Source organism: Dyadobacter sp. SRI_021, assembly GCF_057586235.1.
Map to the genome: position 1 here is coordinate 1 of NZ_JBYCZM010000002.1, position 922746 is coordinate 922746.

The 922746-nt window shown below is 51.1% G+C and carries 743 protein-coding genes, 1 tRNA gene and 1 pseudogene (1 of these 745 only partly in view); 362 read left to right on the forward strand and 383 right to left on the reverse strand.

Translation table 11 applies throughout. The features are described from left to right. The 3 genes from AC2YIT_RS05410 to AC2YIT_RS05420 all read left to right on the forward strand — a co-directional run. Positions 1-715, forward strand: a 715-nt coding sequence (locus AC2YIT_RS05410; protein WP_487278492.1) for a T9SS type A sorting domain-containing protein, incomplete at its 5' end; no start/stop codon positions are given. A gap of 88 nt (positions 716-803) precedes the next feature. Beyond that, positions 804-1241, forward strand: coding sequence for a response regulator (locus AC2YIT_RS05415; protein WP_430847150.1), 438 nt, complete (start codon positions 804-806; stop codon positions 1239-1241). Between the two features lie 91 nt (positions 1242-1332). Then, a complete protein-coding gene (locus tag AC2YIT_RS05420; protein ID WP_430847152.1) occupies positions 1333-1980 on the forward strand; it encodes a response regulator in 648 nt (215 codons plus the stop codon). 9 nt (positions 1981-1989) lie between these two features. Here the strand turns inward: AC2YIT_RS05420 and AC2YIT_RS05425 are convergent, their stop codons facing one another. From AC2YIT_RS05425 to AC2YIT_RS05445, 5 genes are all read right to left on the reverse strand, one after another. Continuing rightward, positions 1990-5040: a ligand-binding sensor domain-containing protein gene (locus tag AC2YIT_RS05425; protein WP_487278493.1), complete on the reverse strand. Its 3051-nt coding sequence runs from the start codon at positions 5038-5040 to the stop codon at positions 1990-1992. Positions 5041-5283: 243 nt separating this feature from the next. Next, positions 5284-5475, reverse strand: a complete 192-nt coding sequence (locus AC2YIT_RS05430) for a cold-shock protein (protein WP_106593716.1) — start codon at positions 5473-5475, stop codon at positions 5284-5286. Positions 5476-5550: 75 nt separating this feature from the next. After that, on the reverse strand, positions 5551-6954 hold the full coding sequence (locus tag AC2YIT_RS05435; protein WP_430847157.1) for an AraC family transcriptional regulator: 1404 nt from the start codon (positions 6952-6954) through the stop codon (positions 5551-5553). A 6-nt stretch (positions 6955-6960) separates the two neighbouring features. Then, positions 6961-7698 carry a porin family protein gene (locus tag AC2YIT_RS05440; protein ID WP_487278494.1) on the reverse strand — a complete coding sequence of 246 codons (738 nt, stop codon included), beginning with the start codon at positions 7696-7698 and terminating at the stop codon, positions 6961-6963. A 77-nt stretch (positions 7699-7775) separates the two neighbouring features. After that, the gene (locus AC2YIT_RS05445) at positions 7776-8186 is read right to left on the reverse strand and encodes a winged helix-turn-helix transcriptional regulator (protein ID WP_487278495.1); all 411 of its coding nucleotides are present in this window, start codon (positions 8184-8186) and stop codon (positions 7776-7778) included. A gap of 65 nt (positions 8187-8251) precedes the next feature. Between AC2YIT_RS05445 and AC2YIT_RS05450 the strand changes: the two genes are divergently transcribed. Then, positions 8252-9163 (forward strand): ClpXP adapter SpxH family protein, encoded by a 912-nt coding sequence (locus AC2YIT_RS05450; RefSeq protein WP_487278496.1) that lies wholly within the window; start codon positions 8252-8254, stop codon positions 9161-9163. Here AC2YIT_RS05450 and AC2YIT_RS05455 read toward each other — a convergent pair whose 3' ends face one another. Both AC2YIT_RS05455 and AC2YIT_RS05460 read right to left on the reverse strand, forming a co-directional pair. Beyond that, complete coding sequence (locus tag AC2YIT_RS05455; RefSeq protein ID WP_487278497.1) at positions 9164-10090, reverse strand: DUF3078 domain-containing protein; 927 nt, start codon at positions 10088-10090, stop codon at positions 9164-9166. It abuts the gene before it with no gap. A 96-nt stretch (positions 10091-10186) separates the two neighbouring features. Further along, positions 10187-10564 carry a TfoX/Sxy family protein gene (locus AC2YIT_RS05460; protein ID WP_487278498.1) on the reverse strand — a complete coding sequence of 126 codons (378 nt, stop codon included), beginning with the start codon at positions 10562-10564 and terminating at the stop codon, positions 10187-10189. Between the two features lie 140 nt (positions 10565-10704). On the opposite strand from AC2YIT_RS05460, the gene AC2YIT_RS05465 reads away from it, so the two are divergent. The 3 genes from AC2YIT_RS05465 (at position 10705) to AC2YIT_RS05475 (ending at position 13152) form a co-directional block, all read left to right on the forward strand. Beyond that, the gene (locus AC2YIT_RS05465; RefSeq protein ID WP_487278499.1) at positions 10705-11391 is read left to right on the forward strand and encodes a porin family protein; all 687 of its coding nucleotides are present in this window, start codon (positions 10705-10707) and stop codon (positions 11389-11391) included. Positions 11392-11528: 137 nt separating this feature from the next. Next, on the forward strand, positions 11529-11654 hold the full coding sequence (locus AC2YIT_RS05470) for a hypothetical protein (protein ID WP_487278500.1): 126 nt from the start codon (positions 11529-11531) through the stop codon (positions 11652-11654). 298 nt (positions 11655-11952) lie between these two features. Further along, positions 11953-13152, forward strand: a complete 1200-nt coding sequence (locus AC2YIT_RS05475; protein WP_487278501.1) for an MFS transporter — start codon at positions 11953-11955, stop codon at positions 13150-13152. A 39-nt stretch (positions 13153-13191) separates the two neighbouring features. Here the strand turns inward: AC2YIT_RS05475 and AC2YIT_RS05480 are convergent, their stop codons facing one another. From AC2YIT_RS05480 to AC2YIT_RS05505, 6 genes are all read right to left on the reverse strand, one after another. Beyond that, positions 13192-13758 (reverse strand): ExbD/TolR family protein, encoded by a 567-nt coding sequence (locus AC2YIT_RS05480; protein ID WP_487278502.1) that lies wholly within the window; start codon positions 13756-13758, stop codon positions 13192-13194. A gap of 165 nt (positions 13759-13923) precedes the next feature. Further along, the gene (locus AC2YIT_RS05485) at positions 13924-14637 is read right to left on the reverse strand and encodes a DoxX family protein (protein WP_487278503.1); all 714 of its coding nucleotides are present in this window, start codon (positions 14635-14637) and stop codon (positions 13924-13926) included. Positions 14638-14810: 173 nt separating this feature from the next. Next, complete coding sequence (locus AC2YIT_RS05490) at positions 14811-17447, reverse strand: ABC transporter permease (RefSeq protein ID WP_487278504.1); 2637 nt, start codon at positions 17445-17447, stop codon at positions 14811-14813. Then, positions 17444-17779, reverse strand: a complete 336-nt coding sequence (locus AC2YIT_RS05495) for a PadR family transcriptional regulator (RefSeq protein WP_430847182.1) — start codon at positions 17777-17779, stop codon at positions 17444-17446. The genes AC2YIT_RS05490 and AC2YIT_RS05495 overlap by 4 nt, the downstream gene beginning before the upstream one ends. A gap of 347 nt (positions 17780-18126) precedes the next feature. Continuing rightward, a complete protein-coding gene (locus tag AC2YIT_RS05500; protein WP_487278505.1) occupies positions 18127-19896 on the reverse strand; it encodes a RagB/SusD family nutrient uptake outer membrane protein in 1770 nt (589 codons plus the stop codon). 7 nt (positions 19897-19903) lie between these two features. Then, the gene (locus tag AC2YIT_RS05505; RefSeq protein ID WP_487278506.1) at positions 19904-23224 is read right to left on the reverse strand and encodes a SusC/RagA family TonB-linked outer membrane protein; all 3321 of its coding nucleotides are present in this window, start codon (positions 23222-23224) and stop codon (positions 19904-19906) included. Between the two features lie 371 nt (positions 23225-23595). Between AC2YIT_RS05505 and AC2YIT_RS05510 the strand changes: the two genes are divergently transcribed. The 3 genes from AC2YIT_RS05510 to AC2YIT_RS05520 are packed head-to-tail and all read left to right on the forward strand — an operon-like array spanning position 23596 to position 25316. After that, the gene (locus tag AC2YIT_RS05510) at positions 23596-24141 is read left to right on the forward strand and encodes a RidA family protein (protein ID WP_487278507.1); all 546 of its coding nucleotides are present in this window, start codon (positions 23596-23598) and stop codon (positions 24139-24141) included. A gap of 60 nt (positions 24142-24201) precedes the next feature. Next, positions 24202-24651 carry a VOC family protein gene (locus AC2YIT_RS05515; protein ID WP_487278508.1) on the forward strand — a complete coding sequence of 150 codons (450 nt, stop codon included), beginning with the start codon at positions 24202-24204 and terminating at the stop codon, positions 24649-24651. Then, positions 24648-25316: a DNA alkylation repair protein gene (locus AC2YIT_RS05520; protein ID WP_487278509.1), complete on the forward strand. Its 669-nt coding sequence runs from the start codon at positions 24648-24650 to the stop codon at positions 25314-25316. The genes AC2YIT_RS05515 and AC2YIT_RS05520 overlap by 4 nt, the downstream gene beginning before the upstream one ends. A 4-nt stretch (positions 25317-25320) precedes the next feature. Here AC2YIT_RS05520 and AC2YIT_RS05525 read toward each other — a convergent pair whose 3' ends face one another. Then, on the reverse strand, positions 25321-26103 hold the full coding sequence (locus tag AC2YIT_RS05525) for a methyltransferase, TIGR04325 family (protein WP_487278510.1): 783 nt from the start codon (positions 26101-26103) through the stop codon (positions 25321-25323). Between the two features lie 267 nt (positions 26104-26370). Here AC2YIT_RS05525 and AC2YIT_RS05530 point away from each other — a divergent pair, with 267 nt between their 5' ends. Genes AC2YIT_RS05530 through AC2YIT_RS05540 form a run of 3 tightly spaced genes read left to right on the forward strand, consistent with a single transcriptional unit; the run spans position 26371 to position 28645 of the window. Then, the gene (locus AC2YIT_RS05530; RefSeq protein ID WP_487278511.1) at positions 26371-27360 is read left to right on the forward strand and encodes a glycosyl transferase; all 990 of its coding nucleotides are present in this window, start codon (positions 26371-26373) and stop codon (positions 27358-27360) included. 19 nt (positions 27361-27379) lie between these two features. After that, positions 27380-27760, forward strand: coding sequence for a sugar 3,4-ketoisomerase (locus AC2YIT_RS05535; RefSeq protein ID WP_430847198.1), 381 nt, complete (start codon positions 27380-27382; stop codon positions 27758-27760). Between the two features lie 30 nt (positions 27761-27790). Next, positions 27791-28645 (forward strand): glycosyltransferase family 2 protein, encoded by an 855-nt coding sequence (locus AC2YIT_RS05540; RefSeq protein ID WP_487278512.1) that lies wholly within the window; start codon positions 27791-27793, stop codon positions 28643-28645. On the opposite strand, the gene AC2YIT_RS05545 is transcribed toward AC2YIT_RS05540, so the two are convergent. From AC2YIT_RS05545 to AC2YIT_RS05555, 3 genes are read right to left on the reverse strand one after another with little or no spacing between them, the layout of a single operon-like run. Then, positions 28642-29349 carry a glycosyltransferase family 2 protein gene (locus AC2YIT_RS05545; protein WP_487278513.1) on the reverse strand — a complete coding sequence of 236 codons (708 nt, stop codon included), beginning with the start codon at positions 29347-29349 and terminating at the stop codon, positions 28642-28644. The genes AC2YIT_RS05540 and AC2YIT_RS05545 overlap by 4 nt on opposite strands. A 3-nt stretch (positions 29350-29352) precedes the next feature. Then, the gene (locus AC2YIT_RS05550; protein ID WP_430847204.1) at positions 29353-30201 is read right to left on the reverse strand and encodes a glycosyltransferase family 2 protein; all 849 of its coding nucleotides are present in this window, start codon (positions 30199-30201) and stop codon (positions 29353-29355) included. Beyond that, on the reverse strand, positions 30185-30982 hold the full coding sequence (locus AC2YIT_RS05555) for a glycosyltransferase family 2 protein (RefSeq protein WP_487278514.1): 798 nt from the start codon (positions 30980-30982) through the stop codon (positions 30185-30187). Before AC2YIT_RS05555 ends, AC2YIT_RS05550 begins: the two co-directional genes overlap by 17 nt. Before the next feature lie 1053 nt (positions 30983-32035). On the opposite strand from AC2YIT_RS05555, the gene AC2YIT_RS05560 reads away from it, so the two are divergent. Then, positions 32036-32893 carry an alpha/beta fold hydrolase gene (locus tag AC2YIT_RS05560; protein ID WP_430847210.1) on the forward strand — a complete coding sequence of 286 codons (858 nt, stop codon included), beginning with the start codon at positions 32036-32038 and terminating at the stop codon, positions 32891-32893. 41 nt (positions 32894-32934) lie between these two features. Here the strand turns inward: AC2YIT_RS05560 and AC2YIT_RS05565 are convergent, their stop codons facing one another. Both AC2YIT_RS05565 and AC2YIT_RS05570 read right to left on the reverse strand, forming a co-directional pair. Beyond that, a complete protein-coding gene (locus AC2YIT_RS05565) occupies positions 32935-34170 on the reverse strand; it encodes an MFS transporter (protein ID WP_487278515.1) in 1236 nt (411 codons plus the stop codon). Between the two features lie 86 nt (positions 34171-34256). Then, positions 34257-35159 (reverse strand): helix-turn-helix domain-containing protein, encoded by a 903-nt coding sequence (locus AC2YIT_RS05570; RefSeq protein WP_487278516.1) that lies wholly within the window; start codon positions 35157-35159, stop codon positions 34257-34259. Positions 35160-35436: 277 nt separating this feature from the next. On the opposite strand from AC2YIT_RS05570, the gene AC2YIT_RS05575 reads away from it, so the two are divergent. From AC2YIT_RS05575 to AC2YIT_RS05600, 6 genes are all read left to right on the forward strand, one after another. After that, complete coding sequence (locus tag AC2YIT_RS05575; RefSeq protein ID WP_487278517.1) at positions 35437-37851, forward strand: ABC transporter permease; 2415 nt, start codon at positions 35437-35439, stop codon at positions 37849-37851. A 108-nt stretch (positions 37852-37959) separates the two neighbouring features. Then, on the forward strand, positions 37960-39156 hold the full coding sequence (locus tag AC2YIT_RS05580; RefSeq protein ID WP_430847218.1) for a cytochrome-c peroxidase: 1197 nt from the start codon (positions 37960-37962) through the stop codon (positions 39154-39156). Between the two features lie 67 nt (positions 39157-39223). Continuing rightward, the gene (locus AC2YIT_RS05585) at positions 39224-40204 is read left to right on the forward strand and encodes a ThuA domain-containing protein (protein ID WP_430847220.1); all 981 of its coding nucleotides are present in this window, start codon (positions 39224-39226) and stop codon (positions 40202-40204) included. A gap of 301 nt (positions 40205-40505) precedes the next feature. After that, entirely contained in the window at positions 40506-41666 is a 1161-nt protein-coding gene (locus AC2YIT_RS05590) for a tail fiber domain-containing protein (protein WP_430847222.1), read from the forward strand. Between the two features lie 60 nt (positions 41667-41726). Next, positions 41727-43163, forward strand: coding sequence for a T9SS type A sorting domain-containing protein (locus AC2YIT_RS05595; protein ID WP_487278518.1), 1437 nt, complete (start codon positions 41727-41729; stop codon positions 43161-43163). A 30-nt stretch (positions 43164-43193) separates the two neighbouring features. After that, positions 43194-44381: a tail fiber domain-containing protein gene (locus AC2YIT_RS05600; protein ID WP_487278519.1), complete on the forward strand. Its 1188-nt coding sequence runs from the start codon at positions 43194-43196 to the stop codon at positions 44379-44381. Between the two features lie 64 nt (positions 44382-44445). Here AC2YIT_RS05600 and AC2YIT_RS05605 read toward each other — a convergent pair whose 3' ends face one another. Continuing rightward, a complete protein-coding gene (locus tag AC2YIT_RS05605; RefSeq protein WP_487278520.1) occupies positions 44446-44628 on the reverse strand; it encodes a hypothetical protein in 183 nt (60 codons plus the stop codon). A 113-nt stretch (positions 44629-44741) separates the two neighbouring features. Beyond that, the gene (locus tag AC2YIT_RS05610; RefSeq protein ID WP_430847231.1) at positions 44742-45047 is read right to left on the reverse strand and encodes a recombinase family protein; all 306 of its coding nucleotides are present in this window, start codon (positions 45045-45047) and stop codon (positions 44742-44744) included. 162 nt (positions 45048-45209) lie between these two features. On the opposite strand from AC2YIT_RS05610, the gene AC2YIT_RS05615 reads away from it, so the two are divergent. The 3 genes from AC2YIT_RS05615 (at position 45210) to AC2YIT_RS05625 (ending at position 49747) form a co-directional block, all read left to right on the forward strand. Beyond that, a complete protein-coding gene (locus tag AC2YIT_RS05615) occupies positions 45210-45641 on the forward strand; it encodes a hypothetical protein (protein WP_430847233.1) in 432 nt (143 codons plus the stop codon). 208 nt (positions 45642-45849) lie between these two features. Next, a complete protein-coding gene (locus tag AC2YIT_RS05620) occupies positions 45850-48252 on the forward strand; it encodes an ABC transporter permease (RefSeq protein WP_487278521.1) in 2403 nt (800 codons plus the stop codon). 157 nt (positions 48253-48409) lie between these two features. Next, on the forward strand, positions 48410-49747 hold the full coding sequence (locus AC2YIT_RS05625; protein ID WP_487278522.1) for a sulfatase-like hydrolase/transferase: 1338 nt from the start codon (positions 48410-48412) through the stop codon (positions 49745-49747). Positions 49748-49802: 55 nt separating this feature from the next. Here the strand turns inward: AC2YIT_RS05625 and AC2YIT_RS05630 are convergent, their stop codons facing one another. From AC2YIT_RS05630 to AC2YIT_RS05640, 3 genes are all read right to left on the reverse strand, one after another. Further along, positions 49803-50669: a phosphoenolpyruvate hydrolase family protein gene (locus tag AC2YIT_RS05630; RefSeq protein WP_430847239.1), complete on the reverse strand. Its 867-nt coding sequence runs from the start codon at positions 50667-50669 to the stop codon at positions 49803-49805. Between the two features lie 43 nt (positions 50670-50712). Next, positions 50713-51942 carry a Tm-1-like ATP-binding domain-containing protein gene (locus AC2YIT_RS05635; RefSeq protein WP_487278523.1) on the reverse strand — a complete coding sequence of 410 codons (1230 nt, stop codon included), beginning with the start codon at positions 51940-51942 and terminating at the stop codon, positions 50713-50715. A 111-nt stretch (positions 51943-52053) separates the two neighbouring features. Then, on the reverse strand, positions 52054-53313 hold the full coding sequence (locus AC2YIT_RS05640) for an Hsp70 family protein (RefSeq protein WP_487278524.1): 1260 nt from the start codon (positions 53311-53313) through the stop codon (positions 52054-52056). A 179-nt stretch (positions 53314-53492) separates the two neighbouring features. Between AC2YIT_RS05640 and AC2YIT_RS05645 the strand changes: the two genes are divergently transcribed. The 5 genes from AC2YIT_RS05645 (at position 53493) to AC2YIT_RS05665 (ending at position 56812) form a co-directional block, all read left to right on the forward strand. Then, a complete protein-coding gene (locus tag AC2YIT_RS05645; RefSeq protein ID WP_430847245.1) occupies positions 53493-53714 on the forward strand; it encodes a tautomerase family protein in 222 nt (73 codons plus the stop codon). A gap of 13 nt (positions 53715-53727) precedes the next feature. After that, positions 53728-54474 carry an SDR family NAD(P)-dependent oxidoreductase gene (locus AC2YIT_RS05650; RefSeq protein WP_487278525.1) on the forward strand — a complete coding sequence of 249 codons (747 nt, stop codon included), beginning with the start codon at positions 53728-53730 and terminating at the stop codon, positions 54472-54474. A gap of 114 nt (positions 54475-54588) precedes the next feature. Continuing rightward, positions 54589-56088, forward strand: coding sequence for a sensor histidine kinase (locus AC2YIT_RS05655; protein WP_487278526.1), 1500 nt, complete (start codon positions 54589-54591; stop codon positions 56086-56088). A gap of 8 nt (positions 56089-56096) precedes the next feature. Then, the gene (locus AC2YIT_RS05660) at positions 56097-56498 is read left to right on the forward strand and encodes a response regulator (protein ID WP_487278527.1); all 402 of its coding nucleotides are present in this window, start codon (positions 56097-56099) and stop codon (positions 56496-56498) included. 41 nt (positions 56499-56539) lie between these two features. Further along, positions 56540-56812 (forward strand): SemiSWEET transporter, encoded by a 273-nt coding sequence (locus AC2YIT_RS05665; RefSeq protein ID WP_430847253.1) that lies wholly within the window; start codon positions 56540-56542, stop codon positions 56810-56812. Between the two features lie 2 nt (positions 56813-56814). Here AC2YIT_RS05665 and AC2YIT_RS05670 read toward each other — a convergent pair whose 3' ends face one another. Together AC2YIT_RS05670 and AC2YIT_RS05675 are read right to left on the reverse strand one after the other, a co-directional pair. Next, entirely contained in the window at positions 56815-58143 is a 1329-nt protein-coding gene (locus tag AC2YIT_RS05670) for a rhamnogalacturonidase (protein WP_487278528.1), read from the reverse strand. Positions 58144-58532: 389 nt separating this feature from the next. Continuing rightward, on the reverse strand, positions 58533-59777 hold the full coding sequence (locus tag AC2YIT_RS05675) for a hypothetical protein (protein ID WP_487278529.1): 1245 nt from the start codon (positions 59775-59777) through the stop codon (positions 58533-58535). 234 nt (positions 59778-60011) lie between these two features. Here AC2YIT_RS05675 and AC2YIT_RS05680 point away from each other — a divergent pair, with 234 nt between their 5' ends. Next, positions 60012-60140: a hypothetical protein gene (locus tag AC2YIT_RS05680; RefSeq protein ID WP_430847259.1), complete on the forward strand. Its 129-nt coding sequence runs from the start codon at positions 60012-60014 to the stop codon at positions 60138-60140. A 69-nt stretch (positions 60141-60209) separates the two neighbouring features. Continuing rightward, positions 60210-61130 carry a sugar phosphate isomerase/epimerase family protein gene (locus AC2YIT_RS05685; RefSeq protein ID WP_487278530.1) on the forward strand — a complete coding sequence of 307 codons (921 nt, stop codon included), beginning with the start codon at positions 60210-60212 and terminating at the stop codon, positions 61128-61130. On the opposite strand, the gene AC2YIT_RS05690 is transcribed toward AC2YIT_RS05685, so the two are convergent. Then, positions 61127-62701 (reverse strand): glycoside hydrolase family 43 protein, encoded by a 1575-nt coding sequence (locus tag AC2YIT_RS05690; RefSeq protein ID WP_487278531.1) that lies wholly within the window; start codon positions 62699-62701, stop codon positions 61127-61129. The genes AC2YIT_RS05685 and AC2YIT_RS05690 overlap by 4 nt on opposite strands. Before the next feature lie 576 nt (positions 62702-63277). On the opposite strand from AC2YIT_RS05690, the gene AC2YIT_RS05695 reads away from it, so the two are divergent. Continuing rightward, entirely contained in the window at positions 63278-63961 is a 684-nt protein-coding gene (locus AC2YIT_RS05695; RefSeq protein WP_430847265.1) for a hypothetical protein, read from the forward strand. 147 nt (positions 63962-64108) lie between these two features. Here AC2YIT_RS05695 and AC2YIT_RS05700 read toward each other — a convergent pair whose 3' ends face one another. After that, positions 64109-67414 (reverse strand): glycosyl hydrolase, encoded by a 3306-nt coding sequence (locus AC2YIT_RS05700; protein ID WP_487278532.1) that lies wholly within the window; start codon positions 67412-67414, stop codon positions 64109-64111. A 175-nt stretch (positions 67415-67589) separates the two neighbouring features. Here AC2YIT_RS05700 and AC2YIT_RS05705 point away from each other — a divergent pair, with 175 nt between their 5' ends. Together AC2YIT_RS05705 and AC2YIT_RS05710 are read left to right on the forward strand one after the other, a co-directional pair. Continuing rightward, positions 67590-68051 (forward strand): hypothetical protein, encoded by a 462-nt coding sequence (locus AC2YIT_RS05705; protein WP_487278533.1) that lies wholly within the window; start codon positions 67590-67592, stop codon positions 68049-68051. Positions 68052-68053: 2 nt separating this feature from the next. Next, positions 68054-68362: a helix-turn-helix domain-containing protein gene (locus AC2YIT_RS05710; RefSeq protein ID WP_487278534.1), complete on the forward strand. Its 309-nt coding sequence runs from the start codon at positions 68054-68056 to the stop codon at positions 68360-68362. Between the two features lie 95 nt (positions 68363-68457). Here AC2YIT_RS05710 and AC2YIT_RS05715 read toward each other — a convergent pair whose 3' ends face one another. The 3 genes from AC2YIT_RS05715 to AC2YIT_RS05725 form a co-directional block, all read right to left on the reverse strand. Next, on the reverse strand, positions 68458-71022 hold the full coding sequence (locus tag AC2YIT_RS05715; RefSeq protein WP_487278535.1) for a TonB-dependent receptor: 2565 nt from the start codon (positions 71020-71022) through the stop codon (positions 68458-68460). A 262-nt stretch (positions 71023-71284) separates the two neighbouring features. After that, positions 71285-71515, reverse strand: coding sequence for a thioredoxin family protein (locus AC2YIT_RS05720; protein WP_487278536.1), 231 nt, complete (start codon positions 71513-71515; stop codon positions 71285-71287). A 128-nt stretch (positions 71516-71643) separates the two neighbouring features. Next, positions 71644-72054, reverse strand: a complete 411-nt coding sequence (locus tag AC2YIT_RS05725) for a DoxX family protein (protein ID WP_430847277.1) — start codon at positions 72052-72054, stop codon at positions 71644-71646. A 78-nt stretch (positions 72055-72132) separates the two neighbouring features. On the opposite strand from AC2YIT_RS05725, the gene AC2YIT_RS05730 reads away from it, so the two are divergent. Continuing rightward, positions 72133-73128, forward strand: a complete 996-nt coding sequence (locus tag AC2YIT_RS05730) for a glycoside hydrolase family 43 protein (RefSeq protein ID WP_487278537.1) — start codon at positions 72133-72135, stop codon at positions 73126-73128. A gap of 331 nt (positions 73129-73459) precedes the next feature. Continuing rightward, positions 73460-75115, forward strand: a complete 1656-nt coding sequence (locus AC2YIT_RS05735; protein ID WP_430847281.1) for an arylsulfatase — start codon at positions 73460-73462, stop codon at positions 75113-75115. Positions 75116-75277: 162 nt separating this feature from the next. Here AC2YIT_RS05735 and AC2YIT_RS05740 read toward each other — a convergent pair whose 3' ends face one another. Continuing rightward, on the reverse strand, positions 75278-76075 hold the full coding sequence (locus AC2YIT_RS05740; RefSeq protein WP_430847283.1) for a helix-turn-helix domain-containing protein: 798 nt from the start codon (positions 76073-76075) through the stop codon (positions 75278-75280). A 6-nt stretch (positions 76076-76081) separates the two neighbouring features. Continuing rightward, positions 76082-77113 carry an SDR family NAD(P)-dependent oxidoreductase gene (locus tag AC2YIT_RS05745; protein WP_487278538.1) on the reverse strand — a complete coding sequence of 344 codons (1032 nt, stop codon included), beginning with the start codon at positions 77111-77113 and terminating at the stop codon, positions 76082-76084. Positions 77114-77335: 222 nt separating this feature from the next. Between AC2YIT_RS05745 and AC2YIT_RS05750 the strand changes: the two genes are divergently transcribed. Next, a complete protein-coding gene (locus tag AC2YIT_RS05750) occupies positions 77336-77779 on the forward strand; it encodes a hypothetical protein (protein WP_487278539.1) in 444 nt (147 codons plus the stop codon). Between the two features lie 147 nt (positions 77780-77926). Here the strand turns inward: AC2YIT_RS05750 and AC2YIT_RS05755 are convergent, their stop codons facing one another. Continuing rightward, positions 77927-79123: an MFS transporter gene (locus AC2YIT_RS05755; protein ID WP_487278540.1), complete on the reverse strand. Its 1197-nt coding sequence runs from the start codon at positions 79121-79123 to the stop codon at positions 77927-77929. A gap of 266 nt (positions 79124-79389) precedes the next feature. Between AC2YIT_RS05755 and AC2YIT_RS05760 the strand changes: the two genes are divergently transcribed. Continuing rightward, positions 79390-79767 (forward strand): hypothetical protein, encoded by a 378-nt coding sequence (locus AC2YIT_RS05760; RefSeq protein ID WP_430847291.1) that lies wholly within the window; start codon positions 79390-79392, stop codon positions 79765-79767. A gap of 10 nt (positions 79768-79777) precedes the next feature. Here the strand turns inward: AC2YIT_RS05760 and AC2YIT_RS05765 are convergent, their stop codons facing one another. The 3 genes from AC2YIT_RS05765 to AC2YIT_RS05775 are packed head-to-tail and all read right to left on the reverse strand — an operon-like array spanning position 79778 to position 81495. Continuing rightward, positions 79778-79996: a hypothetical protein gene (locus AC2YIT_RS05765; protein WP_487278541.1), complete on the reverse strand. Its 219-nt coding sequence runs from the start codon at positions 79994-79996 to the stop codon at positions 79778-79780. Positions 79997-80000: 4 nt separating this feature from the next. Continuing rightward, positions 80001-80786, reverse strand: coding sequence for an ankyrin repeat domain-containing protein (locus AC2YIT_RS05770; protein WP_487278542.1), 786 nt, complete (start codon positions 80784-80786; stop codon positions 80001-80003). Positions 80787-80790: 4 nt separating this feature from the next. Beyond that, entirely contained in the window at positions 80791-81495 is a 705-nt protein-coding gene (locus AC2YIT_RS05775; RefSeq protein WP_487278543.1) for a DKNYY domain-containing protein, read from the reverse strand. Between the two features lie 284 nt (positions 81496-81779). On the opposite strand from AC2YIT_RS05775, the gene AC2YIT_RS05780 reads away from it, so the two are divergent. From AC2YIT_RS05780 to AC2YIT_RS05800, 5 genes are all read left to right on the forward strand, one after another. Continuing rightward, positions 81780-85388 carry a histidine kinase gene (locus AC2YIT_RS05780; RefSeq protein WP_487278544.1) on the forward strand — a complete coding sequence of 1203 codons (3609 nt, stop codon included), beginning with the start codon at positions 81780-81782 and terminating at the stop codon, positions 85386-85388. A 3-nt stretch (positions 85389-85391) separates the two neighbouring features. Next, positions 85392-86156, forward strand: coding sequence for a LytR/AlgR family response regulator transcription factor (locus AC2YIT_RS05785; protein ID WP_430847299.1), 765 nt, complete (start codon positions 85392-85394; stop codon positions 86154-86156). A 76-nt stretch (positions 86157-86232) separates the two neighbouring features. Continuing rightward, positions 86233-86619, forward strand: a complete 387-nt coding sequence (locus tag AC2YIT_RS05790) for a hypothetical protein (RefSeq protein ID WP_430847301.1) — start codon at positions 86233-86235, stop codon at positions 86617-86619. A gap of 45 nt (positions 86620-86664) precedes the next feature. Further along, entirely contained in the window at positions 86665-86991 is a 327-nt protein-coding gene (locus AC2YIT_RS05795) for a hypothetical protein (protein WP_487278545.1), read from the forward strand. An 88-nt stretch (positions 86992-87079) separates the two neighbouring features. Next, on the forward strand, positions 87080-88402 hold the full coding sequence (locus tag AC2YIT_RS05800; protein ID WP_487278546.1) for a Gfo/Idh/MocA family protein: 1323 nt from the start codon (positions 87080-87082) through the stop codon (positions 88400-88402). A gap of 18 nt (positions 88403-88420) precedes the next feature. Here AC2YIT_RS05800 and AC2YIT_RS05805 read toward each other — a convergent pair whose 3' ends face one another. The 4 genes from AC2YIT_RS05805 to AC2YIT_RS05820 all read right to left on the reverse strand — a co-directional run bounded on the left by AC2YIT_RS05805 (position 88421) and on the right by AC2YIT_RS05820 (position 94172). Next, entirely contained in the window at positions 88421-90934 is a 2514-nt protein-coding gene (locus AC2YIT_RS05805) for a sodium:solute symporter family protein (RefSeq protein ID WP_487278547.1), read from the reverse strand. A 57-nt stretch (positions 90935-90991) separates the two neighbouring features. Next, on the reverse strand, positions 90992-91933 hold the full coding sequence (locus AC2YIT_RS05810) for a dihydrodipicolinate synthase family protein (protein ID WP_487278548.1): 942 nt from the start codon (positions 91931-91933) through the stop codon (positions 90992-90994). A gap of 25 nt (positions 91934-91958) precedes the next feature. Next, entirely contained in the window at positions 91959-93116 is a 1158-nt protein-coding gene (locus AC2YIT_RS05815; RefSeq protein WP_487278549.1) for a sialidase family protein, read from the reverse strand. A gap of 357 nt (positions 93117-93473) precedes the next feature. Further along, positions 93474-94172, reverse strand: coding sequence for a FadR/GntR family transcriptional regulator (locus AC2YIT_RS05820; RefSeq protein ID WP_487278550.1), 699 nt, complete (start codon positions 94170-94172; stop codon positions 93474-93476). Between the two features lie 571 nt (positions 94173-94743). Between AC2YIT_RS05820 and AC2YIT_RS05825 the strand changes: the two genes are divergently transcribed. From AC2YIT_RS05825 to AC2YIT_RS05835, 3 genes are read left to right on the forward strand one after another with little or no spacing between them, the layout of a single operon-like run. Further along, positions 94744-95589: a heme-binding protein gene (locus tag AC2YIT_RS05825; RefSeq protein WP_430847315.1), complete on the forward strand. Its 846-nt coding sequence runs from the start codon at positions 94744-94746 to the stop codon at positions 95587-95589. Positions 95590-95625: 36 nt separating this feature from the next. After that, the gene (locus AC2YIT_RS05830) at positions 95626-96822 is read left to right on the forward strand and encodes an FAD-dependent oxidoreductase (RefSeq protein ID WP_487278551.1); all 1197 of its coding nucleotides are present in this window, start codon (positions 95626-95628) and stop codon (positions 96820-96822) included. An 11-nt stretch (positions 96823-96833) separates the two neighbouring features. After that, positions 96834-98597, forward strand: a complete 1764-nt coding sequence (locus AC2YIT_RS05835) for a flavin monoamine oxidase family protein (protein WP_487278552.1) — start codon at positions 96834-96836, stop codon at positions 98595-98597. A gap of 194 nt (positions 98598-98791) precedes the next feature. Here the strand turns inward: AC2YIT_RS05835 and AC2YIT_RS05840 are convergent, their stop codons facing one another. Beyond that, the gene (locus AC2YIT_RS05840) at positions 98792-99355 is read right to left on the reverse strand and encodes a hypothetical protein (protein ID WP_487278553.1); all 564 of its coding nucleotides are present in this window, start codon (positions 99353-99355) and stop codon (positions 98792-98794) included. A 203-nt stretch (positions 99356-99558) separates the two neighbouring features. Here AC2YIT_RS05840 and AC2YIT_RS05845 point away from each other — a divergent pair, with 203 nt between their 5' ends. The 12 genes from AC2YIT_RS05845 (at position 99559) to AC2YIT_RS05900 (ending at position 125836) form a co-directional block, all read left to right on the forward strand. Continuing rightward, the gene (locus AC2YIT_RS05845) at positions 99559-101919 is read left to right on the forward strand and encodes a right-handed parallel beta-helix repeat-containing protein (RefSeq protein WP_430847322.1); all 2361 of its coding nucleotides are present in this window, start codon (positions 99559-99561) and stop codon (positions 101917-101919) included. A 102-nt stretch (positions 101920-102021) separates the two neighbouring features. Further along, complete coding sequence (locus AC2YIT_RS05850) at positions 102022-106236, forward strand: two-component regulator propeller domain-containing protein (protein WP_487278554.1); 4215 nt, start codon at positions 102022-102024, stop codon at positions 106234-106236. A 247-nt stretch (positions 106237-106483) separates the two neighbouring features. Then, entirely contained in the window at positions 106484-109711 is a 3228-nt protein-coding gene (locus AC2YIT_RS05855; RefSeq protein WP_487278555.1) for a SusC/RagA family TonB-linked outer membrane protein, read from the forward strand. Between the two features lie 17 nt (positions 109712-109728). Further along, positions 109729-111408, forward strand: a complete 1680-nt coding sequence (locus AC2YIT_RS05860; protein ID WP_487278556.1) for a RagB/SusD family nutrient uptake outer membrane protein — start codon at positions 109729-109731, stop codon at positions 111406-111408. 70 nt (positions 111409-111478) lie between these two features. Continuing rightward, positions 111479-113068 carry a glycoside hydrolase family 30 protein gene (locus AC2YIT_RS05865; protein ID WP_487278557.1) on the forward strand — a complete coding sequence of 530 codons (1590 nt, stop codon included), beginning with the start codon at positions 111479-111481 and terminating at the stop codon, positions 113066-113068. Between the two features lie 136 nt (positions 113069-113204). Next, positions 113205-115148: a T9SS type A sorting domain-containing protein gene (locus AC2YIT_RS05870; RefSeq protein ID WP_487278558.1), complete on the forward strand. Its 1944-nt coding sequence runs from the start codon at positions 113205-113207 to the stop codon at positions 115146-115148. A gap of 53 nt (positions 115149-115201) precedes the next feature. Then, the gene (locus AC2YIT_RS05875; protein ID WP_430847334.1) at positions 115202-116515 is read left to right on the forward strand and encodes a hypothetical protein; all 1314 of its coding nucleotides are present in this window, start codon (positions 115202-115204) and stop codon (positions 116513-116515) included. A 185-nt stretch (positions 116516-116700) separates the two neighbouring features. Next, on the forward strand, positions 116701-117261 hold the full coding sequence (locus AC2YIT_RS05880; RefSeq protein ID WP_430847336.1) for an RNA polymerase sigma factor: 561 nt from the start codon (positions 116701-116703) through the stop codon (positions 117259-117261). A gap of 220 nt (positions 117262-117481) precedes the next feature. Continuing rightward, the gene (locus AC2YIT_RS05885) at positions 117482-118741 is read left to right on the forward strand and encodes a FecR family protein (protein WP_430847338.1); all 1260 of its coding nucleotides are present in this window, start codon (positions 117482-117484) and stop codon (positions 118739-118741) included. 204 nt (positions 118742-118945) lie between these two features. Beyond that, positions 118946-121891: a TonB-dependent receptor domain-containing protein gene (locus AC2YIT_RS05890; protein WP_487278559.1), complete on the forward strand. Its 2946-nt coding sequence runs from the start codon at positions 118946-118948 to the stop codon at positions 121889-121891. Positions 121892-121998: 107 nt separating this feature from the next. After that, on the forward strand, positions 121999-124875 hold the full coding sequence (locus AC2YIT_RS05895; RefSeq protein WP_487278560.1) for a PQQ-dependent sugar dehydrogenase: 2877 nt from the start codon (positions 121999-122001) through the stop codon (positions 124873-124875). A 19-nt stretch (positions 124876-124894) separates the two neighbouring features. Continuing rightward, positions 124895-125836 (forward strand): sugar phosphate isomerase/epimerase family protein, encoded by a 942-nt coding sequence (locus tag AC2YIT_RS05900; protein ID WP_487278561.1) that lies wholly within the window; start codon positions 124895-124897, stop codon positions 125834-125836. Positions 125837-125914: 78 nt separating this feature from the next. On the opposite strand, the gene AC2YIT_RS05905 is transcribed toward AC2YIT_RS05900, so the two are convergent. The 5 genes from AC2YIT_RS05905 to AC2YIT_RS05925 are packed head-to-tail and all read right to left on the reverse strand — an operon-like array spanning position 125915 to position 131294. After that, positions 125915-127648 carry an alpha-L-fucosidase gene (locus AC2YIT_RS05905; RefSeq protein WP_487278562.1) on the reverse strand — a complete coding sequence of 578 codons (1734 nt, stop codon included), beginning with the start codon at positions 127646-127648 and terminating at the stop codon, positions 125915-125917. Between the two features lie 24 nt (positions 127649-127672). After that, positions 127673-128929 (reverse strand): L-fucose:H+ symporter permease, encoded by a 1257-nt coding sequence (gene fucP, locus AC2YIT_RS05910; protein WP_487278563.1) that lies wholly within the window; start codon positions 128927-128929, stop codon positions 127673-127675. After that, complete coding sequence (locus AC2YIT_RS05915; RefSeq protein WP_430847350.1) at positions 128926-129261, reverse strand: L-rhamnose mutarotase; 336 nt, start codon at positions 129259-129261, stop codon at positions 128926-128928. The genes fucP and AC2YIT_RS05915 overlap by 4 nt, the downstream gene beginning before the upstream one ends. A 22-nt stretch (positions 129262-129283) precedes the next feature. Continuing rightward, positions 129284-130048 (reverse strand): SDR family NAD(P)-dependent oxidoreductase, encoded by a 765-nt coding sequence (locus AC2YIT_RS05920; RefSeq protein ID WP_487278564.1) that lies wholly within the window; start codon positions 130046-130048, stop codon positions 129284-129286. Positions 130049-130067: 19 nt separating this feature from the next. Then, entirely contained in the window at positions 130068-131294 is a 1227-nt protein-coding gene (locus AC2YIT_RS05925; RefSeq protein WP_487278565.1) for an enolase C-terminal domain-like protein, read from the reverse strand. A 280-nt stretch (positions 131295-131574) separates the two neighbouring features. Between AC2YIT_RS05925 and AC2YIT_RS05930 the strand changes: the two genes are divergently transcribed. Next, positions 131575-132453 carry a helix-turn-helix domain-containing protein gene (locus AC2YIT_RS05930; protein ID WP_487278566.1) on the forward strand — a complete coding sequence of 293 codons (879 nt, stop codon included), beginning with the start codon at positions 131575-131577 and terminating at the stop codon, positions 132451-132453. Positions 132454-132546: 93 nt separating this feature from the next. On the opposite strand, the gene AC2YIT_RS05935 is transcribed toward AC2YIT_RS05930, so the two are convergent. From AC2YIT_RS05935 to AC2YIT_RS05980, 10 genes are all read right to left on the reverse strand, one after another. Then, complete coding sequence (locus AC2YIT_RS05935; RefSeq protein WP_430847358.1) at positions 132547-133137, reverse strand: hypothetical protein; 591 nt, start codon at positions 133135-133137, stop codon at positions 132547-132549. Positions 133138-133208: 71 nt separating this feature from the next. Further along, positions 133209-135929 carry a substrate-binding domain-containing protein gene (locus tag AC2YIT_RS05940; protein ID WP_487278567.1) on the reverse strand — a complete coding sequence of 907 codons (2721 nt, stop codon included), beginning with the start codon at positions 135927-135929 and terminating at the stop codon, positions 133209-133211. Positions 135930-136011: 82 nt separating this feature from the next. Further along, entirely contained in the window at positions 136012-137514 is a 1503-nt protein-coding gene (locus AC2YIT_RS05945; protein ID WP_487278568.1) for a glycoside hydrolase family 32 protein, read from the reverse strand. A 79-nt stretch (positions 137515-137593) separates the two neighbouring features. Next, a complete protein-coding gene (locus AC2YIT_RS05950; RefSeq protein ID WP_487278569.1) occupies positions 137594-139306 on the reverse strand; it encodes a RagB/SusD family nutrient uptake outer membrane protein in 1713 nt (570 codons plus the stop codon). Positions 139307-139326: 20 nt separating this feature from the next. Then, positions 139327-142488 (reverse strand): SusC/RagA family TonB-linked outer membrane protein, encoded by a 3162-nt coding sequence (locus AC2YIT_RS05955; RefSeq protein ID WP_430847366.1) that lies wholly within the window; start codon positions 142486-142488, stop codon positions 139327-139329. A gap of 32 nt (positions 142489-142520) precedes the next feature. Continuing rightward, positions 142521-143435 carry a carbohydrate kinase family protein gene (locus tag AC2YIT_RS05960; RefSeq protein WP_487278570.1) on the reverse strand — a complete coding sequence of 305 codons (915 nt, stop codon included), beginning with the start codon at positions 143433-143435 and terminating at the stop codon, positions 142521-142523. Positions 143436-143459: 24 nt separating this feature from the next. Further along, entirely contained in the window at positions 143460-144794 is a 1335-nt protein-coding gene (locus AC2YIT_RS05965; protein ID WP_430847370.1) for a sugar porter family MFS transporter, read from the reverse strand. Positions 144795-144988: 194 nt separating this feature from the next. Further along, entirely contained in the window at positions 144989-145624 is a 636-nt protein-coding gene (locus tag AC2YIT_RS05970) for an NUDIX hydrolase (protein ID WP_487278571.1), read from the reverse strand. 45 nt (positions 145625-145669) lie between these two features. Further along, complete coding sequence (locus AC2YIT_RS05975) at positions 145670-149959, reverse strand: T9SS type A sorting domain-containing protein (protein WP_487278572.1); 4290 nt, start codon at positions 149957-149959, stop codon at positions 145670-145672. Positions 149960-150073: 114 nt separating this feature from the next. Next, positions 150074-153709: a right-handed parallel beta-helix repeat-containing protein gene (locus tag AC2YIT_RS05980; protein ID WP_487278573.1), complete on the reverse strand. Its 3636-nt coding sequence runs from the start codon at positions 153707-153709 to the stop codon at positions 150074-150076. 147 nt (positions 153710-153856) lie between these two features. Here AC2YIT_RS05980 and AC2YIT_RS05985 point away from each other — a divergent pair, with 147 nt between their 5' ends. Beyond that, positions 153857-157906, forward strand: coding sequence for a hybrid sensor histidine kinase/response regulator transcription factor (locus AC2YIT_RS05985; RefSeq protein WP_487278574.1), 4050 nt, complete (start codon positions 153857-153859; stop codon positions 157904-157906). Here AC2YIT_RS05985 and AC2YIT_RS05990 read toward each other — a convergent pair. Next, positions 157903-158766: an AraC family transcriptional regulator gene (locus tag AC2YIT_RS05990; RefSeq protein WP_487278575.1), complete on the reverse strand. Its 864-nt coding sequence runs from the start codon at positions 158764-158766 to the stop codon at positions 157903-157905. The two genes, AC2YIT_RS05985 and AC2YIT_RS05990, sit on opposite strands and share 4 nt — an antisense overlap. An 86-nt stretch (positions 158767-158852) precedes the next feature. Here AC2YIT_RS05990 and AC2YIT_RS05995 point away from each other — a divergent pair, with 86 nt between their 5' ends. From AC2YIT_RS05995 to AC2YIT_RS06005, 3 genes are all read left to right on the forward strand, one after another. Beyond that, on the forward strand, positions 158853-159974 hold the full coding sequence (locus AC2YIT_RS05995; RefSeq protein WP_487278576.1) for an alkene reductase: 1122 nt from the start codon (positions 158853-158855) through the stop codon (positions 159972-159974). Positions 159975-160036: 62 nt separating this feature from the next. Then, positions 160037-160570, forward strand: a complete 534-nt coding sequence (locus AC2YIT_RS06000; RefSeq protein ID WP_430847385.1) for a DinB family protein — start codon at positions 160037-160039, stop codon at positions 160568-160570. Positions 160571-160576: 6 nt separating this feature from the next. Beyond that, positions 160577-161419, forward strand: a complete 843-nt coding sequence (locus AC2YIT_RS06005) for an alpha/beta fold hydrolase (protein ID WP_487278577.1) — start codon at positions 160577-160579, stop codon at positions 161417-161419. A 24-nt stretch (positions 161420-161443) separates the two neighbouring features. Here the strand turns inward: AC2YIT_RS06005 and AC2YIT_RS06010 are convergent, their stop codons facing one another. Genes AC2YIT_RS06010 through AC2YIT_RS06030 form a run of 5 tightly spaced genes read right to left on the reverse strand, consistent with a single transcriptional unit; the run spans position 161444 to position 166541 of the window. Next, entirely contained in the window at positions 161444-161920 is a 477-nt protein-coding gene (locus tag AC2YIT_RS06010; protein ID WP_487278578.1) for a hypothetical protein, read from the reverse strand. Next, positions 161920-162465 carry a hypothetical protein gene (locus AC2YIT_RS06015; RefSeq protein WP_487278579.1) on the reverse strand — a complete coding sequence of 182 codons (546 nt, stop codon included), beginning with the start codon at positions 162463-162465 and terminating at the stop codon, positions 161920-161922. Before AC2YIT_RS06015 ends, AC2YIT_RS06010 begins: the two co-directional genes overlap by 1 nt. Beyond that, positions 162462-165191, reverse strand: a complete 2730-nt coding sequence (locus tag AC2YIT_RS06020; RefSeq protein ID WP_487278580.1) for a hypothetical protein — start codon at positions 165189-165191, stop codon at positions 162462-162464. Before AC2YIT_RS06020 ends, AC2YIT_RS06015 begins: the two co-directional genes overlap by 4 nt. Beyond that, the gene (locus AC2YIT_RS06025) at positions 165184-165966 is read right to left on the reverse strand and encodes a hypothetical protein (protein WP_487278581.1); all 783 of its coding nucleotides are present in this window, start codon (positions 165964-165966) and stop codon (positions 165184-165186) included. Before AC2YIT_RS06025 ends, AC2YIT_RS06020 begins: the two co-directional genes overlap by 8 nt. A gap of 8 nt (positions 165967-165974) precedes the next feature. After that, positions 165975-166541 carry a hypothetical protein gene (locus tag AC2YIT_RS06030; protein ID WP_487278582.1) on the reverse strand — a complete coding sequence of 189 codons (567 nt, stop codon included), beginning with the start codon at positions 166539-166541 and terminating at the stop codon, positions 165975-165977. 259 nt (positions 166542-166800) lie between these two features. On the opposite strand from AC2YIT_RS06030, the gene AC2YIT_RS06035 reads away from it, so the two are divergent. Then, positions 166801-167481 (forward strand): metal-dependent hydrolase, encoded by a 681-nt coding sequence (locus AC2YIT_RS06035; protein ID WP_487278583.1) that lies wholly within the window; start codon positions 166801-166803, stop codon positions 167479-167481. Positions 167482-167646: 165 nt separating this feature from the next. Here AC2YIT_RS06035 and AC2YIT_RS06040 read toward each other — a convergent pair whose 3' ends face one another. The 5 genes from AC2YIT_RS06040 to AC2YIT_RS06060 are packed head-to-tail and all read right to left on the reverse strand — an operon-like array spanning position 167647 to position 171661. Further along, on the reverse strand, positions 167647-168414 hold the full coding sequence (locus AC2YIT_RS06040; RefSeq protein ID WP_430847401.1) for a LytR/AlgR family response regulator transcription factor: 768 nt from the start codon (positions 168412-168414) through the stop codon (positions 167647-167649). Beyond that, entirely contained in the window at positions 168395-169414 is a 1020-nt protein-coding gene (locus tag AC2YIT_RS06045) for a sensor histidine kinase (RefSeq protein ID WP_487278584.1), read from the reverse strand. The genes AC2YIT_RS06040 and AC2YIT_RS06045 overlap by 20 nt, the downstream gene beginning before the upstream one ends. 18 nt (positions 169415-169432) lie before the next feature. After that, positions 169433-169906, reverse strand: coding sequence for a hypothetical protein (locus tag AC2YIT_RS06050; RefSeq protein WP_430847405.1), 474 nt, complete (start codon positions 169904-169906; stop codon positions 169433-169435). Between the two features lie 8 nt (positions 169907-169914). After that, positions 169915-170685 (reverse strand): DUF1223 domain-containing protein, encoded by a 771-nt coding sequence (locus AC2YIT_RS06055; protein ID WP_430847407.1) that lies wholly within the window; start codon positions 170683-170685, stop codon positions 169915-169917. 31 nt (positions 170686-170716) lie between these two features. After that, complete coding sequence (locus tag AC2YIT_RS06060) at positions 170717-171661, reverse strand: heme-binding domain-containing protein (protein ID WP_430847409.1); 945 nt, start codon at positions 171659-171661, stop codon at positions 170717-170719. A gap of 551 nt (positions 171662-172212) precedes the next feature. On the opposite strand from AC2YIT_RS06060, the gene AC2YIT_RS06065 reads away from it, so the two are divergent. Next, positions 172213-172665, forward strand: a complete 453-nt coding sequence (locus AC2YIT_RS06065; protein ID WP_487278585.1) for an organic hydroperoxide resistance protein — start codon at positions 172213-172215, stop codon at positions 172663-172665. A gap of 68 nt (positions 172666-172733) precedes the next feature. Here AC2YIT_RS06065 and AC2YIT_RS06070 read toward each other — a convergent pair whose 3' ends face one another. Further along, entirely contained in the window at positions 172734-173660 is a 927-nt protein-coding gene (locus AC2YIT_RS06070) for a LysR family transcriptional regulator (protein WP_430847413.1), read from the reverse strand. 100 nt (positions 173661-173760) lie between these two features. Between AC2YIT_RS06070 and AC2YIT_RS06075 the strand changes: the two genes are divergently transcribed. The 3 genes from AC2YIT_RS06075 to AC2YIT_RS06085 are packed head-to-tail and all read left to right on the forward strand — an operon-like array spanning position 173761 to position 175732. Continuing rightward, positions 173761-174384, forward strand: coding sequence for an NAD(P)H-dependent oxidoreductase (locus AC2YIT_RS06075; protein WP_487278586.1), 624 nt, complete (start codon positions 173761-173763; stop codon positions 174382-174384). Between the two features lie 3 nt (positions 174385-174387). Beyond that, a complete protein-coding gene (locus AC2YIT_RS06080; RefSeq protein WP_487278587.1) occupies positions 174388-174681 on the forward strand; it encodes a putative quinol monooxygenase in 294 nt (97 codons plus the stop codon). A gap of 4 nt (positions 174682-174685) precedes the next feature. After that, complete coding sequence (locus AC2YIT_RS06085) at positions 174686-175732, forward strand: SDR family oxidoreductase (RefSeq protein ID WP_487278588.1); 1047 nt, start codon at positions 174686-174688, stop codon at positions 175730-175732. Here AC2YIT_RS06085 and AC2YIT_RS06090 read toward each other — a convergent pair. The 5 genes from AC2YIT_RS06090 to AC2YIT_RS06110 all read right to left on the reverse strand — a co-directional run bounded on the left by AC2YIT_RS06090 (position 175729) and on the right by AC2YIT_RS06110 (position 180147). Continuing rightward, a complete protein-coding gene (locus AC2YIT_RS06090; RefSeq protein WP_430847422.1) occupies positions 175729-176160 on the reverse strand; it encodes an SRPBCC family protein in 432 nt (143 codons plus the stop codon). The two genes, AC2YIT_RS06085 and AC2YIT_RS06090, sit on opposite strands and share 4 nt — an antisense overlap. A 20-nt stretch (positions 176161-176180) precedes the next feature. Further along, the gene (locus AC2YIT_RS06095) at positions 176181-176513 is read right to left on the reverse strand and encodes an ArsR/SmtB family transcription factor (RefSeq protein WP_487278589.1); all 333 of its coding nucleotides are present in this window, start codon (positions 176511-176513) and stop codon (positions 176181-176183) included. Positions 176514-176659: 146 nt separating this feature from the next. Beyond that, on the reverse strand, positions 176660-179065 hold the full coding sequence (locus AC2YIT_RS06100) for a TonB-dependent receptor (RefSeq protein ID WP_487278590.1): 2406 nt from the start codon (positions 179063-179065) through the stop codon (positions 176660-176662). 174 nt (positions 179066-179239) lie between these two features. Beyond that, positions 179240-179464 (reverse strand): hypothetical protein, encoded by a 225-nt coding sequence (locus AC2YIT_RS06105; RefSeq protein ID WP_487278591.1) that lies wholly within the window; start codon positions 179462-179464, stop codon positions 179240-179242. A gap of 95 nt (positions 179465-179559) precedes the next feature. After that, the gene (locus AC2YIT_RS06110; protein WP_487278592.1) at positions 179560-180147 is read right to left on the reverse strand and encodes a hypothetical protein; all 588 of its coding nucleotides are present in this window, start codon (positions 180145-180147) and stop codon (positions 179560-179562) included. A gap of 271 nt (positions 180148-180418) precedes the next feature. Between AC2YIT_RS06110 and AC2YIT_RS06115 the strand changes: the two genes are divergently transcribed. The 6 genes from AC2YIT_RS06115 to AC2YIT_RS06140 all read left to right on the forward strand — a co-directional run bounded on the left by AC2YIT_RS06115 (position 180419) and on the right by AC2YIT_RS06140 (position 190126). Beyond that, positions 180419-180871, forward strand: coding sequence for a response regulator (locus AC2YIT_RS06115; RefSeq protein WP_487278593.1), 453 nt, complete (start codon positions 180419-180421; stop codon positions 180869-180871). A gap of 189 nt (positions 180872-181060) precedes the next feature. Then, positions 181061-181654 (forward strand): RNA polymerase sigma factor, encoded by a 594-nt coding sequence (locus AC2YIT_RS06120; RefSeq protein ID WP_487278594.1) that lies wholly within the window; start codon positions 181061-181063, stop codon positions 181652-181654. An 85-nt stretch (positions 181655-181739) separates the two neighbouring features. After that, positions 181740-182840 carry a FecR family protein gene (locus AC2YIT_RS06125; RefSeq protein ID WP_487278595.1) on the forward strand — a complete coding sequence of 367 codons (1101 nt, stop codon included), beginning with the start codon at positions 181740-181742 and terminating at the stop codon, positions 182838-182840. Positions 182841-183052: 212 nt separating this feature from the next. After that, positions 183053-186622 carry a TonB-dependent receptor gene (locus tag AC2YIT_RS06130; RefSeq protein ID WP_487278596.1) on the forward strand — a complete coding sequence of 1190 codons (3570 nt, stop codon included), beginning with the start codon at positions 183053-183055 and terminating at the stop codon, positions 186620-186622. Between the two features lie 26 nt (positions 186623-186648). Further along, positions 186649-188427, forward strand: coding sequence for a RagB/SusD family nutrient uptake outer membrane protein (locus AC2YIT_RS06135; RefSeq protein WP_487278597.1), 1779 nt, complete (start codon positions 186649-186651; stop codon positions 188425-188427). Between the two features lie 91 nt (positions 188428-188518). Next, on the forward strand, positions 188519-190126 hold the full coding sequence (locus AC2YIT_RS06140) for an FG-GAP repeat domain-containing protein (RefSeq protein ID WP_487278598.1): 1608 nt from the start codon (positions 188519-188521) through the stop codon (positions 190124-190126). A gap of 53 nt (positions 190127-190179) precedes the next feature. On the opposite strand, the gene AC2YIT_RS06145 is transcribed toward AC2YIT_RS06140, so the two are convergent. After that, a complete protein-coding gene (locus tag AC2YIT_RS06145) occupies positions 190180-194346 on the reverse strand; it encodes a DUF6923 family protein (protein WP_487278599.1) in 4167 nt (1388 codons plus the stop codon). Positions 194347-194952: 606 nt separating this feature from the next. Here AC2YIT_RS06145 and AC2YIT_RS06150 point away from each other — a divergent pair. The 5 genes from AC2YIT_RS06150 to AC2YIT_RS06170 all read left to right on the forward strand — a co-directional run bounded on the left by AC2YIT_RS06150 (position 194953) and on the right by AC2YIT_RS06170 (position 202636). Beyond that, positions 194953-195486, forward strand: coding sequence for a YceI family protein (locus AC2YIT_RS06150; protein ID WP_487278600.1), 534 nt, complete (start codon positions 194953-194955; stop codon positions 195484-195486). Between the two features lie 130 nt (positions 195487-195616). Further along, positions 195617-196432 carry a helix-turn-helix domain-containing protein gene (locus tag AC2YIT_RS06155; protein WP_487278601.1) on the forward strand — a complete coding sequence of 272 codons (816 nt, stop codon included), beginning with the start codon at positions 195617-195619 and terminating at the stop codon, positions 196430-196432. Positions 196433-196524: 92 nt separating this feature from the next. Continuing rightward, on the forward strand, positions 196525-198990 hold the full coding sequence (locus AC2YIT_RS06160; RefSeq protein ID WP_487278602.1) for a TonB-dependent receptor: 2466 nt from the start codon (positions 196525-196527) through the stop codon (positions 198988-198990). A 156-nt stretch (positions 198991-199146) separates the two neighbouring features. Beyond that, on the forward strand, positions 199147-201675 hold the full coding sequence (locus AC2YIT_RS06165) for a phosphocholine-specific phospholipase C (protein ID WP_487278603.1): 2529 nt from the start codon (positions 199147-199149) through the stop codon (positions 201673-201675). A gap of 58 nt (positions 201676-201733) precedes the next feature. Beyond that, positions 201734-202636 carry a sugar phosphate isomerase/epimerase family protein gene (locus AC2YIT_RS06170; RefSeq protein ID WP_487278604.1) on the forward strand — a complete coding sequence of 301 codons (903 nt, stop codon included), beginning with the start codon at positions 201734-201736 and terminating at the stop codon, positions 202634-202636. Between the two features lie 12 nt (positions 202637-202648). Here the strand turns inward: AC2YIT_RS06170 and AC2YIT_RS06175 are convergent, their stop codons facing one another. From AC2YIT_RS06175 to AC2YIT_RS06185, 3 genes are all read right to left on the reverse strand, one after another. Further along, positions 202649-203026 carry a YciI family protein gene (locus AC2YIT_RS06175; RefSeq protein ID WP_487278605.1) on the reverse strand — a complete coding sequence of 126 codons (378 nt, stop codon included), beginning with the start codon at positions 203024-203026 and terminating at the stop codon, positions 202649-202651. A 256-nt stretch (positions 203027-203282) separates the two neighbouring features. Next, the gene (locus AC2YIT_RS06180; protein WP_487278606.1) at positions 203283-205670 is read right to left on the reverse strand and encodes a TonB-dependent receptor domain-containing protein; all 2388 of its coding nucleotides are present in this window, start codon (positions 205668-205670) and stop codon (positions 203283-203285) included. Positions 205671-205773: 103 nt separating this feature from the next. Beyond that, positions 205774-206844, reverse strand: a complete 1071-nt coding sequence (locus AC2YIT_RS06185) for a helix-turn-helix domain-containing protein (protein ID WP_487278607.1) — start codon at positions 206842-206844, stop codon at positions 205774-205776. A 214-nt stretch (positions 206845-207058) separates the two neighbouring features. Here AC2YIT_RS06185 and AC2YIT_RS06190 point away from each other — a divergent pair, with 214 nt between their 5' ends. The 8 genes from AC2YIT_RS06190 to AC2YIT_RS06225 all read left to right on the forward strand — a co-directional run bounded on the left by AC2YIT_RS06190 (position 207059) and on the right by AC2YIT_RS06225 (position 216892). Beyond that, positions 207059-207397 carry a helix-turn-helix transcriptional regulator gene (locus tag AC2YIT_RS06190; protein ID WP_487278608.1) on the forward strand — a complete coding sequence of 113 codons (339 nt, stop codon included), beginning with the start codon at positions 207059-207061 and terminating at the stop codon, positions 207395-207397. A gap of 1 nt (position 207398) precedes the next feature. Beyond that, a complete protein-coding gene (locus AC2YIT_RS06195; RefSeq protein ID WP_487278609.1) occupies positions 207399-210044 on the forward strand; it encodes an ABC transporter permease in 2646 nt (881 codons plus the stop codon). A 232-nt stretch (positions 210045-210276) separates the two neighbouring features. Next, positions 210277-211317 (forward strand): LLM class flavin-dependent oxidoreductase, encoded by a 1041-nt coding sequence (locus tag AC2YIT_RS06200; RefSeq protein WP_430847466.1) that lies wholly within the window; start codon positions 210277-210279, stop codon positions 211315-211317. Positions 211318-211432: 115 nt separating this feature from the next. After that, positions 211433-211852 carry an SRPBCC family protein gene (locus tag AC2YIT_RS06205; RefSeq protein ID WP_487278610.1) on the forward strand — a complete coding sequence of 140 codons (420 nt, stop codon included), beginning with the start codon at positions 211433-211435 and terminating at the stop codon, positions 211850-211852. A 144-nt stretch (positions 211853-211996) separates the two neighbouring features. Beyond that, the gene (locus tag AC2YIT_RS06210; RefSeq protein ID WP_430847470.1) at positions 211997-213097 is read left to right on the forward strand and encodes a sensor histidine kinase; all 1101 of its coding nucleotides are present in this window, start codon (positions 211997-211999) and stop codon (positions 213095-213097) included. After that, a complete protein-coding gene (locus AC2YIT_RS06215; RefSeq protein WP_430847472.1) occupies positions 213094-213867 on the forward strand; it encodes a LytR/AlgR family response regulator transcription factor in 774 nt (257 codons plus the stop codon). Before AC2YIT_RS06210 ends, AC2YIT_RS06215 begins: the two co-directional genes overlap by 4 nt. Before the next feature lie 225 nt (positions 213868-214092). Then, the gene (locus AC2YIT_RS06220) at positions 214093-214833 is read left to right on the forward strand and encodes an AraC family transcriptional regulator (RefSeq protein WP_487278611.1); all 741 of its coding nucleotides are present in this window, start codon (positions 214093-214095) and stop codon (positions 214831-214833) included. 265 nt (positions 214834-215098) lie between these two features. After that, complete coding sequence (locus tag AC2YIT_RS06225) at positions 215099-216892, forward strand: DUF885 family protein (protein ID WP_487278612.1); 1794 nt, start codon at positions 215099-215101, stop codon at positions 216890-216892. Between the two features lie 246 nt (positions 216893-217138). On the opposite strand, the gene AC2YIT_RS06230 is transcribed toward AC2YIT_RS06225, so the two are convergent. The 6 genes from AC2YIT_RS06230 to AC2YIT_RS06255 all read right to left on the reverse strand — a co-directional run bounded on the left by AC2YIT_RS06230 (position 217139) and on the right by AC2YIT_RS06255 (position 229876). Continuing rightward, a complete protein-coding gene (locus tag AC2YIT_RS06230) occupies positions 217139-217627 on the reverse strand; it encodes a DUF6934 family protein (RefSeq protein WP_430847478.1) in 489 nt (162 codons plus the stop codon). Positions 217628-217679: 52 nt separating this feature from the next. Continuing rightward, the gene (locus AC2YIT_RS06235; RefSeq protein ID WP_487278613.1) at positions 217680-219002 is read right to left on the reverse strand and encodes an aminopeptidase P family protein; all 1323 of its coding nucleotides are present in this window, start codon (positions 219000-219002) and stop codon (positions 217680-217682) included. 167 nt (positions 219003-219169) lie between these two features. Beyond that, positions 219170-220753 carry a RagB/SusD family nutrient uptake outer membrane protein gene (locus AC2YIT_RS06240; RefSeq protein WP_487278614.1) on the reverse strand — a complete coding sequence of 528 codons (1584 nt, stop codon included), beginning with the start codon at positions 220751-220753 and terminating at the stop codon, positions 219170-219172. A gap of 20 nt (positions 220754-220773) precedes the next feature. Then, positions 220774-223773: a SusC/RagA family TonB-linked outer membrane protein gene (locus tag AC2YIT_RS06245; protein WP_487278615.1), complete on the reverse strand. Its 3000-nt coding sequence runs from the start codon at positions 223771-223773 to the stop codon at positions 220774-220776. Between the two features lie 38 nt (positions 223774-223811). Further along, the gene (locus tag AC2YIT_RS06250; RefSeq protein ID WP_487278616.1) at positions 223812-227357 is read right to left on the reverse strand and encodes a PVC-type heme-binding CxxCH protein; all 3546 of its coding nucleotides are present in this window, start codon (positions 227355-227357) and stop codon (positions 223812-223814) included. A gap of 188 nt (positions 227358-227545) precedes the next feature. Then, the gene (locus AC2YIT_RS06255; RefSeq protein ID WP_487278617.1) at positions 227546-229876 is read right to left on the reverse strand and encodes a S9 family peptidase; all 2331 of its coding nucleotides are present in this window, start codon (positions 229874-229876) and stop codon (positions 227546-227548) included. A 333-nt stretch (positions 229877-230209) separates the two neighbouring features. Here AC2YIT_RS06255 and AC2YIT_RS06260 point away from each other — a divergent pair, with 333 nt between their 5' ends. Continuing rightward, entirely contained in the window at positions 230210-230473 is a 264-nt protein-coding gene (locus AC2YIT_RS06260; RefSeq protein WP_487278618.1) for a CBU_0592 family membrane protein, read from the forward strand. Here the strand turns inward: AC2YIT_RS06260 and AC2YIT_RS06265 are convergent. Further along, a complete protein-coding gene (locus AC2YIT_RS06265; RefSeq protein ID WP_430847492.1) occupies positions 230456-231073 on the reverse strand; it encodes a TetR family transcriptional regulator in 618 nt (205 codons plus the stop codon). The two genes, AC2YIT_RS06260 and AC2YIT_RS06265, sit on opposite strands and share 18 nt — an antisense overlap. Before the next feature lie 202 nt (positions 231074-231275). Between AC2YIT_RS06265 and AC2YIT_RS06270 the strand changes: the two genes are divergently transcribed. The 5 genes from AC2YIT_RS06270 (at position 231276) to AC2YIT_RS06290 (ending at position 242004) form a co-directional block, all read left to right on the forward strand. Further along, positions 231276-234554, forward strand: coding sequence for a SusC/RagA family TonB-linked outer membrane protein (locus AC2YIT_RS06270; protein ID WP_487278619.1), 3279 nt, complete (start codon positions 231276-231278; stop codon positions 234552-234554). A 20-nt stretch (positions 234555-234574) separates the two neighbouring features. After that, positions 234575-236368 carry a RagB/SusD family nutrient uptake outer membrane protein gene (locus tag AC2YIT_RS06275; protein WP_487278620.1) on the forward strand — a complete coding sequence of 598 codons (1794 nt, stop codon included), beginning with the start codon at positions 234575-234577 and terminating at the stop codon, positions 236366-236368. Positions 236369-236383: 15 nt separating this feature from the next. Continuing rightward, positions 236384-237277: a metallophosphoesterase family protein gene (locus tag AC2YIT_RS06280; RefSeq protein ID WP_487278621.1), complete on the forward strand. Its 894-nt coding sequence runs from the start codon at positions 236384-236386 to the stop codon at positions 237275-237277. Positions 237278-237694: 417 nt separating this feature from the next. Continuing rightward, a complete protein-coding gene (locus AC2YIT_RS06285; protein WP_487278622.1) occupies positions 237695-239557 on the forward strand; it encodes a right-handed parallel beta-helix repeat-containing protein in 1863 nt (620 codons plus the stop codon). A gap of 80 nt (positions 239558-239637) precedes the next feature. Next, positions 239638-242004 carry a glycoside hydrolase family 95 protein gene (locus AC2YIT_RS06290; RefSeq protein WP_487278623.1) on the forward strand — a complete coding sequence of 789 codons (2367 nt, stop codon included), beginning with the start codon at positions 239638-239640 and terminating at the stop codon, positions 242002-242004. A gap of 184 nt (positions 242005-242188) precedes the next feature. Here AC2YIT_RS06290 and AC2YIT_RS06295 read toward each other — a convergent pair whose 3' ends face one another. After that, on the reverse strand, positions 242189-242338 hold the full coding sequence (locus AC2YIT_RS06295) for a hypothetical protein (RefSeq protein ID WP_487278624.1): 150 nt from the start codon (positions 242336-242338) through the stop codon (positions 242189-242191). A gap of 24 nt (positions 242339-242362) precedes the next feature. On the opposite strand from AC2YIT_RS06295, the gene AC2YIT_RS06300 reads away from it, so the two are divergent. The 3 genes from AC2YIT_RS06300 to AC2YIT_RS06310 are packed head-to-tail and all read left to right on the forward strand — an operon-like array spanning position 242363 to position 246241. After that, positions 242363-242992, forward strand: a complete 630-nt coding sequence (locus AC2YIT_RS06300) for a (2Fe-2S)-binding protein (protein WP_487278625.1) — start codon at positions 242363-242365, stop codon at positions 242990-242992. After that, positions 242989-243996 (forward strand): FAD binding domain-containing protein, encoded by a 1008-nt coding sequence (locus AC2YIT_RS06305; protein ID WP_487278626.1) that lies wholly within the window; start codon positions 242989-242991, stop codon positions 243994-243996. Before AC2YIT_RS06300 ends, AC2YIT_RS06305 begins: the two co-directional genes overlap by 4 nt. A gap of 7 nt (positions 243997-244003) precedes the next feature. Beyond that, on the forward strand, positions 244004-246241 hold the full coding sequence (locus AC2YIT_RS06310) for a xanthine dehydrogenase family protein molybdopterin-binding subunit (RefSeq protein ID WP_487278627.1): 2238 nt from the start codon (positions 244004-244006) through the stop codon (positions 246239-246241). A 6-nt stretch (positions 246242-246247) separates the two neighbouring features. Here the strand turns inward: AC2YIT_RS06310 and AC2YIT_RS06315 are convergent, their stop codons facing one another. After that, on the reverse strand, positions 246248-248038 hold the full coding sequence (locus tag AC2YIT_RS06315) for a hypothetical protein (protein WP_487278628.1): 1791 nt from the start codon (positions 248036-248038) through the stop codon (positions 246248-246250). A gap of 86 nt (positions 248039-248124) precedes the next feature. Beyond that, on the reverse strand, positions 248125-248577 hold the full coding sequence (locus tag AC2YIT_RS06320) for a hypothetical protein (RefSeq protein ID WP_487278629.1): 453 nt from the start codon (positions 248575-248577) through the stop codon (positions 248125-248127). A 113-nt stretch (positions 248578-248690) separates the two neighbouring features. Here AC2YIT_RS06320 and AC2YIT_RS06325 point away from each other — a divergent pair, with 113 nt between their 5' ends. From AC2YIT_RS06325 to AC2YIT_RS06370, 10 genes are all read left to right on the forward strand, one after another. After that, positions 248691-249332: an RNA polymerase sigma-70 factor gene (locus tag AC2YIT_RS06325; protein WP_487278630.1), complete on the forward strand. Its 642-nt coding sequence runs from the start codon at positions 248691-248693 to the stop codon at positions 249330-249332. Positions 249333-249344: 12 nt separating this feature from the next. Beyond that, the gene (locus AC2YIT_RS06330) at positions 249345-250358 is read left to right on the forward strand and encodes a FecR family protein (RefSeq protein WP_430847516.1); all 1014 of its coding nucleotides are present in this window, start codon (positions 249345-249347) and stop codon (positions 250356-250358) included. A 26-nt stretch (positions 250359-250384) separates the two neighbouring features. Next, positions 250385-254020, forward strand: coding sequence for a SusC/RagA family TonB-linked outer membrane protein (locus AC2YIT_RS06335; RefSeq protein ID WP_487278631.1), 3636 nt, complete (start codon positions 250385-250387; stop codon positions 254018-254020). A gap of 26 nt (positions 254021-254046) precedes the next feature. Continuing rightward, positions 254047-255546, forward strand: a complete 1500-nt coding sequence (locus tag AC2YIT_RS06340; protein WP_430847520.1) for a SusD/RagB family nutrient-binding outer membrane lipoprotein — start codon at positions 254047-254049, stop codon at positions 255544-255546. Between the two features lie 190 nt (positions 255547-255736). Continuing rightward, positions 255737-256585, forward strand: a complete 849-nt coding sequence (locus AC2YIT_RS06345) for a sialate O-acetylesterase (protein WP_430847524.1) — start codon at positions 255737-255739, stop codon at positions 256583-256585. A 289-nt stretch (positions 256586-256874) separates the two neighbouring features. Then, positions 256875-257417, forward strand: coding sequence for a hypothetical protein (locus AC2YIT_RS06350; protein WP_487278632.1), 543 nt, complete (start codon positions 256875-256877; stop codon positions 257415-257417). A 50-nt stretch (positions 257418-257467) separates the two neighbouring features. Then, positions 257468-258346, forward strand: coding sequence for a sugar phosphate isomerase/epimerase family protein (locus tag AC2YIT_RS06355; RefSeq protein WP_487278633.1), 879 nt, complete (start codon positions 257468-257470; stop codon positions 258344-258346). Positions 258347-258794: 448 nt separating this feature from the next. Beyond that, positions 258795-261170, forward strand: a complete 2376-nt coding sequence (locus AC2YIT_RS06360) for a TonB-dependent receptor (protein ID WP_487278634.1) — start codon at positions 258795-258797, stop codon at positions 261168-261170. Positions 261171-261206: 36 nt separating this feature from the next. Beyond that, positions 261207-262439: a DUF4374 domain-containing protein gene (locus AC2YIT_RS06365; RefSeq protein ID WP_487278635.1), complete on the forward strand. Its 1233-nt coding sequence runs from the start codon at positions 261207-261209 to the stop codon at positions 262437-262439. A 118-nt stretch (positions 262440-262557) separates the two neighbouring features. Further along, a complete protein-coding gene (locus tag AC2YIT_RS06370) occupies positions 262558-263424 on the forward strand; it encodes a helix-turn-helix domain-containing protein (RefSeq protein WP_487278636.1) in 867 nt (288 codons plus the stop codon). 113 nt (positions 263425-263537) lie between these two features. Here AC2YIT_RS06370 and AC2YIT_RS06375 read toward each other — a convergent pair whose 3' ends face one another. After that, positions 263538-264059, reverse strand: a complete 522-nt coding sequence (locus AC2YIT_RS06375; protein WP_487278637.1) for a DinB family protein — start codon at positions 264057-264059, stop codon at positions 263538-263540. A 173-nt stretch (positions 264060-264232) separates the two neighbouring features. Here AC2YIT_RS06375 and AC2YIT_RS06380 point away from each other — a divergent pair, with 173 nt between their 5' ends. From AC2YIT_RS06380 to AC2YIT_RS06400, 5 genes are all read left to right on the forward strand, one after another. Beyond that, positions 264233-264874, forward strand: coding sequence for an RNA polymerase sigma factor (locus tag AC2YIT_RS06380; RefSeq protein ID WP_487278638.1), 642 nt, complete (start codon positions 264233-264235; stop codon positions 264872-264874). A 103-nt stretch (positions 264875-264977) separates the two neighbouring features. Beyond that, complete coding sequence (locus tag AC2YIT_RS06385; RefSeq protein ID WP_487278639.1) at positions 264978-265964, forward strand: FecR family protein; 987 nt, start codon at positions 264978-264980, stop codon at positions 265962-265964. 404 nt (positions 265965-266368) lie between these two features. Next, complete coding sequence (locus AC2YIT_RS06390) at positions 266369-269851, forward strand: TonB-dependent receptor (protein WP_487278640.1); 3483 nt, start codon at positions 266369-266371, stop codon at positions 269849-269851. Positions 269852-269870: 19 nt separating this feature from the next. Beyond that, positions 269871-271655: a RagB/SusD family nutrient uptake outer membrane protein gene (locus AC2YIT_RS06395; RefSeq protein ID WP_487278641.1), complete on the forward strand. Its 1785-nt coding sequence runs from the start codon at positions 269871-269873 to the stop codon at positions 271653-271655. Between the two features lie 141 nt (positions 271656-271796). Next, complete coding sequence (locus tag AC2YIT_RS06400; RefSeq protein ID WP_487278642.1) at positions 271797-272198, forward strand: DUF3995 domain-containing protein; 402 nt, start codon at positions 271797-271799, stop codon at positions 272196-272198. 135 nt (positions 272199-272333) lie between these two features. Here the strand turns inward: AC2YIT_RS06400 and rsgA are convergent, their stop codons facing one another. Then, on the reverse strand, positions 272334-273398 hold the full coding sequence (gene rsgA, locus AC2YIT_RS06405; protein WP_487278643.1) for a ribosome small subunit-dependent GTPase A: 1065 nt from the start codon (positions 273396-273398) through the stop codon (positions 272334-272336). 338 nt (positions 273399-273736) lie between these two features. Next, a complete protein-coding gene (locus AC2YIT_RS06410; RefSeq protein WP_487278644.1) occupies positions 273737-273874 on the reverse strand; it encodes a hypothetical protein in 138 nt (45 codons plus the stop codon). A gap of 78 nt (positions 273875-273952) precedes the next feature. Here AC2YIT_RS06410 and AC2YIT_RS06415 point away from each other — a divergent pair, with 78 nt between their 5' ends. Then, positions 273953-274828 (forward strand): DUF4349 domain-containing protein, encoded by an 876-nt coding sequence (locus AC2YIT_RS06415; RefSeq protein WP_487278645.1) that lies wholly within the window; start codon positions 273953-273955, stop codon positions 274826-274828. An 8-nt stretch (positions 274829-274836) separates the two neighbouring features. Here AC2YIT_RS06415 and AC2YIT_RS06420 read toward each other — a convergent pair whose 3' ends face one another. Beyond that, a complete protein-coding gene (locus AC2YIT_RS06420) occupies positions 274837-276171 on the reverse strand; it encodes a hypothetical protein (RefSeq protein ID WP_487278646.1) in 1335 nt (444 codons plus the stop codon). A 185-nt stretch (positions 276172-276356) separates the two neighbouring features. On the opposite strand from AC2YIT_RS06420, the gene AC2YIT_RS06425 reads away from it, so the two are divergent. From AC2YIT_RS06425 to AC2YIT_RS06445, 5 genes are all read left to right on the forward strand, one after another. Continuing rightward, entirely contained in the window at positions 276357-279416 is a 3060-nt protein-coding gene (locus tag AC2YIT_RS06425; RefSeq protein WP_430847554.1) for a SusC/RagA family TonB-linked outer membrane protein, read from the forward strand. A 23-nt stretch (positions 279417-279439) separates the two neighbouring features. Beyond that, on the forward strand, positions 279440-281110 hold the full coding sequence (locus AC2YIT_RS06430) for a RagB/SusD family nutrient uptake outer membrane protein (protein WP_487278647.1): 1671 nt from the start codon (positions 279440-279442) through the stop codon (positions 281108-281110). Between the two features lie 42 nt (positions 281111-281152). After that, complete coding sequence (locus AC2YIT_RS06435) at positions 281153-283630, forward strand: hypothetical protein (RefSeq protein WP_430847558.1); 2478 nt, start codon at positions 281153-281155, stop codon at positions 283628-283630. A 50-nt stretch (positions 283631-283680) separates the two neighbouring features. Continuing rightward, the gene (locus AC2YIT_RS06440; protein WP_430847560.1) at positions 283681-284259 is read left to right on the forward strand and encodes a Crp/Fnr family transcriptional regulator; all 579 of its coding nucleotides are present in this window, start codon (positions 283681-283683) and stop codon (positions 284257-284259) included. Between the two features lie 91 nt (positions 284260-284350). Further along, positions 284351-285424, forward strand: coding sequence for an NAD(P)H-dependent flavin oxidoreductase (locus AC2YIT_RS06445; RefSeq protein WP_430847562.1), 1074 nt, complete (start codon positions 284351-284353; stop codon positions 285422-285424). Positions 285425-285472: 48 nt separating this feature from the next. On the opposite strand, the gene AC2YIT_RS06450 is transcribed toward AC2YIT_RS06445, so the two are convergent. Together AC2YIT_RS06450 and AC2YIT_RS06455 are read right to left on the reverse strand one after the other, a co-directional pair. After that, positions 285473-288985: an ABC transporter permease/M1 family aminopeptidase gene (locus AC2YIT_RS06450; RefSeq protein WP_487278648.1), complete on the reverse strand. Its 3513-nt coding sequence runs from the start codon at positions 288983-288985 to the stop codon at positions 285473-285475. Positions 288986-288990: 5 nt separating this feature from the next. Beyond that, positions 288991-289887, reverse strand: coding sequence for an ABC transporter ATP-binding protein (locus AC2YIT_RS06455; RefSeq protein ID WP_487278649.1), 897 nt, complete (start codon positions 289885-289887; stop codon positions 288991-288993). A 206-nt stretch (positions 289888-290093) separates the two neighbouring features. Here AC2YIT_RS06455 and AC2YIT_RS06460 point away from each other — a divergent pair, with 206 nt between their 5' ends. The 5 genes from AC2YIT_RS06460 (at position 290094) to AC2YIT_RS06480 (ending at position 294156) form a co-directional block, all read left to right on the forward strand. Beyond that, a complete protein-coding gene (locus AC2YIT_RS06460) occupies positions 290094-291578 on the forward strand; it encodes a sensor histidine kinase (RefSeq protein ID WP_487278650.1) in 1485 nt (494 codons plus the stop codon). Then, positions 291575-292291 carry a LytR/AlgR family response regulator transcription factor gene (locus AC2YIT_RS06465; RefSeq protein WP_487278651.1) on the forward strand — a complete coding sequence of 239 codons (717 nt, stop codon included), beginning with the start codon at positions 291575-291577 and terminating at the stop codon, positions 292289-292291. The genes AC2YIT_RS06460 and AC2YIT_RS06465 overlap by 4 nt, the downstream gene beginning before the upstream one ends. Positions 292292-292363: 72 nt before the next feature. Then, complete coding sequence (locus AC2YIT_RS06470) at positions 292364-292768, forward strand: hypothetical protein (protein WP_430847572.1); 405 nt, start codon at positions 292364-292366, stop codon at positions 292766-292768. 12 nt (positions 292769-292780) lie between these two features. After that, complete coding sequence (locus AC2YIT_RS06475) at positions 292781-293425, forward strand: TatD family hydrolase (RefSeq protein ID WP_487278652.1); 645 nt, start codon at positions 292781-292783, stop codon at positions 293423-293425. Beyond that, positions 293422-294156: a tRNA threonylcarbamoyladenosine dehydratase gene (locus AC2YIT_RS06480; RefSeq protein ID WP_430847576.1), complete on the forward strand. Its 735-nt coding sequence runs from the start codon at positions 293422-293424 to the stop codon at positions 294154-294156. The genes AC2YIT_RS06475 and AC2YIT_RS06480 overlap by 4 nt, the downstream gene beginning before the upstream one ends. On the opposite strand, the gene AC2YIT_RS06485 is transcribed toward AC2YIT_RS06480, so the two are convergent. The 7 genes from AC2YIT_RS06485 to AC2YIT_RS06515 all read right to left on the reverse strand — a co-directional run bounded on the left by AC2YIT_RS06485 (position 294153) and on the right by AC2YIT_RS06515 (position 299168). Beyond that, complete coding sequence (locus AC2YIT_RS06485; protein ID WP_430847578.1) at positions 294153-294299, reverse strand: hypothetical protein; 147 nt, start codon at positions 294297-294299, stop codon at positions 294153-294155. The genes AC2YIT_RS06480 and AC2YIT_RS06485 overlap by 4 nt on opposite strands. A 4-nt stretch (positions 294300-294303) precedes the next feature. Further along, positions 294304-294828, reverse strand: coding sequence for a hypothetical protein (locus AC2YIT_RS06490; RefSeq protein WP_487278653.1), 525 nt, complete (start codon positions 294826-294828; stop codon positions 294304-294306). Positions 294829-294987: 159 nt separating this feature from the next. Continuing rightward, a complete protein-coding gene (locus AC2YIT_RS06495; protein WP_430847582.1) occupies positions 294988-295344 on the reverse strand; it encodes a winged helix-turn-helix transcriptional regulator in 357 nt (118 codons plus the stop codon). A gap of 252 nt (positions 295345-295596) precedes the next feature. Further along, positions 295597-296475 (reverse strand): sugar phosphate isomerase/epimerase family protein, encoded by an 879-nt coding sequence (locus AC2YIT_RS06500; protein ID WP_487278654.1) that lies wholly within the window; start codon positions 296473-296475, stop codon positions 295597-295599. A gap of 57 nt (positions 296476-296532) precedes the next feature. Then, entirely contained in the window at positions 296533-298089 is a 1557-nt protein-coding gene (locus AC2YIT_RS06505; protein WP_487278655.1) for a carboxylesterase/lipase family protein, read from the reverse strand. A 19-nt stretch (positions 298090-298108) separates the two neighbouring features. Next, the gene (locus tag AC2YIT_RS06510; protein ID WP_487278656.1) at positions 298109-298663 is read right to left on the reverse strand and encodes a hypothetical protein; all 555 of its coding nucleotides are present in this window, start codon (positions 298661-298663) and stop codon (positions 298109-298111) included. A 55-nt stretch (positions 298664-298718) separates the two neighbouring features. Then, complete coding sequence (locus AC2YIT_RS06515) at positions 298719-299168, reverse strand: hypothetical protein (protein ID WP_487278657.1); 450 nt, start codon at positions 299166-299168, stop codon at positions 298719-298721. 510 nt (positions 299169-299678) lie between these two features. Here AC2YIT_RS06515 and AC2YIT_RS06520 point away from each other — a divergent pair. Then, positions 299679-301247 carry a hypothetical protein gene (locus AC2YIT_RS06520; protein ID WP_487278658.1) on the forward strand — a complete coding sequence of 523 codons (1569 nt, stop codon included), beginning with the start codon at positions 299679-299681 and terminating at the stop codon, positions 301245-301247. A gap of 81 nt (positions 301248-301328) precedes the next feature. Here the strand turns inward: AC2YIT_RS06520 and AC2YIT_RS06525 are convergent, their stop codons facing one another. Continuing rightward, positions 301329-302210 (reverse strand): phytanoyl-CoA dioxygenase family protein, encoded by an 882-nt coding sequence (locus tag AC2YIT_RS06525; RefSeq protein WP_487278659.1) that lies wholly within the window; start codon positions 302208-302210, stop codon positions 301329-301331. A 159-nt stretch (positions 302211-302369) separates the two neighbouring features. On the opposite strand from AC2YIT_RS06525, the gene AC2YIT_RS06530 reads away from it, so the two are divergent. From AC2YIT_RS06530 to AC2YIT_RS06540, 3 genes are all read left to right on the forward strand, one after another. Next, positions 302370-303236, forward strand: a complete 867-nt coding sequence (locus AC2YIT_RS06530) for a cupin domain-containing protein (RefSeq protein ID WP_487278660.1) — start codon at positions 302370-302372, stop codon at positions 303234-303236. Positions 303237-303325: 89 nt separating this feature from the next. After that, positions 303326-303544, forward strand: a complete 219-nt coding sequence (locus tag AC2YIT_RS06535) for a hypothetical protein (protein WP_487278661.1) — start codon at positions 303326-303328, stop codon at positions 303542-303544. After that, positions 303544-303915, forward strand: coding sequence for a hypothetical protein (locus AC2YIT_RS06540; RefSeq protein WP_430847600.1), 372 nt, complete (start codon positions 303544-303546; stop codon positions 303913-303915). The genes AC2YIT_RS06535 and AC2YIT_RS06540 overlap by 1 nt, the downstream gene beginning before the upstream one ends. Before the next feature lie 9 nt (positions 303916-303924). Here AC2YIT_RS06540 and AC2YIT_RS06545 read toward each other — a convergent pair whose 3' ends face one another. Beyond that, positions 303925-304443 carry a hypothetical protein gene (locus AC2YIT_RS06545; protein WP_430847602.1) on the reverse strand — a complete coding sequence of 173 codons (519 nt, stop codon included), beginning with the start codon at positions 304441-304443 and terminating at the stop codon, positions 303925-303927. Between the two features lie 204 nt (positions 304444-304647). Between AC2YIT_RS06545 and AC2YIT_RS06550 the strand changes: the two genes are divergently transcribed. Next, on the forward strand, positions 304648-306111 hold the full coding sequence (locus tag AC2YIT_RS06550) for a Gfo/Idh/MocA family protein (RefSeq protein ID WP_430847604.1): 1464 nt from the start codon (positions 304648-304650) through the stop codon (positions 306109-306111). A 50-nt stretch (positions 306112-306161) separates the two neighbouring features. Here AC2YIT_RS06550 and AC2YIT_RS06555 read toward each other — a convergent pair whose 3' ends face one another. Genes AC2YIT_RS06555 through AC2YIT_RS06570 form a run of 4 tightly spaced genes read right to left on the reverse strand, consistent with a single transcriptional unit; the run spans position 306162 to position 311432 of the window. Continuing rightward, complete coding sequence (locus AC2YIT_RS06555) at positions 306162-307115, reverse strand: amidohydrolase family protein (RefSeq protein WP_430847606.1); 954 nt, start codon at positions 307113-307115, stop codon at positions 306162-306164. 10 nt (positions 307116-307125) lie between these two features. Continuing rightward, the gene (locus tag AC2YIT_RS06560) at positions 307126-308907 is read right to left on the reverse strand and encodes an amidohydrolase family protein (protein WP_487278662.1); all 1782 of its coding nucleotides are present in this window, start codon (positions 308905-308907) and stop codon (positions 307126-307128) included. Between the two features lie 11 nt (positions 308908-308918). Beyond that, a complete protein-coding gene (locus AC2YIT_RS06565; protein ID WP_487278663.1) occupies positions 308919-309269 on the reverse strand; it encodes a high-potential iron-sulfur protein in 351 nt (116 codons plus the stop codon). 30 nt (positions 309270-309299) lie between these two features. Then, entirely contained in the window at positions 309300-311432 is a 2133-nt protein-coding gene (locus tag AC2YIT_RS06570; RefSeq protein WP_487278664.1) for a PVC-type heme-binding CxxCH protein, read from the reverse strand. Between the two features lie 266 nt (positions 311433-311698). Between AC2YIT_RS06570 and AC2YIT_RS06575 the strand changes: the two genes are divergently transcribed. The 3 genes from AC2YIT_RS06575 to AC2YIT_RS06585 all read left to right on the forward strand — a co-directional run bounded on the left by AC2YIT_RS06575 (position 311699) and on the right by AC2YIT_RS06585 (position 316689). Beyond that, positions 311699-314839 (forward strand): heparinase II/III domain-containing protein, encoded by a 3141-nt coding sequence (locus AC2YIT_RS06575; protein ID WP_487278665.1) that lies wholly within the window; start codon positions 311699-311701, stop codon positions 314837-314839. A 138-nt stretch (positions 314840-314977) separates the two neighbouring features. Then, positions 314978-315580, forward strand: coding sequence for an RNA polymerase sigma factor (locus AC2YIT_RS06580; protein WP_430847616.1), 603 nt, complete (start codon positions 314978-314980; stop codon positions 315578-315580). A gap of 47 nt (positions 315581-315627) precedes the next feature. Next, the gene (locus AC2YIT_RS06585; protein ID WP_487278666.1) at positions 315628-316689 is read left to right on the forward strand and encodes a FecR family protein; all 1062 of its coding nucleotides are present in this window, start codon (positions 315628-315630) and stop codon (positions 316687-316689) included. A gap of 21 nt (positions 316690-316710) precedes the next feature. Here AC2YIT_RS06585 and AC2YIT_RS06590 read toward each other — a convergent pair whose 3' ends face one another. Next, positions 316711-316851, reverse strand: coding sequence for a hypothetical protein (locus AC2YIT_RS06590; protein ID WP_487278667.1), 141 nt, complete (start codon positions 316849-316851; stop codon positions 316711-316713). Positions 316852-316873: 22 nt separating this feature from the next. On the opposite strand from AC2YIT_RS06590, the gene AC2YIT_RS06595 reads away from it, so the two are divergent. From AC2YIT_RS06595 to AC2YIT_RS06655, 13 genes are all read left to right on the forward strand, one after another. After that, positions 316874-320500: a SusC/RagA family TonB-linked outer membrane protein gene (locus AC2YIT_RS06595; RefSeq protein WP_487278668.1), complete on the forward strand. Its 3627-nt coding sequence runs from the start codon at positions 316874-316876 to the stop codon at positions 320498-320500. 12 nt (positions 320501-320512) lie between these two features. Further along, positions 320513-322189: a SusD/RagB family nutrient-binding outer membrane lipoprotein gene (locus AC2YIT_RS06600; protein WP_487278669.1), complete on the forward strand. Its 1677-nt coding sequence runs from the start codon at positions 320513-320515 to the stop codon at positions 322187-322189. Positions 322190-322214: 25 nt separating this feature from the next. Continuing rightward, positions 322215-323522, forward strand: a complete 1308-nt coding sequence (locus tag AC2YIT_RS06605; RefSeq protein ID WP_487278670.1) for a purple acid phosphatase family protein — start codon at positions 322215-322217, stop codon at positions 323520-323522. A gap of 99 nt (positions 323523-323621) precedes the next feature. Further along, positions 323622-324539: a glycoside hydrolase family protein gene (locus tag AC2YIT_RS06610; RefSeq protein WP_487278671.1), complete on the forward strand. Its 918-nt coding sequence runs from the start codon at positions 323622-323624 to the stop codon at positions 324537-324539. A gap of 175 nt (positions 324540-324714) precedes the next feature. Then, positions 324715-325383 carry a hypothetical protein gene (locus AC2YIT_RS06615; protein WP_487278672.1) on the forward strand — a complete coding sequence of 223 codons (669 nt, stop codon included), beginning with the start codon at positions 324715-324717 and terminating at the stop codon, positions 325381-325383. 13 nt (positions 325384-325396) lie between these two features. Then, positions 325397-326074: a hypothetical protein gene (locus tag AC2YIT_RS06620; RefSeq protein WP_487278673.1), complete on the forward strand. Its 678-nt coding sequence runs from the start codon at positions 325397-325399 to the stop codon at positions 326072-326074. Positions 326075-326096: 22 nt separating this feature from the next. After that, positions 326097-327029 (forward strand): hypothetical protein, encoded by a 933-nt coding sequence (locus AC2YIT_RS06625; protein WP_430847634.1) that lies wholly within the window; start codon positions 326097-326099, stop codon positions 327027-327029. A gap of 70 nt (positions 327030-327099) precedes the next feature. Next, positions 327100-327684: an RNA polymerase sigma factor gene (locus tag AC2YIT_RS06630; protein ID WP_487278674.1), complete on the forward strand. Its 585-nt coding sequence runs from the start codon at positions 327100-327102 to the stop codon at positions 327682-327684. Then, positions 327671-328990 carry a hypothetical protein gene (locus tag AC2YIT_RS06635; RefSeq protein ID WP_487278675.1) on the forward strand — a complete coding sequence of 440 codons (1320 nt, stop codon included), beginning with the start codon at positions 327671-327673 and terminating at the stop codon, positions 328988-328990. The genes AC2YIT_RS06630 and AC2YIT_RS06635 overlap by 14 nt, the downstream gene beginning before the upstream one ends. 295 nt (positions 328991-329285) lie before the next feature. Then, entirely contained in the window at positions 329286-330506 is a 1221-nt protein-coding gene (locus AC2YIT_RS06640) for a Gfo/Idh/MocA family protein (protein WP_487278676.1), read from the forward strand. Further along, positions 330506-331552 (forward strand): FAD:protein FMN transferase, encoded by a 1047-nt coding sequence (locus AC2YIT_RS06645; protein ID WP_487278677.1) that lies wholly within the window; start codon positions 330506-330508, stop codon positions 331550-331552. The genes AC2YIT_RS06640 and AC2YIT_RS06645 overlap by 1 nt, the downstream gene beginning before the upstream one ends. A 572-nt stretch (positions 331553-332124) precedes the next feature. Then, entirely contained in the window at positions 332125-335238 is a 3114-nt protein-coding gene (locus tag AC2YIT_RS06650; RefSeq protein WP_487278678.1) for a SusC/RagA family TonB-linked outer membrane protein, read from the forward strand. Positions 335239-335259: 21 nt separating this feature from the next. Continuing rightward, positions 335260-337011 (forward strand): RagB/SusD family nutrient uptake outer membrane protein, encoded by a 1752-nt coding sequence (locus AC2YIT_RS06655; RefSeq protein ID WP_430847646.1) that lies wholly within the window; start codon positions 335260-335262, stop codon positions 337009-337011. 153 nt (positions 337012-337164) lie between these two features. Here AC2YIT_RS06655 and AC2YIT_RS06660 read toward each other — a convergent pair whose 3' ends face one another. The 7 genes from AC2YIT_RS06660 to AC2YIT_RS06690 all read right to left on the reverse strand — a co-directional run bounded on the left by AC2YIT_RS06660 (position 337165) and on the right by AC2YIT_RS06690 (position 347267). Beyond that, entirely contained in the window at positions 337165-338502 is a 1338-nt protein-coding gene (locus tag AC2YIT_RS06660) for a TolC family protein (RefSeq protein WP_487278679.1), read from the reverse strand. Then, on the reverse strand, positions 338492-341596 hold the full coding sequence (locus tag AC2YIT_RS06665; protein WP_487278680.1) for an efflux RND transporter permease subunit: 3105 nt from the start codon (positions 341594-341596) through the stop codon (positions 338492-338494). The genes AC2YIT_RS06660 and AC2YIT_RS06665 overlap by 11 nt, the downstream gene beginning before the upstream one ends. 8 nt (positions 341597-341604) lie before the next feature. After that, positions 341605-342636 (reverse strand): efflux RND transporter periplasmic adaptor subunit, encoded by a 1032-nt coding sequence (locus AC2YIT_RS06670; protein ID WP_487278681.1) that lies wholly within the window; start codon positions 342634-342636, stop codon positions 341605-341607. 104 nt (positions 342637-342740) lie between these two features. Further along, a complete protein-coding gene (locus tag AC2YIT_RS06675; RefSeq protein WP_430847654.1) occupies positions 342741-343304 on the reverse strand; it encodes a Crp/Fnr family transcriptional regulator in 564 nt (187 codons plus the stop codon). A gap of 128 nt (positions 343305-343432) precedes the next feature. After that, on the reverse strand, positions 343433-344683 hold the full coding sequence (locus tag AC2YIT_RS06680) for an SGNH/GDSL hydrolase family protein (protein WP_487278682.1): 1251 nt from the start codon (positions 344681-344683) through the stop codon (positions 343433-343435). A gap of 206 nt (positions 344684-344889) precedes the next feature. After that, positions 344890-345870 carry an alpha/beta hydrolase gene (locus tag AC2YIT_RS06685; protein WP_487278683.1) on the reverse strand — a complete coding sequence of 327 codons (981 nt, stop codon included), beginning with the start codon at positions 345868-345870 and terminating at the stop codon, positions 344890-344892. Between the two features lie 152 nt (positions 345871-346022). Next, positions 346023-347267 carry a Na+/H+ antiporter gene (locus tag AC2YIT_RS06690; RefSeq protein ID WP_487278684.1) on the reverse strand — a complete coding sequence of 415 codons (1245 nt, stop codon included), beginning with the start codon at positions 347265-347267 and terminating at the stop codon, positions 346023-346025. A gap of 167 nt (positions 347268-347434) precedes the next feature. Between AC2YIT_RS06690 and AC2YIT_RS06695 the strand changes: the two genes are divergently transcribed. Together AC2YIT_RS06695 and AC2YIT_RS06700 are read left to right on the forward strand one after the other, a co-directional pair. Next, on the forward strand, positions 347435-348292 hold the full coding sequence (locus AC2YIT_RS06695; protein ID WP_487278685.1) for an NAD(P)H-binding protein: 858 nt from the start codon (positions 347435-347437) through the stop codon (positions 348290-348292). A 35-nt stretch (positions 348293-348327) separates the two neighbouring features. Beyond that, positions 348328-349137 carry an AraC family transcriptional regulator gene (locus tag AC2YIT_RS06700; protein WP_487278686.1) on the forward strand — a complete coding sequence of 270 codons (810 nt, stop codon included), beginning with the start codon at positions 348328-348330 and terminating at the stop codon, positions 349135-349137. On the opposite strand, the gene AC2YIT_RS06705 is transcribed toward AC2YIT_RS06700, so the two are convergent. Beyond that, a complete protein-coding gene (locus AC2YIT_RS06705; RefSeq protein ID WP_487278687.1) occupies positions 349128-350111 on the reverse strand; it encodes an endonuclease/exonuclease/phosphatase family protein in 984 nt (327 codons plus the stop codon). The genes AC2YIT_RS06700 and AC2YIT_RS06705 overlap by 10 nt on opposite strands. Positions 350112-350279: 168 nt before the next feature. On the opposite strand from AC2YIT_RS06705, the gene AC2YIT_RS06710 reads away from it, so the two are divergent. The 9 genes from AC2YIT_RS06710 (at position 350280) to AC2YIT_RS06750 (ending at position 366815) form a co-directional block, all read left to right on the forward strand. Beyond that, positions 350280-351185, forward strand: coding sequence for a DUF6528 family protein (locus AC2YIT_RS06710; RefSeq protein WP_487278688.1), 906 nt, complete (start codon positions 350280-350282; stop codon positions 351183-351185). Between the two features lie 129 nt (positions 351186-351314). Next, positions 351315-353144: an alkaline phosphatase gene (locus AC2YIT_RS06715; protein WP_487278689.1), complete on the forward strand. Its 1830-nt coding sequence runs from the start codon at positions 351315-351317 to the stop codon at positions 353142-353144. Positions 353145-353357: 213 nt separating this feature from the next. Beyond that, positions 353358-353951: an RNA polymerase sigma factor gene (locus AC2YIT_RS06720; protein WP_430847668.1), complete on the forward strand. Its 594-nt coding sequence runs from the start codon at positions 353358-353360 to the stop codon at positions 353949-353951. A 98-nt stretch (positions 353952-354049) separates the two neighbouring features. Then, complete coding sequence (locus tag AC2YIT_RS06725) at positions 354050-355336, forward strand: FecR family protein (RefSeq protein ID WP_487278690.1); 1287 nt, start codon at positions 354050-354052, stop codon at positions 355334-355336. A gap of 175 nt (positions 355337-355511) precedes the next feature. After that, complete coding sequence (locus tag AC2YIT_RS06730) at positions 355512-359090, forward strand: TonB-dependent receptor (protein WP_487278691.1); 3579 nt, start codon at positions 355512-355514, stop codon at positions 359088-359090. Between the two features lie 25 nt (positions 359091-359115). Further along, positions 359116-360840, forward strand: a complete 1725-nt coding sequence (locus tag AC2YIT_RS06735) for a RagB/SusD family nutrient uptake outer membrane protein (protein WP_430847674.1) — start codon at positions 359116-359118, stop codon at positions 360838-360840. 418 nt (positions 360841-361258) lie between these two features. Then, positions 361259-363499, forward strand: coding sequence for a pyrroloquinoline quinone-dependent dehydrogenase (locus AC2YIT_RS06740; protein ID WP_487278692.1), 2241 nt, complete (start codon positions 361259-361261; stop codon positions 363497-363499). A 129-nt stretch (positions 363500-363628) separates the two neighbouring features. Next, complete coding sequence (locus AC2YIT_RS06745; protein ID WP_430847678.1) at positions 363629-364990, forward strand: enolase C-terminal domain-like protein; 1362 nt, start codon at positions 363629-363631, stop codon at positions 364988-364990. Between the two features lie 130 nt (positions 364991-365120). Beyond that, entirely contained in the window at positions 365121-366815 is a 1695-nt protein-coding gene (locus AC2YIT_RS06750; RefSeq protein ID WP_487278693.1) for an SGNH/GDSL hydrolase family protein, read from the forward strand. A gap of 131 nt (positions 366816-366946) precedes the next feature. Here the strand turns inward: AC2YIT_RS06750 and AC2YIT_RS06755 are convergent, their stop codons facing one another. Then, a complete protein-coding gene (locus tag AC2YIT_RS06755) occupies positions 366947-367483 on the reverse strand; it encodes a hypothetical protein (protein ID WP_487278694.1) in 537 nt (178 codons plus the stop codon). A 185-nt stretch (positions 367484-367668) separates the two neighbouring features. Between AC2YIT_RS06755 and AC2YIT_RS06760 the strand changes: the two genes are divergently transcribed. The 6 genes from AC2YIT_RS06760 (at position 367669) to AC2YIT_RS06785 (ending at position 377712) form a co-directional block, all read left to right on the forward strand. Beyond that, complete coding sequence (locus tag AC2YIT_RS06760; RefSeq protein ID WP_430847684.1) at positions 367669-368364, forward strand: LytR/AlgR family response regulator transcription factor; 696 nt, start codon at positions 367669-367671, stop codon at positions 368362-368364. A gap of 19 nt (positions 368365-368383) precedes the next feature. Continuing rightward, positions 368384-370249, forward strand: a complete 1866-nt coding sequence (locus tag AC2YIT_RS06765; RefSeq protein WP_487278695.1) for an ATP-binding protein — start codon at positions 368384-368386, stop codon at positions 370247-370249. A gap of 279 nt (positions 370250-370528) precedes the next feature. Beyond that, entirely contained in the window at positions 370529-371800 is a 1272-nt protein-coding gene (locus tag AC2YIT_RS06770; RefSeq protein ID WP_487278696.1) for an MFS transporter, read from the forward strand. Between the two features lie 93 nt (positions 371801-371893). Beyond that, the gene (locus AC2YIT_RS06775; protein WP_487278697.1) at positions 371894-373120 is read left to right on the forward strand and encodes a GDSL-type esterase/lipase family protein; all 1227 of its coding nucleotides are present in this window, start codon (positions 371894-371896) and stop codon (positions 373118-373120) included. Positions 373121-373247: 127 nt separating this feature from the next. Next, a complete protein-coding gene (locus tag AC2YIT_RS06780) occupies positions 373248-376697 on the forward strand; it encodes a PVC-type heme-binding CxxCH protein (RefSeq protein ID WP_487278698.1) in 3450 nt (1149 codons plus the stop codon). Between the two features lie 271 nt (positions 376698-376968). Continuing rightward, positions 376969-377712 (forward strand): ThuA domain-containing protein, encoded by a 744-nt coding sequence (locus AC2YIT_RS06785; protein ID WP_430847694.1) that lies wholly within the window; start codon positions 376969-376971, stop codon positions 377710-377712. 221 nt (positions 377713-377933) lie between these two features. Here the strand turns inward: AC2YIT_RS06785 and bla are convergent, their stop codons facing one another. Continuing rightward, positions 377934-378668, reverse strand: coding sequence for a subclass B1 metallo-beta-lactamase (gene bla, locus AC2YIT_RS06790; protein WP_430847696.1), 735 nt, complete (start codon positions 378666-378668; stop codon positions 377934-377936). 87 nt (positions 378669-378755) lie between these two features. Here bla and AC2YIT_RS06795 point away from each other — a divergent pair, with 87 nt between their 5' ends. The 4 genes from AC2YIT_RS06795 to AC2YIT_RS06810 all read left to right on the forward strand — a co-directional run bounded on the left by AC2YIT_RS06795 (position 378756) and on the right by AC2YIT_RS06810 (position 381157). Then, positions 378756-378986: a hypothetical protein gene (locus AC2YIT_RS06795; RefSeq protein WP_430847698.1), complete on the forward strand. Its 231-nt coding sequence runs from the start codon at positions 378756-378758 to the stop codon at positions 378984-378986. After that, positions 378979-379299, forward strand: a complete 321-nt coding sequence (locus tag AC2YIT_RS06800) for a type II toxin-antitoxin system PemK/MazF family toxin (RefSeq protein ID WP_430847700.1) — start codon at positions 378979-378981, stop codon at positions 379297-379299. Before AC2YIT_RS06795 ends, AC2YIT_RS06800 begins: the two co-directional genes overlap by 8 nt. A gap of 40 nt (positions 379300-379339) precedes the next feature. Beyond that, on the forward strand, positions 379340-379702 hold the full coding sequence (locus AC2YIT_RS06805; RefSeq protein WP_015810871.1) for a DUF1304 domain-containing protein: 363 nt from the start codon (positions 379340-379342) through the stop codon (positions 379700-379702). A 270-nt stretch (positions 379703-379972) separates the two neighbouring features. Beyond that, on the forward strand, positions 379973-381157 hold the full coding sequence (locus AC2YIT_RS06810; protein WP_487278699.1) for a monodechloroaminopyrrolnitrin synthase PrnB family protein: 1185 nt from the start codon (positions 379973-379975) through the stop codon (positions 381155-381157). On the opposite strand, the gene AC2YIT_RS06815 is transcribed toward AC2YIT_RS06810, so the two are convergent. From AC2YIT_RS06815 to AC2YIT_RS06825, 3 genes and pseudogenes are all read right to left on the reverse strand, one after another. Next, positions 381099-381686 carry a helix-turn-helix domain-containing protein gene (locus tag AC2YIT_RS06815; RefSeq protein ID WP_487278700.1) on the reverse strand — a complete coding sequence of 196 codons (588 nt, stop codon included), beginning with the start codon at positions 381684-381686 and terminating at the stop codon, positions 381099-381101. The genes AC2YIT_RS06810 and AC2YIT_RS06815 overlap by 59 nt on opposite strands. Before the next feature lie 118 nt (positions 381687-381804). Then, a complete protein-coding gene (locus tag AC2YIT_RS06820; RefSeq protein WP_487279011.1) occupies positions 381805-381975 on the reverse strand; it encodes a hypothetical protein in 171 nt (56 codons plus the stop codon). Positions 381976-382049: 74 nt separating this feature from the next. Next, positions 382050-382208: pseudogene (locus AC2YIT_RS06825) on the reverse strand (hypothetical protein); the annotation flags it as partial. A gap of 205 nt (positions 382209-382413) precedes the next feature. Between AC2YIT_RS06825 and AC2YIT_RS06830 the strand changes: the two are divergent. Further along, positions 382414-384651, forward strand: coding sequence for a M28 family metallopeptidase (locus AC2YIT_RS06830; RefSeq protein ID WP_487278701.1), 2238 nt, complete (start codon positions 382414-382416; stop codon positions 384649-384651). A 29-nt stretch (positions 384652-384680) separates the two neighbouring features. Here AC2YIT_RS06830 and AC2YIT_RS06835 read toward each other — a convergent pair whose 3' ends face one another. The 3 genes from AC2YIT_RS06835 to AC2YIT_RS06845 form a co-directional block, all read right to left on the reverse strand. Next, positions 384681-385799, reverse strand: coding sequence for a hypothetical protein (locus AC2YIT_RS06835; RefSeq protein WP_487278702.1), 1119 nt, complete (start codon positions 385797-385799; stop codon positions 384681-384683). Positions 385800-385940: 141 nt separating this feature from the next. Beyond that, positions 385941-386447 (reverse strand): DUF4411 family protein, encoded by a 507-nt coding sequence (locus tag AC2YIT_RS06840; protein ID WP_487278703.1) that lies wholly within the window; start codon positions 386445-386447, stop codon positions 385941-385943. Further along, complete coding sequence (locus AC2YIT_RS06845) at positions 386444-387616, reverse strand: ImmA/IrrE family metallo-endopeptidase (protein ID WP_487278704.1); 1173 nt, start codon at positions 387614-387616, stop codon at positions 386444-386446. Before AC2YIT_RS06845 ends, AC2YIT_RS06840 begins: the two co-directional genes overlap by 4 nt. 327 nt (positions 387617-387943) lie before the next feature. Between AC2YIT_RS06845 and AC2YIT_RS06850 the strand changes: the two genes are divergently transcribed. Together AC2YIT_RS06850 and AC2YIT_RS06855 are read left to right on the forward strand one after the other, a co-directional pair. Next, positions 387944-388162, forward strand: a complete 219-nt coding sequence (locus AC2YIT_RS06850) for a SymE family type I addiction module toxin (RefSeq protein WP_487278705.1) — start codon at positions 387944-387946, stop codon at positions 388160-388162. 109 nt (positions 388163-388271) lie between these two features. Beyond that, positions 388272-389021, forward strand: a complete 750-nt coding sequence (locus AC2YIT_RS06855; protein WP_487278706.1) for a DUF4262 domain-containing protein — start codon at positions 388272-388274, stop codon at positions 389019-389021. A 91-nt stretch (positions 389022-389112) separates the two neighbouring features. Here the strand turns inward: AC2YIT_RS06855 and AC2YIT_RS06860 are convergent, their stop codons facing one another. Beyond that, positions 389113-389868, reverse strand: coding sequence for an MBL fold metallo-hydrolase (locus tag AC2YIT_RS06860; protein WP_487278707.1), 756 nt, complete (start codon positions 389866-389868; stop codon positions 389113-389115). Between the two features lie 137 nt (positions 389869-390005). Between AC2YIT_RS06860 and AC2YIT_RS06865 the strand changes: the two genes are divergently transcribed. Together AC2YIT_RS06865 and AC2YIT_RS06870 are read left to right on the forward strand one after the other, a co-directional pair. Next, positions 390006-390785 (forward strand): hypothetical protein, encoded by a 780-nt coding sequence (locus AC2YIT_RS06865; RefSeq protein WP_487278708.1) that lies wholly within the window; start codon positions 390006-390008, stop codon positions 390783-390785. 85 nt (positions 390786-390870) lie between these two features. Then, positions 390871-391503 (forward strand): hypothetical protein, encoded by a 633-nt coding sequence (locus AC2YIT_RS06870; RefSeq protein WP_487278709.1) that lies wholly within the window; start codon positions 390871-390873, stop codon positions 391501-391503. Between the two features lie 165 nt (positions 391504-391668). Here the strand turns inward: AC2YIT_RS06870 and AC2YIT_RS06875 are convergent, their stop codons facing one another. Then, positions 391669-393036: an alpha/beta hydrolase gene (locus tag AC2YIT_RS06875; RefSeq protein WP_487278710.1), complete on the reverse strand. Its 1368-nt coding sequence runs from the start codon at positions 393034-393036 to the stop codon at positions 391669-391671. Positions 393037-393211: 175 nt separating this feature from the next. On the opposite strand from AC2YIT_RS06875, the gene AC2YIT_RS06880 reads away from it, so the two are divergent. Continuing rightward, complete coding sequence (locus AC2YIT_RS06880; protein WP_487278711.1) at positions 393212-393676, forward strand: glycine zipper family protein; 465 nt, start codon at positions 393212-393214, stop codon at positions 393674-393676. Positions 393677-393739: 63 nt separating this feature from the next. Here the strand turns inward: AC2YIT_RS06880 and AC2YIT_RS06885 are convergent, their stop codons facing one another. Further along, a complete protein-coding gene (locus AC2YIT_RS06885; protein WP_487278712.1) occupies positions 393740-395212 on the reverse strand; it encodes a BNR-4 repeat-containing protein in 1473 nt (490 codons plus the stop codon). Between the two features lie 218 nt (positions 395213-395430). On the opposite strand from AC2YIT_RS06885, the gene AC2YIT_RS06890 reads away from it, so the two are divergent. From AC2YIT_RS06890 to AC2YIT_RS06905, 4 genes are read left to right on the forward strand one after another with little or no spacing between them, the layout of a single operon-like run. Then, on the forward strand, positions 395431-396615 hold the full coding sequence (locus AC2YIT_RS06890) for an ATP-binding protein (protein WP_487278713.1): 1185 nt from the start codon (positions 395431-395433) through the stop codon (positions 396613-396615). A gap of 6 nt (positions 396616-396621) precedes the next feature. After that, positions 396622-397386: a methyltransferase domain-containing protein gene (locus tag AC2YIT_RS06895; protein ID WP_487278714.1), complete on the forward strand. Its 765-nt coding sequence runs from the start codon at positions 396622-396624 to the stop codon at positions 397384-397386. Between the two features lie 47 nt (positions 397387-397433). Next, on the forward strand, positions 397434-397646 hold the full coding sequence (locus AC2YIT_RS06900; RefSeq protein WP_487278715.1) for a hypothetical protein: 213 nt from the start codon (positions 397434-397436) through the stop codon (positions 397644-397646). Further along, entirely contained in the window at positions 397643-397858 is a 216-nt protein-coding gene (locus AC2YIT_RS06905; RefSeq protein WP_487279012.1) for a putative toxin-antitoxin system toxin component, PIN family, read from the forward strand. The genes AC2YIT_RS06900 and AC2YIT_RS06905 overlap by 4 nt, the downstream gene beginning before the upstream one ends. Before the next feature lie 29 nt (positions 397859-397887). Here AC2YIT_RS06905 and AC2YIT_RS06910 read toward each other — a convergent pair whose 3' ends face one another. Continuing rightward, positions 397888-398778 (reverse strand): SDR family oxidoreductase, encoded by an 891-nt coding sequence (locus AC2YIT_RS06910; RefSeq protein ID WP_487278716.1) that lies wholly within the window; start codon positions 398776-398778, stop codon positions 397888-397890. Between the two features lie 78 nt (positions 398779-398856). Here AC2YIT_RS06910 and AC2YIT_RS06915 point away from each other — a divergent pair, with 78 nt between their 5' ends. The 3 genes from AC2YIT_RS06915 (at position 398857) to AC2YIT_RS06925 (ending at position 400653) form a co-directional block, all read left to right on the forward strand. Continuing rightward, entirely contained in the window at positions 398857-399243 is a 387-nt protein-coding gene (locus AC2YIT_RS06915) for a winged helix-turn-helix transcriptional regulator (RefSeq protein ID WP_430847760.1), read from the forward strand. 90 nt (positions 399244-399333) lie between these two features. Further along, positions 399334-399744, forward strand: a complete 411-nt coding sequence (locus AC2YIT_RS06920; RefSeq protein ID WP_430847762.1) for a DUF6157 family protein — start codon at positions 399334-399336, stop codon at positions 399742-399744. 213 nt (positions 399745-399957) lie between these two features. Continuing rightward, positions 399958-400653 (forward strand): aspartate/glutamate racemase family protein, encoded by a 696-nt coding sequence (locus tag AC2YIT_RS06925; RefSeq protein WP_487278717.1) that lies wholly within the window; start codon positions 399958-399960, stop codon positions 400651-400653. A gap of 95 nt (positions 400654-400748) precedes the next feature. Here the strand turns inward: AC2YIT_RS06925 and AC2YIT_RS06930 are convergent, their stop codons facing one another. The 16 genes from AC2YIT_RS06930 to AC2YIT_RS07005 form a co-directional block, all read right to left on the reverse strand. Further along, on the reverse strand, positions 400749-402317 hold the full coding sequence (locus tag AC2YIT_RS06930) for a M81 family metallopeptidase (RefSeq protein ID WP_487278718.1): 1569 nt from the start codon (positions 402315-402317) through the stop codon (positions 400749-400751). Between the two features lie 84 nt (positions 402318-402401). Further along, complete coding sequence (locus tag AC2YIT_RS06935; protein WP_487278719.1) at positions 402402-403709, reverse strand: glycoside hydrolase family 99 protein; 1308 nt, start codon at positions 403707-403709, stop codon at positions 402402-402404. Between the two features lie 222 nt (positions 403710-403931). Next, complete coding sequence (locus AC2YIT_RS06940) at positions 403932-404621, reverse strand: DUF3823 domain-containing protein (RefSeq protein ID WP_487278720.1); 690 nt, start codon at positions 404619-404621, stop codon at positions 403932-403934. Between the two features lie 178 nt (positions 404622-404799). After that, on the reverse strand, positions 404800-406695 hold the full coding sequence (locus AC2YIT_RS06945; protein WP_487278721.1) for a RagB/SusD family nutrient uptake outer membrane protein: 1896 nt from the start codon (positions 406693-406695) through the stop codon (positions 404800-404802). Positions 406696-406707: 12 nt separating this feature from the next. Beyond that, complete coding sequence (locus tag AC2YIT_RS06950) at positions 406708-409851, reverse strand: SusC/RagA family TonB-linked outer membrane protein (protein WP_487278722.1); 3144 nt, start codon at positions 409849-409851, stop codon at positions 406708-406710. Positions 409852-410206: 355 nt separating this feature from the next. Next, complete coding sequence (locus tag AC2YIT_RS06955; RefSeq protein WP_487278723.1) at positions 410207-410482, reverse strand: hypothetical protein; 276 nt, start codon at positions 410480-410482, stop codon at positions 410207-410209. 42 nt (positions 410483-410524) lie between these two features. Further along, positions 410525-411163: a hypothetical protein gene (locus tag AC2YIT_RS06960; RefSeq protein WP_487278724.1), complete on the reverse strand. Its 639-nt coding sequence runs from the start codon at positions 411161-411163 to the stop codon at positions 410525-410527. Positions 411164-411293: 130 nt separating this feature from the next. Continuing rightward, on the reverse strand, positions 411294-413534 hold the full coding sequence (locus AC2YIT_RS06965; protein ID WP_487278725.1) for a TonB-dependent receptor: 2241 nt from the start codon (positions 413532-413534) through the stop codon (positions 411294-411296). Between the two features lie 107 nt (positions 413535-413641). Next, positions 413642-414358, reverse strand: coding sequence for a LytR/AlgR family response regulator transcription factor (locus AC2YIT_RS06970; RefSeq protein WP_487278726.1), 717 nt, complete (start codon positions 414356-414358; stop codon positions 413642-413644). After that, positions 414355-415377, reverse strand: coding sequence for a sensor histidine kinase (locus AC2YIT_RS06975; RefSeq protein WP_487278727.1), 1023 nt, complete (start codon positions 415375-415377; stop codon positions 414355-414357). The genes AC2YIT_RS06970 and AC2YIT_RS06975 overlap by 4 nt, the downstream gene beginning before the upstream one ends. A 142-nt stretch (positions 415378-415519) precedes the next feature. Next, on the reverse strand, positions 415520-420478 hold the full coding sequence (locus tag AC2YIT_RS06980) for an Ig-like domain-containing protein (protein WP_487278728.1): 4959 nt from the start codon (positions 420476-420478) through the stop codon (positions 415520-415522). A gap of 75 nt (positions 420479-420553) precedes the next feature. Continuing rightward, a complete protein-coding gene (locus AC2YIT_RS06985; protein WP_430847788.1) occupies positions 420554-420862 on the reverse strand; it encodes a DUF6916 family protein in 309 nt (102 codons plus the stop codon). Next, complete coding sequence (locus tag AC2YIT_RS06990; RefSeq protein ID WP_487278729.1) at positions 420844-421347, reverse strand: N-acetyltransferase family protein; 504 nt, start codon at positions 421345-421347, stop codon at positions 420844-420846. The genes AC2YIT_RS06985 and AC2YIT_RS06990 overlap by 19 nt, the downstream gene beginning before the upstream one ends. 35 nt (positions 421348-421382) lie before the next feature. Beyond that, complete coding sequence (locus tag AC2YIT_RS06995) at positions 421383-421898, reverse strand: phage tail protein (protein ID WP_430847792.1); 516 nt, start codon at positions 421896-421898, stop codon at positions 421383-421385. Between the two features lie 47 nt (positions 421899-421945). Further along, positions 421946-422449 carry a phage tail protein gene (locus AC2YIT_RS07000; protein ID WP_430847794.1) on the reverse strand — a complete coding sequence of 168 codons (504 nt, stop codon included), beginning with the start codon at positions 422447-422449 and terminating at the stop codon, positions 421946-421948. Positions 422450-422497: 48 nt separating this feature from the next. Further along, entirely contained in the window at positions 422498-423010 is a 513-nt protein-coding gene (locus AC2YIT_RS07005; RefSeq protein WP_430847796.1) for a phage tail protein, read from the reverse strand. Between the two features lie 453 nt (positions 423011-423463). Here AC2YIT_RS07005 and AC2YIT_RS07010 point away from each other — a divergent pair, with 453 nt between their 5' ends. The 7 genes from AC2YIT_RS07010 (at position 423464) to AC2YIT_RS07040 (ending at position 437159) form a co-directional block, all read left to right on the forward strand. After that, the gene (locus tag AC2YIT_RS07010; protein WP_487278730.1) at positions 423464-424831 is read left to right on the forward strand and encodes a glycoside hydrolase family 140 protein; all 1368 of its coding nucleotides are present in this window, start codon (positions 423464-423466) and stop codon (positions 424829-424831) included. A gap of 110 nt (positions 424832-424941) precedes the next feature. Then, complete coding sequence (locus tag AC2YIT_RS07015) at positions 424942-425514, forward strand: RNA polymerase sigma factor (protein WP_430847800.1); 573 nt, start codon at positions 424942-424944, stop codon at positions 425512-425514. Between the two features lie 106 nt (positions 425515-425620). Beyond that, positions 425621-426706: a FecR family protein gene (locus tag AC2YIT_RS07020; protein WP_430847802.1), complete on the forward strand. Its 1086-nt coding sequence runs from the start codon at positions 425621-425623 to the stop codon at positions 426704-426706. A 244-nt stretch (positions 426707-426950) separates the two neighbouring features. Next, positions 426951-430526 (forward strand): TonB-dependent receptor, encoded by a 3576-nt coding sequence (locus AC2YIT_RS07025; protein ID WP_487278731.1) that lies wholly within the window; start codon positions 426951-426953, stop codon positions 430524-430526. A 10-nt stretch (positions 430527-430536) separates the two neighbouring features. Then, the gene (locus tag AC2YIT_RS07030) at positions 430537-432255 is read left to right on the forward strand and encodes a RagB/SusD family nutrient uptake outer membrane protein (protein WP_487278732.1); all 1719 of its coding nucleotides are present in this window, start codon (positions 430537-430539) and stop codon (positions 432253-432255) included. A 207-nt stretch (positions 432256-432462) separates the two neighbouring features. After that, positions 432463-435669, forward strand: coding sequence for a DUF1553 domain-containing protein (locus AC2YIT_RS07035; RefSeq protein ID WP_487278733.1), 3207 nt, complete (start codon positions 432463-432465; stop codon positions 435667-435669). Positions 435670-435680: 11 nt separating this feature from the next. After that, positions 435681-437159, forward strand: coding sequence for a DUF1501 domain-containing protein (locus tag AC2YIT_RS07040; protein WP_487278734.1), 1479 nt, complete (start codon positions 435681-435683; stop codon positions 437157-437159). 59 nt (positions 437160-437218) lie between these two features. On the opposite strand, the gene AC2YIT_RS07045 is transcribed toward AC2YIT_RS07040, so the two are convergent. From AC2YIT_RS07045 to AC2YIT_RS07065, 5 genes are all read right to left on the reverse strand, one after another. After that, complete coding sequence (locus AC2YIT_RS07045) at positions 437219-437665, reverse strand: DUF3592 domain-containing protein (protein ID WP_487278735.1); 447 nt, start codon at positions 437663-437665, stop codon at positions 437219-437221. A 12-nt stretch (positions 437666-437677) separates the two neighbouring features. Then, entirely contained in the window at positions 437678-438028 is a 351-nt protein-coding gene (locus AC2YIT_RS07050) for a hypothetical protein (RefSeq protein WP_487278736.1), read from the reverse strand. Between the two features lie 11 nt (positions 438029-438039). Beyond that, the gene (locus AC2YIT_RS07055) at positions 438040-438444 is read right to left on the reverse strand and encodes a hypothetical protein (RefSeq protein WP_487278737.1); all 405 of its coding nucleotides are present in this window, start codon (positions 438442-438444) and stop codon (positions 438040-438042) included. Positions 438445-438446: 2 nt separating this feature from the next. After that, complete coding sequence (locus tag AC2YIT_RS07060; RefSeq protein WP_487278738.1) at positions 438447-438947, reverse strand: DUF4468 domain-containing protein; 501 nt, start codon at positions 438945-438947, stop codon at positions 438447-438449. 160 nt (positions 438948-439107) lie between these two features. Continuing rightward, on the reverse strand, positions 439108-440079 hold the full coding sequence (locus AC2YIT_RS07065) for a GlxA family transcriptional regulator (RefSeq protein WP_430847820.1): 972 nt from the start codon (positions 440077-440079) through the stop codon (positions 439108-439110). Positions 440080-440259: 180 nt separating this feature from the next. Here AC2YIT_RS07065 and AC2YIT_RS07070 point away from each other — a divergent pair, with 180 nt between their 5' ends. The 4 genes from AC2YIT_RS07070 to AC2YIT_RS07085 all read left to right on the forward strand — a co-directional run bounded on the left by AC2YIT_RS07070 (position 440260) and on the right by AC2YIT_RS07085 (position 444175). Beyond that, positions 440260-440751 (forward strand): VOC family protein, encoded by a 492-nt coding sequence (locus AC2YIT_RS07070; protein WP_430847822.1) that lies wholly within the window; start codon positions 440260-440262, stop codon positions 440749-440751. An 8-nt stretch (positions 440752-440759) separates the two neighbouring features. Beyond that, the gene (locus AC2YIT_RS07075) at positions 440760-441170 is read left to right on the forward strand and encodes a VOC family protein (protein ID WP_430847824.1); all 411 of its coding nucleotides are present in this window, start codon (positions 440760-440762) and stop codon (positions 441168-441170) included. Positions 441171-441365: 195 nt separating this feature from the next. Beyond that, positions 441366-443621 (forward strand): ATP-binding cassette domain-containing protein, encoded by a 2256-nt coding sequence (locus tag AC2YIT_RS07080; protein ID WP_487278739.1) that lies wholly within the window; start codon positions 441366-441368, stop codon positions 443619-443621. A gap of 122 nt (positions 443622-443743) precedes the next feature. Next, on the forward strand, positions 443744-444175 hold the full coding sequence (locus tag AC2YIT_RS07085) for an SRPBCC family protein (protein WP_430847828.1): 432 nt from the start codon (positions 443744-443746) through the stop codon (positions 444173-444175). 189 nt (positions 444176-444364) lie between these two features. On the opposite strand, the gene AC2YIT_RS07090 is transcribed toward AC2YIT_RS07085, so the two are convergent. The 13 genes from AC2YIT_RS07090 to AC2YIT_RS07150 all read right to left on the reverse strand — a co-directional run bounded on the left by AC2YIT_RS07090 (position 444365) and on the right by AC2YIT_RS07150 (position 454229). Continuing rightward, positions 444365-444823, reverse strand: coding sequence for a nuclear transport factor 2 family protein (locus AC2YIT_RS07090; protein ID WP_487278740.1), 459 nt, complete (start codon positions 444821-444823; stop codon positions 444365-444367). A gap of 1 nt (position 444824) precedes the next feature. Next, entirely contained in the window at positions 444825-445217 is a 393-nt protein-coding gene (locus AC2YIT_RS07095; protein WP_430847832.1) for a type II toxin-antitoxin system VapC family toxin, read from the reverse strand. Beyond that, on the reverse strand, positions 445208-445435 hold the full coding sequence (locus tag AC2YIT_RS07100; RefSeq protein ID WP_223405718.1) for a hypothetical protein: 228 nt from the start codon (positions 445433-445435) through the stop codon (positions 445208-445210). The genes AC2YIT_RS07095 and AC2YIT_RS07100 overlap by 10 nt, the downstream gene beginning before the upstream one ends. A gap of 89 nt (positions 445436-445524) precedes the next feature. Continuing rightward, a complete protein-coding gene (locus AC2YIT_RS07105) occupies positions 445525-445992 on the reverse strand; it encodes a GNAT family N-acetyltransferase (protein ID WP_430847834.1) in 468 nt (155 codons plus the stop codon). 74 nt (positions 445993-446066) lie between these two features. Beyond that, positions 446067-446648 (reverse strand): hypothetical protein, encoded by a 582-nt coding sequence (locus tag AC2YIT_RS07110; protein ID WP_487278741.1) that lies wholly within the window; start codon positions 446646-446648, stop codon positions 446067-446069. Position 446649: 1 nt separating this feature from the next. Then, entirely contained in the window at positions 446650-447495 is an 846-nt protein-coding gene (locus AC2YIT_RS07115; RefSeq protein ID WP_487278742.1) for a metallophosphoesterase family protein, read from the reverse strand. A gap of 11 nt (positions 447496-447506) precedes the next feature. Further along, the gene (locus AC2YIT_RS07120) at positions 447507-447896 is read right to left on the reverse strand and encodes a hypothetical protein (RefSeq protein WP_487278743.1); all 390 of its coding nucleotides are present in this window, start codon (positions 447894-447896) and stop codon (positions 447507-447509) included. A 39-nt stretch (positions 447897-447935) separates the two neighbouring features. Beyond that, complete coding sequence (locus AC2YIT_RS07125) at positions 447936-449168, reverse strand: hypothetical protein (protein ID WP_487278744.1); 1233 nt, start codon at positions 449166-449168, stop codon at positions 447936-447938. A 126-nt stretch (positions 449169-449294) separates the two neighbouring features. Continuing rightward, positions 449295-450194, reverse strand: coding sequence for a hypothetical protein (locus tag AC2YIT_RS07130; protein ID WP_487278745.1), 900 nt, complete (start codon positions 450192-450194; stop codon positions 449295-449297). Positions 450195-450205: 11 nt separating this feature from the next. Continuing rightward, positions 450206-450772 carry a hypothetical protein gene (locus AC2YIT_RS07135; RefSeq protein ID WP_487278746.1) on the reverse strand — a complete coding sequence of 189 codons (567 nt, stop codon included), beginning with the start codon at positions 450770-450772 and terminating at the stop codon, positions 450206-450208. An 11-nt stretch (positions 450773-450783) separates the two neighbouring features. Then, positions 450784-451293: an RNA polymerase sigma factor gene (locus tag AC2YIT_RS07140; protein ID WP_487278747.1), complete on the reverse strand. Its 510-nt coding sequence runs from the start codon at positions 451291-451293 to the stop codon at positions 450784-450786. Between the two features lie 192 nt (positions 451294-451485). After that, on the reverse strand, positions 451486-453123 hold the full coding sequence (locus tag AC2YIT_RS07145; RefSeq protein WP_487278748.1) for an ArnT family glycosyltransferase: 1638 nt from the start codon (positions 453121-453123) through the stop codon (positions 451486-451488). Further along, positions 453048-454229 carry a CehA/McbA family metallohydrolase domain-containing protein gene (locus tag AC2YIT_RS07150; protein ID WP_487278749.1) on the reverse strand — a complete coding sequence of 394 codons (1182 nt, stop codon included), beginning with the start codon at positions 454227-454229 and terminating at the stop codon, positions 453048-453050. The genes AC2YIT_RS07145 and AC2YIT_RS07150 overlap by 76 nt, the downstream gene beginning before the upstream one ends. A gap of 599 nt (positions 454230-454828) precedes the next feature. Between AC2YIT_RS07150 and AC2YIT_RS07155 the strand changes: the two genes are divergently transcribed. The 4 genes from AC2YIT_RS07155 to AC2YIT_RS07170 all read left to right on the forward strand — a co-directional run bounded on the left by AC2YIT_RS07155 (position 454829) and on the right by AC2YIT_RS07170 (position 462012). Further along, positions 454829-458107: a SusC/RagA family TonB-linked outer membrane protein gene (locus AC2YIT_RS07155; protein WP_487278750.1), complete on the forward strand. Its 3279-nt coding sequence runs from the start codon at positions 454829-454831 to the stop codon at positions 458105-458107. 12 nt (positions 458108-458119) lie between these two features. Next, positions 458120-459598: a SusD/RagB family nutrient-binding outer membrane lipoprotein gene (locus AC2YIT_RS07160; RefSeq protein ID WP_430847856.1), complete on the forward strand. Its 1479-nt coding sequence runs from the start codon at positions 458120-458122 to the stop codon at positions 459596-459598. A 69-nt stretch (positions 459599-459667) separates the two neighbouring features. Continuing rightward, positions 459668-460765 (forward strand): sulfatase-like hydrolase/transferase, encoded by a 1098-nt coding sequence (locus AC2YIT_RS07165; protein WP_430847858.1) that lies wholly within the window; start codon positions 459668-459670, stop codon positions 460763-460765. 116 nt (positions 460766-460881) lie between these two features. Beyond that, entirely contained in the window at positions 460882-462012 is a 1131-nt protein-coding gene (locus AC2YIT_RS07170) for a metallophosphoesterase family protein (RefSeq protein WP_487278751.1), read from the forward strand. Between the two features lie 6 nt (positions 462013-462018). On the opposite strand, the gene AC2YIT_RS07175 is transcribed toward AC2YIT_RS07170, so the two are convergent. From AC2YIT_RS07175 to AC2YIT_RS07190, 4 genes are all read right to left on the reverse strand, one after another. Continuing rightward, complete coding sequence (locus AC2YIT_RS07175; protein WP_487278752.1) at positions 462019-462795, reverse strand: hypothetical protein; 777 nt, start codon at positions 462793-462795, stop codon at positions 462019-462021. A gap of 91 nt (positions 462796-462886) precedes the next feature. After that, positions 462887-463672 (reverse strand): LytR/AlgR family response regulator transcription factor, encoded by a 786-nt coding sequence (locus AC2YIT_RS07180; protein ID WP_487278753.1) that lies wholly within the window; start codon positions 463670-463672, stop codon positions 462887-462889. A gap of 5 nt (positions 463673-463677) precedes the next feature. Next, positions 463678-464787, reverse strand: coding sequence for a sensor histidine kinase (locus AC2YIT_RS07185; RefSeq protein ID WP_430847866.1), 1110 nt, complete (start codon positions 464785-464787; stop codon positions 463678-463680). 183 nt (positions 464788-464970) lie between these two features. Continuing rightward, complete coding sequence (locus AC2YIT_RS07190) at positions 464971-466023, reverse strand: sensor histidine kinase (protein ID WP_430847868.1); 1053 nt, start codon at positions 466021-466023, stop codon at positions 464971-464973. A 261-nt stretch (positions 466024-466284) separates the two neighbouring features. Between AC2YIT_RS07190 and AC2YIT_RS07195 the strand changes: the two genes are divergently transcribed. Continuing rightward, complete coding sequence (locus AC2YIT_RS07195) at positions 466285-467562, forward strand: PepSY-associated TM helix domain-containing protein (protein WP_430847870.1); 1278 nt, start codon at positions 466285-466287, stop codon at positions 467560-467562. Here AC2YIT_RS07195 and AC2YIT_RS07200 read toward each other — a convergent pair. Both AC2YIT_RS07200 and AC2YIT_RS07205 read right to left on the reverse strand, forming a co-directional pair. Next, complete coding sequence (locus AC2YIT_RS07200; RefSeq protein WP_487278754.1) at positions 467533-468261, reverse strand: hypothetical protein; 729 nt, start codon at positions 468259-468261, stop codon at positions 467533-467535. The two genes, AC2YIT_RS07195 and AC2YIT_RS07200, sit on opposite strands and share 30 nt — an antisense overlap. Positions 468262-468438: 177 nt before the next feature. Continuing rightward, the gene (locus tag AC2YIT_RS07205; protein WP_487278755.1) at positions 468439-470412 is read right to left on the reverse strand and encodes a glycoside hydrolase family 97 protein; all 1974 of its coding nucleotides are present in this window, start codon (positions 470410-470412) and stop codon (positions 468439-468441) included. Positions 470413-471221: 809 nt separating this feature from the next. Between AC2YIT_RS07205 and AC2YIT_RS07210 the strand changes: the two genes are divergently transcribed. Then, positions 471222-471689, forward strand: coding sequence for a hypothetical protein (locus AC2YIT_RS07210; RefSeq protein ID WP_487278756.1), 468 nt, complete (start codon positions 471222-471224; stop codon positions 471687-471689). 72 nt (positions 471690-471761) lie between these two features. Here the strand turns inward: AC2YIT_RS07210 and AC2YIT_RS07215 are convergent, their stop codons facing one another. The 5 genes from AC2YIT_RS07215 to AC2YIT_RS07235 all read right to left on the reverse strand — a co-directional run bounded on the left by AC2YIT_RS07215 (position 471762) and on the right by AC2YIT_RS07235 (position 476608). Beyond that, the gene (locus AC2YIT_RS07215; RefSeq protein WP_430847878.1) at positions 471762-472049 is read right to left on the reverse strand and encodes a transcriptional repressor; all 288 of its coding nucleotides are present in this window, start codon (positions 472047-472049) and stop codon (positions 471762-471764) included. Between the two features lie 24 nt (positions 472050-472073). Further along, positions 472074-472790, reverse strand: a complete 717-nt coding sequence (locus AC2YIT_RS07220) for a DUF4198 domain-containing protein (protein WP_487278757.1) — start codon at positions 472788-472790, stop codon at positions 472074-472076. Positions 472791-472951: 161 nt separating this feature from the next. Beyond that, positions 472952-475291, reverse strand: coding sequence for a GAF domain-containing protein (locus AC2YIT_RS07225; protein ID WP_487278758.1), 2340 nt, complete (start codon positions 475289-475291; stop codon positions 472952-472954). A gap of 117 nt (positions 475292-475408) precedes the next feature. Next, positions 475409-475744 carry a hypothetical protein gene (locus AC2YIT_RS07230; protein ID WP_487278759.1) on the reverse strand — a complete coding sequence of 112 codons (336 nt, stop codon included), beginning with the start codon at positions 475742-475744 and terminating at the stop codon, positions 475409-475411. Between the two features lie 90 nt (positions 475745-475834). Next, complete coding sequence (locus AC2YIT_RS07235; protein ID WP_430847888.1) at positions 475835-476608, reverse strand: helix-turn-helix domain-containing protein; 774 nt, start codon at positions 476606-476608, stop codon at positions 475835-475837. Between the two features lie 163 nt (positions 476609-476771). Here AC2YIT_RS07235 and AC2YIT_RS07240 point away from each other — a divergent pair, with 163 nt between their 5' ends. From AC2YIT_RS07240 to AC2YIT_RS07250, 3 genes are all read left to right on the forward strand, one after another. Beyond that, on the forward strand, positions 476772-477602 hold the full coding sequence (locus tag AC2YIT_RS07240; protein WP_487278760.1) for an SDR family oxidoreductase: 831 nt from the start codon (positions 476772-476774) through the stop codon (positions 477600-477602). A 72-nt stretch (positions 477603-477674) separates the two neighbouring features. Beyond that, positions 477675-478592 (forward strand): helix-turn-helix domain-containing protein, encoded by a 918-nt coding sequence (locus AC2YIT_RS07245; RefSeq protein ID WP_430847892.1) that lies wholly within the window; start codon positions 477675-477677, stop codon positions 478590-478592. Between the two features lie 93 nt (positions 478593-478685). Then, positions 478686-480989: a penicillin-binding protein 1A gene (locus AC2YIT_RS07250; RefSeq protein ID WP_487278761.1), complete on the forward strand. Its 2304-nt coding sequence runs from the start codon at positions 478686-478688 to the stop codon at positions 480987-480989. A 36-nt stretch (positions 480990-481025) separates the two neighbouring features. Here AC2YIT_RS07250 and AC2YIT_RS07255 read toward each other — a convergent pair whose 3' ends face one another. After that, positions 481026-482396 (reverse strand): FAD-binding oxidoreductase, encoded by a 1371-nt coding sequence (locus AC2YIT_RS07255; RefSeq protein ID WP_430847896.1) that lies wholly within the window; start codon positions 482394-482396, stop codon positions 481026-481028. Between the two features lie 292 nt (positions 482397-482688). Here AC2YIT_RS07255 and AC2YIT_RS07260 point away from each other — a divergent pair, with 292 nt between their 5' ends. Beyond that, complete coding sequence (locus tag AC2YIT_RS07260) at positions 482689-483723, forward strand: sensor histidine kinase (protein ID WP_487278762.1); 1035 nt, start codon at positions 482689-482691, stop codon at positions 483721-483723. Then, on the forward strand, positions 483720-484763 hold the full coding sequence (locus AC2YIT_RS07265; RefSeq protein ID WP_487278763.1) for a sensor histidine kinase: 1044 nt from the start codon (positions 483720-483722) through the stop codon (positions 484761-484763). The genes AC2YIT_RS07260 and AC2YIT_RS07265 overlap by 4 nt, the downstream gene beginning before the upstream one ends. A 3-nt stretch (positions 484764-484766) precedes the next feature. Here the strand turns inward: AC2YIT_RS07265 and AC2YIT_RS07270 are convergent, their stop codons facing one another. Beyond that, the gene (locus AC2YIT_RS07270) at positions 484767-485273 is read right to left on the reverse strand and encodes a hypothetical protein (protein ID WP_487278764.1); all 507 of its coding nucleotides are present in this window, start codon (positions 485271-485273) and stop codon (positions 484767-484769) included. A gap of 303 nt (positions 485274-485576) precedes the next feature. Here AC2YIT_RS07270 and AC2YIT_RS07275 point away from each other — a divergent pair, with 303 nt between their 5' ends. From AC2YIT_RS07275 to AC2YIT_RS07295, 5 genes are all read left to right on the forward strand, one after another. Next, positions 485577-486371, forward strand: coding sequence for a LytR/AlgR family response regulator transcription factor (locus AC2YIT_RS07275; RefSeq protein ID WP_487278765.1), 795 nt, complete (start codon positions 485577-485579; stop codon positions 486369-486371). Positions 486372-486497: 126 nt separating this feature from the next. Next, on the forward strand, positions 486498-487358 hold the full coding sequence (locus AC2YIT_RS07280; RefSeq protein ID WP_487278766.1) for a c-type cytochrome: 861 nt from the start codon (positions 486498-486500) through the stop codon (positions 487356-487358). Between the two features lie 192 nt (positions 487359-487550). Further along, complete coding sequence (locus AC2YIT_RS07285; RefSeq protein WP_487278767.1) at positions 487551-488288, forward strand: LytR/AlgR family response regulator transcription factor; 738 nt, start codon at positions 487551-487553, stop codon at positions 488286-488288. Positions 488289-488365: 77 nt separating this feature from the next. Then, positions 488366-488701, forward strand: a complete 336-nt coding sequence (locus AC2YIT_RS07290) for a YegP family protein (protein WP_106598971.1) — start codon at positions 488366-488368, stop codon at positions 488699-488701. Positions 488702-488820: 119 nt separating this feature from the next. After that, on the forward strand, positions 488821-489858 hold the full coding sequence (locus AC2YIT_RS07295) for an AI-2E family transporter (protein ID WP_430847911.1): 1038 nt from the start codon (positions 488821-488823) through the stop codon (positions 489856-489858). On the opposite strand, the gene AC2YIT_RS07300 is transcribed toward AC2YIT_RS07295, so the two are convergent. Further along, complete coding sequence (locus AC2YIT_RS07300) at positions 489830-490441, reverse strand: hypothetical protein (protein WP_430847913.1); 612 nt, start codon at positions 490439-490441, stop codon at positions 489830-489832. The two genes, AC2YIT_RS07295 and AC2YIT_RS07300, sit on opposite strands and share 29 nt — an antisense overlap. A gap of 113 nt (positions 490442-490554) precedes the next feature. Here AC2YIT_RS07300 and AC2YIT_RS07305 point away from each other — a divergent pair, with 113 nt between their 5' ends. The 5 genes from AC2YIT_RS07305 (at position 490555) to AC2YIT_RS07325 (ending at position 495272) form a co-directional block, all read left to right on the forward strand. Then, positions 490555-491343 (forward strand): mechanosensitive ion channel family protein, encoded by a 789-nt coding sequence (locus tag AC2YIT_RS07305; RefSeq protein ID WP_430847915.1) that lies wholly within the window; start codon positions 490555-490557, stop codon positions 491341-491343. Positions 491344-491531: 188 nt separating this feature from the next. After that, the gene (locus AC2YIT_RS07310; RefSeq protein WP_487278768.1) at positions 491532-492266 is read left to right on the forward strand and encodes a hypothetical protein; all 735 of its coding nucleotides are present in this window, start codon (positions 491532-491534) and stop codon (positions 492264-492266) included. Between the two features lie 42 nt (positions 492267-492308). Beyond that, entirely contained in the window at positions 492309-493247 is a 939-nt protein-coding gene (locus tag AC2YIT_RS07315; RefSeq protein ID WP_430847919.1) for a hypothetical protein, read from the forward strand. 44 nt (positions 493248-493291) lie between these two features. Continuing rightward, positions 493292-493876: an RNA polymerase sigma factor gene (locus tag AC2YIT_RS07320; protein WP_487278769.1), complete on the forward strand. Its 585-nt coding sequence runs from the start codon at positions 493292-493294 to the stop codon at positions 493874-493876. Then, entirely contained in the window at positions 493863-495272 is a 1410-nt protein-coding gene (locus AC2YIT_RS07325; RefSeq protein WP_487278770.1) for a hypothetical protein, read from the forward strand. The genes AC2YIT_RS07320 and AC2YIT_RS07325 overlap by 14 nt, the downstream gene beginning before the upstream one ends. A 56-nt stretch (positions 495273-495328) precedes the next feature. Here AC2YIT_RS07325 and AC2YIT_RS07330 read toward each other — a convergent pair whose 3' ends face one another. Next, positions 495329-495718 carry a winged helix-turn-helix transcriptional regulator gene (locus AC2YIT_RS07330; RefSeq protein ID WP_430847925.1) on the reverse strand — a complete coding sequence of 130 codons (390 nt, stop codon included), beginning with the start codon at positions 495716-495718 and terminating at the stop codon, positions 495329-495331. Positions 495719-495816: 98 nt separating this feature from the next. Here AC2YIT_RS07330 and AC2YIT_RS07335 point away from each other — a divergent pair, with 98 nt between their 5' ends. The 3 genes from AC2YIT_RS07335 to AC2YIT_RS07345 all read left to right on the forward strand — a co-directional run bounded on the left by AC2YIT_RS07335 (position 495817) and on the right by AC2YIT_RS07345 (position 498440). After that, positions 495817-496557, forward strand: a complete 741-nt coding sequence (locus AC2YIT_RS07335) for an SDR family NAD(P)-dependent oxidoreductase (protein WP_487278771.1) — start codon at positions 495817-495819, stop codon at positions 496555-496557. 73 nt (positions 496558-496630) lie between these two features. Continuing rightward, a complete protein-coding gene (locus tag AC2YIT_RS07340; RefSeq protein ID WP_487278772.1) occupies positions 496631-497230 on the forward strand; it encodes a Crp/Fnr family transcriptional regulator in 600 nt (199 codons plus the stop codon). Positions 497231-497312: 82 nt separating this feature from the next. Next, positions 497313-498440, forward strand: a complete 1128-nt coding sequence (locus tag AC2YIT_RS07345) for an oxidoreductase (protein ID WP_487278773.1) — start codon at positions 497313-497315, stop codon at positions 498438-498440. 13 nt (positions 498441-498453) lie between these two features. On the opposite strand, the gene AC2YIT_RS07350 is transcribed toward AC2YIT_RS07345, so the two are convergent. From AC2YIT_RS07350 to AC2YIT_RS07360, 3 genes are all read right to left on the reverse strand, one after another. Then, positions 498454-500400, reverse strand: coding sequence for a M56 family metallopeptidase (locus tag AC2YIT_RS07350; RefSeq protein ID WP_487278774.1), 1947 nt, complete (start codon positions 500398-500400; stop codon positions 498454-498456). Positions 500401-500420: 20 nt separating this feature from the next. Continuing rightward, positions 500421-500780 (reverse strand): BlaI/MecI/CopY family transcriptional regulator, encoded by a 360-nt coding sequence (locus tag AC2YIT_RS07355; RefSeq protein WP_430847935.1) that lies wholly within the window; start codon positions 500778-500780, stop codon positions 500421-500423. Positions 500781-500866: 86 nt separating this feature from the next. Further along, positions 500867-501514: a response regulator gene (locus AC2YIT_RS07360; RefSeq protein ID WP_430847937.1), complete on the reverse strand. Its 648-nt coding sequence runs from the start codon at positions 501512-501514 to the stop codon at positions 500867-500869. Between the two features lie 471 nt (positions 501515-501985). Between AC2YIT_RS07360 and AC2YIT_RS07365 the strand changes: the two genes are divergently transcribed. After that, on the forward strand, positions 501986-502615 hold the full coding sequence (locus AC2YIT_RS07365) for a response regulator (protein ID WP_430847940.1): 630 nt from the start codon (positions 501986-501988) through the stop codon (positions 502613-502615). Between the two features lie 129 nt (positions 502616-502744). Next, the gene (locus AC2YIT_RS07370; protein ID WP_430847942.1) at positions 502745-503377 is read left to right on the forward strand and encodes a response regulator transcription factor; all 633 of its coding nucleotides are present in this window, start codon (positions 502745-502747) and stop codon (positions 503375-503377) included. Between the two features lie 29 nt (positions 503378-503406). Here the strand turns inward: AC2YIT_RS07370 and AC2YIT_RS07375 are convergent, their stop codons facing one another. Beyond that, a complete protein-coding gene (locus AC2YIT_RS07375) occupies positions 503407-504123 on the reverse strand; it encodes an outer membrane lipoprotein-sorting protein (protein WP_430847944.1) in 717 nt (238 codons plus the stop codon). Positions 504124-504202: 79 nt separating this feature from the next. Then, on the reverse strand, positions 504203-506764 hold the full coding sequence (locus AC2YIT_RS07380; RefSeq protein ID WP_487278775.1) for a TonB-dependent receptor: 2562 nt from the start codon (positions 506762-506764) through the stop codon (positions 504203-504205). Between the two features lie 368 nt (positions 506765-507132). Here AC2YIT_RS07380 and AC2YIT_RS07385 point away from each other — a divergent pair, with 368 nt between their 5' ends. Beyond that, positions 507133-507999, forward strand: a complete 867-nt coding sequence (locus AC2YIT_RS07385; protein WP_487278776.1) for a sensor histidine kinase — start codon at positions 507133-507135, stop codon at positions 507997-507999. Here the strand turns inward: AC2YIT_RS07385 and AC2YIT_RS07390 are convergent. The 5 genes from AC2YIT_RS07390 to AC2YIT_RS07410 form a co-directional block, all read right to left on the reverse strand. Then, on the reverse strand, positions 507964-508593 hold the full coding sequence (locus tag AC2YIT_RS07390; RefSeq protein WP_430847950.1) for a response regulator: 630 nt from the start codon (positions 508591-508593) through the stop codon (positions 507964-507966). The two genes, AC2YIT_RS07385 and AC2YIT_RS07390, sit on opposite strands and share 36 nt — an antisense overlap. Positions 508594-508927: 334 nt before the next feature. Further along, on the reverse strand, positions 508928-509929 hold the full coding sequence (locus AC2YIT_RS07395; protein WP_430847952.1) for a bestrophin family protein: 1002 nt from the start codon (positions 509927-509929) through the stop codon (positions 508928-508930). Between the two features lie 75 nt (positions 509930-510004). Continuing rightward, positions 510005-510442: an SRPBCC family protein gene (locus AC2YIT_RS07400; RefSeq protein ID WP_430847954.1), complete on the reverse strand. Its 438-nt coding sequence runs from the start codon at positions 510440-510442 to the stop codon at positions 510005-510007. 5 nt (positions 510443-510447) lie between these two features. Beyond that, entirely contained in the window at positions 510448-510849 is a 402-nt protein-coding gene (locus tag AC2YIT_RS07405; RefSeq protein WP_430847956.1) for a VOC family protein, read from the reverse strand. Between the two features lie 83 nt (positions 510850-510932). Next, the gene (locus tag AC2YIT_RS07410) at positions 510933-511790 is read right to left on the reverse strand and encodes a TraB/GumN family protein (RefSeq protein WP_430847958.1); all 858 of its coding nucleotides are present in this window, start codon (positions 511788-511790) and stop codon (positions 510933-510935) included. A gap of 137 nt (positions 511791-511927) precedes the next feature. Between AC2YIT_RS07410 and AC2YIT_RS07415 the strand changes: the two genes are divergently transcribed. The 3 genes from AC2YIT_RS07415 to AC2YIT_RS07425 all read left to right on the forward strand — a co-directional run bounded on the left by AC2YIT_RS07415 (position 511928) and on the right by AC2YIT_RS07425 (position 514828). Further along, entirely contained in the window at positions 511928-512086 is a 159-nt protein-coding gene (locus tag AC2YIT_RS07415) for a GtrA family protein (RefSeq protein WP_487279013.1), read from the forward strand. A 139-nt stretch (positions 512087-512225) separates the two neighbouring features. Beyond that, positions 512226-513284: a LacI family DNA-binding transcriptional regulator gene (locus tag AC2YIT_RS07420; RefSeq protein ID WP_487278777.1), complete on the forward strand. Its 1059-nt coding sequence runs from the start codon at positions 512226-512228 to the stop codon at positions 513282-513284. Positions 513285-513421: 137 nt separating this feature from the next. Then, positions 513422-514828: an enolase C-terminal domain-like protein gene (locus AC2YIT_RS07425; RefSeq protein ID WP_487278778.1), complete on the forward strand. Its 1407-nt coding sequence runs from the start codon at positions 513422-513424 to the stop codon at positions 514826-514828. Positions 514829-514836: 8 nt separating this feature from the next. Here the strand turns inward: AC2YIT_RS07425 and AC2YIT_RS07430 are convergent, their stop codons facing one another. From AC2YIT_RS07430 to AC2YIT_RS07450, 5 genes are all read right to left on the reverse strand, one after another. After that, on the reverse strand, positions 514837-515280 hold the full coding sequence (locus AC2YIT_RS07430) for a TlpA family protein disulfide reductase (RefSeq protein ID WP_430847967.1): 444 nt from the start codon (positions 515278-515280) through the stop codon (positions 514837-514839). A gap of 91 nt (positions 515281-515371) precedes the next feature. Beyond that, positions 515372-515938, reverse strand: coding sequence for a DinB family protein (locus AC2YIT_RS07435; protein WP_430847969.1), 567 nt, complete (start codon positions 515936-515938; stop codon positions 515372-515374). A gap of 43 nt (positions 515939-515981) precedes the next feature. Then, on the reverse strand, positions 515982-516515 hold the full coding sequence (locus AC2YIT_RS07440) for an SRPBCC family protein (protein WP_487278779.1): 534 nt from the start codon (positions 516513-516515) through the stop codon (positions 515982-515984). Between the two features lie 83 nt (positions 516516-516598). Then, positions 516599-516979: a DoxX family protein gene (locus AC2YIT_RS07445; RefSeq protein WP_430847973.1), complete on the reverse strand. Its 381-nt coding sequence runs from the start codon at positions 516977-516979 to the stop codon at positions 516599-516601. Positions 516980-516991: 12 nt separating this feature from the next. After that, entirely contained in the window at positions 516992-517270 is a 279-nt protein-coding gene (locus AC2YIT_RS07450; protein ID WP_487278780.1) for a hypothetical protein, read from the reverse strand. 267 nt (positions 517271-517537) lie between these two features. Between AC2YIT_RS07450 and AC2YIT_RS07455 the strand changes: the two genes are divergently transcribed. The 3 genes from AC2YIT_RS07455 to AC2YIT_RS07465 are packed head-to-tail and all read left to right on the forward strand — an operon-like array spanning position 517538 to position 520489. Then, the gene (locus AC2YIT_RS07455; protein WP_430847977.1) at positions 517538-518392 is read left to right on the forward strand and encodes a hypothetical protein; all 855 of its coding nucleotides are present in this window, start codon (positions 517538-517540) and stop codon (positions 518390-518392) included. A gap of 4 nt (positions 518393-518396) precedes the next feature. After that, positions 518397-519326: a hypothetical protein gene (locus AC2YIT_RS07460; RefSeq protein ID WP_430847979.1), complete on the forward strand. Its 930-nt coding sequence runs from the start codon at positions 518397-518399 to the stop codon at positions 519324-519326. Beyond that, entirely contained in the window at positions 519326-520489 is a 1164-nt protein-coding gene (locus AC2YIT_RS07465) for an adenylosuccinate synthetase (protein WP_487278781.1), read from the forward strand. Before AC2YIT_RS07460 ends, AC2YIT_RS07465 begins: the two co-directional genes overlap by 1 nt. Positions 520490-520706: 217 nt before the next feature. Here the strand turns inward: AC2YIT_RS07465 and AC2YIT_RS07470 are convergent, their stop codons facing one another. From AC2YIT_RS07470 to AC2YIT_RS07500, 7 genes are all read right to left on the reverse strand, one after another. Next, entirely contained in the window at positions 520707-521129 is a 423-nt protein-coding gene (locus tag AC2YIT_RS07470; RefSeq protein WP_487278782.1) for a secondary thiamine-phosphate synthase enzyme YjbQ, read from the reverse strand. A 50-nt stretch (positions 521130-521179) separates the two neighbouring features. Beyond that, the gene (locus tag AC2YIT_RS07475; protein WP_430847985.1) at positions 521180-521674 is read right to left on the reverse strand and encodes a DinB family protein; all 495 of its coding nucleotides are present in this window, start codon (positions 521672-521674) and stop codon (positions 521180-521182) included. 25 nt (positions 521675-521699) lie between these two features. Continuing rightward, positions 521700-522086: a VOC family protein gene (locus AC2YIT_RS07480; protein ID WP_430847987.1), complete on the reverse strand. Its 387-nt coding sequence runs from the start codon at positions 522084-522086 to the stop codon at positions 521700-521702. Positions 522087-522122: 36 nt separating this feature from the next. Then, positions 522123-523463, reverse strand: a complete 1341-nt coding sequence (locus tag AC2YIT_RS07485; protein WP_487278783.1) for an MFS transporter — start codon at positions 523461-523463, stop codon at positions 522123-522125. A gap of 187 nt (positions 523464-523650) precedes the next feature. Beyond that, entirely contained in the window at positions 523651-524265 is a 615-nt protein-coding gene (locus AC2YIT_RS07490) for a hypothetical protein (protein WP_487278784.1), read from the reverse strand. A 160-nt stretch (positions 524266-524425) separates the two neighbouring features. Then, on the reverse strand, positions 524426-524944 hold the full coding sequence (locus AC2YIT_RS07495) for a DinB family protein (protein ID WP_430847993.1): 519 nt from the start codon (positions 524942-524944) through the stop codon (positions 524426-524428). 105 nt (positions 524945-525049) lie between these two features. Further along, positions 525050-527353: a glycoside hydrolase family 95 protein gene (locus AC2YIT_RS07500; RefSeq protein WP_487278785.1), complete on the reverse strand. Its 2304-nt coding sequence runs from the start codon at positions 527351-527353 to the stop codon at positions 525050-525052. Positions 527354-527550: 197 nt separating this feature from the next. Between AC2YIT_RS07500 and AC2YIT_RS07505 the strand changes: the two genes are divergently transcribed. Next, positions 527551-528297: a GNAT family N-acetyltransferase gene (locus tag AC2YIT_RS07505; RefSeq protein WP_430847997.1), complete on the forward strand. Its 747-nt coding sequence runs from the start codon at positions 527551-527553 to the stop codon at positions 528295-528297. A gap of 69 nt (positions 528298-528366) precedes the next feature. Continuing rightward, on the forward strand, positions 528367-529014 hold the full coding sequence (locus AC2YIT_RS07510) for a hypothetical protein (RefSeq protein WP_487278786.1): 648 nt from the start codon (positions 528367-528369) through the stop codon (positions 529012-529014). Positions 529015-529142: 128 nt separating this feature from the next. Here the strand turns inward: AC2YIT_RS07510 and AC2YIT_RS07515 are convergent, their stop codons facing one another. From AC2YIT_RS07515 to AC2YIT_RS07575, 13 genes are all read right to left on the reverse strand, one after another. After that, positions 529143-530087 carry an L-histidine N(alpha)-methyltransferase gene (locus tag AC2YIT_RS07515; protein ID WP_487278787.1) on the reverse strand — a complete coding sequence of 315 codons (945 nt, stop codon included), beginning with the start codon at positions 530085-530087 and terminating at the stop codon, positions 529143-529145. A gap of 10 nt (positions 530088-530097) precedes the next feature. Then, a complete protein-coding gene (egtB, locus tag AC2YIT_RS07520) occupies positions 530098-531255 on the reverse strand; it encodes an ergothioneine biosynthesis protein EgtB (RefSeq protein WP_487279014.1) in 1158 nt (385 codons plus the stop codon). After that, complete coding sequence (locus AC2YIT_RS07525) at positions 531236-532813, reverse strand: ABC transporter permease/substrate-binding protein (protein WP_487278788.1); 1578 nt, start codon at positions 532811-532813, stop codon at positions 531236-531238. The genes egtB and AC2YIT_RS07525 overlap by 20 nt, the downstream gene beginning before the upstream one ends. Next, the gene (locus tag AC2YIT_RS07530; protein WP_430848008.1) at positions 532813-533574 is read right to left on the reverse strand and encodes an ATP-binding cassette domain-containing protein; all 762 of its coding nucleotides are present in this window, start codon (positions 533572-533574) and stop codon (positions 532813-532815) included. The genes AC2YIT_RS07525 and AC2YIT_RS07530 overlap by 1 nt, the downstream gene beginning before the upstream one ends. A gap of 118 nt (positions 533575-533692) precedes the next feature. Further along, a complete protein-coding gene (locus tag AC2YIT_RS07535; RefSeq protein WP_487278789.1) occupies positions 533693-535072 on the reverse strand; it encodes a mercuric reductase in 1380 nt (459 codons plus the stop codon). Between the two features lie 143 nt (positions 535073-535215). Next, on the reverse strand, positions 535216-536142 hold the full coding sequence (locus AC2YIT_RS07540) for a bifunctional riboflavin kinase/FAD synthetase (protein ID WP_487278790.1): 927 nt from the start codon (positions 536140-536142) through the stop codon (positions 535216-535218). After that, on the reverse strand, positions 536139-536873 hold the full coding sequence (gene truB, locus AC2YIT_RS07545; protein ID WP_487279015.1) for a tRNA pseudouridine(55) synthase TruB: 735 nt from the start codon (positions 536871-536873) through the stop codon (positions 536139-536141). Before truB ends, AC2YIT_RS07540 begins: the two co-directional genes overlap by 4 nt. Positions 536874-536915: 42 nt before the next feature. Beyond that, entirely contained in the window at positions 536916-537692 is a 777-nt protein-coding gene (locus AC2YIT_RS07550; RefSeq protein ID WP_106598363.1) for an undecaprenyl-diphosphate phosphatase, read from the reverse strand. Beyond that, entirely contained in the window at positions 537689-537904 is a 216-nt protein-coding gene (locus AC2YIT_RS07555) for a DUF3098 domain-containing protein (protein ID WP_430848014.1), read from the reverse strand. The genes AC2YIT_RS07550 and AC2YIT_RS07555 overlap by 4 nt, the downstream gene beginning before the upstream one ends. A 76-nt stretch (positions 537905-537980) precedes the next feature. Further along, entirely contained in the window at positions 537981-538859 is an 879-nt protein-coding gene (locus AC2YIT_RS07560) for a cell division protein FtsX (protein ID WP_430848016.1), read from the reverse strand. A gap of 129 nt (positions 538860-538988) precedes the next feature. Next, the gene (locus tag AC2YIT_RS07565; protein WP_106598360.1) at positions 538989-539582 is read right to left on the reverse strand and encodes a bifunctional nuclease family protein; all 594 of its coding nucleotides are present in this window, start codon (positions 539580-539582) and stop codon (positions 538989-538991) included. 295 nt (positions 539583-539877) lie between these two features. Next, positions 539878-540852: an electron transfer flavoprotein subunit alpha/FixB family protein gene (locus AC2YIT_RS07570; protein ID WP_430848019.1), complete on the reverse strand. Its 975-nt coding sequence runs from the start codon at positions 540850-540852 to the stop codon at positions 539878-539880. Between the two features lie 37 nt (positions 540853-540889). Continuing rightward, positions 540890-541627, reverse strand: coding sequence for an electron transfer flavoprotein subunit beta/FixA family protein (locus tag AC2YIT_RS07575; RefSeq protein ID WP_487278791.1), 738 nt, complete (start codon positions 541625-541627; stop codon positions 540890-540892). Between the two features lie 94 nt (positions 541628-541721). Here AC2YIT_RS07575 and AC2YIT_RS07580 point away from each other — a divergent pair, with 94 nt between their 5' ends. Together AC2YIT_RS07580 and AC2YIT_RS07585 are read left to right on the forward strand one after the other, a co-directional pair. Continuing rightward, positions 541722-542048: a tetratricopeptide repeat protein gene (locus tag AC2YIT_RS07580; RefSeq protein ID WP_487278792.1), complete on the forward strand. Its 327-nt coding sequence runs from the start codon at positions 541722-541724 to the stop codon at positions 542046-542048. A 156-nt stretch (positions 542049-542204) separates the two neighbouring features. Next, a complete protein-coding gene (locus tag AC2YIT_RS07585; protein ID WP_430848025.1) occupies positions 542205-542561 on the forward strand; it encodes a hypothetical protein in 357 nt (118 codons plus the stop codon). A 218-nt stretch (positions 542562-542779) separates the two neighbouring features. Here AC2YIT_RS07585 and AC2YIT_RS07590 read toward each other — a convergent pair whose 3' ends face one another. Both AC2YIT_RS07590 and AC2YIT_RS07595 read right to left on the reverse strand, forming a co-directional pair. Then, complete coding sequence (locus tag AC2YIT_RS07590; RefSeq protein ID WP_487278793.1) at positions 542780-544084, reverse strand: Gfo/Idh/MocA family protein; 1305 nt, start codon at positions 544082-544084, stop codon at positions 542780-542782. A 27-nt stretch (positions 544085-544111) separates the two neighbouring features. Beyond that, positions 544112-545410: an acetylxylan esterase gene (locus AC2YIT_RS07595; RefSeq protein ID WP_487278794.1), complete on the reverse strand. Its 1299-nt coding sequence runs from the start codon at positions 545408-545410 to the stop codon at positions 544112-544114. Between the two features lie 162 nt (positions 545411-545572). On the opposite strand from AC2YIT_RS07595, the gene rluF reads away from it, so the two are divergent. The 5 genes from rluF (at position 545573) to pgi (ending at position 551556) form a co-directional block, all read left to right on the forward strand. Beyond that, positions 545573-546319: a 23S rRNA pseudouridine(2604) synthase RluF gene (rluF, locus tag AC2YIT_RS07600; protein WP_487278795.1), complete on the forward strand. Its 747-nt coding sequence runs from the start codon at positions 545573-545575 to the stop codon at positions 546317-546319. A gap of 129 nt (positions 546320-546448) precedes the next feature. Further along, positions 546449-547621 (forward strand): serine hydrolase, encoded by a 1173-nt coding sequence (locus AC2YIT_RS07605; RefSeq protein ID WP_487278796.1) that lies wholly within the window; start codon positions 546449-546451, stop codon positions 547619-547621. Between the two features lie 98 nt (positions 547622-547719). After that, a complete protein-coding gene (locus AC2YIT_RS07610) occupies positions 547720-548922 on the forward strand; it encodes a heparan-alpha-glucosaminide N-acetyltransferase domain-containing protein (protein ID WP_487278797.1) in 1203 nt (400 codons plus the stop codon). Positions 548923-548991: 69 nt separating this feature from the next. Continuing rightward, complete coding sequence (locus AC2YIT_RS07615) at positions 548992-549825, forward strand: sugar phosphate isomerase/epimerase family protein (protein ID WP_487278798.1); 834 nt, start codon at positions 548992-548994, stop codon at positions 549823-549825. A gap of 81 nt (positions 549826-549906) precedes the next feature. Further along, positions 549907-551556: a glucose-6-phosphate isomerase gene (gene pgi / locus AC2YIT_RS07620; protein ID WP_430848039.1), complete on the forward strand. Its 1650-nt coding sequence runs from the start codon at positions 549907-549909 to the stop codon at positions 551554-551556. On the opposite strand, the gene AC2YIT_RS07625 is transcribed toward pgi, so the two are convergent. From AC2YIT_RS07625 to menB, 15 genes are all read right to left on the reverse strand, one after another. After that, complete coding sequence (locus tag AC2YIT_RS07625) at positions 551553-551840, reverse strand: VanZ family protein (RefSeq protein ID WP_487278799.1); 288 nt, start codon at positions 551838-551840, stop codon at positions 551553-551555. The genes pgi and AC2YIT_RS07625 overlap by 4 nt on opposite strands. Positions 551841-552340: 500 nt before the next feature. Beyond that, complete coding sequence (locus tag AC2YIT_RS07630; RefSeq protein ID WP_487278800.1) at positions 552341-553159, reverse strand: SDR family oxidoreductase; 819 nt, start codon at positions 553157-553159, stop codon at positions 552341-552343. Continuing rightward, entirely contained in the window at positions 553156-553443 is a 288-nt protein-coding gene (locus AC2YIT_RS07635; protein ID WP_430848045.1) for a hypothetical protein, read from the reverse strand. Before AC2YIT_RS07635 ends, AC2YIT_RS07630 begins: the two co-directional genes overlap by 4 nt. A gap of 116 nt (positions 553444-553559) precedes the next feature. Beyond that, positions 553560-555470 carry a molecular chaperone DnaK gene (gene dnaK, locus AC2YIT_RS07640; protein WP_430848047.1) on the reverse strand — a complete coding sequence of 637 codons (1911 nt, stop codon included), beginning with the start codon at positions 555468-555470 and terminating at the stop codon, positions 553560-553562. A 178-nt stretch (positions 555471-555648) separates the two neighbouring features. Continuing rightward, on the reverse strand, positions 555649-558195 hold the full coding sequence (locus tag AC2YIT_RS07645; RefSeq protein ID WP_487278801.1) for a phosphocholine-specific phospholipase C: 2547 nt from the start codon (positions 558193-558195) through the stop codon (positions 555649-555651). A gap of 110 nt (positions 558196-558305) precedes the next feature. Next, complete coding sequence (locus tag AC2YIT_RS07650; protein ID WP_430848051.1) at positions 558306-558827, reverse strand: hypothetical protein; 522 nt, start codon at positions 558825-558827, stop codon at positions 558306-558308. A gap of 93 nt (positions 558828-558920) precedes the next feature. Then, positions 558921-559265, reverse strand: coding sequence for a 50S ribosomal protein L20 (gene rplT / locus AC2YIT_RS07655; protein WP_015810727.1), 345 nt, complete (start codon positions 559263-559265; stop codon positions 558921-558923). A 102-nt stretch (positions 559266-559367) separates the two neighbouring features. Then, the gene (gene rpmI, locus AC2YIT_RS07660) at positions 559368-559562 is read right to left on the reverse strand and encodes a 50S ribosomal protein L35 (protein WP_015810726.1); all 195 of its coding nucleotides are present in this window, start codon (positions 559560-559562) and stop codon (positions 559368-559370) included. 138 nt (positions 559563-559700) lie between these two features. Continuing rightward, a complete protein-coding gene (gene infC, locus AC2YIT_RS07665) occupies positions 559701-560255 on the reverse strand; it encodes a translation initiation factor IF-3 (protein WP_430848054.1) in 555 nt (184 codons plus the stop codon). Between the two features lie 110 nt (positions 560256-560365). Further along, positions 560366-562309: a threonine--tRNA ligase gene (gene thrS, locus AC2YIT_RS07670; RefSeq protein WP_430848056.1), complete on the reverse strand. Its 1944-nt coding sequence runs from the start codon at positions 562307-562309 to the stop codon at positions 560366-560368. A 60-nt stretch (positions 562310-562369) separates the two neighbouring features. Further along, positions 562370-563569 (reverse strand): tetratricopeptide repeat protein, encoded by a 1200-nt coding sequence (locus AC2YIT_RS07675; protein ID WP_487278802.1) that lies wholly within the window; start codon positions 563567-563569, stop codon positions 562370-562372. 6 nt (positions 563570-563575) lie between these two features. After that, complete coding sequence (locus AC2YIT_RS07680) at positions 563576-564463, reverse strand: class I SAM-dependent methyltransferase (RefSeq protein ID WP_430848060.1); 888 nt, start codon at positions 564461-564463, stop codon at positions 563576-563578. A gap of 104 nt (positions 564464-564567) precedes the next feature. Further along, entirely contained in the window at positions 564568-566148 is a 1581-nt protein-coding gene (locus tag AC2YIT_RS07685) for a hypothetical protein (RefSeq protein WP_487278803.1), read from the reverse strand. Continuing rightward, complete coding sequence (locus AC2YIT_RS07690; RefSeq protein ID WP_309983649.1) at positions 566135-566548, reverse strand: EVE domain-containing protein; 414 nt, start codon at positions 566546-566548, stop codon at positions 566135-566137. The genes AC2YIT_RS07685 and AC2YIT_RS07690 overlap by 14 nt, the downstream gene beginning before the upstream one ends. Before the next feature lie 53 nt (positions 566549-566601). Then, entirely contained in the window at positions 566602-567426 is an 825-nt protein-coding gene (gene menB / locus AC2YIT_RS07695) for a 1,4-dihydroxy-2-naphthoyl-CoA synthase (RefSeq protein WP_106598331.1), read from the reverse strand. A gap of 210 nt (positions 567427-567636) precedes the next feature. Between menB and AC2YIT_RS07700 the strand changes: the two genes are divergently transcribed. Together AC2YIT_RS07700 and AC2YIT_RS07705 are read left to right on the forward strand one after the other, a co-directional pair. Then, positions 567637-568704 carry an AMP-binding protein gene (locus tag AC2YIT_RS07700; protein ID WP_487278804.1) on the forward strand — a complete coding sequence of 356 codons (1068 nt, stop codon included), beginning with the start codon at positions 567637-567639 and terminating at the stop codon, positions 568702-568704. Beyond that, positions 568697-569470: a hypothetical protein gene (locus AC2YIT_RS07705; RefSeq protein ID WP_487278805.1), complete on the forward strand. Its 774-nt coding sequence runs from the start codon at positions 568697-568699 to the stop codon at positions 569468-569470. Before AC2YIT_RS07700 ends, AC2YIT_RS07705 begins: the two co-directional genes overlap by 8 nt. On the opposite strand, the gene AC2YIT_RS07710 is transcribed toward AC2YIT_RS07705, so the two are convergent. The 4 genes from AC2YIT_RS07710 to topA form a co-directional block, all read right to left on the reverse strand. Continuing rightward, the gene (locus AC2YIT_RS07710; protein ID WP_487278806.1) at positions 569471-570589 is read right to left on the reverse strand and encodes a helix-turn-helix domain-containing protein; all 1119 of its coding nucleotides are present in this window, start codon (positions 570587-570589) and stop codon (positions 569471-569473) included. A 267-nt stretch (positions 570590-570856) separates the two neighbouring features. Further along, on the reverse strand, positions 570857-571738 hold the full coding sequence (locus AC2YIT_RS07715) for a bifunctional 5,10-methylenetetrahydrofolate dehydrogenase/5,10-methenyltetrahydrofolate cyclohydrolase (RefSeq protein WP_106598327.1): 882 nt from the start codon (positions 571736-571738) through the stop codon (positions 570857-570859). A 3-nt stretch (positions 571739-571741) separates the two neighbouring features. Then, entirely contained in the window at positions 571742-572431 is a 690-nt protein-coding gene (locus AC2YIT_RS07720) for an SIR2 family NAD-dependent protein deacylase (protein WP_430848071.1), read from the reverse strand. A gap of 22 nt (positions 572432-572453) precedes the next feature. Beyond that, positions 572454-574832: a type I DNA topoisomerase gene (topA, locus tag AC2YIT_RS07725; protein WP_430848073.1), complete on the reverse strand. Its 2379-nt coding sequence runs from the start codon at positions 574830-574832 to the stop codon at positions 572454-572456. A 328-nt stretch (positions 574833-575160) separates the two neighbouring features. Between topA and AC2YIT_RS07730 the strand changes: the two genes are divergently transcribed. Both AC2YIT_RS07730 and AC2YIT_RS07735 read left to right on the forward strand, forming a co-directional pair. Beyond that, complete coding sequence (locus AC2YIT_RS07730; protein ID WP_487278807.1) at positions 575161-577932, forward strand: bifunctional aconitate hydratase 2/2-methylisocitrate dehydratase; 2772 nt, start codon at positions 575161-575163, stop codon at positions 577930-577932. 56 nt (positions 577933-577988) lie between these two features. Next, positions 577989-580259, forward strand: coding sequence for an aconitate hydratase (locus tag AC2YIT_RS07735; protein ID WP_430848077.1), 2271 nt, complete (start codon positions 577989-577991; stop codon positions 580257-580259). A gap of 401 nt (positions 580260-580660) precedes the next feature. Here the strand turns inward: AC2YIT_RS07735 and lspA are convergent, their stop codons facing one another. Together lspA and AC2YIT_RS07745 are read right to left on the reverse strand one after the other, a co-directional pair. Next, the gene (lspA, locus tag AC2YIT_RS07740; RefSeq protein ID WP_430848079.1) at positions 580661-581173 is read right to left on the reverse strand and encodes a signal peptidase II; all 513 of its coding nucleotides are present in this window, start codon (positions 581171-581173) and stop codon (positions 580661-580663) included. Further along, positions 581173-581862, reverse strand: coding sequence for a 3-keto-disaccharide hydrolase (locus AC2YIT_RS07745; protein ID WP_487278808.1), 690 nt, complete (start codon positions 581860-581862; stop codon positions 581173-581175). The genes lspA and AC2YIT_RS07745 overlap by 1 nt, the downstream gene beginning before the upstream one ends. Positions 581863-582007: 145 nt before the next feature. Here AC2YIT_RS07745 and AC2YIT_RS07750 point away from each other — a divergent pair, with 145 nt between their 5' ends. Further along, positions 582008-583825, forward strand: a complete 1818-nt coding sequence (locus tag AC2YIT_RS07750; RefSeq protein ID WP_487278809.1) for a M61 family metallopeptidase — start codon at positions 582008-582010, stop codon at positions 583823-583825. 42 nt (positions 583826-583867) lie between these two features. Here AC2YIT_RS07750 and AC2YIT_RS07755 read toward each other — a convergent pair whose 3' ends face one another. The 3 genes from AC2YIT_RS07755 to AC2YIT_RS07765 form a co-directional block, all read right to left on the reverse strand. Continuing rightward, positions 583868-586315 (reverse strand): T9SS type A sorting domain-containing protein, encoded by a 2448-nt coding sequence (locus tag AC2YIT_RS07755; RefSeq protein WP_487278810.1) that lies wholly within the window; start codon positions 586313-586315, stop codon positions 583868-583870. 147 nt (positions 586316-586462) lie between these two features. After that, positions 586463-587224 (reverse strand): TIGR03915 family putative DNA repair protein, encoded by a 762-nt coding sequence (locus tag AC2YIT_RS07760; RefSeq protein WP_487278811.1) that lies wholly within the window; start codon positions 587222-587224, stop codon positions 586463-586465. Further along, entirely contained in the window at positions 587224-588480 is a 1257-nt protein-coding gene (locus AC2YIT_RS07765; RefSeq protein ID WP_487278812.1) for a putative DNA modification/repair radical SAM protein, read from the reverse strand. Before AC2YIT_RS07765 ends, AC2YIT_RS07760 begins: the two co-directional genes overlap by 1 nt. Before the next feature lie 180 nt (positions 588481-588660). On the opposite strand from AC2YIT_RS07765, the gene AC2YIT_RS07770 reads away from it, so the two are divergent. Next, positions 588661-589374 carry a thioredoxin family protein gene (locus AC2YIT_RS07770; RefSeq protein ID WP_430848592.1) on the forward strand — a complete coding sequence of 238 codons (714 nt, stop codon included), beginning with the start codon at positions 588661-588663 and terminating at the stop codon, positions 589372-589374. Here the strand turns inward: AC2YIT_RS07770 and AC2YIT_RS07775 are convergent, their stop codons facing one another. From AC2YIT_RS07775 to AC2YIT_RS07795, 5 genes are all read right to left on the reverse strand, one after another. Further along, positions 589375-590178 (reverse strand): GNAT family N-acetyltransferase, encoded by an 804-nt coding sequence (locus AC2YIT_RS07775; protein ID WP_430848091.1) that lies wholly within the window; start codon positions 590176-590178, stop codon positions 589375-589377. 30 nt (positions 590179-590208) lie between these two features. Further along, positions 590209-590751, reverse strand: a complete 543-nt coding sequence (locus AC2YIT_RS07780; protein ID WP_487278813.1) for a hypothetical protein — start codon at positions 590749-590751, stop codon at positions 590209-590211. Further along, the gene (locus tag AC2YIT_RS07785; protein ID WP_430848095.1) at positions 590748-591221 is read right to left on the reverse strand and encodes an RNA polymerase sigma factor; all 474 of its coding nucleotides are present in this window, start codon (positions 591219-591221) and stop codon (positions 590748-590750) included. The genes AC2YIT_RS07780 and AC2YIT_RS07785 overlap by 4 nt, the downstream gene beginning before the upstream one ends. 72 nt (positions 591222-591293) lie before the next feature. Continuing rightward, the gene (locus AC2YIT_RS07790) at positions 591294-591533 is read right to left on the reverse strand and encodes a DUF4926 domain-containing protein (protein ID WP_430848097.1); all 240 of its coding nucleotides are present in this window, start codon (positions 591531-591533) and stop codon (positions 591294-591296) included. Further along, a complete protein-coding gene (locus AC2YIT_RS07795) occupies positions 591530-591883 on the reverse strand; it encodes a DUF6883 domain-containing protein (RefSeq protein WP_487278814.1) in 354 nt (117 codons plus the stop codon). Before AC2YIT_RS07795 ends, AC2YIT_RS07790 begins: the two co-directional genes overlap by 4 nt. A 95-nt stretch (positions 591884-591978) precedes the next feature. Here AC2YIT_RS07795 and AC2YIT_RS07800 point away from each other — a divergent pair, with 95 nt between their 5' ends. Continuing rightward, positions 591979-592818: a sulfurtransferase gene (locus tag AC2YIT_RS07800; protein ID WP_487278815.1), complete on the forward strand. Its 840-nt coding sequence runs from the start codon at positions 591979-591981 to the stop codon at positions 592816-592818. Positions 592819-592860: 42 nt separating this feature from the next. On the opposite strand, the gene AC2YIT_RS07805 is transcribed toward AC2YIT_RS07800, so the two are convergent. Further along, on the reverse strand, positions 592861-593739 hold the full coding sequence (locus AC2YIT_RS07805; protein WP_487278816.1) for a c-type cytochrome: 879 nt from the start codon (positions 593737-593739) through the stop codon (positions 592861-592863). 178 nt (positions 593740-593917) lie between these two features. On the opposite strand from AC2YIT_RS07805, the gene AC2YIT_RS07810 reads away from it, so the two are divergent. Both AC2YIT_RS07810 and AC2YIT_RS07815 read left to right on the forward strand, forming a co-directional pair. Then, positions 593918-594916 (forward strand): helix-turn-helix domain-containing protein, encoded by a 999-nt coding sequence (locus AC2YIT_RS07810; RefSeq protein WP_487278817.1) that lies wholly within the window; start codon positions 593918-593920, stop codon positions 594914-594916. A 53-nt stretch (positions 594917-594969) separates the two neighbouring features. Continuing rightward, complete coding sequence (locus AC2YIT_RS07815) at positions 594970-595464, forward strand: YceI family protein (protein WP_487278818.1); 495 nt, start codon at positions 594970-594972, stop codon at positions 595462-595464. Between the two features lie 4 nt (positions 595465-595468). Here the strand turns inward: AC2YIT_RS07815 and AC2YIT_RS07820 are convergent, their stop codons facing one another. Continuing rightward, complete coding sequence (locus AC2YIT_RS07820) at positions 595469-595729, reverse strand: hypothetical protein (RefSeq protein ID WP_487278819.1); 261 nt, start codon at positions 595727-595729, stop codon at positions 595469-595471. Between the two features lie 132 nt (positions 595730-595861). On the opposite strand from AC2YIT_RS07820, the gene AC2YIT_RS07825 reads away from it, so the two are divergent. Continuing rightward, positions 595862-596560 (forward strand): class I SAM-dependent methyltransferase, encoded by a 699-nt coding sequence (locus AC2YIT_RS07825; RefSeq protein WP_430848111.1) that lies wholly within the window; start codon positions 595862-595864, stop codon positions 596558-596560. 191 nt (positions 596561-596751) lie between these two features. Then, positions 596752-597009, forward strand: coding sequence for a T9SS type A sorting domain-containing protein (locus tag AC2YIT_RS07830; RefSeq protein ID WP_487278820.1), 258 nt, complete (start codon positions 596752-596754; stop codon positions 597007-597009). A gap of 45 nt (positions 597010-597054) precedes the next feature. On the opposite strand, the gene AC2YIT_RS07835 is transcribed toward AC2YIT_RS07830, so the two are convergent. From AC2YIT_RS07835 to AC2YIT_RS07845, 3 genes are all read right to left on the reverse strand, one after another. After that, a complete protein-coding gene (locus tag AC2YIT_RS07835; RefSeq protein WP_487278821.1) occupies positions 597055-597924 on the reverse strand; it encodes a tetratricopeptide repeat protein in 870 nt (289 codons plus the stop codon). A gap of 112 nt (positions 597925-598036) precedes the next feature. Then, positions 598037-598270 (reverse strand): hypothetical protein, encoded by a 234-nt coding sequence (locus AC2YIT_RS07840; protein ID WP_430848117.1) that lies wholly within the window; start codon positions 598268-598270, stop codon positions 598037-598039. A gap of 78 nt (positions 598271-598348) precedes the next feature. Continuing rightward, complete coding sequence (locus AC2YIT_RS07845; protein ID WP_430848119.1) at positions 598349-598978, reverse strand: pyridoxamine 5'-phosphate oxidase family protein; 630 nt, start codon at positions 598976-598978, stop codon at positions 598349-598351. A gap of 78 nt (positions 598979-599056) precedes the next feature. On the opposite strand from AC2YIT_RS07845, the gene AC2YIT_RS07850 reads away from it, so the two are divergent. After that, a complete protein-coding gene (locus AC2YIT_RS07850) occupies positions 599057-600526 on the forward strand; it encodes an aminotransferase-like domain-containing protein (RefSeq protein ID WP_487278822.1) in 1470 nt (489 codons plus the stop codon). Continuing rightward, positions 600523-601734, forward strand: coding sequence for an MFS transporter (locus AC2YIT_RS07855; protein ID WP_487278823.1), 1212 nt, complete (start codon positions 600523-600525; stop codon positions 601732-601734). Before AC2YIT_RS07850 ends, AC2YIT_RS07855 begins: the two co-directional genes overlap by 4 nt. Here AC2YIT_RS07855 and AC2YIT_RS07860 read toward each other — a convergent pair. Next, on the reverse strand, positions 601729-602097 hold the full coding sequence (locus AC2YIT_RS07860) for a helix-turn-helix domain-containing protein (protein WP_430848125.1): 369 nt from the start codon (positions 602095-602097) through the stop codon (positions 601729-601731). The genes AC2YIT_RS07855 and AC2YIT_RS07860 overlap by 6 nt on opposite strands. 125 nt (positions 602098-602222) lie before the next feature. On the opposite strand from AC2YIT_RS07860, the gene AC2YIT_RS07865 reads away from it, so the two are divergent. Continuing rightward, complete coding sequence (locus AC2YIT_RS07865; protein ID WP_430848127.1) at positions 602223-602501, forward strand: hypothetical protein; 279 nt, start codon at positions 602223-602225, stop codon at positions 602499-602501. Between the two features lie 171 nt (positions 602502-602672). Here AC2YIT_RS07865 and AC2YIT_RS07870 read toward each other — a convergent pair whose 3' ends face one another. Together AC2YIT_RS07870 and AC2YIT_RS07875 are read right to left on the reverse strand one after the other, a co-directional pair. After that, positions 602673-603239 (reverse strand): pyridoxamine 5'-phosphate oxidase family protein, encoded by a 567-nt coding sequence (locus tag AC2YIT_RS07870; protein ID WP_430848129.1) that lies wholly within the window; start codon positions 603237-603239, stop codon positions 602673-602675. A gap of 21 nt (positions 603240-603260) precedes the next feature. After that, the gene (locus AC2YIT_RS07875; RefSeq protein WP_487278824.1) at positions 603261-605276 is read right to left on the reverse strand and encodes a heavy metal translocating P-type ATPase; all 2016 of its coding nucleotides are present in this window, start codon (positions 605274-605276) and stop codon (positions 603261-603263) included. A 215-nt stretch (positions 605277-605491) separates the two neighbouring features. Here AC2YIT_RS07875 and AC2YIT_RS07880 point away from each other — a divergent pair, with 215 nt between their 5' ends. Next, a complete protein-coding gene (locus AC2YIT_RS07880) occupies positions 605492-605752 on the forward strand; it encodes an AbrB/MazE/SpoVT family DNA-binding domain-containing protein (RefSeq protein ID WP_430848133.1) in 261 nt (86 codons plus the stop codon). Further along, positions 605746-606069 carry a type II toxin-antitoxin system PemK/MazF family toxin gene (locus AC2YIT_RS07885; protein ID WP_430848135.1) on the forward strand — a complete coding sequence of 108 codons (324 nt, stop codon included), beginning with the start codon at positions 605746-605748 and terminating at the stop codon, positions 606067-606069. Before AC2YIT_RS07880 ends, AC2YIT_RS07885 begins: the two co-directional genes overlap by 7 nt. 4 nt (positions 606070-606073) lie before the next feature. On the opposite strand, the gene AC2YIT_RS07890 is transcribed toward AC2YIT_RS07885, so the two are convergent. Beyond that, positions 606074-607513, reverse strand: a complete 1440-nt coding sequence (locus AC2YIT_RS07890) for an aminotransferase-like domain-containing protein (protein ID WP_487278825.1) — start codon at positions 607511-607513, stop codon at positions 606074-606076. 102 nt (positions 607514-607615) lie between these two features. Here AC2YIT_RS07890 and AC2YIT_RS07895 point away from each other — a divergent pair, with 102 nt between their 5' ends. From AC2YIT_RS07895 to AC2YIT_RS07925, 7 genes are read left to right on the forward strand one after another with little or no spacing between them, the layout of a single operon-like run. Further along, the gene (locus AC2YIT_RS07895) at positions 607616-608545 is read left to right on the forward strand and encodes an EamA family transporter (protein ID WP_487278826.1); all 930 of its coding nucleotides are present in this window, start codon (positions 607616-607618) and stop codon (positions 608543-608545) included. After that, positions 608538-609008 (forward strand): DUF1572 family protein, encoded by a 471-nt coding sequence (locus AC2YIT_RS07900; RefSeq protein ID WP_487278827.1) that lies wholly within the window; start codon positions 608538-608540, stop codon positions 609006-609008. Before AC2YIT_RS07895 ends, AC2YIT_RS07900 begins: the two co-directional genes overlap by 8 nt. Positions 609009-609013: 5 nt before the next feature. Next, positions 609014-609376: a nuclear transport factor 2 family protein gene (locus AC2YIT_RS07905; RefSeq protein WP_487278828.1), complete on the forward strand. Its 363-nt coding sequence runs from the start codon at positions 609014-609016 to the stop codon at positions 609374-609376. Positions 609377-609379: 3 nt separating this feature from the next. Next, a complete protein-coding gene (locus AC2YIT_RS07910; protein WP_487278829.1) occupies positions 609380-610774 on the forward strand; it encodes a pyridoxal phosphate-dependent decarboxylase family protein in 1395 nt (464 codons plus the stop codon). 54 nt (positions 610775-610828) lie between these two features. Then, the gene (locus AC2YIT_RS07915; protein WP_487278830.1) at positions 610829-611323 is read left to right on the forward strand and encodes a hypothetical protein; all 495 of its coding nucleotides are present in this window, start codon (positions 610829-610831) and stop codon (positions 611321-611323) included. A gap of 2 nt (positions 611324-611325) precedes the next feature. Then, entirely contained in the window at positions 611326-613137 is a 1812-nt protein-coding gene (locus AC2YIT_RS07920; RefSeq protein ID WP_487278831.1) for a M64 family metallopeptidase, read from the forward strand. A gap of 51 nt (positions 613138-613188) precedes the next feature. Further along, positions 613189-614994: a M64 family metallopeptidase gene (locus tag AC2YIT_RS07925; RefSeq protein WP_487278832.1), complete on the forward strand. Its 1806-nt coding sequence runs from the start codon at positions 613189-613191 to the stop codon at positions 614992-614994. A 41-nt stretch (positions 614995-615035) separates the two neighbouring features. Here AC2YIT_RS07925 and AC2YIT_RS07930 read toward each other — a convergent pair whose 3' ends face one another. The 14 genes from AC2YIT_RS07930 to AC2YIT_RS07995 all read right to left on the reverse strand — a co-directional run bounded on the left by AC2YIT_RS07930 (position 615036) and on the right by AC2YIT_RS07995 (position 625468). Continuing rightward, positions 615036-615347, reverse strand: coding sequence for a hypothetical protein (locus AC2YIT_RS07930; protein ID WP_430848154.1), 312 nt, complete (start codon positions 615345-615347; stop codon positions 615036-615038). 5 nt (positions 615348-615352) lie between these two features. After that, positions 615353-616117: a ParA family protein gene (locus AC2YIT_RS07935; protein ID WP_106598284.1), complete on the reverse strand. Its 765-nt coding sequence runs from the start codon at positions 616115-616117 to the stop codon at positions 615353-615355. Between the two features lie 312 nt (positions 616118-616429). After that, positions 616430-617689, reverse strand: a complete 1260-nt coding sequence (locus AC2YIT_RS07940) for an MFS transporter (RefSeq protein WP_430848157.1) — start codon at positions 617687-617689, stop codon at positions 616430-616432. A 21-nt stretch (positions 617690-617710) separates the two neighbouring features. After that, positions 617711-617950: a hypothetical protein gene (locus tag AC2YIT_RS07945; protein WP_430848158.1), complete on the reverse strand. Its 240-nt coding sequence runs from the start codon at positions 617948-617950 to the stop codon at positions 617711-617713. Between the two features lie 39 nt (positions 617951-617989). Next, a complete protein-coding gene (locus AC2YIT_RS07950; RefSeq protein WP_430848160.1) occupies positions 617990-618577 on the reverse strand; it encodes a TetR/AcrR family transcriptional regulator in 588 nt (195 codons plus the stop codon). 89 nt (positions 618578-618666) lie between these two features. Then, positions 618667-619113 carry a DinB family protein gene (locus AC2YIT_RS07955; RefSeq protein ID WP_430848162.1) on the reverse strand — a complete coding sequence of 149 codons (447 nt, stop codon included), beginning with the start codon at positions 619111-619113 and terminating at the stop codon, positions 618667-618669. Positions 619114-619117: 4 nt separating this feature from the next. Continuing rightward, positions 619118-620599, reverse strand: coding sequence for an HsdM family class I SAM-dependent methyltransferase (locus AC2YIT_RS07960; RefSeq protein ID WP_487278833.1), 1482 nt, complete (start codon positions 620597-620599; stop codon positions 619118-619120). Then, on the reverse strand, positions 620600-621046 hold the full coding sequence (locus AC2YIT_RS07965; RefSeq protein WP_487278834.1) for a type II toxin-antitoxin system VapC family toxin: 447 nt from the start codon (positions 621044-621046) through the stop codon (positions 620600-620602). It lies immediately after the preceding gene. Then, positions 621043-621315: a hypothetical protein gene (locus AC2YIT_RS07970; RefSeq protein ID WP_487278835.1), complete on the reverse strand. Its 273-nt coding sequence runs from the start codon at positions 621313-621315 to the stop codon at positions 621043-621045. Before AC2YIT_RS07970 ends, AC2YIT_RS07965 begins: the two co-directional genes overlap by 4 nt. 39 nt (positions 621316-621354) lie before the next feature. Beyond that, positions 621355-622017, reverse strand: a complete 663-nt coding sequence (locus tag AC2YIT_RS07975) for a hypothetical protein (protein WP_487278836.1) — start codon at positions 622015-622017, stop codon at positions 621355-621357. Further along, on the reverse strand, positions 621999-622499 hold the full coding sequence (locus tag AC2YIT_RS07980) for a hypothetical protein (protein WP_430848172.1): 501 nt from the start codon (positions 622497-622499) through the stop codon (positions 621999-622001). Before AC2YIT_RS07980 ends, AC2YIT_RS07975 begins: the two co-directional genes overlap by 19 nt. A 171-nt stretch (positions 622500-622670) precedes the next feature. Further along, entirely contained in the window at positions 622671-623696 is a 1026-nt protein-coding gene (locus tag AC2YIT_RS07985) for a Ppx/GppA phosphatase family protein (protein ID WP_430848174.1), read from the reverse strand. A 51-nt stretch (positions 623697-623747) separates the two neighbouring features. Continuing rightward, on the reverse strand, positions 623748-624761 hold the full coding sequence (locus tag AC2YIT_RS07990; protein WP_430848176.1) for a hypothetical protein: 1014 nt from the start codon (positions 624759-624761) through the stop codon (positions 623748-623750). Between the two features lie 20 nt (positions 624762-624781). Then, complete coding sequence (locus AC2YIT_RS07995; RefSeq protein ID WP_487278837.1) at positions 624782-625468, reverse strand: hypothetical protein; 687 nt, start codon at positions 625466-625468, stop codon at positions 624782-624784. A gap of 191 nt (positions 625469-625659) precedes the next feature. Here AC2YIT_RS07995 and AC2YIT_RS08000 point away from each other — a divergent pair, with 191 nt between their 5' ends. Then, on the forward strand, positions 625660-626580 hold the full coding sequence (locus AC2YIT_RS08000) for a sugar phosphate isomerase/epimerase family protein (protein ID WP_430848180.1): 921 nt from the start codon (positions 625660-625662) through the stop codon (positions 626578-626580). A gap of 354 nt (positions 626581-626934) precedes the next feature. Here AC2YIT_RS08000 and AC2YIT_RS08005 read toward each other — a convergent pair whose 3' ends face one another. Together AC2YIT_RS08005 and AC2YIT_RS08010 are read right to left on the reverse strand one after the other, a co-directional pair. Further along, positions 626935-627939, reverse strand: a complete 1005-nt coding sequence (locus tag AC2YIT_RS08005) for an alpha/beta fold hydrolase (RefSeq protein ID WP_487278838.1) — start codon at positions 627937-627939, stop codon at positions 626935-626937. A gap of 80 nt (positions 627940-628019) precedes the next feature. Next, entirely contained in the window at positions 628020-629183 is a 1164-nt protein-coding gene (locus AC2YIT_RS08010) for an MFS transporter (protein ID WP_487278839.1), read from the reverse strand. Positions 629184-629490: 307 nt separating this feature from the next. Between AC2YIT_RS08010 and AC2YIT_RS08015 the strand changes: the two genes are divergently transcribed. The 3 genes from AC2YIT_RS08015 to AC2YIT_RS08025 all read left to right on the forward strand — a co-directional run bounded on the left by AC2YIT_RS08015 (position 629491) and on the right by AC2YIT_RS08025 (position 632524). After that, positions 629491-630996, forward strand: coding sequence for a serine hydrolase domain-containing protein (locus AC2YIT_RS08015; protein WP_487278840.1), 1506 nt, complete (start codon positions 629491-629493; stop codon positions 630994-630996). Positions 630997-631070: 74 nt separating this feature from the next. Beyond that, positions 631071-631715, forward strand: coding sequence for a hypothetical protein (locus AC2YIT_RS08020; protein WP_487278841.1), 645 nt, complete (start codon positions 631071-631073; stop codon positions 631713-631715). 188 nt (positions 631716-631903) lie between these two features. Continuing rightward, positions 631904-632524, forward strand: a complete 621-nt coding sequence (locus AC2YIT_RS08025; protein WP_487278842.1) for a DUF6134 family protein — start codon at positions 631904-631906, stop codon at positions 632522-632524. Positions 632525-632529: 5 nt separating this feature from the next. Here the strand turns inward: AC2YIT_RS08025 and AC2YIT_RS08030 are convergent, their stop codons facing one another. The 8 genes from AC2YIT_RS08030 to AC2YIT_RS08065 form a co-directional block, all read right to left on the reverse strand. Then, positions 632530-633666: an efflux RND transporter periplasmic adaptor subunit gene (locus tag AC2YIT_RS08030; RefSeq protein ID WP_487278843.1), complete on the reverse strand. Its 1137-nt coding sequence runs from the start codon at positions 633664-633666 to the stop codon at positions 632530-632532. Between the two features lie 24 nt (positions 633667-633690). Then, positions 633691-636951: an efflux RND transporter permease subunit gene (locus AC2YIT_RS08035; protein ID WP_487278844.1), complete on the reverse strand. Its 3261-nt coding sequence runs from the start codon at positions 636949-636951 to the stop codon at positions 633691-633693. 254 nt (positions 636952-637205) lie between these two features. Continuing rightward, entirely contained in the window at positions 637206-638603 is a 1398-nt protein-coding gene (locus AC2YIT_RS08040) for a TolC family protein (protein ID WP_487278845.1), read from the reverse strand. Between the two features lie 196 nt (positions 638604-638799). Continuing rightward, positions 638800-639711, reverse strand: coding sequence for a helix-turn-helix domain-containing protein (locus AC2YIT_RS08045; RefSeq protein WP_487278846.1), 912 nt, complete (start codon positions 639709-639711; stop codon positions 638800-638802). A gap of 167 nt (positions 639712-639878) precedes the next feature. Beyond that, a complete protein-coding gene (locus AC2YIT_RS08050) occupies positions 639879-640280 on the reverse strand; it encodes a hypothetical protein (protein WP_487278847.1) in 402 nt (133 codons plus the stop codon). A gap of 319 nt (positions 640281-640599) precedes the next feature. Further along, on the reverse strand, positions 640600-641013 hold the full coding sequence (locus AC2YIT_RS08055) for a hypothetical protein (protein WP_487278848.1): 414 nt from the start codon (positions 641011-641013) through the stop codon (positions 640600-640602). A gap of 329 nt (positions 641014-641342) precedes the next feature. Next, a complete protein-coding gene (locus AC2YIT_RS08060; protein ID WP_487278849.1) occupies positions 641343-642224 on the reverse strand; it encodes a bestrophin family protein in 882 nt (293 codons plus the stop codon). Beyond that, on the reverse strand, positions 642221-642808 hold the full coding sequence (locus tag AC2YIT_RS08065) for a 3'-5' exonuclease (protein ID WP_223408939.1): 588 nt from the start codon (positions 642806-642808) through the stop codon (positions 642221-642223). The genes AC2YIT_RS08060 and AC2YIT_RS08065 overlap by 4 nt, the downstream gene beginning before the upstream one ends. Positions 642809-642931: 123 nt before the next feature. On the opposite strand from AC2YIT_RS08065, the gene nspC reads away from it, so the two are divergent. After that, on the forward strand, positions 642932-644089 hold the full coding sequence (gene nspC, locus AC2YIT_RS08070) for a carboxynorspermidine decarboxylase (protein WP_430848207.1): 1158 nt from the start codon (positions 642932-642934) through the stop codon (positions 644087-644089). Positions 644090-644227: 138 nt separating this feature from the next. On the opposite strand, the gene AC2YIT_RS08075 is transcribed toward nspC, so the two are convergent. After that, positions 644228-645127, reverse strand: a complete 900-nt coding sequence (locus tag AC2YIT_RS08075) for a PIG-L deacetylase family protein (RefSeq protein ID WP_430848209.1) — start codon at positions 645125-645127, stop codon at positions 644228-644230. Between the two features lie 383 nt (positions 645128-645510). Here AC2YIT_RS08075 and pyrG point away from each other — a divergent pair, with 383 nt between their 5' ends. The 5 genes from pyrG (at position 645511) to AC2YIT_RS08100 (ending at position 653303) form a co-directional block, all read left to right on the forward strand. Continuing rightward, positions 645511-647175: a CTP synthase gene (pyrG, locus tag AC2YIT_RS08080; RefSeq protein ID WP_430848211.1), complete on the forward strand. Its 1665-nt coding sequence runs from the start codon at positions 645511-645513 to the stop codon at positions 647173-647175. A gap of 87 nt (positions 647176-647262) precedes the next feature. Then, the gene (gene yidC, locus AC2YIT_RS08085) at positions 647263-649071 is read left to right on the forward strand and encodes a membrane protein insertase YidC (RefSeq protein WP_487278850.1); all 1809 of its coding nucleotides are present in this window, start codon (positions 647263-647265) and stop codon (positions 649069-649071) included. Between the two features lie 121 nt (positions 649072-649192). Next, positions 649193-650896: an ABC transporter substrate-binding protein gene (locus AC2YIT_RS08090; RefSeq protein WP_487278851.1), complete on the forward strand. Its 1704-nt coding sequence runs from the start codon at positions 649193-649195 to the stop codon at positions 650894-650896. Between the two features lie 20 nt (positions 650897-650916). Beyond that, positions 650917-652209, forward strand: a complete 1293-nt coding sequence (hemL, locus tag AC2YIT_RS08095) for a glutamate-1-semialdehyde 2,1-aminomutase (protein ID WP_487278852.1) — start codon at positions 650917-650919, stop codon at positions 652207-652209. 83 nt (positions 652210-652292) lie between these two features. Next, the gene (locus AC2YIT_RS08100; RefSeq protein ID WP_430848219.1) at positions 652293-653303 is read left to right on the forward strand and encodes a glycosyltransferase family 2 protein; all 1011 of its coding nucleotides are present in this window, start codon (positions 652293-652295) and stop codon (positions 653301-653303) included. Between the two features lie 195 nt (positions 653304-653498). On the opposite strand, the gene AC2YIT_RS08105 is transcribed toward AC2YIT_RS08100, so the two are convergent. Continuing rightward, positions 653499-654269 (reverse strand): class I SAM-dependent methyltransferase, encoded by a 771-nt coding sequence (locus tag AC2YIT_RS08105; protein WP_309983798.1) that lies wholly within the window; start codon positions 654267-654269, stop codon positions 653499-653501. A gap of 110 nt (positions 654270-654379) precedes the next feature. On the opposite strand from AC2YIT_RS08105, the gene AC2YIT_RS08110 reads away from it, so the two are divergent. After that, positions 654380-654706 (forward strand): hypothetical protein, encoded by a 327-nt coding sequence (locus AC2YIT_RS08110; RefSeq protein WP_291040645.1) that lies wholly within the window; start codon positions 654380-654382, stop codon positions 654704-654706. A 35-nt stretch (positions 654707-654741) separates the two neighbouring features. Here AC2YIT_RS08110 and AC2YIT_RS08115 read toward each other — a convergent pair whose 3' ends face one another. Continuing rightward, positions 654742-654894 (reverse strand): hypothetical protein, encoded by a 153-nt coding sequence (locus AC2YIT_RS08115; RefSeq protein WP_015810647.1) that lies wholly within the window; start codon positions 654892-654894, stop codon positions 654742-654744. 144 nt (positions 654895-655038) lie between these two features. On the opposite strand from AC2YIT_RS08115, the gene hisS reads away from it, so the two are divergent. From hisS to AC2YIT_RS08180, 13 genes are all read left to right on the forward strand, one after another. Then, a complete protein-coding gene (gene hisS / locus AC2YIT_RS08120; protein WP_487278853.1) occupies positions 655039-656409 on the forward strand; it encodes a histidine--tRNA ligase in 1371 nt (456 codons plus the stop codon). Positions 656410-656456: 47 nt separating this feature from the next. Next, positions 656457-657320 (forward strand): ATP phosphoribosyltransferase, encoded by an 864-nt coding sequence (gene hisG, locus AC2YIT_RS08125; RefSeq protein WP_487278854.1) that lies wholly within the window; start codon positions 656457-656459, stop codon positions 657318-657320. 24 nt (positions 657321-657344) lie between these two features. Further along, positions 657345-658613: a histidinol dehydrogenase gene (hisD, locus tag AC2YIT_RS08130; RefSeq protein WP_487278855.1), complete on the forward strand. Its 1269-nt coding sequence runs from the start codon at positions 657345-657347 to the stop codon at positions 658611-658613. Between the two features lie 70 nt (positions 658614-658683). Next, on the forward strand, positions 658684-659112 hold the full coding sequence (locus tag AC2YIT_RS08135) for an antitoxin Xre/MbcA/ParS toxin-binding domain-containing protein (RefSeq protein WP_090152622.1): 429 nt from the start codon (positions 658684-658686) through the stop codon (positions 659110-659112). Next, positions 659112-659564: an RES family NAD+ phosphorylase gene (locus AC2YIT_RS08140; protein ID WP_430848230.1), complete on the forward strand. Its 453-nt coding sequence runs from the start codon at positions 659112-659114 to the stop codon at positions 659562-659564. Before AC2YIT_RS08135 ends, AC2YIT_RS08140 begins: the two co-directional genes overlap by 1 nt. Before the next feature lie 36 nt (positions 659565-659600). After that, positions 659601-660674, forward strand: a complete 1074-nt coding sequence (gene hisC / locus AC2YIT_RS08145; protein ID WP_430848232.1) for a histidinol-phosphate transaminase — start codon at positions 659601-659603, stop codon at positions 660672-660674. A 45-nt stretch (positions 660675-660719) separates the two neighbouring features. After that, positions 660720-661241, forward strand: a complete 522-nt coding sequence (locus tag AC2YIT_RS08150) for a hypothetical protein (RefSeq protein ID WP_430848234.1) — start codon at positions 660720-660722, stop codon at positions 661239-661241. Positions 661242-661344: 103 nt separating this feature from the next. Next, complete coding sequence (locus tag AC2YIT_RS08155; RefSeq protein ID WP_487278856.1) at positions 661345-664668, forward strand: UvrD-helicase domain-containing protein; 3324 nt, start codon at positions 661345-661347, stop codon at positions 664666-664668. Positions 664669-664699: 31 nt separating this feature from the next. Continuing rightward, positions 664700-668134 carry a response regulator gene (locus AC2YIT_RS08160; protein WP_487278857.1) on the forward strand — a complete coding sequence of 1145 codons (3435 nt, stop codon included), beginning with the start codon at positions 664700-664702 and terminating at the stop codon, positions 668132-668134. 11 nt (positions 668135-668145) lie between these two features. Continuing rightward, positions 668146-668952, forward strand: a complete 807-nt coding sequence (locus AC2YIT_RS08165) for a CheR family methyltransferase (RefSeq protein ID WP_487278858.1) — start codon at positions 668146-668148, stop codon at positions 668950-668952. A gap of 118 nt (positions 668953-669070) precedes the next feature. Next, entirely contained in the window at positions 669071-671014 is a 1944-nt protein-coding gene (locus tag AC2YIT_RS08170) for a response regulator (protein ID WP_487278859.1), read from the forward strand. A gap of 87 nt (positions 671015-671101) precedes the next feature. Beyond that, the gene (locus tag AC2YIT_RS08175; RefSeq protein WP_430848244.1) at positions 671102-671869 is read left to right on the forward strand and encodes a hypothetical protein; all 768 of its coding nucleotides are present in this window, start codon (positions 671102-671104) and stop codon (positions 671867-671869) included. Positions 671870-672254: 385 nt separating this feature from the next. Then, positions 672255-672689 (forward strand): MarR family winged helix-turn-helix transcriptional regulator, encoded by a 435-nt coding sequence (locus tag AC2YIT_RS08180; protein ID WP_430848246.1) that lies wholly within the window; start codon positions 672255-672257, stop codon positions 672687-672689. Positions 672690-672781: 92 nt separating this feature from the next. On the opposite strand, the gene AC2YIT_RS08185 is transcribed toward AC2YIT_RS08180, so the two are convergent. The 7 genes from AC2YIT_RS08185 to AC2YIT_RS08215 all read right to left on the reverse strand — a co-directional run bounded on the left by AC2YIT_RS08185 (position 672782) and on the right by AC2YIT_RS08215 (position 680451). Further along, positions 672782-673603, reverse strand: a complete 822-nt coding sequence (locus AC2YIT_RS08185) for a DUF4097 family beta strand repeat-containing protein (RefSeq protein ID WP_430848248.1) — start codon at positions 673601-673603, stop codon at positions 672782-672784. A 4-nt stretch (positions 673604-673607) separates the two neighbouring features. Next, positions 673608-674474 (reverse strand): DUF4097 family beta strand repeat-containing protein, encoded by an 867-nt coding sequence (locus AC2YIT_RS08190; protein WP_487278860.1) that lies wholly within the window; start codon positions 674472-674474, stop codon positions 673608-673610. A 21-nt stretch (positions 674475-674495) separates the two neighbouring features. Further along, a complete protein-coding gene (locus AC2YIT_RS08195; protein WP_430848252.1) occupies positions 674496-675335 on the reverse strand; it encodes a HEAT repeat domain-containing protein in 840 nt (279 codons plus the stop codon). Next, positions 675322-675846, reverse strand: coding sequence for an RNA polymerase sigma factor (locus tag AC2YIT_RS08200; RefSeq protein ID WP_430848594.1), 525 nt, complete (start codon positions 675844-675846; stop codon positions 675322-675324). The genes AC2YIT_RS08195 and AC2YIT_RS08200 overlap by 14 nt, the downstream gene beginning before the upstream one ends. Positions 675847-676240: 394 nt before the next feature. Further along, positions 676241-676723: a PA2169 family four-helix-bundle protein gene (locus tag AC2YIT_RS08205; protein WP_430848254.1), complete on the reverse strand. Its 483-nt coding sequence runs from the start codon at positions 676721-676723 to the stop codon at positions 676241-676243. A gap of 53 nt (positions 676724-676776) precedes the next feature. After that, on the reverse strand, positions 676777-677907 hold the full coding sequence (locus AC2YIT_RS08210; RefSeq protein ID WP_487278861.1) for a hypothetical protein: 1131 nt from the start codon (positions 677905-677907) through the stop codon (positions 676777-676779). A gap of 108 nt (positions 677908-678015) precedes the next feature. After that, positions 678016-680451, reverse strand: a complete 2436-nt coding sequence (locus AC2YIT_RS08215) for an ABC transporter permease (protein WP_487278862.1) — start codon at positions 680449-680451, stop codon at positions 678016-678018. 225 nt (positions 680452-680676) lie between these two features. Here AC2YIT_RS08215 and AC2YIT_RS08220 point away from each other — a divergent pair, with 225 nt between their 5' ends. The 4 genes from AC2YIT_RS08220 (at position 680677) to AC2YIT_RS08235 (ending at position 682514) form a co-directional block, all read left to right on the forward strand. Continuing rightward, positions 680677-681246 (forward strand): Crp/Fnr family transcriptional regulator, encoded by a 570-nt coding sequence (locus tag AC2YIT_RS08220; protein ID WP_487278863.1) that lies wholly within the window; start codon positions 680677-680679, stop codon positions 681244-681246. Positions 681247-681320: 74 nt separating this feature from the next. Next, entirely contained in the window at positions 681321-681977 is a 657-nt protein-coding gene (locus AC2YIT_RS08225) for a metal-dependent hydrolase (protein WP_430848262.1), read from the forward strand. Between the two features lie 97 nt (positions 681978-682074). Next, a complete protein-coding gene (locus AC2YIT_RS08230) occupies positions 682075-682263 on the forward strand; it encodes a hypothetical protein (RefSeq protein ID WP_430848264.1) in 189 nt (62 codons plus the stop codon). Next, entirely contained in the window at positions 682260-682514 is a 255-nt protein-coding gene (locus tag AC2YIT_RS08235; RefSeq protein WP_223401421.1) for a hypothetical protein, read from the forward strand. The genes AC2YIT_RS08230 and AC2YIT_RS08235 overlap by 4 nt, the downstream gene beginning before the upstream one ends. Positions 682515-682582: 68 nt before the next feature. On the opposite strand, the gene AC2YIT_RS08240 is transcribed toward AC2YIT_RS08235, so the two are convergent. Continuing rightward, positions 682583-683509 carry a class I SAM-dependent methyltransferase gene (locus AC2YIT_RS08240; protein WP_487278864.1) on the reverse strand — a complete coding sequence of 309 codons (927 nt, stop codon included), beginning with the start codon at positions 683507-683509 and terminating at the stop codon, positions 682583-682585. 229 nt (positions 683510-683738) lie between these two features. Here AC2YIT_RS08240 and AC2YIT_RS08245 point away from each other — a divergent pair, with 229 nt between their 5' ends. From AC2YIT_RS08245 to AC2YIT_RS08255, 3 genes are all read left to right on the forward strand, one after another. After that, the gene (locus AC2YIT_RS08245) at positions 683739-684641 is read left to right on the forward strand and encodes a helix-turn-helix domain-containing protein (protein ID WP_430848268.1); all 903 of its coding nucleotides are present in this window, start codon (positions 683739-683741) and stop codon (positions 684639-684641) included. Between the two features lie 87 nt (positions 684642-684728). Further along, positions 684729-685574, forward strand: a complete 846-nt coding sequence (locus tag AC2YIT_RS08250; RefSeq protein ID WP_430848270.1) for an oxidoreductase — start codon at positions 684729-684731, stop codon at positions 685572-685574. Positions 685575-685632: 58 nt separating this feature from the next. Then, positions 685633-686316 carry an NAD-dependent epimerase/dehydratase family protein gene (locus tag AC2YIT_RS08255; protein ID WP_487278865.1) on the forward strand — a complete coding sequence of 228 codons (684 nt, stop codon included), beginning with the start codon at positions 685633-685635 and terminating at the stop codon, positions 686314-686316. Here AC2YIT_RS08255 and AC2YIT_RS08260 read toward each other — a convergent pair whose 3' ends face one another. The 7 genes from AC2YIT_RS08260 to AC2YIT_RS08290 form a co-directional block, all read right to left on the reverse strand. Further along, entirely contained in the window at positions 686317-686949 is a 633-nt protein-coding gene (locus AC2YIT_RS08260; RefSeq protein WP_487278866.1) for a hypothetical protein, read from the reverse strand. A 192-nt stretch (positions 686950-687141) separates the two neighbouring features. Beyond that, positions 687142-687528, reverse strand: coding sequence for a DUF5618 family protein (locus tag AC2YIT_RS08265; RefSeq protein ID WP_487278867.1), 387 nt, complete (start codon positions 687526-687528; stop codon positions 687142-687144). Positions 687529-687569: 41 nt separating this feature from the next. Then, positions 687570-687962 (reverse strand): DUF5618 family protein, encoded by a 393-nt coding sequence (locus AC2YIT_RS08270; RefSeq protein ID WP_487278868.1) that lies wholly within the window; start codon positions 687960-687962, stop codon positions 687570-687572. 53 nt (positions 687963-688015) lie between these two features. Continuing rightward, positions 688016-691159 carry an efflux RND transporter permease subunit gene (locus tag AC2YIT_RS08275; protein WP_487278869.1) on the reverse strand — a complete coding sequence of 1048 codons (3144 nt, stop codon included), beginning with the start codon at positions 691157-691159 and terminating at the stop codon, positions 688016-688018. 1 nt (position 691160) lies between these two features. Then, positions 691161-691460: a DUF190 domain-containing protein gene (locus AC2YIT_RS08280; RefSeq protein ID WP_106598220.1), complete on the reverse strand. Its 300-nt coding sequence runs from the start codon at positions 691458-691460 to the stop codon at positions 691161-691163. An 11-nt stretch (positions 691461-691471) separates the two neighbouring features. Then, positions 691472-692482: an efflux RND transporter periplasmic adaptor subunit gene (locus tag AC2YIT_RS08285; RefSeq protein ID WP_487278870.1), complete on the reverse strand. Its 1011-nt coding sequence runs from the start codon at positions 692480-692482 to the stop codon at positions 691472-691474. A 2-nt stretch (positions 692483-692484) separates the two neighbouring features. Continuing rightward, positions 692485-693741 carry a TolC family protein gene (locus tag AC2YIT_RS08290; RefSeq protein ID WP_430848284.1) on the reverse strand — a complete coding sequence of 419 codons (1257 nt, stop codon included), beginning with the start codon at positions 693739-693741 and terminating at the stop codon, positions 692485-692487. A gap of 219 nt (positions 693742-693960) precedes the next feature. On the opposite strand from AC2YIT_RS08290, the gene AC2YIT_RS08295 reads away from it, so the two are divergent. Genes AC2YIT_RS08295 through AC2YIT_RS08310 form a run of 4 tightly spaced genes read left to right on the forward strand, consistent with a single transcriptional unit; the run spans position 693961 to position 697346 of the window. Next, entirely contained in the window at positions 693961-695322 is a 1362-nt protein-coding gene (locus tag AC2YIT_RS08295) for a sensor histidine kinase (protein WP_487278871.1), read from the forward strand. A 19-nt stretch (positions 695323-695341) separates the two neighbouring features. Then, entirely contained in the window at positions 695342-695713 is a 372-nt protein-coding gene (locus AC2YIT_RS08300; RefSeq protein WP_430848288.1) for a response regulator, read from the forward strand. Beyond that, positions 695710-696756: an adenylate/guanylate cyclase domain-containing protein gene (locus tag AC2YIT_RS08305; protein ID WP_430848290.1), complete on the forward strand. Its 1047-nt coding sequence runs from the start codon at positions 695710-695712 to the stop codon at positions 696754-696756. Before AC2YIT_RS08300 ends, AC2YIT_RS08305 begins: the two co-directional genes overlap by 4 nt. 2 nt (positions 696757-696758) lie before the next feature. After that, positions 696759-697346 carry an HD domain-containing protein gene (locus tag AC2YIT_RS08310; RefSeq protein ID WP_430848292.1) on the forward strand — a complete coding sequence of 196 codons (588 nt, stop codon included), beginning with the start codon at positions 696759-696761 and terminating at the stop codon, positions 697344-697346. Here the strand turns inward: AC2YIT_RS08310 and AC2YIT_RS08315 are convergent. The 10 genes from AC2YIT_RS08315 to AC2YIT_RS08360 form a co-directional block, all read right to left on the reverse strand. Then, the gene (locus AC2YIT_RS08315; protein WP_487278872.1) at positions 697341-700613 is read right to left on the reverse strand and encodes a cyclic nucleotide-binding domain-containing protein; all 3273 of its coding nucleotides are present in this window, start codon (positions 700611-700613) and stop codon (positions 697341-697343) included. The two genes, AC2YIT_RS08310 and AC2YIT_RS08315, sit on opposite strands and share 6 nt — an antisense overlap. A gap of 106 nt (positions 700614-700719) precedes the next feature. Further along, positions 700720-702990 carry a cation:proton antiporter gene (locus tag AC2YIT_RS08320; protein ID WP_487278873.1) on the reverse strand — a complete coding sequence of 757 codons (2271 nt, stop codon included), beginning with the start codon at positions 702988-702990 and terminating at the stop codon, positions 700720-700722. Positions 702991-703074: 84 nt separating this feature from the next. Further along, a complete protein-coding gene (locus AC2YIT_RS08325; protein ID WP_487278874.1) occupies positions 703075-704559 on the reverse strand; it encodes a mandelate racemase/muconate lactonizing enzyme family protein in 1485 nt (494 codons plus the stop codon). 141 nt (positions 704560-704700) lie between these two features. Further along, positions 704701-705633 (reverse strand): RraA family protein, encoded by a 933-nt coding sequence (locus tag AC2YIT_RS08330; RefSeq protein ID WP_487278875.1) that lies wholly within the window; start codon positions 705631-705633, stop codon positions 704701-704703. A 30-nt stretch (positions 705634-705663) separates the two neighbouring features. Then, complete coding sequence (locus tag AC2YIT_RS08335; RefSeq protein WP_430848302.1) at positions 705664-707196, reverse strand: SusD/RagB family nutrient-binding outer membrane lipoprotein; 1533 nt, start codon at positions 707194-707196, stop codon at positions 705664-705666. 103 nt (positions 707197-707299) lie between these two features. Then, positions 707300-710665 (reverse strand): SusC/RagA family TonB-linked outer membrane protein, encoded by a 3366-nt coding sequence (locus AC2YIT_RS08340; RefSeq protein ID WP_487278876.1) that lies wholly within the window; start codon positions 710663-710665, stop codon positions 707300-707302. Between the two features lie 438 nt (positions 710666-711103). Continuing rightward, positions 711104-712189, reverse strand: a complete 1086-nt coding sequence (locus AC2YIT_RS08345) for a FecR family protein (protein WP_430848306.1) — start codon at positions 712187-712189, stop codon at positions 711104-711106. A gap of 424 nt (positions 712190-712613) precedes the next feature. Continuing rightward, positions 712614-713225, reverse strand: coding sequence for an RNA polymerase sigma factor (locus tag AC2YIT_RS08350; RefSeq protein WP_487278877.1), 612 nt, complete (start codon positions 713223-713225; stop codon positions 712614-712616). 169 nt (positions 713226-713394) lie between these two features. Continuing rightward, positions 713395-715395, reverse strand: a complete 2001-nt coding sequence (locus AC2YIT_RS08355; RefSeq protein ID WP_487278878.1) for a plastocyanin/azurin family copper-binding protein — start codon at positions 715393-715395, stop codon at positions 713395-713397. A 25-nt stretch (positions 715396-715420) separates the two neighbouring features. Continuing rightward, positions 715421-717148 carry a 3-keto-alpha-glucoside-1,2-lyase-like domain-containing protein gene (locus AC2YIT_RS08360; RefSeq protein ID WP_487278879.1) on the reverse strand — a complete coding sequence of 576 codons (1728 nt, stop codon included), beginning with the start codon at positions 717146-717148 and terminating at the stop codon, positions 715421-715423. Between the two features lie 638 nt (positions 717149-717786). Between AC2YIT_RS08360 and AC2YIT_RS08365 the strand changes: the two genes are divergently transcribed. Together AC2YIT_RS08365 and AC2YIT_RS08370 are read left to right on the forward strand one after the other, a co-directional pair. After that, positions 717787-721104, forward strand: a complete 3318-nt coding sequence (locus AC2YIT_RS08365) for a SusC/RagA family TonB-linked outer membrane protein (RefSeq protein WP_430848314.1) — start codon at positions 717787-717789, stop codon at positions 721102-721104. 18 nt (positions 721105-721122) lie between these two features. Next, positions 721123-722649, forward strand: a complete 1527-nt coding sequence (locus tag AC2YIT_RS08370) for a SusD/RagB family nutrient-binding outer membrane lipoprotein (RefSeq protein WP_487278880.1) — start codon at positions 721123-721125, stop codon at positions 722647-722649. Between the two features lie 150 nt (positions 722650-722799). On the opposite strand, the gene polA is transcribed toward AC2YIT_RS08370, so the two are convergent. Then, positions 722800-725703 carry a DNA polymerase I gene (polA, locus tag AC2YIT_RS08375; protein WP_487278881.1) on the reverse strand — a complete coding sequence of 968 codons (2904 nt, stop codon included), beginning with the start codon at positions 725701-725703 and terminating at the stop codon, positions 722800-722802. Positions 725704-726228: 525 nt separating this feature from the next. Between polA and AC2YIT_RS08380 the strand changes: the two genes are divergently transcribed. Then, positions 726229-728313: a S9 family peptidase gene (locus AC2YIT_RS08380; RefSeq protein WP_487278882.1), complete on the forward strand. Its 2085-nt coding sequence runs from the start codon at positions 726229-726231 to the stop codon at positions 728311-728313. A 101-nt stretch (positions 728314-728414) separates the two neighbouring features. Here the strand turns inward: AC2YIT_RS08380 and AC2YIT_RS08385 are convergent, their stop codons facing one another. The 6 genes from AC2YIT_RS08385 to AC2YIT_RS08410 form a co-directional block, all read right to left on the reverse strand. Then, positions 728415-729701, reverse strand: coding sequence for an O-acetylhomoserine aminocarboxypropyltransferase/cysteine synthase family protein (locus AC2YIT_RS08385; RefSeq protein ID WP_487278883.1), 1287 nt, complete (start codon positions 729699-729701; stop codon positions 728415-728417). A 117-nt stretch (positions 729702-729818) separates the two neighbouring features. Beyond that, positions 729819-730349 carry an NADPH-dependent FMN reductase gene (locus AC2YIT_RS08390; protein WP_487278884.1) on the reverse strand — a complete coding sequence of 177 codons (531 nt, stop codon included), beginning with the start codon at positions 730347-730349 and terminating at the stop codon, positions 729819-729821. Positions 730350-730397: 48 nt separating this feature from the next. Continuing rightward, positions 730398-730922, reverse strand: a complete 525-nt coding sequence (locus tag AC2YIT_RS08395) for a DinB family protein (RefSeq protein ID WP_487278885.1) — start codon at positions 730920-730922, stop codon at positions 730398-730400. Between the two features lie 68 nt (positions 730923-730990). Then, the gene (locus AC2YIT_RS08400; RefSeq protein ID WP_430848328.1) at positions 730991-731938 is read right to left on the reverse strand and encodes a helix-turn-helix transcriptional regulator; all 948 of its coding nucleotides are present in this window, start codon (positions 731936-731938) and stop codon (positions 730991-730993) included. A gap of 36 nt (positions 731939-731974) precedes the next feature. Continuing rightward, the gene (locus AC2YIT_RS08405) at positions 731975-732988 is read right to left on the reverse strand and encodes an LLM class flavin-dependent oxidoreductase (RefSeq protein ID WP_487278886.1); all 1014 of its coding nucleotides are present in this window, start codon (positions 732986-732988) and stop codon (positions 731975-731977) included. A 107-nt stretch (positions 732989-733095) separates the two neighbouring features. Next, on the reverse strand, positions 733096-733500 hold the full coding sequence (locus tag AC2YIT_RS08410) for a DUF2147 domain-containing protein (protein WP_430848333.1): 405 nt from the start codon (positions 733498-733500) through the stop codon (positions 733096-733098). A gap of 547 nt (positions 733501-734047) precedes the next feature. Between AC2YIT_RS08410 and AC2YIT_RS08415 the strand changes: the two genes are divergently transcribed. Both AC2YIT_RS08415 and AC2YIT_RS08420 read left to right on the forward strand, forming a co-directional pair. Next, positions 734048-735277, forward strand: a complete 1230-nt coding sequence (locus tag AC2YIT_RS08415; RefSeq protein ID WP_487278887.1) for a GAF domain-containing sensor histidine kinase — start codon at positions 734048-734050, stop codon at positions 735275-735277. 89 nt (positions 735278-735366) lie between these two features. Further along, positions 735367-736593, forward strand: coding sequence for an RsmB/NOP family class I SAM-dependent RNA methyltransferase (locus tag AC2YIT_RS08420; protein ID WP_487279016.1), 1227 nt, complete (start codon positions 735367-735369; stop codon positions 736591-736593). Between the two features lie 2 nt (positions 736594-736595). Here AC2YIT_RS08420 and AC2YIT_RS08425 read toward each other — a convergent pair whose 3' ends face one another. After that, positions 736596-737114 carry a DoxX family protein gene (locus tag AC2YIT_RS08425; protein ID WP_487278888.1) on the reverse strand — a complete coding sequence of 173 codons (519 nt, stop codon included), beginning with the start codon at positions 737112-737114 and terminating at the stop codon, positions 736596-736598. 48 nt (positions 737115-737162) lie between these two features. Here AC2YIT_RS08425 and AC2YIT_RS08430 point away from each other — a divergent pair, with 48 nt between their 5' ends. Next, on the forward strand, positions 737163-737399 hold the full coding sequence (locus AC2YIT_RS08430; protein WP_487278889.1) for a hypothetical protein: 237 nt from the start codon (positions 737163-737165) through the stop codon (positions 737397-737399). A gap of 57 nt (positions 737400-737456) precedes the next feature. Here AC2YIT_RS08430 and AC2YIT_RS08435 read toward each other — a convergent pair whose 3' ends face one another. From AC2YIT_RS08435 to AC2YIT_RS08445, 3 genes are all read right to left on the reverse strand, one after another. Further along, a complete protein-coding gene (locus AC2YIT_RS08435; RefSeq protein ID WP_430848343.1) occupies positions 737457-737909 on the reverse strand; it encodes an SRPBCC family protein in 453 nt (150 codons plus the stop codon). A gap of 360 nt (positions 737910-738269) precedes the next feature. Then, a complete protein-coding gene (locus AC2YIT_RS08440; RefSeq protein WP_430848345.1) occupies positions 738270-739175 on the reverse strand; it encodes a helix-turn-helix transcriptional regulator in 906 nt (301 codons plus the stop codon). A 5-nt stretch (positions 739176-739180) separates the two neighbouring features. Next, the gene (locus AC2YIT_RS08445) at positions 739181-740083 is read right to left on the reverse strand and encodes a ThuA domain-containing protein (protein WP_487278890.1); all 903 of its coding nucleotides are present in this window, start codon (positions 740081-740083) and stop codon (positions 739181-739183) included. 137 nt (positions 740084-740220) lie between these two features. Between AC2YIT_RS08445 and AC2YIT_RS08450 the strand changes: the two genes are divergently transcribed. Further along, on the forward strand, positions 740221-742338 hold the full coding sequence (locus tag AC2YIT_RS08450; protein WP_487278891.1) for a Tex family protein: 2118 nt from the start codon (positions 740221-740223) through the stop codon (positions 742336-742338). Between the two features lie 53 nt (positions 742339-742391). Here the strand turns inward: AC2YIT_RS08450 and AC2YIT_RS08455 are convergent, their stop codons facing one another. Beyond that, positions 742392-742838: an SRPBCC domain-containing protein gene (locus AC2YIT_RS08455; RefSeq protein WP_430848351.1), complete on the reverse strand. Its 447-nt coding sequence runs from the start codon at positions 742836-742838 to the stop codon at positions 742392-742394. A 129-nt stretch (positions 742839-742967) separates the two neighbouring features. On the opposite strand from AC2YIT_RS08455, the gene AC2YIT_RS08460 reads away from it, so the two are divergent. Further along, positions 742968-743423 (forward strand): SRPBCC family protein, encoded by a 456-nt coding sequence (locus tag AC2YIT_RS08460; RefSeq protein ID WP_430848353.1) that lies wholly within the window; start codon positions 742968-742970, stop codon positions 743421-743423. Here the strand turns inward: AC2YIT_RS08460 and AC2YIT_RS08465 are convergent. From AC2YIT_RS08465 to AC2YIT_RS08495, 7 genes are all read right to left on the reverse strand, one after another. Then, entirely contained in the window at positions 743420-744742 is a 1323-nt protein-coding gene (locus AC2YIT_RS08465; RefSeq protein ID WP_487278892.1) for a porin, read from the reverse strand. The genes AC2YIT_RS08460 and AC2YIT_RS08465 overlap by 4 nt on opposite strands. Before the next feature lie 43 nt (positions 744743-744785). After that, positions 744786-745430 carry an SRPBCC family protein gene (locus AC2YIT_RS08470; RefSeq protein ID WP_430848357.1) on the reverse strand — a complete coding sequence of 215 codons (645 nt, stop codon included), beginning with the start codon at positions 745428-745430 and terminating at the stop codon, positions 744786-744788. Positions 745431-745959: 529 nt separating this feature from the next. Next, positions 745960-746613 (reverse strand): NAD(P)-dependent oxidoreductase, encoded by a 654-nt coding sequence (locus AC2YIT_RS08475; protein ID WP_487278893.1) that lies wholly within the window; start codon positions 746611-746613, stop codon positions 745960-745962. A gap of 67 nt (positions 746614-746680) precedes the next feature. Then, positions 746681-747091 (reverse strand): Rrf2 family transcriptional regulator, encoded by a 411-nt coding sequence (locus tag AC2YIT_RS08480; protein WP_430848362.1) that lies wholly within the window; start codon positions 747089-747091, stop codon positions 746681-746683. A 329-nt stretch (positions 747092-747420) separates the two neighbouring features. Continuing rightward, entirely contained in the window at positions 747421-749106 is a 1686-nt protein-coding gene (locus AC2YIT_RS08485; RefSeq protein ID WP_487278894.1) for a SusD/RagB family nutrient-binding outer membrane lipoprotein, read from the reverse strand. Between the two features lie 41 nt (positions 749107-749147). Continuing rightward, positions 749148-752543 carry a SusC/RagA family TonB-linked outer membrane protein gene (locus tag AC2YIT_RS08490; RefSeq protein ID WP_487278895.1) on the reverse strand — a complete coding sequence of 1132 codons (3396 nt, stop codon included), beginning with the start codon at positions 752541-752543 and terminating at the stop codon, positions 749148-749150. A 434-nt stretch (positions 752544-752977) separates the two neighbouring features. Beyond that, positions 752978-755185 carry a T9SS type B sorting domain-containing protein gene (locus tag AC2YIT_RS08495; RefSeq protein ID WP_487278896.1) on the reverse strand — a complete coding sequence of 736 codons (2208 nt, stop codon included), beginning with the start codon at positions 755183-755185 and terminating at the stop codon, positions 752978-752980. Positions 755186-755250: 65 nt separating this feature from the next. Between AC2YIT_RS08495 and rlmD the strand changes: the two genes are divergently transcribed. After that, complete coding sequence (gene rlmD, locus AC2YIT_RS08500) at positions 755251-756669, forward strand: 23S rRNA (uracil(1939)-C(5))-methyltransferase RlmD (RefSeq protein ID WP_487278897.1); 1419 nt, start codon at positions 755251-755253, stop codon at positions 756667-756669. 155 nt (positions 756670-756824) lie between these two features. Here rlmD and AC2YIT_RS08505 read toward each other — a convergent pair whose 3' ends face one another. From AC2YIT_RS08505 to dnaB, 3 genes are all read right to left on the reverse strand, one after another. Beyond that, the gene (locus AC2YIT_RS08505) at positions 756825-757286 is read right to left on the reverse strand and encodes a hypothetical protein (protein WP_487278898.1); all 462 of its coding nucleotides are present in this window, start codon (positions 757284-757286) and stop codon (positions 756825-756827) included. Then, positions 757283-758581, reverse strand: coding sequence for a C10 family peptidase (locus tag AC2YIT_RS08510; protein WP_487278899.1), 1299 nt, complete (start codon positions 758579-758581; stop codon positions 757283-757285). Before AC2YIT_RS08510 ends, AC2YIT_RS08505 begins: the two co-directional genes overlap by 4 nt. A gap of 120 nt (positions 758582-758701) precedes the next feature. After that, entirely contained in the window at positions 758702-760321 is a 1620-nt protein-coding gene (dnaB, locus tag AC2YIT_RS08515; protein ID WP_430848376.1) for a replicative DNA helicase, read from the reverse strand. Positions 760322-760570: 249 nt separating this feature from the next. Between dnaB and AC2YIT_RS08520 the strand changes: the two genes are divergently transcribed. The 3 genes from AC2YIT_RS08520 to AC2YIT_RS08530 are packed head-to-tail and all read left to right on the forward strand — an operon-like array spanning position 760571 to position 764564. Further along, on the forward strand, positions 760571-761518 hold the full coding sequence (locus AC2YIT_RS08520; protein WP_223409580.1) for a PhoH family protein: 948 nt from the start codon (positions 760571-760573) through the stop codon (positions 761516-761518). Continuing rightward, the gene (locus tag AC2YIT_RS08525; protein ID WP_430848378.1) at positions 761499-762776 is read left to right on the forward strand and encodes a T9SS type A sorting domain-containing protein; all 1278 of its coding nucleotides are present in this window, start codon (positions 761499-761501) and stop codon (positions 762774-762776) included. The genes AC2YIT_RS08520 and AC2YIT_RS08525 overlap by 20 nt, the downstream gene beginning before the upstream one ends. A gap of 6 nt (positions 762777-762782) precedes the next feature. Then, positions 762783-764564, forward strand: coding sequence for a ComEC/Rec2 family competence protein (locus AC2YIT_RS08530; protein WP_487278900.1), 1782 nt, complete (start codon positions 762783-762785; stop codon positions 764562-764564). Positions 764565-764567: 3 nt separating this feature from the next. On the opposite strand, the gene AC2YIT_RS08535 is transcribed toward AC2YIT_RS08530, so the two are convergent. Then, entirely contained in the window at positions 764568-765653 is a 1086-nt protein-coding gene (locus AC2YIT_RS08535) for a DUF922 domain-containing protein (RefSeq protein ID WP_487278901.1), read from the reverse strand. Between the two features lie 71 nt (positions 765654-765724). On the opposite strand from AC2YIT_RS08535, the gene AC2YIT_RS08540 reads away from it, so the two are divergent. Continuing rightward, positions 765725-766207: a deoxycytidylate deaminase gene (locus AC2YIT_RS08540; RefSeq protein WP_430848596.1), complete on the forward strand. Its 483-nt coding sequence runs from the start codon at positions 765725-765727 to the stop codon at positions 766205-766207. A 64-nt stretch (positions 766208-766271) separates the two neighbouring features. Here AC2YIT_RS08540 and AC2YIT_RS08545 read toward each other — a convergent pair whose 3' ends face one another. Beyond that, entirely contained in the window at positions 766272-766787 is a 516-nt protein-coding gene (locus tag AC2YIT_RS08545) for an FKBP-type peptidyl-prolyl cis-trans isomerase (RefSeq protein WP_430848384.1), read from the reverse strand. 97 nt (positions 766788-766884) lie between these two features. On the opposite strand from AC2YIT_RS08545, the gene AC2YIT_RS08550 reads away from it, so the two are divergent. The 3 genes from AC2YIT_RS08550 to AC2YIT_RS08560 all read left to right on the forward strand — a co-directional run bounded on the left by AC2YIT_RS08550 (position 766885) and on the right by AC2YIT_RS08560 (position 769661). Next, positions 766885-767487 carry an acyl carrier protein phosphodiesterase gene (locus AC2YIT_RS08550; protein WP_487278902.1) on the forward strand — a complete coding sequence of 201 codons (603 nt, stop codon included), beginning with the start codon at positions 766885-766887 and terminating at the stop codon, positions 767485-767487. Positions 767488-767547: 60 nt separating this feature from the next. Continuing rightward, on the forward strand, positions 767548-768567 hold the full coding sequence (gene holA, locus AC2YIT_RS08555; protein ID WP_487278903.1) for a DNA polymerase III subunit delta: 1020 nt from the start codon (positions 767548-767550) through the stop codon (positions 768565-768567). Positions 768568-768752: 185 nt separating this feature from the next. Next, positions 768753-769661 carry a DNA-3-methyladenine glycosylase family protein gene (locus tag AC2YIT_RS08560; RefSeq protein WP_487278904.1) on the forward strand — a complete coding sequence of 303 codons (909 nt, stop codon included), beginning with the start codon at positions 768753-768755 and terminating at the stop codon, positions 769659-769661. Here AC2YIT_RS08560 and AC2YIT_RS08565 read toward each other — a convergent pair. From AC2YIT_RS08565 to AC2YIT_RS08580, 4 genes are all read right to left on the reverse strand, one after another. Continuing rightward, positions 769653-769910 carry an Ada metal-binding domain-containing protein gene (locus AC2YIT_RS08565; RefSeq protein WP_430848392.1) on the reverse strand — a complete coding sequence of 86 codons (258 nt, stop codon included), beginning with the start codon at positions 769908-769910 and terminating at the stop codon, positions 769653-769655. The two genes, AC2YIT_RS08560 and AC2YIT_RS08565, sit on opposite strands and share 9 nt — an antisense overlap. A gap of 39 nt (positions 769911-769949) precedes the next feature. Then, a complete protein-coding gene (locus AC2YIT_RS08570; RefSeq protein WP_430848394.1) occupies positions 769950-770651 on the reverse strand; it encodes a 2OG-Fe(II) oxygenase in 702 nt (233 codons plus the stop codon). 241 nt (positions 770652-770892) lie between these two features. After that, on the reverse strand, positions 770893-772671 hold the full coding sequence (locus AC2YIT_RS08575) for an ABC transporter ATP-binding protein (RefSeq protein WP_487278905.1): 1779 nt from the start codon (positions 772669-772671) through the stop codon (positions 770893-770895). 128 nt (positions 772672-772799) lie between these two features. Then, positions 772800-772873: transfer RNA gene (locus AC2YIT_RS08580), tRNA-Met, on the reverse strand. 199 nt (positions 772874-773072) lie between these two features. Between AC2YIT_RS08580 and AC2YIT_RS08585 the strand changes: the two genes are divergently transcribed. The 6 genes from AC2YIT_RS08585 (at position 773073) to menD (ending at position 780304) form a co-directional block, all read left to right on the forward strand. Then, the gene (locus tag AC2YIT_RS08585) at positions 773073-773465 is read left to right on the forward strand and encodes an START-like domain-containing protein (protein ID WP_430848398.1); all 393 of its coding nucleotides are present in this window, start codon (positions 773073-773075) and stop codon (positions 773463-773465) included. Beyond that, entirely contained in the window at positions 773465-774961 is a 1497-nt protein-coding gene (locus AC2YIT_RS08590; RefSeq protein WP_487278906.1) for an LptF/LptG family permease, read from the forward strand. Before AC2YIT_RS08585 ends, AC2YIT_RS08590 begins: the two co-directional genes overlap by 1 nt. A gap of 103 nt (positions 774962-775064) precedes the next feature. Continuing rightward, positions 775065-775340, forward strand: a complete 276-nt coding sequence (gene rpsO, locus AC2YIT_RS08595; RefSeq protein WP_295928642.1) for a 30S ribosomal protein S15 — start codon at positions 775065-775067, stop codon at positions 775338-775340. Between the two features lie 114 nt (positions 775341-775454). After that, a complete protein-coding gene (pnp, locus tag AC2YIT_RS08600) occupies positions 775455-777596 on the forward strand; it encodes a polyribonucleotide nucleotidyltransferase (RefSeq protein ID WP_430848403.1) in 2142 nt (713 codons plus the stop codon). 65 nt (positions 777597-777661) lie between these two features. Continuing rightward, on the forward strand, positions 777662-778525 hold the full coding sequence (locus AC2YIT_RS08605; protein ID WP_015810559.1) for a sigma-70 family RNA polymerase sigma factor: 864 nt from the start codon (positions 777662-777664) through the stop codon (positions 778523-778525). A 69-nt stretch (positions 778526-778594) separates the two neighbouring features. Then, positions 778595-780304 (forward strand): 2-succinyl-5-enolpyruvyl-6-hydroxy-3-cyclohexene-1-carboxylic-acid synthase, encoded by a 1710-nt coding sequence (gene menD, locus AC2YIT_RS08610; protein WP_487278907.1) that lies wholly within the window; start codon positions 778595-778597, stop codon positions 780302-780304. Positions 780305-780309: 5 nt separating this feature from the next. Here menD and AC2YIT_RS08615 read toward each other — a convergent pair whose 3' ends face one another. Further along, entirely contained in the window at positions 780310-781344 is a 1035-nt protein-coding gene (locus tag AC2YIT_RS08615) for a tetratricopeptide repeat protein (protein WP_487278908.1), read from the reverse strand. Between the two features lie 28 nt (positions 781345-781372). Here AC2YIT_RS08615 and AC2YIT_RS08620 point away from each other — a divergent pair, with 28 nt between their 5' ends. The 7 genes from AC2YIT_RS08620 to trmB all read left to right on the forward strand — a co-directional run bounded on the left by AC2YIT_RS08620 (position 781373) and on the right by trmB (position 790602). Further along, a complete protein-coding gene (locus AC2YIT_RS08620) occupies positions 781373-781624 on the forward strand; it encodes a hypothetical protein (RefSeq protein ID WP_487278909.1) in 252 nt (83 codons plus the stop codon). A 160-nt stretch (positions 781625-781784) separates the two neighbouring features. Further along, a complete protein-coding gene (locus AC2YIT_RS08625) occupies positions 781785-784796 on the forward strand; it encodes a tetratricopeptide repeat protein (RefSeq protein WP_487278910.1) in 3012 nt (1003 codons plus the stop codon). A 40-nt stretch (positions 784797-784836) separates the two neighbouring features. Continuing rightward, positions 784837-786507 carry a TonB-dependent receptor gene (locus AC2YIT_RS08630; protein WP_487278911.1) on the forward strand — a complete coding sequence of 557 codons (1671 nt, stop codon included), beginning with the start codon at positions 784837-784839 and terminating at the stop codon, positions 786505-786507. Between the two features lie 30 nt (positions 786508-786537). Continuing rightward, positions 786538-787584: an HU domain-containing protein gene (locus tag AC2YIT_RS08635; RefSeq protein WP_487278912.1), complete on the forward strand. Its 1047-nt coding sequence runs from the start codon at positions 786538-786540 to the stop codon at positions 787582-787584. A 108-nt stretch (positions 787585-787692) separates the two neighbouring features. Next, positions 787693-788619, forward strand: a complete 927-nt coding sequence (locus tag AC2YIT_RS08640) for a hypothetical protein (protein ID WP_430848417.1) — start codon at positions 787693-787695, stop codon at positions 788617-788619. 7 nt (positions 788620-788626) lie between these two features. Further along, positions 788627-789928 carry a bifunctional folylpolyglutamate synthase/dihydrofolate synthase gene (locus AC2YIT_RS08645; protein ID WP_487278913.1) on the forward strand — a complete coding sequence of 434 codons (1302 nt, stop codon included), beginning with the start codon at positions 788627-788629 and terminating at the stop codon, positions 789926-789928. A gap of 14 nt (positions 789929-789942) precedes the next feature. Further along, entirely contained in the window at positions 789943-790602 is a 660-nt protein-coding gene (gene trmB / locus AC2YIT_RS08650; RefSeq protein WP_487278914.1) for a tRNA (guanosine(46)-N7)-methyltransferase TrmB, read from the forward strand. A gap of 72 nt (positions 790603-790674) precedes the next feature. Here trmB and gap read toward each other — a convergent pair whose 3' ends face one another. Then, positions 790675-791688 (reverse strand): type I glyceraldehyde-3-phosphate dehydrogenase, encoded by a 1014-nt coding sequence (gene gap, locus AC2YIT_RS08655; protein WP_430848423.1) that lies wholly within the window; start codon positions 791686-791688, stop codon positions 790675-790677. Between the two features lie 384 nt (positions 791689-792072). On the opposite strand from gap, the gene AC2YIT_RS08660 reads away from it, so the two are divergent. The 11 genes from AC2YIT_RS08660 to AC2YIT_RS08710 all read left to right on the forward strand — a co-directional run bounded on the left by AC2YIT_RS08660 (position 792073) and on the right by AC2YIT_RS08710 (position 813376). Continuing rightward, positions 792073-792888, forward strand: a complete 816-nt coding sequence (locus AC2YIT_RS08660; RefSeq protein ID WP_223409647.1) for a 2,3,4,5-tetrahydropyridine-2,6-dicarboxylate N-succinyltransferase — start codon at positions 792073-792075, stop codon at positions 792886-792888. A gap of 239 nt (positions 792889-793127) precedes the next feature. Next, complete coding sequence (locus AC2YIT_RS08665) at positions 793128-793517, forward strand: helix-turn-helix transcriptional regulator (RefSeq protein ID WP_430848425.1); 390 nt, start codon at positions 793128-793130, stop codon at positions 793515-793517. A gap of 507 nt (positions 793518-794024) precedes the next feature. Then, a complete protein-coding gene (locus AC2YIT_RS08670) occupies positions 794025-797258 on the forward strand; it encodes a SusC/RagA family TonB-linked outer membrane protein (protein ID WP_487278915.1) in 3234 nt (1077 codons plus the stop codon). Positions 797259-797269: 11 nt separating this feature from the next. Next, positions 797270-798769 carry a RagB/SusD family nutrient uptake outer membrane protein gene (locus tag AC2YIT_RS08675; protein ID WP_430848429.1) on the forward strand — a complete coding sequence of 500 codons (1500 nt, stop codon included), beginning with the start codon at positions 797270-797272 and terminating at the stop codon, positions 798767-798769. A gap of 319 nt (positions 798770-799088) precedes the next feature. Continuing rightward, positions 799089-801398: a DUF1549 domain-containing protein gene (locus AC2YIT_RS08680; RefSeq protein ID WP_487279017.1), complete on the forward strand. Its 2310-nt coding sequence runs from the start codon at positions 799089-799091 to the stop codon at positions 801396-801398. Positions 801399-801585: 187 nt separating this feature from the next. Then, positions 801586-803013: a DUF1501 domain-containing protein gene (locus AC2YIT_RS08685; RefSeq protein WP_487278916.1), complete on the forward strand. Its 1428-nt coding sequence runs from the start codon at positions 801586-801588 to the stop codon at positions 803011-803013. A gap of 544 nt (positions 803014-803557) precedes the next feature. Further along, complete coding sequence (locus AC2YIT_RS08690) at positions 803558-806803, forward strand: SusC/RagA family TonB-linked outer membrane protein (RefSeq protein WP_487278917.1); 3246 nt, start codon at positions 803558-803560, stop codon at positions 806801-806803. A gap of 39 nt (positions 806804-806842) precedes the next feature. Beyond that, positions 806843-808354, forward strand: a complete 1512-nt coding sequence (locus AC2YIT_RS08695) for a RagB/SusD family nutrient uptake outer membrane protein (RefSeq protein WP_430848437.1) — start codon at positions 806843-806845, stop codon at positions 808352-808354. Positions 808355-808630: 276 nt separating this feature from the next. Then, entirely contained in the window at positions 808631-811327 is a 2697-nt protein-coding gene (locus AC2YIT_RS08700) for a PQQ-dependent sugar dehydrogenase (RefSeq protein WP_487278918.1), read from the forward strand. A 243-nt stretch (positions 811328-811570) separates the two neighbouring features. Further along, a complete protein-coding gene (locus tag AC2YIT_RS08705) occupies positions 811571-812467 on the forward strand; it encodes a hydroxypyruvate isomerase family protein (RefSeq protein WP_430848441.1) in 897 nt (298 codons plus the stop codon). A gap of 24 nt (positions 812468-812491) precedes the next feature. Then, a complete protein-coding gene (locus AC2YIT_RS08710) occupies positions 812492-813376 on the forward strand; it encodes a hydroxypyruvate isomerase family protein (RefSeq protein ID WP_430848443.1) in 885 nt (294 codons plus the stop codon). A 488-nt stretch (positions 813377-813864) separates the two neighbouring features. Here AC2YIT_RS08710 and AC2YIT_RS08715 read toward each other — a convergent pair whose 3' ends face one another. Then, on the reverse strand, positions 813865-815322 hold the full coding sequence (locus AC2YIT_RS08715; protein ID WP_430848447.1) for a tetratricopeptide repeat protein: 1458 nt from the start codon (positions 815320-815322) through the stop codon (positions 813865-813867). Between the two features lie 72 nt (positions 815323-815394). Beyond that, positions 815395-818022 carry a DNA gyrase subunit A gene (gene gyrA / locus AC2YIT_RS08720; protein ID WP_487278919.1) on the reverse strand — a complete coding sequence of 876 codons (2628 nt, stop codon included), beginning with the start codon at positions 818020-818022 and terminating at the stop codon, positions 815395-815397. Positions 818023-818307: 285 nt separating this feature from the next. On the opposite strand from gyrA, the gene AC2YIT_RS08725 reads away from it, so the two are divergent. The 5 genes from AC2YIT_RS08725 to AC2YIT_RS08745 all read left to right on the forward strand — a co-directional run bounded on the left by AC2YIT_RS08725 (position 818308) and on the right by AC2YIT_RS08745 (position 823263). Beyond that, on the forward strand, positions 818308-819612 hold the full coding sequence (locus AC2YIT_RS08725; RefSeq protein ID WP_487278920.1) for a GntT/GntP/DsdX family permease: 1305 nt from the start codon (positions 818308-818310) through the stop codon (positions 819610-819612). Between the two features lie 256 nt (positions 819613-819868). Further along, entirely contained in the window at positions 819869-820345 is a 477-nt protein-coding gene (locus AC2YIT_RS08730; protein ID WP_487278921.1) for a RidA family protein, read from the forward strand. An 88-nt stretch (positions 820346-820433) separates the two neighbouring features. Then, the gene (locus AC2YIT_RS08735) at positions 820434-821546 is read left to right on the forward strand and encodes a D-TA family PLP-dependent enzyme (protein ID WP_487278922.1); all 1113 of its coding nucleotides are present in this window, start codon (positions 820434-820436) and stop codon (positions 821544-821546) included. Positions 821547-821686: 140 nt separating this feature from the next. Further along, a complete protein-coding gene (locus tag AC2YIT_RS08740; protein ID WP_487278923.1) occupies positions 821687-822757 on the forward strand; it encodes a dipeptidase in 1071 nt (356 codons plus the stop codon). A 242-nt stretch (positions 822758-822999) separates the two neighbouring features. Further along, complete coding sequence (locus tag AC2YIT_RS08745; RefSeq protein ID WP_430848459.1) at positions 823000-823263, forward strand: hypothetical protein; 264 nt, start codon at positions 823000-823002, stop codon at positions 823261-823263. 120 nt (positions 823264-823383) lie between these two features. Here the strand turns inward: AC2YIT_RS08745 and AC2YIT_RS08750 are convergent, their stop codons facing one another. The 5 genes from AC2YIT_RS08750 to AC2YIT_RS08770 all read right to left on the reverse strand — a co-directional run bounded on the left by AC2YIT_RS08750 (position 823384) and on the right by AC2YIT_RS08770 (position 828750). After that, positions 823384-823947, reverse strand: a complete 564-nt coding sequence (locus tag AC2YIT_RS08750) for a DinB family protein (protein WP_487278924.1) — start codon at positions 823945-823947, stop codon at positions 823384-823386. A 71-nt stretch (positions 823948-824018) separates the two neighbouring features. After that, positions 824019-824603: a Crp/Fnr family transcriptional regulator gene (locus AC2YIT_RS08755; protein ID WP_487278925.1), complete on the reverse strand. Its 585-nt coding sequence runs from the start codon at positions 824601-824603 to the stop codon at positions 824019-824021. A gap of 27 nt (positions 824604-824630) precedes the next feature. Continuing rightward, the gene (locus AC2YIT_RS08760; protein ID WP_487278926.1) at positions 824631-826868 is read right to left on the reverse strand and encodes a bifunctional alpha,alpha-trehalose-phosphate synthase (UDP-forming)/trehalose-phosphatase; all 2238 of its coding nucleotides are present in this window, start codon (positions 826866-826868) and stop codon (positions 824631-824633) included. 657 nt (positions 826869-827525) lie between these two features. Continuing rightward, complete coding sequence (locus tag AC2YIT_RS08765; RefSeq protein WP_430848467.1) at positions 827526-827753, reverse strand: PLDc N-terminal domain-containing protein; 228 nt, start codon at positions 827751-827753, stop codon at positions 827526-827528. Between the two features lie 175 nt (positions 827754-827928). Beyond that, positions 827929-828750 carry an SDR family oxidoreductase gene (locus tag AC2YIT_RS08770; protein ID WP_487278927.1) on the reverse strand — a complete coding sequence of 274 codons (822 nt, stop codon included), beginning with the start codon at positions 828748-828750 and terminating at the stop codon, positions 827929-827931. An 89-nt stretch (positions 828751-828839) separates the two neighbouring features. Between AC2YIT_RS08770 and AC2YIT_RS08775 the strand changes: the two genes are divergently transcribed. Beyond that, positions 828840-829190, forward strand: coding sequence for a winged helix-turn-helix transcriptional regulator (locus AC2YIT_RS08775; RefSeq protein ID WP_487278928.1), 351 nt, complete (start codon positions 828840-828842; stop codon positions 829188-829190). A gap of 47 nt (positions 829191-829237) precedes the next feature. Here AC2YIT_RS08775 and AC2YIT_RS08780 read toward each other — a convergent pair whose 3' ends face one another. Continuing rightward, complete coding sequence (locus AC2YIT_RS08780) at positions 829238-829693, reverse strand: hypothetical protein (RefSeq protein WP_487278929.1); 456 nt, start codon at positions 829691-829693, stop codon at positions 829238-829240. Between the two features lie 102 nt (positions 829694-829795). Next, positions 829796-830188 carry an NUDIX hydrolase gene (locus AC2YIT_RS08785; protein ID WP_487278930.1) on the reverse strand — a complete coding sequence of 131 codons (393 nt, stop codon included), beginning with the start codon at positions 830186-830188 and terminating at the stop codon, positions 829796-829798. A gap of 271 nt (positions 830189-830459) precedes the next feature. On the opposite strand from AC2YIT_RS08785, the gene AC2YIT_RS08790 reads away from it, so the two are divergent. From AC2YIT_RS08790 to AC2YIT_RS08800, 3 genes are all read left to right on the forward strand, one after another. Continuing rightward, the gene (locus tag AC2YIT_RS08790) at positions 830460-832301 is read left to right on the forward strand and encodes an LTA synthase family protein (protein ID WP_487278931.1); all 1842 of its coding nucleotides are present in this window, start codon (positions 830460-830462) and stop codon (positions 832299-832301) included. A gap of 430 nt (positions 832302-832731) precedes the next feature. Continuing rightward, the gene (locus AC2YIT_RS08795) at positions 832732-833367 is read left to right on the forward strand and encodes a hypothetical protein (protein ID WP_487278932.1); all 636 of its coding nucleotides are present in this window, start codon (positions 832732-832734) and stop codon (positions 833365-833367) included. Positions 833368-833452: 85 nt separating this feature from the next. After that, positions 833453-833743 carry a helix-turn-helix domain-containing protein gene (locus AC2YIT_RS08800; RefSeq protein ID WP_487278933.1) on the forward strand — a complete coding sequence of 97 codons (291 nt, stop codon included), beginning with the start codon at positions 833453-833455 and terminating at the stop codon, positions 833741-833743. Positions 833744-833762: 19 nt separating this feature from the next. On the opposite strand, the gene AC2YIT_RS08805 is transcribed toward AC2YIT_RS08800, so the two are convergent. The 13 genes from AC2YIT_RS08805 to AC2YIT_RS08865 form a co-directional block, all read right to left on the reverse strand. Then, positions 833763-834218 (reverse strand): GNAT family N-acetyltransferase, encoded by a 456-nt coding sequence (locus tag AC2YIT_RS08805; protein WP_487278934.1) that lies wholly within the window; start codon positions 834216-834218, stop codon positions 833763-833765. Continuing rightward, positions 834215-835510, reverse strand: a complete 1296-nt coding sequence (locus tag AC2YIT_RS08810) for an MFS transporter (RefSeq protein WP_487278935.1) — start codon at positions 835508-835510, stop codon at positions 834215-834217. The genes AC2YIT_RS08805 and AC2YIT_RS08810 overlap by 4 nt, the downstream gene beginning before the upstream one ends. A 3-nt stretch (positions 835511-835513) precedes the next feature. After that, the gene (locus AC2YIT_RS08815) at positions 835514-836149 is read right to left on the reverse strand and encodes a bifunctional 4-hydroxy-2-oxoglutarate aldolase/2-dehydro-3-deoxy-phosphogluconate aldolase (protein WP_487278936.1); all 636 of its coding nucleotides are present in this window, start codon (positions 836147-836149) and stop codon (positions 835514-835516) included. Next, positions 836146-837153 carry a 2-dehydro-3-deoxygalactonokinase gene (locus tag AC2YIT_RS08820; protein WP_487278937.1) on the reverse strand — a complete coding sequence of 336 codons (1008 nt, stop codon included), beginning with the start codon at positions 837151-837153 and terminating at the stop codon, positions 836146-836148. Before AC2YIT_RS08820 ends, AC2YIT_RS08815 begins: the two co-directional genes overlap by 4 nt. A 134-nt stretch (positions 837154-837287) precedes the next feature. Then, complete coding sequence (locus AC2YIT_RS08825; protein ID WP_487278938.1) at positions 837288-839492, reverse strand: outer membrane protein assembly factor BamB family protein; 2205 nt, start codon at positions 839490-839492, stop codon at positions 837288-837290. A 253-nt stretch (positions 839493-839745) separates the two neighbouring features. Then, positions 839746-841230: a RagB/SusD family nutrient uptake outer membrane protein gene (locus AC2YIT_RS08830; protein ID WP_430848490.1), complete on the reverse strand. Its 1485-nt coding sequence runs from the start codon at positions 841228-841230 to the stop codon at positions 839746-839748. A 182-nt stretch (positions 841231-841412) separates the two neighbouring features. Continuing rightward, a complete protein-coding gene (locus AC2YIT_RS08835; protein WP_487278939.1) occupies positions 841413-844403 on the reverse strand; it encodes a SusC/RagA family TonB-linked outer membrane protein in 2991 nt (996 codons plus the stop codon). Positions 844404-844553: 150 nt separating this feature from the next. Further along, complete coding sequence (gene dgoD, locus AC2YIT_RS08840) at positions 844554-845801, reverse strand: galactonate dehydratase (protein WP_487278940.1); 1248 nt, start codon at positions 845799-845801, stop codon at positions 844554-844556. 4 nt (positions 845802-845805) lie between these two features. Then, complete coding sequence (locus AC2YIT_RS08845; protein WP_430848496.1) at positions 845806-847047, reverse strand: mandelate racemase/muconate lactonizing enzyme family protein; 1242 nt, start codon at positions 847045-847047, stop codon at positions 845806-845808. 578 nt (positions 847048-847625) lie between these two features. Then, the gene (locus AC2YIT_RS08850) at positions 847626-848660 is read right to left on the reverse strand and encodes a LacI family DNA-binding transcriptional regulator (RefSeq protein WP_487278941.1); all 1035 of its coding nucleotides are present in this window, start codon (positions 848658-848660) and stop codon (positions 847626-847628) included. Next, the gene (locus AC2YIT_RS08855; RefSeq protein WP_487278942.1) at positions 848657-850066 is read right to left on the reverse strand and encodes an enolase C-terminal domain-like protein; all 1410 of its coding nucleotides are present in this window, start codon (positions 850064-850066) and stop codon (positions 848657-848659) included. Before AC2YIT_RS08855 ends, AC2YIT_RS08850 begins: the two co-directional genes overlap by 4 nt. Positions 850067-850100: 34 nt before the next feature. Next, on the reverse strand, positions 850101-851642 hold the full coding sequence (locus AC2YIT_RS08860) for a SusD/RagB family nutrient-binding outer membrane lipoprotein (RefSeq protein WP_487278943.1): 1542 nt from the start codon (positions 851640-851642) through the stop codon (positions 850101-850103). An 11-nt stretch (positions 851643-851653) separates the two neighbouring features. Further along, complete coding sequence (locus tag AC2YIT_RS08865; RefSeq protein WP_487278944.1) at positions 851654-854788, reverse strand: SusC/RagA family TonB-linked outer membrane protein; 3135 nt, start codon at positions 854786-854788, stop codon at positions 851654-851656. A 664-nt stretch (positions 854789-855452) separates the two neighbouring features. On the opposite strand from AC2YIT_RS08865, the gene AC2YIT_RS08870 reads away from it, so the two are divergent. The 3 genes from AC2YIT_RS08870 to AC2YIT_RS08880 all read left to right on the forward strand — a co-directional run bounded on the left by AC2YIT_RS08870 (position 855453) and on the right by AC2YIT_RS08880 (position 858005). Further along, complete coding sequence (locus tag AC2YIT_RS08870; protein WP_487278945.1) at positions 855453-856652, forward strand: sensor histidine kinase; 1200 nt, start codon at positions 855453-855455, stop codon at positions 856650-856652. Continuing rightward, positions 856649-857422, forward strand: coding sequence for a LytR/AlgR family response regulator transcription factor (locus AC2YIT_RS08875; RefSeq protein WP_430848508.1), 774 nt, complete (start codon positions 856649-856651; stop codon positions 857420-857422). The genes AC2YIT_RS08870 and AC2YIT_RS08875 overlap by 4 nt, the downstream gene beginning before the upstream one ends. 202 nt (positions 857423-857624) lie before the next feature. Then, the gene (locus AC2YIT_RS08880) at positions 857625-858005 is read left to right on the forward strand and encodes a hypothetical protein (protein ID WP_430848510.1); all 381 of its coding nucleotides are present in this window, start codon (positions 857625-857627) and stop codon (positions 858003-858005) included. Here the strand turns inward: AC2YIT_RS08880 and AC2YIT_RS08885 are convergent. The 9 genes from AC2YIT_RS08885 to AC2YIT_RS08925 form a co-directional block, all read right to left on the reverse strand. After that, the gene (locus AC2YIT_RS08885) at positions 857995-858987 is read right to left on the reverse strand and encodes a quinone oxidoreductase family protein (RefSeq protein ID WP_487278946.1); all 993 of its coding nucleotides are present in this window, start codon (positions 858985-858987) and stop codon (positions 857995-857997) included. The genes AC2YIT_RS08880 and AC2YIT_RS08885 overlap by 11 nt on opposite strands. A gap of 65 nt (positions 858988-859052) precedes the next feature. Then, positions 859053-859943: a helix-turn-helix domain-containing protein gene (locus AC2YIT_RS08890; RefSeq protein WP_487278947.1), complete on the reverse strand. Its 891-nt coding sequence runs from the start codon at positions 859941-859943 to the stop codon at positions 859053-859055. 64 nt (positions 859944-860007) lie between these two features. Continuing rightward, positions 860008-863094, reverse strand: coding sequence for an efflux RND transporter permease subunit (locus AC2YIT_RS08895; RefSeq protein WP_487278948.1), 3087 nt, complete (start codon positions 863092-863094; stop codon positions 860008-860010). Between the two features lie 20 nt (positions 863095-863114). Then, positions 863115-864158: an efflux RND transporter periplasmic adaptor subunit gene (locus tag AC2YIT_RS08900; RefSeq protein WP_430848518.1), complete on the reverse strand. Its 1044-nt coding sequence runs from the start codon at positions 864156-864158 to the stop codon at positions 863115-863117. Between the two features lie 7 nt (positions 864159-864165). Beyond that, positions 864166-865533: a TolC family protein gene (locus tag AC2YIT_RS08905; protein WP_487278949.1), complete on the reverse strand. Its 1368-nt coding sequence runs from the start codon at positions 865531-865533 to the stop codon at positions 864166-864168. Between the two features lie 50 nt (positions 865534-865583). Continuing rightward, positions 865584-866198, reverse strand: coding sequence for a TetR/AcrR family transcriptional regulator (locus AC2YIT_RS08910; protein WP_487278950.1), 615 nt, complete (start codon positions 866196-866198; stop codon positions 865584-865586). Between the two features lie 120 nt (positions 866199-866318). Further along, complete coding sequence (locus AC2YIT_RS08915) at positions 866319-867272, reverse strand: cytochrome-c peroxidase (RefSeq protein WP_487278951.1); 954 nt, start codon at positions 867270-867272, stop codon at positions 866319-866321. A 19-nt stretch (positions 867273-867291) separates the two neighbouring features. Next, positions 867292-867747, reverse strand: coding sequence for a protein-disulfide reductase DsbD domain-containing protein (locus AC2YIT_RS08920; protein ID WP_487278952.1), 456 nt, complete (start codon positions 867745-867747; stop codon positions 867292-867294). Between the two features lie 386 nt (positions 867748-868133). Beyond that, a complete protein-coding gene (locus AC2YIT_RS08925) occupies positions 868134-869447 on the reverse strand; it encodes a peroxiredoxin family protein (RefSeq protein WP_487278953.1) in 1314 nt (437 codons plus the stop codon). 656 nt (positions 869448-870103) lie between these two features. On the opposite strand from AC2YIT_RS08925, the gene AC2YIT_RS08930 reads away from it, so the two are divergent. The 4 genes from AC2YIT_RS08930 (at position 870104) to AC2YIT_RS08945 (ending at position 874688) form a co-directional block, all read left to right on the forward strand. Further along, complete coding sequence (locus tag AC2YIT_RS08930) at positions 870104-872851, forward strand: TonB-dependent receptor (protein WP_487278954.1); 2748 nt, start codon at positions 870104-870106, stop codon at positions 872849-872851. 4 nt (positions 872852-872855) lie between these two features. Then, a complete protein-coding gene (locus AC2YIT_RS08935; RefSeq protein ID WP_430848532.1) occupies positions 872856-873656 on the forward strand; it encodes a DUF4397 domain-containing protein in 801 nt (266 codons plus the stop codon). A gap of 156 nt (positions 873657-873812) precedes the next feature. Further along, entirely contained in the window at positions 873813-874142 is a 330-nt protein-coding gene (locus AC2YIT_RS08940) for a hypothetical protein (protein WP_430848534.1), read from the forward strand. A 45-nt stretch (positions 874143-874187) separates the two neighbouring features. Next, entirely contained in the window at positions 874188-874688 is a 501-nt protein-coding gene (locus tag AC2YIT_RS08945) for a hypothetical protein (RefSeq protein WP_430848536.1), read from the forward strand. Between the two features lie 8 nt (positions 874689-874696). Here AC2YIT_RS08945 and AC2YIT_RS08950 read toward each other — a convergent pair whose 3' ends face one another. From AC2YIT_RS08950 to AC2YIT_RS08960, 3 genes are all read right to left on the reverse strand, one after another. Beyond that, positions 874697-875104, reverse strand: a complete 408-nt coding sequence (locus AC2YIT_RS08950) for a type II toxin-antitoxin system VapC family toxin (RefSeq protein WP_430848538.1) — start codon at positions 875102-875104, stop codon at positions 874697-874699. Further along, on the reverse strand, positions 875101-875280 hold the full coding sequence (locus tag AC2YIT_RS08955) for a hypothetical protein (protein WP_430848540.1): 180 nt from the start codon (positions 875278-875280) through the stop codon (positions 875101-875103). The genes AC2YIT_RS08950 and AC2YIT_RS08955 overlap by 4 nt, the downstream gene beginning before the upstream one ends. A gap of 156 nt (positions 875281-875436) precedes the next feature. Then, positions 875437-875826 carry a hypothetical protein gene (locus tag AC2YIT_RS08960; RefSeq protein ID WP_430848542.1) on the reverse strand — a complete coding sequence of 130 codons (390 nt, stop codon included), beginning with the start codon at positions 875824-875826 and terminating at the stop codon, positions 875437-875439. 238 nt (positions 875827-876064) lie between these two features. Between AC2YIT_RS08960 and AC2YIT_RS08965 the strand changes: the two genes are divergently transcribed. Beyond that, complete coding sequence (locus AC2YIT_RS08965) at positions 876065-877627, forward strand: sulfatase (protein ID WP_487278955.1); 1563 nt, start codon at positions 876065-876067, stop codon at positions 877625-877627. Positions 877628-877791: 164 nt separating this feature from the next. On the opposite strand, the gene AC2YIT_RS08970 is transcribed toward AC2YIT_RS08965, so the two are convergent. The 3 genes from AC2YIT_RS08970 to AC2YIT_RS08980 all read right to left on the reverse strand — a co-directional run bounded on the left by AC2YIT_RS08970 (position 877792) and on the right by AC2YIT_RS08980 (position 883758). Then, positions 877792-878955 (reverse strand): efflux RND transporter periplasmic adaptor subunit, encoded by a 1164-nt coding sequence (locus AC2YIT_RS08970; protein WP_487278956.1) that lies wholly within the window; start codon positions 878953-878955, stop codon positions 877792-877794. Between the two features lie 6 nt (positions 878956-878961). Continuing rightward, a complete protein-coding gene (locus AC2YIT_RS08975; protein ID WP_487278957.1) occupies positions 878962-883320 on the reverse strand; it encodes a CusA/CzcA family heavy metal efflux RND transporter in 4359 nt (1452 codons plus the stop codon). Between the two features lie 93 nt (positions 883321-883413). After that, the gene (locus AC2YIT_RS08980) at positions 883414-883758 is read right to left on the reverse strand and encodes a hypothetical protein (RefSeq protein WP_487278958.1); all 345 of its coding nucleotides are present in this window, start codon (positions 883756-883758) and stop codon (positions 883414-883416) included. 265 nt (positions 883759-884023) lie between these two features. Between AC2YIT_RS08980 and AC2YIT_RS08985 the strand changes: the two genes are divergently transcribed. From AC2YIT_RS08985 to AC2YIT_RS08995, 3 genes are all read left to right on the forward strand, one after another. Then, a complete protein-coding gene (locus AC2YIT_RS08985; RefSeq protein ID WP_487279018.1) occupies positions 884024-884209 on the forward strand; it encodes a hypothetical protein in 186 nt (61 codons plus the stop codon). A gap of 382 nt (positions 884210-884591) precedes the next feature. After that, entirely contained in the window at positions 884592-885110 is a 519-nt protein-coding gene (locus AC2YIT_RS08990; RefSeq protein WP_487279019.1) for a metallophosphoesterase family protein, read from the forward strand. A 294-nt stretch (positions 885111-885404) separates the two neighbouring features. Continuing rightward, a complete protein-coding gene (locus AC2YIT_RS08995) occupies positions 885405-886001 on the forward strand; it encodes a hypothetical protein (protein ID WP_487278959.1) in 597 nt (198 codons plus the stop codon). Here the strand turns inward: AC2YIT_RS08995 and AC2YIT_RS09000 are convergent. Next, entirely contained in the window at positions 885998-888658 is a 2661-nt protein-coding gene (locus tag AC2YIT_RS09000; RefSeq protein ID WP_487278960.1) for a PAS domain-containing protein, read from the reverse strand. The two genes, AC2YIT_RS08995 and AC2YIT_RS09000, sit on opposite strands and share 4 nt — an antisense overlap. 172 nt (positions 888659-888830) lie before the next feature. Between AC2YIT_RS09000 and AC2YIT_RS09005 the strand changes: the two genes are divergently transcribed. Together AC2YIT_RS09005 and AC2YIT_RS09010 are read left to right on the forward strand one after the other, a co-directional pair. Beyond that, positions 888831-890546: a tetratricopeptide repeat protein gene (locus AC2YIT_RS09005; protein ID WP_487278961.1), complete on the forward strand. Its 1716-nt coding sequence runs from the start codon at positions 888831-888833 to the stop codon at positions 890544-890546. A 30-nt stretch (positions 890547-890576) separates the two neighbouring features. Next, on the forward strand, positions 890577-891050 hold the full coding sequence (locus tag AC2YIT_RS09010; RefSeq protein WP_487278962.1) for a DUF1440 domain-containing protein: 474 nt from the start codon (positions 890577-890579) through the stop codon (positions 891048-891050). 40 nt (positions 891051-891090) lie between these two features. Here the strand turns inward: AC2YIT_RS09010 and AC2YIT_RS09015 are convergent, their stop codons facing one another. Then, the gene (locus AC2YIT_RS09015; RefSeq protein WP_487278963.1) at positions 891091-891384 is read right to left on the reverse strand and encodes a type II toxin-antitoxin system RelE/ParE family toxin; all 294 of its coding nucleotides are present in this window, start codon (positions 891382-891384) and stop codon (positions 891091-891093) included. Then, on the reverse strand, positions 891381-891626 hold the full coding sequence (locus tag AC2YIT_RS09020) for a type II toxin-antitoxin system ParD family antitoxin (RefSeq protein WP_487278964.1): 246 nt from the start codon (positions 891624-891626) through the stop codon (positions 891381-891383). The genes AC2YIT_RS09015 and AC2YIT_RS09020 overlap by 4 nt, the downstream gene beginning before the upstream one ends. 125 nt (positions 891627-891751) lie before the next feature. Here AC2YIT_RS09020 and AC2YIT_RS09025 point away from each other — a divergent pair, with 125 nt between their 5' ends. Beyond that, positions 891752-891877, forward strand: a complete 126-nt coding sequence (locus AC2YIT_RS09025) for a hypothetical protein (RefSeq protein ID WP_487278965.1) — start codon at positions 891752-891754, stop codon at positions 891875-891877. Between the two features lie 6 nt (positions 891878-891883). On the opposite strand, the gene AC2YIT_RS09030 is transcribed toward AC2YIT_RS09025, so the two are convergent. Then, positions 891884-892756: an NmrA family NAD(P)-binding protein gene (locus AC2YIT_RS09030; RefSeq protein ID WP_487278966.1), complete on the reverse strand. Its 873-nt coding sequence runs from the start codon at positions 892754-892756 to the stop codon at positions 891884-891886. Positions 892757-892968: 212 nt separating this feature from the next. On the opposite strand from AC2YIT_RS09030, the gene AC2YIT_RS09035 reads away from it, so the two are divergent. The 11 genes from AC2YIT_RS09035 (at position 892969) to AC2YIT_RS09085 (ending at position 908016) form a co-directional block, all read left to right on the forward strand. Next, positions 892969-895098, forward strand: coding sequence for a xanthine dehydrogenase family protein molybdopterin-binding subunit (locus AC2YIT_RS09035; protein ID WP_487278967.1), 2130 nt, complete (start codon positions 892969-892971; stop codon positions 895096-895098). An 11-nt stretch (positions 895099-895109) separates the two neighbouring features. Further along, positions 895110-896207 (forward strand): sensor histidine kinase, encoded by a 1098-nt coding sequence (locus AC2YIT_RS09040; protein WP_487278968.1) that lies wholly within the window; start codon positions 895110-895112, stop codon positions 896205-896207. 200 nt (positions 896208-896407) lie between these two features. Continuing rightward, positions 896408-897202: a tryptophan-rich sensory protein gene (locus AC2YIT_RS09045; protein ID WP_487278969.1), complete on the forward strand. Its 795-nt coding sequence runs from the start codon at positions 896408-896410 to the stop codon at positions 897200-897202. Between the two features lie 461 nt (positions 897203-897663). Beyond that, positions 897664-898086, forward strand: coding sequence for a hypothetical protein (locus AC2YIT_RS09050; protein WP_487278970.1), 423 nt, complete (start codon positions 897664-897666; stop codon positions 898084-898086). 158 nt (positions 898087-898244) lie between these two features. Beyond that, a complete protein-coding gene (locus AC2YIT_RS09055) occupies positions 898245-899330 on the forward strand; it encodes an efflux RND transporter periplasmic adaptor subunit (RefSeq protein WP_487278971.1) in 1086 nt (361 codons plus the stop codon). 21 nt (positions 899331-899351) lie between these two features. Next, entirely contained in the window at positions 899352-902558 is a 3207-nt protein-coding gene (locus AC2YIT_RS09060; RefSeq protein ID WP_430848578.1) for an efflux RND transporter permease subunit, read from the forward strand. Further along, positions 902548-903981, forward strand: a complete 1434-nt coding sequence (locus AC2YIT_RS09065; protein WP_430848580.1) for a TolC family protein — start codon at positions 902548-902550, stop codon at positions 903979-903981. The genes AC2YIT_RS09060 and AC2YIT_RS09065 overlap by 11 nt, the downstream gene beginning before the upstream one ends. 148 nt (positions 903982-904129) lie before the next feature. Beyond that, complete coding sequence (locus tag AC2YIT_RS09070) at positions 904130-904651, forward strand: glycoside hydrolase family protein (RefSeq protein WP_487278972.1); 522 nt, start codon at positions 904130-904132, stop codon at positions 904649-904651. A gap of 15 nt (positions 904652-904666) precedes the next feature. Continuing rightward, a complete protein-coding gene (locus AC2YIT_RS09075; protein ID WP_487278973.1) occupies positions 904667-905599 on the forward strand; it encodes a glycosyl hydrolase family 28 protein in 933 nt (310 codons plus the stop codon). 41 nt (positions 905600-905640) lie between these two features. Continuing rightward, positions 905641-906438, forward strand: coding sequence for a ThuA domain-containing protein (locus AC2YIT_RS09080; RefSeq protein WP_487278974.1), 798 nt, complete (start codon positions 905641-905643; stop codon positions 906436-906438). A gap of 81 nt (positions 906439-906519) precedes the next feature. Beyond that, on the forward strand, positions 906520-908016 hold the full coding sequence (locus tag AC2YIT_RS09085; RefSeq protein ID WP_487278975.1) for a choice-of-anchor I family protein: 1497 nt from the start codon (positions 906520-906522) through the stop codon (positions 908014-908016). Positions 908017-908094: 78 nt separating this feature from the next. Here AC2YIT_RS09085 and AC2YIT_RS09090 read toward each other — a convergent pair whose 3' ends face one another. Genes AC2YIT_RS09090 through AC2YIT_RS09100 form a run of 3 tightly spaced genes read right to left on the reverse strand, consistent with a single transcriptional unit; the run spans position 908095 to position 911726 of the window. Further along, positions 908095-908994: a lysylphosphatidylglycerol synthase transmembrane domain-containing protein gene (locus AC2YIT_RS09090; protein WP_487278976.1), complete on the reverse strand. Its 900-nt coding sequence runs from the start codon at positions 908992-908994 to the stop codon at positions 908095-908097. Positions 908995-908997: 3 nt separating this feature from the next. After that, entirely contained in the window at positions 908998-910665 is a 1668-nt protein-coding gene (locus tag AC2YIT_RS09095) for an ArnT family glycosyltransferase (RefSeq protein WP_487278977.1), read from the reverse strand. A gap of 14 nt (positions 910666-910679) precedes the next feature. Beyond that, positions 910680-911726 carry a glycosyltransferase family 2 protein gene (locus AC2YIT_RS09100; RefSeq protein ID WP_487278978.1) on the reverse strand — a complete coding sequence of 349 codons (1047 nt, stop codon included), beginning with the start codon at positions 911724-911726 and terminating at the stop codon, positions 910680-910682. 261 nt (positions 911727-911987) lie between these two features. Here AC2YIT_RS09100 and AC2YIT_RS09105 point away from each other — a divergent pair, with 261 nt between their 5' ends. Then, on the forward strand, positions 911988-916208 hold the full coding sequence (locus AC2YIT_RS09105; protein ID WP_487278979.1) for a M4 family metallopeptidase: 4221 nt from the start codon (positions 911988-911990) through the stop codon (positions 916206-916208). A 61-nt stretch (positions 916209-916269) separates the two neighbouring features. Here AC2YIT_RS09105 and AC2YIT_RS09110 read toward each other — a convergent pair whose 3' ends face one another. From AC2YIT_RS09110 to AC2YIT_RS09130, 5 genes are all read right to left on the reverse strand, one after another. Continuing rightward, positions 916270-916809: a hypothetical protein gene (locus tag AC2YIT_RS09110; protein ID WP_430851908.1), complete on the reverse strand. Its 540-nt coding sequence runs from the start codon at positions 916807-916809 to the stop codon at positions 916270-916272. Between the two features lie 137 nt (positions 916810-916946). Next, positions 916947-918446, reverse strand: coding sequence for a RagB/SusD family nutrient uptake outer membrane protein (locus AC2YIT_RS09115; protein ID WP_487278980.1), 1500 nt, complete (start codon positions 918444-918446; stop codon positions 916947-916949). 9 nt (positions 918447-918455) lie between these two features. After that, positions 918456-921557: a SusC/RagA family TonB-linked outer membrane protein gene (locus AC2YIT_RS09120; RefSeq protein WP_487278981.1), complete on the reverse strand. Its 3102-nt coding sequence runs from the start codon at positions 921555-921557 to the stop codon at positions 918456-918458. 278 nt (positions 921558-921835) lie between these two features. Beyond that, positions 921836-922279, reverse strand: coding sequence for a hypothetical protein (locus AC2YIT_RS09125; protein WP_430851902.1), 444 nt, complete (start codon positions 922277-922279; stop codon positions 921836-921838). A gap of 102 nt (positions 922280-922381) precedes the next feature. After that, positions 922382-922746: the 3' portion of an alpha-ketoglutarate-dependent dioxygenase AlkB family protein gene (locus AC2YIT_RS09130; protein WP_487278982.1), read on the reverse strand. It continues 244 nt past the right edge of the window; only the last 365 of its 609 coding nucleotides appear in the window; the start codon falls outside the window, past its right edge — the gene reads right to left on this strand; the stop codon is at positions 922382-922384.

A 922746-nucleotide genomic window follows, 5' to 3' on the forward strand; every position in this document is an offset into this window, starting at 1 on the left:
GGGCAGCGAGCTCAACAAATTGACGATCGTGGGATGGGACGGAACGCAATGGGTGGCTATTCCTTCCAAAGTGGATGTTACTTCTATACTGGGCGGTACCAGCGACCTGACGGCCGGTTCCATCACCACCATTTCACCGCTCGCACCGAACACTTATACGGCGTACACGTTCGCGGCACTTACGCTGCCGTTGCCGGTGACGCTCACGCGCTTTACGGCTGTTGCGGAAGGCAAAACGGCGCTGCTCGCCTGGGCAACGACGGAAGAAACCAACAGCGACCGGTTCGAAATCGAGCGCAGCGCGGATGGCAAAAAGTGGGCCATGATCGGCTCGGTAGCGTCTACGGGCGAAAGTAAGGTTCTTGTGAACTACACATTTACGGATAATGCCCCGTTGTCGGGAGCGAACCTCTATCGTCTGAAAATGGTAGACAAGGACGATACATATGCGTATAGCGTAATCCGTAATGTGGAGATGAAGGGTGAAGCAATCCGGACCTATCCTAACCCGGTGTCGGACAAGTTACTGATCGACCGTTTTGCGGAAGTGAAGGAAGTGTCGGTGAAAAATACCGCCGGGCAGAGTTTCATCCGGGTTCAAAAAGTGTCGAACGACGGCATCGATGTCAGCAGACTGGCGCCTGGCGTTTACCTCGTAACCCTGACCCTGTTTGACGGCACTATCAGCACACACAAAGTAGCCGTTACAAGGTAGCGCAATCACGATCCGGTTTCTCCCGGGCTTTTTACCAAAGCTCGGGAGAATACCCGCCCCATAAAAAGAATAACCTCGCGTTTATAATATGGCGATTTTAATCGTTACGGATAACCCCACTCTGAACATCGGTTTGCGCACCATTATCATCGGTGAATTTCCTGATATTACCATCTTCGAAGCGGAAACGCTTCACAATACGCTTGCATTAACTTTCGGGCAGCCTGTGAACACCCTGGTGCTCGACGCTGGCGTTGCCGACGGAAAGAACATGGCTTTGCTCGATACATTTAAAAAGGCCAATCCGCAGGCAGCGGTGGTCGTGTATCTGGGTGACGAATTTGAATATATTTATGCGTTCGCGAGAGCGGGTATCACTGCGTTAATTTCCAGAAAATCCGATGCGGTAGAGGTTGCAGAAGCATTGCACCGCGCCTCGAAACGGTTGCGATTTGTCAGTTTCGACATTCAGCAAATACTCCTTTCGGATATTGCAGCGGGTCCTGAAAACCGTCGGAAAGTCTGAAAACTGATTTTAATCAATTTTGAAATGATGATTTGCGAATTATTACTACAATTGCATATTATTTGAAAAACCTCTATTATACGCTTAACTCATGAACATCCTTGTCGTTGAAGATCATTTTCTGGTTCGGATGAGTATGAAGATTGTGCTGCAAGAGCTTTACAGCCACGCCGGCATCGATGAATCGGACAGCTTCGATCATGCCATCGCCCGCATGCGGGCTAATCCGTACGACCTCATCCTGCTCGATATCGAACTTCCCGGTGGACAAGGGACCGCAATGGTAGGCAAGATCCGGCAGTTTCAGCCGGAGACGCCAATTTTGGTGTGTTCCGCGGCCGATGAGCAGCAGAACGCACTCGCATTCATTGCCGCCGGTGCGAACGGATTTCTTTCCAAGACCGCCGAAAAGAGCGAGACGATTAAAGCTATTCTGACAGTGGTCAAAAAGAGCCGCTATGTAAGCCAGGCCGTACAGGAGAGGTTATTGGACGTGGCGACGTATGGCAAGCAAAAACGGACGCGACCATTCGGGATTAAAAGCCTCTCAGGGCGCGAAAGGGAGATTACCGAACTGCTGATTGCCGGAAAATGGGTAAAGGAAATAGCCGCCCATCTCGATATTCAATCCAACACGGTCAGCACTTATAAGGCAAGAATATTTGAAAAACTGGGCGTCGATAATGTGATAGATCTCGCTGCCAAGATCAGAGAACCCGAAATTTCCGAACGGCCCTGACATTTTTGGTCAGGTACTCTCCGAAAATGTCCGGAACGTCAGCGTAACTCTCGTCCCGGGATCGAGCCGTTCCATTTCAATGCGGTCGGTCACCGAGGGCGCCAGTTCCTTGATCATCGCCAGTCCGATCCCGGTCTGCGGAGATGATGGCGGCAATGCTTTGTCTTCCATAAACCACTCAAGCAGTTCTTTGGATATCCCTCGCCCGGTATCTTCGATGATCAGCTGTAACCGGCTGTCATGATGGGCAATGTACGCCCTGATCTCCCCATTGTCGGTGTATTTGTTGGCATTGTCGATGATGTTATGGATCACGATTTTGAGTAGTTGCTGATGGGTTTCGATGAAGGTATCGGTGGGTATCAGGTTCAGGAATGTATTGGAATTGATTTTTGTGTTCTTGCCGTAGAGCTGCATATTTTCTTCCAGCAGTTCGTGCAGCGACACTGTTTCGCTTTTGGGCTCGTGTTTATAGACCTGGATTTTTACGTAAGCAAGGAGGTCTTCCAGCGAACCCTTCACCATGCGCAATGCATCTTCAATGTTTTTGCCAAAAAGCGACACCATATCGAACTGCTGCCGCTCAATCATTTTCTGCATTTCGCCCGCAACAATGATGGCGGCCCCGAGTGGAGAGCGGACGTCGTGGGCAATGGAGGCCATCAGGCGCGATTGCAGGTGCATCTGGTCCAGAAGCTCGTTTTGAGAACTTTCCAGGTCACGCAGCGTGCCCTGCAACTGGCTGGTACGCTCACTGATCTGAAGTTCCAGAAGCCGGCTTCTCCGCTGTACCGACCGGATCCTGTATTTCAGGTAGAAAAATGCAGCCAGAAAGGCAGCCAGCAAAACCGACAGATAAAACCACCACGTTTGGTACCAGAATGGGGGGACGTCAATGTCGAGGGTTTCGTAGCCGTAATTATTGATCCCGAAACCATTCTTTTTCCGGACATACAAAGTATAGTGCCCTTTACCCAGCGTTGAAATGTTAATGGTCGCTTTGTTAGCGATAGGTGCGTCGATAGCGAGCCAGTCAGCGGCGGTAGGCATGCTGCCACGTTCCGAGAGGGCATAGGAAAATTCGACATTATAATCATTTCCGAAAAACGGCGTATTTACTTCCAGTTTCAGCTGCTTTTGACTTTGCAGGAAGGAAATATGTTTCTGAGGGGTAGGCACGATTGTCTGGTCGATCTCGATCCGGTCAATGATAATTTTCTTGTCGGGCATTTCCGCTGGTATTCGTTCAGGCTTGAACCACACCAGGCCATTGATAGAAGGCAGGGACACAATTCCGGAAGGTAACCTGACAGCGCAGGGTTCACACCCCCCATTGAATTCATTGCTGTTGAACCCTTCGGTTTTTGAGTAGTGGTGATAATAGAGTTCTGCCGGTTTATCGGCATAATCCTGCAGGTCTTTTTTCAATACCTGAAATAATCCCCGGTTGGTAGGAATCCAGAAAAAACCGTTCCGGTCTTCGACCATGCAGTGCGCATTGGCCAGATACCCTTTGCGGTCGAGCGGAAAGTGGGTCAGTTTCCCATTTCTCAACAGAAAAAAACCGTCTTTGTAGGTCGTAATCCATAGTTCAGCATTGTTTGGTGAGATATACAGGCTTCGTATGTAAATCCCTGCCAATCCCTTGACCTCCGAGACTTGCTTCGTTTTTCGCGTAACCTTGAACAGGCCTTGTCCTGTACCAACCCAGAGCGTCCCGACGGGTCGCTCCACCACCCACGATACATTGGTGAGGGGCCCTTTGAGGAACTGTGAAGGCCGGCTATTAGCGGTGAAAGGCGCATTGATAGTAAACAGTCCTTCAGTGCGTGTTGCGATCCAGATGGTTCGGTCGGGCCCTTCGTAGAGCTGGGTGATTTCCGAAGGTAGTGTCCAGGTGAGTTTGATGGCCGCTCCGTCAGGCGAGAGCATCATCAGCCTGGTTGCTCGTTTACACCAAATGAAGCCGTTGTGATCTTTCAGAATGCTGGATTTGTCCCAGAAGACGCTGCTGGTAATGAGCGGAAGCTGCCTGCTTGTGACTTTTCCAAAGTTATCGCTGGTGTAGGCGATGCCCTGGTTGGATAACACAGTGTTTTTATCGATGAGTGTTTGGCCGTAATAAACCTGGTCGGTGTTGGGGTAGGAGGAGGCCAACGTAGTGAACTTTTTCCGGGTAAGGACAAAAAGGCCACTGAGTTGGGTGCCTAAGAAAATGCGTTGGGTCCTGGCGTCATAATAGATAGCATTGATCCGCTCTTTTCCGAAATCATAGCCGGTCATGATCAATTCGGAGCTTAAATCGCCGTTCCGTTCCGGCACGAGTCGGTATACAGACGGACCTGCTTGTATAAACGTCTGTTGTGTAGCATTGCTCCAATACAATATGTACTTGCCTTCCCGGTATAAAGGATCATCGGCCAATGCTCCTTTTAAAATGGCGCGACGAGGATTCAGTGGTCCCGACTCGATGGAGAACCGGTTAAGCTTGCCGTCTTTAAGGTGATAGAGATTGTCCGCCATCCGAAAAAAATACCACGGGCCTTCGTCCGTCCAACCGATGCTCCCCGCGCGCTTCCTTTGCTTGTAATATGCAAGCGTGCTGCCATTGAAAACAAAAAAGCGGTGGTTGCCAGCAGGAAATACCGCATAGTTTGGATAAGGGTTTCCATAATACAACCTCGGTTGGCGTTCCACGATTTGTCCTTCGTGTTTCCTGGGGAAAAGGGACGGGTGCTGTTTGATATATGGGTGCAGCCCGGAGTCGAGCGCTGCCTTGCCCTGATGCACATGAATGAATTCCCAGTCGTCGTTCAGTGCAAAAAAGCCGACGGGTGCCGGGCGCGGGTCAATATGGAAAGAGCCAATGATTGCCGAGGAATACGTTTTGCCGAAATCGTCGAAGATCTTGAAATTTTTGCCGTCAAACCGCGCGAGACCGCGCTGAGTCGAGAACCACATGTAACCCAGTTCATCCTGCGCGATGGTGTAAATACTGTTTTGCGGCAGACCGTCTTCGTCTGTATAGTGTTCGATAAGAAACTTCTCTAATACTGGCAACCGCGTGTTCTGGGACCAGGTACAGGGCGGATTGCAGAACAGGAAAGACAGTAAAAGATAAAAAGGACGGGTGCTTTTATTCACTGGTAAGGCTAATACGTACTGAATGATCGACAAGTTAGAAATTATTCTACATATTTCGATGAAACAGGCAAGGTTGCGGCTTACTTGTAGTGTGTGAAGTCCCTAAACGAAAAATCCTCCGGGAAGGAGGATTTTTCGTGTGCCGAGTCAAGCAGTTGCTCAGGCTAACGTAACGTTTACAGCATTCAGTCCTTTCCGGCCGTTCTCTACTTCGTAAGTTACAAGGTCATTTTCACGAACATTGTCTTTCAGGCCTGATGTGTGTACAAAAATGTCATTTCCCCCATCTTCCGGAGTAATGAAACCGAAACCTTTCGTTTCATTAAAAAACTTAACCCTACCCTTGTTCATACTTTTACTTTTTTGTGAAGCTTCAAAGGTAGGATAAAATTTCGACGTTGTAACGGAAATATGGTATTTGTAAAATTAATGACGGATAATGGCCAGTTCTTCGTATCGGCTATCGTGTAAATTTCCTGAAAGCCAATCCCTTATAATGTATTTGAAGAACAGCATCGGCGGCTCGTGTTTGTCGATGGCCGCGTGGAAATGCGCAAGGGCAGTCTCAGTTTCGCCAATCGACGCGTTAACTATGCCCATGTCGTAATTGGCCACGACGCTGGTTCGATGCAGCGAGTTCATTTGCGTGAGAATATCCCTCGCGCTTTCCATTTCGCCCGATAATCCGAAAAGCACACCGCATGCGCTGAGTGTAATGCCGTTGTAATTGATCTCCAATGCCGCTTCAAGGGCCTCCTGGGCGGCCGGATATTGTTTCAGGGTGATCAGGTTGAGGCCCGTGATCAGATGGCCGCCCCAGAAAGAAGGGTCCAGTGCCATCAGTTTACGCCCCTGTTCCACGGCAAGGTCGAACCGGGCTGAAATCCAGTAGACATAGGCGGCATAAAAATTGTTGATCAGCGAGAATGGTTCAAGGGTTAGCGCCAGGGCTGCCTCTTCTTCGGCTTCGGTGGGGCGGTCGGTGAGCGCGAGGTACAATGCATACTGGCCATGCAGGTCGGCCGTATTCCAGTTGAGCTCCAATGCCTTTTGGAATGAGGCCGAAGCAGCGGTAAAATCCCACTCGTACAGCATTTGCATGCGTGCGAGCGCAAGGTAGCTTTCCGCAATGGCGTCGTCGAGTGCGAGCGCCTGCCGGGTCGCCTCCTCCATGAGCGGTAAAGCCTTCGCGGCAGGCATATGCCGGTAAAACCACATGTTCAGATAGCAGGAAGCAATGCCGGAATAGGCGATCGCATAAGCGGGGTCGATTTCCAGCGCTGCCCGGAAATACCCGATGGCTTTGTGGTAGTCGTCGCTTCCGCCGAACTTATTGTGGTAAAACCGTGCCCGGAGATACAGCTGGTAAGCCTCTTTATTGTTGGTATAGCGCTTGAATGCCAATGCTGGCTCTTCACCCAACAGCTCGATCTTCACCGCACGCAATATGGCCTGCGCGATCTCCTCTTGTACATCGAATATGTCCTCCAACTGCCGATCGTATTTTTCTGACCATATCTCGGTCCCGTCAACAACATTCAGCAGTCTTGCGGTAATGTGCAGCTGACTGGCCGAAGTTTGCAGGCTGCCTTCCAGAATGTGCCCGACCTGTAAACGCTCTCCGATCCGCTGAGGATCATATGTTTTGCCCTTGAAACTGAAAGACGACGTCCGACCGGCAACGCGCAAGCCGGGCACGCGGCTCAATACATTGATAATCTCCTCGGTGACGCCGTCGCTGAAATACGCTTCTTCGGGGTCGTTGCTCAGGTTGGTGAACGGGAGAACTGCGATGGATATGGGTGCGGACATCAGGTTTTCAGGCAACATAGTGAATTATTTAAAGATAGGTACCGTCACGCCCAGGACCGCCGAGGCGCCACGATTGTGAATTTTGACCGCATCGCTGCGGTTATCATCGGTATTGGACGCGAGGTTATACAGGCCCAGGTGATAGCGCCCTTCCAGAAAGATTTTGATACGGCCAATCGGATACGCTACACCTGCGCCGGCTGTCAGGCCCGCATCGAACGTGCTTACGGCATCGTTGCCCGAGTAGGATTTGGTCGTTGTAACCACCGATTTTTGCTCTCCGCTTACGTAAGTGGCCGTGGTCGTCTCCAATTTTTGCGGGCCGGTACGGAAGCGGATTTCGGGGCCGGCCGAAATGATGGCTTCCAGTTTTTCGGTAAGGTGAGGCCGGTATTGTGCTACAATCGGCAATTCGAAATAGTTGACTTTGACCACGCCTTTCACTGTCCTTTGATAGAGAGAACCGGGCGTTATAATGATGCCCGGTTCCGGTTGATTCGGGCGGACAGTGGCGCCGCGGGATGAAAACCCCGGCTCGGCCTGGATGCTGAATGCCGGCCCAAGCTGGTAGTTGAAAACCACGGCGAAATTGGGCGCGATGCGGTCTTCGAAATTGCTGATATTACTGTTTTGGGCATTCAAGGTACCGAAATTGACGCCGCCCTTCAATCCCAGGCTTAGCTGGGCCTGGGCTGTGTGGCCTATCAGATAGCAGGCAGCAGCAGATAACGCTACTCTGAAGATTTGTCGGCATGGTCGCATGGCTAAGTAGTTTGATACAAAAGATGGATGGCAATTAACAAAAAAACTTTAAGTAACCGAAGGTGTATTTCGGTTTGTCATGCCACCACGCCCTTGCGGTAGAGCATCCCCCAGCCGGCGATTTCGTTGATGATCGGCTCCACAGACCGGCCGTATTCGGTGAGCTCGTATTCGACGGTGACGGGCTTTGTGTCGAGCACCCGGCGGATGATCAGCTGGTTCATTTCCATATCGTGCAATTCCTTGGAAAGCATTTTGGCCGCGATACCGTCTACTTCGCGCAGCAGGTCCATGAAGCGCATTTTATCGTTGAGCAGCAGAGTCCCCAAAATATGGAACTTCCATTTTCCCGAAAGGATCTCCATCGCATCCTTGATGGCGAGGATCTTTTTCCTGCATTGTGCTGAGGTGTTGCAAGATGCTTGTTTCTTCATTTTCTGCCCGGTCTGGTCGGGCGCAAAGGTAAAACGGGGCCGGGTAGTTTCCAAGAGGTAACCGGTTACCAAAGGGAAATGCATAACAATCGGAAACTATACGAAGGCTAATTTCGGGTATGAAAAACAATCCACTACTCTGCGACACCGAAAGCGGCATTTGTGAACTGCCGTCAGCGCCTGTTGAAAATATCGAAGGCATTGTCGAACCGGGAACCAAACCGGTCAAAATCATTTACTTCACAGACCCGATCTGCTCTACGTGCTGGGGGATCGAGCCGCAGTTACGGAAACTGAAACTGGAATATGGCCTGCTCGTGGATCTCGAATACCGGATGGGCGGTCTGTTGCCCGACTGGTCCTATAACAGCGGGGGAATCAGCAAACCGTCCGACGTCGCCCCGCATTGGGATGAGGTGAGCCATTATTACAAAATGCCTATCGTAGGGGACGTGTGGCTGGAAGACCCCTTGCATTCGTCTTACCCGCCTTCCGTAGCCTTCAAAGCGGCGCAAATACAGGACGAGGACAAGGCCATCGTGTTTTTGCGGAGGATCCGCGAAATGGTGTTCCTGGAAAAGAAGAACATCACCCGGTGGGAGCATTTGTCGGATGCCGCCGGGTATGCCGGACTGGACGTCGCATTGTTTGAGCAGGATTACCACACCCGCGCCGTCACGCTCTTCCAGGAGGACCTGCAACTGGCCGCTCAATGGGCCGTCCGGGGATTTCCTACGATCCTGGTTTTCAACCGGGAGGGTCAGCATGAGAAAGTGTACGGATTTAAACCTTATGAGGTGTTCGAAACCGCGATAGCCAAAATGCATCCGGGCGCCGCAAAGGCCGGGTACAGCAAAAAATGGCAGGATTTGTTCAGCAAATACCCGACCCTCACTGCTCAGGAATTTGCCGTACTTACAGGCCAGAGCTTCGGCGACGTTGAAAATCAACTTCGCACGCTCGCTAAGGAAAACCTCTTGCAAACCTACGCAACCCCGAACGGTACCCTCTGGAAAGCTCCGGTTGCCTGATCAGAGCGCGAAGAGGAAGCCGATACTCAATGCCTGGGCAAACTGGATTTTGGTGCTCTGGTCCTTATCGTAAACCACGATGGCGCCCAGGTTTACATTCACATACTTGTTGATCTTGGCCGTCAGCTGGGCGTCCAGGCGGTTGTCAATCTCCAGCGGGTCCTGAAAGGTTGAAAACATCAGGTACCGGAATTTCAGGTTGACATCCTTGGCGACGTCTTTATCAAAGTTGGCTACGAGCTGGATGAGCGCGGCTTCCGTACGCACGCGCTTGCCTACGGGAACACCGTAGTTTTGCTGGTCAGGCGTATTGACATACAGGCCGCGGTCGGCAACGATTGTCTGCCGCAATGCGCCCGGCGCGAGATCTACGAAGAAATAGGGGGCAGGGCGGTACTCGATACCGACCGCTTCGGTGAGGTAAGCAGGCGAAAACAAGCCGGAGACCTTTTTCTTGAAAGCGACCGTATCGGTGGCGGCGCTGTATTCATAACCTGCCGCGAACTGGGAAAGGAAGTTGATGTTGGCGAAGAAGCTCCATTTCGGGGAGAGTTCGCGGTTGTATTTGGTGTCGAAGAAAATCCGGTCGACGTTCTTCCGGCTTTCCTGGCCTTTGTTACGCACAATACCATATTGCGACTGAAAGTCATTGCGCCACGAGTTCTTGCCTTTCTTTTTTTCGTTCAATGCATTGAAAAACACGCCGAGCGCTACCGAGTTGACGCCACCGCCTGTCCAATTGGAGCTAAAAGACCCCTGGTTGAGATTTGCGCCGAATTCGATCTTATGCCAGGCCGTGTCTTTCGCGGTTTTCAAGCGGCCGGCGTTGATGGTGTTGGAGAAATCGGCTTTGTTTTGTGCAAATGCTGCTGATAGTGAGAAAATAAAGGAAAAAACTACAACCGGAATTACCGTCCTTGTACGCATACCCGAAAAAATACTATTTAATAATCGGGCGAATATATTTGAGCCAGGGCTTTTCAAGCAAGTTTTTGCACATTAAAATTTGCCTGAAAAGGGCCTTCAAGTGTTATTTGGGGCGGACTTATACTTTTTTATTGCTTTTTTCTTCTTCGACGCTTTCGCTTGCGGGTTATAGGCCATACAAAGATTGATCCAATACTGGAAATCCTCGCGCGTACGCATGCCCTCGTCGCTCACATACACGTATCCCTTCATAGGCCTGCTGGCAAAATCCATTTCGCGGCACCCCGGGCGTTCGATGGCCGAGTCGAAGGCTTCTTCGCCCACACGGCACATCATATCTTCGCCGATCACCCCCACGCACATTTTGTCGTTGACCATGTAACAAACGCCCCCAAACATTCGCTTCTCAATTACGTTTTCCTGCTCCGACAATGCTTCACGGATACGATCGCTTAATGTTTCGTTGAATGCCATAGATGAATGATAAAATAGTCCGATATAAGGTAGCTATATTTCTGCAAATCCAAAAGCTGGAAAGTTTGTGTTAATATAAATATCGAATAACTATATCTTTCCGTTTTGGGATAAATCAACTCATAAACCTCTATTAGTTCATGAAAAAAATGATACGGTTTTCCATTCTTTCGGCGGCATTGTTTTTGTTTCTTTACAGCAACGCATTTTCTCAAATTAGTGTAGGGCTCCGGGGCGGTGTCAATCTCTCCAATTTCAGAGCGCCGCGCCCGGTTAAGTTTGATTCGAAAGCCGGGTTGAATGCGGCATTGTTAATCAATATTCCTTTCAGCCGAAATTTTGGCCTGCAAATAGAACCTGGGTTTTCACAACGCGGCTCAAAGTTTGATATTGATGGGCAATGGAACCTGGATAGTGCCCGGCAAAGAACCCACGTTTTTGGAAAAATCTTACTGGGCTATGTGGAGGTTCCTTTGCTGTTTCAATATAAACCACGGTTGGGTAAATTTGAAGGTATTATTTCGCTGGGACCCGAATTTCGATTCGGCTTAGGGCCACAGGAAATAAAATCAACTTCCCGTAGTTACAAGGATGGGGTATTAATAGAAGATAGTTATACCGAATATGATATGAGGCAACCCAACGGTTACCGCACATTTGATTTTGGTTTGGCAGGTGGCGCCGGGGTGGCTTATCCATTACAATTTGGACGGATATTTACAGAAGCGAGATATCATTTTGGATTGAGAAGAATGACAGCGGGTTCAGATTTGTATAATAAAGGCATTTCAATGCACCTGGGAATTCTCATACCTATTAAGAAATAGCTCCGTAAATTTCGTGCGTTTAATTTTTTTTTGTAATATCTTAAATACGGAAATGAATTTCCGTATAACTGCTTCTGTATAATGCCCGTCGGCCAGGTGTTGCGGATAATGTCGTGCAATTTTCCCTGCAAGCCATTATGGATTCCCAGTTCACCGGCAACACGCCAAAGCAGTTTCAACTCCTCCAACCGGGCAAGGTTCAGTCGTGCTTCTATGCTTCGGAACAGGTCTTCGCACCGGATACTCTGGCCAGCCTGCTTTGACGCCCAGGTAGCAAACGTGCACCAGTTGGCAACCGGGCCTGTGCGGTTGATAAATGCCGTGGAAAGTTCGCAATAGCACTGAGTAATGCGCAAATTGCGGATCGTGGGGTCGGAGATCGCCGCGATGGCCCGTACTTCGTCCGGGGAAGGGATATGCATAACGGATTGTTTTCCTTATTGGCTTAAAAATAGCAAAACGGCAAAGGCGAAGTGAAATAACCTATTGAAAGGTACGGACGTTTGGGGCATTACGATCAAATTGCGAAGGTTTCGCCCAACTAAATGATAAAATTCCGATATGACTAATCCGAAAGGCCATTTTCTGGCAAATGTCTTCCCGCTGGTTGCCGGCCAGGCACTTTTTCAAACGGCAGGAATATTGGTCGCGGCATTGTCGGGGCTCGTAGGGTACAATCTGGCGGCCGATAAATCCCTGGCCACACTACCTGTCGCGATAGTGAGCATCGGCACGGCATCCGCACTGGTGCCCGCCTCGCTGTTGATGAAAAAATACGGTCGGAAAAGGGGTTTTATGGTCGGGATCGGGCTGGGGTTTCTGGCCGGAGCGCTGACATCACTCGGGATCTATCTCGTCAACTTCTGGCTTTTCGTGGTCGGTAATATGTTTGTAGGCGCGTACCAGGGCTTTTCGCAGTATTACCGGTTCGCAGCCGCAGAGTCGGTGCCGGAGGCCGACAGGAGCAAAGCCATTTCGTGGGTTGTTTCCGGGGGCGTTTTTGCCGCCGTGGCCGGGCCATCCATTGCGAGGCTTACCAAAGACATCGGTGAGATCCCTTTCCTGTATTCCTATTTGTCGATTATGGGTTTGTCGCTTCTGGCCGTAGCGGCGGTTTCGCGCATCCGCTACGACACGCGCCAGGCTGCGGTTCCGGAGCCCGCTCATAGTGCGCGTCCGCTTTCGGAGATTCTGAAACGTCCCGCATTCATTGCCGCAATTACTTCTTCGGCTGTCGGCTCGGCTGTGATGGTAATGGTCATGACCGCCACTCCGATCACCATGAAGCTCTGCGGCTACAATGCGGATGATTCGTCGATCGTCATTCAGTGGCATGTGCTGGGTATGTTTGTGCCCTCCTTTTTTACGGGTGACCTCATTCAGCGTTTCGGGGCGGTCAGGGTTATCACATGCGGGATCCTGATATTCGTCCTGCATTTGTCGCTCGCGCTGTCGGGCACGGAACTGTTCCATTTCACCACCGGGCTGATCTTCCTGGGCGTGGGCTGGAACTTCATGTTCATTGGCGGCACCGCATTGCTTACAAAGTCCTACGCAATGGGCGACAGGGCCAAGAGCCAGGCTTTTCACGATTTCATGGTGTATGCCGTTGCCACATTGTCGTCCTTCACAGCCGGGGCAGCGCTCGACCATTGGGGATGGAACGTAGTGAACCTGATCGCCGCTCCGCTGCTCATCGCTGCGTTTGTGATCCTGCAATGGTATGCCGTAATTGAACGAAAGTCGCAAGTTGCTCAATAGGAGGGCGATCGGCTCCGGTTACGGTAGCGTGTAAACGTGCTATTTCTCTTCTGCGAGCCTGTCGCCGAGCAGTTTCTTTTCCGTGTCCGTCAGGTAATCGACCAAAGCATAGCGCCGCGACTTCGTGATCGCCATTTCATCCATTACATCCACCATATTTTTGTAAGTGGAAACCGCGGTAGGTTTGATGACGATCACGAGTGCATTGTGGTCGTCGCTGCGCTTGCCTTCGAGTGCACTTACCCGCCTGTGGGCGGCGAATATGACGTTCCGCAATCCCATTCCCGCATCGGTGGTCTTGAGCGAGGCCGAGGCCTTTTCATCGTCCGGAGAGATACCGTCCAGGTAATAGATCTGATCATGGCTGCCCAGGAAAATAGTCAGGGCCCCGGAGCCCCGGATCGGGAGGCCGTCGCTGGTCCCTTTGTCGGGAAAGAATGCTGACATCGACGTCGGTTTGCTCATGGTGGTAGTGAGCATAAAGAACGTGATCAGTAAAAAGCCGAGGTCTACCATGGGGGTCATGTCGACACGCGTGGATATTCGGGTTCTCATTCTGCCGGTGCCCGTGCCGTGGGCGTTGCCGGAAACTTCTATCGCTGCCATTGGTCAGGTTGGTTAATGGTTGAAAATAGTGGTTAACCTTACTGATCAAATATATAATTTAATTTTATATAAAAACAAATTAAGGTTGTTTTTTGCATTGGGTTTTTAAACCGCGACTTTGGATTGGATAAGTACTTCAAGATGTTCGATTTGCCGGAGCGATGATCACTTTCCTTTCCCGACTGCGTTTTCATATTCCTTCAAGCACACATCCAGCGGCTTGCCCCGATTGTAAATGCAGTCGCAAAATTGTTGGCAGGCCTCGGGATCATCGTTGCCCGGGCAGCCATTTGTGCATTCCTCGGCGGAGTTGCCGGGGCGGATGTCGTACAGGTAAGCATTGCCGATAATGACCGCCGCAACGATAGCGACCACCAGGGCGAAGAATGCGAACGGGAATTTATTGCTGCCTGCCTTGTAAGCCGGCAAGCGCAGATCGGCTGTTTTGAATGGCAAAACGTACCGTATCCTGTCGAAATACCAGCAAAGCAGGTAGCTGTTCGCGAGCAAGATCAGCGTGACAATGCGTGTGCCTTCGAAACGGGTGGCATACACCAGTACGAAGATGTTGAACATAATAGGGAAGGCCATCAGCGCGCCCAGTACCGCCGTACGGGGAATGAGCAGCAAGGCTGCCGTGATTAGCTGCCCCGCGCCGATGAATGTATAATAGTAGCCGGTCAAATGCAGGGCATCAAAGTAATGGCCGAGCGGATGATTGGAAGGCAGCGCCGTAAACCGTTCTCCCATCACCTTCACCATACCCGACGGGATAAATGCCATGGCCACACCAATGCGGCAAAAGATGGCGAAGTAACGAAACCATTTGTTCCCTTTTGCTTCCAGGTAAAAAGCTGCCAGACGGTTTATAAGAGCCATAGCGGTTGAATTTTTCTTTAAATATTTAAAAAGTACTTTGTAATACAAAGTTTAATTGAAGATTTTTTTAGTTCGTAAAAATGGCACCGCATTTTCAATTTGTGAAAGCCGGTCCTGGCCAGGTAAAACAGGACCGGCTTTCATGGTCATTGCTAAGCATATCCGGATGGATGTTACTCGCTTTTCAGGACTTTTGCCGGGTTGCTGCGGGCGGCCCGGGTAGTTTGCGCGCCGATCATGCCCAGGGCCAGCAGCATCACAATCAATGCGCCGCCCAGCATTTCGGGGACGCCGATGGGCTGATGATAGGCAAAGCGGGTAAGTAGTACTTTGTCGAATAGCAGGTAAGTCGCTGGCAGGGCTATAAACGCCGCAACGGCCAGCAGCACGATAAACCCGCGGCAAAGCAGGTATACCAATCCCGGCTCGCTGGCGCCCAGTACTTTGCGGATACTGATTTCCTTCAATTTGGTTTCGGTGGTGAATACGACCATGCCGAAAAGGCCTAATGAAGCAATACAAATAGCCAGGAATGCCAGAAAGCCTATCACTTTTATCATCATGGAAAACTGGCTGTATGCCTCTTCAATCTGGTCATCGTAAAAATTCGCTTTCAGCGGGTGTATCTTGTCGAATCGTTTCCAGGCCGATTCAATTTTCGACATCGTGCTTTCCAGGTCGTTGGATGCCATTTTGAGGTTCAGATAGCCCCATGGTTCGCTTTTAGAATAGCGGAACATCACCGGCTCTATCTTGTTTTCGACGGTTCCGTAATGAAAGTCTTTCATAACCCCTATAATCGTCAGGTCCTGGCCGTCGACCGACAAGACATGTCCTAATGCCTTCCGAGGGTCGCGTTCACCTATATTGAACCGCTTCAAAACCTGCTGGTTGACGATCAGTTCGCTTTCTTTTCCTTTTTCCGGCCGCAGTGTGAAGTTATTGCCGCTAATCAGTTTGTGTTGATGAATGGGGAGGTAGTTTTCATCCACCGTATTGACCCAAATCAATGCAGAATCTCCGGGCGACGTACTGCTCGGACGATATTTTACATCAAAACCATACATGCTTCCCACGCTGGTGACCATGCTGGAGTGAGAGATCTGCGTCACCCCGGGGATTTCAGAAAGATCTTTTTTCAATGTCGCTGCGTCGGTACCGTTAAGCTTGATATTCAGGATGTTTTCGGTCGTGAAGCCGAGGTTGAAATTCAGAAAGCCTTTGTACTGACTGTATCCCACGAGCGTGGTGGCAATGAATACCAGCGAGAGGGTGTACTGCGCCACAATCAGCACGCGGCGTAGCCCGATGTGTCTGAAAATCCGGAGCCCGGAAGCATCTTTCATGGCAGACAATGCATTGATTTTCGAAAAGAAAACCGCCGGAAGAAATCCTGCGACCAGGCCGGTAATGATTGCCAGCGCGATAAATGAAAGTACGGACCGAATTGAAAGGCCGAGTTTGAATATTTCGGGAATATGCGGATCGAGCGCCAGGAATTCACGTCGTAAAAGCAGGTACAAACCGAAAGAAAAGACCAGGGCTAGGAAGGAGATCAGCACTGCTTCGGTCATGAATTGTCCCAAAACATGACTCCTGCGTGCGCCTATGATCTTACGTACACCCACCTCGCGCGAGCGCCTGAGCGACCGTGCGACCGACAAATTGGTATAGTTGAAGCAAGCCGACAAAATGATCACAAAAGCCAGTCCGCCCAATATCCAGAGCGTAAGGGGCTCCATGCGCGGCCCCATATTGTTGGACAGCTTCCGGCCAAGGGCGATATCCTTCAACGGTTGGAGCGACAATGTCACTTTTTTGTGTAGCAGGGCCTTGTTTTCTTCCTTACTGATTTGATTGAGTACCCGCTGCACGCCAGCCGCGCTGCCGTTTCGGGAGAGGGTTACGTAGGTATAGTTGGACCATACATTACCCCAATCATAAAATTCATTCTGCTTTTTGCCTATCGTTGCGTCCCAGCTGGCGAACGACAGAAGGGCATCGAAATGGATGTGGGAAAGGTGCAGAACATCTTTGGCGACGCCCGTAATCTGGTAGTCGAGCGTATCGAAGCGTACAGTTTTGCCCAAAACCTGGGTACTGCCGAACAGCCGCTTTGCCGTTTTTTCCGTCAAAACCAGGGAGTAGGGCTCTTGGAGGGCCGTTGCCGGATCGCCTGCGACGAGTGGAAAGGTAAATATCTTGAAAAATGACGGATCGGCCCAGGTGCCCTCGAGGGGGAAAGTGTTTTGCCCCACCCTGGCATCCCCGGAGAAGCCATTCCGCAACATTGTAAAATTTTCTACGCCCGGAACGTCGCCGGCAAGCCTTTGGGCGGTCCTGATGGAGGTCGACGCCAGATCCATCGGCGGCTTACCGTCGTTTTGATACTGGGTAATAACCCGGTAAATGCGGTCCTTCTTGTCATGAAAATCATCATAAGAGCGCAGGTCATTCACTATGGCAATCACCAGCAACCCGACGGACATGCTCACGGCAAGGCCGACGACGTTGATGAATGAAAAGAGTTTGTTGCGGACGAGGTTACGTCTCGAAGTTTTAAAATAGCTGCCGATCATCATGAAATGCGTTAGAAAAGTGAGAGGTTCTAATTTGCGGATGGTATAAGGCCTTAGGAACTTGATTACATCGAGCCAATAGACCAGTCGTGCATAACGAAGGCCTTTCCGGCGCACATTTCGGACAAAATACTCGTAGAGATCGCCTTCCAGGTCTTCGAGCAGCCGGGGCCGGCAATACCACCTCAGGAAAGCCATGGCCCATTGCGGAGGTTGCGGATCCTTGTTCATATCGAGCCTTCCAGGTTAAAACCGGGGATATTCCGCCAGATGGCCTCGCGCAGCTCCTTCGCGCGCGTAAGCGCTACCTTACCCGCATGGGTCACTTCATAGAAGCGTTTCCGTTTGCCTCCCCGTGTGGCACTGGCATCGCCCAGGTGGCTTTTAGCCAGTCCTTTTTCTTCCAGCCTGTTGAGCACGGCATGTACCACACCGAGCTTGGCGGAACGGCCGGTATACCTTTCCAGTTCATCACAAATCGCCACACTGTACGCCTCGGCAGCGAGCGCCGCAATGGTAAGCAATACAAGTTCTTCAAACTCACCAAGGTTGGTTCCTTTCATCTGGTTGACAGTCTTTTAGCCTATTAATTCATTAAATGTATGTATTATTAAAACATAAAATCATGTTTTGTATGTAAAATATTTTTAGAATTAACAATCTTTATTTTTTATCCCCCCGGGCTAAAGACCGGGGCAATGGGACTGGCGGGGAACAAAAAAGAGGTTGCCGTTGGCGGCAACCTCGCTTTCAGCAGTCACTATATGACTATTCATGACCAGATCTGACAATGACTGACTATTCCTGACAATACATGACGATATCTGACAATGACTGGCAATTCATGACTACATCTGACAATACATGACAACATATGACTACTTCTGACAATTCCTAACAACACGGCACCCTACCACCCCGGATTCTGGCCCAGGGCAGGGTTTCTGATGCGATCAGGTTCCGGAATGGGATAGAGGTATTTTTTATCCGCCCATTCGCGTTGCCCGGGATTCCACATTACTTCGCCGGAGGTGCCTTTCGATAGCTGGATGCGGCCTACGGCAGTCGAGGGGCTCACGTCCACAAATGCGATACCTGGCGTGGTGGAAGTGGGTTTGGTACCCTGGTAGAAATACACGTCGTTCTTCCCGTCGCCATTCAGATCGTATTCGCCGAGGGCGGGGACGTACATGCCGTTCATCGGTGCGCTCTGAAACAGGTTTCCCAGTTTCCATCTTCTCAGATCGTCGGGGCGGAGGCCTTCGAAGACCATTTCCGTACCTCTTTCACGCAGTACTTCGAGCAGCACCGCATTGGTAAACTTCCCGTCAAAGAACGCTACCATATAAGGATCGGCTGTCGTAGGAAGGCTCGTCAATGTTGCGCCGGTGATCCCTGCGCGCTTCCGCAATGCGCCAATAGTGTTGGTCCATTCCGCGTCGGTCATTTTGTCGAGCTCGGTCAAAGCCTCCGCTTTGTTCAGGAGCACTTCGGCCCACCGCATGATAATATGTGCGTTGTCATTGCGGCTCTCGTCGTCGAAAGGAAAACGCTCGTCATAGCACCATTTAATCGGCTGGTAGCCAGTGTAGGTCTGAGTGAAATTCGGCGGGGCAATGACAGGCGCGCCGTTTTCGGTACGGGTGTAGTCGCCCGTGCGGATGGTTTGTTTCAACCGCAAATCACGGTTTTTAACCTCTTCCACGAAGGGAGTGGTTTCATAACCTTTTTTGCTGGTGAAAGGAGTTCCGTCCAGGTTAAGGTAGGTATTTACAAAACGGCGCGTCAGGCTGGGACGGTTGCCGTAAGTAGGGCTGATGAACCGGCGATTGGCCGAACTGTATACCTGCAAGTTGGCGCTCAATGCCACGGAAAGAATGGTTTCGTCGGCGAATGCACTTTTCGCGATAAACAATTCGCGGTAAGCTCTGTCCGGTGAGGTCGAGTGCAGCGTGAAACCGGTGATCGCATTGGCTTCCTTCACCACTTCTTCATACCAGGTATTGGCAGTTGCCTGCTTGTTGTCCTCGGTATGGTATTTCCGCCACGATGCTTCGAACAATGCAATGCGTGTTTTGTATGCACGGGCCACGTTTTTGGTAATGCGCGTCACCGACGGGTCGGAAGTCAGCGTAATGTTCTCGATCGCGAAGTTGAGGTCCGCAAGCACTTTGTCCATTACTTCGTAACGGTTCATGCGCGGGCCGTACAACGTAGCATCGTCCTTTACGTCGATCGTCTTATCGATCCAGGGTACATCACCGAACCTTTTTACTTTATCAAAATAAAACAGGGCCCGGAAGAAGCGCGCCAAACCGAGGTAATGGTTCTTGGTAGCGACGGTGCTTTTTTCCGTGTTTTCAATGAAATAGTTGATGTTTCGCAGTTGCGACCAGCTCCATCCGCTGCTGGTGATCGGGCTCAATGCATTTACAGCCAGGTAATCGTCTACGCCATTGCGGGCTACCAGGTCGGAGTTGTCGTCGATCTGGAAAACGCCTACATCCGTACCGGGAAGCAGGTCATAAAAGGAGGCGGCGTAAAGTTCCAAACCAGCTTCCGAGCTAAAAACAGCTTCGTTGGTAGCGGTATCCACCGGCACTTCATTCAAGTCGCAGGAACTTGCCGTGGCGAGCAGCATCACAGCAAGGGTATAGCTAAGTATTTTTTTCGTTTTCATAATTGCATTAGAAATTGAGTGACAAGCCGATCGATACGGATTTCAGCATCGGATAGTTGTATCCATCACCCGAGCTTCCGCCGCCCAGGTCTCGGTCAGATCCGTAAATGCTGGTCACGTCGGTGTCGCGCGTCCACTTGTATAGCGGCGACCACGTCCAAATGTTCTCACCTGAAACATAAACTTTCAGGTCGCGGGCGTGGATTTTCGAGGTGATGCGTTCGGGAATGGTATATCCGATTTGCAGGTTTCTCAAACGGATATAGCCGACATTCTGCATGTAGCGGTCGTTGGCCACCTGCAACGCGCGGCCCGAGCCTTGCGCCACATATCCTACGAGGCGTGGCAGGTAAGCATCGAAGTTACCGAGCTCTTCGCGGTACATATTATCCTTTTGCCAGCGCGGATAGGCGTTGTAAGGACGGTTGTACTGTCCCCAGAAACGCGCTTCCGACGAGGGATACCAGTTTTGCTTCAATACCCCCTGGAAGAATGCGCCGAGGAAGAAGCCGTTCCAGTCACCCGACAGGTTTACGCCGTAGCTGTAACGCGGCTCGGAGTTACCGATAATGGTTTTGTCACCCGAATTGCCCACGCGGTTCAAGCCCTGGTAAATCACGTTATCGCCGTCCAGGTTCTGGAATTTCAGGTCACCCACGTAGTTTTTGCGGGTATTGGTGTTCGGGATGTTTGCCTGCGAAGGGGATTCGGTGATTTCAGCTTCCGAGCGGAACAGGCCTGCCACTTTGTACCCCCAGATCTCGCCCACACGCTGGCCTTCGTAGTAGTCGGTCAGGTTTTTGTCGGGGTTGTTGTATTTGGTGATGGTCGCTTTGTAGTCGGCTAATGTGAAACGCACATTGTAGTGGAAGGGCTTCGAAGCTACATTGAACTGATCGTCCCAATTAATGGATAGCTCCCATCCGTTGGTTTTCAAATCGGCATAGTTGCCTTTTGGAACAGTCGTTCCAAAAACCGCAGGCAATGTCGGTCCGACGGTGAACATGTCCGTCGTTTTACGCTGGTACATATCTCCGGAGAATTGGAGACGGCCATTCAGCGCATAGAAATCCAGACCAACGTTGGCGGTAGTAGCTGTTTCCCAGGTCAGCCCGTTCGGTACAACGCCCGGCATGCTCGTAGTCTGCGGACGAATTCCGTTGATCACACGTCCCGATTGCGAAATATTGAATTTCTCATTGAATGTGTATGGGTCGATGTTACCGTTGCCCAGCGATCCATAAGAAGCGCGGACTTTCACGTTGGAAAGGATTTTCGGGTCCACTTTCCAGAATGGCTCCTCGGAAACCCGCCATCCGGCCGATACCGATGGGAAGAACGCCCATTGCTGATCTGTCGGGAACTTGGAAGAGCCGTCGTAACGACCGTTCACCTCAAGCAGGTAGCGTTCGCGGAAGTTGTAGTTCAAACGGAAAAAACCGCCGGCAATGGCCCATTTCCGGTAACCACCTTGAGTGGTTATGCTTTGTCCTAATGCGAGGTTAATATCGTCCGCGCCGCTGTATACAATGCCGTTTCGTTGTGCGGCCAGATTGGTCGTGAGCGACCGCTCGTAGTTGAAACCACCCAGCAGTGTGAAGTTGTGCACATTGTTGAACGACTTCACGTAGTCTGCGTAGAAGTTGGTAGCAAGGTAATTGATCGTGTTACGTCCTTCCGTAATGTCGTTGGTGTTGGTACCGGTGTAGCCGATCACGCCCTTCGTACGGCTGTATGGCACCTGCACGCGGATCTGACTGGTGGCAAGGTCGGTGCTTTGGAACGTCATGTTGGCTTTGAGTGTCAGTGCTTTCTGGAAGAATTGTGCTTTCAGGGCTGTCTGGTTTTTGAGGAACCGGCGGGTCTGATCCTGGGCGTTGCGACCGTAGTAGTAGTCGCCCACTGTGTAAGCTGCCGAGAATGAAAGCGTTCCGTCCGGGTTGGTCAACGGCGCGAGCGGGTGGCCTTCATCGGCGATGTTGCGGTAAATACCGCTCCCTTCGCCGACGTTCAGCGGCTGGTGGTATTTCATCGACGAGAACTCGGTATTGTTGTCCACACGCAACCACGGGGTCAGCTGCACACCGCCTTTACCGCGGAAGTTGTACATGCTGTATTTATCCGTATTGTAGCGGAACAAACCGTCCTGATTGTTAAAGCGTCCGCTCAGCAGGTACGTCGCTTTGTCGGTGCCGCCGGCAATAGACAATGCGTGGTCTTGTGCGCTAAGGTTTTTCTTGTAAAGCTCTTTGTACCAGTCAGTACTGTAATAGTATTGATACTCTCCCGTTGTAGGGTTCACTTCCACGCGGGGCAGCGACGGATCTTCGTATCTCCGCTTGATCTCCGCCAGGTAGGCAGGGGAGAATGCGATAGTTTTGTTGATGGCCGTCGGCGTGTTGCCGTTGTCGTTCCAGCGTGACCATGCATCGCTGAAACCCTGAGCCCATGGATAGGAATCCACGATATTGTCGGGTATTTCCGTTGGCGCTTTAATAGAGTAGTTGGCCGAATAGGAAACCCGCATTTTACCTTCGGGCGCTGGCCTTGTAGTAATCAATACCACCCCGAATACCGCACGGGCACCGTAAATGGAGGCCGAAGCTGCATCTTTGAGTACCGAAATGCTCTCGATATCCTGCGGGTTCAGCATACGCGGGTCACCTTCCACCCCGTCGATCAGTACCAGTGCGCTTCCTTGCTGGCCAATGGAGGTCGTACCACGGACGTTGAACTGGGGCGACTGCGTAGGCTTGCCGTCGAACATCCGGATGTTCAGGTTAGGTACGACGCCCACCAGGCCTTGCGCGAGATTGGGAACGGGCCGGTTTTGCAGCACTTCTTGGCCCACCTGATCAACGGCGCCGGTCAGGTTTACCTTCTTTTGCGTACCATATCCAACCACTACTACCTCGTTCAGCGATTTACTGTCGGCTTTCAATGCAATGTCAATGGTCGACCGTGTGCCGGTCGCAACTTCCTGGCTTGTGTAACCTACATAGGAGAACACCAGCACGGCGCCACCTTCCGGAATTTCGAGAGTATAGTTGCCATTTGCGTCGGTGACCGTACCTGCCTGGGTGCCTTTGATAACCACGTTCACGCCAGGGATACCGTTGGGGGTATCGCCGTCGGTTACGCGACCTTTGATCTGGCGGTCGGCCTTCACAATGCTCTTGTGTACGTTACCGGATAGAATGCCGGTTTTAGGATCGGGAGTCGGGTTTGCCCAGCTCGTGCCGCCGATGATCGCGAGCAGCGCCGCATGGGCAATCGATTTTTGTAAGGTTCCCGCACCGAGCGGCCACCTTTCGTTACATCGATACATATGGGTGTAGATTTTGGGTATGGTGAATGAATTGAGTTAGTTCCGGTTTTGAGGCGACAAAATTGGTCAATCCGCATTATTTACGGCGGCCATGCATTGCTATTTAACAATATCATAATCTGGATTGCGAGACGGGTTAAGGGAGTTTATGACATGAAAAGTCAAGAATGACTGAACAAATACTGTATTTGTTTAATTATGTGATGAAAAAATAGTATAAATAAAATAGAAGAGTGCTTTGGCGCTGGCGATAGCTCATGCCGCGAAGGGTTGTTGCAGAGGCACGGCGGTTACGAATGAAGGCCTGCGATTGCGGGTTCTCTGGGAATGATTGTTAATTTTAGCCGCATTTAATTATTAAACTAAACCTTATGCAATTTAAGTCAACCTCGCTGGCAGCCATGCTGCTCCTGTTACTGACCGTTAGTTTCCATTCACTGGCGCAAAACGGCCGCCCCGATCCCGAGAAAAAACTCGCCGAGCTGGGTATAACACTGCCGAAACTGAACCCCGGGAAGGGAAACCTCCTGCGTGCGGTGCGCGTGGGTAATCTCATTTACCTTTCTGGCCATGGACCCGACAAACCCGGCGGCGGCCAGATTCTGGGTAAAGTGGGGGACGACCTCACCGTAGAGCAGGGAAAAGAAGCAGCCAAACTTTGCGGTATCGCATTGCTGGCTTCATTGAAATATGAGATCGGCGATCTGAAAAAAGTGAAAAGGGTCATTAAAGTATTGGGCCTAGTGAACTCCACGCCGACGCTGACACAGCAACCCCAGGTTATCAATGGTTTTACTGATTTTATGGTGGAAGTTTTCGGCGAGAGCGGCAAGCACGCCCGTTCCGCAATTGGCGTGGCATCGCTGCCTTCGGGTATCGCCGTGGAGATCGAAATGATCGTCGAAGTAGAGCCATAAGTGTCTTTTTTGTTGGAAAAACCTTATTATTGAGTGTATTAATCCAAAATAATCACCACCATGGCTACCGTAAACATTTACCTCACTTTTAACGGCAACTGCGAAGAGGCCTTTAATTTTTACAAATCCGTTTTTGGCGGAGCGTTTCCGTATGTAGGCCGGTTCGGGGAAATGCCGCCGGGGGAGGATGGCAAGACTATAAGCGAAGAGGATTCGAACAAGATCATGCACATCAGCTTGCCGATCAGCAAGGAGACGATCCTGATGGGCAGCGATACCGGCGGTGAATGGGCGGCAGGTTACAAGCCTGGAAACAATTTTTCGATTTCCGTCAATGCGGAAAGCCGTGGTGAAGCCGATACTCTTTTTGCCGGACTTTCTGCGGGCGGACAGGTGACGATGCCGCTGGCGGACACGTTCTGGGGGGCGTATTTTGGAATGCTGACCGATAAATTTGGGATCAACTGGATGGTCAACTATGATGATCCGGAAAAAATGCAGGGTAAATGACCGTCGAACAAGTATTAGCACAGCTTGAATCGCTCGGATCTGAAAAAGTGCGCGCCATGAATAAGAAAAATGGCGCGCACGAAAATCAGTTCGGAGTGAAAATGGGCGACATCAGGGCCATCGCGAATAAAATCAAGTCCGACCATGAACTGGGCCTGGCTTTGTGGGACACCGGCAATATCGAAGCGCAGCTTTTGGGAATGCTGATCATGAAGCCCAAATTGCTGTCAGTCGGCGAGCTCGACCGGCTGGTACATGGTGTAAACTACGGCTGGGTGGCCGATTGGTTTTCGTCCTATATCGTCAAGGAGCATCCGCAAAAGGAAGAACTTCGGGAGGCGTGGATGGAATCGGATTATCCGTGGGCCGCCCGTGCGGGATGGAGCCTCACAGCCGGGCGTGTGACGCGCGATCCCGCGGGGATCGACGTTCCGGGCCTGCTCGATCGGATTGAGTCGGAAATGGCCACAGCTCCATCCGAGGTACAATGGACCATGAACACTACCCTGGCGCAGATCGGGATCCATTTTCCTGAGCTTCGCGCACGCGCGCTGGCGATCGGTGAAAAGCTGGGTATTTACCGTGATTATCCGGTTTCAAAAGGCTGTACCTCACCTTTTGCGCCGATCTGGATCAATGAAATGGTGAGCAGGCAGAGCAAGTAATGGCTTAGCGTCTGATCAGAAAAAATCCTTTGTCGTAACCCGCCTTCACATGGTCGATCTCCATTTCCTGCTCACCCGCCACGAACGATTCGAATTCCATTTTGATTTCGTAGCCTTCGAAATGTTCGAGAAAGCGTTTTTCGTTGAAAAACCAGGCGGGGTAATGCGCCTCGTAAATCTCAGGCGGCACTACCTGCAGCGTTAGCCGGTCGGGACGATCGGCGTTGATGAATGCTGTCCGGTCGATGAGGATATATTTGAAATCATACTGTTTGATTTCTTCCAGAAAATCATGCGGTTTTTGGAGATACTGCACTACACTCGAAAGCAGCAGCACATCGGCCTTTCGCGCCTTCATACTTTCTTCGATCGTAAAATGGAATTTCAGGATTTCATCTTCGAAGAACTCCCGTCCGCACCGGACGTAATTTTCCTGCTCCACCACGCTCCAGTGCAGTTGTACGGCGGCGGGGATCACGTCCCTCACCTGATAATAGGTGCTGCCTAACGACCCCCCGAAATCCAGAACATTCAAATGGTTACCACATTCAACGGCTGTATAAAGAAGCGCCGAAATGACCGAGTAGGGGTAAACTTTTTTATCAAACAACACCGAATCACGTTCGTAAACCGCCTGGCCATTCTTTACCTTCAGAAGGGCGTTTTTTGTTTTGTCCAAAATTGCTTCGGCCTCATAGCCTCCCGACAAGGCGGTGAGTGCATCCCACTTTTTATAGTCGCCAAACCAGCCGTAAGGATTTTTTTTCTTTGGTTTAAAGAAGCCCATAGTATTCTTTTAGATCACACGCAATTTATGACATTATTCAGTAACTCGGTTATAATACGATATTAGCACTGTCAACTCTGTGATAATGAGCGAGGTTGTGTTTTATGTGTCTGAATGTCAATTAATTCTGGGATTTATTTTTAACCTCGTTTTGAGAAAAATGATCGGTTATATATTATTTTATCTGCCGGAAGGATAACTACATTCCGCAATTTAACATTGATATTTGTAGTAGAAGTTACCCTCTTCTACCCCTAACATACTTTAATGCAGAATTTTTGTACCCTTTTTAACTCGGGCTACCTCTCGCGGGGATTAGCGATGTACAATTCGCTGCTCCGGCAAGGGGGTGATTTTCATTTGTACATTTTCGCGTTCGACGACGCCTGCGACGCCTTGCTGCGGCGCCTTAATCTGGCGAATGCGACGATTGTTTCCCTGCATGCATTTGAAACGCCCGAACTGCTCGCCGTAAAAAGCAGTCGCACGGCGGGCGAGTATTGCTGGACCTGTACCTCTTTCACGATCTGGCACTGCATTCATACATTTTCGCTCGATCATTGCACCTATCTCGACGCCGATCTCCTGTTCTTTGCCGATCCGAAGGCCCTGACGGACGAAATGGGCGAAAAGTCCGTGCTGATCACCGCGCATCGGTACGCTGCACCATATGATCAGTCGGAAAACAGCGGCATCTATTGTGTGCAGTTTGTCACTTTCAGGAATACAGAGGAAGGGCTTGCGGTGCTGGACTGGTGGATGAACGCCTGCCTGGAATGGTGCTATGCACGGTTTGAAGAAGGCAAATTCGGGGACCAGAAATACCTCGATGACTGGACGGAGCGCTTCACGGGCGTACACGTGCTCGAACATCCCGGCGGGGGTGTGGCGCCCTGGAACGCCATCGACTATACTTGTGAAAGCGTGAATGGACGGCTGTTTGTGCGAAAGGCAGATGCTTACAAGGTCCCCCTCGTATTCTACCATTTCCACGATTTCCGGTACTGCATCGGCAAGAGCTTCCGCCTCACCGCTGAACAATATCGGCTCCCGGAAAGTATCATACGACTTGTTTACAGTACCTATATCAAAGCGCTCTCCTCTGCGGAAGGCCAGATCCTGCTGATCGATCCTGCGGCAGTTGTCCATGAGCAACCGATGGTTCTCAAATGGATCAAAGTCAGCTTGTCGCGACGTATACAGTTTGGGTTGCGGGGGCGCTATAAGAATTATACAAAAAAGAATGCATTAACCTAACCTAAATCGTAAACACCCCTTGGCTCATTTAATCAATCTGAAAACCTTTACGGACACCCGCGGGAGTCTGACCGTGATCGAGCGGGTAATTCCGTTCGAGATCAAACGCATTTTTTACGTCAATGGACCTGACCATTTCAAAATCGGCGGAAAGCGCCAGCATATGAAGCAGGCGGTGATTTGTCTGAAAGGAAGTTGCCTGATCTCCAACCATACGGGCAGCGAAGAGCAGCATTTTATCCTTAATTCAGCGGACCAATGCCTGCTGCTGACGCCGGACGACCGGTACGAAATGCTTGAAATTACGGACGAATCCATTCTGATGGTACTCGCTTCCGAGCCGTTCGAGCACGAGGAACGCGTGCAGCAGCCCCGGCAGTATGAATTTTCACTTACCTAATGGGCTTCTAGCGCGTTTACTGCATTGAATATGCTGCCGAAAATTACCGTTGTGACGCCCTCGTTCAACCAGGCGAAATACCTGGAAAGTACCATTCTTTCGGTGCTGGGGCAGGGGTATCCCAATCTGGAATACATCATTGTCGACGGCGGCAGCACCGACGGTTCGGTGGATATCATCCGGAAGTATGAAGGTCAGCTGGCCTGGTGGGTGAGCGAGCCCGATAAGGGTTTGTACGACGCCCTCCGAAAGGGGTTCGGGCGGTCGTCGGGCGACATCATGGCATGGCTCAATGCCGATGATATGTACCATTCCCAAGCCCTTTTCACGGCCGCCGACATTTTCAACCGGTTTGCGGACGTGAAATGGATCATGGGTGCCAATACGTTTTTCGACGAACCGGGGCGGCCCTTTCTTTACGACGACCTCCCGTATGGCCAGCGCTGGTCGCGGTTGCGGATGCAATTATCCGACGGCGCGTTTATTCAACAGGAGTCGGTCTTCTGGCGGCGCAGCCTGTGGGACCAGGCGGGCGGTTTTATCGATCAAAATCATGCATTAGCGGCAGATTTCGAACTCTGGCTCCGTTTTTTCAGACATGCACGCTTGTATACGACGTCGTTTATGCTGGGCGGCTTTCGGTTTCGGAGCGAAAACCAGAAAAGCTATAACCAGCGCGGGCAATATCTTGCTGAAATGAAGCAATTATTGGCAAGGGAAAAAAACAGTGCATGGGAGCTGGCGCTGTGCCGTTTTGCACTCGCATTAATTAAGGTTATCCCAAAAAGAAAATGGCGTAACCGATTGATAACGAAGGTGCTGGATCTGCCGCCCAGGATTATTGCCGACCGGAACGCGGGAATGGTAATGCGGGAGCGCTTTTAGTGGTTGAAAAGCCGCTCTTTAAGCCTCTTGAATAAGAATCTCAGATAAATAGCCAGACCGAAATGCTTTAAGATCAGTCCCGCTTTCTCATTTTCAAAAACAAGGTCCTTTTGCAGTGACGATATGCCGGTGTCATTAAAGATGGCAATATTGAAATCCTTGAAAGTGAAGTGATAGCGTTTGTCGCTGTGGCATTGCATGTTAAACACATGGTCGGCTGAAATGCGGTAGCGCGTATCGTACCTGCGTGTGGCGAATACGCCTGCCGGGTAAATGATCGCCTGATGATTGATCCCTGTTTTCGCCTGCTTGTAGGGCGCCATTTCGCCCAGGTACTTTCGCCCCGCTTTGAGCACACTGCCGTAGTAGATTGTGTGAGGGTCGCTCAGCTTTTCAGCCATTCGAGAGAATTCGGGGGTCAGGATGTCGTCGGCACCGACGAAATAGATCCACTGCCCGTTTGCATGGTCGAGGGCTTTGTTCATGGCTTCGTAAATGCCGCCGTCCTTCTCACTTTTCCAGAATGCAAGTTTGTCGTCATTTCGTTGAAGTACCGCGGGTGTGCCGTCGGTGCTGCCGCCATCCATGACGATGATCTCGATATAGGGATAATGCTGGTCGTAAATGCTGTCAAGGCATCTCTGCAAAAACTTTTGCGCATTGTAAGTCACCAGGATGACGGAGATCAATGAGGTATTACTCATGCATTAAAGAGCAAATTCTCCCTCGGCCAGCCCAACCGATTCTACATGGTCAAGATATTGGTGGAGCCCTTGGCAGCAATACACGGTTTTGTTCAGTAATGCTTCGGTCAGGTAAGCTTCGTTTTTAGGGCAGCGGGCACGGTCCACCTCTGGATGGTAAATATGAAACACAACTCCGCCGAATTTGGCGGCGCGTTTCCTGACGCCCGAGTTGAGCAGCCTTACGGCAATTTCATTGTCTTCGCGGCCCCAGCCACGAAAAACCTCGTTGTAGCCGTTCACACGGATCAGGTCTTCGCGCCAGAAAGCCATGTTGCACCCACGCAGCGCGAAAATATCGTGCGTTTTATAGCGATCCGCCATATACCTGCTCAGCCAGGCGACACTGAACCGGTTGGTGAAATTGCCTAGTCCCGACTGGAACGGGGTTACCCTTGCCTGCCGCTTGCCGAGCATTTTTTCGGATAGCTCTTTGGTCATCAATACCCTGCTGCCTGCCACAAACGAGCCGCGTTTGCTTAACGCGAGATGGTCTTTGATAAAATGCCTGTGTAGTATGAGGTCGCCGTCGATCTGGATAATATAATCGCAAGAGCTCGTGGCAATGGCCTTGTTCCGGATTTTGGATAGCTGAAAACCGTTGTCTTCCTGCCAGACGTGGATCAGTTTCACCGGAAACAGAGGCCTCATGGCTTCGATTACGTCCGCGGTTTGTCCGGTGGATCCATCGTCGGCGATAATCACCTCGTCGGGCAGTACCGACTGTCCCAATACACTGAGCAAACAAAGCCGCAGTGCTTCCGGCCAGTTGTAAGTGGAAATAATCAGCGAGCTTTTAGAGAAGGTTTTCATATCCATTAAGGCATTTTTTGACTTTTGTAAGCAGGGTATGTTGGATGATCTGGCGATGAAAAGGCTCGTTCGACCGGGGCAACTCGTCATGATGCAGGTGGTACTGTACCGCGCCCAGTTTCACGATTTTCTTGACAATGTTGTTGTTGATAAAGCGCGCGGCCAGTTCCTCGTCTTCATGGCCCCATCCGCTGAGGTCATTGTTATATCCGTTCACGCGCAGGAAATCGTCTTTCCAATAGGCGAAGTTGCTGCCGCGGACGCTTCTGCAATTCATTTCCCTGCGCTGCCCGAGCGATTGCAGTATCGGTAACCGCAAGGCATTGAACCGGTTGTAAACTCCTTTTGAAAAAAAGCTGACGTTCGTACTGGCGCCCCGGAGCAGCTCTTCGCTCTTCGCGGGAGTGAGGCGCGCGCGGGTGCCGCGTATGAAAGCCCCGCGCTCGGCCGCTGCCAAATGGTCGTGTATAAATGAAGAATGCAGCAGCACATCGCCGTCCACCTGGATCACGTACGAGCCCGAGCATTGTCCGATCGCCTTATTGAGTATCTGACTTTTGCGGAAACCCCGGTCATCGTGCCACACGTGGATGATCGGCACAGGAAATCCATCCTGCATCTTGCAGATCAGCTCTTTCGTCCGGTCGTCGGAACCGTCGTCGGCGATGACCACCTCCGTAGGTAAAGTTTTTTGCCTGATAACGCTCAAAAGGCTGCAATGCAGCGCTTCCGCCCAGTTATAAGTAGCGATGATGAGCGATGTTGCCGGAGCGGAATCCATCAATAATCTGAGTTATTATTCCCTGATATACCTGGTGTAGGATATTGAATGTACAGCCTGATTGCTGCCTATGTTTTCCTCCCGTGAGGGTACAGCAAACACGAGACACACATGGGTTATCCATGGTTGTAACCGATTAATTGTTTTCGGTTAAGAAAATGTTTGCCGTTCCAAAAAGAAGAAAGAGGCAGTTCTGGTCGGAGTTTGAGAATTATTTTGGAAACCGCCAGTTACTTGTACTGCTGTATGTATGCCTGTATTTAGGCCGGAATGGCGGTAACAGGCTAGGAAGTAAATGGTTGATAGGGGACATGCTTTACGTTTGTTAGGGATTGATCCGTCTTCTCTTATTGAGACGTCATAAAGATCAAAAAAATATAAGAATTACAGCAAGGTGCTTCGCCATTTTTCTAATTTATTTTTAATCTTTTCGGGCGATGGTGGTAGCGTGCAGACAGGAAGATCCCTGGCGCAAGCGGCTCGGCTGACACGCCTGCGTTGTAGTACTTTTTCGAGGGTTATCTCTGAGGAGTAAAGAGGATAGTTTGATAGCCTCTTTTAGCAATTGCGAAGCTTTGAGGGGCATTTCTGCGCCGTACACACTCGGGGAGTGTACTTCCGGTGACGTATGTTTAGCCAGCAGGGATTGCTTAATTTCGACTTTGTGTTTCTCTGTATCCGGAGGCATAACAGTCAATAAACGGATGGCTGGATTGCTGTGTAACCCAACTCGCAGGGTCTTGAATGGAGCCGTTTTGAATGACAGGGTTTGCAAAAATTGTATAATAATGATGAGATCCGAAAGATCGCCGTGCGCCCCTTGTCCCGGAGCATTGGGAGTCGTTCGCGATCAGGCGAAAATAGTTAATACCCTGAAAGGACGCTTCGTGCATATACGTGTGCCTGTGCGCGCTGCCTTTGCGCTCGTCACGTGAGATGCAGGCTGTCATGCTAATATCCTTCAACTACCTTCGGAGCCTGTTGGAATTGCCTTTGGGAGGATTGCCTCAGATGTGACTCGGTTTGCGTATAGTTGCTTAAAACCGGATAGCTATGAAACAACTTCTTTACCCGCTGATCATTTGCGTGGCATTTTCCTGTTACAAACGGACGGAAAAGGCGGAGGTGCCGGTCAGGTACGGCTCGAATAATGGTAAGTATCTGAATGTCCGAAATATAAAAATATACTATGAGGAATATGGAAAAGGTATTCCACTGCTGTTGTTGCACCAGGGTTTGGGATCCATTGAAAATCTGGCCGGCATTATTCCAGCGTTATCAAAGCATTTCCGGGTTATTGCGTACGACGCACCCGGCCACGGGCGTTCGGAGCAAGCCGATAGTCTAAGTGGTGCATTGTTGGCCGATTATGGTTCCGCGTTCATCGACCAGCTCAAACTGGACAGCGTTTACATAATGGGTTGGAGCATGGGCGGCAATACAGCGCTCTTGCTTGCTGCGGACAGGCCTGATAAAGTGAAAAAGGTAATAAGCGGCGCTTCCAATTCGAAGGCAGCCGGGTTGACGCAGGAAGGGCGTGATTTATTAAAAGAATATACGGTCGAAGCGGTAAAGGAAGATAAGGACTGGCTGGCGAACTACCAGAAACTGAACCCTCAGCCCGATAAATGGGTCAAATTTTGGAAGGATAACCAGAAAATGTGGGCAAGGGAAATTAAAGTGCCGGACGAAAAGCTTTCTCGCATTGCCATTCCGGTACTCGTGATCCGCGGCGACCGCGATATGATCCGGTTAGAGCACAGCATTGAAATTTACCGGTCACTTAAAAAAGGCCAGCTGTGTGTTTACCCCAATGTGGGCCACGGCATGCCGGAATCGAAAGGTGATATGCTTTGCCGGATCGCGATCGACTTTTTAAATGAAAATGCGGATAGGGAAACAGACAACTGACCGCATTCCAGACTGCCCATGCAAGATTCCCTATCCTGATTTTACTCCATAACCAATGTGACATCCCGCTCTTCCAAAACCTCGTTTTTTGCTCCGCGTTCAATCCATTTCGTGCGGATAATGAGGGTTAATACGGCTAGAATTAATATTGCATAACCCGCCCCGAGCCATACCTGGCTGTCGATCCGGATGGTTTTAACGACGATGTAACTGAATGCCGAAGTCGAAAGAATGTACCCCCCGCCGGTGAGGCCGCTGGCCATGCCGCCGAACTTCGAAAAGCGGGTGAGGCAATAGGCGAGCATGCCGTTGAAAATGAATCCGGATGCCGAATGCAGCAAAATCACATATATCATCAGCGTGTATAGGTTGTGAAGTTGCAAAGTGAGCAGAATGAGCGCGCCTGATACGGCTAGTTGAACGACGGCCGCCGTGAATAGTCTTTTATAGAATGGTTTGGCAATGAGTGCTTTGGAGAGTAAACTCCCGCCCAGCATGGCCAGCCCCGAAATCATGGAACAGTTGCCGGTGACCGTCGCGGGGTAACGCATCACTTCCTCGATCAGGAACGGGCTCGACATGTTGTAGATCATCAGAACTGCATACGATAGCCCCAGAATAAGCAGGCCGGACGTAAAATCCCACGTCCCGAGCATGGAGCGGTAGGCGGTGCCAATGGTTGTCAGGCGTAATGGCGCTTTGGAGGCGATGGTTTCACCGCTGAACGCGAGTTCCAGCACCAGAAATGCTAACCCGAAAAAGCCCAGAAAGTAAAAGTTGGACTGCCAGCCGAAATGGGTTTGCAGGTAACCGCCCAGGAACGGGGCGATGATAGGCGCCGCCGACCAGATCACGGAAAAAAGGCTGGTATAATGTTTCAGTTTATCGCCTTCAAAAAGATCGAAGAAAAAGGACCGTTTGCTTACCACGATTACCGCTGACATTACACCCTGAACTGCCCGCATCGCGTAGATCACTTGCAGGCTTTCGGTATTTGCAATGATAAAACTGGCGGCGCTGAAACCCGCCAACGCGAAAATGTTAGGCCAGAAGCGGCCGTAGCTGTCCAGTAACCCGCCAATCAACAACTGGCTGATGCCATAAGTCGCAAGAAAAATAGATATACATAATTGAACGGCCTCAGGTGTAGCGTGCAGCCGGGCGCTCATGGCAGGGAGCGAGGGGATAAACACGTCGAGCGCAAAACCGGTGATCGGGATCAGCGCGAGGGCCAGGGCCGTGCTGACCGCTTTATTGGATTCTTTAAGTGTTTTCATATGCTTGCTATTAATGCTCCAAAGGTAGGGCTGCAAGCAAATCCGCAGGTAATATGAATCAAAGCAATGCTTATACAAATCAAATGTCAGTGGCTTTGCCGAAGCTGCTCGCGGAAAAGCAGAGGGGTGGTCCGGGTGTTTTGTTTGAAATACTTGTTGAAATGGGAAGGGTACTCGAAGCCGAGGGTGTAGGCGATCTGGGCGGCGTCCCAGTCGGTGTTCAGCAACAGTGTTTTAGCTTCTTCCACAATGCGCTCGTGGATGATCTCCCGCGTGGTTTTTCCGGTCGATTTTTTGAGCACGTTGTTCAAATAGTTGACATGAATGCTCAACTGGTCGGCGTAGGCTGCCGGGGTGAGCATTCTCAACGGGTTTTCAGGCGAATCGACGGGGAATTGCTGATTGAGCAATCCGAAGAAGCGGGAGATCAGGCGTTCGTTTGGGCTTTCGCTGACGACAGGGCCCTGTAACCGGATGCCTTCCAGGATAAGCATTTGCAGCAGGCTCCTGATCATATCGAACCGGTAGGTGTATGTGCTTGATAACAAGCTATCCATCTCACTGAAAAGGGAACGGAACCGCTCCTGGCCAGCAGTATCCAGCGGAATCACCGCCTGAATGGCAGGATTGAACAACGCGCTCCGGTAACGGATTTCCTGCCGGATGCTGTTCAGTAGAAATGTGTCGTTGAAAAGACAGTAAAATCCGGTCTGCGACTCTGAGATCGCGTGGTAGGACGAGGGGACGCTGGGGTTGGAGAAAATAATGCCAGCGCCTTCAATCGGTGTTTCCTTGTCGGCTGCAAGGTGTACGCCGTCCCCGATGATCATGCATATTTTATAATAGTCGCGTCGGTTGTAGGGCGTCATCCTGTTCAGGCAGGTACGCTGTTTTACATTGAAATGACTCACATTCGTCTGCGAGACCAGCTCCGCGGGCATCGGCTGTTTCGTGCGTTCGTAAAACTGTTGCAGCGTTTCGGTATGCATGGGGATTTGAAGTATTATACAAATCAAATGCAAAGGGCGTCGGTTAAGTTCCCGGTGATTCGCTATAAACAGGAGGCTTCTCCGGAGCCGGATCGGCGGCTAATTCCAACATGATTCGCAGTCGGCCGCCGGCGGTCACATTTGTGCGATAATGGACATTGTAGTCTATATATTGATTTATAATTATCTGAAAATCAATGTATATGTATTTTGGCATTTGTTTTTTGACAGCCGGTTGCGGTACACTCATTGTTTCCGGTAAAACGTCCGTCCAACCATGCTCAGAAACTACATCAAAATCGCCTGGCGCAATCTCTGGAAAAGCAAGACTTTTTCTATTGTCAACATTACAGGGCTGGCCGTCGGTATTGCCGGCGTGTTGCTGATCACGTTCCATATTCGTCATGAACTGAGTTACGAGGAAGGTTTTGATAAGGCCGACCGCATTTACCGGGTGACATATGAAACTACCGGGGAGGACAGCCGGCATTGGGCTGCCACACCGCCTCCGCTGGTTCCGGCATTGCAGCAGGCATTACCGCAGATCGAGGCGGGTGTGAGATTGCACCGGTTATTCCCTTACCAGCTTTTCAGCTACACAAGTCCCGCGGGCGATGTGAAGCGGTTCGAAGAGAAAGGGGGCTTTTTTGCCAACGAAGAAGTAGTCAGCACGTTTGATCTGCCATTTGTTGCCGGCGACCCGGCGTCGGCGTTGAAAGGTGCGAATACCATTGTCCTGAGTGAGGCTATGGCCAAAAAATACTTTGGAAATGCGGACCCGATAGGAAAGACGATCACCGACGACCGGGCAAGGCTTCCGTTGCTGGTCACAGGCATCGTGAAGGAGTTCGGCTTCCCGAGCCATTTCCAGTTCGATTACCTTGTTTCCATGCCTACCATCGAGCGCTACATCGACAAGCAATCGATGGAAAACATTGGTTGGGCGGGATTTTACAATTATGTATTGCTTCGCGAGGGCGCCACGCCCGCGCAGGTGGAAGCCGCATTGCCTGCATTCGCAACCAAATTCTATGCGCCTTCCGGCGATTCCGAGGAGAAGATTCTTACTACGAAACACCTGCATTTACAGCCCATCCGCGACATTCACCTGCATTCGAAGCTCGAAAAGGAAATGTATCCCAATAGTGATATTACTTACATTTACATATTTGCGGTGGCGGCGATTTTTATCTTGCTGGTGGCGACTGTTAATTTTATTAATATTTCTACCGCACTCGCGTTCAACCGCATGAAGGAGATCGGCCTGCGGAAAGTGGTAGGCGGCACACGAGGCCAGCTGCTGCGGCAGTTCCTGGGCGAATCGCTGATGGTTACGCTGCTTTCAACGGTCGTGGCGGTACTGCTGTTCAGGCTCGTTATTCCATATTATACCCATGTAGCGGCCGGCGGTTTTGTCTTCGATAGCATGCTGACAATTCCTAACATGGTCATCGTAGCATTGCTTATAATTGGGATTGCGTTGCTGGCCGGCCTCTATCCGGCCTGGTTTGTAGCGCGTTTCAACCCGGTGGTATCGTTGAAAGGGAAGCGGTTGTCTGGCTCGTCGGTCAATGTGGTCCGGAAAGGGTTGATCGTCTTCCAGTTCACGGTCTCGGTGTTTATGATATTCGGTACGATGATTGTCTACCGTCAAATGCAACTGTTTCACCACCAGGATCTTGGGTTTGATAAGGATCAGGTAGTGGCCGTGACGATGTACGATCAGATGCGCGAGAAATATGGTGTGCTCGCCGATGAAATGTCGAAAAACGCCAATATTGCCAGTTTTTCGATTACCTCTACACTTCCGGGAGAGCGGTTCGGAAATTACGCGGCGTTCCCGCTGCACCGTACCGAGCAGGACCAACTGCCTGAAAATTCGAGAATGCTTTGGTCGGACGAAAGACTGCTCACTACATTGGGCATTCAACTCAAAGAAGGACGGGCTTTCCGTAGTCAGTTTCCAGAAATTAAAAATCATGAATTTATCCTGAATGAGGCCGCTGTAAAAGCATACCGGCTGCAAAGTCCGGTCGGACAGGCATTCATCGCCGAGGGCGATACGGGTACTGTAGTGGGCGTCGTAAAGGATTTCAATTTCGCGTCCCTGCATGCGGGCGTGGAGCCGCTGGTGATCCAGTATAATCCCTACCGCATCAACTACGTGCTGGTAAAAGTGAAAGGCGGTTCGTTGCCGGCCGTGATAGCGTTCCTCGAAAGCCGTGTGCGCACACTGGCGCCTTCCAGTAAATTCACTTATTCTTTCCTGGACGAAAACCTGGACAAGCTTTATGTCACCGAGAACCGCATGAGTCAGGTTTTTACGGGTTTTGCCGCATTGTCGATCTTCATTTCCTGTCTTGGCCTCTTCGGGCTTTCGGCCTATTCCGCCAAACTCCGGGTGAAAGAGGTAGGTGTTCGCAAAGTGCTTGGTGCGTCGGTCGGAAACGTGGCATTCCTGCTGTCTCGGGACTTCCTGCTGCTCGTGCTCATAGCCATCGGGATATCGTTGCCGCTGGCATGGTGGGCAATGGATCGCTGGCTGGGTGCATTTGCCTACCGCATTTCCATCGGCTGGGAAGTGCCGGTGATGGCAGCGCTTGCGGCGTTGCTGCTGGCCATTATCACAATCAGTTTCCAGGCTGTGAAAACTGCCCTGCTGAATCCTGTGAAGAACTTGCGGGCGGATTAAAATTCCGGTTATGACCAGCATCATACTTATTCATGCCGGGTGAATGGTAAATTTCCGTTCCCGCCTGCCTTATATGGGTGGGTTTGAGTTCGGATATTTAAATTTGGAATGGCAGGAGTATCGATTAAAGCGTTCAGGAATTGTATTTTAACCGCAGGTGCCGCCGCTATGCTTTGGGCTTGTGGCCGGGAGGAGGAGACCGCATCGGACAAGGAAGCAGCCCGAGTGGAAACGATCGCGGACCTCGGAGCGTTGCCGGCGACGGCCGCTGACCCTGCGGATAATCCTTCGACACCCGAAAAGGTTGCGCTGGGCAGATTACTGTTCTTCGACCCGGTACTTTCTGGGAACAAGGATGTAGCTTGTGCCACTTGCCATCAGCCCGAATTCAATTACGCCGAGTTTCTCGAAACTTCCATTGGTGTGAACGGCGTCGGTCGCGGACAGAGTCGGCGGTTCGCAGACCCGAACGACATTCCATTTGTCAAAAGAAACTCCCAGAGCGTGCTGAATACGGCATTCAACGGCCTTAAAAATAATGAAGCATATGACCCCGCATCCGCGCCGATGTTTTGGGATATGCGGGCCAAAGGGCTCGAACAGCAGGCATTGGAGCCCATCAAAACATTGGAAGAAATGCGTGGTAACGCCTTCCATGAAAACGGTATCCTCGATGAAGTAGTAACCAGGCTGTCGCGCATTCCCGAATACCGGAGGCTGTTTTCAATGGCGTTTCCAAAGGAGCAGTCGCCCGTCAGTCAGTTGAACCTCGCCCGTGCTATCGCCGCCTACGAGCGCACGCTCGTGGCGACAAACACCCGTTTTGACCAGTACATGCGCGGTGATAGTAATGCATTGTCTACCGGTGAAAAGGAGGGGCTCAATGCATTTCTGGTTACGGGTTGTGCCAAGTGTCATTCCGGACCGATGTTCTCAGATTTTAAATTGCACACCCTGGGCGTGCCCGATACCGACAACCGGAAGGAGAGTGATTCGGGTGCTGATAAAAAATACGCGTTCAGAACTCCGACGCTGCGTAACCTTCGCTTCACCGGGCCGTATATGCACAGCGGGAAGTTCGCGACTCTCGACCAGGTGTTGATGTTTTACGAAGATATCGCCGGCGGCAAGCTGCTCAACCCGAATGTCAAAGAAGGGCAGGTCGATCCGCTGGCAACCCATATGGACGTTAATTTCAAGGATATTTCGAGGATTGTGGAATTTTTGAATACACTCAATGACGACTCTTTCGATAAATCCGTTCCCGAACGTGTTCCGAGCGGTCTGCCGGTAATGGGCCGGTAGGCTGCTTGGTTTGAAACGCGTATTCATTTAACTTGGCTGGTCGCATTATCCCATAACCCGTCTGTTTATGACATTCAATAACAAATTCCTGATTTTTCTGCTTGCATTACTGGGTGCCGGCGCTGCATCGGCTTCGGCATTGGCACAGAAATCGCCGCTGAAAGTGCTCATCGTGGATGGGCAGAACAACCACGAACAGTGGCCGAAGATCACCGCCATGATGAAGTACTATCTCGAAGACAGTAAAAAATTTGCTGTAGATGTCCAGCGCACACGCTATACCTGGCAGGGTGATAAACTCGCGCAGGAGTATCCGGTAAAAAACGGCCCACAGACCGAGGCGTTGAAGCAGCCTAAAATGGATTCTGCTTTTCACCCCAAATTTTCCGATTACGATGTCGTGATCTGCAACTTTGGCTGGAATGCTGCGCCCTGGACAGCGGAGGTACAGAAGGATTTTGAAAAATTCATGAAAAATGGGGGCGGACTGGTGGTCATTCACGCGGCCAATAACTCGTTCCCGCAATGGCCTGCCTACAACCAGATGATCGGCCTCGGCGGCTGGGGCGACCGGACCGAAAAGGACGGCCCGTACGTATACTTTGATCAGAACGGCAAAGAGGTGCGGGATATGCAGCCGGGTAAAGCCGGTTCGCACGGCGCGCAGATGGAATTTAAAATCACTGTTCGTGAGCCTAATCACCCTATTACGAAGGGTATGCCAGCCAACTGGCTGCACAGTCGTGACGAGTTGTACGATCGCCTGCGTGGCCCGGCCGAAAACATGCAGATCCTGGCCACGGCATTTTCCCCTAAAACCAACAACGGTACCGACCGCAATGAGCCCATGCTGATCGCCCTCCGCTACGGTAAGGGCCGCATTTTTCATATGGCACTGGGTCACGCCGACTATTCCGTGGAGTGCGTTGGCTTTATCACCTGCCTGCAACGCGGCAGCCAATGGGCGGCGACCGGTAAAGTCGACATTCCCATTCCATCCGATTTTCCGACTGAGACAGAAACGAAGCAGCGCAAGTTTGTGCAGTGACTCAACAGGATAAATAATGCCGAAGCGCCGAGGAACGTCGTTCCGCGGCGCTTTTTGTGTAAATAATTATTAAACGGTCGCGGGAGATTCTGTTGGTAGCGTTTCTGTCGGAAAATCAACGAGTTACAAACTCTAAGTGTTTCTTCGGCAAACGGCTGATTCGAGGCGTCAGATAATGCTGTCGGGTTGTAGATGTATTCTACAAGTAGATTGCGATATTATTTAGAAGTATTTCATATTCATAGTTGTATTTTTGGAATTAGTTGTATTTTTTATAACAACACCTAATCCATCTTTAACTATGAATGCAAATTTTACATTAAAGTCATTTGAAAAAACACCGGCGAGGTCGTTCCTGCGGCGGCCGGTCCTGAATGCATTGCTCTGCTCTGTACTTGCACCTGTGGGTGTGTATGCGCAAAAGACGGACACACTCCTGGTGGGGCGGGATGCTGCACAAAACAAAAACATGGTCGTCTTTCAGGACGGGACGTTTCTGCTGGGTGGTATCTATGACGGGGACGTGTCAGGCACTGCAATCCCTGCCGAAGGGGCTGGTACGCGCATGATGTGGTATCCGGCCAAGGGCGCTTTCCGCGCTGGATCGGTGACCGGCACGCAGTGGGATGCCGCCAATGTCGGAGACTTTTCCGTCGCAATCGGCAGCAATGTACGGGCATCAGCGAGCAATGCAACTGCTTTTGGCATCGGAACGACAGCCGCACAACAATCGTCTTTCGCGGTAGGCGAGAACAATGTTGCGAGCGGAGCTGCTTCTGTTGCGATGGGTTATCACGCACATACCAATGCAAGGCAGGGAAGTTTTGTTTTCGGGGACAGATCTTCAGTAGATACGATCCGGGCCGGGGTGAATCACTCTGCCAGCTGGCGGGTGAGCGGCGGCTTCCGGATATTTACCTCGTCCAACCTCACCACAGGTATGACATTTCAGAGCGGAGCTTCGGTGAGTAACTGGGGACAATCCAACGCAGTCATTTCTACATCGACGGGTGCCTATTTGTCAACCTCCGGCGTATGGACGAACGTATCGGACGTGAACAAAAAACATCGCTTCGAAGAGATTTCGTACGACGACGTTTTGGAAAAACTGCGGAAGCTTCCTATAACCAGATGGAGCTACAAAGCAGATGCGGCAAACACCAAACACATAGGCCCGATGGCGCAGGATTTTTACGCGGCTTTCGGACTGGGTAATGACAATCGCAGCATTGGTACCGTGGACGCCGACGGTGTAGCATTGGCAGGTATCAAAGCATTGGAAGAGCGTACCCGCAACCTCGCAGCTGAACTGGAAAGCCTTAAGGCAGATAACGCAGCGCTTCGCCAGCAGATGAAAGACAACGGCGGCAATTCGTGGATGGGTCTTGCAGGTCTCGGCTTGCTGGCCGTAGGGCTGGCAGGCGGCTTATTAATGGCACGCCGGCGCATAATTGCGGGCTGAAAGCAGTTTCCGCATATTTTGTCCTATTCAATTCCCTGTTTTTAATCAAATCTATTTCAAATGAAAGCTATATATATTCTGGCGGCCCTTGCCGGGCTCGGTGGTAGTGCCGTCGCGCAGGGCTTGTCCAGTGCCGGCGGGACGGTTACCGTCAAAGGCGGTATTTTGCAGGTCAAAGGCGATTTGCAAGTGACCGGAGGTTCTTTTTCCAATAATGGCAACCTTTTTGTTTCCGGTAACCTGGTCAATAACCAGGCAATGACCGAGGCGGATACCGGCTCATTGACGCTGGATGGTGCCGCTTTGCAAACCCTGAGCGGTACCCAGCCCTATTTCACACGCCTGTTGAATATCGACAATTCGGCGGGTATTGTATTGGAGAATAATATCAAAGTAGGCGGCAGGGTTACGCTCTCCAACGGGGCCGTGGATGCTACCAGCGACCTGGGTGCGCTCGTTGTCGGGGATACCGCATCGGTGGTGGGCGTATCCGATACGAGGCACGTGAATGGCTACGTGGTAAAAAACGGGACAGGCAGTTTCGTGTACCCGGTTGGGGACGGTGTCAGATACCAGCCGATTACGGTAGAGCTTACCGATAACAGCGCAGGGATGAGCGTCCGTTACTTCGCTGCCGACGCAGGCACCGGCACATTCACTACCACCGGTGCGTCTTCCATAGCCCTCGAAGCTTACAACAACGAAGAATACTGGGACCTTGCGCCAAGAGGCACCGCAACGGGCAAGGTCATTGTTACTTATGACGACTATAAAAATCCGTCCATTACGGTTTCCGAAAACCCGAATGTATTCAGTGTTGCCCACCTTACGGGAGGTAACTGGCTCAACGAAGGGCATAATGTAACCGGGACGCTGACGGCGGGCTTTGTAACGAGCGAGGTGATATCGTCATGGAGCCCGTTCACGCTCGGCGCCGTGCCGGAAGCAGGGCTGCCCGTTACGTTGATCAGTTTCAATGCAAAGGCGGTTGAAGGCAATGCATTGGTGGATTGGCAAACGACCAGCGAAGAGAATGCCTCCCATTTTGAAGTAGAACGAAGCCTCGATGCCAGAACCTTTCAGAAGATCGGCACGGTGGCAGCGGCGGGTAACAGCAATGCCTTGCAGCGGTACAGTTTTACGGACCGCTCGTTCGGCAGCCAGCTGCAAACAGTGTACTACCGTCTCCGTTCGGTTGATCTGGATGGCACTTTCAGCTTGTCGAGGGCTGTGTCACTGCAACCGCGCGGCGTGGGCCAGTACGCGGGCGTATACCCGAACCCGGCGCGCAAGGCGAGCGTAGTGACGATTTCATCCGGCGTTCCGGTCAATGAGATCAGCCTTTGGGATATGCTGGGACGGCAGGTGCCCGTGCGTAAATCATCCCTCTCCGACGGCAGCGTACAGGTGAACCTGAATGGCGTCGCTTCGGGAATGTACCTTTTTAAACTCACTACCAGTCAGGGTGTTGTAAATCACAAACTGGTCGTCGAATAAACTTTCTTCCTCCCTTATTATCCATCAGATATGAAACGTATTCTTATAACTTCTCTTTTTGTTGCAGCTTCTCTTTACGCCAATGCCCAGGTCGGCATTGGTACCACAACGCCCCGGGCCGGATTGGACGTGGCCGATAGTAGCGTTGTTTTCGCCGCTTCCGGCGATGTTTCAGGAGCCAAACCCACACCCGTTGAGGGCGAAGGGCGCCGGATGATGTGGTATGTTGATAAGGCTGCGTTTCGCGTAGGTCACGTAGGCTCTTTCGGGAGTACCTATTGGAACAGGACCAACATTGGGAATTATTCGTTTGCGGCCGGCCAGAATACCCGTGCTTCCGGTGATCATTCTTTCTCCGTAGGTCTGGCGACTACTGCATCCGGCGACGAATCGGTGGCGCTGGGGAATAACGGGACGGCATCGGCAGACAGGTCACTGGCATTCAACGGCACAACAACCGGTGTTGGGGCCGTCGCGATCGGAAGCGGCGCGCAGGCAACTGCTGACGACGCCCTGGCTATGGGACCTTCGTCGATCGCCGGTGGGCTGGCTTCGATTGTAATCGGGCCGTCTATTGCCAGAGGTGCGTTCGGGGTCGCGATCGGGTTGCAGAACAGTGCCAGCGCTAACTTTGCAATGGCGCTGGGTAAAAACGCGCGAGCGAAAAATCAGGGGGCTGTCGTGATCAGCGATGCAAGCGCAGGGTTTTCCTCCGACAGTGCTTACAGCACGGCCAATAACCAATTGACAATGCGTTTTGCAGGCGGGGCACGTGTATTCACTAATCAGGGTATGACGAGCGGAGTCGAAATTTCAGCAGGCGGAGGATCGTGGAGTGCGGTCAGCGACAGGCGCAAAAAAGAGAATTTCGAAGTGTTGAATACCGAAAATATCCTCAGTAAAGTGGCGCAGCTGCCGCTTACCAGCTGGAACTACAAAAGTCAGCCCGCCACTACCCGGCATATCGGGCCGATGGCCCAGGACTTCTACGCCGCGTTCGGCCTGGACGGTATTGGAAATGACACCACGATCAACTCCTCCGACATCGATGGCGTGAATATGGCTGCCATCCAGGCGCTGGAAAAACGTACCCGGCAATTGCAGGAAGAAAATGACCTACTGAAAGCAAAACTGGAAGCCGTGGACGCCAAAATGGCTTCCATTGAAAAGCTCATTATGGGCACGCCGCGGAAAGAGGAAGTATCGGCTTCCAGATAATCCCGGCCTTTCAAAACAGCTCTCTAATGTACCGGCTGGCTCTTTTGGTTGACCGGATAACTTCTTAACTCATTGCTAAGCTGCCGTGCCCGAAGCCATTGAGCCGGACACGCGCCGCAATATCGTCTTTGCCTTCGTGTACACCCGCTACCACAATCGGTAGCTGGTGTTGCGGGGCGGACATCACGCCTTCGGAGCCCTCGTTCGCGACATATACAATCGCGTAGGGCATGACTACATGGAACATGAAATTCCGGCTCTTGCAGTGGGTACAGCCAGAGCGGTAAGCGGACTGAAATGCTGGTCCGGGGAAACGGTCGTAAAAGTATACATCGCCGGAAAACCGATTGGATTATCGCCCTAGCGCGAGGTTGCCGCGCAGTGAAGTGTTGTGTCGCGCAGCGTATCGAAATCCTCGTCTATGGACACAAAATGGGCACATTTGCAGCCAACTTGCACCAATACATGCAGAAAGTCTGTTTCCGTTCCAGCATGGCTGCTATGGCACAGGATCAGCACATCGCCTTCGTTCAATCCTTTGATTGCTTCCAACAGGCCGGATCGGGTGCCGGCTTTTGTTTCTTTGATGATTTGATGGCACCCCGCCATCTGAAGTTTTTCTAAAAAAGTATCTTCCGCTCCGTGCGGCAAATAGCCTATAAACATTCCCTGGTCTAATGATGAGGTGCTAAAAGTAGGGGATAGCGGAGGTGGAGCCGACCGTTACTGATTAGAAAAAAATTAAAACCTTTGATCCTATTAAAATATTGCTAATATTTCTGAGAGCGTTTATGCGCTCCGGAATACTCCTCTAACAGCACCCATAATATGAATTTGAATGAAATCCGGGCCGAACTGGTCGCGAAAACCCAGCGTAAAATCCAGGAAATGAAGGCCAGAAACATTATCCTGCCTCAACGGAGAGCAGATATGTGCGAGCTTTGTGACCAACTTTCGCAGGAAATTTATGACTTCGCCGTCAAAACCACTTTACAAATCGCGGACCGGCACCATTTCCGCGGACGGGCGGCCAACCTGCTTGACGAACTTCACGAAGATATTTACCTGCTCACTAACGGGGCGCTGGACATTCTGGTAGCGGCCTCGGCGACGCAGGGTCCAGGCACAGGGAATTCCCAAAGTCCGCAAAATATGGTCCGAAAGCAGCGGACAGTCCGTATTACCCCCAGATTTTTCCAGGTATTTTACGCCTGGATCAAAGCATTACGCGGGTATAAACAACCCGCGGCTTTCTGCTAATCGCTTTGTCCCGGGACAGGTACGCCCTGTCCGACAAAAAGAGGGCAATCTTGTTGTTCGGTAAAATGCGACACCATCGTCCGATTTCGGACAGGGTGTTTTAGGTAAGTGTTTGATTTATAATGCGGTATTGAAATGGCATGCATTTGTTGGTATCTAACAAAACCGACATCCTTCCCCGTTTTACCCGGGCCTAAATACCGACAACATGTTCAAAAATTACCTGAAAATCGCCTTCCGGAACCTGACGAAGCACAAGGCTTTCAGTTTCATCAATATTTCCGGCGTTTCACTGGGACTGACCTGCTTTTTGCTGCTCGCTTTGTATGTGAAAGATGAGCTGAGCTACGATCGCTTCCATGAACATGCAGATCGTATTTACCGGCTGAACCGCACTTTTCTGGCCAATGACGGTACGGAATCGCTGCGGCTTGGGCATGCGGCGCCGCCTTTCGGCCCCCTTGTGAAGCAGGATTTCCCGCAGGTAGAGCAGGTCGTCCGGCTGCTGGAAACCGGGGCACTGGTGAAATACGGCGACAAACGGTTTTCGGAGGACCAGATGTTTGCTGCCGAGGCGAATATCTTCAAGGTATTTACTTTTAAAATAGACCACGGAAATCCGGATAAAGCGCTCGAAAACCCTTTTTCGATCATGTTTTCCAAACCCATGGCCGAAAAATACTTCGGGAACGAAGATCCTGTCGGAAAGGTAGTGCGGCTGGACAACCAGTTCGATTACACGGTAACGGGTGTTTTTGAGCCACTTCCCTCACAATCGCATTTTCATCCTAATTTCCTGGTCTCGTTCTCGACTCTGAACGACAATCGTGTCTACGGTGCCGAGGGGCTTCGTACCAATTGGGCCAACAATTCTTTCTCGACATTCCTGCTTCTGCCGAAGTATTACGACGCGCAGAAGCTGACAGCCGCATTTCCCGCATTTCAGAATAAGCACATCGATCCCAAGGCTTCGAAATACTCGGTGCTGACGCTGACGAAGCTCACCGACATTCACCTGCGTTCTCACCTGGATTCCGAAATCGAGGCGAATGGGGATATTCAATATGTGTACCTGTTCTCGGCGATCGCGATTTTTATTTTGCTGATCGCCTGCATCAATTATATGAACCTGGCAACTGCCAAATCGGCGACGCGTGCGAAAGAAGTGGGCATGCGCAAAGTAATTGGCGCGGTACGCACGCAGTTGATGAACCAGTTTTTGAGCGAATCGGTGATTCTGGTTGTAATTTCGGTCGTGATTGCCTTTGTGGCCATGGTATTGTGCCTGCCCTTGTTTAATAATTTTACCCAGAAACAGCTTTCCGTTTATGCCTTGCTGGACCCGACTTTCCTGGCAATCCTGCTGGGCATCACGATCTTCACCGGACTGGTAGCAGGCAGTTATCCGGCATTTTTCATGACCGGTTTTCAGCCTATCGCGGTATTGAAAGGCAAGATTGCGTCGGCTCTTAAAAACGGAAAACTGCGGCAGACGCTCGTGGTGGCTCAATTTGCGATCGCCGCCACGCTGATCATCAGCACGACAGTTGTATACAACCAAATGCAGTTTATTCAGAATTACAAACTGGGTTATGCCAAAGACCAGGTGATCACGTTCAGCATGCCCGATGACTCGACGATCGATGTCGAGGCGATCCGCCAGCGGTTTAAGGAATATGCGGGAGTTCGGGAGGTGGGGCGTTCGTCACGGATTCCATCGGGCCGGCTGCTCGATTCGTGGGATGCATATGTGATGAAAGGCGATTCGATGGCGCCTACGCAAATCAGTATTAAGTCGCTTTCGGTCGACGAGGACTTCATTCCCGCTTACCAGATCCAAATGGCCGCAGGCAGGAATTTCTCCCGTCTATATCCGACCGACCGGACGAACGGCTTTATACTCAATGCTACCGCAGCCCGTTTGCTGGGCTGGAAAAACCCGGAGGAAGCCATTGGTAACCGCTTTGGTTATGGTGAGATGCGGGGACAGATCATCGGTGTCACGACCGATTACCATTTTGAATCACTGCATCAAAAAGTAGCGCCCATCGTGATGTTCTACCAACCGGGCCATCTAGGACGCGTATCCGTGCAGGCGGCAGGCAAGGATATTCAGGGTGCGCTTGCACACCTCGGTTCGGTTTGGAAGAACCGTTTCCCGGACGTTCCGTTTCAATACGAATTCCTCGATCAGCGCTTCGGCAAACTTTACGCACGTGAGCAAACCCAGCAGCTGCTGTTTGGTATATTTGCAGGTATTGCCATTCTCATTTCCTGCATGGGCTTGCTGGGGCTTTCGATGTTTATGGCTGAGCTTCGGACGAAGGAAATCGGCGTCAGAAAAGTGCTGGGCGCTTCGGTACCAAGTATTGTGGGACTGCTTTCGAAGGATTTTCTCAAACCGGTTGTTGTTGCCATTCTCATTGCGTCGCCCATTGCCTGGTATGGCATGAAAAACTGGTTGCAGGATTTTGCCTACCATACCGATATCAGGTGGTGGGTATTCCTTCTTGCAGGGGCGTTGTCCATTGCTATTGCATTGTTTACTGTCAGCTTCCAAAGCATCCGTGCTGCGTTGATGAACCCGGTCAGGAGTTTGAGGAGCGAGTAAGATCTTCAATTCGATCTGTCCTAATTCTATGGATTTGGTATATTAGCAAACTTTGATTCCCCCCGGAATGGTTTTGCAGGTAGTTCGGGGGTGTTTAGCAGCCATATGCCATCTTATGAGACCAAACGGACTAGTCAGATCAATAGTTTATATTGTATTGATATTCAGTTTTCTGCCGGCAAATGCCCAGCAAAAGAGAGCACAATCCCCGCCGAACATCATCGTGATCCTGACCGACGACATGGGTTATGGCGATATCGGTGTTTATGGCGGGCGTTTTATTCCCACGCCTCATCTTGACCGGCTCGCAGCCAGCGGCCTTAAACTTACCCAGTATTACAGCGGCGCGCCGATCTGTTCGCCTTCCCGGGCGAGTATTCTCACTGGCATGCATCCTGCGAAATGGAACTTTACAACTTTTCTGGATACCAAAAAGCATAATAAAGACGCCGAACAGATCGACTACCTGACCCCGGAAGCGCCTTCGATGGCGCGTTTTTTCAAGGACGCAGGCTATGCTACCGGACATTTCGGCAAGTGGCATATGGGGGGCGGAAGAGACGTGACCAATGCGCCCCGCTTCGCACAATATGGTTTCGACGAGCATGCGAGCACTTATGAAAGCCCCGAACCCGACCTTGCACTTACCGCGACGAACTGGATATGGTCTGAAAAGGACAGTATAAAAAGGTGGGACCGGACCCAATACTTCGTGGACAAAACGTTGGATTTTATGAGGCGGCACAAAGGCCAGCCGTGCTTCATCAATCTCTGGCCAGACGATGTGCATACGCCCTGGGTCCCAAAGGTAGAAACCGAATATACCGGCAAATTTCCAATGAACCCGCAGGAGGAAGCTGCATTTAAAGGGGTACTTCAAGAATATGATGTGCAAATCGGGCGGCTGCTCGATGGCCTGAAAGATCTGGGACTCGCTGAGAATACGATCATTATCTTCACCAGCGACAATGGTGCATTGCCCACTTTCGGTGGCACCCGAAGCGGAGGCTTCCGGGGATCAAAGCTATCGCTGTACGAAGGCGGCATTCGAATGCCTTTCATTGTCAGCTGGCCAGGTCATGTTCCCGCCAACAAGACCGACAACCGCTCGGAACTGCATGCTACGGACCTTTTGCCTACATTATCTAAACTCGCAGGCATAAAAATTCCCGAAAATTATCACGGCGACGGAATCGACCGGTCGGGGATCTTGCTGGGCAAACCTTCGCTCAGAAAACGGGAAATGTTCTGGGAATACGGGCGAAATGACATTGCCTATAATTACCCCAAAGGCAACGACCGCAGTCCTCGCCTCGCGGTGCGGTCGGGCGAATGGAAGTTACTTATGGATGCCGATGGTAGCAAAACGGAACTTTACAACATTGTGAGGGACCCTGCCGAAACGACCAATCTTCAGGCAACGGAAATGAAAATCACGAAACAACTAAGCGGGAAGCTGGTTGCCTGGTGGCAATCGCTTCCGAAGCTCAAATAACTTCTTCCGGCCGCCAATTGCTTGATTTGTTCATGCAACCGGCGGCCGACCGTCACTAAGAATTCCCTAACGTCAACCGCTTAAAGTCGCGCGTAAGGTCGGTAAGCGACTGCTCTACGCCCATGCGTTCGAGCGAGGATGCGCCTACGAACCCGTGGATGTCACTTTTGGAGAGTACTTCCCGGACATCGGCAGGGGTATTGACCGGCCCGCCATGGGCGAGTACGAATACATTGGGATTAACCTCCCGTGCGGCATCGCCGATAAGCTGGGTGCGTTCAATGGCCTCGTCCATGCTGCAAGTGGCATCTACTACGCCAATAGAACCTCCCACGGTGGTGCCGACATGGGCAATAATGGCATCCGCGCCTACTTCGGCCATCTGGCGTGCCTCTTCAGGCGTGGCCACGTACACGATCGAGAAAAGATCCATCATCGTTGCCAGCCTGATCATCTCGACCTCTTTGGCAAAACCCATCCCGGTTTCTTCCAGTACCTGCCTGAAATGCCCGTCCACAATGCTATGGGTAGGGAAGTTGTTGACGCCCGAAAAGCCCATTTCCTTCACTTTCAGCAAATGATGCCACATCCGGCGACGGGGGTCGGAGCCATGAACGCCGCAGATCACTGGTATTTCCTCCACCACAGGCAATACCTCAAACTCACCGATTTCCATCGCTACCGCATTGGCATCGCCGTAGGCCATCAGGCCGGCCGTAGAGCCGTGCCCGGCCATCCGAAAACGTCCTGAGTTATATATGATAATGAGGTCTGCTCCGCCTTTTTCGATGAATTTGGCACTTATACCCGTGCCGGCACCGGCCGCAATGATGGCTTTGCCCTGATCTATCGTCGCTTGCAGGCGATCTCTTACTTCCTGTTTCGTATAAGGGTTTCCCTTACCTGTCCATGGGTTAGGCATATTGTTTCGGTTTGATTATTAGATGATTAGACTGATTAATGTTTTACTGTTTCTTTTGCATTAAACCCAGCAACGTTTCCACCAGCAAATGTGCAAATGCCGGGTCATTGATGTGCATATCCGCATCTTTTACGGATACATTACCGGATATATTGGCCCTGATTGCGGTAAACAGTGCCTCGTCCGCTGCCGGGTTATGAAAAATTCCTCCTTCGGCGGCAATCTGCGAGATGCCTTTCAGCGGAAGCACAATCGCTGCCGGAGCCGACGACCGGCTTACCTTGCGCGCGAGGCGCTCGCCCAGGATCGCGTTCTCGCGCTCGTCTGTACGCATGAGCGTTACGTCGGGCGCCCAGCTGTACAGGTGCCTGTCCGCGAATGCGTGCGGGATGGTATCGAGGTGCGCAAAATTGACCATATCCATACAGCCGGGGACTACCACTTGCGGAATGCTCATTTCTGCCGCGGCGGTCAGCCTTTCCGGGCCGGCGCTGCAAATGCCGCCGCAAAGTTCGTCGGCCAGTTCGGTGGTGGTAATGTCGAGCACGGCGTCGAAACAGCCTTCGCGGATAAGCGATTCCATGGTTTTACCACCTACACCGGTTGCGTGGAAGGCCAGTACTTCATATCCGGCCCCGGTAAGGAGCTCGGTGCATTTGTCGACGCACGCCGTCGTATTCCCGAACATGCTGATGGCGATGCTCCGCGCTTTTGTATGCTGCCCCGCGGTATCGACATTGGCCATAGCGGAAACGGCCGCAGCGGCCTGTGCTACCAACTGTCTTAAAATATGGTTCATACCGGCCACGTCCACCACGGAGGGGATCAGCATAATGTCCTTGTCGCCGATCTGTCGGGAGAGGTCTTTCGTCGCCAATGTGGTAAGGCAAACCTTCGGTATACCGAAAGGAATGCCCTGCATGGCAGAAAGTGCGATGTAGGTGCCGCCCCCGCCGCCCATTCCGACGACGGCTTTGATTTTTCCTTCATGATAAAGCTGAGAAACCAGCCTGGAAGCGCCCCGCCCCATGATGTCGATCGCTTTGCCCCTGTCGCGGTCACGGCGAAGGTCGGTGATATCGTAACCTGCCGTAGCGGCAACGGCATCGGCTTCGAAATCGACAGGGAATGCACTGGTAGTGCCAAAAACGCCCGTGTTTATGGTTATCACCGTTTCACCCTGTGCGGCAATGCATTCCCGCAGGTAGGAAAACACATCGCCCTTGGTGTCGAAACAGCCGAGTATTAAGATGCTTCTATCTGAAATTGACATAATGCAAGTATAACCAGATATCGGTATCCGAAGCAAACACTGACCGTAAAGAGATTGAAGTGGTCGGGGCAGCGGCGTGAGGCGGATGACCGGCAGTGCGCCGGCATTTGTTCAGGAAAACCGGCTTCGGGCATCGTAGGCAAGCCCCAATCCTACGCTGGAAAGCTTGTTTTCTTCCGACCATTCGGCGGCAGGAAACAGCTCGCGGAAGCGCTCCTGGATCAGCGGGATCTCGGTAGAACCGCCGGTCATGATTACCAGACTGATCGCGTCAGGCGCTATCGCCGCACTTTGCAGGCATTGTTTGGCCGCGTCGACGATGCGCTGCGTCTTGGTGCCTATCGCTTCGTTAAACACTTCGCGTTCGACATTGATGTGCAGATTTTCGTCGATAAAGGGAAGAGAGGCCACGTACGCGCTACTTTGCGTGAGGCCAATCTTGATATTTTCGGTTTCAGCAAGTACCGCGTGACCGCTTTCCTGTTCCAGGACGTTAATCAGCCGTCCGTATTTTTCAGGCGAATGGGTCTCACGGAGCAGCTGCTTCGCCTGGAAGATCGTACGGTTGGTATAAAGGAAGTTGACCTTACTCCATTCCGAAAGATCGAAATAGTGATAAGAGGGCACTTCGAGGTTTTTGGCACCGTAAGTCGTGCGGAAACCTAGCTCGGGCATCATGCGGGCGAGGCTGAGATCCTTGTCGAAGTCGTTCCCGCCGAGGCGCACGCCGGTATTCGCAAGAATATCGCCGCTGCGGTCGTGTTTCCGGGCATTGTCTTTTGAAAGGCGGATAATGGTAAAATCGGAAGTGCCGCCGCCGAGATCGACCACCATGGCCAGTTTCTCACCTGTCACCTGCGCCTCGTGCGCAAAGGCGGCGGCAATGGGTTCAAACTGAAAGCCGACGTGTTCGAAGCCCAGGCTTTTGGCGATCGCTTTCAACTCGCTTTCTGCCCGTTCGTCGGCGGCGGGGTCATTGTCGACGAAATGCACCGGGCGGCCCATTACTACGTGTTTCAGTTTGGTACCGCAATCGGCCTCCGCCTTTTTCTTCATCTGGTCGAGGAAGGCTGCGACGATCTGGTCGAACTTCATCAGTTCGCCATTGACCATCGTGCCCTGGCGCATAGCCGGTGTTCCGAGCACGCGTTTCAGACTTCGCATTAACCTGCCCGGATGACGCCCCAGGAAGCGTTCCATCGCCGCCCGTCCGAAGAATGCCTCATTATCTTTCCGCGCAAAAAACATCGCGCTGGGGATTGTTTTATGGTCGTTTTCTACCGGAATCAGGAAAACGTCGTCTTGGTTTGCTATTGCGAGACTGGAATTGGAAGTGCCGAAATCGATGCCGCAGAAAACAGGAGTTGCCATTGTTTTGGAAAATTGGGGGCGCAATTTCTCATTAATTGCCCGGCTATGCAAATCGCGAAAGGAATACTTGTGATGTATGTCACGTAATGGTCTGCCGTGAACAGGGTTCCTTTGTATTGTCAAAACACAGTAATGGATTGACGGCGAATACATTAATAATCCTTTTAAATGCAGTAATCATGCCATATGTAAAAATTGAGGTAACCCGCGAAGGCGTTACCCGGCAACAAAAGCAGGAGCTCATCGCCGGCGTAACACAAGTAATTACCGATGTGCTCGACAAGGATCCCCATCTCACTCATGTAGTGATCCAGGAAGTGGAACCGGATGATTGGGGGTATGCCGGGGAGCAGGTTTCCGTGCTCCGCGAAAAAGGGATCACCGCTCAAAGAAAACAGTAACAGACCTTACATCATGAAAACACAAACCATCATCGTAACCGGTGCTTCCACCGGCATCGGCAGGGCAATAGCAAGCCTGTTTCTCGAACAAGGGCATAACGTGGTTATCAATTCGGCCAACGGGGATAATCTCATAGCGACGTATAAAGAGCTGGGTAATCACGACCGCCTGGTTATGGTGGCAGGAGACATCAGTCAGCGTGCAACAGGCCAATTGCTGGTTGATACGGCCGTAAGCAAGTTCGGCAGTGTGGATGTGCTCGTCAATAATGCCGGCGTATTCGAGCCGCGCAGCTTCCTCGAAGTCGACGAAGCCCATCTCGACTATTTCCTGGGCATCAACCTGAAAGGTACCTATTTTACCAGCCAGGCAGCCATCCGGCAAATGCTGCAGCAGGGCGAAGGTTCGATCATTAACATCGGTACCGTGCTGGTAGACCACGCGATCGGCGGCTTCCCTGCGACGGCGCCTATTTCTAGCAAGGGAGGCATTCACGCATTGACGCGGCAGCTCGCAGCCGAGTTTGGCAGAAATAACATACGTGTCAATGCGATCGCCCCGGGTATTATCCGCAGCCCGCTTCAAGCGAAAACCGGCGTCAGCGATGCCGACAGTCTTGCGGGCCTGCACCTTGTGGACCGCATCGGTGAAACGGAAGACGTTGCGCAGCTTGCATTGTACCTGGCGGGCAGCAACTTTATCACCGGTGAGGTGATCAACCTCGACGGCGGCCACGTGGCCGGTCACCATATTGGTTAAAACCATGGATGTGAATGTCATTCAGGCGTGCTGGCTCAGCTCCGGCACGCCTGATTTTTTTTGGCACGGAATTTGCTGCATTCGTTCCCGACTTGATTTATACCTTACCCATCCATGCATTTGAGCAGTAACCTGATTTTTCGCAACATCGCAGAAGGTTTTTTTTTGCTGGACGAAACAGGCAGGATAACGACTTGCAATGCGGCTGCGAGCGCTATTACAGGCTATGACGAAGCTGAAATAGAAGGAAAACCGTTCAACGTTATCGGCGACGACCAGAGTGATCCAATCCAGTACCGCTCCGAACTGGACGAGGCGTTGGAAAAGAAAAAATGTGTAACCGAAGGCTGGAAGTTGAGAAAAGATGGCACCAGGTATTGGGCAGAAATTTCTTATTCCCCGGTTTTCGATGATTCGGAGGTTCTTCTGGGTTACTGTGTACTACTGCGCGACATCACGGAGCAAAAGAAAAAGCAATTCGATCTGCTCGAAAGCGAGGAACGCTACCGGTTGATGGTGGAGCAAGTGGCCGATTACGGAATATTTATGCTCGATACGGATGGCCGCATTGTCAGCTGGAACGAAGGCGCCAGGCGTATTAAGGGTTACAGCGCGGAAGATATAATCGGGAAGTATTTCGCTATTTTTTATCCCGAAGAGGACATTCTCAATGGAAAGCCTGGTTGGGAATTGAAAGTTGCCGTCGCGACCGGTAAATATGAAGAGGAAGGGTGGCGTTTACGGAAAGACGGCTCTCGTTTCTGGGCGAATGTGGTCATTACGGCAGTGTATGATGCCGAAGGCCGGCTGAGTGGCTTTTCAAAGGTGACGCGCGACCTTACCGAACGCAAAATGAGTGAGCAGGCACTACAGGAGAGTTCAGACAGGTACAGGCAGCTCGCACAGGAGCTTTCGGTGGCTAACAGCGAATTGTCTTCTGCAAACCGAGAGCTGGAGCAGTTCACAGCTATTGTTTCGCATGATTTGAAGGAGCCCGTACGAACTGTGAGAAGTTTTTTATACCTGATGAACCAGCATGTCGACCAGCAAAAGTTCGATCTTCTGAAATCGAGTATTGGAAAGGGGATTCTGGCCGCGCAACGTATGCACGAGCTCATTGACAATCTGCTGCATTACTCCCAGATCAGTAAAATAGGGCTTCAACGCCAAAAGCTGAACGTGGAAGAGGTGATCGGCGAAGCGATCCAGAACTTGAACGACGCCGTTGAGCAGTCGGGCGCATCTATACGTGTGCAGAGCGAGGTGCCGTCCATTTACGGAGATCGTTTGCAACTGGTGCAGCTTTTTCAGAATCTACTGGCTAATGCGCTCAAATTCACGAATGGCAAGAAGCCGGAGGTGGAAGTGAAATCCTGGATGGAAGATGGCAGCGTACGATTCGTTGTGGAAGACAATGGCATTGGCATTTCACCCGAAAACCTGGAAAAAATCTTCGAAATTTTCAGAAGACTGCATTTTGCCAGTCAGTACCCGGGAAACGGCGTGGGCCTGGCGGTTTGTAAGAAGGTGGTCGAACGGCACCGTGGTAGAATATGGGCAGAATCGACACAGGGAAAAGGTGCCAGTTTTCATATTATGTTACCCAAGATCTAAGCCCGCGCATGAGAACATTCAAACTGGCCATTGTTGAAAATGATGAAGATGAGCGTTTCTTTATGTGCGAGGCATTCAGGGCTTCCGGAGAATTCGAAATCCTCGGGGAGTTCGGGAATGGCGATCAACTTACGGAGTGGCTTCACAGTTCACCGCGGGAGTTGCCGGAGCTGATATTGTCGGACTTGAATATGCCGGGCAAAAACGGTTACGACATTATAGATGAGCTGAAAACGACCTACCCGGACATCGCTGTATTTGCGACCTCCACGTCATCGGTCGTGTCCACACGTGAAAAGTGTATCCGGGCGGGAGCGAGGGATTTCATTGCCAAACCTGAGATTTTCATCGCCTACGACGCTTTTGTCGCCGAACTTTATCAGCTCGCCTGCCGGTACCTGGGCGGCTGAGGAGGGGATTTTACATCATCGACCCACGAAATCATTTGAATATGTTTCAAACTGTGATCGGGATCATCGCCGGCGTGCTCACTTCCGCATCTATGCTGCCGCAGTTTATCAAAGTACTCCGGAAAAAGGACGTAGAGAATCTCTCGCCGCTGATGCTGGTAGTCCTGATCTCCGGCGTGGCATTGTGGACCTATTATGGTATCCTGAAAGAGGAATTGCCCATTATATTGTCGAACGGCTTTTCAGTGCTGCTCAATTCAGGCTTGCTGATCTGCTATTTTGTATTTCGAAAAAAGGGAAAGTCTCAAAAATGATGCTATTGGATCATTTTGTCGTTCACTTTGACGTTCGTGAGCGTAAAACCCTTGACGACAGACTTATCATAAGCGGCGTTTTTCGCCGTAATGTTCAGGTTTTCGAAATTAAATTCCGATAGTTTATCATACTCGCCCGGACTTACGTCGAAGAACACCTCGCATTTGAGTTTGATATCTTTCAGGCGGATATGGTCCGAGTAGGAGAGCGGCACGTCCTTTCTGCCTTTTAGATCGAAGAATTGTTTCCAGGGTTTCACGTAAATGAGGCTGTATGCATTGCCATCGACGTTTTCTACACTGATGAATTCGTATTTCTGAGGAGTGTCCGGTCGCATTTTCAGCCAGAGCACCCGCATGGCGTTCTCGATACGGCAGTTGCGCATCACCACATTTTTGTTGTGAATGGCCTCGCTGCCGCAGGTAAGCGCCGCGTGGCAAAATCCGAAATGGGTATCCTCGACGAGGATATTCGTATTGGCGCCGTTTCCCGGATCGGTATCCGCATAAGGTCCTTTTCCACCCTTCAAAGCAATGGCGTCGTCGTTCACAGCGAGGTAGCAACCTTTGACAAGCACATTATTACATACATCCAGGTCGATCGCGTCGGTACTGGGCGCCTTAACCGGCTCATGCGGTGCGGTGATCCTGACATTCAGTATTTTAATATTGTTGCATTGGTAATAATGACTCGTCCAGAAACCCGAATTCTGAAGCGTCACATCCTGGACCTGCACATCGTTGCTCTTCCAGATGAAAACCAGCCGCGGCCGCGATACTTCCAGGTTGGTGCAGTTGGGGTTCTCCTGCCGCCGCTGCCAGAATGCCTTCCAGTAGTTCAGCCCGTTGCCGTCGATAATGCCGCTGCCCGAAATCGTGAAGCCGTTCACGCCGTAGGCATTGACCAATGCGGGGAAATAGTCGAGATTTTGTCCCTCCATGCGTGAGGGCATCAGCGGGTAGTCAGCGATCTTGTCGGAGCCCTTCAATACAGCGCCTTTGGCTACATACAGATGTGTTTTAGGTTTAAAAAACAGCGCCCCGCTCAAAAAAGTACCCTTGGGGATCACGATCACACCGCCGCCCTGCTCACTCGCCCGGTCGATGACGTGCTGGATCGCGGTGGTTTGCACCGTGTTGCTGTCGCCGGAAACGCCGTGTTCTGTTATGACAAACTGCCTGCCAAGACGCTTTGAATCGATTTTGGATGTGTCTGAAAACCAGGAGGGTATTTTTGTGCCGTCCGGGAAATGAGACGACTTGCCCGATTGCGCAACTGCAACCGTTCCAAGGAGCAATAGCCGAAAGAAAAGGAAACAGAACTTCTTCATATGCCCTTTGAAGGCGCGCCCTGGTTTCTTTTACTCTACTTTGAATGGGGAAAACGATGGATGCCGGCTGGCGCTACGGAGAAATGTGCCCGGGGGATTACTTATTTTTTCGATCCAGCTGTACAGGTAATCGAGTGTCTTGCCCATGCTTGCCAGATTTGTTTTGAGGTGGAATGGCAATGTTCAAGTGGTATGAATAAATGTACCAACTACTGGCTCTGCTGCATCTCACTCTTGTGCAATCATGCAAATCGTCTGTCCGCTGATTCATTTGGCGTCAATCGTAAATTTCTCAGATCCTGTAAAATCGGAAAAGCAACCGGTACTCCGGCTGCTTTTTCGGTCAATTTGAAGTAAAACATAATACCGGTTGGATTTCCGGTAATAAATTATTTGAACCCGAAAATAAACGGGAAAACGAAGATCACCACCGCACTCCATATGCTATACAGCGGAAGGAATATTGCCAGCGATGCGCCTACTGCCGAAAGGCCGGTTTTTTTGCTGAGTACGGCGAAAAGTTTAAGGCCTACATAAAACAAATGAGCGAGCATCAGCACATTGGCACCCAGCACGGCAGCGCGGTTCGGCGTAAGCCCCCATTCCGCGATGCGAAACAAGACCGCAGATAATGCAATGCTGTTAATCAGCAGCGTCACGGCGGATAGCAGAAAGAGTACCACGAATTGCCCGCGATTGCCGCCGGAGTGATCGGTTTCGGCCAGCGAAAAGAAGATCAGCGCCATCACGGCAACGAGCAATCCATTGAAAAGCACAAGGAATTCGCGGTCGTGATAAGGACTTTTGCCGGCGATGAGCGTAGCCGCCAGGTATACTACCAACATCACCAACGCTACCGGACTGAAAAGTTTCGCGATTACGGGCGGTATCCTGTTCACCAATGTGGGCTGCACGCGGGTAATAAATGTGGCAACAACAGGTACGGCCGCCAGCCCGCAGATAACAATGTATTTGGAGAAAAGTGGCTGAACGTCCCATCCAATCAGTCCGAAAAGGTTGATGGTAAGTGCCGTTGTGAGCCCACCGGCGAGAACGAGGAGTCCCGACATCACAATCAGCTCACCCGTGTAACGCAGGAATTCGAGCCAGTTGGCGCCGTTTTTCCATTTGCCGCCGCTATATGCCGCTCCCAGCAGCGACCACAGCCAGAGCGGCATGTGCAGGCACGAGAGGATCAGCGTATCGCTCGTTTCATGCTTCGGCAGCCAGTTGATAAACACCACCGAAGCTATCAGGAGCAGGGCCGCCAGGCCCCGGGTTTTCCACGAAACGCCGTTTTTCCAGGCAAAATAGGCCATCAGTGTCGGAGCGACGATAAATCCTACATTACGGGGATAATAAAATTCCTCGCTGACGGAAAGCAGCTCGGGCAGCTTGGCCAGCAACGCCGCGAGCACGGAAGCCACCACTACAAAAGCCCGCTCGCCAGGTGTACCCCAAAAAAACTCATTCGAACCGTAATTCAGTCGCTGGTACCATCCTTCGGCTAGGGGATTACTGTTCAGCTCAGGGTACAATGCATTAAAAGCGGCCTTAAAGCCCGGCTTGTTGCCCCGGTACAGCTTTTCCAGTTGCAGGGCATTGGTTTGGTTCAACAGGATTTCTTCACGCATAAAACAAGGATTGAGAATGGTGGTCAGCTTCTTCTGTGTGAGAATGATAGTTTAAAAAGTACTTTGTAATTCAAAGTTAAATATGAATTGAAAATTTGCAATAGGGACACGGTAATTTTTTTGTGAACGCTCATTTTTTACCGTTTAGTAAATTTGATAACCGGTTAATTGATAACACTTTAATGCCACATTTGGTCGTTTTTATTTTGTGCTGAAACATAAATCGATACAATAATGGAATGGACGATTAGCATGTGGGCAGGACTGGTCCAGCTCGGGATTGCGGTGGCAATTGCCGGGATAGGCATCCGCATAGTACTCGAACTGCGGAAAGCCGAATTGACCGACGAGGCTGTGAAATAGGGAAGGATGCGGCGAAATTTGCCAATCTACGCAATAGCCGATATATTTCAGGACATTTTCCTGAACCTTATGAATCCATCATCTTTCCTGACCCGCAGGGATTTCCTCGCGGCTGCTTCCGTCAGCCTGGCATTACCATTAATCAACTCCCTGCCTGCGCTGGCGAAGGCCAAACCGCGTTTTTCATTCTCCACACTCGCCTGCCCGAAATGGGACTGGGCCACGATTGTTAAATATGCTGCCGATAGCGGATACCACGGGATAGAGGTCCGTGGTGTGCTGGACTGTATGGATTTGCCCCGATGCGGCGAGTTCAGCAGCCCGGAGCGCATTGCCCAATCGAGGAAAATGGCCGAGGATAAAGGCTTGCGAATTGTAGATTTGGGATCGTCTGCCGCATTGCATATGGCCGATCCGGCGATGCGGGCGAAGAATCTGGATGAAGCAAAGCGCTTTATCGATCTCGCACAGCAGCTGAATTGCCCGTACGTCCGTGTGTTTCCCAATGATTTACCCAAAGACCAGGAAGTGGCTCAAACGGTGGAGCTCATCAGTACCGGACTGCTCGAACTGGGCGATTATGCCAAAAACACTTCCGTAACAGTGCTGCTGGAATCTCATGGCGATGTGACGGGTAAGGACATTCTGGCAACGGTAATGGGTAAATCGGAGCATAAGCACATCGGCCTGATTTGGGACATATTCAATATGTGGTCGGTGACGAAGGAGCCACCGAAGGAGGTTTATGGCAGACTGAAAAAATACATCCGCCACACGCACATCAAGGATGGCATTCTGAAAGACGGCAAAATCCAGTATGTGCAGGTCGGCAAGGGCGAGGGGCCTTTGAAAGAGGCGATAAGTGTGCTCGTGGAAGACAATTATAAAGGTTATTACAGTTTCGAATGGGAGAAAAAATGGCACCCCGAAATCGAGGAGCCAGAGGTGGTGATACCTGAGTACCCGAAGCTGATGCAGCAGTACTTTTAATCGTATTTCATTTCAATCGCTTTAATTTCACTTTTCTGATCAGGGGTGCCGGTTACGCTGACGCCTACCCTTGGAGCCCTGTCCCAGCGAGGCAACCAGGGGGCTTCTATTTGTACGGAGCTGGTGAGTGAGTCGATTTTCTGGCCTTTTACCCCCCAGTTGAACGTGTAGTAGCGTCCGTAACGGCTTTGCAATTCCAGTCTGATATTCTTGTATTTATCAGGAATTTCCTGCGTTTGGAGCGTTTCATAATGGCCGTCTCTCACCTGCCACAGCTCGACGCGGTTCTGGCCGGCGCCATAACCGATCGCGTTTTGAGCATCGCCGTAAAGGACAATATTCTGGAAAAGATTGTCCTTGATCACGAACTCGGCTGCATAGGTATAACTGCCTTTTTTAATGGTGTGCCCCAGGAAATTGCCTGTCCGGGCGGGATTTTCGCATTCGATTTCCAGCGCAGCGGCCCTGACACCGAATTTTGGTTTCGGAAGGCTGGCATCGAATACCCAGGGTAGCCCGAGCGTATCGCGCTCATAGTTAACCGAAAAGTTGAGATTGTGCTGTGGTACCAGCCCCGCACCGGCGGGCGATTCCGCTTGCGCGGGCGTTGTTTTGCCATACCTGAATGCAGGCCAGCGGGTCGTTTCGTCCCATATCAGCTCGCTGAGAACACCCTGGCGTCCCGCAAATGTAAAATCAATACCATTGTAGGCGTGGTGCAGGTAAAAATACCGGCGATCAGGCGTGACAACGACGGTGCCGTGCCCCGGGCATTTCCAGGCATCATCCCCGAAAAGGACCGGGTTACCTGCATATTTGACCCATGGCCCCTGCAATTTTTCGGCCCTCGCGAGCCCTACCTGGTAATCGCAGCGGTCGCCGCAGCAGGCATTGCCCGAATAGAGCATATACCAGTAATTTCCTCTTTTAAATATAGCCTGCCCTTCTGCGCCGCCCGCTTCCCAGCCTGCCGGATCGGCTTTGATGAGGCTGAACTCCTTGCCGGTTACTTTCAGGCCGTCGGGTGACAATTCTGCGCCGAGCAGCTCGATGGCCCGGTCTTTATCGAGGCCATAGGCTTTCCAGGTGATAAAAAGCTTCCCTTTGTCTTCCACTACGTAGGCATCGATGGCCTCGCTGGTCCATTCGATGATCAGGCCATGGTCCTTGAACCCTTTTGTAATATCCCTGGTAGTCGCCACGCCGATCACCGACCGTTTGTCGGATTTCCGCCGGGCGGTATAATAAACATAGAATGTTCCATTTCGGAAAAACAGCTCCGGAGCCCAGTAGCTTCCCATCGTCCATTTGGGCAATTCCGCGAAAACCGGTCCGACGTATTCCCAATTCACAAGATCTTTGGAACTGTAAATAGGGTAGGCAGGGCCCCATTCCGAGGAGGTGCCGACTGCGTAATAGGTATCGCCCACACGTATGACCGAAGGGTCGGCAAAGTCGCCGGCTATCACCGGGTTACGGTAGGTAATGACCCTCGTTGGCGCAGGTTTCTGAGCGGAAATTTTGACGGAACAAAGTGGCGTGAGCAGTAATATGGCGGCTAAGAATTTCATGATATGTCTCCATTGATGGCGTTACGAAGAAAGGCATTTATTTCCGGATAAGAAACCCGTCTGAATTACTGACATTAAAGCCTTGAAACCGCGATTAGCCAATCCGATTGTCGCCCCTGGCCCCGGAAAACACCTGTTTTGGCATTCGCGTGTTTACACGCTTACGCCCGGGAGAGGGTTTGTGTAATTTTAAAATGTCAATCAGGACGGGGTGCTGAAAAGAACCTGATTGGCGCTTGCGTCTGACTCATCAAACTAAAAACCAGGGCAAAACGAATGGTTCGGGGAACTCAAAACGGGTTCTTCGAATCGTGGCCCGAAGGCGCGTAGCCCAGGACGCGTAGTCCGGGACGCGTAGTCCGGGACGCGTAGTCCGGGACGCGTAGTCCGGGACGCCTGATAACAATCAACCGATAACCAGTAACCTAACCGATAAATCGAATTAATTCTATATTTCCAACGAATTAGTTACAATGTCTCCCTGCCCTTAGGTATATTGCTTTCCATTGTGCGGATGCGGGTTGCGCTGCATGATCGGAAAGCAAATATCTTTTTAAACCATTAATCTCAGCAAGCATGCCGAAGTTTATCAGTGATGAAGTTTTTGCAAAATGGGCTGCCCAGTGGCAGGCGCTGGAACACAGCCGCGAGCCCTTTGGCTTTTTTAATCAAGGGAGTAAACTCCTTTTGGGGGATTATTTTGATGGGGATGATTTCGAAACCCTCGTATCCACACCGGGTATAACCTTTGTCAAAGTGCGGTTTGGCTTTGAAACCGAGGAAAGGGCATTCAAACTGGTGCTTTTTGGCGTCGATAGCGCCGGACAGATTATAACACCTTACTATGCGCATACGCCGGCCGATTTCCGTGAAGCAGGGGATGGTCCGGGAGGAAACGTGCCAGACGTGCTGGCCAGGCAATGGATCAAGTATTGGGAGCAAAAAGGCCATGCCGGCGAGATTGCCAGCCCGCTGTTCCGCACACAGTACGGCTTTCTGAATGGGTACAATTATCCGGTGAAGGAACTGCTGGCGGCGCTTTTCAGATTTGAGAAAATGCCGAAGATCTACATTCGCTTTGTGCTCCACCGCTATTTCCCGGCTGCCAATGAAGCAGTGCAGAGGGATCTGACGGGTTCATATGCTTTCGGGCTAATGTTCCAGGCGATCTCCAATAAGGGCGACCGAAGCGGGGCGCTGGGTATTGACGACGATAGTGGTTATTACGATTTGAGTGCTCCTTGTCCGAGGACTTGTTGACGGTCAGACGTAGGCAAGAGTTGTCAGGTGTGGTCAGGTGTAGTCAGGTGTGGTCAGGTATAGTCATGTGTTGGACAATACCTGACAATACTTGGCTACACTTGACAATACCTGACCACACATGACCATTCCTGACTACACCAACGCTCATTTCACGGGCGTTGCCGCCACCAGTTTCACCGGTCCAAGCAAGCCGCTGGGCAATAGGGGAGCATCGGCTTTGTAAAAGGGCATAGTGGTATAGGTGATCTTGGTCGTAACACCGGGTTGCGCGTCGCCGATCAGGCGATTGACCCAGGTATTCGTTACTTTCACCTGAATGCTGTTGGAGCCTTGTTTCAATGCATCCGTAATATCAATGCGGAATGGCTTTTTCCAGATAATGCCCATGTTCTTGCCATTGACAATCACTTCCGCCAGGTTTTTAACATCCCCGAGATCGAGCCAGTACCGCACATTTTTCTGAATGGAGGGCGCATTCAAGGTGTTTTCATAGGTAGCCGTTCCGGAGAAATACTTGATACCAGGGTCGGTATTCTCTGAAAGCGACGCCAGTGCAGTGAGTTGCGCCTGTGCGGGAGCGCCCAGGCCCGGCTGGAAGCGTACCTTCCACGCGCCCGTAACCTCCGCGATTTCCAATTCGGAGAAAGTGGGTGCCGTATAGGAGCTGCTGGCTGCTTTCCCGTTGAAAACGATGAAATATGCCTGCCAGGAATCGAACTTCAATGGAATGGTGGTGCGTCCACCGGAGATATTATAGGAGACTTTACTGGTTTTGCCGGTTTCCGGGTCCCACAGCAAAGGGGTCTTACCGGTAACCCGGAAACTGATCTGTGCTTCGTTGGCATCGTTGCTGCGGTTGTCGAGCCAGTAAATATCGGTATCGGCGGTTTGGCGATGCACGTACAGGATTTTCGCTTTTTCACCCGTAATGATCACATCCTTGGGGGTGATACTACTCAAAACCGTCTCCAGTGACTGCGTAGAAACATTTGGGTTATTCCAAATTTTGTTCACAAGCATTGTAAACGCCGCCGGATCGTCGGCCAGGCTGGGGGAGCGCTCAGGCTTTACGCCAGCCACTTTCATGCCGGCAGCCACCAGGTCTCCGATCTTTTGAAGTACCGGCAAAGTCATATTCCGCGCGGTAGAATCCAGCACAAGCAACCGGTATTGCTGGCCCGAGGGCGTCACGATCATTCCCTTTTCCACTTTAAGCGCATTCCTGATTACGCTCGAATTGGCAAAGTCGAATGCGTAGCCTGCCGGGATCGAGGGCAGTTTTTGGGTCGAAATCTGCGTGATATTGGAGTTTTCTCCATAATAATAAAGCACGTCCACCACCGGCTTGCCCTGTTGGAGCATGAAGCAGCTTCTGCCCAGGTAACCTGTCCAGGCCGTCGCCTGCTCGGCCCAGGTTTCCTGACGGGTGAAATACTGACCGAACGGACCCAGCGAAAAGCCCGGCTTTTTGTCGTCGAGCGGCTGGTGCACCGAGGTATGGACCACAAAACGGTTCAAGCCCGAGGCCATTTCAAGGTCGGCGGTGCGTTTCAACTTTTCGGGGTGCCAGGTAAATGCATTACCGACGGAAGTCATCGACTCCGCCGCGACGATGTTTTGCCCGTAAATATGTGCCACCGAGGCCGATTCGCGGATATCTGCCTCGCTGCGGACTTCTTCATCCGAACCACCGGCCAGGCTGCCGGGCGTCCACATCGCCGCCATCGGGACATCCGCTTTGCGCTTCACATCCATGCCATCTGCCAGGTATATGCGCCCGCCTTCGTGCGACTCCGTGTAACGTTTCATGCCGCGGGCCTTCAACGCGTCACCGATCACTTCATAGTGGTTTTCGACGATTAGCTCACCGATCGTTTTGCGGAAATCCCATAGAAACTTGTCGCTTTCCGCTGCGCTTTTCACGATCACGCCGGTGAGCACGGGGATCCAGGAGATAAGGTCGTAGCCGCGGCGCTTTTTAAATTCCGCCGGCATTGCTTTCGTCCACGTCATGTGCCCCGCCTCGTAGCTGTCCAGCACCATGTATTGCAGCCCCTTGGCGCCCATTTGACCGCCGGTGGCGTCTTTGTACATGTCGAGGTACGTGTTAATGTATTTGGTGACTGCCTCTTTATCGAGTTTATCCACTTCCAGGCCGGTAGCTTCCGGTGATGCAGGGTGGTTTTTGCGACCGGTCAGGGAATAACCCAGCCGTACAATCACCCAGTTACCAGCTGGCGGCGTCCAGTTCAGGCTGCCGTCGGCTGTCATTTTGGAAGTCAGCTCGACCACGTCGGTGAGGGGAACCGCGTCCGCATTGGGTTGAATGAAAGAGTCCGTATTTTCCCGCCACGGACTGAATCCTGCCTTTTCTTCGAACTGGTCCATCCGGTCGGTATTATGAAGCACGATTTCGGCAACCTGCACGCCCTCCGGCTTGGCGGGTTGGGCATTACCACCGCCAAACATTGCAGCGAAAGGGTTGAACGGCGGAGGCAATGTCTTGAATGCAATGCGGTAGATTTTGGCCGTTACCGGGGCAAATGCCAGCGTGTTTTGGGGGACGGTGCTGCCTTTAATCGGCGCCACATCCCGGAAATTTATCCCGTCATCACTAACCTTTAATGTCCGGTTATCAGGCGCGCCGTTGAACTCGGCCAGCGCCCCGCCCGAGCTCGCGCCCACGATGGTCAATGCCTTGAATGTCTGCGGGCTGTTGAATTCGTATTGGATCCACATATCCTGACCCACTTCCATTGGCGGCAGCAGGCTGGTTTTACCCAGGTCGCCATCAGTCAGTTCCGCCACGGAAAAGGTACCTCCGCTGGAAGTCACTTTGGGATTCAGTGAAGTCATGAGCTTGTCGGCTGTGGGCAAGCGGTAGGCGATCACCGCTGCATCGGCATAGTAATCCGGCGCTTCGCCGCTGGGGCCGGTTATGCCACCCTCGGCGGGGAGCGGGACGTTCTGAAATTTACCTGCTACGGGCTTGGCCTGGGGTAGTTTGCCGGTAAATGCCTGTCCCCCGGCGACGCGGGTTTCGGTCCATACGTATTTCTTCATCGCATCGGCCGCCGGTACCCACGGGCCACCGGTCACGCTCCACCCGGGCGAGCCTGCGATAGCCATTTCGAGGCCCAATTTTTCAGCGAGATCGGTGGTATGTTTGAATGCGTCCTTCCATTCCGGCGTCATAAACACGAGCTTTTTAGGCGTGACGTTGGGTGTAAAGAGGCTTGCGTCGAAATTCTGGAAACCGCCTATGCCGACACGCTTCATCCATTCCAGGTCCTTGGTAATGCCTTCTTTTGTGATATTTCCGTTCATCCAATGCCACCATACCCGCGGTTTGGCGGCATCGGGCGGGGTTTGGAAGCCTTGTTGGAGAGTAGTGGATTGTCCGAATGCGAGCGCGGGAAGCGCCCACGCGAGTAGTGCGAGTTTTTTCATAGTAATATGCTGATTTACTGCCGGAAAACTAGTCCTGTTCGGATGGTGAAGCGGCGCGGGACTAATATCTACTCATTAGACAATAAGAGGGAATTTTTAGATATTGCCCATAGAAACGATCTCACTCAACATTCCTTTTGTCAGGAAATGTTCTATCTTTGAATTTAACTTAAAAGTGAATCGTATCTATTTTGAATTGTATTCGCAATCCAGGATGATTACCATCTATACTATCAGATTTGAGGGTAGTAAGCTTTCAGAAACGAATAGCTTCGTGAAGGAATATTCGAGAACTGGCTTCGCGGAAGACCTTGATATGATAAGCAGTTGGCTCGGCTATCTGAAAGACCGTGGGGCAGAACCGCGGTATTTTCGTTCAGAAAACAATGTGAGCGCCGGGCCGGTCGCTTTCTCAAGACTGCGGATTTATTGCATCAGATGTAGTCAGAACATCGTCATTCTGGACGGTGGTGGAGAAAAGAAAGGGCAGAAAACCCAGGATGGCCCTGAAACCTGGAAGGCGATGAAATTAATGATGGAGATTGACAAAAGATTGATCGAGAAAATACGGGACGGTGATATTTATTATTCTTCTGATCTCATGAAACTTGAAGGTGAGCTGTTTATAGATATATAATCATGATAAATTTGTTAGAAAGGATTACTCCGGATCCAGCCATTGATAGATTCATTGGCACAAGTTTCGACCTATCCGACCGGATCCATGCAATACTCGAATCAAAAGGATTGACGCAAAAAGACCTCGCTGAAATGCTGGGTAAAAAGGAATCGCAGGTGAGTAAATGGATGACCGGGACACATAATTTTACGATCAAAACACTGGCGTTGCTGGAAGTGAAACTGGGCGCTTCGATTTTTCAAATCACGAGTGGTCCCGTTGAGCCCTTGAAAACGAAAAGAGCCGAGCCTGATGATGTAATGGTTTAACGGCGCCGCGTCTTTTGGGGCTAAGACAAAAAAATCGGGACGTTCCAAATGGAAAGCCCGATCAGCAGTGTTATATATTTGTATTCCTCGAAACCTTAGAACGAGTAGCGCAATGTCACGCCGTAGGTGCGTTGGTCGCCTACTACCCCGGCATATTGTCCATAGCTGCCTGGTGCCGCCAGAAGCAGTTCGTAGTAATCCTTGTCAAATATGTTTCTGGCCCAAACGAAGAACGAAATGCCGTTCGAAGCGCGGAAGCCTAGCCGGCTGTTAATCAGCGAGTAGCCTTCGATGTTCAGGTATTTGGATGGCGACGGGTTGGATGAGAACTCTGAGCGCGCAAACACATCGATACCCAGGAAGTAGTTGCCTTTCAAGCCCAGGAATGTGCCTTTCACGGTTCCTTCGCCGCCCACAGAACCCGACCATTTAGAGATACCCGGCAATCTGCCGCCCGAAATGTCTTTGAACGCCTGCTCACCGCCTACTTCTTCCAAAGGTACCGGCGCGTTTTTGAAAGTCACATATTTACCATCGGTATAAGCCACCGCCGCATTGAACGACAGGTTGCTGAAACGGATATTTCCATCTACTTCCACACCTTGTACGCGCACTTTCTCTGCATTGGCAAGGTAGCCGCGGTTTACGCCGGGCTCGGGAGTCTGAACCTGCGTTTGATAATCGTTGATGTCGGAACGGAAAAGTGTCAGGTTCAATACCGAGTTAGCAGTCGGTCTGGTTTTGATACCCAGTTCTTTATGATCCACGTGTTCTGGCTTCACATTGGCCAGGTCGAGGAGAACCGCGCCGTTAGCCGTCGGCAAACCGCCCACGTTCACACCGATAGGCTTATAACCGATCGAATAGGTAGCATAGGCGTTGAATTTGCTGCTTGCTTTGTATTGGACCGACAACTGCCCCGAGAAGTTCCCCTGATCGTAGTTGGTATTGAATGCCTGATCGGTATAAACCAGTTTTTTCAATGCCAGCAGCGCCGGGTCGGTGGTTTGGAGGCCGCCGTAAGTTTCTCTCTTATAGTCAACCACTTTTTTGTCGTAGTTGTAACGGACACCTGGCAATACGTGCAGCTTATCGGTGATTGCCCAGTCGGCCTGAGCGAAGATGGCCAGACTGGTGCTTTTAATGCGGTTGGTGGTGCGGATACCGAAGTTATCGAACAAACCCGGTGTTTTCCAAAGCTCGCTGGTTGTGCTTTGCGCGAAACGCCATTGGGCCGAGCCCGCTTCTTCTGTTTGTACAGGGTCCGATTTTAAGTCTTGCCAAAGGCCGAACAAGCCAACCACACCGCTGAGTTTCGGAGAGATTTTACCAGAATAACGGATTTCCTGTGACCATTGGTCATGTGCCGAGTTGCCGGAAGAAATGGTAAATACCGGTAGTCCAAGGTAATCGCGGTCGTTGAGCGGTACCCATTTCCAGAAGCGCCATGCCGAAGTAGCAGTAAGCGTTCCATTGCCGATTTTGATATCTGCATTAGCCGACACACCGCCTAGTCTGTTATCCGCTTTGGAAGGCGTATCCAGGTCCACTTTGCGTTCGAAAGCGCTAGAATAGGGGAGTTTGTAACCCAGATCAGCGATAATCGCGTCGAACTGGCGGTAAGCTGCGCGTTTGGTAGGCACCACACCGGCCACGGGCCAGCCGTATCCATTGGGTTTCTGGTCTGAAACGTCACCGATCACGGTAATGTTAACCTTGCTGCTGGGTTGGTAGAGAATTTGGCCGCGTACACCGATGTTGTTGATGTCGTTGATCCGCTGCTGGGTATGTTCGTTGAAAAACAGGCCGTTACGCTGAGTTCCGGTGAAAGAGACGCGGGCCGCGAGTTTCTTGTTGATCGGGCCGGTGAATGATCCTTTGGCCTGAATGTAGCCGAAGTTACCGTAGCTGAGTTCGAAGCTGCCGCCCGGGTCGAAGCTTGCGCCGCGGGTAGTGATGTTGAATGCGCCCGCGGTGGTATTCTTTCCGAAAAGCGTTCCCTGAGGTCCGCGCAGTACTTCAATACGTTCGATGTCGATGAAATCCAGCGCAGTGGCAGCCGGACGTGCATAGTAAACGCCGTCCACATAAAAACCTACACCCGGGTCGATACCGTCGTTGGTGAGGCCGTAAGTCGAGCCGAGGCCCCGGATGTTCAATGTAGTGTTACGCGCATTGGAAACATAGAGCTGAACGGTCGGTACCAGTTCTTTCAAACGGTTCACATTGAACGCGCCCGCATCTTCCGCGGCCGAACCCCGGATTACCGAGATAGGAATAGGCACTTCCTGCGCTGATTCCTGACGCCGGCGTGAAGAAATGATGACATCTTCGAGGTTACCGGCCGAAGGATCGAGCTTGATCGTCACCCCGCTGCCTTCGATCACGGTTTCTTTTTTGATATATCCTAAAAATGAAACTACCAGTGTGAATGGAAGCTTCTGACCCGTTACAAGCTGAAATTCACCATTGGCATCTGTGGCTGCTCCGTTAGTTGTTCCTTTGATCGTCACGGTTGCTCCGATAAGCGGGGAGTCGTTGGAAGCATCCAGAACTTTTCCAGAGACCGTCGCATTCACGATCGGTGCGTTCTGGGCTTGTGCGACAAATGAGATGAGTAGAATTGCTGAACTGAATAGGGTCGTTAAAAATGTCTTCATAAATGAGGAATTGCTTTACTGTTTTCGATGGTGTTATGCGTGGTGGTTACTGCTAAACAGCCGTTCCTAATGCTGATTACGGAGCTTCGGTCGACAACAGTAAGGTATAATCGGTGGTTTCATGTATAGGGATCGTAAGTTTCTCCGGCAAAGCTATGGATATTATTTAGTATATAGAAATAGTAGAGTAATATTTTTTTAAATAAAAAGCAAAACAGCCCGGGACATTCCTCCCGGGCTGCTCACAACGCATTGTAAATCACTATTTAAGATCTGAGATCGACGCGCCGAAATTAATGTGCAGCACGTTGCCGTTCGGCGTGAGCAATGCCGGTACCGACTGTACACCAGCCCGTTCGGCGTCGGCAATTTTGCCTTTGTCCACACCGAGATGCACTACTTCTATCTGGTCGGCGGGGATGAGGTTTAATATGTCCTGCTCTGCGCTAAGGCAAACCGGGCAGCCGGCATGAAAGAAAATGGCCTTTTTCATTGTCTTCGATTTAAAATGGTTCAGTGCGAAATCGCAGTACGAAGGTAGGTCGGTGTTGGACTGTTGTTCTGGTGCAGTTTTGACAAAAACAGCTAGACCAGATGGGCTCGGTATCAAATCCATTTTACCTATTGCACTAACACTTGACCCTGGCCGAATGCATTTCCGGAGTATTTTTCAAGCCTGCGGAACATCGTGTAAGTGACGGATACCATCACAAATGCGACGATCGCGTCGATGGTTGCCGGAAAGCCGATCACAGCGAGTTTGGACACGAATGCAAAAATGATGTCGAAGAATATCCCCGCAAATACCCATTCTTTCAACCGGTGCAATCTGTTGGGGGTAAGGAGCACCGCCACGCCCGAAAGCTTGAAAACGCCCAGCAGGTAAATGAAATGCGCCGGATAACCGAGCTGCACGGTTATATCCCACACGACAGGATTCTTGGTAAGTTCAAAAAAGCCGCTTGCGCCGAACCAGAGTGATGTTAATGTGGTACCTATCCAGTAGATCGTGGTTGTTGTTTTTTGTGTCATGACCTTGATTGTTTTTGAGTGATTGATGACACAAAACTGGCCTGAAATTGTCAGCGGCACATTCGTAATCCTATTGAAATGGACACATCCGCAGCCAGACTGGACGCTCCGGACGGCGACATTGGCAAGGCGAAGACGTCTTTGGGAATGGTTTTTGAATCCAGATGCCTCCATCAACATCATTCCGGGCATATGATAAAAGAAGGTAATCCTATTATCCGAAACTACTACACTGCCGATCCAACGGTGGTTGTCCACGAAGGAACGATTTACTTGTACACCGGCCACGACGATCCGCCACCTGGCGTCGACGATTACCGAATGCACGACTGGCTTTGTTTTTCATCCAGCGACCTTCTCCGTTGGGTCGAACATCCTTCACCCTTGAAGGCCACTGATTTCCAATGGGCCAGCGGCGATGCTTATGCGTCAAAGGTGGTTAGATACCGGGATAAGTTCTATTGGTTCGTGTCGGTAACGCACAAGGGCGGGCCCTTCAAGGCAATTGGTGTGGCCGTTTCCGACAATCCCACCGGCCCGTTTGTGGATGCCAAAGGCTCGGCGTTGGTGACCCATGATATGCTGCCTACAACCCAAAACGACAAAGCAAATCTCGATCCGACGGTCCTGATAGATGACGACGGTCGTGCCTACCTGTTCTGGGGCAACGGGCAATGCTATTTCGCCGAATTGAAAGGTAATTTGACTGAACTCGCCAGTGAAATTACTGTGGTAAGCCTCCCGGATTTTTCCGAAGGTGCGCACATTCATAAAAAGAAAGGCATTTACTACCTGGCCTACGGCTATGGTTATCCCGAAAAAGTGGCCTATGCCACAAGCCGGCACATCAAAGGCCCATGGGAGTTCAAAGGCATATTGAACGAAATCGCCGGAAACTGTGCAACAAACCGCCCGGCGATCATCGAATTCAACGGCGCAGATTACTTTTTCTATCACAATGGTGCATTACCTGAAGGCGGCAGCCACCGCCGCTCTGTGTGCGTTGACCGGTTGTTTTACGAAAACGACGGTTCGATGCGGAGGGTCGTGATGACTACGGAAGGTATTCAATGAAATGCCGTTGGGGCATGCGTTGTTGTTACATGCCTGACGGCATTGCCCACAGCTGTTCAGAGCCTGGTTTCTACCAATGTTACATCGCTAACGCGATTTAATATCGAAATACCCCGGGGCGCATACCGGGCATCTGGCCAAGTACCGTAGGCACGTAATATGGGCAGCAACAAATTCAGCAATCGGTTCGAAATGCCACAAGCATGTAACAACAGGTCGTCATACCACAGCAACCACTTAGTGTAAGTTATTTTAAATATAGTATATAGGATATATAGAATAAATATATTTTTGTGGCAAACATCTCTTGTTACATCATTTTCCAAAATTCATGAAGACCTCTACATTGTTAGCCCTGGCACTGATGACCTTCTCCGGCGTCACGGCGCAAAAGAAACCTGCTCCGAAGGGCCCGGACACCCGCCCGAATATCATCCTGATTATGGTCGACGACCTGGGCTACTCGGACATCGGCGCTTATGGTTCTGAAATCAAAACTCCCAATATCGACCAGCTTGCCAGCGAGGGGATCCGCTTTCGCGAGTTTTATAACAATTCCATTTGTGCGCCTACGCGGGCGTCGCTCATTACGGGCCAGTACCCGCATAAGGCAGGAGTGGGGTATTTCAATGTGAACCTGGGCTTGCCGGCTTACCAGGGCTATCTCAACAAGGAGTCGCTCACATTTGGCGAGGTGCTGCGCAATGCGGGTTACAGCACCTTGCTGAGCGGCAAATGGCATGTTGGCAATGATAGCATCGCGTGGCCTAACCAACGTGGTTTCGATCGTTTTTATGGCTTTATCAATGGTGCCAGCAACTATTATGACATTGGTAAATACGGCAAAGGCCCGGCGGTGGAGCTGGTGGAGAACAACAAGCGTATCAACCTTCCGCCGGACAAATACCTCACCGACGAGATCACCGACCATGCGCTCGGCTTCCTGGAAGAGCAAAGCAAGACGGCCAAACCATTCTTTTTGTACCTGGCTTACAACGCGCCGCACTGGCCGCTGCAAGCACCCGAATCGGACATTGCCAAATACAAAGGCCGGTACAGCATTGGCTGGGATTCACTGCGTAGCGAGCGGATCCAGCGCCAGAAAGCACTGGGAATCGCCGATCCGAAACAAGCCATAGCGGCCCGCGACAAGGACGTAACGCCTTGGGACAATGTGCCTTATGATGAAAAACTGCTTTGGGAACGTAAGATGGAGATTTATGCTGCCATGGTCGACCGGGTGGATCAGAACATAGGCAAGCTCCGTGAGAAGCTGAAAGCGTTGAAGAAGGACGATAACACGCTGATTATCTTCATTTCCGACAACGGCGCGCAGGGCGGCTATGCGGGCGCGTCGCCCCGCAGACCACAACGCAACACCGGCCCGGCCGGAACGGCAGGTTCGTATGTGTACCAGGACCAGCCCTGGGCGTACGTTTCCAACACGCCGCATTCGGCATACAAAAACAATATGCACGAGGGGGGGATCAGCGCACCTTTCATTGCCTGGTTCCCGAAGCAGATCAAAGGCGGACAGATCGTAAAAGGTACCGGTCACCTGATCGACCTTGCACCGACTTTCTATGATCTGGCCAAAGCGGCGTATCCGGCTACGGAGAAGGGCATTAATATCAACCCGCTTCCAGGAAAAAGTCTCGTACCTGTGCTTACGGGCAATGCTGGTGAGGTAGACCGCGGCGGCGAACCGATTTTCTGGGAACGAGCAGGTAACCGCGCCGTAAGGAAAGGCAAATGGAAAATCGTTTCAACTTACCCGGCTTATAAATGGGAGCTGTACGACCTGGAAACAGATCGCGGAGAAACCACCGACGTAGCTTCGGCGAACCCGAATGTAGTGGATCAGCTCTCGGCCGATTATTTCCGCTGGGCCGAAAAAACCGGGGTTGTGGATTATGAGAAAATCAAACCCGCAAATCCGATCGGCGCGCCGGCTGAGCGGCCTAACCGCAGACCACCTACTTTCTGATGCCGGTGCAAATCCGCGCTGGTGCAAAGCTCCTGCTTTGCACACATTATTTGCAGGCCTCCGGCCGGTCATTACAGCAACTTCTACTGTATTGACCGGCCGGAGGCCTGCGAATGCCAGGCCACGAAGGAAGACCTTCGCGCCATTTGGCCATTTGGATGCTCACTCCGTTGGCGCATATCCGAAATGTTTCTTGAATGCAAACCCGAAATGCGAGAGGTTTTCGAACCCTGCTTCGAGGTAGACTTCCGACGGCCGCCGTTTCTTTTCCCTGATGAGGTAATGCGCCAGGTCGAGCCGTTTTTCGGTGAGCCATTTCTGCGGCGTGGTCTGGAAAGTCCTTTTAAAATCACGCTTGAACGTGGTAAGACTGCGGCCGGTAAGGTAGCCGAATTTGCTCATGGGCAGATTGTACATGTAGTGCTGTTCCATGAAATCGGCGAGGTTGATCTTGCCCGGCTGCCCGAAATCTGCCAGTAAATGATCGATATCGGGTGCGAGCGTTCTCAGAATGGTAATGGCCTCTTCTATTTTAATGGCGGCCAGCGCTTCCGGCAGCGGGTCACGCAGGTCGAAATAGGGAACTAACGACGCCAGGCAGCTTTGCAGCAACGGGTGTTTGTCAAATGTCCGGAAGCCGGGTCTGGCTACCGGTTTCACTTCCACTTTATTCTTGGCATAATAGGCTTCCAGTCGCTGAGAGGTTAAATGCATTACGACCGATTGGTGGCGCATACCATCCTTAGGATAATTGATCACTGTCACCAGTTCGTGTCTCGGGAAAAAAAGTGTATCCCCCGCACCGAATAAATGTGTTTGCCCACCCTGGATGATCTTCGTCTCTCCTGAAATAAACCAGACCAGCAAATGCTCCTCAAAAAGCACGTCGCTTTTGTGAAAATGTTCCGTAAAACCGGAGATTTTCAGTTCGGGATGAATGTAATGCGCCTCGTGTGCCACGGTTGATCAATTGGTTTCAAAACTAGTGCCTGTCATTTGCTCGCTCAAAGTCCAAAGCCTGCGGGCATTTTCCGGGTCGATGGAGTAGGGTTTTACACCGCGCAATGTCCACGGCTGATCGTAGCGGTGCTCGATGTTACCATTATCAATCTCGGAAACATCGGCATTTTCACAATACAATCCGCCCAGGTTTTCCAGCTGCGGACTGGTGGCGCACCAAACGGTGGTAGCCGCGCCCTGCGGGATGGTTTTCAGCTTCTGGGCCACTTCCGGGTAAATGTTGCCGTCGGCATCGTGGGTACCCATTTGCTGAAAAAGTTCCATTGGCGCTACGCGGCCAAGATCTGTACCGTTGACCGAACCCGGATGCAGTGCGAACGCCCGGACGCCGAATGCCTTCCCGCGGCGGTCGAGTTCCACAGCAAAGAGGTTATTGGCCGTTTTGGATTGCCCGTAGCCGGCCAGCGTTTCGTACTCCCGGTTTTCAAAATTAGGATCTTCGAAATCAAATGGCGCAATATGGTGGCCAAACGACGACACGCTGATCACCCGCGCATGACCGGCCTGTTTCAATGCAGGCCAGAGCCGAGCCGTTAATTGAAAATGCCCGAGGTGGTTGGTCGACAGCTGCGATTCAAACCCGCGGGCGTCGCGTTGGAGCGGTACCCACATAATACCTGCATTATTGACCAATATATCCAGCGAACGGCCGGTTTGCAAGAATTTTCGGGCAAAACTGTCAATCGAATCCGGATCCATCAGGTCCAGCGACTCGACAATTGTATTAGGAATGCCGCTTACATTACGGGTGGCCTTGGCGAGGTCGCGGGCGGGTACGATTACGTGCGCGCCTGCTTCGGCCAGCACTCTCACGGTTTCAAGGCCGATGCCTGCATAGCCGCCCGTAACAATAATCGTTTTTCCAGTGAGGTCGATGCCGCTGATCACATCTTCGGCGGTCGAAAGGGCGCCGAAGCCCGAGTTTAGCGGCTGTTGGTAATGGGTTGACTGAATGGTGGTTGATGCTGAGTGTTCCATAAAAATCTACTGGTTTGTGATGGAACAAAATTAGCCGGGCAGGCTTCGGAGGGTTTTGTTTTAAGGGCCGATTTTATTTGTTTTAAAGACCACCGAAACAAAAGGATTGGTGGCTAAAAGCAGCTCACCAACGGAAGATAATTTCCTGTTTCCGTCTGGTAATCGGATTAACGTTCGGGTTTTGGGATAGTTAAATTGGGTTTCAACCAAAATCTACCTCCTATGCTCGATGTTGTTATAGTGCTGGTTATCATTGCCTTGGTGCTACTTTTTTTGCGCGCCGGCAGGCAGAATACGATTGTTTACAGAAAAAAAGTGGCTCCACCTGATAGGGGGTATTCTATCGGGGAGAATCCGGGTGTTTTCCGCGAGTCCACTACTTCGGACTACGATGCAGACCATACATCTCCATCAGGTCACACATTTCAGGGAACATTAGCATTCAGAGGAGGTGAATTCGGTGGTGCCGGCGCCGGCGATTCCTATGGCAACGGTCCGGTCGATCCAACAGGCAGTGATTTTGTGAATTTTGACACCTGCGCCGGTGATTTCTCCGATTCATGTGCCGAGAGCGGCGATTTTACGAGCAACGATTCCGGAACGATTGATTCCGGCACTAGTGATTCGGGTTCTTCGGCCGACAATTCGGCATTTTACACTGATTAAAGATTGAGTCCCCAGCGGAAGCTGCCCTAGTGGGACTGCCTCAGTGGAACTGCCTCGGTGGAACTGCCTCGGTGGAACTGCCCCAGTGGAACTGCCCCAGCGGAACTACCGTGACGGAGTTGCGCCAGCGAAACTGCAAAAACGGTATTAAGGTGCTTCTGTCGCGGTTTGCGATCGGTCGCTGAATGCCAGCAGCACGGAGATTAACCCAAATGCGAAAAAGCAAACTACCAGCGGAAATACCCCATGGGCCATCATATGGCTTGTTACGGAGCCGAGCGCAGCGCCTACAAAGAAAAAGCAGGTACCATAAATAGCCGAAGCCATTCCCGCCATATTACCCATTGGTTCCAGGGCTAATGCACTGCTATTGGGCTCCACGGCCAAATTGATCGCGAGCATCAGGGTCACGGCGATGAAAAACAGGGGCATGCGCGGTGGGTCGCCAAATGCCCAGGTGAATGCAAGTAATGCAGCGCCTATAACGGTATAAATTACCAGAAGCCATTTGATTGTCCGCCGGGCACCGAACAGGGACGACAGCCGGGAGTTCAGCAATGCACACATGGACATCATTGCACCCATCCCTGCGAAAATCCAGGCGAAAAGCTCGGGTTTGCCATAAATCTCTCCCACAATGTGCTCGGAGCTGGATACGTAGGAGCTTAATGCTGTGAAAAGCAGCGTAGTAACCGTCGTATAGCGCAGGAAAGTGCGGTTGCCGATCACCTGTACGATGGAGCGCCATATGCGCGCGCGGTTGAGCGGCGTGCGTTGTGCAGGCGGAAGCGATTCTTCGAGGCGTAGCGACCATAGGAACACAGCTACGGCGAACAATGGTGGGGTGAGAAATACCATTTTCCAGGATCCCACAGACATAATAGCCAGTCCCAAAAACGGGGCGATCACAGGTGTGAACAGAAAAATTGTAAATATCAGAGACAGGATACGTGCCATTTCATCGCCCACAAAACGGTCGCGCACGCCGGCTATGGTCGTCATAAATACAGCGGAAGCACCCATACCGGCAAAAAAGCGTGCAGCGAGCATGGTGGGCAGGTCGGGGGCCAGTGCGGCTATGACACCTCCGGCGATGTATAACGGGAACCCGATTCGCAGGATGGCCAGGCGCCCGAAACGGTCGGAGAGCGCGCCGAAGAAAATCTGGGCTACCTGTCCCATAAAGAAGAAGGAGATGATCTGCGCTGTATCGGTAGCGTCGGCGTTCAGGCCAAAATGCCTTCGTACCTCACCGAATGCGGGCAGCATAATATCGATGCCAAGGGCAGTGAGCGTCATCGTGCAGGCCGAAAGGGCGATAAACTCGCCGGGTCTCATTTTCATGGTGCGATGTTTCTCGTAAAGTTAACCAGTTTGAGGCGTGGCACAGGTGTGTAAAACAGACTTTTACAAGGGGTAATCCAGACAAATTTGCTGTCCGGCACCTTTGAAGCTTGTTTGTATTAAATAAATAAGTAATTGGAAAAATATTATTGTCTTAAATATAGACAATAAATAAACTTCTTCTTTACATTTGCTGTACGACGGTCGCGGGAGGTCGACATCCCCTTGCCGGATGGTTTCATTTCTTCACTAAAAACGTATCGATTATGAGAAGGCTTAACTCTATGATGATGATCCTGTGCCTGCTGGGCGCAGTTTGCACGAGCATTGCGCAAACGGCACCCGCCGACTTTTTTGCCGGTAAATGGGAGATCACCGTTTTCGGAACACCCAATGGCGATGCTAAACTCGTTGCAGACCTGGCCCGGACCGACGGCAAACTCACTGGCCAAATCACCAACGCAACAGACCCCAGCGCCGAAAAAATAGCCATTACCAGCGTCGACGAGGCGGCCGACAAGATTACAATCGGTTTTTCGGCCCAGGGCTACGACGTGACTGTAGATCTTTCGAAGGTGGATGATGACAATCTGAAAGGAAGTATGATGAGCATGTTCGATGCTACTGCGAAACGGATGAAATAGGGCAGTGTGGTCAGCGACTGGTTGCCGGCGGCCCTTCCATTATCGCCCGAACGGCCTCAAAGTCGGCCAGCGCCTGCTCGTTTTCGGGGTAAAAACTATCGCCCTGCTCGATAAAAGTTTGTATGGAGGTGCCGTCCGGCGTGGTATAACGCGGGTCGGCACCTTTTTCGATGAGCATCTTGCATACGCCCCAGTATTGCCGTTCGGCGGCGTAGAGCAGTACTGACATTTTTTCATGGTCGCCGTCCCACGGTTTGACGGCATTGGGGGTCGGCACCGTGGTCCAGCAGTGCTTTTACGCAATCATATGCCCCGTAGGAAGTTGACAGTGCTTCGAAGATGATAGGGACTACGTCGGGTTTGCCGCTGCCGTAATCGGTCACCCTCGCATTGGCATCGGCGCCGTGTTCCAGTAGTAGGCGAAGTACAGGTGCGTTTCCGGACGTCGCGGGCGAGAAATGGATTTTTTCGACGTCGGGATCGTCACTTTTAATGCTCACGCCCGCCTGCAAGAGCGCACGAATGCATTCCAGGCGCCGTTCGCCGTCGTGGTCGACAGAGCCCGCGTTTGCAACGGCCATTTCAAGTAACGGATAACCGTAAGCGTTATCCCGGAGCCGCGGCTGTACTTCCGCGATGTATTTTTTCAATTTATCCGGCTTTGCATTAAAAATCGCAATGGCCATTCTGTCCCTTTCTTTGTCTTCAAAAAACGGTTTCGCCTCAATCATGTTGGTGATACCTCTTTTGAAATTGCTAATGGAAGACCCGAACGCCACCCAGAAAAGCGGCACTGCAACGAGGATGAATGCGGTGTATTTGCTCCAATTAAATGGAAGAAGATTGAGCGAGACCAACACAACCAGGGCGATGATTGCCAGGTAGTAGATAGCTCTTCCCATCCCGGAAGCCGCATCCCCGCCGCCTTTGGTAGGGAACAGCGTTTCGGCCATTACGAGCAGGAACAGCAGGGCGATCACCACCCAATTGAAGATGGTAACGATTTTCAGATAGTTCATATCTTTACCCAAAAGCGGGCTGGAATTGCATCATTGCCCGGAATACAGGTTGCCCGGAATTGCTTTGAAAGCCGTCTCCGTTGAATTTGTATACCTGGTAACGATCGGTAAAAATGCCATTTCCCGCATAATCGAAAGTGTCGATGTCGGCGACGCGGTAGCCCTTGCCATTGACAAAGACCTTGCTGTGATCTTTGTAAAATGAGGTCCTTTGCCATTTACCGATGTACCTGAAATGGCTGGCAGCTTCGGAGATCACCTGGTCGTCGAAATAAACACGCTGGCTATCCTTGCTCAATCGCTCGTCCAGGCATTTGAAGTTCCTGGCGTCGGAGGACATCAGGTCGTTTGCTTTAAACACATATCGATCGTCCCGCCCAAGATCGGTGCCCAGGATCTGAAAGTATACGGGGTTAGCGCCCGGAATGCATTTGCCCTGGAAATAGACATTTTCAAAATCGCGTGCGTAAAGCGAAGGCCCCGATTGTCCCACCGGACCGGCCGTCAGGATCTGGAAGGTCCTGGCGTGTGCGTCGGGGATCAATGATTTGCTGCCGTCTTTTCCCTTGTAAAAAACCAGTTTGTTGTCGATTTCGTAAACGTCAAAGGATGGCGAAGGGGTGAAAGACTCGGTAGCAGGGCGGAGCAGGAACACGCTTGCGACGACGAGTGTCAGGCATACGCCGGTTATCAGAAGCAGGATCAGCATAACAGTATAGGATGAGGTTGAGTGTGATGAGGATTATTTTTCATGGCGTTGGGAATAGAGCCGCAAAAGTGCATATCGGGACAAGTAACGTCCAGTTTTAATGATGCAACGGTAATTATTGACTATTTACCGGTAAATCACTGATTATCCGGTGTGCTGAAAAATGCCATTTCAACGATTTTGAGGCGGTTAAGGGTTTCTACCGATAAATAAATGAGGTAGTACAGTTGTATAGAATTGACGTATTTGGTCTCGAGATCGCAGATATTGAATGCGAATCATCAATGAAAATCCTGTCGGCAGTGATGCTCTTCCTTAAAAAGCTGGTTAGTGTATTACCCCTTGTAGGTCTTGTCTTTTTGGGCGGACAACTTGGGGCGCAGACGCTGTTTCAGAACATCAGATGGCAGGATGGGCTCAGTGCCAAGCAAATCAGATGTTTATATAAAGATTCTTCAGGCTTTCTGTGGATTGGTACTTCTGCGGGGCTCGATCGTTACGACGGTGCGGTCGTGCAGCGGTTCCACGATGTGAATGGCGGACAAAAGCACTTCGTAAACGCCATTCTGCCTTTTAACGGGGAAGATACCCTTATGATTGGGCTGCGGAGAGGCATCCTGCTGTTCGACAAAAAAACGGGCAGGTTCTCGAGGGATCCCCGGTTTGAATCGCTGGCGCAAAAATATATTGTGCGCATCCGCGCTGACGGACAGGGCCGCATATGGATCGGCGCATCCGACGGGCTTTATTTGTATGACCATCAAAAATTGAAACCCCTGACAGAGGTATTCCCCGAAGCCCGAAAGTTCGATTTTTCGCATTTCCAACTCACTTTTATGGTGTATGACACGCTGCGGAGCGGACTGTGGGTGGGCGGGAACAGACCCTTTTTTGTCGATTGTAAATCCAGACGGGTTTATTTCAAAGGCAATAATCCCCTGAAAAGTCCCCTGCTTGAATCGGAGCATGTGAATGCCGTTGCACTCGATCGTAGTGGTAATGTATGGTATGGCTGTGACACCGAACCAACGCTGAACTACTGGGACTACCGAACTGGCAAACTGGACAAGCATTACGAGCTGGACGGTAAGCAGATCGGTGAAGGGTGCAACTTTATTTTTATTGATCGTCAGGACAGAGTGTGGGTTTCTACCTGGCTGTTTGCGGCGTTCCTGAAAGAACCGGCTCAACCGTTTCGTAAGTTGGAGTACAGTCAGGATCAGGCTTATACGATCGCCTACGGGCATTTTAGGGATGCTATTTCCGATTCGCAGGGCAACGTGTGGCTGGGTACGATTAATGGTGTGAGCAAAACACTGCCCAAGAATCCCATTGAGGCCATTTACAAGCTGCCCAGTTTTCATTTCTTCCTGGAAACGAGTTTCGCCCATGCCAACTCCATTACCGTCGAGGGTAAGACGATCATCGCGTGCAAGGAAGACGGTGTCGTGTTTTATAATACGGTTGATCGTACCTATCAGAAATACCTCACGCCGAGCAAAAGGTTGCGAAATAATCGTTCTGTAATGGCAGCAAAAGTGGGTGAGACCTGGTGGTTTGCCGGATTCGACGGCATTTATTCGCTTGCGCCGGGGCAAACGGTTTTGCAGCGTTTCGATCAGATGAAGAAAGGACTGTCGTCGTATCAGGCGCCTTTCGTCTTTTTGGATAAACAAGGTAATATCTGGTTCGAAATCGATGGCGACGCATTCTATCGGTACAATCCGGTCACGAAAGTTTGCGTCCGTTTCGACGGTACCGACCCGAAATACGGGTTGTTCGAATTTGCCAATTCGCAGGCCTTTGTCCTGCTCTCCAACGGCGACATCCTTTTTGCGGTTGAGGGTAAAGGCCTATTGCGTTATAACCAGGCGACCGGGCGTTTCACACAATTGAATACGCCCGCCATTGCCGATGAATTTATATACGCCATGCGCCAGAGCAAGACAGGCGACATTTGGGCTGCGTCGACATCCGCCGGGCTGATGAAACTCGATGTCAACGGTCAGGTTATCACCAGTATTAGTACCAAAAACGGCCTGCCATATGATCAGGTTTCTTCACTGGATATCGACGACAACGGCGTAGTGTGGGCAGCTACGCGGGAGGGACTGGCTGCGTACGACCCTGTCAGCAACAACGTCAGTAAGGTGGAATTGGATCTGGGTAAGACGTTACAGGACTATTGGAACTACGTAACAGTGGCGGGCGGCAAAATCTACGCAGTAATGCTCGATCATGTTGTGGTGATCAATCCACGGCATTTTGCTTCGGTACCCGTGCAAAACCCGCCTGGTATTACTTCCGTTAAAATTTTCGGACAAGAGCGTATCCGGGACCTCAAGGGTGATTTGTTGGAATTGAAACCGGACGAATCATTTGTTACCTTTCAATATGCATCGCTCAGTCACCGAGATATCCCTTCGCTGCAATACAGCTACCAGCTCGTGGGGCTGGACGACGATTGGGTACTGGCCGGGCGCAATATCACGGCATCTTACACGAGCCTGCTTCCCGGCGACTACGTTTTTAAAGTAAGGAGTACCGATGAGAATGGCCGGTGGATGAAGGCTGCCGAGACGCTCAAAATACGGGTGCTACCGCATTGGTGGCAGACCTGGTGGTTTCTGATCGCCTGTACAGCGGCCATTATGGGTATTTTGTACTGGATTTATACTGTTTACATTAAAAGACAACGGAAAATGGATCTCGACGACACGATTGAGTATTTTGCCAACAGCGTTTACGGCGATAACTCCGTGAATGAAATATGCTGGGATATTGCCCGCAACTGTATTTCCAAGCTGCATTTTGAAGATTGCGTGGTTTACCTGCTCGATAAAGAGAGCGGCAAGCTGATCCAGAAAGCGGCTTACGGGCCGAAAAGTCCGAAGGAATACGAAATCCTCAATCCGATTGAAATACCCGTCGGCGAGGGGATTGTAGGTGCCGCGGCGGCTACGGGTATGCCGCAGATCATCGGTGATACTTCCAAAGACCCGCGTTACATTGTCGACGATCAGGCGAGGGCGTCGGAGCTTGCGGTGCCGATCCTGCATGAAGGGCAGGTAATCGGGGTGATCGACTCGGAACATCCGCGCAGGAATTTCTATAACCAAAACCATGTGCGGGTGATCTCGACGATCGCCGCCATCAGCGCCAACAAGATTACCGAAGCGATGGCCCGTGCGCAGGCCGAACGGCAGGAAATTATGTTGCTCCGGATTAATAAAATGCTTGCCGAAAGCCAGTTGATGGCCTTGCGGGCGCAGATGAACCCACATTTCATTTTCAATTGTCTCAATAGTATCCAGGAATGCATTGTCACCAAAAAATACGCCGAGGCCAGCAAGTACCTCAACAAATTCGCCAAGCTGTTCAGGCTGGTGTTGAATAATTCGGGCCGGAACCTGGTGACGATCGCCGAAGAGCGGGACGTGCTGGAACTCTATCTCGAACTGGAACTGATGCGTTTTGGACAGGGATTTACTTATTCGATTGAATTGGATCCCGAGCTGGAAGATGACTATGTGCGGTTACCGTCGATGCTGCTGCAGCCTTTTGTGGAGAATGGTTTGTGGCACGGGTTAATGCATAAAGAAGGGGAAAGGCATATGAGTATCCGGTTTTTTCTGATCGGACCCGAACAGTTTGCCTGCGAAATAGAGGACAATGGCATCGGCCGGAAAAAGTCCGCCGAACTCAGGGCAAATTCCTCCCGCACACGGGAACACGAATCGCGTGGAATACGTATCTGTGAAGACCGGATCGACGTCCTTGCCCGTCAGGGCAACCATGCCTCCCTGCAAGTGATCGACCGGTACGATGCCGCCGGCAACCCGACCGGGACGCTTGTCAGAATTGAATTATCTACCTACTTATATCAGACTTAGACAATGATCAAAGCACTTATTGTTGACGACGAGCCGAAATCAAGAAACGTGCTGGCGCATTACATTGAAACTTATGTGGAAGAGATACGAGAGGTGAAACAGGCTGAATCAGTGGATATTGCGCTTGAAATACTCAAAACGTTCCGGCCGAATATTGTTTTTCTCGATGTGGAAATGCCTGGTAAAAACGGCTTCGATTTTCTGAGGGCTTTGAAGGAGCCTGCTTTCGAGGTCATATTTACGACGGCTTATAATCAATATGCGGTACAGGCGATCCGGTTCAGCGCGCTGGATTATCTGCTCAAACCGGTCGACCCCGATGAATTGCGCTCCGCGGTGGACCGCTTCCTGAAAAAGCAGAACGTACATCAGAACCCGGTGCTGTTCGACAACCTCGTGCGTAACATCGCGCACAAGCGTGCGAGCGAGTTCCGGCTGGCGGTACCTTATCAGGATGGCGTGTCTTTCTTCACACTCGATCAGATCGTCCGTTTGCAGGGGGAAGGGAATTATACCAATATCTTCATTAAAAGCCGCAAGCCGGTACTGGCCAGCAAGACTTTGAAATACTATGAGGAAATGCTGACGGAATTCGGTTTTATACGGACGCACAAGTCACATTTGGTAAACCCGAAATTTATTGCAAAACTCATGGCTGACCACGATTTGGTAGAACTGCTGGACGGAAGCCGCGTAGAAATATCAAGGCGAAAGAAAGAGGAAGTGCTTTTACAATTGCCTCTCGGAAACCAGCCACTCGATAAGTGAAACTGTCCGTTAAATCACAATTGTCGTACTTTGGAACATTGCGTCTTTTCTTTGAAGCCATCGAATTCTATTGGCTATGGAGATATTGGCGATACATGCAGGGCAATTGTTGCTCATTTTATTACTGGCATTTCTGATCGTTGGAGGAGTGTGGTTCGTGCTGCGGTTCCGACGCACGATGCTCCTACTGGGAGGTAAGGAAATCCGCGACGGGCAGGTCGCGGACGCGGTGGTGCTGCTTTCGGAAGAGCATCGCGGATCCTACCTTCAGGGTGAAACCTACTATACCTTCCAGATCCATGTGAAGCCGGCGCGGGGGCGCAATTTTGTGACCGAGGTCCATGTATTGCGGGAGCAGCTTATTCGCATTCCCCAGGCCGGCGACCGTGTTTCGGTCAAATACAATTATTCGGGCCGCAAACGCTCCGTGGTTTTAAACCTGGACAGCATTCGGCCAGCGTAGAATTTTCTTTTATTGTCGGCGATTCGAAAATTATTATTCACCCCCATGAATGCCCAGGCCCTTGTCCTGGGCTTCTCTTTGAAAATTCCTTTAACTTTTTTGGCCTTCGAAGCATCGATATGTGCGATGCTGATGTTCTGGCTGCGTTCACCGGTGTCCGAAATGAGGGTCTCGGCGTGGTCGTTGTATTGCAGGCCATCGAAGGAAATATTGGTAGCATTGTCGGTGAAAATGACGGGTTCCGAGTGCTTCGTGATCAGTTTCACATTCTTGAAGCTGATTCTGTCGGCGTCGGTGAGTTTTAACCCCGGTTCGGCCGAGAGCAGATCAAAGAAGATCGCTTCCGGCGGGATTTGTCAGATTGACATTTGAAATATTGCAAGGATACTTTGTTTAAAAACAGCGGTAAAAATGCGGGAAGACCCGCTTTGTTTTGTGCTCATCGTTCAAAGGAGTTGTCATGACCATTTCGAGAAGAAAATTCATCCATACTGCCACGGCCATAGCCGGAGGTACTGCTATCTCGCCCGTTATCACCAACTTTACGTACGCAGGTGCGCGCGGATCGACGTCCATCGGATCGCCGGGTGACAGGATACGGGTAGCGGCGATCGGGATCAACAGCATGGGATGGGCGGACGTTAACGCGGTGATGAAAAACCCGGGCGTGGAATGTGTGGCGCTATGCGATGTTGATCGCAATGTGCTCGACAAGCGAGCGGCGGAACTGGCAGGGAGGGGAATGCAGGTCCAGACTTACAGCGACTACCGGAAGGTTCTGGATAGCAAGGACATCGATGCAGTGGTAATCGGTACGCCCGATCATTGGCATTGCCTCATGATGGCCGAGGCCTGCGATGCAGGTAAGGATGTATACGTTGAAAAGCCGATCGGGAATTCCATCGCCGAATGCAGGGCGATGGTAGCTGCGCAACAAAAGACCAACCGGGTTGTGCAGGTAGGGCAATGGCAGCGCAGCCAGAAGCATTTTCGGGACGCAGTTGATTTTGTGCATTCGGGAAAGCTCGGTAAAGTGGGACTGGTGAAAGTGTGGGGGTATTTTAATTATGGCAATCCCATTTTACAACAGCCGGATGGCGCAGCTCCGGTGGGCGTCGACTATGGCCAATGGCTCGGTCCGGCAAGGAAAAGACCTTTCAATCCCAATCGTTTTCATGGCTCATTTCGCTGGTTCTGGGATTACGCAGGAGGCATCATGACCGACTGGGGTGTGCATTTGCTCGACTACGCATTGCTGGGTATGAAGGCCGGTGCCACGCCGAAACGCGTCAGCGCAAGCGGGGCCATGCTGCGTAACCCCGGCGCCGAAACGCCCGACACGTTGACTGCCCTCTTCGAATACGACGATTTTAACATCCAATGGGAGCATGTGATCGGCTACGGCGCGGGTATCTACAACCGCCAGCACGGCATCGCATTCCTGGGTGAGAACGGCACACTCATCGTCGACCGGCAGGGTTGGGAAGTGGTACCCTACGAAAAACGTATGGAGGCGGTTCAGCTTACGAAGTCGTCCGACAATGGCCTGGATGAGCACGCCAAAAACTTCGTGGAGGTGATCCGCTCGAGGCGCATGGATGATCTGCGTGCGCCCATACAGGCGGGTGCAGAAGTGGCGATACTTTCACAAATGGGTAATATCGCTTACCGCATGGGTACTACACTCCATTGGAATGTGCAAAAAGGTGAGTTTGATGACTCTATGGCTAATAAATTGATTACCAGTGAATACCACAATGGCTATAAAATGCCGCGCGCGTAACTTTTTCCGAAAGCGGGCTCAGGAAAGCCGGGGGAAGGCTTTGCTTACCAGCCACCCGAAAATCACACATCCGAAAATGCCGACACCGGGATACAGGAAGAAATGTACCCAGCCATTGGCCTGAACGAAATAGAGTAGCACTGCGCTAAGGAAAAAACCGGCGAGGACTCCCGTGCTGTTGATGGAAGGGACGAATATACCGGCTACAAACATTCCCGCCAGGCAGCCGCCGAATATGCCGATCAGTTTCAGGTACTGGTCCCAAATGCTGTTGTTCTCCATAAAAACCAGCCAGACGGCAATGCCGATCCCCGCGGCGCCCAATGCGAGGGTGGTGTAGCGGGCAAAGCGGAAGCGCCGCAGATCGTTGGACTGGGGAACGAAGTGCTGAAAAAAATCGGTGGTGACGACCGTAGCAATGGAATTCATAGACGAACTGATCGTCGACATGGTGGCCGCGAAAAGACCGGCTATCACCAACCCCCGCAGGCCGGCAGGCAGTTGCGTAGAGATGAACCATGGGAAAATATCGTCAGTACGCGCTATCGGGTTGAGGAGTTGGGGATTTTGTTTGAAATACACCCACAAGGCGGTCCCGACGAGGAAGAAAATCAATGTGGCGGGAATGACGAGCAACGCATTGGTCCAGATCGACCGCCGGGCTTCCGCTTCGGTGGGCGTGGTGAGGTATCGCTGCACCACCACCTGGTCGGACGTATAGGTAACAATCTGCGTCATGAAATTACCTGCCAGAACCACCCATAGCACCGGTTCGGTTATGGCCCAGCCGTTGTTGACCATATGAAACTTGCCGGCGTCGCTCGCCTGTCCGAACAGCGCATCGAAACCCCCGGATGCATAGGCAATGAAGAATAAGCTGACGAACGCCCCGCCCAGTAGCACACCCACCTGCATTACCTCCGTCCAAACCACGGCTTCAATGCCGCCGGAGATGGTATAGGCAGTGGTAATGAGGCTGGTAAGGATAATGCAAAGCATGAGGTTCATACCGGTAACGGTGCTCAGAACTAACGCAGGAAGGTAAATCACGATGCCTAGCCTTCCTACCTGAAAAACTACAAATGTAAGGCTGCCGACCAGCTTTACCGTTTTACTGAACCGGAATGCGAGGTACTCGTACACGCTGGTGATTTTTAGTTTGCGGAAATAAGGCAGGAAAAACCAGATCACAATCGGCGCAACGACGACGATCATTGCATTGGCAAAAATGTATGTCCAATCAGTAGCATAAGTTTTGGCCGGAATGGCGATGAAAGTGAGGGCGCTCAGTTTGCTCCCGAAAATGCTTAGTCCGGCCGCCCACCAGGGGATATTCTGGCCGCCAAGGAAGAAATCGTCGGTGCTGGCGCTCATTTTGCGGGAAACATAAATGCTGATGCCCAGTACCAACAGAAAATAAACCGCCACCACACCCCAGTCTATGCCGTTGAACGTACCCGTATTTACCACCGGGCTGCCCGCGATTACCCGGGGCGTGCGGATACCCGGCTGAACTTCGCCGGAAGGGATCACCAGTTGCCCATTCCAGGTCACGAGCGGCGTCGTAACAGACGTTTTCCCTCCCTGAAATGTCCCGAGCGAGGCCCAGGTATCGGTAATGCTGTGGTAGGCCATGATTTCATTGCGGAAACCGGGATGCTTTTCGCGCAGCTCCGTCACCCGTTGCACATGTGCGCCATCGTCCCCGCCCACCACGAGCAGGTGCGACTGCCCGGCCGCGTATGCCGGCGAGGGGGCAGCCGCCACCGCATTGGGCAAGTCTGCGATGCGTTTCCAGGTTTTGCTTACCGGGTTATAGGCAAGGCATTCATTCAAATAATTACGTTTTACCGCGCCTGTGGCTGCATTATAGTGCAGTTCTGCTCCGCTGAAAAGGTAGAATCGGCCGTCCTGCGCGCCGGCGACGGCCAGCATACGTCCGTTGCCGGGTATAGCCGGCAGTTCGCTCCATTGTTTTTTGTATAAATCAAATTCCCAGAAACGGTTGAGCGCATTGGTATCGGACGGCGCGCTGGTACCGCCTGCAACAAGTATTTTATCGCCCAGCAATGCGCCGGAAGCGTATGCAAGCGCGACAGGCAATGCAGGGAGCGGCGTGGTGGCAATGCGGCCGTCCTTCCAATTGAGATAAAACGCCTGATTGTAATGCCGGGTACCGTCGGCGCCTCCGAGGCAGAAAATGCCTTCCGGCGTGGTCAGCGAAATACCGTAACCCATTGCGTGCGGCAGTCTACCCACTTTCTTCCAGCTCCCCGAAGGATTTTCCAATACAAAAATGCCGTCGTACCAGGTTTTAGGCGCGGTACCCCATGGCCCGGCATTGCCCGGGAAGTTGGCACCCCCCGCGACAACCAGCGCATCGTTACTCACGCCTGCATAAGCACCGGCAAATCCCACATCGTCGGGAAGGGATGGCAGGTCTTTCCATTGCAGAGGCGAAGGCCCCGGCTGCTGGGCATTCGAAATCACAGCTTGCAGGAAAATGGTCAGAAAGAAAAGGAAGCGGCTCATCGGGTCTTTAATTATTCACTCATGTATTCAATCATTCAGTCATTCAGTCAGGTATAGTCATGGGTGGTCAGGTGCGGCTTCTCCGTTGGGCAGGAATTTGAAAAAACCGATGTCGGTCAGTTGCCGGTGCAGCGCCTGGTATTGGCCGTCGGACAGCACTTCGAGCGGTAGCCGGCATGGACCCATATCGAAGCCGAGCATTTTCATCACCGCTTTTTGGGCGGGGATCGGTGCGTATTGCACTACCGTACGGACCATTTCTACGCAAAACAGCATTTGTTTCCGTGCCTTTTCCATCTCGCCAGCTTCGAAATACTGCCTTACTTTTAAATAGAATGGGGCAGCGAAATTGAAAGTGCTTCCGATGCAGCCTTTGGCGCCCATCGACAATGCGGGCAAGTGGTTTTCATCAAAACCATATAACACATCATATTTGCCGTTATCGAAATTCAGGCATTCCTGGTACTCCCAAAGCGTAGCCGCGGTGTACTTTACACCGGCGAAGTTGGGGATTTGCTTTTCGGCAATGCGCATGAAGTCGAGCACGTCCACGGAAAAGCCGGTGAGTGAAGGAATATGATAGTAATAGAATGGCAATTTCGGTGCGCCGGCCGCGATGTCGGACATACAATCGGCGAGGTTTTGTACCGAGGTGGGTTTGAAATAGAATGCTGCGACCGACGAGATAGCGTCCGCACCCGCTTCCTGCGCGTGACCTGTCAACTTGCGCGCCTCCGCGATGCTCGCGTGCCCTACGTGTACGATCATACGCAGGCGACCTTTACCGGCATTGATCACGGTTTCAGCTATCCGCATGCGTTCTTCGAGCGTGAGGTTGGGGCCTTCGCCATTACTGCCGCATATGAATATGCCCGAAACGCCGGTGGAGATCAAATGCTCGACCAATGTGGGAAGCAGTTCGTAATGCACAGAGCCGTCCGGATGTAAAGGTGTGAAAAGCGCGGCAATGAGGCCGTCGGTGTGTTGGATGGTAAGCATATGGAATGGAAGTGTTGAAATTCAGCTATTTGTAAGGTCCGAACAGCCACTTTGGGGTAATTGTTTGCAGTACGATCTGCTCGTAAGCACCGGTTTTACCAGCTTCATAAAGGCACAGGATATTGCCGTCCCGTAACACGGCCATAGATGAATAGGCCGACGGACCGGGGAAAATGGTTCGGATGACCGGCCACGTTTTTCCCTCATTGAAACTGGCCCGTAACGTCAGGTTATGGCGTTTGGTGGTGCTCGCGGGATTGAGAAAGAGCATTGCACCGAGGCCTTTTGCATTCGGGCGCCGGTAGCGGATGATCGACCCCTGGCATACCGGTTCGACGAGCTCCGGAATGTCTTCCGGCGCGGTCCAGCTCACACCGCCATCATAACTCAGCGATTGGGCCCGCCTTCCGCGGGCAAAGTAGGAGCGCATGTTCATCAGTAGTGTGCCATTGCCGTCGTCGACTTCAACGACCTGGCATTCATTCATTTTGGGCGTAATTGTGCCGCCGAGCTGCCATGTTTTGCCATGGTCGTCACTGTAAATGGCGTGCGCCCCATATTCGAACGGCCCGTTGCGAACTTTGCCGTTGGGATCGTCATAGCTGAAATCACAGGGGATCACAAGACGGCCTTTTCGCGGTCCCTTACGGATTTGAATACCAATGCCAGGGCCGGTTGCATACCATCCCCACTCGGGTTTCTTGGTGGTTTGGGTTATTTCAACCGGTTTCGCCCAGGTGGCACCGTTGTCGGAACTGCGGGAGAGCCACACCGTCCGGGTCGACTCGGATTTTTTAGTAATAATGTCTTTTTCAGACGCATCGCCGCGATTATGGGTCATCAGTAGGAGGATTTCCCCAGTTTGTTCGTCGAGCACCGGGCATGGATTGCCGCACGTATTGGCGCCGTCGTCCCATATAATCGTTTGCTGGCTCCACGTTTTGCCGTTATCCGTCGAGCGTTTCATGAGCAGATCAATGTCGCCTGCGTCGCCGGCTCCCTCTTTACGGCCTTCGCAAAAGGCGATGAGTGCGCCATTTTTAGCCTGAATGAGCGAAGGAATGCGGTAACTTTTATAGCCATCTTCACCTCCCCGGAACAATGTGTGCGTTTCGGGAATGTCTTGTGAAAACGTACGGGTGGCGGCCAGGACGAACAGGAGCAGCCATGTTTTTTTGATCATAATTAGTAGTTATGTTCTACATATTAGTAAATGTAAAAGCATTGTGGCTGAACATCCAAATATTTATTCAGAAAATAATGCAAATTGTTGGGCTGGATATGCACGTTGAGCCTGTCGTTGCATCCCTGACGGGGATTTCTGAGCCGTGCAATGTGCTCTTTTCTACCAATGTTGCATGCCTGACGGCATTTACGCTTCAATCGAAGACCGCGACGGCCTCGATCTGCGGAAAATCGCGTGGCGATATAATATTGGTAGCAATAATGTGGGTACGGGTTGGCATTAAATGCCCTGGGCATGCACCAACAATGGGCGGCAAAACAATCTCTCCTTGGCGGGATTCAGGGAATGCTGTTATTAGGCCGTCAACCGATCGAAATGGGGCTTTAAATGCGCTTTCATACCTCGGCGGAAATCTTCTGAATCACCTGTTTTCAGGATTTCAACCAAGTCACGGTGCGTGACTTCGCCGACGTGGGCCTGGCCATTGGTCCGGATTTCATAATCGAGCACATATTCAAAAACCGGTAGCAACATTTTCTGGAAACGCATGTAAGTATCATTGCCCGTCATCTGATAGAGCTTGCCGTGGAAAGCGATTTCGTGTTCTACCTGGAAGGCTTTCTGATGCTTGTTGATCTCCTGTGCTACAATGCTTTCCAGGGCGGTAATGTCGTCGGGGGTTTTGCGGAGATAGATGAGGTCGGCCAGGCCCATTTCCAGCACCAGCCGCAGCTCGAAAATATCCTTCAATGTGTTTTTGCCCAAAATCAACGGATCGAGCACCCGCTCGAGCGAGCCGAGAATGTCGGGCTGCGTGAGCACCATACCCCGTTTTTTGCGCGTATCGATCATTCCCAGCATCCGCAGTCGACTAAGTGCCTCACGCACCACGTTCCGGCTCACCCCAAGGGCGTCAGCCAATTCCTGCTCTTTAGGCAAGGCATCGCCGGGTACGAATGACTTCCGTTTCAAATACTCCCGCAGCCTGGATTCGACCAGGTCGGTCATCGTGGAAGCCTCCAAAGGCCGGATATCTTTTTTCAGATCACTCATACATGCATTGGCCAGGCGGCGAAAAATGGGTTCTGGGTGTAAAACTAATAATTCCTTTTGTAGGACATAATGTGGGCCGTGGAATTTTAACGGACGGCCGGGTGGCGCGAGGCTGCAATAATGGTCAGGGGAGGTCATGCGTAGTCAGGAGATGTCATGTGTAGTCAGGAGTAGTCAAGTATAGTCACATGTTGCCAGGAATCACAAAGAGTATACCTCATCATACGACTCTCCTTGACAACACTTGACTATACCTGACAACACCGGCAACACTGGACTCTACTTGGCCGCACCTAATTACCCTTGACTATCCTTGACCACACCTGACCACGAATTGCGGGCTGCAAACTGCCGTACCGCAAAAGCCTTCGACCGTTAAATAAGTTCGAAAGTAGTATTAGTTTGATTAATTCTTATTTCAACTAGTTTGTCAAATATTATAAAACTAGTTCTATGATAGATAACGTGGTGAAATCCGGAGCGGATGAGTTATGGCAGGTTGGTAATGATCGGATTGACAGGCCATGAGTGCCCGGTACGCATTCTCTTTTTCACTAAACCATCATACACCATGTTAAAAGTTACTAGCAATGCCCTTCAAACCATTCGTTTAGGCGGCGCCCCCGATGAAACCGTTTCGATGTTCGGGCCGCTGACCGACCTGATCGGTACCTGGGTGGGCCGTAAAGGCTGGAACCTGGTTGCTGTTCCCAATCAGAAAGGCGGTTTCCTGCTCCTTGTGCAGCCTTATACCGAAACACTTACGGTGACGCCGTTAAGCACGCCCACACCCAACCGTGGAACGCATATTGTGCAACAGGTACCGACGTTGCTATACAGCCTCTCCATTCACAGTAATGTCGACGGTAGTTTGCTCCACGCCGAAAATGGTACCTGGCTCCTGTTGCAGGATTGCCCGGATGAGTTCAGCATTGCACGGCAGGCATCGGTACCTCACGGAGACTCGTTGCTGGCATTGGGCGGTTCGTCGGTGACGCCGGGTGCGCCTGATATCCCGGATATCAGTACTTTGCCCATTACCGGTCCGGGCTCCAAGCCGCTGGGCTACACCGATCCTTATCTCACGCCCCTGGAAGGCTTTAATAAGGTGAACCCGAATGCCACCCTGCGCGACGCGATTGCCGGTCAGACGATTACTTCTACGACCACCATTTCGGTCAGCACAGCCAACAAAGGAGGGATTACCAACATTCCATTCATCGTTCAAAATGCCAACACGACGAGCTTCGAGGCTACTTTCTGGATCGAAACCGTGAAGAACCCGAATACGGGCGGCTCGTTCCTGCAACTGCAATATTCGCAGAATTCCATTATCGAATTTATCCCGCAGTTTCATGATCCGTCCAAGCTGATCCAGTGGCCGCACGTGAACATCAATACGCTCGTGAAACAATAAGCATTTCTTAAAACCTTCACAATAAATTGAATATTCATGAGGCAACCAACAGATCATCACTTTGATGTGATCGTGGTCGGGGGAGGGGCTATTGGCCTTTCCACCGGTTACCATTTGGGAAAACGAAAAGCGAAAACACTGGTTCTGGAACAATTCAACTTCAAAAACCAGCTGGGCAGCTCGGCGGGTGTTTCGCGGCAATACCGCATTCCATACCCGGAGGAATATATGGTGCAAATGGCGCTGGACGCACAGCCCTATTGGGATGAGCTCCAAACCCTGACACCCAGAACTTTGCTCGACAAGGTCGGCACGCTCTGGTTTGGTGATCCGTCGGTGCATTCCACTGAGGGGAATATTGCCGAGGCGGAGCAGGCACTCAAAGCGCTGAATGTGCCTTATACAAGTCTTACCGCAAAGGAAATCGAAGCGCAATACCATTTCCGGAACTTGCCCGAAACTTACACGGGCCTTTTCCAGGCCGACGGCGCCAGCATTGATTTCCGCGCTACGATCGAAACGCTGTACCAGGCTTGCGAGCGGGATCCTTACACGGTCCTGCAAGATGAGTCGCCGGTGACAGGCATCGGGCAGGACGGAAAGTTGTTTACCGTGACTACACCGAAAGGCGTTTTTACGAGTGAAAGACTGGTGTTGGTACCTGGCCCGTATATCGACAGCGTGATCAATTTGCTCGGCTTTACGATCGAGGCGACTTACTGGAATATGTCCTCATGCTATTTCAAAAAGACCGATCCGAAGATCCAGTACCCGACCTGGTTTGTATTCCAGAATGCGATCGGCTCAAATGGCAACCAGTTTTATGGTTTCCCTGGTGTGGACTGGGACCATCCGGAGTACATCCGCGTGGCGCCCGATTTTGTGATCGACCCGCTCACGAGCCCCGAGCAGCGCACGCTCGTGCCCAACCCGCAAGAACTCGCGTACACGTCGGCGTGGGTCCGCGACCACATGACGGGCCTCGATCCGACGCCGTATTTCACTTCCACCTGTCTCATTGCGTTGAGCAAGATCCCGAACAAGGAACTGCTCATTGATTTTGCGCCGCCTTACGTGCCTAATAATCAGAACATCGTGGTGTATGCCACCGGCTGGGCGGCGAAGTTTACGCCGTTTTTAGGCAAAATACTGACCGAGTTGGCTCTGGACGGCCATTCCACGTTTGATATTTCACCGTTCAAGCTGGGTTACAATTATTTCAAAGCCATTTAAAAACCATCAACATGAATAAAAACACGCCGCTAAATAATGGGATGAAGCCCGGCTTGCAGATGGAAGTCGCGATCATCGGCGCGGGAACATCGGGTTTGTACAGTGTCTTCCGTCTTACCGACGTCGGTAAGTACGCCGGCGACCAGGTGCAGATTTTCGATATGAGCGAGCGGCTCGGCGGGCGGCTCGAATCGGTGATCCTGCCGGGAATGAACTTCTGGGGCGAATTGGGGGGCATGCGTTACCTCACCTCGCAGGAAATCGTGACGACGCTCATTGAAGGTTACCCGCTGACCGAAAAAGACCTGAGCAAACGTACCCCCGTGCTCAAAGACCATATGACGCCCGTTCCGTTCCCGATGGGTAACCCTGCCGACCTGCTTTTTTACCTCCGCAAGCAGCATTTCAAACAGAATGCCTGGAATGTGGCGCAAGACAAGGGTGAGAAGCTGGTAACCCGCTATTATCTCAACGACGACGACATTGGTTTCAGCTCCGACCAGCTTTTCAACAAGATTATCTACGACGTGCTCATGGCCGATCCGTGGTTTGTGAGCAACTATTCAAGCCTGGTGACGAAAGGGCCGACGCAATATGATTACGGATTCAAACTGACCAGCCGGGATTGGGACCAGGTGAAGCCTAACCTCACTTACCATTTCCCCGGATCGCCTTACGACGGGCGCAAAGTGAACGACCTCGGCTTCTGGAATCTGATCAAGGACCAGGTTTCGGAGGAAGGGTACAGTTTTGTGGCCAATGCGGGCGGGTATTATTCCAACACGATCAACTGGAATGCGGCGGAAGCATTTCCTTATATGGTAGGCGATTTTTCGGCTGATGTTACCTACAAAACCATCGAGGAAGGCTACGACAGCATTGCGTATGCGCTGGCGAACCAATACATGGGCATTCCGGGGGCGTGTATCTGGTCGGAAAACAAGCTGCTGACCTTCTCGAAAGGCCACGATCAGCGGGAGCACTATCGCTATGAGCTGACGTTCCTGAATATACCGGCTAACCAGATCTGGCATGCCTACGCCAATCACATCATATTGGGTATGCCGCGGAAGTCGCTGGAATTGCTCGATCAGCAGAACTTCTTTTTCAATTCCAATGAAAACACGGCCCTCGATCGCAACATCCGCTCGGTGATCATGGAGCCTGCATTCAAAATACTAATGGGCTTCCGGGAGCCGTGGTGGAAAAAGCTGGGTATCGACTCGGGGCATTCGATCACCGACCTTCCGATGCGCCAGTGCTACTATTTCGGTACCGATCCGCAGAACAACAACTCGATGCTGCTGGGCAGCTACGGGGATATGGAAACGGAGACATTCTGGAAGGCACTTTCGGATGATACCGTGCTTTTCAAAGTCAGTGCGGCAGAATCGGCCTCGCTCGCGGAGCTGAAAGCGCTCGAAAGAGAGCAGGCTACCCAACTGATGGTGAACGAAATTATGAACCAGCTGCGTGAGCTGCACGGCGCGGATGTTGAAATCCCTGAACCATACGTGACCTATTTCAGGGACTGGTCCGACGACCCATTTGGTGCCGGGTACCATGCCTGGAAAGCCGGTGTTGCGGTCTGGAACGTCATGCCCTACATGCGCAAGCCTGATACCGATGAAAATATTTATGTCGTAGGCGAAGCCTATTCCGATCAGCAGGGATGGGTGGAAGGAGCATTCTGCGAGGCGGAGAAAATGCTGGAATCGCATTTTCACCTGACCCGCCCGACGTGGTTGAGCGATACCTATTATATGGGCTGGTAGGAGTTGGGCAATCCCGGCGGCTACCGGGAGGGTCAGCTAGACATTGGAATGACAAAGGGCGCCTCGTATCAGGCGCCCTTTGCGTTTTCAATTTAATCTTGTCCCCGGAAGGGCTTAGATCACAATAATGTCTAGTTTCATAGCAGATTGAGTTTTAACCTTGTTGGCTTAAAAGTAATGTAATGATACGGCTTTCAATTCACAATTTCAAATGTGTTGCCCGATTTGAAAGTGCCTTCCTTGATATCATGTTTTGAATATGTTCTTACAAATACGCTTCCCAAGCCGGTAAGTTCATGTTTGCAGATTACTCTCAGTTCGACGATGTGGTGTTCATTTTCATTAAGTATCGTCAAAATGTCGTCGGTGGTCAGAAACCACAGTGCATATTCGGATTTCTCGCCAACACGGAACGGTGCCACGTAGTTGTACTGATCTTTTACCAGCGCCAATGGGACAGTCCGGTGGTTCGTTTTGCCCTCCGGGCCGGTCATGGGGATCTTTTGAGTAACTTCCACACGAAGGTCAAATGCCCTGAAAAGCGATCTGTTGATGATTTTGAAGCAATACCATTTGTTTGATCGACCGCCGTAGGATTTGACATGCGTTGCGATCTGACCGGCTATTTTAATGCGCGGACGAAATAAGAACAGAAGCGTAAAAAGAAAGGAAAAGGATGTAATAAAGCCCGAAAGAACGTCGGCGATAAATGACTGACAGAAGATTCTCTGCTCTAAAAAGATAAGTGCTTCATTCATAATTCAGGTTGATGAAAGTTCTGCAAATTGACAAATAGCCCTGGGCAACAAGGTTTAGATATAAGGCTGATGGTGGAATTTCTTATTCAGCTATTTACCCATCGGCAGGTATTAATGAGTTTTCGTGTTAGGTAGATATCAGTCGATCGATTGCTTTGTTACGTGTGATTTGTACAGAATAGCAGAACATTTTCCCGCTCTTTATGACCTTTTTTAGAACCAGGTTTCTTATTGTCAGCCTGATAACCGTCGTGTTTTGTACGGTATTTACGAGCTCATTATTCGCCGCGGACATTTACGTGGCGCCGGATGGTAACGATCGAAACCCCGGGTCGCGGGAGAAGCCGCTGGCAACGCTTGAAGCTGCGCGCAACAAAGCACGTGGCATGCGCGGGACGGTTACCGTATTTCTACGGAAAGGTACGTACCTGCTTTCCAGACCCCTGGTTTTCGGGCCGGAGGACTCCCGGAGCGAGGGACAGACGCTTACCTTCAAGTCCTACCCGGGAGAGAAAGTAACCATTAGCGGTGCAGCAGCAGTTGCCGTTAAATGGTTGGAATACAAAGGGAATGTCAAGAAGGCGACGATTAATGGCAACTACATTTTCGACCAGCTTTTTATCGGTAAGAAAAAGCTGCACATGGCGCGTTACCCGAATTTCGACCCGGCGGCGAGCCATTTTGGCGGGTATTCGGCGGATGTACTGTCTGCGGCCAAAATCAAGTCCTGGAAGAAACCGGAAGGCGCATTCGTTCATGCAATGCACAAGCACGAATGGGGCGACTACCATTACCGGGTAACCGGCAAAAGCAGCGACACCACCCTGGCGCTCGAAGGAGGTTATCAGAACAACCGCCAGATGGGTATGCACGATAAATACCGGTTCATCGAAAACCTGCTGGAAGAGCTCGACGCACCCGGCGAATGGTATTATGACGCCGCGTCGCACACGCTTTACGCATACGCGCCGGACGTGCCCGTGGTGCTTACACCGCAGATCAGACATTTGTTCGAATTCCGAGGATCGGTGGGGAAGCCCGTACGGAATATACATATCGAGGGGCTCGAACTCACGCATACCCTTCGCACTTTCATGGAAACCAGGGAACCGCTGCTCCGCAGCGACTGGGCTATTTACCGCGGCGGAGCGGTGTTGCTGGAAGGCACTGAAAACTGCGCCATCCGGAAATGCCATTTCAATGCGACAGGCGGCAACGGGGTGTTTTTCAGCAATTATAACCGGGGAGGCGAAGTGTCGGGCTGCCATTTCGAGGAAACCGGCGCCAGCGCGGTTTGCTTCGTAGGCGACCCCGCCGCGGTGCGTTCGCCGGCTTTTGAATACAACCAATCGGTGCCTTACGACCAGATGGATAAGACGCCCGGCCCGAAAACCAACAATTACCCGGCCCAATGCAGGGTTTACGATAACCTGATGCACGGTCTGGGGCGTGTGGAGAAGCAGATTGCCGGCGTGGAGATTTCGATGAGTATGGAGATCACCGTGAGCCATAACACGATTTACAACATCCCGCGTGCGGGCATTAACGTGAGCGAGGGCACGTGGGGCGGGCATGTGATCGAATTCAACGATGTATTTGATACTGTGCTTGAAACGGGCGATCATGGGTCGTTCAATTCCTGGGGCCGCGACCGGTTCTGGCATCCGGTGCGCGAAAGGATGGATAGCCTCGCAGCTGCGCATTCCGAGCTGATCCTGCTCGATGCCGGCAAGACGATCGTCATCCGCAACAACCGTTTCCGCTGCGATCATGGCTGGGATATCGATCTCGATGATGGAAGTTCCAATTATCACATTTACAATAATTTATGCCTGAACGGCGGTTTGAAGCTGCGCGAAGGGTTTCAGCGGGTGGTGGAGAACAATATTATGGTCAACAACTCTTTTCATCCCCATGTATGGTTTGCCCGAAGCGGGGATGTGTTCCGGAAAAACATCGTGACCAAGCCGTACGCGCCTATCCGGGTGAATGAATGGGGCAAGGAGGTCGATTATAACCTCTTTCCCGACCAACAGGCGCTGGAAAAGGCCCGTCTGAATGGTACCGATGCCCATAGCGTGGCTGGCGACCCGATGTTTGAAGATGCTACCCGAGGCGATTACCGGGTGAAACCGGGCAGTCCGGCATTGAAAATCGGGTTTGTGAATTTTCCAATGGACCAGTTTGGTGTCGTTTCGCCCGAGCTGAAAAGCCAGGCGGCGCATGTTCCGTTGCCGGCGATCAAAAATGTAGCCGATGGCAAAACCACATCGGAAACGGCATGGCTGGGCGGCAAGTTACGGAATGTCAACGGGCTGGGGGACCGCTCGGCATATGGGTTACCGGATGAGAAGGGTGTAGTAGTGGAAGCGGTATCGGAAAACAGCATTCTCGCGCGCGCAGGCATGAAGCCGGGCGATGTGATCCGCGTCCTGAATCATCGCGACATCGCCAACGTGACGGAGCTGATGGACGTTTTTCAGGAGATCAACTGGATGGGAGAGGGAGAGGTGGCATTTTTCAGGAACCAGTCCATCCAGAAGTTGAAGGTATCCTTTAAATAGTCGGCGCCGATTCTGTTATATTTGAAGTTCCGCCTGTAAAAAACGGGGCGGGTAAGAACCACTTCGTTCGGAAATATGTCAGAAAAGCGGGTTATGCGGGTGATGAAACGCATATTTTCAAATTCAATAGCACTTTGCCTGTGCTGCGCAGCTCTGGCAGGGCATGCTGTGGACAACGCCGCCGGGCGGGTGCTTCGTTACTCGATTCGGGAAGGCTTGTCGTTTGGCGTGGTGAACAGCATTGCGCAGGACAACGACGGCCTGATGTGGTTCGCAACAGGCGACGGCGTGAGCCGGTTTGATGGTACTGCATTCAGAAACTTCAAATACGACCGCAACGACCCGCATAGCTTGCCGGGTAATTATGTCAAATCCATCATTCGGGATAAAAACGGTACGATTTGGGTTTCCTCCCGCGACGGGATCGCCGAGTTTGTGCCCGCCCGCCAGCGTTTCAACCGGTACAAGCCATTTCAAAACAAAAGTGGCGTCGGAAACGATGTGAGCGACATCAGTCAAGGGCATGGCGACCGTCTCTGGCTTGCCTTGAATGGCTCCGGGTTTGCTTCATTCAATACTAAAACTCATCAGTTTATACATCATAGCCAGCAAACACTGCCCGGACTTTTCACGAATTCCATCCTGAATGTGTTCGAGGATTCGCAGGGAATGCTCTGGCTCGGCTCGCGCGATAGTGGGATCGAAGTGTGGAAATACAATCCTTCCGGCAAATTGGTGAAGGCCGGGGTGGACACGGATAATGTGCCGGCGTCGCGGATCAATGCCATTTATGAAGACCATTTGCGGAATGTGTGGATCGCGTCTTCCCGGGGGCTGATCTTGTTCAAAAGAGCTGAAAACCGCTTTTATGATTTGCATATCAATACGTTTCATCACAGCGATATCTACCTTTCACTGATCGAAGATCGCCAGCAGAACCTGTTGATCGGTGTGCAGGATGGCGGGGTCTACCGCCTCGCATTGTCGCAGATGGCGGTGCGAGCGCCGGATGCACTGGTTTTCGAGCAAGTGCGTGACAAGGATAATAAGGGCATTACGCAGCGCTCGGTGCAATCGCTTTATATTGATAAGGACCGCAACGTGTGGCTCGGCACGTATGGCGAGGGGACGTACCTGATCAGCGCCATACCCGAGAAATTCAGGAAGTTTGAACAAAAAACCATTGATTCCCGAGCCGAAAGCTATTTACGGTACTATGGAATGTGTGCCGACAAAGACGGTATCCTGTGGATCGGTACGGATGGCGACGGTATTTACAAAACGACTGCATCGGGTGAAGTAATCAAGCATTACGCCGCTTCCGGCCAGCCCGGCCAGTTGCCCGACGGGGCCGTCATCGCCGCGCACCGCGACAGGCAGGACCGGTTGTGGTTTGGTACCTATTCCAAAGGGCTGGTCCGCTACGATCCCGCCACAGACAGCTTCAAGCGTTATGCAGCAGATCCGTCGGACCCGCATTCGCTGGGTAAAAACGATGTGCGGGTGATTTACCAGGATCGACGCCGGAATATCTGGGTCGGGACGAACGGGGGAGGGCTGAGCTTGCTCAACGAGCGGACCGGGAAATTCCGCAATTTCATTCCGTCCAACAGTTCGATCAATGCGAACGATGTCCGGGCCATTACGGAGGATCAATACGGGAACCTCTGGATTGGTACTTACGGAGGCGGGCTCAATTACCTCAATACCCGTACGATGGAGTTTGCCGCGTGGTTCAATGCGGCGGGTAAGGAGCCTTATTTGTCGAATCGCATTGTTTTCTCGTTATATATGGATGGTCTCGACCGGCTTTGGATCGGGTCGGAAGGGAATGGGCTGCTATTGTTCGATACGCGGGCGAAAAAAGTCCGTCTTTTCGATGAAAAACGCGGTTTGGCGAGCAATGTGATCAATGCGATCCAGCCGGAGAGCCAGGACAAAGTATGGGTGAGTACCAACAAGGGATTGTCGAGGATCGACTTAAAGGCAGGTTCGATCGAGAATTTCGATACCAGCCACGGCCTGCAAGGCGGTCAATTCAATCCGGGTTCTGCGTTATTGAATACCAAGAGCGGTTTCATGAGCTTCGGCGGTACGGAGGGCTGGAACCTCTTCGATCCGAAACAGGTGCGGGCATCGCGCTACCAGCCGAAGGTAATGATCAGCGGGATCAGGATATTCGGAAAAGACAAGGAAAATGAGGCGATCTCGCTATTTGAATACCTGGGCAAACAGCGTAGGTTTTCGATCAAACCCGACCAACCTGTTTTTTCAATAGACTATACGGCATTGAACTACGCTTACCCGGAGCTCACGCGCTACGCCTACATGCTGGAAGGCCTGGACAAGGACTGGAACTACGTGGAAAACGAGCGCTCGGCAACCTACCGTTACCTGCCGTCGGGGAATTATGAATTTAAGGTGAAGGTGGCCAACCAGGACGGCATCTGGTTTGAAGACTTTGCTTCGCTGCCGATCCGTGTCATGCCGCCCTGGTACCAGAGCTGGTGGGCCTATTTCCTCTACATCCTGGCGATCGGGGTCGTGTTGTACTATTACCAGCAATACAAGCTGGGCCAGGAGAAGATGAAGTATGAAGTGCAGCTCGCGCACATGGAGACGCGTCAGCAAATGGAGCTGAACGAGAAGAAATTGTCGTTTTTTACGAACGTTTCACATGAGTTCCGTACGCCGCTTACATTGATTATCAATCCTATACGGGAGATGATGCAAAGCGCCGTTGGCGCCGACGTCTCGTCGGTGTCGCCATCTGCCGACGTCTCGTCGGCGACCACCGCCAACATGCACATCATTTATCGCAATGCCAAACGCCTGCTCAGCCTCGTCGACCAGCTGCTGCTTTTCCGCAAAGCCGACCAGCAGACCGACCAGCTCAAACCCGCCGCGCATCACTTTCCGCAACTGGTTACCGAGGTATTCCAATGCTTCCTGCACCAGGCCGAGCAAAAACACATTCATTACGAGCTGACACTGCCCGAAACCGAACTGGAAGTGCTTTGTGATTGGGAGAAAACTGAAATAGCTATTTTTAACCTCATTTCCAATGCATTGAAATTCACCCCCGAGCGGGGAACAGTCCACGTAAAGGTGTTCGACCTTGGCGATCAGGTTGAAATTACGGTGAGCGATACCGGGCCGGGGATTCCGGCGGATGCAGGCGAGGATATTTTCAAGGTTTTTCACCAATATGCCGACCGCCGTTTTACGGCCAAGGGTGGTTTTGGAATTGGATTGTACCTGGCTAAAACATTCGTGGAGAACCACTTCGGGCAGCTGCGGTATGAATCGGAGCTCGACCGTGGGACTACGTTTCACGTTTTACTTTGGAAGGCACATCCCGACCTTGTTTCCCATGCCCGCGGAAGCGAAATACCGGGTTCGGTATTGCTTGAAGAGCTTTCGGATGGGGTAATGCCGGTGAAAGCACCTGCGCTGCCCGATTGGCAAAGCGAGTTGCTGGATATGAAGGAGCCTTCGACCGAAAGTCACACAATGCTGATTGTCGACGACGACCCGGAAATCAGGCAGTACCTGGCTTCCATTTTCTCGGGAAAGTACAAAATGTTCGACGCCGGGAGCGGGGAGGAGGGGCTGGAACTCGTACGGAAACATTTGCCCGATATTGTGATCAGCGATGTGATGATGGGAGGTACTTCGGGTATCGAACTGTGCCGGCAAATGAAGCTCGATATGGCATTGAGCCACATTCCGGTGATCCTGTTGACGGCCAGCACCTCGCAGGACGTGCGCCTGAAAGGCATTGAGGGCGGGGCCGATGATTACATCAGCAAGCCGTTCGATAAGGACATTCTGGTGGCAAGAGTGGCGTCGATCCTCCGTAACCGCAACGATCTCCAGAGGTATTTTTACAATGAAATCACCCTGCAGACGAGCGATTTCAAGATTTCAGTCGAGTATAAGGAGTTCCTGACCGAGTGTATCCGCATTGTGGAGAACCACATCACCGACCCAGGTTTCAATGTTAAAGTGCTTGCAGCGGAAATCGGGATGAGCCATTCTACCCTCTATAACCGCATTAAGTCGATTTCAGGGCAGTCGGCGACTAGTTTTGTGAGGTTCATACGCCTCCGTAAGGCCGCCCAGCTGCTCATCACGACTGATATCACGATCAGCGAAACGGCATTCAGCGTCGGCATCAACGACATCCGCTATTTCCGTGAGCATTTCCAGAAACTGTTTGGAATGAAGCCTTCGGATTATGTGAAAAAATTCAGAAAGCCGTTCCACGAGCGCAGCACGATTGACAAGGACCTTTTCCGGAAAAAGGCTGTGTAAGCCCGACGTTTATTGGAGTATCCCCAGCTTTTCATGCCTGATTCCAACAGAAACGGGCATTTTTTGTGAATTCACCCCCTGTTTAATGCGAAAATGTCCCCCTATGGCCAGGTTGAAATAGTCCTACTTTTGATTGATCAATTTATAAAAGCGGCGGGCGGTCGCCCCGGTTTGTGACTAAACCAAGATCAGCGGCCTGCTGCTTCAGTGAACTGATCGGCATCAATTATTCAACTTTTACAGCTGTATGAAAAAAACTTTTTACAGAGGTGATGATGTTCGGACAACCCTCCGGGTGGCCCTTTACACCGTCAACTGGCCGATCCGGCCAATTCTCGGAGCAACCCCGCAAAAAGGTACCGGTCTGCCTGCCATTGGCAACGCCCTCCGGGCGAGTTTGTGCACCGCGTGTTTTTTGCTGCTCTTCGCCTTAACCTCCCTTTCAGCGTTTGCACAAGGCACTTTTAACGTGAAAGGAACGGTAACTTCCGAAACAGGCGAAGGCCTGCCCGGCGCAAGTGTGATCCTGAAAGGTACTTCTACCGGTACTACTACCGACGTGGACGGTAAGTATTCGCTGAACCTGCCGGATGGCAACGGTACGCTCGTGTTTACCTACATCGGTTATCTGAACCAGGAAATCGTGGTAGGCAACCGCTCCCAACTGGACGTAAAGCTCGCTCCCAACGATAAAACCCTGGACGAGATCGTGGTCGTAGGTTATGGTACGCAGAAAAAGGCCACATTGACGGGCTCTGTTTCGGAAGTGAAAGGAGCGGACATTGTGAAAAGCCCGCAACCCAACCTTTCGAACTCCCTGGCAGGCCGGTTTTCGGGCTTCGTAGCCAACAACCGCGGCGGTGAGCCGGGTTACGATGGTTCGAGCTACACCGTACGCGGTTTTGCGACAACAGGTAATAACGACGTACTCATTGTCGTGGACGGTATTCCCGGCCAGGTAGGAGGGCTCGATCGCCTCGATCCGAACGATATCGAGAGCATTTCGATCCTGAAAGATGCTTCGGCAGCGGTTTACGGAAGCCGTGCGGCCAACGGGGTAATCCTCGTCACCACCAAACGCGGTACAACGGGCAAGCCGGTCATTTCTTACAGCTTCAACCAGGGTTTTTCGTCGGCTACACGACTTCCCAAGCTCGCGGATGCGCCTACGTATGCGACGATCATGAACGAAATCGATTACTATAACAATCCGTCGGGCGGGATGAACCAGCATTATACGGCGGAGGAAATCGAGAAATTCCGCAACGGTTCCGACCCATTGAACTACCCGAATACCGACTGGCAGAAGGAAGCGCTCAAAAACTTCGCGTTGCAAAACCAGCATAATCTGGCAATCAATGGCGGTACAGACAACGTAAAGTACTACGTGTCGCTGGGCACGATTTACCAGGATGGTTTATACAAAAACGGTGCGACGAAGTACAAACAGTATAATTTCCGCTCGAACATTGACGCCAATGTGACCAAGGATTTCAAAGTTAGCCTCGGGCTCTCCGGTCGTCAGGAAAACCGTGCATTCCCGATTTCGTCGGCAGGAAATACCTTCCGTTCGATTTACCGTGCTTACCCTACGGTGATTGCGCAATATCCGAACGGCTACTATTCGACCGGCGTCGAGAACCAGAACCCTGTGGTACTGGGAACCAACATGGGTGGTACCGTAAGCAACCCCACTTCAATTTTCAACGGTATCCTGCGCGCGAGCTACAACCTGCCATTTGTGGACGGTCTTTCGGTGGATGGTTTTTATTCGGTGGACAAGTCGTTCAACTTTTCGAAATCGTTCAGCATTCCTTACACGCTTTATAATTACAATAAGACAACCGGCGCTTACACAGGTGTTGTTACCGGTGGTTCGGCAGGTGCGGCGTCAATCGACCAATCGCAGCTTAACATCACCAACATCACGCAGAACTTGCGCTTGAACTACCTCAAAACGTTTGGCAAACACAATATCAATGCATTTGTGGCCTTCGAGCAGAACAAGCGTAACGAGGCCAAATTCGGTGCAACGCGGATCAACTTCCCGACTTCTTCCACGCCGGAGCTCTCGCAGGGTGGCGCGGCTGCAACCGACAAAAACAACTCAGGTAGCAGCTTTAACTTCACCCGTCGCAGCTACATCGGGCGTTTGGCATACAACTTTAATGAGAAGTACCTCGCCGAAGTGCAGGCGCGTGTGGATGGCTCGTCGGTTTTCCCGAAAGGCAAGCAGTATGGTTTCTTCCCTTCGGTTTCGGCGGGTTACCGCATTTCGGAAGAGGATTGGTTTAAAAACAGCGTCAACTTCATCGACGACCTGAAATTCCGCGCTTCTTACGGAACACTGGGTAACGATAACGTGGGCCAGTTTCAGTTCTACAACAACTATTCGTTCGTGAATCAGTATGTGCTGGGCAACAATGTGATATCGCCAGGTATCGACCTTACGAAGCTTGCCAACCCGAACATCACCTGGGAAACTTCCAAGAAACTGGATATTGGTTTGAATGCAGTGTTCCTGAAAAACTTCAACATCGAGGTGATCTATTTCAACCAGAAGAGATCGGACATCCTTGCGGCGAGAAATGCTTCTATTCCAAATACTTCGGGTATCGTAAACCCATACAAAACCAAAGACAATACGCCGCTGGTACCGGACGAGAACCTTGGAAAAGTGAATAATACCGGAGTGGAAGCGACATTGGGTTACAACCACAACCGCAAGTTCCGCTACAACATTTCAGGAAACATTACCTACGCCAAAAGCAAGGTGATCTTCATCGACGAAGCACCGGGCGCGTTGGATTACCAGCGGCAGACAGGCGGACCGCTTTATACTGAGTTGCTGTACAATACCCTTGGAATTTTCCGCTCGCAGGCGGATCTCGATGCGTACCCGCACGTACAAGGCGCGCAGCCGGGCGACCTGATCCTCGAAGATTACAACAAGGACGGGAAGATCACGGCCGACGACCAGGTGCGCAGCAAATACGGAAATGTGCCTTTGCTGACGTATGGTTTGACTTTCAATGCAGGTTACGATGCATTCGACCTGGCGGTGGTATTCTCCGGTCAGGGCATGGTGAGCCAGTATGTGTTGCCTGAATCGGGGCAGGTAGGAAACTTTTACAGCAGCTGGGCCGACAACCGTTGGAGCCCGAGCAATCCCGATGGTTCATACCCTCGTGTCGACACCCGTGCTTCTTCGTCGATCAATGGCGGTTTGTATGCCAATAATTTCTGGTTGAATAATTCGTCGTTTGTCCGTCTGAAAAACGTGGAACTGGGCTATACACTGCCTAAGGCCGCATTGACGAGGCTGAAAATTTCGTCGCTGCGCGTGTATGCAAGCGCATTCAACCTGTTTACGATCACCGGCGTGAAGGATTACGATCCGGAAGGTAACAATCCAAGCGGCCAGTTCTATCCGCAGCAGCGAATCCTGAACCTGGGCCTCAACATCAAATTTTAATGGAAATCATGCTTAACATGAAAATAAAGAGCTTCACATTACCAGCCCTGGCCGCGGCGATGATGCTTTCGCTGTCTGCGTGCGACCAGAATTTCCTGGACGTCGTGCCCACCGACCGTGTGTCCGACGCCTCCATTCTCTCCGACTCCGTACTTTTTGAAGCGTACGTTACCAACCGCTACATGGGCGTTCGCCTGACCGACAAGGAAGCGGAAGGGACATTGCCAGGCTTCGGCCGCGGTTTTGAATACGCCATGTGGTCGTCGGTTACCGATGAATCTATCTACAACAACGATGATAATACCTGGCTGATCCAGCGGGGCCAGATCGCGCCGGAGAACACCGGCATCGCGGGTACATTCTGGGGCCGCAGCTACCGCAGCATCCGCGAGATTAACTACGCCCTGGCGAATATCGACGCCGTGCCGATGAGCGCCGGTCGCCGCAACCGGTTGAAGGGTGAATTGCAGTTTATCCGCGCGTTCCGCTACCATGACCTGATCCGTAACTACGGCAAAGTGGTTCTGCTGGGTGATAAAGTTTATGAAGTGAGCGACAACCTCACAGGCCCCGAGCTCTTCCAGCGGGCGGAGATCAAAGCTGGCCTGGATTATGCGATCGGACAGCTGGACGAAGCAGCTGCATTGCTGCCTGTATCAAACGACAATAGTACCTGGAAGCTGGGCCGCGCTACCAAAGGCGCCGCATTGGCGTTGAAGGCCCGCCTGGCATTATACGCCGCCAGCCCGCTTTACAATGCAGGCACCTGGCAACAGGCGGCCGCAGCAGCAAAAGCGGTGATGGATTTGAACAAATACAGCCTCTATACCGGCGGTTACGGCAATCTTTTCACGACTACGGACAACCAGGAGATCATCTTCGGCCGCTTGTACGCGGTAGGCGCACGCCACGTGTGTCTTGAAATCTCGAATGGCCCGAACGGTTACAATGCATGGGGTGGCAACGTGCCGACGCAAAACCTCGTGGACGACTACGAAATGATGGATGGTACGCGTATTACCGACGCCAATACCAGCTATGATGCGAAAAATCCGTATAAAAACCGCGACCCGCGTTTCTATGCTACCATTCTGTACAACGGCGCGCCCTACCGCGGCAGCACGGTGGAAACATTCACGCCGGGCGGCAAGGACAGCAAAGACGGCCCTTCCAACTGGAATACTTCGAAGACCGGTTATTACCTGAGAAAATTCATGAATGATAACCTGCCTATCGATAATCCATGGGATGTGGCTGGCACGCAAACGTGGATTTACTTCCGGTACGCAGAGATATTGCTGAACTACGCAGAAGCGCAAAACGAAGCTTCCGGCCCGGATGCGAGCGTGTACGCGGCTGTGAACGCGATCCGCCAGCGTACAGGCGTAGGGATGCCTGCATTACCTGCGGGCCTCACACAGGCGCAGATGCGTGAGCGTATCCGCAACGAACGCCGCATCGAGCTGGCATTCGAGGAGCACCGTTTCTATGATGTGCGCCGCTGGAAAATCGCCGGCACTGTCGAAAACAAACCTGCTTACGGCGTGGAAGTAGGCAAGAGCGGCAACACGTTTACCTATACCCGGAAGGAAGCGCTGACGGGCCGCGCATTTGCCGACAAACAATACTGGCTGCCGATCCCGCGGACCGAAATCCAGGCTTCGAACAACCAGCTCGAACAAAACCCTGGCTACTAATGCAATCTTCACTCCCGGTGCCTCCGTCGCCGGGAGTTCTTTTTCTATCCATTCCCTGACAGACCATTTCATGCTAAATTCTCAACACCTGGGAACGTTGTTCCTTGGAATCCTTATGGCTGCGTCCATTGGCTGCAATGGCGGCGATCCTGTTGCTGATGCCGGCGGCCCGGCGTCCGGCGGCCCGGCGTCCGGCGGCCCGGCGCCAGCCGTAACGATCCGTATTGACCCATCAAAAAAGTACCAGACGATCCGAAATTTCGGGGGCTCCGACGCCTGGGCATGCCAGTTTGCCGGCAACTGGCCGCTCGCGAAGAAAAACGGTATTGCCGACCTGCTTTTCAGTACTGATACCCTCGCAGATGGCCATTTGAAGGGCATCGGGTTGTCGCTCTGGCGGTTTAATGCCGGCGGAGGAACGGCTGAGCAGGGAGAAGCCAGTGGTATCCGTGACGAATGGCGCCGTGCCGAGTCTTTTTTTGCCGCAGACGGCGGCTACGATTGGAACAAGCAAGCCGGGCAAATGTGGTTTCTGAATGCAGCCAAAGAGCGCGGCGTCAAGGAATTTCTGCTTTTCCCGAACACGCCGCCGGTGCAGTTCACCACCAATGGGAAGGGTTACGCTACCAACGGCCAGCCGAACCTTGCTTCTCAGCAGTTCGATAAGTTCGCGGGATATCTGGCCGACGTAGTCGATGGTGTCCGCAAGAAAACGGGTATCACATTCCGGTATGTGAGCCCGGCGAACGAGCCGCAGTGGGATTGGAGCGACGGAGGCCAGGAAGGAACGCCCTATTTCAATAACCAGGTAGCAGCCATCACGCGGTCCCTGAGCGCGGCACTTTTGAAAAAAGACCTCCCGACCCAAATCAATATCGCAGAAGCCGGACAAATCGAGTACCTCTATTCGGAGCATAACCGTCCGGGACGCGCAAGCCAGATTTCCGCCTTTTTTGACAAAAGCAGTGCCGATTACATTGGTAACCTGCCTAATGTAGTCCCGGCGATTTCGGCGCATAGCTATTTCACCACTTCCCCATACAGAGCGGCCGTCGAAAAGCGCAAGCAGCTTGCAAATGCAGTGGCGACGGTGCCGGGGCTGGAATACTGGCAGTCTGAATACTGCATATTGGGCGACAACGAGGGTGAAATCAAGGGCGAAGGCCGGGATTTGAGCATTACCTCGGGGCTATATATTGCCAGAGTAATCCATAACGACCTCGTCAATGCGAATGCAACGGCCTGGCACTGGTGGCTTTCCGTTTCGCCCTACGATTACAAGGATGGATTGGTTTACATTGATAAAAACAAAGCCGACGGCCAGTACCAGTCCTCCAAAATGCTGTGGGCATTGGGTAATTTCAGCCGTTTTGTACGTCCAGGCGCGAGGCGCGTGGAGGCTTCCAGCAGTCTGGGTACCGATGGTTTACTGGTTTCTTCCTATTTAAATACCAATAATGAACTGGTAACCGTGATCGTAAACAGCGATAACGAGGAGAGGGAAGTCCAGCTGGCCCTCGGATCGGGACTGCAACCGGGCGGGGCGAAGGCTTACGAGACTTCCGCTCAAAGCGATCTGGCCCCCGTGAAGGTGAGCGGCTCAGCTGGTAAGTTTTTAGTAAAAGGCCGCAGCATTGTTACGGTAGTTAACAAAATGTAGTCCAGTTATATGACGAAAAAACGGCGGGTTGGTTCATCGAGCCAACCCCCTTTCTGTTGTATGGCCTTTTTGTAATGTAATAGTTACAACCTATTTTTGGCCATACTACTCATCCAACTCTATCCGGTTTTGTTATATGACTGAATTTTTACTTTCTCTGCGCTCAGGCATACTCGCCTACGCGATTTTTTTTGCTGTTCCAACGTTGTCCAGGGCCCAGGATTGGAGCCAGGTCCAGAAACTGCTGGCGAAATATCCTAATGGTAATTCTGCGGCCATCCCGAGCATGGATTACGGTCAAAGTGTTAGTATCTCGGGTAACTACGCGGTCGTAAGCGCTCCCAACGATGCTTACGACGCTTCCGGCGGCGATTATAAGCCGATGGCAGGAAGTGTTTATGTACTCATCAAAGAAGCTGGTGAGTGGAAGCCCGCTGCAAAACTCACAGCCCCGGTGCGTAATGCCTACGCGAGGTTCGGTGCTTCGGCGGCAATCAGCGGTGATTACGTAGTGGTAGGCGAAACAGGTGCGATGGCAGTCGAGGGTCAATACGTGGGTCTTGCGCACATTTTTAAGCGTGCCCAGGGAGGTGCAGGCGCCTGGGGATTGGTGAAGAGCATTCAGACGCGCACCATTAATCCCGGTGACAGTTTCGGAGAAGCGGTGGACATCAGCGGAGATTTCGTGGTAGTTGGAGCTCGTAACGACGATTTCGATGTGAACGACGCAAATTTTGTCGATAATGCAGGTGCCGCATACATCTACGAAAAGAACTCAGGCGGTGCAGATAATTGGGGTTTGGTCAGGAAAATTGCTCCGGCACTCAGGGAATTGGGCGATAGCTTCGGTGTTTCGGTAGCCATCGAAGGTGATTTGTTCGTTGTGGGGGCACCCGGCGAGCGGCAGGATGCATCCGAATTAGTACCATTGTCTTATACAGGGGCCGCATATATTTATCGAAAAGACCAGGGCGGAGTCGGTACCTGGGGACAAGTGAAGAAGATCGCGCCGACTGTGCGTGCGGAACAGGATTGGTTTGGAGCTGATGTGGATATTTCGGGGAATAACATCATCGTCGGCGCGCCGTTTGAAGATGAAGACCAGGACGAATTAAACTACCTAGGCGACGCCGGGGCAGCCTATATCTTTTCGAAAGACGAGGGAGGCACAGATGCCTGGGGTCAGGTACGCAAGCTCACTGCCACGACGAGAACTGCCGATTCATGGTTTGGAAACAGTGTAAAGATTAGCGGCGACTTCGCCGCGGTGGGTAGCAGTTATGAAGATTTAGATGGTCAGGGCCAAAATTTCGTATCTGGGGCCGGAGGGGTGTACCTTTTCAAAAGGGATGTTGCCAATGGCGGCCAGTGGATACCCGTCCAAAGGTTATCGCCTTCTTTACGCGTCGGAGGTGATAACTTCGGGAAATCCGTGGCATTAAGCGGCACCACCCTTTTTGTGGGCGCTTTTGGCCTCGCGCGGGAAGCCGGAGAACTCGATGTATTTAGTCCCGGAACCGTTTACATTTTCCAACAAGGTCCGGCGCTGCCCGTTACTCTGGCCTCATTCAAAGTTTCCAAAGTCGAAAACCAGGCATTCCTGCAATGGACTACTTCCGTGGAAACCAACACTTCCCATTTTGAAATACAAAAAAGCCTGAACGCGAAGGATTGGACGACGATCGGGACGCGAGAGGCGGCGAAGGAAAGCAATGCAGTGCTCCACTACACACATTGGGACAGTCAGCTGGCGGCCGGGAACATTTATTACCGGTTAAAAATGGTCGATCAGGACGGCACTTTTGCGTACAGTAGCATCCGTAACTTGTTGAGGGATAATGGGGCAGGACTTGTGGCATTTCCGAACCCGGTAACTGAGAAAATTTTTATCAAGACAACCGGTTCCAACCAAATTGCGGCTGTGGAAATCCGTACTACTGCCGGCCAGCTTGTGCACGAAACCGCCCAAATCGACGGTGAGGGCATTTCGGTGGGCAAATTGGTGCCGGGAACTTACATTATTCAAATCCGGAATGTGGATGGTACATCGGCTGCCCGGAAGATAACTATTAGCAGATAAGCGACTGGCTGGCACGGAATTTCCGGTAGCGCAGACAATCCCTGAAACATTTTATGTCTACAAGAAACATCCTTGCCTTGCTTGCGACCCTGCTGCTCATCGCGGCAGCGCGTCTGTACCTTGTCGAAACCTACGCCATCCCGCTGCCCTTCTGGGATCAGTGGGATGCGGAAGGGGATCATCTCCTGAGGCCGTGGATCGAAGGCCGCTTGCATATCGACTATCTCTGGGACCCGCATAACGAGCACCGCATTTTGCCGACGCGGTTGCTGTCGCTGTTGATTTTTAATATCACAGGTGTTTGGGACAACCTTATCGAGGCGCGGGTGAATATCCTGGTGGCGGCCTTCATTCCGCTCACTTTCCTGCTGTTTTTAATGCGCCAAAAAGCCTTGTACGGTCCCCGCTGGCTGGTATTGATCGCTATCATCGCTCAATTTGCGCTTCCGTTTGCATTTGAAAACGTGCTGGTAGGCTTCCAGAGCCAGTTTTATTTCCTGATCATTTTCACGCTTTTTGCGATTATTCTGGCCGCGCAATACCCGGACAGCCTCCTGGCGATGGCCGGTGTGCTCGCGCTGTCGTGGCTGAGCGTGCTTACTATGGCATCAGGTATCTTCACGCCCCTCGCCGCTGCGGGCGTGTATGCATTGCAGGCCTTTCAAAAACGGGAAATCAATGGGAAACATGTGGGGCTGGTGGTTGTGCTGGTAGGCCTGGCGGTGTTAGGATATTCCATTATGCCGCAGATCGAGGCAAACCACGTTTACCGCGCCCGCAATCTCTCGGATATGCGAAAAGCATTGCGCTTCATATTAGCCTGGCCTGTGTCCAAGAGCTGGCCTGCTGCGATCGTTTTATGGATACCCGGCCTGGCGATGGTTCCCTGGCTTTTACGGAACCGGACGCTCTCCCGCGCAGACCTGTTCATGGCCGGGTGCGTAATGTGGTCGCTTGCGCAGACGGTCGCCATCGCGTACGGGCGCGGACAGGAGATGGGGGGCGTATCCTCGCGCCACTCCGAGCTATTCACTCCCGGACTGATCGGGAATGCCTGGTTCGCGGCGCGTTTTATCGAGATTACGTTTAAAAACAAGCGTGTAGCGTGGCTCGGGGCAGTTTTTTTCGTCGTATTTATCATGGGCCACATCACACGCCGCAAGCGCGATATGCTCGCTGTACACCAGACCTATGACCTGTCGATGAAGCAGGAGGCAAACGTGCGCAAGTACCTTAAAACCGGCGACCCGTCGGTGCTGGTCCAGCCGCAGTTCGAAATACCGTATCCGGACTCCATCCGTCTGCGAAGCCTGCTCGACAACCCGACGATACGCCCCATTCTGCCACCGTATTTGAGTAGGGATTAAAGGGAGGATAGGAGGAAGGGGAGGATGGAGGAAAGGGATCGTACGAGCATCACATCTGACAATACCTGATTATACTTGACAAAACTCCCATCCCCCTTTCCTCCTTTCACCCAAAATAAAAATTGTTTAATTATATAAAAAGGTGTAGGATTGCAGTCCCGATAGAACTGACGTACCTCTCCTGAATGCAATCCCATCCCGACAACAATGCTGATGACGCCGACTTGTGGAAGTCGTTTCGCGCGGGGGATGATGAGGCTTTCGGGCGGATTGCCCGGCATTACTACAAAAGCCTTTTTAGCTACGGAGCAAAGTTTTCGCGTGACAGGGAGTTTGTCAAAGACTGTATTCAGGACCTTTTCATGGAGCTCTGGGCCAAACGCGAAACGATCGGGGATACGGCGTTCGTCAAGTTTTACCTGCTCAAATCACTCCGCCGGAAAATTTACCGGGAAAGCCAGCGCCAGCAATGGATCAGCGAGGGTGAGGAACTCGATTTTTCCGCCGAAGTTAGTGGTGACGCCTCCATTGAAGAGCATATCATCGAAATCGAGACCAACGAGGCGATGCTCAAAACCCTCAACCAGCAAATCAACCTCCTTACCCGCCGCCAGCAGGAGGTGATCTACCTTCGCTTCTTCGAAAATATGGATAATGAGGCCATCGCACAAGTGATGGGGATCTCCCGGCCGGCCGTTGCCAATTTGCTTTATCGTACCATCCAGGAATTGAAAGATCGTTTGTAAGCGCACGCTGGTGCAAAGCTCCCGCTTTGCATGCACTATTCGCAGGCCTCCGGCCGGTCCCTAACGCAATGTCGTTTTGGCGATACCAATCGGCCAGAGGCCTGCGAATAGTAAGCACGAAGGTCGGCCTTCGTGCATTCAACTCTTTTAAAAAAATTTGAAATATTTTGATTATTCCAACACGTCCGCTGCCTATGTATAGTTAGAAAACAATTATAACATGGATCAGTACCAGGAATACACGCTTGAAGATTTCGTCCTCGATGCCCGTTTTCAGGGCTGGGTGCGGCATCGGGGAGCCGCAGATGCGGTATTCTGGCAGCAATATCTCGATGAGAACCCCGCCCAGGCGGATGACATTCAAGGTGCCCGCAAATTGCTCGACAGTGTTTACCGGCACTACCGCACCGATATCGACGAGGTAGAAATCGACCTCGAAATTCAGGGGCTTTTGGAACGCGTTCGGATTGAGAAGCAGCGGCATTCTGTGGAAGGAATTAATGGGTCAGGTATTGTTAGAGGGTCAGGTATTGTCAGGGAGTCCGGTGTTGTTAGTGGGTCAGGTATTGCCAATGAGTCAGGTGTTGTTAATGGGCCGGATGTTGTTGGAGAGTCAGGTATTGTCAATAGGTCAGGTGTTGTGCGGAAGATGCCTTCGGGCAGGCCCTGGTATGCGGATATTTGGGTGAAAGTGGCGGCTTGTGCAGTGGTGGTGATTGGGTTGGGATGGGTCGGATGGCAGTATTATCGTTCCAATAATGGTTATAACGGGCTTGTATCGGGTAAAGAGCTGGTCGAGCGGGTAAATACTTCCGGGAAGCAGCAGGTGATCAAACTGACGGACGGCACGCAGGTGGTGTTGTACCCACAGTCCAGATTGAGCTTCGCTGAAACATTTCCGGCCGATCAGCGTACGGTCTATTTGTCGGGCGACGCGTATTTTCAGGTAGCCAAGGATCCTAAAAGGCCGTTCCTCGTGCATACGACGGACCTGGTGACCAAAGTGCTCGGTACCAGCTTCTTTGTGCGGGCCAGGGATGCTTCGGACAAGACGCTGGTGGAGGTGCGCGAAGGGAAAGTGTCGGTGTTCAAGCAAAAAGAATTTGCGGCACGCAGGAATGTGCAGTCCCAAACGCCCAACGGCATGGTGTTGACGCCCAATCAGAAGCTGATCTTTGAGCATGCCAGCAGCGAAATGCGCCGAACGCTGAGCGATAACCCGGAAATCGTGCCTTCGGACCATCCTAAAACCTTTGAATTTGTAAATGCACCAGCTTCGTCCGTGCTTACCGACATCGAGGAGGCTTACCAGATCGACATCATTTTCGACCGTGACGTCATGAAGGGATGCCCCGTAACGGCATCGCTGGCCGGCCAGCCGATGTTCAGCAAACTGAGCATTCTCTGCGAGGTGATCGAGGCGCGGTATGAAGTGGTCGACGGGAAGATCGTCATTTATAGTAAAGGCTGTAAAAGCTAGAAACCCTTTTTCAACCATTCAAAACCCGGATGCCGATGCGTATATAGAAGAAAGTGAGTACAAAAAAAGAGTCGGACAATGCTACCAACATGCCCGACCCTCATGAATCCCCATATTTGTTTTCGACCGCAAATACTATCCGTCCAAAGAAGGATAACGGGGATTGTTTTATCAAAATCTAACCTCAATAAAACAGTCAAATGTATGAAAGAAGCTTTTAAGTTTCAATTTATTTTCAAAGTCATGCGGATATCGCTGTGCCAGTTTTTACTTGTGGGATTGTGGGCGCTTGGTACGGCCAAAGCGACGGATGGCCAGGCGCAGGCGCTTTTGTCCCAAAAAGTAACCGTGGATATTCAAGAGCAGGGAATCGAAAACGTGTTGGGCAACCTGGAAAAGCAGGTGAACGGGAAATTTGTATACAGTGCCAAAATGATCGGCAGCGATCGGAAAGTGAGCGTGAAGGCGGCCCAGAAGCCATTATATAAAGTATTGGATGAAACCTTGAAACCCCTCGGGCTGCATTACCGCGTGACCGACAACCTGATCATCATCAGCCGTTCGGATAAATCAGCGGGCGGCCCCACCACGGGCATCCGGAGCCGGGCGACTGGATACACCATTTCGGGGAAGATCACCGACGTCTCGGGCGAGACGCTCAGCGGCGTAACGTTGATACTCAGCTACAACAACCTCGGCGTCGTGACGGACATTAACGGAACTTACAGCTTTACCGACATTCCCGATGGTAGTTATACGTTGAATGTGACGAGCATCGGTTTTACAGCTATCAAAAAGGAAATACAGGTGGCCGGCCAGGATGTCCAGCTGAATATCGAAATGAAGGACGACATTCTGCAATTGCAGGAAATCGTCGTGACGGGCGGTAACCCGAAGAAGAAGATCGAAAGCAGTGTGGCGATCACCACGATCAATAATAAGGACATTCAAACCCGCGCGCCGTTGAACAGTACCGACCTCCTGAAAGCCATTCCAGGCCTGACAGTGGAAAGTACCGGAGGCGACGGGCCCGGCAACGTGTGGGTACGCGGTTTCCCGCAGCAGGGCGGCTACATTTTTCTAGGGATCATGGAAGATGGTCTGCCGGTTTTGCCCACGGGTTTCAATTCCATTCCTTCCGTGGACCAGTATTATAAAACCGATTTGACCATTAAGAACATCGAAGCCGTGCGCGGCGGCAATGCGTCGATCGTGATGGCCAATACGCCGGGCGCGGTGATCAACAACCTGAGCTATACCGGCGCGGATAAGACTTATGGCAAGTTCAAAGCAACGACCGGTCTTTCACAAGGCCTCTACCGCCTCGACGGTAACGTCGGCGGCAAGGTAAACGACCACATCCGCTACAACATCGGCGGCTTTTACCGCACCGACAAAGGCATTGTGCCTCCGGGTTATACAGCCAACCAGGGCGGTCAGTTGAAGGGCAATATGACTTTCAATTTCAAAAACCAGAAAGGTTTCGTGCGAGTCTATGGAAAGTACCTGAACGACAAGGTGCAATGGATGCTGACCAGTTTCTATCCGTACGACGGAAGTGGCAAACCTGCCAAAACCGACAATTTTGATATGGTCACCCAGTCGCTGGCGACGGTCGATACCAAATTCAGCTATACCGATGCCAACGGCGTGAAGCGTAACTACGATTTCGCCGACGGCATTCACACCAGGCAGGGCTCTGGCGGTTTCCAGTTCAACTACCTGCTTGACAACGGTTGGGAGGTGAACAACAACTTCCGCTACCAGCATACCAACCGGACCGTGACAGCGGGTATTCCGGCCAGCATTATAACCTACAACGGATCGACACCTTACTACTACCTGGATGGCTCAGAGGCCGGTTTGAAAGCGGGGGACCGCATTGTGAATGTGACCGGCATCGGCCAGCAGGGTAAGGATGTGCAGATTGTGGATTATCTGGATTTTAAAAAGTCGATGAGCAACCATAATGTAGGCTTTGGTGTAGGTATCCACCAGTTCAACCGCAACGATGGGCCTAATTACAACTTTTCTTATCAGCAGGAGTTTAAAGAAAAGCCCAAAAGATTGCTGGCCTCGCCCACGGCTGCGAAAATTACGGCTACCAACCTGACTACGGTCATAGGCGATACGCGTACGTTGTCTGCCTACGCATCGGACGAGATCACTTTGAATCCCCAATGGCGCCTCGACCTCGGTGCACGCATCGATAACCAGAATGTGGACGGGAAACGTCCGTTCTACGCATTCAAAGCGGACGGCACACCGGATTATACCAAAGGAGCCGGCCTGACGATCGCCGGTTACACCGATTACTCCGAAACGATCACCAACTGGGCAGCTACGGCGGGCCTGAACTATAAAATCAACAACGAAGCGGCCCTCTTCGCACGTGCTACCCGTGCTTATAATGCGCCTACGATCGCGGATTACAACGCTACCGCGTACGATCCCGCGAAGATCAAGAAACGTCCTGTGTACCTGGGTGAAGTGGGGGTGAAATATGCCAAAAACGACTTTTCACTGTTTGCTTCTGCCAGCTATTCCGCGATCAAGAATGTGTCGTTGTCCATTACCGTGCCGACCATTTCCTCGGGTAACCAGGTACTTGTCGCATTCGGCTCAACCCGTACTTACAGTGCTGAATTCGAAGCGTCATATAAGCTGACAAAGGCGCTGAGCCTCCGCTGGACAGGTACCTTGCAGGATTCGAAATACACCGATTATACCGCGAATACCAACACCAACTCGGCGATTGTGGCCATCCTGGGCGATACCACTTACAGCTTTACAGGCAAGCGCACCGAACGTGTGCCGGTTTTCAATACCGAATTGTCGGCGACTTACGATTACAAGAAGTTCAATATTTATCTGGCTGGAAACTACATCGGATCGCGCTTTACGTCTCCGAGCGACAGCTACAAGCTACCAGCCTATGTGCTCATGAAAGGGGGCGCAGGATACAATTTTACCAAGGCGATCAATGCCCGTTTCTGGGTGGATAACCTGCTCAATGCAAGAGTTCTGACGGAAGGTGACGTGCGCGGAGACCAGTTCCGCAACTTCGCCGCCGTGGAAAAAGGGACAATGATGCCGGGACGCACGATTCTCCCGAGGAGTTTCTGGCTCTCGTTGTCTTACGAGTTTTAATACTGATGGATGAAAGGAGGGTGGGGGAGGAATCCCCTGCTTTCCGCTTTTGATGCGCATTCAATGAAAGTCATATATTAAATGGTTCACTTTGATGTACAATATCTATGCTTAAACCTATCCCGCGCAAAAGCCTCATCTCTACGGTCCGCTGGTCAGCCAAGCTGATCACGGTTGCTGCCCTCGCTGCATTTACGATGCAGGACACTGTTACCAAGCCTGACGAAAGTCGTTTTACACCCGTAGTCCTGGCCGACAACCTCGATGAACCGATGGCATTTGAAGTATTGCCCGACGGGAGCTCTTACATCATCGAGCGGAAAGGCACTTTGAAGAAGTATAATCCGTCGACGAAAACCACCGAGCTGATCACGACTATTCCGGTGAACACCAAGTACGTGAGCAAGGAAGGCGTCTCGCGCGAGGCGGAGGAGGGGTTAATGGGCATTACCCTCGACCCGAACTTTGCTAAAAATCACTGGATTTACCTCTACTATGCCCACCCGACCGAGAAAAAGCACATTCTCGCACGCTGGGATCTGGTGGATGATCAACTGGTGGAAAGCTCTAAAAAGGTAGTCCTCGAAGTGACTACCCAGCGCGAAGTATGCTGCCACACCGGCGGCGGTATGACCTGGGATAAAAATGGTAACCTCTTCCTGACCGTCGGCAATAACACCGGTAACGATAAAGCCGCCCAAACCGACGAACGCCCCGGTCGCGAAAGCTGGGATGACCAGGGACATGCGGGTAATACCAATGATTTGAGAGGTAAAATCCTTCGTATTCATCCCGAACCGGATGGTTCCTACACCATTCCGGAAGGTAATCTTTACCCGAAAGGCACCGCCAAAACGCGCCCTGAGATTTATTCGATGGGCCACCGCAACCCTTGGCGCATTTCGGTGGATAGCAAGACCGGCTACATTTACTGGGGCGAAGTAGGCCCCGATGCGAACGAGGATTCCGAGATCGGGCCGAGGGGTTACGACGAGCTGAACCAGGCGCGCAAGCCGGGTAACTTCGGTTGGCCGTGGTTTGTGGGGAACGATCAGGCCTTTCCGGTTTTTGATTATGCCAATAATAAACCAGGCGAGAAAAAGGACCCTAAAAACCTCGTGAACACTTCGCCGAACAATACCGGCTTGAAAGAGCTGTTCCCAACCGCACCGAGCTTCATTTACTATCCATACGGCGTTTCCGAGAAGTTCCCGCTCGTGGGCTCAGGCTCGCGCAGCGCGACCGGCGGTCCCGTTTACCACCGTTCCGATTTCAAAGCACCAAAAAGACCCTGGCCGGCCTATTATGAGAACAAATGGATCGCCGCCGATTTCTCCCGGGGCTGGATCATGGCGATCACAATGAATGCGCAGGGCGACTATGAATCAATGGAACGCGTATTGCCGAGCTATCACCCGGTGCAGCCGATCGATATCAAATTCGGGCCGGACGGTGATTTGTATATCCTCGAATACGGCAGCAACTGGTTCCGCAAAAGCGACAACTCGCGGCTGGTACGTATCGAATACAACGGCGGCAACCGCAAACCCGTAGTGGCAGCGTCGGTGGAGAAAAAGGGCGGTACTGTGCCGTTTGAAACGGTTTTGTCTTCCAAAGGCACGAAGGATTTCGATAACGACGCATTGAAATACAGCTGGAAAGTATCCGGTCCGGGCGTAGCACCGAAGGTTTTTAATACTGAAAATCCGAAGGTGAAATTCGATAAGGCAGGTGTTTACACGGCTACCCTCACGGTGACCGACTCCAAAGGTGCCAGCAACAGCCAGTCGGTACGCATTATCGCGGGTAACGAGCCGCCGAAAGTGGCGATCAAGCTGGATGGTAACAGTACCTTTTTCTTCCCGAACAAGCCGGTGGGTTACGCGGTAGGTATTTCGGACAAGGAGGACGGCAGTACCGCCGACGGTAAAATCAAGGCTGATCACGTGGCTGTAAGCATCGACTACACCGCGGAGGGTTTCGACTATGCCGAAGTAGCACAGAGCCAGCGCAGCGTGGATGCGACTACGCAATTTGCCGTAGCCCAGGCGTTGATGAGCAAAAGCGATTGTAAAGTCTGTCACCAGCCGAATACGAAATCGGTAGGGCCGTCATTTGCGGACATTTCCAACAAGTACAAGGCCGATCCCGGCGCGTTGGACAAGCTCGTGAAGAAAGTCCGTGAAGGAGGTTCAGGTGTGTGGGGCGAAGTGGCGATGGCGGCGCACCCGGCGCTGCCCGTAGCCGATGTAGAGGTGATCGTTAAATACATTTTGAACAGTACGGAAAAGACGCTGTCGACATTGCCTTTGGAAGGGAAATATACTCCGCAGATCCCGAAAACGGATAATGGCAAAGGTTCGGTGATCATCCGCGCTGCTTATACCGATCGTCCTGTGGGGACTGCCAAATCGGTACCGGCCCAAACGACCGAGGAAATGATTGTCCTTCGCAGTCCTGAGCTCAATGCAGCCGAAGCACCGGTTACCAAAGGGGTAGAGACCAAAGCATTGGGCGTAGCAGGGCAAGGGTTTGCCGTAGTCGCGTTTGAAAACAGCTATATCGCATTCCCGTCCATCGACCTTACCGGTATCGACACCCTCGAACTGAATGCCGCCGCCCAGCAACGCGAAGGCAGTGTGGGAGGCACCATCGAAATCCGTCTCGGCTCACCGACCGGCACGTTGATCGGCCAGCAAAAACTCACTGTTGCCAAGCCCGTGGATATGACCAAAATGATGGCCGAACTGGAAAATGGCGCTAAAAAAGAAGCGACCCCGGCCGCTGGCGGCTCTTCGACGGCAGGTGTTGCCGCCCCAAAAGCGCCTGCCGCAGCGCCGCGTAACCGCTTCGCCCAGCCGCCGGTGCACATCGGCCTGCAACCTACTACCGGTAAGCAGGATGTCTATTTCGTGTTCAGAAACGCAGAGGCCAAACCTATCGAGCCGTTGATGTCTTTCTCCAGAATCAAGTTTAAAAATTAATTATAAAAACATTGAAACAATGAGCAATAGCATAAACAGAAGAAACTTCCTCAGCCGAGCAGGCGCATTGGCCGCCGGTACGTTGCTGATGCCGTCGCTTGTAGAAGCTGCCCGCCAGGCAGGTATCACACTCGCCGAAAAGCCGGCCGGTATCCAGCTTTTCACCGTTTTTGAAAAAATGAACACCGATCCGAAAGGTACATTGGAGCAAATCGCCAAAATCGGGTACAAGGAGATCGAATCCGCATTCAGCACGCGGGGTAAGTATTATGGCTACGAGCCGAAGGAGTTCAAGGCATTGGTGGAAAGCCTAGGTATGACCTGGCGAGCGCACCACGCGCTGGGCGCACCGTTCAAAATGCCTCCGGGACGCAAGTTGCCCACCGGCTCCGATGGCAAGCCCATTACCATTCCGCCGATGAAAAATCTCCGGGACAACTACCAGGAGCTGGTGGACGACGCGGCCTCGGCGGGCCTGAGCTACCTCGTATGCGCCAGCACGCCCGTGGGCACGACCGACGAAATTAAGAGTTCCATTGAAGTGTTCCAGAAAACCGGGGAAGCTGCAAAAAAAGCGGGCCTTCAATTCGCCTACCATAACCACGCCACCGAATTCGATCCCGTGGATGGCGGCAAAACGCCTTACGAACTGGTTCTGTCACAAACCGACAAGGACCTTGTGAAAATGGAGCTTGACCTGGCCTGGGCTACCAAAGCCAAAAAAGATCCGGTCGCGCTGTTCAAGGAACACCCGGGCCGCTTCCCGCTTTGGCACGTGAAAGATATCAAGGCCGATTTGTCTACCATTACCGCCGTCGGAACCGGCGTAGTCGAGTTCAAGCGCATTTTCGAATCCGCGCAAATTGCCGGGTTGAAACATTTCTTCGTGGAATACGACCTCGCACCGGGCATCGAAACGGTGGAAACTTGTTATAAAAACCTGCAAAAAATCCTGGCCTGACGATTTCGGACCAGGATATCAAAGCACACGTCTCATTCAGTGACGTGTGCTTTTTGCATTCATTACCGGATGTTCCGGTTAGAGAGCAGGAGGGAACAACTGAAACTCGTTTACTCCAAAATAGCCGTGGTAATCTTGAATGGCCAGCCTGAATTTCTGCGCTTTTACAGGAGCGATAGTCTTGTCCCAATCACCCATTTTGGTGTCCTGTGCCAGCGGCACCCATTCGTTTCCTTTTAAATACAACACCTCAAACTTCCTGATTTCCGATTGCCCGTATCGGGACTCGCCGAGCTTAATGCGGCCCACGGTCTCGGGCTTTCCCAGGTCCACTTCCAGCCAGCCCGCCGGTTCGTACAATGCCATGATTTCGGGCGACTGGTAATGCAGGTTTTTGCCATAATATTTCGAGAAATCGACGTCTTTCCGGCGCCCGATCTTCCAGGCCGTTTTGGGATTGTCGTCAAATGCGGCTGCCGGATCGTGGTAGAACTGGCCTACCGAGCTGGAAGCTGTGGCCTTACGGGCGTAAGCGAGAGAGCCGGTGGCAGGCAACGGTACGGTTGGTGCGATGGTCGAGGCGTCTTTGTCGAGCGTCAGCACGGCGATGGTGGCAACCGGGTCGATCTTTCCGGAAGAATAAGTGAGGTTAATGCTCTGGTTGGTTTGGGTAAACTGAACCGGTGTGCCGTCCAGCAACTTCGCGCCTAACACTTTGGCTGGAATGGCCGGCAATGCGAGCGTCGTCTTATCCGCATTCAGCAAGTGCACGAATACCTGTTTGCCGCGATAGGAACTCACGTAATCGGGAGCCGGGGTGAAGACACCGCCTTTGGTATTGTAGATGGCTGTCTGGTTTTTCGCTATCCAGTCGCCCATTTCGCGCGCTCTTGCGGCAAAATCGGGAGGGAACACGCCTGTGCTGTCGGGGCCGATATTGAAGAGCAGGTTGCCGTTTCCGCCCACGCATCGCAGCAATGTATGCACCGATTCTTTCAAACTGCGCGGTGTGTCGCCGAACCGCCATGCCCATTGATGGCCCATGTTGGTGCAGGTTTCCCAGGGCACTTTGCCATAGCCGGCTACAAAACCCTCGGGCGTCGCGTAATCGGCGTACTGGCCCACGTAGGCGTGTGACTCGTCGGGGGTGAATGGTTCGAGGCGGTTGTTGATAATGATCTCCGGTTGGAGCTTACGTGCGAGGTCGTACACTTTTTTGGGTTCCACCGGCGTCGGCCAGCCTTCGTAATCGATCCAGAGCAGGCTGATTTTCCCGTAATTGCTCAGGAGTTCGCGCACCTGTTCGAGCACACGCGCGGCGAAAACGTCGTTGGTTTGCGGGTTGCGACAATCGGGATCTTTCCAGTCGGCCACGGAAAAGTACCAGCCGATGGGCATATTGGCCTCGTGCGCGGCCTGGGCGAGCTCTTTGCACACATTGCGGCCGAATGGCGTGTGCATGATATTGTAGTTATTGGTTTTAGTGTCAAAAAGCGAGAAGCCGTCGTGATGCTTCGCGGTGAGTACCATGTATTTCATGCCCGAAGCTTTCGCGAGAGCCACCCATTCCTTGGCATTGAAACGGGTAGGATTGAAATCGCGGTAAAGCGAGTCGTATTTAGCCTTGCCGTATCCCTCCCGCGACCAGCTGATCTCCTTCCCAATGCGCGAAACCGGTCCCCAGTGTATGAAAAGGCCCATTTTTGCATCCTGCCACCATTTCAGGCGCTGTGCTTTGGGTATTTCGGTTTGAGAGAATCCCGGCAGGGCTAGTGCTGCCGATAGCAGTAATGTCAGTATGTTCTTTTTCATTATCTAAAAATTCAAATCCATGCTTCAAACTTGCGTTGCGCTTGCCTGCGCTGTCACGTGGCCCACGCGTGCGTAATACACGAGGTAGGCGTAACATAGTACGGGCACTACAAAGGCCTTTTGTATTCCAAAACCATCGGACAGCAGTCCCATGACAGGCGGGATCACAGCCCCGCCTACAATGCTCATAATGATCAGCGAGGAGCCTGTTTTGGTATAAATCCCTAAATTTTTAATGCTGAGCGTGAACAGGATAGGGTACATCACGGAGGTGAATAACCCCACCAGCGACAATGCATACACCGAGATATACCCCGTACTCGTCATGGAAATGCCCACCAACGCCAGCGCTGCCACCGAGCAGAACGCCAGGATCGCCGGCGGGTTGGCTTTGCGGAGCAGATAGGCTCCCGCCAGTCGTCCGGCGAGCACCAAAGCCATATACAATGTGATAAACAAGGCGGCGCTTTGCTCGGTAAGTCCCGGAATGCCCGAAACTTTTGCGTAGCGGATCAAAAAGCTCACAATGCCCACTTCGGCTCCGAGGTAGCAGAACACCCCCAGCGCCCCGAGCACGGTGTGGCGGAATTTAAAGATGTCGCGGATGCCGCCTGCGTGCCTTTCTTCGCCTTCTATATTGGGTAGTTTAATAAAATATAACCAAAGGCCTATCGCCAGAAACAGCCCACCAAGGCTCAGATAGGGCGTTTTGACGAGTTGGGCTTCGGCGTTCAGATAGCTGCTCAACTGCCCTGCATCAAATCCGGCGACGGTCTCCGGAGCTATTTCCGTCGCGTGCAGCAAAAAGCGGCTGCCGACGAAGGGCCCCAGGGTAGCACCCACCGAGCCGACTGCCGAAGCAAGGCTCAGGCGGCTGGAAGCACGGTCCGGATCACCAAGGACGGAGATGTACGGCGTTGCGGTCACTTCCAGGAAGGTGAATCCGGCCGCCATGATGAACAATGCAGCCAGGAACAGCGGGTAATAACGGGTGTCGGCGGCGGGAAAGAACAGGAATGCACCGGCGGCCGCGGTGAGCAGCCCGGTAACTATGCCTGCCTTGTAGCCAAACCGGCCGATAAACTGCCCCACCGGCAATGCCAGCAGGAAATAGCCGCCGAAAAACGCCGATTGCACAAGCGACGACTGGAAGTCGGTGAGCTGGCAGGCGCGTTTTAAATGCGGGATCAGTACATCGTTGATATTCCGGCTGAGGTTCCAGATAAACATCAGGCTCATCACGACCAGGAGCGGGACCACTACGGCTTTGCTGTTTTTCATGGCAAATGGTCGTTAAGTAAAAACACCGGTTTCATCGTGGCCCAATGCTCGCCGTTTGCGGCTTCGGGCAGTTTTTGCTGGAAGGTACCCATCCACGCGGCCCATTCGTCCTGTCGTGGGAGGGTAGCCATTTTGTTGAATGCGGTGGGGAGGTCGGTACTGTCGTCGTGCTCGACGATCATAAACAAATGCCGCCCGATGCGATAAATCTGCATGTCGGTAATGCCCGCGTCGCGGATACCGGCCGGGATTTCCGGCCAGATGTTCCCGGGCGCATGATGGTGCTCGTACAGCGCGATGAGATCGGCGTCGTCGACCAGGTCCAGGGCCATACAGGTTCTTTTTGTTGCCATGTTATCTTCTATAACCTAATTCTGCCCCGCCACTTACGGGCATAATGCATCCGGTAATGAACCGCGCCGCGTCCGAAACGAGGAATACCGCCACATCGGCGATCACGTCGCCTTCGGGGCAATGGCCCAGCGGATGGATGTCGTCGAGGTACTGTTCTATTTCGCCCGCATTCGGCTGCTCGCCCGCCCATTGCCGCAGCATGGGCGTCCACACGCCCGCAGGGCACACCGCATTCACACGAATGCCGAAGGAGGCATAATCCAGCGCCATAGCCTTAGTCAGCGCGTTCATTCCGCCTTTACTTGCCACATATGCGGCATGGTTATTCTGGCCGATTTCGCCCACCATGCTGCTGGTGTTTAGGATGTTGCCCCGGGTTTGTCGGAGGTATTGCAAGCCGTATTTGGTCGTGTAGTAAACACTTTTCAAGTTGATATCGAAAAGGCCGTCCCACTCATCTTCCAAAGTTTCATGCAGCGGCTTCGACGGGCTGGCAATGCCGGCATTGTTGTGGATCACGTGGAGGCTGCCGAATGCGGCTATCGTTTTTTCAATCGCAGATTTAATGTTCTCCCTTTGCCGCACATCGCCGGGCAGTGCAAGCAGGACGTCGCTGCTAAACTCCGCTTTCAGCTTGTTTAAGGCGTTTTCATTGCGGTCGAGCACGCTCACGCGGGCGCCGGCACGCAGGTAGGCAATTACGCACTCGCGCCCGATGCCCGAAGCACCGCCCGTGATGAATATCGTTTTATGGGTCAGATTCATAATGCTGTTCCTGGTTGTGTCAGTCTTTCAAATCGCTGCTGCTGCCCGGTACCTGAGGCACCTGGTAATAGCCGCCGGCGATCGCTGCCGGGTTTACAAAATACGGTCGCAAATGGGGAATATGCTCTAAAAACAAATGCTCGTGCCCCATGCCGATGTGATTGAACAGCACCAGGTGCTGGTGGATCTGCCCCATATCGCCTACATGCGGCACTACGGGTATACCCATTTGACGTGCTAACAGGCTGATTGTAAGGAATTCCGTCACGCCGCCGACACGCACCGCGTCTACCTGGCAGAAGTCCATCGCCCTGGCCTGTAAAAAGTTTTTGAATATTACTTTGTTAGGAATATGCTCGCCCGCAGCCACCTTGAAGGGCGCAATGGCGAGTGCAATGGCCTGATGGCCTATCACGTCGTCGGGGTGGGTGGGCTCTTCGATCCAGAAAGGGTTAATATCGCCGAGTTTTTCGCAGACATGCAATGCCTGCGGCAGGTTCCATTTCTGGTTGGCATCGACCATAATGGTCGCAGCGTCGCCTGCGGTCCGGCGGATCAGCGTCGCGCGGCGGATATCGCGCCCCGGATCGTCGGAACCTACTTTGAGCTTCATGGCATTGAAACCGTTATCTATCGCCTTGCGGGTATTCGCGACGATCTTTTCATCCGGATAGTTGAACCAGCCCACTGACGTATCGTAGCCCTTATAACCGGTTGAAAGTACGTTGGTGCGCTCGTTTCGTGTCGGCAAATGCTTTTCGAGCAATGCAATGGCCTGGTCGCGGGTGAGGACTTCTTCCAGATAGCTAAGGTCGAGCGTGTTCACGAGCTGTGCGGGCGTGAGGTCGAGCAGTAACTGCCACAAAGGTACTTGCCGCGATTTGGCCCAGAGGTCGTAACACGCATTTACGACGGCCGCCAACGCAAGGTGGATCACGCCTTTGTGAGGTCCTAGCCAGCGAAGGGAAGGCGAATCGACCATACGGCGGTATTCGGTGCCGAAGTCGGCCATCAGTTCCTCGATTTCCCGGCCTTTTAATGCCACAGAAATATACTCGATGGCTTTGCAAACCAGGTCGGTACCTGCGCCGAGGGTGAATGCCAGGCCAATGCCCGTAACCGGGGAGTCGGTACGCAGGCAGCAAACGGCGTAGGCGTATTGCGGGGTAGTGTGTGTCGCATCCGAACCGACCCCGTCGGGAAGGTCGAACCGCTTGTCTTTTACTTCAATGGAGGTAATGTACATGTTTTTTCGAAATGTCAATATGATACCAGTATTGATTAGGAGTGGCCGGTCTGATAGAATGAAATGGTAAATCCTTGTAATAGTGCTTAAAAAGAGCGTTTATCGGTGTTATATTTTAATTTGACGTTAAAAAGGGTTCAGGAAATTTGGATGCCAACATTTTGCGTACTTGGTTTGTTGCTGAATTTGTACAAAATTATGAGTGATAAGTCCTGTAAGTTAATGGCGGGTTGATAACTTGTAATACTATGTTTGCGTAACTTTTCAAACTTCCCAACCGATGAAAGCGACTTACACGCTGCTGCCGGAATTTGCGCCCTCGCAGAAGCCTTTTGTGGTCAAGAAGATCGTCAGGCCGTATTTTTCGACCGATTTTCACTTCCATAAGGAATGCCAGCTGGTGTACGTGCTTTCCGGCTCGGGTACCCGCATCATCGGTCATTCGATCGAACGGTTTGAGGAAGGTGATCTCACATTCGTCGGTCCAAATGTGCCCCACGTTTGGTATAGCGAATCGAAACCGGACCAACCGGCTTCCGAGGCCATTTCACTGGCACTTTATATTAACCCGGAGATGATCTGCGAGCATTTGAGCGCATTGACCGATACCCAGGGGTTACGCCAGTTTTTCAGGGAATCGGAGCGGGGAATCCGCATTTGCGGGGAAAAAAAGGGGCTCATCATCCACATTTTAAAGCAAATGCTGGCCCAGCAAAATCGCCAGGTAGGCATGCTGGCGTCGTTCCTGCAAATCCTCGATCAGCTGCTCGACCCGGAAGAGCTCGTCTGGCTCAATCTCCCGGACCCTATTGCCAGCTACACCAGCCAGACGTCCGGTCGCGTGCCGAAACTGATGCACTTTATCCAGCAGAATTTCAAGGAAGATATTACCCTTCAACAGGCCGCGTCGGTAGCAGGTTTACAGCTGCACTCTTTTTGCCGGTTTTTCAAAGCGCTGACTAACCGTACCTTCTCCGATTTTCTCAATGAGGTGCGTATCGGATTTGCCTGCAAGCTGTTGCAGCAGTCGGACCTGCCGGTAACGCAAATTGCGCTGGAATGCGGTTACACCAATATTTCCTATTTCAACCGGTGTTTTAAGAAAATCAACAAAATGTCGCCGAAGGAATACCGGAGCGGGAGTATGGCTAAAAACTAAGCTACCCGCCAGGGATTGACGGGTAGCGATAAACGTTATCAGGAACATTACGAGACTACTTGGCCCCAGGCTTGCATGAAGCAAGCGTCGAAATTACAGCGCGGAACTGACGAGGCTTACAATGCTGCCCAACTGCTTCGACGATGCCGCAGCCGCCAACTTGGCCGCAGGGCCTTTTTTGTCAAGACCGGAAACAGTTTTGGTAGCCTCGCCAAGTAACCCGTTCAGTTTGGTTTGGTTGGAGCCGCCCAAAATAGAGCTTCCTGCTTTGATCAGCCCAAGGCTGCTTGTGAGTCCCGCCGCATTGCCCAGCAGGCCGGATTCGCCTTTTCCGAGCAATCCGCTAATGCGATTGGCGCCGATCAGCATTTTTACGGCGTTAACCACCTTGCCCAGCGCACCGCCAGACAGTTTGCCCGACGAAGCCAGCGGGATCATACTTTTAAGGTCGCCAGCCTTGCCCAGCAGCTTGTCTTTCAGGCTGCCATCGGAGGATTTGGCCTCTTTTTCCAAAGCGGAAACTCCCTGGGTAAGCGCGTCAGCCGTTCCGGCTTTGTCTCCTTTTTGTGTTAGTGATACTGCCTTGTCGAGCAGGCTTTCAACTGAAAGGCCTTGCGCAAAGGCGTTGGATGCTCCTGCAAACAGAAATAATGTGGCTGCGAGAGAAAAGAGGAAACGTTTCATAGTGGTTTAATAACAGATGTGTTTAAATGGGCGGCAAAATAGTATTTATCTGCGATACCACCATGTACGTTTCAACTCTTCACCAATCGCCAATCCTTCGGTGACACCCCGAAGCGGGTTTTGAAGACCGTGGAGAAATAGCTCTGCGAGGTAAATCCGGTCTGGTCGGCGATCTCAGCGACGGTCAGATCGGGGTTGCGGAGCAAGGCGCAGGCCTTTTCGAGGCGGAGATTAAGAATGAGGTCGTTGGTGCCGCCGCCGAGCAATGCCTTGGTTTTGCGGAAGAGCTGCACCCGCGACAGGCCCATTTCCTTGCCGATGGATTCCACGGTGAGGGTGGGGTCGTCGAGGCGCGAGACGATGAGCGCACGGAGCTCGTTGACGAACTTCTTGTCCAGGCGGGATAATCCGGTTTCGGTGTCGCCGATGTTCCGGCCAACTTGTGTGGATTGCAGCAATTGTCTGTTAGCCAGCAGGCTCCGCATGCTTTCCTGCAAGAATTGGGGGCTGAATGGCTTGGTCATGTACATATCCGCACGGGCCTGCATACCCTCGACCTGCTGCTCGGGCGTATTTTTGGCGGTAAGCAGGATCACGGGAATGTGTGAGGTGCGCATATCGGCTTTGAGGGCGGAGGTGATCTGCAAGCCGTCCATGCCGGGCAGCATTACGTCGCAGATGACGAGGTCGGGGACGGTGTCGAAGCATTGATCCAACCCAACCTTACCGTCGGTGGCGGTGATGATTTCGTATTGGTTTTGTAAAAGGCCTGTCATGAAACCGAGCAGATCTTCATTATCCTCGATCACGACCAGGGTAGGGAGGTCCTTATGTTCTGTGAGGTCGGTTTGAATGGCCGTTTCCATGCCAGTGTCCGTCCAGGCGACCGATTTTTCGATGGTTCCGACCGTGGGATCAGCGATATCTTCCGGTTGGAAATGAGCGTTCCCAAGCGGTAATGTGACGGTGAAAATAGCACCCTCGCCTTTTTTGCCGTCGGCGGTGATGGTGCCCTGGTGTAATTCCACAAATTCGCGCGAAAGCGGCAAACCGAGCCCCGTACCTTTGATGGAATTTTTGCCCTGGTAAAACATTTCAAATGCACCAGCCATATCGGCCTCGCTGAGTCCCGAGCCGTTATCCTCTACTTTGAATGTCACTTCATCGGCCGAATGGCTGATATGAATGTAAATATGCCCCCAGTCGGCGGTAAATTTAAATGCATTCGAAAGCAGGTTGAACAACACTTTATCCATCATATCGCGGTCGAACCAGACATTCAGCCGGTTGAGCGTGGTGATCAGCCGGAAATCGATCCTTCGCTTTTTCGCGACCTGTTCAAAGGGCAGCATTAGTTCGCTGATGAATGCGACGATGTCGTTTTCCGTAACCTGCAAGCGGATCTTGCCGCTTTCGATCTTGCGGAAATCCATGAGCTGGTTTACGAGCCATAGCAGCCGCTTCGCATTCTTCTGGACCAGGGAAAGGTTCTTTTTAACTGCCGGGCTCTCGTTTTTCTGCCTGAGAAGTTCTTCCACCGGCGCCAGAATGAGCGTCAGCGGTGTCCTAAATTCGTGCGAAATATTGGTAAAGAACCTGAATTTGGATTCGGTCGCTTCCTGCGCTTTTTCGGCGATGTCCTGAATGCGGTTGCGCTGGATGAGGATTTCGGTGTTTTTGGAATTCAGCTCTTTATTGATCTTCTTGTTTTCGATTAACGAATACAATGCGACCGAGCCGAGGATGATCGAAACGATAAACAGGCCAGTCATAACGTACAGTAACCCGCGCTGGGTCTGGTAAATTTCCAGCTGTTCGTCGATCCGCGCTTGCTGGCGTTCGATGTCGTTCTGCTGGGAGATCATCTTGTCGGTCTGCATTTTGATCATCCGCACATTCGACGAATCGATAATAGCCGTTTGAAGCAGGTTTTCTTTCTGATACGGCTGTTTTTGCAGGATGTTCATCGCTACCCGCGCTGCTTCCTCGCCTCCGGTGGGATATAAGGCGGTGGCGGTAATATGGCCGTCATACACCATCTGAATATCCCCGAATTGCCCCGGCAGCCCGTCGACGCCGATCACGCGGATCTTCCGTTCTGGGAAAATTTCATTACAAACCTCCCGGGCGCCCATGGCCATTACTTCGTTTTGAGCGAAAATGAGGTCGAGATCAGGGAAGTTTGGAAGGGCTTTACGCAGTTCTTTTTTGGCAATATCCTTTTCCCATTGCCCATTCAAGGTAGCCACACGCTGGATGCCGGGCCGGGTCGCGAGCGCGTCCACGAGGCCGCGGTGGCGGTCGGAGGCGGGCGAGGAGCGGGGCAGGCCGGTAATTTCGATCATTTTGCCCTTGCCGCCCAGCAATGTACTGGCATATTCGCCCACGGTTTTGCCGACCTGGTAATTGTCGCCGCCGACGTACGCGGTATAGTAAGGCGAAGAAGTGCGCCTGTCAACCACCACCACGGGGATACCTCTTTTGTAGGCCTTTTCGATCACCGGGGTAAGCGGGTCCGATTCGTTGGGTGAAACGATCAGTAGCTGAATGCCGCTCCGGAGCAATTCTTCGATCTGTTTTACCTGCACTGCGCTGTTGGCATGCGCATCCTTGAAAATCAGCTTTGCATTGTTGTGAAATGCGAGCTCGCGCTGCATCCCGTCGAGCATGGCACGCCGCCATTCGTCGTCGCCGGTGCATTGGGAGAATCCGATGATATACGCATCTCCCTGTTTTTCGGCACAGCCGGTAAACAGCGTCAGCAACAGGAAAGCGATCAGCGCGAGTCTCATAGAATAAATTGTATTTCAAATATAATACAAAATAGAGCTGCCGGGGATTACCACCCCGACAGCTCTATTTTACTGCCCGGGGCTACTCGATCGAGGGTTTCAATGTGTTGTATTGTACTTCCTCTATCTGAATGCCTTTTACAGATTTGATACTCAGCCCCGAAAGCGGGGTGTCGGCAAAGAAAATGTCGGTCATCACAGTCAGTCCTCCGTCCGCGAAAAGTTCGACGGAGGCTACGTCGGCAACGAGCGTCAATGCAATCTTGCCATCTTTCGACATTCTCGGGGCGATGTGTTTTTGCCCGAAACCTGCCTCAAAATCAATCTTACCCGATTTGGTACGGTCGATGTAATAGTGATTGCTTGCCTTGTCGTAACCGATCAGGAGCTCATTCCCTTCCTTATTGGAAAGTATGAGTTCGAAATCGCTGGCCGTTGCGGTTTTCAGATCCAGTCGGAACAGACCCGACGCATTTCCGCCCTTAGGCGCGAGGTCGACCGGCGCTTTCACGGCCAGGTTCTTTTTGGAATAACCCTCGCCTTTGATGCCTTCCAGTTCCTTGGCGGGTATGGAAGTCATGTACAGTTCTTTCCCCACGGCTTTAAGGCCCAGTTCGCGGGAAATGGTATTGGCGCTGCGCCAGGGGTCGGTAGGTACCTGGTTGGCATATTGCCAGTTGCTCATCCAGCCCATCAGGAGCGTGCGGTTGCCCGTGTTGGAGAAGGTTACAGCGGCGTAGTTGTCGGCACCCCAGTCGAGCCATTTGGTTTCTTTGGAATACGCGGTGAATGTTTTCCCATCGAAATCTCCGAGGAAATACTGCCCCGCCGAGCCCTTATTGGGGCCGCCGGGGTTGATATTCACGATGAGCACCCACACTTGTTTGCCCTCGTGTGTGAGCGGGAACAAATCCGGGCACTCCCACACACCCCCGTGCGCGCCTGCATCCGCGCCAAACTCGCTTTCCTTCGACCAGCTTTTGAGGTCGGGAGAGGAGTAGAAGGTAATGCGGTCTTTGGTGGCGAGTGTCATTACCCACTTTTTCTGCGGCTCATACCAGCGCACTTTCGGGTCGCGGAAATCGGTAATGCCGGGGTTGGGTAGTACCGGGTTGCCGCTGTATTTGGTCCAGGTAACGCCGTCGTCGAGGCTGTATGCAATGCTCTGGTACTCGTGGCGACCGGTTTTCTGCTTTTCCAAAACAGGGTTATGGTGCGTAAAAATCGCTACCAGCGGCGTTTTCCCATCCTTCCCGAAGCCGGAGGTATTGTTCACGTCGGCCACGGCGCTGCCGGAGAAAATGTAGCCGAGACTGTCGGGATAGAGTGCAATGGGCTGCTCTTTCCAATGCACCATATCCTTGCTCGTGGCATGGCCCCAGTGCATCGGGCCCCAGATTTTGGCCTCCGGATAATATTGATAGAACAAATGGTAGGTGCCGTTGTGAAACAGCATCCCGTTGGGGTCGTTCATCCAGTACGCTTTCGGGGAGAAATGGAACTGGGGACGGTACTTTTCAGGGACGTCCTGAGCTTGTGTTAGCTGCGAAGTTAGCAGGGCGGCGAGTATTAAGAGTTTTTTCATAGTCTGTTTTATGCCACGAAGCCACGAATTAGCACGAAGGCCATTCGTGTATCTTCGTGTCTTCGTGGCATATTTAAATTTAGTAACCAGGATTCTGAACATAAATCCCCTTCGTAAAGCTGATCTCCCGCTGCGGAATGGGCAGGTATTCATCTCTTCCCGCAGTGAATTTGGCTGTTGCGAGGAATGGCCTTCTTACTTTCTCTTTTTCAAGATAAGCATTCAATGTCTGCTCGGCAATGCCCCAGCGCACGAGGTCGAAGAAACGCGGGCTTTCGGTCGCGAATTCCAGCCTTCTTTCCCAGCGGAGCGCCTTTCTGGCATAATCCTGCGTCCACCCGGAAGCAGAATATTCTTTGATATTGTACTTCGAAGCAAAGCTGCCGTCCGTCTTTTTCAACCGTCCGGTGCTCGCCGCCGCGCGTTTGCGGATCTGGTTGATGAGTGGCAACGCCAGCGCGTGCTGTCCTAGCTCGATGTATGCCTCGGCCTGCATCAATAGCACGTCGTCGTAGCGGATAATGTCGATATTTTTGGAGCTGCCGATAAACGGTCCTTCCTTGTGGTACGACTTGCTGGTGGCCAGCTGCTGCTCCTTCATGGTGTGGAAGAAGCCGTACACACCCGGATCACGCACCCAGCTGTTACTGAATGGCTTGGTAGCGTCATATTTGTAGGGGTGTCCGTCGATACCGATGGTATGGTCCACGCGCGGGTCGACTGTTTCGGTGTTGAAATCCACATTTTTGTCATTGAATGTCTCAAAAAGCGGCAACCCGTTGGCGTCGGTGCGGTAAGCATTGGCAAGGTTCTGGCTCGGCTGATGGAAGCCGCAGCAGCCGTATTGCGGCGCGCCATGCGGGTAATTGAGGCCGGTAACGTAGCTGAGGCGGCCTGCGGCGGTGCCGTCGTTGATCGAATACTGGATCGCGAAAATGGATTCGGGGCCATTCTCCGTTTCGGCAATGAAGTTCTCTGCGAAATCGGGTTGCAGGCTGTACTGGCCCGACGCGATTACAGCCTGGGTCAGGGTTACCACCTCCTGCAAACGGTTTTTGTTAATGCCTGTCACTTTGTGGTTGGCATCCTGCTCATAGGCCTGGAAAAGGCGCAATTTGGCCAGGTAAGCGGAGGCTGAGAGCTTGTTGGCCCGGCCGACCTGCGCCTGTTTCTGCGGCAGGTTATCGATGGCAAACTGAAAATCTTCCCCGATTTTGTTCCAGAGCTCGTCGTTGTTGTACCGTACGTTCGACTCTTTCAGAATGTCGTCGCTCGACAGTTTTTCATCGATGTAAGGCACATTTTTGAACAGCATTTTAAGCATAAAATGTGAGTGGCCGCGCAGGAAACGCATTTCGGCGATGCGGGTGGCACGCAGCGGGAATTCCGCGTCGGTCAATGCATTCAGGCTTGTGAGCGCCGCATTGGCGCGGGAAATGGCTTTGTAAAAATTCTCCCAGGTGTAGGGGTGCATCCAGCCGAAGTCGGGACGGGTGAGGTTGTAGTGCTCATAAAAATCGATTTCCGCCACGTCGGACACACCGCCGCCGCCCTTGTAGGCGTCATCCGAGCGCACGCTGCCGTACACCCACATGCTCGTCATGGGACCGATCATTTCGTCGTTGCCGATGCCGGCATAAGCCGCCGTCACGAGCGATTCCGCTGCGGAGGCCGATTTGATATTCTCCGACGACAGCAACCCTTGCGGCTGGTAGTCGAGGAAGTCGTTACAGGAGGTGGTGATCAGCAACGTGCCGCTGGCGATCAGACCGAATAGGTATTTGCTTTTCATAACAATGCGCTTTTTCAGGATTAGAAAGAAATGTTCAAACCGAATGTGAAAGTCCGTGGTATTGGGATGGCGTTGATGTCCGTCCGCTCAGGATCCGGGCCGCTGAACTGCTTTGATTTGATCAGGAACAGGTTTTCGGCCATCAGGTACATCCGCACGCGTTGCAGTTTTATCTTCTGGATCAGCTCCGGATTCAGCGCGTAGCCCAGCTGGATGTTACGCAGTTTGAAATAGGAAGTATTCACATTGAAATAATCCGACGAACGCGTCTCGTTGTTGGCATCGGAAAGCGACAAAGCAGGGATTTTGGAACCTGTATTGGTCGGCGACCAGGCATCGAACACACCCGGCCCTACATTCTCGCGGCCGCGGATGAAGTTGTTATAGAAAGTATAAATATCGAAACCCTTCCGGCCGGCGATGCCTGAGCCGAAGATCGAGAAGTCGAACGACTTGTAGAATGCCTCCACTTTCAAATTGTATTCGAATGCAGGCAGAGTAGTACCGAAGAACACACGGTCGAGGTCGTCGATACGCTTGTCGCCGTTGGTGTCCACATAGCGGATACGGCCCGGGCCTGCGCCTACCTGCGTGGGAGCGGCGTCCACTTCGGCCTGGTTCTGGAAGAGGCCATTGGTTTTATAACCGAACAAATCGAATTGCGAATGGCCGAGGATCGTCTGGATCGCATTACCCGGGTACGCGGCGCGCACTTCTTCGGGCAGGGCGGTGATCTTGTCGCGGAAGCGGCTCACACCAGCCATCACGTTGTAGGTAAAATCGCCTTTCGGACGGGCATAGTAGCCTGCCGAGAACTCAAAACCTCTGTTAGACTTGGCCGCGCCGTTCAATACGCGCAGCTGGCCTTCGCCCACGGCGGAAGCTACCGGCGGAGTGATCAGGATGTCGCTGGTTTTGCGGGTAAAGTAGTCGAACGATCCCTGGATCATACCGTCGAACAGTCCGAAATCGAGCCCGAAGTTCGCTTCATCGGTCGTTTCCCATTTCAAATTAGGATTAGCGCCCTGGATCGACACGAAGCCGGAAGGCAAATTGCCCGTATTGGCGCCGTTCAGGTCGTAGGCGGTGCCGATATTATAGAACTGGTCGAAAAAGCTGTTATGACCGTTCGGGAACTGGGATTGCCGTGCGCCGTAACGTGTATCGTACAATCCAAAGCGGGCGAGGTCACCGATTTCCTGGTTACCAACCCTGCCGACCCCGGCCCGCAGTTTCAGATTGCTTATCTTGGTTACGCCTTTGAAAAACTGCTCTTTATCGATGCGCCAGCCCACCGAAGCCGCCGGAAAAATACCGTACGCGTTCGCGGAACCGAAGCGGGAAGAGCCGTCGCGGCGAATGGTGATCGCGGCCAGGTAGCGGTCCGAAAAGCCATAGTCGATGCGGGCGAACTGCGAAAGCAGCCTGCTGCCCGAGCCGGAGCCGGTCACGTTGGTATTGCCTGTGCCTGCATTCAATACAAAATACTCCTTGGTCTGCACGGCAAAGCCTTCTTTCCGGGCTATTTCAAAATCGGAGTCGTTTTTAATGGCTTCGATACCCGCAAGGAACTTGAAGTGGTTGTTGCCGAGGTCGAGGTTGTAGCGGGCGGTGTTGGACCAGGTTATGCTCAGGTAGCGGTTCTGGTCAATCGTCAGGCTGTTGTTGGCACGGCCGAATGAGCCTTCTTCAAAGGATTGTTCGATGTTTTTGAAGCGGTAGGCCGCATTATCGGCACCGAGGCTGGTTTTGAGGAAGAAGTTTTTGAATGGCTGAATTTCCACAAACACATTACCGAACAGCGTAAGCCGGTGTGCATTGTCCCATTTGTTGATCTCCTGCATGTGGAGTGGGTTGTTGCGGTCGGAGTAACCCGAGCCGATGGCACCGCCCCACGAGCCGTCTTTGGCATATACCGGAATGGTCGGTGCGAGGGTAACCGCCAGGCCGGGCGTGGCAGCCCCGCCAATGTCGGTCGAAGCGAGGGTTTCGTTGGAAGAGGCAAGCTGCATATTCGCCCCGATTTTCAGTTTGCCGTCGAACGCGCTGGTAAGCCCGTTAATGCGCCCGCTGATCTTGTCGTAATCGGTGTAGCGGAGCATACCGGTGTTTTTGTAATAACCCAGGTTGATTTGCAATGAAGAAGTACCATTGCCGCCCGAGATCGTGAGCTCGTTGTTGGTCACGATTCCGGTCTTGTACATTACTTTCTGCCAGTCGGTATCGCCGGCAGGCATGTTGGCGTTGCCACCCACGAGCGGCTGTACTTTTACACCATTTAATATGGGATTGGTGAAGTCTTTATTCCAGTCGAACTGGTACAATGCGCCGTAACCGTCCTCGGGATTCACTTTATCATTCACCGAAGCCTGCCACAATGCCCGTCCGCGATCTACCGCATTCAGCATTTTGAATCGCGCATATTTCTCCGACTGCGTCGAAATGCTCGTATTGAAATCGATATTGATCTTACCGTTGCTGTTCGCGCCGTTTTTGGTGGTGATGATAATCACCCCGTTGGAAGCCCGCGACCCGTAAATGGATGACGCCGAGGCATCTTTCAGCACCTGGATCGATTCGATCGAGTTCGGGTTCAGTCCCTGGAACACCTCCGGGCGCTTGGTAGGCACACCGTCGATGATGTAGAGCGGGTCGGTATTGCCGAGGGTATTCGCACCGCGGATCAGAATGCGGGAGTTGGTACCATTCGGCGAGCCGGTTTTTTCAATATACAAACCCGGCACGCGGCCCTGCAATGCCTGCATCGGGTTACCGGAGCTGATGTTTTTCAAAGGGGCCATGTCCACCACGGCAATGGCGCCGGTCAGGTCTTCTTTTTTGGAAGAAGTATAACCTACTACCACCACTTCGTTGAGGCTTTTCTGGTCGTAATCGAGGGTAACGTTAATAGTCGTCTGATTGCCCACGGCTACTTCCTTCGTTTGCATGCCGATGTAGGAGAACACTAATGTGGCATTTGCATTAGGCGAGATGCTGTAAGCTCCTGAAACATCGGTAACGGCACCATTGGAAGTCCCTTTTTCGAGGACGTTCACACCGGGAAGCGGCTCGCCGTCGATACTCTTGACGACGCCCTTGATCTGCGCCCTGTTTTGCGCGTGGGCGGGCAGTTGCATCACGCAGGCGACCGCGAGGGCCACCAGCAGTAAAATTTTTCTCATAATGTTTTCGATTAAAGAGCGTGAATTGGTAATCAGTGGATTATAGGCAGCATCGACTGCTGTTGAGCATGAATGAAATCCTGAATGTCGGTTTCCGAGAATGCGGGCAAGGCGCCAGCCTTACCGGCTACGAACGCACCGGCGGCGCAGGCAAATTCAAGGGAATCGGAGAGCGAGTGCCCCGTGGCGGTTTGGTACAGAAAAGCGCCGAGGAATGCGTCGCCGCTGCCGATGGTATCGGCCACTTCCACTGTGAAGCCGCGATGCTGATGGAATTCGCCGCCGCCGGTCAATACCATGGCGCCTTCTGCCCCGCAGGTCAGCACGAACACATCCAGTTTGAAACGGTCGAGAATATAGGCCATGGCCTGCTTTTCATCTTCGAAGGTCGTGAGCCAGCCGGTTACTTCGCGCAGCTCATGCTCGTTCATTTTGACAATGCTGGCAAAGCCCAGCAGTTCCAGTACTTGTTCGCGCGAGTAATGCGGAGGGCGCAGGTTCACGTCGAATACCCGTACAGGGGCGGAGCCCAGGTAGCGCAGTAGTGTCTCGCGCGAAGTGCGGTCACGTGCGGCGAGCGTGCCGTACACGAAGAAATCACTTTCGGAAACCTGCTGTGCAGCGGCGGCGTCGAACTGAATGTAGTCCCAGGCCACCGGGTGCAGGATTTTGTAGGTAACCTCGTTGCTGTCTGACACATTGGCCTTGGCAATGCCGGTCAGATGCGTTTCGCCGGTTTGTACCCACCGGGTATCGAGGCCCTGCTCAGCTATGAATGCGAGCAGCTCCGCGCCCAGCTCGTCGTGCCCGACGCGACTGATGAAGGCCACGTCCATGCCGTAGCGCTGCAGGTGTGCGGCGACGTTCATGGTAGCCCCGCCGGCCAGGCGTGCATCAGGTAGCACGTCCCAGAGCACTTCTCCAAAAACAGTCAGTTTCGGTGTCATATGGTATTGTTTAAAGTGGAGATTTTAGTGAAGGATTAATGTCTTTTCGATCTGTTCGAGGGAAGTCCCCTTGGTTTCGGGCATGAGCTTCCACACGAACAGCAGTTGGAGTACCATCATGCCGCAAAAGATCATGAAAGTGTTGCCGCCGCCGAGCGTTTCGGCGATGTAGGGGAATGTGAATGCGATTACCGCCGCCAGCAGCCAGTGCATGAAGCTCCCCATCGACTGGCCCGCAGCACGTACCTGGTTAGGGAAAATTTCTGAGATAAATACCCATATCACCGCGCCCTGCGACAATGCGAAGAAAGCAATGTAAATGAACAGGTATACCGGTACTGCATAGCCGCCCAAGTTACCGCTATAAAATGCCTGTGCTACCAGCCCCAGTGTGGCGATCAACCCGAACGACCCGATGAACATCAGCGTGCGGCGACCGAAACGATCGATGAGGTTAATGGCGATGAATGTGAAGCAGAAATTGACCAAACCCACACCAGCAGACGACAGTAAGGCAGAGCTTTTACCCAGACCCGCCATTTCAAAAATGCGCGGTGCGTAATAGATGATGGCATTGATCCCCGAAACCTGGTTAAAAAAGGCAAAAAGCAGCGCCAGTACCAGGGGTAACTTGTATTGGGAAGAAAAAATGGAAACGCTGCTGTTAGGCTGGGTGCTCGTGTTAGCTGAATTCTGAATGTCGGACACAATGCCGCTCACGTCGATACCGCCATTGGCGACGGACAATATCTGCCGCGCTTCATCGACTCTGCCGCGCTTCACGATCAGCCAGCGGGGGCTTTCGGGGACGAAAAGAATGGCGATCAGGAAAACCAGCGACGGGAACGCCTGCACGCCCAGCATCCAGCGCCAGTCGTTGTCGCCTATGCCCACGAGCAGGAAGTTGGACAGGTAGGCGATGAGAATGCCCAGAACGACATTGAACTGGAACATGGCCACCAGCCGGCCGCGGGAATTGGCGGGGGATATTTCGGAAATATATAATGGAGCGGTAACCGACGAAATGCCGACACCGATGCCGCCGAGGAAGCGAAAAATGAGAAAGGAAATCCAGTCGGAAGCGAGTGCTGAACCGATCGATGACAACAGGTAAAGGACAGCAATGGCGAAGAGCGTGTACTTGCGCCCGTAACGCTCGGATGGGATGGCGCCGGTGAGCGACCCGAGGACGGTGCCGATCAATGCGATGGAAACTGTGAACCCGTGCTGCACCGTAGTGAGGCCCCACAATTGCTGGATCGACTTCTCCGCGCCCGATATGACCGCGGTATCAAAACCGAATAAAAAACCGCCCAGCGCGACTGTGAATGCCCAGAAGATTACCTTTTTGCTTGTCATGATTGTTGAATTAATTTCTGACGAAGCTACCGGCTCTCCGGGCGATCTATTTTAGAATCCGTACCAAATGTTTTTAAATTTTAAATGAAAACGGATTTGTTTTTAACTATTTGTTTTTGAGGTATTTATATCAATTGAAAAAGGAGCTGTTTTTAAATTTGCTTCAAAGTTTTCAGGAAATGTTTCATCACCTTTCAGTCACATAAAACCGGCAAACCCGGATCGGCGGCAAAGGGGAGTAACTCGGCGATCTGGGTATAGGTAACCCGGTTCAGCGACAGGTCCAGTCCGGGCAGCTCCCCGAACTTCATCCAGCTCACGCCGGAAGTTTCATTGGTTTGTTCGAGAATTTCACCGCCGGTAATCCGGCATAGGATGAAGAATTTGTAAACGTACCAGGGTTCTTCGGGGTGGTCGTGCTTGCTTTTGTCAAATACCGCCAGCAGCCGTACCGCTTCTACGTGCAGGCCTGTTTCCTCGAAAACTTCCTTCACGGCCACTTCAAAAGGCGTGTAGCCTACATCCGCCCAGCCGCCGGGCAATGTCCAGCGGTCGTTATCTATTTTTTCCTGCACCATCAGGATCTCGTCGGTACCCCGGAAAATCACCGCGCGGATATCCACTTTCGGCGTCACATAACCGATTTCGTGGGGTAAGAGGCTGATAATCTGTTCAACGGGTGCGTTGCTGATATGGGCGAGCAGGTCGATGCTGATCTGCCGGATTTCTTCGTAACGTTCGCGGTCGTATTCGCCGGGCTGAAAGGCCAGGCCGGTTTGAGATAATGCGAGAATGCGTTTGATAGCAGCCAGCCAGGGATTTGCGGACATGGTGTTTTGAAAATTACCGGGTTAATAGTCGCCTCTAAGGTACTATCAATATTTGAATACCCTGAAACTGCTTGTCTGTTTGCCATCCCCGATTTTGAGGAAGTAATTGCCAGCCGGCAAAGTGCGGATGTCGATTACTTCCCTTTCGCCGCGGAGGGCTTTTCTCAATACCAACGTACCCGCCGCATTAAACATTTCAACGAATTTCCCGCGTTGGCCTGTGTTGGTGATCATGATCGCGTCGCTCGCGGGGTTTGGAAACACGGTAACCGGTACCTGATCGTTCTTAACGGCTGAAATCACTTCGATCCGTACCGTCGAGGGGGATTGTATGCTACCGTCGCCGCACACATTGCCGACATATTCCAACTTGTATTCGTCACCCGCATTCGCCCCATCAAGCATGATCGTGTCCTGTGGCAGCGCGCCCGACAAACTTACCCGGTTCCCGCCTTTGGCATATCTGTATTGCCATGGCCCGTCACCGGTAAGCAGTATCACCGCTTTGGGGGTGCTTCCTGCCTGGTAATAAATAACATCTGTATTGAATTTTGCGGTAGCCCGGATACGGATACTCACAGGATAAGGAGAGTAGCTACTGGCAGTGCCGGGCTCCGCCGCGACAATGCGGATGCGGCGGTCTTTGCTGCTCGCGAGGTTCGCCGGCAGATATGCCGTAATGGGCGACCGAGTTCCCGAACCAATGTCCGTAAAGGTAGTACCCACCGGATCGGATAGCTGAACGGTAAACCTGTTCTGGGCAGAAAATGCACCAGTAGTCGAGAAATTAACCTGGATCGAATCGCCTGCGCAGCCTGTGGAATAGTAGGAGAGATTGTTGATACCTGTAACATTGATGGTCCGATCGGCTGGCGCATTGACGGTTACCGTTGCTTGCCCTGAGGCCTTGCCGGTGCCACAGGCGTTGCTGGCGGACACGATGGAATAGGTGGTCGTCTGCTTAGGCGAGACTTTTACGACCGCCTCCCTGCTAATGGCGAAGAACTGGCCGGATGTCCCGTCGGAGAGCTTGTAATTGACCCATTGATGGTCGGCGAAGGCGGCGGTCAAAGAAATGTAGGCGTCCGTTCCCGGATTGATTGTCGTACTTCCGGATAGCACCAGTTCCGGGATGTCTTTTACCAGGAAATCGGACTCACTTATAAGGCCATATTTCGGCGCCGTTACCCGGAACTTGTACCAACCGCCCCGGACACCGGGAAACATCGGGATATTTGTAGTGCCAGACAGGGTTTTCGTCGAGTCGAGTACGTAGCGAACGCCCGTTTCCTGGTTTTTGAGTTCGAAATAAATGTAGCTGTCTGCGAGGTCGGCTTCACCTTTCAGCGCGTACTGGATGGGAAGCGTCGGGCCTTTACAGAAATTGCTGCCGATCACATTGCCAGTAAGCACGGGAGGCACCAGTATGCGGACCGAACCGGATATTTTTCCGTCACCGCAACCGTTGCTGAGTGATTTGATCGTATAATCGGTGTTCCGGGTCGGATAATAGGAGGGGGCGAGCTCGGGGTAGTCATATTCGGTGTAATCGAGCCCGTCTGCAATCACACGGACGGGGGTGGAGCCTTTAATGAGAATGCGGAGATCCAGCCGTTCGCCCGCGGTAACGGTTATGGGTTGATTTTCCGGATAACCAGGTGCAGTGATGACCGCGCTGGGAGGCGATTTTACTTGGAACGCACGCCCCAGCGAATGGGCGCCGTCGCTGGATGCGACCCTGATGAAGTAATCGCCTGCGGTTACGGTGTCGGGGATCGTGGCCACAATACCGTTGGAAGCCGGGCGGGATGGAAGACTCAGTACGCTGTATTTGCCGAAAATATTCCCTTTTAGCAGCTGTACTTCGAAAGTGGCATTGGTACGCGCGCCTTCGGTTACAAGGAACGGCACGTAGAAGTCGCTGCCCGTGCACACATAAGGCCTGTCGTAGGAAACCGGATAGTCGATGCGGTAGGGCATAATATGAACGTTTTGAGAAACATTCACCGGCTTCGTGCCGCATACCGATGTGATAGACTTAATGGTATAAACGTTGTCGCCCACCTTTGGCGAAACGTAGACGTCGTAATAGAAAGCACGTTCCGGGAATATAACGGTCGAATCTTTCTTCCCGTCCGAAATCACAAGCGATTTCAGCGATTGGTCGTTCACCTCGACAATACCCCTTACCGGACGCGCCAGCGTGATCAGTGGCTCAGTGTCGATCTGACCCGGGAAGCGGAGTTTTACCTCGTTGATAGGGTAGGCCAGGTCGAGGACAAAGAGCCGGCTGTGTACCACCGGGCTGGTGGATGAAACGCGGAGAGTGATTTCCTCTTCCGGATTACGCAGGGAAAGGCCGGGGATCACAAACCGCAATTTCCCGTTAGCAGGTGCCGCCGACAGGGTTTTAAAATCACAGCAACCGTACACCGAACCTTCCACTACAAATGCATTGGAAGCGCCGAAGTCCCCGCCGGAGCGAATGTCGAGTTCGAGCGTATCCGCTGCGCAATGGTAAGGCTGTTTTACATTGACGGAAATATAAGGCGTTGCAGGCGACTCGTTCGCTACATTCAGCCGGACTTTCGTTGGTGAAGGGTTCGTGAAGCAGGAGTTGCTAATCGATTTGATCCCGTAATCCCCCGTTTTTGGGACAAAAAGCGTGGTGTATCCGGTAGTGACGTAAAGGTAATGCTGCACGCTTCCATCCATAGATTCCACCGAATACGGCGGTCCGCCCAGTATGGAGAACCGGACAGTAGGGTTAGCAGGCATGGGAAAAGAAGTGGTTTCCGCCGACGTCCACAAGACATCCGGTTTCGTTTGAATTGTAACGGAAGTGACAGGAATGGATGTCAATGCGGGTGCACTGCAATGTACCTGAAACGAAAAAGCATCGCCGCGGTAGCTATTTCCCAGGTTGAACGCGGGTATTTTAAATGCTAATTCGCCGCCTGTTCTCTGCGCGGTTACCACTGTCTCGCTTTTCGATCGGTCGGTAAAGATCACTGTAAACACCGCATTTTCAGGGATGGCAACATTGGAAGTATATTTCAGGCGTACGGTTTCTCCTTCACAATATATTTTCTGAGACTTCAATCCGCTCAGTACCAATCCGTCCTTAACGTTCACGCGGGCGGCTTTCTGGTTTTGCATTGTATGTACGCCGCAACCCGATTCGACCGAAACGGCCGTATAGTCGGTGGTTTTGGAGGGCATTCTTTCAATGGTTGAACTGATCGAGTCATCGAACACCGTTGTCTCGTAGATCTGGGTGCCGTCGCTGAGCGTAATGCTCGCCGGGAAGGGGCCGGCGTAGGTGTATTTAATGAAAACGGGCTTTCCCGGTTCAATGGTTGTCGGGTCGGGGACTGCCAGCTTGACCAGCGGTTTGGGTGTAATGGCAAACACCGCGCTTCCGGGTGAGCCGACATTGAACGGGCTTTCGGTAACGACCCTGGCAGTAAAAAACGTGCGCCGACTTACTTTGAAATCGTCCGGTATGCGGGCGGTGAGCTGGTTATTTTCAATGGTGGCTGGCAGATCGTAATACCGGGCGCCAGGGATAGCCTGGCCTTCTGTGCTCGATTCCGTGATCCGGATCTTGTAACGCATCGTCGCCGGCAGCACACCGCCATCGAACGAGGCATTCAATTTGATATCGGTGCCGGGGCAAGTGTAAACCGGTCCTATGAATGTCGTTCTCAATGAGTTCGTGTTGATCCCGATGCTCACCTGACCGTCTGCGGCCATCAGGCCGCACCCGTTTTTGGCGGATTTGATCGTCAGCACTTCCGGCGTTTCGGGCAGGAGCACGGGGGCCAAATCCAGGACAGGATGGGAAAGTTCACCGGAGGACGCATACATTTTTCCATTACTCAATACAATTTCGGAATAGGAATTGCTGCGGCCCTGAAGACGGATCGCAAGATTGTCGTACCGGTTTACCGTGTCTTCTCCCGCGACGGTAAGCGTCACATTGCCTTTGTCGAGCAATCGTGTGCTGTTGTTCCATTCCGAGGCTACGGCGGGGGACGTCGATACTATCCTCAGTTTCGCGGCCGTAGGCTTCTCAATGGCTGTCCCCGGAACGGTGAACCTGATCTTGCCGTCCTGGAAAATTGCCGGTAAGGTGATGGTACTGTTGTTGTAGCCCGGTTGGAGTTCGATATTAAAGGCGTTGTTCGCATTGAATTGCCCGGTAATGTTCACGGGTAGCTCGTACGCCGCATTGAGACAGATAGTCGGAAACGTGGCCGTGATTTCAATTTGTTGGGCATAAGAGCCCGTTCCCAGAAAAAGGAAGAAGAGGCAAGCGTAGAATTTATTCATACAAGGTGATTCAGAGGGCCGGTTTCGGTAAGTAACCGGCAATATCTGAAACTTTTGTATGAAATCAATCCTGCCTGCCCCTGTTATGAACGTTGAGTATAAGCGTTGGTAAAACTAGTGTGTTACTGAGAGTTTGAAGTTCCGGCGGCTGCCATCGGTCATTTGTATCTCAATCGCGTAAATGCCGGAAGGTAGTTTGCCGATTTCGATGCTACCCTGGCGGAATGCCGGATGCAAGAGTAGCCTTCCGCCTGTATCGAACAGCCTGATTGCACCGACTTTTTCAGGTTTTACTCCTTTCAAACTTACCTCGGATACATTTAAGGCCGGGTTAGGATAAATCGCCACTCTTTCCGCATCAAATTCCAGCGCGGCGACGCGCGAATAGGCAATCGAGCCATCCCGATCGATCATTTTGAGCCGGTACATATTGGTACCGGCTAGTGGAAGGGCATCGGTATAGGAATAGTCGGTATGAACTGCTTCTCCACCTTTCGACATCACGTGCCCCAGGTAATGCCAGTGCTTTCCGTCGGTGCTGCGTTCGATCTCGAAGCGGTCACTGTTGATTTCCGAGCTGGTCTGCCATTGCAGATACGCCTCATGCTCCCGTTTTTTAGCCTGAAAGGACACGAGCGTAACGGGCAACGCCGCTTCGGATTGGCCCGAAACAAAGAACCCGCTGAACCCGGTTACCTCGAACGAAACGAGGTACATGGTGTGGTCTTCGCTTTCGGTTACCGTTACGTCCGTGATCAGCTGCGTAGGGCCGGAATAGGTGCCTGGGAAGCCGTACGGGCTGGTACCATGGTATTGTACCACTTTCAGGTTGGCGGGGAGGGAGGCATTGTTGGCGTTGCCGTAAGCCTGGTTGTAGGTGTCAAAGTCTTGTTTGGAAAAGAACAGGGTCACTTTGGCCGGGCCGTCTGTCCCGGTAGGGGTAATGTCGTAATGCCTTTTGACAAACACTTTTTCTCCTTCCGACACGGTATTGCCTGCTGCCAGGAATGCCTTCACCGTTACATTGCCGAGCGTCCCGGGACCACCGGTGGGTTCGATGAGCCCGAAGGTCTTGCAATCGCTGGTAATGGCGGTCGCGCCTGCATATACCGGGAGCGTAGCCTGCTCGCCGCTCGCGGGTAGTGTACCCGGGCCCACGACCGCTTGCACTTCGTACGCGCCCATATCGGTTTGCGAGTTGTAGATGCGCGCATTGCCGGCCAGGTCCGTTGGCGGGCTGAGGAGATCGGGTAAAGCTTCGTTGGTACCCCGGTTAATGGCCGGTGAGCAGGGCAGGAGCGTCCAGTCGGTTTCTCCGGCGAACTGAGGATTGATGGTACCGGCGAGATTATGGTCGGTATCGCTCGCATTCATGCCTTCCACAAGGCTGTAAGTGACCGAAATCGTGCTTTCCTGGCTGGTAATGCCGCTGCCATTGCCGTAAATGATGCTGTTGCGGACGGTTACAGGGCCATTATAGCCGCTAATCGTTCCGCCGTTGCTCTGGCTGTTGCCTGCAACCGTGGCGTTAAGGAGCGTTAACTGGGAACCCTCGTTAAAAATGGCCCCGGCAAACTGACCTGAGTTGTTCGTCACCAGGCAATTGATCAAAACGGTATTCGAGCCATTGGTATTGGCAATGGCACCGCCGTTGCCGAACGATGCGCCATTGCCTCTGAATAGCGTGTTGGTAATCAGTACGGAAGCACCGTGATTGTAGATAGCTCCGCCATTCGATGCATAATTATCCAGGAACGCGCAGTTTGAAATGGTCAACGAAACACCTACGTTGCGCATCGCGCCGCCGTCGTTGCCAATCACATTGCTGATGGTAAACCCGTCGAAAATGTCGTCATGGGTGAGGCCGTTGTTGAAGTTCATAATCGCCGGACCAACCGAAGAAGTGAGCACGGTGGCCGTAGCCGGGTCTCCGTGTGCAATCGGCAGGGGACGTTCGCTGAGCGTGGTTTCTGTACCGGTGAAACTGCCGTAAACTTTTACCCCATGAATAAATGCAAGCTGGATGCCGCCTGTTTCGTATTCTCCGCGTGCTACCCAGATCTGATCACCGTCCGAAGCGCTATTAAAAGCTGCATGAAGATCGGCAAATGCATTGGCCCAGCTGTCGCCCGATGGGGCAGGAACGGTGCTGGCGGCATTGACATACCAGATCGCGCTCGGGGTCACTTCGTAGGGTCCGAGGTCTATGGCGGTACTGGTAAGCCTTCTCTCACCGTCGATTGCGACCGGTGTATCGTCGGCATTTCTGGGGAAGACCGAAAGATCGGTGGCGGGGTTGCCGGCATTGGTGACGGGACTGCCTTTCAGCTGTCGGAAATTGCCTTCGCCCGCATTTTCAAACTGCGGATCGGTATCGAGAATGCTGGTTCCGCCGGCAAAACCACCCTGGATGAGCGAGTAGGAGACGGCTGGTGTTCCGCTGCCGCCGATGCTGCTGACACCTCCCGGCGAAGCAGCATCGGTATTGTTCCAGATAATGCTGTTTTCAATAACCGGCGATGAACTGCCGATTGCATACAATGCGCCACCGTTGCCCGGCGTGGCGTTGCCGCCTACTTCATTGGCTGAAAATGTGCAGTTTCTTATCGTAGGCGATGAATTGTCGATAAAAATAGCCCCGCCTTTTCCGGAAGCAGCGCCTTGGGCCGAATTGGAAGCGAAAAGGCATTGGACGATTAATGGACTCGAATTGAGCAGGTAAATCGCACCTCCCTTTCCGTCCGCGGCAGAAGGGTCAGTGGCATTATCGCCGAAAAGGCAGTTGGCAATCACCGGGGAAGAGTTGGTCGCGTGCAGACCTCCACCCCGTCGGTCGTCACCGACAGCCACACCGGTGCCGCCGGTAATCACGAAGCCGTCGAGCCGCGTTGTGGCGCCCGCACCGGATACGGTTATGACGGCGCCTCCCTGTCCCGTTAATACCGTCGCGTTCGAAGCAATCGCTCTCTCCCGGACATCGCTTTCATAGCCCGAAAAGCCACCGTAGTAGGCGACGTCGTTGGTGAGTGTCAAAGGCGTATTTGCTGCTTCGGTTTCGTAGGAACCGCCTGCTACCCACACTTGCTTGATGGTCGGGTTCATTGCGGCTGCCCGCGTGGCGTAGTACATCCGTTTAAGTGCATTGTTCCAGCTGCTGCCGTCTCCCGGCGTACCGATATTGGCATCGACATACAGTATGCCATTGGCATCAGGCGTGGCTTCGGCAGCAGGGTCGTAAGCGGAGACAGTACCGTTGATTGTAAAATCGTCGATGTGCGAGTAATAATTGGGATAGCCCCCGTTTGTAACGGCAATCTTGACCACGATTTTATTCCGCAGCTCGGATACCGTTTTGGTACGGGTAATGAGTGTCAGGGAGCTCGTTGCGGTGAATGACGTGCCGTAATTTTCTTCATTAACCTTGATCTGCATCGTGGCATTGTCACCCGAAAACCGCCGAAACGAAATACTGGTGATTTCCGCCTGAAAGCCTTCCTTCATCGTAATCGTAAGGACATACACGTGGTTATGCGCGTTCAAAGCCATTCCCGGGTCACTGCCGTCGTTGCGGCTGTAAGGAGTATCTCCAATCCCGCTCCACACGGCAGTCATGTTGGCGTTGATCGAGGTAGGTGCCGAGAAGTTCTTATTGTTGAAGTTGTGATTGTAAATCACCGCCGCATGGGCGACGGTCGCAATCATCAGTGCGCAAAGCAGTGTGAAAAGGGGTCGTAGTAGTTGTGTATTCATAGCGCGGTCCGGAATGATGAGTAGTCACTTTTTGGCCGCAATATGGAACATGGAAGCGCTCGGCGATTGTCAATTTTTGATCAGAAACTATTTATTTTTCGTCATACAAGGCTGTTTTATTGTAAATTAGCCTCAAAGCGCCGCCATTTGAAGAACTTCTACATGATCCGCTGGTTAATCGTTTGTGTGCTGGATGGGCTAGCTGCCAGCGGGTGTCTGCCGATGGTAGCATTGGCGCAGTCGGCAAGCTTTCCTGTCCCCGAAAGCATTACCGCCAAAGAGGGCCTGCCGCAGGGTTTCGTGCCCGGTATTGTGCAGGACAAGCGTGGGTTTATCTGGCTCGCCACACGCGATGGGTTGTGTCGGTATGACGGCCACCGTGGCAGCGGCAGAATTTTCAAGGTATTTCAACCGTCGGACACGCAGGAGCTATCGCTTTCTTCACTAGGACTGGAAAATTTGCAGATCACCGCCGATGGCAAAATCTGGATCACGACCGACGAGGGGCAGATCGACCTTTTTGATCCCGTGCGCGAGACGTTCGTCAACTTTTCGCGTCAGGTATTTTACCAGAAGCATTTCGGAAAGCGCTTTCTCAGAGATATGTACGTCGATCGTCAACACCGGCTCTGGCTGATGTCGGACGGCGGTGGATTGGATTATATTCATTTAAATACCCAAAAAATTAAAGGCTATCACACCGCAAATGGTGACACCAGTGCCATTGCACGGGCCCATGTACGGTTCGTGAAGGAGGATCGATCGGGGAATATATGGGCGGTTAGCAACCAGGGGATCTTTTTGCAAATACACGGCACGGACCGTTTCATTCCATTCTACTCACCCATACTTGCCGGTGGCGCCGACAAAAAAGTGAATGCGTTGACCGACCTGAAAGACGGCCGTTTACTGGTACTCTACAACACCGGAATGGCGCTGCTCGACCCGATGACTGGCCAGGGGCAAGCCCGCACACTGGTTTTGGACGCCCAGGCCCAGTACAGGCACCCGATTGTGACCGACAGCAAGGGCAATGTCTATTTTTTTCGGATGAACCGCTTGTACCGGCTGGGCAAGAACGACAGCCTTGATGAATTTCCCGTCCAGGCGGATGTGGACGAATTCAAGAGCCTCTTTGTCGATCGTTCCGATGTCCTTTGGGCGGGTACCAATGGGCAGGGCATCCGGAAGTACAATCTGATGGCCAGTTATTTTAATACCAAACCCTATTCTTCCGATTTCATTTCCGACCTTTTGCGTGACTTCCTGAAAGTGCCGCCGACTGAAATGGCCAAGCTGCCTGACGATCTTTTTTCCTACAACTTCCGCTACGCATTTGACGGCCCGCAGAAAATGTGGTTCGGTGCCGGGCGGACGCCGCTTTTCGAACTGGATTTGAGCAGCCGCACGATCAGGATCATTCCGTTCCCCGTAACAATCAAGGATATTAAGCGGTCGGAGCTGGCGATCGGCCTGGCGAAGGATCCGGATGGAAGAATGTGGGCTGTGCATGACAGCTTGTTATTTTCTTACAAAAATGGTGTCTGGACGAGATTTCCGCACGCGATTCGCGTAAATGCCGCTCAGCCGGGTGCGGCCCAGCCTAATGCGGCCCAATTTAACCTCACCGAACCCCGGGAGAGCCGATCAGGAGTCGAATCGGGCATTATCCAAATCGTCGCGGACAGCCAATATCTCTGGGTAGCCACAACTGCGCGGGGGCTGTACCGGATCGACAAGGTCTCCGGCGCGATCAGCCGATACGGACAGGAACCGGGCTCATTGAGCAGTAATAATCTGTATTGTCTCTTCGCCGACCCACTCGACGAGAACCTGCTTTGGATAGGGACATTTGGTAGTGGCCTCTGCCGTTTCGACAAACGCACCGGGCATTGTGAGCGCATTTCAAAGCAAAATGGTCTGCCCAATAACGTAGTATATGCCGCCATTCCCGACCGGCAGGGCAATGTGTGGGTGGCTACCAACCAGGGACTGTCCCAGGTAAACAAAAAGACTTTGCAGACGCGTACCTACACCCGTGAGGATGGCCTGATGGCAGATGAATTCAACCGGTTTCACGCACTTGCATTGCCGGACGACCGCATTTTCCTGGGCGGGATAGAAGGAATCACTGCTTTCGATGCAAAGCAACCGCACGAGGATCACTACCGCCCGCCGGTTTATGTTACGGGTATTTCAATTAATAACGCCCCCTTGGAACCTCGCTTGTCGGCCGGGGAATTGCCCGTGACGGCCATGCAGAGCCTTGACCTGGCGTATTGGCAGAATTTTCTCACCGTGGAATTTGCGGCGACGCAGTACAACCGCAGCGACAGAATCCGCTACCGGTACCAGCTCGACGGCATCGACGAGCATTGGATTGAGACTGAAACGCCTGTCACCAAGTATACCGACCTCCGACCTGGGCATTATGTACTGCGGTTGAATGCTTCCAACACGCTCGGGATGTGGAGCAACGAGGTCAGGGAACTGCATATCCGCATCAAGCCGCCGTGGTGGCAGACATGGTGGGCTTATGTGATTTATTGCGTAGTCTTTCTCGCAGCGGTTTACGGGCTGTTGCGGATGTATGTCAACCGTGTGCGAATGCAGCAGGCTATTTTGTTCAAACAAAAAGAAATAGACCTTAAAGCGCGGGAAACGCAGCAGCTGCGCGAGCTGGATGAAATGAAAACGCAGTTTTTCTCTAACATTACCCACGAATTCAGGACGCCGCTGACGCTGATCCTTGGGCCTGCCGGCCAAATGCTCGAAGAGCAGCGACCGGAAAAAGATAGCAAGCGCCTGTCATTGATTGAACGGAATGCGCGGCAACTGCTCGGGCTGATCAACCAGCTGCTCGACCTTTCCAAACTCGAAGCCGGTACTACGCGTGTCGATGCAGCCTGGGCGAACATGGGGGATTATATGGAAGCACTTACCGGCACCTTCCAAATGGCGGCAAAGGCTAAAAATGTGACACTGGAATTTAGAAATCATCTCGAAAACAGTTATTTCTGGTTTGACCATGAAAAACTGGAAAGGATCGTGACGAACCTGCTTTCCAATGCGGTGAAGTTCGTCAATGAGGGCGGGCGGATACGGGTTACATTGAATGCGACTGAATCGGAAGGCGCGGAAATCGTCGTAGCCAATACGGGTGAAAAAATTCCTGAAGAGCAGCTAAGTCGTATTTTCGACCGGTTTTATCAAGCCGGGCAGACCGGCTACCGCGAGGGTACCGGCATTGGCCTGGCGATCGTGAAGGAGCTCGTCGAATTGCAGGGCGGGACTGTTTCTGCAAAAAGCGGAGCCGACGGGTTCGATACCGTTTTCACAGTGGCTATGCCTTACCGCCGCGGCGAGGCGCAGCATTCGACGGAAAGTGTTGTTCCGAAGATGAATGGAAATAGCCAGGCCGTTCACGAGGAGGGGCAGTCAGCCAAAATCCTGCTGGTAGAGGACAATGCAGGCCTGGCAGAGTTTGTCTCCGATAGCCTGGCCGAAAATTACCGGTTCTACCATGCCCGGAACGGCGAGGAAGGGCTCGCTATGGCCACCGAAATTATGCCCGACCTGATTATCAGCGACGTAATGATGCCCGTTATGGACGGTTATGTTTTTTGCAAACACATTAAATCCAATATGGAAACGAGCCACATCCCGGTGGTGTTGTTGACGGCTAAATCGGCCCTGGAAAGCAGGGTGGAGGGGTTGGAACTCGGTGCCGACGATTACATTACCAAACCGTTCCATATGCCCGAGCTGCGTCTGCGCATACGTAACCTGCTCGACAGGCAGGCGCGCCTGTACGAGCGTCTGCGGGCGAGCTTTGCGGAGCCGTTGGCACTGCCGGAGAGCCCGGAGGGAGTCACAGACCCGTTCCTGAACAAGTTATACCAAATTCTTGACTCCCGCCTCGACGACCCCGATTTCGGTGTGACTGAGCTGATCCGCGAAATAGGAATGAGCAACAGCAGTCTGAACCGCAAGCTGAAAGCACTGATCGACCTTTCGGCAGTGGAGCTGATCCGTAACTACCGGCTGAAAAAAGCGGCTGCATTGCTTTCCGATGGCATTGCCGTGTCCGAAGCGGCTTATGCGGTGGGGTTTGATAACCTTTCCTATTTCGCCAAATGCTTTCGGGATCTGTACAATATGACGCCAAGGGAGTTTGCGGCCAATAGCATTCTTTAAGCTGCCGCTGTGACGAGCCCTTTCCGGAAGGCCGTCGGGCTGGTGCCGTGGTGCTTGCGGAACTGGCGGCTGAGGTGGCTTTCGTCGGTATACCCCAATTCGCTTGCTATTTCGCTGATTGTCAGGTTGCTCTGCGTGAGGCGCTGTTCCACGAGTTTAATGCGCGACGAAGTGACATAGTTTTGGAGACTTTCCCCCGTGTATTTGCGGAAATATTCACCCACATAGTTCGGCGACAGATTGAATTGGCTGGCCAGGTATTCGATGCGGAGCTTTTCGGGATCGGCGATATGCCTTTGCATATGCAGTAATACGCGGTTGATAAGGGCTCTGGTACCCGAGGTGTCAGCCATACGACCGTCGTGCACGTTTCGGGTGATTATGTTGAGGATCAGCGTCACTAAATGCCGCAGGTTTTCTTCATGGCCTGCCTGCCGCTGCTCGTATTCGGTAACGAGGTGGGAAATCAGCGACGCGATCATCTGGCAATCGCTTTCATTGCGGATCAGCAGTTCTTCGAAACGGTTATGATGCGCGAAAATCGTTTCAAGCTGTTTCAGCCACGCGGTTACCCGCTCTTTGTCCTGCTCCGTTTTGTATTCGGAAAAAAACGCTTCCGAAAACCGGATGGAACAGAACCGTGTGGGCGTCTCTACGTCGAAACCGCGGCAATCCAGTGGGGTGAAGAGGAAAATGCTGCCCGGACGATATTCGAAGCGGTTGCGATTGGTCTCACGCGTGCCCGTTCCGTCTATGATCCTCACGATTTCGAAGAAGTGGTAGATCAAGGGCCGCTCGTTCCAGCAATCCATGTCGGCTATGTACACTTCGAAGGGTTGATGCAGTGTCTTTTGTTTCATAACCTGTAAAAATACCGAAAAAACCATGCAATAGCACTGTTCGGGCGCAGGTGGTACAGATAGTTTTGTATTCAAAAAAAGCAATCATGAATACGGAGAAAAAACTATTGACACCACTCATAACCGGTACGCTCGAATTGCGTAACCGTGTCGTAATGGCCCCTATGAACCGCAGGAGGGCATTGGATGGCATTCCGGCCCCCTCAGCCCCAGTGTATTTCGGGCAGCGCGCGGGCGCGGGCCTCATCATTACGGACAATACCGCCGTAGCGCCAAATGGTATCGGTTACATGGGTACCCCCGGAATATACAACGAGGCGCAGATCGAAGGCTGGAAGCGCGTGGCCAATGAAGTGCATGCACGCGGAGGGCGGATTTTTATGCAGCTCGTGCACGCGGGGCGCATCGGACATTACCTCAATAATGAAGGGCAAATGCCATTGATTGCACCCTCCGCCGTGACAGCCGAAGGATTGATACGCACGGCAGGGGATATGCATTTGCCTAATAGTGAGCCGATAGCGGCTACCGGTGCCGACGTCCGAAGGCTCATCGACGAGCATATTCAAGGGGCGGTCAATGCGATCGAGGCAGGCTTCGATGGGGTCGAAATACACGGTGCACACGGGTTCTTACCGGAGCAATTCCTGCATCCGCATACCAACCAGCGTACCGACGCATACGGCGGAAGCATCGCCGCCCGCAGCCGTTTCCTGCTCGAAATTGTCGAGGGTACCGCGGCGGCGATCGGGAAGGAGCGGACCGGAATACGCTTGTCGCCATTTGTAAAGCTCAACGACCTGCCCGACTACGCCGAGGAAGCGGAAACGCAGCGGTATATTGTGGATGCATTGCAGGAAATGGGTATTTTGTATATCCATTTGTCCGATCAGGGACCGGTAGGCCATGGTAAAATCCCGGGAACTTACATCCGGGACCTGCGTCGGCGCTACAATGGGTTGGTCATGCTCGCGGGAGGCTATACCGCGGAAACGGCGGAAGCCGCGTTGCAGGCCGGGCTCGCCGATCTGATCGCATTCGGCAAGCCATATATTGCCAATCCCGACCTGACGGAGCGTTTCCGCTTCGATCTGCCCCTTGCAACGGGTGACCCGGAGACCTATTACCAGGGCGGTGACGAAGGTTATACCGATTATCCCGTGTACGGCCACACATTTGGCGCAAATACCACCGCTGATTGTCGTTAAACCCCGCGAATTTTTACCGGCGATTGGGTTAGGTTTGTAAGATCATCAGCACATCTTAAAACATGAGAGTTAAGGACTATCACCACACCATCGATATCTGGCTCCGATCGCTGGAACCCTACGATATTGCCAGACTGCTGGCCCAGCCGGGGCCGGGCGCGTGGTCGCTGGGCCAGGTTTATATGCACATCCTGGACGAGACGGAGTTTTATTTCAGCCAGATTAAAGTCTGCCTGGCGTCGAACGACCACGCGATGGAAGACTGTACATCGGAAGCGAAGGCCATGCTGCGCAATAATGCTTTTCCCGATGCGATCCTCGAAGGGCCGCCTTCCAATGCATTTGTCAGGCAACCCGCCAGCAAGCAATCGCTGATCGACCGGCTGTTGCAACTGAAAACGATTGTCGCGGAAACCGACCTGTTGATCGCACAAAGCCTGTTTCACGGTAAGGCGAAACATCCGGGCTTGCATTATCTGTGTGCTGAGGAATGGTTTCAATTTTCAGAAATGCATTTCAGGCATCATTTGCGGCAGAAAGCGAGAATAGAATCGTTTTTGGAACGTACATTTGGCAAGTACGAGCCTCAAACCTGATTTGAAATGAAACTGAACTTCCTGATCCTCTGCTGCTGGCTGGCTTGCGCAAATGCGTATGCGCAGACTAGGCCGGACACGGCGCTACTAGGCCACAATCCGCAAGCAGGCCACTTTGCCGACTTGCGGGGTGTGAAACTGTACTATGAAGTGTACGGCTCCGGCAAGCCAGTTCTGTTTATCCATGGCAACGGAGGCTCGATGCGCGATTTCAAGCATCAGCTCCATGCATTTGCGAAGTCCTATAAAGTGATTTTGGTCGACAGCCGGGCGCAGGGCAGATCGGAGGATAAGAGCGACTCATTGTCTTACGAAATGATGGCCGACGATCTGCATGCATTGCTACAACATCTCAAAATCGACTCCTGCAATGTAGTAGGGTGGAGCGACGGCGGAATCAATGCATTGTTGCTGGCCTTACGTCACCCGGAGAAAGTGCGGAAACTGGCCGCGACCGGCGCAAATCTCTGGCCGGACTCCACGGCATTGGACCCGTGGCTGTATAAAAAGATCCTGGAATGGGATGCCGATCTGACTAAACAAATGGTCGACCCTGTCAAACGCAATCAGCGAAAGCTCATGCATCTGATGGCCGTCCAGCCGAATATTACACTTGAACAATTGCACAAAGTACGCTGCCCGTCGCTCATTATCGGAGGCGACCATGATGTGATCATCCCCGAACACACGGTGCAGATCGCAAGGGCCATTCCGAAGTCCTATCTCTGGATCCTGCCTAATTCGGGGCATTCGACACTGGTGCATTACGCCTCAGATTTCAATCGCATTACGATGGCGTTTTTCGAAAAGCCGTTTCGGGCGATACGGGAAGAGCGGATGTTTGAGTAGCGCCTCCATTATACCCGACGATCCTCACAACCCCGAAATCGTGTAAGTCACGGTCGTCGTGTAGGTTTTTACCGGCAGCATCACAGAGAGTCCTTCAATTTTGTATTGAATGGGAATGTTGTCGCGGTTGGCGGTCAGGTTGAGGAGGCCGCTGAAAAAGGCCTGCGGAGTGCTGGTGAGTTGTATGTAGGTGGTGCCGCCCGTGAGGATGGCAATGCCCGTGCCGTTGCCGGTCCGCTGGACCGATAGTTTAAGAGACGAATCCCAGTTGGAAGTTGCACTGAGATGCGCGGTGATAGACCATGCGAGGACCGCATTTACTTTCAGGAGGGTCTGCGAGGCGCTGCTGGTTTCGATATGCTCATAATTTTTCCCGGCTTTCGTGATCGTCGACGACAGCGACGGAATAGACCACGTCGTTCCGCTATTGATCGAAATCGTTTGCGCGGAAACGGCGAGAGCTGCAAAGCCCGCCATGAAGAAGGCAATCACGTATTTCATCAGTTGTCGACCATGGTGTAACGCACCGTCACGTTCGATGTGCCGCTGCGGATATTGGCATAGTTCTGTATTTCGAGCGAATAAGTCAGCTGGAAACCATTGCTCCCATAGGTAATGCCGGTGTAGGCACCCTTGATATTATCGATGAAACTAACCGGGGTATTGGTCAGGTATTTATTAGCAGTAACGTAGCTGTTTCCTCCCGTGAAACCCAATCCGGGGCCCACGTACGCGGACACGTCCAGGCGCAGCCGGATGCCCGCGGGCAATGTTCCCACCACATCGCCCTTAATACTCCGCGAACCTCCGCTGGTGACGGCCGAGGTGAATATGAGCCAGTTGGTATTATTGGAAGAGCCGCTGCCGACGGTGTTACCTGCTTCGGTCGGGGCAGTCATCTGCAGGGTAACGCTGTTGGAACCCGACGGCAGGATATCTACCAGGGCCACAGACGGCATGGAAATGCTCACGTCCACGTTCGCGACGACCTGCGCGTACGAGGCCAGGCCGGACAAAACACCATATATGAGCATGATATACTTCATTTTTTGACAGATACTTCAAAATTTCTTTCCGAAAAATGGATCCGTTTCTCGTTCGGTCTGATCCGGAACGTGACGTCGAGGGTCTTGTCAGTTTCTACCGTGAGCTGGCGGTTACTGTCTTCAACGACGAAGCGGTCCTGACTACCGGGGATGAATACCGATATTTCCCAGGTTCCCGGCCGTATTTCCCGGAACGAAAATTCGCCTTTGTCGTTCAGTTCGGTGAGGTAACTGCCGTTTTCGCCATGGAGCTTGACCAGTACCGTCGGCTTTTCGGTCAGTACCGACGACAAGCCATTTTGTTTTGCCTTTAAAAATTCGATCCGGCCTGCGATGCTGCCGGTGCGTGTCAGGGGAATTTCTACTACGCTAAGGCTATCGGGGCGCACATTTACCAGCATAGGCATGCGTACTGCGGGCACGACGCCTTCGCTGGCCGATTCGTTTTGGGTAATGCTAAGGTAATATTGGTCGGGAGCTACACCATTGAATATGAACGTGCCGGTGCTGTCCGTCATAAACTTGTGGCTGCCGAGCTGTATGAGATTGCCCTGCTTGCGGTAGCCGAAACCGGTGAGCTGGCCCTTTACGGTGCCGATATTCCTTTTCCGTCCGAGCGGAACGTTCAGCCGCAATGCATATTTGATATTGAAAAACAGCGTGTTCTGGTCGGTATTGCCTGGGTTGGGAATATAGGAGCGGCCGCCGGAGAATGAGAAAACATGTCTTTTCAGATCCAGCACGGCTGAAACGTCCACAAAACTCCTTCGCACGTACAGCTCATCGGGGGCATAATTGTTCCGATAGAGGAAGCTCGCATACAGATTTGTCTTGATATTGATCCGCGCATTACCGCCGTAAAAGAACAAGTTTTCGACCGCGCCGGAGGTCGAAAATTTACTCGTATGCTGGTGCTCGAAGTATCCACCGACCCAAATCCACGGAAAAAGCCGGACGACCGGCTGCACCTGATTTGAAAACGACTCGTTCCGGCCATTGCCGTCGGGCGCGAGGTGGTTTTTGGAGTAACCATAACGCCCCTGGTAAAAGAGGGTGAACTTCGGCGAGGTGAGGTTGTAGGAGAAATTGCTGAAATTCTCGGAGTAATGGAATGCTGCGGGCTGCTGCCGGTCCTTGCGTTCGGCTTTGGAATAGAACAGAAAAAAGCGGTTGCGCTGGTCGGGTTGAAAGGAAATGTAGCCGATATAGCTGCGGTCTTTCGGTGAAACGCTGTACAGGTTGGCGTCGAGGCCAGGGTTTACGTCGGAAAAATTGTTACTGGCTCCGATGGTCAGTTTGCGGGTAATATTGAAACCGATGTTGTTGTTGAACAGCCGGCTGTTATTGTAAAAACCATAGAAATCCTTGCCCGCGTAGATGACATTGCTCGTAACGCTGACCCACTTTTTGGCTAACTGGAGGCGCAAAAATGCCCCGTAATCGGTTTTGCCGATTGCCTGGCCAAGGCTCACTTCGCTTTCCAGGCTGAATTCCTTCTTGTGTACGTTCGTGGCCAGGCCCGCCATGTGCGACCAGAAACGCCTGTCATGAAAAAAAACATTTTTAGAAGCATAGTGCACCCCGACATTGGCCGACTCGCTGAATTTGTATAAAAACTTGCCTCCGAACGAATCTTTCTGGTTCATGAAAAACCGGGCTTTCTGGTAAAATACCGTGTAGGCTGATTTTTTAAAGTGTTGTTCCAAACGCAGCCCGCGCCCGAAACGGCCGAATTCCATCAGGTTGTTAAGCTGCAAAACATAATCGCCCGCGGAGACGAACAGACGCTTGCGCCAGGCGTAGTCGAGGGAATACTGGTCGTAGGTACCCACTGCGGGGAACACAAACTGGTTGGGACCGCGGACGATGAAGTCGATATAATGGCGCTCTTTCTGGTCGATAAACCCCTTGCCGGAGGCCTGATACTGGTATGCGGTAACCTGCCTGCCTCCGTAGCGATACGACAAATATCCACCGCCTACTTCCACCGGGAAGCGGAAGTAGCGGTCGATCTTTCTGACTTTGGAGGAAAAAACGGGTATGGTTGTGACGGAATACACCGGTTCTGCGATGCCGGTCATCATCACCGAAAGGTTCGACGACGCTTGCCATGCATTGTTGTCGGTAATCGGAATGATTTGCGTGACGGTCACGTGGGTACTGGCTCCGGGTTCGAGGGTAAGGCTGTCTGCTGCTTGCTCGATCTTGCCGCGTTCGGATTTCAAATGGAATTTTTCGGCATTGTTGCCCGCGTTACGAACCATGTAAGTAAGCCGGAGTGTGTCTCCTTCGCGGACAAATTCGGGTTGCGTCACCACGAAGAGCTCCACGTTACGGATTTGGCCAATGGTGAGCGGTACTTGAGTGACGATTTCCTGCCCATTTGCATGCACCAGGAACTTCACCAGATAATCGCCGGAAGCGGATCCTGCGGGGGGCCCGATCACATAAAAATAACGCACGTGCAGATCACTGGCGGTCCTTACCGGACGTCGCTGGGAAAGAAGCCGCCATTTTTCCGGCAGCTGTATTTCTTCCCGCAGCGAATCAGGCAGGGGTGAGGTAGATTTTACATCAAAAAACAAAGTAATATGCCCGCCCGGAACAACCTTGTCCGGCACATTGGCCAGACCGACAGTCACAGGCGTTTGCCCGTAACCACGCAGTCCTGCCAGTAAAAACAATATGGCGATAAGCCGGTACAATGAGAGAGGAGGATTATTCAATCTGTAAAGAAATGTTCGAACCGAACAGGTCTTTTTGGGTGTCGGCGATGATCACGCAGTCGTACCTGCCTTTCGGCACGTCGGTAATGGGTATCTCAAAGGTGTTGCAATTGCCCGGGTAAAGCATCCGGGTGTTGGGCTGCGTGGTTTTGAGTTTGTTACCGTTGCTGTCGTAAACTTCAAGGATGACATTCGTACGTGCGCCGTACGCCCCGTTGTTCTTCAGTACGACTTTCAGAACCGAATGGTCGGCAGAAACCTTTTCGTAGATGACCTTTTCATAGGACAGGGGCGGCCCTTCCACCGGCCCGATGTCCACGATCACCTGAATGGCATAACGTACTTTTGAATTGACCTGAACACCGCTGTGCGTTTCTTCCCGCACAGGATCGGCTACTTCCACCATAATCACCTCCCAGTAAGTGCCCGGCTGGCGGTTCGGATCGGCCTCGATCGTGTACCGCACGTCGTACTCTTCTTTGGTGGCTATCACCCGCTCGTCGACATTCGTTTTCAGTCCTGTCCCGAGTGACCTGCCGTGACTGCCGATTTCCGGGTAAGCGGCCTGCTGGTCGCATTGCGAAACGAGGTCCTGCCGGTATATCAATATACGGGAGTCTTTCCCGCCGTCATTTTTGACCTTGATGGCCCCCTGGACCTTCGTAGCGGGTGTCGGAATGCTATGATTATGTGTCAATCCATTCAAGATCACTACTGATGCCCGCGTGTATCCGGGCATCAGTAGCATCATGCTGAGTAAGGCAATCCATTTCATTCAGAATCCTAGTTATCAGCGAGCGTGTAGGTCACTGTAACGTTCGTCGAGCCCGAGCGCAGGTTCGCGTAGTTGGCATCGGCAGCTACAAAAGTATAGGTAAGCTGGTGCCCGCTGGTCGCTCCCGAAGCCGTATATGCGCTTCCGATGTCGGAAATGAGCGTCTGGTCCGTTGTCGAAAGGTTGAAACCGGCGGTTGGCGTGCCCAATGTCCCCGCACCACCGGCAGCGGCGGCGGCTACTAGGTGAATATCCACCCCGTCGACCAATGCACTGGCTTTTACGTTTACTTTCTTGGTGGTAGCTCCCGCCTGGATCGACGTGTAGTTCAGCCATATGGTGCTGTTGGCAGCAGGTGCCAGGATCTTTTCGCCAGCTTCATCATTAGTCGGTTTGGTAAAGCTGGCTGTGAAATTTCTGGTTGCGGCAGTTTCAAGGTCAAGCAAAGCTACGACAGGTACAACCACGGAAATCTGATGGTTGTCGGTTTGTGTGTCCTGCGCCACTGCGCGGCCCGAGAGGCCAGTCAACATCACCACAAACATGAACGAAAGAAGGGAAAAACGTTTTTTCATAATCATGAAAGAATTAGATAGTGAATTTTAATCCGCACGGTAAAATGCTCACGAATGTAGAAGTACTTTTACAAATTTCCAATAAAAGCGGGGAAATTTTTCCCCGCAAATCGCTGTATTAGAATACCTTCGGTTACATGTGCCCGATTTGATCGGAATGGACGATTAAGCATGTCTTATCTTTCACATACTTTTTTTGTGCCGGCATCATTTTGACAGCTCCGGGGACAGCAGTATTATTACATTAAAAACTGAAACGATGAAAGTAACCTATTATGGCCACTCCTGTTTTTCCGTAGTTGCGGGAGGCAAAACGATCCTGTTCGATCCCTTCATTTCTGGCAACGAACTGGCGAAAGGCATTAATCCTGACGACATTCGGGTGGATTATATTTTTGTTTCGCATGGACATTTCGATCACTCGCACGATGTGGTGAAGATTGCCAATAACAACGATGCGATGGTGGTGGGTAGCTGGGAGCTCTATACGCATTTTGGTGCGCAGGGCGTGAAGAATGTACACCCGCTGAATCCGGGCGGCAAATGGACGTTCGATTTCGGAACTGCGAAAGGTACGGCAGCCGTGCATTCGAGCAGTTTCCAGGATGGTAGCTATGCCGGTGTGGCAGAGGGCTTTGCATTCAAGACCGAAGATGGGAACTTTTATTACAGCGGTGATACCGCGCTGACGCTCGATATGTCACTCATTCCGAAATGGACGAAACTGGATTTTGCGGCATTGCCGATAGGGGATGTGCTTACGATGGGAATCGAAGACGCCATCGAGGCGGCCAGATTGCTCGGCGTGACCCAGGTGCTGGGCGTACATTACGATACCTTCGGTTTTATCAAAGTTGATAAGGCTGCGGCGATCAGCGCGTTTGCGGATGCGGGCCTGACGCTGCACTTACCGGGAATAGGGGAGACCATCACGATCTGAGTGGGCCGGGTGCATTTTTAATTCATTTTTAATTACACCGCCTGCTTCTTAACGATATATTTCGACCACAATAACAATTGCATCAAGTGCGGTTATTGCTATTGAGTTATGTAGTTGAAAATCCATTGGCCATATGTTCAATGGATTTTTCTTTTTTCTGCTCAGCTAGCGGTTTTCGAGCCAGCTGAGGAAATGGCTGACTTTTTCTTTCCCTATCAGCAGCTTTTCGGGCGTCGGAATGGTAAGTTTGATAAAAAGTTTCCGCGAAAAATAATGCTCTACCTCTTTCACCGCATCGAAATTGACCAGGTACTGGCGGTTGAGCCTGTAAAATTGTGACGGCGACACCATACCCTGCACTTCCTCCAGCGGTTGCGTGATGGTGTAATCCTGGTTGTCGAATGTACGCAGCCAGGTGGTTTCATTGTGAATGTAAAAGAAGGCGATCGTCTCGGTTTTGATTGTAATGTATTTGTTTTGCCTGAACACGAGGAAGCTTTTCTTCCCTTCGGGCTCGCCGAGTCTTTTCAAAAGCAATTCCAGCTCCGGTACCAGCGGTTTTTCGGTGGAGAAATAGCTTTTTAACTGGTTTAATTTATTGAGTGCTCCTTCAATATGCTCTTTTTTAAAGGGTTTGAGCAGATAATCGATCCCATTGGCCTTGAATGCCTCGATCGCATAATGGTCGTATGCCGTGCAGAAAATCACCGGCGGTACCACTTTTACCGATTCGAAGATTTCGAAACAAAGACCATCCGAAAGCTGGATATCCATGAATATCAGGTCGGGTTGGGGCATTTCGGTGAGATAGGAAACAGCCCGCTCCACGCTCTGGATTGTAGCCACGACTTCGGCTTCCGGCCGGAGGGTGGTGATCAGCTGAGCCAGCGACCGGGCCGTTTTGATTTCGTCTTCAATGATTACGATTTTCATGAATAAGCGGCAGTTTGACCCTGAAATATTCCTGGTCGTTTTCGATTTGTACTTTTTGGTTCAGCAGGTGAAAATACCGCCGGTTGATATTGTCGAGCCCTACTTCCGTGGAATGCTCGGGGTTTTTCTTCAATTGCAGCGGATTCTCGACGATCAGCAGGCCACTCTCTTCATATATCGTAATGTGGAGCGGCTTGTCGAGCGAAACGACATTGTGCTTGATGCAGTTCTCGACGAGTAGTTGCAGGGTAAATGGGGGTATCCATGTCAGGTAAACGTCCTCCGGGATCCGGTATTCCAGCTCGATGCCCTCTTCGAACCGTGCTTTCAGCAAATACATATACGCGTCGAGTATTTCGATCTCTTCCGAAAGGCTGATCAGGTCGTGTTTTCTATTTTCGAGGGTAAACCGGTAGAAATCAGATAGTTTTAGTATGAAATCGACGCTGTTCCTGTCTTCCAGTTCCACCATGGATTTCAGGGTACTGAGGCTGTTGAAGAGAAAGTGCGGGTTGACCTGTTGTTTCAGCAGTTCATACTGGGCACCGAGGTTATCGGCTTTGCTGCGTTCGAGTTCGAGGATCACTTGCTGGTTGCGATGGGTCTGGTAAAGCAAATGCAACAGCATATAGAAGATCAGGTTGATCATAATCCCACGCACTTCGAACATCAGCACCACCGGGCCGAAGTCCAGCGACGGGATCGCCAGGTTCTGTGCACCTACCATCAGGAACATAAGCACTATGCCAATGGCAATGCTTCGGAACAGCAGCGGGTACGAAAAGCCCGAGGATGAATGCCCCCTCGTGAATTTGGGCAGCGAGTAGATATTGAAATACCACACAAACAACGTGAACGAGGTGGTGATCAACGCGCTGGTAATTGCCTCGAAAGCATTGGGATGCTTCTCGGCTATTTTGGGAACGGTGGTGAGTATGCCCAGCGACACGGAACTCAGCCAGACGATTACCGCCGAAACCCTGAATGTCTTTTGTACCATGATTGTTCGTGAACCGGTTTACGGGAAAACAGAGGCCCGTTGGGCAAATATAAAACTAATCCGCTCTGCATCGCTTGAAACGGCACTTTTGCCGTTTTTCTGAACCGGATTTTCGAACGTGTAGTCGACAACAGGTCCCGATTCGCCGGCGGAAACGACTACCGTCTCCACCGACTGCAATCCGCCATTGATATCACTGCCAAACCAGAGCGGATTTTCTTTCAGATCCCACGTCACAAGCTTGAAGACTTCGCCGGGCGCCGCCGCGCCGGGCGTATGTGCGTTGCGCTCCTTACCAGCGTGTGCGAGGGCATCGTCGTTGCCATACAGCACCGAAATCGTGCGGGTGCGGTCGTTATGGAAGGAGGTGATCACGTGCAGGCCATGGTCGTCGAAGATGGTTTCGGGAGCAGGGACGAGCTTGCGTTGCTCCTGGCAGCCGGTCAGTGTCAATGCAGCTACGGAAATGAGTATCAGAATGAGGCTTTTCATGGGGGTGCTTAGCTATTTTGTTTGAAACCAGGACGGTTAGCGGCGATAATGGCGCCCGTTTGCGTGTTTTGCAGGAAAGTAATTACTTCCCATTCGGTCGGGTTGAAGCCTTCGGGGAGGTTCAAGGCCACATTACCGCCGGCCGCCGCCGGAAAGCTTTGAATGCGACGGACGATCTGTACGTGAGGCAATAATCTGCCCGCATTCTCGCCCCGTTTCACCATCGTATGCGCTACTTTTTGCACCAACGCGACCTGCAATACGGTGCCTCGGGCGGCATTTGATGCCTGGTATGTGAGTTTCAGCTTTCCGGCTTCGACTTGTGCTTCCGCATTCAGCTGCGCCGGGGCAGATGAGTTCATTTCGGTATTCAGGGCTCGTCTGAGCGTTTCCTCCTGTGAGCCGATTAGCTCATGTTTGCCGTTCACGACTACCTGCGGCGTGTAAACCGTTTCGAGGTTGAGCCAATTAGCATATTGGTATTGCCGCTTCGTAAAGTCTTTCTCGCTGAACACATCCCTCCAACCCTGGTGGTTCCAGTAATCGACGTGGAATGCGAGGATGTAAACCGGCTTGCCCGCATTCTCTTCCTGGATTTTCGCAAGGAGCTTGTCGGCCGGCGGGCAGCTCGAACAGCCCTCGGAGGTGAAGAGTTCTACGACGGCAAAGCCCTTGTTGGCCGTGTTGTCGGTGGTTTTGGAATTTGTATTTAAATCAAAAGCCATAACGGATAATGAAAGGCCAAGTGAAAGAAGAAGCGAGGTGATGATGGTTTTCATGATTTTGAATAATTAAATGAGTCCACTGTTGTTACTTTCCAACCGCCCGTGTCGGAATATCGAACACGAACCCGGTCCCCTTTGCCAGCTGATGGCAGTTGATGCAATTCGTCGCGAAAGCTGCTGTCTTGCCATAAGGCTTCAAATCGAGGCCGTTGAACCTTGCGAATCCCCAGCCCTCGGTGGCGGCGAACTTTTTGGCATCGCGGACCATGATCTGGATGTTGTTGAAATTACCGGGTTTTACATTGCCGTCGGCGTCGGGCGCCTGGCTGTTCCATACGACTTTTACAATCACCGCGCCATCGGGCCAGGGACGGATCTGGTCTTGTTCCAGCGCTTTTACGGCTACGTCGTTTCCATAAATAATGCGGGAAGTGCCGTTATCAGGGCGGCCGGTAGTACTAATGACTTTCCAGTTTTTGTAATCGTCAAAATATGCGATGCCGTTGATAGACGTTGGCGTATGCGATACCTGGGGCTTTTCAACGATCGCAGCAGTATCGCCGGCGGCATAATGCTTGCGGGAAATGCCGGTGACATAGTTTTTCAGGATCGTGAGCTCGGCGGGCGTCACTTTGGCCGATGGGTGCGCGGCGGTGTATTCGGGCAAGGGCATCCGGCCGGCGTCGATCATATTGACAATGTACCAGAGCTTGCCTTCCTGATCGGCTTTTGGAATACTGTCCCATTCCGAAAAATTGAACCGTTTGCGGGCTTCCTTCACATCTGCGGCAACTTTGTAGGAAAACGGCGCGATTTTATCGTACCAGCGCAGGTTGCTTTCGTTGGAGTGGCAATCATAGCAGGAGCGTTTCAGAATGCGGGTTACTTCCTCCGGTCCGTGAAATTCCGACGTTACCGGCGGGTTTTCAACTTTCGGGCTGTTGACCTGCAATACAACAAAACCTGTGAATAACAAGCCCGCAAGGAGTGCGGCGACGTTGCGGTATCTGTGGTTTTTAAGGGCGTTCATAGCGGTTTGTTTTTTTCCAAAATTAGAATGGGAGACTGCCGTGCGGAATTGGAATCGGGGTGAGTTGGACAGATTCGGGGGTGAAATGGACAGGGGCGGCGGCGGTCAGGTGTGGTCGTTCAGCGCTGGAAGCGCGGGCGCAAATCTCATGATTTGTGCATACTATTCGCAGGCCTCCGGCCGGTCAGTAAAGCTTTTACATTTTGCGGTACCGACCGGCCGGAGGCCTGCGAATATTTAGTCACGAAGGTAGGCCTTCGCGCCATTTCGCCTACACTTGACAATACCTGACTACTCTTGACAATACTTGACTCCCCTTGACCATACCTGACAAAAAAGAGGAGGGCGTTGGCGAGATGACGCCGCGGAATGTCCACTTCGGCCATCAATGCGCCCGGTTGGGGTGTTTTGCACTGTCCGTTGCGAAGGGGTTGTAGTCTATTTGTATCAGAAATCGCAGCTGAAATGGCGTTTTCGAGTTGAGTTACCAACTATTATCAGACTACAAAATCAATTTAGAAACAACCGCACCGGCGATCCGGTCAAAAATCATGGAAACAATAGAAATCACCCAGGCAGCAGGTACTACCATCATTGATAAAGTACTTTATACAGGCAAAACCCACACCTCGGGCGGCCGGGACGGCGCTTCCCGCAGTTCGGATGGGAATCTTGACATTCAGTTGTCGTCGCCAGGCTCTCACGGGGCCGGTACCAACCCGGAACAACTTTTTGCAGCCGGTTGGTCGGCATGTTTTATCGGGGCGATGGGAATCGCCGCCGCGAAGAAAAAGATCACATTGCCGGAAGGTACGGCCGTGGATGCCGAGGTGGATCTGGGCCTTACCAAAACCGAATATTTCCTCCAAGCGCGCCTGAATGTGAGCCTGCCCGGCCTCGACGAGGATACCGCCCGTGCTTTGATCGAATCGGCGCACCAGACTTGTCCATACTCCAAAGCGACACGGGGAAATATCAACGTTACCATTAATGCGCTTATTTAAAGGGTAGTGCAGCACTTCATCAGCTCCCCGTCGGACAAGTCCGGCGGGGATTTTTGGTTTCATCGAGCCTAAGCCGGCGTGCCCACTGCTTCCGGGGCTTTCCATTTACTTACAAACAAGTCCTGCAATTGCTCGATTTCTTTCTGATAAATGGTCTTTTTCCTTGTACCAAAATACAATGTGTTTTCCAGGGGCGTATGGCCTTCCCATACGAGCTGGATCTGCCCGGCTTCGATGGCTTCCACACACAGGAAATGCGGGACGATCGAGAAGCCTTCGCCGTCGCTGAGGCAGCGGATGATGGAGCAAATGTTAGGTACGATGTAATTGGGGCGGAAATCCGGGTGCTGGTCGAAGTTTTTGAGCCAGAAATTCTTCAAATGCTCCATATCGGCCGCGGTGCTGTACCAGATCTGCTGTTTGAGCCAGTTGGCGGCTTCAGATTTATTGGGCTGCGCGAACAAATCGATCAGCGGGTCGATGTCTGTCTGGCCGCCAGCTATGAGCACGATCCTTTCTTTTGAAAATGGTTTGTATTGCAAATTCTGCTGCTGGCCCTGCTGCGGCGTTACGATCAGGTCGAGCAGACCATTGTCGAGGTCCTGCTGCATTTGAGGATATTCCCCGAATTTGATAATGAGGTTGAACGGCAGTGAGGCAATATGCTCTTCCAGCGTGTACTGGAAGGTTTCGAAGCACATCCCGACGCTGATCGTCGGCCGCTCGGATTTGGAGCTTTTGTGAAAATGCTGCTCCACGGCTTCCAACTTCCGGAGCGGGTCTAGTACGAAGTTATACAACACCTTCCCCTTTTCGGTAGGCACCATTTTCCGCGGCGACCGGTCGAAAAGTTTGTGCCCCGTGTAGGCTTCCAGGGAGTTTAAATGCAGACTTACGCCCGGTTGTGATATAAAAAGCTCCTGGGCCGCTGCCGAGAGCGTCCCCGTCTCATAGATCGCTTTGAAAGTACGGAGCCATTCCAGATTGAGTACCATAATCTATCTATAATTTTTGTAATACAAATATACAATTTAAGTTATTTTGATAATGCATTTGGCTGCCGGAAATTTGTAACATCAAAATCAAAACAACGCAATGAAAAAGATATTTGTCATTAACGGCGGCCAGCATTTCGCGCATTCCGGAGGAAAGTTCAACCACACGCTGACAGGGTTGGACCAGTCCTATTTTACACCAGAAAACGGCTTTGAGCTACAAGTAACGGACATTAACCAGCCCTACGATCCGGACGAGGAAGTGAAGAAATTCGTATGGGCGGATGTGGTCGTGTACCACACGCCGGTATGGTGGTTCTCGATGCCTTATAAATTGAAAGAATACATCGACACCGTGTTCACAGCCGGGCATCGCAAGGGCATTTATCGCAGCGATGGCCGCAAAAACGAGAATCCGGATATCAATTATGGCACAGGCGGCATGCTGCACGGCCGGAAATACATGCTTACCACTACCTGGAATGCACCCGAAACCGCATTTACACTACCCGGCGAGTTCTTCCGTAAGCATTCGGTAGACCAGGGGGTGATGTTCGGTTTCCACCGCATGAATGCATTTACAGGGATGGAGCCGCTGCGGAGCATGCATTTCCACGACCTCGAAAAGAATGCAACACCGGAGCGTATCGAGGATTACAAAAATCAATACCTGGCGCATTTGGCCGGTGTGTTCAGCAATCTGGAAATCGAAACCGCAGCTTAACCTATGGCAATCTATCTTACCGCCGTCATTGAAAGCCAAACAGCGCACCGCGACGAGGTCCGCGCAGCGCTCCTGAACATGGTAACCGAATCCCGGAAGGAACCGGCTTGTCTGCAATACGATCTGTATCAGGACGAAAACAATCCGAATGTATTTGTATTCCAGGAAATATGGGAAAGTCGTGAAGGATTGGATGCCCATAATGCGCAGCCTTACATCCGGGCATTTGGGGCATTGCTGGAAAAACTGGAAACGAATCCGCAAATCTATCTGACACAACCCCTTGACCGCGCCTGATCCCATGGAAAATCTGAAAACTGCATTGGTAGTCGGGGCGAGCGGTGTTATCGGAAAGAACCTGACGGCCTACTTGCAATCGCTGTCCGGCTGGAAGGTGATCGGCACGTCGAGAAAGCCGCTGCCGGGCAATGTCGAGACCATCGCGGTCGATTTGCTCGACGAAGCGGATGTAGCCATCCAGTTCGCGACGCTGGATCATGTGACGCACGTTTTTTACACGGCCTACCAGGACAAACCTACCTGGGCCGAATTGGTACCGCCTAATATGTCCATGTTCCGGAATGTCGTGGAAACCATCGAAAGGGTATCCCCTAAACTCGAACACATTAGTTTTATGCAAGGTTATAAAGTGTACGGTGCGCACCTGGGCCCGTTCAGGACGCCCGCACGGGAAGATGACCCGCCGATAATGCTTCCCGAGTTCATGACTGAGCAGCAGCGGTACATAAGCGCCGTGCAGCAAGGGAAGGCATGGAGCTGGTCGGCGATCCGGCCGTCGGTGGTGGGCGGCTTTGTCCCAGGTAACCCGCTCAATCTGGTGTCACTGATCGCGGTTTACGCGTCGATTTCTAAGGAGTTGAATGTTCCGTTCCGGTTTCCGGGCAAACCCGGCGCCTATCATCCGCTTATCGAACTGACCGACGCGGACTTGCTTGCCAAAGCCACCGTGTGGGCTGCGACTACGCCGGCCGCAGCCAATCAGGCATTTAACATTAATAACGGAGATTTGTTTCGCTGGGAGGAAATGTGGCCGAAGATCGGCCGGTACTTCGGACTCGAAACCGCCCCGCCCGTACAACTCCCGCTCGCGGAGGTTATGCGCGACAAGGCGCCCGTGTGGGAAGCGCTCCGCGAGCGCCACGGATTGCAGTTCGGATATGAAGCATTGTCCGCCTGGCCGTTCGGGGATTTTGTATTCTCCTGGGACTACGATTTTCTCGCAGACGGGTCGAAGGCCAGGCGGCTCGGTTTTCACGAATATGCGGATACCGAACAGATGTTCTACCGCATATTCGATCAATTGCGCGAGGAAAAAGTGATTCCTTAACCTTCCTGCTCCACAAATTCGGCCAGGCTTTTACCGATAATGTGCGTCCAGCCGGCAGAAAAGCTCTGCAATCCGAAATCGGCGTGGTCTTTCGGGAAGGTGTGTAAGCCCTTATGTGTAAGGCGCAGGCGGGTCTTATCGCCTTCGGGAATGAGCTCGAAGCTCACCTCGGAATCGCCGGGATAATCGGCGTAGCGCCATGAATAGGCGAGTTTACGCTGGGGATCCGCCTCTGTGACCTTGCAGAGATGGCGGTATTGCCTCTCCTCGCTCCCGGCAGTGAACTCAAATTCGAAGCCGGGCTCCGCCTTAAAATCCGGAATATCGAAATACCACTTTTTCATCTGGCCTGCATCGGTCAGGGCTCGCCACACGCGCGCAGGCGGGGCATTCAGGACTCTTTCTAAAACAAAAGGTTCAAAAGCCATCGTTGTTATGGGGTTAAAGTTTAGAGATTTTCATCGGAAGGGTTCTCATCCAGGAAGCGTTCGAGCGCGTCCAGCTTGTCGTTCCAGAACTCCCGATAGGTATTGGCCCACTCAGAAACCTGTTTGAGACCTTTCAGGTCGGCTTGGCAGAAGGTTTCGCGGCCGCGGGTTTGCACCACCACGAGTCCGCATTCGGTCAGGATGCGGATATGCTTCGCGACAGCCGGCCTGCTCATGGTAAAATGGTCGGCGACTTTGTTCAGATTGAGCGACCGCCGGGCCAGCAAACCGATGATCTCCCGGCGGGTGGGGTCTGAAATAGCCTGAAAAACATCGCGCCGCGTCTGGTTCATAATAGGTATTAAGTAAAAAATAAAAATGGAAACCGTATGGTTTCCAAATATAAATGAAACCGTACGGTTTCCAAAAAAATACCCGGATTTTTTTACAAAACCCGGGCTTCACCCCATTCCGTCCGATTTAGTAATGCTGCTGAACCTTAATTATTCCCCTCGCCAGCTTTCTTATCATCATTGCTGATCCGTTTTTTCTGACGTTGATTGCCTGAAATCTGTCCGAATTCATATTTGAGGTTGAGGCGCCAGCCGCGACGGTACATCGCTACGTCCTGCGTTTGCACGAAATTTGGGCCGACGAAGTCGTTTTTCCAACGTATTCTCTGATTGAACGGATTGTCATAGCCAAACCCGATCGTCCCTTTCTTTTTCAGCACTTCTTTTTGTAATACAATATTATAGAAGCCGAAGCCGCCGTAGCTGCCCTGAAGGTTCACGCGCGGTGAATTGTAAAACCCGAAAAGCTGCGCTTTAATGCCTTTGCCGAAATCAATGGTCGAGTTCAGATTGATGCGGTACATCCAGTCGGCATTGCGGGTTTTGAGCTCGGCGCTTTCCAGTACATTATAGAAGAGGTTGAGCGAGCCGTTGACCGACCATTGCTTCATGATTTTAGTATTGGCGCTCAAGTTGAGGCCATAAGCGGAGTTCTGCGCGACATTCTGGAAAATCTGTTTCAGAACGCCCGAACTGTCGACGGTACTAATACTCTCGATCGCATTATTGGTCTGGCGCAGGAAAAATGACGCATTAATGCTCGTCTGCTTGATCGATACGCTGTAATTCGCTTCCACCGAGTGCGTCAGCTCGGGTTTCAGATACGGGTTACCCCCGTACTGGTTTTTAGAATCGGCCTGGTTCACATAGGGATTGAGGTAAAAGAACTGAGGCCGCTGAATGCGCTGGGTGTAGCTCACACGCACCTGCTGGTTCTTTTTGAGGCTCCGTGACAGGCTCACGCTCGGGATGAGGTTGCCGTAATTGTTGGAAAAAGAAGCCGTGCCGTTCAGGAAATTGGCTTGGATGAATGTGTGCTCGTAACGCGCACCGAGGTTAATGCCCCATTTGTTCCTGGGCGTGCGGTTGTAAACCAGATAGGCGGAGGTGACCTGCTGGCCATAGTCGAACACATTAGCCTGTTCCGGCATGTCGTGGAAATCGTTGGAGCCGTCGATGGCGCTGGATATGCGATAATCACTCAGTATTTTGCGAAAAATCGTTTTGGTGCCCGTTTCCAGGGTGCTGACGCTGTCGAGCGGATTGGTGAAATCCAGCTGGATCGTCCCTTCCTTGTTATTACTGATGTTGTAGCTCTTTTCGCGGTAGTACACGGCATTGCTGCGGTTTTGGAGATCGGAGTCGTAGTCGCTGTCCTCGCCTTCGAAGGAATACATCATCAGCAGGGTCAGCTCCTTTTTTGGTTTTTTGAACAAACGGGTATAGTCGAAGTTGACTGTGGCGCCCTGCCAGTCGTAGGTCCGGCGCATATCGCGCTGAAAATACTGTCGGGAAACGCCCAGGCTGGTCTCGTCGAAAGTAATATCGAAATAATTGGTGTTGATACCATTATAATAGTTGATACCGGTGCCGACACGATTGAGCGAGTCGATGTCCCAGTCGGCATTGAAGGATCCGTAAAAGTTCTTGCCGCGGCCACGGATCCATTGCAGCTGGTCCTGGTTGGTAATGGTATCGGCATTGGTAAAAGTGCGCAGCTGCTGCATATACCGCTTGTTTTTCCAATTGCTGAAACCACCGTTCGCAGAGAGTGTCAGGCCTTTGTTCCGGTGGCTGATACTTGCATTAGGCCAGTTGTTCCATTGGCCAAAATTGGGGCTGATGGAGCCGTTGGTGCCCTTGAGGGTATTCTTTTTGGTGATAATATTGATAATACCCGCGGTTCCCTCCGCGTCGTATTTGGCAGAAGGAGAAGTGATTACCTCCACCTGCTTGATAATATCGGCCGGGATTTGCTTCAATGCCTCGGAAACACTGCGTGCAACTACATTGGAAGGCTTGTTGTTGATCAGTACCTTGATATTGCCGCTGCCGCGCAGCTGTACATTGCCTTCAATGTCCACCGCAATGGACGGGATTTTCTTCAAAACATCGGTGGCATCGCCGCCTTTAATGCTAATGTCTTTTTCGGCATTGTAGACCATCCTGTCGGATCGCTCTTCGAACAGCGCCTTCTGCTCACTGACCGTTACTTCTTTCAGATTTTGTGCCGCGGAGGCCAGTTTGATAATGCCCAGCTCGACATCCTCCTTGTCGGCGTGTACCGGACCGAGAGTTTTGGTCGTATAGCCAAGCAGTGAAGCCTGCACGATGTAGACGCCCGGCGTTACTTTGGCGAATGTAAACCGGCCTTTGGCATCAGCTGTGACGCCTTCGGTGATCTTGCCGTCTTTCAGCAATGCTACCGTGGCAAACTCTACCGGTTTACTAGCCGTGGAATCCATCAGGAGGCCCGAAATACGCACATGCTGCGCGGAAACGAAATTCAGGGTGAGGGCCAGAATGGCCAGGGCGAGTAGGGGTGTTTTCATACATGGCTAATTAACGACTGTTCGATCTGCATCGCCGGGCCGCCGGACCGCGGACCGTGGAGCGAATGCAATGCAATGACGACCAAGTTCCCGAAACGTTGCACGGGAAAAAATAAAAAGGCCCGGATGGGCCTTTAAGAGTCTGTTAATCAGTCGTAAAAAGGTGGCTTTTGATCAGGCCTTTTGCGCATTGAACGGCGTCTGGTCGTATCGCACCTCTTCTGCCAGCCTGGAAATATAGGGAATGCCCTCGCGTTCGTAGGCGGCGATCTGGGCGCTGTTGAGGCGGATCGCAAAGTCATACAAACCAGCCCCTCCGCACACCACCGAAAGGATGTAATCTCCGGGGTGCTGTTCAGAAAAAGTGTAATTCCAGGCTTCCTTGGCTAATTCTTTCATGTAAAAAAAGCGTTATGCGGGGCCAAATATACGTTAAAGAAAGGACAGCACGTCGCCCAACGTGCTGCCTTGTTTTCATGGTTATAGTGGTGTTATTATAGTGGTGTTTCAGTGTATTTTCCTTTCGGGATCTTGTTGATAACCGCTTCGGAATATCCCGTTGGCAGGTGTCCGCCCGGTAGCCACAAGCTGTTGGCGCCCATTTCGTTGCCCGATGGAACGCGTACGTTCAATGCCTTCGGGTCGGGGATCGATATTCGCACCATTTCCTGACCTTTCCAGCTGCCGGCCGGTATACCGAGTTCTGTTTCGATCTTGCTGATATCCTTGCCTGTTTTGGTGAGCATGGCGTCCATTTCGGCTCTTGTCATCACAAACTGCGTATTGTCGGGGTAGCCAAGGGTGTCGCGACCGTATTTATCCAATGATGATTTGGTGACCAGGTAGGTGGCTCCGTTGGTGAATTGCGCCAGATGGAAATCGATGTATTTCTGGTCGAGGTAAACCGACGGATCGGGCCGCTGGCCTTTGGCGATGTCGAGTACTTTTTGGGAAGACCATCCTTCTTTCCAGGAGTCTTCTAATTTAATGGTCTCAGGGGCTTTCTCATCGTCGTCGCTACACGAGAAGGACACGGCTGCCATGAGCATGAACAGCCACAAATGGAGGAGATTTTTCTTCATTGAAATAGTGTTGGCTAAATGTTGTAGCCGCAAGTATACTGAAAACTTAATTACTTCTACTTTTTGGATTGGCTATTTTGAAGAAATTCTACAAATTAATTGAATTATGCTGCACTTGCGGTAAAAGACCGTCCAAAATTTTCCCTATCACCACAATTCCCGGGCAAGACGGAACACACTTTTCTCTATTTTATCTCAATCAGGGGTCTGCTTGCGGTGCGACAGTCGTGGAATGAATTTTGCAGCTTACACCTAACCGGAAGCTTAGCCAATGCACCGTTTTACTTGGTTTGGCGAGCCATTAGCATTTATCTGTAAACTGATGATACCCGAAAACATTTCGATTCTACTGGTGGACGACGATGTCGACGATCAGGAGATCTTCCTGCTGACCATGCAGGACACAGGCGCGGACGTAGAATGCGAATTTGCATGCGACGGCATCCAGGCGCTGGAAAAGCTCGGCGGTGGCGGCTATCAGCCCCATCTGATCTTTATCGATATCAATATGCCCAAGATGAACGGGATGGAGTTGCTCGTAGAGTTAAAGCGGAACCCCAGGCTGATAAAGATTCCGATATATATGTATTCGACCTCCGACCAAAAGGAAATCGTGACGAAATGCATGGAACTGGGGGCCTCCGGTTTTATGAAGAAAAGTCCGGATATCGAGGAGATGCGGCGAGACTTCTCTCAATTGATCGACAGCCGTATAGCTTCCTGATCCTCCGATAATACAAGGTGGAATTCGCGGTCGGAAATCGGCCTAATTGCTATGTAGCCAACAATTTACATTGCTGCAAATAGATCAATATAGGACATGAAAATGCGAATATTCGAAGGGAATGTTTGGTGAAATTGTTCTATTTGAACATTTTTTAGTATTTTTGATAAAAGCAAAAAACCGGACTATTTGGCTTCCCCCTTTACCGATACTGATGATAGAATGCTCTGGCAACGCTTCCGGCAGGGAGACGAGGAGGCATTCACTTTGTTGTATCAACGGTATGTGAGGGTACTTTATAGTTACGGGAAGAAACTAATCACGGACGAAGCCGTCGTAGAAGACCTGGTCCAGGATCTGTTTATTGACCTCTGGCAAAGCCGCTCCCGCCTGGCCGACGCCGAATCTCCCCGTTTTTATCTTTTCCGTTCACTCAGACGTCGTATTCGCCGGAACTGCAACGGGCGTTTTAATGAGCCGTGGGACCTGATCGACGAAGAATTTCACCCGGTTTCCCTTCCGAAAGAAAGTGAAATCATCGAATCGGAGCAGACCCAGAAACAAAAGGACGAACTCGACACGTGGCTGAAAAGTCTTCCCGGGCGGCAGTATGAAGTCATGATGCTGCGCTTCTACCAGGATTTCAGCTATTCCCAAATTTCCCAGATACTTACCATCAACGAGCAATCGGTGAGAAACCTCGTCCAACGTGCTGTTTCCAAGCTTCGTCAGCTTACTATTTCGATCCTTACCTCGGGATTATTTCTGTTTTTTCTAAAATAATTCACGAAAAGTGAGTTAAACCGCCGTTCCGGTTGCTCTTTACGAATGAGCACCATGTCAAATTTTTCATCAAATAATCATACTGATGGGTTACTATCATTACGAAGTAACTGATTTTCTGGAAGATCAATATTTCAAATCCTGGGTACTGGCCCCGTCTCAGGAGACCTGTGATTTTTGGAATAACTTTTTACTCACACACCCTGAAAAAGCCGAGGCCATTGCCAGTGCCAGGTCGGTATTACTGGGCATTCGCTCGGAAATGGAAGCGGATTTCCCGACCGACGGACAGGTTGCCGCTATGCTCGATGAAATCCATAACCGGAAAGATTCGGCAAGCCGCCGGCCCATGCGCGGGCTATGGCTCCGTTTGGGTGCGTCGCTTTCGGCCGCTGCGGTAGTGTTGCTCGTAATTGGCTGGACGAGGCAGCCCAACCGCCACGATAGCCATGTGAGCTATGAAGAATTGGTATCGGCCGTGGAGGCGCCGCTGGTGGAGCAGACCAACACAACCACCTCGCCGATCCTGCTCACATTGCCGGACAGCAGTACGATCCTTTTGCAGCCGAAAAGCAGTGTAAGTTATCATAAGAACTTTACCAAGAGCGCATTGCGGGAAGTATACCTGTCAGGGCAAGCATTCTTTACGGTGACCAAAAACCGCCACCGCCCGTTTGTGGTGTATTCGAATGAGCTGGTTACCAAAGTTTTGGGTACCAGTTTTACGGTAAAGGCATTCGAGGATGCGAAGCAAGTGGAAGTGTGTGTGAAAACCGGTAAAGTTTCTGTTTTTCCGCGCACCGATACGGAGGTATGTGAAGGGATCACCAGTCCCGAGCTTGCGGGGACGATCATTACGCCGAACCAGAAAGTACTTTTTTCACGCGAGCAAACCCAGATCCACAAAGGATTGGTCGATGAACCGGAGATCCTGGTGTCGGCGGTGTTACCAGCGCCGTTGCTGAAATTCCAGGACATGCCGGTTTCGGAACTGCTGGATAATATCGAAGAGACCTATGGGATCGATATCGTATATGACCACCGTTTGTTCGGGGAATGTCTGTTGACGGCTTCGTTCACGACCGAAAACCTGTATGAAAAGATGGACTTGATTTGCAAGGGCATCGAGGCGAGTTTCGAGGTGATAGACGGGAAGATGATCGTCACAGGCAGAGGATGCAATTGATACTGAAAAGAATTACAAATGCTTGCAAACCTAACTAACCACCCTAAACCCAGACAGCTTCTATGATTTAACCAAACTCCCTAAAAAAGAAAGGTTGATGATGTTGCACCATCACCAACCCTGAATTCATCCCCAATTCGATTACATCCGTTACCAGCGGATGGAGGACTCGTTTTGCCCATTTTTTCCATGTTACAAAACTTAGTAAAGTTATGAAAAAATTGTATCCTAACTATGCTTATTGGCAGATCCTTATGAGATTCAGTTGTATGCAACTCATCATTGCTGCACTCCTGACGACCGTGGCCGTGGCAGGTGTTACCGAGGCGCAGGAGGTTCTGAATAACCGCGTTACGATCCAGATGCAGAATCAGGACGTCCGTAAAGTGTTGTCAGCAATTGAAGACCAGGTTAAAGTAAAATTCCTTTATAGTTCCAATCTGATCAAGGCGGAGCGCAAGGTAAGCGTGAATGTGAAGCAGGAGCAGCTCGGCACGGCATTGAAAACCATTCTGGGGCCGCTGGATCTTGATTTTGAGGTTTCAGGCAAGCAAATCGTCCTCAAAAGAGTGAAACTGCCGATCGAGCGACTCAATCCGCAAAGCTACAAATCAGAAACCGTGGACAGGACTATTTCTGGTACTGTTACCGACAAAGATGGTGCATTCCTGCCCGGTGTTTCCGTGGTCGTGAAAGGTACCGCCCGCGGTACCGGCACGGATGCACAGGGGGTATTTAAAATTGATGCGCCGGATGGCAACGTGACGCTCACATTCAGCTTCGTAGGGTTTGCTTCGAAAGATGTGGATGTGGCCGCTGGCCAGAGCACGGTCGACGTGACGCTGACCCAGGACGAAAAATTGTTGAACGAAGTGGTGGTGGTAGGTTATGGAACTGCGAGCCGCAAGGACCTGACAGGTGCCGTTTCGATCGTGAAAGTGGCGGAATTGACCGAACAGCCCAACTCCAACCTCAGCAACCAGCTCCAGGGACGTGCCTCGGGTGTGACCGTCCTTACTTCTGGACAGCCGGGCCAGGCGCCTCAGATCCGTATCCGTGGTATCAACTCATTCGGAAACAACACGCCGTTGTTTGTGGTGGACGGTGTGCCTACGCAGGACATCAATAACCTCAACCCGAACGACGTCGCCTCGATGCAGGTATTGAAAGACGCCGGTTCTGCTTCCATTTATGGTTCACGGGCGTCTAACGGTGTCGTGATTATCACCACCAAACGGGGGCAGGGCAAAGTGAAAGTGAGCTATGACATGTTCTATGGAACACAAACCGTTCCGAAAGGCAATGTATATGACATCCTTTCGCCTCAGGGCATGGCCGATCTGAAATTCCTTGCACTCAAAAACTCGGGCGCGGCGATCAACGATCCGCAGTACGGCAGCGGCGAAACGCCCGTTCTGCCCGACTACATCGTGCCAACCGGTGCCAAAGAAGGCAGTGTAGATCTTTCGAAGTACTATGTGAATCCCAATTACACCGATAAAGCGGATATGGACTCGTTCTACCGGATTGTGAAGGCCAACAAGGCAGGTACCGACTGGTTCCACGAAGTGTTCAAGAATGCACCAATCCAGAGCCACAACCTTTCGGTGAGCGGTGGCGGCGAGCAGGGTAACTACCTGTTCTCCTTTAATCACTTCAACCAGCAGGGTAACCTGATGAACACCTATCTGAAACGCTATACGATCCGCGCCAACAGCCAGTATAATGTAACGAAGCATATCCGGGTAGGTGAGAACATCGCGCTCACGCTTGTGAACAACCCGCGTACGGGTATCCTCGAAGAAGGCGGCGGTATTGGTATGGCTTATCGTATGCAGCCGATCATTCCGGTGTACGATATTCAGGGTAACTATGCCGGTTCATTTGGTAGCGGTTTAGGTAACGCCAAAAACCCGGTCGCGATCCGTGACCGCGCACGCAATAACCGCGGTATTACCAATAACTTGTTCGGAAACATGTTCGCGGAAGTAGATTTTCTCAAAGATTTCAACTTCCGTACCAGCTTCGGTGGAGGCCAGTTTACCTATGCAGAGAATACATTTTCTTATCCTGAATGGGAGAACTCCGAGAACGTAACCACCAACTCCTACTCGGAGCGCGTGAACTCCGGCTATAACTGGACCTGGACCAATACCGTTACTTACGAGCATTCGTTCAATAACAAGCACAATGTGAAAGTGCTTTTGGGTACGGAGGCTTATAACAGCACCTACCGCGAAGTGGGCGGTTCAACCCAGAGCTATTTCTCTTTTGACCCCAATTATACCAGCCTTTCTACCGGTTCAGGAACACCTACCAACTTCTCGAACCGCTCTTCGGATGCACTGTTCTCCTATATCGGTCGTATCGACTATAATTTCAAAGACAAATATCTCCTGAGCGGTACATTGCGCCGGGATGGTTCATCGCGTTTCACATCGCAATATGGCTGGTTCCCGGCTGTGAGTGCGGGGTGGCGATTGAAAGAGGAAGCATTCATGAGAAGCGCTACCTGGCTTACCGACCTCAAAATCCGCGGTGGATGGGGGATCATGGGTAACCAGTTCAATGTGGACCCTGCCAATGCATTTACTACTTACGGACAGAACAGAAGCTTTGCATTCTACGATATTAAAGGAACGGGCAACAGCACGGTACTTGGTTTCCAGCGTACCCGCGTAGGTAACCCGAACGCGAAATGGGAGGGTAACATCAACTCCAACATCGGTATCGATGCGTCGTTGTTCAACGGAGCGATCGATTTCACGATCGACTACTATCAGAAAAATATCGACGACCTTTTGTTCTCACCTGAGCTTGCGGGTACCGTGGGGCAAGGTACTGCACCTGCTGTGAACATTGGTAAGATGAAGAACAAGGGTATCGATCTGTCGATCTATGGCGAAAAAACCGTTGCTAAGGACCTGAAACTGAATGCGACCGTTACACTCACGACTTATAATAACAAGATCGTGAAAATCACTGACGGCGTGACTTATTTCGACCAGGAAGGTCGCCGTTTCAACGGTAGCACTATCGTCCGCAATGCCGTAAACCATTCGATCGGCCAGTTCTTTGGCTACAACATCGTTGGTTTCTGGAACAGCCAGGCGGAAATCGACGCAGCAAATGCGCAGGCGGCTGAAAAGAGCGGTAACCCGGCGGCGGTTTATCAGAACGAGGTGAAAGTCGGACGTTTCCGCTACCAGGATGTAAATGGCGACGGCATTATTACAGCCGATGACCGTACTTTCCTTGGTAATCCAAGCCCTAAATTCAGCTATGGTTTGAATATCGGTGCTACCTACAAAAATTTCGATTTTGGTATCTTCCTTTACGGCGTGCAAGGCAACCAGATCTGGAACAACCTGAAATGGTGGCACGACTTCTACACCAACTTCCAGGGGGCGAAAAGCAACACGGCGTTGTACGATTCATGGAGACCAGACCATATGAACGCTACTGCGCCAATCCAGGAGAATACAGGGTCATTCAGTACCACCAACGTGCCTAACTCTTACTATGTGGAGAATGGTTCTTACCTGCGCGCGAAAAACGCTCAGATTGGCTACACCTTGCCGAAACACCTGACCCAGGCCTTGAAAATCGATCGCCTGCGTGTGTATGTGCAAACTGCCAACCTGTTCACAATCACCAAATATTCAGGTCCGGATCCGGAAGTTGGACAAAGCCAGGTGTCTGGTTCCACGGCATTTGGTTTGGATGAGGGCGTTTACCCGAACACGCGTCAGTTCCTGGTTGGTTTAAACCTGACATTCTAATTCACTGTATATAAAAACAGAAAGAGATGAAGACATTTAGATTTTCAAAAATAGCACTGGTCGCGATTTTCGGTCTGATTTCGTATTCCTGCAAAGAGAGTTTTCTCGACAAACCTGCGTTGGGCTCCTTAAGCGATGCTCAGCTGAGTACCAAAGCGGGTGTGCAAAGCTTGCTAATAGGTGCTTATGCCGCATTGGATGGTAACGGGGTAGGGGCTGCCAGCGCATGGGACGCCGCCGCCGACAACTGGATTTACGGCAGTATCGCCGGCGGAGACGCCAAAAAGGGAAGTGACGGTGCCGACCAGCCAGGTATCAACTCCATTATGATTTACAGCGCCGGGCCCAGCAACGGGTTCTTCAATAGCAAGTGGCGGGCTGCCTATGAGGGGATCAACCGCGCTAATACCGTGCTGAAATTCATCCCGCTGGTAACATCGGGTATTACCGATGCGGAGAAAATGGACTACACGGCACAGGCCCGCTTCCTGCGCGGACATTACTATTCGGAACTGAAGAAAATGTTCAATATGGTGCCCTGGGTTGACGAAAAGACGCCGGACCCGGCAGCGGTAAAGAATGATATAGACATTTGGCCGAACATCGAAGATGATTTCAAATTTGCAATGGACAACCTTCCTGCCACGCAGGCAGAGGTGGGCCGTGCGAACAAATGGGCGGCTGCCGCTTACCTGGCAAAGACTTTTCTGTACGAGAAAAAATTTACCGAAGCGAAGACGATTTTCGATCAAGTAATAGCGCAGGGGGTTACCAGCAATGGTTTGAAATACGACCTGTTGCCTAAATACCAGGACAATTTCGACGCGGCGCAAAAGAACCTCGCCGAGTCGGTTTTTGCGATTCAGATGGCAGCCAACGACGGTACCAACACCATCGACAATGCCAACACGGGCGGGATGCTGAATTTCCCGTACAACTCGCCGTTCCGTTGCTGCGGTTTCTACCAGCCGAGCCTTGATCTTGCGAACTCATTCCAGACCGACGCCAATGGTTTGCCCAAAGTGGACAACTATAATGCGACTACGTTGAAAAACGATATGGGCATCAAATCCGACGCGGCATTCACACCGGATGGTACTACGGCACTCGACCCGCGCATAGACTGGACAGTAGGTCGCCGCGGTATTCCTTTTCTCGACTGGGGGAACCACCCTGGGCAGTCGTGGATCCGCGACCAGAGCTATGCAGGCCCTTATTCGCCTAAAAAGAATATTTACTGGCAGGCTACGCAGGACAAATATTCGGATCAGCATTCATGGGCGCCGGGTACAGCGATCAACATCCAAGTAATCCGTTTTGCCGACGTATTGCTAATGGCTGCGGAGGCGGAAGCGCAGCTGAATAACCTCGCGAAGGCACAGGAGTATGTAAACCGCGTGCGTGCACGTGCAGCGAAGCCAGAGAGCTGGGTGTATACCTACGCCGATCCGGCGAAGCCAATGGGCGGATTCACCAAGACACCCGCTGCGAACTACAAAATTGCACAATACCCTGCCGGCGCTTTTGCCGCAAAAGGGAAAGACGGTGCATTGGCCGCCATCTATTTCGAGCGCAAGCTGGAACTGGCGATGGAAGGCCACCGCTTCTTCGACCTTTCGCGCTGGGGCATTGCCGAGCAGACTTTGAACGCCTATATCGCATTTGAAGGCAAGGTTACGCCTGACGTGAGAGGGGGCAAGTTCCTGAAAAACGTGAACGAGTACTTCCCGATCCCGCAGCGTCAGATCGACCTGAGTACAAAAAATGGGGTATCGTCACTGAAGCAGAATCCCGGTTATCAATAACAAGCTAATACCAGACGCGGCGATCTTCGCCAGAGGGGCAGTTCTGAACTGCCCTTTTTTGTTTATAATAGGAGGATTATTGATCGGACTTATGAAATTATCTAAGTGGCTTCCGGCATTACCGGCCGGAGTTTTTATTGCGGCAGTGTGCATACAAGCCTGCGGCACATCCGGCGGGTTGGGCGATGCCGGGCTGACGGGTGAAATGGCCGAGGGGCGGGATGCGGCCCAAAAGCATTGCAGTACGTGCCATTTGCCGGTCGATCCCGCATTGCTCGATAAGGATACCTGGAAGAACCGGGTGCTGCCGGTGATGGCGCAGTACTTCGGGATCGAGGTGTGGCAGAAGAACCAGTATTTTGCCACTGAAAATTCAGCCATGCCCATTACCGACTGGATGAAGATCGTCGCCTACTACGATTCCCTCGCACCTACGCATCTGGCTGGGCCGCACCCGGCTGGGCCGCACCCGGCTGGGCCGCACCCGGCTGGGCCGCACCCGGCTGGGCCGCACCCGGCTGGGTACACGCCCTCACCTGTACGCGCGGAATGGGCGGGTTTCACCCTTAAAAAGCCTGCCAACGACACATCCCGCATCGCCACTACCACGATGGTTGCGATCGACAGCGCTAGCCAGGCGATTTATACGAGCAGTTCCGAAATGCCTGCACTGGTGCACTGGAATCATGATTTTAGTGAAAAAATAAAAACTCCCCTGACTTCCCCCGCCATGCATATGCTGTTCAGCGGACGGCATCCGGTATTGACGGCAGTGGGGGAAATGCGTGCCTACGACGTAACCCGTGGAGCGCTTTATCGGTTTGAAACGTCCGGATTGGAGCCGGTACCTTTTATTACCGGCTTGCGCAGGCCGCTGCAAACCTCGGCGGCGGATTTCAACCGGGATGGGAAAACGGATTACGTGGTGTCCGCATTCGGGCATAACCAGGGCGGGCTATATGTGTTCCGGCAAATGCAGGGCGGAAAGTTTGAAAAAGCAGCCGTTCGGGAAGTGGCGGGTGCAACGCAGTCGGTCTCCGGCGATTTCAATGCCGATGGCTGGCCGGATATCATTGCCTTGTTCGCGCACGCACAGGAGGGCATCTGGCTTTTTACGAATGATCAAAAAGGCGGATTTACCGAAAAGGAACTGCTGCGTTTCCCGCCGGTCTATGGTTCATCCAGCTTCCAGCTCGCCGACTTCAACGCCGATGGCCTGCCCGATATTCTCTACACATCGGGTGACAACAGCGATTATTCCCGCATCCTGAAACCTTACCATGGCATTTATATTTTCCTGAATAAGGGAGATTTTAAGTTTGAGCAAAAATGGTTTTACCCTGCTAATGGCGCTACGAAGGCAATGGCTGCGGATTTCGATGGCGACGGCGACCTCGATATTGCTTCCATCGCGTTTTTCGCCGATCTCATTCATAATCCGGGAGAGAAATTCCTGTATTTCCAAAATGGGTCCGTGAAATCAGCTTTGAAATTCCAGCCATTTTCGCCTCCCATTGCTCAATATGGCCGCTGGATTTGTATGGATGTAAAAGATTGGGATGGAGACGGTGATCCGGACGTTGTGCTGGGCAACTACTCGCGAGGGTTCCTGAACCAGGACGAGGTGAAGGCGGACTGGAATGTCTATTTACCATTTATAGTGTTGCAAAACGACATTACGCCCGGAGCAAGGCGTTGAACACAAAAAAGCACAGACCAACCGGCCTGTGCTTTTCTCTTACCAAGTACTATTTATCTAACTATGATTACCTTCTGCACCCGTTGGCTCCCGTCGGCCAAAGTGAGCTTCACGGTGTAAATGCCCGGAGCCAATTTGCTTACGTCGAGTCCTTCCGGTGTGACGGCCTTGCGGTCGATTACTTTTATGCCCGCTGCATTGTGCAGGACAACTGATTTCACTTTTGCAAAATCCTTGAATTTCAATCGGTCGCTGGCTGGGTTAGGATAGGCGGCGAGCATCGCATTACCGTCAAATTCCACACTCAGAATGCGGCTGTATGCAAATGGGGCATCCTGACCGTCCGCGGCGCGGTCTACCATTTTGAGGCGGTAGTAGTTCAGTCCTGCTGCCGGTGCCTGATCTACGAAATCGTATTTACGCAATACGCTGCTTTCGCCGTGCGAGGCTTTGGTACCAATAGTAGTCCAGGTTTTCGAATCGGAGCTGCGTTCGATTTCGAAACGGTCGCTGTTGACTTCTTCGGTGGTGTTCCAGTTGAGGAGCGCCGTGTTGCCGGCTTCTTTGGAAACCGAGAAGGAAACCAGTTTTACCGGTAATCCGCACTCTTGTTCTGTCCGGACTGTCAGTAAAGCCGAGCCGGATGTGAGCGTACACAAATCACTATCGCTATCCACAATCACACGGTAGCGGTTGCCGCTCCATACGGTGTTGGCCGGCGAAAGCCGCAATGTATCCGAATTGGCACCCGAATAGGTTCCGTTCGCGTCGGTTGCACCACCAGGGGCCAGGTTTGTCCAGGTGTTGCCGCCATCGGTGCTTACCTGCCATTGGTAGGTGAGTGTACCGGTGCCGGTGGCTTTTACCGCGAAGGTAGCAGTAGTGCCCTCGCACACAATCTGGGTTTCCGGATTTGGCTTGGTAAGCTCGATATCGCAAAGCGTTGCCGTCACACAGTTCGCGCCGTCGTTGCTGTTGGACGGGATAGAAGTTGACATATAGCTGGCGGAATTGGCAACCGGGTCTATTTTATAAAAACGGCCGGATTCGTTATGGAACGCATACAGTTTGCCTGTTGCATCCGCGAAAACAGCTCCGAAGCTGCTATTGCCGGGAAGGCCCGATACAGGTGCAGCGCCAACGGTAACCGCGCCGGTAAGCGGGTTAATGGTAGAAATGCGGGCGTCGGTAGTGAATCCGTAGATCAATTGCGTCGAAGGCAGGTAGGCAAAATCGGCTCCGCCGAACGGTGCGCTTAATGCTACCCCGTAGGTTGGCCCGGTTTGAAGCGCGAAACCGTTGGTCGGATCAACCAGTTTCAAGTAGGTCGAAGGGCGGTTCGGATCGACATCGATCACATAGAAGCTCGGTGTGCTGGTCTGGTAGATCATCATGTAGCCGTTAGGCAACTCCACGCCGACATTGAAACCCCCGGATGCCGGCAGATTTGCGATCGGATATTCCACAGTACCACCTTCGCGATCGATCTGCACAATGCTGTTCGTACCGTTTTTGGTTGCCCATAGCATATTGTCGGCTGAGTTGTAAATCAACGAGTTGACGGTCATAGGCAGCGGTGAGATTTCATTGCGCGCACCGGTATTCACATTGTATGCGTAGAGTGTAGAAACAGGTTCACCAGCAGCGGCCGCCACCTGATAGGTGATACCATCTGCGCAATCGAAAGGCAGGTTTTCCAGAATTGAATTCGGGCAACTGGCTCCGTCGTTGCTATTGGAAGTAATGCTGGTCGAAAGGAGCGTCGAAGTGGCCGCGGTAGGGTTAATACGGTGGAATGTGCCGGGATCGTTCGCGAACGCATACAGTTTTCCGCTGGGATCGGCAAATACGGCCCCGAAAGTGGTGTTTGTAGGCAGGCCGGCTACTACCGAGCCGACGGTCGTCGCGCCGGTCACGTGGTTGAGCGTCACCAGTCGCGCACTGGTTGTTTCCACACCATAAACCAGCCCCGTTACAGGTTCATACACAAGGTCGGCCACGTTGATGGCTGCGCTCAACGCCTTACCGTACGTAGGACCGGTTTGTAGCGCGTAGCTGTTGGCTGGATCTACCAGGCGCAGGTAGGTGGAGCGCGCCGGGTTGATATCGATCACATAATAGCGCGGCTGGTTGCTGCTGTATACGAGCATATAGCCTCCCGGAAGTCCGGTGCCCACATTGAAGCTGCTGGGGAGGTTGGCGATCGGATATTCCAGCAATGTACCATCGGCTCCAATGCGGACGATTGAGTTGGTGCCGTTTTTGGTAGCCCAGAGTGTGTTATCTACTTCGCTGTAAATCAACGAATTGACTGTGCTTGAAAGTGGTGCGATCTGTGTCCTGGTGCCGCTGATCACGTTGTAGGCATATAGTGTTGAGACCGTTTCACCCGCAGCAGCAGAAACCTGATAGGCGACGCCGTCTTCACAGGTAAATGGAGGAATACAACCCGTAATCGTAATGGGCTGGCTTACAGGTCCTGTACAACCGTCGTTTTCAAAGCGGGCATAATAGGTGCCTGCGGGCGCCTGCGTAGGATCGGCGACCAATGTGGCTGGCGAAGGGGTATTGGAAGTGTAGAAACGCAGAGTACTGCCTGCCGGCGGGGTGTCCAGTACCAAACGGTTCAGGTCATAGGTGGTTGCCGGGCAAATCGGTGCTTCGGTACCGGCACGAAGGGTAGGAGCGCCGGGTACCGCGTAGATCTGCAATCTTACAGCAGAAGAAGGTGCGGTACAAAGGTTACCCGTGATTTGGCAACGGAACCGGTAGTTGTTCCAGCCGGTGGTAGAGGGTGTGACGGTCAGGGTGTCGTTGCCGCCGCCGGAATAGCTGCCATTGGCCCCGGTGAACGGAGTGGTTTGCATATTCGACCAACTGTTGCCACCGTCGGTGCTAAGTTGCCATTGGTAGGTGAAAGGGCCGTTACCTGTTGGGGCTACCGAAAACGAGGTTGTGGTTCCTGCGCAAATGGTCGTGTCCTGAGCGGCGGTCTGGACATTGTTGTCACACTCCACGAATGCATTAGGACAGCTCGCTGCATCGTTACCGCCCGAAGGGGTGCTGCCGGAAATGAAGGACGCCGTGTTGGCAGCAGGGTCGATCCGGTAAAACCCGCCCGTAGTGTTATTGAATGCATATAATTTGCCGGTTATGTCGCTGAACATCCCGCCGTATGGAGCCGCGGGCAATCCTGTAACGGCCGCTGGGTTCGTCGTTACGGCGCCGGTTGCGGGGTTGAGCGTCTGGATAACACCGTCTGGCGTGATGCCGTAGGCCAGGCCTGTCGAAGCCAGATAGGCAATGTCGGAGATATTTAAAGGTGCGCTGACGGTTGTGCCGTAGTTAGGGCCTGTTTTCAATGCGTACCCATTGGTCGGATCGACCAATTCCAGGTAAGTCGCGCGGGAAGGATCGACGTCGATCACATAATATTGCGTGGCGTTAGTGCTGTAAACAAGCATATACGCATTCGGAAGCTCCACACCCACATTGAAAGCGGATGCCGGCAGGTTCGCGATGTTGAATACCACCGTTCCCGCTCCCGGACCAATGCGGACAATGTCGGAGTTATTAACAGTACCCCACAGCATATTGTTAGCGGCGGTGCTGTATATCAATGAGTTGATACTGTAAGCGGTGGCCGCGCCGATCTGGGTGCGTACGCCCGAGCTGACATTGTAGCTGTACAGTGACGAAACTGTTTGCCCGGCGGGCACCGCAACCTGATAGGCAATACCATCAAGACAGCCGAACTGGCCCTGCTGTCCCATTCTGAAATTCTGGTTTGCCATGTTGGTAGCCTGGTTGGTAAGCGCGATTTCGCCCAAGAGCGGGGCATTGGCCTGGTTGGCCGTGTTGCTCGGGCCTACTACATCTTCGGCTACATAATAAGTACCGGGAATGCGGTTACCGTTGATGTTGGTCGCTGTGTTGGTGAGTACGAGCTTGTGACCCGTGAGGTTATTGGGCAGGCCGGTAAACGAATAACCACCTGCAGGGCCTACCTGGGTGGAGGCGATAATTGCACCGGTAGTATTGTTGACCACATTGACGTACATCGTACCGCCAAAATCGGTTCCGGTTTCTCCGGCGTCGACGATGCCGTCATTGTCGGCATCGATCCAGACGGTCCCGGTAATGTTGACCGCCATGGCCGCTCCATAGCATAGCACCCCCATCAGCAGGAAAAGTGCTCTGATCAATAGATTTTTGTTCATAAAGCGTTTGATTAGGTGAAAAAATTAGGAATTGAAAATTCATCGTATCGTCGCCGCGCTGGTCGGATTGCGCAGGGTCGGACCGCGCAACCGAGGCTGCATAAATTGGGCTGTGAAGGTCGAGCTTTGCAGACAAGGCCCGACCGCCCTCGCCTGAGGCGGCAAATGTTCCGGGGTTAAAATGTGTTGGCTTGGTGAAGAGGGAAACATGGAGCCCGGATGTAACTCACAGACAAATATCGAATTAAATGTTAATGAGATACGCCTAAATTTGTAGAGATGGTTCTACAAATAGGGGTTTGTTCTGTGGAGTCTTTTTAGTAAGAAGATGCGCCGAAAGTATAGAAGGAATTGGTGGAAAAGGCAATCGACGAATGGAATACTCTCATTTGATGTGTTTGAGCACTCTTGAAACAGGCATTATGGTGAACCGTTTGGGACAATCGCTATATAAGAGTATAGTGGTAACCTTGTGGTAAGCGGTCGATCTCGCGTGCGCCTGAGGGCTAATTTTGTATTGCCGCCCGGCCCTGACGGCAGGCGATCATTAGGGCTTCCGGTGAGGGCCAGGTGTGAAGTATTCATACCATCAAACACAATGAAATCATGTCAAAGACAACGTGGAATGTAGATGTAGCGCATTCAGAAGTTCAGTTTAAAGTGAAGCACCTGGTTATCTCGACTGTAACCGGATTCTTCCGCAATTTTAGTGGGTCGGTATTGACGGACGGCGACAGTTTCGAAAACGCCAACGTTAATTTTACCATTGACGTAAATAGCGTGGACACCGGTCAACCGGGCCGTGACGAGCACCTGCGCAACGCCGACTTCTTCGAAGCGGAGAAATACCCTGAGTTCAGCTTTGTTTCTACCTCTCTTAAAAAAGATAAGGGCGATTTGTATAAACTCGTTGGTGACCTTACGATCAAAGGCATAACCAAAGAAGTGGAACTCGTAGCCGAATACGGCGGTACCGAGCGCGACCCTTGGGGAAACACCAAAGTGGGCTTCGAAGTAAGCGGCACGATCGACCGCAAGGAATTCGGCGTGACATTCAACTCGCTTACCGAAACCGGCGGCCTTGCATTGGGAGAGAATATCAAAATACTGGCCAATATCCAGCTGGCAAAACAGGCATAACAGCCATTATTTAGAGTAGCTGACGTGCGAGAGGGTGTCCTGTTTCAGGGCGCCCTCTTTTCCTGTACATGCTTTTTAACTTAATTTGCTACTCTATTAAATTGCTAGAATATTCCCGCACCCTTTTTATATGCAAATCGAGATAAAGAATAAGTTGAACGACCATGAGTTGTTTCGGATTAAAAGGATGAAAGAGGTGATCAAAACCACCCATCCGCACGGTCATAAAGAATATCTCGAAATCATTTATCTCACACAAGGCGAGGGTATGCATCAGATCGACCACCACCGTTTTCCCGTAAGCGGCCAAAGCCTGTACCTCGTCATGCCGGGACAGATTCATAACTGGGAACTCACGGCCATCCCCAAAGGATTTGTGATTATGGTGCAAAAAGATTTTCTGCTGGGGCACCCGCTTTACGACACGCTGTTCCAAACATTCCCCCTGACATTCAGCAGCGGTTACCGTCTCGAAAACGCGGGAGCAACTTTCCAGGGGATTTTTGAGAGCATTGAAAATGAATATACGACGCGGCAATCAAATTACGAGGCTATTGTGCAGACTTATCTGTTACTGCTGTTTAATTTGCTCAAACGCGAAGCGCATATGGATCGCAGCCTGCCTGAGCCCCCTCTGCTCAAATCGTTCTTTGAATTGGTAGCGGAACATTATAAAACCATGCACGAGGTGGCCTGGTATTCCGGCGAACTGAATGTGACGCCCAAAACATTGAATGCCAATTGCCGTAAGTTCCTCGATAAGACGGCCGGGGCAGTGATCAACGAGAAGCTGACGGCAGAAAGCAAACGCCTGCTGCTGTATTCACCGGCGAACCTGGGCGAAATCGCCTACGAGCTTGGTTTTACGGACCCGTCGCATTTCAATAAGTTCTTCAAAAGACAAACCGGCGTTTTGCCGAGTGTTTACCGGAAGGGGATTTCCTAGATATACCAGTTTTAGGACTGAAAGTACAAAAGTCTACTGGTTTTGTAGAGTTATTTTTGCCGCATCACCATGAACAGGCGGAACTAACCCTTATGAAATTTCTTTTTACGCTTGCCTTACTTTTTGGCGCATTGACCGCAGCCCTGGCACAAGGCCAGATGACCATTACCGGCAAAATTACCGATCAACAGACCGGCCAGGGGCTGCCTTATGCCTCCGTCGCATTGTTCCGGTCAGCCGACTCGACGCTGGTAAGCGGAGTCCTGGCTGACGATAAGGGCGCTTTTCTCTTTGAAAAACAAGGCGTCGCTGCCTATTACCTCGAATCACAATACATGGGATACCGGAAGTTGCGGACGTCAGTGCCTGCGAATGCGGGTAATGTAGTACTGCCGCCCGTTGCCATGCAGGCTGACGGCCGTGTGCTCGATGCTGTGGAAGTGACGGGTAACCGGAGTGCGGTTGAAAACAAGATCGACAGGCAAGTTTACCGTGCAGGTGCATTTCTGGGCAGTCAGGGAGGAACTGCCGTCGACGTCCTCAAAAATACGCCATCGGTGACGGTCAACAGCGAAGGCGATATCGCATTGCGGGGCTCGACGGGTTTCCTGGTACTCGTGAATGGCAAGCCCGTGCAAACCGACCCGGCTGTTGTGCTCAACCAGATTCCGGCCAACAACATCGAAAACGTCGAAATTATTACCAGCCCTTCGGCGCGCTATGACCCGGATGGGAAATCGGGGATCATTAATATTACTACCAAAACAGTCGCGAAGAACAGCCAGAGCCTGGTTGTGAATGTGCAGGGTGGCTTACCCTCTGTTCATACCTACAATAACCTGAAAAATCCGCAGCGCTTCGGTGCAGACGCTGCATGGGGCATCAGGGCGGGCAAATGGGAGGTGAACCTGAGCGGCAATTACCTGCGGAACGATCTTACCGGCCGGCGAGTTGGAGACGTCAACACGACGATCGGTAAGGTTTTTACTTCCTTCCCATCCGAAGGAGAACGGAGTTTTAAACGGTATAACTACACGGCGCGCGCATCGGTAAGCTACACTGCCGATCCCTCGAACGTGATCTTAGCAGGTTTTTACAAGGGGTATCGTTTCCAGTCGCGCAGGGCGGATTTGGTTTACAACAATACCAAAACAAATCTGGAAACAGGGCAGAACGTGGGACGGATTACCTATTTCAATTCCAATATCGCGGAGAAGACAGCCGATGTTACCTCGGCTAACCTCGATTACCTGCACCGGTTCGGCAACAAATCGGAACTAACGTTCTCGGGCCTGATCGAATCCGCCGATCTGGATGGGCTTACAACCAATATCAACCTCGCCGAGCCCGGCCGCTCACAGACATTGCAGAGCACCCGCAATCCGAGCAAAAACCCATTAAATGCCTACCGTTTACAGGCCGATTACGTCGTGCCGATCGGTAAAGGGAAACTGGAAACCGGTTATCAATACCGGAACCAGGTACAGAAAGGTGTATTTCAATACCTGGATCAAAACCTGGAAACGGGGGAATTCGTGCTGGTGCCGCAATTTTCAAGCCATACGCGCCTCGTAAACCACATTCACTCGATGTATGGCCAATACAGCGGGAAATCGGGTAAGCTCGACTATTCGGGCGGTTTGCGTTATGAATACGCTACGCGGCGGTTTACAGCTGAGGGCTCGGAAACACGTAATCTCGACCTTTCCAATTTCTTCCCTTCGGCCCAGTTGCAATACCAGTTTTCGAAAGGCTGGCGTGGGAAGGCGGCCTACACACGCCGCGTACAACGCACGACGAATAACGAGTTGAACCCATTTCCGGAGCGAGAACACTCCGAAACCCTCGAATCGGGTGACCCTGACATTTTGCCCGAATTTATCGGCATGGCCGAAGTGGGCGTCGTGAAAGAGTTCGAAAAGGGAAGTGCTTTTGCAACATTATATAACCAGCGGATCAAAAACGTAGTCAACCGGGTCAACAGCGTGTATAACGATACGATTATCAACCGGATTTACACCAATGCCGGCCTGGCCACTTCCTGGGGCGTAGAAATCGGTGGAAATGCCAACCTTACCAAATGGTGGCAACTCTACGCCGGCGCGAACGTGTACCGGTATGCGATCGAAGGCGGGCTTTTCAAGAATGCGGCCGGAGTGAATACAGTGGTGGTGAACACATCGAGCGTAGTATATTCCCTGAATGCGAATACCACATTCAAAATAGCTCCTTCTTTGCAGGTGCAATGGGCGATCAGCTACTTGTCGAAACGAGTGACGGCGCAAGGGGAAGACTCCCGCTTCGTGAACCCGGCATTATCGGTGAAAAAGAGTTTCCTCAAAGGAAAGCTGGCGGCGACATTGCAGTGGCAAAATATGGACCTCGGCATCGTGGGAGCCAACCAGCAGCGCATATCCACCTGGGGCAAGGACTTTTTTACCACTACCAATTACATCCAGGAAACAGATATTTTTCTCATTAACCTGAGCTATAACCTCAATCAACTCACGAGAAAAGCCAAACTCCCGGCCAGTGAGTTTGGCGATCGGGAGTTCTGACGTCCAGATGGATAACACCGTCGTCTTTGATATCTTGAAAGCTTGTGAATGTCAGACTGCCCGCCAGGCTTCTTCCCGTAATCCCGGTGGTGCCCGCATCAGTAATTTTGCCGCTCCAATTACTTGTTGCTTTTAGTAACCACCCAAACTAAACCCATGGATTCAAGAAGAGATTTTATTAAAAAGGCGGCGATGCTGGCCGGCGGTGCTGGCGCGGCGAGTTTGTTCCCGGAGTCGGTGCAGCGGGCGATGGCCATTGCGCCCAATCCGAATACGACCTATCTGGATGCGGAGCATGTGGTGATCCTGATGCAGGAAAACCGCTCGTTCGACCACAGTTATGGCAAGTTGCAGGGCGTGCGCGGCTTCAACGATCCGAGAGCGATCGACTTGCCGAACAAGAACAAAGTGTGGCTCCAAACCGACCTCAAAGGCGATACCTATGCGCCGTTCCGCCTCGATATTAAAAACACCAAAGCGACTTGGATGCACGACTTGCCGCACTCGCGCGAGTCCCAGGTGGATGCTTACAATGGCGGGAAGTACGACAAATGGCTCACGTCTAAACGTTCCGGCCATAAAGAATATGCCGAAATGCCGCTGACGCTCGGTTATTACGAGCGGGAGGACATTCCGTTTTACTACGCCCTGGCCGATGCGTTTACGATCTGCGACCAGAATTTCTGCTCGTCGATGACACCCACACATCCGAACCGCTACTACCTCTGGTCGGGAACGATCCGCGAAAAGCCCGAAATGGATTCGCTGGCGGTAGTACGGAACAGCTACTTTTCGATTAATAAGCCGGTGAAATGGAAAACCTTCCCCGAACGCATGCAAGAGGCGGGTATCAGCTGGAAGTTTTACCAGAATGAAGTAGGCGCGGTGGTGCAGTTCCATCCCGGCGTCGGCTCATGGCTGAGCAATTTTGGTTGTAACCCGTTGGAGCGCTATGCGCAGTATGGGGTGAAATATTCGAAAGATTTTATCCACTACGCGACTTTGGAGGTAGCTAAAATCAAAAAAGACCTGCCCGCATTAAAGGAGAAACTGGACGGTGCGACGGGGGCTGAAAAGGACAAACTGACCAAGTCCTGGGAGCAGCGCCATGCATTGCTGGCACGTCTCGAAGCGGATCTGGCCGAGTTTAGCCAGGAGAATTTTAAAAAGCTGTCGGTGTTTCAGCAGGAGCTGCACCACAATGCATTTGTGACGAATCGCAACGACCCGGACTATCTGAAACTGTCGTCGATCTCGTACAAAGACGGCGACCTGGGCAAGAAGATTGATCTTCCGAAAAGCGACATTTTCTACCAGTTCCGGAAAGACGTGAACGAAGGCAAACTGCCAATGGTTTCATACCTCGCCGCGCCTCAAAACTTCTCCGATCACCCATCTGCGCCGTGGTATGGCGCATGGTACATTTCCGAGACGCTCGATATCCTTACCAAAAATCCCGAGGTATGGAAGAAGACGATCTTCATACTTTGCTACGACGAAAATGATGGCTACTATGACCACATTCCGCCATTTTCGATTCCGGATCCGACCAAATCCAACTCCGGGAAAGTGTCCCCGGGCATCGACGTCAAGGCCGAGTACGTGCCTTTGGAACAGGACGAAACGCAGGTGCCCAAGGCGAACGCAAGGGGTGGGGCGATAGGCCTGGGTTTCCGGGTGCCGCTTGTGGTGGCATCGCCGTGGTCGCGGGGCGGAAAGGTGTGTTCGCAGGTTTTCGACCATACTTCGATCATCCAGTTTCTGGAAGAATTTACAAGTCATAAGTCTAAAAAGCCGGTTCGGGAAACGAATATCACCGAATGGCGCCGGACGATTTGCGGCAATTTGAGCACGGTTTTCCAGCCTTTCGACACGTCGTCGTATAAAAAGCCGAAGCCGGTAAACCGCGATGAAATCCTGACTACGATTCACAAAGCGCAGTTCAAAGCCGTACCGGCGAATTTCAAGGCGCTGAGTGCTGCAGAAATCGGGAAAATCAATGCGAATCCGGTTGGATCAACCTTTTTGCCTAAACAGGAACCGGGTACCAGGCCGTCGGTAGCGCTTCCTTACGAATTGTATGTAAATGGGGCGCTTTCCGCGGATCAGGCTGCATTTGAAATAACGATGCACGCTGGAAACAAGGTTTTCGGTTCTAAATCAGCCGGAGCACCGTTCATCATTTACGCAATGAATCCCTATGAAGGTGAGGTGCTGCGGGTATGGAATTATGCGGTGAAGGCCGGCGATTCGCTCACAGAAAGTTTCAAGTTGGCCGGTTTTGAAAACGGTCAATACCATTTGCGGGTCTACGGCCCCAACGGCTTTTTCCGCGAGTTCGCGGGCAATGCGCAGGAGCCTGAGGTAGCGGTGTCCTGTGGTTATGTTTTGGACAAAAACGGCAAACCGACCGGAGATGTGGAACTGGTGGCGGTGAATAAAGGAAAGAAACCGCAGGCGCTGAAAGTCACCGACAATGCATATCAGAAAAAAGAAATAGGAGCAAGCCTGCCCGCCGACGGGACAGTTAAAATACTCGTTCCGGCTTCGAAAAATCATCAATGGTACGATTTCAACGTGCATAGCGGCGCCAAGAAGGGTGTTATGCGCTTTGCCGGGCGTGTAGAAACGGGTAAAGAAAGCATCAGCGATCCGTTTATGGCTAATGCTGCAAGCAAAATCTGATTGAAAACATAAAGAAATCGCCGGGTTGGGTCTTATCCAGTAAAACTCCAACCCGGCGATGCTTCAAAGACTGATTGTAATCTGCACGTTACTCGCGCTGCTGTCGATCCAGACCGTTTCAGCCCAAAAAAAGAAACGCACCGACAATATTTACGCCCGGCAGAACCTCATAGCCTGGTGCATTGTGCCGTTCGATTCCAAAGAACGCAACCCCGAACAGCGGGCCGAAATGCTGAATAAGCTGGGTTTCACCATGCTCGCCTACGACTGGCGCGAGAAGCACATTCCCGAATTCGACGCTGAACTGGAAGCGTTGAAAAAGCATCACATCAAGTTACAGGCATTCTGGCTGTATTCAGGCCCGAACCCTGAAAACGACAAGAACCTGCCCATTATCCTCGATCTGCTGAAACGGCACAAGGTCAGAACCGAGATCTGGTGTATGATCGGCGGGATCAAAGACATGGACAAAATGACCCGGCAGCAGAAGATAGAGGCGGTGGCCAGACCAGTGGGCTACATTGCAGATAAAGCTGCGGAGATTGGCTGTACGGTAGGGCTTTACAACCACGGCGGCTGGTACGGAATGCCGGAAAATCAGCTGGAAGTAATGGATTATCTCAAAAGACCTAATATCGGGATTGTCTATAACCTGCACCACGCTGAGGAGGATATCGAGCGCTTCCCCGGGTTCTTCCCTAAAATACTGCCGCATTTAATGGCCGTGAATTTAATGGGCTTAAAAAAGGGGAATCCTGTGAAGGTGGTTCCGGTGGGAGAGGGTGATGCCGAAGCGGAAATGATCCGCATCATCCGCGAGAGCAGCTATCGCGGACCGATCGGTATTATCAATGAAGAAACCGCACCCGACGCCGAGATCGGGCTGATGATGAATGTCGATGGCTTGAAGAAAATATTGAAAGAGCAGGGCGATGTTCGGGCGTTGAAAACTTATAAATAGGGAAGAAGGAGACTATTGTTGCATTTCACGGACTTCGGCGTAACCGTCGAACTCGTAGATCGGGCAGCTGGCCGCGATGGCGGTGGCTTCATCGAGGTCCTTGGCTTTGAGCAATAGAAAGCCACCTACGATTTCCGTACCCACGTAGTGAATGCCTTCGCTCGGTTGCCCGTTTTTGACAATGCGGCCGTTGAGCGTCAGCCCGCTGCCGCCTGCTAGCTTGCCTTTGGCACCCCATTCGGCAAACCATTTCGACCAGTTTTCCCGATGCGCCGCAATTTCAGCCTCTGTATGTGAACCCTGCCGAGCGTCGGGCCGCCGACCGTCGGGACGCCGACCGTCGGGACGCCGACCGTCGGGCTCGCGGAAAATGACAATGTAGTTTTTCATGGTTTTTCAGGTTGAAGAATTTTTCAAAAGTAGCAACTCACTCCGACCTGAATGTATACAGAATGCCTTTTTAATTGCTATTTAATAATCGTGCAGGCCGCGCTGGTGCAAATCTCATGATTTGCACCCACTATTCGCAGGCCTCCGGCCGGTCAGTATCACAATATCGCTTTGCAGTATCGACCGGCCGGAGGCTTGCGAATAGTGGGCGCGAAGGTCAACCTTCGCGCCAGGTCGTTGACCTTCGCGCCCCATTTTACCGGGCCCGGTTTTGCTCCGTCTCTCCGGTGGATTTGCTGTTAAACGTAATTTTTCCCGACCTCCCAAACCGGTATACTGCGCTGATGCCGAAGAATGCGGTAGAATACGTGCGGTGATAGTAAATGTTGGTGGCACCAACGCTGTATTTGCCATGTACGTGGCTTTGGTGAAAAATATCGTTCGCCGTGAGCCTGACCTTCAATGCATTTTTCAAAAAGTCTTTCTCAACACTAAGCGTTACCGTCGACCGGCTGAAATCGTTGTAAAGCCCCTGCGATCTTTCGCTCAGGTACCAGGCCATAAGCTGGATCTTAAAAATATGGTTTACATCAAAAGTATTGCTGGTGTAGGCATAAAGCTGCGGCCTGAGTTTGACGGTTGCAAACCCATATTCGGTATCGATCAGTTTGTTGCGGCTTACTGTTACCGTGTTGGTAGTGCTCCACCAGGCGATGTTGAATGTCGCTGAGGCGGTAATGAAGAGGGAATGCTCCCGCGCGAGGTTAATACCCTTTAAAATATAGCTGTTGGGTGAATTACCGCGTAATGCAGCACCGCTGAGCCGGTCTTTGGTGTAGGTGTAACCTGCGCGGACGTCGATTTGCTTGTATTGCAGGCCGGTTTCGAAGGTATGGACCTTTTCGGGCTGCAAATTGGGGTTGCCCTCGATGGTCGTGAAAGGATCCTGGTAAATCACAAACGGGTTTAGCGCCTGATAGCGTGGCCGGGTGATTTTGGAAACATAGGATATGCGGCTTTGGACGCCATTGGAGAAGTTTTTGCTGATAAAAAAATTAGGGAAAACATTGAAATACTTGTCCCCAATCACCTGCCCGCCACGTGCGGTCGTATTGAGCGAATAGTGGGTGTACTCACCGCGCACACCAGCCCCGAAGCGTATATCATTTCGCAGGCTGCCCTGATAGTTAAGGTATGCGGCAGGTACTTTTTCGTCGTACCGGAAGTTGCTGCTCAGGCCGGGATTAGGCAGGAATGGCCCGTCTTCGGTGGAAACCATGAAATCGGTGCCCGAGCCGTTATCTGCATAGCTGAACTTTGCTCCGGTTTCGAGTTTGCCGCCATGGCGGAATGCTTTCGTATAGTCGAGCTGGGTGCTGGAAATGCGTATGCGGACGAGCACATCGTTGAGCAGGTTGCGCAGACCGGTACTGTCGCCGGTGAGGCTGTTTTCCGCGATGCGGTCGTGCTGGTCGGTTTTAAAGCGGGCATATTGCGTACCTATAAACAATGCCGAGCCGAGGGTGTCCAGCGTATGCTGGAAATTGAGGGTAACGGCATGGTTCCAGCGTTTTTCGTCCTTCGCGACGCGGCTCTGGTAGAAGCTGCTGCCCTTCATGTCGGTGAGCGCATTGCTGCTATTCTGTTTGCCGCCAAGGCTGTTGAGATTCCCTTTGTAACTTAATGAGATGTAGCTGTTGGTGCTCAGGTTCCATTGTGCACCTGCGCCGAAATTGGAGTAGTTACGCAATTTACGTTGCCAGTCGGTGGTGAGGTCGGAATGGAGGTATTCGGTAGGCGAGGGGCGGGTGCGGGTGGTGTGCAGTACCTCGCGGCTGTTACCGGTTTGGAGGGCATAATTGGCTTGTAATGCCAGCTTGTTGCGCACATACTGGAGGTCTGCGAGGGTATTGAGTTCGCTGCCTGCGAATTGGGTATAAGCATATTGCTGCGTTACCGAGCCTGTCATACCGCCGTCCACGTCCTGCTTTGTAATAATATTGATCACTGCCTTACCTTCGGCATCGTACCTGGCCGACGGGTTAGGGATCGCCTCTACGCGGGCAATGCGGCTTACGGGGATAGCCGCCATCTGTTCATAGGTAATGGCTTGTCCATTCAGGAAAATCAGTGCCTCACCGCGCCCGGCCACACCCGCCCGGCCCTCGGTAAAGATAATGCCCGGCGACCTTCCAAGCAGTTCGGTAGTCGATGTGCTGCCAGCCAGGATGCTGCCTGCGACCTGTATTTCGGTAGTGCCGTTGGCGCTCTGCCTCACGAGCGGCGCCTGCCCGCGCACGGTCACGTCCGCGAGCGATTGCACATGCTGGCGCAGGAGGATGGTGCCAAGGTCAACTTGTGTGCGGTTATTTCGACGGATGACAATGAGCGTGTCGGAAAAACCGATTCCGCTAAGCCGGAGTGCAACCGTTTCCCGGTCAATGCCTGTGAAGGCAATGCGGCCATCTTCAAATGGCGCGCCTTGTAGCAATGCGGAGTCGGGTAGGGCCAGCAGGCGGGCATATACGGCGACCGGCTGCCGGTCGCCGTCGACGACGTTCCCTGAAACCGAGTATCGACCCTGGGCAATGGCTATTTGGGTAAATAAAAAAAGGATGGAGAAAATGATGCCGGAAAGCTTCATGGCTGGTACTATGGATGGTTTAAGGCAAAAATCCAAAGCCGGTCGTTTCCGGAAGTATGTAAAAGGCGAATCAGGAGTACGGATTTATAAATTCGTACTGTTGTTAATCGGTAATTGGCTGGTTAATAACTGATTGGTAGGAGGATGGCGTCACGCCCTTCACCTTCTTGAATGCAGCAAAAAAAGTCGATTTGGAATTGAAACCCACCTCATAACCGATCGCTTCGAGCGTGAGGTGCTGCTCGGTGGCGATCATTTTGCAGGCTTCGGCGATGCGCCACTCATTGATATACGTCGTGAAATTCTTGCCCAGGCGGTCGTTCAGCAAAGCCGAGAGCTGGTGCCCCGAAACCTGTATTTCCCGCGAAAGGTCGTGGAGTTTCAGGTCAGGGTTTTTGTAGATGCTTTTTTCGGCCATCACTTTTTCCAGTTTGCCCAGCCATATTTCAGCGTCGCTTTCATTGAGTTTTTTCACAACCGGCTTGTCGGGTAAAAGCAAGAACAGTTCGTCGGTTTTCTTTTTGTAAATCACGAGCGTGATCATCAGGTAAAGAACCAGCGAGAAAGCGATGGAGCCGCTAATATAGGGTGCAAATGGCGCATTGATCAAAGAAGAGAAATAGAAGAAGAATACCACCACATTCCCCATAAAAATCATCGAAACCCACGTTTCTGCCGGTTTCATGGGTTGGGTGCGACTGAAAAGCTTTCGGAGCAGGCCCCGCATGTGCACACCAGAGGCTACAATGAAGGCGAACCATTGCAGGTAAATGACTTGTGGTATGACTTTTCGCCATACAAACTGATGCTCCTCATAAGGAAGCGCGATATCCACAATGAGGGTAAGGGCCGCCAGCGCCACAAGCGTCCATATCCAGCTTCTGGCTAATTTTTCACGTGGCGTCACCGCCGACCGTACGAAGTAAAACAGGAACGGACCGATGAAAAAACAAGCCGAAAGGCCGATCTGCACATATATTTTGGGCAAACTTCCATCGAAATACAGGAATATCGATTTGGTAATCCGGATGCTCAATGCCAGCAGCAATGCACCGAGAAAGTTGTTGGCGAGGTATTTCTTTTGGGTGAAAAACAACAGGAATATTCCCAGCAGAATACCGTTGAAAGCACCCAGCGCGCTGAAAAAGAACAGAACCTCCTTGCCTGTATTCATAAATCAGAAACGATTGTATCCCAAATGTAACTGTTTGACAACCGGTTTTCAAGCGCTATTTGCGACTTGTCCGCTTTGATTACACGGATGTTCGGAATCGGACATTCATCGGACTGTCCCAATCGGCCGAAACCCGTTTTTGAATGGCTCAGGCCTGCTTTTCTAAATTTGGCACGGCATTTGCCCGACATTATCGGAATAAATGCATTCAGCCATGAAAAGAACATTTTTGGGAGAATTGGAAGAGGTTGTCCTGCTGACGGTCGCGGTGCTGGGCGAAGAAGCCTATGCCGTGACCGTCGCACAGGAGCTCGACCACAAGGCGGGCCGGGCCGTCGGGTTCAGTACCGTGCACACCACCCTGCAGCGATTGGAAGAAAAAGGATTCCTTTCGTCCGAAATGGGCGGGGCAACTGCCGAGCGCGGCGGTCGACGCAAACGCTTTTTCCGCGTGACCGCATTCGGCCGCAAAGCGTTGCGGGAATCGAAAGAGGCGAGAGAAGCGTTGTGGAACGCGATGTCGCCGGATACACTCCAGCTAATGACCCGTTGATATGGATCCGAAACTGCACTCCGCCAAGGCGAACTCTGCCGGGGCGGGCCCAACTCCGCCGCGTTGGGCCACCCGCCTGCTTGCCAGCTGGTCGCACCCCGACGCCCGCGAAGAATTGCAGGGCGATATGCTCGAAATGTACGCCTACTGGCTCGAAAGCCGCGGTAAACCGGTCGCCGACCGGAAATATGCCCTCGCGGCCATTCGCCTTATGCGACCATTCGCGCGCCCGAAACGCTCAAACGACTATTCCGAAACCTATTCATTCAGCGCAGCCATGATCCGGAACTATTTCAAAATCGCATTCCGCAACTTACTCAAAAGCAAAACGTTTTCAGCCATTAACGTCCTGGGCCTCGCGCTTGGGATGGCTTGCAGCCTCATGATCATGCTCTGGATCCGCGACGAACGGGCTGTCGACGCGTTTCATGCCAACAAGGACCAGTTGTACCGGATTTATATGCGCGAATATTTCAGCGGGAAGGTGCAGGGCGTGATCTGGACGCCGGGGCCGCTGGCCGACGAGCTGAAAAAATCGATACCGGAGATAGAAATGAGCACACCGTATTCCTGGACCATCCAGCAGACCTTTTCCGCCGGGAATAAAATAAACAAGGAGGCGACTAACTGGGCGAGTGGGGATTTTTTTAAGATGTTCAGTTTTAGGCTGTTGCAGGGTACCGCCGAGGGGGCATTGCGTGATAAGAGCAATATCGCCATTTCGCGTAGTATGGCTGAATCGTTTTTTGGAAGTCCGGAAGCGGCTATCGGAAAGGCCATCCGCTACGATAATCGCAAAGAAATGACCGTGTCTGCGGTTTTCGAGAATATCGGGCCCAACAGCTCGCTGCAATTCGATTGCCTTATGACCTGGGATGCCTACGTCGACGACAATAGCTGGGCCACGCACTGGGGCAACACTGATCCGCTCACGTTTTTCAAATTGCGGAACGACGCCGATCCCGCCAAGGTGGAAGCGAAAATGCTCCATCTGCTCGATAAAACTGACCGCGACGGAGGCAAGCCCTACAAGACACAGCTCGCCATGCAGCCTTTTCATGAATATTATCTCAACAGCAATATCAAAGATGCCCAAATGGACGGCGGGCGTATCGAATATGTGCGGTTGTTCAGCTTCGTGGCCGTGTTCATTCTGCTGATCGCCTGCATCAACTTTATGAATCTGGCTACGGCACGCTCGTCGCGCCGTGCCAAAGAGGTGGGTGTAAGAAAAGTCGTTGGCGCCATGCGCTCGATGCTCGCAGGACAGTTTATGGGGGAAGCGTTGTTGATAGCGACGCTATCGGCGATCCTGTCGGTGGTTCTGGTGGCCTTGTTACTGCCGGCATTCAACAATCTCACGGGCAAGCAAATGGTATTGCCGTTTTCGGAGCCGCTCTTTTGGCTGGTGATCGCGGGCTTGCTCGCTGTTACGGGCCTGCTGGCGGGAAGCTATCCTGCATTGTTCTTGTCGTCGCTTAATCCGGTACGCATTCTTAAAGGTGCCCTGAAATTCGATTCAAGCTCCGTGTGGGTGCGGCAGGGACTGGTAGTGTTTCAGTTCGGGCTGTCGATGGTACTGATCGTCGGAATGATTGTCATTTACAGGCAAGTGGGATTTGTACAAAGCAAAAACCTGGGATTCGATCGTGAAAACCTTATCTATTTCCCCATCGATGGCGAGCTTTTCAAAAAATTTGAACTGCTGAAAGAACAACTGACGCAGGTAGCGGGAGTAAAACAGGTCTCACATATGACCGCCAATCCAGCATCCAATGGAAACGGTACCGACGGCATCACCTGGCCCGGCAGCGACCCTGGCGCCCCGGTGAGGTTCACGCCGGTGGGTGTAGGTTATGATTTTACCAAAACAATGAAACTTAAAATGGCCGACGGCCGCGATTTCTCGAAGGATTTCCCTACCGACTCGTCAGGTGTGCTCGTGAACGAAACGGCGGTGAAAGTAATGGGTCTTAAAGATCCGGTGGGCCGGGAGATCAATTGGGGCAAATCGAAAGTGCGCATTGTAGGGGTTTTGAAAGATTTTCATTTTGCGTCGTTGCACACGGCCATTCGCCCGTTGATCGCTTACCTGGGGGCACGCGAGCCGCAAGGGAGCGTTGTGATCCGTATTCAGGCCGGCAAAACACCCGAAACTTTGGGTGCGATCGAGCGGATATGCAAGAAGCTCAACCCCAATGTGCCGTTCACCTATGCATTTACTGACCAGGAATATGCGCGACAATACCAGAGCGAGCAGCTCGTAGGCAAACTGGCCGGTTATTTTGCCTTTCTGGCGATATTCATTTCATGCCTTGGATTGTTTGGTCTCGCGGCATTCACCGCCGAGCAGCGTACGAAGGAGATCGGCGTCCGGAAAGTACTGGGCGCTTCGGTAGCGGGCATTGTCGGGCTGGTTTCCAAAGACTTTCTGAAACTGGTCGTGATGGCCATTATACTGGCCTCGCCGGTAGCCTGGTACATTATGAATCAATGGCTGCAAGGGTTCGCCTATCAGATCGATATCGAATGGTGGATGTTCGTGCTGGCAGGGATGATTGCGGTGTTGATTGCCGTTTTTACCATCAGCTTCCAGTCGGTCAGGGCGGCGATGGTGAATCCTGTGAGGAGTTTGCGGAGCGAGTAGGCGGCTTTGAGGCTGACCGCTGATCAGTTGAATCAGTAGGGCGAGTGTCAGGCATTGTTAGGTATAGTCATTTGCCTTCGTCGAAACATGTTCTATGGCCGGTGGGCCCACATCGCTATACTTTTGGATACTGTGTTAAAGGCGTTGCGCCGGAATCTATACACCATGATACTGGTTTGACTATTGGATGGTTTTGAATGCCATCCAGACAAAGACGAAAATCAAACAGGAAATGGAAATAGGAATCAGCATGTTCGGGGATCTGGCATTTAACAATGAGACCCGTTCTTTTCAGTCGCCGCAGGAGCGCTTGCAGGATATGTTGGAGGAAATCAAGCTGGCCGACGAGGTTGGGCTGGATGTGTTCGGAATAGGCGAGCATCACCGGCCGGATTTTGCGGTTTCGGCGCCGGAGATCATTCTGGCGGCAGCAGCTTCTGTAACCAAGAATATTAAACTTACCAGCTCGGTAACCGTATTGAGCTCCGCGGATCCGGTTCGGGTTTACCAGAACTTCTCAACCGTAGACCTTATTTCGGGCGGTCGTGCGGAGATTACGGTAGGCCGGGGTAGTTTCATCGAGTCGTTCCCGCTTTTCGGGTATGATTTGAATGACTACAATGGCCTGTTCACCGAAAAGCTGCAATTGCTGAAAGAAATCAATGAAAACGACGTGATCACCTGGAAAGGCAAGTTCCGCGCAACGCTCGACAGGCAGGAGGTTTTGCCTCGTGCCGTGAACAACAACCTGGAAATATGGGTGGCCGTAGGCGGTACGCCGCAATCGGTAGTGCGTGCTGCGAGGCTCGGTTTGCCATTGATCATCGCCATCATAGGAGGCATGCCGTCGCAGTTCAAGCCGTTTTTTGAATTATATAAAACCGAATACCTGGAAGCAGGGCACGATCCTGCCAAAATGCAGCTGGCTACGCATTCGCACGGGCTGGTGGGACAGGACGGAAAAGCGCTGAGCGATTTGTACTTCCCTTCGTATGCGGCTCAAATGGACCGCGTCGGCCGCAGCCGCGGGTGGGCACCTTATACACGTGCGCAGTTCGAAGGCGGACAAAGCCGCAGCGGCGCATTGTTCGTAGGCGAGCCGAATGAAGTGGTGGATAAGATCCTCTACCATCAGGAGATGTTCGGCCTTACGCGCTTTCTCATGCATACGGACGTAGGTGCGCCTGCGCATAAGGATTTGATGAAGTCGATCGAACTGCTCGGAACGCACGTCGCGCCGGCAGTAAAAAAGGCTCTGACGGTGAATCAATGACGTTTTTGAAGCGGGTGCCGCAAACGCACCCGCTTTTTGTCGCAACAGGCATCGCTCCGTTTCCCGGAAACCCGGCAACTTTGTAACATCAATCATCACTAAAAAACACAAAGAAATGGAAGCGACAACACAACCTGTAACTGTACAAGCGAATATCAATGCACCGGTAGCGGATGTCTGGAATAAGTGGAATGCGCCGGAGCACATTACCCAATGGTGTTTCGCATCCGACGACTGGCATGCCCCTTTCTCTGAAAACGACGTACGCGTAGGCGGCAGCATCAAAACCACCATGGCTGCGAAGGACGGCAGTTTCAGTTTCGATTTCGGGGGTACCTACACCGAAGTGGAGGAAAATCGCTACCTGGCTTACACCCTGGGCGACGGCCGTAAAGTGACTGTTTTATTCGAACAGGACGGCAATGGTACCAAAGTAACCGAGACATTCGATCCGGAGAATACGCATCCGGTCGAGTTTCAGCAGGCTGGCTGGCAGGCGATTCTCGATAATTTCAAGAAGTATGCGGAGCAATAACTGGTCATTAAGCCAAGTCGTAGGCGGGCGGCCCGGTCGGTAGGATCGGGCCGCCCGCTTTTTGCTTCACCCGACTCATCAGAAAAATAGTAGATCACAGTTAATGCTACTTTATTAATTTTGATGTCCAGAATTTAAAAGTAAATGCAATCCCGAATAACATCCCGTCTTACCAACCGCCAAAAATGGGAACTTGGTCTGGGCTTCGCGGTCATATATGTGCCAATACGCATCTATATGAACGTCTTGCAGATCGATATGCCTACCTTCTGGCATCGCTTGCCGCTGTGGACGATGGAGGTGCTGTTCAGCATTGCCTTTTTTATTCTCTGGATCAATGTAATCGAATGGCTCCAGTACATTACTTCCCGCTTTCTGGGAGAAGATTTTCCCGATCGTTTTCGTGTATTGAACCAGGCAATCATGCTTGTGGTGGCGATTGGCCTGGCTATGGTGTTCAACCATTGGTACCGCTATCTCTGGCACTGGATGGAGGCGGTTTTTGATAAAAGGAGCTTCGATGTACTGCCTATTACCCTCAACAAAACCCCCGTGTTGAAACAGCGGGCCAATACGAGCATTACGGTGCTGGCGCTGATGGCGGAATATTATCTCGCGGCCAACAAGCGCGTGTACGAGCGCCTGCAAAGGGTGGTGGTCAACGAGGAACGCTTGCAGAAGGAAAACGCGACAGCCCATTTCAATGCATTGAAGAATCAGGTGAGCCCGCATTTCCTTTTCAATAATTTTAGCGTGCTCACGACGCTGGTGGAAACCAACCAGGAGCTTTCTGTCAAATTCATCAATCAGTTGTCCAAGGCATACCGGTATATTCTGGAAAAGTCGGTTTACGATTCGATTAAACTTGCGACGGAGGTTGAATTTCTGGAAACTTATATGTTCCTGCTGATGATCCGGTTTGAGAACAAGCTCAGTCTGGATATCCGCATTTCCTGCCAGGAGAAAGACAAATACTCGATCGTGCCGCTCACATTACAGCTGCTCGTGGAAAATGCGGTGAAGCATAACCGGATGTCGGCCAGCAATCCGCTGCTAATTACCATCGGTGTAGAAGGCGATTACCTGGTGATCCGCAATCCGTTGCAGGTGCGCGAGCTGCCCGAATCTTCCACACGGCTCGGCCTTCAGAATATTGTGAACCGCTATAAATTGCTGATCGACAAGCCGGTGATGGTCGATAAGACCGACGGCTGTTTTACCGTTAAAGTGCCGCTGCTTTCATGAATGTGCTTATTATAGAGGATGAATCGCTGAGTGCCAACCGCCTGGAAAGTCTCGTGGGCAAATATGATCCCAAAATCAACGTGATGGCCAAACTCTCGTCCGTGAAAGAGAGTATCCAATGGCTGAGCGACGCCGCGAATACGCGCCCTGATTTGATTTTCATGGATTTGCATCTGGAAGACGATCTGGCATTCAAGATCATCGAGGAACTGAAATTGACGATCCCCATCATTTTCACCACCGCGTATTCCGAGTATACACTCAAAGCATTCAAAGCCAATGGGATAGACTATTTGCTGAAACCGGTCGATAAGGCTGAACTCACGGCGGCGATCGACAAGTTCGTAATGTTACACGCCAAATCCGCGGCCACTCCAGCGCCGGACTTTGCTGCTTTGATGGCTATGTACCAATCGGGTAACGAGGAGGGTTATAAGGAGCGTTTCCTTGCCTCGGCGGGTCCGAAACTTTTCAGTATTCGTACGAGCGAGATCGCCTATTTCACCATTGAGCAAAAGGCCACGTTCCTCCGCACGTACGACGGGCAGCACCTCGCGATGGATTATAGCCTCGACAAACTGGCGCAAATGCTCGACCCCAAAGAGTTTTTCCGCATCAACCGCTCGCTCATCATCGCATTGAACAGCATCCGCTCCATCTACACCGTTTCGGCCGGCAGGTTGAAGCTCGAACTGACTCCCGCCACTGCGCAGGAGGTCTTCGTCAGCGGCGATCGCATGGCCGATTTCAAGCAATGGCTTGGTAAGTAACCGTTGTAACCGGGTTTCCTTTCTTCCTTCCAAAGCGGGCATTCGGCCCCTGAAATCCGGCATTGGGCACCTTTGATTTTTCGGTTTGGGCATTGGTAAACATCTTTGCTTACTGACTGTGTTTTTGCGGAAACCAACAGTAAGTTGACCATAAACCTAAACCCTGTGTTTCGTGGACGCCGGACACGGGATGAGGTGACTATTCCTAAACCCTTCTTCAACGTGATGAAAGAACTCAATATCGATCAAACCCTGAACCTGGTAAGCTGCGAAGCCCGCGAGCTCGAACAGTCATCCCGCTTTGGCGGTTTGTTTGGTATTGCATTTGTCACGGAAGGGGAGGGCGTTTTGTCCTGCGACGATGATTCGTGGCACTACGAAGAGCAGGCGATCTTTCTCCTTTCCCCCGGCCACCCAATCCATTTCAAGTCCTTTTACAGGACCAATTTACTTACTATCTTCTTCGATCCGTTCCGTATCGCCGGGGCGGCGGATCCTTTCAACAGCTTCACAGGCATGTTCCGCGCTGTGCGCGACCTGTTTTCAGTGCCCAATTTCCTGCGCCAGAAAGAGCTCCGCAATGAAACCGACCGGCTGGCAGTTACGCACCTTGTCCGACTGATCGAAACGGAACTCGGGCATTTGCAGGACAGCAGCCGCGAGCTCGTGGCAAATTCGGCCGCATTGCTGGTCAACCTTGTGAAACGCAATTTGCCGGATATGCACAGGCCGGAGACCGTTGCTCAATATAGCGAGGAAACCGACCGGGTGCTCAACGAGGTACGAAGAATGCTGGAAGGCAATGAATATCTCACCATTCAGGAAGTGGCCGCAGCGATGAAAATGTCGCAGTATAACCTCAACAAGCTGGTGATCAAAGGGACTGGCGAGACGTTGAAAGCTATTATTTCGCGGTATCGTGCCGAGCTTTTGAACAGTAAGTCAGTCGTGACGGCCGACCACTGACAGCCGTCAATCCTCTTTTGTAAAATCCTTTCCGCTTCCGGCGACATCTGCCCCGACCACAGACTTCAATGCATCAATGGCCGGGGATGACCGCATTACGCAGCCTGTGAGGGCATATTGCGCGTGTCGAAAGCGCCGGAGCGGGTTAATGCACCACAGAAGGCTACCTTGCTAAAATCCGTCAATAAATGATTAAAACCCGGTATGTTTTCGCTGGGATTTTGGGCTAATTTTGGTAAAATCCAACCTTAATATCCTGAATCCTATGATGCATAACTACGTAATGCGCTCGCGCTGGGCGGTTTTTCTATTTTGCTGGTCCGCTGCATTTGCGGCAGCAGCACAGTCCACCAAATCTAAATTTAACCTATATGAACAAACCAGCGAGGTAGCGGGTCTGGTGATCCAGTATGCGCAGGACATTCGTGCGGTGAATTACTTTTACGGTCCTATGCCCGCGGAGGGGCGGGGCCAACGCGGTAATGGTCCCGCTCTCGAATCGCCGGAGCAACGTAAACGGCTGCGGGAGGTGGATAACGACTATCTGGGCAAGCTTGCCAAGATGGATTTCAACGCGATGAGCATTTACGGGAAGGTGGATTACCTGCTGCTGAAACGTAATATCGACGACCATTTGCTGACATTGAGCCAGGAGGAAAAGGAGTACGGGCAAATTGAAAAGTACATTCCCTTCGCCGTGGGTATTTATGAACTGGAAAAAGGCCGCCGGCGTGGCGCTACCGTGGATGGGCAGGCAGTGGCAGCGAAATTGAACGATTGGCAGAAAGAAGTAAAGCAGGCCGAGGAATCGTTCAAAAAGCTGGAATCGATCGATATGCCGCTGTCGCGCATGGGTGTGGAGGCAATAACCGGCCTGCAAGCGCGGTTGAAGAGTACATTTGAGTTTTATAATGGTTATGATCCGTTGTTTACCTGGTGGGTGCCGAAGCCCTATAAAACGCTGGATAGCACATTGCTGGCCTATTCGAAACTCATCCGCAGCAAGGGGAAACTCAATACGACGCAGAAAGAGGACGCCAGCGGCATCAAAGGCGTTCCCATTGGCCGGGAAGAGTTGATTCGCCAGTTGGGAACTGAAATGATCGTATACACACCCGATGAACTGATTGAACTCGCTAATAAGGAATTCGCGTGGTGTGACAAGGAACTGCTGAAAGCATCCGCGGAAATGGGTTTCGGAAATGAGTGGAAGAAGGCGCAGGAGAAAGTGAAAAACAGCTATGTTCCGGCCGGCACCCAACCCGAACTGATCCTGAAACTTTACAATGATGCGAAGGAATTTATCCTCAAAAACAACCTCATAGACTATCCGGAGATAGCCGACGAAACCTGGGGGATGCAAATGATGACACCGGAAAGGCAATTGGTGAACCCGTTTTTCCTGGGCGGAAGGGACATTATCATTTCTTATCCTACCAATACAATGGCGCATGACGACAAGCTGATGAGTATGCGCGGCAACAACCCCTATTTCTCGCGTTCCACCGTACATCACGAACTCGTCCCCGGCCACCATTTGCAATATTATATGAACAGTCGTTACAAGTCCTACCGCAGCGATTTCCGCACGCCGTTCTGGACGGAGGGCTGGGCATTGTATTGGGAGTTGCTTTTGTATGATAAAGGTTTTGCCAAAACGCCCGAGGAGCGTATCGGAATGCTTTTCTGGCGTATGCACCGCTGCGCACGTATCATCTTCTCGCTGAATTACCACCTGGGCAAATGGACACCCCAGGAATGCATCGATTTCCTGGTCGACCGCGTCGGCCACGAGCGCGCGAATGCGGAAGGGGAGGTAAGGCGGTCATTCGAAGGGAATTATAGCCCATTGTATCAGGTAGCTTACCTCATCGGCGGCTTGCAGCTATTCAGTCTGAAAAAGGAGCTTGTCGACAGCGGTAAAATGACATTCAAACAGTTTCACGACGCCGTGATGAAGGAAAATAACATGCCGATCGAAATGGTGCGTGCCACATTGACCAATCAGTCGCTGAAACCCGATTTCAAAACCCAGTGGAAGTTTTATCAGTTTAAATAACCTCTTTAATCACTCCTATATCATGTATTTCAAAGAGGCAAACCCGCTGGCTTTGTATGCTGGCGACGTGAGTGGTTTGCTTTTTGGAAAGGCGGTACTTGGCGGTAAGTAAAAAAGAGGCTCAATGGGCCTCTTTTGTCCTAGAAAAGAGAGGTTCTAATACTTCCCGCGCCTTTTTTAGCTTTTCAGGAAAAAGGACTCTTCCTTCGAGATAACTCATGTCTTTAACAGGCATTTCACCTGGTTTCACAGATCTAGGTTTTGAAGTTGATTCCATATTGCTTCTCTGTTTTCTTTTCTTCCAACTAAAAAACTTATATAACTCTTTCCGATAACGAATTCTTCCCAGCCGCTACATTCGGGTTTACCAAAAATAACAAATTCTTTCTGGATTTCGGCTAAATTACTGACTATGCCAATTCTATATAATCTGTTCCTTGAATCGGTACTTCCTATTGCGAACACGAGTGCATCCGGATACCAGAACATAAATTCCCTAACAGTCCATGCAACTGTACTAAGTACTTTCAGGCGATCTCCGTTATTGGTTACGACCAGGTCATTAATATCGTTAAGAGCTTCGTCAAAGTCGCCAAAAGCGAGGTTGTATACATCTCCCAACCCGGTCCATGCATACTCAACTATCTTTTTAACTGCTCCCTTGTTTCCGCAACTCATAAATTCATACACCAAATGTGATTCGTTTGCGAAGCAAGGGTAGCAGTCTAAGTTCATTCAGATGAAGGGATAAAATGGAACACAAATGAACGTAATCCAATCTATTTTTTCATCCCCTCAACGCCTCCACATCCCTTACACTTTTCACCAGCTCTTTCCCGAGTACCCTGTTGCCATTTTCGGTTATCAAGAGGTTGTCCTCAATGCGAATGCCCGTGAAATCGCGGAACAATTCCAGCTTTTCGTAGTTAATGAATTGGGCGAGTTTATTCTCGGCTTTCCAGCGGTCGATGAGGGTGGGAATGAGATAAAGGCCGGGCTCGACGGTGACGACAAAGCCGGGTTCCAGCGCACGGCCCAGACGGAGCGATTTCCAACCGAAAGTGGTGCCTTTTTTCAGGTCGTCGGTGTAGCCTACGTATTGCTCGCCCAGGTTTTCCATGTCGTGGACGTCGAGGCCCATCATGTGGCCGAGGCCGCATTGGAAGAACAGGGTATGCACGTCGTGCTCGATGGCTTCTGCCACGTCACCTTTTACGACGCCCATTTGCTTCATGCCTTCGACGAGTTTGGTGGAAGCGAGTTTGTGAATGTCTTTGAACAAAACCCCTGGTTTACAGGCGGCAATGGCCGATTCCTGCGCGTTGAGGACTATTTCGTACATTTCTTTCTGAATGCTCGTAAATGCCTTACCCACCGGAATGGTCCGCGTGAGATCGCCGCAGTAATGCATGGCGGTTTCAGCCCCGGCGTCGCATAATGCCATTTGGCCGTCGCGGATCGCGAGGTCTCGGGCGTGGGTGTGCAGGATTTCACCATTGACCGTCAGGATGACGGGGTAGGAGATGTCGCCGCCCTGTGCGATAGCCATGCTTTGGAGCTTGCCGGCAATTTCTCTCTCAGTCATGCCTGGGCGGGTGTCGCGCATGAAGGACAAATGCATGTCGACAGAGGTGTTTACGGCTTTTTCAAGTTCGGCCACTTCCTCCTCCGACTTATATGACCGCATCGAAACGACAGCCTTAATGAGGCCGACAGAGGCCTTTTGCAGGGCCTCGGAAGGATTCACATGCAGCCATTCCTGCAATTTCAGATAATGCTCGCCGCGGTATGGAGGCAGGAAGTGAATGCTCTGCCCGCGCGACAATGCGTCTTTCAGGAAGCTGCCCACAGCTGCCGCTGGTTTTACTTGGCTGACACCCACTTTGGCCGCTTTTTCGGCCAGGGCTTCCTTCGGGCCGGTCCATACGATGTCGTCGATGGTGAGCTCATCGCCGAAAATGATTTCACTGCCGTTGTCGAGGTCGATCACGGCGGTCAGTGACGCCTGGTCGATGCCGAAGTAATAGAGGAATGTGCTGTCCTGACGGAATGGATATACGTTATCGCGGTAGTTCATGCCGCTTTCCTCATTGCCGAGAAGCAGTATCAAGCCTTTGCCTAGTTTGGATTGAAGTGTTTTTCTCCGGTTTAAGTATGTTGATTGTGAAAACATGGGATAACGGAATTTTGAAATACAATAAAAAATTTGCTCACCGAAACAAATATACTCCGTCCGGCGAGCAAATAGGAACTACCTAACCCAAATTTATAAATGGTTCAGTAACCCGGGTTCTGTTTCAGATTAGGGTTTTTGTCGATTTCATTCTGCGGGATTGGGAAGAGCGCGCGCTGGGCCGACTGCGGGCGGTGGTTGAACCATTTCTTGGTCTCATACACCCCGAATCGGATCATATCCTGACGGCGGTGTGCTTCCGCGGCGAATTCCCAGCCCAGCTCATCCAGGAACCGGCCAAACTGAATATCGTCGCCTCCCTGACGCTCGGTAATGGTGCCGTCCGTCGCCTGGTAGCCGTAATTGTAACGACTGCCTTTCGTCAGATCGGCCGCCGTTACCTTAGCCTTTTCCGGTGAGGCTTTGAACGCACGTTGGCGCACCTGCGTAACCAGTTCGGCTGCTTCGGCAGCCTTGCCGGTGCGCAGCAATGCCTCGGCTTTAATCATCAGCACATCCGCATACCGCAGGAACGGGAAGTCGTTGTCAAGGCTGCCCGTGGCATTGGGTTTGATTTTGTATTTACCAATGCGGAACCCGTCCGACGACGAGGTCTTGTCCATTCCCGGCACCGCCTTGTTGTAAGTGATCACGACGGCACCGGTTGCGGCACTTTTCTGCGGACCCATGATCCAGGTGTCGGCCAGGCGGGTGTCGGCGGCGTCGTAGGTGTCGATAAACTGGGGAACGGCACAGTTCCCTCCCCACGGACCGGCGTTCATCGGGTACACCGATCGGCTCAGGGGATCGAGGGTTTTCATGTGGATCTGGTTGCCGGTCCCGTAAATTTCATCGTAAGGAATGGCAAATATGATTTCCTTGGAATTGAAGTTCGTCCAGGTGAAAACATCGGAATAATTGGCATCCAGCACATATTTGCCGCTTTTGATCACGTCATCGGCTTCCTGGATCGCCTTCGCCCATTCGGGTGTGCCTGTGTATACCTGCGCATTAAGGTAAATTTTGGCCAGAAGCGTTTTCGCACCCCATTTGTTCATCTGGCCGTAAGTGGTGCCGGCGTTTTCGCTCAGATTCGGAAGCGATTCCGTCAGTTCTTTTACCACAAAATCATAAACCTCTTTACGCTGGCTCTGTTTGGGAAGGGTAACGTCCTTGAAGTCGGTTACAATAGGCACGTTACCATGGTTATCCAGCAAAAGGTAATAGGCGAAGGCACGCACCGCACGGAGCTCTGCGATGGTCGCATCCTTGCCGTTGGTTAGCGGCAAATCACCGTCCGCGATCTGAGACAGCACGCGGTTCACCGTGGTAATGCTGGCAAATGCCTGGCGCCAGGCATTTTCGGGCTGCCATTGCAGGGCCGTCCACGTGTGCTGGTGCATACGGCGGTAGGTGCCGCCATCGTCCCAGCCATTGGGGCGCACGGGCGTGATGATCGCGTCGGCGGCCTCTTCCTGCAAATCAAAATAGCCCTGCCAGCCGAGCATTAGCGAGCGTAGCGACGAGTAAACGGGCGCCACAATGGCCGGAAGGTCCTTTTCGGTTGGTTGGTAGCTGCTCCCGAGCACTTCGGAATACACTTGCTCGTCCAGGTCGGTGCAGGAGTAGAGCGGAGCCCCGGCGAGTAATGCGGCCAGGATCGCGTATCTTATATTTTTGTTTTTCATAAATTCAAAATGTTTGTGGATCAGAATGTTACGCTCAGTCCGGCTGTAAATGTCCGGGTGGTAGGGTATTTGTCGCGGTAGTCGTTACCCGGTGAGAAGCCAGTGAAAATCACGCCCTCGGGGTCGATGCCCGTGTAGCCGGTAATAGTTGCCAGGTTGAGGCCCGACACGAAAATGCGTGCGTTTTTAATGCCTTTGATCGTGTTGGCAGGCAGGGTGTAGCCCAGCGTCACATTGTCGATTTTCCAGTAATCACCTTTTTCGATGTAATGCGACACATATACGAGGTCGGTATTGAGCACCTTGCCGTCGATCGGATCGTAGGCGGTTTTAAGCATATTGTAGGCCTTATTACGAGGGTTGTTATAGAACATGCTCTGGAAATTGAGAATGTCAAAACCAAAGGCGCCGCGCATATTCACAGCCAGGTCGAACTGCTTGTAGCGGATGTTGTTGTTCCAGCCCACAATGTGTTTTGGAATACCATTCCCATAATACTGACGGTCTTCCGGTGTAGCGTCGGCAATAGGGATCACCTCGCCATCCTTGTTTTCAATGAGCCATGCGCCCTTATCGTCCACACCTACGCTTTTCCAAACGAAGAAGCGGCCGATCGGCTCACCTACTTTCACGCGGTGTGTGCTCACCTGGATAGGCTCGCCCGTGTAACCCGCGTCGAAGAAATCGTTCGCAGCCTGGAACTGCTCGTTCGAAAGGCTCACGAGCTTGTTGCGGTTGGTGGAATAGGTGAATCCTGTATTCCATTGGAAATCACCCGTCTGGATAGGAACGATATTCAACAATACCTCGACTCCCTTGTTTTGCATTACCCCGGCATTGATAAACATGCTGCCCGTCAGATAAGGCGGAACCGGAACCGGGAAATTGTAGAGCAGATCTTTCACCTTACGGCTGTAAAAATCGATCGATCCGTTAATGCGGTTTTTCATAAACCCGAAATCCACCCCGGCATTGTATTCCTCTTTTTTCTCCCAGCGAAGGTCGGGGTTGAAGTTACGTGCCGGAACGAAGCCCGGTACCCATTTGCCGCCGATAAATGCCCCTTCTTCGCGGTCGAAGTTGTAGCTGATTTGAGACATATACGGATTGTTCGCGATCGTACCCGTTACGCCTATACCCGCGCGAAGTTTGATATCGGAAGCCGCGCCGAGGCTGCCCATGAAGTTTTCCTTGCTGATGCGCCACCCTATGGACGCCGCCGGGAATGTACCCCAACGGTTGTTCACCCCGAAGCGCGAAGAGCCCTCGCGGCGCACGCTGGCCATGAATAGATATTTGTCGCTCAGGCTGTAAGTCAAGCGGCCGAAGAAACCTGCGAGCTGCCATTTGTTTTTGGTACTACCCATGCCGGCCTGGCCTTTTTGCAATGCGCCGCCCGCACCGAGGTTGTTCCAGTCGTAGGCGTCGGTCGGGAAATCCCAGTTATTGGCCGAGAATGCCTCGTAGGTAGCGTCCTGCCAGCTGTACCCGCCGAGTACCGAGAAACGGTGCTTGCCGATGGCTTTGGAATAATTTCCGGTGAATTCAAGCAGGTTCTCGTTGTTGGCGTAGGTGCTGCGGAACGCGGTCGCATTCTGATTGCTCAGGCGCGTGGCCGTGTGATTGAATGTGGTGGAACCGCCTTCGAGGTTGCTGTTCTGAACGTTCGATACGAGCAACTTGAAATTCAGGTCATCGATCGGCGCGTAGTCGAGGCTACCGGCCATACGCATTTCCTTGAACGAACTTTCGTAATTCGATTCATTGAGCAGCGAAACGGGATTTTCATAGAAATAACCGTCGCGCTCCTGCCACTTACCGTCGTCGGTCCGCACGCGGTCGGTAGGGTTGCGGATAATGGCCTGGCGGTAGGCGTAGCCGTAGGCCGCGTCATCGTTGGCCGGGCTTACCGCGCCGTTGGAGCGGGTGATGCGGTTGATGATCTGTAAATTGGTTTTCAATTTGTTGTTGAACATCGCATGATTCAGGTCTGCACGACCCGTGAACCGGTTTTGTCCCGATCTCAGGAATATACCCTCCCAGTTGCGGTAGTTGATCGAGCCGGTAAGGTTGGTGGTACTGTTTCCTCCAAAGAACGTGAGGTTATGGTTATGACTAACCGGTTTTTGCATGATTTCCGAAAGCCAGTCGGTATTGCCGCCGTAATCGGTGTAAGCGATTCCTTCCTTGATTTTCTGACGGTAATCGTCGCCCGTGAGCAGTTCCGGACGGCGTGCGATGGTCTGGATATTGACATAATTGGAATACTCGATCGTCGACCGCGAAGCGCCGCGGTTTTTGCGCGTCGTGATGAGGATTACCCCGCCGGTAGCACGTGTACCATAAATCGCCGCCGCCGAACCGTCTTTCAACACGTCCACCGATTCGATATCTTCCGGTGCCACGGTGTTCAACCCGCCGGGAATACCATCGATCAGGATCAGCGGGTTGGCAGTCCCTTCAATGGAGTTTATACCCCGCAAATTGATCTGCGTGTTGGAGGTAGGAGAGCCGCTAGGGGTCGTAATGCGCAAACCGGCCACTTTGCCCTGCACCAGCTGTGCCGCGTCGCGCACGGTTCCCTGGACAAAATCTTCCCGTTTGATGCTCGCCACAGAGCTGGTAATGTCCCCTTTTTTCTGCGTACCATACCCGATCACCACCACTTCCTGCAATTGTTTCTGGTCGGGTGCCAGTTCCACAGTGAACTCACTCTGGTTGCCTACGGACAGTTCCTGGCTCACGTAACCAATGTAGCTCAGGATCAGCGTCGATCCCTCTGGCACTTCCAGCTTGAACTTTCCATCCGTGTCGGTGGCGGTACCCACGGTATTTTTTCCTTTTACGATGATGGTCACGCCGGGCAGGGGGTTTTTGTCTTCTGCGGACACCACTTTGCCGGAAATCTGTCGGTCGGCGGCGAGCGCCAGGGCGTTTTGGGTCAGGAAACAGGCGACCGCCGCCGCGAGGAGGCAAAAGCGGTGCAGTTCCCGGATCAGGCGGGATAATGGTCTTTTCATACAATTGGAGTTAGATGGTTAAACTTATTTGAGGGTACTCATTGGACTTTCATAATGCCGTTCATGATCCGCCAATGGCCGGGTACTGTGCAGAGGAACGGGTAGTCGCCGGGCTTGTCGGGCGCGATGAACACCAGCGTCGCATTGCCTTCGGGGCTTACGAGTTCTGTAGCATGCAGTACTTCGGGCATTTTGGGTACATAGTTGAGCGCAATAGCATTCGCTTCCCGCGCTAGCAAGTCGGCCGCATTGCCTACTTTTTCCAATGTCCCGGGTTTGATAATGAGTAGGTTATGCTGCATGAAATCCGGGTTTGTAAACTGTATGGTCACCTTTTGGCCGGGTTTTACGGTGAAGTTTTTTTGGTCGAACTTCATTTCATGCTCGATCACTTTCAGTTTGATAGTGGTGGGTGTGCCTTTGCCTTTCAGGACTTCAGCGGTCGCTGTCGTAGGTACTGAGGCTGTACCTGAGGGTAATGGCGTCCGGGGGGCCAGGCCTTGAAAGGCCTGGTTATGGAGGTGCAGCGTACTCTTGATGTCCAGCCAGCCGTGCAGCCTTGCATTGTCGGCATACGCGCCTACCTGGTTTCCGTCGCGCAAATCGCGGCCGAGGCGGATGTCGTCGGGGATGAACGGCTGGTGGAAAAGACCGGCGGCATTACCGGTTACCGGCGTTTCGTCTTCGATCGCGAGCGTCATTTTTCCGCCTTCCGAGAGGGTGGCGTAGGCATTGAAGCGCTCATCAGGTAGTTTTCTCGTGGAAGTAACCTGGTACGATTGGCCGTTTTGACGCACCAGCCAGTGCATTTTGCCGTCCTGCATATACAGGCTATACCCGTTCTGCCGGTTCCCCTGAGACACTACCACACCCGAAAGGTCTTCCTGTGCTTTGGTGATAATGGCTTTGATCCTGATTTCTTTGTGGGAAACATCGGGCGGGTAGATCGGAGGCGACCATAGATTCAACATATAAGTCTCCTCGATCAATCCACGTTCGATACGCGCCGTTAATGTGGAGTCTTTGAGCTTCGCAGCCGCCGCTTTGAAACCATTTTCATGCTTGATAACCCCCGAAAAGATCGCCTGCGCCAGGTACTCATCGGCCGCGTTCTGCGAATCCTGGCCTGCCAGGTACAGCATCCGGCCGATTTCCTCCGAAGCGGGCAAGTCGGTCAATGCGTGGATGGTAGCCAACCTCACTTTCAGATCCGGATCGTTCAGCGAGTTGGTCCATTTCAAGGCGGAAAGCGTCTTGTCGTTACGAGGGAGCAGCTTCACGGCCGTCTTGCGAACGCCGGCTGCCGGATGGCGCATAGCGCGTACGAGTGTGTGATAGGCTTCTTCATTTGGGCCGGTGAAAGCACCGAGGGCATCGAGTGTCCATAATGCATGTACCGCAGGGCTATTTAATCCGATTTCATCCACAGATGGGTCGTTTACCATTTTGATCAGCTCCGGGATCACCGCGGTATTCTTCGATTCGACGATCAGCCGCTGTGCCGTGGTACGCCAGAACATATTGTCGTTTTTCAAACCGGCCACCAGACTTGCCGCGTCGTTTTTATCGAGTTTCGGATAGGGAGTTTGCTTCGCATTTTTCCAAACGATCCTATATATACGTCCATGCTGATTGTCGCGCAGCGGGTTAATGTAAGCATTACCCTTCCCATTCTCGAAACCGCGCGGGGTAGGGTTGTGCTGGATGATGAAACTGTACCAATCGGCCACCCACACGGCCCCGTCCGGGCCTACTTCCGCATGCACGGGCGAGAACCATTCGTCGGCGCTGGCAAGCAGGTTAAAGCCATTCTTCTCTTTGTAACCTGCACCTTTTGGTTTCAGCAATGCCTGGTACAGCAATCGCCCGGTCGGTTCGCAAACAAATGCGGTGGCATTCCAGTACGATTTCGGGAAATTGCGGGCCGTATAAAGGTTATGCCCTGCCGCGGCCGTAAACCCGCCATGGAAATCCACCTGGCGGAGCGCGGGCGTGAGGTAGTTCATTTCATAATGCGAATCGAGTTTGTAAACCGTATTGCCCGAGCCGTCTGCTACCGAACGCTTTACGTATTCAAGCGGCATGGCAAAATGCCCGCTGTAATTCCCGTTCGCTGTTGAAATAAACACTTCAAATTCCTCCGAAAAACCCAAGCCCCAGGTGTTGTTGGAAGTACGGCCGATGTATTCCAGGTTTTTGCCATCGTTGTCGAAGCGGTAAATGCCCTGACTGAAATTCAGCTGCTTACCTGAGTTCGTGCCGCGGAATCCTGCATAGCCCAACACACCCCATATTTTGTTGTCCAACCCATATTTAAGGTTCGAAGGCCCGGCGTGCGTATCGCTTTTGCCCCAGCCGGAAATGATGTTCTCGCGGATATCGGCCTTGTCGTCGCCATTGGTGTCTTTCAGGAAAATGAAATGCGGTGCCTGCGCCACGATAAGGCCGCCGTTCGCAAATACCAGACTGGTCGGAATATTCAGATTATCGGCAAAAATGGTGAATTTGTCGGCTTTGCCGTCGCCGTCGGTGTCTTCGCAAATCTTGATGCGGTCTTTGCCTACGCCGTCCTGGTCGCGTACTTCGTTGGGGTAATCTCGCGTTTCGGCTACAAACAAGCGTCCGCGCTCGTCCCAGGCCATGGCAATGGGTTTCACGATGTCCGGCTCGGAGGCGAACAGTTTCAGTTCAAAATCCACCGGCACCTGCGTCAGTTTCTGCGATTCGGCGGGGGATAGGGGCTGCTGAAACTTCGGCGCAGGGTCGCGTTTTTCGTAATTGGGGACGTTGGCGTCGGTGTAAGTGGGTTTGGGTAAATTGAATTTCGCTAGCCGCGCCTTCGCTTCATCACTCACGGCCCACATAATGCCATTGGCAACCAGTTCCTGAAATGCAGGTTGCTTCCAGGTGCGCTCGTCGTGCCCGTAGGCAGTGTAGAATACGCGCCCTTTGCCCTGTGTGCGCACCCAGGTCCACGGTTCGTGGCGGCCGCCTTCGACGCGTTCCTGCAACACGATGATGTCCGGGTTCAGTTTCGAATGCACATAAGTTTCGTCCCAGGTTTCAAACGTCTTCCAGCCCTGCATTACCGGGTGATCTGCTTTCACCACCGGCGCAGTGAATGTGCCATACTCGTGTGAGCTGAACTGGCCGCCCACCGCTTTGATATACCAATCCGAATTCTGGAAGCAGAAAGAGGCCGCGTGGAGCGGAATAAGCGCTTTACCACCCTCCACGAAGGTTTTCAACGCATTTTCCTGCGCCGTTGTAATGGTATTGTGGTTGGCATAAATCACCACGCCGTCGTACCGCGCGAGATTTTCTGCGTTCAATGCGTTCGGGTCGGAAGTATAAGTGAGGTTAATGCCCTTCTGGAACAACGGTAACGATAGCATTGGAAAGTACTTTTCCGAGAAATGGTGCCGGCTGTCGTGGCCAAGGAACAGCAGCTCGATACGGCGGCCGTCGCCGCGGCGGCCGGTGTCAGTTTCAGTAGAGGCGGTCGGACGTTGCGCGGGGCCTTGCTTCTGCGCGCAGCCGTGCAGGAGAATGACGGAGATAAGGAAAAGTAACGTTTGTTTCATGGGAGGCTATATGCTTTAGGCTTTAAGCTGTATGCTATAAGTCTGTTATTTCTTGGTTTTTTAACGCGTCGTTTTTTGCTCTTTGGCCAGGAATGCCCATTAAGGCAGTTCACTGCCTTTGCGAATCGAACTTTTCAAACTAAAAGCTTAGAGCTTATCGCCTATGGCTTATAGCTTACAGCCCCTTCCTACCGCCCCAGAGCGGCTGGCTGAGAAGCGATTTGCCTGTTTCTGTTCGGAGGATTTACACCCAATAGTTTTTGTACAAAAAAGTCTCTCTTTTTGCGGCGTCCGTATGGACCGCCGTCGCTGTGGCCCATGCCGGGAATTACGAGCAGGTCAAATTCCTTGTTGGCTTTGATCAACGCGTCGGCTACGCGATAGGTGCTTTCGGGCGGCACGTTGGTATCCACTTCACCGACGATCAGCAGCAAATCGCCCTGCAATTTGGCTGCATTGGTCACATTCGACTGCTCGTTGTAATGCTTGCCTACCGGATAACCCATCCATTGCTCGTTCCACCATTGCTTATCGACGCGGTTGTCGTGGCAGCCGCATGCCGAAACGGCCGCGTCGTAAAAGCCCGGGTGGAAGAGCAATGCGCCCAGCGCGTTTTGCCCGCCGGCGGAGGTCCCGTACACGCCCACGCGGGTCGAGTCCGCCTGGGGATATTTTTCGGCCAGGGCTTTCATCCAAGCAATGCGGTCGGGGAAGCCGGCATCAGCCAGGTTTTTCCAGCACACGTCGTGGAACGCCTTGGAGCGGTTGTAGGTGCCCATACCGTCCATTTGCACCACGATGAAGCCCAGCTCGGCCATGCTTTGCATTTCACCATAATGGCGGAATGCCTTGGGAACAAATGAGTCTTGCGGGCCGGCGTAAATGTTTTCGATAATCGGATATTTCTTCTTCGGATCGAAGTGGCTCGGGCGGTACACGATGCCCCAGATGTCGGTTTTGCCGTCGCGGCCTTTGGCTTTGAAGATCTCCGGAAGTTTGAAGCCTAGTGCGAGATATTGCGAAATGTCGGCCGTTTCAAGCTTCATCACGAGTGACGCGTCAGCGGTTTTGCGGAGTTCCGAAACGGGCGCGGTGGTCATGGTCGAATAGGTGTCAACGTAGTAAGTCCGGTCGGGCGAAAACGTGAGTTGGTGCGTGGCTTTTGCGTGGTCGGTTAGCTTCATAAGGCCGGTACCATCGAACTTAATGCGGTAGTAATGAATGTGATAAGGATCTTCGTTGACATTCATGCCGCTGGCTCTGAACCATACTTCGCGCTTCTGTGTATCGACGCTATCGATGTCGCGCACGACCCATTCGCCCTTGGTAACCTGGTTTTTGATTTCGCCGGTATGTTCGTCGACGAGGTAAATGTGCCGCCAGCCGTCTTTTTCCGAAACCCAGATGATTTCATGATTTTCAGGCAGGTAATGCGTGTAAATCATATTCTGGTAAATAAAAGTCTCGGTCTTTTCGTCGATGATGTGCTTCGTGGTGCCACTGGTCGCGTCGACTTCGATCACCCGGAAACGCTGGTGGCCGCGGTCGACTTTTTCGTACGTAAAATGCGTCGCGTCGCCCTTGCGCCAGCGTATCACGGGCGCATTGAAAAAGTCGATCACTTCCGACTGTACCTTCACGCATTTGCCGCTTTGCACATCAATCACGCGCATTTCGTAGCTCGTAAACTCGTCGCCGGGCTGCGCGTAACCCCGCGTTTTTACTTCGCCGCGGGTGGTGTTGGGCAGGGAGGAGAATATAATGCTCACCTGCCGTTCGTCACGATGGTCGATCCGGTAGCAAACCAGGTACCGGCCGTCGGGCGACCAGCTGAGTTCACCGTAGGGCTTCAGCGGATTTCCGTCGTAGGTCAGTTGCTTGCCATTCTTGTCTTCCTTTTTACTCAAATAAATATTGCCGTTGCGGACAAACGCCGTCGTTTGCCTGTCGGGAGAGACACTATCAGCCCGGAAACGCGCCCAGCGGCTAAGCTGCCTTGTCCAGCCGATATCCTTGGGTTTCGGTAACTCCGGTTTGGCGATTCTCTGTGCCGTGGCGGTTTCGGTGTCGTAAGCAAACCATTTCCCCTTGCTTTGCAGGATAATACTATGTTTTTCGGGCTCGAAATGAATGTCGCTGATCCACAGCTTAGTGGCCGAGAACGTGGAATCGCCGGCTTTGGAAAGCGCCGCGGCTACTTTGGCATGGTCGAAGGCGGGTGCCCTCTTGTTTTCTCCCGGTTTTACGACCAGATATTCCGTCAAACTATCCTTTAATACATTTCTATACCAGAACGACTGACCGTCGGCAAGCCAGTTGGGCTGTACCTGCGCTTTCAGCACGCTGCCTTTCGTGAGCGAATCCATCAGGGCCATCCTTTTATAGGACGCTGAAAGTTCGGCAGGATTGGGCTGGTACGCCGGCAGTGATTTCTGTGCCATCAATGGCGCTGCCAGGCATAGTGCACTGATGGTGTGTATGTAAAATCTCTTGTAAAGGCTTGGGTTAGGGGTTTTCATAGCTGCTCGAATGAATATAAAGGCAATACAATTCTTGTCGGCTGCCAGGCAGCCGATTGGTCTATCAGACCGACAAACGATGTGTCGGAGGGTGCTTTTTGAAAATTATCTATTTGTAAAATTAGCAGGTCGGAAAACCAAAAACTTGATGTGAATTAGCGGCTTTTTTACCGATATTAACTTATTTACTCCCGAAATTCCGCAAATCTGTGAATTTGGGTGATTTTATTTGGCTAATCCTTCAAAACGACGAATAATGGCTTGTTAGGTGCCGGGCGGGTGATTTGGCCGGGAGTGCGCACGCCGTTAATATTGTGGAGTTAAAAAAGAGCTATGAATACCGCACTGATATTGGAAACACTGGGCTGGCTGGGCGTGGTCGCCTATGTACTGGCGTACCTGCTGCTCACGATCGGCGTCCTGAAACCGAACGGCTACCCGTTTCACATCCTGAATATGACCGGCGCCGCGACCCTCATCGTGTATTCCCTCGAATACGGCGATAAGCCGAACGTCGCCGTCAATGTGATCTGGCTGATGATCGGGATAGGGGCCGTAGTCCGCCGGCTCGCGGGGCGATCATCCCGCAACGTCTGACAGTTCCTTCAAATGCAGGATGGATAATGCCTGCTGCCGGTATTTACTCAGGCGCTGCTCGTATTCTTCCTTATCAGACACCAGGCTGAGGTAGAAATAGGCGCCGTCTATGAGCACGAAGATATTGTCCGCCACCGTTTCGACATCCTCCACATCCAGCACACCATCCAGGCGGCATTGCTCAATGTGCCCGATCAGCATCGCCCGGAGCGAATCCAACAGCTTTTTATAAAGGTCCCGCACCTTCGCGTCGTGAAAGGCCATGGCATAGCAGCCGTAGAACAGGCCGTCGTCGAAGAGCGCATTCCATTTTTTAGAGAAAATATTGCCGATGATTTCGAGCAGGGCTTTCCGCGAATCCTTCGAATGGGCGGCGCTTACCTTATAGATGAGTTTGTATTTGTCGAGAATATAATCGACCAGCCCGTACACGAGGTCTTCACGCGTCTGGAAGTAATGGATAATGAGGCTGGGGTTAATCTCCATCTTCGCCGCGATTTTGGCGATGGACGTATTTTCCAGGCCGTTCTTCTTGGCCAGGCTGTAAAACACTTTAATGATTTCCTTTTTACGGGCTTCTTTGAGGCTTTTTCTTCCCATTGGCGGTTCGGGGTGTAACGTATCGGCAATATACGGCTTTTTACGGAAACCGGAAGTTTGTTATTCGTTTAAAAATTAATTGAACATTCATTCAATTTATGATCACAATCAGATAACTATTTTTTAATATTGACGTAACTTTTGATCAGGACATTTGCATTCCAAAAATGCCCCAAAAGTGGCCAACCTTTAACTTTTACTTATGATGAAAAGTGTACCCAGACCTTACTACGCAAGGCTGCTGCGAAGCCTGCGAATGGTTACGATTTTTGCGCTCGGCGTCATCGCACCAGCGCTCGCACAGACGACCCTCAATGCCGGCGGCAAAGGGAAAATCACCGGAAGCGTTACCGACGGCAAGGACCTCCTGCCGGGTGTGAATGTGGTGATCAAAGGCTCCCAGAGAGGGACCATCACCGATCAGAACGGCCAGTATTACCTCGAAGGCGTGTCGGGGAGTGACATTCTCGTGTTTTCCTACATTGGGTATAAAACACAGGAAGAGCTCGTGAAAGGCCGCAGCGAGATTTTTGTAACGTTGCAAGCCGATCACGGCAATCTCGAAGAAGTGGTCGTGATCGGCTACGGTGTCGAGAAAAAGGTGAATATCACCGGTGCTGTGGACCAGATTTCCGGTAAGCAGTTCGAAGCCAGGCCGGTAGCCAATGTGATGCAGGGCTTGCAAGGAGTGAGTCCGGGCCTGAACATTACTTACCAGAGCGGTACGCCTGGAACCGTACCGAACTTCAACATCCGGGGTTTTACATCGATTAATGGCGGAGAGCCGTTGTTCGTGATCGACGGTATTGCGGCTGCGAACAGCACAGACCTCCTTCGCCTGAACCCTTCCGATATTGCGAGCTTTTCGGTATTGCGCGATGCGGCCTCGGCAGCGATTTACGGTGCCCGGGCGGCATTCGGTGTGGTGCTGATCACCACCAAGCAGGGTGGGAGAGGCAAGCAGTCCATTACCTATAATAACTTCTTTTCCTGGGGCCAGCCGACGGTGCTTCCTAAGCCAGTCACCGACCCATATATCTTTTCGCGGGTGCTCGAAACGTCTACCGACAACACGCCCTGGGACTACGTCAACTATTCCGACGAATATTACGCCTGGGCTAAAGAGCGCTCGGATAATCCGTCCACACCCGACACACGTATAGACCCATCCGATCCGACCAAATGGGCCTATATGGGCAGCAACAACTGGTACGATTACTTTTTTACCAAAAGGAGCTTTTCCCAGAACCACAGCGTCGGGTTTACCGGCAGCGCCAAGACGGCCAGCGAACGCACCGTAGGTTATTACATTTCGGCGGATTATAACCACGAGGGCGGCTTAAACAAGCTTACGGACGACTATTGGAGACGCTACTCTTCCCGCGCCCGTTTGGATTTCGCTCCTCTCAAATGGCTGAAACTGGATAATAACCTATCGGTTTACCGCACAGAACGCGCGGTGCCGACGGCCAACATCAACGACATCTATACGTTGCAACCAACACAGGTGGCCGTGAACCCCGACGGAACCTGGGCGAACACCGGCGCAGGACGCCTGGCCGCCAGACTGACCGACGGAGGCAACAAGAAGCAGGATATGTTCGGCTTCCAGAACATTTTCCGTGGCATCGCCACCGCCCTGAGCGGCGACCTGGTGATAACCGGTTCGGCGAGCTTCAAACGGGAGCAGTGGAATACCAAGCAGGATCAGCGCAATTACCGCATTGGTTTTGGTCCGAACGACATTCGTACCGAAGGCGGGACCGGCGGAGTGTATGAGACCAATGCTACCCTGGCCAATAATGTGATGGATTTGTTTGCCAATTATACCAAAACGCTGGGCGTTCACCGGATCAACCTGCTCGCGGGTTATAACCAGGAGAGTTACAGCTATACCACCACCAAAGCACAGAAAGTAGGCCTGATTTCCCCTTCATTGCCCTACATCAGCCTTACCAGCGGAACTGCCCAGGCATTCGGTGCGGATACGAGCTACGCCACCCGCAGCTTCTTCGGTCGGATCAACTATACGCTGCGCGACCGCTACATTATTGAAGCGAACGGGCGCTATGACGGCTCGTCGCGCTTCCCGGCAAGCAACCGCTGGGGATTCTTTCCATCCGTATCGGCGGCGTGGATCGCCAGCTCCGAATCGTTCGTGAAGGACGCATTGCCTCTTTTTCCTACACTTAAATTCCGTGCTTCGTATGGCGACCTGGGTAACCAGAACGTGGGCTATTACAGCTTCCGCCAGGCGTTGCCGGCAGGGCTGTCCAATTACCTGATCGGTGGTAACAAGCAAACCGTGATTACCAGCTCGCCGATCCTGCGCGTAGACCCGTCCAACTATACCTGGGAGCGTGTATCGACGTTGAACTTCGGAGCTGATCTTGGGGTGTTGAGAGACCGTTTGACATTCGGCATCGACTATTACATCCGCGATACCAAGGGGATGCTCACCGACGGGGAGGAACTTCCGGGCGTGCTCGGTACGAAGGTGCCAGCCCAAAACGTGGCCGATTTGCGTACAAAAGGCCTCGAATTGACCTTGAACTATAACGATACCTACCAGGTCAGCGGCAAAACACTTTCCCTCAGCGCCAAATTGATCTTGTCCGACTCGCGTTCACAGATTACCCGTTTCAAAAACGACCAGGAGCTGTTTTCAAAATTCCGTAAAGGACAGAATCTGGGCGAGATCTGGGGGCTTACCAATGATGGCCTTTTCCAGAATACCGACGAAATCGCGAAACTTGATGAAAGCGATATCGTTCCCTGGGGAGCATTGTCCGTGGTGCCGGGATGGCCGAAATATAAGGACCTCGACGGCGATGGCCGCATTACGCAAGGATTGACCAAAAAGGACCCGAAAGATCTTTCGGTGATCGGAAATACGACCCCGCGTTACCGCATTGGTTTCAACCTGAACGCCGACTGGAACGGTTTCGACTTTTCGGCCGTACTGCAAGGCGTGCTGAAAGGCGATTACTATCCGCGGCATTACCTCTACTGGGGCCCTTACCAGCAGCCTTATGCCAACGTTTATCCCTGGAACCTCGATTACTACCGAGGCCAGGCGGATTCGGACCAGCAACGCGCCAAGCATTCGAAGTCCTACATTGCGGCAGGACTTGCCGATGCGAACACCAATGCCAATTTCCCTATGCTGCAATCGTGGCTCGCGGATAACAACTACGGCTCGGGCCTCGATATAGCGCAGACGAAATACCTGTTGAGCGCGGCTTACCTTCGGATCAAGAACATCACGATCGGCTATTCGCTGCCTACTTCGTTGCTGCAAAAGCACAATATCAGCCGGGTGCGCATCTTCGCAAGCGGGGAAAACCTTTTTGAATTCTCGCAACTCAAAAAGTATTTCGATCCGGAGGTAATCAGTAACAGCAGCACTTTCAATACTTCGAACGGCTTTTCGTATCCGTTCCAGCGGAAGTTTGCATTTGGTGTCAATGTCGAGTTTTGATTTTAATCCATCAGCCTGAAATGAAAAAGCATATATTATTACTGGCGTTGTTGACCGGTGCGAGCGCCTGCAACGACGATTTCCTCGAAAAACTGCCGCAGACCTCCATTTCGCCGGAGGTGTTCTTTGCCAACGAAGGCGATCTCGCATTGTACGTCAATGGCCTGCTGAGCATGCCAGACATGTATGGCATTTATCTCAACGACCAGAGCACCGACAATGCTGCCACGACCGGCGCAGTGGAGATGAAGGTGATCATGACGGGCTCTCCAAGCTCGCAAACCATCACCGGCGGCTGGGACTGGGGCCGTTTGCGGAATATCAATTATTTCCTGGACAATTATAACAAGGCCATTGCTACGCCCGACGTGAAAGCGCATTATGCCGGAATTGCCCGCTATTATCGTGCGCAGTTCTATCTGGAAAAGGTAGGTCGGTACTCGGATGTTCCCTGGTTTTCGAAAACGGTGAACCCCGGTGACGAGGAACTTTACAAAACGCAGGACCCGCGTGCGGTTGTCATGGACAGTGTGATGGCCGACCTTGCTTTCGCAGCGGCGAATGTAAGGGAGTCGGTGACTGCCGGAACGCCGGGCAAATGGGCGGTGATGGCGCAGTATGCCCGCACAGCATTGTATGAAGGTACGTATCGGAAATACCACCCCGAGTTGAGCCTCCAGGCCACCGCCAACAAATTCCTGGAAACGGCAGCTGCGATTTCGGCCGAGATTATGGCGTCGAACAAGTTTGCGATTTACAGCACCGGCAAGCCGAATGCGGATTATGCGGCGCTGTTCAATAGCCAGGATCTGAGCTCAAACAAGGAAGTGATCCTGGCGAATGCGTTCGATCAAACGAAGGAGCGCAGCCAGAATATCAACAGTACCGTTTTCGGCGACTATGAACAGGCCCCGTCGCGTGACCTCGTGCAGACCTACCTGATGAAAGACGGGACCCGTTTCACCGACGTGCAGGGTTACCAGCAGTTTGGATTTGTGAAGGAGTTTCAGAACCGCGATCCACGTCTCGCGCAGACGCTCGTGTACCCGGGCTGGGTACGCGCAGCTGAAACGGCCCCTTACATCTTACGCCTGAACAAGAACTTTACCGGTTATCACCAGTTGAAAGGCTATATCAATTCCACCGATAATGTAATTCTGAACAGTGTGGATGTGCCGGTGTACCGCTATGCCGAGGTACTTTTGATCTATGCCGAGGCGAAAGCGGAATTGGGAACACTTACCCAGGATGATCTTGATAAATCGGTGAACCTGATTCGTGCCCGTGTAGGAATGCCCGATTTGAAACTGGCAGCCGCCAACGGTAGTCCGGACCCGGTGATGGCGCAGAAATACCCGAACGTAACCGGCGCCAACCGCGGTGTTATTTTTGAGATCCGTCGTGAAAGAAGGGTAGAGTTTGCATTCGAAAACCAGCGTTTCGACGACATCATGCGTTGGCAGGCGGGCAAGTTGCTGACTGCAATTCCCGAAGGAGCATATTTCCCGGGTTTGGGTAAATACGACCTGACAGGCGACGGCGTGGAGGATATTATCCTGATCGACAAGTCGAAAACAATCCCCGACGAAAAGGAAAAAGAAAAGAACAGCCTCGGGGTGGCGCTGATCTATTACCGCGCGGGAGCTATCGGCGAGGACGTGACCGTATATCTCAAAAACGGCAATGCCGGCGGCACGATGGTGACCGAAACGGCTGTCCGTAAATTCGAAGACCCGAAATACTATTACCGGCCTGTTCCTCAGAAGGAAATGTTACTGAATCCCAAGTTGAAGCAGGTTTTTGGTTGGAATTAATTTAAAATCAATACAATGAACAGACGTTCCTGGATCCGTAACACCGGATTGCTCACGGCTGCTTCGGTCACTGGCCCGGCTACCCATGCCGGGCTTGTTGCCGATATGCCGGTACTGAAAATCGCTCACATTACCGACGTGCACATCCGAGCGGGCGACGACGCGCCCAACCGTTTCAAAAAGTGCCTCGCCGATGTTTTGAAGCACAAACCCGATTTCTTTCTCAATGGCGGCGACTCCATTCATGCCGCAGATTACAAAGATGTTGCCCGTGAAACCATGCTGGGTTATTGGAAGCTTTGGGACGAATGCATGGCCACACTGAAAGGCTACGAAATCCACAGCTGCATCGGTAACCACGATCCCTGGTGGGCGGCGCCTTCCAAAGAGGATGAAATGTATGGCAAAAACTATGTGGTGAAGCGGCTCAAAACGCCGGGCCGTTATTACAGTTTTACCCAAATGAACTGGCATTTCGTGATCCTCGACGGCAACAACGAGCATGTGTCGCTGGACGACGAGCAATATCAATGGCTGGAAGCCGACCTTGCCAAACTGGCGCCGGGCACATTTGTGCTCCTGATGTCGCATTACCCGATTCTGGGCGCTACGCCTATGCTCGCGGGCGGGGGAGGGCATTCGGATTACAAGAAGCTGAAAAATCTGTTTTATAAACACCGCGATAAGGTGCGCATTTGCCTCAGCGGGCACCAGCATTTGCAGGACCATACCGAGTACAATGGCGTTCAGTATTGCTGCAACGGCGCCATGAGCGGGTTCTGGTGGGAAAAAGGCGATGTGGAATCCGCCGGACCCAACTATTATCAGGAAACGCCGCCAGGATATGCGATGCTCGAATTGTTTGCGGATGGGAAGGTGACAAATACCTATTATCCACATAATTACTAGTTGATAGTCAGGTGTGGTCAGGTGTAGTCAAGTGTTGTTTTTACCAATAGTAAATGCCGTCAGGCATGTAACAACAACGCGCTGTTGTCACATGCCTGACGGCATTTTCGAAATACACCATTCGAATCGATTGCTGCCAACATTACATCGCTACGCGATTCCGGCGGCTATTTTGAGTCAGTACATTATCCTGCCCATTGCGCTCGATAATTCCGAACAATTTTTTTGACCAACCCTGACTATACCTGACTACACTTGACAATACCTGACAGAAAACCACACCTGACCACACCTGTCAAAAAACCAACCCCGCTTCTTTTTGCACAAACAATCTCAATTTTGACCTAATTTGCAGCCCGACTTACTATACCTGACTATACTTGACAATACCTGACAGAAAACCACACCTGCCTACACTTGACCACACCTGACCACCACCTGACCCTATCCGACCTGATGCTCATGCCTTACCGTTTCTACGCCACGCTGTTCTGTGCACTACTACTGCTACACCGTTCCAATGCTCAAACGGTTTCCGTGGCTGACGCAGGCGTTCATCCCGATACTTACGAAAACGTCACTGCCCGCATTCAGCAGGTCATCGACGAGGTAATCCGCACCGGGAAAACGACCCTGACGTTTCCGAAAGGCCGGTACGATTTCTGGCCCGACGGCGCTCTCCGCGAGAAGTATTTTATTTCCAACACCTCCACCGAAAAAGAGGACTCACTCAAAATCCGGACGATCGGGATGCTTTTTCGCAATGCAAAGAACCTGACAATCGACGGCAATGGGGCGCTGTTTGTCTTTCACGGAAAGATGACGACGATCGTGCTGGAACATTGCGAAAACGTAAAGCTGCAAAACATCCACGTCGATTTTGAAAGGCCGACGATGTCCGAAATGCGATACGTGAAAACGTCAGATGACGGGGTAGTGCTGGATATCCAGCGTGACGCCCGTTATGCGATCCGTGACGGCAGGCTTGAATGGTTTGGAGAAGGATGGAAAACGACGCATTTCCATGCCGTGGAGTTTGATACTACCCTGAAAACCATGCGTTACAGCGATTGGAAGCCTTATGCCAACGCACAAGCTACGGAAATCGCTCCGGGCCGGGTCCATTTCAAAACCACTGTAACGCCCAAACCGGGCAACATTCTCACCGTCCGCGACATCATCCGCGACCAGGTGGGGATGCACATCCGCGAGTGTAAAAACGTAACACTTGAAGATGTGGGTATGCATTACATGCACGGCTTGGGCATTGTGAGCCAGTATTCCGAAAACGTGACCATGCGCCGCGTTACCTGCGCGCCACGGCCCGAAACAGGCCGCATTGTCGCTTCATCCGCCGATTTTATGCATTTTTCGGGGTGTCGCGGTAAAGTTACTATCGAAGATTGCCGCTTCTCCGGTGCGCATGACGACCCGATCAACGTGCACGGGACCAATCTGCGCATTATCGGTCGGCCAGATGCAAATTCGCTCAAAGTGAGGTTTATGCATGGGCAGAGCTACGGTTTCAATGCGTTCTTTCCCACAGATACGGTGGCTTTCGTGCATTCGGCTTCCATGGAGCGGTTTGCAAATGGGATTGTCAAAGCGGTTAGCCGTTTGAACGACCGCGAAATTCTGCTAACCTTCGAAAAACCTGTTCCGGCGGCACTGGAAGACCACGATTGTGTCGAAAATATGACCTGGACACCGGAAGTACTCATTCGGGGCAACTATTTTACCCGCACCAACACCCGTGGCGTGCTGCTTACGACGCCGCGCAAGGCTGTGATCGAAAACAATACCTTTTTTCGTACCGGCATGAGCGCCGTGCTGATCGAGGCGGACGCGGAGGGCTGGTACGAATCGGGCCCGGTGCGGGATGTTACCATTCGCAACAATGAGTTTATAGACTGCGCCTACCAGGGAGGGCCGGGTAATGCGGTAATTGCCATTAACCCTTCCAACAAAGTTGCCGATGTCAAAAAGCCGGTTCATTTCAACATCCGGATTGAGGGTAATACTTTTCATACATTTGATTATCCCGTGCTGTTCGCCAAAAGTACCCGCGGGTTGGTTTTCGGCAACAACCGGATCGTCCGCACGGTGGAGCTCAATCCGCAGTCTGATAACCATAATATGTTCTGGTTCAATGGTTGTTCCGATGTGGAGGTCTCGGGTTTAAAACTGGAAGGAGAGGTGCTGGGCAGGAATATCAAGCTGGAAAACATGCCGAAAAGCAACATAAAGGTTGCCGGCTCGCCCAAGCTGACGATTGAATAGTGGTCGGCGATTGTCGGAAAGCCCATTTTTAAATTCAAAAACGGCATCTAATTTTACCATTATTTGCCAAAACCCCAGTGATGAAAACACTTCTCGGACTACTCATCTGTTCTGTTACCGCATTCAGCCCGCTGCAAGCGCAACCTGATCCCAAACCCCAACCCGCACCATTGTCGCTCTGGTACGACCAGCCTGCCAAAGAATGGATGACCCAGGCATTGCCGATCGGTAATGGCTACGTGGGCGCCATGTTTTTTGGAGGAACGGACGAGGAGCGCATCCAGTTTTCAGAAGGCAGCTTGTGGGCAGGTGGTAAGGGAGCCAATGCAGCGTATAATTTTGGTTTAAAAAAAGAGGCTTATAAACATTTACCGCAGGTACGCGAGTTGCTCGCCGCAGGGAAAATGAAAGAGGCCCATGCACTGGCCAACAAGGAGCTGACGGGCGTTATTCATGAAAAAAAGGAGAATACGCCGTCTTCCGATTTTGGTGCGCAGCAAACGGTAGGCGACCTGTTCATTAAGTTACCTGCCAAAGGCGCGGTGCAGCATTACCGCCGCGAGCTGAATATCTCCGATGCATTGGGTAAGGTGAGCTATGACGCAGGCGGTACCCATTTTGAAAGGACTTATTTCGGCAACTATCCCTCGAAGGCGATGGTGTACAAGTTCACCTCTTCAACGCCTGAAACCTATTCCATCCGTTTTGAAACACCTCATGCCAAAGATTATGAGCAGTTTGTTAAAAACCACTATACCTTCGGCGGGCATTTGAAAGACAACCACCAGGAGTTCGAAACCGTTTACCGTATCGATACCGATGGCAAAACGGCTTTCAGCAATGGCGTGCTGACCGTAACAGGTGCCAAATCCATTGTCCTGGTACACACCGTGGCTACGGATTATGTGATGAAATTCCCTGATTACAAGGGGAATGACTACAAGAAGGTCAATGCCGCGACTATGGCCAGGGCCGCCGGTAAAAACTACGCCGCATTACTCGCCGAGCAGCAAAAGGATTACCACGGCCTGTTCGACCGCGTATCATTGACGCTGGGCAATGCCACCGCACCGGCACTTCCTACCGACCAGCGCCAGAAGGCCTATTCGGCCGGCCAGCCCGATACCGGCCTGGAAGAGCTGTACTTTCAATACGGCCGCTATCTGATGATCTCATCGACCCGCCCGGGTACCATGCCCATGAGCTTACAGGGCAAATGGAATGACAGTACCAACCCGCCCTGGGCGAATGATTACCATACGAATATCAACGTACAAATGCTTTACTGGCCCGCCGAGGCGACCAACCTTTCGGAATGCCATTTGCCGCTGATGGATTTCACACAGTCGATCGTGGAGCCGGGACGGTTGGCAGCGAAGGAGTTTTTCAATGCCAAAGGATGGATCGTCAATACAATGTTGAATGCCTACGGTTATACTTCGCCGGGCTGGGATTTCCCGTGGGGCTTCTTCCCCGGCGGCGCGGCATGGCTTTGCCAGCATTTGTGGGAGCATTATGCATTTACGAATGACAAGATATTCCTGAAAAATACGGCCTATCCGGTCATGAAAGAGGCTTCGGAGTTCTGGATGGATTATTTGAGCAGCGACGGTAAAGGTCACCTTGTGTCCTCACCATCGTATTCGCCCGAACATGGCGGAATTTCTACCGGCGCTACCATGGACCACGAAATGGCCTGGGACGTACTGAACAACACCGCCGAAGCGGCAGCCTTGCTGGGCATCGACGCCGATTTCGCGCAAAAGGCCCGCGCTACCCGCGACAAGATATTGCCTTTGCAGATCGGCCGCTGGAAACAGTTGCAGGAATGGCGCGAGGATGTCGACGACTCCACCAGCCACCATCGTCACGTTTCGCACCTCTATGCCCTGCACCCCGGCAAGCAGATCTCCATTACCCAAACGCCGGCCGAAGCCGAAGCCGCACGGGTGAGCCTCAATGCCCGCGGCGACGATGGTACAGGCTGGTCGCTGGCCTGGAAAGTGAACTTTTGGGCGCGCTTGCAAGACGGTAACCGTGCGCACAAGCTGTTCAAAAGCGTACTCCGGCCCGTAGCCGACCAGGGGACCAATATGGCCGACGGCGGCGGTTCCTATGCCAACCTGCTTTGCGCCCACCCGCCATTCCAGCTCGACGGTAACATGGGTTCTACCGCTGGCGTAGCCGAAATGCTCCTCCAATCGCAAACCGGCGTGATCGAACTCCTCCCCGCATTACCCGACGAATGGACTACGGGGTCTGTCAAAGGTCTGAAAGCACGCGGAAATGTAACAGTCGACGAAGTTTGGGAGAATGGTAAATTAAAATCCGTAACGCTGCTTTCGCCCAATGCGCAGAAACGTGTTTTGAAATATGGGAATAAGACGATCAATGCAGAGCTCGCCGCAGGAAAGGTGAAGACGTGGAATGCAGGCGATTTTAAATAATGTAGCAATCAAATGCCGGGCAAAAATCGCGTAGCGATGCAATATCGGTAGCCTCGCTGCATTAAAGGACAAAAGGAAATGCCGTGAGGCATGTAACAACAATGCTCAGCTGTTACATGCCTCACGGCATTTTTACAATCCGGGGGGCGGCCATTTTCTACCAATATTACCTGCCTGACGGCATTCACTTACGGACGATCGTGACAACACTTCCCACACCCGACCATTCCTGACTATCCCTGACTCTTCCTGACCATTCCTGACTAGACCTGACTACGTCGAACATTCCCACCCCGCCAGAACCGGTAAATCCCACGCCAACCTCCCTTTTCAATACATATTCACGAACTGAACAACCATGGACATCGACCACGACGCTATTCCGCCCGACGTGCCTGACGAAGACCGCCGCTTTTTTCTGAAACAATCCATGTTGTTCGCGGGCCTTTCCATGGCGCCGGCGGACTTTCTTTACGCGGCAGTGACACCCGACGACGGGCCGGTGGGTAATGCAGTGAAGGTGAAGGTATCACTCACCGTCAACGGAAAACGCAGGCGCATCACCATCGATCCGCGTATGACATTGCTCGATTTGCTCCGCGAAAATCTGAGGCTCACCGGTACCAAAAAAGGCTGTGATTTCGGACAATGCGGGGCTTGTACCGTGCATGTCGACGGGCGGAGGACATTATCCTGCCTGACATTCGCGGTAATGCAGCATGGCTCGAAAGTCACAACTATTGAAGGGCTCTCGGACGGGGAGAAATTGCACCCATTGCAGGAGGCGTTTATCAAACACGACGGCTTCCAATGCGGGTATTGTACGCCGGGGCAGGTGATGTCGGGCGTAGCGTGTATACGCGAGGGGCATGCACGCTCGGCCGCGGAGGTGCGGGAGTACATGAGCGGCAACCTGTGCCGCTGCGGGGCCTACCCGAATATCGTGGACGCCATTCTCGAGGTGAAAAAGGACGGGGCGAAAGTATGAAGCCATTCCAATACCTCCGCCCCAAAACCGTTGCGGAAGCCATCAGTATGGCGGCCGATTACCCCGAAGCGCAGTACATCGCCGGTGGTACCAACCTGGTCGAGCTCATGAAACGCGGCATTGCGTCGCCGTCGAAGCTGATTGATATCAACCATCTTCCATTGAAGAAAATAGAACACCGCTACGATCGCCTCCGCATCGGCGCATTGGCCCTGAATAGCGATGTGGCAAAACATAAAAGTGTACTGAGCCGCCAGCCGTTGCTCGCGCAGGCATTGCTGGCGGGAGCGTCGGGACAGCTGCGCAATATGGCGACGGTGGGCGGTAACTTATTGCAGCGTACGCGTTGCAGCTATTTTTACGATCTGGCATTGCCTTGCAACAAGCGTGAACCAGGCTCGGGCTGTGGCGCCGAAGCGGGCGTTAACCGCACACATGCTATCTTTTTTGCAGGAAACGGGTTTGGAGGAAATGAAAAATCTTTGTGCATTGCCGTGCATCCCAGTGATATGTGCGTGGCACTCGCTGCCCTGGACACCGAGGTGGTGATCGACGGCGCAAGCGGCGAACGAAGGGTACCGCTAAAGGATTTTCACCGGCTTTCCACGCTGCAACCGGAATTGGATACCACCCTGCAACCCGGTGAACTGGTGACAGCCATCGAGGTGGCGGACAATGCATTTGCCCAACATAGCCATTACCTGAAAATACGCGACCGCGCGTCCTATGCTTTTGCATTGGTGTCGGTGGCGGCTGCCTTGCAAATGGATGGCGGACGTATTTGGGACGCCCGGATGGCCCTCGGCGGCGTAGCGCACAAGCCATGGCGGTACTGGGCTATCGACCTTATGCTGCGAGGGCAGGTGCCTTCGGAAAAGCTTTTCAGGGAAGTTGCCGAGCATGAAATGCAAAGTGCAAAAGCCACCGCTCAGAATGCATTTAAAATTAAACTAACCTCCAACGCGATCGTAGCGGCTTTGAAGGCTGCAACGGGCATTTCCTGATCGGGCTATGAACAGACAATCGTTGGATAATCTGTCGGACACCTCGCTCAGCCGCGTCGACGGCGCAGCAAAAGTGACGGGTACAGCCACTTATTCGGCAGAATATGCAATTCCGGAACTTGTACATGCGGTGTTGGTGACGAGTACTATTGCCAAAGGCAGCATTACGGCCATCGATTCACGCGAGGCGGAAGCGGTGCCGGGTGTGCTTATGGTACTCAGCCATCTCAATGCTATGACAATACCAGGCTGGTCCCCTAAAAAGCAATCGCCGGAGCGCGTGCCGCCGGGTACAGCATTCCGCGTGTTTTACGATTCCCTGATCTATTTCGACGGGCAGCCCGTGGCGATGGTGGTCGCGGCTACGCGCGAACAGGCGATGCACGCGGCTTCGCTTGTGCAGGTGACGTACCAGCAGGAGGTCCATCAAACGCATTTTGAAAAGAATATCGCGCACTCCGGGATCCCGCTGAATGTGCAGCGATCCAAAAACTCGCCTTTCGGGGACTATGAACGTGGCGATGCAGCGGATTTGCGTAATGCCGACGTCCGGATCGAAGCCGAATACACCATTCCTACCCAGCACCACCAGCCGCTCGAACCGCATGCGATTATCGCGGTATGGGAGGCCGATGACAAGCTCACGGTTTATGACAAAAACCAGGGCGTGAAATCCGCACAGGGGCAACTCGCGCAGGCATTCAAGCTGCCGAGGGAGAATGTACAGGTGGTGGCTACCTACATTGGCGGGGCTTTCGGGTCGGGTATTCGGGTGTGGCCGCACACAATGGCGGCGGTAATGGCCGCGAAACAATTAAAACGGCCTGTAAAACTGGTATTGGGACGGGAACAGATGTTTACATCGGTGGGTTACAGGCCTTATACCAAACAGAAAATCAGTATCGGCGCCGGGAAAGATGGCCGTCTGGCAGGTATTGTACACGAGGGGACGGGGCAGACATCGATGTACGAAGAGCATTTGGAGCGCACAGTCCTCGCGTCGCGTGCGCTGTATGCGTGCCCGCATGTGGCTACGCGCTACCGCCTGCTTCCGCTCGACGTGAATACACCCACGTGGATGCGCGGACCCGGCGATGCCACGGGGATGTTTGCATTGGAATCGGCGATGGATGAGCTGGCTTATGCATTAAAAACAGATCCGCTGGAATTCCGGCTTAAAAACTATGCCGAATCCGATCCTGAACGACACCTGCCATGGTCGGCGAAGTCGCTCAGGGAATGTTATGAGCTGGGTGCAGAGAAAATAGGCTGGAAAAACCGGCTACCAGAGCCAAGGTCGGTGAAACGCAACGGTATGCTGCTCGGTTACGGTATGGCATCGAGCCTGTATGGCTTTCACCGCCATCCTGCCAAGGCCCGGGCCGTGATGCAGGCCGACGGTTCGGTGATCGTGCAAAGCGCGACGATGGATATCGGCCCGGGTACCGGCACGGCTATGACGCGCATCGCTGCGAAGGTTTTAGGAGTAAATGCTAAAAAGGTACGTTTCGACCTGGGCCATTCAGCCCTGCCTGACGCTCCGGGGCAGAATGGCTCGTCCACGATTCCCAGTGTAGGCTCGGCGGTGCATGTCGCTTGTGAGGCGTTGAAAAGCAAATTGATCGCTTTGGCGGGGGAGATGCCAGGGGGGCTTAAGTCAGGAGGTCAGCTGGTGGTCAGGAATGGTCGGATATTCGGTTCTGCGGATGATAAAGAGGGTGTGAGTTATGCCGATATTTTAAAACACCATCATTTGAACGAACTGGAAGTGATGGAGGAATCGAAATCGGGCGCGGAGCGCGACCAGTATTCGATGTATTCCTTTGGATGTCATTTTGTAGAGGTGGAGGTGAACCCGCTCACGGGCGAGGTGCGCGTTACGCGCGTGGTCACGTGTGCGGACGTGGGCGCGATCATCAACTACAAAACCGCCCGGAGCCAGTCGATCGGCGGCGTTGTAGGCGGTATAGGTATGGCGCTGATGGAGCATTCGGAGATGGACCACCGCTTCGGCCGGTATGTGACCACCGATTTTGCGAGCTACCATATCCCCGTTCATGCCGATGTGCCGCCTATCGAAGTATATTACATCGACAAACCGGATATGCAGGCCAATCCCATTGGTTCGAAAGGCCTTGGAGAGATTGCTATTGTGGGAGTTGCCGGGGCTATTGCGAATGCGGTTTTCCATGCCACCGGTAAGCGCATACGGGAGCTGCCTATTACGCCGGACAAGCTGATCTGAGGAATTTCAGCTGGTACTAACCTCCTTTCCGGTGGTCAGCAAATAGCGGTTCGAGCCGCTAATTACCCCGAGTGTAAGTTTATACTTTTTATTTTTGGACAAATATTGCATCAGCATCCCCATAGACTCGCAGTAACCGGCATAATAGCGGCCGGTGCGCAGGAAGCAGAGAAATGAGTTCCTGCGCAGGCGCATCGGCAATATATGTATCTCGTCACCGGAATGGATGATCAGGTAAATGCCGTCGTCGGGTGAACATTGTAATGCTGGTACCTCAGTTCCTACCTGAATGAAATCGGCGGTTCGCACGGCGATGTCCGATGAACCCCGTATTTCAGCCTGACGCAAATCTTCAAAGGGGAGATCGGGGAATTTGTAAATCCGGTTTTTCAATGCGCTTTCAAAAATTGAATCGACGGCCTTTTTAACAGTGATATAAATTGGTGCCGAGGGGAATTCCCTGTTTTTTGTCCAACCATAAGCGTCTATCTGAATGGTTTTCCGGAAATACATCATATCGGCCCATGTCAGAAAGTAGCTACCTCCAAAGTAGATCACGGCGCTGATTTGCAAAATGGTCATGCGTCGGCTAAGGGTTTGTCGAACAGTGGGTTGTTGAAGCAGTAGGAGATAGTTGAAGGTCGCCCAAAACGTGAAAATGTGTCTATATCTGCTTAGCAAAATAGTTTGAGCACCGAAGGCAGCGCGCCCGAAAGCCAGGGCAAAGAAGGTTACCAGCAAGAAGAGCATGCAACCTGCCAGCCACCATTGGCTTGGCGTAATCGCAAGTGGCGTTCTCATCAGTTTTTTGCAGAATAAAAATGCGCTGACTCCTACAAGTGAAAGACTGGCGACTCCGGCAACGGCGGACAAAGCTAACCTTGTAGAGTCACTCTTGTCTACCATCACGTCGGCAATCATGCCCGGCATTGCCACCGCCATCAGTAACATTTCACGCCATGACGACAAATTTTGAGCGGTGGTTGGACGAAAATCGGGTACTGTCAGTCCCCAAAAGTAAAATGTAGTGATAAAACCGAATAGTAATATCCAGAAAGTAGCAGCAAGCCATTCCCGACGGGCCAGTAATATGAGCGCGGCAACCGGTCCGACAAATATGCCTGAGACATCGGAATACAGGGCTAAAATTCCCAGGCCCGCCCCCAGGGCCAGGCTCCGCCGGGTGTTTTGGCTGACCAACCAAATGCTCGCAAATCCCCAAACATATACCGCGATTTGTTGCAGCGGTATGATTGACCAATACAATGCTTCGTAGTTGAAATTAGAAAAAAGCACATATGGAACCGGCACGAACAGGGCTAGCGAAAGTCCTCGCTGATAACGGAACCAAGTGAAGATCAATCTGAGAAAAACAAGATAGGAACAAATTCCAGTGAATGCGAGAAAGCGAAAATCGATGGATCCGGTTGCCCAGTACATCACGCAGGCTACTAGCCTGACAACTACAATCCGACGCTCATCGTCCTGCTTGGATAATGCCGACCAGAATTCCCGGAGCGACCCAGTTCCCTCCGCTATCGCAGAAGTAGATTCCAGGATCGCGTCGATATCGTCCTGGTAAGGAATGTTGACCGTGGTAACGCCCCATACCCCGAAGAATAACACAACAGGCGTTGCCCACGCGAGGAAAAAGAGGATTTTGCCAAATGCGAAAGGCCCGGAAATGGAGTGAACCGGCTCCGATGATTTGGGTCGCCCGGCGACTTGCAGGTAAGCGCCGAGCAGGGAAACACCGCCGACGAAGGCCGACAATGCAAGAAAAATGAAGAGGTTCATGGACTGGTGGCTTTGATGCAAGCCGCCAAACTATCTGCATTTGCCTCTCTACTGCCAACAAACCATCCTTGGGCGCGTCTGGATTATCAGGCGGTTTTTATCCACTTCATGATCAGGTTCGCTACCAGTAATAGCTGAAAAGCGCCGAACGTAATTACCGCGCCCATAAAGCGCACCCGCATATCTTCCCATTCCTGGTATTGTTGGGGCGAAAACGTTGCCCAGGTATCCATGGCGTTGTTGGGCGGGTAACCTGTTGTGCTCGTGATGTAAAGCGCAATGCCGATCGTCGCGAGCACATGCGCGGCCGTCAGTTGCGGGAGGCCGGTGCGGTTTCGCGTGAGCCAGTACAGGAGGCTGGTAATCAGTATAATCGTGATCAGGAATTCCGCTATGAGGTCGATCCGAAGCACATAAAAGGTGTCGTACAATTGCACGTCGACTGCATAACTCCGCCGCATCCAGGCGATGACGGCAATGATCGGGCAGGCAAGGAGGAGTACGAGGTGGGGTTTGGTCTGGATGAAGCTATTGCGCATTGTATCGTATTTTTATGAGTGCAAATTAAAAAATGAAAGTTTTTTATTGAAGAACTAGGGTAGCCTTTCCAAATTTTGTCCTGTGGGTGTAGCCCTAAACCCAGCCCCGAACCGTGACACCCCAACCTTCCGAACATTTACCGGACGAAGAGAAAAACCCGGAAAGACCGATTGACCCGAGACCGGGCACGCCGGAGGCGGGTGCGCCGGATAATGCACTTCTTGACAGGGAATTTTTTATCCGGAAAACATTCGGACTGGATGCGGCCAAAGGGTACGAACTGCTATTCAGGACCTATTATCAGCCGCTTTGCAGCCATGCCGCAAGGTTTGTGTACAACAAGGAAATCGCCGAGGACCTGGTAACGGAAATTTTTCTCAATTTCTGGAAAAAAGAGCTGCATACCTGCATCGCGACGACCTTCCGGGCCTATCTCTTCACGGCGGTGCGCAACAGGTGCTTTACCTATCTCCGTTGGGAATTCAACAAAATCAGGCGGGAGGAGCTCGACGACGATTTTCACTCTGATATGCTCGCGCCGGACCACATCATGGAAATGGACGAGCTGTATATGCAAGTCGAACGGGCGATCCAGGCCTTACCCCCTCAATGCCAGAAGGCGTTCGTCCTGAGCAGGTTTGAAGGGAAATCTTACCAGGAAATCGCGGAGAAGCTCGGAGTAACGGTAAAAGGCGTGGAATGGCACATATCAAAGGCGCTCAGCGTATTGCGCCGATCATTGAAACAGAACTGACAAACTAAAAGCATGAACACACCATTGTCCAAAGAAATGCTCTTCACCTATTTCTCGGGCCAGGCCACGGTGCTGCAAAAGCAGCTTATCGAAGAATGGCTGGGCGAACCGGGAAATACCGAGCGCTATTTCGAATGGTTACAGGAATGGGAAAACAGCCACCCGCAATTTTTGCCGGATGTAGGGGAGGCTTTTAAAAATGTACAGGCCTTGCTGACAGAGCCGTCCGCCAATGAAGGCAATCCACATGCAGGGGTCACCGGTTCACCATCCTTGCCATGGCGGAACTGGTTACGTATAGCAGCCGCTATTCTATTGATGGCAGGAGCAAGCGGGTATTATTACCGCGATGCGATCCTTTACAGGCATTACCGCACGGGCTACGCCCAAAGCCGGACCGTTCAGCTGAGCGACGGAAGTCGTGTATCGCTTCTGGCCAACTCCGATCTGAAACTCCTTCGATGGGGCTTCGGGCGTATCGGGAGGGATGTTTACCTCACTGGCGAGGCCGGTTTTGTGGTAACGCACCAGGTCGATCACCAGCCGTTCACCGTTCACACGCCCGACCAGGGAAAGGTAACCGTGCTTGGTACCGAGTTTTTCGTATATACCCGTAAGAGAGGCACGCAGGTGGTTTTGAGCAAGGGTAAAGTACAGATTTCTTCTCCTGAAATGGCCGTACCGCTCGATATGAAGCCCGGTGAAAAGGCCTCCGTCGCTACGGATGGCAAGATCGCCATTCAACCGCTGACCGTCACTGAACTGAAAGACCCGGCGGTTTGGCAGGAACATCATTTTCATTTTGATCATACCACCCTTGCTGATGCCAGCCGCGAGCTGAATGCAGTATTCGGCCTGAAAATCGTAGTGTCTGATCCTGCATTGGCCGCCCGACAGGTTACCGGCACGTTCAAAGCCCGGCAGGCTGATGAACTGCTGTCGGTGCTGTCCGAAATGCTTGATATGCGTGTGCTGGTCGGTAATGACCAGGTGCGCCTTGTTCCCGATTCAACTGACACCAATTAGATCTTTTAACTAACCCAAACGCTACCATGAACCCACATGTACCCCTGGCAAAGGCATTTGGCCTTTACGCCATGCTCAGTTTGTGCCCTCCGCCGGGATTCGGGCAGTTGCTGGCATCGGCTCGCCCTTTGCAGACCGAAACGCGGCAAACGCAGCCCGTACGTCTGCGTGACGCATTGCTGAAACTGAAAGAGAGCTACGGCGCCGATATTCTCTTCGAAGAAAAACTGCTCGACGATTTGAAGGTTTCCTCCGCTGCTGTCAACCCGTCCCGAACGCTGGAACAGAACCTGGATGCATTGCTGGCCTCCACGGGTTTGAAATACAAGAAAATCAAGGAAAATACGTATGTGCTGCTGGCTGCGAAAGACCGCCGCAAAAAGGAGAACAATGCTGCGCCTAATCGGGAAAGTTCGGCATTGCCGCAGGACAGTCCGCTCGCATCCCTTTCGCCCCTGACGCGGGCGAAGGCAGTGGAATCCGCTGTGCGCGGTACGGTGGTGGACGCGAAAGGAGAACCGCTGATCGGCGTAAGCGTGCTCGTAAAAGGCACTACACGAGGTACAGCGACAGACGTTGCGGGGAAATATGAAATCGCGGTGGACGAGCCCTCGGCAGTACTGGTATTCTCCTTTGTGGGTTATGTACGAAAGGAAGTGGTGGTGGGCGCGCAGTCCGAGATTAACATTACCCTGGCCGAAGACACACAGAACCTGTCGGAAGTAGTGGTTACCGCATTGGGTATCAAGCGTGATAAGCGTGCGCTGGGCTATTCGGTGCAGGAAATAGGCGGGGAGGCGGTCAGTACCGCCAAGGAAGCCAATCTTGCTACCACATTGGCCGGTAAAATGGCGGGTGTGCAGGTGACGCGCTCGGCTAATGGAGCGGGAGGCTCGTCGCGGGTGGTGATCCGCGGCTCCAATTCGCTTGTCGGGAACAGTCAGCCGCTTTACGTGATCGACGGTATTCCGATGGACAACAGCAATCCCAATTCGCCCTCTTCAACAGGAGGGATCGATTATGGGGATGGTATTTCAAATATTAACCCGGAAGATGTGGAGTCGATTTCCGTCCTGAAAGGGCCTAATGCCGCGGCATTGTACGGCCAGCGGGGAAGTAATGGGGTGGTGCTGATTACCACCAAATCAGGTAAGTCGAGAAAGGGGATTGGCATTAAATACGGCGTCGACTATTCGGTAGGTGACGCATTGGTACTGCCCGATTTTCAGGATGAATACGGCCAGGGGTTGGATGGCACGTTCACGCATTTCCGTGGTACCGATGGCAAAATATACACCTGGGCAGCGGCGCAGGCCGGCAATATCCAGGGGATGCCGAAAACCAGCGGCGGCCGCGACCGGTTCACACGTTCAAGCTGGGGTGCGCGCATGGATGGTCAGCAATATGAAGACCAGTGGGGCAATGTGCTCAGTTTTACACCTCAGCCCAATACCTTTCAAACCTTTTTCAGAAAGGAAAAGCAACTGGTTAATAACCTCAGCCTCGAAGGTGGTAACGACAATATCAATTACCGGCTTTCTTACGGACGCACCGACATCGACGGGTACACGCCGGGCAATACATTGAAACGCAATAACGTGAACCTCCGGACCGTGGCGAAGATCACGCCCAAGTTGGAACTGGATGTGAAAACGAACTACATCGGCCAGAAAGGGGCAAACCGTCCCACGGTTTCGGATGCGAGCGATAACCCGGCCTATCTGTTCATCAGCCAGCCGCGTAGTATGCCGATGAGCATTCTGGCCCATTCGGCCTGGACGGCTGAGGACGTGGCGAAGCAGCTTGGCTATGGTACGGTGCCGTTTGTGGGAATGGAAAAGACCTATGCGACCAATTCATCAACGGCAAACCCATACTGGACCGTCGATCATACCCGTAACTCCGATGACCGCCAGCGGTTGCTCGGTTTGATCCGCCTGAGTTACCAGTTCAACGACTGGATCCGCCTGACGGCCAAAACCGGAACCGATTTCTACACGGATCAGCGCCTGCGTTACCGCGAAAAAGGCACTTACCAAAGCGCCAACCGCAATGGCGATATTTCGGAGCAGGTTACCCGCGTGCGGGAGGACAACAGCGACATTTTACTCTCATTAACCCCGCAACTGACAAAAGACGTTTCACTCGGCCTGAACCTCGGTGCCAATCATCAGAAATTCTATTCCCGCACGACGGGTAATACCGGTACCGAGTTCATTGTACCCGGCTTGTATGCGATCAATAACACGCTGATCAACTCTTACGTGTTCGGACTCACGGAATCGTCGATCAACTCGGTTTATTTGTCGGGACAAGTAGGGTATAAGGAATACCTCTTCCTTGATTTCTCGGCACGTAACGACTGGTCGTCGACGCTGTCGCCTGCGAACAACTCCTTCTTTTACCCGGCGGTGAGTGCGAGTTTCGTCGTGACCGATGCATTCAATATCCGGAGCAATACATTGAGCTTCCTGAAACTCCGCGCCTCCGTGGCGCAGGCGGGTAGCTCGGGCTCGCCGTACCAGCTGACCGGTACCTATTCGCTCGACCAGGTTGCGCATGGCGGTGTGCCGCTGGCTTCGTTCTCGTCGACCATTCCCGATCCCAATTTGAAAAATGAGCTCACGACTTCCATCGAGTTCGGTGTGGAAGCGCGCTTTTTCAAAAATCGTGCAGGACTGGCATTCGCATACTATAATGCATCTACCAAAAACCAGATCCTGGACGTGCCGCTGCCGCCGTCCAGTACATTTGCTTCAAGGAGGATCAATGCCGGCGAAATCCGTAACCGTGGCGTGGAACTGACCTTGAACGGAACACCTATTAAAACGGCAGATGGGTTCAGCTGGGACGCGACATTCAATTTTTCCAGAAACCGTAACCAGGTGGTGGCGCTGGCCGAAGGTGTGGATACCTACGTGCTCGGCACCGACCGCGGCGTGAACGTGGTGGCCGAGCCGGGCAAGCCATTCGGTACGCTCATCGGGAACGGTTTCCAGTGGCTCCGCGACGAGCAAGGCAACCGCCTCATCGACCCTACGACCGGTTTGCCCCTGAAATCCAACTCCAAAATCCTTTATGAGCTCGGCAATGCATTGCCGGACTGGATCGGCGGTTTCAACAACACATTCCGCTACAAGGGTATAAGCCTGTCGGGATTGTTCGATATCAGCCAGGGCGGCAAGATCTACTCGCAGAGCTTGCGCGAAGAGCTGGTTTACGGAACGATCAAAAAGACCTTGCCGGGCCGTGACGGTACTTATGTAGCCGACGGTGTGGTGGCTTCCAAATCCGATAATGGAACATGGGTAGGCACGGGCCAGGCAAATACCAAGCAGGTACGGGCGCAGGATTATTGGAACGTGGTAGCGCCGGATAAGGACAATGTGATCCCCGAAGAAATGCTCAACGATGCGAGCTACATTATGTTCCGCGAGCTCACATTGAACTACCAGTTGCCCAACACGCTCATCAGCCGCACGCCGTTCAAAAGCATTCGGGCAGGTATCTATGGCCGCAACCTGTTCTACCTGCAACGCAAAACGGAAGGTTTCGCGCCTGAGGCTTCTTCTTTCAATGTCAATAACTCGTCGTTGGGACTTGAATCCACCGCTCTGCCATTGTTGCGTTATTTCGGGTTCAGCCTGAATGTGGAGTTGTAATTGTTCAAACCGGAAATTTTTGAGAAATGAAAAATATAATCCCATCAATCCTGCTCACTGGTGCGATATGCCTGACACAGGCTTGTACCGGCGATTTTGAGGAAATCAATACGCCGCCCACATCCGTAACGACGGTCGACCCGGGGCTGCTGCTTTCGAAAGTGCAGAAGGACGCCGCGTTTGCGGAAGGCTATGAGGTGCCCAACAGCCAGTATGGGTCGTGGATCCAGCATTGGGCGGGAGGTGTGCTGGTATCGAGCTCGCGTTATATCGAGCAAAGCGACAATAATACCTGGGACGCGCATTACACGTTGATCCGGAATATCAGCCAGGTCCGTAATGAAGTTTTGAAAGGAAAGGAAAACGACCCAAGCGGCCGCAGCAAACTGGCGATCGCCCGCATTGTCGAGATTTCGGTGTGGCAACGGCTTACCGACCTTTTTGGTGATGTTCCGTACTCCGGCACTGCGTTAGGCCCTGCCGACGTGAATACCAAACCTGTGTTTGATACGCAGGAATCGATTTACAAATCGCTGATCAATGACCTGAATGCAGCCATCGGGCAGCTTACGCCTGGCGATGCAAGCTATGGTAGCGCTGATTTTTATTACAAGGGAGATATTAATAAATGGAAGAAGTATGCCAATTCGCTCAAACTGCGGCTTGGAATGCGCATTCGCTATGCTGATCCCGCATTGGCACAAAAAACCGTAACCGAAGCCATGGGCCAGCCGCTGCTGGAAAGTGCGGCTGACGACGCTACCGTCCCGACCTACAACAATGCCACCAATGCGAATGTGCATCCGGTATTGAACCAGTTCCTTGCCGGGAGCCCCGACCTGAAATACCTCGCCGACGCGTTTGTTACCCAGCTCGTAGCCAGCGCCGATCCGCGCCTGCCGCGCATTGCACAGCCGAGCGTCAACTCCGTGAAGGCGGGCACGCCTGCGTACAAGGGCATTGGCGTAGCGTTGACAGATGAAATCCTGAAAACCATCATCAAAGACGATTACAGCACCGTTTCAACGCTCACGTTCTTCAACCGGGAGTATAGCCCGGCGATTCCGTGCATGGTGATGTCGTTTGCCGACGTGTCGTTCTACAAAGCCGAGGCAGCGCTCGAAGGCTGGGGTGGAACGGCAGCGGAAGCAGAGAAATACTATCAGGATGGTGTAAAAGCGGCATTGGCGCAGGCTCCCTATAATGTAACGGCAGTGCCGGCCGCATTTGAAAAGGAACTATCCTGGACCGGCCTTTCCAAAGAGCAGAAACTCGAAAAAATAGGTACCCAGAAATGGATACAGCTGTTCGGTCGTTCCTATGAAGCATTTATCGAGTGGCGGAGAATGGGTTACCCGGTGCTGAAACCAGGCCCGTTCCCGGGCTCTACCGGCGGTACTATTCCACGGAGGACCATCTATTCATCCCGCGAGGCGCTCCTGAATAAAGCGAATTATGAGCAGGCCGTGAGCCGGTTATCAAAGGGTGATTCGTATGTGTCGAAAGTATGGTGGGACAAACGTTAAAATGATTCATTAGAACGAATGCCTCAGCGAGGCATTCTGTTTGTAGAAGGTATTGTTCCGGCGGGGTTGCGGCTCCGTAGGAGCCTCCTTTGCCATGTTGCAGGACATCCTGCCGGGGCGAAATGGTCGTGCTTCCGATGATTTGCCATAAACAGGTGGTCCCTCCGGGGCCCAATGCCGGATGCCCGGGATGTTAAATCTCTCGGGTATTTTGCTTTTGGGTATTACCAATATTGAATTTCCTGAAAACATTGTAGTGGTGAATTTTAAAACCTTGAAAATATTGCTGGCCCTATTGGCGGGGGGCACCAGTGCATTCGCGCAAACTGCTCCTGATCAAATGGACCTTTACCTGCTGATCGGGCAATCCAATATGGCGGGAAGAGGGTTGACAGATGCGGCCTCGCAGCCCAATTCTCCAAAAATATGGGCTATTAACCGTCAAAATGAATGGAAAATAGCGGCTGATCCACTCCATGAGGACAAACCGGCAGTAGCGGGCGTAGGCCCCGGCCTGACTTTCGCGCAGGAAATTCTTAAAAAATATCCCGAGCGCCCGATCGGTCTCATTCCCTGCGCAGTAGGCGGCAGCGGTATCGACGACTGGCAGCCCGGTGCCAAACACGAGCAGACGGGCATTTACGCCTACGACGAAATGCTCGCCCGTGTGAAGGAGGCACAGAAGCGCGGGACGGTCAAAGGCATTATCTGGCACCAGGGAGAATCGGACAGCTCACCGGAGAAAAAGGGTGTGTACGCTGTTAAACTGGCCGATTTTTTCGAACGTTTGCGCCGGGATACCCATACCGAAAACGTGCCGGTTGTAGTAGGAACGCTGGGAGATTTTTATGTAGCCAGGAATCCCGATGCGGCGGTTATCAATCAGATTATCGCCGATTACACAAAGGGCAACAAGCTGGTTTACCTGGTGTCGGCTTCGGGCCTGGTGCACAAGGGCGACGACACGCATTTCGATACCGCATCCGCGCGGGAACTGGGCCGGCGGTATGCGGAAGCGTTTTTGAAAAAAGATGAATGACAGAACCCCGGGATGGGTCCGTAAAAACAAATCTTGCGGTGCGCTGCACCTACAATTCTTACGGTGCGCTGCACCTACAAATCTTGCGGTGCGCTGCACCTACAATTCTTGCGGTGCGCTGCACCTCTGGTTACGTTCAATTTTCGGCTATTTTCTACAAGTATTACGGCGCTCTGCGCCTTAACGAAAAGGTGCAGAGCACCGTAATATTTGTAGATATCACCGTAGGGAATTTATAAATATGCAATTTTTATTAATTCAGAGCCTCATAAACCTGACCACCGTTTTTATGAAAATCAAACATTTTGCGTTCCACGGGGCGCTCCACGGGGCGCTCCTCGCGGCACTGGCCTGCGGATACTCGGCTTCTGCCCAAAAAGGAAAGCCGCTCTTTCCTGATCAGCCTGGAATGGTTTCGTATACGTTCAGGACGAGCCTTTCCAAGAATACCGCGGCTACGCTGGATACGATCAAAGCGCTGAAAATTACCGACATGGAGTTTTCGAGTCTTTTCGGTAAAACTGCCCCGGAACTCCGCAAGCTGCTCGATGAGCGTGGGATCAAATGCTCGTCGTTTGGGGTGAGCTACGACGATGCGCTGAATAAGACGCAGGAAGTAGGTAATCTTACGGTGCGCTGCACCTACAAATCTTGCGGTGCGCTGCACCTACAAATCTTGCGGTGCGCTGCACCTACAATTCTTGCGGTGCGCTGCACCTCTGGTTACGTTCAATTTTCGGCTATTTTCTACAAGTATTACGGCGCTCTGCGCCTTAACGAAAAGGTGCAGAGCACCGTAATATTTGTAGATATCACCGTAGGGAATTTATAAATATGCAATTTTTATTAATTCAGAGCCTCATAAACCTGACCACCGTTTTTATGAAAATCAAACATTTTGCGTTCCACGGGGCGCTCCACGGGGCGCTCCTCGCGGCACTGGCCTGCGGATACTCGGCTTCTGCCCAAAAAGGAAAGCCGCTCTTTCCTGATCAGCCTGGAATGGTTTCGTATACGTTCAGGACGAGCCTTTCCAAGAATACCGCGGCTACGCTGGATACGATCAAAGCGCTGAAAATTACCGACATGGAGTTTTCGAGTCTTTTCGGTAAAACTGCCCCGGAACTCCGCAAGCTGCTCGATGAGCGTGGGATCAAATGCTCGTCGTTTGGGGTGAGCTACGACGATGCGCTGAATAAGACGCAGGAAGTAGGTAATAATGCCAAAGCTTTGGGCGCGAGTTATGTGCGTGTGGCCTGGGTGCCACACAAAGGGCCTTTTACACTTGAAATGGCCGAAAGGACAGTGGCTGACTTCAATAAAATTGGTAAACAGCTGAAAGAAGAGTTTGGCCTCACATTCTGCTATCACAATCACGGTTACGAGTTCGAGAAGCACGGCGAGGGGACGCTCATGGATTATATTATCCAGAACACGGATCCAAAATACGTCAGCTTCGAGCTCGATATGCTCTGGGCGTTCTTCCCCGGTCAGGATCCGGCGGCGTTGATCAACAAATACCCCGACCGCTTCAAACTCATGCATATGAAGGATTTGAAAAAGGGCATAGTAGGCAATATGTCGGGCGGAACGCCTGTGGAGAACGATGTGGCACTGGGTACCGGTCAAATCGACATTCCCGCGGTGCTCAGAGCGGCGCGGAAAGCAGGATTGAAGCACTACTATATCGAGGACGAAAGCCCGAGCTATGCGACGCAGGTGCCGCAGTCGATCGCTTATTTGAAAAGTTTAAAATACTGACTGAAATACTACAAATGGCAGCCGCACTCGTTTCCAAACAATTAGTGCGGCTGCCATAAATTTGCATTCATCAGCCGACTTGGTTGCGTGAACGGCAACCAGAAATCTACAAGGGATTCTTTTCCTACCTGGCCGCGCCGCGGCTATTGAAACCGCGCGATTCGGTGATCGTCGGAAACCCATTTTTATTCTATTTGAATCAGTTTTGCGTCGCTCAATTTGGAGGAACTCCGGGAAGCCGCTACGCTTTTGATCGAGGCGACGTTGTATGCAAAAACCGCAAATGTTCAGATTGTCCAGCTAAACCAGCAGATTGTATAAGCGTAACTGTCGCCCGGTAACTACTTTTGCGGTGTTATTTAGAATAAGTCTATTTATTAATAAAATAGTGCCCACCCGTTTGGCTGCGCCGGAGCGCAATACTTAAAACGTTGTAACATTTAAAGCAATGCAAGTTAGCAAAATTCTGCATACAGGGCTGCTTTGTGCCTTGTCGTTCGTCGCCTTTGCCCAGCAAGCGGATGTTACCCTCCACGGGCAGATCAGGTCGGAAGATGGGGAAACGCTCCCAGGGGCCTCAGTGAGCTTGAAAGGGACTTCGCATGGGACTTTTACTACCGCCGAAGGGAAGTACACCATCGAACACGTCCGTCCCGGTTCCTACAAGCTGCTGGTGTCGTTTATGGGATATCAAACGCAAGCGAAAGACATTACGCTTACGGCCGGCGAGCGTTTCAAACACAATGCCAAACTGGTTTCCGAAACGCGCGAACTGGAATCCGTCTCGGTGATCGGGCGGACGGAGACAAAAGAGATCAACCGGCAGGCTTATAATGTGACGGCCATCGATGCCAAAAAGCTTCAAAATTCCACCCTCGACCTTTCCCATGCACTCGATCGCGTATCGGGCGTTCGTGTACGCGAGAGCGGGGGCGTGGGCTCGAACATGAACTTCTCGCTGAATGGCTTCACGGGCCGCCAGGTAAAGTTCTTCCTCGACGGCGTGCCGATGGATAATTTCGGTTCCTCATTTCAACTGAATAACATCCCTATTAACCTCGCAGAGCGCGTGGAGGTTTACAAAGGCGTGGTGCCGATCTGGCTGGGTTCGGATGCCCTCGGCGGCGCCGTGAATATCGTGACGAACACCCGTCAGAACAGTTACCTCGACGCTTCCTATTCCTACGGCTCATTCAATACGCATCGCACGACGGTCAATGCGGGTTTTACGGCCAAAAATGGCTTTACCGCACAGCTGAATGCATTTCAGAATTATTCGGACAACAATTATTGGATCACCGTCGATGTAGCCGACGTAAATACCGGCGAGTACTTCCGCAATCAGCGCCTGCGCAGGTTCCACGATACCTATCATAATGAAACCATGATCGCGAATGTGGGCGTGGTGGGCAAGAAGTTCGCGGACCGGCTTTTGTTGGGGATTACATTGGGTAAAAACAAAGCCGAAATCCAGACGGGTGCGCGGATGGTGAGCGTTTTCGGGCAGTGGCACCGCAAGGGCAACATCGTCATGCCAAGTTTGAAATACCAGAAGAAGGATTTGTTTGTCAAAGGGTTGAATGTCAATATCTCTGCCAACTACAATCTCGGCCAGGAACAGAATGTGGATACGGTGTATCGCCGCTACAACTGGTTTCAGCAGTTCAAACAATACGAAGGAAATGGCAGCGAACGGGAACGGTCGCTATACAAATTCCGGAACAATAACGGCCTGGCCACGGCGAATGTGACCTATCAGATCGATCCCCGCCATTCGGTGACGATTAATAATGTATTCAACACATTCAACCGGAAAGGGGAGGACGAGCTCTTTCCTGAATCGGCCAAGTACGAACAGCCGCGCGTGAACCGGAAGAATGTGCTCGGTTTGGGCTATAAATTCGACTATAACGAGCGTTGGAACACTTCTTTGTTTCTCAAACATTTCTCGCAGAACAACAAATTCTCCGTCTCCTACAACCCGACCGGCAACTGGGGCGACGAGGCCTTTCTAGTCCAGAAAAACGGCTTTGAAAAGCTGGGTTATGGCATCGCTTCCACCTATTTCCTATTCCAGAATTTCCAGCTGAAAGGTTCATTTGAAAAAAGTTACCGATTGCCCGAAACTGACGAGCTCTTCGGCGACCTCCTGAACCTGGAAGGCAATATCAATTTAGACCCTGAGACGAGCTACAACTACAATCTCGGTTTCAGCTACAACGGCGCGATCAACCGCGTGCACCGGTTCGGTGTGGACGCCAACGTGCTTTACCGCGACGCCCAGGGCTTTATCCGTCCGCGCCTGAATGCCAATCAGACTAAGCAGGTAATGGATAACCTGGCCGATGTGACCAACTTCGGCATCGACGGAGAGCTGCGTTATTCGTACGGCCAGCTTTTCATGGCGGGTGCCAATCTCACCTATCAAAACCTGCGAAACAATACGCGTTTCGAGGAGGGCTATACGACTGAGAGTCCGCTCTACCGCGACCGCATCCCCAACATGCCGTTCCTGTTCGGGAACGCGGATGCTGCGGTTTTCTTCAAAGACCTCGGTAAGAAAGGCAACACGCTTACGCTCGGCTATAACCTGCTCTATGTGCATGCCTATTACCTCTACTGGCCGAGCCTCGGCAGCGACAAGCTGGATATTCCACAGCAGCTGAGCCACGATGTAAACGTGGTGTATGTCATGGCCGATGGCCGGTATAACATCTCGCTGGAATGCAAAAACCTGCTCGATGCGAAGCTGTACGACAATTTCAGCTTGCAGAAGCCAAGTCGCGGTTTTTATGCCAAGCTGCGCTATTTCATTAGTAAATAATCTTTAACAATTCAATAATCCAATTAAAATCAGAAAATGAAAAAGTCATATTTGAAGTGGTTTTTCGCAGTGGGTATAGGCGTGGCGCTGGGTGCGTGCAGCGATGACGAGACGACCGACCCTGCACCCGGGCCAGGCGCCGGAACACAGTCGCGCTACGTGGTGGCATCGGCGCCGATCGGCTCACAAGGTGTTGCCGATTACCTGCTTACCACCGGCGACCTTTCACAGGGGACTATCAGCACGGTAGGACAGGGCATCGAGCAGGATGGGTCTTACCGCTACTACCTGACGCATAAGGGCAAGTTTTTCAGTTTGTTGTATGGCCAGGGAAATCCGGGAGCCGTTACTACCTATGCATTGGATGAAAAAGGTGGTTTGGTGAAAACTTCTGATTTTCAGAGTGAAACTGTTCAGGTTTTTGCCCCGGCAGGCGACGATATCCTGACGATCAAGGTTCCGAGAAGCGGTAATGAAAGCGCGTCGTGGTTCCGCATTAATGCAGATCAATCCAAAATCGTGGGTGAGGGCCAGGTCAATATCGTGAAGCTCGCGGCTAATGGCGAGCGTGCGCACTTCACGTGGGCTACGCAGGTGGGCGACAAGATTTTCGCGCCCTATATGAGCATTAAAGGTGCCGCACCGGATGTTTTCGGTACGGCCAATCCCGACAGCAGCTGGATTGCCGTGTTCTCTTACCCGGCCATGACGCTCGACAAGGTGATCAAGGATAACCGTACCAGTTTCATCGGTTCTTATTTCAATAACGGCCTTTCGGTAGACGAAAACGGCGATGTGTATGCATTTTCCCCTGCGTCGGCCACCAACAGCGGCGTGGCTACTTCTACCAAGCCATCGGCATTTATCCGCATTAAAAAAGGCACTACCGAGTTCGACCAGAGCTATTTCTTCAATGTGCAGGAAAAATCGGGTGGTTATAAAATTGCTAACCAGACCTACCTGGGCGGCGGCAAGTTCCTGCTTTATATGTATGGAGATTTGGGCAAGGCATCCGGAAACAAGAAACTCGCTATTGCGGATGCTTACAATCAGACATTTGCTTGGGTAAACGGTGCCCCGGAGACTTTCGCATCGTCGTCGGCCTCTTACAACAACAACACCGTCAGCGACGACAAAAAGAGCGTCTTTGTGGGGATCAACACCGAAGCCGGCAGCTGGGTGTACACTGTGGATATCGCCACTGCTACCGCCAAGCAAGGCCTCAAAGTCGAGGGCGGGGCTATTACCGCCATTGTTAAGGTCAAATAGTTTGGGTTTTAGAACTACTACAAACCCCGTCGCACCACATGGCCGGCGGGGATTTGTGTTTTTGCAGGATCTGCGTCCGCTGCCGATATTGGAGGCGCAACAAGAAGTGGGAAATAATATGGATTACATAGCTGGCCAGACGATCGGGTCGTGCGCGGAATTTCCCGTGCACGACCTCGGCGATGCCTTTTTTGCGATGGCTACAATCGAAGATGGCGACGCGCATTTCTTCAACGGCGTCCATCGCCACGACTTTTATGAACTGCTGTGGTTCACCAACCTTGAACCCGGGCAGGTGCATTGCATTGATTTCAACAGGTATCCCATCGCCCGCAATCAGCTCTTCCTACTGCTGCCCGACCAGGTCCACAGCATGGATCAGCGCGGCAAATGCGGCTTTCTGATGGCTATTTCCAAAGATTTTTTCGAGCGGCTCATTGGCAACGATATTTTTAAGCTATTCAAATATTCTACCAACTTTTCCGTAACCATCCCCGAATGCCGTCTACCCATTCTGAACGCCTTACTTGACCTCATCCGCGCCGAATATGACGACGCGAGGCGCCCTGCTATCCTCGAAGCCTATCTCCGGAGCTGGTTCCTGCATTGTATTGATTTCCAAAAAGAAGCAGGCGACCCCGTGTGGCGAGACCCGCGCCTGCAAATGCTGTTGGAATCCATCGAAACCAATTACCGAAAACAGCGCAAAGCCGAATTTTATGCCAACGAGTTATCGCTCAGCGCCAAGCGCCTCAACGAGCTGACCCGCAGCTCCTTCGGTAAAACCATCAGCCAGATGATCAACGAACGCCTCATCCTCGAAGCCAAGCGCGAAATCGGCTATGTACGCAAACCGATTAAAGAAATCAGCTATGAGCTCGGTTTTTCCGAACCCGCCTATTTTACGAGGTTTTTCGGGAAACAAACGGGGTACGCGCCGGAGGATTTCAGGAGGAAGATGGCGGCATTGTATGGGGGAAAGTGAATATGTCTAGGAAGTGGTGGGGTTCTGTATAGGTTTTCGAGATATGTATAGAAAGCGGCGCTTTTCTATGCATGTTTTTGGGAAATGTCTATATCAGAAACCATAATACCGTCTCACCCAACCCTTAACCCAAAATTAAACCGCTCGCTCACAATCCTCCGCAAAATCCCGATCTGCCCACAGTGGTACATGGTGTGCTTTACATTCCAGTCGATGGCTTCAAATTTGTTAGTGGCGATGGGGTGCGGGATTGGAGTTGGTTCCAATGGGTTTTCAAGCTCATCCATTGTCACAGTTGCAAGGATTTCGAGGGATTTTTGCTGCATAACTTTCAAATCGGCGAGCAACTTTTCGGGCGTGAATCTGCCGACGGACTGCTCCGCCTGGGCGACGGTGAAGTAATCGCTGTAATCTTTGACGGGCAGTTGCCGCAGGACGTCCATCTGATGCCCGCGAATGACCATGATGGAGTGGAAATAATGGCTGATAATCAAATGTCCGACCTGCCAGCCGATGCTTGATTCGATCGTATCAGGGATGATCTCCCATTTTTCGAAGGGAATGTTTTCGATAAGCTTGTTGGTCCAGTCATAGGCGTCGGCGTTCTGGCGAATGAGGAGCTCGATGGTGTTCATGGGTAAGCTGGTGGTTGATGGTGAGGATTTTATTCAGCCCGTGGATAATCGAAAGGGGGCCGAATGGATGGAAACGAATAAAAGTAGGCAATAAAGAACAGGTGACAAAAAAGGCAGAACATCGCCTTCTTGTCGAATGGACAATTATTATGATTTATATCATTAAATTGTAAATGCCTTCCGCTTTATCGAGTATTTTCCTGAGTTTTTTACTGATTATTCCCGCGTTGCCCGTGAACCATCCATACAGCAGCTATTCCGAACAGGCCTTGATGACACTCGTGTGCGAGCAGGATGAGGAGCTGGCATTCAGGGAGTTGTATCGCAGGCATGTGCGGCTGCTGGTGCATACGGCTATCAGGAAGACCGGCGTGAAGGCGATCGCAGAGGACCTGGTGCAGGAAACTTTCGTGAAGTTCTGGCTCGGACGGCATAAGTTTGATATACAAAAAAACATCCAGGCATACCTGAACGGCACGCTGCGCCATTGCATTATCAATTACTACCATCAGGAGCAGCGCAAGCAGGTGCTGGCGCTGGAAGACGGCGATTTCGTGCCAGACAATGTGACGGCCGAAAACCTCGATTTCAATACCCTTAACGAATTCTACGAGCAGTCGCTGCTTAAACTGCCAGAGAAATGCCGCGAGGTGTTCACACTCAGCCGCAAGGGGTACAGCCTCAAAGAAATAGCCGGCCAGATGGATATTTCGGAGAAAACGGTGGAGGCACACATCAGCAAGGCACTGAAAATCCTGCGCGTGGAAATGAAAGACTACATCGCGCTGGCAGTGCTCATGCTGCCAATCATTTGACGTATCCAATTTTTTGAAAAAAAATTCCTATTGGAGTAAGGGTTGTTCCCGCTTTTCCATGACTGTACTATTAGTTGATTAATAAGTGTGAAAATTACACCTAATGAAAAGGCCCCCGTTATCTCCTGAAACCCTTAGGAAGTACCTGGCGAACGAATGCTCGGACGAAGAGCGCCACCTGGTAAACGAATGGTACCAACAGCTTGACGAACCGGCCGATGAGCCCTTTACGGACGCCGATCAGGATCGGCTGTACAATCGGATCAAAGCATACCTCTCCGAATTGCGCAAAAGCGACGAGCCTGCAACGCCGGTGTATGGCCTGTGGCATTACATCGGGCGCATTGCGGCGGTGTTGGTCGTGGGCTTGGGTATTCTTTATTTTTTATATCAAAAGCCTGACCACGTAGTTGAGCAAAGTGTGGGCGCCACTAATGGCTGGGTCACATTCAAAAACGTGAAGCACAAGATTGTACCCTATCAGTTGCCCGATAGTTCGGTGGTATGGCTGCATCCGAATGCTGAATTACGGATACTGCATTCATTTCACAAGCGGGACGTGCTGTTTTCGGGCGAAGGCTTTTTCGAGGTGAAGCGCGACCCGTCGCGGCCATTCGTGATCCATACCGGTGATCTGCAAACGAAGGTGCTTGGTACCAGCTTCAACGTGCGGGCGATTCCGGGCGAGGCCACAGTGAAGGTATCGGTAGCGACGGGCCGTGTCGAGGTGAGCGATGTGCAAATGAAAGGTCGCGTGGTGCTGAAACCGGAGCAGCAGGTGGTTTTCGAGCAGAAATCAATGCATTTGGAGGTACAGAAAGTGGAGGAAAAAACGACGGATAGGGAACTCTGGCAATCGGCATCGCTGGTATTTAATGAAACGCCGATGGCGGAAGTCGCCGAGCGCTTAATGCAGACATTTCACGTAAAAATCGGTTTCGAAGACGACGGTCTGGCCGATTGCCGCCTAAAAGTGGATTTTACCGATCAACGTTTACCCGAAATTCTCGACATGATCGACACCCTCCTCGGCAGCACCTACCGGATCGACGGCGATAACATTACCCTGAAAGGACAAGGGTGTAAATAAATGTTTTCGCCGTAAGGCATCGACCATTATGTCGGTGCGCTGCACCGTTGAAAAATGATTAAAACATGAATCTACAAGTATTCCGGTGCTCTGCACCTTGGCGTGACAGGTGCAAAGCACCCTAACATTTGTAGAGGTGCAGCGCACCGCAAGATTTGTAGGTGCAGCGCACCGCAAGATTTGTAACGATGACCAACAATTAATCAACCCCTAACAACCAACATGAAAACATAACTACCCCTCATCAGCAGCTTTTAGCCACAAAAAAATCAGGAGTGGTTACGACACCCCTGATGGAAATGCCCGGCTAAAACATCCCGGAACGTGCGGTTCACAGGCTCGCCCGAAGGCAGGCTTGTCAGGATAACTATTGTCTGAATTTTAACCCGGTCAACCGTAAAATTATGAAAAAACCTTTTCATCCATGGCATAGATTGCTACTCCATATCATGCGCCTGACTTTTTATCAGTTACTATTGATCAGCATTTGCTCGGTGGTGGCTGTGGCGAACCATTCGCCGGCCCAGGAACTGCTGAACCGTGATGTGACATTGGACCTGAAAAATGTCACGCTCAACGAGGCCCTCACCCGGCTCGAACGGGGTACGAAGGTGAAGTTCGCATATAGCAGCGGTTTGGTGAACCTCCAAAAAACCGTGAGTATTGACGCCCGGCAGGAAAAGCTCTTCGCCGTGCTCGATCGGCTGTTGCTGCCGCTGGATATCAATTACCGGGTGCGCAACAACCAGATTTTGCTCTCACGTGCACCGAAGAAAACCAGTGAAATACCTGCGGTTAGCTCAACCGGAAATTTAGTCGCTGCCGCCGATCGCACAATCAAAGGCACAGTAACTTCGCCCGAAACCAATGAGCCGCTGCCTGGTGTGAGCATTATCCTGAAAGGTACCCAGCGCGGCACCACTACCGATGTTTCAGGCAAGTTCCAGCTCGAAGTGCCGGACGACAATGCGACGCTGATCTTCTCGTTCGTGGGCTATCTTTCGCAGGAAGTGATCGTAGGTAACCGTACCGACCTCGCCGTTGCATTGCAGCTCGATACCAAAGCATTGGATGAAATTGTCGTTGTCGGCTACGGTACCCAGAAAAAGTCAACGCTAACCGGTTCAATTGCCGCCGTAAAGGGCAGCGAGATTGCGGAGAACCCGGTGCCGAACGTTTCCGGCTCCATTGCCGGTCGTGTGGCGGGGGTAAGTATGCGCCCGAATGGCGGGCAGCCGGGCTCCGATTCGCCTGAAATTCACATTCGCGGCATTGGTACCACCGGGAATAACAAGCCGCTCGTGGTGGTAGATGGCGTTATTCGCGACAATATCAACCAGATCGACCCCAGCTCCATTGAAACGGTGACCGTACTGAAAGACGCGGCGGCGGTGGCGCCATATGGATTGGGCGGTGCGAACGGGGTATTGCTTATCACCACTAAAAAAGGCGCCACAGGCGCGCCAACGTTATCATTTGGCGCTTACTACGGTTCGCAGACGCCGACCTATTATCCCAAACTGCTCAGTGCACAGGATTATATGCGGCTCAAAAACGAAGCCTATCTGAACGAGAACCCGACCGGCACGCAGCTGCCTTTCGCGACGGATCTGGTCGAAAATTACGTGAACCTGAACCGGGAAGACCCCGACAAATACCCCATCAGCAACACGAAAGACCTCGTGAATATGAATGCGCCGATGCAGAATTACACCTTGCAGCTGAGCGGCGGCTCGGAGCGCATCAAGTACCAGACGGGTTTCGGTTTTCTAAAACAGAATGGGATGTTCGATCCTGTGAAGTACATGCGTTACAGCTACAATATGAACCTGACCGCCGAAGCGACAAAAACCACCACGGTTTCGCTTTCGCTGATCGGTTCGGTAGAGCGGGTATCGTCAGTGGATACGGCGGTCTCGGCGGGGAATTTGTTTCGTAATGGATTCAAATACATTCCGATACGTGCTCTTTATTACAGTAATGGTTTATGGGGAGAATTTGCAGGGAACTCGCCGGTAGGGGTTTTGAATGCAGGTTATACTAAAAATTCCAATAACACTTTGCTGACGACCATCGCCATTGAGCAAAAGCTGCCGTTCATCAAAGGGCTGAGCGTTAAAGGTACATTCAGCTATGACCCGGTTCAGCGCACCAAGAAGGGTTACCACAAGCCATTTTATTATTACACCCAGGACCTGACAACAACTCCTTACACCTACAAACGCGAGATTTCCACCGCGGAAGGGGGGGCGGCGGCGTTCTCCTGGCTGGCGCAGCAGTTTATCAAAACGCAGACATTTACTTACCAGGGTTACCTCAATTACCACAACACTTTCGGGAAACACGATTTCACCGGTTTGGTCGTGGCGGAGGCCCGCAACAATACCTACGAGCTGTTTTCGGCACGCCGGAACAACTTTGCCGTGGACGTCGACGAGCTGAATATGGGTAGTTCCAATAAAAATGATTTCGATAACGGCGGTACTTCCTCGACCGGCAGCCAGATCGGCTACGTGTACCGCGTGGGCTATGCGTACGCGGGCAAGTACCTGCTCGAAGCGTCGGGACGGTACGACGGTCACTACTACTTCGCGCCGGGCAAGCGATGGGGATATTTCCCGGCATTTTCGGCAGGTTGGGTGATTTCCGAGGAAAATTTTCTTAAAAACGGCTTCAACTGGATCGATAACCTGAAAGTACGCGGGTCGTGGGGTAAATCGGGAAACCTGGCGGGTACGGCGTTTCAGTACCTTACCGGCTATAATCTGAACGGCAACGCCTATGCATTCGGCCCCGGCTCGATGGTGCAGGGCGCGGTAGTGCCGAACGAGGCCAACAAGAACATTACCTGGGAGATTTCCACTAAAACCGATATTGGTCTGGAAGCATCGCTATGGCGCGGTTTGCTGACGATCGAGGCCGATTACTTTCACGAAAAACGTACCGGAATGCTACTTCCGCCAGCCGTGAGCGTGCCGGTGGAATACGGCCTTGCACTGGCCGATGAAAACGGCGGTATCATGGAAAACAACGGGGTGGAGTTGAGCCTCGGTACCAATTATCGCTTCCAAAACGACCTTCGCCTGGGCGTCAACGGTAATGTGAGTTATGCCAAAAACAAAATGATCAAAGTCTTCGAAACGGCTGCCACACGCAATAATCCCAACCGCAGCCGCACCGGGCGAGCGCTGGGAACGCAGTTCGGCTATAAAACCGACGGATTGTTCACCACCGACGATGATAAGAATGACGATGGCCTGATCAATGTGGCCGACGGCTATAATGTAACGCAGTTCGGCGCATTGCGGCCGGGCGACATTCGCTATGTCGATGTGAGCGGCCCGCAGGGCGTACCGGACGGCAAAATCGATTCCAACGACGAGGTGGTGATCGGGAAGCCCGTGTATCCGCTGCTTACCTATGGATTGAATGCTACTGCCGACTGGAAAGGCTTCGACCTGAACCTCTTCTTCCAGGGTTCGTCGCTCGCAAGCCTCGACATCCGTCAGTTCCAGACCATTCCATTCAATAACAACAATAGCAATTCGAGCTACGAGTATTACGACAACCGCTGGACGCCGCAGACGCAGGACGCCCGCTACCCACGCGCGACACAAGCGCCATACGCGAACAATACGCAGCTATCTGATTTCTGGATGACGAGCACGGCCCATTTGCGCCTCAAGAACGCGATCATCGGCTACACGCTGCCCAAGAGCCTCACGCGCGCTATCGGCATCCAGCATGTGCGCGTGTACGCATCGGGACAAAACCTGCTAACATTCAGCAAGTTGAAATTTATGGACCCGGAAGTAGGCTACACCGACCGCGAAACGGCTTATCCGAACCAGAAAGTGTACGTGTTTGGGCTTAATGTGACATTCTGATCTCGAAAACCTTGAACCAATGAAAAGCATAAGACATACCCTATTATTTGCAATGCTCGGCGTGAGTTTTTTCACAACATCGTGTAATGAGGACTTTCTCGAAAACGAAATCAAAAGCCGCCTGACCGACGACATGCAATGGGCCTCGGAAGGCAATGCCGACCTGTTTCTGAACGACATTTACGCCGCGCTTTCCAATAAATGGAATTCGCCTGACAACCTCGATAACTTTACCGACGACAACGACGCGGGCTTCTACTGGAAATCCTACTCCTGGCGGCAGGGTATTGTGGACCCGGCAGTGAACAACGGCACGCCGATGGACCATGCCAATGGCAACGCCACCGACTATGCTTCATGGGCGGCAGGGTTTCTGAAAATCCGCAAATGCAACCTGTTTATCCAGAAAGTGACTGAGAACCCGGCCAACTTCTCGGAGGCTTACCGAAAAAAACGCATCGACGAAGTGCGGTTCTTGCGGGCCTATTATTACAGCGAAATGTTTATGCACCTCGGCGGCCTGCCGATCATCACGGAAGTACTCGATCGCAATACGATGGGGGAGGCCGAGCTTTACCGCTCGCGCGCTACATTTGAGGAGACATTCAATTTTATTACCAAAGAGCTGGGTGAAATTGTGGCCAATAAAGCATTGCCCGTTAAATACAACAACGGCGATGCGGATGCCGGCCGCGCGACCCTCGGCGCAGCGCTGGCGCTCAAAGGCTGGCTGGAACTGTACGTGGCGAGCCCGGCATTCAATGCGGTTACGCCTGCCGCCGGCGCTGACCCGAACAAGCTCGTAGGCTTCGGTAATTTCGACCCGAAACGCTGGGCAACGGCTGCGGCTACGAACAAACAGTTCATCGATACATACGGCGGCACGTATGCGTTGTTCCCGGATATCAATGCATTCTGGTGGGAGAAAAATGAGTATAACTCCGAAGTGATCTGGGACCGTCAGGTAGTAGCGGTGATCATGGGTTCCAACTACGAGCAATATGGCGGCCCCGTGTGGATCGATGGTGTGTACTACACCTGGGGCAACTACTGCCCGACGCAGGAGCTCGTCGACCAGTTTGCGATGGCCAACGGCAAGCCGATCTCTGATCCGACTTCCGGTTACGATCCGCAAAATCCTTACGTAAACCGGGAAAAACGCTTCTACGATTTCATCGTTTACGACGGCGCGCCTTACAAGCAGGACTGGATGGCCAAGGTCGATACCATTTACACCCGCATCGACAAGGTAAGGCCATCGAAAAACCAGATCGACTTCGGCACCGATGACGTGGGCAATACGGGTTATTATTTTAAAAAGAAGATCAATCCATTGAAGCCGCGCGGGGGTGCCGCCAGCGGGCAGAACTATGTGTATTACCGTTACGCGGAGGTATTGCTGAATTATGCAGAGGCTCAGAACGAAGCTGTTGGCCCGGATGCGTCGGTATACTCGGCCATCAATGCGATCCGCAAACGCTCCAACTTGCCTGAACTTCCGGCCGGTCTTACCAAAGAAACCATGCGTGAAGCCATTCGCCGGGAGCGCAGGGTGGAGTTATGCTTCGAAGCCAAGCGGTTTTACGACATCGTGCGCTGGGTCATTGCCGAGGACGTTATGAACAAGGACTTCCACGGCATGAAAATCACCAACACCTCGCCAAATGATAACAAAGGCAAATGGGTGTATGAAGTTGTGGGTTTAAATCACCCGCACGTTTTTACCAGGAAAATGTACATGAACCCGGTGCCGCAACCAGTTGTGGATCAGAATAAAAAGATTATTCAAAATCCTGGTTATTAGACCCATAGTTCAGCCCTGATAGCATTTTAATCGCTGTCAGGGCATTTTTTTGCTTTATAAAGTTAAATGCTTGAAATCTGACCCTACTTTTGATGTGAACATTTCATTGCTCCGATGCATAACAGCTTTATTAATCTCCTGTTGGCTTTAAATACAATCATTTTCCTTTCACTTTCCCTGCTGCACGTGTATTGGGCCGCTGGCGGGAAATGGGCCGCTACCCAGGTACTTCCGCAAACGGCAGGCGGAAGTAAAGTCTTCGTCCCCAGGGCGGGTATGACGCTGGTTGTAGCTGCCGGATTACTGTTTTTCAGTGCATTGAACGCAGTTAATCTGTATAACGACAGAAGTCAGCCGGGATTCAGATATGGCCTTCTGGCTATTGGGTTGATCTTCCTCGTCAGGGTCGTGGGCGATTTCAGGTATATTGGCGTTACCAAAAGCGTTCGGGACACAACATTCGCCCGCAATGATAATCGCATCTTTATTCCTCTTTGCCTGTACCTGGTACTCACGAGCCTGCTGACGTACTTCATTGGATGACCGTTCACTCGGTGGTTTCAGAAAAGGCATTAGAGAACCGAAGAACCGGGCCTTTTAACAAGGTCCGGTCTCCGGATATGATTTCATTGTAGTTTGAGCAAAGAGAGGGGCGGCGAGTTCCTCTTTTTCTTTACCTCAATATTTCCGCTGTTTACGGTATTGCGCCACCTGCCTGGCTATCTTTCCAAACTGCCGTTCAACGCGTTTACGCTCAATCGAATCGGTTTGATAATGCGCTTGCTCCCGACTGATTTTCAGATAGCTCTCGTACACCTCCCGCGGGAGCGCGCCCTCGCGCACGGCCGTAACGACCGCACACCCGGGCTCGTGCTCATGCGTGCAATCGTGGAACCGGCATTCAGCGGAAAACGCGGCCAGCAGGGGATGGTAATGCATCCCCTGATCGTCGGTTTCCAGCGTAACGCCAAATTCCCGCATGCCCGGCGAGTCGATCAGCATTGCACCCGATGGCAACAACACGAGGTTTCTCGAAACCGTCGTGTGCCTGCCTTTTTGGTTGAAGCCGCTCACGGCGCCCTCTTCCTGCAAATGGTAACCCAGTAATGCATTGACCAGCGTACTTTTTCCCGCGCCGGACGAGCCGATAAGCACATAGGTCCGGCCAGGCAGCAAATGTTCGCCGGCCCACTGTTGGAGCCCTTCCTGGCCGGTCGCGCTGAGCAACAGCACCGGGCAATCATAGCCCAATGCGATCACTTCCTGCCGGTAACTTTCCGGGTCGGCGACGAGATCCTGCTTGTTCAGAAGCACCACCGGCCGGATGTTGCATTGCATAATCTGCACGATGTAGCGCTGCAAACGCATCGGGTTGAAGTCGCGGTCGAGGCCCTGCACGATGAATGCGGTGTCGATATTCGTTGCGATCACCTGCTTCTCGCTGGTTCGGCCGGGTAGTTTTCGGCTCAGTTCGTTGAGGCGCGGTAGCACGGAAATGATAATTCCCTCATTGTCATAGGATTTAAATGCGACCCAGTCGCCTACTTTGGGTAGATCCCAGTTGTCGGCGCTGTTCATGAGTGCGCCCGAAAGCATGGCGTCGGCTATGCCATTGGCCGTGATCAGCTTATGACGAAAGCCTTCGATGGCCGCAACGCGGCCCGCTTCGAGTCCTTGTGCCTGATAAGAATGAAAATGTTGTTCAAAATGGGTATTCCACCCGTATTGATTTAGAGATGTCATGATTGTAAAGTCTGAGCTACGGGCAGCACATCGCCTGTCCGCGCGCATAGCAGGGAGAAAATTTAGATCAAAGCAGTAGGGAATCGCAGGTCCTGAAAAGAAGTTAATTCAGAAGACCGGCGTCAGACTGCAATGTCAGCAGATGGGCGATATGTAGTTTCAGACCTTGACATATTGGGCACAAAGGTAGCGCATTATTTTGTAACGTCCGCCCGGCCGCAACGCGGCCCCCTGTTTATAGCACTTGAGATTGCAAAGGAATGGAAGGCTCCGTAGGTGCCGCCTGTTCATCCAAGGCGGTACCTACGAAGTCTTCACGCCTATCAACCAGGCGATTGCTATAAACAGGAGGCCCCGTCGGGGCCGAGGTAGCGAAGGATTGTAGAGATAATGAAGAGAATCAAGCTGGTGATAACAACCTTGTGTTCATCCTTGCGGACCGATTGCTTATCCGTTTGTTTGTAGTCTTTTTTCATATGAAATATTTATACAAGCCCTGATGCATTTGATCAGTCACAAATATATATTTAAGAAATTTAAATATAAAAATAACCATGAAACGACTTTTTTCAATTTCGATCATGCTTTTGACGCTCGCAGGATGCAGCGGACCAAAAGAAGAGGACAATTCGGTTGCTTACATGGTAGAGGCCCCGCCGCCGCCCCAGGATCAAAACAAAACGGTTGAAGCGGTAGATCCAACGTCAGTGGAGGAAGATCGGGAAACGTCGGGAGCTGCAAGCGGAAATGTTATCGAGAAAAAATTCATCAAGACCGGCCGTATTGAATTTGAAACAGACGATGCGGATGCCACGCATAAGACGATTATGGAATCTGTGCGGGCAAATAAGGCATATGTGAGCCGGGATCAAGAAAATCGCAGCGGCAAAGCTGTCAGCTATACGATCGTAGTGCACGTGCCGGCGGCCAGTTTCGAAACATTTCTGGCTTCGGCGACGAAGGGAGTGACCGATTTCCGGGAAAAATCCATTTCAAATGAGGATGTAACGGCTCAATATGTGGATACGGAATCGAGGCTTAAAACGAAAAAAGATATCGAAAACCGTTACCGTGCATTGCTGGTTAAAGCCAATACTGTGAAGGAAATACTGGAAATCGAAAGAAAACTCGGCGAAATCCGCACGGACATTGAAGCTACGGAAGCGCAATTCCGGCAGCTGAAAGGCGATATCAAATATTCCACATTGCATATTGTTTTCTACAAACCGATTGACACATCCAATCCATTCCTCACTGAGCTGGCTGATGCATTCAGGCAAGGCGTCGGGAACATCCGTGCATTTGCCGTGGTACTGGTTGCGGTCTGGCCGTTTGCGCTGCTGGCTATCGGCGTAATAGCAGGGTTTAACTGGTGGAGAAAGAGAAGGAAAGCGTTACTCGAAAAGGAAGCAGCGGAATTGCCCTCGTAACAGCGTTGCTAAAAATTCCCGGCGAACTGTTTGCCCGTTTTCAAATCCTTCAACTGTACCGACCGTATCGTTCCGACACCCGCAAACATGATATCCAGCCCGTAAATGTGCCGCAACGGTTTTTTGTAGGTCTTTTTGTAAGCCTCCCTGCCGTTGATCAGCAATGCCGCCCGGCGGTTGACGACCTTCATGGAGATGGTACCGCCGGTGGTGAGGTCGGCGCCGAGGAAGTTGGGGCCCTCGGTGCGACCGTCTTTGTGCAGTTCCGAAAATTGCAGTTTACTCCAATGCGCACAGCCCGGTTTCATGACATCCACCATGTGATTGGACGAATCCCCGAACACCGTCACGCGAACCTGTGAGCAGCGCACACCCGGTCGCGGGGGAGAAGCTTTGACGTCGATCAGGAGTTCGAAGTTGTCGCCATTGATGCCCGTGAGGTGGGTATTGATGAAATTGACAAAGAACGTCCGGTTGGTGTCAACACCGGCCCGGGCTATTTGAGCGGCGCTGATGCTGTTATAACCATCGGCGAAAAGGCCCGGCGCTTCGATCGGGTAGACACGCGTGGTATCGTACATCATACTCGCGGTGGCGGTCCAGCCATTGGTGTGCAGGAAAACAGCCACGGTGTCCTGCGGGATACCAGCCCGCTTCAAGATGGCCAGATAGTGTCCGGGCACCTCATAATAGTTTGAATAGACGCTGTCTTTGCCATTCAGGCGTACTTTTTCACCGTCTCCGAATTCGATGGTATAATCTTCGGCGAGCTCGCCCACGTTCCTGAAATTTCGCACTAGAAAAACGGCCGAATGCGGATTGTCCCCCTCCGGATTTTTACAAAACAGCGTTACCTCGGGCTTATCGTTTTGCCATAAAAGAAATCCCCGCCAGGCTGCAATGCCGATGACGATCAATCCAAACGTAGCCATGAAGAGCTTCCTGACCGGCGATTTCCGGGCTTTTGGCTGCTGTGTTGGAACCTCCGCCGGCCGGATACTCACAGGGTCGGCCTCGGGCCGCCGGCGCAGCGGTGCAACCTGCTGCCGCGACTGCGCGAGGGTAAACTGGTCCCAATCGGCAAAGCCTACATATTGCGCCAATGCATCACGCGTGGCTTTCTGCGGGTAGTACCGGGCATCCGTTTTTATTTTTCCGAAAATCCTTTTGAGGGTATTCGGGCTGATCTGCACGTGCGTTTTTTTATAAAGGATGCTGCAAAGCCTGATGAAATCGCTGTTCGTCCACTCCGAACTGTCGGGCTTGCCATAGGTATCCGCCACGAGTTGACAACAGTGATCGAGGAGGTCTAAAGAGCTCGCCTTGTCTTGTCCATTCTCCATAATACTCATACAATAAACTTCTGTATGTCAGTTTTTTAGGTTGTCCATAATTTTGGATAGCGAACTGGCTAAGCGCATTTGAGAATCCTCGTATTGTCCAATTTTATATTTGCTCACTCAAATTTTTGATCTGTGCAATCCCAGGGCCCCGGGACAGCTTGAAACCCTAAATATTGAAAAAAAATATGCGACAAAAAATTCTACTCGGCTGCGCCTTGTTGCTTGCCTCGATGGGACCGCTGCTGGCGCAAGTACGGCAGCTTACGGGCAAAGTGACGGACGAAGGTGCAAAAGACCTGCCCGGCGTGAGCATTGTGATCAAAGGTACCCAGCGCGGAACGGTTACAGATACCAATGGTGACTATACGCTTGCATTACCCGATGGCGAGGCCGTCACCCTCACATTTTCATTTGTAGGTTACCAAAGTCAGGACATTACGCCCGGCTCGCGGACAAAATTGAATGTGACCCTCAAACAAAGTGACAATGCATTGTCGGAAGTGGTGGTGGTAGGCTACGGCACTCAGAAAAAGAAAGACCTTACCGGCGCCATTTCCTCGATCGGCGCGCGCGACGTGGGCGGAAGACAGACCATACAGGTGTCGGACGCCCTACAAGGTAGCGTAGCGGGCGTTTCGGTCACCCGCAGCAGCGGTGCGCCGGGCTCGGGTTCGAGTATTCTCATTCGGGGGATCACCACCATCGGCACGAACAGCCCGCTGGTCATCGTCGATGGCGTACCCGTGGCAAGCATTGACAACGTGAATCCGGGCGATGTCGAGAACATTACCGTGCTGAAAGACGCGGCGTCGGCGGCGATCTACGGCTCGCGCGGGGCGGCCGGGGTGATTCTGGTTACGACCAAACGGGCCAAAAGCGGGCAGGGGAGCCTTGAATACACCTACGAATATGGCGTGCAGCGTGCCACGGCCACACCCGAATATGCGGGGGTGCAGGATTACATGCGGTATTTCAATGAGCAGGCCGTGAATGATGGTGCTTCCGCCGGACCGTTTGCCGATGCCTACATTGCATCCTACCTCGACAGCAACCGCGTAAACCCCGACCGCTTTCCGAATACCGACTGGCAAAAGGCTATCCTCACGCGCAAGAGCGCGCCGCGTCAGCGCCACGACCTCGTTTTCACCATGGGCACCGGAAAAATCAAAACAAAAGCATCGCTGGGATATGCAAGCTCGGGTGCGTTCTATGATAACCGTTCGTATGACCGCTACCTGTTCCGGGTAAATAACGACATGCAGGTGAACGACAAGATCAGCGTGAACCTGGATGTTTTCTACAAAAGGACCACCAACAAGGGCAATGGCAACGAGCTTCCCGGCAGCACTTACAACCCGATTTACGAAGCGCGCATTATGCCGCCCATTTACGACGACGTATATCAAAACGGCAAACTTGCCGTTGGTAAGGACGGCCGCAACCCGCTTGCCCAGCTCCGTGAGGGCGGTTTCACGAGGCAATTGTATAACCAGTTGGGCGGCCGGATGCAGTTCAATTTCAAGCCCGTGAATGGCCTCACATTCACAGCACTGGTAGCACCTGTGTTCGATTTTGATAAAACCAAGTACTTTTCGAGGCAGATCCGCTTTACCAATCCGGATGGCACCGTGGGCACGGTGGTGAACCAGGCGCGAACGGTACTGAACGAAGGCCGGTCGGAGGGCGTGACGATTAACGGGCAGGTGCTTGCGAACTATGCGAGGGAGTTTAATAATGCTCATTCGATTGATATTCTGGCGGGTTTTGAGGAAAACTATCGTTCGCTCGAATCGCTGGGGGCGTCGCGCAGCGGATTTGCACTGACAGGCTTTCCCTACCTCAACTCGGGTTCGACAGAGCTGCGCGATAACAGCGGCAGCGCCAACGAATCGGGCTTACATTCGTTCTTCGGCCGGTTGCAGTACAATTTCAAAAGCAAATATTTCATCCAGGGAAATCTCCGCTCGGACCTCTCGTCGCGGTTTGCATCCCAATACCGGAAAGCCATTTATCCTTCGGTTTCCGCTGGCTGGACGGTTTCGGAAGAGCAGTTCCTCAAAAGCACGCGCTGGCTGTCGTTCCTGAAACTCCGCGGCTCTTGGGGAGAAGCCGGTAACGAGCGGCTGCTCGACAAGGATGGTAACCCCGCATATTACCCCTACATGGCCACGATCGACTTTTCTACGGCATTATTTTACCAAAATGGCGGGGTAGTGCCGCTCACGGGTGGTGCACAGCAGGTGTATGCGGTTCAAAACATCAGTTGGGAAACCAGCCGGACAGCGGACATTGGTCTGGATGCCTCGTTCCTGAACGACCGCCTCACATTGGCAGCCGATTATTACAAAAAGACGACGACCAATATCCTCTTGCCGCTCGATATCCCGCTGTACATGGGCTATGACAAACCCAACCAGAATGCCGGTACGCTGAACGTGAGGGGCTGGGAGCTCGAACTGGGCTGGCGCGACCGCATTAACAAGCTCAATTGCTCGTTTTCGGCGAACCTGTCGGACGCGAAATCGACCGTGGGGGATTTGAAAGGTACCGAGTTCCGGGGCGACCAGATCGTCCGCAATGGGAGCCAGTACAACGAATGGTTTGGCTATATTTCAAATGGGTTATTTCAAACGGTGGACGAAATCAAAGGAGCGCCGGTGCTGAATGTGACTACCAAGCCGGGGGATGTGCGGTATGTGGATGTGAACCAGGACGGAAAGATCACAACCGATGACAAAGTGCTGCTCGGGGGCGCATTGCCGCGGTACCTGTATGGCGGTAACCTGCGCGCCGATTACGAAGGTTTTGATATGGGGATTACATTTCAGGGCGTTGCCAAAAAGCTGTCGCGGCTGAGTTCAGAGGTTACACAACCATTCGCGGAGGCATTTGGCAATATACCGGCCGAAATGGCAGGCAAGTTTTGGAGCAACAACAATACGCCGGATCAGAACCTCAAAGCGACTTACCCAAGGCTTTCGAGGACGTCCAATGCGGCCAACTATGCGCTTTCCGACTACTGGCTGCTGAGCGGCGCCTATTTCCGCCTGAAAAACATCACAATGGGCTACACCCTGAAACAGAACGTGCTGAAAAAGACCGGCGTGCAATCGCTGCGTCTTTACCTTTCGGCTAACGACGTATTCTCGCTCAGCAAATTTCCCAAATACCTCGATCCGGAATCGGGCAGCTATTCGTACCCGATCGTCGCTACTTTCATGGCGGGCGCCACCATCCGGTTTTAGTAACCTTATTCGATTGATAAGACATGAAAAAGACCCTATTCCTGGTGCTCCTCGCCGGGGCGACGAGCTGCCATACCCTGGACCTCAATCCGCTTTCGGAAGCTTCCACGGGCACATTCTATTCAAACCAGACCGAGCTGGAACTTGCAGTCAACGACTTGTACCGCCTCGCATTCTGGGGCAATGATAATGAGCTGTTCAGCGACAACGAATGGCACCGCGGGCAACTGACCAATGCTGTGATCGGCGGCACAATGAATGCCGACGACGCCGGCGTGCAGACGTTCTGGCTCAACTCCTACAAAGCCATTGCCCGCGTCAATTCGTTTATCGCCAACAAAGAGCGGGCCGCCGCGAATACACCGGCCGCCGTAATGCTGCGCCTGGAAGCGGAAATGCGTTTGATACGCGCCTACCAGTATTCCCGGCTGGTAACCCATTTCGGCGACGTGCCGCTGCTGACCGAGCCGGTTGCGTTGGAAGATTCCTACGGCATTGCCCGCAAGAACCAGGCGGAAATCCTGCAATTCGTTTTCAACGAGCTCGATTTCGCCATCGCGAATCTGCCTGTGTCCTATGGCGCATCTGAAACCAAAAGGCTGACGAAAGGCGCCGCGCTGGCGATCAAGGCACGTACGGCTTTGTATACGGGTAAATGGCAGCTCGCACGCGACGCCTCGAAAGCGGTGATGGACCTGGGTGTTTATGCATTGCACGGCAGCTATTCGCAGCTCTTTTTGAAAGCAGGGGAGACCAGTAAGGAAATGATTATCAGCGTGCCTCGTGATGAAAAGCAGCAGGTTTTCAATGGTGCCGGTTATGTGCAGGACAATATCTCGCGTAATGCGGGCGGGTACGGCGCACAGCTGCCCACGCGCGACATGATGGACGCCTACGAATGCACGGACGGAAAGCCCATTGACGAATCGGTTTTGTACGACCCGAAGGCGCCCTTCAAGAACCGTGATCCGCGGCTGACGGCCACCATTGTGGAGTTCAACACTCAGTGGCTCGGCTATAATTACATGCCGCATCCGGATTCCCTAACGGTGTTCAGTTCGAAAGAGAACCGCCGGGTGACCAACAAAGATACCCGTGCCGTGGCTGCATTTGCGAGCTTTACGGGCCTGCTTTGGAAAAAAGGCATCGACCAGACCTGGCCGGACCGGCTCGTAGAAGACAACGATGCCATCGTAATCCGCTATGCCGAAATGCTCCTCACGTACGCAGAGGCCAAAATCGAGCTCGGGGAGATCGATGAAAGCGTTTTGAACGCTGTTAACCTGATCAGGGCAAGGGCTTACGGGGTCGGTGTGGAACAAACCACTGCCTATCCTGCGATTACCACTACCAATGCCACCGCATTGCGTAAGGTACTGCGCCGTGAACGCCGCGTGGAGTTTCCGCGGGAGGGATTGCGCTATATGGACCTGATCCGCTGGAAGCTGGCCGAAAAGGCGTTATCGACGCCCGTGGTAGGCTTGCCCGACCCGGCAGCGCAGAATCGCGCCAAATGGCCCTTCCCCGGCGTTACCCCGCTCGATGACGACGGCCTGGCCGATTATTCGGGCTTTGGTACGGATGTGAAGATGCTTTCCCAGCGCAGTTTCGACAAATCGCGGCAGTACCTCTGGCCGATCCCGGCCGTAGAGCGGCGTGTGAACCCGAATATCACACAGAATGCCGGATATTAATTCTATATTTTCCAGTTGATTATCAAATCTATGAGTCTTTCGATGAAAAGAAATCGTGTGTGCGCGCTTGTGGCCGGTTCTGTGATGAGTATCGCCCAACCGGTGGCGGCGCAGATGCCGAAGCAGCCTTCATACAGCGGTATTTACCCGCATTTGGCCATGTACAACAATGAGGGGGAATGCGGCACAGGGGCCGTTGTACCCTGGGCCGGGAAGCTGTGGGCGATTACCTACGGTCCGCACCTGCCCTTCGGCTCGTCCGATAAGCTGTACGAGATCAGCACCGACCTGAAACAGACCGTGCGCCCCGAAAGTATCGGCGGCACGCCGGCCAACCGCATGATCCACAAGGAAAGCAACCAGCTTTTTATCGGACCTTATGCCATCAACAGCCAAGGCGAAGTGCGCACGATTCCATATAAAGCGATGCCGGGCCGCCATACCGGCAATGCGCGACACTTGACCGACCCGGCCGGGAAGATCCTTTACGGAACTATGGAGGAGGGTTTTTATGAAGTGGATGTAAAAACGCTGGCGCCTAAGATGCTCTATGAGGACGGCAATATCGACCGTGACAAGGAAACCGATAAGGCAACCTACCAAATCAAAGGGCTGCTTCCGGGGACGCACGGGAAGGGTTTTTACTCAGGCCAGGGCGTGGCGGTGTATTCCAACAACGGTGAACCGGGGCGAAAAGCCGAAATACAATTCGATATCGAATCGGGCTCGCTGTCGGAATGGGACGGGAAGAACTGGAAAGTAGTCCGTCGCAACCAGTTTGTGGAGGTTACGGGGCCAGGGGGCATCGGGGGCAATCAGAACCCAGCCACCGACCCGATATGGGCTACCGGCTGGGACCACAAATCGGTGCTGGTGGGTGTGCGCGACCACGGCAAATGGAGCTTCTACCGCCTGCCCAAGGCCAGCCACGCCTACGACGGCGCGCATGGCTGGAATACCGAGTGGCCGCGCATCCGCGACGTAGGCACCGCGCAGCAGCCCGATTACCTGATGACTATGCATGGGATGTTCTGGAAGTTTCCGGGGCAATTCAATTCACAGAACAGCGCCGGCATCCGTCCGCGCACGGCTTACCTGAAAGTAATCGGCGATTTTACCCGCTGGAACGAGCGTCTCGTTTTTGGCTGCGACGATTCGGCCCAGCGCGAGTTTTTGAACAAACGCAAAGCCAAGGGGGGAATAGAAGGTCCCGGACAATCCAATTCCAATCTTTGGTTTACACCCCTTAACCTGCCCGACCAGCTTGGCCCTAATTCGGCGGAAGGTTCGGTTTGGCTGAACGAGCCAGTGAGAGCCGGACAAACCTCGGAGCCCTTCCTGTTTGCGGGATGGGAGCGCCGCGCGGTATGGATACGCAACGAGGGCGAGCGTGAAACGGGGTTTGTATTTGAAGTGGATAAAAAAGGAAATGGGGAATGGTCGGTATTGAAAACAATCAAATTAGGCCCCAATGCGGCCCTCAATGCGGATTTTAGCAATGCCGAATCGGGGGAATGGGTACGTGTGCGGCCCGACAACGCTACCCGGGCAACGGTTCATTTTACCTACACAACCGCTGACCGTCGTGCAGGCACGCCGGATGCGATTTTCAAAGGGCTTAGCAATGCCAATTCGGTCGCCAGTCATGGCGGGCTGCTGTATGGCCTGGGGGAAAACCGGCGGGTACTGGGTATGGCTGCGATGGATTTCAGCGGTGCAAAACCGGACGAGGTCGGTTATTACGAACTTGATCGCGATATGAAACTCAGCCGACGGGAGGACGCCTCCATGCATTCATTTATCAAAACCAAATTTGCTATTCCTAAACAGGTCGTAACCGTGGAAGTTTCGTCGGTGCTCGTAGTCGACGATAAAGGCCGCCGCTGGCGATTGCCGCTGGGTAATGAGGCTTTCGCTGGCCTCACCAATGAAGCTTCCTTGCGCATTTGCCGTGAAGTAGCTACCGAGCGGGATCTCTTCAACTGCCATGGCACATTCTACGAGCTGCCCGCCGAGAATGCGGATGGCTATGCCAAAATCCGCCCCGTTTCTTCGCACAATCTTCGCATTCATGACTATGCATCCTACCGCGGTTTGCTGGTCATGACGGGCGTCGATCCGAAGTCGATGCGGAACAGCGAGCATATCATCGTTTCAGGGGACAAGAAGGCGGCCGTATGGGCCGGGGCTATCGACGACCTTTGGAAACTCGGTAAACCTACGGGCCACGGCGGTCCCTGGAAAGACACGCAGGTACAGGCAGGCGAGCATTCCGACCCTTATCTGATTGGTTTTTATGATCAGAAAAGCCTGAAACTATCCCATAATGCAGAGGAAGCTGTGACTTTTACACTCGAGGCCGATCCGGTAGGTAACGGACCGTGGATGGCTTATAAAACGTTCACAGTGAAGCCCGGGCAGACTGTTTCATTTACATTCCCGCAAAACTTCTCTGCCCGCTGGGTACGGTTCACAACGGATAAGGCTTGCAGGGCCACGACCTGGTTGGATTATGAGTAAGCCATAATTTCGGACAAACATTTATATTTCAGGATTGAAACAAACCCGCCATGGACGCCCGGCAAATCCTGAAAGAACATATTACCAGATCCGTCGAACTGACCGATGCGCAGTTCGACGGATTTTACGCTTGCTTCAAACACGAATCATTCAAAAAAGGCCAAACGCTGATTCACGAGGGGGACACAGTGACGCGCGAATATTTCGTATTGAGCGGCTGCCTTAAAACCTACTTCATGAACGACGAACTGCGGATGACCATCCTGCAATTCGCCATGCCTACCTGGTGGGCGTCGGATTATGACGCATTGTACAACCGGCATCCGGCCGCCGTGATCGTGGATTGCGTGGCCAATGCCGAGGTTTTATCCATATCCGCAGACGATCGCGAAAGGGTTTGCCATGAAATAGAAGCGGTCGGGCATTTTTTTCGCTGGCGTACCAACCGCGGCTATGCAGCGTCGCAAAGAAGGCTTCTTTCGTTGATGACCAACGATACCAGAAAGCGGTATGAAGACCTCCTGGTGCAATACCCCACGTTGTTCCAGCTCGTGCCGAAGCACCTGATCGCCGCCTACCTGGGCGTGTCGCGCGAGACTTTGAGCCGGCTTTACCATTCTGCGCGTTAACATAAAATTGTGATGTAAGTCACATCAGACCGATCGTTTTCTCTGCTTAATTTGTGCAGCGGGTTTCACTTACTGCCCGCCAACCTGGATTATGTGGAATCAAACCAATGTTTCCCGCGTGCTGGGAATCGACTATCCGATACTGCAAGGCCCGTTCGGGGGCAATCTATCTTCCGTAAAACTCGTTTCGACGGTCTCCAATCTCGGCGGAATGGGCGGGTATGGCGCTTATATGCTCACACCCGACGAAATTATAACGCTGGATAAGGAGCTGAAACAAGCTACCAACAAACCTTATAACATCAATCTCTGGGTTTCCGACAGCGACTTTCCTGCCGGGGAGGTTTCGGAAGAACAATTTGCAAAAGCCGCCGCGCTCGTAAAGCCTTTTTTTGATGAAGTGGGAGCCCCGTTGCCGACAAAACCCCGAGCTTACCCATCCCGTTTCGAGAACCAGGTCGATGCACTGCTGACCGCCAAACCTCCGGTTTTCAGCTTTATTTTCGGCCTGCCTTCCCCGACTATCCTGGAAGAATTTCGTAAAAAGGGCATTAAACTCATCGGTAATGCCACCACGCTCGATGAAGCGATTGCATTGGACAATGCCGGGGTGGATGTGATTATCGCCTCAGGTTTCGAAGCTGGCGGTCACCGGCCGTCGTTCCTGGAATCTCCCGAGGCATCGCTCACGGGCACATTCGTACTCGTGCAGCAGATCCGTGAGAAAGTGAAAACGCCGGTGGTGGCCGCTGGCGGCATTGCCGATGCCCGTGGTGTGGCAGCCGCATTTACCCTCGGAGCGGAAGGCGTGCAAATCGGTACTGCATTCCTTGCCACGGACGAGTCCGGTGCAAGCGAATATCACCGGGATCTTCTGCATTCGGACGCCGCGCGTTACACCACGCTGACGAAGGTCTCGACAGGCCGTTTGGGCCGCGGTATCCGCAGCCGCTATACCGAATCCATCGCCGGGCGTAACGACGAACTGCTGCCGTTCCCTCTACAAAACCAGTTTATCGTGCCGCTCCGCAAGGCTGCTACCGAAAAGCAGCAATATGACCTGATCATGTTCTGGGGAGGGCAGATAGCGCCGGTATTGAAGCATACCAGCGCGAAAAAGCTGTTTGAAACGATTGTCGAAGAAGTGCCCGGGTATTTGAAATAATCAATGCCCGGGGCATATTCCGTGAGGTCTGCAACACTCAGTCAGACCTCATTTTAGTGTTGCTACGTTGTTATGGTCACTAATGTCGAGCATATAAGACAACGGGTCGAGCACGACAGCTACCGACCGGCCCGGTACCACAATTTGGATGACCGAGCGTTTTTTTGAAAAATAATGCTGCTGTGCGTAAATAGGCTTTGGCGGCTTGATATTTGGCATTATATGCTGATCGAACACGACAATATCAATCGCATCGTCAGGTTTCAGCGGCACTGGCTTGCCCGATGTTTCGTCGGTTTTACGGATATTGATTTCCAATGTAAGCTGCTGTTGGTTGTGAGGTAATGCTTTGTTTGACAGTATTTTAATGTCATTGTCATACACGATTACCTTCTTGAAAAGCTCGTCGATCAACCTTGCCTGCGAGGCATGTGTCGCGCGCGTCAAAAGATTGACCAGGGTGGCCGGATCCGGTTTTCGTAGCGGGTAGCCATGATATGCCACCAGCGCCCGCAATGCGCGGTTCAAATGTGTTTCTCCTAAAACTTCTTTGAGACGAAACAGCGCCAATCCGCCTTTCTGGTAATGTACAAAAGGCTGACCCGTGGTTTGCCAAAGCGGCATTTCCTTTCCGGCGATAGCGCTGCGGTAGGCGAAATAGAGCTGAAAATCCTTTACGTGATAAGGCCTCAGGTACATTTTGCCGAACCGTTTTTCGGTGACCATGGCTTCTGTGTACTTGGCCAACGACTCGGTCAGCAAGGCATAACCCGGTCCCGCCGGAGCAGCCACACGCTCCGCCCACCATTGATGCGCCGTTTCGTGCGCGGTAGTAGCATAGGTGAAATTGAAACCGGTAGTATCGCTCAGATTGCTCCTGAAATTGTTCCGCTCCTGGCTGAAAATGAGGCCAGGGTAGGCCGTCGCCGAACCGGGGTAATGCGGGATTTCGGCGAGCGTGAGCTCGTGGCGCGGGTAGGTACCGAAATTCGCATTACCGTAATCTACAGCGTCTTTCATGGCGAGCATCATGGCTGTGACATTCTGCGGGTGCCCGGGATGGTGGTAGATCCGGAAGGTCGTGCCTTTGTACTTTTCCGTTTTCACGGCATAGCAGGCAGAGCTCAATGCAAACATGTAAGGGATCGGTTCTTTGGATTGGTATTGAAAATAGCTCCGGCCAGCGCGCTCCCAGTTTTTCACCAATGTGCCTGCTGTGACGGCTTGCTGCCCGGCTTCGGTGGAAATAATGTTTTGAAAATGAATGAAATGATACTCATGATCGGACGACGGAACGTCTCTGCGGACAGGCAGGCCATTTTGCCGCCGCTCTTCCGCATCTTCGATTTCGTAAGCCGTTCGGTAACCGAAATGCGGCAGGTATTTTTCCAATTCAATGTAAGTGCCATTGGCCGCAACCGAATGCTCGTTGTTGAAGGTTTTAAGTGCCGACCGGTCGGCGCGGATCGAGAAGCGGATCGTCATCTCCGCACCGGGCGCGAGCGGGGTTTCGGGACGGTACCCATGTTGCCCGAAGATCTCGTCCTTCGATACTTGCGAAGCGTGTTCGGGCACCAGTTCAACCAGTTCAATTTCCGGGTCGATTCCGATATGCAGCTCAGTAATCGGTTGCCCTGATTTGTTTTTAACCCGTATAGAACCTTTTACGGTGTAGTAGTGGTCAGCTGGAAAAAGGTCGGTTTGCAGGTTAACATCCGTAACTACCGGCTGAGGAAGGGTTTCAAGCGGCTTGTATTTTCGTTCATATTGTGCCTGCCATTCCGCATTAGCCGTTCCCGTGCGGTTATTGGCCGAAAGGCCGGTTTTAAATTGAATATAAATCCCCGTTCCGACAGCGAGCAATGCACAGACGGACGCAAATATCACGGCTGGCCGGACCGACGTAATTTCCGTACGTATGCTTCCGCGCGCATACCCCGGCCACATACGCGTACCCACGCCCGCGAGCGCCAGCGCGACCAGCGCCCAGTAGAGCATGTACCAGTGAAAGGACAACCCACTGTGGCCGAACCCGTCAAAGTCCGAATAGCGCAGGCCTGGGGCTGTGGCGAAACGTGCGAGGTGGCTTTCGAGGCCGAGTTTCCGGCCGAAGATGAAAATGCCGGTAATGAGGCCACTGATAAGCATTCCCAGGTATTTGTTAGGAACGAGAGCTTGGATGAATAGGATCAGGATGGCGTAAAGGACCAGCGGAAGGCCGGCATAATAATACAGCGGGAAATAGGTGGCCCATTCAAAATATTCGAATCCTGAAAACCATTGGACAGCCACACCGATACCGATATGAACGGTGATTAGCACGAAAATCCAGCCGACCAGCGCGAGAGATTTGGCGATGGCAAAAACTATAACGGAGACCGGCGTGGAGAAGATCAGCGGCTGGATTCCCGTTGTTTTTTCCCTTTGAATCAATTCAGAAGCATAAAACAGGATCAGCAGTAATGCCGGTCGTACAGCCACAAGCTGCTCGGCGAGGATACCGCTGGTGGCGTAACTTCGTACCCCGTATGGCCCATTGGAGAGGTTTTCGAACAGCTCTACCGCATTGAAAAACACCCATAATGCGAAGATAAGCGTCGTTACGACCGGGCTGCCGAATAGCGTTTTTGTTTCGAGCGTGAGTATCCGCCAAAACGCCTGCCAGTGGTAGTGTTGTCCGCTGGCAAGGGCACGGATGGTCCGGTAGGCCAATGCAGGTGCCGTTTGTGCGACTTGTTTACTGGATGGGGTCGTGTTCTTTTCCGATAAAATTTTGAATTTGAATTGGTTATACGACAATGCCAGCATGGCGAGGGAAATCGTAGTCCAGAGTAGGCGGTTGGCGATGAAACTCGGGGTGATCGGGAACAGCTCCCGGTTGCGCCGCCAAACGGGCCAGTTCATTGTTTCTCCAAAAAACGCCGTAAAGCCGAAAGGATCTATCAGTACCGATAGCCAGCCAGGACCGCCCGGAGCCGGTATGGAGCCGGCCATCACCGGCGAATTGCCCAGAATGGAAGCCGTGAAATAGACGATAAATATCAAAACCCCGGCTGTGTACACCCATCGGACATTGCGCGTAAGCAGGGCGGTTGCAAAAACGATGCTGCTGCAAAATACCACGCCCGGCAGACCGAACAGCAGTAGCGGCGTCAGGTAATGGGAAAAATGGAAGGGGCCCAGCTGCCCGGGTGGGGCGAGGAAGGTTATCATTGCCATACCCAGTGCCGCGAGGCACATAACCAGGAATACGGCGGCGAGCAACCCAAGCAGCCGGACAAAGAAATAGGGCTTGCGACCGATGCTCGTCGTGAAAATAAGCGGCTCCATGCGGTGTTGGGCATCGCGCAGCACCACAGCCGCGCCGGCGAGTGTGTTCACGAAGATTGCGAACAGGGAAAGCAGGCACATGATGAAATTGATTACATGCGGGGCATTCCGGTGTATTTCGTCCCCTCCGTAGTTGCCGAAAGGCATCAGGACGCCGAGTATCAGGAATAGCAATGCGGCAATGCGAAAGCTGATCTGCCGGAAATGGTAACCCATTTCGAAGCGAAGCATAGCGGCTAGCATGGCTGCACCTCCTTCCGGTCCATGCCCGGGAGCGTGGCAAAATATACCTCTTCAAGCCCTGGATTGAATGCCTCGAAAGCGGTACCCGGGCATACATCCGCGAGCACGTGTACCTGAATGCGCCCGGCGACTCTGCGCGTGGAGATTATGTCGATAACGGCTTGCATTTCGGCGAGCTCCGCAGCTGTGACGGTTTTGCGCCAGAGCCGGCCTTTCAGCGAATGTGTCAGGACTTCGGGTTTGCCTTCGAGGACCACACGGCCGGAGGCCAGTACGGCCATTTGCGGACAGAGATCGTGCACGTCGGCGACAATGTGCGTCGAGAGAATCACCACGATATGTTCCCCGATTTCACTCAGCAGGTCGTGGAACCGGTTGCGTTCCGAAGGATCCAGGCCCGCCGTAGGCTCATCGACGATCACCAGCTGCGGACTCCCCAATAAAGCCTGTGCAATACCGAAACGCTGGCGCATTCCGCCGGAGAATGTACTCACAGCCCGCTTGCGGTGCTGGTAGAGGTTTGTTCGTTGCAATAGTGCGGCCACTTGTTCCTGGCGTTCCGGTTTGTGGATCAGGCCCTTCAATACGGCCAGGTGGTCAAGGAGGCTTTCGGCAGAAACGCCCGGATATACACCGAAATCCTGCGGCAGGTAACCAAGCCTGCTTCTTAGCCAATCGGTTTCACGGATGATATCCTGCCCGTCGAAGGCGATCAGCCCGCTGTCGGGCTGGGTAAGCGTAGCGAGGATACGCATAAAGGTCGACTTACCGGCTCCATTAGGACCGAGTAACCCGAACATCCCGTTCGGTATTTGGAGTGACACCTGGTCAAGGGCACGGATGCCGTTGGGGTAGGTTTTGGAAAGTCCCTGGATTTTTAATCTTTGCATAACATGGCTTTTGAAGTTTCGGCTTCAAAGATGGGATGCAGTTGGCCTGGTATTCAATGAATAATGAGGAAGGTAAATACAACGGTGACGAAGGCGTCTGCGAGCCTGTTTTTGAGCTTTTTTTACCAATATCACCAAAATCGCGACGGTCGTCATTAATTTTTGAAAGCCGCCGCGATTTGCGGTTTATTTGCGGGATGGTGGTAATGCAAAATGTAACGGACGCATTGGCCCGTCGGAAAGATACGTGGCTTTACGTGGGACTGTTCTGCTGGGTTTCGATCGGATTTACGATCGGGCGGGACGATTATTGGGTGGCATATTTTCAATCGCTACTGGTTTTAACGGCGCTGTGGGCGCCTATGCTCACGGCCACGTGGGTGCGTGAGGGGAGTAGGGAGGGCCGTTTTGCGGGGCGCAATCGTCGGATTTGGCTGGGGTGCTTTCTAGGGTATTTACCCATATTACTGGGGATTTCGGGCGCACAGTTAAGCCCTGGGCAGCTTTTATGGCCGGTAGTGTTTACCGGCGGGCTTTGCATTGCAGTGCTGGAATGCGTGCTCGTGGCGGAAAGCCAGTACAGCGGCCGGTTACGCGAGGTGAAATGGGTACGCAGGCTAAGCTTGGAAAAGGCGGTGCTGATCAGCATCACGGGGCTTGCATTATTGCTTGGTGCGATGGCGGTATCGAGCCTTGACAATCCCTTGTACGATTCCGGAAAGCAGCTGCTTATTGGTTTTGAGATACACTTTCCGAAAATAGCGGCCTATTTTACCACGTTTGTCAGTTATTCCCTGCAACTACTGGTAATGTATCTTGCGGGCTATTTTTTCTTTTATGTCAACAGTTGCTGGCTTGTGCCTGTGGTTCTGAAAGAACGGGGTATTTTGCATTACATCCTTTGTTCAGCTGCATTGATCGGCGTGTTTTACCCGCTGTGGGGGCAGTTACTGGCCAGTTTGCCTTTCAGTAAAGTGCTGGGCGGCGTGTTTTCCGCTAATCCTTTTGTGACTGAAAATGCGTTCGGCGCGATGCTGATACTGGTTATTAGTTTACCGGTGTTACTGGCGATCCAGTGGGCGAGGCAGAATAGTCTCATTACAGCCCTGCAACACGAAAAATCCTTGGCCGAGCTTGACCTTTTGAAGCAGCAGTTGAACCCGCATTTTTTCTTCAATACCCTCAATAACCTTTATGCATTGAGCTTGCAACGTTCCGAGCAGACGCCGGAAAGTATTTTACAGCTTTCGGAGCTGATGCGCTATGTGATTTATAAAGCCAGAGAGCCGTTTGTGCGTGTGGAGGAGGAGGTTAAATACCTGAATGATTACATTCAGTTGCAAAAAATCCGGTTAAAAAGAAGCCTGGATCTCCAATTTGCACAAGAAATAGAGAATGGCACGGCCTTGATCGCCCCGCTGCTACTGATTGTTTTCGTCGAGAATGCATTCAAGCACGGCGTCGAAAATGCTGAAAATCCTGCATTCCTGCATATTCGCCTCAAATCCGACCAGCATACTGTGCGTTTTGTCTGTGAAAATTCATACGAACCGGCACCGGACGCGCAAACGGGCATTGGATTGACTAATTTGCGGAAAAGGCTGGCATTACTATACCCCGGAAAGCACCGGTTAATCACCCGGGCAGAGAACGGAGTGTTTACCGCCAGCCTGGAAATCGACCTGTTATGAAATTACGCTGCCTGATTGTCGACGATGAGCCCTTGGCCCACGATGTGATCGTGAGGTACCTCGAAGATATCCCCTTCCTCGAAAAGGCGGGGCAATGCTACCTGGCCACCGAGGCATTTGCATTTCTCAATCACCATGCGGTCGACCTTATTTTCCTGGATATCCGTATGCCGAAGCTCAGTGGTCTCGACTTCCTGCGCACGCTCAGCCAGCGTCCGCTGGTCGTCATCACCTCTGCTTATGAGGAGCACGCGCTGGAAAGTTTCGAATTGGAGGTGGTCGATTACCTGCTCAAACCGTTCCGCTTTGACCGGTTCCTGAAAGCCGCCAACCGGGCATTGGAGCAGCATACCTTGCGCAGGCTGGCGTTACCCGGCCCAGTGGCGTCCGCTGGGCTGCAGGAAGCGGAGCCGTTGTATATCAAATCGGACAAGAAGCTGGTTCAAATGCAGCTCGACGACGTATATTATCTTGAAAGCCTGGGTAATTACGTGAAAATATGGGGCCGGGACCAGTTCCTGCTCACGCAGCGAACCCTGGGCAGTTTCGAAGAACAGCTGCCGGCCGACGCGTTCATCAGGATCCACAAGTCTTTCATATTGAACAAAAAATTCGTACATTATATCGAGGGGAATATGATCCGGCTGTTGAACGGAAAGGTATTGCCGCTTGGTAAAACGTTTAAGCACGTGATCAAACTGTTTCCGGGCTGATCCTTGAAATTCTGCCGCTGGCTGGATATATTTGTTTATACACGAATTGAAAGACACCACCCACGCACCAAGATGAATTCACTCGATTACTTACGCGAAGAAATCAAAACCTATTACCCCGAATCGAAGGAGCTACAACTTTCGGAGGCTTTCGACGGGCAGCGACGGTTCAACTTTTACTTTGAAATAGCCCCCGAACAACGCCATTTACTGTATCTGAATTGGGATGGCGATATCGACGGTTTTACCCTGAAATGTCTTGAATTTCCCGATGCCGCTTTATTAAAAGAGCTGGCTGAGGCTTATACCGAAAAAGGCTCCAAAATGTTCAATATCGGCCAGCCGGTTGCGACGCTTTCTTTCGTTTATCAGGGAAAAGATAACCTGCGGGTACGCAACTATAAAGGTAAGTCACACATCGACTCCCATGAAATATCGGCCAGGAGCCTGATGTACGCAGTGAATCCGTTTGAATGAAGCTCCCTGTCGATGTTCCTGGATGTCCATACTCACAACTCGCCCGGCGACCCGGGCATACTGGCCATCGAAAACCGGCATAATGGGTTTGCGGGTGCTGTGGGCGGCCGGTATATAAGTGCCGGGCTCCATCCCTGGTACATTCGGTTGGAAACGCTATCCGATGATTTGAATCTGCTGCGCAGGTATGCGGCACGGCCGGAAGTGCTTGCGATCGGGGAATGCGGCCTCGACAAGCTCACCGCCACGGACTGGGATATGCAATGCATCGCATTCGAACGGCAGATCGCGCTGGCCGGAGAATTGCGGAAACCGCTGGTGGTCCATTGCGTGAAGGCGTTCCGGGAGTGCCTGCAATTTTTAAAGAACGCCGTAGTGCCAGTCGTTTTTCACGGGGTCAACAACCGTCTTTCGGTGATACAGCCAGTGATCGATGCAGGCTACTTTCTGTCATTCGGGAAGGCGCTGCTACATCCCAATGCAGCTATTATGGAGGCATTCAGAGCAGTCCCGACGGATCAGTTGTTTCTCGAAACCGACGACACCGGCGGCGATATCCGCGAAATCTACAAAACCGCCTCACGGTTGCGGAATATTCCCGAAAAAGAGATTGCTTTGCAGCTCGAAACGAATTTCTGCAAAGTATTTAAGCAATGATGGAGGATTTTTCCTGGCTTTCCAGGACGGAGTTACTGATTGGGAGGGAAAACCTGGTGAAGCTCAGCCAGGCGCATGTGCTGGTGATCGGGTTGGGCGGAGTAGGCTCATTTGCGGCGGAATTCATTTGCCGCGGCGGGGTAGGGACGATGACGATCGTGGATGGCGATGTGGTAGACCCGACCAACCGCAACCGGCAGTTACCCGCATTGGCTACGAATCACGGCCAGAGCAAAGCCGATATCATGGCCGGGCGACTCAAAGCGATCAATCCCGAGCTGACCCTGAATGTCGTGAAAAGCTTCGTGACGCCAGATGCTGTGGAGCAAATCCTCGACGTAACGCGTTACGACTACATTGTCGATGCCATCGACAGTGTCACACCCAAACTGACGTTCCTCACGCAGGCGTATAAGCGCAATATGCGCATCGTCAGCTCCATGGGCGCGGGCGGGAAAATAGACCCGACGCAGCTGAAAGTGGTCGATATTTCGAAGACATATAATTGCCCTTTCGCGCAGCAGGTGAGGAAAAACCTCAAAAAGGCAGGGATTTACAAAGGTATCAAAGCCGTATTCTCGACCGAAGAACAAATCCGTGAGTCGCTCATCCTTACCGACGGCAGCAACTACAAAAAATCCGCTTACGGCACGATGTCCTATTTGCCCGCGACGTTCGGTGCGACCTGCGCATCGGTGGTGCTGCGGGATTTGATTGGTGCGAGTTATTAGTGCGCGGTTTTTACGGCAGCGTCTTTTTCGGAAGATGGTTTCCTTGATTTCAGGAAGGCGCTGAATTCCTTTTCTTCCTGTTCAGTCAGTTTTCTGTCGCTCACCACAAGGTCCTTTTCGTCTATTTTTGTTAAATCTATCATAAGATCATTGGCTTAAAAATTGCTGGATTAAAATTGACGCCTCCCTTGTGTCAATAAACATGCGGTTAGGCCCGAAAAGTTTAGCGCCAAAGGTATTCTGATAATGCTCAATGAGTTGTGTTTTGGGGACGAAGGAGATAATTCCATCATACCGAAGATCAAAAGACAACTTGCAGGCGGTTGCAAACAGGTTGCCCGCTACACCACAATATAGCTTGTTTTTGCCTTTGTTCCAACTTACATTTTCAACTAAATGCATATAAATATGGTCTCCTTTATCGGCAAGGCTGACAAGGCCCTGGATCGTCAAAGGTTCCTGCAAAAGCTCAATTTTGAGCACTTGCCTGTCCTTGCGACATAATTCCGAATGCCAGTCAAAAAGCCAGTCAGCGGCCCTGATTTGCGAACGTTTAGTACTTTCAGCACAATTAATACATGTCCCTAACACCTCGTTGGTGAGGGAATGCTTAACGGAGCCGGTAAAATGGAGCGAATTGCAGGCAATGCGGTGTTGTTGGCTGGAATGCATTGCCGAATTTATCCAACAACGTAAGCGTAGATCGAATCCGATGTACAGCCAGCATCAATGGATGATCAAACGGGGAGAAGGCTATATCCCGTCACTCACAATTTCCGAAGTGATTGTTAACAATTGTTAAGGACCGGGCAGACGGCCTTTAGGGTAGTGTTAATCGGGGAATTCCATTTCGGTCTCGGAGAAGTGGCAGAGGCCGTCGAGGAGCTCGCTGAGCTTGGAACCGGTTTCGGACAGCGTATATTCGACGCGGCTCGGTACTTCGCGGAAATTGTCGTTGCGGATGATCAGCTTGTGTTGTTCAAGCAGTTTCAGGCGATCGGCTAAGATGTTGTCGCTAATGTGTTTAAGGTCTTCTTTCAGCGTCGAAAACCGGTTGTTGCCTTCCTCAATACTGAACATCACTTCGGTCAGCCACCGTTTGCTAAGCAGGTTGATCAGTTCGTTCAATGTGCATTTCTCTTCCAGGAACGTCTGATTGTAGTAATTCGTCGAAGTAAGTTTTCTCATAGTGTTAGACTCATTTATATAGGAGCTACTCACAATTTACACAGATAATAGTCGCTTGTCAACATGACGCAGTAAGGGCATTTGCAGCGTCGCCCATATATCTGCCAATACTTGACTATTCACTCATTCCCCGTTCCACGGCGGCTCATTCACTCATTCAATCCTCGAATCCCTCGAAAATCCCGTGTGCGGGCAGAAGAATATGGCGAAAGTGTGCAAAGAGTTGGGATTCCTAAAGTAGTTCGCTGGTAACTAATATTTGGTCGTCATGGCATCAAAAACCTGGCGCTGCCGTTTCAGCGCGGCGCTTTTGTCGTCGGGGTTGGTGTGGCATTCGAGCAGTACCCAGCCTTTGTAATCCATTTTGGCAAGATTGTCGATCAGTTCGGGGTAGGGATAGTCGGTACGATCGAGCTCCCGAACGTGGCAGGTATCGCCGAAATACTTTTTGACCAGATCGAAATTGGACTGAAAGCCCTGCCCGTTCAGGTCCTGTTTGTTGCAGTTCCAGCAAATTTTGGCGTTGCGGTGATCGGCATAATCCATGATCTTGCGGATGTTCGGAAGTTCCTGTGTTTCCTCGCCATGGACTTCCAGCCGCAGTTGTTGGCCAAAATCGGCCGCGTAGCCTGCCAACCCGCGTAATGCAAGGCCGATCTGTTCCAAAGTTTTTTCCGTAGGGACTTCCTTGTGCAATGCATTCGGCTTCACTTTCACGCCCGTGCCGCCCACATCCGCGCTCAGGTGGATGAATTCTTTGGTACGTTCGATCGAGACTTTCAGCTTATCCTGGTCGGGGTAATCATATTGCTGATTGGTACCGAGCCCGACGATTTTGACGGGGCTGTCGGCGAATTGCTTTTTCACTTCTTTCCGCTGCTCCGGGCCAAGATCAGGCATAACCTTGTGCGCGTGGTCTACGCGCAGCTCCACACCAGTAATGTGCGTATCCGAGAGGTTTTTGATCAACGTAGGCACATCCCAGTCCTTTCCCCAGAGATACGTTACAAAGCCGAGACGCATTTCAGGTTTCTTGCCAAAAAGCGGGCTGGCCTGTGTGAAATCGGAGAGAAACGCTGCGCTGGCAGCCATAGAGAGGTTTTGGAGGAAAGTCTTTCTGTCGATAAGCATGGAAAGCCGGTTTGAGTTGACTGGTTACAATCGCTTTAAGCCGGCTTCCTGTCAATTCTACCGTTTGGCGGCCTGCTCGATGAGGAAATCCAATGCCGGCTGTTCGGTTAGTGGCGCTGCCTTGATTTCCTCGCCAAGCAATAGCATTTGTGGTGCATTCGAATTAAATGCAGGCCATGGCGGCAATCCGGTGCCGTTGGGATTGCCCGTCTTTATAAAATTCACCCAATATGCTGACATCACGTTGGCAATCTGATCGTCCGTGGCATCCAACGGGCGTAATGTACGGTCGATGAAACGGAGGTTGTCATACGCATACGCGACCTCGCCCGTGTGGAATGCGCCATACTGCGCGTAAATACCCGTCGCGGGCAGCTTGCGTGTGAACCGGTAGAGATAAACGCCTTTGTTCTGCAGCGCCTGTGCTTGTGCCCACGAGTAGTTTTGGATTCCGTAACTCATGTCGCGGGCCAGTTCGTTCTGCGAGTGCGCGGCTTCGGCATCGGTTTGCGCGGGGTAATAGTGAAAGAACGTTTGTGCCATCGGGCCGTACTGCTGGTTGTATTGTGTTTGAAAATCAGCGGCATTCTTGGGTTTAGCGACGGCATTCTCGTTCTGGTTCCAGCCGGTAAGCAGCGTGACAGGGTTTTGTTTTCCCGCCTTGTAAATAGCGGAAACGGATTCCGGCAGCACCAGGCCGTCTGTAATCGGGCCTCGGTAGGCGGTGATGTTTTCCAAAATTTCTTCTGCGGGCACTTTACGCAATGCAGTGAGTGAAGGGGCATTCAGCTTCTCGCCTGCCTTCACGCCCGCATCTTCTGCTTGTTTTAGTGAAGGGTAATTTCTGCCGAAAGCGGCACCGCTTTCGGCGATTGCCTTGTTAAATAGTCCTTTCGCCTGTGGGCTCGCCACGAGGCAGTTAACACTCATGGATCCTGCCGATTGGCCCGCAATCGTAACGTTGTCGGGATCGCCGCCAAATTGCGCGATGTTCTTTTTTACCCATTTCAAAGCGGCAATCTGGTCCATCAAGCCATAGTTTCCAGAAGCGTTCTTACCGGATTCTTTCGTCAGTTCAGGATGCGCGAAAAAGCCAAACGCGCCCACACGATAATTGATGCTGACAAAAACTACGCCTTTTCGGGCTGTCGCTTCACCATCGTAAATGGGGCATCCTGCGCCGCCGCTCACAAAGCCGCCGCCGTAAATCCAGACGATTACCGGTTTCTTCGCGCCGACTTTCCCCTTTTTTTCAGTCCATACGTTGAGGTAAAGACAATCTTCGCTGATCGGCGTTTTCGGAATCAGAAATTCCGCACTCCACATGCTGAAAGGTACCGGGTGGCTCTGCATCGGGCTGGGCCCGAATTTGTCGCAGGCGAGCACGCCGTTCCACTTTTTTACGGGTTGCGGCGCTTTCCATCGCAGATTTCCCACCGGCGGTACCGCAAACGGAATACCTTTGTAAATACTAATTTGGCCATCAGAACTCACAGTCCCGGAAATTCTCCCACCTTCGACCCGGAGCGTGTCGGCAGCCAGCGAGGCGAATTGAAGGCATGTGAAAACCGCAACCAGCAGGAGGAAGCGAATGGAAAATGCGTGTAAGTTCATGCGAAGTAAGGATGATCGTTTAAAGGGCAAGTTCGATTTTATTCTTGACATGCTTACTTTCCTGCTCACGAATAGCGGTGTCCTGCATTAGTTCTATTTCCTTTGATTTTTGCAGCGACCTAAGCCACCACGATGCGGGTATCAACCCATTGGAATGCAGTTCCAGCCGGATCAGAAATTCTTTCGGCGGTGTGCGATGGCCATTAAGGTATTGGCTGAGCACATAGGGTTTTACATCCACATCTGCCGCGAATTCTTTGTCTTTTTTGTTTTGCGCTCGGATGTATTCGTTGAGGAAGTACTGGAAGTTCCAATGTGCTTCCAATCTGTCCCCCTCAATATACGCCAGCATCTGATATTTAATGGTGAGTGTTCTGATTTCTATCCATTGCTCGGACGTACGGTTGGCAATTTCCCGCTGGCGCATCGCGCGGAATTCTTGCATCTCTTTTTCTTCCTCTTCGCGGGAAAGAGGTTCTCGCGGAATCATGAACGCATCTGCAATTTCTTGTACCGTATACTCCTCAAACAGCCTCTTAATGGCCTTCTGTTCTTTCTTCGTTAGCTGCATCATAATATTTCCTGATTATGTGTTTGGAATTGTTGGTATCTGAAAAAAGATTATTGCCCTAATCACTAATACCATATTTTTGGCGGTAGTGGCGTATGATTGAGGTTTTAGGTTTGAGATAAACAAAGCCATCAAACTTCAATTCGAAAGACTTTTGGCAGGCAAACGCAATTAAGCTGCCTGCTATCCTGTCATACCGTTTCCCGGCCCCGAGGTGCTCTCTCGCATATGCGATCAGCTTGATTTCAATAGCAAGGTTTTTCGGCTGGCATTCCAATGAAACCAGCCCGATAACTTCTTCCCGGTGCTCCAGCCGAAGTCCGTATATCTCAAATTGAAGTTGCCGCTTCCATTCAAAATCGAATCTGCTACTACTGCCGAGCAGCGCGATCTCTTTTGTCGAAAGCCTGCTAATCGTCGCCGGCAGCCGCTCGCCGGTCAGTGTGTCCTCTAAATAATACCCCATGAAGATACAAAAAAGTTTACGGATTTGGTAAACATTTACCACTTTTTGATCCTCATTTAGACGGCGGTCCGTGCGTTTGGTAACGCTGGCAGGAATACCAATTCTTTAACGGTCGGTTATTGCAGATTAACGGAATGTGAAATGGAACACCATGGTAAAAAGCAGCTGGTTAAATGCATTGCGCCTGGAACTGTAGAATTCCAGGAAATGGGCTTTGGAGATAATCGTTGTACTGCCTTGCAGGCAGGATTGAAAGGGGAAGCATGGCATTAGCGATCCGGCTATGGCCACGGAGATTTGAAATATTATTTGCAAATAAAAAATAGATTTTCGCAACGCGGACACTCGAATTGGGTGTCCTTTTTTATGAGCTGAAAAAATAGTTGTCTCAAAACGAAAAGCGCTGTTCGTATAATAATGATCGTTATTGTCAAGTACCCGATTATCTCGTTCGGATAACCCATTGCTAGTGTTTATTAATGAATCAACCTGCCGGTTCGATTGCTGTTGCGATCCGGATAGGAATTTTATGTCTTTTGATTCCGAAGTTATATGAAAACCTTCTCATTGTTCAATGCAGAGAGGCTGCCTTTCGTTAAAGCCATCGAGTTCAAAAATTTAAAGCAGGAGACATCTCCCGTAAGTCAATCGGGTTATTTATATCCGCGGTCATTTTTAATTGATTTGTTGGTTTTGGCTTCATTTTGCTACCTGCTTTTTCCGATAATGATATTTATAGCTGGATTTATTCGGTTCGAAATATCGACCGTTCTCATTGGATTGGTGGGGTACGGAATGTACAGTGAATTGCGTAAGGTCAATTTTTTAATTCGCTTCAAAATATGGATGAGGCAAATGGCGTCAGAATGGCGTACCTGGCGCGGACATTTCGCACTGATCTGTTTGCTGGGATTCATCTGGCTGTCTTTTTCCAGCATTGGTGGTATTGGTTACCGTAATTTTGATTCGGGCATACGAAGTTCTATGCTATGGCATCTCGTAAGTGGTTCCTGGCCATTGTATTTCAAGAAGGGGTATTTTGGCGAGGAGTTCGGGGAAATCTCGGAAAAGGCCTATGTATACTACTTTGCCTATTACCTACCCGCCGCGATTGTAGGTAAATTGCTGGGTTGGAAAGCTGCTAATTTGGCTCTTTTCGCCTATTCTTGGCTGGGCGCGTCGCTTGCACTCATGCTCGTGCGTATGCATATGCGGCAGCGCGGGTACGCGGTTACCTTTTTCGTCTTCACCGGAATTTCCCTGTTCGGTGGAATGGATTATGTTTTCAACGGATTATTAGGCTTCACAACGGACAGGTCTGAAATGTGGCTTAGTCCGCTGCATTATTTTTCGCACACCCGCAATTTGTTCTGGGCTCCGCAGCATTGCTTGCCTACATGGCTGATAATCGGAATTATATTGAATCATCGACAAATCAACCCGGCTTTGATGCGCATTTTCCCCGTTGCATGTGTATCGATGTTGCTATGGTCGCCACTTTGCCTGACAGGTATCGGGCCATTTATTCTGGTGATATTGAAACATCATAGGAGAGAATGGCTGCGATGGAATTACGTAAATATGTTGGCTTGTTTTTTATTTTTTTTGTTATCCACATTTATTGTTTCCAATGATTTTTCTTTTGGGATGATTTATGCCCCGCATGTTATGGAGGGCTATTGGTTGCAATATTGTCTTTTTCTGACTGCCGAATTTTTGATATTGTCTTCCATATTTGTTTTTGCAAATATCAATATATGGAGAGATGAGATCTTTGTCAACTCATTCGTATTGTTGTTCACCATTCCCGTCTTCATTCTTGGGAGGTGGAATGATTGGAGTATCAAGCTTTCTATCCCGCCGCTATTCGTATTGTCCATATTCGTAATAAAACAGGTTGTCTGGCTGGTCGAAAATAAAGGGAAGCGTGTATTAATTTCCGTTTTTATTTTCACAAGCTGCGCATTAACGCCACTGGAAGAACTGATTTATAGTGCTAGCAACTATCGTATTTCATTTGAAACCCCACCTGAAATCCGCGACTTTGGTGCCAACTATATTGTCTGGCAGCAGCTAGGCGATCCCGAAAGCTTTTTCTTTCGTTATCTGGCGAAGCGATAAGCATGAAAAAAGGCCACCCATTTCAAAATTGGGCGGCCTTTTGAGCGTGTGTTAATGCATACGGATTTAGGAATAGTAGCGTTATGCGTCGAAAAGCAGGGGGAAAAACTGCCCTTTTAATTTTTCTCCTTTTGGGATGACGGGTACACCATCGAGCAGTGTGGCATTGGTGTCGGACAGTGTGCCGTCGGCGAAAACATTGAGTACAAATGCCCGACGCGAGCGTTCTGAGCGGTTTTCATACGATCCGTGGACCATCAATGGATGATGGAATGTGCCGTAGCCGCGTTTCATTTCGATGGGAATGGGCTTGAACTCCGCTTTTTGCTCGTCGGTCAGGTATTGCATCAGCCCCTCCATATCACCAGCGAGTTCGGGCTTGTCGAGCAGGCCCCAGCGGTGGCTTTTGGGTACATAATAAAGGCATCCGTTCTCGATCAGCGAGTCGTCAAGGCCCGTCCAGCAGGTCAGGTGCTGCATCGGTACCGAGCGCGTCCAGTAGGAATAGTCCTGGTGCCATGCCACCACGCCGCCGTGCCTTGCCGGTTTGCAAAAGAGCTGGTCGTGCCAGAACCGAACGGCCTTATCGCCCAGTAACTGGCTGGCAGCCATTACGAAAGCCGGATTCCAGAGCACGTCATGAAAGCCTTCAGTCACACGCCATGCGCCGAGGGCGTGCAAAAGAACCGCATTGGGATCAGCCGATTCGTTGGAATGGAATTCGTAAAATAAATGGTGATTGGGGTTGGATGGGTCGGTAGCGGCGAGCAGCTCTTCATTCAGCGTATCCACCTGCCAGTCTTCCAGCAGCTTGATGTTGGAGAGATAGCCGTTTTCGTGAAAAAATGCCACTTGCTCGTCGGTCAGGCGGTATTGTTCCCATTCTTCCCGGCTGGTGGGCTGCTTGAACAGGTCGGATATCAATTCATGACAGGTGGAAAGGTCCCGTGTTGCTACTTCCATGATTTCGTGTTCGGTATTAGTTTTAGTGTTACAAATATGACGGATGTCATCTTTTAAGTGCATTGCTGATTTTGATCAATAACTAACTTATTTTGTATTAATATTGCCATGTTGATTTGTAATGATTGCTAAATAGGGTATAAAAACTTATTCCATGCGATGAAAGCGCAATTCGAAGCATTCCAGCCGCTGCCTGATTCCTCGTTCCGCGTATTCGGGTATGAGGTGGCAGAGTTTGACACTCCGTGGCACTATCACCCGGAATACGAGTTGACGGTCATTCTTAAAAGTGAGGGAATACGCTATGTAGGCAACAGCATGGAGAGTTTCGAAGCAGGCGACCTGGTATTACTGGGCCCGAACTTGCCGCATTGCTGGCAAAACACGCCGGATAGCGTGGGAACAGCGAGCTCCATCGTGGTGCAGTGGCCGGGTGATTTTATGGGGAATGGCTGGCTGGATGTGGAGGAATTCAAGTCGGTGAAGCGGCTGCTGCAACTGGCCGGACAAGGTATCCGTTTTGACCAGGGAGTGTCGGCCAGGGTGAAACCTATGCTTGCGGAAATGCTGGAAATGCAGCCATTTTCCCGGCTGATGAAGTTCCTGGAAGTGCTCGAACTGCTGGCAGCTGTGAAAAACATCCATTTACTTTGTGAACAGGGTTTCGCCTATCCGCTCAATTACGACGACAATCAGCGCATTAATACCGTTTACAATTATATCCGGGAACATTATTCGGAACGCATTACACTGGCCACGCTTTCAGGGCTCGTGCATATGAGCGAGGAATCGTTTTCGCGGTTTTTCAGCCGGACCATGCAAAAGCCGCTATTTACTTTTTTGAATGAATACCGCATTAATATGGCTTCCAAAATGCTCATCGAAACCGATATGCAGGTGGCCGAGATCAGTTTTGCCTGCGGTTACGAGAGTCCGCCCTTCTTTTTCAGGCAGTTCCGCAAGTTCGGAGGTATGACTCCCGCTGCCTACCGTAAGCAATTCCGCACTACAGAAGCCGCAGGATAATCGGTGATACGATTATGTATTAAAAATTTTTTTGACCGGAAAAGAAGACCTATTTTTCGATTATTGATTACTAAAACTCACACTGAATTATGGAAATAGCAGATTTTCTTTCCAGCCTCATTCTTTCCGCCTCCGGAGCCTGGGTATTCTTCCAATTGTGCCGCTTTTTGTACAAATCGGTCCGCTTCGTCTATAATCTGTTTTATGGCGATATTGTTCTTACCAATCCTAAAACCGGGAAGTCGGTCACCTTGGGGCAGCATCACCGGGATGGTCTTGCCCAGGAAATTCTTGACTTTCTTAAATAATGGCGAGGCGGGTCAGGCCTCAGGTAACTTATCCGAAAAGCAAGGCTATTGCAGCGATTACCACGACGCTCAGCGCAGTTATTTCTGAACTTCCCAATGGACGACCGAAAGAGATACTGCTGGTACTTGTTGGACTAATGGCATATTTCGCTTACCACAGTTTTATCATCATCAAAAGCCTGGTTTTGCGCACAGGCATACAATGGATATCATTGACAATTACGGAGTGGAAGGTCAATAAATTTCTCAGGGAGCTGGAAATCGAATTCGAGAGCCCCCAGACAAGTTCTGAAAGACTCGCAGAAATCCAACTTCTCATGAAGCGCTATCGTGATACGCTTGCACTGAAAAGACTCGAAAGCCTCGATTGATCGCTGCGGCTACCGTGCTTTCACAAACGTCTTCATCAGCTTCGCATCAAACGTAACATCGACTGCCGGGCCGCCGGAGGCAGACTGGTCGAATTTCAATGTGCCGGCCAGGTGATCGGGTGTATCGGCGGTTAATGTGAGAAACTCATTCTGGGCAGTGCCCGAATATTGCACCAGTTGGTTGTTCAGGCTGACCCAGTAAAGCAGCCGTGGCGAGGCATCGAGATCGACCTGCAAGCCTTCAATGTATTGATCCACACAATTCATGGCGCCGCACGATTTGATTTTGTCATCCAATGTGTTGGTCGTCAATATCAGACGGCGAATTTTCTTGCCGCTGTCGAAGCCGTCGGGGCCGGTAATGAAATAGGCCGATTTAATATTCATATCAAAAACTTTATTGCCGGTTTTGTAAATCAATTTGCCTTTCCCGACGTCGGAGCGGGTATTGAAAGCGAACCCCAGCAATATGCAGCCTGCCAGCAGCAGATGGAGGTGCGCGGTGCGGAAGCGGAAATGTGTTTTCATAGGATGGAGGTGTCTGAAGTTGGTTAAAAGTTAGGAAAAAACGGTGATTTTTTTGCTGCATTCCTATTCAGCGGGTGGGGGATCAATAGCCGTTATTAGAATATTCAGAGTAAATACTTGAAAAAAAGTACTTAGGCGAGTAGTAAATTGAGGTGAAGTACCTGTAATCTGTATATCCATTTCCTAAATCAAAAAATCACGTACATGGAAAAAAAGAATACCGTTCAAGAGCAGCCTTCTTCTTCGCGGAGGGATTTCATTAAAGCGGCCGCGGGTACCGCCGCAGGTCTGATGATCGTCCCACGCCACGTGCTGGGCAAGGGATACGTGGCCCCCAGCGACAAGCTGACTGTGGCAGGAGTAGGTGTCGGCGGAAAAGGTACGTCCGACATTGCCAATTTCTTCAAAAGCGGTAAGGCCAATATCGGCTACCTGTGCGATGTGGACGACAGACGTGCAGCCACCTCCGTTAAAAATTTCCCACAAGCCAAGTATTATAAAGACTGGCGGGAAATGTTTGAAAAAGAATCCAAAAATTTCGATGCGGTCTCCGTTTCCACGCCCGACCACACGCACGCGGTCGTAGCGATGGCGGCCATGCAGCTGGGTAAGCACGTGTATGTACAGAAACCAATGACCCACGATATTTACGAGGCGCGTATGCTCACCGAGGCCGCCGCCAAATATAAAGTAGTAACCCAAATGGGTAACCAGGGCTCGTCCGGCGACGGTGTCCGCCAGTTGCACGAATGGCACGACGCCGGCATTATTGGCAATGTGCATACCGTCTATATCTGGACTAACCGCCCGATCTGGCCGCAAGGTATACCCTGGCCCACCGACAAGCCGGCGGTGCCGAAAGAGCTCGACTGGAATCTGTGGCTTGGTACCGCACCTTACAAGGACTACGTCGACAACCTGATCCCGGGAAGCTGGCGCGGATGGTGGGACTACGGCACAGGCGCGTTGGGTGACCTCGGTTGCCACCTCATGGAAGCGCCGTTCCGTATTCTCGACCTGAAATACGCGGTGGATATGCAGGCGAGTGTAGGAAGCGTGTTTACAGCATTTGGCAAACGCGGTATTTTCCCGGACAGCTGCCCCCCGTCAAGCCATGCAACCCTGACTTTCCCGAAAACACCTAAAACGAAAGGGCAAGTCACTATGCACTGGATGGACGGCGGAATCAAGCCCGAACGTCCGGAGGAGCTTGGCCCGAACGAACTGTTTGGTGACGGTAACAGCGGGATCCTGTTCGTAGGTACCAAAGGCAAGATGATGGCCAGCGAGTATGCCGCCAATCCACGCCTGTTACCGCTTTCACGTATGGAAGAAGTGAAGGTGAAACAGAAATTTGCCCGGGTACCGGGGTCGGCGGAAGGCCACTATGCACAATGGGTAGAAGGCTGTATCGCCGGTTATGGCAACATGGAACTCAGTTCGCCGTTCGAAAAAGCGGGCCCGTTGACAGAGGCGATCCTGATGGCGAATCTCGCGATCCGCGGCGCGGATATGCCAAAACCGCGTGCAACCGGTAACGGTTACGACTATCCGGGAGCGAACCTCAAAATGCTTTGGGATTATAAAAACATGAAGGTAACTAACTTTGACGAGGTGAACCAGTGGGTGAAACGGACCTATCGCGAAGGATGGAGCCTGGGTGTTTAATGTAATAAAAATTGATAAAAAAGCCCTTCTGTTTTCGCAAAAGGGCTTTTTTATGTTATTCTGAACAGCTTTTTGGCATTGCCGTAAAGGATTTTCCGCTCGATAGTCTTCGATGCGGCCAGTTTCCGTATTTCGGCGATGGTTTGCGCTCCCTGGCATTTTTCGCCGGAGCCGATATGATCGTCGCAATCGCTGCCATAAAGCAGTTTGTCCTGATGACGCGTCAGGAATTCACGGGCATGGTCTTCATCGCGGGTCATGGAAAGGAGCCCGGAGCCGGCGGACATGTCGCCGTACATGTTGGGAAAGTCGCTCAATAGCCGATCGGTGAGGCCGCCGGGTGTGACTTTGGTTTGGGGATACAAAATGCTTTGGTCTGTATGGCCTTTGTCGATATTGGCCCACCAGGTTTGCGCGTGGCCTATGAAATTCACTTTCGGGTACTTTTCGAGCATTTTAGGGAAACGCTCGAAATTGTAGTTGAACATCTGGAACTGCCAATGCATCAGTACCGGCACCTGGTACGCTTCGGCAAGCTGGTAAATGCGCTGCATTTCCTTCGAATCGCAATCCACGCCGAATTTCAATTCGCCAATCACACGTCCGCCCAGTTTCAGGTATTTTTCAATTTCCTGTACGGCATCGGGCAAATCGGGGACTTCATTCGAGCCGAATACAAACTCACCGGGGTGCTTTTGAGCAATGCCGTAACACGCTTCATTACCTGCGCACTGTGCCTGCAAGCCATTGGTTTTTCCCTGATGGGTGGAAGTCCCGAACGCAGGTGTGCCCGCGGGCAGCAGGATCGTATGCGTAATGCCCATGGCACGCTGGTGCGCGATGAGCACGTCGTCGGGTCGCGCGGCGTAATGGACATGCTGGTGAATGTCGATGATCGGTTCCTGAACGGAGGTTTCGGCTTGTACGCCCATGGCGTTTCCAAGTAGTAATGCCCCGGTACCGGCCAGAAACTCCCTTCTCGATAAATGGTTCGTGCTACACATGGTTCAGGTTCTATTTGGATGCCAGCGAAGGCCGGTTATGTTCCGGCAGCCTGTCCAGGCACGGTTTAATGACTTGCATGGCGTTTTCAGCGAGTATTTTCTTTTTGATTTCCAGCGATAATGTCGAAAATACCAGCCACCCCAGCTGCTGGCGCGGGTCACGCATAGGCAGGTCGGAGCCGTACAGAATGCGGTTTTCCCCTGCTCCTGCTACCAGGTATTCTATTACCCCTAGCGGAACCGGTGTCAGGGTGATTTCGGCGAATACGTTCGGGTATTTTTTCATGACTGCAATCGCCATGTCGGCCATTTTGTAGCTGCCGCCCGCGTGAGCGATCACCCAGCGGACATCGGGGTATTTCCTGGCGAGCGTTTCTACTTCCAGCAGGTCAGAGCGGGAATTGTGGATCAAGCCATAGAACTTGTTTTGATTACCATATTCCCACCACACATCGTATACCGGGTTGTGGTATTCGAAGCCATAAAACTGGTAAGGTTTCATGCCTATGAACCGCTTGTCGGCATACACCTGCGCAATCATTTTACGTAATTCTTCCTGGCTGTAATGGCTTGGATCGAAGGTCGCGAGGCCCCAGTAACCCTTCGGTGCGACGTCCAGCGCTTCGGAAGTACACGGGTTCCCGGCAATCGCATTCTGGCTTACCACGCCATTCCAGCTCATAATGCCGCCGCCCTGGTAACCCAGCCGTTTGGCCATGGCGAAAATGCCTTTCGGTCCGCCGTTTTCCATGCGGTAGGTCCAGCCGCCACCATTTAACCCCTCGTGGAGCATATGCATGTGCATGTCTATCACGGGTACGGGCAGGGGCGAGCCAGCACGTACGGCCTGCATAAGGATATCCTCGTTCTTGTTTTCGCGTAATGCAGGTTTAGAACTGATTTTTAATAGCCGCATAAGGTTGCCCCCTGCTATTTTAGCCCGGTCAGCCTCGGGAATGGCCGCGTAGTCGATATAAGTCCGGTGGGCGCCAGCCGACATGGTGGGGCTGTTTGAGGCAAAAATCAGCTGGTCGACGCAGCCTGTGCGGTACAGATATTCCAGGCCTTCGTTGATTTGGAAATTGTCGAAACTGATATGCAGGTTCTTGTATTGCTGCACGAGCGGAAGCACATACCGCTGCTCGTTCCAGACGGCGCCGGTAAGCAGGAGCGGTAAATAGGGGTGGCGGATCAGGAATTCCTCCACGTCCTCCCAGGTGCCCAGTTCGCTGGCAGTAGTAATGGTCAGTGTTTTTGTTTTACTCAAATGCGCAAACAAAGGCGTGCAATGCCGCGCTTTCCAGTCCCACGCATTGGTTTTGGGATGAATGCTTACTGCCCTGACGTTATGTTCCGCCATCAATTTGCCCAGCTGGCCAGGCTCCGGAAACTCGCCTGTCTGGTGCGGCATTACATTCCAGATCGGGAACAGGTGGGGGTAGGGTTTGAGCATCCGGTTCAGTTCCAGGTTGGAATACATCAGGTCGTAATTAACCGATTGCGTGTAAGCCACCAACGCCGCCGAGATCGAGCATTGATCCATGTCGTCCAGCAGATCGTCCAGCTTCCATTTTTCAGCAGGATGCTTGTACTTCCGCGGCCCAATGCGGGTAAAACCGTCAAAATAGAGCAGCCTATCCTTGACAACTTCATGACTACCCCTGACCATTTCCTGACCACCCTTGACCACCTCCTGACCACCGGTAACAAACCCCGGCAAAGCCGTTGCCCCAATTCCCAAAATGGTATTGGTTTTCAAAAAATCACGGCGAGTGAATGACTGTTGCGGCATATTAGAGCGGTTTAAACCTGTGGGGCCCAGTAAGTACAATGTCCTTGGGGATTTACCGGCCCTGTAAAAAGCAGACAGCCGCCGCATTCTTTACCTTCTTTTGCCGGAACCCATAATTTGCAATTGTCGCACTGGCTGTCGGGCAGAGGCGATTTGTTGGTGTAGCCCAAAGATTTTCGCTTCTGAACGTCGGTAGGATCCACGCCTGTGAGGTCGCTGCATGGATCGGTTGCTGCGGTCGTGGCTTTGGCGACGGGCTGTTTTTTTGCGCCGGCGCATGCCATGAGCCATGCGGTACCTCCGGTGGTGCCCCAGGTAAGGCATCGGCGGAGGAAAAGTCTGCGGTTGACAAGCGGGTTCATATCGTTCTGGTGGATGGGAATAGGTGTTGCTCAATTGATATTCAATGCTTTTTTGAGTTCCGAGGCTTGCTTGCGTACGGCATCCGAGCTATGATTTTCCAATTTTTGTAAATGTTTGGTAACCTGCTTGTCTGCTTCTTTTTTATTGGTTGACTTTTTAACGCCCTTCGAAAGTCCCGTCAGCGCGGCCACTGCCCATTGCGGGTCGGCGGAAACGGCCGGCGAGTTCAGCAATTCCAGGAGCGAAGCCATTTCGTTCTTGCCGTTTCGAGCGCCGGTTATATAGCCGAAGTCTTCGATTAGTTTGAGTCTTCCAGGCGCGGCAGCATTGAAAAAATTACCGCGACTGACCAGTAGCTGCGCCATTTCGGGCGACGAGCCGCCTTCGGAACTGAGCACGGCCAGCCGCCACGACGCATTCTCCGACTGTTTTTCCGCTACTCCTGCCAAAGCGCCCAGCGCATCTTTACTGCTGAATTGCCCTGTGCTTAATGCGGCCTGGTACGCAACCTGCGGTGCAGGATCCTCTATCAGCCGGATCACTTCGGGCAAAAATGCCGGGTACTTTTCGGCCAGGATTACTGCATGCTCGCGCACGCCCGCGTGCGCATCGCTTAATGCCTTTTTAACGATTCCTTCATTCAGCCCGTTGAGCGCTTCCAGGGTATAAATGGCGTGGAGGCGGGTTCTGGGATCGGCGTGGCTGGCCGCCATCTGTTCCAATGCAGTAGTAACTGATTTGTCCTGTTTTTCAACCAAAATCCGTTGCGCATTCAGCCGCCACCATTGGTTAGGATGTTCGAGCAGGGCCACGAGTTCCGCGGGCGTTTTAGTCCGCAAATCGGGTAGGACAACCGGGCGCTTTTCCCCATCTTTCGGGAAAATGCGCCAAATGCGGCCGTACTGCTCACCATTGGCGAAATCCATATCTTTTTTGAGGTCTTCGGGAATCGAAACAGGCGTTTCGATGTGCTGGCGGTACATATCGACGACGTAAAGATAGCCGTCAGGCCCGGAGGTAAGATTCGCCGGGCGGAACCATGGGTCGGTGGAGGCCAGGAACTCGCGATCTTTTTCGTGCGCATCGCGACTGGCCGTAAATGCAGGCGAGCCATTTACAGGTGCGATGATGTCGCGGTGAATGAGGTTCCCCGCGACTTCACCCGTAAAAACAGAGCCCTGGAATGCTTTCGGAAAGCCATCCCCGCCATAGAATGTACCGCCGGACGCGCCCGTGAAATGGTCGCGGGCATATTCGGTAAACCCGGTTTTCAGGGAATCGTATTTCGCTTGTCGACGGTCCGAGCGCTGCTGGCGCCAGTAGGGCGTGGCCGATTTCTGGAACATTTCCAGCTCATGGTCTGATATATTGACGTCGCTGCGGAATGACGGCAGGTAATTGTGCCGGTGCAGGTAGCGCCACGCGATCGGCGATTGCTGTATGTGTAGTGTGTTTTGGGTATAAAAGCGGTGACCCCATTCGTCCATCGCGAGCCCAAACTGCCCGTTGCCTGACTCGACTTCGAACAGTTTTTTATCCAGCCTGAACCTGAAATTGCCCCCCGCGACGTTCAGCGGCGGCATGTCGGGTCGGAGTGGGGAGGTGATCATTCCCGCTTGCCCGCTGTTGTTGGCGTAGATCCAGTTGTCGACGCCATACCGCATGCTGGTGATTTGCGCTTCCGAATTTTTAGCAAAAAATCCGGTGAACAGCAGCTCGCGGGTATCGGCCTTGAAATCGCCGTTGGTATCGCGCAGGAGCAGAATATCAGGTGCGGCGCAAACGATCAGGCCGTCTTTGTAAGGTAAAACACTGGTAGCGCTGGGCAGGCCGTCGGCAAAAACGTAGGACTGATCGATTTTGCCGTCGCCATTGGTATCTTTCAGCAGGCGAATGCGCCCTTTGAAACGCCCCGGCTGGGCATCATAGGGGTAATCGCCCATTTCCACCACGAATGCATTGCCCGATGCGTCGAAGACGAGGTCGACCGGCGATAACACGTCAGGTTCCGTAGCGAAGGGCTCAATGCCGAATTCCTCACGGAGCTGGAATGTTTTGGCCGACTCGGCAGGCGAGAGTGCGTCGGCGTACCGTTTCTGGGCTATGGTATGAAAGGAAAGCAGTGTCAGCGCGGATACTGCCAGTGTTTTCAGCTGCGTCATTGCATGGTAAAGGTTAGGAAAAACAGGGTTCGTGTACGTGCCCGAAAATTCATCAAGATAGAAAGTGATTCGGCGACAAACAAATCTATCAAATAACAGTTTAGGAAAAGAACATTTCGCAATAAAAAAGTTTACAAAAATTAAATATTTTAGTTTACAAAAAATTATTACAATTTTGACCCGAATTGACAGAATAGGCGTTGCCTCGTCACCGATGATTTGAAATACTTGCTAATTCATTTAAACAAAAGATAAGCCTTCTTTCAGTGAAGATTTTCTGTCAACAAAAAGCAAAGCGAATCGTCGCTGGATGGAAGGTGCGAAGGAGCATCGGCATCGCGATGTTCGTAGCGCCTTTGCAACTGCTGGGGCAAGGCACGGTGAACCCGCCCGGCGATGGTCTGGTAATCCCGCCGTTTGTATCCGTTGCCGAACGGACGCCCCATTTTCCACTCAAAACCGCCCGGATGATTTACCGGGAAGCGGACATTATGAAGGCGCGCATGAATGTGCTGCATTATAAAGAGGCGCAACAGGTGCGCGATAAGATACTGAAAGCCGCCGATCCATGGCTGGCCCGTGCCGATTCCGCCATTATCGCGCTTATGCCTGATGCCCGCGTTCCGCGTGCGTTCGATCTTAACCCGAAAGGAAGCCCGGTGCACGGCGATACGGTTTTCAAGGTGGGTGGCTTTTACCCCTGGATCATCGATCCTGACCATCCGTTGCAGGTGAAATCGCCGATCGACGGACAGGTGTTTCCTTCAAATGATTACCTGGCTTACTACCGCAGCGGTTTCAGGGACAAAACAGGCCTCGACCGTACTTACGCCGACGACGGCTGGGGCTGGATTGCGCCGGATGGCGAGCGGTACTGGTTTGTGGCCTATGCCAACCAGTGGATGTGGAAAGGGCATATCGAGCCGGCGTTTGCGGATCTCGCACATGCGTACCTGCTCACGGGCGACAAGCGCTATGCACATAAGGCAGCGGTGATGCTGTACCGGCTCGGGGAAGTGTACCCGTCGATGGACCATGCCAACCAGTCGCGCTACGGGCTGATGGAAAAGATGAAAGGCCATACTTATAACGGGAAAATCCTGAACCTGATCTGGGAAGCGAGCCTGATTCAGAATGCCGCAGAGGCTTACGACGCGGTTTGGGACAGCATCGACGGTGACACCGAATTGCAAAAGGCGACGGGAAAAACCGGTGCCCAAATACGTGCTTTCATCGAGGCCAATGTGCTGGAAGATGCCGTGGATGCCTATATGCAGCGCAAAATCCAGGGTAATTACGGCATGCACCAGATCGCCCTGCTGTATATTCTGCTGGCAAGGCAAAATATGGGTACCGAAAAGTACCTGCGAATGCTGGTGGAGGAGCCGGGCGAGAGCCGCGTGCAATCGGGGCTGCGGTATGCATTGTATAATATGATATTCCGCGACGGCCAACCGCTCGAATCGCCGGACTATAACTTGCTGACGGTCCAGAAGATCACCCGATTTGCGGATATGCTCCGCACCGGTGGTACCGACCTTTTTGCCGAGCCGCGGTTGCGGGCGCTGATCAACAGTCCGCTCGAAATGGCGGCAACCGGCAAAATCACCCCAGGTATCGGTGATAGCGGCTCGGTACTGGGGACATTGGTCGGGCAGGACTCCGATGTTTACCAGGTGGGTTACGGTGCCTACCGCGACCCGCGTTACCTCACCTGGCTGGCGGCCGTCGGCAAAGTCGGCCCGCAATCGTTCTCGACCTTCGAATCGCTTTTCCGCAAAGCGCTGCCGGAGGTGCGGTCGTTGCCAGCTGGACGAGCGTTGCCTGCGCGTCCGTCTCATTTGCTGGCGGGTTATGGTATGGGAATGCTCAATAACCGGGCCGATGCGGTGGCGCTGACGTTCAATTACGGTTTCAAAGGCACGCATTACCATTGGGATTTCCTGAATTTCGAGCTCTTCGCAAACGGGCAGAAAATGATGCCTGACCTGGGCTATCCCGATGCGATGAATGAATATGTGAAGGAAGTATACACCTGGTCGTTCAATACGGTGGCGCATAACACCGTGATGGTGGATGCTCAAAGGCAACCGGAGAATGTGCCGGGCAAGCTGCATGATTTCGCGGATGGGAGGTTTGCACGGTCGATGGACGCCTCCTCGGCTACCTATCCGCAAACGACTGCCTACCGCCGGAATATGATCATGGTCGATGTAGATTCGGCACAGAGCTATGTGGTGGATTTTTTCAGGGTGGCGGGCGGCCGGCAGCACGATTATGCATTGCACGGCCCGCCAGGCCCGCTCATGGCCGATGGGAAGTGGGGCGAAAAACAACCGGGCACGCTTGCAGGCGGGGAAGTCGCATTCGGAGATGTTTATGATGATGCCAAAATGGGGGCCAGGGGATATCAGGGCAGCTATTGGAATTATAAAGGGTCTGGTTACCAATATCTTTTCAATGTTCAAAAATTGAATGGAGATAGAACGGCATTGACATATAGCCACATTTCGGACAAAAATGCGAAGCTTAAAATCCATATTCTACCGCAATCCGGCCAGGAAATCCGGATGGCCGATGCCTGGAATAAGCCGAGGGCGAAGAACTACCTCTTGAAATACGTCATTACAAGGCGCAAGTCGGTTGGTGATGAGCCTTTGAAAAGTACTTTCATTGGCGTGATGGAGCCGTTTGCAGGAAATCAGCCTCTGATTAAGGCATTGCGTAAACTACCTGTAAAGCATGGGGCGGCCGTGGAAGTGAAGCGGCAGAATGCGACGGACGTGGTGATCAGCGATACGACCAACAAGATCAAAACGATTGCGGGAATCGAAACCGATGCGCATGTAGCGGTGGTCCGTTTTGACCCGGGCGGTGCACCGGAACGGGTGTTTTTCTCTGATGGCAGTTATCTGAAAGTCGGAGGAAGGACATTCCGCACGCATGCAACTATCGGCGTTGTGACGGTCGTGGACGTGAAAAGCCGCCGGATATCCATTGCATTGGAAGGCGGTACGCGTGGAAATATCGAACCTGGCAGGATTGCGCATTTTACGAATGCGCTTCGCCAGACCGAGCATCCCATTCAAACGGCCAGTATCGCGGGGGATACGCTGACCCTCGAAACGACAGACGACTTGCTGATCGGGAAAGTGCATACCGTACGGAATTCGGCTGATTCGCTGCTGACCAATACCAATTTACCCTTCGCGCCCCTGTACGTGGGAGCGACTCTGCTGAACGACCGGTTCGAACCCATCGGCATACTCAGAACAGTTTCCGATAATGCATTAAAACCGGTGGGTAAAACGGGCCCGGTTCCGGCAGACGGCGCGGATATCTGGATTTCCAATGTTGGCGTGGGCGACCGGTTGCAGATCAAAGCCCGGTTCGATTGGGAGCGTTAAGATTTTGTTAAGCACGGAGCGGGGTTACGGATCATTCCGTATTATGAGCAGTATATCATGATATTGTTGATTTTTTGGTAGTATTTCAAGTAAAAAAATCAGTATATCGAGGTAGTGTTCCCAAACCACCGATCTCCATTGAAAGAAGCAAATGCCGATATGCTCTTGTGGAGCGCCTTCCGAAATGGCGACAGGGACGCATTTGCCTCCATTTACCAAAAATACATCGATGAACTTCTGAGCTACGGTTATCGCGTCACCTCTGACCGGCAGCTGATCCGGGATAGTGTGCAGGACCTATTTCTGCACATTTGGGTCCGTCGCGGCAATCTGGCCATGACCGATTCCATCAAGTTCTACCTCTTCCGCTCGCTCCGCAACCGCATTATCCGCAACCTCGAAAAGCATCCCGAACGCCTGCATGCCGACATTGGGATGGTAGATTTAGCCGAGGAAAGTAATGCATTCGAGGCGGTTATTTTCGGGCATGACGGTCCTTCCGACAGTTATGAGAAATTGGCTGAGGCCGTTAACCGCCTTTCGCCACGGCAGCGTGAGGCGGTTCAATTGCGATATCTGCATGGTTTTTCACTCGATGAAATTGCCGAAATGATGCAAATGAACAACCAATCGGTGCGGAACCTGCTTCACCGGGCCATTACCCAGCTACGACTTTTCTTCGAAACAGCAGGCGGTTTGCTTGTTTTCCTTTCCACTCTACAAAATTTTCCTGGTCGCTGAGTACAAACCTGCATTCACCCGATTTAGGGGTTAGAAAGGTTTTTACCATGACAGAGAAATACCAGTCCTACACGGCAGCCGATTTTATTCAGGACGATGCCTTCATTCAATGGGCCAAATCGCCCGATGCGGCGGGAGATGCATTCTGGGAGCAGATAGCTGTATTATATCCCCATCAGAAGGAAGTCATCGCGCAAGCGAGGCAAACCGCCCTGAACCTTGCCGAAATTTCGCGCCCCGCATTCGATGAAGAGGAAGCCGGTTTGATTTGGGCACAAATAAGCGGGCGAATGGATGAAGAGCCGGTTTTGGCACCGGTATTCCGGTTGGGCTGGCTGCGCTACGCGGCTGCCGCGGTAGTAGTGTTGCTGGCAGCCTGGGGAATCCGCCATTGGTACCGCGAACCGGAAACGCTGTACGCGCAACGTACCCGACAGTTGGAAAATGTACACGAGGAAATCAATGAAACCGGGAAAGAAAGGGTTGTTCAATTGCCCGACGGCAGCCGCGTTACGCTCGCACAGAGCAGCCGCATTAGCTTTTCCGAAAGCGTGGCCGGCAACAAACGGGAGGTGTACCTTTCGGGCGAGGCATTTTTTGATGTAAAGAGAAATCCTTCCCAACCATTTTTTGTGTACGCCGGCGAGTTGACCACCCGCGTGCTGGGAACGAGCTTCACCGTGCGGTCATTCGAAAAGGAAAACGTCGCTTCCGTGCAGGTTCGCACGGGTAGCGTGTCTGTGGAAGCGCGGGCGCCCCGCAAGACGCAATCGATGATACTCGCCCCGAACCAGCAGGTATCGTTTTTCCGGAGGGAGGAGCGGCTGAGCATGGGACTCGTGAAAGCGCCACAGCCGGTGATCCCGCAAGCAGAACTGGCCGGATTTACATTCAGCAATGCACCGGTAAGCACCATTTTCGACTCACTCAGCAAGGCCTATGGAATTGAAATCATATATGACAAAGAGGCCGTAGCCGCTTGCAGGCTCACCTCGTCGGTGCAGGAAGAATCGCTTTTTGAAATACTAGGGGTGATTTGCGAAGCCATCGAGGCCGACTACCAGGTGAGCGGCGCGAAGATCCGCATTTCAGATCCGCATTGTAATTGACCATCCTAAATCCTAACCCCATTACTCTATGACCAAATAGCCGTCCACTACCCACAAAAAAGCCGGCAACGGTTCCAGCGTTACCGGCTCAGGCTCCTTACCGAATGTACTGTGAACATCCGACCCTCTCGGGATGCAAGGAGTGTTATTGTCTCTTTTCAAAACAAGAACCGGTTTAAACGTAATGAAAAAAAAGCTATTTAACTATCAAATACTCCACCGACTGATGCGCTTTTCCTTCATGCAGCTCTGTATAGCCGTGAGTATTGCAACCGTTTCGATAGCGGGAAAGGTCGGCGCGCAGGACCTGCTGAGCCACCGTATCAGCCTCAGCGTGCAGAACCAGAGCGTGGTGCAGATCCTGTCGGCCATCGAGAAACAGGCCCAGGTACGATTTACCTACCGGCCCGAGCTGATTACCGAAAGCCGCAAGTACTCCTTTGAGGTGAAGGAGGAAAAACTGGCCAAGGTTTTGGGCGAAATCCTCGATCCGATGCGACTGAAATACAAGGTAATGGGCAAGCAGATTGTGCTGACCCCCGTAAAAAGCAGCGGAGATTCGTCGATGAGCGGGGAAATGCTGCCGGAGCTTCGCGCTGCGCCCATGCGGACGGTCACGGGGAAAGTGACTTCCTCGAAAGACGGCGCGCCGCTTCCAGGGGTGAATATCCTCGTCAAGGGCACGCAAACAGGTACCTCGACCGATGTTGCCGGCAACTTCTCCATCGACGTCACCGGTCAGGGGGCCGTGCTGATCTTTTCCTACATTGGTTTCAACAGCCAGAGCGTGGAAGTGGGTAATCAGTCGGTGCTGAATGTAAGTTTGCAGGAAAGCGTGGAAACGCTGAAAGAGGCCGTAGTGACTGCGATGGGCATTACCCGCGACAAGCGGTCGCTCGGCTATTCGGTAGGAAATGTGCAGGCCGAGGCGCTGACCCAAACCCCTCAGAACAACGTCCTGAATGCACTTTCGGGCAAGGTTGCCGGTGTGCAGATCTCGCAGATGGACGGAACTGCCGGTTCGACGGTGAATGTGATCATCCGAGGCGCCAACTCGCTGAACAACGATAACCAGCCGCTGTTTGTGATCGACGGTGTGCCAGTGGCCAACAAGCTGGACAACAGCTTCGCCGGTGCCGACATGGGGAACGCGATTTCGGACATTAACCCGAATGATATTGCTAATGTTTCGGTGTTGAAAGGCCCTAGCGCGGCTGCATTGTACGGCTCGCGGGCGGGTAACGGGGTGATCCTGATCACGACGAAATCGGGCCGGGGAGGGAAAAAGGGCCTGGGTGTGTCGCTGAATACGGCGATGGTACTCGAAGTGCCGCTGCGTTATGTGCCGGTGCAGAACAAGTTTGGCTCGGGCAAGAGTGGCGCGCATATTCTGGAAGAGCAGGAGAATGAGAGCTGGGGGCCACGCCTGGATGCGGGAGAGCAATGGGTGCAATGGAACAGCAACGGGCAGAAGGTGCCGCTGGTTTCATATCCCAACCGTTTCAAGGATTTTTTCCGGACAGGTACTACCAATACGAATAATGTGTCGGTAAACGGCAACTATGACAAGGGCAACTTCCGGCTGTCGGTAGGTAATATGAAAAACAAAGGCATCGTGCCTAATACCGATCTTTCGAGGCTCACTCTGGCATTGAATACCACCTACAATATCACCGATAAACTGCGTGCCCAGGCTAATTTCAATGTATCTGAATCAGGGTCCGACAACCGTCCGCTCATTGATGCCAGCCGCAATTCGCCGGTACGGAGCATTTATGAAATGGGTGCTCAGGTGAATATCCTCGATTTAAAGGATTACTGGATGCCGGGGCAGGAGGGGATGCAGCAGCGGGTGTATAAAACCAAACAGAACAACCCGTATTTCATTGCCTACGAAAACCCGACGGGTTTTAAACGCAACCGCACCGTCAGCAAGCTGCAACTCGATTATGACATCACCAGCGAATTCTCCCTCATGGGACGCTTCTCGCGCGATGCGTACGAGGAGAAATTGGAGGCCAAAAAAGCTTACAGCAATTATGAGGCGGTAAAAGGGGGGTATGAGGTCGAGATGAATGATCACAAAGAGACCAACCTCGATTTCATCGCGAGCTGGAAGAAGAATTTCAACGAAACATGGAGCCTGAATATCCTGGCAGGCGCCAACCGACTTGAACAGCGATCGAATTTTATCAATAATGCCACTACTGAACTCGTTTCGCCGGGCTTGTACACCATCGCCAACGGAGCTCCGGGGACGATCACTTATAATAGCCAGTGGACCCACAAGCTGCTTTATGGCGTGTATTCGTCGGCCTCCATTGGTTTTAAAAACTACGCATTCCTGGATTTGACGGCCCGAAATGACTGGTCGAGTACGCTGCCGAAGGATAACCGGTCGTATTTCTATCCTTCCGCGTCATTGAGTGTGATCTTGTCGGACGTTTTCACATTGCCCTCCTGGATTTCACTCGCCAAGTTCCGTGCGGGATCAGCACAGGTAGGTAACGATGTGGCGCCTTACAGCCTCCGCCAGACATACCTCGCCGATACCGACTGGGGCCCGACCAAGCGCATGTACCAGAACGATATTTTGAAAAACAACAACCTGAAACCGGAAATATCGAGTGCTAACGAGATCGGTTTGGATTTAAAATTCCTTAAAAACAGGCTGGGAGTCGAAGGCACGTATTATGTTCGGAATAACAAAAACCAGGTACTCACGATCGGTATTCCTATCGAATCGGGTTCGAGCAGCAAGCTGATCAACGCAGGGCTCGTACAGAGCCGGGGATTTGAGCTGGGTATCAATGCCACGCCCGTGGAAGGCCGCAACTTCATCTGGGATGTGACTGTGTCGTTCACACGGAACCGCACGCGCATCAAGCGTCTGGCTGAGGGGATTACCTACTTTTCGTTCAACTCGTACAGCGGCGCGGAGGTGCGCACGTATGTGGGCGGCGATGTGGGCGACATTTACCAGCAACCCATGCTGAAAGTGACCGACCGGAACTCGCCCTACTACGGTTACCCGATCCTCACCAGCGGCGGTTTGTACCAGACCGACACCGATATTAACCATATCCAGAAGATCGGCAACTACAACCACGACTTCCTGATGGGCGTTCAGCAGACCTTCCGCTACAAGAATTTCAGCCTTTTCGCCAACATCGACTGGCGCCAGGGCGGCTCGTTCTATTCCAATACCATGATGTTCCTTGGCAACAATGGCCAGCTGGAAGAGTCGCTTTCCGGCGTTCCCTACGACAAGAACACGCCGATCGATCAGCAGATCAAAGCGAACCCGCAAGCATTTCTGGGTAAATGGGTTGGAGGGCGCAATGCCGAATACGGCGGTTTTGATGCATGGACGGGTGCTAAGAAGGACATCCGCGTGCAGGATGCCAGCTTTAACGTGGGCGTACGAACTGCCAAAGACGCGGAAGGCAACACTACCTATATTGAAAACCTCGGTGGCCCCAACACCGTCTGGCTCGACCCTTTCAACGCTTACCGCTATTCGACGCGCCCTTTCCCGAGCGAAAATATGTACAGCGCCACCTATGTGAAGCTGCGGGAGGTCGCTATTACCTACCATTTGCCCAAAGGCCTGACCGACAAACTGAAATTGCAGAATGCATCGGTCTCCATTGTGGGTAATAACCTGTTCGAATGGACAGCCGCGGGCGTGAGCATCGACCCCGAGCGTGCATTCCGCCAAAGCGGTTCCGCCTGGATGCAGGGTGTCGAATACTATAATGTTATGCCGTGGACCGGCTCGGTGGGTTTGAAGCTGAATGTAGATTTTTAAACGATTGTGATCATGAAAATTTCCAAAGTGATATATAGCCTGGCGGCGGTAGTAGGGCTTCTCCTGATGAGCTGCGAGGATTTGAGCGAAGTCAACCAGAACCCCAACAGCCCGGAAGAAGTGTCGGCGAACTACATTATGAGCTATGTGCTGACGCATTCGGCCAAGGCCTATTATGCACTCGGTGCGGAAGGTTCGGACCTTTCGGGTGCAATGCAGTACATTCAGATGGGGACCAATGAAGGCGCTATGAAGGTCAACCAGTATGGCTGGTCGGCAGCAAGCTGGTCGGAGTACTATAATATTTTGAAAAACAACGATTTGATGTACCAGGCAGCGGTGCGCGACAACAATCGTTTTTTCCAGGCGATAGCCCTAACCATGAAATCGTTCGTATTTGGTTTAATGACGGACCTTTTTGGCGACATTCCGTATTCGGAAGCGCTGCAAGCCGCCAGCGAGCAATATTACCCCAAATACGACAGCCAGCCCGACGTGTACAAAGGCATTCTCACCGATCTCAAGACCGCTTCTACCTTGCTGGGAAGCCTGGGTACTGCCGATGTGGTGAGTGCCGGATCGGACGTGCTGTATGGCGGGAAGGCGGCCAACTGGAGAAAGTTCGCCAATGCATTGCGGATGCGTTATGCGCTGCGGTTATCAGCCAAAAAAGCGGAAGCGGCCGCTGCCGGTATCGACATTACAGCGGAATTTAAGGATGCGGCAAGCGCCACATTTACCGCCAATGCCGACGATGCATCCATCGCTTTCATTGGCACTACCAAAGACAACTCAGCCGTGGGCGGTTTGCTCAATGCGAGCAATCCTTTGTATTATATCAAACCATCCAAACCATTTGTCGATAAGCTCACAGCCCTCGGCGATCCCCGCCGCGACCGCTGGTTCCAGCCTGTGCTGAACAAATGGGACGCCAAAACCACGACCGCAACCGATAAAACCGTAACCAATGCATTTGGCGAAACATTCACGGTGAAGTACATGCCGGCCAAAGCGGGCGTTAATGTGGATACTTCACTTTATGTGGGATTGCCCGTCGGTCTGGCAATCGTGGACGCGACAGGTTATAACAAGGGGGACGACGGTACTGCCTACAATCCGGAGCGTAGCCCGTACATTTCGTTCCTGCACAACCGCTACCGCACCAACACCGAAGCTTACGTGAAAATGAACCTCATTACCCATGCCGAGGTCGAGTTTATGCTGGCCGAAGCTGCGCTGGATGGCAACTGGGGTGTTTCAGGCACGGCAGAGGACCATTATAAAAGTGCGATCAAGGCATCACTGGATAAATACAATGCGCAGGTAGCCAGCGGATTCAGTTTTGATCGGTATTATGCGCAGGACGCGGTAAACCTCGCGTCGGCTTCCGACAAGCTCGAAAGGATTTCGGAACAGAAATGGATTGCCGGCTGGCTGAGTGTCGAGCCATGGTTCAATTGGCGGAGAACGGGCTTTCCGGTGCTTAAAACCGGTCCGGCGGCACAATTCGGTGCGGCTATTCCGGTGCGGTTTGTGTACCCGATCGCCAATGCGGATGTCAAATACCTGGTGAATTATAATGCGGCGGTGGACAAGCTGGAACCGAGCCGCTTCGTGCCGACGGGTCAGAGCAAAGACCATCAATATTCAAAAATGTGGCTGCTGAAAGGTACTTCGGCGCCCTGGTAATCGTTCGGCTCCGGCCGGTTTTAGTATGTATTTAAAAAACAGCATTTCAAAAATCGTTGCAACGGGCATTTTGGCCCTGTGGGCGCTGGCAGTGGCCGCGCAAAATGGAGACACCTATTTGCCCACGGCGGCACCCGACCGCATTGTGCTCAATGTGACGGCCGACCCATCGACTTCGATGGCAGCCAACTGGCGAACCTCCGGTGCCGTTTCGGAAAGTTTCGCCGAAATCGCCGTTGCCGAAGCCGATCCGCGGTTTGTGTCGAAGGCGAAAAGGCTCACAGCCCGGACGGAAAAGCTGGTCTGGGAGGACACGCCCACGGCCCATTACCATTCCATTGTTTTCGAAAACCTGCAACCCGGTACCAAATATGCGTACCGGGTTGGCGGGGAGCAGGGGTGGAGTGAATGGATCCATTTCACCACCGCAGGAACTCGTGAGCAGAAGCTTTCCTTTGTCTATTATGGTGATGTTCAGGTGAATATTTCTTCGCTGTGGTCGCGCGTTGCGCGTGAGGCGTATGCGAAAGCGCCCGACGCGCGCCTGGCCATCTACGCGGGCGACCTGATCAACAAAGCCAACCGTGACGTCGAATGGGGCGACTGGTTTCGTGGCGGCGGTTTCATCCATTCCATGATCCCGGCGTTTCCCACCCCCGGCAACCACGATCATTTCGATACGCCCGAGGGCATTAACACCACTTCGGTATTCTGGCGGCCGCAGTTTACATTGCCCGAAAACGGCCCGAAAGGCCTGGAAGAAACCTGCTACTATGCCGACGTTCAGGGAGTAAGGTTCATTTCGTTAAACTCGGATCAGGTGGATGTTTCGGAGAAATGGACAGAGGTGCAGAAAAAGTGGCTGGAAGGTATTCTCAAAAGCAATCCGAATAAATGGACGGTCATTACCTTCCATCACCCGATTTTTTCACCTAAAACCACCCGCGATAACAAGCGTATGCGCGAGACTTTCAAACCGTTGTTCGACAAATACAAAGTCGACCTCGTACTGCAAGGCCACGATCACACCTATGCACGTGGAATGGCCCATATCCCGATGACGGAAAAAGGGGCACAGTCGGGAACGATGTATGTGGTATCTGTCAGCGGACCGAAAATGACGGATTCAAATGTCGACCGCGCTGCCTGGATGGACCGCTCGGCCATTTATACCCAGCTTTTCCATGTTGTGAACGTCGAAGGCGGCAAGCTATCATTCGATACCTACACGGCAACGGGCGAGCTGTACGACGCATTTGATTTAATTAAACAAAAGGGAAAGATTAACCACATTGTAGAACGCATACCAGCTGACGTCGCCGAACGACGCTGACAATACCTGACCACACTTGACCACTTCTGACCATCCCTGACTATTTCCTGACCAAACTTGACTATTTTCTGACCGGCCCCTAACCATGCCTGACCACCCATGAAACGCATCACCCTTTTTGTTTCCTCCGCTCTACTGGCTACCTCATTGCTAGCAGCGTTACGATTGCCGGTTTCCGACGAATTCCCTGCCGAAATCGTCAAATTCAAGGCATATGCTGGCAATCCTTTGTTCAAAGGGACCGGTGACCCGCAAACCTGGGACGAGAATATCCGTGAGCGTGGATACATCTTGCGCGAGGGTAACAAATACTACATGTGGTATACCGGCTATACCAAAGCGACCGGCAACGATATGAAATACCTCGGCCTGGCAACTTCCGACGACGGTTTGAAATGGACCCGCCACCCGAAAAACCCGATTCATACGTCCCTGTGGGTGGAAGATATGTGCGTGTTGAAGGAAGGGAACACCTACTATATGTTCGCTGAAAGTAAGGACGATATCGCCCATTTGCTGACATCTACCGATCGCATTCATTGGAAAGATCAGGGCGCAATCGACATCCGTCTCAAAAACGGATCGCCCATCAGCAAAGGACCTTACGGGACACCGACTGTCTGGAAAGAAAACGGCACCTGGTATCTCTTTTACGAACGCAACGACGCCGCTGTGTGGCTTGCCATAAGCAAAGACCTTGAAACCTGGACGAACGTACAGGACGAGCCGGTACTGAATGCAGGGCCGGAAAAGTACGATGCGTTTGCGGTCGCGTTCAATAAAGTCATTCAATACAAAGGCCTGTACTATGCCTACTATCACGCGTCGGCGTTCAAAGACTGGCGAGAGTGGACAATGAATGTAGCCGTTTCGAAAGACCTCGTCCATTGGAGCAAATACGAAGGAAACCCCATTGCCGGTAACAATTCTTCCAGCGGTTTCCCGGTTTTCGACGGCAGGCAATGGCGGTTTTATACCATGCATCCCGAGGTACGGGTTTACTTCCCCGAAAAATAGAATGTCTCTCCATGATTTTAAAGCATTGCGACCCGCGGTCTCGTACCAGGTTGCAATGCTTTTTTGTCTTAAACTAAAAAAAAGCCTTCCAGCCGCCACGCTTGAAATGCGCCCGGGTGTCTCTGGTATTGGAATCGCAAAAATGCGGCGATCCGCTCATCAATCAGACACCATTATGAAGAGATTTTTTTATTTCGGTTGCTTCATCCTGCTCGCGGCGGGGCAGTTCGGTTGTTCCAAAGACAATCCCACACCAACGCCTGAACCTGAGCCCGAACCCATCAAACTGGAACGCGAGGCTGTGAAATTTGCACTTCAAGGCCGGCCGCAATACCTCGCAGAGGCTTACCGGTTCATCGGGAAAGACTCGGTGGATCTGTTGAAACTGGACACCAATTATGCCAGATACCGGAACATCGTTTTTTTCTCGTTCCATTTTGACGAAGGATATATTAATTTTTGGAGCGGCAGCCAGTTCCCGAATACTGAAATCCCGGGTGACGTGAAGACATTTAACCTCGGAATAAGGGTCGACCGGCCCACCGGCCTGCGTTGCTATTGGGAAGAGGAGAAAGGTACTCTTAGAATCGAGAGTGACAGGATGACCGACTATTTTCCCATGATTGTTCTCGGCAAAAAGGCGTACCTCGAAACATCGTCGTTTGTAAATCATCGGACGATCGAAATGGTCAAAGCGGCCCAGGTCAAATCGCAGGCGATTTTTATTTACGAAGACGACGATCCGAAACTGGGGAAAGTGAAATACAAGATCACACTCAAACCCATGTACGAATATTACCGCGAGCCCAACCAGCAATGGGATGCCAACTTCGCCGTGTTCTGAAATGGGACTTGTTATGAAAAAGCTGCTGTTATTTGCATTTTTGTGTATTGCCGGCGCGGGCATGTCCAGATGCGGAAAGGAGGATAAGGACCAGCCGGATCCCAAACCGGAACCTGTTCGCCTGGATCGTGATACGGTTTCGACCTGGCTCGCCGGACGCTCTTTTTACATTACCGATGCATGGCGGTTTGCCGGGAAGGATTCGGTAGATATGTACAAGGTGGATACACTGCTGCCGCTCTATGCAAAGGCTGCAATCCTGAACTTTTACATCTCAAAAGGCGCCGGATCCATTATGTTTCATGGTGGCGCGAGTCAATTTCCAAATACCGAGATTCCGGGCAATGCGCTGACATTCAATTTGAATATCCGTATTTTTCTCCCGACCGAAATGAACTTGACCTGGAACGAGGAGACAGGTACGCTGAACGTGGAGACGCGTGCGAAAACGAGCTATTTCCCGATGATCGTCCCGGGTAAAAAAGGATATCTCGATCCGGCGAGCTTTAACGTGAAAATGTCGGCCGAGCAGGCGAAAAAGGCGGTCGTTAAGCCGGGTATGAAGTTCATTTACGAAGACGACGATCCCAGGCTGGGCAAAGTCACTTATAAAATTACGATGAAACCAATGTATCAATACTATCGCGAACCCGGCCAACAGGCGAGTGCGAAGTATTTTGTGTACCCTTGAATTGATTGATAGTAATTAAATTATGAAATCCCTGGCACTCATATTCATCGCGGCACTCGCGCTCACAGGTTGCAATGACCTGAAAGACCTGCGCCCGGTGGATCCCGCAACGGAAATTCCGGTGAAGGTTGTGAATGTGGTAAAGGCGAAATTCCCGAAAGGCGAGGATCTGGTTTTCAAGCCGATCCTGGAAGACAAAATCTGGGAAGTGAAGCTGAAATCGGAGGCTGACCGGTTTGTCTCCCTCGTTGACTACGGGAAAATGTGGGAGACGTTTAAGGTTATGCCGGATGGCGTCCCTTCCGTCCTGCAAACAACCCTGCAAAAAACTGCTTTTGGGGACGGGACATTATCGGAATATACCCAGGGCTATTTCGCCACGACCAGCAATAACAAGCTGCTATACAACTATAAGAATGAAAATTACTCGCTGGAATGGGGGGGCGTATATCCTAACGGCGTCAGCTCGGCTACGTTCGACCCGTCGTTGTACCGGATCGCCACCTATGAGATCGCCGATCTGCCTGCATTCGTGAGGGATACCATCAAAACATTTCCCAAAGCGACTTTCGTAGTCGGTTACACCTGGGTGAGGCTCGATGGTTCCAGACGCTACTATGTGTCCGGCAAACTGAACGAGGGCGGCATGTACGACCAATTATCCCTTCTTTTCGACGATAAAGGCAAATTGAGATGGATGAGCAACCTTTTCACGCAGCCAGGCGTGCCCGTGACATTTTCGAACCTGGAAATTGTGCCGGCTGAAATTAAACAATACCTCGATAGTGCTCCCGAACTCGCGGGTTATCAATATGAAAAGAAGCTAAAAAGTTACATCAACGGACTGGATAGCTATTACATCGTCGTGACTGTCGGAAGTGTTTCCAAGTGCGAACTCTATTTTGACAAGGATTTCAATGTGCTCAATAAAAAATACACTGTGTTATTGTATTAAAAAATAGGAATTAATTAAGTTTAAGTTACTTACAGGTCTAAGTTTTATTCCTGAACCCAACGTTCCCCTGATGAAATTCTTTCTCTCTAAAAAGTACGACAGCGTAACAAGCCTCGTGAAAGCCTGCCAGCAGCAGGACCCGAGGGCGCAGACCGTATTTTATGAGCGATACAAGGCCAAAATGACTGGTATTTGCCGCCGCTATGCGCGGACCGTAGCCGAGGCCGACGACATATTTCAGGACGCATTTGTAAAGATTTTTAACAATATCGGCGATTTGAAGGAGCCCGAGGCCGTGGACGGCTGGGTGAAAGTAACGGTGATCCGTACGGCAATCAACTATTACAACCGCACCACCAGGCAGCAGGAGCTCCAAAGCTCGCTGGACGGCGTGGAATGGCAGGTAGAATCGGACGATTACGTGCGCATCATCGATCAGATGAACGTCCGCGACCTGGTAGAAATGATCAACGAGTTACCCGATAAATACAGGACGGTGATCAACCTGCACCTGATAGACGGCTATACACACACCGAAATTGGTGAAATGTTATCCATGTCGGATGCCACGGCCCGGTCGCAGTTCATGAGAGGACGTAACCTGCTAATGAAAAAATTGGAACTAAAAGGAATAGTGCATCATGAAAACTTCTGAGGACAAACTGAACGAAGCGTTGCGCGACGTCCTCAAACGCAAGTTTGATGACTATGAAGAACAGCCCAACGCCAACGCGCTCGAACGTATACGTGCACGCGTGAAGCCCGCGCGTACGGGAAGATATTGGTGGTTTACCGGTGCGCTCGTACTGCTCTCCGTGTCCGGGATACTTGTCAGCCGGTTCGCGGGCGAAAGCAAAACGTCGGTTTCGGAAAAAGCGGTTGTACACGCCGGCAACGAGGCCGAACCAGCCACTTCCGGCTATGCAGAACCGACCAAAGAACCGCTTTCCGTTTCGAAAGCGCCGGTGCATTCGGCCCGATCGTTCTCCCGCAAAACGATCTGGAAAATACCTGTTTCGCGGTCGGAGAAACTGGTTAAAAGTATTTTTGTGAAAGACCCTGGTAACCAACCGGCATCGGAGGTGCATCGTGGGCAGGCAGGCAACGCCTCGGGCGCCACTGTAAGCCGGAATGAAGGTTTACCGCCGGTGAAAACAGGCCCTGTGGCTGTGACAGCGCAGGAGGCAGATCATATCAATGCGACACTAGCCGAAGAAGCGCCTGCACCGGTGGATTCGGCGACAGCTGCATTACCGCTGGAAGAATTGGCATCGATGTCGTTGAAGGAAATGCAAATTCCGTTGCATTTGCGCGGTGTGGTAGCGCCTGCAATCAAGCCTGCGAAGGTGATCGTCACCAACCCGACGAGGATGGCATGGCTTTTCAATGCGTCGGCGTTGCATTCCTATCAGATATTGACGGTGCCATCGTCGGCAGCACAGGATTTTCAGAATTTCAGCTTCCCGACATTATTCACGGCGCGGTCAATGGGCTACAAAATAAGTGGTGGGGTAGAACGGAACGGGATTCAGTTGCAGCTCCATTACAGCGGTTTCCGGCAAACGTATTCCTACGAAATCGCCAACAACAATTACCTCGTCAAACCCGACGATAAAGGGCAGTATCAAACCGTGCGCCAGGGTGACAGGGTGGAGGAGAACCGGAAATTCTCGATGCTCGGCATTGGCGTTACGAGGCAGCTGCGCTGGGGACATTCGCCGGTGAGCCGGTTTTACGCCGCTTTCGGAGCGGAATATTCGCATGATTTGAAAAGCAGCCAAAGCCTCGGATGGGTCAGCCTGGGATTGGGGAAACAATTTGCGGCCAGCCACCATACAGCATTCAGCATTGGTCCTTACGCCGAGTTCAGTCCGGTGAAGGTGAAAGGAACTCAAAACCCGTTCTACTATCAGCCGTACCGCGTGGGGATATCGGCAGGGCTCCGCTTCGTGCGGCCCTGATCTGCTCACAGGTCAAGTCCCGGTAACCACACTACCGGGATTTTTTTATGTATAAAAATTTTCTACAACCATTTCATTCCCATCTGATTAAAAAATACCTACATTTACGGGCACGTGCCCGAACGGTATTTGTAATTACAAAAATCAACTTAGCCACGCCCACACCTGAGCCACACACAACGCCAGACCACCGCTGACCACACCAGCCAATACCTGACTAGACCTGACAACGCTTGACCACACCTGACAACGCCTGACCACCCTTGACCACATCTGACTAAACCTGACCCAACCCATGACCCAACCAGGAACAACAAGAAGAGATTTCATTGCAACCGGCCTTGCCGCTATGGCAGGGGCGGGGCTTTCTGCCGCATTTTCACCGACATTCGGAAATCCACTGCGTCCGGCCGACAAGATCCGCCTCGGTATCATCGGTACTGGTTCGCGCGGCGCCGGCTTGGCTACGCTTATCCGAGAAATGCCCGATTATGAGCTGGCAGCCTGCTGCGATATCATCCCCGAAAACCTGCAAAAAGGACTGAGCCTCGCTGCTAAAAGTGCCATAGGCTATACCGATTACCGAAAGCTGCTCGACGACAAATCCATCGACGCCGTGGTGATCGCCACGCCGCTTTACCTGCATTACCCGATGGCCGTGGCCGCATTGCAGGCAGGAAAGCACATTTACCTCGAAAAATCGATGACGTACGACATCCCGCAGGCGATTGACCTTGTGAAAAAGGTGAAGGCTTCGGGGCTTGTGTTCCAAATCGGTTACCAGTACCGGTACTATGGTCTCTACCACCGGGTCAAAGAGATCATAAAGGAAAACTGGCTGGGGAAAATCACGCATTTCGAATGCCAGTACAACCGCAACTCAAACTGGCGCTTCCCGGTGAAAGACCCGAAAATGGAACGTGCGATCAACTGGCGTATGTACCGCGAATATTGCGGTGGCCCGCTCTCGGAGCTTTGCGCGCATGAGATCGACGTTGTGAATTACCTCACCGACAGCCGCCCGATGAAGGTGGTCGGGCTGGGGGGCATTAACTACTGGAAAGACGGCCGGGATACTTATGACAACATACGCACGGTTTACGACTACCCCAACGGCGTGAAAGCCAGCGTGACTTCGGTGTTATCCAATGCATATAATGGTTACAGCATCCGGATTCTGGGTGACAAGGCCACGGTCGAGATCCTCCGCGACAAGGCATTCATTTATCCTGAAATCACCAACAATGCCAGAGGCGTTGTGGATGGCGTTACCGGTGCGACCATCGCGGTTACCACCCAGGGCAAAGGCGTGGAAGTGAAGTTCGGCAAGCCGGGTGAAGCGGACCTGGAACCTACCGTGTTTGCATTGAAAGACTTTGCCGCATGCGTCAGAAACAAAAAGGAGCCCATTTCTAACGTCGAGACCGGTCGCGACGGCTCCATTGCGATCCACATGGGCAACGCAGCGGCGGATACCGAAAAAGTACAATACTGGAAACCTGAATATTCGGCCTGATGAAATGGCGACGGCAATTGGTAGGGCTGTTGGCGGTAGTAATGTGCTTTGCGACGAGCGCACTACACCCCGCGAAGGTCCCCTGTACTTACCGGATCACCGGGCAGGCGCAGGGCACCACCTATGCGATTACCTATTTTACCGACCGGGAACGGGTAAGTCAAACGCAGGTGGATAGCATCTTCAAAAGCCTCGACGCGTCGCTTTCCATTTACGAGCCGGGTTCGCTGATCAGCCGTTTCAATGCGTCGGCCGAGGGAGTTGAAATGGACGGCCACTTGGCACGGGTAGTCGAAAAATCAATGCAGATTTACCGCGAAACCGCCGGGATTTTCGATATCACCGTGTACCCGCTCGTGCGTGCGTGGGGATTTGGCGCGAAAGCCGCCGATGCCATGCCCGACAGTGCTGCCATCCGGCAACTGCTGCCGTGTGTAGGTTCGGATAAATTGAAGATCAACGGCGGCAGGCTTTTAAAAACAAACTCCTGCACCCGGATAGACGTGAACGGTATCGCACAAGGGTATTCGGTGGATGTTGTGGCAAGCTTCCTGGAAGCGCGCGGAATAGGCAATTATGTGGTTGAAATAGGAGGGGAAATCCGTACCAAAGGCCGCAAACTACCTGGTAACGAGCCGATGAAGATCGGCATCGAAACCCCTTCGGCCCATGCATTCGACGTGCCCGCGATCCGCGAAATAATCAGCATCGGCGATGGCGCCGTAACCACCTCGGGCAATTACCGCAAGTTCAGGGAATCGGGGGGCGTGCGGCTTTCACACATTATAGATCCCCAAACGGGCTACTCTGTGCAGCGTGAAATCATCAGTGCAACCGTAGTGGCGCCCGAAGCGGTCATCGCCGACGGCTTCGACAACGCACTGCTCGCCGCAGGCATCGACGGGGCGTTTGAAATACTAAGCCGTCATCCGGAAATGGAGGCGTATCTGATTTACCGGAAGCCTGACGGGACTGTTGCTGATACGGCGTCCGCGGGGTTTGAGCGATATGTGGTGCTGACCACCGCCGACGATGGCCGACCATAGACGATAGACTATTGTTGCCCGCCGCCGACCGCCAGCTACTTGCTCAACGCCGCCCCGGAGGGGCAACCTGTTTATAGCAATATGTTACACCAGACGTTTTACCCCGGATGGGGTATCCTGTTTTGCGCCATCGGGTTTATTCAGGAGGCTCCTCCGGAGCCCACACCGTATTGTATCGGCTGGCTATAAACAGGGTGCCCCTCCGAGGCCTAGCCGGGTATGACGTGTGCAGGTACGCGATCGGCGGGAGGGCCTGCGGCCCAACCATGGACAATGGTCTTGTATCGTCTATGGTCGACCGCAGGCTCATAGCCCCATAGCCCACGGCGGTCGGTCGTCGGCGGTCACCCATTCCTCTCTTTTCGAGAACGTTATCGGTACTATTTCCGGCGGATCGCGTGGATACCTACCAAATTCCTTGTAACATTGTTATAAGCCAAAATTAAATACTGCCGGACGTGTAAAACGCATCATAAAAGACTTCGCAGCCGCATTGCGAGGTAAGCGTTGCTATGTCCGGTCCTGGCTTGCCGCCTCTGAAAATTCATTTTTCATTTCCTAACCATAATCTTATGCATGTAAAACTACCCACCCATCGATGGGCCCGTATTCTTGTTCTTTTTGCATGCCTCAGCCCGTTATGGCTCCACGGGCAAAGTCTGAGGGATGTTACCGGCGTGATTACCGATAGTTTGAGCAAACAAGGCCTGCCTGGCGTGACCGTCGTGGTGAAAGGCACGCAGCGGGGTACCACCACTGATGCCGAGGGCCGTTACGCCGTACAAGCCGCTCCGTCGGATGTGCTGACATTCAGCTATGTAGGTTATGTGACGAAAGAAGTGGCTGTCGGGAACCAGTCGGCGATTGAAATTACCCTGCAACCGAGTACCAATGCGCTCGACGAGTTGGTAGTAGTGGGCTATGGGACGATGAAGAAAAGCGACCTCACCGGCGCGGTGATCCGCATCGATTCGAAGACATTCAAGAACCAGCCGATGACCCAGCTTACCGACATGCTGACGGGCACCGTGGCGGGTTTCAATGCCAACCAGGCTACTTCCGCGGCCGGAGGGAGCTCGTTACAGATCCGAGGGCCGAAGTCGCTGACGGCCAATTCGAGCCCGATGGTGGTGATGGACGGCGTGATCTTCAACGGCAGCATTGCCGACATTAACCCGGCCGACATCGAAACCATGGATATCCTCAAAGATGCGAGCTCAGCAGCCGTTTTCGGTGCACGGGCCGCGGGCGGTGTGATCCTGATCACGACCAGAAAGGGGGCCACCGGCAAGCCGGTGATCAATGTCTCGGCCAATGTGGGTACCGCGCAAACGGCGAACGATTTCAAGCCTTTCGATAAGGACGGCTACCTTACTTTCCGCCGTGACCTGCTGCGTGCTACCAATCCGGACCGCCCGTCATTTTATTACGACAATCCGGGTACGCTACCGGCAGGCGTTTCGCTCGAACAATGGCGTAATGCGAGTAACAATCCGCAAGCCGATAACACCCAGGAATGGCTTAGCCGCCTGCGCTTTTTCCCGATCGAAACCGAAAATTACCTGGCCGGTAAAACAGTGGATTGGTATAAAGAGGTGATTCGTACCGGGTTGCGGCAGAATTACGATGTGAGCATCGGGGGCGGCTCTCAGAATGTGACCTACTACTGGTCGCTGGGCTATCAGAACAACGAAGGGATATTGCGGGGCGACAAATTTTCGACGATCCGCTCGCGCCTCAATGTGGATTTCAAGGTAACCGACTGGCTCAATGTGGGGGTAAACAGCCAGTTTGCCGACCGCGACGAGAGCTCTGTTCCCGCCAACCTGGGGCAGATGTTCATCATGAGCCCCTATGGCTCGATGTTCGACGAGAACGGCAACACGATGTGGTATCCCAACAGCTTCGCGGTCGCCAATCCGCTGATCAACTATTACGGTCAGGACAGAATGAAAAAGGTGAACACACTATTTGCTTCGCTTTATGGCAAGATCAAGCTGCCTTTTGGATTTGACTACAAAATATCCTTTCAACCCAGGTACGAAGCTTCGAAGGACTATAATTTCTGGTCGTCCAACACGCTTGACGGCGGCTCCACGCGTTCGGGCGGGTACAGCACGCGCGCGGACGCATCCACATACGAGTACATTCTCGACAACCTGCTGCATTGGAACAAGCAGTTCAGCGTTCACCAGTTCGATGTGACGTTGCTTTACAGCGCTGAGCGCAACCGGGGATGGTATTCCAAAATGGCAAACCAGGGCTTCGTTCCCAATCAGAACCTCGGTTTTCACGGGATGCAGTATGGTACCAACCCGGCTATGGAGACCAACGATACCCAAATCACCGGCGACGCGGCTATGGCGCGGCTCAACTACACTTTGTTTGATAAATACCTGATCACGGCGTCGGTCCGTCGGGATGGCTTCTCGGCATTCGGTACCAGGCAGCCGAGGGCGGTTTTCCCGGCAGCCGCGGTGGCCTGGAAGATCTCCGAGGAGAAGTTCTTCCACATTGACTTCGTGAGCCAGATGAAGCTCCGCTTGTCGTGGGGCGTGAACGGTAACCGTGATATCGGGGCGTATTCGGCGCTGGCGCAACTGCTTTCGGCCATGTATTACGATGGAACCAATGTGCAGGTGGGTGTTTACAACACCTCGCTCGCGAACCCGAACCTGGTGTGGGAGAAAACGAAGTCCATTAATATAGGTATGGACCTAAGCTTGCTAAAAAACCGCATCGACCTGAGCATGGAATACTACGACATGACCACCACCGACCTGTTGATGAAACGCCTTCTACCGGAAATCACCGGTTTCAAAGACATTACCACCAACCTGGGACTGCTGGGCAATAAAGGTTTTGAAATGACTATCAATACCATCAATACCGAGCAGGCTAATTTCTCGTGGCGCAGCGGGCTTGTATTTTCATTTAACCGAAACAAAATCAAGCGGTTATTCGGGGATTACAAAGAGGAGACCGTGGATGGCAAAACCGTTACCAGGGAGCTTCCCGACTATTCCAATGAGTGGTTCCCCGGGCAGGCGATCGACCGCGTGTGGAACTATAACGTGACGGGCATCTGGCAAACGGCGGAAAAGGATGCGGCGGCGGTCTACAAATTACAGCCTGGCGATTTCAAAGCGGAGGATGTGGATGGCAATGGTAAATATGAAGCGCTGCTGGACAAGCGGTTTATCGGCTACCGTCAGCCCCGCTTCCGGATCGGTCTTCGAAATGAGTTTACATTCTGGAAAAACTTCACCGCCAGCCTATTTCTCCGGAGCGAGCTGGGCCATATCGCGCCGTTTGCCGAAGGTTTGCGGACCGGCGGCTCTGACACCTATGATCGCAGGAACACCAACGATTTCCCATACTGGACACCCGACAACCCTACGAACGAATATGCGCGGCTGAACACCAATACCAACGTTTTCGGCGGGGGAATCAAGGTGTATAAGAAGTTGTCGTTCCTGCGCTTGCAGGATGTCAATATAGGCTATTCGTTGCCGACCGATCTTTCTAAAAAACTGAAAGTGAATAGCGTACGTGTATTTGCTTCGGCGCGTAACCTGCTTACTTTCACGAAATGGCCGGGCTGGGACCCAGAGGCCTGGGACAGTGACGGTACCAACGTCCCGATGCCCAAAAATTTCACCGTCGGGCTTAATCTCTCATTGTAAACAGCCATTAACCTGAGCATTATGAAAGTCTTTCGATACCTCATATTATTTGTTTTGCTGCTAAGCCAGTCGGCTTGCGACAAGGACTGGCTGAAACCGGAGCCGCTGTCGTTTTTCAGCCCGGAGAAAGTGTTCGTCGATAAGGCCGGGATGGAGGCATTGCTGATTACCATGCGCAAGGACCTCAAAAACGAAACTACCGGCGCCATGCCGAACCTGACGATGGAATTTGCCGCTTCCGATCTGGCATCGCCGTGGTCGCAGCTTGATTTTTACAATCTTACACCCAATACCGACCAGTACTATCGCTTCCTGACGATGTTTACGGTCATTTATTCTTCTATTAAAAACTGTAACGTACTCATCAGCAGGATCGACGACATTAAATGGCAGTCGGATCAGGAGCGAAATGCCATTTTGGCGGAGGCGCTTTGGCACAGGGCTTACTGGTATTACCGGCTCGTAAATTCCTACGGCGATGTGCCGTTTCTGGGGGCTGAAATAGCGGAGGCGAAGCTCGATTTTCAGACCCATAGCCGCTGGACGATCCTGGAAAAGATCAAGACGGACGTTGAGTTTGCCGCCGAATGGCTGCCGGTCACCGCTAAACCGGGCGTGATCACCAAAGGGGCTGCAAATCATTTGCTGACGAAGATCTACCTCGCCAATCTGGAATACGACAAGGCTATTGAAGCAGCTAACAAGGTGATTAACGGTCCATACGCCTTGATGACACAGCGTTTCGGGATCGATGCTACGAAGGGTTATCGCAACCTCATCTGGGACCTGCACCGTGCCAAGAATTTCAGCATTGCCCAGAATACAGAGACCATTCTGGCGTCCATCGACCGTTACGAGGCGCCGCCGGCCGCGCGCTCCGTGGGCCTTTATACCATGCGGCTCTACAATTGTCAGTGGTTCCAGCCGCAGGTACTCGACAGCCAGGGGAAGCCGGGCATGGTAGCCAGCGGGCCTATGTACGATTCACTGGGCCGCGGCAATGCCAACATCAGGCTGACGGGCTATTACCAATATGATATCTGGGCATACAAAGGCAGTACCTGGCGCAACACGCCCGATTTGCGGCGAGCGGATATCAATTGGGTGGATATTCATGAACTGAAATACAATAACCCGGCGTCGGTCGATTTCGGCAAACCCGTTAATACCCAATTCCTCGCCGCGCAGGTAGATACGTTCAAGCACGTGTACGCGATGCCGCATTACATTATGTACAATCCCCAGGATGACCCGAAAGCGACGCCGATGGGCGGCAACGGCGACTGGTATATTTTTCGCCTGGCCGAAACCTACCTGCTCCGTGCCGAGGCCTATTTCTGGAAAAACCAGCCCGCACTGGCCGCCGACGACATTAACAAGGTGCGCGAACGTGCCAAAGCACTGCCCATTACAGCAGGCGAGGTATCCATCGACTTTATCCTGCATGAGCGCGCAAGGGAGCTTTTCGCAGAGGAACCGCGCCATTCGGAGCTCGTCCGCATATCGTACATCATGGCCAAAGCGGGGATCAATGGTTACAGCCTGACCAATTTCAGCGAAAAGAACTACTATTTCGACCGGGTAATGCGGTACAACAATACCTATGAGAAAAAGATACAGCTGCTGGGTAATACCGCGAACATGGCGCCATTCCATGTGCTATGGCCGATCCCGTCACTGGTGATTACGGCCAATACAAAGGGTGTGATCAACCAGAATGTTGGTTATGACGGTGCGAACCGGAATGTGCCGCCGCTGACGAAAATTGAGTAAAACGAAGTTGTATATGGTTACTAAGCTGTCACCCTGAGCGCAGGTCGAAGGGGTATCTGCATCACGCAAATGCCCTTCAACTACGCTCAGGGTGACACGAAGTGTGACCTTCTACCCCCTTAATTCTACCTCGGTCTCAATTATTAAGCCCAATCACTCCCCGGCCAATCGCTGCAAATCCGAGTGCGCCAGCCGGTAATTCAGCTGTGCTGCCAGCAAATCGGCCTCCGCTTTGGCCAATAGGGAGCGCGTGTTGAGGATATCCGCTTCCAGGTTCAAGCCGGATGCTTGCCTGTCGGTCTGCACTTTGAGCTCTTCGGTGCGGTATTTTACTGCTTTTTCGGCCACGGCGATCAGCGCAGTGGCTTGTGTGAGCTTCCGGTGGGTCTTCGAAACATCGTTTTTGACCTGATTTTGGGTATTGAGCAGGTTTTCACGCGCTTGCTGGCTCAGGAAATGCCGCTGGCGGATCACCTGCTTGTTAGCGACCAGGTCCTGGATATTCCATTTGAATTGCGCACCTACGAACGGGTTGTTGTTCGGGAAAAGCAGGTTGCCGGTCTGGTAGGAGTAGCCTGCTACCAGGCCGATGTCGGGCAGGTTACTCTGCTCGGCTGCGCGGATGGCCTTCTGGGTTTTGATCTCCGTCAGGTTGGCGATTTTGATATCATTGTTGGACGTGGCTGCGTTCGTCAGGTAGGTGTCGAGGGTACCGGATGCAATGGTCATGTTGGTTACCGGTGCGAGCGTCACACTATCTGCATCAATGCCTGTCAGTTGTTTCAAATCGGCTGTGTAATCTTCGGTTTGAATGCGGAGTTTCAGGAGATTCTGTTCCTCGTCGGCGATGTTCGCTTGTAGGCCGGCTTTGTTCACATCAATGGTTTTGCCCGAAAGCAATGCGCTTTCCACATCATACAGCCGCATTTGCGCCAGCTTGATTTTCGCATTCGCCTCTTCCTGCTGCTTTTGGGTGATCAGCAAACCATAATACAGCTTCTCGATCGCCTGCCTGATCTGTAACGACGCCTTCGATTGCTCGTGGCGTGCCAGTTCGGCATCGGTTTTCGCCACTTCAATGCCCGTTTTGATCTTGCCAAGCTGGGTGATCGGCTGATAGAGCGTTACGCCTGCATTGAAATTGTGGTGTTTACCCAAAGGAAAGGTCTTTTCCTCATTCGGCAATGCAACCGTAGTGCCGCCGAGGGGCAGCGTGCCGAAGGAGCCTTGCTCGATCACCAATTGGCCGAGATTGGCATTGTACTGGTAGGAGGAACTCACCGAAGCGACCGGATAGCGCTTAATCGCATCCTCGGCTACTTTGGCCTCTTTTTCAGCTACCTGCAACTTGCGCACATTCAGTAAATGGTTGTTCTGCAATGCCATCTCTACGGCCTGTTCGAGCGTGAGCGGCTGCGCCTGCTGTGCGTACACGGGGTCCAGGGCAACTGCGCAGAGTGCGAGTATCGGGAATATCAGCTTAGTTTTCATGGTGTTCAGCAACAGGGGTTACCATCAGGTCTTTTTTATCATGCGGTTCGATCATCGCGATGTACAGCACTGGCACTGTGAGCAGCGCCATGACCATCGACCAGATCACCCCGACGGCGATCACGCTCGCGAGCGGGCTCCACATCGGCGATCCTGACAAGATCATCGGCAGCACGCCGATCGCCGCGGCCATCGCTGTGAGGAATATCGGACGCAAACGGCGCTTGCCGGATTCGATGGCTGCCGTGCGGATGTCCATGCCGTGACCGAGCAGCTCGTTGGTATGGTCCACCAGGATGATCGCATTCCGTACCACAATCCCCGAGAGGCTGATGAGGCCCACAAATGCGGTGAATCCGAAGTTGTTATGCGTGATATAGAGGCCCATCAGCGCTCCGAACAAGCTGAGTGGGATCGTGAGCATCACCAGCCCGGCTTCTTTGAGGCTGCGGAACTGGAACAACAGGATGAAGAAAATGAGTACCAGGCTGATTACCAGCACCACGATCATCTGGCTGAATGTCTCATTCTTGTTGAACTGCTCGCCGCCGTACTCGATCCGGTAGCCTGCGGGCAGTGGAATGTCCGCGATTTTGTCTTTCACCTCTTTAACGAGCTCGGCCGGCAGAACGTCGTCTTCGGTTTCGCTCAGGATGGTGAGCGTCCGCACGCCGTTGCGGTGCATGATCTTGCCGGTTTGCCATTGCGGTTTCAAGTCGGCGATCTGGCGTAGCGGCACGTTGGCGTCTGTTACGGGCGAGGCCAGGTATATGTTTTCCAGGTTATCGGACGACTGGCGGTTACGCTCGTCGAGGCGGAAAACAATGTCGAGCGGGTTGTTGCCTTCGTACATGGTTGAAATGGGGGCGCCATTGAAACCGGTGTACACCATTTGCGAAATGCTGCCGGTGGTAAAGCCGAGCTTGTTGGCCTCATCTTTAAGCTGAATGCTGATCCCGTAATAATCCTCGCGAAAATCGGGGCGGACCATCGCGCTGCCTTTCGCATTTTTGAGAATTTCCTGTACCTGCAAACCAATCGCTTTGAGACGGGCAACGTCATCGCCCACAATGCGCACTTCCACAGGCGACTTATAAGGTGAGCCTTGCTGCATCAGCTTCACCTGCGGAGAACCTTCGGGGATCAATGCGGCTACTTTGCCTTCGAGTTCGTGGGCAAATGCCTCTGCCGTCTTCTCGTCGGTGGTGTTGATCAGAATTTGCGCATAGTTGGTAACCGGCACTTCGGGGGAGAAGTTGTAGTAAAATCTCGGTGCGCTCGTGCCCGTGAACGTAGCGTAGGAGGTCACGCGCGGGTCGCCTTTGACAAGTTTTTCCGCTTTCAGGATCGCCTGGCTGGTCTGGTCGAGTTTGGTGCCGGTCGGCATCCACAGTTCGATCACAAACTGGTTCCTTTCAGCGGCCGGGAAAAATTTCTGCTTAATGCCTTGATATACAAAAAGCGACAGTACGACAGTGAGCAAACTGACACCAATCGTCAGCGCCGAATGTCTCACGCACCATTCGAGGGCGGCGTTGTAGCCGTTCTGCATGCGGTCGAGCAGGGTAATGCGTTTCTTTTTGTCGGATTCCTCCGCGCTGTGGTCGTGGAGACCTTTTTTGATGAAGGTATAGCAAAGCAGGGGGGTCAGGATCATGGCCACAATGAACGAGGCTGCCAATGCAATGGCCACCGTAATGGGCAATGCATGGATGAACTCGCCTACGGAGCCGGTCAGGATAACCATCGGCATGAACGAGGCAATAATGGTTACCGTGGCAGCCAGGACCGGGATTACCAGGTCGGTGGCGCTGCGCCAGGCGGCTGTCCAGCGGTCGATACCTTCGTCGAGAAGTTCCACATAGTTGTCGGCGATGACAATGGCGTCATCCACCACCATCCCAAGCACGACGATCAGCGCTGCGAGCGATACCTGGTGCAGTTCGATGCCGAATGCATTCAGCAATGCAAATGTGACGGCGATCGTCATCGGAATGGCCATCGCGGCAACCGCGGCAATGCGGATCGGCAGGAGCAGGATCACGACAATCACGACCGAGAAAATGGCCAGGAAAAATTCGCGGATGAAGTGCGTAATGTTTTCATCTACGAGCTTCGGCTGGTTTACGATCGTCGTCAAGGTCACGTCCGACGGCAGCAGCTTCTCCACGTCAGCCAGTTTGGCATTCACTTCTTCCCCAAACTTCACAATGTTGTTCCCTTCCTGCATCTGGATGGCAAGCATCATTGCATTGCGGCCGTTCACGGTGGTCTTGCTGGTGGGCTCCGCGTATTCGCGGTTCACCTGCGCGATATCTCCTAGACGGATCAGTTCCCCGGTTTTCGAGGCGCCTACGATCTGGTTGGCGATCTCATTTTCGGTATTGTAATACCCCGATGTGTACAGTGGCGTCTGGCTCGTGGCGGTTTTGATATCTCCTGTCGGACTAATCACGTTCTGCGATTGCAAAACCTGCACCACGGACGACAGTTTGACATTATATTGAGAAAGTTTCTCGGAGCTGGAAGTGACCGTGATCTGTTCCTTCTGTTCGCCGATGCGCTTGATTTTGGACACCGATTTGACCGTCCGGAGAACATCTTCCAGTTTCTGGGTATATTCTTTCAACTGCGCATAAGTGGCCTTGTCGCTTTCGATGCCGATCACCAATGCTTCGGTGTCGCCGAAATCGGAGTTCACGATCGGGCCGCGCACGCCTTTGGGGAAATCTACCTGCTTGGCCACCAGCAACTGGTGGCGCAGTTTGCTCCAAAAGACATCCGGATTTTTGACATTTTCGCCCAATTCCACATTCACTACCACCATGCCGTCCTGCGACGTCGAGTAAGTTTTGTCCTTGCGGATTTCTTCGAATTGGAAAAGATATTGTTCGAGTTTCTTGGTAACCTGGTCTTCCACTTGCGCGGAGTTGGCGCCGGGGAAATAGGCAAGCACCAGGCCTTGCCGTACAGTGATCTTCGGATCTTCACGCCGGGGCATGTTCAGCAGCGAATAAACGCCTACCGCAAACACCAGCAGCAATACCGACAGTGTCACCTGCGGATATTTCAGGGATGATTTGACAAAGTTCATAACGCAGCTTATTGGGTGATGGAAATGGCGGTGCCGTCGGTGAGCTTGTGCTGCCCGCCGGTTACCACGCGGTCGGTTTCGGTGATGCCGGACGTAATCTCGATCTGATTGTCGGTAAGTTGCCCGAGGCTAACTTTTCTTTTCAAAGCGATTTTGCGGTCGGGGTCGGCCACGAAAACGTAGCTCTGGTTGTCGAGGTCGCGCAAAACAGCCTCGGTAGGCAATACCAGCGCTTTTTTGGATTGGTTGGAGGCCAACGTCACCTCGGCGATCATGCCGGGGCGGATTAATAGTTTGGGATTTTGCAGGGCTATTTTGATGGTAAAGGCCCGGGAGGCCGCGTCGGCGGCGGAACCTACCTCGATTACTTTACCTGTAAATGTCTCGCTAAGCGACGAGACCAGCACTTTTGCCTCCTGTCCGAGTTTGATATTGTGCAATTCACTTTCTGGAATATACGCATTCACCTTCACCGTGCGGATGTCCGATACGACAAAAAGCGGGGTACCCACACCGACGATCTCACCCACTTCCGCCATTTTTTTCAGCATGACGCCGCTGATCGGGGCAAAGAGCTTCGTATCCGATAAATTTTTCGCGTGGAGCTTCTCCTGCGCGCGGGCCTGCTGCAAGCCGAAGCCGACTTTGGCAAAATCGCTTTCGCTGAGGCTGCGGCGGTCGTGCATCACTTTCAGGCGGTCGTATTCGTCCTGTATCTGAGCTACTTGCACGTCGGCTATTTCCTTGGCAATGCTGTAATTACCGGGGTCGAGGCTCGATAGCAGCTGGCCTTGCTTCACGAGCTGGCCTTCTGCAGCGGCGATGTAGTTGATCTTACCGCCTACCATAAAACCGAGGCGTACCGTTTTGTTACCCTCGATGTTGCCGCTGACGGAGATCTGATTGTTGGCTGAGATGTTCTGCGCCTGCCGGGTTATAACCGGCAGCGGTTTTTCAATGGATTTCGCCTGATCGGCGGGTTTGTTGCAGCCCGCGAGCGCAGCCATCGAGAGAATGAGATAGATAGGATTGCTTTTCATAAGAATGGACGACCGTTAGGTTTAATATCCTGGTGCAAAATTGGCCCCGATTGATGGCAATGCTTTTGATCTAAATCAAAAAGTAACCTAATATTGAAAAAATGTCAGACTTTTCCAGCTCTGATCCGGCTTAGTGTCTCCTGTGTGATGCCCAGGTAAGAGGCGATATGCCCCAGCGGTACGCGGAGCATGATATCGGGGAATTTTTCGAGCATGGAATTGTACCGCTCCTGTGCCGATTGGAACTGGATCGAATACAGCTTGTCCGAAAACGTTTTCACGGCATTGATCATGACCAAACGGCTCAGTTTCTGCAATGCCTGGTGACCGTCGATCACCTTCTCGAGATCGGGGTAGGGAATGGTCCGGATGGTGGCCTGCTCTAAAACTTCGGCGCCATAAGGTGAGGGGCTATTGAAAAAGGCACTTTCAATGGACACAAAGAAAGCGCCTTCGAGAATAAATGAATGGGTAATATCCTTGCCATCTTTAACATAATAGGTCCGCACCACACCTTTCTCAATATAGAATACCTTTTGCGAAAAGTTGTCCGGCGATAACAGCCGGTGGCCTTTAGTTAATTCTTCCTGCCTGAAAGCCTCCTGTACCTGGGCTTCCATTTCGGGGGATAATAGGATGTGTTGTTTCAGATAGCGAATCAGCTCCATAATGGGAATGCAATGACCGGGGTACTTCAAGCGACGGTTCTAACATAGCTATTTCCGGCGAAATACCCGCGGTACGCCTTTGCAAAACAACAGAAGTTACCCGCATTTTCGGACTGTGGGCGGAGATATCAGGGCATGAGTAATCCTTTTTCACCGATCATTTTGACCAATGCTTCCGAAATCTTTGCATGCCCGGATGCTTTAATATGCCCGTCCACGGGGTAATAATCCTGTGCTTTGAGGAGCTCGTCCGTATGCAGGAAGAACAAATGCCCGTCACCGGTTTGCCGTGCCTGCGCTTCAAACGCGCGGATCATTTCGGGGCGGGTGTAGCGACCGTCGAGATGCATGACCACGATATTGCCCTTGTAAAACTTCCGGATTTTGGCGAGCGACTTGAAAAAATACTCCGCCTGGGGCTTCGTTTCGGCAGGTGTTTTGATATCCGGCGGCGTTACGACGTCGAGCTGTCTGCCTTTTACCCACGAGGACAATGCACCCCCGATCTCGCGGAACACTTGCACCGGGCTCGTCCAGATCCGTTTGAGCAAATCCTTTTCCCTGACAAAAAAGTAGGTATAGCGCATCGGGTAATAGGTTTCATTGATGCGGTTGAAAGTCGCAGTGTTGGCAAACGACCGGGCAGTGAGCTGCTGCGGTTCATTGCGGGGCTCGTTGCGGGCTTCATTTTCTTCAAAGTCGTTATCGCAGTATTGCAACACGACCAACCTGACGGAATCCCGCTTGATTTTAGAGAAAAGCAGCATTTCGCGGTAAGTACCGTACGACGAAATCCCGGCATTGAGGGTTTTCACGCCTAGTTTCCGGCCCGTAAGATCGGCGTAGGTCTGGTTTTCGTCCACGCCCCATCCCATAGTAAAGGAATCGCCCAGGAACACCAGCTCCGGGTTATCGAGCGACTTTTCGTCATCACGTAGGCCGAAGCTGTTGATTTTGAAGGTATTGCTGTATTCCAGGCTCGAATGTACGCCTTCGCTGTTGGGCCGGAGCACATAGCCGAGATCGGGCGAGTAGCTGGCAAAATGTCGGTTGAACTGGATCACGTCGCGGTAATTGATCCATTTTTCGAGCACACCCACCTCATGCCGGTCGGTATGCTGATTGACTTCAATCGTGTGTTGGATATAAAACCAGGAGGCTGTTTCCACAAGCGCGGGAATCAGCAGTGCCGTCCAGAACGGTAGTTTCATCAAGCGGGTAACCGACCAGCAGAAGAGCACAAATGCAATGGGAACCAGTGTTTTGAACAGCAGGATGGTCCAAACGAAGTGTGTGAATAATTGCCATCGGTATACTGTAATGGCGAGGAGCAGATAACCTGAAAATACGGCAATTGCCCCAATTTGTCTTTGCGTCATAGAATCACTGAAAGGATTTAAGTGCGGCAATTTAGCCGCTTACTCAAAATCTAGACACCGGAAATGACCGATATATTTCATTCTATTGTTTTATTTTTTATAAGATATTTATAATTAATTGATAATCTGATTACTAAAAATGATAAAATATAAAAAACGGGTTACACTCTCGCATAACCCGTTTTCGCGTAGTAGTATGTTCTAAATTACTTCAATGCCTCGCGGATAGCGGCACCGGCTTGAAGGAGCGCTCCCTGAACGGCTGGTACATTGGCCAGCGGGTTCAGCAAACCGTAATCGTGGATCAGGCCCTGATATCTTGCCAACGTGGTTTTGACACCGGCCGCCTCCAATTTGCGGGCATATGCTTCGCCTTCGTCGCGGAGGACATCGTTTTCGGCGGTCTGCACGAGGGCAGGAGGCAGGCCCTGCAACTGTTCGGTAGTAGCTTGCAATGGGGAAGCGTAGCGGTGTTTTCTATCTTCGGGGTCAGTAGTGTAGTTATCCCAGAACCATTTCATCATGTTTTTGGTCAGGAAGCGGCCTTCGGCAAACTGGTTGTAGGAAACGGTCTCGAAGTTGGCGTCGGTTACCGGCCAGAGGAGCACCTGCAATTTGATTTCGGGGCCATTATTGTCTTTGGCTTTCAGGGCGGTAACGGCAGCCATGTCGCCGCCTACGCTGTTACCGGCCACTACCAGCCTGCTGCCGTCGACGTTGATTTCGTCGCCATGTTCGGCTACCCATTTGGTTGCCGCGTATATTTCGTTGATCGCCACCGGATATTTCGCTTCGGGCGATGGGGTATAGTTCACAAATACGGCCGCAGCACCGGAGTAAACCACGAGGTCGCGGACAATGCGTTTGTGGGTAGGGAAGTCGCCCAATACCCAACCACCGCCGTGAATGAAGATGAATACCGGCAGTTTTTCGGTTGTACCGGCAGGTTTTACGATATCCAATTTAACGGTAAGACCGTCTTGTGTAATGGTTTTTTCACTGGTTTCGATGCCCGACAAATCCACTTCCACGGAATTTTGAGCGCCTGTGAGCACATTTCGTGCATCTGCGGGCGAGAGCTGTTCCAGCGGGGTGCCGCCTTCCGAGTTCAGGGCATTGAGAAAAGTTCTTACATCTTCAAAAATGGCAGGGTCGTTGGCTGGGTCGATGATATTCAGAGTTTCCATGATCTTAAAAGGTTTTTGAGATTGAGTACTTATTTCGTTTGTCTTGTTGTGCTTGATTTGATATGACAAAACTAGATCAGCGGGAAACCGGAAACATTAACCTAGGTTAAGAAAAGTGAGGAGATGAAAAAAAGTTTGGTGGGGTAGAGCGATCAGGTATCTCCCAACCGCTTCACAATCCACGGCAGCGTCAACCCCTGTCCAATCAGCGTAAACAGCACAACAGCCACGGAAATAAAGATAATGGCGTCGCGCATGGGGAAGGGCATGCCGTCATGCAGGTGCGTGGGAAGACCGATGGCAATGGCGAGCGAGACGATGCCGCGCATGCCCGACCAACTGATGATGAGGCTGTTTTTGACATCGAGCAAAGCGTTTTCGCTGATTCGTCCGCGCCCGCTTTCGAAACCCTTTTGGAGATTGGCCCGCTGCCAGAAGACCCTCACCATGCGGAGGACGAGTGCGATAATGGTGATAATCAACGCGTAACCGATGTAGGTAAGGAGCTGGTCGCTGCTGATGTTTTTAATCACATACGGGAATTGCAGTCCTATCAATATGAATATGAGCCCGTTCAGCAGGAAGATAATGATCTCCCATATGGCTTTGGATTGCGCTTTGAGGCGATCGGGGAATATCTTTTTGCTGAAATCGGCGATGCCTAGGCCGAGGATGACGACCGCGATCACGCCCGATACTTCGAGCTCTTCCGCCACCCGGTAGGCAACGAAGGGCATCAGGAGCATCATGCCGATGGTCGCCTGTGCGTTATTGTGGATACGCATAATGATGAATCCCAGAATACGCCCGATTACCAGTCCGACGATCGCGCCGCCTAGCAGTAACACGGCAAATTCGGCAGAGGCTTGCCAGAATACAAATGCGGAGCCTGTTACAGCGGCTACTGAAAACCGGTACGCAACCAATGCAGATGCATCGTTCACCAAACTTTCGCCTTCCAGAATGGTATTGGTTTTGGAGGAAAGGCCAAGGCCCTTGGTGATGCTCATCGCCGCAACGGCATCGGTGGCCGACAATATGGAGCCGAGCACGAATGCGAGTGGCCACGTCATACCGGGAATGAGGTAGTAAGACACGGCGGCAATGCCGGAGGCGGTGATGAATACGAGCGAAATGGCGAGCGTACTGATCGTATTGATATTGATCCTGAAATCCTGAAAATTGATATTGAAGGCCGCATCATACAGCAACGGAGGCAGGAAGATCAGGAAAACGACTTCTGGGTTAAGCTCTATTACCGGCAACGTGGGTATGAATCCGATGGCGATCCCGGCGGTGATCAGCAACACCGGATAGGGTATCCTGACACTGTCGGCCATGGCAGAAAGGCCGATCATAATGGCCATAATAAAGATAACGATACTGTAATTTTCCATAATGCTGAACCAGATGCCGGGTGGAATGCCTGGGCGTATAGTCTCAAATCTAAGGATGATTGCGAAAAATCAAGGTTACCGGGCCGAAAAATCGGGCTTGTCGGTTTTGTTCTATTTTGAGGGACGGGCGGCGCCTAGTTTTGCTTTAAACTAAAACAAACAAAGCAATGATAGCCATCACAGGAGCCAACGGAAACCTCGGGAAAGCCGCCCTTTCATTTTTATTGAAAAAAACACGACCGGAAAACATCGTCACGATCGTGCGCGATGCCGGCAAACTCAGCGACTATGCAGGCTCCGGCATACACATCCGTGTGGCCGACTATGAACACCAGGAATCGTTGGAGCGCGCGCTGACCGGCGTACACAGGCTGCTGCAAATATCGGCCTCGGCCACGGGTGTACGGGCGATGGCGCAGGAAATGCGCGTGGTGCGGGCAGCGATGAAATGCGGCGTGAAAGAGGTCGTTTACACCAGCACGCTTTTTCCGGATGAGTCGGCGCATTTCCGCGCCGCACGCATTTGCAGGAACACCGAGTCGCTGATCCGCCAGAGCGGGATGCGTTATGTCTTTTTCCGTAACAGCATGTACCATGAAACGATCCCGCTGTTTATCGGCGAAGCCATGGGCGACGGCCGGATTTTTTACCCCTCGGGCAGCGGACGCGTGAGTTTCGTTTCACGGAAGGATATTGCCGAGGCATTATCCAATGTGCTCTCCGGGCCGGCATTCGACAACACCGCGCACGACATTACAGGGTCAGAGGCATTCAGTTTTGCGGACATTGCATTGGAATTGAAGAAAATAGCGGGTTATCCCGAAGCCGCGTATACCGACATTTCGCCGGAAGATTACCGCAAGGGCCTGCTCGGTTTCGGGTTGGAGGAGGAAGAGGCCGGTTTTTACGCTAGTATGGCCGACAGTATCCGGGCAGGGGAGTTTGAAAAGACACACACTTCATTGGAAGGGTTTCTCGGTCGTAAACCGCTTGGTGTTCAGGAATATCTGCGGGAATTGTTTTGAAAAAAATCGGTAACTTGCCTGCCTGCTCAATAGCCATGAAATACCATCAGATCCAGCCGCCGCCGCATTTGCAGGACTACGTCCGGTACTATTGGGCACTCGAAAGCTCGGGGCGATCCGACGAGCAGGTGCATTTCGTGACTATCGCCGACGGTTCTCCGGGGATTATATTCCAGCAATCGCCGGGAGCGTCGTTTCAAGAGGGGAAAGAACTGTCGTCCATATTCCTGTACGGGCAGTCGACCGCGCATACCCGCATCGTTTCGCCCGCGACTTTCAGCACCATGGGCGTTTATTTTTACCCGCATGCCCTGAAATCCATTTTCGGTATGGATTCCAACGAGCTGACCGACGATTGTCTCGACCTGGACCTCTTCCTGAACGGCAAGCAACTGATGGAACGATTGGGAAATGCCAACGATGTAAAAGCAAAGGCCAATATCCTTTCAGAATGCCTCTGGGAGCAAATTTGCCGCAGTGATCACGCACTGCAAGCCGCCACGCGTTACGCATTGCAGCGGATCATTCAGTCGCAGGGTGCTGTTTCCCTGAAAGACCTCCGGCTCGAACTGCAAGTATCGGAACGCACGCTGGAAAGGCGTTTTCAGGAAGGAATAGGCCTGTCGCCCATGCTGTTTGCGCGGATATGCCGTTTTCAGGGCTCGCTGAATCAGCTGCGAAGCCAATCATACGACAAGCTTTCCGATATCGCGTTCGAGCAGGAATACGCCGACCAGTCGCATTTCATCCGCAACTTCAAAGAATTCACCGGGCTGACGCCGTTTCAATTCAGAAAGCGCATTCGTGAAACCGTGGAGAATTTCCCGGTGCTGGTTCAGTCGTAGGCGATTACGTCATTCATGATTTTCCATTCAAACCGGGCCGAAACAGGGTGATGGTCCGACAGGGGAAGACCTTTTGCATTGGTGAACATCGCCTTCTCCAACGCATAGGCTGATGGTTTGAGTTGAATGAATGCGCTGCTCCTAAACAGTATCTTGTCGATTGTTTCCGAGGAGTCTGTCAGGCTAAGGATGTCGTTCGAAGGGATGGTATTACTGCGGGCGGGCAGCTGATTTTTGCCATGCAGGCTGATCCATGGATCGGAAAGCGCATTCTCCTTCAACAGCCAATCCACATTATCCTGCCCGAAACTATACCGGCCATTCAAATCGCCCATCACAATCACGGCGTTGCTGGTCGAATGCTGGCGAATGTAAGCCGATAGTTGTTCCATATTGCGGCGGCGCGCCAGCGCGGCACGCGGATGGTTGTACGCGTTTGCGTGTACGTTGTAGAAATCGATAAAGCGGTTAGGGGCAATTTCAATGCGTGTATAGGTGAAACCTTTGGGCGTAAGACAATCTGCGCCGGTGCAGTCTGTCCACGCAATGCGGCGGAGCTGCTTTACCGGGAATTTGGAGAGGGTATTGAGGCCATCACCCGTCATGACCGCCCCTTTGGTAGGTGTACGGAAGCGATGGGTATTGCCGCCATTGTATAAATATTGATTGTAATTGAAATCCTCCTGGACATGCGCGATGTCGAAACGGTTGAGCAGGCGGCCTATGGCGGAAATGCTTTCTTTTCGGGGTGTGGCGGCGCTGCAAATGAGCTGGGGAAGCCCGGCGATGTTGTAAGTAATGACGGAGAAACTGCCCGCGTTGGCGGAATCTGATGCCCATTGGACAGGGTTGGCGCCGGGCTGTCCCGTCATTTCGCGGGTGGCGGGAGTGGCTTCTGTCAGGAAGAAGAGAATAAAAAGCCAGGAGACGGATTTCAGGAACCTGTTTTTGTCAAGAAGTAAATGAGTCCACATATAGCGCCGGTTGGTACGCCCAAAACTACGGGGAGCGTGTGGTCAGGATAATTCCAAATTGTTAAGGATACATTATTTTTCAGGCGGATAGCGCTTTTTGAAGGTAATTCGCTGGTTGCGACGCTAACTTCGCGGCAGTTCAATTTTTTAACAGTGATAATCTATTCCATGACCCGTTTTCTGAACAAAATCCTTATTGGCGCTGCATGTCTTTTGATCACTATTGCTGGCCCTGCTTTTTCCCAGTCTTTTCCCAGGAAGTCCTTCCTCGTTTGCGGCGATAGTAAAGTGCTGCTGGTGGATTATACCCGATCCAAAGACAGCATTCCCGAAATTATTTGGTCGTGGGATGCGCACCAGGCAATGGATTTGCCGGCGCAATTCCGGACGAAACTGTTCAACACAATGGACGACTGCAAGGCTGTACGCGGAGGGAAGCAGTTACTGGTGTCGTCGTCCAGCGGGGCCATTGCATTGCTGGATATGAAGGACAAAAAGGTACTTTTCCACGCCAGCGTTCCTAACGCGCATTCGATCGAACTGCTACCCGGCGACCTTATTGCCGCTGCCGCTTCGGTACAACCCGCAGGGAACAAACTCATGCTTTTTTCACTGAAACAACCTGACAAACCACTGTACACCGACAGCCTCTATTCGGCGCACGGCGTCGTGTGGAATGAAAAGCGGCAAAGCCTTTTTGCATTGGGCTACGACGTGTTGCGCGAGTACAAGATCGTTTCCGGGAATAGCCTTAAAATGGTGGCTAAATGGACGATCCCCGGCATTGGCGGCCACGAGTTGCAGCCCGCGAATGCGTCGGGCGATTTGTTTGTGACCGAGCACCACGGTACCTGGCTGTTCAGCCTGGCGACGCAAAAGTTTGCCAAAATCAAAGGGTTCCCGGATGCGGAGAATGTCAAAAGCGTGGGCCGCGACGCCTCCGGGCAATATATTTACACCATTCCCGAAGAAAGCTGGTGGACATTCCATGTGAAATTCCACGAGCCCGCACGCAGCTTTGCGTTCCCGGACATGCATGTATATAAGGCGCGATGGTTCGATAGCGGGCTGTAAGGCGGCCGGCCGGTTTTAAATAATTGTTATGAAAATGGCATTCCCGGCTTGGCGAATGCCATTTCAGCGGATATTTGCGGTTAAATCCCGGCACCATTCAGCTATCCAAAACCGCCGGGACGCCATTTCATGAAAGCTTTTTCCCAACTATCAATTCCCCTTTTTGCCCTGTTGCCCTGGGCAGTTTCTGCTCGAAACAGCAATGATAACCCGCTGTCGCGTGCGCATTCGCACAACGATTACATGCAGGTTGCGCCGTTCTCACTGGCCTACCAGCATCAGTTCGGCTCGGTAGAAGCCGACGTGCATTTGCGCAACGATACTCTCTTCGTCGCGCACGATTCGAAGGACATCAGTGCCGACCGCACTTTTGAAAAGCTGTATTTGCAGCAGATTGTCAAACGAATCACTCAAAATCAAGGGAGCATTTATAAAGATAAAAGCCGGTTAATGACCCTGCTGGTTGACCTTAAAACTTCATCGCAGCCCACTTTACAGGCATTGGTGAAAGCATTGGCGCCGCATGAGGCATTGCTGGCCCCGAAAGGCTCCGTGAAAGTGGTTGTGAGTGGTAATACGCCTGCGCCGGAGCAATTTGAGCAGTATCCGGCTTACATTTTCTTCGATGGCCGCCCGGGCGTAACCTATACTGCCGCACAGGCTGCCCGGCTTGGAATGATCAGTCAGGATTTTCATAAGTATTCGCAGTGGAACGGAAAAGGCATTCCCGTAGAAAAAGACCGCAAAGCACTGGTGGACGCGATTGCCCATGCGCATGCAATGAGCAAACCGTTCCGTTTCTGGGCCAGTCCCGACAATATCAATGCCTGGAAAGTGCTGATGAACCTCGGCGCGGATTACATCAATACCGACCATGTTGCCGAGCTGGGTACCTTTCTGAGTGGCCGCCAGAACGCCGAGTACCAGTCCACGGAGTTTTACAAGCCCTATCAACCCACTTACAAAAACAATGACGCGCTTGGCAAGGTGAAGAACATCATCCTGCTCATTGGCGATGGGATGGGCCTGGCGCAGATATACTCAGGCCTCACTGCCAACCGCGGGGACCTCAACCTCGGCCGGTTCCTGAATATCGGTTTTTCCAAAACGGCTTCTTCGGATAATTACATTACCGATTCCGCTGCGGGTGCTACCGCTTTTGCGACGGGCCATAAAACCCGCAACCGCGCTATCGGCGTCGATTCGAACCTTGTAGCGGTGCCGTCCATTATTCGCCAGGTGAAAGCCACGGGCCGGAAAGCGGCGTTGATCTCTGCGGGAGACATCACCGATGCCACACCGGCTTGCTTTTATGCGCACCGCCCCGAGCGGAGCCAGATGGACGAAATCGCGACCGACTATCTGAAAGAACCTGTGGATGTCCTGATCGGCGGTGGTTACAGCCATTTTGAGAAAACGAAAACGGCCGATTCGCTGAAAGCACGCGGTTTTCAGGTATCCAACAACTGGAATGACCTGGCCGGTATGAAAACGCCTTTTGTGCTGCTGGACGACAAACATGTGGTATCGATGCAGAAAGGGCGTGGCGATTTTCTCAAAGATTCATTTCAAAAAGCACTCCAATCGCTCCAATCGAACCCGAAAGGCTTCTTCATGATGGCCGAAGGTGCACAGGTCGATTACGGCGGCCACGCGAACATCGTACCCTATGTGGTGACCGAAATGCTGGATTTCGACAAGCTGGTAGGAGAGGCGCTCCGTTTTGCCGACTCGAATGGCGAAACGCTCGTGATCGTCACCGCCGACCACGAAACCGGCGGCCTCACACTGCTGGACGGCAACCTGAAAACCGGCTACGTCGACGGCCAGTTCAGTACCGGCGACCACACGGGGATTATGGTACCCGTATTCGCCTATGGCCCGCATTCGTTGGATTTCAGAGGAGTTTATGAAAATACGGAGATTTATCAGAAGATGAAGAAGGTTTTGACGCGCTAGTGCAAAGCTCCTGCTTTGCACGGCTATTCGCAGGCCTCCGGCCGGTCAGCACGCAAATATCGCTCTTGCAGTACCGGCCGGCCGGAGGCCTGCGAATGGTATGCACGAAGGCTGACCTTTGCGCGATTCCCTTTTTAAAAACATTTATTAACCATATTTTCCTATTTGATCCGTTTTCGTGTTTACATTTGTGCAAATCTGCCATGTATTCCATTGAAGATATACGCGTTACATAATGAAACGGAGTTGCTGACTGATATTGCAGCCGGCAACGAAAAGGCATTTTCCACGCTGTTTCACTGGTACCGCGACAAGGTCTATTCCGCCGCATTCCGGCTTACCCATTCCAGCTTTCTGGCCGAAGAGGTTGTTCAGGACGTGTTTTTGAAATTGTGGGTAAAAAGGGAAGCATTGCTCGAAATCGCGGGTTTCGAGGACTATCTCTTCATCATGACCCGCAACCACGTCTTCTCGGCCCTCAAAAGAATGGCACGGCAGCAGCAGCTCGTCGACGATCTTCAACTCGAACTGCCTGTGGGGGAAAACACCACCTACAATCGATTGCTCGACCTCGAAATCGAGGAAATTGTACACCAGGCGGTGGAGCTTTTGCCTGCACAGCAAAAGCAGGTTTACCTTATGAGCAAGGAGCAGGAATTGAAGCGCGACGAAATCGCGAAAAAGCTTCGTATTTCTTCCGAAACCGTCAAAACCCACCTCGCCCGCGCGTTGCGCCACATCCGTGCGTACAGCAAATTGAAGCTCGAAATCTCTATTTCCTGGCTGCTGTTTTTCCTGGTAAATTAATTTTTTAACTTTTTTTTGTCGCATTGTCCCCCGAAACTGCCCGGCGGGAGTCTTTACGGGTGAAGGTCGGCAAAAGCCGCCCGTAATCCTGACTATCTATGCAAAACCGACGACTGGACGACTTGTTTTTGCGGTATTGTGAGAAAAAAATCACCGACGACGAGCGGGAAGAACTGATGGCCATGCTGCTTTCGGACGATAACCGTGAGCAGATCAACGGGCTAATCGACCAGTTTATCCGGAACGATGGCGCACACCATGCATTATCTGACGAAACCGCGGACGATATTCTGAGTTCGATATTTTCGGCCACCGGGATGCGGGGCACCAAGCAGGAGCTTGGCGTCAACGAGTCGGAGCTTGGCGGAGGCGAGCAGGAACGCGACGCGAATGAGCCCGGTAGCAGCGATGAAATGCGGAGCCGCCCAATGTGGCTATTCAGGCTCGCGGCGGCTTCGGTGGTGCTATTTCTCGTGTACGGAAGCTACCGTTGGTTCAATAAATCCAAACCCGCGCCTCAGGCGGCAGTTATGCATAGCGTTTACGGGGAGGATGCGGCTGCGGGAGGTAACAGGGCGAGCCTTACCCTGGCCGACGGCCGGACTTACGACCTGAATACGATTACCGAGCGAAACCTGCTGGTGCAGCCGGGAACCACCATCGACAAATTGAAAGGGGAAGTGATATATGGTAAAAACAGCGTAAATGACGGGGCTGTGGCCTATAATGTGCTAAAAACGCCGCTTGGAGGGCAGTATAAGATCGTGCTGCCGGATGGCTCCCGGGCCTGGCTCAATGCCGGGTCGAGCCTGAAATATCCTACGGCTTTTAAAGGCAACTGGCGGGAGGTGGAAATGACGGGCGAAGTATATTTTGAAATAGAACCCGACAAGGCGAGGCCGTTCCTCGTGCGTGTCGCAGATAAAGACCGGAGTGGTAAAGATATGGAAATCACTGTCTTAGGTACGCATTTCAATATCAGTTCTTATGGCGACGAGCCTGACATGCAGACTACCTTGCTCGAAGGCTCCGTGCGTGTGAAAAAAGACAAAGTGACCAAAGTACTTACGCCGGGCCAGCAGGCGCGGGTAGCGACGGATGAACCGGTGCGTGATATTGCCGTTAAAACGGTTGATACCGAGAGCGTTGTGGCGTGGAAGGAGGGGCGGTTCGAGTTCAATGGCAACATCCGGGAGATTATGCGGCAGATTTCGCGCTGGTATGATCTGGACGTGAAATACGAGGGAGACGTGGAGCGAAAGTCATTTGCCGGAACGATCTCGCGCAAAAATAACGTGTCGGAAGTGCTGAAAATGCTCGAAATGACTGGCGGCATCCAGTTCCGGATCGACGACAGAAAAATTACCGTGAAAAATACAGATTGAATACCTTCAACTTAAAACTCCCCTGACATGAGCCTCCTGAATTCTTCCTGAGCTGCTTATCGAAAAGGATGATGAGGAAAAAGACCGGATGCGTTGCGACCGCACCCGGACCGACCTGATCAGTCCTGCTATCATTGGACAACGATACATTCACTTTAACCAGGCATACAAAACTATGAAATTTGTATACAAGGGCAAAACTGTCCTAAGGGAAGCGTATATACTTATCCGTTCTAGATGGGAGCTGTACGCCACAAAACGCCGAACCGACTTTGGCAAAGTCCTCCTGACGATGAAATTAACCGTGTTGATATTCCTGATTGGTACGTTGCAGGTGCTGGCCGAAGACACTTTCGCCCAGCAGGTATCAATCAAAAAGAAGGACGCAACTTTACTGGAGGTGCTCAGGACCGTCAGGAAACAAACGGGCTTTCTTTTCATTTGTGACCTTGAAATGCTGGATCAGGCCGAAAAGGTCGATATCAATGTGACGAACGCACCTTTGAAAGAAGTGCTGGACGCCTGCTTTGCCGGGCAGCCATTAACCTATAATATCGTCGACAAGACAATCATCGTGAAGAAAAAGCGTGAGCCGGCGCGGAAACCGAAAGAACAGGCGGGCCTGAAAGAGCCATTTTCCTTTACGTCTGATCCGGTTTTAAAGGAAAGAATGACGGAATTGATGCGAAAGAAGGTCAACCTGCAAACGATCTTCGACATTACCGTCACGGGTAAGGTTTCCGACGAAAAAGGCGAGCCGCTCGCAGGCGTGAACGTGATTCAGAAAGGTACCCAGCGGGGCACTTCCACCAACGAGCAAGGCATGTTTAGCATTGATATTACCGATGCAGATGCGGTACTGACGTTCTCTTTCGTCGGATTTATGTCGCAGGAGGTGATCGTCGGCCGTAGAAGCCAGGTCGATGTGACCCTGAAAATTGACAACAAGGCGTTGGAAGAGGTGGTCGTGGTAGGTTATGGTACGCAAAAACGTTCGGACCTGACAGGCTCTGTATCGTCGGTGAAGTCGGAAGAGATCAAAAACCTGCCGGTACGCAGTGTGAATGAGGCATTGCAGGGCCGCGCGGCTGGTGTGCAGGTGACGCGCCCGGATGGTTCGCCGGGCGGCGGTTCCGATATTGTGATCCGCGGCGTGGGTTCCATCGGCGGTATGGCACCGCTTTACATTGTGGATGGGATCCGGATGTCGGCCGGCAACAACTTCAATTTGCAGGACGTCGAATCCATTGAAATCCTGAAAGATGCGAGTGCGGCTGCTATTTACGGCGCACAGGCGGCGGGTGGTGTGGTGCTCGTCACTACGAAGCGCGGTGTGGCGGGGTCCGATAAAATGAATATTAACTTCAATGCCTATTATGGTGTGCGGAAGCCGGTGAACCTGTATTCCATGCTGAATACGCCGGATTATATCAAGGCCAAGGCCGCTTCCGCTGTGAATACCAGTGGCTGGGGCGACCCTAATACACTGCCGGATAACAACTGGATCGACCAGATTTACCAGAACGGCAGCGACCAGAGCTATTCGCTCTCGCTCTCGGGCGCAACGCCCAAGACCAACTATTACCTTTCGGCCAACTACCAACGCGAAGGCGGTACCATCATCGACAACTGGTTTGAGCGCTACGGTATCCGTTCGAATGCAGATTTCAAGATCAACAACCGGTTGAAAGTGGGAGAGACGCTATACGGCTGGAGCACACGCAACAACCCGGTGCAAACCAGCACATTCCCATTCCGCTCGGCACCTGTGATCCCCGTGTACGATCCGACCAACCCAGTGGGCGGCTGGGCGAAAACCGGTACTTTTTTCACCGGACCCAACCTGGTGGCGAACGAGCTGATCAACCACGCGAAGAACAACCAGTATGCATTGGAAGGAAATGTTTACCTCGATTGGGAAATCATCAAAGGTTTGAACTTCCGTTCGACATTCGGGGCGTCGATTTACGCGGTGAACAATTATAAGTTTACGGAGGCTTACGATTTCGGTACGCTTAAAAACGTGAATGCATTCCTGAGCCGCGACCAGAGCAATACCCGGAACTTTACCGGCAATTTCGTGCTCACGTACGCGAAGGCCTTCGGGCACCACGAGATCAAGGCGATGGCGGGTTACGAGGCTTATCAGTCCAATCTGAGCAACCTGCACGGTGAAGCACAAGGTTTTCAGGTGATTACCTATAACCTGGGTATGACCACCAACCCGAGTACTTACAAAACGAGTGGCGGCGAGTTCCCGCAAACACGGCTGCTTTCGCAGTTCGGGCGGATCAATTATACATTTGCCGACAAATACCTTTTCACCGCCAACGTACGCCGCGATGGTTCCGACCGTTTCGGTCCGGCTAACAAATGGGGCGTGTTCCCGTCCTTCTCGGTAGGCTGGAAAGTGAGTGAAGAAGCTTTCGTGCGGGATAATTTTTCGCAGGTTTCGAACCTGAAAGTCCGTGCGAGCTATGGCAAACTGGGCAGTACGAGCAGCATTCAGCAATATACCTATCAGGCATCGTTCGGGGGTAGCGGCGGGACCAATATCCTCGGTTTGCCGAATGGCGACCGCTCGAAAGGTTATGCTTTAACGGCCCAGTTGCCTAACCAGAATATCAAATGGGAGCAGGTGAACCAGACCGACATCGGTATCGACCTCGGCTTGTTCAAGAATGCATTGAATATCACTGCCGACTGGTACAGCCGCCAGACCCAGGACATGATTTACCAGGTGCCGGTACCGGTTTCGGCGGGTTTCTATGGATCGAGTGTGTACACCAATATCGGCCAGATGAGCAACAAAGGGCTTGAACTGGCGGTGGATTACCGGGGCAAGGTGAGAGATTTTACCTATTCCGTGAGCGCGAATGCGGCATTTAACAAAAACCTGGTGAAACAGCTGAGCGGTACCAACAACAATCCGATCAACGACGGTGCGGCCGGCGATTACCTCGAAAGTACCGTTACACGCACGCAGGCAGGCAAGCCGCTGAGCCAGTTTTACGGTTACATCGTGGAAGGCCTGTTCCAGACCGATTCGGAAGTAGCCGCATTGAATCAGAGCGCACAGGAAGCAGCTGCCGCGGCGGGTAAGCCCACTACCGGCGTGTTCTTCCAGAATGCAGGTACCGGCGCGGGCGATCTCAAATTCCGCGACGTGAATGGCGACGGCCGCATTACCATCGACGATAAAACCTATATCGGTAACCCGTGGCCGAAGATCACTTACGGCTTCTCGCTGAACCTCGGCTGGAAAGGCATCGACTTGCAGGCCATGTTCCAGGGAGTTCAGGGGGTAGATGTTTTCAATGGAAACAAGTATTACACCCAATTCTTTGTCGGTGATTACAATACGACCAACGACATTTTCAAAACCTCGTTTTTCAATGGCAACGGCCTCACCGACCAGCCCCGCGTGGGCACAAAGGACGTTTCGGGCAATTACGTCCGCGACCCGAACTCGAACTACACCCGTATTTCCTCGTTCGTGGTGGAAAACGGCTCGTTCCTGAAATTGCGTAACCTGCAAGTAGGCTATACATTGCCTTCTGCATTGGTGAAGCAATGGAAAATGAGTGGCCTGCGGGTCTATTTCCAGGCACAGAACCTGCTCACGTTTACCGGCTACTCGGGCCTCGACCCGGAAGTGCTCGGCCGCAACGGTACCACCGCCCGCGGGCTCGACACGATTTACTCGTATCCGCGTACGAGGCTGGTTTCCATGGGTATCGATCTGAATTTCTAACAGAATTTAAACAGCTGGCAAGGCTATGAAAATACTACACCAATTTCTCCTGTTTTTCGTGCTTACGGGCCTGCTTTCGTGCAGCGACGACTTCGTTAATGTCGAAAACCCGGGCGCATTGTCACCTTCGAAATATCCCAATTCGGTGACCGATCTGGAACAGTTGCTGACGGGCGTATACGCCACCCAGCACGCCACCGGTCTTTATGGGCACACCATGCTGGGCAAAAACCTCTGGCTATGGGACCACACCCTCGACCTGAGCTGGCAGGGTACCCCGACGTGGATCCAGATGGGCCAGAATAATTCGCAGCCCAACGACAGCTTCCTGTACGATACCTGGCGCGAGCTCTGGCGCGGCGTCCAGCGGAGCAACACATTGCTCACTTCCATTGAAACCTATCGCCAGAAGGCCCCTAACGACGCTGCCGCCATTGACCTGATCAAAGGGCAGGCATTGTTCCTGCGTGCCTGGTACTATTTTCACCTGGTGTCGTTCTGGGGAGAGGGCTTCAATGCGGCTACCGACGGTGGGAAAATGGGTGTTCCCATCATTACCGAGGTAGCGTCGGGCCTCGAAGCGACCCAGGTGCCGCGCAAAACCGTGAAGGAAGGCTGGGATTTCATTATCAACGATCTCAAAGCGGCGGAAGCCCTGCTGAAAAGTACCAGCTGGACTGGCGCTACTGATAAACACAAGGTGTCGGGCTGGGCTGTGAAAGGCTTTTTGGGCAAAGTATACGCCTACCAGGCCGACTGGGCCAATGCCAAAACCTACCTCGGCGATGTGGTGACCAACAGCGGCAAATCACTTGTGACGTTCGACGTGTACAAGGATATGTTCAATGGAAAAAATGAATTTACGTCCGAATCCCTTTTTGAGCTGAACCTGAATGTGGACATGACCGCCCGCGGTGGCGACGACCAGTCGATGGGTTCGAGTATCGGGATGGTGATCGCGCCTACATACGTGAGCGACAATGGCGGGCAGGCTGCTTCGGCGTGGTCGAACGTGTTCCCGCATGCCAAAAACATCGCCCGTTTCGGATTTAATGAGGGGCATTATTTCAAACCCGGCACCACGAGCGCGAATATCGCCAATGTGGATCCCGCCTACATTACCCGTTCGCTCGAAGCGAAGAAAAAGCAGACCGTGGACCCGCGCCTTTGGGTGGCTTGTTACCAGCCTTATGTCGATTCGATGGTCGTGAACGGTAAAAAGCGCCCTATTTCGCATTACCTCGACATTACCGAACTGGATATGGAGGCATGGAGCTTCCGTAAATTCACGAACCCGAGTGGTACAGAAGCGGAGATCAACATGTCGAATGGCGCCAACTTCCCGTGGCTCCGGCTGGCCGATGTGTACCTGCTGTATGCGGAGACGCTTTCACATTCAGGAGATAATGCAGGCGCATTGGAATACATCAATAAGGTCAAAAGGAGGGCATACGGCCTGCCGGTGAATACGCCTTCGGCTGTGGACTACAAAAGTCTCACCGACCAGACGAAAGCGACGGATGCCGTCCTGAAAAACGACCCGCTCAAATACGAACGCTGGGCCGAGCTATTCGCGGAAGGCCACTGGTGGCTCGACGTCCGCCGCTGGCAGATCGGCGACAAGGAAGCGGCCTACTACCAGCGCATTCGCGGTGGCGCCATCCAGTGGGATCCCACGGATTACGCCCAGCCGATCCCGATCAATGAAATCACTGCAAACGTGAACATGCGGCAAAACCCGGGGTATTGATGCTATTTTGATTAACAATCTACAAGTTTACGGTGCGCTGCACCTCTGCGAGACCGGTGCAGCGCACCGCAATATTTGTAGATTCAATGTTCATCGTCGCTCTGTACCAGACACGCAAAGGTGCAGCGCACCGCAACATTTGTAGATTGAATGTTCCATCGTCGCGCTACGCAAACACGCAAAGGTTCAGCGCACCGCAACATTTGTAGATTTAATGTTCCATCGTCGCGCTATGCAAACACGCAAAGGTGCAGCGCACCGCAACATTTGTGGATTTAATGTTCCATCGTCGCGCTACGCAAACAGGCAAAGGTGCAGCGCACCGCAATATTTGTAGATTCAATGTTCATCGTCACTCTGTACCAGATACGCAAAGGTGCAGAGCACCGCAATATTTGTAGATTCAATATTCCATTTCATGCATTCGAACCAACATAAAAGCGTCAGTCCGACGGGGCGATTTTTGCGGATGTTGCCGATTTTGGCAACGTTAACAGCATTGGCCGCATTCGTTAGCCTGCAACCCGACGACCGAAATGCCGACTGGATCGCCTACGGCGGCAACAAGGCCGGGAACCGCTATTCGCCATTGACACAGATTAACCTCGGAAACGTAAACCAGCTCAAAGTGGCCTGGGAATACGATGCCGCCAAACTCGCGCCTGGTAGTACGCCTCCTCGTCGCGCCATGGAAATCCAATGCCAGCCCATCATCGTGCGCGGCATCTTGTACGGCACCACGCCGCAGCTGAGCCTGTTTGCATTGAAGGCCGACACCGGCGAGGAACTCTGGCGTTTCGACCCGTTTACAGGAGGCACCCCACGTTTCCACGTTAGCAGGGGTGTTATGTTTTGGGAAGACGGTGCGGATAAAAGAATCCTTTACACAGCTGGGAACCATCTTTGTGCCGTCGATGCCGCCACTGGAAAACTCGTGCAGAGCTTCGGCGATGGTGGAAAAGTCGACCTGAGCCAGGGCGTTACCGGCCGGCCGGGACGTGAAAACGATAAATTATCGGTGGATGCGACGTCGCCGGGCGTGATTTACAAGGATATATTGGTGATAGGCTCGCGTGTGTCCGAATACGGAGACGCCGCGCCCGGGCACATACGCGCATTCGACGTGCGCACGGGAAAGCTCAAATGGACCTTCCACACTGTACCCGAACCGGGAGAGCCCGGCCATGACACCTGGCCCAAAGATGCCTGGAAACGTATAGGCGGCGCCAACAATTGGGCCGGCATGGTGCTTGACGAGAAACGAGGCGCCGTGTACTTTGGTACCGGCTCGCCTTCGGTCGATTTTTATGGTGCCGATCGTGAAGGGAAGAACTTGTATGCGAACTGCGTGATCTCGCTGAATGCAGAAACCGGGAAAATGAACTGGTACTACCAGACCGTCCATCATGACCTTTGGGACCGGGATATTTCGTGCCAGCCCAATCTTTTGACCGTCAAACACAAAAGTCCGGACGGCAAACTCCGGAAGATCGACGCCGTGGCACAGGCGACCAAAGACGGTCTGCTTTTCCTGCTCGACCGCGACACCGGCAAGCCGCTGTTTCCGGTGGAGGAACGTTCCGCGTTGGCGGATTACCATCTTCCCGGCGAGCATCCATGGCCCACACAGCCGTTCCCGACCAAACCGGCACCGTTTTCCCGGCAGAATTTTACAGAAAGCGAAATCACCGACCGTACGCCGGAAGCCCACGCATTTGTCAAGGAAAAATTCAACAGCACCCGCTCCGGCAACAAGTATATGCCGCCCAGTAGGGAGGGAAGCCTGTACCTGGGCATCGGCGGCGGGGCTGAATGGGGCGGTAATGCGGCCGATCCCGAGGGTATTTTGTACCAAAACGCTAACGAAATGGTATGGGACCTGAAAATGATGGATTACAATGGACGGGGTGGCAATGCGGCCCGGCAAGCTGCGGCATCGCACGGTCAGGCGGTGTACATGCGGAATTGCGCCGCCTGCCACCGTGCCGACCGCCAGGGCAGCGGGCAGGAGTATCCGAGCCTCGTGCAGGTTGGCAACAGAATGTCGAAAGAGGAAATTGGCAATATTATCAAAAGCGGACGCGGCCGAATGCCTTCATTCCAGCATATATCCGAGAAGGAACGGCAGGAGCTGGTCGCATTCCTGACCAATCCGGAACAAACGGCACCCGTATCCGAAAACCACAGCGCGAGTGAAGCGCCTGAGGAGGCCAAAACGGCATTCCCCTACATCCCGCCTTACATTAATAATGGCTGGACGCGCTTCTTCGATCCGGACGGTTACCCTGCCATCAAACCACCCTGGGGCACGCTCAACGCCATTGACCTGAATACCGGCGAATATCTCTGGCGAGTACCGCTGGGTGAGTTCCCTGAGCTCACCAAAAAGGGCGTTCCTATTACCGGCACCGAAAACTACGGCGGGCCGATCGTGACGGCGGGAGGGCTGGTGTTCATTGCAGGCACCAAAGACGAGAAGATCCGCGCATTCGATCGTAAAACCGGCAAAACCGTTTGGGAATACCAACTACCCGCAGGCGGCTTTGCGACCCCCGCCACCTACATGGTGAACGGCAGGCAATATGTAGTGATCGCCGCCGGCGGAGCCAAAAACGGCCACAAGCCCGGCGGCAAATACATCGCATTTGCATTGCCATGAGCCGCCGATTTCCTGTAATACAGACAATTTCCAACTCACCGACTACCCCTGACTATTCCTGACCCACTGACTATTCCTAACCCCTTAACCAAGTGAATCACAGTTCAATCATTCCTAATCCCAACCTTTATGCACAACCATATCTCTGAGACTCAACAGAACCGTCGCGACGCTTTAAAAATGCTGGGAGCCGGGTCGGCAGCCGGACTGCTCGGACTGCTCGGTTCGGCCGACCGCGCTCATGCGCATTACACGCAATCCGCCTACGCGAAAGGCATGGCGCCGGTGAAAATCAAGAGTGTGAAAGCGATTGTGACAGCCCCCCAGGGCTCCAACCTTATCGTCGTGAAAGTCGAAACAACCGAACCCGGCCTATATGGGCTGGGCTGCGCAACATTCACCCAGCGCGCCTTTGCGGTAGTAACGGCGATCGACACCTACCTCAATGAATTCTGTGTCGGGAAGGACGTCGACAATATCGAGGACATGTGGCATTCGACCTACGTGAGTTCCTACTGGCGCAACGGCCCGGTGCTGAACAATGCTTTGAGCGGGCTGGACGAGGCTCTCTGGGATATTAAAGGCAAGCGCGCCGGCATGCCGGTGTACCAGCTGCTGGGTGGTAAGGTGCGGTTCGCGATCCCTTGCTACACGCACGCCAATGGCAACACACCCGAAGCGGTTGCCGATGATGTCCAGCGTATTATGGATCGTGGTTTCAAGTATATCCGCATCCAGCAGGGCGGTTATGGTGCCGTGGGCGCAACCGAACAAAAGCCGGATTTCAGAGCGGCGGGTTTTGGCGGCGCTACGGATAATTTCATGAATGAAAGGGCCTATTTGAAATCGGTGCCGAAGCTTTTTGAAGCGGTGCGCAAGCACTGCGGCGAGGATATAGAGCTCCTGCACGACATCCACGAGCGTGTGCAGCCGATGGATGCCATTAATATGATCAAGGCATTGGAAGCGTACCGGCCATTCTTTATCGAAGACCCGTTCTCGCCCGAAAACATGGGCTGGTTTCGTCAGTTGCGGCAAAGTACCACGGTACCGATAGCCATGGGTGAGCTATTCAACAACGTAAACGAGTTCCGCGATCCCATGGCCAATCAATGGTTCGATTATATCCGTTGCCATGTGTCGCAGATCGGCGGCATTACGCCGGCTATGAAAGTAGCACGGCTGGGGGAGTGGTTCAATGTTAAAACGGCGTGGCACGGTCCGGGCGACGTTTCGCCTGTGGGACACGCGGCGCACGCACATATCGATCTCGCCGTCTGGAACTTCGGCATTCAGGAGGCTGTAAGCTTCAACGAAAAGATGCAGGCAGTGTTCAAGGGCTGCCCGACGATGAAGGACGGATACATGTCGGTGAACGAGGCGCCGGGACTGGGCGTGGATATCGACGAAAAAGAAGCCGCTAAGTATCCGATTACCAGTAAATCCAACTGGCAGGTTCGTAAATTTGACGGTACGAGCATCCGGCCGTAACAGTTGTTGGTCGCAAATGCCGTCAGGCATGTAATACTGGTAGTATCCGGTTGATATTGGGAATTCCAATGCCGTAGGCATGTAACAGCGAATGAAACGCGAGTCTCTATTTAAATTGATCATGTTGTTAATGCCCTTTCTGGTACTGCTGGTGCTGGAAGGGGCATTACGGTTGTTTGGCTACGGGCACGATCTGGCGGTTTTTACGGAAGATCAGGCCCGGAAAGGCTACCTGGTACTCAATCCGCACGCTTCGAAACGCTATTTTGCCAACCAGCAAAACGCCACCTACGGCAACACCGAGCCTTTCACTGCGAAAAAAGCGCCGGGCGTATTTCGCATTTTCGTATTGGGCGAATCGACCACCATTGGTTATCCCTACATGAACAACGGCTCGTTCCACCGCTGGCTGCAATACAGGCTTTTACATACTTATCCCGAACGTGATTTCGAGGTCATTAACCTCTCGTTGACCGCTGTAAATTCGTACACCGTCCTTGACTTCGGCAAAGCCGTGCTCGAATATGAACCGGACGCTGTGCTCGTTTACACGGGCCATAACGAATATTACGGAGCCATGGGCGTAGCTGCCACCAAAGGTATCGGGCAAAACCGCACGCTGGCACGCCTGCTGATGAACCTGCGCGGTTTGAGGCTTACGCAACTCCTGGCTTCCTTAACCGACGGGGCTATTGCATTGGTTTCCGGCAAGGAACTCGATTTGCGGGAAAACCTGATGAAACGAATGGCTGCCGACCAGCAGATTGCATTGGGTTCGGAGGATTATCAGGCCGGGCTCGACCAGTTTAGGGGCAACATGAATGAGCTGGCGGACGCATTCAGCGCGAGGGGCATACCGTTGCTGATCAGTAATCTGGTTAGCAATGAAAAAGATCTGAAACCGTTTATCAGCATTCCCGACAAGCAGGGAAATTCGGCCGATGCTCATTATCAGTCGGGCAGTGATTTATATAAACAAGGAAGGCATGCAAGTGCTAAAAAGGAGTTTATCATAGCGAAAGAGCTTGACGCATTGCGTTTCCGGGCGCCGGAGGCATTGAATACCATCATCAAAGACATCGCACACACACACAAGGGCGTGACGCTCGTACACACGCGAGGCCTGTTTGAAAAGCACTCTGCGGCGGGGATCCTGGGCAAGGAAACTTTGCTGGAACATGTACATCCCAATTTGCAGGGATATGCGCTGCTTTCGGAAGCATTTTATCAAGCGCTTCGCCAAACGGGACTATTGCCCGCATCATCCGCAGAAATGCCCTTCGAGGTATTGAAAAAACAAATGCCGATTACGCCCGTGGATTCTCTGAAAGGGGAATACGAAATGATGATTCTAAAAGAAGGCTGGCCATTCAATATCCCGATGCCTGCGGAAGAAAAGCGGGAAAAAACGGAAGAAGAAAAGCTGGCGGGGGCATTGGTGGTCAAACAAATATCCTGGCGCGATGCCATGGCCCGGCTGCAAGGGCACTATGCGGCCGACAAAGATACCGCCGGGATGCTTCGTGTGGCGGAAGCGCTGGTGCTCGACGATCCGTTGAATCCGGTGTATTTCGATAATGCGGGGAAGCTCAGTATCGCAATGGGACTGCATCGCCAGGCCGTTAATTATCTTTCAAAAGCATTCAGGATGGAGAACAGCTTCGAACGCGCGCGGATGCTTTTTGTCATACTTCTGAGAATGGACCGACCGGAGGAGGCATTGCCTTATGTGCGTTATGCGGCAGCCAATAATACTTCGCGGTTTAATCTGAATGAGCTGCTTTCGTTTGTGCAGCAGCAGGTTGAAGCAAAAAAGCGGCGCTAGCCGCTGGTGCAAAGCTCCTGCTTTGCACACACCATTCGCAGGCCTCCGGCCGGTCAATACTGCAATCATATTGCAATACGGACCGGCCGGAGGCCTGCGAATAGCGGGCGTGAAGCGGGAGCTTCACGCCATCATTTACGAAGGGTGCTGAAGAACGAAATTTCCCCGTCGGTTTTGACCATCAGTACATCGGCTTCTTTGCCCTTGGAAACGGTCACAAAATAGTGGTCGGCGTCGTCGAACTGGGTGCCGTAGAGGAGCATGTTAGTGTCGTTGTTTTCGTTGTCTTTGTACTCTACCACTGCACCGATTGCGTAGCCTTTAAATTGTTTCTGGATCTCTTTTTGTGCTTTGGCAGGGACGTCGGAGAATTTTTTGTCGGTGGTGGTACCCACCAGCATAAAATGGTTGTCATAGTAAGCGGTTTGTTGCTGACCGTCTTTCGTGAAAGTAACTTCATCAAATTGCGGGCCTCTTACCCATTTGGCGTCGGGTACCTGGCCGAAATCTGCGTAAAAGCTGTCTTTTGAGCGGGAACTTACTTCCTGGCGTGCTTCGGCGTGTTTTTCTGCACGATGTTCTTTTCGGATGTCTTTGGCAAGGGTTTGTGCCTGGGCTCCTGTGATCGCCAGTGCGGCGATGATAGCGGATGTGATGAAAGTTTTCATTGTGATGCTATGTTTTTTGGTGACTGATCGTTTGAATGATCCAAAACTACCTGGTGCGGGTTACCCGGGAAATAGTGTGTGGCTAGAAGGGCAGAAACTGTCGGTGAAAGGGGCAAAAGTGTCTTTATGATTTCTTTTCGCTACATTGGTTTTCGCATTCTCCCCATCAAACCGGATCGTGAATTATGAATTGCCTGGTGATCGACGACAACATCATTGCCCGCACCACATTGAAGCAGCTTGTGAAGCACGACAAAGAGCTGATGCTCATCGGAGAATGCGACAATGCTATGGATGCCTATCGCAGGATCATGGACGAACAGGTGGACCTTTTGCTGCTCGACATTGAAATGGAAGGGATGACGGGTATCGAACTGGTGAAGAGCCTGGGTAGCAAAAATCCCGTGATCATATTTACGACCTCTAAAAAAGAGTATGCCGCCGAGGCATTCGAGCTCAATGTGGCCGATTATATCACCAAACCGGTAACGCCTGCCCGCTTCTTGCAGGCCATTGAAAAAGCCAAGGAGATTTTCAGGAGCAAAAAACAGGAGATGAAGATAGAGGACGACAGTTTCCTGTTCATCAGGGATTCGAACATCGTCCGTCGCCTGAAAATCGCCGATATATTGTACGCGGAGGCCATGGGAGATTATGTCAAACTATACACCCTCGAAAAATTTTACTCCGTGCATACCTCTTTGAAAGAGGTCGAAGCGAAACTTCCCGACTCGAAATTCCTGCGCGTACATCGGTCGTTCATCATCCAGGTAGGCAAAATCGACACGATCGAAGGCGGCACGCTTATTATCAACAAGAAAATGGTGCCCGTAGCCGACACCTACCGCGCGGCACTGAACCGCAGGTTGAATGTTTTGTGATTTTTGAAAAGCTGAGCCCATGAGAGTCCGCACGCTCGTCTTATACATTACCATAGGTTTCGTGGCTGCTGTGCTGGCATTGGTGGCGGTGCAGTATATGACGCGGCGTAATCTGGAAGAGCTGATCAGCGCAAATGAGAGCCTGCTCGATGAGTACCGGATGAGCAGCGGGCTGTCGCATCAGGCGGATAGCACCAGTCGTGCTGCGTTGGCGGCGAAGATCAACGTGGTCGACCAGAGCGGGCAGCGGGTCTTGCGCTGGAATTTGTACCTGACGATCGGCGTGCTGGCGTTGCTTACGGCGGTTTTTGCCATCATTATCGGCCGTATGAAGAAGCAGGCGGAGCTGATCCGCCAGCTCAATACCAGTGAAAGGAAGCTGAAAGAGGCCGTGCTCGTGAAAGAGAACTTCCTGGCCAATATGAGCCATGAGATCAGGACGCCGCTGAATGCGATTTTGGGATACACCAATCTTCTCCAGAAGAAAAAACTCGACGCCGATACGCGCTTGCATATCACTACCGTGCAGCAATCCGGCGAAACGTTGCTGGCCATCGTGAACGACATTCTCGACTTGTCCAAAATAGAGTCGGGGATGATGCGGATCGAACACGTGCCGTTTGATCCCGGGGCATTGGTGCATTCGGTGGGGACGATGTTCCACCACCGCTCGGCCGAAAAGCACGTGCCGCTCATTGTGTCGTTCGATCCGGCTATCCCGGAAACGATCACGGGCGATCCGACCCGGCTGACGCAGATTCTGGTCAACCTGGTAAGCAACGCATTTAAATTCACGGAAACAGGTGAAATAAACCTCCGCGTTACCATGAACGGCGGCAATGACGACCATGTGAATCTCATGTTCGAGGTGACGGATACCGGAATCGGCATTGAAGAAGCACGGCTCGAAACGATTTTCGAACGGTTCCGGCAAGCGGAAGATTCCACTACGCGGCAGTTCGGGGGCACCGGCCTGGGTTTGTCTATCGTGCGTGACCTCGTGTATTTGCAGGACGGGGAAATAGCGCTGTCGAGCAAGCCGGGCGTAGGTACATCGGTAAAGGTGACCATTCCGTACAGGGTAGCCGCAGAGCGCGAAATACCCTTCGCGGGCGCTCCTGTGGAAGCCATACACCCGCAGCGCCCGGGCCTGCGGGTGCTGATCACCGAAGACCATATCATTAACCAGGGACTTATGATGCGCCTCATGGAGGAACGGGGGATCGCAGGGCGTGTCGCTGCCAATGGCCTGGAGGCGATCGAAATGCTTCGTAGCGAGCCTTTCGACCTTGTTTTTATGGATATTCAAATGCCTGGCATGGATGGGTACGCGGCTACGCGCGCCATACGCGAGGAATTGAAACTGACTATCCCGGTAATCGCTATGACCGCCCATGCGATGGAAGGGGAAAAAGAAAAATGCATCCGCCTCGGGATGGACGACCACATCGCCAAACCGGTCAGAGAGAGTGAACTGGATAGGGTGTTAGCCGCTTACACGCTACCCCTTTCGGGAAAAGGCATACCCGCTAATGCATTCAAAGTGATCGATCTTGACTATATGCGGGAGATCAGCAATGGGGATGCTACCTACGAAAAGCTGGTAACCGAACAGTTCCTGCATCTGATGCCGCGGGAACTGGAAGCGTTATCAGCGGCAGCAGCAAAGCGCGACCGCGGCGAAATCCGGCGCATTGCCCACGGAATCAAAACAACCATTTCAATTATGGGCCTGAATGCACTGCTCGACGAGCCGCTTGATCTTCTGGAAAACGGGCCCGCCGGGAAGGAGGATATCGCCGGGCCGGTGGAGCAAATACTGAGCATTTGCAAAGAGGCATTGGAAGAGGCGGGCATCTTTTACCGGCAGTTTCAGAGAGATTGAGAGGTCATCGGCATCCCGGACGTTGGATATCCCAATCTGCTACCAATGTTACATCGCTATGCGATTTAATCCTTGAAAGACTTCCAAAGAATGCCGTAAGCATGTGATATGGGTAGCAGAATGAAAAGAGCGATTTTGGCCAGATGCCGTCAGGCATGTGACAACAGCCGAATAGCAGACGAACAATGCCTCGGCAAACGAACTCCAACATTTCAGATCCCCGATGGTAGAACCACCGGGGATCTGCGTTTTAATGCATATCAATTCCTGAACTCCTGCATGAAGCCGCAACTCGCACAGGTACGCTGGTACCGGATTATCCCTGTCGTTTTTGTCACATACAGCCTCGCATACCTCGACCGCGCCAATTTTGGGTTCGCCGTGGCGGGCGGTATGGCCGACGACCTCCATATCGACCCGAATACCTCGACATTGCTGAGCTCGCTGTTCTTTCTGGGCTATTTTTTCTTCCAGATCCCAGGCGCGCATTATGCGGCTACGCGGACGGCCAAGAAGCTTATATTCATTTCGCTGATCCTCTGGGGCGGACTGGCCGCGGCTACGGGAATGGTCAACAACGCGACGGCGCTGATCGTGATCCGGTTCATGCTCGGGGTGGTGGAGAGTGCGGTAATGCCCGCTATGCTGATCCTTTTGAGTCAATGGTTCACCAAAGAAGAGCGTTCCCGGGCCAATACATTCCTGATATTGGGAAACCCGGTGACGGTATTGTGGATGTCGGTGCTCTCGGGCTACCTGATCGATTCGCTGGGATGGCGGTGGATGTTCATTATCCAGGGCGCACCCGGCATTTTGTGGGCGTTCATCTGGTGGAAGCTTATCGACGAGCGTCCCATGGAAGCCGGCTGGCTTACGCAGGAAGAGAAATTGGCCGTGGAGGAGAAACTGAAAGCCGAGCAGGCGGGTATCAAACCGGTCAAAAACTATGCCGAGGCATTCAAATCCCGGAAAGTGATCCTCCTGTGCCTGCAATACTTGTTATGGAGCGTCGGGGTTTATGGTTTTGTCATGTGGCTACCCTCAATCATCAAGGCGGCTCCGAATATGAATATGGTGACCACGGGCTGGTTGTCGGCAGTACCTTATGTGCTTGCCGTGGTGGGTATGCTCGCCGCATCCTATTTTTCGGATAGGACAGGCAACCGGAAGGTGTTCGTTTGGCCGTTCCTGCTGGTTGCCGCGGTATGCCTTTACGTGGCGGTGTGGATCGGTACCGGGCATTTCTGGATCGCCTATGCACTGCTGGTAGTTGCCGGAGGGGCTTTGTACACGCCTTACGGACCGTTCTTTGCGGCCATCGCCGAGATATTGCCGAAGAATGTGATCGGCGGAGCCATTGGGTTGATCAACAGCCTGGGTGCATTGGGTTCGTTTGCAGGGTCGTACCTGGTAGGGTATCTCAATAGCGAAACGGGGAATTTCAATGCTTCCTATACATTGATGGCGGTTGCGCTGGTGTTGGCTACCATCATTACCATCGCTGTGATTCCCGCTCCCAAGGCGAGACAGCCGGTGCCGGAGGAGGTCTGATGCTCGAATTTTGTGTAACGGGCGGTTAAGTTCGGTGGCTTTGGGTCTTTGTATGCTATTAAAGTACTCTGCCAAACACTTAACCCAAGGTAAATGAACAATTTTAGACTGCCGGGGCTTCCGGTTTGTGTTTTTCTGTTTTTACTAACCCTCATCTACGGACCCACCCACGCCCAGAACAAAAGCCCGAATGTGCTGAAAGACGGCGACCGCGTCGTTTTCCTGGGGAACTCCATTTTTGAGAATGAATTTCAGTACGGTTACCTGGAACTGGCCCTCACCACCCGTTTTGCCGACAAGGGCATTACATTCCGCAACCTGGGCTGGACAGGCGATAACGTTTGGGGCGAGGCGCGCAGCACTTACACCAACCCGCCGACACCATACGAGCATTTAATGCAGGATATTACCCAGGCCGCGCCAAGCATCGTGTTCCTCGCGTACGGGGGCGTGGAGGCGCAGGAGGGCCAGGCAGGGGTGGCGCATTTCAAGGATGGTTTGAATAAACTGATTGACAAGATAGAGTCGCTGGGCGCCCGGACGGTGCTGCTTTCGACGATCCCGGTCGTCTCTGCTGACACTTCGCAGCATATTGATGCCCGGAATGCGGATCTCGAGTTGTATTCCAAAGCGATTGCTGATGTGGCTTCCCAGCGGGGCAAGCAGTTTATCGATATTTACAACCCGGTCCTGAATACGAGCAAGAAGGCCGATATCATCGAAAATACCGTCCATTTGAACGAAACGGGCTACTACTACCTCGCTGATGTGCTGGGAAAAGCACTGGGTGTGCCTAATGACCGGGTGACTTCGACGATTACGGTCGCTAAGCCTGCCCCGTATTCTTCGAATGTCAAAATTTCGACCGACAGCAAGGACAACAATGTGATCGTGCGGTTTGTATTCGCCGACAAATATTTGCCATTACCGTTTCCGCAAGCCAGCAGCTGGGTAGGTAACGATGCCAATGTGGTGCGGATCGTCGGGTTGAAAAGGGGATATTACACCCTGAGTGCCGGGAATGAGCAGGTTGTTACCGCATCTGCGAAGGAATGGGAGAAGGGCGTGGAGATCAGGCAGGGGCCGCAATTCGAACAGTCGGCGCGCATCCGCGAGATGATTATCCGTAAAAATGAATTGCATTTTTTCCAGTACCGGCCATTGAACCAGACCTATATCATCGGTTTCCGCAAATATGAGCAGGGCCGCCACGTAAAAGGGCTCGAAGAGCAGAATATCCTCATCAAATGGCTCGAAGGGCAGATTATCCTTCATGCTGCGCCGAAGGAAGTGGTGTATGAGCTGCGGAAGCTGGAATAGGAGAACTTCGGCTGTCGGCTATCGGCAGTCGGGACCTCACAAATAAAAGAACATTCAAACAAGGTGCTGCGCACCGCAAGATTTGTAACAAGCCGAAAGCTGATAGCCGACGGCCGACAGCCCAAATATGAAAAGATTACTCTACGGGGCATTGCTCCTTCCCATGATGCTGCTAACCTCCTCAACGGAGCCTGAGCTGCACCCCTTTAACCTGGATCCCGACGTTGAAAAGGAACTGAAATCCTTTAAAGTAGCCGAGGGCTTCGAGGTAATGCTATTTGCTGCCGATCCGATGGTCGCGAAGCCGATCCAGATGAATTGGGATACTGAAGGCCGCCTCTGGGTGGTGAGCAGCACGGTATACCCGCATTTGAAAACGGGTGAATCGGCTAACGACAAGATATTCGTCCTGGAAGACACGGACGGCGACGGCAAGGCCGATAAATCGACCATTTTTGCCGAAGGATTGATCCAGCCTACCGGTATCCTGCCCGGTGACGGGGGGTGCTACGTGGCCAACTCGACGGAGATCCTGCATTTCGCGGATACGGACGGCGATGGCAAGGCCGACAAGAAGCGCCGTATCCTGAGCGGTTTCGGAACCGGCGATACGCACCATTTGATCCACACTTTCCGCTGGGGCCCGGAGGGTAGAATGTATTTCAACCAGTCGATCTACATTTACAGCCACGTGGAAACTCCATTTGGTATCAAACGCCTCGAAGGCGGCGGTGTCTGGCAGCTCAACACGCGCAACCTCGATATGGACGTATACGCACGCGGGCTCGTGAACCCCTGGGGCCTGCAGTTCGACCGCTGGGGGCAGTCGTTCCTGACGGATGGTGCTGGTGGTGAGGGTATTAACTATGCATTCCCAGGGGCGGCATTTGTAACTGCACCCGGTGCTGCACGCATTCTGCGCGGTCTTAACCCCGGCCAGCCGAAGCATAGCGGCCTGGATGTGGTTTCCGGCGGACATTTGCCGGACGCATGGCAAGGCCGCATGATCACGAACGACTTCCGTGCCAACCGCATTAACAGCTTCAAACTGGAAGAGCAGGGGAGCGGTTATGTGTCGAAACAGACCGACGACCTGATGTGGTCGGACAACGTGGCTTTCCGTCCGGTGGACATCAATGTAGGTCCGGATGGCGCGATTTATGTCGCCGACTGGTATAACCCCATTATTCAGCACGGTGAAGTGGATTTCCACGATCCCCGCCGCGATCAGCAGCATGGCCGTATCTGGCGCATTGTAGCCAAGAACCGCCCGTTGGTGAAAAAGCCTCAGCTAGGGAAAGCGAGCGTAACGGAATTGCTCGAATCATTGAAGTTACCAGAAGATTGGACACGGCTGCAAGCAAAACAGGTGCTGAAAGCCCGCGGTGCAAAGGAAGTGCTTCCTGCTTTGGAAAAATGGGTAGCTGGTTTGGACAAAAATGATGCGAAATACGAGCACAATTTGCTGGAAGCATTATGGGTATACCAAACATTGGAAACCGTGAGTGAGCCGGTGCTGCTCAATTTGCTGAATGCCAAAAGTCACAATGTGCGCGCTGCTGCTTTGCGTGCGCTGGCGCTCTGGTATCCCAAAGTTTCGAATACTCCGGCATTGCTGACCAAAGCTGTTGGAGACCAGCATCCGCAGGTGCGCCTGGAAGCCGTAATTGCATTGCGCAAAACCAAAACACCGCAAGCTGCGAAAACCGCATTAACCGTGCTCGACGCCCAGATGGACGAATTCCTGGATTTCGCATTGTGGCAAACCGTGCGCGAACTGGAACCGGTTTGGCTGCCGAAACTGAAAACGGATGCCAACCTGCTGGGCGACGCGAAAAAGACGGCTTATGCATTGAAATCGGCTACCGGTGCAGATGCAGCGACTTTGCTGACCGCATTGTACCAGAAAGGCCAGGTACCGGATGACTATCAGAAGGATGTACTTGCATCCATAGCACGCCTCGGTCAGCCTGCCGACCTCAATATTTTGCTCGACCTTGCTGTGCAGAACAACAATAAGAATGCGGCAGCGCAACTTGCTGCATTGGAAGAGGCGGGCAACCAGCGCAAAGTGATCCCGAACAAAAACACAGAGCGCATTGCTTCATTAATTGGGAATGAGGATGAAGCGGTAGGCCTGAGTGCTATCCGTCTGATCGGCCTCTGGAAAATAGCCTCGTTGAACGACCGGCTGACCGGACTGATCCAGAGTGGCAACCCGGCTACCAAAAAAGCGGCGCTGGGTGCATTGGGGGCCATAGACAAACCCAAAGCATTGCAGCTCGTAACCGAGCTGACAGGCGCGAAAAATACGCCGGAAGTACGTATCATCGCAGCCGCACAACTGGCCGGACTGGATGAAAAAGAGGGCGCACGCGTGAGTGCGGAGCTCATGCGCTCGCTGCCTGCTGATGCCGACGTGTCGGAGCTTTTCCTGGCATTCATTCCTTCGAACTCCGGTGCGGCTGCATTGGCCGAGGCCATTGCGGCGAAGAAAATTCCGGAGGCATTCGCGAAGCGCGGACGGGTGCTCGTGCAACAGCGCGCCGGCTGGACGCGCCAGAGCATTGATGAGATTGCTGCATTGAAAAAGGCCCTGGAAGCATCGGGTGGATCGTTGCCGGCGCCTAAAATGCCGCAGGACCTTGACGACAAAACGATAGAGGGACTCGCTAAGCTGGCCCGTGAAAAAGGCGACGCCGCCAAAGGAGAACTGATTTTCCGCAAGGCAGAGTCGAGCTGCACCACATGCCATGCGATTGGTGGGGCAGGCGGCTTGATTGGCCCGGATTTGAGCAGCCTCGGCACCAGTTCGCCGGCGGAAACCATTATCCGTTCGATCCTGTATCCAAGTGCTTCCATTAAAGAAGGTTACGACTTGAAACGCGTTGTGAAAAAAGACGGTTCTGAGCTGATGGGCTACCTGGCCTCCGACGGCGCCAACGATATTGTGATCCGTGACGTGACGGGCAAGGAGGTTTCCATTGCCAAAAGCCAGGTTCAGGTGATGGAAAAAGTCCCCGGCTCACTCATGCCTCCCGGCCTCACCGCCAGCCTCGACCGCGACCAGTTCGTAAACCTCGTGGCATTCCTGACTAAACTAGGCGAACCAGGCGACTTCCGTGTACCCGCAACGCGCTACGTACGCAGGTGGGAGACGATCGAGCTGAGCAAGGATTTGGCCAGTAAATTCTCGATGGACGGAGGCCCGGTTATCGCTGGCAAAGGCGCAAAAGTGATCACTTCGCCCGCGTATAGCAAAGTCTCCGGCGAGCTCCCAACCGACGACCTGGCCGAAATGCGAAACAGCGCCGGCAAACAGTTCAGCATTGTCCGTTTCGAAATCGAAGCATTGACCAAGGGACCTGTAACATTTGCTGTAAACAACCCGGGCGTGACCGCCTACAACGGTAATAAGGCATTGAAAGTCTCCGACGGCACCATCACTGCCGATCTTTCGCAAGGCATTCAACCGATCACACTCGTGCTCGACCGAAATGTGGTGAAAGGCGGCCTGAAAGTGGAGCTGAAAGACGTCAGCGGCGGCGCGCAGACGCGGCTGAAAATGGGGCGGTAGTTTGTTTGGATGTAATTGAGATGCAGCCGGCTCTATTGTGGGGTCGGCTGCGTCGTTTCTCAACCTTTAGTACCACGGTAATCCTTCGGTTTTTTTATAACGAGCGGTTGGAGCTCACATTAAAAAGGCACTCATTTTAATGTTAGCTCCGATTTTGGCATTAAATCAGAGGCGTCTTTACAGAATTGACTAGCTCTGCCATGACCGCATCAGTAAATTTCAAGCCCCTTTTGTTTTAAATACTATTTCCATCTTTACCCAAATTACAATCATGTTCAAAAAAATACTGGCCCTGTCTCTTCTGATCGGAAGCGCGGTTACAGCACATGCGCAGCAGTTTAAAGCGTTGCTTTTTACCAAAACTGCGGGTTTTCACCATGTTTCCATTCACGAAGGGGTGACCGGGATCAGGAACCTGGCATCAAGGCATAATTTTTCGGTCGACTGGCAGGAGAATGCCGATGTTTTCAATGACAAAAGCCTGGCTAACTATTCGGTAGTGATCTTCCTGAACACAACCGGTGATATCCTCAACGATACGCAGCAAGCGGCGCTCGAAAAGTACATCAAAAGCGGAAAAGGTTGGGTGGGCATCCACGCGGCGGCGGATACGGAATACGACTGGCCCTGGTATGGCAAGCTGGTGGGAGCGTATTTCAAAACGCACCCGGCGCAGCAAACCGCTTTCCTGGATGTGAAAGACAGCAATTTCCCGGGTCTGGAACGCTTCCCGAAGCGTATGCTCTGGACCGACGAGTGGTATGAATACAAAAAGCCGCTCAACGCCGACGACCTGAAAGTGCTCATCACGCTCGACGAGAAAACTTACGACCCTAAAACCAGCCAGGGCAACGGCATGGGCGACCACCCGATTGCATGGTATCACAATTTCGACGGTGGCCGTGCATTCTACACCGGCCTGGGCCACATTGGCCTGGTTTACTCCGACCAGTCGTTCCTCGACCACCTTTACGGCGGTATTTACTGGGCTGCGACGGGAAAAGGGGTGAAATAGGGCGTTTTGCGGTAGGGTGACGTGGGGCGGTTTTGACCGCCGACCATCGATCACCGACCGCCTGGGCCGCAGAGCGGCCCCCTGTTTATAGCATCGAAGTTCCAAATAACGATTTCAGCTCCGTAGGAGCTTTCTGATCCGCATTGATCAAGGAAACTCCTACGGAGCTGAAACTATGTTGAACCGACTTGGTTGCTACAAACAGGGAACCGCGCTGCGGTTTATTTTTGAGCAAATAGTTTGATGGTGTAATCGAGCAGAGCGGTATCGCCGATTTTGCCGTGGCCAGGGATCACGACCTTCACATCCGGATATTGCGCTTTGATTTTCGTCACCGTCGCGGACCAGGCATCAACATTGGCGTCTGCCAGGTTACCTTTCGTCGCATCGACTTCCTTGATCAGGCAACCGCCGAACATTACCTTTTCGCTCGGGAAATAGCCGATGATATTGTCGCGCGTATGTCCTTCACCGTAGAATGCGGCTACGACCGGTTTTTTGCCCACTTTCAGGTTCAGTTTGTCGTCGAAACCTTTCTGAGGGACAGGGAAATTGTGTTCTTTGTCAAATGCAATCGTCTTGTTGGTCGCATAGGACGGGATTCCGTGCTCGTGAAAAGCCTTCAACCCGCCCACGCAATCCTCGTGGAAATGGGTCGCGATCACGGCCTTTACTTTGCATTTCAAACTATCCTGGACCCAGCGGATTACCTTTTCCGACGTCGCATCGTCCGCCGGCGTATCGAAAATCACGGCCTCGCCCGCATCGAATACGATCAGGCCGTTGCAGGGGACTTTGCCGAAAGTTTGCGTTTGCAGGTAGGTGAGGTGGGTATATGCGTGGTCACTGACCTTCTGGATAATGAGGTCGTCGGTTTTGAAGCTTTTGTCGGGTGTTTGCGCATGCGCGAGTGTGTACAGGCATAGGAGCAGGCAAGCGAGAATGTGTTTTTTCATGCTTTGGTCAGTGAGTAGAAGTGAATGGGAAAAGTGGCTGGCAAGATAAAGGAAATTGCTATATTTGGATACATAACCTGTAAAACCATGACGAAACAAGCGATCATCGAACGTACTTTGGAGGCAATTAACCAGCTTCCTGTCGACAAGGCAGAGGAAATATCGGACTTCGCTGAGTTTGTCCGTAAGCGTCATGAAGAACAACAGCTCGCCGCAGGGATTCAGTTATTGGTTGAAAAAGGTACTGCATTCGAGTTTCTGAGGGACGAAGAGGATCTCTATACTATTGCTGATTTGAAAGAAGTGTACAATGGTTAAGGGAGATATTGTACTCATTCCGTTCCCATTTACCGATTTGTCAGGAAGTAAACTGCGGCCCGCGGTTATTCTCGCGGCAGACAGGATCGATATCACTACTTGTTTTATAACCAGTCAAATCGGCTGGCCGGAGCCCAGCGACGTCTTGCTTGCTCCAAATCCCACCAATGGTTTAAAATCAGCATCGCTTGTCAGGACGGGTAAAATAGCCACCCTGGATCGAAGGTTGGCAAAAGGGCTTTTGGGTAGGTTATCAGCTCACGAGCTTAATGATATGAATTCCAAGCTGAAAATTTTGCTCCAAATTCCTTAAAGCAAAATCTAATAATGATCATTTTTCCAAATTAGCTGCCATGCAAACACTCGCTACCATCCTGGTCGCCTTAGTCGCGCTGGAACACCTTTACATTCTCTACATCGAAATGTTCGCCTGGGAAACCAAAGGCAAGGAAACCTTTAAGGGGTCACTCGCACCCGAGCTTTTCAAACCTACCAAAACGCTGGCTGCTAACCAGGGCCTTTATAACGGCTTCCTGGCTGCGGGGCTGATTTGGTCGCTGCTGATTGAGGACCACCACTGGCGTTTATATGTGGGTGTTTTCTTTCTGACCTGTGTGATTGTTGCCGGGATCTACGGGGCGGTGACGGCCAGTAAAAAGATTTTTTTCGTGCAGGCGCTGCCGGCGATTGTGGCCTTGGTGGTGCTGCATTTGTAAATAGGAATGCCGGGAGCTGACTGGAAGGAGCGATACAGTGTCGTTCCGGGAGGGATGATGTAGAATAAGTACCCAAAGTTTTCCGGGAAATTTCAGACGCCGGTTTGATAATCCGACACGCATTTGCCATTGGCTAATTTACTGTTAACCGATGGTTCTTTCCCGGTAGGCAGACTTTCTGAAATGGTACAGATTTGATTTTAACGTGGCCAAACAACAGGGTGCATATCCTGGGAATTGGTTCTGTTTTTTAATCAAACTACTGTATCCATGAGACCATCTGACTGTGCTGCGGCGAAAATTAATTTGCAAATCGATGAAAATGAATTTATTGCCAGCCTTGATCCGCTGAATGCAGATGATCTACTTCCTGTTATTCCTCAACTCAATAAAAATCATAATGCTAATGCATTGATTGAACTGGCGAACCAAATCATGCCTTCGGAAGCGGATGTGCGGAGTTGGGATTATTACGAGGCAAATGCCGCAGTGCGTGACGTCGGCTTCCTGCTGGGTTCGCTTAAAAGACACCGTGTCGAGCCGTGTTCTGTTATTCCAAATCTGCAAATAACCCTGACAATGCTTTCTGAAAAAACATTTCTGCCGCCGCGCGATACTTTGCTGCATTACACGGTTTGGAACCCGTGCGGAACAAGAAGGCGGACCTATACAGGCACGCTTGACGAGCAATGTTTGATAGAGAGCGTCGCAATGGCGATGAACCCGTTGGTGAAGGCCATTTATTTATTAGTCGAGCTGCACCGCATTCCCATTCAATCGGCGGCTTTTAAGGCTGTTTGCGACCGGATCACTATTCACTTTCAAAAAGTGATTGAAGGAATTGTGTTCGCGCGCCGCCATGTATCGTTGTCTTATTTTTCAAAGGAGCTCCGTTTGTATTTTGATCCGGTTATGATTGGCGACCGTGAATATCTGGGACCGGGTGCCGTCGAGATGCCGATGTTTGTATTTGATCATTTGCTTTGGAGTAGCAATTGCGTGGATGAAGAATACAATACATTCAAGAAAACCTACGTGCCGTATATTCATTGGGAGATGCGGGAGATCTTTCACCGACTTGAAAATAAGCCCAATTTGATCGACAAAAGCATTGATACCATTATAACCCGGGGAATTGCTTCTGATCCCGTTGTTTACGAATCAATGAAAGGACTTTATTCCATTATGCAGCAACTGAAAAGTTTCAGAATGCCGCATAAAATGGTGGCAGAAGAAGCTTACAGCCATGTTATTGCAGGGAAAAACAGGCCGGTCTGCCCTTTGAAATCAGATTTTCATGAATTGAGAGATAATGGGAGCGGTGGATATTCTCCGGGCATTCTTTCACATATTTTGAAATTATCTAGCCAGAAAATGGAGAGGCTGGGCGAATATGTCAGGCCAAACCTAAAATCCGGCCTTTCCTGCGTCCTATCTGGAAATGCGTCCGGATGATTACAATGGTATTAACCACCAACAACGCACTCGTGGAGTACAAGGCAAACTGCGGCATGCCAAGGTGGCCGAAAAATGCCGAGAACATGGCGGTAAATGCGATTCCGTAAGTAAGTACTGTCCATGTAATCTGGAATTGAAGAACCCGCTTCCCGAATTCCGCGACGCCGGCGACGGTGTTTCGTTTGTAGATCCAAAAAGCAAGCGGCAGGAGCACGTTACCAAACGGCATTACCCAAAGCGACAGCGCAGAAAGATTCAGCAGTTTCAAAACCCCCGGATCCTCAACCACCGGTGCTGGCGGGATGGCGACGGGAGCGGCAAGGGCATTAGCAAAGAACGTTTCGACATCTACCCCAAGTGCCTGCGCGAGGAGGCGCAACGTCTCGCCGCGCGGAATGGTGTCGCCGGCCTCGATCCGTTGCAAAGTGCGCAGATTAATGCCCGCCATTTCAGCCAGCGATTCCTGTGAGAGACCTTTGTTTTTCCGCAATGTGCGTATTTGTCCGGAAGTAGTTTGTTTGTTCATTTCGAAGTTGTTTCCGGTAAAATTAGCGTTGCGGCCACGCATTTGATAGCGGCGTTTTTACGGCATTTAATGAGTAGCGCAGACAATGGAATTCGTATTCATAGTTAATGTTCAAAATTCATTTACTATTTCGTCTGTAATGACTAACGTTTTGACATTCCGCGAGCCTTTTCAAGTCTTCCCATCGATCTGCAATAATTGCTTCTTTCTTTTTTCTACTCCAACCCTTAATCTGCTTTTCAAATGCAATCGCTTGCTGGACGTCATTGAATTCGTGCGCAAAGACAATTTCGACAGGACGACGTGTGAAAGTGTATGCCCTGAGTCCCTGCCTGAGTTATGTTCTGAGAGCCGCCGTTCCAAGTCGTTGGTAACGCCGGTGTAATAACTGTCATCGGCGCATTTGGCAATGTATACGTAGTACGATTTCATGTGATAGTGCGTTGGTTGATAGTTGAAAAGGTAAAAGAGTATAAAATCTAATACTCGGCAACAACCAATAATCACTTCTGGCGATGTCATGCAGAGAGCAGTCGAAGCATAGTAACGCGATGTCTAAAGTGCGTCACGGTATGGACTGTCTTCGACTGCGCTCCTGACTGACATTTTTTATACTTAACCGTGCATGTAATGGTACAATCTCGGCCCATCCCTGCCATTCATTCACTTCGTTTATTATATTTAAGCATCACCAATGACCTCTCACTCCGTTCCTATGCAACACCTTTTGAAAAGAACACTACTCCAAATCACCCTTACTAGCCTCGTGATAACTCCCTCGCTGGCGCAGCAACAACCGTCGCTCCTTGGTTTCGGCGCCGAGGCGGCAAAGAAGGAGCTGGATCTTGAAGCGGCATTTGACAAACAACTACAAGCCAACAACCTGCGCGACTGGATGAAGCGCATGACGGCCTTTCCGCACCAGCTGGGTTCGCCGTACGGCCTCAATAACGCGCTTTTCCTGCGCGACAAGCTCGCTTCGTGGGGTTTCGACGCACGTCTCGATACGGTGCATGTGCTTTTCCCGACGCCCAAAGTGCGGATACTGGAACTGACCGAGCCCGCCAAATTCAAAGCATCGTTAACCGAAAAACCATTGAAGGAGGATGCCACGTCGGCACAAACGAAGGATGTGCTGCCACCTTACCACGCATTTTCGGCCAATGGCGACGTGACGGCCGAGCTGGTTTTTGTGAATTATGGCGTGCCGGACGATTATGAGGAGCTGGCTAAGCTGGGTGTGGATGTGAAAGGGAAAATTGTGATCGCGAAATATGGCGGTTCGTGGCGGGGCATCAAGCCGAAAGTCGCGTACGAGCATGGCGCGATCGGCTGCATTATTTATTCCGATCCGAAGGAGGACGGCTATTTCCAGGGCGACGTATATCCCAAAGGGGCATTTAAAAACGAGTCGGGTGTGCAGCGCGGGTCGGTGGTGGATTTGCCGCTGGCGCCAGGCGATCCGCTGACGAACGGGTTTGTGGCCGACGCGACGCACAAGCGCCTGTCGGTGGAGGAAGCCCCGGCGATGATGAAGATCCCGGTGCTGCCGATTTCGTACGGCGACGCATTGCCGCTGCTTAAAGCATTAGGCGGCCAGGTAGCACCTGCGACGTGGCGGGGCGCATTGCCGATTACCTACCATGTTGGTCCTGGTCCGGCGAAGGTGCATTTGAAGCTCGAATTCAATTTCGATATTGTGCCTTGCTACAATGTGATCGCGACGCTGAAAGGCAGCGAGTTTCCCGACCAGTGGGTGATCCGCGGTAACCACCACGACGCCTGGGTGTTCGGTGCGGCCGATCCGGTAAGCGGTGCCGTGGCCGAGCTGGAAGAAGCGCGGGCATTGGGCGAGCTCGTCAAAACCGGCTGGAAGCCGAAGCGTACCATCGTCTACTGCTGGTGGGACGGCGAGGAGCCCGGCCTGCTCGGCTCGACCGAATGGGTGGAGAAATACCAGTCCATTTTGAAGGAAAAGGCCGTTGTATACCTCAATTCCGACGGAAACGGTCGCGGGTACCTGAGCGCGGGCGGCTCGCACACGCTCGAAAAATTCATCAACCAGGTAGGCCGTGATGTGACCGACCCTGAAAAAGGCACGAGCGTGATCGACCGCCTGCGCTCGCGCACGATCCTGAACGGCTCTCCAACCGCCAAACAAGAAGCCCGCTCCCGCGCCGACCTGCGCGTTGGCGCCCTGGGTTCCGGTTCTGACTATACGCCGTTCATCCAGCACCTCGGCATCGCCTCCCTCAACGTAGGCTACGGCGGCGAAGATGCCGGCGGCGACTACCACTCCATTTTCGACTCCTACGACCATTACACCCGCTTCAAGGACGGCGACTTTGCCTACGGCGCCACCCTCGCCAAAACCCTCGGCCGCTCCGTCCTCCGTTTCGCCAACGCCGACATATTACCCTTTGACTTCAGTAACTTCGCGAACACCGTGCAGGTTTACAGTTCGGAAGTGAAAAAGGAGCTCGAAAACGTCCGCGCCAAAGCTGAGGAGCATAACAAACTCGTTGCCGAAGGTCGTTATGAAGCCGCTGCCGATCCGAAAGATCCGTTTGTGAAGCCTGCTCTTCAATCCGTAGCGCCGTATTTGAATTTCGCGCCGTTGGATAACGCATTAGTGGCCCTGGAAAACAGTGCCAAGGCATTTGCTGCGGCTTCCTCGAAACTCTCCCGCTTGCCTGCGGATAAGTTGAAGGAGCTGAATGAGATTTTATACAAAACCGAAAGGAAGCTGATCCATGCCGATGGCTTACCTCGCCGACCCTGGTACCGGCATCAGATTTATGCACCGGGCTTTTATACCGGGTATGGGGTGAAGACTTTGCCGATGATCCGGGAGGCGATTGAGCAGAAGAATTGGAAGGAGGCTGAGGAGGGGATTTTACGGGTTAGTGGGGTTTTGGAGGGGTTTGTTGGGGAGGTTGAAAGGGCTTGTGGGGTGGGGAGGTGAGCTGTAAGGCTAAATTGGGCCATCAGGGATTATTCTCTGCTTTGCTGGATTAGTTGCCCAATGGAGATTTTTGTTGAATCTTTCTCCTGCATTACATTTGAATAGGAAAGGGCTATAATCGAGGAATCAAGCTTGTTTTTTGCATTCGGGTGTTCTATTAGCCAGTGATCTGCTATATGTAGATTTGATTCGAAAACTCTTGTGATGAAAAAGGCTGAGATTTGGGTAAATGCCGGTCCAGCAGGATTTTTTAGGATTTCATCCATTTCAGTAGAAAAAGGGACTGACTCATAAGGATATAGGTCGGAGATTGAGCGACGTTTACCAAACAAAGTGTTGTGTATTTCATCTGTGCGAGGATATCTTAGTCCGGGAAGATTAATGCATACGATATATGGTTTGTCCAATTGTCCATACTTACTTCCCTTTGTCTTAATTGCATCAATTAAAGCTTCTTCACATCCACCAGAATAGGTACCACCCAAATAGGATGCGATAGGATGGTCTTTTTCAATAGTGGATGGAAAGAGGCATAAGGATATTTTTACCTCGCTGTCGTTGTATGAGTAACATTCTTCACTATACTCGTGGTAATCGTTGTAGATTGGTGATTGTTTTGAATGGCATTCGTTTAACCAGGTTTGAATTTGACTTCTCATTTTACTCAATTTTACCTGCCTGTTGGTTTTAAAGCATATTGCTACAATGTCAATCCAGTAATCTGGACTAATTAATTTTTCTAGTTCATCATATATGGCACCAACCTTATTTTCAAACGTTCGCTCTTCATTGGATTTATCAGTGGCTACTTTGGCTTCTAAATATATCCCCACGTCGCCCTTTTTTGCCAGAAAATCCGGATTTCTTGTAGAGTTCGGAACGCTTGGATGCGCGGATAATGAAAATCCTTGTTGGAAAAATAATTCGTGTATGAAAAGTTCAAAGAAAGCCGATTCAAATTGCGAACGAAAATCTCCTTTAAGCTGGCGTTTGTCTGTGTCTGGATATCGTGAAAACCATTCATTCAGCATTTCACGTATTGCTACAAACTCTGGCCTTGCAGTCGAATCATAGAAATTGTAAGTTCTTTCTATGTGCCTTGCATAGCGCTTATCCTTCCTATCTTTATCATCGAATAATTTCTCCATTATTTGTTTTCGTTTGGCGATTAAGTTGGGAATAGTCTTATTTTGTCTAACCAGCTTGCCGGCTTTTAATCAAGCCTCATTTCGTAAGAAGGAGAAATCAGAAAGATTGCAATTTTTAGCAATTTTCCTAGATGTTTTGCTTCAAACTAACGAACACGAAAATTTCACACTGACCTCCTCAATCATCCCAAAATCATTCACCCACTCAACCCCCATATTCTCACAAACATTGGGGATCTTAATCCGATTAGCATTCAATGCAGTAACCTTCTCCTCCTTAGTCACAACAGTCGCTCCTTCACGCATTGCGTGTGCAATTACCCATGGATCAGCAAGGGATCTGCCTTTGACGTTGTCTACCAGGGTGGTATGAATGGGATTTGCAGCCCAAATCGCGTGAAGGAATTGAATTACCTTTTCATCCACACTTTTGATTTCAATCCGGCTTTGTTTAAGCCATTCGCATAAGTCGTCATCAGTCCGAGTAATTTCTTCATGGACAGCTTCGGGAATGAAAATTCTCCCAGCATTTCCCAATTCATTCAACACATCCCAATAACTCGGACAAAATTTCGGTGAATAATACGAGTTCCAGGCCTGGATCAGCATGTTGGCGTCCAGGCTGTACTTTTTGATTGCGTTACTCATTTATATAACTGGGCTTCCAGATTGTGAAAGTGATTGATTTTCACGTTGAGTAGCGAGCTTGCCTGAGTTGGTTCAAGGTTGCCGCCGCGAAATGCGTCCAGAACGGTTTGAGTAAATAATCGGCTGTTTTTCTGAATTTGTAATAGATAGTAGCTTGGCCCGCCAGCGCTTTCCTTTTGCTTCGCTTTTTTCGCTTCTTCTTTGGCGAGGAAGGCCTTGAATTCGGCGTCTGCCGCTGTTTTTAAACTTTTGTATTGAGCGATCGTAATTAGGTTCAAATTCAATGCACGGACGAGCAGCGCAAAGGAGCTGACGCCGAATGTTTTTGCGATGGCGAAAACGTGGGATGCAGATTGATAAGTGCTGCTACCCAATTGAGTCAGCATACTGCTCGGGATCAATGCATTCGCGGCTACTTCGTTGCAGAACAGCTCAATTGGGTGAAGCCGGTCGGCCTTCATGAAACCTGGTTCAATGTCGGCGGAGATTCCAGTGGCAGCAATCCAGATGTGCGCAAGCTCGTGTACGAGTGTAAATAGCTGCGGCGCTGTCCAATCTTCGGAATTGATAAAGACGAAGGGCGCATAGGGATCTGCGATGGCAAATCCTTGGAGTTCATCGCTATCTAATGTTAAATGGGAGTTTATGAAACTGGTTCTTGAAACGAAAATACCTTTTGCTTCTGCCTTCTCTATCCATTCTTTAACAGCATTTCCATTGGGGTATTTGCCCGGGGAAATACCAAGCGTGTTCAAAATGTCCTGCGCGACTTCTGCCGGATTGTCTTTGACTGTAAAGCGCCCGACAAATGGGTATTTATGTTGGCTGTTTTCCGTATTGGTTTCGCTGATCCAAGCCTGTTTCTGTTGAATTTCACGAATAATGAAAACGGACCCGGTGCTTAGTGCTTTGGAATCGTTTCTGCGGAAGTCTTGTAAAGGTTGAAAGTCCCGCGGAATGTCGGGGAGAAAGAATAGTGCAAATGGCCGTTTGTAGGCCTTCGCTAGCGTCTGAGCCTGTTTGATGGTCGGCTGACTTATTCCAGCTTCCCATTCCAGCAATCTTTCCGACGGGACATTGACTTTTGACGCCGCTATTTCCGCAGTCATTTTCGCGGATTCGCGGGCCCATTTAAAAACGATAGGTGTGATGAATGCTTTGTCTGCCATGAAGGGGAGGAGGTCTTTATTACGTTGTTAAGTCTGTACGGCCTAGTGTCTACTCCTTTTCACCGCTAACGACAAATACTAGTTATTAAGCGGCAAGCCGACTTTGGAGCTGCCTATATTTTTCAAATATTTTCGCAAGATCGAAATATTTTTCTGAGCGTCGAGCTTTACACAAAACTATAATTATTTGGCATTTCGTGTAAATTAATTAGCAAATTACATCATGCAAATACGATGTAAGTGTTTGTTATTGAGTTTATTAGTAATTTATTTAGTTTCGATTTTACCTTGCTTTGTGTTAATATTGCCTGGTAAAAACTACAAGCTATGACACACAGAAAAAAATCTTCAACTCTCCGCGAGCGACGCCTGAAAGTTTACGGCAAATACCTCCCACGAGTATGGTACGGATACGTCCTCACGCCCGAGATTCGCCTCTGTGGCAAATGGCTCCAAGAAGCCGGCTTTGAATGCGGCGACGAAGTGACAGTGAAGTGCTTGGGCAAGAAAATTGAGATTACGCTCAACGCAGCACAGGAATCGTAGCTTTAAAAACAACCGGTTGTTTTGCAACAATCACTGTTTAATCACGAAATGCCGAGCCAAGCCACATTTTGTTTACTTTGGAGCAATTCTTCAAGAAATTTTAAACAAAATGGATCATCATCTATGCCACGACAACGAGCGTACGAAGTCGCATATTGAAAAACACGGTTTGTCGGTTATCATTATCGAAGCGACAGACTATCTGCCATCCTTTGCTTACAGCATTGGCCTTTGGCAGGAATACCGCCATCCTGAAATCATATGCTTCGGATTGTCAAATGACTCTCTGCATGACTTGGTTAACCATGCAGGCCAATTGGTGCGGAAGGGGACCGAGTTTAAGGCGGGGGAGCCGTCGGACGACGTTCTCGAAGTCGGATCTGCCATGTTCGTTGAGGTCGATGAGCGAAATGTCGGCGATTATTTTGGCTATGCGATGGAATTCTACAATTACGAAAGTTTTCCGGCTCTGCAAATGATCTGGGCAGATCGCACGGGTAAATTTCCCTGGGAAGATGGATTTGATGAAAAGTATCTGGTTATGCAGCCTTTGCTGGATCGTAATGCAGATTTTAAGTTTCGGGAAGTGATGAATCTTGGAGTTTTTACGACTAGGCAATGGCTGGAACTTGGCAACCCTATTTTGAGGGTGGTCCATGACGATGATGGTGATTGGCAATTTTTGACGGGAGACCAGGATTCTGAGGATATCCGGCTCGTTGCATTATCGGAAATCATAAAAAGAGATCCAAGCCTAAACGAGTTATTTAATCTTGGATATGGGGAAGCGGCTGAAAGGGAATCAATAAAGGAGCGTTGGGTGAGGGAAAAGCCTTCAAATGGACAAGATGAGTATTGATAAGCTATCTTCGACTCCGCTCGGCTAACATTTCACATGGTAATGTTACTGAAATTGTCATGCTGCGCGAAGCCGAAGCAAATCGATGGTGTCACTTCACAGTATACCAATCCCTAACCCGCACCTCAATCTTCCCATCCTTCTCATTCACGAGCTTCTTAAACGCCTCCGTATCACTAAACCCACCTTGCCCGCGGTAGTGGTAAGGATACACCACCTTCGGCTTGAACGCCAGCACGGTGGTGGCAGCCTCATTAATATCCATCGTGTAAGGCAAATTCATACACACAAACGCCACATCGATGTTTTTCAATGCCTTAATCTCCGGAATGCCGGAGGTGTCGCCGCTGAGGAAGACGGATTTGCCGCCCAGTTTGAGGACGTAACCATTGCCGCGCCCTTTGGTGTGGCGCGAGTCGGCACTTTCGGGGAGGTTATACATCGGGATGGCGGTGATGCTGATGCCGAGTTTTTCGGTGGTGGCGCCGTTGGCGAGGACGGTGGTTTTGGCTTTCAACGCGTCGGACATCTTATCGGCGACGGCTTGCGGGGCCACGATGACGGTGCCGGTCAGGTCGAGGGCGTCGAGGGAGGCCGGGTCGAAGTGGTCGCCGTGGATGTCGGTGATTACAATTAGATCGGGTTTAGCGATGCCGACAAAGGTTTTGGGGGCCTGGTAAGGATCGGCGTAGATGGTTTTGCCGTTCCAGGTGAGGGCCAGCGTGGCGTGGTTGAGCGGCTGGATTTTGAGCGGACCTTTGGAGGTCGGGATTTCATCGGGTTTGGGAAGCTGGGCGAAGCAGAGCGAGGCCGCGAACAGGAGCAAAAAGGTGAAAGTCGTTTTCATAATTTGTTGGTTTTATACAAATCAAATTTAGGCTTTGCTGGCCCCCGAGCAAGTTTTCGGACGATTTTTCATGGCTTTTTAATCGCGAAGTGGAAGATGTGATTAGCTTGCAGGACGATCGGTTACCACTTAGTATCATGATACGTTTCTTTGCAAAGGCGCTCCGCGGGGCGCAATTTTCCTTAGTTCTCCTATGCGCGGGCCCGGCGCTGGCGCAGGAGTTCGTTGTGGCGCCTTTCAACTTTAACGTTCAGAATGGCTCCTACACGCGAGCGAGCACGCATGCGGAAGTGCTCACGGGCACTACGCGGGAAATCGCGCCGCAGACGTTCCTGCAAAAGCCTGATCCGAAAATGTCGCTGCTGTTCCCGCAGCCCGGCGGTATTTTACTTTTTAAGTCGAAGAATTTAAAAGATCCCGCGAATGTGGCGGGGAAGTTGGTCGCTCCGTCGCTGGCGATTGTCGATACCATTTTTCATAACCAGGTTTATCATCAGAAATCGGGTGGTGCGGACAAGTATTCGTTCGATATGTGTTACGCTTTGCGGATTGACGGCCAGCGGTATTACACGGATTTCCGGCCGCATACTTTCATCGATTTTCGTTATCCGCTCGTGTACCACAAGCAGCTTTTCACGATTGCCGCGCAGAATATGGGCTACGAAGTTTATGCCGATAAAGGTTACCCCGAACATTTTCACATCGCCATTTTCGATATGCTTGATGGCGGGATTCGAATGCATTTCATGAGTGAAGAATTGCCATTCCATTATGGTTATGAATTTCTGGATCAAAGCGATAATGTCATTCAGTCGGAGTATAAAGCTGAGGACCAGAGTTTCAGAATTGAGATAAAAGGATTGAATGAGACTTATAAAGGGGTTTGGAATGGGAAGGAGTTGCAGCATTTGAATTAGGCATGGTGCTAATCCGTCTTCCAGGAAGCAGTTTTTAAAAGCTATCACACTATCTTCGCGGCCTATTTTTTAACTCCAAATAAATATGAAGCATTTTTTCCGCATCGCCTTCCTATTTCTGATTCCGATACTGGCAACAGCCCAGCAAACGGAGGAGCAACAAGTCAAGAAAACATTTGACGACTATAAATCAGCGATCCTGAATGACAAAGGCGAGGAGGCTGTGGAACAGGTTGATACGAAGACGATTAGTTATTACGGCGATATTCTCGAAAAGGTGAAAACGGCCGATTCGCTGACAGTCGATAGGCTTTCTCTGATGGACAAACTGATGGTGTTGATCATTCGTCATCGCATTTCGAAAGACGAAATCCTGACTACCAATGGCAAGCAATTACTGGTAACGGCCATTAAGATGGGTATGGTAGGGAAGAGTTCGGTGATGAACAACGAGGTGGGCGTCGTGAAAGTGAATGGTAATTTCGCTACGGGCGAACTCTTGGTGCGAGGGCAGAAGACGCCATTATCGTTCGAATTCAACAAAGAAAACGGTACCTGGAAGCTGGATCTTACGGCGGTGTTTCCGGCGGGTGAAGCGGCGTTTCGCCAGATGGCAAAACAAAGTGGCGAGCCTGAAAACGAATATTTGTTGTCGTTGGTCGAACTTACGTCGGGTAAGGAGCCCGGGCCGGAGGTTTGGGTGCCTACTAAGCGATGAGGTCGCAGCCTGGGCTGACCTGCCGGAGACGCTGTAAAACCAAATGTCACGCTGGGCGCAAGGGGCGGCCGGGCGGTCGAAGGCAGTCCGTACCGCACCGTCGTGCTTGCGCTTCGACTGCGCTCAGCGTGACATGAAACTTGCCTTACTCTTTTTTAATACCTCTTACACAATAGGCGCTTCTTCCTCGCGTACGGGCGGCTGCGCGGGTACGCCTGCGAGTCGCTGCAACACGTGCGACACCACGGGCCTGCTGCTGAACAGGTAAGCGTGGTGGTTCATGAGGTAATGCCTTTCCCAGAATGTTTTACCTAATTGAATGCCGCTGTAATCGCCTTCGCGGGCTTTTGCCATGGCGGAGTCGTCGTTGTTGAGGAAACCGTAAAAGAGCGGGTCTACTTGCGGACCAGTGTCCTGCTTGATGATATCCAGCACATTATAGAAATTGAAACCGTCTTCGAGTTTCAGGTTCGGTTCGTTTTTGAAGATTTCGTCGCCATAACTGCCCAGGTTACGGAAGTCCGCGGTAAGGCCTTCGGCGTCGGGGCGGGGATCAAAAGTGGCGGTATTTTCATTGAGGTTAAACTGTTTGGAACTCACATACAGCAGGTAATCGCTCGGGTCGTAGTAAATGTGAACGTGCTTGCCAAGTTGTTTCAACGGTGTGTAATTGTAGTGAAAATGCGGTCCTTTGAATTTCCTGCGCATATTTCGCAGCTGTACACCTCCCTGCTGCACGGCCAGGTGCGTTACGTCGGGGGCCATGAGGAATATGTTTTCGAAAATGCGGGTCGGAATGCTGTGGCCTTCGCCAGGGTTGATCATGCCATTCAGCAGCTGGTGCCCGAATGAATGCACGACCAGGTTGAGCGTTTTGCCTGCTTCTTGCAGCTTCCGGGAAAGCACTTCGAAGTACTCAAACAAACCATTGCGTGTGAACTGCTCGCCGTAGCCGATGGAGCGGTCGTCGGCCTTTTTGCGCCATCCGTACGATGGCCAGCCGAAGTAAAGTACATTGGCCACGCTGTTTTCAGGGTGGGCCAGGTAGCTTTGCGCGAACTGAGGCACCAGTTCCAATTTGAGGCCCGGTTCCCAGTCGAATCCATGGATGTAAACAAAAACGTGCTTGCGCGACTCCGGCAACCGGCTCGCAGCCTGCGTCACACCGGTAGCCCATACTTCGGGGAAAAGCTCCGTTACCCTGAAATCGCGGTCGGGTGAGGGTGGAAGGTTTGCGAAAAACAGTTTGTCGGGCGCATCCGCCATATCGATCACCGGAATGCCCGCTTTTTGCTGCCGGTAGCAGATGAAAAAATGCGACCGATCCAGCGCCGACAAGCCCGAATAGGCATCCAGTTCTACTTTATTCCCGATGACTTTGGTGCCGTCGCTGGTGATGTACCACAATGCGCGGCGGTCGTATTCTGCGTTGGTAACAGTTACTTTGGAACCCCGCGTGAAAAAAGGCCGTGGGCCGTTCGGGCCGGGGCGCTGCGATTGCTGGTCGAGGTTGTCGTTGATAATGCCTTCCATAGAGGTGGTGGTTTTAAGGCCCGAGGTAATTCTACAAGTTAGCGAGTATCACTGATCTACTCAACCGTTTGTTATTTACCGGTAGGTGGGATGGAAAATGTGTTGTTAATCCCCGGATTGGCACGTTTGGCATGGTTTTGGCATACTATATGGTATAACCATCCAAACACCAAAGATGAAAGCTGTTATTTCGATGTTATTGGCTACCTCAATGCTGGCGGCTTGTAACACGCAGTCAGACAAGCAGGAAGCACTCTTAAAATCTCAACAAAAAACCATCGATTCAATGCGTGTGGCCATGGAAAAACAGGCCATTATAGATTCAATGAATGCCCTGCAAACCCAGCGCCAGGAAGCGGAAAAGTGGGAAGATCTTGAGAAAAATGAGGCAACAAACCACACTCAGGCCGTTGCAAGCGCTCCGGCACAAGCACCGGTAGCTGCGGCACCTGCTAAAAAGAAATGGAGCCATACTGCCAAAGGCGCGTTGGTAGGAGCAGGCACCGGCGCCATTACCGGGGCGATCGTGAACAAGAAACGTGTAGAAGGCGCATTGATTGGTACGGTGATTGGCGCGGGCGTAGGTGCGGGTACAGGCGCGATCGTCGACCATACCGTGAAAAAACGTCAGGGACAATAATCACATACTCGCTATATAAATTCGGATTGCCGGTCGTGAGGCCGGCAATTTTTTTGTGCCTGCTCATTTCACGGGTCGGGGTATCAGCATGGGTGCGTCACCTTCTCTCGGCAACCGGTATACGTCGCCATTGGCATTGGAAAAGTAAATGAACGACTCCGACGGTTTTCGGCCGTGGCCGTCAGCCCAGATCGCATAAAAACCGTCTTGCGCATGCACAGGCTTGCGTACGTAGGAGTGGTTCATCGGGCTGTTCCGGGTCAGTTGCCTTTCGAGGGCCCATTGCTTGCCGCCATCGTCGCTTCGCCACATAGCTACTTCTCCGCCCGGATTGTAGGCCTGCGGACCGTCGATACTGGGCCCGACCACCCGCCAGCTGTTTTTGGAAATATGGTAAATGGAGCCCATATCGTAATTGTTGTCCGAGGTCGTGACAATATGGTGTTCCCAACCCTTGTTTCCGGGCCGGTACAACGTCCACTTGCGCGGGCCATTGGCGGGGCCTGCTTCGAAGCCTTTGCTGGCAATGACCAGGATCGCGGGTTTGTTTTGCTGATCGAAAGTAATGTCGAGCAGATAGCAGTTCCGCTTTTCACTGGCGTAGTCATGTACGGTGGCAAGGTTCTGCGGGCTGGTTAATGGCAATTGCGCTGTTTCGCCTTCAATATTCTGCCAGGTTTTCCCAAAATCCGAGGTTTCGAGGTAATGCAAGTTGGTACGGTAGTTAAGCCCTTTGCCCTTGGGATGGTAGTCAAATGCCACGCCGATTTTTCCATTCCTTTCGGCGCTGATCTGGTAATGCCCTTCTTCAATGTGTGCCAGTACTTTCCACTCATTCCAATGCGCGCCATCGGCAGTAGTGTTGTACCCGATCACCCGTTGGCCGGCCTTGTTGTATTTGGTAAAAAGTGCTATAAACCCCTGGCCTTTGATGTGGTAAACCTGAAAATAGGAGAAGTTGGTAAACGGCTGCACCTTGCCGTCGACTATTTCCGTGGCGTTCATCCGTTCGAAATAGGTTATGTCAAAGGGCTTTTTGCTTTTGTGAATATAAGAAGGGCGCGAGATGCCATGAGAGGTTGAAAAAATCCATATGTAACCGCCGCTGTCGATGGAAATCACAGGGTTATCGTGTGCATCGGTGGTTTTTTTGTCGAGAATAGTCAGCGGGTTGGCTACTTTGCCGGTTCTGTGATCGAAGTAGGAGACGTTGTGCAGCAATGTGGAATTGGCGCTGTCGGTGCCTCCAAAACAGAAAAACGTTTTATCGACCTGCCTCGCGTAAATGGCAAACGGCCGGTGGTTGGCCGGATAAACCGCCAGCCCGCCGCTGTATTTGTAAACATATTCGTCGTTCGAAGGCTGGTTCATGTACCAGATTCCCCGAAAGCCATTGGCCTTTTTCATCACGATTTCCGCCTCGGCAAACTGGCCGTCGGTGTTTTGGGCGAAGGTAGCGGTGGTCGCGGTAATGAAAGTCAGAAAGGTCAGGAAGGTCAGGTATTGTTTCAGAATCGGGCCGGATTTTGCTTTCATGGGGGTAGGCGGTGTAACTGGTGATCACATAGTTACTAAAACCGGTAATGGCGGTTTTGCTACTGATAACCGCGTGCCGAATAAGTGCTGCCTTTCTCTGTTTTACCTTGTAAATCTAACACTAAGTGTTATAATTACAAGGTAAAATGCTTGTTAAGTAGATGCGGAATTGCTAACTTTACCTTGTAAATCTAACATCAAGTGTTATAATTGCAAGGATGATACCACGGATAGCAAAGGAAGAAATCGACGAATTACTGGCTGACTTTCCGGCGGTAGGCGTATTGGGGCCGCGCCAGATTGGCAAGACAACGCTTGCCGAGCTTGTAGCTGAGTCGCTGGATCCGAAACCGATTTACCTCGACCTTGAAAATCCACTCGATCTGGCCAAATTGAATGAACCGGAAGCTTATTTCGAGGCACATAAAGGGAATCTCATTATCCTCGACGAAGTTCACCGCGTCCCCGAACTTTTCCCCGTGTTGCGAGGCGTTATCGACCGGCGCAGGAGGGAAGGTTTGCGGACGGGCCAGTTCCTGATTCTGGGATCCGCTTCACTCGATCTTTTAAGACAATCATCCGAAACGCTGGCCGGGAGGATAGCGTACCGGGAACTCTCCGGATTTGTTATCAATGAAATTGAAGAAACGAGCCCGATTGCGCAGGATAAATTGTGGCTACGCGGCGGTTTTCCGGATAGTTTTCTTTCTAAAAACGACCTGAACAGCTTCCGATGGCGGCTTAACTTTATCAATACCTATCTGGAACGGGATATTCCGCAGTTTGGGCCCCGCATTCCGACGGTCTTGTTACGCAGGCTCTGGACAATGCTGGCGCATCATCAAGGTGGGCCATTGAATACGGCCCAGTTGAGTTCAAGTCTGGATATTGCGCTCCCTACGGTAAAGCGCTACGTGGAGTTGCTCGAAGATCTCTTCCTGATCCGTACATTGCGGCCGTGGTCGGGAAATGTGGGGAAGCGGCTCGTGAAAACGCCCAAGGTGTACATCCGCGACAGCGGCCTTACGCACGCGTTGCTCAATCTCGCCACGTATGACGACCTGCTGGGCCATCCGGTTTCGGGCAACAGCTGGGAGGGGTTTGTGATCGAAAACCTGATGGCTGCGTTGCCTTTGGGCATGACACCCTGGTACTACCGCACCGCGGCGGGTGCGGAGATTGACCTGGTGCTGGAAAGAGGGCCGAAGGAACGCTATGCGATCGAAATCAAAAGATCGCTTGCTCCCTCGTTTTCGAAAGGTTTTTACCTGGGTTGTGAAGATATTGGGGCGGAAAAGCGGTTTTTGGTTTATCCGGGCAAGGAGAGGTTTCCGATGGCCAAAGACGTCACCGCTATTCCGTTATCGGAAATGGTTACTGAATTGCTGAATTTAAAGATATAATGCCTTATGGCCTGGAATCCGGAAGTTTACAATCAATTCAAATCGGAGCGCTCGGCGCCGTTTTTCGATTTACTGGCACTGCTGAAAGTACGGCCGCGTTTGGAAGTGATCGACCTGGGCTGCGGTACGGGTGAATTGACCGCCCAAATGGCTGACACTCTACCCGAATCCCGCGTTTTAGGAGTCGATTCATCGGAAGAAATGCTAGGTGACTCGCGGAAAGCGGATGGCAGCACTTTGAATTTCGAGTGTATTACCATTGAGAACCAGCTTGAAAAAGACCAGCGATGGGATATTGTATTTTCCAACGCAGCCCTGCAATGGGTACCGGACCACGAGGCGCTGTTTCCTAAGATCATTTCCAAAATAAAGCCCGGAGGGCAACTATTGGTACAAATGCCGGCCCAACACCACAACCTGACCAATCGTTTGCTCAACGAACTAGGCACACGGGAACCTTATGCGACGGTTTATGCCGGCTGGAACCGGTTATCGCCTGTGCTGGAACCCGGTCGCTATGCTGAAATCCTTTTCGAAAACGGCAGCAAATCCATGCAGGTTTTCGAAAAGATCTATCCGCTGATTTTGAAAGATGTAGACGCGCTGCTGACCTGGGTTTCCGGCACGGCGCTGATTCCCTACCTCGAACGCTTGCCGGAACATTTGAAAAACAGTTTCCGGGAAGATTTCCGCACATTATTGCACCAACATTTTCCGAAAACGCCTGTTTTTTATCCATTTAAGCGGATATTATTAGAAGCGCAGTTTTAAATCGGATAATAGGATAAGTGGCATTCTTTTTTTTGTAAATTTAAGATATGGATACGCTGCTGATTGACATATTGGATCCCAAAGCCGCAGCGCTCCTGAAAGATCTGGAAGAAATGGAAATGATTTCCATTCAAAATCCAGTCGAAAGTGGTTTTGCTTCTGTTTTGAAAAAACTTCGTTCCAATTCTGACTCAACTCCGACGCTTGAAGAAATTACAGCAGAAGTTGAATCAGAAAGGAAGAAGCGGTATGCCGGATAAATCTCAAAGGATTACACGAAGTCGCCAAATTTGTAAATGTTACAACCAAAGTCAACATTTGCCGCGACCCGAAAGACAACTTTCTACTTGCATTGGCCCTTGATTCCAATGCCGATTTCCTAATTACCGGCGATGCCGATTTACTGGTGATAGAACAAATTGGCAAGACCCGCATTATAACGTTGACGGACTTTCTAGGATGCATTAATTGAGGAGCCGAATATGACCGGCCCCTCAATTACTACCCCTGATACGCCCCCGCAAACCGCTTCGCGAAGTCTTCCAGTTTGAAAGTGCCCTTAATTTCTCCACGGTTTTTCCAGTAATCTTCCTGCATTCTGCCGCTTTGCAGCGCCTGGCCCATGTCGCGGTAGAGGCCGGCGAAGCTTTCGTTCAGGCCGGCCTGGAGCATACCGTTGTAGGCGTCTTCGTCGGTGAAGGTGACCCACGGCGTTCCTTCCTTGCCGACGGCTGTGCCCAGTATTGCGGCGATTTCGGACGGGTGGCGCTCGTCGCTTGAAATGTAGGTGATCGTTTGCGCTTCTGTAAATGGCGCGAGAAGCTGCTCTGTGGCCACTTTGGCGATATCGTCGGTGTCGGTAAGCACAAGTTTCTCTTCGGTGCCGCCGAAGTTGCTGCCCGCAATGCCTGCGTTTCTGATCAGGCCGATTTGCGCGTACAGGTTATTGAAGAAATAGGATGGGCGAAGGATTTTCACCTTCAAACCCGGAATTTGCGCCAATTTTTCTTCCAGATAACCTAATGCATCGATCGGTCCTGCGCCTTTACGCAGGTGCGCACCTATGCTGCTCAGGAGCACAATGCGCGTGACGCCGGCCGATTGAATGGCTTGCAAATATTTATCTGCCACTTCCAGCTGAAACGCTGCGTAATCGGCCAGGGAGAAATCCGACGGTATCATGAGGTAAGCTATGTCGCCACCTTTGAATGCAGATGCGAGGAACGCTGCGTCCTGCACCGAACCAATCGCCGCTTCTGCTCCGAGACTTTCGATCTGCTGTTTTTTATTCGCATTGCTGCTGATTACAACTACCTGATGGCCAGCTTTAACGAGGTTTTGCGTTACGGGAAGGCTAATGTTGCCTAGTGATCCTGTGATGATGTATTTCATGTCTTTTGGAATTGTTTTTTGATGGGACAAAACTATATTTGTACTTACTTCTTGACAAGTACTTACCCGAGAGTATGTATGACTAGAATTAAGGAAAATTCGACTTACAATGCGAACCGCGAGATTGTAATGCAGGAATGCCCGGTTACGTATGTGATGAATAAGATCGGTGGGCACTGGAAGCCGATTATTTTGTATCATCTACTGGCTGGGAGCAAGCGTTACAGCGAAATAAAAAAGGCAATGCCGCATATTACCGAAAAGATGCTCATCCAGCATTTGAAGCAGCTGGAAAGCGACCGTTTGCTCATCCGGGAAGCCAAGCCGGTGGTGCCGCCCTACGTCACCTACACGCTTACCGACGGTGGCAGAGAGCTGGAACCAGTGATTAACGCCATGGCGGAATGGGCGTACAGGGATATGAAGCGGAATAACCAGCCAGTAGCAGAAGAAGTGGCGGCATAAGCGTCCGGCAAAGTTTTTGGGTATTCCGAACTACCTGTTGACACACGGTTGTCACCAGCTCCATTATCTTGCAGCGAAAACAGACCAGTTATGAAAGTCCATACCACCAACTACGAAAACACACTTATCGAGGTTGCCGACGATTGCCCTGCCACCGGTGGCGAAATACCGCCGATGAAGGGGGACGCCAAAACGGTGGCCGGTATCCAGTACGAAATGATCAGCAAAAATCCCTACAAATTCACGTCAGACGATGTTTTATTTAAGGTTTTTGCTGAGCGGAAGGATCTCACAGAAAGCGAACTGGAAGAGGCTCGGAAACAGTTCTTTTCAAAAGGGCAGGCCTGCATGCGTTGTTCTCCTTTGACCAAACGCTATGGCTGGGGCGTTCATAACAACGAGGAAGGGAAGATTGCATTGGTTGCATGCGATAGTCCCGAGTATAAAAAGCTGAAAGAAAGCGGTCTGAAAACGGTGAAGGCAATGCGGTCGAGCCGGTAGTATGTAGAGGGGAGACCCAAGGGCATCTACGCCGTTTTTATCGGCAATGCAGCTCCGCGGAGAAGTCTTCTGAATGGGTGATCATATTGTTTTTCAAAAACCTGTCGGTTATTCCCCTTACACTGATTTTCAATGCATTGTTCCTGCTTTGGGTTACCGGTCGTGTTTCCGACCGCGGGAATGCCTGAGCAATTGTTTATATCTACACCAAAAATGAAAAAATTAGGCCTTGTAGGCGGTATGAGCTGGGTCTCGACTGTCGATTATTACCGCTTTATCAATGAAGGCGTAAATGCAAAGTTGGGAGGGCTCAACTATGCCGAATGCATTATTTACTCGGTTAATTTCAGTGCTTTTGTAAGCAACAACACTGCCGGTAAATGGGACGATACGTTTCACATCTTGCTTAATGCCTGTCGGAATCTTCAAAAAGTGGGAGCCCAGGCCATTGTACTTTGTGCGAATACGGCGCACGCCGTTGCCGATCGGCTGGAAACTGAAATTGATCTGCCGATCATCCATATCGTCACCGCGACAGCCACAGCCATCAAGGAAGCCGGGCTTCGGAAGGTAGGTCTGCTTGGTACGAAGTTCACGATGGAAATGGATTTTTACAAAGACAAACTGGCGAGCCTGGTCATAGAGCCAATCGTGCCGGCGACGCAGGAGAACAGGGATTTTATTCAGGATACGCTGCGTGACGAGTTGGGAAAGGGCATTATCCGGGAAGAAACAAAGCAGCGCTACCTTGCAATTATCGACGAACTGATTCGTCAGGGGGCGGAAGGGATCATCCTTGGCTGTACGGAAATTCCGATGATACTGGGTCAGGAGGACGTGTCGGTGCCGGTTTTCGACACTACCCGCATCCATTCCGACGCCGCTGTCGCATTTGCATTGACGGAGTGAGTCTCCAGATCCGGTAGCGGTACAACCCGACATTCAAAAACAGTAAAGCGGGCTGCTTTTTAAAATGGCAGCCCGCTTTTACATGCATAACGTTACTATTTATCCGACAAAGGCACCAGTTTCGCCTTCAAATCGGGCTCCTTCATATCCTTGTCCAGCGGGAACATCGGACGCTTGATGCGCTTGTACGGCAACCGCTCCAGGTCCTGATCTACTCCACCTGGTGTAAGGGCGAGAATCCAGTCGGCGCGCATATTGTACAGCTCCGGTTCGAGGTATCCTATTTTCACGACCACGATGTCCGATTTGCGCGGGTTCAGGCCGAGACGGGTAAAATCAGCTTCCTTGTGGTAAGGCTTGCGTTTCTTGGTGACGATCACACGCACGCTGCCCACTTTCACGACCACCTCGGTTTCGGCATTGATGTCCCCGTGATGAATCGCTTCCACGGTACCCACCAGGTGTATCGGAGGTGCGAAACGCGCATCCACTTTCGCGCCCGCATATGCGTCGATTTTGCCTCCTACACCGGCTTTTACCGCCGCTTCAACCAGTTCCGGGCCTGGAATTGAGGCGTAAATCAGCGACGGACCGTTTTCGTTCCTGAATTCAGGACGTTTGAGGATTTCGGTGATCGTCCAGGTAACGTCGCCTGCACCGCCGGCGGTAGGGTTATCCCCGGAATCGCTGATAAAAAACGGATGTTTATCACTGGCGAGTGCTTTGTTCAATGCGCCTTTCAGATCGTCGGTGGGTGCCACGAATGCAAACTCCTTACGCACATCCCAGAAACTTTTTGCCAGCATTTCAGCACTTTCGGTTACTTTGGCTTTGTCGTCGCCGGTAACCATCACCACCGCGTGGTTACGAGGCTCGTCCGCCCAGGCATAGCCCACCCACATGGCCGCGTCGATAACGCCCGGCTGTACCGAAGCAGGTGCGACCTTCGCATACAGCGATTTCCCCGGCTCGATGCGGGTACTTGTTTTTTCTCCTGGAAGCAGGATCGGCACCGGGATCCAGGCCTTGTATGCCGGTTTGCCTTTGCCGCTTTCGAGGCGCGAGAGCAAGTTTGCGACGGCCCGCCGCTTGGATTCCATCGCATCCTCGTGGGGTGCCATCCGGTAGCAGGTAATGAGGTCGGTGTGTTGTGCGAGGCGCCACGATACGTTGCCATGCAGGTCCATACAGGTCGAAATGAGCACTTTTTTACCAATCACCTCGCGGATACGCGTGATGAGGTCGCCTTCCGGATCATCCAGTCCTTCGACGCTCATTGCGCCGTGAATATCGAAATACAGTCCGTCGTAGGGGCCGTTTTTCTTCAAAAGTTCCAGCGTTTGCTTCACCAATGATTCATAGGCGGCTCTCGTTACCATGCCGCCCGGCAATGATTTCCCTACCAATGCAGGCAGCCACTCGGCACGTTTCCGCAAGCTGGAATCCGGCGCCATAAAGGGGTATGAGGTAAAAATCTGCTCACCATATTTGGCTTTGAATGCAGGTTCTTCGGTACGCGCCGGCGAGAATGTGCTCGACTCGATACCGAGCCCCGCAATGGCGATCCGGGGTAACGCTTTGGATTTTTTTTCTCCGTCGGCAAAGCAGCAAGTTTGTGCTCCTGCGAGGAGGAAAGAAAAGATCAGGGAAAATGTAATTTTCATATATTTTGTTTTAACAAACGGGCTCGGGGCCTCTATTTTGTTTAAACATACTGAAAATCGGCGAAATGAAATGGGGTGGAGTGATTATTTGCGAGCCGGTTTTACATGGCCATACCCGCTCATTCCATGAAACCAGTTTGCACCCTGACCTACCAGCCACAGGTAGTAATCGGAAGGAAGTTCAGGCTCGATTCCCACAAACTTGCCCTCCGCATTCAACGGCGTATCGCCTTCTTTCCGTGTTTTGAAAATGGCAGTGCCTTCGTCCACTTCATCAAACATAGCGACGTAGAGCGCCTCGGCGCCGGACATTTTCGCGCCGGCGATTTGCTGCCAGAGGAACTCGCCCTTATTGCGGGGGATCTGGTCGTAAAGCGAATGATCGTTTTTCAGGTTACCCCAACTAAACCCCGGGAAGACCAGCGGGGCATAGTCGATTTTGTTCGTTTTGCACCAGGTAATGTCGGCGGGGAGATTAGGCCCGGCTACGCTCAGGTAGGTGGAGGCATTGTAACGGCCAACTGCCCAGGGCATGATAATATCAGCTTGCTTAATGACCGTGTGCAGCAATGGCGAGTTTTCGGTATCGCGGCCGAGCTCGCGCCAGTAATAGGGTACTCCAAGCAGAATGGATGCCTTTTTGGCAGGACCTTTTACCTTATCCATCAACTTCTGAATGTCGGCAATGGTGTATTTGCGGCCGTCGTTGAAACCAACGCCCCAAATGGCGAGCAGCGGGCGGCCGTTGTGCCTCAGATAGGTGGGGTTTTCCTGCCCGTCGAACAGTTTGAACTGCTGTTGCAGCTCTTCCCAATCTTTCACGATGAAATCCATATCCGCCGACGTGGAGCCGCTGAGGTCGTACATGACACTGATTGCCCGGCCATATTTTTTGGAAGCTTTCAATGCATTGGCCAGTACTTTGTTGAAATGCCGTTTACCGCTTTCTCCTTTTACCTCCGAAACGAACCTCTGCATATATACGCCGTCGATCCCGTGCTCTTTCATCCATTTGAAATGCAGGTCCACGCTTTCCTCGTCATAAGGGCTGTACACTTTGGCCGTTTCACCGTTGGCGTATTTGAATGCGGTGTTATAGGTTTTGGAATATTCCGTTACATCGGGCCAGAAATCAATGGAAGCGAAGCCGGGCTCAAACTTGCCGGCTTTCTGGTAATGGTGCCAGCCACGGCCGGCCCCGTCGCCTTCGGCTGTAAACCAGCCCTGGTAACCCGCCATGACCAGCCCTTTGTAGCTTTTGAACAACGAATGCGACTCATCGTATTTAACTTCTTCAACCGGCTTGGGATCATCGGTTTTGGGATTCTCATCGCCGCCTTTGCAGCTCAGTGAGACGATGGAAAGGTAACACAGGAGTTTGAATAAGTTCATAAATGTACTTCGGCTGTCGGCTTTCGGCCTTCGGCTTTTTTTTATTTAATATTGATATGTATGTTGAAAGAGCCTATCGCGGGTTTAATACCACTTCGGCTTTCGGCAGTCGGCTGTTACCAGTGAAGTATTTTTAGTTAATAAATAACATTAAACACGGGTGATCGCAACCTGGTAAGGCTAAAAGCCGAATGCCGACTGCCGACAGCCGAAGTAATAAAATCACAATGCAACCCTTACCGCTTTCGCATAATTAAACTTCGACTCCGGTGCATCGATGATGCCGCCGGCGCGGAAGAAGTACTGGTTGCCGGTTTTCAGGACGTTACTGTTCGAAGGCAAGTCGATTTCCAACTGGTAAATTTTGTTAGGATCAATCGCCCCGTTGATCTCCTGCTCCGCGAGTGCCACGCGCATAGGCTCGCCGACGGACGGTTCCGGGTGCGCGTACAACCCGATTTTCCTGACATTGTTCATTACAGTTTGCTGCAATTTGAATCGGGCAACAACCTTCGTTCCCACTTTTTCAATGCTGGTTTCCTTCACGCGAATGTAAGGCTGTACCTTGAAATCCAACTTCGTTTCGCCTTTGACGGTCACTTCCTGGGCAGCCATCGGTACGAAATTTCCGCGTACGGGCGTGATCGTGTACGTGTTTGCAAAGATCAGGTTATTACGGTAGCTGCCGTCGTTTTTGATGATCATCGTTTGTTTGGTATTCGAAGCATAACCGTGCTCGATGTACTCGATGGTACTGCCGCGGATAATGTCCTGTTCGACAGGCTCATTGGTTTCGGCATCTAGAAAAGTACCGTACAATTGTGAATCGGGAGCAGGGTAGTTGTCGACACTGCAAGCCGCTGCACCGAAAAGCAGCAGCAGGGCGGGGATGTAGGGGAGTATTTGTTTCATTGTTAATCGTTTTGCTTTAAGCTATATGCTGTAAGCTTTAAGCTTTTGCGCTTTCGAGAAGAGCATAGAGTCTACGGCTTACAGCAATTTAATACTGCGGGCTTTATGCTGTAAGCTATACGCTATAAGATTCTTACCTAGAAAGCATAGAGCCTATGGCTTACAGCTTATAGCCCTCTTAATATTGCGGGTTCTGCACCAAACCATTCGCTCCGATGCCGGGGATGGAGCGGTAATACTGGCGGTAATCGAACGTGGCCGGGTTGCTGCGGGGCACATTGACGCGCACGAAAATGTACTTCGCAGGTGTCACGCGGAGGTCGAGGATCGGGAGCAATGCGTGGCGCATGGTGTTGTTGAACACTGTATGGTACTCCCGACGGCGGATCAAATCCCAGAAACGCTTGTTCTCGAATGCCAGCTCGACCCGTCTTTCGCGGATCACATTGTTAATCGTCAGCGGAATTTCGGTCTTGTGCCCGGCCCGGCGGCGAATGTCGTTCAACGCTTTGGCACCCTTCACTTTGTCGCCCGTACCGCTTTCGGCAATAGCTTCGGCGTAATTCAGCAGGATTTCGGCATAACGGAAATCAGCGAAGTCGGTCACGCATTGGTTCCAGCCCGGCGCGATGTTCAAGCCTTCATTCAAAAACTTCTTGAAACTCACGCCGGTACGGGTGTTATTACCGCCCCAGGTATCGAAGCCCGAATACTTTGTCCGGTCCGACGCACCATAGGTATAGTAAGTCGTGCCGCCGTGCGTGAACGGGTCGCCACCCATGATCTGAGCTGAACCGTCGGGCTTGATGAAACCGGCCTGGATCACGATCTTCTGGCCTTTCCAGCTGGTGCCCGGCAGGATCATCGTCGCCCACATACGCGCATCCTTTCCTTTAAAGATATCGTTTTCAGTATCAAACCTTTTGTATTGTTTGGCCGCATTGAAACCGGTATAATCGGTCAGGTCGTTGGTCGCTGCGGAGGTCGCGAGCGGTGCACTTTCGCCCGGCTTGTCATAGCTTTCGTACACGTCCATCAGTTCCAGTGTCGGGTTCATGCGGCCCGGGTGCGGCCAGCCGTTGGCCGTTTGGTTGGGCTGGTACCAGATGCCATAGTTGTGACCGGTGCCGGAGCCTGGTCTTGCATAACCTTTGATGAAAATCACCTCTTCAGGTGCATTGTTCGGGTCTTCGAAAAGCAGGCGGTAGTTGTTAGCAGCCTCTTCGGGGGTTGCCGGCGAGGGCTTGTACAAATTGAATTTGCCTGAATTAATAATCACTTCCGACGCATCGATGGCCGCTTTGTAGAATTCGGCTGCGGCCGCTTTATCCAATCCCACGAGTTTCTGATCCACGGCGGTTCCGGAGATCGGGGCGCGGTCGGCGTACTTGGCCAGTGAGGCGGCGTGTAATGCTGCGCGGGATTTCAGCGCATAGGCTACCCATTTGGTCGCGCGTCTTTCACCGCCGGGCCACGAGTCGCCGAGGTTGCCAGCGGCCGTCTCGCATTCTTTTAACACGAAATCCCAGGTCTCTTTTTCCGTGCTGCGGGGTACTTTCAGGGCTTCTACGTCTCCTTCATACTTCTGCACCGAGGTAATGAGAGGCACGCCCCCATAGCGCTTCGCCAATGCGAAATAGGCATAGGCGCGGATGAAAGCACTTTCACCGATCAGTGCCTTACGCTCGTCATCGGAAATATCGAGGGTAGGGATGATGTCGATCAGGATATTCACATCGCGGATCAGCTTGTAGCCCTGGTCCCACCACTGGAAATCATCGTTCCCGATAAAATCGCCGAATTCGGTATGCACGGCCTCGTCGGTCGACATCGCCGGGGCGAAACCGCCGTTATTCGGGTCGCCGGTGTTCCAGTTGAAGCCCTGGCGGAAGAAGGTAAAATCCTCAATCGGCAGCTGGTAGTACAGGTTCGCCATATAGAGCTTCACGCCTTCGGGATTGGAGAACAGGTTTTCGCCCTGCAACTTATCGAGCGGCTGCTTGTCGAGCACGTCGCCGCAGCTCATCGCCACGAGCACCAGCAACAGCGTTAGGGTCTTTTTTAAATAGCTCATTATCAATTAATATTAAAATTTGACATTGATCCCGAAGTTGTAACTCCGCGTTACCGGGTAGGTAAGCCCTGCGCCGAACAGTCCTTCCACTTTCTCGGGATCGAAAGGCTTCACGAACGAGTCGGCCCAGGTAAAGATGTTGTGTGCATTGCCATACACGCGGACATCGTTGATACCGATCTTTTTCAACCACGGCAAATTGAATGTGTAGCCGAGCTGCGCGCTCTTGAAACGCAGGTAGGAAGCATCTTTCCGCCACGCGCCGCTTTCGGCGTACATCGCGCCAACATTGTAGTTGAAACGGGAGGCAGGCCATTCGCCGGGGATCCACTGGCCGTCGGGCGATTGGTGCCATCGGTCATAAAAATACTCCGGCGTATTGCCGCGGAACGCGAACACTTCGGCATATACCTCGCGGAAGCGCACGCTGTATTTGCCCGAGCCCTGAAACAATGCCGTGAAATCGAAACCCTTCCAGGAGGCATTTAAAGTCACACCGTAGTACATTTTAGGGTCGCCGCCGAAGAACAACGGAATAGCGTCGTTGCCATCGATTACCCCGTTACCATCCACGTCCTTGTATTTGAAATCGCCGGGCAGCTCGCGGGTGTTGCCGAGGTCGCCATTCTGGATCGGTGCGTAAATGACCTCATCTTTGCTCTGGAACTGGCCTTCGAGCTGGTAGGCCCATACCACGTCGTTCCACCGGTTGGTAGCTCCGCCCCGCCATTTGTCCATGCTGCTCAGGAACTCGCCGCGCTCCACATAGCGGTTCTGTGTGCGGGCAAAGTTGAAGTTACCCGAAATGCCGTATTTGAAATCGCGGATCTGGCCATTGTAAGCAGCCGAGAACTCGATTCCGCGCACACGGTCGCTGTTCAGGTTTTCTTCCGGTAAGGTTCCTCCGAATGTGTTGGGCAGCGAAACGTTCCTGCGCGCGAGCAAGCCCTTGCGGTCGCGCTGGTAAATGTCGAAGGTGAGATCTATTTTGTTATCCCAAAGGCCCACGTCGATACCCACGTCCTGGATATTGGACTTAAACCAGGTCAGCTTCTCGTTCACGATCGCCGGAGACGCCGCCCCCGTGGTATAATTGCCGTTGACAAATTCATATCCGCCGCCTCCGGTGAGGGAGAAGCCGGGCACGTACTGGAACGGCGCACCCGCGTCGGCGCCCACAAGGCCATACGACCCTCTCAGTTTCAGCATGGAAATGAAGGGGATCTGTTTCATGAATGCCTCTTCCGACACCCGCCAGCCGGCCGATACCACCGGGAACAAGCCCCAACGACGGTCGGGATGGTAGCGGTAGGAGCCGTCATAACGCGCGGCCACTTCCAGCAAATACTTCTCTTTGAAATCATAATTCAAACGGCCTACATACGACTGGCTCGCATATTCCGATTCGGAGCCGGAGGTGGTCTGGTTGTTCAATCCTGCCTGGTCGATCTGGTCGTTGGTGAAGAATGCATACTCGCGGCCCAATCCCGCCCAGCGGTTATGCGATTCCTGCTGCTCGTACACGAGGGTCGCGCCCAGATTATGGTTTTTCGCGATCACGGTGTTGTAAAACAACTGTCCCTGGAAGGTAATGCGGTTGTTATCCGTGAAATTGTTGCCAATGCGCGATGGATTGCGCTGTGCGTGCGCGGTGTATTTGTCGGTTGCCGCGTCGTAGGTGTACAGGTTGTAAGCTTTCGAAACCGATTTGGCGCGGTAGTTATTGCTGTCGTAAGCTACCAAACCTTTGATGCGCAGTCCGGGAACGAACGGTACGGTGTACGTCAATGCAAATGTCGACTGAAAGAACTTGTTCACTTCCTGGGAGTAGCCGGTGAGGCTTTTGTCGGCCAATGCAACAGGGTTATAACCGCCGCTGAGCAATGCAGGATATTTCGGATTGTCGTTGGCGTACGGGCGCTCCGTCGGCAACGCAATGCGGGTACCTTTGTAAATGTTAAAGAAATTATCGCCAGGCTGCTCCCGTTTATCGAATAATCCCGAGAGGATCAGGTCGGCTTTCAGGTTTTTGGTTAAATCAATACCTACGTTGGAGCGGAAGGTATATTTCTGGTAACCCATATCGCCGCTTTTGAGCAAACCATTTTCCTTCTGGTAACCAAAACTGGTGAAGTAGTTTACCACGCCCTCGCCGCCGGATGCCGAAATGAAATGCTGCTGCTGGCCTGCCGATTTGTTCAGCGTTTCCTTGTACCAGTCGGTGCCCTGGTAACCCGGCGCGCCGCTGCGGAATTTCTCAATTTCTTCGGGAGAAAACACGGGATTCTCGCCCAGGTTCTTCGCCGCGTCGTTCCGCATTTCAGCCCATTGCAATGCATTGGTCATTTTGGGCACATCGGTAGGGCTCTGGCGGCCATATACCATGTTGTAGCTGAACTGCGGCTTGCCTTGCTTGCCTTTTTTTGTAGTGACGATCACCACGCCGTTTCCGGCACGGATACCGAAGATCGCCGCCGAAGCATCTTTCAGCACTGAAATGCTCTCGATATCATCCGGATTGATCTTCTGGAACTCGTACCCGCCGTCACGCGCCACACCGTCGACTACATACAATGGCTCGCCAAAGCCGCGTATATTGATATTCGTACTGAATGAACCCGGTTCTCCGGAATTCTGGCGGATCTGCACACCGGCCACTTTTCCCTGCAGGCTTTGTGCCAGACTGGTGTGGGTAGTAGTTTTGATCTGCTCCGAAACGATGTTCGAGATAGCGCCGGTCAGCGTCTGTTTTCGCTGCGTGCCGTAACCCACTACCACTACTTCCTGTAACTCATCAGTACTGAGTTCGAGCTGTACGTCAAAGCTTGTGCGGCTGCCGACGGAGATTTCCTGTCTTTTGTAACCCAAGAAACTCACGATAATTACTGCACCCGATTTGGGCACGGAGAGCGAAAATTTTCCATTGGCATCAGTGGTAGTACCTTTTGTAGTGCCTTGCAGCACGATGCTCGCACCGGGAATGGCACTGTTCTTCTCGTCTTTCACTTCGCCGCTGATGAGCGTTTCGTCTGCGGCGGATTGCGCCCATGCGCCCGCTTGCACGAGCAGCATGAAGCATATCGCAGCGCATACATGCCGGAGTAACGTCCGGATGCGGCGCCCGCACAAAGGTTTTGATAGAAGTTGTTTGTTCATACCGTAGGGTTAAGTTCCTGTTCGTTTAAATGTATTCGTTGTGTTCGTTCGGTGGCACGGCCCTCGTCGGGGCTGCCGGAAGGTTGATTTAGCGCATAGTTTTTCAATCCCCTGCAAGATGGGTACAGGGCTCGTTTAGGATTAGATTTTGAATGAAAAGGATGATAAAGCGGTCGGCCGAACCGCGGGGTCAAAGTAATCCGGAGCTGATTAAGAAATGGTTAATAAAGCATTAATAGGACTCTTAATCTGCTTGATTTTTACATTATCCCGGTAAAATATTGGGGAATTTTGGGGTAGAGCAATAAAAAAACGCCTCACATGGGTGCGAGGCGTTCGGGGACTTGGCTGCTTTTTAAGGCTTGGCTTCAATTTGGTGATGGTGCGCATCATCGCAATGGCGCCAATGCCCGTGTTGCCACGGACCGCCGTGCGACGGACCGCCGTGCGACGGATCGCGGAAAGCAAAGACGTTCATCATAATGAATGCGAAAATGATCGCGATGGCAGCTATCCGTGCGGCGATGGTAAGGCCGCGGCGTTGGGAAAACGGTCCGTAAATGTATCCGATGATGAACACCATGCAGGCCACAAACAGGATACGAGCGAAAATCAATAATCCGAAAAACATGATTTCTAAAAGTTTAAGTGAAACAAGGATGAAGTGTAATCGCTATTTAAGCAGCGCCTCGCTTTCAGCTTTGCCCCAGTGCGGCATAATGCTGAATGCGGTTGCGGGCAGCTTCTGAATGGCTTTTCCGGCAAGCGCTTTGGCCAGGTCTTTGTCGCCGCCCCAGAGTTTGGGGGTGTAGTACTTGGTCCAGGCTTCGAGGTAAATGGCACGCGGGTTGGCGGCGTCCAGCTTCTGCGCTTTCTTTAAAAACTGGTCGGAGAGCGGCCCGAACTGCCTGCCCATTGTCATGGGGCTAATGAAAACCTTGGTGCGGTAAATCATCGCCTGGACTACGTAGATTTCAGAGAGCGCCTTACTATCGCCGTTCGCGACCGATTCGCTTTTCTTGATCTGCGCTTCGCCGCGCACGCTGTAAGCCTCGATTTTCTCGCCGTCGTCTTGCAGAAGAAAGCCGACTTTGGCATTACAAAAAGCGGCGTAGTAGTAGGGCAGCCATTCGGTTTTCTGCGCATTTCCTAGCTGGACGAATGTTTTTTCCAGAGCCTGAAAGTCTGCAACCGATTTGGCCTGATCGAGTTTTTTGACAGACGCTTCCAATTGAGCGGTGTAGTCTCCGTTTTGTGCAAATGTGAATGCAACGGAACAAATGAGAAGGATGGTGGTGATGAGCGTTTTCATAGTTTTGAATGATTGAATGATTGAATGATTGAATGAGCCGCCGTGGAACGGGAAATGAGTGAATTCTGAATGGGTGAATGAATAAGTTTGTGAGTTTGGACTTTGAACTTTAAACTCCTGAACTCGAAACTCAATGACTCTGGTCGAGGAGGTCTTCGGTGCGGTCGATGCCCAGGCTCATGAACACGCCCACGAAATAGAAGCGTGTGGCCGGAAGCGTAACGGGGGTTTTGAAATTGCCGTTGTAAGCGTAGTTGTAGCCGAATATCTGTTTTGTGCCGAGGACATTGTTGGCGCCGAATGCGAAGCCGGAATAGTCCCTGAACTTCGATTTTTTGAGAAAGGACATCATTTTCGACACGTGCAGGTTCAGCACATTGTAGGGCCGGGCGGTACCCGAATCGTAAATGCGGGTACCGGCATCGCCGCCGGCGCGGATGTCGTAGTAAGGCCGTCCGGCCGCATAGGAGTACGAAACGTTGACATTGGTGCTGATCCCCTGGAAAAACCGTTTGACCGCGATGGTGAAAGTATGCGGGCTCGTGAACGACGGCCGGATGCTTTCGGGGTAGTCCAGGAAGTTGCGTTTTGTGTCGAGGTAAGTGTAAGTCAGCCAGTAATCCAGGTTGCGGACGGTCTTTTTGTCGCGCCAGAATACCTCCAATCCTTTCGCATAGCCGCTACCGCCGAGGGTAATGTCCGGGAATGTTCGCACCAGGTTCCTGTACTTTTTGTAGTAAACCTCCGTCCTGAAAAGCCGGTTATTAGCCTTTTTGGAATAATTCAGCACGTAATGCTCAGAGCGTGAAAAACCGAGACGTTCGTTTTGGAACAGATATCTGTTTTCAGGCTTTTGATAAAAAATACCATACGCCAGGTTCAGTTGACTGCCGGTTGCCAGCCGATACCCCAGGCTTGCGCGCGGCGCTATAACTGCCTTGCGAAGCAGGCTCGAATACTCGCCCCGCAACCCCGGCCTGAATGCGAGATGCTCGCCCAAATGAATATCGCCTTCGACAAAAACCGCCGACAGCTGATCGCGGAGCGTTGCCGGGGCGTTGTTGTAATGCTGCACGTCATGAAAATAGAATGTCTCGCCGCCGAACCGGAATGCCTGGTTGCGCTCGAAGCTGCGCGTGAGCACGGTGCGGCCCTGTGCGAAGTGCGAGCGGAGGGTTATATCGTTGTTTTTCATAGAAAATGGGACATAGGGCAGCGTTATGGGCTCATTACTTCTGCCGAGCAGCCGGTTTTGAAGGGAGTTCTTGTCGAATGTGTAGGCAATACCCGCTTCGAGACGCCAGTCGGTTCCGAGGTCGGTCCGGTAGCTGACAGTTCCGTAGATATTCGGGTTTTTCAAGCGGAAATCGGAGCGGAGCGACGAGCTGTCGGTATCCGGGTTGCGCATGCCTATATGGCTTTCGGCAAAGGCGACGTACCCTTTCACCATACCTGTCTTCCCGGTTTTGAAGCGGATGTTCGCATTGGCGCTGGTATATTCCGGGCCATGGTAGTAATCCGGGCGTTGCGGCACGACCTTGTTGTACAACCCCTGGTTGCTGTAAGCCAGCCCGCCGCCGTAACTGCTCCGGCCCGATTTCGACAAATGCTGAAAACCAGCTCCGAGGTTCGAGGGAAACACGCTGAAATTGGCAGAGCTTTTTTCAGGCAGATCGATGCTTTCCAGGATCAATGCGCTGCTCATGGCCTGGCCGTACAATGCCGAGTAACCGCCGGTGTTGAACAATACGCCTTTGAACAGGAACAGGTTGATGCGGGCCGGCTGCATAATCCCCGGTACGGAAGCATAGTTCGGGTTTTTCATCCATGTACCGTCTACGAACATCCGGGTTTCGTCGCTGGTACCTCCCCGTACAAACTGCCCCTCGCGCTCGCCTACCTGCTGCGCGCCCGGAAGCGACCGCAGCGCGTTAGAGATATCGCCGCCATTTCCTGCCACGGTGTAGGCGTCGATGGGTGTCAGGGAAGCTCCCTTGGCCTTGTCGCTGGCTTCGAAGCTCCCTGCGCTCACGGTTACGGCTTCGAGGGTGTTGGCGGCATCCTCGAGGGTAATGGAGAGCGTGATGGTGCTATCGACAACAATCAGCGTTTGCTGCTGCGTTTTGAAACCAAGCGAGGAGACGATGAGCGTCTGATTGCCTCGTCGGGTGGTCACGAAGTCGAACTTGCCGAGCGAATCGGCCGTCGTACCTGATTGGGAACCTTTTAAGCGTATGTGTGCTCCGGGAACGGCTTCGCCCAATGGCCCCATTACTTCGCCGTTAATGCGGGTCTGTGCCCCGGCGGCCAGCGCGCAAAGCAGGCTGCTCGTTATCAGGATGAGTTTGGTTGTGAATGCATTGGAAATCATGGCTTTGTTTGTTTTTTCGACCAAAGCTATGATACCCGTCAATGCATTTCAGGGAGAGTAGACCAAGCGGTTAATGTCCGCGACGAAACCGTTAAATCCCGCGACGATCAATCGGGCGTAATGTTCAGTATTTTGCGGAGATGTTCTTTGTAATGCTCGCTGACCGGAATCTCGGCAGCGCCGATCAGCACGAAATCACGCTTGACCGCCGTAATTTTCTGAACAGCTACCAGGTAAGACTTGTGGGTACGGATAAATGCCGGTTCCGGGAGTTTTTCTTCCAACGCCTTGAATGTCATGCGGGTAATGACCGGCTTGTCGGCAGATGAAAGAAAGATCTTGACATAATCCTTCAAGCCTTCGACCCACGCCACATCGGCGGCCACTATTTTAACCAATGAATATTCGACATTCACAAAGAAATCGGGCATTGCAGCGGGCGACGGGGCGACGGGTGTTTGGTGTTTTAATTCAAACAGTTCGTAGGCCCGGTTACAGGCTTTCAGAAAGCGTTCCATACTCACGGGTTTGAGTAGATAATCGACCACATTCAGTTCGAAACCTTCCAAAGCGTATTGATCGTAAGCTGTCACCAGGATCACCAGCGGCGGATCGGGGAGGCTTTTCAAAAATTGCAGACCGTTGAGGCGGGGCATCTGAATATCCAGAAAAAGCAGGTCTATCCGCTCGTTTTGTAATATTTCGATAGCCTCCATGGCATTGCGCGCAGTTTTTGCGAGCGTCAGATAGGGTACTTGCCGGATATTATCGACAAGGAGGTCGAGTACGAGTTTTTCATCATCAACGGCCAGGCATCGCATCATCTTAAATCCAGGTTCAGAGTGACTGTGAAAATTTGATTGGTGTCGTTGATAGCGAGGACGTGTTTGTCGGGGTAAATCAGTTTCAAACGCGTGCGTACATTTTCGAGGCCAATGCCCGAATTATCGTCTTTCGTTTCCTCAGGGTAAGCGTCGTACGGATTGACGACGACTAGCGTTAAACGCCCGTCAATGGCTTTCAGACGGATCAGTACATAAGGCTCGTCTAGCAGGGAAGCGCCATGTTTGAATGCATTTTCCACGAACGGGATCATGATCATCGGCTCCACCGATAAGCGACCAGCGTCCGCGTCCATTTGAATGTCCAGTTCAATGCGCATGCCATCCGAAAAGCGCAGTTTTTGCAGTTCAATATAGCTTTTGAGATAATCTGCTTCCTGCTGCAATGTCACTTGTTTCGCCTGCGTGTCATATGTCATGTAACGCATGAGGTCGGCCAGGCGGAGCAGTGCACCTTCGAGCTGGTCGGACCGTTGTCTTGCGAGTGCTACCATGTTTGTCAGCACATTAAAAAGAAAATGCGGATTGACCTGCGACCGCAGCAGTTTCAGCTCGGCCGCTACCTGCTGCGCCTCATACTCCTTTCGCGCCCGTTCCTGACGAATGCCATCACTTACCCGCCGGTAAATAAGGCTTACCGCGAACACGAGCACTGACGGGCCAAATATCAATCCGGCAGCGCTCCGAAGTGCAACTTCCGGAAAAAGGTGCACCACAACTTGGTATTTAAGGGCAAAGGAAGCTGCGATTACTGCGATCGCGCAGGGAATGTACAACCACCAGCGCCAGCCACCGGCCAGTTTAGGATAGAGGTAAAATGCATTGAAATAGAAAATCCCGGCATGGATCAGGCCTGCCAGCACGAAAAACGCAGCCGGCAGGCCACCGATCTTGTATCCTTCACTGGCTGAGGACACCAGGTAGGGCAGAAGCAGAATGGTCACCCATATACCGACATGGATGGTAATCTCCCGTTTTTGCTGCGTTTTCAAGGATGTCATGGAAGTGTAAAAATCCAAATTTATAGGAATCGCATGCTAATCAAAAGAAACGGGCAGTGATATAAAAAAATCAGGCGAAGAGAAACTCCCCGCCTGATACTGTTAATCTAAACAACACATTAATAACGCATTGGTGTCGTAATTATCGGTTGATAAGCACTTTCCGGTTAATAACCTCACCGTTCTTGTGCGTGATCGTTAGAATGTACATGCCTACCGGCAGGCTCTTCACATCAATAGTCTTCGAAACGGTTTTGCCCGATTTGTAAACCGAAAGTCCCGTCAGGCTATGCATTTCCACCGCCTTCACCTGGTTCCAATCCGTGCTTTTCAGGTTCAGAATGTCGGAAACCGGGTTCGGATAGAATTCCGAGTTCAGCGACGGCGCATCATAGCCAATTTTGATGATCTTGCTATATGCGAATGTCTTATCGCTATCGATCATTTTCAAGCGGTAGAAGTTATCGCCAGATGCCGGCTTTTTGTCAACAAACGTGTAGTTCACCACCGAATAGCTCTCGCCCTGCGATTTTTGGGTACCAATAGTCGCCCAGTTTTTGCCGTCGGCACTGCGTTGAACATCGAAGCGGTCGCTGCGCGTTTCTTCGGCAGTGTTCCATTTCAATGCAATGGTGTTTTCAACTCTCGCGCCGCTGAAATCGATCAATGTTACCGGGAGCGAGCAGTCTTTGTAAGCCAAGAGCGTGTCCGAGCAACCGTTGAGGGTAGCTACGATGGTCGCCGTTTCCTTGCTTGGAACATTGATAACGGTGTTGCCGCTGACAGTTCCTTTGTCGGTAGTGATCACTGCCCCCGGGGTAGCGGTGAAGAAAACGGTATAGGTTTGAGGATCTGCAGCGAACTGGCATTGATATTCTGCACCGGTCAGTGCGATGGTTGGTTTCTCGTTGACATTCACCGTTGCAGTTTGTCCGGAGATCGGCGTCGTCGCGCCGCCTGCGCCGGCCACATTGGTTAATGTGTATACAAATGTCCCGGTCGAGCTTGTCGGCACGTCGACAGTCGCTGTTGTATTCACACCGGTAGTCGACACTTGCAGGTCGCCACCGCCATTGATTTTGTAGGTAAATGTAAACGGAGCGACACCATTCACGGCCGTAAACGTAATCTTAGGCGCGGTTTCGTTCTGGCAAGCGGTGGTGCTGCCGGAGATCGTTGCCGTGAGGTTGTTCGATACGGTTACAGTGGCTGTTTGAGCCGAAGGCGGTGTCAATGTACAGTTCTGAGCATCGGTCACCGTCACCAGTTCATAGGTAAATGTGCCCACGGCGGCAGTCGACTGGCTTACAATTGCGCTGGTTTGCACACCGGTTGTGCTCACCGTCTGGTTGGTTCCGTTATTGACCTTGTAAGTGAACGTATAGGGCAAAGTACCGCCGGTAGCGCTGAAAGTAACGTTTGGCGCCGGTGCACCCTGGTTCACGGTAGTGGTTCCCGCAATGCTTGAACCGGTGATCTGGTTCACGGTCAGTACCGCCGCGTTGGAAGTGCTGTTGTTACAAGGGTTGGTGATGATACAACGGTATTCAGAAAGATTATCGCCGGCAGGGACGTTGCTCAATGTCAGTGTCGGATCATCGGCGGTCGGGTTTGTACCGGTTGTAATGTCCGCGAATGAGCCGCCGAACGGCTTTTTCTGCCATTGATAAGTTACACCTGTCTGCGAAGTAGCTACGGTGAAAGAAGTGCCGGAGCCTGCACAGATCGTCGCCGCGTCAGGCTGGTCGGTGATCGGCGGTGCCGGGGTAGGGGTTACCGTCACTTTGAACGAACAGGTAGGAGCTGTTCCAATGCCGTTCGAAGCCGTTACAAGCACGGTTGTCTCGCCGGCAGGGAATGCGTATGGGAATGTGATCGGGTTGCCGCCTACCGTGTAAGTAATGGTGGGAGCGGGGCATCCGTCTGCAGTTGCCGCGAAAGTTTGAGACGAGGTACAAGTTCCTGCGTCAGGCGAGAAAGTCTGGTCGCCTGGGCAGGAAGTGATTACCGGTACCGAAACAACGGGGGTAACCGTCGGATTGTTAGGACCTGCTGCGTTCGGATCGTCTGTCAGAACGTTGGCAAAATTGCTGCCGCTCACCGTACCTTGTGTCGAAACCTCGCAATCAGACACCGGGATGTCGTTATTGATTGTCACCCGGAACTTGATGGTGGTGCTTTTGCTGGCCGGGATTACGAAACCACTGCCGGTTCCATTGACGGTCACTGTTTCACCCGACTGCGCAGCTTCCGTTCTGGCGGTATTTGGCACCGATACGGGTCCGGAAATGGCTTCTTTCATCGGTTCGGCGGATGGAGTAACCTGTACAGCTTTCGCTGTTTCAGGCTGGGCTGGGCTTGTCATTGCCGCGATGGTTTCGGCGGTCGGCTCTTCGATAACACCTTCACGCAACGCGCTAACGTTCGGTGTCGCGCATGTTTGGCCGAATAAATACGGGTTGCCCGATCCGCTCTGTGTGGTACTTCCGACAGGAGTGTTTCCTCCATTAGCCCATACGTCCGCAATATTGGTTCCGTTACCCTGTACCACCAGCGTGGTCGTTGCGGTACCGGATCTGGTGCGATATGCGATAATGGATGCCGGCTTTGTGACGGCGTTGTTAGTCACGTTCGTACAAAGCTTGGAATTATTACCGGCAGCACCGGTTGTGGCCATATCCATACCAAAGTAAATATCCCCTGCTCCCGAGTCGGTTACTGTAATGTTGTTGCTGGCGACATTCATATTGCTCTGGGCAGCAGTACTTGAAGTGGTAGTAACGGCGATACCCGGAGCGTCAACTGACGTGAGGGTGTTGTTCTGGATGAGGAAAGTACCTCTTGCAGAAGTTCCTTCGGCCGAGTGTACAATGGCTGAAACACCCGACGAACCAGCCTTGTTCAACACAGTATTGCCAATGACATTTCCTTCGAGGTAGCCCGCTGCGAATGCAAACAGGTTGATACCGATGCCACCATTGAAGTTACCGGTATTGTTGGTCACATTGAATTTGAGCGTAGCGGTTCCTGCCGCCGCCAGGTCGAACATCCTTCCGACCCCGTTGCCTACATCGACCTGGGAATCTTTGATGTCTGCCTGCATAACGGCATTCTCATTAGCGCCGACATAAACGCCTACGGTTGGATTCCGCAGGAACTTGCTGCTGTTATGAACTTTCAGTTTCATATTGGAAGTCCCGTAGCCAAAGAACTGAAGCCCGGAATTATTCGAGTCCTGAAAGGTCGAGTTATCGACTGTCAGCAAGGTCATATTGGTATTGGTATTGCTGAAATACGCCGCGCGTCCCCCTGGGTCGGTAAAGGTTGAATTCACAATGGTGTTCGTACCACCGGTGTTGATCGCGTAGATACAACCTTCCTCGCTGGTTTGTCCTGAAGAACCGACCGAGCCGTTGGTAAAATTGAAGTTGCTGGAACCCCGCAGGTTGATACCTTCCTGGGCGACGGTACCGTTGATCACGATGCGATCCATGGTTAGTCCGTTGACATTCAGCGCGTGTACCGCTGCATTAGCCGCTGAATTGTCCTGGTTGGTAGGTGTTGTTCCGTCGGTGGTATTCGCATTGGTCAGGTTCATATTTTTCAGCGTGATATTGGTTGCATTCAGCAACTCGATACCGCGGGCAGAAATGTTCTGGATCGTACCGCCCGATCCCGCCGTTGTGCCACTACCGGTCACTTGCAAGGAGCCTGTTGTCGTGGAAAGGGAAATACCCTTGCTTCCGCCATTGGCGTTGACGGCGTTCAGGGTTACATTCAATACAATGCCCCCACCGGTACCGGCAATATTGAGGGCAGGTACCGTCGAGGCGGTGAGCGTACCGCTGGCAATATTTAAGCTACCGGTGCTCCCCGAAATTGCAATCGGGCTTGGGCTTGCCGATACCGTGGAAGAAACCTGACCGAAGTCCAGGACAAGTGTTTTGCTGGAAAGATTAAGGGCCGAACCATTACCTGTCAGATTGATCTCGCTGGCTGTCAGCGTTCCTGCACCCGATCCGGCGATTTTTGCCCCGGCGCTGTTACCGATATTCAAGCCCCGGATGGTGGCGGCGCCATTCGCAGTTAGTACGTCTCCAGATGCACTTCCAAGTGTAGGTCTCGTGCCTCCGGTTGCCGGGAGCTGGTTGGCACCGCTGGGTGCCGTAAATCCGGTCAGTGAAAGTAATGTAGGTGTAGCGCCCTGTCCGAAAATGCTTTGTGTGTTACGCAAGGTGATATTGCCGGAGTAGGTAGAACCGTTGCTGTAAACAAAGATTGCATGCCCGTCTTTGGCATGGCCGGTCCCTCCATCGTTAATGGCCTGAAATTGTGCCAAAGTCTGGAACGGACTGGCGAGCGTGCCGTTTCCACCCGGGGCGGCCGCACCATTGATGAACCATATAGCCTGGTTGGCGCCATTTCCTACCGAGATCGTAACGGTGGCAGTGGAAGTCATGCCGGAGCCATTCTGGATTTCGTAAGTGAAAGTATCGTTCCCGGTGTAACCCGCCGCGGGTTGATAGGTAAATGCGCCTGTCGCGGCCGTAATAACTGCAGTACCGCCGTTGGCAGTAGTAACATTCGTAGTGCTGTTCAGGCTGATTGGGGTGCCGGCGGGACTGATGTCGTTGGCAAACAGACCACTACCGGCGGGGATATCGATATTGACATTGCCGATCGTATTGTAGCTATCATTTTGGGCGATCGGGCTGGCTTTCACCGAGCCGGCCACGAGTGTAGTGTTCGCGTCGATCGTTTCAGTAAAAACCGTTCCATTGGCGGGATCGGGGCCGCCGTTGGTGATTACAATGGTGTATTCCAGCTCGTCACCTGCACTGGCGCCCGACGGCCCCGTATTGTTGGTGATCGCATAAGTGCTGGTAGCAGTGATGCTCGGCGCTAAAAATGCCGCTGTGCCTGCGCGCTTGCGCGCACGCGTATAGGGGATGCGTTCCTTTGTTCTGGAAGCGTTCTGTTTCTCCTTTTTGGCCACCCATTCTTCACGGGGAAGACGGGAGTCATCGGAAATTTTGCTGACGATCTCAGCACCTGACGCCAGTAGAGCCACCCCCGCCAGGTATAGGTAGACATTTCTCATGGTTTCAGTTTGAAGTAAAATGTTCGAGTCATAGGATGAATTGGTAAAAATGAAAGAATCCGGGACCGGCCCGGCTTAAGAGAAGACTGCTTCGTAGCGCATTCCGCCCGGATCGTGCGCGATTGGGACCAGGAAGACATCCATATATTTGCCGTCGGGATATTCGACCCGGTAAATACCTTGCGCTATGGCGCGGTTTTCACCGGTGGTTTGAAATTCGACCGAAAAGGCACCCCGTTCGAGTGGACTGTAAGTATTCAGTTCCAGCACTTTCAAAATGGTAGACGGCAGCGAAAAGTCTTTTGCAAAATGGATGACTACCGTTTTCCCTATGTGATGTGTGAAATCTGCTGCGGCCACTTGGCTTAAATCGTATGCTTCCATTCCATTAAATGATAAACTCCATTGGTTTCACTGACTGTCTTAAATCCAAGGCGGGTATACAGATTTCTGGCAGGATTGAAGGTTTCTACATGGATGCTGAGCGGTCGCTCCAATTCAGCGGCGCGGCCCATTAAATCCCTGAATATCCCCTGGCCTAATCCGCGGTTGCGGTATTTCGGCAGAATGCTGATGTCAATGATCCGCATACCCTTGCCCTGGAAGTTTTCGTGGAGGTAAAGCCTCCCGATGATTTTATTTTGAGATTCTATTACCCAAAAATCAGCCCCTGTATAGTTTTTTTGATAGTATTCGTGCTGAGCGTTGAACTGGCCGGCAATGAATTCTTCCTTCATGGTGTCGGTCCAATGCGGCACCCGTTCCAGTTCTTTTTCCCGGGTGGTCGCATAGATTTCCAGCAGGTAGGGCAGGTCTTTTTGGTTAATCGGCCTGAGTGAAAGGGTGGTATTACTAAGCTCGAATTTCATAAGTTGTCAAAAAAACAGTACTCACAGGCATTGGGTTAGCCGCGCGCAGGGAATACCCCCTGCAATGCAATACAGAAATAGCATGTCAGATACGGCATCATGTTATTGTGTGGCTGATCCCCGCCTGCGGGCTGTATCTGGTTTGCATTCATTGTCGTATTGGTTGCCCCGGTCGCATAGACCTTTCCTTGTGTGGATGCCGCCAGAGAGTAACTGGTCGGCGTTTTCAGGTCGGCAGGTTCCGGTACGGCCCTGATCTGGTGGCTATGCGACGGAATTTCCGAGGTAAGCAAGCTCACCGTTTCCGAGCCGCCCGTCTCGCCAAGGTCGTGAAGCGAGAGACCGGGGCCTTGTCCCGGATGCATGGGTGCGCGACCTTGCAAGTCAGGCAGCGCAAAGTTGGATTTGCCGTTTCCTCCATAGGTTGTTCCCAGAAGCGAAAACAATGCGGTGTTTTGGGAAAGGGGCAGCAGCTGCCCGTCGCACCATGCCCAGCCGCGGGGCGCGAAGTTGAATGGGAATATTCTTATTTCTGCTACAAAAGGATCCATGACAGTTGAATGAGATTTGACGTTCGTATTTCGTTGATCTGGGATTTCTAGGTTGGAGACGGAAATATCCCAAACAGTGAAATGATGAAATCGACACAGAGGTAAGGCTGGAAATTGGTATGGGGCTGGCTTCCGCCGTTGCCGGATACGCTGCTGGCCGCCATCGCTACGGCTGGCGGGTCGTTGAAAAATACGTTCGTCGTCGTTGAAACGGCTAGTATTCCGTTGGCTGGGCTGGGCAAGTCCGCCAGGTTGGTCGAAGCTATAAAGGCGTGCGAGTGCGCTGGAATTTGCTGTACCGTGAGTGTGATTTCTTCCGCTCCGCCGGTTTCGGCCAGGATAAAACCGTTGCCCTGGTGAATGGGGAGACGACCCCGGAGGTCGGGAAGTGCAAAGGTACTTTGTCCGTCGCCGCCGTAAGTAGTGCCGATCAAATTAAACAGGGTTTCATATTCAGAGATGGGGAGCAGTTGTCCTTCACAAAACATCCACCCGACAGGGGCAAAGTTTCCTGCAAACATTCTGACTTCTCCTACGTAAGGTTGTGCCATTTACAATAAGTTTTTTAGGGTTATGAATAGGATACAGTCGGCCGGCGATTAGGTTGCGCTAGGAAATATTCCCTGCAATGCGATACAAAAGCTCAGCGTCAGAAATGGTTGCATGTTCAAATGCGCCTGGCTTCCTCCCACGTTACCGACCGTGGCCGCGTTGAGCGTAGTCAGATTGCTGATGGTGCTCGTGTAAATGGTATTGGGCTGCGTGTTGGAGAAATAAGTGCTCGTCGGATTGTTGGTATTTACAATGGACGTGTTGTCTATGGCGGAAACATTGTGGTTGTGCGAAGGCAACTCGCTTATATTCAACGTGTGCGCCTGTTCACCACCGCGTTCGCCCAGCGTGTGTCCGCTGCCGACGTGGATGGGGGTTCTGCCCCGGAAGTCCGGCAATGCGAAGTTCACCCGGCCATCGCCTCCAAATGTCGTTCCAAGGAGAGAGAACAATCCCTGGTTCTGATTGATAGGTAGTAGCTGTCCGTTGGCAAGCGCCCAGCCCTTGGGAGCAAAGACAAAGCTCATGATTCGGATCTCTGAAAGAAACGGTTCTGCCATAGAAGAAATAGGTTAGATTGATAGATGGAATTACATTGACGTATTGCGTGCTTTGGGGCACGAATGTCCATGAAGTGTACGACGTCTGTTTCGGGTATCGCCGGCCTTCCGAAACAATGCCGGACGACCACTTGCTCACCCGATCACGAGGTTGTTGACAAAAAACGGGCTGAAAATGCCGGGGATGTAGAAGTTTTTCTCATAGAAGGGGGCGCTGGGGTTAGATCTTGTACAATTAGTACATCAATATTAATCATTTATACCTATTTCGATGAAACAAATTACTTTTCGGTCATAAATATTCTACGAGTATTTTTAGATAAAGTAGAACTTTTGATTAAGTATTTGGTTCATAATGAGCATTTTATAATTATTAACCGGCGTTAAAATTTATTTTCCGGTGGTATTTTTAGAAGAATTTCTTTAAACAACCCGCGATAATCTCCTTATTGTATGAAACCCATCAGGCTCATTATCAGGATAATCCTCTGCTGCACCCTCGCTGGAGCACAAGCACAACACTATACGGTAAGCGAAAACAAACGGTTTTTACTCAAAGAAGGTAAGCATTTTTTCTGGCTTGGCGATACCGCCTGGGAGCTTTTTCACCGCCTCGACCGCTCCGAGGCCGATTATTACCTTCAAAAGCGTGCAGAACAGGGTTTTACGGTTATTCAGGCCGTAGCGTTGGCAGAATTCGACGGCCTGGATGAGCCTAATCCGTATGGCGAAAAGCCACTGCTCAACCACGATCCGACGAAGCCGAATGAGAACTACTTCAAGCATGTCGATTACATTATCGACAAAGCGGCGGCATACGGGTTGACGATCGCTTTCCTGCCCACCTGGGGCGACAAGGTTTTCAAGAATACCTGGGGGAAAGGGCCTGAAATCTTCAATGAAAATAACGCAAAAGCCTATGGAAAATGGCTTGGTAGCCGCTACAAGGACCGATCAAATGTAATATGGGTGCTCGGCGGCGACCGGCAGCCCCGCAAAGACAGCCGTGACGTAGAAATATGGCGGGCCATGGCGGCCGGGATTGCAGAGGGCGTGGGCGGGCACGGCAAGGCGCTGATGACCTACCATCCGCAACCGAACAAGGAGGGGGCAAGTGAGTGGTTCCACGATGATGAATGGTTCGATTTCAATATGTTCCAGACGGGCCATTGCCGCGATTCGCCGGTTTACGATAACATTCAGCGGTCGTACAACCGCACGCCCGTGAAGCCGGTTATCGATGCAGAGCCTATTTACGAAGATCATCCGGTATGTTTCAATGCGAAGGAAAACGGCACGTCGAGTGCGTATGATGTCCGCAAATCAGCCTACCTGGATTTGTTTGCGGGCGCATTCGGACATACCTATGGTTGCCACGATATATGGCAGATGTACTCTCCCAATCGCGAAGCGGTGAACGGTCCGCATATTTTCTGGCAGCAGGCCCTGGACCTGCCCGGCGCGTTGGAAATGAAGTATGTACGGAAATTGATGGAATCCCGCCCGATCACCGACCGTGTCCCCGACCAGTCCATTATAATTGAAAATGCATTACCGGCGCCCGAGCGTGTACAAGCGACTCGCGGAAGAGATTACCTCTTTGTATATACGGCCTCCGGAAGACCCTTCTCCGTAAACCCTGGCAAAATATCCGGCACGAGCCTCGAAGCATTCTGGTACGATCCGCGGAACGGCAAGGTGCGGGACGCGGGCAAGTTCGATAACAAGTCGGTCAACAGATTCATCCCGCCTACATCCGGCTACGGGCATGATTGGGTGCTGGTGATAGACGATGCTGCCCGGGGGTACAAGAAGCCCTGACGGCATTTCGCCCGATTGTGAATGATCGGATTGGAGTAATTCCGGGTAAAATTTTACTTAATAAAGAAATTCGATCATTCAAAGCATTCATTTTGTACACTGGCTGACCGATGGAGCAGGACCTCGAACGTTGGAAGAAATTCAAAAACGGCGATGCCGCCGTTTTTGAGGAGATGATCCGGGGCGAGTTCCGTGCGCTGTTCGAATATGGTTCCCGGTTTATCCATGACCGTGACACGCTGAACGATTGTATTCATGATCTTTTTGCCTCACTCTGGGACCGCCGCCGCTTCCTCACCGATACCGACAGAATCCGGCCTTATTTGCTGAAAAGCCTTCGTAACCGGCTGCTGAAAGAGATCGAGCGTACGCATGGACTTACCCCGTTTGAAAGTTGGCATGAAGGCCAGGAAGCTGAGGAAGACATCGAAAGCCGGCTGATCTCGACCGAAACTGACGAACGCCGAAAGCAACAGATCGGAACGGTATTGTATTCGCTGACACCCCGCCAGCGTGAAATCATCCACCTTAAATTCTTCGAAGGCCTGTCACATGAGCAGATCGCGGCGGTGCTCGATATTTCCCGGCCTGCTGTGGCGAACCTGCTCTCGCAAGCGTTACGGCTCTTCCGCGACAAGTGGCACACCATTCTGCCTTCATTTTTTCTGATTTTATGTGCCTGAATATCAAAGAATTGATTCTTTGTCGAAAGATTTTTTATTTTTTTCGATGATGATTCCCGCATTTGCCGATTATCCTCCCTGTAAACACACCTAATGGTGTTTTGTTATGAAATATTATAAAGATTACGATCTGGAAGACTTCCTGCAAGACGATAGTTTCCGTCGGTGGGTTGTTGGCGAAGCCGATGCGACCGAAGGGCTTTGGGAAGAGATCGTACGCCTCTATCCCGATAAAAAAGTGATTATGCAGCAAGCCCGGGAACTGATCACGACCTGGCGCGAGCATGCAGCCATTGTAACCGACCAGCAGCTGGAAGACCAGGTGCAGCGGATCCTGCATACGACGCAGGCAGGCGCCGAAGAGCCGATGCAACGCGTGCTATGGCGGAAATGGCTTTCCGTGGCTGCGGTGGCAACGTTGGTATTGGGCCTGGGCGGAGCTTTTTGGTGGAAAAACGGCCAAACAATGAATGGTTCCGTCCGCCGGACTGCCTATGCGCCGGAGTCGTCGAAGGCCTTGCGGGAGGTGATCAATACGACGGGCAAGGCAATGCGCGTGGGGCTGCCGGATGGCAGTAAGGTAAGCCTCGCACCTGCGGGCAGGATCAGTTATGCGGCAGATTTCATCTATGACAAGAAGCGGGAGGTATTCTTGTCCGGGGAGGCGTTTTTCGATGTAAGGAAGGATCCGCAGAACCCGTTTTTTGTGTATGCCAACGGTTTGGTAACCAGGGTGCTGGGAACCAGTTTTCTGGTTAAAGCCACCGACACAAATGTGGAAGTACTCGTAAGAAGCGGAAGAGTGTCGGTTTTGCCTTTGAAGGACATTGAAAATCCCACCGAGCGCAACACGGAACTGCTTCTCACGCCCAACCAGCAGGCGATATTTTCGGTGAAGGATAATGTGGTTTCCAAATCCATCACCAATATGCCGCTCGAACTCATCAAGCCTGACCCGGGAGCGGGATTTGTGTTTGAGAATCAGCCGGTGAGCAAGGTATTCTCTGCATTGGAGACGGTGTATGGTATCCCGATCGTGTACGACGCCGCGGTGATGGAGAACTGTTCGCTGCGCGTGGAGCTGAGCAACGAGCCCTTCTTCACCAAACTCGATATCATCACCCAGACCCTCGGAGCGGCCTACCGCGTCAGCGACGGCCAGGTCGTCATTTCGAGTGAAGGTTGCAGATAACAAAATAGTTTTTACCTGCCTATTCATCCTAAACCCTTAACATATGATTAAACTCCGATTGTAGAAAGCAAAAAAGCCGGGAACGGGTCCAGCGTTTCCGGCTCTGAAAATTCCCCAGATTTTAAGCGAAACTTAAATCTCCCAAAACGGGAGAGAGGAAGGTCTTTGTCGTTTGTGAACACCCAAAAACCATCGTAAAAGTATGAAAAAAAATAGTTTACCATTTAAATATTTGGTAGCTGCGATGAAAGTTACATGCATACCATTTCTGGTGTCCCTCTTCTTTCAAAGCCTGGCCCTTGCCAACGACGGCGTCGCCCAGGAAATCCTGAACCGGGAGGTCACGCTTCAAGTCAGGCAGCAAGACCTTAAACAGGTGCTGACGACGCTTGAAAAGAATGCCAAAGTCAGGTTTTCATACATCCCCTCCCTGATATCGAACCAGAAAGTAACCGTGGAGGCTTCAAACCAGAAGCTCAGCAAGGTGTTGAAGGAGCTGTTGGGGCCATTACAAATCCATTACTCCGTATCGGGCAACTACATTATCCTGATCCGCAAACCCGACGAGTCGTTTTCCGACGCTCCGAAGCTGCTCGAACCGGTACCGCTGCCGTACCTGCACCGGGTGGACATCGGGGTGAAAGGCAAGGTTACCGGCTCCGATAACAAGGAAGGCCTGCCGGGCGTGAGCGTGGTCGTGAAGGGCACGCAGCAAGGCGCTATTACCGGCGGCGACGGGAGCTTCGAATTGGTCGTGCCCGACGAGAAGGCAGTGCTGGTATTTAGCTTCGTGGGTTATGTGTCCCAGGAAATCCCGGTTGTAAACCGCTCGGTGATCAATGTCGCGCTCGATCCGGACATCAAGGCGCTGAGTGAAGTAGTCGTGACGGGCTATACGACGCAGTCGCGCAGGGATATTACCGGGTCGGTGAGCGTGATCGATGCCGAAAAGCTGCTTTCTGTACCTGCCACCAACCTCGCGCAGCAGTTGCAGGGGCGCGCCGCGGGCGTGACCGTGGGCACGGATAATACGCCGGGCGGGGGCGTGGCCGTGCGTGTGCGCGGGTATGGAACGCTCGGGAACAATGATCCGCTTTACATTATCGACGGAGTACCTACGAAAGGGAACCTCAATACGATCAATCAGAATGATATTGAGTCGATACAGATATTAAAGGATGCATCGTCGGCCTCGATCTATGGCTCGCGCGCGGCGAACGGTGTGGTGATTATCACTACCAAAAGGGGCAAATCCGGTGTGCCGAAGCTCACATTCGACGCCTATTTCGGGGTACAGAAGTTGGCCAAAACAATGGATTTGCTCAACACACAGGAATATGGCGAATACCTCTGGCAGAGCAAGAAGAATGCCAACGTGGTGAACCCTAATACGGGTAACCCGGAGCATTCGCAATATGGCAATGGCCCCACGCCGGTAATTCCGGATTACATTATTCCCGATGGCGCTGCGGAAGGCGATCCGCGGGTAAACCCAGCCAATTACAGTTACGACCGATATACCGACCCTCAGTTTGGCAAAACCAAATTCTCTATTACCAAGGCTAACAAGAAAGGTACCGACTGGATGCGCGAGGTTTTCGACGATGCACCCATTCAGAATTACCAGCTCGGTGTTTCGGGTGGGTCCGAGGTGAGCCGGTATTCGTTTTCAGCCAATTATTTTAACCAAACGGGCATTTTGCTTTACAATGGCTATAAACGCTATTCCGTCCGGGCGAATACCGAGTTTACCATTAAAAAGAAGCTCCGGATAGGAGAGAATTTGCAGGTTGCCTACGGACGTCGCCAGGGCAATTACGGTAATAACAGCGAAACGAGCCAGGTTTCGAATACCTACCGCGCACAGCCGATTATCCCGGTGTACGACATTGGCGGCAATTTCGCAGGTACCCTGGGCAGCAACCTCGGAAATGCGAACAACCCCGTAGGCCAGCTCGTGCGTAACAAGGACAATGGTTATAAAGACCTCCGGTTGTTTGGCAATGCGTATGCAGAGTTCGATATTTTGAAAAACCTGACGGCTAAAACGAGTTTCGGGCTCGACCTGACGGCTTCTGCCGGTAAGTATTACACGCCTGTTGAGATCGAGCTCGCCCACGGAACTAACGTGAACAGCCTGAGCGAAAACCGGGGATACGGCTATTCCTGGACCTGGACCAACACCCTTACTTATGATAAAACATTCGGCGAGATGCACCATTTGAATGCATTCGTCGGCCTGGAATCCATTGATTCCTTCGGCGATTTTGTGAATGCCTATCGCCAGGGCTTTTTTTCGAATAATATCGATCTGCGGTACATCGATGCCGGTAATCCTGCCACAGCTACCAATAGCGGTTATGCGTCTTCGTCGTGGTCGTTGTTCTCGTATTTCGGCCGTGTGGATTACGCATTCGACGACAAATACCTGCTCCAGGCCACTTTACGACGCGATGCCTCCTCGCGCTTCCAGGCAGCATCGCGCTATGCTACATTTCCGGCTGCGAGCGTGGGCTGGCGTTTATCGAAGGAAGGCTTCATGTCGGGTGTCGATTTTGTAAGTGATTTGAAGGTCCGCGCAGGTTGGGGGCAGACGGGTAATCAGGAAATCGGGGATTTTAATGCGTATTCCACCTATCAGAGCAATCCGAATAGCAGTGGGTATGGCCTTGGCAGCAGTCCGATCGGTTATATGCAGGGATTTGACCTCGGCCGTTTCGGTAATCCGAATGCCAAATGGGAGACGACCACGACGGTCAATGTGGGCATAGACGCCAATTTGTTCAAAGGTAAGTTTGACATGAGCCTCGACGTTTTCGACCGGCAGACGAAGGATTTGTTGTATACCAAAGCCTACGATCCGCGTCTGGGCGATGCCGCCATTCCCGCTCAAAACATAGCTTCCATGCAAAACAGGGGCGTAGATCTCGCCCTGAGCTATCAGGACCATGCCCTGGACGGACAGCTTAATTACAGTATTGGGGTCAATTTTTCGACATACCGTAACAAAATCATCGCCCTGGATCCCCAAAATCCGGACGATTTCCTGCCGGGTTTCTCGCTGCGTACCCCGGCGGTGACGCGCTCCATTGCCGGCCGGCCGATCTCGTCGTTCTATGGTTACATTATAGATGGTATCATGCAGAACGAGGAAGAAGTACAAAATCACGCCCGGTTCCCCGGCTACTACGATTCGAATATTTACATCGACGGCAAGCGCACGCAAGGTGTAGGCAAATTCAAGTACCGCGATGTGAATAGCGACGGGGTGATCAATGCGCAGGACCAGACTTACATCGGTAATCCACACCCGGATTTTACCTACGGCCTTAATGTGAATGTGGGCTACAAAGGCTTTGACCTCGCCATTTTCGCCCAGGGCGTGCAGGGGAACGACATTTTCAACCACGTGCGCTACTGGACCGACTTCGAGGTTTTCCAGGGCAACCGGTCTAAGAGAATGCTCTACGACTCATGGCGGCCCGATAATCCGAATGCCAAACTGCCCATTCTCGACGCGAACGACGCCCAGAGCGGCGAGCCTTCGACCTATTTCGTGGAGAACGGTTCTTACCTGCGCTTCAAGAATATCCAACTCGGTTACACTTTGCCGAAATCGGTTTTGTCCAAAATCGGCGCAGACCATCTGCGGGTTTACATTCAGGGACAAAACCTGCTGACTTTCACAAAGTATACTGGTCTGGATCCTGAAATCAACCTCCGCAACTTTAACAGCGGTTCCGATCGTCAGATCGGCGTGGACGAAGGGGTTTATCCGACGCCCAAAGCATTCATCGTAGGTATCAGTCTCGGCTTTTAAAATCAAAACCATGAAAAAGATATTCATACCGTTGCTATTGCTCCTCGCAACCTCCTGCGGCGACGATTTTCTCGAAAAGAGGCCTCAGGGACAGTATAGTCCTGATATTATCCTTACCACCTCGGGTATCGAGGGGGCGCTCGTGGGCGCCTATGCGCTGCTCGACGGCATCGGTACCAGCGGGGTTACCTCATGGCACGGTGCGGTTTCGAACTGGATTTTCGGCAGCGTCGTTTCCGATGACGCTTACAAAGGCTCCGACGCCGGTGATCAGCCGGAGCAAACTTTTCTCGAACGCTACGTATGGCTTTCGACCAATACCCACATTTACGGGAAATGGAGGACATTGTACGACGGCATTGCACGGACGAACGATGTTTTGAGATCCCTGCCCAAGGTACAGGGCCTGTCCGATCAGCGGAAAACGCAGATTATGGCCGAAGCCCGCTTCCTGCGGGGGCACTACCATTTCGAAGCCAAGAAAATGTGGGGCAACATTTCCTACCTCGATGAGCAAACCTGGGATCCCGAAAACCCGGAAAGCGTGCTGCTGCCCAATACCGAAGATGCCTGGCCGAAGATCGAAGCGGATTTCAAATTCGCGGCTGAAAACCTGCCGGTGTCGCAAACCGATCCCGGCCGTCCGACCAAAAATGCTGCGTATGCTTACCTCGGCAAATGCCATATGTTTCAGGGTTTTCCGAAAGGTCAGCCGAATGTGCAGCATCTTACGGCGGCAAAGGAAGCATTGTTGCAAGTGGTTAACAGTGGGAAGTACAAGCTGATGGAGCGTTTTCATGACAATTTCGCGGCCGAGACCCGGAATAATGCCGAATCGGTGTTCGAGGTGCAATACACAGTGACGGCAGCCGACGGCTCGGGCGGGAATGCAGGCGATGAGCTTACCTATATGTACCCGAATGGCCCAGGCGGCTGCTGCGGCTTTTTCCAGGCATCCCAAAACCTGGTAAATGCCTACAAAACCGACGAAAAGGGTTTGCCGATGATCAAGACGTTCAATGATGAGAATGTCAAGAATGATGAAGGGCTGCTTTCTTCGGCGCCGTTTGAGCCCTACACCGGCCGCCTCGATTCCCGCGTGGACTGGACGCTCGGTCGTCGGGGCATTCCCTACATCGATTGGGGCGTGCATCCGGGCCGGTTCTGGATCCGTGACCAGTCGTATGCGGGGCCTTATTCTTCCAAAAAGCAGATCGTGAGCAAGGCGGAATCCGGTAAAACAGGCAACCCGCGGCTTAGTACCAACAATTACCGGCTGATCCGCTATGATCACGTGCTCCTTTGGCTGGCAGAATGCGAAGTGGAGTTGGGCAACCTCGAAAAAGCACGCGAATACGTGAACATGATCCGCAAACGTGCCGCCAATCCGGATGGTTTCGTGAAGACGGAGGCTGGTAAAGCTGCCGCCAACTACGTGGTAGGGCTGTACAATGACCCGTGGAAAGATGCCGCCGCCGCACGCGACGCGGTGCGGTTTGAAACCCGCCTCGAATTCGCGATGGAAGGGCATCGTTTCTTCGACCTCGTCCGCTGGGGAGTGGCCGTGCAGGTGCTGAACACTTATCTGGAAAAAGAAAAGAATCTTCGCACCTATCTCAGCGGCGCCAAATTCGAAGAACGGCACCAATACTATCCAATTCCCCAGCAAGCCATTGTATATAGCACCAAAAATGGCAAAGCCACATTAACACAAAATCCTGGCTACTAGTACACTAAAATCCTCTGCCGTCGACTTAAGTCGACGGCAATTGAAGGGAAATGATTAAATTAGGATTAAGAGAATGGAGAATTGGATTGCTGGATGCTTTGTTAATTGTTCTCTGTTGTAAGCTGCCGCTGGTAATAATATTTTTTGATGATGTTGAATTCCTGGTTTAAATATTGTTTGTTGGTCCCCGCAGCCGGATACTTTTTAATGTCTTGTGACAAAAAGGTCGATCTGCCCGACGACGTGGCCGCTGAAATGAATACCCTGGTGGCGCCTGTCGATTATACTTACGACGTGAAGCCGATCCTGTCGGACCGCTGTTTTGCCTGTCACGGACCCGATGCCAATCACCAGAAGGCCAATTTGCGCCTCGATGTGGCCGAAGTGGCCTATAAAAAGGAAGCGGAGAGCGGTTTGAAAGCGATTAAACCCGGTAAGCCGGGAAGCAGCGAGCTCGTGTACCGAATCTTGTCGACCGACCCTGAGATGGTTATGCCCACGCCCGAGTCACATTTATCGCTTACTGCCCGCGAAAAAGCTATTCTCATCCGCTGGGTGGAAGAAGGCGCCGAGTACAAGCCGCATTGGGCATTTACCAAAGTGGAAAAACCCGCATTGCCCAAGGTAAAAAATGAAGCGTGGGTACGCAACGACATCGACCGGTTTATCCTTAAAAAGCTGGAAGACAAGAATATGAAGCCGTCGCCGGAAGCGAGCAAAACTACATTGTTGCGCCGCGTTTCGCTCGATCTGACCGGCCTGCCACCGACACCTGAGGAGGTTACCGCCTTTTTGAACGATAAATCGCCGAATGCTTACGAAAAAGCCGTCGACCGGCTGCTGGCCTCGCCGCATTATGGCGAACACATGGCAGTACCCTGGCTCGATGCCGCGCGCTATGCGGACACGCACGGGTACCAGGACGACGGCCTGCGCACTGCATGGCCGTTCCGGGATTGGGTGATCAACTCCTTTAACAAGAACCAGCCCTACGACCAGTTCGTAACATGGCAGTTGGCAGGCGATATGCTGCCGAATCCGACCCGCGATATGATGGTTGCTACGGCGTTCAACCGTATGCACCAGCAGAGCCAGGAAGGCGGTATTATCCCTGAAGAGTACCGCACGGCCTACGTTTCCGACCGTGTGGATACGTTTGGCAAGACATTCCTGGGGTTGACCGTGGAATGCGCGCGCTGCCATGACCATAAATACGACCCGATCAGCCATAAGGATTACTATTCATTGTATGCGTTTTTTAACAACAATGATGAAAACGGCCAGATCCCTTACAATGGTGAGGCGAGCCCGGCTATCACGCTGCCGACGCCCGAGGCCGACGCCAAATTGAAATTCATCCACGAGAATCTTGCCAAGGAGCGCTCGACGATGGCCGCCAATGTGGCTGTTTACGAACGCGCTTTTCAGCAATGGCTCGCCGCCGCCCGCAAGGCGCCCGAGAGGGCATTACTTCCCGAAAAAACAGATTTGATAGGCCATTTTACATTCGACGAACCGACGGGCAAGGAGTTTGCCAACCTGGCAAATCCGAAGCACAAGGCCAATGCAGAAGGCGACGACAGCCTCTCCAACGTGGCTTCCCGTGACGGCCGCATTGGTAAGGCCCGGTATATTTTCGGGGAAAACGCGGTGAGTTTTGGCGACAAGTTTGCATTCTTTGAACGCAACCAGCCATTCAGCATCAGTATCTGGCTTAATCTGCACGACCCCGCGGTGAGCGGTTCGCTGCTGCATAAATCCAACGGGGTAATGAATGGCTATCGCGGCTGGAATGTGTTCCGGGAGAAAGATGGTCGGATCCGGCTGACGATCAGCCATGTGTGGCCGGAGAATGCAATTGAAATACAGACGGTGGATAAATTCCCGATGAACAAATGGACGCAGCTAGGCTTTACCTATGATGGTTTGAGCAAAGCGGCAGGCCTGAAACTGTTCGTCAACGGTCAGCCCGTGCAGGTTACCGTGCATAATGACCATTTGACGGAGAGTATTTTGTACGGCAAAAACAAAACGAACTGGTATGTCGACAAGCTGAATATCGGCCGGTTGTCGGATCAGCGGACGAAGAATTTCGAGATCGACGAATTCCGGATTTATACCAGGGCCATCAGCGCGCTGGAAATGCAGGGTTTGTTTACATTGAAAAATGAATTGCTGACGGCATTGAAAACCCCGCCGTTGCAACTAAAACCGGCACAGCTTGCTTCTTTGAGGGATTATTACCTGACTAATATTGACGCCGGATACAAAAAGCAACTGGCGGCGAGCCGCGCATTGATCGGCGAGGAAACGGAGATTATGGATAAGCAGATCGATGTGATGGTGATGAAAGAGCGAAAATATCCGCGCAAGACCTTCATTCTCAATCGCGGCGCGTACGACGCACCGGGCAAACCGGTCACCATGGATACGCCGGATGCATTCTTTAAAATACCGAAAGACTATCCGCGAAACCGCCTGGGTTTGGCTAAATGGCTGCTCGATAAGGACCATCCGCTGTTCACGCGGGTAACTGTTAACAGGTTCTGGATGATGTATTTTGGAAAAGGGATCGTGATTTCCAGCGACGATTATGGAAACCAGGGCGAGCTGCCGACTCATCCCGAGCTCCTCGATTACCTGGCAGCGCGCTTCCGTGAATCAGGCTGGAATGTGAAGGCAATGCAAAAGCTGATCGTCACTTCGGCTACTTATCGCCAGTCTTCCAAAATCGAACCTGCTATGAAAGACGTCGATCCGGATAACCGGCTTTACGCGCGTGGCCCCAGCTACCGCATGAGCGCGGAACAGATCCGTGATAATGCATTGGCATCGAGCGGCTTGCTTACGCGCAGGATAGGGGGCAAGAGCGCATATCCGTACCAGCCGGCGGGCCTTTGGGAAGCGCTGGCGACACGTAACGAGGTCACTTACAAACAACAGCATGGTGATTCGCTTTACCGGAGAAGTCTTTATACGATCTGGAAACGCAGCTCGCCACCACCAATGATGCTTAACTTCGATGCGGCTGAAAGGCATTTTTGTATAACCAAGCGACAGAAAACCAGTACGCCGTTGCAGGCATTGGTGGTCATGAACGACCCGCAATTCGTGGAGGCATCGCGTGTGCTGGCGCAGCAAATGCTGAAAAACGGCAAATCCATCGACGAACAGATCGATTATGCATTTACCGCGCTGACGAGCCGCCTGCCGGACACGAAAGAGAAAATGGTGCTGAAAGCGCTGTACGACGAGGAATTGAAGGATTTTAGTCAGAATCCTAAACGGATGAAGTCGATCCTGGCCGTGGGTGAATACCCGCTTGATAAAACCCTGAATCCCGCGCAGCTTGCAGCAGGAACCATTGTAGCGAGCACGGTAATGAATTTTGATGAATTTTTGATCAAGCGATAACCAGCAAAGTAATGAGCCTTTACAGAGAACTTGAAAACCATGTCCATGAACAATTGAGCAGGCGTAATTTTCTATCGAAAACGAGTCTGGGACTGGGTGCGGCAGCGATGGCATCGCTTTTGAATGCAGACAATTCGTTGGCTAAAAAGGTAGGAGAAAAGGGAGCCGAAGCCGCCGGGCTGCCGATCGGGCACCCGCATTTCCCTCCGAAAGCCAAGCGTGTTATTTACTTGTTCCAAAGCGGCGCGCCCTCGCAGCTCGAACTGTTCGACTACAAGCCTAAACTGGAAGAAATGTGGGGAAAGGATCTCCCCGAATCAGTGCGGAAGGGGCAACGCCTGACGGGTATGACAGCCGGACAGAGCAGTTTTCCGCTGGCCGCTTCGAAATACAAATTCCAGCGGTACGGGGATAACGATATGATGATCAGTGAACTGATGCCTTACACCTCGGGCATTGTGAACGATGTTACGTTCATCCGCTCGATGTTTACCGAGGCCATTAATCACGACCCGGCCGTCACGTTTTTCCAAACAGGCAGCCAACAGGGCGGCAGACCTTCATGGGGATCGTGGGTGAGCTACGGGCTGGGCTCCGATAACCAGAATATGCCTTCGTTCGTGGTGCTGCTTTCCAAAGGCCGCAGCGGCGACCAGCCATTGTATGCCAAGCTATGGAGTAATGGTTTTTTGCCGTCCATTCACCAGGGCGTGGTGTTCCGTTCCGGCCCGGACCCTGTTTTTTACCTCAATAATCCGGAGGGAATTGACCGTACCAGTCGCAGGCGCATGCTGAATTCGCTCGCGAAACTGCAACAAGGACAGTTCGAAAAATTGCTTGACCCGGAGATCAACTACCGGATGGCGCAGTATGAGATGGCCTACCGCATGCAAACGGCCGTGCCCGAAACCATGGATATTTCCAAAGAGCCGGATTATATTTTCGATATGTATGGTGAAGACTCCCGCAAGCCCGGTACGTTCGCGGCTAACTGCGTGTTGGCTCGGAAGCTGATCGAAAAGGATGTGAAATTCGTGCAGCTGTATCACCAGGGCTGGGACCAGCACGGTAACCTTCCGAATGACATCAAGATCATGGCCAAAAGCGTAGACCAGGCTTCGGCCGCATTGATCAACGATTTGAAACAACGCGGCTTGCTGGATGAGACCCTGGTGGTCTGGGGCGGCGAATTTGGCCGCGGTGCTTATTCACAAGGCAAACTGACCCGCGACAACTACGGCCGCGATCACCACCCGCGCAGCTTTTCAATATGGATGGCCGGCGCAGGTGTGAAAAAAGGATTCGTGTACGGTGAAACCGACGATTTTGGTTATAACATTATCAAAGATCCCGTGCACGTGCATGATTTCCAGGCAACTGTCATGCATTTGATGGGCATCGATCACGAGCAGCTGATATTCAAGCATCAGGGGCGGCGGTACCGTCTTACCGACGTCCACGGCAAAGTGGTAAAGCCGCTTTTGGCTTAGTGAATGACATACAACAACAAGAAAGGACGTCCACGAAGGCGTCCTTTCTTGTTGTTGTATCAATTGAAAAGCCAGCGAAATATCGCTTTCACAGCCGAGCCGACGTACCAGATCGAAAACAGCCAGAACATAGCGCCCATTCCGGCAAATACATATACAAAAAGGTAATTGCCTTTTAAATGCACATTATCGGGGTCTTTCGGGTCGTAGTATAATGTCACTTCTTCTCCAATCTGGTATTCGGGCGGGTTGCGGGCTTCCGAGCTGTGAAAAACGTGCGGAGTGCCGTCCCTTTTGATGTATCGGATCGATGGTGCCAGGGGATATTCACGTGGTTTCAAACGGTGCAGGTCGATCACGGTGCCTTTGGCTTCAATGCCGTTCTCAATCAGGTTGCGGCTATTGCGGTAGATTGAAAACGATATCACGGCAAACACTGCACCGATCGTAAAGAAGAGCAGAACGAACAGTTCAAAGCCTGGTACCCCTTTGCTGGTAGTTTCCATGGTTCCGAAATGTTAGAGCCAGCGATAGATCTCCTGCAAACTGCCCTCGAATTCCCGTGGCGGCTTGTTCATCGAATTTGCAAACGAGTAGCTGCCTCGTACGGCCTTGCCGGTGCCGGCTTTGAGGTCGAGGACCAGATCACAATATTCGCGGCCCGGGTACAAGCGCGTTTTGAGTTCGACGGTGTTATCGTCGATCCACTTGGCTTCGTCGCAGCTCCAGGTAGAGGGCATATCGAATATCATCTGGTTGGTAGCAACCTTTATAATGGCAGGTTCGGTGATCCAATGGCTCATGCGCACTTCGTAGGCGCCGAAGCGGACAGTGTAGGTATTTTGCGGAGAAGGGACTTCGTCGACCATTTGCTTTAATATTAAGACCTGAATTTGATGTAAAGACTCACGCCGATCATGCCGAGGAAAAGGAAGATAACCCCGAAAATCACCAGCATCATCCATAATGTCCCTACGCCCGAGTTCCGGGAATCGTGGTAGTCGATGGCGGCGCAAAATGCGGTCGCGAGAGAGGTTATTCCCACCAAACCGGCGATGCCTATGCGCAGCATGGACCAGCCCAGTCCCATTGGCGACCAACGGAGCGGCAAAAACGAGAGAACAATCGCCGCGAAGAGTACGTACCAGGCGAGGCTTTCGAGCCGGATGTTACCTGCTTCGGTAGCGGGCCGGTTGGGCGCAACGAGCAATAACGTCAGTCCGTACATCACCAGCCAGGAAAGTTCGGGACCAAGGAGAAACGTAGTAATGCGGTTGGTGTTCATGTTCAGAACGGCTTGTAGTCCTTCACATTCGATTGCAAATCGGCGAGTAATGCTTTGAGTTTGGCATCGAGCTCCGTAGCGGCGGCTTTGTTTTCGTTTTTCTGGCTGAAAACTTCCAGAGGGACAGAACGTCCGGCGTTTCCGTCCAGATATTCAACATTGGCCAGCGAAGCGCGGTATTTGCGGTTGGCGCATTCAACGGAAAGTACATAGTTGAATCTGTAAACACCACCCGCACTGTTTTCCGACCGTGGAATCGTGATGGTAATGTGCCCCTGCGTCACCAGGTCGCCCGTTTCCTTGTCGTCGACCAGGGTCTTATTGTCCGGCGCCGACTGGCTCACCCACAGGCGGGCGCGTCTGAAAATATCAATCAGGGAAACGCTGCCGCAGTCGACGGTTTCAGTGTAGGCGATTTTACTGGTCATAGCTGGTACAATGGAATGTGCGTGCGCAGAACCTATCATGCAGGCGAGCACGATGATCAAAATGGATTTTGACATGACGATAAATTGGTTCGATTTTTAAATTGGCGGTGCAAAAGTGCGCATTTGGAAAAGAGCGAGCAAATAAAATGAGCTACCGGTAAATCATTGTTTTGTGTTGAAAAACAAATGATTAGCGCAATGCCGTTCGATAAAAAAAGCGGCTTGCGGGCCGCTCTTAATTATCCTTGCTGTATTTGTTCCGGTATTCAATAGGTGTCAGGCCCGTGACCTTTTTGAAAACGTCCCTGAATGCCTTCGTATCGGTATAACCCACATCGTACATCACCTCGGTCACGTTCTTACGCGATACCTCGAAGCTGCGCTTGGCCGCCTCCACGCGCACGCGGCGCACGTACTCGTTGATGGTATTGTTGGTGGCATTCTTGAAGCGCCGCTCGAAGCTGCGGCGGCTCACGCTGGCAATATCGGCGAGTTCTACGATCGTCAGTTTTTCGGTGTAGTTCTTTTCGATATAATCCTGCGCGGCGAGGATACCGTCGTCGTTGTGGTTTTTCTGGCCTTTGAAAATCGTGAAGGCGCGCTGGTTGTCGCGATCGATGTCGATGGCGAAGTATTTGGCCGCCAGGATGGCAATATCGCGGCTTGTGTATTTTTCGAGAATATAGATCAGCAGGTTCCAGATCGAATTGGCACCGCCGCTCGAATATACCTTCCCTTCGTCGGTGATGATGGTACCATCCACGACTTCGATTTGCGGGTATATTTCTTTAAATTCTTCATAATAAGCCCAGTGCGTGGAGCATTTTTTGCCGTCCAGCAGGCCGGTAGCGCCCAGCAGAAACGCCCCGAGGCATAGCGATGCGATTTCTGAACCTTTTTCACGCATTTCAAGCATCCACGGAATGGCAGGCCTGTCGAGCTCCACTGACTCGCGCAGGTTACCGCATAATGCGGGGATGATCACGAGGTCGGTTTTATCTACTTCGCTCAGCAGCTTGTTGATACGAATGGTATATTCGCCATCCTGGGCTTTGATATCGTGGTTCAATCCTACAAATTCCACATTGAATTTGGGCTCTTTCCCTGATGCCCTCAAAAAATCATTGGCCGTGTTGAAAAGCCGGTAAGCAGGAGAAACCGCTTCGATGTAGGAGCACTGGGGGACATATACCGAGATATGTTTCATGACGATTTTGGATTTAGAAGACGTAAATATAGAAAAATATTCAGTTGGCATTTTTACCCCTTTGGTTAGGCGCTTTTACACCCCTTTTATTTTCCTATAACCCGCGACATTTGTAATGTCAATCATCAGCAAACTAAAAACCGTTTTTATCCAAACCATTCACCTTCAACAATCCAAACAATGAGCGAATTGTCAACCACACAAGGCATTATCCCGTTTCTCTGGTACAATGGCCAGGCAGAGGAAGCGATGAACCTGTACACCAGCCTCTTCCCGAATTCACGGATCAAACAGCTGAAAAGATGGGGCGAAGGCAGCCACATGCCAGCCGACCAGGTCATGATGGGTGTCATCGAGATCAACGGTCTTACGTTACATCTGTTCGACGCCGGGCCGATGTTCAAGTTCACGGAGGCGGTTTCCTTTTTTGTCACTTGCAAGGACCAGCAAGAAATCGATCATTACTGGAACACACTCACCGCCGACGGCGGCCAGGAAAGCCAATGCGGCTGGCTCAAAGACAAATTCGGGCTATCGTGGCAGATCGTCCCCGCCATGCTGACCGAGCGGTTGACCAACGGTGATCCAAAACGCGCGGGACAAATGTTTCAGGCAGTAATGGGCATGCAGAAACTCGATATTGCTGAAATGGAACGCGCTTATAATCAATAAAATATAAAATGGCGATATACCCCTTCCTTACCTTCAACGGCAATTGCAAAGAGGCGATGCGTTTCTACCAATCGTGCTTCGGGGGGGAGCTGCACTTCACATACCTGGGCGATACGCCCGGCGGGAAGCAGTTTCCTCAGGAAATCAGGCAGCTGGTATTGCACGCGAGCCTGGTGTCGGAGCACGTCCGGCTTTTTGCATCCGACCTGGGCGGTGAGGAAGGGGTAGCTTCCGGTAACAGTATTTCGCTGTGGATCAGCATTACGGCTCCGGAGCAGTTGCAATCGGTGTTCAGGAAACTGGCGCGCAACGGCGAAGTGACCGCACCACTTTCCGCTGGTATCCTCCGGGGCCAATGGGCCACACTCACAGACCGTTATGCGGTGCAGTGGATTTTTTCGGCGGCCAATGCTTCCTGAATTTTGAATGAGTGAGTGACTGAATGATTGAATTTTGAATGAGTGAATGTGTAAATAATTTTAATGGGTGAATTTTGATAGAACTAATATTCCATAGAAATTCACCGACCGAAGATTGCTAATAGAACCATTTATTCAATCATTCGGTCATTCAATCATTCACTCATTACATTTCATCATCCAGACCGCAACATCATGAGTCATCAGGAGTACATCCGCATTCGCGGTGCCAGGGAGAACAATCTCAAAAATGTTTCACTCGACATTCCCAAACGCAAGATCACCATTTTTACCGGTGTTTCCGGTTCGGGAAAATCCTCCATTGTTTTTGACACCATCGGCGCCGAGGCGCAACGCCAGTTGAACGAAACATTCAGCATGTTTATCCGCAACCGGCTGCCGCGCATCAGCCAGCCGGAGGCCGACGCCATCGAAAACCTTTCCACCTCCATTGTCATCGACCAGAAACGGCTTGGCGGCAATTCGCGCTCGACCATGGGTACTATTACCGATATTTCGGCCGTTTTGCGCCTGCTATTCTCCCGATTGGGCCAGCCGCACGCCGGTTTTTCCAATGCATTCTCCTTCAACGACCCTGCCGGGATGTGCCCGGTATGTAATGGTTTGGGTAAAAAGGTGGAAATAGACCTTGAAAAATTTCTGGATCCTACGAAGTCGCTCAACGAAGGGGCGATTCTCTTTCCGGTTTTCGCGGTAGGTACCTGGTATTGGAAGGCCTACACTTTTTCGGGCATGCTGGATAATGACAAAAAGCTGGAAGATTATTCCGACGAGGAAATGCATACGCTGCTGTACGGAAAGGGGACCTACGAATCCAACTACAATGGTATGACTTTCGATACGAAGTACGAAGGGCTCGTAGACAAATTCAACCGTTTGTACATTCAGAAAGACAGCAGCGAGATTTCGGAGAAGACGGTCAAAAAAGTGGAACGGTTCCTGAAAATGGGTGATTGTCCCGCGTGCAAGGGCGCGCGCCTGAACGAGAAGGCGCTCGCGAGCCGGATTAATGGTTTGAACATTGCCGAAATGTCGGCGATGGAGGTTTCGGAGCTGGTCAAAATCATCCGCGAAATTCACGATCCGGTTTCCAAACCGATGATCGACACCCTGACCGAACGTTTGGAACATTTGGTCGACATCGGCTTGGGCTACCTGAGCCTCGACCGTGAAACCGGCACATTATCCGGCGGCGAATCGCAGCGCATTAAAATGGTGAAGCATCTGAACAGCAGCCTGATCGACATTACCTACATTTTCGACGAACCCAGCATCGGCCTGCACCCGCGCGACGTGCACAGGCTGAATGAGTTACTTCAAAAGCTTCGTGACAAGGGTAATACGATACTGGTGGTTGAGCACGATCCCGATGTAATCCGCGTCGCAGACTATATTGTAGATGTGGGGCCCAAAGCCGGCAGCGGTGGCGGCGAGATCGTCTACTCAGGCGACTATAAAGGCCTCCTTCAAGCGTCGACGCTTACTGGCAGATTTATTAATCGGGATTTAAAGGTCAAATCGACATTCCGGAAGCCAACCGGTGCGTTAAAAGTAAAGAATGCCCGACTGCATAACCTTAAAAATGTGTCGGTGGACATCCCCACGGGCGTTTTTACGGTCGTGACGGGCGTGGCGGGCTCGGGCAAGAGCTCGCTCATCAATGGGGTGTTCCTCTCGCAGCATCCGGAAGCGATCGTGATCGACCAGTCGGCAGTGGGTACTTCCATTCGTTCCAATCCTGCGACCTATACAGGTATTATGGATGACATTCGCAAGCTGTTTGGCAAAACCAACAAAGTAAGCGCGTCACTGTTCAGCTTTAATTCCGACGGAGCTTGTCCCGAATGCCAGGGGCTCGGCTTTATATTTACCGACCTGGCATTTCTGGAACCAGTGAAAACGGTTTGTGAAACCTGCGAAGGCAAGCGTTTCAAGCCGGAGGTACTGGAATATAAGGTCAATGGCAAGTCGATCACCGACGTGCTGGATATGCCGGTGGAGGAAGCACTGGCATTTTTTAAAACCAAAGAAGTGGTCCACAAACTGACGGCCATGAATCAGGTAGGGCTCAATTACCTCACGCTGGGGCAGCCGCTGAGCACATTATCGGGCGGTGAATGCCAGCGCATCAAACTGGCGGGCGAGCTGCATAAAAATGGCACGATTTATGTGATGGACGAGCCTACCACCGGCCTTCACATGTCGGACACCGGCCATTTGCTCGAAATTATCGACCATCTGGTCGATCAGGGTAATTCTGTGATTGTCATCGAGCACAATACGGAAGTCATGAAACACGCCGACTGGATCATCGACCTCGGTCCCGAGGGTGGTCACAAAGGCGGCCAGATACTATTCGAAGGTACCCCGGCCGATTTGCTCAAATCGAAGGAGTCGCTGACGGCGGCGTATTTGCGGGGCGGGAAATAGCCGCGCGAGGCATTCGTGGGGAACCATTTGTCCCGGTTAACCCCTCGAATGTCCCGTTTCCCCAATGCATGGCATCGCCGCCGCTACTAGATTTGCCGATCACCAACGCAACAGCAAACGCCATGGAAAAAATCGAGCACATCAACTATATCAAGGCACCCATTTCAAAGATATACGAGGTATTAACAACGCAGGAAGGCCTGGGCAACGTCTGGACCACCGACCTGACGGTTCAAACCGAAGTCGGTGCTATTTCCGACTTCGGTTTCGGCGACGACGACCGCGTTTTAATGCAGATTGTTGAACTCTCGGAAAACAGGCGCATCGAATGGCTCTGTACCCATTCCGACCCGGAATGGATCGGTACCGGGGTGTCGTTTGAACTCTTTGAAAGGAAAAACGGCATCACCGCAGTCGTGTTAAAGCATTTCAACTGGCGCGAACTGACCGAGTTTTACCAATGGTGCAATTACAACTGGGCTATGTTTTTGCTCAGTCTGAAAGATTATTGCGAGAAAGGGAAGGGACTGGCTTACCAGGAACGGGAGTTTTAATGATCATAATTACCAATCGGATAACAAAAATCTTCATAGGCTTTGATCAGTATTAGTGCGGCTTGAAGATGGGCTCCTGCATCAGTTTTAATGCAAGGCGGATCGTCGAATTGTCTATCGACCCATTTAAGCATTTTGTCGTATTGTCCTTCCGTTGTAATTGGTCGCACTTTCATTGGATCTGTCTGTTTATTCACTGAAATTGTCGTAATAGGTAAAATCCTGGGTGATTTTTCCCTTTTCGATCGTGAAAATGGTACAAATAGGCAGCGCAAATTTCGATTTATCGGGGGCGGTGCCAGTTGAAACGAATTCGACGATCATGTGTTTGTCCCCCGAGGGATAGATTGTGATAACACTATCGCGTACATCCGGGATCATCTGTTGCAACTCGCCGTATTTTTTGATGATCTGTTCGTGGGTCTGCGTAACGATGCCTTCGCCGAGGGATGGGTCTTTGAAGTCGGCAGTGTCGGAATACATCGCGGCCATTTGTTGCCAGTCGTGGTTGTTGAAATGCTCAAAGTATTGTTTGACGAGGCTTTCGTTGTTCGAGCTTGCGGTCGCCGGTGTTTCCTGCCGGGTTTCTTGGGGCTGACAGGCGGTAATGGCAAAGATGACAAGCGGTAAAAGTAATTGTCGGCTCATGTCAGAGATCGAGAAGATGTAAAGTTGAAATATACGAAAAATGCCTGTCGCGGCTAAGTAACGGCACGTCGTGAGATTGACAGACGGCAGCTATCCAAATGTCGTTTTCAGGAATCGGATGTCCGGTTTCCTTTAGTATTAATTTGATTGAAGCATATTCAGAAGCCACAGGCGTTTTAACGTCTAGGATTTCACATGCATTTATGAATGATATGTACCGATCGAGGTTGCTTCGGGCTTTCCGGGAGTTTTTTGCACCGTAAATCAACTCGCCGCACACGGTTACAGGCAAGGCAATAATATCGTATTGTGATAGCACTTGCAATGTATTTTCATTACCGTTTAATATTTCAATAGCGATGTTGGTGTCGATTGCAATCTGTTTTAATGCCATTCACCGTCTATTCTGTTGAACTCGTCGTGGATGATTCTCAGTACTTCCTTTGCTTCGTTATCGTCAATAGTTCCGGCGTGGGACAGTATTTTGTCTCTGTTGGGCTGTTGCGGTAAAGTAGCTTTTAGGAATTGCAGGAAATCGAACAGTTTCAACCTAAGAAGAGTATCTTGGGTTACTGTTTCTACATCCTGCACGATCTGTTCATGGATAGTCATAGCATAGCTGGTTGATAAGCGATACCAATTTAACAATTTTGTTCCTCTGGTGGTTTATCGGATTCTCAACCGGCAATCAACCAATGATCCTAGGGCAATTCCAAATGCAAAACAGGAAACGGCAATCCCAAGCTATCCAGTGGCGAGCGGCGTTTTACTTCGAAACCCAGGTGCTGATAGAATGCCAGTGCATCAGGGTTCTGCTCGTTCACATCCACTTTGCGGACCGACCGTTTCTGCACTGCGTATTCCATCAGTTTTTTGCCAATGCCTTTGCCGAAGTAATGGGGATGAACAAACAGCATCTCAACCATTTCTGGGGAAAGCCCCATGAAACCCATTATCCGGCCGGATTCGTCACGGACGCAGAAAAGATCGACGGCGTCGAAATACTGATTCAGAATAAGCGGTTTAAAATGCTGGATATGTTCATCTTTTAAAAAATCGTGGGTAGCGCGGACGGCCGCTTCCCAGATATTGATCAGGACCGGATAGTCGGCTGAGGTCGGTGTCGAAATGGTGTAGTCGATGAATTTCATGGCTGTTGTATCGGACATACCGCAAGATAACAGTCCGGTGCGACTTTGCGGGTTAATGTATAATAAAGCAGAAAACCGGCGTCTCTACCTGCCTAAAATCCCAACCGTAGACCGATACCGGCCTTTACGACTTCCCTGATTCCCAGCGAACCTGCATTGAGCACATAGCTGACGAGGTACAAGTCGTTCGTGTTGAATTCAAGGTAGGCGCTTAACATGCGGATCCCGGAATTGGAGCGCAATTTGTAGGTCAGGGAGGATTCTGTTGCCAAATGCAGGCGAAACGCGGGTTTCCACCAGTAGTAGTTAGGTGGGTAGCGGGAGGGGAGCTTGAAAAAGTAGTCGTTGCCGAATTGATAGCTGCCTTTAAATCCAAAGTCGAGCGGGTTGATCTGGAAACGGGAACCTGATCGGATGCGTACCGGCTGATAAAAGATAGCGCCGGAGAATAGATGCAGGGGACCGCCCTTGGCCGGGGGCACATATCCGTATTGCAGGTTGGTGCGCAAGTGCCGGTGGAAGAATTCATACCCGGCACCGAGGCCTATCCAGCCGTTGCTGCCGGCATATTGGATTTGTGCAAAATCCGGAACCAGTTTCTTCGCGAATTGGGCATACAAATTGCTGGCTGCTCCCGTTGCAAGGAGCGCCGCCCATGCGAGCATTCTTTTCATGTCAGTAGTCGATAACGGATTTCAGAACTTTACCTTTGGAGATTTGGAGCAGGACAAAAGCGCTTTGCCCAAAGGAAAAACTGGTCATGTAATGCACCTTATTCCCAAATGGATAGAAATCCTGGTGTTGATGAACATGGCCGTGCAGGGAGAGCAGTAAGTTGGGCGTGTTTTGTAACAGGTCGGTATAAGGTTTCACTGATTCGGTGCCGAATTCCACTGCATTGAACGGCGGCACGTGGGAAATGGTAATAAGATAATCGGCCCCCTCGGCATTTTGCAATTCGTGCGCGAGCCAGCCGATGTCGGGTATATTTTCGCCGGGTGCTTCCAGTCCGTTGGTATTGTGGGCAATGAATTTGATACCCCCGTACACGAAGGAGTAATTTAATGGCCCGAACATCTGCTGGAAGATTTGCCGGCCATTCGCTACCATATCGTGATTGCCGATAATGCCGAAGTACGGAGCCCGCAGCGCGGACAGCCGCTTCTGCACCCATTTGAATTCCTGTAATAATCCAAAATCAGAAATATCGCCGGCCAGTAGTACCAGGTCGACGCTTTCGAGACTGTTCACCTTCTTTACAAACCGTTCCTGTTCATCATACCATCGCTGGGTGTCGCCGGCAAAAACGATGGTAACGGTGTCATTTTCGGCGTTCCGGCGGAGGCGGGCCAGGTTTTGCGCATTCAGGTTGGAAGGGCTGGAATGATCGAAAGATTGGTTGGGGCTGAATTCAAACTGATCGCAGGAAGTGGTAAGTGTCGCGAGTGTCAGGATGGTCAGGATTGTCAGGTATTCTTTTACATTTTGCAATGTATTGGTGAAGTTTTCTTTGTTTTTCATGGCGGTAATGGCTAGTCGGTGTCATTGATTTGTTCAACTCGTTCGATTTCTTTGAATACGGTCGTCAATGGAGCAGTGTGGTCTATGAGTCGTTCCAGTTTAATAAGGCTATCAGACTGAAAAAGGCTTTTTTTGCCATTGATGATGTAGCAGAGCATGTCGCGATCGCTCCAGAGCTTTCTTATTTCAAGTGTGGTGTTTTGAGAGTGGTGCATTTGTTTTGTCCCCAATTCACGTCTGAGCCTCGTAAGCTGTTGTCCGATCTGGATCCGGGTGCCCTGATACTTTTCGTGCAGGTCACTTTGTGCCGGCACATCCGCGATTCTGTGCCGGATCAGGAGCGATAGGGCGATAACGACAGGCAAAGCGATGCCCACCCAGATTTTCGCAGTGCGTGTCATGGGATTGTTGTTTCGTGAAAATAATTGTCAAGGGGAGCGTCAAAAGGCCAGGCCTAAAGTGATATTCGTCCGGAATCCAAAATCTGTTTGAGTACTTTTTAGATAATCCTGAAAATTGTAGGAAGTATTGCAATCGAAATAGCCATGATTGAAGAGCCGGAGCTGAAATCCGATTAATGGACCGATATTGATTACGTTATCTTCGCTGTGAATGTTGTCACGATAGGGGTCTCCGTGGTCACCTTTGTAATAATAGTATTGGGTATTTAAGCCCGCATACAATCCGGACAATCCGTTGCGGCTTTTGCCCCTGAGTTGCTGAGCTTTTGTGAAAGCGTAGTATCTGGGTTGAACCGAGAATGAAACAATTTTCTCGCGGGAGTAAAGGTGCTGGTAGTCCCTTTCAACGCCGTAAAGGTTGTTTTTCCGCCTCAAAAAATTGAACCCGTTGTTCATCGCCGCGTCCAGCTGAAAATTGAGGCTTACGGGCCAACTGGATATCTTTTGTTCGAATGCAACGCCTGCTTTTAGTCTGTTGAGGTAATAACCCACAGTAATCTCAGGTAACCGTACTTTCCATTGGTTGTGAATTTGTTCGTCACAAAGAAGAATATCACAAAGCGGAGCTTTCTCGATTTTTTTCCAGTCACCGAAAGCAATGCCCAGAATTGCCTGTGTCGAACACTCAACTTTATCAACTTCCCGGTGAATTGAGAAGCTGAAATCCATAAATCCGCGGTGAAGAAATCGCCTTTGAATACCCAGCCTCAATCCAATTTTGGGGTCATAGTGATCGACGGTACCCGGGACATTGTAAAAGAAGCCAATATAGTTTCCGCTGAAATTATTGGCACTAAGCCCTTTCTTTATCCGCTTTCCCATTCCAACAAACCATCGGAGCTGAGCATCCATTACTGTGTATTGAACAAGTTCTCTCACAGGAAAATTTAGATCAAAAAAAGGCATGTGGCCTGCCAATGCGATTGAAAAGGCGGGTAGGAATTTGAATTCATATCCTAGTTGCAATGATGTGTTATTCAGTATTTTATCGTCCTGCAACGGGAAGGCTACTGCCTGGTAGTATTGAGATAATCCGATCTTGAACATATGCCGCGTCGGCACTTTGGTCATAAACACATTCTCGTACCGGTCCAGGAAACGCTGTTTTACCAGGGTGTCGGTTTCTTCGGAATAGGATACGCTCACGGTATCCTGCGCGCGTGCAGCAGAGCAAACCAGCAGGAGCAGGGCAAACAATACGCCTTTTTGCATCGAATAACAGTTGGATCAGGTTTAAAGTGGTAAATGTGTTATCGATAGGCGGTTGTTTGTCAGGGTATTAAATGGTTAAAGAGGAGGGTTATTTTACCTTCATGGCTAATAGTTAAAGCACCCGTTTTATTTAATCGTAACCCTTCCGAACTCGGCGTTGATATCGACGCTGGCGAGCTGGTTGCGGGAAAAAAATGCTTCTTTGAAATCGGCGGTATTGCGCTTCCATTTAAAGCCGTTAGGCAGTTTCATGGTGGCATAGGCCCCGTTAATGGTGTAGTCGAAATGCTGCCAGTTTTTCGCCAGGAGCGTCACTTCCGCCTTTTTGGAATGGATTCCCAGGCTGGTGAGGCCCGCCGTCGGGAAAATTTCAACGTTTCCGTACGCGGCATCGATCCGGATGGCCCCGGCGATCTGTTCGAGACGGACATTGGTGTGGTCGCTCGCAAAGGTGAATGTCCCTGCCAGTTCGTTGCCAGAAAGCTCACCGAATGTAGTTTGCAGGGCACCTTTGCCGCTCAATCCAGTCAGGTTTGTTGTACAGAAATCCGCTTTGAGGTTCAGTTGGTTGGTCAGTCCGCGCAGGATAATCGTGCCGAACGAATTTTTGAGGTCGACGGCGCATGATGCGGGCAAATGGATCGTATACCGCGCTTTCAGATTCGACACCGGCTTACTTTCCCCATCTTTTAGCACAATATAGTTGCGCAGGAAATAGTCCTTCCCATTACGATCAGCAATATACTGCAACTTGGAGAGGTCCTGTGTAGCGATAGCGCGGTCCGGATGACGGGCCGAAAGTTCCATGACCACGGTAATGTCGGAATTGTCCCAGGTCGCGATCTCGATGTCGGCCTTTTCCGCGCTGATATACAACGTACGCACAGTAGGCGCGCTCACTGTTTTTTCGATCCGCTTGGTGGCCACCTGCAACTTCCCCTGCGCGTACGCAGGCAGGCTCCCGAGCGCCCATGCAAGCAGCAGGGGCAATGTTTGTTTTCGAATATTTTTGAGGTACATTTTCATTATTCAGGTGCTTAAATCATTTTGGCCATTGCATTCAGAATGTCCGTTTTTTGTCTTTCAATTTCATTGTACTGCCTGAGAAGGGCCGGTTCGGTGTTGTAATCGCCGATGGCCTGGACGAGCTGCTCCGACGCCGAACTGAGCCGCTCATATTCCTGCTGCAACGACTTGTATTCGGTGCTTTGGCATACCAGCGTTTCCGTCTCACAATAGGTTTTCAGGCGGTGATACTGCTGATCGGTCTTTAAATCGGCATCCATTTGCAGCCGCTGGTCGACGGTTTCCTGCGAGTAGGCAATGTCCGCCGAATGCGCCGGCAGCATCAGCCAGGCAATTCCGGCGGCCATCAGGAGCATGGCGGCCGCATAACCCCATTTCCAGCGTTGCTGCTGCGCATTTTTGCGGTCGATGAGGTCCCATAGTTTGTCGTCCGGCTCATAGGAGGGCATTTCTGAAAGCGCCTCGCGAAGCGGTTGCGCCATCAGGTTCTCATTAATCGCATTCCATACTTCGTCCCCCGGTTCGTAGGCCGGGAAGCGACGGATCGCATTTTGGAGGTTTATATAGTTCTTTTCCATGAGAATCAAGGTCAATTCGCCGAAAGCATCGCACGGAGCTTTCTTTTAGCATGAAATAATTGTGATTTCGAGGTGCCTTCCGAAATGTTAAGCATCACCGCGATTTCCCGGTGCGTGTAGCCCTCCACTTCCGCAAGTACAAAAATGGTCCGGAAGCCGTCGGGGAGCGATAAAACCGCCGTTTCAAGATGTGCTGCATTGATATCCGATTCACCCCAGTCAACCCCTTCACCTGTATAATCATCCACATTTTGCCAGATCACCAGCCGCTTCTTCTTCGTCGATTTCCGGACGACGATCTGTTTAACCCACGCGCCGAGCGTCGACTCACCCCGGAACTGGTTCAAATGCTTGAATACTTCCAGAAATGAGTCCTGCAAGACGTCGTTGGCATCGTCGAAATCACCGGTAATGCGGTAGGCGAGGGTGTACATCGTTTTTTTGTAGCGGTCGTACAGCTGTCGCTGGGCAATACGGTCATTTAAAAGGCAACCAGTAATCAGATCGGCTTCCGAAGTCATGCGGGGATTTTTAGCGTATTCGTATCAAAGAGGCCGCAAGATCAGGAAATGGTTGTATGGAGGTGAAAAAATGTAGCTGAAAGTTTATTGTTGATCCAACCACCGATTGCAGTATAGTACCGTTGGGCGGTAGTGGCCGGGATTGTCAGAAGTAGTCACTTGTCGTTCTTTAGCCCCATCTCCGGCCGTTAATTATCTACCCAGACTGCGCTTCGCATTTTTGAGTCGATACACAAACCAGTACCGCGCTACCCGCCCGTTGCGCCGCTGCGTGATCGTTCCGGCTTTTTCGAACCGCTCGAATTGCCCGGCAAACAGCTCCGCCGGATCGTTGAAATTGTTGGACGGGCTGATATACCAGGCGTCGGAGCCGGCAGCGACCTGCCCGTAGAGCTGGTTCAGCCAGGCGAACTGGTGAAGATCTTCCAGTTTCCCCACGCCGGAGGTACGCATGCCGAGCGGGTATGCGACATGGTAATAGACGTGAGCACCCGGAAACCATTTGTGCACAACCATCGGCGCATCGCGCCGCATTCGGCCGCTGGCAATATCGTCGTTGCGGAGCTTTTCAAATGCCGGTAATAGTTGCTCCCAGCCGGTAATATCCAGAGTGGCATCGCCCGCTCCAGTGCGCGGAAACGGTTTGGGGCTCATCGTGCCCGGGTAGCATCGGATGAGGATCGGCCCGACTGTGAATACGAAAAAGATCAGCCCAACCGAACCTGCCAGCAGCTTTTTAGGAGAATTATTGAGCCCTGGGAAAGTAAACTTGTCGATCCAGGCTGCCCCTAACAGCATGAGTCCGAGGAACCCGGGTCCGCTCCAATGCGGCAAGGTGTCGCGAAAAAGCGAAACGAGCGTGGTACAGACAATGATGGGTAAACTGCACCAAAATAACAATGCCGCTGAGGTTGCGTCCACAGCTGTGGCGGAGATGACGAAACCCCTGCGTACCAGTGTTTTACCCATTAAGATAAATATGACTATCTGAAACGGATTAGCATACAAAACCTGGCCGATGGTTGTCCGTAAAAAGGATTTGATATGGATACCGCCACTGCCTATCACCACGCGTTCGCTATGGAACCGCCAGGTAATGAAGTCGTTGCTTATATTCCAAAATAGAATCGGCGAGGCCAGTAATGCAGTAATGACCACCGATACATATAGATAGGGGCTTTTAAGCAGGCCGCGGCGATCGAAAACGATAAAGCCGAGAAACCCGAACCAGAGGAACACGCCGTGTACCTTGCTCATCGTCGCTAAGCCGATCCACAGGCCGGTCAGCAGCAGGTGCCGGCGGATATCCGACGGACTTGTAGCCTTGATAGACCTCAGCATGGAATACAACGCAGCCAGCCAGAATGTAAGCTGCACTGAATCGGGAAGGATGAAAATGCCGGAAAGAATACTCGTATAAACGGAAGTATTATAGAGCACGGCGGCGATCAGGCCGACATTCCGGTTTTTGATCAGCGTCCCGCAACCGGCGATGAGCCAGGTATTAATAGCTGCGGCCACAATGCCGGGCATCCGCACAAATACTTCCGCGTTGCAATGGAGGTTGAAGGTGAAAATGCGGATAAAAATCCCGACCAGCGGCGGATGGTCGAAATGGTTCCAATCGGGCAGTACGGCGTAGGTGAAATAGTAAACTTCGTCGTTGCCGAGGTTGATAAGGTTGGCAATGAGGAGGCGGATCGTCGTAAAAACGATCGCCAATGTGGTTAGCGGGTGTTTTTGGAGCTGCTCTATCACCATGACAGTCTGCGTCGTCCGTAGCGTTGCGGCCGCTGGCCGGTCATCAGGCGTGCCACAAGGAGCAGCCATCCGCCCAGAATGCAGGTACCGATGCTCCGGAAAAACATGGTCTCATGGAAATTCTCATAAACCGGCATAGGCTCGTACCCGTTTTTAGGGGTGAAAAACACAGGGTTCAGCAAAATCTCCGTGCCGTTTGCATACTTGAACGTCACGCGTGCGTAGCGGTCGTCGGGCGTAATGCGGTAGCTGATGCGGTCGGTATGGCGGGCGAGTGCAAGTATCTTGCCGTTTTGGCCGGTGATGGTCACTTCGTTGGCTGCTTGCGTCATCAGGGCCTGGATCGTTTCGTGGCGCACCGTGAGGCTTTTCAGTTGCGGAATAGCATCGTGGCGCTGGTTATCACCGACGATCACCCCGTAGCTCTGCCCGGTTTTCAATGCATGTATCACCTCGCGTGCCGAATTGTTCCTGACATTCACAAAGGTACACCTCGTGCCGAGCCGTTTTTTTGAAATGACATCGTGGATATCATCGTCGCCTACTATAAATACGCGCTTACCGGCCGACAATGCCGCATCCCATTGTGCAGTAGACGTTACCGAAGGGTTCAATACCTCCATGCAATCGTAGTTCGCGAGTTGGGTGAGGTCTTCGGTGGTATATCCGTTTTTGAGTGCCGGATGGTTGAGGATCACCACGTTGTCGGGGCCGGACAGATGTTTCAATACATGCTGCTTGTTGTGGGCGGTCTGCTGAAAAAGATAATCCAGCCATTGTATTTCAGTGCTTCCCAGCACGAGCTGGTGTGTTTTCCGGATATTATACCCGTGCTCATACGCCGGAAGATAATTGACCTGATTACAATGCGTAGTGTCGATATGGTGATAGTTCGATACGCAATGTACGCCGTAATGCAGCGCTTTGTAGGCATTGTGGATGTCGGCTGCGGTCCCATGCCCATTGGTTACGCCCTCCCATGCGTGCGAATGCGCGTGGAAGTTGCATTTGACCCAGCTTGAGCCGCTGACCGAATCATAGGGATTGTAAAGGACGGAGCCTTCGAAAGGAATAGGGGTATTGAACTGATAACGAGGGCAGAATAAGAACTGGGACACGAGCAGCCAGAGTAGCCACGAACCAAAAACGAGCAGTATGACGCGGAATATTTTCATAAGTACCGCAAAGATGCTCCCCTGGTATTAAGCCATTGTTAGGGAAATGCGAAGTTTTAATTGTTCTTAAATACTTAACAATCGCGGGCAATGCAGCAACGGCTTTAAGGGTTTGCCGCCAGACGAGAAAGTGGCCTTGGAAAGTTAAATATTAATTAACATTAAGATAAATTTCCTCTACAAACTTAGAAGTATCTTTGTGCCGTTGGATGAAAATATAGAGTATTTGTAAATCTAAGGCGGTGTGTTCGAGCACAGAATGGTGTATTTTGAGATAAATATTGAAAAATGCTTTTGGTTTGTTTAATTATACTTTACTTTTAGGTCTCAGCCGCAGAATGTTTCGAAGTAGTGATTAATCAAAGACTGTTTAGTATTTGTTCACAATCCAGACTGTACATGAAATAACCGAAAACTTTGTTTTGGACGACCGCTGTTGGCCGGGATTAATGTGCCCGGCAATCGTACTTGGGCACCAGGCTGACAGGTGCTAGTGCAGCGCTTTGCTCGTGTTTACCGCGCGCTCATTTGCAAGAAGGCTTTTTGGCCTTCGATGGGACCCTTTTGACTTTGAAATACCAGCTAATTAACAATCACTTATGAAAAGAAAGATTACGTTTTTAGAGCGGAAGCGCCCTGGCGGGTGCTGGTCTGTTGCGCTCGCGCTGTGCCTGGGGATCTCGGCGATGCTTCCCTGTGAAGTGCACGCCTATGCTGCCAGGCCTACTGAGGGAAATGTTCCCGCCCGGGAGCATACGTATAAACTTGTACGTTCGACAATTAACACCGCGGAGAATGAACGGACTATTAGCGGCAGGGTAACGGAAGGAGCAGGCAAGGAAGGGCTAGTTGGGGTGAATATCCTCATCAAAGGGACGTCGCGCGGGACGGTGACCGATGCTACCGGGAGATACGTTTTGAGGGTTGATAGTGAGAAAGATACATTGGTGTTTTCCTTTCTTGGCTTCATTTCACAGGAGATGGCGGTTGGAAACAGAACGGTGATAGATATTGCTTTGACGGCCGATCAGCGGCAGCTGAATGAAGTGGTCGTCACGGCTTTGGGTATTAAAAAAGAGAAAAAGGCGGTCGGCTATTCGGTATCGGAAGTGAAGGGCGCAACCATGGTGAAAGCGCGGGAACCGAATGCGATCAGCTCACTGACGGGTAAAGTGGGAGGCCTTACCATCGCGCAAAGCCCGGATTTGCTATCCAGCCCGCAGGTGACCCTGCGCGGCCGCGACAGGGTATTATATGTCGTCGACGGCGTGCCGATGAACACCGATTCCTGGAACCTGAGCCCGGACGATATTGAGACCTATTCCGTTCTGAAAGGAGCAAGTGCGGCGGCATTGTACGGTAACCGCGGCCAGAATGGGGCGATCATTATCACCACCAAAAAAGGCAGCGGCGCGAAGAAAGGGTTCACGGTCGATTTCAATTCGAGTACCCAGCTGCAAACCGGATTTAACGCAATCCCCAAGTATCAGACGGAATACGGTCCAGGCAGCGATTACGAATACGCGTTCAAGGATGGTCGGGGCGGCGGGATCAACGACAACGACTATAATATCTGGGGTCCCCGTTTTGAAGGGCAGCTCATTACCCAATACAATAGCCCCAAAGACCCCAAGACAGGAGAGCTGGTGCCGATTCCCTGGCTCGCGAGAGGGAAGGATAACCTCACCAACTTCCTTCGCAATGGCTTGCTGAGCACCAATAACCTGGCTATTTCGAGCAAAAACGAGTTCGGTGACTTCCGCCTTTCGCTTTCCCAGACATTCCAGCGCGGCCAGATGCCGAATACCAAACTCGGTGGTACCAACGTGAACATTTCAGGAGGAATTAATGCAGGTAAAAAGTTGCGCTTCGATGCGAGTATCAACTACAACCGCCAGTATTCGCCCAATTATCCGACGCTCGACTACGGCCCCGCAAGCCCTATTTACATATTCACCGTGTGGGGTGGGGTGGACTACGATGTGAACGACCTCCGCAATTACTGGCAGCCCGGCAAGGAACACGCACAGCAATACAACCGGGAGTATACCATTTACGACAATCCCTGGATGACCGCCTATGAAGCATTGAAAACCTATTACAAGAACGATGTGTACGGTTTCGCGCAAATGAACTACAAAATCAGCGACAAGCTGACGTTCAATGCCCGTACCAATGTGAGTACCTGGAACCGCAACCGCAGTACCCGTGCCCCGATTTCGTCAAACCTTTACAATTTCGGTTTCCCGAATCAGGCCGGTGGCTATTCCGAAATCTATGATACATTCTGGGAGAACAACACTGAGACTTCTTTGAAATACGAGAGCCGTTTCGGGCAGGATTTCGGATTGAATGCCTCGCTGTACGGAAACCTCCGCTCGGTGAAAGTGACTTCGCTCACCGGCAAGACTACCAAAGGCCTGCTCGTACCGGGTGTGTATGATCTTTCGAACTCCGTACAGCCTTCAACGTCCACCAACGACTATGCCAAGCGCTGGGTAGGAAGTGTTTATGGTTTTGTGGATTTGGATTACAAGGACTTCCTCTTCCTGAGCCTTACCGGCCGGGCCGATCGTTCGAGTACGATGCCGAAGAAGAACAATACCTATTTCTACCCGTCGGCTTCGTTGAGCGCGGTGCTTTCGGAGGTGATAGATCTGCCGCAGGCTATTTCTTTTGCGAAGGTACGTGGAGCCTATGCCAACGTGGCGAGCGATTTTGTAGATGAGAATTTTCAATATGATATTTACAAACTGCTTCCGACCTACACGAGCTCGGCGCCATGGAATAACTCCTACACCGGCGTGAGCTACACTGGCACGCTTTACAGCGACAACCTGCAAGCGGCCCGTGTGAAAACCTTCGAACTCGGTCTGGAAATGCGTTTCCTGCATAACAGGCTCGGTTTCGACGCGGCGGTGTTCCGGAACGTGGAAGGCCCCGGTATCGTGAGCGTGCCTACGTCCGTGACCTCGGGGGTGTCGGGCGTACAGCGCAATGCGTTCACCTATGTACGAAAGGGGATCGAACTGGGCGTGGACGGAACGGCTGTGAAGAACGAAAATCTCACCTGGAATGTGTCGGCCAACTGGTCCCTGAACCACAAATGGCTCGACAAGATCGATGGTGTGCAGCAGCGTGACGGTAACATTCATGTTGGCGAGCGTCAGGATGCTTACTATATCAAAGATTTTCAGCGGGATGAAACCGGTAATATCATCGTCGGCTCGAACGGGATGCCTGCGTATAATCCGTACAATTCCAAAATCGGATATTACGACAACAAATTCACTGCGGGAATCAATAACACGTTCACGCACAAGTCGCTCACGCTGAGCTTTCAGGTCGACGGTCGCTTCGGGGGAAAGGTTAATAACTACATGTATACCAAACAATTCGGTAGCGGTACAGCGCCGGAATCAGCAAATGAATACCGCCTGAAAGATTGGCAAAACCGTGATAATGCGGACTATAAGGGTTCTGTTATGACCTCCGGCAAGCGTATCGTGAAAGGGCAGCTGAACACCGATCAGGACGGGAATGTGATCTCAGACACCCGTGAATTTGCGCCGAACGATGTGCCTGTGCTGTGGCAGGCCTGGGCGACGAATTACTATCAATCCAATTACATCGCGGCCAAGAACCGTACCTACGTGAAGTTGCGTGAAGTCGTGCTGACCTACAATTTCCCCGCGAAACTACTTTCCAAAACACGTTTCGCATCGGCGGCCAGCCTCTCGCTTGTGGGACGTAACCTGCTGTATTTTACAGGAAAATATACTAAAAACATCGACCTCGACCAGTTTACAGGCACGACTACCAGCTTCCAGACGCCGTCTGTGAAGAGCTTCGGGGCCAATTTGAATGTGACTTTCTAACCGGAATTACCAATGAAAAAGATCAAGTACATGATATTAACGCTGGCGCTTGGCCTGGGAAGTTGCCAGGATATCGATACGCTGCAAAAGGACCCGGGTGCGATTACCAATCCATCGGCGGACCTTATCCTCACGGGGATTCTGAACAATACCTGGGATTCGCCATGGAGTACCGATCACCGTCATAACCAGTTCATGACGCAGAATGAGGCCTATTACGATGGACAGGCCTATGGCTGGACGACCGGTTCCTATGATGTTTTCTATAACTCGCTCCGCAATGTAAGCCGCATGGAGATTGAAGCTGCCAAAACTGGCGACGTGGGCGCGCATTACCTCACGCTTGCGAAGTTTTTCAAGGCGTACTTTTATAGCCGCGCCACAGAGATGTTCGGTGACGTCCCAATGTCGGAAGCGATCAAAGGCGTGAGCGATGAGGTTTTTAAGCCTAAATATGACAGCCAGAAGGATATTTACATCCAGGTTTTGAAATGGCTGGACGAAGCCAATGCCGAAATGCCCGCGCTCATCGCGAAAAAGCCGGCTATTTCGGGCGATTACCTGTACGGAGGCGACCTCGCCAAATGGCAGAAGCTGATCAATTCCTACCGACTGCGGGTGCTGATAAGTCTGAGCAAGCGTGCCGACGATACCCCCGACTTGAATGTGAAGCAGCAGTTCGCAACGATCGTGAACGATCCGGCGAAATACCCGCTCATTAATACCAATGCGGACAACTTCCAGGTTGTTTACAATACCATCAATACTTACCCGCTGTGGCCGAGTAACGGGGTAGTGGTGAAGAACGACAAACGCAACACCCTGGGGGCCACGTTTGTGAATATCGCCAAAACTACCCGTGACCCACGCCTGCTCGTAGTAGCATTGCCTGCCGAAGCTCTGAAAAGCAACCCGGATGTGTACCTGCGCTATGGCGGCGGCAAGACCGGCGACCTGCAATCGACATTGCTCGAAGAAGCGGGAAAAGGGCTGCTCTCGATGATTAATTTTGATTACTGGGAAGCGTCGGCAGCCGGTGTACCTGCGATTCAGCTGGGTGCGCACGAAGTGAATTTCAGCATTGCCGAGGGTATCAATCGCGGCTGGCTCGCGGGTAATGCGGCGGATTATTACAACAAGGGCGTTACCGAATCGATGAAGTTTTACAACATCGCCCAGTCTGAGATCGATAAGTTCCTGGCAGCGAACCCTTACCCCGGTAACACGGAAAATGGGTTGCAGAAGATACTCGAACAGAAATACATGGCATTCTTTGAAAACTCGGGGCGCCAGGCGTTTTACAACTATCGCCGGACGGGTGTTCCTGCATTCGATATCGGACAATCCAATGCGAACAACAATCAGATTCCCGTCCGCTGGGCTTACCCGACCTCTGAATACACGACCAATGAGGTGAATGTGAAAGCCGCGCTCAAAACGCAGTTCAATGGAGCCGACACCCAGAATGGCTTGATGTGGCTTATTAAATAAATTTATCCTTCCTTCGGATCGTCTGTCCGGAGGAAGTTTTTACTTTTCCGGACTCTTAACCTTAACATCATGAAAACCCTTATACTCACCCCGATCCTGGCGGCCCTGTGTATAGTAGTTCTGAGTACTGCCGCTACCGCCCAAACCAAAACGAAAAATGTGGTCATGATCTCCGTCGACGGCTGTCGCTGGCAGGAGATCTTTCGCGGCGCCGATTCGGTTTTGTTTTATACCAAAAAATACCGCCAGCAGGATTCGGCCGCGATGAGCGCGAAATACTGGGGCAAAACCCTCGCCGAGCGCCGCAACAAGCTGATGCCTTTCTTTTGGAATACTATTTCAAAACACGGACAGCTCTATGGTAACCGCGATTTGGGAAACCTGATGAACGTGCGCAACAAATACTGGTTTTCTTATCCGGGCCGTAGCGAAACGCTTTGCGGGTATTACGACGAGAAAGTCAATAGCAACGACTACCCAAACAACCCGAACGAGAATGTGCTGGAATTCTTCAACAAACAGAAAGGTATGGAAGGAAAAGTGGTCACGTTCGCTTCCTGGAATGCCCTTTCCCGCATTCTCAACCGCGATCGCAATGGCATGCTGGTGAACATTCCCGGTGAGAAGGTAAAAGGAAACAACCTCACCGAAGCCCAGAAACTGGCCAACGAACTTCAAAACTACCTGCCTGAATATTTCGGCAAAACGGTACGTTTCGACGCGCATACTTATGCATTGACGCGCTCGTACATCGAGGCGAACCACCCGCGCGTGGTGCATATCGACTTCGCCGATATGGACGAGTTCGGTCACCATGGCCAGTACGACTCATACCTCGACGGCGCGCATTACGTCGATGCGATGGTAGCAAGCCTGTGGAACTACATGCAGGCCGATCCGTTCTACAAGGACAAAACCACCATGATCATCTACCCCGACCACGGCCGCGGTACCGGCGATCGCTGGACGAGCCACGGCACTTCGGCGCCGGGTTCCAACGAAACCTGGATGGCGATCATAGGCCCGGATACCCCGGCGAGCGGTGAAATGAAAAGCCGGTCGCAGGTTTACCAGGACCAATTCGCACAGACTGTTGCGCAACTGATGGGTTTGAAGTTTACGGCTAACCATCCGGTTGGAGGGGTGGTGAGGAGCGTTTTTAAATAATATCAGCAGCTTGGGGCCGGCGGGAATTAATACAAATTTTACGCCCCCAAGCTCTGTTTTTTTACTAGCTTGCCATCAGCAAATACCAAAAGGCTGATAAATGGCAGCCATCCGTAATGAAATCAGATTTTTCCAAGAAATTCTCCAAACCCGTTTTCAAAAGAGACGTTCCCGACGATACATTCAAGTACCAGCCTGCCCCGAAACCGTCCGGGAAATATCCCTATCATTTAGATCTTGAATCGGTTGACCCGGTTCCGGACCAGAACAAGCTGGCGTTCCATATGGTGGGCGATACCGGTAGTATCCGCACGCCGGATTTTCAGAAGCTGGTGGTCGGGGAGATGGTGAAGCAGTTTGTGGCGACCGAAAAAACGGGGTACGAGCCGCAGTTCCTGTTTCACCTAGGCGATGTGGTCTACAATTTCGGCGAGGCGAGCCAGTATCAGCGCCAGTTTTTCGAACCTTATCAGCAATATCCCGGCCCGATTTTCGCCATCCCGGGCAATCACGACAGCGATATTAACCCGGATAGCCGCGTCCGCTATCATAGCCTGGATGCATTTACGGCAGTTTTCTGCGATACCGAACGGCGGACTGTCCCTTTCAGCGGCAATGCACAACGCAAGAGCATGGTGCAGCCTAATGTGTACTGGACGCTTCTAACGCCATTGGCAAATATCATCGGGATGTACAGCAACGTTCCGAAGTTCGGAGTGGTGACCGACGAGCAACGCGACTGGCTAGTCCATGAACTCAAACGCGCGGACAGCGAACGCCCAGATAAAGCGGTGATCCTTTGCCTCCACCATTCGCCATATTCGGCAGATATCAACCACGGTTCCAGTATGCCGATGATCGAACTGCTGGAAGGCGTTTTCGAAGAGACCGGCATTTATCCGGACATCGTTTTCAGCGGGCACGTGCATAATTACCAGCGTTTCAGTCGGCATTACAAGGGTAGCGGTCGAGTGCTGCCCTTCATCGTGGCAGGCAGCGGCGGCTACGACGAGCTGCACCCGGTGGCGTATACCAGCGACTACCGCTTCCGCAGCGACCTGCCGGAATTTGACGGCGTCAACCTCGAATATAGCTGCGACACCAAGCACGGCTTCCTGAAAGTGCTTCTGGAAAGAACTGCCGGCGGCATCACGATTACCGTGGAGTTCTACACGCTCCCGCACGAGCGACGCACGGAGCCGGGCGTGAACGCGTCGCTCGAAGACCGGTTGGTACTAAAAGTCTGAGTGCCGCTACCGGTTGTAGATGTATTCCTGTTCGAGCAGCTTTTGGTTGTTGGCCAGAACCTGATACTTTTTAACCGGCCAGGGACCCTGATAATCATACGCATACCTGACTTCGGAGTTGACGGATTCTCCATTCCGGAAAAGCGTTTTGATGACGGTTACATTGCTTTGTGAGCGAAACATCGGAAGTCCATTCCTACCCGTCAAATTGTAGTAAGGGTTGGGACGTTCGTCGTATTCGAGTTGCACCTCTTCTATAACGCGGTCGGTAACAGAGTCGAGCGTTTTGCTTCTGACAACGTTGCTTTGTTGAAAATATAAGTAAGTGTGCTGCACCGCCTTCGTAAGCATGTTTTGTTCCGCAATCAGTACCATGTTCTTTTCGGGATAGGAATAAGTCCTCGTGAAATGCTGTGGCCTGGGACTTGTGGCAGCATCCTTGTACTCCGCAGCGACAAGGGTGTCACCTTTATATCGATAGGTAAATCCGGCTACTTTGGGGTTGGTGCCGATTTGCTGTTCTGTCAGTTGGTAGTTAGTGTATTTGTACCTATTCACGGAGAGCGTGTCTCCGTTTTCCTTGAACTGGATTTCCGCTTCAACCAAGCCGATTGCATTGCGGTGGTATTCGACTTTATAATGCGACTGGTCGGTGAAGTAAAAGCGCGCGGCGATAATTACTGGTTCAGCAGGCGGATCGATAATGATTTCCGGTTCAGTGGAGGATTCGGTACATGCCGCGCAGCATAGGGCCAGGAATAGTAGCAGTCGAGTTGGTTTCATTTCAATACTGGTTTTACTTCCTGATGCCGTGCGTTGCATAATGGTTGTAACCGACTGTTGTATATTTTGATATATCGCCGGGCCTATTTGGTTATTTACCCATCCATATCTTAAAGTCTCCCACTTTTTCCCGGCTTACAAGCACTTCCTTGTTATGTGCGGGCCGGAGCGTGAGGGCGAGGCGGTTGCCGAAATAGGGATCTATTTTGTCGACCGAGCGGTGGGTGACCATCATACCGCGGTTAATACGGAAAAAGCGGGAAGGGTCGAGCGATTCGGCGAGTTCATCGAGGGTGTAGTCGACGAGCATTTTCTGGTTGGAATCGGTCATGAAGAAGCTGTACCGGTCGTCGGTAAAGAAATAGGCGATTTCTCCGACCTCAATGGAGAGCATTTTCTGTCCTTGTTTCACGAGGAAGCGCTGCCGGTATTCCACGGACGACGCCTTTTTGAAATCTTCCAGCAGTTTCCGGATGCTTGCCAGCGAGTGATCGGCGACGGGCTGGCTTTTCATTTTTTCATATTTCTGCAAAGCCCGCTGCAAATCGTCGCGATGCACGGGTTTGAGGAGGTAGTCGATGCTGTTGTGTTTGAAGGCCTGCAATGCGTACTCATCGTAAGAGGTCGTGAAGATAATCGCACTCGTTACTTCGATCCGGTTGAAAATTTCGAAGCTCTGGCCGTCGGATAACTCGATGTCGAGAAAGATCAGGTCCGGATCGGATTTGCCGGCCGCGCGGTTTTCGTGTACCCATTCCACTGTTTGCTCGATGCTGTCGGTAACGCCCACCACATCCAGCGACGGCGCTACTTCCCCGATCATTTTTTTCAGCCGGCGGACCGACAAATCTTCATCTTCAACGATAAGCGCATTCATAACTTTCAGGAAATCAGTGGTAAGGTTACTGTAAAAAACTCGTGGTTGCTTTCGATCACAGGCTGGGGCAGGCCCTGCCGGTACTCGCTGAGCAGTTGATATTTGGTTATGATGTTGGTCAATCCAACGCGTGTAGACTCGATGTTTTCTGCGCCCGCCGTCAGGTTTTTCTTTTGTAAATTATTACGCACCATCAATTGTCCGTCTACGGTGCTTAATATGAAAATAGTCAGCGGCCTGCTGGCACGGATCACATTATGCTTCACGGCATTTTCGACCAGCAGCTGTAATGTCAGCGGCGGAATGCGGCAATCCATAAAGCACTCCTCCACGTGGATGTAGAGCTTCATACCGTCGCCGTAGCGCGTTTTGAGCAAATGTCCATACGATTCGATAAACGATAGTTCCTTTTTTAACGTCGTTAACTGCCCGAAATCTCCCTCGTCGACGGACGAATGGTTGGTTTGTAGCAAGTACCGGTAAACGCGTGCCATTTCGTCCACAAATTCCTCGGCTTTTTCCGCGTCCTCGCCAATTAATGCAGAAAGCGAGTTTAATGTGTTGAAAAGAAAATGCGGGCTGATCTGCGCTTTCAGGCTTTCGAGCTGTCCGTTTACATTCTCTTTCATCATCCGCTCGGTATTGATCTCGTGCTGGCGCCAGCGCGCGAGGGCATCGAACGTTTCCCACAAACCGGTGATCAGCACAATGGCGGCCAGGTTCACAATATAAATCATGACCAGCGAGTGAACGCTCAGTGTCGATCCGAACAGCCGCTTGTCGATGTAGAGCCAGGCAGTCAGCAGCACGAATACGCCTGAAATCACGGCGTAGGCCGAAATGGATAGTGCCACGCGAATGAGTGTTTTCTGCAAATCGCTGTAATGGGTCGTAATGTAGCGAGCCGCACGTAACTGCCCGGCGTAGACTGCCGCCAACAGCGCAACGTTCAGCGATGTTGCTTTCAGAAACAGACCAATATCGCCGAAAACATGCGCTCCGACGGTGATGAAGTTGAAAAACAGCAGGAATACCAGCGCAGCTGCGGCGTAAGCTGGTGCGTTTCCCGAAGGGATTTTATCCGGAAGTTTTTCAAACAATGCTCTTTTCTTCATGGTTAGGTAGCCGCGGCCTGTTACAGGCTTGCTGGGTTTCACCGAGGCAGTTCCACTGAGGCAGTTCCTCTGGGGCAGTCCCACTGGGGCAGTCCTAGTGCGGCAATTCCAAAAATAGTGTAATGCGTGGAACGGCAAGCACAGAAGTTACATCAACTGCATTTTTATTGGAATGAATTGTCATTACACCGGAACCCGTGCGGGAATTACGTCGGGCAGGAGCGGAATTGTTACGGAGAACGTTTCGCTATTTTCTTCGATCTCTAGTTTTCGGGGTGTGAAGGTCAGCAGTTTCGCCGAAAGCCCTCGCAAGCCGACGCCGGTGGCGCCAAGGGTGCGGTGACGCATCTGTACATTATTGGTAACCCTTACGGCCCGATCGCCGGTGAGGCTGATCGTCACCGTTAGCGGTCGACCAGGCGATAGTACATTGTATTGAACCGCGTTGTCGAGCAGGATTTGCAGCATCAGCGGCGGGATCATCAGATCGGCGGAGCAGCGTTCGGGGAGTTCGACGAGGAGCGCACCGTGGTAACGGACTTTCAGCAGCCGGACGTATACTTCCAGAAAACTGAGCTCGGATTGCAGCGGTACGAGCTCGGTACGGCCGCCTTGCAGCATATAGCGGTAAATGCGCGCAAGATCTTCTACAAAGTCCTCAGCCTGAGCGGGATCGGCACCGATGAGCGACGAAAGCGTATTCAGGCTGTTGAACAGAAAATGCGGGTTAACCTGACCTTTCAATGCATCAAACTCGACTTCCAGCGACTGTCGGGCTAGTTTTTCGTCGTCGGCCTGGTCGTTTTTCCATTGCTGCAATGCGTAGAACAAGCCGAGCAATGCGCAAATGAATGCATCGCAGAGCAAGCCGACGAGCGCCACCGGCCAGATTTTCGACCAGCTGAAAACGACGTCGAGGCCGGGTACCAGGCTATAAATCCAGATATCGAAAACCATCAGCAATACCGTCGCCGCTGCCAGCTTCCAGAGCATTTTCAGCATTTGTTCAAGGATCTGCCCCTCGGCTGCGCTGCCAGCCGTCCTCCGGATGACGATCGTCAGGATCACCACCGAGGACCAGTAGAGTATGAATGCCAGCGCAGAGGCCGTCAGGAAGGTAGGCAAATGCACAAAATAACGTTCCCCGAGCAGATAATAATTGCCTAGCGCGAAGCAGACGGGCATCATCGCGAGATGGTACCGCCATTCGTACTTCGAAAAAAAAGCAGGCTTCATATTGGGCGTCTGATAATTTGCTGAACAGCCCGCAAATTTAAACAAATCCCGAAGTACACCTGCCATCGTGATGTGCCCTGCTAGCTTCCGGTATCTATTTACTTCTCTATTTTTATTTTGAATGAAAATAATGAAGGTTGTTAAGACTAATAATTTGTAATTAAACTAAATAGGGTATTTCTTTGCTGCAAAAGCGTTCAAATACGTTTTTGAGTTATTTAAGCGCCTTTTCAAGGCCGCTATCAAATCCAAACTGCATTCATGTCTCAGAAAAAGACAGTCCTCGGCAAGTTTATCGGAACTTTACACCTCTGGTTGGGGCTGGCGTCCGGGATGGTAATAATCGTGATCGGCCTTACCGGTGCCATTTACGTTTTTACAGACGAAATCAAGCCGTTGGTTTACGGGGACCGTCTTTTCATTCAACCTGAAAACAAGCCGAAACTCTCGCTGAGCCAGTTGCTGGCCGTGGCGCAACAAGCCGTAGGAGAGAAGCGGCCCGTGACGCGCGTCGAAATATCCTCACAATCCGACAGAACGTATATTTTCCGGGCATTGAAGGTGGATAAAGAAGGTTTTTCGCATTGGGATTATTACAAATACTACCAACGCGCCTATGTGAATCCTTACAATGGCAAGGTTGTAAAACTGGAAGATTCAAAAAACGAGTTTTTTACCATCATACTCGGGCTGCACATGCGGATGCTGTTTGGTGAAAAGATCGGGCACGCGGTGGTAAGCTACTCGGTACTGGCATTTGTGCTTATCCTGATTTCCGGACTGGTGTTATGGTGGCCTGCCAAATGGAATAGGTCGGGCAGAAATAAGAGCTTCAAAATCAAATGGAATGCAAAATGGAAGCGCGTTAACTATGACCTGCATAATGTGCTCGGCTTTTACGCTTGTGTAATCCTGTTCGTATGTGCGGTTACAGGTCTGGTGTGGGCGTTCGACTGGTTCGAAAAAGGAGTGAAGACGGTCGCTGACGGCGGAAAATTGGTGGAGGTGCCCGCCGTTTTTTCAGATACAACTCGAAACAAGGATGTGCAAGCAGTCGACCGGGTATTTGCCGCATTGCAAGCCGACCAGCCCAATGCATACGGGTACCTGATCAACTTTCCTGCGAAGGGCAAACTGCCCATCAATACATCCACCTATCTGACTGCACGCAACCGCTACGACCGCATCCAGGGCCAGTATGACCAATTCACCGGTGCCAAACTGCGCTCACGCTCTTTCGGAGAACTGACCAACGGCGAGAAAGCCTACGCCATGAATTTTGACCTGCATGTGGGCGCCTGGGCCGGGTTACCGGGCAAGATCCTGACTTTTTTCGCAGGATTGATCTGTGCCAGTTTGCCGGTTACCGGCTTCATGATCTGGTGGGGACGTCGTAGGAAGGAGGGCAAGGGAGGAAAAGGAGGAAGGGGAGTAAAGGAAGGAAAGGGAGTGGTTGCGGGTAGTAAGTCGAGCGTACGGACGTTTCCAAAACCGGCTTACGTATCGATCTCATCCCGCCTGTCCGAGGAAGAAAAATAAGCCGATCACCGCGGAGGAGAATATCAGCCAGCCCCAAAACAGCCGGGCGGGAGGCATACTCCCATGCACCAGTACGCGTACGCCCAGGGGAACGAGCGCAATGCACAGGCACGACGTCGCGATCACCGACATCACTGTTCCGCCCTTCAATACCCCGATCATGAGCGCGGACATCATCGCTAGCGCCACTACACCTATCGGCCGCAATGTTCCCGACAGCCAGGCTCCAATGGCCAGCACCGCCCAGCCGAACAGGATCGCGCCGGAGAGCGTCGAAACAATATGAAACGCGCCGTAGGACTGCGCGACGGTTTCCGTTGCTTTCGGCAAACTCAGGATGTTGACCAGCTGAAATGCAAGGTGATTGATCCCGGAATGGAATGTTCGGGCAAAAAGCCCGAACAATACCAGGCTACCGCCCCAAACGGCCCATACCGGCTTGGTACGCCCTATCAGGTTAGCAAGGGTGACAATGGCTGGCCACAGCAGGATATTTCCCGCCAGATAGAGGCTGTAAGCCGTAAACATCAATGTAGGGTGGCTTTGGTAGGCCCTGAGCTGCTCCGGGAAGAAGTAATCGAACCGGAATTTCAACAGCTCGCCCGCGAGCAGCAATACGGGCGCGAGCACGAGCGAAATACCGCCCAGCCAGCGCCCGGGAAATGGCAGGTGACCGAAGTCTTCTTTAAAAGTTTTCATGGCTAATAGTTTTTACAAAGCTATGTAATGTTAGGTACTATGCATTGCATACTACATGATTGGTGTTATAGATGTTTGTGCGGCACGTAGAGGCGTCCTCCTACGAAACAAAATAACCGGATCGGGCCAGCCTCGCCAAATATTGTAGATCAACAGCGTAAATAGCAGATAAACTGCCTATTGCCGTCGCAGTCGAGCCATAAACCCGCCTCCCGGCGCCAGTTTAACTTTCAGCGAGCTTTTAGAATTGAGCACAACCCTGGAAATGCGGTAATCGGCGGGATAACGATCGGCATTGACGCCGTCCTCGCAGATCGTAGCCTCGAAATGGCCTTTGGGAAGGAAATCGAGCGGTATGGCAAGTTCCCGGGCTGTCGAATCGTTGAGTGCGCCGATGTACCAGTCGACGCCCTTTTTCCTTGCGGTGACCACGTAGTCGCCCAGGCGCGCATCGACAATGCGGGTGGTATCCCAAACGGTGGGAATGCTCCCGAGTAGTTCCATGAATGCGGGTTCGTTCAGGCCTTGTGATGGATTGCCGGCGAAAAACTGGATCGGGCTTTCGTACACAACGAACATCGCTAGTTGTTGCGTCCGGGTAGTGAGCGACATTACGTTTTCAGGCATTGCATGGAAACCTTTGGGCGTGGCATTGTTTAGCATCCCGGGCTCATAATCCAGCGGGCCGGCGAGCATACGGATGAATGCGAGCAGCACATTATGCTCCGGCGTGGCTTTGGCGCTCCACATATTGTACTCCGAGCCCAGTACCGCCTCTCGTGCGATCGCGTGCGGGAATGTGCGGTTGAAGCCAGCGGGTTTGAATGCGCCGTGAAACATCAGCATGATCTTGTGCCGGGCACATGCTTCCGCTATCTTGTAATAAAACTGTACGGCTTTCTGATCGTCGCGGTTGATGAAATCGGTCATAATAAAATCCACGCCCCATTTGCTGAACTGTTCCAGGGCTGGTTCCAGCTGTTTATCGAGTGTTAGCGCGAGCGTCCACATGCTTACGCCGATGCCTTTGCTTTTGGCATACGCCATAATCTCCTCCATATTAATGTCGGGATTGATCTTGAACAAATCATTATTATCGCTCCAACCCGCGTCCATCATAATGCGTTCGAACCCGAACCGTTTCGCGAAATCAATGTAATATTTGTAAGTGGCGGTATTGATGCCGCTTTTAAAAGGTACATTGAAAATATTGGAAGTGATAATCCATTCGTCGGTTGCCTTCCCAGGCTTTACCCACGATAAATCGGCAACACGCGAAGGGCTCGCCAGTCGGTACACCAGGTCGTTACCGGGTAAATCCTTGTCTTCTGGCGCGATGATCAGTACCCGCCATGGAAATACACGCGTTCCTTTGGTTTTAGCCAGGAAATCGGCCCGTTTGGAAACATAACGTGTAGAATAGAGCTCTTTGGTTTCCGTTTCTTCGGCGGGGTAGGGCGCAAAGTGGCCGAAGAGGGCCTTCTCTGCGTTGCCGCTGAGGAACATGCCCGGGTAATCTTCCAGGTCCGATTCAGTAATACCGATTTTGGGCGAGCCCTCCGGCGCAACGAGGACAGGCGAGAAAAGCAGGTTTCTGGAATGGATCTGTTCCAGCGGTTTGATCGTGTACGGCTCTTCGAAGCTCGTATGATAAATGTCCATACCCGAGGACGGTGCCACTTCCGGGAAATACACCGGATGATTGGCCGGAAACCGGAACGCGGCGGTTTCGGAACGGACGGCAATATTGCCGGCGAATGACGTGGCGATGCGGTAGGCGACACCATCGTCGTACACTCTGAAAATGACGGCGAAGGCATTTGAAAAAGCAATTTTTAGCTCCTTGTATCGGTCAGGAATGTGGGTCCGCTTTTCAGGTACCGGCGAAATAATGGTTTCGTTGACGCTTCTTTCCGTAAACTGTGGCCTGGAAAGGCCGTTCGAAAGCTTCTTGCCATCCAAAAGGACCATGTCGATTTCCGAGGGCGATATAATCAGTTGGTTTTTGAAATAGACGCTGTATCGTAACTGGTCGCCCGCCTGGGCGATCAGCCTGATCGTGCCGTTCGGAGACAGGACTTCCCGCACGGCTTGTGCATGTGAGCAGGAGAAAGTGAGCAACAGGAAATTCAGCAGAAGCAGTTTTCTCATAGCAGGTATGGTTGAGGATCCGGTAGCTGCAATGTACGGGATTAATATGCTACCAGGAAAGTTTAGTAAGGCTAAAAATCGCTGAAACAACATTTATGCCGTGTAATAATAATTGCTACAAGTAACTGTTCAAGTACTTATTGTAACCAGCATATCAAATTGAAGCGTGTGAAAATCCAATTTCAGCCATTGTCGCATTGAGCATTGATGGAGAGTTACTTTTCGGTTTTTTCGATAAATGTCGCACCGGATTTTTGCTTCCGACTTATTAATATAACGTAGTTCTTAGGTGAAAAAGCGGCGGCCAACTAGTTCTACGCATTGCAAATGCCAGCGCTGTTTTAGCGTAGGGGCGGCGACCAATTTCAAAACAATAAAACTCTGGCACATCGCATCGTTGTACTTCGGCCCGTCATTTATTGAATTACTAATTGCAGACAGAGTTTTGTAACCGTATGAGACAAGTTTGTTCGTAAACGGCGTTGCTAATACAAAGGACAGATCTCCGTTATACTGCCGGTATAAAACCCGTCCCGGCGAAGAGTCTAACGGATGCGAAGGTATCGTATATTGGAAACTGATGAAAATTGAGCCTGCTGGAATAATGATGGCAGTACTGGTTCTAATTAAAATCAATTTGGAAATCGAAAGCGAAAAACGCTTAATAAAAATGGTGCAGGGAGCATTTATGCAGTGATTTTTTTCGTCAATTTTGGCAGATTATTTATTATAAAAAAATTATTTTAATAAAATGTTAACTTCATTACTTTTGCGAAAGTAATAATCCACCAGCAACCCGTAATTTATTTATGAAAGCAAGAGCAATTAAATTTTTTTCTCCCGAGGATAATGTTTCAGTAGCGAAAAAGCCTCAGGAGAAACCAAAGCCAACCGGCTATGTTTCATCTTCGGGTAAGCTAGTTCTTCCTCCCAAAACTTTGGAAGAATTAGGTATCGAACCGGAAACAGCTCGCTTTAAAATCGGAGCACAGCAAGGTAAGAGAACCTTGAAGCATCTGTATCTGATTCCGAGCTCGGATGAAAACGGAACATTCGCCCTTACCAGAAGCGGCCGCGGATATTCTATCCCGCTGGAACTGATTCTCCGTAAAGGCGGTGTGGATTTTGAAAATACAAAGTACGTTTTTGACGTAACCCTTTTTAATTACGAAGAAGGCGTTGTCGGTTTTGAACTCACGTTGGGAACCGAAGAACCCAAACCGGCATACACCGGCAAACCCAGAGGCCGCAAACCGAAGAATGCAGTGGTTGCTTAATGATATGAACAAAGAAGGGTCCGGAAAACGGACCCTTCTTTGTTTAGTACTGATAAACAGGAACAATCGTTTTCAATTGTTCAATGTATTCCGGACAGGCTCCGGGATCCCAAACAGATTTTTGCGACTGTCGGTCGCAAATCGCCGCTCTGCAAACCCTGCGGTTACCAGCCAGTTAAGCGACTCATAAACAGTCGCGGGACTGATTTTAATCCCCCGGCTGCGCATATCGCGCCATAATGTATCACCATCGGTAAATTCGTCGGCGACCAGCAATTGATCGGCCACAATGACCCGCTTTTCGGCCAGTCTTATTTTGTGACGGATGCAATAGGCACTGATTTGTTCGTACAGGGACATGCGAATGAATAACGCTTTAAAAATCTATTCTCCAACTTCTACCAGCAAAGTGGCGCTGCGCCAAAATGCGTTGTATTCTTTTCCGTTCAGGTTGCCGGTTTCTTTCCAGCTTTTGGATGCCTCGATATAATAGGTGCCTGGCCAAAGCGGAACAAATTCGGCCAGCCCTTTTTCATCGGTGCTGATCTGTTTGCTCCATCCCGACGGCGAAGCCACGGTGATGTACAGCTTTTCATTTCCATTATTCTTGAAAAGTCCGCGCAGGTTGAGCAGGTTATTGACTTTGTTGGTTTTCGCCGGGTCTGCAAAAACATTCAACTCGTTCGCATTGGCGGCCGGAGTATTACCGCCATCGGCTCTCCCTACCGTTACTAATGCGCTGGCATTGAACTGATAAACCGTCGTTCCGCCGAGGTCTTTTGCCGTGTGACCTACCGATAGCGTGTATACGCCTTGCTGGTCGGGTGTGAACTCTGCCGTGAAATGGTCGTCAGCAGCAACGGTGGCCAATTTAGTACGCTTTTGATCGGGAGCGGTGAGCCAGAGCTCGAAATCCTTCACGTCGGAATACCATTCACCAAGTTTTTCAGGTTTATCTCCGGGCTCGGCGTAGATGATTTTAATCGCTTGTTTCTGGCCGGCTTTGCCCTTTGGGGCAGTCTGTATCCAGAGGGCGTGAGCAAAGAGTTGCGCCGAGCAGCAGAGCAGGAATGCGGTAGTAAGAAGTTGTTTTTTAAACATGATTTGAGAAAAATGAGTAGTAAAAAAGCGAGAGCTGAGCGCAGGGCACGCTTCGCATGTGGACTTACAAATATAATTTATTTATAATAAGTCCAAATAATATTTAATTCAGATTGCTGCGAAAGCAATACTGTGCGTTAAGTGCGATAACGCCGGATTGATTAATACACAACTCCTAAGCGCAGCGCCCGCAGGCCGCTGAGCCCTTGTAAATCTTCCAGTTCGAGCTCTTCGGTAGTGGGTTCGAGGGCGTTTGTCTCCTGCAAATAGTGGATGAAGGGCAGGTAATCTTCGACATCACGCTGGTGCAGGTAAATGAGCGCGATTTTATCGGGTTGGGTGAGCCGTTCCTGGGAATTTTTGATCCTTACTTTGTCGATCCGTTTCTTGATCATCTGGTAGCGGATATTATAGGCGCCTTCCACATCGAATTTCCGTTCGTCGCTCCGAAAGCTGATGTCGATCATGTGGTTATGCACAAAAATCAACTGTGTGGTATGCAGTTCTTTCGGCATTTGCCCGAGCAATGCACGGGTAATTTTCGCCACTTCGATCATCGACGAGAGTTGCCACAGCCGCAGGTTTTTGAGATGGAAATGGTTGAATGGCTTATTGGGGGCAATGGATTGGCCGATGTAAATGTCATATTCGATGCCGTCGGTCCTGAACTTCTCGAAATAGCAAGGATACGACTCCTGTAATAGCTCCTTCTGATCTTCGAAATACCGGTTCACGGCCGTATTGATCAGCTCCATGGAGTGGTCGAGCTCTTGCCGGTGGCGGTGTACCTCTCCCTGAGAGGGGTGGGTGATCCCGATGTATTCATCGATGAGCGGCGCGGTACGCGGATCCTGCTGCGACAGGTGAATGAGGTAGTTCCTTGCCTCTTCATTCAGAAACGTATTCAGGTTATTCTCCGACGTACTGTTCAGTTCGCCCTGGCTGACGGCCTTTTGCCATTTGGTACAATGAAAGCGCAGCTCCTGCATGAGCGACGACCGATCGAAGTTGGCAAGCGCGTTCAGCAGGTCATTCAGCAAATCGAGGTAATGACCCAGGTCGGCTCGGATGGAGACATTGCGTTCGTTGGTAGAATTGCGGATGTCGATCGCACCATACAGGGGGTAGACGTCGTAGAATGCAATGTTCTCATTCACTTCGGGGAGGCCCTTTTTTCTACGATGCAGGTAATGCCAGGCGGCATCGTTGAACTTCCATTGCACGGCGGGCTGTATCGAGGTGAATTTTTCCTTGATAATGCTTTCAAGTTCCAGATTGAACTCCTCAATATAAATATCGAGCAGCTGCGCTACGGGCGCGAACGCCATTTCGAGCGAAGCCAGTTTTTTCTCGTCGAAACGCTCGTCTTCCCAGGTATGCATGCAAAGGACACCCACGAGTTTCTGATCCACAAAAAGGGGTACCAATGCAAGTGAGCGTACATTCAGGTCGCGGAATGGTGCCAGCCAGCCGATCTGACGTTCGTCTTCACCCTGAATGTCGGGCGAAAAGAACGAATTCGGTTTGGCGGCGTAGCCCTCTGCCTGACGACGGAATTCTTCGGGCGTCAGGCGGTTTTCGCCCCAGATCTGAAAGAGTACGCCCGTACCAACCTGCCCGTACCCATACACGGCCTGGCCGTTCACGCGCACGAAAGGAAAAAGGTCGAATTCGATACGATTGTTCTGTACCAGCGTTTTCAGCGATTGGATAATGCGTTGGTAGCGGTTCGGACTGTCGCCCGGTACCCGGTTGAACTGGACCTTTTTGATATTTTCCACCGCCATTTTAGCCGTAACGTCCGATACGGTGATGACTGCAAAGCCCCGAAACCGGAACATATCGAGCGGCAGCACCTTTTGCAATTGCAGATGCCCGTCCTTTTCGCTGAAATGCGCGTAGATTTCCACGAAGTTAAGATCCGGTAAGTCCCGCGTAGCACTCACTTCGACAAATTCGGGGCTTACCAGCACTTCATAGTACCGGTACAACCCGGTTTGGGTGTCCGTCCAGGCGTGGTATTGCTGTATTTTCACCGGAACCTGGAAATTATAAAGCCTTTGGAGGATCAGTGTGTAGATCAAATGCAGGCGTTCGCGCTGGTAGTCTTCGGGGTTCTTTTGAAGCTCGTACTGCGAATCGGCCGGCTTCATATTCAGCATTTCGAAAAGCAGGTCGGTACCGTAAAAAATATGCGGGTACAGCGGCTGGCACATGCCCCAGGCCAGCTTATGCTCCGATGCCAGCGGCGCAGAGAGGCTGCTGTAAACGTATTCGAAGAAATCCCCGTACAGGTGCGCCTCGTTGAGCGGTACATCCCCCTGGGGGAGCTGATGTTCGTGGAAATAGGTCAGTATGTTTTTGTAAAAGGTAGATTTCAATGTCTTTTCTTCCGAAACCCGCTGTTCGAGGAAGCGGATATAGGGCATAAAAGAGATGGCGGAGTCGAGATCGAGCGGGAGTGCCCTCATTCCGGAGACGTCGAGTACTTCGTTTTTCATGGTGCTAAGGCTGGCAATGCGAGCCTAAATATACGACACGCTATCTGAAAAAAGTGCGTTCCGGCCCTTGCAGCCGAAACGCACCCCGCAGATTACATTTCCCGCTTTGGACCAAGGTTAACGATGGTCTTCGCGAAATAACCCCGGTTCCATTTGAATTTGAAGTCTTTCCAGCATTTCAGCGCGGTCGAATCCGGTTCTCAGGTTTTCGGCCTGCACCGCATCTCTGGCATTATTAATGGCTTCTTCGTTTACCCAGGTGGCGATGGTAATGTATTCGGTATCACCGGTTTCGGTGATGCGCTCGTAGGCATAGTCGCGCACGAAGCCGTCGAGCGAGTGGATAAAGGCCCGCGCAATGTGCTGTCGTTCAAGGAACGTTTGTTTCGAAGCAGCAGGGATGAGGTATTTGCTGATAAATGTGATTTGCTGGTTTTCTGATGGTGTTCCCATGTTTTTTGCGTTGAATAGCGGTTATACTTTGGTTTTACTGATACAAAATTCCAAAGCTGCTGCCGGCCATTCTTGTAAAAAATCATTGATTTACCAGAACACGGGAGATTTAAAAAACTCGGTGGGGGTGAGCCCGGTGAAGAGTTTGAAGTCCTTATTGAAATGCGGCTGATCGAAATAGCCCGCGTCGAGCGCTATCTGCGCTAATGTCTGTCCTGAGCGGCCCTTTTCTATCACCGTTTTCATTTTAACGATATAGGCGAACTGTTTCGCGGAAAGCCCGGCTACCCGTCTGAAACGCTTCTCGAATACATCCTGGCTCACGTGCAGCGACGCCGCCAGCTCCCTGATGCGCAGTTGGCCGCCCGCGCTACGGATCTTTTGAATGGCCACCAGTACCATATTATCCGGCGTCTTGTCGCTCAACCGACTGAGCAGGAAGCGCTCGATCAATGCGATGCGCGCAACGTGCGACGGCTGCTCCGCCAATTGCGCTTCCAGCAGGCCGGTATCCCGGAAACCATCGAGGCAATCCATCGCAATGCTCGTGTCGCTCAGCTCATGCAGCGGTTCGTGGATGAATGGAGCAATGCCGCCTTCCCGGAAAACGACCAGGATATTGGTCGTGCCGGAATGATACTGCATAGCCCTCCCGGATTTACGCAAGCCCGAAACGACGAACGGTTCGAGCACGCTGGTACCGCCGTGGTGATTAACAGAAACCTGCCCACTCAGCCTGAACACCATCACCGGGGATGTTTCGGGCAGGACATGGTTGACCACCTCCGCAGGCGTTTCGATCACCTTGTAGGATTGAATAAACGGGCTGAGCTCCGGCGTCGGGAAATAGGTCTCGATGGTCATTATTCCCGCAACGGGAATGCGACTTTAACGGTTCCCGTGGCCTGTTAAATCGTGTCGGCGGGGGCACGTAAAAGTGTATCACATTTCCGGATTTTTGTATAAGTCGCCGGCGGAAGCGACCCGGTAAATTTGTAGCATCAAAACACCAAAACAATTGTCAATCATGTCAAAAACAATTTTTATCACCGGCGCTTCCAAAGGATTCGGCCGTATATGGGCCGAGGCTTTTTTGAAAAGAGGGGACAAAGTAGCGGCTACCGCCCGCAATACCGAAACGCTGAAAGACCTCGCAGCGCAATATCCCGACACGCTTTTAACCATTCAGCTGGACGTAAACGACCGGGCGGCGAGTTTCGCCGCGATCGAGCAGGCTAATCAGCATTTCGGCAGCGTCGACGTGGTGATCAACAATGCAGGTTACGGCTTGTTCGGAGCCATTGAAGAAACCAGCGAAAAAGAAGCCCGCGACCAGATTGAAACCAACGTTTTTGGTTTGCTATGGGTGACGCAAGCAGCCATTCCCGTGATGCGGGCGCAGGGTGGCGGTCATATTATCCAGGTTTCCAGCGTGCTGGGCGTGGCTACGCTACCGGTGCTGGGCCTTTACAACGCTTCGAAATGGGCGGTGGAAGGACTGAGCGAAACCCTGGCCTCGGAAGTGAAAGACTTCGGGATTAAAGTGACGATCGTGGAACCCAACGGCTTCTCGACCGATTGGGGAGGTGCTTCCGCTTCCCACAGCGAGCCGATTGCATTATATGACGGCATCAAAGAAGCGCTTTATGCCGGATTGACGCCCGATACCATCGGCGATCCGCAGGCTACACCGGAGGCGATCCTGAAAATAGTCGACGAAGAAAATCCGCCATTGCGAATCTTCCTCGGTAAAGTTGGGTTTCCATGGTTGAACCAGGTATACGCCGAACGCCTTGCAACCTGGGAAGAATGGAAAGAGGTAGCTGACGCCGCGCACGGCGGCCAGGTAACCGCCTGATTTTAGTTAAATTTGATTAAACTCATCAAATCTGCACCTTATGCGGGTGCAGATTTAACCGTTTTAAAAACCATGGACCATTATAAGAGCATCAGCGAGCTCCATCGCGCCAGCAATATGCCTGCTCCGGAGCATCCCATGATCAGCATGTTTACCTGCGACGAGCTGAGAAGTTGTACGCTGGGCTGGCGGGAGTTTACGACGGACTTTTACATGATCGCATTCAAAAAGATCAAAGCCGGGCATATCCTCTACGGACGTACGAAATACGACCATGAAAACGGATCGATGCTTTTCTCGAAGCCGCGGCAGGTAATCGAAATGAATAATATCGAGCTGGAAGAAAAAGGCTTTATTCTTTATGTGCATGAAGATTTCCTCAACGGTCATCCGCTGCACTCGGAGATTCGTAAATATGGTTTTTTCGATTATGAAGCCAATGAAGCATTGCATTTGTCGGAGCGGGAGGAGCAGATCATCTGGGATCTTTTCAGCCGCATTCAAAGCGAGTATTTCAATAACACCGATGAGTACAGCCGCGACATTATGCTCACCCACCTGGATTCGATGCTGAAATATTCGCAGCGTTTTTATAAGCGCCAGTTTATCAACCGCACGCAGCTTTCGGGCACCACCGTTTCGCGTTTCAATGCAAGCCTGGCCGCCTATTTTGAAGATGGGAACTTCCAGGAGAAAGGATTGCCCTCCGTCAAACTGATGGCCGATATGCTCAATACTTCGCCACGCTACCTGAGCGATTTGCTGAAACAGGAGACCGGTAAAACCGCCATTGAACTGATCCATATTTTCCTCGTGTCCGAAGCGAAAAATATGCTGCTCAGCACCGACAAAACCGTGGCAGAAACCGCTTATCTTCTGGGTTTTGAGAACCCGCCTTATTTTTCGAGGTTATTCAAGAAGGAAACCGGTTTCAGCCCGAATGAATATAAAAAGCGGGTGGAATTTCCAGGACAGGCCGGGGTGGCGTAATATTAAATACCGCCCCAGCGACGTTCTAATAGCTGATTTGTAAACCAAATTCGTTTATTTGGTCGGTTTATTGGACGTTACTCTGGAAAATACATGATTCAATTCAAACCCGGGAAATACCGGCGTCGCATTCTTTTACTTTGGCGTGCCTTCGGCATCGGGCTGGCGCTGCTGATACTTTACATTGCCGCTGTCAACTACAATTTCTTCTGGCTTTTCGGCGGAATGCCGGATTTGAAGGCGTTGGAAAACCCTAAAAGCGAGATCGCCTCCGAGCTGATTTCGCAGGATGGAAAGTCGCTCGGTAAATACCTGATCGAGAACCGTTCACCGGTAGAGATATCCGAAATTTCTCCCAACCTGATCAACGCATTGCTGGCGACGGAGGACACCCGTTTCATCAGCCATTCGGGTATCGATCCGCGGAGTCTTTTACGGGTTGCGAAAGGCATCCTCACGGGTAATTCCAGCTCCGGTGGTGGCAGTACGCTTACGCAGCAAGTCGCGAAAAACCTGTTCAATACGCGTTCCGAAGAGTTTGAAGGGACATTAAGTAAAATCCCCGGTGTGCGGATCGTGATCGCCAAAACGAAGGAGTGGATACTTTCGATTGTCCTCGAACGCAAGTATACCAAGCAGGAGATTATGCAGATGTACCTGAACACGGTATCGTTCGGGAACAATGCATTTGGTATCAAAGTCGCTGCTAAAACCTATTTCAACAAGGACGTTTCCGAGCTCGATATTCCGGAATCGGCGCTGCTGGTGGGAATGCTTCAAAATCCTACCATCTATAATCCGGTTCGCTTCCCGCAGAATGCGCTCAACCGTCGTAATACCGTACTCGCGCAAATGCGGAAATACGACGATATTACGGACGACGATTTCAAGGTGCTCAGCGCGAAGCCGCTCGGGCTGGAATTCGCGATGGAAACGCACGCGAACGGTCCGGCTCCGTACTTCTGGGAGTCGATGCGCGGCTACCTGAAAGCATGGGTGAAAATGTACAACGAGGAAAACGGTACCGATCTGAACCTCTACACGAGCGGCCTGCGGATTTACACGACCATCGACTCGCGCATGCAGGGATACATGGAAGAAGCGCTCACGCACCACATGCAGGAGCAGCAAAAGATATTCAACGACCACTGGAAGGGCCGCAATCCATGGATTGATGAGAACGGAAAGGAAATCCCGGGTTTCATCAACACCGCCGTGCGCCGCCTGCCCTATTTCAATGTCTTAAAAAACAAGCTGGGCGAAGAAGAGGCGTGGAAGGTGATGAACAAGCCTTATAAAATGAAAGTATTCTCGTGGGATGGTGAAAAGGAAATGACCATGAGTCCTATCGACTCCATCAAATACTATAAACGCTTCCTGCGGGCAGGCATGATGGCTATGGATCCGCGCAACGGGCACGTGAAGGCGTGGGTAGGAGGGATTAATTTCAAATATTTTCAGTACGATCATGTGAAGCAGGGCAAACGCCAACCCGGATCGACATTCAAGCCGTTTGTGTATACGGCTGGTCTGGATAAAAACTTCATTACCCCTTGCGAAAAGATCATGGATTCGCCTGTTACATTCCAGGCGGGAATCGACGATGTGAACGAAGACTATACGCCGAAAAACTCGAACGGCGTGTATTCCGAGCAGCCGCTTTCGCTTCGTCAGGCGTTGGGGAAATCGGTAAACTCGGTGACGGCCAATATTATGAAAATGGTGAAAGCCAATACGGTAGTCGATTATGCGCACAAGCTGGGGATCACCAGCGAGCTGCCGGCCACCCCGGCCCTTTGCCTCGGAACCGGCGACGTGTCGGTGTACGAAATGGTGTCGGCCTATTCGTCGTTTGCGAACGGAGGCTATAAGGTGATGCCGATGACGATCCTGCGCATTGAGGACCGCCACGGCAAGCTCCTGGCTGAATTCCACGAGCAGCAAAGCCAGGAACTCAGTGAAAATATGGCCTATAATATGCTGTACCTCATGCGCGGCGCAGTGGAAGACCCGGGCGGTACGGCCGGTCGTTTGCGGCAATACGGCGTTACCGACGGCAATGAAATTGCGGCCAAAACCGGCACATCGCAGAATCATTCCGACGGCTGGTTTATGGGTATGACGCATAACCTCGTAGCCGGCGTCTGGGTTGGGGGCGAGGACCGCAGCATTCACTACCGCAGCCTTGCACTCGGGCAGGGGGGGCGCGTAGCGATGCCCGCGTGGGGCGCGTTCATGCAAAAGGTTTACAACGATCAGACGCTCATTCAGTACCGCAAAGGTCCTTTCCCGAGACCCGAAGGCTATACTAATGAATGCGCCACCGATTCTACCCAGGTTTCAGAGGATGTATTTACACCTCCCGCCAAATCGGATGATGAAGGGGTGTTATTCTAAAAAACAGGCAGGTCCGTAACGGCCTGCCTGTTTTTTTTACGCGGGTTTGATATTCTGGTTTACCCGAAACAGATTATCCGGGTCATATTTGGCTTTGACTTGCCTTAGCCTTTCATAGTTGCTTCCGTAAGTTGCCTGTACGCGATCGGAACCTTCATCCATCATAAAATTGACGTAGGCACCGCCGGCGCCGTGTGGGTGAAGCTCCTGCCAGTAGTCGCGCGCAAAGCTGGTAACCAGGTCTTTTTCGGAATGGTCGGGCGAAATGCCGACGATCACCATCGACCAGGTGGCATCGCGGTAATTCCAGGCGGTGGCATCGTTACTGACCCTGGCGGCAGCGCCGTTGATAGGGTACAGGTGCATTCCCGAGAAAAAATTAGGGATTTTGTGCGCATGTTTGATATGTACATCCATTACTTCGGGACTCAGGTGCTTCACAAAATCGCCTTTCCAGTACCAGTAGTATCCGGGTGCGAAAAGCTCGTCGAACATCGTTTGCAATGCCGGAACAGGCAGCGGCCCTACGGCGTCGATCAGCGGCTTGCGGAATTTGCGCACCATTTCGAAAACTTCCAATGCTTCCTCCTCGTCGATGCAGCACCACACGATACCGCACATCAGTTGCAGGTGATATTGCTCGGGAAATATAGGTGCAGGTGGTATTTTGTGAAAATTGAAGAATCCGCTAATACTATCGGGTGCTTTCTTGATAAAATCCTGGTACCATTCCATCATCGCCTTGGCGTCATTGATATCCCAGAACATCGGTCCGCCGTACACGGTATGCACCTCATGCGCCCGGAAAAGAAAGGACGTTACCACCCCGAAATTGCCTCCGCCGCCGCGGATAGCCCAAAATAGATCGGAGTTGTCGGTAGGCGATGCCTTTACTCTCGTCCCATTGGCCAACACCACTTCCGCTTCAAGCAGGTTGTCGATGGTCAGGCCGCCGAAGCGTGTCAAATGTCCCAAACCCCCTCCGAGCGTAAGCCCTCCGATGCCGGTAGTTGCATTGATTCCCGTAGGTACGGCCAATCCGTAAGGGTGACCGGCCTTATCCAGATCCCCGAGCAGGCAGCCGCCTTGTGCCCGTATCGTACGGGCTACGGGATCTACCGTCACATTGCGCATCGCCGACAGGTCGATAACTAACCCATGGTCACATACGCCGAGGCCGGCCCCATTATGGCCTCCGCCTCGCACGGCCACGAGCAGATCATTTTCGCGTGCAAACCGAACGGCTTGCACCACATCTGTTTCATCCGCGCAACGCACAATGAACTCGGGACATTTATCCACCATGCCATTATGGACTTTTCTGGCGGTATCGTAATCGGCGTCACCGGGGGTAATAACCCTGCCCCTGAAATGGGGGATTGTTTTAGAGGAACTGTTTGTTTCCATCTGAGAAGGGGTTTAAATAGAAAACAAGAAAACCTACTGGTCCGCACGGACCGAATTTCAGATGATTGTGGTGTAGCAAAGCGTAGGAATGCGTAAAGACCGGAGCTTCCGCGATCGAACTGCGAAGTGGCGGCGGTTATAAATATACTAATTTTTGTATTGAGGCTCAAAAAGTTATGATTTTGTGGCAGGCAAAATGTGAGAGAAAGTATTTGATAAATCGTTCCGGCCGGTTTAGTTTTATATTTGGGAATGCAAATCGCGGCCCGTACCCTAATCTGTCAGTAATAAGTTGAAAAATCCTTCACAATGGAAATGGTTCCGTCCACTCGTAATCCTCGTCTGGACAATGCTGCTGAACCTTTTTCTTGTACAGAAATTTATCGGAAGCCACTGGAAAAGTCTCACCATTACGCTGGCATGGCTTGGGTGTACGCTCATTACCTGGCAACTCATGGCGCAATGGAGCGAGAAGTGGCGCGCCCGATATCCTGACATTACCCAAACCCGGCAACGGATCCTCGGCACTTTTTCGGGCTATCTGGTGATCGAGGTACTAAGCCAGATATTCTTTTTTCTGCTTATGTATTTTGCCCACTGGGACTGGGAGGTTTTTACCATAAAGGAATACAGCATTTACATCACCCTTTGCGTGGTGACGCTCTTCGCGGTAGGCGCTATTTATGAGTTGATCTACTCTCTGAACCAATATGGCATAGCATTGCAGGAAGAAGAGGCTATCAAGAAAAAGGCACTCCAGAATCAGTTTGATAACCTTAAAAATCAGGTTAACCCGCATTTCTTGTTCAATAGCCTTAATTCCCTTTCTGCATTGGTTGAAGAAGACCGGGTGCAGGCGGGCGCGTTTCTGGACGAACTTTCGAGCGTATACCGGTATTTGCTCCACACGAGCGAGAACGGGCTGGCGTCGGTCAAAAGCGAGAGTGAGTTTATCCACTCCTACCTGTTCCTGACGAGCACCCGTTACGGCTCCGCTATTGAGGTGGAAATGGATATCGATGAAAGCTGCTCACATTACATGGTACCGATGCTTACATTGCAGACGCTCGTCGACAATGCGATCCGGAATAATGTAGTAATGAAGCAAAAACCGCTGAAACTAGCGATTACTACGCAGGGCAGGCAGCTTGAAGTCCGGAATTCGATCCAACCGAAGCACGTGAATGCAGCCCGGGAGGGGCTCGAAACGCTGATTTCCCGGTTCCGCGACCTGAACCTCGAAGAGCCGATGCTTTTCGACGATGGGGAGACATTTACCGTAAGAATACCCGTAGGAACAACCCGTAACCAATTCGAAACGACGTGAAGCTACTGGTCAGTTATACCAAACAGGATATATGGATCGCCCTGGCGCTGCTTCCTGCTTACATCGTACTGATGAATTACTTGCTGGTTGGGGGAATTTATTTTTCGGACGTTTCTGTATTTGCAAAGGCAACAATCTTCTCTACCGTCGTTTTCGGGCTTGCCTACCAATTGGTCCACGCCCGTATTGGATACTGGTTCCGCAGGCAATTTTCGCATTTCAAGCAGACGCCCAAAAGGATGTTGCTCATGATTCCGGCACACATCGTTTGTAACCTGGCCATCATCAGCGGGTTGTTCTTTCTCTATAAAGCGGCCGGCTTTGAGGGCTATGTTTACGACCTCACCAGCTTCGAATGGGCACTTGCATTGGGCGCGCTCATGAATATCGTGGTCACCTGCATACACGAGGGCGTGTATGCGTTCGAGCTGTGGCAACAAAAGCTGCTTGAAACCGAGAAACTGCGCAAGGCAAATCTCCAAAGCCAGTTCGAGAGCTTGAAACAGCAGATCAATCCGCATTTCCTGTTTAATTGCCTCAACTCGCTGTCTTCGCTGATCGAAGAGGATGCAGAACTCGCCACCCAGTTTATCGATGAAATGAGTAACGTTTACCGGTATCTGCTGCGGAGTAATGAATCAGAACTCACTACTTTGGAATCCGAACTCAACTTTGCGGGCTCTTATTTTCACCTGCTCAGCACGCGCTACGGCAGTAATCTGCGGTTGGAGGAAGAAATCGACCCAGCCTACCGCAACTATATGCTGCCGCCGCTCACGTTACAACTGCTGATGGAAAACGTCGTGAAACACAATGTGATCATGCCGCAGCAACCGCTGTATATCCGGCTGAATACGACGATTGACGGCAGGCTTGTCGTCTCAAACAACCTTCAAAAGCGCTCGGTTACAATCCCATCCAGCCGGATCGGGCTGGCCAATATTGCTTCAAAATACAGTTTGTTGGGGCAGGGGGAGATCAATATCGATGAAGACCCGCAACGCTTTTCGGTGAGCCTCCCCCTGCTGGTGTCGGTATGACGGTCACATCTTTTTCAAAGTCATCACGCTCTTGATTGCTGCCGACGCTCCGTCTTCGGGAAGCAGGTTGAAGCGTACTTTCAAAGTTGTCTCGGTGAGTTCAAGAACTTCCCAATCGTCTTTTTCCAGGCCGCCGGGCACGCTTTTCATTTTGATGATCTTCGCTCTTTCATCATAGGTCCAGTCGGCGGAGTAGCTTTCCTGTTCCTCAGCTGCATTGCATCGTTTGTTGCCGGTATTGGCGATCAACTTGCCGTCTTTTTGAAATACAATGAAATCGTCAAGGTCGCATTCGATGAGCAACTGCGTGAGATCGGTTTCCTTGTCGCCGTCCTCGTCGAGGTCAAGCGGCTTGACCAGGTCCCAGGTTTCGGTCTTCCATTTTTTGTCGGTGAAAGTGATTTTGACAGGTTCCGGCGTAACGTCTTTTTTGTCGTCGTCTTTACAAGCGGAGGTCGTGATGGCGAGCAGGGAAAACAGGGTAATGTAAGTGTAGAGTTTCATTTTCATGGCTAACAGATTTGCATTTGATTGAGTCAAAATTAGAATGGCTTCATGGTCAATGCCGCGGGTATTATGCGTCAAACGGGACAAGCAGGGGATGAAGCGTACAAGGCGGCGTATGGAGTGCTTGATCGGTGTAAATGTCGGTTCAGACTGGTATTTTACTGGTGCCGGTCGGGGTAGTGACGTTTCATAGCCCTTAAATGCCGCTTCATAGAACGTTTATGTGTTTCCGTTTCCCGCAGGTTTCAGGAATTGGTTATCTTGACCTAACTTTTGACCCTAAAACATGAACTGCAAAACCAATTTATGAAGGTATTATTGATTGAAGACGAGGATCTGGCTGTGAGAAAACTCTCCAAACTACTGACTGAAATTGATAGTAATATAGAAATCGTCGGCAAGGCTGCCAGCGTGCAGGAATCAGTTGATTTCCTGAAAGAAAATGAAGCTCCCGATCTTATTTTGATGGATATCGAACTCGCCGATGGCCAAAGCTTCGAGATCTTCGACCAGGTGAAGGTTGAATCACCGGTGATATTCACCACTTCCTATGACGAATATGCGCTCAGGGCATTCAAAGTCAACAGTATCGATTACCTGCTCAAACCGATCAAACGGCAGGAGCTGGAAGCAAGTCTGGCGAAATACAATCGACTTACAAAGGGCGCTGAGAGCGATGTTTTCAAAAACTCAGCCAATGTAGACCGCGATGCGATCGATTCGCTTGTCAAGCAGCTGCGCCAGCAAATGCAGCCGTCGGAATACCGGAAGCGTTTTCTGGTAAAGCATTTACAGCAATGGGTGCCCGTGGAAGTAAGCGACATCGCCTATTTCTATTCAGAAGAGGGGACAAGTCTTTTCAAGTCAAAGAATAACCAGAAATACCCGGTCGATTACACACTCGACGAGCTTGAAAAAATGCTCGACCCGGACTGCTTTTTCCGCGCTAACCGCCAGTTTATCATTAGTGTGCATTGCGTGCAGCAAATCAACCCGTATTTCAACAATAAAATCAAGCTCGCCCTCACGCCTGCCCCTGAAAGTGAGGTGATTATCAGTCGAGAGAAAGCGATGGATTTCAAGAAGTGGCTTGGTAAATAGCATTGCCCAATTCATGCAACGATAATGACGCTTCAAAGGATTTAACAATGGGAATCGCTAGCCGGCGGGGCATTTTTGCAACGTCGGCCTTGCCGGCAGTTTTTCAAACTGTTATTTCCAAAAGCCATGTTAAAAAAAATCCTGAAATGGACCGGTCGCACGCTGCTGGTCATCGTGCTGCTTGCACTCGGTTACTACACCAAAGCCTACATCGCAATCAGTAACCGGAAAAACAAAGTTTACCCGATAAAGCCTGTCAAACTCGACATCCCGACTGATTCCACCACCATCGCCCAGGGACGGCGCCTTGTTACTACCAAAGGCTGTCATGACTGCCACGGCAAAGACCTGGGGGGCCGTGTCCTCTTCGAGCAAGATGGCGTAGGGCGGCTGGTCGCCCGGAACCTTACCAAGGGGAAAGGGGGCATATCCAAAGACTACGACACCGACGACTGGGTAAGGGCGATCCGTCACGGCGTGCAGCAAGACGGTACGCCGCTTATTTATATGCCATCGGCTGGCTTTAATAAGCTCAGTGAAACGGATCTGAAAGCGGTGATTGCTTATTGCGCACAGGTTCCGCCCGTCGACCGCGTGAACCCGCCCAGCGAAATCGGTGTCGGGGCGACGATCCTGGCCGATCTTGGAGAGCTGGAACTGTTCGAAGCGGAGAAAATCGATCACAATGCAGCACCTCCGCTGGTGATACGTGAAGGAGTTACCGCCGACTTCGGTAAATATGTGTCACAAATTTGTACCGGTTGCCATAAATCCGATATGAAAGGCACAGCGGGAGAAGGCGGTACTCCCGATATATCTTCAACCGGGAAAAGTGCCCGCTGGACTGACGAGCAGTTTATCCAGACGCTTCGCACGGGCAGACGGCCTGACGGCACGGAGCTGAAAGCCCCGATGCCCTGGCAGATGACCGCGGCGTTTTCGGATACCGAAATGCGGGCGCTGCGGATGTATTTGAAAAGCATCTGATCACACTAATTTGCAGCACCGCGGGGATGGCGTTGGAGTTTTCCCGAATTATTTGGAAATTGAGCGCCATCCTACTCAATTCGTTTCTTCTCATTAACCAGCCGGCTAATCTGTCGGACTCGCCTTTGGTAGCTTGTATGCCGCCCCTGTGGGTTAGTCTTTTGGAGTACAGTTATTTCACCGGATTTTTTTATGAGCAGAATCAAATGTTTGATCATCGACGAGCCGTATGCTTCGAGCGTTCTCGAATCCTACATCGGCGAGGTGGATTCCCTGGAACATGTGGGAACATTTTACCACGCGATCGACGGGCTGATGTATCTTCAGCAGAATAAGATCGACCTCCTTTTCCTGGACATTATGCTCCCCAAAGTGACGGGAGAAGCATTTTTGAAACTGTTGCCCTGCCGACCCAGGGTCATTTTCCTGTCTGAGAAAAAAAAGCGATGGCGGCGTAGCGACGACGACTATATACTCGATTGCCTGGTGAAGCCTATTACTTTCGAAAGTTTCCTGGCAAGCATTGACTGCTACTTCGCGGCAGTTCCACCGCCGGTTATGAAACGGAATTCATCCACCAGGCGTAAGCGGTCCGCGCCGGATCGGGGCCCGTTCATTTACCTCTTTTCGGGCAGGTCGGCAGTGAAGGTATATGTTAATGAAGTGCTTTACGTCGAAGGGGTGAAGAAGTACACGAAGATCAAAACGACTGAAAAAGAGATGATTGTTTATCAGGGGCTGACGGCGATCGAAGAACGGTTTGCCGGAAGGGGATTTATGAGGGTACATCGCTCACTGATCGTGGCGATTAACAAAATAACGGCGTTTACCGAACACACTGTCGAGGTTGCCACACACATCCTACCGGTGAGCGCGCCGTACCGCAGGCAGGTTGCGAGGGTGATCCGTGCCGGGCTGAGAGACGTATAGCGTATTTTACACAACGTATACTATTGAATTAACAAAAGATAATCGTACTTTGAAAGCCTAATCCAATCTTTTCAAATATGGGAAAATTCGTAATTACAAAAAGAGCTAACGGAGAATTTCAATTTAACCTGAAAGCCGGAAACGGTCAGGTGATCCTGGCAAGCGAGGGTTATACTACCAAAGCGGCTTGCGAGAACGGGATCGAATCGGTGAAAAAGAATTCGCAGGACGACGCACGTTTCGAACGTCTTACTTCGAAAAATGACAAATTCTATTTCCTTTTAAAAGCGACCAATGGTCAGGCAATCGGAAGCAGTGAAATGTACGAAAGCGTTGCAAGCCGTGACAACGGGATCGAATCCGTGAAAAAAAATGCGCCTGAGGCAGAGGTAGATGATCAATCGGCGGCGTAGGCCATTCAGATATACAGCAAAAGCGCAGGATAACGACTTGTCCTGCGCTTTTCTTTTGCCGATTCCGGCGATATTGGTATAATAATTGCATTACGTATATTGACCCAAATTGGCATTTCATGGTTTCTGATTTCAACAATCGCATTCGTCAAATATCCTTCCTGCTGATTGTCACCGCATTGGCGGTAATTATTTTTAAGCAGCTTTATATTTTCTTCCCTGGTTTTCTGGGGGCACTCACCATTTATATCCTTTGCCGGAGGTATTATTTTCATCTTACCGAACAGCGAAAGTGGAAGAAGGGCCTCACGGCGGTGCTGTTTATGGTGCTGTTTATGGCCTGCATTGTGGCACCCGTATATTTCGCGGGCCAGATGATATTTCAAAAGATTAATATGATTGCGGAGAATCCCGAACAGGTGAACCACGCGATTGACGCGATTTCTGCGCAGCTTCGTGAATGGACCGGACAAGATTTGCTTACGAAGGAAGCGACGGCGGATATCCGTAAAAGAGCAGCGGGTTTTATCCCTGGGATACTGAACAGTTCCGCAACCATGCTCGGTAATCTGCTGATGATCCTATTCCTGTCCTATTTTATGTTCAAAAATGGCCGGTTTATGGAAGAAACGCTGGAACATTTCATCCCGCTCAAGCATAAGAATATCCAATCCCTTGCCGACGAAACCTGCGGTATGGTGCGTGCCAATGCACTAGGTATTCCACTCATTTCGCTTATCCAGGGGTTGGTAGCACTATTGGGGTATTGGATCGTCGGGATCGAGGACTTTGTGTTGCTGGGGCTGATCACCGGCTTATTCGCATTCTTTCCGGTGATAGGGACCGCTATGATATGGCTGCCGTTGGTGATATTCCTCTTCTCTAAAGGCGAAACCGGAAAGGCGATCGGTCTGGCCATATACAGCGCGACCATCATTGGCAACATTGATTACGTAGCCCGCATTACTTTTTTACAAAAGGTAGGCGATGTGCATCCGGTTATCACGATTCTCGGCCTGATCGCCGGTTTGAAACTTTTCGGTTTCTGGGGGTTTATCTTTGGTCCTTTACTGATCAGCTATCTGCTATTGCTGATCAAAATTTACCGCAGCGAGTTTGGAGGAGCCGTCAAATCTCCGAATCCGCCTTCGACTTGATCTCGTAATTACGGTAGCCATCGGGTGCATCCGACCATTTGTATACAATTTTCTTAAACCGCAGGTCATTCACGACTCCATAAATATTCTTCATAAAATCCTCCTGTACTTGCTGCGGCTTGAACATTTGGCCTTCGAATGTGAGTATTTCCTGATTTTTCCCAGCCAGGCCAATCCCTACGTGCTGCTCTTCCAGCGCTTCCTTCTTCGATTCCACATATGCCGTGCGTAGCTCTGGGAAGTCGCGTTGCTGTACTTGCGCCATTTTCTTTTTCAGGATCTCGCGTTGCGCCGTAATCTTTTTGTCGGTGTTGGTTTTGGCTTCGTTGTATAAAGCCGTGTTCGACTTGTGCCATGAAAGCCGCGTCGCGAGGTCGGTATTGTTCCATTCGTCTTTGAGTTTCAGGTCAATGTCGCCGATCGCGTTTTGAAGGAAGAGCAACATGTTCTCATTCGCGGCCTTGTTCACCGGTTTCGGTGCATAGAAGTAAATGGCAATGCCCGCAGCCACTGCTGCCAGCAGGAAATATACGATATATCGGCCTCGCTGTAATTCTGTTTGTTGATGATGACGAATTTCCATGTCTGTTGGGTTTTCTCCTTAACTGATGGGAGCTTGGGGATCAAAAAACATGCCAACTGGCTTTGGAACGGATTTTTTCCCGGGGACGGCATTTTAGTCAATGCACTCTGATCATGAAAATTCAACAGTTTTATAACAAGGCTTACGCGTGGATATTGGAAACGGGGCCTTCTGTTCTCGTAGGCATAGCCGTGCTGATAGCCGGCTTCTGGCTCATCCGCTTATTGTCGCGCTGGCTCAACGCGCACATGTACAAGCGCAAAATCGATCCCTCCCTCACACCATTTCTTCTCAGCCTTGCCGTTACCACACTGCGGGTGCTGCTCATTATTTCGGTCATGCAGATCATAGGCATTCAAATGACCGTTTTTGCGGCTCTGATCGGCGCAATCGGTGTCGCTGCTGGTCTGGCGCTGTCAGGCACTTTGCAGAATTTTACGAGCGGCGTACTCATCCTGATTCTCAAACCTTTCGAGGTGGGCGACAACATTATAGCACAAGGGCAGGAGGGGACGGTGCAGGCTATCAAAATCTTTTATACGGTCGTGAAAACGTATGATAACCGCACGGTCGTGATTCCGAACAGCAAGCTCTCGAACGAGGTAATCATCAATATCAGCACTTCGGGAAACAGACGGTTGGATGTGGAAATGAAATTCACCAACGGCATTGACTTCCGGGAGGTCAGGAATATTGTCAACAATGTCCTCGATCATGCCCAAAGTGCCCTTAAAGTCCCCGAAAGGCGCATTGGAATATCGTCTATCGAGCCCGATGGTTACAAAGTAATGGTGAATGTGTGGCTCGACGCCCACGGTTTCGTAGATACAAAAATGGAAATCCAGGAGAAGCTGATGGAGGCATTGAAAGGCTCCGGTCTCAAATTACCCGGATTGAGTTAAGTTTTTTTCAGCTTCGTGCAGCGTTTTTTTTGAAGGGTGTGTCTTCCTGCATGCTTCGCCGGTAGGGCGGATAATCGGAAGGCTTTTTCAATCAGACTATTAGCCATGAAAAAGATAGTCGGGCCAGAGTTGGAAAAAACCGGATTTCCGGATAGCTTCACCGGCGATGTAAATAAAATGAATTTGAGATGATGAAGCATGGAAAAGCCGGTCGCGGACGGCGGATCAGGACATGCATAGTGAACAGCCTCCTGTTTGCGACGCTTTCACTGTTGTCCTGTGATACGGAGAGTGAAATAAAACCGGAGCCGAATCCGGGACTAACGAAGGCCGAGTTTCTGGGCAGGATGACCGTGCAGGAAAGGTATTGGCGTATCGAAGAAATATCCCGCCAGGAGGAGGACCAGATTGCCACGCTGAATGTGAGAGAGAAAACGACGTTGCTGAGCAACCATTACCTGAATGAAGTAATTCCGTTCGTGGCAGTGCAGTTTGGCCGGGGCTATTACGGAAAAGGGACAGTAACCGAATCACAAATGACCGGTGCATACGGCAAAGTCCCTTTTGGCGAATTTCAATGTGTTTTAATGCTGAGATCGACGAAAAAAAGCGGTGAATGGAGCTGGGACAATGAACGCAAAATGATGAAACTGCCCTTACCCGAAAGCATTCAGTCGCTTGCAGCAGCGATGTCCGGCACCGATTGGCAACCTGATAGCGGATATGTAGCCAGCGAACCTGCCCCATTGTTCAGAGGAGTGGAGGAAGCTCGCAGGGCAGCCAGCCCCGAGCGGATCAAGATCCTGGTGGAGGAGCAAACGGTACAGGGAAAAATCACTTACGCTTTTATTATGCGCGCTGCCTGGTTGACGGACGTCGAAACACGAGATGCGGAGCACAAATTTGGAGTATCCTTATATTAATTAAATAAACTGGCACCCCGGCGATCAAAATCATTTGATGCTATGAATGAAAGAATGTTTACTTACAGATTACTTCTTTTAATTGTTCCCATCCTCTTTCTGAACGGATGCAGCGATTACAGAGATCAGCAAGTGATTCCGCCTGAAATATTGCCGGAAGCGATTATCAAGGTGATGTCGAATGCATATCCGGATGCAACGGACGCTACATTCCAGGCAATTGAAAAAGACAAGCTGTATGAAGTCTATTATAAATTGAAGGGTGATCCTTTTTACGCCGCATTAAATACCAAAAAGGTATTAAGTGTTTACCGTATGCATGGTGCACTGCCTGATTCGATGAAGCGGGCGCTTCCTTCGAAGAACATGAACGGGGGAGTGGCTGAGGCTTATAAAGAGCCTGAAATTCAGTCTGGTAATAGTAGGGCATATAGTGCCAGATACACGTTGAATAACCAGGTCTATTTGTTGAGCTGGCTCCAATACGATCTTCATAATCCCCAAAAAATGTCAATTACATTGGAGCCTTATATCAAGTTTTCGTATACGATCGGCAAAGATGAATTGATTGTTTTACCCGGACCTGTGGTCAGTTTCCTGGAAAGGGAAAAGCTGAGATTTGCGGCTGCAACGATTAATATTAACGACAAGAATGAAAAAATATATGAGGTAAATGCCCGTACCGCATCGAGTACCAGCTATGACTTTACTTTCAATGCCGCGGGAAAGCTTACCAATACGATTTATAGGGCCGAAGCATTTTATTATAATATTGATGAATACCCTGAAAAAATACAGAACTTTGTAAAGAACTCGTGGGTATTTTCTTCCATGAAATTACTGGAAGGCTATAAATTTTCAGACCCGATTGGGACAGGTTATGGGATGATTATGCAGGGAACGGATGAAAATTGCCGGTTCACTTTCGATCAGGATGGCAACTTCGTAGATATGAAGTACCAGTCTGTGGTTGATCCGTGAACGAGAAAAAATTGTTTCAACGATACACTTCATAACCCTTCTGAATGACATTTTTCCGCAGCAAGAAATACGGTTCGCTGGCCGATCTGGTTCGGGCATGTCAAGCCGGCGACGCCAGGGCGCAGACGGCATTCTATGAACGGTACAAATCCAGATTGCTGGGACTCTGCCTGCGTTATGCGAAAACAAAGGCAGAGGCGGAGGACATATTTCAGGACGGATTTATCAAGGTTTTCAAGAGCATCAATGATTTGAGGAATGTGGAAGTGATTGATGCGTGGGTGAAATCGGTGGTTATCAGGACGGCGATTAATTACTATCACCGGACTACAAAAGAGCAGCAGCTGCACTCAAATCTCGAAGATTTTCAGCGGGAGATTGATTCGGGAGATTATGGAAAGATTATCACTCAGATTGACATGAATGTGCTGCTGAATGTGATCAACACATTACCGGATGGCTACCGGATGATCATCAACCTGCATTTGATAGACGGTTATACTCACAGCGAAATCGGAGAGATGCTGTCCATTTCCGACAGCACGTCCCGCTCGCAATTTTTAAGAGGAAGAAATTTGTTAATGAGGAAGTTACAGGAAAAAGGAATTACGCAATATGAAATCTTCTGACGAGCGTATCGACGAGGAGTTGCGTAAAGCTCTCCGTGAACGATTCGATAATTTTGAAAGACTGCCTGATCCGACTCTTCGGGAAAAGATTTTCCAGGGGCTTGGTGGCGGAACCAGCATGGTGCAAACGGGCCTCGTCGCGTCCTTGCTGTTACTCATTGCGCTCACGGCTACCGTGTACCTGGTATCCTATTCAGTGGAGAAAAAAAATGAAGTGGTAGCAGGCGCAAAGCAGGTAAAAAGGGAGTTTTCCAATGCCCTGACTGCGGTCTCCCCAAAGCCGGCACGGCAAGAAGAGCGGCCAGAGCTGAAACCTGATGCTATAAAACAGGAAGTTCGATCGGTCAGCGTCGATCTGGCAGAACCTCATCCAGAATTGTCTGTTGAATCCGGTGATGTGGGCAGAGCCGGAGAAGTTGTACAGGTTGGTACTTCACGCGCCACCCGCCCGGCCGCGCAGTCGTATAGATACAAACGGGAGGATGTTGTGAAACGGATCGAAGCGGTCCGGCGGAAAGGATCGCCGTTTGGTTCAGTTTGGGTAAGAAATAAGGACATTTCACCGGCCGATAGAGAGTTCCTGGAATCGGCAATGACGAAAGCAGATTTTGGAAATGTCTTGCCGGACAGTGCGGCAAGCATTGAAGACGATATTAAAGAACTGGAAGGGCCGTCGTTGGCCGATCAAGACATCGGGGTGCTGGATCACAGGCCATTGGCCCTTCCAAAATATAATTGGCAGCCCGACAGCCTCATAACGCCTGGAGAACCGCAAAAGCGCTATGAATTTCTGTTCAGAGAACACTGGAGTTTTATTGCGGGGTTTACGCCGTTGCGTACCTTCCAGATTCTGACGGTCCGGCCGGGGAATGGGGTTGTTTACCAGAATTTCGTTTTGCCTGCCAAAATCTCGGCGCAGACTGTCGGTTACAAATTTTCGGCCGGGGTAGAGCGGAAGGGATTTCAGTTGTTGCTCAATTATGGACAATTCAAGCAGTCGTACAGGTATGAGATCGCCACCAGCGAGTTTGCTGTGGGGCCGGATCTCACCGGAAACTATGAAGTGGTGCGAAAAGGCATTCCGCAGGAGGAGAACAGTACGGTCCGTCTGGTGGGAATGGCCGTTAAAAAACATACGATACGCCGCTCGCATTTCCTGCGTAACTATTTCGGGGATTTCGGTGCGGAATTCAGCCGGGATCTTACTTCCAGGAAGAACATGGTCTGGGTGAATGCGGGCTTTGGAAAGGAACTTTTTGCGGGAAATAATGTGATCATGACCGTCGGTCCGTATTTCGAATACAGCCTTTCAAAGCTACGCAATCCTGACAACCCCTTCAAAATACAGCCCTACCAGATAGGGCTTTCTGTCGGCTTACGGTATACCAAAAAATAAGCCGGTGCGCCTTGTGCCGGAATGCTCGCCGCGCAATCATGCACGGCAAATGCGTGTTATTTGATGGTTAGTATAGGACAACGCACGCGTTTTTTGTCCGAGCCCGGCCGGTTCTCGGCGCCCCAGTCGGTAAGGATATTGATTACCGGTTCGAGGCTTTTTCCCAGATCGGTGAGTTCGTATTCCACGCGCGGCGGGACTTCCGGATATACTTTGCGGCTGATGAGCCCATCGCTTTCCATTTCACGGAGTTGGAGGATGAGGATGCGTTCCGACACGGCCGGCAGGCTGCGGCGGAGATCGCTGTACCGCATAGCGCCATTCGCTAGTCGCCATAGGATTGATGGCTTCCAGCGACCACCGATCAGGTCCAGGGTATAGGCCATATCACAATTTCCATTGATCAACATTTCGTTTTCAAGGTTCGTGGAGCTCTGTTTTCGCATAACTTACATTTATGTTAGTACTTGATAATTATGTTAGTACCTGTAAAATTACGAGTAGGTAGGTAGTTTTGCAATGAAATCAAAACCAATTCATCATCATGCAAAACTTGAAAGACAAAGTCGCGTTCGTAACAGGCGGAAGCCGGGGTATTGGAGCAGCCATCGTGAAGAGGCTTGCGGCAGAAGGAGCGAAGGTGACTTTTACGTACGTCAACGGTAAAACCCAGGCAGAAGCCCTTGTGAAAGAACTATCAGAAAAAGGTCTTATTGCCGTAGCCCTGCAATCCGACAACGCCCGGGAAGGAGCCGTTTCTGCGGCTATCGACCAGGCTATTGAACATTATGGCAAGCTGGATATACTTGTAAACAGTGCCGGCGTGTACATAGGCAAGGCATTCGAGGAGCACACTACGGAGGATTATGATTATGTGATGAATGTCAATGTCAAATCCGTGTTTGAAGCATGTCTCACGGCTTCCCGTAAAATGGAGCAAGGCGGACGTATCGTAACGATCGGCAGTTGCATGGCAGACCGCGCGGCGGTACCGCAGGCGACCCTGTATGCGGCGAGCAAATCGGCATTGTCGGGCTTTACCCGCGGGCTTTCCCGCGACCTCGGTCCAAAAGGCATTACCGTTAACCTTATTCAGCCGGGTCCGGTGGATACGGATATGAACCCATCGACATCGGAATTCTCGGATTTTCAGCGCGGTATGATGGCGATTCCGAAATATGGCCGTCCCGAGCACATTGCGGATGCGGTAGCATTCCTCGCCAGTCCAACCAACAGCTACACCACCGGGTCGGTAATCACTATCGACGGCGGCACGTTAAGCTGATTTCAGGTCATGCCGGTAGGATCGGACGGATTAGTTTCCAATATTTGCTGCCGACATCAGGCTGTGAAAACCATTGGAAAAAGACCCGGCATTGCAAAAAAAGATCCTCGACCATGTTCTGCGCCGCATTGAGCTCACGGCGGGCGAGCAGGCACATTTCGTTTCCCTTCTGAAAGTTCGCAAGCTGCTTCCGCGGCAGTATCTTGTCCAGCAGGGTGACATATGCCGGTACGAAAGCTACGTTTGCAAGGGCTTTCTGCGTTCTTTTTACATGGATGAGAAGGGCAACGACCATACCCTGCATTTCGCGATGGAAGACTGGTGGATTTCTGATTCCACCAGTTTTCATTTACAAGTACCGGCCACCCGAAATATCGTCGCGCTAGAAGCATCGGTTTTATTACAAATAGAAAAGGACGACCTCGAACAGCTCTACAGAGATATTCCTGCATTCGAACGCTTCTGGCGGATTCTCGAACAAAAGGGCGCTATCGCACAAGACCAACGTATCCTGAATGCCATTTCCATGACCGGTGCCGAACGGTACGAAGCGCTCATTACCAAATATCCCACTCTCGAACAGCGCATGCCCCAGCGGTACATTGCTTCCTACCTGGGTATTACACCCGTGTTTCTGAGCCAGATACGCAAGCAGCTGGCGCAGCGGTCTTAAAAGAGTTTAAGCGCTTTTATTAAAATAGTTATATGTCCCGTCGCTGATCGGGCCGGTACTTTTGTAATCAAAAAAACAAAGTATGGAGACGATCAGCAAAACGATATTCGATAGTATTGAAATACGCGGCAGGAAACTGGCTAACCGCCTCGTGGTGGCGCCTATGACGCGTGTGAGCGCTACACCAGAGGGCGTACCTACGCAGGAAATGGCAGATTATTACGAAGCATTTGCCGCCGGTGGGTTCGGAATGATCATCACCGAAGGTACTTACACCGACGAGTTGTTCAGTAAAACCAACCGCAACCAGCCGGGGATTGCGAATGAGGCGCATGTGCATGGCTGGAAACGCGTGGTGACAGCCGTACACGAGTACAATGCGCTTATTATAAATCAATTGATGCACGGCGGAGCATTGTCGGAAATAACCGGGGAAACGATCGCACCTTCTGCGGTACAGCCGGTGGGGCTACGGGCTACCGATAATGCCGTATTCCCCAGCCCGTTTCCCATGCCACGTGCCATGCAGACGAAAGACCTGGATGCCGTGAAAGCAGGCTATGTCCGCGCTGCAATGCTGGCACATGAGGCGGGTTTTGACGGGGTAGAACTGCATGCGGCCAATGGTTACTTGTTCGACCAGTTTATCACGCCGCATACCAACCTCCGCACCGATGAATATGGTGGTAATGAGCGGAACCGGCTACGGTTTTTGATGGAAGTGTATCAGGCCGTGAAGGCGGCATTGCCCGCCGATTTCATGGTGGGCATCCGGGTTTCGGAGAGCAAAGTCAATGATCTCACTTACCGTTGGCCGGGCGGTTCGGAAACTGCGCGGCGAATCTTTGAAATACTTGCCGAAATAGACCCGGATTATCTGCACATCGCGGCGGAAGGCGGGCGCTGGGAGCGCGAATGCCGGTACCCTGATGGAACCTCTTCAAACAGCATTGCCAAAAGCCTGCTCAGATCACCTGTGATAGCGAACGGAGGAATGCACGATATCGCGCTGGCGGAGGCATTACTGAACAGTAACGCGGCCGATCTCGTATCGATCGGCCGCGCGGCCATTGCTTGTCCCGACTGGCCTAAACGGACGGCTGCGGGAGAGCCGGTGGTACCTTTCTTCAAAGAGCTGATCAAGCCCAGCCTCACGCTTGCGCACGCGCGACGTGTGCGGGAGCAATGCAACACATCGACATTGTGCTGATCAACACGAATTGCTATTTGGCAGCGAAATCCGGCCGTTCGAAAACTTCATTCACCGGCCGGGTTTCGATCCACCATATTTCTTTGAGTGATGAATCATAATATTTTGCCAGCGGACCCTTGAGCAGCATAATCCTTTTAATGTCCCGTTTTTCGGGTATCAGGTTACTGCTCGCACCGTAAACCTGCCGGAAGCCGTCGAGGAGATAGGGCTCATTTTTGAGTCTGCCTGGATCGAAGGATTGGGTATCTTTAACTTCGACATTTCCTTTTACCAATGCGGCCGGTGGCGCGTCACGGTAGAGTGGAAAGGTGAGGTAAGTTATTTCCGTGGAAAGATTACCGGGCCCGAAATTCCGCCTTTCCTGATCTCCGCTCAACATGTAGGGGTAGTTTTTGAAAGCCTCGTTGATTTCGCGTGGCGTCGCTTCCTTGCCGTCGAGGAAGAGTTTCATTTCACTTTCATAGCCTACAAGTTGCCTTTTACGGTCGAAATAGCCGCCTTTATAAAGAGTGATCACATCTTTAGACCAACGGTGAGTTTTGATATAGTCCACTCTCAGAGCCATTTCTTTTTTGTGAGGTGCTGCATTTTTCAAAAGGTAGGTTTTGAGTTGCACACGGGTGTTTAAAGGGTTGTATTTGTCGTAGAAGGGCTTAGTACCAATAGAATAGTGAAAATTTCTCAGGTCGGGCAGTGCGCGGTTGCGTATGAAATGGTATTCGAATCGTTCTCCGAAATTAAGCCCTCCGTAATACGTCTCGCCCGTTCTGAAACTCATGTAAAGATTGGGGTCATCGTATCCGATGGAATAGGTATGGGCGATTCCTTTTTCTGGTTTAACGGGCAGTTCTGCAAAGTAAAAGCCATCCATGTCTGTTGAAATGGTTTTGACATACGCTTCGTCGTGCGTGATATCCAGAGGCAAATTGGCAATAGGTTTGCCTGTTTCGGCATCCAGGATTATGCCTGCCAAATGCAGAAGGTTTTTGGGCTTTCTCATACTAACCTCGACTGGTGTACGATAGAAGTTAGTCACTTTTCTTCCCCTTGGCACGTCCGGTCTGAATGCTGCCAGTACAACCGCCAGCAGCGGCAGAATGAATAAAAAGCAGGCCAGCAATGCCCGCGGACTGGCATTTTTGTTCATCATCACGATCCTTTGTTTTAAAGAGTGATAACCAAACTGGTTGACCAAAGAGAACTCAGGACCAATGGCAGCTTTTAAGAGCAGATATTGATAGGCTTTCGTATCCGGGTGATTTTCCAGTACCTTCTGGTCGGCAATGTATTCCAGGTTCTGGCGGATGGCACTACGGATCAGCCAAGCGAAAGGATTGAACCAGTTGATAATGCACAGAATTTCGGACCAGATCACGTCCATTGAATGCCACTGCTGCACGTGAATGTATTCATGCAGGATCATGTCCTGCAACTCGTCGGGCTTGTGCAGTTGTGGGTTGTAGAAAATAGACTTTCCGAACGAGAATGGGCTCATGTCGAGGTCGAAATGGAAGATTTTTACGCCGTCGTCTGAAATGAGCCGGGATTGCGACCGGATCCGGAGATAGGAGCGGATGTGTGCCAGCAAGCGCAATGTCATGACCGTCGCACCAACAAGCCAGATGTAAAAAATCCAGTCGTTAGCAGTAAGGGGCGACGACCCGGTGAAAACCGATGGCTCGCCTGGAAGAACCGATGGGAAAGTTGCAGCTTCCGGCTCGGTGATGCGCGTGAGGGCAGGTACGCTTTGCACGAGGACACGCGCAGGAGTGGGCTCGGGAGAGACGAAATGGTTGATGTTAAAAAGCGGGATCAGAAAGCAAAATGCGGAATAGAACCGCAGAAAATGCCGGTTATGACTGTAAAATGTAAGCTTGCGCAGTACCAGGTGGTAAAAAAGGGCGATCACGCCGAGGCTGATCGAAAGTTTGAGCAGGTAATCCGGAAATGCCGACATAGCTGAAAAGGTTTGATAAATCACTTCTTTCCTTCGATCAGACCGATGATTTCCCTTAGTTCGTCGGCTGAAATCTTGTTCTTCTGTGCGAAAAAGCTCACGAGTTCCTTGTAGGAGTTCTCGAAGTAGTCTTTGACGACGTTTCCCATAAACTTTTGCTTGTAGGCTTCCTCGCTAATTACCGGTGCATACAAATAGGCATTGCCGATCAGCCGGCTATTGAGATAGCCCTTCTTTTCAAGGTTTTTGATGGTCGACGCAACCGTCGTATAGGGTGGGACGGGAGGTGTCATAGCCTCCATGAATGATTTTACGCTTCCTTCGCCGGTTTTCCATACCGCGAGCATGGCGTCCTGCTCCTGAGCCGTCAGTTTTTCCATGGTTACGATTTTTTCGTAATTCTACGAATGTTTCGTAGTTATGTCAAATATTCTAGCTAAAAAATTAATTGATAGTTGGTAATTGTCTAAATACCAGGATTTTGGCTTTTGTAGAACTGAACTTTTTTGAACATTTCGATCAGTGTCGAAACTTTCAGTTTTTCGAAGATACGCGCTTTGTAGGTACTGACCGAGCTTTCCGTAAGGTTGAGTTTGATCGCGATTTCTTTCGTCCAATAGCCTTCAATCAGCATGTCCATCACTTCCAGTTCACGTTGCGAGAGGTGTTCGAGCGGGTTCTCGCCATTGGGTTTGTTTTCGAGGGTGTTGCGCAGCAGTTGTTGCTGAACGGCAGTGCTAATGTAGTTACCGACTTCCAGCATGGACAATATCGCCTTTTTGATCTCCTCCTGTGAAGCATTTTTGGAGAGGAAGCCATTGGCACCTGCTTTGATATAATGCAAGGCATAGATCTCTTCTTCGAGGCTCGAAAAGATCATGATCAACACTTTGGGCTGGACTTCCCGGATCCTTGGGATCATATTGAAACCTTCGCCATCCGGAATATTGATATCGAGAATAACCAGGTCTACCTGATTATGAGTGAGTTGGGCGAGTGTCTCACTGAAAGAGCCAGCTTCATGAACGACCACGGGGTTCAGTAAATCGAGAATCAAGAACCGGGTAGCGAGCCTGACAATTGCATGGTCTTCAACCAGTAAGATTTTTTTCATTTTTTAAGGAGGACTTATATTCCGTTTTCGACCGTCTATAACCTTTTGTGACTCAGTGGTTATCAAATAAATACAGTAAATATTAAGTAAAACTCCTATTATTTAATGTAAAACTTATTCAGCGGTCTGTACAAGTTTACAGTTAATTAACCGGTTCGGCAAAAAAAAGTTTTACTATTCGAGACGAAATTTCCGGGTTGGGAAGCGTCCGGATGAGGTTTAAAGTGTATTTCAAGCTCAATTTGAGCCCTCGCTGCTCATTAAGCTTCCAGTCGCTGCAAGTTTTGAATCGAGTTTGTTTGAGTTATATTAGAGAAATTTCTACATTTATATGTAGCGACATGTGTGTAATATTTATTCTTAAATTTACATCTTTGAATTACGAACTAGTTCCAAGTCTGGAACTGGTGAAATTATGACAGTTGCAATAGCGGCTAAATGCCCGGTTTCTGTCAGCCAATCAGCCAATTTATGAATATACTCATTATCGAGGACGAGCCGCTAACCGTGCTGGGATTAAGACAGAAGATCGGTGAAATCAATCCGGTAACGAAGGTCGACAATGCTTCGTCCGTCGACGCAGCCTATGATCTTGCGGGCCGCAATATTTACGAACTGATCATTCTTGACGTCGATATTAAAGGGAAAGCCGGAGCCGGCGTGGTGGAACGGATGAAGACATTATATCCAGGCACGGCCATTCTGGTCATCACAGACCTCGATGAAAGCACGTATGGTCTGCCGTATATGAAGGCAGGTGCAGACGGTTTTTTGTCGAAACTAGCGTCATCGGCACAGTTCGACGAAGCGATCAGGGCAATGATGGTGATGGGAAAATATGCGAGTACTGCCTTACAGCAGCAAATTATTCAGGAAAGTCAGATCAACCGTTCGCTGCGATACGTGAATCCGCTGATGAGTATTTCCGACAGGGAGCGGCAGGTGATGAACCACCTCATTGCCGGGAAATCGACTGGGGAGATTGCAGCCATTCTGAACATCAATAAAACGACCGTCGGGACGCATAAGATGCGGATACTCAAAAAGATGCAGGTTAACAGCCTGATCAAGTTGATCGAGAAAGTTACTATGTTGAGTTGAGCAGATACGCGCGGGGCACATTCGCTGATAGCTAGATATATTTCTACAAATAGCGACAATCTGTCCCTGGTAATATCCCTGATATTGTACGAAATAACATAAACCCTGTCTATCTCGGTTAGCACTTCTATGAAATTCTTATGTATTGAAGATCACCCGCTGATTTTGCTGGGGCTTAAAATGGTATTTGCCGAGTTTTACCCGCAAGCCGTTGTGGGTCATGCGGAGACATTTCCGGCCGCGCTCGCGATCCTCGAACAGGAACGTTTCGATCTGGCTATTCTGAACATCGACATTCCCGGCGGCGAAAACGTCAGGATGATGAAAATGCTGCGCGAAAGGCAAGCCGGGCTTCCCATCCTGATCCACTCGGCATTCGATGAGAAAGTTTATGCTCTGCCATACCTGCAGGCGGGGGCCGACGGGTTTATATCCAAACAAGCACCGCAGGAGGAATTCGTGAATGCCGTGCAAGCCATCCTCGACCACGGCCGTTACGTGAGCTACGATGTGCAGCAAATTTTCCTTTCGAGTTTTGCCGACGTTACCGGCCGCATGACGGGCGGTAACCCGATCGTCACGCTCTCGCCCCGTGAGCGGCGCGTCATGCAGCTCATGACCGAAGGCAAATGGACCAAGGAGATCGCCGCGATCATGAACCTGAAAGAAAACACGATCAGCACCTATAAACGGCGCATTTACGATAAAATGGAGGTAAAGGACCCCATCGAATTGTCAAAAAAAATAGCGTTGTTCAGGTAACAACGCTATCGGGAGGGGAGTCGGCAAACCTACTTCGCCGGCTTCTTGAATATCGCCGGATCCACCGGTGTGTTCACGGTTATTTTGTTGGTAATGAAAGACATTGTTCCCATTTGCGGATTGCTGATTTCCATCGTATTCGCAAATTTCACCCCATCTACTTCTTTGTAGTCCGAGAGCGCAATTTCGCCGTCGTTGCCATTCATCGATACTTTCACTTTGGTTACGAGGTAGGTATTCGCATCCACAAATTCATCGATTACCTGGCCGTCGGTAGTGGTGAGTTTCAGGTGGAAAACGTCTTTCTTGTCGACGGATTCCTTGCCCACGAGCTCCACTTTATTGCCTTTCTCTTTATAATTCACCAGGCCGCCGAATGGATCGAGCGAACTCAGTTGTTGTTTCAATTGGTCAGCAGGCATGTCTTCCGGTTCTCCGGTACCGCCCATCATGGTCGGACGGATCATCCAGCCCTGGCCGTTATCCACCACCTGGATCATCGTATTGCCCATTACAGTAGACTCGTTGCGTACGGATTTGCCTACTACCAGGGTCGTTTTGTTGGGTATTTCCATGCCCTGTACAGCCAGCGAGCGATCGGTGATTACGGTATTTACAGCCTTGATCTTGTCGAGTCCACCCAGGGCGGCGACGTGTTTATCTACGATTTCATCCACAGTCTGCGCGTAAGAGGCGGTAGAGACGAGCGCCACGGCCATTGTCCAAATTAGTTTGTTTGTTTTCATACCGAAGTTTGTATTTGAGTTTAACAGGCTTGTGTAAGTTTCATTTAATATCGTTGTGCCGTAACCTGGCGGGGCGCGCCTAGCGGGGAGCATTTCCGCCGCCGCCCTGGCCGCCACCGCCGCCTTGTTGTCCGCCGCCGTCGCTTTTCACGTCGTCGTTGTTGACCGACTTGGCCTTTCTTTTCGGTTGCTCCATCGTCATTTTACCAATTTTATAGGTAAATGTCAGACGAAACCCACGGTTGTAAAGGTATACGTCATTGACCTGGTTGAATTGCAAGGAAGTCAATTCGGTATGCATTTTAAACCTTTTGCTCAGGAAGTTTTCAGCAGCGAGACCGAGGCTGGCCTTTTTGTTGGCAAATTCTTTCTTCACACCAATCGTATAGAAACCGAAGCCGCCCTGCTTGCCTTGCAGCTGAATCTGCTGGCCCTGCATGAATCCGAACGCCTGCGCGCCCCAGCCATTTCCGAAGGTAGCCTGCGAGAAGATACCACCGCTGATGTTTATACCGTCATTATCGATTTCCTGCGAAAGTCCGTTTTGTCCGATTGTCTGGCCGGTCAGTTTGGTATAGAATGCATTGGCGAATATCCCGAAGTTGATCTTCGATGTAGCTGCAATGTTGGCGAAAATGTTGGCGCCGTAAGCGTGCTGCTTACCGATGTTCTCGTACGTTGTCACGATCGCGCCATCGAGCGAATCCGAAGGCTGGCGCACCTGTGAAATCGCATTGTTGGTAAAGCGGCCGAAAAATGTCGCATTTACATACGTCTTCTTGATATTCTTGCTCAGACCGAGCTCGTAGTTGTTGGTTAATTCAGGACGGAGCTCCGGGTTACCGACGGTGATGTTCTGCGGGTTGGCTGAGTTGAAGTTCGGGTTCAATTGTTGGAGACCCGGGCGCTGGATGCGGCGGTTGTAGCCGAGTTTCACGGTTGTTCCCTTAAAAGTCTTCGAAGCATTCACGCTGGGTACCAGCACGCCATAGTTTCCTACACCCACAACACCCTCGTTGGTACTTGCGTCGATGAACGTGTGTTCGTACCGCAGGCCTCCTTTCAATGTGTAGCGCTTTTTAGTGGTATAAGTATAGGATGAATACGCTGCCGCGATGTTCTGATGGTAGGTCAGGTCTCCCGCAGGCTGATCGAGTTCGGGACGATAGTCACCTGTCGGTTCGGCGATCAGGAAGCTGTACTTGCTCTTTACTTCCCTGAAAATCCCTTTTCCGCCGAATTCGAGCATCTGATTTTTCTTGATAGGCGTCTGGTAATCCGATTGAAGCGTGAACTCCTGGTTGATGCTCTTGTTGAGGTTGCGTTGCCGGGAAGTCAGTTCTTTTTCGGTAAAAATATCTGCATCGAAGTCGTTGGTGAGATCGTTGCGGCTGTATAGGGTCGACACGCTCCATTCTTGCTGGGGCTTGAACGTATGCAGATAATCGACATTCACGTCCACGGTTCCCGAAAGGTTGTCTGCTGCGACATTGCGTGCCGAGGCCTCATCCGGGTTGCCGGTTTTCATGAGTCGGGTGACGAGGTCCTGCTGGTTCGAGAAGTTTCGCACACCGTATTTCACACCTGCCGTAAGGCTCTGGTTCTTGGCAATATCATAGTCGAAGCCCAGGTTATAGTTCCCGAAAAGCCCGTGGCTCGAACCGTCGCCGGTCTGGCGTGTGATAGTGGTAATGTCTTTTACGACGCTGGTTTGCTCCAACGACGTTTTGGTAACTGTATTATACATGCCACGTCCGAACCCGCCGATGGTGAAACCGGCCTTGCCTTTGCGGTAGCCGCCATTCAATGCGAGCATCGAGCCGCGGTTTCCTACCCCGGCGTCGATATTCAGGTTGAGGCCTTGCAACGAGTTCTTTTTAGTGATAATGTTGATGATCCCGCCTGATCCTTCGGCGTCATATTTCGCCGAAGGGCTTGTAATCACTTCCACCGATTTGATCTGATCGGCCGGGATTTGTTTCAATGCATCGGCTACGCTGTTGGCGATAATGGTACTGGGTTTGTTGTTGACCAGCACGCGGATATTCTGACTGCCACGCAGCGAAACGTTGCCGTCGAGGTCTACGGTAAGCAGCGGAACCTTGCGCAGAATGTCGGTAGCATCACCACCTTTTGCAGTAATATCTTTTTCCGCATTGTAAACCAACCTGTCCACCTTTTCCTCGATTAGTGCGGCCTGCCCGGTAACGGTTACTTCGTTGAGGGTTTTGGTGTTGGAACCCAGATTGATCGTGCCGAGGTCCATATCCTGGCCTTTGGAGAGCTTGATGTTGTCGATCGTTTTGTTGGCATAACCAATAAAGGAAATGAGCACCTTATAGTCGCCGGCAGCGAGTTTGTTCAGCGCAAATTTTCCCTTTTCGTCAGCCACGGTACCGTCCACTGCCTTATTGTTGGCTTTGTCGTACAGGGCAATGCTCACAAATTCAATTGGTTTTGATGAAGCTGAATCTACAACAGAGCCGGTTATCTTGGCCGACCCCTTTGGGCTTTGGTCGCCGGCTGTTCCCGGCAGGGCTTTGGGCTGGCTGCTTCCTGTGCCTGGGAATTGGGCAAATGCCGGGGATAGGAGTGAGCTGGCAAGGATGGAAAAAATGAGGAGAATTCTTCGCATTTTCATGGTTTTAGTAAATGACGCAACAAAAATGGTAGCGCACGCGCAAGCCTGAAAGGGAAATATGACAAACGCCGGATTATGAAGGATGGATGAATGGATCAGCGCGATAGATGAAAAGTGCAAAGACGGTCCCAGCTCTGGTCCATGCTGTTGACTTTTTAAGTTAACCCTATGTTTTAGGCAGGATTTATTTACTATTTCTAGTGCTTATGTAGAAATTATGTTAAAAATATTGACACTTTGTACCAATATTTACTACAAAAATGATTTCTTTGTATAACAATAATAAAGTACCCTTCGCGAACTAAGTTCACTGAAAAATCCCAAATCTAATCCGGTGGTGAATTATGATCTTTCAATGGATCTGTGTCATGGTTTTGACAGTGGTGTCCCTGCTGGCTTTTCTTCTGTGGGTGCGGGACCGTTACTTCCGCCTCGATCTTGCGAAAAGAGAATTGGAACAACAGGTGGAAGACCTGTCGCGAAGGCTTGAATACAGCAATGGACTGAAACAGAAAATCACGATGATGATCGCCCATGATCTTCAATCCCCGCTGCATTTTCTGAATGTTCTTTCTGATCATGTATCGCGTTTTGCAGCCAATAATCAGCTTCCCGAAGTGAAGGCGGGCACCGAGGAAATCAAGAAAGCGACCAGCAATATCCATGCCTTTGTGAAGGAAGTTAATTTATGGGCCCGCTCGCAGCACGAAAACTTCCACCCGGCCCGGCATTCGTTCTCATTTAATGAACTGGCGGGGGAATTGCAGCAGTTTTTTGAAGATATGGTACTGCTCAATAAGAATGTGCTGCTGGTGGATTGCCCGGAAGATGTTTTCGTTTATACCAACCGTGATATTCTGAAAGCAATCCTGCGAAACCTGATCGACAATGCCAACAAACATACGCGCGGTGGAGAAGTGCGGCTAGTTTTAACCAATTCAGAAAATGGCCCCGTGCTTACCGTCAGGGACAACGGAAGCGGAATGCTTGCCAGCGAGTTGGAGAAAATTCAGCGCCGGCTCTCGAACCCGGTCGTCAATGCGCCGGTGGAACCGAATAGCCGGCTCGGTTATCAGTTGGTCGCGGATTTCGCGCATACGCTGGGCTTCACAATGTCCGTTAAAAGCAGCCAGGGTGCAGGCACGTCCGTGAGTATAGGCGGCCTGGTAATGCACAGCCCGTTTGGTTCCTGGCTGCATTCAGCCGAGGTTATAGGCGTCTGCCAGCCTGACTAATGCACTTCTATTCTCAATATTGAGCTTCTTGAATATCCTTCGCTTGAACGTATTGACCGATGTGTACTGAACTTGTAGAATCTCACTGATTTGCGTAACGGAATAATCCTTGGCGAGGTAAATCGCCACCTGAAATTCCCTGGTAGTAAGCTGATCGAAAGGATTGGCCGATTTGCCCGCCAGCGTGTCGTTTATCAGGATCGTAGCCAGGTTAGGACTCGCATAACGTTTTCCATTCAGGATGGTAGTTACCGCTTTCAGAAGTTCTTCTGGCGACGAATCCTTTTCCAGGTAACCATGTGCGCCCTGTTGCAACGAGCGTTTGCCGAAAATGCTTTCGTCATTCATGGAAACTACCAGTACCTTGGTATTTATGTGAAATTCCAGAACCCATTGCAGCAGGACAGTCGAATCCGTCTCCGGCATGTTAAGGTCCAGCAGCAGCAGGTCGTAAGCATGCAAGGCAAACTGCGCTTTAACCGACGCTCCGTCCCAGCTTTCGTCAATCTGGCTGTCTTTGAAAAGGTTGTGAAGTGCTAATTTAAGCCCGTAACGCACCAGCGAATGGTCGTCGGCTATTAGTATTTTCATCATTTATCGGACGTTGAGAATATAATGGCCGGCAATATCGCAACATTTCCAGCGGTTCTGCAAATAAACCTCAGCGCGAAAATAACCGCATTCCGCCCACCAAGCCTGATTTTTTTGACTACCGGTATATCGCAGACAACCTCATTGCTATCCGGCCGGATTCATGAATATCCGTAAATAAACAGCACTGGTTGTTTGGGCATATGTTTAAGATATTGAATTTCAATTATTTAAAATGAACAGTCGGCTTTGGCTCGACATTTGTGCGATAAAATGTAGCAAATGGATGCGCGCCCATATTACGAGAAGGACGTATTTAGGAGAATTTGATTTAGTCCTAAAACAACGTTCCCGAGTAGCTCGAAAACTTCGCGGGCAGGTCGGTTTCGTCAAGCATTTCTTTCAGATCTATTTCAATGTTTCGGATGATGGTGCTGATGGGCGTGTCGTTCAGCAGGCCCTCGAAAGGGTTTTCGCTGATATCACCCACGTATTCCATAAACATGAAAACCCAGGAGACGATCATATTGAACGGAATCAGCAAAAACATATACTTCTCGCCCAAATCCACAAACTGAGGCAGCAGACCGAACGGTAGTAAAGTCATGAAAATGAATATAAAAAGCATTGACGTGGTTGCATATTGGCGCGGGAATGGCGTGTTTTTGATCCTTTCGCTTTTGCCTTGTTCGTCGTAGAGTTTCGAAATAAGATCTTGTAAAGCCACATGCTGGTAGGCATCGAGCGAGCCGGCGCGGCGAAGGTCGCGGATGTGTTGTGATTGCAGGTCGAGGATCTGCGTCGCCTGGTTCTTTTTATCCTTGATGGACGCCAGTTCTGGCTCGCACAGGTGTTTCGCGATTTCCACGTCACAAGGTACTTGCGAACGCCTGAATGCCTTGCGCTGGCGTTCGCTCGCGCGGTCGGTGTGCTCCCAGTTGGTTCTTTGGACCATGGTGTTTTTCAATGCGTACAGCCACGCGATGTGCCGGTATATGATGATGCGATTCTCCCGGGCGGCGGTAATGTTGTCCGAGTCGGGCGAACAGGTCGTAAAGGAGCGGACGGCGGCGCTGAACGACCGGCTATGGTTCGTAATGGCGCCCCACACTTTACGGGCCTCCCAGCTGCGGTCGTACGACTGGTTGTTTTTAAAGCCCACAAAAAATGCCGTAGCCGTACCGACGAGCGACACCGGGAGCCAGGGGATCGCCACCCATTTCCAATCGAGATAGTCGTACACAAAAATGGCGATGGAGCCCGTAGCGATCGAAAACAGGACCATCCGCCAGGAATAGTAGTAGACGATAACAGGTGAGAGGTAGCGATTGATGTACATAAGGAGCTATTGAGTGATGGGAGTGAGTAGTTTTTCAGCTCCTAAAATGCAAACAAATCGCTTCCGAGGCAATCGTTACGACGTTTCGGCTACTTCTTTGAGCAAATGCAGCGCAGTTTTCCAGTAAAACTCCATGTGTTTAAATATCTCGAAGGTGAGCAAGTTACTGATGGAGAGGGTTAGAATCGTCTGATTGCTGGTTTCTTGGAGCCCGAAGCGAATAATGGAATAGTTTTCCGGAATGTCGGTGACCATCGAAAGTGAACTCCAATGGGTATATTCCAGTGCATTTGGCGCGTCGAATCGGAGGATTTTTCCCCTGTTTTCAAATACGAGCCCATGCAAATCGCCGCGTTCGAGGCGTGTTCCGCCTTCGCGCCATTCCGTAAGGATTTCAACCGGTGTATCGAGCATCCATTTGGCGATCAGCTCGGGTTGGGTAAGTGCGGCCCAGACGTTTGGTATGGGGGCAGCGACTGATATTTCAAGACCGATGGGTTTGTTTTCGTGCACGGCTATTACGCTTTCGGCCTCCCAAAATACAACAAATACCCATCCGCATCTTTCACCTCAAACCCCCGCAATCCATCATCATTGTTGCAGATAGGCAGAAAGAACTCCACATTCCGCGACGCAAACTCGGCAGCAAGCGCGTCGGGATCGGGCACATACATATAGGCGTCCCAGCGCATAATGCCTTGTTTGACGTCACGTGTATGGTTCGGCACTGGTTCCACACCGATAGCTTTCATCATGATCATCGCGGCGCCGCGTTCAACGATCCCGAAGAAGATATCGTTTTCGTGCGGACCCTGGTAGGTGATTTCGAAACCCAGAAAATCGCGGTAAAATGCTAATGCCACCGGGACATCTCTGACGATGAAGCAAGGGGCGATACAATGAATTGCCGGGTTGGTCATGAGACGAGTGGAGGCTATTGAAGGAATTTTTGCAGCAAGGATCAAGCGTTGAATGCAATGGGCACTTTAAATTGGCCAATTAACTAAAGATTAACAGGCCTCAATATATAACCTTTACTTTTGAGTAATTGAATCAAGCCTGTTTTATATTGCAGATGTTTGAATCCTACCGCGATAAAGCAATTTCCTTCTGACATTTTTTCTTCAATTTTAGGAACCCAATGAGCATTTCGGTCAACGGTTAGCTTTCCGAGACTTACATCGACTTCTTCATCAAGTTTTAGCGGCTGGCTTAACGTTTTGGAATATAATGAGAGGCTCTTTATTTCTTCCGGAGCTTGCTTTTGAAAGGCTGTTTTATCATTAATTACATCCACCAGCATTTTTGCGATATTCCGGTAACCCAGACCATTTATTGCATCGTCTACTTCTTTCGGATTATCTAACTGAAAAACGGGTTTGTTCAATCCATTCAATCGGTTCATGAGAACGCCATCAAATGGCTCATCCTGCTTATTTTTATCTTTCAGTTGCATTGTGAGGGCTATTTGAAACATTGACCAAAGATCAGCATCATTGGTGTGTGGTCGGATACTGCCGTATGGCGACGCGGTGAAGAAGCTATCCACGGTTGCATATTCTGCCGGCGTAAAGAGCGAATCGAGTGGAGGCTGGGTCGTTTGAATCGGAGGAGGAGCGACACCGATATGTGAGCCGCCGGTTTCAAAAAGTGCGAAATCGCAGCTGGTAGCTATGCGCATCACCTGTGGAAAGCTATCAAGCAGAGAAATGGAGGCTACATGGTGAGTTCCAAATAGAAACGATGAACCTTTCAGCCCGTTACCGCTGATCTCCCACAATACCGACTGGTTGTCCTGCCCGAACACTGCGCAGGCACAGTTCAGGATCGCAAATAGGGTAAGGAGCAACGCTTTTTTCATGATGTTTGCTGGTTTTGACTTGAAATGAAGTGTTTTAAACCACTATAATAGTTTCGATTTTGTCTTGCCTCATCACCGTTTATGGCGCTGCCATTTTATATGATTTTTCAAAATCGTGGCTGGGTACCTTCACTTTTTTGATCCCTTTTTCAGTGAAGGAAGTTAATTTGAATAAACTGCTTTCACAAATAGCAGCAATGGGCGCCAGCTTTTTAAGCAATTACATTCTGCATAAGCAATTTACCTTCCGGGATACCGGCTTCTATGACCGGCTCAAAAGATTGCTGCGTATCTGAGTCGCATTTGAACAGTGCGTGACGGTAAATGTCGGCGGATTTCCCCTTTTAACACCAACAGATAGCGCCGAGCGGGGCAGCTTCCTTGCAGGAATGCCCGTGCAACGCCTATATTTATCCCTTCGAACGAAACCTTTGAATGGAAAAAGAGAATGAATTGTTCGGCGTGAAGGAAATCGCCAGGCGCGCCAATGTCTCCACCGCTACGGTCGATCGGGTACTGCATAACCGGACGGGTGTTTCGGAGAAGACCAAGGCGAAGATCAATGCGATCATCAAGGAGATGGACTACCAGCCCAATATCCTTGCCAGCCGGCTGGCTTCCAAAAAGATCATTAACCTCGCCGCATTGATACCCGACGTGTCGGAAGAAACGGATTTCTGGTCGGCACCGCTGAACGGAATACGCCGCGCAGAGGCAGAAATGAAGCAGTATGGGGTGCAGGTGCAGGTGTTTTTGTTCGATCTGAATGATAAGGATTCGTTCGCGGACCAGATCCGGCGTGTGCTGGATGCAGGTTTTCACGGAATCCTGATTTCCCCTTCGTTCATTGAGGAAACCCGGAAGTTTGCGGCAGAATGCATGCGACGGAAAATCCCGTACGTTTTCATCGATTCCGATATTCCCGACCTGCACAGCCTCTCGTACATAGGCCCGCATCTGCGCAAGAGCGGGTACGTAGGCGCGAAGCTCCTGACTTATCGGCTGGAACCGGAGAAGAAGGTGCTGATCATCAATATTTCCAAGGAGATTGACAACTACAATTACCTCGAAATCGAGGATGGTTTCAGGGCGTATTTCAATGACAATAACCAGCCAAACGAGATCGTGCGGATCGATATCCGCGAAACGGACTACCAGTCGGTGGCACGGCACCTTACCTACGTGTTCCATTTAAATAAGGATATCGGCGCCGCTTTCGTCACTAATTCGCGTGTCCATACGGTCGCATCTTTCCTGAAAAACAGCCACCGAACGCACGTATCGCTGATCGGCTATGATTTTGTGACGGAAAACGTAGACTACCTGGAAGATAATGTAATCGACTTTCTGATCTGCCACCGTCCCGATGACCAGGGGTACCGCGGCATAATGGCGCTTTACCAGACGCTCGTCGTCAATGCACCCGTTACGAAGCAGAATTATATGCCTATCGATATCGTAACAAAGGAGAATTACGAGTTTTATCAGAATTAATTCCCGGAAAATGCGGCCCGCATTTCCGAAAACGGGTTGAACGTGCTTTGACGGGCATTTGGGAATAAAATTGAAATATTGGATCAGGGTAGCTGCCTGATATCGAGTCTGGTTATTAGAAACACATTCCCAAACCCATGATTTCCGGAAAACCTGAACACTTCTCCCGACGCGAATTTGCCCGCCGAGCGGGTATACTGGCTGCCGCCGGTATGCTTGCGCCTGAAAACCAATTCCCGAACCCATTTTCGAAACCTGCCGTGAAGAAAATCACCATTAAGAATGTTAGCTCCAACTTTGAGCGGGAGCCATTAAACCCTTACCGTTTCAAAGGCAGTGCCATTACCGACAGCTGGCAGGCTGTTGCCATGCTGGAATCCGACTCGGGTATCCGCAAAGTAGGCCTGGGTACACAAGGCGTATTATGGTCGGATTCGAAAGTCTTCGCTGCCCATTCCGAAAGTGCCGGTAATGCATTGATGTACGCCATGAGCGAGCATGCTTTGCAAATGATCAAAGGGACGTCGTTCAACGATCCGGTGCAGTTGCTCGATGATATCCTGCCCGAAGTGCTTGCTTATGGCAAGAAAATCACCGGTAATCCGAACCTGCGGAAGACCTTTGCATTGAATGCCCTCGTATGCGTGGATAATGCCGCCTGGCTGCTTTACGCGCAGGAGAACGGCATGAAGCAGTTTGATGAAATGGTGCCTGCCGCCTACCGGCCCGGACTTTCCTACCGGCATGAGAAGGTGGCGAGTATCCCTTCATTTGCGGTCGGTACTACGCCGGAGCGCATCAAGCAGGCGGCCGATGAAGGTTATTTTATATTAAAACTCAAAACCGGCGCCGCGGGAACGCAGCAGGAGATGATCGAGAAGGATATCGCCTTCCTGACGGCGGTACACAAGGCGATCGGTCACTACGAAACGCCTTATACCCAAAATGGGAAGATTCCTTACTATTTCGATGCGAATGGCCGTTACGAGAAGAAAGAAACACTGCTCCGCTTTCTCGATCATGCCCAAAAAATCGGTGCATTCGAGCAGATTGCGGTGATTGAGGAGCCGTTTGAGGAAAGCAACGAGGCCTTTGTGGGAGACCTGGGTGTGCGGGTGGCTGCGGATGAAAGCGCGCACACGGTAGAGGACGCCGCACACCGCATTGAGCTCGGGTATTCGGCGATTGCGGTGAAAGCGATTGCCAAGACGCTGAGTATGACCATGAAAATCACCCAGCTCGCCTATGAAAAAAAGGTACCCTGCTTCTGCGCCGACCTTACGGTGAATCCTATCCTGGTCGACTGGAACAAAAATGTGGCCGCCCGTTTACAGCCTTTCCCCGGAATGTCGGTAGGCTTGCAGGAAACGAACGGCCATCAATATTATAAGAACTGGGAAAAGCTCACCACTTTCCATCCGATGGCGAATGGAAGCTGGACAAAAACGCAGAAAGGCGTGTACCTTACGGATAAGTCGTTTTACGCCGAAAGCGGTGGAATTTTAGCGCCTTCGGCGCATTATGAAGCGATGTTTGCCAACTGAAACGGCTCTCAGATCTGCTTCAATGCTTTGAAAATTTCGGCGTGCGGCTGTTCGCCTTCGAATGTCCTCACCAGGTTTCCTTTTTTGTCGTAAATGGCAATGTAAGGGAACGAGCGGATCTGGTAATAGCGCTGCACAAGGTAGGAGGTCCCTTCTGTACCCACTTTGAAATTCGGGTAAGTACCGAGGCTGTATTGGCTCACAAATGGTTTCAGCATGTCCATGGCCTGAAATGTGACCATAACCACCTGTTTGTTGGCAACCACGCTGGAATTTTTCAGCAGATCTTTGGTGAAGCTCTGGCAGTGTTCGCAATCCGGTGAAAAATAGATGAGTACCACCGGCCCGGCCGCGAGCTGCGACGACGTGTATTGCTGGCCATTAACAAGCCGGATTTGAAAAGGGGCTATTTTTTTACTGGTGGCAGCAACCTGGGCATGGCTGTTAGACATGCCGACCATCAACAATAACAAAAATGATAACTTACGGAACATAGTACCTGGATCGTAAAAATGAGTCCGCAAGTTATCAATCTTTGAGGTATCAGAGGTTGGATGCCCCACTAACTTTTTCCGAAATATTGCGCAGCTGGCGGGTATGCCTTTTCGAATGGCACAATACAAATTGCATCCATTCCCAGCGGGTAAGGTTGGCGATTTGGGGGAATTCGAAATCCGTACACGTAAGCGTGAGGTCTTCGTTGGCTGCAATCTCGCGGATCGCCGCGCGTTCTGCCTTGAATGCTTCGAGCAATTGCTGCTGATCGTGCGGGCCTGCCGACGGGATGATGAATTCAGGCGCTTGATACCTGGCCGTGAAATCGAGGAATATCGATTCGATCACGGGTACATATTGCGCCACCGGGCGGTCGGTTTCCTCGGTTGAGCCGAGTACCGTCTCAGGAATGCCGGATTCGGCCATCAGGATATGTTCAACGACCTGTCCGGCTGTCCAGCTGCCTTCGAACGGGACGATATTGACCTGCCCGGGACTCAATGCGGCAAGGATTGAGTAAAAGTCCTGCTCGGTTTGATCGAGGTCGTGCAATAGCTGTTTCCGGTCCACTGCTTCGTTAGTTTTCGCTTCCGCGGGTGATGAAATGATTGACATAGTTTTTGAATGGATTAGTTGTTGATGGGTCAATTCCGTGTCCCTATTTTTCTAAAATGCCTTTCAATGTCTGAAGGCTCTGTTCCAGATCGGCACCAAGCATGCTGTCCATGACGGTGTTCATCAGGTTCATGGGATAGGCACTTCGCCCGCTCATTCCCCACGACACTTTGGTTTGCGTCGGCGAAATGGCTTCGGTGGTCATCTCGGTCGTGGCAAGTCCTTCGAAGGGTCTGATGAACCGTACTTCAAGGTTGATTTTTTTACCCTCGTCGAGCAACTTAATTTCTTCTTCTCCTTTTCCCACGTCGTCTTTCTGGCTATCCCAGGCGTATACAAAGCCGACTGTACCGTCAGTCCCCCGGTAGTCCTTTTTCATATTCGGGTCCATCATCACCCATTTATTATAATGCTCCTGGTTTTTAATGAATTTGACATAGTCAAATACCTCCTGGCTGGGTTTGTTGATGGTGATCTCCCGTTTGACGCTGTATTCCTTGCTCACAAAAAGCGCGGCCACCAGCGCCAGTACAATGATTCCTGCAACGACAAACAGGATTTTCTTAATGATCTTCATTTTTGAGATGTTTTAGGTTAGAAGATTGGTAATAAGTTGGTTATGGAATTGGCATAAAGACGGGGCCTCGAGCCCGGGCGTCACTAAGCAGTGGCAAAAGTTTGCCGTTGCAATTTGTGATAATAGATATAGGATACCGCGATAAGGGCAAATCCGATGATAAAACCTGCCCACATATCGGGGCCGTCACCGAATGCAATGTGCGAATAAAACGCGCCGAACAAATCATAAAAAATACCCGCATAGGCCCATTCCTTAATCCTGGGATAACCAGGAACGAGGATCGCAATGACGCCGAGAATTTTGGCAACGCCCAGGAAGGGTACTATATAAGCCGGATAGCCGATACGTGTTACGTGCGCGACCGCCTCGGGTGCGGAAATGGCGTCATACACCGCACCAATGCCGATCATGATGGCCAGCAAGCCGGTAACAACCCAGTAGATGATCCGTGTCTTTTTCATAGTTGATGTAGTTTATATGGTTGTAGAATGGGTAGGACTCGCAAAGCTGCCGGGGCGCCCGGTTTCGGAATAAACATCATCCAGAACGGCTGCTTCATAACCGAAGCTTTCCAGTAGCCCTATGACGCTGGTATTGCATATCGCTGCGCCTTCACAACTGATCCGCAATACTTTATCGCAATCTTCAAGATCGAAGGTGGCCCGGTAGCCTGTAAATGCAAGGCAAATCAGATCGATGAGTAACTTCGCCTGGCTCTGCTTCTCTACGGTTGTTTTGAATACCTCTACCATTTGTTCCGATCAGTTTTGGAGCTGTTTTGATCCGCGCTGTTTAGCATTATTCCGATGTTACAAACTAAGTGGGTTCTACGAAGAAAAACAGATGTGATTTGCGACATTGTCAGGGGGTGATTGTGACAAAGGGAATTAGCCCCTTGTTGCACCGATTGCTAATCCATATCTCTCACATGCTCAATGACGTGGGCTTGGTGCCGTTACTTCTGATACCTTGGCGTTCTCTCGGCTATTTGGGGTATTCATAAAAGGAAACTACGAGTCATGACAGACGACAGCGTATTGATCGCGCAGGTGTTGCAAGCCAACGATTACCAGGTGTTGGCCGCAAGTACAGCAATGACTTATCGGGACATGTTGAAGGCCGTCCATCCGGACAAATGCAGCCATCCCTCGGCGCAGGAAGCTACGAACCGCTTGATCGAACTGTTCCGGCATTTTGGCAGCGGCTCTCCTTTTGCTGACGATTCAGGCAAGTTTCTGACCAATAACCACTGGGTGCTCTTTCAGGGCGACAGGCAGGCCGTGGCGCAAGCCAAACGAAACCAGCAGGAAATTGCTGCCGGCGCGCCGGAACATTTCAGGCGTTACATGCCATACAGCTGGGATTCCGATAACAGTTTCTTGCTTTCCCAAAGAGCGATACCGCTGGTGGACCTGACGTTATCGCAAGAGCACGTCAATTGGGTCGTTTCGCGGTTGCTGGAATTTTGTATGCTGCTGCACAGGCACACGGCCCATGCGCACCTGGGCCTCACGCCCGCACAGGTAATGCTCGTGCCCGAAACGCACGGGATTGCTGTGGCCGGTTTTTACCACCTGTCGCCGCTAAATGGCAGGGTGCAGACGATATCGGGCGCTTACCGGCATTGGTATCCCATACAATTGCTGAGAGACAAAAAAGCGACGGAAAATGCCGATGTGGAAATGGTGAAACGCATGGGCGCTTATCTTCTCGGCGACCGTTCGGGGCTTGGTACTTCGCTGCGGAAAACGCACCAGGGGGAGTTTGTAGATTTTCTCCTGAGCTCCGATGACGATTCACTGGCGTGCTACGAAAAGTACCGCGAAATGCTCGACCGAAATTTTCCATCACAATTCATACACTTAAATATTTGAAACAATGGGCTATTCCTCATGGAGTGATGACGCTTACGACAGCGTAAGCCGGGTACGCAGGACGCAATCGATCGACGACAATTTTACACAAAACAAGCTGGGTGTGATCCATCCCGATCTTTCTCCGGAAGGTGTCAACGTCCGCGAGTCGCGGGATTCGCAGTTGCATCCCGATTCGGTGCCGATCATCGTGGCGCTCGACGTAACCGGTTCGATGGGGTCCATCCCCGAAAACCTGATCAAAAACAAACTCGGGGCATTGATGAATACACTGATAAGTAATGGTATACTGGATCCGCAAATCATGTTTATGGCGGTTGGCGACCATATTTCCGACGATTACCCCTTGCAGGTAGGTCAGTTCGAGTCGGGTACGATGGAGCTGGATGCCTGCCTTTCAAAGATTTTCATCGAACGGGGCGGAGGCGGACAGAATCGCGAAAGTTACCCATTGGCATGGTACTTCGCTGCCAGGCATACTTCCATTGATTCGTTTGAAAAAAGGCAGGAGAAAGGCTTCCTTTTTACAATCGGCGACGAAGGTTTCCACGATGTAATGGCGGCCGATTTGTTGCAAGCGAAATGCGGGTACCGTGGAAAGGAAAACCTCAGCGCGGCCTCGTTGTTGAACGAAGCTTGCCGGTCCTATTTCATTTTTCACATTCATGCCAATGAAGCCAGCTATCACAATGACCATTTCGTGTTTTCACAATGGAAGGCATTGCTCGGAGAGCGTTTCCTGGTGTTGGAAGACCAGAATAACATTGCCGAGCTCATCGCCACGACCGTAGCGCTGGTAAAAGGGGTTAGTGCGGACGCAGCAATGAGTGGTTTCGACAGCAAAACACGACAATCTGTTTCCAATGCGCTGGTGGCCGTTAAAGATTCACTCGTTCGCCGCGATCATGGCGCTTCCGGCATTATCGCATTGTAATGGCGCATACTCACATTGTTTTGGGGATGGGTTATGGTGATGAGGGAAAGGGCGTTTTTACCGACTACCTTTCCTCTAAACTGGCCCACCCGGTCGTGATCAGGTTCAATGGAGGGCATCAATGCGGGCATACCGTTATGCATGCGGATAGTCAGTTGCATGTGTTTTCGAACTTTGGTTCAGGCTCTTTCCGGCAGATACCCGTGTTCTTCTCCCGGTTCTGCACGATCGATCCGACGGGTATTGTACGGGAACTCAGGGCATTGCAGCAATGCGGCATCAGCCCCGTATTGTTTGTGGACCCGCTGGCCATGGTTACAACCCCTTTTGACAAATTCTATAATATCAACGACCGCGCCAACCTCGCTCACGGCACCGTGGGCGTGGGCTTTGGCGCGACCGTCGAGCGGAACCAGGGGCCGTTCAAGCTTTATGCCCAGGACCTGTTTTTTCCTTCGGTTTTGGAGCGTAAACTCGAAGCCGTCCGCGACTATTATCGGACCAGGTTCAAAGCCCGTGGGCTGGAAAGCTGCCTGGAAGCCCTGGAACTGGAAATCCTACGGCTGGACCATTTCCTGCGCGATGTGGATAGCGCCCGTGGTACCATCCGCTTGTTGACGGAAAGCCGGCTGTTCGAAATGGGTTTTGAAAATTATATTTTTGAAGGTGGTCAGGGAATCCTGCTGGATATGGATTTTGGCATCTTCCCGAATGTCACCCGGTCGAATACGACCAGCCGAAATGCATTTGAAATACTGCGCCGCAACGGTCAGCAAACTACTCCGACGGTTTACTACCTGACCAGGGCCTATCAAACCCGCCACGGAAACGGCTGGATGTCGGCAGAAAACTGCCCAGTTGCACTCATCCATAACCTGCACGAAACGAACCGCCCGAGTGGGCACCAGGGGGCATTTCGGACGGGAATTCTCGATACCGATATGCTCAGGTATGCGCTGCAATGCGACGCCAACTTTGCAGGCGGCGCAGAAAAGCAAATGGTTATTTCCTGCATGGACCAGCTGACGGGCTATCAATACCTTTCGGACGGAAATGTGCTGACTGCACCAACGAGGGATTCGTTCCTGAAACAGATTGCGCTTTGCGAAAAGGTCTGGACTAACGACGGACCGGGATCGGACACGATAAGGCAATGGCGCTGAATGGATTGTAAGCTCATTTTCCTGTATTGATTGCCAGAAGGGTCCCTGAGGTTCTGGCTGAGGAAAAATGTTGCATACTTATAATATGTTTTATACTTTTAATAATATTGAATGGTTGATGCGAATAGTACTTTGAGCTATCCCAAGGCTATTCTGCATTCCTGCTGAGTTAGGGAAGGCCAAAAAATAGAGGGTAAGCGCTTGATGTCCCACGTGGCTAAATTCCCCAGGCCGTAATCATGAGGTTTCTCGGCCCGCCGTAGTCGCGGTGCTCGCAGAGATAAATGCCCTGCCACGTACCGAGTGCGAGCCGGCCGTTCCGCACCGGGATCATCACCGAGCTCCCCAGCAATGATGCTTTCAAATGCGCCGGCATATCGTCCGAACCTTCATAGTCGTGCCGGTAATCGGGATCGTTTTCAGGGACGGATTTATTGAAATACATTTCAAAATCGATGCGCACAGTAGGGTCCGCATTTTCGTTGATCGTCAGCGAAGCCGAGGTGTGCTGGATAAATACCTGGCACATCCCGGCTTTGATTTCGGTGATCGACGGTAGTGCGTGAAGGATTTCCCCCGTAATGAGGTGAAAACCGCGGCTTCTTGCTTTGAGCTGAATGCCTTGCTGGAACATTTTCATAAATGTCTGATCGCTGTTTAGCCCGCAAGAAAGCACAATTCCGCCTATTTCTACATGTAACGCATGCCCGGATATCCGAGTAATCTCCGCCAGAGGGCGATTTGCCCGATGATATTCGCTTCGCGGTAGATCGAGAAGGTGATCAGCTCATACAGCGATAATGAAAACTCCGGCCCCATATCGATGCGCCGTTCCAGTTCTTCATCGCTCACATTGCTCAGCAATTCTTTTAGGATAGGTGTGATTTTATTCCAATCCTCCTGATACGAGGCGATCGACGGATACTCCACACCATCCTGAATTCCCTTGAAGTCTTTAAAAAGCTCGTTGGCCTGCTGCTGGCCCTTATAGCCGAACTGGCGTGCCAGATCGAAACGCTGCTCTACGAGCGCGCCTGCGAGCCAACCAATGTGGTTGGCTTTGGTATCCAGCCGCTTTTGCGTGTCTTCGTGGGATATGTTTTCTGTTACAAAGGCAAAAAAGGGAGTTTGCAAGTCGTAGAGGCTCACAATGCCCTGCATGCGGGTGCTCTTCACATTTTCCATGTTCTCAGTTGAAGGTTAAGGATGATTATTTTTCAGTTTCAATGACCGACAGGATATTGCCGGCCGGATCGGTGAACCAGGCAATGGTCGGGCCGTTGCCCCGCATGATATCGTCCGGGTCCGTCTTGAATCCTGGCCAGTCGTAGCTTTCGAATTTCACTCCTTTGGATTTGAGTGCTTTAACGACCTCTTCAATGTTCCTGACCGGGAAATTGAGTACGGTGAAAGTCGCTGGCTCGTGATTCGGTTTTTCGTACAGGATCACTTCGTAGCCTCCGTGAATGTGCAAATGGAGGACCGGCATTTCCTGCTCCTGCGATACTTCTATTCCAAGTACTTCGCCGTAAAACTGTCGTGCTTTCCGCAGGTCATCTACCGAGTATCCGCTGAAAGCTTTCGTTTGTCCAAACATAGCTGTGTAGGTTAGTTGTTGATTGAAAATAAAAGACTATGAGGCCTGCTCGCTGACAGGCAGGTCGTCGGTATCGTATTCAGGCGCGGGTTTCTGATAGACGAGCGACAATTTCCGGTAAGCAGCTGATTGCATGGCGATCAGTGTTACAATGAGACCCACAATGCCCGTTACAATAAACAAAAGTGCCAGGCCACGTGCCGTTCCTGTCCCGAACCAGGAGCCGATCAGTCGTACGCCGGCGCCGGTTGTCATGAAAGGAATGAAAATAAATTTGGCAATAGGCCCGATCATGAATGCGGTGATCGGAGAGGCGGCCTGCTCAATGCTTTGCGCGAACCCGAATACGCGGCCCTGACGTTCGTGCGGGATGACCTTTTGAAGGATCGTCTGCTCGGTCGCTTCCACAACGGGGATCAGGCAGAGGTAAACGAACATACCAATGCCCAGTAGCACAATGGACGACTGAATGGGGAAAATCATGCATATCAGCCACATCACGATGTTCGAGGTAAATAATGTTTTCAAAGGCATTTTTCCCAAACCGCGCTTTGCTACCACCAATCCGCCCACGATGAAACCAAGGCTCAGCACGCCCCACAGGATTCCCCAAGCCTGCACCGATACGAGCGAGAGGCCGTACGCGTCCATGAGCGACATGAATACCCCGCCCAGGAAGTTGTTGAATGTATTGAAGAAAATTAATCCGAACAGGCCCGGAACCATGCCCACTGCCGCAACGGTACCCCGGATATCGATATGCTGCGCGTGCGATTCGGTGTGGACGACTTCTTTTTCAGGAATGGAGATCGTGAGTAAATGCAGGATTACCAGGACGCTCAGGCCTACGGCCAGCACCATCATCCATAATACACCCAGATAACCGATCACCAACCCGCTGAAAATCGACGCGATCAAAAACGACACGCCATTCGCCGTACCGACCATGCCGTTGGCCTTGTCCCGGTTGTCTTCCTCGATCAGGATCGTCACCACGGTGGACAATGCAATGGAGCGGATGTTTCCGGTAATGGCCCCGAAGAGGCAAAGCGTGATAAAGAGCCAGAGATTAACGCTCGAATCGTCTTTGAAAACGGCTTCGGGCGTGGAAATGTAAATGATCAGGGCGATGATGTAGAGTACCAACGTGAGCGTAGCCGAGAGCATCATCGAAGTCTTTTTCCGGTACCTGTCGACGATCGAGCCCAGAAAGAAGCCGGAAACGGCCACTGTTGCAAGGTAAACCCCGGCCATGACCGAGGTGGCGAGTACCGATCGGGTTTCGAGATAGACCCAGAACGTGACGGCAAACCAGACAAACGTATTCGTAAGCGCAGCTGCCAGCGAATTGGCTAAAACCGCATAAAACGTTTTCATAACGATATCGATTAATTACCGGATTGTCACCGGCTTGCGAAGTGTTGTTACAAAAATACGGCCAGCCCGGCATTTTTCCGGGGTGAGTATAAGACAAATTACGGGTGTGATTGTGCCAAAGAAGTTCTTGGCGAGTGGAATGAAATGCCGGAGAAATGAAAAACCCCGGAGAAAACCGGGGTTTGGGCTATTTCGGATCCACGCGTTGGTGCGCGGCTTTCGGAGCGTTGTATTGGGTTGGCTGCGGAGCCGTCGATTGTGTATTACCCTGGCCCTGCTGTGGCACCGTTTGACCGGTCGTGGGCTGTGTAGCGCCTTGCACAGGCGACGTTTGCGTCGCGGGAGCATAGGTTCCTGGGACGGGTGTTCCGGTCGAAGGCGCCTGCTGCATTTGAACCTGCTGGACCTGGCCGGATGCAGCGGCGGATTGCTGCTGGATCAGCTGCGGTTGATAGCGTTCGGTCATGGTTCGCGGGTCTTGCGAGGTAGTTACTTTCGGTACCGTTCCCTGCTGGGTAACGGGCCGTGAGTTCACTTCAAACCCCAGATCCTGCACCTCGGATACTTTCTGACCGGGTACAACGGCCGGTGCGGGTTGGACGATGGTACCGAGTTGTCCTGGTGCCTCAGGTGCAATCTGGCCCGTAGGTTTTGGTTTGAAAGTAGTGGCGGGGGCCGATTGTGCGCCGGAATAGGCTCTCGGGACTTGTCCCGTTGGCGCGGGCTGTCGTACCTGCGCATTGGTGTTTAAGGAAAATAGCAGGCCCACAGCGGCGGCTACTGTCCATACTTTGGATTTCATGTGCGGCATAGTTCTCAATTTCAAGAGTTTCAATGGCGCTAAGGTAGGCACTAAAACCATTCCATGAAAATCAAAGCCCCATTTCTCCTTCCGACCGGGAGCATTGGCTGGTCAGCGCAGCTTACGGAGGAAAGTGAAATGGGGCGGAATTTATCGGCTGTTAGGCGCGATCCCAGAAGAATGGCGGTTCCACGCCCAGCGCACGCAGGTACACGTAGCCTTGTGCACGGTGGTGAACCTCATTGTCGATCAGGTAAAGGATCGTGTTGTAGATCGTGTTTTCGTACATTCCAAAGGCTGCTTCCACCTCGTTGAAGCGCTGCGCAGGAATTTGCGGCCACAGCGTGTTAATGTAGTCGGTTACCAGGTCCCAAAGGTTGAGCACTTCCGCTTTGGTGGCTGGTGCGGGAGTCGAGTGATTGAGCACAGGCTCACTGAATGTCCAGTCGCCGAATGCGATACCGCGTATACCGGGAGCTGCCAGGCCGATCATCTCCATGGTGAGCTGGGCGTAAGTACGCATGCCGCCGATCGAAAAAGTATAAAACTGATCCTCAGGAAATGCTTCGATAACCTTACGGCTGACGCGACGGTGGCCTTGCCAATGTTCCAGAAGTGCCTCAGCGGTAATAACGGTTGCGGGAGCGGCCAGTTCTTGTGCGGTGTTAGTAGTTTCCATGTCAAAGGTTTTTAAAGTTTATTGTTTGATTACATTACAAACTAAACATCGCCGAGTGACAGCAGTATGTCAGCAGCATTTTCGGGCCGCTGAAAAAAAACAATTTTATTTTAAAACCTTCAAATCCGGCCCGAAACGGTAGGTTTTGCCCTTCGTCGTATTCACCGATACCGTCTTGTTGCCATAGCGCAGCCTGCATGGGTTGCCGGCTTTCGAGCGGACCGTTAGGGTTTCGAGTTGTCCGTTTTTCCAGGTCATATCCATTTCAAACCCGCCACGGGCGCAAAGTCCGGTAACACGGCCGGTTGGGAGAGCGCCCGGTAGTGCGGGCAACAGACTGATTTCGTTCAGATGGCTCTGCACCAATGTTTCGAGGATACCGGCGGCACCGCCGAAGTTGCCGTCGATCTGAAAAGGCGGGTGGGCGTCGAACAGGTTGGGGTAGGAGCCGCCGCCGCTCATTTTCTGACCGGCGTCATACACCGGATTGAAAAGCTTGCGGATCATGGTATAGGCGTGTTCGCCGTCCAGGAACCTTGCCCAATAGTTGATTTTCCAAGCCAAACTCCACCCCGTGCCGTCGTCGCCGCGGTAATGGAGCGATTTCATCGCCGCTTTGAGCAGCTCGGGCGTGCCGGTTGGCGTGATCTCTTCGCCCGGGTACACGCCCCACAAATGCGAAACATGGCGGTGATGGCTCGTAGTATCGTCGATGTCGGTCATCCATTCCTGCAATTGTCCGTAACGGCCAATCCGGTTCGGTGCGATTTGCCGGCTGGTTTCAGCCAGTTTTTGAGCAAATGCGGCATCTGTTTTTAAAATGTCGGCCGTTTCAATGCAGGCCTTGAACAACGCACGGATGATCTGATGGTCCATCGTCGGACCGGCCACCAACCCGCCATTTTCCGGAGAATTGGAGGGCGAGCTGATCAGGAGGCCTGTTTTCGGATCTTTAACCAAAAAATCGAGGAAAAACTCCGCTGCGCCTTTCATTAGTGGATAAGCTGTGTTTTGCAGGAATGCCTTATCCTGGGTGAACCGATAGTGTTCCCACAAATGCAGGCTGAGCCAGGCGCCCCCCGTTACCCAAATGCCGTGATTGGAGGCATTGATGGGCGCCGCCCCGCGCCACACATCCGTATTATGGTGTAACACCCAGCCCTTTGCATTGTAGTGTTCCTTCGCTACTTCCGTTCCGGTTAGGGAAACTTCCTTTACCATTTGAAACAGCGGTTCGTGGCACTCGCTGAGGTTGGTCATTTCGGCAGGCCAGTAGTTCATTTCGGTGTTGATGTTCACGGTGTACTTGCTATCCCACGACGGATTAAGCTTGTGGTTCCATTTACCTTGCAAATTGGCGGGATGCGTTCCCGGCCGGCTGCTGGCAATGAGCAGGTATCGCGCAAACTGGACATACAATGCGAGCAATGCCGGGTCGTCGGGCTTGCTCTTGAACTGGCTCAGGCGCTCGTCGGTAGGTAATGCGGACGCATTGCTGGCCGGTAGCGTCAGCGCGAACCGGTTGTAAAGCTTTCGATAATCCGTCGAATGCGCGGCCAATGCTTTTTCAAAATTGGGTGCATTCCGGAGGATTTCGGACGTTTTTGCAGCGGGGTCGCCATTTACGTTTTTGTAATCGACGTAGTTGGTGGAGGCCGCAAGTATGAGCGTCGCATTCGTGGCATTTGAAATCAACAGTTTCCCATCGGCTTGTTTTACCGCGCCATCAGTGACGACTTTGAGTTTGGCGATACCGAATAGCGCACCTTTATTGACGTAAACTTCCAGTTCAATCTGTTTTTCGCCCATATTCACTTCTTTTTTTGCGTGAATAGCGTCCATCCGTACGGTAAAATCCAGTTTGCCTTTCTGTGAGCTGGTGATTTGGTAATAGATCGCTTTCGCAGGATAACTGGCGAATGCCTCGCGCGTATAGCGGATGCCGCCCGATTCATAACTGCTTTTTACAGTGGCGCCCCGGAGGTCGAGTTCGCGTACATATGCACTGTGCTGCGTGTGGCCCGGAAAGTCTACATACACATCACCAAAAGCCTGATAGGCCATTTGCCGCATGGGCTGGCTCATGAACTGCTCATTGGCCAGCTTTTCAGCTTCCTTTTGCTGGCCTTCATTGAGGAGTCGGCGAATCTCGCCCAGGTGTGCGGAGGCGCCCTTATGTGCGTAACTTCTTGGTTCGCCTGTCCATAGCGTCTCCTCGTTAAACTGGATCTGGTCGGTTTCCACGCCGCCGAAGATCATGGCGGCCAGTGCACCATTGCCAATGGGTAATGCTTCTTCCCATTGTTTTGCGGGTTGTTTATACCAAAGCTTCGAGGCGGCGTCACCCTGCGCGTGGCATTGGAAGATAATAAGTGTAAAAAAGGTAACGGTCTGAATTAGAGGCTTCATGCCGGTCTGGGATATAGTGAATAGAAATGTCGGTTTAACAAAAAGCACCGCCGCTGCCTTGCTGACGTGTTTTTAGCCGCCATGCCCGTACAAAAAAAGGCCGGTGAAGCACCGTATTTCCTGCAATGCAGCTAGTTTTTTTCATACCATTATACTATCTTATTACCCGCTTACCCCTACACTTTGCGCGCCACACTATGCGAGTTAGTATTTCTAAAATCGGGCTGGATGGGATCAGGGACCTTCGCACGATGTTCCTGCACGAAAACAACTTCCAGTTTGTCTGTAACAAGTGCCACGACTATGGCTGGGCCGATACCTGGCTGTTTCGGATCGACAATGTCCGCATAGGTTATGGTTCCGTTTGGGGCACCGATCGCCGACAGGACCGCGACACGATCTTCGAATTTTATCTGCTGCCGCCTTACCGAAAACATGCCAGCATTGTATTTGAGGAATTTCAATCGCATTGCAAAGCGATATGGATCGAAAGCCAGAGCAACGACATTTTCCTGACCACAATGCTCTATCGTTTCTGCGAAAATTCTTTTGCGGAAGCCATTCTTTTTGAAGACGGTTTCCAGACTTCCTTCGAAATGCCGGGAGCCATTTTCCGCAAACGCTCCGAGCATGACCCGATGAATGGCGACGATAGTGAATACGTGGTCGAGGCGAACGGCGAGATCGTCGCCAGTGGCGGCCTGATGCTCAATTATAACATTCCTTATGCCGACATCTATATGCAGACGCGCGAAACGCACCGCGAAAAAGGCTATGCGACCTATATTGTGCAGGAACTGAAACGCATCGCATACCGGATGGGCCGCGTGCCCGCCGCGCGCTGCAATATCGGTAATCGCATTTCCCAGGCTACTTTGGAGAAGGCCGGTATGCGGGTGTGTGGTTTCCGGCTGAAAGGGGCAATACGGGTTTTGGAAGATTGAGAAGTTTCAGCCTGCGACGCACGGCACGCTTTTTGAAGCTAATGGGTTTCAAATCAAACAACTGAAACCATGGCTACTACAACAAAGGGCAATACCAAAGAAGCCTCTTCTAAAATGAAACAAGGCGCTTCGGAAAAAAGCGCTTCTTCGAAAAGTACGGCCACCAGGGCTACGACTAAAAGCACCGCGAAATCGACGTCTTCGAAGGCATCCGCTACTAAAAAAACAGCCGCGGAGACCACAGCCGCTGCACGGGCTGCCGGTAAAAAGGCGTCAACCGGAGCGAAATCCGAACCTAAATCGGGCGGTACCAAATCAGATAGTACGAAGTCAGCGAATGCAAAATCTGCAAACTCTAAATCGGCGGGATCGAAGTCAGCCGGCGCCAAGACGCCGGATAGCAAATCTACCGGTTCGAAAAAATCGTCAGGCAGTTCCGGATCCAATACTTCGACCCGCGACCACGATACGATCCGGGCCTGGGTGGAGAAGCGTGGCGGTGTGCCTTCGGTAGTGAAGGCCACCGGCAAGAAAAAAGATGGCGACGGCATCCTGCGCATCGATTTTCCAGGATACAGCGGTGAGGATTCGTTGGAGGAAATCAGCTGGGAAGATTTTTTCCAGAAATTCGACGAAAGCAAACTGGAATTTTTGTACCAGGAAAAAACGGCTGATGGTAAAGAGAGCCGCTTCAACAAGTTTGTATCGAGCAACTGAGGCAATGTGCTCGTAGTGTGAGAGTTCAATAATTAATCAGATTGCTGTCAGCCTGAGCGAAGCCGAAGGCCGGTACAGGGCCGGCCTTCGATTTCGCTCAGGATGACAATTAATAATACAACATCATTTCACAACGTCCAGAGGCTATCCGTAAAATAGGCCTTGCAGTCCTGAAAATGCTCTACAACCCGGAAGCCGTTGGCCGCGGCTACTTCTTCAATTTCAGATAATGTATACTTCTTGGAAAGTTCGGTCCAGATCAGTTCGTTCCGGTCGAAATCGTAGCACTTGTCGGTATGCCGGATATGTACTTTTTGCGGCACCAGGCTTACCAGATAGCTTCGTACTTCGCCGTTAACCGGATTGTAATGCGAGTAGAAATCAAACTGGTTGGTTTTGAAATTTCCGCCCAGTTCCCGGTTGATACGGTGTAATAAATTGATATTGAATGCTTTGGTGATGCCACGCGGATCGTCATAGGCGCAACGCACGGTGGCCGGGTTCTTTTGCAGATCGAAGCCCGTGAGCAGGTAATCGCCCGGGCTCATACATTTGCGGAAATCGGCGAGCAGGCTTTTGACCTCGTGTGCTTCGTAATTGCCGATATTTCCGCCCAGGAAAAGTAAAAGGCTCGGTACGCCCGATGCAGCCAGTTCCTCCATCATAGAGAAGTAGTTGCCGATCATCGGGCTGATCTTCAAACCGGGCAAGTGGGCATGCATATTTGCCGTTAGCTCTTCAATGGCTTTGGAAGAAATGTCGATCGGAACATAGGTAAAGTCGACCTGCTGTTCGACCAGCTTTTTCAGCAACTGACGTGTTTTGATACCATCGCCCGCGCCGAATTCTACGATTTGGAACGGGCCGGTGAATGTCAGCTTTTTGATAATATTTTCCCCTTGCAGCGACAAAATCTCGAACTCGCACGGTGTAGGGTAATACTCTGGCATTTTCATAATGTCCTGGAAAATCCCGCTGCCTATATCGTCGTAAAAATACTTGCTTGAAATGTGTTTCTGTGGTGCGGACAATCCCTTGTGAACGTCTCTCGCAAAAGTTTGTAAGTCTGTCATATCGATTGATTTATCGCGCGAGCCGGATGCCTGTGTACTGCCAGCGCTCGTGTGTGTGAAAGAAGTTACGATAGGTCTTGCGGGCGTGTCCGGGCGAAGTGGCTACTGACGCGCCGCGGAGTACCATCTGGTTCACCATGAACTTGCCATTATACTCTCCGACGGCCCCCGGCGCTTTCGAAAAGCCCGGGTAGGGCAGGTAGGCGCTGTTGGTCCATTCCCAGCGCTGGCCCCAGTCGAGGTTGGCGGAGGCAATCTCCCATTCGAACTCGGTAGGCAGGCGCATCCCTTTCCATTGGGCAAATGCGGCGGCTTCGAAAAAACTGATATGGCTTAGAATAGCTTCACGATCCACTTTTTGCAAGCCATTCAATGTAAAATAATGCCATTCGGCTTCGATCCGGTGCCAGTACATCGGGGCAGAAACCTGATTTTGATTTACCCAGGACCAGCCTTCATCCAACCAAAGGTTGAAGTCCTGATAACCGCCGGCTTCCATGAATTCGATGTACTCACCGTTGGTAACGAGTCCTTTTGCAATTTCAAACCCATGTAAATATACTTTGTGCCTACCCAATTCATTGTCGAAACAAAACCCTTCACCCTGGTGCCCGATGTCGTAAATGCCTTCGGGAATGGCCAGAAAGCCGGTTTCGGTGTTGCGACCGCCGACCATGTTCTGTCCTTCGCGGTAAACCGGAAAGAGCGGGTTATGACCGAGGATGTATTTGATATCGGTGATCAGAAGCTCCTGGTGCTGCTGCTCGTGGTGCAGGCCGAGCTCTACCAAAGCCAGGATTTCCGGATCGGAGAGATTTTCGAGCAACGCGTCCATTTGCTCGTCGACATACCGGCGATAGGCGTACACGGCTTTGGTAGTGGGGCGCGTCACATTCCCACGATCAGTGCGGAGCGTGCGTTCGCCTACGTTGTTGTAATAGCTGTTGAACAGATAATTGAAATCGGGGTCGTAAACGCGATACGCCGCTACATTGGGTTTGAGGACGAAAGTCTCAAAAAACCAGGTTGAATGTGCCAGGTGCCACTTGGGCGGGCTTACGAATGCAACGGGCTGCGGCACGTAATCTTCCGTTTCCAGTGGCTCGCAAATGTATTCCGAGAGTTTCCTGACATTGTGAAATGCTTCCCTAATGCCGGTGGCTTCCATTAGTTGCATAGTTTTTCAGATCTGTGATGGTTTGGATATTCAAGGATTGTGCCTGCGCGCGACGCATCATCAGCGCATAAGCATTATTAAAGCCGATGGGACGGAGCCATTGGAGCTTGTATTGTTTTAAAAATTCATTTTTGACGTAGGCATAGACCTTTTCGCGATCGCCTCCGAGTTCTTCCAGCTGTTGGCGACCGGGTTTCAGGATCGCAAGCAAGCCAGTGCCCGTGTACTCGGGGTACATATCGATTTCGGCGTTGGTCAATGCGTCGAAACAGATTTTGGTGCCGCCCAGCCCGGTTTTGGTAATAACTTTCAGGTCGGTATGTCCTTCGATCAGTTCCTTGTACATTTGAATGAGAATGTACTGCTCGGCGAAAATCTTCGAACCGAGGCGCAGCGTGCCCTTATGACCGCTGCGAGGCGACTGGTAGAGATTTTTGGAAACGAGAAATTCATGGGCAACACGGTCAGGAGCTTGTTTGAGATAATCGACACGGTAGTTCAGTTCGGTCATGACGGAATCACCGATATACCCCGACAATTGCTCTAATACCGACTGTAATTCAGGGTATTGCCTGAGTGCCTCGCTCCGCACCACGGGCGCGGCATAGTAGGGCGGGAAAATGTGCTGGTCGTCGTCCAGCGTTACGAGGTCGAATGCTTTCAGCCGACCGTCCGTGCTGTACCCGCTGATCACGTCGAGCTTTTCTTCAAATGCAGCCTTATACATCACGGCGTCGCTGATCACCACGGTAGGAATATCCAACCCGTACTTCGATTTCAGGCCTAAATAGCCATCTTCCCGTCCCATGAATTCGGGCGTAAAACCAGCCAGCAGCTTGCCTTTGGCATAAGGGATCAGGTAAAAGGAAGAGAGCAAAAGCAGCAAAACGGGCAATACAACCTGGATTTTACGCATGCTTCTCAAACCAGTCTTTTGGAGCAACGATAGCAGGAAGTCGAACAATACGGCCAGCAATGCAGCCGGAATGGCCCCGGCGAGGATCATTTGTGTATTATTCAATGCAATGCCCCCGAAAATAAACTCGCCCAAACCTCCCGCTGCTATGTAAGCGGCGAGCGTAGCGACGCCTACATTGATGACCGTGGCGGTACGGATTCCGGCGAGAATCACGGGCATTGCTAGCGGCAACTCCACACTTGTCAAAATCTGCCACGGGTTCATACCCATGCCCCTCGCAGATTCGGTGATGGCCGGATCGACGCCCGTGATACCCGTGTATGTGTTGCGGATAATAGGTAACAATGCGTATAGAAACAGCGCGGTAATCGCAGGCAAGGCACCAATGCCCAGCAGCGGTATCATAAAACCAAGCAACGCAATGCTGGGAATAGTTTGCAGCACTCCTGCGATTCCAAGCACCAGCCACGCAGCTTTTTTCCGCCGCGCGATCCAGACTCCCAGCGGTAGTCCTACGGCAATGGCGATGAGCAACGAGATGCAGGTGAGACCGATATGGGCCACAGTCTGGTCCCACAGCTTACCCGACTGCTGCGCTATAAAACCCCAAAGTGACTGTTGCTCTTCCATTACCCTTGTGCTCTGATGCGTTCGTAAATGCGGGAAATATCGTCGAGTTGCTGGCCCAGGAACGAGTGTACGAACTCGTTCACGGGCCTGAGTAGCAGATCGCCGGGCTTGCCTTGTTGTACAATGCTGCCCTTGTCCATCAGGCAAATATGATCGCCCATTTGAAGCGCTTCCTGCACATCGTGGGTGACGAGCACGACGGTCTTCCGTTTCAGTGCGGGCAGCTCCGCGAAGTCATTTCGCACGCTTGTACGCGTTACAGGGTCGAGTGCGCCAAAGGGCTCGTCGAGGAGCAGAATGGGCGGATCCGCTATCAATGCACGGGCAATGGTGATCCGCTGCTGTTGTCCGCCGCTCAGCTCGCCCGGGTATTTATTTTTGAAATGCGGAGGTAGTTTCAGCTGTTCGAGCCAGCGCACGGTATGTTCCTGAATTTCGTTCGGCTGCCAACTCAACAGTTTCGGCACAACCGCGATATTCTCGGCCACGGTATAATGCGGGAAAAGCCCATTGTTTTGAGAAACATAGCCGATCGACCGGCGCAGCATTTCCGGGTTTTCCCCGGAGATATCTTTGCCCGAAATCTCGATCCGGCCGGAAGTGGGTTCTATCAGCCGGTTGAGCATTTTCAGCGTGGTGGTTTTTCCGCAGCCGCTCGTACCCAGCAGTACCATGGTTTCGCCTTCGCCTACCCGGAAGGAAACATCCCTAACGGCCTCAATACCATTAAAATGCTTGCTGATGTGGTCGGCAATGATCATGATGTATGCTAACAGGTACGTGGTTCAGGTCTGCAAAATGAATTTGCCTATTCTTTTTGTACGTAAATCGGCCGGAAAACGATCCATTTTTACCGAAAAAAGGCAAAAATGCTGGCCACTAATCGAGCGTCATGAAAAGGTTGTTCAGCGATTCCGCATACGTGGGATGTGCAAATACGCCGTTCCGTATCTGCTGGTAAGTGATGCCGCCGATCATCGCCATTTGAAGAATCGTCACGATCTCACCGCCTTGTTCCGCCAGGACGGCCGCACCGAGGATTTTGCCGGTTTGGGCATCTACGATGGCTTTCATCATGCCCCGTTCATCCCCGGTTTCGATCGATCGTGCGACGTTGTCGTTTTGCAATACAGCTACTTTTATATCAAGCCCTTTTTCCCGCGCTTCCTGTTCCGTAATGCCCACACGACCGAGCTGCGGGTCGATAAACATGCAATATGGGACGAGCCGCTCCGCAATACTGATTTGTTTTTTCTCAACAACATGCTGGATGATCAACCGGTAATCATCGTAGGAAACGTGCGTAAAAGCAGGGCCGCCCTTCACATCCCCCAATGCAAAAATGCCTTCTGCTGTGGTTTCGAGTTTCGCATTTACCTGGATGTATCCTTTTTCATCGAGGTCAATGCCAGCCATTTCGAGTCCGAATTCGCCTAGATGCGGCCTGCGTCCGGTAGCCACGAGCACATGCGTACACGAGCGCCGACTTCTGCGCCCCTCTGTTTCAAGTGTGACCGCAATGATATTCCCGCTTTGAGTGAATTGAACCGCCTGCGTATTGGTGAGTATTTCAATGTCCTCCCGGGCAAGTATCTTCACGATTTCTCCGGCGATATCTGCGTCTTCTTTTTTCAAAATCCTTTTCGAGCGCTCGATGATCGTCACCTTACTACCGAACCGCGCGAACATTTGCCCGAATTCCAGAGCGATATAGCCGCTGCCGAGAATGAGTAGATGCTCCGGGATCTCAGATAGCTCCATAATGGTGGTGGAAGTCAGGTAAGGGATGCTCCGAATGCCCTCGATATCAGGTATGACGGGTTGGAGGCCGGTATTGAGAAAGAATCTGTCTGCAGTGAACGTTTCGCTGCCGCCATCCTTTAATGAAACCGTAATCTCCTTTCGACCGGAGAAACGGGCCGTACCGTAAATGAGGTCGAGGCCGGCGGTGTTGAGGATACGCTCTTCGGAGTTACCGCGCATAGTGTGTACAATGCTGTTTTTGCGATCGAGGATTTCGTCGAAATCGATCGTGATGCCTCCAACGCTCACGCCGAGGGTTTCATTATGGCGCGCCGACCATGCCGCTTTCGCCGAGGCGACCATCGCTTTAGTGGGGGAACAGCCGTCGTTCACACAAGTACCACCGACCCATCTTTTTTCAATTAGTGCTGTTTTCAGACCTGATTCGGCCAGCTTGCGGCAAAGCGGCGTACCTGCCTGACCAGCGCCGATTACAATCGCGTCGTAATGTTTCATAAAAGGAATGATTGATTGCCGGAACCAATTAAAGAAAGCAGGTTTGACCCCGGTTTTACGTATAGGCACAATAAAAGCGTGCCGGGTAGGGCACGCTTTACGCAAAAGCAAACTGTATGAGTAGGTAAAAGAGTTCGGATCGGTTAGCCGAAATAGGCGAGGGTGTTCTCCTTGTCTATCCCGATCTGTTTAACGAGCATATCCAGCCCGTTGAACTTCTGTTCCGGACGAAGGTAGTGAAGCAATTCCAATTTAAGGTCTTCGCCGTAAATTTCTTTGTCAAAGTCGAACAGGTTCGCTTCAATAGTCCGGATTGTGCCGTCCACCGTAGGGCGCACGCCTATATTAAGCATGCCTTTGAATACCTGATCCTGGTAAATCGCATGGATCACGTACACCCCGTTCATCGGAATCAGTTTATAGGGCTCGTGCACGTAGAGGTTTGCCGTCGGGAAGCCGATCGTGCGGCCGAGCTGTTTCCCTTTTACCACAGTTCCTGAAAGCGAATAGGGGCGCCCAAGTAGTTCGTTTGCTTCGTGTATATGGCCCGTAATCAGCGCTTTGCGAATGCGCGACGAGCTGATGGCCGTGTGTTCGATGTCCTCCCTGGGAATTTCTTCCACTTCGAAACCGTATTCCGAGCAGTTTTTCTGCAAGAATTCAAAACTGCCTTCCCGGTTACGGCCAAAACGGTGGTCGTAGCCGATTACCAGCTTTTTGGTACCGATTTTCTCCACCAGGATCTGTTTGATAAACTCGTCGGAAGTGAGCTCGGAAAAAGAACGAGTGAAAGGTATGATTGCCAGGTGCTGGATGCCCAGTTTGGCAAAAAGCTCTATTTTCTCCTCGATCGTGGAGAGCAGTTGCAGGTCCTGGCTATCCTCCGACACTACCGTACGTGGGTGTGGCCAGAATGTGAGCACCACCGATTCTCCGCCCGATTGTTGCGTAATTTCTTTCAGACGGGCCAGTATTTTCTGATGTCCCAGATGCACCCCGTCAAATGTGCCGCTGGTTACGACGCCATATTCCAGTTTTTGAAAGGAATCCAGGCTATGATAAATGTTCATTCGTCAACTTCCAAATTCAACGCTACTCGTTTCTGATGGATAAAAGTCGTCAGCTCCCATGCATCTTTCAGTTCGAACTCCCCGATCCTGGTCCTGCACAGCTTGCTCATGTAAGCGCCGCTGCCCGCCAGCTCGCCGAAATCGCGAACCATACTGCGAATATAAGTACCTTTTGAACAAATGATCCTAAAATCGATGGAAGGAAAGTGGGTAGCGTCAATTTCGAACAGCTTGATCTCCACCGGGCGCTTCTTGATCTCGGCCTCCTCGCCGCGCCGCGCGAGCTTATACGCACGCACCCCGTCGATTTTGATGGCAGAGAACAGCGGGGGAATCTGCTCGATATGACCGGTAAGCTGCCGGCGCGCATTTTCGAGTACTTCCGGGGTAATGTGGTCGGTAGGGTACTCGGCGTCGAAGTCGCTTTCCATATCTATGGACGGCGTCGTTTTGCCTAGCACCAGGGTCCCGGTATACTCTTTTTCCTGCGCCTGAAAATTGTCGATCTGCTTGGTTTTTTTACCGGTACAGAGGATCAGCAGACCGGTAGCAAGCGGGTCAAGAGTGCCGGCATGGCCTATCTTTTTGAATTTGCAAGCCCTTTTGAGCTTGTTGGCCACGTCAAATGAGGTCCACGTCAAGGGCTTGTCGATCAGAATGACCTCGCCTTCGTCGGGTATGTTTTCTTCTTGTTTCAAAACTAAGGAAATTAATGGCGATCGGCCGACCATCATGCATGGCCGGCCGATCACTTATGGTGAAGCCGAAGGCTTTTAAACAACATCCAGCTGGTAACCCGATGCCAGCAAACCGAGCAGGATCAGGCCGAGGATAATGCGGTAATAACCAAAAACTTTAAAACCGTATTTGGTCAGGAAGCTGATGAAGAACTTGATCGCCAACATCGCTACCACGAATGCAACGGCATTGCCGATCAGTAACGTCTGGATATCTTCCTTCTGAATGGTATCGTAAGTTTTCAGCAGCTTGTAACCTCCTGCGGCAGCCATGGTAGGCACGGCCAGGAAGAACGAAAACTCAGCCGCCTGCTTTCTTGACAAGCCATTGAGCATCCCGCCAATGATCGTCGAAGCCGAACGCGAAACGCCCGGGATCATCGCAATACACTGGAAAAACCCGATTTTCAATGCGGTAGGAAAGGTAATCACCTTTTCACGCGTATCATTCGCGATGCGGTCGATGAAAATCAGTACAAAACCTCCGAGGAGCAGCGAGATCGACACTACCCACACGTTTTCGAGCAATGCATCGATGAAATCGTTCAGCAGAAAGCCGATGACAGCTGCCGGCAGAAATGCCACGAAAAGTTTGAAATAGAAATCGGTAGTCTGAAAAAAACGCTTCCAGTAAAGTACGAGTACGGAAAGTATAGCCCCGAATTGAATATTGACCGTGAACATCTTGGTGAATTCCAGATGGCTGATCCCCATGAACGAGGAGGCTATGATCATATGCCCGGTGGAAGAGATGGGCAAGAACTCGGTAATTCCTTCAACAATTGCCAGAATGATCGCCTGCCAGATACTCATGAATTAGCAGGTTTACGGAGGATCGCCCAGAACTCGATGATGAAACCCGCAATGGTAATGATGGGGCCGAGGGTCAGGCCTAAAAAGCCGAAACCAAACTCTTCGCTATCGAAAGTCATAATCAGGAAGCCTGCGAGGATTACCGCAATGCCGACCAGCATCGTCACATAGTTGGATGATGAAAATGGGAGTTCATTTTTTGAAGTACTCATAACGTTTATTTATCGGTTACTGTTCTTGAATGTCTGAATAGAGGAATGGGACCGCCCGCCCGGATACGACGGCCTGTCAATAAAGATCGTCGAGCGCCATGCGCAGATAGCGTGCGAGTGACTGGTAGGTGCTCGCTATACCGATGGCGACGCCGAGGCCAAGCACTGAGGCTATGAGGATTACGATCTTGTCGTATTCCTGTAACAGCGCAAGTCCTTCTACGTTACGGATCGCCAGTTGTTGCAGGCCGATCAGCAGAATGGCAGCGATAACGCCACCGATCAGCCCCTGAATCGCGCCGCGCATTACGTAAGGCTTCTGAATAAATCCATTGGTAGCACCCACGAGCTGCATGCTGCGGATCAGGAAGCGCTGCGAATAAATGGCCAGTTTGATGGTATTGTTAACCAGCAATACAATAATAACCAGCATGATCAGCGCGAAACTTGCCAATACGATGTAGATTTTCGTCACGTTGCGGTTGATATTGTCGGCCAGATCTTCCTGGTACACCACCTCGTACACGCCTTTCACCTGATCCAGATCTTTCTTGATCTGTTGCAGCTTGGCTTCTTCAAAATAGTCCTCCTGGATTTTCACCCGGTAGCTGTCGCGCAAGGGGTTTTCTCCCAGGAAAGTAGCAAAATCTTCCTTGGTACCTTCGATGAATTCTTTGGCGGCTTCTTCTTTTGAAACGAATGTAATGGCCTTTGTTTCAGTGGATTTTAGCACAAAAGGCTTTGCCTGAATAATGTTGAGGATCGAGTCCTGCCCGGCTTTGGAAACTTGCTTATCGATGAATACCCGCACCTCGATGTTCTGGCGGATAATGGAAACCAGCTTTTTGGATTGGATCACCAGGAGTCCGCAAAAACCGATCAGAAACAATGCAGCCGTAAGGCTCATGACGATCATTGCGTTGGGATAACTCCCGATCTTCTTTTTTTTAGGCATAACAGCGTAGGATTTCGCTCGTCGTTGGTTCTGTTTTCTGGAATACGACCCGGGCAAAAATAAGGATTAAAATTTCAAAACAGCCCTTTTGGGGACAATCCTTAACTATTTTTAACTATAAAGGCGGTTTTAGTTCCGTCTTCCCATTTCGTCGCGGATCTTGGCGGCCTTCTCGTAGTCTTCTTTCGAAAGAGCATCGTCGAGCATGCGTTGCAGCTCGTCGTAGGTAAGGTCGCGGAGCGAATCCTTTGAGCCGGAAGGGCGGATGGTTTCACGAACGGCGTCCTCATCCTCGTCTTCCTCCTCGGTCACGGAGCTGGAAACAATGCCTGCCTCGGACAGAATGGTCTCGTAGGTATAAATAGGAATGTCGAAACGAAGGCCGATCGCAATTGCGTCCGACGGGCGGGCGTCGATTTCTACTTCACGAAGGTTATCGGTACAAACGATTTTGGCGTAGAAAATGCCCTCTTTGAGGTCAGAAATGACGATTTCCTTCAATGTATAATTCATGCCGTCGGCGAACGATTTGAAGAGATCGTGCGTCATCGGGCGGTTAGGTACTATGTTTTCAATCTGGACGGCAATGGCCTGTGCTTCGAATACGCCAATGATGATGGGCAGCCTGCGGTTGCCGAGTTCTTCTCCAAGTACCAATGCAAACGAACCGGCTTGGGATTGGCTTGGTGAAAGCCCCAGAATTTCTAACTTAATTTTTTTCACGTTTAAATTAAATGCGCAAATGGTTAACAGTCGTGGTGAATGGTCTTTGGGCTGATTCTTGATTTTCAAGGAATTAACAAGTAAACCCTGCAAAGTGTTCCTGTTTGAAAAGCGCCATTGGCTGGATCAAAGGTGCAAAAATAAATAACCCTTACTGCATAAAAAAATGCTGTAAGGGTTAAGATTCGGTGCCTGTGGGCAGGGTGAAAACCAAAACGGGTTAATCAATTGATTTTAAGCCGCTTTTCGGTGCATTGTTATTTCAATGAATTTGAAAAAAAGAGCCTTGGAGCCACTATTTGAGGCTTTTTGCCGCTTCCGTCAGCTTAGGCAGTACTTCAAAAACATCTCCGACGATGCCGTAGTCGGCCGCTTTGAAGAATGGTGCTTCCGGATCCTTGTTGATCACCACAATGCATTTCGAGCCGTTCACACCTGCCAGGTGCTGGATTGCGCCGGATATGCCGCAGGCGATGTAGAGGTTCGGTGCCACTTTAATGCCGGTCTGCCCGATGTGCTCATGATGTGGGCGCCAGTCGAGGTCGGAAACGGGCTTGGAACAGCCGGTTGCCGCACCCAACGCCTTCGCCAGGTCGATCAACGGCTGCCAGTGCTCGGGGCCTTTCATCCCGCGCCCGCCGGAGACGATAATTTCCGCCTCGGTCAGAGACAGTTCCGAGTCCGCCTTTTCGACGCTCACGACGCTGGCCGTGAAATCGCTGTCCCGCAATGCGGGCTGGAATGCTTCCACAGTCGCGTTACCGCCGGTCAAATCAGTCTCGTTGATTTCGACCGCATTCTTGCGAACGACCAAAATCTTGATATCTGACTTGATTTCCGTCGTGGCGAATGCTTTACCGGTGAAAATACTCCGCGTCACTTTGAAGCCACCATTGGTTTCAGGCAATGCGGTCACGCCGGACACGATGCCCGCTTTCAACTTCGCGGCGGCACGGGCCGCCACGGCATCGCCGAGGCCGGATTTAGAAAGGATAATAATTTTACTGCCTTCCTGCGCAGCTGCCTGTACGAGTGCGTCCGCGTAGGCGAGACTGTTTTCGTGTTCTAGTTTCGTATCGGCGGCATGAAGCACTTTGGCGGCTCCATATTGCCCGGCTTTTTCAAGTTCTGCGTTATCGGCTTTGCCCAATGCAAGTACCACGGCCTGGCCGCCGGTTTGGGAAGCCACTTTCGCGCCATAAGCCACGGCTTCCAGGGAGGTTTTCTTGATGGAACCGTTATCGAGTTCTACATATATAAGGACTGACATGATCGTTTTCGTTTCAATGTGAAAAATAAGCCGCGCGTTACAGCACTTTTGCCTCGGTTTGCAACAGTTTGATGAGCGTTTCTGCTTCGCTGGCAGGTATCATTTTGCAAGCACCTTTCGGAGCGGGCAGCTGATAAGTTTGCGGTACCGTCATATCGTCGACGGAAACGGGTTCCACCACATTCAATGGTTTGGTACGGGCCGTCATAATGCCCCGCATATTCGGGATTTTCCACTCGGCAATCGGTTCCTGGCAGCCCAAAACCAGCGGAAGCGGCGCTTTAAGTACTTCCTTGCCCCCGTCAATCTCGCGGGTAATGGTGGCATTGTTGCCTTCCAGGTCGAGTTTCATGACCGGCGAATAGGAGAGGATGCCCAGCATTTCACCCACCAGCCCGTGCACTACACCGCTGTTGTAGTCGATCGACTCGCGGCCCATCAGAATAAGGTCGTAGCTGTTTTGACTGGCAATGTGCGCGATTTGCGCTGCTACGAAATAGGAATCCTGCGGATCGGCATTCACGCGGATAGCATCGTCGGCGCCGATGGCGAGCGCCTTGCGGATCTGCGGTTCCGCGTCGGCTTCACCCACGTGCAGGACGGTAAGGTTGCCGCCGGATTGCTCTTTCAGCTCCACGCCGCGTGCGAGCGCGTAGTCGTCGTAAGGACCGATGATGAACTGTACACCGTTCTTGTTCAGTTTGGTACCGTTGTCGGTGAAGCTTATCTTGGCTGTTGTATCGGGGACATTAGTTATACAAACGAGTATTTTCATGATGGTATGGTTACTTATCTTTACGTTTGATGAGAATAACTTTGTCCGGGCAAATTAAAGGAAAAGTAAATAGTATGCAAGCATAATAATATCGATGAATAACTCCCTACTCGCCAACTTACTCGCTTTTTACGAAGAAGACCCCACTGATCCGTTCAACGCCTACGCGCTCGCGATCGAGTATTCCAAGTCTGATCCGACGGAAGCGGAACGGTTTTTTGACCTCCTTCTCGAAAAACATCCTGATTACCTGCCTACCTATTACCATGCTGGCGCATTTTTTGCTGCATTGGGAAAAGTGGAAAAAGCTGAGGGAATTTATGAGAAGGGGGTAGAATTGGCGCTGGTTCACAAGAATGCCAAAACGCACCGCGAATTGCTCTCGGCCTACAATAATTTCAGGGATGAACTGGATGACTGATCCTGCGTGAAGCTTGCGGTTTTACGGAAAATTGGCTATCTTTCTTCAAGATCCTGCTCCACCGGGAATATCGCTCCTGTCATATCCCCCTGCTCAGTCAAGATTTTGTATTGTTGAAACTGCTGGTATTAGAGCAGAAAATTATTCATGTTCATTATGGAAAAAGAAGCATTCATCCCACTTGTGGTAAAGTGGGCAAAATCGCACGGGTTCAAGGAAATCCAGGCTAATATGGAAGGGTATGAAACGCCCAAATCCTACGAAAGGGCGGCGGATAACATCCGCTTTACGCCCGATGTGACAGGCGTGAACATGTTCAACAGGCATTACCTGGAAGTCTGCATTAAAACCGACCAGATGCGTGGTCATATCTCCAAATGGAAGCTGCTCAGCGAATTGGCGGGTATGAAAGGTGCGAAATTGTACCTGATGGCCCCACGCGGGCACGTCCGCTTCGCGCGTGAGGCGGTGGATCAGTATAACATCCCCGCCGAAGTCGTCAAAATTGATTGATGATTGTTTGGGGAGCGATTTGGTTAAGCGTAGTCATTTGTGGTCAAGGTTAGTCAGGTGTAGTCAAGAATGGTCAGGTGTGGTCAAGAATGGTCGGAGATTTATTCGAATGACATCACCCGACATTCCTGACAATAAATAACAATCCCTGACAATAAATGACCACACCTGATCACACTTGACAACACCTGACCATAAATGACCACACCTGACAACGTTTACGCTTGCGGATATTTCCACTCGCCACGGTAATTCCGGCTCAGCAACTTGTTCGCCTCATCGTCTCCGGGAATGATTTCTTTTTCACCATCCCATACAATGCTCCTTCCCAGTTTGTAGGAAAGCATCCCCAATAATGCCACATTCGTGGAGCGTTGTCCCACCTCGATTTCGCAAACAGGCGGTTTGTTGCTTTTAATGGATTCCAGGAAATTGGCCCAAAGCTGCTGAATATTCTGATCGTCGGGTTTGTTGAGCTGGGCATCCTGGTGTATCACCGGTTTGTTCGGATTGGTAGGGTAGAACGTCCAGCCATCGAGCCAGCCCATGTGGAATGTGCCCTCGGTTCCATAGAAATACACGCCTACGGCCTGGTTTGGATGTGTTTTTTCGGCGTTGTTGGCCGCGAAGTTGCGGTGTTCCCATTCCAAAGTGAAACCGTCGAAATCGTAAACGGCCACCTGGTGATCCGGTGCGTCGGTATTGTCCTGGCGGATTGCACGGCCTCCGGTAGAGTAAACTTTCTTCGGATATTTCTGTTCCGACCACCATAGTACCTGATCCAACCAGTGAATACCCCAGTCGCCGAGCGTACCGTTGGCGAAATTGAGGTAATTCCGGAAGCCTTTCGGGTGGATAGTCTTATTATAAGGTACCAATGGCGCGGGACCGCAATAGAAATCCCAGTCGAGACCTTGCGGTGGTTCCGCGTCGGGCGTCATTTGGCCCGGGCCGCCGCCATAATGCACAAACGCCCGCGCCATCCCGATCTTGCCGGCCTTCCCCGATTTCAGGAATTCCATACCGGATACGTTATGTGGGGACACGCGCCTGTGTGTGCCTACCTGTACGATGCGCCCGTGCTTGCGTGTGGCATTCACCATCGCGCGACCTTCCTTAATGGTATGTGAAATCGGTTTTTCTACATAAACATGCGCACCGGACTCGATCGCCGCAATGCAACACAATGCATGCCAGTGATCGGGCGTAGCCACGATCACAATCTCAGGCTTTTCCTTCGCCAGCATTTCACGGAAATCTTTGTAGAGTTTCGGCTTATCCGGGGTAAGTTTGGAAAAAACTTCGGAGCAGATTTTTAGCTGGTTCTGATCTACGTCGCACAATGCCACCAGTTTCGATTCGCCTGCCTGGATGGCGCAGCGGAGGATGTTTGTGCCCCACCAGCCCGCACCGATGAGCGCTGTCCGGTACGGCGAGGCCCGTTTCAATGCCGTCAGCAGCGGGAGGGAGGAGAATGCTGCGCCGGCCAGCGCCGACTTTTCAATAAATGTTCTGCGATCCATAAAGGTATGTTCCGGTTTTTGTTGTAATTACTTGCCTTTGAGTTTGTCGACCAGCCAGTTGTTCATTGCGTCGCGCTCATCGGAGTAGGTCCAGTGGCCGGTGTCGAGGTACAATTTCAGTTCTTTTGGAGCGGTAGTCACATTATATGCTGCGTACATGGAGGTCGGCGGGCAGGTTTCGTCGTTGAAGCCCCACATATAAAGTCCCGGTGCTTTCACGCGTCGCGCGAAATTGACCACATCGTAATAGGAAACGGTGTTCAGTTTTTCCTTCGTGTTATTGGTTTTGGCCCCGTTTTTATCAAAATAATGCGGCCATCCGCCTGCGCGGCCATGCAGGTAGCCTGTCACGTCGCTCAACGCAGGGTAGAATGCGCCGAGCCATTTTACACGCGGGTCGAGGCCTGCGGTGACGATCGACAATGCGCCACCCTGACTCCCGCCGGTTACCGCCAGGTTCTTGCCGTCATATTGCGGCAGGCTGGTCAGGAAATCGTTCGCGCGCACGCAGCCGAGGTATACCCGTTTGTAATAAAATTTATCCTTATCATCCAGGTTATAAGCAGGGTAGCCATTCAGTACGCCCTGGCTCATATCCAGGTAAACGGATGGGTCCATAGTCACGGGGATGCCGTGAATACCGATTTCAAGTGTAATGATGTCTTTATCCGCAGTAACCACATCACCATAATACGCACGTACACCGGCACCGGGCACGCGCAGGAGCGCAGGGTATTTTCCTTCTTTTTTGGGTATACTCAAAATCCCGTACAGGCGTACGCCCGGACGGTTATTTTGCAAACTCAGGTGATAAACATTCGTTTTTTCGGTGCAGCGGTCTGGGAGTAAAGTCATTTTCGCATCCATCGGTACAGCCGCCAGTTCTTTCTTTGCATTATCCCAGTATGTATCGAAATCTTCAGGATTCGCTACGGTAGGCTGTATTTTCGATGGGTCAAAGCCGGCAGTTGCCAGGCCGCGGAACTCCACGCCATCTACGGTTGCCCATGCGATGCAGCGTAGAAAGCCGGGTGTTTTGAGTGTGCCGCCGTCGATTTTTAATGTCCCGTCGACAGCAGTTTTGGTTTCTTTAATGGTGGGGTCGAGTTTTTCTAAACCGATCTCATAACGCACTTGCGCATTTTTCACCGGGTTGCCGTTGCGCAGTACGCTGATCATAAATTGTACTTTATCCCCGGGCTTGTAGGTCCAGTCATCACGGTCGGCGGTGACGATCACTTCCACGGGCCTCCGCGCGGGTTGCGCGTAAAGGGCAAGAATGGTTATCCAAAAGAAGAGTTGTGTTAATAAAAGGCGATTTTTCATAGACCGGCAATTTGTTCTATTTTGTGATCTGATATAATAAGTATTGAAGAGGTAAAGGGCAAGAACGCCCGAATCTTTATATGTAACCGCATTTTTTTTGCGATTTGAATTAATTTGCCACTTGATACGCCGGTTACGGCTTGGGAAAAAGCATAGAAAGCATTGGAGTCAGTCAGGATCAACAAGTTTATCAGTGAAACCGGGTTTTGTTCGCGGCGAGAGGCCGACAAACTCGTGGAACAAGGCCGCGTGACGCTTAATGGCCGGAAGGCTGTATTGGGCGACAAAGCAACCGAGGGCGATGACGTACGCGTCGACGGCAAGCCCCTCAAAGCGAAAAAAGCAGGCGTTTACATCGCATTTAACAAGCCGGTAGGTATCACCTGCACCACCGAACGGCACATTAAGGGCAATATTATCGATTACATCCGCCATAAGGAGCGCATTTTCCCCATCGGCCGGCTCGATAAGCCTTCGGAAGGGCTGATATTCCTGACCAGCGACGGTGATATCGTGAACAAAATCCTCCGCGCGGGGAATAACCACGAAAAAGAGTATGTCGTAACGGTGAACAAACCCATTACCACCGATTTTATCCAAAAAATGTCGTCGGGCGTGCCTATTCTGGGGGTTGTGACCAAAAAGTGCTTCGTGCGGAAAGAGAGCAGTTTTGTATTTACTATTATTTTAACACAAGGGCTCAACCGTCAGATCCGCCGGATGTGCGAGCATCTGGGTTATAACGTGACAAAGCTCAAACGAGTGCGGATCATGAACGTGGCGTTGAATGACTTACCGGTTGGTAAATGGCGAAATCTCACTGCCGCGGAAATGAAGGAAATTAATGAGGCGGTGGAGCATTCGACCAAGACGGAAGAAGGTTCTTATGTGGATGATTGGGATGAATGAAGAATGGACAAAGGGGCGGATGAAGGAACGAGAGGATGTAATTTTTAGATAGTTATGTGGATGGTTAGGCTATTGCTCTTGATGCTTTTGGTGAGTCACGCTGTTTTGGGTCAGAAACCGGATACGGTTTTGCTTGAAAAACTGATGCGGAGCCGGCCGGAGCTGTTTGGCAAAATCCTGAATCACCCACAAAAGAACCAGGTTCAGATACTTTATACGCAGATTGATCGGGATGCGAACAATGTTCCGCATTTCAAAAGTTACAGCTACAACCTCGACGACCTGCATTACTTTTTCCCCGCAAGCACGGTGAAGCTGCCGACGGTCATTTTCGCGCTGGAAAAACTCAACGAGCTGAAAATTAAGGGACTGAGTCGTGCTAGCACCATGATTACCGGAGCCGATTTTACAAAGCAAACGCGCGTCGACAAAGACAGCAGTGCCGCCAACGGGATGCCTTCCCTGGAACATTATATCAAGAAAATATTGCTCGTAAGCGACAACGATGCCTATAATCGGCTCTATGAATGGATCGGGCGGGCGGAAATTAATGAGAGGCTGCGCAGGCATGGCCTAAATACGAGCCGCATTCTCAACCGGTATGCAGTAAAGGATACCGAGGAGACTTCCAGGCACACTAATCCGGTTAGTTTTTATGAGGGTAATAAACTGATTTACAGCCAGCCGGGGCAATTTGATCCCCAAAACTACCCTTTGAACCTCACCAACACTTCTATGGGCCGCGCTTACATGGATAGCTCCGACCGGCTGGTAGAAAAGCCGTTCAATATGGCGAATAAGAATGCATTCAGCCTCACCGACCAGCAGGTGGTGATGAAGAAGTTGCTTTTTCCGGAGGTTTTTCCTGAAAGCGAGCGCTTTCATCTCACTAAGGACGATTATAGACTGATTTACACCTATATGAGTAAATTGCCCAACGAGAGCGATTTCCCGCGTTATAATCCCTCGGATTACTGGCCGCTTTACGCTAAATTCCTTTTTTACGGGGCCAATAAGGAAGCCGTCCCGCAAAAGGGAATGAGGATTTTCAACAAGTATGGCGATTCGTACGGCTTTATTATTGATAATGCCTATATCGTTGATTTTGAGAATAATGTAGAGTTTATGCTGAGTGCCGTCGTGCAATCTAACGAGGATGGTGTTTACAATGACGACCGCTACGAATACAAGGAAGTTTGCTATCCGTTCATGAAGAACCTGGGGCGGTTGATTTATGAACACGAGTTGAAAAGAAAGAAACAGCACAAGCCTGATCTTTCTAAATTTCGTATGAATTATTAATGCATCATGGCATTTTGTGCAACGCAAAATGAAGAATCATGCCGTCAGAAGGCGAAAAACGATTATATTAGGTCTTCCTAAATCCAAACCTTCTGATCATGCCCCCTTCTTTCCCCTCGTTCCGCCTGGATTCGATTGACGTATTCAGGGCGGTTACCATGTTTTTGATGATTTTTGTGAATGATCTCTGGTCACTGGGAGATATTCCCGACTGGCTGAAACACAGCAAAGCGGCCGAGGATGCCATGGGCCTTTCAGATGTGGTGTTTCCGGGATTCTTGTTCATTGTCGGGCTTTCGATTCCCTTCGCCATTGCCAATCGCAAGAAAAAAGACGACTCTGATGCGTTGATTATCAGGCATATTGCCGAGCGTACATTTGCGCTGTTGCTCATGGGGATATTTATCGTAAACTACGAGAATATCGCTGGCGAGGCGATGGTTATCAGCAAACACGTCTGGGAAATCGGGATGGTGATTGCCTTTTTCCTGATCTGGAATGTGTATCCTTCGAACCCCGGAAAGAAGGGATTTTATACTGCATTGAAAGTGGCCGGTTACCTGTTGCTTGCCGGGCTCGCATTGATTTACAAAGGCGGTGACCCTGCCAACCCGTCGTGGATGGAGACGCATTGGTATGGTATCCTGGGCCTCATTGGCTGGTCATACCTGCTGGGCGCGCTCGCGTACCTCCCCTCGCGCGACCGTCTCACATGGGCGGTAGGTGGATGGTTGTTTTTCGTTCTGTTCAATCTGGCCGACTTTGCCGGGGTGCTCGATTTGCTTAACCCGGTCAAAGAATATGTCTGGATCGTCGGCAGCGGTTCGATGCCTGCTTTTGTAATGGGAGGTGTAGTGGCTTCGGTGATTTACCGGAACCGTATCAGCCGGAATTCGGCCGGGACTACTTATCTGATCATTTTGGTCGTGCTGGGACTCATCGCATTAACCTACGGTTTTGGTACGCGACCTTTTTGGGGTATTTCAAAAATCAGGGCTACACCAGCATGGGTAGGCATTTGCTCGGGGATCAGCTTTTTGGCCTTCGCATTCTTGTTTTGGCTCGTTGATTTGAAAAATATCAAAAACTGGGCGAATATTATCCGGCCTGCCGGAACCGCTACATTAACCTGCTATCTTATTCCATATATATGGTATGCCGTCATTACGCTGGCAGGAATCAGCCTGCCGATGTACCTGCGCACGGGGATGATCGGGCTCGTCAAGTCTGCCTGCTTTTCAGTACTGGTCATTTTGCTTACCGGAGCGATCAACAAGGTTGGTATAAAACTTAAGATTTGAGCCGATAGGTGGTAAATCTGCGACTCTTCGTCTTTTACGTATACAGCAATTAATTTTAATTTAAATAGAATGAATTCGAGAAGAACATTTGTCAAGAAAGGCATCGCCGGACTGATGGCCGGCAGTATCGCTTCGCTTCCGGGGAAAAGCAATGCGGCTCCGGCTAAAAAAGAGGATACTTTCAAGTTGGGTATGGCCGGTTACAGTTTCGTGCATTTCAAACTCGACGAGGCGCTGGAAATGATGAAGAAGACAGATGTTCACTATTTGTGTATCAAGGATTTTCATTTGCCTTACAACAGCACCGCCGAGCAGATTACCGCATTTCACCAGAAGCTGAAAGACGCCGGTGTCACCGGTTATGCGGTAGGCCCGATTTACACCAAAACCCACCAGGACATTGATAATGCATTCGATTATGCGAAAAGAGTAGGCGTGGATCTGATCGTCGGTATTCCCAACCATGAGGACCTGAAATATGTAGAGCAAAAAGTGAAGGAAACCAATATTCGTTACGCCATCCACAACCATGGTCCGGAAGATAAATTGTATCCTAACGCGACCTCGGTATACAACTATGTGAAGGACCTCGACCCTCGCGTGGGGCTTTGTTTTGATATGGGGCATAACCGCCGGGATAACCAGGATTCGGTGGCCGACCTGGGTAAGTACAGCAAGCGCATTTTCGACATTCACCTCAAAAATGTGACGGAAGCGACGAAGGATGGTAAAACCTGTGAACTGGGAAGAGGAATTATTGATATTCCCGCATTTGTGAAAATGCTGCGCAAAGTGAAATACACCGGCTCGTGCAGCCTTGAATATGAGAAAGATATGAAAGAGCCGCTGGCCGGGATCGCCGAGTCGGTGGGGTATTTCAGGGGAGTTTGCCAGGCGAGTTAATGAGGAAAAAGCGCATTAAGTGCCGTAAAACCCTATTTTTGCATGACCAAGGTTTGATTTTTTACCATAACGCCAAAACTAATGCTATCAAACGTCCCCTTTGATCAGTTGGCGGCTTATAAAAAGCTGAAAACGCATCACAAAACCATTTCGCAAAAGCATTTAAAAACACTTTTTGAGGAAGACACCGACCGCCATAAGAAGTTCTCCATTCGTTTCGGGGACATATTGCTGGATTATTCCAAAAACCGCATTACTTCGCGTACACGCTCATACCTGGTTCAATTGGCAGAAGAAGCTGGTTTGGCTGAGGCGATCGAGGCAATGTTCACAGGCGCCAAAATCAATGTGACGGAAGGACGTGCCGTTTTGCACACTGCATTACGCAACCGCTCCAATGAGCCCGTGCTTGTGGATGGCAAGGACGTAATGCCGGACGTCAACGAGGTGCTTGCGAAAATGAAGGATTTTTCGACACGGGTTCGTTCGGGAGCGTGGAAGGGTTATACCGGAAAAGAGATCACAGACATCGTGAATATTGGTATCGGCGGTAGCGACCTGGGCCCGGTAATGGTGACCGAAGCGCTGAAAGCTTATGCGAAAAACGGGCTGAATGTGCATTTCGTGTCCAACGTGGATGGCACGCACATCGCTGAAACCGTAAAGTCCCTGAATCCGGAGACGACCTTGTTTATGATCGCGTCCAAAACTTTTACCACACAGGAAACGATGGCGAATGCACACAGCGCGCGCAGCTGGTTCCTGGAAAAGGCTTCGGATGAAGAGCACGTGAAAAAGCATTTCGTTGCGATTTCAACCAACCGCTCGGAAGTAGAGAAATTTGGTATCGATCCGGAAAACATGTTCGGATTCTGGGATTGGGTAGGAGGCCGCTACTCGTTGTGGTCGGCTATCGGTTTGTCGATTGCTTGTTACGTGGGCTTCCAGAATTTCGAGCAGCTGCTCGCGGGTGCTCACGAGATGGACAAGCATTTCCGTACGACTAAGCTGGAACGTAATATCCCGGTGATCCTCGCATTGATCGGCATCTGGTACAATGATTTCTTCGATGCGCAAACACAGGCGATCCTTCCATACGATCAGTACATGCACCGTTTCGCCGCCTACTTCCAGCAGGGAGATATGGAAAGTAACGGCAAGAGCACCGGTCGCGATGGCAAGCCGGTTGGGTACCAGACTGGTCCGGTAATCTGGGGCGAGCCAGGCACCAATGGTCAGCACGCATTTTACCAGCTGATCCACCAGGGTACTAAGCTGATCCCTTGCGACTTTATCGCGCCGGCCATTAGCCACAACCCGCTTGGTGAGCACCACAAAATGTTGCTGTCCAACTTCTTCGCGCAAACCGAAGCATTAATGAATGGCAAGACCGACGAGGAAGTGCGCGCAGAACTGAGAGCTGCCGGAAAGAGTGACGCGGAGATCGAGCAGATCGCGCCGTTCAAAGTTTTCTCGGGTAACCGCCCGACCAACTCGATTCTCGTGAAAAAAATCACCCCGAAAGTATTGGGGAGTCTGATCGCCATGTACGAGCACAAGATTTTCGTGCAAGGTATCATCTGGAATATTTACAGCTTCGACCAATGGGGCGTTGAGCTGGGCAAACAATTGGCCAACAAGATTTACCCCGAGTTACAAAATGACTGGCCGGTTACGAACCACGATAGTTCGACAAACGGTTTGATCAATCAGTACAAACGCTGGCGCTAGTTTTTCAGCACCAGTTTTGTGAAAAGATAACCGATTAACACACCAGCAGCGTCCGCCACGGCGTCCCACCAGTCAAAAGTGCGGTCGAATGGCAGAAGCTGCTGGTAAAATTCCAGTCCCAACCCATAAGCCATTCCCAATCCCACAACCAGGCGGCTTTTTTCAGGGTAAATAATCAGCGCGAGAATCGCCCATACAATAAAGAGGCCCGAGTGGACAATTTTATCGAAACCTACGGTCGGTGCTGCGGGCAAATCTTTGCCCGGCCAAGTGCACGCAACCAAGATTAGAAAACTCCAAAACCAGATAATCCATTGACGTTGAGCTATAAATTGAATGGCCGATTGTGAAAATTTTGAGATCATAAATATAAAATTGTACGTCGAAAGTTACGTTTCATTTTTTGAATTTTGTTAATATAACGACCAAAAGAGGGTTATTTGAGCCAATTTTGACTGTGTTGTTGCAGCGAATACCAAGTTTGGTCAGGTGATTGTCAAGTGTGGTAATGTGTGGTCAAGTATAGTCATGTGTGGTCAACCATAGTCGCGTGTAGTTACGTGCAGTCAGGTGTAGCCAGGTATAGTCAGCAACAGTCGAGTCTTGGAAATCATTACTGGTGATCCATGGCTGCTCGCAAAAAACGTCAGGCATAAACGGCCTGACGTTTTTTTATTCATTTAATGACAAGATTTGCTACACTTGATAACTCCTGACAATATCCGACTACACTTGACAACATGTGACTAGGCTTGACAACTCCTGACTACACTTGACAAGGCCATTAGCCATTGTCGGCAAACTCGGGGTACAGTGTCATCCCTCCATCAATATACAACGTTTCGCCATTCACATAATCCGAATCATCCGATGCGAGCCAGGCAACTGCTTTGGCCACATCCTGTGCGGTACCGATTCTTTTGTAAGGAATCAGTTGAAGCAGGCTTTGGTATTTATCGGGATCCGACCAGACCTCTTTGTTGATAGGCGTTTTGATTGCGCCAGGGCTTACCGAGTTCACGCGGATCTTGTATGGCGCAAGCTCCTGCGATATCGATTTCATGAACATCATCACGCCGCCCTTTGAAGCAGCGTAGTTGACATGTCCTGCCCAGGGGATCACGTCATGCACGGAGCTCATCAATACGATTTTTCCGATCGCGAGTTCACTATGGCTTGGTTCTGTAACTGCCTGTTGCTGAGTGATAAATTGCTTAGCGGCTTCGCGACAGGTAAGGAATTGGCCCGTCAGGTTGACGTCAATTACCTTTTGCCACTGTTCTAAAGTCATTTCCAGGAATGAGGCATCTTTTTGCAAACCTGCGTTGCTGACGAGCACATCGACGCGGCCAAACTGGTTAACGGTTTCTGCAAACAGGGCTTTCACTTCATCCTCCTTACTCACATCGGCCTTTACCAGAATTGCACTTCCTCCATTGGCCTGGATTTCGTCGACTACTTCTTGGCCAGCGGCTGCATTAGAACTGTAATTCACAACCACATGAGCGCCGTTGTTCCCGAAGTGTAATGCACAAGCCTTCCCGATCCCGGAACTGGACCCCGTGACGATGACGACCTGACCTTTGAATTTCAGTTCGATCATATCATTTCTTTTTCGACGGCTTTTAATTTTTTCCAAACGCGGCGGTTCACATTTTTAACCGCCCAGTTTTTCGCAATCAGAATTGCTTTTGAAACAGCCTCGCGTGGGGAGATGTTGGTAGATCGTAATAGTTCCTGGGCGACGGCCACCGCTTTTTCGCGGGTAGTGGGAGAAAGGTACATCAATTCTGGTAATGCGATTCTTGCGTCCATAGGAGTCTGAATTTTTTTAGTGGTTTGATTAGATTGATGAAGTTTATATTTGATAGAAAAAATCAGTGCCACTGGCTTGGAGCTGGTTTTCTATTATTTATATACGCTTTGTTACCCCAAAATGTAACACTGCGTGTAAAAAAAATCCCCATCTGTTTGACGGACGGGGATTTTTTCTAATCTTATTCTTATTTCACTTCTTCGAAGTTCACGTCCGTCACGTCGTCTGTTGCACCATTGTTACCTGCGCCCGCACCAGGGTTTCCGGTAGGGCCGCCTGCTCCCGGTTGACCTTCACCGCCTTGTGCATACATTTCCTGAGCGGAAGCCTGCCATGCAGCATTCAGTTTTTCAGATGCAGCGTCGATAGCTGCAAGGTCCTGAGACTGGTGGGCGGTTTTCAATTCTGCCAGCGCAGCTTCAATGCTCGACTTATTGCTATCGGAAAGTTTGTCGCCATACTCTTTCAACTGTTTCTCAGTTGAGAAGATCAGGCTGTCAGCTCCATTGATTTTTTCAATTTTCTCGCGTTCCGCCTTGTCAGCAGCTTCGTTCGCCTTCGCTTCTTCACGCATTCTGTTGATTTCCGCGTCGGTCAAACCGCTGGAAGCTTCGATACGGATTTTTTGTTCTTTGCCGGTACCTTTATCTTTTGCGGAAACGTGCAGGATACCGTTCGCATCCACGTCGAAAGTTACTTCGATCTGAGGTACACCGCGCTGTGCTGGTGGGATGTCAGACAAGTGGAAACGGCCGAGTGTACGGTTGTTCGCAGCTTGCGGACGTTCGCCTTGCAGTACGTGGATTTCCACAGATGGCTGATTATCAGCGGCAGTCGAGAATGTTTCAGTTTTCTTCGAAGGAATAGTCGTGTTCGCTTCGATCAGCTTGGTGAACACGCCACCCAATGTTTCGATACCGAGTGACAAAGGAATAACGTCCAAAAGCAATACGTCTTTCACTTCACCCGTCAGTACACCACCCTGGATCGCAGCACCAACGGCCACAGCTTCGTCAGGGTTAACGTTTTTCGAAGGTTTTTTACCAAAGAATTTCTCTACTTCTTCTTGTACGCGAGGGATACGTGTCGAACCACCTACGAGGATTACTTCGTCGATGTCGCTGTTTGAATACCCTGCGTTTTTCATTGCTCTTTTGCAAGGTTCCATCATGCGTTGGAACAGAGAATCAGCGAGTTGTTCGAATTTTGAACGGGTCAAAGTGCGAACCAGGTGCTTTGGAATACCGTCAACCGGGAAGATATATGGCAGGTTGATTTCGGTCTGAGCTGAGCTCGACAATTCAACTTTTGCTTTTTCAGCAGCCTCTTTCAAACGCTGCAAAGCCATTGGATCTTTGCGGAGGTCAACGTTCTCGTCCTTTTGGAATTCGTCGGCCAACCAGTTGATGATCACCTGGTCGAAGTCGTCACCACCCAGGTGAGTATCACCGTCGGTAGATTTTACTTCGAACACACCGTCGCCCAATTCAAGGATGGATACGTCGAAAGTACCACCACCCAAGTCGAACACGGCAATTTTCATATCCTTATGCTGTTTATCAAGGCCATAAGCCAAGGCAGCAGCAGTAGGTTCGTTAATAATACGTTTAACATCCAGGCCGGCGATCTGACCAGCTTCTTTGGTAGCCTGGCGTTCCGCATCGTTAAAGTACGCAGGAACCGTGATCACCGCTTCGGTAACTTCCTGACCCAGATAGTCTTCCGCAGTTTGTCTCATTTTTTGAAGAATGAATGCAGAAACTTCCTGTGGTGTATACAGGCGGTCGCCGATAGGAATGCGTGGCGTATTGTTAGGGCCTTTTTCTACGCTGTACGCAACGGTTTTCATTTCGCCGGTTGTGTCATCGTATTTTTTACCCATGAATCTCTTGATAGAGCTAATAGTATGCTTGGGATTGGTAATCGCCTGACGTTTGGCCGGTGCTCCGATTTTGCGTTCACCATTATCCATGAAAGCAACTACGGAAGGGGTAGTGCGGGCACCTTCGCTGTTGGCTATTACAACCGGCTCGTTACCCTCCATGACAGCCACGCAGGAGTTCGTTGTTCCTAAGTCTATGCCAATAATTTTTCCCATTGTTCTATTTTATAAGTTAAGTATGATTTGATTCTGGACTTCAGACCTGCCGGGAGCGCTCGGGCGCCTTTCAGCCGGTCACTGGGAGTTTTATTAAAAACCCCGTACCAGCAACTGTCCTATAAAACGGAAATGACAAAGTGTCAGGCCAAAAGATGGCCTGACGGTGGGATAGGTATCAGCTCAGCATTTGGCCCATATAAGGGTCGCTCTGACTTGCAGCACCGGTTTCAACATGCCCCGCAAACCGCGAGAACGCATTTTCCGCACCTTCGACGGCGATGGTGAAATCGTACCAGTTGAAACTTTTTGCCAGGTTCAGCACGATAGTCTTGCGTGATTTTGTACCTGCCGGTGCTTTTTCGAGCGTAATGGTTTGGACAGCAGTTCCATAAGCGTTGTCGGTAACCTTCAATACAGCCTTCTGGCCTGGATGCAGGTTGCTGATCCTCAATTCGATATGGCCGGTCGGTTTTTTGCTACGGTCGAGCTGATAGGCGCATTCTATCTTCAAAAAACTGTTTTCTTTATTGCCGCTGTATTCCCGGAAGAAGCCGTTCGGACCGTATACCTTCAAATGATAATGCTGGTTTTCAAAATCGGCAGGATTCCAGGAGCCGGTGAGGGCGTCGCCGGCTTTCACCGCATAGTTCCAGACTTTGACATGCTCATTTTTGTATTTTCCCGGGGCATACACGATAAATGGCGAACCGGCGGATTTGTCGCGAAATATGCCATTTCTGGCTTCCAGCTTAATTTCAAATGCATTTTTGGCAGAGTTGAAGGCTCCGTCGGCATATAATTCATACGGGATGGCACACGCTGGCCGCGTTCCTTTTTCCTGATTTGGCAAAATAGGAGAGGTAAGCGGGTCGGCATTCACCTCGTCGATCTCGCTTTTAGACAATGCTTTGTAGCCGTTCGGAAGTTTCTTGAATTTGGCATTGAAAATGCTTTCCATGAACTCCGTCCTTTCTACGAATGTCGGCAGCTTGATTTCCTGGCCGTCGTAAGGAGTGAAAGTGGAAGTAAGGTCGCCACAAATAGTACGTCGCCACTCGGTAATGTTCGTTTCTTTCACCTGCTTACCCGATTTCAGGCTCACAAATTTTTCGAGGAATTGCAAAATGGAAGTATGGTCGAATACTTCGGAGCATACATTCCCACCGCGGTTCCAGGGCGAAGCGACGATCAGCGGTACCCGATAGCCGAGGCCGATGGGGCTTTCGCGGCACTCTTCTTTCTTTTTCTTCTGCATGTCCTGCTCCAAAGTCACGAATTCCGTCTTGCAGTCGATGCCCGCCGAAACAGCGCCGGTGTCTTCCTTATATGGATTAGGTACTACATACGGCGGGACGTGGTCGAAATAGCCGTCGTTTTCGTCGTAGCAGAGAATGAAAATTGTCTTTTTCCAAACCTCGGGATCGGCGGTCAGGATATCGATCACTTCCGAAACATACCATGCACCATACCACGGTGCCCCGGGGTGATCGGAGAAATTTTCGGGAGCTACCAGCCAGGAGACCGTCGGCAATGCACCGGTTTTTACATCGGAGCGGAACTGGTGGAGTACGTCGCCCATCGGGGCCTTGGCCTCATGTTCGATGTCGCCATCCTGGTATTTTACCGTGGTGATCTTCCGGTAGTCAGGGTCATTCTTATTGATGGTAAATGCCTTATTATGGATATTTTTCTGGCGCTGTGAGAGCTTTTCGAACTTTTCGGGGCTCCAACGGATCAATTCCTCATTGGCAAGTTTCAGCAGCGCGCGTTTTTCTTTTAAAACTTTTTCAAGATCCGCAGCCTCTTTACCCGAAAGCGATTTCAGTTTCGTTTGCGCTTCTTCGATTTCGCCGGGCAGCATTTGCTGGCGTTCCTTGAGATAGCGCTGGTAACCTGTGTGGTAACGAATATTGTACTGGCTGAACCACTCGATCGGGTTGTCGGTGAAATTGGCAAGCCATGCTTGTTCTTCACCCGTGAAGCCGGTATTGATGCTCAACTCATTCTGGTAAATCCGCCACGAAATTCCGTTGTCTTCCAACCTCTCGGGAAATGTTGTCCACGAAGCTTCGTGATCGTCCGTCACATTTTCGTTGCGAATGTTCGCATAATGCTTGTTAGGGTCGGTATTCTCACGGACAGTACCCGACCAGAGGTAGAGACGGTTGGGGGTCGTACCGGTCAGCGACGAGCAGAAGTTCTGATCACAAACCGTAAATGCGTCGGCCATCGCATAGTAGAAAGGAATATCCTCCCGATTATAAAAGCCTTGGGTCAAAGGCATTTTGGCATAATCCTTATTGCCGGGCTGCTTGGCAATGAGCCATTTGTCATACTTGCCGTCGTTGCGCGCGTCCACTTGGTTCGGCCATGAATGCGGGAGGGAGCCCATCCAGGTGGCTTTGGATTCCTTAATATTCAGGCGGAAGGGTACATATGTCTCTCCGGATGCATTGGTTTGCAGCCACACGAGATTTTTGTTCGGAAGGGTAATGGCTCGTGGGTCATTAAAGCCGCGCACACCGCGGAGTGTTCCGTAGGAATGGTCGAAAGAGCGGTTTTCCTGCATTAGGATCACCACGTGCTCGGCGTCCTTCCAGGTTGTGCCCTTAGGCGGGTTAATAGCCAATGCTTTCTGAATCGAAGCGGGTAGGGTGCTGAACAATCCGGCTGCTCCTGTGAGCATGGTGGCTTTCCGGATAAATTCTCTTCTTGAGTCCATGGTTAGGTGAGTTAGGAAAAAGAAAAAGGGCCTTTACGATAGTACATTGTTTTGTGCAAATGTACTATCGTTTTAAAGCCCTTGTTTTATCAGATAATGAATCTTTGCAATTACTTTCCTCCGAAGAGCCCGCCCAACATGCCGCCGAGGTCGATACCGCCGGGAGCCGATTTGCCCTGTTGGTCATTGCCGCCGCCGAAAAGGCCGCCACCCATCTGAATGAGCGAGCCGAGATCGAAGCCGTTACCAGCCCCGGCGCTACCGGCACCGCCCTGTCCATTGAATTGGCCAATCACGGCACCCAACACACCCGGCAATACCGAGTTGACGATGTTACCTGCAACCTGGCTGTTCAATCCGAATTTTTGAACGATGGCGCCGACGGCGTTCGTGGCGATGGATGCTACGATCGGATTGTTGAGAAGTGAAGCTGCCGAAGTGCCGCTTTCGCCGCCGAAGAGGCCGAGCAATCCGCTGATGTTGCCGCTTTGCACTTGTTCCTGCAAACCTCCGGTAATGGAACTGGTGAGGGTATTAATCACTTCCTGATTGTGTTCGTTGGGAACGTCAGGGTTGTTTATCACCGATTGTTGGGAATTTTGTTGTACGAGGTCGAAGAGTTGTTCCAGCATTTCTATTTGGTTTTGAGGTACGAGAGTTGATTACCACCTGCAATATCCAAATTTTATGCAAAAAAAATCCCGCCGGAGAGGCGGGATGCTGTTTTATTTTACTTGATCAACGATCGCTTTGAATGCGTCAGGATGGTTCATCGCGAGATCCGCCAGAACTTTCCTGTTCAGCTCGATGCCTTTTGCATTAAGTTTGCCGATGAAAGCAGAATAAGACAATCCGTGCTGACGGGTTCCTGCGTTGATACGCTGGATCCACAACGCGCGGAAGTTGCGTTTTTTCTGTTTACGGCCTTCGTATGCGTAAGCCAAACCGCGCTCAACGGCGTTCTTGGCAACGGTCCATACATTTTTGCGACGGCCGAAATAGCCTTTCGCAAGTTTTAAAACTTTTTTACGTCTTGCACGTGACGCTACGTGATTTACTGAACGTGGCATAATTTAACTGTTTTTGATAATCGGCGCTCTGCTGAGACTTAAATGCCTTTTATCGGGTTGAACAAAAAACCAGAATTTAATTTCTGAATTGGCTTTTACGGATTATTTCCGAAGCATTGCCAATACTTGCTTCTCGTTAGACTCATCGATCAGACCAGTCTTCACCAAACCACGCTTGCGCTTGTTTGATTTTTTGGTCAGGATGTGGCTGTGGAAAGCGTGCTTACGTTTGATTTTCCCGGTGCCAGTCAGCGCGAAACGCTTTTTAGCCCCAGAGTTGGTTTTCATTTTAGGCATGATTCAAAAAAACTAATAGTTGATAAAATATAAAACAGCGCGCAAAATTAGTGAAATTTTACATAAAAATAAAATCGTGTCCCCAGCGCGAAGCCGAAAACACGATTTTCTATGTAATATGCTTGATGAATCAGCTTATTATTTGCCTTTTGCAGGCGCAGGGGCAAGGATGATCGTCATCCGTTTTCCTTCCAGTTTAGGTTCCATTTCCAGCTTGCCGTAATCTGCCAATGCTTCGGAAAATTTCTTCAAAAGATTCACACCACGCTCTTTGAAAACGATTGTACGTCCCACGAAATGCACGTATGCTTTTACTTTCGAACCTTCTTTAAGGAAGTTAGTCGCATGCTTTAATTTGAAATCGAAGTCGTGATCATCCGTGTTCGGGCCGAAACGGATTTCCTTGATAACCACCTTCTGCGCTTTCGCCTTGATCTCCTTTTGTTTCTTTTTCTGCTCGTATTTGAACTTGGAGTAGTCAACTACTTTGCAGACCGGCGGAACTGCCGTTGGCGCAATCTCCACGAGATCAAGCCCTTGTGCCTTTGCTATCGCGCGGGCTGTATTGATATCCACGATGCCCGGCTCAATGTTTTCGCCGACCAATCGCACTTCTTTTGCTGTAATTCTTTCGTTAATTTTATAAGGTTCTTCGGGAACTCTTAACCGTCCACTAGGGGGTCTTAATGCCATATAATTTGTATTGGTGTTTTTTTGTTTTTGGTGGAAATCGAAAAAATTAACACTAGCTCCACAAAAATAGTGCCTTATTGCTGGAATAATACTAAAATCTTACAAAAACATCAAGCAATGGCGGCTTCCTTTTTGAAAAACGCGATGAATTCATCGATCGTCATACTTCCCAAATCACCTTCACCTTTGCGGCGTACGGAAAGCTTTCCTTCGGCTGCTTCCTTCTCGCCTACGATGAGCATGAAAGGCACTTTGGTAACTTCCGCATCGCGGATCTTGCGTCCGATCTTCTCATCACGGTGATCCACAAAGCCGCGAATGTCGTGATCCTGCAACTGGAAGAATACATCTTCTGCATAATCAGCGAATTTCTCGGAGATCGGCAATATCGCAATCTGGTCGGGCGAAAGCCACAACGGGAACTGGCCCGCGGTGTTTTCGATCAGGATCGCGGTGAAGCGTTCCATCGAACCGAATGGCGCACGGTGGATCATTACCGGACGGTGCTTCTGGTTATCGGAGCCGGTGTATTCCAATTGGAAACGCTGAGGAAGCTGGTAATCCACCTGGATGGTACCCAACTGCCATTTACGTCCCAATGCGTCACGCACCATGAAGTCGAGCTTAGGACCGTAGAATGCGGCTTCGCCCAATTCGGTTACAGTGCTCAGGCCGCGTTCGGCAGCCGCTTCGATAATCGCACTTTCCGCTTTTTCCCAATCTTCGTCCTTACCGATATATTTCTCCTTGTTGTTCGGATCACGCAAAGAGATCTGCGCGCTGTAATCGTCGAATCCAAGTGATTTGAACACATACAATACCAGGTCGATCACACGGATGAATTCTTCCTTTACCTGGTCGGGACGGCAGAAAATGTGCGCATCGTCCTGCGTGAACCCACGCACGCGTGTGAGCCCATGCAACTCGCCGCTTTGCTCATAACGGTAAACGGTACCGAACTCCGAGAACCGCAATGGCAGGTCTTTGTAGGAGCGGGGGGAAGTCTTGTAAATCTCGCAGTGGTGCGGACAGTTCATCGGTTTGAGCATGTACTCTTCGCCGAGGTTAGGGGTTTTGATGGGTTGGAACGAGTCCTTGCCATATTTATCCCAGTGGCCCGAGGTCACGTACAAGTCCTTGCTCCCAATGTGCGGGGTGATCACCGGCGTGTAACCCGCGCGCGACTGTGCCTTGCTCAGGAACGCCTGCAAGCGCTCACGAAGCATCGCACCTTTCGGCAACCACAATGGCAAACCTTGTCCTACTTTTTCAGAGAATGCAAAAAGTTCCAACTCCTTACCCAAACGACGGTGGTCACGCTTTTTCGCTTCTTCCATCAGGGTCACATATTCTTCCAACTCTTTTTGTTTTGGAAAAGTAATGCCGTAAATGCGGGTCAACATTTTGTTTTCCTGCTTGTTACGCCAGTATGCGCCTGCTATGTTGGTCAGTTTGGCGGCTTTGATGAAACCGGTATTCGGGATATGCGGCCCTCGGCAAAGGTCGGTGAAACCGCCTTGCTCGTACAATGTAATGGAGCCGTCTTCCAGTCCGTCGATCAGTTCCAGCTTATATTCATCGCCCTTTTTGGTAAAATAGTCGATGGCTTCGGCCTTGCTGATCGGCTTGCGGATATATTCATTTTTCTGGCGCGCGAGTTCCAGCATTTTCGCTTCGATTTTCGGAAAGTCCTCCTGTGAAATGCTCTGCCCGCCCAAGTCCACGTCATAGTAAAAGCCCTTTTCGATCGAAGGCCCCGTACCGAATTTAATGCCCGGATACAGCGCTTCCAATGCCTCGGCCAGCAAGTGGGCCGAAGAGTGCCAGAATGTAGCTTTACCATCCTCGTCGTTCCACGTCAGCAGTTTTACCAGGGAGTCCTCCGTGATCTGGCGCGTAGGGTCCCAGACTTCATTGTTGACTTTGGCGGCTATCACATTCCGTGCAAGCCCTTCACTGATACTGAGCGCGATTTCGAGAGCGGTTACCCCTTTTGGGTAAAAACGTTCGCTACCATCGGGCAGGGTAATTTTTACTTGAGACTCGTCTTTCATTCAAAAAATAATTCTGTGACTATGGTTCAATGGCAATGCGGCAAGCCGCAAAACACAAAGCTATTCAATTTTAGCTTTGCGCGATGAGTCCACGCGGATATTTGTAGTACCACGGGGTTGGATAATATTAATTTTAACCCGCGCCGTATCGAGTAATTTGTATCCCGAGTTGGTATTTTCCTCAGGATAGTAGGAGGGGTAAAGTCCTTCCGACTCGATTTTCCGGATGCGGTACATGCCGTAGCGCGCGTCCTGGTCGCCCGGGGCGATGGTCAATGCAGTTTCGTAGTAGGTCTTCGCAACATCGAGCTCACCGCTTTTTTCATAGGCGTAACCCAGCATATTGTTGATCTCCTTCGACTTCGGTTTCTTTCTTAAAAGCGTTTTCAACGCCGGGATGGCCTGCGGGTAGGCGCGGAGCTGCATGGCTACCGTGGCCAGCTGGTTGAGCGCCTCGTCATAATCGGGCTGGATCGCCACCGCTTTTTGGTAGAAGATCAAAGCGGTATCCGGCTGCGCCAATGCATTCAGGATTTCGCCCCTTTCGAAAAACAGGCTTGCACGCTCGGGGAAGCGTTTCAGCGCTCTTTCGTTGATAGCGAGTGCTTCGGCCGTGTTTTTCAATTTGAGGTTGATCATCGTGCCTTGCTCGTAAGCGCGCAACAGTCGCGGATTGACGTTCATCGCGTAATTCAGGCTCGACAAGCTCGCAAGCGAGTCGCCTTGCTTGGCTTGCAACATGCCTTTTACATAGTAAGCAGAACCATCATAGGGGGCCATCCGCAATGCCTGGTTCAGATAGCCGGCTGCCTCACCGAAACGGTTCTTGGCTTGTAAAATGTCTGCCAGCAAAACATACAGCTCGGGGCTGCTTTGCTGCAATGCCTCGGCACGTTGCGCGTCTTCCAGTGCATTGTCAATCTTGCCCAACTCGCGGTTGATTTTACCCCGCAGGAGAAAGTACTCACTTACATTATCCTGCTCGTAAATCGACTCATTGATGTCATCGAGCGCCTCCGAATACTGTTCGCGTTCGAAGTAAATGCGTGCCCTTTTGAAATAATTCACGTCGGAATCGATGCCGCGGTTGATCAGGTCGGTCAGCGACAGCAGCGCATCGTTTTGCCATTGTGCTTTGCCTTTTTTGATCACGGGCGGTATGCGCGTGGATGTGCGCGCGTCGCTCTGGCACGACTGTTCGAGTCCGCCCAGCGCGATGAGGAATGCAAATGGTAAATATTTCAGATTGTCAGACTTCATTCGCCCCTAAACATTCTGATCTGAAAAACGTGAAAACACACCCAACGGCAGCTTCTTGCCAAACGAATCGGGAATGAACAGTTCGCCGAACTCGTGTTTGATCTCCGTCCCGAAATGCGTCTTGATCAGGTTCTCCACGATTAACGCGGAGAAACCCAGCGAGTACAGGTTAATGATAAAAAAGAAGTTCTTTTCCTTTAATAACTGAGCGCATAGTCGGAGTAGTTCATTCAAACTCTCTTCCAGCAACCATTTTTCGCCATCCGGGCCGCGTCCGTATGCAGGAGGGTCGAGGATCAGGCCATTATATTTATTGCCACGGCGTACCTCACGCTGCACGAACTTCAATGCGTCTTCCACCACCCAGCGGATATTGCTCAACCCGCTCAGCTCCATATTCTCGCGTGACCAGCTGATTACCTGCTTCACCGAATCCACGTGCGTCACGTCCGCGCCCGCAGCCTTTGCGGCCAGCGATGCAATGCCGGTATAGGCAAAGAGGTTCAATACCGAAGGTTTTTCCTCTGGCATCTGTTTCAAAGTTCGGGCGATGAAATCCCAGTTGGTAGCCTGCTCCGGAAACACGCCCACATGCTTGAATGAAGACAATGCGAGCTTGGTACGCAAATGGAGCTCTTTCGTGCGGTATTGGAACACCCATTTATCCGGCATATCGCCTTTGGTGATCCATTGACCCTTTTCTTGTGAGTTTTTATCCTTTTTGAAAATCGCATTCGAGCGCTTGTCCCATTCGGCTTCGGAAAGAGATTTGTCCCAAATGGCCTGCGGTTCAGGACGTGAAAGGACATACGGCCCGAATTTTTCGAGTTTTTCAAATCCGCCGCTGTCGATCAGTTGGTAATCGGTATGTTGGTCTGGTGAAAGTAGTATCAAGGTGTACTTCGGCTTTCGGCTTTCGGCCGTCGGCCTTTTTTTAGTTATAAATTATTAAAGTGAGCCGGAGGAAAGCCGACGGGCGATAGCCGACAGCCGAAGTCCTAATAAGCAATTTTGTTCAAATAAAACACATTCCGTCTTCCCCTCGTGTTCGGGTCGCCGGCAGCATTCACAATACGTTGTTCGCCCCAGGCGAGATAGAAATTGTCGTACCAGTAGTCGATATCATCGGTGCTGGTTTTACGGACTTTATCGCCTTCCACGTAGGTTTCATTCGGAATTACGCGGTCGCTGTCGATCACCTGGTTGCCTTTGATGATCTTGCTGCGAATGGCGCCGTTGTGGCTGTAAATCAGCTTGGAATTGCCGTTGGTGAAGGTTTGGACCTTAATCTTTTCCTTCAACTCCATGCTTTTTACATTGTCGAAACTAATACTGTTGTCCCAAAGCAGGTTCCCGTTCTGGTCGACATCCGCAACGACCGCGTGCGTGTATGTGAACCCATCGAACACCTGCGAGTTGTAACCGCGGCCGCCGTACATCGGGTTCCAGAGATAAGGATTGTAAAGCCCCATACCGAACGGATAGCCGTAGCCGCCGTATCCGTAATTGAAACCGCCCATCATACTCGGGTTCTGGTAGCGGTATTCGGGATAGAACACTTCGGCCACCAGGAGGAAGTTGCTGGTTTTAGGTATAATATCATGCACGAGAAGCCGGTAGTTCAGTTTCAGATCGTCGCCGCTTTCCTTTTTCTTGCGTATACGCTTTTCCATCTTCTCCTGCTGGCGTTCGCTCAGGAAGTTGAAGAAGTTTTTGAAATCGGTAAAACTGTGGTATTTGGTGAAAACCGTTTGGTCGCCGACAATCTTGCTGATATACAGTCCCTGCGAGGCTGCGACGGTACTGCTCTGCATATTACGATATCCGTAAGTGCCGATCACAATGCGAACGGAGTCGTTCAAAACCTGCAAACGGCCGCTTAGTAATGAGAAATCATCTTCCGGCTCTACACTTACTTGCGTGTAAAGTTCTCCGGTTTCTTCATAGGAACGCGCTACGATTTTGGTCTGGCGCCCCTTTTTAACCGCAAAACAAACATTCACCAAATGCTGTGCAGTATCCACTTCGACGGTCTGAATGGCGTTGGAACCTTTGATGGCCGAAGGTAGTACCCTGGTTTGCTGGGTAGTAAGCTGGGTGTAGATCAAAACCGGCTCGTTACGCACCATACCGGCCATAAAAACGGAATAGCCCAGCGTTTTGAAATCCGTGATCTCAAACCGATCGACGGTATTAATTGTAAAAGTCTCCACGAAGCCGGGGCCAACATTTACCTTCACAATTTGATATAAAGAGCTCCGGTATTTGCTGAAAAGCAGGAAAACGGCCTGCCCGTCGTAGGAGGAAGCGATGTAATCGAGGTTCGATTCGATCGGCCCGTCGATGGACCATACCCGTTCGAGGTTCGTATCGAATTTCTGGACATTGAACGTGCCTTTGTCGGGCTTGGAAATGAGCAGTACGCCCTGTTTACCCAACGGAACAGCCTGGTAGGCGGTGTTACCGGGCAAAGGAAGTTCAATCCGCTTCACTCCCTGGGCGAAAACCGGCGCACCGAGAACGCCCAGGAAGAGTAACGGTAAGACCAGCCGAAAAACGGATCGCTTATTTTTTGTCATGTGCCAGGGCAACGATATGGTCGAATTCTTCGCGTTTCACCGGTACTACCGACAGCCGCGACAAACGGACCAGGTCCATTTGCTTCAGGAGTTCGTCCTTCTTGATCTGTGCAAGCGTAACGGTGTTCGGGAACTTCTCAACGGGAACGAGGTTCACCACAACCCATCCCGGTTCTTCGGTAGTAGGATCGGGGTAATGTTCCTTCGAAACCTTGGCCAGTCCGACGACCTCCTTGCCCTCATTGCTGTGGTAGAACAGCACGGGATCGCCCACTTTCATCGCCATCAGGTTGTTGCGTGCGGCGTAGTTGCGGACGCCGTCCCACATGCCTTCACCCTCGGCAACGAGGTGGTCCCAGGAGTATTTAAACGGTTCTGATTTTACGAGCCAATGGTTCATTCAATGAGTTTTTGTATTGATGTGAGTTAAAATGTTAATCTTTCCCGACTAAATCAAGGGAATTTCGGGAATTTGCTGAAATCAGGTTTCCTTTTTTCCAAAAACGAGCGCTGGCCTTCTTTGGCTTCCTCGCTGAGATAGTAAAGCAATGTCGCATTACCGGCGAGCTCCTGGATACCGGCCTGCCCGTCGAGCTCCGCATTGAATGCGCTTTTGAGCATACGGATAGACAGCGGGCTTTTTTCCTGGATTTTCTTCGCCCATTCCAAAGTCACCGTCTCCAGTTGCTCTAAAGGAACGACTTTGTTCACCAGGCCCATTTGCAACGCTTCGTCGGCGTCGTACTGGTCGCAGAGGAACCATATTTCACGTGCTTTTTTCTGGCCAACCACGCGGGCGAGGTAAGAGGCGCCGAAGCCGCCGTCAAAGCTACCGACTTTCGGGCCGGTTTGTCCGAAACGAGCGTTGTCGGCTGCGATTGAAATATCGCAGATTACATGCAACACGTGACCGCCGCCTATCGCCCAGCCCGCTACCATCGCAATAACGGCCTTTGGAATGGAACGGATCATTTTTTGAAGGTCGAGCACGTTCAAACGCGGTACATGGTCGTCGCCGATGTAGCCGCCGTGGCCGCGTACCGACTGGTCGCCGCCCGAACAGAATGCTTTGCCGCCCTCACCGGTCAAGATAATGACGTCGATCCGCGGATCTTCGCGGCAAATGTGCATCGCGTCGATCATTTCGGTTACTGTGAGCGGCGTGAACGCATTGTGCTTGTGCGGACGGTTGATGCTGATTTTGGCAATTCCTTCGTGAAGTGTAAAGAGAATTTCTTCGTATTCTTTAATGGTTTCCCATTGAACTGTACTGGACATAAATCAGATTGGTAAAATTGAAATAAATGCAATGCGCGGCATGCAATGCGTGGCACGCGACGCCAGCGTGAAATGTAACCATTGCGCACTGCCTGAATGCGCGAAATTACTCATTGTTTGGGTTACGTTCAAAAACAAATGAATAACTTTCCATCGGATTAAAAACGGCTATTCACAGCCAGGAACAATGAATTCGCAGAAATCACAGGTATGATCTGGACAACCGGCAAAACGCATTGGCAAACGCAGAAAAGGCCGCGAAATCCCTATTTCGCACAGGCTTACGACTTTATGGGAAAATGGCTCGCAGGAGACCGGGAATTTGTGCTTCATACTTCCGGCTCCACGGGCATGCCCAAGCCTATTACCGTCACACGCAGGCAGCTGGAAGCGAGTGCGGCCATGACGGGCAAGGCGCTCGCACTCGGGAGTGGTACGCGCGCCCTCGTATGCCTGAACGTAGGCTATATTGCCGGACTGATGATGCTCGTCCGAGGATTGGAACTGGGCTGGGAATTGACCGTTACAGAGCCTACCTCTAACCCGCTGAACGGCCTGGATACTGTGGATTTCGACTTTGTGGCAATGGTACCCATGCAATTGCAGGCGATCCTGGAAAATCCGGCAACGGCTGACCAGGTGAGTAAGCTTGGCAAAATACTCCTCGGAGGTGCGCCGATGAACCTGGCGTTGGCAGGCCGGATCAGCGGTTTGGATGTCCCCGTTTTCCAAAGCTATGGTATGACAGAAACCGTTTCCCACGTTGCATTGAAGGCGTTGAATGGGGCGGAGGCGAGCAATTCATACGTGTTTCTGCCCGGAATTTCCTTTGGTACCGACGAGCGTGGCTGCCTGTTTGTTTCCGGGGCTGTTACCGACGGACAAAAGGTGCAGACTAATGATCTTGTAGAGATAAGCGGTAATGCATTTCAATGGATAGGGCGGATGGATAACGTGATCAATTCCGGTGGTGTGAAAATTGTGTTGGATCAAACAGACCAGCGGATTGCGCGGGTTTTTCATGACTTGGGTATTCCAAATGCATTTTTCTGCTGGTGGGAGCCGGACGAAAAACTGGGGCAGAAGCTTGTGTTGGTGGTTGAAGACAGGCTGCGCGAGGAGCACGTAGCGAAGCTTCCGGCAGAAATTAGAAGCCGCGTTTCGACCTATGAGAACCCGAAACATATTTACTTTGCAAAAGCGTTTGCTAAAACAGCCACCGACAAGATCGACAAACGCGGCACATTTCAACAGTTTTTAAAATCTTCGAATGGATAAGAATCTTCAAATACCAGGTCAGTACATTATTCGCTTTCAGACTGCTCCCGTTGTCCCGGCACCGTTTGCCCATTTTTACACTTTGAAAATGGACATTCAATCGGCCCAGGACTTGCGCGTGGATTTTGATATTGTTTACAATGACCGCGAAGAGCTGACGGAGGACGAAATCTTTGACGAAGGTTTTTCGACAGATGATGATTACAAATGGAAAGGCAGTTTGCCGGCGGTCTGGATCAATGAGTTTCAGGACATTTTAGCATCCTCTAAAATTATTCGCAAACGTGAAGAGAGCGAGTTCGAGGATTTCATTGAAATCGAACTCGACGAAAACGATAAACGCGTAACGATTTACCCGGTCGATAAGGAGCGCTGGTCGTACTTTTTGCAGGAAATGATGCAGGCCATTTTCGAAACCGGCGGCCGCGAGAAGCCGTTCGAATTGACTTATATCGACATCGATAATGACGGCAAAACGACCATCGACCTGAAAGCTTCTTTTGGCAAAAAGGAGTTTACATTAAGCAAGAATGCAGGTGCGGCCCGTAAACTGGATTGGAACCAGTTGCAAAAAATAATGGACACGATTTACAAAGCTGAATTCGTACCCGATAATGCATCGGAGAGCAAGCCTTCCAAGAAAGGGAAATACATTACTGCCGGTGACGGTCTGTGGTACCAGATAGGAGTGGCCGTGCTTGAAACTACCTCCAAAAGCAGAGACCTTGCCAAGATCGAGGCATTGTTCAACACCCTTTCAAAGTAATTACTGACGATACTGGTTCAGCTCCATCTGCAATTCGTCGACGAGCTGGGCCACTCTTTCGAGTGAAGGCTGAGGTACAGGCATTTGCACGCTTACGAATGCCTTCACTTCCCATACTTCCAGCACATCCTGTAAAGGGATTTCCAGTTCCGCAATCTCCGCATTGTCCGAAGTAAGCAGCAAAACCCCCGCTGTTTTCACCTGATTGAATACATTTCTGTAAATCAATCCATGGTTCCGTAGCAGGAAAATATACTGCATGCCGTCTTTGATATCATACCAATTGCGAATGAATGTACCCACCAGAATGGAACCAGGGTAGGTGAAGTCCTCGCCGCTTTCAAAGGCACGATAGTAGCCGGACGGCAGATTCGGCAACTGGAAAAGCGGCAGCGAGTTCAGATAGCCCGGATTTTGGAAGTTGGCGATGTATTCGGCCTGCTTGTTGCGTGCTACCCATTGGATGGTTGGAAAGTGCTGCGCGGGCTGCTCCACCGCCGCATTGAATTGCGGGGTCTGATACTGGTTATTAAAAGTCGGTAAACCCGTATTGGGCTGCGGTATTGCTTGTGGCTGAAAAACCTCTTGCTGAGCTGACCGTGGTCCATTCGGTTGGGGCTGACTATACGGTACCGCCTGTGGGTTGGCAGCATTAAATTGCTGAACAGGTTGGGCCGCAGTTGGCTGAGGCGCTGTCTGCATTTCGCCGCTAACCGGCTTCAAATTGATCTGCCGCGAAACCTGCCTCAAAGGCTGCTCGGGTTGCTGATACGTTTCAATGATCTTGGATAATGGCTGCGGCTCTGTGTACCCGGGCGTGCGCGTAGGCGTGGGCTGCGGCATGCCCGAATGCGAAACCGTCATTTGGCGCGAGGTTGTGAGCGGGAGCGACATTTCCGGGGTTTCCCTTAGCTTACGCAGATCATTTTTTAGCAAATTGTCAACGCTAACCCCGAAGGCAGCGGCCATGTTTTTGAGATTAGTAAGATTAGGATTGGCCCTTGCTTCCTCGTAAGCTCCCAGTAACGATCTCTTGATCGCTATCTTACGGGCAAACTGTTCCTGCGTCAGGCCGTTCAGCCTTCTAAGATACTTGATGTTGTTGCTGACGATGCTCATAGTACAACCGATCCGTTCAAACTGCCTACTAATTGACAAATCTTTTAGTAAAAAACGAATTGAGCAACTTTTTTTTGAAATATTTAATGTGAAAATGCCGGAACGTCAGGATTTAAGCAAATCCTGACGTTCCGGCATTTTTTACTTCGGCCATCGGCTACCGGCAGTCGGCTTTTGCAAAACTGCATTTTGGCAACGCTGACTGCTAATGTCTAGTTATTAAAACCTTAAACAAAAGCCGACAGCCGATGGCCGACAGCTGACAGCCTATTTATAAATTTCCTTCTTAGCTGCTTTAAACGTGTTGGTCAGCAAACCGCAGATGGTCATTAGTCCCACACCACCGGGAACGGGCGTAATGTAGCTTGATTTCGGTGCCACATCGTTGAAATCGACATCGCCTTTGATCGAGAAGCCGCTCTTTTTGGTAGCGTCCGCGACGCGGGTAATGCCTACGTCCACTACAACCGCACCTTCTTTGATGTAGTCAGCCTTCACGAATTCCGGACGGCCCAACGCCACGATCAGGATGTCGGCCGACTGGCAGATCTCTTTCAGGTTTTGTGTTTTGCTGTGCGTGATCGTTACGGTGCAGTTACCCGGGTAGGTATTGCGCTGCATGAGAATGCTCATCGGCAGACCTACGATCTGGCTACGGCCGATTACCACACAATGTTTGCCGCTCGTTTCGATTCCTGCGCGGATCAGCATTTCGAGGATGCCAAAGGGCGTCGCGGAAATGTAAGCAGGCAATCCCTTGCACATTCTGCCGACGTTAATCGGGTGGAAACCGTCCACGTCTTTCGCAGGGTTTACGGCTTCCATCACTGTGTTTTCAGAAATGTGTTTTGGTAGCGGCAGCTGTACGATAAAACCGTCTACATCGGGATCGTTGTTCAGTGATTCTACGGCTTCGAGAAGCTGGGCTTCGGTAATGTCGGCTTCGAAACGCAGCAGGGTGGAGGTGAACCCGATTTCTTCGCAGCTGCGGATTTTGGAGGCTACGTAAGTTTCGCTTGCACCATCCTGGCCCACGAGTATCGCTGCCAAATGCGGTTTTTTGCCACCGCCGGCGACCCATTGTTCAACCTCGGCCTTTATTTCAGATTTTATTTGGGAAGAAATAGCTTTCCCGTCGAGTAGTTGCATTGATTATTCAGGTAGTAAATATTTCTTGATCAAAGTTTGCATTCCCGTCGTGGCTTTTTCCTGGATGAAAACCATATTGGATTTTAAAGTAATGTCCGGCTTATTCGGATCCACAATGTAAATACGTTTGCCGATGGGGACATAATGAACGAGCCCGGCAGCAGGGTAAACGGCAAGGGATGTGCCGATCACCAGGAACATATCCGCCTGCTCGGTCACATCCACGGCTACTTCCATCATGGGAACCTCTTCGCCAAACCACACGATATGCGGCCGTAATTGGCTACCTAACTCGCACAGATCGCCCGTTTTCAGCTCCCAGCCGGTCATTTCATAAACCAGTTTCGGATCTTTCGTGCTCCGCGATTTGAAAAGTTCCCCATGCAAATGGATCACTTTCGTCGAGCCGGCGATTTCATGCAGGTTATCGACGTTCTGCGTCACGATCGTCACGTCGAAATGCTTTTCCAGTTCCGCCAATGCGTAATGTGCCGCATTAGGCTTCACATCCGCCGCTTGTTTCCGGCGCTGGTTATAGAAATCCAGTACCAACTCCTGGTTACGAATCCAGGCTTCGGGCGTAGCGACGTCCTCAATGCGGTAATTATCCCAAAGCCCATTATTATCTCTAAAAGTACTGATCCCGCTCTCAGCGCTGATCCCTGCTCCGGAAAGTACAACCAGTTTTTTCATGGGCTTCTTCGTTTTATGTGTGTTAACCTTTTTTTGTTACTTTTTTAGCAGCTGGCTTCTTGGCGGCAGGCGCCTTTGCGGGAGCAGCTTTTTTGGCTCCGCGTCCGGCCGGTTTGTCCGGTGTTTCGGCGGCCAGTTTCAGCACCTGGTCGTAAGTCAGCGATGCCGGCTCGGTACCTTTCGGAATTTTCACATTCTTCTTTCCAAAAGCAATGTAAGGCCCGTACCGTCCATTCAGGACTTTTGCCTCAGGATCTTCCGCAAATTCCTTGATCGTGCGGTTGGAATCCTGTAAGCGCTTTTCTTCAATAATTTCAATCAAACGTTCCTCGGTGACGGCCATGGGATCATCCGTTTTGGCCAGCGAGTAATATTTGCCGTCGTGCTTCACGTAGGGACCGAATTTACCGACGTTCACGACCATTTCCTTGTCTTCGAAGAACCCAACCTGGCGAGGCAGTTTGAATAGTTCAAATGCCTCTTCCAAAGTGATGGTCTCCATCAGCTGGCCTTTCTGCAAGCTGGCGAAACGCGGTTTTTCTTCATCTTCCACGTCGCCTATCTGCACGTACGGACCGTATTTCCCGATTCTTACCGATACTTTTTTGCCGGTGGCCGGATCTTCGCCCAGGTCGCGGGAAGTAAGGCTCTTGTCGATCGCTTCTTCGCGCGCTTCGGCGACTTTCTTCTGAAACGGCGTATAGAAATTTTTGATCATCTGTTGCCAGCCCAGTTGGCCTTCGGCAATATGGTCAAAATCCTTTTCTACGCTCGCTGTAAACGAATAATCGACAATGTCCTGAAAATGGCTCACCAGGAAGTCGTTGACGACCATTCCGGTGCTGGTAGGGAAGAGTTTAGCCTTCTCCGAACCATATATTTCTTTATTTACCTTGCTCTTGATCTGATCGTTGGCAAGGGTCAGTTCCTTAAATTCCCTTTCAACGCCCGGACGGTCCTCTTTGACAATGTATTCCCGTTTCAGGATCGTCGAGATCGTCGGTGCGTAAGTAGACGGGCGGCCGATCCCCATTTCTTCGAGTTTTTTCACCAGACTCGCCTCGGTATAGCGTGGCGGGTTGCGGGTAAACCGCTCTGTCGCTTTCATATCAGCCAGTTTCAATACCTGACCGATGTTCAGCGGCGGAAGCATTCCTTTTTGTTCTTCATCACCTTCGTCATCGCTGGATTCGAGGTACACTTTCAGGAACCCTTCGAATTTGATCACTTCACCTTGTGCTACCAGCTCTTCCGAGGTGGTTGAAATGCCGATAGTGGCAGTGGTACGCTCCAATTGGGCGTCCGACATCTGCGATGCGATGGCGCGCTTCCAGATCAGCTCGTACAGGCGCTGCTCGTTGCGGTCGCTGCTGCCTACCAGCGTTGAGAAATCGGTAGGACGGATCGCTTCGTGTGCCTCTTGCGCCGATTCGGACTTGGTTTTGAATATACGGCGATTATAATATTCGTCCCCGTATTCTTTCGTGATCTGCTGCTTTGACTTATCAAGCGCTTCTTCCGAAAGGTTGGTAGAGTCGGTACGCATGTAGGAAATCTTACCGGCTTCGTACAGGCGCTGTGCGACGGTCATCGTCTGTGCGACCGAAAAACTCAGCTTGCGGGATGCTTCCTGTTGTAGTGTAGAAGTTGTAAATGGCGGTGCAGGCGTTTTTTTAGCAGGTTTTACTTCAAGATTACGGATCGAGAATTCAGCCCCGATACATTTTTCCAGAAACTGATACGCTTCCTGTTCGGTAGGAAAGTTCTTGGCCAGTTCCGCATTCAATACTTTTCCGTTGCCGAGATCGAAATGCGCAGTGACCTTAAAGCTGCTTTTGCTTTTGAAAGCATCGATTTCCCTTTCCCGCTCTACTATTATACGTACGGCCACCGATTGTACCCGGCCGGCCGAAAGGTTCGATTTTCCAATGCGGATTTTTTTCCAAAGCACCGGTGAAAGTTCATAACCCACCAGGCGGTCGAGGATTCGGCGTGCCTGTTGGGCGTCTACCAGGGCTGTGTCGATGGTCCGCGGCTTTTCGATGGCATTCCGCAGAGCGGTTTTGGTAATCTCACGAAATACGATCCGCTTGGTATCGTCTGGAAGCCCAAGAGCTTCTTTCAAATGCCAGGAGATAGCTTCTCCCTCGCGGTCATCATCGGTCGCGAGCCATACTTCTGCATCTTTTGCCAGTTTTTTGAGCTCTGAAATGACTTTGACTTTATCGGAGGAGATTTCGTAAGAGGGTTGGAAACCATGTTCAACATCAACACCCATATCGTGTTCCGGGAGGTCACGGACATGTCCGAAACTGGACTTGACAGTGAAATCCTGCCCAAGGTAACTTTCAATGGTTTTGGCCTTCGCCGGTGACTCTACGATCACCAGATTTTTTGACATAACTTTCGATTTAAGGGACCTGGTAGCACTTTGAATGTCCAAATATAGGGCACAATCCGAGAAAAAATCAAAGCGCAAATAAAAGCTGATTGAAAAACAGAACGCGTTACTACACCTCCCGAAGGGGGTATTTCAAATTATTTCTTCAATATACAGGTTGTCAGAACAAAAAAAATTGGACGGGGGTTATCTAAATGTACGATTAGAATATACTGGTTTTAAATAGTAGGGAAAATCGGACGGAATGCCTCCGTATATTCTGTAATTTCGTACTTTCGCCCGTTTTATTGACAACAGATATTGCCTTTAACATTGAAAAGATTTCATCATGAATATCTATCAGGACTACATTAACGAGATTGAAGAAAGAAAGACCCAGGGGCTTCATCCGAAGCCGATTGATGGTGCCGAATTGCTGGGAGAAATCATCGCACAGATCAAGGATACAGCAAACGTGCATCGGGAAGACTCTCTTAAATTTTTCATTTACAACACCTTACCAGGAACTACAAGTGCAGCTGGCGTGAAAGCCAGGTTTTTGAAGGAAATCATCCTGGGAGAATCCGTAGTAGCAGAAATAGCACCTGCCTTTGCATTTGAGCTGTTGTCGCATATGAAAGGCGGCCCTTCCATTGAAGTATTGCTTGACCTCGCCCTGGGCGACGACCTTTCTATCGCAAAGTCGGCGGCAGAGGTGCTTAAAACACAGGTTTTCCTTTATGATGCCGACACCGACCGTCTGAAAGAGGCATTCAAAAGCGGCAACGAAATCGCCAAAGACATTCTGGAAAGCTACGCCAAAGCTGAATTCTTCACGAAGCTTCCCGAGCTTCCGGAGGAGATCCAGGTCGTTACTTATATTGCGGGCGAAGGTGATATTTCCACCGATTTGCTTTCTCCCGGTAACCAGGCCCATTCACGCTCCGACCGCGAATTGCACGGCCAATGCATGATCACTCCGAAAGCACAGCAGGAAATCAGGGCTTTGCAGGCAGAGCACCCTGGCAAGAGTGTCATGCTCATCGCCGAGAAGGGTACCATGGGTGTTGGTTCATCCAGGATGTCGGGAGTGAACAACGTGGCACTCTGGACTGGCAGGCAGGCAAGCCCATATGTTCCGTTCGTGAATATTGCCCCGATCGTGGGTGGTACGAATGGTATTTCTCCGATCTTCCTTACGACGGTAGACGTTACCGGCGGTATCGGTATCGACCTTAAAAACTGGGTCAAAAAGGTGGACGCGGACGGTAATGTGGTCCGTAACGAAAACGGTGACCCTGTTTTGGAGGAAGTTTACTCCGTAGCGACGGGCACTGTTTTGACCATCAATACCCAAACAAAGAAACTTTACAATGGCGAAAAGGAGCTGATCGATATTTCGAAAGCCCTGACGCCTCAGAAGAAAGAATTTATCAGAGCCGGTGGATCATACGCTATCGTGTTTGGTAAAAAAATCCAGACAGTCGCAGCGAAAATCCTGGGCATTGAACCAACGCCTGTGTTTGCTCCTTCCAAAGAGATTTCCAATGAAGGACAAGGTTTGACTGCGGTAGAGAAAATCTTCAATAAAAATGCGGTAGGTGTAACGCCGGGCAAAGTGCTGCATGCCGGTTCGGATGTTCGTGTAGAAGTCAATATCGTCGGTTCGCAGGATACGACGGGTTTGATGACGGCACAGGAACTCGAATCGATGGCGGCTACCGTGATTTCGCCGATCGTGGATGGCGCATACCAGTCGGGCTGCCATACGGCATCGGTTTGGGATAAAAAAGCGCAAGCCAACATCCCGAAACTGATGAAGTTCATGAACGACTTCGGTCTCATCACCGCTCGCGACCCGAAAGGAGAATACCACTCAATGACCGACGTAATTCATAAGGTATTGAACGACATTACCGTCGACGAATGGGCCATCATCATCGGCGGCGACTCCCACACAAGGATGTCCAAAGGCGTTGCGTTCGGTGCCGACTCCGGAACCGTTGCATTAGCGCTGGCTACCGGTGAAGCATCCATGCCAATCCCCGAATCCGTGAAAGTGACTTTCAAGGGTAGCATGAAAGAGCACATGGACTTCCGCGATGTGGTTCATGCCACCCAGGCACAGATGTTGCAGCAATTTGGCGGAGAGAACGTATTCCAGGGACGTATCATCGAGGTTCATATCGGAACACTGCCTGCTGACCAGGCGTTTACTTTCACCGATTGGACTGCTGAAATGAAGGCTAAGGCTTCTATCTGTATTTCGGAAGACGACACGCTGATCGAATCTCTGGAAATCGCGAAAAACAGGATCCAGATCATGATCGATAAAGGCATGGATAACCACAAGCAGGTTCTACAGGGCTTGATCAACAAGGCGGACAAGCGCATTGCGGAGATTAAATCAGGTGAAAAACCTGCTCTTGCGCCGGATGCGAATGCAAAATATTACGCAGAAGTGGTGATTGACCTCGACGCGATCGTTGAGCCTATGATCGCCGACCCGGACGTTAACAACAAAGACGTTTCCAAACGATATACCCACGACACAATCCGTCCTATTTCCTATTACGGCGACGATAAAAAGGTAGATCTTGGCTTTGTAGGTTCATGTATGGTTCACAAAGGCGATTTGAAGATTGTTTCTCAAATGCTTAAAAACCTGGAAGAACAACAGGGGAAGGTTGAGTTCCATGCACCGCTGGTGGTAGCTGCCCCTACCTATAATATTATTGAAGAGCTCAAAACCGAAGGAGACTGGGATGTGTTGCAGAAATACTCCGGCTTCGAATTCGACGACAATGCACCGAAAGTTGCTGCACGTACGGAATACGAAAATATGATGTACCTCGAACGTCCGGGCTGTAACCTTTGCATGGGTAACCAGGAAAAAGCCGCGAAAGGGGATACCGTAATGGCTACTTCGACGCGTCTGTTCCAGGGAAGGGTCGTGGAAGATTCGGAACGTAAAAAGGGAGAGTCGTTGCTGGCATCGACACCGGTTGTGGTACTGTCGGCTATTTTGGGCCGCATTCCTAGTATGGATGAGTATAAGGCCGCTGTGGTGGGTATCGACCTGACCAAGTTTGCACCTCCTGTTAAGGCACTAAGCAGATAGTAATTTAGTGTTTCAATGTATGAAACCGTGAATGTGTAATCATTAATTTAAGAGCTATGGCGTTTGACTTAGATATGATTAAGGGCGTTTACGCCCGCATGGAAGAAAGAGTGAATGCTGCCCGCAAAGTAGTAGGGCGGCCTTTGACATTGTCAGAGAAAATTTTATACTCCCACCTGTGGGAAGGAACGGCCACACAAAGCTACGAACGTGGCAAGTCGTATGTGGATTTCGCTCCGGACCGCGTGGCGATGCAGGATGCAACGGCACAAATGGCGCTGCTGCAATTCATGCAGGCGGGCCGCCCGAAAGTAGCGGTTCCTTCTACCGTCCACTGCGACCACCTGATTCAGGCGGAAGTGGGTGCTGCGCAGGATCTGAAGAATGCCGTAGACAAGAATAAAGAAGTATACGATTTCCTTTCCTCCGTTTCCAACAAATACGGAATCGGTTTCTGGCGCGCAGGTGCAGGTATCATTCACCAGGTGGTACTGGAAAACTACGCATTCCCCGGCGGAATGATGATCGGTACCGATTCGCACACGCCCAATGCGGGTGGTTTGGGTATGATCGCGATCGGAGTGGGGGGCGCGGATGCGAGCGATGTGATGTCCGGTCTTGCCTGGGAATTGAAAATGCCCAAGCTGATCGGTGTCAAACTGACTGGAAAACTAAGCGGATGGACGGCTGCGAAAGACGTGATTCTCTGGGTGGCAGGCCAGCTCACTGTAAAAGGGGGAACCGGCTACGTGGTAGAGTATTTCGGCGAAGGAGCCGAAAGCCTTTCCGCGACTGGTAAGGGTACCATCTGTAATATGGGTGCGGAAATTGGTGCTACCACTTCGATCTTCGCTTACGATGAGAAAAGTGCTGCTTACCTGAGGGCAACGGAACGTGCAGATGTGGCTGACGCTGCGGATAAGATCAAAGAGTACCTCCGTTCCGACGATGAAGTGTATGCAGATCCTGCATCTTACTACGATCAGCTCCTCGAACTGGACCTTTCCACTCTGGAGCCCCATATCAACGGACCATTCACGCCGGATCTGGCATGGCCGCTTTCCAAATTTGCTACGGCGGTAAGAGAAAACGGATGGCCGGAAGTACTTTCGGTAGGCCTGATCGGTTCCTGCACCAACTCGTCCTATGAAGACGTAAGCCGCGCCGCTTCTCTTGCCCGCCAGGCGGTTGACAAGAAATTGCAGGTTACGTCCGAATATACCATTACGCCCGGTTCAGAGCAGGTACGGTACACGGTAGAGCGCGACGGTTTTCTGGATACCTTCGAGAAAATCGGTGGGGTAGTGCTGGCGAATGCCTGCGGGCCTTGTATTGGCCAATGGGCGCGTCATGGGGCGGAGAAGGGAGAGAAAAACTCCATTATCACCTCATTCAACCGCAACTTCTCGAAACGTGCCGATGGTAACCCCAATACGCACTCTTTCGTAGCTTCGCCTGAAATCGTAACCGCCATGGCCATTGCCGGGCGTCTTACTTTCGATCCGCGTGTGGACAAATTAGTCAATACCGACGGCGAGGAAGTATTGCTCGACGAGCCGACCGGTCTGGAATTGCCTACGAAAGGTTTTGCAGTGGAAGACGCCGGCTACCAGGCTCCTGCGGAGGATGGCAGCAAAGTAGAGGTTTTGGTGAGCCCAACTTCGGACCGCCTGCAATTGCTCGAACCATTCCCTGCCTGGGAAGGAACAGACCTTACAGGCCTGAAACTCCTGATCAAGGCGAAAGGCAAGTGTACCACAGACCATATTTCAATGGCCGGTCCATGGTTGAAATACCGCGGACACCTGGATAATATCTCGAACAACATGCTGATTGGTGCGGTTAACTACTACAACGAGAAAACCAACTCCATCAAAAACCAGCTTACCAACCAGTATTCCGAAGTACCGGCCGTGCAGCGTGACTACAAAGCACATGGCATCGGTACGATCGTGGTGGGTGACGAAAACTACGGGGAGGGTTCATCACGCGAGCACGCGGCGATGGAGCCGCGCTTCCTGGGCGTACGCGCGATTTTGACCAAATCTTTTGCACGTATCCACGAAACCAACCTGAAAAAGCAAGGTATGCTGGCGCTGACGTTCGTAAATACCGCAGATTACGACAAGATTCAGGAGGACGATACAATCGATATCCTCGGCCTGGAAACATTTGCGGAAGGGCAACCTCTGACGGTCGTCTTGCACCACAACGACGGTACGACCGAGGAGTTCCCTGTAAACCATACCTACAATGCCCAGCAGATCGAGTGGTTCAAAGCAGGTTCTGCATTGAATATCATTCGCAAATCGGTTGGCGCTGCGTAAGCGATATTGTTATTCCAAAATGTAAAAATGGCTCCTGATCGTCGGGAGCCATTTTTGTTTTAGTTTGAAACGCAATAGCCCAGATTGGAAATATCAGATCGAAATGCCCCGGAGGGGCAACCTGTTTGTAGCAATACAGAATTCCGCAGTTTAAAGGCTCCGGAGGAGCCTCCTGTCATCGGATTTTCATAAGTCCAACGGTCTTACAACCCGGCGGGCCTTCTTTTGCGTGACCGTTACATGCCTGGCGGCATTTAAATCCGTGATGAATGCGGCGGGCAATAATTGTAACAAATGAATGGTTAACCGCAATAAAAAAATGCCGTCAGGCATGCGACAACAATAATGGCGTCATACGCCAATGTTCATGAATAGCGTCGTCGTATTCTCCTGATGTGCCCTCAAATCCCGGGAAACCTCGACTTTTGTCTGCTATATGACTGGTAGAGAAAGATAAACATCCCCGTCATGATCGAAACGTCGGCCATGTTGAATATGCCGGTTTGAAATAACCCGAAATTGATATGCATGAAATCGGTGACCGAGCCGTGCACGAGGCGGTCGTAAATGTTACCGATCCCTCCGCCGATGGCAAAACTCAATGCAAGCGCACTCAGCCAGGTGAGGTTCTTTTTCGTCAACAGGTAAATAATGCCGAATAGGAGTGCGATCAGCGGGATGACGGACAATACAAATATCTTGATCGAATCGGGTAGTGAACTTCCTATGCTCAGGAATGCGCCCGTATTTTCAACGTAGGTGATAGTTACGTAGTCCTTGATCACGTGGATGGTCTGATAAAAGCCCACATTCTCCCTTACCACGCTTTTCGAGATCTGATCGCAGCCGATATTGGCGATCAGGACTACAAGAATGGAGACATTCCTGACCAGACGGTTTGATTTAAGTTTCATTATCTGGAAAGCGCTTTAATCGGCGTCAGTTTAATATCCTTGAACTCAACTTCGGAGCCCTCCGACTGCAATGCGATCTGGCCTTTTGAAGCCGTCGCGTCATAGCCATAGTTGACCAGCACGCCGTTGAGCCACACTTTAATTGAATTCTTAACACATTCTATCACCATCGAATTCCATTCGCCCAAAGGCTTTTCCGTGCCGTCGGTGAGGTTGGGAATGCGGCGGAGTTTGTCGCCGTTCACGCCCCATTTCTCCTTGGGCCCGCGGCGTTTTTCCATGTCGGGAACCGTAATATCTTCCTGAATGCACCAGAAATCACCGGCATTCTGGTGCATCATTTGTATTTCGATGGATTTGGGAAACATGTCATACAAATCGCGTGGTTTGGAAACGAATACCAGCGCGCCGCAATTGCCTGGCTTGCCTGCAAAGCGGTACTGATAGGTAAACCGGAAGTTCTCGTATTGCGCGTCTGTGATCAGGTGCCCGCCGGGCGTTCCCAGGCTCACGAGCAGGCCATTGCGCACGAGGAACGGGTTCACAGCCTTAGGGTCTTTGTCCATTTCGGGCACATCAATGTGCCAGCCTTTCAGGTCTTTGCCGTTGAAAAGCGCTTTCGTTTGACTGTATGCGTATTGTGAAGTGATAGCGAGGGGCAGGGCGAGCGAAAGGAACAGTTTCTTCATGAAAGGTCGATACTATTTAAAGGTTTAATGGGATTTGAACCGGAAAAATTAAGCAATAATCGGGTTAGTAGCGGTATGATCGCTTCAAATGTTCGGTTATTGGGTTAAATTGGTGCATTATCATTTCAAATCATCTAATCAGTCCATGAAAAAACTGGCCGCATTGCTTGCCACGCCCATGTTATGCTCGTACGCGTTCGCGCAATCGATCCGCTACGATGTATCCTTTCCCAACATCGTCCACCACGAGGCCCGTATCGTCCTGACGGTATCGGATGCGCCTCAAAAAGAGCTCCTTTTCAGGATGTCGCGCTCGTCCCCGGGCAGGTATGCGACGCACGAGTACGGGAAGAATGTGTATGATGTGGCGGCATTTGATAAATCGGGCAAGCCGGTGCCAGTGCAGCGAGTGGATGGTGATGTATACAAAATTGCCGCTCTCAACGGTTTTGCGAAAGTAGAATACACATTATATGCCAACCACGCTGACGGTACTTATGCCGGAATCGACGCCAGCAGCGTGCATTTGAATATGCCGGCTACATTCATGTGGGTGAAAGAGCTGGAAAAGGCACCAATAACGGTGGCGTTCAATTTGCCGAAACCGAATTCATGGACGATCGCCACCCAGCTCAAAACAACCGACGATGTGAACGTTTTCACCGCTCCCAATTTGCAGTACTTCATGGATTCGCCCACCAAAATCGGCCAGCTCACGATCAAGGAATGGACGGTGCCCAATACTGATAACAAGCCATCGCAGTTCAGGCTTGCATTGGAAGCGAAGGGCAGCGACTCGCTCACTACCGCATTTGCCGGAAAAATAAAACGCATTACCGAGGAGGCGCGGATGGTTTTCGGGGAATTTCCGGTGTTTGACAACGGCAGCTACACCTTTCTCGCCAGCATTAATCCGTATGTGAAAGGCGATGGTATGGAACACCGCAACAGCACGATGATCACTCTGCCCGTCGCATTCGACGGCTCCGACAACCTGCTGGGCGTGTTCTCGCACGAGTTTTTCCACACCTGGAACGTCGAGCGCATTCGTCCGAAAACACTGGAACCTTTCAACTTTGAAAAGAGCAATATGAGTTTCGAGCTCTGGTTTGCCGAAGGATTTACCCAATATTACGGTGATTTGATTCTCGAAAGGGCCGGTTTCGATTCATTGGAGGAATATTGCAGGACGCTGACATCCCTCGTTAATACCAAGGAAAATACAGCCGGAGCAAAGCGCATTTCGCCTGTGCAGGCCAGCAGCAATGCTGTGTTCGTGGATGCAGGCGTAGCGATCGACAAGACGAATTATCCGAATATTTATACTTCTTACTATCCTTACGGAGCCTCGGTGGCGCTGGCATTGGATCTTCAATTAAGAGGCAGGGGGCTGAATCTCGATGATTTTATGAAAGCTGTTTGGACAAAACATGGGAAACCGGAGATTGCCTACAATGTGTCGGATCTGGAAGCGGTTTTGGCCGCCTATACCAAAGACAAAGCGTTTGCGCAGCAGTTTTTTACAAAATATATCAACGGACACGAATCGCTGGACTACACACCGCTGCTCGCCAGGGCGGGATTGCTGTTGAAAAAACAGTTTGAAGGACAAGCGTGGATCGGCGATATGCGCTACAAAGAGGGTGTCGGGCTCACGATTATTGCAAATACCATCATCGGAAGCCCTCTTTATAAGGCCGGACTGGATATTGATGATGAAATCCTGAAAGTAGATGGAAAACTGGTATCGAAAAGCGATGAATTGGCTTCCATATTGAAAATGCATAAACCCGGCGACCAGATTGCTGTGGAATATAAACACCGCGACGAGCAGAAGACGGTAATGCTTGAACTCGCTGAAAATCCGCGTTTGCAGGTAGTTACGTTCGAGGAGGCGGGGCAAACGGTTTCGGCCGATATGCAGGCATTCCGAAAGGCCTGGCTGGGAAGTAAATGGAAGTAACCAAAAAGCGGTTGCCTAAAATCAGGCAACCGCTTTTTGCATTTAGCGTGTGAGTAAAATCTTTTTCGTTTCTACCGAATCCGGCTTTTTAACTTGCAGCAGGTAAATGCCTGCCGGAGCATGGTCGAGCTTAATGCGTTCTTCATGCGAACCCTTTCCGCTAACATTGCGGGTATGCCAAACCTTGCCCTGCACGTCGGTCACACGAATAGTTGCCGCTTCGCCCATTTTCAAATGGAAGCTGGCTTTGAACTCGCCGGGGGCGGGGTTGGGGTAGGCTTGGAGCAATGTTAGGTCGGTCGGTGTTGAAATAAACTCCGGTGCGGCCATTCTCGCGTTGCTTTGCACATTTCCGACACAAATCTTGTCCTGACGTACGGCTGGCCCTGATAATCCCTGAATGCGGATTGTATTTTGTCCAGGTACCAGCGTCACCCAGAACGTCTCCTCCCGCGAAACGATGTTCCAACTGTTGGTAGGAGGTAGTTGCACTTCCGGGAGGATAACGCCGCCATTTACCGATACGCTCACTTTGGCTGTCGCCTCTGCGTAATAGCGAAGCGTTACGGGATATGTCCCTGCGGCAAAATTGTCGAGCTGGTAATCCACATAGTAGTTGTAATCGTTTTGAGAACCCCGGGTCTGGCCGTTCGAGGCGTTAGGATCGCTGCTCGTCGCACCGTTGCTCATCGCGTTTTCGGCTTCCACACAGGCGTAGGTCGAACCACCGGACGTAGGGCAGCTGTTGACCATGATGTCGACGGGAATATTCTTGCTCACACATCCCTCTCTTCCGGCTACAAGCGTATAGGTGTAGATTCCATTGGCAGAAGGCGCCTGAACGTCTATGTTTTGGGTATATCGGCCAAAACCATCGGGTCCATGCCAATTGTAGAAAATAGATCCGCAATCCGGGCCGGTACAGTCACCGCTCAACGTAAACCAGGAGCCGCACTGAGGACTGGTCGTGGAAGCGTTTGCAGTCACATTAAAATCGCAGGAAACGCCTGTTCCAGGCAGTTGTTCGATGCACATCCTGTCGTGTCGCACAGGGCTGTAACCGGGCAATCCTTTCAAAATGATGATATTCAAACCTTTCCGCAGACCAAAAACGAGTGTATGCTCTTTCCAGACTATATTCCAGGAATTCGAAGCCGGAAGCTCTATTTTGTATGGATAGGGTTCGCTATTTAATTGTACTTCAATGGCGGTATTGGCTTCCGCATAATACCGGAATGTAATGGCGTGAGGGCCGTCTACCTGCACATCGTAAACCAGGTAATATACTGAATAATCCTGCCGGTCCTGGCCGCCCCGTGTCTTGCCGCCCGATGCATTCGGATCCGTTGTAACGGGCCCGGTTCCACCCGCATCCTCGGCTTCAAGGCATACTTTGAACGGCCCGTCGCCACAATCGGTGATGATGAGCTTAAATTCGGTGACATTGTCCGGACAGCCCGGCTTTGAGGTAGTTCGGGTGTAAGTGTATGTGCCGTTCTGGGAGGGCGCATAAAAATTTACGGACGATTCTCCGGGGCCTGAAATATCAAGGCCTGGTCCCGACCATTTGTAATCCAGGCCTACGCAGCCGAACCCGTTGCAATCTGCTATCGCCCACATACCTTGCCCGCAGCTGGGCGTATAATCGCTCACCACCGTCCCCACGATGTAATCGCATTCGACAGGCGTGTTTTGTACACGTATTTGCATGGTCGCCGTTGTATCGGGACAGCCGGGTTTCGAAGCAGTTACCGAGTAGAAGTAGTCTCCCACGGCCATTGGGGCGGCTGTTGAAATAGTCTCGCCATTGAGCGCAATGCCATTGCCGCTCCACGCGAACGTGGTTGCGCCGCAATCACCGCCGGTGCATTTGGCGCTGAGGTTCATCGTTTGTCCCGGTGTATAAATAGGATGGATCTCTACCGAAAAAGGGCGTATTTTATAGTCGCAGGACACAGGCTGACCCGTGTCGCCGGTTCTTACCAGGCAGATTCTATCCTGGCGGGCAGGGCTGTGAGAGGGTAAGCCACCTATGCGGATTTTGCTGTAACCTTCGGTTAAAGTAACATCGATTGTGCGTTCTCCCCAAACGATATTCCAGGAATTGGTAGCCGGCAAACCCACGACCGGTGCCGTCTCCGCACCGTTAATGGAAAGCCAGGTCCAGGCATCGCCTTCCGCATAGTAGCGGATCGTGAGCGCGTACCTTCCGGCGGGCGCCCCAAACACTTCATAGTCAACATAATGGTCCCAATTGTCCTGCGCTCCTCGCGTTTTGCCATTAGAAGCATTGGGGTCTTCGGTGATCGGCCCGGTGCCGTTGGAATTTTCGGCCTCGATACACACACTGAACGGTTCGGTATTCACCGTCGGCTGCTTGTCGGGAGTACGGATTTCGGAAGGAGCATTGCCGTAGCCGCCAGCAGGCGTTACGGCATAGGAGGCAATCGCTGAGAGCAGAATGCAAATGACGAATGTAAAGGTTTTCATAGCATGCAAGGATATGTGGTTGAATGGACATCCCAACGGAATCGTTGGAAAAGACAATCTGAACTTGAATTGTCTATATTTCCCGAGACACGATCCGCTATGTTAACCGTGGCGACATGCAGAAAAAATATTGATTATCAGCGGAAACTAGCCCTGCTTTTCGGAAAGATATTTCCAATAGCGACGGGGCATGTGTCGCACGTGCAGCTGCGTGTTTTTGCGCGCCTGGATGTTGGTGCTTTTGAAATAATCCTGCCAAAGTAATGTGTAGAGCTGTTCTTTCGGGTCGAGCAGGTCGGACGGGAGCGCATTGGCGACCGACATTTGCGGTGTGAGCACGATTTCCTGGGTTTTTTCGAGGTCGTAGTATAGGCCGTATTTTCTCTTCAAGTCATAAATAATCCAGCGCTGGTCGGCATAGCGGTTCTGGAAATGCCCGGTAAGAAGTGGGAGTACATCAAAATCAGGTTCAATATGGGCGTAGTAAATGCCGTCGCCCGTTTTTTGGAATCGTATAAATGCCTCCATCCGGTGTTTTTCGCGGTGGACTTTTTGTGCGGTCTGGGAAATGGCCAGTACGTCGGGCTGTGCGAAGTTTTCGCAAGCACCGGGCGGCTGGTCGATCACATACCTGGCAAAATTGAGCAAATGCTGATAAGCATCTGGCTGTTCTGAAAGAAAAGCCTTGTAGAACCGGAGCTGCCATTCGTGTTCTAGCTTTTTGCAAAGTCCTTTCCAAACCCGCTTGCCTTTTTCGTGGTCGGAAATCACGCGGTAGCCGGGGTCGAAAACATCGGGGACATGAAATGCTTCGCTGACGAGCCTTACCGTCTGCGATTTCCGCTGATAGCATTCAAAAACGGCCGTTAATAATCCTTCCAGCGAGCCGTCGAAAATATAAAGCTCCATCAGAAAAGTGATAATTGATTAAGCGGGTTCTTCTGGTATTTGCTTTTGCTTTCCGAAAGGATCAGCCGTTTGATATGCCCTGCTTCATATTCTTTAAGTTGGACAGGGCTGTCGGCATACCGGATAAAGTGCCGGGCCTTGCCGAATGCAATGCCGAGCTTTCGCAAGTGGCTTTCGTATAGCCGGTTAAACTTGCGCGCCTGGACGATTTTCAACGCTGAACTTACACCGATGCCCGGCACTCGCAGGATCATGCAATAATCAGCCGTATTAATATCGACAGGAAAATGTTCGAGGTTGCGCAATGCCCAGCTTAATTTCGGATCTACGTCCGCTTCGAGGTTCGGATGAACGTCGTTAAGGATTTCCTGAACTTTAAAACCGTAGAAACGCATCAGCCAATCGGCCTGATACAGCCTGTTTTCGCGGATCAGGGGCGGTTGCGAGCTGATCGCCGGCAGCCGCGCATCGTGGCTGATTGGAATATAGCCCGAGTAGTAAACCCGTTTCAGGGAAAAATTCTGATAGAACGCATTAGCCGTGTACAAAATCTCTTTGTCCGACTCAGGCGTGGCTCCCACAACAATCTGCGTGCTCTGTCCGGCCGGCACGAATTTCGGCACACTTTTAATCAGCGCTTTCTCGCTTTCAAATTGGGTGATGTTGTTTTGAATGTATTTTAAAGGCTTTTTTACCTCGGCGTGCGACTTTTCAGGCGCAAGCAGTTTCAGGCCTGTTTCGGTAGGCATTTCGAGATTAATGCTCATGCGGTCGGCATACATGCCCGCCTCGTGCAACAGTTCATCACTCGCGCCGGGGATCGTTTTCAAATGGACATAACCATTGAAACGCTCTTCCAGTCGCAGCTTTTTTACAATGCGGACGAGCCTTTCCATGGTATAATCGGCATCTTTGAAAATACCCGAACTAAGGAACAGCCCTTCGATGTAGTTGCGCCGGTAGAAATTCATCGTCAGTTCCACCACTTCTTCGACGGTAAATGCTGCCCGTTTGATATCATTGCTGCGCCGCGAAACACAGAATGCGCAGTCGTAAATACAGTGGTTGGTGAGCAGTATTTTCAAAAGTGACACACATCGGCCATCTTCGGTGTAGGTGTGGCAGATTCCCGTTCCTTCTGCGTCCCCAATTCCCTTGTTCTCATTCTTCCGATTGCTGCCGCTCGATGAACACGAGACGTCGTATTTCGCAGCATCAGCCAGAATCCCCAACTTCTCCCGGATCCGCTCGTACATACCAAAAATTTGCAATTAGTTAAATCGGCCTAAAATATCGAATGGCAATTACCAGTTATTAGGAGGTCGTGCCAGGTGATTATTTGTGCATGAAAATATCAATTATTTGATACTTATACAATCTTTTGTGGCGGAATGTTTTTGAGTCGTTTACCTAAATTTTCTATCTGTTTGCTGGCAATGGTCGGATTTGCCAGATTTTCAGCATTTTGTCAGTCCGACGAACCCAAGGTAACACGCTATAACGGCAAGGTAAGTCAGCAGTTTGTCATAAACCGCGATTCGCCTATCATTGATCACGCCACTGGTAAGCGGATCAGTTACGAGACTTACGATAATATGCTCAAACGTAGTCCGGGACAATACAAAACCCAGCCGATATTCGATAAATACGGAAAAGCGTCATCCTTTGAAATCATCAAAAAGAGTCAGTTGTACGTGCAGCAGGATGGCTCGGTAATGAACAATCCCGACCTTATGCCGGAAGTAGGTGAGCCGATCGCCCCCTTCGTAATGCGCGGACTCGATGGGCGAGAATATGATTCGGAAAAACTGCGGGGGAAGTACATTCTGCTCGGTTTTTGGGTACGCTACGAAAAGCCGCTCTACACGCTCGCCAGCACGAAGGTGATTTCCAACTTTGTGGATGAGAATAAAAGGAAAGGTATCGAGATCGTCTCTCTTGGTACGACCCTCAATACCGAGGAGGAATGCCTGGAAGCGATCCCGAAACGGAACTGCGGTTTCATTCCGGTTCCGGAATCGTATGGTTTCAATCACCGTTATAAGATCAGCGAGACGCCCTATTTTATATTGGTGGATCGCAAAGGGATCGTCAGGGCCATGGCGCCGCACACCGAATTTTCGAAAATCAGCGAGCTTGTCCTGCGCTGATCAGCCCAATGCGCCGCTAATGCGGTTGTAAAGATGCTCAGGATGCCACACCCTCTTTGGGCCAAGGATCATCCGTCGGGAGGTCTTACGAATATGGAAATCATGTTCTTGCAGGAATTTCAATCCGGCGGTATTATCCATCGGCAGGATCGCAAACGGCCTGGACGCAGCGCGCAATTGCATAAGGGCAAAACCGGCGGCATTGTTCGTAGCCACAATTGGCCCGTCGCTCCATGAGGGAAGATAGACGCCCTGCAATGCCTCATTGGAATCCACATATATAAAGGAGTCGGCCAAAAACTCAGCCATGATCCCACGCCTGTCTTCACCGGAAACCATCCGGTCGATCGCATAAGCCGCTTCACGAAAATCTTCGGTAAACGGTCGGATCTGCGGAGAGGGGGGCAATTCGGGGGCATTGTCTTCGCGCCGCAAATGCGCATACTGGCATTCCACTTCGAAACCCTGTTTCAAATACACCGGATAGCCAAATTCGGTGGCATCCAGGTTAATGGTAGGGTAACGGTTCCGGTCGACGTTTCCGATCAAATGGCGGGTAATGGCGCTTCCGAGGCCCCTGTTCCGGTAATCCGCGTGTGTGATGATACACGCGAGCCAGACCGTATCGCTGTGAAAAATGGAGGTGCCCACCGCAACGGGCCGGCCGTCTTCGACGATTTTGATGGGCTTGCAATATTCCGATCTTAAAAAAAACTCAAATCGGGGGCGGATGTCGCCCCAGCCCTCAGGTTCGAGTGCAGGGAGGAACGCAATGTCGTCTGCTGTAAATTCCTGGCAAATCATGGCGTGAATGATGGTTAACCTGCTAAAATGTCAAAAATCTGCTTCCAACTGCCTGAAATGCGTGATTTTTCTTTGCCAGGTAATCCACGAATAGTAGAATAGCAGTAAGAAAGTGACGATTAATGCGCTCAAAATGATGTATTTGCGCTGCGTGAAAGCCGTTTGATAAGTCAGGAAGAGCATTAATGCGGCCGCGTACACAACCGACGACACCTGCGAAAGCACTGCCAGCCTTTTCAATGAACGCGCCTGGTTTGCCAGCGCCTCCCGAATGTTCCCGCTTACCAGCGGATTCTGGATATGAAAATAGCTTAATGCGTTATTTGCGATGTAAATAATAACGCTGATAACCAGTAGGACGTTAGCTATCAAAGGCTTTTGAGCCCCATCGAAGCCATCATAAAAGAGAAACAGAAACGCGGTAAGGGCTACTATTTCCGTCATGAATTTGATCCGCAATTTACGTAGGGTGGGGTGGTTGCGAACGCGAGTCATCATCGCCAGTTCCTTTTCAGAAAGCGATGCCTGGCAGGCGCTTTGCCAGTCTGATTTCAGATCATCGATATTCATCATTTTTGTGAGTTTGAGAGTGTTTTGAGTTTTTCTTTGATGCGGTTGAGCTTCACGCCCACATAGTTTTCAGAAATGCCTGTTACCGAGGCGATTTCGGCGTACGAGTAATCTTCCAGGTAAAGGGAAATGAGCGCCCGTTCCGATTCGCTCAGCGTGCGCAATGCGCGAAAGAGCCATTCTTCCCGCTCGGAAATGGTATCGGATGCATCGGCGAGGTCGGGCGGATGCTCGGAAAGGGAAATGGGGGGGCGCTGCTTTCGGTACGACGCCATGGCGGTATTCAGCGCGATGCGGTAAATCCAGGTGGTAATCTTCGATTCATTCCGGAATCCCGGGAAAGCACGCCAGAGCTGGTACACGATTTCCTGGAAAAGGTCCTGCTGATCCTCCGGCGTGTTTCTGTACATCCGGCTTACCTTAAAAATGATCCGCTGGTGTGCCCCAATCGTTTCAAGAAAAATTTTCTCCATAAAAAATCAAATCTTTCCCAATAGGTTGCTGAGATTGGGAAAAACTTACGCTCGTCAGGATTCTTTTATGGATTAATGCGGAGCCATGATGGCCGGCAACTTACGCACATGCGCGATCTCGCCGCGGCCAATCGGACGAATCTGGGAAGGAAGGAGGGTTTCGACAGCAACAGTTTCGCCATCGAGTGTGCAGAACTCAACTTCGAAGGCGGCATCTTGTGAATGTGTCATTACAATGGTGCCGATATCGCCCGTTTGCAATTCCAGTTCGGGCAAATCTTGGGTTAGGACAACGATATCCAGTTCTTTCATTTTGATCTTGCGGGAATTACAGTGACTAATCTTGGAATGTTCTTGGGATCATCCTTATCAAAAAACCATCCAGCGCGTACTTGTGGGTTTCTGGCATCAGGCGTGCGCAGTGAGCCTTCTGTTGTAATCCTGGTTCCAAATGGAGGCCGTTCTTCAATTTGTATGATCAAACTTTCACAAGCCATGTCCCGGAGCGACTCGTAGAACTCGTTACTATTGGCAAGCGAATAACCAAATTTACTAAAAAACATCGCTTTTGATTTGCCTTCACAATGGCTGGCGTTCAGCAAATAGTTCTCAATTTTACTTCTTGAAATAAATGCCTGCGAACAATTGGGCAATTTGTTCATGGTTACAGCGTGCGAAACGGTTCAACTTGACTATTTAGACGCTGGTTTTCGAGAAAAGTAACGTTATTTACCAAAGTTTTTTTAATCGACCGGACATGAATATCATTACCACAGACCAGCTCAAAACCATTCTGGAAAATGAAGATCCCATCGTGATCGATGCACGGGGAGGGACCGATGCTCTGGAAAGGTACAACCAGGCGCACCTCGAAAATGCGCAGTTTGTAGACCTCGAAACCGACTTGTCGGAGAAGACGGGAGACCCGTCGAACGGCGGCCGGCACCCGTTGCCTGAGCCCAATGACTTTGGACGTTTTCTGGGGATTTTGGGGATCAGCCCTTCATCGACGGTTGTTGTATATGATGATAAAAAGGGTGCTAATGCAGCGGCACGCTTCTGGTGGATGCTCAAAGCGGCCGGGCACGAAAAGGTGTTCGTAGTAAGCGGCGGACTCGATGCGATCTCAGAAGCTGGCATCGATCTTACACAAAAAACTGCCTCGCTGCATGCATTGGAAGAATATCCGATCAAAGGGTGGCAAATGCCGCTGGTGGATGCCGACGACGTGGCGCTCGCAGCGGCGGATCCCGAGTCGATGGTGATCGACGTCCGTGAGCATTATCGTTATGTGGGCGAAAGTGAACCGATCGACCTGGTGGCCGGCCATATTCCGGGGGCGGTCAATATACCTTATACTTCCAATCTGGATGGAAAAGGTGAATTTATGTCACCTGCGGACCTCGCCGCGAAGTACAAGGAGGCATTGGCAGACAAGGATCCCCGCAAGGTGATCGTACATTGCGGCTCAGGCGTGACCGCTTGCCACACGTTGCTGGCGCTCGCGGAGGCGGGCCTGCACGGTGCGAGCCTGTACGTGGGCTCGTGGAGCGAGTGGTCGCGGACGGAAAGGCCCATCGCAACAGGAGAAGAATAATATCAGCACCGGGCCGGACCTCGAAAAGTCCGGCCCGGTTGTTTATTGGATAGATTGCAGGAAATCGTAGAGCGACGAGAGTTCGCTGCGCGTGTACTGCGCAGTCATTTTCCACGGCATATCTTCGTTTTTGAGCACATGGCCTTCGGGCGTTTTCCCGGAGGTAAGCGTCGCGATAAACTGTGCTTTTGTCCATTTACCAACATGGCCTGCCCGCGTAATGTCGGGTACGGGCGGAAAGCCGGGCGCGAGCGGTTCGCCTCCTTTAAAATTCTCGCGGTGGCAACCTGAACACGATACGGCCAGGTATTTCCCTTGTGCTACTCCCTCCGTGGAATCTGCCCGGGCAACCATCGGTTTATTATGATCGATTTTCTCAACGGACAAGAGCGGCATTTTGTCGAGGTAGCTCATGACGACAGCCACCGGGCCGAGGTCATTCGCGGGAAGGCTATTGTCTACTTTCGGTATCTGCCGACAGTAGGCAATGAGCGCGGCCAAGTCCTGCTGCGAGAGCAATGTCGTTTCATGCGAAGGCATAAAAAGGAGCGGTTTGCCATCCTGGTGAACGCCGTGCCTCAGTGCGGAAAGCCAGTCAGAGACGTCATAGTTGCCCGGTAAACCGCCTTTTCCATAGGTGAGATTTCCCGCGACCAGCCGACCAATAGCGCCATCGTCGTTCATCACTTTGCCTTCGAGATTATTTCCATGGCAATCCTGGCATCCTTTAATCGCCACCAAATGCTTCCCGCGTGCGATAGCAGCACTGTCAGTGGGAATTTCAATGATTTCCTTTTCAAATACATAGCCTTTATTCATGCGGTTTTTCATAGCAACCGACATGTAAGTGTAGATAGAAATCGCTGCCAGCACGATTCCAGTCAGGAAAATGCCTGTCCATTTTAAGATTTTTCTGATCATGGCTTTTGAAGTTTTTTTGGCAAAAATGCGGACGGCAATGCCGCCAGGGCCTACGCAAAACGGATTAAAATCTACGACGAACGGATTTCGTCGATTAGTTGGGCCGTTCACTCATTAAGAAGCAGGGATGAGACAGCCACGGCCGTATTTTCGTACGGTGTTCAAACCATTCTGCTCTATGGCTACGCTCATTCATTCCGCTGACATCCTTGATTTTAACCCGATACCTAATCCGCAGTCGGTTATTCCGGGTGCGCACATAGACAATCCGGGCGCGATTCTGACCCGCTATCACCCGAAGGTCGGCGAGATGAAGTTCAGGAGCCTGCTTTTTCCGCATATGCACGTAATGAACCTCCATTGGACATCAAGGGAAGATGTGACCCTTTATGATAGTACGCCTGTGGACACGATCAATATCAATTTCCACATGGCTGGAAGACTCGATACCACCTTCGAGGGACTGTCCCATGAATTGAACATGAGACCCGGCAAGCATAACCTGGTTTTTTCACCCGAGGGCGGAGATACCAACCGGGTAGCGGCAAACGATTCCCTGGAAATGTTCCACATCAGCATTGATAAGGCGTTCTTCGGGGAGGTTATCGGGTGTGACGACCATTGGAGCGAGCGTGTTCAGAAGAATTTGCTTTACAACCGGCCATTTTCAGGTATTACCGGCACCGCCGATACCACGCCGCTCATGCAAGGCCTGATCCAAGAAGTGAAACAATGCAGGCAAACCGGAGCTATTCGCAACCTGATGATTCAGTCCAAAGTGTTGGAATTACTGGCATTGCAGATCGAACAGTTCCGCGGGCCGCTGCAAGCCGAAAGTATGTCAGCAGCGGATAAGGACAAGTTACATCAACTGAAATATTTCCTGGATAGTCATTTTCTGGAAGACTTTTCACTTGCGGAACTGTCGCGGATTTGTTTGTTGAATGAGTTTAAAGTCAAGAAAGGATTCAGGGAATTGTTTGGTACCACCGTCTTTGGTTACCTGCGTAAATTACGAATGGACTATGCTGAGCAGCTGTTGCTGGATGCTTCGCGGTCTGTGGAGGAAGTCTCGGACCTGCTGGGGTATGAGCACGCGCATCATTTTTCAGTGGCATTCAAAAAGTACCGCGGAGTGAATCCGTCCATGATCAAAAACAAGCGCATACTAGCCTGATAATTTGAAAATTGACAATGAGAAAATATTTAACATCAGTCAGCTTGTTGATAATGAGTGGATATGCATTCGCCATGGCCGCGGGTTGGCGAATTATGGAAGGTTACCAAATCAGATTTGAGGGGAAATATGCACACGGATCCTTCCGGAAAATGGAGGGAAATATCCGATTTGATCCGGGCAATCCGGATGATTCTCATTTCGAAGTGTCTGTGGATGTCGCCTCGATCGACACGGGGATTGAACTGAAAAACAAGCACGCCAGAAGCGAGAAGTGGTTTGACGCGGATAAATATCCACGCATCTACTTTTTATCAAAAGCGGTAAGTCGAACGGATACCGGTTTCATCGTCTGTGGAGAGCTCGAATTGAGAGGAATAAAAAAGGACATAGCGATCCCTTTCACATTCTCCGGCGCTGGTGGTCAGTACCAGTTTTATGGAAAGTTTAAAGTCAACCGAGGCGATTTCGGCATTGGGAAGGTGAATGGCAAAGAAACAGATTCCACAACCGTAGAAGTGTCCGTACCTGTTCTTCCGCTGGAATGAGCGCTTACTTATCTTTTAATACTTCCAACTGACGCAACAGTTCTTCCAGCTCCCGTTCGGCAGCTCTCAGTGACTTCATTTCTGTGCTATCGGCTGCATTTTGTGCAGGATCGTCGAAATTCTTTGTTTCTTCCATAATATCGGGGTTCTCGCGGTTTTCCGCCGAGAACGCGATGGTTTCTTCAAGGGCAGTGCGTTCAAAATCGATTTGCTGCCGCTTTGCCAGAATTTTGTCCTCAAGTTGTTGTCGTTCGTCCGTGATCATAGCCAGTTATTGTTTCCAAATTTACCTAACAATAACCAGGCCAGGCACTTCACACATTTAATAAGGGATGATTTTCTTTCGTGAATTACTTTGTCAGTCTTGATACGAACTTGGTAGTTACACACGATAGTTATGGATTATGTAAATGCTTCATCCGATTATCTGAAGGCTAACCCCAGCTGGCATATTGAAGATTCCCCCTGGAAGGCCACTCAGATCATCAAAATGCTGAAAAAGAATGACCTGCATCCCAAATCGATTGTAGAGATCGGGTGTGGAGCAGGCGAAATCCTCAATCAGATCCATGAACGCTGGGAGGAAAAGAATGTGAAACTTTACGGTTATGACATTTCTCCGGATGCGTACGAGTTTTGCAAGTCGCGGGAAAAAGACCGTTTGAAGTTCTTTAATGACGACCTGTTGCAGACAAACGAAAAGTTCGATGTCCTGCTGATGATCGACGTGTTTGAACACGTTGAAGACTATTTCGATTTTATCAGAAAGAGCGCTCGTCATGCAGAATACAAGATTTTCCATATCCCGCTCGATTTTTCAGCCCTCGCCGCATTTACAGGCCATTTGATGAAATTGAGACATTCGGTGGGCCATATTCATCATTTTACCCGGGAGATGGCCACTAACACCCTGAAAGATTGCGGCCTGGAAGTAATCGATTGGTTTTACACGCTATCGGAATTAGAATTGAATTACGGCAAGCACAACTTCAATGGAAAGGTGGTCAACTCTTTTAGAAAAGTACTTTACACGATTAATCCTGAACTCGCCGTGAAAACGGTCGGCGGGTTTTCATTATTGGTTCTGACCAAATAAGAAAATATGCATCTGATTTTTATACACGCGCAGCTCGCTTGTTCGGGCTGCGCTTTTTTTGCTCCGTTTGGTCATTGCTTACCCGCCGTTTGAACAACGTATTTGACAGGAGCGGGTGGTATTTTCAAATTGCAGGAGATTATTGATCAGCACAGGTTCAAATGTGCTCGACACCCACTTGCATCCCAAACATGAAAAAAGCAGAAGATTTGAAGCGAGAGGTCACTATTTCACCTAATCCGGCTACGGACGAAGTCCGGATTTCGGGTATGTCCAGAATGGAGGTAGCAACGATCGTAGCCTGGACGCGGTCCGGACAAGCGATCTCATTGAAGGAAAAACAGAACGGCACGGTCGACGTGTCGCATTTGAAACGCGGGCTTTATTCCCTGGTGATCACGTGCTGGGACGGTTCCATGGTTTCTAAGCGGATTTCAATTCGCAGATAATGCAGCATGAAATAGTAACATGGTAACCGATTTGGGGCCAGCGGTCTATTTCATATTAAGTGCCCGCTTCAAGAAACCTCCCAGAAAGCTGGCGGCGAACGTTAGAATCATTGAGCCGTAGAGGCTAAAATTTTCCAGCTCCTGCCTGGCCCGATCGTCGGGGCGGGAAGTAAGCAGAAAATAGCCGGCAACCAGGAGAATACACTGCATAACAGCCAGCAGCCAGCCTCTGTAAGGCTCGACAAAGCCGATGGAAATCGCGGCAAAAACGGCAACGAGATAGGGCAAGTGAATGCTTTCCGCATTTTTGATGACATATACGAGTAATACACTCGTCATAACGATCATCACCATGTTGATAGCGAGCCTCTTATCGAAGAACGGGGCTTTGGAGGTAGTGGAGGTTTGGGGATTGGTTGACAAAACGGCTTTCAATTCGACTTCATATGCAGCGTCGTGCATCGCCTCTTTTTCACGGCCAAGTTGCTTTAACGCTTTTGCACGCCAGTGATAAGCATCAGTACTGGTTTCTTCGGATAACGCGACAGCCCTGTTTAATGCTACCAGTGCCTTATCGGGTTGATTTTGTTCCAAATACAGTTTTCCGAGTTCGAGGTGAAGCGGAAAAACCTGGTCGTCGTAGCTTAGGCCCGCTTGCATATCGGCTATTGCTGCATTGGGATTTTGAAGCTCTTTTTGGCACAAAGCACGGTACAGGTACGCAATGCAGGATTTAGGCTTTTGCCTGATCTTCGAATCGAAATATGCAAAGGCATCGCCGGTTCGCCCGTTTTCATAAAGCTTTATTCCTTCGGAAAGCGCTGTGGCTTCCTTTTCACTCGGTGTGCGGAGGTCGGCGTAGTTGCGCAGGTAGTAGATATAGCCGAAAAAGGCAATAACGACGAGAAATTCCATATAATTTGCAGACTCAATCAGGCATTCGTTAACGCCAAAATTCGGCACGAATGGCGGCAAATCAAAAGGAATCGGATGTTTTAAGGAGGGAATTTTTTTGAATCGCCAACTTTCAGACCAGGATCACCATATTAGGCTCGCCGCCGCTTTCCGTTTGCAATGCTGAATAAGCAAGCGCAATGCGTTTACCAGTGTTTTCTGCCAATTCAAGTAGTTGGAAAACCCTTTCTTCCCCTTCAATACGCAGTGCCTGGTACAGTATGTTCCCATAATTGAATTCATGAGAACCCAGCCCGTTCTTTAAAGCCGCCAGTTGATACCGGTCGAATATTTCCTTTCCTGACATGAAGTGCAACATTTGGGTGTGATATTGCAGGTGAATTTGCCCGAAAGATGCTCGAACCGGTATCAAAGTTGCATGCGGTCAACTTAAATGTTGAGGAAGTGGAATATTTTGACTCGATGCATCGGCTACCGGCTTGCCCCGTAAAGTTTGCAGCGGAATGAGGCCTGACCAAATAGGCAGTGCCAGGTCTTCCGGCTCGTCGTTCGGCATGCCGTCACGCATTTTGGCCGAGGCTTCTTCGAAGGAGAATGCCAGCGCGGTCGTTTTTCTTACCTCGCTGTCGGTCATCGGACGGAGGTAATCCCAGCTGTCCGGTACTATTTTATTGGTAAGCCATTCAAATGCCGCCCGTTTCGTTTCGATATCTTCGATTTTCTCCGCTTTGGAAAAAATAATCACCGATCGGTAGTTGACCGAATGGCTGAATGCCGATTTCGCGACAACGAGCGAATCAGTCAGCATGACGGAAATGCATACCGGTATGCCCGTTTCGATCGTCCTGATGAAATGACTGCCCACGGAGCCGTGAATGTAGATTTTGTCTTCATAGCGGACAAAAGCCGTCGGAATGGAAAACGGCTTGTTGTCCATAGCATAGCTAATAGTGCAAAACAGTGCCTCGTCGAGGATAGCGCAGATTGTTTCGTGCCCGTAGTGCGTGCGCTTGGCCGCCCGGCTAGGTACAAGATAGGGTGGTGGTGTGCTCATTGGCTTTGTTTTTTTCAAAATTATGATTTAATTGGCCTACCTCTTTAATCCAATATTTTAAATTGTGGTAGTCCAATTATGATGAATGTGCTATCTACGCTGATCACACCTGACAAAGGAGGAAAACAGCCGGTATATCTTCAAATCGCTAACCAGCTGATGTCTTTGATTAAGAACGGTACTTTGCAATCGGGTTGCCGGTTGTTGAGTACAAGGCAGTTGGCTTCTGTTTTGAAGGTGCACCGGAGGACAGTCGTGCAGGCGTATGACGAATTGCTGGCGCAAGGCTGGCTGGAAAGTCAGACCGGAAATGGCACATTCGTGGCCCGGAACCTTCCCGACTTGCGGCCGCTACCACTGCCGATGGAGATAGCGACAGGCAGGGATCCGCTTAAAAAAGCAGGTTTTCAGTTTGAAAAGCCAAACCATCTTAACCGCGCCGTACTGAAAGCCGGCTCGCGACTCCATCTCGACGATGGGTTTCCAGACCCGAGGCTTGCGCCGTTGGAAGATTTGTCGCGCGCATACAGGAGCCAGTTGTTGCATGGTAACGCTTACGCGCGGCTCGGTTATGGGGAGACCGGTGGTACAAACTGGCTGAGGCAGGAGCTATCAAGTCATTTGAACGAAACGCGCGGTCTGAAAACTTCACCAGCTAATATATTGATCGTAAGAGGGATGATCATGGGCATGTACCTGGCTGTGACGAGCCTCGTGAAGCCTGGCGATTGCGTTGTCACCGATTCTCCCGGCTGGTTCGGAGCGTCGATGAACTTTATTCAGGCAGGCGCCAATATTTGCCATGTGCCTGTGGACGAGCACGGAATGGACACTGATGCCCTGGAAGAAATATGTTTGAAGCAGCCGGTGCGAATGGTGTATGTCACTTCCCATCATCAATATCCTACCACCGTGGCATTGCGCCCCGATCGCCGGATCAAACTTTTGAAATTGTCTGAAAAGTATGGTTTCGTGATTTTTGAAGATGATTACGACTATGATTTCCATTATTTGAGCAAACCGTTACTGCCGCTTTTCGGGGCCGATCAGGCCGGAATGGTACTTTATTGTGGGTCGTTTACGAAAACGATTTCGCCGGCATTCCGCGTCGGCTACCTCGTCGGACCGGAAGATGTGATTGCACATCTGGCCTCTCTGCGGCGTATTATCGACAGGCAAGGGGACACCATGCTCGAAAATGCCATCGCCGAACTCCTTCAAACCGGCGTTATCCAGCGGCATTTGCGAAAGTCTGTACGGGTTTACAAACAACGCCGGGATTTGTTTTGTGAGCTTTTAATGAACGAATTGTCCGACCACATTAGCTTCGAAATCCCCGATGGCGGGATGGCTGTATGGACGCGGTTTGATCCGAAAATCGATATTGCGAAGCTGGCAGAAAAGGCGGCGCAAAGGGATTTATATTTTTCCAATGGAAAAGTTGCCGGATATCCCGCACAATTCAGGAACTATATACGCCTTGGATTCGCTTCTTCTGATTCGGGAGAACTCGAAGAAAGCGTGAAGATTATCAAGGATTTGCTATGATCAGGAAAGTTATTGATGCTTACAGGGTATCATTCACCGGGCTCAGCAGGGAAACCTGGTTGTTGAGCCTGGTCATTTTGGTGAACCGTTGCGGCTATATGGCTGTGCCCTTTATGAGTATGTATATTACCCAGAGCCTGCATCGGAGTATCGAGGACGCCGGGCTTATCATTACACTTTTCGGCGTTGGCTCGGTCCTGGGCGCAATGGCGGGCGGTTACCTGACGGATAAGCTGGGCTTTCAGCCCGTGCAGATCGGTAGCCTGATATTGAGTGGTGTGTTCTTTACCCTTTTCAGCTTCGTAACCGATTTCGGACTGCTTTGTGTGTTGATAGTCGTTCTCAGTTTCTTTGTGGAGGCATTCAAACCGGCGAACCAAACGGCCATCGCCGCCTATTCGGCACCGGAAAACCTCATACGCTCGTATGCGCTCAACCGCCTTGCTACCAATATCGGCTTCGGCTTCGGTACCGGAGTGGGAGGGTTGCTTGCTGCTATTAACTATCACCTGTTGTTCTGGGTTGACGGTATAGTATATGTGCTCGCAGGTTTGCTCATCGTGATACTCCTGCCTAAAAGAAAGCATGCTACGAAAAGTGAGCTTCCCACCGAGGCCAATATAAGTACGGCTTCTCCCTGGAAAGATGCGTTTTTTGTACGTTTTCTTGTGATGGTTACGCTCTATATGCTGTGCTTTGTAGTGTTGTTCAGGCTTGTACCGGTTTACTGGAAGGAAGAAATGGGCATTGGAGAATCTACCATCGGGATTATCCTGGGCATGAACGGGCTGATCATCGCGCTGTTTGAAATGGTCCTGGTGCAAAACCTGGCCAACCGGAAACCTGATTATTTCTACATGGTTTCGGGCCCGCTTTTCAGTGCGATGGCATTCCTGGCGCTGATTGTCCCGCATGTTTTACCGGTAATCCTGGCCGTCGCGACGGTCGTGCTGTTCACGACGGGCGAAATGCTGGCTTTCCCTTATCTGAGTACTTTCGTCATGAACCGCGCCAGCGATCTGAACAGGGGCAAATATTCGGCCGCCTATTCCGTCTCTCAGGCGGTTGCGCAGATTATCGGCCCGGTTATCGGAGCGTATGTGGCCGGGCATTGGGGATACAGCGCTTTGTGGATCTTGCTGATCGTCACCAGCTGTGCCTGTGCATTGGGTTTCCGGTCGTTGTTTCAGCGGGACCTGGCATTATGATGCAGGTTCCTCGCCGGGCTCCTCGCCTTTCTGCGCTTGTTCCAATTGTTCTTTCAGGGCGTTGATCCGGTCGGCTTCGAGTTCAAGCGCCTTGCGTTGAAGGTCGATCAGGTCGTCCTTCTTGATCATGATATACTGTTCGCGGGGTTCTTCGAACATCGGCACCTCGCCGACGAGTTGGGCAACTGTCGTGTCGAAGAGTTCGGCCATCATCCGGAGCTCGGCCAGCGACGGATCGTTCCTGCCGTTTTCCCAGTTTGATATCACTGCTTTGCCTGATTTTTTCAAAGCCTTGGCCAGCTTATGCTGGTTCCAACCCGCCAATTCGCGGCATTTTCTTATTCTTTCGCCAACAATTGACATTAGTTATAAGTTTAATATAAAATTACTTGACGTTTGTATAATAATTCTGTACTTTTGAATTAGATATGCTTTACACCATCTGTAAAGCGCAAATTACAATTTTTCTACACACCCTATACGATCTCATGACAGAGCTTCAAGCCCGAGTCTCCGAGTATGGTGGTTTATCCATTAAGGAGCGCCTGCTAGTCAGGTTCATCAAGTCCAGAAACATTGTCGGCAAAAGCTGGCGGGGAGTGCTCGCGGAAGCGGACCCTTTCTTCAACACCAAGCTGGGTGGGGATTACTTAACCTCAGTAGCACAGGCAGTTTCGGACAGTAGTCGCGGTAACGTAGACCGCATCGAAAGGGTCACCATCGCCCTTGAAAAGGTGGCAGGCATTACTCCCGTTCCAGTCGTTTGAAGAATTATTTTTCGGTAAGTATCACTGATTTATCGGAGGCTTTGAGTCGCCTTTAAAATCGTGTGCTATCGGAAAAACCGGATTGGTTTTTCACATTCGAGTATTCGTCTGTGCGAGGAAGCCTGTGTTGAGACACGCAGCAGGTTCAGTACTGTTGTACTTGCTGCGTGTTTATTTGCCTGCATCCGTTGCGTTGGAGGCAAAGATACCTGTGTCGAAACCATCGATGCTGGCCATGTTTTTCTTTGCCCAATAATTGTGAATGCCGTCCGGCCCTTGTTTCCTGGCCCACGCGTTTAGCTCGTCCCGTTCGCGGTTATAATCCATGAACGGCACAGCCATGCCGCAGGAGGTCTGGACGAGGTCTACTTGTATGTCTATCAACTGCCGCGCACCTTCGAGTGGAGGAAAAAGCGGGTAGTATTCGTGCCATTCGGCGTCGGCAGGATGGTAAGCTTTGCCATGCCCGTACAGGCGAAGGATTAGCGGTTTACCCTCGAATGCACAAAACATAACGGTAATGCGGTCATTCAGTAGTAAATGCGCCGCAGTTTCGTTGCCGCTTCCGGTGACGTTCAGCCACATGACCCGGTTGGGGCCGAGAATGCGGAACGAGTCCATTCCCTTAGGAGACAGGTTTACGGTGCCTGTTTCCGCCGCTGTCGCAACAAAGTAGATCTTTTGCTTATTGATGAACGATTCCAATTCCGGAGTGATCCGGTCCAGTTGCTTTCCCATGATTTGAATAATGCAGGCTAACTATATTTTCTTTCCCTGAATGCGATAGGCATTGAGAATGGCCAGCAGCGCTACGCCGACGTCTGCGAATACGGCTTCCCAGAGAGTGGCAACGCCGCCCGCACCGAGTACCATCACTGCAATTTTAACTCCCATTGCGAGTGAAATGTTCTGGTAAACAACGGATTTTGTGATTTTACCGATTTTCACAGCCGCAGCAATACGCGATGGCTGGTCGTTCTGGATCACTATATCAGCGGTTTCGATGGTAGCATCGGAGCCGAGCGCGCCCATGGCTATGCCCGCGTCCGCGAGTGCAATCACGGGTGCGTCGTTCACGCCATCGCCTGCGAATGCAATGCGTTTGCCCTGATCTTTAAGCTCTTGCACGATTCTTACCTTGTCTTCCGGCAGCAAGCCGCCGTAACTTCGGGCTATACCCAGTTCTTGTGCAACCTTGCCAACGACGGCTTCCTTATCACCCGACAACATAATAGTCGAAATACCGAGCGTCTTCAATTCGGCAACAGCTGCGGCTGCGTCGTTCTTAATTTCGTCGGCAATAAGCAAATAACCCGCGTAGCTGTTGTCGATCGCAACGATCACGAGTGTTTCTATGAGATTAGCGAGCTCCGCCGGATACTTAACCAAATGCCTGTCGAGGAGTTTAGTGTTTCCCGCGAGTACAACCCTGCCATCAACTGTACCTTTCAGGCCGTGCCCTGCGATCTCTTCCACATCAACCGGCCTTGTCAATAGGGTTGTCCCTGCCGCAGCTACGACTGCTTTCGCCACGGGGTGCGTAGAGTAGCTTTCCAAAGATGCTGCGATTTGTATGAAATCGTTTTTATTAATGTTCGTCTCCACTTTCTGGACTTTAAAAACCCCTTTGGTCAGCGTGCCGGTCTTATCGGAAACTACCGTATCGATTTTGGTAATCACATCCAAAAAATTAGCGCCTTTTACCAAAATGCCATTGCGGGAGGCTAGCCCGATGCCACCAAAGTAGCCCAATGGAATGGAGATCGTCAATGCACACGGGCAGGCGATCACGAGGAAAACCATGCCGCGGTAGAGCCACTGGTCAAAATTGTAATCGGCTGTAAAGAGCGCGGGGACTACGATAATGAGCAATGCGAGTAAAAAGACCACCGGGGTATAGACGCGTGCGAGGCGACTTATCAGCAGTTGGGTAGGGGCCTTGCGGGCGCTCGCCTCCTGCACCATTTCCAGTATGCGGGAAAGTTTGGAGTCCTTGAAAAGCGCTTTTACCTCGACTTCGACCGATTTCTCGATCGCGATCATACCGGCGAGTGCTTTCTGGCCTTTTTCGATAATCTGCGGCTTTGGCTCACCAGTTAGGGCCGCAGTATTGAATATGCCTGATTCAGAAATCATTTCGCCGTCCAGTGCCACTTTTTCGCCGGCTTTGACCAATATTTTTTCGCCGATCTGAACTTCGTCGGGTGTAACTTGCAATGGTTTGTCGCCGCGTAACACAGTCACGGTGTCGGGGCGGATGTCGAGTAGTGCCTTAATGGAGCGTTTGGAGCGGCTGACGGCGATGTCCTGAAAGAGCTCGCCGATTTCGTAAAAAATCATCACAGCAACCCCCTCACTAAACTCCCCGATATAAAAAGCACCGAAGGTAGCGATGGTCATCAGGGTGAATTCATTGAAAAAATCGCCCCGGCTTGCTTTTCGGAATGCCAGCGCGACTGTTTTATTTCCCGCCAGCACATAGGCGACTAACATCATCGAGATTTCGACTATGCGCGGGAGCTCAATTTTCGAAATGTAGGTCAAAATGAGAAAAACCGCCAGTATCGCCAGGCTGAGCCAGAGCATCCACCGACTTTTGAGAATGCCGGCGTCGCCGTCGGTCCCATGGCTATGGTCTCCGTGGTCGTGGTCATGATCGTCGTCGTGACTGTGGTCGTGCGAGTGGTTATGTCCATTATGTTTGCCATGCTGCTCCGTTTTCGTCGAGCAGCAATCATCATGCGTGTGGGTGGAGGTATTTTCGTCGAGTTTCATAATGCAATCATTCAAATATAAAGACCTGCCTTATGCGGCTGCCCGCCGCAGGATCATTGCAAAGGTAGGCCGCAAACCCGTGCAACAGGGTTACAAGTGCTGAAAATCAAGTAATTGCAATATTGTTGCGATTGTTTTTGAACTATTGATCAGCCACTTGTACATTGGAACGGTCTAGGATTTTGATGTGTTATAACAAATTATAACTTTGTACTATGCTGACCAAAATTCGACGGATCGGAAATTCCCAGGGAATTTTGCTTTCCAAAACCATGCTTGACCAAGTCGATATTGAAGAGTATGTCAATGTCGAGATCAAAGGGAATGCTATCATGATTTTTCCTGCTACTACCAATCCGCGTGAAGGGTGGGCGGAGCAGTTCCGGCTGGCTGCTGAGGACGCTACGGTGAGTGACGACGAAAATCTAATGGACGATGGTCCAAATGCATTTGACGATTCCGAATGGACATGGTAATCCAAAGATTCGAGGTCTATTTCGCGTCACTGGATCCTACGCTGGGCAGTGAAATCAAAAAAAGCAGGCCCTGTCTTGTCGTCTCCCCTGATGAAATGAACGGCCACCTCAAAACAGTTATCATCGCTCCGTTGACGTCTACTATCCGCAAGTATCCGACGCGCATTGACTGTCATGTGGATGGACGAGACGGACAAATTGCATTAGATCAGCTAAGAGCTATCGATAAAGTTAGATTAACGAAGAAAATAGGGCAACTCGATTCTGCCACCTCACAGCAGGTTTTAAGTTTGCTGAGAAAAATGTTCGCCTGGTAAGGATTCAAACACTTTGTGCCCTGATCATTTCCCCCAATCTCCTTAAACTGGCATCGATGGCCGCGTTATAAGGTGCACCGAAGCTGATGCGGATATAATTGCTGAACCGGGCATCAGTACTGAAAATCTGGCCGGGAGCGAAGCTGATGCTTTCCTGAATGGCGCTTTCGAAGAGTTCAAATGCATTTACCTGCTTGTTGAGCTCGATCCACAAAACGTAACCTCCCTGCGGTCTGACAACCCGGGTATCCGGAGGAAAGTATTCACTAATTGCCTGCACGTAACGCAGGCATTGCGTGTGAAGAGCTTTGCGTAAATGCCTCATATGCAAATCGTAACGGCCTGTTTCGAAGAAATTGGCTACGGCTGCCTGGGTCGGTGCGGCGGATGAAACGGTATGCGTGATTTTGCTGCTCAATACCTTGTCCTTGAACTTCCCCGGAAGGCACCAGCCCACGCGGTAACCCGGTGCCAGCGTCTTGGAAACCGATCCGCAGAGCATCACCAGCCCATTTTTATCGTAGCTTTTACAGGTACGCGGCCTGGTTTTACCAAAATACATTTCACCATAAATGTCGTCCTCGATCAGCGGGATTTGCCGTGCCGCTAGCATTTCAACCAGCTTCTTCTTGCGGTAGTCGGGCATCAGCGCGCCGGTAGGATTGGAAAAATTGGGCACGAAAAGCACGGCCCTGATGGGAATGGTTTCCAAAGCCTTTTCCAGGTATTCCAGGTCCGCGCCTTCATCGGGATGGCAGGGGATTTCGAGGATTTTCAGGCCGAGGCTCTTCATAATATTGAATATGCCAAAATAGATCGGGTTTTCGATCGCGACGGTGTCGCCCGGCTCGGTGACGGCTTTCAGACAAAAAATCAGCGCTTCCATACAGCCCTGGGTCGTAACGACTTCGTCCTCACTTACATTTCCCTTCCAGTTGAATGCGTATTTGGCAATTTGTTTCCGCAATGCGGGATTTCCCTGTACATCGTCGTATTGCGTACAGCTGTGCGGACTTTTCCTGAGCGCTTCAATCATCGCCTTGTTCAGCTTTGCCTCGGGGATCAATTCGGCGGCAGGCGCGGCCACCGACAAACGGACGATCCGCTCGTACGTCATGGTTTTGTACACGGTCCGGATCATTTCGTCGACATTCGCCTTTTCGATAAGCGGCCGGGGAGGATTACTATGAAGCCTTTCAGGGGCATTAAGTGGTGAAAAACGCACAAAATAGCCCGATTTGGGCCGTGCTTCGATAATACCCTTGTTTTCCAGCTCCACATAAGCCTTAAACGCCGTGCTAAGGCTGATGCCCTGCTCTTTACTCAGCGCCCGTAGCGAAATCAGCTTGTCGCCGGCTTTCAGGATACCTTTTTCGATCTGCGCGGCAAGGCGGTCGGCGATTTGTGAGTAGAGAAAATCTTCCCGGACAGGTTCCTCAATCATAGGTAATGTTATTTTGTTCTGTTATGCTTCAAAATAACAAAAGTGAATCTGTTTTCTTAAATTTCAGAGCGGGAATTTTGTGGCGTTCAATGTAAAACGGCTATGAAAAGTAATCTGACAGCATATTTCGCATTAGTACTGGTGTGTTTCTTTTGGGGTACCACGTACTTGGCCGCGCGTATCGGCGTGGCGGGGTTTCCTGCCCTTTTCTTTATGGGTTTCAGGAACTTGGTGGCAGGTGCGTTGCTGTTGGGGTTTCTGGTGCTGAGGAGGAGGTCGTTCCCCTGGGCCTGGTTTGATATCCGCTTACAGCTCGTTCCGGGCTTGTGTATGCTCACTTTCGGTACCGGGCTGGTGGGCTGGTGCGTACAGTTTATTCCCAGCGGTTTGGCGGCGCTACTTTATGCGACGGTTCCGATTTTTACGATCTTAATCAATATGATGGCACGAAGAGATGAGCGCATCAATGCCCATGTAGCAGCGGGTATGATGCTGGGCCTGACAGGCGTGATGCTGGTTTTCAGGGATAACCTCGAATACCTTGCCAACCGGAGCTCGTTCCTGGGGATATGCGTCACGCTGGCGTCGTGCGTATCGTGGTGTTTGGGAGGGTTGTATACCAAAAGTTTTCCGGCTAAAACGGATTCATTTTTCAATGCTGCGATCCAAATGATGGTTGGCGGCGTTGGGTTACTGACGCTGAGTGCGCTCAACGACGACTGGACCAGTCTGCCGGAGATGCAGCCGCAATCCATCATGGCATTGCTATACCTGATTTTCTTCGGCTCCATTCTCGCTTATGCTTCGTATCTGTTTGCCATGTCCAGGTTGCCCGCAGGATTGGTGTCGATTTATGCGTACATTAATCCGCTGGTAGCTTTGGTGTTAGGCTTTTTAATACTGGATGAGAAGATTACCTGGCTTACTGCCCTGGCATTTACTGTCACGTTGAGCGGGGTTTTTCTGGTCAACAGGGGCTATCAACTTCAAAAACGGAAAAGTACATTAACCTTGATAAACAGTCATGAATAGCGACATATTCACCACCTTATTCAGCCGTGATCTGAAAAAGCTTCGGAAAGAAATTGAACAGTACCCTTCGGAAGCCGCATTGTGGGTGAAGCTGCCTGGGACCATCAATCCGGGTGGGAACCTCTGCCAGCACCTGATCGGGAACTTGCGCACCTACGTGGGTCTTACGCTGGGTGGGTATGCATACGTGCGCGATCGCGACGCCGAATTCAATCAAAAGACATTTGCCCAAAAGGAAATGCTCGCGGAGCTCGACCAGCTTCATGAGATCGTCGTCGGCACGCTGGGTATGCTGGACGAGCAAATGATGGAAGAGGAATATCCTCATGACGTGGTGAATCTCTTTTCGGAACAGTCGGTAGGCCTCATTCTTACGCATTTGCTCGCGCACCTTTCCTGGCATTTAGGACATATTAACTACCACCGTCGCTGGATTACGCAAGTACAGGCGGCACAGCAATAAACCATATGCATTTGACAGAACAAATAGCTCAATCCTTTGCAGCGGAATGGATTGATGCCTGGAACCGCCATGACCTTACCGCGATTATGGAGCTCTATTCCAATGACATCCGGTTTTATTCGCCCTATATTATCAAGTTGGGAATGAATGAACAGGGAGTGATTACCAGGAAGGATGAGCTGGAAAAGTACTTCGGGAAAGCCCTGGGCATTTATACCGACCTGTATTTTGAACTCCGAGAGGTACTTACGGGTGCGGATTCAGTGATTTTATATTACAAAAGCGTCAGCAACAGGATGGCCGCCGAAATGATGGAACTGGATGAGTCCGGTAAAATCAGTTTGGTGAAGGCGCATTATCATGGATAGTTTATGTTTGAATTATTTGAAAATGAATTGAATAACCTGAAACCGATACTAGATCAGGTTACAAGTACCAGCCTGGATTTTCTGGAAAATATCGCCGAAAAACCCACCTACATAGCCGACCAGACGGTAATTCCTACCCGCCTTTCAAATGCAGGCATTGGCACTGCGGGCAGTCTGGAAGTTTTTAGAAAACACTACGAAAAACTGATGGTAGCCAGCCCGGGGCCACGATACTGGGGATTTGTAACGGGCGGTGCAACACCTGCAGCTGTTGCGGGTGACTGGCTTACAGCTATTTATGACCAAAATACCCAAGGTACGCAGGGTGCGGGAGACGTTTCGGCGATTCTTGAAAGAGACACTATCAGGCTCCTATGCCAGCTGTTGCATTTGCCGGAGGATTTCGACGGTGGTTTTGTGACCGGCGCTACCATGTCCAATTTCACGGGCCTGGCGGTGGCCAGGCAATGGGGCGGTGAGCGGTCGGGGCGGGATGTTTCGCGCGAGGGTGTATCCGGTGATCTCTTGGTAATGGCGGCTACACCGCATTCTTCGGTGATCAAATCGGTGGGCATGCTGGGGATTGGAAGTAACAATGTGGTGCGCATTCAGGTGTTGGAAGGCCGTGAGGCGATGGATCTGGCGGATTTCGAGCAAAAGCTCATTAAGCATCAGCATCGGCCTATTGTCGTCAATTGCAGCGCGGGAACTGTTAATACCGTGGATTTTGATGACATTAAGGCCATTGTAGCACTGAAACAAAAGTATCCTTTCTGGCTGCATATTGACGCCGCATTCGGAGGGTTTGCCGCTTGCCTACCGTCGCAACGGCATTTATTGGCGGGATGGGAACAGGCCGACAGCATTACCATCGACTGCCATAAATGGATGAATGTACCTTACGACAGCGCCGTTTCACTGGTGAGAAAAGAACATAGCCGCCTGCAAGTGAGTACTTTTCAGAACTCGAATGCCCCGTATCTGGGCGATCCGTCGGAGAACTTCTCTTACCTCAACTTTTTGCCCGAGAATTCGCGGCGGTTCCGCGCCCTGCCGGCGTGGTTCAGCCTCACCGCTTATGGCCAAGATGGTTTTGCATGGATTGTGCAGAACAGCATTGACCGCGCACAGGAGTTTGGCGCTTACATTCAATCCAGCGAATATTTTGAATTATTGGCGCCTGTCCGGTTGAATGTGGTTTGTTTTCGCTTGAAATCCGGCTGCGAAAGGATGGCTGTTTTCCTGGACAGATTGAACCGCCGCGGAAAAGTTTTCATGACACCGACTTTGTTATCGGGCGAACCGGCAATACGAGCTGCGTTTGTGAATTACCGAACGGAGAAAGAAGACATTTTGATAGCCATTCGTGAGATGGAAGAAGTAATGCGGATGCTGTGAAATTCGTTGATAAAGCTGTACATTGATTCTCGTACAGCTTTATTCCAATTGCACATGCCACGTTTATTCTCCATGGCCGCCGTTGCGCTCGTAGGCTTGCTGATGTTCGGTTGCAAGTCGGGGCGATCTGTGCTGGCAGTGAGGGACCTCCCTAATTACGATAACCGGTCGCCCGACCATCTTTTATTTCTGAATTTTCGTATTTCCGGCAAGCCCGGAGGGAATGAGCACGTTGAACTCGCGAGTGCCAGTGTGGCCAACGGGCGCATGAAAAACCTTGCATATTCCGTCCATTTTCCGGTTCAAATCAAGGCTATCCCCAGGTACTCTACCAGTGCATTGGAGCGGGAAATGGTGTTTGAGCATCCGCTGCACAGATCGGTGGAAGTGAGTGATCCGTCGGGTCACATGCGACGCGAAGAAATGCGGGCCAATGAAGGTACGCTCATGATCCGCATGCCGCTGCATTCCGGCCTCAACCGTTTGGAGCTTTTCAGTATCACACCCGAAAAGGGTTCTGTGAAAATCTATACGCTCAGTTTCGATTAGCCATGAAAAGAATTTTTACCACATTATATGCTATTTGCATTGCCGTCGCCAGTTTCGGTCAGGTATACCAGGTAGACACGCTCTACAATACCGGGCCGTTGGATAACCGGATCAACGTCGTGATCCTTGGGGACGGTTTTACGCAGCAAGAGCTTCCCAAATTCGCAACCGAAGCCAAAAACTTTGCAGACTTTTTCCTGGGCTACGATCCTTACCTGCATTATCGCAACTATTTCAACTTTTTCGCCATTCGTACGCCATCCTTGGAAAGTGGTGTAACCAACCCGGGCACCGCTCCGGATGCTTATAAAGACCAGCCGGTTGGTGTAAAAAACACGTTTTTTGGCTCGACTTTCGGTAGTTCTATCCACCGGCTGGTGACAATCTCGAAGTATGACGTGTTGTACGCGCTTCTTGCGAACCAGTTTCCGATGTATGATTTGGTGGTAGTGCTCGTCAATACACCATTTTATGGCGGATCGGGGGGGAGTATATCTGTGCATACGCTTCACACGCAGGCGAATACGATCGGTGTTCATGAAATCGGGCATACTTTTTCGCATCTGAACGACGAATATTGGGCAGGTCCGGGTTACGGATGGGAGGCGCCTAATATGACGAAGGAAAGCAACCCCGTACTCGTAAAATGGAAAAACTGGCTGAATCAATCCGGGATAAGCATTTACAAGCATGGCGAAACCGGCGACGCGGCGCTTTGGCACAAACCTGCAAATGGAACTTGCCTCATGGAGTATTTAAACCAGGAATTCTGCGCTGTGTGCAGGGAAGCGACAGTAGAGACCTTGCTGAAACAGGTTAACCCCGTCGAAAACGCGGAGCCCATGCCCGGGAGTATAGTGACAGTCAATAGCCCTCAAACCTTTAAAGTCGGCTTGCTGGCGCCGAGCCCCAATACTTTACAAGTACGATGGACTGTGAATGGCGAACTGCTCGCTACAACAGGCGCACAGCTCACGCTTACACCCGAGCAGGCGCCCGACGGCGCCGTTCTGGCAGCCTCGGTTTTCGACACCACAGCCATTAGCCGGTATGACGGCGCCAGGGCCGATCGTACGCGAAAATTAGAATGGACGCTTCAATCCAATACTCCGAATGTGTTCCACGCAATTGCATCAAAGGATACGATCTGCATTGGTGAGGAAGTTACGCTCACAGCCTACGGTTGCCGGGGCGCATTAAGCTGGGCAGGTGGAATGACAGGAGCATCCATAAAAGTAAAGCCCGAAAAAACGACCACCTATTCCGCTTTTTGCAAGGTAGAAGGAGCACCCCCTCAGACGGTCGAAGTGCCAATTCACGTAATGCCGCTGCCGAATGCGACGGCGACAAATGGCGGCCCCTATGTGGTGGGCGCTACCATAGAGCTCACAGCGACCGGAGGCGTTAGTTACCTCTGGAGCGGACCAAGATCGTTTGCGTCTACATTGCCGCATGTTTTTCTGCACGATGCAATACTGGATCATGCGGGTATTTATGAAGTGATGGTTACAGATGTAAACGGATGTTCGAAAGCAGCTCAAACCGAAGTGAAGGTAGATCCGATTCTTTCCATTCCGGCAATTCCCGAGGCAGTCGTCACGGTTTCGCCGAACCCTGCAAGGGATTTCCTTTCAGTTGAAACCAGATTCGGTGGGAAATCGGCTATTAAATTATACGATCAGGCGGGGCGGGAAATCTTCTCAAAATCTTTCGAGAAGAAAACGGATGTTAAGCTGAATGTGGCGGCAGGAGTATATCTGTACCGGTTTACAAATGGAGGCAGGGAGGTTTCAGGGAAGGTGGCGGTGCAGTAAAGGCTTGATACTTTCGATTGATTATTAAAAACACACTATAGGATACATTTTATGAAAAGATTATTTCTAGTGCTTGGGCTGATATGCCCCGTCTACGCCTTTTCCCAGCATTACCAGGTTGACACACTTTATAAAACAGGACCACAGCATAACCGAATTAATGTAGTCATCCTGGGTGATGGATTCACAAAAGACGAAATCCCCAAATTTGCTGGGGAAGCTAGAAAGTTTGCCGATTTTCTTCGCGAGTGTGAGCCGTTTGTCCGTTATCGCGGCTATTTCAACTTTTTTGCCATCGAAACCCCGTCCTTGGAAAGCGGGATCACAAACCCTGGCACTGCGGTGGATACAGATCCCGGGCAGCCTGTTGAAACAAAAAATACCTTTTTCGGTGTGTCATTTGGCTCATACGTACAGCGGCTGATGACAATCACAAATGTGGATGTCTATCATGCATTGCTAGAAAGCCATCTTCCCGAGCAGAAACTGGTGATAATGCTGGCAAACAGTCCCTACCTCGGCGGGTCCGGAGGAAGTACCGCGATATTTACATTGCACGGAATGCCCAATCAGACCGGCAGGCATGAGGTAGGGCATACCTTTGCAAATCTGGCCGATGAAAGTTGGAACAATGCTGTTTTTGGCAGGGAGGCACCCAATATGACTTCGCAGGAAATGCCGGGGCCAGTTAAATGGCACAACTGGCTCAATTATCCCCCGATTTCCATTTATCAATATGGCAGTGGTGAAGCTTCGCATTGGTGCCGACCCACGTCCGGCGAATGCTCTATGGCCTACCTCGATAAGCCATTTTGCGCCGTCTGCACAGAAGCCATCGTCGAGCGAATTTTGGGTCTGGTAAATCCCATTGACCGGTTCACACCAGGCAATGCAAGTGCGATAAACCTCGATGCCGATGTCACCTTCCAACTCGATCTGGTCAGGCCGGTGCCTAACAGCCTCCAAATCGAATGGCGGCTTAACGGAGCGTTGATTGCAGACAATACCGATCACGTGGTTTTGAAGCCGGACGAGGTTACGGACTGGTCGACGCTTACGGCCACTGTTTTTGATTCGACCTGGCTGAGTCGGAGAGACGATGCTCGTCAGTTGAGGACAAAAACGATCAGTTGGTCGCTGCGGTCGTCTCTTCCGGCGGTGTTGAAAGTCTCGGCATCGAAAGCAGTAACCTGTGCCGGCGATACCGTTGTAGTAACTGCCTACGGCTGTCGGGGTAAGGTAAGCTGGGTGAATGGCGCGACGGGGAATTCACTAACCGTGGCTCCCGGTCAGACAAATACTTATTCAGCGTCTTGCGAGTTTGCGGGAAGTCCGACCATGCGAGCGGAAACAACAGTAAAGGTGCAGCCGCTACCCAACGCGATGGCGAATAATGGCGGTCCTTACACGGTCGGAGCAACAGTTGAACTTCATGCTGCCGGAGGAGTGAAATACGAATGGACGGGGCCAATGCTCTTTCATGCCGATACACCGGACGCCACGTTTCGAAACGCGACGCTGAATCGTGCTGGTACGTACGAGGTAAAAGTCACCGACAATAAAGGGTGCTCGAAAATTTCGTATACAGAGGTTCAGGTCGACCCGATTCTGTCTGTGCCGGCCGACCCGAAACAATGGGTCAAGGTCTCACCCAATCCGGCGAAAGAGCGTGTAGTAGTGGAGACCATACTGCCTGGGGAATCTCTTTTTACAATATTCGATCAATCGGGCAGGAAATTGACCAGCCGTTTGTTTAAAGAGAAAATGGAGATTCGGCTGGAAGGTGCCTCGCGACTTTACATTTATAAGTTTACCAATGGTAAGCGACAAGTGAGCGGGAAGATTGTAAAGCAGTAATGGAATGCAACAAAAAAGTCTCCTGAGAAGGAGACTTTTCTTCATACCAATGCCGATTTCGGCTTGCGGCCTACTTTCGTCCGGTTGCGTATCTTATCGGGGCGGGGACGGATTTCTTTGTCTTGAAAATACAGCTTCAAGGATTCGATGATGATGTCCTTCTGCGTGAGACCTTCCCAGTAGCCGTAATCCTTCATATTCTCCATCAGCACGAAATCACAATCGAAGGTGACCTTTGTGGGGGCGCCGTCAATGACTTCGGCAGTGGATGCCGGGGTGATTGCTACGGCGGGCTCTTCCTGTACTTCGGGTAGCGGTAGTGGCGCAAAATCAAACTTCCTTTCCTTTGCCATACGTGTCAGTTATTTATTCGTTCCAGTATTTCTTTGGTTAACTTATAATAGTCTTCGGCTCCGTTGCTGGTGGGTGCGTAATCAAAGATCGTCGTTCCGTTGGCCTGCGCTTCCGACAATGCAATGTTATCGCGGATGTACGCTTCCATGAAAACTTCGCCCAGCTGCTCCCGCGTAGCCATGATCAGTTCGTGGCTGATCTTCTTCCGGATTTTCGGGTTATAGCGCGTCGCGAATACGCCGCCGAGATTGGTGCTCGGGCTGATCTTCTTGATCTCCGCCGAGTACACCAGGAAGTTGCGCAAACCCTCGTAGCTCAAAAACTCTGCCTGCAACGGTACATAATACTGGTGGCATGAAACCAACGCCAACCTCGTATTTCCGTAGAGGGCAGGAGGGCAGTCGATGATCACGAAGTCGTAACGGTCCTTCACTTTTTCCAATGCAATTTTCAGATTGAAAGGAAAAACCGGCGCCGACTTGATCGTGTCCTCCCGGTGGATCATCTCGGCTGATCCGGGCAAAACATCAATGTCTCCAACTCGCTTGACGATCTCATCAAATTCGTATTCGCCGGTGATGAACGAGCCGCTGTCTTTTTTAAGACCGGCATGATGAATGCCGAAACTTTTGGTAAGACTGGCTTGCGCATCCAGGTCAATTACCAGCACTCTTGCATTGGCAAATTTGCTGAGACCGGCAGCAATACTCTGGGCAGATGTAGTCTTTCCCACACCACCTTTGTTGTTGACAATACTGATGATTTTCATTTAAAAGTATTATAAGTATAAAAAGTTAATAGTTTATTTCACGTCCGATACGTAAATAAACGTAAAATATTTTTATCCCTATTCCTTATAAATAAAAAGTCGTAAAAGTTTTTGTCGTGGTAAATGTATCAATCATTTTAAATGAATAAAAAGTATTAAAAGAATTTTTTTATAATTTTTTTGTAATGATTTGATAATAAGAACGCTATAAAATGCTGTCACCCTGAGCGCAGTCTAAGGGCAAATGCGAAAACGTTGTCGCATCGCCCTTAGGACTGCGCTCAGGGTGACAAATTAGTTGACCAAAAACTTTTATACCGCCGGATTAGGCGCATTCGAGGGCGCTACCGCCGCCAACTTCGCAGCCACATATTTATGAATGCGGTACATAAGCAATGCCGTCACGATTACCGCGAACACCACCACGTCCCCCAGTAGCGGGTAGTTTTCGATGAAACCGGTACTCGTTTCGGACACGATGAACCCGGCAAGAAGTGAAGCAAGCCCGCCGGCGATCTGCTGGATCGACGAGTTGATACCCATATATGCACCGCGGTCCTGGGGGTCGGGAACTGCCGTCATGAGCGCCGACGCGGAGATCATCCGGCCGGTAATTCCGACGAAGAGTAGGACGTTCAAACCGATGATAATCCAAAGCGGGGTCACGCTGAGGTTGCAATAAATGAGGGTCATGATACAGGTGACCGTCGAGCCCATCAGGAACACTTTATACTTCCCGGCTTTGTCGCTCAGCTTCCCGATCATCGGACTAAACACAAGCATCGAAATGCCGGTCACCATGTATAAGGTCGGCAGCGATCCTTCGGCGATGCCCAGGTTGTGCACGCCGAACGCGGTACCGAATGGCATGAGCATAAATCCACCGGTGGCAAGCAGCGCGGTGGCCGCGAAGCCTTGGAGGTAGTCGGGCCGCGCGAGGGTTTTGGCCAGGTGCTGAAAGGCATTACCCTTCGGAGGATTTTTCAAGTGCGCGTCGATCGGCTTCATTTGGGTAACGATCAATATGCCGACGATCAGGCCCAGGCCCACGATCATCAGGAACGGCGCATGCCAGCTGAACTGGTTGGCCAGATAGAGCCCGATAGGGATACCCAGAACCTGGCTGCTTGCGAAAGCCATTTGTACAAACCCCATTACGCGTCCACGTACATTGATGGGGAAAAGATCGGTGATAATGGCAAAGCTGATGGAGCCGATTACCCCTCCGAAAATACCCGTGAACACACGGGCTGCTAGCAATAAATGGTAGGTAGGGGCGATCCCACAAAAGAATGTTCCTAGCAGGAAGCCGACGTAAAAGAAGAGCAGCAGTTTTTTACGATCGAATTTGTCGGCAAAACCGGCGGTAAGCAAGCCGGAAGCGCCCGCACTGAATGCGTAAGCGGAGACGACCAGCCCGAATTGGCTGGTCGTGATGGATAGTTTGTCGAGCAGGATGTAACCCAATGGCGATAATACCATGAAATCGAGCACAACTGTAAACTGCAATGTGGCTAAAAGGGCTATGATGAACTTTTCATAGCCCGTAAATGTGGGTTTGGTTTCGGACATAGAGTTTGATTTTGTAAATTTTTAGTCTGTTAATTCTTCGCACGCATATCCTGCGCGGGTGACGAGCTCGATCACGGGCTCACACTGCGCGTGTGTGGCTTCAATGCGCAACACTTTGTCGATATCAGCCAAATCAACGTTCCATTTCAGGATGTCGGGGCAGTTATCGAGTGTGCCGGCAATCGATTTGACTTGTCTTGGATTATTGATGTTGGTCTTAAAAACCAGCACAAACGCTTCGGTAACACTGTGATCGTTCATGGCAAACAAAATAGGATGCGGACCGGTTTCAGCTTTTCGTTAAGGTTTTAAGGCTTTTAATACCAGTCCGAGTGTGAGGTTGATTTTCTCTTCATCGAATACAAAAGGAGGGCGGCCGGGCATACTCTTGCCCGCGATATGAAACTTCACAAGCTGGTAGAGCGGGGCAAAGGCTATCGACCAGTATATTTCTACCGGCAACGGCATAATTTCCTTCCGGTCGATCGCATTATGGACAAATCGCTGCATTGCCTGCAAAAATCGCGTATCCACCGTCGAGCGCTCTACCAGCGGCGAATGCTTCACCTGCTCCATAAACGTCATGCTGTACGGGTTTTCGAGGCAATAGGTCATACGGTTGATCCATTGCCGTTTCAAACCTTCGTCAAAATGTGCATCCGGATCGAAGTTTATCAGTGTCGCTTCCGTCATTTTGCGTGATTCATCGGTGTAAACTTGCTGGATCAGATCCTCCCGGTCCTTGAAATAAATGTAAATCGTGGCGACCGATACCCCGGCGGCCTTCGCCAGTTTATGCATACTCAATCCGTCGAAACCGTGGTTTACAATCAGCTCGATAGCCTTCTCGCGGATTAATGCCTCCTTGTTAGCGTCCCTGATCCTCAATGGTCTTATTAATTTTTCATGGTGCAAATATAAATGAACGTTCGTTTATTTATAAATCTTTTAGGTTGAATATTTAGCTAGTTTATTGATTAATAAGTTACCATTTGACGCAAGTGATGCTCCATATGGTCGACGTAATCGTCAAAATACCATTTGAGGGTATGCTTTTGACCATCTCGTCCGACACCGTTGCGGGAGAGGTTTTGAGTTGGGATAGCTTTGGCAATGGCAGCCAAATGCAGGTTATACTGCTTCCAGGTCGCAACCAGCTGTTCCGTGGCGATTTCATTGTACTTGCTAAACCCAACCCAGTCGTTTTGGTTGTAGAAGATTACCGGTTCGTTTTCGGACTGGATTCGGATAAATCGCTGATGGTTGTTGGCCGCGCTATCGATCAAATGTCCCAGGATTTCCTTTTTGCTCCATTTCTCAGGCGTAGGCTTGCTTTCAAATTCAGCGGCGGGAATGGCCTGGATAAGCGCCGGAATATGATCACAGAGCCAATTTAAACGGTCGATAGCAGCATTTATTTCCATAGTTTCAGGAGTGACTGGTGATAATAAAATTTTCGATTACCTTTTTGTTATAGCCTTTGTACCCACCTTGGAAATCCCGACCTGCAATGGCGACAAAATCGGCCATTCGCTGGGAATTAAGCTGTTCCAGCAAGGTTTGGTAGTCTCCATCATATTTAATAAAATAGCCTGAATAAACCGTCACATCCGGATTTTCATACAAAATGAAATTCGGCTCGCGGTTCATCGGCGAGAAAATGATCTTCTTGCCGAATGCATTATCCAGCCCCTGCGCTCGCCCGAACGCGTACCATGCCACTGCATTGGGCTTTCCATTATCACGACGATCCAGTTCGGATTTTACTTTAAGCAAGTAGGAATATGTTTGAGGGAATTCGGTTTTAAGCGTTTCCTCCGGGATAATGCGCTGTTTTTCAGATGCATCTTTTTGGTAGGGAAACAAAATATACTCCGTCACTGCATCGTCGGCACCTTTTAGTTTGGAGCCTTTGATAATCGGTTTAAGCAAATCCTTTTCAAGGTGTGCGAAGAAACCGTTCTTGTTTTTGGCATAAACTAAACCATTCTTTTCGCTGATGATATTGAAAAGGTAGCAACCATCAGCCAGCGTTGTAAGTCCCACCGAGATTTTACAAATGTCGCCCAGTCGCTGCCCTTGCTGTTCTGCTTGTGCCTGGACTGAAAGCTGCCAGGGAATATCTATCCGTAATTCGGAATGAGGAATATCCCGACCTTTATATTCAAAACGATTGTTTACGCAATGCTCGAACCGGAAGTGGTCGGTAGGTTCGCCTCCGAAAATTGTAATAGCAGGGTAGGTGGAAGCCGCTCCAAAAACCGGAATCGTGCGGTAGTTGGTAATGTGTCGTAGGTTCCTTTTCTTATGAAAATACCTGCGTAACGGTCCGCCGGACTCTGAAACCAGGTAAGAATTGGGCGTGATCATCGCGCATATACCATTGTCAGCCAGCAGCTTGGACGCTAGTTGAAAGAAGGCGATGAATGCGTCGGTCGATCCGGTGCTGCAAAATGAATAATGCTTTTGAATATACTTCCGTTGAGCCTCAGGCAAATGCTGAATGCGGATATAAGGTGGATTACCCACGATTAGATCAAACTTTTCCCTCAAACGCCATTGCTTCAACGCATCGCATTTCCGCAAATTCCAGTTGACCGACAAACCCAGCGGCGCCACGAGGGCATCCAGGTTTTCACGGCATTGCTGCAATGCTTTTTTGTCGATGTCCCAGCCGTGCAGCTGTTGAAGTCTCCGTGCTATCTGGTCGGCCGGAGTGTTGCGAATGATAAATTCCGCCATAGGGATGAGAAAACGTCCATCGCCGCAAGCCGGATCGAGCATGCGTTTTCCAGCCAAATCGCTCTCAAAAAAATCGCAATGCCGTAATATTTTATCAACGACATGAGGAGGCGTGTAAACCTGGCCCAACAATTTTTTGCGCCCGTACGTGCGTGTTTGTGATGCCATTTAGAAGTCGATGCCGCGTTTCTTATGGAGCATTTGGGTCACGAACTGTGCGGGTGTCAGTACCCGGAGATTTTCGGCAAAAGGTTCAAAATCTGACACGTTGGTTGTGATCAGATAGTCACATTGTTCTGCAGTTGCGCTTGCATATTGAAAGGCATCCTCAATGTCCTTGAAACCGGCAGTTAAGCCTTGGGCAAATACCATTTTGTCTGAAACACTAATGTTCAGAAAGGAAAGATAAGCGTCCAGTCGGGCACGTAATGCTGTGCCTTTAATCCCGTTTTTATTCATGATGTATGCAAAAGTATACAATGAACCGGGCGAAATGAAAACAGGAATCTGATCTTTTCTTGCTTTGAATAGAATGTAAGCGACTTCGAGTGGTTGACCGGTCTTCCTTTCCAGCGCATGATCGATTAATCCGTTGGTATCAAGGAATAGCCTCATAGGCCATATTTCTCAGCGTACCTTACCAGCCGAAGGTCATCGTCGGACATATTGCTTATCGGAGCCCTGGCCCAGCCGATCATGAGAAAGGGCAATGACTGCCTGAATTCCTCTCGTTCGGTCAGCTCGGTTAATGGAGTTTGATGGTACGGCGCTTTGAAATCTTCAAACTTCATGACAGGACCATCTTCGAGTTCAAAATACTGTTTCTGATTATGGTCTGTTTTGTCCGCGCCTTGCGGAGAGTTTTTTTGATTTTGCTCTTCCATAGTTGACGAGCGTAATTGATAAATGATACACCAAAGTATTTATTTCAATTGACATACTCGGAATCCGTTTATCCTGCGGAGCGAATTAGTTACCACTGGCGGAGCAATATCGGAAAACAGTACTTCGTACGTCGGTTCGTTGAACGTGAAGGCGCTTCCATCGGCCCGGGGGCGCTTTGCACCGGCGCAGTACAGTGTACCAATCTCGCCATTTTCCAGCGACTGCTTGTCGATAAACCCGAGCAATGATGCGATGGTGCCTTCGGTTCGGGATTGATGAAAGGAAATGCAGAAGTAATGCGAAGTTTTAGAACCGGGTTTGTGAAGCTGAGAGGAAGGGATATTCAAAACATAATCCCCGACCAAAATGCCGGAGCGGCGTTTCATGGATTTGATGTCGACGGCGAAATCTTCCGTATCGGAGCGGATGAGAAAATCCTGGCCCCAGTCCTGGCCGTCGGTGGCGCCGAAGGAGCGGGCAGGGCGGGGAAGGTGATAGCAGTCGGCGAAGACGACTTCCCCAAGCGTTCCTGTGAAGCGCATCATGCGCGTCTGCGCGAGGCGGTCTTTACTTTTATCCCAAATGTTCGAAATGTGATGATGAGTTATCGAATGGCTCACCAATTCGCGGGCAAAAAACTTCTGCTCGTCGCTGACGGAGATTTGAATATACGTGCCGTTATTCAGAACAATTTGCTCCATGCAAACCTGATGGCTAGCAGAGTGAGTACAAAACCGATTAAAATGACCGAAAATGGAACGTAAGTGAATGCTACTAAGTGGATTCTGTCGAAAAACCACATCACGCCGATGAGCGCGGCGATTAAGGTAAGAAATCCTGAAATTTTCCCAAAACCGGGAATCAGGGAGAATGGGATCTTGCTTTTAATCAACATCAGGGTAATGGCCATTGAAATGACGGGCAAATACTGCAAAACGATATTGGCATTCCAGATGCTCTGACGTTCGAAGAGGAAGAGGTAAATGTTGAGGGTAACCGCGAAAATACCGGGAATGCAAACCGCGTAAACCAGGATGGCATAAATGATGCTCCAAAACTTAACGTCACGGCTACCGTCCGCGGCCATTCCCACTACCCAGGCCGTAAATGGCAATATCAAAAGGTAAACTACCGCAGGCCACGGATTGGATGAAACAGAGGCGAAGAATTGTTGCAGCGTCATTTTATTAAAGGGGAGAATGGAGGAAAGGAAGGAAGGAGAAATGGGAAAAGCGGCGAAGGAGTAATGTCATGCTGAGCGGAGTCGAAGCAATTGCGATGAAGTTGGCAAGCACCTCTCGCTAGGGACTGTCTTCGACTCCGCTCAGACTGACAACTTTCTATTTATCCCAGATCACAACCCCAGCAAAAACCCGATCGTAAAATTAGCATCCCAGTCAAAAACGAATTGCTGGCAGCCGGTGGCATCGGTTACGGCTTTATAAATGTTAACTCCCGCTTTGGACTTGGCGTTGGTCAGTTTGGTGTAAGCCAGTGGAGCGCTCAATGTAGTGTAGCGTTCCTTGCCTTTACGAACTTCTTTGGCCATTTCGAAAGGAACCCCGCCTATAATGAAACAGGTATTCCGCAGATTAGCAGGCACTTGTTTCGCTTTGGCGCTCACTTCCTGGTATACTTTTGAGTCGTCGGTTCCGTCCTGGAAATATTTTGCTCCGTAAGATTCCAATGCAGAGATTTTACCACCGCTGATCCAGGAAATCTTAGTGTTACCCGAGCCAATATCCACGACAAATGCCTTGTCTGCGTATTCGGCGGGCAACACGGATTTGAGCGCCAGCTGACCTTCCTGTTCCGGAGTAACCTGGTTTACAACGTAGCCAAGCGACTTCAAAACCCGGGTAATTTTGGTAGTTACCTCCGCTTTCGCCGCACCCGAACTCACCACGAAATGAATGTCTTTGCTGCCTACTCCGTAGTCCAGCATGGTTCCGATATACTTTTTCAGGCCAATGCGTACATCCTCGTCGGTTGCCATATTCTCGGTTACGAGGCTGTTACCAAATTCCGATTTTTCGAGTTTCCAGCGTTTTTCCTTATCAACCGTAATGATAAATGAGTTAAAGCCGCTCGCACCAAGCTCGACGACGCCCCGGAGTTTTCCGTCTACAGGCACCGGGGGCGTGTAAGTGAATGTTGTGCTCTCGCCCGAGGCGGTGGCTTCGCTGTTCGATGAAGTGCCGGGATCCGACGCAGTGCTTTCGGCTTCGCCGGTGGTGGCTTCTGTCTGAGGGCTTTGCGCCTGATCTTCTGCCATTTGGTTCAGGGCTTTCTGCCCGCCCAGGTACTTATACCCGACGAAAATGGCCCCCAAAATGAGCGCGGTGATGATCAACCGGCCGGCAACTGTTAGTCTTTTCATGTAGTTATGATGTGTAAAATGAGAAATATGAAGCGAATAAATGAAGAATTATCAATCCAGTAAGCCTTTGTAGCTCGAATCTTTCGGCGTATCTATCGAGCGGGTAGCAGGTGCCGGCGAATCTAACTGGATCAACTTGAACTGGCCCGAATTGTAAGCTTCCAGCATGGCCTGGCCTTTGTCCGAGAGCAAGCCATTCTGCACATCCACGCCATTGATAAAATCCAGTGACAAATCCATCGCACGTTTCATCTCACCCAGTTTCTGGCTCATATCGTCTTGGATGTATTCCATCGATTCATCGAAGTAGAACTTTTTATCAGGATTACCCTTGAAAATGCTGATAGCTGTACGCAATGCATTGGAGCTTTCCTTTACAATTCTATACTCGGCCTCTTTGAGTTTAACTTTGATCTCCGTCTCTTTAATAATGTAATCTGCACTCTTGTTTACCTTTTCCATAAATTCGAGCACAGTCTTCATGTTTCGCTGCAAGGGAAGAAGCTTCTCATTCATTTCCTGTAAGCCGGCGCCTTCAATGGTCGCGAGAGAGGCGGTTTCCTTCATGCCCGGGCGGTCTAGCATGGTGCTCGCCTTGTTGGCTTCGGCGAATTTCTGTTTGATGCGCTCGTTATTTTCATTGATATTCTTGTTCAGCTTCACCAACTGGCCGGCCAGCGTGTTGATCTGCCCCTGCATCTTCTCGCGCTTTTCTTTCAGGTCGTCGACGTAAATCTTCATGATCGCAATCGGGTCCAGCTTGATAATGAGACCGGTAATGCTCCGCATCAGCGATTTGAACAGGAAGAACGCGGCCGTTCGCACGTCTTTGCTCGTCAGCAGGAAGATCACGAGCGCCAGAATGGCCATCAGGAAACCGAGATACAGGGTGTTTTGGGTTACTTCGATTAGGAAAGCCGCGATTTTGTTCCAGAAATAGAGTACCACGGCGCCTACACCTCCCAGGAAAAGGAGGGAAGTAATACCTTCCGGTCGGCTCCAATAGGACTTCTTGGAGTGATCCTCCTGAGAGCCGCCGATCTGGGTGAAATCTGGTGTTGCCATTGTGATTTAGTTGTCAGGTTTTATTGAAGATATTGGTTGATTTTCACCAGGTCCGACTGGATCTGGTCTACAAAACTTACATAAGTGACTTCGAAGCTGTCCTTATTGGAATTGATTTTAGCCGTCTGCTCCGCAACTTCGCCCGAAATCTGGCCCAGACGGTTTTTATTTTCATCTATTTTCTTCTGTAAATCAATGATTTGTTGCGCATAAGCCGCATTCGTTTGTTCCAGTTTCTGCTGCTCGTCCTGCAATGCGCCTACACGTTCCTTGATGGCCTTTTCGACGTCTTTCAGGAACGACTCACGGTCTTTGACAAGGATGGTGAGATATTGATCGGCAGAAGTTTTGAGAACAGTCGTATCCTTGGCGCCACCCATGGCCTTGAAGCTCGCCCAGGCAGCCTGAAACTGCTTTTCTTCGCCCAAACCGAGCCCTTCCATACTTTGAAGGGCCTGTTTGTATTCGAAATAGTCGGGGCCGGGCAGGTTGGCTTTTTCGAGGAGATTGACGAAATGCTCTGTAAACTTCTTGTCAATCTGGCCGGTTCCTGCCGCGTTGGTAACCGTTGCAGGCGCAGGCTTGGAAGGTTCGGGGATGGGAGCCGCTGCTGGCCTTGGAACTTGCGTTCCTGACGCGGTTTCGTCGGCGTCCTTGATGAAAAAGCTGAGTATCTTTTTACCAATACCCGGTTCAGAGTCTGCCATAAGTGATAAAGCGTTAAGGTTCATTGTTTTTGTCGGATCAATATTACTAAAATTCGCAGGATTTCATAGGGGGCGATATTTACCAGTGGTATCCTGCGTTGATGAAGCCTCGGAAATTTTGGATGGGAATTTCCGGTAATCCTTGAAACCCGCTCGTTTTTTGATGATGTTTGCCAAAAAACTAAGTCCTTATGCTCAAATTAGGTTTTAACAGTGCAATCCTGGCCGATTTCGGCTTTGAACACGTCGTTCAATTTGCTGGAAATAATGGCTTTTCGTGTGTAGAAGTGATGTGCTGGCCGGCTGACAATGCCGACAGCCGCCGGTACGCGGGCGTGACCCACATTGATGTCAACGACCTCACCGACCGGAAGGTGTCGTCCATCAAACATAACCTGAAAGAAGCGGGGATCTTCATTTCGGCACTGGGTTATTATCCCAACCCGCTCGATCCCGATCCGAACCGCTCTGAATACTATATAGAACATATCAAGCAGGTAATTCGCGGAGCAGCTAAACTCGATATTCCGGTCGTTACCACCTTCATCGGCCGTGATCCTTCCAAAAGCATTAAAGATAACCTGGCCCGTTTCGCCGATGTATGGCCTGCGATTGTGAAGGTTGCAGAGGAAAACAATGTGAAAATAGGCATCGAGAACTGTCCCATGTTCTTCACCGACGATGAATGGCCGGGAGGGAAAAATCTTGCAATCAGCCCGGCCGTATGGGATCGGATGTTCGAAATTATTCCCGATCCATTGTTCGGCCTGAACTATGATCCTTCGCATATGATCTGGCAGATGATGGATGAATTATTGCCGATTTATAATTATAAATCACGCTTACATCACGTTCATTTGAAGGATGCGAAAGTTTATAAAAATAAATTGAATAATGTCGGCATACTGGCTAATCCGTTGGAGTATCATTCACCGAAACTTCCGGGGCTCGGTGATGTTAACTGGCGCGGTTTCTTTGCCGCATTGACAGATGTGCGCTATCGCGGCCCCGTTGTGATAGAAGTAGAAGATAAGGCCTATGAAGGCAATATCACGGATGTGAAGAGCGCCATTCTCACCAGCCGCAACTATGTAAGCCAGTTTTTGGGATGATAGGATTGATTTGGTTCTCTAATTGGAACACCCAGTAGAGAAAGCCCGCATGCCTGAGGAGAGTCACTGCCAATGCTTTGTCGTTACATGCTTGACGGCATTTAAAAGTTAAGTAATTGCCGATGCTCCTATCCATGTTACGTGCCTGACGGCACTGGGTTGTAGAAGAGCTTAATCGCGTAGCGATGTCATATTGGTAGTATCGATGACAATTAATGGGTGTAGAAAATGCCGTTAGGTGTGTAACGACAAAGTTGGCGCAAATGCCGCACGGTTAACGATCTGTGCGGCATTTATACTTTAAATATGGTTTATATTTATAAATTTAATATTATTTACAAATATAAACATTCGTTAACGCTTTTCCAGAAACCGTATCAGCGGCATAATAAACCTGTTGAAATCCTCGATATGCGGTAAATGTCCAATATTATCGAGTTCTACCAGCTCACTATTAGGAATCTTTGCCTTAGTTCGTCTACCGAGTTCGGGATAATTTCCGAGCGTTTTTCGCACATCCTCGGGCGCCAGGTTCTTACCTACGGCGCTTCGGTCGCGCTGGCCGATGATGAGCAGCGTAGGGGCCTTGATCTGCCCGAATTCGTAGCAGACAGGCTGGGTGTAGATCATATCGTACGTCAATGCGCTGTTCCAGGCTACTCTGGGATAATCTTTTCCGAGCGTCCAGCCGGCCAGCAGGTTCACCCATTTGGTATAAGCATCCTTCCATTTGCCGTCATAATAGCTGTTGAGCTGGTAGTTCTTAATGGAATTGAAATCGCTTTTTAGCTCACTCATATACCATTTATCGACGGGCTGAAATGGCACCTTCACCTTGTAATCTTCAAGGCCTATCGGATTTTCCAGGATCAGTTTTTCCACCTTTTCCGGGTACATCAGTGTGAAACGGGTTGCCAGCATTCCACCCATCGAATGCCCTAAAAGAGCTATTTTGCCAATGCCTAGCTTGTCGAGGACCTTTTTAGTATTAGCCGCGAGGTCATGAAATGAATACTGGTAATGCAGCGGCTTTGTCGACTTCCCAAAGCCGATCTGATCGGGGATAATCACCCGAAATCCCTTTGCGGTAAGCGCTTTGGCCGTTTCTTCCCAGTAGGCGCCGTTGAAATTCTTTCCATGCAGGAGCATGACCGTCCGCCCGTTCGCCCGCGCGGGACGTACATCCATGTAAGCCATGCGAAGCTTTTCACCCTGCGATTCAAATTCCAGGTAATCGACCTGAAAAGGGTAGGTATACGCTTCCAGGTTCATATCCAGCGGCCGAAGCGAGTCGTTTTGCGCTTGTACGGCCGTAACCGAGAGGAATAGCAGACCAATGCCCAGGCTGAGTTTTTTCATAGGTTTTGCGCCTTAAAAACGAAAAGAGGATAACGTGACCGCTATCCTCTTTCGCAATGAAAAATATGTGCCAGAACGTATTATTCGATGAGACGGGCTTTGGTCGACAAATAGGCCGTCAGCGTGGCTAGCACGCCTACGATCGCGAAAGACCAGCGCAGGTTGGCAAACTGGGCCACGATACCGATCAACGGCGGGCCGATCAGGAAGCCGATGAAGCTGATGGACGAAACCGCCGCAAGCGCCATTCCCGCCGACATGGTTTTCGAGCGTCCGGTAGCGCTGTAAACCAACGGAACAACCGATGATACACCGAAACCAACCAGGAGGAAACCCAATGTAGCGGTTATGAGGTGTGGGAATGCTACGGCAATGGCAAGACCAGTACCCATTAACGTACCGCTCAATTGCAGCATTTTACGACGTCCGAGGCGGTTGGCCAGCCAGTCACCTGCGAAGCGACCGCCTGTCATAGTTCCCATAAACGCTACATAACCAAGAGTAGTCATCGAAGCAGGCACGTGAACCGCTTCCTGGAAGTAAACGCCGCTCCAATCGAACATGGCGCCTTCGCAGACCATCGCACAGAAGCCGATCAGACCGAGGATCAAAAGGTCGCGGTCGGGCTTTACAAACATGGGCTGCTCTTCGCCTGCTTCTTTTTCAGTGTCGGGCATTGTGTGCTTATAGGCCGTGAAAATGACGGCAAACGCGATCAAAGCGATGACAATGAAGTGGATATGAGGAGGGATGTGTACCGAAATGAAGAGTGATCCGATCATCGCGCTCACGAAGCCCGCAAGGCTCCATAAACCGTGAAAAGACGCCATAATGGATTTGCCGTAAACCTGTTCCACAGCCACTGCCTGGGTATTTACGGCAATGTTCGTCAGGTTACCCCACAATCCGAATGCAAACAATGCGATGACGAGCTGCTCGGTGCGGGTTACAAAACCAATGAATGTCAGTGTGATCGCGTACAGGATGGCGCCGATCAGCACCATTTTTTTGCTTCCGTAGTGGGTTACCATCCAGCCGGAGATCGGAAGGCTTGCCATTAAGCCCAATGGAAGGGCTAGCAGCACGGTTCCGAGACCACCTTCTGTGAGGTGGAGCATGTTTTTAATGTCCGGGATCCGGCTTGCCCAGGCGGCGAAGCTGAGTCCTTGGACGAAGAAAAAGGCCGCGACAGCCCATCTTAAATATCGTCGGGAATCGGAAGGAGCGAAAATTGAATAATTCATGAGTGTGATGTTAATATCTTTATATAATTTTTTTAATTTTTTCGATTCAGGGTTGGCGCCTCAAAAATTGTATTATGTACAGTTATAGCCTTTCAGTAATGCAAATTTAACGCATCTGGCGGTTATTTGATTCATGGAAATTGGATTTTTTAAATTAAATTAAAAAGTATGTGTTGTACAAAATCAAGAATTGTTGCATTTTAATGATTTAACGGTACGAGAAGAGAGCGTTGTAATCAAAATAGTAGGCAAAACGGTGACTGTTTTTTAACTTCACCCAATCACCTAACCAACCTTTTACTGCCTGATGCGCATCATTTTTACTTCACTCCTTAGTTTAGCTGCATTACAAACCTGGTCGCAAACGGCCTCCCCCGAGCGGCTCGATAAAATCAGGGCGACACTTCCCGTCATTGAGAAGCTCTATCATGATTATGCGGAGAAAAATCATTTCCCCGGGCTGGCATTCGGGTTGGTAGTGGACGGCAAACTAGTGTTGTCAGGGGCAAGTGGCTTTTCCGAGATTGCCACCTCGACGAAAGCGAGCCCGAAGTCGCTTTTTCGCATCGCTTCTATGTCCAAGAGTGTGACGGCAATGGGCATTCTGGCGCTCCGCAAGGAAGGGAAATTGAAACTCGATGACCCGGCATACCTTTATATTCCGGAATTGAAAAACATGCCGCCACTCACCAAAGATGCCCCGGCGATTACCATCCGGCATTTGCTCACGCACATGGCCGGCTTTCCGGAGGACAATCCCTGGGGCGACCGTCAGCTCGATACGAAGGATGAAGAACTGATCGCATTGATCTCCAAAGGCATTTCCTTCTCCAATGTGCCCGGTGTGACTTATGAATACAGTAATCTGGGCTTTGCAATGCTGGGCAAGATCATCAGCAACGTGGCCGGCAAACCTTATCAGCAGTATATTAATGAAGTGATTTTCAAACCGCTGGGTATGGACAATACCATTTGGGAATATACCAAGGCGCCGAAAAATCTGCTGGCACACGGCTACCGTTATGAGGACGATGTGTGGAAGGAAGAAGAACTCGAACACGATGGTACCTACGGCGCAATGGGCGGTCTGATTACCTCTATTGATGATTTCAGTAAATATGTAGCATTCCATTTATCGGCCTGGCCGCCATCCTCTGGTGCCGAAACCGGGCCGGTAATGCGCAGCGATGTACGGGAAATGCAAATGCCCTGGAACTTCAATAGCCTGAATGCCTCGTACAAGTACCCGAGCGGGCGCGCTTGCGCGATGGTTTCGGCTTATGGGTATGGCTTACGGTGGAGTAAGGACTGCGAGGGTAGAACGGGAATCGGTCACACCGGTGGTCTGCCGGGTTTCGGGAGCCAGTGGCAAATTTTGCCGGAATATGGCATTGGCATCATCGCGCATGCGAACCGTACGTATGCGGGCATGGCTACGATCAATACCGCTGTGCTCGACACGGTCATTGCATTAGCGGGATTGAAACCGCTGCCCGTCGCCGTTTCGAATATTTTGAAACAACGCAAAGACCAGCTCGTAAAATTGCTTCCAACCTGGCAGAATGCGGAGCAAAGCGGCATTTTCGCGGAAAATTTCTTTCCCGACCGCTCCGTATCCCATCGTCGGAAGGAGCTGGACGTATTGCTTGCCAAAGTAGGTACCATTGTCAGTGCTTCGGAAATGGTGGCTGAAAATCAGCTGAGAGGGACATTTACATTGAAATGCACATCAGGCAATATCCGCGTGTATTTTACGCTCTCGCCCGAAAACCCCGCGTTGATCCAGCAGCTCGATTTCTCGGCAGCGAAATAATGTTTTGAAAAAAATAAAGAGGGCATAGGGGGATACAGGGGGCCGGTTGTCTCGAAAGAAACAACTTAGCGATTATGAAAAGGACTCTTTTATCACTCATCTTCATTCTTGGCTTCGGTGCCACTGCCAGCACCTTCGCGCAGGAGAACCAAACGCTTTTTCAAAGCCGGGGGATCTATCGTTCCGGCGGTTATGCGGCGATTTCCAATAAATTCACGAAAATCAATGGCGATTACGCGAATATGGCTGAGCTGTACGGCGGCTGGTTCATCAACCAACGTTTTTTGCTCGGCTTAGGAGCAGCTGCTACCACCAACTACATTCCGGTGCCGGCTTTGGAACAAAATTTCCCGGCTCGGAAGATGACTTATCAATATGGCCAGTTCGGGTTGATGACTGAGTACGTGTTCGCGTCGACGCGCAGGGTGCATGTCACGGCCAATTTGCTGACAGGTGCCGGTTTCACGCTGCAATACGACCGCCGCGATTTCGATGATTGGGACTGGGACGATTGGGACGACCGCCGCGACAATGACGATGCGAAATGCTTCTTTGTGATGGAGCCGGGCGTGCAGGTAGAGTTTAATCTGTTGAAATGGATGCGTTTCAGCCCGGGCGTATCGTACCGTAAAGCATTTAATGCAGAAGGCAATGGTCTTACCGACAGTGATTTGAGTAATATTTCTTACAACCTGACTTTGAAATTCGGCCGGTTTTAAGCTCGCTGGGGATCAAATGCCATTCGCTGACCGGTGTGGCATTTAATCCCCTTTTTTCCTGAATGGTCGCCACCTTTCCGCGCATTCAAGTAAGTTAATGGCTTGATAATCTTTGTTCAAGGACAATAGGAACAGAAATAATGGAGTTATTAGGTGATTGCACACGATTAGAAACCAAAACAAGAGGGATGATGCGTGTATTGGGATTTGTAATGATCGGGTGGTTAATGCTCGCTGTTTCTGCCGCCAGCGCACAAAATGTCTACGATGTGATCGTAGCGGGCCGCACGATCGGGTCATTGAAGGTATTCGATGAAAAAGGTTCGGACAATACGGAAACGCACCGGATCGAATCGGATTTCAAAGTAATGTTCTACAAAGGGTCGTATTCGACCCAGACTAATTATGTGCAGGGAAAACTCGTCTCGGCTACCTGTGCGCACCACGTCAACGGTGATCTCAAAGAGAAAACGCTCACCAAAACCAGTTCCAAATCGTTTTACGAAGTGCTGTTCTCGGGAGAGGACGTGAGCGACAAGCCTAATGTGACGGTGAATAAACCGATCAGCAGCACGATTACCAGCCTGTATTATAAGGAGCCCATCAACATTACAGAGGTCTATTCCGAACGGTACGGCAAGATGTGCAACATCCGGAAGCTTTCTGAGGGCAAATATGGTGTAACGCTGCCGGACGGCAAGGAAGGGGTGTATTCCTACAAAAACGGCCTTTGCCGTGAGGTAAAGACCGATCTTGCAGGTTTTAAACTAAGAATTGTATTGAATGAGGGCAAAACCGCCCTTCGCTAACGGACCTAAATGGCTGTTTGCTTGACATTTTTCAGGTCCGAATTGTCGCGGATTTCTTCATTGGCCACCTTGACTAGTACGTCACCCTCTTTGACATCGCCGAAAATTTCGGTTTTTTCGGTACTGCTGCTACCTGTTTTCACCGGCACCCACACCGCCCGGTTATCCACGACCTTAATCACATAAGTGCCTTGCGTAGAATTCAGCACGGCCGTTCGGGGAACGGCAAAAGTGCTTGCATCACCCGATAATGGAATGGAAACTTCGGCAATCATACCGGGTAAAAGTTTTCTATCACTGTTAATTACATCCATTTCCGTGCGCTGCGAGCGTAAACGTGCATCCAGCGCACCAGCGAGGCGGGTGACTTTGGCAGGGAATTGCTGGTTGGGAAGCGACTTCACTTTGAAAGTAACCTGGCTTTGGTTTTTGAGATAGCTGGTATATTGCTCCGGCACGCTCACCACCAGACGCAGTTTACGCTGTTCTACCAAGGTAAAAAGCGGGAATTCCGAACCTTTGCCTGACGGTCCCACGTACGCACCCGTACTCACATTACGCGCGGAGATAATGCCGCTGAACGGAGCCCGTATTTCAAGGTAATTGCGGGTATCGGTGATCTCGCGGCTCGCAGAGCGTGCTGCGTCGAGCTGGGCGAGATCGGAACGTTGTTTCGCGAGCGCCACATCCAGGTCGTTCTGGGAAACGGTACCGGGCGTTTTGCTGGTTTCGAGCAGACGTTCGTAATTGGCTTTGCTGGCCTGGTAAATGGCTTCGAACGATTTCAGGCGCGATTCGCTCGTGATGAGCTGTGACGTAAGCTCAGGCGCTTCCATAGTCGCCAAAAGCTGGCCTTCGCGCACTTCGCTACCCACATCTACGTGGAGCTTTTTGACAAAACTGCTCACTTTGGCATAAATATCCACTTGCTGAAAGGCGATCAGCTCGCCGGGGATCTGGATATTCGACACCAATTGCTCTTTTTTAAGCGGGAATGCGTCCACCATAGCGGTGCTCGCACTTGCTTCTGCCGCTGCTTTTTTGCCCTCTTCTTCTTCGGCCCGTGACGAACCGCAGCTTTGCAGGACCGTCGCTGCGCCTGCAACGAGTACGGTCATGGCGATTTGATGAATATGTCTCATAGTCGGATAGGTTCGATGTTGTGATTAACGGGTCATTGGAACATAATACTTGCTTTCTTCATCCTCCGGATCGAGGGAAACACTTTGCGTCGATGCTTTGCCCTGTCCCCACGCGAATACGAGCGGGAGAATGAACAATGCGGCAAATGTGGATGCGATAAGCCCGCCGATTACTGCCCGGCCCAACGGCGACGACTGGTCACCTGCTTCGCCAAGCCCGCTTGCCATCGGGATCATCCCTACCACCATCGCCACGGCCGTCATTACGATAGGGCGGAGGCGGAGGCCGGCCGATTCTTTGGCGGCTTCAATGGCATTGCCGCTGTGCTTGCGCAGCTGTTCGGCGTTGGTAATCAAAAGCACGGCATTCGAAATTGATACCCCCACGGACATGATAATGCCCATATAGCTTTGAAGGTTCAATGTAGAGCCGGTTACCATCAATAATGCCAGCGAGCCGAGAATTACCGCTGGTACCGTCGCCAGTACGATCGCCGAAACCTTGAACGACTGGAAGTTAGCCGCCAACATCAGAAATATCACCACAATGGCTACCACAAGGCCGTTTTGAAGGCTGTCCAGCGTATCGGTCAATGTCTGACTCAAACCAACCAGCTCTACGGTGAGTCCGCGTGGCAGTTCGCCAAGCGATGCCAGGGCTTTTCTCACGTCTGCTTGCGCGACGCCCAGGTCTGTGTTGTTCAAATTCGCGGTTACTGACAATACCGGCATGGCGCCGAGGTTGTCATTCTCGCCATAGGTGGTATCAGGCGTAATGGTGGCAATATCGCCGAGTACAGGGCGGTTGGCGTTTCGGAGCAGCGGGATTTCCCTCATTTCCTGTACGCTGTTCATTTTACTTTCCGGGACTTGTACCTGCACCGAGTAGCTGAATCCACCTTTTTCATCCACCCAGATATTTTTGTCGGTATAGCGGGAAGAAGATGTTGACGCGATCAGTGACCTCGAAACATCATTCATATCCACACCCAGTTGCGCGGCCCGCATCCGGTCGACTTCAATTTTAATGGCCGGGTATTTATTGGATTGTCCCAATTGAATATCCCGCAAATAGCTGATTTCCTTCAATTTCGCGATTACCTTTTGTGCATATTCTTCGTTCAGCTTTTTGCTTCGCCCCGACATTCGCACCTCGATCGGCGTAGGGGAACCCTGGCTGAGGATCTTGTCCGTCAATTCAATGGGTTCAAAAGACATAGTCAAGTCCGGGATCGCCTGTTTTACCTCGCGCCGGATCTTTTCTTTCAATTCATCCAGGTTCGTGTGGAACTCTTCGTGCAAGCCCACCTGCAAAACCGCTTCCTGCGGACCAGCCATAAAAAGGTAAATAGGGTTTACCGAAAACAATGCAGGGTGCTGGCCTACATATGCCGATGTAACCGATACATTCTGAGGCCCCACGATTTTCTTGATAATATCGATCGTTTTCAGCGTTTTCTCCTCTGTGCGCTCGATACGCGTACCTTCCGGCGCACGCAGGCGCACCTGGAACTGGCTGCCATTCACTTTGGGCAAAACATCTTTTCCAATATGGCTTAGTAGAAATCCGGCGAGTACGGTGGTAATGATCAGGTATGCCACAACGATCGGCTTCCGGAGAGGCATTACCCGGTTGATGAACCGCATAAACCTTGCCCGAATGCGTTCGAATGCGCTGATTTTTCCATTCTGGTCGAAATCCGCGCGGTGGATCAATGCTTCTTTCTGCGCGTCGGGATCTTTGCTGAGACCCGATGCGGCGAACTCTTCGGCGTCGGTCATTTCGGAACCGTCGGCCTTTTTGTGGTGCTTCACTTTCATGATCCAGTTGGCCATAACCGGCACAAATGTCTGCGCGAGGAAGTATGAAACGATCATACTGAAACCGATCGCCAATGCCAGCGGCAGGAACAGCGATCCCGGAATGCCCCCCATCGTGAATGCAGGTGCAAATACGGCCAGGATACAGAAGAGGATCAGCAATTTGGGAAACGCGATTTCCTTACAGGCATCCCAAATGGCGAGCGCTTTGGGTTTACCCATGTCAAAATGCTGGTGAATGTTCTCGATCGTCACCGTACTCTCGTCTACCAGGATACCGATCGCGAGCGCCAACCCGCTCAATGTCATGATATTGATCGTCTGCCCGAACAGGTTAAGGAACAAAACGCCGGCGATAATGGACGTCGGGATGGTTAGAATCACGATCAATGCACCCCGTGGGTCGCCGAGGAAGAGCAATACCATAAGGCCCGTCAGGATGGCACCTATCGCGCCTTCAGTGAGCAAGCTCTTCACCGAGTTCATTACATAAGTCGACTGATCGAATTCATAGCTTACCTTCACATCTTCAGGCAAGGTACTTTGAATGCGCGGAATAGCCTTTTTAAGGTTTTGAACCACCTCCCAGGTGGAGGCGTCGGCGCTTTTGGCGATACTCAGGTACACCGAGCGCTTGCCGTTCACAAGTCCATAGCCGGAGGTGATATCGGCCCCGTCTTCCACCGTCGCCACATCCCGCAGGTAGAGGTTCTGCACACCGCCTTTAAAAAGCGGAATGTCTTCAAATTCCTTCACCGTATGAATGGTCGTGTTGGTAGGAGTAATGTAGTTTTTATCACCAATGCGCACGTTACCCGAAGGCGCGGTCTGATTGTTCACGCGCAAGGCTTCCACCAGTTGGTCGGGCGTGAGGTTATGCGCACGCAGCAACTCGGGATCGGCCTTGATCACGACCGTACGGATGTTACCCCCAAACGGAGGCGCCGAAACCAAACCGGGAATGGAGGTAAATGTCGAGCGCACATACACGTTCGCGAGGTCGAGCAGTTCGTTGTTGCTGCGTTTTTCGGAGCTCAGCACGAGCTGGCCCACCGGTAATGTCGACGCATCGAAGCGTATAATGAACGGCGGGTTGGAACCCGGCGGGAAAATGGCCTGCGCGCGGTTGGTGAATGCACTCAGCTCCGCGGAAGCCTGTGCCATATTGGTACCAGGGTAGAAATTCACCTTCATCAGGGTAAGGCCCTGGATGTTCTTCGTTTCAATGCTTTTGATACCGTTTACATAGAGGAGAATGTTGATATATTGCTTGGCGAAGAAAGTTTCCATCTGATCGGGCGTGTAGCCCCCGAACGGGTGGGCAATGTACATCACCGGCAAATCGAGTTTCGGGAAAATATCGACCTTGATCTTCCGTACGGCATCGATCCCGAAAAAGAATAAACCGGCTACTATCACCATGATGGTGATAGGTTTACGTAATGCAAAACGTATTAAATCCATGTTACTGAAATGTAAGATGTTACGGTACTGTATCGTTGCGCGATTTTTGTCATTTGTTGTCAGGTGTGGTCATTTGTAGTCCGGTGTTGTCAATGGCAGGACGTAATAATGAGAGAAAAGAAAAATCGTTCATACACATGCCATTACCAATGCCAACTCCTGACCATTCATGACAATACCTGACCACAGCTGACTACCCTTGACAATACCTGACTATAAATGACCACCCCCGACCATTTCCAACCCCATAAAGGTTACTGATTCAGAAAGATGCCGATATCGCCACTTGCCGCCGCTTTGAGCAGTACCGCCTGCCAGATGTTCGTCGCGGCGATGTCGCGGCTGGTTTCGGCGCGGTTGAGTACGTAGAGCGCCTGCGTCATGTCCACGATATTGCTCAGGCCGTTTTTGTACAAAACGCTCTTTTGCAAATAGGCGTCGGAAGCCGATTGTACCTGCACGGGAGCCTCACGGTAATTGGCGATCGCATTACTGATCTTCGTTTCCGAAAGAATGAGCTGGTTTTTCAGCTGCTGATCGGCCAGGTTGTATTCTTCTTTCAATGCATTGGAAACAAACTTCTGCGACATTACCTGCTGGCGGGTGCGCAAAACGCTGGTCATGTTCCAGGTAGCGCCGATACCGAGCAGGTAGTTGGCCCTGACGGGCTTGATACCTTCAAAGTAATTATGGGTATAGGCCGTCTGGTCCTGGGCGTAGGTCGAGGAGAAACCCGCGCCGCGTCCTTGAAACACCCCAAACAGCGAGAATGTCGGCATTCCGAGGGTCTGGAAGTATTTGGCCTGCTGCTCACTGACGGCAATGCGGTTGGCGTAGAACTTCAGCAAGGGGTGGTTTTCGGTCTTACTGGCTGAATCGGCGATCGTGCGTGGAATGCGGGTCAGCAACAGGGTGTCGAGCTGGAAACGCTGCTCGGTAACACCCATCAGTTTGGCCAGGTTGTTGGCCTGTTCCTGCTCAAAATCCTTTGCCTGGGTGATGCTGATCTTCGCATTGGATACTTCTGCATTGGCGAGCGACGAATCGACGCCGGGGATGAGTCCATTTTTAGCGCGGGTAACCACGACAGTTTTCAATGCATTGGCGCGTTCCAGGTTGTTTTCCCAGGAGCGGATCAGGCGCTGTGCAGCAAGGAGGTTGAGGTAAGCCGCCGCTACACGTACACTATGCTGGAACTGTTCCTGTTCGAGATCGGCCTGGTCGCGGTTCACGACCTGCTCCGCCACGTTGATACGCTCGCGGGCGCGGCCGAATGCGAAGAAATCCCAGTTCACATTCGTCAGGTACAGCGCCCCGAATGCCGAATTCCAGTTCTGGTGGGGCAGCGGCAAGCCGGAAGAGGCCACCGAAAGCCCGAGGCCGTATAGCGGGCCATTCTGGCCGTTGATCGTACCATAGTCCTGCTGGGCCGACAGGTTGAGGTTGGGGAGATATTCTTTCTTGCTTTGAAGAACCGTCGCTTTGGAGGCGCTGAGGTAGTTGTTCTTGGCTTTAATGCTTCCGTAGTTGGAGACTGCCGTTTCTACTGCCTGTTGTAATGTAAGCGTTTGGGCACTCAATTTTTCACCGGCCCCGACCAGCGAGAGGGTCAGAAACAGGGAGGGAAAATACTTCTTCGATGTCATTTGCATTCAGAATTATTTGGCAACTGAACCGGGGCGAGTGTGTGAGATCAAAAGATTGGCAGCCACTGCGGTGGTCAGCCATTGCGGTGGTCCGCCATTGCGGTGGTCCGCCAGGCCCGTCGGATTGCTTCGCAAAGGTAACCCGACGTCCTGTGGCAATGTTTATTACTTTCAAACAATATCTTATAAAATTCAAACATCCCTAGCGTTCGTGAACACGGTAGGACTTGGGGGTAGTGCCTATTTGTTTCTTGAAAAGATTATTGAAGTAGGCAGGATACTCGAAACCGAGGCAGAATGCGATCTCAGCCACGCTCCAGTTGGAATGCCGGAGCATTACCTTGGACTGCGCCAGCACACGGTCGATAATGTGCTCGGTGGTAGTTTTTCCGGTAATTTCTTTCAGGGCCCGGTTCAAATGGTTCACATGTACGCCGAGCCTGGTGGCGTAATCTTTGGCGGTTTTCAGTTTGAGCTTGTGCTCGGGAGATTCAATCGGGAACTGGCGTTCGAGTAATTCATGAAATTGCGAGGATAGCTTCGCTGAACCATTCACATGCACATCGCTTACCTCTGAAGGCTGCATTTTCATGGCCTCGTGCGCGAGCACATTCACGTAGTTGCGCATGAGATCGTATTTGTGAACGTAGTTCGATTCGATATCCGACTGCATTTTTCCGAAAATGCTGAGCAGATATTCTTGCTGTTCTTCATTGATAAAATAAACCGGGATGCAGTCGGTGCGCTTGATAGGACAGTTGGAGATCGTCGCCGAGTGGTTGATCGTATTCAAAAACTGGTCGGTAAACAAGCAGAAGTATCCCGACTGCTCTTCCGACAGTGCCTGCCATGAATAGGGTACATTGCGGTTGAAGAAAACCAGCGCGTTGCGGTTGATCTCTATCACCTGATTGCCGTAGGTAATCTTCCCCTTTCCGAGGATCAGCGAGATCTTGTAAAAGTCCCTTCGGGCGTAGGAAGTGTATTTGTTGCAGAATACGCGGGAGAATACATTGAAGTGGCCTTCATCCCCGGTCGTTTTGTCCGGACCTTTTAGCCCTTTCGCAGCGGGATGCGTCTGGTAAAAATGCGCTACGGTCTCATTCGGTATCATGAGCTGAAATTATGAAATTCAAATATTGGCTACAAAGCCAGGCGGTTAAAAATTAATTAAATAGGGGGTACGCTTGGTATCGTCATAAATTTTCCCGGTTAAACCACTTTCACCGGGAAAAGCCGGTGCGTGGGGCACCGGCTGGCAATGGGTAGCATTTGTTATAATTACATCGTACCACAGACCCATTCTTCTTCCGGAACGGGCTTGATTGCATGCACACCATTGCCTGTCTTGTAGTTGCGGGTCGAGATGAGCGGGTTGAGCGCGTTTCGCTGGGTACGCTGGCGCGTGAAGATGACAAACCGCACTTCCCGGGGCGCGTACCTGGGCGTAGGGTCATTTTCGGGTTGGCCGACGTGCAATGTAGCAAAGCGCGCGGCAAGCGCCGGAGCGGAGGATTCGACAACCAGCCTGGCCTCACGCGCCGCCGCCGCTTTGTTGGGATGCTTGTAATTGTGGGTAGAAATGCCGGGGTCGGAGATGCGAACGGGCTGCGACGATGCCGCATTACCCAGGCTCGCAACACTTGCGAGCAATGCGGCCAAAATGAGTGGTTTAGGATTCATTAGAAGGTTAATTAAGAAACAGGTTATCAGGACTTGTTTCAAAATTACCTGCAAGCTTTTTTACAATACCTATGCATTTCAAACATTGAATTATAAAATTCAACCATGTAGAAAATTATTTTCCAGCGTGTTAGCATTCTGATCGGAAAGAATTTAGTTTTTTGAAGGCGCAAAAATCGCTCGTTTAAAACAGACAAAAAAAGCCTAAAAAATTCCTAATTGCCTTAATTTGACCTTTTTAATAATTAGTTGGATCGATTTTGGAATAAAAAAACGCCGGCCTCACGGAAGCCGGCGTTTTTGTGTAATTATACAATGGTTAATCTTGTGTCGGATAAACCTTATCCGGCGTATTATAATATTCAGCCATTTGCGCCGTATCCTTGCTTACACTGATACTGGGGGTTTTGTAATTTCTAGGCGAGGTGAGCGGGTTGATTTCCACTCCTTCCGGCTTGTATTCGCGGGTTACTACGAGTGCGGCGGGGCGAGGCGCATACTTGGGCGTCGTGCTGGCATACTTCGTCTGGTACTTGCCGAAGCGCTCGACAGTCCTCATGTTCGCGACACGTATCGTTTTCTGATCCTTGCCGGCAGCCTTGGCTTGTGCTGCTTTGTTCGGATGCTTGTAGTTATAAACGGAGATTCCCGGATCTACAATCGACTGCGCATGGGCTGCGACGGCGAACAATCCGACAAATAATATGGCGATTAAAAATGTGGCTTTTTTCATATTGGTAATCGTTTATTCTAATTAATCGCCCCTTCCGGACCGCCCTGGCGGGGAGGGGTTGAATTGAAATTACCAACAGAAAGAGGCATTGCCAAATGCTCTAATAACTCAAAAAATTGAGGTTTTTGCAGAAATGGGATGCTAATACACGCTAATGTTAAGCGGAAATGAAGAAAGAGCGAGAATCAGGTTTCGCGGAAAACCGGTTTGAGCTAAAAAATTGAGGTAGGAGCAGAAATTAGTTTAAAATGAGATCCTGTGAAAATCCCGGAAAAATTTTAGATTTTAATCAGTTTCTAATTCCTTTCTAATAACTCCGGGATTTTGGGCTATTTGAGCAATGCACGGGTGGTTGTGTGAATACCCTTACAAATGCGCTCCATGGGCAGGTCGTTGCTGTCTTCGCCAAACGGGTCCTCGATTTCCTCGGCGATTACTTCCAGGCTGGCGAGAATGTAGAACACGAACATTACAAACGGAATGACCAGGAAATGCAGGCTGAACACGTACCCGATCGGTAGTGTGAGGCAGTAAATGAAAATGAATTTCTTGATAAACGAGCTGTAAGACAGCGGGATAGGCGTGTTCTTGATCCGCTCGCAGGCGCCGCAGATATTCGTAAAGCCTTCGAGCTCGTGGTTCAATACGATGGTATGCTCGGGTAGCAATGCACCTTTTCGTTGCAGTTCGATCACTTTGGCAAACAATGCAGCAGCGATCTGGTTAGGAACATGATCCGTTGTAATCAATGCCGATTTCTTATAAAGCGCCGAGTCGTCGAACTCCTCGGAAATGTAGGTGTTCCGCAGGTGGTTTTTCAATGCGAATGCGTAGTTCGGGATCATTTTTGTAAAAAACTCACGTTCTGCGGCATGCTCCGGGCCGATCAGCGCCGCCAGTTTCAATGCGAGGTTACGGCTGCCGTTCACAAGCGATCCCCATTGCTTGCGCCCTTCCCACCAGCGATCATAGGCGGTGTTGGTACGGAACACGAGCAGCATCGAAATCACAAAACCGAGGAGCGAGTGCATCAGCGAGATGTTTTTCAGGTCGTTGTTCTCGGTAATTTTGAAGTGTATTATAATAATGTATGCGACCACGCTGGAATAGGCCGCCATGGTCAGGATCATCGGTGCGAGTTTGCGCACGGTGTCGGCCTTCTGGAAATAGAAAATGTAACGGAACCACTCTTTGGGATTGTAATCGATCATATGAGCTTGACGTGGTCGATGAGCTTGAAAAATTCTTTAAAGCATTTGGCGGTAAGGCGGGCGTCTTCCAAGGCATTGTGCGTCTCTTCCTCCCGCTCAAACCCAAAATAGCTTGCCACTGATCCGAGACTTAGGGAGCGCGGCACTTGTTTGCCGTTTTTTTCGAGGATCTGGAAAAATAAATAGGAAACAGTGTGAAGATCGAGCTGCTTGTTGGAGAAGCCCCATTTCATTTTTTCGTTGCGGTAGGCGAAGCGGAGGAAATTGATATCGTTGATCACGCTCTGGCCGCAAATAACCACATTGGCCAGGCTAGGTTTGCCGACGTTCAGTTTTTTGATCCATTTCTCGAATTCGGGGAGCACGTCGTAGATCATCGGCGCATCTTCGAGGTCGTCGAGCGACAGGCCGTGTACTTCCTCCGATTTTACCGAAAATGCTTCCTCATTCTCGGGATACACATTTTGCAGGTAGGTCCCGAGCGACCGCCAGTTGTCGTCAAAAAACTCCGCACCGATCTGGATAATCTCGTTCCAACCCGGCTCGGGCCCGGTCATTTCAATATCTAAAACAAGGAAGGACATAGGCTGGTCAGCGGGGCTGTGTGAAAAATGGTCATGATTTGGAAACTCAAACTTATAGTTTTGTGTACAAAATTATGCAATCATTGCATGCAAGAAGATTCTACCAACACTCATTTATAGCAAATGGCTATTGATTTTAAAGAAATTCCGTCACCCTGTTTCGTTTTGGAAGAGGAGTTGCTACGTAAGAACCTCGAACTGATCGACTCGGTCCAGAAGGCGGCGGGATGCCAGATTATCCTCGCATTGAAAGGGTTTTCGATGTACAGTGCCTTCCCGATCGTGAAGGAATATCTCTCAGGCGCTACGGCCAGCTCGCTGAACGAGGTAAAGCTGATCAACGATTTCATGGGCTACCAGTCGCACACGTACATGCCTGCGTACCTCGACAGCGAGTTTGAGGAGATCATGCAGCGCAGCAGTCACATTACTTTCAACTCCCTGAGCCAATGGGAGCGGTTCCAGGGCAGGGTGGAGGCTTACAAAGAGGCTAACCCCGGCAAGACGCTCTCGTGCGGCATCCGCGTGAACCCGCAATACTCGGAGGTAGCCACGGACATGTACAACCCGTGCGTACCGGGCTCGCGTCTGGGCGTTACGCGTGACAAGCTGCCCGACGAGCTTCCCGCAGGGATCGACGGCATTCACTTTCATACGCTCTGCGAAAATGGCAGCGACACGCTGGAGCGCACACTCGCCGCATTGGAAGAAAGGTTCAGCGATTTGCTACATCAAGCGAAGTGGCTCAATATGGGCGGCGGCCACCTGATGACGAGGGAAGGATATGATATTAGCAAGCTAATAAAATTAGTTAGTACTATCAAAGAAAAGTACAATCTGGAAGTGATCCTCGAACCCGGCTCCGCCATCGCCTGGCGCACAGGAGTATTATACACAACGGTACTTGATGTGCTCGATAGCCAGGGTATCGACGTAGCGATTCTCGACACCTCGTTTGCGGCGCACATGCCCGACACATTAGAGATGCCCTACAAGCCTGCGATACGCGGTGCATACCAGGATCCGGAACCAGGAAAGCCGACTTACAGGCTGGGAGGAATGACCTGTCTCGCAGGTGACTATATGGGCGATTACTCGTTCGACAAGCCGCTGGAAATTGGCGATAAAATCATATTTGAGGACATGATCCACTATACCATGGTAAAGACGACCACATTTAACGGTGTTAATTTGCCGTCCATTGGTATATGGAAAGCTGACCAGAAATTTCAGCTTGTACGCTCTTATGGATACGAGAGTTTTAAAGACAGGTTATCGTAGTAAGAGTAAACTTATTTGTGGAAATCGGTTACTTGTGACTTGAAGCGATTCGCGGAAATGTACTAATGATTGAATGACCGAATGACTGAATAGTTTCTCTCAAAATATCCGGTCATTCAATCATTCGGTCATTCAAAATTAATTCTTCGGCAGCATTGGAAAGAGCCTTCTCACCTCCTCAGCAGAGGGCTGCTTTCCGTACTCTGTGATTTCAAAAACCTCTACATATTTCACCTTCTCCGCCTTTTCTGTACCGTACCATTTTTCCAGCGAAGCCTTGATTTCCGGGGTTACGGATGAGCGTTTTTCCATTGATGTGAAGAGCCACTTTTTACGCTCGGCCACATCTTTGGGAACATTAGCAAGATCACCATTTGTCCAAGGAAGCCACTCATAAAATTGGGAAACGTGCGCGTCGAGCCCGTCCACTTTTTTAGCAAGGGTTTCAGTGATATCGATCGCAATATCCGGGCGGAACGGGTTCGGTCGTTGGAAACGGTCGCGGAAATAGAGGAAAACCGGGTTCTTGGTGAGCGGAGGCACGCTGCTTAAAATATTCGGCACAATGACCAGGTAAGCAGCGTCCTGTACCACCACGCCGGTATTTCGGTGATCGGGGTGATAATCGTTTGTACGCGGTGCAATGACAACGTCTGCATTCCATTCGCGGATTTTGCGGATCACGGCCAGGCGGTTTTCCAGAGTGGGGAACAACTCGCCATCGTGGTTGTCGAGAATGTCGTATTGGATTCCCCAGCGGCGCGCAGCTTCCTGGGCCTCTTTGTAGCGGCGATTAGCCAATTCTCCGCCACCGATATCCTGGTGGCCCTTATCGCCATTGGTGAGCGAAACGAATTTCACTTTATGGCCCATGGACGAATAAATGGAGGCGATGCCGCCGGCGCCGAGGTCACAGTCGTCGGGGTGGGCGCCGAAGACGATAATGTTAAGGGGTTTCTTCGAATCGGCCGCGTTTTGCGCCCAGGCAGTGGCACCGCACAATAGCAATGCGGGAAGGAGCAGTAACTTTCTGATCATTTGTATTGAGGTGATAAAGGTTTGGAATAAATGCAAAATAGAAATTTAAATTCTGGAAAGGTCTCCGGTAACCTTATTTTATATGTTGTATAAAGGGATTGGCCACAAGCGTGCGGTGGGAGCGCGACGTCGGAGAATATAAAATTTTCAATACACTTTTTTTAAATGGAATTTTACCCATTTTATGAAGGTGTCGAGTCCTGCGCTTTCACCTGAAAAGTGCGATTCCAGTGCGTGGGGCAGGAAAAAATTATATTTTATTACCAACCAGACAGCCAGGCGCTTACTGTTTTCCAGCTAAATATTTAAACAGGCCCCGCTTAGATTCTTCTAATAATCCTGTATCTTTGTATCCCGTAATCATAGAAAAACAGCAAAGTCTTATGGCTTCCAAAGCACGAAAGACCGCTAAGTACATTTTCGTTACGGGCGGTGTTACATCTTCACTTGGCAAGGGAATTATTGCCTCATCACTAGCTAAATTACTACAAGCGAGAGGCCTCTCGGTCACAATTCAGAAATTTGACCCGTATCTGAACATCGATCCGGGAACCATGAACCCTTACGAGCACGGTGAATGCTACGTAACAGACGATGGAGCCGAAACCGATCTCGACCTTGGGCATTATGAGCGTTTCCTGAACGTTCGCACTTCACAGGCAAACAACGTCACCACAGGGCGTATCTACCACAACGTTATTACCGCCGAGCGTCGCGGCGACTTTTTGGGAAAAACCGTACAGGTGGTTCCGCACATTACCGACGAGCTGAAAAGAAATATGCTGTTGCTGGGCCAGTCCGGCGATTACGATATTGTGATTACGGAAATTGGTGGCTGTGTGGGTGACATAGAGTCCCTGCCGTTCCTGGAAGCGGTTCGTCAGGTGAAATTCGAAATGGATGAGCAAGACACGCTTGTGATCCACCTTACATTGATCCCCTACCTGAACTCGGCGGGTGAGCTGAAAACCAAGCCGACCCAGCACTCGGTAAGAATGTTGCAGGAATCGGGTATCCAGCCGGATATCCTCGTGTGCCGTACGGAGCACCCGCTGCCTTACGATATCCGCAAGAAAATCGCATTGTTCTGTAACGTACAGGTGAACTCGGTGATCGAGGCGATGGACGCGGATACCATTTACGCCGTGCCTTTGCTGATGCTCAAAGAGCGCCTCGACCAGCGTGCATTATATATGCTCGACATTTATAATGATAAGGATGTGGACCTCGAATCGTGGAAGACCTTCCTTTCCCGCCTGAAAAATCCGATCGATTCAGTTCGCATTGGTTTGGTAGGTAAATATGTGGAGCTGCACGACGCTTACAAGTCTATCGTGGAGTCGTTTATTCATGCCGGTGCAGCCAACGAATGTAAGGTAAATATCGAATGGATCCACTCTGAAAGCCTTACGGCCGAGAATGCGGTTGAAAAGCTGGAAGACCTTGATGGTGTACTGGTTGCTCCGGGCTTCGGCGAGCGCGGTATCGAAGGAAAGATCGCCGCGATCCAGTATGTTCGCGAGAACAACATTCCTTTCTTCGGAATTTGCCTAGGTATGCAAATGGCCGTGATCGAGTATGCTCGTAACGTGATCGGCTGGGAGAATGCACATTCGGTCGAAATGGATGCTACCACTTCTCATCCGGTGATCCACCTGATGAAGGATCAAAAGGACGTTTCGAATAAGGGAGGTACCATGCGTTTGGGAGCTTACCCATGCCGCATTAAAAAGGACACACTGGCCCACAAAATCTACGGCAAGACCAATATCAGCGAGCGTCACCGTCACCGCTACGAGTTCAACAACAAGTATCTCAAAGAATTCGATGAAAAAGGTCTGGTGGCTACCGGTATTAACCCCGATAATAACCTGGTTGAGATGGTGGAAATGCCTTCACACCCATTCTATATAGGTGTACAGTTCCACCCTGAGCTGAAAAGCACGGTGATGAACCCGCACCCGATCTTCGTGAATTTCGTGGCTGCTGCATTGGCGTATTCAACGCAGAAGAGATCGGTAGGAGCTCTGACACCGGTTTCCCACTGATCACATTTTAAGGCCTGTTAAGCGAAAAAACTTGTTACCTTTGCCGGCTTACAAGCGGTATGTTATTTCAACAATTTAAAGTAAATAATGGATAAAAATTTTGTAATCGGCCTGGTCTTGATCATGCTGATGCTGATAGGCTACCAGGTACTGGTTCCGAAACCTGTGGAACCCACGCCGGTAGCGGAGGTGAAGAAGGAGGCTGCCAAGCCCGCGTCTGTCACTTCGGATACCACCCAAAATTCCTCACAATCAGTTGATTCTACAGTTGTTCCTCAAAAGGACCTGGTGATCGAAACGAAGGACGCCCGCGTGGTTTTTACTAACAAGGGCGGGGTAATGAAAGAGGTAATGTTGAAAAACTACAAAACCTACGATCAGAAGCCACTTTACCTGATTGCCGAAAACCACAACAATTTCCAGATCGATTTGCCGACCCAAACCGGAGATGTAAGACTGACCAACCAGACTTTCACTACCGACGCGCAGGACCGTACGTTGGCGGAAAAGGATTCGGCGGTGATTACTTACCGGGCGACGCTGAAAAATAATCAGACCGTGGAGCAGACTTACGTCGTACGCGGTAGCGGTTACGTGATCGATTACGGTATTAAGGCGAGTGGTGCGTTACCAGCCAATAAGTCGGTGGAATTCCACTGGGATAACGACCTGCTGCAACTGGAAAACGATATGAAGAAAAACCGTGAAGTGGTTACCGTTAACTACTACACGGACGAGCTGAAAAGCCTTCCTACGAGCCCGACTTCCAATGAAGAGGAGAAGACGGCTGATCCGGTTAAATGGTTTACTATTAAACACAAATACTTCCTGGCCGGTCTGATCGCGGAAAAACAACCGCTGACGAACGTTACCATGCGTGCGAATGTGAATCCGGAGGATTCGGTGATTGTGAAAAACATGAACATTTTCGCGGGCATTCCTACGGCTGCTGTTCAGAAGGGGGAGGCCAATTTCCAGTTCTACCTTGGACCTAACGAGTACCATATTGTAGATAAAGTAAAAGCAGAAAATTTTGATCAGAACGTATACCTCGGTTATGCATTCCTGAAACCGATCAACAAGTTTTTCCTCGTTCCGCTTTTCAACCTGATCGAAGGATTTGTGAGTAACTATGGCTTGCTCATCATTCTCCTGGTATTGTTTGTCAAAACATTGCTGACGCCGCTGACGTACAAATCATATATCAGCATGGCGAAAATGCGTATCCTGGCGCCTGAACTGGAACAGATCCGCGAGCAGAACAAAGACGATATTGCGAAGCAGCAGCAGGAACAAATGAAGCTTTACCAGCAGGTAGGCGTGAGCCCGCTGAGCGGATGTGTACCGGTACTGGCCACCATGCCGATCCTGTTCTCCCTCTTCTTCCTCTTCCCAAACCTGATCGAGCTGCGCCAGCAGTCGTTCCTCTGGGCAAGTGACCTTTCGACTTACGATTCGTTCTTCAAGCTGCCGTTCAATGTGCCTTTCGGTATCGGTAACCACATCAGCTTGTTCACGATTCTGATGACGGCTTCCAGCATTGGTTATGCTTATTATAATAACCAGAATACGCCAACCCAGCCAGGGCCGGTGAATATGAAGGCGCTGGGTTACGTGATGCCGCTGATGTTCATGTTCATCCTGAACTCGTTCCCTGCCGGTTTGACGTTCTACTACTTTGTTTCAAACATCGTGACCATCGCACAGCAGCTGCTTATCAAGCGCTTCGTGAATGAGGATAAAATCAAAAACATCCTCGAAGAGAACCGCAAGAAAAACGCCAGCGGAGAGAAGAAGCAAAACAAATTCCAGAAGTATCTTGAAAAGTCTCTGCAGGCTGCGGAAGAGGCGAAAAAGAAACAGGCTGAATTAGAGAAAAAGACCAAAAAGAAATAAAAGGTTTTTCAGATCGTAATAATAAAGGGCAATGTTCCGGTTGGGATATTGCCCGTTTTTTTCCATTTTGGGCTGATTTTTGCAGCTAAAAGATCGCCACACTCTTGACCCCGAAAACCTGATGAGAGTTATCTTTTTTTTGATTTTGACAGTTTATATCGGCTTGTATCAGCCGTCATACGGGCAGGGAAGTGCCCCGGCGGAAAGCAGGTACCGGTCGGCCCTGGCAGATTACAAACAAGGTAAATACGCCATGGCGATGGAGAAGTTCTATCCCATGACGAGCGTGAATGCGAAAACGGCCTATTCGCCCTATGCGCATTATTATTATGCATTAAGCGCCTACCAGCTGAAACGCTATAAGGATGCCAAGCCTATGCTGCTGCAACTGCAGAGCCGGTATCCGGGTTGGAATAAAATCAATGATGTGTATTACCTGCTGGGCGCTGTAAGTCTCGCCAACGGGCAGATCAACGACGGTCTCGATCAGCTGGCGAGGATCAAGGAATCTTCCCTGAACAAAGATGTACAGGCATTGAAGCAGCACTACCTGGGCGCGATCAAAGATCTCCTGAAACTGAAAGAATTGCAAAAGCAATATCCTTCCGACCGTGACATTGCATTGATGGTGTACCAATCCATCCAATCCGCCCGCACGCCTGCGCAAGGGGATTTGACTTACGCTGAGCAGCTGGACAAGCAATTTAAATTCCGTAAAAATGAAAAGGTAGAGGAGGCACCGAAACGCAGTGCGCCGAAGTCGGATACGCAATGGACGAAAGGTTACCTGGATGTAGCCGTATTGCTGCCATTCCGCCTGGATGAATTCCACACTTCCAAACGTCGCTCAAACCAGTTTGCTTACGATTATTACCTGGGCCTGACGATTGCCAGGGAACAGCTTCAAACAGAGGGAGTCACTGTTAACCTGTGGGCTTACGATGTTAGCAACGATGCCAAAAGCATGCAGGCCATTGCAGATAATAAGAACTTCCAGCTTTCGGACATGGTAATCGGACCATTGTATGCCAGTACTTTCGATGTTGCGGCTGACTTCATTTCAGGAAGCAACGCTATTATGCTCAACCCGCTTTCGACAGACGGTACTTTGCTGAAAAATGGAAACATTTACCTCGGGCACCCTTCCATTACCTACCAAACCCAGAGAGCGGCACAATGGATGCGTACCCTTTCGCCAAACCTCAACACGGTAATTTACTACGGTAACACCGCTAAGGATTCCACCATGGCAGCTTCTTACGCCGCCGAATGGAAGGAAAAAGGCGGGAAGGTAATGTCCATTACCCGCATTCAGCCCGACCGCGAGTCGCTGGAAAGCAAAATACCTTCATTTGAAACCAACAAGCCGGCGCATATAGCATTGTTTTCGTCAGACGGCGAATCGGGAGGGAACCTGATCGAAGTTTTAAACGGCCGCAAATTGAACGCGCTGCCAGTTCTCGCGACTTCGACGAGCTTCAATACCCAGCAGGCCAGATTGTCGCGTTACGGAACACGCTTAACATTGATCGATGCCGATTATGTGGACCGCGAGAAGGAGACGATCCGCATATTCCAGAAGAATTATTACAACAAAACCAGTACTTTCCCATCGGTGTATTCCTACCAGGGCTACGACCAGCTGCTTTTCTTTGCGCGGATGCTTTCCAAGTACAGGGACAAGCTCCCGGCCGGTCTGCAATCGCGGAAATTCGGCAGTGATGAATACCTGCTCTCGGGCTTTGATTATACGAAAGCGAATGAAAATCAGATTACGCCTGTCCTAAAATACAATGGTTCCAAATGGGTTCCTGTGGACAGATAATACCAACTTATATTAACAGAATGAATACTTCAACCAGCCAGCAACTTTTCGAAAAAGCACAAAATTATATCCCTGGTGGCGTGAATTCTCCCGTACGCGCATTCCGAGCGGTGGGCGGCACTCCGCTGTTTATCAAGTCGGCCAAAGGTCCTTACATTTATGACGAGGACGGCAATGAATATATCGAGCTGATCAACTCCTGGGGCCCAATGATCCTCGGGCACGGGCATGAACTGATTCAGAAAGCCGTTTCCGATGCTATCCAGCATTCGTTCTCTTTTGGTGCCCCTACACGCAGAGAAGTAGAGATTGCGGAACTGATCGTATCCATGGTTCCTTCGATCGAAAAGGTACGGATGGTGAACTCTGGTACCGAGGCCACGATGTCGGCCATACGCGTGGCGCGCGGATACACGGGGCGTGATAAGATCATCAAGTTTGATGGCTGCTACCACGGCCACGGTGACAGCTTCCTAATTGCCGCGGGCAGCGGTGCAGTAACGTTCGGTACGCCGGACAGTCCGGGCGTTACAAAAGGAGTTGCCAACGACACGTTAACGGCTCCCTACAATGACCTGGAAGCAGTGCAGCAACTGGTGGATGCCAACAAAGGGCAGATCGCCGCGCTGATCCTTGAACCGGTGGTAGGTAATATGGGCTGCGTGCTTCCGAAAGAGGGCTTTTTACAAGGTTTACGCCGTATTTGCGATCAAGAAGGCATTGTTTTGATTCTCGATGAAGTGATGACAGGCTTCCGTCTTTCGAAGGGCGGGGCGCAGGAAAGATTCGGAATTACGCCGGATTTAACAACGTTAGGAAAAATAATAGGTGGAGGAATGCCTGTGGGCGCCTATGGTGGCAAGGCAGAGATCATGAACTACGTCTCGCCGGCAGGCCCGGTTTACCAGGCTGGTACGCTTTCGGGTAACCCCATCGCGATGGCAGCAGGCTTTACGATGCTGACGTATCTGAACGAGCATCCGGAAGTTTATACCCAGCTCGAAAATGCAGGTAATAAGCTCGCATCCGGTTTCCGGGCTTCAATGGAGAAGTTAGGTTTGAAATACACTTTGAACCATATCGGTTCGATGTATACGCTGTTCTTTACATCAAATGCCGTGACCGATTTCCCATCGGCTAAATCCTCCGATCTGCCGTTGTTTGGCAAGTATTTCCACGCCATGCTGAACCGCGGGATCTATATGGGGCCAAGCCAATTCGAGGCAATGTTTCTTTCGACGGCGCTCACCGATGCGCATTTGGAGAGAATCATAGCAGCGAACGAAGAGGCATTGGCGGAGGTGACAAAATAATTTCGAATGATTGAATGATTGAATGACCGAATATTTTCATTCAATCATTCAATCATTCGGTCATTCAATCATTCAAAAATTAAATGCGCCGCTACTCGATCATCATCCCCGTTTACAACCGCCCCGACGAGTTGGAGGAATTGCTCGGTTGCCTCGCAATGCAGACTTACAAGAATTTCGAGGTGGTAATCGTAGAGGACGGTTCCAAAATCAAAGCGGATGCGGTGGTAGCATCCTTCGCCGACAAGCTCGATATTCATTACCATTACAAAGAAAACGGTGGCCAGGGCTTTGCCCGTAACCACGGTTTCGAACGTGCAGCAGGCGATTATTTTATATTGCTGGATTCGGATGCATTGATTGAGCCTAATTACCTCTCGATTGTCGAAAATCGGCTGAATACCGATTATGTAGACCTCTACGGCGGGCCGGATACCGACCATCCTTCTTTTACGCCCATTCAAAAGGCCATCAGTTACTCGATGACCTCGGTATTCACGACCGGCGGCATTCGCGGCAAGAAGAACAATATGGGCGGCACATTCCATCCACGGAGCTTTAATATGGGCCTCTCGCGTAAGGTATGGGAGCGCACAGGCGGGTTCCTGACGAGTCGGATGGGAGAGGACATCCTTTTCAGTATAGCAGCGTTGCGGCTCGGTTTTAAATCTGCATTGATTCCCGAGGCATTTATTTACCACAAACGCCGCACACAATTCGGGGCGTTTTTCAGGCAACTAAAGTTTTTCGGCCGCGCACGCATCAACATCGCCCGCTATTACCCCGACGAGTTGAAACTCGTGCATACATTCCCGTTACTGTTCACGCTCGGCGTTTGCAGCATTCCGGTATGGTACTTCATTTTCCGGCCGTTCTTTTACCTCGGATTGGGGTTTCTCGCAGTCTATGTTGCATTGCTCTTCATCGACGCATTGCGTAAAACGAAGAGCGTTGAAGTGGCATTCCTGAGTATTGGGGCTGCATTTGTGCAGCTTTTCGGCTACGGGATCGGTTTTGTACAGGAAGGGTGGAAGCGGCTTTGGGAAAACAAGTCGCACCGCGAGACGGGGGCAGCGATTGAGTATCCGTCGTGAGGTGGTCAGGAATAGTCATTGGTTGTCAGATTTTGTCAGGAATAGTCGAGAGGTGTCTCACGAAACTGCCTCTTTCATTTTCTATCAATGATATCAATCCTCCTAATAGTCACCGATTATTCTTCCTATTAATCACAACTATCGACGATCAATGACTACTCCTGACCACACCTGACTACTCTTGACAACCCCTGACTACTTCTGACAAAAATACACAATCTCCTCGCCAGGCAATGAGTACCGCTGCACTTCCGCCTTGCTTAGCTCATCCATCACAAACCGGTCCTCGGTCACTTTGAAACCGCCTTTTTCCAGCTCGCGGCCGTAGTTGCGGCCGAAGAGGCGCAGGTGGTCGTTTTGAAGGAAATGGATTTCACGTTCCTTCGGATCGGTGATCGTCGGGTCTTCGTAGGTTACCTCGTATTTCATGTCCTGCGGGGATTGGATCAATGCCCAGCCGCCGGGTTTCAGGACGCGATGTAGTTCGCTCATGGCGAGAATATAGTCGTCGACGTGCTCCATGACGTGGTTGCAAATCGCTACGTCGAAGGTATTTTCAGGGAATGGGATCTGGTGAATGTCCATTTTCACCTTCGCGAGGGGCGATTCGATGTCGGCGGTAATGTAGTCGAGGTTTTTCATCTGCTCGAAACGGTCGATGAAGCAGTATTCGGGCGCTACGTGGAGGACTTTGAGGTTGGCAGTATAGAAATTGGTTTTACGCTTCATATATAATGCCATCAGCCGGTGACGTTCGAGCGACAGGCAACTGGGGCACAGTGCATTTTCGCGACTCGACGTGTTGCGGCCATAGGGGAGGAACTTGCGGTATTTGCTGTTGCACACCGGGCATTCCACCTTGTTGCCGATATAGAAGATGCTGAGTCCCCGCGCTGCCCAGTGTCCGACAAGTTGGAGGTAGGGACGCGGAATGTAGCGCAGAACTAAACTAATGATGGATTTCATTAAACCAATTAACTAAAAATTAATAATTTTAGGATCATAACATCGAATAGCCTGAATAAATGATCCCCTCGATTGACCCGAAACCACCTGGTAAGCGACTCATAAAAAGAATGTCGACACGCACGAAATGGATGATTCTTGCTCCACTAGGCCTGTTGTTGTTCAGCTTTGGTCTTACCGTGCTCAGCGAAGCGGCGCATCAGCGGCGTATCGGGGAGCCTACGCAGGTTTGGGTCGTTTTGGGCCTTTACAGTCTTGCATTAATCAACGGGGGCCTGATCATGTTCGGTGAAGCGCTCCGTTTCCGTATCCTGCTCGATGTCCGCCGCGAAACGCGCCGTAGTATGCGCCAGTTGCTGCGGAAGGTCAATCTGAAAGCTGCTTCCGGGAAAAACAAATCCGGTAAAAAAGCAAAAAGCCCTACCAAAACAGATTGACAGGACTAGTTGGATAGCATTCCGAAGAGGCTTGATTATTTTTTATTTGCTTCGAATTGAGCCTTGATAGCCTCAACGTCAACATTGCGCACTTCTGGTTTGCGTAGAAGGTTCTTGATTTTGGCAGTGCGGTTGTTAGCAACTGCTTTGTTTCTGCGACCTTTACGTTTTAATTCCGTAACTCCCATTGTAAAAGTTTGTTTTGTGAAAGAGCCGCAAAATTAAGCATTTTAGCGCAAATAATGCACGCAATAGTCATAAATATTGCATAACCTGCCCTAACTTTACGGTTTCATAGGCTATTAACGGCCGAAATCGATAGCATTATTATAATGAGTAAACCATCTCTTGCCCGCGGGACCCGTGACTTTGGTCCGGAGCAAATGGCAAAGCGTACTTTCATTTTCGATACCATCCGACGCTCTTTCCAACGATACGGCTTCCTGCCATTAGAAACTCCCGCTTTTGAAAACCTGTCGGTACTGATGGGGAAATATGGAGAAGAGGGCGACCAGCTTTTGTTCAAGATCCTGAATTCGGGCGATTTCAGCGGCAAGCTTACGGAGGCCGACTGGCAGGCTGGCTCGAAGCCATTGACCACCAAAATTTCTGAAAAAGGACTTCGCTACGACCTTACCGTTCCCTTTGCACGCTACGTGGTGATGAACCGCGGCACGCTGGCCATGCCTTTCAAGCGCTATCAGATCCAGCCTGTATGGCGGGCCGATCGTCCGCAGAAAGGCCGCTACCGGGAGTTTTACCAATGCGATGCCGACGTGGTAGGCACCGATTCGCTGCTTTGCGAGGCGGAAATCGTGATGCTTTTGCATGATATTCTGCCTGCATTAGGTATTCAAGACTTTACGGTAAAGATCAATAACCGTAAAATCCTGACCGGGATCGCCGACATGATCGGAGCGCACGGGATGGAGGGGCCGCTTTGCGTGGCGATTGATAAATTGGATAAAATCGGGAAGGAGAAGGTCGTTGAGGAACTCCTTGAACGTGGTTTTGCTTCTGATAGCATCGAGAAGCTGGAACCGATTTTCAGCCTTTCGGCCGATGAAGATCCATTTACCGAACTGAAAAGCTGGTTGGCAGAATCGGAAGTTGCATTGAAAGGCATCCAGGAGCTGGAAGAGGTGTGGGCGATGGTGAAGATCCTGGGATTGGAAAAAGCAAAGATCGAATTCGATGTCACGCTCGCACGCGGGCTCTCATATTACACGGGCGCGATCTTCGAAGTGAAGGCGCATCATGTGCAGATCGGTAGCATTTCGGGCGGTGGCCGCTACGATAACCTGACAGGGACATTCGGCGTGCCAGGCATTTCAGGCGTGGGCATTTCGCTTGGTGTCGACCGTATTTATGACGTAATGGAAGAACTGAACCTCTTCCCGGAAAGCCAGAGAATGAGTACCAGGGTAATGATCTCGAATTTCGACGAAGAGGCATTTGCCTATGGCTTGTCGATCCTGCCAAAGTTCCGGAAAGCGGGCATTAACTCGGAGATCTATCCGGATTCGGTGAAGCTGAAAAAGCAACTGGATTACGCCGACCGCAAGAGCATTCCATTTGTTATTTTAATTGGCTCAGAGGAAATCCTGTCGGGTTTACTGACTTTGAAAAACATGAAAACCGGTGAGCAGCAGAAACTGAAAACGGAAGATATCATAACTTTGCTTAACCGGGAAGACCAATAACCCTAATTCAATACCGACAAACGGCTGCGTGAGCATCCTATAACTTTATGAATGATAATATTTTAAGAATTGCCATCCAGAAATCGGGCAGACTTAGTGAAGATTCTCTTAAACTGATCAAAGAATGTGGTATCCGTTTCGACAACGGTGCCGGTAAGCTTAAAACCGATGCTACGAACTTTCCAGCGGAAATTCTTTTCCTCCGCGACGACGATATTCCCGGTTATGTAGAAGACGGTGTGGCGCATTTGGGTATTGTAGGGGAGAATGTTTCGGAAGAATCGTGCAAGGATGTGGATACCGTTCACAAACTGGGCTTCTCGAAATGCCGGTTGTCGATCGGCGTTTTGCGTGAGGCGGAATACCATGGCGTGCAGGACCTGGAAGGTAAAAGCATTGCGACTACTTATCCTCGTTTGCTGGAACAATATCTTAAATCTCATAATGTTACGGCTGATATCCACGAAATCAGCGGGTCGGTAGAGATTGCGCCGAGCATTGGCCTGGCCGATGCGGTTTGCGATATCGTCAGTTCCGGCAGCACCTTGCTGAGTAACGGTTTGAAAGAAGTGGAAACGATTTTCCGCTCGGAGGCCGTCATGATCGCGAGCAAGCACCTTTCGCCGGTGCAGCAGGATTTGCTGGATCAACTTTTGTTCCGTATCAAATCGGTGCAGGTGGCAAAGAACAATAAGTACATTTTGCTCAACTGCCCTGTGGGTGCGGTAGAGAATATCACCAAGTTCCTGCCAGGTATGCGTTCTCCGACGATCCTGCCATTGGCGACGGAAGGCTGGTGCTCGCTGCATTCGGTGATCAACGAGAACGAGTTCTGGGAGAATATCGAGAAGATCCGCCAGGCTGGTGCGGAGGGGATTCTGGTGATCCCGATCGAGAAAATGATTGTTTAAGTACGGGGTTTTGATTCTGACATTATGAATATCATTCCATTTCCGGAAAGGGAACAGTGGCCTGCATTACTGGCACGTCCCATTCTGGAAGCCAAGGATATCGAAGCGCGGGTACTGCCCGTGCTCGAACAAGTGAAAAATGAAGGCGATGCAGGCATTAAGGCCCTCGCTCTGAAATTTGATAAAATTGAACTGACCGACCTCGCATTTTCGGAAAAAGACATGACAGAAGCCGGCGATAAGCTGGACGATGCATTGAAAGCGGCGATTGGTCAGGCTTACGAGAATATCTATAAATTCCACAAGGGGCAGTTGCAAGCGCCCGAAAAAGTGGAAACCATGCCCGGCGTTACCTGCTGGCGCAAAAGCGTGGGGATCGAGAAGGTGGGAATTTACATTCCCGGCGGTTCGGCGCCATTATTCAGCACGGTGCTTATGCTTGGTATTCCTGCCCAAATTGCTGGTTGTAAGGAGGTTGTACTTTGCACGCCGTCCGATCACCCGGCTATTTTGTATGCTGCGAAGCTGGTAGGCGTTACCAAGGCATTCCGTATTGGCGGTGCCCAGGCGATTGCTGCGATGGCTTATGGTACGGAAAGCGTTCCGAAAGTTTATAAAATATTTGGTCCTGGAAACCAGTATGTTACAACTGCCAAAATGCTGGTTAGCAAGGAAGGCGTGGCAATCGATATGCCTGCCGGACCTTCGGAAGTAGCGATTTTTGCGGACGATACGGCTTTGCCATGTTTCGTAGCAGCCGACTTGCTTTCACAGGCCGAGCATGGTGCCGATAGCCAGGTTTTATTGGTTTCTACCAGCAAAAAACTGCTTGCCTCGGTGAATATCGCATTGGCGGAGCAGCTGGAAGTGCTTCCCCGTAAGGACATTGCGGCGCAGGCGATGGCGAACAGCAAGGCGATCCTCGTCGAAACGGAGGAAGAAGCCATTGAAATGCTGAACCAATATGCAGCGGAGCATTTGATCCTCAGCATTACCAATGCAGAAGAGGTGACCGGAAAGATTTACAATGCCGGTTCCATATTCCTCGGCAACTACACGCCTGAATCGTGCGGGGATTATGCTTCGGGGACTAACCACACATTGCCTACCAATGGCTATGCAAGGGCTTACAGCGGGGTGTCTGTCGATAGTTTTGTCAAAAAAATCACCGTTCAGCATATCACCGAGGAAGGCATTCGCAACATCGGTCCCACCGTGGAAGCCATGGCAGCAGCCGAATCGCTCGACGCTCATAAGAATGCCGTGAGCATCAGATTGAAAAATCTTTTGTGAAAAATTCTTAGTCCGGGAAAATTGTCCTAAATTAGAGGACAAATTTCAACGGCCTTAAAATTATAGAAAGATGACAGCATACATGGTTAACGAACGTTTGGGAGGCTATGAAACCCTCAAACATGCTGTAAAAAATGACTTCGACCTGGCTTACCTGGCCGAAAACGGCGTTCCGAAAGCTTCCATTCAGCATTTGGCTGATTCTATCGGGATGGATATTAAAGATGTGATAGCGCTGTTGCCTGTTACTTCAAGGAATTTGCAGCGTTACAATGATATTGATCTGCTTAGCAATGTAGTTTCCGATCATCTGATCGCCCTGGCCGATCTGTTCTCCGTGGGGAACCGGGCGTTGGGTAAAGAATATTTCCTCGATTGGCTCAACAACGAGGTGCCTGCGCTGGGTAGTGAGAAACCGATCAGCTTTTTACGGACCCATGCGGGTATAGAGCTGGTCAAGACCGAATTAGGGCGCATGGAACACGGTATTTTCGCTTAATGGAGCTATTCAGGATAACAAGATCGGAATATCAGGAGGATTTGAGTGGAATAGGGGCTTTTTACAATGGAGGACGATGGAACTCCCCCCGAAACGCTATGCTTTACACATCTTCGCATCGCTCACTGGCCATGCTCGAAGTACTCGTTCACTGGCACAAAACGGTGACGCCTCCCAACTACGTGATTGTTTCCCTGGAAATTCCCGATCATGTCGCAAGCGTAACCGCTCCTAATCTGGTGCCCGAATGGTATGAGGATGAGCAATGGAGCAAAGGAATCGGTGATTCGTGGCTGAAAGCGGGTAACAGCCTTCTGCTGCGGGTACCATCGGTGGTGGTACAGGCCGAACCGAACTACCTCGTTAATCCAATGCATCCCGACGTCCTTTCGCTTCGCATTACCGACATAGCGCCGCTGAATTTCGATAAAAGGCTCTTCAAAAAGATTTAAAATCCACACACGGCGACCGCCGTAATTTTCGATAGTATGAATAACAGTTTCGATTTAACCAGAGTCCTTCGCCCGCACATTCTCACATTGGCCCCGTATTCATCCGCAAGAGACGAATATACCGGCCATGTGGGTATTTTCCTGGATGCGAACGAAAACCCATACGGTTCGGTGACCGGCGAAAACTACAACCGCTATCCCGATCCTTACCAGGCCGAAATCAAGCAGAAACTGAGTCCGATCAAGCAGGTGAGCCCCGACCGCATTTTCCTCGGAAACGGCAGCGACGAACCGATCGATTTGCTCACACGCGCCACGTGTACGCCCGGGTATGACCATGTGATCATCCTGCCGCCGACGTACGGCATGTATGAGGTAAGCGCCTCGATCCACGATGTGAAGATCGACAAGGTATCGCTCACGAATGATTACCAGATCGATACCGAGGCCGTTTTGAATGCGGTAACGCCACAGACAAAGATCATCTGGATCTGCTCGCCGAATAACCCGACGGGTAATGTAATGCAGCACGACGCGATTCAGACCATTCTGGAGGGTTTCAGCGGACTGGTGGTTGTGGATGAGGCTTATATCGATTTCACGGACGAGCCTTCGTGGATCCAGCACCTCGACAAATATCCTAACCTGGTGGTATTGCAGACCTTCTCTAAAGCCTGGGGCCTTGCGGGTATCCGCGTAGGGATGTGTTTCGCTTCACCGGAGCTGATCCGCGTTCTGAACAAAATCAAGCCGCCTTACAATATCAGCCTGCCCGCACAGCAGGCATTGCTCGAAGGCCTGAACGGTATTGATAAAAAGGACAAAATGGTGGCCGATATTCTCGAACAGCGCGCTGCGCTGACTGAGCAACTCCAAAGCCTGCCGATCGTGGTTAAAATACATCCTACGGACGCCAACTTCCTGCTTGTGCAGTTCGAAGATGCGAAGAGTGTGATGGACTATCTGATCCGGGAGACGATCATCGTACGCGACCGCTCGCGGGTACATTTGTGCGAAGGATGCCTGCGGATTACGGTAGGAACAAAAGAAGAAAACGAAGTTTTGATCGAATCATTAAAGAAATTCCAGTCTCAGAACGTTATTGTGTAGCTGTTGTTTCAGCGTTCCAGGAACATTTCCCCGATTTAATTAACTATGAAGAAATTAGCCTTAACATTTATTTGCGCACTTTGCTTCGGAATGGCACACGCCCAATACGACAACTGGGCGGTAGGTTTCAAACTCGGTGAACCCACCGGTGTCAACATCCGGAAGTACTTCAACAACATCCATGCCATCGACGTGACCGTCGGTACTTTTGGGGGTATCCTGGGTAATGATCGAAAGTACCGCGGAGACAACGGGATTTACAAAAATACCGGTATTTCGCTCCAAATGCATTATTTATGGCACACACCATTGTTCAACTCGGAGGCAGTGCACGTGTATTACGGCATTGGCGGGCAGATCAACAACCGTCGCTCTTACCCGAAACGCCTGAACGGTGATTACGAGAAAAACCTGACTCTGGGCGGTTCGGCGCTGGGTGGTTTTGAATACTATATCCCCGACAACCGCATCTCCGTATTCCTGGAAGGAGGTACGTACGTGGAGCTGTTGAGAAAGCCGTTCTTCCTGAGTCCCAACATCTCGGCTGGTCTTCGTTTCAATCTTTAAGCGATACTTCTTTTAAAAGCATACGAAAAGCAGGCGCAAGCCTGCTTTTTTTGTTTAATTTGATCTGCGGTTGTCATTCGCTTCACCCATACATCGGCACAAAGTGTTTAAAGTTTACAGTTCATCGGCAGGCTCGGGGAAAACTTACACCCTTACCAAAGAATATCTCAAACTGGCCCTGCATTCCAATTCGGAGTTGTATTTCAGGCATATTCTGGCGGTGACGTTTACCAATGCGGCTGCCAACGAAATGAAAGACCGTATTCTGCTGATGCTGCGGACGTTCTCGGCCTATGCCGAAAATGACCCGAAACCGCATTCGATGATGCGCGACGTGGTAATCGAAATGTATCCGGACACTGAGCATAACGCGGAGCTTTTCGCAGGGGCATGCCAGCTTATCGCTGCGCGGGCGCAAATGGTTTTCGGGCAAATCCTCCACCGCTATTCGGATTTTTCGGTGATGACGATCGATAAGTTCACGCAGCGGCTGATCAGCAGTTTTACCGATGAACTAGGCATTCCATTTGTATTCGAGACCCAGCTAGACAGCGATTTGCTCGATGACGCCGTGGACCGCCTGTTGGCCCGCATCGGGCAGGAGGGCGAGGAAGTGCTGACGGATATTGTCGAAAAATACTACCGCGAGAATGCGGAGGAAGGCAAAAACTGGGGCGCATTGCCGATGCAGATCCGCGATACGGCGGGGACTTTGCTCAGCGAGCAGAGCTATATGCAAATGAAGCGGGTTGAAGACCTCAAAATGGAGGACTGGATCGCCGTACGCAGGCAAATGCGCGATTTCGTACGCGGGCGTGAGGAAATGATGACCAAAGATGCAAAGCATGCATTTGAACTCATTCAATCGACTTATTTGAGTGAAAAAGACTTTCACCAGAGCGGTCGGGGCATTTACGGCTACTTCCGCGACCGCGCCGAGGGCAAGAAGCTCTGGCTGGAGCCTAACTCTTACGTTTATAAAACCATCGGCGAAGGGGTGTGGTATGGTGCCAAAACACCCGCGCCGATCCGCGACGAAATAGAACGCATCCGCACCGATCTGGAAAACTATTATCACCAGATCGAAAACATACGCTCGGCGGAGACCGGGAAGATTACGCTATACAACCAGCTCGACCGGCACATTTACAACCTCTCGCTGCTGGGTGAAATCCGGAAAGAATTCGACGCATTGCTGAAACAGAATAACCAGGTCCATATCTCGGATTTTAACCGGAAGATCGTCGACATCGTGGCCCGGGAGCCGGTACCGTTCATTTTTGAGAGGTTAGGGGAAAAATATAACCACATTCTGGTCGATGAATTTCAGGATACCTCCAAGCTGCAATTCGCGAACCTGCTCCCGCTGATCGAGAATGCATTGTCCAGCGGGTATTTCAACCTGATCGTAGGTGACGCGAAGCAATCGATTTACCGCTTCCGGGGCGGGGATATGGACTTGATATTGCATTTGGCTCAAAATCAGGTAATGCGGCTGGGCAGCATTCTGGGAACCAGCCCGTTTACTGAAGAGCGGTTGTTTGCGTTAGACAACTACCTGCATATCAACCACCTTAAAACGAACCGGCGCAGCTTCCGGGAAGTCACCGATTTCAATAACAAGTTCTTCGGCTTTATCGCCGACTCGCTGGGCGGCGAATATCCGCTCATTCGCGAGGTGTACGACGAGCATTTCAGCCAGGAAATACCGGACGGCGTGAGTGAGGGTGGCCACGTGGAAATAGAGTTTCTGGAAATGAACGAAGCCACGGAGGAAGGGGGCGAAGAGTCGTCTTCCGACCCAATTTCCAGGAGGGCGTTGGAACTGGTCAATGCGGTTCGGGAAGAAGGCTACTACTGGCGCGATATCGCGATTTTGTGCAGAAAGAAAAAGGAGGCGACCACTTTGGCCAATACGCTGAAAGAAGCAGGTTTCCCACTTATTTCCGACGACGCATTGTCGCTGGCATATTCGCGTTCAGTGCATTTCATCATTTCGTTCATGAAGGTGCTGCACAGCTCGGATCACCGCCTGGCGCGGTATGAGGCGGCGTATCTGTTTCACCAGGTGATCCGCCGGCAGAACCCGGCGCCGCACGAGTATGAGGAGATCAGGGTACTTTGCGAGGAGCGTGGGCTCGATAGTTTCCTCGAATATTTCAGGAAATGGGACATTAGCATTACTTCGTTCAAAATGCGCCAGGTATCGGTGTTTGAACTCACCGAGCTGCTGATGCAGCAATTCGGGCTTTTCAAACAGCAGCTGGAAAGCGAATACCTGTTCCGGTTCCTGGATGTGGTGCTCGAATTCGGTAACCGGAAAAGCAACCACCTCGGCGATTTTCTGAATTATTGGGAATCAGCTAAATACAAATTTTCGATTACGGTACCGGACGGTATGGACGCTATTCGCATTACCACCATTCACAAGTCGAAAGGCCTGGAATATCCGGTGGTGATCATCCCGTATGCGCAATGGAAAGTTACGCCGAATGCCCGCCTCGACCGGCTCTGGGTAGACATGGATGAGGTTGACTATGACGAAATCCGGTTAGCGGATAAGCCCGGCTATACAAATGCCAAACTGCGAAGCTCCATGGCTTCGGTCGTGAAAGAGCTTGAAAACACCGTGGTAGGAGAACAATATCGCGAGGAACGGATGCGGACGCTGATCGAGAACCTGAATTTGCTTTATGTGGCATTTACGCGCCCTGTGCAGCGCCTGTACGTGCTCGCAAAGCGCGAGCGTAGGTGGGAGTCGGGGCAGCAGATCAACCACTGGCTGCGCGACTATCTGAGCCAGGAGGGCTTTACACCCGCCTGGGACGAAACGATTTCGAGGTACATAATTTCAGAAGCTTCCGGCGCGCTCAGGCATGCACATGCGAGTGGGGGCACGAGTCCTTATATTTTAAAAAACATACTTAGTAACGACCGTACCGAGTCGCTGCGCCTGCGCCGGATGGCCGATCGGATTTTCGATGTGCAGACTTTCGAACCGAGGCACGACCGCCTGCAAAAAATGCGGTATTTGCTCACCCGGCTGAAAACCATTTCGGACCTTCCCGTAGCCTTGGAGAAGCTCGTAGCTGAGGGGATATTCACCCGGAAAGAAACGCACGAAATTGAAAATCTGACGATTTCTCTTTTGCAGGACCCTTCATTACAAGTCCTTTACCAGGACGAAAACCATATTCAGATTAACAAGGAGTTGCTCGTGCCCGGCGGGAAAATGCTGCATATAGACAGGGTTGTTCAACGGCCGGGTGGAGAGTACATTTTCATGTCGTTTGTAGGAGGCAACAGTGCCGACGAGCCACGCAGACATTTGAAGAAACTGATCAGGACTTTTTCTGAAAACGCTAAGGCTTCCCGCGGCGTGCTGATTACCCTTGAAGATGAATTGGTGGAATGGGTGGAACAATGAAACCTGTATTTCTATTTAATACTCAACGTTTATGCAACTTACTTTTCAGCGCCAGGTTTTACTGGGAATCTCATTTTCAATTCTTTTAGTACTCGTAGTAGGGTATGTGTCCTACAACGCTATCCTCCTGCAACAGGAAAATGCCGGCTGGGTGGATCATACACGGGAGGTGATGCGTGTGTCAACTTCTGTTAAGAATCGATTGCTGACCGCCGAGGCGAACGTGCGGGGTTTTGCTATCACTGGTAGCCGCGCGTTTGAAACAAATTTTCTGCAAGCTTCCGATGACATATGGAAAGATGTTGAAGCATTGCAGAAGCTGGTGAAGGACAGTAAAACGCAAAGTGCCCGGGTGGATTCGCTGTCTGATCTCCTTGAAACCAGGGTAGAGTTGATGAATCAACAGTATGAAATCCTGAAAACCGGCAAATACAGTATCGATACGATCCAGCACATTGTTTTGCAGGGGAAAGAGGTTTCTTCCAGAATCGAGTTCAGCTTCCGGCGGATCGAAAATGTAGAGGAAGGTCTCCTGGCCGAGCGGGAGCAGCTCGCTTCGGCAAGCTCGATCCGCGCCAAGCAGTACATTGTGATTGGTTCGTCGCTGTTTTTCCTGGTCATTCTTTTACTGTACTACTTTATCCGTAAAACTTATCTTGCGCAACGTGCCGGCGAGCAGGCTATGCAGCTGGCTAATAATAAATTGGAGCAGCTGGCGCACGAAGACCAGGAAAAGAACTGGATATTGAACGCGGCCATGGAAGTGTCCAGCGCAGTCCGTGGCGAACCTACACTAACCCAACTTTCGGAACGGTTGCTACGGAAATTGGCGGATCTGACGGATTCCCAGGTGTCTGCTATGTACCTCGTTACACGTTCGGGTGACGCGCTCGAACGGTCCGCCATTCATGGCTTTTCTGCGCCGGATGCGGCACCTTCTTTTATGCCGTTCGGAGAGGGGATATTGGGGCAGTTTGCACTGGATAAAGTTAGTATCAAACGCCTGGATGTGGCTGCGGGTTATTTGCAGGTCAGAACGGCCACGGGCAGTTCGGCGCCAGGATTGGTTTTAATGAAAAATATCCGCTTCGATGGCACCACGGCTGGGGTGATCGAGATCGGTTATCTGAAAGACCCGGGTGCGAAGGTCATCAAATTGCTCGATATGATTTCAGATAACGTCGCGGTGGCGATCATGGCCGCCCGCGCGCGTGAGACAACCAACGAACTACTCGAAAAAACGCAGTTACAGGCCGAGGAGTTGGAAAGCCAGCAGGAAGAACTGAGGGTTACCAACGAGGAACTTACACGGCAAACTTCGCTTTTGCAGGTTTCCGAAGAAGAATTGCGCGTCCAGCAGGAGGAGTTGAAACAGATCAATACCGAGCTCGAAGAAAAGGCATTCATGCTCGAAGAACAGAAAAATACGATCGAAGAGGCGCGCGACCAGATCCAGATCAAAGCAGACGAGCTCGAAAGGAGCGGGCGTTTCAAAAGCGAATTCCTGGCCAATATGAGCCACGAATTGCGCACGCCGCTGAACAGCATCCTGATTTTGTCACGTATTCTGGGAGAAAACAAGGGCTCACGGCTGAATGAAGAGGAAGAGCGCTATGCTTCGGTGATCTATAATTCAGGAAACGATCTTTTGACGCTGATCAACGATATCCTCGACCTCGCCAAAGTGGAAGCCGGAAAGATTGAGCTGGTGTACGAAAATATCAGTACGGAGTCGGTTTTGACGGAAATAAAGAGCACCTTCCTGAAAGTTGCCGAGAACAAGGGCCTTGCATTGCAGGTGGAAAAGACGGTTTCGTGTCCTGCGACGCTGTTTACTGATCATACCCGCCTGTTACAGATCTTGCGCAATCTGATTTCCAATGCGGTGAAGTTTACATCAGCACCCGGTAAGGTTTCGCTACGGATTTCGCAGGAAGGAGACCAGCTGCATTTTGAAGTGGCCGACACGGGGATTGGCATACCATTGGACAAACAGGCATCTATTTTCGAGGCATTCCAGCAAGCGGATGGCTCTACCAGTCGCAAGTATGGCGGCACCGGCCTTGGATTGTCGATCAGTCGGGAACTCGCCGGTCTTTTCAACGGGTCTATTTCCCTGAAAAGCACTCCGGGCGAAGGTTCTGTATTTACATTAAAAATTCCTTATCTGATCGAAGCGGACGGTCAAACTGCTGTGGTACCAGACGAACCGTCGGCTGAACCGGCGAAGCCGCAATCGCGGGAATCTAAACCGCAGGCATCCGAAAACGGCAAGTCGCGCCGTTTGCTACTAATTGAAGATGACGATGTCTTTGCCGCGGATATGGCTGCAAAAGCGCAGGCGAGCGGTTTTACAGTACAAATAGCCACCAGCGGGCGGGAAGCGCTGGACATCGTGGGCGCATTTAATCCAACCGCCATAATCCTCGACATGCATTTGCCGGACATACCGGGCGAAACGGTTCTAAGGGAGCTTAAAAGTGACACCCGCACGCGCCTGATTCCGGTGCATACGGTCTCTTCGGGCGAGTACTTTAATGAAGAAATGGTCAGAAACGGAGCGATCGGTTTTATGCAAAAGCCGGTGGACGAGCGTTCGGCCCAACAGATATTCGCTGCCTTGAAACTTGAAGGCAAAGACCTTGGCCGGCAGCGTATCCTGCTCGTTGAGGACGATGCATATCAGAGCCAATACCTCGGCGACTTCCTGGTGAGCAATAACATTTTCGTGCTCTATGCCTATTCGGCCGCCGAAGCATTGTCGATCCTGGAAACGGACGGCGTGGACGGTATCATTCTCGATGTGAGACTGACAGATATGAACGGGCTGGACCTTTTGGACAAAATCAAAGAAAACCAGCAATGGAGCGAGCTGCCGGTGGTAGTGAATACAGCCGAGGATCTTACCCAGGTCGATCTGGCACGTGTGATGAAGTACGCGCATCCCGTGGTGATCAAGACAAAAAAGTCCAACGAACGCCTGCTCGACGAGGTAAAGCTCTTCCTAAAAAAGATCCAGCCAAAAACGCACGAGCAGGAACCGTCGAGGGAGTCGTTCAGTAATGCAGTTATGAACGCTTCACAGCTCTTCACGGGCAAGAAGCTGCTGCTTGCCGATGACGATATGCGCAACATTTTCGCGTTGAGTGCCGTGCTCGAAGACGCCGGTTTCAGCATTGAAATCGCTGCAAACGGCAGGGAGGCGATTCATAAACTGGAAGATAATCCGGATATAGAGCTGATATTGATGGACGTGATGATGCCCGAAATGGACGGCATAGAAGCCACGCGCCGGATCAGGCAGGTGCCTGGTTGGGCCAACATTCCCATTATTGCAGTAACCGCGAAAGCTATGCAGGGTGACAGGGAGCAATGTCTCGAGGCTGGTGCCAATGACTATATTTCCAAACCTGTGGATGTAGACAAACTGCTTTCGCTGATCAAGGTCTGGTTGCAGGCTGCGTAATGATGGTGCCCATGGAATATTCTGAGTTGGAAATACTCATTGCGCGGATCAGGGAGATATCGGGGTTCGATTTCTCGGGTTACGCGAGGCCGTCGCTGCTGCGCCGGGCGAGCAGGTATCTGACCGCCCACAAAATGGACTTCCCGCAACTGCTGACGCATATCGAGCCGGGGGGAAATGTGGTGTATGGCCTCATACAGGAACTCACTGTCAATTATTCGGAGATGTTCCGGGACGCGGATTTCTTTATAAAAGTGAAAGCAGAGGTATTTACGTATCTAGAATCTTATCCAACGCTGCGGTTCTGGGTGGCTGGTTGCGCATCAGGCGAGGAGGCTTATTCGCTGGCGATTTTGCTCAAAGAGGCGGGTTTTCTAAGCCGTTCGCTGATTTACGCCACTGACCTCAGCAATAGGGCGCTCACGGCTGCACGCGAGGGCGTATTCACGCTGGGAAATGTGCGGACGTTCTCTGAGAATTACCTGGCGGCTGGTGGTAAGCATTCGCTGTCGGATTATTACCATGTTGCTTACAACAAGGCAATAATGCTACCCGAGCTGCGGCGTAATATCGTGTTTTCGATGCATGACCTCACGGGCGATGGTGTGTTCAACGAGTTCCAGTTTATCAGTTGCCGGAACGTGATGATTTATTTTACGCTTGAACTAAGACAAAAAGTATTCAGGCTTTTGTATGACAGTCTCAGCATGTTGGGTTTTCTTTGCCTCGGGAAGCGCGAAACACTACGCTACTCAGGTATGGAAGAAAACTTTAAAGTGATTGACAGCACATTGAACATTTATCAGAAGGTCAAATGAGTATGATAGTCTTGCCGGGGGGCGCCTTTTGGTTTATGAAAAACATCCGGTGATAGTCAGCCGAAACCTTTTTTCGATAATCAACGATATCCTTCAATAGCTACTCAACGAATAACCCATGGAACATACAAAGATTTTGCTGTTGGATGACAGGGAGGAAAACCTGATCTCCCTCAAAGCAATCCTCAACCGCGACGATATTGAAATATACGCTACAACCTCGCCCAACGAGGCGCTTCGGATGGTCTGGGAGAATGAAATTGCCGTGGCATTGGTGGATGTTCAAATGCCGGGAATGGATGGTTTCGAGTTTGCCGAGACACTTTTTTCCAATCCCAAAACCCGGGAGATCCTGGTCGTGTTCGTGACGGCTATTTCAAAGGAAACTACCTATGCCGTACGAGGGCTTAAAACGGGCGCCATCGATTACCTTTACAAGCCACTCGATCCTTATATAACCAATGCCAAAGTAGATTCGCTCATCAAGCTGGCGCGAAGCCAGCGTGAGATACGGGAGAAAAACAAGCTGCTCGAAAACTATGCGACGATCGTCCTGAATTCACCGGATATCATCGCCACAGTAGAGCCCGACACTGGGGCAATATTGTCGATTAACCCGTCTGTGGAGACGATCCTGGGTATTGCGCCAGCTTCGGTAATCAGAACGTCCATGCTCGATTTGCTGGTGGATCCGCAGAAATCCGCCCTGCGTGAGGTGCTTGTGAAGCGAAGTTTCGCAGGCGGCGAGACCATTGTTGTGGAGGACCAGTTTTACGGACGGCTTCGGCAACCGGTCTGGCTGGAACTGAGGATCATGTATAAGAACCGGTTACTGTTTGTGAACCTGCACGATGTGGAGAAGCGAAAGGCACATGAACTGGCGTTGGTCGAGGCGCAGGCGCAGGCGGAAAAGGCACGTAAGACGAAAGAGTCGTTCCTGGCTAACATGAGCCACGAGATCAGAACGCCGTTGAATGGCATTATCGGCCTGGGTAACCTGTTGTCCACAACTGATTTAAGCGATGGTCAGGAAGAGCTGGTGAATATGCTCAGGCAGTCGTCCGGATCGTTGCTGAATATCCTGAACGACATTCTCGACATATCCAAAATTGACGAGGGCAAATTCTCGATCATTCCGACGTCTACCGACCTGCGGATACTCGGTAAGCAGATTGTCGATTTGATGCAGTTTAAAGCCGATGAAAAGAAGCTGGAACTGCGCCTGGAAATCAGCAACCGGATTCCTGGATGCGTTATCGTGGATGGCATGCGTTTGAACCAGATCTTGCTTAACCTGGTCGGTAATGCATTGAAATTCACGGAAACAGGCAATGTTACTTTGAAGATGGAACATCTGGCCGAGACGCCGGCGGGGCACAGGGTACGGTTCGCGGTGGAAGATACCGGCATTGGAATGTCGGATGAGCATTTGGCCAATATCTTTTCCGAATACGGGCAGGCCTCCGAGAATACTTCGCATCAATACGGCGGCACGGGGCTTGGACTCACCATTTCGCAGAAACTTGTGCGACTGATGGGTACCGAGCTCGAAGTGAACAGCCGTTTTCACGAGGGAAGTCAGTTTTTCTTTACATTAATTCTCCGGGACGCGAACGAAAAGGTAGGGAATGCCAAACCGGTTGTTTCGTTCCAGGACCTGCCCTCGTTTGAAGGTAAGAAGGTGCTCGTGGCCGAAGACAATCCCATTAATGCATTGCTTTTGAAAAAATACCTCAAAGCCTGGCAGCTTGATGCCGTGATCGTAGGTAATGGAAAAGAGGCCGTGGATCAATTGCGGGAAGAGTCTTTCGACCTGATCATTATGGATACGCGGATGCCTGAAATGGACGGTTTTCAGGCTGCCCGCGTGGCGCGGGAAGAACTGCGAATTGCCACACCCATCCTTTCACTTTCAGCCACAGTATTGCCCGAGGAAGTGTCGCAGGCGTTGGAGGCGGGGATGAACGACACGCTTTCGAAGCCATTCGAGCCGGAGAAATTGCATCAGAAAATAGGTTCGCTGCTTTCAACCATCGTGCCCGCAAACGTGTCTGGGATTTAGAGTGCAACGATTTGGGGCAACTTTTCGTAATGATTAATTGCCGGATTTCGTTGTAGAAAGAGTTAATTCTAATTGATAAAACAACCAATGAAAACGATCAGAAACAGTTGGTCATTGCTGCTGTTAATAGCCCTGGGCGGTTGCAGTTCTTCCAAAACGATGCCTTATGCATCCAAATGGAACGCGCCGTTCTCTTATGTGGATGAAATCAAACCCGACCAGCAGGATCAGCGGTCGCGCCTCAGATACGGAATCATCAACGACGACCAGTACGTGTATATCACGCTCAAAACAAAGGACCCCAATACGATCCAGAACATATTGAGCAGCGGCCTGAAAATCGCTTTCAGTCCCGAAGGGCAGAAGAAAGAAGCCTACGCGCTCACTTTCCCGGTAGTAATGAAAGAGGACCGCAAGGCATTGCGCCGGGTCGAAACTGATTTGCCCAATAGCCTAGGACTCGGACTACTCTTGGATTCGTACAATAAGGAAGCCGTTTGGAAAGACCGTGACGGGCAGCATTTGATCGATCTCGTGCGTCCGGATGGCAGCATTAAATCGCACATCGCGATGGACCGCGACGGCGAACTGACCGAGCAAATCGCGATTCCTTTCGCACTCATGAATGTGAATGCGCGCGAGACCGGCATGATGGGAATGAGCATTAAGGTCGACGGGCAATCGTCGTCGAACTCGGGTTTTAGTCCGCGTATCGGTATTGGTCTGGGCGGCGGTATCGGAATGGGCGGTGGTATGGGAGTAGGCATTGGTACCGGCGGGTATAACTCGCGTTACAACGGCAACGACCGCAATGTAGACATTCGCCTGGAAGTGCAGCTGGCAAGAGCTAATTAAACCAGTCTTTATCAGGAGCTTTGGCCCGTGGCACCTTGTGTCGCGGGCTTTTTTATTGTCGGGTGTGGTCAAGTGTTGTCATGGATTGTCATGTGTGATCAGGTAGGCTCATGTGTGGTCGTGTGTGATGATTGGGTGGTGTGTTTGGTAGCACATCAAGTTCTCCCCGCATTCTGTGGTGTGCGGTATGTACGCGACAACAATGGCTCGGTTAGCAATGATGTTGCCCGCACCTGTTTGGCATCTAGGTAGATGTAAATTCCCTCTTTGTAAATATTTAAATAATCAACCAATTGTTTGCCAGAATACTACGTCGTGTTTATTATTGCATAATACTTGATTAATCAAATATCTGTCAACTATAAATCAAATATATTTCAACTTTATGTCAACCATTTCACTGGAACTGAAACTGTTTTTAAACCTTGCCATCGTGCAGACAATCACGGCGAAACGCTTCGATGCGAGGCTTCAAAACCACGGTATCAGCCTGAATGAATTCATGATTTTACACCATCTGGCGAATGCGCAGGACGAGAAATTGCGGCGTACGGATGTGGCCGAAAAGGTGGGATTGACGGCCTCTGGTATCACGCGAGTGCTGTCGCCGTTGGAGAAGCTGGGATACGTAAAAAGGGAGGCGAACAGCCGTGATGCGCGCGTGTCGTACGTGAAGCTTGCCAACGCCGGAAAGAAGATTTACCTCGAAGCCATCACCACTGCGGAGGCTACGACGGAGCAGATTATGACCCCGGTAAAATCCAAAAAGCTGGATGAGTTGCAGCGAGTGCTCACCGAGCTGGGCGGTACCTTCGAATAGCCGGAGTGTATGAAAAGCTTTTAAAAATACCCCTCAAAAAAACGCCTCTGACAGACGATCTATCAGAGGCGTGATACAAGGGCCATGAAATGCTATTTCGCTTTCCTGACGTAGATATTTCCGTTCATGTTCTTCATCATGATCTCGCTGCCGCCACCGTTGACTTTGCCTTTTACCCAGTCTTCGATGCTGACCTTGTACATACCATCCTTGGAAGTCCTGGTCGCTTGCTGCACGGCTTTGTCGACGTCCACATCGAAGTCGCTGTAAATTTCGCCCCGATCGGATTTAGCCTTGATGTCGAACTTAGCCGTAGGAGGCAGAGTAATGTCGACATTGCCATTCAGTGTGGAGAAGGCCATCGGCGATTTAGCGGAGACGGTTTTGAAGTTTGCTTTCAGCAGGCCGTTTACCGTATTGGCCACAGCCGAGCCCGATACATTGGTAAGGCGGATGTCTCCATTCACGTTGGTGATTTCCATTTCGCCGTCCACGTTTTCGATCAGAATGTCGCCGTCATTGATTGTGCCTACATTCAGCGCGAACTTCGCCGGGACCTTGATCACCAATTCCATTTTGGTGTTGAAAAGCTTCGAGCTTATGTTCACGACATTGTTTTCCTCGGTAGCAGAAATATCGAGGCCGCCGTTTTTGGAAATGCGCTTCATACCGTCGACTTCCTTCGGTTTTTCGGCCTTCTCCTTCGTAGTCGCATCGATCACCACCTGGTTGCCGCTGTATCCTGTCACGCGGATTGAGCCCGTGATGAGGTGCACTTTCAGCGAGCCGGGCTTGGCCGGATCGCTCAGGGGGATCGTCAGTTGTTCTTTCAAATCGCCCTGGGCCAGCAATGGTGCCGAAAGTACGGTAAATGCTGTGAACGCTGCGAGGGCTAAAATGCGCGGGGTCTTCATTTTGCTATGATTGTTTTTTGAGATAGATATTGCCATTGAATGTTTCGAATTTGTAGGTGGGGCCTCCGCTGCCGATGCGGATAAACGTTTCCGTACTGAGTTTGTAGACTGTTTTGTTTTCGCGGTTCTCCGCGTTTTTCACCACCCTCACCGGCAGCCTTTCGACGTTGGGGAAATCGGTGTAGAAGTCGCCGTTAAAGGTTTTGAACTGGCAGTCGACAGCCAGCGCGGCGGGGTAGCTGATCTTGACGTCGCCATTGAGTGTTTTGAAGTCGGACTCGCCGGAAGGGAGGGCAGCGTAATTGACTTCGACATTACCATTGATCGTGTGCATGGTTGCAGCGCCTTTTGCGTTCACGACTTTGATGGCTCCGTTGACATTGCGGATACCGAGCGAGCCGGTGACGTCGTTCACATTAATATCGCCGCCATTCACCGTCGAAACGTGCAAATTGAGCGAGTAGGGAACTTTTACAGTAAAATCCAGTTCAAAATCGTAATGGATTTTTGGCCCGTCCCAGTTGCGGCGGCTATGGTTTGGCCGCGAATCAAAAGGATTGGCAATGTAGGCAATAATGCTGTCGGCCTCCTGCTCGATTTCGAGTTTAAACTCGGCTTTGCCCTGGTCTAAATAATCCTGCGTTTTGGCGCGGATCTTTTTGTCGATTTCGAGGACTACTTTATCACCATTGTATCCTTCCACTTTGATGAACCCGTTGATGTTGTAAATAGCCAGCACATTTTTGGCTGCCTGGCCAGTGCTTATGGTAAATTCCTTGCTGACATGCTCTTTGTGTTCCAGCTTTTGCGCCGGGGCCTGGGTACAGCAGAGCACTGCTCCCGCCAGCAGGGGGATTGCAAAATACTTCATGGCTAATAGTTGATTTAAGGTTTATGAAAGGTCTTTGATTGTCTGTTGGATCTTCACTTTCACAAGGTCGTTCAGGTCTTCTTTTTGCAGCAATGTTTTCAATGCCTTCACCGAACGTTTCTCCTGCAATTTGACCATCACATCGGCCAGGGCCACCTGTACCATCGGCGAATCCTGCAATGCGAGGGATTTAACCAATCCTTCCCGCACGGACGCATCGCCTGCATATTGCGTGAGCGCTTCGAGCGTGACGAGCCGCACATTGACGTTAGGATCGTTGTTCAAGGTGGCAAATAGTGCCTCTAAGATGCGATCGTCCGCGTGCGTAATCTCACTGGTGTACCCCACCGCCCGAAGCCGCTCAGTGGCCGAAGGGTTTTCGAGCAGCGACAGCATCATTGTGCTTTTCATGTCCTGCACCTGGCTTGCCAGCGTCTCAATCCGTTGCTGATAGGCGACGGCGTCGACCTTGCTGCGGCTCGTCCGGTTGCCGATTACCCAGCCTAATCCCACCAGCAGCAGGCTGAATCCGACTTGCACCGTCCATTGGGGCATTACGAACCCGCGGATACTTTCCATCATGCTCTGGAACGAGAACCGGGCCGCCGCTTTTTCCGCCTCTTTGAACTCGTCGAGCATCGCGTAAAAATTGGTACGCATGGCCTCCTTCGGTTCGGGAATCCTGATTTTTGCCATACTGTCCCAGATCTGCTTATCGGCGGCGAACTCTTCCTGGCACCTCACGCATTCGGCCAGATGCCGGTTAACCTCCATTTGCTCGCTTTTTTCGAGGTTGTTATTGAGCCATTCGGTCAGTTTGCCTCTCGTATATTCGCAGTTCATTTCCTTATCGTCTTTCATTTGTAAAAAACCTTTTCTTCAATTCTCCCAATGCCCTGTGGACCCGCACTTTCACTGTTCCTTCGTTGATGTTTAACACCTTGGCGATCTCGTCGTATTTCATTTCCTGGAACCTGCTTAATATTAGCACCTCGCGGTATTCCGGGCTTAATGCGCCCAATGCTTCGTGCAGAACGGCATTTTCCTGTTGTCGTTCCAGGCTTTCATCGGCGCGCATCCCGCCTTCGAGCCGGTCGGCTACCTCGTTCACGTCGTAAAAATTGAACGACCTGTTTTGCTTCACCGAGTCGTTAAGCACATTCCTCGCCAGGTGGTACATCCACGTGCGGAACTCACCCTCGCCGGTAAACGTGTGCCGGTATTTGAGCATCCGGTAAAACACATTCTGGACGAGGTCCTCGCTGAGATCGGCCTTGTGCGTCATGTGGTAAAAAAATCCGAACAACGGCCGGTTATACCGTTCGAAGAGCAAGCCCATCTTATCCAGGTCCCCGGTTTTGACCCGGAGCATCAGCGAGTTGTCGGTTAAGGTATTCAAGGCTCTGCGCTCTGTTTTCGTGATTTTGATGTGGTAACTCGGGAGAATGGGAAAGGTTACTGGAATTTAGGAAAAAAGTTAAGAATATTTTTTCAGTAGCTAGGAGGCGGGGAAGTGGAGTGCTGGAGGCTCGGGCCAAAGCCCGTGCGGAGCGTTGTGCGGTGGTATGGTTGTGAGGTCCCAAGTCTAAAGACTTGGATTGTGGGTTGAGTGATCATGGAGGCGTGCCGACTGTATGGCTACTGACTTGTCGGGGTCTTTGTGGAATCCAAGTCTAAAGACCTTGGTTGGGAGGAGCGTTAGCCTTAACCCGAGGCTTCAGCCTCGGGTCAGGCGTGCACTAGTCCGGCTTTAGCCAGAGTCCGACCTACGTCGTGAGCGGATATTTCGAAACGTCGCGTTGGCGGTCGCGTTCGGCTTTAATGGCTTCGTGGGCGGCCTGGATGGCGGTGTACTGGCTGAGGATCAGCTGGCGGACATCGGCGGGAAGGTCGTCGGATTTTAATGCTTCTTCGTAAGCCTTTTTCGCTGCGTCTTCGCCCATTTCTGCGTTTTCGAGGACGGCCCGGCGGTTATCCGCGGTGAATGTGGCCCGGATATCCATCCACACGCGGTACAATTTGCCCGAAAGCATTGTTCCCGTTGCCGGCTCCCCTCCAACGCGTGTTACGTTTGATTTCAGGTCGAGCGCATTGGCCCGGCTTTCCTCGGCAAGTTTATGAAACATGGCTCTGAGGTCGTTTTCGAGTTCGCCCGCTTCGGCCTCCGCTTTTTCATACCCGGCGATCCGGTCGTTGTTGATAAGGACCAGATCGTTCAGGATTTCGATCGTTTCTGAATTTTCTACCATTGTGGTTGTTGGTTTGATGATGGCGCATTTGCATCAATAACCATTCCACAGACTTAACGCAGGATACTGATCGAGTTGTCGTAGATCTTGTATGTACAGCCGGGCGCCTGGTCGCGGATTACTTGTTCGCTGAGGAATCGTAGAATGTCGTCGCGGCGCAAAAGTGGAGTCCCGGTTTGCGCCTCCCAGTATTTTGTTTCAGGAATAAATAAAATGACGACGGCATTGCCTCCGCCGAATTCCCAGCCGAACTGGATTTTAGTTGCGCCCTCGATATAGTAAATGCTCCCACCACGGCCGTCCTGCGTGTATTCCAGCCTGGGAAAAAAGCGGCTCATGATTTCGTTTTTAAATTTATCCACATCAATACCGCGATCCGTTTCAAAGCCATTGTAGTCGCGCGAGCGCTGGTCGTCGCGGTCGTACATCATGTGCAGGCTGCACGCCGGCGAAGCATAGCCGTCCTCGCGGTCGGCGAGATATTCGGGGATTCTGGTGCCATACGATGTATTTTCCGCGGCAGGATGCTCTTCCGGCAGCGGAAGCAAGTGCACCTCCTCATTGCGAATGGCGTGGAAGATGTTGGCCGGCGCTTTTCCGTAAGGTGCTTTGGGAAAGCCTTCCGTGAACTTGATGAACTGAATGCGGTGTGTCCAGCCGTCGGGCCAACCGGCCTCAATGGTGTAGAAGCCCGGGGGATAGGGTAGCGTGTTGGTTAAAATCATGGTTCCGCCATTGAGGCGTTCCCACACGGGCTTTTCTTCGATCACTTCCTGCGAACAGGCATTCGTAAGACGGAAAGTTCCCGCATCCCAGGCGTATTGGGGCATGTGAAATACGAGTTGCTGGCAGTCGGGATAATGCACGACCCGCACATTTACCGGCTTGATGCTGCCTGCCCGGCCCTCACCTGTTTTTTCTGCATTGTCCGCCCACAAATTCGAGACGTTCGTCAACACGCATTTGCCGTAATATGCGTCTTCGGTTGGCGCTTGGCCGATCAGTGGCTCTGCGGCGTCGAGGGGGATTATTCCCGGCATACCATCGCCGATGTCCGGAACGAAGTACCCCGATTCCGGTTGGTTTTCAGATTTTTCCAGAATGCGGCGCCGTACCTCAACGATATTGCCGGACTGGAAAACGTGAATATGCCGGGTAATTTTGCAGAGGATCGTAGCTTCCATTCGCGATCAATGGTTGGATTAAACCCGGGCCAGGTGCAAACCTGCACAGGACCCGGGTTCTAATGTAATAACTATTTATTATTCAAATAGTTTATTTCGATCCATCGGCTACTCCGAACGGAGGGATTCAACAGGATTCATCAATGCCGCTTTAATCGACTGGTAGGAAATCGTGCACAATGCAACGAGCACCGACAGGGCCCCGGCCAATGCGAACATCCACCAGGTAACGTCAATTTTATAGGCAAATTCCTGCAACCAACGGTCCATAAGCCACCACGCCGCAGGCGTAGCGATGAGCAATGCGATAATCACCAGTTTGAGGAAATCCTTAGAAAGTAATGCGATAATGCCCGCTACCGACGCGCCGAGTACTTTTCGTACGCCTATTTCCTTTGTGCGTTGATCGGCCGTGAAAGTGGCCAGTCCGAACAGGCCAAGGCAGGCTACAAAAATGGTGAGTCCTGCAAATGTGCCCAGTATCTGGCCGGTTTTTTGCTCAGCCTTATAAGTTTCGTTGAAACGCTCATCGAGGAATGTGTAGCTGAATGGCATATCGGAATGGAAACCATCCCAGCTCTTTTTCATCGAAGCGAGTAGACCGGAGACCTCAGCGCTGCGGGTTTTAACCATCATCCAGCCCCAGCCGTTGTTCAATGTCATCACAAGCGGGCCGATCCGCTCGTGCATAGACCGGAAATGAAAGTCTTTAACGACACCGATGACATGGTAGGTTGCTTTATTTCCCTGGTTGTCGCTGCGGGTAATGATCCGGTCCAACGCATTTTCCGGCGTCCAGCCGAAGGTCCTGGCGGCCGTTTCGTTGATGATAATGCCGGTTGAGTCCGTACCATATTCCTTCGAAAAATTGCGGCCGCGGGCCATTTCCATGCCCAATGTGGCGAGGTAATTGTAATCAACCTCGTAACGGAGCGTTTTCACCATCCGGTCGGTATTGCCATCAGGGTTCACAGTGAAATTGTTATTGTCGGAAGGCCCGGCCGGTACATAGCCTGACAGACTGACGTTCTCAATGCGTGAATCGTGCACGAGTCCCTCGCGGAATGCTTCCGTGTTCTTGCCCAGCGACCAGGTGGGGATTACGATCACCTGATCTTTGTTATAACCCAGCTTTTTGTTACGGATAAACTGCAATTGCTGGAAAACCACTGTCGTACCGACAATAAGGATAATCGACATAAAGAATTGAAATACAACCAATCCGCTCCGGAGATTGAAGCTTTTGCCCGAAGATGACAACTTGATCACGGATGAGCCGCCTTTCAGCACGGTGATAGGTTTGAACGACGACAGGAAAAACGCCGGGTAACTGCCTGCAAATATGCCGACGAAGAGGCCGATACCGATCAATGCAGGAATCAAACCCGGAATGGCATCCCATTTCAGCGAAAGATTTTTACCCGATAAATCGTTGAAAACAGGTAGCGCGATAATACTTAGCAGAATGGCCAGTACCAATGCGAGCGATGTCAGCAAAATAGATTCGGTGAGAAACTGACCCACCAGCTCGCTTTTTTCGGAGCCCATCACTTTTCGTACGCCAACTTCACGTGCGCGCTTGGATGAGCCGGCAGTGGAAAGGTTCATGAAATTGATGCAGGCAATGAGAAGCATCATCACGGCCACCGCTCCGAAAATGTAGACGTACGTAATGTCGCCATTTGCATCAAGGTCATATTGAAAATCGGAATGTAAATGGATGTCTGTCAGTGGTTGCAGGCGAAGTTCCAGGTTGTTACCCTGCTTACGGAATTCGGCTGTTGTCACGCCCATCGATTGTTTGAGCTGCGGGCTCATGTACTTATCGACCGTAGCAGGCAGTTTCGCTTCCAGGTTTTTGTAGTCGTAACCTTCCGGCAAAACGAGGTAGGTAAAGAATTCGGAAGTCATCCAGGAATTTGCTTTTGCCTCGTCTACAGAAGCCATTGAACCCAGCAAATCGAACCGGAAATGCGAATTAGAGGGAATATCCTTCATTACGCCCGTTACGCGGAGGGTTTTATTCCAATCTTTGAAAGTGATGATTTTGCCTACCGCATCCGTTTTTCCGAAGTATTTTCGGGCGGCAGTTTCGGACAAAACAAGAGTATTAGGTTCGAGCAATGCGTTTTGGGGATTTCCTGCAATGAAGGGCAATGTGAACACTGAAAAGAAATTGGAATCGACAAAGGCCAGCTTTTCATCGCTGTAAAGCTTATTGTTAAGCAGCACCAACGGCTTTCCCCCTTGCCGGAGCCTTGTGGATTCGAGCACTTCGGGGTAATCGGCCTTCAATGCGGCCGCAGTGGGAGGCATTACGTGCGACTCGTTAATAATCCCACCCTGCATCGTGCCTTTAAATGTAGTGCGAACAATGCGGTTGGATTTTTCATGGAAGCGGTCAAAACTCAGCTCATCGATCACATACAGGCTGATCAGCATGCAGGAAGCAAGGCCGATAGCCAGCCCGGCGATATTGATGGCGGAGAAAACCCGGTTGCGGACAAGGTTTCGCCAGGCGATTTTGAAATAATTTTTTAACATAGAAATGAAGGCGTTTCTTAAAGTTCAAATTTCATGGCTAATAGACGGTACATTGTATTGCATAGTACATTGTATAAAATATATGCCAAAAATATAATTTATTGTTTTACAGCTGCTTGGGTTTGTGTCAAAGAAATCGCCCGTTCGCATTCGGACACTTTTGTACGATAACGACCGTGCTCGGAGGCTGTTCTTTGCTACATTTACGGTCGATTTAAGCGCATTATGACGGATCTTGAACAATACCTGCAAACCTATTTCGATTTCGACCAGACCGAGCTGGTTAAAGTCTCGTCATTTTTCAAACCCGAAATACTGAAAAAAGGCGACTACTACTTGAAAACCGGGAAACATTGCAATAGACTAAGCTTTATCAAATCGGGTTTACTGCGTGTTTACGTGGATTTGGAGGACAGGGAGGTGACCCAATGGATTTGCATGCAGGGCTATTTCGTGACCGATCTGGCAAGCCTCGTGTTCGCCACTCCCGCCCGCTGGAACATTCAGGCGCTTGCTGACACCGCCGTCTACACCATTGAAAAAGAGGATTACGACCGCCTCGGTGACTACATCTCCAAATGGCCGGTTACCGAGAAGCTCTTTATCGCCCATTGCTTCACTACCCTCGAAGACCGCGTGTTTTCTTTTCTGTCCATGACCGCAGAGCAGCGCTACAACCTGCTTTTCGAAAGCCACCGCGATATTTTCACGCAGGTACCTCTGCAATACATTGCCTCGATGCTCGGCATGACTCCTGAGACCATCAGCCGTATCCGCCGGAAGCAGCTCAACTGATTTCTTGATCTAGGTCAAGTGTGTTCGAAAATGGCCCCTATACCTTTGCAGGGTCATTAATCAACTACTTGTATATGTTTCTAGGTCATTATGGTTTAGCATTTGGAGCAAAGAAAGTCGCTCCCAAAGTTTCGCTTCTGGCGCTCTTTGTCGCCGTCGAGTTTGTCGATATTCTCTGGCCGTTCCTGCTTATGCTGGATGTCGAGAAGGTTAAGATCCGTCCTGGGTTCACGGAAGTGACTCCATTTGAGTTCGTGCATTATCCCTATACGCACAGCCTCGTAATGGGCATCGTGTGGGGGCTTATTTGCGGGGGCATTTATTGGTTATTCCAAAAAGATCTGCGGAGTGCCGTCGTCGTTGGTCTTGCTGTGCTCAGTCACTGGTTCCTCGACCTCGTGGTACACGTTCCGGACCTTCCGCTGACGCCTTTTGGTACTGAAAAATTCGGACTGGGCATGTGGAACTCATTATCGCTGACCGTTTTAACGGAGTCCATCATCTTTATTGCGGGCGTCTGGATTTACATCAAAAACACCCGCGCTATCAACGGTAAGGGCAAATGGGGCCTGTTCTCACTGATCGCCTTTTTCGTTATAGCCGAAATCTTCAATATGTTCGGCCCGCCGCCGGAGGATTCTATTCCTGCATTGCTCGGGTCATTTGTGGTTTTGCAGGTGATTGTGCTGGGGCTGGCTTATCTGACGGACCGGAATAGAGCCTGGAAATGAGGTTTGTTCGCCGCAGGATCATTGGTGGTGGAAATTACTCTTTCTCAGTTGAGTTTTCTTCCCGGAAAGCCTAATTTTAAGTTTTACACACTATACAATGGCGAGAAAAACCAGGCGGGAAAAGCTGGCTGAACAAGCTAATGCGCGTTTGAAACATATCGAAAATGTTTTGCTTGGTTCCAACGATCAATTAAGCGACGCTGAATTTGAGGCGTACACCAATGAAGCGATCAAGCTGAGAAATATGTTAAAAATGATGTTAGAACTTCTTAATAAGCACTCATGAAAGCAGAATTCAGGCGTCGCCTTAATGAGTATCGGTTGCAGCTGATAGCGGCCGATCGCGCCAGCATACCCGCCATCAAAACCGAATTTTACAAATGGTATGATTCGGTTTCGGATGAAGACAGAGCTTCAATGGAACCCTTTTGGGATGAAATAAAAAAGGAACTTTGGGAAGTGATTAACGAGGCGAAGGAGTTGATTGAGGAACTGAGGAAGCTGAATGAAGAAGAGCTTGCAGAGGCGAAGAAGTAACTCCTTACATCAATCGGAACGGTCAACCGCCGAGCATAGACGATTTGCTATGGTCGGCGGTCAAAAAATCACTTCCTCTGAAACCCTTTGTAATGTGCTACAATATCCTTGTCGCTGAACTTGTGGTTCGGGTCCTTTCTGCCAAGGAAATAAACTCCGCTCGCGGTATCTACATTAAATGAATCGGGCACGAGATGGTCGAAAAATCGGATCCAGCCAAATGCCATCGCAATAACAATAGCTGCTTTTTTGCTGCGTGTAAGTCCCCAGGCAGCATACCGCACATTCCAGAGCAGCACGGTGCCGATGCCGGTCAGAAAGCCCGAATCCAGTAATTTGAAATCCTTGAACAGCAGACGGTGACCGCTTTCGGTGAAGCGGGTGAAGTCGTAAGGGCCTTCGTGCACATGCTGCTGGAACGGCGTTTCGGCGTAAACGATACCGCCGGGTTTAAGCACGCGGTGGATTTCCGCTACTACACGTTGGGGGTACATCACATGTTCGAGAACCGCCTGGATCCAGATACCGTCGATACTGTTATCAGCTATGGGCAGGGAGTGGCCATCGGCAATGAAATCGGTATTAGGAGATGCATAGATATCGAATGAGAGCACATTAATGTCTTTCGCATCGTACATTCCCGCGGCCCCGTTCCCGACGGCCCCGCCGCCGATAATCAGCGCGGTCGATTTTTTGTCCGGATATTTAGGGACACTTTCCAGGAACTGCGCGAGGTTCCGCTTCGTTTTGCCGTCGCCGCCCCAGAAAATTCTCTTGATAGCGTCATATTTGTTGCCGCTGCGTGGGATCAAGCTCTCCCCCCCGGTGGCAAGTAGCGACTCTTTGCTCAGAATGGTCTGGTCGAAATTGACGAGAATAGGGATCTTTTTTTGAATTAATGGTATCTTCTCAGTTGAATGAAGGCATGACGAGCCAGTACAGTAAATGTTTTCGTCCTCGATTTTCAAAGCAGACAAGCAAAGTGGACAAGCCATTATTCCACTTCGAATTTGTTCCATAAGGGTAGGACTTAGTGTGTTCATAGGGTGTGTCTTTTAGTTAAAACGGCTAGCCGCCTGTCGATAAGCGCAACTAAACCTTCCAAATATATCATAGACCTGGACGATCCGGCGTAATTCTGTGGGCGAAATGAGCAAAGGGTCGAATATTCATGACCATCGGTTAGACCTATTTATTGCTATTTGATTTTCGTAACTTTGCCGCATGGAAAAACCGGAATCACTCGAAGAATTCTATCAATACAAATTCAACTGGCTGCCGGAGAATTTGCAGCAGGATATCGGGCATTTCAATGTGTTCCCGATGGGCGAAAATTTACTTGCTAACCCTACGCCTGCGCGGTACAGCCGCAGGGATTTCTACAAGATTGCTCTGATACGGGGTAAAAACCTTTATCATTACGCCGACAAAAGTCTCGAACTCGACGGAACCGCACTGATGTTTTTCAATCCGACGGTACCTTATACCTGGGAAGCGGCTTGTGACACGGTGACGGGGTATTTCTGTATTTTCAAGGAGGGTTTTTTCTCTGAAAAACTGCGCGGTAACGTTGCGGATTTACCCATGTTTGCCGTGGGTGGAAAGCCGTCCTACATTCTCAACGACCTTCAGGATGCCCATGTCAGTCAGATTTTCGAGAAAATGCTCGATGAAATCGCGTCGGACTATCCGTTTAAGTACGACCTGCTGAGGAATTACGTGACCGAACTGGCACATTACGCTCTGAAAATGCAGCCCAGCGAAGCATTATACCAGCACCCCAATGCAAACTCGCGGATTACCGCCGTATTCACGGAATTGCTCGAACGCCAGTTCCCGATCGAAGCGCCGTCGCAGCGGTTTACGTTGCGTTCTGCGCACGATTTCGCGGAGCAACTCTCTGTGCACGTCAATCACTTGAACCGCGCCATCCGCGAAACAACCGGCAAAACGACAACGACGCACATCGCCGAACGCCTTACCTCCGAAGCAAAAGCACTTTTGCGGCATACCAACTGGAACATTTCGGAGATCAGCTACTGTCTAGGCTTCGAAGAACCGTCACATTTCAACAATTTTTTCAAGAAGCAGACCAGTTTTACCCCATCTGCATTCCGGGTTGTTTGAATTTTGCAAGTATCTGTTTGAACCGCGCAATGCCCCGGTGCCGCGGCCATTGTACTTTTGTCATATTAAAACAATCAACAAAAAACAATGGAAAACAGAAAAGTATGGTTTGTTACCGGCGCCTCCAAAGGGCTGGGATTGGCACTCGTGCAAAAATTATTGGCTAATGGCTTCGCAGTAGCTGCTACGTCGCGCTCCATCGATGAGCTGAAAACCGCAGTGGGAAGTACAGAAGCGCAGTTTTTGCCGCTCAGCGTTTCATTAACAGACGAGCAGAGCGTCGGCAAGGCGATTGCCGATACACTGGCGGCATTCGGCCGTATAGACGTGGTCGTCAACAATGCAGGGTACGGCCTGGCCGGCAGTCTGGAAGAGCTGTCGGATGCTGAATCGCGGGGCAATTTTGATGTGAACGTCTTTGGGACATTGAATGTGATCCGTGCGGTGATGCCGCATTTGCGTGCGCAGGGGGCAGGGCATATTCTTAACATTTCGTCGATCGCCGGTATTACAGGAGCATTTCCGGGCTTCGGGATTTATTGCGCTACGAAATTTGCGGTTAATGGCCTATCGGAATCACTGGCGGCGGAAGTGGCGGATTTCGGCGTGAAAGTGACGATTGTCGAGCCGGGTTATTTCCGTACCGACTTTCTTACCGCAGGTTCATTTGTGACCCCTAAAAACAGGATCGCCGCATATCAGAACGTGCGTGATTCGGAGGCATTGCACCAGCAGCAGATCAACGGGCAGCAGCCCGGCGATCCTGTCAAAGCTGCTGAGGCTATGATTCGCATCGCAGGCGAGGTCAATCCTCCGTTACACCTTATCCTGGGCGAGGATGCATTCGGTCTGGCGCAAAGCAAGATAGCTGCGTTCTCAGGTGAGCTGGAAAAATGGAAATCAGTGTCTGTTTCGACAAATTTCGACGTTTAACTGACTTGAAAATATCCTTATCTTGCGGCATTGACAGCATTTCAAACCAAAACAAACTATGGCCGTTGAAGGAAAAATAAGGGCAGTCGTCACCGGGGCGACAGGTATGGTGGGTGAGGGGGTACTGCTGGAATGTCTGGAAAATCCAGACGTCGAATCTGTACTCACTATCAACCGGCGGCCGCTTGAAATGAGCCATCCGAAGCTCAAAGAGATCGTACACAAGGATTTCTACGACATTTCCCTCATCGAGGATCAGTTGAAGGGCTACAATGCCTGCTATTTTTGCCTGGGCGTATCATCGGTTGGAATGAAAGAGCCTGACTATAAGCGCGTAACCTACGACCTTACGATGCACTTTGCGGGGGTACTCAGTCGTCTGAACCCGGATATGACCTTCTGCTATGTTTCGGGAGCCGGTACCGACAGCACCGAACAGGGCAGCACCATGTGGGCAAGGGTGAAGGGCAAAACCGAGAATGATTTACGCAAACTTCCTTTTGATCAGGTGTTTGCTTTTCGTCCGGGGTTTATGAAGGCAACAGAAGGACAGAAAAACCTGCTAAGCTTGTACAAATATATCGGTTGGATGTACCCCATCGTGAAAGCGATTTTTCCAAACTGGGTTTCTACGCTTACACAGGTCGCAAGAGCGACGATCAATGTGACGAAGTACGGCTACGACAAAAATATCCTCGAAGTAAAGGATATTAACCTCGTAGGAGATAGGCAGTACGTCTGATCATTTCATTTTCTCGTACGAGAATGCATCGCCTTTCAGGAGCGGATGTTCGCCTATTAAACCGTTTTTTTCTGGTTTAAGGATGATATTTTCCACGAAAATCTCGATGATCCAGGGTTCAATACGGAACTCGAAATAGTTGTCGTCCGACTCCACCGGAAATGAAGTGTAACGTTCAGGCGCCAATGAGAAAAAGAGGTCGATGCCGGTCGTTTTGGTCTTCGGTATCTGAAACATGCCTTCCTGGTTCATTTTACCGTACTTTTCGCCTCCTGCGGTCTTGATAAGTGTTTCGAAAAAAGGCAGGATCTGCGCGTTGCTATCGACAATTTTGATCGTGGTGAACTCGTCGGAGGCGGTTTTACTCGTCACCAGCGCGAAATCGCGTTCCGGCCTTGGACGACTGTTGAGAATGATTCTTCCGTCCTGAAACTGCCATTTCCCGTTTCCCCGGCGGTCCATTGCACCATAGGAGAAGTAGAGCTCGAAGGTGCTGTCGGGTTTAAGAAGGAGCGCGGAGGCGGTTTCCATTACGCCCCGTAAATGGTACTCGCCCGGAATGGAATTCGGCGCCTGCGCAGCAGCAGAGCCTGCAAGGAACAATGCGGAGAGGAGGTGGAGTGTTTGCTTCATTGCAGGATAGTTTAAAGTGTATAGTTGAGTATGCCGTGTTCCGCTTAGGACATACGACTTAGGAAATTTAACTAAAAACAGCCGTTTTATCCACGGGATAATTATTATAAGGCGTAAATACTGAGCATGTAGAATAACGAAGCCGGACCCATCGCTGGATCCGGCTTCACTTTTTTATCGGCAGTCGATTAATTAGCAAGTGGTACTTCGTTGCTCTACCCACTGGATGATTTCATTGGCGCGTTCGAGTCCTCGTCGGGCAACAACAACATCTTGTGTGCCGTCATAGCCCATATATAAATGAAGGAGTTCGTAAGCATTCACGAAGTTGCTCAGCACTTTTTTGTCAATTGAGGCTAGCTGCTCTTTATACCAGTTAACGTCCTTCCGTTTTTTGTTTTTGATTCCCAAAAAGCCGTCGAGCGCCACGAGTATACCGGTGTAAGCAGCATGCCCAGCTAGTTTCACATATTTCCGATCAGTGTACAGATCATTTTCTTTGCTGGCCTTATCCCTTAAAATAGTCCGCGCGTTTTCAACATAGCGTTTAGCTTCAAGAACAGGGTTTTTGTCTGTCATAGTGATGTGTTTTAAAATGTTACTTATCTGTCGGTAACTGATTAATTAGCAGGCGGGGCAGTTCGTTGCTCTACCCACTGGATGATTTCATCGGCGCGTTTGAGGCCGAGTTGCGCAATGCCTGCTTCTCGGGCGCCATCATAACCCATATATAGATGCAGCAATTCATACGCACTCACAAAGTCGTTAAGTACTTTTTTGTCAACCGAAGCTAACTGCTCCTTATACCAGCTAACGTCCTTCCGTTTCTTTGTTTTGATACCAAAAAAGCCGTCAAGTGCCACGAGTACACCTGTATAAGCCGCGTGCCCGGCCAGTTTGACATACTTGCGGTCGATATACAGATCATCTTCCTTAAGGGCCTTTTCTCTCAAAATAGTACGTGCATTGTCTACATAGCGCTTTGCTTCGAGAACAGGGTTTTTGTTTGCCATAGTGATGTGTTTTTAGTTTCAGTTAAAACAAAAATACATCTTTCAATACCCTATTACAATTCCAAAACCTCCCTCGGTTTCTGCGGTTTACGGCGTTTTTCGCTCCACAGATACAGCGGTGGGATGAGGATTGGCGCGAAGAGCAATGTGCTGGTCAAGCCGCCAATGATTACCGTCGCAAGCGGCCGTTGAACGTCGGAGCCGATGCCGGACGAAATAGCGGCCGGTACCAGACCGATAATCGCTACCACCAGAATGGACAGCATGGCCCGGAGCTGTTCGGAAGATGCTTCGAGCACGTGGTCTGCAAGGTCGTTTTCGTGCGCCTGGGCGGTCCGGTTCAATGCGGATACGAGCAACACGCCGGCCATCACGGAAATACCGAATATGCTCACAAAGCCCACCCCGGCTGAAACATTGAAGTAGTACCCGCGGATCAGCAAGGCGACAATGCCGCCGCCCAGTGCAAAAAGGATGCAGCTCATCGTCACCATCGTGTGCGGAAGGTTTTTGAAAAGCATAAAGAGGAACAGGAAGACCATCACAATGGTGAGCGGAATGGTGAATGCCAGCTGCTTACCGGCGCGTTCGAGGTTTTCGTACTGGCCACCATAAATGATGCTGTAACCCTTTGGTACGTGAACTTGTGCATTGAGCTTACGCTGCAACTCCTTTACAAAACCTCCCTGGTCGCGACCGCGAATGTTGGTGCGGACGGTGACCATTCGTTTGCTGCCATAACGATATATATTCGTCTGGCCTTCAATGAAATGGATGTCTGCCAGCTGGCTCATGGGTATGAGCGCGCCCGTGAGCGAGGGCACTTGCACGCTCTTGATCGCGTCGATCGAGTTGCGGTATTTGGGCAGAAAGCGGATCACGATATCGTATCGCTTGGTGCCGTCATAAAGCGTCGAAATGGTTTTGCCGCCGATGGCCGCTTCAATCATGTTCTGAATATCGGCCACATTGATTCCGAAGCGGGCTGCCGCCTGCCGGTTGATATTAATAGCCAGCTGTTCCTGAGGACCTTCCTGTTCGATATTGACGTTGTCAGCACCAGGGGTAGCTTTCACGATTTTGGCAATGGCTTCCGCCTTTTTGCGCATCATATTCAAATCGTCGCCCACCACGGACACTGCCAAATCGGCCGCGCTACCGGTCACGATCTCCATTACCTGGTCGATAATCGGCTGGCCGGAAGAGAATGCAACGGCGGGAAGCTGCGCTTGCAGGTCGGCTTTGATCTTTTCCACCAGTTCCTTTTTGGTAATGGTGTGGCTCCAAAGGTCGTAGTCCTTCAATCCGACGAGGATTTCGTTCCGGTTAGCAGGGAATGGGTCGGTACCGTCGTCGTTGCGGCCCGTTTGTGTGATGACGAACGATATTTGCGGATATTTGGCAATGATCTTCCGAATTTTTGGCGCGTAACTGGCATTTTCCTGGATGGTAATGCCTGCCGGAAAGTTACCGCGGAGGAATATCGAGCCCTCATCGAGTGTTGGCAAAAACTCGGTTCCCAGTTTGATACCGAATAAAACCAGTATGGTCACAATGCTGAAACCGATCAGCACTGTGGCTTTATAATTTTTCAAAAAGCCACTCAGCGCGTTGGAATACGACTTTGTAAGGAAATCCAGTACAAAGTTTTTATGATCTTTCATCGGCTTCTCAGGATCGGCCAATGCTTTTTTGTAGGCAAATGAAATGAGTACGGGAATAAACGTCAACGCGGCCAGCATAGAACCGATTACAGCGAATGCGAGCGTCAATGCCATGGGAGAGAAGAGTTTACCTTCCACGCGCGTCATAAGCAGGATAGGCATGTACGCGAGGATAATGATCGTCACCGAGAAAAAGATCTCACGGCCCACTTCCTGCGCCGACAGCAATGTGATTTTGACGATTCCCTGCTGCTTCTCTTCGGGACTGGCCGTCCGGTATTTGCGGATCAAATGCTCGGCCATCACGCAGGCACCGTCCACGATAATACCGAAGTCGATCGCGCCCAGGGAAAGCAGGTTTGCCGGAATGCCGGTCAAACGCATCAATATAAACGCAAACAGTAGCGAGAACGGAATGGTAAGCGCGACCACCAATGCACTGCGGATGCTGCCCAGGAAGAAGATCAGCAGGATTACCACGATTGAAATACCCTCAAACAGCGTATGCGCCACAGTTTCCAGTGAATGGTCGATGAGGAAGCTGCGGTCATAGAGGGGTTTCAAATGCACGCCTTCGGGCAGTTCGCTGGCTTCGAGGTCGGCGATCCGTTCTTTTAATACTTTCAAAACTTCACTCGGGTTTTCGTAGCGGCGGAGCAGGATAATACCCTCCACACCGCTGCTAACATCCACTTTATCAGCCGTTATGGTGTAGCCCATTACGCCGCTGGGCGGTGGAGGCGTGATTTCGACAGTGGCGACATCCCGTACAAATACCGGCACCCCATTGTCCGATTTCAAAACGATATTCTGTATATCCTGCTCATTCTTAATGGCACCGAGCCCGCGGATGGCAAAGCCCTGGCCGCCGCGAGCGATCACATTACCTCCGGTATTCTGGTTGTTGGCGTTGATCGCGTCGATCACATTTTGCATCGACAGGCCGTATTTCACCAGCTTTTCAGGCGAAGTAATGATGTGGAATTGCTTCAACGGGCCGCCGAAAGTGGTCACATCGGCAATGCCGGGTACTTGGAGCAATGCAGGTTTGATCACCCAATCCTGTAAATCACGAAGCTGCGTGGGGCTGTAACTGGGCGGTGCTTCTACCACATAACGCAGGATTTCACCCACCGCGGTAGAAAGCGGTGCAAGCTCCGGTGCGACGCCGTCCGGCAGCTCAGCCGAAGCGAGCCGTTCGGTAACTTGCTGACGGGCGAAATAATCGTCTGTGCCGTCTTTAAACGTAAGCTGCACTACCGACAGCCCAAAGATCGTCCGGCTGCGTCTGTCGAGCACATTTGGCGTGTTTTGAAGGGCCCTTTCGATGGGAACGGTAACCTGTTGTTCCACTTCTTCGGCGGCGCGGCCGGGATACTGGGCCACTACGATTACATTGGTATCGGCGATATCCGGGTAAGCCTCTATTTTGAGCTGTGTAAAGCACCAGTAGCCGGCGCCCATCAGCACTACGCTCACAGCGATTACAACCCACCGGTTGCGAAGGCTGAAAAAAAGCAGGTTCTTGATCATTTTAAATCCACTTGTCTACATGGTTAGTGACTATAAACCCGCTTTTCACCTCTTTACGAAGCAATGTCAATGCGGATTTAACTTTTTCTTCCTCATCTATGAAGGAAATGACCATGGGCGTTTCGTCGAAACTGAACAGGTCGTTGGGGCGGCTCAGGTGCTTGCCGTCGAAGCCGAGGCGGCCACGGTACACGGTCGCTCCCTGTACTTTTTGTTTAACCAAAAACTGCATAATGTATTCAAACAGCGGAATTTCGTCCTTCCAGTGATCGGCACTGATGAAGATCTGAGCTTGAAGCATATCGGGAGGGGTTAATAGCCGAACGATAATCCTTTGAGTTGCATGACGCCTTTTGTCACCACATTTTCGCCTTCTTTCAGACCGCTGAATGCGACGATCCTGTCGCCGATCTGGTCGCCGATATTGACCTCGCGGCGCTCGAAAACCTGCGGAGCCGTTTTCAGGAAAACATAATTGCGGCCTTGCACGGTAACCAATGCATCTTTATTGATACTGAGCTTTTTACCCTCACTCAGACCAAAAGCGACTGTTCCGAACATCCCGGCTTTCAGTTTGCCGTTGGAGTTATTGATGTTCACGCGCAGTTTGATCATACGGGTGGTCTGGTCCACGAGGTCGGCGATGTCGTCGATGGTGCCGGTGAAATCCTCGTTCGGGAATGCGGTAAACTGGATAGTGCATTTGCCGCCTTTTTTTACCTGGCTGATGTCGCTCTCGGGTACGTCGCATATGATGTATGCGGTGCCTGCGGGCGCGGTGCGAAGCTGTTTCGGTTCAAAACCGCCCGCTTTCAGCTTGGTTTCGTGCTCGATAATGGCTGCCCGTTCGTTGATCAGGTTGGTTTCCTCCATCGACAGCGCGGTTTGCGATTCGAGCAGGTCCTTACCGGTGGCGGCGCCGTGTTCCTGCAAATCCTTGATGCGGGAAAGCTCGGTTTTACGCTGGCGGATATTGATATTCTGGATCTGGTTAATCATCGTCAAATGCTGCAAAAGCTGGGTATAGTTACCCGCAAGCTCAGGATTATCGAACAACACGATGTTGCCCGAAGCGCCCTCGTTCGAGCGCAGGACGGTGGCGGAAACTTTCGCCGGCGCGGTCACATTCGCCATGAGCGAGGAGCTGGAAATCTTTTCAGTCTGGAAAAAATTCGCGCTTTCGGCCAGCGGAAACGATATTTTGGTACCCGAGGCATTCACCACCGGCGAAGAATTGTCCGGTACGGGCTTGTTAGCGGCTTTGTTCTTGCAACCTGCCATTAATATCATGGCCAGGCAGGTGCAAACGAGTATGTTCTTCATGATTATTGCGCGATTTGATTGATCATTCCGGATGCGTAAAGGAGGTCGATGTAGCTCTGGCGGTACTGGCCGAGGACATCGTAATACTGCTGCTGCGTATCGAGCCAGCTGCGCTGGGCTTCCAGGAAGTCGATAATCGTCGTCCCGCCACGGAGGTAAGAATATTTAACACTGTTAAGGATTGTTTGGGATTGAGTTAGTAACTGATTGAAATTCTGCAAGTTTTGCTTGTGTGTGACATAGCTTTTGTAAGCGGTGAGGATTTCGGTCTGCGCTTGCGTCTCGGTGGCACGGAGGTCCTGTTCGGCTTGTTGTTTCAGCACCTGCGACTTTTTGATCTCGCCCTGGTTCCTCGAAAAAATGGGTATTTCGATGGTCCCGTATACGCCCATGTAATGTGCCTTGTTCTGCGGGTTATAAATGAGCCCCAGCTCAGGCACGGGCAATGCACTGGATTTTTGCAACTTTATGTTGGCATCGGCCACATCCATCGTCGATTTGATAGCCTGGATATCGGTACGGTTCTGCAATGCCTGCTCCACAATGGCGTCCATCCGGTCGGGAAATGCGAAGGCAAACTGGTCGGTGGTGTCGATCTGGATCGAGTCCTGAACGCCGATCAGGAATTTCAGGTTCGAAAGCTCGTTGCGATATTGCTGCGATGCCGATTTGAGCTGAATGTCGTACTGGTTTGCGAGCAGCTCCGTGCGGGCGAGATCGGTGGTAGTGATCACCTGGTTTTTCAGGCGCAACCGGTTGATATTCGCCAGTGAATCCACATTAGCCTTCGCAGTGCCCAATAAATCGAGCTGCTTGCGAGCTGCCCAGACATCCAGCCATTTCTGCGCAACTGACTGAAACAGATGGCGTTCTGTGTCGGCATATTGCTTTTGGGTGAGCCTGACGTTTTGCTGTGCGAAATTAATCTTATTCTCTCTCTGTACAGGCAACTGAAAAGGCTTGGTAAGCTGCCACCAGATCTGCCGGTTGGCACCATTAAACCAACCGGTGTTTTCAGGGAACTTGGAGGCCTGCACGAGTTGCAACGACTGGTTGTTCAATATCAGATTGGGGCGGAGCTGCGCCGTGGTAATGTCGGCCTGCGAGATGTCGACATTGAATTGCTCGCGTTTGAGAATGGGGTTATTGGACTTTGCCGTTTGCAGGGCTTGCTGCAAATTGTAGGTTGTCTGAGCCCTTGCCGACGCCATCCCCACCAGAACCAGGAGGAGAACCCGCTTTAAAACTGGATAGCACATGTTCGTTTAGTTTGAATTACCTGCGGGCAAAGGTTCTCAGTCGTGCTAAAAATGGTATTAAAACTGTTTTATAAAACCATTAAAATTCGATTATAAATAAATTAGAGCGCGTTGTAAAAGCGGTATTTGGGCACTGAACTGGATTTTGAGAGAAAATAAGTACTTTGCCAACCAATAGGGAATAATAGTAAAATAGAACTACTATTACAATATTTCTACATGCATTTCATCGTAGCCTTCTTTTTGATCCAATATGCCCACTCCGTCATGCAGCATACGGAGCACGCCTCCAGATGGGATAACTTTTTCAAGTACGGACGTATCGTCGTTTTTTCGCTGGTCGCGACGTACTATATAGCGGAGTCGCCCGACTGGTTTGGATGGATATGGAACCTGGGATTGCTCGGATTGGTGAGATTTTTTAATCAAAACGACGATTTCAAGTCGATTCGGTCCACAGCGCAATCGGTATTACCGTTCGTGGGAATATCAATGGTGAGCGACTTTTTCGAACTGGTATTTCCCAAGTTTTTTCATAGTTACGAGCAATTTTTTCAGATCGCGCTTTCCTTCGCATTCATTTTCTGTTTTGTCATCTGGTTTTACGCCCGCAAGCAGCAGAAGGTTCTGGCACAGGAGCGGGAAGAGCGGCTGCGCGAAGAACAGATCGCAAAGGAAACGAAACTGTCGCTCGAATACCTCGTGGCAGAGCGTACACAGGAACTTACCCAGCAAAAGGAAGAGCTGCAAAAGACCATCGAAGAATTGAAGGCAACTCAGAACCAGTTGATACAAAGCGAGAAAATGGCGTCGTTAGGTGAGCTTACCGCCGGAATCGCGCATGAGATCCAAAACCCGTTGAACTTCGTCAACAACTTCTCGGAGGTCTCCGTGGAGCTCTGCCAGGAGTTGGAAGAAGAGATCGACAAAACCAATATCGATGATAACGATAAGGAGTATATTAAAGGCATTATCGGCGACCTGAGCCAAAACCAGCAGAAAATCACGCATCACGGTAAACGTGCCGATTCCATCGTGAAGGGAATGCTGCAACACTCGCGGGCGTCGTCGGGCGAGAAGGAGCCTGTGGACGTGAATGCGCTCGCTGACGAGTATATGCGCCTCGCATACCACGGCCTGCGCGCGAAGGACAAGGAATTTAATGCGGCATTGGTAACCGATTTCGATGCGACGATCGGGACGGTCAATGTGATGCCGCAAGACCTTGGCCGCGTTTTCCTCAACCTTTTTACCAATGCATTCTACGCCGTGGCCGAGAAAAAGCGGAAACTAACCGAAGCCGGGCAGCCGGGCGATTACAGGCCGGAAGTGAAAATCAGTACCAAGAAATTTGATAACAAACTATATATCAGGGTTTCGGACAATGGAACGGGTATGCCGGAGCATGTGAAAGCGAAGATATTCCAGCCGTTTTTCACCACCAAGCCGACCGGTCAGGGAACTGGTCTGGGTCTTTCGATGAGCTATGATATCATCACCAATGGTCATGGCGGCGTGCTCGAAGTAGATACGGTGGAGGGAGAAAGAACCGAATTTCGCATTACCATACCCATCGCCTGATTAGCCATACATAATTACTATGAAAATACTGGTTGTAGACGACGAGGAAGACGTGAAATCGCTTTTCGAGCAGAAATTCCGCCGCGAGATCCGTGGGGGGCAATTCGAGTTTTCGTTCGCGTTTTCGGGTGAGGAAGCATTGGAATTCATGCAAAACCATCCTTCGGAGGTGGTTATGATCCTTTCGGACATTAATATGCCGGGCATGAGCGGGATCGAACTGCTGAAAAGGATCCGGGCCGATCACCCATCAGCACCACCGCAAGTGATGATGATCACCGCCTACGGTGACGCCGCCAACCACGACCAGGCCATGCAGCTCGGAGCCGACGATTTCCTGACCAAACCTGTCAATTTTAACGAACTGAAAGAGAAACTGCTCCTGTTATGAAAGCCAAAATACTCGTAGTGGACGACGAGGCCGACCTGCAACTGCTGATCAAGCAGAAGTTCAGGCGGCAGATCCGCGAACAGCAATATGAATTCATTTTTGCTGAAAACGGCCTGCAAGCGCTCGAAATGCTGGCAGAGCATCCCGACGTCGACATGGTTTTGAGCGACATCAATATGCCCGAAATGGATGGGTTGACGCTGCTCGTACGCCTCGGCGAATTGAGCCCGATCCTGAAATCGGTGATCGTTTCGGCTTATGGCGACATGGACAATATCCGCACCGCTATGAACCGCGGCGCATTCGATTTCCTTACAAAGCCAATTGATTTTCGAGATCTGGAAGTCACAATGGAGAAAACGCTCCAATATGTAGCACAGTTGAAGGACACTTTGAAGGCCGTGCGTGAAAATGATATTCTGAGAATGTACGTCGATGCCTCCGTGCTGCAATTCATGACCCAGGAAACGTTCGAAAAGTCGCTTATGACGAGCGAAAACATCGAGGGAACGGTCGTTTTCATGGATATGTGCGGTTTTACGGCCATTTCAGAGAAAGAGCAGCCCGACCGCGTAGTGAAGCTGATCAACAAGTATTTCGATGTGATGGTGAAGGAGATCATCGCCCAGGGCGGGCACGTCGATAAGTTCATGGGCGATGCTGTAATGGCCGTTTTCCGGGGTGAATATCACCTCGACCGCGCGGTGGAATCCTCGCTGGCGGTTCGCAATCATATCAATGGTTTTAAAGAAGAATTGTCCGACCAGTCGGGGTATTTTCCGAAGGTTTCCATAGGCATTAACTCGGGCGAAATGGTATCCGGGAATATTGGTTCGGCTGCGTTGAAACGGCTAGACTATACGGTGATAGGCGATGTCGTGAATGTGGCCCAGCGCCTGCAGTCCATTGCCAAACCAGGGCAGGTAGTGGTGCCGGAATCGGCCTATGAGAAGCTCAAAGAAGCATTTAAATGCAGCCTGGTGGGCGAGGTTAATCTCAAAAACAAGTCGAACCCGGTATTGATCTACGAAGTGCTCGAATAGCTATGCAAATCGATAAGGCTGAACAATATGTGCTCGAACGGCTGGAAAAAGAGCTGGACCCTACGCTTTTTTATCACGGCATCCATCACACGCTCGATGTAGTACAGGCATCCGCTGAAATAGCTGCTTTGGAGGGCATTACAGACGAAGAATCATTGACGTTGCTCCGCACGGCCGCTTTTTACCATGACAGCGGATTTATGGACACCTATCAGGGCCATGAAGAAGCCGGTTGCGCGCTCGCACGAGAAGTTTTGCCCGGATTTGGCTACACGGAAGGTCAAATCGGAGCCATATGCGGGATGATCATGGCTACCAAGATCCCCCAAAGCCCCAAAAACATGCTGGAAAGGATCATTTGCGACGCCGACCTGGATTACCTCGGTCGCGACGATTTCGAGGGCATTGCAGCCACTTTATTCGAGGAATTGAAGGTAAGGGATATGGTGGAGGATATTCCTGCATGGGATGCCGTGCAGGTCAGGTTTCTGGAAGCGCATTGCTATTGGACACCTTCCGAGCAGAAGCGCCGGGATGCCACCAAAGAGCAGCATCTCCAACAGCTCAAAAATGGGGCACGCGCGTTATAAACGGCGCATTTTCTCGTTTTGCACGCGGATACGCTGGCACAGGATGCGCAGCACATTGCGCAGGATTTCGTCGCGTTCCTCCATCAGTTCAAAGAAATCTTCCTGGTCGATGCGAAACACCAGCACGTCGGTTTCGGCTACGGTGGTGGCCGAACGCGGCTCGGTGTCGAGCAATGCCAGCTCCCCGAAAATCTCGCCTTTATCGAACAATGCAAGCTGTTTCGGACCGTCGTAAATGCCCACCTGGCCCGTGTAAATGATGTACATCGAATCGCCGAGATCGCCCTTGGCGAATATTTCCTGGCCGTCGCTGTAAGTCACCTCCTTCATGATCGGGGCGATGGAGCTGAGCACGTTTTCAGGCGTCTGCGCGAAAAGCTGGGTGTTTTTAAGGACGATCACCCTTTCCATTTCGGAAATCTGCTGGGTAGGTTCGGCGTGTTTCATAGGGATTCTAAGCGAGAATTTAAGGTCGGGGCGCAAGGCGAGGATTGCATATCGTTCGTGCACTGCCTCGCGTATCAGGCGCGATGAATGGTTGGCGAGCTTTTCGAGATGGATCAGATCGGCTTCGGTGATGTCGCATTTGCCGACGGCGAGCGCGATGGTCCAGGTCGTGAACGACCGCTCTTCCTGCGAAAGAATGGTGGTGATCAGCGACAGCCCGGGATCGACGTTGCCCATATACTGACGCAGCGCGTCGCGCTTTTTCTGAATGGAAATGTTTTCGAACAATGCGTGCAGCGATGGGTACAACATACGCGGCAAAAGGCTCTCGATCAGTTCGAGCGAATTGGCACGTTTTTCCTTGCTCGCATGCCGGATTCCCTTCCATGCACTCTGTACAGCTTCCTTATCATACTGCATCATGAAGAGGTAAAACAGCCTTTGTGCGGTGAGTTCGAGCTCGTACTCCAACGCATTGTTCCAGGTAATATCGTTTTCGGAAGCATCCATTCCGTTGAGCAGCTGCCCTGCGTGAATCAGCTCTTTTTCAACAAATTCAGGGGTAATTTCTTTATAATCAGAGATTAAAGTATAGTGGCTCAGGGCTTTTAATGCTGCAATATGGGTGAAACTATCGATATTTTCAATATGAATATCACTTTCCTTCCTTTTAGTATTGGATATATTTTCAGTATTAATTAAAAAATTACGCTGGTAAATATTTTTAATAAGGTTGAAAAGTATTTGAAGTATAAATTCATGTCTACCTTTTTCAGCCGTTTTGATGAACGTCCGGATGCGGTCGCCGGTGGTATCCTGCTGCAACCATTCCTCGATAATGCGGATCCCGAGGTCGCCGGAGTTGATCATCGCGTGAATGGTCGAAGGTGTTAAAGTGCCGGTGAGCACCAGGCGCAGATCGCGTAGCAGGGCGGGGGAACCCACGGTGGCAGCTACCTCGATGGCATAGTTGCGCACGCGTTGTGAGCCGTTATGAATGCAGCTTTTGAGCAGATTTTCGTAAGTGTTGATGCCCGTTACTTTCAGGCAGTCGAGTGCAGCAAGCTGGTCGCTTTCCTGCTCCGAGCCGAAGAGTCGTTGCAACGTGCCGTGGATTAGTGGCAGGGCCTTCCCGGCTTCCCAGCAGCCGATGATAGTGCCCTTCACGATGTCGAGATCGTCGTGTGCGAGGAAGCGGGCGGTTTGCTCTTCGTTCAGGCGCCTGTTTGCACAGGCGAGGCGCACGGCAAGGACCTGGCAGGCGGCGTCGGGTTCGTTTTCGATGTATTGGATAAATGCGCTTGAAAGCTCGGGTTTGTCGAGTGCCGAGAGTGTTTGCAAAGTCTTTAACCTCACCTGTACAAACGGGTTTTTCAGCAGCTCGTCGGCGTGTTTGCGGAAGAGCGAAACCTTGTTGCGCGCCAGCCAGTCGATCGCATTCAAAACCTCTTCTTTGCGGTCGCTTTGGAGGTTTTCGGTGATGATCGGCAATGCTTCTCCGGGAGAGGCCATTTCGCCGCTACGGATAAACCGCTTGCTGATCGCCGATTTCAATTCCTGCATGTAATGGCGGTAGGTTTTACGGAACACCACCAATGCACCCAATGCGAACAGCAATGACAAGTCGAAAGTAAGGCTGATATCGCTCCAATGCTGCGTGTAGATGATCCAGAGCATCGCACCAGCGATGAGCATCCCCAACGGCTCAAAAAGCCCCTTGGCGAGCGTGTGGCCTTTCAAACGCGTTTTGGTGGAAAGCGGCTGGAACAAAACAAGGAATACGGGGTCGAAAATCGTCCGCCTTACCAACTCGAAAAGCAGGTAGGCGATGCAATAATACACCAGTAGCGAAGGCTCGTCTTTGCGGAAATAAGACGAGATGAGCAGCCCGAGCGAAATGGCGATGGTCGTCAGCGGCAGCAGGTACAAGGTGAGTTTGATGCCGAAACGCTCCACGGTTTTACTTGAAAACAACATTTTGACGAACGTCGAAATCACATAAGTGGCCGTCAGCAGCGAACCGACGAAGAAAATCACGTCGTGCTGGCTGTGGAATTTGTATTTGACATTCACAAAAAAGTGGTACTCGATCCACGTGGCCGTGGCTGCAATGGCAACCATTCCAATGCAAAGTGAGGTAAGCAGTTTGTTGCCGCCAAAGTACTTCTGGATAATACGGGAATCGGATTCCGTCGCACGCGTGCGGGCGTGGTGCGGGTTCGGAATGTCGGTATGCCGGAACGTCAGGATCTGCGTGTAGAATGCCAATGCAAAGAAAACCAGCGAAATAGCCAGCAAAATGGCCAGTACCGATGGCGAATGAATTAGTATCGCAAGCACGGCACCCAATGCTTTGGCCGGCATGTCGCCCGAGCCGATCACGCTGAATAACCGTTTGCTTTGCCGCACATCGAAAACCAATGCGGATAAGCCCCAGAATTCCAGGTTGATAAGCAAATAGATGATCCGGTACCCCACCATCACGGCAATAGCTGTGGCAACACCGTGTCCGACCAGCAGCAGGCCCATTACGATCACCACCATGAACAGTGACGAGAGCATGGTACCGAGGCTCAGCTTTTTCAGTAATAAATGGTGTTCGAAATACTCATAGATTTTCCCCGAGGCCATCACAGCGAGCGCGGCGGCGATGTAGGCAAGCGGCAGCGAATATTCGGGATGGTTTTCGAGCAGGAGCACATTGGCCGAGACATAGACCAGCGTGGTACCTACATTCGTAAAAAAGTTATGAAAGAAAAAAAGGATCGTTTGCGGATTAATAGACTTCGTGAAGCGGTTTTGGCTTAGAAATGGGATCATAGAAGTGGAATGCTAGCGTCGCTACTGTAAAGTAAACACTTATTATTCCTTTTAAAAACCTGAAACGGTCACTTTCCGGCCTTTAAAAAGCCGGAAAGACTGATCCTCAACCCCGTATGATCAGTACGGAGGGAGAGTTGGAGAGCCACACGCTGTGCGATTCGACGGCCTTGATCCAGCTTTCGAGGCTGATCACCATCAGGTCCTGGCTTTGCAGAAAGTCTTTTTCAAGCACATTTTCATAGAGCATGGTCACGTTTTCAGGCGATTTTTCCTGCAAAGCATCCAGTGCCTCGCCGGTCTCTACATGCTGGCTTACGGTCTGAGACGGGTCCATGATCGTCATTCGCAGCCCGCTTACGGCCGAAAGGCGTTCGGCGAATGGAAGCAGGCGTCGGTCCTCCGGTGTGAACAGCGGCATGAAAACGCTCTTGACCTGTTCCAGGTTCTTTTCAATCAGAATGCCGACAGGTATCTTCACCGACCGGATGATATGCGTCGTACGCTCGTCGAACACATCGGCGTGGAAGAGCTTTTCTTTGCCGGTAATGGTATCAAACAGGCGCTCGCGGCTCACGAATTTGGATGTGAAACCCAATATTTTGCCTAAAAAAGTACCTTCAAAAACCGACTTGCCGATCCCGATCATAAGCATGTCGAACTCGCCGTCGTTCGCTATTTCGATGATATCGTGCTCGATATTCTGGGAGGGTTTGAACAGGGATGTGAAAGTAGTATTGAGCACGTGGGCCTCTTCGTTGATCGGGCGGAAGGTTTCGTATTGGTATTCTTCGGTATTGACCTGGTTAAGATAGCTGCTGGGCGACAGGTGTAATGCGGTGATATGCTGCTCATCGGGCTGCCTGGAAACCAGCTTGTCGGCCAGGCGGAGCATTTTGCGACCTCCCTGGGGACTTGCAAACGCAATGAGTACTGAGAAACGGGACGGCTCGTGTAATTGATGAAGTTCGTCCCATTTCGCGCCAGGAAGGAATTTATCGATCAGGTCGAGGGCTGGCCCTGTCATACAAGTTGTTGCAAGGGCCATAATCACCATCATCGCGAATATTTCGGGGGAAAGCACACCGATATCATAGCCGATATTGAGCACTACGAGCTCCATCAGGCCCCGCGTATTCATTAGCGACCCGATGATGAGGCTATCGCGCCAGGATTGTTTAACGAACCGTGCCGCTACGGCGCTTCCTATAAACTTGCCGGTCACAGCCGCGAGGATGATCATCCCGGTGACGGCCCACAAATGCGGGTCATTGAGCAGGCCTATTTGCGTTCTTAATCCGGTGAAAACGAAGAAGAGGGGCAATAGGAGCACGAGCGAAACGTCTTCCACTTTTTCGATGAAAATATTGCGGAAGCGCTGGTTCGCCGGCATGATGACCCCGGCCATAAACGCCCCGAAAAGGGCGTGGATGCCGATTATCTCGGTACAATAGGAAGAAAGAAGAAGCATTAAAAAGAACACGGCCACTACGGGCTTCGTGAGGCCTTCGCGATAGGCATAGTGGTCTCCGATGCGTTTGAGCAACGGTTTTACCACTTTCAGCATGACAATAACGTAACCTGCCGCAAGCAGGATAGTGTAAATCGCGCTCACAAATTCGCCGGCTTTCACGATGGCGATCACGGCTGCCAGGATACACCAGGCGGTAATGTCGTCGGTAGCGGCGCAGGTGATGACCATCATGCCCAGGCGTGTACGCGACAGCCCACGTTCCTGCACAATGCGTGCGAGTACGGGGAATGCGGTGATACTCAGTGCAATACCAATGAATAGGGAAAAAGAAAGGAAGCTGATTCCCTCCGGGGCAAAGTCGGTGTACATGTACAATGCGAGGCCCACGCCCAATGCAAATGGGAAAATAATACTGGCGTGGCTGATCACGATGGCTTCCTGCGCCTTGGTTTTCAAGACGTTCAAATCCAGCTCCATGCCGATGATAAACATGAAAAGTATTAATCCCACCTGGCTGAGAAATTGCAAGTTGCCTAGTGAGTTAGCCGGGAAAACCAATGCGGATACTTCGGGATAGAACATTCCCAGCACCGAAGGCCCCAGGAAAATACCCGCAGCGATCTCGCCGATCACAGTCGGCTGGCCGATAGTCTTGCACACCCAGCCGAACAGCCGGGCAACGATGATGATAGTGACGATTTGAAGCAAGAGCGTGGCGAGCGGGTGGTGGATGTTATGCCCGAAGGTATCTGTAAATTGCTCCCAGGAAGAGGTGGTTGTCTGTTTTTGGGTAATCTGGCCGGCTTTTTCGAGAAATGTGCCCTGTCGGATAAAGAAGTAAAGCAGGGCCGAGAAAATTCCTATAGTAATGCCGTAAAATAGTACGTTGCGAATGTTCTTCATCAGTACATGTGAGAGTGAAGCGCGCAAAATACTGAATTAAGCCGAAAGATGGTAGGACTTTGCGCCCTACCATCTTTCAAAAAGCTAGCTCCAAAGGCGGTCGTGCGAACGTTTTTCGTTCCAGTCGGGCGTAGGGGCGAAGTAGGACTTGTCCTTCGGATGCAGGTGTTTCTTCACCTCCTCGTCGACCAGCTCGATGCCCAGGCCGGGAGCTTCCAGCGGCACAGTAGCGTAGCCTTTGTCGATCAGCTTGCGCCCGTCAGTGGTTTTCACGAGGCTTTCCCACCAGGGCACGTCCACCGAGTGGTGTTCCAATGCGAGGAAGTTCTGGGTAGCGGCAGCGCAATGCACGTTGGCCATGAAGCTCACGGGCGTACCTGCGAAATGCATCGCCATGGCAATGCCGTGATCCTCTGCATAATCGCCAATGCGTTTCGTTTCCAGCAACCCGCCCGATGAGGCCAGATCAGGGTGAACGATATCTACCGCGCGCCGTTCGATCAGCGCCTTGAAACCCTCTTTGAGGTAAATGTCCTCACCGGTGAGTGTTGGAGTTTCGAGCGCTTCGGAAATGGTCTTCCATTGGTCGGTGTATTCCCAGGGCACCATGTCTTCGAACCACGCGAGGCGGTATTTATCGAGTGCTTTGCCCAGACGAATGCCATTATTTAAGTCAAAGTGGCCATAATGGTCGGAAGACAATGGAATTTCGTAGCCTACCACACCGCGTACTTCTTCTACGACCTTGGCCATTTCTTCAAGCCCTTTCGGAGTGATCTGGATTGCGGTGAAAGGGTGCTTGGTGTTTGCATAGGAGTGGTAATCGCCCGCCCATTGTGAGAAACCTCCGCCCCAGAACTTGTTGTTTACGACGCTGTTCTCATTGTTGCGCAGCATACCGATTGAAATATCCATTTTAAGCCAGGTGTATCCCTGGTCCTGGGTACGGTATTTGATTTTTTGCTTAAACTCATTGATATCGTTCGACTCGGGCGTATCCGCGTACAGGCGGACTTTGTCGCGGTAACGGCCGCCCAGCAGCTGCCAGCAAGGGACGCCATACGCCTTGCCGCAAAGATCCCAAAGTGCCATTTCCACTCCGCACACGCCGCCGGCCTGCCGGCCATGGTAACCAAACTGTTTGATCGATTTAAACAGCTGCTCCACATTGCAGGGGTTCTGACCCAATAAATGGCTTTTCAGGAATAACGCGTAACGCTCGTCGGCACCGTCGCGCACCTCGCCGAGGCCGTAAATGCCCTGGTTGGTATCGATGCGGATAATAGGTGTCCGGCCCACATTCTGCACAATGCAATACCGCAAGTCGGTGATTTTCAGTTCCGAAGGTTTAGAGGCACGGCTCACTTTGGAAGTCGCCTGAGCAATGGTGTCCTCGGTGGACATCGACATAAAGCCCCCCAGCGCAATGCCGCCTACCGCCGTTTTACGCAGGAAGTTACGGCGACTATCCCTGGTAGCAGGATTCGCAATTTCCGCCGCAGCGGCCGCTTTCTCAGCGCTTTCAACTTGTTTATTGGATTCAATGATTTGTTTTAGGATGTTTTTCATTTTTTGTAAAGCTTTAAGCCTTAGGCTATAAGCGGTAAGCTTTGGGCTGTAAGCTTTAAGCTATAAGCGAAATGATTAAATTAATTCAACTTATAGCCTACTGCTTATAGCTTACAGCCTACTGCTTATAGCTTACAGCAATTAATAATTTCTTTCCTTCAAATAATCATCCAACTCCTTCTTCGTCATTGGCAACTTGCCGGGGTAGTTGTTTACCCAATTGAGAAAGTCCTTCTGGATTGTGTCCGACCATTTGGTATCGATTTCCCCGGGCGTGTACTTGCCTTCGCGCAGGCGCAGGTGACCGAACTCGTCGCGCAGGGCTGTTACCTCGGAGGTGATGACCAATTCTTCTACCAAGTGCGCCGGAATGAAGATCGTGCCGTATTTTTTAGCCAGCACCACATCTCCCGGCAGCACCACTGCACGACCGATACGGATAGGCGTGTTGATGTTGGTGAGCATCATTTGCTGGATGTACGAAGGGTCCTGGCCTTTGATCCATGCATTGAAACCTTTGATCTCACTCAGCCCTTCCACATCGCGTACCGAGCCGTAAAAGATCACCCCGCGCTTGGATTTGGCATAAATAGAGTTGCCCAGGTTGTCGCCGATGAGCGTACCGTCGGCGATTTTACCGTAACCGTCGGCCACGTACACGTCGCCTTCTTTGAGGACGTCGATCGGCCAGGAGTTGGTGCCGCCGGTTTGCACGCGGCCTTCTTTTTTACCGGTTTCTTTTACCAAATCCTGCAAATCGGGGCGGGCGGGCATGTATTGCGCCGTTACCACGCGGCCCGTCATGGTACTGTCGTTGTGGATCAGCTGCCATTCACCTTCGAACTGGTTGTGGTAGCCTTTGTTGCGGAGTACGCCCCAGGCCTCTTCCATTGAAATATTTTTCAGGCGCGCCAGGATGGCATCCGAAACACGCGGCCGGCCATCCGGTGAGCGTTCGCCTTTCCAGCCGGACGTGTAGGCTTTGATCTGATCGGGAGTGGGGGAGATCGCTTGTGCGTGGGAAGCGAGGCTTCCCAGCACAAACGTTCCCGCAAGCAAGGTTTGTTTGAGCATAAAAGAATGATTAAGGGTTAGCAATAGTTATTATTTATCCCAAAAAACGGGTGTTCCAAGCTCGTCAGGGCCCATTCTGGCGACGGCCTCGTTGTAGTTGGCCTCGTTCACGGAGCGTTCACGGACCGGGTACACCAATCTCTTGATGAAATCTTTTACGGATGGGTCTTTACCCGGGTAGTTATTGATCGGCAGCGTCGGGAAGCCGCTTCTGCGAAAGTTGGCCCAGGCTTCTGAGCCATTCAGGAATGAGGAAATCCAGTACTGGTTGTTGATCTGCTCCAACGCCTTGGCTGGCACGAACGGGTTGGCTGTCAGGAATGCATTCTGACTCGCTGCCGGAATGGTTGCGAGCACGTCATACGTAGGCAACTGGCTCATATGCGCTCTCACTCCGGCTTCGTAAAGCTCTTTTACGTTGCCCGTTGCCCAGCCGCGCTGTACCGCTTCGGCTTGTAACAGCAGGGTTTGCGACCAGGTGATAAAAAACTCGGGCGCATCAATTTTACCGAGTGTACGACGGTTGATCTGCGAATATTTGAATGCGGAACCAATTTTGCCCGGAAAGCCGGGTGCATTAACTATCGTCGATTCGTTGTAGCCGTAGGGCATCCCTTCCTGGTCGGCAGGCGTTGTATTCTCGGCACCGGCGGTGGCCAGCGGGTTACTTGGGGCCTCATATTTGACGGCAATGACCTGAAGGCGCGGATCACCCGAAGTTTTCAGGAAATCGATGAATGCTTTGCCCATGTACACATTGCCACGCTCCGTTCCCTGGAAATAACCTGCCAGCGGATGGTTGAATGTGCTGTTAAATGCGATGTAGGCATTGTCGGCGTTGGAACTTTGGACGCCGCCATTTGCAGGATCAAGCGCAATGGCTACCACGGACTTCGCTGTGGCAGGGTCAATTTTAGAATACCGCATTCCCGCGCGCAACAACAGCGAATTTCCCAGTTTTTTCCATTGCGCAATATTGCCTTTGAAGAAAAGGTCGCCTGGTTCAACAGGTTTGCTGGCGTCCAGCGCTTTGGTACCTTCCTGCAATTCTTTGATGAGGTCCTGGTAAATCACTTTCTGATCATCGTATTTCGGCAGATTAATTCCTTCAAGAAACGCCTTCCCAGCCTCAGAATAAGGCACATCACCGTAAGTATCCACCAAAACCATAAAAACATAAGCCTTCCAGATCCGCGACATATTGTAGAGATTGCTGCGTGCCGGATCATCCTTTGTTTTTGCGATGACTGTGGTAAGCAGGTTCACCGGGCCGTTTTGCAGGTACAACGAGTTGAAGTTCGCGTTCGAATTCGGATCGGAAAGCGCATTGTGGTTTCCTCCTTCTACAACCCCGGTATAAGGCGTGTTGATCTGCTGTACGATTTGCATCTGGTAGTTCTGCGTGGCGATGGCCGACGAGAACTCAGCATTAGAAAACAAATATATAGGGTCGATATCTGTCGCGAGAACAGGGTTCTTGTTAACCTCCTCAAAACCGCTGTCGCAGGAATTAGCCGATGCGAGAATAGCTAGCGCTGCTGCGTATATGAATAGTCGTCTCATAATAATGATTGAATGATCCGCCGTGGAACGGGGAATGATTGAATGACTGAATGATTGAATGACTGAATGTTTTCCTTCCTCCTTTCCTCCTTCTTCCATTCTCTTATAATTTAATGTTCAAATTAATCCCATAGCTCCGCGTGGTCGGAAGCGTATGCGTCTCGATACCTTGCAGGTTGTCGGAGGCCGATACCTGTGCTTCGGGGTCGAGGTTGTCGATATACTTCTTGATCATCAGCACGTTGTTGCACATCGCTGAGAGCGTCAGGCCCTTGACGAAGGTATTTTCTCGCAGAAAACGTGACAGGTCGTAGCCGATTGAGAGCGTCCGCCACCGCACGAATGCGCCGTTATACACAAAAGGCGAGGCCAGGTTGGTGCTGCGGTAAGCGGTGTAAAATTGCTCGGCCTCGACACGGGTGGTGTTAGCTTCACCGGTGGCCGTGACACTTTCCAGGAGTACGCCGCCCTCGCGACCTACCAGTGAGGATTTGGATAGTCCTTCACGGAGGAAGTTCAGGTTAGAGTTTGAGAGGATCTTGTTACCAGCCTTGAAATCGACTTGCGTACCAATGCGAATGCCTTTTACATTGATGGTGTTCACCCAGGCACCGACCCATTTCGGGATGGCACTGCCGAAAGTCACGATGTTACCCTGTTGCGGCAACCCGGCAGAGGTAATGATGCGGCCCTGTGCATCGCGCTTGTAGTCGAAACCCCGCAGCGACGCCAGCGGTTTGCCGACTTCATGGGAAACAATCCCGAAAAATTCTCCGGTACCGACATCGAAACGTTGCTGCTTGTCGGCCAGCTCAATTACCTTGCTGATGTTGTAGCTGCCATTAAAACTGGTTTCCCAGGTGAAATTGTCGTTGCGTACGGGTACGATAGTCAGCAAAAACTCCACGCCCTGGTTCCGCAGCTTGCCGACGTTTACCTTGGTCTGGCTAAAACCGGATGCGTTGGAAATGTCGACGTTAAGGATCTCGTCTACGGTGTTTTTACGGTAGAGCGAAAGGTCCAGGTTCAGGCGGCTGTCAAAAGTTTTCATCTCAAGACCGACTTCGGTTTCTTTCACTTTCAGCGGCCGGAGGTTTGCATTCGGGCTGACGGTCGAAGGCAGGTTACCTAATGCCGTACCATTGAAAGGGTTGGCATTGATCCCATAGTAAAGGTTGTTCGAATACGGATCCGTGTCGCCTCCTACTTCCGCATATGCAGCGCGCAGCTTTCCATAGGTGAGCCAGTCGGGGGTATTCTCAAATGCCTGACTGAACACAAAGCTACCGCTCACAGAGGGGTAGAGATAGCTGTTGGAGCCGGGGTTAAGTGTCGAGAACCAGTCGTTGCGGCCGGTGATATTGACGAACAGGAAGTTCTTGTAGGAAAATTCTGCTGCACCGTAAATCGAATTCACTTTCTTTTTGCTGTATCCGTAGTTCGGGGTTTTAACTTGCCCGTTGCCGATTGTATACAGGTCACGCACGTAGAAATTGGTAACCGCCGTCGAAATATTGTCGTTCACCTGAAGCATTTGGTTGCCGCCGAGTGTGATGTCTATCCCAAAGTCGCCGAATGTCCGGTTCGCACCGATGAGAATGTCCATGTTCCGCTCGCGGAATGTCGACACATCCTGGTAATAGTATCCATTGAATCCCGTTGTAACTGCGCTGATGGAGCGCGTACCGGTCGGGCGGTTGTAGTTGTACGGACGCGTGTAGTAATCCTGGCCAATGCGGCCTTGTACGAACAGCCAGTCCGTGAAATCGTACCGTAACGACGTGTTGCCGAAAATCCGGTCGCGACGCACGTTTTCGAAGCGGTCGTAGGCTACCCAGTACGGGTTGTTGCGGTTGGTAAAGCGCGCCAGGGGCATTTCGTTGCCGTTGGCGTCCTTGCGGTTTTTGAGCCAGTCGGCGTCGATGCTGGTAGCCATGGTATAAATGGTGGTGTTCGCATTCATGTCCTGGATACCGATCTGGGGCGGGTTCTTGTTGTACTCGTTGGAATAGTTTGCGTTCAGTTGCGCGGAAAGTTTTTTGGTAAACTTGTAGTTCAACCCGAGGTTGAAGATTTTTTTATGATAAGCCGAATTCGGCATGATCGCATTGGCATCGGTATTTGCAAAAGAGAGGCGGAAATTTCCTTTTTCATTGCCGCCTGATAATGCAACTGAATTGGTAAAACTGGTTCCTGTGCGGTAAAACTTCTTGATACGGTCTTTGTGGGCCACGTAAGGCTGCATACTGCCATCGAACTGGGGTGTCATCGCGCCATCCAGCTTCTCGCCAAATGCAAATACCCCCGAGCTTTGCGCTTCGGCCACGGTGGTAGGACGTTTTCCGAACTCTCCCTGGCCGTATTCGTATTGAAAATCAGTATAATCCAATGCTTCCTGTGCCTGGAAGTTCGAGTTCAGCTCCACACCGATACCCGTCGTTTTGCTGCCGCTTTTAGTGGTGATAATGATCGCACCATCCTTTGCTCGGAAGCCGTACAATGCCGCTGCTGCAGCGCCTTTCAGCACGGTCATTGACTCGATGTCATCCTGGTTAATGCTTTGCAAGCCATCGCCCGCATCGGAAGAACCTCCGGTAGGGTTGCCCGTGCCGTTTCCGTTCGAGCCACCCGCCGAAACGCTGCTGTTGTTAATCGGAATGCCGTTTACAATGATCAGCGGAGAGTTGTTACCCCCAAATGACGACTGGCCGCGGATACGGATCTTCGTAGAACCACCCGGACCGCTCGCAGGCGGCGTCACATTCAAACCGGCTACTTTACCCTGTAAGCTGTTACCGAGGTTGGTCGTGCGGTTGGTTGTCAGTTCTTCGGTATTCACGGTAGCTGTCGAATAGCCGAGTTTTTTGGCGTCGCGCTTGATACCGAGCGCCGTTACCACCACCATTTCGAGGTTGCGGACGTCGGGCGTCATTGAAATATCATAGTTGGATTGATTACCCAGCGGTATTTCCTGTGCCGAGAAGCCCACAGACGAGAATACCAGCGTGCCGTTGCCATCGGGTACGCTTAGTTGAAATGCGCCCTCCGTATCGGTGGCGGTTCCTACTTTCGTGCCTTTCACCACAATGTTCACGCCCGGCAGGGGATTGCCCTTTTCATCCGTGACCCTTCCTGTGATGTTGCGGTCGATATCGCTCTGGTTGCGGATCATCTCCGGCAATGCGCTGCCAGGTTCGGCATTTTTGATTAGTACCACCTGCTTGCCTTCAATCTTGTATGTAATGTTGGCAGATTTGAAAAGATCGTCCAGGATGTCGCCCAGCGGCCTGTCGACGGCATTGATCGACACCTTTCTCTGCGATTTGATCAATGAAGAACTGTATGTAAAACGCAACTGTGTCAGCTTGTTGAGTTTGCCCAGGACGGTCTTCATTTCGAGGTTATTGACCTGGATCGTGATCTTCTGGTTCAGAATATCCTGTGCCCCAACGGTACCTGCTGCTGACACAGTGGCGAATATTAAGACAATTAATAATTGGTAAAGTGATATTCTCATAGCCCTGTAAAGTAGCCGGGATAGATGTCGGTGTTTTTTCATACTTTTGAAAGTTTTGTTCAGGATTGAAATGATGGGACAAAATGCTCCTGTATCGCCGCAGATTCCGGTCCGGGCGAGGGGAGGCGCAGGGCCGGTGATGGCGCAATCATCACTGGCTCTTTATCATTCAAAGGGAAGCAGAGTTACTGGTATGTCATAGGCAAAATTTGGGATTGATGGTAGTTGATTTTAGTTCTGAAAAGGGTTTAGAATTCTGAAAATAGCTACTTCCGCAGCCTAAGTAACTTTAAGAACATCCTTACTACTCCGGCTAACCTTGACTACTCCTGACCGTTCCTGACCACTCCTGACTATTCCTAACCACTCCTGACCGCTCCTGACATTCCCTCAGTTACAACCTTTAGAACGGATCACAACGCGACCATCCGCCATATCATAGCCGGCACCAATAGCCTGGCATATTGCATTCAATCGTTGTTTCAGATTTTCTTCATTGAACTGCGCGCTGATCATGCAGTTCGAAAGCGTTTCCGGCTGGTACACAATGCTGATCCCATATGCCTTTGCCAGCGCGTCGAACGCTTCCGTGACGGGTCTGTCGTCGAACACCTGCTCTTTCTGTACGGCCGATTCAGCCAGTAGCACTGGATTGGCTGTAATGGCTTTTTCCAATTTGTTCTCCTTGCGGTTGAAGACTACCTGCTGATTGGGATTCAGAATCACCCCGGCTGGTCTGGTTCCCAGTGAGGTTTCATATTCCTTCTTGGCATACACCGACACGCGGCCGGTTTTAACAGCCACCATTTCGGTATTATCTCCCGCAAATGCTTTAATGCGGAAGCTCGTGCCGAGGACTTTCGTCACGGTTTCGTGGGTATAAACCAGGAATGGCTGCGCGGGATTTTTGGCCACGTCAAAAAAGGCCTCGCCTGTCAGGTACACGCGGCGCTCATGCGCAGCGAAGTGCCGGGGATACCGGATGCTGCTACCTTTGGCGAGCGTAGCGACGCTGTTGTCGCTCAGGAGCATGGTCATTTCCACTTCCGTAGCATTGGTTTTGACCAGCATTTCGCTTTCAAGCGTGATTTTCTGCCTGTTCCCGGATGGCGTTATCGTGTTATGGGAAATGTAGTAAAGCCAGCTCAATCCCCCGGTAAGCAGCAGTACGGCTGCCGCCTTCCATACCGCCCGTTGATAGAAAGGTAAATGTCCTTCTGCTTTACGCTCTTCGGCGATGCGGGTGATTTCGGCGATGTCGTGCCGCAGCATTTCGTCCGAAAGATCATCTTTGTAGAGGTCATGCACGGCGAGTACGAGCTCTCGTGCACGTGCCGCGACGCCTGCACGATCGGCATTTTGTTGCAGCCATTGCTGCCAGAAACGGTCGAGTTCGGGTGTGGGCGCCATCACCCAGCGCCGGAACGATTCGTCCGTCGCCAGTTCCTCCACGGTAAATATTCGGTGTAAGCTCATTGGCAATGCAAATACGTACAGTTCAGAGCATTTGCAGGCTCTTTAAAACGGTATGTCTGTTTTGCAGGCTGGGATAACCAAAAAAGTCAAAAAAAATTTCGAAAAGTTATAGAAGGGGAGAAAAGGAGGACGGAAAAGGATAGAAAGGATCGAATGGTGTATAAATTTAAAAAGTATTAAATATTTAAATAATTTAGAATGTTTGATACTTTTTAAAAATATAAAATGTATTGAGAAGCGCTGCCGAACCGCTCGTGCAAATCTCTTGATTTGTGTGTACCATTCGCAGGCCTCCGGCCGGACGATACTACACAGATGAAGCTTAACAATGCAACTATCGTATTGACCGGCCGGAGGCCTGAAAATAGTGGGCACGAAGGCGGACCTTCGCGCCATTGCGCCATTGCGACGTGGCCCCTTCCCCTTAATGGATAATAGACATGACCACCAACCAGAAAAATTCCGCTGGCACCCAGATCTCCTTAATCTCTTTCAGCGTCCGGTAAAGCAGATTGGACACGCTCTGGCGGCCGAGGCCCATGATGCTGGCGATATCCTCGTTGTCGAGATTTTGGTAGAAGCGGAGATAGATGATCTCCTGCTGCCGTTTGGATAGAAGGGAAATGATGCGTTTAAGGTGGCCATTCTGGAAGCGGATATGCTCGGCTTCGATGATATTGGTTTCGATGGGCGGGTCCGATGGGTCAGTGTCGAAAATGGCTAACTGCGGCTCGTGGAAGCGTTTGAGGCGTATGCTTTCCTTAATGAGTTTGTGACGGAGCGCTTTGAGCAGGTAAGACTTGACGAATGCGGTTTCGGAGAGAAAGTTGCGGCGTTCCCAAAGTTCGAGGTAAAGTTCCTGGATAGAATCGCGGATGAAATCTGAGTCGGAGGAAAATTTGGTGGCATAGTTGTACAGCGCCCGGTAATGCGTTTGGGCAAGCTGCCCGAGCGCCTCCGCGTCGCCGGCTTTGAACCGCTGCCATAGCCTGATATTCAGCTCGCTGGTATCTGATATGTGTTCTTCCGGATTCAAATCTTTAAAATAACGGCAATGTTGTATTAAATCAATGAATTATACCAGTCAAAGCGGCTGCTTATGGCATTCTCCTTGTGAAATGGCGGTAATTATTCAGTTTCAGGAATATCAGGGGAAATCAGCGGGGCGACGAAACGCCGCCCCGCTGAAAGGCCAATCGGGTTGGCTATTTGACAACTTTCAATTTCCCTTGCATCAGTGAATAATGGCCGGGGAAAGTGCAGACGTATTGGTAGATACCCGCCTGTTTGGGAGCTACAAAATAGATCGCTTCCGATTTTTCGGGCTCCACGATATTGGTATGGAAGAGGACATCATTGGTTTTGGGCACGTAATTCAGTTCTGATCCTTTAAGACCAAGGTTCAAGCCCGCTTCACCCACCGCATTGGCTGCTCCGGGCTTGGTAATGACGAGGTTATGCAGCATATCATCGTTGTTATTGAAGACGACCTTGATTTTGCTTCCCGCTTTCACCTGGATTTCCGAAATATCGAACTTCAAACCTGGCACCGTGCCGATAGTCACCACCTGGTCGGGTCCGTTGGTCCAGCTGGCGGGCATTTCAGTCACGCGTTTGGCTGATGCCGATGTGTTAGCGGCTGCTTCTGTTGCAGGCATCGTGTGGGCGCTGTGATCCACCGCTGCGGCCGCCTTTACGGTCGTTGTGAACTGGGAAGGACTGGCTACCTGCCCGGTCGCTATCTCGTTCAATGTATAATAAGCCGTGGTATGCAGCAGGTTATTGCCATCCGGAGATTTTACGCCTTCGGTTTTGATTTCGTGGATGTAGCCTTTGCGCAATGAGGCCGGATCCACTACCAAACGTACCCTCAGGCCGTCTTCCGATACGATAATGCCTTTGATAGGCACCTCCTCGGTATTGATGATCGGGCTACCGTAAGTGCGGTGATAACGGTAGGTGAAGCTGTTCATTTTATAGGCATCCTGGTCCGCGGCGGCTTTTTTGTCGACCGGACTGGTGAATGTAATCTCAAAGCCATCGGGCGTAGAGCGGACGTTCTTCATTTCGAATGGCATTTTGCCGGTCCACACGAGCCTTTGAATACCAAATTCCTCCTTACCCGTGGCAGACCATCCGCGGCTCGTCTGACCTACGAACAGCGAGCCGTCGAGGCCCCATTCCAGCCGCAGGATACCCGACATAAAGCCTTCCCGGAAGGGGAAAACAGCTCCCTGCCACACGCCATTCACTTTTTCGAGGTCTACACGGGTGATAATGCTATGCCCCTGGTCGCCCACGAACATTTGCCCCGAAAATGGCCCGAATGCGCCGTTAGTAATGTCTTCTTTGAAATCCGAGGTGGAGATACCCACCAATGTGTGAGGGAACCAGACAGCCGGCGGTTTAAGGCCGGGGACCTTCTTGGCCACATCGTAAAGCGGTTCGCCGGTGCTCGGTACGTCTTCGGGAGTCAGTTTGACAGGCGATCCTTCTTCCTTACTCCAACGCAAGCCTGCCGGGTTACCTGCAAAATCGCCTTTTTCAAGGTGCGTCATACGGCCGGAACCTACCCAGTCGCCCTGGTTTTCGGTATAGAAAATATCACCTTTATACGAGCCGAAGCCGGAAGGGGAGCGTAGACCCGTCGCCCAGGGCGTCAGCTTGCCGTCCTGGGCGAGTTTCAGCATCCATCCGCGCCATTTCGACTGGCTCGCGCCGCGGCCCACCCAGTCGAGGTTGAGAGTGACAAGCATTTCGCCGTTCGGCATCGGCACCGGACCGTAGGAATACTGGTGATAATTGCCTGACAACGGCCAGCGTGAGAATGAGTCGTAAACATCCGCCACCCCGTCGTTATCGGTGTCTTCGAGGCGCGTAACCTCGCCGCGCTGCGATACGAGGAAGTCCTTGCCGCGATAATACAAGCCCAGCGGCTCATGCAGGCCCGATGCGAAGCGGTGGAACGAAGGTTTTCCGTCGCCTTTGAGATACGGGTTACCGATCATCCAAACTTCGCCGCGGCGGGTAGAAGTAGCCAGGCGCCCGTCGGGGAGCACCTGCATACCACCGATCTCCATTTTGATGTCCTCGGGAATGGGAATAGTGATAATGCGATAGTAATCGTCGATTTTACTGGGTTTCGACTGCGCAAATGCATTGGTACAGCCGACGGTAATCAGGGTAGTTAAAAGAATATTTTTCATCGATACAAATCAGATAATGAGGTTTTTACCAAAACATTGAATAGCTCGTCGCGTTGGATACGGGAAGGATCAGCTCCTTCATTTCGCCGGCCGGGCGTACGATTGCTTTGGCTTTTTTATCAACCTGCACAAAAAAGCGGTCGTCGATCTGGTAAAGACCTTTCTCTATTTCGGTAATCTGCTTTCCGCTTGCGAGCAGCGAATACAGCGCGCCATCCAGACGGCCTTCCACGCGGAACGTACGCGAAAGGCTGTTGCCGCCGGACACCAGCTCGTCACTCACAGTCGCCGAGCCGATCGCGTAGCGGAACACCGGGTAACCTTTCTGGTCGATCTTGTAACCCAGGAAATTGATATTGGAAGAATCGGGCCATGCTGCATGGGCATTGTCAAGTACAGCCACGCTGCTGCGGCCTGAAACGTGAACCTTCAATCCAGCGGGGAAAAGCAACTGCGGTTCGCCCCGCTCATACCACATTTCAGTCACGTCGGCAAACTGTCCGCGCCACGCTTGTAACAGCGCGCCACGGTTCAGATCGACGGTGTAATTCCAGCCGTCGGGACTTCCTACAGAGATACAGTGCGTACGTTTGTTTTTTTCGCCATCAATCTGAATGAATGAACGTACCATTTCAGGACGCATTTCAGGCGTCACGCTGATGTACGGCTTCGGTTCAGGCTCGGGAAGGGACGACAGCGCGTGCAGGTCGTACGGACGCACCCCCGATTTCTCCACGCGCAGTCCCAATGCGGGCTGGCGCCATGGGAAGCGGGAGTAGTAGACCTTGAACTTGTGTTTACCCTGTGTGAGGTTAATGGAGCCGGTATGCGTTTCCTGCGATGTGGCCTCACCGGACGATACTACGCTTTTGCCGTCGATATCCACTGAAAGTACGGGACCGGAGTAAATGGTCGTGAAGAGATAGTCGCCGGCCTCAGTTACGTCCATGTCGCCTTCGTATACCAGGTGGAACTCACGCATGCCGTTGGTCACTTCCTGCGTTAGCACAGGCGACCGGCCTTCGTGATCGAGCTTGCTATATTCTTTGGCATCCCATTTGTCGGCGTATACTTTGTAGTTCAGATTGCTGATTGACAATGGTTTGCGATTAGCAAGGATTTGGTAACCCACGTTGCGGAATGCGATGGCGCCTTTGGTAACCTCGAATGCGATGGGTTGACCATCAGCGGCAGTTTTGGAATTGGGTAAGTAAACTGTTTCAAGCACAGTAACACCGTTGAGCGAAAGGGTGTTCAGGCGGGCGGAGTTAGGAATATGCTGTACAGATGCGTCATACGAGATTTCAAGCGTCTGCCAAAGACCAGCAGATTTAGCTGCGTTCTGATTTGGAAACTGGCCGATAAAGCCGGAAGTCGATGCGTCCGCTGTCTTTTGCTTGCTGCTGTCGGAGATTTTCACTTTCTGTCCCCCGGGTAGGATAATGTTCCCTTCGGCCCCGGACGAAACGTTGAATTCAATGTAGAGCCGCAGGTCGCTTGCTTTCAGTTTGGTGGCTAGCACGGCCCCGGCATTTCCGACCAGTATGCCATCGCCGACCGTTGTTTTAAGCTTCACTGCGCCGGAAGGGTGGATGGAAATGCCTCCTTGTATCGACCAGTTGGGAGCGGCGCTCTCAAATGCGCTGAGGTCTTTGAGGGGAAGTGGCGAATAGTTTCCCTTCGGTGTCTGGCCCATTACGATCGCCGGACAAGCCAGGAACAGCAGGGAGACTTTCTGAAACAATTGATGCATTGGAATTGATTAAGTGTATTGTTTACAATTAAAAAGCGAAGTTCGGTAATTTTGTTCTATTATATCCGGAAATAGTATGAATTTTTTGAAGGGTTTTGGGACATAGGAAAAGTCTCAGGAGGAGTTGCTCAAAAGTTTAACAATGATGAATGTATACTGTCCCGCGTATAGCGGCCAGGGTTGTGACCCGTTTCAGTGTGCGCAGCATAGTTTGGTCTAATGATTCGAATTGAAATAGTCCTCTTCAAAGATTTTTGTGAATTATTGCAGATGACAACGCGCCAGCCGCTGTCTCAAAGGCCTCATTTTTGTAAAATACTTAGAGACAGTTCGATAAGGAAACATGCGGTTGCTTTTTTTATAAATCTGATTTTGTAAATTTAAAGGGGCACGATGTGGGCGAGCGATCGCAGCGCTTGTGCGGCCGGGGGTGACAGGAGTGATAATTAGTAAGATTTCCAAGCATTGATCAGTATTCTGTACCAGCTATCGGGGATGTAAGCCATATCGCTGGATTTGTTGATGTTATGTTAATAAATACTTAACATAATAAACTGCATTTAACCGGATTTTTGCGTTTTCCAAGGCGGATTTTTGCCTGCTGCATTCTTTTCTCACCTATAACAACCTAAGTGCTCATGATCAAAAAATTCTACTTATGCTTCCGGCTGAGTATTTTCAGAAGAAGCGCGTACACGGGGCTTATGCTCACGGGGCTGCTTTACTGCCATGCGGGCATTGCCCAGTCGGTGGTGACCGGGCAGGTGACCTCCGACGACGACAAGCTGCCGCTGGCCGGTGTGAGTGTGATCGAAAAAGGAACCAATAATGGTACGGTAACGGATTCGAACGGTAAGTATCAGATCAATCTCAAGGGGGCGAATTCGGTGCTGACGTTCTCCTTCCTGGGCTACGTGTCGCGCGATGTAGCGGTAAACGGCCGTTCAATAGCAGATGTTATACTCTTTGCAGATCAGAAGCAGTTGCAGGAAGTGGTTGTAACGGCTTTGGGTATCAAAAAGGACGTCCGTAAGCTGGGTTACGCAGTGCAGGAGCTGAAAGGCGAAAGCATTGTGACGGCGCGCGAGACCAACATTGTCAATCAGTTAGCCGGTAAAGTGGCCGGAGTAACGGTGGTGGGAAGCCCGTCGGGTATTGGTGGTTCCGCGCGCGTGACGATCCGGGGCGAGCGGTCGGTGGATTTGAACAAAAACCAGCCGCTGTACGTGATCGACGGGGTGCCAATCAGCAATTCCATCACCGGCGGTTCTGGCCAGGGTAACCTTGAAGTCGATTTCGGGAATGGCGCAAGTTTCATCAACCCCGACGACGTGGAAACAATGAGCGTACTGAAAGGACCTGCCGCCGCCGCACTTTACGGTTCCAGGGCTGCCAACGGGGTGATTCTCATAACTACTAAATCCGGTAAAGGCAACAAGGGCATCGGTGTCGAGGTAAACAGTAACACCACTTTCGAGCGTGCATTGAAACTGCCTGAATACCAGAACAAATACGGCCAGGGTAATGGTAACGGGGGCGATTTCGCATTCGTGAATGGCGCCGGTGGCGGCCTCACCGACGGTACCGACGAAGGCTGGGGACCTGAATTCAAAGGCCAGAGCTACCCGCAATATAACTCGCCGCGCACGCTGAATGGCCAGGCGATCCCTTTCCTTGGCGGCGACCTGAATGCACCGGCCGGGAGCGTTATCACACCGACTCCCTGGTTGCCGGACGTAGACGGATTGAAAAACTTCCTGCGCACGGGTCGTACGCTGACGAACAACATCGCGTTGATCGGCAATAACGACCAGGGGAGCTTCCGTTTGTCGTATACTAATCTGGATCAAACGGGGATTGTGCCTAATACGGATCTGAAACGCCATACTGTCTCATTGAGTGCAGGTTATAATCTTACAAAGAAGTTCTCGGCCAAGACATTCGTGAGCTATATCAAAAGTGCGAGCGGCAACCGACCGTCGATCAGCTACGGTACGGAAAGCATTATGTACTTGTTCAACTGCTGGCTGCCGCGTTCGGTGAAGGTTTCGGACATGGAACGTTTATGGATGAACGGTCTGGAAGGCCGGCGCCAGTTCAGCTGGAACTACAACTACCACGATAACCCGTACCTGACCGTTTACGAAAACACCAACGGCCAGGATGTGAACCGCATTATCGGTAACGTGATCCTCAAATACGATTTCACCGACTGGCTGAGCCTGCAAGTACGCACAGCGACCGACTGGGGTAACGAGCGCCGCGAATACCACCGTGCATTCAGTACCCAGCGTTTCCCGTTCGGGCAGTACCGCGAGGTGAAAGTGAATACGGAAGAGCGCAACACCGACTTCCTGTTGTCGTTTAACAAGGATATTAACAAGGATTTCAATGTGTCGGCCACGTTCGGCGGCAACCAGAACCGCCAGAGCTCGATTTACGATGAGGAAAATGCGGGTCAGTTGAACCTGCCGGGCATTTACAACCTCACCAATTCGCGCATTGCGCTGGTGGCGTCGCAGAGCAGGGTAGGCAAGCGCATCAACAGCTTATACGGTTCTGCATCGGTATCGTTCCGCAATTACCTGTTCCTGGACATCACCGCGCGTAACGACTGGAGTAGCGCATTGACGCTCCCGACGGCCTTGAAAGCTTTCGGTACCGAGAATAACTCGTATTTCTATCCGTCGGTGGCTTTGAGCGCCGTGGTGAGTGATATGGTGAAGCTTCCCGAAGTGATTTCTTTTGCCAAAGCCCGTGCCAGCTTCGCGCAGGTAGGTAATGATACCGATCCGTTTACATTCACGCAGGCCTATAACCCGAGCACACCTTTCGGAAGCTCGCAGATTTACGGTGAAACAGATCGTTTGGCCAACCTGAACCTGAAACCGGAGATCAGTACCGCTTATGAAATCGGTGCGGACCTGCGTTTCTTCAAGAACCGCGTCGGTCTGGATTTCACCTACTATCAAAGCAAAACCAAGAACCAGATCCTGCAAATCCCCCTTTCGTCGACAACAGGCTACAACGGCCGGTTTTTCAATGCGGGTGAGATCAAAAACTGGGGTTTTGAAACTATGTTGAACGTTACTCCTGTGGAAATCAATGATTTCAAATGGAATATCGGCGTCAACTTCTCGGCCAACCGCAGCAAGGTGCTCGAATTGTCCGACGGCATTACCAACTTCGTGATGGCGAGCAAAGGTGTGAGCATTGAGGCGCGCGTGGGCGAGCGCATGGGGGATATGTACGGGATCGCATTCGCGCGTGTACAGAACGCAAGCCCCTCATTACCTTACTACGACGCAACAGGTCAAAATGTGGGACAGATCGTGTACAAAGACGGTCGCCCGGTACCGACTACCAACGTCCAGAAAATGGGCAACTACAACCCCGACTGGCTGGCGGGTATTTCCAATCAGTTCAATTATAAGAATGTGAAATTCAGCTTCCTGTTTGACGTTCGCCACGGAGGCAAAATCTTCTCTGAAACACAAGTGGTAGGCCGCGAGGGGGGCATTATCAAGGAAACTCTCGAAGGCCGCGCGGATGGTTACGATCTGAGCAAACCCGGCAACGGCGTGATCGGTGACGGCGTGGTGCAGAATGCAGACGGTACTTTCAGCAAAAACGACGTGAAACTGACTGCCCGCGCATGGCACACAGCCTTTACCGGCGGCCGTAATATCGCCGAAGGGGTAATGTATGACGCATCGTTCGTGAAACTGCGCGAAGTACAACTGGGCTATTCCATTCCGAACCGCCTCCTGGGCAATTCGCCGCTGAAAAACATCACGGTTTCATTCGTGGCGCGCAACCTCGCATTGTGGTCGAAAGTACCGCACGTGGATCCAGAAACAATGGCTTACAACGGCGGGACTGCATTGCCAGGTATCGAATACATGTCGATCCCTTCGAGCCGCAGCTATGGTTTCAATGTGAGTTTCAAACTGTAAAATTTCAATTGGAAAACAATGAAAAAGCTTATTCCGATATATATCATAGCAGCGCTGACCTTGTCGGCGGGGGCATGTACCAACGACTTTGAAGAAATTAACACCAATAAAAACGTGCCGAACGACGTTACGCCCGACCTGCTCCTGGCCGGCGTGATCCGGAACATGGTGAACAGCCAGGTGAACGACGCCTGGGGCATTGGCAACATCGTGGTGCAGCACCACGCCAAAATCCAGTTCGTGAACGAGGACCGCTACCTATGGGGCCAGCAAAACAGCATCTGGGACAACGTGTACGGCAATATGCGTAATGTCAAAAACATCCTCGATCAGGTTGGTACGGACGATGCCAATGCTTACAAGGGTATCGCGCTGATCCTGAAATCATGGATGTTCGCATTGGCGACCGATGCCTATGGGGATATTCCTTACACTGAGGCGACCAAAGGCAAGACAGACGGTGTTTATTTGCCCAAATACGACACGCAGGAGAGCGTTTACGCAGGCGTGCTGGCTGACCTTAAAGCCGCCAACGATATCCTTGCCAATAGCTCCACGGCGGTTTCAGGGGACATCCTTTTTGGAGGCGGTACGGGCTCGCTGATCAAATGGCGGAAACTTGCAAACTCGCTTCGCCTGCGTTACCTGATGCGTATCTCGAAGCAGAAGGATGTGAAGGCTGACATGCAGGCGATCCTCGCTGATCCTGCTAAAAACCCGATTTTCGAGGGGATTCAGGACAATGCCGAATTGAAATACCTTGCAGCCGCGCCAAACCAATGGACATTGTACGGAGCGCGTGTGGGGTCGTTCGATGAGTTCCGCGTGAGCAAGACGCTCAGTGACCGCCTGACGGCTTTGAAAGACCCTCGCCTGATGGTTTTCGGTCGTCCGTCGCAGTCGTCGGTAGCAGCCGGGAAACCGGTAATTGAGGGTGTACCCAACGGATTGGGCGATGTGCCGGCATTGAACTATAACGGCGGTCCGCAAGGCGTTTCGCGCGTGGGTTACACGTTCGCGTGCCTCGTGTGCAACGATCCCGGACAAGCGCCGCCAGATCCCGCAGCACCGCGCGGAATCATTATGAACTACTCCGAGTTGCAATTCATTCTCGCGGAAGCCAGGGAAAAAGGCTGGATAACTACCGGCACTGCGGAAGGTTACTATACCAAAGGCATTCAGAGCAATTTTGATTACTGGAAAAGCGTGGTACCATCGTCGTACGGCATTAACGTGACGCCGGATCCATCCTATTTCACGCAACCCGCTGTGGCTTACACTGGTACAAGCGCGGAGAAACTGGGCAAAATAGCATTGCAAAAATGGATTGCCTATTATTTCAATGGCCTCGAAGCATGGTTCGACTGGCGGCGTACAGGCATGCCGGAGATCAAACCCGGACCTGATAACCTGAATCAGAACCGCGTACCGGTGCGCTTCATTTACCCGCTATCGGAACAATCCCTGAACGGCGCCAACCGCGAAGAAGCGGTCAAACGACAAGGGACGGATGATTTGAATACGCGGACTTGGGTGGCGAAATAAGGAACGTCAGGTGTAGTCAGATGTAGTCATGTGTAGTCAAGTTTAGTCACGTGTGGTCAACTTTGGGTGACTACGAATAATCAACGACGATTGTAATTACAAAACCTGACTATACCTGACTACATCTGACCAAACCCTTCCTCCCCAAAATCAATGCGCTTCCAGCCAGTTAGCACCGACACCGATCCCTGTCTCCATCCTCACCGCCATAGGGATCGCATTGCGCATCAACTCATCCACTTTTTCTTTCAGTAAATCGATTTCGCTGTAATGCGCATCGAAAACCAATTCGTCATGCACTTGCAGGATCATGCGCGATTTGAGCTTTTCGCTGGTCATCCAGTCGTGGATATTGATCATTGCAACTTTGATCATATCGGCGGCAGAGCCCTGGATCGGGGCGTTAATGGCGTTTCGTTCGGCGTAACCGCGGTTGGTCTGGTTGCGGGAATTGATATCCGGCAAATACCGGCGGCGGCCGAGAATGGTTTCTACGTACTCGCGTTCGCGGGCATCGTTCACGACTTTATCCATATAGCCCTTCACAGCCGGGAATTCTTCGAAGTAGGCGCGGATGATCTCGCTCGCTTCCCCGCGTGGAATGCCTAGGCGTTGCGCGAGACCGAATGCCGAAATGCCGTAAATGATACCGAAATTGACCATTTTGGATTTGCGGCGCATGTCCGGAGTCACTTCTTCCAAGGGCACCTGAAATACCTTGCTGGCGGTTGTCGCGTGAATATCCCGGCCCTGGTTGAAGGCCTCGGTCATACTCGCGTCGCCGCTGAATGCTGCCATAATGCGCAGCTCGATCTGCGAATAATCCGCCGACAGGATCTGGAAATCGTCGGAATCGGGCACGAATGCCTTGCGGATTTCACGCCCACGCGGCGTGCGGATCGGGATGTTTTGCAGGTTCGGGTTCGTCGAGCTCAGACGCCCGGTTGCTGCAACGGCCTGATTGTAAGAGGTATGGATACGGCCCGTGCGGCTGCTTACCATCGTAGGTAATGCATCCACATAAGTCGATTTAAGCTTCTGTAACTCTCGGTAATCCAGTATTTTACGGGCAATGAGGTGGTTCGCTTCAAGGTCCGAAAGAATCTCTTCACCTGTCGCGTACTGTCCGGTTTTAGTCTTTTTCGGCTTGTCGATCAGCTTCATTTTCTCGAAAAGGATCTCGCCAAGCTGCTTCGGAGAGCTGATATTGAACGATTGGCCGGCTGCCTCGTAAATTTCGGATTCGGTCTGGCGAAGGTCGGATTCCAGTACTGTCGACATCTCTTTCAATGCATTGATGTCCAGCCTCACACCGGTATTTTCCATGGAAGCCAGCACTTTCGTCAGCGGCATTTCAACCTCATGGAAGAGCTTCGCAGCATTTACTTTCGGCAGTTCGCGGCTAAAAATCGTGTTGAGCTGGAAAGTAATGTCGGCATCTTCACCGGCATACTGTGTGATTTCCGGTATCGCGACGTCGCGCATATTGCCTTGTTTTCCGCCTTTTTTACCAATAAGCTCTGTGATCGACACTGGTTCGTAATTTAGGTAGGAAGCGGCCAGAATGTCCATTCCGTGGCGCTTGTCCGGTTGCAGCAGGTAATGTGCAAGCATAGTGTCGCTCAGTTTGCCACGAACGTCGACACCATAGTTTTTCAGCACGAGCAGGTCGTATTTGATATTCTGGCCGATTTTTTCAATGTTTTCATTCTCGAAAACGCCGCGGAAGTGCTCGACGATTTCCTGCGCTTTGGCCTGGTCGGCGGGGACAGGAATGTAAAACGCTTCCCCTGCGAGGTATGAGAACGACAGTCCTACCAGCTCGGCATCGGTGGTATCGAGCGACGTGGTTTCGGTGTCGAAGCAAAAAGCATCCTGCAAGCTCAGATAATGCGCAAGACTGGTCATCAGTTCAGGCGTATCCACGGTGTGGTAGCGGTGGAAAGTATTGGCGATGGTCCGCTTCGACGTCGGAATGCGGATTTCGTCGGTATCCTCGACCAGTTCGCCGTCGGTCAGGTCACCGCTGACGACCGCCGGCTGCTGCCCGATCTCTTCTGTTGGATTACCGAAGATGTCGAGCTGGCCTTTGGAAGCGGCTTTGCGGGCTTGTGGAGCGCCTGTGCGCGCACCCGGAGCAGGAGCTCCAAGCGATCCTGTAGAAGCTCCGCCCGAACCACCGAGAACGCGGGTTTTCAGGGTTTTGAATTCCAGTTCGTCGAACAGTTCGGCAATGAGCTCTGCATTCGGCGCGCAGACGGTCAGGTCTTCGGCGTCGAATGGCACAGGCGCTTTGCAATCGATCGTCGCAAGTTGCTTGCTTAGCACGGCCTTATCGAAGTTCTCCCGGATTTTTTCTCCGAGTTTTCCCTTAATTTCATCGGCGTGTGTAATCAGATTTTCGATCGTGTCGTATTCCTGGATGAGTTTTTGGGCCGTTTTTTCGCCCACGCCGGGAATGCCGGGGATATTGTCGACGGCGTCGCCCATCAGGCCGAGAATATCGATCACCTGGTCGATGCGCTGGATTTGCCAGCGATCGAGTATTTCTTGTACGCCCAGCACTTCGGCGCCTTTACCGAGGAATGCGGGTTTGTAAATGTGAATGTATTGTTCGACCAGCTGCCCGTAATCCTTGTCGGGTGTCATCATGAAAACCTCGAAACCTTCGCGGGACGCCTCCTTCGCAATGGTGCCAATGATGTCGTCGGCCTCATAGCCGTCCAGTTCGAGAATCGGAATGCACATGCCTTTCAGCAGGCGCTTCACAAGGGGAATGGCCACGGTAATATCCTCCGGCTGTGCTTCGCGCTGGGCTTTGTAAGCCTCGAACTGCACATGACGGAAAGTAGGCGCAGCGGTGTCGAATGCAACGCCGATGTGGGTTGGTTTCTCTTTTTGCAGTACTTCGAGCAGTGTGTTGGTGAAGCCGAAAACGGCGCTGGTATTCAGTCCTTTTGAAGTGATGCGAGGCGCCTTGATGAACGCGAAATGGGCCCTGTAAATCAAGGCCATAGCGTCCAGAAGGAATAGCTTGTGAACGGGTTTTTCCATGAGGTAAGTTTATGATCGAAACTCAAATATAATGTAACTGCGGCGACAGACAGGGTTTGCCGGCGGTTTTTTGTGGAATTGCGGGAGAAGTATTGTTAGGATATTACAATTGGTAATAATTAAAAGTTTTATATGATTTAATAGAATGGTACTATTCAAATGGCTTATTAAAACAAATATGTACTTAAAGGTTAATATTGACGGTATTGATTTAAGATATAAAAGGTATTATAAGTAATATATTTTTAAAATGTTTTTTATGTATTATAAGTATAATTATTTTAATAATAATAAAAAAGAACAAAATCTTTAAAAGTATTATACATCTGATATGACATATTTATAAAAAGAATTTAAAGGTATATACTTGTTAAAAGTATTATCATATTAAAAGTATAAGACTAATAGTAAGTATTAAATAATGTAAATTGCTGATAATTAGCTATATAAAACCCGATCCCGCATATGAGAAATATTTTCTTACTTTTAGCTATTGTGATTTTTTCGTGTAACCAAAATAAACCCGTGAAACAAGCATATCAATGGCCGGATGCCACACCGCCGGTAGCAGAAAAGAAAGACCATGAAACCGGAATGCATGGTGACAAACGTAATGACGAGTACTATTGGATGGGCGACTTCTTCCGCGAGGGCCCCGACAGCGACAAAGTCGTAGAATACCTGAAAGCCGAGAACGCCTACACCGATACGATGATGGCGGGTACGGCGAAATTCCAGGAAGCATTGTTTTTAGAAATGAAGGGGCGGATCAAGGAGAAGGACGAGTCGGTGCCGGTGTTCAGCAATGGGTACTGGTATTACACCCGCAGCGAGGAAGGAGAGCAGTATTTCAAATATTGCCGCAAGAAAGGCTCGCTCGATGCGCCGGAAGAGATCCTGCTCGACGTCGATAAAATGGCAGAGGGACATCCGTATTATTCGGCGGTCGGTTTCAATGTAAGTCCGGACAACAAGCTGCTAGCCTATGGCGTCGACACCGTTTCGAGAAGGCAGTACACCCTCTACATTAAAAACCTCGAAACCGGCGAGCATTTTGCCGACAAGATTTATCCGGCAAGTGGTGGTTCGGAGTGGGGGAATGATAACAAAACGCTGTTTTATACAGCTACCAATCCGAAAACGCTCCTGAGCGAGAAGATCAAGCGCCACACGCTTGGAACGGATCCGAAGAAGGATGTGGTGGTTTACAATGAGAAGGATAAGAGCAATTATATCGGGGTAGGGAAGACGAAATCGGACAAATACATTGTGATCGCTTCTTCGGCCACGATGTCGTCGGAATACCTGATCCTCGATGCAGACAAGCCGGAAGGCAAGTTCGAGGTGTTTCAGCCACGGATGAAGGATGTTTTGTATGACGTTGATCATCAGGGAGACAAGTTCTTGATCGTGACCAACAAAGATGCGTTGAATTTCAGGCTGATGGAAACGCCCGTGAACGCAACCGGGGTCGAAAACTGGACGGAGGTAATTCCCAACCGTGCCGACGTGTTGCTGGAAGGGATTGACGTTTTTAAGAACCATCTGGTGATTACAGAGCGTAAAAATGGCCTCTTGCAACTCAGAATCCGCAATATCAATACGAATGCGGAGCATTACGTGGATTTCGGTGAGCCGGCCTACACCGCATACGCCGGCTCGAACCCCGAATACAACAGTTCGAACCTGCGTTACATCTACACTTCGCTTACAACGCCGAGCTCAGTGTACGACTACGACATGGAAACCCGCGATAAAGAGCTCAAAAAGCGCCAGGAAGTGGTAGGAGGGTACAATCCGGAGGAATATGTAACGGAACGTTTGTATGCGACCGTGCGCGACGGCGTGAAGGTGCCGATTTCAGTGGTATACAAAAAAGGTACGCCCAAGAGCGCTGGGACGCCGCTTCTGCTTTACGCATACGGTTCATACGGCAACAGTATGGACGCCGCGTTCAGCAGCACGCGCCTGAGCCTGCTCAACCGCGGGTTTATATACGCGCTCGCACACGTACGAGGCGGGCAGGAAATGGGCCGGCAATGGTACGAGGACGGTAAAATGTTCAAGAAAAAGAACACATTCAACGACTTCATCGACTGCGCGGAATACCTCATTAAGGAAAATTACACCTCCAAAGAGCATTTGTTCGCAGAAGGCGGCAGTGCGGGTGGTTTGCTCATGGGCGCGATCAGCAATATGCGTCCCGACCTATGGCGGGGCATCATTGCCGACGTGCCGTTCGTAGATGTAGTGACGACCATGCTCGACGAGAGCATTCCACTGACAACCAATGAGTTCGACGAATGGGGGAATCCTAAGAATAAAGAGTCATACGACTACATGAAGTCCTATTCGCCATACGACAATGTGGAGCGAAAAGCGTATCCTAATATGCTCATTACCACGGGTCTTCATGATAGCCAGGTGCAGTATTTCGAGCCTGCCAAATGGGTAGCACGACTGCGAACCCATAAAACCGACAACAATGTGCTGCTTTTAAAAACAAATATGGAAGCCGGCCACGGCGGCGCTTCGGGACGATTCGATTACTTAAAGGAGATCGCCTTGCAGTTCGCGTTTATGTTTGCGTTGGAAGGCATTAGCGAATAAAGTTTGAACGTCCGGCACTGAATTTTGAATGACTGAATGATTGAATGACCGAATAAGCCCTATTCAATCATTCAGTCATTCAGTCATTCAAAATTCAATCATTATAGCGCACCAATCGCCTGCTCCACATCCGCGATGATATCGTCAATATGCTCGATACCTACGGAAATACGGAGCTGGGTCGGCAGGACACCTGCTGAAAGTTGTTCTTCGTCAGATAGTTGAGAGTGCGTGGTAGATGCCGGGTGGATGATCAGCGTTTTGGCATCGCCCACGTTGGCCAGGTTACTGATCAGTTTCAGGTTATCTACAAAATGCTCCGCAGTCTTTCTGTCGCCTTTCAGTGAGAACGACAAAACCCCTCCGAAACCACGTGTAAGGTACTTTTTAGCCAGCTGGTGGTATTTGTTGCCTTCCAGACCGATATAGTTCACATTTTCCACTTTCGGATGTTTTTCAAGCCATTGTGCGAGTTTCAACGCGTTTTCCGCAATACGCTCCACTCTTAGCGACAGCGTTTCAAGCCCTTGCAGGAACAGGAACCCGTTAAATGGCGAGAGGGACGGGCCCCAGTCGCGCAGGCCTTCCACACGGGCGCGGATGATGAACTGGATGTTGCCGAATGGTCCGCCGATACCGAAAACATCGTTCAGAACAAGGCCGTGGTAGCTCGGCGAAGGCTCTGTAAACTGAGGGAACTTGCCGTTACCCCAGTTGTAGGTACCTGCATCGACGATCACCCCGCCAATGGAAGTTCCATGGCCACCGATCCATTTCGTGGCCGATTGCACGACTACGTGCGCGCCGTGCTTGATGGGCTGAAAAATGGCGCCTGCCGCACCGAACGTGTTGTCGACGATTAACGGGAGGTCATATTTCTTTGCAAGCGCAGAGAATGCGTCAAAATCGGGTACGGAATAGCTCGGGTTACCGATGGTTTCGAGGTAAATGAACTTGGTCCTGTCGTCGATCAGCTTTTCAAAACTGCTCACATCGTCGCCATCGGCGAAACGTGCTTCCACACCGATGTTTTTGAAGGAATTTTTGAATTGATTAAAAGAACCGCCGTAAAGGAACGAGGTGGTCACGAAGTTATCACCGACGGTCGTGATGTTGTTGATCGCCAGAAACTGTGCCGAATGCCCCGAAGCGGTGGCCAATGCAGCTACGCCGCCTTCCAATGCCGCCACGCGTTTTTCAAAAACGTCGTTGGTGGGGTTCATAATGCGGGAGTATATGTTGCCAAACTCTTTCAGAGCGAACAGGTTAGCGGCATGCTCGGCATTATTGAACACATAGGAAGTGGTTTGGTACAAAGGCACGGCCCGTGAATTGGTAACTGGGTCGGGCTGTTGTCCGGCATGAAGCTGCAAGGTTTCAAATTTCATTTGGTTAGAACGTTTAAGGTGGATAAAACCCAAATGTATCAAACTAAATGATATTACTCTACGAAATTTATAGTCTTTTGCTTGCCGGATAATAAATTGGATTTTGATAATGGGATATCAGCCTCCGATCAGGCTGAGCAGATTGTTGCATTGTATTCGGAGCTCGTTGAGCGTATATGCGTCTGTGACACGACCTTCCGTTATTTTGCCTTTGACATTCGGAATGGACAGTGCAGAGCCGTCATTCTTTTTGGTGCCCAATGCCGTTAGGGTAAGTATTAGCGACGCCAGTGCATTATTTCCGCCGGAGTTGAGCGGCGAGGCACTGATCACCGATACCGGCTTATCATTCAGATCGCCGGTACCCACGGTCCAGTCGAGGGCGTTTTTAAGTGTACCAGGTACACCGAACGCGTATTCCGGTGTGCAGATCACCACCGCGTCGGCCTGGGCAATGGCAGTTTTAAAGCGGATCACCGGCCCGGTATCGGAAAGGCCCGGAGCGAAATGAGCGATTTCGTCCAGGCCTTCGAAGATTTCAAAAGTGATGTCGGAAGGCAATAAGCTTCCCAAGGTTTTTAGGATGATGGTATTGGTGGAATCGGCGTGCAGACTGCCCGAAATGCCCAGGATGCGAATGTGTTTCATAAACAGCACTACAAAAACCGGCCGTTGCGGGTTTCCGGTGCTGCCAATTTATTTAGCCATGACATTGTAAAAGTTGTAATCGGTCATCGGGGCGTCGGTGAAGCCCAGGTTACGGCCCATTGTAATGACCTGTCCGCGGTGGTAAGTGGTATGGTTCACGACGTGCATGATGTATTCAAAGTTCGGGAAGTTGCATTGGAACCAGGGACTCTCCACGAGCGTCTCGCTCTGAATTTGCTGGATCGAGAGGCCTTCGATGTATTCCGCAAGCTCCTGAGATTGCGCTATAAGCGTATCAAATGTCGAGTCGATATCTCCATCGAAATCCTGGCCGCTATAATTGTACTCCGGATTGAGGATCGAGTACCAGTAGCGCTGCGTTTCAAGGATATGGATGAGCGTCAGCCGGATGGTCGTAAAGCTCGATTTTAGCTCCGTTTCGAGGATTTCGGCCGGTTTTGTGCGCAACCAGTTTACCAAAGTGCAGTTGGCCCAGTGGTTGTAATCTGCGAAATTTTTCATCGCATAGGCCAAACTTTTTTCTGCGGTCGGAATTTCAATTGTGGCTGACATATCTCCTTTGTTTAAGTGCATTACAAAGAAAACAGAAGCTTATGACAGCCCTATGTCAGCAGCACTTATCAATGATTCAGATTTTCCAGAATTTTTTCGGAAAGCTGCCGTACGATCGTTTTGAGTGCTTCGGGCTCCATAATACACGCTTCGGGAGCGATCATCATATACCATCTGGCAAAGCCTTCGAGCGACGCGCTGAGGAACGTCATCTCGACATGATCGTCGCGCTCGATTTCGGAATTAAAGCCATAGTAGTTCCGCTGCTCGCGTATGTAACGCGCCGCGCGCTTATCCACGCGGATGCGCACGAGGCGCATATTGTCGTTCTCCCAACTGTCGTGCATAAAGTCTTTCAGCGGGGCGTGCTGATGAACGAAAGGTCGGTCCGTAATGTCGCATTGAAGGATACGGTCGGAGCGGAAATTGCGGTAGTCGTTGCGCAGGTGGCAAAATGCGATGGTATACCAGTAATTATTTTCGTGGTAAATGCCTACCGGTTCGATAATCCGCTCGCCTGGCTCGGCGGCACTCAACGCAACATACAGGATTTTAGCAATTTTTCGCTCGGAAATGCTCCGAAGCAGAACGTCAAGCGTGTTGCTGTTGGGCTGGTGAAATGCCCTCGGCCGGCTCCGTACTTCAATGTGGTTTTCGAGGTTCTCCACCATCGATTTTTCGGTACTTCGCAGCACGGCTTTGATCTTGTACATCGCCGCCTGGTAATGCGATTGAGTCGAGAAATCGGTAAACTTCTCCATCAGCTTTTCGGCCGTGATGAATGTACGCGCCTCTTCCTTGGTGAACATGACAGGAGGCAGGCGGTAGCCATCCATGATGGAATAGCCGACGCCTGCCTCGCCTATGATGGGTACGCCCGCTTCTGCGAGCGAATTAATGTCACGGTACACCGTCCGCAGACTGATCTCGAAGCGTTCGGCCAGGTCCTGGGCTTTGACAATTTTGCGGGATTGAAGCTGGATCAGGATGGCGGTAATGCGGTCGAAACGGTTCATGAGTGTCGGTGAGGAAATGTCCGGCACAAATTAAGTTTAAAGAACCGGTTCTCTCAAATTAAATGCTTCCGAAATCAATTGAAAGGATTTGATACGGTTTTCAAACGTATCGGCCATGGTCGAAACCATGATCTCGTCCGCTTCGAAATCGGTAGCCAGCCTGGTCAGCTGCTCTTTCACCGATTCCGGCGTGCCCGAAACGATCCGGCCGCTGTTGTATTTGATCCGGTCGAGCTCTCCGAAATTAAACTGGTATTTCCGCACCGTTTCGGGGTCGGGGAACGGCCCGAATTTGCCCCGTTCGAATTCCACCAATACGTAGTCCATCATCTTGCGCATTAATGCCGCCTTTTCTTCGGTTTCGGCGCATAATGTGAACGCGGAAATGATCACTTTGGGTTTTTCGAGCTGATCGGACGGGCGGAAATTACGTTTGTATTCCTCCACTACATCGGGCTTCACAAAGCCATTAATGAACCTTGCAACCGCGAGGCCCATTCCGAAACGGGCGGCGATATTACTGCTGCCTCCGCTGGAACTGAGTATCCACTGCTCCGGAATCGTCGGGGACTGCGGCGTGGCGTAGACAAACCCGCGCTCGGTGCCGGCGGTATCCCTGAAAAAGTGCTGCAAATGTTCGAGCTGTCGCAAGTAGCTCGTTTCGCTGAAATCGTTGGATGGGTTCAGGAGGGAAGAGGTAATGCGGTCGGTGCCGGGCGCACGGCCCATACCGAGGTCAATGCGGCCCGGATAGAGCGTTTCGAGCATGCGGAAATTCTCCGCCACTTTCAATGCGCTGTGATTCGGCAGCATAATCCCGCCCGAGCCGACGCGGATATGGCTCGTTACATCCGCCAGTTTAACCATCAGGACTTCCGGGGCCGAGCCGGCAATAAAAGTGGAATTATGGTGCTCGGAAACCCAGAAACGGCTGTAACCAAGTTCTTCGGCCAGTTTAGCAGTGGCAATGGTTTCCTGTATGGCCTCGCTGACCGTAGACCCGTGTCTGACAACAGATTGGTCGAGAATGCCCAGTTTGAAATGCTTCATACAATAAATACTTGATTTGAAGCATAACACGGCATGGCCGGTTTGTATTCATTTTAGAGGCATTAAATATCCTGTCTGCGAGTATAGTAACGTTCGCCGGCGGGAGGCTAGGGCACGCGGTCCCAGTAGGTGCTTCTTCCCAGCAGCGGTATGCCCACATAGCTCCTCACTTCGAGTTTTTCCTTACGCAATTTAATCAGACAGTTGTAGGTCTTACCGCTCCTCGGGTCGTACATTTTGCCGTTGTCCCAAAGGTCTTCGCTAAAGACGAAGTTATTTAGCAGGTTCACGTGGAGCAGGTTCCGGGTGCGAAGCTTCTCATTGGAATTCCGGACGTCTTTTCGGGACGTTTTTCCATCGGCTTCGAAGAGATCCTCCGACCACAGCAGGCGACCGAAATATTCCTCGCCGTTTTTATAAATCTCTATGCGGGTATCTTTTTCTTCGTTGATCCACTCGCCAACGATCTTATCTGCGACAATAATTTGCGATCCGGCAGGGTTGAAACTCACAAAAAAAAATATAGTAAAAAGTATTTTATACATTCTAATGGTGTCCGTCGGGTTGGTTGTTTGTGTTTGGGAGACCTTGAAAATATGCAAGTTTGAAATTTGTAAAAGTTTACACTGTTAAATATTGTAAAAATCAAAACGGCCAAATTTAGCAGTGAGAGTATATTTTTATCAATGATCTTTTATTTAACATCGATAAATATTGAATTTAACACTGTTAATCATTTTGAACTTTCATTATATACGCGAATGAGTCCAATTATTTCCGATTGTTGGTGTGACAATATACGACAGTTCTTCAAATTAAGAAACAGAATTATTCCAAGATGCCGCTCAATCCTACGGCGGTGCGGTCGTACGCGAGTCGGTTCCTATGCGCCACCTCAGATTGGATACAGCAAGCGTTATTCCGCGCTGAAATTTGTATCCGATGGTGATTTTGCTCATCTCGTCTGATAGACATACGATGGCTACGGCATTGTTTTTTATAGAATTAGTTCTCTATTTATGTAAAAGTTGCAGAGTCTGATATAAACTGCGTTTGTCTATGAGTACTTCCCATGGCCCCGTGCCAGCCAATGAAATGGAGCGTCTGCTGGCGCTCTCGGAGTTGGATATCGACTATTCGGACCATCAGATCACATTCCGGGACTTGGCCAAGTTGGCCGCAAAGGTTACCGGTACCAGAATCTCACTTGTTAACTTGCTTGATTCCCTTACGCAATGGACGATCTCTAACTACGGCTTCGATATCGAGCAAATGCTTCGGGAGGATTCAGTTTGCCAGTACACCATCATGGAGTCGGAGCATTTTGAAGTCGGTGATTTGAGCGCGGACGATCGCTTTAAGAACAAAATATATGTGACCGGCGAACCCAATGTAAAGTATTATTATGGTATACCGCTGAAAACGAGTGAAGGGCTGCCCATTGGCGCCTTGTGCGTGCTCGACCAGGAGCGCAAGACGCTCGAACCCGAGAAAATAGAGCTTCTGAAAATTATTGCCGACGAGATCGTAGCCCGCCTGAAAACGCATAAAGTGCTGGAAAACCTGAAAGCAAGGCTTTTGGAAGCAGGCCAGACGCAAAAAAAGGTGGCACATGACATACGGGGACCATTGGGCGGGATCGTGGGGCTGGCGCAGATTATCCGCGACCAGGGCGAGCAGAACAGAATGGATGAAGTCCTCGAATTTATCAATCTGATTCACAAAAGCGGTAATTCCATCCTCGATCTGGCCGAGGAAATCCTCGACTCGCATCGGGAAAAGCCAACAGGTGAGAGCACGTCGCGGGCTTCGAATGGACAGGGCTTCACGCTGATGATTTTTAAGGACAAGCTCGAAAAGCTCTACGGACCACAGGGCAAGCATAAGAACATCCGTTTTCGGGTTCAAACAAGCCCGCTAACCGAGAATATCCACTTTTCGAAAAGTAAATTGCTTCAAATTACGGGTAACCTTATTTCTAATTCCATGAAATTCACGTCTCCCGGCGGCGAGGTGGCCGTGAACCTGCATCTGCTGATCGACCAGGCCAGACCCATATTGCAAATTTCAGTTCGCGACACCGGCGTGGGGATCAGCGAAGAGAATATCCAGGCGATTTTGTCCGGTAATGCGTCGTCCACCAATGGAACTGGCGGCGAGCAAGGCTTTGGATTTGGACTGGCGCTGGTGAAACATCTTGTTGACAGCCTGGGTGGGAATATCAATATTGCTTCGGAGCCGGGTATCGGGACCCATTTCGAGATCAACCTGCCTCAGAATATCTATTGATCTCGTTTGCAGCTCTGTGGGCCTGGTATTTGCATTCCAGCCGATCCCTCACCAATTTTGTCTTCTTGTTTTACCTGGAAATTGAAATTTTGAAACTCTATAAAGGACTTGTTGCCGCTACTGTTGAGGCTTTGCAGGATATTTTTGTTAAAAATCGCCAAGCCGACCGTGTCGTTGAGCAGTTGCTGAAATCCAACAAAAAATGGGGTGCCCGCGACCGCGCTTTTATTGCGGAAAACGTGTATGAGATCGTACGCTGGTGGCGGCTGGTGAAATACGTCGCCCAGGTGGACAAGGCCGCAGAAAATGAGGATTTCTGGCAGCTGGCAGGTGCATGGCAACTGATCAAACCTTTGCGGCTTGGTGGGCACGATGCAATGGAGAGCCTGCCCGAATGGCCCGAATTTGAGGGTTTAGATCCGCAGTCGGTTATAGAACGGTATAAGGAGGGGACGAAAATCCGCAAAATCGCACAATCGATACCTGACTGGATCGACCAGATCGGTGAGTCGGAAATCGGGGAGCAGTGGTCTGCTGAGCTGTCTGCGCTTAACAAAACCGCTCCGGTGGTTTTACGCATCAACTCGCTGAAAACAGATATTGCAACGGTGCGCGAGCAGCTGGGACTTGACATGACCGAACCTGTCGCTGGTGTCCCCGAGGCATTAGTACTTAAAAAGCGGATGAACGTATCCGGTTTGGATAGTTTTAAAAACGGCCTTTTTGAGGTGCAGGACGCCGGATCACAGCTTATCGCGCCCTACCTGGACGTACACCCCGGCATGTCCGTGATCGACGCCTGTGCAGGTGCGGGCGGGAAAAGCCTGCATGTGGCCGCATTGCTCGGCAATACGGGCTCGATCCTTTCGATGGACATCGAGCACCATAAATTGCAGGAGCTGGAACGCAGGGCCGCACGAAATGGGGTTACCAACCTGACCACTATGCTCATCAGTTCCGAGAAAGTCATTGCTAACCTGTCGGGAACCGCGGATCGCCTGCTGCTTGATGTGCCTTGCTCAGGACTAGGCGTTTTAAGACGCAATCCCGACAGCAAATGGAAGCTCAAACCCGAATTTCTGGACAAGATTCGCAAAGTGCAGGCGGACATCCTTGAAAGCTATTCCAAAATGGTCAAGAAGGGTGGGAAAATGGTGTATGCGACTTGCAGCATTCTACCTTCGGAGTCGGAGGAGCAGGTACGGGCATTCACCAGGCGCCACCAAGCCGATTGGCGGTTTGTTTCTGAACACCGCACCTCACCCGCGCGTGATGGTTTCGACGGCTTTTATATGGCGCTGCTCGAACGGAAATAGCCCTACACCGCCGGTTGAACGGCAAAATACCAGACCCATGTAATCAGGAAAACCTGCATCGGAATGCGGAACCATAAATACGCGGGGCCTTTTCCGTCGTAGGTGCCCTTCTGGTAGTCAAGGTGGCGGTTGGTTGCGTAAATGTTAGCCGGAAGCAACGCGATGAAAAAGAGGATCAGGAAGATACCTGCCGCATAACGTGTCGAGGGGAAGAGCAGTGTGATACCTGCTGCGATTTCAATCAGTCCGGTTATTAAAACCATTGCTTTTTTGAAGGGAACAAACGGCGGGACCATCTTGCTCATACCCTCGGGAAATTTAAAATGTCCTAATGCAGTGAATTGCAGCATTGCACACATGGCGATATTTCCGCTTAAAATGTAAGCCGGCTCGCCGAAATACGCCCAGGTAATGCCCAGGCTAGCCAAAAAACTGAGAATTAGAATAATCAATACCGACATAGTGGATGAAATGCTTTTCCCGTGAAAGTGCGAAATGATTGCAACTAGTTCCGCAAACATCGGAAGGCACGGTTTTTTCCTGATTTTAAGAAATCAACAAGCGAAACCATGGACTTCCAGAACCAATACTCGTTCGCATTTCCCTCCGCGGAAATGCCAGACGACCAGCCGCCTGCACCAAGTTATCCAGAAAGGCCGAGGGAAACAGGCCCGTTGAATCCCACGCCCGAAATACCGGGGACCGACGCGCCGGAAGTCAATACCGGTTCGAGGATCGATGAGGATCAGCCGGCTGAACCGACTGATGAAGACAAGGTAGGCGAAATCGAATCGCAAAATCCCTGAACCAAAAAGGGTTACCCCAATGCTGGTAACCCTTTTTGATTAGACCTGGATGCAGTGCTACTGTGCCTCTACAAGCTTCTTGATCTCAACCAGGATCGGGGTCCAGCCTTCGCCGTTGTTGTACGAGTCCTGGTATCGCCGCTCGCCCTCCGCTACGGTGCTGTAATCGCCCTGCGTAACCTTTAAAAGTGTTTTTTCTCCCTGCGGAACAAGATCATAGGTGACTTGGAGGTAATTTTCGGAAATATCATCGATGTTCGAATGCGGATCGATGGTGGTGTAGCGGAGGAATTTCCCCGGCTCGATTTCCAGCACTTCCCCTTTGACCCAGATAATCTCTTTTCCTTCGTGCTCACCTTTCCAGAGCAGTTCGCTGCCGACGTTCCAGTCGGAAAGTGCCTCACAGCCAAACATATACTGCTTCGTCTGTTCTGGATTTACAAGCGCGTCCCATACACGGGAGGCCGGCGCATCGATCGTAATTTCGTTTTGGATGAATAATGGTTCCATTGATTGAATGACTTTTAATGTTAGGTGTTGCTGAGTGTTGTCAGGTGTTGCTGAGTGTTGTCAGGTGTTGTCAGGTGTTGTTAGTGTCGTTAATGATGTCAGGTATTGCCAAGTGTCGTTAATGATGTCAGGTATTGCCAAGTTTTGTCGGGTATTGCTTTTGAAATAACCGGTGTCTTTCATCCTAACGATTCCTGATCAGACTCTGCTGTTCTTGACTATAACTGACACCAATTGACAGCATCTGACCACACCTGGCCACGTCTGACTACACCTGACTACACCTGACCAGACTTGACCCACATGGCCAGATTTAACAACGGCAATATTACGCCACTCCGTACCGTGCCGGATTGCGTTTTACGGATTATTTCTAACCGAAAAGGGAGTGATGCCGAATTTCTTTTTAAAGGCATTGTTGAAATGCTGGGGCGTCGCGTAGCCTAGCTGCGTCGATATTTCAGCCGCTGTTTGCTGCGTGTCCAACAGGTATTGTTTGGCGAGTTGCAGGCGCTGGTCGGTGAGATAGCCGAAAATAGTATTGTTGAATGTCTCTTTGAAACCTTTTTTCAGTTTGTATTCATTCAACCCCACGTGCTGCGCGATTTCGGAAAGATTGGGCGGGCAATGGACACGTTCGTTGATCAGGTCGCGAACGGCGATGATCTTCTCCTTGTCGGTTTTGGTTTTGATAAACGGATCCGTTTTACGTTCCGAAGCCTCGCACGCGTCGGCGCATAGCACGAGCAGTTCGATGCTTTTGGAAAGCAGGAACAGCTTTTTGAGATTTTCCGAATACCTGCAGTGGATGATCTGCTGAATTACCTGCTGGATCGGTGAGTCGATCGTTCCCCATTTTTCAGTCAGAATCGCACTTTTCCCGAGCATGATCGCTTCTGAAAAGCGTTTCAGTGCATCGCTGGCATTTTGGGTGAACTGAATGAAGACCTCTTTGGGAAACTGAATACCGAAAGTCTCGATTTCAAGCGTCTTTGCCTGCACGGTCATTTCAAACTCCTTGGAATACATGATGTTATGATGCCCGCCTACGAGGTCGAATGTCTTTCCGAGCTGGTTGTAGGTGAACATATAATCCCCTTTCAGGCCGAAATGCATGCGCACGACCTCGGTATTGGTGCTTTTAGAGTGGAAACCCGACAATTCCGTAAACCGCGAAACCGCATGCCCGAGTAGGATGCCGTCACATTGCCACGTGGTGCCGGTCATTTGACCTTTGTCGAAACTACGGGTTTGCCTTTGTTCCATAGGTGTTACTTTTTGCGGTTGGCGAGCCAGAGGATCGAGTTCACGAGGAACTGATTCTGCGCGTCGTTATCAAAGGTAAATGATAATTCCTTGTTCGTTTTGTTCTCGTAGTCGATATCATTATGGCCCATATTCATGTACAGCATTTTGTACTTTTTATTGGTCCACGCGACAGGATAATAGCCGCTATGCCAGATTTCATGCTGCTTCGGGCCGGTACCCAACGGGAAACTCGCCGGGTCGATCGACAGAAGGATTTGAATGTCAGGATTTTGGGTTAAATCTTTCTCCCATCGGTACCATTCGTTGGGAGAAGCCTTGAAAGTGCTGCCTAATCCCCTGGTTGCCGGGCTTTGGGGATTTTCTACTTTCAAAATGGCCGAAGTAGGGCGCCAGGTGTTGCTTTTGTATTGCCCCGAGCCGAGAAATTGATCATGGTACCAATCCCAGTTCTGCGGATAGGCCGACGGTGTCAATGCGAAGGCAGCGAAATGAAAGCCGATCCAGCCGCCACCGTTTTCCATATACTTTTGAAATGCAGCCCGTTGCTCAGGTTTTTCCGGTCGTGTGTCCAGGAAAAGCACTACCTCGTATTTCGACAGGAATTCGGCGTTAAGATTGTCCCAGTTGCTGGTAGAATCGTAGGTAAACCCGTTTTTCTCACCAAGTTCGGGCAAACGTTTATGGGCTTCGCCTACAAAACTGACGTGTGCCCGGTCGTTTTTACCGGTAAAAAAGGCGACAACTCTGAATTTGGCTTTCTGCTGGGCGAATGCCGGTTGCGTAACGGATAGGATGCCCAGCATGGTAATGCCCAGCATGGTAATGCCCAGCATGGTAATGCCCGGCATGGCAATGCCCAGCGTGGTAATCAGGACAGCCAGCGGCTTTCCGAATAGGTACTTCATTGGATAAGGGGCTAGGTATGGAGATTAAATTAAGCCAAATATAAACGGTAAAATGTCTGCGTGGGTTCGGCGCTAATTTTAGTTTTGAAAACCATGAATATCCGCTTTATTTGCCGTTTCCAATTTCATTAGTAATCATGAACTACACCCTTATTGCACAACAGGCGGGCGTCAGCGACAAGCAGGCGAGAAGTACTATCGCGTTATTCGAAGAAGGCGCCACGGTGCCGTTTATCGCGCGGTACCGCAAAGAAGCCACCGGCGGGCTGGATGAGGTCCAGATAGGCTCCGTCAAAGAGGCATGGCAGAAGCAGCAGGAAGTCGAAAAGCGTCGTGAAGCCATTTTGAAGAGCATTGAAGAACAAGGCAAACTCACACCCGAGCTGAGAAAGAAGATCGAGGGCGTGTTCTCCATGACCGAACTCGAAGACCTTTATCTTCCCTATAAACAAAAGAGAAAAACCCGTGCGACGATTGCCATCGAGAAAGGCCTGGAACCACTTGCCAAACTCATTTTCGAGGGCAAGGAGCGCGATCCGGAAGGCAAGGCAGCCAGCTTCCTGAACGACCAGGTTGCAAATGCGGGCGACGCATTGCAGGGGGCACGGGACATCATCGCCGAGTGGATCAACGAAAATCAGGAAGCACGGACGAAAATCCGTTACGCATTCCAGCGCGGGGCCATTATTACTTCCAAAGTCAAGAAGAAAAAAGAGGAAGAAGGTGCCAAATACCGCGATTATTTCGAGTTTTCGGAGCCTTTGGCCAAAATACCCTCGCACAGATTACTCGCGCTGCGCAGGGGCGAGGAAGAAGGTATTCTGAGCGTCGATATTTCGCCCGATGAAGATACGGCGCTGGAAGCATTGGACAGGCTGTTCATGTTCGGTACGGAGGCCTGCAAGGACCAGCTCGAACTGGCGATTGGGGACAGCTATAAGCGACTATTGAAACCGTCGATCGAAACGGAATTTGCCAATATATCAAAGGAAAAGGCAGATGCGGCGGCAATACAGGTGTTCACCGAAAACCTCCGGCAACTCCTGCTGGCTTCGCCGTTGGGCCAGAAAACAGTATTGGCTATCGACCCTGGCTACCGCACGGGCTGTAAGGTCGTCGTACTCGACAATCAGGGTAATCTCATCGCCGACCATGTCATTTATCCTTTCGATAAACCTTCGGAGGCAGGCGCCAGGATCGGCGAGCTTATCCGAAAGTTCAAAGTCGAAGCGATTGCGGTTGGTAATGGTACGGCTGGACGAGAGACAGAGGACTTTGTAAAGAAGTTGCTGGAGGGTTCCGGGCAATCGGCGGACATCGGCCTGTTTATGGTGAGCGAGCAGGGAGCATCCATTTATTCCGCTTCGGAAGTTGCGCGCGAGGAGTTCCCGGACAAGGACGTCACAGTCCGTGGTTCGGTATCGATCGGCCGCCGGTTGATGGACCCGTTGGCCGAGCTGGTAAAAATTGATCCGAAGTCGATCGGCGTTGGCCAGTATCAGCACGATGTAGACCAAAATTCATTGCGAAATGCTTTGGACGTAGTCGTAGAAAGCTGCGTGAATTCCGTAGGCGTAAATCTCAACACGTCGAGCAAGCATTTGTTGCGCTATGTTTCGGGCCTTGGACCCGCTCTGGCGCAGAATATCGTGGATTTCCGGGCTAAAAACGGAAATTTCAAATCGAGGCAGCAATTATTGAAAGTTCCTCGCCTCGGCGCCAAAGCATTTGAGCAGGCGGCGGGCTTCCTGCGTATTGAGAATGGTGCTAATCCATTGGATAACAGTGCGGTACATCCTGAGCGTTACGAATTGGTAGAGCAAATGGCCAAAGACGCCGGCGCTACGGTGAAGGATTTAATGCAGAAGCCTGAGTTGCGGCGCCAGATTAAAATTGAAAAATATGTATCGGCGTCGGTGGGCTTGCCGACTTTGAAGGATATCCTCGCCGAACTTGAAAAGCCCTCGCGTGACCCGCGCGCCGAAATGAAGAAGTTTGAGTTTGACGCCTCGGTCAGGAAGCCCGAAGATCTGAAGGTCGGGATGGTCCTTCCCGGAATCGTGACCAACATCACCGCGTTCGGTGCGTTTGTCGATGTGGGCGTGAAGCAGGATGGGCTCGTCCACGTTTCACAAATGGCCGACAAATTTGTGAAGGACCCGAACGAAGTGGTGAAGTTACAGCAGCACGTCACCGTAAAAGTGACAGAGGTAGACCTCAGCAGAAAGCGGATAGCACTGTCGATGAAACTTTGAAAAATACAAAACCCGTTGGAGCCAGGCACAACGGGTTTTGTATTTAAATACCTTTATAATACGTGCAGCCGTTCTTCCTCCACAACCTTTTTCAGATCGTGCAGCACGTTCAACCAGTTACCCTCCGCTTTCACGACGGCATCGTCGTCTTCCAGGTTGTCCTGTGTAACCACCAGCGTCGTGTTCTCGTGGTAGTCCGACAAGTGGAATGTAACGTGAGTATAATTATCCTCAAAATCCTCAGTGCCCGACAGCGGGCTCCAGAATGAGTAGCTTAGCTCACGTTCGGGCGTAATCCTCAGGATTTCGCCTTTGTCGACATAATGCTGGCCATTCCATTCGCCTTCGAAGGTGATAGGACTTCCGATTTCAAAATCCGAGCGCATTTCAGTGCCATGAAAATATTTTTTGACGAGTTCAGGTTCTACCAATGCCTTCCAAACCGCAGAAGGGCTTGCATGGATAGAGATGGTTGCGGTTGCGAGCTGTTTTCTGTTCATGTTTATTCGGAGTTAGTACTGTGATAAATGCTGAGAAAATTATGCCAACGAGGTCCGTGTCTGCACGGCCCTGAGCAGATTTTGATCGCTGGCTGTATATTTAACGTATATCAGGCGAAATGAGTTGACATGCGCGAGCTATATTTTAAACAATGGATGCCTATCAGTCTCGACGAGGCCTGGGCTTTTTTCTCGAACCCTTCCAATTTGAAGGAAATCACCCCTGCCCAAATGGGATTCGTCGTGACATCATCACATCACGGCGGAAAAATGTACGCGGGACAGATTATCCGTTACATTGTAAGACCGCTGTTCGGTATACCGCTGAAATGGTGTACCGAAATTACACATGTGGTTGATAGGCAGTATTTTGTAGATGAGCAACGCTTCGGGCCGTATGCATTCTGGCACCATCAGCACCGCTTTACCGAGCAAAACGGAGGGGTGCTGATGGAGGATATTTTGCATTACAAAGTGCCATTCGGCATTTTCGGGAGGTTGATAGACCGGATGATCGTGAACCGGGAAGTGAATACGATTTTTGCTTACCGAAGGAAAATTCTGTCCGAGCGTTTCGGGACCTAGAAGTTGTACTGTACGCGGGCAGTGAAAACATCGTCCGAAACGTCGCTTTCGTACCCCGGCAGCGCCGACTTTTCATTCCGTACGAATTCATAGTAGAATACGAATTTCAGCGATTCGTTTGCCATGTACACGTAACCCATCCCGAGGGTATTGTACCGGAGATCGGCCTTGCCGAATCCTTTATCGGCAGAGATTTGCTTGCCCGAGACCTTGGTATTGGGGTCGTACCAGTCGTATTTCATCACAAACTGGTGGTCCAGGCTGCCGAGATGTTGCAGAAAATAGAAATACGCGCCGTCGAAGCTGCGGGTGTAGAGCGGATCTTTAATGCCGTTGGTGACCGGGTAAGTTCCGGGCGTTTCACTTGTGCCGAAAGTCGCCGTTTGCCTGCCTTTAATGTACTCGGCCCGGAACTCGGTTTCGCCTTTCCGGTTCGGGAACGAAAGCTGGAAATCTGCTCCGGCGTAGTTACGTGGCCTGGTTTTGTGCAGGTTAGCGCTTGCCGAATCGCGAACTGCCTGATATTCGCCACCCCTGCGTTCCGTTTTATAAAGGATCTCGGATTGGCTTACAATGCCGCCGGCGTAGCCTGATACCGCCGCCGACAGGGTTGCACCACCCAATGCACGGATCGTGGTCGGTTTGAGACTTAGCCTGCTGATGACGTCCTTATGACTGTCATAGTCCATCGGCCCCGACATACCCTGACCGTTGAAGACGCCGAGGTCGAATTTCAGTTTCTGATGCCATTCCTGTGTTTTGCGGCTGGTAACGGTGAGCATTACACCGATGTCCCGCTCGGTTTTCATCAGGATCTGAGACATGCGTCCGCGCTCGGGCGACTCGCGGTTGGCCGACGAAAGGTTCACTTCGTGCCCGAACGGCCGCGCGAACATTCCGGTGGTTAATGCGAATATTTTGAATTTGTTTTCATAAAACCGGCCCCAGAAATCGCGGATGGCCACGCCGCGTTCGGTGCCGTCAAACTGGAATACGAAATATGAGGTTGGATCGTCATTCTTGTTGAGGTGCGCGTAGTCCACGCGCAGGCGCCCGCGACGGAGCATGAAACGGTTGTTCGACAGCGTAGAGAAGTTTCCGCCTGCAAACGTTTCGGCGCCTTCTTTGGAGATAACCTGAAACTGTGGCTGAATATATCCGCTGATTCTCACACGATTATAGCGCTCGTAAATAGAGAGCATACCTTTTCCCATCTGGTTTGTCGTATCCACAAGGTCCATAAGGAAGCGCTGGGCAAAAAGGTCTGAATGGCTTAAAAGTATAAAAAGTAATAATAGGCCGGCAACACGGAACTTCATTAGGTTATATAATTGGTGGCTGGAAATCGGGGTACAAAGAACCTTATTTTCCCTTAATTATTTCAGCCAGATCGGATAGTTTTTCTTGCCAGTGCCTTTTCATCGCGTCACGGTCGGCAGCACGCGGCAGCTTTTCATGATGAAAGCTGATAACACTTTTGCCGGCGCTCTTGCTTTTGCTACCCACCACGCGTACCTGTAAAGTTGAATTATAGCGCCAGTATTCGGGCTTCCACGCCACCCTGAAATGCGAGCCCGGGGCGAGAACGGTGACGGTCCCGACAATACCATCCTGTGTTTTGAATGATTCGCCCATGCCCACGCGGCCATCGACGAGCGGGCCTAGCCAGGTTGATAGTCCTTGTTCCGAGGCGATGAGTTCCCAGGCCTTTTGAACCGGGAGCGGAAAGGTCCTCGAAACGCCCACTTCGTACCCGGACAAGAGCTCTCCTAATTGTCGCTGGCCGATTGCTTCGCGGTAGCCCAGAGCGATCTTCTGCCGGTACCAGGCATTTTCCACGTGATCTTCCAACAATGCAACAATATCCTGATGGGCCCGTCCGTCGGATTTGAGGTTATCGAGCCATTCAATCCATTCCGGCCAATTACGTCCGGTTTTCTCTTTTAAGGTGTGTGACGACAGCCTGGCAAGTTCGTCTGCCTCTGATAATGCCTCATTCATAGCCATGATTTTTACAGGTTTTAGGAATGCAAAATTAGTTAAAAATCAGTGCTAATGCGTACAGCGGTCGATCGTTGGCCGACGAGGCTGGAAAAATGAGTGACGGTAGACGAACCGGATTTGACCGGTTGTTAGTGATTATTTTCCGGATTAAATACTTGTTAATCAATATACTTTGTACTGTATGCATATTGTACTCAAAATACTTTTAATATGTTCATTAATATAATTAGTGTAAAAAGTAATGAAAGTACTATACTTAAATATTACTAATAGTATAATATTTATAATACTTTTAAAAGATATAATATAAATTAAAAGTATTGCGCATAATTTCAATGATGGGCTGACTATAAAGCACAAAAAGTTCAATACTTTACATTCATTTGAAAAGTATCGAACTTTTTATACTTAACAGAATCTATCAAGTACTTAATGAATTATACTTTTAATACTTTAAGTATGGATAGATAGATATGTTAGTATGTTACTAACATTACATATTATATGACAACACCCTATTATAAGTACGTGCCTAATAGCCGGCTGTAAATCGCTTCCGGATGAAGTTTCCTTGCTCGATCTCATCGACGATGACGACAGCTGTATCGTCCACCGACAGCCTACTGTGATGGTGCTCATCGAACACCGGCGTGTCGAGTGCGGTGCGGTATTTACCTGTGCGCTCGCCAGGATGTGCGGGTGACATTTCAATGGCCGGGCTTAGAAAAGTCCAATCCAGTTCAGTTTCAGTTTTGAGGAAATTGAGGTAATCGCGGGCGGCTGTGGCGCCAGCTTTGTACGCTTCGGGGAAAGTAGGAGTGTCCACCAGCTGCAAGCCCGGTTTGATTTCCAGGCTTCCAGCGCCACCCACCGTAAGGAACCGTTTTACGCCCGCCTGCTTCACGCCCGCCTGAATGGCCTTGGCGCCGGCGATAAAGTCATGGTAAATGTTCGGGTTCGTCCAGCCTGCATTAAACGTGCTGATCACCGCGTCGTGGCCTTTGACGGCGGCGGCCACCTCGTCTGCATTCGCTACGTCGGCAGCTTTGACTGTAATGAGCGGGTTGCTGACGTCGATTTTATCGGTATTGCGGGCAATGGCCGTAACCTGGTGGCCGCGCGAAACAAGTTCTCTCAAAACGTGGGTGCCTACAAATCCAGTGGCACCGATCAATGCAATTTTCATAAGTTTTTGTGTTTAAGATGGATATGTTAATCTGAAATAATAAATGTTACAGTTTTGTGCAAAAAAATCAATTGAACTTCTCACAGAATTCTGCCAGCGATACTTTTCCCAGGCTGGCAAGCAAGGTCTTTTCCGCGTCGTCATACAGGCTGTCGAGATGATCGTTGATCTTGCGTCCGACGGGGCAGGCCGGGTTAGGAGAGTTGATGCCTTTTCCCAGTAAATCCTTCTGTTTGACCGCTTGGTACACCTCCGACATGAAGATCTGACCGGCAGGTTTCGCCAGCTTGCTTCCGCCCGATTTTCCTTCTTTGCTTAACACCAGGCCGCGTTCGCGCAAATTGCTAAGCTCTTTCCGCACGAGTACCGGGTTGATGTTAATGCTTCCCGCCAAGTATTCAGACGACGTCCATTCGTCCTCCGAAAAGGTCAAAAGTGTCAAAATGTGCACGGAAATGGCGAAACGACCGCTGTTCATACTGTAACTTTTATTATTACAGTACAAAGGTGAACAACGTTTGGGAGAAATGCAAGCGGGAGGGGATTTTTTGGGGAAGAGGAGGATGGGAGAATGGAGGAAAGGGAAGATGGAGGAAAAAATTGGCCTCGGATGCAGGAGACCCGACTGGGGTCACGTAGTGCGTTTTGTGTATGCATGCTAGAAACAGCAAGCCGCTGCGCGGCCAATACTTAGCAATCGACGTTACTGTCAGAGAACGACGCAAGATGCCGGAGGCATACCCTGTGTAGCAGCATGGGTCATAACACGACAAAAGGCCCCCAGCGGGGCCTTCTGTCCTTCTACCTCTAAATTCCCTGCCCGAAAGCCGGATTATTCTTGTCAAACCACAATCGCTGGCTGTTCAGTGTGGCAGCGGTGCGGTCATTGGGCGTAAATCCTTGATCTGCCTGCGCTTTGAGCCAGTTGGCGTTGTTGGTGCCCAGCGGCGGCTCGTCGACCCAGTAGCGGCGAGGAATCACCTCGTTGAACGCGTCCCGCGGATAATAGGTGGAGCTGTTTTTGGGATAACCGGTCCTGCGCACGAACGTGAACGCTTCCGTAGGCAGGCGCATGAAGTTCAGGTATTCCTGAATGTAAATGCGTTCCAAATCATTGATACCGTTGAATTTTACTTGCGGCAGGGCAAGATAGGCAGCAATTTCGGTGTCCGCATGGGCTGATAACCCCGTAGTGGACAGTGCTGCTTGTGCAATGGAGTTCATCGTGCGCATCGACGATGCAATGCCTTTTTTATACCAGTCTTCGGCAGTACCCGTGATTTTCGAGCCTGTCCCATAACCTTTTTGGATCAATTCAGCAATGTAGAAGCAGCCTTCTGCACTCGTGATCATGTAATCCTGGAACGTCCCTTTTCCACCATTGCGGGTAGGGGCGAAGAATACCTTGTTGATTGTCGACATCAACACGTACTTGTTGCTGCCTGCATTGAGCGGGTTTTTGTAATACTGTGCGACGGTCGGATTGGTAGTCCAGTCGGCCGGGCCACCCTGGAACCGGATCTGCGGATCGGCAGGGTCGATGAATGCAGGTAATGCCTGATTATACTTTTTAAGCGTATCCAACGCATTTCTGGTCAGGTCATTAGGGCTGAAATAGATAACCAGGCGCGGATCTTTGGTCTGTTTCAGAAATGTCATGATCGATTTCGTAGCGAAACGCGTGCTCCGGTAATCAACATCGCCGCCGACAGGTCCCCAGTCCGGATCAAGATAGGCAAACTGGTCGGCATCTTCGACAATGGGACCGATGGGATTGTCGGCCACTTCCTTGTAAATCTGCTGTGTTTTAGCCTTATCCCGGCCCTCATAGCGCAATGCGATGCGCAATTTGAGGGTATTGGCGGCTTTCACCCACTTCACCCAGTCGCTGTGGTAGATAATGTCCGCATGACCGAAGCCTTCCTGGTCTTCCGAACTGGCGCTCAGAGCGGCAATCGCGTCGTTCAGTTCGGCTAGCCAGGTGTCATATAGCGTCTTTTGCGTATCGTATTCGGGCGTATAATTCTGTTCGTCACGGGCTTTAACGGCTTGGGTGTAAGGTATCGAGCCATTCATGTCCGTCACTCGTAGCCCGTGCAGGACGCCCACTACGTATGTGGCGGCGCGCATATTCCGGAAGCGCTCCTTATCCGATTTCATGTCGATTTGCCTGCGAATCTCCACCAGATTGGGCAGGATATTGCCGTAGTAAGCCGAATACCGGGAATTGATATTGGTCGAAAGCTCGTAGGGATCGGTGGTAAGGTGTTGCGAAAAACGCAGGAGCTGTTCCAGGTTTTCCCAGACCCATTCGGTTCCCTGGTAAGATTCGAGGCTGTTGAGCGAGTGGGTGAAAAGGAACTTGGGATCGGGCGTGATGACAATGCTCGGATCGGTATTAATATCGCCGAAATCTTTCTCGCAGGAGGTTGCCCACAGCAGGCCGGTGGCGAGAACGGTACCGGCGGCGCATTTGATTAGTATATTTTTCATTTGGAATTTCTTTGAAAATGGCTGAACAAAAAACGGTTACATCAGAATGCCGCACGGAGGGTAACGCCCAGGGCGCGGGTCATCGGCGGTATAAAACCGACTTCCTTCTGCACCGCCGTACTGTTCGAGAAGTTTGATGCAGGATTGAAGTTCAACGGCAATGTGTTGTAGAGGTAAAGCAAATCGCGTCCTACGAGGTTGACCGACAATGCATTGAGCTTGATTTTCTCGCAGAGCGATTGCGGAAACTGATAGCTGAGCGACACCTGACGCAGCGAAATCCATGAGTTTTCCGAAATCCAGTAATCGCCCACTGCCGTTGAGAAGGATCCGTAGCGGTAATTGTACTGCGGTAAATGCGTGGGTTCAACCAGCCCCTTTTCGTAAGCCTCCCTGAAAGTCATCCCGCCGACGTTCACGTTCGAGCCATCGGGTTGCGTGATGGTCTGTCCTGCCGCAAAAACGCCCTCGGGCAAAATACCGTCGTCATAGGTTTTACCATCAAACTTGCTTTGAAACACGATTCCGCCGTGATCCGCGTCGCGGCCTTGCAGCGAGTTTTTGAAAATACCAGTGTGCGTACCATAGCGGAGCGAGGTGATAATCATATCCCCGCCAATTTTGGCATCGAACAGCACATTCAGTGATAACCGTTTATAAGAGAATGTGTTATCCCATCCGCCGCGGAATTTGGCATTGATATCACCTACATCTTTCCATTCATTGCTGCGCGCGGGGAAAGCCGCACGCGCGTCGCCGCGCCAGGAGAGGATCGGCAGGCCGTTGCGCGGATCGTTCGCATCGGTACCCTGGAAACGTGCCGCGGCAATTTTGGTGCGGATCACACCGTAAGTACCGCCCACTTTGGCATAGGGGATCAGGTCGTTGCCGCCCCCTGATTCGTCAGCCAGGGCGTAGTACTCGCGGTTACCGTACAACTCGATGATTTTGTTTCGGTTACGGGAAAATGTTATCGTACTGTTCCAGGAAAAGGCACCGATTTTAACCGGTGTTGCATCAAGCGCGATCTCGATACCGGTGTTCTGGATATTTCCTGCGTTGATCAGAATACTGTTCACGCCGGTCTCTATGGCCGCAGAAATAGGGATCGGCTGGTTACGGGAATTATCGCGGTATACCGATAGATCGAGCCCGAGGCGGTTATTCAGTACTTTCACTTCCAAACCGATTTCTTTGGCGATTTTGCGCAACGGCTTGATATTGGTCTGCAAAGTCGATTGAGCGCTGAATGTGGACAGCGCCTGGTCGCCGAAGCCGCCTGCATTGGTGTAGCCCCCGAATTTGAAGCCGGGATTGAGCAGGAACGGCTCGATATCACCACCCAATGCGGCCAGGTTCCCTCTCAGCTTTCCATAGCTGAGCCAGTTGGGCAGCGAAGAATGGAATGACTGCGTAAAAATCCAGGACAAACTGGCAGAAGGATAATTGTAAAAGTTGTTTCCCGAACCATTGGAATAGGTAAGCGCCGATGACCAGTCGCCGCGCCAGGTAGTTTGCAGGAAAAGTTGCTCGCGCCACGCGAAGTCAGCGCTAGCATACAATGACTTATAAGAACGACGTGTTTTGATCCCGCCTTCCGACTTTTGCGATAGTACCGAGTTGGCAAGGAAGAAGTTGCCGGGATACGACAGCCCGCCTACCGTTTCGGCATTGTTGAACGACAGGCTGTACTGCTGCGATTCTCCACCGACGTAGCCATTGAAATCCAGGTCTTTGGTAATGGGTTTGTTAAAAATGGCGAGCCATTTCATGAAATTCGTTTGCTTGGTCGAGTGCCCGAGCGCGTAGCGGCCGCCCGTGAAGTTTACGCCCTGGCCGAGTTCCTTGATTTCGCTTTTGGTGTACAGGTTATTGAAATTACCTTCTATCTGCAATTTGAGCCAGTCGGTAACGGTAGCGGTCAGTGCGAGGCGCCCGCGTACCATTTGTTCCCGCTGGCTGTAATTGTTTTCGAAGATATTGAACCAGTAATCGGCGCCGGGCACTAAATTGGGCTCATTCACGTCGCTCACGTTCCGCAAACCTCCTTTGTAGCCGAGGTAATTCTGGCGTTGCATCCAGTATTTGGTATCGTAGTTGCGCGGGAAAATCCAGATGTAGTTGTTCAGACTGAGTGAAGGCGGGTTGGTGCCTTCGGTGGTGGTGTAGTCGGCAGTGACGTCGGCTACGAGGAATTTGTTCAGGTTTTGGGTTGCGCGCAGGTTGAATGCATTCTTGTCGAGGTTGTTTTTGAAATTGATCCCCCGGCTGTCGACGCGGTTATAGGAAAACCGGAACGTCGAGCGTTCATTGCCGCCGTCGATCGCCACGTTTGTCAGGCTACCTTTCCCGGTCTGGAATGCATCCAGGTAATTGTTGGGATAGGCCTGGTATGTGGTCATTTTACCGTCGTAATCAACCACTTGCTGGCCTGCGAATCGCGGGCCCCAGTTTTCGAGTTCGCGATTCATTTGCCGGTCGATGTATGGTTGGCCCTGGGCATTGGTAGGGAATACCTTGGTCGTCCAGCTTTCGTCCGGCTTGTAATTCGGGTCACGGGTATCGGTGAAAAATGCGCCTACCGTGCCGCCGCCGTACTCGTTCTGAAAATCGGGGCCGCGATAGGGCTTCTGCATATTGAACGTCTGCGAAACGCTCACGCCGATGCCTTTTCGCTGTGCGCCTTTTTTGGTCGTGATCAGAATCACCCCGTTGATCGCCCGTGTGCCGTACAATGCGGCCGCGGCGGAGCCTTTCAGCACCGAAACACTCTCGAAATCCTCCATATTGAGGTTTTTGAGGGAGTTACCGAAATCACGGGGGCCGCTGCTGCCGTCATATACATCGTTGTCGAGGATCACGCCATCAACGACGAAAATGGGCTGATTATTGACGCCGAGCGTAGAGTTACCACGGATCAGGATTTTGGTGTTACCCATAAGCCCGCCGGCGCCCTGGTCGATCTGCACGCCGGGGATACGTCCCTGCAATGCGCTGATGGGGCTCAGCTCGTTCGTGGCGGCCATTTTCGCACCGGCGATTTCCGAAACGGTGTAACCCAGCTGCTTTTTCTCACGTTTAACACCCAACGCAGTTACGACCACTTCATTCAGCTGCTGGTTATCCTCTTTCAGGACCACGTTGATCACGCTCTGGTTATTGACTTTTACTTCCTGTTTTTCAAAACCGACGAATGAGAAAACCAGCGTTCCGCCGGAGGGTGCATTGACCGCGTATTCGCCCGTTGCGTTGGACGTAGTGCCATTGTTGGTGCCTTTTACGAGGATGGATATTCCCACGAGCGCCGAGTTGTCCGAAGCGGAAATGACGGTTCCGGTAACTCTCACATTTTGTGCATGGAGCGTGAAACAACTCCCAAGAATGAGGCACAGCAGGCTTAATAAATACGTGCTGTACAGAAGGTACATTTTCTTCATACAAAAGAGATTTTAGAGGTACGAGCAGTTATTGTCATTGCGTAGAATAGATTCCAGGCTAGTAGAAACTCTACGCAGTAACGAAGTTGATAAATTAATAAGATTTTTTATTAATCTATCTGTATTTATTTATCTTTTTAAAAGATGAAGACGGCGCGGGAACGTTACATCGCGGCGGGAATACTTTTAAAAGTGGGGAATGCCTGGTATGGACTGTCAACACAGAAAGTATCAAACATGTAAAATGAATGATACTGTATTTTATTATAAAATGTATTAAAAGTATAATGCTTTTAATATGAATAAATAGCATTAAAATTATATTACTTTTAATACAAGTAATTTATATTCTAAGTATATATAGTATATAGCATGCTAAACAAATATCCCGTAACATTCATAAAAATGTTGCGGGATATTTGTTTGATTAATAGTTATTTAAGGACTGTCAGCCCTCCTTTGTAAGAGCGTTTGGTATACTGTATGAGGAAGTAGTAGTAACCGCCGGAGATCTTGTCGGGGCACCAGTTATCGGGCCTTACCCTGGAATAATAGATTTGTTTGCCCCACCGGTTAAACACGCTAATGTCTTTGAAATAATCATCGCAATTGTCGGCCGGCAGTTCGTCAAACACAAGGCAGTCGTTTTTGCCGTCGCCATTAGGGGTGATCACATTCGGGAACTCGGGGAATGGGGTAGAGCCATTGTCCTTGATGGTGACCTTCACTGTGGTGGTGTCGGTGGCCGCAGCGCAGCTTTTATCCTGGGTAACGAAGTCGACGAGGAAGGTCTGTTCGGGCTGGCCGTTGAGCACGGCGCATTCAGGATTCCAGGCATAAGGAGAAGTGACCGATTTTACGCCTGTTTTAGCCTCGAAAATCATTCCGGCATCCTTCATATCAAATCCGCGCCCAGCGGCCGTAAGAACAATCATATTGGTGTCGGGGTCGCTTGCCAGTACATCGAAGTTAATACCGGATGAGCTGCCGATCTGGTAAGTGATTTCCTGGACGGGCAGGGAAGTTTTTACAGATGGCGCCCGGTTTGGCGATTCATCGACGATGAAATATACCGGCTTCGAAACGGGCATCGGATTGCCTTCGCAGCGCATATCTTCTACCTTGAAATCCACGGCCAGGGTGTCGCCTTTCTTAGCATTGCAAGGAGGGATCCAGGTGAACTTCTGCTGTACGGTGGCCTGGCCGCTGGCAGGCTTGAAATCCATTCCCATGTCGGCCATATTGAAATCCTGACCGCGACCCGAAAGAGCCAGGTTATCCTTGTCCGGGTCTTTTCCATACACATCGAACGTCACGGGTACACCCGCGGTCACATGTACGTAGTCGCTCGCGAGGGAGGTCGTCACGGTGGGTGCATTATTGCCGCTGCTCTCGCGGCGAATGTAGATATTCAACGTGTCGGTCAGCGGAAAGGGGCAACTACCGTCCTGCGCAATGAGCTGGATCTTGATCGGGCGGTTATCGTACGTGACGAAACAATCTTCGAGGCAAATCTGGAATTTGAGTGTGTCGTTCGGCACCTTGGTGGTGAATTGGGCAGGCAGCAGCGTAAAATAGTCTTTCGAATTGTTCACTGCATGGCCGTCGACGGCCACAACCTGGTTGACGGTCGGGTCTGTCACCATTACTTCAAAACACTCCGGATCGCCTTTTTTGATCGTGATGATCTCGTTTTCAGTATAGTAGGTATTCTTCCCTTTGGGTTTGAACAGCAACTTAGGCGGGTCCATTTTGGGGCAGTCCACCACTTTAAGCTGGAAATCACGCGTGAGCATCCCGATTTTAACGCCGTTGCGGTATTCTTCTACCTGCACTGCAAACACATATAAGCCGACGGAACCGGCTGTCACAGACAGCATTCCTGTCGACTTGTTTACTTTCAATGGATCGGGACCCGGAATCATATTACTGACCGAAATGCCGTCGATCCACGTCAGTCGCGGATAGTTGGAGGAGCCCCGGGCAGGAGCACTTGGATTGGCCTTGTCGGCATAGCCCTGCATAGGTGTGATGAGCGAATACACCAGGCTGTCGCCATCGGAGTCGGTGCCCCCGAAATTGAACTGAAAAGGTGAGTTTACACAGGCATAGTCACCCTGAATTTCCGGAAAAACGGGGGAAGAGTTCTTGAAATTAGCATTATTCTTGAAGAGCGGCGGAAACTCGAGATAGAAGAGGCTTCCCGCGTCACCAGGTGCCTGAATGTTCGTAATCGTCCCGTTGCGGCAACACCGGTCCCACACCATGTAATAGCCTTGCGGATCGTCAAAGTCAGTGGGAATGATGCGTACGGCGGCGCTGTAAGTGATCTGCCAGGTTTGAAGTGTCGAGATTCCGCAGAGCGGGTTTGCGTAGTTGACCGATTTTCGTTCTATTTTTGGGGCTTCAAGAGAGCCCATGAGCACATTGTCGCGCTTTCTGAATACATAAATCGTGACGAACGGGTCCTCTGCGCCGGGATTACCATTGAGGGCATCGAAATACATCGTAAGGCCCATGTTGTAATTGTACCGGGGATCCTGGGTTTGCGTGATGAAGAGCTGCCCGCCGACGATGTGTGTAGCGCTGGCGTCGCAAATGGCAAACAGCATCAGAATAAATAAGATGAACCGTTTTTTCATGAGAATGATGCGGCAGTAAAATTGATCCGATAGGATGTTGGGATTAGTAATTAAAACAGGAAATAATGTCTAAGAGTAACAAGTACGAGTACGTTGAAATTACCGATTTTGCGGCAGAAGGCAAATGTATATTTAAATCGGAAGACGGCGTAATCTTTGTGGAAGGTAATGTGGCTCCCGGTGACATCGTCGATCTTCAAGTCGTTCGCACCAAGAAAAAATTGAAGGAAGCCATTGTTACGAAAATCCATTCACAATCGGCTTTACGTACAGAACCCTATTGCGAACATTTCGGAGTGTGCGGGGGCTGTAAGTGGCAGCATATCAGCTACGAGCATCAGCTCAGGTTCAAAAGGCAGCAGGTAGTGGATCATTTTGAAAGGATCGGAAAGATCAGAAATGTTGAGATTAACGAGATTATCGCTGCCCCTAAGACCGAATACTATCGCAATAAGTTGGAATTTACTTTCTCGAATTGGCGCTGGCTGACGAAAGAGCAACTCGATTCGGGACAACCTTTTACCAAAACCGCTTTGGGGTTTCACGTGCCGAAGCGTTTTGATAAAATATTCACCGTAGATCATTGCCATCTCCAACCTGACCCGTCGAATGCGATCCGGAACTCGCTGCACCGATTTTCGGAGGAAAAAGGGTATCCTTATTACGACGTACGTTTTAATGTAGGCGTCATGCGTAACGTGATCATCCGTACAGCCAATTCTGGCGACGTGATGGTGATCGTGCAGTTCGGCGAGCAAAACGATGAAATTATCGCGGAAGTGATGGAATTTATGCATCAAAACCATCCGGAAATCACTTCGCTGAACTATATCGTAAACCTGAAAGGGAATGACTCATATCAAGACCAGGAAGTGATCCATTACGCTGGTGAAAAGGTAATTCGCGAAACGATGGAGGACCTGACGTTCCTCGTAGGGCCGAAATCGTTCTATCAGACTAACTCGGAGCAGGCATACAAGCTGTTCAGCGTCGCGCGAGATTATGCGCAGCTTACGGGAAATGAATCGGTCTATGACCTTTATACCGGCACCGGTACCATCGCCAACTTCGTAGCCCGCAATGCGAAGAAAGTGGTAGGGGTGGAATACGTGGAAGCAGCCGTGCAGGACGCCCGCATTAACTCAGAGCTGAACGGCATTACGAACACTTCGTTCTTCGCGGGCGATATGCGTGCGATCATGAACGAGGGCTTCCTGCACACGCACGGGCGCCCTGACGTGATCATTACCGATCCGCCACGCGCGGGAATGGACGTGCCGGTGATTGAAACAATCCTGAAAGCCGCTCCTGAACGCGTCGTGTATGTGAGCTGCAACACGGCCACGCAGGCGCGCGATTTGGCATTAATGTCCGATGATTATGAAGTAACGCGCGTGCAACCCGTGGATATGTTCCCGAATACGCACCATGTGGAGAATGTGGCATTGTTAGTTAGGCGTGGCCAGGGGAATGGTCAGGTGTAGCCATTTGTAGTCAGGTGTAGTCAGGTTGTCATATACTGTTCCACTTGATTCTTTTCCGACAATCTTGCTACACCTGACTACTCTTGACCACACCTGATAATACATGACCACACTTGACCAGAGTTGACCGCAAAATGACCCCACCTGATGATGCATTACTTATTCGGATCCCGGTATTTATAGTAAGTCCAAACCGAGTCGGCGGCAGGGTCGTAATCACCGTTCATTACTTCGCTGGTTACAAGGGCGAATTTCTCTTTTTCGAATTCGTTCAACGTGATTCTGATAGTCCTCCTCTTGAATGCGGAATCTACGCCGTCGTAAATGGCATTGGCGAGCTTCTGCTTGCCATACCAGTTGTAAAAGTCGAGTCTATATACGACTGACGTCACTTTCCCGTTATCCTCCACGATCAGCGTATCCCCGCTTTTGAAAGTCAATGTGCGGGTATGAATTTGGTCGTAATACACTGTCGTTTTGGATTTGGCGTGGTAAGTATGATCCGCTTCATATTGAGAATTGAAGGTCATGCCGGACACGATGGCGATTTCCCGGGGACTGCATGCTAATACGATGGCGAATATCAGCCCGATCAGTACGTTAATTTTTCTCATCATTTCCTCATTCCGTAGGTTACATTCAGTGCTGTGTCATAATTTTGTCCATTTCCTACGAAGTTTCCCAGGGCGTACCAGTTATCATCCGATCCTTTCCAGCCCCAGTTCAAGTAGTACAAATTGTATGTCCACGCCATACAGGTTGCCGCACCGTTGAGCTCTACGACGCCATGCAGAATGGTTTCCTGAATGCCTGCGATTACCCAGATGTGCCAGTTGTTAAAGCCAAGAAACTGATTTGTGCCATCCATGATTACCGGACGGCCGCTCGTTAACTCTGTTCTGACGTCATTGTAAACATTACCGAATGCTGACCTTTTGCCAGCATTCGAATAGCCGGCTGCCTGAAATGCGTTTTTGATATTTTCGCGCCAGGTTACGGTGTTGCAGCCAAAGTTGCTATAGTCGGAGCCGGCATACATTCCAGCGACGCGGATCATATTGGCAATCTGTTGATCAGCCGTATTTGCGGACGTACAATTGGCTGTCGAAATTGAATTGTTTAAAGGAAAGTTGTAGTTGGTTACGGGCCCAGGCGCAATGGAGTAAGTCGCGGGTTTCTGATTACAGCTGGCATTCCAGACCTGAGCAATCGCGACCGCGCCACAACCGGCGTTTGCCGTTGGACAACCATCGCAATTCTTTGAGGGACAATACATACTGTATGCCTTTGATGACCCCCAATGCGAGTTAATCAATGTCCCGCTGCTGTAATAAGTATCCGGCGGGCAATTCGTCGGATCGATAGGGTCTTCGTTGTTCGCTCGGCTGTCTGTGAGTGAATTACCTTCTGCTAGCCTGCGCCACATCAGCTCAACCCCCTTTTCCGGCGTGGCAACGTCCTTTTTGCCAGCTGTTATTTCGGCTTTTGCGTGCTCGATCCAAATGCGTGGACCGGGATTTTCGCCGTCGGGGTTGAATGTGCCGCTGTCGCCTTTAGCGAGGATGGGGATTACCCGCTTGTCGCCTGCGATGATGACGAAACCGGCGTCGGGGCGGGCGTCTGATTCAAAATGCACGATGTGCATTAATGGGTTACCCTCGTCGTCGTTCAAGGTGCGGATGCTTTTGATGCGTTTCGTAGTCCCGGTAGCAGCGGCAGAGGTTCTGGAGGTGGCGTCTGACGGGGTTGATAGTCCTGCCAGCGCCAGTTTTTGCGCTTCTTTTGCCGTGATAACCAGTGAGTTCGAATGCGTGGGCACATCAGGCGAGGGAGAATTGATTTCCTGCCTGCATTGAATGAGGGCGCAGAGCGCCAGAACGGTAATGAGAAGTTTGCATGAAGTTTTTTCCATTTGGATAGTCTGTTTAGAATGATGACTATCCAAATGAATTAACTTAGTGAAGCGGTTACACAATCCTTTAACCAAGCGGTAACTGGAGAATGTGCAAACGGTAATTTTTTGCCGATTATCTTAAAACGGCGGCTCGCTATCGGGGCCTTTGTAATCGAAATTGCTCAGATCATTGGCCCGGCTGCGGAGTGTTCCGCCCATGGGAGGTGCGGTAGGTTTGGCCTGGCTTTCGAATGAGGATATCGGATTTGAGGTCTGGATCGGGCGGTCGATCGAGAATGGAGCAGGCGTAAAACCTGAATCGAGGTCGGCGAATTTGGTGTATTTACCAATAAAGCGAAGTTGGATCGTATCCAGCGAACCCGCACGGTTTTTAGCCAGAATTACCTCACCTACACCTGCTACCGAGTTACCTGCTTCATCTTCTGTAATGCCATAATATTCAGGACGATATAAAAATATTACCATGTCCGCATCCTGCTCAATCGAGCCGGATTCCCTCAAATCGGAGAGCTGCGGACGCTTTTCACCGCCCCGCGTTTCAACGGCCCGGCTCAGCTGTGACAGGGCAATTACCGGCACGTCGAGTTCTTTCGCCAGGTTTTTTAATGATCGTGAAATCATCGCGATTTCTTGTTCACGGTTACCCGGGCTTTTCCCGCCGGTATCGCCGGTCATCAGCTGCAAGTAGTCGATTACGATCATCTGAATGTCGTGCTGGGCTTTCAAACGGCGGCATTTGGCACGCAGTTCAAGTACCGAAAGGGCAGGGGTATCGTCAATATAAATGGGGGCATTGGTGAGCCGGTGAATGCGGTGGTGCAATTGCTCCCATTCGTGCGGTGCGAGGCTTCCTTTACGGATTTTTTCACTATCAATCTCAGCCTCAGCGGATATCAAACGATTGACAAGCTGTACCGACGACATCTCTAAAGAGAATATCGCCACCGGAATATTGAAATCCACCGCCGCATTCCGGAGGGAGGACACGACGAACGCGGTTTTACCCATACCGGGGCGAGCCGCGAGGATCATCAATTCCGTCTTCTGCCAGCCGGAAGTCAGCCTGTCGAGTGCACTGAAACCGGATGGTACCCCGGTGAGACCGTCCTTGTTATTCTTTTTCTGGTCGAGTTCGGCCAGTGCCTGGCGCATGAGCGCGCCCATGTCGGCGTAATTTTTCTTGATATTGGACTCTGAAATCGCGAAAAGCGATTGTTCCGTTTTGTCGAGCAACCGGAACACGTCGGTCGTATCTTCGTAGGCCTCGCGCTGAATCTCAGACGATACTTTGATGAGCTCCCGTTTGATATAAGCCTGTGAGATAATGCGGGCGTGGAATTCGATGTTGGCCGCGGAGTTGACCTTGCTCGTCAGCTCCATGATGTACGATGCCCCGCCGACCATTTCAAGTTCTCCGGTGCTGCGCAATTTGGCCGTCACCGTCAGCATATCGATGGGTTCCGAGTCTGCGAAGAGCGTGACGATCGCGCTGTAAATACGCACATGCGACTCCTTATAAAAGCTATCCGGACGGAGGATATCCGCGACCGCCGTGAGGGCATCCTTTTCGATCATCAGCGCGCCCAGGACCGCCTCTTCCATATCGATGGCCTGTGGGGGTAATTTGCTGAAAATCTGATCGTTGGATGGCGTTCTCGGAGTGAAAGCCCGCTTCGTACCGTTGCCGGTTTTGGAGCCACTCCTGGGGTAGTTATTAGATGCCTTTTCGTTTTCCATATTAAGACAAAGTTAATCATTGGAGGCCTTCAACGAAAGCGGCGACGGGGAGTTTTGGCGCAATAATTTTTTTTCTGCCACACGACTTTTTTTGTCCGTGTCTGATAATGAAAGACTTGGTCCGGAAACGCTGATTTTTTCGTCCGGGATTTGGGCGGTTAATTGTTTTTTCGACGATTATGTTTTACAAATGTTGGTTATTATTACTAAATTTTACAAACAATAGAGAAACATTAAACACTGATTCATTTGCTGGAAAAAATCATCACACTCGAAGACGTATCCATGGTCGATTTTCTGGGCATTCACAATTCGAATATCAAGGAAGTTGCCGCCGCTTTCCCCGAAAGTAAAATCATCTCACGCGGAAACGAGATCCGCATTCAGGGGACTGCCCCCGAAATTATCCGAATCACAGATGTAATCGACTCGCTTCTGGCACATTACCAGAAGTATGGAAAAATAACCAACGACAATGTCAAAGGCTACCTGAACGGCATCGCTAAAATGCCGGCAGCCACCGGCGAGGACGACGATGACGTAATCCTCTACGGCAACAAGGGGCTTGTCGTAAAAGCCAAAACACCCAATCAGAAGCTTCTTGTCGAACAGGCCGGCAAATATGACCTCGTGTTTGCGATTGGTCCGGCCGGTACCGGAAAAACCTACACTGCCGTGGCCATAGCCGTGAGGGCATTGAAAAACAAGGAAGTACGGAAAATTATCATTACACGCCCTGCAGTGGAAGCGGGCGAAAACCTGGGTTTTTTGCCGGGTGACCTGAAAGAGAAGATCGATCCGTACCTGCGCCCGATCTACGACGCGCTTGATGATATGATCGCGCCGGAAAAACTGAAATTGTACCTGGAAAGCCGGGTTATCGAAATCGCGCCGCTTGCCTACATGCGGGGGCGTACGCTGAACAATGCATTCATTCTGCTCGATGAGGCCCAGAATACCACCCCGATGCAAATGAAGATGTTCCTGACCCGGATGGGCCCGAGCTCCAAGGCGATCATTACCGGTGATAAGTCGCAGATCGACCTTCCGAAGAACCTTAAATCGGGTCTGATCGATTCTCTGACAGTTTTGAAGGGCATTAAAGGGATCAGTTTTGTAGAACTGGATGGTTCTGACGTGGTGCGGCACCGTTTGGTGAAGGACATTCTTGCTGCGTATGAAAAATCGGAGAAATAGCCTGTTGCTAGCCGGCCTCTTGCTGGTTTCTGTGCTCGGAAGAGCACAGGACTCACTCGTTACACGCTGCGCCAGCACGGAACGTGACTCTGTTCGGCTATTGAAAAACCCGGCCCTGAGGAACCTGCGGATCCGATCGGAGCAGGCGATCCAGGATTACGTACGCTCTGCTGCGGGTGCACGTACGAGCGCGAGCGAGGTGATCACGATTCCGGTGGTGGTGCATGTTGTTCATAACCGGGCCGATAATGTGATCGGTGGGGCGGGGAACGGGAACATCTCCGATGCTCAGATCCAGAGCCAGATCGACGTGCTGAACGAGGACTATGGTAATACATCCGGCTACAAAGGCTTTTATACCGATTCACTGGCTGTCGATACAGGCATTCGTTTCAGATTGGTGTCGGTGGTGCGTACTTATAACGCGACTTCACAGTTCAGCCCGATTACCGATGCGGATGACCTCGCAAATATCTCACCTGCCTGGTTTACAAACCGTTACCTTAATATTTGGGTCACCCGGCTGAATGACCGCTATTTGGGAACTTCCCAATTTCCCGTTGTAACGGAGCTTAACAATCGCACCGCAGGTCTCGCCACTTCCGAAAACACTGAAACCGATGCATTGACGGACGGAGTTATCATTGATTTCCGTTATTTCGGACGTAATTCCGACGCGATCACGAGCCGGATCTATAACCTCGGCCGGACCACCACGCACGAGGTGGGGCATTGGTTGGGCCTGATCCACATTTGGGGCGATAGCACCTGCGGCACCGATTACTGCGATGATACGCCAACGGCCAATACTAAAAACGAGACTACGGATGTCTCGTGCTCGCCGGTCTATTCGCAATGCAGTGGTACGGCCGTGACACGTAATATGATCGAAAATTACATGGATTACTCGCCCGATGTTTGCATGAGCATTTTTACGAATGACCAGAAGGAGCGGATGCATGCGGTGCTCGCGTTAAGCCCCAGGCGAGCGAAAATGGTAGAGTATTCGAAGATTTCGACGAATGAATTACTGGTTGAAATTTACCCTAATCCGGTCCGGGAAACTTTGACTACCAACATCTTTACACCGAATTTCGAAAATTACACGGTGTCCGTTTACAATCAAAAGGGCCAGAAAGTGACGGAGGATACCGTCAACCGTACTTATCTCAACGTTAAAAACTTTCCAAGCGGTTTGTACTATTACAAGGTAACGACTGCTAATAAGACTATCACGAAACGTTTTGTTGTACGATAAACATCCATGCTATCACGCGCTCCGTTTGTCAGCGTAGTAACATTCCTTGCAACCGGCATATTGGCGGGCGACGCATTGCGTACAACCGGCGGTGTGCCGGTTGTTTTTGTTTTAACGGCATTGGCCCTGGTGAGCCTCGGATGTATCTTATTGTACCGGTTTGGCCGTCAGACCGCCTTTGCTGTCGCGTTGGCGGTGTGGCTGTTTTTGCTCGGAGCCGGAGTCAAAATAAGGGTTGAAGCGGAAAAGGATGCTCAAATTGCTTCGCTTGATGTATTGGAATACACCACTTATACTGCCGAAGTATCGGCTATACCAGAAAAACGCAGTAATTCCATTCGTTTTGAGGTTCGTACCAAACAATTCGGCTTGAAAAATCAATGGGTTAATTACCCTGTGAAAGCATTGATTTACCTGCCGGATAGCCTCTCTGACATTCCACAAGCCGGAGACCTGCTGCTGGTGAACGGGCGGTTGGAGCGTCCTGCTGCACCGGCAAATCCCGAACAGTTTGACTATGCGGGGTATTTGCGCAACAGGGGCATTCTCTTTACCGCATTTGTGAACGATCGTTCGTACAAACTGATTCCAGCGGGTTCCCGTACGGATCCTTCTTACTGGCCGGAAGCAGTATCGGAATGGGCGGATGGTCAGTTTCGCACCTATGTGAGCGATTCCGCCGCGTATGGGCTTGTTAAGGCCATGTTGCTGGGCCGGCGCGACGACCTTGGAGCCGAGCAGGTGAGCGACTATGTGATCTCAGGTGCCGTGCATATTCTTTCCGTTTCGGGAATGCACGTAGCGATTATTTTTCTGGCTATCAGCATGTCCTTCGGCTGGGTGAAGCGCTGGCGGTTCGGTAAATGGATTTATCTGATTTTGATGGCTTCATTGCTCGGTTTTTATGCGTTAGTGACGGGTTTACCGCCCTCTGTGCAGCGCGCCGCGCTGATGTGCATGGTACTGGTTGTCGCGGAAGTCGCTGAACGAAAGCATAATCCCATGAATACGCTGGCATTTTCGGCTCTCATCATCCTGCTGTTGGACCCGTGCGCATTGTATGATGTCGGATTTCAACTGTCGTATCTGGCGATGGCGGGCATTTTTTTGTTTTACGAGCCTGTTTACGGCATTTTGAGACCGGCAAACCGCGTTTTGAAATTTATCTGGCAGGTTACGGCATTGGCATTCTCGGCACAGATCGCGACATTTCCGCTCGGTATTTTCTATTTTCATCAATTCCCGACCTATTTCTGGCTTGTCAACCCGCTCGTTGTCGCGTTTACGAATATCCTGCTGCCTGCGGCACTGGTAGTGCTGCTGATCGGTCTTACGGGAATTTCGTGGCTGGGTTGGCTAGCAGGGCAATTAGTAACTTTCTCGGCGAAGCTAACCGATTGGTCCGCGTCAGTTCCGCGGATGCTGCCGGGGCATTTGCTGGAAAATTTGCATTTGAACAAATTGGAGGTCGCTTTGCTGTACTTGCTCTTTTTTGCGATCTGGTATGCCTGGTTTGCCCGTTCACTGAGCGGGTTAAAAGTATCGGTTGCAGGAGCGGTTCTTTTTGCAACTGTTTCAATAGCAGGAAGTTTGAATGTATATTGGAATGCTGATCCGGTAATTTTTCAGGTTCCAAAACATCAGGTATTGAGCTTTAAAACAGGAAACAAGCTTTACCTTTTAAGCGATAAGTCGTTTACGGAGGATATCCGTGCATTTGATTTCAATGTAAAGAACTATGCGGTAAACCATGAAATTCAGCAAATCATCCGCATTACCGCACCGTAAACGCTACTGCACTGAATAGAGCGCTTCGATCTGCTGCGCGATTTTTTTATCCCACGCGGCTTGTGCGCCGGCATTCAGGCCGTGTCCTGTTTCCCCGTCGTATTGCTCCTGGTCCCGGTTCATTTCCCGGAATGCTTCCAAAAACTGGTATTGGATCTCGCTATCGTAGTCTGCAATGGTCAATTCAGCCTTTCTGAGGCGCTCTTTAAACTTCTCGACAACGAGCCTCGTGATATCGAAATGGATCTGTTCATGACGCAATGTGCCCGCATTACGCGACTCCGGCCGGCCCCACGATATGCTTTTAACCATGAATATCTTCAAACCGATTTCAACTACCAGATCGTCGTCTTTCGGGTAGGAGCGCCCCTCGTAACCAAAACTGGTAAATACTGCCGCGGCATACCGGCTGCCGGGTTTTGCACTTTTGACCTTGAAATCGTCCCAGATCAGCGGGCGTTTTGACGAATAGAAAACCGTGTCCTCGGAGGCTGTGTTGTTAATTTCCCTGAATGTCAGTATCAAATTGCGCGCCAACGCCGGCGTTTTACCCGCATTGGAAACCATCCATTTCTGAAAATGGACTAATGCCTGGTCTACAAGTTGTTTGATCAATTTGTCGTGGGTGAACGTAGTTTCGGGCCTGGTATAATTAGCTGCCGTTTGATAACCGGTAAGCTCTACCGGTTGCATGTCGCGGTACCATCTAAACCGCACATTCAGGCGGACTTCCCCGGTGACCCGGTTTGGTCCTACACGCTTTTCATTGACGGACAACTCCTTAATGGTAATATAAAGCGGTAAATACGATTGCTCCTTCTTCGGTGCCAGGTACGACCAGTAGGAGAATAGCTCATTTTCCGCTTTCCCGGCCAGAACCGCTGGAATTTCCTTGCCCAGCGCGATCACTTTGCCTAGCGAAGCCCCGGGTTGCGGGCGCTGGTCTTCGACGTTCTGAATGAAGAATTTATAGGATTTGAAAAGGCCTTCGGGATCTTTGGAAAGGGTAACAACCGACCTGTCCTGCTGCGCAAAAAGCGGGTTAACGAACATGGTCAGAACAAAAAGAAGGGCAATGCTTCGGGTCATACTTTTCAAACTGCGTTGAATCCAGCCGTCATTTCCCTAATTTTGTACCCTAATTTTGGATGGAAAAGAGAATGACAATACCTACAACGAATTTGCGGCCGGAATTTGATGACATTTACATGGACCTGGCAAAAAATCTTGCCAAACGTTCACATTGCATAAAAGCGCAGGTCGGTGCGGTGCTAACGAAGGATACGCGGATTATTTCAATTGGCTACAATGGCCCCCCCGCGGGCACGCATAACTGCGATGAAGAATTTCCAGGGGTAGGATGCCCGCGCGATGCGAAAGGAAGCTGTTCCCTGGCCTTGCATGCCGAACAGAATGCCATTCTTTTTGCCGTGAAAAACGGTTCAAATATCGAAGGATCGACGCTTTTCGTCACGCTGGCGCCCTGCATTGCCTGCGCCCGGGTGATTTACACGATGAAGATTAAAAAAGTGATTTTTCTGCATTCCTATGCGGCCTATAAAGGTATTGCCGTCGAAGAAGGCGTGGAATTCCTGAGAAGGTTTGGCGTGGAAGTGGAGCAGTATAAGGGAATGACTGAATGATTGAGTGATTGAATGACCGAATAATGTCTATTCAATCATTCAATCATTCAGTCATTCAAAATTATTAATGGTGATGCACCCCGCCGACCCCGTGTACATGCCCATGGTCGAGCTCGTCACGTGTGGCCGCGCGTACGCTGAGGATTTTGCCTGCAAAATGCATTTCCTTGCCCGCGAGCGGGTGGTTGAAATTCATAATTACCACGTCGTCGTGGATCTCGACAATCTGGCCGTGAAGTCTTTCACCATCTTCATTCGTCATAGGGATAATGTTGCCCACTTGCAGCAACTCGTTTTCGTCTACCTCGCTGTTTTGGAAGACCGATTTAGGCAGGTCTACGACCGCTTCTTCATCATATTCGCCATAACCCTCCTCGGGAGCTACAGTAAATTCAAAAGCATCACCGGCCGACAGGCCTTCGATCTGATTTTCGAAACCTTCCGGCAAACCGCTGATCCCGTGGATAAAGTACATCGGGTCGTTTTCGGTGACCACTTCCACCACATCCGTTTCGCCTTCCGAGTCCGGAATGCTGAGGCTATATGTGAGCGCTACAACGCTATTTTTTTCGACTTTCATTTGCTAGTTTGATTAAAATGATGGTTGTTGTAAAAGAATTGTTCCCCGGAAAAGTATGGGAACAAACGTACGGGAATTTTGTCAAAATGTCATTTAGATGAATTTTTTAGCGCATATTTTGCTATCAGGGGAGAATGAAGGAGTGATGATGGGCAATTATGTCGGGGATTTCATTAAAGGGCGTTTGAGCGATGAAAAAACCGCAACCTGGAACCCCGATTATGTGCTCGGGTTAAAACTGCACCGTTTTATCGATTCGTTTACGGATACACATCCCGAAGTCCTGGAAGCCAAAGATATAGCGGCCGTTACCCAGGGGAAACTGGCAGGTATTGTGATGGATATTTACTTCGATTACTTCCTGGCCAAAAACTTCGAGCATTATCATAAGGAACCTCTTTTTATATACGCCCACCGGATGTATTCGGTTATTGAAAGGAACGAACACCTGATCCCGGAAACGATGGTGCCTATGGTACGCTCGATGATCCGTCAGGACTGGCTGAATACGTATGCCACACTGGAAGGTATCGATACCACATTTCACAGGCTTTCACGCCGTGCTGCGTTTTTAGCGCCTATTTCCACGGCTGTGAGCGATTTGCGGGCGAATGAGGAGTTTTATTACACGAAATTCCTGTCTTTTTTTCCGGAACTGCGCCGGCAGGCTGGTCAATTTATCGCTGAAAACGCGGCATAAATCGGCGCGGATCGGTAAATTTGGTGTCCGGACTCCATTCAGGTCCCAATCTGCAAATCCATGGCACAAACACCCGATATTATCCTTAAAGAGCTCAGAAGCAAGAAGTTCCGTTCGCTGTATTTTCTGCATGGAGATGAACCTTACTACATTGATTTGATTGCAGAAGAACTTGAAAACAAGGTGGTTCCGGAATCTGAGCGGGGTTTTAACCAATTTGTACTTTACGGGAAAGATACCGATGTAGCCGGCGTGTTGAGCTATGCGCGCCGCTTTCCGTTCATGGCCGAGCGTCAGCTGGTGTTGGTGAAAGAAGCGCACCGCCTGAACGGAATCGAGCAAAAGGAACAGCAGCAGCGCCTCGAAGATTATGCACTAAATCCTGTTCCGAGCACGGTGCTGGTATTTTGTTACCACGCCAATGCCGACGAGCGGAAATCTTACTTGAAAGCCTGCAATGCCAATGGGGTGGTGGTGCAATCCAAAAAGATGTACGACAACAAGCTGCCCGACTGGGTGGGCGCATTCTGCCAGCAAGAGGGTGTAAAAATCAGTCCAAAGGCGGTTCAAATGCTCGTCGATAACATTGGTAACGACCTGAAACGGCTTTCAAACGAGATCCGCAAGATCATGGTGAACCTGCGGGTAGACGAAGGTATCGATGCCGCGGCGGTCGAGAAGTTTGTCGGGATCAGTAAGGAATATAATGTATTTGAATTTCAAAAGGCGTTAATGCACCGCGATGTGCTGAAAGCGAATCAGATAGCCGCTTTTTTTGCATCTAATTCGAAAGATAATCCGCTGGCTCCGGTGTTGATCATCCTGTTTGGGTTTTTCTCCAAACTGCTCCTCACGCATGCAGCGCGCGACAAATCGGAAAAGGGGCTGGCAGCCGAACTGGGTGTCAATCCGTATTTTGTTAAAGATTATCTGCTGGCCGCACGAAATTACCCGATGGGTAAGGTGGTCAATATTATCCATTACCTGCGCGAATGCGACGGGCGTTTGAAAGGGCTCGACGGCACGAGCGTTCCCGAAGGAGAGCTACTGCGGGAACTCGTTTTCAAGATCGTGCATTGAATGATTGAATGATTGAATAGAATCTTATTCGGTCATTCAGTCATTCAAAATTGAATGAGGGCCGGATACGGTGAATGCCGGTAGGCATGTAACATTGGTTGCATACGGGATTGTAGCTTTGTGGTACGTCTTTGATTCTACCAATATTACATCGCTACGCGATTCTGTTCAAAATGGAGATTGACATGCATCAACAAACTATTTTAATTCCAACTGCCCCGCTTTTCAGCTTTCAGGAATGCCAGTGGTTTCTCAACCGCAATTATGATGACTGCCTGCATTTGGTGACTGAGAATGCGGTTTTCAAAGCGATTGCGACGCCCTACGGCGATGTGCTTTTCCGGGTCAGCGAACGTGATGGTTTCATGCAAATAGATGTGCTGGAAGGAGGTTCGAATCCGGTATGCCGTGATTTTGTTACAGCTTACGTTCGTGAATGGTTCGATATGGACCGCGATATTACCCCATTTTACGAGCATTTAAAGCGGGACAGTCGCCTGGCCTATATGGCGGAAGACTTCTCGGGCTTGCGGCTGATGGGGATTGTGGACATGTTTGAAGCACTTTGCTGGTCGATTATCGGTCAACAGATCAACCTTACATTCGCTTACAAAATGAAACGGCGTTTGGTGGAGCGTTACGGTCGGCATATCGAATGGAACAATCAGGTTTTCCATATTTTTCCTGAACCGGAGGTGTTGGCAGACGCAGAGGTGAGTGTACTGAGGGAAATGCAGTTTTCTCAGAAAAAGGCAGAGTACGTGATCGGCGTAGCCCGTGCGTTTGTCGACGGCACACTTAGCCGTTCGCTAATTGATGCGTTGCCAGATTTCGAGTCGCGGCAGAAGGTTTTGGTGGCGCACAAGGGGATTGGAATCTGGACCGCCAACTATGTGCTCATGAAGTCGTTCCGAGCGCCGGAGGGCATCCCGCACGGTGATGTCGGTCTTTTGAATGCGTTGGCCGGGCACGGTATCATTGCCGAACGTAGTGAAAAGGACAAGATCGAAGCCTTTTTTCAAGACTATGCTGGCTGGGAAACCTACGTTACGTTCTATCTGTGGCGCAGCCTTGCTGTGAAGCCGCTAGCCTGATTTCCATTTCAAATAGGCCTCGCGCATGCAATGCCCGCATGGGCGGTACCCATGTGCGCGAGCGTCGTGCTCGTCCGCGAAGAATACCCGGTTGCTGCGCTTCATCCGCTTTCCCGAACCGCAAGATAATAATCCGTAGATTTTCAGATTGCGATTGCCGCCCATTGTGATTTCGCCCTTATCGATCATTCGCTTCAATTCGCGGCTGGTTGCGAAGCCCCCGGGGCCTATTTCGTTGTGGCTGATCATTGTTGATCTGTATTCATTATCATAAATATGTGCTGTATATCAGCTCAAGGCATCATGAAAAATGATGCCCAACGTGTAACGCTGCCCGTTATGCACTTCACTCACACCATGCTTCATATTGACGCGGTAGTATCCCTTACTTCCTTTTACAGGCCTGAAATTCGTGGTAAAAAGCAACGCATCTCCCTTTCGGGGCTTCATAACGATGGCTTTTGATTGGGCACGGGGAATTTGCTCAGTCATGACAAATTCGCCGCCGGTATAGTCCAGGTCGGGTTCGTTGAGGAACAATACCATTTGAATCGGGAAAAATAGCTCGCCATAGAGGTCCTGGTGAAGGGTATTGTGGCCGCCTTGGCCGTATTTAAGGATCAATACCGTTGGTTTTGTTTGTTGCTGAGCCCGGCATAGTTCTTGAAAATCTTCAAAATCAGTAGGGTAGGGATGCCCTAGTTTCAATACTTCCATCCACTGGTTGGCGACGGGTACCAGTTTGGGAAATATGCTTTCACGAAGCCGCTGAATAATCGGCGGTAACGGGTAGGAGAAGTATTTGTATTCGCCCAGCCCGAAGCGGTATCGTTCCATGACGATCGTTTTGCGATAATGCGCCGGGTTATCGTATTGCGCAATCAGTTCGTCGCATTCGCGGGCATTGAGGACTTTGGTAAGTTGCGCATAGCCGCGCTGATGTAGGTTTTCGCGGATTGAAGGCCAGTCAAGGTTTTCGATGTTGATCATAATAAAGCGGTAATTTTTGAATTTATTAAACCAAAATTACCCTGCCAAAAAGCCTCTGGAAACCCGATTCTTGCGTAGTTAAAGCGAATGGCGCGAAGGTCTGCCTTCGTGACTAATTATTCGCAGGCCTTCGGCCGGTCGGAACCGCAAGGACGTCATCACGGTACTGACCGGCCGGAGGCCTGCGAATAGTGGGTTCAAATCAGGAGATTTGCACCAGCGAAGCGGGAACTTCGCACGATCATGCCGAAAGTACCGTCTCGTCCTTGCGTTCGCCGATTTGCTGGCGCCACATCGCGTAATAGAGGCCTTTTTCTTCCAGCAAGGCGTGGTGGCTGCCGGTTTCCACAATACGGCCTTTTTCCAGCACGTAAATGCGGTCGGCGTACATGATGGTTGAAAGGCGGTGCGCGATCATGACGGTGATATGCTGGCGCTGGTCGGTGATGTCGCGAATGGTATTCGATATTTCTTCTTCCGTAAGTGAGTCGAGCGCTGATGTGGCTTCGTCGAAAATGATCAGGTGCGGGTTACGCAGGAGCGCGCGCGCGATCGAGAGACGCTGGCGTTCGCCGCCTGACAATTTCAGACCACCTTCGCCGATCACCGTGTCGATGCCATTCTCCGCACGGGCGAGGAGGTTATAGCAAGCGGCTTTCATGAGTACATCGTTGATCATCTCGTCAGTCGCTTCGGGATTTACGAAAAGCAGGTTTTCTTTGATCGTTCCCGAGAAAAGCTGGGTATCCTGTGTCACAAAGCCTATTTTGTGCCTGATTTCGTCAAAATCAATTTCTTTTCCGTTCACACCATTATAAAGGACATGACCTTCAATGGGCTGATACAGGCCTACGAGCAGTTTGACCAAAGTAGTTTTGCCCGAACCGGAGGGCCCGACGAACGCGATGGTTTCTCCTCGTTTTACACCGAACGAAATATCTTCCAAAGCGGGGCGCTTGGCCGACTGGTGCTGGAACTTCACGTGATCGAACTGCAAGTCTTTAATGTCGGTAATCGTCTCCGGGTTAGCGGGTTTGTGCTCAACCGGACGGGCCAGCAATGTCTGCAAATTGTTCAACGACGCCTCGGCTTCGCGGTAGGAGAGTATTACATTGCCCAATTCCTGCAAAGGACCGAAAATGAAGAAGGAGTAAAACTGCATCATCATCATCTGTCCCACGGTAATCTTATCCCGGAACACGAAAAACAGGAGCGCGAACATCACGCATTGTTGTAGAAAGTTGACGAACGTTCCCTGGATGAAACTTACCGAACGGATACTTTTAACCTTTTTCAGTTCCAGTTTCAGGATTTTGTAGGTGGTTGTATTTAGCCGTCCGATTTCCTGCTGGGTCAATCCGAGGCTTTTGACCAGTTCGATATTGCGAAGAGACTCGGTCGTGGAACCGGCCAATGCAGTCGTTTCTTTGACGATGTTCTTCTGGATCGTTTTGATCTTCCGGCTTAATACGCTCGTAAGAAATGCGAGGGTCACGGAGCCGATGAGGTAGATCAGCGGAAGCCAGGGGCTGAGCCTAAATGCGACGACCACTACGAAAACAATGCCTACCGACGTGAAAAAGAGTACATTAACGAAGTTTAGAATAAACTTCTCGCAGTCGGCGCGGACCTTCAAAAGCACCGAAAGCGTTTCGCCGGAGCGCTGGTCCTCAAAATCCTGAAAAGGGAGCCTCAATGCATGCCGGAGCCCGTCCGTATAGAGCGCAGCGCCAAATTTCTGGATGACGACATTTACCAGGTAATCCTGAAATGCCTTGGCAATGCGTGATACCATCGCTACGCCGATGATCATCAGCAAGCCCATCAGGACGCCTCTGAAGAACTCGTTATCAAGGCCTTTGTTACGGAACTCGACTGCTTTGTTGGCGTAAGGGTCGATCAGGAAGTTACCCAGGATGTAAGGGTTGAGCAGCGAGAATATCTGGTTGATGGCGGCCATGACGAGGGCCAGGAATATAAGGGCCTTGTACCTGCTCAGGTATTGGATCAATAATTTCATACAGTGCTGAGGTGATTCGGTGGTGTTACCAATTACTGTAAACCCAAACGCAGCGATTTTAATTCTCAGAGCATGCGCAAAATGTGCGGAAATAAAAAAGACATCCGAGAGGGATGTCTTTCACAATGTAGCGGGGAGCAGGATCGAACTGCCGACCTTAGGGTTATGAATCCTACGCTCTAACCATCTGAGCTACCCCGCCGTCGTAATTGTGGTGCAAAAGTATGTTAAAGAATATTACGATGCAACCCATTTGCCCATTTTTAACGTAAATTTCGCATATTTTTGAAGCAACAAATTTAAATTTGCACACTTTTATTGTCGATTTATGTTATATTACAACTTTTAAATCAGCACATAAGGCGATCGCTAACGAGGCGGCTCCTTTAATTTCAGCACATATGGAAAAATATAAATTTGTTACAGAATTTGAATTGCGCTCCTCCCCAAAAGTTCTCTTTCCATATATTTCCACGCCCTCGGGCCTCCAACAATGGTTTGCCGAGAAGGTTACTGTGCTGCCCGACCACCGTTTCGATTTTCAGTGGGACGGCGAAAGTCACGTCGCCAGGCAGACGGGGCTAAGGATTAATAAAGCAGTGCGTTTCGATTTTGAGGATACGAGTGAAGACAATCTGGACAACAACCATCTGGAACTAAAATTAGAAGTAAGCGAGTTAACCCAGACAACCTTTTTGCGGATCATCGACTACTCGTCGAACAAGGATAAAGACGAGTTGACTTCGTTGTGGGAGGGATTTATTGATAATTTAAGAGAAATAGTAGGTAGTTGATGAAAAAGCTGGACAAGCTTGTTTTAACGTCCTTTTGGGGACCTTTTGTAATTACAATGTCGGTCGTGGTGTTTGTCTTCCTGATGCGGATCATGATCTTTTATATAGATGACTTCGTGTCCAAGGACCTGAACGTCACGGACTATGCGCAGCTATTCTTCTTTTTCAGCCTTATTACAGTACCTACTGCATTGCCGTTGGCCATGCTACTTTCCTCTCTGATGGCATTCGGGAACCTGGGTGAGTTTTTCGAGCTCACGGCCATCAAAAGTGCAGGTATCTCCGTTGTGCGGGCCATGTTGCCGATGTTTATCGTGGCCGTTGGTATCAGCATCTTCTCCTTCTTTTTCAACGACCGTGTTTCACCCTGGGCTAACCTGAAAGGGTACAGTCTGCTGTACGATATCAAGACAACCAAGGCCACATTAAAGATCAAAGAGGGGATTTTTTACAATGATTTGCCGGGTTATAGTATTAAGGTCGACGAAAAGCATGAAAACGGCAAGATGATCGGTATGGTGATTTACAAACACAATAGCCGGTCGTATGAACTGGGGAATACGGAGATTATCCTGGCTGATTCGGGAAGGATGTATGCCATTAATGAAAACCGTTACCTGGTGATTGAATTGTACAACGGTACACGGTATACCGACGAATACGGGTCCGGCAGTTCGAGGCCTGTGTATATTTCCACCCCTGCGGGATCGCAAACACCTTATTCCAATTTCAACCGCCAGTCGTTCCGGCATTACCGTCTTACGGAAAGCCTTGCGTCGTTTGGGATGAAGCGTACGGACGAGGGGCAGTTCAAGTACCATGAATTTATGAAGAACATCAGCGATCTGACAGCAACCGCGGATTCGCTGCGTACCTCTTACCAGGAGACCAAGAAGAACCTTGTTGCGGGCAGCCAGCAATACTATTCGTACAACTACCGGGAGGGTACCGATAAAACGATCAAGCCAGGTAAGTGGATCGACTCGCTGTTGGCGAAACCGGTTTCCGACAGTTTGAAGAAAGACATCCTGATGAATACCAAGGCGGCATCGAACAGCATGCTGAGCTATATTAAGTCGCAGCAGGATTACCTGCAAGCGAAATTGAAGGATGCGAGCAAGTATGAGCTGGAAAGGCACCACAAATATACCCAGGCGCTTTCCTGCCTGATTATGTTCCTGATCGGTGCGCCGTTGGGGGCCATTATCAAAAAAGGCGGGTTTGGGGTGCCGGTACTGGTTTCGATCCTTTTCTTTATCCTATTATATGTACTTACGAATCAGGGCGATAAATGGGTGAAAGAGGGGCTGGTAGCCGTGCCGATCGGCGCGTGGATGGCGAATACCATCCTGTTTTTAACGGGTATTTACTTTATCGACCGAGCACGAAGCGACTCACGGCTATTCGATAAAGACGTTTATCAGATGTTCTTCAAAAGAATTAAGTCGAAATGGACAAGTAGATTTGGCAAAAGGGAGCTTATCACTGATATTTAATTTAAATTATTTTAAAAACCGGTTTAAAAGGCTTACTTTTGCAACCTTATTTGCGGCAAGGTGCCGTAATTACTACATATTACTTTAATCTGTTGTTACAATCATGTATTTAACCGCGGAAAAGAAGAGCGAGATCTTCGAATCGAAAGGTTTTAAAAAGGAGAGCGCCGACACGGGCTCTGCTGAATCACAAATTGCTTTATTTACGTACCGTATCAATTATCTGAACGAGCACCTCAAGACGCACAAGAAAGATAATGATACACGTCTGGGCCTCCTCAAAATGGTAGGAAAGCGCAGAAGATTGTTGGATTATCTTTACAAAAAAGACATCAATCGCTATCGTGCGATCATCGCCGAATTGAACATACGTAAGTAATTTTAAAATCAGGGAACTTGACATATGTGAAAGTTCCCTGATTTTTTGCGGAAAAAACAAGAACTTACCGGGACGTCAGGATGGCGTTTCACAGCTACAAAAATCAAATATTCTATGCTCTTTAATATAGTTACCAAGACTATAACCTTACCGGACGGCAGGGAAATCACAATTGAAACAGGAAAATTAGCGAAGCAAGCCGACGGATCGGTGGTAGTCAGAATGGGTAACACCATGTTGTTGGCTACGGTTGTTGCTAACAAGGATATTAAGGAAGGCCTCGACTTCCTGCCATTGTCTGTTGACTATCAGGAGAAATTCGCATCTGCGGGACGTATTCCAGGAAGTTTTCAGCGCCGCGAGGGCAAACTGTCCGATCACGAAGTATTGATCAGCCGCCTTGTAGACCGCGTTCTGCGCCCGCTTTTCCCTGAGGACTATCACGCAGAAGTACAGGTAAACATCCTTTTGATCTCTGCAGACGCAGAAGCAATGCCCGATGCATTGGCAGCATTGGCGGCATCCGCTGCATTGGCGGCATCGGATATCCCTTTCGGTGGGCCTGTTTCCGAAGTTCGCGTTGCGAAAATCAATGGCGAATATGTGATCAACCCGGGCAACACTGCATTGCAGGATGCAACCCTCGACCTGATGGTAGGCGCGACGTATAATGACATCGCGATGGTGGAAGGTGAAATGAGCGAAGTTTCCGAAGAGGAAGTGATCGAAGCACTGAAAGTCGCACACGCAGCCATTAAAGACCAGTGTGTTGCTTTGAAAGAATTCGAAGCGGCAGTTGGCAAAACTGAGAAAAGAGAATACGTGGGAGATCCTGCGGACGAGTTGCTCGAAGCACGCATTCGCGCATTCGCTTATCCCAAAATATATGCTGTTGCACAGCAGGGTTCTACCAATAAAACTGTTAGAAAAGAGGGTTTCAAAGCAGTTTGGGAAGAATTCAAAACCACTATCACCGAAGAAGAGGCTGCAGAATTCAACGAAGGCCTTGCGAAACGTTATTTCAATGACCTCGTTTGGGAAGCTTCGCGCCGCCTTGTACTGGACGAGAGAATCCGTCTCGATGGCCGTAAGCTTGATCAGGTAAGACCTATCGCCTCGGAAGTGGACTATTTGCCGAATGCGCACGGTTCTGCATTGTTCACACGTGGTGAGACACAATCTTTGACCACCGTGACGCTTGGTACCAAGCAGGACGAGCAGATTGTTGACACCCCATTGAAGTACGGTTACAGCAAATTCCTTTTGCATTACAACTTCCCGGGTTTCTCAACCGGCGAAGTGAAGCCTAACCGTGGTCCTGGCCGTCGTGAAGTTGGTCACGGGAACCTCGCGTTGCGTGCGTTGAAAAAAGTGCTTCCTCCTGAGGCTGACAACCCATATACTATCCGTATCGTTTCCGATATTCTCGAATCAAACGGTTCGTCTTCTATGGCGACAGTTTGTGCGGGATCACTTGCATTGATGGACTCAGGTCTGAAAATCAAAGCGCCGGTATCGGGTATCGCCATGGGCCTCATCTCCGACGAAGCGACCGGTAAATACGCGGTGCTTTCCGATATCCTCGGTGACGAAGATCACCTGGGCGATATGGACTTCAAAGTAACCGGAACCGCGGAAGGTATCACTGCCTGCCAAATGGACATGAAGGTAAATGGCCTTTCATTTGAAGTGTTGACAGAGGCACTGATGCAAGCCAAAGCGGGCCGTCTGCACATCCTCGGTGAAATGAACAAAACCATCACCGAAAGCCGTCCTGACCTGAAACCTCACACACCGCGTGCGATCGTGATCAAAATTGATCGTGAGATGATCGGTGCGGTGATTGGACCAGGTGGAAAAGTGGTTCAGGACATTCAAAAAGAGTCCGGCGCAACGATCTCTATCGAAGAGAAGGATGGCGCAGGCTTTGTAAGTATATTCTCTGCCGATAAGTCTTCCATGGATAAGGCAGTTGCACGGGTTAAAGGCATCATTCTGGTCCCTGAAATCGGTGAAATCTATACCGGTAAAGTTAAGTCGATCATGCCTTTCGGAGCATTTGTGGAATTCCTCCCTGGCAAAGACGGTTTGTTGCACATTTCCGAGATCAAGTGGGAGCGCCTCGAAAAAATGGACGGCGTTCTGGAAGTAGGAGAAGAGGTGCAGGTGAAGCTCGTCGAAATCGATAAGAAAACCGGCAAATACCGCCTTTCACGCAAAGTATTGTTACCAAAGCCTGAGAACAAAAAAGATTAATTGAGTGTTCTAACAGGTAGGAACGGTAAAAACGTCGTTATATAACATACTTAATAAAGACATAGATGAGACAGCTAAAGATCAGTAAGCAAATTACCAACCGTGAAAGTCAATCATTAGATAAATATTTGCAGGAGATCGGTAAGGTGGATTTGCTAACGCCGGATGAGGAGGTGACGTTAGCTCAGAAAATCAGGGACGGGGATCAGTTGGCTTTGGAACGTTTGACCAAAGCGAACCTTCGTTTCGTGGTGTCCGTTGCAAAGCAATATCAAAATCAAGGCTTGTCGTTGGGTGACCTGATCAACGAGGGTAACCTCGGTCTGATCAAGGCAGCACAGCGTTTTGACGAAACAAGAGGTTTTAAATTCATTTCTTACGCGGTTTGGTGGATTCGTCAATCGATCCTGCAAGCGTTGGCGGAGCAATCACGTATCGTACGTTTACCCCTCAACCGTGTAGGGTCACTGAATAAAATTTCAAAAACTTTCTCTGAGCTGGAACAGCGTTTTGAACGCGAGCCGTCGCCTGAGGAGTTGGCGGAAGTACTGGAAATTTCTTCTTCCGAAGTAGTGGATACCATGAAGATCTCCGGTCGCCACGTGTCCATGGACGCACCATTCGTACAAGGCGAAGAAAACAGCCTTTTGGACGTTCTGGAGAACGACCTGGAAGACAAACCGGATTCAGGCCTTGTAAACGAATCGCTCCGCAAAGAGGTACAACGCGCATTATGCACGCTTACCCAACGTGAAGCGGACGTAATCGCCCTGTATTTCGGCCTGAATGGCGAGCACGCGATGACTTTGGAAGAGATCGGGGAGAAGTTCAACCTCACCCGTGAGCGCGTGCGTCAGATCAAGGAAAAAGCGATCCGCAGATTGCGCCACGTTTCCAGAAGCAAAGCTTTGAAAACCTATTTGGGTTAATGCATATTGAGATGCAAACCTTCTAATTACTTAAATAGCCTCTTTCGGGAGGCTATTTTCATTTGTGATATGGCTATTTTACAACCTTTGATCGACATGGCCGAGATCTGCTACCGGCAAGGTATCCGGCACGTCGTAATTTCTCCCGGCTCGCGTAGCGCCGCACTTACGCTCGCATTCGCCCGTCATGGGGGCTTCCAGGCGCACGTGTGTATAGACGAGCGCTCGGCGGGCTTCATCGCACTCGGAATGGCACAACAAATCGATGCTCCGGTGGTTTTAATATGTACCTCGGGCAGCGCGGCCTATAACTTTGCTCCGGCCGTTTCTGAGGCATTTTTTCAGCAAATTCCGTTGCTAATACTCACCGCCGACCGACCGAAAGAATGGCAGCATCAATACGACGGCCAGACGATCTATCAAACAGGCATTTTCGGCCAGCATGTGAAGCGCTCCTTCGAAGTTTCGCCCGATTACCAGCATTCCGACGTTCAATGGGCGATCAACCGCATTACCAACGAAGCCATTAATCTGGCTTCCGTTGCACCAAACGGCCCCGTGCATATTAATGTGCCAATCCGCGAGCCGTTTTATCCGTCTGAAGGTGAGGGTTTCAACGCTTCTCGTGAGATTAGGGTTATCAAAAGACAGAAAAATGATATTGTATGGCCTCAAATATTCTGGGAAGAACTGCTGGATGAATGGGAAAGTGCCCCCAAAATCCTGATTGCAGGCGGTCAGAACAAGCCGGATGCTGCATTAAATGCAGTACTGAACCGTATTGCCGAAGAATGGCAAATCCCTGTACTAGGCGACTGCATTGCTAACCTTTCAGGAAAGGAGATCATCCGTCACCATGATCTGTTTCTGGGTAAAAAGAATGCCGAAAACCTCCGACCCGATCTGCTGATCACGTTCGGAATGTCGTTCCTTTCGAAGGAGTTCAAGCAGTTTATCCGCAAAAACCCGCCGAAATATCACTGGAATATTAGTGAAGATGCTTTCCTGGCCGATCCGTTTCAGTCGGTAACCCGGGATATTTCGGGAAAAGCAGTTTCATTGCTTGGAAATCTGTTTGAAAGGCTTGATTATCAGTCTTTTGTTGAGAATTCTGACTTGGCTCATGATACCGCATTTCACGCCCTTTGGCTCGAAAACGAGCGAAATGCTTGTCAAAAGAAGCATGAGGTCCTGCGAAATTTATCAATGTTCAGTGACTTAACTTTGTTAGATTTAATATTTAAGTTTATAAAAAGCAATTTTCAGTTACATATTGCCAATAGCATGTCTGTGCGATACGCCAATGTATTGGCCACTGAAAATGGATGGTCGGGTGTGTTTGCGAACCGAGGAACGAGCGGAATCGATGGCTGCGTAAGCACGGCCATCGGAGCGGCAAGAGTGAATGGTCAGCCGACTTTACTGATCGTAGGTGACGTGGCTTTCCTCTACGACCGCAACGGTCTGCTGCTCGATAACCTTCCGAAGAACCTGAAAATCGTTGTACTGAACAATGCCGGTGGGAATATCTTCCGGATGATCGACGGCCCGGGAAGTTTGCCGGAGCTGGAAACTTTTTTTGAAACGAGACATTCATTTTCCGCGCAACGCACCTGCGAGGATTCGGGAATTGCATATTTCCGCGTTTCCGAAGCAGAAGGTGCGGAGAATGTCATTCAGGAATTTCTGAATTTCGACGGGATCGCACTCCTGGAAGGGTTTACCGATCCCGTCGAAAATACAAGGGCCTGGAAAGCGCTTAAACGCGCGGCACATTAAGCGGACTAGCGGCAGTATTTAGCTGCCTCGGCTGTGGCCAGGGAGTCTTTCAGCACGACTCCCTGCTTCCATATCCTGCAAGCCTCTGCGGTATTTTTTTGGGCGAAATAAGCCTGTCCGGCCAACCCGTAGAGCATTTCCACAGGTTCGGCAATTTCGATGGCCTTATTGAAGGCATTCAGCGCCTCAGCGGCATTTCCTTTCTGTTGATAATAAATCCCAAGGTTACGCAGCGCATAACCGTTTTTCGGCAGCTTTTCCAGCGATTTTTCAATGAGTCCCCGGGCTTCCTCCGGTTTGCCGGTTTGCAGCAAAGCATAGGCCTTATTGTTGAGCGAATAGGGCTCCGCAGGGTCTCGGCCCAGCACCTGATCGAAATAGCCGATCGCTTGCGGCCATTGTTTGTTTCTGGAGGCAATGAGCCCGAGGTTGTTCAACGCTTGTGGCTGCGCGGGGTCCAGGGCCACGGCAGTTTCGAAGTCCAGTCGGGCCTCGTGATAGGAACCCATCCGGTAATACACGGCGCCGCGGTTTACATATGCTTCTACATTAGTCTTACTCAATTGCAGCGCCCGGTCGTACTCAGGGATGGCAAGCGATGAGCTGCCCTGTGCGTCGAGCAGGTTGCCCTTTATGAGATGGAAGCGGGTAGAGTCCCTGTATTCCTTTTCGATCTGTTCAAGATCGGCTTTGGCGTCGTTCAACCGGCCCAGATCGAGCGATGCTCCGGCCCGGACGAGATTTGCCTGTACCAATGAAGGATCGAGACGGATGGCTTCTGTCAAAACCTCATGCGCTTCATTCGTCCGCCCCAATTTCAATAAAGTTATCCCCTTGTTGAGATAGGCGTCTGAAAAATCTGCATTTTTGGCAATCGCTTCGTCGTATAGTCTCAGCGCTTCGGCATAGTTCTTTTGATTTAATGCCTGGTTGCCTTTCAGAAAGAAATCGGCAGCATCTTTTTTGCTCTGGCTTGTACAGTGAAATAGTATTAGTACTAAAAATAGTAGCTGAATTAAAGTATTGAATTTGAATAACATATAATTAGTAATAGTAAGAACACCAGTTATGAGGTACATCAAGGACATCCCTAACCCTCGCTACAAAATCGGTCTTTACCAATGGAACAGCAAGTACATTATCAAAATTGAATCTGGAATGTACGAGCAAACTTACAAAATCGATGATTATGAAGTTGCGTCGACCGACGAGCTTGAGGCCTGTATGGACGAAGCGTTCACGCAGGCAATCGCCGACCGTTTCGATGCCATGCACGCCGATTTCAATGGTACGCTGATACGCCACAATGTGCTTTTTTAGGCCAGACAGCGTATTTCCGACGCGCGCACGTATACGGTTTTAAGACGCTTTTCGTTAGATAGCAAACTATTTTAAGCGGTAAGTGAGGACCAAAATATTCTTTTGTCAGGATATGGCAGACCACAACAACTTAATTCAAAACTCCACCAACTCAGTATCTATGGTTTTTAAACGCAGCGCCTCCACCATCGGCATGTTTGTATGTGTAGGCGCGTCTTCCGTAGTAGCCCAGAATACGCTTAGTATTACGGAGCCGGAAGCACACTTTCGCAACGGCCTCGAATATTATGCAAAGTCCAATTACGTGGCGGCAAGGCAGGAATTCGGCGAGTTCCTGAACTCGCAGGATAAGTTGCTCAGTACAAGCGATTACAATAAGGTTACGGCCGAGTATTATGTAGCCGTAACGGGCCTTTATCTGAACTATCCCGAGGCCGAAGTGCAGGTTGACAGGTTTGTCAAAAACCATGCAGAACACCCCAAAGCACAACTTATTTACAGCGATTTGGGTAAATATTACTACGAAGCCGGCAACTACGAAAAGGCTATTACGTACCTCGAAAAGGCCGTAGATCTGCCGGGGGCAGGAGCGGGGAGGCTGGAAAGCACCTATCGGCTGGCGATGTCGTACTATAACACCAAGCAGCCTGATCTGGCGCTTCCATTATTCAATCAGGTAAAAAATGAGATCGGTTTCGAGAATGCGGGAGACGCTTCTTTCTATGCCGGGGTAATCAATTATCAGAAGAACAACTTCGAGGAAGCTTACCAGGATTTCAAGCGGATCGAAGAGCATCCTTATTATAAGAACGAAGCCCCTAACTGGATCATTTCTTCACTCTACCAGCTTAAAAAGTTTGACGAGCTCCTCGCGTACGGCGAACGCATCCTCGGCGCTCAGCGTGGTAATACCAAGCTGGACGATGTGGCATTGTATGTAGCAGAAGTCTATTACGAAAAAGGAGATTATGCTAATGCGGTGAAAGCTTACGAGCGCTACAAGCGCATGAGGCCCGGTGCGGTGCCGCCAACGGTTGCCCTGCATTATGGCCACGCACAGTTCCGCAGCAACAACTTCGAGGGTGCCATTGCCACCTTGAAGCCAGTTGGAAATGGCAAGGATTCTGTTTCGCAATACGCTTCATATATATTGGGAATCAGCAACTTAAAGACAACTAATTTAAGTAATGCTTTAACATCATTCGGTAATGCAGCTTCTTTAGACTTCAACCAGGTGGTGAAGGAAGAGGCAACTTATAACCATGCAAAAGTGCAGCTAGAACTCGGCAATAACCAGGATGCGGTAAAAGAGCTGAATAACTACATGGCTAAATACCCGGAAAGCAAGCATACCGAGGAAGCGACCGAATTAGTGGCCGAAGGATATGCCAGCGCGAGCAACAGTTCGGCGGCTATAAAGTACATTGAGGGCCTGAAATCGCGCAATACTAAAATTAATAGTACCTATCAGAGGCTTACTTACAACCAGGGCGTGACGGATTTCAATGCGCAGCGTTACGATCAGGCGATCGAGATGTTCGAGAAGTCGCTGAAATACCCGATCGATGTGGAGCTTTATAATTCGGCATCATTCTATAAAGCGGAATCAGTCTATGGTTTGAAGCGCGTGGATGAAGCTGCTGCGTTGTATAACCAGATCGCCAAGAACCCGAAAGCAGGCATTTATGCCAAGAAGAGCCTGTACGCTTTGGGATACATTTATTATAATCAGAAAAAGTACAGCCAGGCGTTGCCCTATTTCCGCGATTTTACGAATAACATCGAAGGAATGGAGGCGGATATGATCGAGGACGCGCATGCAAGGCTGGCTGACTGTTACCTCGCGGCTAAGAACTATAACGAAGCCATCCGCACTTATGAGCAGGTAGCAGCGAAAGGCAAAGTCGATAAGGATTACGCATTGTTTCAGAAAGCTCGCGCATACGTGTACATGAACCGCGAGGCGGAAGCAAAACGTCAGTTCGAATTGCTGATCAGTCAGTACCCGCAGTCGAAGCACCTGGATAATGCCTATTTCCAGCTCGCCGATATCGATTTTCAGAACCAGAGCTACTCAGCGGCGGTCAAGGGCTTCACCCGGATGATCAATGAAAAGCCGAAAAGCACCCTGATCCCGGCTGCATTGCTGCGTCGCGCCCAGTCGTATTATAACTTGCAGGTATACGAACAAGCCATCGTGGATTTCCGCAAGATCCTGACAGAATATTCTGATTCACCGTCTGCCGAAAGCGCGTTGGAAGGTATCCAGGAAAGCTATTCGGCAGTAGGACGCCCGGAAGAGTTCAACCAGGTGCTAGGAGTGGTGCGTAAAAACAACCCAGGCAACGAAAAACTGGAAGGCGTGGAGTTCGATAACGTACGTAACCTGTATTATGCAGAGAAGTACGACAATGCGATTACGGCATTGCAGGCTTTCCTGCAAAGTTATCCGGCCAGCAAGCACCAATATGATGCTACTTATTTCATCGCCTCATCCTACGACAAGACTAACCGCGTGAATGAAGCACTTCAATATTACAGTAAAGTAGTTCAACAAAACCGTTCGCAGTTCGTCGGCGCAGCGGCGCAGCGTTCGGCCGAGCTGGAAATCGGTCGCGGGAACTTTAATAATGCGGTAACCAACTTCCGTGTGCTTTCGCGCAATGCGGAAAACAAGAAGGACCAGGCTACTGCCTGGACGGGCCTGATGGATACTTATTTCACATTGAAAAGCTACGATTCGACGCTGTATTACGCGAAAGAGATCATCAACATGGGGAATGTCATTCCGGCCAGCCTTGGCAAGGCGCAGCTTTATCTCGGCAAAGTTCCGTACGAGAAAGGCGATTTGAAGAAAGCCGGTGAAGAGTTCAAGAAAATTTCGGCTTCCTCCAAGGATGAGTTCGGTGCGGAAGCAGCTTACTGGTCGGCCATGGTTCTTTATAAAGAGAAGAAATACAAGGAAGCGGAAACAGCCATTATCGAAATGGGGAAAAATTTCGAGGGATACGACTTCTGGCGCGCACGCTCGTTCATTCTGCTTGCGGATGTGTACGTGGGCATGAACGAGAAAGTTCAGGCGAAGGCGACGCTCAACTCCATTATCGAGAATTCCGATGATAAAGAGGCGGTTGAAATGGCCAAGGAGAAGTTGAACAAAATTGAAAAGTAACCCGTGAACACGGTTTCATTAAACAGAAAAACCCGTTACCATGACGCATTCCAAGATATTACGTTCCTCCCTGTTTTTGCTGGCGCTGGGTTTCTCTTCCCAGTTTGCCGTTGCGCAAAAAGGAGAGATTGAAAGCCAGACCTACGAAATTTTAAAGGATAAAAGCATAGAATTTGCCCCGGCTGACCGGGTTTTTGACAAGGTACAGCCTGTGAAGGGCGAAACCGGCAAAAAAAAGGTATCGTACCAGATTGTTGATCCGGAAATCAATATTGCTTCCCCGAAACTAACCCCGGCAGTAGCTGCGTCGTCGGACGAGCAGAGCCGCAAGGACGAGCCCGATGTGCTGAACAACTACGTGAAAGCGGGTGGCGGTAATTACGGTCGTTTCATGGGCGAGTTATTTGTTGGGGGGAGGCCGAAGGAGGACCTCGCGTATACCGTACAGTTGAAGCATCTTTCGGCAGCCAACGGACCGGTAGACGGTAAAAACTCGGCTAGTGCAGCCACTGGTTTCAAAATTGGCGGGAAATATATCCGTGAGAAATATAAAGTCGATGCAGGCTTCAATTTCGACCGCAAAAACTATTACTTCTATGGCTACAAGCCCCAGCCCGATGGTGTGGTAGTGGACCGTGACACGATCCGGCAGACGCTCAACCAGTTCGGGTTCAATCTGGGCTTTGAAAACACCGACGCTTCCGTACTGGTAGATTACTCCGTGAAAACGAGCCTGAACAGCCTGAAAGACCGCTACAATGCATCGGAAATAGACTGGGGGACTAACCTGACAGCCTCTGTGCCTATTTCGGAAACGTTCTTTGCATTGTTGGAAGCCGATGCCTACGTGTCACAGCGTGTCGATTACTTCACTTATAACCGTAACCTGTTCCGTGTTAAACCCACGTTCAAGTATGTGAACGACATCTTCTCTGTTTCGGCAGGTATTAATGCTGTTAACGAGACCGATAGCCAGCTGGATATTAACCGGACGAAGGCGTTTCCGGCCGTGAATCTCGATGTAACCCCTATTTCAGGCGTGCACATTTTTGCGGGCTGGAATGGCGATATCGTACGGAATACCCTGAAGAGTATGCTGAGCGAAAACCAATGGCTTGGACCCAACGTACTTGTGATGAATACCGAAAAAACTTCGGATATCAGTGCAGGTGTTAAAGGCGAGACCGGTACGGGCATTAACTACGAGGGCAAAGTGGCCTACACTTCCTACCGGAATTTTTACTCTTATAACAACTCGCTCTCGGACACCTCTCGTTTCTCGGCGATTTTCGATCCGGGTAAGACCAAGGTGTTGACGATTTCCGCCCAGGCCGGTTATAATTTTAATGAGTTGTTCAAAACATCGTTAAAGGCCAATTTTTTCGACTACGCCGTGGATAAGGTGGAAGAACCGTGGCACCGCCCGGACCTTACTTTGAACTGGTTCAATGCCCTTACCATCAGCAAAAAGCTCTTTGTAACGGCAGATTTTTATATGCTGAGAGGCTTGAAAGCGAAAAATTTTCAGACCGGAGAAGTGACCAAACTACCGGTGGTCGCGGATCTGAATCTTAAAATCGACTATCTGTTAACCAGGAACTTCTCTGCGTTTGTGAACCTGAACAACGTGTTGGGCAAGAACTACCAGCGGTATCAGTACTACCCTCAACAGGGCCTGAACTTTATTGCGGGATTGTCTTTTTCTTTTTAACTTCGCTCAGTTAACACCAAACTTTGCTTCATGATAGCAGTTGAAACAGTCATCCGGAAACTCATAGGAGAATACGAATTCGTGATCATTCCCGGCTTCGGTGCCTTGCTCTCGCATCAGGTACCGGCGGTTTATGATAGTAATTCGGGTATTTTCGCACCGCCTGTCAAAAGACTGGCGTTTAATGAGTATCTTAAACTGGATGATGGCTTGCTGGCGAACTATATCTCGCGTCACGAGAAAGTGACGCATGCGGATGCGGTGGAGTACATCAAAGGCTATACCGATCGGCTGAGATCCGGTCTCGATCTGAACGGGGAAGCGAGCATTGCAGGCATTGGCGAGTTCAAGCAGAATGTAGAAGGCAAGCTGGTATTCGAACCTAACACTGGTAAGTACTTTAAAGATGAGTGGTACGGCTTCGAGAAGATCAAGGCGGTTGTGGCACAGGCTCGTCCGGTTGCTGCATTAAATTCAGCACAATATATCAATGACGACGTTGAAGTGGTTGAACTGGAAACCGAAGTGCGGCCGCGTCGCTGGACGGGCTGGGCTGCCGCAGCGGTTATCGCAGGCCTACTTTGCGGATTGAGCTTTTTTCTGGTTAATACAGAGAACGAATATATCAAAAGCACGCTGAACCCATTCTCGGAGATGTTCAGCCATAAAGGCGCGGCTGAAACGACGGTAGTGAAGCATGAGGAAGCTGAGGCGCCGCAACCGGAAGCAGTCGTTGCAAAAGTAGATTCGATGACTGTTGATTCTGCTTCTGCAAAGGTTGAGCCAGTGGCTGCCGCACCGGCGCCTGCTGTTGCTGAAACAAAACCTGTGGAGATAACTTCGGCGAAGTTTTATGTGATAGCCGGGGCGTTCAAGGGCACAAAACAAGCAAATGTCTTGCTTGCTGAGCTAACAAAAAAGGGTTTTACAAAAGCATTAATCATTCCCGGCAATGAGCGGAGCAAAAAGGTAAAGGTTGCCATCGATGGCTTTGACAATGAAATTGATGCTTATCGTGCATCGAACGAACTGAAAAAAGTGATCGGCGAAGCAGGTTGGGTTTACAAGCAAAAATAGGGTTCTTAACCTGGAAATACAGAAAGGAGGTCAGCTGGCCTCCTTTTTTTGTTGCATACGTTTTTTACTACTTTTACGTTTTCCGAAAGAAAACCCATTTTTTGATAAATGATCACATTACAGGCAGAAGACCGGCAACGAATCGCAATTTCATGGGCGTGGTCCTTTGGGATTACCGCGGCTATGCTGGGCATATTCTTTTTCATCCGTCTTAGCTCATCACTTCCGAAAGTCGAACCCATGGAATTGTTCGTTGAAGTGAACTATGGTACCAGCAAAGTCGGTAGAGGGGACGTGCAAACATACAATAAGCCCAACGACAGCAAGGTAAGAGAGAACATGAAAGCGGATGCGGAAGAAGTCAAAAAGGTGAAATCGGTAGCTACACCGAAGCCGACACCTCCTACACCGCCTAAAATAGAGTCGCCAAAGCCCACAAAAACCGTCGCTGAGAAGCCTGCGATCACTTCGAAGGTAGAGAGCCCGGTGGAGGCTCCGGAGAAGACTGACGTGAAAAAATCGACGGGTAGTGAAAATGCTTCGGCACCTGTGTCAAAACCTGCTCCTGAAAAGGCCGTTAATAAAGACGCATTGTTCAGCAAATCGTCCGGCGCCAAATCGGGAAGCAATGGAACAAACGGCACGAAAACCGGCATCGGAGGCAACAACAATGGTGACGATGCGGAAGGTGTGGGCGATAAGGGATCCAAAACCGGTAGCCTTTTTGCCAAAACTTATAAAGGTGAAGGCGGCGGCGGCGGAACGAATGTGGGACTTAACCTGTCGGGTTGGAGCTGGTCCAGAAGACCGGTTGTAGACGATAATTCGGACGCTACGGGCGATATTACGTTCAAAATTACGGTCGACAGAAATGGTCGCGTGAAGAGCGTAATTACCCAGGCAACAACGGTCACGGATTACGCGGTAGTCAACAAATATAAAAACGCCGTCAGAGACCTCACTTTCGTTCCGAAGTCGGCTAATGTACCGGACGAATCGATTGGTACCATCACTTTTAAAATACGTTCACGTTAATACTTAAATGACATACCAGGAAACGATCGGATATCTGTACGACAGATTACCGGTTTTTCAGAATATCGGGGCCCGTGCTTTCAAGCCGGGCCTTCATACTACCAGGGAACTGTGTAAAGCACTGGGTGATCCGCAGGACAAATATCCCACCATACATGTCGCCGGCACGAACGGCAAGGGAAGCACATCGCATATGCTGGCGGCGATCCTGCAAGAATCGGGATACCGGGTGGGGCTGTATACTTCGCCTCATTTAAAGGACTTTCGTGAGCGCATACGGGTAAATGGCGTGTGTGTACCCGAGGAATTTATTATTGAATTTGTCGCCGGACAAAAATTTAACATTGATAGATTGTCTCCGTCGTTCTTTGAAGTGACTGTGGCGATGGCCTTTTCCTATTTTGAGAAGGCTCATGTGGATGTCGCGGTGATCGAGGTCGGTATGGGCGGCCGGCTGGATTCGACGAATGTGATCACGCCAGAACTGTCGGTTATTACCAATATTAGTTTCGATCATATGCAATTCCTGGGCGACACGCTGGGCAAAATTGCCGGCGAAAAAGCCGGGATTATCAAAAACAGGGTGCCGGTAGTAGTCAGTGAATACCAAAATGCAGAGATCGGTGATGTGATTACCGCAGCTGCCGAGGCGGCAAATGCGCCGTTGAGGTTTGCATCGAATGCATTTGAGGTGAAGGTTAACGACTTCTCAGAAGGTAAAATGCTTGTCGACGTGATAGAGAAGGCTTCTGGACGTACCGTTTCGAAAGGCCTGGCTACCGACCTGACCGGTTCGTACCAGTTGAATAACATCGCCGGGGTATGGGCTGCCAAAGATGTGCTCATTGCAAAAGGCTGGAAAATTACGGACGATGCCGTAAGAAGTGCGCTGCAATCCGTGAGGGCAATCACCGGGCTGAAAGGACGCTGGCAGCAGTTACGCCAAAATCCTGACGTTTATTGTGATACGGCACATAATACCGCAGGTCTCACCATCACTTTGGCTCAATTCGACACGGTCTGCAAGGGGCGGAAGCGGTTTGTCGTCGGTTTTGTTGGCGATAAGGACATTTCGACGATGTTGTCGCTTTTTCCAAAGGACGCGGATTATTACTTCTGCGCGCCTTCCAATATGCGGGCATTAAAGGCGGAAGAATTGCAGTCCACGGCGCTCGAACACGGTTTGATTGGGAAGACCTTCGGAAATGTGAACGAAGCGCTTGAAGACGCTATCAAGGATTCCGCGCCGACAGATGCAATTTACGTTGGCGGTAGTACCTTTGTAGTCGCAGATATTGAAAGTTTATAGAGCATACAAGTATAATGGCAAGAAGAAAGTTACATCATTACAGGTTCAGTGAGCAGGCAGAGAATGTAGTTCAGGCGGGAAAACCACTTTACTCGGAAATAAAAGGAAATTGGAATAAACTGTATTTTAATAACGAAAGCCCGATTGTAGCGGAACTGGCGTGCGGTAAGGGAGAATACACGATCGGATTGGGCAAGAAATTTCCGGAAAAGAACTTTATCGGCGTCGATATCAAAGGCGACCGGATCGCTCGGGGCAGCGCATTGGCCACGGAACAGAACTTATCGAACGTCGCTTTCCTCCGGGCAGGCATTCAATATTCGGAAGAGTTCTTCGGGGAAGGTGAATTGAGCGAAATATGGCTCGTTCATCCCGACCCGCAGGTGCGGGACCGCAACGAGAAGTATCGGCTCACCAATCCCAGTTTTCTGGCCAAATATGCGTCGTTTTTGAAAGAGGGAGGCATGTTCTTTCTCAAAACAGACAGTGATTTCTTGTACGAGTACACTCTTCAGACACTCGCTGATGCGCCTAATTTCCGCATTATTGAACATACCTACGACTTGTATCAGTCGCATTTGCTGGACGAGCATCACGGCGTTCGCACGCATTATGAAGGTATTTTCACGGCGAAGGGATATACCATCAAATACATTAAAGCGGAGCTTGTCTAAAAAGATCTGCAAAGAAAAACGGCCCGTTCCAGCATTTGCCGGAACGGGCCGTTTTTGTATTAAAGTATGTTATTACTTCTGGATCAAGCCAGCGAAGTAGTAAACGGTTCTTACAAGCTGAGACACGTAAGACATTTCGTTGTCATACCATGAAACAGTTCTAACAAGCTGAACGTCACCTACTTTCTGAACGCGGGTCTGCGTTGCATCGAACAGTGAGCCGTAGTTGATACCGATGATATCGCTGCTGACGATTTCGTCTTCTGTATAGCCGTAGCTTTCGTTAGCGGCAGCTTTCATAGCAGCATTGATCTCTTCTACGGTAGTTTCGCGGCCTAGAACAACGGTCAATTCAGTCAATGAACCAGTTAATGTAGGAACGCGCTGAGCAGAGCCATCCAGTTTACCTTTCAATGAAGGCAATACGAGACCGATTGCTTTTGCAGCACCAGTGCTGTTAGGTACGATATTCTGAGCAGCAGCTCTCGCTCTTCTCAAATCACCTTTTGGGTGTGGAGCATCCTGCGTGTTCTGGTCGTTGGTATAAGCGTGGATGGTTGTCATCAAGCCGTTTACGATACCAAATTTCTCTTCCAGGACCTGCGCCATTGGAGCAAGACAGTTTGTAGTACAGGAGGCACCGCTGATAATCGTTTCAGAACCATCAAGGATGTTATGGTTAACGTTGAAAACGATTGTTTTGAGGTCGCCGGTAGCGGGAGCGGAGATAACCACTTTTTTAGCACCCGCTTTGATGTGTGCGCTCGCAGATTCTGCGCTGGTAAAGAAACCAGTACATTCAAGAACTACATCAACATCGTGCTGTGCCCAGGGAATTTGTGAAGGGTCACGTTGCGCATAGATCACGATGTTTTCGCCATTTACAACAACTGAGTTGTCAGTAGACTTAACGTCCGCGTCGAAACGTCCTTGTGCTGTATCGTATTTGAGAAGGTGTGCTAACACTTTTGGACTTGTCAAATCATTGATGGCTACGATGTCGATGCCCTCCATGTTATAGATTTGACGGTAAACAAGGCGACCGATGCGGCCAAATCCGTTGATTGCAACTTTTACTTTTGACATATCGAGGTAGATTGGTTATTTCAGCCGCAATATTAATAAAAATGTATGCGGATGAAAAGTATTGGACAGAAATATAAGAAACTAGGCAATTGAATGGTTGATTGATATTGAATTTAGCAAATTAGAATGAAAATTCCTATATTTTTGGCAATATATATTATCTCACTTGCTAAAATAGATGGTAATCCGGGGTTACTCTGCTTTTTACTTATCTCTTTGATCCTGCACTAATAACCTATTATATTGCATTGTGGTTCCGTTCAACTTAGCTATTTCTCTCGCGTTTAACCCTGGTAGTTAAATGCAAATATTATTTACTGTTTTATGATATAACTGTTTGATAACCAACGTATTAAATACTTTTTATTAACTCTATACTTTAACATGAATTTTACCGAACAAATTGAAAATTACTGGGCAAACCGGGAATTATTAAAAGAAGAATCAGCAAAGAATTTTATTCGCGATATTATTGAGGAGGTAGACAAAGGAAGATTGCGCGTGGCCGAACCGGATGCTAATGGGGGATGGATCGTTAATGAAGCGCTAAAAAAAGCGATTATTCTATACTTCCCAATTCAACAAATGCACGTTAGCGAAGTTGGCATTTTCGAATACCACGATAAAATGAAACTAAAATCGGGTTACGAGCAACTTGGCGTGAGGGTAGTGCCGCCGGCTGTGGCCAGATATGGTGCCTATATTTCAAAAGGGGTTGTACTAATGCCGTCGTATGTGAACATCGGTGCCTACATCGACGAAGGTACAATGGTCGACACCTGGGCGACTGTCGGGAGTTGCGCGCAGATCGGCAAGAATGTCCACCTCAGCGGCGGAGTAGGAATAGGAGGGGTGCTCGAACCGGTTCAAGCGGCTCCCGTTATCATCGAAGATGGCGCATTCATTGGCTCACGTTGTATCGTTGTAGAAGGTGCCCGCGTTGGAAAAAGAGCCGTTTTAGGCGCAGGAGTAACGATTACAGGAAGCTCTAAAATCATTGACGTGACCGGCAGCGAACCCGTAGAATATAAAGGATATGTACCAGAAGACTCCGTAGTGATCCCCGGAACACTACCCAAAGAGTTTGCCGCGGGGACCTATCATGTACCTTGTGCATTGATCATCGGTAAGCGTAAACCGAGCACAGACCTTAAAACTTCCCTCAACGACGCACTGCGCGACAATAGCGTAGCGGTGTAGTTCCCCCGAAAGAAATCCGAATATCGAAATCTGAGTGCGGCATGAACCATCGTGTCGCACTTATTTTTTTTCAATCTAACTATTTACAAGTATATACCCAACCTCATAACTTTCGATTTATATTTAGCAATTATGATAATTTAATTTATTAAACAATAATATTTTCATTAATTTACATAAATGCACTTGTTGGTTAGATTTTGTAGTTTATATTTGTAACATCAATTACAGGCTACGATATGGACCTCACTGAAAAGATTAAACAGATACTGATTGACAAAAATATCACCCCTTCGCTTTTTGCCGATGAGATAGGGATACAGCGATCCAGTATGTCGCATATACTTGCTGGTAGGAATAAGCCGAGTCTGGATATGGTGCAGAAAATTGTTAAGCGCTTTCCGGACCTGGGCATCAATTGGATCCTGGATGACGAACCACTGCCGGTAACGGCCCCCGCGGCGATTCACGAACCCGCCTTAGAATCGCGTAAAAAGACAGTCCCTGCTCCACAGCCCACACAGCCGAATGTCGTTAAGGAAAAACCGGTTATTTTACCGGAGAAAAAGATCGAAAAAGTGCTTATTTTTTACTCTGATGGCACTTTTCAGGAATTTAAACAAGGATAGTAAAACGCGAAAACAAATTTCAATAATCCGCAAGAGCAGCTCTCCGCGCTCATTTTAGGCTCATGTTCGCTTGATGCCGGTCAACGGCATCGAAAATTCGGACGTATCACTATCACCGTCACTTCACTGCCAAAGGAGGCACCGACTCTACAACTGTGTCTCACCAGTTTAAGGTGCTGTTAATTTCCTACTGCCGGGTCAACGATAATTTAATTGTGTCCTGCTCACAATTTTGATAGCATACCGGACAGCACAGGATAGTATGGAATTCAAATACCGATACTATTGCGAAATGATATAATTCAAATCATTAATTGTACATATCAAACATAAAAATTGATATGTACTTCAAGGTCAAACATTCTGTCTCCCGGCAATATGTTTGAATTTTATTATTCCGTTCCGGCCACTCCGGCCAATATGTTCCACTTAAAGCGGCTGCCTATGGAAAGACCCAAAGTATAAACCCCATTTTACTTATTTAATTACTATTCCAATCCTGAACGTATGAATCAATCTCGACAATTAAGATTCAATACCAGGCTGCGTCCGCTGCGAAAGCTGATGCTGGGCCAGGTATTGTTCGGTGTTGCACTTGCTGGCGTCTACCACGCCCCGGCTGCGGCAGCCCTAACGAAGAACCCGGTTCTGGTGACCGTCGACCGGTCACTGGGTGGGAAAGTTACCGATGAAAATGGCGCCGGGCTCCCGGGTGTAAGTATCATTGTGAAAGGTTCCAGTACCGGGACCGTAACGGATACCGAAGGCCGTTACTCCATCAATGTACCCGAGACAGGCAGTCCTGTTTTAGTTTTCTCTTTTGTCGGGTACGTACCAAAAGAGATTACAGTGGGAAATCAGACGTCTTTGGACGTTCAATTAGCCGTGGACAATAAAGCATTGGAAGAAGTAGTGGTGGTGGGTTATGGTACCCAACGCAAGCGCGATATTACTTCTGCGGTATCCAATATTAACATCGAAGATATCGGTGAAGTCCCCAAGTCCAACGTCACACGGATGATCCAGGGACAAGCGCCAGGGGTGATCATCAAACAGAAGAGCGGTACGCCGGGCCAGCAATTCGAGGTGAAGGTACGGGGCATCAGCTCCCTCGGGGCTGGCAGCGACCCGTTGTATGTCATCGACGGGTTCCCTGTGGGCATCTCGGTAGGCCAAAACCTGAATCCCAACGATATTGAAACTATTACCGTTTTGAAAGACGCTGCTTCAACCGCCATTTACGGCGCACGCGGTTCCAATGGCGTGGTACTGATTACGACGAAATCGGCCAAGGAAGGCAAAACAAATCTAAACGTTTCCATCGACTATGGCGTGCAGAATGTTCCGGATTCCAGAAAAACCAAAGTGCTGAACGGCAAGGACTTCGCACAGTTCAAGAAAGAGGTATTCATCGGCCGCTTCGTGCTGGATAAGAAAAGACAGCCCACCAATGAAGAAATACCGATCGACTTCCGCAATCCGGAGGACACCAAGTATTCAACCAACTGGTTTGACCTGATTTTGCACAACAATGCGCCTTATACGGACGTAAACGTGTCGCTATCGTCAGGAAAAGGACCGATCAAATCGATGGTTTCGATAGGCTATTATAAAGAGGACGGTGCGCTGAAATACACCGATTACGACCGTGCGTCAGTCCGCACCAACCTGGCCGGGGACATCAACAAATACATTTCAATGGGTGTCAACATCGCCGGAAGCTACTCGCGGTCAAGCCTCGCAGCGACGGATGGCCGCAGCGCATTGGTGGGCCTTACGCTCATCAGCGACCCGCGGTATCCTGCCTATGATCAGAAGGGCGAGCTGATCCCGTATTACAATGGGGTAGGTGATATTTTCGGCTTTCCGAATCCGTTATACTTGCTGAAAAACATCGACCGAGACCGGAACATCGCCGATGTGCTCGCAAACGGCTATATTGATTTCAATATTGCTAAGGGACTGAAATTCAGAACGTCCGTCAATGCAAAGATCAACTACAACAAATACAAGGAATACGTGCCCTCGACGATCGGCCTGGCAATCGCCACGGGGTCTAATGGTGCGCCTCCCCGTCTTGCCACTGAGCGCGACGACGCCGAAGAGCTCAAAAACTACACGGCTGATCAGCTGCTTACCTACAATGTTAATTTCGGGGAAAATCACCACCTGGATGCAATGCTGGGTTACACCGCGCAACAGGAGGTCGTAAAAGGACTGTATGGTTCGGGTAATACGTTCCCTGACGACCTTGCGCCGTTCCTGGGCAACGCCACCATCCGCTCTTCATTTTCCATGGAGCGCAAATGGACAATGCTGGCCTACCTGGCCCGCCTAAACTACTCGTTCAAAGATCGTTATCTATTCTCGGCATCATTCCGCAGAGAGGGCAGCTCACGGTTCAGTGAAGGGCACCAGTTCGGCAACTTCCCGGCGGTATCCGTAGGTTGGAGACTTTCAGAGGAATCATTTATTCCAAAAATGGCGTGGCTGACCGACCTGAAAGTACGCGGAAGCTGGGGGATGACGGGCAATAATACCTACCAGGTGAGTGCCAATAATAACTTCGGTACTGCACAGAACGCCGGTGACGACGGTAACTACGCCAGCCTCGCGTTCCTGACTTTGAACAATTATGTCTTCAACAACTCGTTATCGATCGGCAAGACAGTAAACCGCTTTGCCAACCCGGAGCTGACTTGGGAAAAATCCAATCAGTTGAACATTGGACTTGACCTGGCAACTTTCAACAACCGTCTCGTATTTACTGCCGAGTACTACAAAAAAATCACGGATGACATGCTGCTGGGTTACAATATTCCGGCAGTTTCAGGCTTCACTTCGACCCTGAAAAATCTCGGTAAAGTCCAGAACCAGGGGGTGGAACTTGCGGCAAGCTATCGGATGAAAATCGGTCAGGTTAATTTCAGGACCAATGCGAACATCACTTTCAACCGGAGTAAGATCCTCGCCATCCGCGGGCAAAATGACTTTATTCTGCAGGGAAGCCAGTATGGCGGTTATAACATTCAGCAGGTAGGCCGGCCCATCGGTATGATTTTCGGTTACAAAAAGTTGGGAATCTTCAACACGCAGGCGGAGATCGATGCTTCTCCATTGCAGGAAGGCGCCGTGCCGGGCGCTATGAAATTCGCTGATTTGCATGGTGCTCCCGACGGCGGCCCCGACGGCATCGTTTCCTACGATACCAAAGATATGACCGAGATCGGCAACCCTAACCCAAAATTCAACTGGGGATGGACTGTCGGGATTGACTACAAGCGCTTCGATGTGAATGTATTGCTGATGGGCGCCCATAAATTCGACATTTACCGGAATATCGAAGCTTCGACGATGAATATGGATGGTGTTTTCAACGTGCTGGAAAAAGCGAAAGACCGGTGGCGGTCACCCGAAAACCCGGGTTCGAATCCTAATGCCATGAATTCGCAGGGAGGTACCGACTACTTCAAATGGTCACGCGAAAGCAGCGAGCGGTATGTGTATGACGGAAGCCACACTTGGATTAAAAACGTCACAATCGGCTACACGCTTCCCAAAGTGGATGGCATTCTGTCCGACGCACGTATCTTCATTAACGCGGCCAACCTGCTACTCATCACGAAGTATCCGGGCAACAACCCCGATGCAGGTGTTCGCGGTGGAACGGAGCTCAACAACGATGACGAGTCGTATCCGGTACCCAGAACGTTCTCGGCAGGTATTAAAGTTAACTTCTAATAATGACGAAGATGAAAAAAGCAACGATACTCGGAATCGCTCTGGCTATGTGCCTGTCGTCATGCAGCGAAGATTTCCTCAACCAGACCGACCCTACGAAGGTAGAAGTCGATTTGTTTTATAAAAATGAAGAGCAGGTAAAACAGGCCGTCAGCGGCGTTTACAGCCAGATTCAGGCATTGACTAACACCGCCTATTTATTTGGTGAATTTCAAACGGACAATACAACCATTGACCTGAACCCTTCCGATCGCGGCGGGGCGGGCGGCTGGGAAGCATTTGAATTTGCGACTGTAAACTCAGGCAACGGCGAAATCGCCAACTTATGGAACGGTTACTACGCAGCCATGTACAACTGTAACCTGACGCTCGAAAAAATGGTAAACGCCACGATGAGCGAAAATAGCCGTAAGGAGGCCGAAGGACAACTCAAATTCCTGCGTGCCTACATGTACTTCAACCTGGTCCAGTATTTCGGCGATGTTATCATCGTCACTTCCACGCTGGAAATTCCCGACCCCGCATTTGAACTTGTACGATCGCCTCAGGCCGACGTATGGGCGCAAATCGAGAAAGACCTGAAAGAAGCGGCCGCCGCTCTTCCTGCGAAATATGCTGCCGCGGGCGATCTGGGCCGTGCTACGAAAGGGGCTGCATTGAGTCTACTGGGCAAGTCCTACCTGACGCAGAAAAAGTACGCCGACGCGATCACGACGCTGAAAGAGGTAACGACGCTCGGATATGCGTTGAATGCGAACTATGCCGACAACTATAACATCTCGAAGAAAAACGGCATAGAATCGATCTTCGAAATCCAGTACCAGGGTGATAACGACCTCGGCGAGTGGAGCAATTTCGAATATGTCTTTGCACCAAGGGTTTCGAAAGGGGCGGTGACGGGCTTCGCGGCGGGATCAAACGGCGGCCGTAATATTCCCACCAACGACATTATGGCGGCTTATGAAAAAGGGGACTTGAGGAAAGATATCTCTCTGAGACCTAATTTCAAGCTGGATACAACCACCTATCAGGTGCCTTACATTGTCAAATACAACTACCCGCACACGATTGTAAACCGTACCAATTCCAATTGGCCGGTCATACGTTATGCCGATGTCCTGCTGATGCTGGCGGAATCGATCAACGAGCAATCCGGCCCGAATGCGGAAGCACTTGGCTACCTCAACCAGATCCGGAAACGCGCAGGCCTCGCGGATCTCGCGATCGCGGATAAAACGGCGTTTAGAACGGCTGTTTTGAAAGAACGCCGATTGGAGCTGGCATTCGAAAATCACCGCTGGTTTGATTTGAAAAGGACTAAAACACCTGCTGAATGGGCGGCCTTTATGAATGCACACGGTGCGCAGGAACGCGCGAAACCCACTGTGGCACGAGGAAACGTACCGTTTAACTCGACAGACTATGTCTACACCGAGAATGAGTACTTCCTGCCGCTACCGGCACCGCAAATTCTGATCAACCCGAAACTGACTCAGAATCCGGGCTATTGATCGATTGGAATGTTAACCATGCACAGGAGGGACATTCAATATGTCTCTCCTGTTAAATTTTATAACTAATCCGTGAAACAGATCGTTATAACCTTAATAACCAATTTACTACATCAAATACATTTTATATAAACTTTTTCAGAAAATCATGAACATTTTTCACTTATAACAAGACAGCACAGGATACTATTCACCTCGCTGCATTTTAGTATTGTATGATTGCGGAATATCCCCGCTGGTGTTCCTGAACCACTAACCCCTTGAACTTGTGTTACTCCAAGCAACCGAAACTTTCTGGCTTTGGCAATTTTTAGGACGATTGCACCCTTTACTGGTCCATTTTCCCATTGGGCTTCTCTGCATTGCATTGCTTTTTGAACTCATCGACTGGAAGCACCGATCGACCGTCCTGCGCGACGGTACGCGCATTATCACGTGGGTGAGCGCAGGAAGCGCGGTGCTCGCCGTTGTATTTGGCCTGCTGCTCGCCAGTTCCGAAGATTCCAGCGGTACTAATCTCGAAATCCACCGCTGGGCCGGAATTGCCACAATGGTACTTTCCCTTGTTACGGCATTTACGCTACGTTCCGGCAACAGGAGCCTCTTCCGCGGACTGCTGCTGACTACGGTATTAGGTGTTTCATTTGCAGGGCATTACGGCGCCATGCTTACCCACGGCGAGGATTACCTCACGAGCGTATTGCCTGGAGCCAATGACACTGTGGAGCCGGAGGGCGAGACCGAAGCTGATTTTGTACTGACCAACAATGGCGCATTAACCCCTGAACAAATACAAAACCTCAATGTGGAAGTCAGGACGATCCTGGCGCACAACTGTTACAGTTGCCACAGCGAGACCAAAATGAAAGGAGAGCTGCGGCTCGACAGTAAAGACGCCATTATGAAAGGCGGTGAGCACGGTGTGGTGGTAGTACCGAACCATCCCGACAAAAGCGAACTAATCCGCCGGATTTCGCTGCCTAAAGGTCACAAGGAGGCTATGCCCACCAAAGGCAAGCGCTTGACCGAGAAGGAGGTAAAATTGCTTCAATTCTGGATCGAAAAAGGTGCTCCGTGGCCCGATGGCAAAGAGAAAAGCATTTATCGTGTGGCGGAACTAGCCCCGCGCACGCCGCAGGTGCCTGCCGCCACCGCCGACCTCAATAAGCCTGTCGACCTGTTTGTAAATGCGTATTTTCAAAAGACCAAAGGAAGCTGGAAACCGGTCGTTGACGACCGCACCTATATTCGTCGTGTATACCTCGACATTATCGGGCTGTTGCCGCCTCCCGAAAAGGTGGATGCATTTATAGCGGATACCCGCCCCGACAAGCGCGAGTTACTCGCCAAAGACCTTCTTTCCCAGAACGACGCGTACGCACAGCATTGGATGACATTCTGGAACGACGCGCTCCGGAACGATTACGACGGAACAGGCTACATTACCGGCGGGCGCTTTGGCATTTCCAAATGGCTTTACGCAAGCTTGGTGGATAATAAACCGTACAACTGGTTCGTGAAAGAATTGATCAGCCCTAACAAGGAATCCGAAGGTTTCATTAAAGGCATCAAATGGCGCGGGACCATCAATTCCAGCCAGCGCACCGAAATGCAGGCGGCCCAGAATGTGGCCCAGGTGTTTTTGGGTTTAAATCTTAAATGTGCTTCCTGTCACGATAGTTTTATCAGCGACTGGAAACTGGCCGACGCCTATGCATTTGCCAACATCTTCGCAGACACATTGCTTGAAATCAACCGCTGCGATAAACCTACCGGAAAAATAGCGGGGACCCGCATTCTGTACCCGGAGCTTGGCGAAATCGAAGTGAACGCAAGTACCGAGAAACGCCTCCGTCAGCTGGCCGACTTCCTCGTGCAGCCGAAAGATGGAAGATTGTACCGCACGCTCGTGAACCGTGTGTGGGCGCAGCTGATGGGTCGTGGCATTGTGGAGCCCGTGGATGCGATGGACAATTTACCTTGGAGCCAGGACCTCCTCGACTGGCTGGCATCCGACTTTGTGACCAATGGCTATGATATCAAAAAACTCATTTACACGATCGTGACTTCGAAGACTTACCAGCTGCCCTCTACGTCGGTGAAAGAAGCGGGCGATATTATGGCGAACGATTTCAAGTTTACCGGCATGGTGCGCAGAAGGCTTACCGCCGAGCAATTCGCCGACGCGATCAGCGCGAGCTTCACGCCGATGTACGCCGACACTGCGCTTGCATTGAAAAAGCTCCCGGAAGATATTCAGTCGCGGCTACCGTTCCCGCGTGCGGCGTTCGTGAAGAACGACCCTTTTCTTACCTCGCTGGGGCGCCCGAACCGCGAGACGGTGAGTACCGGCCGTACTTCCCAGGCGAACCTGCTCCAAGCACTGGAACTTACGAACGGTTCGAAATTCACCGAGACGCTCAAAGCGGGGTCCAAAGTTTGGAAGTCGCAATACCCAACATCCGACTCGCTTGTGACGGCACTTTACCGGAAGGCATTGGGCCGCTCGCCGGTGCCGAAAGAGCTCGCGGCCGCGAAGAAGATCCTCGGCCCGACACCAAGCGAAGAAGGCATTCAGGACCTCGTTTGGGCGATCGCACTGGTGCCTGAGTTTCAGTTGATATATTAAATGTAGGATACAGATAAAACATATTTAAAATATCAAATGAATAAAGCTTTAAATACAGACTTAACATTTATAATGTACATAAAGAATAAAATTTATAGTATTAATTGTAAATATTAAAAGTATTTAAAGCATGAAAAGTAGTTTTAGCTAAACTAATGAAATACAACCATTTAAAATATATTAAGAAATGAATATCCAATGGAATAGGAGGGAGTTTCTGCAACGCGCCAGCGCCGCTACGATGGCCGCTCTGGCGGCGGGAGCTCCTATATCAAACCTGCTCACCTCATGCCGGGGCAAGGCAGGAGCCAATTCTTCGGCGGACACAGTAATACTCTTATGGATGGCCGGTGGTATGGCGCATACCGAAACTTTCGACCCGAAGGCCTACACGCCATTCGAAAAAGATATGGAGGGCAACCGCGTTTTGAGCACATTCAAATCGTTCCCGACGAAGCTCGACGGCATCCATTTCTCGGACGGCTTGCAGTCGATAGGGCAGGTGATGGACAAAGGAACGCTCATCCGTTCGTACGTTGCAGCCGACATGGGACACATCCTGCATTCGCGTCACCAGTACCATTGGCACACTTGCTACGAGCCACCACAAACCGTGGCGGCGCCGCACATCGGTTCCTGGATCGCCAAGGAACTGGGGCCTAAAAATCCGGTGATCCCGGCATTCATTGATATTGGTCAGCGATTCACAGTGGGAGAGGCCGAAGAATTGAAGGCATTTCACACGGCCGGTTTCCTTGGCAATGAGTTCGGGCCGTTCTTCATTCCCGACCCAAGCCAGGGCCTTGAAAGCGTACGTCCGCCCGTGGGTATGGACGCGAAGCGATTTGAACGCCGGAACCAGTTATACAACGAACTGATCAATAACAGTCCGGTAGGAGAGTTCGGTAGCGATTACCAGCGGGAGTCGTTGAAGCGCTCGATGGAACAGGCCTATGCTTTACTCAACTCGCCGGAATCGAAGGCGTTCGATTTAAGTACTGAACCCAAAAAGAGCTACGACATTTATAACACCGGCCGGTTCGGGCTCGGTTGCCTGCTTGCCCGCCGGCTCACGGAACAGGGCGCCCGCTTCATTAGCGTCACCACCGAGTACGAGCCATTCAAAGGTTGGGACACGCATGAAAACGGGCACACACGCTTGCAGGACATGAAGAAGCAAATCGACGGTCCGGTTGCTCAGCTTATCAAAGACCTCGATGAAAAAGGCCTCCTTGACCGTACGATGGTCGTGCTGGCGAGCGAATTCAGCCGTGATATGATGGTGGAAGGCCGCCCAGATGCCAAAGTGAAAGAGCAGGTAGCCCAGCCCGACATTCTTTCGGATCTTAAATTCTACGGCATGCATCGCCATTTCACCGACGGATGCTCGATGCTCATGTTTGGCGGCGGCATCAAAAAAGGTTTTGTCTACGGCAAAACCGCCGATGAACGTCCTTGCAAAACCATTGAAAACCCTGTCAAGATCGACGGCATTCACCAGACGATCTATCATGCATTGGGCATTCCGCCGGACACCCAATACGAAATCGAGAAGCGGCCTTTCTATACAACTCCCGACGGAAAGGGCCTTGCGGTGAAAGAACTACTCGTCTAGATTTGCCCATTGGATCTGTCGGAAGGTGCTGATAGCCAGCCTTCCGACAGACCTTTTCCTTACTATCTCACCTGCCTCATATCCTATATTACGGACCGTCGCCTCGCTGCGGACGGATGGCTTCTTCATGCCATATATAAGATATATCCAAAAAACTCATGTTAATTAAATATTAATCAAAACCAGACAGAGCAGGACAGTCAGTTCTTTCAATCATTCTACTATTGCATAAATGTTACTTTAAGCATGAACAATTGTCTTTTATGCGTCAGAAAGACATTTATTTCTTAGAGTATTCCAAAATCTTCATCAACGTTAAATCCGGCAGCTTTCAGGCCTGTTAACATGCTGGGAGGCTGTCCGTTGTGACCTGACGACACCGTATTATTTACATACCTAAACGCTGCTTTTCCCCAATCCCGACAATTATTCACTTAAACCGATGACTATGAGAATAAAAAGCTTAACCGATTAACCCCGTTACCCGGGCTGTTTAAACACTGCTCCGGGCCTCTGCTAATTACTAAATCTAAAAATGAAGCTTATGAATCAATTTCGACAATCCCCTTACTACGGCCGATTGAATTCGATCCTGAAACTGTCGGTAGGCCAGGCGCTGATCGGTGCGGCTTGCGGGCTCAGTGCAGTAGCCGGCAATAGTTTCCATCTTAATCCGCTGGTGGTAAGCACCAATATCAACGCCGACCGGACAATCAAGGGAAGAGTAACCGACGATACCGGCGAAAAACTGCCGGGTGTGAGCGTGGTACTTAAGGGCACCACCATTGGTACAGTATCCGACGCGGATGGAGTGTATTCCATCAATGTTCCCGACAGAGGTGGCGTACTCATATTCTCTTCCGTCGGCTTTCTCACCCAGGAAGTTCCTTTGGGAGCTGCCTCGACAATGGACATCAAACTCGCCACTGATGCCAAAGCACTTACCGAAGTAGTCGTAGTGGGTTACGGTAGCCAGTTGAAAAAAGAAATTACAGGAGCGGTACAAACCGTTAAAAGTGAAGAACTTAAAGATATTCCGGTGTCCCAGGTGACTCAAAAACTGCAAGGGCGCCTCGCCGGTGTGCAGATCAACCAGACAACCGGTAAGCCGGGGCAGGGGATGTCCGTTCGTATTCGCGGCCAGGTATCGGTTACAGCCGGTAGCGACCCGCTTTATGTCATTGACGGTTTCCCGATTACCGGTACCATCGGCCAGATGAACCCCGATGAAATCGAAGACATTACGATTCTGAAAGATGCCGCTTCGACCTCCCTTTACGGCTCGCGCGCGGCCAATGGCGTAGTGCTTATCACAACCAAACGGGGTACACCCGGCAAAATGGCCGTGAGCTTCAATGCCTACGCGGGTATTCAGAAAGTCCCAATGAGAGGCCGTGTGAAAATGCTGAACGCCGAAGAATTCGCGCAGTTCAAGAAGGAGATGTATGAAGATGAAAATAAACCAGTACCTGAAGAGTTTCAGGACCCATCCAAGTATCGCGGCAAAAACAACGACTGGTACGATGCATTGCTTCGTACTGCTCCCATCCAGAGCTACAATCTAACCGTCAGCTCCAACAAGGAAAATATGCGCACATCGCTCGTGGCGGGTATTTTCAACCAGAAAGGGGTGGTGCTGAACAACAACTACAAGCGGTATTCGCTCCGTATGAACACCGAGTACGATATTTCGAGTAAGGTGAAAATCGGTTTCAACGTAGCGCCGCAATTTGTATATGACAATACCCCAAGAACGGATGGTGACCGGGGAACCGGTGTGCTTTTCAATGCATTGCACACATGGCCTGTAATGCCCATCCGGGATGCGAACGGCGATCTTACCAAGTTCAATACCTTTCCGAGCAGCACGGGTAACATCTTCAACTATCCTAACTGGGTGCGTGCGGCGAATGAGCTAACGAACGAGACGAAGATTAACAAATTACTGGGCAACACTTACATCCAGTACAATCCGATCAAAGGTCTGACGCTGAAATCGACTTTGAACGTGGAGATGGAGAGCAACAAGTTCTTCTTCTTCAACCCGTCGACGGCTACGAGTGCGATTAACGTGCCAATCCCGACAACGGCCGTTTCGATCCGCCAGAACTATCAGAACTTCTCATGGCTGAACGAAAACTTGGCGACTTACAGCCATAGCTTCAACGAAAAACACAATTTCGAGTTGCTGGCTGGTTTTACACAACAACGTTTCCGCCAGGAGTTTGACCGTATCACGGCCAACACCTACACTGACGACCGCCTTCCGACAATCCAGGGCGCGATCAATATCGACCGCGGAGGGTCTTTCAACGTGAACGGTATCTCCGGATCGAACACTTTCAATGGTGCGAACGAATGGGCGCTGATGTCCTACATTTCACGTCTGACCTATAACTACAAAGGCAAATACCTCTTCACTGCAGCTGTCCGTGCCGATGGTTCTTCCCGTTTCGGTTCCGACAACCGCTGGGGTACTTTCCCGTCGGCGTCTGTGGGCTGGGTAATTTCGGATGAGAACTTCATGCAGTCGATCCCGAAAGTGTCGTTTGCCAAAGCACGCGCCAGCTACGGGGTGATCGGTAACAACAACATCGGTAACTACACTCAGTATGCATTGGTTAACAACACAACCAACGCGGTTTTCGGAAGCACGGTAGCTACCGGTGCCCAGGTGACTTCGCTTTCGAACAGCAACCTGGGCTGGGAAACAACCAAGCAATTTGACGCCGGTCTCGACGTGGGGCTCCTCAACGACCGCATTCAGCTGATCTACGATTTCTACACCAAGCGGACCACCAACTTGCTTTACGCGGTTCAGGTTCCTCAGGAATCGGGTTTTTCCAACTACAATGACAATATCGGTGAGATCAAATTCTGGGGACATGAAGTCTCCTTGACTACCCGTAACCTGGTGGGCAAATTGAAATGGACTACCAATGCCAACATCTCGATCAACCGCAACAAGGTGATGGAACTCGCACCGGGCATCGACCGCGTGTATGGTAGCTTCCACATTACTCAGGTAGGCCGCCCATTCGGTCAGTTTTATGGTCTGGTAAAAGAAGGCTTCTATATGAGCAAAGAAGAACTGGCCAGCAGCGCTATCATTCCCGGCCGCTCGGCAATCGGTACGATCAAGTTCAAGGATGTGAACGGCGATGGCGTGATCACCAACGGTGGCGATGCCGACGACCGGACGGTCATCGGAAATCCATTCCCGAAATTCACTTACGGCCTGACCAATACATTGAGCTACGGCGGATGGGATCTGTCGATTACCGGATCCGGCTCGCAGGGTAACCAGCTTTGGGTACGTCACCTTTACAGCACAGCCAACCTTGATGGTGTTTTCAATATGGTGGCTGGCGCCAAGGACCGCTTCCGCGTAAAGAACGGTGTGAACCCTGTAACAGGCGTTGTGGAAGCTCAGACAGTAATTACCCCGGGTAAAGGAATGTACGGTGCTACCAACAACGGTGGTAACTATACCGGCGTGGAACGCGACTGGAACAGCTCGCACTTCCTGGCGAATGCATCTTACTTTACACTCAAGAATATCACATTGGGCTACAATCTGGGTGGTATCAACAAGTTTTTCAAATCGGCTCGTCTGTATGCAAGCGTTCAGCAGGTGTATGTGTTCACCAAATACTGGGGTGGACCTAACCCTGAAACCAGCGCTCAGGGCGACGGACAAGGAGATGGCGGTAACCTAAGCCAGGGTGTGGATCTTTCCAACTATCCGGTACCACGTACCTGGACACTCGGTTTGAACCTCAACTTCTAAGCCTGACTTGTAAAACATCTCATCTTAATTCCGATAGAAATGAAAACTAGATATATAGCAGCATGGTTTCTGGCAGTGGGGCTAACGAGCAGTTGCGGGGACAAATTCCTAACTGTTAACCCGGAAACCGCATTGAGTTCCAACAACTTCTTTACCTCTGAAAACGATTTCAAGCAGGCGGTAAACGCGGCTTACGAACCGTTCCGCCAAATGTTCAACGAGCGTGCCTGGATTTTGGAGGAAATGCATTCCGACAATACCTACTACGCCCGTAACAAACTGTACGGTGCAGTGGACCCTACGGAAAACGTTGCGGATTTCGCAATTCCGACGGCTAACGGCATCACTGCCAACGACAATGTACTGGTGCAGTACCGCCTGAACTACCGGATCATCGCCCGGGCAAACCAGATCATCGCATTGATTGACGGCGTGAATTTCGACGCGGCGTCCAAGGGTAACCTGAAAGGACAAGCGCTGTTCCTCCGTGCATTTGCATACTTCGACCTCGTGCGCCTGTTCGGTAAAGTACCCCTTCACCTGGTACCAGCAACAGGTCGTGACGATGCGCCTTTGCCATTGTCGACAACCGAAGAAATTTATGCACAGATCGAGAAGGACGCGAAAGAAGCGATCACCGGGCTTCTGGACAAATCCAAACAAGAGGCTGGACGTGTTACTTCAGGTACGGCTAGAATGTTGCTGGCGAACCTTTATATTACTCAGAAAAAATGGGCGCTGGCCGAGCCATTGCTGAAAGAAATCGTAGCTAGCGGTCACTATGCGTTGATGCCTGATTACAACGATGCATTCTCGACCACGACCGGCAACAAAAACAACAAGGAGTCGCTTTTCGAGATCCAGTACATGGAAGGATCGTCGGGCTACAACGGCAACCAGATTTACCGCTTTATTCCGTCGCCGATCACTGCTGCCGAAATCGCGCCGATTACCGGCACTTCCAACCCGCAGCCGACCTCGCAGGAAAGTAACAACATTCCTACGCCGGACCTGATCGCGGCATACGAAACCGGTGACAAGAGAAAGGATATTTCGATCGGTTGGGTGACCCTGAGCACCTCGCTGGTAGACAATAAGCTTTATCCTTATATCAAAAAGTACGCTCGGCCACACTCGTTGCATAACAACACCGGGCAGAACTGGCCTGTGTACCGCTACTCGGAAGTGCTGCTGTTCCTGGCCGAATCGTTGAACGAGCAGGGCAAAACCGCCGACGCCGCTACTTACATCAACCAGGTTCGCACCCGCGCGGGACTTGCAGCGACCAAGGCGGCCTCGCAGGCAGATATGCGCGAAGCGATCTTCAAAGAGAGGAGGGTGGAGCTCGCATTCGAAAACAAGCGCTGGTTCGATCTTACGCGCACTGGCCGTGTGAAGGAAATCATCACTGCCTACGGCGCCAAGGTGAAGGCTAACCCGGCCGCATACTATTTCCCGGCGGGAGCTGTGCCACCGCCGAATGCATTCACCGTCCTGGACGACTACTACGGTCTTCCCGCCGTTGAAGCTGCATTGACGCCGCATTTCTGATGGATGCAAAAGGATAAAAAAGTGCAGCTAGCGCGAGCTCGCTGCACTTTTTTCATTATAAACATACTTATCCGCCTGATACCCCACAGAACAGGATAGTCCCGTGGATGTTTCAATCTAATATTGCAATACCAGATTATTTAAAGTTTTAGTTTGCTTTATTTAAGACAAAATAAATCCCGTCAAGCGGAGCGCCCGACCAGGGCACATATCAGGTTAGCCCCCATACTTCATCCTTTTTTATCAATCATATTTACTTAAACGCTGAGCTGTAAAATGTACACAAAAAAACAATGGTTAAAACTTCCGATGACGCTCGCGGTACTGCTCGCCGTGGGGGTCTTCTGTGGAGTGATGCTAAGTAACCGAACTGCCAAACACCATCCTCCCGGCTCAAAGGTCGACAAATTGAAACTCCCGGAAGGCTTCAAGGCCGATCATTTATATAGTGTTTCGGAAGAAAAGAACGGATCATGGGTATCCATGACGTTCGACAATAAGGGAAGGATGATTACTTCCGACCAATACGGCGGATTGTACCGCCTGATACTGCCGGCCATCGGCTCCGCCGACAAGCCTCAGGTTGAAGCATTGAAGATAGAAGGAGATACCGCGAAAGTGGCGATGGGTTATGCTCACGGTTTGCTCTACGCATTCAATAGCCTTTACGTGATGATCAACAACCGGTCGAACGCCCGCTTCCCGAAAGGCAGCGGTTTGTACCGTTTGCAGGATACAGACAACAATGATCAATACGACAAGATCACGCTCATCAAACCGCTGACCGGTGAAGGTGAGCACGGACCGCACAGCATAGTGATGGCGCCGGATCAGAAATCACTTTTTGTGGTGGCCGGGAACTTCACCGACCTGCCCAAAATGGATATCTACCGCTTGATGCCAAACTGGAAGAACGATAACCTTTTCCCGTTCATTAAAGACCCTCGCGGTCATGCGACCGACCGTCATGCGCCGGGCGGCTGGATTGCCCACACTGATCCAGAAGGCAAAAACTGGGAATTGTACACAGCCGGTTTCCGTAACCCCTACGACATCGCATTCAACGAAGCAGGCGATCTTTTCGCCTATGACTCGGATATGGAGTGGGATTTCGGAACACCATGGTATCGTCCTACGCGCGTTTGCCATGCGGTGAGTGGCGGTGAGTTCGGTTGGAGAACAGGTTCTGCCAACACGTCGCCCGCATTTGCCGATTTCCTTTCGCCCGTGATGAACATCGGACAGGGATCGCCTACCAACCTCATTTACTTGAAAGACGCCCGGTTCCCCGCAAAATACAAAAACACACTGCTCGCATTCGACTGGAGCTTTGGTATCGTTCACGGGCTGCATCTGAAACCCAGCGGTTCTACTTACACTGCTGAACACGAAGAATTTCTATCGGGAGCACCGCTTCCATTGACCGACGGTGCAATCGGCCCTGACGGTGCATTGTACTTCCTGACCGGTGGTCGTCGTCTTGAATCGGATCTTTATCGTGTATATTATAGCGATTATAAGAATATTGCACCAGGGTCGAATGCAGCGACGCCGGTGATTACTCCTGAGCACAAGCAGCGTACAGCGATCGAAGAATACCACGTTAAGAAAGATCCGAAAGCGATCGAGCAGGCATGGCCGTTGCTGAAAAGCCCGGACCGTTTCCTCCGCTACGCGGCCCGCCTGGCTATCGAACATCAGCCTGTTAGCCAATGGGAGAGCAAAGTTTATGCCGAAAAAGATCCTCAGTCGATTATTTATGCAGCCATTGCATTGGGCCGTCAGGGCGATTCGACAAAAGTAGGAGGGCCCCTTTTGAAAAAACTGACTACCATTGATTACGCGAAGCTCGATGACCTGAACAAGCAAGCGCTCTTGCGTGCGGTAGAAGTGATCCTGTACCGCACAGGTCAGCCCGACGCTGCTACGAAAGCTGCATTGATTGCTTATTTGAACCCCAAATATCCATCTGCTAACGCATTACAAAACAGATTCTTAGCCAAAATCCTGATAACCATTGAAGCGCCGAAAGTGGTTGAGAAAACCCTTTCATTGATCGCGAAGAACGAGAAGTTCGATGACAAGGACAACGAAATGGTAACCGCTTCGGCCGACCTGATCCTGCGCAACCCGCAATATGGTCTCGACCTGGCTGGCTTGTTAGAAAAAATGCCGCCGCAACAGCAGACGTTCTACGCAATCATGTTGAGCAGTGCTAAAACCGGCTGGACACCCGCCTTGCGCGAAGAGTATTTCAAATGGTTCCACAAAGCATTCAGCTACCAGGGCGGGCGCAGCTACATCGGCTTTATTGACAAAGCTCGTCAGCTTGCATTGAAAAACGTACCAAGCGACAAAGTGGCCTATTACAACAAATTGTCTGGTTCTGAATTACTTACAGGAACCGGTAACGACCTGGCGAAGCTCTACACACCGAAAGGCCCGGGCCGCGGATGGAAAGTGGATCAGGCCGTTGAACTCGTAAAAGACAGCCTTAACAACCGTGATTTCGAACGCGGCAAGCAGATTTTCTCTGCCGTGCTTTGCAGCCGCTGCCACACAATCCAGGGCGAAGGTGCCGACGTTGGTCCTGACCTGACCCAACTGGGAACCCGTTTCTCTGTGAAGGATATGCTCGAAGCGATCATCGAACCGGATAAAGCGGTGTCTGACCAATATGCTTCGATCTCATTTCAGATGAAAGACGGACAGTCGATTGTTGGCCGCGAGGTGAACCAGGATGCCAACTTCTATTATGTGTCGCAAAACCCGTTCGATCCGAAAACGATCCGGAAAGTGGCCAAGAAGGATGTGGTGTCCAGCAAAATATCTCCGGTCTCTATCATGCTCCCGGGCCTGATCAACGGTTTGAACCCTAACGAATTGAGAGACCTCGTAGCCTACCTGATGGCTGGCGGTAACAAAAATAACCCGATCTACTCCGAATCCGGCGCGCCGAAAAGCGGAAAATAGATCAAACGATTTTTTGAGTAGATTATAATTAATTAGGCTTAAGATAGTGGTGCTGCGTGTTGATCCTGATGCTTCTAAAAGCAGAAATGGATCCGGTAGCATCACTACTTTTTTTGTGGATACAGCAAAAGAAAGTGAGGCTTAGAACAGGCGTATACGACAATACGTTCATACGCAAAAAGGGTAGGGGCTTCCTGCTCTTATGACAATAAACTTACATTATTTCAGATAGTTAACCAATAAATGAAGTCACTTCCAAATCGAAGAAACGCGCTTAAAAACATGGTTGCCGCGGCAGGGCTGGGTACGTTTTCGAGCTCGCTTGCTCATGCGTTTGCTGCATCCGCAAATGCGCTTGGGCCACAACTGAACGGCAAGATTAATCACTCCGTTTGCAAATGGTGTTATAGTAAAATTCCACTGGATACCTTCGCGCAGGAATGTAAGAAGATTGGACTGACTTCCATCGAACTCCTTGGCCCGGAGGAATGGCCGGTGATCAAAAAATACGGTCTTACTTGTGCATTACCCTGGGGCGAAGGACTTACGCGGAGCATTGACAAAGGTTTCAACGATCCTAAAAATCATGAGGAACTGATCAAGGGATTTGAAGACGTGATTCCCAAAGTACGCGCTGCGGGTTATGACAAGATTATCTGTTTCTCGGGCAACCGCCGCGGGATGTCGGACTACGACGGCATCCGGAACTGCGCCGAGGGCATCCGCAAACTGATCCCGACTTGCGAAAAGCATAATGTGACACTGGTAATGGAGCTGCTGAACAGCAAGGTCAACCATAAAGACTACATGTGCGACCGGACGGAATGGGGTGCGGCACTTTGTGAAGCGGTTGGTTCTGAGAAGTTTAAGCTGCTCTACGACATTTACCATATGCAAATCCAGGAAGGCGACGTAATCGCGACGATCAAAAAGTACCATAAGTATATTGCGCATTATCACACGGGCGGCGTGCCGGGGCGCCACGAGATCGACGAAACGCAGGAGCTTTATTATCCGTCGATCATGAAAGCAATTGTAGAAACCGGGTATAAAGGATTCGTAGGGCAGGAGTTTGTCCCGAGCCGCGGCGACGATCTGGCTTCTTTGAAGCAGGGAGTCACTATTTGTGATATCGCTTAGTACTGATATTCCATATTTTAGATTATGTCAACCAGAAGAAACGCCTTAAAAAATATAGCCGCGGGAACCGCCGCAGGTGCCGCAGCCGGAGTGATGTCCATCTCGGAAGTTTTCGCCAAAACCGAATCCGTACTGGGTACTAAACTGAATGGTAAGATCAATCACTCGGTTTGCAAGTGGTGTTACGGAAAAATCCCGCTAGATACGTTCGCGCAGGAATGCAAGAAGATCGGTATCACTTCCATTGAACTCCTCGGACCGGAGGATTGGCCGACATTGAAAAAGTATGGACTCACGTGCGCGCTACCCAACGGCGCGGGCATGGGTATCGAAAAAGGTTTCAACGATCCGGCCCTGCATGACGAGCTTGTCAAAAGTTACGAGGACCTTTTTCCCAAACTGAAAGAAGCTGGTTATAAAACAGTTATCTGCTTTTCGGGCAACCGCCGCGGGATGTCCGACTATGACGGCATGCGCAACTGCGCCATAGGTTTGCGCCGCCTGATGCCATCCGCCGAAAAGTACGGCATAACCATGATCATGGAATTGCTCAACAGCAAGGTCAACCACCGCGACTACATGTGCGATCATACCGCCTGGGGTGCCGGACTTTGCGAGATGGTCGGTTCGGAAAACTTCAAGTTGCTTTACGACATTTACCATATGTCGATCATGGAAGGTGACGTGATCGCTACCATTAAACAGTACCACAAATACATCGGCCATTACCATACCGGCGGAGTTCCGGGCCGCAACGAAATCGACGAAGGCCAGGAGTTATATTACCCGGCAATTATGAAAGCAATTGTCGAAACCGGGTACAAAGGATTTGTCGCGCAGGAATTCATTCCCAAGCGTGAGCCGTTGGCTTCTTTGGCCGAATGCGTGAAGATTTGCGATGTAGCCTGACGCCGAAGCGCTATATTTCCACAGGTTTCTCTGAAAATTGCCTGAAAAAACTGTTTGAAGCGCTGAAAAATCGCCAAAAACGGTATTTTCAGGCAATTTTGAATTTAACCGATCAGCTTTTCCTCAGTCAAAAACGCCCTTAAAACAGCTCAATTTCAGAATATTAAAGCACAAAAACCTGCAAATGTACCACCTGAGATTTTAACAGAAATTCCAACCTGACCCGCTGCACAGGCTAGCAAAATCTCAGATCGATCAATAGACCATTTCAAGTTTAGTATTTCCTGTGATCGCATAAGTTTGCGAAATCAGCTATTTCCTATATAATTGTTGTATAATTTATATTATGTTAAATAGACATTCTTAAACGAAGAGAGCATCGATTACCCGATGCTCTCTTCTCTTTATTTAAGGCCTCTGGCCGATTTTACATATCCGTCGGCCAGAGGCCTTCGAATAATTGTCACGAAGCAAGAGCTTCGCGCTATTTACTCTTCGATACAAGCAACACCTTTCGCAGCGAATTGTTCGAGAACGCCGTTCAGGTTTGTCAGGTTATCCTTAGCCTCAGCTTCGTCCTTCGCCTGGATTGCTTTTTCGAAATATGGTTTCGCTTTTTTGAATTTACCACAAACACGGCCTTCAACTTCTTTACCACGCTGCTGATACTCAGTCATGTTCATGTTATCCACTTCGCCTTTCAGCTGTACCGCTTCGTTGAAATAGAAAACGCCCAGGTTGTAAAGCGCGTCATAGTTTGTAGCATCGATTTCCAGAGCCTTCTTGTAGTTGGCTACCGCTTTTTCGCTCGCTTCTTTCTGCTTTGCTTTTGCGTCAGCAAGCTCTTTTTGCAATGCAGCTACATCCTGTCCTTTTGCAGCTTCCTGTGCAGCTTTCACTTCGCCTTCCAGTTTAGCGATCGCTTCGGTGCTTTCTTTTTTCTTGGCAGTTACGTCTGCGAGCTGACGTTTCAAGTCCGCATTCTTAGGCTGCTTCTTGATCAGCGCCCCGATACGTTTTACCTCTCCGTCATACACAGCGATCTTGTCTTTTTCCGAGGCAAGATTTTTCTCCGCTGTGCTTGCTGCATTGTTACCGGAACCTACTTTGGCGTTCAATTGCTTTACCTTATCGGTAGCTGTTCTGTACATGTTATCGTACAAAATAGCCAGGTTTACCACATTTTGGGTGTTTTTAGGATCAGCAGCAGCCAAGGCTTCTAGCTCCTGGATAGCCTGATCTTCTTTACCCGAAGCCAGCAAGATATTCACAACTTCCGCTTTCAGGTCTTTGTTACCAGGAGACTGCTTCAAACCGTTGTTCAAAGTTTCGATAGCTTTATCGAAGTTGTTTTCTGAACGGTACAGTTGAGCCAGACCGTAGAAAACGCTGGGGTCTTTACCGCCGTTGGCAGCATATTTCTCGAAAGAAGATTTTGCAATGTCCTTTTTGTCAAGCTGTTGCGCAGCAATACCACCATAAAGGGACGCCAAAGTATCCTTTTTATTGATCTCCTGAGCAGCCTGGAACATTTCCAGCGCACCGCTCAGATTTTTTGCCTGGTATTTCTCAGCACCCTGCTTTACGAACGCATTAAAAAGCTGGGTTCCTTCACCACCGTTGATCACGTTAGTGGCCTCCTTGGAGGATTTGCCCGGCTCCCCTTTCTTCGTAACATCCAGCTCAACAACCTTTTTGTAGGCTTCCAAAGCCGTTTTTGCTGCACTAGAATCTACTTCTGAACCTTGTAGGGCTATGTTTTCATAAAGTTTAGCGCGTTCGAGCCAGAATGAAGCTTTGGCACTTGCTTTCGGATCACTGGCATCTTTATCGCTTTTCTCTTTGTCCTTACGAAATCCATCTACCAAAGCCTTGTTCACAGCGTCCTGCGCCATCGCAGCACAGCCGAACAGGCTAAGTGCAGAAACAAAAAACAGTTTTTTCATAAATATTAACTTTGGTTGTGATTGATTGTTCGAGTTCTAAATATAAATCAATTAATATAATTTTTACAAAAATCATGCCTCTGGGTCGTCGGAAGGCTCTTCATCGTCCTCCTCCTCGTCATCAGCGACATCTTCATCCTCGTCCAACTCATCATCCGTAACAATTATATCTTCTGCCGAAGCACCTTCCACTTGTGCTACCGGTTTAGGAACTACGTTGCCCTCTTCATCCAGCTCCTCTGCTTTTTCATCCGGATCTTTCAGAATGCGGGTTACCGAAGTAATTTCATCCGTGCTGCTGAGACGGATCAGTTTCACACCCTGTGTGTTACGTCCCGCCTGACGGATATCCTGCACACTCATGCGGATGGCGATACCGTTGCGCGTGATGATCATCAGATCGTCCTCTTCAGTTACCTCGCGGATCGCCACCAGCTTACCCACCTTGTCGGTTGCATTCATGGTCGAAACGCCCTTACCACCACGGTTCGTAACGCGGTAACTGTCAATCGCTGAGCGTTTTCCGTAACCGTGCTCGGAAACCACAAGAAGTTGCGCATCCTCGCGGCTGATACAAACCATTCCGATTACCTTGTTTTCAGGATCGTTCAGGTTGATACCCCGTACACCCGCAGCCGTACGTCCCATTGGACGAACACCTTTTTCGTTGAAGCGAACTGCCCTACCGGCCGCCGACGCAATCACAATATCATTGTCGCCGTTGGTTAACGCCACATCCAGCAAGCGGTCGCCTTCGTTGATCGAAATCGCGATGATACCGTTGGTACGCGGACGTGAATAGGCTTCGAGCAAAGTCTTCTTGATAGTGCCCTGCTCGGTACACATAATGAGGTAATTATTGTTGATATAATCCTCATCCGACAATGTCTTCACATTGATTACCGAGCGAATCGAATCTCCGCTTTCGAGGCTGATCAGGTTCTGGATCGGGCGGCCTTTTGAAGTTTTGCTTCCTTCCGGCACCTCGTAAACCTTCATCCAGAACAGCTTACCGTATTCCGTGAATATCAGGAGGTAATTGAGCATTGTCGCGGAGAACAAGTGCTCGGTAAAATCGGTGTCCTTGGTTTTCACACCGCGGGAACCAACCCCTCCCCTTGTCTGCGTACGGTATTCCGAGAGCGGTGTACGTTTGATGTAGCCTTCTTTGGAAATGGTAATAAGCATTTCCTCGTCGGCGATCATGTCTTCGTCGCTGAATTCTTCGGCCGAGAACTCGATTTGCGTTCTGCGCTCGTCACCGTAGCGTTCCTTAATGTCGGTCAGCTCGGTTTTAATGATTTCGTACTTGCGGTATTCGTTGGCCAGAATGTCCTTCAAGTCGGCGATCAGGAGCATGATCTCTTCATATTCCTTAACAATCTTCTCTCTTTCCAGACCGGTCAGACGTTGCAAGCGCATATCGAGGATCGCACGTGCCTGTATTTCCGACAAATTGAATTGCTCCATCAGTCCGGTCTTGGCTGTTTCCGGGTCGCGCGCTGCACGGATCAATGCAATCACCGCGTCAAGATTATCGAGTGCGATCAGCAAACCTTGCAAAATGTGCGCACGCTTTTCAGCTTCACGCAGCTCATACTCCGTCCGGCGGGTAATTACCACAATCCGGTGGTCTACGTAATGCTTAATCAGATCTTTCAGGTTCAGCAACACCGGGCGGCCTTTTACGAGCGCTACGTTGTTTACCCCGAAAGAGGTTTGCAACGGTGTATATTTGAACAAGTGGTTCAATACGATATTAGGTATGGCATCCTTTTTCAGGTCGAAAACAATGCGCATACCTTCGCGGTCCGACTCGTCGCGGATGTCGGAAATACCTTCGAGTTTCTTCTCATTGATCAGCGACGCGATCCGTTCGATCATCGCCGCCTTGTTGATCATATAAGGAATTTCGGTAACGATAATCTGTTCACGGCCGGTTTTAGAAACCTCGAACTGTGCCTTCGAACGCATGATAATGCTTCCACGACCCGTTTCGAATGCCGAGCGAACACCATTGTAACCGTAAATGATCCCTCCCGTCGGGAAGTCAGGAGCTTTTACGTGCTCCATCAGTTCGGGGATCGTAATGTCGTTGTTGTCGATGTAAGCGAGTACCCCGTCTACCACTTCGCCCAGGTTGTGCGGCGCCATGTTGGTGGCCATACCTACCGCGATACCGGAAGAACCGTTCACGAGCAGGTTCGGGAATTTAGCTGGAAGTACCGACGGCTCGCTCAGCGAGTCATCAAAGTTGGGCTGAAAGTCAACCGTGTCCTTGTTCAGGTCGGCCAGCAGCTCGTCAGCAATCCTTTTCAGCCTTGCCTCCGTATAGCGCATTGCCGCCGGGTTGTCACCGTCGACAGACCCGAAGTTACCCTGACCATCTACAAGCGGGTAGCGCAGCGACCATGGTTGGGCCATACGCACCATCGTGTTATAGACCGATGAGTCACCGTGCGGGTGGTATTTACCCAAAACCTCCCCAACAATACGAGCCGATTTTTTATGGGACCGGTTGTAACTTACGCCCAGATCGTCCATTCCATAAAGGACCCGTCTGTGAACGGGTTTCAGACCATCGCGAACGTCGGGCAAAGCGCGGGAAATGATAACGGACATCGAGTAGTCGATGTAGGCTCCACGCATTTCATCCTCGATATTAATCGGGATAATGTTTTCACCAGAAGATTCTGCCATAAATGATTAGAAAAGAATCAAAATTTTAAATTGGGCTAAACCGATAGATTCAATCGCCCAGCGGATTAATACAATCTTGTTGGTACTAAAAAGTCAAATTTCGCCATTTTTAAGCATTCTAACAAACTATCTTTTGTGCTATTTCGGCCCCTGGGGCGTATATGCGTGACTATCCGCGCATTACCATTCAGAAATATCCCAGGGAAAACTAAATTGGCATCTATCATTAAAAATCCCGTTCTTCCTGCTTATTAGCAATAGCTTAATTTTCGACAATTTTCACCTATGCCTTTACTATTAACCTTTATCGCGATCCTCGCGCTCATCCTGCTCATCGCCTGGCTTAAAATCGATACATTCATTTCCTTCCTGCTGGTTTCCATCGCTCTTGGACTTGCGAGTGGGCTGGACGTCGACACGGTTAGCAAGGCCATTCAAAAAGGCGTGGGAGGGACCCTGGGCGACCTTGTGCTCATTGTCGGGTTTGGGGCGATGCTAGGGAAGATGGTCGCCGACAGCGGGGCAGCCCAGCGCATTACAGACGCGCTGATCAGCCTTTTCGGTCAGAAATACATCCAGTGGGGTATGGCGCTCGCGGGATTTGTAATAGGTATTCCATTGTTCTATAATGCAGGGTTCGTGATTGTAATTCCACTAATTTTTATGATCAGTGCAACCGCCCGGCTACCATTATTATATATAGGTATTCCCATGTTATCGGCATTGTCGGTCGCGCACGGGTACCTCCCACCCCACCCTTCCCCGGCGGCGATCGCCAGCCAGCTGCATGCCGACCTGGGAAAGACCCTATTCTATGGGATGATCGTTTCGCTGCCGGCCATTGCGGTGGCCGGTCCTATCTTTGGAAAGACATTAAAGCGCTTTCAACCCAAGCCTGACACCGACCTGTTCGATGTAAAACCCCGCCCCGCTTCCGAACTTCCCGGGTTAGGGATCAGCGTCGTTACCGCATTACTGCCCGTCTTTCTGCTTACCACCATGTCGGGTGTCAAACGCGTTTATCCCGACAATAAGCTAATCGCACTGCTGGCCGAGCCGTATTTCGGAATGCTCGTTTCGGTGCTTTTTGCAGCGTATGCATTGGGGGTAAAACGCGGTATGAGCATGAAAAAGGTAGGTAAATCCATGGAGGAAGCTTTTAAAGGCGTTTCCTCCATTCTGCTGATCATCGCTGGTGCCGGTGTATTTAAAGAAATTATGACTGCCAGCGGCGTAAGTACCTTCATCGCTGAAAGCCTCAAAGGTCTGGACATCTCCCCGCTCCTGCTGAGTTGGGCCATTGCAGCGGTCATTCGTGTGTGCGTGGGCTCCGCTACCGTGGCCGGGCTCACGACCGTCGGCATTCTCGCACCCCTGCTCGCCAATGCAGGCGTACCTGCGGAGCTCCTCGTACTCGCCATAGGTTCGGGCAGTTTGATGTTCTCCCACCTCAATGACGGCGGCTTCTGGCTTTTCAAAGAGTACTTCAATCTGAGCATTAAAGACACGATCCTTACCTGGTCGGTGATGGAAACAATCGTGTCAATCATGGGTTTGCTGGGGGTTTTAGCGCTAAATTTGTTCGTGTAGTTGATACCGCCCTTTGAAAGTTCTAGTCAATTCCGTCCGTTAAAACGGACGGTAATAGATACTAGAAGGTTCCCCTATCGCCCATTAAAACGAACCGAATTAAATCTTTTTCCCTCCATAAAGAGTATTCAAAACCCAGACAGCAATCTTTGCAATATCAACTTGCCGTTCGTTTCAACGAACGGTCCCAGATTAGTATTTATAGAGTAAGAAAAAATTAGGAATAAGGATATTAAATTCAATCCACTTTACTACCATGGACAGTACACCAGAATCAAACTTCGCAGCCCTTGGCCTTAACCTCCCGCCTGCCCCGAAACCGGTAGGCGTTTATAAACCCCTATTGATCGTCGACAAACGCTGGGTTTACGTTTCCGGCCACGGTACCGTGCAGGACGACGGTTCCCTGATCATCGGACGCATCGGAAAAGACCTCAATGCAGAGCAAGGCAAACTCGCTGCGCGTCAGGTTGGCCTGGCCATCTTGTCCACACTGAAAACCAATCTCGGCAGCCTCAACCGCGTCAAAAGGGTGATCAAGGTCCTGGGTATGGTGAACTGCACCGATGATTTTGAAAAACATCCATTTATCATCAACGGATGCAGCGAGCTTTTCGCAAAGGTTTGGGGTGAAGAAAACGGTATCGGCGTAAGAAGCGCCGTAGGAATGGGCACATTGCCTGACAACATTCCGGTCGAGATCGAGGCGCTGTTTGAATTGGAAGAAAAGTAATTTTGAATGATTGAATGACTGAATGACCGAATAATTCCTATTCAATCATTCAGTCATTCAATCATTCAGTCATTCAAAATTAGAACCGATGTCCTGGTACCAGCTCAACAATCCCGGAGAAGTCATATCTCCGTCGCTCCTATTCTATAAAGACCGCATTGAAAGCAACATCCGGAGTATGGTGAACATTGCCGGCTCCCCAGAGCGGCTCGTGCCGCATGTCAAAACCCACAAATGCCCGGAGGTTGTTGAAAAACAACTTTCTGCGGGCATTTCCAAATTCAAATGCGCCACCATTGCCGAAGCTGAAATGGTAGCTGGCACCGGCGCGCCGTGGGTGTTGATCGCCTACCAGCTCGTCGGTCCAAATATCGACCGGCTCTTCGCACTACGCGAGAAGTTCCCGCATACGACATTTGCGTCGCTCATAGACCACGACCAAACTGCCGCAGTACTCAATGAAGCGTCCATTTCAAAGGAGCTTCGATCGACCGTGTTCCTGGACGTCAATAACGGCATGAATCGTACGGGCCATGCCACCGATGAAAGCCTTCTGTCACTTTATCGCTATGTGAGCAGCCTCGAAGGGCTCGCATTCGGCGGCGTGCACATTTACGACGGCCATATTCGTAACCCGGAGTTTTCAGAACGCAAAGCCGCGGCCGACAGCGATTACGAAAAAGTGCTTCCGCTGCTCGACCGCATTGAGACCGAATGCGGTTACGAACCAATGATCATCGTCGGCGGCTCGCCGTCGTTCACGGTGCATACGCTGCGGCCGGATGTTTACCTGAGTCCCGGCACGAATGTGCTTTGGGACTGGGGATATGGCGACCGTTTCGACGGCCAGCCGTTCGAGCACGCTGCGCTTATCATCACCCGCGTGATTTCCAAACCGACAACGGGCACCATCACGATCGACCTTGGCCACAAGGCTATCGCTGCCGAAAATCCGATCGAAAACCGCCTGCGCCTGCTCAACCTGCCCGAATACTCGCTGCAAAGCCAGAGCGAGGAGCACGGTGTGATCCAGGTCAGCGCCGACGTCTGGGAAAGCATCCAAATCGGCGACGTATTCTACGCCCTGCCCTACCACATCTGCCCGACCGTTGCGCTGCACGACTTTGCTACGGTGATCGAAGATGGTAATGTGACCGCAGAATGGCGCATCACGGCGCGCAGCAGGCGGATTACAATTTAATTTTGAATGATTGAATGACTGAATGATTGAATGGGTGAATGATTTTTGAAGCCATATTTAACTCGATGGATCATTCAGAAGCCTATAAAAATATTCAGTCATTCAGTCATTCAATCATTCAATCATTCAATCATTAACATATGTTCCTCTTCGACGCACATCTCGACCTTTCCATGAACGCTGTGGAATGGAACCGGGACCTTACCCAGGATCTGTATTCAATCCGCGACCGCGAAAAGAACCTCACAGACAAGCCCGATCGCGGCAAAGGCGTGGTGAGTTTTCCGGAAATGCGCAAAGGCAATATCGGGCTTTGTGTGGCTACACAAATAGGCCGCTACATTAAACCCGACAGCAAAATACCTGGCTGGCATTCACAGGCGCAGGCTTGGGCGATCACCCAGGCGCAGGTGGCATGGTACAAGGCCATGGAAGAAGCCGGTGAAATGGTACAGATCACCGGATTGGCCGGCCTGCGCAGCCATCTGGAATTATGGCGGAATGCCGAATCGACGGAAGGCTTGCCTATTGGCTACATTCTGAGTCTGGAAGGTGCCGATTCATTCATTAGCCTCAAAAACCTCGAAACCGCCTACGGCTACGGCCTGCGCGCGATCGGGCCGGCGCACTATGGTCCGGGCGTGTACGCGTACGGGACAGACTCGGACGCCCCCCTGAGCGAAAAAGGTAAAGACCTGCTCCGCGAAATGGACCTACTCGACATGATCCTAGATGCGACCCATTTATGCGACACGGCATTCTGGGAAGCGATGGATTTGTACAAAGGCCCGGTTTGGGCGAGCCATAACCTTGTCCGCGCCATTACACCGCACAACCGCCAGTTTTCCGACGACATGATCAAGGTCCTGCTGGAACGCGGCGCGGTAATCGGCATGGCGTTCGATGCGTGGATGATGATCCCCGGCTGGATACGCGGCAAATCGACGCCGGAAAGTACCGGGCTGAAAATCGAGCATATCGTGCAGCATATCGACCATATTTGTCAGATTGCGGGCAATGCGTTGCACGTCGGCATTGGGTCCGATCTCGATGGCGCATATGGAAAAGAGCAATCGCCGGGCGACCTCGATTCTATCGCGGACCTGCAAACGATCCCAGGGCTATTAGCCGCACGGGGCTATTCCCAGGGCGATATCGAGCGCATTATGTGGCGCAACTGGGTCCACTTCCTCGAAAGGAACTGGGCCTGATGGCATTAGCCTGCTATTGCCAGGATTTATAAAATCTAATAAATTCTTAATATAGCACTAAAAGGAGTTTTCAAAAAAGCTTCGCAACTTGGCATCACGGTTGCGGAGCTTTTTTGTTTTGCGTAAAATAAACGCCACTATCTATTTGGAATGATTTTAAATAAGTATTAGCTTTGATTCATTAAATCAACGATCTAAATCAGATCGGTAACATCCGATCTCTAAATTTCACGTAACGACCAATGGCCAATACATATAAAATTTTCTTCCGGACACATATCCAGGCGAGCAAATCGCTGCAAAAGTTGCACGACTGCCTGAAACAATTAAATGTAAAACACTGGGCTTACGATTTTCAGGATTTCCTTTTGACCCTGACATCCGAGCTACCTGATTTCACCCGTATCCAGCTTGCTCTGCGGTCGGCCGGTTACGTTTGCCACTTTATCAAGCTCGAAAACATGAATGAGGGCCGCCTGGATCCCAATGGTCTTACAATTGCATAACCTACTGACGTTTATCGGCTATCCACTCCCCTTTTCCAGACAGTCATCGGTTTCCGGTGGCTGTTTTTTAATAAAAAGGGCCGGCCTGGCACGCAGCCGACCGGCACCACCGGTAAATGGCTAATAAATGCTTTCGGGTACCAGGTTTCGTTTCGCCTGCTGTAAATGACGTTCGTTATGAGCGATGATGAACTGAAAAACATCGCCGATTTTCATTCGGATAAATGGCAGGATTGATATGGGAATGCGGATCGCATCAAGATCTTTGTCCACTCCGTCGCGCAAGAGGTACAGTAATTCCTCCTGCTGCCTGATAAACTCACTTACGACCTTGGCTGAATCCAGTTGCGACGGCGGGATATGCCCTTTGAAGGCTTTGTATTTACGCTTCCCGGTCTTGGGGTCCATCATTTTAGTGAAATAGGCACCTATCCAGGTGCTGGTAAAACCTTCCGCTTTTGCAGGCGGCGATGCCCGGAGCTTGTCGCGCATACGGGGCAAATAATAATGTCCGTAGCTGTTCAAATGGTCCAGGCATTGCGCGATGCTCCAACCGCCTGTTGCCGATGGCCTGTTCAGAAATTCGCTATCCCGGTTCTGAAACAAAGCGATGGCATCCGAAATGTGCTGCTCGACCACATCGTCAAGCCTTTGCAGTAAGTCCTTCTTATTAATGGTTTCCATGGGCGTTCGATACTTGATACTGCAAAGTTGCACATCCGTTTTTTTGAAATATTTGGTAAAAACCAACATTTTCAAATCCGGACCTTGTTCACAAGCTTGCTGAAATTGGTAGGATCGATACCCAGATAATTGGCGAGGTATTTATGAGGCACCAGTTGCAGGATATGCGGGCTGCGTCTGAGCAGATTTCGAAATTTATCCTCCGAAGAAAAGCATTGTACCTCCACCAGGCGTTCCAGAATGCCGGAAAGGGTCTGCGTCATGCCCGCGCGCAGCATCCGTTCAATAGCCGGACGTTCATACGCTACCTCCTTAAACTCGCTGTAAGGCGCCCGGATAAAGCTCGAAGGCGTCAGCGTTTCGTAGTAATACCGCGAGGATACCTCCATCATCGCTGAATCGATGATGCCACCGAATGACGGCCGGTAGGTGAATGCAATGGTTGCCTCGCGGCTTTGGTCGTCGAGATAATAAATGCGCTGAACACCATCCGTGACGAAGTATATGTAACGCTCGGTTTCACCTGCGGAAGTGATAATCTCTTTCCTCCGAGCGCTGAAAGGTCTCCAGATCTGTGAGAGTACTCCCCAATCGGTGTGATCGAGCGGATAAATGGCCTGAACGACCGAATGAAGCAATTTTAGCGGTTCCTCCATAGAACCGCTAAAATACAAAACCACTGCCTACTCGCCTACGGGCGAGACCATAAAATGCAGGAAATGGAAAACTTCATCCTGGCTGCGGATATGGTTGCGCGCGGCCGAAAGGTCATCCCCGATTTTGATGGTAAACGAAGTATCCGGCAATGCCTCGAACATGTCTTCGTCGGTGGTATCGTCACCAATAGCCAGAATAAAGTCGAAACCGCCCCCCTCGACGAACGTACGCGTGGCAGTCCCTTTGTTGAATGCGGTTTTCTTGACTTCCACTACCTTGTTGCCGTCAATCACCTGCAAATTCAATTCGGGCTGGATATAGTTTTTGAGTTGCCATAACAGCTCCTGCGCACGGCGGCTCGCATATTCCTTGTCATCGGCGGTGCGGTAATGCCACGCCAATGCGGTTTCCTTCTCTTCTATAAATGCGCCTGGGCAACGTTTGGCATAGATCTGCATCATCGGACGGATCCCATCCTTCCAATTCTCCTCGTAACCTTCATTCAACTGCCATTCACCCGAATCTTTTGCTTTGATCAAGGCGCCGTGCTCTGCAATCATATGTACGGGCAGATCACTGAAAAGCTTATCTAGAAAATAGCGGTCGCGGCCGCTGACAATCACTACTGTATCACGTTTGGCGATATCGGTCAGTAACTTTCGCATATCCTCGCCCATAATGGCCTTTGCCGGATCGGGAACGATCGGCGCGAGGGTGCCGTCGTAGTCGAAAAAGAGAATTCTGTTGTTGGACAACTGGTAAGCGTGCCGGATTGCGTCGATGCCCTTGTTGTTCAGGAAAACCTGGCGCAAGCGGTCGTGTTCTAATTCTAGCATTGTCATTTGGGTAAAAAAATCACTAGTCCAGGCGAATACATCATAGTCACGAATCCTTTCGCGCATGGCCTCCATTCGTTTCTTCTGCTCGTCTTCCGGCATTTCAAATGCTGTTTTAATCGCATCGGCAATGTCTTGACGATCGAGCGGGTTGATGATCAGGGCCTCGCCCAACTCGGCCGCGGCACCCGCCATCTCACTTAAAATCAATACCCCCAGGCCATCCTGCCGGCTCGCTACATATTCCTTGCAAACGAGGTTCATGCCGTCGCGTACAGGCGTGATAAGCGCGACATCGCTCGCGGTGTACATGCCCACCATTTCGTGATACGGCATTGAGCGGTATTGGTATATGATCGGTTGCCAGGATATGGTCCCGAAATCGGCATTGATTTTTCCGACGGTCTGGTCTATATCGGATTTCATTTGCTGGTATTGCTCAATTGTGTCGCGCGACGGCACAACCACCATCACAAACGATACCTTCTCATGCCAATTCGGATTTTGTTCGAGAAAACGTTGGTAACCATGGAGTCGATGGATAATGCCTTTGGAATAATCAAGCCGGTCAACGGAGAAAATAATCTTCTCTTTCAGAGATTGCCGGGCGTCGGAGCGTGCGGCGGTTACATCCGGGTCATCGTAGGCGTCGTTAAACTTATCGAAATCAATGCTGATTGGAAATGAATCGACCTTTACAATGCGGTTGCCCAGGTTGATGTAATGCAATTTATTCCCCAATTCGGAGACAAGTCTCGCCGCTTTCAAGAAATATTCCACATAATCATTGGTATGGAACCCTACTACATCGGCTCCCAGAATACCATCTACGATCGCCTTTCTCCAGGCCACCGGCAGCATCCTGAATATCTCGAAAGAGGGAAAAGGAATATGAAAAAAGAAGCCGATTTTGTTCTCCGGAAATGCGTTGCGGATCATTTGCGGGAGGAGCATCAGCTGGTAGTCCTGGACCCACACCACATCGCCGGGGCGGATCACTTCTTTCACCTTTTCGAAGAACAATTCATGCGCCTCGCGGTAGGCATCGAAATATACATCGTGAAACCGGGCCAGCGAGGGAAAATAGTGGCAAAGCGGCCATATCAGGTTGTTACAGAAGCCTTCATAGTAATTTTCGTTGAGCTCCTCGGGAATGAAAACCGGGTGCGCCCGGAAGTTTTCATTCTCCATCGACTGGCCTTCCAGCTCCTCCGGTGTATTCTCCGAAAAACCGATCCACTGGATTTTCTGATGGGCGTCGAAAGCCTCGTTTTGCTGATCTTTCACCAGCGAAAGCACCGCTGAAACCAGGCCGCCGGAGTTTTGAAATAGTCGGGAAACGTCGCCCTCGCGGACCACCTTAAACGGCAGCCGGTATGCGACTATGATGAGCCTTCCCGTGTTAACTGACTGAGATAAACTTTCCATAATATGCCCGAAAGCACTCAAAAGCCATGCCAAAATTGGCCCTGGGAGGCCAATTACCTCTGTGGACGCAACAGATGAAGCGTACATTGCCATTTGGCAGACTCGGCCTACTCTATCAAAAAATGAGTAGGCCTATCAATCCGATAAGGTTTTGCCGGAAGAAATGAATGTGTTATTTTCGCTGTCGCAACCTCTTTTATCACATTACAGGAACCGGATTTCTAGGCAACTTCATTTCCGGCGCCGGTCGGACCAACAAACGAACGGCAAGCAACCAGGTTGCTGTTTTCCATGAGTTAATGTGATAACTGACCACAAATACAGGCTTGTAAAAGCCCAAGATTAGTCAAGGACTACAATTATGTAATCGCAGATTAATACTGTGCCACTCTTTGTTGTGGGTTGCAGGCGGCCTGTAAATGGCCGCCATTTTTTTTGCCCTGCGCATTTTGCAAATCTCTCTGCCTTTCTCTTTGTGCAGCCCGCAGAATCGGAGGGACAGCCCTATAACATGGAGATTGATCCTACGGAAGCTTCTAATTTATTTAAAGACCGCCTGAAATTGTGAAGGAGCTCAAAGCGCTTTTATAAAGTGCAAAAAAGGCAGGATTATATTTGGCAATTGTAATAACCAGGATTATATCCATCTAACTTGTATTAGTACTTAACTTTCTGGCTACGTCCCAGGAAATAATAGAGTATACCTCCAAAAAAGGGAAAACAAATGATCACTATGATCCATACCAATTTGTTAATATCCTTTTCGAAATCACTCTTGACGGCATCTATCAATGCCCAGATCGTGACGGCAAGCGGGAGCAACACGAACAAAAACATAATTTCCATTCCTCCCAAACCCATGAATAACAGAATGGCTGATAGCATCGAACCTGTTTTTAAGTTTTATTCTTTCCAAAATAATATAACTTCGGTTACTAACAAATAACATTGGTACAAATGCCCGAAATGTTTGACAAACGGCTTTCAACAGTAACTTCCATTGTCTAATCGTTAAAAAGGTGGTGTATTAACTTCGCCACCTTTTCGAAAACTTTGTAGTTTAAAAATAGCTCCGCATGACCTCGATATATTCTTCAATAGGCAGGGAATTACGCATTTGCATTAACTGGTTTCCCGTCGCCCCTATTACGTTCCTGAATTGGTTGGTTTTGCGCGTGGCGAGGCTATGAATTACGTTCACAATATCCATTGGATCGTCGAGCAGGCCCTCGTCGGCATTCTCCATAATGGATTGAAGTTTGTTCGTCAGTTCGTCGTACGCAGTAATTTCCGGATGGATATTCCACACGATGCTTTCCTTGAAATTATTCCCTTTCGAGCCCCCTTGCTCAATGAGTCGCAGATCGATATTCAACGGCTTCAATTCGTAATACAACCCCTCGGTCAGTCCTTCCAGCGCGAATTTCGACATATTATATAGTGAACCTAACGGTACGGCCGTGGTAATACCCATAAACGAGCTGATATTGATGAACATCCCGCCTCCGTTCTCCCTGAAATGCGGCAGGAATCCGCGGATCACATTGATCGGGCCACGTGTGTTGACCGCAAACTGCCAATCGATATCCTCCTCTCTCGCCAGTTCGAGCGCACCGTAAGTACCCATGCCTGCATTGTTGACTACGACGTCGATCTTTCCAAATACTTCGATCGCCTGCTCGGTAGCTGCTTTTACCTGCGCCGGATCTGTCACATCCAGTTTGAAGATCCGGATATTCTCGTATTCCGTCAGTTCCCTTTCCTTTTCCGGCGTGCGCATGGTCGCGGCAACGTTCCAACCGTTTTCAGCGAAATATTTAGCGGTCAATTTACCCAGCCCGCTGCTGGTGCCTGTTATGAAAATGGTCTTTTGCTCGTTCATTTTAGATAAAATTTGATTTGAATGGGGCAAAATTACCGCATATTGGTATAACTTTGTAATCAGTATCACATAGTATACCAACTACGGTTATGGCAAAAGCAGCATTAGTCAGGAATCAGGCGGAAGAAGTGAAAGCCCTTCAAGACACGATCTACGTCATCGGCGGCAAATGGAAGTTGCCCATTATCAATTCGATATGCAACGGCAACAAGCGTTTCCGGGAAATAGAGAGGAGCATTCCCGGCATTACCACGCGAATGCTCTCCAGGGAGCTGAAAGAAATGGAAATGAACAAGCTGATCAAGCGCACCGTTTACCCCGACTCCCCCGTGCTCGTGGAATACGAATCGACACCCTACTGTAAAACCTTCGGAAACATCATTCTTGCGATGATCGAATGGGGCAAGGAACATAAAAAGTATATTCAGGAAGAGGCCTGAAACCCGGCAAAAGTAAAGCCCACCGTTTTGCGGCGGGCCAGGTAATATCAGGCAATGCTGCGTATCCAGGCTTCCGCTTTTTCGGGATCCGTGAAAAAACGTTCGTTCGGACTACTGTAAAGCGATTCGTATTTCTCGATTTTCGTCGCATCCTGGTGGCAGTGCGCCGCAGCTACGCACCGTATGTTACGCTTGCTGGAAAGCACGAGCTTGTCGGCTTCTTCTTCGAACATCGCCACATAACCTACTTTCCAACCGTAATCCGCCAGGGTCAGCGGCACAATGGTGCGGAAGTGCTTGTGCGCTTCCAGGTTCACGGCCGTGAAGCCATGCAGGTTCACGAATATCCTGAACGTGCCCCCTTCTTCGATCCGGTCGAGCACTTCGTGAAGCGATTGCTCCCAGCGTATGACATCCTCCTTCGCCAAATCTCCGCTGATATGCGTGATAATAAGCCTACCAGCTGGCTCCCAGTCGGTCTTTGTTATTTTAAAATCTGACATTTGAAATGGGACTAACGAATACTAACTGACGACATAATCCGCAAGCCTTCGCATTCGTTCCGCACGTCGACCAACAGCATTCTTTAATCGACAAAGCGTAATTCAGGCAAGCAATCCTCTTGCATGCAGGTCGTCAAAAAGCAGTTGCGCAGCCAGCGACACGCTGGAACGATCGGCATAGCCCAGCCAGGAAGCTTCATCGATTTCCGCGGCGGCTTTCACCTCTCCCCTCTCGCTGGTGGTATAGCACCTGAGCCTCACCAAAACACCCTCGGGCTGCCCGTGCGCCTGTGCGTGAAACTCCCCGTAAAAACTCAATAACGAAGGGTCCAACGACATGCTGATCTCCTCATAGATCTCCCGTACCAATGCCTCTTCGTCCGATTCCCCCGGCTCCCGCTTACCGCCTGGAATGTAATAGGTATCCCGTCCGCGGCTTCTGGCGGCCAGTATCTTTTTATCCTCCATATAAATAAGGGCCAGTTTATCGATCATAGTGCTATTGCTTAAAATGTAGGTTTGGTAACTCGCTGAGTCCAAAACTACAAAATACCTCAGCCGTCCACTCAGAAATTCAAAAAGAATTCAGAATTCGGTGGTACGTTGGGCGCCTGACACGGTACATAAGCCCAACTGACACTACCTAACAAAACCTAACTAAATGGATACTGCCACTCAGGGAGTTGGAACACCGAGCATACTACGCTCAAAATCAGATTTTTTATCACGCCCTCTCATTATTGCAATCCTGTTGATCGGCATCTCGATGCTGACGCGGATCACACTCCTGCTGAAAGCCGGCAGCGGCGTCGATTACAGCATTACGAACGTACTCGGCATTTTCGGCATTGGACTGTTTTATGATATTCTCAATTCCCTGTATTTCCTTATTCCGGTCATGCTGCTCGGCTGGATAACTCCTGCCCAACATGCGGGCAAAATCGGGTTCAGAATAGCGGCCGGTATTTTGCTGTTTATCCTGGTTTTCCTGCTTTTGCTGAATGCGGTCTCAGAGTGGGTATTCTGGGATGAATTCGGTTCCCGGTTCAATTTTATCGCAGTTGATTACCTGGTTTACACGCAGGAAGTGGTGGGCAATATCCGCCAGTCATACCCGGTAGAGACCATCATAGGCGTATTGCTCGTTCTCGCGGTTTTACTCACTGTACTGGTGTCGCGGCTATCCCGCCGGTTTACTTTTGCACAAATGCGTTTTGGAAAGCGGTCGTTGGTGATGGGCGTATACACTGTTATCGTCACTACGGTTTTCCTGACGGTCGATAATAAAGTCCGGCAGTTTAGCCGCAATGTCTTCGTCAACGAGCTGGCCGGGAACGGCATGTACGAGCTCTTCGCTGCCTACCTCAACAATGAGCTGGATTACAACCAGTTTTATATCAAACTCGATGAGCAGCAGGCATCGTCGACCATACGATCGCTGGTGAAAACACCGGAAAGCCGGTTTACCGATCATAAACAGTTTTCCATTGAAAGGGATATTGTCAATACCGGCACAGAGCTGCACAAAAACATCATCCTGATCAGCGTCGAAAGCCTCAGCGCCGACTTCCTCGGAAGTTTTGGAAATACGCAGGGCATCACGCCCGCGCTCGATTCCCTGGCCCGCCAAAGCCTGTTATTCACCAACCTTTACGCAACCGGCACGCGCACGGTCCGCGGTCTGGAAGCGCTGTCGATATGCACACCGCCTACTCCCGGCCAGTCCATCGTACGCCGGCCGCACAACGAAGGCCTCTTCTCCATGGGCAGCGTACTCCAAAATAAAGGTTATCAGACCCGCTTCATTTACGGCGGTTATGGCTATTTCGATAACATGGGCTACTTCTTCGGCCATAACAGCTACGGAGTCGTCGACCGGACCGCGCTTTCCAAAAAAGAGATCGACTATGAAAACATCTGGGGTGTTGCCGACGAAAACCTTTTTGAGCTGGCCATCCGCGAAATCGGCTCCGCGTCGAAGACCGGCAAACCCGTTTTCGCCCACATCATGACCACGTCCAATCACCGTCCCTACACCTATCCCGAAGGTCGGATCGATATCCCCTCGCACACCAGCCGCGAAGGCGCCGTGAAATATACCGACTTCGCGATCGGCCAGTTCATCCGCAATGCCCGAAGCCAGCCGTGGTTCAAAAACACGCTGTTCATCATCGTGGCCGACCATTGCGCGTCCAGCGCTGGCAAGACCGACCTACCGGTGAACAAATACAAAATACCCTTGATGATATACGCTCCGGGATTCATTCAACCGGGCGTGATGCCGAGGCTTATGAGCCAGATCGATATCGGGCCGACCGTACTGGGCCTGCTCAATTTCTCCTATCGCAGCAAATTTTTCGGATATGATATTTTCAAACTCGAACCCGGCCGCGAGCGGGCATTTGTGAGCACCTACCAAAGCCTCGGATACATCAAGCACGACTCGCTGATCGTGCTGAAACCGCAACGAATTGCCGCTACCTTCACGCCAAACTTTACAGATGGCTCTACCACGCCGGCCTCTCAAAACGCGCATTTACTCGACGAAGCCATTGCTTGGTACCAGAGTGCTAGTTTTCAGTTCAGGAATGGCCTGATGAAAAAATAGTTTGGTATATTAAAAGTATTTCAAGGTTACATAGGCGTTTATATTGATATTTTCATCAACATAAATGCCTTGCTTTGAAAACCTCTGCCCATCTCGTTGCGAAATGCTCCTTATCGACACTCCTATGTCTATACGCGCACACCAATGCGCAGGCTCAGCACGTGCCTGTTGTACACACGGGCAGTACCAGCATGGACGTACGCGACGGTACCGGGTTTCGAAAAGGCGGCTGGGGTATTGACCCCTCGGTCCGGCCGGACGTGTACGAAACATACATTGAAGGCGAAAGTAAAAAAGTCAGCTTTATCACCGACCGCGATTCCATTACTAGTTCGCCAAGTCGAGCCGGTTTCAGGAATTTTACAAGGCCCATCAACCATTCTACAATCAGCTTATCACGGCTTACCGCGATTCAATCGGAGTGCCTGAAATGCAGCGCTGGCTTGGCAGAAACTTTCCTTCGACCCGTTATGATGCCTTCAAAATCATCCTGTCGCCACTGGTAGGCAATAACCAATCTGCAAGTTTCTTTGAATTCAATGGCTTCCGTGAGGCACAGGCTCACGTGAATTTTCCATTCCATACGCCGGAAAATACTGCCGGATGGTCGCCCGAGGCGATATATGTGAAGGACGGCAACATCGTTTTCACCGAACTGAACCACGCCTTCATCGGCCCCGAAGGCGAAAAACCGGCCTATCGGGCACGCATTCAAAAAGCATTCTCCGATCTCGCCATCTGGAACGACCCATCCAAACCGGCCCGAAGCTACAACACCCCACAAGCCTCTTTTGATGAACACATGAACTGGGCGCTCGTAAACCTCCGTTACGTGGACTACGCCCCTCCGGCCGAGCAAGACAAACTCATTGCAGGCATTGAGGATATGATGGTAAATAACCGCGGCTTCCGACGCTTCAAAGAATTCGATCAGTTTTTGATCAAAACCTACAAAGCGCGGAAAAAGGGGCAAACGGTTGCGGATTTGTATCCGGTGATTATTGGCTTTTTTGGGACAAAACAGATAAATCGCACACCCTGGTCATTGCAACGCATGGCTTTCTAAAAAAGCAAAGTAAAGTACCCGATACTGAAATAATGAGGGCTCAGAACCTTAGAAATAGCTACTTTAAAGATAAAAATTCAAATTCATGAAGACGTATTCCCTTGATGAACTGGAAGATGAGATCATCGGTAAAATTGGCACTCCGGACCGTGACCGTTATGAATACGATCTGCAAACGGAGTTAGTAGGGGCGGCCATAAAGCAGGCACGCAAAAAAAGAAGAATCACCCAAGAAGCATTGGGTGAGTTAATAGGTGTTCAAAAATCTCAGATTTCGAGGCTTGAAAATAATGCAGGGAATATAACCCTCGACACGCTACTTCGCGTCTTTGGTGCTTTGCAGGCCAACGTCAAGCTGCAAATAGAGCTCACTTAGTTCCATTGGTGGTTACACACTAATTCCCTAATACCTTCCCAAAGCAAACACTATTCTCCACTCCCACATACTGCCCGTAATTCTCCGTACGCTGGTAGCCGTTCTTCTCATAAAGCGCAATGGCTTCGGGTTGGCGTTTGCCCGTTTCGAGGACGCATCGGGCATAACCTAGCTCATTCGCCCAGGTTTCCAGTTCGGTGAGCACTCGGGTGGCAATGCCTTTATTACGGCCATCGGGTGAAACGTACATGCGTTTCACTTCCATCGCCTCGTCGCTGAATGCCTTCATGGCGCCACATCCAATAGGATGGCTGTTTTCGTAGCAAACCACAGCATGACGGATCTTATCAATTTTATTGAACTGGGCGTAAAAACCATGGTCAGCGCCGTCCCGTTCAGCGAGTTCGGCGTCGAGCAGTTTTACCAATGCGATGAAATCCGGATCGTCGGAGTCGGTTCTTCTTAAATTAATCATTGCAATTCTTCAAGTTCTACTACTTTGGGCGTTTTGGTGAGCCAATGGATAATCAGCCACGCTACAAGATAAGTAAAACCGCAAATTGTAAAAATGATGTTATAACCCGCCTGGATGTTGCCCGCCGCTTTGTAGCTGTCGAGCAGGCTGCCGATCAGGATCGGGAAAAGGATGCCGCCCACAGCTCCGGCCATACCACCAATGCCTACGACCGAGCTAACAGCTTGTTTTGGAAAAAGATCGGACGGTAGCGTGAAAACATTCGTCGCCCAGGCCTGGTGTAATGCCACTGCCAAACTAATGAGTCCGACGGCCATCCAGACGCCGCTGGAAAACTGAATCAGTATCACCGACAATTCGCAAAATGCCAGCCCCAGCAAAACCGTCTTGCGCGCTTTGAGCGTCGGCCAGCCCCGTTTGATAAGCCAGGACGACAAATAACCTCCGCCAATGCTCCCGACGGTCGTTGCGGTGTAGATCAGCATGAGTTCGAAACTCGGTTTTTTGAGATCCAGGTTAAATGTGGAAGCAAAATAGGAAGGCAGCCAGAACAGGAAAAACCAGTAAATCGGGTCGATGAGCCCTTTTCCGGTAATGTAGGCCCAGGTTTGCGGGAAGGTGAATAGTTTAATCCATTTAACAGGCTGCTTCTCGGCTTCGTTTTCGTCCTGCTCCTGTCCGCTCAGGATGTAATGCAGCTCATCGGCACTTAATCGCTTCTGTTTGACGGGTATATCATAAAAAATCAGCCAGAATACCAGCCATACAAAACCCAGCGCGCCCGTGATCCAGAACACTTCCTGCCAGCCATAATGGCTGAGAATCCACGGAACAAGTATCAAGGCAACCACGACGCCGACGCTGGTACCGGCATTGAAAAGGCCGGTTGCCAAAGCCCGTTCCTTTTTCGGGAACCATTCGGCCACTGTCTTGACTGCCGCAGGATAATTACCAGCCTCTCCTAACCCCAGTCCCACACGCGCTACCCCGAACCCGAACGCGCGGCGCGCGACCGCATGGAGCATCCCCGCGACACTCCAGAAAATGATGGTAAACGAATACCCCGCTTTGGTGCCGATTCTGTCGATCAGCCAGCCGAAAACGAGCAGACCGACCGCGTAGGCGGCAGTGAAGGCCATCACAATACGCGCGAAATCGGTTTCCGTCCAAACGAACTCCTTTTCCAGAATGGGTTTCAGCAAACCGATGATCTGCCTGTCGAGGTAATTAATGGTCGTGGCGAGAAAGAGCAGGACCACGATGATCCAGCGGTAATTCCTGATTTTACCCATTTGTTAAGCGAGTTTTTGTACGAATTGAACGAAATGTGCTTTCAGTCCGTCCCAGTTTTTGTCCTGGATCAATTTTTTATCAAAGAGCTGTCCGCCAATGCCCAGCCCGTTGGCACCTGCTTTCAGGAAGGCTTCCATGTTTTCAAGGCTCACGCCGCCGGTAGGCAGGAGTTTCAGCTGGTTCATGGGAGCTTTGACGTCCTTAATGTAGCCGGGGCCCAATGCCGTAGCGGGATAGATTTTCACCATCGACGCACCCCACGACCACGCCTGGAAGATTTCAGTGGGGGTATAAGCCCCCGGGAACACCGGAACGCCCTTTCTGACAGAGGATTTGATCACCTTTTTACTTAAAACCGGCGTCACGATAAACTGCGCGCCCGCATCCAGCGCCGCGTTCAGGTCGTCTTTGGTACACACCGTTCCGGCACCGATGTTCAGACCGTAATGCTCGTTTTCCAGTGCATAGCGGATCATATCCGTCGCACCAGGTGTATTCATCGTAATTTCGACGGTGGTAAGGCCCGCTTCCCGGTAAATGGGCAAGATACGCTTGACGTCCTCCGGCGACACGTTACGGATAATACCGACCAGCGGTGCTTTATTGAACAACTCCCACGAAAATGTACGCTCACTCATAAATTTGTTTTATTCAATGTTAAATGTTGGTTCTCAAAAATCCGGATATGTCCGGTGGTAGCGGCACGGTCTACGATCTCCGACGGGATGACGGTCGCCCTGCCGGCCAGCCCCAATGTTTCAATGGCAGCCTTGTACAACTGGTACAGGTTGTTTCCACCGCAAAGCACCAGGTGCGCACTTGTCTCCTTCGTCAGGTCGCGGATTTCATAGCCGATCAACAGCCCGCTCAGAAACATGCCGTTTTCCCGCTTATTTAATAAATCAAAAAGTTGGTTGGTTCTTACTGTAAATAATGCATTTAAAATATTTCCCGATCCCGATTCGCGTATGCCAGACCGGAATGCAGCAGCGGCTCCTTCGTTGAAATCGGATTGGAAGTATTGATCGATGGAGTCTTTCAGAATGCTTTGATTGGCCATCAGATTGAACACTTCACCGGTCATAAAAGTCTTGAAATCAATTAACCGGCCATCTCGCACGAACATATGCTTGGAATGCGTGCCTGGGAAAATGAATATCGCATCCCGGCCGGAAAGATCCATCGCCGCCCCCAGGCCTATCAGCTGCGTTTCTTCGCCGCGCATTACGTCGTGATCGCTGCGCACGCCTGAGATCAATGTGACTTCGTGCGGAAAACCCGCATAACCTTCGTAGTGCCTCATTCCCAAATGAGCCCCATCCAATGCAAACGGCAGCCGCGCATACGGCAATTCCTCCATTCCGATCGACGACGAGGCCATGCCCGACACCACGATCGGCACTCCCGCCAGGTCTATACCCGTCTGCTTGTGCAATGCGGTGATCTGCGTTGCGATGATCGAAAGGTAATAGTCTGCGCGCGCAACCGAGCCATCCGCATTTGCTTCCTGCCAGGCATTGTAAACCGCACCAATCCCATTCGCGGACGTCACCTCGCCTACCACATCGTGATCCGTCACATTGACCAGCCTCAACCGAAACGAGGACGTTCCCCAGTCACAACTTAGCAGGTGTTTACTCATGGTTTCTTTGTTAGGTACCGGGATTGAAACCCCGGGTTATGAAATGTACGTGCCTTCGGCACTTGGCCGTCGACTTCTTTGGTCCTCGACTTCTCTGGCCGTCGACTTCAGTCGACGGAACAAGGAAAAGATTATTAGGGCAATGCAAATGCGATGTAATTCCCTCCGGGTTTCAGACCGTATCTGGTGCCTCCCGCTGCGATTGCAATATATTGCTTTCCATCCACCATATAGGTAACGGGCGTGGCAAAACCGCCGGCCGGGAGCTGATATTCCCAGACAACCTTGCCCGTTTTGGTATCGAATGCCCTTAGTTTCTCGTCGTAGGTGGCTGCTATGAAGAGCAGGCCTCCGGCGGTCACCAGCGGGCCACCGTGGTTTTCGGTGCCGGTTGGGAGAATGCCCTGTTTCGTCAGCTCAGGGTATTCGCCGAGCGTCACTTTCCAGAGGTATTCACCCGTGTTCATATTGATAGCGTTCAACGTGCCCCAGGGCGGCTTAATGGCCGGGTAGTTTTCCTGATCCCGGAACTGGACGTTGCCATTGTTGACATAAGGCGGCTGGTACGGGAAATGGGCATTGCTTTTCGGCCCGGCGGTCGCTATTTGGGCATGAATGTCGTTCGTAGAGGGTTTGGATTCTGTTTTTAAAAGGAAATCCAAAATCGATGCGCGGTCCTCCTTCGAAATATGCTGGAAAGACGGCATTCTCCCGCGCCCGGTTTCGAGCAACGTAGCAATCTGCTCGCGGTTCATGCGTTGGCCAATGTCCTTTAAAACAGGGTAAGCCTGGGTAGTTGCGGAAGCTGTCGCTGTTTGGGAATCAGTAGCATGGCAAACCGCACAATTTGTATTGAACAATACCTGACCTCTTGACCATCCCTGACTTTTCTGACCGCTCTGTGCATCCCGCGCATCCCGCATTTTGAGCCACCAAAGCATATTATTCCCATTAACATACATGACCCCTTCCGGATCAGCCGCCGTACCACCCCACTCCGCGCCACCCCCGATGCCGTACAGCAGCCCGCCCGACAGATCGGGAGGCTGGTTTTTGGGGCCTCTGTTGCTGGTGCGGAAGCGGTCGAGCACATACGCATGCGCCTCGGGCGTGCGTATGGTGATGTCGGCTTCGGTCAATGTCTGGTTGGCAAATGGTGCTGGTTTGACCGGCGCTGGCTGCGTCGGCCAGGGCTCCTCGCCTGGCAGCGGCTTCGCGTTCGGTACTGCCACCTCCTTCACGGGGAAAAGCGGCTTACCCGTATCGCGATCGAACAGGAAAACGTAACCATCCTTGGTCGCCTGCGCCACAGCATCGACCATTTTACCATTCCTTCTGACCCTGATCAGATTGGGCGGGCACGGAATATCCCTGTCCCAAAGGTCGTGATGAACGGTTTGGAAATGCCACACGCGCTTGCCGGTGGCTGCATTGAGGGCAATCACGCAGTTGGCAAAAAGATTGCTGCCCTTCCTGGCCCCCCCGTAAAAGTCCACCGACGGTGAGCCCGTTCCGAGAAATACCATTCCCTGCTTGTCATCGATCACCATGCCTGCCCAGCAATTGGCGCCGCCCAGTTTCTTGTAAGAGTCTTTCGACCAGGTTTCGTAGCCATATTCTCCCGGCAGCGGAATTGTGCGGAATACCCACGCCACTTTACCCGTCCGGACATCGAATGCGCGGATATGCCCCGGTAATGCGTCGCCACCTTCCGAAACCGACGAACCGGTAATGAGCAGATTCTTAAAGATCACCCCGGGAGTAGTGTTCCGGATATTGAACTGATAGGGATCGTACCCATAAGTAGCGGCATCGCCCAGCCCGTCATGAAAATCTACCTCACCGTTTTTGCCAAAGCTCTCAACCAGTTTCCCCGTTTCGGCATTCAAGGCAAACAATGAGGCCCCTGCAGTGAATAAAATGCGTTTATCGCTTCCCTCAGACCAATAAACCACGCCGCGCATCGGATGGAACCGCGGCCGCTTTCCTTCAAAAGGATCGAACTTCCAAAGCTCCTTCCCCGTGGCCGCGTCGACGGCAAATATTTTCAACCGCGGCGTGGTACCATACATTACGCCATCGATCACGATAGGCTGGCATTGGATATCCATACCCCGCTCACCGGGCTTGTTTTCTCCGGTGTCGTATGTCCAGGCCGGTTTTAGGTTCTTTACATTATCCTTGTTGATCTGGGTCAATGCAGAATAACGGTTACCGGCATTATTGCCGCCATACACCGGCCAGTCGGCGTTTCTGGGATCGTCAGGGATGGCTGGTGCCAATGCGCAGAATGTTGCTGCAAGAAGTATTGAACATGTGATCGGAAAGCGGATCGTCATAGGGTTTATTTAGGAATTTGTATTTTAAAAACGGCCCGGATGTTATGGTTGTGCTCTGACTATTGTCGTTGCATGCCTACGAGATTGTCTGGTTGATCGAAATCGCGTTTTATGCTACCCATATTACGTCGCTAACGCGACTTGGAATTTTACCGAACAGTGCCGCCAGGCACGTAATATGGGTCGCAAAACCGATTCAACATCACCTCAAAATCCCGTAGGGATGCAACAACAATAACAGCACTTTACCCACTTACTGATTCAAATTCGGATTAATGGACGTGTCCGTATAAGGTAACGGGAACCAATAATTCGCCTTCACAATCGGTTTAATAGGCTGCAAATCGTCGGCGCTTTTCCTGGCGTTGGCTTCCTCCACCTTTTCGAGGCGCACGAGATCAAACCAGCGCGTGCGCTCGCATGCGAACTCCCACGCGCGTTCCTGCACGACCTCGTCGGCGAACTGTGCTGCCGTCAGGCCATCACCGGGCGACAATGGTTTGGTTCCAGCTGCACGTCCGCGCAAACGTACCTTGTTCAATGCGTCGTAGGCCGCCTGGTCAGGGCCGCCGGTTCCGCGCGCCTTGGCTTCGGCGTAAATCGTCAGCACGTGGGGATAACGCATCATCACCGACGGCAGGGATATGCTCGACGTGACGATATTGCCTTTGATATACCATTTCTGATAATAGGGATGTTTGGTCAAACTATTCTGCCAGGGGATTTTCGTAGCACCGAGCCCAAATTCCGTACGGAAAGTAGCATCCTTACGTGGCCCCGCCGGAAAATCACGGAAGAAATTCAGCTCTGCAAACATATCGTCCCAGCCGCCTTCCTCACCAGGCATGGTCGTATTACCATAGGTGGCATTCGCCGTGCCGCTTCCGCCAAGGTAGCCGCTGATCTGAAATACGGCCTCCTTCGTTCCGGACGACGCAGGATCATTCTCAAAAACCGCCGCGAAAGTCGGCAGCAACTCGAAGCCGTAGGTGGCCGCATTATCGATCACCTCTTTGGCCTTGGCTGCTGCCAGGTCATATTTATCGGTTTGTTTCAAAGGCCAGCCCGCCATGGTCAGGTATACGTCCGCGAGGAACGCTTTGGCTGAGCCCTTGTTGGGCCGCCCCGGATCGCGTTTCGCATTCGGCAAATTGGTTTCCGCCACTTTCAAGTCTGCTACGATCAGGTCATAGACTTCCTGCGGCGTCGATTTTTTAACGGTCAGCAAATCATCGGAATACTCACCAGCCATGATCAACGGAATATTACCCCAGAAGCGGGTCAGCCAGTAATACGAAAACGCGCGGATAAAATGCGCCTCTCCTACGATAATATCAATCGTCGCCTTGGTACCCACTGTTTTCTGATAGTTGTTAATCACATTGTTCGCTCCCTGAATGGCCTTGTAACAGCCATTATAAACGGCATTCGAGCGCTGATTGGTAGTCGACACATTGAACTGGTCGAACTCCCGCCAGTCGGCCTTGTTACTGGCCGGGTGCGTCGTAACATCATCCGCCCCGAGCACGGCTGCATTAGCCGACGGGTGTAAAAAGCCGTAAGTCCACTGGTTGGCAAGGCCCTTGTACGCTCCGGTCAATGCAGATTCGAGACCATCCTGCGTCGAAAGCACATTAGGTCCGTACAACAGTCCGGTCGTATCTTCATCCAGATAATCGCTGCAACCGGCTCCCGTCAGAAGCAGGCCGCTTAAAAGAAGTATGGTTAGTTTTTTCATTGGTAAAAATTTTATGCTTTAAGCTATATGCTTTAAGCTGTAAGCTGTGCGTTTCGCGACAGCAGGTGTTTGAATTTCTATTTAAACCACATGCAGAGAATCAGAGCTTGTTGCCTAAGGCTTATAGCTTATAGCTTGCTTACAGCATATAGCTTACTGCCTACAGCCCAAGGCCTAAAGCCCTAAAACCCGAGCGTCAACCCAACCGTATACACCTTGGCATTCGGATACGAACCGCGGTCGATGCCGATGGCGGTGTCGGTACTGGATCCCACGTTGCTGGTTTCGGGATCGGGGCCGGTATATTTGGTGATCGTAAACAGGTTGGTAGCGCTCGCGAAAATGCGGATGTTGGCCTTGTCCCTGAAAACCGACGACGGCACATTGTAAGCCAGGCTCACGTTTTTCAACCTTACGAAACTTCCATTTTCTACAAACCGGCTTGATTGTGTAAATGGCTGATAAGTTTTGGTAAATGCCGGAATATCCGAATCCGTATTGCCTTCGCGATAGTAGTCGCGGATTTCCGTGAGCAGGAATTGGCGCGCTTCACCAGAACCCGACATCGCTCCCGCGCGGGTATAATTCAGCTTGTCCACCCCGAACGCGCCCTGGAAGAATACATTCAGCGTAAGCCCGCCATAGGTAAAGGTGTTATTCCAACCGCCGGTCAGTTTCGGGAACGCATGCCCGACTATCTGAAAATCATCGGTAGTGATGGCATTATCGCCGTTCACGTCCTCATAATGAGGGTCTCCTGGTACGCGGCCTTGCTTGGCAGCGATATCGGCTTCATTGGGTTTGAAAGTACCAAGGTATCTGAGGCCCCAGTAAGAGCCCAGCGGTTGGCCCGGCATAAGCATAAACTCGTTGGTAATCGACATCCCGCCGCCCGCACCGGTTCCCGTTCCAAGCCGCGGCAACCCGCCGAGGCTTACCACTTCGTTTTTCAAGGTTGAGAAATTCAGGTTCGTTTCCCAGCTGAATTTCCCTTTTTCGATAGGTGTGCCGCCAATCGCAAACTCGAACCCACGGTTTCTGATCTCGCCCACGTTGCGCGGCTGTGTTCCACCGCCAGCATAGTTGGGTAGCTGCACGTTCAGCAGCAAATCGGTCGTGCTCTTGTTAAAATAATCCGCCTCGAAATGTAGCCGCCCATTCAGGATCTCCATTTCAATACCGACGTCGGTCTGCGTGGTTGTCTCCCATTTCAAATTCCTGTTGCCCTGGTTCCCCTGGATCACCCCGGCCGTCACGCCGGTATTGTTGAAACCGACCTGCGTAGAGTTGTAGGGCGACAATGTCGCGTACGGGTTAATAGCCTGGCTGCCGGTTTTACCCCAGCTTCCACGGAGTTTCAGGTTGGTAAATACATTCAGATTTTTGATAAACTCTTCTTCCGAAAGCCGCCAGCCTAATGCTACCGACGGGAAAACAGAGTTCCGGTTATCCTTGCTGAATTTCGAGGAACCATCACGACGGATAGCAGCGGTTACGAGGTATTTGTCTTTGAATGCATAATTCACGCGCCCGAGCAACGAAAGCAGCGTCCATTTCGAGAAACCCGAGCTAACGGTAGCAGCCGAGTTGCCGCCGATGTTATCATAGCCCAATTGCGGGAAACGCAGGCCGTTGGCCGTTGCCGTAAAGTTCTTGTCGGTAAACTGTTGCGTCTCCAATACCGCCACGGCATTAATCGAGTGATTTCCGAATGTACGGGTGTAATTCAATGCATTGGTATTCTGCAAAGTAACCTGGTCTGACGAGTAGCGGGTTGCATTCGGGTTATTGTTCGAAAGGCGCTTGCCGTTGAAGTTCTTGTTCTGCGCATCGAGGTAGTTGATCGCATATTGCAGATCCAGCGAAAGGCCATTAATCGGCAGTTGGTAAGTCAGTCCGCCGATAGCGTTGATATTCATACGCTCCGTGTCGATGGATTTGTCGTACAAATGATCCAGCGGGCTTCTGGAAACGGAACCGGTAGGGTCCGCAAAGGTCGGTTGACCGTCGGAGCCATAAGCCGGCGTGGTAGGCGCCCATTGCAATGCTTCTATCAGCGCACCGCCGCCGTCGGTGTTGTGGTTGGCGGTTTTAGCACCCGACAAATTAAGCCGCAATGCGAGGTTTTTATTGATTTGAGTACTGAGATTGGTTCGTAAAACATACCGTTTGAAACCGCTGTTGTTCACGATCCCTTTCTGGTTCACATAGTTGCCAGAGATCAGGAAAGAAGTCTTCTCACTCCCTCCCGAAACCGTCACCTGGTGCTGCTGGCCGCTTCCCCTGCGGTAGACGAGATCCTGCCAGTCAGTACCGCCGTTCTTCTTGAAGCCATCGATCTGCTCTTGTGTAAATGGCGCATTGGAGCCTGTGGCAGCCGCACGTGCATTCACGATCTCGGCAAACTCGCCCGCAGGCAGAATATCGAACTTCTTGATCACATTCGACACGCTTCCCTGCCCTTCATAGCTCACTTTGATGCCCTTACTGCCCTTTTTGGTCGTGATAATAATTACCCCGTTGGCACCCCGGCTTCCGTAAATGGACGTTGAAGCCGCGTCTTTCAGCACCTGCAGCGACTCGATATCATTGGGATTCAACAAATTATAATTAGCCCCTACAAAACCATCGATCACGTAAAGCGGGTCATTATTACCAAGTACGGAGTTGGCGCCCCGAACGCGGACTTTCGAATCACCGCCGGGCGCGCCGTTGGACTGTGTCACCTGCACGCCAGCTGCGCGCCCTTGCAATACCTGGTCGAGGCGGGTAATGGGTTGCTGCGAAAATTCCCGTGTCGATACCACCGAAAGCGCGCCGGTAACATCGGTTTTCTTCTGGGTACCGTAGCCCACCACCACCAGTTCGTCCAGACTGCGGGAGCCCTGTACGAGTTTAATGTCGATTACCGAACGGTTACCGATCTCCACCGTCTGACTTTCGTAGCCGATAAACGAAAACACCAGCGTGCCGTTCCCGGGCGCCTGGATCACGTAATTCCCCTCTCCGTCGGTCACGGTACCTTGCGAGGTACCACTGATCAGGATGCTCACGCCGGGCAGCGCTGCATTGTCCTGGTCCGTCACTTTTCCGGTCACTCTGGCATTCTGGGCAAGCAAACCTCCGCCGCCCAGGCCCAGGAGAACCAAGCATAAACTCAGTAGTTTTTTCATGGATTTTAGGTAAATATATTTATATATAAAAGTTAAATAATATTATTTTAATAAACATTTGAACGAGTAACTCTGCGCTTACCGATTTTCAATCGGAAGCGGGTAGCTTTCAGAATGTCAAATGTCAGTCAGGCAATTGTTACGGCTATATTACCAATCCACCACCGAACCATCCAGCGCATTATAGCTTTCCGGGTTCTTCCAATCGTGGCCGATTTTGTCTTTCAAAGCGTCTTCGTCGAGCTCTACCCCCAGACCGGGCTTGGTAGGCACCATCACGGTTCCGTCCTTTTGTAATTTAAAGGGTTCTTTGAGGTAGCCTTCGCCGAGCGTGACCTGCTCCTGCACGAGGAAATTGGGAACGCTGGCTGCAAGTTGGAGGCCGGTAGCGAGCGAAATCGGGCCCATCGGATTATGCGGGGCAATGGGAATGTAATAGGCCTCGGCCATTCCGGCGATGAGCCTACCCTCGGTAATACCGCCTGCGTGGCACAAATCGGGCTGGATAATGCTAGCTGCGCCTTTTTCCAGGATTTCGCGGAAGCCCCATTTGGTGAAGATCCGCTCGCCCGTCGCGATGGGAATATGTGTTCCCCGGGCAATATCCACCAGCGTATCGACATTCTGAGCCTGGCAGGGCTCTTCTACGAAAAACGGCTGATATTGCTCTAATTCCTTAATCAAAACCTTTGAAGTCTGCTGCGGTACCGCGCCGTGAAAGTCGATGGCTATATCCATTTCTGGCCCGCCGGCCTCGCGCAATGAGGCAAAATTGTCCGAAGCATATTTGATGAATGCCGGATTCTCGACGATGTTCGCCGGGTTCTTCTTGGCGACGCCGGTTTTAATAATTGTGTACCCTTCTGCTTTCCGCTTCTTCATGTCCTCCGCGTTGGATGCGCGTCCATATATGCGTACACGGTCGCGGGTGGGCCCGCCCAGGAGCTCATGCACGGGTACGCCCAGGAGCTTGCCTTTGATATCCCACAATGCCTGGTCGATGCCGCTCAATGCGCTCGTCAGAATCGGCCCGCCCCGATAGAATGCATGGCGGTAAATAGCCTGCCAGTGGTGCACCACCGCACGCGGGTCTTTGCCGACGAGGTATGGTTCCACTTCCTTGATCGCAGTTTGGATCGTCAGTGCGCGGCCTTCCAGCAATGGCTCACCGAGTCCTACAACACCGGCATCGGTGTGGATTTTAAGGAAAATCCAGCGCGGCTTTACCAAAAATGTTTCCAGCTTGGTGATCTTAACTTTGCCATACGCCTGAAAAGGCGCCGGTCTGGCTGCATACGAAGTTTTGGGCAGCAGCATTGTACCCGTCGCGGCAACGCCCAGCACGGATTGTATAGCCGCCCGGCGCGATAAAGTGGTAGATTTTGGGTTGGATTTCATAGGATTACCAGTTATGGATAGACCCGTCCGGACTTTTCAGGATCGGGTGCGGGAATTTGGTTTTCTCTTTGACCTCCATGATGAAAGTCGCCTTTTTCGGATCAAATTTTACTCCCAGTCCGGGCGCGTCATTGAGATACAGCTTACCATTTTTGAAATTGATAAAATCTTCATTGAAATAAGGCGGCCGCTCCGGTTCGCCTCCGCCCAACTCCATCAGCGCGCGCGCCGGGCTGCTAGACCCGAGCACATGCACCAGCGTAGCCGTCGCCAATGGGCCTGTGAAATGCGGTATCATACCTACATAATGCGTTTCGCACATCGAGGCCAGTTTTTTGAATTCACTGATACCGCCCGTGTTCGGCAATGTAAACCGGGTATAATCGATCCAGCGGTTTTCGATAAACTCATTGCAATCCCAGCGGTCGCCGAACTGCTCCCCCACGGCAATAGGCACCTTGGTCATGGACCGCACGGTTTTGTATACTGATGGATTCTCCGATCGAATAATGTCCTCTACGAAATAGGGTTCGAGCGATTCAAGCGCCGTGCAGATCTTCAAGCCGTCGGTCATATCGAAGCGGGTATGCAGGTCGATAGCCCATTTCCCCCCGCCGCCCACAGCTTCGTCGATCCTTTTACAGAAATCGATCGTCTTTTTCACATTTTCATAAAAATCGAAAGGCTGGTCGCCATTACCGCCCGTCGGGCCGATGCGATAGGCCCGCAAGCCTGCCTCGATGCAGTCCCTGGCCCGTTCCTCTTCGGTTTTGGCCTTTGACGCACGGAAACCGGTGGCATAGCACTCCACATAATCCCGTGTGGCTCCGCCGAGCAATTCGTACACAGGTACATTCAGCGCCTTGCCTTTAATGTCCCAAAGCGCCATTTCCAATGCCCCCAATGCGTGCAGCTTCTCGCGCCCCGGCGGATAGAACATCCCCCGGTACACGTTCTGCCAGATGTGCTCGATGCGGAACGGGTCCTCCCCAATCATCATCTGCGCGCATTGTTCGATCATATCCTTCGAGCCGCCCTCACCGATGCCGATAATCCCGCCGTCGGTTTCGATTTCGACAATACCCCTGGCCTGGTTGAAAAGCGGCTTGTTGTATCCCGGCGCTGCGTAATAGCGGATTTTGGTAATCTTCATTTTGGACGCCGCTTCGGCCTTCACCAAAGGAAAGCCGGTGGCGACGGCCGCGGTGCCGAGGAAGGCTGTTTTTATGAAATTTCGTCTTCTCATTAGTATTTCGTTTGGTCAGGAATTGTCAGATGTGGTCAAGTGTGGTCAGGAAATAGTCAGGAATTGTTATTTGTGGTCAGGAATAGTCAGGTATGTCATTTGTAGTCAGGAGTTGTATGTTGATTGAATTCGTTGTTTTCATGTTTTTCCATTCCGCTGCAATGAACCGGGGTTAGAAGAGCCGTGGTATTCGATGTTCTTATCTTTGCCAGAAAAGAGGAGGCTCCGCCGGAGCCGCATTATTCGATATTCATTGCGATTGCTATAAACAGGAGGCTCCGTCGGAGCCGCGTTGTTCGATATTCATTGCCATAGTCCGCCGGAGCAGCTACCGCGTCGGACTATGGTTACCACCTTGCCCCGGGAGGGGCTCCCTGTTTATAGCAAATCAAGCAAGGTCCACATTTCCACGACTCCGAAGGAGTCTCCTGCGCCCATCGTCCAAACATCCGGTCAAGTCACCGATTTTCGATACCCTCTCTGCAAGCCCCAAAAACCCCAACTTCCCCAACACACATTACTACTATCCATGACCATTCTTGACCAAACCTGACTACACACGACCAAACCTGACTCCCCTATCCAACCGCCGCCGTTTTAGCTTTCGACGACTCCCGGGCGATCAGTTTGGCTCCCATCAATATCTGCTTCACATCCTCCTCCGGGTTTTTCAGTTTCATCAACAAATACTCAACGGCTGTTTTGCCGAGCAATTCCAAAGGCTGCTGCACGTAGGTGATCGGGCAATAGTACAGGTCGAAAACTTCCGCCTGTCCGAAGCTGACGATCGCCAGGTCGGACGGCACTTTGAGGCGCAATTCATTAATGTATTTCAATGCATTGATAGCCAAACCATAAGTCGCAAAAATCATCGCATCCACCCGGTGCCCGGAGGCCAGGATTTCATCGATGGCGGTGCGCACTTCGCTGTCCATGGATTCGAAATGCACTTCTTTCAGCCACGAATCGTGGAATTCGATATCGTTATCGCGCAATGCATGCTTGTAGCCGCGGACACGCTCCTCCATATGGTACATATTCGATTTGTAAGCCATGATGCCGATCTTCGAATAGCCGCTTTGAATGAGGTGAACGCCGGCGTCGTAGGAGGCCTTATAGTTGTTGGTCGCTACGAAATCGGTCTGTATTTCGGGAAAATGGCGGTCCAGCAACACGAATGGAATATTCCGCTCTTTGAGATAATGCACCTGGCTTTCGGAGCCTTCACACGACACGATGATGAAGCCGTCGACCTGTCGGTTGATCAACACATTGAGCAAATCCCATGATTTCTCGGCGTGCTCGTCGCAGCTACCGATGATGACGGTGTAGCCGTTCTTTTTAGCTTCATCCTCCACCACACGCGCAATGTTGGCAAAGAAAGGGTTGGAAATGTCGGCGATGATAAGCCCGATGGTGTACGTCTTGCCACTCCGGAGGCTTTTGGCCAGGTGGTTGGGTTGATAGTTCAACTCCTTTGCTATCTGCTTGATTTTCTGCGCAATAACCTCTCCTACCCGAGTCTCTTTCTCCTTGCCATTGAGGACATAGGAAACCAGGGCTGTGGAGACGCCCGCTTGCTGTGCAATATCTTTGAGCGATGCTTTTTTCATGGACGTATAAGCGTACCGTCGAATTTTCTTACTTGCCAGTTCGATTTTGTGCTGATTGGAAATTTGGCCGCGGCCTTTTCATCGATGTCCACGCCGATGCCCGGCACCTCATTCACCGACATATAGCCGTTCTTCATCGTCGGGCAACCGGAGAATACTTCCAGCGTTTTATCATTGAACTGCACCGCCTCCTGAATACCGAAGTTCCAGACTGCCAGGTCGATATGCGCATGGGCTGAATGTCCTACCGGTGACACGTCACCTGGGCCATGCCAGGCTGTCTTGACATTAAACCATTCTCCGAGCCGCGCCACTTTCATGGCCGGCGTTACCCCGCCGATCTGCGACACGTGAATGCGGATATAGTCAAACCACTGGTTAGCCATCGGTTCGAGGAATTCATTGATATTATTAAAAAGCTCACCCATCGCCAATGGGACCGTAGTGCTCTGGCGCAGCAGCTTGAACCATTTCATGTTTTCGGGAGAAAATGGGTCCTCAATGAAGAATGGCCGGAACTCTTCGAGCTTTTTAATCATATTGATCGCATTCATTGGCTGCACACGCTCATGGATGTCGTGCAACAATTCGACCTCTTCGCCGCATTGCTTGCGCACAGTTTCGAAGAGTACGGGAATGGCTTTCAGGTAGGCATTTTCGTCCATATAGTTGTCCGCAGCCCCGCCGAAGCCCGCTTCTTTGAAATCCGGCTTCCTGGTAGTGCTGCCCACTGCGCCATACCCGCCCTGCTGAATGCGGATATAGCGATAGCCCTGCTCCTGGATCTTCTTCACGCTCTCCACTGTTTCCTCGGGTGTACGCCCGTTCGCATGCGTGTAGCACGGCACGGCGAAACGGACTTTTCCACCCAGCAACTGGTACAACGGCATTCCGGCGCGCTTGCCTTTGATATCCCAAAGTGCCTGGTCCAGGCCGCTCAATGCATTGTTCAGCACCGGCCCATTCCGCCAGTACGAGCTCACATACGCGGCGTGCCACATGTCTTCGATATTGTCCACATCCCTTCCGACGCAAAACTCATTGAGATAAGTGTTGATCGCCACCAGCACTACCTCAGCGCGCTGCGTAAAGGTGGCGCAACCGAGCCCATACAATCCCGGCTCGGAGGTTTCGACTTTTACCACAATGAGGTTGGAACCCTGCGGTGCCGTGGCAATGGCGCGAACGCTTTTGATCGTGAGCGGTTTCATTCCTTTGGCATACTGTGGTGTTTCGGCTTCGACGGTCCGACGGTCGGCGGTCCGACGCTCGGCGATCCGACGCTCGGCGATCCGACGGTCGGCTCGGGCGTTAGAAATGTTTCCAAACAGGCCCAGTATCCCCGCAGATCCGCTCAGTCCCAATGCTTTCATCGTGTCCCGACGACTCATTCCGTGCTCTTTCATCTATTTCAGGTTAAAGGTTTAAGAATTGCTGCTATTACTTTTTATCCCACCATATCCTGGTATTCAAATCATTAGGTCCCTGGCGTGCGTTGGCATCGTTCACGTTCTGTAAGTTCACGACGATCTCGCTATCGGGGTACGGCATACGGCGGATGAAATCTTCTTTGATCTCCGAACCCGGATAAGGGTTCTTTTTCAATGCAGGGAAGCCACTACGGCGGAAATTCGCCCACGATTCGTTGCCATCGAGAAATGTCGCCACCCAGTATTGCGTGTTGATCTGCTCCAAAGCCCTGGCTTCATCGAGCGGGTGCGCTTTCAGGTAGGTCAAAATTGCGTCCTCCTTAATCGCCGCCTTGGAGTCATATAGGGCCATTTGTTCGAGGTTGGCGCGTATACCTTTGGCATAATAATCCGCGGCCTTGCCCGTCACCCACCCGCGCACGGCCGCCTCCGCGAGCAGGAGCTGCACCTGCGCGTAGGTAATGTGAAATTCCGGCGCGTCGAGCTTCAAAACGGTCGTGAGGTTAATCTGCGTAAAATCCCATAAACTTACCACGCCATTTTCGGCCAATACGCTGTTGATCGTCACGTCGTTATAACCCATCGGCATCCCGATCTGCACTTTCGGATCGGATGAGGCACGATCGGACGACTGTTCCGGTCCACCCTTCGCGCCCACATACCGGACCGCGAACACAGGCAAGCGGGGGTCGTTGTTTTCTTTGAGGTAATTCACAAATGGCGCAGCGAGATAGAAGTTGGTCTTTTCGCGTGCCGCCAGGTGATTGGCTATGAAATTATTGTAAAGCGAAGTGTGCCGGATCACCGAATTATCCGCATTGCTTTCAAAAACACCGCCGGCTACGGCTTTTGTCACGTAAGATTTGGCGGTAGACGGATCCACTTTCGTCAGCCGCATTCCGGCACGCAGCATGAGCGAATAGCCCAGCTTTTTCCAGCGCGCGATATCGCCGCCATAAAGAATATCGGTCGTAACGGGGTCTTTCGACGCACCGAGTGCGCCCGACGCTTCTTCGAGCTCTTTCAGAATGTCTTTGTAAATGGCTTCCTGCGGATCATATTTCGGGCGGATTTCTTCGCTGATATAGCCTTTTCCTGCGCCGAAATAAGGAATATCGCCGTAGGTATCGGTCAGGATCATGAATGCGTAGGCTTTCCAGATCCGTGCGGCGTTGTAGACATCGGCGCTCAACGGATCATCCTTGGTTTCCTCGGTAACCGCTACGAGCTGCTTGATCACATTCCGGTAAAAATTAACCCAAACCAGCGGCGAGTTGGAGTTGTTCAGCTGGTTGTAATTTCCTCCGGAAAGCGAGCTTCCATAGGGTGTAATTACCTGCTGCACAATGCCAAAATTGTAACATAGCATACCCAGCGTCGACACGCCGTCGAGGTAAGTCGTGGCGATGATCGCCTTGTTCAGGATCAGGGAAGGCGCCAGGGATGTCGGGTCGACCTTGTTGGTGTTGATCTCGTCAAATCCTTGGTCACAACCGGTTATGAACGTCAGCGACAAGGCGAGCGCCAGCATATATTTGAATGTAGCTTTCATAGGTTCGGCGGTTAGAATTTTACATTGAGATTGAAACCGATGCTGCGCGTGGGCGGCAAACCGGGCCAGAAATCGAGGCCGGTTGCATTATCCGACGAGTTCAGCACTTCCTCAGGGTCCATGTTCTCCGTCCATTTCTTGATCACGAGCACGTTGTTCGCAACAGCACTCAGGCGCAGGCCCTTCACAAATGCTTTTTCAGGCAGTAGTTTGCCCAGGTCATATCCCAATGTCAGCTGGCGCAATTTCCAGAAACCCGCATTCTGAACAAAGTCCTCGTTGATCCCCAGTGGGTTAATGGACTCGTAGAACGGCTGCACGGCTGCTTTCGTTTGGTTCACTTCGCCGTCCGGGTTCACCCCGTTCCCGATCACATAGCCTTCGGCTCGACCTGGTAATGTGCGTTTCGACAGCCCGTGACGCATGTAATTGATGTTCCGGCCCGCTATCATTTTATGGCCCAGTTTAAAGTCAACAAGCGCCGAAAGCATAATACCCTTGTAATTAAATGTATTGGTAATACCACCAAAATACCTGGGCAATGCATTTCCGACATTCATCAATGTATTGTTTCTCAAAGGCATACCGCTGTTCTTGTCGAACACCTGCCTGCCTTGCGCATCGCGCAGGTATGTGAATGTGTAGAGCTGGCCGAGCGGCTTGCCCACCACCATATTGAGGGTCCGGCCACCTCCACCGCCGACGGTAATCACGGTGTCTTTCTCTGCCAGGCCCAGTTTCAGTACTTTGGAAGTATTGTAGGACACATTGAAGCTCACGTCCCAGGTAAAGTCCCTGGTTTTCACCGGGGAGCCCATCAGCAACAGCTCGATACCCTTGTTCATGCTCCGGCCGACATTGATCAGCTGCGCGGTGTAGGAAGAAGCGTCCGAAATCTGCGCCGCAAGAATCTGATCGTCTGTGGTTTTATGGTAGTACGTTAAATCAAAGCCGAGCAGGTTGTTGAACAACTTCATTTCCAGCCCCACCTCGGCTTCCTTAATGCGGAGCGGGCGCAGGTTTTTATTCGGAACGACAGACGCGTTGACACCGCCCACCGGCACGGCCTGGCCCGACGGATTCGGGAAAGAGTTGTTATCTACTGCATAATACAATGCATTGGAATACGGGTTCACATTGTCGGAACCCACCTGCGCGTAAGCCGCACGCAGCTTGCCGAACGAAATCCAGGCCGGCAGGTTCGGGAAGGCCTGCGAGAAGATGAAGCTACCCGTTACCGACGGATAAAGGATACTCCGGTTCTGCGGCGCGAGCGTTGAAAACCAGTCGTTTCGGGCCGTTACATTCAAGTAGATGAATTCCTTCCATGAAATGGTGGCAGCGCCGTACAGCGAGTTGATTTTCTTCTCGGAAAGCTGGTAAAGCGGGTTTTTAACCCGCCCATTCATGACCGTGTACAAGCCGGGCTGAACAAAATCCTGCACCGTAACGCTGTTGTAATCCATCCGGGCGTAGCGCTGGTTACCGCCCAATGTCACATCCAGGCCAATGTTGCCGAAGTTATGATTGCCACCGAGAATAAAGTCGAAGTTGCGCTCGGTATTGCGGCGCACATCCTGTGTAAATGAGCCATTTACATAACCCACCGGCGCTTTGGCGATCGGTGCATAGCCGTTGGGAATGTTGTAGTCCTGGTTGCGAACGTAAAAGTCCTGAGCGCCGCGGAGTTGCAGGTAAAGCCAGTCGGTAAACTGGTATTTCAAAGCCACATTACCAAACAGTCGGTCGCGGGCAATGTTCTCGAAATGGTGGCTGAGCGAATAATAGGGATTATTACGCACCAGGAAACGTGAAAACACGAATTCATCGCCGTTCGGTTTGGTCTGATTTTGCTTCAATGCTTCGAAAGGCATGGAATTAGCCAACGTGAAAATGACCGTCGATGTCGCGAAATCCTGAGTGTCGATCTGCGGCGGGTTGGTGTTCTTCTCTTTGGAATAATTGATATTCCCGAAAGCGGTAAGGCGTTTGGAAATGTTCTGTGTAAAACCCAGGTTTACCACCTTCCGATTGAACTTGTTATTCTCGACAATGCCCCGGTTATCGCTGTTGGCCAGCGACAAACTGAAACCGCCATTCGGGCCGTTGTTCGAAACAGTTATCGTGTTGGTCATGTTCGTCCCCGTGCGGTAAAATTTCTTCACACTACCACGTACAGGCTCGTAGGGCCAGGTTTCGTTGTCGAACAAGATTTGGGTCATGCCTGGCTGGAACTTCTCGCCGAAGCTCCACACGCCCGAGGTCGGATTCTCGGTCGTAGGACGTTTGCCGCCTTCTCCCTGACCGTATTCGTATTGAAAATCAGTAAAATCCAGCGGCGTATCGGTTGTAAAATTGATATTATAATCGAGGCCAATGCCTTTTCCCGTGCCCCGGTTTTTAGTCGTGATCATCACCACGCCGTCCTTCGCCCGCGAGCCGTACAGCGCCGCGGCGGTAGCACCTTTCAGCACGGTCATCGACTCGATGTCGTCCGGATTGATGCTGGAAAGACCGTCACCTCCATCGGAACTGTTCGCCGCACGCGGCCCGTAATCCCCGCCGCCGGCGAAGTTGGAGTTATCGATCGGCACGCCGTTCACGACAATGAGCGGGTTATTCTGCCCGCTGAACGACGATTGCCCGCGGATACGGATCTTGGCCGTTCCTCCGGGGCCAGTCGATAACGATGTAATATTCACACCCGCCATTTTGCCCTGTAACGAGCTCATGACGTTAGGCGTACGATTAGTAGAAATCTGGTCCGCATTCACCGTAGCGGTGGCATAACCGAGCGTTTTGGCCTCACGTTTAATACCAAGTGCCGTTACTACCACCTCCGTCAGATTCTTCGATTCCTGCATTAGCTGCACATCAATCGCCGACCGCGCGCCTACCGCAATCGTTTGGCTTACATAACCTATAAAGGAAAAGACGAGTGTCGCATTAGCTGGGGCATCCAGGGCATATTTTCCGTCGGCATCGGTCACGGTGCCCTGCGACGTACCGCCGATCAGGATATTCACACCGGGCAAGGGTTCCTTATTCTCGCCGGTGACGGTGCCGGTTACTCGGCCTGCCTGGGCAAAAACCGGGCCGCTGTACAGTGTCACAAGCAGCACGATCATCGTAAAACATTTCTTCATCACATCTAATTGGGTCAAAATTCAGGGTGAATAGGAATTATGCAAAACGTACGCGAAAACCGTAATTGCTTACGGACACAAGGGCCAGGAATAGAATAAGCAAAAAAATAATGGGTACGGCCGTCATGACCGAACGATATTATATATACGTAAGCAAAAAAGAGTCCGCGCCGCCGTCGATGGGATGTCATCTACGGAACCTATGCCTACATGGCAATGAATACAAGCTATGTTTGAACTATATCTTTATGTTTAAACGATTAAGCAACTTATTAAACAAATGTCGAGTGATACTTGTCTTAGTCAGGTTGTTCTGTGATGGTATCGGGTACTTAAATAGCTTACCGGAACTGTGTCCGGTCGCAGGAGGAAATATTAAGCACCTATGTTTTTAATATCTGATACTTTAATCGGCGATAAGGAAACAGTGTATCCAAATGTAGATTTAATCGATTAAACAACAAAATTTCAAAGCAAAAATTTTAACATTTTTTCTAAAAATAAGCACATAACCCTTTCCTTCGCCCCCTAACGGATCGGACAGCTACAATGTATTTCGGATAATGATTCGCCCGCTTTGCGTAAATACGGGCTGCATCCAGGCCGCGGACCGTTAGATTTACCCTGAAATCCTCCTTATGGTTTTCCGATCATCCATCCTGTCATGACCTTTTTAAAACGTATGTTGGAACAATCCAGGCTCCCGCTGTCTGTCGGGCAGTTCTGGTGGTATTCCTTCTGTTATTGGGGCATTTTCGCGGTGATAACGTTCGGTCAGCTTATGATGCTGTGGCTTTTGAAGGAAGGGGTGGTAATGCAGCCTCACGAAATGTTTATATGGCTGCTCGACGGTCTTTTCTGGTGGTCCACGAGCCCGTTGGTGCTGTATGCAGCCATCAAAGTCCCGATCGCATTCAAGGTTCGCGAAAGTTCTTCTATTTTGAGACCTATCCTGGTGCATCTGGCGATCGTTACTTTTCTCAATCTCTTCATCAACATCCTGCATTATTACATTACCAACCCGCTCATGTACCGTGCGGTGGGTAAATCGGTGCCGTTGGAAAACTACCTGTTTTCATTTTTTATCGGCTATACCGCGAGTTTCGGTCAATACCTGCTGCTGGTGGTCGGTTTCAACAAGGTATCCTACATTTATCGCTACCAGGAACTAAAACAGCAGAACTTCGAGACCGAGCTGCACAACGAGCAGCTGCGCGGTCAACTGGCGAATGCGCAGTTGCAATCGCTCAAAATGCAACTCAACCCCCATTTCCTTTTCAACACGCTGCATAGCGTGGTAAGTCTGATGGTCAAAAACGACATCCGCAAAGCGACGCTCATGATCACCACACTGAGCGACCTCCTGCGCGCGGTGCTCGTGAACCAGTCGGCCGATTTCATTCCCTTGCAGGAGGAACTGCAACTCACCCGGCAATACCTCGATATCCAACAAATCCGTTTTCAGGACCGCCTGAAAGTCGAATACCACATCGACCCGGCGTCGGAACTTTACCCGGTGCCGCAACTCATCCTGCAACCGATCGTAGAAAATTCCATTACTCACGGTATTTCCGACATCAAAACCAACGCGCTGATACGCATTACCAGTGCTGTGAGTGCCTCGGGCATGCAGGTAACGGTTTACGATAACGGCATTGGCGCTGCGTCACGGAAGTCGTCGAAAGGAATGGGACTTGGTTTACAAAACACACGACTAAGGCTTCAACAAGCCTACGGCGCAAATGCCCGACTGGAATTTGACCAGCCGGTGGGTGCAGGTACATCGGTAACGCTCTTCTTTGAGCGCCGGCAACCGACCGCGGACGGCTGTGAAACAAATAACAATAACCCCGAAAAACTATGAAATACCGCTGTCTGATCATTGACGACGAAGTGCTGGCCAGGGACGTAATCAGGACATTTGTACAGCACGACCACTCCATTGAAATCACCGACGAAGCCGCTAATGGCCCGGAAGCGGTGGTGAAAATACTCCAACACCGCCCCGACGTCATTTTCCTGGATATTCAAATGCCCGAGCTCGACGGATTCGAGGTGCTGCGCGAGGTCTGGCCGCACCACCAGCCGTTCGTCGTGTTCACCACCGCATTCGACCAATATGCGCTGCGTGCATTCGAGGTGAATGCGATTGACTATTTGCTGAAACCTTTCGACGAGATCCGCTTCCACCAGTCGCTCGGGCGGTTGAAAGAGCGGCTTAGTCAAAAGTCGCAGCCGCGGATCGAGGAATTGGTAAATAGCCTCCTGCGCGACCAGAAAGAAAAGGAGGAGAACTATTTGCAGCGGTTGCTGGTGAAAGAAGCCGGCAAAATGTACCTGGTCAAAACGGACGATATCACGCATTTCTCGGCCGACGGTAATTACATATCCGTATACACGGCCCAAAAGAAAGTTTACACCGTTTATGAAAGCCTCGGCAGTCTCGAAAACCGTCTCGATCCGTCGGTCATGATCCGCGTGGGACGGTCGAACATCGTCAACATGAACTTCATTTCTGAGCTCGAAACGTACTTCAACGGCGAGTACATCATCCATTTGTCCACCGGTGAAAAAGTGAAATGGACTCGTGGTTACCGCGACAATATCAAGGCCTTTATCACCAAAATGGGTTAAGCAGGCAATACGGTTCACGATTTGAAATGCACGCTTTAAATAATAAAAAGTCCAGATCAGACATTTTTCGTACCCATTTCAACGATTTCGAGTACAAATTTGTCGGACAAGATAGCTTCCGGCCTTTGGCGGGTAGCCCCAGGCGGGTAGCTCCGGGCGGGTAGTCATCCCCGACACTCAATTGTAATTAAATCCGTTAGCCATGCTCTTCAAATCTACTACCAACTTGACCTCAGCGGTATCAGCCGCGCTCCACAACAGTAAGGGGCAACGCCAGGCCATCTTCATCGTTGCTTTTGCAGCTGCAATCATACTCTGGAAATGGTACGCGGGCCTCGCCCCTGCCAACCACGCGAATGCATGCAGCTCCATCTCGGAAACCGCCACCAGCGACCAGAAAATGGCCGGTATGAAATGGAGCTACGACGAACTGGCCCACAAACTGATCATTGAAAACACAGATCTCGCCTATGCCGAAATCGGCGAAGGTTTCACGAAAGGAATTGGCCGGGCCCTCAACAAGGTTACCCGACAAGGCATTGCCCGGCAAAATTCCGGCAAGCGGGTGTTGGTTAATTTGTGACCTGCACCACGAGCTTGCCTGTTGCATGCCCTCGCTCCATTTCTTCATGCGCCTGAGCGAGGTCGTGCCAATCGTAAATTTTTGAAACGTGCGGCCGTAGCTGGCCGGCTTCCACCATTTCTACCAGCTTTTGCAATACTTGTCCCTGGTGGTTATCCTGCTCAGGGGCATTATGGCGCCGGCGGCCGCCCATAAACTGATAGCTTAGCGTGATGTTCTTCAACAATAGCTGATAACCTTGCTGCTCGCCCACGGCAACCGGTAATATCGTGCAAATGTGGCCGTTATGCGAAACGTAGCTAAGGCTATGGGAGAAGCAATCCGCTCCGACGTTGTCCATGATCAAACCAGCTCCCTGGCCTCCGGTAATGTCCATAACAGCATCGGTGATATTCGTTTTGTAATTCAGCACATGGTCTGCTCCCAGCTCATCGGCACAAAAAGCGAGGGATTCGGGGCGGCTTGCGGTGGTGATTATCCTGCACCCGGCATTTCTGGCGAGTTGAATGGCCAGGTGCCCTACGCCACCGGCACCGGCATGAATGACGACCCATTCGCCTGGCCGAACCCGCAGCCGATCGAACAATGCCTCATAAGCGGTGATCCCTACCAAAGGTATGGCTGCGGCCGTTGCATCCGCGAGTGTGCCTGCCAGTGCGCATGAGCGATGATCGATAGCCACGTATTCCGCATTGGCACCGTTGCGAAAGGGCGTCGGTGAACCGATTACCCGATCCCCGATTTCGAAGCCCGTCACATCCGGGCCCATTTCGACCACGGTGCCGCAAACATCGAAACCCAACGTAAGCGGGAAATGCCTGGTAACAGAAGCCTTGTTACGAATCCGGCAATCGAGCGGGTTAACGCTGGTTGTCAATACTTTTAAAATGAGGTCATTCGCGGTTGGAACCGGATCCGCCACCTGTTGCATCGCGAACACTTCGCGCGCCGGCCCGTGGGCGGTAATTACATTTGCTTTCATAGTTTTTTGATTTTTTAGCAAATGTCGGGGCATCGACCGCGGGGGTACTTGCGCGTCAGGGAGCGCTATTTGTGCAAACGGGAGTTTTTGAATACCACAGGCCGAACCTTGTATTTTCTTACAAAAGCATTTGAAAAAGCGGCAGCGCTTTCATATCCGCATTGGAAAGCAACGGCCGAAATATCCAAATTCGTCTCCGACAGCAATTTCGCGGCGCGTTCGAGGCGGAGGTCGCATTGATATTGGAAAACAGAGGTGCGTAATTGTTCGCGAAAAAGCTGTTTCAGGCGAAAGCTGTTGGTACCCGTCAGCCGGGAAAGCTCGGCGATCGTAAGAAAGCGCTCGGCGCGGTGAATATGCCAGACGGCCTCCTCTAAAATGGCTTGCCCACGGGAGCGCGGGGTACGCGGGAGCGCGAGCGACGCGAGGTTGAAAAGTTGTTCGGTGATGAGCTTCTCCTGAAAGAGGCTAAGCAAGCCGGGGCTTTCCCGCGAAAGGTTTTTGAGCCGTAAAAATGACTGGGAGCAATCCTCAGACAGGGTTATTACCTGTAATTCTCTCTCGAAAACAGCAGGCGCATCGCGTTGCAGCATCGCCACGTGCGTGTCCGAAAGGTGCAGGTGAATCACTTTAAAACCCGTGTTACCTGGTAACGTAGCCTGGTAGGGCTCCTCTTCCGTCCGGTAAAACAGCGCCTGCCCGGTCCGGAAACCGTATTCCCGCGAATGCCTCGGCACCGACCTCGATTCGCCGGCAATGCACAGCACCATTTTGTAAAAACTCGCCGTGTAGCTCACATTTAACGTATGGCCCACGTTTGTCTGAAAATCAAACCAATGAACACCATGCATTAAAGTAGTTTCCGACTGCTCATAATGGCTGTAAAGCGTCCGGCCCGTAAAAACCGGAGCGGGTTTTCCGGGAAAAAGCGGTTCATTCTGATAGGAAATCCTCATGATAGCTCACATTTCGATTCCTGCAAAATAAAAAACGCACCCGAAAAACCCGCGCGGCGAGTTATTAATAGGCTGCTTCCAGCTCGGTTTCTTCCACAACGGCCTTTTGTTCAACCTTCGGCGGCAACAGCTTGTACATCACCGGCGTCACCAGACGCGACAGCAACGTAGAGCTGATCAGCCCGCCGATCAGTACCAATGCCAGCGGTGAATACAAAGCACTGTACTCGATCACAAGCGGCAGCAATCCACCGATCGCGGTCATAGAAGTGAGCAATATCGGTACGAAACGGATTTCGCCGGCTTCGATAATGGCTTCTTCAATGCTCTTGCCCTGCTCGCGGAGCTGGTTGGTGAAATCGACTACCAGCAGCGAGTTCTTCACTTCAATACCCACCAATGCAATGAAGCCGATCGTGGCTGTGAATGAGAGCGTCTCGCCTGTCAGGAAGAGCATCGCCAGACCACCCACGATTCCCAGCGGGATTACCGACAGTACTATGAGAATGCTTTTGAAGGTTTTGAATTCCAGTATCAACACCCCCAGGAAACCGAAAACGGTAATGAGTATGATCAATCCCAGTCCGCCGAAACTTTCTTCCTGGCTCTCTTTCTCGCCGGCCACTTTGAAATGCTGGCCTTTTTCAAATTTAAACTGGTTGAGCTTCGCCGTAATGGCATCGTTCATTTTCTGCACATTGTAGCCGGGCTTTACGAATGCCGAAACGGTCACGTAGCGGTCTTTGTCGTAATGCCGGATCTGGTTCGGCGAGCTCTCCATTTCAATGGTCGCGATGTTTTTCAACGGAATGCTTGCGCCTGATGCCGAGGTAACATACAGCTTATCAAAAACACTATAATCCTGAATGGCTGCGTTACGCGGCACCGACACGTTGATATTGTAGCTATCCGCCTTACCCACATCTTCGCGGAAAGTGGCCACGTTCAGCCCGGCAGCTCCCAGCCGCACCGTACGATCGATGTCGGCCGAGGAAATGCCCAGCGTTCCGGCTTTCTGTTTATTGATGTTGATGCGTAAGTCGGTCGGTTGTACCAGCAACGGATTGTTGACGTAAATGGTACCTTCGGTTTTGGTTAGCAAGTCGGCGACGCGGAAGGCGGTTTTGCGCAAGTCTTCCAGGTTTTCACCATAGATACGATAGGCCAGCGGCGCTTCGATCAACGGGCCCTGTTCAAAGTCTTTCACTTTGATCTCGGCACCGGGATAGCGTTCCAGCTTTTTGCGCAGCTTTTCGATTACCTCCACTTTTTCTTCAGTTTCAAGTCCCTCTACCTGCACAAAAATCTCGGCAAAGTTTTCGCTCTCATTCCGCTGCACTACATTATAATATACCCGTGGATTCCCCTTGCCGACGTTTGTAGCAAAGGAGGTAATGAGCGGTTCCTGTTTGAGAACGCCTTCCACATAGCGCGCGATCTCGTTCGTCTTTTTGAGGTTGGTACCCTGCGGCGTTTCAATGTCAATCAAAAACATCGGCTTCTCCGACTTCGGAAAAAGGCTGTTGCCAATGAGCGGCACCAATGCCAGTGAACCGGCGAATATCAAACAGGCAATCGCCAATGTCGTTTTAGGCCAATGCAGTGCACGGTCGAGCACGCTCCCGTAGGTCTTGTGAATGCCTTTTTTCATGCCGCGCAACAGCCAGTTACCCTCTTCCGAAGCGTGCGGTTTCAATATTACGCTTGACAGGAACGGTACCACGGTCAGCGACACAAGCATTGAAGCGAATACCGTGGTGATCACCGACATCGGTAAACTGCGGATAAAGTCGCCCGCGCCCTCGGGCAGGAACACGAGCGGGAGGAATGCGAAGATCAGCAAGATCGTACAACCCACCACCGCAAGGCCGATTTGTGACGACGCCTGAATGGCCGCCTGCACCTTGCCGTAACCCATCCGCAAATACCGCTCGATATTTTCCACAACCACAATGCTGTCGTCCACCAGGATACCCAAGGCCACAATCATCCCGACAATGCTGAGCTGGTTGATATTGTACCCGAGCAGGTTCATCATCGTGAGACCGATCGCGAGCGAAAGCGGGATCGAGATCATCACCACCAGCGACGCCCGCGTGCCGAGCGGCAGCAATGTGAGCAATACAAGTAAGATGGCTATCCCAAAATCCCGTGCGAAATGCGACAACCGGGTATCCACACTGCTGGCCTGATCGAACACCTTGATCATTTCTATATTCGGAGGCAATGTCTTTTGAAATTCCGCTACAACCGGCTCCACCTGGTCGCGCACTGAAATGATGTTCTCGCCTTCCTTCTGGCTCACATTCACAAAGCTGCACCGGAAGCCGTTCAAACGGGTAATGTGCGTTTCGTCTTCGTAGCCCATTTTCACATCAGCTACGTCTTTGAGATACACGATCTTTCCATCCGAACGCGACACCACGGTATTGGCCACCTCGTCGAGCGTGCGGTAACTGCCGCTCGTTTTGATATTGAGCTTTTTGGTAGCCATGCTGATGCTCCCGCCGGGAATGTTCACGCCCTCGCTCTGCAATGCGCCCACGATCTGGTCCTGGGTCAGCCGCTGTTGCGCGATCTTCTGCAAGTTCAGGCTCACTTTCACCTGTGGTTCGGGAATGCCCGAGTATTCTACCTTTTTAAGTGTTTTGATCTTTTCGAGGCGCTCTTTGAAATCCTTCGAATACTTCTTCAACTGCGTGTAAGTTGCGTTCTCGCTGATGAGTGCATATTGATAAATGCTTACATCGGACGGGATCTGTTTGTTGATGCGGATATCGGCAATGTCGGCCGGAAGTTGCGAGCGGAGTGCATTGATCTCCCTAACCACTTCCTGGTATTTATCGTCCGGATCGGAACTGTATTTGTATATCACCTGCATCACAGCCAAACCATCGCGGATGTCGGTGATCACGTGCTTCATATCATCGAGTTCGTTGATCTTCTTTTCCATCGGGTCCACCACCAGTTGCTCCATATCTTTCGGGTTAGCACCGGGGTATACTACCACCACTGTAAATTGCGGCGGGTGAATGTCGGGGTCCTCGCTTCGGGGCATGGTGAAGAGCGAGTAAAGCCCCAGCGCCAGCACCCCCAGGAATATCACCAGGGTAAACTGGTAATTTTTGACAGCAAATTCAGGTAATTTCATGGTCTTTGCGGTGAAACAGGTTACTGAACTACTTTAATCGCCGATCCTTCGGCCAGATAGGCCGATCCCTCGCGGATCACCCGCGCACCTGCATCAATACCCGCGAGGATAAATGCCTTGTCTCCATCCAGGAATGCGATCTTCACGCGCTTCTTCTGCGCCCTGTTGCCTTCGGCCACGAACACGAATGCGCTGTCGTTTTCCCCTTCGATCAATGCGTCGACGGGAACGGAAACCATACTGGTCTTTTCTTTCGGGTAAATATGTACCTTGGCAAAAAGGCCGCTGGCGAGCTTGGCAGCAGGTTTATCAAGTGTGATTTCTGCCTGGTAAAGCCCCGAGACCGGGTCGCTCACCTGCGCGAGGGTTTTTATATGGCCCGTAAATGTCTGGGAGTATGCATCGAAATTAATCTCCGCTTTCTCGCCGCCTTTCAGCCTGGCCCAATCTTTATCCGTAAGGCCGCATTTCACGACCCAGTCGCTGCTGCTGGTGCTGCTGATATGCAGAATGGGCGTGCCACCTTGCACCTGTTCGCCGGCATTCTGCAATTTCTGCATCACTACGCCGTCGGCAGTGGAGAAGATTCTGGTTTGAGACAAATTGAATTTGACAATATCGAGCTGCTTTTCCGCGAGTACCAATGCCGTTTGGGTATTTTCCAGCTGTTCTTTCGTCGCCACGCTGTCGCGGTACAGGTTCTGCACACGGCGGGCATCGCGTTGCGCTTTCAGGAAGTTTTCTTCGGCCTGGCCCATTTGCGCGGCTATTTCAGTGGTGTTAAGCGTTGCCAAAAGCTGCCCTTTGCGTACCTTATCGCCTTCTTTTACCAGAATATCCTTGATAATACCGCCGATCTTGAACGATAAACGCGCTTCATTTTCAGAGCCCAGTAATCCGGATGTTTCTACGGCCTGCGCCTGGGTCAATGCGGCTGAACTAATGACTTTTACCGGAATCGTGTCGTCGGTCTGCTCCGGTTTCTTTTCCTCCTTGCATGCGGCGGTCAGTAGCGCCGTTGCGAGCACGTAGGCGTATATGATGGGATGTGTTGTAGCTTTCATGTCAAATTCAGTTTGAGAATAAGTAGCTCGCCCGGGCCCGTTCCAGCTCTGCCGCACGGGTTTGGACATTCAAATAGGAAATACTTTGTTGAAGCTGGTCGTTGATCAGCCGGTTCTGGGCATCGAGCAATTCAATGTACAGCAACTGACCTTCCCGGTAGAGTTTCTGCTGATCCTGGTAATATTGTTGTGATAATGCGGTCTGACTTTTGGCAGCCCGGTAAGTAAGCACTGCCGACTGAAAAGTATTAGCTGCTGTTTTGTTTTGAAGTTGAAGTTGTTGCTCTACCTGGCTGATCTGCTCACCGGTAGCTTTTTGTTCCAATTCAGCCTGTTTCACTTTGTATTGCGTGCGGTTGTTGGCAAAAACCCGCCAGTCGAGCGTCACGCCAAAGAGGTAATAGCGGGTATCCCGGTTGAAATTCACAAAGTCACCCTGCGAACCAAGGTCTATGAACGTAGAGAGCTTCGGCAATGCCCCCGCGCGCGCCAGCTGGCCGGATAATGCGTTGATTTTCGAAAGCGATTCCAACTTCGCTAGTTCCTCTCTCCTACCCGCCACGGCCGTATCCGCGAGAACCTCCGATTCGCTCGGCCTACCTATTTCCAGGCTGGTTTCCAACGGATTATTCAGCAGAAAATTGAAATAAGCTTTCGCATTAATGGATTGATTCCGCGCGTCCACCAGCCTTGCTTCCAGGCCTACCACTTCATTTTCCGAGCGGGTTACGACCGTGCGGATTGCCTTATCGTTTTTAACCAATGCCTGATTGAACCGCAAATTCTCTTTTGCCAGCGAAACCGCACTTTCCAGGATGCGCACAGCCTCATCGGCCTGCTGGCAAGCGTAGTAGGCCAACTTAATCTCCTTCACCAACTCTCTCTTGTAAACGTCGACCTCCGCCTGCTGCAAATGAATCTGCTCCTTGCGGATCTTCGTATTGTAGGTAATCTCCGCATTGTAAAGCGGAAGAGAGGTGCGGAATTTGGCGTCGTAATAATTCCGCGGATTGAACGTCTGGCTCACGTTTTCCACTTTGGGAAATGCCGACGAGTTGGTGAGTTCATTGAGTGAATTATATACCGGGTTCAGCAAATCACCGATGGGAATGCTGATCTTCCTTCCTCCGCGTGAATCGAGGTAAGAAGTACTGAAATTGACCTCGGGGTAAAAAAACGTCCTTGCTTCCCTCAGCGCGAACAGGTTCCGTTCGAGAATAAAGCGCTGCTGTTTGAGCCCCTGATTATTACGCAGGCCGTGATCTATATACCCTTGCAAATGCGCGTCCTGCCCTCGAACGGGTGCGAAAAGGCTCAGCAAAGGCACAAGAAGGTACTGCCAATGCCGCGGCATGGGTTTCAATAATCGCATCATTTTAAGTAATGTTTAGTTTATAAACAGTGTTTAGTGAATGGCAAAATTTTTTACTTTTTCAGATTGGCTAAAAATAAATCGAATGAGTTATACAGTATTTCCCGTGTAGCGTCGTCCGGCATCATCAGGATGCACATGCGTTCTCTGACGTAGAGTGAAACCAACCCGTGCACAAACGACCACACCTGGATCGCCGTCACATACAAATCGCCCTGCCTGATCCTATTTTCTTCCAGACAAGCCGAAAGCGTCGTCAACAAATAACCGAACGCACATTCACCGGATTTCCACTTTTCCTCATTCTTGATCTGCTCCATCGGCGCGCGCATGATGAACATCAGATCATAGTAATCAGGGTTCTCCAAACCGAATTCAATGTACGTTTTGCCCAAAGCGGCCAGTCTTTCGAATGGGTCGGCAATCACATCGTTCTGGCGCAGGTGCTTTTCTAGAATCTCAAACGCGTTTTCATGAATCACAAAGAAAATTTCGTCTTTATCCTTGAAATACAGGTAGATAGTAGCGGGACTATATTCAATATCATCGGCAATGCTGCGAATCGACGTCTTATCGTAGCCTTGCTTCAAAAACAGCTGAGTCGCCGACTCAATGATCAGGTTCCTCATTTCCTGCTTTTCCCGCTCTTTTCTTTCCTTAATCGCCATGCTTTTGTAATTACAATGTGAATATAATAAACACTGTTTAGTAAATGCAAGTTGTTTATCAAAATAAGGGAGGAATGGCGGAATTCTACCCATGAGCGGGAGAAGAATATGCGGGCAAAGTTATTTACGCTTGAAACGGTCGTCGGTAAGGGCTTCGAGAAAGGCTACGATGTCGTCGACCTCGTTATCGGAAAGATTCAGCGAGCTGCCGAGCGAGAGGTCGCGATTAATGGGACTGCGTACAAATTTGTCGGGTGTATTGTAGTACTGTACTACCTCCCGCAAAGTTTTAAACATGGCATTGTGCATGTACGGCGCTGTAACGGCCACGTTCCGCAGGCCGGGCACTTTAAAAAGGCCGATATGCGAGCTGTCTCCGGTCACTTTAAAACGGCCGGGATCATTCAGCTCTTTGCCATTGAACAACCCGATGCTCTTGAATCGGTCGGCGGTGAAATCCTCGCCGGAATGACAGGTGGCGCAGTTGGCTTTGCCTATAAACAGCATCCTGCCCCGAACGGCAGCCGCCGACATCGCATTGACATCCCCGTCCAGGTAGCGATCATAAGGCGTATCGGTGGTTTCCAGCGTTCGTTCAAATGCCGCAATGGCGCTGAGCAGGTTTTTAGCATTAACCTCGGTTTTGAATATCTTTTGAAATGCGGCGCTGTAAAAATCATCCTTTTTCAGGCGTTCCACAGCTTGGTCCACCGGCAAGTCCATTTCATCGCGCGTTGCGAGCGGCCCGAGTGCCTGCTCTTCGAGCGAACCGGCACGGCCATCCCAAAAGAAATCGATCCGGCCCGAAAGGTTCGTTAACGCCGGACTGTTGCGCGTCAGTCGCGTACCTTTATCGCCAATGCTGAAAGCCGCGGTATCCGCGAACGCAAACTGTGGGATATGGCACGAAGCACAGCTGATCGCCCGCCCTCGCGAGAGGATCGGGTCGGAAAACAGCTTTTCCCCCAGTTCCTCCTTTGTATTCAACTCCACTGATGCCTCGTTGGTTTGCAACGACACGAATGCCAGCGAGCCGCCGCAAAGCACGGCTGCCAGCCATTTTGTAATACCCATTTGAAAACTTGGATTTAAATCAATGTACTTCAAAGGACTCCTTGAAAGGCACGCAGAGGCCGTCTTCGTTGGAACACAAAAGTCCTTTGATCGTCCCGGAAACTTTGCCGCCTGCGCTGGTCACCCTGATCGTCTGCCGGAACTCAGCTTTGTCAGTGAAGTAGGTATAAGCCTTGTCCCAGGTCGGGTCCACGGCTTTGAGTGGCTTCACTGCCTGTATCTCGCCTACGAGCTGGTAGGCGTTGCTGGCGTTGAACGCAAATTCCGTAGGGAGCGGGCCGACATCACCCTTGAAATCGGACGAGTAGAGCTTCCAGTTTTTGTCAATATCCGCCGAAAATACCACTTCTACCTGCTCACCGGGTTTGGCCCCTGTTTTCGAGAGGCTCACTTTCCATCGGGAAATGTCTTTCAGATCCTGGCTAAAAACGCTGCTTGCTGAGCACAGCATCAGTATTAGAATTCTGTAAATCATAGGAATATCATTTTGAAAAAGCAATATCAAACAACTGCAAAGCACACGACACCTTGCCGGGCCGGCCTTGCAGTTGTCTCAAATCACCACGTACCTAGTTTGTTGAACTCACGATTTAGTCCAAGTATTTTCGTGTTGTATAGGAGTACGATCGTTGCGCCATCATGTGACGATGCGCAAGTCCGTAGCATTGTTGTTACATACCTGACGGCATTTCACCAAACGGTCGATATTCGATTGGCTGCCAATATTACATCGCTAACGCGATCCGACGTCTTACAGACCAGCGCCGTCAGGCACGTAACATGGGTAGAAAATGGTGGTCCAATCCGTTTCTGCAATCCCGTAGGGGTGTAACAACAACGACTGTCACAATACCGAAAATCCTATTTCGAGCTTTTGGTCGTACCAACCTCCGCAGAACTAACACCCGAAGGCACCGGCTCAGAGATGAGCTCATTCAAATCCTTATTCCATTTCGCCACGTAATCCTCAAAGTATTTGCCAGTAATCTCGCCGGTATAGCCGGTGTGGATCTGGCGCACTTCGCCTTTACGGTCGATCAGGATCGTAGTCGGGAAAGCCATCATACGGTTGAGCGCAGGCAGCTTGTCGGAAGCTACTTTCTTATCCGCGATACCGCCGAAAAGAATATCATATTCAATGCCATATTTCTTTTTCAGTGTGCCAAGCGTGTATTTGGCATATTCGAGATCGTCCTTCTGCTCGAAACCAATGGCAATCGCTTCTACCCCACGATCCTTGTTGGCACGGTACCACGGCGCGAGGAACGACGTTTGGTCGGTACAGTTAGGGCACCAGGTGCCGATGATCTCCACGATCACCACCTTGCCTTTATACTTGTCATCGCTGAGGGAAACCTGCTTGCCGTCCAGGTCAGGCAATGTAAAATCGAGCTTTTTGTAGCCCTCTTTCAAATAAGTCAGTTTATAAGGATCCGGAAGCTCGGCCTTATCGTTCTTGCTGCCTTCGAATTTGGTATTGTCATAAATCCCCGAGCTGATCACACCGGTAATACTGCCGTCCTCGTTGACTTTGCCCTTGTACACGCGCGGGTTTGGGCCCGAGAAGTGCGACAGCACAAATTCGTCGCCTTCCACGACGCCTTCCAGCTCCCGGCTATCCCCTACCGTGGACATCACCACGCCGGTCAGTTTGTTGCCTTCCTGTTTCAGGAGCGCCACATTATCAGGCATTTTGGCTTTACTGAAAACCTGTAAATCCCATTTGCCCGAAAGGTTATGCTTCGTAGGCCGCTCTTTGCCTTGTTCTACAAAGCGGTAGTTTTTGCCGTATTCGGCCGAGAATGGCAGCGCATTGCCGCGGAAGCCCGGCACCAGGCTGCGGTACTCGCCGGTGATCTTGCCGTCGGTTTCCACCTTCGCCACAAGCGCGGCGTCGTAGGTATTCATTTTCACAAAAATTGAGTCGGCACCGAGTCTGGTGACTTTGAAATCGTCGCGGCGGGTGCCGTTCAGGAGTGTCAGGATCGGGTGGTCTTTGTCTTTGGCATTGTATTCAAAATTAAACGGAATGTGTGTCTCGCTGATCACAAACTCGCCGCGCCATATGCCTTGCTTGGGCGCTTTGGCATCGGGACCATCGCCTGCAAATGCTGCACTGCCGAACAATGTGGCTCCTGCCAATGCCACGGCTTTCATCTGGTTGTTGATTTTCATACAACTGGAAATTTTTAGGTTTTTGTAAAAGAAAAAGCTGGTAATCGTCCTCCACCACGGGCGTTCCGGTATGAAGGACTCATTTTCAATCCAGGGCATTTTGCAGGACTGGCCCGGATCTTCGGCGGGTCGGTGGTGGTTTGTGACCGGCCGTTGAATCATGCAGCAAATATAAAACAGCGATTTCTAATCATCTATAAATTTCATAGACTAAGTAGAATAAACTCGTTTTTCGTACCACCAAATTCGTGCACGCATACATATAATGCGAGGTCAGCATCTGGTGGCAACGTGCCCGAATTATGTTTTTAAAGTTTTGATAAACAGCGCCGCGTGCCGTTACCTTTGTGCCATCTTACAATTAAGCTGTCCGCCGCCACCTTCTTCGGAACCATAAATTAACAAACCATGTCAAAATCACTTCATTCAAAGCATTGCGTGTTGAAAAGCGCTTGTACGCCTCGTCGTTGTTGTCCGGCAGATGTCTGGCGGAGCTAAATGTTCTTTTTTAAAATTGTTTTAGTCTATAAAATCTATATATTAAATGTAATATATCCCGATCCGACGGTGTGCAGGATGGCGACCGACGGGACTGCAGGCTCTCCGACGGAAAGCCATTGCTGCCATCGCCGGATCGGCGATCACATATAATACTTATGAAACATTTATTACTTTTTATATTTTTAATATCTACTCCCCTGCTGGCCCAGCAACGCACGCTCACGGGTCAGGTGAGAGCAGAAGACGGCGCCCCGCTCCCTGGCGTAAACGTGGCCGTTAAAAACACCCGCCAGGGGGCTATTACCGATACCGACGGTCGTTTTACGTTATCGCTGGTAAAAGGTGAAACACTAATTTTCTCCTTCATCGGCTTTACGGCCAGGGAATTGCCCATCACCAATTCCAACGAGTATAATGTGACACTCATCGCGAGCACCCACACCCTCGGCGAGGTGCAGGTGGTAGGCTCACGAAATGCCAACCGCACGAAGATCGATTCGCCGGTGCCGGTGGATATTATAGACTTGAAACCTTTGCAGGAATCGGCTCCGCAGGTTAGTATAACGCAGCTTTTACAATATGTTTCCCCGTCTTTCCACTCGGTGAACGGTACCAACGCGGGCGATGCAGGCTCCGCACTGAACCTTTCGCAGCTGCGTGGATTGGGCGTGGACCAGTTGCTGGTGCTCGTCAACGGCAAACGGCGCCATAAAAGCTCCAATATCAACTGGGGAGGGCTGGGTAACGGGGCTACGGGTTACGACCTGAATGCCATCCCGACCGCAGCCATCGAGCGCGTCGAAATCCTGCGTGACGGCGCGGCGGCACAGTACGGCTCCGATGCCATCGCAGGCGTGATCAATATCGTGCTCAACAAGAGCGTCGACCAGCTTACTTTGAGCTCCACTGCCAGTTCGCGCCGCCGTGGCGATGGCGTAACCACCCGTACCAATGCCAACTACGGCTTCGCATTGGGCAAAAGCGGCGGTTACCTCAATACTACCGCCGAGTTTGCCACACAAGCGATTTCCATCCTGCCCGGCAAGGACGATGCCGGCCTTTACCTCGGTCCGATTTACGGCGGCGGCGCCAACACCCGCAATTACGATGCGATCTATACGAAGGAGATCGACGAGGCCATTCTGGCATCGCGCGGCATAGATCGTCATCATTTCGACCGTCGCGGGGGCGGCTCCAACAGGGCCAAGGACGCGTTGCTTTTCTTCAACGCTGCCGTTCCGATCCGCCCGAATGCGGAACTTTACGCATTCGGGGGAATCAGCCACCGCAATTCGCAGTTTACCGCCGTATACCGGCTACCTGGCTGGGCCGAACGCAACAACTCGTTCCTCTATCCCGACGGCTTCCTGCCGGCGATGGAGAACATCATTACCGACAAGTCATTCGCGGTGGGCATTAAAGGCAAGGTCCGCGACTGGGACGTCGATATTTCCAATGTATATGGCAAAAACGACTTCGGGAATGTGATTACCAACTCGCTCAATGCGAGTCTGGGCCTGAAAACGCCGACTACTTTCGATGCGGGCAGCTACAATGCGAGCCAGAATACCGGCAGCATCGACATCAGCCGCTATTTTCCTAAGGCACTGAAAGGTATTAATCTCGCATTCGGGGCGCAGTATCGCGTGGAAACTTACCAGATTATCGCGGGCGAGGAAGCCTCCTATTCCAAAGCCGACCTACGGACGGTTTACGGCCTCGATACGACGGCAACGGGTATTGTTTATCAAACCAAAGAAGGCAGCATCGGCCTGAACGAATTGTCGCCCGGTTCCCAGATCCACGCAGGATTCCGCCCTGAAAACGAGGTAAATGTGAACCGTTCTGTACTCGCAGGTTATGCCGATATCGAGGCTAACATCACCAGCAAGTGGCTCCTCTCCGGCGCCGTACGGCTCGAAAGTTTTTCCCGGCTACAAAATGTAACGACTTATAAAGTCGCAACCCGTTACAGCATTACCGACTGGCTGGGCATCCGCGCGTCACACAACACCGGCTTCCGCGCCCCCGACCTGGCCCAGTATTACTACACCGAAACGTCCACCAGTTTCCAGCAGGGCCGTGCCATCGACCAGGTAACCGCCTCCAACCAGAGCGCCGCAACCCGCGCCCTGGGCATCCCAACGCTCACACCCGAAAAATCGAAAGGCTATACCGTCGGTTTCACCTCCCAGCCATTCCGCAACTTCGAGCTCACGGCCGACGCCTATCTCGTGGATGTGAACAACCGCGTGGGTAATACCGGCAATTTCTCGGCCACAGATGTCAACCTGCCGAGCGAAGTACGTACTTTGTTTGTGCAGACAGGCACTACCCAGGCCAAGTTCTTTTACAACTCCTTCAGTACCCGCACGAAGGGGCTCGAAGTCACCGGAAGCTACCGCACGCCTTTCCGCAGCGGTACCTTAAGCCTGCTTTTGGGGGCCAATTTTGTCAAAAATGAAGTAACCAAGGTGAATACGCCGAAAGGACTGGAAGCGTATCGTTACATCATCTTCAACGACGGGGAAAAGGCACGCGTCACCTCGCAGATTCCCGGCCAGAAGATCACGTTACAAGGTATTTTCAAGAAAAACCGCCTGACTTACCTTGCACGCGCCGTCTATTTCGGCCCGGTGACCAACGCCTCTGCATTGAATGCGACTTTCCCTAAACCCGATTATTTCTATCAAAAACTGAAACCGATCTGGGTCGCGGACGTGTCGGTATCCTACGCCCTTTCCACGTCCATTCAGGCCACATTGGGGATCAACAACCTCTTCAACGAACTGGGCGACTATTCCGACCCGAAATTGAGCGCATTGAACAATCCATCGGTGATCGGCATTCAGAACGGCAGTGCCGGTATCCAACCCTTCATCCGTATTACCGCAAAACTTTAATACTATGAAAACACTCCAGCGACTGGCCCGCCCGGCTTTTCAGTTCCTCGGCATTATGCCGGCCATATTCCTCATCTCGGGTTGCAAAGATACCAGCTATCTCGACATCGACGCTGCCGACCGCCCGCCGCTCAGCGCTTATATCAGTTTCGTAAACGCACGCCCGATCGATACCGGCTTGTATTTCTGGACTTTCACCGACAAAGTAACGCCCACGCCCGTAGCCATTAACAAAGCCTCGGAGTACTTGCCCACCGTGTTCGGCAATGTGCAGATCAACTTCACAGAAGGCACCAATACCAGCTACAAAGCATCTTACCAGTTCGGCAACTCGGCGACATTCACAGCAACCGGCCGCCCCAACGGGCCTATCGCGACTTTCTACCACACGGTAATAGCCACCCGGACCGCCAACAACAAAGCCGATTCGCTGATTCTCTTTTACGACGATCTCAAAGCGCCGGCCTCCGGCAAGGCCAAGCTGAGGTTCATCAATCTTTCACCTGGTGCCGGCACCTTGAATGTAGTGCAAAACGGAAAAACGCTCTTCAACCAGGTCGCCTACGGTCGCGCCGCCAACTCTGCATTATCAGGAGAAGCATTAAGCGCCTGGTCGCTCGGCCCTTTTGAAACCGTCGACGCCGGTACGCTTAACGTCGATTACCTCGATGCTGCCACCGCCGCAAAAGTAGGAACCGGCAGCCTGCAACTGGAAGCAGGAAAAATATATACGGTCTTCACCCAAGGCCTCCCCAACGCCAAGCCATCCTTCGGCACCAGCGTTATCGAACATCCTGTAAAGTAAATGGTGATTGGACAAGGTAAAAGCCGCACTGCCGATGGCGGTGCGGCTTTTTGTGTTGATTACAAAAACTAATCAAATGTTTGCTATTTACAAACATTTGATTAGTTTTAATACAGATTTAGAAAGTCAGCCAGACGATAATCGGCACACACTATAATGGAAGCCCTCATTCGGAGAATCAAAGAAATCGCCGCTGAAAATGAACTAGGATTTACAATTAGGCTCCCTAATTGTGAGTTTGTTACGTCAGGTTATGTCGTCGCCATGCTGGACACACAAAACTCTTTTGGGGACGAGGGATTAAGGAGGGTGATTGAAATGGCATCGGATACTACCGGAATTATGGGAGGCTGGAACGACGACGGGCTGTTTTACTGGGATGCTGTCTACATTATTCATAATCGCGAACGGGCGATTGAATTAGGCAAAGCCAATGAGCAGATTGCGATATATCACATTGAAAATGACGACGTGATACTCATTTAATCTATTTAAGCTGTTCACTCGTATTATACTATTAGAACTTCGATTATGGAAACTATTATTAAAAACATACATCTAATCAAGGATCTGACTACCGCCGAAAATATCAGGAAGCTTGAAATAGGCGCTTTGCAACACCGAAAGTTCGCCAGAATTACTTTTAAAGTATTGTCCGTTCGTGAAGGGACGCTTGAAATACAGACCATTCAAACCAAATCCCCCCATGAGAACCATGCCAGCGAGGAAAGGTTGATTCTTCGTACGAAGGAGCTGTTTTTGCACTTCTTTCCGGATTATGAAATTGTGGTAACCGCGATTCCATATCAGGGGAACCCGACCGAAAAAGTCACGCCGGAGTATATTCGCGAAGCAATGAACAGCTACGACATCAAGGTAAAGGACATTGTGGACGAAACCGGTATCGATAAAAGCAACGTAAGCGCCTGGGTAAATGGCACGCGCACGATGTCGCAGCCTGTCAGGGCGATGTTCTATTACTACATTTGGCAGAAGGCGGCGGTAGTTACAGGTAATGCGAAAAGCGCGTAGAAATTGTATTATTCCAAAACCACCACCTTCAATTTCGAAAGTCGCGCAATCTTCTTGAATTCGGATTTATTAAAAGTATACAATTCATCACAATGCCGTTCGGCGATGGCGGTGTGGAGGCAGTCGTTGATATGCTGAAAGCCTAGTTGCTTTCCCAATGCTATAGCCCTTTGCATTTCGGCCATATCGTAACCTACCGGCTGGTATTCCAGAAATTTGGATATTGCCTTTTCTATTTTCTGCGTTGGCTGCCCCAGTCGATACAGCACAAAGATGGCCTCCTGCAACACGAGAAACGATACCAATATCTTCTTGGCATCGAAAGCGCAATCGAATACACTTCTGGCAAGTTTATGCTTTACAATGTCTTGCGGGATGAGTAGATGAATCAACACATCGGTGTCGAAGTATGTCATAGATTCACCTCATTTGCAATATCCGAAATATTGATATTGGGATCGATTTTCGCGTCTTTGAAAAGGTCAATTAACTCCAATGTTGATTGGTACAATTCAGCTCTGGAAACATCCGAAACCTGGATATCTTCCACCACAATCCTGATTTCTTTATCTCCAAAAAGTTTTTTGATCATGTGGAGAAACCCTAGTGTCAAATTTGTAGTTTTTAAGTGAAAAGTGTGTTGCATAGTTTTCTGAAATTGCTTTTCTCAAAAATAACAATTCCATAAAGCCCGTACAACCCCAAACGGGCTCGTTGTCCGTTTGATAACTGAGAAATGATCAGAAGGCTACGCCACAGAAAGCATCCTGCGGCTCAATGCGCTTACACGTATCCCTTTCAGATATTTGGTGCGCTCTTCAATTTCATTTTGATAGCGGAAAGTGTAGCCCGGGCCTACTGCGCGTTTGAACTCGCGGGTGACCTCCCGGATCTGCTTGCGGGAGATGCCGCTGTACTCGAGTTGAAGCAGTTGAGAACGCTCCGGAGTGGACTTCTTGAGTTTCCAGTATTGGGGATGATTCGGCCCGATCGGCTCGCGAAAGTCCGTGTCGTGTTTCTCCCGGATGAGAAATTCGTAATCGATAACAATTTCGTTGCGATTACGCGCTACCTGCCCTTTCACAATGATCTTGGCCTCCCGGCCCACGCTCAGATGAAATGTCTTTTCTAATATCATGATGGTTTCCAGTTAAATAGAAGTTGACGTCTTTCGCCTCCAAAATTCCATTCCAGTAACAGGTCTGCGACATAAGTATTTAGTCTACTTATTTTATAGACAAAGTAAGGTTAAAGTTACGACTCTTCAAAGTGCGGACGGTAAAAATTCATTCCTGACATTAAACAATTGGTTTTGTACATCAAATTTCCCGATCTTCCCGCATTCTTAATTTCCTTACCCCGATCCCTTTAATCCAATGAAACCCCGTTTTGCCACGTGGCAGTACTGTGTGATCGCACTGGCCGCGCTTCTCCTGAACTTCCCCACCCTGGGGCAATCTCCATCTAAAAACAAGCCTAATATCATCGTTTTCCTTGTCGACGACATGGGCTGGCAGGACACCTCAGTGCCGTTCTGGAACAAACCCACCGACTTCAACCGCCGCTACCACACGCCCAACATGGAAAGGCTCGCACGCGAAGGCATGAAGTTCACGAACGCCTACGCAATGCCTGTGTGTACGCCTACACGTGTGAGCCTAATCACCGGTGTGAATGCGGCGCATTCCCGTGTGACGCACTGGACCTCGCCCGACAAGAACAAGAATACCGACTACGCCGACGCAGTACTTCATGCTGTCGATTGGAACATCAATGGTTTCAGCCCGGTTGCCGGCGTCGAACACACCTTTCACGCCACCGCATTGCCCGAAGTATTACGCCGCAATGGCTATTACACGGTTCACAGCGGCAAGGCGCATTTTGGTTCCGAGGGAACGCCCGGCGCCGATCCGCTCAACGCAGGATTTGATATCAATATCGCTGGAAGTTCGATCGGGCATCCTGCGAGCTATTCGGGCCGGGCTAATTACGACAGCCCCGCCAATGGAAAACCCAACCGCAATGCAGTGCCCGGTTTGGAATCCTACCATGGCACGGACACCTTCCTGAGCGATGCGATTACTATCGAAGCCCTCAAGGCGATCGAAAAGCCGGTAACCGACCGGAAGCCCTTCTTCCTCTACCTCGCCCATTATGCGGTACACGTGCCGCTTACCGCCGATTCGCGTTTTCTGGACAAATACCTCCAGGCGGGCCTGGACAGCACCGAAGCCAAATACGCAGCGTTGATCGAAGGTATGGACAAGAGCCTCGGCGATCTGCTCCATTACCTGGACGAAAAGAAGATCTCGGACAATACGGTGGTGCTTTTTATGTCCGACAACGGCGGCCTGAGCACTACACCGGCACGCGGTGGAAAAGCTTGGACGCACAATTTGCCTTTGAAAGCAGGTAAAGGATCTGTTTATGAAGGTGGTATCCGCGAGCCGATGCTCGTGAAGTGGCCGGGAGTTGTCAAAGCAGGTGCCGTGGCCGAGCAGTATGTGATCGTGGAGGATTTCTATCCCACCATCCTCGATATCGCGGGCATCAGCAATGCTAAAACCGTACAAAAAATCGACGGAAAGACATTTTTGCCGATCCTGAAAAACCCTGCATTCAAGGACGAGAAGCGAGGGCTCGTATGGCACCATCCCAATCGGTGGATCGCAGCAGAAGGCCCTAATATCCACTATGCCAGTGCATTCAGGCAGGGCGACTGGAAGCTGATCTATAATTACCGGCGGGCAAAACTGGAACTTTACAACCTGCGCAATGATATCGGTGAAGAGCACGATCTGGCTGCCTCCAATCCGTCGAAAGTGAAAGAGCTGGCTACGCTCCTTACCCGACAGCTCAAAGCCTGGAATGCGCAATGGCCTACTTTCAAAACGACGGGCAAGCCAGTCCCTTTTCCCGACGAAGTAGTGCTTCAATAATAGAAATGGTAGCAAAAACAAAACACCTCCCAGGAAGCCCCGGGAGGTGTTTTCGCTTTACTCAACGTGTACAAATGACTGTACGTCAGACGGTACATCAAATGAACATGAAAATATAGTGCCTGTACCCGCTAATGTCATATAAAATCTGAGCAATCGGTCGGTTATCCTTCACCATCGGTATTTTTCATCTTCATCAGCAGTGAATAGGCATTGCGGATCACCACTTTCGACCCGGCATCTATTCCCGCCCCGTTGATTTGCTGAAACCCGTCCCTGACCGTCCCAGGCTCGATTTCGACCATTTCGAAATTACCCGACCCGCGTTCGATGAATACGAACGACTTGTTCTCCCAACGAACCACCGCATCTTCCGGGACCGTCAATGCTTTCTTGCGCTCCACCGATACCTCGCCATTCATGAACATCCCCGGCACGAGCGACGCGCTATACTGGTCGAAATGGCAATGCACTTCTGCCATTCTGTCATCAGTCAGGCTTTTCCCAATCAGGATAATTTCTGCGGTAAATTTCTTCGCAGGGTCGGCATTGGCGTAAGCGGTCACTTGCTGACCTACCGAAAGCGCATTCAAATCTTTCTCAAACACACTCAGTGCCAGATGAATATCCTTCGGATCAACGAGCTCGAAAAGCATATCGGTAGGCGCAGTGTATTTGCCCACATTCACATTCACCTTTGAAACAAATCCATTGATCGGCGAGAGAATGGGGACGGTTTTGGAAATATTATCCGGGTTGAGCTTTTGGGGTGCTATCCCGATCACCTCCAGTTTTCTGGCCAGCGCATTCATCAGGATTCGTTCGGTTTCCATTTCCGCCTTGGCCTGCTGGAAAACTTTATCGCTGGCTGCCTTGCTTTGATTCAGGTCTTTTTGCCGTGCATATTCGTTTTCGGCTAGCTCGAATCTGGCGCGTGCCGTGAGGTAATCCTGTTGGAGCTGGATAAACTGCATGTCCTCCAATTCCGCGAGTACCTGCCCTTTTCTGACCCGCATTCCGGGGAGCATTTTGGTGGATTTGAGGTAGCCCCCCAGGGGAAAGCTCAAGCTGATAGTACTTTGCGGCGGCACGTCGATTTTGCCTTGCAGTGTCAGCTTTCCGGATATATTTTTCAACACCGGATTGCCCACTTCAATCCCCACATTCTGAATTTGCCGGGGATCGAATGACACTAACCGTATCGCCGGTCCGCCAGCCGCCGCTGCTACGGAATCCGCTGCCGGCACGTCGGCCGGTTGCTGTTCTCCCTTAGGACTGCAAGAAAGGCCGGCCCAAAGCACGGCCGATATTAAGATGTAAGTTTTCATGATGTCTTATTGATTATTCAAATGGAGTAACTGGATCATCGCCTCATTATAGCTGCCCAGCGCATTCACATATTCGCTTTTGATAGCAATGGACTGCCCTGCGAGGATCACCCATTGCAGGTAGTCGATTTCCCCGGCTACAAACTGGCGGTCGGCGACGGTAATGATCGTTTCGGCATTGGGCAGGCCTTGCTGCTCGTAATAACGAAGGTTTTCGGCAAACTTCCGGACTTGCTCCTGCGCATTGCGCCATTCGGAGCGTAACCGGTGAGCTGTGAGCTCGGCGTCGTTTTGTGCGCGCATCCACTCGATGCGGGCGGCCGCGATCTGCGCGGCATGCGCTTTGAAAAAGATAGGGATATTCACTCCCAGGCCGTAGTAACCAAAGCGGTCCTTTCCCGTCAGGTTCACTTCCTGGCCGTTGAGCAGCTGCGTTCCGCGAAGGCTCTGGTTGTTGTAAGCGGCCGAAAATTCAGGAAGCATTCTGGATTTCTCGGTCCGGTAACGAAAGTACGCCGACTGTGTAAGCTGCCTGCCGATCTCGATTTGCGGCAAATCCTGCACTGCCCCGATGCCGGGCATATTCAGCGCGGTAATGCGGGGAGAGGTCCATTGCGGCGTATGTGCCACAGAGTCCTGTAACCAGAAATTGAACCGTTCGAGCACCATACTGAGATCGTTCCGCACGAGATTGAGCTGGTTGGCGATCTGCTGTTTCTGAGCGCTGGCTGCTGTTTTTTCAAGAACGTTTGAAGCGCCACGTTCAAACCGGAGATTGGATTTGTTTTCAAAACCAGTGAAAATGCTATCGGCATAGAGCAGCAGTTTTTCGCGCTCTTTCAATACCGCGTATTCATAAAATACCTGTCGCACGCCCGTCCGAACTTCCTGCTCGCTGAGTCTCGTCCTGGCTTGTGCCGCGAGGTAATCCGCCTGGCGGGCCTTACGCTGGTTGCTGTACACCGAAGGGAACGCGATCGTCTGGCTAATGCCGATGCGCATATCGTTATTCGGGCTGTTGAATCTGCCGTAATCGGCGCTAATACCCGTTTTGGCGATATCAAACGCACTACCTCGCAATTTATCCGCGGCTTGTTCGCCCAACCGACTTCCCTTGATATTCCGGTTGTGCGCCAATGCTTTTTGCACTGCATCATCCAGGCCCACGGGGCTGTTTTGAGCTTGCGCAATATTCGTAAATACCAGCAATAGCCCCATCACAGCGGCGGCACTGCGTGGCTTCATCTCCGGTTTGTTTTTTGAATTAAACAATAAATACAAGGCGGGCAAGACAAACAATGTGAGCAACGTAGCCGTCACCAAACCGCCGATGACCACCGTCGCCAGCGGACGCTGCACTTCGGCACCGGCCCCATTGCTGACCGCCATTGGCAGGAAACCGAGCGATGCCACGGCTGCCGTCATCAGCACCGGGCGTAACCGGTTACGCGTGCCGGTCATGACCAGCTCCCAGGCATCGATAATGTGGCCTTCCTTTTTGATCCGGTTGAATTCCGAAACCAAAACGATTCCGTTCAGCACCGCTACCCCAAACAAGGCGATGAAGCCCACACCCGCCGAGATGCTGAAAGGCATACCACGCATAGCCAGCGCGAACACGCCGCCGATGGCCGATAGCGGAATGGCCGTGTAAATGAGCGCGCCGTCCTTCACCGACGAGAATGTGAAATACAGCATCATGAAAATCAGCAAAAGTGCCACAGGTACCGCAACTCCCAGCCGGGCCTTGGCCTGTTGCAGGTTTTCGAATGCGCCGCCATAGGTGACGGAATAGCCGCTCTCGAACTTGATCTTCTCCTCGACCTTTTGCTGCAACTCCTCGACAATCGACTGCACGTCACGCCCCCGCACATTAAATCCGACAATGATCCGCCGGCGCGTGTCTTCCCGCTGGATCTGGTTCGGGCCCTCGATTTCACGCACTACTGCCACCTGACTGAGTGGTATTTGCAAACCACCGGGCGTCGATACAAGCAGATCTTGCACATCGGCAATGCTTTTACGACCTTCCGAGCCCACGCGCACCACGAGGTCGAACCGCTTTTCACCTTCGTAGATCTGCCCGGCTGCGGCACCCGCGAATGCCGCATTAATGGTTTTGTTGAGGTCGTCGATATTCAAACCATATTTGGCGATCTCCGCGCGATTGAAATCGATCACGATCTGCGGCATACCCGTTACTTCCTCCACGTACCAGTCGGCAGTGCCCTCCACGCGCCGTGCAATCTGGCCCAGCTGCTCCGCATAGGCCGCGAGCTTGTTAAGATCTTCCCCGAATATTTTGCAAACCACATCCTGCTTCGCGCCGGTCATAAGCTCGTTGAAGCGCATTTGTACGGGATATTGAAAACCGGTTGTTACACCCGGAACGACTTCCTGCGCCGTAGCAGCCATTTTGGTGGCCAGGTCCGGGAAAGTTTTCGCATTGGTCCATTCCGATTTATCTTTTAAAACAATGATCATATCCCCGCCTTCGATCGGCATCGGGTCGGTGGGAATTTCGGCGCTGCCGATACGCGATACCACTTTAATCACTTCCGGATAGTCCTTTTTCAACCGGTCGGAAATGCGGTTGATCGCGTCAATAGTGGTGCTGAGGTTAGTCCCCACCAAGAGGCGCGTCTCAGTAGCAAAATCTCCCTCTTCCAGCTGCGGGATAAATTCTCCTCCCATCTGACTGAAAACCAGCACCGCACCGCCGAAGAGCACGAACGCCCCCGCCACCATCGCGCGCTTGTAGCGCAGTGCACGCGCGAGTACCCGCCCATACGCGCGCTCGATCTTGTCCATGACGCGGTCGGACCAGTTGGGCGTATGACTGATTTTCTTGCTGATCAGCAGCGAGCTGATCATAGGTACATAGGTAAGCGACAATATGAACGCACCCAGTATCGCGAATGCGACCGTCTGCGCCATGGGCTTGAACATCTTGCCTTCAATGCCCGACAGTGAAAGAATCGGTAAATACACAATGAGAATGATGATCTGGCCAAACACCGCCGCATTCATCATCCGGCTGGCCGAGCCCGACACTTCGTCGTTCATCTGCCGCTGGTTAAGGCTGCCTATTCCCGCGTATTTAGGGGAAGTATGTACATGATGCAGGATTGCCTCGACGATGATTACCGCGCCATCGACTATCAACCCGAAATCCAGTGCACCGAGGCTCATCAGGTTCCCGCTCACCCCGAACAGATTCATCATGGCCACCGCAAAGAGCATCGACAGCGGGATTACCGACGCCACGATAAAACCGGCCCTCAGATTTCCCAAAAACAACACGAGTACAATTACCACGATCACCGCCCCTTCGAGGAGGTTATGCTCTACGGTGCCAATGGCATTGTTCACCATTTTGGTGCGGTCAAGAAAAGGCTCAATTTCGAGGCCTTCCGGCAAAGTCTTGCTGATCTCCGCAATCCGCGCCTTCACATTCCCGATCACTTCCGAAGAGTTGCCGCCTTTGAGCATCATCACGATACCTCCGGCCACTTCTCCATAACCAGCCATCGTGAGCGCGCCATAGCGTATCGCGGGCGCGAACCGCACCTGCGCCACGTGGCTCACGAGCACGGGCACGCCGGCGCGGTTAGCCACCACAATGTGGTTAATATCCTCGATCGATCCGGCCAGCCCTAGGCTGCGGATGTAAAGCACGGTTGGTCCCTTTTCAATGTAAGCACCGCCGGTGTTCTGGTTGTTGCGGCTAAGCGCCGTGAGGACGTCGGTAATGGTAAGTCCCATCGCTTTCAGCTCCGACGGGTCGACGGCCACTTCATATTGTTTCAGCTCACCGCCAAATGTGGAAACATCCGCAACGCCGGGTGTACCGAGCAATTGCCGGCGGATAAGCCAGTCCTGTGTGGTACGCAGGTCGGCCAGCGAGTATTTCTTTTCATAACCCTTTTTAGGTTTGACAACGTATTGATAAATCTCTCCAAGCCCGGTCGTAACGGGCGCCAGCCCGGGCTTACCGGCAGTTTCGGGCATATCCACCTGCGAAAGGCGCTCGGTAACCTGCTGACGCGCCCAGTAAATGTCGGATTCGTCATCAAAAACGATGGTAACGAGTGAAAGGCCGAAGCGCGACATGCTTCTGCTTTCTTTAAGGCCGGGAATGTTGGCCGTGGCCTGTTCGATCGGGAAGGTAATGAGCCGCTCGACGTCTTCGGTACCGAGCGACGGAGCGGTGGTGATAATCTGCACCTGGTTATTGGTGATGTCGGGAACGGCATCAATGGGCAACCGGGTCAATTCATAGATACCGTAGGCAACCCACAGCAGCATAAATATCCCGATCACCAGCTTGTTCTCCACGGAGAACCGGATGATTCTGTTCAGCATATTAGTCGGAAAATAAATACACGTATGCGCGCATCGCTACCTGAGCAGCATGCACGGACATGACAGGGCGCTGTTGCCCCGGATCTGGTGTATTTATACCCGCGGAGGACGGAAGAGCGAGCCGAGGACGGTGCTGTAATGGATTTGCGGCACAGCAGGGCCATATTCGGCTTTGACAGGCAGGTAAACCCTCTTGAATGTGAAAACGGGAGTATTCGGAACAAAGATGAAGTTGGACGTGTGCGCTTCTACCTTTTTGAATGGCAATTGCATATCCTTGTCGTCATCGTTGTCGTTCAGGTCGTGTCCCAGGTAATGCATGGAGAGGAAATCAGCAAAAGTGATTTCCTGGTTGAGCGACTGGTGCTCTGCGAAATGTTTGAGAAGCAAAGGAATTTTGTACACCTGACAGAACGAAGTCGTGTCCAGGATAACCATAAATAAAATGATATTTCGCAATAGCCTTCTCACCGCGGTAAAAGTAACTCACGGGATCGTTAAAGTCAACCGCTGACCATTTTAAATGGCATTCACGATTCCCAAACCATCATAAAAACAACGTGCCGACCACCGGCCGGCACGCATTGCAACTGAAAAGTACAAATTTCTTCAAAATGAGTCACATTTAATCAGCGGCCGCCGCCGCCCGGTCCTTGCAGAGAGGCCAGTTTGGCTTCATCGTCGGCTATTTTCTTTTTTAACGATTCGATGTTCTTGTTCAGCTTTTCAAGGTTCTGGACTGCCCTGCGTGCGCGCTTGGCGTCGCGGCTGGCCGAACCCGCACTTTTGCTCGCACGCCGCGCATCTTTCTTATCCTGCGGGTTATTGCCCAGCTTCTCGGCCGCTATTTTGTTTTCTTCCGCAGATTTGCGGGCTTTCTCAGCGGTAGTCGCTACATCTTCGGTTTTCTGAGCGACCTGATTTTCCAGTTTGGCCAGTTCAAGCTTTCGATCGTTCAGCCTTTTGCTGACTTCGAGTACTTGCTTCTGGTCTTTCAGCATGTTGATAGAGTCTTTGGACACCACCTGGGCCGATACTGACAATGTGATCAGCAAGAGTCCCAATACTCCTACTATGTCCTTGATTTTCATAATGGTTTTTAATTTAAATAAATGATAGGAACCTATCCCACGCAAAAATTGTGCCTGGGCGCGTGGCTAAATATAATGCTCTTACAGGAATCAAACAATGATTTTCGGGGTTTATGGATACGTTCCCACAGGTTGGGGATCACTCTTATTATTCATCAAATCATCAACAAATTGAAAAATGTGCTACGCTGGCCCATTGTGGGCCTCAGTCTTGGATTAGCTTTCCTGGTCAGTTCCTGTGACGACCTTTTTCAGTACAATCCCAACGAGGAAACGCTGCTTGACCGGGACAGGGACCTTACTGCCAAGAACATTGCAAAAATCAGCCAGCTTCCCGTTTCCGATACCACGCGGTTTATTCTGATGGGTGACAGCCAACGATGGTACGACGAATGTGAAGATTTTGTCCAAAGCGCCAACCGCCAAAAGAACATCTCTTTCGTGCTGCATGCGGGCGACATCTCCGATTTTGGCCTTACCCAGGAATTCAAATGGGTGAACGAGATCATGACCCGCCTCAAATATCCCTATGTGACGGTGATCGGTAACCATGATATTGTCGCCAACGGCTCGGCCACCTACCGCAAAATGTTTGGTCCGCTCAACTATTCCTTCGGTTTCGGGCGCGACAGGTTCATTTTCGTCAATACCAACTCCCGCGAATATGCGTTCGATGGCTCTGTGCCCGATATAGCCTGACTGAAAGCGCAGCTCGCCGACAACCCCGCGCACCAGAACACGATTGTAGTTGGACACGTCCCGCCATTCGACGCCGATTTTGACAAAAACCTTGAAAAGCCCTACACTGAGGCCCTTGCGAACGATCCGACCGTTAAATTCACCCTTTACGGCCATCAGCACAGGTTTTATGAAGGCCAGTTTTACGACGACGGCGTGAATTACCACCTCACTACCTCCATGGGTGCACGTGGTTACATGATCGTCTCGACCTGGAAAGGCGGTTACAGTGTTGAACGGGTCAATTTCTAAGCCATGAAAAAGTATTTGCTATCACTGCTCCTGTTACTCAGCATCCGCGGCAATGCGCAGGAAGTCGGCCTCAGGCCGCGCCGCGCCTGGTACCTGCCCGACCATCTGAAGTTGCAGTTCGCCGGAAATATCGGGTTCCTTTCCGGCGGCCCCGGTTATGTTTCACGGAACAAAACACTCGAAACCGACCTGCTTTTAGGTTTTTTACCACAGAAATATGGTGGCGACGCGCTGGTAACGACCACACTCAAAACAACTTATTCGCCCTGGCGGATCGGGCTGCGCGACAGTTATTATATCAGGCCGTTTTCGATCGGGACTTACCTGAGTTATACTTTCGGGCCGCAGTTTGACACCAAGTGGCCTTCCTATTATCCTTCGGGCTATTACTGGTGGGCCACCGCTATCCGGCCCGGTGCCTACATCGGCGGAAAAGTCGGGCGAAACGTGGTGCTGAACAACCGGCAGCGGTCTTTCGAGCTATATTACGAACTTGGCACCTATGATCTGCTCATTATCAGTTACGTACAAAACAAAAGCTTCCTGAAACTCCACGATATTGTGAGCCTTTCGCTGGGCGTAAAATTCGGCTTTGATTAAATGCGTTCGGTTTTCGAAGAGATATCACGGATAATTTCATCAAGAGAGTATGCCGAAGTCAAAACGTGATCCAGCAGCTCATTCTTCTCGGTGTCGGAGTGCTGGTAGTTACGGATCAGGTCTATCAGGCCCATCAGCCTTGCGAGCGGCGCACGTATCACGTGCGACTGCATCCAGGCGATCTCCTGTAATTTGTGGTTGCGTTCTTCGATTTCGCCGATATAGCGCAGGCGGTCGGTCACATCGTGGCCGATCGCAATCCAGTGTGTATGCACGCCGCGCGCATCCGCGACAGGCAGTAGCGACAAGTTAATGAAAAACTCCTCGTGATCGCTTACGTAGCGCAAAGTGGCGCCTTTGAGCGCTTCCATGCTGTAAATGGCGTCTTGCAGCCTGTCGAAATCATTCCGGGCCGGACTGAAACCTTTCAGCAATGCCGGGCTCTTACCCACGATTTGCTCCGGCGAATAGCCCGTAATGCGCGTAAATGCGGCATTGACATACAGCACTTTGAGACCCGAAATATCACGTGGATCGGATTCTGCAATAAGCACCGCGTCGTTGGTATTGGTAATCACCGATACCAGCAGCCGCAGTTCCTGCTCTTCCTGGCGGGCTTTGGTCACGTCCCGCAACACGCCGATCATGCGGGTGGCGTTTCCCAGCCCGTCGCGCCGAATGTAACCGATCTCCTCCACATAAGCATATTGACCGTCGGCCTTCATGAAGCGGTAGTCGATAATCCATTTATTCTGCTCCGGGTCAGCCAACTGTTTTTCCAGGCTTGCCAAAACCTGCTCCCGATCGGACGCATGCACCCGCTCGGCCCACCGTGCCAAAGTGTAATGCGATTTTTCCGGCTTGTAGCCGAAAAGCCTGTAAAAGCCATCGCCCCATTCGATATGATCGCGTGCGAGGTCCCAATCGTAAATGGCATCGTTGGTAGCCATATTCACATATTCGTGCCGCTCGTTCACGTCCTGCACGAGCTCAAAGTTCTGCCGGTTCTCGAAAATCACTTTCAGTATCGATGCGACACGCTCGATGACTTTCAGCTCATCTTCACCGGGCACGGAAATTCGGTCGTAATAGATGGCAAAGGTCGCCACTACTTCATCCCCGACGATAACAGGGTGAGACCAGCAGGCACGCAGGTTATGAGGCAACGCAAGGTCCCGGTACGTGTCCCACCGTGGATCGGTAACGATATCGCTGACGATCACTTGCTGTTTCAGAAAAGCCGCCGTGCCGCACGAACCCGCATTCCGTCCTATTGCCCTGCCGTTTATCGCTTCCACATAATCGGGCGGCAGCGAAGGCGCCGCCAATGTGTGCAGCCTCCCGTTTTTAACGGCCAGCAAAGAACATTTCGAATACGGAAACATCGCTTCCACACCTTGTACATATTTGCCGAGCACACTTTCCAGCGGTGTGCCTTTTACCGAATTCATTTCCAGCACGATCTTTTCGAGGCGTTCGAGGTTTTCGAGTCGCTTGGCCTCGGTAATGTCGACCATTAATCCCCTCAATGCAACAGCTCTCCCGCCTTCCAGGATTACCGAAACCACATCCTTGATCCATACCAGGCTGCCATCAGCTTTCACCATACGGTAATCGAAGGTGTGGTTGCGCAGCTGTTGTGTTTCGCGATGGCAATAGCGGACAGCCTGCTCACGATCCTCCGGATGAATGTGGTTTTGCCAGAAAAATGGGTCCGCAAGCCATTCCTCGGGGGAATATCCCAGAATATGCCGGACCTGGTCACTGATAAAACTAAATTCGAAACTATCTGCATCGGCCTCCCACACAATGCCATCGACCGTCTGCACGAGCGACTCGAACTGCCGATGTGACTGCACGAGCTCCTGCTCCACTTTCTTGCGTTCGTCGATGTCGTGAATAACCCCGTAAATCCGGGTACAAACCCCTTCCACAATTTCGGACTTGCCCGTCACCCGGACCCATTTTTCGATACCGGTGCCGGTCACAATAACCAGTTCGAGATCCAGGACCTTGCCGGTTGCTATGGTCTCCTGTACGGCTTGCATAAATGCGTCGCGATGCTCGCCGGAACGGTAAAATTCCATTGCAGTTTGAAAGTCGGGGTGGTAATCGGCCGGCACTCCGTGAATTTCCTTCACCACATCCGACCAGTTGATGACCTCGTTGATGAGATCCGCCTCCCAGCTGCCTATGCGGGCAATGCGGAGTGTTTCGTTTAAAAATTTCTCGGAAGTAAAAGGGCTGTGCGTCTGCCGGATCATGGTTGCTTCCGTCACGTCCATCACCGTACGAAGAATACACACGATTTCATTGGTGTCGTTCCTGACCGGCGTATTGGTGGCCAGCAGGTATTTAACGTCTTGATGTCCCTGGTTGTCCGGCGGCAGAATGTACTTCGTAGCAGGCGACTGATTGGGTAATCCGTCCGCTACCAGCTTTTCAAGCAGATTGTTCCAGGGCGGGACACGGTTGTAGGGATTATTGGGAAATGCTTCATAAAAACCCTTACCAACCAGTTCGTTGCGACCTTTGCGCACCATTTCCAGGTATGCATCGTTCACGTCGGTGATGGTAAATCGGGGTGCATCCGGAAGCACCACCATGCTTGGTGCCGGCAGAAATTTGAATACCTGACTCAGATAATGGTCGATCATATCGTTTGTCGGCCCCGAAAGACCTGATGCACAGTTTCCCTAACGATAGCAGATAAACGTTACTTGCATTGCCACCGGGCCAAATAGCCTATTGTTCGTACAATTTAAAGATATTTTCGGCGAAAAGAGGCAATATAATCGCTATATTGGGATTGAAGCCTTAAATATGTTTATGAAAACGATTTTACCTCTCGCCGCCCTGTCGTTGTTGACGGGCATTGTCACTGTCGAACGCCGATCGCCCCAAAAGGCGCTATCGCCGGATGTCTCCGGTGAAATTGCAGTGTGCGGCCCCTCTTACCAGAACCTTCCGGCGCCCATGCTCAACGGAAAGTATGTAGTGGCGCTACCGGGTTGGGGCGATTTTTCCTACAAGGTATCGACCAGTTCCGACAGCTCCCAGTTCTATTTCGATCAGGGGCTGAATATGTATTATGGTTATCATTTCAAGGAAGCCGTAGCATCGTTCCGGGAAGCCGGCCGCATCGACTCCACCAATGCCATGGCGTTCTGGGGGCAGGCGCTGGCGATGGGCCCTTACTATAATGCAGCACACCTGTATACCAAACCGGCCGAAGTCGCGGAGGCGCTCGCCACAATGAACAGCCTGACCGCCCACGCCACCGAAAAGGAGAAGCTGCTGATCGACGCCATGAATGCCCGTTATTCCGACGATCCCTCCGACGCCAAACGGGCCGAACTGAACCAGGCCTATTCCGATAAGCTCAAAAAACTGGTAGTCGATTTTCCCGACGAAAATGAATTCAAACTACTTTATATCGACTCCCAGATGCTGATGCACGCGTGGGATTTCTGGAAAAAGGACGGCACTGCCAAACCCTGGACGCCGGAATTGGTCGCTCTGTGTGAAAAGGCCCTGAAAGTTAATCCGAAGCATCCGGCTGCCCTGCATTACCACATTCACCTTACCGAAGCCTCCAAACATCCCGAAGTGGCCCTCGCGAGCGCGGAGGCATTGCGTGACCTGCTCCCCGGCGTAGCGCACATGGTGCATATGGCCAGCCACGAATATGAGCGCAACGGCCTCTTTACCGAAGGCGTGGAAGTGAACAACCTCGCCGACGACGCCCTGCAGAACTATGATATGCTGGCTAAAAACCTTTCGCTCACCAAGCATTCCCCGCATTACTTCGCCGTGCAGACTTATTGTGCCCTCAGTGCAGGCATGTACAGCGACGCCATGCGTTATGCGCAGCGCTGCCGCCGGAGCGTTGCGCCAAAACCCGAAACGACTTACGATCAATACTTGTACATGCTGCCTGTCATGACGCAGGTAAGGATGGGTAAATGGGAGCAGATCCTCTCCGATTCGGTGACGCCCGACCCGAAATGGACCTACGCTAGTCTGCTGTCCGACTTTGCCAAAGGCATTGCATTTGCCAATACAGGCCGTCCCGATTCGGCAGCTGCCCGGTTAGCTTCATTGAAACTCAAAATTCAGGACCCGGTTCTCACCAAACGAAGAATCCCATTCAACTCGCCGGTGGAGATAGCCGCCATTGCTGAAAAAATACTGGAAGGGGTAACCGCCATGTCACGGGGCCAGCGCACAAAAGGCATCGCTGCTTTGGAAGAAGCCGTCAAGCTGGAAGACCAACTCATTTACACCGAACCAAAGGACTGGCCAATTCCGTCCCGCCAGTTCCTGGGTGCTTATTTGCTGAAATCGGGTAAACCGGCGCTGGCCGAAAAGATCTACCGCGACGACCTGGTTTTCAACCCATCCAACGGCTGGTCGCTGGTAGGCCTGTCACAAAGCCTGAAAGCACAGCGCAAGACCAGCCAACTGGCAGGCGTCAAGGCAAAATATGAACGTGCATTCTCCAAAGCCGAGCAGATTCCGTCGGGTTCGGTCTTTATCAGGTAACTTACTTTTCTACCTCATCCTGGTTTGTATATGAGTGTGTTCAAAGTCGGCCGGCCGGGCCGAAATACGGTCTTATCCGCCACTTTGGTTGCCGGTACGCTCGACATCCTTGCGGCATTTCTGGTGTATGCAATCATATTGGAGAAAACCAGTCCGGCACGCATACTCATGTCCATCGCCAGCGGGATTTTCGGTAAGGCCGCCTATTCGGGCGGCACCCCGATGATCATTATCGGCCTGCTGCTGCATTTCCTGATTGCCTTTATTTTTTCAGTCTTTTACTACCTCATTTATCCCGGCTTATCTTTCCTGCGTCGCCGTAAGCTCATCAGCGGTATCCTCTATGGCATATTCATCTGGCTGGTGATGAACCTCGGCGTATTGCAGATTGTATTCGAAGGCATGCCCCTACCCGACCCGGGTACCGCATTGCTCGGCATAGCGATCCTGATCGTCGCCGTGGGTATCCCGATTGCGTACATTGTACCGGCCTCGAGACGGTGATTAATTCCATGAAAGAAATATAAATGAATGCTGAAACGTGTTAAAGTATATTTTCTATGTCCATGCTGACATGAAGTACACGGACAATTTCAACAACCTTGTCTGGGGCAACTTTGTAAAATACGTAGTGCCTGGCATGTAGGGCTTTATTATGGCCACGTCGGATATGATCGACGGACTTACCTTTTACGCGCTTGTCGGCAATCCCTTCAAAACAGGAAAACAGACCGCTTACGTATTTTTCGGCCTGTTCTAATGACCATTCCTGAACAGTGTAATCATAAATATCTTCGAGATCATACCTGGCAAGCCTCGTAATACGATATTCTGTCATGCCGTATATTTTTGTCTCATGCGGGCCATAAATTGTACAGGATCAAAGCTTTCATCTATGCCGCTTTCTTCACCATCAATAAGGGCTTTACGTAAGGCCATTAGCTTTTCTTCCTCCTGCTCGAGCAAGCGTAACCCGGCACGTACAACCTCGCTTGTCGATGCATATCGTCCGGCATCAATTTGATTTTGAATAAAGGAATCAAAATGTTCCCCGATTGTAATGGATGTGTTTTTTGCCATCTGAGTTAGTAGTTATTTATTAAAAATACCAAATATTGGTACTTCTGTCAAGAGAATTATAAATCGCAGTCAAAATCGGGCCTTTACCGACGGCACATCCGGGGCATCTCCGCACATATCGGCCAGTGACTAAAGAAGGCCAGATTTCATTCGACTACCGGCTCACGCCTGGCATTTGCACCGATTTCAATGCGAGCGAGTTGATGAAGCGCAGCGGGATACGGATATCGTCCGATATCGGTTCGGTCTGAAAACCATCAGGCTTTTTTCACCGCTTTTTCCAGATATGCTTCCAATGTGGTGTTCCCGTGCGCGCGGACCGTTCCTTTACCGTCGGGCCTCGACTTGCCGCTGATGACGGCCTCCGTCATCTCGATGAAGTTGCGTACGCCATCTGGCGAAAAACCGATCGAATGCAGTGTTTTATCCCAATCCTTCCCCGGTATTTGCTGCGCCTTGACTTCCCTGCCCAATACTTCGCCGAATGCTTTCGCCACATCGGCAGAGCTGTATATCCCCGGCCCGTAGAGCTCGTAAATTGTCCCATCACTGTCCCCGTCGACCAGAACTTCCGCTGCGAAATGGCCCACGTCCGAAGGACATATCATGGGAATTTTGAGATCTACCGGGAAGAAAGTTGGCAGTACGCCGTTTTTCTCCGCCGGCTCGAGATAGTTAAGCCAATTGCTGAAATAGTACGCCGGCCGGATGAATACCCGCGAAACGCCGATGCCGTCGAATGCGTGTTCGAGCATGTAGGACATCACCAGATTGCCGGTTCCCTCGCGATGTTGCGCACCCATCGACGACAGCCCCACGACTTTTTTAATACCATCTGCAACCAATGCCGCGCGGTAGTTGGTCAGAATATCGTTGGTATCACCGAGGACATTCTTTTCCCGGCCCGTTTCGGGAGTTAAGGTAAAAAGCGTCTCGCCGCCGCGCAGGGCTGCTTTCAATGCCGGCAGGTTATGCGCGTCCGCTATCGCGGTGTCCGCCCCGCGCAATTTCAGGGCCTTGGCCTTCTCTTCATTTCTTACGACTCCCTTCACAGGTGCTCCCAGTTCGAGAAGGCGGTCTACAACCGCCGAACCTACCCGGCCCGACGCGCCCAAAATGATGTGTGCCATGATTTAAGGGTTTGTGATGAATAAAAACTCCTGTTTACATCAAAAATCAAACCAGCAGCCGTTGCGGCGACAGTTGCTCATAGACTTCATCCGTAAACTGCATTTGATCCCTTCCCGTCAACGTCTTGTCAAAACAATTTTCCTGCCAAAATTTTGCTTCATTCTTTTGCAACAGAACTTTTGTGGCATGCTCTATGGACCGCCGTGATTTTATGCAAACAGCCGCGCTGGCAACCGGCGGCCTATTACTTTCCTTTTCCGTGCCTTCCAGATCCGCCGCGGCCGAGTTACCTGCGCCCGCTTTTTCGCCGAACGCACTGCTCAGGATCGACACTGACGATACGATCCGGATTATTCTCAATAAAGTGGAAATGGGTCAGGGTATCTGGACGACCCTCGCCATGCTCATTGCCGAAGAACTGGATTGCGACTGGACACGCATCAACGTGGAGCACCGGGTGATCGAAGGACCTCACCTGAACGAAAGTATGTGGGTACTCTCTACCGGCGGCTCCGACACCATCAAATCCGAGTTCGACCGTTATCGCACCACAGGCGCCATTGCGCGTACGATGCTCGTGCAAGCGGCCGCCCGGCGCATGGGCATAGCGCCGGAACAATGCACCACTGCCCAAGGCTACGTGCAGGCGGGAACGACGCGATTCAGTTACGGTTCCCTGGCTGCCGATGCCGCCCGGCTACCGATTCCCGATGTAAAACTCCGCAGCCGCAGCGAATGGAAGCTGATCGGGCATCCACGGGGTAAACCTCCGCAGAAGCTGGATGTGCCGGACAAAGTGAGTGGGAAAGCCCTTTATGGCATTGACATTCAATTCCCCGGACTACTGACCACCTTGCTCGAACGCTGCCCGGTGTTTGGCGGAAAGGTCAGATACTACGATGCGTCGGAGGCAATGCGCATTCCGGGCGTGCGGAAAGTGGTGCAGGTACCGGAGGGCGTCGCGGTCGTGGCCGACCACTCCTGGGCAGCCATGCAAGGGCGAAAAGCGCTGCATATTGAGTGGGATACCCAAGGCAATGGTAATCCCGATACCGAGCAGCTGTTCGCACAATACCGTGAGACAGCTAACCAACCAGGCAGGATAGCACAAGCCAAAGGCGATGTTGCAAGCGCGTGGCAGCGAGCTCAGGCGGTTTACGAGCAGGAGTTTTGTTTTCCATTCCTGGCCCATTCGCCTATGGAACCCCTCAATTGCACGGTAAAACTGTCGGCCGATAAATGTGAGATATGGACGGCTACCCAATCAAACGCGCTGCACCGGCAGGAAGTAGCCCGGTTTCTGGGATTCAGGGACGAGCATGTAACGCTCTACACGCCTGCCATGGGCGGTAGTTTCGGGCGGCGCGGCTCGTTCGGGAACGACTGGGTGATGGAGGCCGTGCACATTGCCCAGGCAAGCGGCGAGGCTGTCAAGCTGATCTGGACAAGGGAGGACGATATCCGCGGTGGCTATTACCGGCCCCTGTATTTGCATAAGGTCAAAGTGGGCATGGATGCAGCCGGAATGCCAGTGGCCTGGAAGCACGATGTGGTCGGGCAGTCGCTCTTTGTAAATACGGTCCTTGAAAAAGATATTGCGCCCAACGGGCTCGATTACAGCACGATCGACGGTGTGATCGGCTCGCCCTACATCGCAGGTTGTCGGGACCACGCTGTCGCGCTGCATACGACTGCCAACAATGTTCCCGTGCTGGCCTGGCGCTCGGTCGGTAATACGCATACCGCATTCGTCATGGAAACCGTGATCGATGAGCTGGCTTTCCGGACAGGCATCGATGCGGTTGAATACCGCAAAAAGCTGCTGGCCAACCATCCAAGACATCTCGCCGCATTGACCACCGCTGCCGAAAAAGCGGGTTGGGTTCATGCTTCGCCCAACGGACTTCCGACTGGACATTTCCGCGGCGTAGCAGTTCACGAAGCCATGGGCAGCGTGGTGGCCCAGATTGTAGAGATATCATACTCCAACCAGAACCTGAAAGTCCATCGTGTGGTGTGCGCGATCGCGTGCGGGCTGGCCGTAAACCCGGACGGCGTGAAAGCGCAGATGGAAGGCGGCATTATCTACGGGCTCACGGCGGCATTGTTTGGCGAAATATCGATTGAATACGGTGCTATCCGCCAAAGCAATTTCGACGATTACCGCATCCTGCGAATGGATGAAGCCCCGGTCATAGAAGTGCATATCGTCGAAGACGACGGCAAAATGGGCGGCGCGGGCGAGCCCGGCGTGGCGCCCATTGCACCGGCACTGGCGAACGCATTCTTCGCAGCCACGGGCAAGCGCGTCAGGAAATTGCCTTTACTTTCCAATATTTGATAAATTAGGGTATGCGAAAGGCCATTTCCAAACTTTACCACATTCCCTTCTGGTTCGCCTATCACTATTTATGGTGGGTGGTCGCGATGGGCAACCCATGGAAGGCTGCGCACAGCATTCTCTTTTCGCCTTATGCGGTCAAGTTTGCGTTTTATGTGGTGCTGCAAGCGGTGGCCGTGTATTTCAATTTATATTACCTCATTCCCGAATACCTTGAAAAAGGGCGGCTCAAATCCTACATCGGTTACCTGGGCATCACCCTGTTGGCTACGGCACTGGCGATTGTTTCGGGCTATTATGTGAGCGCCTGGCTCGCACATCAATCGGTGGAAACACTCTTCGGACGGGGCGCCAATTGCTTCTTCTATTTCTTCGGCGAGGCAATGCCCTCCACCTTGGCGAGTACCACGCTGGCGATGAGCATTAAACTCACCAAAAACTGGATCCGTACCGAGCAGCGGCAACAGCTGCTGGAAAAGGAGAAACTTCAAACCGAATTGCAATTTTTGAAATACCAGTTCAACCCGCATTTCCTGTTCAACAGCATCAATTCGATTTTTTTCCTCATTCATAAAAACCCCGACGCCGCGTCCTCGTCGCTGGCGAAATTCTCGGAATTGCTGCGGCACCACTTATATGAATGCAACGACGAACTCGTACCGCTCGACAGGGAAATAGCTTACCTCCATAACTTCATCGCGCTTGAAAAACTACGCCAGAACGCCGGTGTGACCGTCATCACCGATATTCCGGACGAACTTCCTCCCGGCGCAAGCATTGCCCCGTTCATTTTAATGACTTTTGTTGAAAATGCTTTCAAACATGTCTCAAAAGAGAACGATCAGAATAACCGGATCGAAATCCGCCTGCAACTGGAAACAACCATGCTTGAATTTGAGATTTCCAACAGTTCCTCTCCCCTGCCGACAAGGCAGGCCGTGCATTATGGCGGTATAGGGCTCAAAAATGTACAGCGCCGCCTCGACCTGATGTACCCGGGCCGTCACGACCTTGCTATCCGGCATCATGACAGCCTATTTCAGGTAAACCTGCGCATAGAACTGACTGCACCACATGCGTTGATAGCCGCTCAGCTCTCATTTCAATAGTCTATATTCTTACTGATCACCGGTCATGCTCACCCAAGAATGGCATTTAGGTTTGTAAGTATAGATAAGAATCCTTCGGAAAGGGCGGGGTCCTTTTTGCTTGCAAAAGGTATAATTTTTGAAGTATAGCAGAGGCGCGAAGGAAGACCTTCGCACCTCTGCGTCAATTCGCCATTAGATCAACAGAACCAGCAAAGACTATGAAAAGAACGTTGCAAGCAGCCAATATTATCGCGTTGATCGCCACTGTGGTGATCAACTACCTCTCCAATACCGGTATCTTCAACAACAGCACGATGGCCAGCGTCTCGGCCCGGTACCAGAACTTCTTCACACCATCCGGCTACGCATTCTCCATTTGGGGCGTGATTTACTTGTTGCTGGCCGCATTTGTCGTGTACCAGGCACGCGGCATTTCCGGCAGGCGCGAAACGCCGGTAGTGGTTGAGCAGATTGGCTGGCTTTTTGTGATTTCCTGTATTGCCAACTCGGCCTGGGTACTGGCCTGGCTTTACGATTTCACCGGCCTCTCCGTACTCATCATGACCGCGTTGCTGATTTCGCTATGGCTGATCATCCTCCGCACACGCATGGAAATGGATGTTATACCTATTAAGAAAATTGTGCTGACCTGGTGGCCCTTCGCCATTTACCTCGGGTGGATATCGGTAGCACTCATTGCCAATGCAGCGGCCTACTTTACCAAAATCGGCTGGAATGGCTTTGGCCTGTCACCCATAACGTGGACCGTGATCATGATCTGCATCGCGGGTATCGTATACCTGGGCCTCACATGGGTACGGAACCTGCGCGAATCGGCGATGGTCGGCGTGTGGGCGTTGATAGCCGTTGCGGTAGCCAACTGGGGCTCCACCCCGGCGGTCGTCAATGCAGCGCTCATTGTTTCAACGATTATACTGATCAGCAGCGGAATCCACGCCTACCGCAATCGCGGGAAGCACTTTTTGGAAGAAGCGGAAACGTCGCAGAGATAACCCCTGGCGTGAAGCTGTTGCTTCGCGCCTACTATGTGCAGGCCTCCGGCCGGTCTTATTTGAAATCCCGTTTCGCAATATCTATCGGCCGAGGCCTGCGAATAAGGTGTGCAAAGCTCCGGCTTTGCACAAGCTCCTCCATTGTAACCAATAATATAATAATTAAAAGAATAATTTATCCAAAACATTCCCGCTACCTCGCCGCAGAATCACATGCAATAGCCATTCGACGATTTTAATCCCTTTTTAACCTCCTTTTAACATAGAGTTAAGGATGAAGTGCGGTTTTTGTATGCGTATAAGAGGCACACACCTACGAAAAGAACAATTTAGAAACCCTGCGCCATACAAACAGCGCCCAAACGCATGCTCATTTTCAAATACTTAAAATAAAGATACCCGTTAAGGCCACTCCCTTGCGGCTTCAAATTATACAAAAGACTCAATAGCGACCCGTTAAGATGATCAAAGAATTGCTGAAATATCTCCTGCCCCTGTGCATTCTCCTGGTGGACGGGTACAGCAATATGTATGCGGGTTCGCAGGAACATCAGCCTTGCCTCTCTCCCATTCAGATTCTCGGCCAATCGGAACACCCGAATTTTGTACAGGCTTTCGACGATAACGACCCCGCTTTTCGCCTCCCGGACAACGCCAGAAAGTTCGCAGAGTTTGTGCGGACCATTTCCGAAGAAAAAGAAGAGGATTCCAGCGAATCGTTCTCCCTTAAAAAAACACCACGCGCCAGCGGCATTCTTGCAGCCGCATTTGCTTCGCGGCCGCTTTTTCCCTTTTACAGCATCGCCACGGCCCGGCCTATACAACGGCTTGGCTCGTTTTATTCCTCTCGCAGATATCTGAGGCTTCGCGTCCTCAGGATTTGATCCCGCTCAACAGCAGGTTATCTATGGCCTGCCGATCCGGTCGTCGTGGCGCCCATCTCCCCCCGGTAGCTCACGGCTGCTTAACATTGTGCCCTCAGGCACGCCCATACGAACAGTAACTATCAAAAATTCAAAATTAGCTAACTCCAAAAATCATCATGAAAAGAATTCTCATGCTCGTGAGCTTGGGTGCATTGTTGTATCAGACAGGCTGTACATCCAAACACGAAGAAGAAAAAGAAGAAGCGGTTAACTACTTAGTCACAAGCCCCTTACAAAAAGACACCACCATCACAAAAGAGTACGTGAGCCAGATCCGGGCGATCAGCCATATCGAGCTGCGGGCATTGGAGAGAGGTTACTTGCAGAAAATATACGTGGATGAAGGTCAGATGGTGAAAAAAGGCCAGCTGATGTTCCAGATCATGCCGATGGTGTATCAGGCTGAACAGCAAAAAGCACAAGCCGAAGCAAACTTCGCAGAGATCGAATACAAAAACACCAAAGCATTGGCCGACAGCAATGTCGTTTCTAAAAACGAGCTCGCGCTGGCCAAAGCGAAACTGGACAAAGCCAAAGCGGAACTGGGCCTTGCGTCGACACACCTCGGATTTACCGAGATCCGCGCGCCGTTCAATGGTATCATGGACCACTTCCAGGTGCGGCTGGGAAGCCTCGTGGACGAGGGTGACCTGCTTACCACCCTCTCCGACAACAGCGAAATGTGGGTTTACTTCAACGTACCGGAAGCCGAATACCTCGATTACAAATCGGGAGAAGACAGCGGTAACCTCCTGAAAGTAAAGCTCAAAATGGCTAACGAAAAGATTTTCGACCATACCGGAGCTGTAAAGACCATCGAGGCCGATTTTAACAACGAAACGGGTAACATCGCATTCCGGGCTACGTTCCCGAACCCCAAAGGTTTGCTTCGCCATGGTGAAACAGGTAATGTGCAGATCAGCGTACCGCTGAAAAACGCCCTGCTGATCCCGCAAAAAGCCACTTTCGAGGTCTTGGACAAGAAATACTGCTATGTGATCGACAAGGATGGCAAAGTCCAGTCACGTGAGATCACGATCGCAGCCGAGCTGCCTCACATTTTCGCAGTTTCGCATGGTCTTCAAAAGGACGACAAAATATTGCTGGAAGGCTTGCGTCAGGTACGCGAAAACCAAAAGATCAGCTACAAATTCCAGAAGCCCGATTCGGTTATCAATCACCTAAGCCTGTACGCGGAATAGTCCGCTCCAAAAGCAAAAGATATGTTTAATCAATTCATACGACGACCTGTATTCGCGATTGTGATATCGGTCATGATAGTCTTTATCGGTATACTGGCTATCAAAAAACTGCCTATCTCGCAGTTCCCTGACATTGCTCCTACCACTGTTAACATCTTTATCGCCTACCCCGGATCGAGTGCCGATGTATTGGTGAAATCCACGCTCATTACGCTTGAACAGGCGATTAACGGTGTTCAGGACATGCGCTACATTGCCACCGATGCCACCAGTGCCGGTGAAGCGACGCTGAGGATCATCTTCGAGCCCGGTACCGACCCGAACGACGCCGTTATCCGGGTAAAAACCAGGGTTGACCAGGTAATGCCCCTCCTTCCTGAACTCGTTCAGCGCGAAGGGGTAATTATCACGCCCATTCAGCCGAGTATGTTGATGTACGTCAACTTGTACTCCAAGTCCAAAACCATTGACGAGAAATTCCTCTTCAACTACGCCACCGTGAAAATGATCCCTGAAATCCAGCGGACCAAAGGAGTAGCGCGGGCGCAGATCCTCGGTAGCCGCCGTTACGCGATGCGCGTATGGCTTAACCCCGACCGCATGCGTGCGTACAACATTTCGGTGGAAGAAGTAATGAAATCGCTGGCCGAGCAGAGTATCATCGGTCGTCCGGGACGTATCGGACAAAGCTCGGGGATAGCCGCGCAGTCTTTGGAATACGTATTGACCTACAAAGGTCGGTACAGTGAGCCGAAAGAATACGAGGACATTATTATCCGCGCCAACAAGGAAGGTGAAAGCATCCATTTGAAGGACATTGCCAAAGTGGAACTGGGAAGTGAGTTCTTCGATATTTACTCGAACCTGGACGGCAGGCCGTCGGCAGCGATCGTTTTGCGCCAGAACTATGGCAGTAACGCGAGCGATGTAATCGAAGAGGTAAAGAAAAAGCTCGATGTGATGAAAGAGTCCTTCCCTCCCGGCATCGACTATAAAATCAGCTATGACGTTTCGCAATTCCTCGATGCGTCTATCGAGCAGGTAATCGACACCCTGCGCGATGCGTTTATCCTCGTGGCATTGGTAGTGTTCCTCTTCCTGGGCGACTGGCGTTCGACCCTCATCCCGATCCTCGCGGTGCCGGTATCATTGGTCGGGGCATTCTTCGTGATACAGGGCTTCGGGCTATCCATTAACCTTATTACCCTCTTTGCATTGGTACTTGCGATCGGTATTGTCGTCGATGACGCGATTGTCGTCGTCGAGGCGGTCCATGCCAAGTTCGAGGAGGAGCCGGGCATATCGCCCTACAATGCCGTCAAAAAGGTACTTTCCGAGATCAGCGGCGCGATTATCGCGATCACGGCGGTGATGGTGTCGGTATTCGTTCCGATCTCTTTCATGTCGGGTCCTGTGGGTACATTCTACCGCCAGTTCTCTATTACCATGGCCAGCTCCATCGTCATCTCGGCATTGATCGCCTTGACGCTCACACCGGTACTCTGTGCAATGCTTTTGAAGAGCCATCACGGCCATCCGAGAAAGAAATCCATTATGGACAAAGGGATCGACGCTTTCAACCGTGGTTTCGAAAAATTGACCGGCCGCTACGTGGCATTGCTGAACAGGATCGTTGCCCGCCGTCTGGTGACATTCCTCGTCCTGGGCCTGTTCTGTTTCGGTATCTACTGGGCCAACTCGATCGTCCCCGCAGGTTTTATCCCTAACGAAGACCAGAGTACCATTTACGCGATCATCCAGACGCCTCCGGGATCTACCCTGGAAAAAACGAATGAGGTATCGCGTCGTCTGCAAAAAATCTGCGAGGAAGTGGAAGGTATCGAATCGGTATCGTCGCTGGCAGGTTACGAAATCATGACCGAGGGCCGCGGTTCCAATGCGGGTACATGTTTGATCAACCTTAAACCATGGCACGAGCGCAAGCAGAATGTAAAGGAGATCATGGAAGAGCTCGAACATGTTTCCAAAGGCCTCGGTGCGACTGTCGAATTCTTTGAACCACCGGCCATCCCGGGTTTCGGTACATCAGGCGGCTTCTCGATGCGCCTTTTGGATAAAAATACGGATACCGATTACCAGGAGTTTGACAAGATCAACAAACAGTTCCTGGACGATCTCGGCAAGCGCAAAGAGCTGACCGGTTTGTTTACCTTCTTCGCGGCTAACTATCCGCAGTACGAACTGGAAATCGACAACAAGCTGGCCATGCAGAAAGGCGTATCGATCGGAAAAGCGATGGATAACCTCAACATCATGATCGGTAGTACTTACGAACAGGGTTTCATTAAATTCAACCAGTTCTTTAAAGTGTATGTGCAATCCGATCCGCAATTCAGAAGGCTTCCTTCCGATCTTTTGAAACTGTTTGTGAAAAACGAAGCGGGCGAAATGGTGCCTTACTCTTCGTTTATGAAGCTGAAAAAAGGCCAGGGGCCTAACGAGATCACCCGTTTCAACCTCTATAACTCGGCGGCGATCCAGGGGCTTCCTGCGAAAGGTTACACCACGGCGGAAGCCATCGCGGCGATCCGTGAAGTGGCTGCCAAAACGCTTCCGAAAGGTTACGATATCGCATTCGAAGGTCTTTCCTACGACGAATCGATCCGCGGCAACGAATCAGTGGTGGTATTCGCGATCGTATTGGCATTCGTATACCTGGTACTCGCGGCTCAGTACGAAAGCTTCATCATTCCGCTCGCGGTGGTATTGTCGCTGCCGGTCGGGGTGTTCGGATCTTTCCTCATGCTGAAACTGATGGGCCTCGAAAACAACATCTATGCGCAGATCGGTTTGATCATGCTTGTGGGTCTGTTAGGTAAGAACGCCGTGTTGATCGTGGAATTCGCCGTGCAAAAGCGCGCCGAAGGGGCCACGATCCTGGCCGCGGCGATCGAAGGAGCGAGAGTGCGTTTCCGTCCGATCCTGATGACGTCGTTCGCATTCGTGGCCGGTCTGATCCCGTTGATCATGGCTACCGGCGCCGGTGCGATCGGTAACCGTACCATCGGCTCCTCCGCAATGGGTGGTATGTTGTTCGGTACGGTCTTCGGAGTTATCATCATCCCGGGCTTGTATTACATATTCGCCAAACTGGCTGATGGCAGAAAACTGATCCGCGACGAAGAAGACAGCTCACTGTCCGAAGGATTCGTTCACGCCATTGACGCTTTCCCAACATCAGAAGATAAAGACGAACATGCGAAATAAGAGAATATTGAATTGGGCCGGCATCGCATTCATCGGGCTGTCCTACCAGGCCTGTAACATCCCGACACTGCCCCAGAAAACGGAAAACCGGTCGGTACCTGTGAGCTTCAACGGCTCACAGGATTCCACCAACACCGGTAAGGTGAGCTGGAAAACGTTTTTCACAGATCCCAACCTGAATGCGCTGATCGACACGGCATTCAAGAATAACCAGGAACTGAACATTACTTTGCAGGAAATCGCGATCTCGCAAAACGAGATCCAGGCCCGGAAAGGGGAATACCTGCCATTCGTAGGCCTGCGCGGCGGCGCCGGTGTGGAGAAAGCGGCGCGCTACACCAACATCGGTGCCAGCGAAGCTACCACCGACATCAAACCAGGCAAAGAAACGCCGGATCCGCTTCCTGATGTAAACATTCAGGCAGTGGCACGCTGGGAAGTCGATATCTGGCACAAGCTGCGCAATGCGAAAAAAGCAGCGGCAACTCGGTACCTGTCGTCGATCGAAGGCAAGAACTTCATGATGACCAACCTGGCGGCCGAAATCGCAAACTCCTATTACGAGCTGCTCGCACTTGACACGCAGCTGGCTATCATCCGCCAGAACATCGACATCCAGAACAATGCGTTGAAGATCGTGCGCATGGAGAAGGAAGCAACCCGTGTAACCGAGCTGGCCGTGCGCCGGTTCGAAGCGCAGGTGCTCAAAACGCAAAACCTGCAATACGGTATCCAGCAGCAGATCGTCGAAACCGAAAACCGGATCAACTTCCTCGTCGGACGTTATCCGCAGCCGGTACAACGTAGCAGCCAGGGCTTCGAAAACCTCGTTCCAAATGTGGTACAATCGGGTATCCCTTCGCAGCTGCTTTCGAACCGTCCGGATATTAAGCAAGCTGAGCTTGACCTTGCAGCGGCAAAAATTGATGTAACTGTGGCGAGGGCCAACTTCTATCCTTCACTGGGATTGTCGGCCAGCCTTGGTTTCCAGGCATTCAGCCCGATTTACCTCGCCCGCGTACCCGAGTCGATCATGGGCTCGCTGATCGGCGACCTGGCTGGCCCGGTGATCAACCGCTATGCGATCCGCGCGGGTTATGCCAATGCGAATGCGCGACAGATCCAGGCCATTTACAACTATGAGCGTACCGTTTTGAATGCGTACATCGAAGTGGTGAACCAGCTTTCGAATATCAACAACCTGGAAAAGAGCTACGACCTGAAAACGAAAGAAGTGGAAGCATTGAACCAGTCGACCACTATTTCGAACCGGTTGTTCGCTTCGGCCCGTGCGGATTATATGGAAGTATTGCTCACCCAGCGCGACGCACTGGAATCGAAATTTGAACTGATCGAAACCAAAATGAAGCAGATGAATGCCATGGTGAATATCTACCGGGCACTCGGAGGCGGCTGGAATTGACAGATTAACTTAGGATGTGGTTTTGTATAAAGATTCTCCCGGCTTTCGGGGGAATCTTTATTTTTTTACAGGTAATTCCACCACAAAATCAGCTTATTACGGGGATTTGAGTAAAGTAACCGCCTGTACCTACCTAATCCTTTCTTCTATGAGCCTGAAAAATAACCTGACCTGTGCCCTGCTGATGATCACCTGCCTGCAACTGCGGGCGAAAGACTACCGCACCTCGCTTTTCGGCATCCATTCCGACGGCATTACCCTCAATACCCGGTCCATTCAATACGCCATTGATTTCATTTCCCAGAACGGCGGCGGACGACTGGTATTCAATGTAGGCCGCTACCTTACCGGTTCCATTCATCTGAAATCCAACGTCACGCTGCACCTCGAAGAAGGCGCCGTGCTCCTCGGCTCGCTGAACCCCTGGGATTATGATAAAAAAGTGTGGACGGCCATCGTGTTCGCCCACGACCAGCAGAATATCGGCATCACCGGCCAGGGCGTGATCGACGGCCGCGGCCGCTACATTGCCCGGAATATTGTGGACATGATTCACAAGGGTTTGATCAAAGACCTCTTCCGCCAGGACCGCCCGGAAGCCGAGACCCGTCCCGTGCTCGCCTACATCCGCAACTGCGAGAATGTGAATATCAAAGGCGTAACAATGTAGAACTCGTCGAGTTGGGTGCAGATTTACGACCAATGCAAAAACGTAGCCATCGACAGCATTACCGTCGACAGCAAGGCCTACTGGAACAACGACGGCATCGATATCGTCGATTGCGACGGCGTAACTATTACCAATTCTTTCATTGATTCGGACGACGATGGCATTTGCCTCAAATCGCACGACGCTTCCAAAGTCTGTAAAAATGTATTGGTCAGAAATTGCACCATTCGTTCGAGCGCGAATGGCATCAAGTTCGGTACTGCGTCGTATGGCGGGTTCAGTAATGTTAAAATTTACAATGTCAAAATCTTTGACACCTACCGCTCGGCCGTCACGCTGCAAGCCGTGGACGGTGGTTTTGTAGAGAATGTAATTGTAGACAGTTTAAAAGCCTACAATACCGGCAATGCGATCTTTTTAAGGATTGGAGAAAGGATGAAAGGGAGGAAGGGAAGGATGGAAAATGTAAGTATTTCCAATATGTACGTGGAAGTGCCAGCCACCAAACCGGATGCGGGTTATGAATATGAAGGGCCGATCGAAGATATGCCGCGTAACATTTCGCCTTCGGGGATTGTAGGGATGCCAGATGCGCTCATTACCAATGTGACTTTGAAAAATATCGAGATCAGAATGCCAGGAGGCGGTAACCCAATGTTTGCAAAAGTAGGCCTCGACGAGCTGGATAAGGTCCCCGAGAAGCCTACATTCTATCCCGAGTTCTCGATGTTCGACGAGCTTCCTGCGTGGGGGCTGTACATGCGCCACGCGAAGGATGTCAAGATCAGCAACCTCACACTATCCTGCGAAAAGAAAGACTACCGAACCGCTATCGTCACCGACGATGTACACGGCGCGACATTCGAAGGCATTAAAGTGACCACACCGGGTGTCAGCAAAAATCATATTCACACCTATAAATCGACAGGGATTGTCACTAAAAAATGAGGCTTGTTTCAAAGGATATGGTGTTAAAAACATTATCCGCCATGGTGATCCTCTTAGCGGGTGCAGCAGGCTATGCGATGCACACAATGCGCTGGCTACCCTGGCAGAAACCAGTGTTCGAAACCGCTATTCCGGCAAACTGTGCAGCCACTACCGGCAAAGCCATACTGATTTTTTCCAAAACAAACGGCTACCGGCACGGGTCCATCGAAGCGGGTGTAAAGGCTATTAAAGAGGCAGGTCAAAAGCGGGGTTGGGAGGTAGTAGCGACGGAAAATGGAGCCTTTTTTAACGAAATATGCCTTAAATCCTACCGCGCCGTCGTGTTCCTCTCTCCCACCGGCGATTTTCTTACCGAGGGGCAGCAACGCGCATTTGAACAATACATCGAAAACGGCGGCGGGTACGCAGGTATCCATGCTGCCGCCGACTGCGAATACGATTGGAACTGGTACGGAACGATGCTCGGTACACGTTTCCGCAGCCACACGTTTTTACCCTACCCTATTCCCAAGGCCGAAATCGTCACCGAACCCGGCTCACATCCCGCCATCGACGGCCTTCCTGCACGTTGGTCGAAGAAGGATGAATGGTACAACTTCCACGGAAGCATCCGCGGGAAAGCTGGTTTTCAGGTGCTGTTAACCGTGGATAACAGCACCTATCCCGCTTTATGGCCCAAACCCATGCGTGGGGATCATCCCATTGCCTGGTCGCGGCCGATCGGCAGAGGCAGAGTGTTTTACACAGCCATCGGGCACAATGCGTCCACATACGGCGATCCCACGGCGATGAAACACATCATGGGTGGGATCGCCTGGGCCGCTGGGCTGTATTAACATTCTGTTAAGTCTCTTCAAGCGACTCCCCGGCGTTTTGCCCCGTGCGTATTTTCGTTTTGAAACTACTCACAAATCAAAATGCAAAAGAAACCTTTACTAGCGCTGCTGATTGCGGCGGCTCTCATGAATGGTTGTACCGACCATGCCCCTCAAAACCCGGTACAAGAAGATCCTTTGGCTTTCAGGGAAGTAGCAGGTGTGGACCTGGGTAATGTGGCGGCGGCTGAGATTTCGGCCTATGACCCAGCTACCAAAAGACTTTTTACGGTTAACAACGAAAAGGCGGCCATCGTGGATGTCCTCGACCTTTCGGCATTTCCGGCGATTGCCAAACTGCAACCAATCGACGTCTCGGCGTTGGGCGGCGTGGCGAACAGCGTCGCCATCTCGAACGGAAAACTGGCGATTGCCCTCGAAGCGACGAACAAGCAAGCAAACGGCAGCGTGATTGTGCTCAATACCAGTACATTGCAAACGATTAAACAGATCACCGTCGGCGCATTGCCTGACATGGTGACGTTCAGCCCGGACGGCCGCTTTATCGTAACCGCTAACGAAGGCGAGCCCAATGCCGATTACAGTGTCGATCCCGAAGGCTCGGTTTCTATTATTGAGATTTCAAACGGTTACAGCGTCAAGACCCTCACTTTTGAAGGATTTGAGAACGATTACAGCGCATTGGCGGCAAAAGGTTTCCGCAAGTTCGGGCCTAAGGCTACGCTCGCCCAGGATATCGAACCCGAATACGTAGCCATTTCCGACAACTCCCAAAAGGCATTCGTGACCTTGCAGGAAAACAATGGCGTGGCCGAAATCGACCTGATCAGCGGCAAAATCCTGGCTCTGCACGCGCTGGGGACCAAGGATATCAGCTACATTCTCAACGCACTCGACCCAAGCGACAACGACCAGAAAGTGGAGCTGAGAAACTGGCCGATCAAATCGTTCTACCTGCCCGACGCGATCTCCTATTTCACCGTGAACGGCACCCCTTATGTGATCACCGCCGACGAAGGCGACGCCCGCGAGTACAGCACGTTTGATGAGCAAAAACGCATCAGCTCGCTCAAACTGAACCCTGTATACTTCCCGAATGCCGACGAACTGAAAAAGGTATCAAACCTCGGCCGCCTGCGCGTGACCAGCACACGGGGCGACTTTGAAAACGACGGTACTTACGAGGAGCTTTACAGCTTCGGCGGGCGCGGTTTCAGTATTTTCCACGCCGCGGACATGAAGCGCGTGTACGAATCGGGCAACTCGCTCGAACAGGAGGTCATCAAAGCCGGCATTTACGACGATACCCGCTCTGACGACAAAGGCGTAGAACCCGAAGGGGTTACCGTAGGATGGATGAACGGCAAGCCGATGGCATTCATCGCCATGGAGCGCGTGGATGCCGTAGGCGTTTACGACCTGAGCAACCCGGGCGCGCCGCAATTCCTGCAAATCATCAAAACAGGCGATGCGCCGGAAGGTGTGCTGTTCATTCCTTCGGACAAAAGCCCGAACGGGAAAAGCCTGCTCGTAACAAGTAATGAGGAAGATGGTACGGTGAAGTTTTTCCAGCCGTAATAATTGTCACGGAGCGCAGTCGAAGCGCGATGCAGTAAAATACCGCGCTTCGACTGCTCAGTGTAACAACAAAAAGCATTAATCCAAAAGAACCTCCGCATCCCGCTCATTTGGCGAAGTGCCGTCTGCCGAGATCTCCGAACGCTCCCCTATTACCAATGCAGCGCCGGTTACAGCCGTTGCGGTGACAATGATATCAAACAAAACACTAACTGTCACCGCGATGGGCTCTGAAACACCCAGCATCACCGAGCCGCGCAAATACACGAGCTCCCGTACGCCTATTCCGCCGATGCTCAGCGGAAACACTGTGGCGATGGAGGAAAGCAGAAAAAGCAATGCGTAGTCGGCCCAATGGCTGGTTTCGCCCATAGAGTAGAGCAAAAAACCGGTACAAATGATCTGAAAAGCCTGGGTGCCGAACGACAGCAGCAATATGCGGCCCAGCACCGGGATAATGCCCGGCAGCCACTTTTTGGCACTCCACCACAGTACGCCTGCGCCCGGCAAGGCCAGCGCGGGTATGGCGGCAATAAACGGATTGTCGTAAAACCGTACGATACCGATGATACATGCCAGGAACCCGAGCATGACAAAACCGATAATACGGTCCCAGAGCAAGATGCGTGTGAGCAGCATTGTGCCTTGTGCCGGAAAATGCTGTTTCAAACGGAGCAGCTTGTAGGCATCGCCTCCCAGCCCCCCGGGCAGGAACATCCCGTAAAACATGCTGATCCAATGCAAATGCATCCCGCCGTAATGCGACAGCCCTACTTCGTGCGCTTGAAGGATTGTAGTCAGCCGCACCGCCGCTGTGATGCGGGAGGCCAGGTAGGGCACAAACGCCAATGCCAGCAGCAGCTTGTCGGCCTTGTCAATGGCCCCCGATACACTTTTCAGGTCGATGCGGCTAAAAACCCACCAGAGGAGCGCCACCGTGATCGTGAATTTCAGGAGCCATTTAAGGTATTTCATCATGCGTCAGTCTCTTTTCAAATGCACGAGACCGATATTCTTGCATGCTTCCAGGCGGGTCCGGGGATTGATAAAGCCGGGTTTCAGTTTCGTTGTATCAAAATCGAGGTAATGATACGCCTCGCGCGCCCCGAACCCGCCCGCCCGCTGCAATGCGAATATCTCGTCAATTGGCCCCACCACCCAGAAATCCTTCCGGGATACCAACGCCGCCGAATTGGCCTCGGTGTAAAAATACCCGGAATAGTAATTCAGCGTGGGGCTTTCCCAATTCATGACGTAAATATTGTTTTCTTCCAGGCCGAGGTCCCTGATTTTGCCGGCAATGTGCTGCCCGGCCTGGTACCTTTGTAATTCATAATAGAAGCTGCCGTTCATCAGCACATTCACCAGCACCGAAGCGCTCAATGAAATGCCTATCAACCGGTGCGGCCAACCTTTGGTCATGCGCCATTCGTAGAGTACCAGATACAATGCCGGCACCACCAGCAATAGAATGGCGTATGCCTTCACCGGGAACAGGTAGAGGTTGATTAAAAGCCCCAGCAGGATCATAACCACCGCCACGAACTTTTGCATGCCATTGAGCACGTTGCTTTCGGTGCTTTCGGGTTTAACTTTTTCCAGCTCACCTGCGATAAGGATGGCAAAAAACGGGAAGAGGATATTGAGATAATGCGGTAAGCGGAAATTGGACGCTGAGAGAATGCAGAACATCACGACAATCGTAGTCCAGCTGAGTATTTCCCCATTTTTCTCAGGAGAAAATCTTCTTTTAATTAACTCATATCCTCTTTTAAATACTGCCCAATAACCCAGCATGCACCAGGGCAAAAGTGCCCATAACAACGAATGGAAGAACAGGAACGGATCGTTGCCGCCGGAGCTCCCCCAGTTTACGCCATTGAGCCGCTCGGTATTCTGATGAAACAGAATAAATGCGACCCCGGAAGTACGGCTAATCCCGCGAATGACTTTGCCGGGATGGAGATCATATTGCAAATAGTAGGAATATAATACCGGACTGATGAATACAAAGAAAAGCGGTATCGCCCAGATCCATTTCAGCGAAAACAGGAACCGCCAGTTGCGGGTATAAAGCAGTTGCGAGCCGACGGCGATCACCGGGACCGCCGCTCCCGACATGCCCTTCGTCGAAAACGACAATGCCAGCACGGCAGTGCCGGCGATCAGCAGGGCCGGCTTCAGCGTGAGTGTATATTCGTAAAGGAGCCAGGTAGCGGTGATGATGAACGAAAGCAGCAATGCATCCATTCTCACATCGTTATGAGCGAGAATGTACGCTTGCGTGGACACCAGGATCAGCACGGCGTGCATTCCGGCTTGCCGGCCATAGAGCCTCGCAGCCAGCCGGAATGTAGCGTAAATGCCCGGGATCGCCAGCAGCAGGCTAGGCAATTTGTACGACAATGTGCCGATGCCCAGCAGCCTATCGCCCAGCGCGGAGAGCCAGAAGAGCATATGCGGCTTGTCCAGATAATCGCGGCCGCGGTCGATGAGGCTCACGTAGTCACCCGTGAGGTGCATATGCATACCTATCAGTGCATGATGCGCACTGTCGTTATCGAAAAGCGGCAGCAACAGGCCCAGGATGTAAATCGAGAGGATCAGGCCGGCGTACAGGTACCGGATGTAAAGCGGATGTTTTTGCATAAAAAATTTCAGGATCAGACGGGTTCGCTCGTTCTGCGCCCCTGCTTCGGTGTGTGTCCGTTCCGGAGAGCCGGTTCAACCGGGCCCTCGATAATTTCGCGGACGGTATAAGGTGTTTTGCCGGAACCCTCATAGTAGCTGCGCATGAGCATTTCGGCGATCAGGCCCATCAGTACGATCACGATGCCGGACATTGCCAGCGCTAAACCCGCCAGGGTGCCGGTGGTGCCTGAAAACAGGTGAATCAATTGCCAGAGCAGCAGCAGTACACCGGCAGCCAGGAAGCTTCCGCCCAATGCGCCGAAAAGATGCATGGGCTTTCTCATCCAGCGCTGCATGTAAACCATCAGCAGCAAATCGCCCAGCACTTTCGTGGTACGTCCGAGGCCATATTTGGATTTCCCGAAGCGGCGTTTGTGGTGGCGTACGGGCACTTCGGTCATGCGGGCGCCGGTGATATTGCCCATCACGGGAATAAACCGGTGCAGCTCACCGTATAGCCCGAGGCGTTCGGCAGCCTCTCTGCGGAAGACTTTCAGCGTGCAGCCGTAGTCACGCAGGTGCACGCCCGTGAGGTTTCGGATCATGGCATTGGCCATCCAGCTGGGTAGTTTGCGGAGGAGCCAGCCATCGAGCCGGTTGGCGCGGTATCCCGCCACGATGTCCCAATGCCCGCTTCGGGCGTGTTCGAGCATCGCGGGAATATCGGCCGGATCGTTCTGAAGGTCGCCATCGAGGGTAACGATGTATTCCCCCGAAGCATGGGCAATGCCGGCGGCCATAGCGCTGGTCTGCCCGAAATTACGGGTCATCACAATGACCTTCAAACGCTCGTCGCCGGCCTGTTTCAACCTTTTTACGGTGTCGTCGGTGGAGCCATCGTCAACCGTTATGATCTCGTAATTGAAGCTTTTCAGGGTATCGCGCACCGCTTGGAGCAAATGAGGTACGTTATCCTGCTCATTAAAAAGTGGAATAACAACGGAAATCTGGCAACCGTGTTTTTTCCGTATTTCAGGAAACAAATCATACGATGCATGCAGCTCGAAAAATTCTTCCATTCTAATCGAAATGGTGTGATGGTTGTTGATCTGAAGGCAGCACAGTGCCTCGTTATCGCAACAACGAAGCCGTGATTAATGGTTTACCAAAATCACACATCTAACAATTTGATAACAAACACATTGAGCGACCAGTAAACTTTATCGATTTGGCTACAATAAAGACACATTATGATAAAAAATAGATCTTACTACATGTTTTGAAGAATCGAATATTTACTTATATTCGATACCAGTCACCCCAATAATTCTACGAATTCTATGAAACACAGTTTACTCGTTGTTCCCCTGCTCTTGCTATGCGTTCACGCCTCTTTTTCGCAGTCAACAAAAGGAGCAATTGACGCATTCGCGGCCAACACTGGCGCGCTGCCTACCATTGACCCCGCTACCGGGTCGCTGAGTTTCCTCCGTTTCCCCGCGCAAAGGGCTTTACCCATCAACGGCGGCGATGCTCAGCAGAAATCCATGAACTTCACATCACAGTACAAAACCCTTTTCGCACTCCGCCCCGGCGAAGATGAATTTCGTCTCAGGGAGCAAAAAACAGACAACTACGGTCTGCAGAATGTCACATTGCAACAAACTTACAAGGGTGTACCGGTGTATGACGGCCTGATGAAATTCCATTACAACAAGGGGCAGGCCCTCACAGCCCTGAACGGCAATTTTATTTCCGAGATCAAGGTCAATGTAGTGCCTACCCTTGCCCAGCATGAGGCGGAATCCATCGCAACCGGAATTGTGACCACGCAGCAGCTGGGTAAATCGTCGGTTCCTGTGAAAGCCTACAAAAGCACACTTTACATTTTTCAGAAAGGGCTCGCCCAGGGTTACAACGGGGCGAAATTTCTCGTGTACGAAGTAGAAGTGCGCAATGATGCCGATGTACGTGAATTTCTGTTTATCGACGCACACAGCGGTGCGCTCGTCGAGCAGTTCAAGGGTATGCATAACATCAACCGGGTGCTTTACGAAACGTCGATCAGCGTTTCTAACCGCAAGTGGCAGGAGGGCGAACCGTTTCCCGGTTCGCTCGACCAATGGCAGCAATCAGAAGTGCAAAGCGCGGGTTTCATTTACAATCTGATTAAAAATGCATTCGGGTACACCTCTTATAATGGCTCGGATGCAACCATGATCACGATCAACAACAACCCTGCCATCCAGTGCCCGAACGCCAACTGGAACGGTGTAAGCGCCAACTACTGTACGGGTACCGCCACCGACGACGTTGTAGCGCACGAATGGGGCCATGCCTATACCGAATACACCAGCGGACTGATTTACCAATGGCAGCCCGGTGCATTGAACGAGGCCTATTCGGATATTTGGGGTGAAACCGTGGACCAGCTCGACGGCGGTTATATGGACGGAGGCGAATCCAGTGCAAACCGGACCGGATGCGCAAGTTCGGACCGGTGGCTAATGGGCGAAAAAGCCACTGCATTCGGCGGGGCAATCCGGGATATGTGGGATCCCACCTGCAAGGGGGACCCCGGTAAAGTAACCGATCCCCAATACTGGTGTGCCAACACCGATGAAGGTGGCGTACACATCAATAGCGGCGTACTCAACCATGCTTATGCATTGCTGGTCGATGGCGGCACTTACAATGGCCAAACTATCAACGGCATAGGCCTCACAAAAGCCGCTCATATTTTCTGGCGGGCGCAATCGGTATATATGACTGCGACAACCGATTTTGCCGCCCAGGCTGATATTCTCGAAGCTGCCGCCAACGACCTGATCGACGCCGATTTGCAAGGCTTGTCTACGGATCCAACCCCTGCCGGCCTGTACAGTCAGAAGATTTCGGCTGCCGACGTTGCCGAGCTTGTTAAGGTCATCGCTGCCGTCGAGCTGCGCGCTGCGAATAATTGCGGATTCGCAGCCACGCTCCAACCGGCACCCGCACTATGCGAGGGTGCAAATGCAGGGCTGGCAATCTTTTATGAAGGTTTTGAATCGGGCCTCGGAGGGTTCACCACCTCTTTCACGACGTCGTCCGCCGGCTGGGTGAACCGCCAATGGCAGCAGGTAGCATCACCGGGCGGACGTGCCGGTCACGCCGCATTCGGAATCGACTACCAGGGGGGCAACTGCAACACAGCTACCGACCAGACCGGCATCATCCGTATGGAGAGCCCGGTAATCGCGATTCCCGCTGGTACAGCCGGTACATTGAGTCTGGCATTTGACCATTTCATCGCAATAGAAGATACCTGGGATGGGGGCATAGTCAAATACAGGATCGACGGTGCTTCCGAATGGACACAGGTACCCGCCGCGGCGTTCACCGCCAACGGCTACAACAATTTCCTGAACACCAGCGGAGCAGGTAACTCGAATCCGCTCCAGGGGCTCGCCGCCTTTACCGGAACCGACCAGGGATCGGTCACGGGTTCATGGGGCCAAAGCCAAATCAACCTGTCATCGCTTAACCTTCTTCCCGGGCACACCATTCAGTTCCGCTTCGAGCTGGGCACCGATATCTGCGGCGGTACCGAAGGATGGTATGTGGATGATGTGCGGGTGTTCACCTGCGCGGTTACGCCGGCAGTTCACTTCGCGGCGGCAGTCGCCAGCATGAACGAGGGCGAAGCAACTAATGTGGATCCATCGACTTGCCTCAAGTACATCGACAAAGTGGTGACCGTAGGGATCGACAAAGCACCAACACAACCGGTAACTGTTACATTCAACGCGCCGACAGGCACGGCCAGGCAAGGTGCAAACGGCGACTACACCATTTCCCCTGCATTCGTTACGCTCGATGCGGGTTCTATGAGCAAGACAGTTACCGTCAGGGTGTTCAACGACGCGTATGTGGAGGGGCCTGAAACGATCAACCTCTCGTACGGACTGAATGCGAATGGCGGCGATGGCTATGCGGCAAGCAGCCTGCAAAATTTCGAGTTGACGATTAACGACGACGACCTGGAACCGGGCAATTACACCGACGAACTACTGAGTTCCAACTTTGATAACGGGCCCCAGGGCTGGAAGGTTATCAACGGAGGCAATTCGGAGCATACATGGGGAATAGCCCAATATTCCAACGCGGGCTTCGAAAACAGATCACCGTTCTTCTTTGTAAACAGCAATATCAACAACAGTTACATTCTCGACGAAACCCTGGAGTCCCCAGCCATCAACACCTCTGGCAGAAAAAACATGGTGCTCACTTTCAAACAGATATGGGAAGTGCAAGCCGGCAGCGATCCTGAGGTGGGAACAGTCGAAGTTTGGGACGGCTCGGCATGGCATCTCCTGCTGACCCAAAATGAGGCGACCGGCAATCTTGGAAGCCTGTTCGGCTTTACGTCGAATACAAAAGTCCTGAATATTCCGGATAACTATGCGAACGTCGATATGAAGTTCAGGTTCCGCTATGTCTCCCGGTCGGAAATATGGTGGGCAATCGACGATGTGAAGCTAACGGCCACCAATTCCACCCAGATCATGTCAACGGTCAACACCGGCAATGCTGCACAGCAATATCTCGGGCCAAACGAAACCGCGGTTTTCTACGATCCGGCAACCGGTAACCTGATGGCCAAAATCAAGAACCTGAGCGCTCATGATTATGGCTGTACCACTGTTGAGGTCGATCGGTCCGGCGCAAATGAAACGGCATGGCTGGGAAATTATAAGGTAACAAACAAAACCTTCAAAGTAACGCCTGCCAATAACAATCCTTCCGGGCAATACGAAATTACGCTTTACTACAAAGCGTCCGAATTAAACACCTTCACGCCGGCCGATATCCAGTCGATGGGCAAAAGCCCCGTGGGCATCGCAACGAGCGACGCCGCCAATACTTCGCTGGTAGCGGTGGTATCGGCACCGGCATTCAACGGCGACTACGCATTTACTTCAACCTTCAACACCGGATTCTCCGGGTTCGGCCTCTCCAATGCGCCTCCGGGGTCCGCATTACCTGTAACACTCGTGAATTTCGAAGGAAAACATACCTCTGAAGGTAATTTGCTTCAATGGACGACCAGTTCGGAGAGCAACAGCGACTATTTCGCGATCGAAGAAAGCGCCAATGGCAAGAGCTTCATCGAATCCGGACGGGTCAAAAGCGCAGGCAGTGCCTCTGTAACAAACCGTTACAGTTTTACGGACGTGGACTTCAACAAGGGGGTTACTTATTATCGTCTCAAACAGGTGGACTTCGACGGCAAATACGCTTACAGCCGCATTGTCTCAATCGATGCACCTTCGGCCGGAAATATCCGCTTTTACCCCAACCCTGTCGAATCGGTGCTTCATATCGAACTACCGAACCTGCAAGGTTCATGGGTGAATGCGAAGGTGATCAACACCTTGGGGCAAACCGTAATGGTGAAGGAAAAAGCCACTTTTCAAAATGGCAGGCTCACAATGCAACTCGGTAAACTGCCGGCGGGCATTTATCAGGTACTGATTACCAATGATAAGGTACACTACCAGCTGTCGGTCTTCAGGCCCTGACGATTTGAGGCCAACAAAAATGGGTTGCAGTAATCTGCAACCCATTTTTGTTGAATACTTCTTAATACACTTCATCCGTCACTTTTGCTAACCAATCGGCAACTTCTTTCGCATTCGGATCCTGATTATGGATAATGACGTTGCCGGTTTGTCGGAGAAATACCGCGGCATAGGTTTTCTTTTCAGTGTCGTAGGTGTAGCTATAAAAACGTATGAAGCCCAGGTCCGCGCCGCCATTGACTGGTTTGGACAAATCATCGCCGGTAATCTTTCGGGCGGCATTCATGTACTTGTCCAGATCCGACGCCTCGATTTTAACGGAAGATATCTTCGTTTGCGAAATATTAGCCTCCATTTCTTCCTTCGAAAGCACGGATTTCAGCCCGGCGTCGTTCCAGCTCGCAGGATTGTCGTAAGTCCTTACCTGCCCCTGTTTATCAATCAAAAGGCCTTTGAGCTGGTTACCCCATGCCTGGTTGGTATACTGGACTTCAAAATAAACTTCCTGTTCGTTGGCAACCGCAACGTCCTCTGAGCAGGAAATAGCCAGCGCAGCCAGAGCACTGAAAAACAGGGTCGGAATGATGCGTATCGCTTTCATTTTTCAAATAGCTGATTGACCCAAATTTAATCATTTTGCGCCATTGAATGACCACCAATTTTATCGGAACCTTGAAACAAGGAATGCCCCGTGAAACCACGAGGCATTCCGAATATAACCCACCAAACCTTCCGGGCCTACTCGGGATTCTGCACCAGCGACGGGTTCAGCACCGTTTCCGCTTCGGGGAAGAAATGTACCACCCGTGGGTGTGTATACGGGATCTCCTGCTTCACCGCGCCTGCGAGCAAATGCGTGCCCGGGTAGTTGCGTTCCATCGTGCGCTTGTTGCGGAAAACATCGTGTTTACGCAAGCCTTCCCAGGCGAACTCCAGATGCGATTCTTCCAGCACCACATCGAGCACGCTGGCATAGCCCATCATATTCGTGGCCGAGAAAAGCTCCGCGCCCGATAAACCCGCCCGCTTCCGGATCAGGTTGACGTCTTCGAGCGCCTCCGCATTCTTACCCAGCTTCGCATTGGCTTCCGCGCGGATCAGGTACATTTCGGCCAGGCGGAAAAGTACCGGCGAGCTCAGCATCGGGTAGCCTTCCTGATACGAAAATTTGCTGATGTAATACTTCGGATAACCATTGCGCGTAGCCAGGACCTTGTTTCCGGCCGCGTCGGTCTTGATGGATCCGTCGGCGTTCTTTTCATAAACCGGGATAATGTAGTCCCGGCGTTTGTCGTTCGGGAATTTGTCGATGAGCTTCCGGTATTTCTCCGAAGCATACATTTCGCCCCAGCCTTCACCATCCGACAAATACATGGCCCCGATCGCGGAATATCCCCGGTTGTCCTTTACCGTGTGACGCACCGCAAAAATCGTTTCCGTGTTCGACTCGGGCACGGTGGTGTAGTATTTAGGCAAATTCGCTGTCGCGACGAGCGAGTAGCGGTTCGAGCTGATTACCTTATTGGCATACTCTATTGCTTTCTCGTTGTTTTCCATGTAGAGATAAATACGACTCAGCATGGCATAGGCCACTTCTTTGGAAGCAAAGTTGTTGTTCTTCGCGATGGTCATCAGGCTGATCGACTTTTCGAGGTCCTGGATCACCGCTGCATACACCTCCTTCACCGTACCCCGGGTGGGCTTCTGCGCGGGCTGTTCGGTGGATTTGACCACGATTACACCCGGCGAAGCGCCCGCATCGGGCGCGTACGGGCGTGCGAACACGTTGGCAAGGTGGAAATGCAGCAATGCCCGCAGGAAGTAGTTTTCTCCCAAAACCTGATCCAGCTCCGCCGATTGCCCCTCTTTCAGGAGCCCGATAATGACGTTGGTACCGTAAATGGCCTGGTACGACTTGGTATAAAAGTTCGTAGCCAATGCGCTGGTTTTGATATGATTGTAATTATAGGAAAAATACAGCGGGTCGGATGTGGTACCACTCAGGGAGACATTGTCTGACGGAAATTCGGACATCATATGATACGAACGAATGTAGTTTCCGTCTTTCAAAATGGCGTAGTTACCCAGGGTAGCGGCTTTAAGCCCCTCCGGCGTGTTCACGACCTGCGTCGAAGTAAGGCCGTCGTAAGGCGTAATGGTGAGCTCGTCGGAGCAACCGGTTAGCAGCGCGCCGCTCAGCATGGCGGCAAATGCCGTTGATTTAATATAACGTTTCATCGTATTGGCTTAGAAATTAAGATTTACACCGAACATGAGCTTCTTGCTGCTCGGATAACGTGAGCTGTTGGTACCATTGCTGAGATCGACCTCCGGATCGACGCCCGAGAACTTGGTCCAGGTAATGAGGTTATCGCCGCTGGCAAACACCGATAATCCGCTGATATGCAGCCGCTCGGTGAAAACCTTGGGAATCTCGTAGCTCAGGCGCACGTTGCGCAGGCGGAGATAGCTGCCATCTTCCAGGTAGCGCGACGATGTTTTGTTCGAGTTCTTGTTGCCGTTCACAACCGCTTTGGGATGCGTGGCAATGTCGCCTTCTTTTTCCCACCGCGTCCAGCCGTCCTGCAAACGCATTTTGTTATAGGTAGGATATGCGCCGTCATCGTCGAACAGTTCCCGGTTGTAGATATACACCTTGTTACCCGACACAAACGTGAAGAATGCCGAAAGCGTTACCCCGCCATATTTGAATGTGTTGGTCATACCGCCGGTAAATTTCGGGTTTCTTGAACCTACAAAAACACGTGTTGCGCTGTTGTAGACATTGGTAGTCGATTCCACGATATTACCCGACGCATCCCTGGTTTGCAAGAGCCACTGCGGGTCGCCGTTGTTGGGGTCAACGCCCATCCATTTACGCATATACCACGATCCCAGCTCCCGCCCCACCTCGATGCGCTGGTTACCGCTTTCGATCGGCTCGTTTTTGTTAAGCGCGAGCACTTTGTTTCTGTTCACGGAAAAATTGAAGCTGGTCTCCCAGTTGAAAGCGCCGCGGATATTTTTCGAAGCAATTTCCAGATCAATACCACGGTTACGCACCGATCCGATATTCTGGATCTGGGTCGTAAAGCCAGTCGTCGCTTCCAGCGGTACGTTTTGCAACACATCCTTATTGAGGCGGTTATAAAGGTCGATTACCAGATCAATGCGGTTGAAAAAGCCGATATTGATCCCGGCATCATAGGTGTAGGCCTTTTCCCAGGTCAGGTTCGGGTTTGCCTTACGCGCCGGGAAGCCGGCCGGCAAGCCGCCGTATTGCGCATTGAAATCGTACAGATCCTGTGCCACGAAATCGCCGATGTTGGCATTTCCCGTCGTTCCATAGCTCGTACGGACTTTAAACAAGTGGATTTTGTCTTTCAAAGAACCAAAAAACTCCTCGCTCGAAATATTCCATGCCGCCCCGATGGAGTAGAAGTTACCATAACGGTTGTCTTTGCCAAAGCGCGACGAGCCGTCGCGACGGAAGGAAACCGTGGCGAAGTACTTGTTATGCAGGTCGTAATCCACATTGATGAATGCGGATGCGAATGCATTCTTGGTTTTATAGCCGGTAAGCGAAGTCGGGGTGGCGGTGACGTTCAGGATGTCGAGCGACGGGAAAATACCCTGCCCGGTACCGCCCATGCCGTCGGTTTTATTGCCTTGAAACTCCGCACCCAGGATTGCATTGAAAGTATGTGCACCGAATGTTTTGTTGGCATTCAGCAGGTTGGAAGTAATGAAACTGCCGGTGTATTCATAGCTGTTCGAAAGTGAGCCATTGTAGGACTTGCCCGTCGGCGTGCGCGCATCTACGTTCGATTCGGTGCGGGTGTTGGTCACGGCGTACCGGTTCGAAGTCGAGAAGGTCAGCCAGTCGAGGATATTGTATTCCAATTTAACATCTCCCTGAATACCTGAGCCCCGGTTCTGGTTGAAGTTATACTGGTTGTTAAAAAGGAAGTTATTCCGGTCGCGGCCATACCAGTCGGTGGTGTTGGCATCCACGTAACGGTATGAACCATCTGCATTATACGGATTATCCCAGGGCAGGTTGATATAACCCTGGTACAAATACCCCTGGTCGTTCTGGCGATTGTTGAAAAAAGTATTCACACGGGCTGTGAGCTTCACCCTTTCGTTGAGGTTATGCTCGATATTGGCGCGGAAGTTGACGTTTTCATAACCAGTTTTCAGGATCACCCCCTCTTCCTTGTAATAGTTTGCCCCAAAATGGAAGCGCGTCCGGTCATTTCCGCCCGACATCGACAAGGCATGATTATGCGTGATGCCGGTGCGAAACGTCTTGTCAAGCCAATCGGTATTACCGGGCGTTGCAGGGAGAAAACGGCTCTGGTAACCCGCGTATGCCGTTGGGAAATTGTTGGCCGTGAGGTAAGCATTGATCTGCGCGTCGGTCGGGTTCGGCGTGGTAGCGCTGAGCTGGGCGATGTAGTTGGCGCGTTTGGCATCATAGTCGTTCTGGTACATCTTGTTGGTGAAGTCGTACAGTTCCTGACCGTTCATGACTTCAAAGTTACCGCGCAGTACCCGGCTGAAACCCACCGAGCCGTTATAATTGATCTGCGTTTTCCCCGATTTGCCGCTCTTGGTCGTGATTACGACCACACCATTAGACGCGCGCGAACCGTACAAACCGGTGGCCGCGGCATCTTTCAGAATGGAGATGGAGGCAATGTCGTTGGGGTTCGCGGTACCGCCGATCAGGCCGTCGATCACGTACAGCGGTTCGGCGCCGGCCGTAATGGAACCGGTCCCGCGTACACGCACGCTCGGTTCCGTACCTGGCGCGCCGCTAGCGCTCGACACCACCACACCTGCCACACGGCCTTGCAGCATGGTGGCGGTATTGTTGCTCGTGACCGTTTGTAGTTCCGAGCCCTTAATGACCGATACCGAGCTCACCAGCTCCGATTTCGACCGGCTCGAATACCCCGTCACGATCACCTCGTCGAGGCTGGAAACATCTTCCACCAGGGTGATGTCGATCACTGAACGGTTCTGTACCGGAATGGTCTGGCTTTTGAAACCGATAAAGCTCGCTACGAGCACATCATTGGGGTTATTGGAATTGAGGGTAAAATGCCCGTCCGCGTCCGTCTGCGTCCCGACGGTTGTTCCCTGGATCACGATGTTGACCCCGGTAAGCGGGACACCCTTGCTGTCGACCACCCTCCCTTTCACGGGACCGGCGGCATGCGGGCGTACCGCATGGATCCGCTCCAGAGGCCGGGCGCCGGAATCCAGCGGGATCATCAGCGGCATGGCAAATCCGGCCATGGCAGCCGTTCGAAACAGAATTTGGGTAAATCTCGGTTTCATAGATTTAAGAATTGGTTAAAGAGTTATGAGTAGAATAAATTTGTTAGAATTCTAACCACACCAAAATTAACCGTGTCACCGAGATTAACAAGAAAAAATATTAAAATGTGTCCGCACACACTAGCACTTTTATGTCCAGAACTAGTCCTTTACACTCATGGATTAAGACTAGAATTTGTTTTACAAAATGACCGGTAAAAATAAATCGGACTGGAAAAATCCAGCCCGATTTATCTGTAAAACACAAAAAGATGACGACCTTAGTCAAAGCGGCCGATTTACTCCACCGCAATATATTTGCCGGAGCAGGCTTCGATACAACCATAACCCAGCGTAAGCTTGCCCGCGGACAGATCCGAATAGTACCAGATATGCGACGGCGCAGATTTATCGATCGGGATCAGCTCTATGCGCTTGTCATCGAGCACTTTGTACGCATTGAACAATGGCACCGAAGATTGCCCCTGGCCCTTTTGCTCGATAAATTCGCCGTTTTCCTTAAACTCGATGGTATGTGCGACGTCGGCTGTCACTTCGCGGTAAGTTCCGCTGCCATCGCCCGGGTCTGCGAGGTATTCGACGAGCTTCCATTTGCCGATCAGGCCATTGTTTTCTTTCATCGCTCTCTTGGCCGTGTCGTCGATCGGATCGGCGGTTTCGTTTTTGCAGGCCATTACCGTCCAGAGGAGCATCAGCGAAAGGATTAAGCGGGTAGTTTTCATGGGCTAACAATTAAATTGGTTTCGGTTACATAGATTCACCCGTCCGCGCTTTCGTTGGAACAATTGGAAAATTTTGTAACCCAAACCGTGCAATCTTCGCCACTACTTACGGATCGTCCTGAAAGTGAGATTAATCCGCGGGCCGTTCTGCGTTTTCGATTTCGGGATACGGTGCTCCCAGGTATGCTGCAAGTCGCCCTTCATAATCAGCAACGAGCCGTTTTCCAGCGTCAGCCCGTATTTCCTCGAATGATCGGGGCGATACCGGAACTCAAAGCGCCGTTCCTGCCCTATGCTCACCGAGGCGATCACGGGATTTCGGCCAAGCTCATCCTCATTGTCGCCATGCCACGCCACCGAATCGTTGCCATCGCGGTAGTAATTGAGCAAGACGCTGTTGAAAGTAAAACCCGTTTTACGTTCGATCTGCTGTTTGAGACCGGCGAGCTCTGCGGTCCACGCGCACG

What these genes read in the sequence shown, in the direction of transcription:
- AC2YIT_RS09035 (WP_487278967.1), top strand. Translation starts at nt 892,969, where the DNA reads ATGCAAACAGCCGCGCTGGCAACCGGCGGCCTATTACTTTCCTTTTCC.
- AC2YIT_RS09105 (WP_487278979.1), top strand. Translation starts at nt 911,988, where the DNA reads ATGAAACACAGTTTACTCGTTGTTCCCCTGCTCTTGCTATGCGTTCAC.
- AC2YIT_RS06550 (WP_430847604.1), top strand. Translation starts at nt 304,648, where the DNA reads ATGGAAAAAAAGAATACCGTTCAAGAGCAGCCTTCTTCTTCGCGGAGG.
- AC2YIT_RS05670 (WP_487278528.1), bottom strand. Translation starts at nt 58,143, where the DNA reads ATGAAGAAGTTCTGTTTCCTTTTCTTTCGGCTATTGCTCCTTGGAACG.
- AC2YIT_RS07970 (WP_487278835.1), bottom strand. Translation starts at nt 621,315, where the DNA reads ATGGAAGAGCAAAATCAAAAAAACTCTCCGCAAGGCGCGGACAAAACA.
- AC2YIT_RS08895 (WP_487278948.1), bottom strand. Translation starts at nt 863,094, where the DNA reads ATGAAATTACCTGAATTTGCTGTCAAAAATTACCAGTTTACCCTGGTG.
- AC2YIT_RS08345 (WP_430848306.1), bottom strand. Translation starts at nt 712,189, where the DNA reads ATGAGCTTACACCGAATATTTACCGTGGAGGAACTGGCGACGGACGAA.
- AC2YIT_RS05730 (WP_487278537.1), top strand. Translation starts at nt 72,133, where the DNA reads ATGGACACATCCGCAGCCAGACTGGACGCTCCGGACGGCGACATTGGC.
- AC2YIT_RS06165 (WP_487278603.1), top strand. Translation starts at nt 199,147, where the DNA reads ATGGATTCAAGAAGAGATTTTATTAAAAAGGCGGCGATGCTGGCCGGC.
- AC2YIT_RS08450 (WP_487278891.1), top strand. Translation starts at nt 740,221, where the DNA reads ATGAACTACACCCTTATTGCACAACAGGCGGGCGTCAGCGACAAGCAG.
- AC2YIT_RS08495 (WP_487278896.1), bottom strand. Translation starts at nt 755,185, where the DNA reads ATGAAAAAACGGTTCATCTTATTTATTCTGATGCTGTTTGCCATTTGC.
- AC2YIT_RS09085 (WP_487278975.1), top strand. Translation starts at nt 906,520, where the DNA reads ATGCAAAAGAAACCTTTACTAGCGCTGCTGATTGCGGCGGCTCTCATG.
- AC2YIT_RS07745 (WP_487278808.1), bottom strand. Translation starts at nt 581,862, where the DNA reads ATGAAGAAACTGTTCCTTTCGCTCGCCCTGCCCCTCGCTATCACTTCA.
- AC2YIT_RS07245 (WP_430847892.1), top strand. Translation starts at nt 477,675, where the DNA reads ATGGACCATTATAAGAGCATCAGCGAGCTCCATCGCGCCAGCAATATG.
- AC2YIT_RS05665 (WP_430847253.1), top strand. Translation starts at nt 56,540, where the DNA reads ATGTTTCAAACTGTGATCGGGATCATCGCCGGCGTGCTCACTTCCGCA.
- AC2YIT_RS08905 (WP_487278949.1), bottom strand. Translation starts at nt 865,533, where the DNA reads ATGATGCGATTATTGAAACCCATGCCGCGGCATTGGCAGTACCTTCTT.
- AC2YIT_RS09000 (WP_487278960.1), bottom strand. Translation starts at nt 888,658, where the DNA reads ATGATCGACCATTATCTGAGTCAGGTATTCAAATTTCTGCCGGCACCA.
- AC2YIT_RS08300 (WP_430848288.1), top strand. Translation starts at nt 695,342, where the DNA reads ATGAAAATACTGGTTGTAGACGACGAGGAAGACGTGAAATCGCTTTTC.
- AC2YIT_RS06980 (WP_487278728.1), bottom strand. Translation starts at nt 420,478, where the DNA reads ATGAGAAATGTCTACCTATACCTGGCGGGGGTGGCTCTACTGGCGTCA.
- AC2YIT_RS06045 (WP_487278584.1), bottom strand. Translation starts at nt 169,414, where the DNA reads ATGGTACAAAAGACATTCAGGGTTTCGGCGGTAATCGTCTGGCTGAGT.
- AC2YIT_RS05820 (WP_487278550.1), bottom strand. Translation starts at nt 94,172, where the DNA reads ATGAGTGATCTGAAAAAAGATATCCGGCCTTTGGAGGCTTCCACGATG.
- AC2YIT_RS05790 (WP_430847301.1), top strand. Translation starts at nt 86,233, where the DNA reads ATGGAGATATTGGCGATACATGCAGGGCAATTGTTGCTCATTTTATTA.
- AC2YIT_RS07135 (WP_487278746.1), bottom strand. Translation starts at nt 450,772, where the DNA reads ATGGAAAAGAACTATATAAACCTCCAAAATGCGATCCGTCGCTTCCCG.
- AC2YIT_RS07110 (WP_487278741.1), bottom strand. Translation starts at nt 446,648, where the DNA reads ATGAAAAGAATGCTCGCATGGGCGGCGCTCCTTGCAACGGGAGCAGCC.
- AC2YIT_RS08150 (WP_430848234.1), top strand. Translation starts at nt 660,720, where the DNA reads ATGAAGAAATTAGCCTTAACATTTATTTGCGCACTTTGCTTCGGAATG.
- AC2YIT_RS08005 (WP_487278838.1), bottom strand. Translation starts at nt 627,939, where the DNA reads ATGAAAAAACTCAGCCTGGGCATTGGTCTGCTATTCCTCTCGGTTACG.
- AC2YIT_RS07770 (WP_430848592.1), top strand. Translation starts at nt 588,661, where the DNA reads ATGGTCGGATTTGCCAGATTTTCAGCATTTTGTCAGTCCGACGAACCC.
- AC2YIT_RS06865 (WP_487278708.1), top strand. Translation starts at nt 390,006, where the DNA reads ATGATACGTTTCTTTGCAAAGGCGCTCCGCGGGGCGCAATTTTCCTTA.
- AC2YIT_RS08110 (WP_291040645.1), top strand. Translation starts at nt 654,380, where the DNA reads ATGTCGACACGCACGAAATGGATGATTCTTGCTCCACTAGGCCTGTTG.
- AC2YIT_RS06420 (WP_487278646.1), bottom strand. Translation starts at nt 276,171, where the DNA reads ATGGAGAATGGACAAGACAAGGCGAGCTCTTTAGACCTCCTCGATCAC.
- AC2YIT_RS07165 (WP_430847858.1), top strand. Translation starts at nt 459,668, where the DNA reads ATGAAAACCCTTATACTCACCCCGATCCTGGCGGCCCTGTGTATAGTA.
- AC2YIT_RS06390 (WP_487278640.1), top strand. Translation starts at nt 266,369, where the DNA reads ATGAAAAAACCTTTTCATCCATGGCATAGATTGCTACTCCATATCATG.
- AC2YIT_RS05435 (WP_430847157.1), bottom strand. Translation starts at nt 6,954, where the DNA reads ATGTTGCCTGAAAACCTGATGTCCGCACCCATATCCATCGCAGTTCTC.
- AC2YIT_RS08020 (WP_487278841.1), top strand. Translation starts at nt 631,071, where the DNA reads ATGAAAAGGACTCTTTTATCACTCATCTTCATTCTTGGCTTCGGTGCC.
- AC2YIT_RS06545 (WP_430847602.1), bottom strand. Translation starts at nt 304,443, where the DNA reads ATGAAAACACATTTCCGCTTCCGCACCGCGCACCTCCATCTGCTGCTG.
- AC2YIT_RS06185 (WP_487278607.1), bottom strand. Translation starts at nt 206,844, where the DNA reads ATGAATACAGGCAAGGAGGTTCTGTTCTTTTTCAGCGCGCTGGGTGCT.
- AC2YIT_RS06505 (WP_487278655.1), bottom strand. Translation starts at nt 298,089, where the DNA reads ATGAACTTACACGCATTTTCCATTCGCTTCCTCCTGCTGGTTGCGGTT.
- AC2YIT_RS07025 (WP_487278731.1), top strand. Translation starts at nt 426,951, where the DNA reads ATGAAAGTTACATGCATACCATTTCTGGTGTCCCTCTTCTTTCAAAGC.
- AC2YIT_RS08625 (WP_487278910.1), top strand. Translation starts at nt 781,785, where the DNA reads ATGGTTTTTAAACGCAGCGCCTCCACCATCGGCATGTTTGTATGTGTA.
- AC2YIT_RS08105 (WP_309983798.1), bottom strand. Translation starts at nt 654,269, where the DNA reads ATGAAATCCATCATTAGTTTAGTTCTGCGCTACATTCCGCGTCCCTAC.
- AC2YIT_RS07050 (WP_487278736.1), bottom strand. Translation starts at nt 438,028, where the DNA reads ATGGTCGACGAAGTCCCTTCTCCGCAAAATACCTACACTGTCCGCTTC.
- AC2YIT_RS08310 (WP_430848292.1), top strand. Translation starts at nt 696,759, where the DNA reads ATGCAAATCGATAAGGCTGAACAATATGTGCTCGAACGGCTGGAAAAA.
- hisD (WP_487278855.1), top strand. Translation starts at nt 657,345, where the DNA reads ATGAATATCATTCCATTTCCGGAAAGGGAACAGTGGCCTGCATTACTG.
- AC2YIT_RS05725 (WP_430847277.1), bottom strand. Translation starts at nt 72,054, where the DNA reads ATGACACAAAAAACAACAACCACGATCTACTGGATAGGTACCACATTA.
- AC2YIT_RS08140 (WP_430848230.1), top strand. Translation starts at nt 659,112, where the DNA reads ATGGAGCTATTCAGGATAACAAGATCGGAATATCAGGAGGATTTGAGT.
- AC2YIT_RS08920 (WP_487278952.1), bottom strand. Translation starts at nt 867,747, where the DNA reads ATGATTTACAGAATTCTAATACTGATGCTGTGCTCAGCAAGCAGCGTT.
- AC2YIT_RS07995 (WP_487278837.1), bottom strand. Translation starts at nt 625,468, where the DNA reads ATGGCAGACTCTGAACCGGGTATTGGTAAAAAGATACTCAGCTTTTTC.
- AC2YIT_RS08040 (WP_487278845.1), bottom strand. Translation starts at nt 638,603, where the DNA reads ATGCAAATGACATCGAAGAAGTATTTTCCCTCCCTGTTTCTGACCCTC.
- AC2YIT_RS07490 (WP_487278784.1), bottom strand. Translation starts at nt 524,265, where the DNA reads ATGAAATCCAAAGTATGGACAGTAGCCGCCGCTGTGGGCCTGCTATTT.
- AC2YIT_RS06555 (WP_430847606.1), bottom strand. Translation starts at nt 307,115, where the DNA reads ATGTGTAGCACGAACCATTTATCGAGAAGGGAGTTTCTGGCCGGTACC.
- AC2YIT_RS08560 (WP_487278904.1), top strand. Translation starts at nt 768,753, where the DNA reads ATGCATCAACAAACTATTTTAATTCCAACTGCCCCGCTTTTCAGCTTT.
- AC2YIT_RS08180 (WP_430848246.1), top strand. Translation starts at nt 672,255, where the DNA reads ATGTCAACCATTTCACTGGAACTGAAACTGTTTTTAAACCTTGCCATC.
- AC2YIT_RS07325 (WP_487278770.1), top strand. Translation starts at nt 493,863, where the DNA reads ATGAAATCTTCTGACGAGCGTATCGACGAGGAGTTGCGTAAAGCTCTC.
- AC2YIT_RS06725 (WP_487278690.1), top strand. Translation starts at nt 354,050, where the DNA reads ATGCAAAACCGACGACTGGACGACTTGTTTTTGCGGTATTGTGAGAAA.
- AC2YIT_RS07815 (WP_487278818.1), top strand. Translation starts at nt 594,970, where the DNA reads ATGAGTGGATATGCATTCGCCATGGCCGCGGGTTGGCGAATTATGGAA.
- AC2YIT_RS07755 (WP_487278810.1), bottom strand. Translation starts at nt 586,315, where the DNA reads ATGAAAACCTTTACATTCGTCATTTGCATTCTGCTCTCAGCGATTGCC.
- AC2YIT_RS06345 (WP_430847524.1), top strand. Translation starts at nt 255,737, where the DNA reads ATGTTAAATCTCTCGGGTATTTTGCTTTTGGGTATTACCAATATTGAA.
- AC2YIT_RS08455 (WP_430848351.1), bottom strand. Translation starts at nt 742,838, where the DNA reads ATGAACAGAAAACAGCTCGCAACCGCAACCATCTCTATCCATGCAAGC.
- AC2YIT_RS06240 (WP_487278614.1), bottom strand. Translation starts at nt 220,753, where the DNA reads ATGAAAAACAAAAATATAAGATACGCGATCCTGGCCGCATTACTCGCC.
- AC2YIT_RS06220 (WP_487278611.1), top strand. Translation starts at nt 214,093, where the DNA reads ATGAAAGAACTCAATATCGATCAAACCCTGAACCTGGTAAGCTGCGAA.
- AC2YIT_RS06630 (WP_487278674.1), top strand. Translation starts at nt 327,100, where the DNA reads ATGAAATTCTTTCTCTCTAAAAAGTACGACAGCGTAACAAGCCTCGTG.
- AC2YIT_RS08260 (WP_487278866.1), bottom strand. Translation starts at nt 686,949, where the DNA reads ATGAAGCAAACACTCCACCTCCTCTCCGCATTGTTCCTTGCAGGCTCT.
- AC2YIT_RS05515 (WP_487278508.1), top strand. Translation starts at nt 24,202, where the DNA reads ATGGCTACCGTAAACATTTACCTCACTTTTAACGGCAACTGCGAAGAG.
- AC2YIT_RS08640 (WP_430848417.1), top strand. Translation starts at nt 787,693, where the DNA reads ATGATCACATTACAGGCAGAAGACCGGCAACGAATCGCAATTTCATGG.
- AC2YIT_RS07445 (WP_430847973.1), bottom strand. Translation starts at nt 516,979, where the DNA reads ATGAAAAAGACACGGATCATCTACTGGGTTGTTACCGGCTTGCTGGCC.
- AC2YIT_RS08945 (WP_430848536.1), top strand. Translation starts at nt 874,188, where the DNA reads ATGGAAACTATTATTAAAAACATACATCTAATCAAGGATCTGACTACC.
- AC2YIT_RS06425 (WP_430847554.1), top strand. Translation starts at nt 276,357, where the DNA reads ATGCGACAAAAAATTCTACTCGGCTGCGCCTTGTTGCTTGCCTCGATG.
- AC2YIT_RS07850 (WP_487278822.1), top strand. Translation starts at nt 599,057, where the DNA reads ATGATGAATGTGCTATCTACGCTGATCACACCTGACAAAGGAGGAAAA.
- AC2YIT_RS05900 (WP_487278561.1), top strand. Translation starts at nt 124,895, where the DNA reads ATGAGCAATAGCATAAACAGAAGAAACTTCCTCAGCCGAGCAGGCGCA.
- AC2YIT_RS08530 (WP_487278900.1), top strand. Translation starts at nt 762,783, where the DNA reads ATGCTATCACGCGCTCCGTTTGTCAGCGTAGTAACATTCCTTGCAACC.
- AC2YIT_RS08355 (WP_487278878.1), bottom strand. Translation starts at nt 715,395, where the DNA reads ATGAAAAATATTCTTTTAACTACCCTGATTACCGTCGGCTGTACCAAT.
- AC2YIT_RS06955 (WP_487278723.1), bottom strand. Translation starts at nt 410,482, where the DNA reads ATGTTTTTCGGATTATTGATTTTCGCTCGTATCCTGTTTGTGGCCTGC.
- AC2YIT_RS07430 (WP_430847967.1), bottom strand. Translation starts at nt 515,280, where the DNA reads ATGTCTAACAGCCATGCCCAGGTTGCTGCCACCAGTAAAAAAATAGCC.
- AC2YIT_RS06315 (WP_487278628.1), bottom strand. Translation starts at nt 248,038, where the DNA reads ATGAACCTCTTCATTTTTCTTGCATTGTCGGCCTTCGTCGGCGGTGTT.
- AC2YIT_RS06190 (WP_487278608.1), top strand. Translation starts at nt 207,059, where the DNA reads ATGAAAAGAACATTTTTGGGAGAATTGGAAGAGGTTGTCCTGCTGACG.
- AC2YIT_RS07000 (WP_430847794.1), bottom strand. Translation starts at nt 422,449, where the DNA reads ATGGCACAACCTTACGTAGGAGAAGTCAGAATGTTTGCAGGAAACTTT.
- AC2YIT_RS06615 (WP_487278672.1), top strand. Translation starts at nt 324,715, where the DNA reads ATGAAGAGATTTTTTTATTTCGGTTGCTTCATCCTGCTCGCGGCGGGG.
- AC2YIT_RS05560 (WP_430847210.1), top strand. Translation starts at nt 32,036, where the DNA reads ATGAAACAACTTCTTTACCCGCTGATCATTTGCGTGGCATTTTCCTGT.
- AC2YIT_RS08395 (WP_487278885.1), bottom strand. Translation starts at nt 730,922, where the DNA reads ATGTCAGCCACAATTGAAATTCCGACCGCAGAAAAAAGTTTGGCCTAT.
- AC2YIT_RS07550 (WP_106598363.1), bottom strand. Translation starts at nt 537,692, where the DNA reads ATGAGTATCTGGCAGGCGATCATTCTGGCAATTGTTGAAGGAATTACC.
- AC2YIT_RS08810 (WP_487278935.1), bottom strand. Translation starts at nt 835,510, where the DNA reads ATGGGTAAAATCAGGAATTACCGCTGGATCATCGTGGTCCTGCTCTTT.
- AC2YIT_RS05845 (WP_430847322.1), top strand. Translation starts at nt 99,559, where the DNA reads ATGACCTTTTTTAGAACCAGGTTTCTTATTGTCAGCCTGATAACCGTC.
- AC2YIT_RS08705 (WP_430848441.1), top strand. Translation starts at nt 811,571, where the DNA reads ATGAAGTCACTTCCAAATCGAAGAAACGCGCTTAAAAACATGGTTGCC.
- AC2YIT_RS08485 (WP_487278894.1), bottom strand. Translation starts at nt 749,106, where the DNA reads ATGAAAAATATACTAATCAAATGCGCCGCCGGTACCGTTCTCGCCACC.
- AC2YIT_RS08955 (WP_430848540.1), bottom strand. Translation starts at nt 875,280, where the DNA reads ATGATCAAAAAACTTTTTGGAGATAAAGAAATCAGGATTGTGGTGGAA.
- AC2YIT_RS08100 (WP_430848219.1), top strand. Translation starts at nt 652,293, where the DNA reads ATGCGCCGCTACTCGATCATCATCCCCGTTTACAACCGCCCCGACGAG.
- AC2YIT_RS08685 (WP_487278916.1), top strand. Translation starts at nt 801,586, where the DNA reads ATGAATATCCAATGGAATAGGAGGGAGTTTCTGCAACGCGCCAGCGCC.
- AC2YIT_RS07420 (WP_487278777.1), top strand. Translation starts at nt 512,226, where the DNA reads ATGGAAAAAGAGAATGAATTGTTCGGCGTGAAGGAAATCGCCAGGCGC.
- AC2YIT_RS07125 (WP_487278744.1), bottom strand. Translation starts at nt 449,168, where the DNA reads ATGCAAAAAGGCGTATTGTTTGCCCTGCTCCTGCTGGTTTGCTCTGCT.
- AC2YIT_RS07535 (WP_487278789.1), bottom strand. Translation starts at nt 535,072, where the DNA reads ATGAAACATTACGACGCGATTGTAATCGGCGCTGGTCAGGCAGGTACG.
- AC2YIT_RS09115 (WP_487278980.1), bottom strand. Translation starts at nt 918,446, where the DNA reads ATGAAACGTTATATTAAATCAACGGCATTTGCCGCCATGCTGAGCGGC.
- AC2YIT_RS07955 (WP_430848162.1), bottom strand. Translation starts at nt 619,113, where the DNA reads ATGGAAATAAATGCTGCTATCGACCGTTTAAATTGGCTCTGTGATCAT.
- AC2YIT_RS07170 (WP_487278751.1), top strand. Translation starts at nt 460,882, where the DNA reads ATGAAATCAGATTTTTCCAAGAAATTCTCCAAACCCGTTTTCAAAAGA.
- AC2YIT_RS08065 (WP_223408939.1), bottom strand. Translation starts at nt 642,808, where the DNA reads ATGTCCTTCCTTGTTTTAGATATTGAAATGACCGGGCCCGAGCCGGGT.
- AC2YIT_RS06065 (WP_487278585.1), top strand. Translation starts at nt 172,213, where the DNA reads ATGGAAACAATAGAAATCACCCAGGCAGCAGGTACTACCATCATTGAT.
- AC2YIT_RS07650 (WP_430848051.1), bottom strand. Translation starts at nt 558,827, where the DNA reads ATGCTGGAACAACTCTTCGACCTCGTACAACAAAATTCCCAACAATCG.
- AC2YIT_RS06650 (WP_487278678.1), top strand. Translation starts at nt 332,125, where the DNA reads ATGCATGTAAAACTACCCACCCATCGATGGGCCCGTATTCTTGTTCTT.
- AC2YIT_RS07555 (WP_430848014.1), bottom strand. Translation starts at nt 537,904, where the DNA reads ATGAGTACTTCAAAAAATGAACTCCCATTTTCATCATCCAACTATGTG.
- AC2YIT_RS06480 (WP_430847576.1), top strand. Translation starts at nt 293,422, where the DNA reads ATGATGGAGGATTTTTCCTGGCTTTCCAGGACGGAGTTACTGATTGGG.
- AC2YIT_RS06875 (WP_487278710.1), bottom strand. Translation starts at nt 393,036, where the DNA reads ATGGAAGGCATTATCAACGACAACCTCGACCAGCAATCGCAGCGCCCC.
- AC2YIT_RS07480 (WP_430847987.1), bottom strand. Translation starts at nt 522,086, where the DNA reads ATGTTTGGACAAACGAAAGCTTTCAGCGGATACTCGGTAGATGACCTG.
- AC2YIT_RS08535 (WP_487278901.1), bottom strand. Translation starts at nt 765,653, where the DNA reads ATGACCCGAAGCATTGCCCTTCTTTTTGTTCTGACCATGTTCGTTAAC.
- AC2YIT_RS08970 (WP_487278956.1), bottom strand. Translation starts at nt 878,955, where the DNA reads ATGAAAACTTACATCTTAATATCGGCCGTGCTTTGGGCCGGCCTTTCT.
- AC2YIT_RS07730 (WP_487278807.1), top strand. Translation starts at nt 575,161, where the DNA reads ATGAATATCTATCAGGACTACATTAACGAGATTGAAGAAAGAAAGACC.
- AC2YIT_RS05855 (WP_487278555.1), top strand. Translation starts at nt 106,484, where the DNA reads ATGAAAAAAACTTTTTACAGAGGTGATGATGTTCGGACAACCCTCCGG.
- AC2YIT_RS05455 (WP_487278497.1), bottom strand. Translation starts at nt 10,090, where the DNA reads ATGCGTACAAGGACGGTAATTCCGGTTGTAGTTTTTTCCTTTATTTTC.
- AC2YIT_RS09010 (WP_487278962.1), top strand. Translation starts at nt 890,577, where the DNA reads ATGAGTGTGTTCAAAGTCGGCCGGCCGGGCCGAAATACGGTCTTATCC.
- AC2YIT_RS07980 (WP_430848172.1), bottom strand. Translation starts at nt 622,499, where the DNA reads ATGACGCTGCAACAATTCTTCGCCTCTGTTTCATCCAATCCGTGGCCT.
- AC2YIT_RS05750 (WP_487278539.1), top strand. Translation starts at nt 77,336, where the DNA reads ATGCTCGATGTTGTTATAGTGCTGGTTATCATTGCCTTGGTGCTACTT.
- AC2YIT_RS06010 (WP_487278578.1), bottom strand. Translation starts at nt 161,920, where the DNA reads ATGAAATACGTGATTGCCTTCTTCATGGCGGGCTTTGCAGCTCTCGCC.
- AC2YIT_RS06925 (WP_487278717.1), top strand. Translation starts at nt 399,958, where the DNA reads ATGAAAAAATTAGGCCTTGTAGGCGGTATGAGCTGGGTCTCGACTGTC.
- AC2YIT_RS08045 (WP_487278846.1), bottom strand. Translation starts at nt 639,711, where the DNA reads ATGATACCGAATGAGACCGTAGCGCATTTTTACCAGACGCATCCCGCT.
- AC2YIT_RS07120 (WP_487278743.1), bottom strand. Translation starts at nt 447,896, where the DNA reads ATGACACGCACTGCGAAAATCTGGGTGGGCATCGCTTTGCCTGTCGTT.
- AC2YIT_RS06855 (WP_487278706.1), top strand. Translation starts at nt 388,272, where the DNA reads ATGGATCATCATCTATGCCACGACAACGAGCGTACGAAGTCGCATATT.
- AC2YIT_RS08835 (WP_487278939.1), bottom strand. Translation starts at nt 844,403, where the DNA reads ATGAAAAAACTACTGAGTTTATGCTTGGTTCTCCTGGGCCTGGGCGGC.
- AC2YIT_RS08285 (WP_487278870.1), bottom strand. Translation starts at nt 692,482, where the DNA reads ATGAAGAACATACTCGTTTGCACCTGCCTGGCCATGATATTAATGGCA.
- AC2YIT_RS06180 (WP_487278606.1), bottom strand. Translation starts at nt 205,670, where the DNA reads ATGAAGCTTTCCGGCATCATTTTCTCCATCCTTTTTTTATTTACCCAA.
- AC2YIT_RS07205 (WP_487278755.1), bottom strand. Translation starts at nt 470,412, where the DNA reads ATGAGAAAACTGCTTCTGCTGAATTTCCTGTTGCTCACTTTCTCCTGC.
- AC2YIT_RS07175 (WP_487278752.1), bottom strand. Translation starts at nt 462,795, where the DNA reads ATGAAACCAACTCGACTGCTACTATTCCTGGCCCTATGCTGCGCGGCA.
- topA (WP_430848073.1), bottom strand. Translation starts at nt 574,832, where the DNA reads ATGTCAAAAAATCTGGTGATCGTAGAGTCACCGGCGAAGGCCAAAACC.
- AC2YIT_RS07360 (WP_430847937.1), bottom strand. Translation starts at nt 501,514, where the DNA reads ATGAAAAAAATCTTACTGGTTGAAGACCATGCAATTGTCAGGCTCGCT.
- AC2YIT_RS07610 (WP_487278797.1), top strand. Translation starts at nt 547,720, where the DNA reads ATGCCCCCTTCTTTCCCCTCGTTCCGCCTGGATTCGATTGACGTATTC.
- AC2YIT_RS05595 (WP_487278518.1), top strand. Translation starts at nt 41,727, where the DNA reads ATGAAAGCTATATATATTCTGGCGGCCCTTGCCGGGCTCGGTGGTAGT.
- AC2YIT_RS05660 (WP_487278527.1), top strand. Translation starts at nt 56,097, where the DNA reads ATGAGAACATTCAAACTGGCCATTGTTGAAAATGATGAAGATGAGCGT.
- menD (WP_487278907.1), top strand. Translation starts at nt 778,595, where the DNA reads ATGGCTATTTTACAACCTTTGATCGACATGGCCGAGATCTGCTACCGG.
- AC2YIT_RS09050 (WP_487278970.1), top strand. Translation starts at nt 897,664, where the DNA reads ATGATCAAAGAATTGCTGAAATATCTCCTGCCCCTGTGCATTCTCCTG.
- AC2YIT_RS05770 (WP_487278542.1), bottom strand. Translation starts at nt 80,786, where the DNA reads ATGAACTATCTGAAAATCGTTACCATCTTCAATTGGGTGGTGATCGCC.
- AC2YIT_RS06585 (WP_487278666.1), top strand. Translation starts at nt 315,628, where the DNA reads ATGACAGAGAAATACCAGTCCTACACGGCAGCCGATTTTATTCAGGAC.
- AC2YIT_RS07085 (WP_430847828.1), top strand. Translation starts at nt 443,744, where the DNA reads ATGGAAAAAATCGAGCACATCAACTATATCAAGGCACCCATTTCAAAG.
- AC2YIT_RS06410 (WP_487278644.1), bottom strand. Translation starts at nt 273,874, where the DNA reads ATGAAAAAAGACTACAAACAAACGGATAAGCAATCGGTCCGCAAGGAT.
- AC2YIT_RS06150 (WP_487278600.1), top strand. Translation starts at nt 194,953, where the DNA reads ATGTCAAAGACAACGTGGAATGTAGATGTAGCGCATTCAGAAGTTCAG.
- AC2YIT_RS08235 (WP_223401421.1), top strand. Translation starts at nt 682,260, where the DNA reads ATGAAAGCAGAATTCAGGCGTCGCCTTAATGAGTATCGGTTGCAGCTG.
- AC2YIT_RS07390 (WP_430847950.1), bottom strand. Translation starts at nt 508,593, where the DNA reads ATGATGAAAATACTAATAGCCGACGACCATTCGCTGGTGCGTTACGGG.
- AC2YIT_RS05525 (WP_487278510.1), bottom strand. Translation starts at nt 26,103, where the DNA reads ATGGGCTTCTTTAAACCAAAGAAAAAAAATCCTTACGGCTGGTTTGGC.
- AC2YIT_RS07090 (WP_487278740.1), bottom strand. Translation starts at nt 444,823, where the DNA reads ATGAGCCGACAATTACTTTTACCGCTTGTCATCTTTGCCATTACCGCC.
- AC2YIT_RS08630 (WP_487278911.1), top strand. Translation starts at nt 784,837, where the DNA reads ATGACGCATTCCAAGATATTACGTTCCTCCCTGTTTTTGCTGGCGCTG.
- AC2YIT_RS08390 (WP_487278884.1), bottom strand. Translation starts at nt 730,349, where the DNA reads ATGAAACACATTCGCATCCTGGGCATTTCGGGCAGTCTGCACGCCGAT.
- AC2YIT_RS07200 (WP_487278754.1), bottom strand. Translation starts at nt 468,261, where the DNA reads ATGAAAACTTTTAAAGAAGACTTCGGTCACCTGCCATTTCCCGGGCGC.
- AC2YIT_RS08215 (WP_487278862.1), bottom strand. Translation starts at nt 680,451, where the DNA reads ATGTTAAAAAATTATTTCAAAATCGCCTGGCGAAACCTTGTCCGCAAC.
- AC2YIT_RS08550 (WP_487278902.1), top strand. Translation starts at nt 766,885, where the DNA reads ATGAATTTTTTAGCGCATATTTTGCTATCAGGGGAGAATGAAGGAGTG.
- AC2YIT_RS06735 (WP_430847674.1), top strand. Translation starts at nt 359,116, where the DNA reads ATGAAAATACTACACCAATTTCTCCTGTTTTTCGTGCTTACGGGCCTG.
- AC2YIT_RS08890 (WP_487278947.1), bottom strand. Translation starts at nt 859,943, where the DNA reads ATGAGGATTTCCTATCAGAATGAACCGCTTTTTCCCGGAAAACCCGCT.
- AC2YIT_RS07370 (WP_430847942.1), top strand. Translation starts at nt 502,745, where the DNA reads ATGAAATTCTTATGTATTGAAGATCACCCGCTGATTTTGCTGGGGCTT.
- AC2YIT_RS05570 (WP_487278516.1), bottom strand. Translation starts at nt 35,159, where the DNA reads ATGCATACCGAAACGCTGCAACAGTTTTACGAACGCACGAAACAGCCG.
- AC2YIT_RS06360 (WP_487278634.1), top strand. Translation starts at nt 258,795, where the DNA reads ATGCAAGTTAGCAAAATTCTGCATACAGGGCTGCTTTGTGCCTTGTCG.
- AC2YIT_RS06700 (WP_487278686.1), top strand. Translation starts at nt 348,328, where the DNA reads ATGAAATACCATCAGATCCAGCCGCCGCCGCATTTGCAGGACTACGTC.
- AC2YIT_RS08165 (WP_487278858.1), top strand. Translation starts at nt 668,146, where the DNA reads ATGGAATATTCTGAGTTGGAAATACTCATTGCGCGGATCAGGGAGATA.
- AC2YIT_RS07540 (WP_487278790.1), bottom strand. Translation starts at nt 536,142, where the DNA reads ATGAACATTTATCATAGCCTGGATTCCTTTCAAAAACTGGAATATGGC.
- AC2YIT_RS07100 (WP_223405718.1), bottom strand. Translation starts at nt 445,435, where the DNA reads ATGACTATCCATGAACAGATCGTGCAGGATGTAGAAACAGTAACCCAA.
- AC2YIT_RS07405 (WP_430847956.1), bottom strand. Translation starts at nt 510,849, where the DNA reads ATGACCAACCCGGCAATTCATTGTATCGCCCCTTGCTTCATCGTCAGA.
- AC2YIT_RS05895 (WP_487278560.1), top strand. Translation starts at nt 121,999, where the DNA reads ATGCTTAAACCTATCCCGCGCAAAAGCCTCATCTCTACGGTCCGCTGG.
- AC2YIT_RS05650 (WP_487278525.1), top strand. Translation starts at nt 53,728, where the DNA reads ATGAAAACACAAACCATCATCGTAACCGGTGCTTCCACCGGCATCGGC.
- AC2YIT_RS06595 (WP_487278668.1), top strand. Translation starts at nt 316,874, where the DNA reads ATGAAAAAAAAGCTATTTAACTATCAAATACTCCACCGACTGATGCGC.
- rpsO (WP_295928642.1), top strand. Translation starts at nt 775,065, where the DNA reads ATGTATTTAACCGCGGAAAAGAAGAGCGAGATCTTCGAATCGAAAGGT.
- AC2YIT_RS06110 (WP_487278592.1), bottom strand. Translation starts at nt 180,147, where the DNA reads ATGAAGAAAAATCTCCTCCATTTGTGGCTGTTCATGCTCATGGCAGCC.
- AC2YIT_RS05905 (WP_487278562.1), bottom strand. Translation starts at nt 127,648, where the DNA reads ATGAAAAAGAACATACTGACATTACTGCTATCGGCAGCACTAGCCCTG.
- AC2YIT_RS05815 (WP_487278549.1), bottom strand. Translation starts at nt 93,116, where the DNA reads ATGATCAAAAAAACATGGCTGCTCCTGTTCGTCCTGGCCGCCACCCGT.
- AC2YIT_RS07335 (WP_487278771.1), top strand. Translation starts at nt 495,817, where the DNA reads ATGCAAAACTTGAAAGACAAAGTCGCGTTCGTAACAGGCGGAAGCCGG.
- AC2YIT_RS05610 (WP_430847231.1), bottom strand. Translation starts at nt 45,047, where the DNA reads ATGTTTATAGGCTATTTGCCGCACGGAGCGGAAGATACTTTTTTAGAA.
- AC2YIT_RS06840 (WP_487278703.1), bottom strand. Translation starts at nt 386,447, where the DNA reads ATGAGTAACGCAATCAAAAAGTACAGCCTGGACGCCAACATGCTGATC.
- AC2YIT_RS05925 (WP_487278565.1), bottom strand. Translation starts at nt 131,294, where the DNA reads ATGTACATTACCTCCATTGAAGTAAAAGACAAGCGGTTCGACCTTCCC.
- AC2YIT_RS08665 (WP_430848425.1), top strand. Translation starts at nt 793,128, where the DNA reads ATGGACCTCACTGAAAAGATTAAACAGATACTGATTGACAAAAATATC.
- AC2YIT_RS07020 (WP_430847802.1), top strand. Translation starts at nt 425,621, where the DNA reads ATGAAATATTATAAAGATTACGATCTGGAAGACTTCCTGCAAGACGAT.
- AC2YIT_RS05955 (WP_430847366.1), bottom strand. Translation starts at nt 142,488, where the DNA reads ATGAGAAAAATTTTACTGCTGGTGGCCCTCGCGGTCGCCTGCGTGATG.
- AC2YIT_RS07515 (WP_487278787.1), bottom strand. Translation starts at nt 530,087, where the DNA reads ATGACAGACTTACAAACTTTTGCGAGAGACGTTCACAAGGGATTGTCC.
- AC2YIT_RS05735 (WP_430847281.1), top strand. Translation starts at nt 73,460, where the DNA reads ATGAAGACCTCTACATTGTTAGCCCTGGCACTGATGACCTTCTCCGGC.
- AC2YIT_RS07965 (WP_487278834.1), bottom strand. Translation starts at nt 621,046, where the DNA reads ATGAGGCTATTCCTTGATACCAACGGATTAATCGATCATGCGCTGGAA.
- AC2YIT_RS08930 (WP_487278954.1), top strand. Translation starts at nt 870,104, where the DNA reads ATGAAACATTTATTACTTTTTATATTTTTAATATCTACTCCCCTGCTG.
- AC2YIT_RS06040 (WP_430847401.1), bottom strand. Translation starts at nt 168,414, where the DNA reads ATGAAAATCGTAATCATTGAAGACGAAATCAAAACGGCCCGGTCGCTG.
- AC2YIT_RS06870 (WP_487278709.1), top strand. Translation starts at nt 390,871, where the DNA reads ATGAAGCATTTTTTCCGCATCGCCTTCCTATTTCTGATTCCGATACTG.
- AC2YIT_RS07190 (WP_430847868.1), bottom strand. Translation starts at nt 466,023, where the DNA reads ATGAAGCCTGCTTTTTTTTCGAAGTACGAATGGCGGTACCATCTCGCG.
- AC2YIT_RS06920 (WP_430847762.1), top strand. Translation starts at nt 399,334, where the DNA reads ATGAAAGTCCATACCACCAACTACGAAAACACACTTATCGAGGTTGCC.
- AC2YIT_RS07920 (WP_487278831.1), top strand. Translation starts at nt 611,326, where the DNA reads ATGAAAAGAATTTTTACCACATTATATGCTATTTGCATTGCCGTCGCC.
- AC2YIT_RS07505 (WP_430847997.1), top strand. Translation starts at nt 527,551, where the DNA reads ATGCGAGTTAGTATTTCTAAAATCGGGCTGGATGGGATCAGGGACCTT.
- AC2YIT_RS07275 (WP_487278765.1), top strand. Translation starts at nt 485,577, where the DNA reads ATGAAGGTATTATTGATTGAAGACGAGGATCTGGCTGTGAGAAAACTC.
- AC2YIT_RS07475 (WP_430847985.1), bottom strand. Translation starts at nt 521,674, where the DNA reads ATGGAAAATGTGAAGAGCACCCGCATGCAGGGCATTGTGAGCCTCTAC.
- AC2YIT_RS05830 (WP_487278551.1), top strand. Translation starts at nt 95,626, where the DNA reads ATGAGGCAACCAACAGATCATCACTTTGATGTGATCGTGGTCGGGGGA.
- AC2YIT_RS06760 (WP_430847684.1), top strand. Translation starts at nt 367,669, where the DNA reads ATGAATTGCCTGGTGATCGACGACAACATCATTGCCCGCACCACATTG.
- AC2YIT_RS06380 (WP_487278638.1), top strand. Translation starts at nt 264,233, where the DNA reads ATGCCTTCCGCTTTATCGAGTATTTTCCTGAGTTTTTTACTGATTATT.
- pyrG (WP_430848211.1), top strand. Translation starts at nt 645,511, where the DNA reads ATGGCTTCCAAAGCACGAAAGACCGCTAAGTACATTTTCGTTACGGGC.
- AC2YIT_RS08255 (WP_487278865.1), top strand. Translation starts at nt 685,633, where the DNA reads ATGGCCGTTGAAGGAAAAATAAGGGCAGTCGTCACCGGGGCGACAGGT.
- AC2YIT_RS06535 (WP_487278661.1), top strand. Translation starts at nt 303,326, where the DNA reads ATGGAAATAGCAGATTTTCTTTCCAGCCTCATTCTTTCCGCCTCCGGA.
- AC2YIT_RS07070 (WP_430847822.1), top strand. Translation starts at nt 440,260, where the DNA reads ATGAGCGAATTGTCAACCACACAAGGCATTATCCCGTTTCTCTGGTAC.
- AC2YIT_RS05620 (WP_487278521.1), top strand. Translation starts at nt 45,850, where the DNA reads ATGTTCAAAAATTACCTGAAAATCGCCTTCCGGAACCTGACGAAGCAC.
- AC2YIT_RS06780 (WP_487278698.1), top strand. Translation starts at nt 373,248, where the DNA reads ATGAAAAGATTACTCTACGGGGCATTGCTCCTTCCCATGATGCTGCTA.
- AC2YIT_RS06770 (WP_487278696.1), top strand. Translation starts at nt 370,529, where the DNA reads ATGAAGCCGCAACTCGCACAGGTACGCTGGTACCGGATTATCCCTGTC.
- AC2YIT_RS07030 (WP_487278732.1), top strand. Translation starts at nt 430,537, where the DNA reads ATGAAAAAGATATTCATACCGTTGCTATTGCTCCTCGCAACCTCCTGC.
- AC2YIT_RS05645 (WP_430847245.1), top strand. Translation starts at nt 53,493, where the DNA reads ATGCCATATGTAAAAATTGAGGTAACCCGCGAAGGCGTTACCCGGCAA.
- AC2YIT_RS08460 (WP_430848353.1), top strand. Translation starts at nt 742,968, where the DNA reads ATGCGCGAGCTATATTTTAAACAATGGATGCCTATCAGTCTCGACGAG.
- AC2YIT_RS06460 (WP_487278650.1), top strand. Translation starts at nt 290,094, where the DNA reads ATGCAAAATGTAACGGACGCATTGGCCCGTCGGAAAGATACGTGGCTT.
- AC2YIT_RS08760 (WP_487278926.1), bottom strand. Translation starts at nt 826,868, where the DNA reads ATGGAAAGTTTATCTCAGTCAGTTAACACGGGAAGGCTCATCATAGTC.
- AC2YIT_RS06445 (WP_430847562.1), top strand. Translation starts at nt 284,351, where the DNA reads ATGTGGAATCAAACCAATGTTTCCCGCGTGCTGGGAATCGACTATCCG.
- AC2YIT_RS07115 (WP_487278742.1), bottom strand. Translation starts at nt 447,495, where the DNA reads ATGAAAAACAAAGAAAACTTCACCAATACATTGCAAAATGTAAAAGAA.
- AC2YIT_RS07075 (WP_430847824.1), top strand. Translation starts at nt 440,760, where the DNA reads ATGGCGATATACCCCTTCCTTACCTTCAACGGCAATTGCAAAGAGGCG.
- AC2YIT_RS05450 (WP_487278496.1), top strand. Translation starts at nt 8,252, where the DNA reads ATGAAAAACAATCCACTACTCTGCGACACCGAAAGCGGCATTTGTGAA.
- AC2YIT_RS07985 (WP_430848174.1), bottom strand. Translation starts at nt 623,696, where the DNA reads ATGAAAAGACTAACAGTTGCCGGCCGGTTGATCATCACCGCGCTCATT.
- AC2YIT_RS08675 (WP_430848429.1), top strand. Translation starts at nt 797,270, where the DNA reads ATGAAAAAAGCAACGATACTCGGAATCGCTCTGGCTATGTGCCTGTCG.
- AC2YIT_RS06025 (WP_487278581.1), bottom strand. Translation starts at nt 165,966, where the DNA reads ATGAAATGGATTGCCTTACTCAGCATGATGCTACTGATGCCCGGATAC.
- AC2YIT_RS06710 (WP_487278688.1), top strand. Translation starts at nt 350,280, where the DNA reads ATGACCCGTTTTCTGAACAAAATCCTTATTGGCGCTGCATGTCTTTTG.
- AC2YIT_RS07880 (WP_430848133.1), top strand. Translation starts at nt 605,492, where the DNA reads ATGCTGACCAAAATTCGACGGATCGGAAATTCCCAGGGAATTTTGCTT.
- AC2YIT_RS08385 (WP_487278883.1), bottom strand. Translation starts at nt 729,701, where the DNA reads ATGAAATTTGAAACCTTGCAGCTTCATGCCGGACAACAGCCCGACCCA.
- AC2YIT_RS08860 (WP_487278943.1), bottom strand. Translation starts at nt 851,642, where the DNA reads ATGAAAGCTACATTCAAATATATGCTGGCGCTCGCCTTGTCGCTGACG.
- AC2YIT_RS08525 (WP_430848378.1), top strand. Translation starts at nt 761,499, where the DNA reads ATGAAAAATCGGAGAAATAGCCTGTTGCTAGCCGGCCTCTTGCTGGTT.
- AC2YIT_RS06965 (WP_487278725.1), bottom strand. Translation starts at nt 413,534, where the DNA reads ATGATTTCCAATGCATTCACAACCAAACTCATCCTGATAACGAGCAGC.
- AC2YIT_RS07365 (WP_430847940.1), top strand. Translation starts at nt 501,986, where the DNA reads ATGAATATACTCATTATCGAGGACGAGCCGCTAACCGTGCTGGGATTA.
- AC2YIT_RS07975 (WP_487278836.1), bottom strand. Translation starts at nt 622,017, where the DNA reads ATGGAGCAAATTGTTCTGAATAACGGCACGTATATTCAAATCTCCGTC.
- AC2YIT_RS06330 (WP_430847516.1), top strand. Translation starts at nt 249,345, where the DNA reads ATGAACACACCATTGTCCAAAGAAATGCTCTTCACCTATTTCTCGGGC.
- AC2YIT_RS07945 (WP_430848158.1), bottom strand. Translation starts at nt 617,950, where the DNA reads ATGAACGATCACAGTGTTACCGAAGCGTTTGTGCTGGTTTTTAAGACC.
- AC2YIT_RS05835 (WP_487278552.1), top strand. Translation starts at nt 96,834, where the DNA reads ATGAATAAAAACACGCCGCTAAATAATGGGATGAAGCCCGGCTTGCAG.
- AC2YIT_RS08780 (WP_487278929.1), bottom strand. Translation starts at nt 829,693, where the DNA reads ATGTCAGATTTTAAAATAACAAAGACCGACTGGGAGCCAGCTGGTAGG.
- AC2YIT_RS07760 (WP_487278811.1), bottom strand. Translation starts at nt 587,224, where the DNA reads ATGGAGCTTTATATTTTCGACGGCTCGCTGGAAGGATTATTAACGGCC.
- AC2YIT_RS08845 (WP_430848496.1), bottom strand. Translation starts at nt 847,047, where the DNA reads ATGAGAAGACGAAATTTCATAAAAACAGCCTTCCTCGGCACCGCGGCC.
- AC2YIT_RS06795 (WP_430847698.1), top strand. Translation starts at nt 378,756, where the DNA reads ATGACGAAACAAGCGATCATCGAACGTACTTTGGAGGCAATTAACCAG.
- AC2YIT_RS06565 (WP_487278663.1), bottom strand. Translation starts at nt 309,269, where the DNA reads ATGAACCCGCTTGTCAACCGCAGACTTTTCCTCCGCCGATGCCTTACC.
- AC2YIT_RS07485 (WP_487278783.1), bottom strand. Translation starts at nt 523,463, where the DNA reads ATGAAAACGTTTTATGCGGTTTTAGCCAATTCGCTGGCAGCTGCGCTT.
- AC2YIT_RS06230 (WP_430847478.1), bottom strand. Translation starts at nt 217,627, where the DNA reads ATGAACTTAGACTGCTACCCTTGCTTCGCAAACGAATCACATTTGGTG.
- AC2YIT_RS07450 (WP_487278780.1), bottom strand. Translation starts at nt 517,270, where the DNA reads ATGGTAGAGGTATTCAAAACAACCGTAGAGAAGCAGAGCCAGGCGAAG.
- AC2YIT_RS07895 (WP_487278826.1), top strand. Translation starts at nt 607,616, where the DNA reads ATGAAAAGTAATCTGACAGCATATTTCGCATTAGTACTGGTGTGTTTC.
- AC2YIT_RS06370 (WP_487278636.1), top strand. Translation starts at nt 262,558, where the DNA reads ATGGATTACATAGCTGGCCAGACGATCGGGTCGTGCGCGGAATTTCCC.
- AC2YIT_RS09065 (WP_430848580.1), top strand. Translation starts at nt 902,548, where the DNA reads ATGCGAAATAAGAGAATATTGAATTGGGCCGGCATCGCATTCATCGGG.
- AC2YIT_RS07830 (WP_487278820.1), top strand. Translation starts at nt 596,752, where the DNA reads ATGAAAAAAGCAGAAGATTTGAAGCGAGAGGTCACTATTTCACCTAAT.
- AC2YIT_RS08160 (WP_487278857.1), top strand. Translation starts at nt 664,700, where the DNA reads ATGCAACTTACTTTTCAGCGCCAGGTTTTACTGGGAATCTCATTTTCA.
- AC2YIT_RS07750 (WP_487278809.1), top strand. Translation starts at nt 582,008, where the DNA reads ATGAAAAAACTGGCCGCATTGCTTGCCACGCCCATGTTATGCTCGTAC.
- AC2YIT_RS07235 (WP_430847888.1), bottom strand. Translation starts at nt 476,608, where the DNA reads ATGACCATCGAGACCTATTTCCCGACGCCGGAGCTCAGCCCGTTTATT.
- AC2YIT_RS05655 (WP_487278526.1), top strand. Translation starts at nt 54,589, where the DNA reads ATGCATTTGAGCAGTAACCTGATTTTTCGCAACATCGCAGAAGGTTTT.
- AC2YIT_RS05945 (WP_487278568.1), bottom strand. Translation starts at nt 137,514, where the DNA reads ATGAAAAAACTCTTAATACTCGCCGCCCTGCTAACTTCGCAGCTAACA.
- AC2YIT_RS05690 (WP_487278531.1), bottom strand. Translation starts at nt 62,701, where the DNA reads ATGAAATTCTTAGCCGCCATATTACTGCTCACGCCACTTTGTTCCGTC.
- AC2YIT_RS08335 (WP_430848302.1), bottom strand. Translation starts at nt 707,196, where the DNA reads ATGAGACGACTATTCATATACGCAGCAGCGCTAGCTATTCTCGCATCG.
- AC2YIT_RS06080 (WP_487278587.1), top strand. Translation starts at nt 174,388, where the DNA reads ATGGCAATCTATCTTACCGCCGTCATTGAAAGCCAAACAGCGCACCGC.
- AC2YIT_RS08175 (WP_430848244.1), top strand. Translation starts at nt 671,102, where the DNA reads ATGAAAACGATCAGAAACAGTTGGTCATTGCTGCTGTTAATAGCCCTG.
- AC2YIT_RS07510 (WP_487278786.1), top strand. Translation starts at nt 528,367, where the DNA reads ATGGCTACTACAACAAAGGGCAATACCAAAGAAGCCTCTTCTAAAATG.
- AC2YIT_RS07015 (WP_430847800.1), top strand. Translation starts at nt 424,942, where the DNA reads ATGGAGCAGGACCTCGAACGTTGGAAGAAATTCAAAAACGGCGATGCC.
- AC2YIT_RS07215 (WP_430847878.1), bottom strand. Translation starts at nt 472,049, where the DNA reads ATGTCCCTGTACGAACAAATCAGTGCCTATTGCATCCGTCACAAAATA.
- AC2YIT_RS05480 (WP_487278502.1), bottom strand. Translation starts at nt 13,758, where the DNA reads ATGGCAGCGATAGAAGTTTCCGGCAACGCCCACGGCACGGGCACCGGC.
- trmB (WP_487278914.1), top strand. Translation starts at nt 789,943, where the DNA reads ATGGCAAGAAGAAAGTTACATCATTACAGGTTCAGTGAGCAGGCAGAG.
- AC2YIT_RS07195 (WP_430847870.1), top strand. Translation starts at nt 466,285, where the DNA reads ATGTCTCAGAAAAAGACAGTCCTCGGCAAGTTTATCGGAACTTTACAC.
- AC2YIT_RS08765 (WP_430848467.1), bottom strand. Translation starts at nt 827,753, where the DNA reads ATGCTATCAGCCATTCTGTTATTCATGGGTTTGGGAGGAATGGAAATT.
- AC2YIT_RS08365 (WP_430848314.1), top strand. Translation starts at nt 717,787, where the DNA reads ATGATCAAAAAATTCTACTTATGCTTCCGGCTGAGTATTTTCAGAAGA.
- AC2YIT_RS09095 (WP_487278977.1), bottom strand. Translation starts at nt 910,665, where the DNA reads ATGCAAAAACATCCGCTTTACATCCGGTACCTGTACGCCGGCCTGATC.
- AC2YIT_RS05505 (WP_487278506.1), bottom strand. Translation starts at nt 23,224, where the DNA reads ATGTATCGATGTAACGAAAGGTGGCCGCTCGGTGCGGGAACCTTACAA.
- AC2YIT_RS06340 (WP_430847520.1), top strand. Translation starts at nt 254,047, where the DNA reads ATGAAAAATATAATCCCATCAATCCTGCTCACTGGTGCGATATGCCTG.
- AC2YIT_RS05460 (WP_487278498.1), bottom strand. Translation starts at nt 10,564, where the DNA reads ATGGCATTCAACGAAACATTAAGCGATCGTATCCGTGAAGCATTGTCG.
- AC2YIT_RS06500 (WP_487278654.1), bottom strand. Translation starts at nt 296,475, where the DNA reads ATGCTTATCGACAGAAAGACTTTCCTCCAAAACCTCTCTATGGCTGCC.
- AC2YIT_RS07775 (WP_430848091.1), bottom strand. Translation starts at nt 590,178, where the DNA reads ATGATTTGCCAGGAATTTACAGCAGACGACATTGCGTTCCTCCCTGCA.
- AC2YIT_RS07385 (WP_487278776.1), top strand. Translation starts at nt 507,133, where the DNA reads ATGGTTTTGACAGTGGTGTCCCTGCTGGCTTTTCTTCTGTGGGTGCGG.
- AC2YIT_RS07425 (WP_487278778.1), top strand. Translation starts at nt 513,422, where the DNA reads ATGATTTCCGGAAAACCTGAACACTTCTCCCGACGCGAATTTGCCCGC.
- AC2YIT_RS07910 (WP_487278829.1), top strand. Translation starts at nt 609,380, where the DNA reads ATGTTTGAATTATTTGAAAATGAATTGAATAACCTGAAACCGATACTA.
- AC2YIT_RS05530 (WP_487278511.1), top strand. Translation starts at nt 26,371, where the DNA reads ATGCAGAATTTTTGTACCCTTTTTAACTCGGGCTACCTCTCGCGGGGA.
- AC2YIT_RS06450 (WP_487278648.1), bottom strand. Translation starts at nt 288,985, where the DNA reads ATGCTTCGCTTCGAAATGGGTTACCATTTCCGGCAGATCAGCTTTCGC.
- AC2YIT_RS06675 (WP_430847654.1), bottom strand. Translation starts at nt 343,304, where the DNA reads ATGGAGCTGATTCGCTATCTGAAACAACACATCCTATTATCCCCCGAA.
- AC2YIT_RS06355 (WP_487278633.1), top strand. Translation starts at nt 257,468, where the DNA reads ATGAAAATCAAACATTTTGCGTTCCACGGGGCGCTCCACGGGGCGCTC.
- dnaB (WP_430848376.1), bottom strand. Translation starts at nt 760,321, where the DNA reads ATGGAAAACGAAAAGGCATCTAATAACTACCCCAGGAGTGGCTCCAAA.
- AC2YIT_RS06665 (WP_487278680.1), bottom strand. Translation starts at nt 341,596, where the DNA reads ATGAACTTTGTCAAATCATCCCTGAAATATCCGCAGGTGACACTGTCG.
- AC2YIT_RS05940 (WP_487278567.1), bottom strand. Translation starts at nt 135,929, where the DNA reads ATGAGACTCGCGCTGATCGCTTTCCTGTTGCTGACGCTGTTTACCGGC.
- AC2YIT_RS08755 (WP_487278925.1), bottom strand. Translation starts at nt 824,603, where the DNA reads ATGGAGGAACCGCTAAAATTGCTTCATTCGGTCGTTCAGGCCATTTAT.
- AC2YIT_RS09090 (WP_487278976.1), bottom strand. Translation starts at nt 908,994, where the DNA reads ATGATGAAATACCTTAAATGGCTCCTGAAATTCACGATCACGGTGGCG.
- AC2YIT_RS06095 (WP_487278589.1), bottom strand. Translation starts at nt 176,513, where the DNA reads ATGAACCAGACGCGGCGCGATGTTTTTCAGGCTATTTCAGACCCCACC.
- AC2YIT_RS07180 (WP_487278753.1), bottom strand. Translation starts at nt 463,672, where the DNA reads ATGAATGCGCTTATCGTTGAAGATGAAGATTTGTCGGTCCGCCGGCTG.
- AC2YIT_RS06995 (WP_430847792.1), bottom strand. Translation starts at nt 421,898, where the DNA reads ATGGATCCTTTTGTAGCAGAAATAAGAATATTCCCATTCAACTTCGCG.
- AC2YIT_RS08785 (WP_487278930.1), bottom strand. Translation starts at nt 830,188, where the DNA reads ATGATCGATAAACTGGCCCTTATTTATATGGAGGATAAAAAGATACTG.
- AC2YIT_RS08490 (WP_487278895.1), bottom strand. Translation starts at nt 752,543, where the DNA reads ATGAAGAAAATGTACCTTCTGTACAGCACGTATTTATTAAGCCTGCTG.
- AC2YIT_RS05485 (WP_487278503.1), bottom strand. Translation starts at nt 14,637, where the DNA reads ATGGCTCTTATAAACCGTCTGGCAGCTTTTTACCTGGAAGCAAAAGGG.
- AC2YIT_RS09080 (WP_487278974.1), top strand. Translation starts at nt 905,641, where the DNA reads ATGGTGATCCTCTTAGCGGGTGCAGCAGGCTATGCGATGCACACAATG.
- AC2YIT_RS07440 (WP_487278779.1), bottom strand. Translation starts at nt 516,515, where the DNA reads ATGAAGATCATTAAGAAAATCCTGTTTGTCGTTGCAGGAATCATTGTA.
- AC2YIT_RS06510 (WP_487278656.1), bottom strand. Translation starts at nt 298,663, where the DNA reads ATGATGCAGCTAACGAAGAAAGAACAGAAGGCCATTAAGAGGCTGTTT.
- AC2YIT_RS07685 (WP_487278803.1), bottom strand. Translation starts at nt 566,148, where the DNA reads ATGACAAAAAATAAGCGATCCGTTTTTCGGCTGGTCTTACCGTTACTC.
- AC2YIT_RS06990 (WP_487278729.1), bottom strand. Translation starts at nt 421,347, where the DNA reads ATGAAATTCGAGCTTAGTAATACCACCCTTTCACTCAGGCCGATTAAC.
- hemL (WP_487278852.1), top strand. Translation starts at nt 650,917, where the DNA reads ATGAATACTTCAACCAGCCAGCAACTTTTCGAAAAAGCACAAAATTAT.
- AC2YIT_RS07915 (WP_487278830.1), top strand. Translation starts at nt 610,829, where the DNA reads ATGCCACGTTTATTCTCCATGGCCGCCGTTGCGCTCGTAGGCTTGCTG.
- AC2YIT_RS08010 (WP_487278839.1), bottom strand. Translation starts at nt 629,183, where the DNA reads ATGAATTATTCAATTTTCGCTCCTTCCGATTCCCGACGATATTTAAGA.
- AC2YIT_RS05500 (WP_487278505.1), bottom strand. Translation starts at nt 19,896, where the DNA reads ATGAAAACGAAAAAAATACTTAGCTATACCCTTGCTGTGATGCTGCTC.
- AC2YIT_RS05870 (WP_487278558.1), top strand. Translation starts at nt 113,205, where the DNA reads ATGACTGAATTTTTACTTTCTCTGCGCTCAGGCATACTCGCCTACGCG.
- gap (WP_430848423.1), bottom strand. Translation starts at nt 791,688, where the DNA reads ATGTCAAAAGTAAAAGTTGCAATCAACGGATTTGGCCGCATCGGTCGC.
- AC2YIT_RS07645 (WP_487278801.1), bottom strand. Translation starts at nt 558,195, where the DNA reads ATGGACTCAAGAAGAGAATTTATCCGGAAAGCCACCATGCTCACAGGA.
- AC2YIT_RS06175 (WP_487278605.1), bottom strand. Translation starts at nt 203,026, where the DNA reads ATGAAAAACTACATTGTCATTTTCCGCGAGCCCGACGGTCGGCGTCCC.
- AC2YIT_RS06225 (WP_487278612.1), top strand. Translation starts at nt 215,099, where the DNA reads ATGATGCATAACTACGTAATGCGCTCGCGCTGGGCGGTTTTTCTATTT.
- infC (WP_430848054.1), bottom strand. Translation starts at nt 560,255, where the DNA reads ATGGCATTAAGACCCCCTAGTGGACGGTTAAGAGTTCCCGAAGAACCT.
- AC2YIT_RS08275 (WP_487278869.1), bottom strand. Translation starts at nt 691,159, where the DNA reads ATGATCAAGAACCTGCTTTTTTTCAGCCTTCGCAACCGGTGGGTTGTA.
- AC2YIT_RS05865 (WP_487278557.1), top strand. Translation starts at nt 111,479, where the DNA reads ATGCTAAATTCTCAACACCTGGGAACGTTGTTCCTTGGAATCCTTATG.
- bla (WP_430847696.1), bottom strand. Translation starts at nt 378,668, where the DNA reads ATGAAAAAACACATTCTCGCTTGCCTGCTCCTATGCCTGTACACACTC.
- AC2YIT_RS07930 (WP_430848154.1), bottom strand. Translation starts at nt 615,347, where the DNA reads ATGGCAAAGGAAAGGAAGTTTGATTTTGCGCCACTACCGCTACCCGAA.
- AC2YIT_RS06600 (WP_487278669.1), top strand. Translation starts at nt 320,513, where the DNA reads ATGAAAATTTCCAAAGTGATATATAGCCTGGCGGCGGTAGTAGGGCTT.
- AC2YIT_RS05590 (WP_430847222.1), top strand. Translation starts at nt 40,506, where the DNA reads ATGAATGCAAATTTTACATTAAAGTCATTTGAAAAAACACCGGCGAGG.
- AC2YIT_RS08670 (WP_487278915.1), top strand. Translation starts at nt 794,025, where the DNA reads ATGAATCAATCTCGACAATTAAGATTCAATACCAGGCTGCGTCCGCTG.
- AC2YIT_RS06685 (WP_487278683.1), bottom strand. Translation starts at nt 345,870, where the DNA reads ATGGAAACTCTGAATATCATCGACCCAGCCAACGACCCTGCCATTTTT.
- AC2YIT_RS08505 (WP_487278898.1), bottom strand. Translation starts at nt 757,286, where the DNA reads ATGATGAGAAAAATTAACGTACTGATCGGGCTGATATTCGCCATCGTA.
- AC2YIT_RS07355 (WP_430847935.1), bottom strand. Translation starts at nt 500,780, where the DNA reads ATGGAAAAACTGACGGCTCAGGAGCAGGACGCCATGCTCGCGGTATGG.
- AC2YIT_RS06755 (WP_487278694.1), bottom strand. Translation starts at nt 367,483, where the DNA reads ATGAAAACTTTCATCACATCCGCTATCATCGCCGCACTGGCGATCACA.
- AC2YIT_RS08475 (WP_487278893.1), bottom strand. Translation starts at nt 746,613, where the DNA reads ATGAAAATTGCATTGATCGGTGCCACTGGATTTGTAGGCACCCACGTT.
- AC2YIT_RS06960 (WP_487278724.1), bottom strand. Translation starts at nt 411,163, where the DNA reads ATGAAAACGCTCATCACCACCATCCTTCTCATTTGTTCCGTTGCATTC.
- AC2YIT_RS05765 (WP_487278541.1), bottom strand. Translation starts at nt 79,996, where the DNA reads ATGTCAGTACTGCTCTACGCCGCCGAACGGCAATACTGGGGCGTATGC.
- yidC (WP_487278850.1), top strand. Translation starts at nt 647,263, where the DNA reads ATGGATAAAAATTTTGTAATCGGCCTGGTCTTGATCATGCTGATGCTG.
- AC2YIT_RS06690 (WP_487278684.1), bottom strand. Translation starts at nt 347,267, where the DNA reads ATGGAAAATTACAGTATCGTTATCTTTATTATGGCCATTATGATCGGC.
- AC2YIT_RS08330 (WP_487278875.1), bottom strand. Translation starts at nt 705,633, where the DNA reads ATGCTCAAACAAACCTTGCTTGCGGGAACGTTTGTGCTGGGAAGCCTC.
- AC2YIT_RS06570 (WP_487278664.1), bottom strand. Translation starts at nt 311,432, where the DNA reads ATGACGCAGCTGAAAACACTGGCAGTATCCGCGCTGACACTGCTTTCC.
- AC2YIT_RS08440 (WP_430848345.1), bottom strand. Translation starts at nt 739,175, where the DNA reads ATGGAACAAAGGCAAACCCGTAGTTTCGACAAAGGTCAAATGACCGGC.
- truB (WP_487279015.1), bottom strand. Translation starts at nt 536,873, where the DNA reads ATGGTCGGCCGATCGCCATTAATTTCCTTAGTTTTGAAACAAGAAGAA.
- AC2YIT_RS08325 (WP_487278874.1), bottom strand. Translation starts at nt 704,559, where the DNA reads ATGAAAAACATCCTAAAACAAATCATTGAATCCAATAAACAAGTTGAA.
- AC2YIT_RS06215 (WP_430847472.1), top strand. Translation starts at nt 213,094, where the DNA reads ATGAATGTGCTTATTATAGAGGATGAATCGCTGAGTGCCAACCGCCTG.
- AC2YIT_RS06525 (WP_487278659.1), bottom strand. Translation starts at nt 302,210, where the DNA reads ATGGAAGTAGCAACACGGGACCTTTCCACCTGTCATGAATTGATATCC.
- AC2YIT_RS05600 (WP_487278519.1), top strand. Translation starts at nt 43,194, where the DNA reads ATGAAACGTATTCTTATAACTTCTCTTTTTGTTGCAGCTTCTCTTTAC.
- AC2YIT_RS05915 (WP_430847350.1), bottom strand. Translation starts at nt 129,261, where the DNA reads ATGGCCCTGGACCTGGTCGACGACGCCGATCTCATCGCGCTGTACGAG.
- AC2YIT_RS08000 (WP_430848180.1), top strand. Translation starts at nt 625,660, where the DNA reads ATGCTCAAATTAGGTTTTAACAGTGCAATCCTGGCCGATTTCGGCTTT.
- AC2YIT_RS09020 (WP_487278964.1), bottom strand. Translation starts at nt 891,626, where the DNA reads ATGGCAAAAAACACATCCATTACAATCGGGGAACATTTTGATTCCTTT.
- AC2YIT_RS07700 (WP_487278804.1), top strand. Translation starts at nt 567,637, where the DNA reads ATGATCTGGACAACCGGCAAAACGCATTGGCAAACGCAGAAAAGGCCG.
- AC2YIT_RS07875 (WP_487278824.1), bottom strand. Translation starts at nt 605,276, where the DNA reads ATGAAACTCGACGAAAATACCTCCACCCACACGCATGATGATTGCTGC.
- AC2YIT_RS05685 (WP_487278530.1), top strand. Translation starts at nt 60,210, where the DNA reads ATGAATCCATCATCTTTCCTGACCCGCAGGGATTTCCTCGCGGCTGCT.
- AC2YIT_RS07305 (WP_430847915.1), top strand. Translation starts at nt 490,555, where the DNA reads ATGAAAATTCAACAGTTTTATAACAAGGCTTACGCGTGGATATTGGAA.
- AC2YIT_RS08940 (WP_430848534.1), top strand. Translation starts at nt 873,813, where the DNA reads ATGGAAGCCCTCATTCGGAGAATCAAAGAAATCGCCGCTGAAAATGAA.
- AC2YIT_RS05890 (WP_487278559.1), top strand. Translation starts at nt 118,946, where the DNA reads ATGAAAGAAGCTTTTAAGTTTCAATTTATTTTCAAAGTCATGCGGATA.
- AC2YIT_RS07825 (WP_430848111.1), top strand. Translation starts at nt 595,862, where the DNA reads ATGGATTATGTAAATGCTTCATCCGATTATCTGAAGGCTAACCCCAGC.
- AC2YIT_RS08880 (WP_430848510.1), top strand. Translation starts at nt 857,625, where the DNA reads ATGCTCTTCAAATCTACTACCAACTTGACCTCAGCGGTATCAGCCGCG.
- AC2YIT_RS05475 (WP_487278501.1), top strand. Translation starts at nt 11,953, where the DNA reads ATGACTAATCCGAAAGGCCATTTTCTGGCAAATGTCTTCCCGCTGGTT.
- AC2YIT_RS05510 (WP_487278507.1), top strand. Translation starts at nt 23,596, where the DNA reads ATGCAATTTAAGTCAACCTCGCTGGCAGCCATGCTGCTCCTGTTACTG.
- AC2YIT_RS05810 (WP_487278548.1), bottom strand. Translation starts at nt 91,933, where the DNA reads ATGCTTACCATCCAACACACCGACGGCCTCATTGCCGCGCTTTTCACA.
- AC2YIT_RS05875 (WP_430847334.1), top strand. Translation starts at nt 115,202, where the DNA reads ATGTCTACAAGAAACATCCTTGCCTTGCTTGCGACCCTGCTGCTCATC.
- AC2YIT_RS05745 (WP_487278538.1), bottom strand. Translation starts at nt 77,113, where the DNA reads ATGGAACACTCAGCATCAACCACCATTCAGTCAACCCATTACCAACAG.
- AC2YIT_RS07060 (WP_487278738.1), bottom strand. Translation starts at nt 438,947, where the DNA reads ATGTCAAAATCCATTTTGATCATCGTGCTCGCCTGCATGATAGGTTCT.
- AC2YIT_RS06765 (WP_487278695.1), top strand. Translation starts at nt 368,384, where the DNA reads ATGAGAGTCCGCACGCTCGTCTTATACATTACCATAGGTTTCGTGGCT.
- AC2YIT_RS08795 (WP_487278932.1), top strand. Translation starts at nt 832,732, where the DNA reads ATGCAGCGCTGGCTTGGCAGAAACTTTCCTTCGACCCGTTATGATGCC.
- AC2YIT_RS05550 (WP_430847204.1), bottom strand. Translation starts at nt 30,201, where the DNA reads ATGAAAACCTTCTCTAAAAGCTCGCTGATTATTTCCACTTACAACTGG.
- AC2YIT_RS05860 (WP_487278556.1), top strand. Translation starts at nt 109,729, where the DNA reads ATGAAAATAAAGAGCTTCACATTACCAGCCCTGGCCGCGGCGATGATG.
- AC2YIT_RS07810 (WP_487278817.1), top strand. Translation starts at nt 593,918, where the DNA reads ATGGCTACGCTCATTCATTCCGCTGACATCCTTGATTTTAACCCGATA.
- AC2YIT_RS06245 (WP_487278615.1), bottom strand. Translation starts at nt 223,773, where the DNA reads ATGAAAAGACCATTATCCCGCCTGATCCGGGAACTGCACCGCTTTTGC.
- AC2YIT_RS08315 (WP_487278872.1), bottom strand. Translation starts at nt 700,613, where the DNA reads ATGATCCCATTTCTAAGCCAAAACCGCTTCACGAAGTCTATTAATCCG.
- AC2YIT_RS08540 (WP_430848596.1), top strand. Translation starts at nt 765,725, where the DNA reads ATGACAATACCTACAACGAATTTGCGGCCGGAATTTGATGACATTTAC.
- AC2YIT_RS06975 (WP_487278727.1), bottom strand. Translation starts at nt 415,377, where the DNA reads ATGACATCCTTGAAAACGCAGCAAAAACGGGAGATTACCATCCATGTC.
- AC2YIT_RS07855 (WP_487278823.1), top strand. Translation starts at nt 600,523, where the DNA reads ATGATCAGGAAAGTTATTGATGCTTACAGGGTATCATTCACCGGGCTC.
- AC2YIT_RS05960 (WP_487278570.1), bottom strand. Translation starts at nt 143,435, where the DNA reads ATGACACCGAAACTGACTGTTTTTGGAGAAGTGCTCTGGGACGTGCTA.
- AC2YIT_RS07255 (WP_430847896.1), bottom strand. Translation starts at nt 482,396, where the DNA reads ATGGAAACAAACAGTTCCTCTAAAACAATCCCCCATTTCAGGGGCAGG.
- AC2YIT_RS06310 (WP_487278627.1), top strand. Translation starts at nt 244,004, where the DNA reads ATGAACAGACAATCGTTGGATAATCTGTCGGACACCTCGCTCAGCCGC.
- AC2YIT_RS06705 (WP_487278687.1), bottom strand. Translation starts at nt 350,111, where the DNA reads ATGTGGACTCATTTACTTCTTGACAAAAACAGGTTCCTGAAATCCGTC.
- AC2YIT_RS07860 (WP_430848125.1), bottom strand. Translation starts at nt 602,097, where the DNA reads ATGTCAATTGTTGGCGAAAGAATAAGAAAATGCCGCGAATTGGCGGGT.
- AC2YIT_RS06900 (WP_487278715.1), top strand. Translation starts at nt 397,434, where the DNA reads ATGGATACGCTGCTGATTGACATATTGGATCCCAAAGCCGCAGCGCTC.
- AC2YIT_RS07615 (WP_487278798.1), top strand. Translation starts at nt 548,992, where the DNA reads ATGAATTCGAGAAGAACATTTGTCAAGAAAGGCATCGCCGGACTGATG.
- AC2YIT_RS06885 (WP_487278712.1), bottom strand. Translation starts at nt 395,212, where the DNA reads ATGAAAGCAAAATCCGGCCCGATTCTGAAACAATACCTGACCTTCCTG.
- AC2YIT_RS08250 (WP_430848270.1), top strand. Translation starts at nt 684,729, where the DNA reads ATGGAAAACAGAAAAGTATGGTTTGTTACCGGCGCCTCCAAAGGGCTG.
- AC2YIT_RS08800 (WP_487278933.1), top strand. Translation starts at nt 833,453, where the DNA reads ATGAAGACGTATTCCCTTGATGAACTGGAAGATGAGATCATCGGTAAA.
- AC2YIT_RS08935 (WP_430848532.1), top strand. Translation starts at nt 872,856, where the DNA reads ATGAAAACACTCCAGCGACTGGCCCGCCCGGCTTTTCAGTTCCTCGGC.
- AC2YIT_RS08190 (WP_487278860.1), bottom strand. Translation starts at nt 674,474, where the DNA reads ATGAAGTATTTTGCAATCCCCCTGCTGGCGGGAGCAGTGCTCTGCTGT.
- AC2YIT_RS08695 (WP_430848437.1), top strand. Translation starts at nt 806,843, where the DNA reads ATGAAAACTAGATATATAGCAGCATGGTTTCTGGCAGTGGGGCTAACG.
- AC2YIT_RS08620 (WP_487278909.1), top strand. Translation starts at nt 781,373, where the DNA reads ATGAGGTACATCAAGGACATCCCTAACCCTCGCTACAAAATCGGTCTT.
- AC2YIT_RS06085 (WP_487278588.1), top strand. Translation starts at nt 174,686, where the DNA reads ATGGAAAATCTGAAAACTGCATTGGTAGTCGGGGCGAGCGGTGTTATC.
- AC2YIT_RS05555 (WP_487278514.1), bottom strand. Translation starts at nt 30,982, where the DNA reads ATGGATTCCGCTCCGGCAACATCGCTCATCATCGCTACTTATAACTGG.
- AC2YIT_RS05430 (WP_106593716.1), bottom strand. Translation starts at nt 5,475, where the DNA reads ATGAACAAGGGTAGGGTTAAGTTTTTTAATGAAACGAAAGGTTTCGGT.
- AC2YIT_RS05420 (WP_430847152.1), top strand. Translation starts at nt 1,333, where the DNA reads ATGAACATCCTTGTCGTTGAAGATCATTTTCTGGTTCGGATGAGTATG.
- AC2YIT_RS07330 (WP_430847925.1), bottom strand. Translation starts at nt 495,718, where the DNA reads ATGCGAAAACAGAGCTCCACGAACCTTGAAAACGAAATGTTGATCAAT.
- AC2YIT_RS06880 (WP_487278711.1), top strand. Translation starts at nt 393,212, where the DNA reads ATGAAAGCTGTTATTTCGATGTTATTGGCTACCTCAATGCTGGCGGCT.
- AC2YIT_RS05990 (WP_487278575.1), bottom strand. Translation starts at nt 158,766, where the DNA reads ATGAAACAAAAGACACTGCATCAACCCTTCGAAGTGTACATAGCCGAC.
- AC2YIT_RS05520 (WP_487278509.1), top strand. Translation starts at nt 24,648, where the DNA reads ATGACCGTCGAACAAGTATTAGCACAGCTTGAATCGCTCGGATCTGAA.
- AC2YIT_RS07960 (WP_487278833.1), bottom strand. Translation starts at nt 620,599, where the DNA reads ATGGCATCACAAACACGCACGTACGGGCGCAAAAAATTGTTGGGCCAG.
- AC2YIT_RS07145 (WP_487278748.1), bottom strand. Translation starts at nt 453,123, where the DNA reads ATGGCTGCTCCTTGTGGCACGCCTGATGACCGGCCAGCGGCCGCAACG.
- AC2YIT_RS08195 (WP_430848252.1), bottom strand. Translation starts at nt 675,335, where the DNA reads ATGAAAGACGATAAGGAAATGAACTGCGAATATACGAGAGGCAAACTG.
- AC2YIT_RS09120 (WP_487278981.1), bottom strand. Translation starts at nt 921,557, where the DNA reads ATGAAACCGAGATTTACCCAAATTCTGTTTCGAACGGCTGCCATGGCC.
- dgoD (WP_487278940.1), bottom strand. Translation starts at nt 845,801, where the DNA reads ATGAAATCCAACCCAAAATCTACCACTTTATCGCGCCGGGCGGCTATA.
- AC2YIT_RS07470 (WP_487278782.1), bottom strand. Translation starts at nt 521,129, where the DNA reads ATGAAAATGTTCCAGCAAGGCATTCAGCTCAAAGCAAGAAGCCGCGGT.
- AC2YIT_RS08035 (WP_487278844.1), bottom strand. Translation starts at nt 636,951, where the DNA reads ATGGATTTAATACGTTTTGCATTACGTAAACCTATCACCATCATGGTG.
- AC2YIT_RS05565 (WP_487278515.1), bottom strand. Translation starts at nt 34,170, where the DNA reads ATGAAAACACTTAAAGAATCCAATAAAGCGGTCAGCACGGCCCTGGCC.
- AC2YIT_RS07315 (WP_430847919.1), top strand. Translation starts at nt 492,309, where the DNA reads ATGAATGAAAGAATGTTTACTTACAGATTACTTCTTTTAATTGTTCCC.
- rlmD (WP_487278897.1), top strand. Translation starts at nt 755,251, where the DNA reads ATGTCTAAGAGTAACAAGTACGAGTACGTTGAAATTACCGATTTTGCG.
- AC2YIT_RS09015 (WP_487278963.1), bottom strand. Translation starts at nt 891,384, where the DNA reads ATGACAGAATATCGTATTACGAGGCTTGCCAGGTATGATCTCGAAGAT.
- AC2YIT_RS08980 (WP_487278958.1), bottom strand. Translation starts at nt 883,758, where the DNA reads ATGGTTATCCTGGACACGACTTCGTTCTGTCAGGTGTACAAAATTCCT.
- AC2YIT_RS08590 (WP_487278906.1), top strand. Translation starts at nt 773,465, where the DNA reads ATGAAAAAGCTGGACAAGCTTGTTTTAACGTCCTTTTGGGGACCTTTT.
- AC2YIT_RS08265 (WP_487278867.1), bottom strand. Translation starts at nt 687,528, where the DNA reads ATGACAGACAAAAACCCTGTTCTTGAAGCTAAACGCTATGTTGAAAAC.
- AC2YIT_RS06695 (WP_487278685.1), top strand. Translation starts at nt 347,435, where the DNA reads ATGATAGCCATCACAGGAGCCAACGGAAACCTCGGGAAAGCCGCCCTT.
- AC2YIT_RS06850 (WP_487278705.1), top strand. Translation starts at nt 387,944, where the DNA reads ATGACACACAGAAAAAAATCTTCAACTCTCCGCGAGCGACGCCTGAAA.
- AC2YIT_RS07765 (WP_487278812.1), bottom strand. Translation starts at nt 588,480, where the DNA reads ATGTACGAGCGGATCCGGGAGAAGTTGGGGATTCTGGCTGATGCTGCG.
- AC2YIT_RS08690 (WP_487278917.1), top strand. Translation starts at nt 803,558, where the DNA reads ATGAATCAATTTCGACAATCCCCTTACTACGGCCGATTGAATTCGATC.
- AC2YIT_RS07720 (WP_430848071.1), bottom strand. Translation starts at nt 572,431, where the DNA reads ATGAAAAAACTGGTTGTACTTTCCGGAGCAGGGATCAGCGCTGAGAGC.
- AC2YIT_RS05805 (WP_487278547.1), bottom strand. Translation starts at nt 90,934, where the DNA reads ATGAGCCGCTTCCTTTTCTTTCTGACCATTTTCCTGCAAGCTGTGATT.
- AC2YIT_RS07225 (WP_487278758.1), bottom strand. Translation starts at nt 475,291, where the DNA reads ATGAAAAACGAAGTACTCGACGTCTCCGGAATGAGGGCACTCCCGCTC.
- pgi (WP_430848039.1), top strand. Translation starts at nt 549,907, where the DNA reads ATGCTATCAAACGTCCCCTTTGATCAGTTGGCGGCTTATAAAAAGCTG.
- lspA (WP_430848079.1), bottom strand. Translation starts at nt 581,173, where the DNA reads ATGAAACTTAAATCAAACCGTCTGGTCAGGAATGTCTCCATTCTTGTA.
- AC2YIT_RS07835 (WP_487278821.1), bottom strand. Translation starts at nt 597,924, where the DNA reads ATGGAATTTCTCGTCGTTATTGCCTTTTTCGGCTATATCTACTACCTG.
- AC2YIT_RS08025 (WP_487278842.1), top strand. Translation starts at nt 631,904, where the DNA reads ATGATGCGTGTATTGGGATTTGTAATGATCGGGTGGTTAATGCTCGCT.
- AC2YIT_RS07900 (WP_487278827.1), top strand. Translation starts at nt 608,538, where the DNA reads ATGAATAGCGACATATTCACCACCTTATTCAGCCGTGATCTGAAAAAG.
- rplT (WP_015810727.1), bottom strand. Translation starts at nt 559,265, where the DNA reads ATGCCACGTTCAGTAAATCACGTAGCGTCACGTGCAAGACGTAAAAAA.
- AC2YIT_RS06135 (WP_487278597.1), top strand. Translation starts at nt 186,649, where the DNA reads ATGAAGACATTTAGATTTTCAAAAATAGCACTGGTCGCGATTTTCGGT.
- AC2YIT_RS07525 (WP_487278788.1), bottom strand. Translation starts at nt 532,813, where the DNA reads ATGGAAGAGCAACAGTCACTTTGGGGTTTTATAGCGCAGCAGTCGGGT.
- AC2YIT_RS07250 (WP_487278761.1), top strand. Translation starts at nt 478,686, where the DNA reads ATGATTCAATTCAAACCCGGGAAATACCGGCGTCGCATTCTTTTACTT.
- AC2YIT_RS07140 (WP_487278747.1), bottom strand. Translation starts at nt 451,293, where the DNA reads ATGACTTCGGAAGCCGATCTGATTACTGGTTGCCTTTTAAATGACCGT.
- AC2YIT_RS07080 (WP_487278739.1), top strand. Translation starts at nt 441,366, where the DNA reads ATGAGTCATCAGGAGTACATCCGCATTCGCGGTGCCAGGGAGAACAAT.
- AC2YIT_RS06375 (WP_487278637.1), bottom strand. Translation starts at nt 264,059, where the DNA reads ATGAACACCATCGAGCTCCTCATTCGCCAGAACGCCGACGCCTATGAC.
- AC2YIT_RS08570 (WP_430848394.1), bottom strand. Translation starts at nt 770,651, where the DNA reads ATGATCAACATCGAAAACCTTGACTGGCCTTCAATCCGCGAAAACCTA.
- AC2YIT_RS06260 (WP_487278618.1), top strand. Translation starts at nt 230,210, where the DNA reads ATGAATACCGCACTGATATTGGAAACACTGGGCTGGCTGGGCGTGGTC.
- thrS (WP_430848056.1), bottom strand. Translation starts at nt 562,309, where the DNA reads ATGAAAGACGAGTCTCAAGTAAAAATTACCCTGCCCGATGGTAGCGAA.
- AC2YIT_RS07295 (WP_430847911.1), top strand. Translation starts at nt 488,821, where the DNA reads ATGGTTTCTGATTTCAACAATCGCATTCGTCAAATATCCTTCCTGCTG.
- AC2YIT_RS07560 (WP_430848016.1), bottom strand. Translation starts at nt 538,859, where the DNA reads ATGCCTAAAAAAAAGAAGATCGGGAGTTATCCCAACGCAATGATCGTC.
- AC2YIT_RS08805 (WP_487278934.1), bottom strand. Translation starts at nt 834,218, where the DNA reads ATGATTAATTTAAGAAGAACCGACTCCGACGATCCGGATTTCATCGCA.
- AC2YIT_RS06195 (WP_487278609.1), top strand. Translation starts at nt 207,399, where the DNA reads ATGGATCCGAAACTGCACTCCGCCAAGGCGAACTCTGCCGGGGCGGGC.
- AC2YIT_RS07210 (WP_487278756.1), top strand. Translation starts at nt 471,222, where the DNA reads ATGAAAGCAAGAGCAATTAAATTTTTTTCTCCCGAGGATAATGTTTCA.
- AC2YIT_RS05995 (WP_487278576.1), top strand. Translation starts at nt 158,853, where the DNA reads ATGAATACGGAGAAAAAACTATTGACACCACTCATAACCGGTACGCTC.
- AC2YIT_RS07065 (WP_430847820.1), bottom strand. Translation starts at nt 440,079, where the DNA reads ATGAAACATATCTCGGTATATGTCCCCCAGTGCTCCTACATCGAAGCG.
- AC2YIT_RS07790 (WP_430848097.1), bottom strand. Translation starts at nt 591,533, where the DNA reads ATGAAAGAACTGGATATCGTTGTCCTAACCCAAGATTTGCCCGAACTG.
- AC2YIT_RS05540 (WP_487278512.1), top strand. Translation starts at nt 27,791, where the DNA reads ATGCTGCCGAAAATTACCGTTGTGACGCCCTCGTTCAACCAGGCGAAA.
- AC2YIT_RS05615 (WP_430847233.1), top strand. Translation starts at nt 45,210, where the DNA reads ATGAATTTGAATGAAATCCGGGCCGAACTGGTCGCGAAAACCCAGCGT.
- AC2YIT_RS05840 (WP_487278553.1), bottom strand. Translation starts at nt 99,355, where the DNA reads ATGAATGAAGCACTTATCTTTTTAGAGCAGAGAATCTTCTGTCAGTCA.
- AC2YIT_RS08885 (WP_487278946.1), bottom strand. Translation starts at nt 858,987, where the DNA reads ATGAAAGCAAATGTAATTACCGCCCACGGGCCGGCGCGCGAAGTGTTC.
- AC2YIT_RS05715 (WP_487278535.1), bottom strand. Translation starts at nt 71,022, where the DNA reads ATGAAGACATTTTTAACGACCCTATTCAGTTCAGCAATTCTACTCATC.
- AC2YIT_RS08815 (WP_487278936.1), bottom strand. Translation starts at nt 836,149, where the DNA reads ATGAGTGAGCGTACATTTTCGTGGGAGTTGTTCAATAAAGCACCGCTG.
- AC2YIT_RS07530 (WP_430848008.1), bottom strand. Translation starts at nt 533,574, where the DNA reads ATGATCATTGCCGACCACATCAGCAAGCATTTTAATGGTATTGAGGCC.
- AC2YIT_RS07230 (WP_487278759.1), bottom strand. Translation starts at nt 475,744, where the DNA reads ATGGGAACACCATCAGAAAACCAGCAAATCACATTTATCAGCAAATAC.
- AC2YIT_RS08015 (WP_487278840.1), top strand. Translation starts at nt 629,491, where the DNA reads ATGCGCATCATTTTTACTTCACTCCTTAGTTTAGCTGCATTACAAACC.
- AC2YIT_RS06680 (WP_487278682.1), bottom strand. Translation starts at nt 344,683, where the DNA reads ATGACGCAAAGACAAATTGGGGCAATTGCCGTATTTTCAGGTTATCTG.
- AC2YIT_RS06495 (WP_430847582.1), bottom strand. Translation starts at nt 295,344, where the DNA reads ATGAGAAAACTTACTTCGACGAATTACTACAATCAGACGTTCCTGGAA.
- AC2YIT_RS06155 (WP_487278601.1), top strand. Translation starts at nt 195,617, where the DNA reads ATGCAAATCGAGATAAAGAATAAGTTGAACGACCATGAGTTGTTTCGG.
- AC2YIT_RS06625 (WP_430847634.1), top strand. Translation starts at nt 326,097, where the DNA reads ATGAAATCCCTGGCACTCATATTCATCGCGGCACTCGCGCTCACAGGT.
- AC2YIT_RS08725 (WP_487278920.1), top strand. Translation starts at nt 818,308, where the DNA reads ATGCCTTTACTATTAACCTTTATCGCGATCCTCGCGCTCATCCTGCTC.
- AC2YIT_RS08750 (WP_487278924.1), bottom strand. Translation starts at nt 823,947, where the DNA reads ATGGAAACCATTAATAAGAAGGACTTACTGCAAAGGCTTGACGATGTG.
- AC2YIT_RS05880 (WP_430847336.1), top strand. Translation starts at nt 116,701, where the DNA reads ATGCAATCCCATCCCGACAACAATGCTGATGACGCCGACTTGTGGAAG.
- AC2YIT_RS08405 (WP_487278886.1), bottom strand. Translation starts at nt 732,988, where the DNA reads ATGAAGCATTTCAAACTGGGCATTCTCGACCAATCTGTTGTCAGACAC.
- AC2YIT_RS06300 (WP_487278625.1), top strand. Translation starts at nt 242,363, where the DNA reads ATGGACATCGACCACGACGCTATTCCGCCCGACGTGCCTGACGAAGAC.
- AC2YIT_RS07435 (WP_430847969.1), bottom strand. Translation starts at nt 515,938, where the DNA reads ATGTCAATCATTTCATCACCCGCGGAAGCGAAAACTAACGAAGCAGTG.
- AC2YIT_RS05775 (WP_487278543.1), bottom strand. Translation starts at nt 81,495, where the DNA reads ATGCTGATCCTGCTTCTGATAACCGGCGTATGCCTGACACTCGTCGTC.
- AC2YIT_RS08740 (WP_487278923.1), top strand. Translation starts at nt 821,687, where the DNA reads ATGTTCCTCTTCGACGCACATCTCGACCTTTCCATGAACGCTGTGGAA.
- AC2YIT_RS08710 (WP_430848443.1), top strand. Translation starts at nt 812,492, where the DNA reads ATGTCAACCAGAAGAAACGCCTTAAAAAATATAGCCGCGGGAACCGCC.
- AC2YIT_RS06440 (WP_430847560.1), top strand. Translation starts at nt 283,681, where the DNA reads ATGGACGCCCGGCAAATCCTGAAAGAACATATTACCAGATCCGTCGAA.
- AC2YIT_RS08700 (WP_487278918.1), top strand. Translation starts at nt 808,631, where the DNA reads ATGTACACAAAAAAACAATGGTTAAAACTTCCGATGACGCTCGCGGTA.
- AC2YIT_RS07345 (WP_487278773.1), top strand. Translation starts at nt 497,313, where the DNA reads ATGGAGACGATCAGCAAAACGATATTCGATAGTATTGAAATACGCGGC.
- AC2YIT_RS08875 (WP_430848508.1), top strand. Translation starts at nt 856,649, where the DNA reads ATGAAATACCGCTGTCTGATCATTGACGACGAAGTGCTGGCCAGGGAC.
- AC2YIT_RS08975 (WP_487278957.1), bottom strand. Translation starts at nt 883,320, where the DNA reads ATGCTGAACAGAATCATCCGGTTCTCCGTGGAGAACAAGCTGGTGATC.
- AC2YIT_RS09045 (WP_487278969.1), top strand. Translation starts at nt 896,408, where the DNA reads ATGAAAAGAACGTTGCAAGCAGCCAATATTATCGCGTTGATCGCCACT.
- AC2YIT_RS06930 (WP_487278718.1), bottom strand. Translation starts at nt 402,317, where the DNA reads ATGAAAATTACATTTTCCCTGATCTTTTCTTTCCTCCTCGCAGGAGCA.
- AC2YIT_RS07585 (WP_430848025.1), top strand. Translation starts at nt 542,205, where the DNA reads ATGGAAAAAGAAGCATTCATCCCACTTGTGGTAAAGTGGGCAAAATCG.
- AC2YIT_RS07005 (WP_430847796.1), bottom strand. Translation starts at nt 423,010, where the DNA reads ATGGCAGAACCGTTTCTTTCAGAGATCCGAATCATGAGCTTTGTCTTT.
- AC2YIT_RS06890 (WP_487278713.1), top strand. Translation starts at nt 395,431, where the DNA reads ATGATACCACGGATAGCAAAGGAAGAAATCGACGAATTACTGGCTGAC.
- AC2YIT_RS06745 (WP_430847678.1), top strand. Translation starts at nt 363,629, where the DNA reads ATGCACAACCATATCTCTGAGACTCAACAGAACCGTCGCGACGCTTTA.
- AC2YIT_RS07055 (WP_487278737.1), bottom strand. Translation starts at nt 438,444, where the DNA reads ATGAACACCAACCGCATTACTACGTTTCTCCTTGGTCCCGAACTTTCC.
- AC2YIT_RS05825 (WP_430847315.1), top strand. Translation starts at nt 94,744, where the DNA reads ATGTTAAAAGTTACTAGCAATGCCCTTCAAACCATTCGTTTAGGCGGC.
- AC2YIT_RS08415 (WP_487278887.1), top strand. Translation starts at nt 734,048, where the DNA reads ATGAGTACTTCCCATGGCCCCGTGCCAGCCAATGAAATGGAGCGTCTG.
- AC2YIT_RS07150 (WP_487278749.1), bottom strand. Translation starts at nt 454,229, where the DNA reads ATGAAAATATTCCGCGTCATACTGCTCGTTTTTGGTTCGTGGCTACTC.
- AC2YIT_RS08730 (WP_487278921.1), top strand. Translation starts at nt 819,869, where the DNA reads ATGGACAGTACACCAGAATCAAACTTCGCAGCCCTTGGCCTTAACCTC.
- AC2YIT_RS08565 (WP_430848392.1), bottom strand. Translation starts at nt 769,910, where the DNA reads ATGATCAGCCACAACGAAATAGGCCCCGGGGGCTTCGCAACCAGCCGC.
- AC2YIT_RS06785 (WP_430847694.1), top strand. Translation starts at nt 376,969, where the DNA reads ATGTTCAAAAAAATACTGGCCCTGTCTCTTCTGATCGGAAGCGCGGTT.
- AC2YIT_RS06945 (WP_487278721.1), bottom strand. Translation starts at nt 406,695, where the DNA reads ATGAGCTATTTAAAAAAGACCCTAACGCTGTTGCTGGTGCTCGTGGCG.
- AC2YIT_RS07715 (WP_106598327.1), bottom strand. Translation starts at nt 571,738, where the DNA reads ATGCAACTACTCGACGGGAAAGCTATTTCTTCCCAAATAAAATCTGAA.
- AC2YIT_RS07500 (WP_487278785.1), bottom strand. Translation starts at nt 527,353, where the DNA reads ATGAAGCCTCTAATTCAGACCGTTACCTTTTTTACACTTATTATCTTC.
- AC2YIT_RS05465 (WP_487278499.1), top strand. Translation starts at nt 10,705, where the DNA reads ATGAAAAAAATGATACGGTTTTCCATTCTTTCGGCGGCATTGTTTTTG.
- AC2YIT_RS08135 (WP_090152622.1), top strand. Translation starts at nt 658,684, where the DNA reads ATGACAGCATACATGGTTAACGAACGTTTGGGAGGCTATGAAACCCTC.
- AC2YIT_RS05680 (WP_430847259.1), top strand. Translation starts at nt 60,012, where the DNA reads ATGGAATGGACGATTAGCATGTGGGCAGGACTGGTCCAGCTCGGGATT.
- AC2YIT_RS06645 (WP_487278677.1), top strand. Translation starts at nt 330,506, where the DNA reads ATGAAATGGCGACGGCAATTGGTAGGGCTGTTGGCGGTAGTAATGTGC.
- AC2YIT_RS06320 (WP_487278629.1), bottom strand. Translation starts at nt 248,577, where the DNA reads ATGCGCAATAGCTTCATCCAGACCAAACCCCACCTCGTACTCCTCCTT.
- AC2YIT_RS06055 (WP_430847407.1), bottom strand. Translation starts at nt 170,685, where the DNA reads ATGAAAACCATCATCACCTCGCTTCTTCTTTCACTTGGCCTTTCATTA.
- AC2YIT_RS08790 (WP_487278931.1), top strand. Translation starts at nt 830,460, where the DNA reads ATGCTGACGCGGATCACACTCCTGCTGAAAGCCGGCAGCGGCGTCGAT.
- AC2YIT_RS08170 (WP_487278859.1), top strand. Translation starts at nt 669,071, where the DNA reads ATGGAACATACAAAGATTTTGCTGTTGGATGACAGGGAGGAAAACCTG.
- AC2YIT_RS08615 (WP_487278908.1), bottom strand. Translation starts at nt 781,344, where the DNA reads ATGTTATTCAAATTCAATACTTTAATTCAGCTACTATTTTTAGTACTA.
- AC2YIT_RS06465 (WP_487278651.1), top strand. Translation starts at nt 291,575, where the DNA reads ATGAAATTACGCTGCCTGATTGTCGACGATGAGCCCTTGGCCCACGAT.
- AC2YIT_RS08900 (WP_430848518.1), bottom strand. Translation starts at nt 864,158, where the DNA reads ATGAAAGCTACAACACATCCCATCATATACGCCTACGTGCTCGCAACG.
- AC2YIT_RS07045 (WP_487278735.1), bottom strand. Translation starts at nt 437,665, where the DNA reads ATGGAAACTACCAGCAAAGGGGTACCAGGCTTTGAACTGTTCGTTCTG.
- AC2YIT_RS07805 (WP_487278816.1), bottom strand. Translation starts at nt 593,739, where the DNA reads ATGATCAGAAAAATCTTAAAATGGACAGGCATTTTCCTGACTGGAATC.
- AC2YIT_RS06730 (WP_487278691.1), top strand. Translation starts at nt 355,512, where the DNA reads ATGAAATTTGTATACAAGGGCAAAACTGTCCTAAGGGAAGCGTATATA.
- AC2YIT_RS08545 (WP_430848384.1), bottom strand. Translation starts at nt 766,787, where the DNA reads ATGAAAGTCGAAAAAAATAGCGTTGTAGCGCTCACATATAGCCTCAGC.
- AC2YIT_RS07785 (WP_430848095.1), bottom strand. Translation starts at nt 591,221, where the DNA reads ATGGAGAAAATTTTTCTTGAAACGATTGGGGCACACCAGCGGATCATT.
- AC2YIT_RS06800 (WP_430847700.1), top strand. Translation starts at nt 378,979, where the DNA reads ATGGTTAAGGGAGATATTGTACTCATTCCGTTCCCATTTACCGATTTG.
- AC2YIT_RS06170 (WP_487278604.1), top strand. Translation starts at nt 201,734, where the DNA reads ATGCTTCAAAGACTGATTGTAATCTGCACGTTACTCGCGCTGCTGTCG.
- AC2YIT_RS08635 (WP_487278912.1), top strand. Translation starts at nt 786,538, where the DNA reads ATGATAGCAGTTGAAACAGTCATCCGGAAACTCATAGGAGAATACGAA.
- AC2YIT_RS09055 (WP_487278971.1), top strand. Translation starts at nt 898,245, where the DNA reads ATGAAAAGAATTCTCATGCTCGTGAGCTTGGGTGCATTGTTGTATCAG.
- AC2YIT_RS07035 (WP_487278733.1), top strand. Translation starts at nt 432,463, where the DNA reads ATGTCTTGTGACAAAAAGGTCGATCTGCCCGACGACGTGGCCGCTGAA.
- AC2YIT_RS06470 (WP_430847572.1), top strand. Translation starts at nt 292,364, where the DNA reads ATGAATTCACTCGATTACTTACGCGAAGAAATCAAAACCTATTACCCC.
- AC2YIT_RS06485 (WP_430847578.1), bottom strand. Translation starts at nt 294,299, where the DNA reads ATGATAGATTTAACAAAAATAGACGAAAAGGACCTTGTGGTGAGCGAC.
- gyrA (WP_487278919.1), bottom strand. Translation starts at nt 818,022, where the DNA reads ATGGCAGAATCTTCTGGTGAAAACATTATCCCGATTAATATCGAGGAT.
- AC2YIT_RS09070 (WP_487278972.1), top strand. Translation starts at nt 904,130, where the DNA reads ATGAGCCTGAAAAATAACCTGACCTGTGCCCTGCTGATGATCACCTGC.
- AC2YIT_RS06105 (WP_487278591.1), bottom strand. Translation starts at nt 179,464, where the DNA reads ATGAAAGAATTAGCCAAGGAAGCCTGGAATTACACTTTTTCTGAACAG.
- AC2YIT_RS06210 (WP_430847470.1), top strand. Translation starts at nt 211,997, where the DNA reads ATGCAATCCCGAATAACATCCCGTCTTACCAACCGCCAAAAATGGGAA.
- AC2YIT_RS06250 (WP_487278616.1), bottom strand. Translation starts at nt 227,357, where the DNA reads ATGAAACAAACGTTACTTTTCCTTATCTCCGTCATTCTCCTGCACGGC.
- AC2YIT_RS07310 (WP_487278768.1), top strand. Translation starts at nt 491,532, where the DNA reads ATGATGAAGCATGGAAAAGCCGGTCGCGGACGGCGGATCAGGACATGC.
- AC2YIT_RS08915 (WP_487278951.1), bottom strand. Translation starts at nt 867,272, where the DNA reads ATGGGTATTACAAAATGGCTGGCAGCCGTGCTTTGCGGCGGCTCGCTG.
- AC2YIT_RS07935 (WP_106598284.1), bottom strand. Translation starts at nt 616,117, where the DNA reads ATGAAAATCATCAGTATTGTCAACAACAAAGGTGGTGTGGGAAAGACT.
- AC2YIT_RS05780 (WP_487278544.1), top strand. Translation starts at nt 81,780, where the DNA reads ATGAAAATCCTGTCGGCAGTGATGCTCTTCCTTAAAAAGCTGGTTAGT.
- AC2YIT_RS06985 (WP_430847788.1), bottom strand. Translation starts at nt 420,862, where the DNA reads ATGGAAGCATACGATTTAAGCCAAGTGGCCGCAGCAGATTTCACACAT.
- AC2YIT_RS07845 (WP_430848119.1), bottom strand. Translation starts at nt 598,978, where the DNA reads ATGAGCACACCACCACCCTATCTTGTACCTAGCCGGGCGGCCAAGCGC.
- AC2YIT_RS08030 (WP_487278843.1), bottom strand. Translation starts at nt 633,666, where the DNA reads ATGAGACATATTCATCAAATCGCCATGACCGTACTCGTTGCAGGCGCA.
- AC2YIT_RS06845 (WP_487278704.1), bottom strand. Translation starts at nt 387,616, where the DNA reads ATGGCAGACAAAGCATTCATCACACCTATCGTTTTTAAATGGGCCCGC.
- AC2YIT_RS06435 (WP_430847558.1), top strand. Translation starts at nt 281,153, where the DNA reads ATGAAAAGAAATCGTGTGTGCGCGCTTGTGGCCGGTTCTGTGATGAGT.
- rpmI (WP_015810726.1), bottom strand. Translation starts at nt 559,562, where the DNA reads ATGCCTAAAATGAAAACCAACTCTGGGGCTAAAAAGCGTTTCGCGCTG.
- AC2YIT_RS08735 (WP_487278922.1), top strand. Translation starts at nt 820,434, where the DNA reads ATGTCCTGGTACCAGCTCAACAATCCCGGAGAAGTCATATCTCCGTCG.
- AC2YIT_RS07350 (WP_487278774.1), bottom strand. Translation starts at nt 500,400, where the DNA reads ATGTCGGCATTTCCGGATTACCTGCTCAAACTTTCGATCAGCCTCGGC.
- AC2YIT_RS07795 (WP_487278814.1), bottom strand. Translation starts at nt 591,883, where the DNA reads ATGAACAAATTGCCCAATTGTTCGCAGGCATTTATTTCAAGAAGTAAA.
- AC2YIT_RS06275 (WP_487278620.1), top strand. Translation starts at nt 234,575, where the DNA reads ATGAAAAAGCATATATTATTACTGGCGTTGTTGACCGGTGCGAGCGCC.
- AC2YIT_RS06490 (WP_487278653.1), bottom strand. Translation starts at nt 294,828, where the DNA reads ATGCATTCCAGCCAACAACACCGCATTGCCTGCAATTCGCTCCATTTT.
- AC2YIT_RS08715 (WP_430848447.1), bottom strand. Translation starts at nt 815,322, where the DNA reads ATGAAAAAACTGTTTTTTGTTTCTGCACTTAGCCTGTTCGGCTGTGCT.
- AC2YIT_RS05415 (WP_430847150.1), top strand. Translation starts at nt 804, where the DNA reads ATGGCGATTTTAATCGTTACGGATAACCCCACTCTGAACATCGGTTTG.
- AC2YIT_RS05800 (WP_487278546.1), top strand. Translation starts at nt 87,080, where the DNA reads ATGACCATTTCGAGAAGAAAATTCATCCATACTGCCACGGCCATAGCC.
- AC2YIT_RS06540 (WP_430847600.1), top strand. Translation starts at nt 303,544, where the DNA reads ATGGCGAGGCGGGTCAGGCCTCAGGTAACTTATCCGAAAAGCAAGGCT.
- AC2YIT_RS05630 (WP_430847239.1), bottom strand. Translation starts at nt 50,669, where the DNA reads ATGCCTAACCCATGGACAGGTAAGGGAAACCCTTATACGAAACAGGAA.
- AC2YIT_RS05495 (WP_430847182.1), bottom strand. Translation starts at nt 17,779, where the DNA reads ATGAAAGGAACCAACCTTGGTGAGTTTGAAGAACTTGTATTGCTTACC.
- hisG (WP_487278854.1), top strand. Translation starts at nt 656,457, where the DNA reads ATGAATGATAATATTTTAAGAATTGCCATCCAGAAATCGGGCAGACTT.
- AC2YIT_RS05850 (WP_487278554.1), top strand. Translation starts at nt 102,022, where the DNA reads ATGAAACGCATATTTTCAAATTCAATAGCACTTTGCCTGTGCTGCGCA.
- AC2YIT_RS07690 (WP_309983649.1), bottom strand. Translation starts at nt 566,548, where the DNA reads ATGAACCATTGGCTCGTAAAATCAGAACCGTTTAAATACTCCTGGGAC.
- AC2YIT_RS06455 (WP_487278649.1), bottom strand. Translation starts at nt 289,887, where the DNA reads ATGCAAAGATTAAAAATCCAGGGACTTTCCAAAACCTACCCCAACGGC.
- AC2YIT_RS06750 (WP_487278693.1), top strand. Translation starts at nt 365,121, where the DNA reads ATGCCCTTTCTGGTACTGCTGGTGCTGGAAGGGGCATTACGGTTGTTT.
- AC2YIT_RS07320 (WP_487278769.1), top strand. Translation starts at nt 493,292, where the DNA reads ATGACATTTTTCCGCAGCAAGAAATACGGTTCGCTGGCCGATCTGGTT.
- AC2YIT_RS06430 (WP_487278647.1), top strand. Translation starts at nt 279,440, where the DNA reads ATGAAAAAGACCCTATTCCTGGTGCTCCTCGCCGGGGCGACGAGCTGC.
- AC2YIT_RS06610 (WP_487278671.1), top strand. Translation starts at nt 323,622, where the DNA reads ATGAAACGCATCACCCTTTTTGTTTCCTCCGCTCTACTGGCTACCTCA.
- AC2YIT_RS07780 (WP_487278813.1), bottom strand. Translation starts at nt 590,751, where the DNA reads ATGATGAATATCGATGATCTGAAATCAGACTGGCAAAGCGCCTGCCAG.
- AC2YIT_RS05470 (WP_487278500.1), top strand. Translation starts at nt 11,529, where the DNA reads ATGGATTCCCAGTTCACCGGCAACACGCCAAAGCAGTTTCAACTCCTC.
- AC2YIT_RS08850 (WP_487278941.1), bottom strand. Translation starts at nt 848,660, where the DNA reads ATGAAAAAAGCATCGCTCAAAGATATTGCACAGCAAGCGGGCGTCTCC.
- AC2YIT_RS05585 (WP_430847220.1), top strand. Translation starts at nt 39,224, where the DNA reads ATGACATTCAATAACAAATTCCTGATTTTTCTGCTTGCATTACTGGGT.
- AC2YIT_RS07885 (WP_430848135.1), top strand. Translation starts at nt 605,746, where the DNA reads ATGGTAATCCAAAGATTCGAGGTCTATTTCGCGTCACTGGATCCTACG.
- AC2YIT_RS06775 (WP_487278697.1), top strand. Translation starts at nt 371,894, where the DNA reads ATGAACAATTTTAGACTGCCGGGGCTTCCGGTTTGTGTTTTTCTGTTT.
- AC2YIT_RS06125 (WP_487278595.1), top strand. Translation starts at nt 181,740, where the DNA reads ATGGGTTACTATCATTACGAAGTAACTGATTTTCTGGAAGATCAATAT.
- AC2YIT_RS06835 (WP_487278702.1), bottom strand. Translation starts at nt 385,799, where the DNA reads ATGGAGAAATTATTCGATGATAAAGATAGGAAGGATAAGCGCTATGCA.
- AC2YIT_RS06280 (WP_487278621.1), top strand. Translation starts at nt 236,384, where the DNA reads ATGAACAGACGTTCCTGGATCCGTAACACCGGATTGCTCACGGCTGCT.
- AC2YIT_RS05575 (WP_487278517.1), top strand. Translation starts at nt 35,437, where the DNA reads ATGCTCAGAAACTACATCAAAATCGCCTGGCGCAATCTCTGGAAAAGC.
- AC2YIT_RS08470 (WP_430848357.1), bottom strand. Translation starts at nt 745,430, where the DNA reads ATGGCTATGAATGAGGCATTATCAGAGGCAGACGAACTTGCCAGGCTG.
- AC2YIT_RS08865 (WP_487278944.1), bottom strand. Translation starts at nt 854,788, where the DNA reads ATGAAGAAATGTTTTACGATGATCGTGCTGCTTGTGACACTGTACAGC.
- AC2YIT_RS07570 (WP_430848019.1), bottom strand. Translation starts at nt 540,852, where the DNA reads ATGTCAGTCCTTATATATGTAGAACTCGATAACGGTTCCATCAAGAAA.
- AC2YIT_RS08480 (WP_430848362.1), bottom strand. Translation starts at nt 747,091, where the DNA reads ATGAACAGCGGTCGTTTCGCCATTTCCGTGCACATTTTGACACTTTTG.
- AC2YIT_RS07590 (WP_487278793.1), bottom strand. Translation starts at nt 544,084, where the DNA reads ATGGATCGCAGAACATTTATTGAAAAGTCGGCGCTGGCCGGCGCAGCA.
- AC2YIT_RS07375 (WP_430847944.1), bottom strand. Translation starts at nt 504,123, where the DNA reads ATGAAAACAAACAAACTAATTTGGACAATGGCCGTGGCGCTCGTCTCT.
- AC2YIT_RS07710 (WP_487278806.1), bottom strand. Translation starts at nt 570,589, where the DNA reads ATGAGCATCGTCAGCAACAACATCAAGTATCTTAGAAGGCTGAACGGC.
- AC2YIT_RS08115 (WP_015810647.1), bottom strand. Translation starts at nt 654,894, where the DNA reads ATGGGAGTTACGGAATTAAAACGTAAAGGTCGCAGAAACAAAGCAGTT.
- AC2YIT_RS06200 (WP_430847466.1), top strand. Translation starts at nt 210,277, where the DNA reads ATGGAAATAGGAATCAGCATGTTCGGGGATCTGGCATTTAACAATGAG.
- AC2YIT_RS06030 (WP_487278582.1), bottom strand. Translation starts at nt 166,541, where the DNA reads ATGAAAAAACGTTTTTCCCTTCTTTCGTTCATGTTTGTGGTGATGTTG.
- AC2YIT_RS09100 (WP_487278978.1), bottom strand. Translation starts at nt 911,726, where the DNA reads ATGGAAGAATTTTTCGAGCTGCATGCATCGTATGATTTGTTTCCTGAA.
- AC2YIT_RS06160 (WP_487278602.1), top strand. Translation starts at nt 196,525, where the DNA reads ATGAAATTTCTTTTTACGCTTGCCTTACTTTTTGGCGCATTGACCGCA.
- AC2YIT_RS08965 (WP_487278955.1), top strand. Translation starts at nt 876,065, where the DNA reads ATGAAACCCCGTTTTGCCACGTGGCAGTACTGTGTGATCGCACTGGCC.
- AC2YIT_RS08370 (WP_487278880.1), top strand. Translation starts at nt 721,123, where the DNA reads ATGAAAAAGCTTATTCCGATATATATCATAGCAGCGCTGACCTTGTCG.
- AC2YIT_RS08220 (WP_487278863.1), top strand. Translation starts at nt 680,677, where the DNA reads ATGACGGATCTTGAACAATACCTGCAAACCTATTTCGATTTCGACCAG.
- AC2YIT_RS09030 (WP_487278966.1), bottom strand. Translation starts at nt 892,756, where the DNA reads ATGGCACACATCATTTTGGGCGCGTCGGGCCGGGTAGGTTCGGCGGTT.
- AC2YIT_RS05605 (WP_487278520.1), bottom strand. Translation starts at nt 44,628, where the DNA reads ATGTTCCATGTAGTCATGCCCTACGCGATTGTATATGTCGCGAACGAG.
- AC2YIT_RS09110 (WP_430851908.1), bottom strand. Translation starts at nt 916,809, where the DNA reads ATGAAAGCGATACGCATCATTCCGACCCTGTTTTTCAGTGCTCTGGCT.
- AC2YIT_RS07840 (WP_430848117.1), bottom strand. Translation starts at nt 598,270, where the DNA reads ATGTCAGGAAAGGAAATATTCGACCGGTATCAACTGGCGGCTTTAAAG.
- AC2YIT_RS08425 (WP_487278888.1), bottom strand. Translation starts at nt 737,114, where the DNA reads ATGTTTGCGGAACTAGTTGCAATCATTTCGCACTTTCACGGGAAAAGC.
- AC2YIT_RS06670 (WP_487278681.1), bottom strand. Translation starts at nt 342,636, where the DNA reads ATGAAAAGCAATCCTATCTATCTCATTCTCTCGATGGCTGCGCTCGCG.
- AC2YIT_RS06005 (WP_487278577.1), top strand. Translation starts at nt 160,577, where the DNA reads ATGAAACTGAACTTCCTGATCCTCTGCTGCTGGCTGGCTTGCGCAAAT.
- AC2YIT_RS06640 (WP_487278676.1), top strand. Translation starts at nt 329,286, where the DNA reads ATGACCCAACCAGGAACAACAAGAAGAGATTTCATTGCAACCGGCCTT.
- AC2YIT_RS07410 (WP_430847958.1), bottom strand. Translation starts at nt 511,790, where the DNA reads ATGAAAAAAGCGTTGCTCCTTACCCTATTTGCGATCCTGAACTGTGCC.
- AC2YIT_RS08825 (WP_487278938.1), bottom strand. Translation starts at nt 839,492, where the DNA reads ATGACGATCCGCTTTCCGATCACATGTTCAATACTTCTTGCAGCAACA.
- AC2YIT_RS08290 (WP_430848284.1), bottom strand. Translation starts at nt 693,741, where the DNA reads ATGTGCTATCCAGTTTTAAAGCGGGTTCTCCTCCTGGTTCTGGTGGGG.
- AC2YIT_RS07925 (WP_487278832.1), top strand. Translation starts at nt 613,189, where the DNA reads ATGAAAAGATTATTTCTAGTGCTTGGGCTGATATGCCCCGTCTACGCC.
- AC2YIT_RS09060 (WP_430848578.1), top strand. Translation starts at nt 899,352, where the DNA reads ATGTTTAATCAATTCATACGACGACCTGTATTCGCGATTGTGATATCG.
- rsgA (WP_487278643.1), bottom strand. Translation starts at nt 273,398, where the DNA reads ATGACATCTCTAAATCAATACGGGTGGAATACCCATTTTGAACAACAT.
- AC2YIT_RS05760 (WP_430847291.1), top strand. Translation starts at nt 79,390, where the DNA reads ATGAGAAGGCTTAACTCTATGATGATGATCCTGTGCCTGCTGGGCGCA.
- AC2YIT_RS08240 (WP_487278864.1), bottom strand. Translation starts at nt 683,509, where the DNA reads ATGGCTTGTCCACTTTGCTTGTCTGCTTTGAAAATCGAGGACGAAAAC.
- AC2YIT_RS07675 (WP_487278802.1), bottom strand. Translation starts at nt 563,569, where the DNA reads ATGAAGTCTGACAATCTGAAATATTTACCATTTGCATTCCTCATCGCG.
- AC2YIT_RS06940 (WP_487278720.1), bottom strand. Translation starts at nt 404,621, where the DNA reads ATGAAACAAATACTCCCCTACATCCCCGCCCTGCTGCTGCTTTTCGGT.
- AC2YIT_RS06000 (WP_430847385.1), top strand. Translation starts at nt 160,037, where the DNA reads ATGAGAGTTAAGGACTATCACCACACCATCGATATCTGGCTCCGATCG.
- AC2YIT_RS07800 (WP_487278815.1), top strand. Translation starts at nt 591,979, where the DNA reads ATGAATATCATTACCACAGACCAGCTCAAAACCATTCTGGAAAATGAA.
- AC2YIT_RS05935 (WP_430847358.1), bottom strand. Translation starts at nt 133,137, where the DNA reads ATGAAACGTTTCCTCTTTTCTCTCGCAGCCACATTATTTCTGTTTGCA.
- AC2YIT_RS08050 (WP_487278847.1), bottom strand. Translation starts at nt 640,280, where the DNA reads ATGAATCCTAAACCACTCATTTTGGCCGCATTGCTCGCAAGTGTTGCG.
- AC2YIT_RS06050 (WP_430847405.1), bottom strand. Translation starts at nt 169,906, where the DNA reads ATGAAAAGCCTCATTCTGATACTCATTTCCGTAGCTGCATTGACACTG.
- AC2YIT_RS05720 (WP_487278536.1), bottom strand. Translation starts at nt 71,515, where the DNA reads ATGAAAAAGGCCATTTTCTTTCATGCCGGCTGCCCGGTTTGCCTTAGC.
- AC2YIT_RS08280 (WP_106598220.1), bottom strand. Translation starts at nt 691,460, where the DNA reads ATGCTTCAAGCTCAGATCTTCATCAGTGCCGATCACTGGAAGGACGAA.
- AC2YIT_RS06145 (WP_487278599.1), bottom strand. Translation starts at nt 194,346, where the DNA reads ATGAACAAAAATCTATTGATCAGAGCACTTTTCCTGCTGATGGGGGTG.
- AC2YIT_RS06365 (WP_487278635.1), top strand. Translation starts at nt 261,207, where the DNA reads ATGAAAAAGTCATATTTGAAGTGGTTTTTCGCAGTGGGTATAGGCGTG.
- AC2YIT_RS08230 (WP_430848264.1), top strand. Translation starts at nt 682,075, where the DNA reads ATGGCGAGAAAAACCAGGCGGGAAAAGCTGGCTGAACAAGCTAATGCG.
- AC2YIT_RS08660 (WP_223409647.1), top strand. Translation starts at nt 792,073, where the DNA reads ATGAATTTTACCGAACAAATTGAAAATTACTGGGCAAACCGGGAATTA.
- AC2YIT_RS07105 (WP_430847834.1), bottom strand. Translation starts at nt 445,992, where the DNA reads ATGTCCGATACAACAGCCATGAAATTCATCGACTACACCATTTCGACA.
- AC2YIT_RS07465 (WP_487278781.1), top strand. Translation starts at nt 519,326, where the DNA reads ATGGCGCATACTCACATTGTTTTGGGGATGGGTTATGGTGATGAGGGA.
- AC2YIT_RS06815 (WP_487278700.1), bottom strand. Translation starts at nt 381,686, where the DNA reads ATGAACAAACAAACTACTTCCGGACAAATACGCACATTGCGGAAAAAC.
- AC2YIT_RS08205 (WP_430848254.1), bottom strand. Translation starts at nt 676,723, where the DNA reads ATGGTAGAAAATTCAGAAACGATCGAAATCCTGAACGATCTGGTCCTT.
- AC2YIT_RS08305 (WP_430848290.1), top strand. Translation starts at nt 695,710, where the DNA reads ATGAAAGCCAAAATACTCGTAGTGGACGACGAGGCCGACCTGCAACTG.
- AC2YIT_RS05440 (WP_487278494.1), bottom strand. Translation starts at nt 7,698, where the DNA reads ATGCGACCATGCCGACAAATCTTCAGAGTAGCGTTATCTGCTGCTGCC.
- hisS (WP_487278853.1), top strand. Translation starts at nt 655,039, where the DNA reads ATGAGTAAACCATCTCTTGCCCGCGGGACCCGTGACTTTGGTCCGGAG.
- AC2YIT_RS06350 (WP_487278632.1), top strand. Translation starts at nt 256,875, where the DNA reads ATGAAAATCAAACATTTTGCGTTCCACGGGGCGCTCCACGGGGCGCTC.
- AC2YIT_RS05785 (WP_430847299.1), top strand. Translation starts at nt 85,392, where the DNA reads ATGATCAAAGCACTTATTGTTGACGACGAGCCGAAATCAAGAAACGTG.
- AC2YIT_RS08055 (WP_487278848.1), bottom strand. Translation starts at nt 641,013, where the DNA reads ATGAAAAAAGCCACATTTTTAATCGCCATATTATTTGTCGGATTGTTC.
- AC2YIT_RS05635 (WP_487278523.1), bottom strand. Translation starts at nt 51,942, where the DNA reads ATGTCAATTTCAGATAGAAGCATCTTAATACTCGGCTGTTTCGACACC.
- AC2YIT_RS06385 (WP_487278639.1), top strand. Translation starts at nt 264,978, where the DNA reads ATGAAAAGGCCCCCGTTATCTCCTGAAACCCTTAGGAAGTACCTGGCG.
- AC2YIT_RS06660 (WP_487278679.1), bottom strand. Translation starts at nt 338,502, where the DNA reads ATGAAAACTAAGCTGATATTCCCGATACTCGCACTCTGCGCAGTTGCC.
- nspC (WP_430848207.1), top strand. Translation starts at nt 642,932, where the DNA reads ATGGCTATTGATTTTAAAGAAATTCCGTCACCCTGTTTCGTTTTGGAA.
- menB (WP_106598331.1), bottom strand. Translation starts at nt 567,426, where the DNA reads ATGTCCAGTACAGTTCAATGGGAAACCATTAAAGAATACGAAGAAATT.
- AC2YIT_RS07130 (WP_487278745.1), bottom strand. Translation starts at nt 450,194, where the DNA reads ATGAAAATGTACCTCAAAAATATTCGAAAACAAACATTGCCCCTGCTG.
- AC2YIT_RS06560 (WP_487278662.1), bottom strand. Translation starts at nt 308,907, where the DNA reads ATGCCGCAACAGTCATTCACTCGCCGTGATTTTTTGAAAACCAATACC.
- AC2YIT_RS05930 (WP_487278566.1), top strand. Translation starts at nt 131,575, where the DNA reads ATGAAAGCGACTTACACGCTGCTGCCGGAATTTGCGCCCTCGCAGAAG.
- AC2YIT_RS07270 (WP_487278764.1), bottom strand. Translation starts at nt 485,273, where the DNA reads ATGAAAATGAAACTCTACACTTACATTACCCTGTTTTCCCTGCTCGCC.
- AC2YIT_RS07820 (WP_487278819.1), bottom strand. Translation starts at nt 595,729, where the DNA reads ATGATCACGGACGAACGACAACAACTTGAGGACAAAATTCTGGCAAAG.
- fucP (WP_487278563.1), bottom strand. Translation starts at nt 128,929, where the DNA reads ATGAAAAACAGCAAAGCCGTAGTGGTCCCGCTCCTGGTCGTGATGAGC.
- AC2YIT_RS06335 (WP_487278631.1), top strand. Translation starts at nt 250,385, where the DNA reads ATGAACCCACATGTACCCCTGGCAAAGGCATTTGGCCTTTACGCCATG.
- AC2YIT_RS07575 (WP_487278791.1), bottom strand. Translation starts at nt 541,627, where the DNA reads ATGAAAATACTCGTTTGTATAACTAATGTCCCCGATACAACAGCCAAG.
- AC2YIT_RS06270 (WP_487278619.1), top strand. Translation starts at nt 231,276, where the DNA reads ATGATGAAAAGTGTACCCAGACCTTACTACGCAAGGCTGCTGCGAAGC.
- AC2YIT_RS06415 (WP_487278645.1), top strand. Translation starts at nt 273,953, where the DNA reads ATGAAACGACTTTTTTCAATTTCGATCATGCTTTTGACGCTCGCAGGA.
- AC2YIT_RS08870 (WP_487278945.1), top strand. Translation starts at nt 855,453, where the DNA reads ATGACCTTTTTAAAACGTATGTTGGAACAATCCAGGCTCCCGCTGTCT.
- AC2YIT_RS08960 (WP_430848542.1), bottom strand. Translation starts at nt 875,826, where the DNA reads ATGATATTAGAAAAGACATTTCATCTGAGCGTGGGCCGGGAGGCCAAG.
- AC2YIT_RS06255 (WP_487278617.1), bottom strand. Translation starts at nt 229,876, where the DNA reads ATGAAAACCCCTAACCCAAGCCTTTACAAGAGATTTTACATACACACC.
- AC2YIT_RS05975 (WP_487278572.1), bottom strand. Translation starts at nt 149,959, where the DNA reads ATGAATAAATTCTACGCTTGCCTCTTCTTCCTTTTTCTGGGAACGGGC.
- AC2YIT_RS07905 (WP_487278828.1), top strand. Translation starts at nt 609,014, where the DNA reads ATGCATTTGACAGAACAAATAGCTCAATCCTTTGCAGCGGAATGGATT.
- AC2YIT_RS06130 (WP_487278596.1), top strand. Translation starts at nt 183,053, where the DNA reads ATGAAAAAATTGTATCCTAACTATGCTTATTGGCAGATCCTTATGAGA.
- AC2YIT_RS07990 (WP_430848176.1), bottom strand. Translation starts at nt 624,761, where the DNA reads ATGGCAACACCAGATTTCACCCAGATCGGCGGCTCTCAGGAGGATCAC.
- AC2YIT_RS08775 (WP_487278928.1), top strand. Translation starts at nt 828,840, where the DNA reads ATGGCAAAAGCAGCATTAGTCAGGAATCAGGCGGAAGAAGTGAAAGCC.
- AC2YIT_RS07290 (WP_106598971.1), top strand. Translation starts at nt 488,366, where the DNA reads ATGGGAAAATTCGTAATTACAAAAAGAGCTAACGGAGAATTTCAATTT.
- AC2YIT_RS08830 (WP_430848490.1), bottom strand. Translation starts at nt 841,230, where the DNA reads ATGAAAAAACTAACCATACTTCTTTTAAGCGGCCTGCTTCTGACGGGA.
- AC2YIT_RS08925 (WP_487278953.1), bottom strand. Translation starts at nt 869,447, where the DNA reads ATGAAAATCAACAACCAGATGAAAGCCGTGGCATTGGCAGGAGCCACA.
- AC2YIT_RS05545 (WP_487278513.1), bottom strand. Translation starts at nt 29,349, where the DNA reads ATGAGTAATACCTCATTGATCTCCGTCATCCTGGTGACTTACAATGCG.
- AC2YIT_RS08360 (WP_487278879.1), bottom strand. Translation starts at nt 717,148, where the DNA reads ATGCATCAATTGTTTCAGAAAGTCTCCCTGCTGTTCCTGGCTTGTCCG.
- AC2YIT_RS07890 (WP_487278825.1), bottom strand. Translation starts at nt 607,513, where the DNA reads ATGATTGAGGAACCTGTCCGGGAAGATTTTCTCTACTCACAAATCGCC.
- AC2YIT_RS08585 (WP_430848398.1), top strand. Translation starts at nt 773,073, where the DNA reads ATGGAAAAATATAAATTTGTTACAGAATTTGAATTGCGCTCCTCCCCA.
- AC2YIT_RS07280 (WP_487278766.1), top strand. Translation starts at nt 486,498, where the DNA reads ATGTTAAAAAAAATCCTGAAATGGACCGGTCGCACGCTGCTGGTCATC.
- AC2YIT_RS05970 (WP_487278571.1), bottom strand. Translation starts at nt 145,624, where the DNA reads ATGTCCGCAAATCCCTGGCTGGCTGCTATCAAACGCATTCTCGCATTA.
- AC2YIT_RS07160 (WP_430847856.1), top strand. Translation starts at nt 458,120, where the DNA reads ATGAAAAAGATCAAGTACATGATATTAACGCTGGCGCTTGGCCTGGGA.
- AC2YIT_RS08745 (WP_430848459.1), top strand. Translation starts at nt 823,000, where the DNA reads ATGGCCAATACATATAAAATTTTCTTCCGGACACATATCCAGGCGAGC.
- AC2YIT_RS06395 (WP_487278641.1), top strand. Translation starts at nt 269,871, where the DNA reads ATGAAAAGCATAAGACATACCCTATTATTTGCAATGCTCGGCGTGAGT.
- AC2YIT_RS08430 (WP_487278889.1), top strand. Translation starts at nt 737,163, where the DNA reads ATGGACTTCCAGAACCAATACTCGTTCGCATTTCCCTCCGCGGAAATG.
- AC2YIT_RS05885 (WP_430847338.1), top strand. Translation starts at nt 117,482, where the DNA reads ATGGATCAGTACCAGGAATACACGCTTGAAGATTTCGTCCTCGATGCC.
- AC2YIT_RS07395 (WP_430847952.1), bottom strand. Translation starts at nt 509,929, where the DNA reads ATGTACATCAATCGCTACCTCTCACCTGTTATCGTCTACTACTATTCC.
- AC2YIT_RS07095 (WP_430847832.1), bottom strand. Translation starts at nt 445,217, where the DNA reads ATGGCATTAAAACAGATTGCAATCGACACCAACATCGCTATTGAAATA.
- AC2YIT_RS06305 (WP_487278626.1), top strand. Translation starts at nt 242,989, where the DNA reads ATGAAGCCATTCCAATACCTCCGCCCCAAAACCGTTGCGGAAGCCATC.
- AC2YIT_RS06715 (WP_487278689.1), top strand. Translation starts at nt 351,315, where the DNA reads ATGAAAGCTTTTTCCCAACTATCAATTCCCCTTTTTGCCCTGTTGCCC.
- AC2YIT_RS06950 (WP_487278722.1), bottom strand. Translation starts at nt 409,851, where the DNA reads ATGAACAAACAACTTCTATCAAAACCTTTGTGCGGGCGCCGCATCCGG.
- AC2YIT_RS07220 (WP_487278757.1), bottom strand. Translation starts at nt 472,790, where the DNA reads ATGTTTAAAAAACAACTTCTTACTACCGCATTCCTGCTCTGCTGCTCG.
- AC2YIT_RS06860 (WP_487278707.1), bottom strand. Translation starts at nt 389,868, where the DNA reads ATGAAAACGACTTTCACCTTTTTGCTCCTGTTCGCGGCCTCGCTCTGC.
- AC2YIT_RS08995 (WP_487278959.1), top strand. Translation starts at nt 885,405, where the DNA reads ATGAAAAAGTATTTGCTATCACTGCTCCTGTTACTCAGCATCCGCGGC.
- AC2YIT_RS08320 (WP_487278873.1), bottom strand. Translation starts at nt 702,990, where the DNA reads ATGAAGAACATTCGCAACGTACTATTTTACGGCATTACTATAGGAATT.
- AC2YIT_RS07040 (WP_487278734.1), top strand. Translation starts at nt 435,681, where the DNA reads ATGAGCCTTTACAGAGAACTTGAAAACCATGTCCATGAACAATTGAGC.
- AC2YIT_RS06915 (WP_430847760.1), top strand. Translation starts at nt 398,857, where the DNA reads ATGACTAGAATTAAGGAAAATTCGACTTACAATGCGAACCGCGAGATT.
- AC2YIT_RS07940 (WP_430848157.1), bottom strand. Translation starts at nt 617,689, where the DNA reads ATGTCCGAAACCAAACCCACATTTACGGGCTATGAAAAGTTCATCATA.
- AC2YIT_RS09040 (WP_487278968.1), top strand. Translation starts at nt 895,110, where the DNA reads ATGCGAAAGGCCATTTCCAAACTTTACCACATTCCCTTCTGGTTCGCC.
- AC2YIT_RS08605 (WP_015810559.1), top strand. Translation starts at nt 777,662, where the DNA reads ATGAGACAGCTAAAGATCAGTAAGCAAATTACCAACCGTGAAAGTCAA.
- AC2YIT_RS08090 (WP_487278851.1), top strand. Translation starts at nt 649,193, where the DNA reads ATGAGAGTTATCTTTTTTTTGATTTTGACAGTTTATATCGGCTTGTAT.
- AC2YIT_RS08645 (WP_487278913.1), top strand. Translation starts at nt 788,627, where the DNA reads ATGACATACCAGGAAACGATCGGATATCTGTACGACAGATTACCGGTT.
- AC2YIT_RS08200 (WP_430848594.1), bottom strand. Translation starts at nt 675,846, where the DNA reads ATGCTCCGGGTCAAAACCGGGGACCTGGATAAGATGGGCTTGCTCTTC.
- AC2YIT_RS07495 (WP_430847993.1), bottom strand. Translation starts at nt 524,944, where the DNA reads ATGGAAACTACTAACACCGCACAAGAACTGGCCGCTCCCGCAACCGTT.
- AC2YIT_RS08270 (WP_487278868.1), bottom strand. Translation starts at nt 687,962, where the DNA reads ATGGCAAACAAAAACCCTGTTCTCGAAGCAAAGCGCTATGTAGACAAT.
- AC2YIT_RS05755 (WP_487278540.1), bottom strand. Translation starts at nt 79,123, where the DNA reads ATGAAAATGAGACCCGGCGAGTTTATCGCCCTTTCGGCCTGCACGATG.
- AC2YIT_RS07010 (WP_487278730.1), top strand. Translation starts at nt 423,464, where the DNA reads ATGAAACCCATCAGGCTCATTATCAGGATAATCCTCTGCTGCACCCTC.
- AC2YIT_RS08060 (WP_487278849.1), bottom strand. Translation starts at nt 642,224, where the DNA reads ATGATCGATTACAATCCCAAAGAGTGGTTCCGTTACATTTTCTATTTC.
- AC2YIT_RS06035 (WP_487278583.1), top strand. Translation starts at nt 166,801, where the DNA reads ATGAAAGTAACCTATTATGGCCACTCCTGTTTTTCCGTAGTTGCGGGA.
- AC2YIT_RS06655 (WP_430847646.1), top strand. Translation starts at nt 335,260, where the DNA reads ATGAAAGTCTTTCGATACCTCATATTATTTGTTTTGCTGCTAAGCCAG.
- AC2YIT_RS06290 (WP_487278623.1), top strand. Translation starts at nt 239,638, where the DNA reads ATGAAAACACTTCTCGGACTACTCATCTGTTCTGTTACCGCATTCAGC.
- AC2YIT_RS06090 (WP_430847422.1), bottom strand. Translation starts at nt 176,160, where the DNA reads ATGGCTTTTGAACCTTTTGTTTTAGAAAGAGTCCTGAATGCCCCGCCT.
- AC2YIT_RS09125 (WP_430851902.1), bottom strand. Translation starts at nt 922,279, where the DNA reads ATGAAAACTACCCGCTTAATCCTTTCGCTGATGCTCCTCTGGACGGTA.
- AC2YIT_RS07240 (WP_487278760.1), top strand. Translation starts at nt 476,772, where the DNA reads ATGTCAAAAACAATTTTTATCACCGGCGCTTCCAAAGGATTCGGCCGT.
- AC2YIT_RS05695 (WP_430847265.1), top strand. Translation starts at nt 63,278, where the DNA reads ATGCCGAAGTTTATCAGTGATGAAGTTTTTGCAAAATGGGCTGCCCAG.
- AC2YIT_RS06520 (WP_487278658.1), top strand. Translation starts at nt 299,679, where the DNA reads ATGAAAACCTTCTCATTGTTCAATGCAGAGAGGCTGCCTTTCGTTAAA.
- AC2YIT_RS06265 (WP_430847492.1), bottom strand. Translation starts at nt 231,073, where the DNA reads ATGGGAAGAAAAAGCCTCAAAGAAGCCCGTAAAAAGGAAATCATTAAA.
- AC2YIT_RS09005 (WP_487278961.1), top strand. Translation starts at nt 888,831, where the DNA reads ATGAAAACGATTTTACCTCTCGCCGCCCTGTCGTTGTTGACGGGCATT.
- AC2YIT_RS07185 (WP_430847866.1), bottom strand. Translation starts at nt 464,787, where the DNA reads ATGAAGAAAAGAGCATTGTTTGAAAAACTTCCGGATAAAATCCCTTCG.
- AC2YIT_RS08295 (WP_487278871.1), top strand. Translation starts at nt 693,961, where the DNA reads ATGCATTTCATCGTAGCCTTCTTTTTGATCCAATATGCCCACTCCGTC.
- AC2YIT_RS06015 (WP_487278579.1), bottom strand. Translation starts at nt 162,465, where the DNA reads ATGAAGTATATCATGCTCATATATGGTGTTTTGTCCGGCCTGGCCTCG.
- AC2YIT_RS07630 (WP_487278800.1), bottom strand. Translation starts at nt 553,159, where the DNA reads ATGATCGAACTGAAATTCAAAGGTCAGGTCGTCATCGTCACGGGGTCC.
- AC2YIT_RS07705 (WP_487278805.1), top strand. Translation starts at nt 568,697, where the DNA reads ATGGATAAGAATCTTCAAATACCAGGTCAGTACATTATTCGCTTTCAG.
- hisC (WP_430848232.1), top strand. Translation starts at nt 659,601, where the DNA reads ATGAATAACAGTTTCGATTTAACCAGAGTCCTTCGCCCGCACATTCTC.
- AC2YIT_RS06605 (WP_487278670.1), top strand. Translation starts at nt 322,215, where the DNA reads ATGTATTTAAAAAACAGCATTTCAAAAATCGTTGCAACGGGCATTTTG.
- AC2YIT_RS06060 (WP_430847409.1), bottom strand. Translation starts at nt 171,661, where the DNA reads ATGAACGCCCTTAAAAACCACAGATACCGCAACGTCGCCGCACTCCTT.
- AC2YIT_RS07595 (WP_487278794.1), bottom strand. Translation starts at nt 545,410, where the DNA reads ATGAAAAATCGCCTTTTATTAACACAACTCTTCTTTTGGATAACCATT.
- AC2YIT_RS08245 (WP_430848268.1), top strand. Translation starts at nt 683,739, where the DNA reads ATGGAAAAACCGGAATCACTCGAAGAATTCTATCAATACAAATTCAAC.
- AC2YIT_RS07460 (WP_430847979.1), top strand. Translation starts at nt 518,397, where the DNA reads ATGGGCTATTCCTCATGGAGTGATGACGCTTACGACAGCGTAAGCCGG.
- AC2YIT_RS07735 (WP_430848077.1), top strand. Translation starts at nt 577,989, where the DNA reads ATGGCGTTTGACTTAGATATGATTAAGGGCGTTTACGCCCGCATGGAA.
- AC2YIT_RS07155 (WP_487278750.1), top strand. Translation starts at nt 454,829, where the DNA reads ATGAAAAGAAAGATTACGTTTTTAGAGCGGAAGCGCCCTGGCGGGTGC.
- AC2YIT_RS05950 (WP_487278569.1), bottom strand. Translation starts at nt 139,306, where the DNA reads ATGAAAAGCAAATACCTATTCGGTCTGATCGCCAGCGGCACGTTGCTG.
- AC2YIT_RS07300 (WP_430847913.1), bottom strand. Translation starts at nt 490,441, where the DNA reads ATGGAAATTCGTCATCATCAACAAACAGAATTACAGCGAGGCCGATAT.
- AC2YIT_RS05965 (WP_430847370.1), bottom strand. Translation starts at nt 144,794, where the DNA reads ATGACAAGCAAAAAGGTAATCTTCTGGGCATTCACAGTCGCGCTGGGC.
- AC2YIT_RS05795 (WP_487278545.1), top strand. Translation starts at nt 86,665, where the DNA reads ATGAATGCCCAGGCCCTTGTCCTGGGCTTCTCTTTGAAAATTCCTTTA.
- AC2YIT_RS06740 (WP_487278692.1), top strand. Translation starts at nt 361,259, where the DNA reads ATGCATTCGAACCAACATAAAAGCGTCAGTCCGACGGGGCGATTTTTG.
- AC2YIT_RS08445 (WP_487278890.1), bottom strand. Translation starts at nt 740,083, where the DNA reads ATGAAGTACCTATTCGGAAAGCCGCTGGCTGTCCTGATTACCACGCTG.
- egtB (WP_487279014.1), bottom strand. Translation starts at nt 531,255, where the DNA reads ATGGAAGCCACCGGCATTAGGGAAGCATTTCACAATGTCAGGAAACTC.
- AC2YIT_RS06475 (WP_487278652.1), top strand. Translation starts at nt 292,781, where the DNA reads ATGTTCCTGGATGTCCATACTCACAACTCGCCCGGCGACCCGGGCATA.
- AC2YIT_RS06530 (WP_487278660.1), top strand. Translation starts at nt 302,370, where the DNA reads ATGAAAGCGCAATTCGAAGCATTCCAGCCGCTGCCTGATTCCTCGTTC.
- AC2YIT_RS06100 (WP_487278590.1), bottom strand. Translation starts at nt 179,065, where the DNA reads ATGAAAACACCCCTACTCGCCCTGGCCATTCTGGCCCTCACCCTGAAT.
- dnaK (WP_430848047.1), bottom strand. Translation starts at nt 555,470, where the DNA reads ATGGGAAAAATTATTGGCATAGACTTAGGAACAACGAACTCCTGCGTG.
- AC2YIT_RS06810 (WP_487278699.1), top strand. Translation starts at nt 379,973, where the DNA reads ATGAGACCATCTGACTGTGCTGCGGCGAAAATTAATTTGCAAATCGAT.
- AC2YIT_RS07580 (WP_487278792.1), top strand. Translation starts at nt 541,722, where the DNA reads ATGAATAACTCCCTACTCGCCAACTTACTCGCTTTTTACGAAGAAGAC.
- AC2YIT_RS08400 (WP_430848328.1), bottom strand. Translation starts at nt 731,938, where the DNA reads ATGAACCGTTTCGACCGCATTACCGCCATCCTGATCCAGCTTCAATCC.
- AC2YIT_RS07285 (WP_487278767.1), top strand. Translation starts at nt 487,551, where the DNA reads ATGAGCAGAATCAAATGTTTGATCATCGACGAGCCGTATGCTTCGAGC.
- AC2YIT_RS08575 (WP_487278905.1), bottom strand. Translation starts at nt 772,671, where the DNA reads ATGAAATTATTGATCCAATACCTGAGCAGGTACAAGGCCCTTATATTC.
- pnp (WP_430848403.1), top strand. Translation starts at nt 775,455, where the DNA reads ATGCTCTTTAATATAGTTACCAAGACTATAACCTTACCGGACGGCAGG.
- AC2YIT_RS06115 (WP_487278593.1), top strand. Translation starts at nt 180,419, where the DNA reads ATGCACCGTTTTACTTGGTTTGGCGAGCCATTAGCATTTATCTGTAAA.
- AC2YIT_RS06075 (WP_487278586.1), top strand. Translation starts at nt 173,761, where the DNA reads ATGAAAAAGATATTTGTCATTAACGGCGGCCAGCATTTCGCGCATTCC.
- AC2YIT_RS08435 (WP_430848343.1), bottom strand. Translation starts at nt 737,909, where the DNA reads ATGGAACCATTATTCATCCAAAACGAAATTACGATCGATGCGCCGGCC.
- AC2YIT_RS08210 (WP_487278861.1), bottom strand. Translation starts at nt 677,907, where the DNA reads ATGGAAGCTACGATCCTCTGCAAAATTACCCGGCATATTCACGTTTTC.
- AC2YIT_RS05580 (WP_430847218.1), top strand. Translation starts at nt 37,960, where the DNA reads ATGGCAGGAGTATCGATTAAAGCGTTCAGGAATTGTATTTTAACCGCA.
- AC2YIT_RS06620 (WP_487278673.1), top strand. Translation starts at nt 325,397, where the DNA reads ATGAAAAAGCTGCTGTTATTTGCATTTTTGTGTATTGCCGGCGCGGGC.
- AC2YIT_RS07455 (WP_430847977.1), top strand. Translation starts at nt 517,538, where the DNA reads ATGACAGACGACAGCGTATTGATCGCGCAGGTGTTGCAAGCCAACGAT.
- AC2YIT_RS07380 (WP_487278775.1), bottom strand. Translation starts at nt 506,764, where the DNA reads ATGAAAATGCGAAGAATTCTCCTCATTTTTTCCATCCTTGCCAGCTCA.
- AC2YIT_RS05640 (WP_487278524.1), bottom strand. Translation starts at nt 53,313, where the DNA reads ATGGCAACTCCTGTTTTCTGCGGCATCGATTTCGGCACTTCCAATTCC.
- AC2YIT_RS08820 (WP_487278937.1), bottom strand. Translation starts at nt 837,153, where the DNA reads ATGAGTAAACACCTGCTAAGTTGTGACTGGGGAACGTCCTCGTTTCGG.
- AC2YIT_RS08770 (WP_487278927.1), bottom strand. Translation starts at nt 828,750, where the DNA reads ATGAACGAGCAAAAGACCATTTTCATAACAGGCACCAGCAGCGGGCTG.
- AC2YIT_RS06910 (WP_487278716.1), bottom strand. Translation starts at nt 398,778, where the DNA reads ATGAAATACATCATCACAGGATCACTAGGCAACATTAGCCTTCCCGTA.
- AC2YIT_RS08510 (WP_487278899.1), bottom strand. Translation starts at nt 758,581, where the DNA reads ATGGAAAAAACTTCATGCAAACTTCTCATTACCGTTCTGGCGCTCTGC.
- AC2YIT_RS08225 (WP_430848262.1), top strand. Translation starts at nt 681,321, where the DNA reads ATGTTTCTAGGTCATTATGGTTTAGCATTTGGAGCAAAGAAAGTCGCT.
- holA (WP_487278903.1), top strand. Translation starts at nt 767,548, where the DNA reads ATGGCACAAACACCCGATATTATCCTTAAAGAGCTCAGAAGCAAGAAG.
- AC2YIT_RS07870 (WP_430848129.1), bottom strand. Translation starts at nt 603,239, where the DNA reads ATGGGAAAGCAACTGGACCGGATCACTCCGGAATTGGAATCGTTCATC.
- AC2YIT_RS08185 (WP_430848248.1), bottom strand. Translation starts at nt 673,603, where the DNA reads ATGAAGACCCCGCGCATTTTAGCCCTCGCAGCGTTCACAGCATTTACC.
- AC2YIT_RS05490 (WP_487278504.1), bottom strand. Translation starts at nt 17,447, where the DNA reads ATGAACAAGGATCCGCAACCTCCGCAATGGGCCATGGCTTTCCTGAGG.
- AC2YIT_RS06935 (WP_487278719.1), bottom strand. Translation starts at nt 403,709, where the DNA reads ATGAACTTATTCAAACTCCTGTGTTACCTTTCCATCGTCTCACTGAGC.
- AC2YIT_RS08910 (WP_487278950.1), bottom strand. Translation starts at nt 866,198, where the DNA reads ATGGCGATTAAGGAAAGAAAAGAGCGGGAAAAGCAGGAAATGAGGAAC.
- AC2YIT_RS08075 (WP_430848209.1), bottom strand. Translation starts at nt 645,127, where the DNA reads ATGATCAGAAAGTTACTGCTCCTTCCCGCATTGCTATTGTGCGGTGCC.
- AC2YIT_RS06070 (WP_430847413.1), bottom strand. Translation starts at nt 173,660, where the DNA reads ATGGTACTCAATCTGGAATGGCTCCGTACTTTCAAAGCGATCTATGAG.
- AC2YIT_RS06205 (WP_487278610.1), top strand. Translation starts at nt 211,433, where the DNA reads ATGGAAGCGACAACACAACCTGTAACTGTACAAGCGAATATCAATGCA.
- AC2YIT_RS06895 (WP_487278714.1), top strand. Translation starts at nt 396,622, where the DNA reads ATGGCCTGGAATCCGGAAGTTTACAATCAATTCAAATCGGAGCGCTCG.
- AC2YIT_RS06805 (WP_015810871.1), top strand. Translation starts at nt 379,340, where the DNA reads ATGCAAACACTCGCTACCATCCTGGTCGCCTTAGTCGCGCTGGAACAC.
- AC2YIT_RS05710 (WP_487278534.1), top strand. Translation starts at nt 68,054, where the DNA reads ATGATAAATTTGTTAGAAAGGATTACTCCGGATCCAGCCATTGATAGA.
- AC2YIT_RS06970 (WP_487278726.1), bottom strand. Translation starts at nt 414,358, where the DNA reads ATGATGCGATGCCTGGCCGTTGATGATGAAAAACTCGTACTCGACCTC.
- AC2YIT_RS07865 (WP_430848127.1), top strand. Translation starts at nt 602,223, where the DNA reads ATGACAGAGCTTCAAGCCCGAGTCTCCGAGTATGGTGGTTTATCCATT.
- polA (WP_487278881.1), bottom strand. Translation starts at nt 725,703, where the DNA reads ATGGAAAAACCCGTTCACAAGCTATTCCTTCTGGACGCTATGGCCTTG.
- AC2YIT_RS05675 (WP_487278529.1), bottom strand. Translation starts at nt 59,777, where the DNA reads ATGCGTGAAGAAATCCTGTTGAACCAAACCAATGCCCTGCAACTGGAA.
- AC2YIT_RS05980 (WP_487278573.1), bottom strand. Translation starts at nt 153,709, where the DNA reads ATGAATACACAACTACTACGACCCCTTTTCACACTGCTTTGCGCACTG.
- AC2YIT_RS05700 (WP_487278532.1), bottom strand. Translation starts at nt 67,414, where the DNA reads ATGAAAAAACTCGCACTACTCGCGTGGGCGCTTCCCGCGCTCGCATTC.
- AC2YIT_RS05920 (WP_487278564.1), bottom strand. Translation starts at nt 130,048, where the DNA reads ATGAATCTGACCCATAAAACGATATTCATCACGGGCGGTGCTTCGGGC.
- AC2YIT_RS06140 (WP_487278598.1), top strand. Translation starts at nt 188,519, where the DNA reads ATGAAATTATCTAAGTGGCTTCCGGCATTACCGGCCGGAGTTTTTATT.
- AC2YIT_RS06635 (WP_487278675.1), top strand. Translation starts at nt 327,671, where the DNA reads ATGAAAACTTCTGAGGACAAACTGAACGAAGCGTTGCGCGACGTCCTC.
- AC2YIT_RS08855 (WP_487278942.1), bottom strand. Translation starts at nt 850,066, where the DNA reads ATGAAAGAGCACGGAATGAGTCGTCGGGACACGATGAAAGCATTGGGA.
- AC2YIT_RS08465 (WP_487278892.1), bottom strand. Translation starts at nt 744,742, where the DNA reads ATGAAGTTCCGTGTTGCCGGCCTATTATTACTTTTTATACTTTTAAGC.
- AC2YIT_RS08950 (WP_430848538.1), bottom strand. Translation starts at nt 875,104, where the DNA reads ATGACATACTTCGACACCGATGTGTTGATTCATCTACTCATCCCGCAA.